This window comes from Pseudoalteromonas sp. UCD-33C, assembly GCF_001306895.1.
Classification (GTDB): domain Bacteria; phylum Pseudomonadota; class Gammaproteobacteria; order Enterobacterales; family Alteromonadaceae; genus Pseudoalteromonas.
On sequence record NZ_LJTB01000002.1, the window covers coordinates 173,015 to 1,078,217 of the forward strand.

General features: G+C 40.8%; 788 protein-coding genes, 23 tRNA genes, 1 other RNA gene, 2 pseudogenes and 2 riboswitches. Of the genes and pseudogenes, 394 read left to right on the forward strand and 420 right to left on the reverse strand.

The window, feature by feature from the left end; all coding sequences use genetic code 11:
* Window positions 1–558: 558 nt before the first annotated feature.
* Together AOG26_RS04045 and AOG26_RS04050 are read left to right on the forward strand one after the other, a co-directional pair.
* Complete coding sequence (locus AOG26_RS04045) at window positions 559–3,150, forward strand: TonB-dependent receptor plug domain-containing protein (RefSeq protein ID WP_054561334.1); 2,592 nt, start codon at window positions 559–561, stop codon at window positions 3,148–3,150.
* 108 nt (window positions 3,151–3,258) lie between these two features.
* The gene (locus AOG26_RS04050) at window positions 3,259–4,635 is read left to right on the forward strand and encodes a hypothetical protein (RefSeq protein WP_054561335.1); all 1,377 of its coding nucleotides are present in this window, start codon (window positions 3,259–3,261) and stop codon (window positions 4,633–4,635) included.
* A gap of 42 nt (window positions 4,636–4,677) precedes the next feature.
* Here the strand turns inward: AOG26_RS04050 and AOG26_RS04055 are convergent, their stop codons facing one another.
* From AOG26_RS04055 to AOG26_RS04100, 10 genes and pseudogenes are all read right to left on the reverse strand, one after another.
* The gene (locus AOG26_RS04055) at window positions 4,678–4,941 is read right to left on the reverse strand and encodes a hypothetical protein (protein WP_054561990.1); all 264 of its coding nucleotides are present in this window, start codon (window positions 4,939–4,941) and stop codon (window positions 4,678–4,680) included.
* Window positions 4,942–4,952: 11 nt separating this feature from the next.
* On the reverse strand, window positions 4,953–5,783 hold the full coding sequence (locus AOG26_RS04060; RefSeq protein WP_054561336.1) for a peptidoglycan binding protein CsiV: 831 nt from the start codon (window positions 5,781–5,783) through the stop codon (window positions 4,953–4,955).
* Window positions 5,783–9,256, reverse strand: a complete 3,474-nt coding sequence (gene mfd / locus AOG26_RS04065; RefSeq protein WP_054561337.1) for a transcription-repair coupling factor — start codon at window positions 9,254–9,256, stop codon at window positions 5,783–5,785. Before mfd ends, AOG26_RS04060 begins: the two co-directional genes overlap by 1 nt.
* Before the next feature lie 29 nt (window positions 9,257–9,285).
* Window positions 9,286–10,179: a carbon-nitrogen hydrolase gene (locus tag AOG26_RS04070; RefSeq protein ID WP_054561338.1), complete on the reverse strand. Its 894-nt coding sequence runs from the start codon at window positions 10,177–10,179 to the stop codon at window positions 9,286–9,288.
* Window positions 10,172–11,230 (reverse strand): agmatine deiminase family protein, encoded by a 1,059-nt coding sequence (locus tag AOG26_RS04075; RefSeq protein WP_054561339.1) that lies wholly within the window; start codon window positions 11,228–11,230, stop codon window positions 10,172–10,174. The genes AOG26_RS04070 and AOG26_RS04075 overlap by 8 nt, the downstream gene beginning before the upstream one ends.
* 84 nt (window positions 11,231–11,314) lie before the next feature.
* The gene (locus AOG26_RS04080) at window positions 11,315–11,908 is read right to left on the reverse strand and encodes a PilZ domain-containing protein (protein WP_054561991.1); all 594 of its coding nucleotides are present in this window, start codon (window positions 11,906–11,908) and stop codon (window positions 11,315–11,317) included.
* Between the two features lie 105 nt (window positions 11,909–12,013).
* Window positions 12,014–15,187, reverse strand: coding sequence for an efflux RND transporter permease subunit (locus tag AOG26_RS04085; RefSeq protein WP_054561340.1), 3,174 nt, complete (start codon window positions 15,185–15,187; stop codon window positions 12,014–12,016).
* A gap of 14 nt (window positions 15,188–15,201) precedes the next feature.
* Entirely contained in the window at window positions 15,202–16,407 is a 1,206-nt protein-coding gene (locus tag AOG26_RS04090) for an efflux RND transporter periplasmic adaptor subunit (RefSeq protein WP_054561341.1), read from the reverse strand.
* A 202-nt stretch (window positions 16,408–16,609) separates the two neighbouring features.
* Window positions 16,610–17,302 (reverse strand): haloacid dehalogenase type II, encoded by a 693-nt coding sequence (locus AOG26_RS04095; RefSeq protein WP_054561992.1) that lies wholly within the window; start codon window positions 17,300–17,302, stop codon window positions 16,610–16,612.
* Between the two features lie 55 nt (window positions 17,303–17,357).
* Window positions 17,358–18,010 (reverse strand): annotated as a pseudogene (locus tag AOG26_RS04100) (peroxiredoxin-like family protein).
* Window positions 18,011–18,116: 106 nt separating this feature from the next.
* Between AOG26_RS04100 and AOG26_RS04105 the strand changes: the two are divergent.
* The 4 genes from AOG26_RS04105 (at window position 18,117) to AOG26_RS04120 (ending at window position 23,737) form a co-directional block, all read left to right on the forward strand.
* On the forward strand, window positions 18,117–18,992 hold the full coding sequence (locus tag AOG26_RS04105) for a LysR family transcriptional regulator (protein ID WP_054561342.1): 876 nt from the start codon (window positions 18,117–18,119) through the stop codon (window positions 18,990–18,992).
* Window positions 18,993–19,077: 85 nt separating this feature from the next.
* Complete coding sequence (locus tag AOG26_RS04110; RefSeq protein ID WP_054561343.1) at window positions 19,078–19,638, forward strand: RNA polymerase sigma factor; 561 nt, start codon at window positions 19,078–19,080, stop codon at window positions 19,636–19,638.
* Window positions 19,635–20,705: a FecR family protein gene (locus AOG26_RS04115; RefSeq protein WP_054561344.1), complete on the forward strand. Its 1,071-nt coding sequence runs from the start codon at window positions 19,635–19,637 to the stop codon at window positions 20,703–20,705. The genes AOG26_RS04110 and AOG26_RS04115 overlap by 4 nt, the downstream gene beginning before the upstream one ends.
* A gap of 125 nt (window positions 20,706–20,830) precedes the next feature.
* On the forward strand, window positions 20,831–23,737 hold the full coding sequence (locus tag AOG26_RS04120; protein ID WP_442960159.1) for a TonB-dependent receptor plug domain-containing protein: 2,907 nt from the start codon (window positions 20,831–20,833) through the stop codon (window positions 23,735–23,737).
* 58 nt (window positions 23,738–23,795) lie between these two features.
* Here the strand turns inward: AOG26_RS04120 and AOG26_RS04125 are convergent, their stop codons facing one another.
* Window positions 23,796–24,194: an ExbD/TolR family protein gene (locus AOG26_RS04125; protein ID WP_054561346.1), complete on the reverse strand. Its 399-nt coding sequence runs from the start codon at window positions 24,192–24,194 to the stop codon at window positions 23,796–23,798.
* Window positions 24,195–24,482: 288 nt separating this feature from the next.
* Between AOG26_RS04125 and AOG26_RS04130 the strand changes: the two genes are divergently transcribed.
* Together AOG26_RS04130 and AOG26_RS04135 are read left to right on the forward strand one after the other, a co-directional pair.
* A complete protein-coding gene (locus AOG26_RS04130) occupies window positions 24,483–25,460 on the forward strand; it encodes a catalase family peroxidase (protein ID WP_054561347.1) in 978 nt (325 codons plus the stop codon).
* Between the two features lie 262 nt (window positions 25,461–25,722).
* Entirely contained in the window at window positions 25,723–27,144 is a 1,422-nt protein-coding gene (locus AOG26_RS04135) for a DUF1254 domain-containing protein (RefSeq protein WP_054561348.1), read from the forward strand.
* A gap of 69 nt (window positions 27,145–27,213) precedes the next feature.
* On the opposite strand, the gene AOG26_RS04140 is transcribed toward AOG26_RS04135, so the two are convergent.
* The 6 genes from AOG26_RS04140 to AOG26_RS04165 form a co-directional block, all read right to left on the reverse strand.
* Window positions 27,214–27,657 carry a ferritin-like domain-containing protein gene (locus tag AOG26_RS04140; RefSeq protein WP_054554697.1) on the reverse strand — a complete coding sequence of 148 codons (444 nt, stop codon included), beginning with the start codon at window positions 27,655–27,657 and terminating at the stop codon, window positions 27,214–27,216.
* A 186-nt stretch (window positions 27,658–27,843) separates the two neighbouring features.
* Window positions 27,844–28,782, reverse strand: coding sequence for a LysR family transcriptional regulator (locus AOG26_RS04145; protein ID WP_054554698.1), 939 nt, complete (start codon window positions 28,780–28,782; stop codon window positions 27,844–27,846).
* A gap of 16 nt (window positions 28,783–28,798) precedes the next feature.
* Window positions 28,799–30,523, reverse strand: coding sequence for a bifunctional isocitrate dehydrogenase kinase/phosphatase (gene aceK / locus AOG26_RS04150; protein WP_054561349.1), 1,725 nt, complete (start codon window positions 30,521–30,523; stop codon window positions 28,799–28,801).
* 91 nt (window positions 30,524–30,614) lie between these two features.
* A complete protein-coding gene (locus AOG26_RS04155; RefSeq protein WP_054561350.1) occupies window positions 30,615–31,094 on the reverse strand; it encodes a DUF4124 domain-containing protein in 480 nt (159 codons plus the stop codon).
* A gap of 75 nt (window positions 31,095–31,169) precedes the next feature.
* Entirely contained in the window at window positions 31,170–32,663 is a 1,494-nt protein-coding gene (locus AOG26_RS04160; RefSeq protein ID WP_054561351.1) for a DUF3413 domain-containing protein, read from the reverse strand.
* 5 nt (window positions 32,664–32,668) lie between these two features.
* Complete coding sequence (locus tag AOG26_RS04165; RefSeq protein WP_054554702.1) at window positions 32,669–32,881, reverse strand: DUF1414 domain-containing protein; 213 nt, start codon at window positions 32,879–32,881, stop codon at window positions 32,669–32,671.
* A gap of 63 nt (window positions 32,882–32,944) precedes the next feature.
* On the opposite strand from AOG26_RS04165, the gene yejK reads away from it, so the two are divergent.
* The 11 genes from yejK to AOG26_RS04215 all read left to right on the forward strand — a co-directional run bounded on the left by yejK (window position 32,945) and on the right by AOG26_RS04215 (window position 39,253).
* Complete coding sequence (gene yejK / locus AOG26_RS04170; RefSeq protein ID WP_054554703.1) at window positions 32,945–33,961, forward strand: nucleoid-associated protein YejK; 1,017 nt, start codon at window positions 32,945–32,947, stop codon at window positions 33,959–33,961.
* A gap of 119 nt (window positions 33,962–34,080) precedes the next feature.
* Window positions 34,081–34,470, forward strand: a complete 390-nt coding sequence (locus AOG26_RS04175; protein ID WP_054561352.1) for a hypothetical protein — start codon at window positions 34,081–34,083, stop codon at window positions 34,468–34,470.
* 129 nt (window positions 34,471–34,599) lie between these two features.
* Window positions 34,600–34,944 carry a hypothetical protein gene (locus AOG26_RS04180; RefSeq protein WP_054561353.1) on the forward strand — a complete coding sequence of 115 codons (345 nt, stop codon included), beginning with the start codon at window positions 34,600–34,602 and terminating at the stop codon, window positions 34,942–34,944.
* A 265-nt stretch (window positions 34,945–35,209) separates the two neighbouring features.
* On the forward strand, window positions 35,210–35,659 hold the full coding sequence (locus AOG26_RS04185; protein WP_054561354.1) for a DUF3291 domain-containing protein: 450 nt from the start codon (window positions 35,210–35,212) through the stop codon (window positions 35,657–35,659).
* 35 nt (window positions 35,660–35,694) lie between these two features.
* Window positions 35,695–35,928 (forward strand): hypothetical protein, encoded by a 234-nt coding sequence (locus tag AOG26_RS04190; protein ID WP_054561355.1) that lies wholly within the window; start codon window positions 35,695–35,697, stop codon window positions 35,926–35,928.
* A 48-nt stretch (window positions 35,929–35,976) separates the two neighbouring features.
* Entirely contained in the window at window positions 35,977–36,222 is a 246-nt protein-coding gene (locus AOG26_RS04195) for a hypothetical protein (RefSeq protein ID WP_054561356.1), read from the forward strand.
* 135 nt (window positions 36,223–36,357) lie between these two features.
* Entirely contained in the window at window positions 36,358–37,086 is a 729-nt protein-coding gene (locus tag AOG26_RS04200; protein WP_054561357.1) for a hypothetical protein, read from the forward strand.
* Window positions 37,087–37,113: 27 nt separating this feature from the next.
* Entirely contained in the window at window positions 37,114–37,566 is a 453-nt protein-coding gene (locus tag AOG26_RS04205) for a hypothetical protein (RefSeq protein ID WP_054561358.1), read from the forward strand.
* Window positions 37,567–37,671: 105 nt separating this feature from the next.
* Entirely contained in the window at window positions 37,672–37,836 is a 165-nt protein-coding gene (locus tag AOG26_RS20930; RefSeq protein WP_161805749.1) for a hypothetical protein, read from the forward strand.
* A 38-nt stretch (window positions 37,837–37,874) separates the two neighbouring features.
* Window positions 37,875–38,387, forward strand: a complete 513-nt coding sequence (locus tag AOG26_RS04210; protein ID WP_054561359.1) for a GNAT family N-acetyltransferase — start codon at window positions 37,875–37,877, stop codon at window positions 38,385–38,387.
* Window positions 38,387–39,253, forward strand: coding sequence for a PhzF family phenazine biosynthesis protein (locus AOG26_RS04215; RefSeq protein ID WP_054561360.1), 867 nt, complete (start codon window positions 38,387–38,389; stop codon window positions 39,251–39,253). Before AOG26_RS04210 ends, AOG26_RS04215 begins: the two co-directional genes overlap by 1 nt.
* A gap of 58 nt (window positions 39,254–39,311) precedes the next feature.
* Here AOG26_RS04215 and rne read toward each other — a convergent pair whose 3' ends face one another.
* Window positions 39,312–42,551 (reverse strand): ribonuclease E, encoded by a 3,240-nt coding sequence (gene rne / locus AOG26_RS04220; protein ID WP_054561361.1) that lies wholly within the window; start codon window positions 42,549–42,551, stop codon window positions 39,312–39,314.
* 619 nt (window positions 42,552–43,170) lie between these two features.
* On the opposite strand from rne, the gene rluC reads away from it, so the two are divergent.
* Window positions 43,171–44,139 (forward strand): 23S rRNA pseudouridine(955/2504/2580) synthase RluC, encoded by a 969-nt coding sequence (gene rluC, locus AOG26_RS04225; protein WP_054561362.1) that lies wholly within the window; start codon window positions 43,171–43,173, stop codon window positions 44,137–44,139.
* Window positions 44,126–44,770: an HAD family hydrolase gene (locus AOG26_RS04230; protein ID WP_054561363.1), complete on the forward strand. Its 645-nt coding sequence runs from the start codon at window positions 44,126–44,128 to the stop codon at window positions 44,768–44,770. Before rluC ends, AOG26_RS04230 begins: the two co-directional genes overlap by 14 nt.
* 20 nt (window positions 44,771–44,790) lie before the next feature.
* Here AOG26_RS04230 and AOG26_RS04235 read toward each other — a convergent pair whose 3' ends face one another.
* A complete protein-coding gene (locus tag AOG26_RS04235) occupies window positions 44,791–45,873 on the reverse strand; it encodes a hypothetical protein (protein WP_054561364.1) in 1,083 nt (360 codons plus the stop codon).
* A 52-nt stretch (window positions 45,874–45,925) separates the two neighbouring features.
* Window positions 45,926–46,522, reverse strand: coding sequence for a Maf family protein (locus AOG26_RS04240; protein ID WP_054561365.1), 597 nt, complete (start codon window positions 46,520–46,522; stop codon window positions 45,926–45,928).
* Window positions 46,523–46,663: 141 nt separating this feature from the next.
* Here AOG26_RS04240 and yceD point away from each other — a divergent pair, with 141 nt between their 5' ends.
* The 14 genes from yceD to AOG26_RS04310 all read left to right on the forward strand — a co-directional run bounded on the left by yceD (window position 46,664) and on the right by AOG26_RS04310 (window position 58,362).
* Window positions 46,664–47,188 (forward strand): 23S rRNA accumulation protein YceD, encoded by a 525-nt coding sequence (yceD, locus tag AOG26_RS04245; protein ID WP_054554711.1) that lies wholly within the window; start codon window positions 46,664–46,666, stop codon window positions 47,186–47,188.
* A 10-nt stretch (window positions 47,189–47,198) separates the two neighbouring features.
* Window positions 47,199–47,369, forward strand: a complete 171-nt coding sequence (gene rpmF / locus AOG26_RS04250; RefSeq protein WP_036967969.1) for a 50S ribosomal protein L32 — start codon at window positions 47,199–47,201, stop codon at window positions 47,367–47,369.
* Window positions 47,370–47,380: 11 nt separating this feature from the next.
* Entirely contained in the window at window positions 47,381–48,409 is a 1,029-nt protein-coding gene (gene plsX / locus AOG26_RS04255; protein WP_054554712.1) for a phosphate acyltransferase PlsX, read from the forward strand.
* 70 nt (window positions 48,410–48,479) lie between these two features.
* Window positions 48,480–49,406: an ACP S-malonyltransferase gene (gene fabD, locus AOG26_RS04260; protein WP_054561366.1), complete on the forward strand. Its 927-nt coding sequence runs from the start codon at window positions 48,480–48,482 to the stop codon at window positions 49,404–49,406.
* Between the two features lie 11 nt (window positions 49,407–49,417).
* Window positions 49,418–50,164 carry a 3-oxoacyl-ACP reductase FabG gene (fabG, locus tag AOG26_RS04265; protein ID WP_054554714.1) on the forward strand — a complete coding sequence of 249 codons (747 nt, stop codon included), beginning with the start codon at window positions 49,418–49,420 and terminating at the stop codon, window positions 50,162–50,164.
* Between the two features lie 238 nt (window positions 50,165–50,402).
* A complete protein-coding gene (gene acpP, locus AOG26_RS04270) occupies window positions 50,403–50,639 on the forward strand; it encodes an acyl carrier protein (protein WP_016707440.1) in 237 nt (78 codons plus the stop codon).
* A gap of 117 nt (window positions 50,640–50,756) precedes the next feature.
* Window positions 50,757–51,995 carry a beta-ketoacyl-ACP synthase II gene (gene fabF, locus AOG26_RS04275; protein WP_054554715.1) on the forward strand — a complete coding sequence of 413 codons (1,239 nt, stop codon included), beginning with the start codon at window positions 50,757–50,759 and terminating at the stop codon, window positions 51,993–51,995.
* Window positions 51,996–52,052: 57 nt separating this feature from the next.
* Window positions 52,053–52,865, forward strand: a complete 813-nt coding sequence (pabC, locus tag AOG26_RS04280) for an aminodeoxychorismate lyase (protein WP_054561367.1) — start codon at window positions 52,053–52,055, stop codon at window positions 52,863–52,865.
* Window positions 52,862–53,839: an endolytic transglycosylase MltG gene (mltG, locus tag AOG26_RS04285; RefSeq protein WP_054561368.1), complete on the forward strand. Its 978-nt coding sequence runs from the start codon at window positions 52,862–52,864 to the stop codon at window positions 53,837–53,839. Before pabC ends, mltG begins: the two co-directional genes overlap by 4 nt.
* Before the next feature lie 17 nt (window positions 53,840–53,856).
* A complete protein-coding gene (gene tmk / locus AOG26_RS04290; RefSeq protein WP_054561369.1) occupies window positions 53,857–54,483 on the forward strand; it encodes a dTMP kinase in 627 nt (208 codons plus the stop codon).
* Window position 54,484: 1 nt separating this feature from the next.
* Complete coding sequence (locus AOG26_RS04295; protein WP_054561370.1) at window positions 54,485–55,378, forward strand: DNA polymerase III subunit; 894 nt, start codon at window positions 54,485–54,487, stop codon at window positions 55,376–55,378.
* 8 nt (window positions 55,379–55,386) lie between these two features.
* A complete protein-coding gene (locus AOG26_RS04300; protein ID WP_054554720.1) occupies window positions 55,387–55,713 on the forward strand; it encodes a PilZ domain-containing protein in 327 nt (108 codons plus the stop codon).
* A gap of 13 nt (window positions 55,714–55,726) precedes the next feature.
* Complete coding sequence (locus AOG26_RS04305; RefSeq protein ID WP_054561371.1) at window positions 55,727–56,506, forward strand: TatD family hydrolase; 780 nt, start codon at window positions 55,727–55,729, stop codon at window positions 56,504–56,506.
* Window positions 56,507–56,541: 35 nt separating this feature from the next.
* On the forward strand, window positions 56,542–58,362 hold the full coding sequence (locus AOG26_RS04310) for an alkaline phosphatase D family protein (RefSeq protein ID WP_054561993.1): 1,821 nt from the start codon (window positions 56,542–56,544) through the stop codon (window positions 58,360–58,362).
* On the opposite strand, the gene AOG26_RS04315 is transcribed toward AOG26_RS04310, so the two are convergent.
* Together AOG26_RS04315 and rsmF are read right to left on the reverse strand one after the other, a co-directional pair.
* Complete coding sequence (locus AOG26_RS04315) at window positions 58,359–59,174, reverse strand: polysaccharide deacetylase family protein (RefSeq protein ID WP_054561372.1); 816 nt, start codon at window positions 59,172–59,174, stop codon at window positions 58,359–58,361. The two genes, AOG26_RS04310 and AOG26_RS04315, sit on opposite strands and share 4 nt — an antisense overlap.
* 311 nt (window positions 59,175–59,485) lie before the next feature.
* Window positions 59,486–60,925, reverse strand: a complete 1,440-nt coding sequence (gene rsmF / locus AOG26_RS04320) for a 16S rRNA (cytosine(1407)-C(5))-methyltransferase RsmF (RefSeq protein ID WP_054561373.1) — start codon at window positions 60,923–60,925, stop codon at window positions 59,486–59,488.
* A gap of 280 nt (window positions 60,926–61,205) precedes the next feature.
* Here rsmF and AOG26_RS04325 point away from each other — a divergent pair, with 280 nt between their 5' ends.
* The 5 genes from AOG26_RS04325 to prpF all read left to right on the forward strand — a co-directional run bounded on the left by AOG26_RS04325 (window position 61,206) and on the right by prpF (window position 67,900).
* Window positions 61,206–61,907: a GntR family transcriptional regulator gene (locus AOG26_RS04325; RefSeq protein ID WP_054561374.1), complete on the forward strand. Its 702-nt coding sequence runs from the start codon at window positions 61,206–61,208 to the stop codon at window positions 61,905–61,907.
* Between the two features lie 87 nt (window positions 61,908–61,994).
* Window positions 61,995–62,870, forward strand: a complete 876-nt coding sequence (gene prpB / locus AOG26_RS04330; protein ID WP_054561375.1) for a methylisocitrate lyase — start codon at window positions 61,995–61,997, stop codon at window positions 62,868–62,870.
* 24 nt (window positions 62,871–62,894) lie between these two features.
* A complete protein-coding gene (gene prpC / locus AOG26_RS04335; protein WP_054561376.1) occupies window positions 62,895–64,019 on the forward strand; it encodes a bifunctional 2-methylcitrate synthase/citrate synthase in 1,125 nt (374 codons plus the stop codon).
* Between the two features lie 116 nt (window positions 64,020–64,135).
* Window positions 64,136–66,727 carry a Fe/S-dependent 2-methylisocitrate dehydratase AcnD gene (acnD, locus tag AOG26_RS04340; RefSeq protein WP_054561377.1) on the forward strand — a complete coding sequence of 864 codons (2,592 nt, stop codon included), beginning with the start codon at window positions 64,136–64,138 and terminating at the stop codon, window positions 66,725–66,727.
* A 3-nt stretch (window positions 66,728–66,730) separates the two neighbouring features.
* Window positions 66,731–67,900 (forward strand): 2-methylaconitate cis-trans isomerase PrpF, encoded by a 1,170-nt coding sequence (gene prpF / locus AOG26_RS04345; protein WP_054561378.1) that lies wholly within the window; start codon window positions 66,731–66,733, stop codon window positions 67,898–67,900.
* Between the two features lie 40 nt (window positions 67,901–67,940).
* On the opposite strand, the gene AOG26_RS04350 is transcribed toward prpF, so the two are convergent.
* Window positions 67,941–68,849, reverse strand: coding sequence for a substrate-binding periplasmic protein (locus tag AOG26_RS04350; protein WP_054561379.1), 909 nt, complete (start codon window positions 68,847–68,849; stop codon window positions 67,941–67,943).
* Between the two features lie 194 nt (window positions 68,850–69,043).
* Between AOG26_RS04350 and AOG26_RS04355 the strand changes: the two genes are divergently transcribed.
* Complete coding sequence (locus tag AOG26_RS04355) at window positions 69,044–70,990, forward strand: glycoside hydrolase family 97 protein (RefSeq protein WP_054561380.1); 1,947 nt, start codon at window positions 69,044–69,046, stop codon at window positions 70,988–70,990.
* 174 nt (window positions 70,991–71,164) lie between these two features.
* Here AOG26_RS04355 and AOG26_RS20685 read toward each other — a convergent pair.
* From AOG26_RS20685 to AOG26_RS04380, 5 genes are all read right to left on the reverse strand, one after another.
* Window positions 71,165–71,232, reverse strand: a tRNA-OTHER gene (locus AOG26_RS20685).
* 509 nt (window positions 71,233–71,741) lie between these two features.
* A tRNA-Val gene (locus AOG26_RS04365) sits at window positions 71,742–71,818 on the reverse strand.
* Between the two features lie 106 nt (window positions 71,819–71,924).
* Window positions 71,925–72,001, reverse strand: a tRNA-Val gene (locus AOG26_RS04370).
* A gap of 114 nt (window positions 72,002–72,115) precedes the next feature.
* Window positions 72,116–73,135 carry a DUF3080 family protein gene (locus AOG26_RS04375; RefSeq protein WP_054561382.1) on the reverse strand — a complete coding sequence of 340 codons (1,020 nt, stop codon included), beginning with the start codon at window positions 73,133–73,135 and terminating at the stop codon, window positions 72,116–72,118.
* Window positions 73,110–74,468 (reverse strand): MATE family efflux transporter, encoded by a 1,359-nt coding sequence (locus AOG26_RS04380; protein WP_054561383.1) that lies wholly within the window; start codon window positions 74,466–74,468, stop codon window positions 73,110–73,112. Before AOG26_RS04380 ends, AOG26_RS04375 begins: the two co-directional genes overlap by 26 nt.
* A gap of 94 nt (window positions 74,469–74,562) precedes the next feature.
* On the opposite strand from AOG26_RS04380, the gene AOG26_RS04385 reads away from it, so the two are divergent.
* Window positions 74,563–75,189, forward strand: coding sequence for a riboflavin synthase (locus AOG26_RS04385; protein ID WP_054561384.1), 627 nt, complete (start codon window positions 74,563–74,565; stop codon window positions 75,187–75,189).
* 18 nt (window positions 75,190–75,207) lie between these two features.
* On the opposite strand, the gene AOG26_RS04390 is transcribed toward AOG26_RS04385, so the two are convergent.
* Window positions 75,208–75,411: a CPXCG motif-containing cysteine-rich protein gene (locus AOG26_RS04390; protein WP_054561385.1), complete on the reverse strand. Its 204-nt coding sequence runs from the start codon at window positions 75,409–75,411 to the stop codon at window positions 75,208–75,210.
* 228 nt (window positions 75,412–75,639) lie between these two features.
* Window positions 75,640–76,500 (reverse strand): fructosamine kinase family protein, encoded by an 861-nt coding sequence (locus AOG26_RS04395; protein WP_054561386.1) that lies wholly within the window; start codon window positions 76,498–76,500, stop codon window positions 75,640–75,642.
* A gap of 112 nt (window positions 76,501–76,612) precedes the next feature.
* On the opposite strand from AOG26_RS04395, the gene AOG26_RS04400 reads away from it, so the two are divergent.
* Window positions 76,613–77,308, forward strand: coding sequence for a hypothetical protein (locus AOG26_RS04400; protein ID WP_054561387.1), 696 nt, complete (start codon window positions 76,613–76,615; stop codon window positions 77,306–77,308).
* A 53-nt stretch (window positions 77,309–77,361) separates the two neighbouring features.
* Here the strand turns inward: AOG26_RS04400 and AOG26_RS04405 are convergent, their stop codons facing one another.
* A complete protein-coding gene (locus AOG26_RS04405; protein ID WP_054561388.1) occupies window positions 77,362–77,724 on the reverse strand; it encodes a DUF3718 domain-containing protein in 363 nt (120 codons plus the stop codon).
* A 358-nt stretch (window positions 77,725–78,082) separates the two neighbouring features.
* Between AOG26_RS04405 and AOG26_RS04410 the strand changes: the two genes are divergently transcribed.
* From AOG26_RS04410 to AOG26_RS04420, 3 genes are all read left to right on the forward strand, one after another.
* Window positions 78,083–78,868: a hypothetical protein gene (locus tag AOG26_RS04410; RefSeq protein WP_054561389.1), complete on the forward strand. Its 786-nt coding sequence runs from the start codon at window positions 78,083–78,085 to the stop codon at window positions 78,866–78,868.
* Between the two features lie 112 nt (window positions 78,869–78,980).
* The gene (locus tag AOG26_RS04415) at window positions 78,981–80,363 is read left to right on the forward strand and encodes an amidohydrolase (protein ID WP_054561390.1); all 1,383 of its coding nucleotides are present in this window, start codon (window positions 78,981–78,983) and stop codon (window positions 80,361–80,363) included.
* An 11-nt stretch (window positions 80,364–80,374) separates the two neighbouring features.
* Window positions 80,375–81,601, forward strand: a complete 1,227-nt coding sequence (locus tag AOG26_RS04420; RefSeq protein WP_054561391.1) for an amidohydrolase family protein — start codon at window positions 80,375–80,377, stop codon at window positions 81,599–81,601.
* Window positions 81,602–81,667: 66 nt separating this feature from the next.
* Here the strand turns inward: AOG26_RS04420 and AOG26_RS04425 are convergent, their stop codons facing one another.
* The gene (locus AOG26_RS04425; RefSeq protein WP_054561392.1) at window positions 81,668–82,867 is read right to left on the reverse strand and encodes an Nramp family divalent metal transporter; all 1,200 of its coding nucleotides are present in this window, start codon (window positions 82,865–82,867) and stop codon (window positions 81,668–81,670) included.
* 315 nt (window positions 82,868–83,182) lie between these two features.
* Between AOG26_RS04425 and AOG26_RS04430 the strand changes: the two genes are divergently transcribed.
* On the forward strand, window positions 83,183–83,599 hold the full coding sequence (locus AOG26_RS04430) for an MAPEG family protein (RefSeq protein WP_054561393.1): 417 nt from the start codon (window positions 83,183–83,185) through the stop codon (window positions 83,597–83,599).
* A 74-nt stretch (window positions 83,600–83,673) separates the two neighbouring features.
* On the opposite strand, the gene AOG26_RS04435 is transcribed toward AOG26_RS04430, so the two are convergent.
* Window positions 83,674–85,521, reverse strand: a complete 1,848-nt coding sequence (locus tag AOG26_RS04435; protein ID WP_054561394.1) for an ABC transporter ATP-binding protein — start codon at window positions 85,519–85,521, stop codon at window positions 83,674–83,676.
* A gap of 159 nt (window positions 85,522–85,680) precedes the next feature.
* Here AOG26_RS04435 and AOG26_RS04440 point away from each other — a divergent pair, with 159 nt between their 5' ends.
* From AOG26_RS04440 to AOG26_RS04455, 4 genes are all read left to right on the forward strand, one after another.
* Window positions 85,681–86,511, forward strand: coding sequence for an alpha/beta hydrolase (locus AOG26_RS04440; RefSeq protein WP_054561395.1), 831 nt, complete (start codon window positions 85,681–85,683; stop codon window positions 86,509–86,511).
* A gap of 3 nt (window positions 86,512–86,514) precedes the next feature.
* Window positions 86,515–86,910 (forward strand): VanZ family protein, encoded by a 396-nt coding sequence (locus AOG26_RS04445; RefSeq protein WP_054561396.1) that lies wholly within the window; start codon window positions 86,515–86,517, stop codon window positions 86,908–86,910.
* A 61-nt stretch (window positions 86,911–86,971) separates the two neighbouring features.
* Entirely contained in the window at window positions 86,972–87,880 is a 909-nt protein-coding gene (locus AOG26_RS04450) for a sensor domain-containing diguanylate cyclase (RefSeq protein WP_054561397.1), read from the forward strand.
* Window positions 87,881–87,998: 118 nt separating this feature from the next.
* Window positions 87,999–89,396: a M28 family metallopeptidase gene (locus tag AOG26_RS04455; protein ID WP_054561398.1), complete on the forward strand. Its 1,398-nt coding sequence runs from the start codon at window positions 87,999–88,001 to the stop codon at window positions 89,394–89,396.
* On the opposite strand, the gene AOG26_RS04460 is transcribed toward AOG26_RS04455, so the two are convergent.
* Complete coding sequence (locus AOG26_RS04460; protein WP_054561399.1) at window positions 89,389–91,545, reverse strand: ATP-binding protein; 2,157 nt, start codon at window positions 91,543–91,545, stop codon at window positions 89,389–89,391. The genes AOG26_RS04455 and AOG26_RS04460 overlap by 8 nt on opposite strands.
* Before the next feature lie 223 nt (window positions 91,546–91,768).
* Here AOG26_RS04460 and AOG26_RS04465 point away from each other — a divergent pair, with 223 nt between their 5' ends.
* From AOG26_RS04465 to gdhA, 3 genes are all read left to right on the forward strand, one after another.
* Window positions 91,769–93,958, forward strand: a complete 2,190-nt coding sequence (locus AOG26_RS04465) for an LruC domain-containing protein (RefSeq protein WP_054561400.1) — start codon at window positions 91,769–91,771, stop codon at window positions 93,956–93,958.
* Between the two features lie 2 nt (window positions 93,959–93,960).
* Window positions 93,961–94,446, forward strand: coding sequence for a hypothetical protein (locus tag AOG26_RS04470; RefSeq protein WP_054561401.1), 486 nt, complete (start codon window positions 93,961–93,963; stop codon window positions 94,444–94,446).
* A gap of 82 nt (window positions 94,447–94,528) precedes the next feature.
* Entirely contained in the window at window positions 94,529–95,881 is a 1,353-nt protein-coding gene (gdhA, locus tag AOG26_RS04475) for an NADP-specific glutamate dehydrogenase (RefSeq protein WP_054561402.1), read from the forward strand.
* A 232-nt stretch (window positions 95,882–96,113) separates the two neighbouring features.
* On the opposite strand, the gene AOG26_RS04480 is transcribed toward gdhA, so the two are convergent.
* From AOG26_RS04480 to AOG26_RS04495, 4 genes are all read right to left on the reverse strand, one after another.
* On the reverse strand, window positions 96,114–97,088 hold the full coding sequence (locus AOG26_RS04480; RefSeq protein ID WP_054561403.1) for a transposase: 975 nt from the start codon (window positions 97,086–97,088) through the stop codon (window positions 96,114–96,116).
* A 251-nt stretch (window positions 97,089–97,339) separates the two neighbouring features.
* Window positions 97,340–99,055 carry an AMP-binding protein gene (locus AOG26_RS04485; protein ID WP_054561404.1) on the reverse strand — a complete coding sequence of 572 codons (1,716 nt, stop codon included), beginning with the start codon at window positions 99,053–99,055 and terminating at the stop codon, window positions 97,340–97,342.
* Between the two features lie 234 nt (window positions 99,056–99,289).
* Window positions 99,290–99,742, reverse strand: a complete 453-nt coding sequence (locus tag AOG26_RS04490; protein WP_054561405.1) for a DUF3010 family protein — start codon at window positions 99,740–99,742, stop codon at window positions 99,290–99,292.
* 64 nt (window positions 99,743–99,806) lie between these two features.
* Window positions 99,807–100,820: an endonuclease/exonuclease/phosphatase family protein gene (locus tag AOG26_RS04495; protein ID WP_054561406.1), complete on the reverse strand. Its 1,014-nt coding sequence runs from the start codon at window positions 100,818–100,820 to the stop codon at window positions 99,807–99,809.
* Between the two features lie 248 nt (window positions 100,821–101,068).
* Here AOG26_RS04495 and thrS point away from each other — a divergent pair, with 248 nt between their 5' ends.
* From thrS to AOG26_RS04545, 10 genes are all read left to right on the forward strand, one after another.
* The gene (gene thrS / locus AOG26_RS04500; protein WP_054561407.1) at window positions 101,069–102,979 is read left to right on the forward strand and encodes a threonine--tRNA ligase; all 1,911 of its coding nucleotides are present in this window, start codon (window positions 101,069–101,071) and stop codon (window positions 102,977–102,979) included.
* 57 nt (window positions 102,980–103,036) lie between these two features.
* Window positions 103,037–103,600, forward strand: a complete 564-nt coding sequence (infC, locus tag AOG26_RS04505; RefSeq protein WP_082401559.1) for a translation initiation factor IF-3 — start codon at window positions 103,037–103,039, stop codon at window positions 103,598–103,600.
* A 208-nt stretch (window positions 103,601–103,808) separates the two neighbouring features.
* On the forward strand, window positions 103,809–104,009 hold the full coding sequence (gene rpmI / locus AOG26_RS04510; protein ID WP_054554888.1) for a 50S ribosomal protein L35: 201 nt from the start codon (window positions 103,809–103,811) through the stop codon (window positions 104,007–104,009).
* A 15-nt stretch (window positions 104,010–104,024) separates the two neighbouring features.
* The gene (gene rplT / locus AOG26_RS04515) at window positions 104,025–104,384 is read left to right on the forward strand and encodes a 50S ribosomal protein L20 (RefSeq protein WP_036968189.1); all 360 of its coding nucleotides are present in this window, start codon (window positions 104,025–104,027) and stop codon (window positions 104,382–104,384) included.
* A gap of 199 nt (window positions 104,385–104,583) precedes the next feature.
* The gene (locus tag AOG26_RS04520) at window positions 104,584–106,380 is read left to right on the forward strand and encodes a M14 family metallopeptidase (protein ID WP_054561408.1); all 1,797 of its coding nucleotides are present in this window, start codon (window positions 104,584–104,586) and stop codon (window positions 106,378–106,380) included.
* A gap of 1 nt (window position 106,381) precedes the next feature.
* Window positions 106,382–107,023: an MBL fold metallo-hydrolase gene (locus AOG26_RS04525; protein WP_054561409.1), complete on the forward strand. Its 642-nt coding sequence runs from the start codon at window positions 106,382–106,384 to the stop codon at window positions 107,021–107,023.
* Between the two features lie 145 nt (window positions 107,024–107,168).
* Entirely contained in the window at window positions 107,169–107,627 is a 459-nt protein-coding gene (locus AOG26_RS04530; RefSeq protein WP_036968198.1) for an Lrp/AsnC family transcriptional regulator, read from the forward strand.
* Window positions 107,628–107,771: 144 nt separating this feature from the next.
* Window positions 107,772–109,328, forward strand: a complete 1,557-nt coding sequence (locus AOG26_RS04535; RefSeq protein WP_054561410.1) for a SulP family inorganic anion transporter — start codon at window positions 107,772–107,774, stop codon at window positions 109,326–109,328.
* 155 nt (window positions 109,329–109,483) lie between these two features.
* Window positions 109,484–110,557: a sensor histidine kinase gene (locus AOG26_RS04540; RefSeq protein WP_054561411.1), complete on the forward strand. Its 1,074-nt coding sequence runs from the start codon at window positions 109,484–109,486 to the stop codon at window positions 110,555–110,557.
* The gene (locus AOG26_RS04545) at window positions 110,554–111,378 is read left to right on the forward strand and encodes a LytR/AlgR family response regulator transcription factor (RefSeq protein ID WP_054554883.1); all 825 of its coding nucleotides are present in this window, start codon (window positions 110,554–110,556) and stop codon (window positions 111,376–111,378) included. Before AOG26_RS04540 ends, AOG26_RS04545 begins: the two co-directional genes overlap by 4 nt.
* Window positions 111,379–111,460: 82 nt before the next feature.
* Here the strand turns inward: AOG26_RS04545 and pyk are convergent, their stop codons facing one another.
* Window positions 111,461–112,894 (reverse strand): pyruvate kinase, encoded by a 1,434-nt coding sequence (gene pyk, locus AOG26_RS04550; protein ID WP_054561412.1) that lies wholly within the window; start codon window positions 112,892–112,894, stop codon window positions 111,461–111,463.
* Between the two features lie 423 nt (window positions 112,895–113,317).
* On the opposite strand from pyk, the gene gndA reads away from it, so the two are divergent.
* On the forward strand, window positions 113,318–114,691 hold the full coding sequence (gndA, locus tag AOG26_RS04555) for an NADP-dependent phosphogluconate dehydrogenase (protein ID WP_054553937.1): 1,374 nt from the start codon (window positions 113,318–113,320) through the stop codon (window positions 114,689–114,691).
* Between the two features lie 56 nt (window positions 114,692–114,747).
* Here the strand turns inward: gndA and ansA are convergent, their stop codons facing one another.
* Window positions 114,748–115,758 carry an asparaginase gene (ansA, locus tag AOG26_RS04560; RefSeq protein WP_054561413.1) on the reverse strand — a complete coding sequence of 337 codons (1,011 nt, stop codon included), beginning with the start codon at window positions 115,756–115,758 and terminating at the stop codon, window positions 114,748–114,750.
* 59 nt (window positions 115,759–115,817) lie between these two features.
* On the reverse strand, window positions 115,818–117,683 hold the full coding sequence (sppA, locus tag AOG26_RS04565; RefSeq protein WP_054561414.1) for a signal peptide peptidase SppA: 1,866 nt from the start codon (window positions 117,681–117,683) through the stop codon (window positions 115,818–115,820).
* Between the two features lie 199 nt (window positions 117,684–117,882).
* On the opposite strand from sppA, the gene AOG26_RS04570 reads away from it, so the two are divergent.
* The 7 genes from AOG26_RS04570 (at window position 117,883) to AOG26_RS04600 (ending at window position 123,114) form a co-directional block, all read left to right on the forward strand.
* A complete protein-coding gene (locus AOG26_RS04570) occupies window positions 117,883–119,844 on the forward strand; it encodes an oxidoreductase (protein ID WP_054561415.1) in 1,962 nt (653 codons plus the stop codon).
* A gap of 61 nt (window positions 119,845–119,905) precedes the next feature.
* Window positions 119,906–120,616, forward strand: a complete 711-nt coding sequence (locus AOG26_RS04575) for an HvfX family Cu-binding RiPP maturation protein (protein WP_054561995.1) — start codon at window positions 119,906–119,908, stop codon at window positions 120,614–120,616.
* A gap of 63 nt (window positions 120,617–120,679) precedes the next feature.
* The gene (locus AOG26_RS04580; RefSeq protein WP_054561416.1) at window positions 120,680–121,228 is read left to right on the forward strand and encodes an NAD(P)H nitroreductase; all 549 of its coding nucleotides are present in this window, start codon (window positions 120,680–120,682) and stop codon (window positions 121,226–121,228) included.
* A gap of 199 nt (window positions 121,229–121,427) precedes the next feature.
* Window positions 121,428–121,805 (forward strand): hypothetical protein, encoded by a 378-nt coding sequence (locus tag AOG26_RS04585; RefSeq protein WP_054561417.1) that lies wholly within the window; start codon window positions 121,428–121,430, stop codon window positions 121,803–121,805.
* 73 nt (window positions 121,806–121,878) lie between these two features.
* Window positions 121,879–121,969: transfer RNA gene (locus tag AOG26_RS04590), tRNA-Ser, on the forward strand.
* A 52-nt stretch (window positions 121,970–122,021) separates the two neighbouring features.
* Window positions 122,022–122,423: a hypothetical protein gene (locus AOG26_RS04595; RefSeq protein WP_054553931.1), complete on the forward strand. Its 402-nt coding sequence runs from the start codon at window positions 122,022–122,024 to the stop codon at window positions 122,421–122,423.
* Window positions 122,424–122,496: 73 nt separating this feature from the next.
* On the forward strand, window positions 122,497–123,114 hold the full coding sequence (locus tag AOG26_RS04600; protein WP_054561418.1) for an FKBP-type peptidyl-prolyl cis-trans isomerase: 618 nt from the start codon (window positions 122,497–122,499) through the stop codon (window positions 123,112–123,114).
* A gap of 68 nt (window positions 123,115–123,182) precedes the next feature.
* Here AOG26_RS04600 and fur read toward each other — a convergent pair whose 3' ends face one another.
* The 5 genes from fur to AOG26_RS04625 form a co-directional block, all read right to left on the reverse strand.
* Window positions 123,183–123,626 (reverse strand): ferric iron uptake transcriptional regulator, encoded by a 444-nt coding sequence (gene fur, locus AOG26_RS04605; protein WP_054561419.1) that lies wholly within the window; start codon window positions 123,624–123,626, stop codon window positions 123,183–123,185.
* 190 nt (window positions 123,627–123,816) lie between these two features.
* A complete protein-coding gene (gene fldA / locus AOG26_RS04610; RefSeq protein ID WP_054553928.1) occupies window positions 123,817–124,344 on the reverse strand; it encodes a flavodoxin FldA in 528 nt (175 codons plus the stop codon).
* A 14-nt stretch (window positions 124,345–124,358) separates the two neighbouring features.
* Window positions 124,359–124,637: a LexA regulated protein gene (ybfE, locus tag AOG26_RS04615; protein WP_004586673.1), complete on the reverse strand. Its 279-nt coding sequence runs from the start codon at window positions 124,635–124,637 to the stop codon at window positions 124,359–124,361.
* A gap of 2 nt (window positions 124,638–124,639) precedes the next feature.
* Complete coding sequence (locus AOG26_RS04620) at window positions 124,640–124,861, reverse strand: DUF2788 domain-containing protein (RefSeq protein WP_036968243.1); 222 nt, start codon at window positions 124,859–124,861, stop codon at window positions 124,640–124,642.
* Window positions 124,862–124,960: 99 nt separating this feature from the next.
* Window positions 124,961–125,725 (reverse strand): alpha/beta fold hydrolase, encoded by a 765-nt coding sequence (locus tag AOG26_RS04625; RefSeq protein WP_054561420.1) that lies wholly within the window; start codon window positions 125,723–125,725, stop codon window positions 124,961–124,963.
* A gap of 131 nt (window positions 125,726–125,856) precedes the next feature.
* Here AOG26_RS04625 and seqA point away from each other — a divergent pair, with 131 nt between their 5' ends.
* The 6 genes from seqA to AOG26_RS04655 all read left to right on the forward strand — a co-directional run bounded on the left by seqA (window position 125,857) and on the right by AOG26_RS04655 (window position 133,290).
* Window positions 125,857–126,459, forward strand: a complete 603-nt coding sequence (seqA, locus tag AOG26_RS04630) for a replication initiation negative regulator SeqA (protein ID WP_054561421.1) — start codon at window positions 125,857–125,859, stop codon at window positions 126,457–126,459.
* A gap of 16 nt (window positions 126,460–126,475) precedes the next feature.
* Window positions 126,476–128,113, forward strand: a complete 1,638-nt coding sequence (pgm, locus tag AOG26_RS04635; protein WP_054561422.1) for a phosphoglucomutase (alpha-D-glucose-1,6-bisphosphate-dependent) — start codon at window positions 126,476–126,478, stop codon at window positions 128,111–128,113.
* Window positions 128,114–128,192: 79 nt separating this feature from the next.
* Entirely contained in the window at window positions 128,193–129,248 is a 1,056-nt protein-coding gene (gene astE / locus AOG26_RS04640; RefSeq protein ID WP_054561423.1) for a succinylglutamate desuccinylase, read from the forward strand.
* Between the two features lie 270 nt (window positions 129,249–129,518).
* On the forward strand, window positions 129,519–130,733 hold the full coding sequence (locus AOG26_RS04645; protein ID WP_054561424.1) for a thiamine pyrophosphate-dependent dehydrogenase E1 component subunit alpha: 1,215 nt from the start codon (window positions 129,519–129,521) through the stop codon (window positions 130,731–130,733).
* A complete protein-coding gene (locus AOG26_RS04650; RefSeq protein ID WP_054561425.1) occupies window positions 130,733–131,710 on the forward strand; it encodes an alpha-ketoacid dehydrogenase subunit beta in 978 nt (325 codons plus the stop codon). Before AOG26_RS04645 ends, AOG26_RS04650 begins: the two co-directional genes overlap by 1 nt.
* 8 nt (window positions 131,711–131,718) lie before the next feature.
* A complete protein-coding gene (locus AOG26_RS04655; RefSeq protein ID WP_054561426.1) occupies window positions 131,719–133,290 on the forward strand; it encodes a dihydrolipoyllysine-residue acetyltransferase in 1,572 nt (523 codons plus the stop codon).
* A gap of 61 nt (window positions 133,291–133,351) precedes the next feature.
* Here AOG26_RS04655 and AOG26_RS04660 read toward each other — a convergent pair whose 3' ends face one another.
* The gene (locus AOG26_RS04660; protein ID WP_054561427.1) at window positions 133,352–134,524 is read right to left on the reverse strand and encodes a putative manganese transporter; all 1,173 of its coding nucleotides are present in this window, start codon (window positions 134,522–134,524) and stop codon (window positions 133,352–133,354) included.
* A gap of 71 nt (window positions 134,525–134,595) precedes the next feature.
* Window positions 134,596–136,221 carry a M28 family metallopeptidase gene (locus tag AOG26_RS04665; RefSeq protein ID WP_054561428.1) on the reverse strand — a complete coding sequence of 542 codons (1,626 nt, stop codon included), beginning with the start codon at window positions 136,219–136,221 and terminating at the stop codon, window positions 134,596–134,598.
* Between the two features lie 110 nt (window positions 136,222–136,331).
* Between AOG26_RS04665 and AOG26_RS04670 the strand changes: the two genes are divergently transcribed.
* The 4 genes from AOG26_RS04670 (at window position 136,332) to AOG26_RS04685 (ending at window position 142,341) form a co-directional block, all read left to right on the forward strand.
* Window positions 136,332–137,144, forward strand: coding sequence for a DUF3025 domain-containing protein (locus AOG26_RS04670; protein ID WP_054561429.1), 813 nt, complete (start codon window positions 136,332–136,334; stop codon window positions 137,142–137,144).
* On the forward strand, window positions 137,141–137,929 hold the full coding sequence (locus AOG26_RS04675) for an ABC transporter ATP-binding protein (RefSeq protein WP_054561430.1): 789 nt from the start codon (window positions 137,141–137,143) through the stop codon (window positions 137,927–137,929). Before AOG26_RS04670 ends, AOG26_RS04675 begins: the two co-directional genes overlap by 4 nt.
* Window positions 137,922–139,130 (forward strand): ABC transporter permease subunit, encoded by a 1,209-nt coding sequence (locus tag AOG26_RS04680; RefSeq protein ID WP_054553916.1) that lies wholly within the window; start codon window positions 137,922–137,924, stop codon window positions 139,128–139,130. The genes AOG26_RS04675 and AOG26_RS04680 overlap by 8 nt, the downstream gene beginning before the upstream one ends.
* A gap of 172 nt (window positions 139,131–139,302) precedes the next feature.
* A complete protein-coding gene (locus AOG26_RS04685) occupies window positions 139,303–142,341 on the forward strand; it encodes an ATP-binding protein (protein WP_054561431.1) in 3,039 nt (1,012 codons plus the stop codon).
* Here AOG26_RS04685 and AOG26_RS04690 read toward each other — a convergent pair.
* The 6 genes from AOG26_RS04690 to AOG26_RS04715 all read right to left on the reverse strand — a co-directional run bounded on the left by AOG26_RS04690 (window position 142,338) and on the right by AOG26_RS04715 (window position 148,981).
* Window positions 142,338–143,171, reverse strand: coding sequence for a UDP-2,3-diacylglucosamine diphosphatase (locus tag AOG26_RS04690; protein ID WP_054561432.1), 834 nt, complete (start codon window positions 143,169–143,171; stop codon window positions 142,338–142,340). The two genes, AOG26_RS04685 and AOG26_RS04690, sit on opposite strands and share 4 nt — an antisense overlap.
* Window positions 143,172–143,313: 142 nt before the next feature.
* Window positions 143,314–145,038: a proline--tRNA ligase gene (locus AOG26_RS04695; RefSeq protein ID WP_054561433.1), complete on the reverse strand. Its 1,725-nt coding sequence runs from the start codon at window positions 145,036–145,038 to the stop codon at window positions 143,314–143,316.
* Window positions 145,039–145,151: 113 nt separating this feature from the next.
* A complete protein-coding gene (gene tsaA / locus AOG26_RS04700) occupies window positions 145,152–145,856 on the reverse strand; it encodes a tRNA (N6-threonylcarbamoyladenosine(37)-N6)-methyltransferase TrmO (protein ID WP_054561434.1) in 705 nt (234 codons plus the stop codon).
* A gap of 98 nt (window positions 145,857–145,954) precedes the next feature.
* The gene (locus tag AOG26_RS04705) at window positions 145,955–146,527 is read right to left on the reverse strand and encodes an outer membrane beta-barrel protein (protein WP_054561435.1); all 573 of its coding nucleotides are present in this window, start codon (window positions 146,525–146,527) and stop codon (window positions 145,955–145,957) included.
* 239 nt (window positions 146,528–146,766) lie between these two features.
* Window positions 146,767–147,231, reverse strand: a complete 465-nt coding sequence (locus tag AOG26_RS04710; RefSeq protein WP_054561436.1) for an acyl-CoA thioesterase — start codon at window positions 147,229–147,231, stop codon at window positions 146,767–146,769.
* Between the two features lie 103 nt (window positions 147,232–147,334).
* Window positions 147,335–148,981 carry an electron transfer flavoprotein-ubiquinone oxidoreductase gene (locus AOG26_RS04715; RefSeq protein WP_054561437.1) on the reverse strand — a complete coding sequence of 549 codons (1,647 nt, stop codon included), beginning with the start codon at window positions 148,979–148,981 and terminating at the stop codon, window positions 147,335–147,337.
* A 193-nt stretch (window positions 148,982–149,174) separates the two neighbouring features.
* Here AOG26_RS04715 and AOG26_RS04720 point away from each other — a divergent pair, with 193 nt between their 5' ends.
* Together AOG26_RS04720 and AOG26_RS04725 are read left to right on the forward strand one after the other, a co-directional pair.
* Window positions 149,175–149,924 (forward strand): electron transfer flavoprotein subunit beta/FixA family protein, encoded by a 750-nt coding sequence (locus AOG26_RS04720; RefSeq protein WP_054561438.1) that lies wholly within the window; start codon window positions 149,175–149,177, stop codon window positions 149,922–149,924.
* On the forward strand, window positions 149,925–150,851 hold the full coding sequence (locus AOG26_RS04725) for an electron transfer flavoprotein subunit alpha/FixB family protein (RefSeq protein WP_054561439.1): 927 nt from the start codon (window positions 149,925–149,927) through the stop codon (window positions 150,849–150,851).
* A 284-nt stretch (window positions 150,852–151,135) separates the two neighbouring features.
* Here the strand turns inward: AOG26_RS04725 and AOG26_RS04730 are convergent, their stop codons facing one another.
* Entirely contained in the window at window positions 151,136–152,068 is a 933-nt protein-coding gene (locus tag AOG26_RS04730) for a substrate-binding domain-containing protein (RefSeq protein WP_082401560.1), read from the reverse strand.
* Between the two features lie 155 nt (window positions 152,069–152,223).
* Window positions 152,224–153,620, reverse strand: a pseudogene (gene asnS, locus AOG26_RS04735) (asparagine--tRNA ligase).
* 271 nt (window positions 153,621–153,891) lie between these two features.
* On the opposite strand from asnS, the gene AOG26_RS04740 reads away from it, so the two are divergent.
* Window positions 153,892–154,326, forward strand: a complete 435-nt coding sequence (locus tag AOG26_RS04740; protein ID WP_054561441.1) for an ATP-binding protein — start codon at window positions 153,892–153,894, stop codon at window positions 154,324–154,326.
* 34 nt (window positions 154,327–154,360) lie between these two features.
* Here the strand turns inward: AOG26_RS04740 and bioA are convergent, their stop codons facing one another.
* A complete protein-coding gene (bioA, locus tag AOG26_RS04745) occupies window positions 154,361–155,653 on the reverse strand; it encodes an adenosylmethionine--8-amino-7-oxononanoate transaminase (RefSeq protein WP_054561442.1) in 1,293 nt (430 codons plus the stop codon).
* Between the two features lie 98 nt (window positions 155,654–155,751).
* Here bioA and bioB point away from each other — a divergent pair, with 98 nt between their 5' ends.
* The 5 genes from bioB to htpX all read left to right on the forward strand — a co-directional run bounded on the left by bioB (window position 155,752) and on the right by htpX (window position 160,453).
* On the forward strand, window positions 155,752–156,792 hold the full coding sequence (bioB, locus tag AOG26_RS04750; RefSeq protein WP_054553903.1) for a biotin synthase BioB: 1,041 nt from the start codon (window positions 155,752–155,754) through the stop codon (window positions 156,790–156,792).
* 7 nt (window positions 156,793–156,799) lie between these two features.
* Window positions 156,800–157,933: an aminotransferase class I/II-fold pyridoxal phosphate-dependent enzyme gene (locus AOG26_RS04755; RefSeq protein WP_054561443.1), complete on the forward strand. Its 1,134-nt coding sequence runs from the start codon at window positions 156,800–156,802 to the stop codon at window positions 157,931–157,933.
* The gene (locus AOG26_RS04760) at window positions 157,930–158,721 is read left to right on the forward strand and encodes a methyltransferase domain-containing protein (protein ID WP_054561444.1); all 792 of its coding nucleotides are present in this window, start codon (window positions 157,930–157,932) and stop codon (window positions 158,719–158,721) included. The genes AOG26_RS04755 and AOG26_RS04760 overlap by 4 nt, the downstream gene beginning before the upstream one ends.
* Window positions 158,722–158,734: 13 nt before the next feature.
* Complete coding sequence (bioD, locus tag AOG26_RS04765) at window positions 158,735–159,418, forward strand: dethiobiotin synthase (protein WP_054561445.1); 684 nt, start codon at window positions 158,735–158,737, stop codon at window positions 159,416–159,418.
* A 174-nt stretch (window positions 159,419–159,592) separates the two neighbouring features.
* On the forward strand, window positions 159,593–160,453 hold the full coding sequence (htpX, locus tag AOG26_RS04770) for a protease HtpX (protein ID WP_054561446.1): 861 nt from the start codon (window positions 159,593–159,595) through the stop codon (window positions 160,451–160,453).
* Window positions 160,454–160,491: 38 nt separating this feature from the next.
* Here the strand turns inward: htpX and AOG26_RS04775 are convergent, their stop codons facing one another.
* The gene (locus AOG26_RS04775; RefSeq protein ID WP_054561447.1) at window positions 160,492–160,695 is read right to left on the reverse strand and encodes a hypothetical protein; all 204 of its coding nucleotides are present in this window, start codon (window positions 160,693–160,695) and stop codon (window positions 160,492–160,494) included.
* An 80-nt stretch (window positions 160,696–160,775) separates the two neighbouring features.
* On the opposite strand from AOG26_RS04775, the gene AOG26_RS04780 reads away from it, so the two are divergent.
* The 4 genes from AOG26_RS04780 to AOG26_RS04795 all read left to right on the forward strand — a co-directional run bounded on the left by AOG26_RS04780 (window position 160,776) and on the right by AOG26_RS04795 (window position 162,518).
* Entirely contained in the window at window positions 160,776–161,255 is a 480-nt protein-coding gene (locus AOG26_RS04780) for a GNAT family N-acetyltransferase (RefSeq protein WP_054561448.1), read from the forward strand.
* 82 nt (window positions 161,256–161,337) lie between these two features.
* Window positions 161,338–161,769, forward strand: a complete 432-nt coding sequence (locus AOG26_RS04785; protein WP_054553896.1) for a DUF3859 domain-containing protein — start codon at window positions 161,338–161,340, stop codon at window positions 161,767–161,769.
* Between the two features lie 21 nt (window positions 161,770–161,790).
* Window positions 161,791–162,201: a GFA family protein gene (locus AOG26_RS04790; RefSeq protein ID WP_054561449.1), complete on the forward strand. Its 411-nt coding sequence runs from the start codon at window positions 161,791–161,793 to the stop codon at window positions 162,199–162,201.
* A gap of 5 nt (window positions 162,202–162,206) precedes the next feature.
* Window positions 162,207–162,518, forward strand: coding sequence for an antibiotic biosynthesis monooxygenase family protein (locus tag AOG26_RS04795; protein WP_054561450.1), 312 nt, complete (start codon window positions 162,207–162,209; stop codon window positions 162,516–162,518).
* 536 nt (window positions 162,519–163,054) lie between these two features.
* Here the strand turns inward: AOG26_RS04795 and AOG26_RS04800 are convergent.
* Together AOG26_RS04800 and AOG26_RS04805 are read right to left on the reverse strand one after the other, a co-directional pair.
* A complete protein-coding gene (locus AOG26_RS04800) occupies window positions 163,055–164,263 on the reverse strand; it encodes a porin (RefSeq protein WP_054561451.1) in 1,209 nt (402 codons plus the stop codon).
* Between the two features lie 171 nt (window positions 164,264–164,434).
* On the reverse strand, window positions 164,435–164,956 hold the full coding sequence (locus AOG26_RS04805) for a TetR/AcrR family transcriptional regulator (protein WP_054561452.1): 522 nt from the start codon (window positions 164,954–164,956) through the stop codon (window positions 164,435–164,437).
* 206 nt (window positions 164,957–165,162) lie between these two features.
* Here AOG26_RS04805 and AOG26_RS04810 point away from each other — a divergent pair, with 206 nt between their 5' ends.
* From AOG26_RS04810 to AOG26_RS04840, 7 genes are all read left to right on the forward strand, one after another.
* The gene (locus AOG26_RS04810; RefSeq protein WP_082401562.1) at window positions 165,163–166,749 is read left to right on the forward strand and encodes an ABC-F family ATPase; all 1,587 of its coding nucleotides are present in this window, start codon (window positions 165,163–165,165) and stop codon (window positions 166,747–166,749) included.
* 260 nt (window positions 166,750–167,009) lie between these two features.
* A complete protein-coding gene (gene purE, locus AOG26_RS04815) occupies window positions 167,010–167,492 on the forward strand; it encodes a 5-(carboxyamino)imidazole ribonucleotide mutase (protein WP_054561454.1) in 483 nt (160 codons plus the stop codon).
* Window position 167,493: 1 nt separating this feature from the next.
* Window positions 167,494–168,642: a 5-(carboxyamino)imidazole ribonucleotide synthase gene (locus AOG26_RS04820; RefSeq protein ID WP_054561455.1), complete on the forward strand. Its 1,149-nt coding sequence runs from the start codon at window positions 167,494–167,496 to the stop codon at window positions 168,640–168,642.
* A gap of 197 nt (window positions 168,643–168,839) precedes the next feature.
* The gene (locus AOG26_RS04825) at window positions 168,840–169,028 is read left to right on the forward strand and encodes a DUF2798 domain-containing protein (protein ID WP_228482543.1); all 189 of its coding nucleotides are present in this window, start codon (window positions 168,840–168,842) and stop codon (window positions 169,026–169,028) included.
* Window positions 169,025–169,957, forward strand: a complete 933-nt coding sequence (locus AOG26_RS04830; RefSeq protein WP_054561457.1) for a YeiH family protein — start codon at window positions 169,025–169,027, stop codon at window positions 169,955–169,957. The genes AOG26_RS04825 and AOG26_RS04830 overlap by 4 nt, the downstream gene beginning before the upstream one ends.
* Window positions 169,954–171,117 carry an endonuclease/exonuclease/phosphatase family protein gene (locus AOG26_RS04835; protein ID WP_054561458.1) on the forward strand — a complete coding sequence of 388 codons (1,164 nt, stop codon included), beginning with the start codon at window positions 169,954–169,956 and terminating at the stop codon, window positions 171,115–171,117. The genes AOG26_RS04830 and AOG26_RS04835 overlap by 4 nt, the downstream gene beginning before the upstream one ends.
* Window positions 171,118–171,222: 105 nt before the next feature.
* Window positions 171,223–173,715 (forward strand): prolyl oligopeptidase family serine peptidase, encoded by a 2,493-nt coding sequence (locus AOG26_RS04840; RefSeq protein WP_054561459.1) that lies wholly within the window; start codon window positions 171,223–171,225, stop codon window positions 173,713–173,715.
* Between the two features lie 73 nt (window positions 173,716–173,788).
* Here the strand turns inward: AOG26_RS04840 and AOG26_RS04845 are convergent, their stop codons facing one another.
* Together AOG26_RS04845 and rrtA are read right to left on the reverse strand one after the other, a co-directional pair.
* Entirely contained in the window at window positions 173,789–174,382 is a 594-nt protein-coding gene (locus AOG26_RS04845) for a hypothetical protein (protein ID WP_054561460.1), read from the reverse strand.
* 50 nt (window positions 174,383–174,432) lie between these two features.
* Window positions 174,433–175,017 (reverse strand): rhombosortase, encoded by a 585-nt coding sequence (rrtA, locus tag AOG26_RS04850; protein WP_054561461.1) that lies wholly within the window; start codon window positions 175,015–175,017, stop codon window positions 174,433–174,435.
* Window positions 175,018–175,102: 85 nt separating this feature from the next.
* Here rrtA and ggt (AOG26_RS04855) point away from each other — a divergent pair, with 85 nt between their 5' ends.
* From ggt (AOG26_RS04855) to AOG26_RS04865, 3 genes are all read left to right on the forward strand, one after another.
* Window positions 175,103–176,860: a gamma-glutamyltransferase gene (ggt, locus tag AOG26_RS04855; protein ID WP_054561462.1), complete on the forward strand. Its 1,758-nt coding sequence runs from the start codon at window positions 175,103–175,105 to the stop codon at window positions 176,858–176,860.
* Window positions 176,861–177,034: 174 nt separating this feature from the next.
* Window positions 177,035–178,729 (forward strand): NAD-dependent malic enzyme, encoded by a 1,695-nt coding sequence (locus AOG26_RS04860; protein ID WP_054561996.1) that lies wholly within the window; start codon window positions 177,035–177,037, stop codon window positions 178,727–178,729.
* A gap of 136 nt (window positions 178,730–178,865) precedes the next feature.
* Window positions 178,866–179,582 carry an SIMPL domain-containing protein gene (locus AOG26_RS04865; protein ID WP_054561463.1) on the forward strand — a complete coding sequence of 239 codons (717 nt, stop codon included), beginning with the start codon at window positions 178,866–178,868 and terminating at the stop codon, window positions 179,580–179,582.
* Window positions 179,583–179,588: 6 nt separating this feature from the next.
* Here the strand turns inward: AOG26_RS04865 and AOG26_RS04870 are convergent, their stop codons facing one another.
* Window positions 179,589–180,941, reverse strand: coding sequence for a DUF2254 domain-containing protein (locus AOG26_RS04870; protein ID WP_054561464.1), 1,353 nt, complete (start codon window positions 180,939–180,941; stop codon window positions 179,589–179,591).
* Between the two features lie 119 nt (window positions 180,942–181,060).
* On the opposite strand from AOG26_RS04870, the gene AOG26_RS04875 reads away from it, so the two are divergent.
* From AOG26_RS04875 to AOG26_RS04895, 5 genes are all read left to right on the forward strand, one after another.
* Window positions 181,061–181,435 (forward strand): MAPEG family protein, encoded by a 375-nt coding sequence (locus AOG26_RS04875; protein WP_054561465.1) that lies wholly within the window; start codon window positions 181,061–181,063, stop codon window positions 181,433–181,435.
* Between the two features lies 1 nt (window position 181,436).
* Window positions 181,437–182,342 (forward strand): substrate-binding periplasmic protein, encoded by a 906-nt coding sequence (locus AOG26_RS04880; protein ID WP_054561466.1) that lies wholly within the window; start codon window positions 181,437–181,439, stop codon window positions 182,340–182,342.
* A complete protein-coding gene (locus AOG26_RS04885) occupies window positions 182,339–182,971 on the forward strand; it encodes a sulfotransferase (RefSeq protein WP_054561467.1) in 633 nt (210 codons plus the stop codon). Before AOG26_RS04880 ends, AOG26_RS04885 begins: the two co-directional genes overlap by 4 nt.
* A 45-nt stretch (window positions 182,972–183,016) precedes the next feature.
* Window positions 183,017–183,589 (forward strand): tRNA-(ms[2]io[6]A)-hydroxylase, encoded by a 573-nt coding sequence (locus tag AOG26_RS04890; protein WP_054561468.1) that lies wholly within the window; start codon window positions 183,017–183,019, stop codon window positions 183,587–183,589.
* A gap of 195 nt (window positions 183,590–183,784) precedes the next feature.
* Window positions 183,785–184,156: a hypothetical protein gene (locus tag AOG26_RS04895; RefSeq protein WP_054561469.1), complete on the forward strand. Its 372-nt coding sequence runs from the start codon at window positions 183,785–183,787 to the stop codon at window positions 184,154–184,156.
* 6 nt (window positions 184,157–184,162) lie between these two features.
* On the opposite strand, the gene AOG26_RS04900 is transcribed toward AOG26_RS04895, so the two are convergent.
* Entirely contained in the window at window positions 184,163–184,855 is a 693-nt protein-coding gene (locus AOG26_RS04900; protein WP_082401563.1) for a metallophosphoesterase, read from the reverse strand.
* A 245-nt stretch (window positions 184,856–185,100) separates the two neighbouring features.
* Between AOG26_RS04900 and AOG26_RS04905 the strand changes: the two genes are divergently transcribed.
* The 3 genes from AOG26_RS04905 to AOG26_RS04915 are packed head-to-tail and all read left to right on the forward strand — an operon-like array spanning window position 185,101 to window position 187,117.
* Window positions 185,101–185,316, forward strand: coding sequence for an ATP-binding cassette domain-containing protein (locus AOG26_RS04905; protein ID WP_054561470.1), 216 nt, complete (start codon window positions 185,101–185,103; stop codon window positions 185,314–185,316).
* Window positions 185,313–186,677, forward strand: a complete 1,365-nt coding sequence (locus AOG26_RS04910; protein WP_054561471.1) for an ATP-binding cassette domain-containing protein — start codon at window positions 185,313–185,315, stop codon at window positions 186,675–186,677. Before AOG26_RS04905 ends, AOG26_RS04910 begins: the two co-directional genes overlap by 4 nt.
* Before the next feature lie 59 nt (window positions 186,678–186,736).
* On the forward strand, window positions 186,737–187,117 hold the full coding sequence (locus AOG26_RS04915; RefSeq protein WP_054561472.1) for a hypothetical protein: 381 nt from the start codon (window positions 186,737–186,739) through the stop codon (window positions 187,115–187,117).
* Between the two features lie 125 nt (window positions 187,118–187,242).
* Here AOG26_RS04915 and AOG26_RS04920 read toward each other — a convergent pair whose 3' ends face one another.
* Entirely contained in the window at window positions 187,243–187,557 is a 315-nt protein-coding gene (locus AOG26_RS04920; RefSeq protein WP_054561473.1) for a hypothetical protein, read from the reverse strand.
* A 907-nt stretch (window positions 187,558–188,464) separates the two neighbouring features.
* Between AOG26_RS04920 and AOG26_RS20840 the strand changes: the two genes are divergently transcribed.
* Window positions 188,465–188,620: a hypothetical protein gene (locus AOG26_RS20840; protein ID WP_200907856.1), complete on the forward strand. Its 156-nt coding sequence runs from the start codon at window positions 188,465–188,467 to the stop codon at window positions 188,618–188,620.
* Between the two features lie 59 nt (window positions 188,621–188,679).
* Here the strand turns inward: AOG26_RS20840 and AOG26_RS04930 are convergent, their stop codons facing one another.
* Complete coding sequence (locus AOG26_RS04930) at window positions 188,680–189,483, reverse strand: hypothetical protein (protein WP_054561475.1); 804 nt, start codon at window positions 189,481–189,483, stop codon at window positions 188,680–188,682.
* A 758-nt stretch (window positions 189,484–190,241) separates the two neighbouring features.
* On the opposite strand from AOG26_RS04930, the gene AOG26_RS04935 reads away from it, so the two are divergent.
* From AOG26_RS04935 to AOG26_RS04955, 5 genes are read left to right on the forward strand one after another with little or no spacing between them, the layout of a single operon-like run.
* A complete protein-coding gene (locus AOG26_RS04935) occupies window positions 190,242–190,637 on the forward strand; it encodes a response regulator (RefSeq protein ID WP_054561476.1) in 396 nt (131 codons plus the stop codon).
* Window positions 190,638–190,644: 7 nt separating this feature from the next.
* On the forward strand, window positions 190,645–191,538 hold the full coding sequence (locus AOG26_RS04940) for an AAA family ATPase (protein WP_054561477.1): 894 nt from the start codon (window positions 190,645–190,647) through the stop codon (window positions 191,536–191,538).
* A gap of 3 nt (window positions 191,539–191,541) precedes the next feature.
* Window positions 191,542–192,501, forward strand: a complete 960-nt coding sequence (locus AOG26_RS04945; protein WP_054561478.1) for a DUF58 domain-containing protein — start codon at window positions 191,542–191,544, stop codon at window positions 192,499–192,501.
* A gap of 2 nt (window positions 192,502–192,503) precedes the next feature.
* Window positions 192,504–194,444, forward strand: coding sequence for a transglutaminase family protein (locus tag AOG26_RS04950; RefSeq protein ID WP_054561479.1), 1,941 nt, complete (start codon window positions 192,504–192,506; stop codon window positions 194,442–194,444).
* 8 nt (window positions 194,445–194,452) lie between these two features.
* A complete protein-coding gene (locus AOG26_RS04955; protein WP_054561480.1) occupies window positions 194,453–195,775 on the forward strand; it encodes a Na+/H+ antiporter family protein in 1,323 nt (440 codons plus the stop codon).
* Between the two features lie 38 nt (window positions 195,776–195,813).
* On the opposite strand, the gene AOG26_RS04960 is transcribed toward AOG26_RS04955, so the two are convergent.
* Window positions 195,814–197,784: a response regulator gene (locus AOG26_RS04960; protein ID WP_054561481.1), complete on the reverse strand. Its 1,971-nt coding sequence runs from the start codon at window positions 197,782–197,784 to the stop codon at window positions 195,814–195,816.
* A gap of 173 nt (window positions 197,785–197,957) precedes the next feature.
* Between AOG26_RS04960 and AOG26_RS04965 the strand changes: the two genes are divergently transcribed.
* Window positions 197,958–198,863, forward strand: a complete 906-nt coding sequence (locus tag AOG26_RS04965; protein WP_054561482.1) for a gluconeogenesis factor YvcK family protein — start codon at window positions 197,958–197,960, stop codon at window positions 198,861–198,863.
* Here the strand turns inward: AOG26_RS04965 and AOG26_RS04970 are convergent.
* A complete protein-coding gene (locus tag AOG26_RS04970) occupies window positions 198,828–199,160 on the reverse strand; it encodes an Hpt domain-containing protein (protein WP_054561483.1) in 333 nt (110 codons plus the stop codon). The genes AOG26_RS04965 and AOG26_RS04970 overlap by 36 nt on opposite strands.
* A 20-nt stretch (window positions 199,161–199,180) precedes the next feature.
* On the opposite strand from AOG26_RS04970, the gene AOG26_RS04975 reads away from it, so the two are divergent.
* On the forward strand, window positions 199,181–200,215 hold the full coding sequence (locus AOG26_RS04975) for a glycosyltransferase family 4 protein (RefSeq protein WP_054561484.1): 1,035 nt from the start codon (window positions 199,181–199,183) through the stop codon (window positions 200,213–200,215).
* Here AOG26_RS04975 and AOG26_RS04980 read toward each other — a convergent pair.
* The 14 genes from AOG26_RS04980 to AOG26_RS05045 all read right to left on the reverse strand — a co-directional run bounded on the left by AOG26_RS04980 (window position 200,184) and on the right by AOG26_RS05045 (window position 217,648).
* Window positions 200,184–201,638, reverse strand: a complete 1,455-nt coding sequence (locus tag AOG26_RS04980) for a sigma-54-dependent transcriptional regulator (RefSeq protein ID WP_054561485.1) — start codon at window positions 201,636–201,638, stop codon at window positions 200,184–200,186. The genes AOG26_RS04975 and AOG26_RS04980 overlap by 32 nt on opposite strands.
* A 103-nt stretch (window positions 201,639–201,741) precedes the next feature.
* Window positions 201,742–203,199, reverse strand: a complete 1,458-nt coding sequence (locus AOG26_RS04985) for a SpoIIE family protein phosphatase (protein ID WP_054561486.1) — start codon at window positions 203,197–203,199, stop codon at window positions 201,742–201,744.
* Window positions 203,200–203,207: 8 nt separating this feature from the next.
* Window positions 203,208–203,906 (reverse strand): AAA family ATPase, encoded by a 699-nt coding sequence (locus tag AOG26_RS04990; RefSeq protein ID WP_054561487.1) that lies wholly within the window; start codon window positions 203,904–203,906, stop codon window positions 203,208–203,210.
* Window positions 203,903–205,969: an SLBB domain-containing protein gene (locus AOG26_RS04995; RefSeq protein WP_054561488.1), complete on the reverse strand. Its 2,067-nt coding sequence runs from the start codon at window positions 205,967–205,969 to the stop codon at window positions 203,903–203,905. Before AOG26_RS04995 ends, AOG26_RS04990 begins: the two co-directional genes overlap by 4 nt.
* A 1-nt stretch (window position 205,970) precedes the next feature.
* Window positions 205,971–206,828, reverse strand: coding sequence for an OmpA family protein (locus AOG26_RS05000; protein ID WP_054561489.1), 858 nt, complete (start codon window positions 206,826–206,828; stop codon window positions 205,971–205,973).
* A gap of 8 nt (window positions 206,829–206,836) precedes the next feature.
* A complete protein-coding gene (locus AOG26_RS05005) occupies window positions 206,837–207,157 on the reverse strand; it encodes an STAS domain-containing protein (protein ID WP_054561490.1) in 321 nt (106 codons plus the stop codon).
* Between the two features lie 186 nt (window positions 207,158–207,343).
* Window positions 207,344–209,155, reverse strand: a complete 1,812-nt coding sequence (locus AOG26_RS05010; protein ID WP_054561491.1) for a sugar transferase — start codon at window positions 209,153–209,155, stop codon at window positions 207,344–207,346.
* A 9-nt stretch (window positions 209,156–209,164) separates the two neighbouring features.
* Window positions 209,165–210,244, reverse strand: coding sequence for a glycosyltransferase (locus AOG26_RS05015; protein ID WP_054561492.1), 1,080 nt, complete (start codon window positions 210,242–210,244; stop codon window positions 209,165–209,167).
* Entirely contained in the window at window positions 210,241–211,716 is a 1,476-nt protein-coding gene (locus tag AOG26_RS05020; RefSeq protein ID WP_054561493.1) for a GumC family protein, read from the reverse strand. Before AOG26_RS05020 ends, AOG26_RS05015 begins: the two co-directional genes overlap by 4 nt.
* Before the next feature lie 168 nt (window positions 211,717–211,884).
* Window positions 211,885–213,021, reverse strand: coding sequence for a glycosyltransferase (locus AOG26_RS05025; protein ID WP_054561494.1), 1,137 nt, complete (start codon window positions 213,019–213,021; stop codon window positions 211,885–211,887).
* Window positions 213,018–213,728 carry an acyltransferase gene (locus tag AOG26_RS05030; RefSeq protein ID WP_054561495.1) on the reverse strand — a complete coding sequence of 237 codons (711 nt, stop codon included), beginning with the start codon at window positions 213,726–213,728 and terminating at the stop codon, window positions 213,018–213,020. Before AOG26_RS05030 ends, AOG26_RS05025 begins: the two co-directional genes overlap by 4 nt.
* On the reverse strand, window positions 213,721–215,085 hold the full coding sequence (locus AOG26_RS05035) for an O-antigen ligase family protein (RefSeq protein WP_054561496.1): 1,365 nt from the start codon (window positions 215,083–215,085) through the stop codon (window positions 213,721–213,723). Before AOG26_RS05035 ends, AOG26_RS05030 begins: the two co-directional genes overlap by 8 nt.
* On the reverse strand, window positions 215,069–216,487 hold the full coding sequence (locus tag AOG26_RS05040; RefSeq protein ID WP_054561497.1) for a lipopolysaccharide biosynthesis protein: 1,419 nt from the start codon (window positions 216,485–216,487) through the stop codon (window positions 215,069–215,071). The genes AOG26_RS05035 and AOG26_RS05040 overlap by 17 nt, the downstream gene beginning before the upstream one ends.
* A gap of 9 nt (window positions 216,488–216,496) precedes the next feature.
* Window positions 216,497–217,648 carry a glycosyltransferase gene (locus tag AOG26_RS05045; RefSeq protein WP_054561498.1) on the reverse strand — a complete coding sequence of 384 codons (1,152 nt, stop codon included), beginning with the start codon at window positions 217,646–217,648 and terminating at the stop codon, window positions 216,497–216,499.
* Between the two features lie 220 nt (window positions 217,649–217,868).
* Here AOG26_RS05045 and AOG26_RS05050 point away from each other — a divergent pair, with 220 nt between their 5' ends.
* Window positions 217,869–218,786, forward strand: a complete 918-nt coding sequence (locus AOG26_RS05050) for a glycosyltransferase family 2 protein (protein ID WP_054561499.1) — start codon at window positions 217,869–217,871, stop codon at window positions 218,784–218,786.
* Window positions 218,783–219,187: a response regulator gene (locus tag AOG26_RS05055; RefSeq protein ID WP_054561500.1), complete on the forward strand. Its 405-nt coding sequence runs from the start codon at window positions 218,783–218,785 to the stop codon at window positions 219,185–219,187. The genes AOG26_RS05050 and AOG26_RS05055 overlap by 4 nt, the downstream gene beginning before the upstream one ends.
* Here the strand turns inward: AOG26_RS05055 and AOG26_RS05060 are convergent.
* The 4 genes from AOG26_RS05060 to AOG26_RS05075 form a co-directional block, all read right to left on the reverse strand.
* On the reverse strand, window positions 219,160–220,074 hold the full coding sequence (locus tag AOG26_RS05060) for an endonuclease/exonuclease/phosphatase family protein (protein ID WP_054561501.1): 915 nt from the start codon (window positions 220,072–220,074) through the stop codon (window positions 219,160–219,162). The two genes, AOG26_RS05055 and AOG26_RS05060, sit on opposite strands and share 28 nt — an antisense overlap.
* Before the next feature lie 144 nt (window positions 220,075–220,218).
* The gene (locus AOG26_RS05065; protein WP_054561502.1) at window positions 220,219–220,653 is read right to left on the reverse strand and encodes an acyl-CoA thioesterase; all 435 of its coding nucleotides are present in this window, start codon (window positions 220,651–220,653) and stop codon (window positions 220,219–220,221) included.
* Window positions 220,654–220,658: 5 nt separating this feature from the next.
* The gene (locus tag AOG26_RS05070; RefSeq protein ID WP_054561503.1) at window positions 220,659–221,477 is read right to left on the reverse strand and encodes a M23 family metallopeptidase; all 819 of its coding nucleotides are present in this window, start codon (window positions 221,475–221,477) and stop codon (window positions 220,659–220,661) included.
* Window positions 221,470–222,327 carry a 6-carboxytetrahydropterin synthase gene (locus AOG26_RS05075; RefSeq protein ID WP_054561504.1) on the reverse strand — a complete coding sequence of 286 codons (858 nt, stop codon included), beginning with the start codon at window positions 222,325–222,327 and terminating at the stop codon, window positions 221,470–221,472. The genes AOG26_RS05070 and AOG26_RS05075 overlap by 8 nt, the downstream gene beginning before the upstream one ends.
* 207 nt (window positions 222,328–222,534) lie before the next feature.
* Here AOG26_RS05075 and fabA point away from each other — a divergent pair, with 207 nt between their 5' ends.
* Entirely contained in the window at window positions 222,535–223,050 is a 516-nt protein-coding gene (gene fabA / locus AOG26_RS05080) for a bifunctional 3-hydroxydecanoyl-ACP dehydratase/trans-2-decenoyl-ACP isomerase (RefSeq protein WP_054553819.1), read from the forward strand.
* Window positions 223,051–223,128: 78 nt separating this feature from the next.
* Here the strand turns inward: fabA and rmf are convergent, their stop codons facing one another.
* The gene (gene rmf, locus AOG26_RS05085; protein ID WP_036968408.1) at window positions 223,129–223,299 is read right to left on the reverse strand and encodes a ribosome modulation factor; all 171 of its coding nucleotides are present in this window, start codon (window positions 223,297–223,299) and stop codon (window positions 223,129–223,131) included.
* Between the two features lie 374 nt (window positions 223,300–223,673).
* Here rmf and acuR point away from each other — a divergent pair, with 374 nt between their 5' ends.
* The 4 genes from acuR to gloA all read left to right on the forward strand — a co-directional run bounded on the left by acuR (window position 223,674) and on the right by gloA (window position 226,594).
* A complete protein-coding gene (gene acuR, locus AOG26_RS05090; RefSeq protein WP_054561505.1) occupies window positions 223,674–224,306 on the forward strand; it encodes an acrylate utilization transcriptional regulator AcuR in 633 nt (210 codons plus the stop codon).
* A 61-nt stretch (window positions 224,307–224,367) separates the two neighbouring features.
* Window positions 224,368–225,360, forward strand: coding sequence for an acrylyl-CoA reductase (NADPH) (acuI, locus tag AOG26_RS05095; protein ID WP_054561506.1), 993 nt, complete (start codon window positions 224,368–224,370; stop codon window positions 225,358–225,360).
* Between the two features lie 90 nt (window positions 225,361–225,450).
* Window positions 225,451–225,867 (forward strand): VF530 family DNA-binding protein, encoded by a 417-nt coding sequence (locus AOG26_RS05100; RefSeq protein WP_054561507.1) that lies wholly within the window; start codon window positions 225,451–225,453, stop codon window positions 225,865–225,867.
* A gap of 196 nt (window positions 225,868–226,063) precedes the next feature.
* Entirely contained in the window at window positions 226,064–226,594 is a 531-nt protein-coding gene (gene gloA / locus AOG26_RS05105) for a lactoylglutathione lyase (RefSeq protein ID WP_054561508.1), read from the forward strand.
* Between the two features lie 73 nt (window positions 226,595–226,667).
* On the opposite strand, the gene AOG26_RS05110 is transcribed toward gloA, so the two are convergent.
* From AOG26_RS05110 to AOG26_RS05160, 11 genes are all read right to left on the reverse strand, one after another.
* Complete coding sequence (locus tag AOG26_RS05110; RefSeq protein WP_054561509.1) at window positions 226,668–226,880, reverse strand: CPXCG motif-containing cysteine-rich protein; 213 nt, start codon at window positions 226,878–226,880, stop codon at window positions 226,668–226,670.
* Window positions 226,881–226,909: 29 nt separating this feature from the next.
* Window positions 226,910–227,365 (reverse strand): DUF6678 family protein, encoded by a 456-nt coding sequence (locus AOG26_RS05115; RefSeq protein WP_054561510.1) that lies wholly within the window; start codon window positions 227,363–227,365, stop codon window positions 226,910–226,912.
* A gap of 11 nt (window positions 227,366–227,376) precedes the next feature.
* A complete protein-coding gene (locus AOG26_RS05120) occupies window positions 227,377–229,200 on the reverse strand; it encodes a protein kinase domain-containing protein (RefSeq protein WP_054561511.1) in 1,824 nt (607 codons plus the stop codon).
* Between the two features lie 55 nt (window positions 229,201–229,255).
* Window positions 229,256–229,744, reverse strand: coding sequence for a hypothetical protein (locus AOG26_RS05125; protein ID WP_054561512.1), 489 nt, complete (start codon window positions 229,742–229,744; stop codon window positions 229,256–229,258).
* A gap of 108 nt (window positions 229,745–229,852) precedes the next feature.
* Window positions 229,853–230,614: an SDR family oxidoreductase gene (locus tag AOG26_RS05130; RefSeq protein ID WP_054561513.1), complete on the reverse strand. Its 762-nt coding sequence runs from the start codon at window positions 230,612–230,614 to the stop codon at window positions 229,853–229,855.
* A gap of 9 nt (window positions 230,615–230,623) precedes the next feature.
* Window positions 230,624–231,514, reverse strand: a complete 891-nt coding sequence (gene mmsB, locus AOG26_RS05135) for a 3-hydroxyisobutyrate dehydrogenase (protein WP_054561514.1) — start codon at window positions 231,512–231,514, stop codon at window positions 230,624–230,626.
* Between the two features lie 17 nt (window positions 231,515–231,531).
* Window positions 231,532–232,674: an enoyl-CoA hydratase/isomerase family protein gene (locus AOG26_RS05140; RefSeq protein ID WP_054561515.1), complete on the reverse strand. Its 1,143-nt coding sequence runs from the start codon at window positions 232,672–232,674 to the stop codon at window positions 231,532–231,534.
* Window positions 232,674–233,453, reverse strand: coding sequence for an enoyl-CoA hydratase (locus AOG26_RS05145; RefSeq protein WP_054561516.1), 780 nt, complete (start codon window positions 233,451–233,453; stop codon window positions 232,674–232,676). The genes AOG26_RS05140 and AOG26_RS05145 overlap by 1 nt, the downstream gene beginning before the upstream one ends.
* A gap of 10 nt (window positions 233,454–233,463) precedes the next feature.
* Window positions 233,464–234,621, reverse strand: a complete 1,158-nt coding sequence (locus tag AOG26_RS05150; RefSeq protein WP_054561517.1) for an acyl-CoA dehydrogenase family protein — start codon at window positions 234,619–234,621, stop codon at window positions 233,464–233,466.
* 110 nt (window positions 234,622–234,731) lie between these two features.
* Window positions 234,732–236,222 carry a CoA-acylating methylmalonate-semialdehyde dehydrogenase gene (locus AOG26_RS05155; protein ID WP_054553805.1) on the reverse strand — a complete coding sequence of 497 codons (1,491 nt, stop codon included), beginning with the start codon at window positions 236,220–236,222 and terminating at the stop codon, window positions 234,732–234,734.
* A gap of 91 nt (window positions 236,223–236,313) precedes the next feature.
* A complete protein-coding gene (locus tag AOG26_RS05160; protein ID WP_054561518.1) occupies window positions 236,314–237,495 on the reverse strand; it encodes a thiolase family protein in 1,182 nt (393 codons plus the stop codon).
* 341 nt (window positions 237,496–237,836) lie between these two features.
* Between AOG26_RS05160 and AOG26_RS05165 the strand changes: the two genes are divergently transcribed.
* The 9 genes from AOG26_RS05165 to AOG26_RS05205 all read left to right on the forward strand — a co-directional run bounded on the left by AOG26_RS05165 (window position 237,837) and on the right by AOG26_RS05205 (window position 247,412).
* Entirely contained in the window at window positions 237,837–238,271 is a 435-nt protein-coding gene (locus AOG26_RS05165) for a MerR family transcriptional regulator (RefSeq protein WP_054553803.1), read from the forward strand.
* 44 nt (window positions 238,272–238,315) lie between these two features.
* On the forward strand, window positions 238,316–239,491 hold the full coding sequence (locus AOG26_RS05170) for an isovaleryl-CoA dehydrogenase (protein ID WP_054561519.1): 1,176 nt from the start codon (window positions 238,316–238,318) through the stop codon (window positions 239,489–239,491).
* Between the two features lie 9 nt (window positions 239,492–239,500).
* A complete protein-coding gene (locus tag AOG26_RS05175; RefSeq protein ID WP_054561520.1) occupies window positions 239,501–241,108 on the forward strand; it encodes a carboxyl transferase domain-containing protein in 1,608 nt (535 codons plus the stop codon).
* A 10-nt stretch (window positions 241,109–241,118) separates the two neighbouring features.
* A complete protein-coding gene (locus tag AOG26_RS05180) occupies window positions 241,119–241,889 on the forward strand; it encodes an enoyl-CoA hydratase/isomerase family protein (RefSeq protein WP_054561521.1) in 771 nt (256 codons plus the stop codon).
* A gap of 8 nt (window positions 241,890–241,897) precedes the next feature.
* On the forward strand, window positions 241,898–243,862 hold the full coding sequence (locus AOG26_RS05185) for an acetyl/propionyl/methylcrotonyl-CoA carboxylase subunit alpha (protein ID WP_054561522.1): 1,965 nt from the start codon (window positions 241,898–241,900) through the stop codon (window positions 243,860–243,862).
* Window positions 243,862–244,767 (forward strand): hydroxymethylglutaryl-CoA lyase, encoded by a 906-nt coding sequence (locus AOG26_RS05190; protein WP_054561523.1) that lies wholly within the window; start codon window positions 243,862–243,864, stop codon window positions 244,765–244,767. The genes AOG26_RS05185 and AOG26_RS05190 overlap by 1 nt, the downstream gene beginning before the upstream one ends.
* Window positions 244,768–244,778: 11 nt before the next feature.
* Window positions 244,779–245,477, forward strand: coding sequence for a CoA transferase subunit A (locus AOG26_RS05195; RefSeq protein ID WP_054553797.1), 699 nt, complete (start codon window positions 244,779–244,781; stop codon window positions 245,475–245,477).
* An 11-nt stretch (window positions 245,478–245,488) separates the two neighbouring features.
* A complete protein-coding gene (locus AOG26_RS05200; protein ID WP_054561524.1) occupies window positions 245,489–246,145 on the forward strand; it encodes a 3-oxoacid CoA-transferase subunit B in 657 nt (218 codons plus the stop codon).
* Window positions 246,146–246,533: 388 nt separating this feature from the next.
* Complete coding sequence (locus AOG26_RS05205) at window positions 246,534–247,412, forward strand: LysR family transcriptional regulator (RefSeq protein ID WP_054561525.1); 879 nt, start codon at window positions 246,534–246,536, stop codon at window positions 247,410–247,412.
* Window positions 247,413–247,457: 45 nt separating this feature from the next.
* Here the strand turns inward: AOG26_RS05205 and AOG26_RS05210 are convergent, their stop codons facing one another.
* Entirely contained in the window at window positions 247,458–247,805 is a 348-nt protein-coding gene (locus tag AOG26_RS05210; protein WP_054561526.1) for a hypothetical protein, read from the reverse strand.
* A 98-nt stretch (window positions 247,806–247,903) separates the two neighbouring features.
* Window positions 247,904–248,356 carry a hypothetical protein gene (locus AOG26_RS05215; RefSeq protein WP_054561527.1) on the reverse strand — a complete coding sequence of 151 codons (453 nt, stop codon included), beginning with the start codon at window positions 248,354–248,356 and terminating at the stop codon, window positions 247,904–247,906.
* A gap of 337 nt (window positions 248,357–248,693) precedes the next feature.
* Here AOG26_RS05215 and AOG26_RS05220 point away from each other — a divergent pair, with 337 nt between their 5' ends.
* Entirely contained in the window at window positions 248,694–249,116 is a 423-nt protein-coding gene (locus AOG26_RS05220; RefSeq protein ID WP_054561528.1) for a hypothetical protein, read from the forward strand.
* 213 nt (window positions 249,117–249,329) lie between these two features.
* Here the strand turns inward: AOG26_RS05220 and AOG26_RS05225 are convergent, their stop codons facing one another.
* From AOG26_RS05225 to AOG26_RS05235, 3 genes are all read right to left on the reverse strand, one after another.
* Window positions 249,330–249,956 carry a hypothetical protein gene (locus AOG26_RS05225; RefSeq protein ID WP_054561529.1) on the reverse strand — a complete coding sequence of 209 codons (627 nt, stop codon included), beginning with the start codon at window positions 249,954–249,956 and terminating at the stop codon, window positions 249,330–249,332.
* Window positions 249,957–250,138: 182 nt separating this feature from the next.
* A complete protein-coding gene (locus AOG26_RS05230; protein WP_054561530.1) occupies window positions 250,139–250,558 on the reverse strand; it encodes a hypothetical protein in 420 nt (139 codons plus the stop codon).
* Between the two features lie 116 nt (window positions 250,559–250,674).
* Window positions 250,675–251,010, reverse strand: a complete 336-nt coding sequence (locus AOG26_RS05235; RefSeq protein ID WP_054561531.1) for a hypothetical protein — start codon at window positions 251,008–251,010, stop codon at window positions 250,675–250,677.
* A gap of 388 nt (window positions 251,011–251,398) precedes the next feature.
* Between AOG26_RS05235 and AOG26_RS05240 the strand changes: the two genes are divergently transcribed.
* Both AOG26_RS05240 and AOG26_RS05245 read left to right on the forward strand, forming a co-directional pair.
* Window positions 251,399–251,818: a hypothetical protein gene (locus tag AOG26_RS05240; RefSeq protein WP_054561532.1), complete on the forward strand. Its 420-nt coding sequence runs from the start codon at window positions 251,399–251,401 to the stop codon at window positions 251,816–251,818.
* A 196-nt stretch (window positions 251,819–252,014) separates the two neighbouring features.
* A complete protein-coding gene (locus tag AOG26_RS05245) occupies window positions 252,015–252,479 on the forward strand; it encodes a hypothetical protein (protein ID WP_054561533.1) in 465 nt (154 codons plus the stop codon).
* Between the two features lie 61 nt (window positions 252,480–252,540).
* Here the strand turns inward: AOG26_RS05245 and msrA are convergent, their stop codons facing one another.
* Window positions 252,541–253,818 (reverse strand): peptide-methionine (S)-S-oxide reductase MsrA, encoded by a 1,278-nt coding sequence (gene msrA, locus AOG26_RS05250; protein ID WP_054561534.1) that lies wholly within the window; start codon window positions 253,816–253,818, stop codon window positions 252,541–252,543.
* Between the two features lie 157 nt (window positions 253,819–253,975).
* On the opposite strand from msrA, the gene AOG26_RS05255 reads away from it, so the two are divergent.
* The 5 genes from AOG26_RS05255 to AOG26_RS05275 all read left to right on the forward strand — a co-directional run bounded on the left by AOG26_RS05255 (window position 253,976) and on the right by AOG26_RS05275 (window position 261,196).
* The gene (locus AOG26_RS05255) at window positions 253,976–255,499 is read left to right on the forward strand and encodes a leucyl aminopeptidase (RefSeq protein WP_054561535.1); all 1,524 of its coding nucleotides are present in this window, start codon (window positions 253,976–253,978) and stop codon (window positions 255,497–255,499) included.
* Window positions 255,500–255,651: 152 nt separating this feature from the next.
* The gene (gene pxpB, locus AOG26_RS05260; RefSeq protein WP_054561536.1) at window positions 255,652–256,320 is read left to right on the forward strand and encodes a 5-oxoprolinase subunit PxpB; all 669 of its coding nucleotides are present in this window, start codon (window positions 255,652–255,654) and stop codon (window positions 256,318–256,320) included.
* Window positions 256,317–257,252 carry a biotin-dependent carboxyltransferase family protein gene (locus AOG26_RS05265; RefSeq protein ID WP_054561537.1) on the forward strand — a complete coding sequence of 312 codons (936 nt, stop codon included), beginning with the start codon at window positions 256,317–256,319 and terminating at the stop codon, window positions 257,250–257,252. Before pxpB ends, AOG26_RS05265 begins: the two co-directional genes overlap by 4 nt.
* Before the next feature lie 370 nt (window positions 257,253–257,622).
* Window positions 257,623–259,290, forward strand: a complete 1,668-nt coding sequence (asnB, locus tag AOG26_RS05270) for an asparagine synthase B (RefSeq protein WP_054561538.1) — start codon at window positions 257,623–257,625, stop codon at window positions 259,288–259,290.
* A gap of 331 nt (window positions 259,291–259,621) precedes the next feature.
* On the forward strand, window positions 259,622–261,196 hold the full coding sequence (locus AOG26_RS05275) for a BCCT family transporter (protein ID WP_054561539.1): 1,575 nt from the start codon (window positions 259,622–259,624) through the stop codon (window positions 261,194–261,196).
* 103 nt (window positions 261,197–261,299) lie between these two features.
* Here the strand turns inward: AOG26_RS05275 and AOG26_RS05280 are convergent, their stop codons facing one another.
* From AOG26_RS05280 to trhO, 6 genes are all read right to left on the reverse strand, one after another.
* Window positions 261,300–262,007, reverse strand: a complete 708-nt coding sequence (locus AOG26_RS05280) for a 3'-5' exonuclease (RefSeq protein WP_054561540.1) — start codon at window positions 262,005–262,007, stop codon at window positions 261,300–261,302.
* The gene (locus tag AOG26_RS05285) at window positions 262,007–263,905 is read right to left on the reverse strand and encodes a DUF294 nucleotidyltransferase-like domain-containing protein (RefSeq protein WP_054561541.1); all 1,899 of its coding nucleotides are present in this window, start codon (window positions 263,903–263,905) and stop codon (window positions 262,007–262,009) included. Before AOG26_RS05285 ends, AOG26_RS05280 begins: the two co-directional genes overlap by 1 nt.
* Before the next feature lie 84 nt (window positions 263,906–263,989).
* Window positions 263,990–267,067, reverse strand: a complete 3,078-nt coding sequence (locus AOG26_RS05290) for an efflux RND transporter permease subunit (RefSeq protein ID WP_082401565.1) — start codon at window positions 267,065–267,067, stop codon at window positions 263,990–263,992.
* 2 nt (window positions 267,068–267,069) lie between these two features.
* Window positions 267,070–268,086 carry an efflux RND transporter periplasmic adaptor subunit gene (locus tag AOG26_RS05295; protein WP_082401566.1) on the reverse strand — a complete coding sequence of 339 codons (1,017 nt, stop codon included), beginning with the start codon at window positions 268,084–268,086 and terminating at the stop codon, window positions 267,070–267,072.
* A 131-nt stretch (window positions 268,087–268,217) separates the two neighbouring features.
* Complete coding sequence (locus tag AOG26_RS05300) at window positions 268,218–268,646, reverse strand: hypothetical protein (protein WP_054561543.1); 429 nt, start codon at window positions 268,644–268,646, stop codon at window positions 268,218–268,220.
* A 162-nt stretch (window positions 268,647–268,808) separates the two neighbouring features.
* Window positions 268,809–269,816, reverse strand: a complete 1,008-nt coding sequence (gene trhO, locus AOG26_RS05305; RefSeq protein ID WP_054561544.1) for an oxygen-dependent tRNA uridine(34) hydroxylase TrhO — start codon at window positions 269,814–269,816, stop codon at window positions 268,809–268,811.
* Window positions 269,817–270,015: 199 nt separating this feature from the next.
* On the opposite strand from trhO, the gene AOG26_RS05310 reads away from it, so the two are divergent.
* A complete protein-coding gene (locus AOG26_RS05310) occupies window positions 270,016–271,341 on the forward strand; it encodes a DEAD/DEAH box helicase (RefSeq protein ID WP_054561999.1) in 1,326 nt (441 codons plus the stop codon).
* Window positions 271,342–271,343: 2 nt separating this feature from the next.
* Window positions 271,344–272,174 (forward strand): CvfB family protein, encoded by an 831-nt coding sequence (locus AOG26_RS05315; RefSeq protein ID WP_054561545.1) that lies wholly within the window; start codon window positions 271,344–271,346, stop codon window positions 272,172–272,174.
* 169 nt (window positions 272,175–272,343) lie between these two features.
* On the opposite strand, the gene AOG26_RS05320 is transcribed toward AOG26_RS05315, so the two are convergent.
* A complete protein-coding gene (locus AOG26_RS05320) occupies window positions 272,344–272,793 on the reverse strand; it encodes a hypothetical protein (RefSeq protein WP_054561546.1) in 450 nt (149 codons plus the stop codon).
* Between the two features lie 41 nt (window positions 272,794–272,834).
* The gene (locus tag AOG26_RS05325; protein WP_054561547.1) at window positions 272,835–273,179 is read right to left on the reverse strand and encodes a hypothetical protein; all 345 of its coding nucleotides are present in this window, start codon (window positions 273,177–273,179) and stop codon (window positions 272,835–272,837) included.
* Between the two features lie 328 nt (window positions 273,180–273,507).
* Here AOG26_RS05325 and AOG26_RS05330 point away from each other — a divergent pair, with 328 nt between their 5' ends.
* A complete protein-coding gene (locus AOG26_RS05330) occupies window positions 273,508–276,423 on the forward strand; it encodes an NACHT domain-containing protein (protein ID WP_054561548.1) in 2,916 nt (971 codons plus the stop codon).
* A gap of 379 nt (window positions 276,424–276,802) precedes the next feature.
* Here AOG26_RS05330 and pyrF read toward each other — a convergent pair whose 3' ends face one another.
* The 9 genes from pyrF to gyrA all read right to left on the reverse strand — a co-directional run bounded on the left by pyrF (window position 276,803) and on the right by gyrA (window position 287,049).
* Window positions 276,803–277,507: an orotidine-5'-phosphate decarboxylase gene (pyrF, locus tag AOG26_RS05335; protein ID WP_054561549.1), complete on the reverse strand. Its 705-nt coding sequence runs from the start codon at window positions 277,505–277,507 to the stop codon at window positions 276,803–276,805.
* A gap of 32 nt (window positions 277,508–277,539) precedes the next feature.
* Window positions 277,540–278,676, reverse strand: a complete 1,137-nt coding sequence (gene lapB / locus AOG26_RS05340; RefSeq protein ID WP_054561550.1) for a lipopolysaccharide assembly protein LapB — start codon at window positions 278,674–278,676, stop codon at window positions 277,540–277,542.
* Window positions 278,677–278,678: 2 nt separating this feature from the next.
* Window positions 278,679–278,960 (reverse strand): lipopolysaccharide assembly protein LapA domain-containing protein, encoded by a 282-nt coding sequence (locus AOG26_RS05345; RefSeq protein ID WP_054551349.1) that lies wholly within the window; start codon window positions 278,958–278,960, stop codon window positions 278,679–278,681.
* 20 nt (window positions 278,961–278,980) lie between these two features.
* The gene (ihfB, locus tag AOG26_RS05350) at window positions 278,981–279,268 is read right to left on the reverse strand and encodes an integration host factor subunit beta (RefSeq protein ID WP_036968575.1); all 288 of its coding nucleotides are present in this window, start codon (window positions 279,266–279,268) and stop codon (window positions 278,981–278,983) included.
* A gap of 65 nt (window positions 279,269–279,333) precedes the next feature.
* Window positions 279,334–281,001 carry a 30S ribosomal protein S1 gene (gene rpsA / locus AOG26_RS05355; protein ID WP_054551350.1) on the reverse strand — a complete coding sequence of 556 codons (1,668 nt, stop codon included), beginning with the start codon at window positions 280,999–281,001 and terminating at the stop codon, window positions 279,334–279,336.
* 98 nt (window positions 281,002–281,099) lie between these two features.
* Window positions 281,100–281,807: a (d)CMP kinase gene (gene cmk, locus AOG26_RS05360; protein ID WP_054561551.1), complete on the reverse strand. Its 708-nt coding sequence runs from the start codon at window positions 281,805–281,807 to the stop codon at window positions 281,100–281,102.
* A 104-nt stretch (window positions 281,808–281,911) separates the two neighbouring features.
* Window positions 281,912–283,192: a 3-phosphoshikimate 1-carboxyvinyltransferase gene (gene aroA, locus AOG26_RS05365; protein ID WP_054561552.1), complete on the reverse strand. Its 1,281-nt coding sequence runs from the start codon at window positions 283,190–283,192 to the stop codon at window positions 281,912–281,914.
* A gap of 2 nt (window positions 283,193–283,194) precedes the next feature.
* Window positions 283,195–284,283 carry a 3-phosphoserine/phosphohydroxythreonine transaminase gene (gene serC, locus AOG26_RS05370; protein WP_054561553.1) on the reverse strand — a complete coding sequence of 363 codons (1,089 nt, stop codon included), beginning with the start codon at window positions 284,281–284,283 and terminating at the stop codon, window positions 283,195–283,197.
* A 69-nt stretch (window positions 284,284–284,352) separates the two neighbouring features.
* Window positions 284,353–287,049 (reverse strand): DNA topoisomerase (ATP-hydrolyzing) subunit A, encoded by a 2,697-nt coding sequence (gene gyrA / locus AOG26_RS05375; protein WP_054561554.1) that lies wholly within the window; start codon window positions 287,047–287,049, stop codon window positions 284,353–284,355.
* 176 nt (window positions 287,050–287,225) lie between these two features.
* Between gyrA and ubiG the strand changes: the two genes are divergently transcribed.
* The 5 genes from ubiG to yfaE all read left to right on the forward strand — a co-directional run bounded on the left by ubiG (window position 287,226) and on the right by yfaE (window position 292,761).
* Window positions 287,226–287,936: a bifunctional 2-polyprenyl-6-hydroxyphenol methylase/3-demethylubiquinol 3-O-methyltransferase UbiG gene (gene ubiG, locus AOG26_RS05380; protein WP_054561555.1), complete on the forward strand. Its 711-nt coding sequence runs from the start codon at window positions 287,226–287,228 to the stop codon at window positions 287,934–287,936.
* Window positions 287,936–288,610: an HAD family hydrolase gene (locus AOG26_RS05385; protein ID WP_054561556.1), complete on the forward strand. Its 675-nt coding sequence runs from the start codon at window positions 287,936–287,938 to the stop codon at window positions 288,608–288,610. The genes ubiG and AOG26_RS05385 overlap by 1 nt, the downstream gene beginning before the upstream one ends.
* A gap of 392 nt (window positions 288,611–289,002) precedes the next feature.
* Window positions 289,003–291,288, forward strand: coding sequence for a class 1a ribonucleoside-diphosphate reductase subunit alpha (gene nrdA, locus AOG26_RS05390; protein WP_054561557.1), 2,286 nt, complete (start codon window positions 289,003–289,005; stop codon window positions 291,286–291,288).
* Window positions 291,289–291,358: 70 nt separating this feature from the next.
* Complete coding sequence (gene nrdB, locus AOG26_RS05395) at window positions 291,359–292,489, forward strand: class Ia ribonucleoside-diphosphate reductase subunit beta (protein ID WP_054561558.1); 1,131 nt, start codon at window positions 291,359–291,361, stop codon at window positions 292,487–292,489.
* Entirely contained in the window at window positions 292,489–292,761 is a 273-nt protein-coding gene (gene yfaE / locus AOG26_RS05400; RefSeq protein ID WP_054561559.1) for a class I ribonucleotide reductase maintenance protein YfaE, read from the forward strand. Before nrdB ends, yfaE begins: the two co-directional genes overlap by 1 nt.
* Here the strand turns inward: yfaE and AOG26_RS05405 are convergent.
* Window positions 292,758–293,285, reverse strand: a complete 528-nt coding sequence (locus AOG26_RS05405; RefSeq protein ID WP_054561560.1) for a YaeQ family protein — start codon at window positions 293,283–293,285, stop codon at window positions 292,758–292,760. The genes yfaE and AOG26_RS05405 overlap by 4 nt on opposite strands.
* 153 nt (window positions 293,286–293,438) lie before the next feature.
* On the opposite strand from AOG26_RS05405, the gene AOG26_RS05410 reads away from it, so the two are divergent.
* Window positions 293,439–295,841: a TonB-dependent receptor gene (locus AOG26_RS05410; RefSeq protein ID WP_054561561.1), complete on the forward strand. Its 2,403-nt coding sequence runs from the start codon at window positions 293,439–293,441 to the stop codon at window positions 295,839–295,841.
* A gap of 86 nt (window positions 295,842–295,927) precedes the next feature.
* Here AOG26_RS05410 and glnS read toward each other — a convergent pair whose 3' ends face one another.
* Entirely contained in the window at window positions 295,928–297,595 is a 1,668-nt protein-coding gene (gene glnS / locus AOG26_RS05415; RefSeq protein WP_054561562.1) for a glutamine--tRNA ligase, read from the reverse strand.
* 228 nt (window positions 297,596–297,823) lie between these two features.
* Between glnS and AOG26_RS05420 the strand changes: the two genes are divergently transcribed.
* The gene (locus tag AOG26_RS05420; RefSeq protein WP_054561563.1) at window positions 297,824–298,894 is read left to right on the forward strand and encodes a DUF3083 family protein; all 1,071 of its coding nucleotides are present in this window, start codon (window positions 297,824–297,826) and stop codon (window positions 298,892–298,894) included.
* A gap of 77 nt (window positions 298,895–298,971) precedes the next feature.
* Here the strand turns inward: AOG26_RS05420 and argA are convergent, their stop codons facing one another.
* The 9 genes from argA to sdhC all read right to left on the reverse strand — a co-directional run bounded on the left by argA (window position 298,972) and on the right by sdhC (window position 310,345).
* The gene (argA, locus tag AOG26_RS05425) at window positions 298,972–300,312 is read right to left on the reverse strand and encodes an amino-acid N-acetyltransferase (RefSeq protein ID WP_054561564.1); all 1,341 of its coding nucleotides are present in this window, start codon (window positions 300,310–300,312) and stop codon (window positions 298,972–298,974) included.
* 194 nt (window positions 300,313–300,506) lie between these two features.
* Window positions 300,507–301,379 carry a succinate--CoA ligase subunit alpha gene (sucD, locus tag AOG26_RS05430; protein ID WP_054561565.1) on the reverse strand — a complete coding sequence of 291 codons (873 nt, stop codon included), beginning with the start codon at window positions 301,377–301,379 and terminating at the stop codon, window positions 300,507–300,509.
* On the reverse strand, window positions 301,379–302,545 hold the full coding sequence (sucC, locus tag AOG26_RS05435; protein ID WP_054561566.1) for an ADP-forming succinate--CoA ligase subunit beta: 1,167 nt from the start codon (window positions 302,543–302,545) through the stop codon (window positions 301,379–301,381). The genes sucD and sucC overlap by 1 nt, the downstream gene beginning before the upstream one ends.
* Before the next feature lie 177 nt (window positions 302,546–302,722).
* A complete protein-coding gene (gene odhB / locus AOG26_RS05440) occupies window positions 302,723–304,222 on the reverse strand; it encodes a 2-oxoglutarate dehydrogenase complex dihydrolipoyllysine-residue succinyltransferase (protein WP_054561567.1) in 1,500 nt (499 codons plus the stop codon).
* 3 nt (window positions 304,223–304,225) lie between these two features.
* The gene (locus AOG26_RS05445) at window positions 304,226–307,045 is read right to left on the reverse strand and encodes a 2-oxoglutarate dehydrogenase E1 component (protein ID WP_054561568.1); all 2,820 of its coding nucleotides are present in this window, start codon (window positions 307,043–307,045) and stop codon (window positions 304,226–304,228) included.
* A gap of 84 nt (window positions 307,046–307,129) precedes the next feature.
* Window positions 307,130–307,846, reverse strand: coding sequence for a succinate dehydrogenase iron-sulfur subunit (locus AOG26_RS05450; RefSeq protein WP_054551369.1), 717 nt, complete (start codon window positions 307,844–307,846; stop codon window positions 307,130–307,132).
* Between the two features lie 10 nt (window positions 307,847–307,856).
* Window positions 307,857–309,629, reverse strand: a complete 1,773-nt coding sequence (sdhA, locus tag AOG26_RS05455; protein ID WP_054561569.1) for a succinate dehydrogenase flavoprotein subunit — start codon at window positions 309,627–309,629, stop codon at window positions 307,857–307,859.
* A complete protein-coding gene (gene sdhD / locus AOG26_RS05460) occupies window positions 309,630–309,977 on the reverse strand; it encodes a succinate dehydrogenase, hydrophobic membrane anchor protein (RefSeq protein ID WP_054551371.1) in 348 nt (115 codons plus the stop codon).
* Window positions 309,968–310,345 carry a succinate dehydrogenase, cytochrome b556 subunit gene (gene sdhC, locus AOG26_RS05465; RefSeq protein WP_082401567.1) on the reverse strand — a complete coding sequence of 126 codons (378 nt, stop codon included), beginning with the start codon at window positions 310,343–310,345 and terminating at the stop codon, window positions 309,968–309,970. Before sdhC ends, sdhD begins: the two co-directional genes overlap by 10 nt.
* A gap of 409 nt (window positions 310,346–310,754) precedes the next feature.
* Here sdhC and AOG26_RS05470 point away from each other — a divergent pair, with 409 nt between their 5' ends.
* The 3 genes from AOG26_RS05470 (at window position 310,755) to AOG26_RS05480 (ending at window position 313,794) form a co-directional block, all read left to right on the forward strand.
* Window positions 310,755–312,041: a citrate synthase gene (locus AOG26_RS05470; RefSeq protein WP_054551373.1), complete on the forward strand. Its 1,287-nt coding sequence runs from the start codon at window positions 310,755–310,757 to the stop codon at window positions 312,039–312,041.
* Window positions 312,042–312,152: 111 nt separating this feature from the next.
* Window positions 312,153–313,367, forward strand: coding sequence for an aminotransferase class V-fold PLP-dependent enzyme (locus AOG26_RS05475; RefSeq protein WP_054561571.1), 1,215 nt, complete (start codon window positions 312,153–312,155; stop codon window positions 313,365–313,367).
* 13 nt (window positions 313,368–313,380) lie between these two features.
* Window positions 313,381–313,794, forward strand: coding sequence for a SufE family protein (locus AOG26_RS05480; RefSeq protein WP_054561572.1), 414 nt, complete (start codon window positions 313,381–313,383; stop codon window positions 313,792–313,794).
* 3 nt (window positions 313,795–313,797) lie between these two features.
* Here the strand turns inward: AOG26_RS05480 and tcdA are convergent, their stop codons facing one another.
* Genes tcdA through AOG26_RS05515 form a run of 7 tightly spaced genes read right to left on the reverse strand, consistent with a single transcriptional unit; the run spans window position 313,798 to window position 321,132 of the window.
* The gene (gene tcdA, locus AOG26_RS05485) at window positions 313,798–314,592 is read right to left on the reverse strand and encodes a tRNA cyclic N6-threonylcarbamoyladenosine(37) synthase TcdA (protein ID WP_054561573.1); all 795 of its coding nucleotides are present in this window, start codon (window positions 314,590–314,592) and stop codon (window positions 313,798–313,800) included.
* Window positions 314,593–315,267 carry a TIGR01621 family pseudouridine synthase gene (locus tag AOG26_RS05490; RefSeq protein WP_054561574.1) on the reverse strand — a complete coding sequence of 225 codons (675 nt, stop codon included), beginning with the start codon at window positions 315,265–315,267 and terminating at the stop codon, window positions 314,593–314,595.
* A 2-nt stretch (window positions 315,268–315,269) separates the two neighbouring features.
* Entirely contained in the window at window positions 315,270–316,025 is a 756-nt protein-coding gene (gene kdsB / locus AOG26_RS05495) for a 3-deoxy-manno-octulosonate cytidylyltransferase (RefSeq protein WP_054561575.1), read from the reverse strand.
* The gene (locus AOG26_RS05500) at window positions 316,013–316,210 is read right to left on the reverse strand and encodes a Trm112 family protein (RefSeq protein ID WP_036968654.1); all 198 of its coding nucleotides are present in this window, start codon (window positions 316,208–316,210) and stop codon (window positions 316,013–316,015) included. Before AOG26_RS05500 ends, kdsB begins: the two co-directional genes overlap by 13 nt.
* The gene (gene lpxK, locus AOG26_RS05505) at window positions 316,200–317,177 is read right to left on the reverse strand and encodes a tetraacyldisaccharide 4'-kinase (RefSeq protein ID WP_054561576.1); all 978 of its coding nucleotides are present in this window, start codon (window positions 317,175–317,177) and stop codon (window positions 316,200–316,202) included. The genes AOG26_RS05500 and lpxK overlap by 11 nt, the downstream gene beginning before the upstream one ends.
* Entirely contained in the window at window positions 317,177–318,919 is a 1,743-nt protein-coding gene (gene msbA / locus AOG26_RS05510; protein ID WP_054561577.1) for a lipid A export permease/ATP-binding protein MsbA, read from the reverse strand. The genes lpxK and msbA overlap by 1 nt, the downstream gene beginning before the upstream one ends.
* 59 nt (window positions 318,920–318,978) lie before the next feature.
* Window positions 318,979–321,132: a DNA internalization-related competence protein ComEC/Rec2 gene (locus tag AOG26_RS05515; RefSeq protein WP_054561578.1), complete on the reverse strand. Its 2,154-nt coding sequence runs from the start codon at window positions 321,130–321,132 to the stop codon at window positions 318,979–318,981.
* 96 nt (window positions 321,133–321,228) lie between these two features.
* Here AOG26_RS05515 and AOG26_RS05520 point away from each other — a divergent pair, with 96 nt between their 5' ends.
* Window positions 321,229–321,738: a DUF2062 domain-containing protein gene (locus tag AOG26_RS05520; protein ID WP_054561579.1), complete on the forward strand. Its 510-nt coding sequence runs from the start codon at window positions 321,229–321,231 to the stop codon at window positions 321,736–321,738.
* A gap of 92 nt (window positions 321,739–321,830) precedes the next feature.
* Here the strand turns inward: AOG26_RS05520 and AOG26_RS05525 are convergent, their stop codons facing one another.
* From AOG26_RS05525 to AOG26_RS05620, 21 genes are all read right to left on the reverse strand, one after another.
* A complete protein-coding gene (locus AOG26_RS05525; RefSeq protein ID WP_054561580.1) occupies window positions 321,831–323,567 on the reverse strand; it encodes a DUF3466 family protein in 1,737 nt (578 codons plus the stop codon).
* Window positions 323,568–323,578: 11 nt separating this feature from the next.
* Window positions 323,579–325,489, reverse strand: coding sequence for an ATP-binding cassette ATPase Uup (gene uup / locus AOG26_RS05530; RefSeq protein ID WP_054561581.1), 1,911 nt, complete (start codon window positions 325,487–325,489; stop codon window positions 323,579–323,581).
* A gap of 14 nt (window positions 325,490–325,503) precedes the next feature.
* Window positions 325,504–325,737: a glutaredoxin family protein gene (locus tag AOG26_RS05535; protein WP_054561582.1), complete on the reverse strand. Its 234-nt coding sequence runs from the start codon at window positions 325,735–325,737 to the stop codon at window positions 325,504–325,506.
* Window positions 325,730–327,847, reverse strand: a complete 2,118-nt coding sequence (rlmKL, locus tag AOG26_RS05540; RefSeq protein WP_054561583.1) for a bifunctional 23S rRNA (guanine(2069)-N(7))-methyltransferase RlmK/23S rRNA (guanine(2445)-N(2))-methyltransferase RlmL — start codon at window positions 327,845–327,847, stop codon at window positions 325,730–325,732. Before rlmKL ends, AOG26_RS05535 begins: the two co-directional genes overlap by 8 nt.
* 178 nt (window positions 327,848–328,025) lie before the next feature.
* Window positions 328,026–328,556, reverse strand: coding sequence for a cell division protein ZapC domain-containing protein (locus AOG26_RS05545; protein ID WP_054561584.1), 531 nt, complete (start codon window positions 328,554–328,556; stop codon window positions 328,026–328,028).
* A 120-nt stretch (window positions 328,557–328,676) separates the two neighbouring features.
* Window positions 328,677–329,687, reverse strand: a complete 1,011-nt coding sequence (gene pyrD, locus AOG26_RS05550; RefSeq protein WP_054561585.1) for a quinone-dependent dihydroorotate dehydrogenase — start codon at window positions 329,685–329,687, stop codon at window positions 328,677–328,679.
* Between the two features lie 114 nt (window positions 329,688–329,801).
* Window positions 329,802–334,640 (reverse strand): NAD-glutamate dehydrogenase, encoded by a 4,839-nt coding sequence (locus AOG26_RS05555; protein WP_054561586.1) that lies wholly within the window; start codon window positions 334,638–334,640, stop codon window positions 329,802–329,804.
* Between the two features lie 212 nt (window positions 334,641–334,852).
* The gene (locus tag AOG26_RS05560; RefSeq protein ID WP_054551390.1) at window positions 334,853–337,177 is read right to left on the reverse strand and encodes an efflux RND transporter permease subunit; all 2,325 of its coding nucleotides are present in this window, start codon (window positions 337,175–337,177) and stop codon (window positions 334,853–334,855) included.
* Window positions 337,177–338,181: a WD40/YVTN/BNR-like repeat-containing protein gene (locus tag AOG26_RS05565; protein ID WP_054561587.1), complete on the reverse strand. Its 1,005-nt coding sequence runs from the start codon at window positions 338,179–338,181 to the stop codon at window positions 337,177–337,179. The genes AOG26_RS05560 and AOG26_RS05565 overlap by 1 nt, the downstream gene beginning before the upstream one ends.
* 123 nt (window positions 338,182–338,304) lie before the next feature.
* Complete coding sequence (locus AOG26_RS05570; protein ID WP_054562000.1) at window positions 338,305–339,669, reverse strand: DUF1329 domain-containing protein; 1,365 nt, start codon at window positions 339,667–339,669, stop codon at window positions 338,305–338,307.
* 12 nt (window positions 339,670–339,681) lie between these two features.
* The gene (locus AOG26_RS05575) at window positions 339,682–341,766 is read right to left on the reverse strand and encodes a DUF1302 domain-containing protein (protein WP_054561588.1); all 2,085 of its coding nucleotides are present in this window, start codon (window positions 341,764–341,766) and stop codon (window positions 339,682–339,684) included.
* 298 nt (window positions 341,767–342,064) lie between these two features.
* Complete coding sequence (locus AOG26_RS20445) at window positions 342,065–342,286, reverse strand: DUF2835 domain-containing protein (protein WP_082401568.1); 222 nt, start codon at window positions 342,284–342,286, stop codon at window positions 342,065–342,067.
* Window positions 342,286–344,880 (reverse strand): aminopeptidase N, encoded by a 2,595-nt coding sequence (gene pepN / locus AOG26_RS05580; RefSeq protein ID WP_054561589.1) that lies wholly within the window; start codon window positions 344,878–344,880, stop codon window positions 342,286–342,288. The genes AOG26_RS20445 and pepN overlap by 1 nt, the downstream gene beginning before the upstream one ends.
* 41 nt (window positions 344,881–344,921) lie before the next feature.
* The gene (gene nhaC / locus AOG26_RS05585) at window positions 344,922–346,403 is read right to left on the reverse strand and encodes a Na+/H+ antiporter NhaC (RefSeq protein WP_054561590.1); all 1,482 of its coding nucleotides are present in this window, start codon (window positions 346,401–346,403) and stop codon (window positions 344,922–344,924) included.
* A 178-nt stretch (window positions 346,404–346,581) separates the two neighbouring features.
* Window positions 346,582–348,606 (reverse strand): carboxy terminal-processing peptidase, encoded by a 2,025-nt coding sequence (prc, locus tag AOG26_RS05590; protein ID WP_054561591.1) that lies wholly within the window; start codon window positions 348,604–348,606, stop codon window positions 346,582–346,584.
* Window positions 348,607–348,633: 27 nt separating this feature from the next.
* A complete protein-coding gene (gene proQ, locus AOG26_RS05595; RefSeq protein WP_054561592.1) occupies window positions 348,634–349,284 on the reverse strand; it encodes an RNA chaperone ProQ in 651 nt (216 codons plus the stop codon).
* 14 nt (window positions 349,285–349,298) lie between these two features.
* Complete coding sequence (locus tag AOG26_RS05600; RefSeq protein ID WP_054561593.1) at window positions 349,299–349,577, reverse strand: hypothetical protein; 279 nt, start codon at window positions 349,575–349,577, stop codon at window positions 349,299–349,301.
* Window positions 349,574–350,035, reverse strand: coding sequence for a GAF domain-containing protein (locus tag AOG26_RS05605; RefSeq protein ID WP_054561594.1), 462 nt, complete (start codon window positions 350,033–350,035; stop codon window positions 349,574–349,576). Before AOG26_RS05605 ends, AOG26_RS05600 begins: the two co-directional genes overlap by 4 nt.
* Window positions 350,036–350,160: 125 nt before the next feature.
* Complete coding sequence (locus AOG26_RS05610; RefSeq protein WP_054561595.1) at window positions 350,161–350,556, reverse strand: hypothetical protein; 396 nt, start codon at window positions 350,554–350,556, stop codon at window positions 350,161–350,163.
* 152 nt (window positions 350,557–350,708) lie between these two features.
* Window positions 350,709–350,799: transfer RNA gene (locus AOG26_RS05615), tRNA-Ser, on the reverse strand.
* Between the two features lie 41 nt (window positions 350,800–350,840).
* A tRNA-Ser gene (locus tag AOG26_RS05620) sits at window positions 350,841–350,931 on the reverse strand.
* 259 nt (window positions 350,932–351,190) lie between these two features.
* Here AOG26_RS05620 and AOG26_RS05625 point away from each other — a divergent pair.
* From AOG26_RS05625 to AOG26_RS05680, 12 genes are all read left to right on the forward strand, one after another.
* Window positions 351,191–351,856 (forward strand): Bax inhibitor-1/YccA family protein, encoded by a 666-nt coding sequence (locus tag AOG26_RS05625; protein WP_054561596.1) that lies wholly within the window; start codon window positions 351,191–351,193, stop codon window positions 351,854–351,856.
* Between the two features lie 55 nt (window positions 351,857–351,911).
* A complete protein-coding gene (gene tusD, locus AOG26_RS05630) occupies window positions 351,912–352,265 on the forward strand; it encodes a sulfurtransferase complex subunit TusD (RefSeq protein WP_054551401.1) in 354 nt (117 codons plus the stop codon).
* Entirely contained in the window at window positions 352,262–352,618 is a 357-nt protein-coding gene (gene tusC / locus AOG26_RS05635) for a sulfurtransferase complex subunit TusC (protein ID WP_054561597.1), read from the forward strand. The genes tusD and tusC overlap by 4 nt, the downstream gene beginning before the upstream one ends.
* Entirely contained in the window at window positions 352,615–352,881 is a 267-nt protein-coding gene (locus tag AOG26_RS05640; RefSeq protein ID WP_054561598.1) for a DsrH/TusB family sulfur metabolism protein, read from the forward strand. Before tusC ends, AOG26_RS05640 begins: the two co-directional genes overlap by 4 nt.
* Before the next feature lie 3 nt (window positions 352,882–352,884).
* Complete coding sequence (locus AOG26_RS05645) at window positions 352,885–353,214, forward strand: TusE/DsrC/DsvC family sulfur relay protein (RefSeq protein WP_054561599.1); 330 nt, start codon at window positions 352,885–352,887, stop codon at window positions 353,212–353,214.
* Window positions 353,214–353,861: an rRNA large subunit pseudouridine synthase E gene (locus AOG26_RS05650; protein WP_054561600.1), complete on the forward strand. Its 648-nt coding sequence runs from the start codon at window positions 353,214–353,216 to the stop codon at window positions 353,859–353,861. The genes AOG26_RS05645 and AOG26_RS05650 overlap by 1 nt, the downstream gene beginning before the upstream one ends.
* The gene (locus AOG26_RS05655; protein WP_054561601.1) at window positions 353,854–354,288 is read left to right on the forward strand and encodes an NUDIX hydrolase; all 435 of its coding nucleotides are present in this window, start codon (window positions 353,854–353,856) and stop codon (window positions 354,286–354,288) included. The genes AOG26_RS05650 and AOG26_RS05655 overlap by 8 nt, the downstream gene beginning before the upstream one ends.
* A 177-nt stretch (window positions 354,289–354,465) precedes the next feature.
* Complete coding sequence (gene mnmA, locus AOG26_RS05660; protein ID WP_054562001.1) at window positions 354,466–355,566, forward strand: tRNA 2-thiouridine(34) synthase MnmA; 1,101 nt, start codon at window positions 354,466–354,468, stop codon at window positions 355,564–355,566.
* On the forward strand, window positions 355,566–356,168 hold the full coding sequence (hflD, locus tag AOG26_RS05665; RefSeq protein ID WP_054561602.1) for a high frequency lysogenization protein HflD: 603 nt from the start codon (window positions 355,566–355,568) through the stop codon (window positions 356,166–356,168). Before mnmA ends, hflD begins: the two co-directional genes overlap by 1 nt.
* A gap of 33 nt (window positions 356,169–356,201) precedes the next feature.
* A complete protein-coding gene (gene purB, locus AOG26_RS05670; protein ID WP_054561603.1) occupies window positions 356,202–357,572 on the forward strand; it encodes an adenylosuccinate lyase in 1,371 nt (456 codons plus the stop codon).
* 73 nt (window positions 357,573–357,645) lie between these two features.
* Window positions 357,646–358,791 carry a cupin domain-containing protein gene (locus AOG26_RS05675; RefSeq protein WP_054561604.1) on the forward strand — a complete coding sequence of 382 codons (1,146 nt, stop codon included), beginning with the start codon at window positions 357,646–357,648 and terminating at the stop codon, window positions 358,789–358,791.
* Between the two features lie 12 nt (window positions 358,792–358,803).
* Window positions 358,804–359,262 carry a GNAT family N-acetyltransferase gene (locus tag AOG26_RS05680; protein ID WP_054561605.1) on the forward strand — a complete coding sequence of 153 codons (459 nt, stop codon included), beginning with the start codon at window positions 358,804–358,806 and terminating at the stop codon, window positions 359,260–359,262.
* 54 nt (window positions 359,263–359,316) lie between these two features.
* Here AOG26_RS05680 and AOG26_RS05685 read toward each other — a convergent pair whose 3' ends face one another.
* The 6 genes from AOG26_RS05685 to AOG26_RS05710 form a co-directional block, all read right to left on the reverse strand.
* Window positions 359,317–359,763: a DUF4826 family protein gene (locus tag AOG26_RS05685; RefSeq protein WP_054561606.1), complete on the reverse strand. Its 447-nt coding sequence runs from the start codon at window positions 359,761–359,763 to the stop codon at window positions 359,317–359,319.
* Between the two features lie 113 nt (window positions 359,764–359,876).
* A complete protein-coding gene (locus AOG26_RS05690) occupies window positions 359,877–360,407 on the reverse strand; it encodes a DUF924 family protein (protein ID WP_054561607.1) in 531 nt (176 codons plus the stop codon).
* A 9-nt stretch (window positions 360,408–360,416) separates the two neighbouring features.
* On the reverse strand, window positions 360,417–361,661 hold the full coding sequence (locus tag AOG26_RS05695; protein WP_054561608.1) for a lipoprotein-releasing ABC transporter permease subunit: 1,245 nt from the start codon (window positions 361,659–361,661) through the stop codon (window positions 360,417–360,419).
* On the reverse strand, window positions 361,651–362,349 hold the full coding sequence (gene lolD, locus AOG26_RS05700) for a lipoprotein-releasing ABC transporter ATP-binding protein LolD (RefSeq protein WP_054561609.1): 699 nt from the start codon (window positions 362,347–362,349) through the stop codon (window positions 361,651–361,653). The genes AOG26_RS05695 and lolD overlap by 11 nt, the downstream gene beginning before the upstream one ends.
* On the reverse strand, window positions 362,342–363,559 hold the full coding sequence (locus AOG26_RS05705; RefSeq protein ID WP_054561610.1) for a lipoprotein-releasing ABC transporter permease subunit: 1,218 nt from the start codon (window positions 363,557–363,559) through the stop codon (window positions 362,342–362,344). Before AOG26_RS05705 ends, lolD begins: the two co-directional genes overlap by 8 nt.
* A gap of 89 nt (window positions 363,560–363,648) precedes the next feature.
* Window positions 363,649–364,530 carry a LysR family transcriptional regulator gene (locus AOG26_RS05710; RefSeq protein WP_082401569.1) on the reverse strand — a complete coding sequence of 294 codons (882 nt, stop codon included), beginning with the start codon at window positions 364,528–364,530 and terminating at the stop codon, window positions 363,649–363,651.
* Between the two features lie 110 nt (window positions 364,531–364,640).
* Here AOG26_RS05710 and AOG26_RS05715 point away from each other — a divergent pair, with 110 nt between their 5' ends.
* Both AOG26_RS05715 and fghA read left to right on the forward strand, forming a co-directional pair.
* Window positions 364,641–365,762, forward strand: a complete 1,122-nt coding sequence (locus AOG26_RS05715; RefSeq protein WP_054561612.1) for an S-(hydroxymethyl)glutathione dehydrogenase/class III alcohol dehydrogenase — start codon at window positions 364,641–364,643, stop codon at window positions 365,760–365,762.
* 55 nt (window positions 365,763–365,817) lie between these two features.
* Window positions 365,818–366,654, forward strand: a complete 837-nt coding sequence (fghA, locus tag AOG26_RS05720) for an S-formylglutathione hydrolase (RefSeq protein WP_054561613.1) — start codon at window positions 365,818–365,820, stop codon at window positions 366,652–366,654.
* Window positions 366,655–366,668: 14 nt separating this feature from the next.
* Here fghA and AOG26_RS05725 read toward each other — a convergent pair whose 3' ends face one another.
* From AOG26_RS05725 to AOG26_RS05735, 3 genes are all read right to left on the reverse strand, one after another.
* Entirely contained in the window at window positions 366,669–366,977 is a 309-nt protein-coding gene (locus tag AOG26_RS05725) for a hypothetical protein (protein WP_054561614.1), read from the reverse strand.
* Window positions 366,967–367,311 (reverse strand): hypothetical protein, encoded by a 345-nt coding sequence (locus tag AOG26_RS05730; protein ID WP_054561615.1) that lies wholly within the window; start codon window positions 367,309–367,311, stop codon window positions 366,967–366,969. Before AOG26_RS05730 ends, AOG26_RS05725 begins: the two co-directional genes overlap by 11 nt.
* Before the next feature lie 75 nt (window positions 367,312–367,386).
* Window positions 367,387–368,880 carry a BCCT family transporter gene (locus AOG26_RS05735; RefSeq protein WP_235576237.1) on the reverse strand — a complete coding sequence of 498 codons (1,494 nt, stop codon included), beginning with the start codon at window positions 368,878–368,880 and terminating at the stop codon, window positions 367,387–367,389.
* A 227-nt stretch (window positions 368,881–369,107) separates the two neighbouring features.
* Between AOG26_RS05735 and AOG26_RS05740 the strand changes: the two genes are divergently transcribed.
* Complete coding sequence (locus tag AOG26_RS05740) at window positions 369,108–369,524, forward strand: MgtC/SapB family protein (RefSeq protein ID WP_054561617.1); 417 nt, start codon at window positions 369,108–369,110, stop codon at window positions 369,522–369,524.
* Window positions 369,525–369,528: 4 nt separating this feature from the next.
* Here the strand turns inward: AOG26_RS05740 and AOG26_RS05745 are convergent, their stop codons facing one another.
* The gene (locus AOG26_RS05745) at window positions 369,529–370,605 is read right to left on the reverse strand and encodes an energy transducer TonB (RefSeq protein ID WP_054561618.1); all 1,077 of its coding nucleotides are present in this window, start codon (window positions 370,603–370,605) and stop codon (window positions 369,529–369,531) included.
* Between the two features lie 101 nt (window positions 370,606–370,706).
* Window positions 370,707–372,605: a beta-ketoacyl synthase gene (locus tag AOG26_RS05750; RefSeq protein ID WP_054561619.1), complete on the reverse strand. Its 1,899-nt coding sequence runs from the start codon at window positions 372,603–372,605 to the stop codon at window positions 370,707–370,709.
* A gap of 127 nt (window positions 372,606–372,732) precedes the next feature.
* Here AOG26_RS05750 and AOG26_RS05755 point away from each other — a divergent pair, with 127 nt between their 5' ends.
* Together AOG26_RS05755 and AOG26_RS05760 are read left to right on the forward strand one after the other, a co-directional pair.
* Entirely contained in the window at window positions 372,733–373,743 is a 1,011-nt protein-coding gene (locus tag AOG26_RS05755) for a GlxA family transcriptional regulator (protein WP_054561620.1), read from the forward strand.
* 105 nt (window positions 373,744–373,848) lie between these two features.
* A complete protein-coding gene (locus AOG26_RS05760; protein WP_150114717.1) occupies window positions 373,849–375,060 on the forward strand; it encodes a GAF domain-containing sensor histidine kinase in 1,212 nt (403 codons plus the stop codon).
* 10 nt (window positions 375,061–375,070) lie between these two features.
* Here AOG26_RS05760 and AOG26_RS05765 read toward each other — a convergent pair whose 3' ends face one another.
* The 9 genes from AOG26_RS05765 to AOG26_RS05805 form a co-directional block, all read right to left on the reverse strand.
* Window positions 375,071–375,511, reverse strand: a complete 441-nt coding sequence (locus AOG26_RS05765; protein ID WP_054561622.1) for a GNAT family N-acetyltransferase — start codon at window positions 375,509–375,511, stop codon at window positions 375,071–375,073.
* Between the two features lie 26 nt (window positions 375,512–375,537).
* On the reverse strand, window positions 375,538–376,032 hold the full coding sequence (locus tag AOG26_RS05770; protein ID WP_054561623.1) for an MgtC/SapB family protein: 495 nt from the start codon (window positions 376,030–376,032) through the stop codon (window positions 375,538–375,540).
* A gap of 30 nt (window positions 376,033–376,062) precedes the next feature.
* Window positions 376,063–377,166 carry a GNAT family N-acetyltransferase/peptidase C39 family protein gene (locus tag AOG26_RS05775; RefSeq protein ID WP_054561624.1) on the reverse strand — a complete coding sequence of 368 codons (1,104 nt, stop codon included), beginning with the start codon at window positions 377,164–377,166 and terminating at the stop codon, window positions 376,063–376,065.
* Window positions 377,166–378,560, reverse strand: coding sequence for a RimK family protein (locus AOG26_RS05780; RefSeq protein ID WP_054561625.1), 1,395 nt, complete (start codon window positions 378,558–378,560; stop codon window positions 377,166–377,168). The genes AOG26_RS05775 and AOG26_RS05780 overlap by 1 nt, the downstream gene beginning before the upstream one ends.
* A 198-nt stretch (window positions 378,561–378,758) precedes the next feature.
* On the reverse strand, window positions 378,759–379,235 hold the full coding sequence (locus tag AOG26_RS05785) for a transcription elongation factor GreAB (protein WP_054561626.1): 477 nt from the start codon (window positions 379,233–379,235) through the stop codon (window positions 378,759–378,761).
* Between the two features lie 76 nt (window positions 379,236–379,311).
* Window positions 379,312–380,232 carry a protein translocase subunit SecF gene (secF, locus tag AOG26_RS05790; protein WP_054561627.1) on the reverse strand — a complete coding sequence of 307 codons (921 nt, stop codon included), beginning with the start codon at window positions 380,230–380,232 and terminating at the stop codon, window positions 379,312–379,314.
* On the reverse strand, window positions 380,229–382,040 hold the full coding sequence (secD, locus tag AOG26_RS05795; protein WP_054561628.1) for a protein translocase subunit SecD: 1,812 nt from the start codon (window positions 382,038–382,040) through the stop codon (window positions 380,229–380,231). The genes secF and secD overlap by 4 nt, the downstream gene beginning before the upstream one ends.
* Before the next feature lie 73 nt (window positions 382,041–382,113).
* Window positions 382,114–382,485 (reverse strand): hypothetical protein, encoded by a 372-nt coding sequence (locus AOG26_RS05800; RefSeq protein ID WP_152966934.1) that lies wholly within the window; start codon window positions 382,483–382,485, stop codon window positions 382,114–382,116.
* Between the two features lie 198 nt (window positions 382,486–382,683).
* Window positions 382,684–383,730: an NAD(P)-dependent alcohol dehydrogenase gene (locus tag AOG26_RS05805; protein ID WP_054561630.1), complete on the reverse strand. Its 1,047-nt coding sequence runs from the start codon at window positions 383,728–383,730 to the stop codon at window positions 382,684–382,686.
* A gap of 209 nt (window positions 383,731–383,939) precedes the next feature.
* Here AOG26_RS05805 and AOG26_RS05810 point away from each other — a divergent pair, with 209 nt between their 5' ends.
* From AOG26_RS05810 to AOG26_RS05820, 3 genes are all read left to right on the forward strand, one after another.
* Window positions 383,940–385,682, forward strand: a complete 1,743-nt coding sequence (locus tag AOG26_RS05810; RefSeq protein ID WP_054562002.1) for an ABCB family ABC transporter ATP-binding protein/permease — start codon at window positions 383,940–383,942, stop codon at window positions 385,680–385,682.
* A gap of 74 nt (window positions 385,683–385,756) precedes the next feature.
* Entirely contained in the window at window positions 385,757–386,470 is a 714-nt protein-coding gene (locus AOG26_RS05815) for a YebC/PmpR family DNA-binding transcriptional regulator (RefSeq protein WP_054561631.1), read from the forward strand.
* 53 nt (window positions 386,471–386,523) lie between these two features.
* The gene (locus AOG26_RS05820; protein ID WP_054561632.1) at window positions 386,524–387,798 is read left to right on the forward strand and encodes a protein kinase; all 1,275 of its coding nucleotides are present in this window, start codon (window positions 386,524–386,526) and stop codon (window positions 387,796–387,798) included.
* 35 nt (window positions 387,799–387,833) lie between these two features.
* Here the strand turns inward: AOG26_RS05820 and AOG26_RS05825 are convergent, their stop codons facing one another.
* From AOG26_RS05825 to glk, 8 genes are all read right to left on the reverse strand, one after another.
* On the reverse strand, window positions 387,834–388,970 hold the full coding sequence (locus tag AOG26_RS05825; protein ID WP_235575463.1) for a sterol desaturase family protein: 1,137 nt from the start codon (window positions 388,968–388,970) through the stop codon (window positions 387,834–387,836).
* A gap of 169 nt (window positions 388,971–389,139) precedes the next feature.
* Window positions 389,140–389,583, reverse strand: coding sequence for a hypothetical protein (locus AOG26_RS05830; RefSeq protein ID WP_082401570.1), 444 nt, complete (start codon window positions 389,581–389,583; stop codon window positions 389,140–389,142).
* 21 nt (window positions 389,584–389,604) lie between these two features.
* Entirely contained in the window at window positions 389,605–389,949 is a 345-nt protein-coding gene (locus AOG26_RS05835; RefSeq protein ID WP_054561634.1) for a hypothetical protein, read from the reverse strand.
* A gap of 122 nt (window positions 389,950–390,071) precedes the next feature.
* Entirely contained in the window at window positions 390,072–391,076 is a 1,005-nt protein-coding gene (gap, locus tag AOG26_RS05840; protein WP_054561635.1) for a type I glyceraldehyde-3-phosphate dehydrogenase, read from the reverse strand.
* 18 nt (window positions 391,077–391,094) lie between these two features.
* Window positions 391,095–391,715 (reverse strand): bifunctional 4-hydroxy-2-oxoglutarate aldolase/2-dehydro-3-deoxy-phosphogluconate aldolase, encoded by a 621-nt coding sequence (locus AOG26_RS05845; RefSeq protein WP_054551439.1) that lies wholly within the window; start codon window positions 391,713–391,715, stop codon window positions 391,095–391,097.
* A gap of 34 nt (window positions 391,716–391,749) precedes the next feature.
* Window positions 391,750–393,600, reverse strand: coding sequence for a phosphogluconate dehydratase (edd, locus tag AOG26_RS05850; RefSeq protein ID WP_054561636.1), 1,851 nt, complete (start codon window positions 393,598–393,600; stop codon window positions 391,750–391,752).
* 593 nt (window positions 393,601–394,193) lie between these two features.
* Window positions 394,194–395,207 carry a LacI family DNA-binding transcriptional regulator gene (locus AOG26_RS05855; protein ID WP_054561637.1) on the reverse strand — a complete coding sequence of 338 codons (1,014 nt, stop codon included), beginning with the start codon at window positions 395,205–395,207 and terminating at the stop codon, window positions 394,194–394,196.
* A gap of 22 nt (window positions 395,208–395,229) precedes the next feature.
* Window positions 395,230–396,228, reverse strand: a complete 999-nt coding sequence (gene glk, locus AOG26_RS05860) for a glucokinase (RefSeq protein WP_054561638.1) — start codon at window positions 396,226–396,228, stop codon at window positions 395,230–395,232.
* A 415-nt stretch (window positions 396,229–396,643) separates the two neighbouring features.
* Between glk and AOG26_RS05865 the strand changes: the two genes are divergently transcribed.
* Both AOG26_RS05865 and AOG26_RS05870 read left to right on the forward strand, forming a co-directional pair.
* The gene (locus tag AOG26_RS05865; protein WP_054561639.1) at window positions 396,644–397,663 is read left to right on the forward strand and encodes a LacI family DNA-binding transcriptional regulator; all 1,020 of its coding nucleotides are present in this window, start codon (window positions 396,644–396,646) and stop codon (window positions 397,661–397,663) included.
* A gap of 193 nt (window positions 397,664–397,856) precedes the next feature.
* On the forward strand, window positions 397,857–400,043 hold the full coding sequence (locus AOG26_RS05870) for an OsmC domain/YcaO domain-containing protein (protein WP_054561640.1): 2,187 nt from the start codon (window positions 397,857–397,859) through the stop codon (window positions 400,041–400,043).
* Window positions 400,044–400,108: 65 nt separating this feature from the next.
* Here the strand turns inward: AOG26_RS05870 and AOG26_RS05875 are convergent, their stop codons facing one another.
* Window positions 400,109–401,029, reverse strand: a complete 921-nt coding sequence (locus AOG26_RS05875; protein WP_054561641.1) for a hypothetical protein — start codon at window positions 401,027–401,029, stop codon at window positions 400,109–400,111.
* A gap of 102 nt (window positions 401,030–401,131) precedes the next feature.
* A complete protein-coding gene (locus tag AOG26_RS21025) occupies window positions 401,132–401,221 on the reverse strand; it encodes a DUF1287 domain-containing protein (RefSeq protein ID WP_152966942.1) in 90 nt (29 codons plus the stop codon).
* A 238-nt stretch (window positions 401,222–401,459) separates the two neighbouring features.
* Here AOG26_RS21025 and AOG26_RS05880 point away from each other — a divergent pair, with 238 nt between their 5' ends.
* Together AOG26_RS05880 and AOG26_RS05885 are read left to right on the forward strand one after the other, a co-directional pair.
* Window positions 401,460–401,855, forward strand: coding sequence for a hypothetical protein (locus tag AOG26_RS05880; RefSeq protein ID WP_054561642.1), 396 nt, complete (start codon window positions 401,460–401,462; stop codon window positions 401,853–401,855).
* Between the two features lie 42 nt (window positions 401,856–401,897).
* Complete coding sequence (locus AOG26_RS05885; protein ID WP_054561643.1) at window positions 401,898–402,179, forward strand: hypothetical protein; 282 nt, start codon at window positions 401,898–401,900, stop codon at window positions 402,177–402,179.
* Window positions 402,180–402,186: 7 nt separating this feature from the next.
* On the opposite strand, the gene AOG26_RS05890 is transcribed toward AOG26_RS05885, so the two are convergent.
* From AOG26_RS05890 to AOG26_RS05930, 9 genes are all read right to left on the reverse strand, one after another.
* A complete protein-coding gene (locus AOG26_RS05890) occupies window positions 402,187–402,573 on the reverse strand; it encodes a hypothetical protein (RefSeq protein WP_054562004.1) in 387 nt (128 codons plus the stop codon).
* Between the two features lie 74 nt (window positions 402,574–402,647).
* Window positions 402,648–403,052, reverse strand: coding sequence for a hypothetical protein (locus AOG26_RS05895; RefSeq protein WP_054561644.1), 405 nt, complete (start codon window positions 403,050–403,052; stop codon window positions 402,648–402,650).
* Between the two features lie 198 nt (window positions 403,053–403,250).
* Window positions 403,251–404,144, reverse strand: coding sequence for a sialate O-acetylesterase (locus AOG26_RS05900; protein ID WP_054561645.1), 894 nt, complete (start codon window positions 404,142–404,144; stop codon window positions 403,251–403,253).
* 60 nt (window positions 404,145–404,204) lie between these two features.
* Entirely contained in the window at window positions 404,205–406,604 is a 2,400-nt protein-coding gene (locus AOG26_RS05905; protein WP_054561646.1) for a glucan 1,4-alpha-glucosidase, read from the reverse strand.
* 12 nt (window positions 406,605–406,616) lie between these two features.
* Window positions 406,617–408,101: an MFS transporter gene (locus AOG26_RS05910; protein WP_054561647.1), complete on the reverse strand. Its 1,485-nt coding sequence runs from the start codon at window positions 408,099–408,101 to the stop codon at window positions 406,617–406,619.
* A complete protein-coding gene (locus AOG26_RS05915; protein WP_442960160.1) occupies window positions 408,094–409,968 on the reverse strand; it encodes an alpha-amylase family glycosyl hydrolase in 1,875 nt (624 codons plus the stop codon). Before AOG26_RS05915 ends, AOG26_RS05910 begins: the two co-directional genes overlap by 8 nt.
* Before the next feature lie 94 nt (window positions 409,969–410,062).
* On the reverse strand, window positions 410,063–411,913 hold the full coding sequence (locus tag AOG26_RS05920; protein WP_054561649.1) for a glycoside hydrolase family 13 protein: 1,851 nt from the start codon (window positions 411,911–411,913) through the stop codon (window positions 410,063–410,065).
* A 2-nt stretch (window positions 411,914–411,915) separates the two neighbouring features.
* A complete protein-coding gene (locus tag AOG26_RS05925; RefSeq protein ID WP_054561650.1) occupies window positions 411,916–413,412 on the reverse strand; it encodes a tryptophan halogenase family protein in 1,497 nt (498 codons plus the stop codon).
* 105 nt (window positions 413,413–413,517) lie between these two features.
* On the reverse strand, window positions 413,518–416,307 hold the full coding sequence (locus AOG26_RS05930) for a TonB-dependent receptor (protein ID WP_054561651.1): 2,790 nt from the start codon (window positions 416,305–416,307) through the stop codon (window positions 413,518–413,520).
* A 683-nt stretch (window positions 416,308–416,990) separates the two neighbouring features.
* On the opposite strand from AOG26_RS05930, the gene AOG26_RS05935 reads away from it, so the two are divergent.
* Window positions 416,991–418,616 (forward strand): alpha-glucosidase family protein, encoded by a 1,626-nt coding sequence (locus AOG26_RS05935; protein WP_054561652.1) that lies wholly within the window; start codon window positions 416,991–416,993, stop codon window positions 418,614–418,616.
* A gap of 60 nt (window positions 418,617–418,676) precedes the next feature.
* On the opposite strand, the gene AOG26_RS05940 is transcribed toward AOG26_RS05935, so the two are convergent.
* The gene (locus tag AOG26_RS05940; protein ID WP_054561653.1) at window positions 418,677–419,225 is read right to left on the reverse strand and encodes a TIGR00645 family protein; all 549 of its coding nucleotides are present in this window, start codon (window positions 419,223–419,225) and stop codon (window positions 418,677–418,679) included.
* Between the two features lie 238 nt (window positions 419,226–419,463).
* On the opposite strand from AOG26_RS05940, the gene AOG26_RS05945 reads away from it, so the two are divergent.
* Window positions 419,464–419,706 (forward strand): hypothetical protein, encoded by a 243-nt coding sequence (locus AOG26_RS05945; protein WP_054561654.1) that lies wholly within the window; start codon window positions 419,464–419,466, stop codon window positions 419,704–419,706.
* Window positions 419,707–419,773: 67 nt separating this feature from the next.
* On the opposite strand, the gene AOG26_RS05950 is transcribed toward AOG26_RS05945, so the two are convergent.
* The 4 genes from AOG26_RS05950 to AOG26_RS05965 all read right to left on the reverse strand — a co-directional run bounded on the left by AOG26_RS05950 (window position 419,774) and on the right by AOG26_RS05965 (window position 426,965).
* On the reverse strand, window positions 419,774–419,959 hold the full coding sequence (locus tag AOG26_RS05950) for a YrhK family protein (RefSeq protein WP_054561655.1): 186 nt from the start codon (window positions 419,957–419,959) through the stop codon (window positions 419,774–419,776).
* Window positions 419,960–419,968: 9 nt separating this feature from the next.
* On the reverse strand, window positions 419,969–420,424 hold the full coding sequence (locus AOG26_RS05955) for a carboxymuconolactone decarboxylase family protein (RefSeq protein ID WP_054561656.1): 456 nt from the start codon (window positions 420,422–420,424) through the stop codon (window positions 419,969–419,971).
* Between the two features lie 145 nt (window positions 420,425–420,569).
* The gene (gene topA, locus AOG26_RS05960) at window positions 420,570–423,230 is read right to left on the reverse strand and encodes a type I DNA topoisomerase (RefSeq protein WP_054561657.1); all 2,661 of its coding nucleotides are present in this window, start codon (window positions 423,228–423,230) and stop codon (window positions 420,570–420,572) included.
* A 309-nt stretch (window positions 423,231–423,539) separates the two neighbouring features.
* On the reverse strand, window positions 423,540–426,965 hold the full coding sequence (locus tag AOG26_RS05965) for a hypothetical protein (protein WP_054561658.1): 3,426 nt from the start codon (window positions 426,963–426,965) through the stop codon (window positions 423,540–423,542).
* 192 nt (window positions 426,966–427,157) lie between these two features.
* Here AOG26_RS05965 and AOG26_RS05970 point away from each other — a divergent pair, with 192 nt between their 5' ends.
* Window positions 427,158–428,489, forward strand: a complete 1,332-nt coding sequence (locus AOG26_RS05970) for a dicarboxylate/amino acid:cation symporter (RefSeq protein ID WP_054561659.1) — start codon at window positions 427,158–427,160, stop codon at window positions 428,487–428,489.
* Between the two features lie 64 nt (window positions 428,490–428,553).
* On the opposite strand, the gene sohB is transcribed toward AOG26_RS05970, so the two are convergent.
* Together sohB and AOG26_RS05980 are read right to left on the reverse strand one after the other, a co-directional pair.
* Entirely contained in the window at window positions 428,554–429,570 is a 1,017-nt protein-coding gene (gene sohB / locus AOG26_RS05975) for a protease SohB (RefSeq protein WP_054561660.1), read from the reverse strand.
* Between the two features lie 115 nt (window positions 429,571–429,685).
* Window positions 429,686–432,118 carry a VolA/Pla-1 family phospholipase gene (locus AOG26_RS05980; protein ID WP_054561661.1) on the reverse strand — a complete coding sequence of 811 codons (2,433 nt, stop codon included), beginning with the start codon at window positions 432,116–432,118 and terminating at the stop codon, window positions 429,686–429,688.
* A gap of 228 nt (window positions 432,119–432,346) precedes the next feature.
* On the opposite strand from AOG26_RS05980, the gene AOG26_RS05985 reads away from it, so the two are divergent.
* Complete coding sequence (locus tag AOG26_RS05985; RefSeq protein ID WP_054562005.1) at window positions 432,347–433,090, forward strand: YciK family oxidoreductase; 744 nt, start codon at window positions 432,347–432,349, stop codon at window positions 433,088–433,090.
* Window positions 433,091–433,149: 59 nt separating this feature from the next.
* Here AOG26_RS05985 and pssA read toward each other — a convergent pair whose 3' ends face one another.
* Window positions 433,150–434,475, reverse strand: coding sequence for a CDP-diacylglycerol--serine O-phosphatidyltransferase (pssA, locus tag AOG26_RS05990; RefSeq protein ID WP_054561662.1), 1,326 nt, complete (start codon window positions 434,473–434,475; stop codon window positions 433,150–433,152).
* A 288-nt stretch (window positions 434,476–434,763) separates the two neighbouring features.
* Between pssA and trxB the strand changes: the two genes are divergently transcribed.
* The 4 genes from trxB (at window position 434,764) to infA (ending at window position 437,541) form a co-directional block, all read left to right on the forward strand.
* Window positions 434,764–435,714 carry a thioredoxin-disulfide reductase gene (gene trxB, locus AOG26_RS05995; protein WP_054551466.1) on the forward strand — a complete coding sequence of 317 codons (951 nt, stop codon included), beginning with the start codon at window positions 434,764–434,766 and terminating at the stop codon, window positions 435,712–435,714.
* Between the two features lie 104 nt (window positions 435,715–435,818).
* On the forward strand, window positions 435,819–436,535 hold the full coding sequence (gene aat, locus AOG26_RS06000) for a leucyl/phenylalanyl-tRNA--protein transferase (protein ID WP_054561663.1): 717 nt from the start codon (window positions 435,819–435,821) through the stop codon (window positions 436,533–436,535).
* Window positions 436,528–437,232 carry an arginyltransferase gene (locus AOG26_RS06005; protein ID WP_054561664.1) on the forward strand — a complete coding sequence of 235 codons (705 nt, stop codon included), beginning with the start codon at window positions 436,528–436,530 and terminating at the stop codon, window positions 437,230–437,232. The genes aat and AOG26_RS06005 overlap by 8 nt, the downstream gene beginning before the upstream one ends.
* A 90-nt stretch (window positions 437,233–437,322) precedes the next feature.
* Window positions 437,323–437,541 carry a translation initiation factor IF-1 gene (gene infA / locus AOG26_RS06010; protein WP_002962494.1) on the forward strand — a complete coding sequence of 73 codons (219 nt, stop codon included), beginning with the start codon at window positions 437,323–437,325 and terminating at the stop codon, window positions 437,539–437,541.
* A 174-nt stretch (window positions 437,542–437,715) separates the two neighbouring features.
* On the opposite strand, the gene clpA is transcribed toward infA, so the two are convergent.
* Together clpA and clpS are read right to left on the reverse strand one after the other, a co-directional pair.
* Window positions 437,716–439,980 (reverse strand): ATP-dependent Clp protease ATP-binding subunit ClpA, encoded by a 2,265-nt coding sequence (gene clpA, locus AOG26_RS06015; RefSeq protein ID WP_054561665.1) that lies wholly within the window; start codon window positions 439,978–439,980, stop codon window positions 437,716–437,718.
* Between the two features lie 71 nt (window positions 439,981–440,051).
* Window positions 440,052–440,360 carry an ATP-dependent Clp protease adapter ClpS gene (gene clpS / locus AOG26_RS06020; RefSeq protein WP_161804337.1) on the reverse strand — a complete coding sequence of 103 codons (309 nt, stop codon included), beginning with the start codon at window positions 440,358–440,360 and terminating at the stop codon, window positions 440,052–440,054.
* A 209-nt stretch (window positions 440,361–440,569) separates the two neighbouring features.
* Between clpS and cspD the strand changes: the two genes are divergently transcribed.
* Together cspD and AOG26_RS06030 are read left to right on the forward strand one after the other, a co-directional pair.
* Entirely contained in the window at window positions 440,570–440,785 is a 216-nt protein-coding gene (gene cspD, locus AOG26_RS06025; protein WP_036968098.1) for a cold shock domain-containing protein CspD, read from the forward strand.
* 432 nt (window positions 440,786–441,217) lie between these two features.
* Window positions 441,218–443,440 (forward strand): NADP-dependent isocitrate dehydrogenase, encoded by a 2,223-nt coding sequence (locus AOG26_RS06030; RefSeq protein WP_054561666.1) that lies wholly within the window; start codon window positions 441,218–441,220, stop codon window positions 443,438–443,440.
* A gap of 99 nt (window positions 443,441–443,539) precedes the next feature.
* Here the strand turns inward: AOG26_RS06030 and AOG26_RS06035 are convergent, their stop codons facing one another.
* The 4 genes from AOG26_RS06035 to AOG26_RS06050 all read right to left on the reverse strand — a co-directional run bounded on the left by AOG26_RS06035 (window position 443,540) and on the right by AOG26_RS06050 (window position 455,723).
* The gene (locus tag AOG26_RS06035) at window positions 443,540–445,828 is read right to left on the reverse strand and encodes a hybrid sensor histidine kinase/response regulator (protein WP_054561667.1); all 2,289 of its coding nucleotides are present in this window, start codon (window positions 445,826–445,828) and stop codon (window positions 443,540–443,542) included.
* A gap of 9 nt (window positions 445,829–445,837) precedes the next feature.
* Entirely contained in the window at window positions 445,838–447,106 is a 1,269-nt protein-coding gene (locus tag AOG26_RS06040) for an ABC transporter substrate-binding protein (RefSeq protein WP_054561668.1), read from the reverse strand.
* Between the two features lie 121 nt (window positions 447,107–447,227).
* The gene (locus AOG26_RS06045) at window positions 447,228–449,246 is read right to left on the reverse strand and encodes a hybrid sensor histidine kinase/response regulator (protein ID WP_054561669.1); all 2,019 of its coding nucleotides are present in this window, start codon (window positions 449,244–449,246) and stop codon (window positions 447,228–447,230) included.
* Window positions 449,247–449,408: 162 nt separating this feature from the next.
* Window positions 449,409–455,723 (reverse strand): M4 family metallopeptidase, encoded by a 6,315-nt coding sequence (locus tag AOG26_RS06050; RefSeq protein ID WP_054561670.1) that lies wholly within the window; start codon window positions 455,721–455,723, stop codon window positions 449,409–449,411.
* 200 nt (window positions 455,724–455,923) lie between these two features.
* Here AOG26_RS06050 and AOG26_RS06055 point away from each other — a divergent pair, with 200 nt between their 5' ends.
* The 3 genes from AOG26_RS06055 (at window position 455,924) to AOG26_RS06065 (ending at window position 459,429) form a co-directional block, all read left to right on the forward strand.
* On the forward strand, window positions 455,924–457,222 hold the full coding sequence (locus AOG26_RS06055; protein ID WP_054561671.1) for a diguanylate cyclase domain-containing protein: 1,299 nt from the start codon (window positions 455,924–455,926) through the stop codon (window positions 457,220–457,222).
* A gap of 89 nt (window positions 457,223–457,311) precedes the next feature.
* Window positions 457,312–458,205, forward strand: coding sequence for a TIGR01777 family oxidoreductase (locus tag AOG26_RS06060; protein WP_054561672.1), 894 nt, complete (start codon window positions 457,312–457,314; stop codon window positions 458,203–458,205).
* A gap of 81 nt (window positions 458,206–458,286) precedes the next feature.
* On the forward strand, window positions 458,287–459,429 hold the full coding sequence (locus AOG26_RS06065) for a GGDEF domain-containing protein (RefSeq protein WP_054561673.1): 1,143 nt from the start codon (window positions 458,287–458,289) through the stop codon (window positions 459,427–459,429).
* A gap of 17 nt (window positions 459,430–459,446) precedes the next feature.
* Here the strand turns inward: AOG26_RS06065 and AOG26_RS06070 are convergent, their stop codons facing one another.
* Window positions 459,447–460,397: a LysR family transcriptional regulator gene (locus AOG26_RS06070; RefSeq protein WP_054561674.1), complete on the reverse strand. Its 951-nt coding sequence runs from the start codon at window positions 460,395–460,397 to the stop codon at window positions 459,447–459,449.
* A gap of 109 nt (window positions 460,398–460,506) precedes the next feature.
* On the opposite strand from AOG26_RS06070, the gene AOG26_RS06075 reads away from it, so the two are divergent.
* Together AOG26_RS06075 and AOG26_RS06080 are read left to right on the forward strand one after the other, a co-directional pair.
* Window positions 460,507–461,448 carry a sodium-dependent bicarbonate transport family permease gene (locus AOG26_RS06075; protein ID WP_054561675.1) on the forward strand — a complete coding sequence of 314 codons (942 nt, stop codon included), beginning with the start codon at window positions 460,507–460,509 and terminating at the stop codon, window positions 461,446–461,448.
* 83 nt (window positions 461,449–461,531) lie between these two features.
* Entirely contained in the window at window positions 461,532–461,951 is a 420-nt protein-coding gene (locus AOG26_RS06080) for a hypothetical protein (protein WP_054561676.1), read from the forward strand.
* Between the two features lie 13 nt (window positions 461,952–461,964).
* On the opposite strand, the gene AOG26_RS06085 is transcribed toward AOG26_RS06080, so the two are convergent.
* The 3 genes from AOG26_RS06085 to AOG26_RS06095 form a co-directional block, all read right to left on the reverse strand.
* Window positions 461,965–462,345, reverse strand: a complete 381-nt coding sequence (locus AOG26_RS06085; protein ID WP_054561677.1) for a hypothetical protein — start codon at window positions 462,343–462,345, stop codon at window positions 461,965–461,967.
* Entirely contained in the window at window positions 462,338–462,922 is a 585-nt protein-coding gene (locus AOG26_RS06090) for a hypothetical protein (protein ID WP_054561678.1), read from the reverse strand. Before AOG26_RS06090 ends, AOG26_RS06085 begins: the two co-directional genes overlap by 8 nt.
* Before the next feature lie 73 nt (window positions 462,923–462,995).
* A complete protein-coding gene (locus AOG26_RS06095; protein WP_054561679.1) occupies window positions 462,996–463,178 on the reverse strand; it encodes a hypothetical protein in 183 nt (60 codons plus the stop codon).
* A 265-nt stretch (window positions 463,179–463,443) separates the two neighbouring features.
* Between AOG26_RS06095 and sbcB the strand changes: the two genes are divergently transcribed.
* Window positions 463,444–464,889, forward strand: a complete 1,446-nt coding sequence (gene sbcB / locus AOG26_RS06100; protein WP_054561680.1) for an exodeoxyribonuclease I — start codon at window positions 463,444–463,446, stop codon at window positions 464,887–464,889.
* A 37-nt stretch (window positions 464,890–464,926) separates the two neighbouring features.
* Here sbcB and AOG26_RS06105 read toward each other — a convergent pair whose 3' ends face one another.
* The gene (locus AOG26_RS06105; RefSeq protein WP_054561681.1) at window positions 464,927–465,808 is read right to left on the reverse strand and encodes an NAD(P)-dependent oxidoreductase; all 882 of its coding nucleotides are present in this window, start codon (window positions 465,806–465,808) and stop codon (window positions 464,927–464,929) included.
* A gap of 114 nt (window positions 465,809–465,922) precedes the next feature.
* On the opposite strand from AOG26_RS06105, the gene AOG26_RS06110 reads away from it, so the two are divergent.
* Together AOG26_RS06110 and AOG26_RS06115 are read left to right on the forward strand one after the other, a co-directional pair.
* Window positions 465,923–466,438, forward strand: a complete 516-nt coding sequence (locus AOG26_RS06110; protein ID WP_054551485.1) for a glutathione peroxidase — start codon at window positions 465,923–465,925, stop codon at window positions 466,436–466,438.
* Window positions 466,404–467,387, forward strand: a complete 984-nt coding sequence (locus AOG26_RS06115) for a 2-hydroxyacid dehydrogenase (protein WP_054561682.1) — start codon at window positions 466,404–466,406, stop codon at window positions 467,385–467,387. The genes AOG26_RS06110 and AOG26_RS06115 overlap by 35 nt, the downstream gene beginning before the upstream one ends.
* Window positions 467,388–467,506: 119 nt before the next feature.
* Here AOG26_RS06115 and AOG26_RS06120 read toward each other — a convergent pair whose 3' ends face one another.
* Complete coding sequence (locus AOG26_RS06120; RefSeq protein WP_054561683.1) at window positions 467,507–468,832, reverse strand: sodium-dependent transporter; 1,326 nt, start codon at window positions 468,830–468,832, stop codon at window positions 467,507–467,509.
* A 148-nt stretch (window positions 468,833–468,980) separates the two neighbouring features.
* On the opposite strand from AOG26_RS06120, the gene AOG26_RS06125 reads away from it, so the two are divergent.
* Window positions 468,981–469,718, forward strand: coding sequence for a 4'-phosphopantetheinyl transferase family protein (locus AOG26_RS06125; protein WP_054561684.1), 738 nt, complete (start codon window positions 468,981–468,983; stop codon window positions 469,716–469,718).
* Here the strand turns inward: AOG26_RS06125 and lysC are convergent.
* Entirely contained in the window at window positions 469,695–471,074 is a 1,380-nt protein-coding gene (lysC, locus tag AOG26_RS06130) for a lysine-sensitive aspartokinase 3 (RefSeq protein ID WP_054561685.1), read from the reverse strand. The two genes, AOG26_RS06125 and lysC, sit on opposite strands and share 24 nt — an antisense overlap.
* A gap of 81 nt (window positions 471,075–471,155) precedes the next feature.
* A riboswitch (Lysine riboswitch) is annotated at window positions 471,156–471,328 on the reverse strand.
* Between the two features lie 88 nt (window positions 471,329–471,416).
* A complete protein-coding gene (gene nhaD, locus AOG26_RS06135; protein ID WP_054551492.1) occupies window positions 471,417–472,667 on the reverse strand; it encodes a sodium:proton antiporter NhaD in 1,251 nt (416 codons plus the stop codon).
* Window positions 472,668–472,815: 148 nt separating this feature from the next.
* Between nhaD and AOG26_RS06140 the strand changes: the two genes are divergently transcribed.
* The 5 genes from AOG26_RS06140 (at window position 472,816) to AOG26_RS06160 (ending at window position 480,144) form a co-directional block, all read left to right on the forward strand.
* Window positions 472,816–474,090, forward strand: a complete 1,275-nt coding sequence (locus tag AOG26_RS06140) for a hypothetical protein (protein WP_054561686.1) — start codon at window positions 472,816–472,818, stop codon at window positions 474,088–474,090.
* Between the two features lie 2 nt (window positions 474,091–474,092).
* The gene (locus AOG26_RS06145; RefSeq protein ID WP_054561687.1) at window positions 474,093–474,638 is read left to right on the forward strand and encodes a condensin complex protein MksE; all 546 of its coding nucleotides are present in this window, start codon (window positions 474,093–474,095) and stop codon (window positions 474,636–474,638) included.
* Window positions 474,638–477,424 carry a hypothetical protein gene (locus AOG26_RS06150; RefSeq protein ID WP_054561688.1) on the forward strand — a complete coding sequence of 929 codons (2,787 nt, stop codon included), beginning with the start codon at window positions 474,638–474,640 and terminating at the stop codon, window positions 477,422–477,424. The genes AOG26_RS06145 and AOG26_RS06150 overlap by 1 nt, the downstream gene beginning before the upstream one ends.
* A gap of 163 nt (window positions 477,425–477,587) precedes the next feature.
* Window positions 477,588–478,142, forward strand: coding sequence for a DUF4136 domain-containing protein (locus tag AOG26_RS06155; RefSeq protein WP_054561689.1), 555 nt, complete (start codon window positions 477,588–477,590; stop codon window positions 478,140–478,142).
* Window positions 478,143–478,305: 163 nt separating this feature from the next.
* Complete coding sequence (locus AOG26_RS06160; protein ID WP_054561690.1) at window positions 478,306–480,144, forward strand: TonB-dependent receptor plug domain-containing protein; 1,839 nt, start codon at window positions 478,306–478,308, stop codon at window positions 480,142–480,144.
* 55 nt (window positions 480,145–480,199) lie between these two features.
* Here AOG26_RS06160 and AOG26_RS06165 read toward each other — a convergent pair whose 3' ends face one another.
* A complete protein-coding gene (locus AOG26_RS06165; RefSeq protein ID WP_150114690.1) occupies window positions 480,200–480,874 on the reverse strand; it encodes an ankyrin repeat domain-containing protein in 675 nt (224 codons plus the stop codon).
* Window positions 480,875–480,944: 70 nt separating this feature from the next.
* Window positions 480,945–481,193 (reverse strand): YkgJ family cysteine cluster protein, encoded by a 249-nt coding sequence (locus AOG26_RS06170; protein WP_054562006.1) that lies wholly within the window; start codon window positions 481,191–481,193, stop codon window positions 480,945–480,947.
* A gap of 158 nt (window positions 481,194–481,351) precedes the next feature.
* Between AOG26_RS06170 and AOG26_RS06175 the strand changes: the two genes are divergently transcribed.
* The 6 genes from AOG26_RS06175 (at window position 481,352) to AOG26_RS06200 (ending at window position 490,137) form a co-directional block, all read left to right on the forward strand.
* On the forward strand, window positions 481,352–482,524 hold the full coding sequence (locus AOG26_RS06175; RefSeq protein WP_054561692.1) for an efflux RND transporter periplasmic adaptor subunit: 1,173 nt from the start codon (window positions 481,352–481,354) through the stop codon (window positions 482,522–482,524).
* A gap of 3 nt (window positions 482,525–482,527) precedes the next feature.
* Complete coding sequence (locus AOG26_RS06180) at window positions 482,528–485,680, forward strand: efflux RND transporter permease subunit (RefSeq protein WP_054561693.1); 3,153 nt, start codon at window positions 482,528–482,530, stop codon at window positions 485,678–485,680.
* A 157-nt stretch (window positions 485,681–485,837) separates the two neighbouring features.
* Window positions 485,838–487,454 carry a L,D-transpeptidase family protein gene (locus AOG26_RS06185; RefSeq protein ID WP_054561694.1) on the forward strand — a complete coding sequence of 539 codons (1,617 nt, stop codon included), beginning with the start codon at window positions 485,838–485,840 and terminating at the stop codon, window positions 487,452–487,454.
* 8 nt (window positions 487,455–487,462) lie between these two features.
* A complete protein-coding gene (locus AOG26_RS06190; protein WP_054561695.1) occupies window positions 487,463–488,326 on the forward strand; it encodes a D-Ala-D-Ala carboxypeptidase family metallohydrolase in 864 nt (287 codons plus the stop codon).
* A gap of 100 nt (window positions 488,327–488,426) precedes the next feature.
* Window positions 488,427–488,672 (forward strand): hypothetical protein, encoded by a 246-nt coding sequence (locus AOG26_RS06195; protein WP_054561696.1) that lies wholly within the window; start codon window positions 488,427–488,429, stop codon window positions 488,670–488,672.
* A 22-nt stretch (window positions 488,673–488,694) separates the two neighbouring features.
* A complete protein-coding gene (locus tag AOG26_RS06200; protein ID WP_054561697.1) occupies window positions 488,695–490,137 on the forward strand; it encodes a serine hydrolase domain-containing protein in 1,443 nt (480 codons plus the stop codon).
* A 56-nt stretch (window positions 490,138–490,193) separates the two neighbouring features.
* Here the strand turns inward: AOG26_RS06200 and ribB are convergent, their stop codons facing one another.
* Window positions 490,194–490,847, reverse strand: a complete 654-nt coding sequence (ribB, locus tag AOG26_RS06205) for a 3,4-dihydroxy-2-butanone-4-phosphate synthase (RefSeq protein ID WP_152966943.1) — start codon at window positions 490,845–490,847, stop codon at window positions 490,194–490,196.
* Window positions 490,848–490,953: 106 nt separating this feature from the next.
* Window positions 490,954–491,101: riboswitch (FMN riboswitch) on the reverse strand.
* 47 nt (window positions 491,102–491,148) lie between these two features.
* Window positions 491,149–492,087, reverse strand: a complete 939-nt coding sequence (locus AOG26_RS06210; protein WP_054561698.1) for a LysR family transcriptional regulator — start codon at window positions 492,085–492,087, stop codon at window positions 491,149–491,151.
* Window positions 492,088–492,189: 102 nt separating this feature from the next.
* Here AOG26_RS06210 and AOG26_RS06215 point away from each other — a divergent pair, with 102 nt between their 5' ends.
* A complete protein-coding gene (locus tag AOG26_RS06215; protein WP_054562008.1) occupies window positions 492,190–492,846 on the forward strand; it encodes a nitroreductase family protein in 657 nt (218 codons plus the stop codon).
* A 36-nt stretch (window positions 492,847–492,882) separates the two neighbouring features.
* On the opposite strand, the gene AOG26_RS06220 is transcribed toward AOG26_RS06215, so the two are convergent.
* The 5 genes from AOG26_RS06220 to dapB all read right to left on the reverse strand — a co-directional run bounded on the left by AOG26_RS06220 (window position 492,883) and on the right by dapB (window position 499,949).
* A complete protein-coding gene (locus AOG26_RS06220; RefSeq protein WP_054561699.1) occupies window positions 492,883–493,926 on the reverse strand; it encodes a S66 family peptidase in 1,044 nt (347 codons plus the stop codon).
* Window positions 493,927–494,044: 118 nt separating this feature from the next.
* Window positions 494,045–494,521: a transcription elongation factor GreA gene (gene greA / locus AOG26_RS06225; protein ID WP_054561700.1), complete on the reverse strand. Its 477-nt coding sequence runs from the start codon at window positions 494,519–494,521 to the stop codon at window positions 494,045–494,047.
* Between the two features lie 51 nt (window positions 494,522–494,572).
* Window positions 494,573–497,791 (reverse strand): carbamoyl-phosphate synthase large subunit, encoded by a 3,219-nt coding sequence (carB, locus tag AOG26_RS06230; protein WP_054561701.1) that lies wholly within the window; start codon window positions 497,789–497,791, stop codon window positions 494,573–494,575.
* A 16-nt stretch (window positions 497,792–497,807) separates the two neighbouring features.
* On the reverse strand, window positions 497,808–498,944 hold the full coding sequence (gene carA, locus AOG26_RS06235) for a glutamine-hydrolyzing carbamoyl-phosphate synthase small subunit (protein ID WP_054561702.1): 1,137 nt from the start codon (window positions 498,942–498,944) through the stop codon (window positions 497,808–497,810).
* A 207-nt stretch (window positions 498,945–499,151) separates the two neighbouring features.
* Window positions 499,152–499,949 (reverse strand): 4-hydroxy-tetrahydrodipicolinate reductase, encoded by a 798-nt coding sequence (gene dapB / locus AOG26_RS06240; protein ID WP_054561703.1) that lies wholly within the window; start codon window positions 499,947–499,949, stop codon window positions 499,152–499,154.
* A gap of 280 nt (window positions 499,950–500,229) precedes the next feature.
* Between dapB and AOG26_RS06245 the strand changes: the two genes are divergently transcribed.
* Both AOG26_RS06245 and AOG26_RS06250 read left to right on the forward strand, forming a co-directional pair.
* A complete protein-coding gene (locus tag AOG26_RS06245; protein WP_054561704.1) occupies window positions 500,230–501,543 on the forward strand; it encodes a Na+/H+ antiporter NhaC family protein in 1,314 nt (437 codons plus the stop codon).
* 92 nt (window positions 501,544–501,635) lie between these two features.
* Window positions 501,636–502,418 carry an outer membrane protein OmpK gene (locus AOG26_RS06250; protein ID WP_054561705.1) on the forward strand — a complete coding sequence of 261 codons (783 nt, stop codon included), beginning with the start codon at window positions 501,636–501,638 and terminating at the stop codon, window positions 502,416–502,418.
* A 73-nt stretch (window positions 502,419–502,491) separates the two neighbouring features.
* Here the strand turns inward: AOG26_RS06250 and AOG26_RS06255 are convergent, their stop codons facing one another.
* Window positions 502,492–503,289, reverse strand: coding sequence for a M48 family metallopeptidase (locus AOG26_RS06255; protein WP_054561706.1), 798 nt, complete (start codon window positions 503,287–503,289; stop codon window positions 502,492–502,494).
* A gap of 192 nt (window positions 503,290–503,481) precedes the next feature.
* On the opposite strand from AOG26_RS06255, the gene AOG26_RS06260 reads away from it, so the two are divergent.
* Complete coding sequence (locus tag AOG26_RS06260) at window positions 503,482–504,672, forward strand: Bcr/CflA family efflux MFS transporter (protein WP_054561707.1); 1,191 nt, start codon at window positions 503,482–503,484, stop codon at window positions 504,670–504,672.
* A 67-nt stretch (window positions 504,673–504,739) separates the two neighbouring features.
* Here the strand turns inward: AOG26_RS06260 and grpE are convergent, their stop codons facing one another.
* A complete protein-coding gene (gene grpE, locus AOG26_RS06265; RefSeq protein WP_054551515.1) occupies window positions 504,740–505,348 on the reverse strand; it encodes a nucleotide exchange factor GrpE in 609 nt (202 codons plus the stop codon).
* Between the two features lie 58 nt (window positions 505,349–505,406).
* Entirely contained in the window at window positions 505,407–506,351 is a 945-nt protein-coding gene (locus AOG26_RS06270) for an HrcA family transcriptional regulator (RefSeq protein WP_054561708.1), read from the reverse strand.
* Window positions 506,352–506,471: 120 nt separating this feature from the next.
* Between AOG26_RS06270 and nadK the strand changes: the two genes are divergently transcribed.
* From nadK to AOG26_RS06290, 4 genes are all read left to right on the forward strand, one after another.
* Window positions 506,472–507,356 carry an NAD(+) kinase gene (gene nadK / locus AOG26_RS06275; protein ID WP_054561709.1) on the forward strand — a complete coding sequence of 295 codons (885 nt, stop codon included), beginning with the start codon at window positions 506,472–506,474 and terminating at the stop codon, window positions 507,354–507,356.
* 94 nt (window positions 507,357–507,450) lie between these two features.
* Window positions 507,451–508,014: a hypothetical protein gene (locus tag AOG26_RS06280; protein WP_054561710.1), complete on the forward strand. Its 564-nt coding sequence runs from the start codon at window positions 507,451–507,453 to the stop codon at window positions 508,012–508,014.
* Window positions 508,015–508,082: 68 nt separating this feature from the next.
* On the forward strand, window positions 508,083–509,756 hold the full coding sequence (recN, locus tag AOG26_RS06285; protein WP_054561711.1) for a DNA repair protein RecN: 1,674 nt from the start codon (window positions 508,083–508,085) through the stop codon (window positions 509,754–509,756).
* 47 nt (window positions 509,757–509,803) lie between these two features.
* Window positions 509,804–510,202 (forward strand): hypothetical protein, encoded by a 399-nt coding sequence (locus AOG26_RS06290; RefSeq protein ID WP_054561712.1) that lies wholly within the window; start codon window positions 509,804–509,806, stop codon window positions 510,200–510,202.
* 78 nt (window positions 510,203–510,280) lie between these two features.
* Here AOG26_RS06290 and AOG26_RS06295 read toward each other — a convergent pair whose 3' ends face one another.
* Window positions 510,281–511,876 carry a hypothetical protein gene (locus AOG26_RS06295; protein WP_152966936.1) on the reverse strand — a complete coding sequence of 532 codons (1,596 nt, stop codon included), beginning with the start codon at window positions 511,874–511,876 and terminating at the stop codon, window positions 510,281–510,283.
* Window positions 511,877–512,192: 316 nt separating this feature from the next.
* On the opposite strand from AOG26_RS06295, the gene AOG26_RS06300 reads away from it, so the two are divergent.
* Complete coding sequence (locus tag AOG26_RS06300; RefSeq protein WP_054561714.1) at window positions 512,193–514,235, forward strand: ATP-binding protein; 2,043 nt, start codon at window positions 512,193–512,195, stop codon at window positions 514,233–514,235.
* Between the two features lie 66 nt (window positions 514,236–514,301).
* Window positions 514,302–514,763, forward strand: a complete 462-nt coding sequence (locus AOG26_RS06305; protein WP_054561715.1) for a hypothetical protein — start codon at window positions 514,302–514,304, stop codon at window positions 514,761–514,763.
* A gap of 22 nt (window positions 514,764–514,785) precedes the next feature.
* On the opposite strand, the gene AOG26_RS06310 is transcribed toward AOG26_RS06305, so the two are convergent.
* From AOG26_RS06310 to gltB, 4 genes are all read right to left on the reverse strand, one after another.
* Window positions 514,786–515,478 (reverse strand): response regulator, encoded by a 693-nt coding sequence (locus tag AOG26_RS06310; protein ID WP_054561716.1) that lies wholly within the window; start codon window positions 515,476–515,478, stop codon window positions 514,786–514,788.
* 13 nt (window positions 515,479–515,491) lie between these two features.
* On the reverse strand, window positions 515,492–515,704 hold the full coding sequence (locus AOG26_RS06315) for a hypothetical protein (protein WP_235575464.1): 213 nt from the start codon (window positions 515,702–515,704) through the stop codon (window positions 515,492–515,494).
* Window positions 515,705–516,128: 424 nt separating this feature from the next.
* Window positions 516,129–517,544 carry an FAD-dependent oxidoreductase gene (locus AOG26_RS06320; RefSeq protein ID WP_054561717.1) on the reverse strand — a complete coding sequence of 472 codons (1,416 nt, stop codon included), beginning with the start codon at window positions 517,542–517,544 and terminating at the stop codon, window positions 516,129–516,131.
* Between the two features lie 9 nt (window positions 517,545–517,553).
* The gene (gene gltB / locus AOG26_RS06325) at window positions 517,554–522,011 is read right to left on the reverse strand and encodes a glutamate synthase large subunit (RefSeq protein WP_054561718.1); all 4,458 of its coding nucleotides are present in this window, start codon (window positions 522,009–522,011) and stop codon (window positions 517,554–517,556) included.
* Window positions 522,012–522,707: 696 nt separating this feature from the next.
* Between gltB and AOG26_RS06330 the strand changes: the two genes are divergently transcribed.
* From AOG26_RS06330 to AOG26_RS06355, 6 genes are all read left to right on the forward strand, one after another.
* Window positions 522,708–523,961: an efflux RND transporter periplasmic adaptor subunit gene (locus AOG26_RS06330; RefSeq protein ID WP_054561719.1), complete on the forward strand. Its 1,254-nt coding sequence runs from the start codon at window positions 522,708–522,710 to the stop codon at window positions 523,959–523,961.
* 21 nt (window positions 523,962–523,982) lie between these two features.
* Window positions 523,983–524,690 (forward strand): ABC transporter ATP-binding protein, encoded by a 708-nt coding sequence (locus AOG26_RS06335; RefSeq protein WP_054551528.1) that lies wholly within the window; start codon window positions 523,983–523,985, stop codon window positions 524,688–524,690.
* 2 nt (window positions 524,691–524,692) lie between these two features.
* Window positions 524,693–526,006 carry an ABC transporter permease gene (locus AOG26_RS06340; protein ID WP_054561720.1) on the forward strand — a complete coding sequence of 438 codons (1,314 nt, stop codon included), beginning with the start codon at window positions 524,693–524,695 and terminating at the stop codon, window positions 526,004–526,006.
* Between the two features lie 11 nt (window positions 526,007–526,017).
* A complete protein-coding gene (locus AOG26_RS06345; RefSeq protein WP_054561721.1) occupies window positions 526,018–527,223 on the forward strand; it encodes an ABC transporter permease in 1,206 nt (401 codons plus the stop codon).
* A gap of 81 nt (window positions 527,224–527,304) precedes the next feature.
* The gene (locus tag AOG26_RS06350) at window positions 527,305–528,633 is read left to right on the forward strand and encodes a sigma-54-dependent transcriptional regulator (protein ID WP_054561722.1); all 1,329 of its coding nucleotides are present in this window, start codon (window positions 527,305–527,307) and stop codon (window positions 528,631–528,633) included.
* Entirely contained in the window at window positions 528,633–529,922 is a 1,290-nt protein-coding gene (locus AOG26_RS06355; protein ID WP_054561723.1) for a sensor histidine kinase, read from the forward strand. Before AOG26_RS06350 ends, AOG26_RS06355 begins: the two co-directional genes overlap by 1 nt.
* A gap of 115 nt (window positions 529,923–530,037) precedes the next feature.
* Here the strand turns inward: AOG26_RS06355 and AOG26_RS06360 are convergent, their stop codons facing one another.
* Window positions 530,038–530,958: a hypothetical protein gene (locus tag AOG26_RS06360; protein WP_054561724.1), complete on the reverse strand. Its 921-nt coding sequence runs from the start codon at window positions 530,956–530,958 to the stop codon at window positions 530,038–530,040.
* A 115-nt stretch (window positions 530,959–531,073) separates the two neighbouring features.
* Here AOG26_RS06360 and nfi point away from each other — a divergent pair, with 115 nt between their 5' ends.
* Window positions 531,074–531,742 (forward strand): deoxyribonuclease V, encoded by a 669-nt coding sequence (gene nfi / locus AOG26_RS06365; RefSeq protein ID WP_054561725.1) that lies wholly within the window; start codon window positions 531,074–531,076, stop codon window positions 531,740–531,742.
* An 11-nt stretch (window positions 531,743–531,753) separates the two neighbouring features.
* Here the strand turns inward: nfi and AOG26_RS06370 are convergent, their stop codons facing one another.
* On the reverse strand, window positions 531,754–532,650 hold the full coding sequence (locus tag AOG26_RS06370; RefSeq protein ID WP_054561726.1) for a hypothetical protein: 897 nt from the start codon (window positions 532,648–532,650) through the stop codon (window positions 531,754–531,756).
* Window positions 532,651–532,764: 114 nt separating this feature from the next.
* Window positions 532,765–533,103, reverse strand: a complete 339-nt coding sequence (locus AOG26_RS06375; RefSeq protein ID WP_054551536.1) for a Grx4 family monothiol glutaredoxin — start codon at window positions 533,101–533,103, stop codon at window positions 532,765–532,767.
* 264 nt (window positions 533,104–533,367) lie between these two features.
* On the opposite strand from AOG26_RS06375, the gene AOG26_RS06380 reads away from it, so the two are divergent.
* The 5 genes from AOG26_RS06380 to AOG26_RS06400 all read left to right on the forward strand — a co-directional run bounded on the left by AOG26_RS06380 (window position 533,368) and on the right by AOG26_RS06400 (window position 539,846).
* Window positions 533,368–533,949 (forward strand): superoxide dismutase, encoded by a 582-nt coding sequence (locus AOG26_RS06380; protein WP_054551537.1) that lies wholly within the window; start codon window positions 533,368–533,370, stop codon window positions 533,947–533,949.
* 239 nt (window positions 533,950–534,188) lie between these two features.
* On the forward strand, window positions 534,189–536,111 hold the full coding sequence (locus tag AOG26_RS06385) for a PrkA family serine protein kinase (protein ID WP_054551538.1): 1,923 nt from the start codon (window positions 534,189–534,191) through the stop codon (window positions 536,109–536,111).
* A gap of 25 nt (window positions 536,112–536,136) precedes the next feature.
* On the forward strand, window positions 536,137–537,423 hold the full coding sequence (locus AOG26_RS06390; RefSeq protein WP_054561727.1) for a YeaH/YhbH family protein: 1,287 nt from the start codon (window positions 536,137–536,139) through the stop codon (window positions 537,421–537,423).
* A gap of 20 nt (window positions 537,424–537,443) precedes the next feature.
* Entirely contained in the window at window positions 537,444–538,958 is a 1,515-nt protein-coding gene (locus AOG26_RS06395; RefSeq protein ID WP_054561728.1) for a SpoVR family protein, read from the forward strand.
* A gap of 6 nt (window positions 538,959–538,964) precedes the next feature.
* Complete coding sequence (locus AOG26_RS06400) at window positions 538,965–539,846, forward strand: universal stress protein (protein ID WP_054561729.1); 882 nt, start codon at window positions 538,965–538,967, stop codon at window positions 539,844–539,846.
* Between the two features lie 55 nt (window positions 539,847–539,901).
* On the opposite strand, the gene AOG26_RS06405 is transcribed toward AOG26_RS06400, so the two are convergent.
* Both AOG26_RS06405 and AOG26_RS06410 read right to left on the reverse strand, forming a co-directional pair.
* Window positions 539,902–540,864, reverse strand: coding sequence for a sensor domain-containing diguanylate cyclase (locus AOG26_RS06405; protein ID WP_054561730.1), 963 nt, complete (start codon window positions 540,862–540,864; stop codon window positions 539,902–539,904).
* Window positions 540,865–540,867: 3 nt separating this feature from the next.
* Window positions 540,868–541,872: a response regulator gene (locus AOG26_RS06410; protein ID WP_054561731.1), complete on the reverse strand. Its 1,005-nt coding sequence runs from the start codon at window positions 541,870–541,872 to the stop codon at window positions 540,868–540,870.
* 205 nt (window positions 541,873–542,077) lie between these two features.
* On the opposite strand from AOG26_RS06410, the gene tpx reads away from it, so the two are divergent.
* Window positions 542,078–542,659: a thiol peroxidase gene (gene tpx, locus AOG26_RS06415; protein WP_054561732.1), complete on the forward strand. Its 582-nt coding sequence runs from the start codon at window positions 542,078–542,080 to the stop codon at window positions 542,657–542,659.
* A gap of 70 nt (window positions 542,660–542,729) precedes the next feature.
* Here the strand turns inward: tpx and adk are convergent, their stop codons facing one another.
* From adk to AOG26_RS06460, 10 genes are all read right to left on the reverse strand, one after another.
* Window positions 542,730–543,374, reverse strand: coding sequence for an adenylate kinase (adk, locus tag AOG26_RS06420; protein ID WP_036967590.1), 645 nt, complete (start codon window positions 543,372–543,374; stop codon window positions 542,730–542,732).
* A 179-nt stretch (window positions 543,375–543,553) separates the two neighbouring features.
* Window positions 543,554–545,467 (reverse strand): molecular chaperone HtpG, encoded by a 1,914-nt coding sequence (htpG, locus tag AOG26_RS06425; RefSeq protein WP_054561733.1) that lies wholly within the window; start codon window positions 545,465–545,467, stop codon window positions 543,554–543,556.
* A gap of 161 nt (window positions 545,468–545,628) precedes the next feature.
* Entirely contained in the window at window positions 545,629–546,237 is a 609-nt protein-coding gene (recR, locus tag AOG26_RS06430; protein ID WP_054561734.1) for a recombination mediator RecR, read from the reverse strand.
* 10 nt (window positions 546,238–546,247) lie between these two features.
* Window positions 546,248–546,574: a YbaB/EbfC family nucleoid-associated protein gene (locus AOG26_RS06435; RefSeq protein WP_054551547.1), complete on the reverse strand. Its 327-nt coding sequence runs from the start codon at window positions 546,572–546,574 to the stop codon at window positions 546,248–546,250.
* A gap of 59 nt (window positions 546,575–546,633) precedes the next feature.
* The gene (gene dnaX / locus AOG26_RS06440; protein WP_054561735.1) at window positions 546,634–549,072 is read right to left on the reverse strand and encodes a DNA polymerase III subunit gamma/tau; all 2,439 of its coding nucleotides are present in this window, start codon (window positions 549,070–549,072) and stop codon (window positions 546,634–546,636) included.
* Window positions 549,073–549,075: 3 nt separating this feature from the next.
* Window positions 549,076–549,621, reverse strand: a complete 546-nt coding sequence (gene apt, locus AOG26_RS06445; protein ID WP_054551549.1) for an adenine phosphoribosyltransferase — start codon at window positions 549,619–549,621, stop codon at window positions 549,076–549,078.
* A 161-nt stretch (window positions 549,622–549,782) separates the two neighbouring features.
* Entirely contained in the window at window positions 549,783–549,905 is a 123-nt protein-coding gene (locus AOG26_RS21030; RefSeq protein WP_254907726.1) for a hypothetical protein, read from the reverse strand.
* Window positions 549,906–549,990: 85 nt separating this feature from the next.
* Window positions 549,991–550,749 (reverse strand): HvfC family RiPP maturation protein, encoded by a 759-nt coding sequence (locus AOG26_RS06450; RefSeq protein ID WP_268795215.1) that lies wholly within the window; start codon window positions 550,747–550,749, stop codon window positions 549,991–549,993.
* Window positions 550,742–551,605, reverse strand: coding sequence for an HvfB family MNIO-type RiPP peptide maturase (locus tag AOG26_RS06455; protein ID WP_054561736.1), 864 nt, complete (start codon window positions 551,603–551,605; stop codon window positions 550,742–550,744). The genes AOG26_RS06450 and AOG26_RS06455 overlap by 8 nt, the downstream gene beginning before the upstream one ends.
* Window positions 551,606–551,659: 54 nt before the next feature.
* A complete protein-coding gene (locus tag AOG26_RS06460) occupies window positions 551,660–552,199 on the reverse strand; it encodes an HvfA family oxazolone/thioamide-modified RiPP metallophore (protein WP_054561737.1) in 540 nt (179 codons plus the stop codon).
* A gap of 173 nt (window positions 552,200–552,372) precedes the next feature.
* Here AOG26_RS06460 and AOG26_RS06465 point away from each other — a divergent pair, with 173 nt between their 5' ends.
* The gene (locus AOG26_RS06465; protein WP_054561738.1) at window positions 552,373–553,350 is read left to right on the forward strand and encodes a tRNA-dihydrouridine synthase; all 978 of its coding nucleotides are present in this window, start codon (window positions 552,373–552,375) and stop codon (window positions 553,348–553,350) included.
* 51 nt (window positions 553,351–553,401) lie between these two features.
* A complete protein-coding gene (locus AOG26_RS06470; protein ID WP_054561739.1) occupies window positions 553,402–553,737 on the forward strand; it encodes a TraR/DksA family transcriptional regulator in 336 nt (111 codons plus the stop codon).
* A 14-nt stretch (window positions 553,738–553,751) separates the two neighbouring features.
* Here the strand turns inward: AOG26_RS06470 and AOG26_RS06475 are convergent, their stop codons facing one another.
* The 10 genes from AOG26_RS06475 to pyrC form a co-directional block, all read right to left on the reverse strand.
* Window positions 553,752–554,756, reverse strand: coding sequence for a hypothetical protein (locus AOG26_RS06475; protein ID WP_054561740.1), 1,005 nt, complete (start codon window positions 554,754–554,756; stop codon window positions 553,752–553,754).
* A gap of 56 nt (window positions 554,757–554,812) precedes the next feature.
* Entirely contained in the window at window positions 554,813–556,072 is a 1,260-nt protein-coding gene (locus AOG26_RS06480) for a hypothetical protein (protein WP_054561741.1), read from the reverse strand.
* A gap of 11 nt (window positions 556,073–556,083) precedes the next feature.
* Window positions 556,084–556,701, reverse strand: coding sequence for an energy transducer TonB (locus AOG26_RS06485; protein WP_054561742.1), 618 nt, complete (start codon window positions 556,699–556,701; stop codon window positions 556,084–556,086).
* Window positions 556,701–557,105, reverse strand: a complete 405-nt coding sequence (locus tag AOG26_RS06490) for an ExbD/TolR family protein (RefSeq protein ID WP_054551557.1) — start codon at window positions 557,103–557,105, stop codon at window positions 556,701–556,703. Before AOG26_RS06490 ends, AOG26_RS06485 begins: the two co-directional genes overlap by 1 nt.
* Before the next feature lie 14 nt (window positions 557,106–557,119).
* Window positions 557,120–557,644, reverse strand: coding sequence for a MotA/TolQ/ExbB proton channel family protein (locus AOG26_RS06495; RefSeq protein WP_054551558.1), 525 nt, complete (start codon window positions 557,642–557,644; stop codon window positions 557,120–557,122).
* Entirely contained in the window at window positions 557,644–559,008 is a 1,365-nt protein-coding gene (locus tag AOG26_RS06500) for a MotA/TolQ/ExbB proton channel family protein (RefSeq protein ID WP_054561743.1), read from the reverse strand. The genes AOG26_RS06495 and AOG26_RS06500 overlap by 1 nt, the downstream gene beginning before the upstream one ends.
* Window positions 559,009–559,014: 6 nt before the next feature.
* Window positions 559,015–559,785 carry a DUF3450 domain-containing protein gene (locus tag AOG26_RS06505; protein WP_054551560.1) on the reverse strand — a complete coding sequence of 257 codons (771 nt, stop codon included), beginning with the start codon at window positions 559,783–559,785 and terminating at the stop codon, window positions 559,015–559,017.
* Between the two features lie 474 nt (window positions 559,786–560,259).
* On the reverse strand, window positions 560,260–560,874 hold the full coding sequence (locus AOG26_RS06510; RefSeq protein ID WP_063705929.1) for a response regulator transcription factor: 615 nt from the start codon (window positions 560,872–560,874) through the stop codon (window positions 560,260–560,262).
* Window positions 560,875–561,309: 435 nt separating this feature from the next.
* Window positions 561,310–561,519 (reverse strand): cold-shock protein, encoded by a 210-nt coding sequence (locus AOG26_RS06515; protein WP_036967526.1) that lies wholly within the window; start codon window positions 561,517–561,519, stop codon window positions 561,310–561,312.
* Between the two features lie 340 nt (window positions 561,520–561,859).
* Window positions 561,860–562,906 carry a dihydroorotase gene (gene pyrC / locus AOG26_RS06520; RefSeq protein WP_054561745.1) on the reverse strand — a complete coding sequence of 349 codons (1,047 nt, stop codon included), beginning with the start codon at window positions 562,904–562,906 and terminating at the stop codon, window positions 561,860–561,862.
* A 191-nt stretch (window positions 562,907–563,097) separates the two neighbouring features.
* Between pyrC and AOG26_RS06525 the strand changes: the two genes are divergently transcribed.
* Window positions 563,098–565,467: an EAL domain-containing protein gene (locus tag AOG26_RS06525; RefSeq protein WP_054561746.1), complete on the forward strand. Its 2,370-nt coding sequence runs from the start codon at window positions 563,098–563,100 to the stop codon at window positions 565,465–565,467.
* 59 nt (window positions 565,468–565,526) lie between these two features.
* Here the strand turns inward: AOG26_RS06525 and AOG26_RS06530 are convergent, their stop codons facing one another.
* Window positions 565,527–567,806 carry an acyl-CoA dehydrogenase gene (locus AOG26_RS06530; RefSeq protein WP_054561747.1) on the reverse strand — a complete coding sequence of 760 codons (2,280 nt, stop codon included), beginning with the start codon at window positions 567,804–567,806 and terminating at the stop codon, window positions 565,527–565,529.
* A 168-nt stretch (window positions 567,807–567,974) separates the two neighbouring features.
* Between AOG26_RS06530 and AOG26_RS06535 the strand changes: the two genes are divergently transcribed.
* Complete coding sequence (locus tag AOG26_RS06535) at window positions 567,975–569,825, forward strand: M2 family metallopeptidase (RefSeq protein WP_054561748.1); 1,851 nt, start codon at window positions 567,975–567,977, stop codon at window positions 569,823–569,825.
* Between the two features lie 57 nt (window positions 569,826–569,882).
* Here AOG26_RS06535 and AOG26_RS06540 read toward each other — a convergent pair whose 3' ends face one another.
* From AOG26_RS06540 to AOG26_RS06590, 11 genes are all read right to left on the reverse strand, one after another.
* Window positions 569,883–570,671, reverse strand: a complete 789-nt coding sequence (locus AOG26_RS06540) for a putative porin (protein ID WP_054561749.1) — start codon at window positions 570,669–570,671, stop codon at window positions 569,883–569,885.
* 220 nt (window positions 570,672–570,891) lie between these two features.
* A complete protein-coding gene (locus AOG26_RS06545) occupies window positions 570,892–571,266 on the reverse strand; it encodes a PH domain-containing protein (RefSeq protein ID WP_054561750.1) in 375 nt (124 codons plus the stop codon).
* Window positions 571,267–571,268: 2 nt separating this feature from the next.
* Window positions 571,269–572,177 (reverse strand): ABC transporter ATP-binding protein, encoded by a 909-nt coding sequence (locus AOG26_RS06550; RefSeq protein ID WP_054561751.1) that lies wholly within the window; start codon window positions 572,175–572,177, stop codon window positions 571,269–571,271.
* Window positions 572,174–572,992, reverse strand: coding sequence for an ABC transporter permease (locus AOG26_RS06555; protein ID WP_054561752.1), 819 nt, complete (start codon window positions 572,990–572,992; stop codon window positions 572,174–572,176). The genes AOG26_RS06550 and AOG26_RS06555 overlap by 4 nt, the downstream gene beginning before the upstream one ends.
* Before the next feature lie 115 nt (window positions 572,993–573,107).
* Window positions 573,108–574,286 carry a cystathionine beta-lyase gene (locus tag AOG26_RS06560; protein WP_054561753.1) on the reverse strand — a complete coding sequence of 393 codons (1,179 nt, stop codon included), beginning with the start codon at window positions 574,284–574,286 and terminating at the stop codon, window positions 573,108–573,110.
* Window positions 574,287–574,305: 19 nt separating this feature from the next.
* Window positions 574,306–575,223, reverse strand: coding sequence for an NAD(+) diphosphatase (gene nudC, locus AOG26_RS06565; RefSeq protein ID WP_054561754.1), 918 nt, complete (start codon window positions 575,221–575,223; stop codon window positions 574,306–574,308).
* Between the two features lie 114 nt (window positions 575,224–575,337).
* Window positions 575,338–576,132 (reverse strand): glucosamine-6-phosphate deaminase, encoded by a 795-nt coding sequence (nagB, locus tag AOG26_RS06570; RefSeq protein ID WP_054561755.1) that lies wholly within the window; start codon window positions 576,130–576,132, stop codon window positions 575,338–575,340.
* Window positions 576,133–576,342: 210 nt separating this feature from the next.
* Window positions 576,343–577,473 (reverse strand): transmembrane glucosamine N-acetyltransferase NagX, encoded by a 1,131-nt coding sequence (gene nagX / locus AOG26_RS06575; RefSeq protein WP_054561756.1) that lies wholly within the window; start codon window positions 577,471–577,473, stop codon window positions 576,343–576,345.
* Between the two features lie 63 nt (window positions 577,474–577,536).
* A complete protein-coding gene (gene nagA / locus AOG26_RS06580) occupies window positions 577,537–578,649 on the reverse strand; it encodes an N-acetylglucosamine-6-phosphate deacetylase (protein WP_054561757.1) in 1,113 nt (370 codons plus the stop codon).
* On the reverse strand, window positions 578,649–579,563 hold the full coding sequence (nagK, locus tag AOG26_RS06585; protein ID WP_054561758.1) for an N-acetylglucosamine kinase: 915 nt from the start codon (window positions 579,561–579,563) through the stop codon (window positions 578,649–578,651). The genes nagA and nagK overlap by 1 nt, the downstream gene beginning before the upstream one ends.
* A gap of 370 nt (window positions 579,564–579,933) precedes the next feature.
* Complete coding sequence (locus AOG26_RS06590) at window positions 579,934–580,428, reverse strand: LabA-like NYN domain-containing protein (protein WP_054561759.1); 495 nt, start codon at window positions 580,426–580,428, stop codon at window positions 579,934–579,936.
* Window positions 580,429–580,583: 155 nt separating this feature from the next.
* Between AOG26_RS06590 and AOG26_RS06595 the strand changes: the two genes are divergently transcribed.
* Window positions 580,584–581,198, forward strand: a complete 615-nt coding sequence (locus AOG26_RS06595) for a hypothetical protein (protein WP_054561760.1) — start codon at window positions 580,584–580,586, stop codon at window positions 581,196–581,198.
* Window positions 581,195–581,947, forward strand: coding sequence for a DUF3307 domain-containing protein (locus AOG26_RS06600; RefSeq protein WP_054561761.1), 753 nt, complete (start codon window positions 581,195–581,197; stop codon window positions 581,945–581,947). The genes AOG26_RS06595 and AOG26_RS06600 overlap by 4 nt, the downstream gene beginning before the upstream one ends.
* 52 nt (window positions 581,948–581,999) lie before the next feature.
* Here the strand turns inward: AOG26_RS06600 and AOG26_RS06605 are convergent, their stop codons facing one another.
* Together AOG26_RS06605 and AOG26_RS06610 are read right to left on the reverse strand one after the other, a co-directional pair.
* On the reverse strand, window positions 582,000–583,448 hold the full coding sequence (locus AOG26_RS06605) for a DEAD/DEAH box helicase (RefSeq protein WP_054561762.1): 1,449 nt from the start codon (window positions 583,446–583,448) through the stop codon (window positions 582,000–582,002).
* 172 nt (window positions 583,449–583,620) lie between these two features.
* The gene (locus tag AOG26_RS06610; RefSeq protein WP_054551580.1) at window positions 583,621–584,463 is read right to left on the reverse strand and encodes an isopenicillin N synthase family dioxygenase; all 843 of its coding nucleotides are present in this window, start codon (window positions 584,461–584,463) and stop codon (window positions 583,621–583,623) included.
* Between the two features lie 238 nt (window positions 584,464–584,701).
* On the opposite strand from AOG26_RS06610, the gene AOG26_RS06615 reads away from it, so the two are divergent.
* Window positions 584,702–585,589, forward strand: a complete 888-nt coding sequence (locus tag AOG26_RS06615; protein WP_235575465.1) for an MBL fold metallo-hydrolase — start codon at window positions 584,702–584,704, stop codon at window positions 585,587–585,589.
* 7 nt (window positions 585,590–585,596) lie between these two features.
* Here the strand turns inward: AOG26_RS06615 and AOG26_RS06620 are convergent, their stop codons facing one another.
* The 5 genes from AOG26_RS06620 to aspS all read right to left on the reverse strand — a co-directional run bounded on the left by AOG26_RS06620 (window position 585,597) and on the right by aspS (window position 589,610).
* Window positions 585,597–586,328 carry an alpha/beta hydrolase gene (locus AOG26_RS06620; protein WP_054561763.1) on the reverse strand — a complete coding sequence of 244 codons (732 nt, stop codon included), beginning with the start codon at window positions 586,326–586,328 and terminating at the stop codon, window positions 585,597–585,599.
* Window positions 586,322–586,906, reverse strand: coding sequence for a GNAT family N-acetyltransferase (locus AOG26_RS06625; RefSeq protein ID WP_054561764.1), 585 nt, complete (start codon window positions 586,904–586,906; stop codon window positions 586,322–586,324). The genes AOG26_RS06620 and AOG26_RS06625 overlap by 7 nt, the downstream gene beginning before the upstream one ends.
* A 31-nt stretch (window positions 586,907–586,937) precedes the next feature.
* Complete coding sequence (locus tag AOG26_RS06630) at window positions 586,938–587,528, reverse strand: pentapeptide repeat-containing protein (RefSeq protein WP_235575466.1); 591 nt, start codon at window positions 587,526–587,528, stop codon at window positions 586,938–586,940.
* Window positions 587,525–587,731 (reverse strand): hypothetical protein, encoded by a 207-nt coding sequence (locus AOG26_RS06635; RefSeq protein WP_054561765.1) that lies wholly within the window; start codon window positions 587,729–587,731, stop codon window positions 587,525–587,527. Before AOG26_RS06635 ends, AOG26_RS06630 begins: the two co-directional genes overlap by 4 nt.
* Window positions 587,732–587,840: 109 nt before the next feature.
* A complete protein-coding gene (gene aspS, locus AOG26_RS06640) occupies window positions 587,841–589,610 on the reverse strand; it encodes an aspartate--tRNA ligase (protein WP_054561766.1) in 1,770 nt (589 codons plus the stop codon).
* A gap of 227 nt (window positions 589,611–589,837) precedes the next feature.
* Between aspS and AOG26_RS06645 the strand changes: the two genes are divergently transcribed.
* On the forward strand, window positions 589,838–590,686 hold the full coding sequence (locus AOG26_RS06645) for a DUF72 domain-containing protein (protein ID WP_054561767.1): 849 nt from the start codon (window positions 589,838–589,840) through the stop codon (window positions 590,684–590,686).
* A 22-nt stretch (window positions 590,687–590,708) separates the two neighbouring features.
* Window positions 590,709–591,203 carry a M48 metallopeptidase family protein gene (locus AOG26_RS06650; RefSeq protein ID WP_054561768.1) on the forward strand — a complete coding sequence of 165 codons (495 nt, stop codon included), beginning with the start codon at window positions 590,709–590,711 and terminating at the stop codon, window positions 591,201–591,203.
* Between the two features lie 169 nt (window positions 591,204–591,372).
* Here the strand turns inward: AOG26_RS06650 and AOG26_RS06655 are convergent, their stop codons facing one another.
* From AOG26_RS06655 to AOG26_RS06670, 4 genes are all read right to left on the reverse strand, one after another.
* Window positions 591,373–592,389 (reverse strand): DUF5924 family protein, encoded by a 1,017-nt coding sequence (locus tag AOG26_RS06655; protein WP_054561769.1) that lies wholly within the window; start codon window positions 592,387–592,389, stop codon window positions 591,373–591,375.
* A gap of 132 nt (window positions 592,390–592,521) precedes the next feature.
* Window positions 592,522–592,824 carry an immunity protein TriTu family protein gene (locus AOG26_RS06660; protein ID WP_054561770.1) on the reverse strand — a complete coding sequence of 101 codons (303 nt, stop codon included), beginning with the start codon at window positions 592,822–592,824 and terminating at the stop codon, window positions 592,522–592,524.
* A gap of 75 nt (window positions 592,825–592,899) precedes the next feature.
* Window positions 592,900–593,178: a hypothetical protein gene (locus tag AOG26_RS06665; RefSeq protein WP_054561771.1), complete on the reverse strand. Its 279-nt coding sequence runs from the start codon at window positions 593,176–593,178 to the stop codon at window positions 592,900–592,902.
* 245 nt (window positions 593,179–593,423) lie between these two features.
* Complete coding sequence (locus tag AOG26_RS06670) at window positions 593,424–594,104, reverse strand: DUF3334 family protein (RefSeq protein ID WP_054561772.1); 681 nt, start codon at window positions 594,102–594,104, stop codon at window positions 593,424–593,426.
* 118 nt (window positions 594,105–594,222) lie between these two features.
* Here AOG26_RS06670 and cmoA point away from each other — a divergent pair, with 118 nt between their 5' ends.
* The 5 genes from cmoA (at window position 594,223) to AOG26_RS06695 (ending at window position 598,595) form a co-directional block, all read left to right on the forward strand.
* Window positions 594,223–594,948, forward strand: coding sequence for a carboxy-S-adenosyl-L-methionine synthase CmoA (gene cmoA, locus AOG26_RS06675; protein ID WP_054551943.1), 726 nt, complete (start codon window positions 594,223–594,225; stop codon window positions 594,946–594,948).
* A 27-nt stretch (window positions 594,949–594,975) separates the two neighbouring features.
* Window positions 594,976–595,944 (forward strand): tRNA 5-methoxyuridine(34)/uridine 5-oxyacetic acid(34) synthase CmoB, encoded by a 969-nt coding sequence (cmoB, locus tag AOG26_RS06680; RefSeq protein ID WP_054551592.1) that lies wholly within the window; start codon window positions 594,976–594,978, stop codon window positions 595,942–595,944.
* 200 nt (window positions 595,945–596,144) lie between these two features.
* On the forward strand, window positions 596,145–597,197 hold the full coding sequence (gene purM, locus AOG26_RS06685; protein WP_054551593.1) for a phosphoribosylformylglycinamidine cyclo-ligase: 1,053 nt from the start codon (window positions 596,145–596,147) through the stop codon (window positions 597,195–597,197).
* Window positions 597,197–597,844: a phosphoribosylglycinamide formyltransferase gene (gene purN, locus AOG26_RS06690; RefSeq protein WP_054561773.1), complete on the forward strand. Its 648-nt coding sequence runs from the start codon at window positions 597,197–597,199 to the stop codon at window positions 597,842–597,844. Before purM ends, purN begins: the two co-directional genes overlap by 1 nt.
* Window positions 597,798–598,595 carry a DUF3108 domain-containing protein gene (locus AOG26_RS06695; protein WP_235576261.1) on the forward strand — a complete coding sequence of 266 codons (798 nt, stop codon included), beginning with the start codon at window positions 597,798–597,800 and terminating at the stop codon, window positions 598,593–598,595. The genes purN and AOG26_RS06695 overlap by 47 nt, the downstream gene beginning before the upstream one ends.
* 15 nt (window positions 598,596–598,610) lie before the next feature.
* Here the strand turns inward: AOG26_RS06695 and AOG26_RS06700 are convergent, their stop codons facing one another.
* Window positions 598,611–599,375, reverse strand: a complete 765-nt coding sequence (locus AOG26_RS06700) for a class II glutamine amidotransferase (protein ID WP_054561775.1) — start codon at window positions 599,373–599,375, stop codon at window positions 598,611–598,613.
* A 336-nt stretch (window positions 599,376–599,711) separates the two neighbouring features.
* Here AOG26_RS06700 and fadE point away from each other — a divergent pair, with 336 nt between their 5' ends.
* Window positions 599,712–602,168: an acyl-CoA dehydrogenase FadE gene (gene fadE / locus AOG26_RS06705; protein WP_054551597.1), complete on the forward strand. Its 2,457-nt coding sequence runs from the start codon at window positions 599,712–599,714 to the stop codon at window positions 602,166–602,168.
* Here the strand turns inward: fadE and AOG26_RS06710 are convergent.
* Both AOG26_RS06710 and AOG26_RS06715 read right to left on the reverse strand, forming a co-directional pair.
* A complete protein-coding gene (locus AOG26_RS06710; protein ID WP_054561776.1) occupies window positions 602,165–603,259 on the reverse strand; it encodes a DUF6136 family protein in 1,095 nt (364 codons plus the stop codon). The two genes, fadE and AOG26_RS06710, sit on opposite strands and share 4 nt — an antisense overlap.
* Window positions 603,256–603,846, reverse strand: a complete 591-nt coding sequence (locus tag AOG26_RS06715; protein ID WP_054561777.1) for an ABC transporter ATP-binding protein — start codon at window positions 603,844–603,846, stop codon at window positions 603,256–603,258. The genes AOG26_RS06710 and AOG26_RS06715 overlap by 4 nt, the downstream gene beginning before the upstream one ends.
* A 149-nt stretch (window positions 603,847–603,995) precedes the next feature.
* Here AOG26_RS06715 and AOG26_RS06720 point away from each other — a divergent pair, with 149 nt between their 5' ends.
* From AOG26_RS06720 to AOG26_RS06730, 3 genes are all read left to right on the forward strand, one after another.
* A complete protein-coding gene (locus tag AOG26_RS06720; RefSeq protein WP_054561778.1) occupies window positions 603,996–605,921 on the forward strand; it encodes a S9 family peptidase in 1,926 nt (641 codons plus the stop codon).
* 302 nt (window positions 605,922–606,223) lie between these two features.
* Entirely contained in the window at window positions 606,224–606,661 is a 438-nt protein-coding gene (locus tag AOG26_RS06725; RefSeq protein WP_054562013.1) for a SulA-like leucine-rich domain-containing protein, read from the forward strand.
* A 40-nt stretch (window positions 606,662–606,701) separates the two neighbouring features.
* Window positions 606,702–607,181: a YchJ family protein gene (locus AOG26_RS06730; protein WP_054561779.1), complete on the forward strand. Its 480-nt coding sequence runs from the start codon at window positions 606,702–606,704 to the stop codon at window positions 607,179–607,181.
* Here the strand turns inward: AOG26_RS06730 and AOG26_RS06735 are convergent.
* Complete coding sequence (locus tag AOG26_RS06735) at window positions 607,178–608,002, reverse strand: alpha/beta hydrolase (protein WP_054561780.1); 825 nt, start codon at window positions 608,000–608,002, stop codon at window positions 607,178–607,180. The genes AOG26_RS06730 and AOG26_RS06735 overlap by 4 nt on opposite strands.
* A gap of 2 nt (window positions 608,003–608,004) precedes the next feature.
* The gene (locus tag AOG26_RS06740) at window positions 608,005–608,649 is read right to left on the reverse strand and encodes an alpha/beta hydrolase (RefSeq protein WP_235575467.1); all 645 of its coding nucleotides are present in this window, start codon (window positions 608,647–608,649) and stop codon (window positions 608,005–608,007) included.
* Between the two features lie 363 nt (window positions 608,650–609,012).
* Between AOG26_RS06740 and AOG26_RS06745 the strand changes: the two genes are divergently transcribed.
* Together AOG26_RS06745 and AOG26_RS06750 are read left to right on the forward strand one after the other, a co-directional pair.
* Window positions 609,013–609,900 carry a LysR substrate-binding domain-containing protein gene (locus AOG26_RS06745; RefSeq protein ID WP_054551603.1) on the forward strand — a complete coding sequence of 296 codons (888 nt, stop codon included), beginning with the start codon at window positions 609,013–609,015 and terminating at the stop codon, window positions 609,898–609,900.
* A gap of 55 nt (window positions 609,901–609,955) precedes the next feature.
* A complete protein-coding gene (locus AOG26_RS06750; RefSeq protein WP_054561781.1) occupies window positions 609,956–610,720 on the forward strand; it encodes a YdcF family protein in 765 nt (254 codons plus the stop codon).
* Window positions 610,721–610,724: 4 nt separating this feature from the next.
* Here AOG26_RS06750 and AOG26_RS06755 read toward each other — a convergent pair whose 3' ends face one another.
* Complete coding sequence (locus AOG26_RS06755) at window positions 610,725–611,477, reverse strand: Nif3-like dinuclear metal center hexameric protein (RefSeq protein ID WP_054561782.1); 753 nt, start codon at window positions 611,475–611,477, stop codon at window positions 610,725–610,727.
* A 150-nt stretch (window positions 611,478–611,627) separates the two neighbouring features.
* On the opposite strand from AOG26_RS06755, the gene AOG26_RS06760 reads away from it, so the two are divergent.
* On the forward strand, window positions 611,628–612,005 hold the full coding sequence (locus tag AOG26_RS06760; protein ID WP_054561783.1) for a hypothetical protein: 378 nt from the start codon (window positions 611,628–611,630) through the stop codon (window positions 612,003–612,005).
* A 30-nt stretch (window positions 612,006–612,035) separates the two neighbouring features.
* Here AOG26_RS06760 and AOG26_RS06765 read toward each other — a convergent pair whose 3' ends face one another.
* Window positions 612,036–612,512: an HPP family protein gene (locus AOG26_RS06765; RefSeq protein ID WP_054561784.1), complete on the reverse strand. Its 477-nt coding sequence runs from the start codon at window positions 612,510–612,512 to the stop codon at window positions 612,036–612,038.
* Between the two features lie 99 nt (window positions 612,513–612,611).
* Here AOG26_RS06765 and AOG26_RS06770 point away from each other — a divergent pair, with 99 nt between their 5' ends.
* Window positions 612,612–613,154: a TetR/AcrR family transcriptional regulator gene (locus tag AOG26_RS06770; protein WP_054561785.1), complete on the forward strand. Its 543-nt coding sequence runs from the start codon at window positions 612,612–612,614 to the stop codon at window positions 613,152–613,154.
* Between the two features lie 43 nt (window positions 613,155–613,197).
* Here the strand turns inward: AOG26_RS06770 and AOG26_RS06775 are convergent, their stop codons facing one another.
* The 6 genes from AOG26_RS06775 to AOG26_RS06800 form a co-directional block, all read right to left on the reverse strand.
* Window positions 613,198–616,383: an amidohydrolase family protein gene (locus tag AOG26_RS06775; RefSeq protein WP_054561786.1), complete on the reverse strand. Its 3,186-nt coding sequence runs from the start codon at window positions 616,381–616,383 to the stop codon at window positions 613,198–613,200.
* Between the two features lie 106 nt (window positions 616,384–616,489).
* The gene (locus AOG26_RS06780) at window positions 616,490–617,314 is read right to left on the reverse strand and encodes a M90 family metallopeptidase (RefSeq protein ID WP_054551610.1); all 825 of its coding nucleotides are present in this window, start codon (window positions 617,312–617,314) and stop codon (window positions 616,490–616,492) included.
* A 90-nt stretch (window positions 617,315–617,404) separates the two neighbouring features.
* The gene (locus AOG26_RS06785) at window positions 617,405–620,311 is read right to left on the reverse strand and encodes a ligand-binding sensor domain-containing diguanylate cyclase (protein WP_054561787.1); all 2,907 of its coding nucleotides are present in this window, start codon (window positions 620,309–620,311) and stop codon (window positions 617,405–617,407) included.
* A 131-nt stretch (window positions 620,312–620,442) separates the two neighbouring features.
* Window positions 620,443–621,099, reverse strand: a complete 657-nt coding sequence (locus AOG26_RS06790) for a CatA-like O-acetyltransferase (RefSeq protein ID WP_054561788.1) — start codon at window positions 621,097–621,099, stop codon at window positions 620,443–620,445.
* 133 nt (window positions 621,100–621,232) lie between these two features.
* The gene (locus AOG26_RS06795; RefSeq protein ID WP_054561789.1) at window positions 621,233–622,273 is read right to left on the reverse strand and encodes a Leu/Phe/Val dehydrogenase; all 1,041 of its coding nucleotides are present in this window, start codon (window positions 622,271–622,273) and stop codon (window positions 621,233–621,235) included.
* A 401-nt stretch (window positions 622,274–622,674) separates the two neighbouring features.
* On the reverse strand, window positions 622,675–624,201 hold the full coding sequence (locus AOG26_RS06800; RefSeq protein ID WP_054551614.1) for a fumarate hydratase: 1,527 nt from the start codon (window positions 624,199–624,201) through the stop codon (window positions 622,675–622,677).
* Window positions 624,202–624,382: 181 nt separating this feature from the next.
* Here AOG26_RS06800 and pabB point away from each other — a divergent pair, with 181 nt between their 5' ends.
* The 3 genes from pabB (at window position 624,383) to AOG26_RS06815 (ending at window position 627,800) form a co-directional block, all read left to right on the forward strand.
* Window positions 624,383–625,726 carry an aminodeoxychorismate synthase component I gene (pabB, locus tag AOG26_RS06805; protein WP_054561790.1) on the forward strand — a complete coding sequence of 448 codons (1,344 nt, stop codon included), beginning with the start codon at window positions 624,383–624,385 and terminating at the stop codon, window positions 625,724–625,726.
* A 17-nt stretch (window positions 625,727–625,743) separates the two neighbouring features.
* Entirely contained in the window at window positions 625,744–626,322 is a 579-nt protein-coding gene (locus AOG26_RS06810) for an NUDIX hydrolase (RefSeq protein WP_054561791.1), read from the forward strand.
* Between the two features lie 101 nt (window positions 626,323–626,423).
* The gene (locus tag AOG26_RS06815; RefSeq protein WP_054551617.1) at window positions 626,424–627,800 is read left to right on the forward strand and encodes an L-serine ammonia-lyase; all 1,377 of its coding nucleotides are present in this window, start codon (window positions 626,424–626,426) and stop codon (window positions 627,798–627,800) included.
* Between the two features lie 53 nt (window positions 627,801–627,853).
* On the opposite strand, the gene cysB is transcribed toward AOG26_RS06815, so the two are convergent.
* Entirely contained in the window at window positions 627,854–628,831 is a 978-nt protein-coding gene (gene cysB / locus AOG26_RS06820; protein ID WP_054551618.1) for an HTH-type transcriptional regulator CysB, read from the reverse strand.
* A gap of 297 nt (window positions 628,832–629,128) precedes the next feature.
* Between cysB and AOG26_RS06825 the strand changes: the two genes are divergently transcribed.
* Entirely contained in the window at window positions 629,129–629,887 is a 759-nt protein-coding gene (locus AOG26_RS06825) for a hypothetical protein (protein ID WP_054561792.1), read from the forward strand.
* Between the two features lie 26 nt (window positions 629,888–629,913).
* Here AOG26_RS06825 and AOG26_RS06830 read toward each other — a convergent pair whose 3' ends face one another.
* A complete protein-coding gene (locus AOG26_RS06830) occupies window positions 629,914–631,206 on the reverse strand; it encodes an NCS2 family permease (protein ID WP_054551620.1) in 1,293 nt (430 codons plus the stop codon).
* Between the two features lie 121 nt (window positions 631,207–631,327).
* Between AOG26_RS06830 and AOG26_RS06835 the strand changes: the two genes are divergently transcribed.
* Window positions 631,328–631,792 (forward strand): sel1 repeat family protein, encoded by a 465-nt coding sequence (locus AOG26_RS06835; protein ID WP_054551621.1) that lies wholly within the window; start codon window positions 631,328–631,330, stop codon window positions 631,790–631,792.
* A gap of 23 nt (window positions 631,793–631,815) precedes the next feature.
* Here AOG26_RS06835 and AOG26_RS06840 read toward each other — a convergent pair whose 3' ends face one another.
* The 9 genes from AOG26_RS06840 to dnaQ all read right to left on the reverse strand — a co-directional run bounded on the left by AOG26_RS06840 (window position 631,816) and on the right by dnaQ (window position 635,739).
* Window positions 631,816–632,538 carry a helix-turn-helix domain-containing protein gene (locus tag AOG26_RS06840; protein WP_054561793.1) on the reverse strand — a complete coding sequence of 241 codons (723 nt, stop codon included), beginning with the start codon at window positions 632,536–632,538 and terminating at the stop codon, window positions 631,816–631,818.
* A 381-nt stretch (window positions 632,539–632,919) separates the two neighbouring features.
* A tRNA-Asp gene (locus AOG26_RS06845) sits at window positions 632,920–632,996 on the reverse strand.
* Between the two features lie 31 nt (window positions 632,997–633,027).
* Window positions 633,028–633,104: transfer RNA gene (locus AOG26_RS06850), tRNA-Asp, on the reverse strand.
* A gap of 37 nt (window positions 633,105–633,141) precedes the next feature.
* A tRNA-Asp gene (locus AOG26_RS06855) sits at window positions 633,142–633,218 on the reverse strand.
* Between the two features lie 30 nt (window positions 633,219–633,248).
* Window positions 633,249–633,325, reverse strand: a tRNA-Asp gene (locus tag AOG26_RS06860).
* Between the two features lie 41 nt (window positions 633,326–633,366).
* Window positions 633,367–633,443, reverse strand: a tRNA-Asp gene (locus AOG26_RS06865).
* Between the two features lie 27 nt (window positions 633,444–633,470).
* A tRNA-Asp gene (locus AOG26_RS06870) sits at window positions 633,471–633,547 on the reverse strand.
* A gap of 98 nt (window positions 633,548–633,645) precedes the next feature.
* On the reverse strand, window positions 633,646–635,019 hold the full coding sequence (locus tag AOG26_RS06875; RefSeq protein WP_054561794.1) for a TIGR03503 family protein: 1,374 nt from the start codon (window positions 635,017–635,019) through the stop codon (window positions 633,646–633,648).
* A gap of 9 nt (window positions 635,020–635,028) precedes the next feature.
* Entirely contained in the window at window positions 635,029–635,739 is a 711-nt protein-coding gene (gene dnaQ / locus AOG26_RS06880) for a DNA polymerase III subunit epsilon (protein WP_054561795.1), read from the reverse strand.
* A 68-nt stretch (window positions 635,740–635,807) separates the two neighbouring features.
* Here dnaQ and rnhA point away from each other — a divergent pair, with 68 nt between their 5' ends.
* Together rnhA and AOG26_RS06890 are read left to right on the forward strand one after the other, a co-directional pair.
* A complete protein-coding gene (gene rnhA, locus AOG26_RS06885) occupies window positions 635,808–636,275 on the forward strand; it encodes a ribonuclease HI (RefSeq protein WP_054561796.1) in 468 nt (155 codons plus the stop codon).
* Window positions 636,276–636,364: 89 nt separating this feature from the next.
* The gene (locus tag AOG26_RS06890; RefSeq protein ID WP_054561797.1) at window positions 636,365–637,228 is read left to right on the forward strand and encodes an MBL fold metallo-hydrolase; all 864 of its coding nucleotides are present in this window, start codon (window positions 636,365–636,367) and stop codon (window positions 637,226–637,228) included.
* Here the strand turns inward: AOG26_RS06890 and AOG26_RS06895 are convergent.
* On the reverse strand, window positions 637,199–637,957 hold the full coding sequence (locus tag AOG26_RS06895) for a class I SAM-dependent methyltransferase (protein ID WP_054561798.1): 759 nt from the start codon (window positions 637,955–637,957) through the stop codon (window positions 637,199–637,201). The two genes, AOG26_RS06890 and AOG26_RS06895, sit on opposite strands and share 30 nt — an antisense overlap.
* 53 nt (window positions 637,958–638,010) lie before the next feature.
* Between AOG26_RS06895 and gloB the strand changes: the two genes are divergently transcribed.
* Window positions 638,011–638,784, forward strand: coding sequence for a hydroxyacylglutathione hydrolase (gene gloB, locus AOG26_RS06900; RefSeq protein ID WP_054561799.1), 774 nt, complete (start codon window positions 638,011–638,013; stop codon window positions 638,782–638,784).
* A 147-nt stretch (window positions 638,785–638,931) separates the two neighbouring features.
* On the forward strand, window positions 638,932–640,518 hold the full coding sequence (locus AOG26_RS06905) for a LysM peptidoglycan-binding domain-containing protein (protein WP_054561800.1): 1,587 nt from the start codon (window positions 638,932–638,934) through the stop codon (window positions 640,516–640,518).
* A 56-nt stretch (window positions 640,519–640,574) separates the two neighbouring features.
* On the opposite strand, the gene speB is transcribed toward AOG26_RS06905, so the two are convergent.
* From speB to AOG26_RS06930, 5 genes are all read right to left on the reverse strand, one after another.
* Window positions 640,575–641,498 carry an agmatinase gene (gene speB, locus AOG26_RS06910; RefSeq protein WP_054561801.1) on the reverse strand — a complete coding sequence of 308 codons (924 nt, stop codon included), beginning with the start codon at window positions 641,496–641,498 and terminating at the stop codon, window positions 640,575–640,577.
* A 3-nt stretch (window positions 641,499–641,501) separates the two neighbouring features.
* A complete protein-coding gene (speA, locus tag AOG26_RS06915) occupies window positions 641,502–643,415 on the reverse strand; it encodes a biosynthetic arginine decarboxylase (RefSeq protein ID WP_054551631.1) in 1,914 nt (637 codons plus the stop codon).
* A gap of 292 nt (window positions 643,416–643,707) precedes the next feature.
* Window positions 643,708–644,154 carry a hypothetical protein gene (locus AOG26_RS06920; RefSeq protein ID WP_054561802.1) on the reverse strand — a complete coding sequence of 149 codons (447 nt, stop codon included), beginning with the start codon at window positions 644,152–644,154 and terminating at the stop codon, window positions 643,708–643,710.
* A gap of 61 nt (window positions 644,155–644,215) precedes the next feature.
* On the reverse strand, window positions 644,216–644,677 hold the full coding sequence (locus tag AOG26_RS06925) for a GNAT family N-acetyltransferase (RefSeq protein WP_054561803.1): 462 nt from the start codon (window positions 644,675–644,677) through the stop codon (window positions 644,216–644,218).
* A gap of 433 nt (window positions 644,678–645,110) precedes the next feature.
* Entirely contained in the window at window positions 645,111–646,088 is a 978-nt protein-coding gene (locus AOG26_RS06930; RefSeq protein WP_054561804.1) for a transposase, read from the reverse strand.
* 269 nt (window positions 646,089–646,357) lie between these two features.
* On the opposite strand from AOG26_RS06930, the gene cysZ reads away from it, so the two are divergent.
* Window positions 646,358–647,065, forward strand: coding sequence for a sulfate transporter CysZ (gene cysZ, locus AOG26_RS06935; protein WP_200907860.1), 708 nt, complete (start codon window positions 646,358–646,360; stop codon window positions 647,063–647,065).
* A 73-nt stretch (window positions 647,066–647,138) separates the two neighbouring features.
* Here cysZ and rlmM read toward each other — a convergent pair whose 3' ends face one another.
* The 12 genes from rlmM to hemA all read right to left on the reverse strand — a co-directional run bounded on the left by rlmM (window position 647,139) and on the right by hemA (window position 658,509).
* Window positions 647,139–648,224, reverse strand: coding sequence for a 23S rRNA (cytidine(2498)-2'-O)-methyltransferase RlmM (gene rlmM / locus AOG26_RS06940; RefSeq protein WP_054561806.1), 1,086 nt, complete (start codon window positions 648,222–648,224; stop codon window positions 647,139–647,141).
* A gap of 9 nt (window positions 648,225–648,233) precedes the next feature.
* On the reverse strand, window positions 648,234–648,602 hold the full coding sequence (locus AOG26_RS06945; RefSeq protein WP_054551639.1) for a DUF423 domain-containing protein: 369 nt from the start codon (window positions 648,600–648,602) through the stop codon (window positions 648,234–648,236).
* Window positions 648,599–649,243, reverse strand: a complete 645-nt coding sequence (locus tag AOG26_RS06950) for an alpha/beta family hydrolase (RefSeq protein WP_054561807.1) — start codon at window positions 649,241–649,243, stop codon at window positions 648,599–648,601. Before AOG26_RS06950 ends, AOG26_RS06945 begins: the two co-directional genes overlap by 4 nt.
* Window position 649,244: 1 nt before the next feature.
* Window positions 649,245–650,141 (reverse strand): transcriptional regulator GcvA, encoded by an 897-nt coding sequence (locus tag AOG26_RS06955; RefSeq protein WP_054561808.1) that lies wholly within the window; start codon window positions 650,139–650,141, stop codon window positions 649,245–649,247.
* Between the two features lie 100 nt (window positions 650,142–650,241).
* Complete coding sequence (kdsA, locus tag AOG26_RS06960) at window positions 650,242–651,096, reverse strand: 3-deoxy-8-phosphooctulonate synthase (protein ID WP_054561809.1); 855 nt, start codon at window positions 651,094–651,096, stop codon at window positions 650,242–650,244.
* 9 nt (window positions 651,097–651,105) lie between these two features.
* Window positions 651,106–652,359, reverse strand: a complete 1,254-nt coding sequence (locus AOG26_RS06965) for a DUF819 family protein (RefSeq protein ID WP_054561810.1) — start codon at window positions 652,357–652,359, stop codon at window positions 651,106–651,108.
* A 15-nt stretch (window positions 652,360–652,374) separates the two neighbouring features.
* Window positions 652,375–653,202 carry a tetratricopeptide repeat protein gene (locus AOG26_RS06970; protein ID WP_054561811.1) on the reverse strand — a complete coding sequence of 276 codons (828 nt, stop codon included), beginning with the start codon at window positions 653,200–653,202 and terminating at the stop codon, window positions 652,375–652,377.
* Between the two features lie 132 nt (window positions 653,203–653,334).
* Window positions 653,335–653,709, reverse strand: coding sequence for a SirB2 family protein (locus tag AOG26_RS06975; protein ID WP_054561812.1), 375 nt, complete (start codon window positions 653,707–653,709; stop codon window positions 653,335–653,337).
* A 21-nt stretch (window positions 653,710–653,730) separates the two neighbouring features.
* On the reverse strand, window positions 653,731–655,269 hold the full coding sequence (locus tag AOG26_RS06980) for a DUF3369 domain-containing protein (RefSeq protein WP_054561813.1): 1,539 nt from the start codon (window positions 655,267–655,269) through the stop codon (window positions 653,731–653,733).
* A gap of 45 nt (window positions 655,270–655,314) precedes the next feature.
* Window positions 655,315–656,157: a peptide chain release factor N(5)-glutamine methyltransferase gene (gene prmC / locus AOG26_RS06985; protein ID WP_054561814.1), complete on the reverse strand. Its 843-nt coding sequence runs from the start codon at window positions 656,155–656,157 to the stop codon at window positions 655,315–655,317.
* A gap of 2 nt (window positions 656,158–656,159) precedes the next feature.
* Window positions 656,160–657,245, reverse strand: coding sequence for a peptide chain release factor 1 (gene prfA, locus AOG26_RS06990; RefSeq protein ID WP_054551648.1), 1,086 nt, complete (start codon window positions 657,243–657,245; stop codon window positions 656,160–656,162).
* Window positions 657,246–657,252: 7 nt separating this feature from the next.
* Entirely contained in the window at window positions 657,253–658,509 is a 1,257-nt protein-coding gene (hemA, locus tag AOG26_RS06995) for a glutamyl-tRNA reductase (protein WP_054561815.1), read from the reverse strand.
* An 83-nt stretch (window positions 658,510–658,592) separates the two neighbouring features.
* Here hemA and lolB point away from each other — a divergent pair, with 83 nt between their 5' ends.
* The 16 genes from lolB (at window position 658,593) to AOG26_RS07075 (ending at window position 665,542) form a co-directional block, all read left to right on the forward strand.
* Window positions 658,593–659,180 (forward strand): lipoprotein insertase outer membrane protein LolB, encoded by a 588-nt coding sequence (gene lolB, locus AOG26_RS07000; protein ID WP_082389176.1) that lies wholly within the window; start codon window positions 658,593–658,595, stop codon window positions 659,178–659,180.
* 2 nt (window positions 659,181–659,182) lie between these two features.
* Entirely contained in the window at window positions 659,183–660,049 is an 867-nt protein-coding gene (gene ispE / locus AOG26_RS07005; RefSeq protein ID WP_054561816.1) for a 4-(cytidine 5'-diphospho)-2-C-methyl-D-erythritol kinase, read from the forward strand.
* A 79-nt stretch (window positions 660,050–660,128) separates the two neighbouring features.
* On the forward strand, window positions 660,129–661,076 hold the full coding sequence (locus AOG26_RS07010) for a ribose-phosphate pyrophosphokinase (RefSeq protein ID WP_054551652.1): 948 nt from the start codon (window positions 660,129–660,131) through the stop codon (window positions 661,074–661,076).
* Between the two features lie 152 nt (window positions 661,077–661,228).
* Complete coding sequence (locus AOG26_RS07015; protein ID WP_054551653.1) at window positions 661,229–661,840, forward strand: 50S ribosomal protein L25/general stress protein Ctc; 612 nt, start codon at window positions 661,229–661,231, stop codon at window positions 661,838–661,840.
* Window positions 661,841–661,859: 19 nt separating this feature from the next.
* Window positions 661,860–662,444 (forward strand): aminoacyl-tRNA hydrolase, encoded by a 585-nt coding sequence (pth, locus tag AOG26_RS07020; RefSeq protein ID WP_082401577.1) that lies wholly within the window; start codon window positions 661,860–661,862, stop codon window positions 662,442–662,444.
* Window positions 662,445–662,478: 34 nt separating this feature from the next.
* Window positions 662,479–663,570, forward strand: a complete 1,092-nt coding sequence (gene ychF, locus AOG26_RS07025; protein WP_054561818.1) for a redox-regulated ATPase YchF — start codon at window positions 662,479–662,481, stop codon at window positions 663,568–663,570.
* A gap of 623 nt (window positions 663,571–664,193) precedes the next feature.
* A tRNA-Met gene (locus AOG26_RS07030) sits at window positions 664,194–664,270 on the forward strand.
* Between the two features lie 60 nt (window positions 664,271–664,330).
* Window positions 664,331–664,415: transfer RNA gene (locus AOG26_RS07035), tRNA-Leu, on the forward strand.
* A 36-nt stretch (window positions 664,416–664,451) separates the two neighbouring features.
* Window positions 664,452–664,526: transfer RNA gene (locus AOG26_RS07040), tRNA-Gln, on the forward strand.
* A 4-nt stretch (window positions 664,527–664,530) separates the two neighbouring features.
* A tRNA-Met gene (locus tag AOG26_RS07045) sits at window positions 664,531–664,607 on the forward strand.
* An 87-nt stretch (window positions 664,608–664,694) separates the two neighbouring features.
* Window positions 664,695–664,779, forward strand: a tRNA-Leu gene (locus AOG26_RS07050).
* Window positions 664,780–664,819: 40 nt separating this feature from the next.
* A tRNA-Gln gene (locus AOG26_RS07055) sits at window positions 664,820–664,894 on the forward strand.
* 66 nt (window positions 664,895–664,960) lie between these two features.
* Window positions 664,961–665,045: transfer RNA gene (locus AOG26_RS07060), tRNA-Leu, on the forward strand.
* Between the two features lie 40 nt (window positions 665,046–665,085).
* A tRNA-Gln gene (locus AOG26_RS07065) sits at window positions 665,086–665,160 on the forward strand.
* Window positions 665,161–665,344: 184 nt separating this feature from the next.
* Window positions 665,345–665,429 (forward strand) — tRNA-Leu (locus AOG26_RS07070).
* A gap of 38 nt (window positions 665,430–665,467) precedes the next feature.
* Window positions 665,468–665,542, forward strand: a tRNA-Gln gene (locus AOG26_RS07075).
* A 342-nt stretch (window positions 665,543–665,884) separates the two neighbouring features.
* Here AOG26_RS07075 and AOG26_RS07080 read toward each other — a convergent pair.
* Window positions 665,885–667,054, reverse strand: a complete 1,170-nt coding sequence (locus tag AOG26_RS07080) for an FAD-dependent oxidoreductase (protein WP_054561819.1) — start codon at window positions 667,052–667,054, stop codon at window positions 665,885–665,887.
* A 258-nt stretch (window positions 667,055–667,312) separates the two neighbouring features.
* Between AOG26_RS07080 and miaB the strand changes: the two genes are divergently transcribed.
* Genes miaB through lnt form a run of 5 tightly spaced genes read left to right on the forward strand, consistent with a single transcriptional unit; the run spans window position 667,313 to window position 672,753 of the window.
* Window positions 667,313–668,758, forward strand: coding sequence for a tRNA (N6-isopentenyl adenosine(37)-C2)-methylthiotransferase MiaB (gene miaB / locus AOG26_RS07085; protein WP_054551657.1), 1,446 nt, complete (start codon window positions 667,313–667,315; stop codon window positions 668,756–668,758).
* 49 nt (window positions 668,759–668,807) lie between these two features.
* Window positions 668,808–669,860 (forward strand): PhoH family protein, encoded by a 1,053-nt coding sequence (locus AOG26_RS07090; RefSeq protein ID WP_054551658.1) that lies wholly within the window; start codon window positions 668,808–668,810, stop codon window positions 669,858–669,860.
* Window positions 669,857–670,312, forward strand: coding sequence for an rRNA maturation RNase YbeY (ybeY, locus tag AOG26_RS07095; RefSeq protein ID WP_054561820.1), 456 nt, complete (start codon window positions 669,857–669,859; stop codon window positions 670,310–670,312). Before AOG26_RS07090 ends, ybeY begins: the two co-directional genes overlap by 4 nt.
* A 22-nt stretch (window positions 670,313–670,334) precedes the next feature.
* Window positions 670,335–671,219 (forward strand): CNNM family magnesium/cobalt transport protein CorC, encoded by an 885-nt coding sequence (gene corC / locus AOG26_RS07100; RefSeq protein ID WP_054551660.1) that lies wholly within the window; start codon window positions 670,335–670,337, stop codon window positions 671,217–671,219.
* Window positions 671,200–672,753, forward strand: coding sequence for an apolipoprotein N-acyltransferase (lnt, locus tag AOG26_RS07105; protein ID WP_200907857.1), 1,554 nt, complete (start codon window positions 671,200–671,202; stop codon window positions 672,751–672,753). The genes corC and lnt overlap by 20 nt, the downstream gene beginning before the upstream one ends.
* 51 nt (window positions 672,754–672,804) lie before the next feature.
* On the opposite strand, the gene AOG26_RS07110 is transcribed toward lnt, so the two are convergent.
* The 4 genes from AOG26_RS07110 to AOG26_RS07125 form a co-directional block, all read right to left on the reverse strand.
* Window positions 672,805–673,719 carry a hypothetical protein gene (locus tag AOG26_RS07110; RefSeq protein ID WP_054561822.1) on the reverse strand — a complete coding sequence of 305 codons (915 nt, stop codon included), beginning with the start codon at window positions 673,717–673,719 and terminating at the stop codon, window positions 672,805–672,807.
* Between the two features lie 355 nt (window positions 673,720–674,074).
* Window positions 674,075–674,551, reverse strand: a complete 477-nt coding sequence (locus tag AOG26_RS07115; RefSeq protein ID WP_054561823.1) for an FKBP-type peptidyl-prolyl cis-trans isomerase — start codon at window positions 674,549–674,551, stop codon at window positions 674,075–674,077.
* Window positions 674,548–676,950: a Lon protease family protein gene (locus AOG26_RS07120; RefSeq protein ID WP_054561824.1), complete on the reverse strand. Its 2,403-nt coding sequence runs from the start codon at window positions 676,948–676,950 to the stop codon at window positions 674,548–674,550. Before AOG26_RS07120 ends, AOG26_RS07115 begins: the two co-directional genes overlap by 4 nt.
* A gap of 69 nt (window positions 676,951–677,019) precedes the next feature.
* A complete protein-coding gene (locus tag AOG26_RS07125) occupies window positions 677,020–677,478 on the reverse strand; it encodes a zinc ribbon-containing protein (protein ID WP_054551664.1) in 459 nt (152 codons plus the stop codon).
* Window positions 677,479–677,664: 186 nt separating this feature from the next.
* On the opposite strand from AOG26_RS07125, the gene leuS reads away from it, so the two are divergent.
* The 13 genes from leuS to lipA all read left to right on the forward strand — a co-directional run bounded on the left by leuS (window position 677,665) and on the right by lipA (window position 690,374).
* Window positions 677,665–680,253: a leucine--tRNA ligase gene (leuS, locus tag AOG26_RS07130; protein ID WP_054561825.1), complete on the forward strand. Its 2,589-nt coding sequence runs from the start codon at window positions 677,665–677,667 to the stop codon at window positions 680,251–680,253.
* Between the two features lies 1 nt (window position 680,254).
* The gene (locus AOG26_RS07135; RefSeq protein ID WP_054561826.1) at window positions 680,255–680,743 is read left to right on the forward strand and encodes an LPS-assembly lipoprotein LptE; all 489 of its coding nucleotides are present in this window, start codon (window positions 680,255–680,257) and stop codon (window positions 680,741–680,743) included.
* Window positions 680,743–681,783: a DNA polymerase III subunit delta gene (holA, locus tag AOG26_RS07140; protein ID WP_054561827.1), complete on the forward strand. Its 1,041-nt coding sequence runs from the start codon at window positions 680,743–680,745 to the stop codon at window positions 681,781–681,783. Before AOG26_RS07135 ends, holA begins: the two co-directional genes overlap by 1 nt.
* Before the next feature lie 12 nt (window positions 681,784–681,795).
* Window positions 681,796–682,431 carry a nicotinate-nucleotide adenylyltransferase gene (gene nadD, locus AOG26_RS07145; protein WP_054561828.1) on the forward strand — a complete coding sequence of 212 codons (636 nt, stop codon included), beginning with the start codon at window positions 681,796–681,798 and terminating at the stop codon, window positions 682,429–682,431.
* Between the two features lie 56 nt (window positions 682,432–682,487).
* Complete coding sequence (rsfS, locus tag AOG26_RS07150; protein ID WP_054561829.1) at window positions 682,488–682,805, forward strand: ribosome silencing factor; 318 nt, start codon at window positions 682,488–682,490, stop codon at window positions 682,803–682,805.
* A 27-nt stretch (window positions 682,806–682,832) separates the two neighbouring features.
* A complete protein-coding gene (gene rlmH / locus AOG26_RS07155; protein ID WP_036967350.1) occupies window positions 682,833–683,303 on the forward strand; it encodes a 23S rRNA (pseudouridine(1915)-N(3))-methyltransferase RlmH in 471 nt (156 codons plus the stop codon).
* Between the two features lie 8 nt (window positions 683,304–683,311).
* Window positions 683,312–685,192, forward strand: coding sequence for a penicillin-binding protein 2 (mrdA, locus tag AOG26_RS07160; RefSeq protein WP_054561830.1), 1,881 nt, complete (start codon window positions 683,312–683,314; stop codon window positions 685,190–685,192).
* Window positions 685,189–686,295 (forward strand): rod shape-determining protein RodA, encoded by a 1,107-nt coding sequence (gene rodA / locus AOG26_RS07165; protein WP_054561831.1) that lies wholly within the window; start codon window positions 685,189–685,191, stop codon window positions 686,293–686,295. Before mrdA ends, rodA begins: the two co-directional genes overlap by 4 nt.
* Complete coding sequence (locus AOG26_RS07170) at window positions 686,295–687,062, forward strand: septal ring lytic transglycosylase RlpA family protein (RefSeq protein ID WP_054561832.1); 768 nt, start codon at window positions 686,295–686,297, stop codon at window positions 687,060–687,062. Before rodA ends, AOG26_RS07170 begins: the two co-directional genes overlap by 1 nt.
* 54 nt (window positions 687,063–687,116) lie before the next feature.
* The gene (locus tag AOG26_RS07175; RefSeq protein WP_054551673.1) at window positions 687,117–688,277 is read left to right on the forward strand and encodes a serine hydrolase; all 1,161 of its coding nucleotides are present in this window, start codon (window positions 687,117–687,119) and stop codon (window positions 688,275–688,277) included.
* A 183-nt stretch (window positions 688,278–688,460) separates the two neighbouring features.
* Window positions 688,461–688,739, forward strand: coding sequence for a DUF493 family protein YbeD (ybeD, locus tag AOG26_RS07180; protein WP_054551674.1), 279 nt, complete (start codon window positions 688,461–688,463; stop codon window positions 688,737–688,739).
* 19 nt (window positions 688,740–688,758) lie between these two features.
* Window positions 688,759–689,412 (forward strand): lipoyl(octanoyl) transferase LipB, encoded by a 654-nt coding sequence (gene lipB, locus AOG26_RS07185; protein WP_082389180.1) that lies wholly within the window; start codon window positions 688,759–688,761, stop codon window positions 689,410–689,412.
* Entirely contained in the window at window positions 689,409–690,374 is a 966-nt protein-coding gene (gene lipA, locus AOG26_RS07190; protein ID WP_054551675.1) for a lipoyl synthase, read from the forward strand. The genes lipB and lipA overlap by 4 nt, the downstream gene beginning before the upstream one ends.
* Before the next feature lie 59 nt (window positions 690,375–690,433).
* Here the strand turns inward: lipA and AOG26_RS07195 are convergent, their stop codons facing one another.
* Window positions 690,434–691,027: a TetR/AcrR family transcriptional regulator gene (locus tag AOG26_RS07195; RefSeq protein WP_054561833.1), complete on the reverse strand. Its 594-nt coding sequence runs from the start codon at window positions 691,025–691,027 to the stop codon at window positions 690,434–690,436.
* A gap of 175 nt (window positions 691,028–691,202) precedes the next feature.
* On the opposite strand from AOG26_RS07195, the gene AOG26_RS07200 reads away from it, so the two are divergent.
* Together AOG26_RS07200 and AOG26_RS07205 are read left to right on the forward strand one after the other, a co-directional pair.
* Complete coding sequence (locus tag AOG26_RS07200) at window positions 691,203–692,222, forward strand: MBL fold metallo-hydrolase (protein ID WP_235575468.1); 1,020 nt, start codon at window positions 691,203–691,205, stop codon at window positions 692,220–692,222.
* Window positions 692,223–692,349: 127 nt separating this feature from the next.
* Complete coding sequence (locus AOG26_RS07205) at window positions 692,350–693,975, forward strand: M28 family metallopeptidase (RefSeq protein ID WP_054561835.1); 1,626 nt, start codon at window positions 692,350–692,352, stop codon at window positions 693,973–693,975.
* A gap of 61 nt (window positions 693,976–694,036) precedes the next feature.
* Here AOG26_RS07205 and AOG26_RS07210 read toward each other — a convergent pair whose 3' ends face one another.
* The 4 genes from AOG26_RS07210 to fabB all read right to left on the reverse strand — a co-directional run bounded on the left by AOG26_RS07210 (window position 694,037) and on the right by fabB (window position 702,584).
* The gene (locus AOG26_RS07210; protein WP_054561836.1) at window positions 694,037–698,746 is read right to left on the reverse strand and encodes a FimV/HubP family polar landmark protein; all 4,710 of its coding nucleotides are present in this window, start codon (window positions 698,744–698,746) and stop codon (window positions 694,037–694,039) included.
* 320 nt (window positions 698,747–699,066) lie between these two features.
* Window positions 699,067–700,083: an aspartate-semialdehyde dehydrogenase gene (locus tag AOG26_RS07215; RefSeq protein WP_054551679.1), complete on the reverse strand. Its 1,017-nt coding sequence runs from the start codon at window positions 700,081–700,083 to the stop codon at window positions 699,067–699,069.
* 32 nt (window positions 700,084–700,115) lie between these two features.
* Entirely contained in the window at window positions 700,116–701,237 is a 1,122-nt protein-coding gene (locus AOG26_RS07220) for a 4-phosphoerythronate dehydrogenase (protein ID WP_054561837.1), read from the reverse strand.
* 132 nt (window positions 701,238–701,369) lie between these two features.
* Window positions 701,370–702,584 carry a beta-ketoacyl-ACP synthase I gene (gene fabB / locus AOG26_RS07225; RefSeq protein WP_054561838.1) on the reverse strand — a complete coding sequence of 405 codons (1,215 nt, stop codon included), beginning with the start codon at window positions 702,582–702,584 and terminating at the stop codon, window positions 701,370–701,372.
* A 179-nt stretch (window positions 702,585–702,763) separates the two neighbouring features.
* Between fabB and mnmC the strand changes: the two genes are divergently transcribed.
* Window positions 702,764–704,812: a bifunctional tRNA (5-methylaminomethyl-2-thiouridine)(34)-methyltransferase MnmD/FAD-dependent 5-carboxymethylaminomethyl-2-thiouridine(34) oxidoreductase MnmC gene (mnmC, locus tag AOG26_RS07230; protein WP_054561839.1), complete on the forward strand. Its 2,049-nt coding sequence runs from the start codon at window positions 702,764–702,766 to the stop codon at window positions 704,810–704,812.
* 26 nt (window positions 704,813–704,838) lie between these two features.
* Here the strand turns inward: mnmC and AOG26_RS07235 are convergent, their stop codons facing one another.
* The gene (locus AOG26_RS07235; RefSeq protein WP_152966937.1) at window positions 704,839–706,296 is read right to left on the reverse strand and encodes an OmpA family protein; all 1,458 of its coding nucleotides are present in this window, start codon (window positions 706,294–706,296) and stop codon (window positions 704,839–704,841) included.
* Window positions 706,297–706,438: 142 nt separating this feature from the next.
* Here AOG26_RS07235 and AOG26_RS07240 point away from each other — a divergent pair, with 142 nt between their 5' ends.
* The 3 genes from AOG26_RS07240 (at window position 706,439) to AOG26_RS07250 (ending at window position 709,490) form a co-directional block, all read left to right on the forward strand.
* A complete protein-coding gene (locus tag AOG26_RS07240; RefSeq protein WP_054561840.1) occupies window positions 706,439–707,074 on the forward strand; it encodes an SDR family oxidoreductase in 636 nt (211 codons plus the stop codon).
* 93 nt (window positions 707,075–707,167) lie between these two features.
* Window positions 707,168–708,004, forward strand: coding sequence for a substrate-binding periplasmic protein (locus AOG26_RS07245; RefSeq protein ID WP_054561841.1), 837 nt, complete (start codon window positions 707,168–707,170; stop codon window positions 708,002–708,004).
* A 7-nt stretch (window positions 708,005–708,011) separates the two neighbouring features.
* A complete protein-coding gene (locus AOG26_RS07250) occupies window positions 708,012–709,490 on the forward strand; it encodes a methyl-accepting chemotaxis protein (RefSeq protein WP_054561842.1) in 1,479 nt (492 codons plus the stop codon).
* Here AOG26_RS07250 and AOG26_RS07255 read toward each other — a convergent pair.
* A complete protein-coding gene (locus AOG26_RS07255; protein ID WP_054561843.1) occupies window positions 709,480–710,253 on the reverse strand; it encodes a sulfite exporter TauE/SafE family protein in 774 nt (257 codons plus the stop codon). The two genes, AOG26_RS07250 and AOG26_RS07255, sit on opposite strands and share 11 nt — an antisense overlap.
* Before the next feature lie 205 nt (window positions 710,254–710,458).
* Here AOG26_RS07255 and AOG26_RS07260 point away from each other — a divergent pair, with 205 nt between their 5' ends.
* From AOG26_RS07260 to AOG26_RS07275, 4 genes are all read left to right on the forward strand, one after another.
* Complete coding sequence (locus AOG26_RS07260) at window positions 710,459–711,175, forward strand: enoyl-CoA hydratase/isomerase family protein (RefSeq protein WP_054561844.1); 717 nt, start codon at window positions 710,459–710,461, stop codon at window positions 711,173–711,175.
* A 257-nt stretch (window positions 711,176–711,432) separates the two neighbouring features.
* Window positions 711,433–712,992 (forward strand): phospholipase effector Tle1 domain-containing protein, encoded by a 1,560-nt coding sequence (locus AOG26_RS07265; protein WP_054561845.1) that lies wholly within the window; start codon window positions 711,433–711,435, stop codon window positions 712,990–712,992.
* 11 nt (window positions 712,993–713,003) lie between these two features.
* Window positions 713,004–713,573, forward strand: coding sequence for a hypothetical protein (locus AOG26_RS07270; RefSeq protein WP_152966938.1), 570 nt, complete (start codon window positions 713,004–713,006; stop codon window positions 713,571–713,573).
* Between the two features lie 37 nt (window positions 713,574–713,610).
* The gene (locus AOG26_RS07275; protein ID WP_054561847.1) at window positions 713,611–714,075 is read left to right on the forward strand and encodes a hypothetical protein; all 465 of its coding nucleotides are present in this window, start codon (window positions 713,611–713,613) and stop codon (window positions 714,073–714,075) included.
* Window positions 714,076–714,145: 70 nt separating this feature from the next.
* Here AOG26_RS07275 and ssrA read toward each other — a convergent pair.
* Window positions 714,146–714,504, reverse strand: a transfer-messenger RNA (tmRNA) gene (gene ssrA, locus AOG26_RS20470).
* 278 nt (window positions 714,505–714,782) lie between these two features.
* Here ssrA and AOG26_RS07280 point away from each other — a divergent pair.
* The gene (locus tag AOG26_RS07280) at window positions 714,783–716,408 is read left to right on the forward strand and encodes a FapA family protein (protein ID WP_054561848.1); all 1,626 of its coding nucleotides are present in this window, start codon (window positions 714,783–714,785) and stop codon (window positions 716,406–716,408) included.
* Here AOG26_RS07280 and rnt read toward each other — a convergent pair.
* Window positions 716,392–717,072, reverse strand: a complete 681-nt coding sequence (gene rnt / locus AOG26_RS07285) for a ribonuclease T (protein WP_054561849.1) — start codon at window positions 717,070–717,072, stop codon at window positions 716,392–716,394. The two genes, AOG26_RS07280 and rnt, sit on opposite strands and share 17 nt — an antisense overlap.
* 216 nt (window positions 717,073–717,288) lie before the next feature.
* Between rnt and AOG26_RS07290 the strand changes: the two genes are divergently transcribed.
* On the forward strand, window positions 717,289–718,167 hold the full coding sequence (locus AOG26_RS07290) for a flagellar protein MotY (protein WP_054561850.1): 879 nt from the start codon (window positions 717,289–717,291) through the stop codon (window positions 718,165–718,167).
* 21 nt (window positions 718,168–718,188) lie between these two features.
* Here AOG26_RS07290 and AOG26_RS07295 read toward each other — a convergent pair whose 3' ends face one another.
* The gene (locus tag AOG26_RS07295; protein WP_054561851.1) at window positions 718,189–719,094 is read right to left on the reverse strand and encodes a DMT family transporter; all 906 of its coding nucleotides are present in this window, start codon (window positions 719,092–719,094) and stop codon (window positions 718,189–718,191) included.
* Between the two features lie 406 nt (window positions 719,095–719,500).
* Between AOG26_RS07295 and AOG26_RS07300 the strand changes: the two genes are divergently transcribed.
* Window positions 719,501–720,703, forward strand: a complete 1,203-nt coding sequence (locus AOG26_RS07300) for an aromatic amino acid transport family protein (protein WP_082401580.1) — start codon at window positions 719,501–719,503, stop codon at window positions 720,701–720,703.
* 58 nt (window positions 720,704–720,761) lie between these two features.
* On the opposite strand, the gene ggt (AOG26_RS07305) is transcribed toward AOG26_RS07300, so the two are convergent.
* Entirely contained in the window at window positions 720,762–722,420 is a 1,659-nt protein-coding gene (gene ggt, locus AOG26_RS07305; RefSeq protein ID WP_054561852.1) for a gamma-glutamyltransferase, read from the reverse strand.
* A gap of 76 nt (window positions 722,421–722,496) precedes the next feature.
* A complete protein-coding gene (locus AOG26_RS07310; protein WP_054561853.1) occupies window positions 722,497–723,042 on the reverse strand; it encodes a GNAT family N-acetyltransferase in 546 nt (181 codons plus the stop codon).
* Between the two features lie 49 nt (window positions 723,043–723,091).
* On the opposite strand from AOG26_RS07310, the gene AOG26_RS07315 reads away from it, so the two are divergent.
* Window positions 723,092–723,460 carry a hypothetical protein gene (locus AOG26_RS07315; protein ID WP_054561854.1) on the forward strand — a complete coding sequence of 123 codons (369 nt, stop codon included), beginning with the start codon at window positions 723,092–723,094 and terminating at the stop codon, window positions 723,458–723,460.
* A 41-nt stretch (window positions 723,461–723,501) separates the two neighbouring features.
* Here the strand turns inward: AOG26_RS07315 and AOG26_RS07320 are convergent, their stop codons facing one another.
* Complete coding sequence (locus AOG26_RS07320; protein ID WP_054561855.1) at window positions 723,502–725,724, reverse strand: TonB-dependent receptor; 2,223 nt, start codon at window positions 725,722–725,724, stop codon at window positions 723,502–723,504.
* A gap of 526 nt (window positions 725,725–726,250) precedes the next feature.
* Here AOG26_RS07320 and AOG26_RS07325 point away from each other — a divergent pair.
* From AOG26_RS07325 to AOG26_RS20845, 3 genes are all read left to right on the forward strand, one after another.
* Complete coding sequence (locus AOG26_RS07325) at window positions 726,251–726,844, forward strand: LuxR C-terminal-related transcriptional regulator (protein ID WP_054561856.1); 594 nt, start codon at window positions 726,251–726,253, stop codon at window positions 726,842–726,844.
* 211 nt (window positions 726,845–727,055) lie between these two features.
* Entirely contained in the window at window positions 727,056–727,898 is an 843-nt protein-coding gene (locus AOG26_RS07330) for a VOC family protein (RefSeq protein WP_235575469.1), read from the forward strand.
* Window positions 727,898–728,050 carry a hypothetical protein gene (locus AOG26_RS20845; protein WP_165385100.1) on the forward strand — a complete coding sequence of 51 codons (153 nt, stop codon included), beginning with the start codon at window positions 727,898–727,900 and terminating at the stop codon, window positions 728,048–728,050. The genes AOG26_RS07330 and AOG26_RS20845 overlap by 1 nt, the downstream gene beginning before the upstream one ends.
* Window positions 728,051–728,092: 42 nt before the next feature.
* On the opposite strand, the gene AOG26_RS07335 is transcribed toward AOG26_RS20845, so the two are convergent.
* From AOG26_RS07335 to rlmE, 8 genes are all read right to left on the reverse strand, one after another.
* Entirely contained in the window at window positions 728,093–729,037 is a 945-nt protein-coding gene (locus AOG26_RS07335) for a hypothetical protein (protein WP_054561857.1), read from the reverse strand.
* Window positions 729,038–729,234: 197 nt separating this feature from the next.
* A tRNA-Leu gene (locus AOG26_RS07340) sits at window positions 729,235–729,319 on the reverse strand.
* Between the two features lie 76 nt (window positions 729,320–729,395).
* Window positions 729,396–729,743 carry a preprotein translocase subunit SecG gene (secG, locus tag AOG26_RS07345; protein WP_054551698.1) on the reverse strand — a complete coding sequence of 116 codons (348 nt, stop codon included), beginning with the start codon at window positions 729,741–729,743 and terminating at the stop codon, window positions 729,396–729,398.
* Window position 729,744: 1 nt separating this feature from the next.
* Window positions 729,745–730,494 (reverse strand): triose-phosphate isomerase, encoded by a 750-nt coding sequence (gene tpiA / locus AOG26_RS07350; protein WP_054561858.1) that lies wholly within the window; start codon window positions 730,492–730,494, stop codon window positions 729,745–729,747.
* Between the two features lie 69 nt (window positions 730,495–730,563).
* On the reverse strand, window positions 730,564–731,919 hold the full coding sequence (gene glmM, locus AOG26_RS07355; RefSeq protein WP_054561859.1) for a phosphoglucosamine mutase: 1,356 nt from the start codon (window positions 731,917–731,919) through the stop codon (window positions 730,564–730,566).
* Complete coding sequence (gene folP / locus AOG26_RS07360; RefSeq protein WP_054561860.1) at window positions 731,912–732,760, reverse strand: dihydropteroate synthase; 849 nt, start codon at window positions 732,758–732,760, stop codon at window positions 731,912–731,914. Before folP ends, glmM begins: the two co-directional genes overlap by 8 nt.
* 128 nt (window positions 732,761–732,888) lie before the next feature.
* Entirely contained in the window at window positions 732,889–734,829 is a 1,941-nt protein-coding gene (ftsH, locus tag AOG26_RS07365; RefSeq protein ID WP_054561861.1) for an ATP-dependent zinc metalloprotease FtsH, read from the reverse strand.
* Between the two features lie 66 nt (window positions 734,830–734,895).
* On the reverse strand, window positions 734,896–735,525 hold the full coding sequence (gene rlmE, locus AOG26_RS07370) for a 23S rRNA (uridine(2552)-2'-O)-methyltransferase RlmE (RefSeq protein WP_054551703.1): 630 nt from the start codon (window positions 735,523–735,525) through the stop codon (window positions 734,896–734,898).
* Window positions 735,526–735,614: 89 nt separating this feature from the next.
* Between rlmE and yhbY the strand changes: the two genes are divergently transcribed.
* Complete coding sequence (gene yhbY / locus AOG26_RS07375) at window positions 735,615–735,911, forward strand: ribosome assembly RNA-binding protein YhbY (RefSeq protein WP_054562018.1); 297 nt, start codon at window positions 735,615–735,617, stop codon at window positions 735,909–735,911.
* A 105-nt stretch (window positions 735,912–736,016) separates the two neighbouring features.
* On the opposite strand, the gene AOG26_RS07380 is transcribed toward yhbY, so the two are convergent.
* Window positions 736,017–737,165: a serine hydrolase domain-containing protein gene (locus tag AOG26_RS07380; RefSeq protein ID WP_054561862.1), complete on the reverse strand. Its 1,149-nt coding sequence runs from the start codon at window positions 737,163–737,165 to the stop codon at window positions 736,017–736,019.
* Between the two features lie 115 nt (window positions 737,166–737,280).
* Here AOG26_RS07380 and AOG26_RS07385 point away from each other — a divergent pair, with 115 nt between their 5' ends.
* The 6 genes from AOG26_RS07385 to AOG26_RS07410 all read left to right on the forward strand — a co-directional run bounded on the left by AOG26_RS07385 (window position 737,281) and on the right by AOG26_RS07410 (window position 743,033).
* Window positions 737,281–738,087 (forward strand): hypothetical protein, encoded by an 807-nt coding sequence (locus tag AOG26_RS07385; protein ID WP_054561863.1) that lies wholly within the window; start codon window positions 737,281–737,283, stop codon window positions 738,085–738,087.
* Between the two features lie 166 nt (window positions 738,088–738,253).
* On the forward strand, window positions 738,254–739,093 hold the full coding sequence (locus AOG26_RS07390; RefSeq protein WP_054561864.1) for a MipA/OmpV family protein: 840 nt from the start codon (window positions 738,254–738,256) through the stop codon (window positions 739,091–739,093).
* Window positions 739,083–739,484 carry a DUF3019 domain-containing protein gene (locus AOG26_RS07395; protein WP_054561865.1) on the forward strand — a complete coding sequence of 134 codons (402 nt, stop codon included), beginning with the start codon at window positions 739,083–739,085 and terminating at the stop codon, window positions 739,482–739,484. The genes AOG26_RS07390 and AOG26_RS07395 overlap by 11 nt, the downstream gene beginning before the upstream one ends.
* Before the next feature lie 13 nt (window positions 739,485–739,497).
* Window positions 739,498–740,205 (forward strand): response regulator transcription factor, encoded by a 708-nt coding sequence (locus AOG26_RS07400; RefSeq protein ID WP_054561866.1) that lies wholly within the window; start codon window positions 739,498–739,500, stop codon window positions 740,203–740,205.
* A 12-nt stretch (window positions 740,206–740,217) separates the two neighbouring features.
* Entirely contained in the window at window positions 740,218–741,507 is a 1,290-nt protein-coding gene (locus AOG26_RS07405) for an ATP-binding protein (protein ID WP_054561867.1), read from the forward strand.
* A 173-nt stretch (window positions 741,508–741,680) separates the two neighbouring features.
* Window positions 741,681–743,033 carry a sodium-dependent transporter gene (locus tag AOG26_RS07410; protein ID WP_054561868.1) on the forward strand — a complete coding sequence of 451 codons (1,353 nt, stop codon included), beginning with the start codon at window positions 741,681–741,683 and terminating at the stop codon, window positions 743,031–743,033.
* Between the two features lie 31 nt (window positions 743,034–743,064).
* On the opposite strand, the gene AOG26_RS07415 is transcribed toward AOG26_RS07410, so the two are convergent.
* Together AOG26_RS07415 and AOG26_RS07420 are read right to left on the reverse strand one after the other, a co-directional pair.
* Window positions 743,065–743,502, reverse strand: a complete 438-nt coding sequence (locus AOG26_RS07415) for a GNAT family N-acetyltransferase (protein ID WP_054561869.1) — start codon at window positions 743,500–743,502, stop codon at window positions 743,065–743,067.
* A gap of 69 nt (window positions 743,503–743,571) precedes the next feature.
* Window positions 743,572–744,315 (reverse strand): sporulation protein, encoded by a 744-nt coding sequence (locus AOG26_RS07420; RefSeq protein ID WP_054561870.1) that lies wholly within the window; start codon window positions 744,313–744,315, stop codon window positions 743,572–743,574.
* 221 nt (window positions 744,316–744,536) lie between these two features.
* Between AOG26_RS07420 and AOG26_RS07425 the strand changes: the two genes are divergently transcribed.
* The 3 genes from AOG26_RS07425 to AOG26_RS07435 all read left to right on the forward strand — a co-directional run bounded on the left by AOG26_RS07425 (window position 744,537) and on the right by AOG26_RS07435 (window position 747,024).
* Window positions 744,537–746,108: a cation:proton antiporter family protein gene (locus AOG26_RS07425; protein ID WP_054561871.1), complete on the forward strand. Its 1,572-nt coding sequence runs from the start codon at window positions 744,537–744,539 to the stop codon at window positions 746,106–746,108.
* 285 nt (window positions 746,109–746,393) lie between these two features.
* A complete protein-coding gene (locus tag AOG26_RS07430; RefSeq protein ID WP_054561872.1) occupies window positions 746,394–746,675 on the forward strand; it encodes a hypothetical protein in 282 nt (93 codons plus the stop codon).
* A gap of 133 nt (window positions 746,676–746,808) precedes the next feature.
* Window positions 746,809–747,024 (forward strand): DUF3820 family protein, encoded by a 216-nt coding sequence (locus AOG26_RS07435; RefSeq protein WP_054561873.1) that lies wholly within the window; start codon window positions 746,809–746,811, stop codon window positions 747,022–747,024.
* Window positions 747,025–747,136: 112 nt separating this feature from the next.
* Here the strand turns inward: AOG26_RS07435 and AOG26_RS07440 are convergent, their stop codons facing one another.
* The 6 genes from AOG26_RS07440 to ilvY form a co-directional block, all read right to left on the reverse strand.
* The gene (locus tag AOG26_RS07440) at window positions 747,137–748,384 is read right to left on the reverse strand and encodes an ATP-binding protein (RefSeq protein WP_054561874.1); all 1,248 of its coding nucleotides are present in this window, start codon (window positions 748,382–748,384) and stop codon (window positions 747,137–747,139) included.
* 6 nt (window positions 748,385–748,390) lie between these two features.
* Complete coding sequence (locus tag AOG26_RS07445; protein ID WP_054562019.1) at window positions 748,391–749,083, reverse strand: response regulator; 693 nt, start codon at window positions 749,081–749,083, stop codon at window positions 748,391–748,393.
* A gap of 14 nt (window positions 749,084–749,097) precedes the next feature.
* Complete coding sequence (locus AOG26_RS07450; protein WP_054561875.1) at window positions 749,098–749,484, reverse strand: DUF3019 domain-containing protein; 387 nt, start codon at window positions 749,482–749,484, stop codon at window positions 749,098–749,100.
* 1 nt (window position 749,485) lies between these two features.
* Entirely contained in the window at window positions 749,486–750,319 is an 834-nt protein-coding gene (locus AOG26_RS07455) for a MipA/OmpV family protein (protein WP_054562020.1), read from the reverse strand.
* A gap of 167 nt (window positions 750,320–750,486) precedes the next feature.
* Window positions 750,487–751,536, reverse strand: coding sequence for a GGDEF domain-containing protein (locus AOG26_RS07460; RefSeq protein ID WP_054561876.1), 1,050 nt, complete (start codon window positions 751,534–751,536; stop codon window positions 750,487–750,489).
* 206 nt (window positions 751,537–751,742) lie between these two features.
* Complete coding sequence (ilvY, locus tag AOG26_RS07465; protein WP_054561877.1) at window positions 751,743–752,645, reverse strand: HTH-type transcriptional activator IlvY; 903 nt, start codon at window positions 752,643–752,645, stop codon at window positions 751,743–751,745.
* Window positions 752,646–752,791: 146 nt separating this feature from the next.
* On the opposite strand from ilvY, the gene ilvC reads away from it, so the two are divergent.
* The 4 genes from ilvC (at window position 752,792) to AOG26_RS07485 (ending at window position 758,444) form a co-directional block, all read left to right on the forward strand.
* The gene (gene ilvC, locus AOG26_RS07470; RefSeq protein WP_054561878.1) at window positions 752,792–754,264 is read left to right on the forward strand and encodes a ketol-acid reductoisomerase; all 1,473 of its coding nucleotides are present in this window, start codon (window positions 752,792–752,794) and stop codon (window positions 754,262–754,264) included.
* A 144-nt stretch (window positions 754,265–754,408) separates the two neighbouring features.
* Window positions 754,409–756,322, forward strand: a complete 1,914-nt coding sequence (locus tag AOG26_RS07475) for a methyl-accepting chemotaxis protein (RefSeq protein ID WP_054561879.1) — start codon at window positions 754,409–754,411, stop codon at window positions 756,320–756,322.
* 84 nt (window positions 756,323–756,406) lie between these two features.
* Entirely contained in the window at window positions 756,407–757,591 is a 1,185-nt protein-coding gene (locus AOG26_RS07480; protein ID WP_054561880.1) for a tetratricopeptide repeat protein, read from the forward strand.
* Window positions 757,533–758,444 (forward strand): M20/M25/M40 family metallo-hydrolase, encoded by a 912-nt coding sequence (locus AOG26_RS07485; protein ID WP_160316763.1) that lies wholly within the window; start codon window positions 757,533–757,535, stop codon window positions 758,442–758,444. The genes AOG26_RS07480 and AOG26_RS07485 overlap by 59 nt, the downstream gene beginning before the upstream one ends.
* On the opposite strand, the gene AOG26_RS07490 is transcribed toward AOG26_RS07485, so the two are convergent.
* Entirely contained in the window at window positions 758,445–758,762 is a 318-nt protein-coding gene (locus tag AOG26_RS07490; RefSeq protein WP_054561882.1) for a GIY-YIG nuclease family protein, read from the reverse strand.
* A 117-nt stretch (window positions 758,763–758,879) separates the two neighbouring features.
* Between AOG26_RS07490 and AOG26_RS07495 the strand changes: the two genes are divergently transcribed.
* The gene (locus AOG26_RS07495; RefSeq protein ID WP_054551724.1) at window positions 758,880–759,242 is read left to right on the forward strand and encodes an outer membrane protein assembly factor BamE; all 363 of its coding nucleotides are present in this window, start codon (window positions 758,880–758,882) and stop codon (window positions 759,240–759,242) included.
* 41 nt (window positions 759,243–759,283) lie between these two features.
* Here AOG26_RS07495 and AOG26_RS07500 read toward each other — a convergent pair whose 3' ends face one another.
* The gene (locus AOG26_RS07500; protein WP_054561883.1) at window positions 759,284–759,610 is read right to left on the reverse strand and encodes an RnfH family protein; all 327 of its coding nucleotides are present in this window, start codon (window positions 759,608–759,610) and stop codon (window positions 759,284–759,286) included.
* Entirely contained in the window at window positions 759,607–760,047 is a 441-nt protein-coding gene (locus AOG26_RS07505; protein ID WP_054561884.1) for a type II toxin-antitoxin system RatA family toxin, read from the reverse strand. Before AOG26_RS07505 ends, AOG26_RS07500 begins: the two co-directional genes overlap by 4 nt.
* A 133-nt stretch (window positions 760,048–760,180) precedes the next feature.
* On the opposite strand from AOG26_RS07505, the gene smpB reads away from it, so the two are divergent.
* Together smpB and AOG26_RS07515 are read left to right on the forward strand one after the other, a co-directional pair.
* A complete protein-coding gene (gene smpB / locus AOG26_RS07510) occupies window positions 760,181–760,660 on the forward strand; it encodes an SsrA-binding protein SmpB (RefSeq protein WP_054551727.1) in 480 nt (159 codons plus the stop codon).
* 265 nt (window positions 760,661–760,925) lie between these two features.
* Entirely contained in the window at window positions 760,926–763,451 is a 2,526-nt protein-coding gene (locus tag AOG26_RS07515) for a TonB-dependent receptor (RefSeq protein ID WP_235575475.1), read from the forward strand.
* Between the two features lie 68 nt (window positions 763,452–763,519).
* Here AOG26_RS07515 and AOG26_RS07520 read toward each other — a convergent pair whose 3' ends face one another.
* Window positions 763,520–764,125 (reverse strand): peroxiredoxin C, encoded by a 606-nt coding sequence (locus AOG26_RS07520; RefSeq protein ID WP_054561886.1) that lies wholly within the window; start codon window positions 764,123–764,125, stop codon window positions 763,520–763,522.
* A gap of 284 nt (window positions 764,126–764,409) precedes the next feature.
* Complete coding sequence (fadR, locus tag AOG26_RS07525; RefSeq protein WP_054561887.1) at window positions 764,410–765,123, reverse strand: fatty acid metabolism transcriptional regulator FadR; 714 nt, start codon at window positions 765,121–765,123, stop codon at window positions 764,410–764,412.
* 233 nt (window positions 765,124–765,356) lie between these two features.
* Between fadR and nhaB the strand changes: the two genes are divergently transcribed.
* Window positions 765,357–766,937: a sodium/proton antiporter NhaB gene (gene nhaB / locus AOG26_RS07530; RefSeq protein WP_054561888.1), complete on the forward strand. Its 1,581-nt coding sequence runs from the start codon at window positions 765,357–765,359 to the stop codon at window positions 766,935–766,937.
* A 91-nt stretch (window positions 766,938–767,028) separates the two neighbouring features.
* Here the strand turns inward: nhaB and tyrA are convergent, their stop codons facing one another.
* The 6 genes from tyrA to ffh form a co-directional block, all read right to left on the reverse strand.
* A complete protein-coding gene (gene tyrA / locus AOG26_RS07535) occupies window positions 767,029–768,162 on the reverse strand; it encodes a bifunctional chorismate mutase/prephenate dehydrogenase (RefSeq protein WP_054561889.1) in 1,134 nt (377 codons plus the stop codon).
* 257 nt (window positions 768,163–768,419) lie between these two features.
* Window positions 768,420–768,779 carry a 50S ribosomal protein L19 gene (gene rplS, locus AOG26_RS07540; RefSeq protein ID WP_054551733.1) on the reverse strand — a complete coding sequence of 120 codons (360 nt, stop codon included), beginning with the start codon at window positions 768,777–768,779 and terminating at the stop codon, window positions 768,420–768,422.
* Window positions 768,780–768,812: 33 nt separating this feature from the next.
* Window positions 768,813–769,580: a tRNA (guanosine(37)-N1)-methyltransferase TrmD gene (trmD, locus tag AOG26_RS07545; RefSeq protein ID WP_054551734.1), complete on the reverse strand. Its 768-nt coding sequence runs from the start codon at window positions 769,578–769,580 to the stop codon at window positions 768,813–768,815.
* Window positions 769,580–770,113, reverse strand: coding sequence for a ribosome maturation factor RimM (gene rimM / locus AOG26_RS07550; RefSeq protein ID WP_054561890.1), 534 nt, complete (start codon window positions 770,111–770,113; stop codon window positions 769,580–769,582). Before rimM ends, trmD begins: the two co-directional genes overlap by 1 nt.
* A gap of 17 nt (window positions 770,114–770,130) precedes the next feature.
* A complete protein-coding gene (rpsP, locus tag AOG26_RS07555) occupies window positions 770,131–770,379 on the reverse strand; it encodes a 30S ribosomal protein S16 (RefSeq protein WP_054551736.1) in 249 nt (82 codons plus the stop codon).
* A 240-nt stretch (window positions 770,380–770,619) separates the two neighbouring features.
* A complete protein-coding gene (ffh, locus tag AOG26_RS07560) occupies window positions 770,620–771,996 on the reverse strand; it encodes a signal recognition particle protein (protein ID WP_054551737.1) in 1,377 nt (458 codons plus the stop codon).
* A gap of 243 nt (window positions 771,997–772,239) precedes the next feature.
* Here ffh and AOG26_RS07565 point away from each other — a divergent pair, with 243 nt between their 5' ends.
* The 3 genes from AOG26_RS07565 to AOG26_RS07575 all read left to right on the forward strand — a co-directional run bounded on the left by AOG26_RS07565 (window position 772,240) and on the right by AOG26_RS07575 (window position 775,378).
* Complete coding sequence (locus tag AOG26_RS07565) at window positions 772,240–773,043, forward strand: cytochrome C assembly family protein (protein WP_054551738.1); 804 nt, start codon at window positions 772,240–772,242, stop codon at window positions 773,041–773,043.
* Window positions 773,044–773,104: 61 nt separating this feature from the next.
* Window positions 773,105–774,373, forward strand: a complete 1,269-nt coding sequence (locus tag AOG26_RS07570) for an HlyC/CorC family transporter (protein ID WP_130051057.1) — start codon at window positions 773,105–773,107, stop codon at window positions 774,371–774,373.
* Window positions 774,374–774,538: 165 nt separating this feature from the next.
* On the forward strand, window positions 774,539–775,378 hold the full coding sequence (locus tag AOG26_RS07575; protein WP_054561892.1) for a mechanosensitive ion channel family protein: 840 nt from the start codon (window positions 774,539–774,541) through the stop codon (window positions 775,376–775,378).
* A gap of 44 nt (window positions 775,379–775,422) precedes the next feature.
* On the opposite strand, the gene AOG26_RS07580 is transcribed toward AOG26_RS07575, so the two are convergent.
* Both AOG26_RS07580 and gshA read right to left on the reverse strand, forming a co-directional pair.
* Window positions 775,423–776,031, reverse strand: coding sequence for a transglycosylase SLT domain-containing protein (locus AOG26_RS07580; protein ID WP_054551741.1), 609 nt, complete (start codon window positions 776,029–776,031; stop codon window positions 775,423–775,425).
* A gap of 136 nt (window positions 776,032–776,167) precedes the next feature.
* Window positions 776,168–777,742: a glutamate--cysteine ligase gene (gene gshA / locus AOG26_RS07585; RefSeq protein WP_054561893.1), complete on the reverse strand. Its 1,575-nt coding sequence runs from the start codon at window positions 777,740–777,742 to the stop codon at window positions 776,168–776,170.
* 392 nt (window positions 777,743–778,134) lie between these two features.
* On the opposite strand from gshA, the gene AOG26_RS07590 reads away from it, so the two are divergent.
* The gene (locus tag AOG26_RS07590; protein WP_054561894.1) at window positions 778,135–779,682 is read left to right on the forward strand and encodes a methyl-accepting chemotaxis protein; all 1,548 of its coding nucleotides are present in this window, start codon (window positions 778,135–778,137) and stop codon (window positions 779,680–779,682) included.
* A gap of 59 nt (window positions 779,683–779,741) precedes the next feature.
* On the opposite strand, the gene clpB is transcribed toward AOG26_RS07590, so the two are convergent.
* From clpB to rluD, 3 genes are all read right to left on the reverse strand, one after another.
* On the reverse strand, window positions 779,742–782,318 hold the full coding sequence (clpB, locus tag AOG26_RS07595) for an ATP-dependent chaperone ClpB (RefSeq protein ID WP_054561895.1): 2,577 nt from the start codon (window positions 782,316–782,318) through the stop codon (window positions 779,742–779,744).
* 98 nt (window positions 782,319–782,416) lie between these two features.
* A complete protein-coding gene (pgeF, locus tag AOG26_RS07600; RefSeq protein WP_054561896.1) occupies window positions 782,417–783,139 on the reverse strand; it encodes a peptidoglycan editing factor PgeF in 723 nt (240 codons plus the stop codon).
* 5 nt (window positions 783,140–783,144) lie between these two features.
* Window positions 783,145–784,122 carry a 23S rRNA pseudouridine(1911/1915/1917) synthase RluD gene (gene rluD, locus AOG26_RS07605; protein ID WP_054561897.1) on the reverse strand — a complete coding sequence of 326 codons (978 nt, stop codon included), beginning with the start codon at window positions 784,120–784,122 and terminating at the stop codon, window positions 783,145–783,147.
* A 129-nt stretch (window positions 784,123–784,251) separates the two neighbouring features.
* Here rluD and AOG26_RS07610 point away from each other — a divergent pair, with 129 nt between their 5' ends.
* Window positions 784,252–785,010, forward strand: a complete 759-nt coding sequence (locus tag AOG26_RS07610; RefSeq protein WP_054561898.1) for an outer membrane protein assembly factor BamD — start codon at window positions 784,252–784,254, stop codon at window positions 785,008–785,010.
* Between the two features lie 68 nt (window positions 785,011–785,078).
* Here the strand turns inward: AOG26_RS07610 and AOG26_RS07615 are convergent, their stop codons facing one another.
* Window positions 785,079–785,417, reverse strand: coding sequence for a P-II family nitrogen regulator (locus tag AOG26_RS07615; protein ID WP_054551748.1), 339 nt, complete (start codon window positions 785,415–785,417; stop codon window positions 785,079–785,081).
* A gap of 138 nt (window positions 785,418–785,555) precedes the next feature.
* Here AOG26_RS07615 and AOG26_RS07620 point away from each other — a divergent pair, with 138 nt between their 5' ends.
* Both AOG26_RS07620 and AOG26_RS07625 read left to right on the forward strand, forming a co-directional pair.
* Window positions 785,556–786,104 carry a GspH/FimT family pseudopilin gene (locus tag AOG26_RS07620; RefSeq protein WP_054561899.1) on the forward strand — a complete coding sequence of 183 codons (549 nt, stop codon included), beginning with the start codon at window positions 785,556–785,558 and terminating at the stop codon, window positions 786,102–786,104.
* Between the two features lie 72 nt (window positions 786,105–786,176).
* Entirely contained in the window at window positions 786,177–786,716 is a 540-nt protein-coding gene (locus tag AOG26_RS07625) for a GspH/FimT family protein (protein WP_054561900.1), read from the forward strand.
* A gap of 6 nt (window positions 786,717–786,722) precedes the next feature.
* Here the strand turns inward: AOG26_RS07625 and AOG26_RS07630 are convergent, their stop codons facing one another.
* From AOG26_RS07630 to murJ, 14 genes are all read right to left on the reverse strand, one after another.
* Window positions 786,723–787,148, reverse strand: coding sequence for a type IV pilin protein (locus AOG26_RS07630; protein ID WP_054561901.1), 426 nt, complete (start codon window positions 787,146–787,148; stop codon window positions 786,723–786,725).
* 153 nt (window positions 787,149–787,301) lie between these two features.
* Complete coding sequence (locus tag AOG26_RS07635) at window positions 787,302–790,508, reverse strand: PilC/PilY family type IV pilus protein (RefSeq protein WP_054561902.1); 3,207 nt, start codon at window positions 790,506–790,508, stop codon at window positions 787,302–787,304.
* Between the two features lie 514 nt (window positions 790,509–791,022).
* Window positions 791,023–794,148 carry a PilC/PilY family type IV pilus protein gene (locus AOG26_RS07640; RefSeq protein ID WP_054561903.1) on the reverse strand — a complete coding sequence of 1,042 codons (3,126 nt, stop codon included), beginning with the start codon at window positions 794,146–794,148 and terminating at the stop codon, window positions 791,023–791,025.
* Window positions 794,149–794,161: 13 nt separating this feature from the next.
* Window positions 794,162–794,644: a hypothetical protein gene (locus tag AOG26_RS07645; protein WP_054561904.1), complete on the reverse strand. Its 483-nt coding sequence runs from the start codon at window positions 794,642–794,644 to the stop codon at window positions 794,162–794,164.
* Window positions 794,632–795,621 (reverse strand): PilW family protein, encoded by a 990-nt coding sequence (locus AOG26_RS07650; RefSeq protein WP_054561905.1) that lies wholly within the window; start codon window positions 795,619–795,621, stop codon window positions 794,632–794,634. The genes AOG26_RS07645 and AOG26_RS07650 overlap by 13 nt, the downstream gene beginning before the upstream one ends.
* A 1-nt stretch (window position 795,622) precedes the next feature.
* On the reverse strand, window positions 795,623–796,177 hold the full coding sequence (gene pilV, locus AOG26_RS07655) for a type IV pilus modification protein PilV (RefSeq protein ID WP_054561906.1): 555 nt from the start codon (window positions 796,175–796,177) through the stop codon (window positions 795,623–795,625).
* 183 nt (window positions 796,178–796,360) lie between these two features.
* Entirely contained in the window at window positions 796,361–797,071 is a 711-nt protein-coding gene (locus AOG26_RS07660) for a LytR/AlgR family response regulator transcription factor (protein ID WP_327077991.1), read from the reverse strand.
* Complete coding sequence (locus AOG26_RS07665; RefSeq protein ID WP_054561907.1) at window positions 797,068–798,093, reverse strand: sensor histidine kinase; 1,026 nt, start codon at window positions 798,091–798,093, stop codon at window positions 797,068–797,070. Before AOG26_RS07665 ends, AOG26_RS07660 begins: the two co-directional genes overlap by 4 nt.
* A 38-nt stretch (window positions 798,094–798,131) precedes the next feature.
* Complete coding sequence (ispH, locus tag AOG26_RS07670) at window positions 798,132–799,061, reverse strand: 4-hydroxy-3-methylbut-2-enyl diphosphate reductase (protein ID WP_054561908.1); 930 nt, start codon at window positions 799,059–799,061, stop codon at window positions 798,132–798,134.
* A complete protein-coding gene (fkpB, locus tag AOG26_RS07675; RefSeq protein ID WP_054561909.1) occupies window positions 799,061–799,501 on the reverse strand; it encodes an FKBP-type peptidyl-prolyl cis-trans isomerase in 441 nt (146 codons plus the stop codon). The genes ispH and fkpB overlap by 1 nt, the downstream gene beginning before the upstream one ends.
* A complete protein-coding gene (gene lspA / locus AOG26_RS07680) occupies window positions 799,498–799,998 on the reverse strand; it encodes a signal peptidase II (protein WP_054561910.1) in 501 nt (166 codons plus the stop codon). Before lspA ends, fkpB begins: the two co-directional genes overlap by 4 nt.
* 9 nt (window positions 799,999–800,007) lie before the next feature.
* Window positions 800,008–802,833, reverse strand: a complete 2,826-nt coding sequence (gene ileS / locus AOG26_RS07685; RefSeq protein ID WP_054561911.1) for an isoleucine--tRNA ligase — start codon at window positions 802,831–802,833, stop codon at window positions 800,008–800,010.
* A gap of 25 nt (window positions 802,834–802,858) precedes the next feature.
* Entirely contained in the window at window positions 802,859–803,785 is a 927-nt protein-coding gene (gene ribF / locus AOG26_RS07690; protein ID WP_054561912.1) for a bifunctional riboflavin kinase/FAD synthetase, read from the reverse strand.
* Window positions 803,786–803,858: 73 nt separating this feature from the next.
* Window positions 803,859–805,439: a murein biosynthesis integral membrane protein MurJ gene (murJ, locus tag AOG26_RS07695; protein ID WP_268795220.1), complete on the reverse strand. Its 1,581-nt coding sequence runs from the start codon at window positions 805,437–805,439 to the stop codon at window positions 803,859–803,861.
* A 243-nt stretch (window positions 805,440–805,682) separates the two neighbouring features.
* Here murJ and rpsT point away from each other — a divergent pair, with 243 nt between their 5' ends.
* Window positions 805,683–805,943 carry a 30S ribosomal protein S20 gene (gene rpsT / locus AOG26_RS07700; protein ID WP_054561913.1) on the forward strand — a complete coding sequence of 87 codons (261 nt, stop codon included), beginning with the start codon at window positions 805,683–805,685 and terminating at the stop codon, window positions 805,941–805,943.
* A 261-nt stretch (window positions 805,944–806,204) separates the two neighbouring features.
* On the opposite strand, the gene AOG26_RS07705 is transcribed toward rpsT, so the two are convergent.
* Window positions 806,205–806,588, reverse strand: a complete 384-nt coding sequence (locus AOG26_RS07705) for a response regulator (RefSeq protein ID WP_054561914.1) — start codon at window positions 806,586–806,588, stop codon at window positions 806,205–806,207.
* A gap of 151 nt (window positions 806,589–806,739) precedes the next feature.
* On the opposite strand from AOG26_RS07705, the gene AOG26_RS07710 reads away from it, so the two are divergent.
* The 3 genes from AOG26_RS07710 to smrA all read left to right on the forward strand — a co-directional run bounded on the left by AOG26_RS07710 (window position 806,740) and on the right by smrA (window position 808,259).
* A complete protein-coding gene (locus AOG26_RS07710) occupies window positions 806,740–807,183 on the forward strand; it encodes a hypothetical protein (RefSeq protein ID WP_054561915.1) in 444 nt (147 codons plus the stop codon).
* A 100-nt stretch (window positions 807,184–807,283) separates the two neighbouring features.
* The gene (locus tag AOG26_RS07715; RefSeq protein WP_054551958.1) at window positions 807,284–807,529 is read left to right on the forward strand and encodes a hypothetical protein; all 246 of its coding nucleotides are present in this window, start codon (window positions 807,284–807,286) and stop codon (window positions 807,527–807,529) included.
* A 148-nt stretch (window positions 807,530–807,677) separates the two neighbouring features.
* Window positions 807,678–808,259 carry a DNA endonuclease SmrA gene (smrA, locus tag AOG26_RS07720; RefSeq protein WP_054561916.1) on the forward strand — a complete coding sequence of 194 codons (582 nt, stop codon included), beginning with the start codon at window positions 807,678–807,680 and terminating at the stop codon, window positions 808,257–808,259.
* A gap of 62 nt (window positions 808,260–808,321) precedes the next feature.
* Here the strand turns inward: smrA and AOG26_RS21035 are convergent, their stop codons facing one another.
* Both AOG26_RS21035 and AOG26_RS07725 read right to left on the reverse strand, forming a co-directional pair.
* Window positions 808,322–808,456 (reverse strand): hypothetical protein, encoded by a 135-nt coding sequence (locus tag AOG26_RS21035; RefSeq protein ID WP_258535966.1) that lies wholly within the window; start codon window positions 808,454–808,456, stop codon window positions 808,322–808,324.
* A 97-nt stretch (window positions 808,457–808,553) separates the two neighbouring features.
* Window positions 808,554–809,474 (reverse strand): 2-hydroxyacid dehydrogenase, encoded by a 921-nt coding sequence (locus tag AOG26_RS07725; RefSeq protein ID WP_054561917.1) that lies wholly within the window; start codon window positions 809,472–809,474, stop codon window positions 808,554–808,556.
* Between the two features lie 123 nt (window positions 809,475–809,597).
* Between AOG26_RS07725 and AOG26_RS07730 the strand changes: the two genes are divergently transcribed.
* A complete protein-coding gene (locus AOG26_RS07730) occupies window positions 809,598–811,316 on the forward strand; it encodes a lysophospholipid acyltransferase family protein (RefSeq protein WP_054561918.1) in 1,719 nt (572 codons plus the stop codon).
* A 51-nt stretch (window positions 811,317–811,367) separates the two neighbouring features.
* On the opposite strand, the gene dapE is transcribed toward AOG26_RS07730, so the two are convergent.
* Window positions 811,368–812,546 (reverse strand): succinyl-diaminopimelate desuccinylase, encoded by a 1,179-nt coding sequence (gene dapE / locus AOG26_RS07735; RefSeq protein ID WP_054561919.1) that lies wholly within the window; start codon window positions 812,544–812,546, stop codon window positions 811,368–811,370.
* A gap of 70 nt (window positions 812,547–812,616) precedes the next feature.
* Window positions 812,617–814,035 carry an MATE family efflux transporter gene (locus AOG26_RS07740; RefSeq protein ID WP_054561920.1) on the reverse strand — a complete coding sequence of 473 codons (1,419 nt, stop codon included), beginning with the start codon at window positions 814,033–814,035 and terminating at the stop codon, window positions 812,617–812,619.
* 235 nt (window positions 814,036–814,270) lie between these two features.
* On the opposite strand from AOG26_RS07740, the gene AOG26_RS07745 reads away from it, so the two are divergent.
* The 9 genes from AOG26_RS07745 (at window position 814,271) to AOG26_RS07785 (ending at window position 835,289) form a co-directional block, all read left to right on the forward strand.
* A complete protein-coding gene (locus tag AOG26_RS07745) occupies window positions 814,271–814,924 on the forward strand; it encodes an OmpW/AlkL family protein (RefSeq protein ID WP_054561921.1) in 654 nt (217 codons plus the stop codon).
* Window positions 814,925–815,257: 333 nt separating this feature from the next.
* Complete coding sequence (locus AOG26_RS07750; protein ID WP_152966939.1) at window positions 815,258–817,471, forward strand: CapA family protein; 2,214 nt, start codon at window positions 815,258–815,260, stop codon at window positions 817,469–817,471.
* Between the two features lie 9 nt (window positions 817,472–817,480).
* On the forward strand, window positions 817,481–819,373 hold the full coding sequence (locus tag AOG26_RS07755; protein ID WP_054561922.1) for a hypothetical protein: 1,893 nt from the start codon (window positions 817,481–817,483) through the stop codon (window positions 819,371–819,373).
* Window positions 819,373–822,486 carry a poly-gamma-glutamate biosynthesis protein PgsC/CapC gene (locus AOG26_RS07760; RefSeq protein ID WP_054561923.1) on the forward strand — a complete coding sequence of 1,038 codons (3,114 nt, stop codon included), beginning with the start codon at window positions 819,373–819,375 and terminating at the stop codon, window positions 822,484–822,486. Before AOG26_RS07755 ends, AOG26_RS07760 begins: the two co-directional genes overlap by 1 nt.
* Entirely contained in the window at window positions 822,473–824,737 is a 2,265-nt protein-coding gene (locus tag AOG26_RS07765) for a hypothetical protein (protein ID WP_054561924.1), read from the forward strand. Before AOG26_RS07760 ends, AOG26_RS07765 begins: the two co-directional genes overlap by 14 nt.
* Window positions 824,727–825,470 carry a hypothetical protein gene (locus AOG26_RS07770; protein WP_054561925.1) on the forward strand — a complete coding sequence of 248 codons (744 nt, stop codon included), beginning with the start codon at window positions 824,727–824,729 and terminating at the stop codon, window positions 825,468–825,470. Before AOG26_RS07765 ends, AOG26_RS07770 begins: the two co-directional genes overlap by 11 nt.
* Window positions 825,455–829,729, forward strand: a complete 4,275-nt coding sequence (locus tag AOG26_RS07775; protein WP_054561926.1) for a hypothetical protein — start codon at window positions 825,455–825,457, stop codon at window positions 829,727–829,729. The genes AOG26_RS07770 and AOG26_RS07775 overlap by 16 nt, the downstream gene beginning before the upstream one ends.
* The gene (locus AOG26_RS07780) at window positions 829,719–833,798 is read left to right on the forward strand and encodes a hypothetical protein (RefSeq protein WP_054561927.1); all 4,080 of its coding nucleotides are present in this window, start codon (window positions 829,719–829,721) and stop codon (window positions 833,796–833,798) included. The genes AOG26_RS07775 and AOG26_RS07780 overlap by 11 nt, the downstream gene beginning before the upstream one ends.
* Window positions 833,799–834,044: 246 nt before the next feature.
* Window positions 834,045–835,289, forward strand: a complete 1,245-nt coding sequence (locus AOG26_RS07785; RefSeq protein WP_054561928.1) for a DUF642 domain-containing protein — start codon at window positions 834,045–834,047, stop codon at window positions 835,287–835,289.
* A 61-nt stretch (window positions 835,290–835,350) separates the two neighbouring features.
* On the opposite strand, the gene AOG26_RS07790 is transcribed toward AOG26_RS07785, so the two are convergent.
* Window positions 835,351–835,881, reverse strand: coding sequence for a thioesterase family protein (locus AOG26_RS07790; protein ID WP_054561929.1), 531 nt, complete (start codon window positions 835,879–835,881; stop codon window positions 835,351–835,353).
* A gap of 109 nt (window positions 835,882–835,990) precedes the next feature.
* Here AOG26_RS07790 and AOG26_RS07795 point away from each other — a divergent pair, with 109 nt between their 5' ends.
* On the forward strand, window positions 835,991–836,479 hold the full coding sequence (locus tag AOG26_RS07795) for a hypothetical protein (RefSeq protein ID WP_054561930.1): 489 nt from the start codon (window positions 835,991–835,993) through the stop codon (window positions 836,477–836,479).
* Window positions 836,480–836,544: 65 nt separating this feature from the next.
* Here the strand turns inward: AOG26_RS07795 and tyrR are convergent, their stop codons facing one another.
* The 3 genes from tyrR to bcsE form a co-directional block, all read right to left on the reverse strand.
* A complete protein-coding gene (gene tyrR, locus AOG26_RS07800) occupies window positions 836,545–838,101 on the reverse strand; it encodes a transcriptional regulator TyrR (protein WP_054561931.1) in 1,557 nt (518 codons plus the stop codon).
* 94 nt (window positions 838,102–838,195) lie between these two features.
* Entirely contained in the window at window positions 838,196–839,776 is a 1,581-nt protein-coding gene (gene bcsG / locus AOG26_RS07805; RefSeq protein WP_054561932.1) for a cellulose biosynthesis protein BcsG, read from the reverse strand.
* A 169-nt stretch (window positions 839,777–839,945) separates the two neighbouring features.
* Window positions 839,946–841,571, reverse strand: a complete 1,626-nt coding sequence (gene bcsE / locus AOG26_RS07810; RefSeq protein WP_054561933.1) for a cellulose biosynthesis protein BcsE — start codon at window positions 841,569–841,571, stop codon at window positions 839,946–839,948.
* A 121-nt stretch (window positions 841,572–841,692) separates the two neighbouring features.
* Here bcsE and bcsR point away from each other — a divergent pair, with 121 nt between their 5' ends.
* The 12 genes from bcsR (at window position 841,693) to AOG26_RS07870 (ending at window position 861,567) form a co-directional block, all read left to right on the forward strand.
* Window positions 841,693–841,920, forward strand: coding sequence for a BcsR/BcsP family cellulose biosynthesis protein (gene bcsR / locus AOG26_RS07815; RefSeq protein ID WP_054561934.1), 228 nt, complete (start codon window positions 841,693–841,695; stop codon window positions 841,918–841,920).
* Window positions 841,917–842,639: a cellulose biosynthesis protein BcsQ gene (bcsQ, locus tag AOG26_RS07820; RefSeq protein ID WP_054561935.1), complete on the forward strand. Its 723-nt coding sequence runs from the start codon at window positions 841,917–841,919 to the stop codon at window positions 842,637–842,639. The genes bcsR and bcsQ overlap by 4 nt, the downstream gene beginning before the upstream one ends.
* On the forward strand, window positions 842,629–845,295 hold the full coding sequence (bcsA, locus tag AOG26_RS07825; protein ID WP_054561936.1) for a UDP-forming cellulose synthase catalytic subunit: 2,667 nt from the start codon (window positions 842,629–842,631) through the stop codon (window positions 845,293–845,295). The genes bcsQ and bcsA overlap by 11 nt, the downstream gene beginning before the upstream one ends.
* Window positions 845,292–847,541: a cellulose biosynthesis cyclic di-GMP-binding regulatory protein BcsB gene (gene bcsB / locus AOG26_RS07830; protein ID WP_054561937.1), complete on the forward strand. Its 2,250-nt coding sequence runs from the start codon at window positions 845,292–845,294 to the stop codon at window positions 847,539–847,541. The genes bcsA and bcsB overlap by 4 nt, the downstream gene beginning before the upstream one ends.
* Window positions 847,541–848,656, forward strand: coding sequence for a cellulose synthase complex periplasmic endoglucanase BcsZ (bcsZ, locus tag AOG26_RS07835; RefSeq protein WP_054561938.1), 1,116 nt, complete (start codon window positions 847,541–847,543; stop codon window positions 848,654–848,656). The genes bcsB and bcsZ overlap by 1 nt, the downstream gene beginning before the upstream one ends.
* Window positions 848,647–852,459 carry a cellulose synthase subunit BcsC-related outer membrane protein gene (locus AOG26_RS07840; protein WP_054561939.1) on the forward strand — a complete coding sequence of 1,271 codons (3,813 nt, stop codon included), beginning with the start codon at window positions 848,647–848,649 and terminating at the stop codon, window positions 852,457–852,459. The genes bcsZ and AOG26_RS07840 overlap by 10 nt, the downstream gene beginning before the upstream one ends.
* Window positions 852,460–852,703: 244 nt before the next feature.
* Window positions 852,704–854,134 (forward strand): peptide MFS transporter, encoded by a 1,431-nt coding sequence (locus AOG26_RS07845; protein ID WP_054561940.1) that lies wholly within the window; start codon window positions 852,704–852,706, stop codon window positions 854,132–854,134.
* A 115-nt stretch (window positions 854,135–854,249) separates the two neighbouring features.
* Window positions 854,250–856,973, forward strand: coding sequence for a metallophosphoesterase (locus AOG26_RS07850; protein ID WP_054561941.1), 2,724 nt, complete (start codon window positions 854,250–854,252; stop codon window positions 856,971–856,973).
* A gap of 315 nt (window positions 856,974–857,288) precedes the next feature.
* A complete protein-coding gene (gene hppD / locus AOG26_RS07855; protein ID WP_054551780.1) occupies window positions 857,289–858,335 on the forward strand; it encodes a 4-hydroxyphenylpyruvate dioxygenase in 1,047 nt (348 codons plus the stop codon).
* Window positions 858,336–858,478: 143 nt separating this feature from the next.
* Entirely contained in the window at window positions 858,479–859,792 is a 1,314-nt protein-coding gene (fahA, locus tag AOG26_RS07860) for a fumarylacetoacetase (RefSeq protein ID WP_054561942.1), read from the forward strand.
* Between the two features lie 151 nt (window positions 859,793–859,943).
* Window positions 859,944–861,095, forward strand: a complete 1,152-nt coding sequence (locus tag AOG26_RS07865) for a M23 family metallopeptidase (RefSeq protein ID WP_054561943.1) — start codon at window positions 859,944–859,946, stop codon at window positions 861,093–861,095.
* Window positions 861,085–861,567, forward strand: a complete 483-nt coding sequence (locus tag AOG26_RS07870) for a bactofilin family protein (protein ID WP_054561944.1) — start codon at window positions 861,085–861,087, stop codon at window positions 861,565–861,567. Before AOG26_RS07865 ends, AOG26_RS07870 begins: the two co-directional genes overlap by 11 nt.
* On the opposite strand, the gene AOG26_RS07875 is transcribed toward AOG26_RS07870, so the two are convergent.
* Window positions 861,564–862,040 (reverse strand): hotdog fold domain-containing protein, encoded by a 477-nt coding sequence (locus AOG26_RS07875; RefSeq protein WP_054561945.1) that lies wholly within the window; start codon window positions 862,038–862,040, stop codon window positions 861,564–861,566. The genes AOG26_RS07870 and AOG26_RS07875 overlap by 4 nt on opposite strands.
* Before the next feature lie 166 nt (window positions 862,041–862,206).
* Between AOG26_RS07875 and AOG26_RS07880 the strand changes: the two genes are divergently transcribed.
* From AOG26_RS07880 to AOG26_RS07895, 4 genes are all read left to right on the forward strand, one after another.
* Window positions 862,207–863,379 (forward strand): multidrug effflux MFS transporter, encoded by a 1,173-nt coding sequence (locus AOG26_RS07880; RefSeq protein WP_054561946.1) that lies wholly within the window; start codon window positions 862,207–862,209, stop codon window positions 863,377–863,379.
* A gap of 223 nt (window positions 863,380–863,602) precedes the next feature.
* Window positions 863,603–865,444, forward strand: coding sequence for a S8 family serine peptidase (locus tag AOG26_RS07885; RefSeq protein WP_054561947.1), 1,842 nt, complete (start codon window positions 863,603–863,605; stop codon window positions 865,442–865,444).
* A 98-nt stretch (window positions 865,445–865,542) separates the two neighbouring features.
* The gene (locus AOG26_RS07890; RefSeq protein ID WP_054561948.1) at window positions 865,543–866,175 is read left to right on the forward strand and encodes a LysE family translocator; all 633 of its coding nucleotides are present in this window, start codon (window positions 865,543–865,545) and stop codon (window positions 866,173–866,175) included.
* Window positions 866,176–866,183: 8 nt separating this feature from the next.
* Window positions 866,184–866,648 carry a methylglyoxal synthase gene (locus tag AOG26_RS07895; protein ID WP_054551787.1) on the forward strand — a complete coding sequence of 155 codons (465 nt, stop codon included), beginning with the start codon at window positions 866,184–866,186 and terminating at the stop codon, window positions 866,646–866,648.
* Between the two features lie 32 nt (window positions 866,649–866,680).
* Here the strand turns inward: AOG26_RS07895 and yegD are convergent, their stop codons facing one another.
* From yegD to AOG26_RS07925, 6 genes are all read right to left on the reverse strand, one after another.
* Complete coding sequence (gene yegD / locus AOG26_RS07900) at window positions 866,681–868,048, reverse strand: molecular chaperone (RefSeq protein ID WP_054561949.1); 1,368 nt, start codon at window positions 868,046–868,048, stop codon at window positions 866,681–866,683.
* 67 nt (window positions 868,049–868,115) lie between these two features.
* Window positions 868,116–868,955 (reverse strand): DNA ligase, encoded by an 840-nt coding sequence (locus tag AOG26_RS07905; protein ID WP_054561950.1) that lies wholly within the window; start codon window positions 868,953–868,955, stop codon window positions 868,116–868,118.
* An 83-nt stretch (window positions 868,956–869,038) separates the two neighbouring features.
* Window positions 869,039–869,695, reverse strand: coding sequence for an HAD family hydrolase (locus AOG26_RS07910; RefSeq protein ID WP_054561951.1), 657 nt, complete (start codon window positions 869,693–869,695; stop codon window positions 869,039–869,041).
* Window positions 869,696–869,743: 48 nt separating this feature from the next.
* A complete protein-coding gene (locus AOG26_RS07915; protein WP_054561952.1) occupies window positions 869,744–870,043 on the reverse strand; it encodes a hypothetical protein in 300 nt (99 codons plus the stop codon).
* Window positions 870,044–870,153: 110 nt separating this feature from the next.
* Window positions 870,154–872,415, reverse strand: a complete 2,262-nt coding sequence (locus AOG26_RS07920; protein WP_054561953.1) for a TonB-dependent receptor — start codon at window positions 872,413–872,415, stop codon at window positions 870,154–870,156.
* Between the two features lie 368 nt (window positions 872,416–872,783).
* Window positions 872,784–874,478 carry a mechanosensitive ion channel family protein gene (locus tag AOG26_RS07925; protein WP_054561954.1) on the reverse strand — a complete coding sequence of 565 codons (1,695 nt, stop codon included), beginning with the start codon at window positions 874,476–874,478 and terminating at the stop codon, window positions 872,784–872,786.
* A gap of 155 nt (window positions 874,479–874,633) precedes the next feature.
* Between AOG26_RS07925 and AOG26_RS07930 the strand changes: the two genes are divergently transcribed.
* Window positions 874,634–875,182 (forward strand): HdeD family acid-resistance protein, encoded by a 549-nt coding sequence (locus tag AOG26_RS07930; RefSeq protein ID WP_054561955.1) that lies wholly within the window; start codon window positions 874,634–874,636, stop codon window positions 875,180–875,182.
* A 23-nt stretch (window positions 875,183–875,205) separates the two neighbouring features.
* On the opposite strand, the gene AOG26_RS07935 is transcribed toward AOG26_RS07930, so the two are convergent.
* On the reverse strand, window positions 875,206–876,078 hold the full coding sequence (locus AOG26_RS07935; protein ID WP_054561956.1) for a mechanosensitive ion channel family protein: 873 nt from the start codon (window positions 876,076–876,078) through the stop codon (window positions 875,206–875,208).
* 195 nt (window positions 876,079–876,273) lie between these two features.
* Between AOG26_RS07935 and AOG26_RS07940 the strand changes: the two genes are divergently transcribed.
* The 5 genes from AOG26_RS07940 to AOG26_RS07960 all read left to right on the forward strand — a co-directional run bounded on the left by AOG26_RS07940 (window position 876,274) and on the right by AOG26_RS07960 (window position 881,878).
* Window positions 876,274–876,483, forward strand: coding sequence for a hypothetical protein (locus AOG26_RS07940; RefSeq protein WP_054561957.1), 210 nt, complete (start codon window positions 876,274–876,276; stop codon window positions 876,481–876,483).
* Between the two features lie 217 nt (window positions 876,484–876,700).
* Window positions 876,701–878,839, forward strand: a complete 2,139-nt coding sequence (locus tag AOG26_RS07945; protein WP_054561958.1) for a M3 family metallopeptidase — start codon at window positions 876,701–876,703, stop codon at window positions 878,837–878,839.
* An 89-nt stretch (window positions 878,840–878,928) separates the two neighbouring features.
* Window positions 878,929–879,786 (forward strand): carboxylate/amino acid/amine transporter, encoded by an 858-nt coding sequence (locus AOG26_RS07950; protein WP_054561959.1) that lies wholly within the window; start codon window positions 878,929–878,931, stop codon window positions 879,784–879,786.
* Window positions 879,787–879,881: 95 nt separating this feature from the next.
* Window positions 879,882–881,051 (forward strand): glycerophosphodiester phosphodiesterase family protein, encoded by a 1,170-nt coding sequence (locus AOG26_RS07955; RefSeq protein WP_235575476.1) that lies wholly within the window; start codon window positions 879,882–879,884, stop codon window positions 881,049–881,051.
* A gap of 89 nt (window positions 881,052–881,140) precedes the next feature.
* Window positions 881,141–881,878, forward strand: coding sequence for a dienelactone hydrolase family protein (locus tag AOG26_RS07960; RefSeq protein WP_054561961.1), 738 nt, complete (start codon window positions 881,141–881,143; stop codon window positions 881,876–881,878).
* Here AOG26_RS07960 and AOG26_RS07965 read toward each other — a convergent pair.
* On the reverse strand, window positions 881,875–882,786 hold the full coding sequence (locus AOG26_RS07965) for a LysR family transcriptional regulator (RefSeq protein WP_054561962.1): 912 nt from the start codon (window positions 882,784–882,786) through the stop codon (window positions 881,875–881,877). The genes AOG26_RS07960 and AOG26_RS07965 overlap by 4 nt on opposite strands.
* Before the next feature lie 134 nt (window positions 882,787–882,920).
* Between AOG26_RS07965 and AOG26_RS07970 the strand changes: the two genes are divergently transcribed.
* Window positions 882,921–883,607 (forward strand): type 1 glutamine amidotransferase domain-containing protein, encoded by a 687-nt coding sequence (locus AOG26_RS07970; RefSeq protein ID WP_054561963.1) that lies wholly within the window; start codon window positions 882,921–882,923, stop codon window positions 883,605–883,607.
* 112 nt (window positions 883,608–883,719) lie between these two features.
* Window positions 883,720–884,310: a rhomboid family intramembrane serine protease gene (locus AOG26_RS07975; protein ID WP_054561964.1), complete on the forward strand. Its 591-nt coding sequence runs from the start codon at window positions 883,720–883,722 to the stop codon at window positions 884,308–884,310.
* A 32-nt stretch (window positions 884,311–884,342) separates the two neighbouring features.
* Here AOG26_RS07975 and AOG26_RS07980 read toward each other — a convergent pair whose 3' ends face one another.
* Complete coding sequence (locus tag AOG26_RS07980; protein ID WP_054561965.1) at window positions 884,343–885,362, reverse strand: endonuclease/exonuclease/phosphatase family protein; 1,020 nt, start codon at window positions 885,360–885,362, stop codon at window positions 884,343–884,345.
* Between the two features lie 8 nt (window positions 885,363–885,370).
* Window positions 885,371–885,745, reverse strand: coding sequence for an STAS/SEC14 domain-containing protein (locus AOG26_RS07985; protein ID WP_054561966.1), 375 nt, complete (start codon window positions 885,743–885,745; stop codon window positions 885,371–885,373).
* Between the two features lie 111 nt (window positions 885,746–885,856).
* Here AOG26_RS07985 and yghU point away from each other — a divergent pair, with 111 nt between their 5' ends.
* The 3 genes from yghU to AOG26_RS08000 are packed head-to-tail and all read left to right on the forward strand — an operon-like array spanning window position 885,857 to window position 888,475.
* On the forward strand, window positions 885,857–886,696 hold the full coding sequence (gene yghU / locus AOG26_RS07990) for a glutathione-dependent disulfide-bond oxidoreductase (RefSeq protein WP_054561967.1): 840 nt from the start codon (window positions 885,857–885,859) through the stop codon (window positions 886,694–886,696).
* Window positions 886,697–886,731: 35 nt separating this feature from the next.
* Window positions 886,732–888,030, forward strand: coding sequence for an MFS transporter (locus tag AOG26_RS07995; protein WP_054561968.1), 1,299 nt, complete (start codon window positions 886,732–886,734; stop codon window positions 888,028–888,030).
* Between the two features lie 58 nt (window positions 888,031–888,088).
* A complete protein-coding gene (locus AOG26_RS08000) occupies window positions 888,089–888,475 on the forward strand; it encodes a hypothetical protein (RefSeq protein ID WP_054561969.1) in 387 nt (128 codons plus the stop codon).
* Window positions 888,476–888,535: 60 nt separating this feature from the next.
* Here AOG26_RS08000 and AOG26_RS08005 read toward each other — a convergent pair whose 3' ends face one another.
* Window positions 888,536–890,458: a S9 family peptidase gene (locus AOG26_RS08005; RefSeq protein ID WP_054561970.1), complete on the reverse strand. Its 1,923-nt coding sequence runs from the start codon at window positions 890,456–890,458 to the stop codon at window positions 888,536–888,538.
* Window positions 890,459–890,646: 188 nt separating this feature from the next.
* Here AOG26_RS08005 and AOG26_RS08010 point away from each other — a divergent pair, with 188 nt between their 5' ends.
* Window positions 890,647–891,246, forward strand: coding sequence for an FMN-dependent NADH-azoreductase (locus AOG26_RS08010; protein WP_054561971.1), 600 nt, complete (start codon window positions 890,647–890,649; stop codon window positions 891,244–891,246).
* Between the two features lie 55 nt (window positions 891,247–891,301).
* On the opposite strand, the gene AOG26_RS08015 is transcribed toward AOG26_RS08010, so the two are convergent.
* Together AOG26_RS08015 and AOG26_RS08020 are read right to left on the reverse strand one after the other, a co-directional pair.
* Window positions 891,302–891,769, reverse strand: coding sequence for a hypothetical protein (locus AOG26_RS08015; protein WP_054561972.1), 468 nt, complete (start codon window positions 891,767–891,769; stop codon window positions 891,302–891,304).
* Window positions 891,766–892,053: an EF-hand domain-containing protein gene (locus AOG26_RS08020; protein WP_054561973.1), complete on the reverse strand. Its 288-nt coding sequence runs from the start codon at window positions 892,051–892,053 to the stop codon at window positions 891,766–891,768. The genes AOG26_RS08015 and AOG26_RS08020 overlap by 4 nt, the downstream gene beginning before the upstream one ends.
* Window positions 892,054–892,221: 168 nt before the next feature.
* Between AOG26_RS08020 and AOG26_RS08025 the strand changes: the two genes are divergently transcribed.
* From AOG26_RS08025 to AOG26_RS08035, 4 genes are all read left to right on the forward strand, one after another.
* Window positions 892,222–893,718, forward strand: coding sequence for a cryptochrome/deoxyribodipyrimidine photo-lyase family protein (locus AOG26_RS08025; RefSeq protein WP_054561974.1), 1,497 nt, complete (start codon window positions 892,222–892,224; stop codon window positions 893,716–893,718).
* Window positions 893,708–893,860 carry a DUF2256 domain-containing protein gene (locus AOG26_RS20475; protein ID WP_082401584.1) on the forward strand — a complete coding sequence of 51 codons (153 nt, stop codon included), beginning with the start codon at window positions 893,708–893,710 and terminating at the stop codon, window positions 893,858–893,860. Before AOG26_RS08025 ends, AOG26_RS20475 begins: the two co-directional genes overlap by 11 nt.
* An 89-nt stretch (window positions 893,861–893,949) precedes the next feature.
* Window positions 893,950–894,378 (forward strand): OsmC family protein, encoded by a 429-nt coding sequence (locus AOG26_RS08030; RefSeq protein WP_054561975.1) that lies wholly within the window; start codon window positions 893,950–893,952, stop codon window positions 894,376–894,378.
* A gap of 126 nt (window positions 894,379–894,504) precedes the next feature.
* Complete coding sequence (locus tag AOG26_RS08035) at window positions 894,505–895,296, forward strand: putative porin (RefSeq protein ID WP_152966940.1); 792 nt, start codon at window positions 894,505–894,507, stop codon at window positions 895,294–895,296.
* A 65-nt stretch (window positions 895,297–895,361) separates the two neighbouring features.
* On the opposite strand, the gene AOG26_RS08040 is transcribed toward AOG26_RS08035, so the two are convergent.
* A complete protein-coding gene (locus AOG26_RS08040) occupies window positions 895,362–896,852 on the reverse strand; it encodes a dipeptidase (RefSeq protein ID WP_054561976.1) in 1,491 nt (496 codons plus the stop codon).
* Between the two features lie 156 nt (window positions 896,853–897,008).
* On the opposite strand from AOG26_RS08040, the gene AOG26_RS20480 reads away from it, so the two are divergent.
* From AOG26_RS20480 to AOG26_RS08055, 4 genes are all read left to right on the forward strand, one after another.
* Complete coding sequence (locus AOG26_RS20480; RefSeq protein WP_064971746.1) at window positions 897,009–897,155, forward strand: DUF2986 domain-containing protein; 147 nt, start codon at window positions 897,009–897,011, stop codon at window positions 897,153–897,155.
* Between the two features lie 562 nt (window positions 897,156–897,717).
* On the forward strand, window positions 897,718–898,269 hold the full coding sequence (locus AOG26_RS08045) for a hypothetical protein (protein ID WP_054561977.1): 552 nt from the start codon (window positions 897,718–897,720) through the stop codon (window positions 898,267–898,269).
* Window positions 898,269–901,136: a prolyl oligopeptidase family serine peptidase gene (locus AOG26_RS08050; RefSeq protein WP_054561978.1), complete on the forward strand. Its 2,868-nt coding sequence runs from the start codon at window positions 898,269–898,271 to the stop codon at window positions 901,134–901,136. The genes AOG26_RS08045 and AOG26_RS08050 overlap by 1 nt, the downstream gene beginning before the upstream one ends.
* Before the next feature lie 85 nt (window positions 901,137–901,221).
* Window positions 901,222–902,079: an AraC family transcriptional regulator gene (locus AOG26_RS08055; protein ID WP_054561979.1), complete on the forward strand. Its 858-nt coding sequence runs from the start codon at window positions 901,222–901,224 to the stop codon at window positions 902,077–902,079.
* A gap of 459 nt (window positions 902,080–902,538) precedes the next feature.
* On the opposite strand, the gene AOG26_RS08060 is transcribed toward AOG26_RS08055, so the two are convergent.
* Together AOG26_RS08060 and AOG26_RS08065 are read right to left on the reverse strand one after the other, a co-directional pair.
* Window positions 902,539–904,671: a TonB-dependent receptor gene (locus tag AOG26_RS08060; protein ID WP_054561980.1), complete on the reverse strand. Its 2,133-nt coding sequence runs from the start codon at window positions 904,669–904,671 to the stop codon at window positions 902,539–902,541.
* A gap of 104 nt (window positions 904,672–904,775) precedes the next feature.
* Window positions 904,776–905,203, reverse strand: a 428-nt coding sequence (locus AOG26_RS08065) for a universal stress protein (protein ID WP_160316764.1), incomplete at its 5' end; no start/stop codon positions are given.

The window sequence follows — 905,203 nt, forward strand, 5'->3', positions numbered from 1 at the left end:
TGATTATTTAAAAGCTGTGATTTATGTCATTCCTTCGTCATCTTTTTCTACTTTAATGTTCTTTATTAGTCGTATCTTTATACGGTATTGCAAACTGACGGAACAAAACCAAGAAATCATTCTCTAATACACTGTTTAACGGACTAACTTTGTCTATTTAGTTAATTTTAGTGAATAACTATGGTTAGCAGTCTTACCAAGCTTTTACGGTTTTTATAACGTTGTGTGATCAACTTGTAAAAATTTCATTTGTAGCACTAATCGGCCTTTAGTTACACTTGATTACAAAGTGCGTGCAATTGATTTCAATCGTGTTTTTTTTGCTACTTAATAATGTTAGCTTGCTGATGTGGCAGTGTTTTTTTCTGTTAACATTGATACATCGTGAAACCTTATTACCCAAAATGGATACGCTATTTTGGGGTTGTTTTTTCTTTAACCTGTCATTCAGTTTTCGTTCAGTTAACTGAGCCTAAGTTGCCCTCCGCTGACTCGTGATTCTAATAATAACGAGCGCTACCTGACTAAAGGTAAATTTCCAACAAGTAGGGTTTTCACATGAAAAAATCAATTCTTGGTTTAGCTGTTGTTTCAGCAATCCCAATGTTCTCAAGCATGCAAGTTTTAGCTGCTGATGATGCAGCAGAGTCTATTGAAAAAATTCAAGTTACAGGTTCTCGCATTAAGCGTACCGATATGGAGACGTCTAGTCCTGTAACTTTAATCGGCGCAGATGACATCAAAGCAATGGGTGCATCAAGCATCGATGGCGTTCTACAAAAAATGACTGCAGCAAGCGGTGCGATGACTAACCCTGCTGTTAACAACGGTTCAGGCGGTAACGCACGTGTTGACCTACGTGGTTTAGGCGCACAACGTACTCTAGTACTAGTAAATGGTCGTCGTATGATCAACTCTGGTACTGGCGCAGCATCTACTGTTGACTTAAACACAATCCCAGTATCAATGATCAAGCAAGTTGAAGTACTAAAAGACGGCGCATCTGCTGTATATGGTACTGACGCGGTAGCTGGTGTTGTTAACATCATCTTAAAAGACGACTTCGAAGGTCTAGACATGAACCTTAACGGTGCTATCACTGGTGAAGGCGATGCAGACGAAACGTCTTTCGATATCACAATGGGTTCAAGCTTTGACCGTGGTAACGTTGTAATTGGTTTACAATACACAGACCGTGGCGACGCTTCTCAAGCAGACCGTGATTTCTCTGATTGTCCAATCGAAGAAGATTACGAAAACGGTAGCTTCTACTGTGGTGGTTCTTCTTACACGCCTTTCGGCCACGTTTGGGCTGAAAATGCAAGCTTACAAGGTCAAGCAGACGGCGAGTGGCACGACTTCACTTCAGCAGGTGATGCTTACAACTACTCAGCAACAAGCTACCTTTACACGCCAATGCGTCGTTTAAACCTAACAGGTATCGGCCATTTTGACGTAACTGATGAAACGCGTTTAGTTTCTGAGTTCACTTACTCTAAGCGTTGGTCAACTCAACAAATGGCTCCACAGCCAGTATGGTTTGACTTCACTTACGATGCGGACACAATGGGTGACTCACTTCTTTCTCACGGCGTAGCTGACGGTGAAGACATCTCTTACGGTCGTCGTATGACTGACGTAGGTCCTCGTGGCTATGAGCAAGTTGTTGACACTGTACGTGCAGTAATCGGTCTTGACGGTGCATTTGACAACGGTTGGGGCTGGGATACTTCAGTAGTATTCGGTCGTAACGACTCAGTTGACCGCGCAACTAACCTACTTAACATGGGTTCAATCCAAGACGCAATCGAAGAGGGTACTTTCAACCCACTTAACCAAGCTGATTGGTCAGGTAGCAACCTTGCACAGTACAACTACACTGAAAACAACTCAGGTGGTAGCCAATTATTAGTTCTTTCTGCTGGCCTTAACGGTGAAGTAATGGAACTTCCTGCTGGTTATGTTGGTTTCGCTGCTGGTATCGAGCGTCGTGAAGAAAAAGCATGGTACGTTCCAGATTCACTAACTTCACAAGGTCTTGCAAATGACCCACGTGTTGAACCAACTGGTGGTCGTTTTGACGTAAACGAAGCTTACGTTGAATTCGCGGTTCCACTTCTAGCTGACGCACCATTTGCTCAAATGGTTGACTTAAGCGCTGCTGTTCGTGCATTCGATTACAGCACATTTGGTTCAGATGAAACTTGGAAATTAGGTCTAACTTGGCGTGTAAACGACGAACTAATGCTACGTGCTGTTCGTTCAACTGCATTCCGTGCTCCTACAGTATCTGAGCTTTACCAAGGTAAATCACCTTCATTCGAACAAGTTAACTTCCCTGGTGCACAAGACCAAGCTGAAGTAACTGTTGGTGGTAACGATCAATTAACGCCAGAGCTTGCTGATACAGTAACTGCTGGTTTCGTATACGCTCCAGAATGGTTCGACGGTTTCTCAATGACTGTTGACTACTACGAAATCGAAATTGAAAACTCAATTTCAAGCGTAAACAACCAGTACATCGTTGAAAACTGTCTTGATGCTTCTACTGGTGCATACAAGAACCAAGATACTGCTCTATGTCAGTCTTCTGCAATCAACTTCAACCAAAGCACTGGTCGCATTAGCTTCAACAACCAATTACAAAACATTGGTAATGAATCTACTAAAGGTTACGACGTAAACTTCAAGTATGCATTTGAAGCTGCAGGTCTTAACTGGCGCACAGGTCTTGATGTAACAATCCTTGATGAGTACATCGTTGATTCAGGCACAAGCACAATCGATTACACAGGTCTTGTAACTTCAGGTATCGGTAGCTACGCGAAAGTTAAGTCTAACTTCACTCTTAACGCGTCTGGCGACAACTGGGATGCACAATACCAAGCACGTATGATCGACGGTCTAGACAGCTACGCATGTCTTGCTGACGACAGCGAGTGTCTAGTACCAAGCGTTGGTACTGTTGTATACCACGACATCAGCGGTTCATACATCCTGAACGACACAGTGTCATTCTCTGCAGGTGTTAACAACTTATTCGATAAGCAAGCACCTTACTACTCAGGTAACAATGACTCAAACACTGACCCGTACACATACGATGTACTAGGTCGTCGTTTCTTCGCTGGTATGAACATCAAGTTCTAATCTAGTTTGAAATGATTACTAAGGCCCAGTTTTTACTGGGCCTTTTTTATTGTCTGAAAGCCTATCAACGCGTAAACTATAGAGGTACTTTTAACAAACGAGGTGATATTGCTTAAACAAGACGAAAACTTATCTTTTATTATTGAGCCTGAGCTTAAACCACGCACAGAGCAACGACTCGACCTGTATTTCTCCATTCCGAATGAAATGAGTGTTAACCCACAAACACTGAGCGAAGAATCATTCTTTAATAATAACTTTAAATCGCACCTTGCGTATAACGCTAACAACATTCACTTACCCTTAGTTAGAAGCCGCTTTGTTAGTAAAAACAAAGGTGAACAGCAAGATTATCGGCAAAACTTAAACTTATATTGTTATCAAGTTCGACTCGCGCTGAATGCCGATATTAAAGACACCCTAAAACACCAAGAAGCCGATGAGTTTTACCCTGCAGCCATTGAGTTGTGCGAGCAAACCAAAGGCTTGTTGAAAAAACTAAGACGCTACACCCCAGATGATGAAAAGCTACTGCCATTTTATAAAAACGCTGATAACTACTTAAGCTGGCATGTAGAGCAGTCATTTTTGAAACTACTGGATGAAGGGCCGCGCAGTAGTGATTTTGCAAAAGAGCGCAGTGAGCTATTAGAGTTTTGTAAAGCTGAAAACAGTTACCGTGAAGAGCAAGAATATAATTCGCAATCAACACTTGAAGATGCCAACCGTATCACCAACAAAATGCGCCTATTACAACGTTTGATTGAGCATGGAGTGGTGCTTACACGTAGCACGCGTCACTTAAACAGTTATTTAAAACGTATGGTAAAGGGCACGGTGACCGCTGTGATCATGGCCTTTGTGATGTTGGTTGTGTTAAATGCTCGCTCAAACTTTACCGAAGTAACAGCGACGTTGATTTTGATCTTGGGTGTTATTTATGGTCTTCGTGAAATATTTAAAGAAGACATAACACGGGTGATCTGGCGAGCTATCGTACGAGGGCGACCTAAATGGCGCTTTCAATTTAAAAACAGCATAACCAAAGACAAAATTGCCAGCCAATACATTTGGCTTGAATACACCAGTTTTAAACGCCTGCCTAAAGCGGTAAGAAGAATTTTTTCAAAGCGCCGCCATCAAAATAAACAGGCTGCTCAGTGGCTGCATTTTGCAAGCGAAACACAAGTTAACGCTAAAGAGTTTTTACCTGGCTACGATACCTTGCAACAAACCATGCAATTTAGCTTGGCACCGTTTGCTCGCTATTTAAAGCGGGGTGAAGGTAAGCTCTATCATCTAGATAGCAATAAAATCTCTAAGAAAGCCGTAGAGAGGCGTTATCAGTTAAATGTGGTATTAGTGTTTACACAAAGCGAAGATGAAACTTTGTATCAGCGCTACAAGATTACGTTAAATCGCAGCAAAATTGTCAATATTGAGCGTATTTACTCGCAAACTGACATTTTGAAAGATGAAAGATGAAAGATGAAAGATGAAAGGGTGGCCTTGGCCACCCATTTCGGTTTATTTAGCGTCTAAACCTGTTTTGCTGTAAAGCGACACTTTGTCTGATACTAAGGTGATTTCGATGTTTTTATCTTTGTTACCCCAGATACAGTTAGTGTGTAGTGTCTTTTCTTCACACTTATCCGCTGAACCTAAAATAGCTTCAACTTCAGTTTTATCCATACCAATTTCAATTTTTTCGTAGTTCTCTAAATTTACTTTTGAGCAACCAGCTAAAGTAAGTGCCGCAGCCGTTGCTGCAATTGCCATATATTTTTTCATAATTGTATCCATTAATGGTTGTAGCGTCTTATTTGCACGATCATCCCCATACGTGGGTGATCAAAATAATGTATCTCGTTACTGATCACACGTTTGAATTGTGAAAAACGTGCTTTTTCGTAATCACCAGTTTCTAAGCGCTGACTAATATCAAAATCTGCGTTTATAAACAGGTAGTGACGAACATAAATCTTCATTAAACCGTCTAATTCCCACTCAGGCACATTTTGCAGCTGATCGGGAATGTAGCGCTCAGTAGGGCCGACTAAACTAATAAAATCGTTGTTTTCTTCTACAGGACTTGCGTGTTTTACTAAGTGCTCGCCGGCAAAGAGGCGGATACTCGGTGCTCTTTTTTCACTCATTTCAGGAAAACGCCAGCCGGTGTGTAAAATTGGGGTTAAGCCTTTTTTATCAAGCTGATTTTTTTGTTCAACAAACTGTAATTGTTCTGGCGCCATTAAATAAATTTCGTCAGTGTCTTCACGGGGCTCAACAACGGGTGTCACAGGCAGTTGATTATAGCTTGCTAAAAAATCAACACTGTCATCACATACGTTTGAGTGAGGGTTGGTATTGACTAAAGAATCAGTGAACGAATCTGAGCGAAAGCGGCTATCGCCTTCAATACAAGCCTGTTTTGCTTGCTCTGTGTATGCAGGAGATAATAAATCTTTGCTACGCTTATCCTTGATTTCATCGTGTTTTAAACTGAAATCTTCCTGTAAATAAGGAGCCGGGCGCTGTTTATAAATAAGAACTTCTATTTCGAACCAACGTGCTGCAAATGACGAGCTTGTAAATAAGCAACAAAGCAGTAGTAAACTATTTCTAAACAACATTAATGGCTAACCTTTTTTTCGAAATCTGCAATCATTGCAGTGACCATTTTTAAGCGTTCGCGAGCGTTAGCTTCGCTAATTGCAAAGCGCAGTTTGTTTGCGCCATCCATTTTATACACCTGCGGTGCACTTTGTATCAAACCTATAATGAAGCTAGGGTTAACCTTTGTATGCTGGCTAAACTCAAAATAACCGCCTTTCGGGTTTGCTTCAATCTTCTTAATGCCAATATTACTTGCTTGCAGTTTTAAATGTTGCAAACTGAATAAGTTTTTTGTGGCGTCAGGTAGTAGACCAAAACGGTCAATCAGCTCTACCTGTAACTCGTCCATATCATTGAGGTTAGCACAGCTTGCAATGCGTTTATAGATACCTAAACGAGCATTTACATCATGAATATAATCATCAGGCAATAACGCTGGCAGCTTTAAGTCAACCTCAGTTTGCTGACCTAATAAGTTCTCAAGGGTTGGCTCTTTACCTTCTTTGAGGGAGTTAACCGCTTGCTCAAGCATTTCCATATACAAACTAAAACCAATTGTTTGCATTTGACCCGATTGATCATCACCAAGCAGCTCACCGGCACCACGAATTTCTAAATCATGAGTTGCAAGCGCAAAACCTGCACCCAAGTCTTCAAGTGACTCTATCGCTTCTAATCGTTTAACCGCATCTTTACTCAGTGATTTAGGGTTACCAGTCAGTAGGTATGCATACGCTTGGTGATGGCTGCGGCCAACACGACCACGTAACTGATGCAGTTGTGCCAGACCGAGTTTATCTGCTCTATCCATAATAATGGTGTTGGCAGTGGGTACATCGATACCGGTTTCGATAATAGTGGTACACACAATTACGTTATATTTTTGGTGATAAAAATCACTCATGATTTGTTCAAGCTCGCGTTCTCGCATTTGACCATGTGCGGTTGTTACGCTGGCTTCAGGTACCCATTCGCTAATTTCTTCAGCAACTCGGTCTATGGTCTCAACATTATTGTGTAAGAAATACACCTGACCACCGCGTTTAATCTCGCGCAGAATTGCTTCGCGAATAAGTTCAGCATCTCTTTGTCTTACAAAGGTTTTAACCGCTAAACGTTTCGCAGGCGGTGTAGCTATGATTGATAAGTCACGCATACCACTCATCGCCATGTTTAATGTACGTGGGATAGGGGTCGCTGTGAGCGTTAAAATATCGACATCTGCACGTAATGCTTTAATTTTTTCTTTTTGACGCACCCCAAAACGGTGCTCTTCGTCAACAATCAATAAGCCCAAATCTTTAAATTGAATATCTTGTTGAATAAGCTTGTGAGTACCAATTACGATATCTAATTTACCCTCAGCCATTTTATCTAGGGTGTCTTTTTGCTCTTTGGTTGAGTTAAAGCGCGATAAAACACCCACCTCAATTGGTAAATCGGCAAAGCGGTCTTTAAAGTTTTCATAATGTTGCTGTGCAAGTAGTGTGGTTGGTACAAGTACCGCAACTTGCTTGTTATCATTCACGGCCACAAAGGCTGCGCGCATTGCCACTTCAGTTTTACCAAAGCCAACGTCACCACATACTAAACGATCCATCGCTTGCTTACTTTGCATATCACCGAGCACAGACTCAATGGCGTTGCGTTGATCGTCAGTTTCTTCAAATGGGAAGCTGTCGCTAAACTGACGATAAGCACTGCCATCAAGCTTAAATTTATTGCCAGGCTTTGCTTGCCGTTTAGCGTAAATATCTAAGAGTTCAGCAGCCACATCACGAACTTTTTCGGCGGCACGTTTTTTTGCTTTTTCCCACGCATCAGAGCCTAACTTATGAAGCGGGGCAGAGGCTTCTTCGCCACCTGAATAGCGGCTCAGCATATGTAACGCTGAAACAGGCACGTATAGCTTTGCCTCGTTGGCGTAGATGATCGTAACAAACTCAGTGATAACACCGGCAGCATCAATGGTTTCAAGGCCTTGATAGCGTCCTACACCATGATCAAGGTGCACAATAGGTTGACCTTCACGTAGCTCAGCAAGGTTACGAATAAGTGCATCTTGGCTGGCTTCGTATTTGTGTTTACGGCGTCGACGTTGCGAGACCTTAATGCCTAGTAATTCTTGCTCTGTGATAATAGTTAAACGCGGCTTACCGTCTAACACCACACTTTGCTCAAGTGGCGAAACAATTAGGCCAACATCACTCGAACTATTGGTAAAATCGCTAAACGATTCAAATTCTTTAAGCTTTAAACCACTTGGCTTTAATAAGGTGAGTAATGATTCGCGGCGGCCATCCGATTCAACCGAGAGCAGCACGCGGCCTTTTTGTTTTTTCTCACTGGCAACATAGTCAATTAAACCTTGGTAAGGTTCATGTAACTTATGATCAATACGAACATTTGGCAGCTCTTTACTAGCAAGGTTGGTGTGACCCGCTTTGGTGCCTAATTTTGCTTGTGATAAGCGAATACGTGCATATTTACCAAACTCACCAAATAGTTCATTAACGCTTTGATACAGCTTTACAGGTTCAAGTAAAGGTCTGAGCGGATCAACACGACGGTTTTCATAGCGTACATTCACATCATGCCAAAACTGATCAGCAGCATGCTCAATATCGCCAAAATGCATAAACGTTGTATTGCTTGGTAAGTAATCGAAGATAGTTGCCAATTCATCAAAAAACAGCGGCATGTAATATTCGATACCCGCAGGCCAAGTTCCTTTAGTCACCTGCATATAAATTGAGTCTTGCTCAGAGCTTGCGCCAAATTGTTCACGATAATTGATACGAAAACGCTCGATGTCTGAGTCGTTAGTTGGAAACTCGTGAGCTGGCAGTAACTCAATTTTGTCGACTTTTTCATCAGAGCGTTGGCTTTCAACATCAAATAAACGAATGCTGTCTAGCTCATCATCAAAAAAGTCTAAACGAAATGGGTGAGGACTACCCATAGGGTATAAGTCAACGATAGAGCCGCGAATCGCGTATTCACCATGCTCCATCACTTGTTGTACGTGTAAATAGCCTGCTTGTTCTAAGTTTTCACGTAGTGTGTGTGTATCTAAGGTATCGCCCACTTTAAAGTTAAGGGTTGAACCATAAATAAACGAAGCAGGGGCAGTACGCAGCATCAAGGTCGAAACTGGCACGATTAATACGCTTTGTTGTTCTTTTTTTAAGGTATTTAACGTGGCTAAGCGCGCTGAAATAATATCTTGATGTGGCGAAAAATGATCGTAAGGGAGTGTTTCCCAGTCAGGGAAGACCATGACTGGGTTTTCAGGCAACAGAAATTCGAGTTCAGTTTCAAGGCGTAGGGCGCTTGGTGTATCTGGGGTGACAATCACAACCAGCTCGTTGTGTTGCTTTACACCTTCTGCGATAGCGATGCTAAGCCCGCTACCGGTAAGTTGTCCCCATTGAATTTTATCTTTTTCAGATTTTACCCAAGGCAATGCTGCCCATTGCGCAAACGCCATTTACTACTCCTTTAAACTGTTTTTACTGCTTAGTCTCGATAAATCTTGGTTAAGTCCTGATAGTGATCGATGCGACGATCACGAAGGTAAGGCCAAATTCTACGTATGTTTTCACTACGCGCTTGGTCTAATTCAACAACTAATAATTGCTCATCGCTGTTGTTCGCTTCGGCTAAGATTTCACCTTGAGGGCCTGCGATAAACGAGTTACCCCAGAACTGAATACCTTTACTTTGAGCGCTTGGATCACTTTCGTGGCCAACACGGTTACAACTGATCACAGGCACGCCGTTGGCAACTGCATGAGCACGTTGTGAAATAACCCAGGCGTCTTTTTGACGTGTTTGCTCGTCTTTTTCATCACGCGGGTCCCAGCCAATGGCTGTTGGGTAAATTAAAATTTCAGCACCGGCCATTGCCATTAAGCGTGCAGCCTCTGGGAACCATTGATCCCAACACACTAATACGCCTAGTTTACCAACAGAGGTTTGAATAGGCTCAAAACCTAAATCACCCGGTGTAAAATAAAACTTCTCGTAAAAGCCTGGGTCATCAGGAATATGCATTTTACGGTATTTACCGGCAATGCTGCCGTCAGTTTCAAGCACCACAGCAGTATTGTGATAAAGTCCTGTAGCACGCTTTTCGAATAATGATGACACGATCACCACATTGAGTTCTTTGGCAAGTGCACCTAAGGCGTCTGTACTTGGGCCCGGGATTGTTTCTGCTAAATCAAAAACGTCTACATCTTCGGTTTGGCAAAAATACAAGCTACGGTGTAGCTCTTGAAGAACAATAAGCTTAGCGCCTTGGCTTGCTGCATCACGAATACCAGCAATTGATTTTGCCATATTGTCTTGAGCATTATCGGTGTTTGATTGCTGAACAAGAGCAACCTTTAAATGCGTTGGTTTAGTCATTGTTTGTTCCTGCTAAAAAGCCGCGCGGTAATTGCATTGTAATACAGTGTAAGCTGCCAAATTGGTGAATAATTGGCACACAATTAATACCCACCACAGTGTGATCTGGGTATGCTTTGGCAACCTGACCAAGCGCCAGTTGATCGTTTTCATCACCATAAATTGGTACTAAAACGGTTTTATTGATAATTAAATAATTAGCGTATGTGGCAGGTAATCTGTCACCATCTTCATCGAACACAGCTTTTGGCCAAGGTAAGGCAATCAGCGTGTAGTTTTCACCCTCTGCTGTTTTAAATGATTGCAGTTGCTTTTCCATTGCATCAAGGGCTGCAAAGTGCTCATCATTTTTATCGTCGCACTTAACATAAACAAGGGTGTTGTTTGGTGCAAAACGTACCAGCGTATCAATATGGCTGTCGGTATCATCACCTGCAAGATAACCGTGATCAACCCAAAGAAAAGAGGTCGCACCCAGTTGCTCGACCAGCGTTTGTTCTATATCTGCTTTTGTGAGTTCTGGGTTACGATTTGGGTTTAATAAGCACTCGCTGGTTGTGAGTAGCACGCCGTGTTCATTGATCTCGACGCCACCGCCTTCAAGAACCAGTTCACTTTGCTGATAACCATTTTTAGGACATGCGACTTGCTTTACAAGTACTTGATTAATTTGGTTATCAAGATCACTTGCAAACTTATTGCCCCAACCATTAAAAATAAAATCCATTACTTTTAATTGAGTTGCGTCATCAATATTTGCACAGGTCAATGGGCCATGGTCACGTGCCCAGGTATCGTTACAGGGTGTAACCACAAAGTGAATGCGATTAGCATCAACCTCTGCATTTGCAAGTAAAGCTGCAATATGTGCTTTGAGAGCATTATCATGGGCCACAATCACAACATCTTGTTGTTGGCTTATTGCTTGGCAAAGTGCTACATATACAGGCTCAACAGCGGTTAAATTTGCAGCCCAATCTGTGTCTTGATGAGGCCAAGTGAGCATAACGGCATCTTGCTCAGCCCATTCAGGTAAAAGTCTAAATTTCATGAAGGTATTAAACAAACTAAGGTGGGGCTAGTTTAGCATTTTAGCCATAGATGTCAGCTTTTTGTGCGCGATAAAGCGTGATTTTTAACTGTCTTGCTGATTGTTTTCTTGCTGACGTTTTTTAAGTTGGCGTGTTTGTGCGTGCAGGGCTGCTCTTACGACTAAATCTTGGTCAGCATCGCGAATGGCAGTAAACAATAATGTGTATTGGTATTTATCATCATCGCATTTTTCAATGGCGACTAATTCGGTATAGCAATAAATGGCAGATGCTTCGTGCTGCAAGAACAACTTAGTACGAAATGTTTGTCCTAATTCATACACATCAGCTGAGGTAAGTTTTACACCACCACCTCCATAACTATCGCAATAGTTTGCGTTATCGTCAGGCTGCTCTGAGGCTAAGATGTGACTCATGATTAAATCAATTTTACGAGACTGCGCTTGTAAAAAGGCCGCGAGTTCTTGTGCAACATCACCCAGATTACGCAGTGGTCGTAAGCTTGTTTGCTCAAGTTCGTTTACTTCGTTGGCAAGTTTAAATAGGGCAGGGATATCCGCTTCGAGCTCAGCATTGGTTTTTGGCACAGCACTAGGTTCAACCGCATATAAATTGACACGGTTGCTCTCGTTGATTTGAAAAAACTGTTCAAATTCGGCTAATTTTTGATTATTCATGCTGTACTCCACACATCTTTCCTTAATACTAGCGTTCGAAGCAGTAAATTGCTAGTAATCAAATAATCAAAAAAAAGGGCAAACTCATTGTTTGCCCTTCATTTTTTACAGGTTACCCTCTTGGGTTTTAACATGTTCTTGTTGATGATGTTCTGCTATCTCATCAGCAAGCTCTTGTCTTGAACGTTTTTCAGTTAATTTTCGCGCCGTTAACCAATAAAAGAACAGCGGCACAAAGAATACTGCAAGGAATGTCGCTGCCATCATACCGCCCATTACACCGGTACCAACGCTGTGGCGGGCACCTGCACCTGCGCCAGAGCTAAGTACTAAAGGCACAACGCCTAAAATGAAAGCAAGCGAAGTCATAATGATTGGTCGAAAACGTAAACGTGCAGCCTCAAGTGCAGCCGTACTTGCGCTCCAACCTTGTTGATGTTTCATCAAAGCATATTCAACAATAAGAATCGCGTTTTTACTGGCAAGACCAAGTAGTGTTACTAGACCAATTTGGAAGTACACATCGTTTGTCATGCCAACAACCCAAACTGCTATAAGCGCACCAAAGGTACCAAATGGCAGGGCAAGCATCACAGACAGTGGTAGTGACCAACGCTCATATAGCGCTGCTAGAATCAAAAATACCATGATCACAGCAAGGCCTAAGGCAATTCCTGTGGTGCCTGAACTGCGTTTCTCTTGGAATGCAGAGCCTGTCCACTCGTAGGTCATATTAGGTGGTAATACTGCTTGTGCAATACGCTCAACTTCAGCAATAGCTTGACCTGAGCTGTAACCCGGCGCTGCATTACCCATCAGTTTAACAGCAGGTAAGTTGTTATAGCGGTTAAGATTTTCAGGGCCACGGCTATACTCGATAGTGGTAAAGGCTGAAAGCGGCACCATAGTACCTTGGTTGTTTTTAACATAGATACGACCAATGTCATCAGGCTTCATTCTAAACTCAGCATCTGCAGACATTAGTACTTGCCATGCGCGACCAAATTTATTGAAGTCGTTAACGTAATAAGTACCTAAGTTACCTGCAAGGGCAGTGAACGCATCATCAATTTCTACACCCATGGCGCGGGCTTGTTCACGGTCAACATCAACACGTAGCTGTGGTGCATCAGGGCGCCAAAGTGTTTGTAGGCCACTGATGGTAGGGCTCTTTTGTGCTTCAGCTGTCATCAACTGCATTGCATGCTGAAGTTTGTCTGGATCGCTATCACCTTTGTTTTGAATATAAAACTCAAAACCACCTGTGTTACCTAAACCAAAAATAGCCGGAGGATTAAAGGCGAGAACAAGCGCCTCTTTAATACCTGCTGTTTTCATGAATAGCTCTTGCACCAAAGCTTTGGTATCAACTTCACGCTCATCCCAGTGCTTTTGTGTCACGAATAAGGTCGCAGCACTGTTTTTGTAACCACCGCCAATAAAGTCAAAACCGGTAAACGCCACCACGTTTTCGTTTGCTGGGTTTGATTGTACGGCCTCAACAACCTGTTGTGTGACTTGCTCAGTGCGCTCAAGTGATGAACCGTCAGGTAAGAAAATTGCTGAGATGTAATAACCTTGGTCTTCATCTGGCACAAGTGAACCTGGGGTGTTTTGCCAAAGGCCAATTGTTGCTGCAATCATACCTGTCATTAAGATCAGCCCTAACAGACCACGGCGCACCATAAATCCAACAGCACCTACGTAACGGCCGGTGATCTTGGTAAACATGTCGTTAAACCATAAGAAGAAGCGGGCAGTTTGCTTGTGTTCTTGCTTTAAAATAAGTACACAAAGCGCTGGCGTCATCGTTAAAGCAACGACACCCGATAAACTTACAGCAATCGAAATAGTAATAGCGAACTGGCGGAATAGCTCACCGGTTAAGCCACCTAAAAACGCAATTGGCACAAACACTGAACAAAGTACTAAAACAATTGCCACCACCGGGCCGCTTACTTCGCCCATCGCTTTAACGGCGGCTTCTCTGGCACCTAGGCCTTCTTCGTGCATGATACGCTCAACGTTTTCAAGTACCACGATGGCATCATCAACAACAATACCAATCGACAGCACCATACCGAATAAGGTGAGTGAGTTAATTGAGTAACCCAGCATATACATGCCGGCAAATGTGCCCAGTAGTGATACTGGCACTGCAAGGGTTGGAATAAGCGTTGCGCGCCAGTTTTGTAAGAATAAATACACCACTAAGAATACCAACACCATGGCTTCAAGTAGTGTTTTTACAACTTCACGGATTGATACTTCAACAAAGCGGGTTGTGTCGTAAGAAGTTAAATGTGCAAGTCCGGTAGGGAACTGGCTTTTCATTTCTTCAATAACACTGTTTACTTCTTCAGCTACATCAAGAGCGTTGGCACCTGGTTGTAAGAAGATACCTAACAGTACCGCTTCTTTACCGTTAATTGTCCCTTTGAAGTTATAGTCTTTTGAGCCGAGCTCAACGCGGGCTACGTCTTTTAAGCGTAAGCTACTACCGTCTGTGTTTGAACGAATAATGATATTTTCAAATTGCTCAGGCTCAGACAAACGCCCTTGTGCAGTGACACTATAAACAAGCTCTTGTGGAGATTGCGTAGTTGGTGTTGCACCAATTTTACCTGCCGCGTATTGTGAGTTTTGTACGCGAATTGCCCCTGCAATTTCTTCAACAGTGACACCTAATTGGCTCATTACATCAGGGCGCAGCCAAATACGCATTGCGTAATCTTTGGCACCAAAAATTTGTACACTGGTGGTGCCAGGAATGCGTTTAACACGGTCAAGTACGTTCATAGTGACATAGTTTGATGTCCATAAACTCGAACGTGTTCCATCTGGTGAGTAAAAGGCATGAACTTGTAAAAAGCTAGAAGAACCTTTTTGAACTACCACACCTTGGCGGCGTGTTTCTTCAGGTAAACGCGCTTCAACCTGCTTAACACGGTTGTTTACGTTAACGGCTGCTTGGTCAACATCAGTGCCAATTTCAAAAGTAACTTCGATGGTCGTTGAACCTGCACTGGTTGACGTTGATGACATATACATCATGCCTTCAACACCGGTAATGGCATTTTCAATCGGTGTCGCAACCGTTTGTTCAAGTACATCGGCAGATGCACCGGGGTAGGCTGCGGTTACTTGTACAACCGGTGGGGCTATTTCAGGATATTGCGCCACAGGTAAGCTGCGCATCGCAGCAAGGCCCGCAAGCACAATAACAATAGATATAACAAACGCAAAAATGGGTCTGTCTATAAAGTAACGAGAAAACATAAGACTCCCTGTGCTTATTCTGCGTGGCTTGGGTTAGCGGCAGGTTGGCCAACATTGACTGGCATACCCGGGAAGAAAATACGTGCCATGCCATCAACAATAACTTGGTCGCCTTCTTTTAACCCACTGCGAATTAACCAAAAGTTTTGGTATTGCTCGTTTTCTGGTTTTTTTATCCACTCACCTACAGTAACAGGGGCTGGTAAAGCGACATCCATGCCTTGCTCGTTTTTACTTACTACATAAACAAACTTACCGGTGCCGTTATCAAGTACTGCACGTTGCGGTACGATGAAAGCGTTTTTGCGTACTGCACCACTTAACTCAACGCGCACGAATTGGCCAGGACGAAGTTGAAAATCAGGGTTAGGAATAATTGCCTGAAACTCACTGGTACCTGTGTTTGGATTAATACGCACATCAGAGAAGTTAACTTCACCGGTTTGTCCGTATAACGAGCCATCTTGCAGTTTAATTTGTGTTTTCCAATGGCCTTGCTCAGGTAATGTTAGTGAGCCATTTTTAACATCTTGACGCATTTGTAGTTGTTCACGCTCAGATAAGCCAAAGCGAATACGAATAGGGTCAAATTGAGTCATTTGAGTCAGTAATAAATCTGGACCAGAAACATAGGTTCCTTCAGAAACAAACTCACGTCCCATTACACCTGCGACAGGGGCTTTTACTTGCGCATATTCAAGATTTAGTTGTGCTTCTTTTAACGCAACTTTTGCAGCGGCTAAATCTGTCTTAGCAATATCATTGGCTGAGCTTGCGTTATCGTAATCACGTTGTGAAACAGACTTTTCGGCACGTAGTTTAGCTAATCGTTTAACGTCACGATCAGCTTGAACAAGCGCTGCTTTTGCACCATCAAGTGCAGCTTGCGCTCGGTCAACCGCAAGTTGATAAGGTTCAAGGTCAATTGTAAATAATGATTGGCCTTGCTCTACACGCTGACCTTCTTCAAAGTTGCGTGATTCAAGAATACCGGTGACACGGGCACGAACTTCAACCTCTTTTGAACCAGACAGCGTCGCTGGCAGCTCAATCGTAAAAGGGGCATCGTGAGTTTCCATTGTCATAGTCGCGACAGCAGCGGGGTGCATTTGACCCTGTTGTTGCTGTGGCGCTTCAGAACAACCTTGCAGTAGCAAAGGAGCAGAAACTAATAACAACGCAGATAATGATAATTTGGCAGGTGCGAAAGGCAGACGCATGTTTACTCCACAGTCCAATTGTTAAGTAGGTATGCATAAAAAATAGTCTATTAGCAAGAAAGACGTCACTATGCATATTCATTTAGCGTTTAGTTTATACCCAAAAAAGAGAAAGGTACACCCTGTAGTTTACTTTTTTGTTAGGCGCAAAAAAACGCAAAGCATTTTCGCTTTGCGTTGATATAACGGTTTAAATCGTTTTTTACTTTTTCGTTAGTAAAGAGGCTAACTCTTCAAGGTTTTTAACAATGTAATCTGGCTGTTTTGCCAGTGGGTAAAGCGCTTTACCGGGCCTTGCGATAAACGCTGTTTGCATACCCGCTTCTTTAGCGCCTGCTACATCCCAGCCGTGCGCAGCAACCATTAAAGCTTCGTGAGGCGCTACATTTAATTGTTCAAGCAACCACTTGTAAGCGCGCAGATCGGGTTTATACACTTTAATATCTTCAACACTGTAACGGTGAGTAAAGTAATCTGTTAAGCCAGCATGTTGAAACTGCGCTTTTACACCGTTATTTGACGAATTTGTAAAGCTGACCAGTTTATAGTCTTGCTTTAATTGTGCCAACGCTGGTTTAACATCAGTATGGGCAGGTAAAGATAAAAGCGGTGGCACAATCGCTTGCTTTGCTTGCTCTTTAGTTAAGGAAATTTGATTATTACTTGCCACCATCATCAGTGCAGCAACGCCAATTTCACCAAAGTCATGATAATCATTAGACACCGTACTCACTAAGGAGTGATGCAGCATGGTCGAAAACCAAAGCGGTAATAGCTGGGTATTGCCATTAAGCGCTTCAGCGACTGAGCTTTGCATTTGTTCAAGATCAAGCAAGGTTTCGTTGACATCAAACACAATTACTTTTGGTTTAGCTTGGTGTTGAGACTCTGCCATTGTGCCTCCCGAGTAAGTTAGGGTTACCAATAAAACTAGACTAAAAAATACTTTTTTAAACATGATTTAGTGCCTTAACAGCGTTAAGAACATCTAAAGGCTCTGCTCTTAATGTGTAATCTTCATGAGCAAATGCAAATTGGATCACCCCTTGGCAATCAATAACATAGGTTGCTGGTAGTGGTAATTCGTAGCTTTCGTCACCATTGGCTTTTGGAATATCTAAACCAAGTTGATCGTAAACTGGGATTAAGCGTTCATCTAAGGTGAATACCAAGCCACACTTTTTAGCCAAAGAGTTAGACACATCAGAAAGCACCGTATAAGCCAGCTCGTTTTGCTGTTGGGTAGACAGTGTTTCATCAGGTAACTGCGGCGAAACAGCAACTAACTGTGCATTTTGATCAGCAAATGCTTGTTGCATATTGTTAAGCGCACGAAGCTCTAAATTACAATACGGGCACCAACCACCACGGTAAAAACTCAGTACAAGCGGGCCTTTCGCTAGCAATTCAGTCGAGCTGATTTGTTTGCCCTTGCTGTCGGGTAATTCAAATGCTGGAAACTTATCACCGACTTTTAAAGCATGTTTACTTAATTGTTCTGCAATCAGTTTTTCAGTCGTGACATCCATCAAATTTAAGATATCAGCTGGGACATTGGCTTTCTTTTGCACTTAAATGCGTCGATTTGGGTTTTTAAAGACATACATACTCCAATCATTTTTTACAATTTGTAGCAAGTATAGAGTTTTAAATTTTTATATATACAATACAAAACTGAAACCTAAATTCGAAAATATTGAATCAAAGCCATGTACAGTTTATGTGATTTAGAAACCTTTATTGCCATAGTTGAAAACCAAGGTGTAGTTGCCGCCGCTAAAGCTCAGGGCCTCTCACCTGCGACGGTAAGTCATCGCTTAAGTAAGTTAGAAAAAGCCTTAAGTACTGTATTGTTGTTTCGTGATAGTCGGCGAATACGCTTATCGCCTGCAGGGGAGTTGTTTTATCAACGAGCTGGTGCCATTTTAGAGGCTTTATATGATGCAGAGCATCAAATTGGCGCACGAGGTTCAGCAGTAACAGGGCTTTTACGAGTCACTATGCCGCCTTGGGTTTTTTCAAAATTCGTGATGCCAGAGCTTGGCCACTTTGAACAGCAATTTCCCGACTTAAAACTCGATTTTATGATTACAGATCAATTTGTGAATATTGTTGATGACGCCCAAGATGTGGCTATTCGAGTAGGTCAGTTGGCAGATTCAAACCTTCTTTCTCGTAAGCTTGTTAGTAACTCTCGTATTTTGTGCGCAGCACCGAGCTATATTAAAAAATATGGGCAACCTAAGTCGGTGGCTGATCTTAAAGACCATTACTGGGTGTGTTTGCCATGGCAGCGACAGCTTAAATTTAACGAAGGTGGGCAAATAGTTAACTATAATGCGAGAACGCGTTTTACTGTATCTAACTCAGATAACATGACACAGGCGGCGATTGCAGGCCATGGCATAGCGATTAAATCATATATTGCAATTAAAGATGATTTAGCCGAAGGACGGTTAATCGAAATACTCCCTAATAGCCTTGTTGATGCTGACGCGCCAGTATGGTTTTTAAAACCACAAAACAGCCTAGTGACGCGCAAAACAGAGGTTTTTTATGAGTTTATGAAATCTTTGTTTACCTAAGGTACAAAAACTTAACAAATGGCTTGTAATTAAACTGAAATCTCGTACCCTAAAGCAATAAAAATATAATAAAGGTGAGTTAAGGATGACAGATCAAACTGGGGTTATCACCGCTTTTACCGAGATATCGAGCAAGCTTAGGCGCTTTGTATCACGTATCGTCAGCCCTGATGATGTAGAAGATATTGTGCAAGAGACGTTTATAAAAAGTTATGAAGCTGATCTTAAGCAAAATATCGAATATACTCACAGTTACATGCTGAAAACGGCTAAGCATTTGGCGCTAAATCATATTGCTAAATGGGACAATAAATACAAAGAATCGTTAGATGAACAACAGCAGGTTGAGCATCACATGCGTTCAATGGCACTTGAAGATGAAGTGACTTCTAAAGAGCGTTTTTTGTTTTTTTGCCGAGTGACTAACGAATTAAGCCCTCAGGTTAAAAAATGTTTTATCTTAAAAAAAGTCTATGGCTTAAGCCAAAAGGAAATTGCAGCTAAAATGAGTCTTAGCGAAAGTACTGTTAAAAAACATATAGCCAAAGGCTTATTACATGTTCACCGAGCAATGAAATCACACGACGTACAACCACAGGCATTTACCCCTACCACAGAGTTCACTGCAAAAGAGGTGAACAAATGAGTAATGTCCATCTATTTTCATCAAAAGACATGATTCAAGAGCAGGCGAGTCAGTGGATCAGTGCCATTGATCGTGGCCTATCTAAAGATGAAGTAAGCCAACTACATTTGTGGGCTCACCAAAGTGCGGCTCATCAAGAGGCATTGTTTGAACTTGCGACCTTATGGGATGAAATGAGTGTACTTAATGAGTTAAGTAGTTTGTTTCCTTATAAAGCACCGCAAAAACAACCAGCAGTGTTTGGTATGGCAACCGCTGCCAGCTTTTTAGTGGCAATGCTGCTTGGTTCTATCATGCTTATCTATTCAAGCTATTGGCAAAGTGAAGAAAACGATTACGCCAAATTTAGCAAAATTTACCGAACCAAAGTGGGTGAGCAAGCTGAATTTGTGCTGCCAGACAGCACTATTGTTCAGCTTAATACCAATACTAAACTCGAAGTTGCCTATTCAGGCGATCGCCGGCAGTTGATTTTGAGCCGCGGTGAAGGGCGCTTCAATGTTGCCAAAGATCCCAGCCGTCCGTTTACGGTTATTGCTGGTGATAAATCATTTACTGCACTTGGTACGGTGTTTAATGTTCAGCGAAATACTGCTTCAGACTTAGAGCTAGTGGTGACTGAAGGCAAGGTGATGATTGCTGATCCGAGTACTCAGGTTGATGCTAGCGACTTTAATCGTTTAAAAGATGCCTCAGATAACAGTGCAGATATTAAAGCGCTTCGCGCTAATGTTGTTGTATCTGGTGAGAAAGCACTGATAAAACAAAGTAAAACTGAGCCAATTAAACAGTTATCGGTTGATGACGTTCAGCGTGATTTGGCATGGCAACAAGAAATGCTGATTTTTAATGGCGAGTCTTTAGGCGAAGCTCTACAAGAGGTGAGTCGTTATACTGCCACACGTTTTGAATTAAATGATCCAGAACTTGCCTCGTTAAAAGTGGCTGGCGTGTTTAAAACAGGCGACATTAAAGGTTTGCTTGATTCTTTACAGGCCAACTTAGGTGTAGAACATCAACGTTTAGGTGAACATCGTGTTAGCTTAACTATCGCTGCAAAAGGTTAGTTCTGTCTATGAGAATACGCCAATATAATGATGTTAATTGTGCGCCACCTTCTCGTCACAAAAAATTAATTAAAAAAAAGTTAAATTTACATAGCGGATTTATCTTCCTCACTTGTTTGTTTAAATTGCGCAGTAAGCAATTGCCGTTGTTACCTGCCTCTTTTGTTATTTATGGCCTTACAACAGGCCAAGTAGCAATAGCGGCTGAAAAACAAATGCTGCAATTTGACATCAAAGCGCAACGAGCTGATTTGGCGTTAATCGAATTTGCAAAGCAAACCGAACAAACAGTCATTTTTTCTTTCGAATTAGCAAAGCAATATCAAGCGCAATCTGTGTTTGGTTTTTACACCAAACTTGATGCACTGAATGCGATGCTAGAAGGCACTGAGCTCGATGCGGTTGTTGATCAACAAGGCTTGCTGAGTATAAAACTCAAACAAGTAGATAGGATAGATAATAACATGATCAAAGTATCAGGGGTCAGCGCTGCAGTCGTGCCATTACTGCTTGCCGCCAATACGCAAGCGTTAGCAGAAGATCAATCAGCAGAACAAAACATCGAAAAAATTGCCGTTGTCGGTAGCCGTGTAGCAGGACGCTCGGTTGAAGATTTACCGGTTCCGGTTGATATTTTAAGTGCCGAAGCACTAGAGAATACAGGTCAAACAGAAGTAGGCCGTATGCTTCAGGCTATTGCACCGTCTTTTAACTTTTCAAGCTCGTCTATCAGTGATGGTACTGATGCACTTCGTCCTGCAACCTTACGTGGCTTAGGGCCAGATCAAACCTTAGTTCTTATCAATGGTAAACGCCGCCACCAAGCGAGCCTTATTCACATTAATACGTCAGTAGGTCGTGGTACGGCGGGTACCGACATGAATGCTATTCCTGCTGCTGCAATCAAACGTATTGAAGTTTTACGTGATGGTGCTGCTGCGCAATATGGTTCAGATGCCATTGCAGGTGTTATTAATATCGTATTAAAAGACGCTGAAGAGGGCGGTAAAGCGGCTATCAACTACGGTGAGTATTCAGAAGGCGATGGCGAAACTGTAACTGTTGATTTCAACAAAGGATTTGCTTTAGGTGACGAAGGTTATTTAAACACCACAATCAACTACCGTGACCGTGCACCTACTAACCGTGCAGGCTTTCATGGCTCATGTCAATTTTACGGCTGTACTGAACTTGATGATGGTACGCTATTGGCAGGCGACCCTCGTGAGCTAACAGCACCTCGAGATACGTTTAGAATTGGTGATGCAGATTCACAACAATTCGCTCTAACAGTTAATACTGGCTATGAGCTTGCTGGTGGTGAGCTATATGGCTTTATCACTTATTCAAATCGTGAAAATGAATCAGCAGCGTTTTTCCGTCATAACGCAAATGCTAATGGTAACCCTGTATTACAAGATGGTGATGCAACCATTCCTATGGGTTTCTTACCGAAAATTAATACTGTCATTGATGACGTGTCTTATAACTTTGGTTATAAAAAATCGTTCGATAATGACTCAAGCATTGATTTATCGTACACCTACGGTGAAAACAGCATTGATTACACAACAAGTGATACTATCAATGGCTCTTACGCTAACTACCTTCGTTATGATCAAGGTTTAACGGCTGATGAAATTCGTGCCACTATCCCGCGTTCAGCGTATGCATATGGCCTTGAATTATCACTGCAAACTTTAAATCTTGATTACACCAAAGATTACGACAACTTCTCATTAGCACTAGGTGCTGAGCTTCGTACCGATGAGTTCCGCATTCTTGAAGGTAGCGAATACGCATATCGTGATTACGACACTGTTGATGGCATGAGCATCTATTCTGGCTTAAATGGCGGGGTAGGTAGTGTTGACGCTGCAAGCGGTACGCAAGGTTTTGGTGGTTCAGACCCGGCATCATCTGTTGATGAATCGCGCGATGTGATCTCATTCTATATGGATGCAGAAACCTATGTTATCGATGATGTAATTATTTCAGGTGCGGTACGTTACGATAACTACAAAGGCTTTGGTGACACAGTTAACTTTAAGTTAGCGGGTAACTGGTCTGTCACTGAAGATGTGTCTTTGCGTGGTGCATTAAGCACAGGTTTTAGAGCACCTTCTATGCAACAACTTTACTTTAATAACGTAAGTACACAGTTTGTTGTAGGTGATGATGGCAGCTTAGTGGCTGAGCAAGTAGGTACGTTTAGAAACGACAGTACCTTAGCGCAATCAATTGGTATTCCTAAGCTAAAAGAAGAGAAATCACAAAATCGTAGTTTAGGTATTGTGTATAACGTAACCGACAATATCAATTTAACCATTGACTACTACTCGATTGATATCGACGACCGTATCGTTATTTCTAACCGTTTAGGTAAAGGTTTATCAGATACGCTAGATGCTGCACTTGAAAGCTCAGGCGCAGGTGCGGGTCAGTTCTTCTTAAATGGTGCAGACACAGAAACAGAAGGTGTTGATTTAGTTGCTACATGGAACACAGAAGGCCTTGGCGGTACTTTAGATTTCACCTTTGCTGCTAACTTCACTAAAACAGATGTAGTTGATTTATTTACGCCATCAGGCAGTGGTCTTGAGACTATTCCGGTAGAAGATGTGTTTTCTGCTCAAGAAACATCAATTATTGAAGAATGGCAACCAGAAGACCGCATTAACTTAAGCGCGCTTTACCGTTTAGAAGATTGGACTGTAAACCTATCTCTAAACCGTTACGGCGAATACACAGTTGAAGATGGTGGTCGTCAAACATACGGTGCTGAAATCTTAACTGATGTTAAAGTTAACTACTTCTTTAACGAAAACCTGTCATTTAACATTGGTGCAAATAACTTATTTGATGTTTATCCAGATAAGAACACCATAGGTAATTCACGCTCGGGTACGATTGTTGATGCTAGCGGCAACACAATTGTTTCAAGCCCAGGTGTATTCACTTACTCACGTCGTTCAGCACCATTTGGCTTTAACGGTGCGTACTACTACGTAGGTGCAGAGTACAAGTTCTAAACTCCCTTTAGATTCCTTTATTATTTAACTTGCAAAGGGCCGTTAGGCCCTTTTTTAGTTATAAAGACGTGCTTATAGAAATTGGCACATCTTGATATTGTTTTATTTTATCAAGCAAGGTTACTAAGGTTTTGTGGCTGCTTTGCTCACTTGCTGTTACTTGCACATTGGTCATTTCAAACTGTGCGGCAAATAACGCAAGGTTAGCGATTATCTGCTCTGGTTTGATAAGCCGGTTTGCAAAGTAAATACTGTCGTTTTCAGTGATAGTAAATTGCGCTTGTTTTTTAGGGTTTTCAAGACTTGGTTTTGCTAAAGGGCGATTCACTTCAATAGCGCGCTCTTTAACAAACGAGGTTGTGACGATAAAAAATATCAGCAAGATAAACACAATATCGAGCATAGGAGTCATATCTACATCAGCGTTTGCAGTGGTTTTTTTATGTTGTTTCACCATAATTAGGTCCTTGTTGTTTTTGACTAACCCACAAAATTTACGATTAAGTGGACTAGCCATAGTCGTGTTAAAAACACGGATTATTTTAAAATGCTGGGCGCCACAGCAGTTTTTCGGATCCTAAATTTAAAGTTAGCAGCTTTTAAAAAAACGGTGGTTAAATAAATATTCTAAGTTTATTAAATGTTTGTAGCGTTTTTGTTGGTAAAAATATTTATTAGCTTTGATGAAATGATTTTGAGGTTAGTCTGGTCATTTTTGTTGGAACTAAGTTTAAAGGATGGATAAATGCTAAAAATTAAGCCTTTAGTTTGTGCTATGTGCCTTGTTTTACCAACAGCAAGTTTTGCTGAGCAACCAGTAAACGGGCAAGATTTTATAAATTTATTTGAAAAGCTTTCAGGAAAGCAGCCCGGTATCAGAAAAGGTCACGCCAAAGGGGTGTGCGCTGTCGGCACATTTACACCTAATCAAGCAGCAAAACAGTATTCAATTAGCCCTTTATTCAATGCGCCATCAAAAGCAAATATTCGTTTTTCTATGGGCGGGGGGAACCCTCATGCTGACGAAACATCACGTTCTCCACGCGGAATGGGGGTGCAGTTTGTGCTAGAAAATGGTGATGTACACAATATTGCAGGGCTAACTACACCTGTATTTGCAGGTAACAGCCCAGAAGCGTTTTTTGGCTTGCTAAGTACTTTAGTACCTGACGAAAAAACTGGGCAAATCGATTTTGCAAAAGTAAAAGCATACAGAGATCAAAACCCGAGTACCTTAGGGCAATTTAATTGGCTGCAAAGCCATAACCCGCCAGCATCTTATGTGTCTTCACGTTATTTTGGTGTGCATACCTTTTACATGGTTGATGAAAAGGGCGCTAAACATGCCTTTAGATGGATCATGGTGCCAGAAGAGCCAGAGCAGGTGCTAACTGAAGAGCAAATGAAAACCTTCCCTAAATCATTTCTGGCTAAGCGACTTGAAGAAGATTTAGCAAAAGGGAAGGTGCATTATCGTTTTCAAGCACAATTAGCCAAGCCCGGTGATGCATTAACTGACCCTTCAGTTCGTTGGCCTGCGGATCGCAAAACAATTAATTTAGGAAAGCTCACCATAGAATCAACAGGTGAGTCAGGTTGCGACCTTACTAATTATGACCCAAATCTACTATCTAAAGGCTTTATGCCAAGTGATGACAAAGTACTTAAATTACGCTCAACAGCTTATGCAATTTCATTTTCGAAGCGTTTAACGGGGCAATAAGTTTCTTGGGGTTAACTCACTAAATTGAATAATTATTAAGGGTATTTGTCATGCTTGATTAAAAGGAGTTAATAAAACCTGACTGTTGTATAAGCTAAAGGATGAGTTTGATTTCTAATAGTTATAGTTTGCCCTTTCATGTATCACGTAAACGGGACAATTACAGTGTTGATAAGTGGTCAAAAAATACCTATTCTTAGAGTATGCTCTCTGCCCTGATACGGAGGATGCATTGAAGCGATTAAATAGAAAGGGAAATGGAATGAAACTTCTAAAACATATAAATATCAAAAACTTACTGTTTATGTTCTCAATCACTCTGCTAGGATTGTATGCTCAGGGCGTAAAGTCGCAACAGATAATTACTTCACCTGAAGAAGCTCATAAGATTGCTAAAGAGGCATTTATCTTCGCCTATCCCATGCTATACGGGTATAAGACCATGGTGGCGCAAACCCAAGATCCACTTGATCCGGGTTTTATTGGCGGATTCGGAAGATATCGTCATTACACTAGACTAAACACCCCTGAAGATAAGGATATAAATGCGCCCAATAATGACACTCCTTATTCCTGGGCGTGGCTCGACTTGAGGGCGGAACCGTGGGTGTTGAGCTTGCCCGAAGTGTCTGGAGAACGCTATTACACACAGCAGTGGTTTGATCTTTACACACATAATTTTGCCTATACTGGCGCTCGAGCAACTGGATTTGGAGAGGGGAGCTATCTCTTCGCAGGGCCTGAATGGAACGGCGAGGTTCCTGCATCTATTAAGAAAGTATTTCGCAGTGAGAGTGAATTTATAGGAACTCTCACTCGCACAGAGCTCAAAGGTGAGAGTGATGTGGAAAACATGTTGGCTATCCAGCACAAATATGTGTTGCAGCCTCTCAGTGAATTCGCAGGTCAAAAGCCGCCGGTACCCGCTGCAGAGATAGCGTGGCCGGCATGGAATGAGAGTCGTGCATTGTCAGGTGAATTCATCGCTTATTTAAACTTTCTCTTGCAGTTTACTCAGCCTCACCCATCTGAAAAGGAACTTCTAAAAAGATTCGAAAAGATCGGCATCAAAGCTGGTGCGCCATTCGATATCAAAAGTCTACCGCGAGATATCCAACAAGCATTGACTGATGGCGTCGAGCAAGGATTGAAAGAAATCGAAGAGGTGATGCCTTCACTCACCAATTCTGGCGAAGTGTATGGCTCACGGGAACAATTGAAAAATAACTATCTTTATCGAGCTGCTGGGGCATTTGCAGGAATTTACGCCAATTCTGTAGAAGAGGCTTTTTATAGCCAGTGGTCTTTGGATTCTAGTGGTCAGCCCTTAGACGGAAAACACAAATACGTCATTCATTTCGAGAAGAAAGATTTGCCGAACGTGAAATTCTTTTGGTCTGTAACATTATTCGATCTTCCCGGTCGCTATCTCGTCGCTAATCCGATCGACAGATATTCACTAGGTCCCAGAACTGATGGTATCCGCTATAACGATGATGGATCACTTACGGTTTATGTTCAGCATGAGCAACCTAAAGGCGATAAGTACACTAATTGGCTACCTGCGCCTGATGGTCCCTTCTTCGTAACACTTCGATGCTATGGCCCTGACGATGTAATGATAAATGGCGAATATAAGCTGCCAAAGATGAAGCTCCAAACTAATAGTAAAATTCTCAGATAAGATACGAACCGCTTATCTAAATCTAAACAAATAAAAGCCCAGCTTAACTGGGCTTTGCACTCTCACAATTTAATGCTTTTTCATTTTACTCATTTCAGCATGACAACTTTGAATTGTCAGCAGGGTTTTAGATAACGCGGCTTCACAATCATGGGGTTGTGGTTTTTTAAGCGCATGTTTGATTTCGGCTAGTGTTTTATCTTCAACTTCTTCAAGTTCGCTAACATAGGTGGCGTTTTTGTCGGCACCTAGTTTAGTAATTAGTGATGTATAGGCTTTACGTGCTTCTACAGCAAAATCAGAACCATTTTCGCGCTCGCCATTTTCGTTAATAGCATAAGGTTGTAAGCGTTCAACACTTACTTTACGCGCATCTATCATGCGTTGAAATAGGGCAATAATGCTTGGGTCGGTTACTTTTTCCTGTGCTTTTTCATAAAAATCGATACCGCTATTCATAACTTGGATGATATCTGCAATATGATGAACGTCTTGTCCTTGATGAGTATTCATAATGACCTCTTTTTGAATATTAAAAACAATGCAATTAGATACTTGCAAAGCATATTCCAGTTCATTACTTAAATATAAAGTTATTTTATTTCAGTTGGTTATTGGTTTTTAATAGGAGAGATGCTGCTGATAAGCTAAGCTAACACCTTGCTTATCAGCAATAATTACAATTTGGTTGGTAAAATCTTACTTAAGCTCGTCGGCTACTTCTGCAACCTTTTGGCGTAACCAAATATGGCTTGCATCACGGTGTAATAGCGGGCTCCAAATCATATCTAGCTCAAATGGCGGAATAGGGAATGGCGGCTCAAGAATTTTAAGGCCCGGATCGTCTAAATAAATATTTGCGGCTTTTGAAGGCAACGTTGCAACCAAGTTTTGTTCTTTCGCTAAGTGAATAGCAACGTGGTAATTACGGGTAAAGGTGGCAATATTACGGTGTTTACCAAAGTGAGCGAGCGCCTCATCTACCCAACCTAGCTTTTGCACATCTTTAGGGTCCATACCCACACCTACACCAAAGCCTGTTTTACTTACCCAAATATGACGCGCTTTTAAATAGCTGTCGAGGCTGAAATCTTTGATAATTGGGTTATCTGCTTTTACTAAGCAACAAAAGCTGTCTTTCCATATTTGTTTATAGTGAAACGACTGCGGTAAGTTTTCAAAGCGGTTGATAGCCATATCTACCTTACCGTTTTCAACATCGTGGAAGGTAACATCACTCGGGGTCAAAATATCTAGTGTGGTATCGGGCGCTTCTTCGTGTAATTTACTTAATAAGCGTGGGGCAAGGGTACTTGCTGCGTAGTCACTGGCCATGATACGAAAAACACGTTTACTTTGTGATGCTTCAAATTCGCGGTTTGGTGCCAGTGTTTCTTCAAGGGTCATTAAAATGCCGCGGATCACCGGTTGTAATTCTTTTGCGCGCTCTGTTGGTACCATACCTTCGCTGGTACGCACTAAAATAGGGTCGTTAAATAAATTACGGAGTCTTTTTAGGCCATTACTCATGGCAGGTTGGGTAATGCTTAGCTGGTTAGCAGCTTTAGTGACATTACACTCCCTTAGTAACGTATCTAGGTAAACAAGTAAGTTTAAATCTATTTTACTTATATTCATTGTGTGTCCTTGGTGTTTACCAATAATGGATAAATCGTTGTGCAGCAGGGTATGGATAAATGTGGCTAACTACACCTTGCTTATAATTGTATTGTGCTTGTCGCCAATAGGCTGGATCTTCAAGCTCTGGGTGTGTACTCAATAAATATTGCTTATACACCGGATTTGCTGTCACAAAGGTACATAATTGCTCTGGAAACACATCTTGCGGTGCCACAGAGTAACTTTGCTCATTGGTTAAGTAATCATCGTACGACTTTGCTTTTGGTAAGGCGCGAAAGTTCATGTCTGTTAGGTACTGAACTTCATCATAGTCGTAAAAAATAATGCGATTATGTTTACTCACCCCAAAGTTTTTCAACAGCATGTCGCCTGGGAAAATATTTACGGCGATCATTTCTTTTAAAGCTTGGCCATATTCTTCTATTGCTTCAAACGCTTGTTGTTCACTGGCATTTTCAAGAAACAGATTTAACGGTGTCATGCGTCTTTCTATGTACAAATGCTTGATGATTAACCACTCGCCTTCAATAATCATCGAAGAACCAATGGTTTTATGTAACTCTGCAAGTAATTTACTATCAAATCGGGCTAGTGGAAATACGACGTTCGAATACTCTATGGTGTCGGCCATGCGGCCAACACGGTCATGGCTTTTTACTAATTGATAGCGTTTTAATACGGTATCGCGGCCAAAGGGTTTGCTTTCTCCAAAGGTGTCTTTAATGACTTTAAACACATATCCAAACGACGGCAGAGTAAATACCATCATCACCATACCCGGTGTACCAGGGGCAATTACAAGCTGATCGTTTGAGTGATCTAAATGACTTAAAAACTCTCGGTAAAACTCGGTCTTACCTTGTTTATGAAAGCCTATTGCATTATATAGCTCAGCCAGTGTTTTATTCGGCATAAGCTGATTTAAAAAGCGTACTAACGCTGATGGCGCATGGGTTTCAACCATAAAATAAGCACGAGCAAAACCAAAGATAACCCGCATTTGCGATGATTTGGTGAGTAGGGCATCGAGGTATAGCCCTTTGTCTTCATGATGCAATACCGCAATAATAAATGGCTGTACGCCACTTTCTGATACCACACGGCCAACAATATAAGCCGCTTTATTACGGTAAAACGGGGCTTGCAGTATATCAAAGCGCATTTGCCATGCTTGGTGATGTGTATCGGGCGCTTGTTTATAAAAGGCTTTTACCAGCAAGCGAATATCGCGTTCTAAATCAACAAAGGGTGCTTTAAAATCAAACTGATTAATAATTTTGCGTATTGTGGGTCTTAAGCCATCAACAACAGGGTGGTAACTGCGGTATTCAACTTCCATTGGTAGTGCTGGGGCATCCGCAAGCGTCGCTTTTACAAAGATAAAGTCATTATTAAAATAACGACGATGAAATAAACGACAAAAAACAGAGTTGTAAAAGGTTTCGGCAAGTTCTGCCTGAGGGTGAAAGCGCAAAAATTGCTGATAGAGCTGTTTGGTTTCGAGCCAGCAGGTTTGATCTAAGGTAATAATTTGCTGTTCATTAAGCGACTTTAGTTTAGCAATGGTTTCGTTAACCCGATCATCGTAATGACTAATTCTGAGTTTGCTTATCTCATTTATTTTTTGCCAATCACGATCTGCAAACGCGAGCGGTGCTTTGGCAGTAATTGCTTGAAAGAGTTTATAGTGATTGCGAAACCCAGATAAAATTAACTCTGCAATGTGTTGTGGCTGCATATAAACTCCTTACTTAAACCAACATAGAGCAATAACTCTATTGGTGTTAAGAATATGTTATTTATTCTTCAAACCCAATAGTAAAGTGTATTTAATTATAGCGAGCTAGTTTTTTCTCAAGTTTTGCGAGTTTTTTATTAACGCTTTTTACGTCGCGCCCGTATTGCTTGTTAATTGCTTTTAGCTGTTTTTTAATGTCTTTATTAATTTGTTTAGCTTCTTTATCAGACAAAATTCGGTTTAAGCGCTGTTCTTGCTGGTACTGAGCTCGGTCTCGATCACGGCTTAAGATATCTAAACGGTGTTTATAGCTTCGAATTTCGGCTTCGAGGTTTCTGATAATTTGCTGGCGCTCAAGCTCGTTGAGCTCTTTAACGAAGTTTTGCGGAGCTTGTAAGTCTGGGTCGGTGACTTGAATTTTGTGCTTGGTTGCACGGCTACCACAGGGGAACTCACTAAATACGGTGCCTCTGTCTGTGACACATTTATAGTATTCTGTGGTAGCAGCAAGTGATGTGTTGGTAAAACAAAGTAGTGTAAGTGATATTAGATAAATGATTATGGCTTTCATGACGTCCGTGTCTCCTAATCAATTAAGGTGTCTAATATCTAAAGCTAGCTCGAAATAAAGATTTATCAATAAGCGCTAGGGCGTATATCGTTTCAGCTTTTTAATGCTTTGCACTAGGAATGGAATATCTAATCCTTGTTCAATGGCAAAGCCTTGTGCTGCTGAAATGTTTTTAAAGTTACCGTCTGAATCTATCAGGGTAATTCTGTCTTTTTTAAATGCGATAAATACATTTTGCGAGTAGTTAACACCGGTGTCGTCATGGCGTTTGTATAAGTTGCTACCCAACATGCTTTGTTTTGCGAGTGTTTTACAACCAAGGTAATGCCCCACGCTGGTGGCGATAATATCACTTGGTTGAATAAGGCCTTCGGTTTGTACAACTTTTTTATCTGAGCTGTATAAACGAGAGGCTGTAACAATACCATTGCTCTGCTGTGCAAGACTAAAGGCAAATACGGCATTAGCAGATTCACGTGCTTGTGTTGTAGCGTCTGCGCGTACAAGGCGAACCGCTGGGTTTTGGTCGTCGTTATTAATAAATTCGAATTGCTCAAAACCATTAATTTGAATTGAGCGATTATCAGCAAGCCACACAGGCAGTTGCTGTTTGTCTAGAATAGGGGCTTTGTAAAATGCTGGCAGGCCGTAAACTAAACTAAATAACGTATCTTCGGTTTCTACAGGTTGTAAGAACAAGTCTGTCTTGCGTAGTGCAGGCTCAGTGGCAACAAATTGCTCTAGGTCAGCATTATTCTCAAATACTAAAATATCGATAGTCGCACTCGACTCAGCTTTACACTCGGCAAGTGGAGTAGGTGCTAAGTAATCGATATTATGTGGGTCAAGCCTCACATCGTGTGCTTCTTTGTAGCTTTCTAAATCGAGCAAATCGTTTTTAGCTAACAAGCTTTTTGCTGTTGTAGGGTAAGACAACGGCAATACATTATCTTGTTTAGTGATATCAAATTTTAAATTGGCATCTGCCCAAATATGAATACTGTGGCTAAGTGCAAAGCACACTAAAATAGTGCTGGTTGCATAGCGCGGGAACTTATATTGCTTTAAGCGCGCTAGGTGGTGCCAGGTGTAGTTACTGACTAATAATTGGAACGCTAGAATTAGCAGCACAATGCCGCCTGCAAGAATTGTTGTTAATGCCGGTGAGCTTGTTAAACGGTGCCACAACAAAGAAACGATTTCAGGTAGAGCAGACGTATTTAAGTGATAACCCAAGTTAAAATATACATAGGCATCAAGCGTTAAGAATGACGCGCCGAGGGTTGCAATAATGGCTGCCATCCCTCGGATATGCCGAGGGTATGGAAACACTAAGCTTAATGGAAATATCGTTAAAACAAAGGCAATAAAAGTAATAAAGCTGGTGTGGCTTAACCAAGTCACGAGCATGTATAAATAGCCCATGAAGGTTGTCGGTGCACTGTCTGCAACTAAGTAGCTTAAGCTAATAAATAGCACTAAACCTATGTTTGCAAAGGTGAACCAATGGCCCCAACTTAAAAGCTGACTTACTTTTGAAGAAAACTGACTTTGTTGCGATAAATTCATAAATCTTATTTAACCGACTGTGCTAATGCTTTGGCAAAGTTGTCGGCAACAGCTTGTCTTTTCTCTGATGGTACATGCTCTTTTAAAATATGCGTGATAGAATTTCCTAAACACATAAGGCTTAAATCAACAGGCGCTTTGTGCTCTGTTAGTACATCAATCAGCTGATCAACGATTTGTTCTACTTGGTCATTAGAATATTTTGATATGATAGGCATCAGTTGGTTCGATAAAAAGAGTTATATTCCCGTATTTTAACACCAGAGGCGTGAAAAACAAAGATGACAATAGATGTTAAAAAATTAGTCGTTCATTATGTAGACAAAAAAGATGACGATACAGATATTCATTTACGCAATGATGAGATGGTTGTTAACGATAAAGTAGCCGTTTTTATAGAGCAGCTACACCATGCATATAATGGTAAGCCAGGTAAAGGCTACTGTGCATTCAGCGGCGAGAAAAACAGCATTGTTGCTTCGGCTATGCAAAGTTACCGTAACGACGAACTTGGCTTTTGGCACATGACAGAGCAAGCAACAAATGTGCTAAAAGAAGAGTTAAATAAGTATGCCTTTAATGAAACGGGTTATTTAGTTTTTTGCCATTATCAATATGTTGCAAGTGACTTTTTGTTAATCGCGATGATCAATATTAAAGAGCATTATTCAATTACTTCTGAGCTTGATTTAGCTTCATCACGTCACTTAGATATTTCGCGTATGCAACTAGCTGCACGTGTCGATTTAACTGCGTGGGATACTCAACCAGAAGATAATCGCTATGTGTCGTTTATTAAAGGTCGTGCAGGTCGTAAAGTGGCTGACTTCTTTTTAGACTTTTTAGGCTGCGAAGAGGGCATTGATCCTAAACAGCAAAGCCAAGTTATGCTTAGTGCTGTAGAAGATTATTTATCTGAGCAACAATACGATAAGTCAGAAAAAGACGAGCTACGCAAGCAAGTATTTGATTACTGTAATGATTGCGTAACAACAGGTGAAGATGCCAACGTTAAAGAGCTTTCTGCAACCTTATCGAAAAATGACGACAGCCCATTTGAAAGCTTCTGCCAAGAGCAAAGTTATGACTTAGAAGAGTCGTTCCCTGTTGATAAGAAAACAGTCACTAGTATGGTGAAGTTCTCTGGCATGGGCGGCGGTGTTAGCGTGAGCTTTGAACGTAAACACTTAGGTGAACGCGTAATGTATAACGAAGCAACCGATACACTAGTGATCAAAGGTATTCCACCTAATCTTAAAGACCAGCTTCAGCGCTTTATGGAGCAGGACGAAAGTTAATCGGGTTTAAGCTTCAAGTTTTAAGCGATAAGACGATAGATAACCGTTTTTAGCCCAGCACTTGCTGGGCTTTTTAGTTTTGGGTACTATAAAACACTATCTACTACAAGGAAGAAACATTGCATCACTATAGTTTTGTAGCGGTAAATAGTTTAGATACTAATATGTTAAATAACTTAGAGTCTCGGTTTGAGTTGCAAGAATCTGTATGCCTGAATAATTTAGAAGAGCTCAAATTATTGCTTGCAATGCTCGGGCTGAGTTTAAGCAAAACAATTAATCTCGATTTAATAGATATAGAGCATTGTTGGTTAGTAGAAGGGGCCTCAAAAGAAATTGCTTATTCTGACTTTGATGACTTTTACCAGCATTGGTTAGGTGTATCTCACAGAGAATCAACTATGGATGAATACGGTCAGTTAATTTATTTAAACTCTTTTATGAATCGCTTTAAAAAAGCAAAGTTTAAACTTATATGCCAAGAGATTAAGGATCAAAAGCCATCTTAATACCATGCTAGGTTGGCACGCTAAGAAGCTTTTAATGGCACATGATAAACTTTTGTTGGGTGATGCTCATTTGTTCTTAGAGAAGTATTTTGAATGGTTAAATAACAACAAAAATTAGCTCGTATATTAATGACAAAGAAACTTATATTATTCATATCACTGTTTGTTCTTGGTTGTTCACCGCTTTGGGAAGAACCTCCATATCAAGTCTATTTTAGTGATAACTCAAAAAAGTTAGGCTACTCGCTTGGTGAAGGTGCATTCATTGGACGTATAGATGAACCTAAATTGATTGCGTCTAACGATAAATACATTTCGGTTTTGGCTTGCCCTGAAAATATTTGTTCTTACTTTTATATTGATAAAGTGAACGATCATAAATATGCAGAACATAATGAGTTCGTTTTTGGGCCTTACACTAGAAATGAATTTACAGCTTTAGAATTTCAACTCGCTTTACCTAAGCTTAAGTAAAAATTTACTTCTAATATTTACTTTGCTTTTGTTCATCGGACAGTTCATGTTCTGACGGCGGCGGTGATTGCGGTGGCGGAGATTAGATAAAGTAGTTCCATTTGCCATCATTGATTTAGTAAAACATCTACAGATGGTTTTTAGCATGATTAATATAAAAATTCGAATAGTGGAAGGCGTAAAAGTGCTTTTCTTTTCTTTCAGTATCGCTTAGTTTTAATACACTCAAGGTACAAACTTCCCCGATGGCTAAGGAGAGTCATAAATGAAACTTGCTCAATTGAATATCGCTCTTGCTAAATATCCATTAGATGCGCCAGAAATAAAAGATTTTGTTGATAATCTTGATTTAATAAATGGCGTTGCTGAAAGCAGTGCTGGTTTTGTATGGCGATTAAAAGACGAATCTGGTGATGCCACAAATATTAAAATGTTTGATGATCCGAATATGATAATCAATATGTCTGTGTGGGAAAGCGTTGAAGATCTCAAAAATTTTATGTTTCGTACTCACCACAGAGATTTCATGCGCAGAAAAGGTGAATGGTTTCACCGCTTAGCAGAAGATAGTTATGTTTTATGGTGGATTGAAGATAACCATATTCCAACCCCTCAAGAGGCATTAGAGAGGTTGCAGTATCTGCGAGAAAACGGCGACACACCACATGCTTTCACATTTAAAAGCAATTTTACAGCTGAAGAATTTAAAAAATAAATAACAATTAACTGCGATAAAAATAAGGAAAAACTATGCATGTTGTATTAGGTGTTTTAGGTATTGTAGTGACCATTTTGGTGTTACTGAATAAACTTCAAGAAGGGGGAATAGATATTGGTTGGTTGAATCCTTTTAGCTGGCACCGACGTCGTAAGTTCAGAAAACACCATGATTTAAATCCCGCATTTAAGTTAGATTCACCGATGGATGTGGCTGCGTTATATATGGTTGCAGTGGCCAAAATAGATGGAGAAATGAGTAAATAACAAAAAGAAAAAATTCTAGCTCTTTTTAACAGTGAATTTCATTTAAGTATGAAAGAAGCTACAGATTTATTAAGCTCAAGTGTGCATTTATTAGGGCATAATAGTGACGTTTACAATAAACCTCACAAAGTAATTGAGCGATGCTTAGATAAAGTAACAAAAGAGCAAGCAGCTTCAATTTGTTATCTCGTCGATGAGGTAGCGAATGTTGAAGGTGAACCGACGGCTCAGCAAAGAAAACTTGTCACAGAGATAAAAAATGCATGCCCTCGGGAGGCTGCTGGCAAGTGGTAATTCATCCATAAACCCAACCAGCTGAAAATTAAAATGACAATTATAACCCCTTAACTGATTTTGAAACGTTCTAGTGAATATCGTGAAGATGTAACAACAAATCTAATTTTTAAAGATATTTATAAGAGAGTTTTTATGAAAAAAAAGTTATCAGTGGCTTTATTGGTTTTATCATCTTTTGCTAACTCAACAACGTGGGGAGAGTTAGAAGTAGATGACCCAATCGTTAAGGGTGCAAAATGTGCGGTTGCTGAGCCTGCAAGCTATGGTGGTTATATTTACAGTTGGCCATCAAAATATGATCAGGTGTTTTGGCCGCATACGGATAGAAATGGCATTTGGTTTTGCGAAACATCGGGTTTTATAGCTTTAACTGGGGACTTTGACGAACTTAAACCTGCAGAAATTGAGAGAATAACGGAATTTCTTGCGTCTCAACACATTTCGAAGCCAACTCTCGAGCAAAAGTTAGCTTTGCTCGAGCAAACTTACGCACTTCGCGAAAAAGATGAATTTTTTAAAAATAAGTTACTAAGAATCCTTGCTCGTTGGCAGCAGTCTTTAGGGAACCTTGATAAGGCAAATAATTATCGAGCTAGAGCATTTAAAGATATTCAACATGCCCTAAATGGAGATTTAGATGGATATAAACGACTTGAATATCTTTATCTGGCGACTAACTACTCAAAACAGTTTGCAGAGCAAAATAAAAATGTAGATTACTTAGACGATTTGGAAACATCATTGAAATTGGTGACTGATCCTGAGTTAAAAGGCTATGCAGGGTACTTGTCTGAATTGATAAAGGACAGCGTTTATATCAACGAAGGCGGGAAGCTCGACCCTGACTTACCGAAACAGTAATGAATACCGAATAACAAGGTTGATTATATGAAGTACAGGGTTCTAGTGTTGTTAATGCTTGCGTCAAGCTTTCAGGCTAAATCGGTTCAGAAGCTGTCTAATACTGAACTTAGCTTTATACTTTCTTCTATGGAAGTGCTTTATAAGAATAAATCTTTCCCGCAAATTAGGGTCATTCAAAGCTGGGAGTCGCAGACTGAATGTGATGGTGAATATCAAACTTGCCCAAATGCTAGGTTATTCATATCAGTAAATACAGGCGATCTTTACGAAGTTCCAGCCTTATTTGAATTACCAAAATCCAAAGGTTGGCAATACGTTAGTTTTGTAGAACATGATGATTCATTCTTACTTATGATTAAAACAACGCTAGATCATGCAAATGTATCCGCTGAGTCGAGAAGTAAGTGGCGCAGTAAAGCCTATGCAATAAAAATTTCAAAATATGAATACGATGTACTAGAGGTCATAGAAAAGTAACTTCATTTAATAATTTTGCCTTGCAGCAACATGGATATTCAGGGCAGAAGTAATGTAAAAAATGAGTACTAGGAATAAAGCAGTGGCTAAATAAGGGACGCGACCATGATAAAACGTAACAAAGCTAATACTGGGCTATTTTTTTGTATCGGTGCTGCTATTGGGTTTTCAATCTTCATTGCATACCAGCAACTGCTTATAGGTCTTTTATTTGCTGTAATAAGCGTTAGTGTTGCAATCTTAGTTGTTTCAAATAAATGGTCTAAGTAATAATTCACTTTGTTATTGCTTTTACTAGGTGATGAAAAATGAATTTATCTTTCACTACAAAAAGATTAAATGTGATTGAAATAGACGCAAGCTCGTCAATGGATGAGCATCATCAATTAACGATTGCCTTACCAACGATATTAACCCCTGCTGTAGTTGCAAACTTACCTGGTTATTTTCAGGGGATAGATTCTATAGCTGCTGCTGAAAAGTGGTTGGCTAACATGCTTAACGAGTGCCGCTTATTAATGCTGCAATCTGAACATCAAGAAGTTGTTGGGCTTTTATTTATATATACCGAAAACCATGATGCTCATATTGGTTATTTGTTAGCTGAGCAATATTGGGGGCAGGGTCTTGCATTTGAGTTATTGCAGGGATTTATAAACTTGGCTGATACTCAGCCACACTGGCATAAGCTTATTGCTGGTGTTGATGAATCAAATACACCATCAATTAAACTTCTAAAAAAATTGGCTTTTGAAGAGCAAGCATCTAAGGAAAATGGCATGTTGTTTTATGAATTTAATTTAAACCAAGGCATACAATAATGACAATAACTGCATTTTTAGTTAACTCGTTTAATGCAAATAATACAGGCGGCAACCCAGCAGGTGTCGTGTTGAATTCAGATAAACTCACAAACGCAGAAAAACTGACGATTGCAAAAGAAATTGGCTTTTCAGAAACCGCATTTGTGGCGCAAGATCATGAAGTTGACTTTGCTGTGTCATTTTTTACGACAACGGAAGAAGTTGATTTTTGTGGCCACGCAACCCTAGCGGTGTTTGCTACGCTCTTCGAACAAGGGTTATTAAAACCTGGTTATTACACTCAGCGAACAAAAGCGGGCTTGTTAGGCGTAACAATTGCCGAAGACGGTCAAGTTACCATGGAGCAAGCCTTGCCAAAATACTTAGGTAATTTTGCTTATGACGACATTGCAGGCTTATTAGGACTTGATGAAACGACTCTAGCAGAAACAGGCTTGCCAATTGATGTAATAACTACAGGATTGCCAGATATTATAGTCGCTGTGCCGAATGGCTACTTAGATCAAATTGTTATTGATGAGGCAGCGCTTAGAGACTTCTGCCAACAGCATAACGTGATTGGTGTGCATGCCTTTGAATTGTGTGAAGAGCAAAGTGAGCTGACTGCAAGTTGTCGTAACTTTGCGCCTTTGGTTGGTATACCCGAAGAGTCAGCAACCGGTAGCGCCAGTGGCGCGCTTGCATGCTATTTATCAAAACATGTATTTATACAGCAAGAAAACCGTTTTATGTTTGAACAAGGCAGAGCAATGGGGTGCAGTTCACATATTTCTGCCAGTGTTTATTCGGATGAGCAGGGTGTTTATAAGGTTCTTGTAGGTGGCTATGCAAATCACCTAGGTACTCAACAGGTTGTTATTTAAAAGCATTACACACAAAAAAGCCGCGTTATGAACGCGGCTTTTTTATTAAGCGACTAAATTAATCAGCCGCTAAGGTTTTTGCCATATCAGCACGGGCTCTGCCAGCAGGTTTAATTGAACCTGCACGAAGTCCGCTATCTGGAATAGCTGTACGCTTGTCATGCGCCATAGCCTCTGGTGTTGGCTCTGGCTCACTATCTGCAACTGGCGTAGGTTTTGCCATTGCAGCGCTTGCTGAACCTTTTACTAAAACAGTTTTTTCATTTTTAGCAGGTTCTACAGCTTTCACTGGTTCTTCAGCTTGTACTGGCTCTTCAGCTTGTGCTGGCTCTTCAGCTTTCACTGGTTCCTCAGCTTTCACTGGCTCTTCAGCTTTAACTGGTTCTTCAGCTTGTACTGGCTCTTCAGCTTGTACTGGTTCTTCAGCTTGTACTGACTCTTCAGCTTGTACTGGTTCTTCAGCTTGTACTGGTTCTTCAGCTTTAACTGGTTCTTCAGCTTKTACTGGCTCTTCAGCTTTAACTGGCTCTTCAGCTTTAACTGGCTCTTCAGCTTKTGCTGGCTCTTCAGCTTTTACTGGTTCTTCAGCTTTTACTGGTTCTTCAGTTTTCACTGGCTCTTCAGCTTTCACTGGCTCTTCAGCTTTCACTGGCTCTTCAGCTTGCACTGGTTCTTCAGCTTGCACTGGTTCTTCAGTTTTAACTGGCTCTTCAGCTTTAACTGGCTCTTCAGCTTTAGCTGGCTCTTCAGTTTTAACTTGCTCTTCAGCTTTTACTGGTTCTTCAGTTTCAGCCTGAGCCTGTTTTGCTTTTAGCTCAGCTTCATATTCAGCAGCAGCTTGATCGGCAACTGGAATAAATGCTGGCGCATCAGCTTTGTCATCACTTGACTTTTCATCATGCTCAGGGCGACGGCGACGTTGACCTGCGGCACGTAAGTGGCGAGGTGAACGACGAGAGCGTGTACGAGGTTGAGCTTGATCTTCATCAGTTGATGATTCAACTACCGATTCAGTTTGCTCAGCTTGTTTAGGCTCAGCGTCAGCTTTTACTGGCTCTGAAGATACTTGCTTTTCAGCAACTGGCTGTTCTGCTTGTTCAGTTTCAACTGCTACTTTTTCTTTTGCAGGCTTGGCTGGTTTTTCAGCTTTAGGTACTTGCTCAGTTGTTTCAGTCGTTTGTACTGCTTTTGCTTCATCTGCGCTTTCATCTGTTACGCGAACTTTTTTGCGTAAGTTGCGACGTTGACGACGAACCTTAGGTTTAGTTTCCTTTGGTTGCTCAGATTTCGTCTCTGGTGCAGTGTCTTTATTCGTTTGTTCTACATCATCATTACGTTTTTCATTACGTTTTCTGTTGTTAGAATTACGACGACGTTTGTTGCGATTCTCGTTACCTTCTTTTTGCTCAGGCTTATTCGAAGTATTTGTGTTTTCTTCTTTAGCTTGTGCATCGTCAGGACGTTTATTACGAGAGTTGCGACGGCGTTGGTTGTTGCTACGACGACGGTTGTCGTTGTTGCGACGATTATTGCTACGTCTTTGTGCTGCTTTTTTCTCTTCTTGCTCTTTTTCAGCTTCTTCTTCGGCATTGCTGAATAACGACTTGAAGAACTTACCAATTGCAGCAAATAAGCCACCTTCAGACTTTTTAGCCGCAGGAGTCGTTTGCTCAGCTTTTGGTGCAGCTTGAGGTGCAGGTGTAGTAGGCATAACAACACCTTTAAGAACCGGCTCTTCACGAACTGGTGCTGAAGGCGCTTTAGCCATTTCAAATGCTTCTGGCTCAGGAGCAACAACTTGCTCGTAGCTTACTGTTTCGATTGTTTCGTCTTTACGTAAGCGAACTACTTCGTAATGTGGCGTTTCCATGTGTTGATTAGGAATGATCACAACATCAACGTTATGGCGCTTTTCGATGCGTTGAACACTACGACGTTTTTCGTTTAATAGGTAAGCGGCAACAGCCACAGGCACTTGTGCATTTACTTGTGATGTGTTGTCTTTGATTGCTTCTTCTTCGATTAAACGAAGGATAGACAGTGCAATTGATTCGTTAGAACGAATCGTACCTTGACCATTACAACGAGGACATGGGCCTTGGCTTGCTTCACCTAATGAAGGGCGTAAGCGCTGACGCGACATTTCAAGCAGACCAAAGCGTGAGATCTTACCAATCTGTACACGGGCACGGTCAGGGCGAGCAGCGTCTTTTAAACGATTCTCTACTTCGCGTTGGTGGCGTGGTGGTGTCATATCGATGAAGTCGATAACAATAAGACCACCTAAGTCACGTAAACGTAATTGACGGGCAATTTCGTCTGCTGCTTCTAAGTTAGTATTAAGTGCTGTTTCTTCGATATCACCGCCTTTAGTGGCTTTAGATGAGTTGATATCGATAGACGTTAGTGCTTCAGTTGGGTCAATTACAATTGAACCACCTGATGGTAAGCGAACTTCACGTTGGAAAGCAGATTCAATTTGGCTTTCAATTTGGTAGTGGGTGAATAGTGGTACATCGCCCTGATAAAGCTTAACGCGGCTCATGAAGTCAGGACGGAAACGCTCAATATGCGCTTTCGCTTCTTCAAATACACGTGCTTTATCAATTAAAATTTCACCAATATCACGACGTAAATAGTCACGGATTGCGCGGAAAATTACGTTACTTTCTTGGTGAATTAAGAACGGAGCAGGGCCGCTATCAGCAGCTTGCTGAATCGCTTGCCAATGCACGAGTAGGGCTTTTAAGTCGTACTCTAGTTCTTCAAATGATTTACCAACACCCGCAGTACGAACAATTAAGCCCATGCCTTTAGGTAGTTCTAAACGGCTTAGTGCTTCTTTAAGTTCAGTACGCTCATCACCTTCGATACGGCGAGAAATACCACCGGCACGAGGGTTGTTAGGCATAAGTACTAAATAGCTACCTGCAACGCTGATAAAAGTCGTTAACGCAGCACCTTTTTGGCCACGCTCTTCTTTATCAACTTGCACAATTACTTCTTGGCCTTCTTTGATCACGTCACGGATATTTGGACGACCTTGGAATGTATAGCCTTGTGGGAAGTAGGTGCGAGCTATTTCTTTAAGAGGAAGGAAACCGTGTCTTTCAGCGCCATAATCAACAAAGGCAGCTTCTAGTGACGGTTCGATACGGGTAATTTTACCCTTGTAAATATTTGCTTTTTTTTGTTCGTGACCTGGGCTCTCTATGTCTAAATCATACAGGCGCTGGCCATCAACCAGTGCAACGCGCATTTCTTCTTGCTGCGTCGCATTGATTAGCATACGTTTCATATTGTTACTCTACTAATTCTGTCGCTGACATGACGATATAAACTCGTCTGTTCAGTGGTTTCTGACGGTTGTTTTTGTGCAGTCTCACGACTGGGTAAAGTCAAAACCTGAAGTTGTTTGCTTACATTGAGCATCACTAAGTGTGGCTGACAATAACATGTTCTCACGTTATTAAATTCTTATAGGTGTCAAAACTGCCGCCAATTCTGCGGTTTTAATTTACGAGTTTTGTCCCGAAGTCGACCATGTTCAAATTTTTATTCAATGTCTTGCTACAACAGCTGCTTCTGAATGACGTTGCTACGTCGTCACTATCAGTCAATTTATCTTGTTCAATTGCTTTTTATGTTCATTAATCAACATTCGTGCTCAAATTATTCAGGCAATATATTACGCGCATCGCCGATAATTGAACGCTCGTGTTGGCTGGGTAATTATAAAAGCTTTGGAAAACTTAGCGCGGATCTGTATGATCGGCAACCCAGAATATGCTTCACGAATGTATTAATGTGATAAAAGCACCGTTGTTACTTGCAAACTTTATGTTCGCGACGGTGATTATCCCACTATTACCGTCGCGTTAGCAACTAAATTATTTACTTAAATCAGTGATTAGGCAATGTCAGAAAAAACCGGCTTACAAGTTTCGTTTGTTACCATAGGTGAAGACCATCTAGGTCAACGTATTGATAACTTTCTTATTACTCACCTAAAAGGTGTGCCTAAAAGTGCAGTTTATAAAATCCTTCGTAAAGGCGAAGTGCGAGTAAATAAAAAACGCATAAAACCTGTCTACAAACTACAACTAAATGATGTGGTTCGTATTCCACCTATTAAAGTGGCCGAAAAAGAAGAGTTTGTGCCAAAAAAACTCGATAAAGTAAAACAACTTGAAGACGCCATTTTGTTTGAAGACAAGTATTTAATGGTGATCAACAAGCCTTCGGGTATGGCTGTGCATGGTGGCAGTGGCCTAAGTTATGGCTTAATCGAAGCGCTTCGCGTACTTCGCCCTGAAGAGCGTAGTTTAGAGCTTGTACACCGACTAGACCGTGACACATCAGGTTGTTTGCTTATTTCTAAACGTCGTTCAGTGTTAACTGATTTACATAAACAGTTACGTGAAAAAACCATGGAGAAAAACTATTGGGCATTAGTTGATGGTCAATGGGATTCTAAAACGAAAAACGTTACCGAAGGACTTCGTAAAAACACCTTGAAGTCTGGTGAGCGTGTGGTTCGTGTTGATAATACCGAAGGTAAACCATCGCACACGCGTTTTCGTGTGCTTGAGCGATATGCTGAGTGCTCATTAGTGCAAGCGTCGCCAGTAACGGGGCGTACTCACCAAATTCGTGTGCATACGCAATGTAAAGGTCACCCAATCGCGTGTGATGATAAATATGGCGTTGCAGAGTTTGATCAATACGTAAATAAGCTGACTGGTTTAAACCGTTTGTTTTTACATGCCCATGATTTACGTTTTATGCACCCTAAAAACGAAACAACCATGCATGTTGAAGCGCCACTCGATAATGCACTTCAAAACTGTATCAAAAAGCTACGTGCCGATAATGAACAAGTTTAAGCTGGTTATTTTTGATTGGGATGGCACTGTGATGGACTCTGTGCCAAAAATTGTTACCTGCTTGCGAAATACTGCGCGAGACTTAGGTATTCCTGTTCCAACAGAGCAACAAGCGAAAGACGTCATTGGTTTGTCGCTGGCAAAAGCCACTGAAGTGCTTTTTCCGGCGCATTTACATTTAAACGACGAACTTGTTGCAGGTTACAAAGCACAGTACCGTGAGTTAGATGTTACACCTACACCTTTATTTAAAGATGTAGAATCCGTTTTAAAGCAGTTAAGTGATGCAGGTATGCAATTGGCTGTGGCTACCGGTAAAGGACGTGAAGGCATTGATAGGCTTCTTAATGAGTCAGGTCTTGGGAAGTACTTTTTGAATGTAAAATGCTCAGATGATGCACAGTCGAAGCCATCTCCAGATATGCTTGAGCAAATATTGCACGAGCAGGGCATCGCAAAAAGTGATGCTGTGATGATTGGCGATAGCCAACTCGATATGGCAATGGCTCATGCCGCAGGTATTGCTTGTATTGGAGTGAGTTTTGGTGCCCATAGCCCGGCGCAGTTGCAACAACATACGCCGTTATGTGTTGTTGATTCATACCAGCAGTTAAAGCAATATTTGCTTTAACTGCTTAGCCAATTTAAACACTAACAACGTAAGCTAATAATCGAGTTTGTACATTTTTGGCTATTGTGTTCATTAGAACACAATTCCTTTTTAATTTTTCGGTTACAATTCCCAGCTAAATGCGCATTACCACGTGTGTGGCTATCAATCGTTTCAATTTCTTTACTATTTTCCTCAATAAACTTAAGTAGGCAATTTGAAATAGCTACATCAGTTAAATCCACCACAGGGCTGAATAATAAGTTCATTGCCATACCATCTATAATTGATGCGCCACGGTTTAACTTGTAAGTTAAGTTTAATTTACGAGTACCACCAATATTAAATTCACCATTATATTTCACTTCAAAGTTTAAAAGGTTATCCGAACTTCCATAAACCTTACTAATATAAGAACCTATTTCATTGTGTTGAAGACTTATTTGAAATCCTGAGTCGCCTTTACGTAGTTTTAGCACACTTTCAGTTGTATCAGAGGCTTTAAAGTTATCAAACCAATTTGCATCAAAAAGTTCTTTTTCTATGAATTTTGTTAAATCTTCATGGAGGTTGGTTTGATATTGTTGATTGCCAAAGTAATTAACTGGGTGTAAGGCACAGCTATCTTCGTTATTTGAACTCGTTGAATTAAGCTCAAGCGGACTTTGAATTTTAGAGGATGTTGTGGAAGAACTTTTCGATACTGCGGTTCTGAAATCTCGGTCTATATCGTAAAAAGTTTTTAATAAATCTTTTTCTGAGGTGTTTAATGGCAAGCTTTCGATTGTTGAAATAATCTCATTTTCTTGAGAAGTTGATGAGTTGTTTGTCGCCTTAACATTAAATTTAAAAGCTCTTTTATCTAATGGATTTGCTATTATCAAGTTTTTCGATGATGTATCGCATTTAAGAATAGGCTGACCAAGGTGTAACCTTTCATTAGATGAAGGTTCCCTTTGGCAGTCAGGTTTGACGTGGTGTTCTTTAGCAATTGTTTTGGCTTTTTCATAATTACACGTATTGCATGAGTACACTTCTAATAACCCTTGTGAGGCATGCATTTTGCTCGTAAACAAACTTAACCCTGATAGAAAAAAGGTTATTAACAATCCTTGTCGAGTCATAAAGCCTTTCCTTTTTAGCTGAATTTTAATCTATGCTATTTAATAGATTTTACTAAGTTTTGTGACATGTCAACACGTCAACACCAAACTCAGCCAGCACTTTAGTTAATGTGATCAGTGGCAGGCCTATCAATGTATTAGGGTCATCGCCACTGAGCTTTTCAAATAAACAGATGCCTAATCCTTCACTTTTAAAGCTACCTGCACAGTTGTATGGCTGCTCTGCATCGCAATAAGCATTGATCTGTTCAAGTGTGAGTGCTTTAAATGTCACATCAAATGGCACCACGGTGGTAATTGCTTTGTCGCTTTGTATATCAAATACACTTAAACCAGTTAAAAAGGTCACTATATGGCCACTAAACGATGATAGCTGCTTAATGGCATTCTCTTTAGTATGAGGTTTACCTAAAATTGTATCGTTGAATACCGCAACTTGATCAGAGCCAATTACCAAACCTTCACTATAATGTTGTTTGGCTACTCGGGCTTTTTGCTCGCTTAAACGAGCAACTAATTGCTCTGGCGTTTCAGCTGCGATAGGGGACTCATCAATATCTGGAGAAAAACTTTGAAAAGGTAAGTTAAACTTAGTTAATAATTGCTGTCTAAATGGTGAGCTTGACGCTAATATAAGTGTTGGTTTCATAATAAATTCTGGATGAAAATTGTATTTTGCCAAGGATAAGCCACAATGAATCCGAAAACAAAGCAGAAGATCGTTAAAAACCTACCAAAATTGGTTTTTTACTTTGACTAACTTACTAACTATCTATATGATGCAGCCCCTATGCAAAAGGTGAAAATTCCCATCACTCTTCATCCCAGCAAAGCAGCTCAACATCGTTTAACGTATGACGGTATTGTCCCGCTTGAAAAACTTTCTCGTTTAGAGCAAGTTGTGCAGGAGGAAGCAGGTGAAATAGCGGTAAAGATTCATTGCAAAATTGACGAGCAAGGTTTAGTGGTAATAAGTGGTAACTTATCAACACATGTAACTGTAACTTGTCAACGCTGTAATGGAGAATTAGGGTTGGATTTGGAACAAGACTTTGTGTATTCGCCAATTGGTTTGGATGCAGAGTCAGATCATCTACCTGAAGGTTACGATGAAGTAGAGCTGGACGAAAACGGTGAAATCAACGTATTTGAGTTAATCGAAGACGAACTGATTTTAGCTATTCCAATAGTGCCTACTCACAACGAAGCTTCATGCAGTTATTCATCAGAGCCTACTAGCTTTGGTAAATTAGCAGCAAAAGATGACAAACCAAATCCATTTGATATTTTGAAACAACTTAAGAAAGATTCTTAGGAGAAGACTAATGGCTGTACAAAAAAGCAAAAAGTCTCGTGCAAGACGCGGCATGCGCCGTTCACACGATGCGATCAGTGGTCCAACTTTAACTGTAGATCAAGTTTCTGGTGAGACTCACCGTCGTCACCACGTAACTGCTGACGGTTACTACAAAGGCGTTAAAGTAATTTCTAACTAAGAGATTGCTATATGCTGACCAATCTAACCATAGCGTTAGATATGATGGGGGGCGATTACGGCCCCCGTTCATCTATCCCCGCTGCCGTGCAAGCGGTAAATGCTAATACCAACTTAAGACTCATCTTATGTGGTAATCAGCAAGTTATTCTAAAAGAACTCGAAGCACTCGATTCTGTTTCACACCCTCGTTTAATTATTCGCCATTGTAGCGAAGTCGTCACAAATGCGTGTGAACCTGCTTCAGCGGTTCGTTCTAAAAAAGATTCATCAATGCGAGTTGCCCTCGATTTAGTTAAATCGGGTGAAGCGCAAGCGTGTGTAAGCTCTGGTAATACAGGCGCGTTATTTTTTATGGCGCATTATGTATTAAAGATGCTTCCAGGCGTAAAACGGCCTGCATTAATCTCTGCTGTTCCAACCGAACGTAAAAACCCTGTTTATTTACTTGATTTAGGTGCGAATGTGCATTGTGACGCACAAACCCTTTATCAATTTGGCATTATGGGTTCTGTGGTAGCAGGGCAGGCACTTGGGTGTGATAACCCAAGAGTTAGTTTATTGAATATTGGCTCTGAAGACATCAAAGGGCATGAAGGAATAAAACAAGCTGCACAGTTAATGCAGCAGTGTGAATATCTCAACTACACAGGTTACAGTGAAGGTAGTGATATTTTCAGCGGAAAAGCCGATGTTATAGTGTGCGAAGGATTTGTAGGTAATGTGGCATTAAAAACCTGTGAAGGTATTGCCAAACTGATCATGCATAAACTCACCAAAGCCTTACACAAACATTTCTTATACAAAAGTTTAGCGTTTTTATTGCGTCCAGTGATAAAAAAACTCTACAAGCGGGTGAACCCCGACCAGTATAACGGCGCAAGTCTGGTAGGATTGCGCGGTATTGTTGTTAAAAGCCATGGCAATGCCTCACCAAAGGCGTTTCATGCTGCTATTGATGAAGCCGCGCGGGAAGTCGAACGCCAACTCCCTGAAAAAATCGCTGCGATTTTTGAGCAAACACATCCAACAACAAAGTAGTGCAGCATATCTAAAACTTGTTATGCTGCCTGCTACAGAATATTTTTTTGTTTAATTATAAGAGCAAAGTATGGCACATAAAATTGCACTCGTATTTCCAGGTCAAGGCTCACAAACTGTGGGCATGTTATCTGAACTATTAGCTGATTCACAAATTGCTAAAGCAACATTCGCTGAAGCATCTGAAGCTCTTGGCTATGATCTAGCTGCACTTGTACTAAATGGTCCAGAAGAAGAATTAAATCAAACCCATCGTACACAACCAGCACTTCTTACTGCTAGTGTTGCTATTTACCGTCAATGGTTAGACGCAAACCCTGATGCCGATGTTGTTATGGCTGGTCACAGTTTAGGCGAGTATTCAGCATTAGTTTGTGCTGGCGTTGTAAGCTTAAGCGAAGCCGTTAAACTAGTAGAAAATCGTGGTTTATATATGCAAGAAGCAGTACCTGCGGGTGTTGGTTCTATGGCTGCAATCATCGGCTTAGGTGACGACGAAATCAAAGCAGCGTGTGAAGCATCAGCAAATGGTGAAGTCGTTTCACCAGTAAACTACAACTCACCAGGTCAGGTTGTTATTGCCGGCCACAAAGCGGCAGTTGAGCGTGCATCAGAAGCATGTAAAGAAGCAGGTGCTAAACGTGCTTTACCACTTGCAGTGAGCGTACCTTCTCACTGTGAACTAATGAAACCAGCTGCTGAAAAATTAGCTGCTGATTTAGCGGCTTTAACATTTAATACACCTAAGTGTGATGTAATCAACAACGTTGATGTAAAAGCTGAGCAATCAAGTGAAGCAATTAAAGATGCATTAGTACGCCAACTTTACAGCCCGGTACGCTGGACTGAAACTGTACAAGCATTAGTTGCGCAAGGTATCACACAAAGCTATGAGTTTGGCCCAGGTAAAGTATTAACGGGTCTTGCTAAACGAATTGATAAAGCAATGGTATGTGGTGCGGTTAATACGCAAGCTGCTATTGATGAAGCGAAATAAGTAGGAATAGAATGACAAATTTATTTTCTCTTGAGGGCAAGGTTGTCCTAATCACTGGTGCAAGCCGTGGTATTGGTAAAGCGATTGCAAATACGCTAGTTGCACAAGGTGCAAAAGTAGCCGGCACTGCAACAAGCGAATCAGGTGCTGCTAAAATCAGTGAATACCTGGGTGACAACGGTAAAGGTTATGCCCTTAACGTTACAGATCCTGAATCGATTGAGGCGACACTTGCTGCGATCAAGGCTGATTTAGGCGATATCGACGTATTAGTTAACAATGCGGGTATTACTCGCGATAACTTATTAATGCGTATGAAAGACGGTGAGTGGGATGACATCATCGACACGAACCTAAGCTCAATTTTCCGTTTATCTAAGGCTGTTTTACGCCCTATGATGAAAAAGAAAAATGGCCGTATCATTAATATCGGTTCTGTTGTGGGCACTATGGGTAATGCGGGTCAAGCTAACTACGCTGCAGCGAAAGCGGGTGTAATTGGTTTTACTAAGTCATTAGCACGCGAAGTTGCATCACGTGGTATCACAGTGAACGTTGTTGCACCTGGTTTTATCCAAACAGATATGACAGACGAGCTGACTGAAGACCAAAAAGCAGCTACGCTTGCAAATGTACCTGCAGGGCGTTTAGGCCAACCTGAAGAAATCGCTGCTGCGGTATGTTATTTAGCATCTGACGCTGCTGCGTATGTATCAGGCGAAACATTGCATGTAAATGGCGCGATGTACATGGTTTAATGAAAGTTAGCAAAAATTTGCTAACGAAAGATTATCGAAAATTGTTGAAATTTTTGTGATCTTGCTTTAAACATACTTGAATTCGCTATGAAAATAAGCGATAAATGAACAAATACTATTCGAGAGGTTTGACCAGATAAGTAATTATCAGCAAATCCTTGAATCACAGAATTATGCGGCGTAAACTACGCCGCAATCTGAAAATAACGCATTGGCGTTTTTAATAAAGGAAAGAAGAATGAGCGACATCCAAGAACGCGTAAAGAAAATTATCATTGAGCAACTAGGTGTTAAAGAAGAAGAAGTAAAACATGAAGCTTCTTTCGTTGACGACTTAGGTGCTGATTCACTTGACACTGTAGAACTAGTAATGGCTCTTGAAGAAGAATTCGACACTGAGATCCCAGACGAAGAAGCTGAAAAGATCACTACAGTTCAAGCTGCAATCGATTACGTTACAGCTCACGCTGAGTAATTTTACGCATTTTGATTTTAAGGGCAGCATTAAGCTGCCCTTAGTCTATCTATAGAATGATACTAATAAATTTGGTATACACCCCACCTAAAATAATTTCCTTATTGGAGGCAACCCGTGGCTAAACGTCGAGTCGTCGTAACTGGCTTAGGAATGTTGACACCGCTAGGTAATGATGTTGAATCTACTTGGCAAGGTTTGTTAAACGGTAAAAGTGGTATTCAAACTATCACGCATTTCGATACCTCAAGTTTCGGCACCAAATTCGCAGGTTTGCTGAATGACTTTGATGCATCAGCTTACATGTCACCGAAAGATGCAAAGAAAATGGATTTGTTTATCCAATATGGCATTGCAGCGGGTGTACAAGCACTACAAGATTCTGGTCTAGAGATCACTGAAGAAAACGCCACTCGTGTTGGTGTAGCAGTGGGTTCTGGCATCGGTGGTTTAACTTTAATTGAAGAAAACCACATCAAACTATTAAACAGCGGCCCGCGTAAGCTTTCTCCGTTCTACGTGCCTTCGACCATTATCAATATGATTTCTGGTCATTTATCGATTATGCACGGTTTACGTGGTCCTAATATTTCAATCGTTACAGCCTGTACTACAGGTCTACATAACATTGGTCATGCTGCGCGTATGATTGCATACGGCGATGCAGATGCAATGGTAGCCGGTGGTGCTGAAAAAGCATCGACACCAATTGGTATGGGTGGCTTTAATGCAGCACGTGCATTATCAACTCGTAACGATGATCCACAAGCAGCATCTCGTCCTTGGGATAAAGACCGTGACGGTTTCGTTCTTGCTGATGGTGCTGGTGTTATCGTACTTGAAGAATATGAGCATGCTAAAGCACGTGGCGCGAAAATCTACGCTGAACTCGTTGGTTTTGGTATGAGTGGCGATGCATATCACATGACGTCTCCACCTGAAGACGGTGCAGGCGCAGCTCTAGCGATGGAAAATGCCCTAAATGATGCACAAGTTAATGCAGACCAAGTTGGTTACATTAATGCTCACGGTACATCGACGAATGCAGGCGATAAAGCCGAAACATCAGCTGTTAAAACTATTTTTGGCGATGCAGCGAAAGATGTGATGGTAAGTTCATCTAAATCAATGATGGGTCACTTGTTAGGTGCAGCAGGCTCGGTAGAATCGATCATTACTATCTTGTCACTTGTTGACCAGAAAGTAAGCCCTACAATCAACCTTGATAACCCAGATGAAGGCTGTGATTTAGACTACGTACCGCATACTGCACGTGATGCTAAATTGGATTACGCACTATGTAATTCATTTGGTTTTGGTGGTACTAATGGCTCGTTGCTATTTAAAAAGGTATAATTCTTTTTAACAACGGACTAAAAAGAAGAGCCCAGTTGTTTAACTGGGCTTTTTTGTATGAGTAAATTAAAACAAACAATAAAAATAATCACACCAGACACCACAATAAGCACGCAAGACCGTGGCTTAAATTATGGTGATGGCTTTTTTACCACCGCCTCTGTGGTGAATTCTGTCGTTGAGCACTGGGATTTACACAAAGCGCGTTTAGAAGAATGCGCGCAAAGACTATTTTTCCCCGAATTAGATTTAACCGCAATTGAGCGTGAAGTTAACCACGCAATCAGTGATACACAAACCGGTATTTCAAAAATAGTTATCACCCGTGGTGCAGGTGGGCGTGGTTATGGCTTACCAGATACACCAAGTATTCAAGTGCTGATCAGTATAATGCCTGCAGTTTCACACTATAAAAGTTGGCAGCAGCAGGGCGTAAGCTTAGCAGTCAGCGACGTGAAACTTGCACATCAACCTTTACTTGCAGGCTTAAAAACATTGAACCGTTTAGAGCAAGTGCTTATCAAAAAGCAAATGAGCAGCCTTGAATGTGATGACGTTGTTGTTCTTGATTATGATAACAATGTGATTGAATGTTCGGCTGCAAATTTATTTGCTATTAAAGACGGTCAAGTTATGTCACCTAAGTTAGACCGCTGCGGTATCACTGGGGTTTATCTCAGCGCTTTATGTGATAAGTTAGCCATTGAATTTAAAGCAATCCAATTAGATGAGCTTTTAGCTATGGATGCCGTATTTATGTGTAACAGTTTAATGGGCGTGGTTCCCGTTGCACGGATTGCTGATACACAGTTTGATATTGAATGCAGTAAAGCGCTATTAGCGGCGCAGTTTGCCAAGGAGAGTGTGTGATAAAAGTCATTGTTAGCGTGCTGTTATTAGCATTGCTATGTTGTGGTATTGGCTATCAACAGCTTCAATCAGCATTAAAAATGCCGTTAAAGGTTGAAAATAGTACTTTATTTAAAGTAGAACGTGGCACTGGCTTTAATCAGCTTTGCCAAGCATGGCAAACAAAGCAGTGGGTTGATAGCTGTTTTAAATTTCAGGTACTTGCTAAATTAGATCCTACGCTTACCGATTTAAAAGCGGGTCTATATGAACTGGATACAAGCGCTGTTATTGATAATATTCGTCGTATCAATCAAGGTGCACAAGTGAGTTTTAGCTTCACAATTATTGAAGGTCAGCCACTTCGAGACGTTGTTGCTAATATTCAAAAGCAAGCGCATTTAAACCAAGACTTAGATACAGAAAATTTAGCGGCGCAGATAAGTAACACGCAAGAGAATTTAGAAGGCTGGTTGTTCCCTGACACCTATCACTACCACAGTGAAGATAGTGCCAGCGGCTTATTAAAACGCGCATACAACAAAATGCAGCAGGAATTAGACACCGCATGGCAAACTAGAGCAGCAGATTTGGTGTTAAGTTCACCGTATGAAGCGTTAATACTGGCTTCTATCATCGAAAAAGAAACGGGCCTTGCTTCTGAGCGACCATTAATTTCTGCGGTATTTACCAATCGTTTAAAAACCAATATGCGCTTACAAACCGATCCAACTGTTATTTATGGTATTGGTGCTGATTTTGATGGCGATATAAAACGAAAACATTTAAAAACCTATACACCGTATAACACGTATAAGATAAAAGGCTTGCCGCCAACACCCATAGCCATGCCTTCGAAAGCAGCGATTTTGGCCGCGGTTAATCCACCTGAGTCTGAATATGTGTATTTTGTTGCGAAAGGGGATGGTAGCCATCAATTTTCGAAAACATTGCAAGAACATAATCGTGCGGTAAAGCAGTACCAATTAAACTAACAACCAGAATTGAGTCTATGACAGCGAAATTTATAGTGATTGAAGGCCTAGAAGGTGCCGGAAAATCAACGGCCATTGCCGTATGCCAAGCTTATTTAGAAAACAAGCAAGTCGATTTTATTAATGTACGTGAGCCTGGCGGTACAGCTATGGCTGAAGAGCTGCGTAATATCGTCAAACAGGCTCACCAAGAAACAGTGACGGGTGAAACAGAGCTGTTAATCATGTATGCAGCACGCTCACAATTAGTTGCTAATGTTATTAATCCGGCACTTGAAAAGGGCACTTGGGTTTTAGGTGATCGCCATGATCTTTCATCACAAGCATATCAAGGTGGGGGTCGCGGTATTGAACAGACTAAACTCTCTTTTTTAGCTGATATGGTGCTAAATGGTTTAAAACCTGATTTAACCATTTATTTAGACATTGACCCTGCAGTTGGGCTTGCCCGTGCAAAAGGCCGTGGTGAACTTGATCGTATCGAACAAGAAGCGTTAGGTTTTTTTGAGCGCACGCGCGCACGCTACCTTGAAATAGCTAAAACTGATAGCAGTATCAAAACAGTGGATGCAAACCAAACAATGCCAGAAGTACATGCGGCAATCACAACTGTGCTTGATAACTTTTTTGCAGGTTTAAATTAATATGCCTTTGCCGTGGCTTGAAGGGCTTTATCAGCAACTAGCGCAAAGTTTTGCACAGCAACGCTTTCATCATGCCCAGCTATTTAATGGTGATAAAGGTGTCGGCAAACAATGTTTAGTCGATTCGCTCGCCGATGGCTTACTTTGCGCGTCACCTGTAAATTTAAAAGCCTGTGGCAATTGTAAAAGCTGTCAACTTAATCAAGCGGGTACTCATCCTGATAAACGCGTTGTAAAGGTGGAAGGCCAAACAATAGGCGTTGATGAAATTCGTGAGATCAGTGATTTTATCAACCATTCAGCGGCGCAAAATGGTAACAAAGTAGTTGTGCTCGAACAGTGTCACAAAATGACCACTGCTGCGGCTAATGCTTTATTAAAAACCCTTGAAGAGCCAAGCTTACGCCGTTATTTATTGTTAACGTGCGAGCAAACAGCATTATTACCTGCAACAATTTTAAGTCGCTGTGCCGTACACGAAATAAAAGTTAACTCTGAATATACGAAAAAATGGTTAGCATCATTAAATATTGCTAATTATTCATGGTTAGAGTTGTTCGCTAGGCAACCTTTACTTGTTCAGCAGTGGCAAAATGACAACCAACTTGAAGCTGTCGATTCTCTTTATAAATTTGCAACTGAGATAAAAGACAGCCATAATTTCAGTGCGTTAGTCGACATCCTTAATAAAGATCATAGCTTGGTTAATGTATTTGCTTTGTTCTTAACAGAGCATCTTAAAACGCAATTAATGTTAGGAATGGACTTTTTCAATTATCAGAAAGCACAAACTGCAATTTCAGAGTTTCTTTATAATAACTCACATGTGCTTGGCTTGAATATGGAACTAGCCATTTCACAATTAGCGTTTACTTTACGTGAAAGCCAAAATTAGGAAGTATCGTGCAAGAATTATTAGTAGATATTGAAGACTTAGAAGAATTATATCGCTGTTACATGCCTTATCTAAAAAATGGTGGTTTGTTTGTTCGCACTAATATGCGCTTTGAAATGGGTCATTCATTGGCTTTAAAGGTCACATTACCAGATGCACTAGAAGATGATGTAGTAACGGGTAAAGTTGCTTGGATCACACCACAAGGTGCACAAAGCTCAAACCCACCAGGTATTGGTGTTAATTTTATCGATGATAAAACCAATTTGAATGCGAAAATCGAAAAACTACTCGGTACTATGTTAAACTCCGGCAATCCGACCTATACCATGTAATAAAAGAAGTACCATGATTGTAGATTCTCATTGTCATTTAGATCGTTTAGATTTTGAAAAACTAGACTTAGACTTAGACCAAGTACTAGATAATGCTCGCGCAAAGAAAGTAGAACACTTTTTATGTGTAAGTGTAACTTTAGATCAATTCCCAAGTATGCTGGATAAAATTAAGAACTATCCAGATGTTTCTGCATCATGCGGTGTGCATCCACTCGATCAAAAAGACGCACTCGATAAGCAAAAGCTTATTTCACTTGCAAGCCACGACAAAGTGGTTGCTATTGGCGAAACGGGTCTTGATTACTATTACTCAAAAGACACCCATATTGTTCAGCAAGAAAGCTTTGTGGGTCATATCGACGTTGCCAATGAGCTAAATAAGCCGCTTATTATTCATACACGAGACGCTAGAGAAGACACTATTAACTTAATGCGCGCTCACAATGCTGAGAATTGTGGCGGTGTATTGCATTGTTTTACAGAGAACTGGGAAATGGCCAAAAAAGCCATTGATATGGGCTTTTATATTTCGATTTCGGGCATTGTTACGTTTAAAAATGCAGTAGAGTTAAAAGACGTTGTAAAGCAAATTCCGCTAGATCGCTTACTAATCGAAACAGATTCACCGTATTTAGCGCCTGTGCCATATCGTGGTAAAACAAATCAACCAGCCTATGTTGAAGATGTCGCTTACTACATCGCTGAGTTAAAAGGGCTTACTTTTAACGAATTAGCTGAAGCAACAACTAACAACTTTTATTCGTTGTTCAATCAGGCTAAAAGGGCGTAATAGTGCACGGCGTATCGAATTTACCTCAGTTAGTAATGGGGCCAATGGTACGCCGAGCAGATGCAGGGCGAGTGTGCTTTCAATTTGTTACAACTAGGCCTTGCCAATACCGAATAGAGTTTAAAGGTGTTGAGACATTCTCTAGCTTAGAATCAATCCAATTAGGGCAACACCTTTACTTAAATTTCATTAATGTCATGCCAGTCAGTGGCCAGTTTGCAGTTGATTCACTGATCTACTATTCATTACATGATGAAGAAAAAAGCCTTGATTTATCGTCTTATTGCTATGAACGTGCCGAATCTCCGGCATTTGTGATCCCAAATCGACTCGATAGAATTCTTCATGGTTCGTGTCGTAATCCTCATCACCCTGCAAAAGACAGCCTTGTTGCTGCAGATAATTGGCAAAATGATCAGCGCCAATCGCTTAATGCAGGTGCTGATTTATTATTGTTATCTGGCGACCAAATATATGCGGATGATGTCGCAGGGCCAATGCTGCTCGCGATTGAAAAAGTGATTAGCCTATTTGGTGTGTTTCGAGAACCAGAGCTTGATTTAGATTTGCCAGAAGAGTTTGAGCAGCAACTATATCAGCGCCATTTACACTTACCCAAAGTACCTTGGCAGAAACGGAGCAAATTTGGTGTTGGTTATTGGCTCAAAAAAGACGAGCCACACTTCTCAAGTTTAAAAGCTGAAAACCACTTAATTCATTTTCAAGAATTTATTGCGCTTTATTTATTAAACTTCAGCGCTGTTACTTGGCAGCTAATTGATTTTGAATCAATTGAATGCCCAGCATTAGCCCCTAAATACGCTAACTTATTTAAACTTGAAAAGGACGCACTGGTTGGCTTTGCAAAGGGTCTTCAAAGCGTTGAAAGGTTATTCGCTAATGTGTCGACATTAATGATGTTTGACGATCATGATGTCACCGATGATTGGAACTTAACCGCAGGCTGGGAGCAGGCTATTTATCAGCACCCAGCTAGCCGTCGTATTGTAAATAATGGTTTAATTAGTTATTGGTTAATGCAGGGGATTGGTAATGATGCAGGCGATAACTCACTGTCTTTATTACCCAGCTTTAAAGAAAGTCTGCAGCAACAGAGCTGGTATTTTAAAGACTTTGATAAGTTAATACTCAATTTTAACCATTGGCATTACGAGCTTAATACCATTCCAAAGGTTGTAGTGCTCGATACCCGAACCCATCGCTGGCGTAATGAACAAAACTTCAATGAGCCATCAGGTTTACTTGATTGGGAAAGGCTCACTGAATTAGAAGAAAGCCTATTGTCTCACGATAAAGTGATTATCGTATCTCCAGCTCCGGTGTTTGGTGTTAAATCGATTGAAGCAATTCAAGCGATTTTTAATTTTTGCGGGCAACCCTTGTTAGTTGATGTTGAAAACTGGATGGCCCATGAAGGTTCTGCTAAAAAGTTGCTAGATACTTTTCGCCGTGAAGATACGCCAAAAGAAACCTTGATCCTCTCTGGTGATGTCCATTATTCATTTTGTTTTTCAGTGCAAAAACGCTTTGGTAAGCATAAAAATCGGATTTGGCAGTTGACCGCCAGTGGCATTAAAAATGAGTTCCCACGTAAACTTATTAATGTACTCGATAAGCTCGACTCAATTTTATATGCGCCAAAAAGCCCACTTAACTTTTTCACTAAACGTTGGCAAATGGAAGTTGATAAACACCAAACCATAGGCGAAGGGCAAAAGTATTTGGTCAGTAATGCGGCTATCAGCTTAATTGAGCTCAATGACGGTTTGCTTGCTAAATATGAACTTATTCACGCTGATAACCAAATAACTGAATTCGATTTAAACGATAATTAATCTATTGCTTTGCGATTCGCCTCAACGTAGTCAGCAACATTACTTACTGTATCTAACCAAAACCCATTTTTAGGATCTTGTAGATAAACAATGAGCTGCTCTAGCGCGTCGGTGCCGGTAGTGTACTGATCTCGTTTGCCAATATCGTGGCCTGCCAGAATGATCCAACTATTGTTAGTTCGGTGCTGCTCTATGGTTTTTTGGATCTCTTCGAAAGTAAGTCCATCAATGGGTAAGCTAGTTAACTGCGAAAAGTCTGTAAAGTTGGGGTTATTTGCCGTTTCGTCGAGCCAAGTTCTACCTGTTTTAAAGTGCTTGGCTATTAACGGTACATAACTTTTAGTATTTGCACCACGGCCAACAAAGGTGTTTCCGCAAGGGTAGGCAAAAGCGGTTGGTGTCACGTTGAGTGTGGCTTTTATATAATCTTGCCCCTTTAAGATATCTTGCTCCATTTCTTTTAACGTAAATTGTTCAAGCGACACCCCAAGTTCCCGAAGCCATTCAAAGTTGCCGGTACACAAGTGGCTTGCCGTATGATTAGCAATTTCGTGACCTGTTTTTACAGCCATTTGCCACTTTTCAACACGTTCTTTTACGTTAAAAGGGGATACATAAAATGTCGCTTTTATTTGGTATTTGTTTAAAAGTGCTAAACCGGTATCAACTTGGCTATGTCTTGCATCATCAAAAGTGATACTGACAGCATTTTTAGCCTTATTAGGGTAGTCAAAGCCTAGGTAGTCACTGCTTTTTGCCAGAGTTTGGCAGCTGATTAAAAGTGGTAGTACGACGCACAAGGGTTTAAGCATAATCAATCCTTTATCATTGTTTTTACAATGAAATCAAAAAGGCTAATGCTTTGCTATGCGACTTTTGAATAAAAAAACGCCCAGAACGAATCCGCATTGTTCTGGGCTTAGGGGGTGGCTCGTGTGAGCCTGCGCTAACTATAAAAAAACACCTTCTAAATTCAGTAGGGAGAAGTAGAAAGTACTTTTAAGTGTAGTTAATCAGCAGGAAATTGCACGGTAAATGTACAAATTTTATACTAGTTTAAAATCAGTCTGTTACAGCTTTTTACCTAAATTAGCGCCTTATTTATACAGTCTTTATGCGCAACTTATACCCAAGTTATCAACTGGGCATTTTGGACCAAATCACGAGGTAATGAGTTCTTAATTTTATTCTTTTGCCACTTACCTAGGCCTACCGGACAACCACATAACATTAAAACTACTTCACCATTATCTTGCGTTGGTTTTTCTAGCCTAATATCTTTACCGTTAAAGTAATCGTTTGCTTGGCAAGCAGACATCTCAAAGGTATTTTTATCGCAATCTTGGCCAAAGACAGTGGCAAACTCGTGAGTTAAGCGAACTCCGCCTTTGTGGATCACGCCAAGTTGAATACCTAAACGTGAGTATTTAATTTTATCTTGCAGTTCATCAAAGCCACCAGGAAACAACCAAAGCTCTTTATCACGCTGCATTAACGTGCCTTTGAGTGATTTTAGACCGAACTGTTTTTTAATTGTTTGCATAAACGCTTGGCTTTGTTTTTTATCAAACTCAGCAAACGGAAATGCGCCTTTTTTAACTTTTTGATTAGGGTTATCGCTTGACGCTATTTTTTTAAATTTAGCGATGAAGAAACCTTCACTGTCGTAAGTTTGCGGCCAAACATGCAAATAACCTTCGCTGGTTGTCGCTTTGTCTGCGCCATCAAACAGAGTATTGAGCGATTGTACTTCGATGCAATCAGGGAACTCTGCTAATAGATACTCACACACTTGTTGGTTTTCAAGAGGTGTTAAAGTACAGGTCGAATACACTAATGTGCCGCCTGGTTTTAATGCATAAAAGGCACTTTTGATAAGGGCTTTTTGCACAGCAGCAATATCAATATTAGATTCGATTGACCAATTCTTTAGGGCGTCTGCATCTTTACGAACCGTGCCTTCACCTGAACACGGGGCATCTAGCAAAATACTGTCGAAGCACTCATACATGTAATCCCCAAAGATCACACCGTCAAAATGTGATAATGCACAATTACCTACGCCCATACGTTTAAGGGTTGCTGCTAATACTTTTAAGCGTGACGATGACAACTCATTGGCCACTAACACGCCACTATTATCCATCATGGCAGCGATTTGTGATGTTTTTGAACCCGGTGCCGATGCCATATCAAGTACCGCATCGCTTTGCTGAACTTCGGCTCTCAGTGCTACCGGCGGTAACATTGAGCTGGCTTCTTGTACATACATAGCACCACTTAAGTGTAAATCGGTATTTCCGATGGCAAGCGCCGCTTCTTCGTCGCTAGGACGTGTTAGCCAGAATCCTTCTTCACACCATGGAATTGCTGTTAATTCCCATCCTTTTTTGGCGCATTGACGCTGAAATTCATCGACTGACATTTTTAAGGTATTTACGCGAACAGATCGTCTGAGTGGGCGGCGACAGGCTGCAATAAAGTCGTCTAAAGATAAATGTTCGGGAAGGTAGCTTTTTACATCATCAATAAATGAGTCAGGAATATATGTATTAGCGTCCACTAAATGGCTCTCACATCACGTAGTAATAGCTGGATCATACCATTTATAGCGCTATCAGGGGATATTTTTAGCTTTTTAAGAGTGATATTGAAGTGTCGACATATTGCTAATATAAATGTTCTTTATAGCCATTATTTTTGATAAATATCAATTTATGTCGACATTTTGTTGGTTTTTTAGCCTGTTTTTCCGATCTCAAGGTTGACACTTGCAATGATAGGGCGCATAGTGAACTCACAAATTGTCGACAATCTTAATTTAGTACTTTGATAGACCTATTATGACAGAGCAAAAAGCCAACGATAACTACAACGATATCACGATAACAACAGCATCAGACCAAGTGTTTGTCGACATGCGTCGTGAAATTGTCCAAGGCACCATCGAGCAGGGTAGCAAAATTTCTGAGCCAGAACTTGCTAAACGCTATGGTGTAAGCCGTGCCACCTTACGTGAGGCGCTAAATCGTTTAGAGAGCTGTTATTTGGTAGAGCGTAAAGCAAATGTCGGTTGCCGTGTCGTTGCACTAACAGCTGAGCGTTTAATCGAAGTCTATCAGGTTCGTAGTGCCTTAGAAGGGCTGGCTTGTCGTTTAGCTGCCGATAACATGGAACCTGAAGAAGTGCAGGGTTTAAAACAGTTATTGAACCAGCACTTACAAACACAGCGTGTAAAAGAAGGTGAATCATACTACCAAGAAGCGGGCGACCTTGATTTTCATTATCGCATTATTAAAGGGTCGAAAAACGCACACTTAATTCATCTTTTATGTAATGAGTTGTACCAGTTAATTCGTATGTACCGTGTACAAATGGGGATGGTTGGGCCGCGTGTATCAAAAGCGTTTGATGAACACTTGGCTATTATTAATGCCATTGAAAACCATGACGGTGAATTAGCCGAAATGCTTATGAAGCGCCATATCAGTGCGTCTCAGGCAAATATTCAGACTAAGTTTGACTTACTCGCAGCAAAAAATTAGTAGCGCTTTAGTTAAACAGTCACAATTTAGATTTAAAAAATAGAGTTAGCCAAAGAGCTAAAACCGTTCAAAGATAGGAGTTATCCAATGTCAGCAGGATTGAAATTCAAACAGGCAATCGCCAACAACAAGCCATTGCAAGTGGTTGGCACCGTCAACGCGTACTGCGCAATGATGGCAGAAAAAACAGGTCACCAAGCACTTTACCTCTCAGGTGCTGGTGTTGCTAACGCATCATACGGCATGCCAGATTTAGGTATGACTAGCCTTGATAACGTACTTGAAGATATTCGTCGAATCACCAGCGCTACCGACTTACCGCTTCTTGTTGATGCTGACACAGGGTGGGGCGGTGCATTTAATATTGCTCGTACCGTTAAAGAAATGACCAAAGCAGGCGCAGCGGGCTTCCATATTGAAGACCAAGTAGCACAAAAACGTTGTGGTCACCGTCCTAATAAAGAGATCGTGTCTAAAGATGAAATGGTTGACCGTATTAAAGCTGCGGTCGATGCCAAAACAGACAGTGATTTTTACATTATGGCGCGTACTGATGCATTCCAAAAAGAAGGCTTAAATGCAGCTATTGACCGCGCAGCAGCGTGTGTTGAAGCTGGCGCAGACGCTATTTTTGCAGAAGCTGTGCATGATTTAGCAGATTACCAAGCATTTGCTAAAGCGTTAAATGTGCCAATTCTTGCGAACATCACCGAATTTGGCCAAACACCGCTTTATACAAAAGAGCAATTGAGCGAAGTGGGTGTTGAAATTGTACTTTATCCACTTAGTGCATTTAGAGCCATGAACAAAGCCGCACTTAATGTGTATTCGTCTATTCTTAGCGAAGGCTCGCAACAAAGCCAAGTAGACAATATGCAAACACGTGCGGAATTATATGAGTTTTTAGATTATCACTCATATGAAAACACACTCGATAACCTTTTCTCAGCTAAAAAATCATAACGACAACATATAAGGAGAACACTCATGGTAGATAAAGCATTAGGCGGCGCAGGTTTACGTGGACAAGTAGCAGGTGAGACAGCACTGTGTACAGTAGGTAAATCAGGTTCAGGTTTAACTTATTGTGGTTATGATATTAGTGAATTAGCAGATAAAGCGCAGTTTGAAGAAGTGTCTTTTTTACTGTCGCGCGGTGAATTACCAACAGAGTCTGAGCTGACTGAATATAAAGCAAAGCTAAAATCACTACGTGGTTTACCAGATTCACTTAAAACAGTGCTTGAGAACATTCCTAAAGACGCGCACCCAATGGATGTAATGCGTACGGGTTGTTCTATGCTAGGTAACTTAGAGATGGAGCAAGATTTCTCGCAAGCGAATGATGCGATTGATCGCCTAGTTGCCGTATTCCCAAGCATTATTTGTTACTGGTATCGTTTTAGCCATGACGGCGTTCGTATTGAAACTGAAACAGATGATGATTCGGTAGGTGCACACTTCTTACGTTTATTACATGACGAAGCACCATCAGCACTGTTCGAGCAAGTAATGAATGTGTCTTTAATTCTTTATGCAGAGCATGAGTTTAATGCATCAACATTCACTGCGCGTGTGTGTGCATCAACATTGTCTGATATTCACTCTTGTGTAACGGGTGCTATTGGTAGTTTACGTGGTCCATTACATGGTGGTGCGAACGAAGCGGCTATGGATATGATTGAAGGCTTCACAAGTGCAGACCAAGCTGAAGATGCACTGATGGGTATGCTTGAGCGTAAAGACAAGATCATGGGCTTTGGTCATGCCATTTATCGTGAATCAGATCCACGTAACGTGATTATCAAAAAGTGGTCAGAAAAACTGGCAGCAGAAGTGGGTGATGATGTGCTTTATCCAGTGTCTGTTCGCTGTGAAGAAGTTATGTGGCGTGAAAAGAAATTATTCTGTAATGCTGATTTCTTCCATGCATCTGCGTATCACTTCATGGGTATCCCAACTAAGTTATTCACGCCAATTTTCGTGATGAGCCGTGTAACAGGTTGGACAGCGCACGTGAAAGAGCAACGTGCTAATAACCGTATTATTCGCCCAAGTGCAGATTATACGGGCCCAGAAGCGCGTAGCTATACGCCAATTTCTGAGCGTTAATCGTAATTAAATCAGTGATAGGGGTAGCTTGGCTGCCCCTTTATGAAGGGGCGAAATAAATACAAAAACAATCAGGCCACCTTTGTTCACCGTCACCAAGTACAAGTAGAATCATCATGAATACAAATTTTAGAAAACCATTAGCAGGCACCGGCGTCGATTACTTTGATACGCGCGCTGCTGTTGATGCAATTAAACCGGGCAGCTATGACACACTTCCTTACACATCAAGAGTACTTGCCGAAAACTTAGTTCGTCGCTGTGACCCTGAAATGCTAAATGATGCACTGTCGCAGTTAATTGACCGCAAGCGTGATTTAGATTTTCCATGGTTTCCTGCGCGTGTTGTGTGTCACGATATCTTAGGTCAAACAGCGTTAGTTGATTTAGCAGGCTTGCGTGATGCAATAGCTGCAAAAGGCGGCGATCCTGCAAAAGTGAACCCTGTGGTACCTACACAGTTAATTGTTGATCATTCATTAGCGGTTGAACACGCAGGTTTTGAACCTGACGCATTTGAAAAAAACCGTGCTATTGAAGACCGTCGTAACGATGACCGATTCCACTTTATTAATTGGACGAAAACAGCATTTAAAAATATTGATGTGATCCCGCCGGGTAACGGCATTATGCATCAGATTAATTTAGAGAAAATGTCACCTGTGATCCAAAAACGTGACGGCGTGGCATTCCCAGATACATTAGTTGGTACAGATAGCCACACACCTATGGTCGATGCGCTAGGTGTTATTGCAGTCGGTGTAGGTGGTCTTGAAGCTGAAAGTGTGATGCTTGGCCGTGCATCTTACATGCGTTTACCAGATATTGTGGGTGTTGAACTAAAAGGCAAGCCACAACCGGGTATTACTGCAACCGATATCGTATTAGCGATCACCGAATTTTTACGTAATGAAAGAGTTGTGTCGACCTACCTTGAATTTTATGGTGAAGGTGCCGATGCACTTACCCTAGGTGATAGAGCAACTATCTCTAATATGACGCCAGAGTTTGGCGCAACAGCTGCGATGTTCTACATCGATGACAACACACTTGATTACCTACGTTTAACAGGCCGTGAAGAAGAGCAAGTTAAACTAGTTGAAACTTACGCAAAAGAGACTGGCCTTTGGAGTGATAGCCTTAAAACGGCCGAGTATGAGCGTGTGTTAACTTTTGATCTGTCTTCAGTTGGTCGCAATATTGCGGGCCCTTCAAATCCACATCGCCGTGTTGCAACAAGCGAACTTGATAAAGCAGGTATCACTGGCGTTGTTGAGAATGAAGAAGGCTTAATGCCAGATGGCGCCTGTATCATTGCTGCAATCACAAGTTGTACTAATACCAGTAACCCACGTAACGTTATTGCTGCAGGTTTACTTGCGCGTAATGCCAACGCTAAAGGGTTAACTCGTAAGCCATGGGTTAAAACATCACTGGCACCGGGTTCTAAAGCGGTTAAATCTTACTTAGAAGAAGCCAATTTATTACCTGAGCTTGAACAACTTGGCTTTGGTATTGTTGCCTTCGCGTGTACAACCTGTAATGGCATGAGTGGTGCGCTTGATCCAAAAATTCAGCAAGAAGTGATTGACCGTGACCTATACGCAACGGCTGTACTTTCGGGTAACCGTAACTTCGATGGTCGTATTCACCCTTATGCTAAACAAGCATTCTTAGCTTCACCACCACTGGTTGTTGCTTATGCTATTGCCGGTACTATTCGTTTTGATATCGAAAAAGATGTATTAGGGCATGATCAACAAGGCAACGAAATTCGCCTTATGGATTTATGGCCATCAGACGAAGAAATTGATGCAGTGATTAAACAAAGTGTTAAACCTGAGCAGTTCAAAAAGGTTTACGAGCCAATGTTTGATTTAAGTGTAGATTATGGCGAAGACAACGATCCGCTTTACCAATGGCGTCCACAAAGTACTTATATTCGCCGTCCTCCTTATTGGGAAGGCGCATTAGCGGGTGAACGCTCTTTGAGTGATATGCGTGCATTAGCCGTATTGGGTGACAACATCACTACTGACCATTTATCACCTTCGAATGCGATTTTAGCGTCAAGTGCTGCTGGTGAATACCTGGCTAAAATGGGTCTCCCAGAAGAAGATTTTAACTCGTATGCTACTCACCGAGGTGACCATTTAACAGCACAGCGTGCTACATTCGCTAACCCTAAGTTATTGAATGAAATGGTTAAAGAAAATGGTGAAGTGAAGCAAGGTTCATATGCTCGCATTGAACCAGAAGGCAAAGTAACGCGTATGTGGGAAGCTATCGAAACCTACATGCAGCGCAAACAACCGCTTATCATTGTGGCTGGTGCCGATTATGGTCAAGGGTCATCACGTGACTGGGCTGCAAAAGGTGTACGCCTAGCTGGTGTTCAAGTGATTGCAGCCGAAGGCTTTGAGCGTATTCACCGTACCAACTTAATTGGTATGGGTGTATTACCGCTTGAGTTTAAAGCAGGTACCACGCGAACTACGCTAGGTATTGATGGTAGTGAGAGTTTCAGTGTTAAAGGTGAACCAACACCAGGCGCAACACTGACACTAGTGATTACCCGTGCCAATGGTGAAATCGTTGAAGTACCAATGACGTGCCGTTTAGATACAGCTGAAGAAGTGTCAATTTATTCAGCGGGTGGTGTACTGCAACGTTTCGCGCAAGATTTTTTAGAATCTGAGGAGCACTAAGCAATGGTATTTAAACCACAAATTAAGGTGCCAGCGACCTATATGCGTGGCGGCACCAGTAAAGGGGTGTTCTTTAACTTGACTGATTTACCCGAGCCTGCTCAAGTGGCAGGTGAGGCGCGCGACAACCTGTTATTACGTGTGATTGGCAGCCCCGATCCTTACCAAAAACAAACTGATGGTATGGGCGGTGCAACCTCAAGCACCAGTAAGACGGTGATATTATCGAAAAGTACTAAAGCTGATCACGATGTTGATTATCTGTTTGGTCAAGTTGCTATCGATAAAGCGTTTGTAGATTGGAGTGGTAACTGCGGTAATTTAACTTCAGCAGTCGGGGCCTTTGCTGTATCAAATGGTCTTGTTGATGCCAGCAAAATTCCAGAGAACGGCGTTGTTGAAGTTAAAGTATGGCAAGTCAATATTAGTAAAACCATCATAGTGCACGTGCCAATTACTAACGGTGAAGTGCAAGAAACTGGTGATTTTGAGCTTGATGGCGTGACCTTTCCAGCCGCTGAAGTAAAACTTGAATTTATGGACCCTGCTGATGGCGAAGGGGCTTTGTTCCCAACAGGTAACTTAGTCGATGAATTAGAAGTGCCGGGTATTGGTATGTTGTCTGCAACGATGATCAATGCGGGTATTCCTACAGTTTTCATTAACGCCAGTGAAGTTGGCTATGATGGCACAGAGCTACAAGAAGCCATTAACGGTGATGCATCGGCACTTGAAAAGTTAGAAACGATTCGTGCCTATGGGGCGTTGAAAATGGGGCTAATTTCTCATATTGATGAAGCAAAGGCACGTCAACATACGCCAAAAGTAGCTTGGGTTGCACCAGCTAAAACTTATCATGCATCAAGCGGTAAAGTTGTAAACGAAGCTGATATTGATTTAGTAGTACGTGCTATGTCGATGGGTAAGTTGCACCATGCCATGATGGGCACGGCTGCGGTTGCAATAGGTACTGCAGCTTCTATTCCTGGTACCTTGGTAAACCTTGCTGCAGGTGGTGGTGAGCGACAGGAGGTAAACTTTGGTCATCCTTCTGGCACTTTAAAAGTGGGCGCTGCTGCAACACTTGTTGATGGTAATTGGCAAGTCACAAAAGCAAGTATGAGCCGAAGTGCACGTGTATTAATGGAAGGCTGGGTTCGAGTGCCCGAGTAGTACTCACTTGCGTACTGATATAATCAAAATAAAGCGGCGTTTACGCCGCTTTGTCTAATCCGTAGCATTGTTGCTTCATACCTTCAATAAACTCATCAAACTTGCCGCTCTGTTGCATGAGTTCTATTTCATCATTTAAGTCTTCTAAAACTTTTTGCCAGTGTGGCGTTGATTTGCTGACAGAAAAATATAGCGGTTTGTATTCAAGCTTAGGCTCTAATGCGACCAGTGATTCTAGTATTTGTCGTTTGCCGCTAATTGATAATTCAGACTTGTAAACGCTTGCTTTTAACACTTCAAGATCTGCCACAATCAGGCTTACGCGGTTACTAAGTAAGAGATGAATTAGTTGGTACTCATTATTAGCGACGATTGTATCGATTTCTTTATTATCAATCATGGCATCGAGTTCTTTGGTGTTTTTATATGAGCGAACTACACCAATAGGCAAGTCTTTTACAGAGTTTAAATCGCCATTAAATGGAATTTGAGTTCCCTTTAACGCCACGAAAGAAAGATCCCCACCTGGAATGGCATGGCTCAAAGCGAGTAAATCGTTGCGGGTTTTATCAAGGAAGTTATCTGAAATAACATCATCTTCAACGAAATATTCAGGAAAAAGAATATCAGCGCGGCCTAGTTCAGCTTCTCTTACGGCACGTGCCCAAGGATAAAAACCAATATGCACGCCATAACCTTTTTCAAGTAAGGAGCTTACAGTAAATTGATAGAGCCAGCCTTTGTTGCATAAGTTTTCGTCTATATAAGGAGGCCAATCTAAAGTAACGAGCTTTAATACATGTTTGGCATCTAAGTTATACCCATATCCGCCGTTGAAACGCACCGCTTCTTCAGTGATGATTTCGCCATTTTTTTCAAAGCTAACAGGCGTAAGGCCCGCAAGAGCTTGATATGAGGCGAATAAAAAAAATACGGTCAGTAGTTTCATAAATTGTTTAAGTTTTTGTTATTTATCTAAAGCTTAGCCTTTTGCCGTAAATATACAACCTAGTAACTGTAACAATATCTAACGGATGGAGTACATTTTTCGATCACAGCTTATATTAATAGACTTGAGTGACAAAAAGTTTACATTTGTATTATGATATCACTTAATGCTTTTGCAGCTTAAGGATAACAACAATGATAAAACCAAGTATCTATATATCACTTCTCACAAGCTCTATGCTTGCTCACGCACAATTACCGCTTAGCGTTACAAGCCCAGATGGACAAATAACTGTAAAACTCGAAAAACAACAAAATCAGCTTGTTTATAGCGTAAATTATGGCAACCAAGAGTTTTTGCAGCAATCACAGCTTGGTTTAAATACCAACCTGGGTGATTTTTCACAAAGCCTAAAATATAAAAGCCATACAACAGCTTCAGTCAATGAAAGATATAAGCTGCATAATGCAAAGGTGAGTGAAGTAAACTACACGGCGAATACCTTAAAAGCGCAATTTGAAAATCAAGAGGGCAAAGTACTAGGAGTCGAGTTTAACGTGTCTGATAGCGATGTTGCATTTCGTTATCAGATATCGGGAGCTGAAACTGATACCCGTATTAAGGTGTTAGCTGAATACAGTGCTTTTAACCTACCAGATAATGCAACCACGTTTATAAGCCCACAAGCCTTACCTGAAACGGGCTGGATGCAAACAAAACCAAGTTACGAAGAGCCTTACACCTTCAACGAAGCCCTTGGAACACCGTCAGCGAATGGCGTGGGCTATACATTTCCTGCATTATTTAAAAATAGCGATAAAGGTTGGTTATTAATTTCTGAAACCGGTGTTGATAGCCATTATGTTGGCTCAAAATTAAGCGAGGGCACGAAAGACGGTGTTTATCGTATTTCATTTCCTCAGGCTGGAGAAAACAATGGCATTGGTGCAATTTATGCGGCTATGGCAATGCCTGCAACCACACCTTGGCGCACCATCACGTTAGGAACGAGTTTAAAGCCAATTGTTGAATCAACCGTGGCGTTTGATTTGGTTAAACCCCTTTATCAAGCAAGCCAAGAATATAAAATGGGTCGTTCAACATGGAGCTGGATTGTTTGGCAAGACCCAAGTATCAACTACGATGACCAAATCAAATTTATCGATTTAGCTGCATCATTAAATTTTGAATATGTATTAATCGACAATTGGTGGGATAAAAACATTGGCCGCGAGAGAATGGCTGAATTGGTTAAGTACGCCAATGGAAAGGGCGTTGATGTTATTTCATGGTACAACTCAAATGGCTGGTGGAATGACGCACCTCAAACCCCACAAAATAGAATGAACAGTGCACCAGCACGTCGAAATGAAATGGCGTGGTTGCAAAGCATTGGTGTTAAAGGGCTTAAAGTAGATTTTTTTGGTGGTGACAAACAAGAGACCATTAAACTCTATGAAGATATTCTTACAGATGCAAATCAGTATGGTTTAGTGATCACCTTTCATGGCAGCACCATCCCGCGTGGCTGGGAAAGAATGTATCCTAACTTCGTCACATCTGAAGCGGTACTGGCATCGGAGAACCTTGTTTTTCATCAAAATTCGTTAGATTTACATGCGTATAACGCGACTATTTTACCGTTCACTCGTAATGCTATTGGCGCTATGGACTTTGCCCCAGTGTTTTTAAACAAACGCTTATCTCAAGATCAAACAGTCGGCAATATTCGTAAAACCACAGATACATTTGAACTGGCAACAGGTGTGCTTTATCAATCACCAGTGCAACATTTTGGTCTGACGCCAAATAACCTTGAAGAACAACCTCAATTTGTTATTGATACTTTAAAGGCGATGCCAACGGTATGGGATGAAACACGCTATATTGCAGGTCAGCCGGGTCAAGATGCAACGATTGCGAGGCGTCATCAACAAACATGGTGGGTAGCAGCCGTGAATGGTGAAAATAAATCTAAAACATTAGATATTGATTTACCTATGTTAGCAGGTAAAAAAATCACCCTGTTGTTTGATAAAAAAGATGGCATTGCAGGTACTAAGCAAGTCACAGTAAGTAACAGTGGTAAATTAACCTTAAACTTATTAGCTCAAGGTGGCGCACTGATAATTGGTCGCTAAATGTGAGTTAATAGGCGGTAAACAAAACCAAGTAGAGAAAAGCGAGCAGGTTGCTCGCTTTTTTTATAGCTATATTTGCCTTGTTAAATTAGACGTGGGTCACAGAGAGGAGGGATGCGCTAATAAACTTAGCTTTTTATTTTTTAAATTACAGAAATTTAGAATTAGTACACAGAGTGGATTCGAACCACCAACTTTTGGTGTGGGTCATAGAGAGCGGTAGTGCTCTAACCAACTGAGCTTTTAAATTTATAATTCGGAAAAATTATAATTGGTACGACCGAGTGGATTCGAACCACCGATTTTGGCGTGGGTCATAGAGAGCGGTAATGCTCTAACCAACTGAGCTTTTAAATTTATAATTCGGGAAATTTAGAATTGGTACGACCGAGTGGATTCGAACCGCTGACCTTTGGCGCGGGTCATAAAGAGCGGTAGTGCTCTAACCAACTGAGCTTTTAAATTTATAATTCGGAAAATTTAGAATTGGTACGACCGAGTGGATTCGAACCACCGATTTTGGCGTGGGTCATAGATAGCGGTAGTGCGCTAATCAACTGAGCTACAACTGTATGATTTTGGTTTTATGATAGAAAAATTATAAAGAATTGAATAAATTGGTACGACCGAGTGGATTCGAACCACCGACTTTTGGGCCGGGTCATAGAGAGCGGTAGTGTTCTAACCAACTGAAATAGAACTGTATAATGTTGATTTTAGGATAATAAAATTCTGAGGAGTTTGAATAAATTGGTACGACCGAGTGGATTCGAACCACCGACCCCTACCATGTCAAGGTAGTGCTCTAACCAACTGAGCTACGGTCGTACTGAGATGTTAAAATCATGGTACAACCGAGTGGATTCGAACCACCGACCTTTGGAGCGGGCCGTTAAGAGTGGTAGTGCTATTTCCTTTGGTTATACCTAAATCATGGTACAACCGAGTGGATTCGAACCACCGACCCCTACCATGTCAAGGTAGTGCTCTAACCAACTGAGCTACGGTTGTATTTTGATTTTAAATTGTTGTTAGCGTGGCTAAACAACGGAGGCTAATATATAGCGACTGGTTGTGTGAATCAAGCAGCTTTAGCTATTTTTATGCTAAGTGCTGGTTTTTTATTCATAACGGACTAATTTCGCACCTTCTATAAAAACCTTGCCACCAAGTGACATGGCTTTTAGCTGAGCGCTTTAGATTTTGTAAAATTGCATCATTACTTTCGCTATCTACAAATTTGCCCATTTCTGTGTCACGCCATATTTGCTGGTAAAGAGGTTGTAGGGTTTCTAATCGACCCACTAAGAATGATTGATAGGGCTGTAATTGCTCTAAATAAAACTTTTTAAACACATTACTTAGCGTTTGTGCCTTTTGTTTATTCTTGTTCGCAGGGCAGAGCTCATCTTTTGAGTACTGCTTGAGCAGCGCTGTTATTTGTTGATTGTAATGTGTTTGCACCCTTGCCGCCGAAATAAGAAGCTTGTTGTATTTAAAACGGTTTAATACTTCGAGTTGGTTGATGATTTGCTCAGGGTCTACAGCGTTTATTTTGCCGTTATTAATATGGTTGTTTAATTTAGCAATTTGCTCCATCGCGCTCACGGTTTCGCTAAAACCTGCGGTGTTTTCATCAATGTGAGTCGAACTTAGCTGCCAGATTTGCTTAAACTCGCTTTCGTTGAGCAGCATAGCTTTAAAGTAGTTAGGAAGGTTTGCTTGCTTTTGTACTGCGGTGAGTTTTATTTTTTCAAACAGATCATCCTGATCTTCAAAGCTTTCTAAGCACTCATTTGCGCTTTGAATAAACTTAATTTGATAACTAAGAATGTTAGCAGGCGTTGCTGTTTTGCCGAGCTGATTATTGTGCTCAGCAATAAGAGTTGCGAGTTTACATTGGCGTAACTGGGCAAGTTCAAGCATGCCAATGGTTGCTTTATCTTCAGTATTTTCAGAAAAGTGGTTAACAGTTAGTGTACTTGGTTTAGAGAGTTTAAAGCTTTCAGTTTTAAGTACGTTTTCTAATCTTTGCGCGTAGGTGTGATTTACATCACCGGAAGAGGGCGTGCAGGCAATAAGTGCCAGGCACGCTGTTGCGATGATAGAGTTTAAAAGGCTATTGGTTTTGCAAAAAAGGTGCATGTTTAAATCGCCTATGAACAGTGAACATCAACATAATTGCTGCGGCACTTAACCCCACAATAATACCTATCCAAAAGCCATGAGGGCCCAGTGCTGGAACAATTAAATCTGTACGAGCAAGTACGAAGCCAAGCGCAAAGCCGATCAACCAATAGGATACAAAGGTGATATAACCAATCGGTGCCGTGTATTTCAATCCACGTAAAATACCATTGGCAGAAACTTGCAGGGCATCTGGTAACTGGTAGATACAAGCAAGTACCATGATTGAAGAAGCAAGAGCTAATACTTCAGGGTTGTCAGAATACAATTGGCTTATAATATCTCGAGCAAAAAAGGTCACACTTGCCAGTAAAAAAGCAATAATTGCCGCGAGAATATAACTCGTTTTAACGGCATTTTTTAACTGCTGATAATGTTGTTGGCCAAACAAATTGCCTATTCGAATGCTAATGGCAATTGAGAGGCTCAACGGCATCATAAACAGTAATGTCGTCACACTGGCTGCAATTTGGTGACCGGCAACAGCAACCGCACCTAAGTGCGCTATAAATAAAGGAATACAAGCAAATAGCGTTACTTCAAAAAAGGTAGCTAATGAAATAGGGATACCCACTTTGGTGATAGTCCATAAAGTAGCGGGCTTTGGCGCTTCGAAATTGGCTAGCAATGCTTTGGCATCAATCTTTTTGTTAAAGTGACAATAAATAACCTGAGTTAACGCCATTGCTGTAAATACCAGCGCCGTGGCAATACCACAGCCCGCGCCACCGTACGCTTGAAAACCTAATTTACCGTGTATAAATACGTAGTTGGCCGGAATATTAACTGCTAAGCCAATTAAACTAATGTAAAAAGCAGGTTTGGTCATTCCCATACCTTCAGTGATATTTCGGTACACACTGAAAAGTAAAAAACCAAAAATACCCCATTTAACAAAATGAATGTATTGCTCAGCTAAGTGGGTAATAGACTGTGAAGTATCTAATTGACTAAGCACAGTATCAGCAAGGCTTGCCAGCCCTAAACCGATTATGGCAAGTACTAACGCCAGATACAGGCCCTGTTGAAAATAATGACTAATACCTTGTTTATCGTTTGAACCAGCAAACTGCGCTATGATCCCGGTTAACGCCAATAATATGCCTTGCAGTGCAAGCATCAACGGATTCCAAATACCCGTTGCAATAGAAAGTGCTGCCAAGTCTGTTGCACTCACTTGGCCTGCCATCACGGTATCAACAACCGTCATTAAAATAAGGGTTACCTGTGCCAAAAAAACAGGAATGGCTAACGAAATTAACCTTTTGGCTTCCCAACTACAAAAAGACATAAATTACACGACTAAATAAACAGACAGCCATTGTAATCTATTCATAGATCAATAAAAATCGCAGTTATCTATTTAATGAAGAAAAGAGAAAGCGATGTTCACTGGAATTGTGCAAACGCAAGCCGTTGTGGTTGATGCTACTAACCAAGGCGGTGTACTAAGGCTAGCTTTAAAAGTAGATCAGCAATTTGCTGAAAACCTGAATATCGGCGCAAGCATAGCCATTAATGGTTGTTGTTTAACCGTGGTGAAGTTTGCATCAGACACTAAAGGCTGCTGTGTTATAAATTTTGATGTGATTGATGAAACATTAAAGTTAACCAACCTAGGTATGCTGGCTGTCAATGATACAGTGAATTTTGAACGTTCAGTGACTTTTGGTACTGAACTGGGCGGACATATCGTGTCTGGTCACATTCATTGTATGGCCGAGATACTTTCAATTAACCACCATCAAGATAACTGTAAAATGCAATTAGCATTAGCAAAAGAGTGGCAAAAATATGTGCTTTATAAGGGGTTTGTGAGCGTTAACGGGGCAAGCCTCACTGTAGGTGAAGTTGATGATCAGGGCTTTTGGCTACACTTGATCCCAGAAACACTCTCTATTACCAATCTTGATAACTACCGCGAGGGTGATAAGTTAAATATCGAAGTCGATCAGCAAACTTATACCATTATCAACACGGTCGAAAATTATCTTTCGCAACAAGCAAAATAAATACATCAAACGAGCAAATTAAAAAATTTGCTCGTCGTCACTATCGACATGTAATTCGAGTTTGTTGTGTGCGTAATCTATATGCATATTTAAATGAATGGGATTGCAACATGCTGCGCAATCTTCATAGTAATCTTGGTCACCGTCGCTTGCATCAAGTGCAACATGAATATGGTGGCCACAGTGAGGGCATGAAATCCGTTGTGTGTATTGGTCTTTCATCAGCTTTTACCTTAATCAGGCATGCCTGAGTTCGTTAAATTGCAATCTTTATTAAACCCTAACTCATCAAAAATGAATCTAGATTTAATTAGATTGATATAACTCTCTAACCGAATAGATGTAAGCGTAGTGCTACCAATTCGGTTAGCATCTTTATTAATACGCTTTATAAGATAAATATAGCTGTGTTTAGCGGTTTGTGACATTCCTTTTACAGTGATTTCGTGCTTATTTCAGTAGCTGATCAATTTGTTGTTTTGCTTCAGTAAGATAGTGCCCAGCAAATATATTGGCATTATTGAGCATAGGGTATAGTTGATAGATGGCTCTACGTTGCTCGTAACCTACCTGCAATGGGTAGATATCGTTATAGGCATCATAAAAGCTATCAGGCAGTGGCGCATATAGCTCACTCATGGCAATATCGCATTCCCGATCACCATAATAACAAGCAGGGTCAAATACACTGGGTACATTATTATAAAAGCCCATATTTCGACGCCAAAAATCACCGTGCAATAACGAAGGCTCTACAACATGGCTATGCAGTGCGTTTTTAATAAAAGCGATGAAGGTGTCTTGGTTGACAAGTTCAATGCCTTTTTCTTGTAATAACTGCAATTGCCAACCAATGCGTTCTTCAGCAAAAAATACATCCCATTTTTTGTGCCAACGATTTGGTTGTAGAGTAGGGCCAAGAAAATTATCGTTATCTAAGCCGAACATGGCTTGGGTATGCTTTTGGTGTAAATGGGCAAGGTGTTCCCCCATTTCATGCCAATTGGTATGGGGCTGTTTATCAAGCTCTAACCATTCAAGCACGATAAATGAAAACTCAATATTGCAACCTGTGGTGATGCAGTCTGGGATCATAAATAGGCTTTCTTGGGTTAATAGCTCAAGATTAAAGGCTTCGCACTCTAGGCGCTCTAGATCACTCAAGTGAGCAACTTTCACAAAGAAGTGGTGTAGATCATCACCAATTTGGAAGTATTTGTCGTTATTGGGTGATTGTAATTGGCGCTTAAAGGTATGCTTAAAATCAAAGTGCATCGCTTGGCTAATCTGTTCATTCACCGAATTCCACATAATTTTGTTCACCTTTTAACCATATAATTAAACTATGGCAAAAAGACGATGAATTAACAAACCCATAGCGTTAATATTGTTAAAGTTTATCGAAGTATTTATGAGGGGTCAGATGAATAAAAGTCTCATTACTAATTTAGTGGCGCTTGCCTTAGTATTAGTCGGATTTTTATTTGAACAAGCAATTGTGCTTTCTGTTGGTTTATTTGCGTTATCGGGCGCAGTAACTAACTGGCTTGCTATTCACATGCTATTCGAAAAAGTACCATTTTTATACGGCTCTGGGGTTATCACTTTAAAGTTTGCCTCTTTTAAGGTGGCTATTCGTAACTTGGTAATGACCGAGTTCTTCGCCGAAGAGAAAATCGATCAGGTAATGGCGTTAGCTAAGCCAAATATTGATTTAGAGCCAGTGATCAGTGAAGTTAATTTAAGTCCGGCTTATGACTCATTAATTGAGGTTATCGAAAACTCACAGTTTGGTGGCATGCTATCAATGTTTGGTGGCCGTGATGCGCTTGAGCCGATGCGTGAACCTTTCATTGAAAAAATGAAAGCAGCGGTGATTGATATTTCAAAGAGCGACGAATTTAAAACGATTCTAGATGAAAAGCTATTTGCCAACTCTCATCTTGGTGGCTCATTGCACAGTACTGTAGAGCGTTTAGTTGATGAGCGTTTGAATGAGCTTACGCCAACCATGGTGAAAGATATTATTCAAACCATGATCAAAGAACATTTAGGTTGGTTAGTGATTTGGGGCGGAGTATTTGGCGGCCTATTTGGCCTGATCGCTGCGCTAGTTTAACGAAGAAGGAATTTGTAGCAGGCCTTTAAAGACCTGCTACAGTGAATTCATCATTATTTCGAACCAGCAATAACAATCACTGTGTCATCAGATACTTTAGCAATATCTTGAATACTTGTTTTTGTTGCTGTTTCAAAATTTAAGTATTTCGCAGAGTTATGAAAACCATAAGTGCTTGCAAACTTATCAGTCGTCATATCATTGCAAAGTAGTTTTTCTGTCATTACTCGTTTGCTTAAGCGTAGATCGCGCATTGTGCTTGATACGTTTAATGGTTTGTTAGAAGCAATGGCCATGCAAGCTTGCGTGCCAACAGAGTTATCTGCTGCGACAAATTGTGCTGCACTTGCATCAGTTGCTGCTAATGAAGAACCTAAAATTAATGCTGTACCTAGTGCTGTAGTTAACGTATTCATCTTTCTCTCCAGTTGTTGTCCGTATTACGTTTAGTATGTGCGACCTCGCTTTTATGGATACTTCACACTTCCTGTTTGCTGGGCACATTTAAAGTATTACGCTAAACAAGAACAATTGCTGTTAATGAAAATCGACAAGATGTAAGTAAGTATGTAGATGTGAACAAGTAAAACTAACCGCTTGATTAGTGCTATTTTAAAGTGTGAATTTTGACACAAATAGGCTGAAATTTTTTTTCATTTATTTTTTAAAACGTGTTTTGGCTCGTATTAAAGGCTTAATTTTTACGTAGCTGTTACATTTAAGTATTAACTCTAGCTTTTCTTAAAAAGGCTAATCAGAGTATAAGGAGCATGAGTGACCACAAAATTAGCAGGCTATTATCAACAAGCCTATGCATCTGAATCAAAACACTTTAATCAATGTTTTTATTGTGGTTGTGAAGCAACTGAGCGAGATTTTTGTCCGCCACTGCATATGCTGCAAAGCATTATAGATTTAGGCGAAGAGGCTGAATTTATATCAATTCCAGCATGTTATGAGTGCTTTGCATTACTGCATAACGAACGAGTGCTGACTATTGATGGGCGAGTTACAAAGCTTAAAAAGAAACTTTCAACAAAGTATGCAAAAGCGCTGAGAATTTATCACATGTGGCATGAGAGTGAACTTCACGATATGAGTGATGAGTTTGTGCACAGTATTAAAGCAGGCATGAAGTTAGGTGCAGAGGCAGCAGAGCGACTTGCATTTCAAGGTTATAGCTATGCAACTGAAGATGCCAGTGTCACTATTCGTGAGAAGCGTGCTGAATTTGATGTGCAAGGCAAAGTCTTTTATGACTTTAAAGACGCGCTTAATTACTGCATTAATGATTTACAAGTCGACAGAACAGAATTCTATAAGCTGGTGGTAGAAGATTATAACGGCGATTTTAACCGTGCATTGAGTCAATACCGCCATCGACACGAAAAAGTAACCGCAGCTAACGATGCTGATTCACTGATTAAAAGTTTTGCCAAGCAGCATAAGCAAAACTCTGATTTTGTAACTCGAACTGTGAAACATTTTATCAACAAAGATCCGAGCTTGACGACCGAAGGTGCGTTAGAGCAGCTATATAACAACTACATAAAGAAATAGTGCTCTGTGAGGCTGGTTGTTCGTCTTGAATATTGGTGACTGGCCTCGTTTACTCGCATTAGAATTAACAATTAGTTAAAGTAATTAAATAATAAAAAAGAGGAACGTAAGAATGCAAAAATTTGCACCATCCTTGTTGGTTATGGCGCTTGGTGTCGCGTTAGCGGGTTGCCAAGACAATGGCCCACAAGATCCAAAAGTCTCGATTAACAAAAACCCATACCCAAGCACTTATCAGCCACTTGCATCACAAAGTACGTTAATCACTAATGCCACTGTTTTAACCGGCACAGGTGAACGTTTAGATGACGCAGATGTATTCTTTGTTGATGGCAAAGTACAACAAATAGGTAAAGACCTTTCTGTACAAGCTGATAAAACAATTGATGCAGAAGGTAAATGGGTAACGCCGGGTATTATTGACGTGCATTCACATTTAGGTGCATACCCAACTCCATCAGTGGCATCTCACCAAGATGGTAATGAAATGACCAGCCCTGTGACTGCAGAAGTATGGGTTGAGCATTCAGTATGGCCACAAGATCCTGGCTTTAACCGTGCTCGTGAAGGCGGTATTACGTCATTACAAATTCTACCAGGTTCAGCAAACTTAATTGGTGGCCGCGGTGTAACACTTAAAAACATTCCTTCGCACACGATGCAGGGTATGAAATTTCCTGAAGCACCGTATGGTTTAAAAATGGCATGTGGTGAAAACCCGAAACGTGTTTATGGCCGTAAAGGTGTTTTACCATCAACGCGTATGGGTAACATGGCGGGCTATCGCACAGCGTGGATTGAAGCGACTGAGTACAAACGCGAGTGGGATAAATACGAAAGTGATTATGCCGCGGGTAAAAACCCTGCAGTACCTCATCGCGACATTAAGCTAGATACACTAGCTGGTGTGTTAGAAGGTGACATTTTAATCCATAACCACTGTTATAAAGCAGAAGAAATGGCCATGATGATCGACCTTGGTAAAGAGTTCGGCTATCACTCAGGTACTTTCCATCACGGTGTTGAAGCATACAAAATTGCTGATTTACTTGCTGAGAACGGTAACTGTGCGGCACTTTGGCCAGATTGGTGGGGCTTTAAAATGGAAGCCTACGACATGGTTCAAGAGAACGTAGCAATTGTAGATGCTGTTAAAAATTCATGTGCCGTTGTTCACTCTGATTCAGATACAACTATCCAACGCTTAAACCAAGAAGCCGGTAAAGTTATGTATCGCGCGAATGATGTGGGCTATGACATCTCTGAGCAACACGCAATCAAGTGGATCACTTCAAACGCGGCTAAATCGCTAGGTATTGATGATAAAACAGGTTCACTTGAAGCAGGTAAGCAAGCTGATGTGGTTATTTGGAACCAAAACCCATTCAGTGTTTATGCGAAAGCTGAACAAGTATTTATCGATGGTGCCAAAGTTTATGATCGTAACGATGATAAATACCAAGCACAAAGTGATTTCATGCTAGGTCAAAAATAGGAGTAACATTGATGACAAAATTAACTAAATCATTAAAGCTGTCACTTGTTGCTGCTGGCTTATTTTCTGCGACAGCAAGTGCTGCATCGGTAGCGATTGTAAATGCAACACTACACACTTCAACAGAGCAAGGCGTACTTGAAGGCGCAAGCATTGTTATTGAAGATGGCAAAATTGTTGCTATTAACCCAGCATCTATCAACGCGGATACAACCATTGATGCAAAAGGCCAAATCGTGACTGCTGGCTTTATTGGCACTATGAACCAATTAGGCTTAGTCGAAGTGGGTGCTGTTGCAGGGTCGCGCGATGGTGGTGACGACAAAGCGGGGATTGATTTTGATCCAAGCCTTGCATTCAACCCACGCAGTAGCTTAATTCCTTATGCACGCAAAGGCGGCATTACACAAGACGTAATTGTACCAAACGGCGGTGACAGTATCTTTGCGGGTCTTGCATCTGTAGTTGATCTATCAGGTAGCTTTGAAAGCGTAAATAAAAAGCAAGTTGCACTTGTTGTTCATTTAGGTGAAAAGAGTAAAGGCTCACGTGCTATGTCGATGAAAACACTTATCGACAAGCTTGAAGGCGAAAAGTCAGCTAAAAAAGATGACAAAAAAGAGCCATCAACAGAGCAAAAAGTGCTAGCAGCTGTGCTTGCGGGTGATATGCCACTGATTGCGAGTGTTCAACGCGCATCAGACATCTATGAGCTTGTTAAGTTAAAAGAAACCTATGGCATCAATTTAGTGATTCATGGCGGTGATGATGCTGTTGTGGTTGCGGATGCTCTAGCTAAAGCGGATGTTCCTGTGATCATCAGCTCTATGGCTAACTTACCGGGTAGCTTTGACTCATTACATGCAAACCTTGCTAACGCAGGTAAGCTTGAAAAAGCTGGTGTAAAAGTCATTATTGGTGTTGCTGGTGACTCAAGCCACAATGTATACCAATTACGTTTTGATGCAGGTAATGCTGTGTCATACGGTATGAGCCAACAAGGTGCACTTAGCGCAGTAACCAGCAATATTGCTGATGTTTTTGGTTTAAACTCAGGCGCAATTGCCAAAGGTAAACGTGCAAACCTAGTTATGTGGTCTGCAGATCCATTTGAGCTTAACTCACACGTAAGCAAAATGTGGATCAACGGTGAAGAGGTTTCAACCGAAGCGCGTCAAGATAAACTACGCGATCGTTATACAACTGATTCAGCGATGCCACGCGCTTATACTAAATAAGCGCTCAACATATGAAAAGGCCGCAAACTTGCGGCCTTTTTTTAATACATATTTTCAAACTAAAAACTAAAAAATTAGATTGCTTAGTTTATAAAGGCTAAGGCCAAATATAAGCAGTATTACTGGCACAATTACAAGGTTAAGTAAAAGCGAATTAGTGTAGCTTTTCATCACCGATTTTTGATTTACCAACCAAACAAGGTAACAGGTTACAATTGGCAGTAATAAACCATTGGCAGCTTGCGCAAAGATGATAACCGCAACCGGATCAAGCCCAAGCGATGCGACCAGTGCACCGAAAACAAGGATAGTGATAGCAACCAGTTTAAAACGTGTATCACTCATTTGTGTTGACCAACCAAGCATGCCGCAAACAGCGTAAGCACCCGCAAGAGGTGCAGTTATTGCGCTAGTAAGCCCGGCAGAACATAAACCGATAGCAAAGAAATAATGAGCCATACCACCTAGAAGTGGCTCAAGCTGCACAGCCATATTGGCCGCTGAAATTTTACCTGCATCAGTACCGTAAAATGCCACAGAGGCTGTTGATAAGATAGCTAACGTGATTATGCCACCTAAAGTTATCGAAATACCGGTATCAAGGTTTGTTTCTTTGATTACTTTGTCGATATTTTTTGAACTATCGTGTTTTTCTGCAAGTACCCCAGAGTGTAAAAACAGGTTGTAGGGCACAATTGTTGTGCCTATCAAGGCAAGTACCGTGGTAATTGAATTATCAGGTAAGCTAGGTATAAATCCTTTTAGCACTTCACCAAGTGGCGGAGCCGCCATCACCAGCGTTGAAATAAATACTAAACTCATCAACACCACTAGAACAATTAACGCACCCTCAATGACTTTATGTTTGCCAGTGTACAAAAGAACTGCACCTAAAACTGCAATAAGGGGAGTCGAGAGAAATGGGTTTACAGAAGGTAGTATTTCTTGCAATCCTAAACTGGCACCAGTCAGATTACCAGCTTCATAAGCTGCACTGCCAATGCCAATCGCACTTATTACTAATATTACAGCCAGGGCTTTAAAAATCGGTGTTTGAATGGTGCTTCTAAGTGCTGAGGCTAAATCTAACCCTGTAGCCACACCAAGACGAGCTGCCATAGATTGCAGCAAAATAGTCGCTATGACAGAGAACAATAAAGTCCAAATAAGAGCAAAGCCAAAATTAGCACCAGCAACACTTGCTGTGGTGATAGTACCTGGGCCAATAAAAGCAGCGGTAACAAGAAGTCCGGGTCCTAAACGCATGATAAAACCTTTTATTATTATTTTTAGTACATTAACTGATAGATAAAACAGCTATCGTTATATAAAACAGATCTTAAGACTATAGAGAGTCGAAGCAAGGGTAAAGTAAAAGAGGCGAGTTGCGTTAAGTTCATGTGTTTAACAAATATCTATCCACTCTGTAAATTTTATACAAAATAGGTAACAGTGGCACAGCATACATAGTTTTTAACAGATAGATAATTATTTAAAATCAGTAAGTTAATTTAGTTTTTTGGTTTGGTTGGTTTTTTGCAAGGAATAGGCATTCATGTTGTTATAGAAAAGGAAATGAAGATGCCTGAACTTACTTTTTCAGCTTATGCGGCTGTGTATGTTTTTCTGATTATGCTTACTATTCAGTGGATAGTTGCAGCTGTCACAAAAGCCAAACAACCCAATGCGGTGCCTGGTAAACTCGATAATTCATTAAGTCATGACAGCTTTGTGTTTCGTTCACATCGCACATTTATGAATACCTTAGAAAATAGCCCGTTATTTTTAGGTACCGTATTTCTGGGGTTCTTTTTAAACTTGAACAGCAGCGCATTTGCACTGTGTATTTGGATGTATGTGATAGCCAGAATCATTCATATGCTGCTGTATTATGGTGTGGCTACTGAGAAGAATCCAAGCCCACGCAGCTATTTCTTTTTAATCGCTGCTTTGGCAAATATTGTGATGCTCGTTCTGATTGGTTTACGTTTGATTTAAAGAGCATTGCTAACATATAAAAAAGGCATTGAAAGAATACTCATTCAATGCCTTTTTTAATAGTGAAAACCTAGCTATTCAACGCCGATAAAGCCACCGGTCTGATGTGACCACAGGGCAGCATAGATGCCACCTTGTGCGATTAATTGCTCATGAGAGCCTTGTTCTACCACGCCACCTTCATCAAGCACAATGAGCCTATCCATTTGCGCAATAGTTGATAAACGGTGTGCAATGGCAATTACAGTTTTGCCAGTCATTAAATCGTCTAGGCTAGTTTGAATCGCGGCTTCAACTTCAGAATCAAGAGCACTGGTTGCTTCATCCAATATAAGAATTGGCGCATCTTTTAGAAGGACTCGTGCAATAGCAATACGTTGACGTTGACCACCAGAAAGCTTCACACCGCGTTCACCAACTTGTGCGGCAAAGCCTTTATTGCCTTTGCTGTCTTCAAGGTCTTCGATGAACTCAATTGCTTCTGCTTGCTTTGCGGCCGCAAGCATTTCATCTTCAGTTGCATCGGGCCTACCATAAAGAATGTTATCTTTTACTGAGCGGTGTAACAGTGAGGTATCTTGCGTCACCATCGCAATGTGCTTACGTAAGCTTTCTTGGCTTACCTCAGCGATGTTTTGACCATCAATACGAATTGTGCCCGAGTCAACATCATAAAAACGCAGTAATAAATTCACTAAGGTAGATTTACCCGCGCCAGAGCGACCCACTAAACCTATTTTTTCACCCGGTTTAATGTCTAAATTTAAGCCATTGATAACAGGGCCGCGGTGGGTCTCGTTGGCAGCTTTACCATAATTAAATTGCACATTCTCAAAGCTTATCGACCCTTCATTAACAGTAAGAGTGCTTGCGTTTTCTTTATCATCAACTTCAATCGGTGTTGATAGGGTTTTCATACCATCAGCAACAGTACCAATGTTTTCAAATAGGCTACTGATCTCCCACATGATCCACTGTGCCATACCGTTTAATCTCAGCGATAAACTCACCGCAATGGCGATAGCACCAACACTGATGGCGCTAATTGACCATAGATATAAAGAGAGGGCAGCAATACTAAATACCAATAAGTAATTTAGCGTGTTGATAGAGAAGTTTAGGCTAGTAACTAAGCGCATTTGCTTATATACCGGTTGTAAAAACACATCCATGCTATCTTTTGCATATTGTTCTTCTCGCTGTGTGTACGAGAACAATTTGATAGTAGAAATGTTAGTGTAGCTATCAACTACACGTCCGGTCATTTCTGAGCGTGCATCAGCTTGCGAGCTGGCTACTTTTTTTAGCTTAGGAACAAAATACATTTGAATTACTGCGTATAAAACTAGCCAAATCAATAATGGCAACATCAAACGCCAGTCAGATTCTGCGACCAAAAACACCATGGCGCCAAAGTAGACAACGATATACATTAGAACATCGAGCAATTTCATCACTGATTCACGAACAGCTAATGAGGTTTGCATGACTTTTGTCGCAATACGGCCGGCAAATTCGTTTTGATAAAAACTAACACTCTGACGAAGCAAATAACGGTGTGCTAACCAACGGATAGACATAGGATAGTTGCCAAGCAGCGCTTGATGTAACACCGCTGAGTGAAAGAACACGACAATAGGTAACACCACCAGCAACATAACCGCCATTTTTGTAAGCTCAGCCTGCTGTTCAACAAACAAGGTATCTGGGGTGTATTGACCAAGCCAATCGACCAGTTGCCCCATGTAACTAAATAGCGATACTTCTAAAATTGCGAGTGCAGCGGCGCTTAACGACATCAGCAGCAATGAAAGCTCCATGCCACGGGTATAATGACGGCAAAAAGCAAATAAGCTATTAGGTGGCTGAGAGGGTTGCTCTTTAGGAAACGGATTAGTCATCCGCTCAAATAAACGATACATAGACGACGCTTTTTAAAAATCAAAGTGGCCTTACTATATCATTTGAGTGGTTTTTTAGCAGTTCATTTAATTTAAAAACTAAGATTAAAATCTATCAACTATTCAGTTATTTACATCTAGTGTGAGAAATGAAAATATAATAAGAAAAAGGAATTAATGATGAAAAAGTTGCTTTGTACGCTGTCTCTTGTTTTTAGTTTACCGCTTTGTGCCTACCATACCGACACCCACATATTTAAGGGCAAAAAAACCAGCATCGAAAAACCCGTAACGGTGACATTACCTGACGGCTATCAAGACTCAAAAGAGTACAATGTTATCTATGTATTACATGGCTATAGTGGCAATCACAGCGATTGGACAAAGCTGACAAACATTGAAAAATTAGCAGACCAATATGATGTCATCATTGTTAATCCAGATGGCAATTTTGGTTCGTGGTATCTCGATTCTGATATCGACAAAAGCTCACAATACGAAACCTATATCGCAGACGACTTACTAAATTATATCGATTCTAAATATTCGACCAATCGGTCTAAAAGTGGCCGTGCAATCACAGGCTTATCAATGGGGGGCTTTGGTGCTTTGCACATTGCAATAAATCACCCAAACCTGTTTGCAGCAGTTTCAGGGATGTCTGCTGGGGTTGATGTTAGGCCCTTTAGTGCAGAGTTTGATCTTGCAAAAGTACTCGGCAGTTACGCTGAAAACAAAGAAAAATGGGATAGCATAGCCATTATTAATAACCTCCATAAAATTGCTGCAGGCAATACGGCATGGAAAAAGGGCGCTGATACCTTACCGATTATGCTTGATATAGGCGTTGATGACTTTTTTATTGAGCAAAACCGAGCGCTACACCAAGCGATGTTGAAAATGCGCATCCGCCATGACTATGTTGAACGTCCGGGCATTCATGACTGGCACTATTGGAATAAAGTGATTGCCTATCAATTTTTATTTTTAACCTCACATATGGCGCCATAAAAGATGTTTCAACGTATTCTTGTGTTAATTGCTATCAGCTTTTTTGGTTTTATTGGTTGGGTTATCTATCTTGCCAATACTGGGCAAAAGTCGGTGTTTTTCGAACTTGTTGCGGCAATTCCTTACGGTGATAAGTTGGGGCATTTTTGCTTATTTGGACTACTTACGCTATTCATCAACCTCGCCTTTAAGTTTAAAACAATGAATATTGCTGGGCGGCCTATTTATTTAGCTGTGCTGATTGTAAGTACATTTGTGATTTTAGAAGAGCTAAGCCAGTATTTTGTCGAATCTCGGACGCTAGATTTTGTCGATTTAATCGCTGATTTTGTGGGTATTGCCGTTTTCAGTGCTTTTTCAGCTTGGCTTTGCAAAAAGTTATATCCAATTAAGGCTTAAACTTTCAGTGACTTGTTAGGTTTCGTCTATACTCAGTGTAGACCTAGCCTAAAAGTTGCGTATGAACATAGATACATCGGATTATTTGTCAGATATTATTGAGCTTCTACTCGATGCAGTATGTGTAGTTGATGCCAAAGGCACGTTACTTTTTACTAATCCTGCCTTTGAAACAATTTTCGGATACGCGCCAGAAGAAGCCATTAATAGAAAAATGTTGGACTTTGTTTATCCAGAAGACAGAGCCAAAACCATCAATGCCATTAATCAAATTGTGGTCAATGATCAGCACCCACGATTTGAAAACCGCTGGGTTAGAAAAGATGGCAGAATAGTGCATGTTTTATGGTCTGTTTATTGGTCTAAAGAAAAGCAAGTTAGAGTGGCTATTGCTTATGACATTACAGAGCAAAAAAAGCTCGAACAAAAACTGATTTATATGGCTGGGCACGACCCTCTGACCGATCTCCCCAACCGCAGTTTCTTAACCACCCAGCTTGAGGAATCATTGTCGATTGCGAACACCATTTCAACCGTGATTGCAGTACTGTTTATCGATATTGATGGCTTTAAGCAAGTTAATGATATTCATGGTCATGGTGCTGGCGACAAGCTCTTAAAAACCATTGCTATGCGTATTCGTCATGTCTTAAAAAAAGAAGACAGTGTAGGGCGCTTAGGGGGCGATGAATTTGTGGTGATCCTCAATAGCATTAAACACAAAAAAGACGTCATCGAAATGGTTGACGAATTAATAACCGAGATTTGCCAACCCTTAATTTATAACGATGCAGAGCTTATTTACTCGCCAAGTATTGGTGCCGTATTGTTCCCCGAGCATTATGGTGACGCAGAATATCTCATTCAGTGTGCCGATAAAGCCATGTACAAAGCAAAGTATGAAGGGGGTAATCGTATGGTGTTTTACAATGATGGAATAAAGTTACCCGGCGCTAAAAATACAGGGTAACTTATTTAAGGCAATGCTGGTATATGGTTTCAACCTAATAATTTGTTTTCTAACTCATAACTATTGCGCGAAATGAAATATTAGTTAGCCTTGAATGATTCATTGAAGGAGTGAAACTATGTTTAAGCGTAAAATAATAACAACAACGGGTGCTTTATTTAGCTCATCGCTGTTATTGATCTCGGCAGCTCATGCCACAACACCTCAATATAAAGATCAACAAGCTTTGCATGATATTGCAAATGCTGTTTCTAAAACACGTATAGAGCAAGATATTCAAACGCTGGTTGATTTTGGCACTCGCCATACTCTATCTGAGACGAAATCAAATACGCGCGGTATTGGTGCTGCAAGGCGTTGGGTCAAGTCTGAGTTTGAGGCGATTTCTAAAGCCTGCGGTAACTGCCTAGAAATTATTGAAGTAAAAGACACTATTTCTGGTGAAAAGCGTATTCCAAACCCTGTTGAAGTTGTCAATATCGTGGCTATTCAGCGCGGTCAAGTTGATGCGAACCGAATGGTTATGATGTCGGGTGATATTGACTCGAGAGTGTCTGATGTAATGGACTATACTTCAGATGCGCCAGGGGCTAACGATAATGCATCTGGTGTGGCTGGCGTGCTGGAATCGGCGCGTGTTTTATCAAAGTATAAATTTAATGGCTCAATTGTTTATGCAGCATTATCTGGTGAAGAGCAAGGCTTGTTTGGTGGTAAAATTATAGCTAAATATGCACAAGAGCATAACTGGCGTGTTCATGGTGTTTTAAACAATGACATGATTGGTAATTCAACCGGCATTAATGGGGTAACAGATAACACAACTGCACGTATCTTCTCTGAAGGTACACGGGTTATTGAAACTAAAGAGCAAGCCCATAAACGCCGTTTTACCGGTGGTGAAGTTGACTCTGCAAGTCGAAACCTTGCACGTTACATAGATACAATCGCAGATCGCTACATTGAGAATTTGGATACCATGTTGGTATATCGACTCGATCGTTTTGGTCGAGGAGGGCATCACCGTCCATTTAACGATGTTGGCTTTGCAGCTGTGCGTATAATGGAAACCAACGAAAACTATAATCAACAGCATCAAGACTTGCGTACTGAAAATGGTATTACCTACGGTGATACCATTGACCATGTTGATTTTGCCTATGCGGCGAAGTTAACGTCACTTAATGCAGTGACAATGGCTTCAATGGCATGGGCTCCAGCGCCACCAACGGGCGTTAGTATTTCAGGTGCAGTAAAGCCAAGTACAACATTAGCGTGGCATAAAAGCGATGATCCAACGGTGGTCAGTTATAAAATCTATTGGCGTTACACGAGTGAGCCACAATGGCAATTTAGCCGCGATGTTGGCAATGTAACCGAAGCAACCCTTAAAAATGTTGTTATCGATAACTACTATTTTGGTGTTGCCGCTGTAAACAAAGACGGTATTGAATCACCGGTTGTATTTCCTGGCGATGTTGGCGCGTTTGAATGGCCAGACAAATCAACTAAATAGGAATTGTAAGGTCATAGCGGACACCTCCCAGTTCGCTATGAGCAGCTGTAATATGCCAGTTATGGGCTTCGACAATTTGTTTTACTATCGCAAGCCCAATTCCTGAGCCTGACTGTTTCACCGTTTTTAAGTCTGGCACTCTATAAAGATGGTCAAAAATCTTTGCTAAACTTTCATCGCTGACGCCAGGGGCTGAGTCTTCATAGCAGATTAAGAGCTGAGTTTGGTTTTGGCTAATCGTCAAATTTATCTTACCAGGGTGATTTGTGTACTTAAGCGAATTACTGATTAAGTTTGCAAATAACTGTGAAAGCCGTGTTGCATCGCACTCAAAGTTTAATTCATCAGCAACATTTTGTGAGAATCTCACTTCAAATTTATCAAGCTGTATCACCATATCTGTGTGCAAGCTTTGGAAATACTCAGCCGCATTAATTGTTGTTACGTTGAGCTGAAAGCTGCTTTGTTCTAAAAGTGAAATTTTATTTAAATCAGTGACTAAAGTTGCCATATCGGTGATTTTTTGGTTGAGTTTTTCGTATGTAAGCTCATTAAATTGAGTTAAGCCTGCTTGGAGCGTTTCAAGGTGTAAGCGCAACCCGGTTAATGGACCACTTAACTCGTGAGCAACTTGTGATAATAACTTACTACGTTGACTGATTTGTTTATCGAGATAATTTCGGCGCTGTTCAATAAGCTGTTTTCTCTGTCTTATTCTTAATAAAGCAATGCCCATTACAGCTAAAAGCAGGCTAAATAATAAAATGCTATATAAGATAGTTTGGCGCTGTGAGGCAATTGCTTGGCTTTTTTCATTATCTTGGAGTTTTAAATCTTGAATGGCCAAATCACGGTCGCGCATGGCAATGGAATTTTGCAGCTCCGCTAAACGTTGATTGTAGTTGTTGCGGGCAAAGCCTTTTTCAAGCTCTGTAATAGCACGTTGATACGACAATGCCTGTTTGTAATCAGATTGTTGTTCTGCCACAGTGATCAAATGTTTTAGGGCTGTGATTTGCTTTTGCAGCTTATTTTTTTGGTTGCTTAACTTGTAGGCTTGCTCAGCAAAATGTTTAGCTTGTTCGTGCTCATTAGAGCCAATGTATAGCTTTGCTAATGTAAGTAGTACATCTATATATAAGTGATCGTCTTGTTTGAGTTCAGTGATCACTTGTTTTTCTATGGTTAATGCCTGAGTTGCTTTATCGATTTCGAGCAAATTTATCGCAATATTATGATTTGCCCAGGCTGTATTTCGTGCGCTGTTATAACTTGCGAACACCTGTTGAGCCTCTTGTGCGTATTCAAGTGCTACATTGTAGTTTTTTAGCCCATATTCGCATTGGGATAGTTTAACTAAACTATGTCCGATATCAGAAAGTGAGCCCGTTTGCCTATCAAAACTAAGGGCTGTAATAAACTCGCTCTTTGCTTTTTCGTATTGTTCTAAATCTAAATAACTTTGAGCAATTGAATAACTAATGCCGGCTTGTAACGAGATAGACGGCGACATCTGTTGAATAACTTCACGGCGTTTTAGCTTATATTCGAGTGCAAGCGTTAAGCGGTCTAACTGTTCAAGATTACGCGAATAACCATGATAGAGCATTTCTTTTTGCTTTAAGGTTAATTCGCGATTGTTGTCGTGAATATAAACTTCAAGTAAGTTTAAGGCTGCTTGATACTCGCCAGCATTATGATAAGCACTGACAAGACTCGCCACGGCATCAATTTCATAATGGGTAAGTTGTAAGCGCTGAAATAGGGCGACATTTTGTTGCGATAAATAAATTGCGGTTTCTAAGTCACTTTTTCTATATGCCAACCGCGCTTTCGCTAGATACAACTCGCTGTAAATGGGGGAGTCTTTTTTGTATTTTGGGCCCGCTTCAAGTTCATCAATGATAGTTTGCGCTTGTTGAAATTGGCCGAGGTGTATGTGAACGTGAATTAATCTAACGTTATAACTTACTTGTTCTGCAAGGCTGGCAGACTCAATAAGCTTTTTATCGATGGCTTTTAAATAGTCATATCGTTTTTGGTAGTCACTGATTGTTCTAGCTTCATCAATGTTTTGTTGCAGTGTTGATGCAAAAGCACTGTTCATTGATAAGGCAAAGTACAGAATTACAGAGGCTTTAAGTTTCATAGTGGGGTTTATTATTATTTTTATTCCTAACTAGTCTAGCATGCCATTCTTTTAAGTGGGAATGATTTGCTTTTATAGCTAAAAAGAATTGCATTATGCAACTATGCCTCTTGCATCTTGCAAATACTCAGTCTGATTTTTCATAACACCTTGTTATAGCGTGAGTTATATTATGGAATGGTTACTGCTTTGAGTAATAACACATCCACAGGAGAGTGTAATTATGAAAAGTAACATACCTGCTTACCTAATAACCGCACTTGCAACAGGCTTTGTAAGTGCTGCACCATTTGAACAGTGCCCGAGTAAAGCATTTTTGATTCAAGGTTCGCCTGCGCAAATGTTTGGCGTTGACCTAGTATCTGCAAAAACCACCGTGCTTGCGGCGTCAATGGATTTTACAACAGAGGCGAATAACGACAGCGTAAATGCGGTTGGCTTTAATTATCAAGACCAGTACATGTATGGCTTTAGCAAACAAGCCCCGAGAAGTGTTGTACGTATTGGTGATGATTATGTTTTACAACGTTTAATTGTTAATGGTCTACCAGATACCAATTTTTATGTTGGTGATATTCATGTGAATAGTGAAACTAATCAGGCGGTTTACTATTTATACCACCCTAAATTTGGTTTATTTGGCATTGATTTAACTGAAGAGGCTGACGAGTACCAGGCTCAATTAGTTGCAGGCTCAGCGAACTGGAATTTAGCTATTTATGATTTTGCTTTTCATCCACATAGCAATCTTTTGTATGCAGTTGAGTCTAACGGCGACCTTTATGAAATCAACTTAGATAATCAGACACCCACTTTTATAGCAAACCTCGACATAGCCGGCGATACTGGCGCTAATGGTGCAGGTTACTTTGATGTGCAAGGTCAGTTTTATTTTAGTAATAACCGCAGCGGTAAAATCCATAAAGTAGATTTAAGCACCAGCCCTGTGGTTGGTTATACACCTACCGCTGCAGTGTTCACCTTAGGGCCAACATCGAATCAAAATGATGGTGCACGCTGTGCTATTGCAGAAGTAAAAGTAACTGATAACTCAATCGACTTTGGCGATGCCCCTATGCCATATAAAACAGCGCTTGCTGATAGTGGTGCCCGCCATCTGTTTGACCCTAATGAAGACCAATCAAATTTAGTTTATTTAGGAGCCGTTGTTGATGGTGAAAACATTAACACTCCTGCAGATTTACAGGCATCGCCCATCGATAGCTCAGATGATGGTGTTAAATTTGTCACTGATTTTGTTGCAGGTTCTACCAGCCAGATAATTGTGACCGCTCCTAATGATAATGGTTATTTATATGCTTGGTTCGATTGGGATCAAAATTTCCAGTTTGATCCAGACGAAATCACAGTAAGTAAATACAGTTTAAATCAAGGTGATAACAGTGTGCTGGTTGATGTACCGAGTGATGCTGTGATGGGAGCAACATGGGCACGCTTTCGTGTAACCGATGGCAGCGAGGCTAACCCAATTACCGCAAGTGGTGGGGTAACAGGCGGCGAAGTCGAGGATTACCCGGTAACAACATATGGAAGTTTGGTATACCCAAGTGAAAACGGCTGGGTAACCCTTGCCTACGAAGATCAATGGCCTTTTGCTGGTGATTATGACTTTAACGATTTAGTTGTAAATTACCGTACTACATTGATTGATAAAGAAGGTCAGGCCATTGGTTACAAAATAGAAGGGGAGTTGGTTGGAATTGGTGCTGATTTTCATAATGGCTTTGCAGTTCGTTTGTATCAAACGATAGCCGATGATGTTGATAAACGAATATTAAGAAGTCAGATAGATACAAGTTCAATTAATTTAACGATAAATGGCGAAACACAATCACATTCTATATTAGAACAAGGGGTTGAAGATGCTATTTTCATTATCATGCCAGACACTTGGGATTATGCAGATAAGCAGTCAAGTTGTAGTTATTTTAGAACTGAAACAGGCTGTGATACCAACAGCAAAGTTTCGTTTAGTTTAACCGTTTCACTTCAAAGTGGAGTGACCACAATTGAAGCGCCAAAATATACTTTAGACCCATTTATTTTCGCGGCTCAAGATCACTACCATGGTGAGTTTTTAGTTGGACAAAACCCACGTGGTTGGGAAGTTCATATTAAGAATCAACAACCAACCGAAAAATTCAATTCACAGTTATTTTCAATCACTGACTCTGATGATGCCAGTAATAGTGCTCAAAGATATTATTTCCAAACTGAAACTGGTCTACCTTGGGCAATGGAGATTGGCAGTTCATGGGCGCATCCAAAAGAGAGTGTTGATATAACACATGCGTATAGTGACTTTAGAGCATTTGCTGAATCAGAGGGACGGGAAAAGCCGCTTTGGTTTAATAATGCAAAACTTGCAAATGTTATTCTACGAGGAGAATAGTCATGAAACATTATACTTTATTAATCATTAGCTTAATGTTATCTGCGTGTGGTGGCGGTGGTGAAGGTAGCTCTTCAACTGAAGCGGTAAGCACAACTGCTACACAGACACCCACCACAAGCACGCCGCCACCAGAAACAACACCTCCTGACACTAGTGTAGAAACAGAGACAATGGCTGACCTAACGATTGCTCCTCAATTTGATTTAAGTAGCAAGATAGAACTAAACATAGATGTAGATTTGAACATGGGTGATAGCAGAGCGTATTTAAATATCTGCTTGAAAGGCGATGATAATAAGGCTGATTACAATCAATGCTTATTGCGGGCACCTCTAAAACAAAGCAAATTAACGTCGACTGTGATGCTGGCAAATAGTGCCTTAGAGCTTGTGGCAGAAGTTTGGTTTTATGATTCTCAAAATGAACCATTGCGTTTTGAGTGGCAATATGATGGGGAGCAATCAGCGGTGTTCACTATTCGTTAAACATGAGTGATCGATATTATGTCTTAGTCAGTTTAATTCTAATAGACTGAATATTTTCAACAGCTTGAAAGAGGGTTTTGTAATGCAATATATCGAAGAAGTACTGCAATCAGTTAAAGAGTCTAATCCAAATGAGCCTGAGTTTTATCAAGCTGTTGAAGAAGTGCTTTCATCAATAAATCAGGTAGTAGAAGGTAACAGTGAATATCAACAGCAGGCAATTCTAGAGCGGTTAGTTGAGCCTGAAAGGCAAGCAATATTCAGGGTTCCTTGGCTTGATGATAACGGCAAAGTGCAAGTTAACCGTGGTTTTAGAATCGAATTTAGCTCAACTCTAGGCCCATATAAGGGAGGCTTGAGATTCCATCCGAGTGTTAATCAAAGTGTGGTGAAGTTTTTAGGCTTTGAGCAAGTTTTGAAGAATGCACTCACAGGTTTGCCATTAGGAGGCGCTAAAGGCGGTGCTGATTTTAACCCTAAAGGGAAAAGTGACAATGAAATTATGCGTTTTTGTCAGTCATATATGACTGAACTCTATCGTCACATAGGTGCTAACACAGATGTTCCTGCTGGTGATATTGGCGTTGGGGCGAGAGAAATTGGTTATTTATTCGGTCAATACAAACGGATAACTAATCAATTTGAAGGGGTGTTAACTGGCAAGCCTGAGATTATGGGAGGGTCTTCACTGAGAACCGAAGCTACTGGCTATGGTGTTGCATATTTTTTAAGTGCCATGCTAGATGCTAAAGGCGATTCTTTAAGAGGTAAGCGATGCCTAGTTTCTGGTGCTGGTAATGTAGCATTGTATTTGATGGAAAAGCTTGACCAATACGATGCTGTTATTCTTAGCTGTAGTGATTCAAAAGGGACCTTGTATTGTAAAGATGGGCTTGATGTGGCTCTTGTAAAACACTTAAAAAATGAACGAGGTGCTGAGCTTAGGGATTATTTGAACGAGCACAAAGGTGCTGAGTTTACACCTGTAAATCAAGACCCTAGCGACGGACATCAAGTGTGGCGATATGAGGCAGATATTGCACTTCCTTGTGCAACTCAAAATGAAATTACCGAAAAAGATGCTGAAGCTTTGGTTGAAAATGGCTGCTCTGTTGTGTGCGAGGGTGCAAACATGCCGACCACAGCTGATGCGTTAAAAGTGTTTAAAGACAACGATGTTTTTTTAGGGCCAAGTAAGGCTGCAAATGCTGGTGGAGTTGCTACCAGTCAATTTGAAATGGCTCAAAATGCCAGTATGCAAAAGTGGCGAGCTGAGCAAGTTGATGAGAAACTTCAGCAAGTTATGAAGTCTATTTTCGATACAATTTCAGCTACTGCCAAGCAGTACTCGAATGAACATGACTTGGTCCTTGGTGCGAATATAGCAGGGTTCGAACGAGTTGCAGATGCAATGTTAAAACAAGGAGTAGTGTAATAAATAAAAGACATCCATTTTTATAAAAAGACACCCACTTTTAGTAGTTTAAAGCTAGATAGCCACAGCTTTTGATTGAACTAATTTTGCATATAATGATGTTTAGTTCTTTTGTATTATTTAGATTTAAGGGTTGGTCATTTAGTTTTAGCTAAAGTTAATTTCAGAACGTAGACATTTTCTATTTATTTAAAATAGATGAATAAAAGTAGTAAATGAAAAGTTTAAGTGTTTAGCAAAACAAAGCTTGGCAGTTAGTTATTGAGCTTCTTCTCTTTCGTTTCATGTGTTTTGCATACTCAGTTATAGCTTGCTCTTTACCCGCTGTATTTTTAAACGAGTGGGTAAAGGAAGTGGTGAGTGTGAGCCAGTTTTCTGTACAAATATTTAATCTTTCAAGTATTGGTAACGCATTTTCTGGGATTTTACCTGGTTTATTTTCTCGTATTGAACGGTCTGTCCAATCTACAAGTTGCAGATATGTCTTGAGCTCAAATGGTAGTCCCTTAGGCATATGTTTACGAGGTTTACCTGCAAAGCGCATAAGCGATTTTGGTTGCTTATTATTTTGAGCTGCATAAATTCTAGATTTAATACTGGTGTAGTCAGATTGCTCAGGTAAATCGGCCGCTTTTGCTCTTACTGGGTTTAAATCAACATAAGCAAGGCAAGCGGCAAGTGCTGCTTCATCAAGTAAAGCTTGTGATTTAAAGCGACCTTCCCAAAACCGCCCTTTACATCCATCTTCTTGATTCGCTTTTCGTGCAATACCCTCGTTAAGAACTCGCATAAACCAACTAATGCTGCTGAGCCTTTCTCTATATAAATTTACTTTGGTATTAACCGTAGCGAGCTCGGTTTGTGTTAGCAATTCGCCATTTAAGAATCGTTGGCAAAGGAATGTACTTTTGAATAATTTGTGCCATCTAATAAGAATCGCTTTATTATTTAGACGCTTAGCTTTTGCTATATCAATGTGAAGAACCAGATGAGTGTGATTACTCATTACAGCGTAGGCGCAAATATCAATACAAAATATTCGCCCAAGTTGAAGTAGTTTCTTTTCAACCCAATCGCGCCTATGTTCATATGAACGACCCGTTAGTGGATCTTTTCCGCACAAATAAGCGCGACGAACGCAGCGTGAAATACAATGGTAATAAGGCGTGTTTGAAACGCTAATCAAGTTTCTACGTGGGGTTGCCATGCTCTTCTCCTCCATGAGTTGAACAATTTAAGTTTAGTCATAATTTTGAGAAGTGAGAAATATTAAGTTGGGTGTCTTCTTAAATTAATTCTTTAGATATGAAGCTCGGTTAACTCCTTAAATAAATATGAGCGTCTTAATTTAATATGGGTGTCTTAATATCTTTTCATAATTTGGGTGTCTTAATAAATTAAAAAGCTCAGCGGTGCTGAGCTTGATTGAAATTAGGGTGTATTTTTGCACGTAAATGGTTACGAGAAGGCTTTTTCGCTTAGGAGTTCTTGCATTTGTTCGCGCATTTTAAATTTTTGAAGTTTGCCTGTTACTGTCATTGGGTATTCTTCAACAAAGCGGATGTGCTTTGGTACTTTGAAATAGGCTAGTTTATCTTTTAAGAAATCACGAATGGCATTTTCATCAAGTACTGCATCATCTTTAGGTTGGATCCAGGCACATACTTCTTCGCCGTATTTTTCATCACTTATACCAAAAATGGCTGCATCTTGAATACCAGGGTAGGTGTAGAGAACTTCTTCTATTTCTCTTGGGTAGATGTTTTCACCACCACGGATGATCATGTCTTTTATTCGACCAACGATAGCAACAAAGCCATCTTCGTCCATCACACCTAAGTCACCAGAGTGTAACCAACCGTCTTGATCAATTGTTGCTTTCGTTTTCTCTTCATCATTCCAATAGCAGCGCATAATTCCAGCACCACGACTACATACTTCACCCGGTATGCCAACTTTTTGAATATCACCCAGCTCGTCGATAATCTTCACTTCAGTATGGGCTAATGCACGGCCCACTGTGGTAACTTGTTTTTCGAGTGGTGAGTCGGTTTCGGTCACGTTATTTATCGGGCTACATTCTGTTTGGCCATAACCAATTACAACTTCTTTCATATGCATTAATGAGTGAACTTTATGCATAACTTGCTCGGGGCAGGTTGAGCCGGCCATCACGCCTGTTCGTAGGCTAGATAAGTCATAGTTTGCAAAGTTTTTAAGCTCTAACTCGGCGATAAACATAGTTGGAACACCATGTAGGCCAGTACAACGTTCTTTTTCAACAACTTCAAGGGTTGTTTTAGGGTCGAATGAATCACCCGGGAAAACTGCGGTAGCACCTTTACTTATACATACTAAATTGCCAAGCACCATACCAAAGCAGTGATATAGCGGTACAGGAATACAGAGTTTATCCTCATGTGTCAGCTTCATCGCTTGGGCCATCAAAAATCCGTTATTGAGGATGTTTTTATGCGATAAGGTCGCTCCTTTTGGATTACCCGTAGTACCAGAAGTAAATTGAATATTGATATCTTGGTCACAATGTAAAGTAGCAGCAATTGCATCAAGTTCGAGTTTATGGGCATCTGTAGCGCGATGCATGATATCGCTAAAGCTAAACATGCCAGCAGCAGGCTCAGCTCCAATACGAATTATATTTTTTAGGTGTGGCAGGGCGTTTAAATTTAATTTACCTGCTTGTGAATCTTTTAGTTCCGGTGCGAGCTCATTGAGCATGCTTATATAATTACTGGCTTTAAATTCACTTGCTGTGATAAGTGTTGAACACTCAACACTATTGAGTGCGTATTTTAATTCGCTTGGTCGATATGCAGGGTTAATGCATACCATGATTGCACCAATTTTAGCTGTAGCAAATTGAGTTAAACACCATTCGATATTATTGGGTGACCAAATACCAACCCGGTCGCCAGGTTTTACGCCAAGTGATAATAACCCCATTGCTAACTGGTTAATCTGCTGCTGGTATTGTCTATAGGTTAATCGGAACTGTTGATGATGAACCACAATTGCGGGGTGATCAGGGTAATTGTCGACAATATCGTCAAGATACTGTCCAATTGTTTGTTCTATCAATGGAATGTCTGTACGGCCTTGATAATAGCTTTGAGTGAGTGGAAGCGCATTGATGTGTGTGTTCTTTGTCTGCATTGTATTCTCCGTGTCCGGTTAATTTGTTGTCATGGACTTGATGCAAAAGAATTGAAACAATCATTTAAGATGATTTCAAAACATGCGTACCTGATTAACTAAACATAGATTGTCGACAAAGAAAAGCTTTATAAGACTAATGTACAGAGTGTAATTTTAATAAAACAGAATAAAGAGTGGTTTTTGGGGTGTAAAAAAACGTGCCGTAGCACGTTTTTTGGTAATAAGTATCAACTAAGCTTTTGGCTCATCTTGCTTATAAGTTTTACGCATAATGTACACGTAAGCACTAATGAATGCGTTTTCTTGGAATTTTTTCAGGCCTGTGTCTTCAAAATCAATAGGCACTGGGTTGCGCTTAAGCTGCTCTTTGATTTCAGTTGCAGATAAAACTTGCACATCTAAGCGCTCAATTAACTGAATAGCCGTTTCCATTTTGAAACCTTTCGCACTACCAGCGAATTTACCTTTTGCTTGGCGCTCTTTGATTGCTACAGAGTCAATTTGGTAATCTTCCATTAATTTTTTGAAATCAAATTGGAATTTACGCATTACTTCTGTGTCATTACCGTTACCTAAGGTAAAACGTGTTTGTCTGACATCACGGATATCAAATACGTCATTGTCTTTGGTTAAAATACACAGTAGTACGTCGCTACCTGTAATTTCTACACCGCATGTTCTCATGGTCATTCTCTAAATAACTTAATTTGCGCAATTATAGCAAGTAACGTTATGAAAAACAGTTGCTTTAAAAATGAATTTTTATAGCGATAACACTATGGTCACTTACACTAATGTCTTCGGTCAGTTGTGTAGGGGAAATATGCTTGTCATAACTTTCATAGTAGAGCGCTTTCACCTTTGAAACTTGGCAATCGGGATTAAAATGTGCAGAGGCAAGAATATAATCTAGTACATTACCTTTACCTTGGTAATAATGGCTAAAGGGTTTGTTTTTCTTATCATAAAACGAGCGGCTAAACTCATAGCTGTCGGTTAGGCCAACAACGGGTTCGTTATGTTCTATGCAGGGTTCACAGCGTGTAGGGTGAAAGCCTTGTGTCATAAACGATAAAGTAGGGCTAGTAAGTACATCGTTAAAGTCACCCATAACGAGCGTTGCACATTGCTTTTCGCGTTGGGTTTTTAGCGCATCATAATAAACAATAGATGCTTCTAATGAACGCGATATTTGAGACTGCATGGTACCCACAGTCTGGTGTAACAACTGCAGCAACGGATCTTCAAGGTTATGAATATTAAGAATATGCGCCATTGATTGCACACGTTGTGACTTAAAGTGAACAACATAAAAGCAGACTTCACCAAAATCAGGTAAATCAATCATACATTTTATCGGGGTGCGGTTAAATTTGAACTCATTTTGATTGTTTAAGTACTCAAGTAATTCAGGGCATGGTGTCAATGCATCGGCCGATTTAAACGGGTATTTACTGGCAATGGCAACCACAGGATTGAATAACACTTGCGGATAAAGGCTATCATGGGACGGGCTATCGACCGTTTTAAAATAATCATATCCCGCTTCTTTGCATTGCACTTCTAGAGCATGCTGACTAAACACTTCTTGAAACGCCACCACATCAGGGTTTGCTTCATTTAAGAAATTAGCTACAAACGATTGTTTTTGCTGCCATTGCGTATTGTTATAGCGTTCATGTAATTGGTAAAACGAATAGGGTGGCGCGGTATAATTTAATAAGTTAAACGTTGCAAATTTGAACGTACGCGTGTTTGGCATCTTCATCACCCTAAAAGTACTGACTCACTAAGTATGAAATGACTTAACTAATTGTCAATTTACTCTTCTAACTACTTGTATTTAAGAACGTGAGCGGCGACAATGGTCGCTTGTATTTGCGAAGACTCAGTAAATACATGCTTAAATAGCAATGCTTATTCGTAAAAGCGTTGCAGAGTTACATAAAATTTTTTAAAAATATTACATGTGATGCATTGTAGGCATCACCACTGTATTAAGGATTTATAATGCCAGTTATTACCCTCCCTGACGGCAGTCAGCGTAGTTTTGAAAACCCAGTAAGCACATATGACGTAGCAAGCGATATCGGTCCAGGTCTTGCCAAAGCAACAATTGCAGGCCGTGTTAATGGTACCCGTGTTGATGCATGTGATTTAATCACCGAAGATGCGCGTTTAGAAATTATCACAGCAAAAGATGATGATGGTTTAGAGATTATCCGTCACTCATGTGCGCACCTTATTGGTCATGCGGTTAAGCAGCTTTTCCCTGAAGCAAAAATGGCAATCGGTCCGACCATCGATAACGGATTCTATTACGATATCGATATGGAACACTCTTTAAGCCAAGATGATTTAGATGCTATCGAAAAGCGTATGCTTGAGCTTGCTAAAACAAACTACGACGTTGTTAAAAAGACCGTAAGCTGGCAAGAAGCACGCGATACTTTTGAAGCGCGTGGTGAAACCTATAAAATGGAAATTCTAGACGAGAACATCGCGAAAGATGATCGTCCAGGCTTATACCATCACGAAGAATACATCGACATGTGTCGTGGTCCACACGTTCCAAACATGAAATTCTGTCAACATTTCAAAATCATGAAAGTGGCAGGTGCTTATTGGCGCGGTGATTCTGAAAACAAGATGCTGCAACGTATCTACGGCACTGCATGGGCAGATAAAAAGCAACTTAAAGCGTATTTAAAACGTTTAGAAGAAGCTGAAAAACGTGATCACCGTCGTATTGGTAAAGCGCTTGATTTATGGCACTGGCAAGAAGAAGCACCAGGCATGGTGTTTTGGCACAACGATGGTTGGAGCATTTACCGTGAACTAGAAGACTTCGTTCGTGAAAAACTACGTGAGTACGATTACGAAGAAGTTAAAGGCCCATTAATGATGGACCGTGGTTTATGGGAAAAATCAGGTCACTGGGACAAATACGCAGATGCGATGTTCACAACTGAATCTGAAAAGCGTGAATACGCAATCAAACCAATGAACTGCCCGGGTCACGTACAAATCTTTAACCAAGGTTTAAAATCATACCGTGATCTTCCATTACGTATGGCAGAGTTCGGTTGTTGTCACCGTAACGAACCATCAGGTGCATTACACGGCTTAATGCGTGTACGTGGCTTTACTCAAGATGATGCGCATATCTTCTGTACTGAAGAGCAAATCATGGATGAAGTGTCTGCATGTATCAAAATGGTTTACGACACATACGAAACGTTTGGCTTTGAGAAGATCGTTGTAAAACTATCTACTCGTCCAGAAAAACGTATCGGTGAAGACGAAATGTGGGATAAAGCTGAGCTTGCACTAGCTGATGCATTAAAAGCAAACGACATTGAGTTTGATTACCTACCAGGTGAAGGTGCATTCTACGGTCCTAAGATTGAGTTTACACTTTATGACTGTTTAGACCGTGCATGGCAATGTGGTACTGTACAGCTAGACTTTGCATTACCAGGTCGTTTAGGTGCAACTTATGTTGCTGAAAATAACGAACGTCGTACACCAGTTATGATCCACCGCGCAATTTTAGGTTCAATTGAGCGTTTCATCGGTATTTTAACTGAAGAATACGCTGGCTTGTTCCCAACGTGGCTTGCTCCTAAGCAAGTTGTGATCATGAACATCACGGACAAACAAGCAGATTATGTGCAAGAAATTGTACAAAAATTAAATAAACTTGGAATTAGAGCCGCTGCTGACTTGAGAAATGAGAAGATTGGCTTTAAAATCCGTGAACATACGTTAAAACGTATTCCATATTTACTTGTTGTTGGCGATAAAGAAGTTGAACAACAAGAAGTGGCAGTACGCACTCGCACAGGTGAAGACCTAGGCAAATTTAGTGTTGATGATTTCGTTGCTAAAGTAAGCGAAGAAATTAAAAATCGACAATAAATCATGAGCGTGTAGGGCAAAACAAACAGCCAACTACACGCTTTTTATTTTATATTCTTGGAGGATCGTACCATTAGAGGCGGCAAGAAAGGGCAACAAACAGCTCAAAAAAATCGTATCAACGAAGATATTACAGCTAAAGAAGTTCGTTTAATTGGCATCGACGGCGAGCAAGCTGGCATCGTGTCATTAAAAGAGGCGCAAGCTATCGCTGATGATGCGGGTGTAGATCTTGTAGAAATCAGTCCTAATGCTGAGCCACCTGTTTGTAAGGTTATGGACTACGGTAAGTTCATCTTTGAAAAAAGCAAAGAACTAAAAGAACAAAAGAAAAAGCAAAAGCAAATCCAGGTTAAAGAAATCAAATTCCGTCCAGGTACGGATGAAGGTGACTACCAGGTTAAGCTACGCAACTTACGCAAGTTCTTAGAAGCGGGTGATAAAGCTAAAATCACTATCCGTTTCCGTGGTCGTGAAATGGCTCACCAAGAAATTGGTATCGAATTATTAAACCGTGTTAAAACTGATTTGGAAGATGTTTCACAAGTTGAATCATTCCCAAATCGTGTTGAAGGTCGCCAGATGGTTATGATGATGGCACCTATTGCTAAAAAGCAATAAACAGGGTATATTACGCACCGATTTTATTTCAGGTTTGCAAGTAACAGTTTACTGTTCACCTGAAATAACCGGTTATAAGTAAGGTTGCACTGCTTTTGTAGTGAGCCTTCACCGGATTATGGCAGTAAGTTAGGCCTTAAAAGTAGAGCTATTTTTATATCTCTCGCCTGCTTGCTAATTTTTAAGCAATACATTTGGAGTTATTGCAATGGCTTACAAGCTAAAAACTCACAGAGGCGCGGCTAAGCGTTTCAAGAAAACTGCTTCTGGCGGTTTCAAGCGTAAACAAGCGCATCTTCGTCACATTCTGACTAAGAAAACTTCTAAGCGTAAATTACACTTACGTCCTAAGATGATGGTTCATAAAAATGACCATGGTCTAGTTTCACGTATGTTACCATTCGCTTAATAGGAGTCTTCAGAAATGGCAAGAGTTAAACGCGGTGTTATCGCACGTGCACGTCACAAAAAAGTTTTAAAGCAAGCTAAAGGTTACTACGGAGCACGTTCACGTGTTTACCGCGTAGCTTTCCAGGCAGTTACTAAAGCGGGTCAATACGCTTACCGTGACCGTCGTGCTAAGAAACGTACTTTCCGTCAACTTTGGATTGCACGTATCAATGCAGCAGCTCGTCAAAACGGTCTTTCATACAGCCGTTTTATCAATGGTCTTAAAAAGACTTCTGTAGAAATCGATCGTAAGATCCTTGCAGATATCGCTGTTTATGACCAAGTTGCATTCGCAGCGCTTGTTGCAAAAGCAAAAGAAGGCCTAGCGGCTTAATTTCGCTTTTCATAAAGTTTAAAAAGGAGCCTAGTGCTCCTTTTTTTGATCTTAATTAATATTCATAACTAACAACGATTTTGCATAGCGTATGTCGTTTGCTCCATTTTTTTGTTGAATCACCGCAGTTTACGCAATCCATTCAGATTAGTTGTTATAATTTCCCCAATATAGAATAAGTACCGCACTTGAGAGTGATATGTTTGCGAGTTTAGTGTTTTTATCTGCTGCAGTAACTTTAGACAGCCACTTACCCCCATTATTGCCATGGCAAGGCGATAGTGTGTCTTTAATGCAAGAAAAAGGACCTTTAACCACAGATTTCGAATTAAGCGAAGGCACTTTATCGCCTGATTATGCAGACACTATGGCGTTCGTAGAACGCCTTGTTGCCGCAAACCCAACACAATTCAAAGTAACGACTATTGCGACAAGCAGTGCAGGTCGTGCGGTTAAGATGTTAGTGGCGAATGAGCAAGGTTTGTTTGATGCCAAACAACTTGTTGCTGATACAAAACCAACCATCTTTATTCAAGCAGGCATTCACAGTGGTGAAATTGATGGCAAAGACGCCATGTTTATGTTGCTACGCGACATTGCAACAGGTAAACGCCGCGATATTCTTAGCAAAGTAAATATTCTGTTTATTCCTATTTTAAACGTTGATGGTCACGAGCGCAGTAGCCAATACAACCGTATTAATCAGCGTGGCCCAGTAGAAATGGGCTTTCGAACGAATGGTCTAAATTTAAATTTAAATCGTGATTACACTAAGCTAGATACACCCGAAGTACGCGGTGTAATGCAGGTTATTAATCAATTTAAGCCAGATTTATACGTGGATGTCCATGTAACAGATGGCGCTGATTACCAATATGATGTTACCTACGGCTATAATCCGGTTTTTTCTAGTGAATCACCAAGTGTGTCACAAGCGTTAGATAATCTGTTTAAACCTGTTATTGATGCCAAACTCGAAAAAGCAGGGCATATTCCTGGTCCTCTGGTTTTTGTAATGGACAAGCGCGAATTTAAAAAAGGTTTAGCTGGTTGGGTGGCAACACCACGTTTTTCAAATGGCTGGGGTGATTTACGTTCATTACCAACAATATTAGTTGAGAACCACTCTTTAAAACCTTATAAGCAGCGCGTATTAGGTACTTATGTATTTATTGATGGTGCCATTGACGCCTTAGCTGCAAACGATAAAGCCCTTAATGAAGCGGTTCAAAAAGAGCTCGATTTCAAACCTACGCAATTAGTTGTTGAACGTGGTTATGCAAAAGAGCCAGATACCATCGAATTTAAAGGTATCGCTTATTCAAGAACTGAAAGTGCATTGTCAGGGCAAGCTGAAGTTAAATATTTAGGTGAAGTTAAAAACTATGACGCTTTGCCTATTTACTGGCAGAAAGAGGTTAAAAAGACCGTTAACGTTCCTGCAGCGTTTTATATTCCGCCAGCGTACAGCCAATTGGTAAGTAAGCTTAAATTACACGGCGTAGAGGTAACGACAGTGAATGGTTTTGCTTCTGAGCCATTAACGCAAGCAAGCGTTGCTGATTACTCATTTGCAAAAGCACCTTTTGAAGGACGTTTTCGTGTAGAGGCGACATTTGATTACAACACCGTAGAAAATGTCGATATGACCGGCTGGTACAAAGTCTCAACTGAGCAGCCATACTCAGAACTGGCTACACACTTACTACACCCAGAAGCGCCAGATTCATTCTTTGCTTGGGGCGAGTTTAATACTATTTTTCAGCGCACTGAATACGTTGAGAATTACGCTTTAATGCCTTATGCACGACAAATGCTTAAAGAAAAACCTGCATTGGCTTTAGAGTTCGATAAAAAAATTCGTGAAGATAAAAACTTTGCAAAAGATGCTGATGCGCGCTTGCATTGGCTCTATGAGCGTACACCGTTTTATGATCAAGGCTATTTAAAATACCCAATTTTAATGGCGTTTGAGCAGTTACAAAAAGGACAATAACATGAAAGTGAAAGCTGTTCCTGTTACTGGCTTTGCGCAAAATTGCCGCATTATTATTTGTGAGCAAACGAATAAAGCGGCATTGGTTGACCCTGGTGGCGATGCAGATAAACTTCAAGCAGAACTTGCTGCTTTAAATTGCCAATTAGAGGCAATTTATTTAACACATGGCCACTTAGACCATGTGGGCGCAGCAAAGCAACTCGCAGAGCATTTTAGCGTTGATATCATTGGCCCACATTTAGATGATAAATTTTGGTTTGATGCCTTGCCAATGCAAGCGCAAATGTTTGGTTTTGCACCAATTACACCATTTTATCCAACAAAGTGGCTAAATCATGGCGATACAATCACAGTGGGTGAACTTGAATTATCTGTACGCCATTGCCCTGGGCATACTCCTGGTCATGTTGTTTTTTACCACCAAGGTTCAGAACAGGTGATAGTGGGTGACGTGATTTTTCAAGGCTCTGTTGGTCGTACTGACTTCCCAAAAGGGGATAGTGCGCAATTACTCGAATCAATTAAGTCTGAGATTTTATCATTCTCTGATGAAGTTGCTATTTTGCCAGGCCACGGTCCGAATACCACCGTAGGGCATGAGCGAAAAACAAATCCATTTATTAGCGGACGTTTTGGTTAATGCCAACGCGTAACATCAGTTAAGTAGTTTGTAAGTGGAACGGTATAAAATTGCAATTTTTTTGCATAAATAGTAGAAAATAGGCAGACTGATTTTTAAATCAGTTATATAATTTAACCAGTATTTTTACAGAAAAAGAAATAAAATGTCTCTGAACCAAGTAGATCGCCAAATTTTGGCATTATTACAGCAGGATGCTAGCTTATCTACGGCAGAAATTGCCGATAAAGTTGGTTTATCTCAATCTCCATGTTGGCGTCGTATTGCTAAGCTTGAGCAAGATGGCTATATCAAAGGTAAAGTTGCTTTGCTTGATGAGAAAAAGCTTGGCTTTGATATGTTGGTCTATGCCCATGTTCGTCTTTCTAACCACGGTAGAACGAACCTAGCTGAGTTTGAGCGTTTAATTATGAGCTATGATGAAGTAACCGAGTGTTACAGCATGGCGGGTACCATGGACTTCATGCTTCGAATTATTTCTAAAGGTATTGAAGGTTATGAGCAGTTTGTTCGCGATAACCTACTAAACCTTGAGTTTGTTCAAGAAGTTCACTCAAACGTTACCATGACATGCGTTAAGCGTAGTACGTCTTTACCTCTTTAATCTTTTTCTACTACGTTTTATTTTTTCGAAAACGGTTAGTGCTTTTAGGTACTAGCCGTTTTGTTGTTAATAATTGTTAACTTTTGCGGATTTTGCTAGAATTCTGCGCCTTGCCGAAATGCATTCACTATAAAGAGGATCTTAATGTTTAACTTACTCAGCAAAGCGCCAAGCTCTGCTAAAAACGATATTCTATCAGGCTTGACCGTTGCGTTGGCATTGGTACCAGAAGCGGTTGCGTTTGCTTTTGTTGCTAATGTTGAGCCTTTGGTTGGTTTATATGCCGCATTTATTGTTGGCTTAATTACGGCTATTTTTGGTGGTCGTCCAGGTATGATTTCTGGTGCTACCGGTGCACTAGCCGTTGTAATGGTAAGTTTAGTTTTAGATCATGGTGTAGAGTATTTATTTGCTACCGTGTTATTGATGGGGATACTGCAGGTACTCGCAGGTATCTTCAAGCTCGGCAAGTTTATTCGCATGGTTCCGCACCCAGTAATGCTGGGCTTTGTAAATGGTCTTGCGATTGTTATTTTCTTAGCTCAACTGGGTCAATTTAAAGTACCAGACGGTATGGGCGGTCAACAGTGGATGGAAGGGCAAGCACTTTATATTATGCTTGGCTTAGTAGCGTTAACTATGGCTATTATTCATTTCTTACCTAAGCTAACCACTGCAGTACCTTCATCGTTAGCTGCCATTGTAACTGTAACAGCGATTGTGATTGGTTTTGATTTAGAAGCGCGCACTGTACTTGATTTCTTAAAAGGAATGACAGGCAATGAGCAAGCAACCATTGCCGGTGGCTTGCCTGAGTTCCATATTCCTATGGTGCCATTTAATCTTGAAACATTAAAAATTATCTTCCCTTATGCCTTAGTTTTAGCGGCGATTGGTTTAATTGAATCGTTATTAACACTGACCCTAATTGACGAAATTACTGAAACCCGTGGTCACAGTAATAAAGAGTGTATTGGTCAAGGCGCTGCAAATATTACCTGTGGTTTCTTTGGTGCAATGGGTGGTTGTGCGATGATTGGTCAATCAATGATCAATATTAACTCGGGCGGTCGCTCACGATTATCTGGTATTAGTGCAGCAATAATACTGCTAGCATTCATTATTTTTGCAGCCAGCCTCATTGAGATGATCCCATTAGCTGCCTTAGTTGGCGTTATGTTCATGGTTGTACTTGGTACCTTCGAGTGGGCAAGCTTCAAGATGATGAAGCGTGTACCTAAGTCTGATGCTTTTGTTATTGTGCTTGTTTCAGGTGTAACCGTAGTAACAGACCTTGCGATCGCGGTATGTGTGGGTGTGATTGTTTCGGCTTTAGTTTTTGCTTGGCAGCATGCGAAACACATTTACACAAGCAATTACATCGATGAGCAAGGCTCTAAAGTGTATGAGCTTCATGGTCCTTTATTCTTTGGTTCGGTTAAGAACTTTGCCGAGTTATTTGATGTTAAAAATGACCCAGAAGACGTGATCATTGAATTCAAACATAGCCGTGTTGCTGATCATAGTGCGATTGAAGCGATTGACAGTCTTGCAGACAAATACGCAAAAGTGGGTAAGAAACTGCATTTACGTCATTTAAGCCCTGATTGTATTCAACTATTACACAACGCGCGTGATTTAGTTGAAGTGAATGTGATTGAAGATCCAAATTATAAAGTGGCTTCAGATAAACTAGCTTAAAAATAAAGCAGAGAAAAAGCGAAGGCTGTTGTGGCCTTCGCTTTTTTAATGTCTGAAGAATGCGGTAAGGCTATAAAAAATTAAGATAGGCGGCAGTGCTTTGCTCTCGTGACTATCGGTATAATAAAAATAATTATGAAAGGTAATCTGATATTTTGAATTGGCAATCATTAGTTGATAATCGACAACGCTTTTTCTGGGTTTTGCAAATTGCAGGCTGGATAGGTTATGCGTTAGTTAATTATATCGGCTCAAAAGTCTTTGAAATGCGTGATATTTACGTATTTGTTATTGTATTAAACGCTTATGCAGGCTGTTTAATGACAGTACCTTTACGTTATATGTATCGTAAAGTTTGGAATGCCTCACCTTGGGTATTAATGCTTGTCGTTTTTGGTGCTTCCTATGTTACAGGCACATTATGGGCCGTTGTACAAAAATTCAATTTATGGGAAATCTACCGTCACGGTTACCGACCAAATGAATGGTTTTATTACTTACAACAAGGGTTAGATTCGGTTTACATCATTCTTTGTTGGAGTGGTTTGTATTTTGGTATTAAGTATTACCAGCTATTACAAAGTGAGCGTCAAAAGGCCCTAAAAGCAACTACTATGGCTCACGAAGCTCAGCTGAAAATGCTGCGCTATCAACTTAATCCGCACTTTTTATTTAATACCTTAAATGCAATATCAACCTTAATTTTGGTAAAAGAGAACAAAGATGCAAATTTAATGGTGTCAAAATTGAGTGACTTCTTACGATACACACTCAATACCGACCCAATAAAAAAGGTGCCATTAGAGCAAGAAATTCATGCCCTCATGCTGTACTTAGAAATTGAAAAAGTACGCTTTGATGAACGTTTACAAGTTAATGTAGATGTAAGCGAGCAGGCAAAAGAAGCCTTGGTACCAAGCTTGATCCTCCAACCGATTATCGAAAACTCGATAAAGTATGCGATAGCGCAACTAAATGAAGGTGGTGTGATTGATATTAAAGCACAAGTTTTTGCAAATGAACTATTATTGGAAGTAGGCGATAATGGTCCTGGCACTGAGCTTAAAAATGGCCAACTGGTTAATTCTCAAGGCGTTGGCATAGCTAATACACAGGACCGCTTAAAAACACTTTATGAGAACAACTACTCGTTTGTTCTCTCTGACAATACGCCAAGTGGATTAAAAGTTAATCTGCGCGTTCCGTTTGAAAGGGCTGTTAAGAAATGAGCAAAATTAGAACTTTGATCGTTGATGATGAACCGCTAGCAAGAAAAGGCTTAGCAGTTCGACTTTCTGAGTTTGACGATTTAGAAGTCATTCGTTTATGTAGCAATGGTCAAGAGGCAATTGATGAATGCTTATCGGGCAATATTCAATTGGTTTTCTTAGATATTCAAATGCCAAATATGAACGGTTTTGAAGTTGCAAGAGCACTTAGTGAGAGCGTAAATCCATTACCCGCTATTGTGTTTGTAACGGCTTTTGACCAGTTTGCAGTTAAAGCATTCGAGATTCATGCGTTGGATTATATTCTTAAACCAGTCGATGACAACAGACTAAAACAGGCGGTAGAAAAAGTGCATACCTATTTAAAAACGCAACAAGATAACGCCCATAAGAAAAAACTAGCGAGCTTTGTTGCAGGTATTACAGGCAATAATTGCGAAGAAATTTTAAAGAAGTTAGCAACGGGCGATAGCCTTGCTGACCGTCGTTATCCAGAATCATTAGCTGTAAAAGAGCAGGGCGAGATTGTTCGTGTGCCTGTTATTACAATTCAATGGGTTGATGCGGCTGGTGATTATATGTGCCTTCATTGCCAAGATGGGCAAACGCATATCCTTCGTAAAACAATGAAAGAGCTTGAACAAGAGCTTGATCCACAACTATTTGTGCGAGTTCATCGCAGTGCCATTGTTAATACGAAGCAAATTAGCAAACTTGTAACTCAAGTAAGCGGTGAGTATCTTTTAGTGTTAGATAACGGCCAAGAACTAAAAGTAAGCCGTAGCTATCGCGATAAAGTGAAAGCAGCGCTCGCGAGCTAATAGCTATTCAAAATTTAATCAGTTAAAAACAAAAAAGGCGCAATTATTAATTGCGCCTTTTTTATTGAAAATTTGTGACAGATTAAACAGTTACAATCTTCATTGTGTTTGTTGCACCAATCGTTTCCATTGCATCACCGTGAGTTAAAATCACAGTATCACCAGCTACTAGTGAGCCTTGCTCAACAAGTGTGTTTAATGCATCACGTACCATGCTTTCATCTTCACACTTCGTTGAATCGAAAAATACAGGATAAACACCACGGTAAAGTGCTGTTTGGCCCAGTGTGCTTGGATGACGTGATAATGAATAAATTGGTAAACCAGAGCTGATGCGCGACATCAATTTAGCTGTACTACCTGATTCAGTCAGAGTCACAATAGCTTTAACAGAATCTAAGTGGTTAGCTGCATACATCGCAGATAATGCAATTGATTCAGCATTTGATGAAAAACGGCTGTCTAAACGATGCTTAGAAACGTGCGTTTCTTTTTGTGATTCAGCACCTAAACAAACGCGAGCCATAGTCGCTACTGTTTCTTCAGGGTAGTCACCAGCGGCTGTTTCAGCAGATAACATAACTGCATCAGTACCATCTAATACGGCGTTTGCTACGTCCATAACCTCTGCACGTGTTGGCATAGGGTTATCGATCATAGATTCCATCATTTGTGTTGCAGTAACAACTGTACGGTTAAGTGAACGAGCGCGGCTAATGATAAGCTTTTGCTTACCAACTAGGGCTGCATCACCAATTTCAACACCTAAGTCACCACGAGCAACCATTACAGCGTCAGAAGCAAGTACGATATCGTCAATTGCTTCAACGTTTTCAACGGCTTCTGCACGTTCGATTTTCGCTAATAGTTGTGCGTTTGAGCCTGCGGCTTCTGCTAAAGAGCGAACATAACGCATGTCATCACCACTGCGTGGGAATGAAACAGCAATATAATCAACGCCAATCTCAGTGGCAGTAATTAAATCTTCTTTATCTTTATCAGTGAAAGCAGGGGCCGTTAAACCACCACCTAAACGGTTAATACCTTTATTGTTCGAAAGCACACCACCAACAGTAACAGTCGTGTGAACTAGGTCACCGTCAACGCTATCTACTGTTAATTGAATTAATCCGTCGTTTAATAACAGTAAGTCGCCTGTTTTAACGTCGTTAGGTAGCTCTTTATAGTCGATACCTACCGCATTAACGTCGCCTTGGCCTTTTTCCATTTTTGCGTCAAGAGTAAATTTTGCGCCAACTTCTAGGTTTACTTTACCGTCTTTAAACGTTGATACACGAATTTTAGGACCTTGTAAGTCTGCAAGGATAGCAACGTGTTTGCCTAAACGCTTAGCAATGCTGCGTACCGCTTCTGCGCGGTCTTTGTGATCTTGTGCTACGCCATGTGAGAAGTTCAAACGAACCACATTTGCACCTGCACGAATAATTTTTTCTAGGTTGTTATCGCGATCGGTTGCCGGTCCAAGGGTCGCAACAATTTTTGTGCGTCTTAGCATCAAATTCTCCTGTGCGCTCAAATATATTAAGCGAATTGATGGTTATCTATTAAAATGTCGTGCTATAAACCTTTAATATAGGCTTATACATAAGCACAATGTAGAACTCATAAGTAAAAAATGATTGTTTTTACTTATGAGAATCTGGCTCTTTGTATTAATTATAGAGTATACAAAGGGTGAATGACGTTATTATGACACCGGTGTCAGGTAGCGTCAATACACATACCTTTTTAAAGGGTATTATAAAAATCTGGTCCGATGCCTTGGTTATTTTGATATACTGAGGGCAACGTCGCTTCATGATTTCGATGATTTATCTCAAGTTGGCTGTCAAGCTCGCATTTTTGGGCTGCTTGGGTATAATGCGCGCGTAATTATTTTGATTAACTAACCAATAGTTGTTACCGAGGAGGACACTAAATGCAAGTTGCATTAGTAGGGTTAGGCGTTATGGGTAAAAATCTTGCCCTCAACCTGATTGAAAAAGGGCTGACATTAGTAGCTTATGATAAAAACCCAGATGCGGGTGCCGAGTTACTAAGCTGTGCGAAAGCACTAGGTTTGGCAGACCGTTTACATATTGTGTCTGATTTAAATGATATGGTTAGACGCTTAGAGCCGCCTCGTTCGATTCTTCTTTTAGTTCCTGCTGGTGAATTGGTTGATAAAGTATGTACAGAGCTTGCAGAAGCAGGTGTTGACTGTGATGACATTATCGTAGATTGCGGCAACAGTAACTACAAAGATGGCATTAGCCGTAAACTTAAATATCAAAACAAATTTGAATTTGCCACTATGGGTATTTCTGGCGGTGCAGAAGGCGCACGTCACGGTCCTGCAATGATGGCAAGTGGTTCAGAAGGCGGCTGGGAGCGTGTTGAGCCGTGGTTTGAAAAAGTAGCGGCAAGCTACAAAGGTGAGTCGTGTTTTGCTCGTGTAGGCCAATCTGCAAGTGGTCACTTTGTGAAAATGGTTCATAACGGTATCGAATATGCGCTAATGCAATTAATTGCAGAAATGTATCAATTATTACGTTTAGGTACTAATCGTTCACCAAAAGAAGTGGCTGACATTTTCAATGAATGGTCTGAAGGCACTTTAAATAGCTACTTACTGTCAATTTCAAGCCATATCTTAAGCCTTGAAACGACAGAAGGTGAGCCACTAGTTGATTTAATCGACAATAAAGTTGGCGCGAAAGGCACGGGTTTATGGACTGCACAAAATGCCCTAGAGCTTGGTATTGCAGTGCCATCACTAGTTGCAGCTGTTCAAGCACGTCACTTAACAAATACGTGTGATACGCATGCTGCTAAAGAAATGACTTACGCTGCTAAAGCAACTGATACCGTTGATTTAGACTTAGCAGAGCTAAAAGACGCATTCACATTGGCAAGTTTACTTGCTTACCGCCAAGGTTTAGCGCTTATCAAAGGTGCGTCTCGTGCGCATCAGTGGAAAGTAGATCTTTCTAAAACGCTACAAACGTGGCGCGCAGGTTGTATCATCCGTGCTGATTACTTAGACAATGTAGCTGAAGGTGTAGAATTTATTGATTCTATGCAGCGTGAATCAGCAGCATTACGTAAAGTAACGGGTGCAGCAGTTGCATCTGGTCTTGCATTCCCTGTGTTAACAGCAACGCAAACTTACATTGCGACGTTAACAACACCAAGTAATGGTCATCTAGTTCAAGCACAACGTGACTACTTCGGTGAACATGGTATTAAAACTCACAGTGGTGAGATTTGCCATTTAACAGACTTAGTTGAGATTGACGAAAAAGTTCGTTAATTATCAAAAAGCATAAAAAAAGGCACCAATTGGTGCCTTTTTTTGTATTTGCTGTATTAACGACTTAGCTCACCGCGCAGGTTGTCTTGCATCAAGTGACGAATTGTTTCTACTTCAAGCTTTTGACTAAATAAGTAGTGTAACTTGGTCAAACACGCTTCTAATGTCATATCGTAGCCACTGATCACACCACAATTTAATAAGGCATTACCGGTTGCATAACCGCCCATATTAACTTGGCCTTTTAAGCACTGCGTTAGATTAACAATCACCATACCGCGTTTACTTGCATCATTAAGAATATCTAAGAACGCCGGATCTTGTGGGGCATTACCCACGCCAAAACTTAATAACACAAGTGCTTTGATGTCATCATTAACTAAACTTTTAACCACTTTTGGGCTGATCCCAGGATAGAGATAAAGCACACCAATTGGCTGTGGCGTGATATTTGACACCTGTAGTTCGTTATCAACATAAGGGCTAAGTTGCCCTTTGATCAGTTGAATATTAATTCCTGAAAGTGCTAATGGTTCAAGGTTCGGTGATGCAAAGGCATCAAAGCCATCAGCATGGGCTTTTGTTGCACGGTTACCACGGAATAATTGGTTATTAAAAAACAGGCTTACTTCAGCAATTGGGTAATTAGCGGCTAAATACATGGCATTAAGTAAGTTTACTTGGCCATCAGAACGAAGTTGCGACAATGGAATTTGTGAGCCTGTCACAATTACAGGTTTTGTGAGGTTTTCGAACATGAAAGACAAAGCAGAAGCTGTGTAGGCCATGGTATCGGTACCATGCAGAACCACAAAGCCATCATAGTCTTGGTATTTACTCTTAATATCGTCAGCAATTAATTGCCAGTGGGCAGGGGACATATCTGAAGAATCAATGAGCGGGCAATATTCGTGAATATCAAACAAAGGCATTTCATCACGATTAAACTCTGCATTATTGACCACTGTTTCGGTTAAAAAACCTTCCGCTGGAACATAGCCACGGCTCGATTTTTTCATACCGATAGTACCACCCGTATAGGCGATATATATACGTTTACGTTTCATAAAAAAAGCCCAGTTAAATAACTGGGCTTAGTATACCTAAAATCGCTTAGCTAAGTAACTTATTGAATTACATTACACACTAAACAACGAGCGTAAACGCCTTGTGGATCGTTGTAATCTTTTAGGTTATCAATTTCACTACTTAACTGATTAATTAGGCTTTGTAAGTTGGCTTGTGTTGCTAGTACTGATTGTGATGAATCAGACTTAGCAAAGAAGCTCTTAACAGCCGCGGTGCCAAAGATATCTTGCAGCATTTGCTCTTGTGGTGTGAGCGACTGCTTGATGGTTTTGACATCATAATGATTAAGCTTAGCAAGCTCAGCTGCCGCCTTAATTGCATCTTGCTTATCACCAAGTTTATCAACTAAACCCAGTTCTTTTGCTTGAGTTGCAATCCATACACGGCCTTGGGCAATTTTATCAACTTGCTCAGGGGTCATGTTACGCGCTTCAGCCACTACATTTAAAAAACGTTTGTATGCATTTTCAACGCTCATTTGAATGATATCTGACATTTTCTCGTCAAGTGGGCGTGCAATAGAGAAGCCAGCAAGGTCTGTTGTAGCAACGCCATCTGAGTATATACCTAATTCAGCCATAGTATTTTCAAACGTCATGAAAGTACCGAATACACCGATTGAACCTGTAATTGTGCTAGGGGCTGCCCAAATTTCATTGGCTGCAGATGCAATCCAGTAACCACCTGATGCTGCCACTGAGCTCATTGAAGCGATAACCGGTTTACCCGCTGCTTTAAGAGCTAATACTTCAGCACGGATAACTTCAGAAGCAAACATACTACCACCACCTGAATCGATGCGTAGTACAACGGCTTTCACTTTGTCATCAAGACGCGCTTTGCGAAGTAGGGCTGCTGTAGAGTCACCACCAATTTCACCTGCTTTACGCTCGCCATCAACAATGGTTCCTTTCGCAACAACCACAGCTACTTTTTCAGTGATTGGGTTATCGAACTCAACAGGCGGTTTTACCAGCGATAAATACTCACGGAAGCTTACTTGCTTAAAGGTTTTGCCTGTTTCTTCTGCACCAACTAACTCAATAAGCTGTTGGCGAATTTGTTGTGAGGTTTTTAAAGAATCAACCCACTGATTATTTAGAGCGTATTGGCCCGAGTTACCGTCTACTGCTTGCATTTTTGCAAGGTAAACATCCATATCTTCATCGAAATTACTTTCATCGAATGGACGGCTCGCAGCAACGTCAGTTTTATACTCGTTCCAAAGTGCAGTTAACCAAACGCTATTCGCTTCTTTTGCCGCATCTGACATGTCATTACGAATAAAAGGCTCAACCGCTGACTTATAAGTACCAACACGGAAAATATGTTGAGTTACTTTTAATTTTTCAAGCGCATCTTTGAAGTAAAGCGGGAACATACCGTAGCCTTCAATGCTCACACCACCATAAGGGTGCATAGACACTTCATTAGCGTGGGCTGCAATATAGTATTGAGCTTGTGTATAGTAATAGCCCGTTGCAATAACTTGCTTGCCTGCTTCTTTAAACGCATCAATTGCTTTAGTTATTTGTTTTAGCTTATTGATGTGTGCACTTGGCATTTTTTGTAGATCAAGAAGCATCACACTGATGCGATCATCTTTAGTTGCTTGGTTGATCACTTCAACAACATCATCAAGTAGAATTTCTGATGGTGCTTCTTTACCCATAGTTGCATCGTTGATTGCTGCTTCTACAGGATCAACATACGTTTTTTCTTCAACAATAGGGCCATTTAAGTTTAGGCGTAGCACGGTTCCGTCTGCTACTTTTACTTGGTCTTCTTCACCTGTGATGGCAACAAAGAAGAGTATTACTAGTAATAGAAATAATATGTTTAGGACCAAACGGCGGGAGAAATTAATCCCGGTCCAAATGCCTTTAAATATCTTTGCTAGCAAAATAAATCCTTAATTCAGTACAGCTTAGTAGTGATCTCATCTTAGCTTAGAATAACTTTAAAATTAACTGTTAAATAGTAACAGAGTGTTTAAAACGACAATTTGCTACATATAAATTACCAGTGAAAAGTTGATTATTCTAAGTTATTGCCGCAGAATCTATTTCAAATAGAGGTTCGACCAGTTAACGGGGCACACAATGTTAGAACAAAAATTACAATTACCGCATACCGAACTTCGTAATCGTTTGGTTATGGGCTCAATGCATACCGGCTTAGAAGAAGGCTGGCATAACCGTAAACGCTTACGTGCATTCTACGAAGCACGTGCCAAAGGCGGCACGGGTTTAATCATTACAGGTGGTTATAGCCCAAATATTCGTGGCAAGCTATCTCCGTTCGCATCAACATTTAACTCATTTTATGATGTGATCAAACACAAAGCATATACTGATGCAGTGCATCAGCATGGCGGAAAAATTTGCTTACAATTATTGCATGCAGGTCGCTATGCTTATCATCCATTCAATCAAGCGCCAAGCTCAATTCAGGCACCTATTAATCCGTATAAACCTAAAGAAATGTCGTTAGGTTCAATTAAAAAAACCATCAAAGACTTTGCTAACTCAGCAAAATTGGCTGAAAAAGCAGGTTATGACGGTGTTGAAATCATGGGTTCTGAAGGTTATTTGATTAATGAATTCATGGCTAACCACACTAATAAAAGAACAGACAACTATGGCGGTAGTTTAGAAAACCGCATGCGCTTGGCTGTTGAAATTGTTAAAGCTGTACGCGCTAAAGTAAGTCAAAAGTTCATTATTGTATTTCGTTTGTCTGTGATGGATTTAATTCCTAATGGATCAACACCTGATGAAGTAAAACAACAAGCATTGGCACTTGAACAAGCTGGCGTTGATATTTTTAACACGGGTATTGGTTGGCACGAAGCTCGTGTACCAACCATTGCCAGTATGGTACCAGCAGGTGCATTTAAAGAAGCATCAAAACGCTTAAAAGAAACGGTATCAGTGCCAGTGATCGCGGTTAACCGTATTAACACTCCTGAAATTGCCAATGGAATTTTAGAAGCAGGCGAGTCTGATTTAATTTCGATGGCACGTCCTTTATTAGCAGACCCAGAGTTTTTCAATAAATACGTTAATAATAAGTCTGAGCAAATCAATATTTGTATTGGTTGTAATCAGGGCTGCTTAGACCATGTGTTTAAAAATAAACGTGCAACCTGTTTGGTTAACCCGCAAGCGGCTTTTGAGTTAGATTACAGCCTTGAAAAAGCACCATCTTCTCGATTAGTCCTGGTTGTGGGTGCTGGCCCTGCTGGCCTTGCTGCAAGTTGTTACTTAGCATCGAAAGGCCACAAAGTGACTTTAATTGAACGTAAAGAACAAATGGGTGGCCAATTTAATTTAGCCATGCAAGTGCCGGGTAAAGAAGACTTTAACCATACCCTTAACTACTTTACTAATGAATTAAAACGTTTAAATGTCGATTTACAGCTCGGTACTGAATTTACTGACAATATGCTCAATCAATACGATGATGTGGTGTTTGCAACAGGCGTACGTCCGCGCGAAGCCAAAATAGAATGCAGTGATGGCAAACGTGTATTCGCCTACGATGAAGTAATTCGTGGTGAAGTAGAACTAGGGGATAAAATTGCGATTCTAGGTGCCGGTGGTATCGGTTTTGATATGGTTGCCTTTTTAAGTGAACACAAAGGCCAAACAATTGAGCAATTCAAAACTCAATGGGGTATTGAATGCGAAGCTGCGCCTGAAAAAGACAATCGTCAAATTTACATGCTTAAGCGAAGTGCAGGGCGCTTTGGTAGTGAACTGGGTAAAACAACGGGTTGGATCCACCGTCAAGTTGCTAAACAACACGGTGTTAAACAAATCGCTGAGTGTCAGTATCTAAGCTTTGATAAGCAAGGTTTGAAGATAACGGTAAAAGGTGAAGAGCAAATCCTCGATGTTGATACTGTGATTGCCTGTATTGGTCAGGTGTCAAATACTGAAACGTTCGATAATCAAACCGAAAACGCTAAAGTACACGTTATTGGTGGCGCAAAACTAGCTGCTGCTATTGATGCAAAACGTGCGATTTTTGAAGCGCTACAAGTTGCTCGTAAAATTTAATTGAAAGTAAACTAGAAAACGTGCGGTCTGTGTGATTAATCTATTTAGTCACGAGACCGCTATGTTGAACACACACCTAATACCCCTTTACCATCGCATTTTAAATAAACTGCAGTTTTTAGATGGGCTCCCCAGCCTGTTAATTCGCTTGATCTTAGCCCCAGTGATGATCATCGCCGGCTTTAATAAACTAGCTTTAAGCGGTGATGTAACTCATTTTTATCAATACTTTTTAGCATCAGATGATATTGTTGCTTGGTTCGGAAATAGTGAATGGGGTTTAGGCCTACCTATGCCCTCTCTACTGGCCTTTTTAGCTGCATGGACTGAGTTTTTAGGGGGGATCTTTATATTATTGGGTTTATTTACTCGTTTAACAGCAATCCCTTTAATGATCACCATGCTGGTTGCAGCGACGACAGTACATGCCAGTAATGGCTGGTTTGCTGTAACACCTACCGATGCCAGTACCAGCCCTGCGAGAGTGCTGAATTGGCTAGCAATACCAGGAAGTGAAGCCAGTTTAGTTAATTCCAATGAAGCCAGTGAAAGATTAACCAAAATGCGCGAGTTACTAGAAACGCATGGTTATACAGAGTACCTCTATGCGAAAGGGAAACCTGTGATCTTAAATAATGGTATTGAGTTTTCCGCAATATACTTTGTTATGCTTTTAAGTTTATTTTTTGCAGGTGGCGGTCGTTACGTCAGTTTAGATTATTGGTTAACTAGAAAAGCATCGAATAGCTTTATTGCTAATAAAGATAAATGATAAGCTTGGGTTTTCTGCCCCGATTATTAAGGGGCATCGTACTTAAGCATTTACGGAATATTCATGGACGCTTTGACGCTATTACAAACTCGACAATCAGATCCTCGCCTTATCGCACCAGGACCAACTGCAGAACAACTTGAAATTATTAAGCGAGCGGCCATTAAAGTGCCTGATCATGGCTGTATTGCTCCTTGGCGATTTATTCTCGTTGAAGGCAATGCACGTAATAAATTAGGCGATATCTACCATCAAGCCGCAGTCGCTGAAAATCAAGATGAAAGAACCATTGAGCGTGCTAAAGATCTACCTCTACGCTCTCCTATGATGATCATTGCCATTGCTGATGTAACTGAAAACCCAAAAGTGCCACGTATTGAACAAGTACAAAGTGCAGGCTGCGCTGTACTTGCAATGCAACAAGCGGCATTTGCGCAAGGTTTAGGGGGCATTTGGCGCACAGGTTATTTTGCACAGAGCCCTGCTGTTAAAGCGGCATTAGGTTGTAAAGAACAAGATGAGATTGTTGGCTATTTATATCTAGGTACACCAGAAGTAGACATTAAAAAACCAATAAGACACAAGCCAGAGACGTTTTTTGAGAATTTATAAATATTAGGAACTTTTTTGCAGTTAAGCAGTCAGACACTATTAAGCTTATATATGTTAGTTTTTTTAGATTTAGCTTAGCTGTAAGAAGCGCACGGATGCAAAAAACGAAATAATTCTTCTTCAGTGTGTTTTTTAATCGGTTATTTTTTGTTAACGTATGGATAGTCTTAAAAAAATAACGATAAAGAAGACGAGAACGATGGGAAACTTATTTTTACGTGAAAAAGAAAATTGGTTCGCTTGGTCAATTTGGGGCTTAGTTGGTGCCGTGGTCACTTTTTTTGTTGCCATGTCTACGAAACAACCTCATTACCTTGGCTTGTCTGCTGTAGTGGTATTACTCCTACTGACTTGGTGGATGCAAAGCACTAAACGTTTCGATTTCGGCCGCGCTTTTAAAATTTGTTGCTACGTTTTAACGATCACCTGCTTACCAGCTTTTGCATTAGTCATTATACCTAGCTATAACCTCAATAAAATTGACGTAATAGTGCAGGGTTCAGGCTTTGCAATTGTTAGTTTAATTGTTTGTTTAGTTTGCTCTTTAATCGCAAAGCGCCCTAAGCAGTACTATTAAAATTACTTTTTTAAAGTTTTTTACATTTATGGCTTTACAACGAACGCAGTAAACACTATTATTCGCGCCGTACGGAGAGATGGCAGAGTGGTCGAATGCACCGGTCTTGAAAACCGGCAGGGGTTTGTAGCCCCTCTAGGGTTCAAATCCCTATCTCTCCACCATTATTTAGAAAAACCGCCTTTAGGGCGGTTTTTTGCTATCTGGAGATAAGTAATGTCAGCAAGCGAGTCTTCTTCTACACTAATGCGCATTGTTAAACATGTTCTGCTTTGGTGTATCTTTTCTTATTTTTATCACAGCGGGATCAATGTACTTGTAGCTATGGCCCATGATGCGCAGCCTGATTACGGGTTAATATCTTCAATCGCTTATGGTATTGGCTTTAATGTGTTAGTAGGGCACCTTATTGGCAAATACGACAAGCATTGGCCTGTCATTGCTGCATGTGTGATTTCTACTGTGGGTCTTATTGCTGTGCCTTTAATTATGTTAGGCAAAGATGGTTTAATGAGCGGCTTTTTTATTGCTTCGATGATCGCTACATTACCTGTTGCGACATTTGTAATTGATAAAATAAAGCAGCGAATTAGTGCAAACACTGAGCAAACGCAGTAAAACTAGGCGATATTCGTTGTTTTTTTATGTTAGTATGAGCACGTCTTTTAACTAAATAAACGTGAATTAAAACATGTCAGATAATTTTACAACAGACGCTGAAAAAGCAAGTTACGGTATTGGTTTACAAATGGGTGAGCAATTAAAAGCGAATCCATTCGAAGGTTTAAACTTAAATTCTGTATTTGAAGGTATGAAAGACGCATACACTGGTAATGATTTCCAAGTTGAAATCCCAGAAATTCAAGCAGCTTTTGAGAAAATCAACGCTGAGATCCAAGCTCGTCGTGAAGAAGAAGCTAAAGTTCTTGCAGCTGAAGGTATTGCATTCTTAGAAGAAAATGCAAAACGTCCTGAAGTAACAGTAACTGAATCAGGTCTTCAATACGAAGTACTTACTGCAGGCGACGGTGAAAAACCAACTGCAGATTCAACAATCCGTGCACACTACCACGGTACACTAATCAACGGTACAGTATTTGACAGCTCATACGAGCGTGGTCAACCAGCTGAATTCCCAGTTGGCGGTGTAATCAAAGGTTGGACTGAAGCAGTACAAATGATGGGTACTGGTTCTAAGTGGCGCTTATACGTACCACACGAACTTGCTTACGGTGAGCGCGGTGCTGGTGCAGCAATCGCTCCTTTCTCAACGCTAATCTTTGACGTTGAGCTATTAGAAATCATCTAATCGATTTCAAATAGACATAAAAAAACCTGCTTAAAGCAGGTTTTTTTATGTCTGAAACAAATAGCTAATTAGCTATTTGATTCAGCGTATTCTTTACACGCAGCAGTGTCTTCACATTCACCATATAGGTAAAGAGAGTGGTTGGTCAGTTTAATACCATTCTCTGTTGCGATTTCTTCTTGACGACGTTCAATTGTATCGTCTTCAAACTCAACAACCTTACCACATTTTAGGCACACTAAGTGGTCATGGTGAGTGCTACCTGATAATTCAAATACTGACTTGCCGCCTTCGAAGTGGTGGCGAGATACAATACCTGCATCATCAAATTGGTTAAGAACACGGTAGACAGTTGCAAGACCAATCTCTTCGCCTTTGTCTAAAAGAATTTTATAGACATCTTCAGCGCTGATGTGTTGGTTGTCTGGAGATTGCAGAATCTCTAAAATTTTAATACGCGGCAGAGTTACTTTTAACCCTGCTTTTTTTAATTCCAAGTTGTGATCAGTCATTCAATCTGTCTCAATTTTATTTAGTTATACTAGGCATCATCAAGATGCACACGACACATTAGCAACTATTAGAATAACGTGCCTAGTTACTAAGTGCAAAGAACAATTCGTCTATTTGCCGATTTTTCAAACAAAAATGAACTGGTTGTGCATCTTTACATCAGCTAGTAAATGCGAGTAGTACTTGTTATTAATCAGCAAGTTCCGCTAAACACATTTCGTCATAAACCTGAGCACACCAGTCTTTAACACGCTTTTCAGTAAGCTCTGGTTGACGGTCTTCATCAATACCAAGGCCAACAAAATTGCTGTCATCTACTAGTGCTTTTGAAGCTTCAAAGTCGTAGCCTTCAGTTGACCAATGACCCACTACGATTGCGCCACGCTCAGTAACGATATCGTTGATCATGCCCATTGCATCTAAGAAGTATTCTGCATAGTCTTCTTGGTCACCGCAGCCGAAAATAGCAACAAGTTTACCTTCGAAGTCAACTTCTTCTAATTCAGGGAAGAAATCATCCCAGTCACATTGAGCTTCACCGTAGTACCAAGTTGGAATACCGAATAACAATAAATCGAATTCAGCAATCTCTTCTTTAGAACTTTTTGCAATGTCGTGAACCGCTACAAGCTTTTTACCTAATTCTTTTTGAATCATTTTAGCTACGTGTTCAGTATTGCCTGTGTCACTTCCGAAAAAAATACCTACGCTTGACATGGATTTAAAACCTTCTATCTATCAATAGCCAATCTTTCTTGTAAAATTGTTTCAATCAACGCGCTACGGCTAATATTCTGCGCATCTGCCATATCGCTTAATGCTTGATATAACTGTGATGAAACCTTAAATTCTACACGCTTTAAACCACGTGCTTTATCTCGCTTTATTTGATTACGTTTATTTACTTTTAATTGCATATCGCGAGGTAGGGGATTTGTTTTCGGCCTACCTGGACGCTTTTCGTATTCAAATAAATCGGGTGTTGTTCTATCTGTTTCTGACTTTGCCATGTCTAGCCCACACCTGCGCCTTGCCAGAAGACTTGAATAAGTCCTTTCGCTATAAACCCAGAACAGCCTAAAAATAGCACTAACCAAACGATGTATCGGCCAAATCGTGGTACATCACCTTTTTTAAGGACGTCTTGAATTGCCATTCCAATAAAAAAGAAAATACCGGCTAAGCCAAAATACAACCCTAAGGTATCAAATTCGTTAATTAACTGACTGACCATCAACGTATAAACCTTTAAATTAAACGGCGCGTACTATAGCACACAAATTTGTAATAATTTAGTGCGCACGATCAAAAACAACGAATTTTATCAGCCCAATTAATGAGCTAAAAAATCGCTGATTGCTTTATTTACAGCAAGTGGTTTTTGGGCATGTAGCCAGTGACCTGCACCATGAATAATTTTTGCTTTTGCATTAGGGAATAACGCCATAATAGCAGGGCGGTGTTCTGCTAAAATGTAGTCAGAATCATTACCTTTAATGAATAAAGTATCACATAAACAAGAATCATTTTCACTAACTTGCGCTAAAATATTTTCATATTGCTGGTATAAAACAGCTAAATTAAAGCGCCATTGATAGTGACCTTGATCATTTTTAGCAAAGCTTTTTAATAAAAACTGACGTACGCCCATTTCATCAATGTGCTTGGTAAGTATTTCATCAGCCGCTTTTCTATCTGTGATATTAGACTGTGCAACTTCGTTTAGGCCTGCAAAAATAGCGCTGTGACGAGGGTTATTAGCAACAGGAGAAATATCTAACACTACAAGCTTATCGATAAGTGCAGAGTGATTAAGTGCTAATTGCATGGCCACTTTGCCACCCATTGAATGACCTATGATGTGCGCTTTACTAATATTTAGATGTTCAAGTAACTCACTGACATCTTCAGCCATAGCGTGATAATTCATGGTATTGCTATGGAATGATTTACCGTGGTTACGTAAATCAATATTCGTTACACGATAATTTTCAGCTAATGCTTTTGCGATTACATTGAGGTTTTCAAGTGAGCCAAACAAACCGTGGATCAATACAACGTCTGAACCTTGACCCATTTGTTGGTAGTTTAATAGCATTTTCAACTCCTAATTTTAATGGCAGTATTTTGCCTAGTGAAATTACAAAATGCAAAACATAGAGAATTGCTGCGAGCTTAGGTATAATCATTGAGAACTTTTAAAATGTGACCCGTAAAGACAGGAATAACATGAAAAAAATCGACATAGACGACGAGTTATATCAATACATTGCAAGCAACACGCAAAGTATTGGTGAAAGTGCATCAACCATTTTGCGTCGTTTATTAAACCTCTCTGATGGCGCCAATGCCCCAGTTGAAACAACTACTAAAACTGAACAAGAAACCCCAGTTGTTGAAGTACAAGAACAAGCAGAACAAGAAACAAGCCCTGAACCAAGCGACGAAAATGTTGAAGAGGCTGCACAAACTGTCACAGCATCGACACAAGTGAAAGGTAATGTGTTTAATGTATTAAACAAAGAAGAGCTAGCAATGCAAAAAGGTGTTGTTGGTCGATTCTTATTTATACTAGCTGCTTTATATAGAACGCATAAAAAAGATTTTGTTAACGTGCTTGAAATTAAAGGCCGTGACCGTGTTTATTTTGCCACTAGCAAAGAAGCGCTACTGGAAAGCGGTAGCAGCATGAATCCAAAAAATATCACTGATACTGAGTATTGGGTGATGACAAATTCAAATACAACCAGAAAAAAAATGATGCTTCACGAAGTTGCACTGTGCTTAGGTTACAGTGCGGATGAAGCAGAAAAAATTCGTGATTACTTATAATCCATAAGGAAATAATATGGCGATTCATCCAGATGCAGGTAAACCTGCTCCGCAATCAAGCTTAGTGAATGTACCAAAACTGATCTCGGCTTATTACTTAAATGAACCTGACCTAGAACAAAACCCAGAGCATTGTGTTGCTTTTGGTACGTCTGGCCATCGTGGTTGTTCGTTCGATGTAAAATTTAATGAATCGCATATTTTAGCGATCACTCAAGCAATTTGTGATTACCGTAAAGAAAATAATATTTTTGGTCCACTTTTCTTAGGTAAAGATACACATGCATTGAGTGAAGCGGCTTTTAACTCTGCTATTGAAGTACTTGTTGCAAACGAAGTGCAAGTCATTGCACAAGAAAATGACGATTACACGCCAACGCCGGTGATCAGTCATGCTGTTGTTTGCCATAACAAAGAAAACCCAAATGAACTTGCTGATGGTATTGTGGTAACTCCTTCACATAATCCGCCAGAAGACGGTGGTTTTAAATATAACCCGCCAAATGGTGGACCTGCAGATACTGATGTGACTAAGTGGATTGAAGACAGAGCAAATCAATTACTTTTAGAAGACTTAGTTGAAGTAGAGTTATTTCCATATGCTAAAGCATCACGTTCTGGTTTTATTAAGTACCAAGACTTAATTACCCCTTATGTTGATGACTTAGTTAATATCGTTAATCTAAAAGCAATTAGCGATGCGAAAATCAAAATTGGTGTTGATCCACTTGGTGGCTCTGGTATCAACTTTTGGCCAGTCATTGCAGAAAAATATAATTTAGACTTAACGGTCGTAAATGAGTCTGTTGACCCAACATTTTCGTTCATGCCTTTAGATAAAGACGGCAAAATCCGTATGGATTGCTCTTCTCCTTATGCAATGACAAACCTTATTGCATTAAAAGATGACTATGATATCGGTATTGGTAACGACCCTGATTATGACCGCCATGGTATTGTTACGCCTGACGGTTTAATGAATCCAAATCACTTTTTAGCAGTTGCGATTGACTACTTATTAAATAACCGCGAATGGTCAAAAGATGTCGCAATTGGTAAAACACTGGTATCAAGCGGCATGATTGATAAAGTTGTTGCACGTAATAACCGTGAAGTAAAAGAAGTACCGGTAGGCTTTAAATGGTTTGTAGAAGGTCTAAGCAAAGGTACCCTTGCTTTTGGTGGTGAAGAAAGTGCAGGGGCGTCATTCTTACGTTTTGATGGAACAGTTTGGAACACTGATAAAGATGGTTTCATCTTAGGTCTACTTGCTGCAGAGATTTTAGCTGTAACAGGTAAAACACCTTCACAGCTTTATAAAGAACTTGAACAAGAGTTCGGTGCGCCTATTTATAAACGTATTGATGCGCCAGCTAGTGCTGAGCAAAAATCACGTTTAAAAGCGTTATCAGCTGATGATGTAACTGCAAGTACATTAGCGGGTGATGCTATTACGCAAAAATTAACCCATGCCCCTGGTAATAACGCTGCTATCGGCGGTTTAAAAGTTGTTACTGAAAACGGTTGGTTTGCTGCACGCCCATCTGGCACTGAAGACATTTATAAAATTTACCTTGAATCATTCAAAGGTGAAGAACATCTAGCATTATTAGAAAAAGAAGCGAAAAAGCTGGTTGATTCAGTAATTAGCTAATTTCTTTTTTACCTATTAAAACGGCTGAGATTCTCAGCCGTTTTTGTATTCTACTCTCACGCATTTTTAGGATAGAACAATGAGCTATTCAACTCCTTCATATCTCGAAGAATTAAAAAGTACTGGCGACTTTTTAACCTTGACCCGCAACAATGAATTTTCACTAGAACCTTGTGCATTTACCCTTACAAACGGTACTGATGTCACTGTTCACGACACGGGTATCATTGAGTTTCAACCTGCACAGCAAACAAACAAAGATATTGTACTTTCAAGTGCGGTACATGGTAACGAAACTGCGCCAATTGAAATTTGCGATCAATTAATCAAGTCAATCATTACAGAACAACTTACCTTGAAGCAGCGTGTACTGTTTATTTATGGTAATCCTAAATCTATTAATATCGGTAAGCGTTTTGTAGATGAAAACTTAAACCGTTTGTTTAATGGTCATCATACTGTTGAAGGCATTGCTTCTAACCCTGAGCGAGTTCGTGCAAAGCTACTTGAAGACGTGGTTACTGATTTCTTTGCTAGAGGCAACCAAGACAGTGAGCGTTTTCATTATGATCTTCACACTGCAATTCGTGGCTCTAAAAATGAAAAGTTTGCAGTGTATCCTTTCTTACATGGTAAACCGTGGAAAAAATCACAACTGCAATTTTTACTTAGCTGTGGCGTAAACACGGTACTAATGATGAAATCAGCGGCAACTACCTTCAGTTACTACTCGTCGTTTGTACATGGAGCTGACTCATTTACGGTAGAACTTGGCCAAGTAAAACCTTTTGGCGAAAATGACATGTCGCGATTTGAGAAAACCAAACAAACCTTAACTGCATTAATTAGTCAAGAATCTGTTGAATATAAAGAATTCAATGCAGAGGATTTCGAGTTGTTTTCAGTATATAGAACAATAAACCGTACTTGCGAAGACTTTAGTTTTCCATTTGCTGATGATGTGGAAAATTTCACCGGTTTCGCAAAGGGTGAATTAATGGCAGTTGATGGTCAGACCAGATATGAAGCGGAAGTAGATGGTGAAGCTATTATCTTCCCAAACGCTGATGTAGCCTTAGGTCAGCGCGCTTTGCTTACAGTTATTCCAATGCAAGTTGATAGCAACTTTATTTAAAATCTCTGCATTAACACCCATCTATATTTAGTTAACTATATGACTATAAAGAACTTATCTTGTTGTATAGTTAACTTTCCATGCGTTTTTAGCCATTTGTCATCTATTCGTCTATGATTAGTTGAATAACAACTTACGTTAACGTAAAGTGACGGCAGTTTAATTTAATTAGATTGAATATTGCGCAAACTTTATCCTTACAGCTCATGCTGATTAAAAATATAATTAAGGGCAGTAGCGTAGGTTTCTGACAACGAAAGAAGGTAGGTTATGAGTAATCCAAATAACGTATCGCTAAACATTAATCATGAACTGTCATTTATTGATGGTCACGCATTAACGATCCCTACATTAAGTATTCTTAATGAGGAAGGCGACATCTACGAAGGTGCAACCGCACCTGATATCGACAAAGCAACGGCAATCCGCCTATATGAAACAATGCGTTTTATTAGAGCACTTGATGAGCGTATGCAAGCAGCACAGCGTCAAGGCCGTGTTAGCTTTTATATGCAATGTCTAGGCGAAGAAGCGGCTGTAACAGCATCAGCTGCAGCGCTTGATCAAAACGATATGATCATGGCCCAATACCGTGAGCAAGCAGCTTTACGTTATCGTGGTTTTAGCCTTGACCAATTCATGAATCAAATGTTCTCAAATGAAAAAGATTTGGGTAAAGGTCGTCAAATGCCAATTCACTATGGCTCACGCGAACTTAACTACATGACTATTTCATCACCGCTTGGTACACAAATTCCGCAAGCAACAGGTTATGCATATGGCCAAAAAGTTCGTCATATTGATGCCCAAACAGGTGAGTTAAACAGCACTATTGATAACATCACTATTTGTTACTTTGGTGAAGGCGCTGCATCTGAAGGTGATTTCCATGCTGGTTTAAATATGGCCGCAGTTCATGAAGCACCGGTAATTTTCTTTGCCCGTAACAATGGTTATGCGATTTCTACACCTGCTGACGAGCAATTTAAAGGTGATGGTATTGCATCACGTGGTGTTGGCTATGGCATTAAAACAATCCGTGTTGACGGTGCTGATGCACTTGCTGTTTATGCAGCAACGAAAAAAGCCCGTGAAATTGCGACTACCAAAGGTGAACCTGTTTTAATTGAATCGATTGCCTATCGTCTAGGCGCTCACTCAACCAGTGACGATCCAAGCGGTTACCGTACAAAAGATGAAGAAGCAAAACATAAAGGCTGTCCAATCGAGCGTTTCCGTAAGTGGCTATTAAAGCAAGGTTGGTTAGACGAAGCGCAAGACGCAAAAGACAAAGAAACTATTCGTGAAGAAATTTTAGCAGCCCTTAAACGCGCTGAAAAAGTTGAAAAGCCAGCATTAGAAGACCTTATTTCTGATGTTTATGATAAGCCAATCCCATCACTGCAAAAACAATATGAAGAACTAAAAGAGCACATTTTGCAGCATCCTGATGCTTATCCAACAACTGCAGGGAGATTAAAGTAATGGCTAAAATGAACATGCTTCATGCAATTAACTCTGCCCTTGATATCACCATGGCAGAGCATCCAAATGCATGTATTTTCGGTGAAGACGTTGGTTATTTTGGTGGTGTATTCCGTGCTACATCTGGCTTACAAGAAAAATATGGTAAGCATCGTGTGTTCAATACACCGTTAACTGAGCAAGGTATTTTAGGTTTTGCTAATGGTTTAGCGGCGTTTGGTGCCCCTGCATTAGCTGAAATTCAGTTTGCAGATTATATTTTCCCTGCATTTGACCAAATCGTGAATGAATCAGCTAAGTTCCGTTACCGTAGTGGTAATGAATTTAATGTTGGCAATCTAACAATCCGTACACCATACGGTGGTGGTATTGCAGGTGGTTTATATCACTCACAATCACCAGAAGCTTATTTTGCTCACACACCGGGTTTAAAGTTGGTTGTGCCACGTAACCCATACCAAGCAAAAGGTTTGCTTCGTGCATCGATTAAAGATGATAACCCTGTTATTTTCTTTGAGCCGAAACGTTTGTACCGTGCATCAACAGGTGAAGTTCCAGAAGAAGATTACAGCATCGAGCTCGGTAAAGCTGAAATCGTGCAAGAAGGTACTGATGTCACTGTACTTGCTTGGGGTGCTCAGATGGAAATTATCGAAGACGCCGCTAAAAAAGCTGCAGAGCAAGGTATTAGTTGTGAAGTGATCGACTTACGTACCATTTTACCATGGGATGTTGAGACAATTGCTCAATCAGTGACTAAAACAGGCCGTTTAGTGGTAAGCCACGAGGCACCAATCACGAATGGTTTTGGTGCGGAAATCGTTGCAACAATTCAACAAGAGTGTTTCTTACACCTTGAATCGCCAATTGCTCGCGTGTGTGGTTTAGATACGCCATACCCATTAGCACTTGAAAAAGAATATGTGCCGGATGCACTTAAAGTGCTTGCTGCGATTAAGCAATCAGTAGAGTTTTAGGAGTCAGTATGTCTAAAGATTTTATCTTGCCAGATATCGGCGAAGGCATCGTAGAGTGTGAAATTGTTGAATGGTTAGTTGCAGAAGGCGATTCTGTAAAAGAAGACCAGCCTATTTGTGATGTTATGACCGACAAGGCGCTTGTGCAAATTCCTGCTGTTCATGATGGTGTGATCAGTAAGCTTTATTATGCAAAAGGGGATATTGCGAAAGTACATGCACCATTATTTGCAATGGATGTTGATGGCGAAGCACCAACACAAAGCGAAGAAGTGCAAGCTCCTGCAACTCCAACTGAAGCATCATCTGAGGCGGGTGAGCACTTAGAAGATTTCATTTTACCAGATATCGGCGAAGGTATCGTTGAGTGTGAAATCGTTGAGTGGTTAGTGAGTGAAGGCGATGAAATCGTAGAAGACCAAGCTGTGTGTGATGTAATGACAGACAAAGCATTGGTGCAAATTCCGGCTAAATACACAGGTAAAGTTGAAAAGCTTTATTATCAAAAAGGTGATATTGCAGCGGTTCACAGCCCATTATTCCAAATGAGCATTGCAGGCCAAAGTGCAGAGCCAGATGTAAGTTCTGCGGTAGTTAAAGCACAAACAAATGCAGCAACTAAACCTTCGCAGAAGTCTGCGACTTCAGCAAACTCTAGCAAACAACTGAATAAGAAAGCTGTTGCTTCACCTGCTGTTCGTCGTAAAGCCCGCGAACTTGATGTTGATTTAACACAAGTGCCAGGCTCTGGTAAAAATGGCCGTATTTATAAGCAAGATATCGAAGATTTCTTGAATGAAACACCAAGCCAAGCAGCATCACAACAAGCTGCGCCAAAAGCGGCAGAGCCTGTCTCAACTGTGGCGTCTTCTAGTGGCAATCGCGTAGAGCCTATTAAAGGCATTAAAGCGGCAATGGCTAAGCAAATGGTTGCTTCAGTTTCGACAATTCCTCACTTTACTTTCTGTGATGAAATTGACCTAACTAAACTAATTGCAATGCGCAGTGAGCTTAAAGAGCAGTATAAGCAACAGGGCGTTAAGCTCACTATGATGCCGTTCTTTATCAAAGCACTGTCGTTAGCGATTAAGCAATTCCCAGTACTAAACTCGCAAGTAAATGATGATTGCAGTGAGCTAACTTACTTTGATGATCATAACATCGGTATGGCGGTTGATTCTAAGATTGGTTTACTAGTACCAAACATTAAATCATGCCAGTCAAAGAGTATCGTAGATGTTGCAAACGAAGTGACTCGTTTAACTGAAGCAGCACGTGATGGTCGTGTTTCACCGGATGATTTGAAAGGCGGCACTATTAGCATTTCTAACATCGGTGCGATTGGCGGCACAATTGCAACCCCGATCATCAATAAACCTGAGGTAGCTATTGTTGCTTTAGGCAAACTGCAGCATTTACCTCGCTTTGATGCACAAGGCAATGTCGTTTCAGCTGCTATTATGCAAGTAAGCTGGTCTGGAGACCACCGAGTGATTGATGGCGGTACAATTGCCCGTTTCAATAACTTATGGAAGTCTTACTTAGAAGACCCTGCAAAAATGATGATGGCGATGAGCTAACATTAGTAAGCATTAAAAAACCAGCCTCGGCTGGTTTTTTTAATTGTAAATTTTGTATTTGCTATTTTCCGTAAAAATACAACCCATAACCCAGTAACAGCGCAGGTATTGATGAATACACCGTCGCGATTAAGGCCGCTTTTGGTGCTAATGCGATAGCTGGGAATAGGGCATCGCCGTCATTTGAAATTGCATTGGCTGTCATCGCACTAAATGGAATAATACCCTGAATATAGAGTGTCATTACGACGATTTGTGGCCCGCAGCCAGGTAATAAGCCAATAGCCACAGCCACCAGCGGTGCAAGATAAGCATACTCAGAAAACCAGGCTGTTAAATCAACACCGACTAGGTTAACGAGAATTTCAAACAGCATAAAACTGGCAACAACCCAGGCAGTAACAAAGTGCGTGTCCATTAATACTTTCGTGAGCTTTGAGGGAGGTGTGCAAGGCGCTTCTTCACTGGTTACTTGCTTATAACTGCTGCCTTTAGAAGACAGAGACCACACAACCACGGTGAATAGCGCCATGATTGAGCCAAACAGGGTGACGCCAGTATTAACGCTTTGACTAAATTCGCTAAGGTCAGAATTGGTAGCTATGACAGAAGCAATAATCAAGCTTGGTACTAGGGTAAACTTCCAAATAGGGCGGCTAAATTTCAAAGCGCTTGGTTGGCATTGTGGCTGCTCAGTATATTCACTTGCTTCGTCAGGTTGAAATTTATCTGGGCTATGAAATGTATTAACTATCTGACCGCTAATAATACCTACAGCAACACCGATTAACATCATTAATAAACCATCAAGCGGGCGGGTTGCTAACAGTAAAAAGGCGGCATCGCCCATGGTTGCGGTTAAGACTGCAACAACAGAGCCAAAGCTAGCCTGCTTTTTAGTAAATTGGGTTACCACAATAATGGCACCGCCACAGCCAGGCAAAGCACCTAAAATAGACGCAAAGCTCACCTCTAGAATGCCTGATTTAGCACGTAAATAGCTAAGCTGTAATTGAGGAAGTCGATCAATAAGGTAGTAATAGATTAATAAGGTGGCTGCAACAAATACAGATACTTGAAAAAAAGCATCACTCAGCGCTTGTAGGGTGAATTCTCGGCTTGCAGGTACCGCTAAAGAAATCAGTAATAAAAGGGGTAAAATTAAGCGTTTATTGTCCGTAATGTAACACCTCGCTTTATTAGGAATAAACCTCGTTTGTGTTAGTGAGAGCATACAGTGCAACCTAAAAATTAATCAGGTTACACTGTATTACGATTTTAAATGAAAATCAATCTCATTTGTATCTATTTGCGTTGGAACTCAGAAGTGGCATTCCAGGTCGGCCACTCTTTACGTTCTGAGATATCAAAACCTACTTGATAGAATAACTGAAGGTCCTGAACGGCACCTGATAAATCCCATTCATCACGGTAACGGTCGCAAGGCTGATGATAACAACCACGAAGCACTAAGCTCATACGCTTACGGTAATTTGCCGTTTCTTCGTCAAGAGCTTCACTACCACCACCGGCATACATTGCTGGTACACCCATGTTTGCAAATGCAAAGTGATCAGAGCGGTAATAACCACCTGAAGACGGTTTAGGATCACCAGATACTGTACGGCCTTGTGCTTTAGCAGCTGTTTCTAGCAGGCTATCCATTTCTGATTTACCAATACCAACAACACTGATGTCTTTTACTTTACCTAATAGGTTTAAGCTATCCATATTGATGTTAGCAACCGTTTGTGATGCTGGGATCACAGGGTTTGCAGCATAATATTTCGAGCCAAGTAAACCTTGTTCTTCAGCAGTAACGGCTAAGAAAGTCATTGAACGGCTAGGGTGCTCAGGTAAAGTAGCGAATGCTTCAGCAACTTCTATTAAACCAGCAGTACCCGTTGCATTATCATGGGCACCATTATAGATTTGGTCGCCTTTGCGGGTTTTATCAGTACCAAGGTGATCCCAGTGAGCTGAATAAATGATGTGCTCGTCTGGCTTTTCGCTACCCGGTAACGTCGCGATGAAATTATACGAAATTGACTTTTTGATTGTGTTATTTACTTCAACACTTGCTGTTAGGTCGCCCATATCAACATGGTAAGCGCCTTTTGCCGCATTAGCTTTCATTGTATCGAAATCTAAGCCTGCTTTTGTGAAAAGCTCTTTAGCAACATCAGTTGTTACCCAGCCTTCAACAGCAACACGGTCCATGTTGTTATTTTCTTTTTGGAAACCAAATTGCTCACCGCTCCAAGAGTTTTCAACAACTGACCATGGGTAAGAAGCCGGTGCGGTTTCGTGAATGATAATCGCACCTGCTGCACCTTGACGGCTTGCTTCTTCATATTTGTATGTCCAACGACCGTAATAGGTCATGGCATCGCCGGTGAATAAATCAGGGTTTTTCGTCGCAAAACCAGGATCGTTTACCAGCATAACAACTGTTTTGCCTTTAACATCTAGGCCTTCGTAGTCGTTCCAGTTGTATTCTGGTGCATTAACACCGTAGCCAACGAATACTAATTCAGAATTTTTAATGCTTTGCTTAGCACTAATACGGCTGCTACCCATTACCATATCTTTTTTGTATTGGTAATCTTTGCCGCCAATGGTAAGTACCATGTCTGAATCAGCTTCTAGTGAAACAAGCGGTACTTCTTGTAAGAAGCTATCACCGTTACCCGGCTCAAAACCCAATGCTTTAAATTGGTCGGTTAAATAGGCAAGCGTTAGCTCTTCACCTTTAGATGATGGTGCACGGCCACCGAACTCATCAGAGGCAAGCACTTTAATGTGCTCTGCTAATTGCTCTGAATTAATGCTTTGATAGGCTTTTTCGACATCACTTGATGTGATACTTGTTGAAGCACAGCCCGCAAGGATGGCACTTGCAAGGACTGTCATTGGAAAATAGCGTTTCATAATAGCTCTTTTTTTGTTTTATGGTGGTATTAGTATATGAGGTTCTATTAATGAGAACCAGTTTTTACGGTAAACTACCCACAATACATCAAGAAGTTAAAAAATAAGCAATGAAACGATTTACTGCTCCCGAGCAATGGTCAACACAATACCTCACAACGGGTGCTTTTAGTGACCTAGCGACGCTATTTAATTTAGATAAACTGTCAGATTGGCCATCTTGCCAGTGGTTTAATCAATATCTAAATGCGAAAACTACACAGGGCAAACCCATAATCTTTGTTGAAGATGAAAAGTTTGCTGATGAAACCCGTTATTATGAGCAAATCATATTTGAGACAGGGCAAGTACCGACAAGACAACAAAATTGGCATGACCTTTTTGGTGGCTTTATTTGGTGTTTATTTCCAAAAACCAAAGCGCTGATTAATCATCAGCATATCGAAGAAATTAAACTGCATGGTCTAAAAGAGCGTAGTAAACACCGAAATGCGCTTACTTTATTTGACGAATGCGGTGTGGTGCTGGCAATTACTGAGCAAAGCTGGCAGCAGCAATTACGCGACCACCAATGGCAGCAAGCCTTTGTAGAACAACGTGAACATTGGGGTAAAAGTATTAGGCCATTTATGTTTGGTCATGCTAACTACGAAATGCTCACTCAGCCGTATATTGGTTTAACGGGTAAAGCATTATTTGTAATTGTTCCTGATGACATATTTTGTAAAGATTTAAGCGAGCAATATGCGTATCTAGATCAACGTCTTTATGAGATGATAAAGCTTGATGATTGTTTGCGTGATAATAAAAACTTATCACCCTTACCCTTGTTAGGCGTACCAGGATGGTGGACTGACAATGAAGATCCAGAATTTTACAGTAACACTGATTACTTTAGACCGAAACGAAGGAAACGCACATGATTGAAGTGGCAGGGCTTAAAAAGAAGTTTAAGCTAACAAAAGATCATAAAAAAAATAAAACGGACAACGTAGACCCCCGTGAAGATAAAGAGTTTTTTCATTCTGTAAGAGACGTCAGCTTTCAATGTAACAAAGGTGAAGTACTCGGTTTACTCGGCCCAAATGGTGCCGGTAAAACAACCACCCTTAGAATGATTTCAACAGCCTTAAAACCAGATGAAGGCAGCATTACCATCTCTGGTCACGATATCGTTAAAAAGCCATTGGTTGGCCGCAAATCAATTGGATTTCTGTCAGGTAGTACCGGCTTATATGGGCGTTTAACAGTTAAAGAAAACGTTGAATACTTTGCCCGTTTACATGGCATGAGTAAAAAAGCGGTAGCCGCTCGTTGTGATGAGCTATTCACCTTACTTGATATGCACAGCTTTATTGATAAACGCGCCGAAAACCTTTCAACAGGTATGAAGCAAAAAGCCAATATTGCCCGTGCTGTTGTTCATCATCCTGATGTGGTTATTCTTGATGAGCCGACAACTGGTTTAGATATTATGACTACGCAAACCGTAATTAACTTTATTCGCGGCCTTAAAGAGCAGGGCACACCAGTTATTTTCTCAACGCACCATTTAGATGAAGTTGCCTTACTTTGTGACCGTGTTGCAGTGATAAACCAAGGAATTAGTTGCTTTGATGGCACCTTAGATGAGTTTAAACAAACAGGTCAAAGTGAAGAATTAAACCAAGCGTTTATGAATATTTTAACGGAGAGCCGTGATGTTTGAAGTATTTAAAAAGGAATTAAAAGAGCTATTACGTGACCGTAAAACATTGATATTCGTTGTTGCACTACCGGTTGCTATCTTCCCACTTTTATTTGCTGTTATGGCCTTTATTAGTTCACAAGCGGCGTTAGAGGCAGAGCAAGAGGTCCATACTTACGCTATTATCAATGGCAATTATGCGCAAGATTTTACAGATAAGGTGTTTTACCATAAGAGCTTTGCTTTATATAAAGGCGACGAAACCTTTAATACGGTAGAAGATCTCACTAAAGCGGTAAAAGCAGGCACCATAGACATGGGTATCTATTTACCTTCAGACGCTAAGCAAACGTTAGATGATGCAAAGCAAAGCGAATGGCAAGTTGTGTATAACGACGCAAAAGCAATTAACTTCCTATTTGACCGTGTAAAAGAACTGGCAAAAGAATATGGCGATACGCTGCGTACAAACAAACTATTAAGCTTTGGTGTATCAGAAGAGCAACAAGCTGCCATTATCGAGCCTATTAAAGTTGTGAAGGTCGACACTGCAGATAAACGTGAAAATCTTGGCGAGAAAATAGGTGGGTTTATTCCTTATCTACTTATTCCTCTGGTATTGATGGGCGCAACGTATCCGGCGATTGATTTAGGAGCTGGGGAAAAAGAGCGCGGTACCCTCGAAACCCTTCTACTTACACCAATCACCCGTACACAGCTGGTGTTAGGTAAGTTTGTAACCTTACTTGCTTCTTCTATTGCAACAACCACCATTACTGTACTCAGTATGGGTGTATGGATATCAGTGGCCATTGCATTTGTAGATTTAGCAGTTGTTAAAAACGCATTTAGCTCTTTAACCGTATTAGATTTAGGGCTGATTTTTGTGTTGTTATTACCTATTGCCGCAATCTTCTCATCATTAGCGTTGGCTATTTCAATTTATGCGCGAACCTTTAAAGAAGCGCAAAACTACATGGCACCACTTAGCATGGGTGTAATTTTCCCAATTATGGTTGCCTTGATGCCAAATGTTGAACTGACGAGCAAAACTGCTTTTATTCCTGTTACAAATGTAGCCTTGGCAATCAAAGAAATTATTAAAGGTACAGTTGATTACACACTCGTGGGTTTAATTTTCTTAGCGACAGTGATTGTGGCAGGTGCATTACTCGCGTTTTGCGTTAAATGGTTTAATAAAGAAGATGTCTTATTTAGATAAGAGATACTGATTTTACCTAATAATAAAGCACCATTTTGGTGCTTTATTTGTTTGTAAGCCAAGCTAAGTACCTGCTAATCCTTATTAATTAATATATTTTCTGTATACTCCGCTTTTATTACTATTCTCTCCTATACTCTAAAGCAGAGTAGAAAAGAAGGCTTTCGATTCAATGGATTCTGGACATTCAGCGCATTTCTATCAACGTCACAAATTACCAATACTTGCTTTTTGTATTCTCTTGCTATTGGCTATTTTTGTAACTGTAAAGTATGAATACGACCTTAGAGAGGATGTGTTCAGCCGCACCTTTGAACAGATGCAAAGAGAGCTCGACACTAAAGAAAGTGTACTAAAAACAAGTTTAAGAGAGAATATTTCTGCACTTAACTTTTTAGATTCAACGCCGCCAGTGCTTGCAATTATGCGCGCAACCAATGATCAAAATATAGATCCCGTTTTAGGCACGCCTATCTCGGCATGGAAAGATCGCCTAGCTAAAATCTTTACTGGTTTTATGACAACAGATAAAGACTTAGCTCAGGCTCGTTATATCTACATTGCTGATAACGGCAAAGAGGTTGTACGCGTTGATAGTGTGAATAAACAGGTCTTTAGAATTAGTGAGGAGGACTTACAACACAAAGGCCAACGTGATTACATGCAAATTACGGCAAAGCTTGAAAATGGTCAAATCTACTTATCACCAATTAACTACAACCGCGAAAATGGTCGTTTACAACAGCCTTATACCAGCACATACCGGATTGCAAAGCTGGTGAAAGATAACGAAGGTAAGCCCTTTGCTGTTCTTATCCTCAATTATTATGCAGAAGATCTTATTAACAAGCTAACAAGCAAATCATCAGATAAATTCTCTGTTTATCTGTTAAATGCTCAACAACAATTTATCTATCATCCAGAGGAATCATACCGTTTTAGTTTTGAGTTAGATGATCCACATTATTGGTCAGAGGAATTTAGTGCCGACCTCAAAATTAGTTCAGTTGATTTTTTTGACGTAGTAAACCTACCTGAAAAACTTTATCTAGATAAAATTATTGAGTTTAAAGATGGTGTACATATGCAGCCGTTTACACTGGCTGTCTCTATAAGCACTGATACACTGCTGAATGAAATACATCAAAAACGATTAAGGTTTATTGGCATTTTATGCTTAATCATTTTAGTTGTGCTGATGTTATTTATAATCTATCAACGTGACATCAACAGAAAAATTGAGCTCAGTTTTCTAAAAGAAAAGAACAGTAAAATTATAGAAAACTCAACAGATGCCATTATTATGGTTCAGCCAAATGGTGTTATTTGTAATGCCAATGAAACGGCAAAAACGTTTTTTGGTATAACAGAGCAAACCACCCATTTTGATACCTTGTTTAATTATAACGATGAAGATTTTCAAGGGATTGCACAAGCCATTAAAGAAGGGCAGCGGTGCTCGTTTGAAGCGGTTCACATCAGCGAGCTAAGCACACATTATTTCTCGATTACCATGACACCTGTTTTTGATGCAGCAAAACAGCAATATCAAATAGCGGCAATACTACGCAATATTGATTCACTTAAGTGCGCTCAACATCAACTAGAAAAGCTTAATGTGACATTAGAAGAAAAAGTGAAAAGCCGCACAGCCGAGCTCGAAAAGGCCACCGAAGAAGCATTAGCTGCAAGTAAAGCTAAAAGTGAATTTGTCGCCAATATCTCCCATGAAATCCGCACCCCGATGAATGGTGTACTTGGCATGCTCGAAATGCTTGAAGAAGAGCCATTATCTACTCAGCAAATGCAATACTTACATTATGCAAATACCAGCGCTAACTCATTGATGACACTGATTAATGACATTCTAGATTTTTCAAAAATTGAAGCTGGTAAACTTGATTTAGATAGTCACGAATTTGATGTCGTTTCAGTGTGCAGTGATTTAATAACATCGATGGCTGTTCAAGGTCAGAAAAAAGGTATTGAGATACTGTTCGATGCGCATGATATTACTCAGCGAACCGTGATGGGGGATAGCCACCGCTTAAAACAAATTCTCAATAATTTACTCAGTAATGCATTTAAGTTTACTCATAAAGGTCATGTTAGTTTAACGGTTAAGGAACAGCTGCATACAGATAAGTCGCTTTGCCTAAGCTTTGTAGTTGAAGATACAGGTATTGGTATTTCGAAAGAAAACCAAAGTAAATTGTTTGAAGTGTTTACTCAAGAGGACTCAAGTACAACACGCCATTATGGTGGCAGTGGTTTAGGCCTTTCAATAAGCCGAAAACTCGCTCAGTTGATGGGCGGTGATATTATCGTTGAAAGTGAAAAAGGAAAGGGCAGCCGCTTTTGTGCCAGTATCACAGTATCACTCAGTGCCTCATTAAAAGAGCAGGGGGCGATTACGGCTTTGAATAACAAACACGTTGGTTGTGCAGTTTTATATGATCTGCTTGGTCAAAACATAGAAACCCAATTAGAGAAAACTTGTCAGCCTCAGCCATCGAATGTTTCTCGATTAAGTGATATACCTGACAATGTTTTCAATGAGTTAGATTTACTTATCATTGATCATAAACACCCAGAACTAAACAATGTGTTGAGTTTTGCAAATAAATACTCCGACACCTGTGTATTAATTTTAGGTGTTATGGCATCACTTAAACAAAAAGAAACATTACCGAGCAATTGTACTGTTATTGCAAAACCTGTCACTCCTGATGAATTAGCCTACAAACTCGCTGTTTTATTTAATAACAATGATTCTGTTATTGAGCGTAAAAATACAGATACAAAAGAAATTATTGAGCTTGATTTAACATCTCGTTCAGTGCTTATCGTCGACGATAATATGATTAATATTGAGGTGAGCAAAGCTATCTTAAGAGATAGCTATGTTCATATTGAATCAGCCAGCGATGGTCTTGAAGCAATTGAGGTATTGAATAACAGCGAAACTCAATTTGATCTGATCTTAATGGATTGCCAAATGCCAAACTTAAATGGGTATGACTGTACCAAAGCAATCAGGCAGGGAAAAACAGGTGAGAAATACCAAGATGTGGTGATCATAGCCATGACCGCAAGCGCGATGGCTGGCGATAGAGAAAAATGCCTCAGTGTTGGTATGAACGACTATATCACCAAGCCAATTAAACAAGCCACATTGCGTAAAAAGCTCTCAATGTGGCTGAAGACTTAAGCGGCATCACGATCTTTATTAAATGCAGGTTTAGGCGTTAATGTACTAATATCAGCAGAGTGAATCACTTTTTGTGTTTCACTCCAGTGCAATAACTCAATACGGCCAGAGCTGTTTTCAACTAATGCAGTGCAGCTCTCAATCCAGTCGCCATCATTGCAATACAAAATTCCATCAACCACTTTAACGGCTGGGTGATGAATATGCCCACAAATGATGCCATCGACGGCTTGTTTTTTTGCTTCGTGGATTGCCGCTTTTTCAAATGCGTCAATTGCTTCACGTGCTTTATGCACTCGCGCTTTTATCCAAGAGGCCAATGACCAATAATTACCACCAAATAAACGGCGAATGCGATTAGTCCAACGATTTAAAAAAAGTAAAAAGTCGTATCCTGCATCGCCCGCAATACTGATTAATTTGTTGTAGCGGGTTGCTGAATCAAAATCGTCGCCATGCAACAGTAAAAACCGTTTGTTGGCTTTTGTGGTATGGATATATTGTTTATGTACTTCAATACCGAATAATGAATCATTGGCATAATGGCGAAAGGTTTCGTCGTGGTTACCCGGTATATAGATCACTCGAGTGCCATCTTTCGCTTTTTGTTGAATAAGCGCTAATACATCATAATGACTAGGGTGCCAAAAGAACTGTCGTTTCATCGACCATAAATCGACAATATCACCGACCAAATACAGAACATCGCATTCAATCGCATTTAAAAAGTCTAGTAAATACTGCGCTTGGCAGTCTTTATAACCTAAGTGAACGTCGGAAATCCAAACGGCAGGATAGTGGGTTTTACTACTGCAAGTGGTGTTATTCATGGCATTTACTCATGGTGTAATAAAGTAAATACTAGGCAGAATCAATGACAGTTAAAAGACGTTTTAGCGAAACATCTATGACAATTAAGAAATACAAAAAAACCGCCGAAGCGGTTTTTTATATTTTGTTGAGCTGACTTAATTAGCCTTTAACAAGTGCGGCAATTTCGGAAGCGGCACTGTCTAAATCAAGCATTAGCTTTTCACCAGTACGACGGTTTTTAAGCTCCACCTTATTTTCATCAAGGTTACGCTCACCAATAACCAGCGTGAAAGGCACACCTAATAATTCCATGTCGTTAAACATAACGCCAGGGCGCTCTTTACGGTCATCAAACAACACATCTAAACCTGCATCTTTTAAACCTTTGTAAAGGTTATCTGCAATATCAGGAATACGATGAGACTTATGCATGTTCATAGGTACAATTGCTAAATCAAATGGTGCGATAGGTTGCGGCCATTTAATACCGTATTGGTCGTTGTTTTGCTCAATAGCGGCAGCTACGATACGTGATACACCAATGCCGTAACAACCCATTGTCATTACTTGGTTTTTACCTGATTCACTTAATACGCCTGCTTTCATTGCTTCTGAGTACTTAGTGCCAAGTTGGAAAATATGGCCAACTTCAACACCACGTTTAATTTGCAGTGAACCTTGGCCACACGGGCTTGGATCGCCTTCCACGATATTACGGATATCAGCCACTTCGTAGTTTGCTACATCGCGATCCCAGTTGATACCGCTGAAATGTTCACCATCTTTATTAGCACCAGCTACAAAATCAGCCATTACGTTAGCTGTGCGGTCAACAATTATTGGCATTGATAGGCCGACTGGGCCTAATGAACCTGGTTTTGCGCCAATAGCAGCAACGATGTCTTCTTCTTTTGCCATTTCAAGCGGTGAGTCTACAAGCGGGTGTTTCTCAGCTTTTAACTCGTTTAGATCATGGTCGCCACGTAATACAAGGGCAACTAAACCACGTTGTTCGTTTTCATCTGGTGCGCCATAAACGATTAATGTTTTTACACCGCGATGAGGTTTAACCCCATAGTGTTCTTTAAGCTCAGCAATTGATTTTGCATCAGGTGTTGGGAACGCTTTTAGCTCTTTGCTTGCAGCTGGGCGCTCTTCAGTCGGTGCCAGTGCTTCTGCTTTTTCGATATTTGCAGCATAATCACTTGCATCACTAAATGCGATTGCATCTTCGCCTGATTCTGCAAGCACATGGAATTCATGTGACACGCTACCACCGATAGAACCGGTATCAGCGATAACAGGGCGGTAATCAAGACCAAGGCGCTCGAAGATGTTGCAGTAAGCTTTGTGCATAACTTGGTAAGTTTTCTCTAAACACTCATCACTTAAGTGAAAAGAGTAAGCATCTTTCATCGTAAATTCACGAGCACGCATTACACCAAAACGAGGGCGAACTTCATCACGTACTTTTGTTTGTACTTGGTAAAGAGTAAGCGGTAATTGCTTATAAGAGTTTACTTCTTTACGTACAAAATCAGTGATCACTTCTTCGTGTGTAGGGCCAAGTGCAAATGGGCGGTTGTGACGGTCATTAATACGAAGTAATTCAGGACCAAATTGCTCCCAACGACCAGACTCTTCCCAAAGATCAGCTGGTTGGATTATAGGCATTAACATTTCGATAGCGCCTGCTTTATCCATTTCTTCACGTACGATGTTTTCTACTTTTTTAAGTACGCGTAGACCAGAGGGCAACCATGTATACAAACCCGACGCAACGCGGCGGATCATGCCTGCTCGTAGCATTAATTGATGAGAAACAATTTCTGCATCAGACGGAGTTTCTTTAAGTGTTGCGAGTATATATTGACTGGTACGCATCTCTATTCCAAGTAGTGTTAAAATTATTATCGTTTACTCAAGACGTTTGAGTAATAACAAGGCGCTAAGTTTACCAGTGGAAGCACTGACACTAAAGCGCTATATGCTAAAAACTAGCATTTTTCAATGCTGGTCACTGTATTATGATTGTCCTGAACATGCCACCTAATATTAAAATCATATAAGGTCATGCCGTAGCTTTGTTCTGAGTCACGTTGTTTTTTATAGGCAGGGCGAGGATCTTGCTTTAATACATTGCTTATAAACGCTTTTAATTCAGGTTGTTCGGTCTGTTTTTCGATAAACGCCAAGGCTTCTTCACTAAACTCAACGCTCATATCGGTTTCTGGTCGGGTATCGGCAAAGCCTGCGGTGGCATCGGTCATTGCGTCTGAGTAGGGCAAATAAGGTTTAATGTCTAAAATAGGTGTGCCATCGAGTAAATCGATACCTGAAAGCAATAAGCTTAATTGACCATTTTTATATTCAATGCCTTCAAGTTTTACAGCACTCATGCCTATAGCATTTGGGCGAAAGGTTGCACGTGTTGCAAATACACCTTTACGTTCATTACCGCCTAGGCGAGGGGGTCTCACCATTGCTGAATAGCCTTTATCTGCGGTTTCATGAAATCTGAATAGTAACCAAATATGGCTAAATTCATCGAGGCCGCGTACAAACTCTTCACGATTAAAATCGCTGCTGAATACCAGCTTTGCTTTAGCCTCAGGAACCAAACGAGGTTGGCGAGGTATGGCAAACTTTTGTTTATAAGGAGATTGAATATGGCCGACGGCAGTTAATTGGTATTCGCTCATTGTGCATTGTTGTTAAGAAAATCTGCCGACATTTTACATGCAAACGTAAAAAAAGGCAGTCGAGACTGCCTTTTAATATTTAGACTATGTAGTCTAAATTAAAACATGTATTGGAATGATACAGACGCTACATCCATATCTGGGTCAATATCATCTTCTAATTTATAGCGCTCATACTCTAAACGTACTTGCATGTTTGTTGTGAAAGCATATTCTACACCTGCACCATAAAATACATCACCACCGTCTGTATCAGCACTGATACTGCCAAGCTCGCCTAGGTCTTGCTCAATTTCAGCATCCCACTCTAGCCAACCACCTTTGGCATAAACAGAAAAGCTATCTGTAATTGGGGCTGCTAAGCGTGCTGCTAATGAAACACCGTCAATTTCGGCTTTAGAATCGATATCGCTTACTTCATCAAAATTTTGATAGGCAAGTTCAAGGCTCAAGTACTTGTTAAACTGAGTACCAATATAACCTTTCAGCATTTGTGAATCGTCATCAAAGTCAGTGTCATTTTCACTGTCTTCAAACTCAAAAGAATATTGGCCGTAGCCGATACCGGTATAAATACGCGGAGAATCCATTTCGGTAATATCTGCATGTGCAGCATTATTAAAACCTAGTAGTGCTAAAGAAAGTGCAGAAAGTGAAATTGCTTTAATCATTTAATAGCTCCTTTATAAAATAAATAAACGAATGTTTCGCGTCATTCACAAGGAGTAATGCAACGGCAATGCCAAGCTTAAAACAAAGCCTAAAGTATTGTTTTTAGGCTTTTTTAAGTGGTTTTTTGTGCAGTTTGTTGAAACTGTAATCAGGCATTCAGTTTGGCAGTCGTAACAATTTCAGGGTGCTCTGTAGAAGTTACTAGGTACGGTTTATAATTTTTTGTTCCTTTAAGCTTTTAGGCTTTTTGTAAAAGGGTTTCTGTTTCTATCGCAATCTCTTTCATTTTTATCGCATAGTTTTCGATTTTCTTTTCTTCGTCTGTTACGGCTGTATATGAAGGTACTTCGATTGGGTAGCCTGCTTCATCCATAGCAATAAAACTTATAACACAATGATTGGTTTCAACTAGGTTTTGGGTTTTAGGGTCGCCGCAGCGTACTTGAATAAAGATTTGCATACTGGTTTTACCTGTGTGTGCGATACTGGCTTTCACTTCGACTATTTGGCCAACCAAAATAGGGCGCTGAAACTTTACACCCGCAACTGAGACAGTTACGCAGTAATGACCGCTCCAACCTGCAGCACAGGCGTAACCAGCTTGGTCAATCCACTTCATTACCACACCACCATGAACTTTACCGCCAAAATTGACATCAGTAGGTTCAGCTAAAAAACGAAAGGTTACACTTGAAGACGGCATACTTTACTCACTTTTATAAAACACGACATTTTCAGCATAGCCTAAAAAAGGGGCCGAAGCCCCTGCAATTTAGGATAAATTTTAATTAAATGAGTAACGTGCGTTACATATTAGGATAGTTTGGCCCGCCAGCTCCCTCAGGTGTTACCCAAGTAATGTTTTGACTTGGGTCTTTTATGTCGCAGGTTTTACAGTGCACACAGTTTTGTGAGTTGATCACAAACTCTTTTTCACCTTCAACTTCTTGTACTTCGTAAACTCCCGCAGGGCAGTAGCGTTGTGCTGGCTCATCAAATTGCGGTAAATTCACCTTAATTGGAATCGAGTTATCATTTAGCTTTAAATGGCATGGCTGTGATTCTTCATGATTGGTATTTGATAAAAACACCGATGAAAGTTTATCGAAGCTAAGCTTGCCGTCTGCTTTCGGGTAATCGATTTTTTCGGCCTGGTCAGCTGCAACTAATGTGGCATGATCTGGCATGTTGTCTTCAAAGTTAAATGGTAAGTTGCCACCAAATAGGTTTTGATCGAGGGTGTTATAAGCACCACCTAAGAACTTACCAAGTTTATGCATAACAGGGCCAAAGTTACGCGATTGATAAAGCTCTTTGTACGCCCAGCTTTGTTCAAAGGCTGATTTATATTCAGTTAAATCGGCATTTTCTTTACCGTTGCTAAGGGCTGCAACGATCACATCAGCGGCAACCATGCCTGATTTCATGGCTGTGTGGTTACCTTTGATCTTGGCAAAGTTCAATGTGCCCGCATCACAACCTACAAGTAACCCCCCCGGGAAGTGCATTTTCGGTAAAGAGCGCAGGCCACCTTTGGCAATGGCTCTTGCGCCATAGGCTATACGTTCTCCGCCTTCTAAAACATCTTTAAAGACAGGGTGATGTTTCATGCGCTGAAATTCATCAAACGGGCTTAGATGTGGGTTTGAGTAGTTAAGGTCAACAATTAAGCCCACCACAACTTGGTTGTTATCGCTATGATACATAAATGCACCACCACTGGTATCACCGGTTAACGGCCAGCCTGTGCCATGAACTACTGTGCCTTCTTTGTGTTTACTCGGGTCGATTTGCCAAATTTCTTTGAATCCTAAACCGTAATGCTGTGGTGATGCATCTTTATCAAGGGCAAAGTGTTTGATTAGCTCTTTACCTAAATGACCGCGGCAACCTTCTGCAAATACTGTGTATTTAGCTCTAAGCTCCATACCCGGCATATAACCATCTTTTTCGTTGCCGTCTTTATCAAGGCCCATATCGCCAGTGATAATGCCTTTCACTGTTTCGTCTTCAATAATCAAAGAGTGAGCACTAAAGCCAGGGAATATTTCTACCCCTAAGTTTTCCGCTTGCTCTGCTAAAAAGCGACATACATTACCCATAGAGACAATGTAATTGCCTTCGTTATGGAATGTTTTAGGGCTAGCAAAGTGGGGGATGCTGGTGGCTTTTTCACTGTTATTGAACCAGTAAATATCATCTTGCGTTACTTTAGTGGTAACTGGAGCGCCTAATGACTGCCAATCAGGTAATAATTCATCTAGCGCTTTAGTTTCAAAAACCGCACCCGATAAAATGTGTGCGCCCACCTCAGAGCCTTTTTCTACCACACAGATCATTAATTCTTGTTGTTTTTCTTGTGCTTGTTGAGCCAATCTAATCGCAGTTGATAAACCTGCTGGGCCTGCGCCTACGATGACTACATCAAATTCCATGGTTTCGCGTTCGACCATATAAACCTCTTCTCGGTGACGGACCTGCTATAAAGAACCTTATTTCATACTTGCAAATGAAACGTTACAGGCTGTGAATACTTTAAGGTTATTTTAGGTTGACGTTTACGTCAACAGGAAGTAGTCTGAATTCATAAAATAAATAAGTTGACGTTTAGGTCAACTTTGAGAACACACAATTGATGGAGTCACGATGAAAGTCCTCGTTCCAATTAAAAGAGTAATTGACTACAACGTCAAAGCACGCGTTAAAGCCGATAAAACGGATGTTGATCTAGCTAATGTAAAAATGGCGATGAACCCATTTTGTGAAATTGCAATTGAAGAAGCTATTCGTTTAAAAGAAGCAGGAACTGCCACTGAGGTTGTTGCTGTAACTATTGGTAATAAATCATCTCAAGAGCAATTACGTACGGCCTTAGCACTCGGTGCTGATAAAGCCATTCATATTGAAACAGAAGAAAAGCTTGAATCTTTACATGTTGCTAAATTACTTAGCAAGATTGTAGAGCAAGAATCACCTGAGCTGGTTATTTTAGGTAAGCAATCGATTGACTCTGACAACAATCAAACCGGTCAAATGCTTGCTGCTTTAACGGGTCGTGGCCAAGGTACCTTTGCATCTAAAGTCGATGTTCAAGCAGGTACTGTTAATGTAACGCGTGAAGTAGACGGTGGCTTACAAACAGTCGCTCTTAAACTACCTGCTATCGTAACCACAGACTTACGTTTAAATGAACCGCGCTATGCTTCATTACCAAACATTATGAAAGCAAAGCGTAAACCTCTAGATGTAATTGCTGCTGACAGCCTAGGTGTAGACCTTGCGCCTCGCGTACAGCTGGTAGAAGTAAACGAGCCAGAAAAACGCAGTGGCGGTATTGTCGTTGAAGATGTTGCGACATTAGTAGAAAAGTTAAAAACAGAAGCGAAGGTGATCTAAATGAAAACATTAGTGATAGCCGAACACGATAAAGGTGTTCTAAAGCCTGAAACCAATAAAACGATTACTGCTGCTGTTAAACTAGGCTTTGATGTAGATTTACTACTTGCCGGCGAAAATTTAGCTGCAATGAGCGAGCAAGCAGCGTCAATTGCAGGTGTTAGCAATGTACTGATTGCCGATGATGCAGCTTATGCTAATCAACTTGCAGAAAACCTAGCTGATCTAGTTTTATCTTTAGCTGATAACTATTCACACATTGTCGCAAGCGCAACAACAACGGGTAAAAACTTTATGCCACGTGTTGCTGCACTTTTAGATGTTGCACAAATCTCTGAAATCATCGACGTTATTGATGCAGATACCTTTAAGCGTCCTATTTATGCAGGTAATGCAATTGCGACAGTTAAATCACTAGATAGCAAAAAGGTTATTACTGTTCGTGCAAGTAGCTTTGATATTTCACAAGAGCAAGCGCCAGTAGCTGTAACGAGTGTTACTGGTAAAGGTTCTGTTGGTCTGAGTGAGTTTGTATCAGAAGAACAAACTGAATCTGAGCGTCCAGAGCTAACAGCCGCACCTGTGGTTATTTCAGGTGGTCGTGGTATGCAAAATGGTGAAAACTTTGCGTTATTAAATGGTATTGCCGATAAACTAGGCGCAGCCATTGGTGCTTCACGTGCTGCTGTTGATGCGGGCTTTGTACCAAACGATATGCAAGTAGGTCAAACCGGTAAAATTGTTGCGCCAGATTTATATATTGCTGTGGGTATCAGTGGTGCGATTCAACATTTAGCAGGTATGAAAGACTCAAAAGTGATTGTTGCCATCAATAAAGACCCTGATGCACCAATTTTCCAAGTCGCTGACTATGGTTTAGTTGCTGATTTATTTGATGTGTTACCAGAGCTTGAAAGCGCTCTGTAATTCATAACGATTCTGGTTGTTAAAAGCTGTTCACCTTTTAGGTGCGCAGCTTTTTTTCGTTTTATACCAATCCGCTTAATTAAGTAGTCTATTTTGAGGCAATAAAACCTTGTTGATAACAAGGCAAAAATTTCGTTATTTAGTTATTCTCGGCAATTGCTCCTGCATTGCTCTACCTTCTGCATCCATGCAGTCGTAAATCAGAAATTTTTAACGCAGTTAGCGACAGGTTTAATCCCTCAAAATGATTAAGTATTATTGCGGGTTGGTATTATATCTTCAGGTCATTGTTTTACCGGAAGGTAACCAAACTCAAGCATTTTCTGTTGAATCTTGTTTGATTTAACAATCACAGCAAGTTTGTCGCCAATCTTTTTTGAGCGGGATGATTGTGTGTTTACAATTAGCACTAGCGGCCTAACAAAGGCATATTCGCCACTTTGAATTGATTCAACGGAAGGGCTTACACCGTCAATCTCAAGCAAAGTTACTCTGTTAATACGTCTGTCATTTTCTAATTTACTAATAGCGCCATATGAATCGTAAGCAATGGCATTTGGAATACGCTGCACTATACCCAATGCTTGATTGAACTGATCGTAAAGTTCTACTTTTTGTTTAGAAAATAAACCTCTATTACCCGCCATTTTTAAGCGTATGAAGTTACTGCCTGGTTCTTGAATATAATCTAAATTTAAATACTCTAAAAAGACATCAAAACTACCGTGACTAGTGCCTTTACTAAAAAGTAGGATCTCGTCATTTTTGGCACTGAGCTCAGGTGTATAAGGTGAAACTTCAGACCACGCCTTTAGTTTTCCTTGGTAGATATCGCTCAGCTTTTTAGTGGTAACTTCAGTAATGTTTAAGTTTTTATTTACAAAAAATGCGATTGCATCTTGGGCTATAATAATTTGCCTTAAAAAAGGCCAACGTTGTTGTTCTTCTTTTGTTAAATAACGAGAGCTGGTGCCGATATCTATAACATTTTCTGCAATGGCTTTAATGCCTTTATCACTGCCCATTGGCCTGATTTGTATGCTATTGCCAAACTCTTGGCTTAAGTCGGCTTTCATATCGATTAATAGTTCAGTGACAGTGGTTGAGCCTGCAATAAAAATAGGCTTCGAATTAATATTTTCTTCAATTGCATACGCACTATGTGCAGAGATAAGGGTTGTAGATAGCAAAAGGGCTTTCATAGAGCGAAATAGCATAGTAGACGCAAACTCCTTAATAGTTAGCTTCTTATCAATATAGGCAATATGTCTGGCTTTGCTAATTCTTTATACTGTAATTTTTTAAAACATTTAATGATTTACACACAAAAAAGCCGCTCGAAAGCGGCTTTTAGACTATGTAGCGTTTCTTATTAGTAAGTCGCGCTGCCTTTTGTACGAGGGAAGGCGATAACGTCACGTACGTTACCCATACCTGTTACATATGCAACTAAACGCTCAAAACCTAGACCAAAACCTGAGTGCGGTACAGTGCCGTATTTACGTAGGTCGCGGTACCAGCTGTAATCTTCTTTGTTTAAGCCCATTTCTTCTAGACGCTTATCTAGTACATCTAGACGCTCTTCACGTTGAGAACCACCGATGATTTCACCAATACCTGGTGCAACTACGTCCATTGCAGCGACTGTTTTGCCGTCTTCGTTTTGACGCATGTAGAAGGCTTTAATATCACGCGGGTAGTTTTTAATAACTACTGGCGCATTAAAGTGCTCTTCAGCAAGGTAACGCTCGTGCTCAGACTGTAAATCTACACCCCATTCAACAGGGTATTCGAACTTCTTACCACACGCTTTTAAGATTTCGATAGCATCTGTGTAATCAACTTGTGCGAAATCTTTAGTTACGAACTCTTCTAAACGAGAGATAGCTGTTTTCTCAACACGTTGTGCAAAGAATTCCATATCATCACGACGCTCAGTTAATACTGCATTGAAAACGTATTTCAGCATGTCTTCAGCAAGTTTTGCGATATCTTCTAAATCTGCGAATGCAACTTCAGGTTCAACCATCCAAAACTCTGCTAAGTGACGAGATGTATTTGAGTTCTCAGCACGGAAAGTAGGGCCAAAGGTATAGATTTTTGACATTGCTGAGGCATATGTCTCACCATTTAATTGACCAGATACTGTTAAGAATGCTTCTTTACCGAAAAAATCTTCACTGTAATCGATGTCGCCTTTATCTGTACGTGGTAAGTTTTGCATATCTAAAGTAGACACACGGAACATTTCACCGGCGCCTTCACAGTCACTTGCAGTGATGATCGGTGTGCTGATCCAGTAGTAACCTTGCTCATGATAAAACGGTGAATCGCTTGTGCTAAACAGTTACGTACACGGGTTACCGCGCCCATGATGTTAGTACGAGGGCGAAGGTGTGCGTGCTCACGTAAATATTCAATGCTGTGACGTTTCGCAGACATAGGGTAGGTGTCTGGATTCTCAACCCAACCTAATACTTCTACAGAGTTAGCTTGAATTTCGAAAGACTGACCTTGACCTGCAGAAGGCACAAGAACACCTGTAACAGATACAGAACAACCTGCAGTTAAACGTGTTACTTCATCATAATTATTGAGTGAATTAGGTACTACCGCTTGAATAGGATCAAAACACGAACCGTCATGAACGGCTAAAAATGAAATTCCTGCTTTTGAATCGCGGCGTGTACGGATCCAGCCTTTTACTGTTACTTGGCTGTCTACCGCAACCTTGCCTTTTAATAGCTCTGAAATCGCTAAATGGCTCATCTTCACTCCAATGATATAAGTTGCCTAATATAATAATGCTGTGCATTGCACTTGAATCGACTATATTACCCTCGTAAATCAAATAAAAAAACTATTGAGGCGTACTCTTTAGTAGTTTTTCTTCAATTGAGTAAAATAGCAGCAATATTTTGCGTAAAATTTGCGTTTATTTAAATTCTCGCTGCGCTAATTGGTTATTTTGTGGCATTATTAACAATTCTCAATAGGATAACTGTCCTTTAGTCTTTAATTAAATTGTATAACAGGTGCTATGAAACAAGTTTTTATTCTTCGCGGCTTACCAGGCTCAGGTAAATCATATTACGCACAAAGCCTTGCTGATGAGTTGGTAGCTGGTAATGAAAGTGATTATGTCGTGTGCGCAACAGATGATTATTTTTACAATAGCGAAGGTGTGTATCAATTTGATAAGTACAAGTTATCTGAGTATCACAATCTAAACCTTGCACGCTTTATTAATGCCCTAGCAGAAGAAATCCCGTTAGTAATTGTTGATAACACTAATATTAAAAAGTGGGAATTTATCGCCTACGCACAAGCGGCCACTGCACTGGGTTATCAAGTAAAAGAAGTGATCGTTGGTGAAATTAAAGATAAATCATTGCAGCATCTTTACGCCAAGCGCTGTGAACACAAAGTACCGCTTCGAATGATCAGTAAAATGGCTTATATGTTTGAATGGTAAAGTTTAAAGGAAAAGGAAGCATTAGCTTCCTTTTTTAATACGCCTGTTGTTCAATGGCTGCATAAATAGCATTGCATAACTTAGTTAAGCTTTGTTCGTCGCTTATGTAAGGCGGCATCAAATAAATTAATTTACCAAACGGGCGGATCCACACACCTTGCTCGATAAAAAAGCGTTGAATTTTTGCTACATCTACACTTCGATTAAGCTCAACAACTCCAATTGCACCTAATGTGCGTACATCAACGACTGCATCAAGCGGCTTACATTTAGCAAGCTGGGTTGTTAGCACATCATTTATATGTTCAATTTGCTCTTGCCAAGGTTGCTCTAACAGTAAATCAATACTCGCGCAGGCTGTGGCACAGGCAAGCGGGTTACCCATAAAAGTTGGGCCATGCATTAATACGCCGGCTTCACCCTCACTAATGCCAACAGCGACTTTGCTAGTGGTTAATGTCGCTGATAGGGTCATCATGCCGCCCGTTAATGCTTTGCCAATACATAAAATATCAGGGTCTATGTTGGCGTGTTCAACAGCAAACAAGGTGCCGGTACGACCAAAGCCTGTGGCGATTTCGTCACAAATAAGTAAAACATCATACTTATCACAAAGAATGCGCAGGTGTTTTAAGTAATCAGGGTGGTAAAAATTCATGCCCCCAGCATTTTGTACAATGGGTTCAATGATAAATGCCGCAACATCTTGGTGGTGAGCTGCAAAGTAGCTTTCAAGCGTATCAGCCTCAGTTGGGCTAAACTCGCCATTAAATTTAGCACTCGGCGCAGGTACAAAAACATGTTCAGGTAAAAACCCTGAGTACATGCTGTGCATTGAATTAACCGGATCGCAAACGCTCATAGCGGCAAAAGTATCGCCGTGGTAGCCCTTAAGTGGTGTCATTAACTTTTGTTTGCTGGTGTAACCTTGGCTAAGCCAGTACTGTAAGGCCATTTTTATTGCAACTTCAACACTCACAGAGCCACTGTCGGCTAAGAACACCTTATCGAGTGACTTAGGTGTGATACTGACTAGCTTTTTACACAACTCAACAGCAGGCTCATGAGTTAAGCCACCAAACATGACATGGCTCATTTTACTAACCTGTGTAGTGATTGCCTCATTTAAAACAGGATGGCAGTAACCATGAATCGCACTCCACCAAGAGGCCATACCATCTATTAGGCTTTCGCCTGTTTCTAAGAAAATACGATTTGCATTGGCATGACTGACTGGGTACACAGGAAGGGGCTGAGTCATAGAAGTATAAGGGTGCCAAATATGCTCACGATCAAAATCTAAATCTATTGGTTGTTTATTGGTCATATGTAAACTTTATATCACTTCGATTCGTTGACAATGTTACGTCAAGTCGTAGACTAAGCCAATCAAACCGTCCCAATAATTTAAAAAAAGAGACTATTATGGAGCACGCAGTTGTCCGTCACGATTGGACTCACCAAGAAGTAAAAGCATTATTCGAAATGCCGTTCAATGATTTGTTATTTAAAGCGGCCAGTGTGCATCGTGAAAACTTCAACCCAAATGAAGTACAAATTTCTACTTTGTTATCGATTAAAACCGGTGCTTGCCCAGAAGATTGCAAATATTGTCCTCAGTCAGGTCATTATAAAACAGACTTAGACCGTGAACGTTTAATGGAAGTAGAAAAAGTGGTTGAGCAAGCACGTGTTGCAAAAGAAAAAGGCGCAACCCGTTTTTGTATGGGTGCTGCGTGGTCTGATCCGAAAGAACGTGACATGCCTTATATTTCAAAAATGGTAAAAGAGGTTAAAGAGCTAGGCCTTGAAACCTGTATGACCCTTGGCATGCTAGATAACGAAAAAGCCCATGCATTAAAAGACGCGGGCCTTGATTATTACAACCATAACCTAGATACATCACCTGAGTATTACCAGCAGATCATTACAACACGTACTTACCAAGACCGTTTAAACACTATCGATAACGTGCGTGATGCCGGCATGAAAGTGTGCTCTGGCGGTATTGTTGGTATGGGCGAGCAGGCAGCTGACCGTTTTGGTTTATTAATGCAATTAGCTAATTTGCCGCAGCAGCCAGAGAGTGTGCCAATTAATATGTTGGTTAAGGTTAAAGGCACGCCACTTGAAGATGTCGAAGACTTAGACCACTTTGAGTTTATTCGTACCATTGCTGTTGCACGTATAATGATGCCGAAAAGTTATGTTCGCTTATCTGCTGGCCGTACGGCGATGAATGAACAAATGCAATCTATGTGTTTCTTTGCTGGTGCTAATTCAATTTTCTACGGTGATAAACTACTGACTACAGAAAACCCTGAAGCAGACGCAGACATGATGCTGATTAAAAAATTAGGCATGAACCCAGAAACCCGTGAAGATTATTCTGATGAAGCGGTTGCAGCATCACTTTCATCAAAAGTTGCTGATAAAGCAACATCAGAACTATTTTACGAAGCGTAATATTTAAATGGCTTTTGATTTTATTGCCGAGCATCTTGTTGAGCGACAAGCAGATGCATTACTGAGAAAGCGACAACTTGTTGAGCAATCAAGTGGGCGCTTTATTCAGGTTGCAGGTAAACAGTATTTAAATTTTGCCAGTAATGACTACCTTGGCTTTGCTGATGATTTTATTGAAATACATGCGCAGCATCTAGGTAGCCACAGTTCAGCATTAGTGAATGGTTATAATAAACCACAACAACAGCTTGAGCAGCGTTTATGCGAGTTATTAGGCTATGAAAGCGCCATGTTATTTAATAGCGGATTTAGTGCTAATAGCAGCGTATTAAAAGCGTTGTTTCAAGATAAAAGCGTGGCGCAATCATCGGCAATTTTTCAAGATAAGCTTAATCATGCCAGCTTAATTGATGGCGGACTTCATTCTGCCGCTGCCATGGTGCGCTTTAATCATAACGACCTTAAGCATTTAGAGTCTAGGTTACAAAAGTCGAAAGCAAAGCATAAGCTCATAGTGAGCGAAGGGGTGTTTTCGATGGATGGCGATCAAGCCCCCATTGAAGCACTCTGTAAACTTGCTAAACAATACAATGCGTGGTTGATGATTGACGACGCACATGGCTTTGGCGTATTAGGCGAGCAAGGCTTAGGGAGCTGTGAGGCAATCAAGCCTGATTTACTGATTATCACCTTTGGCAAGGCATTGGCAAGTAGTGGCGCTTGCTTGCTTGCATCAAAGCAAATGATTGATTACATGTTGCAGTTTAATCGTGAATACATATATTCAACGGCGATGTCACCACTGATGGCAAGTTGTACTCTTGAACGACTCGAAAAGTTACTAAAAGCGGATAAGAGACGCTCTCAGCTGACAGAGAATATTACCTACTTTAGAGCGCTAGCTAAAGAGCATAACTTAGCATTAATGGAATCAACAACGGCTATTCAGCCTTTGGTACTGGGAGATGCAGAACATACTCTTGCTGTTGCTAATAATCTTAAAAATAAAGGCGTGTGGTTAACTGCTATTCGACCTCCCACGGTGCCATTTAATACGGCACGACTTAGAGTAACCATAAGTAGCGCGCATCAAGCTGAGGATATAAAACAGCTGGTTTATTCGCTAGTGGAGTGTTTATGAGTGTTCAACTGCAAGCGCCTTTAAGCTTTCAACACAGTAATAAGCTAACAACACAAACTAAGTTCTCTAAAGCGGCTGCAAATTACGCGAGCCATGCTAATGTTCAAAAACAAGCGGCTGCGCACTTATTCAAAATGATGGCCAGTAAACATCAGCAGGGTACTTGCCTTGATTTAGGTGCTGGGCCTTTAGTTAACACGGCAATGCTTAAATCACACTTTGATACTGTATTGGCAATGGATTTAAGTCATTCCATGCTAAGCACAGAACAAAACCCGCATTGTTTAAAAGTGTGTGCTGATATGGACAACCTACCATTACAGCAAAATTCGCTAGATTGTGTGTTTAGTAATTTTGCAATGCAATGGTCTGCTGATTTAAAAGGGCTACTTAAAAATCTTTTTTCCGCATTAAAAGCGGGCGGTAAGGTTTATTTAAGCTGCGTGGTAGATGGATCGCTCAAAGAAATCAAACAGGCTTTTGCTTGTTTAGATGAGCAAAACCATATTAATCAGTTTCATTGTGCTAGTCACATTATTGAGTATGCAAAATTGGCGGGGTTTAAACTCAATTTTGCCGCTGATAGATGTTATATAGATGCCTATAACTCTCCTTTAGATGCGCTGCGGTCGATAAAAGCGATTGGTGCTACCTCATTGCAAACTAAGCAAAAACGCCAAGGGTTATTAACGAGGCAGGCACTTAATAGTGTTTGTAGGGCATACCCTCTGGTTGATGGGCATGCTAGAGTGAGCTATCAAGTTGTCCTTTTAGAACTAGAAAAATAGAATTAACTCAAAAATGAAAGAATTTTTTATCACGGGTACAGACACCGATGCCGGAAAAACCCATGTCACCAGTTTATTATTAAACTTACTAGCGCAACATAAACAGCGTGCGGTGGGTTTTAAACCCATTGCAGCAGGTGCAGAAGAAGCATTTGGTCAGCTAGTGAATGATGATGCATTAACCTTAATGGAAAACTCATCAATTGGGGTTAAATATAACATAGTTAATCCCTTTACCTATGAGCCACCCATTGCACCGCATATTGCAGCTGCCCAAGTAGGTGACAGACTGACATTTGATAAGCTCGATACTGCTTATGCAAATGTAAAAGCACTCAATACCGATTATATTCTTACAGAAGGTGCAGGCGGTTGGTGTTTACCTATCAACGAAACCGATTTACTCAGCGATTGGGTTAAATCACAAAACCTTAATGTTGTGCTAGTAGTAGGCATGAAGCTTGGTTGCCTTAATCACGCACTATTGACAGCTGCTCACTTTAAAGCGCTCGGTGTAAATTGTGTGGGTTGGATTGCAAATCATGTAGACCCAAACATGCGTGAACAAGACGCCAATTTAGAAACTTTAAAATCAGCACTACCTTTCCCGCTTTTAGCGATTAGTCCGTATACAGACGGCACCCCTAAATTAAAAATTTACAAAACCTTACTTGAAATTTTATCTATCAACCCATAATAATTGAGTTGTTACTTTTGACATACTCTGTCACAATTGGTTGCAATTAGTTCCTTGCAACCAATTGCATAAGCCCTAAACTGAGTTGGTAGAGCACCCAGATAATTTTATTAACTAACGATTTTTAACCATGTCGTTAGTTAATACAATTGGTATGTTTATTCTGAGGTTTTTATGAAGCGTGTATTTTTGTTTCTACTTACAAACTTAGCGGTAATGCTAGTGTTAGGTATTGTGTTGTCTATTGTGATGAGCGTACTGGGTATTAGCCATCGCAGTTTAGGCGGCATTTTAGTTATTTCAACCGTATTTGGTTTTGGTGGATCGTTTATTTCGTTATTTATGTCGAAATGGATGGCAAAAAAATCAACCGGTGCACATGTTATTGAACAGCCTCGTTCTGAAACAGAACAATGGTTGGTTTCAACGGTAGCTGCGCAAGCGAAAAAAGCAGGTATCGCGATGCCAGAAGTGGCTATTTACGATAGCCCTGAAATGAACGCATTTGCGACCGGCCCAAGTAAGAACAACTCGCTGGTGGCTGTGAGCACCGGTTTATTACACAACATGAATCAAGATCAAGCTGAGGCGGTATTGGCTCATGAGGTATCTCACATTGCAAATGGTGACATGGTAACGCTTACTCTTATTCAAGGTGTAGTGAATACCTTTGTTATCTTTATGGCGAAAGTATTGGCAGGTATTGTTGATAACTTCCTTAATAGTGATGAGGAAGAGGGCGGTAGTAGCTGGACATACTTCTTGTTCGATATGATTTTCCAAATGTTATTTGGTGTTCTAGCAAGTGTGATTGTTGCTTACTACAGCCGTAAACGCGAATTCTCTGCGGATGCGGGTGCAGCAAAACTAGTAGGTGCAGATAAAATGCGTAGCGCCCTTGAGCGTTTAAAACAAAACCACCCATCACAACTAGAAGGTTCAATGATGGCATTTGGTATTGCAAGCGGTAAAGGTGTTGCCGAGTTATTCTCATCGCACCCACCACTTGATGAGCGTATTAACGCATTACGTTAATTTTAAACACGAAAAAGCCAGCATCAAGCTGGCTTTTTTTATTGTTGGTTTTTCTCTCGCTCGAGTTGTTGTGGCAATAATACCTCAACAATTTCACGGGCCGGTAAGGTATACCTTACGCCATCAAACATCACAGAAGTATGCTCATCGATACTGGTGATCCCTGTTAAGGTCCAGCCTTCACCGCGTTCTTTACAGTATACTGTGGTGGTAGGTTGAATTACTTTAAATTCTTCACTCATCGAACTTAATCTAATTGCTTGAAATTGCGTTTATAGTAAGACAATAATGCCAGCTCATAAAGCAAAAAGAAGAAATTAACGTGTCTAGCCACGATGACTTAGCCTTTGACTTACGCCCAATTCGTCATAGAGATTGCCAAGCGATATGGGATATTTTAAAAGATCCGCAAGTACAAACGTTTAATGATTACGGCGCTGATATAACGAAAGGTGACGTATACGACTTTATTCAAGGCGATATAGAACGTTTTTATAATCAACAAGGCATCCGTTTAGTTATTGTTTTACGAAGTAGTGGGCAGGTTATTGGCAGCGTAGGCATATTTAACATAATTGACGGGCAGGGCATGTTGGGGTTTGAATTGGCATCGCAATACTTTGGCAAAGGAATAATGCAAAAGGTACTAGATATGCTATTTGAAAAACTGACGACCTTTGTACCTGCTCCGCTAAACAGTGTGTTAGCTTTAGTTAACCCAAATAATAGCGCAAGTATTAAACTTTTAACTAAATGTGGCTTTCAACAACATGACACTCACTGGGTAAAATACGTTAGCTAATTACTATAATAGTACAATCTTGTTCTGCTAGGGTTGCTACTATAAAATAGCGCCTCATTTTTAAAAAGGAGCGCTTGCAGCTATGGCAAAAGCCAAACCAATTACCAGTATTGAAAGTTACGGCATTTACAGTCATTGGGATGCAAAAGAAAAAGACCTGCCTCAAATTACCGAATTTACAACAGACGTTCCTGCACAGTTAGATATTGAATTTGGCTTTATTGTTAATATTAAAAAGGCTAAAGGACAAAAAATTAAATTTTGCGTTTATCACCCAGATATCCCCGATGAAGATGGCGAGATCATGCCACCGTTTGAGGGCGAACAGTACGTTAAAACAAACGATTGGCAGTTTTATTTAGGTGATACGATATGGGCGCCTGTTGATAATAAAGTAGGTATTTGGCGCATGACTATTGAGTTAAATGGCCATATAATTGCTGATAAATCCTTTAACTTATTAAAGGAAGCCGAAGGCACTGCCACTGAATTTTGGAAGCATCGCGGTTATTAATCTTTAAACCTGAGAGGGACTATGTATCAAGGAAGTTGTTTGTGCAGCAAAGTAAAAGTAACTATTGCTGGTGGCATAGACTCAATTATTCATTGTCATTGTTCTTTATGTCGTAAAAACTCAGGCACAGCCTACGCAACCAATGGCTTTATTCAACGAGATGGTTTTAACCTCACAGAAGGTAAGCAGCATTTAAGTGCGTTTGAATTTAAACCCGGCAGAATTCGCTATTTTTGTAGCTGTTGTGGCTCGCCTATTTATAGCGAGAATAAAGATGACCCAAGCCGCTTACGTATTCGCTTAGGTTTATTAGATAGCGATATAAACGAGCGTCCGATTAGCCATAACTTTGTAAGCTCTAAAGCAAATTGGGATACGTTTAACAAAGAAATCCCATGTTATGATGGTTTTGAACCAAGTAGAGGGAAGTAACAGCCATGATAGCGAATACACCAAAACCGCCATATTACGCCGTGATTTTTACGAATATCTTATCTAACGATACCACCGGTTATGAAGAAGTGGCTAATAGAATGGTAGAACTTGCAGAGCAACAACCTGAGTACTTAGGTATGGAGTCTGTTCGTGATGGTTTGGGTATTACGGTGTCGTATTGGCAAAGCTTAGATGCAATAAAAGCCTGGAAACAAAACGTTGAGCACTTAAACGCCCAACAGCTCGGCAGAGACAAATGGTACAGCGCCTTTACAACGCGTATAGCTAAAGTAGAACGTGATTATTCATTGTGATAGTCATTAACCACAATAAGAACACATCATACTGTTTTGGGATTAATTTCAATCTCAGCATAACCGCTAAATTTAAGCTTTTTAATAAGCAGGGTAAGTGTGTAGGATCTAAAAAGGAGCTCATGAAATAATTAGCCACAATCACATTATTTGGAAGCGAAGAGTCAAAAGGGTTTAAACGTTTGATTCCAAAAAACACTCAATACTTGTTTAACTTAAATGTGCTTAATGTAACTAGCATCACACCAATAGCAAAGCCCATTACTAAACCACCTGACAAATCTGAACTAACACCAAATACCGTATCCGATTCTCTGACATTTGTTAGCCAGTGAAAGAGCATGAACGAAACGCTAGATATTGATGAAAGTAGAATTAGCTTTACCTTGTTAGACACAACAACCTCAAATATTGACGTATTTTAATTTTAAGATTGTTAAGTAATAGCAGTTGTTGATTGATATTGCGAACAATCTTGAAAGTGTGCAATTGGATTAGAAAAAAGCCCACAATAATGGGCTTAGTGTTTATCGTAACTACAAAGTGTAATTAAAACCAATGGCAATACCATCATCTTCAGTTTGTGACATCTGCGCTTCTTGTTCTGCGTCATTACTCGAAAAGTCGCTAAAATCTTTACGGGCTTCAATATATAAAATGGTGTCTTCTGCCATAAAGTAGTGCGCACCTATCACAGCAAATTGGCGTTTAAACACATCTTCAGGGTCGGCATTAAAGTTCGGCTGAATAACATAGTCACTACCTGCATCAAAAACGTTATAAGCAACAAAAGTACGTATGTCATTATCAAAGCGATAGCTTAAAATAGACTCTAAACCAACAGCATCTTTTATTAAGCGGCCTAAGTTGTCGGTATCGTGGTTTTCGTTTTTATTGATATTCGCTGATGCATACCAACCCGGATTATAAAAATCACCATAGGTAATGCCCATACCATAAATTAAATCGTTTACTGATTGATTTCTGCCACCGGCGTATACAATATCGAACTGGCCGCGGTTAACACCGGCAGTGACTTTTAAATTAGGGCTAACCGAGTAGGTGAGAGCTGCGCCATAAGTCGAGTTAAATTCTACTTTTTGTGCAGCATTGTTTCCTTGGTTCCAAAGTACTTCACAAGAGCTTCTTGAAATATCAACGATGTCGCAGGTATAAAATTCATCAGATTTTAACTGTGCTTGAAGCGCTAAATGAAAATCACCCCAGGTATTACGATACTGCAGTACTTTATCGCCGCGACCTGTGCCATTCACAGCACCATCATCTTTATTGTAGGTATAAACGCCTGCAGCGTTACCATCCCACACTAAGCTGTAGTTGGTGTTGTAAACAACGTCGTACCATGCACCCCATTGTTTACCTAATGTAACTTGGCCGTAATCGTCATGTTTAAGGCCAACATAGCCTAAGCGGTTATATAAAAACTCATCTTGAATTGTTTCAAAGCGATTGTTGTAAACGATATCACTACTACCAACAGGGTTTACTCCCCATTCAAGTAAAGCAAACGCTTGCCATCCACTTTTTAATTGGCGCTTAAAATCAAAATTAATGCGTGATGCACCATTTACTACCTCAGTTTCGCCTTGCGTATTAATAACTCTTGCATCGATAAAGCCTCCAACAGTAACGCTATTGGTTTGATCGTTATAGATCTCGATGGCAGTGGCTGTAGGTATGGCAAGCATGCCTGCAACAAATAAGGCAGTGTGTGTTCTTTTCATAAAGTACCTTGATTAAATATTGTCCCTAATAGGTATAATTTAGTTAAGGAACGGAGATTATCAAAGCTAAAATAGGGTCAAAAGTGAAAAATTATCATGCAACAAACCGACTTCGAGGAAAAATTATTCACTTTAGGTTCACTATATTGAATTATCAATGAGTTACTAAGCCTAAAAAATAGACACTTTCTGGCTTAGCGTTCTGAGCATAAGTTTAGTGTTTGGGGTTTCGGCGCCTAAGCCATACAACAAGGTCATAAAATAGCAGTCGAGCAATATAGCTGCTTTTACTTTATTAAATTGCGGTTGGTCGGCAAAAACCAATGATTGAATTAGCTCCATGTGTTGTTGCTGGAATGATTGCGAAAATAATCGCTGGCTAAAGAGCACTTTATAAAAGCGGTGATGTAAACAATAAAACTGATAAAAATATTGTGCGTAATGATTAATCTTTAAGCGAGCAGGGCGGTGTATGTCGGTTTCTTTTGCGCGCTCTAACACATCATTGAATTTATCTTCGAGGCAAGCTTCTAAAATAGCCACTTTATCTGCAAAATGATTAAACAAGGTGCCAACCGCTATGTTGCTTGCTGCTGAAATTTGCCGTGTAGAGGTATCGTTAAACCCTTGCTCAGTAAAAAGGTGCCAAGCCGCATCTAAAATACGTTGGTGAGTGTCTCCATGTTTGCTCATTCTTAACCTACTGTTTGTATTTAGTTATTTTGAAAGTGAGCGTGCTCATATAATTAAGTGAGCGCGCTCACTAAAGGTAGTCGTAAGTGTTGATCTTGTAAAATTAGCCTGTGTATTTAATTAAACTTTCATGGCGTGCCAAGCGGCTTTAGTTTAAAATTGCACGCAGTTTCGTTTTTACTTTTTACCCGCTGGAGGGTACCGTTATCATAAGTACAGCTAATATCACCATGCAATTTGGTGCTAAACCTTTATTCGAAAATATCTCAGCAAAATTTGGCGATGGTAACCGTTACGGTTTAATCGGTGCGAATGGCTGTGGTAAATCAACCTTCATGAAAATCCTAAGTGGTGAACTAGAGCCATCTTCAGGCAATGTCAGCACAGATCCAAACGAGCGTATTGCTAAACTAAACCAAGACCAGTTTGCTTACGAAGAGTTTTCTGTAATCGACACAGTGATCATGGGTCATAAAGAGCTGTGGGAAGTAAAAAAAGAACGTGACCGTATTTACAGCTTACCTGAGATGAGCGAAGAAGACGGTATGCGTGTAGCAGACCTAGAAACTGAATTTGCCGAAATGGATGGTTACTCAGCAGAAGCTAAAGCGGGTGAGTTACTAATTGGTGTAGGTATTGGCACAGAGCAACACTACGGCCCTATGTCAGAAATCGCGCCGGGTTTTAAACTGCGTGTGTTACTTGCGCAGGTGCTGTTTTCTGATCCAGATATCATGCTACTCGATGAGCCTACCAATAACTTGGACATTTACACCATCAAGTGGCTAGAAGACGTGCTAAACCAGCGCGACTGTACCATGATCATCATTTCGCACGACCGTCACTTCTTAAACTCAGTATGTACACACATGGCTGACATCGATTACGGCGAGCTTCGTATTTACCCTGGTAATTATGATGAGTACATGTTTGCTGCAACGCAAGCTCGTGAGCGTCTACTAAGCGAAAACGCGAAAAAGAAGAGCCAAATTGCCGAACTTCAACAGTTCGTATCGCGCTTCTCTGCGAATGCTTCAAAAGCGAAACAAGCAACATCACGTGCTAAACAAATCGATAAAATTCAGCTTGAAGAAGTTAAAGCTTCTTCGCGTCAAAGCCCGTTTATTCGTTTTGAGCAAGAAAAGCAATTATTCCGTAATGCCTTAGAGCTAACAAATTTAACACAAGGCTTTGAAGAAACGTTATTCAGTGGCCTTGAAGGCCTGGTTGAAGTAGGCGAGCGCATTGCAATTATCGGTGAGAACGGTGTTGGTAAAACCACACTATTAAATACTCTTGCTGGTCGTTTAGCACCGAAACAAGGTGAATTTAAATGGTCTGATAACGCTAATATCGGTTATTACGCACAGGACCATGCTGACGAGTTCGAACAAGACATGAACTTATTTGAGTGGATGGAACAATGGCAACAAGAAGGTGACGACGAACAAGTTGTTCGTAGTTTCTTAGGTCGTATGCTGTTTTCACAGAACGATATCAAAAAGTCAGTAAAAGTGATTTCAGGTGGTGAGCAAGGCCGTATGCTGTTTGGCAAAATTATGATGCATAAACCAAACATCTTATTAATGGATGAGCCAACCAACCACATGGATATGGAATCTATCGAAGCGCTTAACTTAGCACTTGAAGCATACGAAGGGACATTATTGTTCGTATCTCACGATAGACAATTTGTATCATCACTTGCAAACCGTATTTGGGAAATCAAAGACGGTAAAGTTATCGACTTTAAAGGTACATACACTGAGTACCTAGCAAGCAAAGAAGCTTAATTAGCTGATGAGTGATTAAAAGCCATGCTGTCATGGCTTTTTTGTGCTTCTAGAGTCGCATCTTGATGTGGTCTAAGAGCGATTTATACTGCGTTATCGATTTTAACAATAGAACCTCTATTATTTACATCAACGCCTTGCAAAATCGCTTTTAATTCCAACTGAAACTCGCATCTTGATGTGAGTTAGGTATATAATACCCGCCACAAAATAAGGACAAAAGTCCGCTTTTTAGAAAACTATTTAACTGAGGTGTATTTATGACTGTTGGCATTATTATGGGTTCCAAATCAGACTGGCCAACGATGGAACATGCGGCGTTAATGCTAGAAAAATTCGGCATTGAATACGAAACTAAAGTTGTTTCTGCTCACCGTACCCCTCAATTACTTGCTGACTATGCAAGTTCAGCTGCAGAGCGCGGCATTAAAATTATTATCGCAGGCGCCGGTGGTGCTGCGCACCTACCAGGTATGGCTGCGGCGTTTACATCACTGCCAGTTTTAGGTGTACCAGTTAAGTCTAAAACACTTAATGGTGTTGATTCATTATTATCTATTTGCCAAATGCCTAAAGGTGTTGCGGTAGGTACTCTTGCTATTGGTGAAGCAGGCGCTGCAAATGCTGGCCTTTTAGCGGCACAAATTTTAGGTTGCCAACAGCCTGAAATCTTCGCAAAAGTAGAAGCTTTCCGTAAAGAACAAACAGACACTATCTTAGCTAACCCTAATCCTGCAGAGTAATATGAATATTCTAATTTTAGGTGCAGGTCAGTTAGCTCGCATGATGAGCTTAGCGGGTGCACCTCTTGATTTAAATGTTGTTGCCTACGATGTGGGTAGTGAAAAAATCATTCATCCATTAACTGGTGAAGTTCATAACAGCACATTACAACAAGCTATTGATAACGCAGACGCGATAACAGCAGAGTTTGAACACATTCCTGATGATGTACTTACACTATGTTGTCAAAGCAATAAGTTTTATCCGGGTAAAGCGGCAATTAAAACAGGTGGCGACCGCGCACTTGAAAAAGCATTACTTGATAAAACAAGTGTTGAATGCGCGCCTTACCAATTAATTACAGAAAAAGCACACCTTATTGCTGCCGTAGAGCGTTTAGGCAAGCCGCTTGTGATCAAAACTTGCCAAGCAGGTTACGATGGTAAAGGTCAGTGGCGCTTAAAGTCTGATGATCAAATTGACCAAATCTGGTCAGAAATGGCAGATTTTATAGCATCAGGCACTGAAAGTGCGCCGCATTCTATTATCGCTGAAAAGATGATCCCATTTGACCGTGAAGTATCTATCATTGGTGCACGCGACAAAGCGGGTAACACCGTTATTTATCCATTGACTGAAAACCAACACACCAATGGTGTACTTACGCTTTCAGTTGCGGGTAAAGAAAAAGCAGCAATTCAAGAACAAGCAGAGCTGGCATTTAACAAGTTAGCGCAAGAACTTGATTATGTAGGTGTATTAGCAATTGAGTTTTTTGATGTACAAGGTACGTTATTAGTAAACGAAATTGCACCACGCGTTCATAACTCAGGTCACTGGACACAGCAGGGTACACATTGCTCACAGTTCGAAAACCACATGCGCGCTGTTGCAGGCCTACCATTAGGTAGTACAGAGTGTCTTCGTCCTACTGCTATGATCAACGTATTAGGTCAGCCTTCAATCCCACATTCAGTACTCGCAACGCAAGACGTTACTAGTCACTGGTATGGTAAAACGGCTAAACCGGGTCGTAAGATGGGTCATATCAATGTATCGGCCGATAACCTTCACCAATTAGGTGAGCGTTTAGCGGCACTGGCTGAAATTCTGCCAGAGCAAGACTACCCAGGTGTAGCAGCTACCAGCACTCAACTTATTTTAAACTAATCAGTTTAAATTCTTAAAAGCCGAGTTTATCTCGGCTTTTTAATCGCTATTATATATCCACAAACTTCGCTAATTTTGTACCTCTTGTCTCAAAGCACTTGCGTCAGGAACATCTTGCTATAGACTAATATTTTTATTATTAATATTAGTTCGTTATGTTACATCCTCGATTTAGAACAGTCGTATTTGCGTTCTTTATGGCGCTGTTTATGTCTGGATTTATGTCTTTAGTGATCAGCATCTTTAACGTTGGTTTAATCGATAACATTGCAACCATTTGGCTTAAAGCATGGGCTTTTGCATTTTGTGTGGCATTTCCTACCGTTATTTTTGTTGCACCTGTGGTGCATAAGCTAACCAATAAACTTATCAGAGCACCGTTGTGATAGCCGAACGCCCAAAGCAGTTTCTATTTATTGCGCTATTTTTAGTATCAGCATTACCATTTGTTGGTTCTGCTACGGCACTTGTAGTAGGTGCTTTATTTGCAATGATATTGGGTAATCCATTTGCAGCACAGTCACAAAAAATAAGTAAATGGATGCTAAAGTTGGCGGTAATTGGCTTAGGTTTTGCTGTTGACTTTAATCAAGTAATAGAAGTAGGGCGTAGCTCTATTGTGCTTACTATTGTCAGTATTACCGCTATTATTGGCCTTGGTGAAATTTTATCTCAGTTATTTAAGTTAAATAAAAACACCGGTGTACTTATTTCATTTGGTACTGCCATTTGTGGTGGTAGCGCAATTGCTGCAATGGCGCCGGTTATAAAGGCCAAAGATCACGAAGTAGCTATATCACTCGCTGTGGTGTTTTTATTAAATGCCCTTGGCTTAGTGTTGTTTCCGATGATTGGCCATTACTTTGGCCTGACTGAGCAACAATTCGGTGTTTGGGCTGCACTTGCGATTCACGACACAAGTAGTGTAGTGGGGGCTTCCGCTGCGTATGGCGCATCAGCGCTTGCTATTGCCACAACCATTAAACTTACTAGAGCGATGTGGATAATCCCTTATACAAGTATTGCGGGTGTGTTTTGGAAATCAGATGAAAAAGCAAGTATCCCGTTGTTTATATTTGGTTTTTTAGCGGCGGCGCTGATTAATTCGAGCTTTCCTGAGTATCAAACACTGTGGCATGCACTCAATGTTGGTGCTAAACAAGTGTTAGTAATGACCTTATTTTTGATTGGTAGTGGTTTATCTATTTCAGTCTTAAAACAAGCGGGCATTAAACCTTTTATCATGGCGATGATCTTATGGATCATTGTCAGCAGTATTATTTTACTACTTATAGTAGACGGATTTATTTCATGAAAAACGCTTTATTAACTTCTTCAATAGCAGTGGCTGTAGGCTTATTTGCAAACAATGTATCGGCTGCTGATTTACGTGTTGCTACCTTTAACGTGAGTATGGATGCAACCAACTATGCTAAAAAAGGCGAAGCAATAGATAAAGACGCTTTAAGCAAAGCATTAGCGAGCAACCACCAGCAAATTCGCAATATTGCCGAAATTATTCAGCGCGTAAGACCTGATGTAATTTTACTCAATGAGTTTGATTATATTGATGCCGACAAAGGCATTAACGTATTTCGTAAAAACTACCTGCAAGTATCGCAAAATAAGCAAGTTGCCATCGATTACCCGTATTACTTTATTGCACCTGTTAACACTGGTTTACCTACTGAGTTTGACCTAGACAACGATGGTGTAAAGGGGCATTACAAAGGTGACGCACACGGCTTTGGCTTCTTTGAGGGGCATTATGCAATGGCCGTATTGTCGCGCTACCCAATCGATTTAGATAAAGCGCGTACATTACAAACATTCAAATACAAAGATATGCCAAATGCACAAATGCCTATTGACCCTAAAACAGGTAAAGACTGGTATTCAGCTGAAGAGTGGCAAGCAATTCACCTAAGCTCTAAGTCTTTTTGGGATTTACCAATAGATGTAAAAGGCAAAACGTTTCATTTGCTTGCATCGCACCCAACGCCGCCTGTTTTTGATGGTGACGAAGACCGTAACGGTAAGCGTAACCACGATGAAGTACGCCTAGTTGCTGATTACATTAACAATGCTAACTACATTTACGATGATAAAGGCCAAAAAGGTGGCTTAAAAGCGAAAAGCCGCTTTGTTATTGTAGGTGATTTAAATGCTGCGCCAGAAGGGGGTAAAGCACGCCCGAAAACCACAGACCAAATTTTAAAAAATCCATTAGTGAATACTTCTTTTACGCCAACAAGCAAAGGCGCTAAAGAGTCGTATAAAGAAGCTTACGCTAAAAACTATACCGCTTATTGGCAAGCTCGTGCTGATTACGTTTTACCATCAAATTATGGTATTGAGATAAACGATGGTGGAGTTTTTTGGCCACAGAAAAGCTCTGAACTGTTCCGTTTAATTAAAGATCGTAACGCATCATCTGATCACCGTATGGTATGGCTTGATATCAGCTTAAAATAAGCTGTTATTAAACGGAAATCTTTGGCTGTTTATCCTATAAAAATTGCTATTTCATAAGTGCTTCTGCTTAAATAGGGCGAATTATAATAACCCGTAAGAAGCACTATGAAATTCAAAACCACTGCTAATAAAACGTTAGTGGCTCTCGCAGTCGCATCTAGCTTCATGCTAGCAGGTTGTCAATCAACCGCCTCAACGCCTTCTGAAGAACAAGTTACCAATGTAGCACCAGTTGTTGTTACTCCTGCTGATACAGGTTCAGCTGAAATCACGTTAGAGCAAGCAATGGCTCACCCTGATTGGTTAGGCCGTCAGCCTGAGCGTGCTTTCTGGAATGGTGATTCTAACAGCATCGTTTATGCACAAAAGCAACAAGGCAATGAGTTACGCGATTTATACGTTCAAGCGGTAAATAGCCAATCTGCATCACAATTAGCGTTAAACAAACTACACACTGTAGGCGCTAAAAATGCCGTTTATTCTGCAGATAAAAAGCAACAGGCTTATGCATTTGAAGGTAATATCTTCGTTAAAAACCTAAGCACTGGTCAAATTACACAAATCACTCACGACAGCGCACAGCAATCAAAACCACAGTTTTTAACTGATGGTAGCCTTGCATATCGCCAAGGTAATGCATTTTATAAAGTTGATTTAGCAACGGGTCGTCAAGTTGAATTAGTTAACTTACACCTAGACGATGCACCTAAAGGTGTACAAGAGCCAGACACTTACATTGCAAAAGAGCAGCACAAACTAATTGATTACATTGCGCTGACGCACAAAAACAAAAAAGATCGTGAAGAGCGTAAAGCACAAATTAACGAGCAAAACGATAGCATTGCTAACGCACAATTTTATTTAGGTAAAGGTAAGCGTTTAGCCGATGTACAGCTTTCACCAAATGGCCAAGCCCTTGTTGCAGTAACCACAGAAAGCCGTTCATGGCGTGATGAAGGCGATATAATGCCTAATTACATTGCCGATGATGCACGCGTAAAAGCAGAAAAAGTACGCCGTCGTGTTGCTGATGAAAAACCAATCAGCTCAGACGTTGTTTACATTGACCTTAAATCAGGCGAGCAAACAACCCTTGCATTCGATACCTTACCAGGTTTTGATGAAGACGTACTTGCAGCAGTTAAGAAAGAAAACTACGCTCGTGATGGCAAAACTTATAAGTCTGAAAAAGCACCACGTGCCATCAACTTAATGATGGATTGGGGCTGGGACCAAAGTGCAATCCAATGGAACACAGATGGTTCAAAAGTGGCTCTTATGCTTGAAGCATGGGACAACAAAGACCGTTGGTTAGCCACTGTTGATACACAAAACAACAAACTTGTTTCGCAGCACCGCTTACACGACGATGCATGGGTAAACTATGCATACAATGATTTTGGTTGGTTGAACAACTCAGACACACTTTACTATTTATCTGAAGAGTCTGGTTACAGCCACATTTACAAAAAGCCACTTAATGGTAAAGCAACGCAGCTTACTAAAGGCCAATTTGTTGTTTCTAACTTAACGTTAACGGCTGATAACTCAGCGATTTACTACAAAGCAAACGTTGAGCACCCAGGTCTTTACGAAATCTATCGTGTAAACCCTGCAACCGGTGAGTCTGAGCAAGTAACCAACCTTGATGGTATGACTGATTATCAGTTAAGCCCAGATGAAAGCAAACTATTGCTAACTCATTCAAAAATTATGTCGCCGCCTGAGCTTTATGTTGCTGATGCAAAAGCAAATACCCAAGCAACTCAGTTAACGCACACAGTATCTGACGAGTTCTTAGCGAAAAAACTAATTGCACCTAAGATTGTTGCTGTACCTTCAAGCCACACTGATCAGCCAATTTATGCAAAAGTATATTACCCAGCTGATTATAAAGAAGGTGAAACAGGTAAAAACCGTAAAGCGGTTATCTTTAACCACGGCGCTGGTTACCTACAAAACTCACACATGGGTTGGTCTGGTTACTTCCGTGAGTTTATGTTCCACTCACTATTGGCTTCAGAAGGCTACGTAGTAATGGACATGGACTACCGTGCATCGAAAGGTTACGGCCGTGATTGGCGTACAGCTATTTACCGTCAAATGGGTACACCTGAGATCCAAGATTTAGCAGATGGCGTAAGCTGGATGGCAGACAACGCAAACGTAGATACACAAGCTGTAGGCACTTATGGTGGTTCTTACGGTGGTTTCATGACGTTTATGGCGCTATTCACACAACCTGATTTATTCAAAGCAGGTGCTGCACTTCGTCCGGTAACTGATTGGGCTCACTACAATGGTCCTTATACGTCTAACATCTTAAACCACCCAGATGTTGACCCAATTGCCTATGAAAAGAGCTCACCAATTTACTTTGCTGAAGGTCTTAAGAGTCATTTATTAATTAATGCGCCTATGGTTGATGACAATGTATTCTTCCAAGACTCAGTACGCTTAGTACAGCGCTTAATTGAGCTAGAAAAAGAAAACTTTGAAACAGCGATCTTCCCAGTTGAACCACATGGTTTTGTACAACCATCAAGCTGGTTAGATGAATACCGCCGTATTCATAAGCTATTTAAAGAAACGCTTTAATTAATAAGCGTAAATGAAAAACAGCCACTTTAAGTGGCTGTTTTTGTTTGTAATAGAATTTATCTATAAAGGGTTATTTGCAATGAAATTCACTCACATCGAGTACAGTCTTGCTTTGCTCTGAGTCGTTTTCAAAAATTAAATTATCACCCTCTAAACTCATTTTATAGTCTCTCATCCATGATAGATTGGCTATTAACTCCAATTCATAGCGATTAAACGAAACAGGACACTTTAAATACACATAATGGTGAGCAGTTCCAAAAGCTCCAGGGTCTGATGTGTAGACATAAAAGGTGCGATATTCAAATGCCTGTTCTTGGTGAACGTAATCAGTATTTGAGTTAAATATGTTGTTGAATAATATAAGTAAGCCAATACCAAAGAACATTAAGCATGAATATAAAATACTAAGAATAAGGGTCAAATGAGCAATAATTTTATTCTTAAACGATTCTTTAACGATACTGTATTTTGCTAACAACAGACAAAACCCAATACAAAGTGAGCAAAATACTATGATGTAATAAATATTATCAAGGCTTGCCATAAACGTTGGTGAAACAAATTTTAAGTTTACCAATTGGCCAAATAGCCCAGCCAATAGAGGCCCGTAAAGACAGAATAGTATAATGCGAAGGTAAATATGTCCTTTATTTTCATTCATTTAAAGTTCCTTTTTCGAGTTAAAAGAGCAGTTGTAAAAAGTGAGAAAGGTTACCCGCGCTTTTTTATTATTTTTATAAAGACAGGCAAAGCCAACAGTGTGCCGCCAATTGCGCCAATAAAGTGGGCGTCAATGGCAACATTAGAGGCGATTAGCTGACTCACCGATTCACTCGGGCCTGCTATTTGCTCCCAAATCACTTTAGCCCAAGTACCAGCAAACAATAACCAGCCTGAAAACATGCCTGCTTGTACATCTTTAACTGCACCCCAAATGATCACACCGTGCAGTAGGGCACTTAACCCGGTGTAAATTTGGATATCTGGGCAAAATAGCCACACACCTAAGCCACACCATAATGCAAGAATGGCAATATTAAACGCATAGCGAGCTGGGCTTGTATGTTCAGCGTGTAGCGCCCAAATTAATAAAATTCCGGCACAATTTAAGCCTAAATGGGGCCAATTTGCGTGTACAAATTGACTAGTGAAAATGCGCCAAAATTCACCATTTGCAACTAACTCACGGTTAAATTCGAGATATTCATTTAAGTTAAAAGTAGCAAATAAGGAACTTAGTATTACTAAACACAATGGCGGCAGAATATATTCTAGTTTCAGGGGCAGGTTTATCATGTTATTTTTGTTGTATCTGAGATTGTCGCCTATTGTGCACGTTTAATTTTAAGATGCCAAATACACTACGGGATTAAGTTTATTTATGTTATTCAAAACCAAAGCGCTGTTAGCTCTGTCCACCTCATTAATTTATTCAACGGCTATTTTTGCAACCCCTGCAAAAATTGAAACTCGCGAACCTGAAGCTGCTACAGGCTTTGCTCATAAACAGGTTGTTGAAGGCGATAAGTACATGGTCGCAGCAGCAAACCCTTATGCAGTAAAAGCTGGCCAAAAAATGCTTGAGCTAGGCGGCTCCGCAGTTGATGCAGCCATTGCAACGCAATTAGTACTGACACTGGTAGAACCGCAATCGTCGGGTATCGGTGGTGGTACATTTATGATGTACTTCGACAGCAAAACCAAAAGCCTAACCAGCTTTGATGGCCGCGAAACGGCTCCAAGCAATGCTGATGAAACACTATTTTTAGATAAGCACGGTAAAGCCGTAAAATGGATTGAAGCCGTTGTAGGTGGTCGTTCTGTTGGTGTTCCAGGTATTTTAGACGCTTTTGCCACAGCCCATAAACGTTACGGTAAGTTAGAATGGCAAACCTTGTTTGGCCCTGCCATTGAATTGGCTGATAAAGGCTTTATTGTTTCGCCGCGTTTACATCAATTATTGGCTAAAGAATTAAACCCAGGGGTTACTAAGCTACCTGTTATTCGTGACTACTTTTTCCCTGATGGTAAACCACTTGCTGTAGGTACCGTTAAAAAGAACCCAGAACTTGCTGCGCTTTATAAAGATATAGCGAAACAAGGCATTGATGCTTTCTATAAAGGTGAAAACGCCAAAGAGCTTGTGCATGCAGTGCAAAACTCAGCAGTTGCACCGGGTACTTTAACGGTTGAAGACTTAGCTAATTACAAAAGTAAAGAGCGTGCACCTGTGTGTGTTGATTATCGCCAATACGAAGTGTGCTCAATGGCACCTCCAAGTAGTGGTGGTGTAGCTGTATTACAGATTTTAGCCTTACTTGAACATAAAGACATGGCCAAACTCAAACCAAACTCTGTTCAAGCATTGCATTACTTTACCCAAGCATCGCGTTTAGCGTTTGCTGATCGCAACGTGTATATGGGTGACCCTGACTTTATGCCAATCCCAACACAAGGATTACTCGATAAAGACTACCTTGCAGGTCGTGCAAAGCTTATTTCTGAAAAAGATGCTCACGCAGAAGCAGGCACACCGCCTAACTCACTTGCGTACGCGCAAGATGATGCATACGAGTTACCATCAACCACCCATGTATCGATTGTTGATAGCCAAGGTAATGCGGTTTCGATGACCAGCTCTATCGAAATGGCGTTTGGTTCAACAGTAATGGTGAACGGGTATATTTTAAACAATCAACTAACAGACTTTGCTTTATCGCCTACCAAAAATGGTAAGCCATTAGCTAATCGCGTTGAAGCGGGTAAACGCCCGCGTAGTTCAATGTCGCCAGTCATGGTGTTTAACAAAGACGGCAGCTTACGTTTAGTGGTTGGCTCACCAGGTGGTAGCCGTATCATTGATTATGTAGCTCAAGTGGTTGTAGGTGTGCTTGATTGGAACCTAGATGCGCAAACAGCTATTAACTTACCGCGCATTACTAATCGCAATAATTACACAAGCCTAGAAAAGGGCACTGAACTTGCCAATGCTGAAGCTGAATTTGTTAACCGCGGACACACAGTTCGTATCCTAGATTTAAACTCTGGTTTACATGCTGTTGAAGTTAAAGACGGTAAACTTTATGGCGCAGCCGATCCGCGCCGCGAAGGCATCGCTTTAAGTGATAAAAGCCACTAAAAACAAGCTCAGCAGCCTTAAAGCTGCTGAGTTTTCATGTATACTATCTGCTATGCTATTTAGAGCATAAAATTCATTTTCTTCAATGGTCTGACAAGGTGAATTGTCATTGCAATTTCGCCTTCAAGAGTAATAATGTCAGGTCATAATTATGACGCATCAAAGCTTGGAAATATGACTACAAATACCGATCCAAATTATCTTTATATTCCTTATTCAGGCCCAGGTCTGATTGAAACGCCACTATTAAATAAAGGCAGTGCTTTTTCACAAAAAGAAAGGGAAAATTTCAACTTAGCCGGTTTACTGCCACCGCGTTATGAAACGATCGAAGAACAAGTTGAGCGTTGTTACCAACAGTATTCAAGCTTTAGCGATAATTTAAACAAGCACATTTACCTACGTGCTATTCAAGATAACAACGAAACACTTTACTACCGTTTAGTGCGTGATCATCTTGAAGAAATGATGCCAATTATCTACACACCAACGGTAGGTGATGCCTGTGAAAAATTCTCAGACATCTACCGCAGTGCCCGTGGTCTATTTATCTCTTATGAAGATCGTTTCCAAATTGATGATATTTTACGTAACGCTACTAAAGGCAAAGTAAAAGTTATCGTTGTGACTGACGGTGAGCGTATTCTTGGTCTAGGTGACCAAGGTATTGGTGGTATGGGTATTCCAATTGGTAAATTATCACTTTACACAGCATGTGGTGGTATTAGCCCAGCATATACGTTACCAGTAATGATTGATGTTGGTACAAACAACGAAAAACTACTTAACGACCCTATGTACATGGGTGCGCGTCATAAACGTATTTCTCAAGAAGAGTATGACGAATTCTTAGATCTATTCATTAAAGCCGTTAAACGTCGTTGGCCAAGTGTGTTACTTCAGTTCGAAGACTTTGCACAACCAAATGCAATGCCATTACTAAAACGCTACCGCGATGAAATCTGTAGCTTTAACGATGACATTCAAGGTACTGCTGCGGTAACTGTAGGTTCTTTACTTGCTGCATGTCGTGTTAAAGGTGCGAAGCTTTCTGAGCAAAAAGTGGTATTTGTAGGTGCAGGCTCTGCTGGCTGTGGTATTGCTGAGCAAATTATCAGTACCATGGTTGCTGAAGGCATTAGCGATGAACAAGCGCGTTCTCAAATCTTCATGGTTGACCGTTTTGGTCTACTTACTGAAGGTATGGAAGGCTTACGTGACTTCCAACAAGCACTTTGCCAATCTAAAGAAGGCTTAAGCGAGTGGACTTACAGTGGTGAGTACGCATCGTTATTAGATGTAATGCACTGTGCACAACCAGACATCCTAATTGGTGTATCTGGCCAACCTGGTTTATTCACAGAACAAGTTATTCGTGCAATGCACGCATCTTGCCCACAACCGATTATTTTCCCGTTAAGTAATCCGTCTAAGCAAGTTGAAGCGCTTCCTTCTGATGTAATCGAATGGACAGACGGCCAAGCGATTGTTGCCTCTGGTAGCCCATTTGATCCGGTTGAGTATAACGGCCAAACGTTCCCAATCCCACAATGTAACAACAGCTACATTTTCCCGGGTATTGGTTTAGGTGTTATTGCTGCTAAAGCAACTCGCATCACAGATGCAATGCTAATTATATCAAGTGAAACACTGGCTGAGTCTTCACCACGTGCAAACTCTGGTAAAGGCAGCTTATTACCAGCACTCACTGAAATCCAATCGTTAAGTAAACGTATTGCATTTGCAGTAGCGAAAAAAGCGATGGAAGAAGGTGTTGCACTTGAGCTGAGCGATGAAGCACTATGGGCAGCAATCGAGAAAAACTACTGGCTTCCAGAGTACCGTAACTACAAGCGTCGTAGTATCTAAGCTATAACGCATTTAGTAATTGAAAAAACAGGCTTTTAACGCCTGTTTTTTTATATCTGAATAATAGGGTCTTGTTCATATTGAATTAACCCTTTAAGGTGATAATGAACGGAGTTTTAAATTAAGGAACAGTATTATGCGTAAGTTAGTTTTTACCGCTATGGCCGCCGCGCTAAGTTTTAATGCATTAGCAGAAGCAACACCTGATGCGCCACATATTTATATTCAAGGTAACGCAACGGTTAAAGCAATCCCAGATAACGTTAAACTGACAGTAGGTATTGTTGAAGTAGATAAAGATTTAATTGCCGCTAAAAACAAAGCCGATGCAACCATGGCGAAAGCAATTAAGCTTGCTAAAAGCCAAGGTGTAGAAGAAAAGGGCATTTATGCCTCTAATATCTCAATTCATCGCCAAACAGAATATAACCGCGAAACAGGTAAGCAAAACTTTGTAGGCTACAGAGTAACGCGTAGTTTATCTGTTACGTTAACTGATATAAAAAAATACCCAATAATGCTTCAGCAACTAGTGAACTCGGGTATTAATGAGATTAATCAAACTCAGTTTGTATCAAGCAAGTACGAAGAGCTACAAAAGAAAGCGCAAAAACTTGCTATTAAAGATGCCCGTGCTGCTGCAAAAGAATTTGCCAGTGATTATGGGGTTGAACTTAAAGGCCTTTATACTGCATCAAGTAGCCCACTCGATACAGGTAGCCAACCTTATATGCGTGCCAGTAAAATGGTTATGGCAGAAGCAGCACCAGATAACTATGTACCTGATGCATACAACGGTGGTGAGCTTACGATTACCGCAAGCAGCTATGCGGTATATCTAATCGAAAACTAAATTCAGTTATTTTTTGCTGGCAAACCTTGCCAGCAATTTTTCACCCTGTTGCTCTGAAATACGGGCAATCGCTTTTAGCATATTAGTAATTTGTTCACGGTCGTACTCATTACTAATATGCGTATCTACATCTTCAATAATCGCCCCTAAGTAAACAAATAGACTATCAGTTGCTTTTTCGTTATCAGATGCCCTAAACAATATGTTTTTAAAGGCCTCTAATACATTCACCATTACATAGGCATCATTTTTTGCGTAGTTACGAATTGGCGTAAAGTTATCATGCAGTAATTCATCGAATGACGTTTCGTGTATAAATAAGTGCGGTTGATTGTTCTCGCATCGTTTAAGCGAGTAGTTCACATCGTAAATGTCTAAACGCAATATGAGCAATATACTCAACATATCAATGGCTTTTACCGCAGTACCGGGATCGTTAATACCCGGGCTCATAGCTTTTACAGCGATTTCTGAAATTTGCGTCATACCGTAGCGGTAATGATCGCTAATATATTCTTCGATATAAAAGATAAAGCAGTCTAGTAATTGCTCTACTAGCTCAGGTTTGTCAGATAAGTCAGTATCACACTTTAAAAACGGATAACCTTTAACCGTAAAGAAACCTTGCTTAACCGAAATATAAATTTTTATACCGTGCTGTTGGCACAAGGCGCACAATTTGTCGGTATGAGCGCCCTTAAAGTAGCCTTCTGTTTTACTCTTAACACTATGCCAGTCATCAAACTCAGGAAAATGTTCAACAGGGTTTTCTTGTTGCATGTCAATTATGCATTTAAGCTCGCTTTTGGTATTTTTAAACAAGTCGTTTAGTACATTATCGACCTGAATGGCTTTTGAAATTGAGTGAATAAAAAACACAAAAAAGCCCAACGAAATTAAACCAAACACCAAAGAAAAGAAGATACCGAGCGATGGGATCCCCATGTCGCCATCACCAATGGTACGTATGTTTATCAGCATTAAAATGGTGTAGATAATACTGCCAAGATAAAACCCTAGCACTAATTGGTGTGACTTACGGGTAATAAGCCCAGGTAACACACGCGGTGAAAGGCTGGCACTGGCACTATTAAGCACCACCATAACCATAGAAAAGCTAAAAACGGTTAATGAGATAATACTGCCTGCAAGTGTGCTGAGGATGGTTCGGGCGTTCTCTTCGCTATCGACCAGTAACACGCCAATCAGCTTTTTAAATTCCATTGATAAAGACGAATACTCGACTGCTGTGGTAACTAATCCAAATACTAAAAACACCACAGAGAGCATTGAAGGGTAAAAACCGATACTACTGATCATCTCGCGGTAGTTATCGGCGATTTTTCTTGGCGTAAACATGCACTTCCTTAAGAACTGTTAGACATTAAATATCATACTGAGCTAACCTAACTACTTACTTAACAGCCTAGCAATAAACAGTGCTAAGCGTCTAACTTTAAATAAAAATTGGAAAAACTGTGATTGTTTCAACGTTTGCTGCCATTTTGGCCATTTTATACATTCAACTTAGCTTTCGTGTAATTAAACTGCGTAAAGCAAAACGCATTTCACTTGGCGATGGTGGCGATGCTAGCCTACAAGCGGCAATACGCGCTCATGCTAATTTTATTGAATATGTGCCATTTTCCTTGATTATGCTATTTTTATTAGAGTACCAAGGTCTTCCAAGCCATTATTGTTATATTTTAGGGGCAATGCTCTTGGCTGGCCGTTTTTGTCATAGTTATGCACTCGCTGATAATCTGATGAAATTACGTGTATTAGGGATGATGCTAACTTTCTTAACTATGTTGATCAGTGCAGTGATGTTATTAGTTACACAGGTGTTCTAATATGCAAAAAGTTGTTTTCACACTATCTCTTCTGCTTTTATCAAGTATCAGTATGGCTAATGTGAAAACAATCAATGCTAAAAAAAGCATTAACGCTCCTCCTGAAACTCTTAGGGTGATTTACCCTAAGACGATGCCAAACCTTAATGAAGAAACACTTTATCCGCTCATACTCCTCCGTACCGCTCTTGAAAGAAGTGGTTATAAATTTACTCTCGATCCAGCATCTGAGCTGTTAGGTCAAAACCGAGTTCTTAAAGAAATAGAGACAGGGTCAGGCATAAACGTAAACTGGAGTATGACTAATATTGATCGTGAAAATAGGTTGTTACCACTTAGAACCCCCATTTTCAAAGGGCTTTTTGGTTGGCGGTTAATGTTCACAACACAGAAACAATTACCTTATCTTAGCCAAGTAAAAACCTTAGAAGATTTAAAGAATATTATTTTTATACAAGGTGAGGACTGGCCAGATACCTTTATTTTAAGGGATAACGATTTGACCGTCGCTACCGCACAAGATTTTGAGTCACTGTTTGTTATGCTTGATAAAGGTAGAGGGCAGTTATTTCCACGTTCTTTGCTTGAAATAGAGAGTGAAAAAAATTTTTATGAGAAAAAAATTGACCTAGTTGTATTACCGCAACTAATGCTGAAATATCAAAGCCCAATTTATTTCTTTTTTAATAAAGATAATCCTGAAATTGCAAAAGCAGTGAATGAGGGTTTAAAAGTTATGCGTAAAAGTGGTGAGTTTGACGAGCTATTTTTTAAATATAATGGTGATTTCATTAAAAATGCCCATCTTCATGACAAAATTATTATAGAATTAAAGAATAACCAATTACCTAAGTTAACTCCTGTAGATGATAAGTCTCTGTGGTTATCACTTGATCAGGTGCCATGAGCTCTAAAATATTTATAATCGGTTTACCACGAACCGGCACAACCAGTATCTGTAACAGCTTTTTACAACTCGGATATAAAACCGCCCACACAGCCTATACCCAGCAAGCAATTACAACCGCAGACGTTATTGCCGATACTCCGGTATTTAGCGAATACGCCTTACTTGATAAACATTTTGCAAATAGCCGTTTTATCAACCTTGAGCGCAATTTAACTAAATGGCTGCCTTCGATTAGGCAGTTATTAGCACGTATGCACACTAATTTAATGCGCCCAGACGGTGGCTTTAATATCCATTTAAAGCGCTGCTACCTCGATGTATTTGGCCATTACAGCTTGGCAGAATTAGAATCTGATGAATACTTAACAGCGTGTTATAACCGCCACCAACAACAAGTGGCAAACTATTTCAAAGGGCGTGAACAGCAGTTATTAACACTCGATGTAGCTGATCCAAACAGCTCGCAATTACTTCAGCAGTTTTTAAACACTCAGCAGCCAATTAACTTTAAACAGCTTAATATAGGCGGTAAGGTCACAGCGTGGAATGATATAAAACACCCCGATAAAGTATCATCGACCCGAAGTGGTAAAATTGATAAATCTCTTGGTTATAATCACACGTAAAATACGTTAAAATCGCCGCCATTATAAGTTTAGTTGTTCCTTATCATGTTTGAATTGAAATACCACACGCCATTTGAATGGACAGAAGGCGTCTTAGCTGACTTCGATACCTTTTTACAAGATCATGCTGCAGCAGAGAAAAAAGCCTCTGGTATGGCTATGTCTATGCTTTCTCATTATCCTGACCGTCGTAAGCTTGTTAGAGCCATGACAGACTTAGCACTGGAAGAAATGATTCACTTTAAGCAAGTTTTAAAGCTATTAATGGAACGTGATGTATCTCTTGGCAATGACCAAAAAGATCCTTACATCAAACAAATTCGTGCGGTATTTAGAAATGGTCGTGATGAATTTTTAATGGACCGTTTATTAGTAGCAGGCGTTATTGAAGCACGCGGACACGAGCGCTTTTCGCTTGTAGCAGAAGCCTTACCAGCAGGCAAAGAAAAAGAGTTTTATGTCGCGATTGCTAAATCAGAAGAAAAACATAAAAACTTATTCGTTGAACTTGCCTACGAGTATTTCGATAAGCAAGATGTTGATACACGCCTTGAAGAGATCCTCATCGCAGAAGCCGAAATCTGTAAAAATATTCCGTTTACAGCAGCGCTTCACTAGTGTGATGCTTGTGTATTAGGCCTTTTAGCCTAATACACAAATTAATGTTTTATCCCAAAGCAGTAAATTAGGGACTAAAAACAATAATTAAGTCTCCAGAAAATAGTTTTGCCAATCCTAATTGATTAAATAAACAGCATACATTCATCTTTCTCTCCTATAGTTAAATTAGTACCTAACTGTGAGGAATAGAGCATGAAATGGATGATGACTCTTACGACGCTGTCGTTAATAGGGATTGTAATTACCGGTAATTCAATTTACACCGAAGTTAAAATCTTTCGTTCCAACGATAAGCCAACCGAAATAACCGCTAGTATGTATCGCTCGCTTATTTGGCATAGCGATATTTATAAAGACGATCAGTTTTTAAATACCGCACAAAGCTACTTCAGCGATGGCAAAATTGATACGCGTGAATATAGTAAACTTACGAGTTTAGCGAGCAAAATTGCCGGCCCTATCATCTACATTCAAGAAACCGGTGAGCAACTGTGGCATGCAAGGTTAACCTACAAAAAATACCTTGAAGAGAAAACGGTCGAACGACTGGCAAGTTTACATTGATGAAAACTACTTGATCAGCGTCTTAAGCTCAACAATGGTGGGCTTACCGCTGAGATAATTGGTATCAAGATGGTAGCTATTGCCAAGCCAATAGGGCTTTTGGGTGGTGTTATGGCCATGCACAGAAAAGTCGATACTTGGATTTATTACCGGCTTTTTCGCATTGGTTAAGCTTCTATCCCAAAGCAATGCGCCAATCGCTTGTTGTTTGTCGGTTGTAGGGTTTTGCCAATCCCAATCAGCACAGATGGTATGTGATAAACCAATTTTTAATGCACCGTATTCAACATAGTAAGAAAGCGGGCATTTAAGTAGCTGCTTACAGGCAAATGCGAGCTCTTCATCGCTTGCTTCTAGGTGCCAACGGCCGCCGTTCTCAACCCATAAACGGTAGTAACCTTTATCCTTTGCAAGTAATGATTCAAGTAGCATGTGTTCGTGGTTACCTAAACACATGTTTACACCCAACTCTTTAAAACGCGCAAGTAACGCAATGCTGTGCTCACCCCGGTCAATCACATCGCCCAATGAAAACAAGATATCTTCGCTTGGGTTAAAATTAACAGAGCAAAGCGCCTGTTCAAATTTAGTTAAATCTGCATCTAAATCGCCAATAACAAATACACGTTTACTTTCATTAATTTGCATCTTAACTTGAATTGGGTTTTGCGAGGCAAGAGGGCTTTTAACTAAATTCAAAATACATTCCTTTAAGCAGTATGTAGCTTAAGACTATCATAACTCATTGCCATTTGAGCACTGGGTGGTTATTATCTAGCCTTACTTTTTAGGAGTTACCGCCAACATGAACAACTAAACCTGTTATCCAATTTCATTTTTATCTTTTTGGACCAACAGGGTTAGTAGGCGCTGCTCACTATCACTTTTAATATGTTACTTCTCGTGTGATCAAATGCTTATGCCCCTGTAATACAGGAGGCACTATGCCACAACTTCAAGCTTTTAATTTATGTTACCAACATGGCAATGGCGATGTTGTATTTAACGACCTTTCTTTTTCACTCACAGCTAAAGTCACCGCGTTAGTCGGCAGAAATGGCTGTGGTAAATCTATCTTAGCGTCAATACTTGCTAAGCAAAGAGAGCCTAGCTCTGGTACGGTTGTTTGTAATTCAGCCCTTGGCTTTTATGGCAAATGAACGATGTGAATCAGATTGATAACCTAACAATTGCAGAGGCTATTGGGCTAGAGCCTGTGTTTAAAGCCCTTCATGCGATAAACCAAGGGCAAGTTACAGAGCAAAACTTAACTTTGCTTGAAGGAAATTGGGACTTACCACAGCGCTTTAATGCAGAACTTGTAAGGCTTTGCATAAACAACAAAACCCCTAACTCCTTAAGCAAACATTTAAGTGGCGGTCAGCTTAGCCAATTAAAACTTTGGACACTATTTACCTGCATAAAGCCCGACATTTTAATACTGGATGAGCCATCAAACCACCTAGATGCAAAAGGTAAAAGCTGGCTTATAAAGCAAATACACAACTTTAAAGGGCAATTATTACTAATAAGTCACGATCAAGAATTATTAGAACAAGCCAATGAAGTTTGGGAGCTAACAACCCTTGGCTTAACACAATATGGTATGCATTTCTCTGAATACCAAATACAAAAACAGCAGCAAGTTGCTGCCCTTGAAAATAAATTAAACCACATTGTTAAACAGCAAAGTAAGCTCAAGGCAGCAGAGCAACTACAAAAGCAAAAAGCACAACAACGTGCAGGCCAGGGCGCAGCCCTCAGAAAATCAGGCAGCCAACCTAAAGTGCTGATTGATGCTAAAAAAGATAAAGCCAGCGCCAATTTATCATCACAAAGTAAAAATACCGCTAAGCGAGAAGGTGAACTCACTCGTAATAAACAAGAGCTTTCTAGCCAGCTTGAACAAACTAAAGCGCAGCAATTTTACTTAGCGCAATCAGGTGATGCTAAGCACCAAAAAGTACTTAGCCTGGAGAACGTTGTATTAGCACACGGAACACAAAAGCCGCTAAATTTACAGGTTTTCAGTGATGATAAAATTCATGTAGCGGGCGCTAATGGCACTGGTAAATCAACCTTACTTAAAACTCTGACATACGACATACCAGTAAAAGCAGGGCAGTTAAATTGCAATCAAGCACTCTATTATTTAGACCAACATTTTACATTAATAAACAACGAGCTAACCCTGCTTGAAAACGTGATGACTTACTGTAAAAACCTAGATGAAAGCACCGCACGGACTATACTTGCCAGTATTGGCTTTAGAAAAGACGCTGTTTTTAAACATGCAGCGCTTTTAAGTGGTGGCGAGAAAATGAAGCTCGCCATGTGTATCGTCAGTAATATTGAAAGCACCGCATTTTTGTTACTCGATGAGCCCGATAATCATCTCGACCTAGAATCAAAACAGCACTTGGCTCAATCATTACAGGGCTTTAAAGGTGGGTTTATACTTGTGAGTCATGACAAATACTTTGTAGAAAGCATCGGCTGCAATAAGCAAATTGGTTTATAAAATAGCCATTTATAATTAAGCGTGCTAGGGTGTTTGTAGGTAAATTACAAGGAATGACTATGAATTTTACAGCCGCCTACCGCATTTTCACTGCTTTATTCATGCTGATTCTAACGATAGGTTTAGGCATGACGCTCAATGATTTTACCTCGTTGATATACGTGTTCGTGCCGTTATTACTCATGCTAGGCAGTTCATTTATGCCGTTTTTTAAACAGAGAAAACTGCGTTTGATACTCTTTGCCGCCCCAATTGTTATTCTATACTGCTTTAGCTTTTACCCTTGGCTTACAAATTATCAAGAAGTCGCCGCTTCATCATCCACCTCAACCCTCGATTTTATCATCATCCCAGTTTGGGCGACCTTATATGGCGCGGGTTTTGTGGTATTGCATGAAATAGCGCTGGGTGTTGCTAGGGCGTTTAATTGGGGGAAGTGACAGAGTTTTAGCACTAGTTTCTTATGGTTGTACTACTAAGGCTTTGCTCATAATTTATATTACAGAGTAAAAAGGAAAGGGCGAAAAGCCCTTTTTTATCAAATTAATAGATCATGATAAAATTATCATAAAGGTTCAAATCTCAAATCATTAAATTTAGATTTCACAATTATAGAGCGGTTAAAATCAACTTTATTATCATCAATATATATACCATTTCTATACCAAAACTTTTCTCTTTTGCTGCTTTGAGCTGGTTCTATTTGAAATAAACCAAGCATTGGATGAATTGATAAAGTTAAGTCATGATTTTCGCGTTCAGCAGTGAAAACATTTGCTCCAGTAATGTAACTAATTATTGAAACAGAGGTGTTAGGTAATAACTTGGATATTTCATCTGTCAGTATTGAAGGGTTATCTAAAATTTGAAAGTGAAACACCAGAAATTCTTTACCTGAAGTCTTAATCAAATATGGGTGCAAAAGATGTGCTTCATTTGTTATAAACTTTTTTGTTTTAGCTAAATTATCTGTAATAACCCAGCCTGAAAGCTTTTAGTTACAACTTGCTCTTTAACTGTAAACTTAAATTCAATAGTAACTTCCTGATTTTGGGCGTGCAGAATTTTATGACACTGAGCACATAATAGTACGCACTTTTCTAATTCCTCAAGTTTAATAGTACTAAGTTTGTTTTTTATTAAATTACTATAATTTGGAGATTTTAATTYAGGTTTAATATGATGAAATTCAAACATTCTATTTACTGTATCATACCTATCATATAACTCTTGAACTGAAGTATTACAGTATTGACAATTATTCCCCATGAAATCATATAATTGCTTTCTAGACATAACATTCCCTTTATTTAACTACCTGTTTTTTCTGATATATCACCGATAATATCTAGTAATTGGTTTTGAAGATCAAATAAATATTTGTCTTGATTGGATGTTTGCTTTTTTAGGCTTTGGTACATCTGTTCAGATTTCTTAGCTGACCATTTATACCGATGCACGAGTTGCACATCTGATGGTTTTACTTTTCCCCAGGGGGTAAGCAATAAGTTATCCTCCCTTGAAATTCTACATTATGACCACGGGCCAGTAGGTGGCATGTAACCGCGATACATAATTTCTACTAGTTTTTCTATCGGTTTAGTTGATTTGTTAACTAGGGATAGGGCATGACAGTCGATGTAAACTCAATAAACTTGATTTCATTGTTATTGTGCAAATTGGTGGTGCGTTCGCTACCGTTTTGCCGCAGTGAAAACAGACATTACATGGATTAAGCGTGTAATTGAAAAGCACGGTGAAGATATAACGAAACTACAGGATAAATTATGATAACGACATTAGGTAAATATTTAGCAGCTAAACTGCTAACCGAAGCATTTATAAAACGTGTATGTTTGGCAACAGTTAAGCACTTAGCAAGCAAATCAGAAAACAAGCTTGATGATGAAATTGTTGATGCTTTATCTGAAGCTTTAAAGTAAAAATCCAAAAGGGTGTAATGGCCAACAAAAAGCCCGCTAAAAATGTGGGCTTTTTATTTTTAAAAGAAATAATTATTTAAAATATGTAGTTTTTCCATAATTGTTTCAGATCTGAGACAAAAAGTTGTTAATGCAACAATGGATAAATAGAAGGGGACTCTATACTCTACAAAAACGGTTAGATTATAAAACCTAATACTTTTAAAGTACCTTTCTATAAAGCTTTCATCCTCTTTAGACTTTTCGTAATACCACCTAAAGTCAATTCTTTCACTATTGGATTCTGTAGAAGCAAACCTTGTATCARGACTTATAATTTCAGCATTATAACCAAGGGATTTAATTTCCTCTAAAATCCTATTTCTTGATTCTTGGTCAAAGAAATCAATATTACAGAAAACACTAAATGTCTGTTTTTCATATGTAGTTCTTACATCATCAATTTCAAGCCGAAGAAAGCCCAAGCCTTTTTTTGATTCTAGTCGCCTTCTGACCGAAGTTTTAATTAAATACTGAACAAGATCTTTTAGAAAGCTATTTATTAATTTCTTATTCGTAATTGAGAGTAAATACACCTCATATTTTGTTAAAATGAATAAGTAATAAAGAATTTGGTAATAAATTAAAGAAACTAGTATGGCGACTACAAGGACAGATGGGAAAGAAACACTACCACTAATTAGGCCAATACTTGTTCCTGTTAATTTAATCCCAGCTAAATTATAAATTATTGAAAATACAGAAAGTAAAACTAAGCCCTTACGATACTTTAAATTTTTTTCCCCAAAACTTTCAAAGCTTTTAATTTTATCAATGTGACCAGATTCAATTCTGTCACCCTCAGTTACATTCAATTTTTTCATTTCAAAGAATTTCCTTTTTCATATTAGATAAATACCACTAAAAAAGGCCGCTGTAGTAGCGGCACGAATTCAAGCAGTATTTTTTATCTCCATACTTTAACACAATATCTTTTAAAGCAAGCTGTTCACTCATTTTGATTAAGTCATTACCAATGACTCACAGCGTCTAGCTTACTTACCAAATCGTACAGTTATCTAATTTGAGCTTGAAGGGCATTTACGTGGCTTTCGGTATAACGAGCAGCTTGATGTAGAAATAAATCATAGTTAATGAACTTAAAGCCATAACGGTTACAGGCAGTGAAACCAAAATTGCTTTTATACTTTTTGGGGAGCCGTACAAGAAAGGCATTTAAAATCTTGGTTAGGACAAAGCCAAGTTATAGTTTCATTGGAATGAAGTAAGTCTGATTGAAAATTTACAAAGTAAAAATGAGCAGTTCATAGAAAGCTATAAAACCGTGAAAACCCAAATTAAGCAAAAAAGGGGCTAAAAACCTTAAAATCTAACGACTAATGAACCTGCTTATAAAGATAAATATTCTATTTAACATAATATAAATTATGGGAAGTACAGTATCTATACATATCTACACCTATTCTCTGTGCATGTTAAGTCCAATACTAGACGGTATCGGACATTTGGGTGGTGTTTTATCATATTATTCATTTTATTAGTGCTTGTTTCTTGAGCTTAGTTATCTCATGACTTATATTAAAACTATCAACTTGAGATGTAACGATAAGATGTAAACGATATGGAATTTGTGAAGCCGTTAGAACCTATTTTGATAATCGATGATATGCAAGATATCCGCGACTATCTAAATCAAATTTTAACTGGTCTTGGTTTTGACGATATTTTAGAAAGTCGAGATTTTGAATCAGCTAAAACCGTTATTGAAGAAAAGTCGCCTAACGTTATCTTTCTTGATATTGAACTACCTAATACTGACGGTACGGATATTCTTGAATACTTAAATGACCGCCATCCTCATACTCATGTTGTTATGTGCTCTGGCCATAATAGTCTTGAGAATGTGCAAAACACCTGGGAATTAGGTGCTAAAGGTTTTATCGCTAAACCATTCAACGCAAAAAAAGTCGACTCTGTTATGAAACGTCTAGAATTGATGGAAACCATAACAAACTAAGTAGTTTATGAATTCGACAATCCAACTCATTATAGATGACTTATCAACGGTTATTTTTGGTAAACAACAACAAATCAAACTCGCCCTTACGTGTTTATTTAGTGAAGGCCACCTGTTAATTGAAGATTTACCAGGCATGGGAAAAACCACTTTATCTCATGCACTTGCCGCAGTTCTTGGCTTGTCATATCAACGCATTCAATTCACTAGCGATTTATTACCTTCTGACATTCTTGGTACAAACATTTTTGATGCTAAAGAACATAGTTTTTCATTTCATCAAGGCCCAGTATTTAGCCAAGTTGTTTTAGGTGATGAAATTAATCGTGCCGGCCCTAAAACACAAAGTGCGCTATTAGAAGCTATGGAAGAAAAACAAGTGACGGTAGATTCGGTTAAACACGCCCTACCATCGCCATTTTTTGTGATTGCTACGCAAAATCCAGTGCATCAATCTGGTACTTATCCGTTACCTGAGTCACAATTAGACCGCTTTTTCATGCGTATTAGTTTAGGTTTTCCTGATAAACACGCTGAGAAAAACCTCATTTTAGGCTTAAACAATCGAAATTATGACGACTTACCTGTGCGCATTAATCCTGAGCAACTTGCTGTTATTCAAAAAGAAATTAATAAAGTAACTATAAGCAACTCGGTGGTTGATTATATCCTTGAGCTAGTTGCGTTTACTCGCCAAGATAACCATTTTGTAAACCCATTATCACCAAGAGCCAGCATTGCGCTTGCCCGAGCTGCAAAGTCATGGGCGTATATTGAAGGTCGTGATTTTGTAATGCCTGAAGATGTACAAGCTGTTTTTCCTAGTGTGACTGATCACAGGCTTGGATTAAACGCTGGTGACAGCGGTTATGCACTTAAACATGTGCCTGTAAGCTTATAAAACATGTTTAAGCGCCCTGCTTTTATTGATCAATTTCGTCAGTCTGTTTTTAATAAGTTATTAAAAAACAAGCATAATACCAACGAAATTGAGCTTCAACATAAAACGATTTATGTATTACCCTCAAAACTTGGTGGGCAGTTTTTACTAATTGCCTTACTAAACTTTGTAATGGGCATTAACTATCAAAACAACCTGATTTTAGCCATGGCGTATTTAATGGTGGTTGTTTTGGTGTTTGCGATACTCACCGGCTATAAAAATGTGAGAGGTTTGTCGGTTAAATACCTGTCAGTAAACGAAAGTTATGCGCCAAAAGCCCCTATTGCGCGTTTTCAAATTCAAGCACAATCATACTGTGAACTTATAAAACTGATTAATGACAACCTTGAATCTGAAACTGTGTCACTACAAAGTAAAGAGAAAAAGATCGTTGAAATAGCGCTAAAATTTAGTGAACGCGGTGCATATGGCTTTGATAGAATAAAAATCATTAGCCACTTTCCATTTGGTTTGGTGTCTGTGTGGAGTTATATAGAGCCAACCGAAACGGTTTATGTTTACCCTCAGCCTATCGCCGCTGAAAAGCTTGATACTCAGCTCCATGACAATGACGAACACGATGGCGATAACGCACAAGTTAAAGCCGGTAATGATGACTTTTATCAGCTTACCCCTTTTGTGCAAGGAACAGCGCTTAATAAGGTATCGTGGAAACACTACGCTAAAACTCAGCAACTATTAACGAAAGAATTTACCAGTGACGCATCACAGGAATTAGCGCTTAATTTCAATATGTTGAGTGGCAATAATGAGCATAGATTAAGCCAGTTATGTTTTTTGGTGAACCAATTAACCGACCAACAAATGGCGTTTTCGTTAACCTTACCCAATAAATCCATAGCGAAAGGCCAAGGGGTCAACCATCAAAAAGCCTGCTTGCAAGCATTAGCGGAGTTTTAATTATGAATACACCGCTTATAAATACCGTTTTATCACTGCTGTTTATTGTTACCAGTGGCTTTTTGTTCACTGAAGTACCTACTCCATTCTTAGCCATATTGGCGGGCCTAAGCTTTTTAAACTTGTTTTTAGGTAAGTTTTATAAAAAACTAAATGGATTGGTGGCGAATATTTTGGCTGCGGTTTGCTTAGTTGCCTTATTTGTTCTGGTTGGTGTGAGCGATACGGTCAAGTTATTTGTATCCATGATGCTACTTGCTAGCAGCTTTAAATTGCTACAAGCGAAAACCGTTAAACAGTATCAAACCGTTTGTTTACTAGTATTTTTTAACCTTTCAACGGTGTATTTGTTTCATCAAGGGTTATTTGAAACCTTGGTAGTCAGTGTACTTTATATTGTTAACTTCGCGGTACTTGGCTATTTAACTAGCCCGCAAAGCTTTAAGGCCGCTAACAAACAAAGTTTTAAAACCATACTACTAGCCTTACCCATAGCGGCGTTTTTGATTTTATTTTTACCTAAAATTCCAGCGTTTTGGCAGCTACCGGGGCCAAAGCTTGCTAAAACGGGTTTATCAGAGCAAGTTAACCCCTTTTCTATTGCGAAATTAGCTGAGTCAGATGACTTGGTTTTTCTGGTAGAGCAACAGGCAGGGCAAGACCTACAAGCCCCCTATTACTGGCGCAGCCTTATTCATGATGAGTTTAATGGTAGCGATTGGCTAATATCGGACATTTTGAAGTCTCAACAATTTAACCCAATTCGCCGTACAATTACTCAAAGTAATAGCGTTAATTATCACGTTATTGCAGAGCCCTCATCATCAAACTGGTTGTTTGGGCTTGGCTTTGCGCAAAGTGCTAATTCTGATGTGCACTCAACCTACAATGGCTTGTTAAAACGTAAAGGTAACTTAAACAAAAACATTAAATACGCGGTAACTAGTAGCCAAGCCTCGCTGAGCCTAAATAACTTTGAAAAACGCTTATATACCCGCTTACCGAAAACAACCAATCCGCAAACAACGGCACTGGCAAACGAGCTGGCTGCTGAGCATGAAAATGCGCAAGCTTACTTTAACGCGCTTCTTGATTACTTTAATCAGAAACAGTTTGCTTATACATTAACGCCTACACCAATGTATGGTGATAATACGCTAGACCAGTTCGTGTTTGATACCAAACGTGGCTTTTGTGGTCACTATGCCAGCACCGCTGCATTTATGTTTCGTGTCGCCGGTTACCCCGCCCGTGTTGTATCTGGTTATTTAGGCGGAGAACAAACTAAAGCTGCTACGCTTAACATTTATCAATACGATGCACATGCTTGGGTCGAAGTGTTCTTTGATGAAAAGTGGCACATATTTGATGCTACCGCCGTTGTTGCTCCTGAGCGTTTAAACGGTTCGTTATCACAACTGGGGGATTTAAACGAAAGCTTTAACGACAATCTTAACTTTGGTCTAAAGCGCTGGAGTCATTTTAAAGCAATAAACTGGCTTAGAATTCATCTTGAAGAGCTCGACTATAAATGGACTAACTGGGTGCTTACGTTTGACCAAGAATCACAACAAAATTTATTTGATTCACTGTTTGGTAATAAGTCAGCATGGCTAACGCCTTTAATTGTGTTAGGTACATTATTACTGAGCTTTACTGGCTATTTCTTATATAACAAACGCCCTATTCGAAGTAGAGAACCGCTTGTTGATGACATCACTAAGTTTTACCTGTGGGCAAAAAAGCAAGGCATTGAGCCAGTTGATACCAACACGCCACTACAAAATATTGCTTTAATTAAACAGCAAAAGCCTAGAACAGAGGCATATTTAAGTGAGTTTGAGCAAATAATCATCGAAGTACGTTACCAACAGCAATCATATAACCAAAATCGCAAAAACCGCGTACGAGTTCTGTTAAACTCTCTCAAAACAGCCAAATAGAGAACAATATGAATGCAGTAATTGTCGGCGTTATGTTGATGCTGATCCTGACACTTTGTCGAATTAATGTCATTGTGGCGATGACGGTAAGCGCAATTATTGCGGGTTTGACCGCAGGCCTTGGTTTATCACAAACCGTTAATGCATTTAATGATGGCTTATCGGGCGGCGCTGAAATAGCACTTAGCTATGCGATGTTAGGTGCATTTGCGGTGGCTATTTCTAAGTCAGGTTTAACACGTATTTTAGCGTCTAAGTTACTAAAGCAAGTAAACGAGAATAGCCACAAAGGCGAAACGACACTTAGTTATCTTATATTGAGTATTATTTTGCTGTGTGCGATCTCGTCGCAAAATTTGATACCCGTACATATAGCTTTTATCCCAATTCTAATTCCACCTCTACTTGTGGTGTTTAACAAGTTACGCCTTGATAGACGAGCAATTGCGTGTATCTTAACCTTCGGCTTAGCCACCTCTTACATGGTGCTACCTTATGGTTTTGGTGGCATTTACTTATACTCGATACTACACAAGAACCTCACTGAAAATGGTCTAGAGATTGTTAATACTCAAGTGCCGATGGCAATGATCATTCCAGCCATTGGGATGTTATTTGGTTTATTGGTTGCGGTGTTTATATCTTATCGAAAACGCCGTAGTTACGAGTCTCACAGCCTAACAGAGCAACAGCAAGAGGTTGTCATTGAGCAGCCTAAAAAGGTGTTAGCAGTGGGAATTACCGCCGTACTTTGTTCATTAGTGGCACAAAATATTAGCGGCTCTATGATCCTAGGTGGTCTTGTTGGGGTAGCTATATTTACCTTATTTGGTGTTGTAAAGCTTGAGCAAAACGGCGATGTATTTAGCAAAGGTATTGCTATGATGGCGATGATTGGCTTTATTATGATTTCTGCGCAAGGCTTTGCTTCGGTGATGAAAGCAACCGGTGATGTTGCTTCATTAGTTAGCGCTGCTGCAGGAATGATTGAAGGTAACAAGCCACTTGCCGCAGCATTAATTTTACTCGTTGGGCTATTAATCACCATGGGCATTGGTAGCTCGTTTTCGACAGTGCCAATTATAGCCACCCTGTTTGTACCACTTTGTATGGAATTAAACTTTTCTGTTATGGCTACTGCAGCACTGGTTGGTACTGCTGGTGCGCTAGGTGATGCAGGCTCCCCTGCCTCTGACTCAACACTTGGCCCAACATCTGGCCTAAATGCAGATGGTCAACACGACCATATTTGGGATTCAGTAGTACCTACTTTCATCCATTTTAATATTCCGCTACTTGTTGCTGGCTGGGTTGCGGCAATGGTGTTGTAAAGTCGAGTTTCATTTTAAAAGCCCCATTTGGGGCTTTTTTATTGGCTAAACAAAATACGCAGTGCGCGGTTTAGATCATGAAAGCGAATGGGTTTTGTCAGCACTTTGTTCATTCCTGCTTCTAAGCAAGTGGCTTTATCTTGATGAGATGCATTGGCTGTTAAGGCGACAATGGGTAAAGTCATTTTTAATTCTTCACGCATGTATTTAGTTGCTGTAATACCATCCATCACTGGCATCATCATATCCATTAAAACTAAATCGAAGTTTTGCTGTTGTACTTTATCAATTGCTTGTTGGCCATTATCTGCAAGGGTGACATGGTGATTGAGCTTTTCTAAAAAGGTTTTGATTAGCACTTGGTTGGTTTTGTTATCTTCAGTAACAAGAATAGCCATGGGCTCAAGAGTTTGTTCATGCTCTATTGATTGCTGATCATCGGCGACGATAGAGTATGGTATGTAAATATTAAATTTAGTACCAATATTGATTGCACTAGCTACTCTAATCTCGCCTTTCATTAAATCAACAAGGCTTTTGGTAATGCTAAGCCCAAGGCCAATCCCTTCTACTTGTCGATTAACACCATAGTCATGCTGTTTAAAGGCATCGTAAATGCTGGCTATTTGAGATTGAGAGATCCCCTGCCCAGTATCTGCTATCTCAAATAACAAATGGGTATCATTAAAATCTGCTCTGAAATTGACGGTGCCTACTTTGGTAAACTTGAAGGCATTATCTAAAATATTAAACAGAATTTGCCCGACCCGAACCCCATCGATATTAATTTTGTTGGGTAAGCCATCGCTTATCTCTGTGGTAAACAAGACATTAGAGCCTTGAGTTGTTTCTTGAAACTGTGCGGTTATATTTTTAACTAACGCATTTATATCTGTCGCTTTAACATCAAGCTCCATCGAGCCACTTTCAATTTTTGAAAAATCCAGCACATCACTGATCAAATCAAGTAATAAGTCAGCGCTTGAGTTTGCGTAATCGAGCCAACGTGTTTGCTTGTCATTAAGTTCTGAATCGGCTAACAACTCCAACATGCCTACAATGGCGTTCATAGGTGTTCTGATCTCATGAGACATCACAGTTAAAAACTGAGACTTTGCTTGGTTTGCTTCTTCTGCTTTTTCTTTTGCTAATTGTAGTGCTTGCTCGCGGTCTTTATTGACAGTGATATCTTTGGCAATACCTAAATAGCCGCGAAATTTCCCGCTTGAATCAAATTGTGGCTTACCACTTAAAGAGACCCAGGCCGGAGGCGACGAATTAACTTCAAATTCAAAATCTAAAAACTCGGCATGCTCTGCCAGCAAGTGTTTAAAGTGCGACCACTTTTTTAACTGATTTTGTTCCTGCTCAGTGATGATGGCATCAAAATTTTTATGTAAAAAATGACGTTTGTATAAGTTACTGTGGCTGGCGGTAGTTAAAACATTAATAAAGTGCTCATCTTTATTAGTACGCCAAAACCATTCGCTGGCAAAGTCTCTAAATAACTCAGATAACTCGCCTAGTCTTGTTAGTAAAGAGGTTGAGTGAAACTTTTGGCGGTTAAGCCTTGTTTGCGCAGCTAATTGAACCGCTACTTGCTGTAATAAGATTTTGATTGCGGTTTGTGATTTATCATTAAAACTAGCCTGCTCTTTTATATCGAAAAAGACCAAGCACTGCGTTGTGTGTTCAGAGATATCAACATGAAAAATTAGGTTATTTACGAACTCATTACTATAAAACAGTGAGTTATCTTCATTAAATAACCACTGTGACTGAGCTTGTTGTAACTTTGACTTTAATATTGTTTCGTCAAATTCAATGTACTTAATAGTACGCATTTCGAGGGATGCTTTTGAATCTTCGAAATTTATTAAACAAAACTCTTTAAACGAAAAATATGGCAGAAGCACTTTTTCAAGTTGAGCTTTTAATGCACGGCTATCATTTATGCCATGAAATGCCGTTAGCTCAAGTTGTAATTGCTCTAAGTTTAACTCTGCCATTGCCATTCCTAGTTAATATTGCATCGCATATTGCAAATATAGAAAACAGTTCTCAGTTTAGCCATAAAAATATCAAAATAAATTATTTAAATTTCATTGTGTTATATAAATCCGAACACTTGGTACGGGCCATGCTAACTAAATATTAATCAAGTTTAACCAAGGTGACAGTTATGAAAATAGTATGCATAGGCGGCGGACACGGTTTATCCCATATGTTAAGTGCAATTAGACCTCACTGCGCCGAACTGACAGCTATCGTTGCAACCACAGACAACGGCGGCAGCACAGGTAAATTACGTCAAAGCCAAGATGTAGTTGCCCTTGGTGATATTAGACGTTGTTGTTTGCAATTAGCTGATAGTGACTCATTAATCCACCAAGTTTTTCACCACCGTTTTGATGGGGGTGAACTCAATGGCCACAGCCTTGGTAATTTAGCCTTATTAAGCTTAACCCAACAAACTAACTCAGCAACTCAAGCGGTTGCATGGTTCAATGCCATGTTGGGTAATTCAGAAACGATTCTACCCATGTCAGACGAGCCGACCGATTTACTAGCTGTTATGTCATCAGGCATAAAAGTATTTGGTGAATGCGATATTGATTCACAAGAAGAGCTCCCAGACTATTTAACGCTCTCACAAGATGTGAATGCTGCTCCTGGTGTGGTTCAAGCTATTGAAAACGCCGATATGCTAATAATTGGCCCTGGAAGTTTAATTACCAGTGTAATGCCTGCCATGTTAGTTGAAGACATAGCTAAAGCGGTGCAACAAACATCAGCATGCCGATTGTTTATCGAAAATATTGCCAAAGAAGCCAGCGTAATTAAATCGCTCGATATGCAACCGGTTGATTGGCTCGAAGGCATGCTTGGTTACCGGTTTTGTGACATGAGTATCTCTTTAGATGCGCTTAGTGAAATTGTGTCTCACTTTGACGATGTTGTTAAATCGCCAAACCAGCAGCACGACATTGAGCAGCTAAGTAATGTATTTGGCGAAATATTAAAAATGCCGTTAAGCCTAGAAGCTGAGCAACTAGTCAGTAGCAATCAAACTTTGCGCGTGAGTTAGCGTTTGTGCAAATTGGTCTTGCAGTAAGGCTATTAAGCTTTGTAGTTCATCGTCAAATTGTGATGCCTTAGCCTTTTGCTCAATTTGTTCTGCAAGGCCGCCTACGGCTAATGCCCCGTAACTACGGCTACTGCTTTTTAAACTGTGGGCATTTATTTCGATTTCAGACTGTTTCGTTGCGTCAGCAAGATCCGCAACGATTTGGCGGGACTCAGTGATATATACCTGCAAAAGTTGTTTTGCTAGGTCGTCACCAACATCCTGTTGTAATTGCGTATAGGTCGCAGTATCTATCATGGTCTCACCTTGGAGTGAATATGAAATATAGTGTTATTTTATTCGTAGATTCAAGCTTAATTGGTGGCATCGAAAGCCATTTGATTGCCATGAGTAAGCTGTTAGAACGATATAATATTATGAGCTCGGTACTATTTTATCAAGATCATAATAACCGTGAATTATATAATCGCTTAGAAAATGCAAATATCACTTTCGGTTTTGCTGGCGGAAATTTAAAAAGCTTGAACGAAATACTAAAAATGTTTCCTCGCTCAGCGTTACTCCATACCCATGGGTACAAGGCAAGTATCATGGGCAAGTTAGTGTGTCGCTGGCAAAACCGCCCTTGTATTTCAACCTATCATGCCGGTGAAGCAGGCACGGGTAAGGTTTATTTTTACAATAAACTCGACAAACTACTAAGTTACTTTTCACTTAACTTTGCTGTTTCTAGCAAACTCACCAAAGAGCTGTACAATGCTGAATTACTAGAAAATTTTATTCCAGTAAATGAATCTACTAAAGTATTAGGTCTAAAAAATAATGATCAATTAAACGTCGGATTTGTTGGTCGTTTATCCCATGAAAAAGGCCCTGACATTTTTATTGAAACTGCCAAACGATTCAACACACCTAACTTAAAATTTCATATGTTTGGTGATGGCCCTATGCTCAATGAGCTTGATACGTCAGCGGTGAGTTATCATGGACAGTGTGAGCAACAACAAATATGGCAACAACTCGATGTATTGGTGATCTGCTCTCGGGCTGAAGGTCTACCTATGGTGGCATTAGAAGCAATGGCACACGGGGTACTCGTTATTGCATCGCCTGTTGGTCAGTTACCTCAGATAATTAATCACCTATCCAATGGGTTAATGATGACTGAAAGTACAAGCAATGCTTTGCATAAACAGCTGAACAACGTAATTATGTTAAGTAATGATCAAAGAAGCTACATGCTAGGCAATGCACAAAGACTTGTTAAACAACGTTTTTCTGGAGAGCAGCAATTTAAGCAGCTAGATAGAGTCTATAGCTCTAGCTTACTTGCATCTCTTCCCAGCTTTTAATTTTACGATAAATCGTAGATGGACTCACATCCAAAAGAGCTGCAGCTTTAGGAATATTGTTATCACAAGCATCAATGGCTTGCTCAATATAACGTTTTTCTACCAACCAAAGCGGTTCAATATCGGCTTGAGAAAATGCTGTTGCAACTTCGCTGATAACAGGAGTGGCTTCAGTTGATGGCGATGTAAAGCTTTGTGACGGCATCACCTCCGAGGCTACAGTATTAACAGTTGCTGCTACTGGTTGTGATTGATTTTGTGCGTTTGGTAGTGCTGGTATCATACTCGCTTCAATGTAAGATTCATCATGCAAAACAAGAATGTTACGTATGGTGTTTTCTAATTGGCGAACATTACCAGGCCAGCCATAGCTCAAAAATAGATTTTTAACGCCTTCTGACATGCCTTTGTATGCACGGCCTTCTTCTTTACTTATTTTTTTAAATAATGCATCGGCAATTTCGATCACATCTTTGCCACGCTGATTCAACGGTGGTAAGGCAATAGGGATAACATGTAGGCGATAATATAAGTCTTCACGAAAACGGCCTTCTTGCACTTCTAATAATGGGTCGCGGTTGGTGGCGCACACAAAGCGCACATCAACTTTAACTTCTTTTTCGCTGCCTACCTGCTGGTAACAACCGGTTTGAATAAAGCGCAGTAGCTTACTTTGCAAATTGATGTCCATTTCACATAGTTCATCTAAAAACAACGTACCACCATCAGCTTGGCCAGCCGCCCCTTCACGATTGGCAATCGCGCCAGTGAACGCCCCTTTTAAGTGACCGAATATTTCACTTTCGATTAGATCTTTTGGTATTGCTGCACAGTTAAGGGCTACAAAGGGTTTATTCGCACGCGGTGACGCTAAATGTACCGCACGGGCGCACAGCTCTTTACCAGTTCCACTTTCACCAGTGATAAACACAGTGGCTTTACTTGCCGATGCTGATTTTATGATTTGGTAAACAGATTGCATTTCTGATGAGCTACCAATCAAATCATAGTATTTACCGTTCTCGTAAGTTGTTTGATAGCTTTTGACTGTTTGTTTTAAATCTTTAAGTTTTAATGCGTTGTTTACTGTAATGCGAAAACGATCTGCTTCGATTGGTTTTTCTAGAAAGTCACTGGCACCGAGTTTAATGGCTTTGATTGCCATTTCTTTGGTGGCATGCCCTGTTAAAACAATCACTTGTGGAGCTGTGTCAGAGTCTAAAGAGGATAAAATATCTAGCCCGTTCATATCTGGCAACATAACATCTAAAATCACTAAATCAGGCTCAAACTCCTGTAATGCAACGACGGCTTGTTCACCATTGTAGGCAATGCGTGTTTCGACACCGGTTGGGATCAAATATGATTGGTACATCAGCGCTAGCGATTCTGTATCTTCAACAATGAGTATTTTAGGTGGCATTACAGACTTCCTTTATTATCGTTTTATGCTGAGATAAAGTGATTATTTAACAGTTCCTTATTAGTAGCTTAGTGCGTATTTGACCGGTTTGTAAACTCAAACTTTAGTGTTTATTGATCACAATTAACGAGGCATCGTCTATTTCAGCAGTTAACTCAACTTGGCTTGCCTGCCAAAGTGCATAAGCAAACTCTTCACTTTGCACATTTTCGTCAGTTAATTTAGTAATAATTTGGTCTACATCACTTAATTGCTGATTATCAAGCCAACCATCGGTGAATAATAAAATGTGTTCAACGTCATTTAAGTTATAACTATAATGTTGATAAACATGATCATCACTAAGGCCCAGTAAGGGATCAGTGCCGCTTAGCTGGATCAATTTACCATTTTTGGTTATCACACAGGGGGCTGGATGACCTGCGTTAAACCAGTGAAGTGTGTTATTTTCAATAAAACTTATTAGTAAAGTGACTAAACTAGTTTTACATAACCGCTGTTCATACAGGGCTTGGTTCAAGGTTGTTAAAACATTTCTTATTGGTATTTCTGTCGCTAAACAGCCACTTAAAAAGCCCTTTATGGCAAAACTTTCTTTTAGTGCTGTTATACCGTGCCCCATCATATCGCCAATGATCACAGGTGCTTGCTGCTGGTGGGGGTACAAACAAAAATCTCCCCCATTTTGGCTGATAATGGAGCCAAAATTATAGGCATTAAACTCCCCTATTTTTTGCCTTGTTTGCATGCGCTCTTCGTTAATTAAATACTTTAATGCAGAAAAACGATGCACAATGCGTTCAATACTTTGTAATAACCGAGTTTTGCTTACGGGTTTTACTAAATAATCATCAACCCCTAATAGGTTTATACGTTTTATAAGTTCTTCACTGTCATCACCTGTCAGCATAACCACAGATAAATTAATTTTTAGGTTAGATTGATTAAGCTTTTTAAGTAAAGGCTCACTAGTACCATTTTTAAGTTTATGATCAAGCAATAAAATTGTTGCCCCAGAGGTGAGAATTTCTTGCCACCCCGATTCACTATCCTCACAGCAAATAACCTGAAAATGCTCAGATAAATAAGCATTCAGTAAAGCAAGTTGTGCCTTATCATCATCTATGTAGATAAGCGTGGGTCGTTTATCGATATTGGTTAAACAAAAAGAGAATGTATTCTGCTGGCCAACAGTTTTATAACAAGCGTTTGGAAAGTAATGCTTGATGAGCGCCACCCCCATACCCCCTTCAACTAATTCACCACAGTCTAATTGCCAACCTGATGGTTGTTGATTAAATAAATCATAGCTTGGCATACTGTCTTTAAATTCAATTAGCAGCTGTTTATCGGGCAGTTTATGCATAGCAAACTGCACATGCATTGACGTTTCTTGGCTATGGCGTAACAGATTAGTTAGGTATTCGGTTGCTACTAACCCTGCTGCATCTATATCTTGATTTTTAACACTGATCGCCGTCAAAACATGTTTTAAAATATGGCGAATCTCACTGACTGTGGGCCAATCTAGACTAAATGATTTTTGATATAAGCAGTCCATACAGGTTCTCAATAAGGTAAAAACAACCAGCGCTGTTTAATAACTTTGTTTAATAAGTACTCTGTGAGTTTAGGCCATTTTGGTTGAAACGCTTTGAGCGTTTTCACGATGCGGCTACCCAATGGAGCAAACTGATGCTGCGCAACAACAATCTTTACGTTATTGACGCCTGCGTGTTCAAGATTTGCCATACCGTGACATAGAGCTTCTTCGTCGTTATAACCAAGCGATACCGTTAAAAATGTCAGTTCTGTACATAAACTAAGCGCATGCAGCGGTACATTGCCCCGATTACATTTAAGAGCTGGGCTCATATCTAAAAATATATAGTCATATTCTTGTTTTATGCGTTCTATTGCATCATTTAGTACGCTTTTGTTTTTCACCGATTCAAGCTCTTTAAGATGCGCCATGGTGAGCAGGTCTACCTGTTCAGTATTGATGATATTCAACTGACACGAAATATCGCTGAAGCACCAAGATTCTGGTTTTTTTGGTTCATCAAACTTAAATGGATTTAACGGATTTAAGTCGATAATAAGCACTTTGGCAGCTTGCAAACTTAAGCGCTGTGCAACACTCGCACAAAGTGATGTAGAGCCTTCGTTGCCGGTTAACGAAATAAAGCAGATGCAACGGGCTTTACTGTTATCTATTTCGTTACACACGGCTTCAAGTTCTTGGTATTGCGCTGGTATTAGTTTCATAAGCCCACCACTAAAGCTACAACAGTAATAAAATCTAAGAAGTTTGATTTAAACTGACTCATTAAATCTTGGCCTTTGTCTGGTACATACAGGGTATCGCCAGCACGTAACACAGGGATATACGCTGAGTTAGGGTTTTTAACGAACTCTTCTAAATCAAATACACGAGACTGCTCTTTACAGCATGAATGATTTACCACCACGATTTTGTCGATAAGCGCTGAGCTTGATGGGCCGCCCGCTTCTGCAAGTACATCAAGTACAGTCATAGTGTCATCAAAGCTATAACGACCAGGCTTTTCAACTGCGCCCATGATGCGAACTACTTGCTCTTTTGGCGTACGTAACCAGTCTTTATCTTTTTCTGGGATATAGATGGTATCGCCCGGTAAAACGTGTGGAAATAAAGTTTCATCACCGGTTTCAAAATACAGTGCAAGGTTTAATTTGCTGACTCTTGCTGTATTGCCGTTACGATGAGTAATACGAATATTGCGTAAGTCAGCGTTATCTGTAGGGCCATCAGCAGCGGCTAAAATATCGATAAAGTGCATATTTGTATTAAATGCATAGCGACCTGGTGAGCCCACCTGCCCCATAATGTAAATAGACTTGCTTGATTCTTGACGGATCCATTGAGATTTATTGTCTGCAGGGTCAACTGGTAACTCTTCAACAATAATGGTATCGCCAGCCATTAAATTTGGCAGTTCATATTTGCCAGAATCATTAATAGTGTATTGCTCTAAATCGAAACGTTTGGTCACCTCACCGTTTCTTACAATTTTAATATCATTGATATTGGCACCTTTAGTTGGGCCGCCGGCATGCGCAAGTAAATCAGTAAAGTCCATTTCAGGGCTCCACTCATAACGACCCGGAGATAAAATGGCTCCGATAATTTTGATGGCACGTTTTGGGGGTACTTTTAACCAGCTTTTTTCGTTTTGATCGGTTTTCTCTGGTACAAAAATCACATCGCCAGGGTTAAGGCTTGGCACTTTTACTGTAACTATGCCTTCGCTATAACCTTGTAAGTCAAATAAGATGCTTTCTCCTGCTGGAGTTAAGATTTTAATCTGACGAGTTTCTGCAAAACGGGTTGGGCCACCTGCATTAGCCAGAATATCTAAAAAGCTGGTGCTTTCGCCTGCTTCATAAGCGCCCGGCTTTTGTACTTCGCCCATGATATAAACTGTTCTTGAAGTGGTATTTACATCATCAACCATGATAGGCACATAAATAGTAGAACCCGCTTTTAGCTCTGGCATAGTGTCGTTATTAGGTTTATCTAAATACGCTTTTAAATCGAACACGACTGGGGTTTTATCAACGATAACGCGAATTTTGGTTACATCTGCATAGCGGGTTACACCCTCAGCACGCATTAGCGCATCAAGTACACTCATGTTTTCTTTAAATGAAAAGCTACCAGGATTGTGCACCTCGCCAAGCAAAGTAATAGCACTGTTATCACTTGCATCACCTGATGCACTTAAGGTTTGTGCATCAAAGTCAATTTGTACGTTACCTAACAGCGGAGACACAGGCACAAAGACCGTGTCAGCGCTTTGTAATGCAGGTAATAAATCAATGTTGCCTGAGTCTAAGTAGGCTTTATAGTTAAACTCAATCATCTCGGTGCCACGGCGAATTTGTAAACGGTCTAATTGAGCGCCTGGTTTTAAGCCGCCTGCACGGGCGATGACCATTTGAATGTTGCCATCTTTAGGAATACTTACTTGTGATGGGTCGTTCACATAGCCCATAACATTGATAAAAATATCTCGTGAATGAATTTCGACATAAAAGTCATCCATCGCCACATACATTTCACTTAATGCTGTGCGTAGCTGGCTTTGCACATCATCTAGCTGTAAGCCTGCTACTTTAAAACGACCTAGCTCTGGTAAGGTAATAGCACCTTCTTTATCAACTTCAAACGGTTCGCTAAATTCAGCTTCGCCTGGTAGGTATAAGTAAAGTTTATTACCGACTTCAATCTCTTCTGCGAAAGTAGGTGACGCGAATATAAGTAAGCAAAGTAAGATTAACTGTTTCATGTTATTGCTCCTTAGGACCATTTAAGATTTTGGTCCAGCTGGATAATGCATGTTTTTGTTTAGTGGCTTTATCGTCACTCATGTCGATAATAATTGCCTCTACTCGTCTATCTGAATGACGTTTTGAGCGTGAGTCAGGTTCGTCGCTGTACGGTGTTAGACTACCTTGCGTTAAGGTTGTTATTGTTGCTGGGTTTACACCATAAATACCTAGCCAGTGTTTTACTGTTTCGGCACGCTTAAGTGCTAACTCATAGTTGTTTTGTTGCTGACCACTAATGTCAGCATGACCAACAAGCAGTAAGTTAACCTCATCAACTTGTTTAATTAAGTCAGCCGCTTGTGCTAAACGTGTGATGTATTTAGGAGTAACCTGAAAATCATTTAACGAAAACTGGTTATCACTATTTAAAAGCTCAGTGATCTGGTCTTTGAGTGATGCTGTCATGTTTTTTTCAGTATCAGTAACGCCTGCACATTGGCTCATCGCATTAACAGTTTCAAAGTGCTTCGCAAGCTGATTTAAACCGTGATAGTGAATAAGTAAATCATGCTCAGCATCAGACCACATTTGCGCTGCTATTAGGCGTCTTATACGGTTTTCGTATATTTGTGCTTTTAGCAATTGCGCTGGCATACATTGCTGTATACCTTGTGCTTTTAATAAATCTAACTTTAAAACATGATGTTCAAATTCGCTTAGCACCACGGTTTCTTGTGTGTCGTAAATCATCTCGTGTTGTTCATCAGTAAGCGGATAATTTTGATATTTTTCAGCCCAGCCTCCTTGCCCCTCATCAGGCCAAGAAGCACATCCACCAAGCGTTAGCAAAATGATTGTAAATAGTATGTGCTTCATAAATCACCTCACGCGATATCAGCTTGTTCGATAAATGGAATCGTCTTATCAACTCTTAATAGACTCATTAATTTGTGTGGTTGCCCAGACACATTAAGCAGTGATAGTTTTTGCCCTTTTTTCTCAATTCGTTTGTATAGGAACACCATGGCACCAATGCCAGATGAATCAATAAATGTAGTAGAGCTAAAATCGAGAACCACACTTTGCTGTTTGCCGTGTGCAACTTCTTCAAACTGATCTTTAAAGCCATCGACGGCTAGACCAGAAAAGTCACTAGGTAGTGAAATTAGTTTGGTATCGTTAGAAAATGATGTGTTGTTAGCCATGATCTTCACCTTAGTTAAATTGGTTAGTCATAGTAACTAGTACAACTAAAATGCCAGTTTATAAGGTGTTGAAATTTAAAGGCTAAATGATGGGGCGATGCATAATGCAATTAACTTTTTACTGTTAATTTGCATTATGCAACGTGATTTGCTTAATTTATTTGGTAAAAAAGACGTGGATTGGTATCACTGCCCTTTGCCAGTAAAGACAACTTGTAATGTTTTAACCACAATTGAAAACTCAAGCTTCGCCCAAGCACGCGGTGATGACATACTCAGTGAATAGGCGTAATCCCAGCCAATTTTACTGCGTGCATCGTCAATGGTTTCATCGTAGCCGTTCATCACTTGAGCAAGACCAGAAATACCTGGTTTAACCCCGTAAGTACGCTGGCAAAAATAAGGAATGTCTTTTTCTAATTTACCATAAAACACAGGGCGCTCTGGTCTTGGGCCAATTAATGACATCTCGCCTTTAAGCACATTAATTAATTGCGGAAGTTCGTCAATTCGTGTTTTACGCATAAAGCGCCCTACTGCCGTTATTCTTGGATCATCTTTACTGGCCCACACAGCACCAGAACGTGACTCAGCATCAACCACCATAGAGCGAAACTTATAAACATAAAATAACTCAACGAAGTCATCTGAGCTCTCACCCACTCTAAGTTGCTTAAAGATGATAGGACCTTTAGATGTAAGCTTTATAGTCAGTGCCGCAATTAAACAAACAGGCCAAACTAGACTTAGTGCAAATAAGGCACCTGCAATATCTAAGCTTCTTTTGATGACTTTAATAACAGATTTGGTTTGTGCTTTACTCGCAGATTTTACACGTTGCCAAGGGGTGTCGAAGTAACCTTGTTCATAACGAATGATCCCCCAAAGTGCTAAAAAGTAGCTATTTAAGATGTAATTAACTTTATCGACGATAGGAATGCGTCTTTTAAAAGCGAATATAGTTTTAACCGCTTGCAGTGTGTGAAGCGATAAAATGCCTGTAGCAATCAATTGTGACCATACAGATTGCGTGACGATAGCTTCTATAAATACACAAGCATAAATACAGGCTAAAATAATTGGCATAACCCCACGTAATACTTTGTGCGAGAAAAAGTTCATACAAGTCCAACCTAAACGAGGGTTAAGTAATAAAAGCAGCGCTTTTATTTGTTGCCAATTACCGGCACCTAATCTTACTCGGCGTTTATAATCTTCACTTTGCTCATCGCATTCGCGCTCGTAAATGACTACGTCTTCATCGACAATGGCTTTACCGCCTTTACTTAAAGCTTTCATTGATAGCACGAAGTCGTCATTAATGGTGTTTTTTTCTAATTCATTTGCATACTCAGCTCGCATGGCAAACATAGCTCCTGGTACGCCAATCACAGCGCCAAGGTTTGACTCGGATTTTTTCACTTGGTTTTGGTACTGCCAGTAGGCTTTTTGCGCATCTGGTGCATTTTCATCTAAGGTGTAAACACCTGTCGAAATTGCCACTTGCGGATCACTAAATTGCTTAGCTACTTTGTTTAATGCATCAATACTCAATAAAGCACTAACATCAGTGAACAGTAAAATATCATTGTGATATTTTGCCATCCCCATCAAGGTATTTAACCCTTGTACTTTCCCTTGGTTTTCATCACGATGGTGAAAATAGCACTGCACGCCTTGCTTATGTAATACCTGCTGTGCTTTAAGAGCTTGTTGATAACTTTTATCGGTGCAACCATCAAAATAAACATGAATAGAATAATGATGAGTGTCATAAACTAGTGATGCTAAGTTATAAAGCTTTTCTGCAATATGCTGTTGTTCATTGTAAGCACACATCAAAACAGCAATATTCGGTGTGTAGTTGTCATCAAAAACGGTTTGCTTGCTTGGTTTTTGCTTTTTGCTTGCAACACACTTTAGTAATAATGGGTAGCCAATATGATGATACGCAGCAATACACATTAAAATGATAAATAATGTAGTAAAAATAGTCATGGTTGGCTCCTACACTGCTAATGCAGAATATAAATTGTCGTATTTACTACTCATGGTTCTTGCATCAGCGACTGCAATAGCATGATGACGAATGCAAAGACCATGTGGCAGTTTACATGCTCTCAAAATAGCCGGTGCAAGCTTGTTAAACTCGTTCAAAGACACAAGCTCACCTTCGTTATCGGTGACAACTTCATGAATTCCACCTACATCAGACGCTACAACTGGAATACCACATGCCATGGCTTCAATAATCGATAATGGCAAACCTTCACGCTGTGAGTATAAACACATCACGTCGATACTCGAATAAAAGGCTCGCATATCGTGAACGTTGCCTAAAAAGTGCACACGCTCGTTAAGCCCTAAATTACGTACCAAATTCATTAAAATGACTTTTTGATCGCCATCTCCAGCAAACACCATATGGTAATCTTCAGGTAAGTAATGCAATGCATGAATAAGATCTTTGTGTCCTTTACCTTCAATTAACCTTGCAGCACAGCCAACTAGCTTAACTTTGTGGGGTAAATTGAGCTGATTTCTGGCGGTTGATTGATTAATTGCGACAAAATTATCGCAATCTATACCATTTAAAATGGTGCGCTCAGGAATGATTGCCGTTTTAGCTCTAAATTCATCGGCAACAATGCGTGCATCTGCGACCCAATAAATATTCGTTAACGAGTTAAGTAACTTAGTGAAAGTACATTGCTTAACGTTATTTAAATACCAGGCATCATGAATTGTTGATATATGACGAACCGAATCACCGGTCAACGCACAAGCAAGGCCGGCATAAATAACAGGACCAACATGATGACTGTGAATAATATCGATATCATGCTCTTTTATTAATGCCTTTATCTTTGCGATAACAGAAATACTCACGCCTGGTTTTTTGTTTAAACAAATAACTCGATGGCTATATTGTTCAAGCTCTGGCCATTGCTCAAACGCAGATTGCCTGTTTCCTTCAAGAGAAACAATAATACTCGAGCTACTAAATTGACTATTTTTGAGTAAAGTAATTGCCATTTTTTCTAGGCCACCTACTTGTAGGTGTTGAACTAAGTGCATGACATTCATGATTTATCTCCTTCAATATTTCCGAAGTTAGTTTCGGCATTGACGATAGGAAGTACTGTTACCACCTCTGCGCTGGTGAGTTTTTCGATGGTTTTAATATCTTTTAAGTGACTGTCACAAAGTGCAGCAACAAATACGCTTGCACTACCTGTGAAAATCCCAAGCACAATGCCAACGATAACGGTCATCAGCATTGAGGTATTGATAGGTTGTGTTGGGCTATAAGCTCGCTCGATAGTTTTAACTTTGTCTGGTCCTTCGTATTTCACTAATTTGCCCGTAACTTTGGCCATTTCGTAACGGCTCAGCATGTCTTTATAAAGTGACTGTTTAACATCGTAATCACGCTCTAGTTTACGTAATTGTTTTTCTACATCACTGGTTACTAACAGACGTTCACTGACTAGCTGAACTTGCTCTTCGAGCATTGCAAATTCTTGTTCTTGCTGAAGTAAATTATTACGGGCCTCTTCAAGCGCAAGAAGTTGTGAAACTAAAACGCTGCTCTCTTTACCATCACCAGAAGGAAGCGTATTAACCATTTGCCATAACTGATCAAGATTCGTTGTGTCTAGCTCTTCACTAGATGCTAACAGCGCCTGTTGGCGGCTTTTTAAATTTGCAAGGGTGCGTTTTTTCTCGATAATTTTGCTATGTTTATCGGTATAGCGTGTTCTCAAAAGACTTAACTCTGATTCAGTACGAATTATCTTTTCTTCTAAATTGCCTAAAATTGGATTGGCTTGCCCTACTTTACTCACTAAGGCATTCAGTTTTGCTTTAGCCCCTGAAAGAGCAATCAGCTTTTGTTGTTTTTCACTTAGTAAGCTGTCGAAGGTTTGGCGATTGCTATGTAAAACATCGGGTAAGGTGTTACTGTTTTTGGTTTTAAAATCAGCAAGTGCCTCTTCAGATAACTCAAGTTCTTCGCGTAAACTATCCAGCTGCTTAAAGAAAAACTGCTCAGAAGTATCAAGTGATGCCTTTGTTGGTGCTAATAAACGTTCAATAAATTTTTCTACCACCTTTTCAAGCACTGGCTTCATTTGTGATTGGTCATGCCAAATAAAGTTAATGCGGACCAGCTCATCACCAATTAACGAAAGTGATAGTGCTTTAGATAATTTTTGATGGATTTCTTCAACTTGCTTTGGCGTAGCATCTTCAGCTATTAATTGGGTTTCTTTTGCTACTGCAATAAGTACCTTGCGGCTTATAACTAAGGTACGCAGTGCTGCCATACGGTCAGAAAGCTGAAACGAGAAAGACAGATCATCTAAGTAAGGATTAAGTAGTGCTGACTCTTCAATTAAGATGGTAGCGTGATTGGTATATTGTTTTTGAGCAGATAAACCAAGTGCAATGACGACGATTGGCACAATGCAAAACGGAATAATAAAGAGCTTAATACGCGTGTAAAGCGCATAAAGCCCTAAATAAATTAACCGTTTGATCTGCTCTTTAACTAACATACTTTACCTTTTGCTTTGCATTTTGCGAAATTGCTCGGTTTTAATTTGCAAATTGATAAAAACAACCGAGATTTCTATAGATAGTTAGTTAATTGCAGTTAATGAGCCAAAATGAAAAAGCCGCATCTTGTAGCGATACAAGATGCGGCTTTGGGTTGAAAGGTTTATTTAGCAAAACCTAAGTTGTTTACAGACTAGCTTGGCTTTTGCTTGCCAGCTATGATCACTTGCCTGCTGAGATTGGTTGGCTCGCCAATTTAAGTTGTTTGATTTACTTAGGCTTACAGCATAGTCTAATCGCTCAATAAAGCCCTGGTGGTTGTCTGCTATTAATATGGTCTCTTGGTACGGATTAACCGCAGCAAAGCGTGTTGTCACAATTGGTGTGCCTGTGGCTATGTATTCTTTTAATTTAAGTGGATCACAGGCCCTGATCTGCTCATTATCAACAAATGGCAAGATAGATACCTGCCAATGCTGAGAAAATGAAGCTAAACGATCATGCTCTACAGCCTGTATATGGGTTACATTGTCTAACTTGAGTAGATCAGAGAAGTCTTCGACAAGGTGGCCTATAAATACTAATTGATACTCAGGCCTATCTTTAGCTAGCCTTAACAATAAGGCTTTATCAAGCCAAGCATTCAAGGAACCATAGAAACCAATAATTGGTTTGCTTATTTGCTCAAGTTCAACGGCTTTTGTGGTTTGCGTAGTAAAAAGCTCTAAATCGACACCATGAGAAAGCATTTTAACTTTAGATTTCGGCATTTTGTTGGCAAGAAACTCACTCACAACATAGATGGTGTCAGCTTTTTCGATAAGGTCACTTTCAAAAGGCGCGACCATTTTATGATCAACCCCCGCAAGTGCAGAGAAGTCATCACCACAATAATAAATTACCTTATCTTGCTCTCGCGGTGAAATTAGACTAATTGCAGTAGGCACACTAAGCCAATAAACAATTGGCTCATCATCTATGAAACCTTTTCGATTAAAAATCCATTTATTAAATAGCCTTACTATAACGTTATCGTGCCAGGGTAAAACCGCTAATGTGTGTGATGTTAAATTAATGTTTTGGCTAGTATTCGTTGTTTTAGCATTTGACCCTGTGCGCTTTGATAAAAAAAGGCTTTTTAATTTATTAAAAACTCGTTTCACATCAATCAAGCGAAATGTTGGTTTTCGCATACCAATCGAGTTAATCCAAATAACATGATGTTGTTTTGATAGTTGTTTAAATAGGTGCTGTGTACTACTTGGGTGACTTTGCCAGTCTTCACCGAATACAATAAATTTCATAGCGTCCCCTCCAGCTGTTTAACAATTTTTGCTGGATTGCCAGCAACAATAGTATTTGCTGGGACATCTTTAGTAACTACCGCGCTTGCAGCAACTATAGCACCCTCGCCTATTGTTACACCTGCAAGCACAGTTGCGCCGGTGCCTATCCAAGCGCCTTGTTTGATAATGATATCGCCAACTTGGCATTCATCATCAGGCTCGCCTAGAGCACGTCTTTCAGAGTTTAGAGGGTGACCAGGAAAACCTGCTAAAAATACACGACCAGCAAGGCGAACATCATCTTCTAAAACAATTTTTCGTCCAACAGAAAACGCATTTTGCCAACCAATATCTACATTACTGCCAATTATAAGTTTGGGTGTGTTATTACCATGACTACGCCCACAAAAAGTACTGATGCCACTAATTCGTGTGTTGTCATTACAGCTAATTTCAAGTTTTCCTAAAATTTGCGGCATACCAGAATATAGGTATAAATTTGCTTTTGAGCCCTTGATTTGGCTTTTAAATAGTGGTGTGTAATAAAAAATGCGCCCTAGCTCACTCACTACTGTTTTAACCAATAAATGCAATTTATATATAAATGAATGAATACCTGGGATAACCCACATTTGCGGATTGCGAATCGATTTCGCAAATTGAAAAAGTGATTTTGCAAATGGGCTGTCACTTGATTTAAGCCATTGTTTAATATTTTCACTCATGTGAGCTCTCCCTTTGTTTATCGATTACAAGCTTTTCTAATGCAATAGTTAAAGCAAGAATGATATAAATAGGCCATGTAAATGCCTGAGTTAAAAAGGTGCCTGACACCATAAAGCCAATTAGGCCGCCCTTTAGAGCTTTCGCATTTACATCTATTTGTTTGTCATTAATCTGTTTATTCATTAAGAACACACGGTTCAAGGTGCGATAAATACAGGCAATCACTAATACAAAAATGCATATTCCTACGATTCCCGTTTCACCTAATACCTGAAACCACGTACTGTGTACTGCATGATTCTTGCCATCCCAATGAGGGCTGTAGAAATAGTAATTAACGACAAAGTTATTAACCCCAACCCCTGTTAATGGATTATGTATTGCCATATTGATTGCAGCTTGCCATGCGTAAATACGGCCCATAGCAGATTCATCAACACCGCCCTCATGGGAGCCGCCACTTTGTCTATCTGCAATACCTGCAAAAGCAACCATGGCTAACATGCCCACGGCACCAATGCAGCCGACCACTACAGGATTTTTAACTTTCTGGTAAATAAAGAAACTAAGTACAGCAGCAATGCCAAGTAAGCCTCCTCGGCTTTGTGTTGCAATAACACCGCTGATTGCGATAACTAAGCAAATAAATGCAATGATGCGTCTAAATTTATGGGCACTTGAATCAAATACTTCAGCAGCTAAAAAAGACACGGGAAACATCATTACAAGTGATAAATCGTTAGGATCACCAAGTTGTGAGCGAAGTTCTCGCGAAATAGTGACGCGGGTACCTTCTACTAGGCCAATACCATTCATTTTGTTACTCAGGGCAACTAAAGCAATGGCGGCACCTGAGATCATGATGCCAATTCTAACCACATTAAAATGCTTTAATGTGCTCATCCACCACGAGATTGCAAATACCATAATGAGTACTTTTGTTAGTACACCTGACCAGTACTCCATCGCTAAACCCCGATTTGAGGCACTAAAAACGCAAACAGTTAGCCAAATAAACCAAACAAAAAATATCAGATGATTGGTATGCCAATGTGGCTTTAATTTTTGTGAGATAAACAGGTGCCAAGCTATTCCCAATAACGACGCAAGCGCGAGTAACTTAGGAATTTTAAAAGGCATTAAAAAAGGAAAAGCTTCGTGTAATCGAAAGTAGCTAAATAAAATAAACAAAATTATAAAAGCCACACTTACCTTTACTGCAGTGAAAGCGGCAAAAGGTAATAGCAGCAATGCAAATACTGCTATTGGGCCCAAAATGGCATAGGTAACAACCACAAGTAAGGTTACTAAAATGCCATTAATGAATAACTGATTTTGTTTATAGTAATTGAGCATAGTGATGCTCCTTCATTAAGCTTTTTATTACTTGCTTAATTAATGCTCTATATTGATAAGCCATACCAACAATATAGATAAAACATACAATCCATTTAGCCAAACTTAGTTCGCTAAACTGTAAAGTGATCAGTGTTATAGAGCCTAATGCTAACCAGCTTGGTATTAATGCTGCAAAATTTAGCTTTAGAGGTTCGAAATGCTGACTAACTGAGTAAAGGCAAACTAATTTAAAACTTTGCATAATGATTAGCGCCAAAATAGCGCCTTCAACACCAAGTTTTGGCACTAAAAAGTACAGCAGGCTAAGGCCTAAAAGTGCCGTAAAGAAATTTATAATTGATACAAACACACCATTTTTATGCATGTAGCAACCAATATTAAAAATATCGCTGTGATGGCGTATGGCAACAACAATAATCAACAGAATCAGCCAGCTATCTTTGCCATGGTATTCAGCAGGAAGTACTGAGTTTAATGCGATTGGTGCCAATAAACTCATTAAAACACACATAGCTAAGCCTGCATTTAATGAGGTTATTGCATAATTTTGATATTGCGTTTTATCTTGCTTAATTAAGCTAAAACGTTTGGCGAACCACCAAAGCCTAATCGGCTCAAATGTGAACGAAGTTATAATGGCAAATTGCGCTGCAACGTAATAACTCGCTAAAACACTCTCGTTAAATTCGGCAACGATAAACCAGTTTTCAGCCCCATTACCGGCATAAACAAACAAACCTGATGCGATAATTGAAGTTAAGAATACAGTCTGTGATTTTTTTATTCTCCAGCTAAAGCGAGAATAGCTCACTTTAAGTGCACTTCGCATATCACTTAAGGTTAAACACATAATAATGAACGTGCAGACAACACCTGAAACCATTACACCGGTTACATTAAAACCAAGAAATAACAAAGTGATTGTTAAACAAGTTTGTATGACAGCATGCGCAATACTATAAAAACAATACTTTTGCGCGTAACCAAATAACCGGTAGTAGGTGTACGGGATAGCAAGTACCGAGGCAAAAGTTAAATTTAAAATAAGTAACCTAAAATCAATCACCTTTATTTGCGCAGGTAAGGTTGCAATAATTTGCTCGCTAAATATAAAGCTACAGCCTAAAAAAAGCGCACTAAAACAGATTGTTAATACCAGAGAGTCTCTAAATAACGCCATTTTTTCACGAAAAGATGGGTACTGTTGTTTTAGTAGTAGCTCAGGTAAACCAAGAGAAACCACTAAAGAGCATAGCGCTGACATGGTTACTAAGAAGTTCAGCTCACCAAACTCGCTCTTTTCTAAAAAGCGAGTTGTAATTGGTAAAAGTAAAAAGCCAAACCCTTTTACTGCAAAAATAGCTAAAGCAAAGTAACCAATTTGTTTTAAGTTACTCATAAAACCTCCCTATAATGATTCAACCCATTTGGAAAGTTGCTTAGCTTGCTTAACTGCGTTGTAATGCTCGTTAACATGTTGCTTAGCATTTTGACCAAGTAGATAACGCTTATGTGGAGATAATTGGTGAAATTTATAAAGCATTTTGCTGAGTCCTGAGATACTACCTGGCATACATTTCATACCAACACTTGGGGTTACAATTTCGTTTGCTCCCATTAAGGTGGTTGTGAGAACAGGAAGGCCACAAGCCATGGCTTCTTTTAAAACTAACGGGCCTGTATCACGGTCGCCATTTTCTGCGACGCAAAAAGGGGCGATAAGCGCAGAATAATAAATTAGGTTTGAGCTAACCCAATCATGAGGTTTTTCACCTAGAAAGCGTATAGATTTACGAATACCAAGCTCTTCAGCCATATACATTAAATCGTTAAGCATTGGCCCGTCCCCTACTATATCTAGGGTTATACCAAACTCTTTTGGAATATGCTTAAGTGCCGGTAATAGGAATTGCAGCCCTTTCTTTTCGACTAGACGACCGATAAAAATTAAACGAACAGATTCATTTAGGGACGATGGTACAAACTTAAATTGGCTAGTATCGATACCACAATGCAACAATTTAACATTGCTCTTCGAAAAGCGTTTAAATTGCATAGCCATTTCTTCACAAACTGCTATTGAAAAATCACAAAGAGCTAATTTAGGTTTTAAGTCTGCGTTGTTTACGTAAACATCATGGCCATGACCAATAGAAGATACTGTAATGTCAGCAAGTTTTGCCGCAACGATCCCGTATGCAAGAGGCCCATGCATAAAATGGCAATGTAAATGATCTATCTTTGCAGCTTTTATATAACGTGCAATTTGATAACCATAAGCAAGCAACGATTGTGTTGAAATTGATTTAAATTGAGCTGCAGTATGCGTTGCCCTTGCTAACTTATAAATGTTAAACATAAAAGGTAAGATTGATTTAAAAGCAGGCTTAGTGATTTTTTTAACTTCAATGGAACTGGTTAAGTTAATCATCACACTGGTTTTTTCAAATGTAAGAACTGTCACCTTATGCCCTGCATTTAGAAGAGCTTTAATTTCCGTTACAACAAATGTTTCAGATGCAATTGGAAAGCTTGGAACCAAAATAGCAATGTGCTTCATAAAAACGCTCCTATAAAAACTGTTATAAGAGCTATGGCAAGTTCCATACCCAGCAAAAAAACCGAAATATTCCCGAATTGAGATAAAAAATTAGCGAAGATTTGCAAAATGCAACGCACAAAGAGAAAAGGCTGAGTAATTTCACAGAAAATACAGATTTAAAGCTGGCGTCTAAATTGCGTATCCTTTACTACGTGAAGAAATGCTATTGGAGCATATTATGAACAGCCAAGTCAGTATTATCACTCCTAACTACAACTGTTTTCAGTATCTAGATACCTGTATTAACAGCATTTACCAGCAAAAAAATGTTAATTTCGAAATTATTATTGTTGATGATGGCTCTACAGATGGCAGTAAAGAATACCTTGAGCAACTTGCTGCTGACAAAAGTGAAGTACGCATATTTAGCCAACAAAGAAAAGGCGTTGTCGCTGCTCGTAACCTTGCAATTACGCAAGCAAAGTCAGAGTACGTAGCTTTTTTAGATGCCGATGATTATTGGTCAGCCGATAAACTTGCAGCTCAGTTAGCATTTCATAAAAAACATCCAGACTGTGTTTTAAGTTTTACTGACTACATGCATTTTAATGAAAACAACGAAGATATAATTGGCTGTTTTGATTATTGGCCCGAATTTAAATGCAATAAAGAAAACACAGACTTCCAGTTTCTAGATAATCCAATAAGCCAAATGATCACAACCAATATCGTTGGGACTTCGTCGGTCATGGTTAAACGTTCAACCATTGTTGATGTGGGTGGTTTTGACAATAAGTTAAGTAGCGCTACCGATTTAGATTGCTGGTTAAAAATAGCAAAAAAAGGTTATGTAGGTTATTCAACGCTGTGTGCAATGCACTATCTAATGCGTGCTAACTCTATAACATCAAATAGGGAAAATAGACTAGCGGCTATGGTTGAAATTATTAATCGTAACCAATCTGTTGTATCAAACAATGAACTTAAAAAAATCAAAGCACGTTTAAGTGAATGTTATGGCGAGTTCTATCGTGAACTTGGTCAGTATTCAAAAGCACTTATCTATTCGAATAAAGCCTTTTGGCTATTCCCTCATAAACGAAACTTTAAACATATGCTCTATGACTTGAAGCACTTATTTGGAGCACATTCATGAGAAAAAACATTGTAATCATCGATGATGATGAAGCAATTTTAAGGTCGCTAAAACGATTATTAGGTACTAATAACCATGTAATTTGTTTCAGCGACCCTCTATCGGCAATTGAGTATGCGAAACAGAACCCAATTAGTTTAGTCATTTGTGATCTGTTGATGCCTGCAATCAGTGGTTTTGCTGTTTTAGAGGACATTAAATTGCTACAGCCGAACTGCTCTCGCCTTTTGATTACCGGCTATGCAGAGCTAGAAGCTTCTAAAAGTGCGCTTAACAATAATATAGCTAATATGATTACCGCAAAACCTTGGGATAACTTTGAGCTAACTATGCTGGTTGATATATTAATTGAAAATAGTCACCTTAAATTTAATCAATGCGTAGAAAATGTGAGTTCATAGTGCAGCAGTTTGTGGTCGCTGCCGTTTACAGAGTTAACACTAACATTAGATAAAGAAACATCTTCACTCACTAAACAATGATCTATTGGTAAACCCAAAACTTTTAAATCACTTAGCTGGTTTTTTAAAGACCAAGATGTATAAAAACCTGCGTGATTAAAACAACTGCTTTTAATACTCATAAAGTATCGTGACCAAGGTACTGTATTAAAATCACCAGCAACTAACCAACTCCCCTTTAACTTTTTAATTTCTGAAGCAACTTCACTTAAAACTAAGTTTCTCTGACTCCACAAATTTTGAGTTCTAGGTGATGGAGGATGTAAAAACACACTATTTAACATAACGTTATTATGTAAAAAGCTAAGCTTTACGTAGCCAAGCTTAGGATTATCAAAGCGTTTAATTTGCCTTTGTACGATTGGAAGTTTTGATAGAACAATAATGCCAAATGGCGCCCCTTCAACTTCAGCATAACCAAATAAATGATATTTAGAGTTTAGCTCATCAAGCACATGCCGCTGCGTATCATTGAATTCAAACAGTACTAAGATATCATTTTGCGCATTTATAAATTGGCTAGTGATGATATTTGCTAAGTTAGGGTTACTATATTGCAAATTTACCTGGGCGATTTTGATATCTGTGTTTTGAGTCGTTTCAGATGATGAGTAAGGTTTAAAATGAAATATTACTAAGCAAATACTTAGAGCAATTAAACTGAGAGATAGTTTTTTGTTCCACCACAACAAAAAAAATGCAGGTAAAAAACTACATACAATCAGCAACCCTCGTAAAGCGGCCGCCAAATCGAATAAGTAACCATCGAATTGATTAAATGCTAACACTAATATAGCTATATAACAGAATAAAAATATTAAACGCATCGCTCCCCTCCTCTGATAACTTATAGCTGCATATTTTGCTCTTTGCTGAGATATGCTTAAATCAAATATAGTATGATGTGTTCTTGTTGTGTATTAAATTAAGCACCCGAAGGTACTTAATTTATTTAAAACTCACTGTAAGTCTTATTCGAATCCGTTGATCATTTTGTCGCACACTACCGGAGTTGGTCTGTGGTTATCATCAACAGCAACAAACGTAAAGCTACCAGAAATAGCTAAGTGTTTATCGTCTTTGTGCATTGTTTCTAAGAAGATTTCAACATCTACTTTAAGGCTAGTGTTACCTACGTGTACAACTTTAGAAATAAGCTCTGCAAATGTACCAGCCGGAATGGCTTCTTTAAAATCAACACGGTCAGACGAAATCGTTACAAGTGGCTTACGGCAAAAACGTGTAGCAGCAATAAACGCTACTTCATCCATCCATGCCAACGCGTCACCGCCAAACAAAGTATTGTGGTGGTTAGTACGGCCAGGAAAAACTGTTTTTGTTACCGACGTTGTTGAGTCAGCAATACGCTTTGCAATAATAGCGTCACGATCGATTTGTTGTGTCATAGTCTCTACTTTTTATTAGCTAATGTGTCTTGCATCATTAGCGCAGGGTCAAGGCGTTCATTTTTCCAATTAAAACGCCAGTCTAAATGAGGGCCAGTTACGCGACCGGTCGCACCGATCTCGGCAATTTTATCGCCACGCTTAATTTCGTCACCTACTTTTACATCTAATTTGCTTAAATGAATATAAGTAGAGGTAACACCATGGCCATGGTCAAGAATCAGGGTACCACCAGAGTAATATAAGTCAGCATCAGCAAAAACAACTGTGCCGCTCACTGGTGCATACACTGGGCTACCCGTTTTATTGGCAATGTCTAAACCAAAGTGCGGACGGCGGGGTTCACCATTAAAGTAACGCTGGCTCCCATAAACACCTGAAATGCGCCCCGTTGCCGGCTTATAAACAGGGTCTAAAAAGTACCTTAAGTCAGAATTGACTTGCCTAGCTTTACGTACAGCTACAGCTTCACGGCTAATACGCTCAGACACTTCTTTAGGTGGCGAAACATATTTTTTAGCTACACCGGTGATTTTATCAATTTTGTAATCACGCTTAGTGATCACAATTGCTTGTTCGTGGCTTACACCAGCACTATCAACCCAAGAAAGGCTATGATTTGTCTTGGCATCACGACCAAAGCCAAATACAAACTCACCATTTGTTGAAAGCTTAAGAGGCTCACCATTGAAGCTAACACTTTTAGCGCCATCAATTTGGCCTGTTACTAAACCGCCTTGAGTTAAATGTCCTTTTAATTCAACAGCACTTGCAGTTAAAGAAAACAATCCTGCAAATGCTGCTATAAATAATCCTTTACGCATAACTGATTGACCCCTTGCCAACCCCTTCGTAAGCTGTAATTTTAACTTCTGAATCAGGGTATTGGTTTTTAACTTGTGAACTTAAGTAGTCTGCAATGCACTCAACCGTAGTATCGCAAGGTAAAATGTCGCAGCGTGATTTGTCTATCGCCATTTCAAAATAGCCCTGCTGTGATGTGTAAGCAAAGCACACATCGTTCTCTTGTGCAGTTACATGCTTAAGGTCTGATTTATTGATTTCATCTTCAGCTGTTGCTAGATAAATGTCTTCCCATTTATCTGCCCACTCTTTTTGTAAGCGAGGCATAGCCATACCATCAAGGCTAATACCAATCTGAGAGCGATGACCATGAATAATACGCTGACAATTACCATCGTGCTTTTTAAGACCATGGCTGTAATGATAATAAAAACTTTGGCTATGCTCTGGGTATAAATTAATTTCAATCTTTTCGATGTTGCCAGGGAGCTCAGGCATAATAGTTTTAATTAAAAACTCAGTTACAGATTTTTCATCAATAACATCAGCATCGATTAAACAGTATGCTTGGTTAGGAGCACTCATAGCTAAGTGATAATTATCACCGAAGTGACAATCTAGCACGCTGTGCTCAGCATGCTGTTTTAGTGAACCGCTTAGAGAAGCTGGCACAGCAAGTTTATGGTCGATACAGTTATCAATAATGCCCTTGATTTGCTTTTTAACTAAGCCAAAATCAAGCACCATCGACTCATCATTTAATTGACCGTGCAGAGTTAAATCCACAATCCAGCTCTCGCCAACTGCGCCGCGTTTATTACACAAGTAAGAAAAATCAATCACTGTCAGTGAGTTTACAAAAAGGATCATAAATTTCCTTTAGACTGGTTAAAGAATCACAGCAATTATAATGATTTTTACTTCACAATGCGCGGTTTTATCTTCCTTTATCAGCGACAGTTTAATTAAATGGTCATAAAACAAGCTAAAAATAGCAAATAATTAACTGCTCCGAGTTGTTTAGCGTACAAGTGTACGCTAAAGTACAGGGCAATTTCTAAGCGATGAATGAGAGTTATGGAACCTAAAAACAGCTATACAAAAGAAGAATTGGTCCTTTGCGGTCAAGGTGAAATGTTCGGTGAAGGCAACTGTCGTTTACCAAGTGACAACATGCTAATGATGGACCGCATTATCTCTATCACTGCTGATGGTGGTGAGCACGGTAAAGGCCAGATCGTTGCAGAACTAGATATCAACCCTGATCTTTGGTTCTTCGACTGTCACTTTAAAGGTGACCCAGTAATGCCTGGTTGTCTTGGTCTTGATGCTATGTGGCAATTAGTTGGTTTCTTCCTAGGTTGGTCTGGTGGTCCAGGTCTTGGTCGTGCACTTGGTGTAGGTGAAGTTAAATTCACAGGTCAAATCTTGCCAACAGCTAAAAAAGTAACTTACCGTTTAGACATGAAGCGTGTTATTAAACGTAAATTATTCATGGGTATGGCTGATGGTACTGTAGAAGTAGATGGCCGAGTAATCTATGAAGCAAAAGATCTTAAAGTAGGTCTTTTCCAAGATACATCTGCGTTTTAATCTTTAATTTAAGATACAAAATAGCAGATACAAAAAAGCCCCTAAATGGGGCTTTTTTGCGTAAATAAGGTGCCTATATTAAGTTTTAAACATGTTTCGGTTTTCAATGGCTTCTCGCCAGCCACCTAACCACTCAGATTTAGGGTCGATTTGTTGATAAGGGCATTGTTCTTTGGAACGGCCTGCCAAGCCTGCTTTATAACCTTGAGAATGAGCTCTTTCTAAACGATCTCTTTTCTGTCTCTTCATAGGTAATATCCTCACCTTTTTATATTTATAGATATGTAGCGAAATTGACATCTACATTTAATGAATAGTTAATAAAACTGTTAAATTCAAATAGCAAAAAGCAATTAAATAAATTGACAATAACTAACGTGCTGATGCTCAAATGAATTAACATTTTAAATGACTAAGTGGTCGTACCTCTTCAACTAAAACCATCTATTAATACACTTAAATTCAGCTAAAAACGATACAGCTCTTCTAGCTTCATTATTTGTGACCAAGCCATTTTCTGCAAAGTTCCCAATTAAATTGTAATCATAACAAATTTATGATGATTACAATTTAGTCAATTTAATGCTTGCATATTAAAAACCGATCGGTCTAATATAGTCGGTATGGAAACAAATAACTCTGTGCCAAGCCGTCGTGGCAGGCCACCAAAAATAGCGCGTTCAAATGCAGATACCCGTGCCCTTTTGATTAATACGGGGCTAGCTGTATTAACCGAAAAAGGCTTTAGCGCAACCGGCATTGATTTAATATTAAAATCAGCTCAGGTACCTAAGGGCTCTTTTTATCATTACTTCAAAAGTAAGAATGATTTTGGCTTAGCACTCATTGATGCTTACGACAGCTATTTTCAGGCAAAGTTAAAACGCCACCTAAACAACGATTCAACAACCCCTCTTGAGAGGATTGTGCTATTTGCCAATGACGCCAAACAAGGCATGGCAAAGTTTGAGTTTAAACGCGGCTGCTTAATAGGTAATTTAAACCAAGAAATCAGTCACCTTGATGAGCCTATGATTGACCGCATAAAACAGGCTTACTCCAACTGGCAAGCTTTAATCGAGCAATGCTTAGTTGATGCTAAGAAGCAAAAGCAAATTCCTCAATCATCAGATTGCAAAATGCTTGCTGAGTTCTTCTGGATTGGCTGGGAAGGCGCAGTGATGCGCTCTAAACTTGATAAATCAAGTGAACCGCTTACCCTTTATACAGCACAATTTTTACGCTTAATTTTATAAAGCCGTTTAAATACGGTTTTATTTTAACCATTAAAAGACGATCGGTCTAAAAGGAGTCAACATGACAACATCAGTAAAATCGGTAGTTATCAACAAAGATGATCAAGGCTACCGTGCCGAATACACAGACTTTCCTGTAGAAAGCATCCACCAGCAAGATGTAAATATTGATGTTGACTACAGTACATTGAATTACAAAGATGCCCTAGCCATTACAGGTAAAGGCCCAGTAGTAAGAACATTTCCTATGATCCCCGGGATAGACCTTTCAGGTACAGTAACAGACTCTAAAAGCGATGAATTTAAAGTAGGTGATAAAGTTCTGTTAAATGGCTTTGGTGTTGGGGAAAAATACCTAGGTGGTTTGAGTTCAAAAGCGTCTATGAGTGCTGATTGGATCATCCCCCTCCCTGCTAATTTAACACCAAAACAGGCTATGCAAATTGGTACTGCAGGTTATACGGCAATGCTGAGTATCATCGCTTTAGAAAAACAAGGTATCACACCCCAAAGTGGCGAAATTCTTGTTACCGGTGCTAATGGCGGCGTGGGTAGTTTTGCTATCTATTTATTAAATAAACTAGGTTTTGATGTAGTTGCGACAACAGGACGAATGAACGAAGCAGATCACCTTGAAAAATTAGGCGCAAAACGCGTTTTATCACGCGAAGAATTCTCAGCACCTGGGAAACCACTCGCTAAAGAGCAATTCGCTGGCGCAATTGATTCTGTGGGTAGCCACACCCTTGCAAATGTGTGTGCATCGATTAAATACGGTGGTGTTGTAACAGCGTGTGGTTTAGCACAAGGTATGGACTTTCCGGCAACAGTAGCTCCGTTTATCCTTCGCGGTATTAGCCTAATGGGTATTGATAGTGTAATGCGCCCTAAAGCTGACCGAATTGAAGCATGGCAACGTTTAAGTGAGTTAGTTGAGGCTCAGTACCTCGATGCTATTTCGCAAGAAATTCCACTTTCTGAAGCCGTTGCAAATGCAGAAGCCCTATTAAAAGGTGAAATTCGCGGCCGTGTAGTAGTTAATTGCAAAGAATAAGCTCGAATATAAACATTCTTAGCAAGTTAGCTATAAAACTAGGGTAAAGGCAATTATACTTACCCTAGTTTTGTAATACCGGAAAGTCTAATGAGTAATAAAGAAATTTTCAGCAATAACCCACTGCAAGGTGTTGGTATCGAGCAAGTAGTGACAGAGCTTGTCGAACAATATGGCTGGGAATTACTCCACGCCTATATGCGTTTGAACTGCTTTAAGAATAACCCTGATATAAAATCTGCGGTTAAGTTTTTACGTAAAACCCAATGGGCTCAAGAAAAAGTCGAAAACTTTTATTTGTATCGTCTTAAAAATTTACCACGCCCAGACGATGTAAACTATGAATTGCCGCCGCGCGATCGTGTGATCCCTGCTGATCAAAAACCAGGTGAACCATGTGAGTTAAGTTTTACTGACGCTAAACGTATTCACGCTAAAAAAGAAGCCAAGCAAAAAGCCCGCACCCGTAAACAACGTTCAAGTGCGAGTAATCCTTGGGGTAATTAAGCTTTAGCTCTGAGCTATAAGCTTTTAGCTGTTAGTTGAAATAAGCCGCCTTTAAGGGCGGTTTTTTATTTGAGTTAGCGAGTTAAGATTTGAAGGGCTATCTAAAGACGTCAATATTATTTGTTATTAATTTAAGGGTAACTTGAATATGTTAGACTGAGTTAATCATCATTAATGTCAGTAAAAAAGGATGTGTATGTCTAACTACAACGAATCACCTGAACAAATCGCAAATGCAACGCAAGATTTCGTGATGCAACAAACAATGTTGCGCATTAAAGATCCAAAGCCTTCTTTAGATTTCTATCAAAATGTTTTAGGCATGAAGTTACTGGGTAAATATGACTTCCCTAAAATGGAGTTTACGCTGTACTTTTTAGGTTATGAGCAAGAAATACCAAAAGGCACAGATAAAGAAAAAGCACAGTGGGTGTTTCGTCGCCCTGCTCTTATCGAGCTTACACACAATTGGGGCACAGAAAACGACGACAGTTTTGCTGGTTACCATAGTGGTAATGATGAACCAAAAGGCTTTGGTCATATCGGTATTAGTGTGCCAGACGTATATGCAGCATGCGAGCGTTTTGCAAGATACGATGTTGAGTTTGTAAAAAAACCAGACGATGGCTCTATGAAAGGTCTAGCCTTTATAAAAGACCCAGATGGTTATTGGATAGAGATACTTTCTGCTGAAGGGATCACTGAGATAATTGAAGAGCATAAGTAAAAGCCAATTACCCACAAACCTGCTATTTAGCAGGTTTTTTAATTTATAAATTAGAAATCATAGAATCTAATTTTTAAAAATTAGAAAAGCCATTACTTTCATCATCACTTGATACTGTAACTGAAAGCTCTTCATCTATGCTTTCAAAAACTAAAAAGTTTATTGGTTTACAACAAACCTGGCAATCTTCAATATACTGCTGATTTAAGTCTGCAGGATCCAGTAAGATATCTATTTGCTCACCACAATACGGACAAGTAATCTTTTTCTCTGTTAATTGATTCATCAGCCATATCCTTACTATTGTGATCACTTTTAGTGACTTTGCTTAAATACATTCAACATGTAGTTATTAGTTTCATCAAAAAGCTCATAGCACTTAGGAAGATATCCCCAAATTCTTAATGTTGTTTTACCTTTATCGTAAGATAAGCCTATCTTATCTAAAAGCTCAGTTAAGCTCTCTGAGTGATCATGCTCTTTTATAGAGTGATGCCTTCTGACGTCTACTATCTCTTCAATAAAGTATAAATCTAGCCACTGAACACCAATAAAAGGAAATGGTAAATGATAGCACCACTCACAATCCCATTCTGATATATGCCCAGTTACCCATTTCGAACGAAAAGGTGGTTTCCAATTTTTCCATTCTCGCACTTCACAGATGAGCTCATTCCACTTTGTATTGTTTGCAGCTCCTACAAGATTCCGCATTTTAATACATCTTAATGCATCAATTTTGTCTTTCTCACTAGCTGAAGCATCAGCCATAGGCAGAAGGCTTATATGTCTAACACTCTTTTGGGATCTCGCGGATAAAACTCATCGGGCTGTTTAGTACATAAATCAAATTCACGGGTATTTTTGTAAGGTAGCTTCATAAAGCCTGCCACACCTACATCTGTGATATTAACTGCGTATTGCATAAGCTTACTTAATAAGCGTTTAAATTCAGGCTCTTTACTGGCATCAAGCAAACGATAGTAATGATGTATTTTCATCCTATCAGGTAAAGCTTCAAAAATGATACAGCCTGTATGGTGTATTTGGTTTAGCTCAAATACGCACTTTATAACCTTTTTCGGGAGCTGTAATTGCTCATCAGGGTCTTTACCATCTTCAAAGTAAGAGTGTGGCCTGGTTACGTCTGAGGCTTGTACATCCATTACTTCGTAATCAAGCTCAGGTAAATTCTCAAATTTAAACGCACCTGTGCCATCACGCTCGAGCTGAATGGTTTTACGCGCATCAAACAAGCAACATTTAAAGAGACCTTTTTGTTCAATCCCCTGTGCTAACATCACCGTGTTGTTAATCGCATCGGTAAACGCAGTGCCAAGCGTTTCATCATGCAGAATAAGGGAAGACTCGACAAACAGTGAGTTTTCTTTCCAATGAAAACTCAAGCCCCCTACTACTGGGTATTTTGCTAATCGGCTTATTGAGGCCAAAAATGCTTTTTCGGTGTCGCCGGTATCAAATAAAAACTCTTTGTAGTATCTGTCGAGCTGGGCATCGTTTACATCTAGTAATTGTTGATTATGGTCCGCTTGTCTTAAAAATTGCTTACGAGAGCTATATACCACCGTGTCTGGGTGTTCATCAAACTCACTAAACCAATAAGGAATATACGGGCGAATGACTTTACGGGGCAGCTCAGGTAGGTAAGCTTTAGCCATTGTAGGCATGTTTCGCATAAAATAATCACCTGCGCCATCTCTGGTTGCCTTATCTTTTGAAAGCATACCGTCAATAACCCGGGCAAGCTCCATAGGTAAATTCAGGCTTGTAGCCGGAATAACCGCAGCACCAAATCTACAAGATTGTGCAGAGGCCAATGCATAAAGGGTTGAGGCAACACCTTGTTCATCAAAACGTGGCGATGACTGCCCGCCTGACATTTGCTCATCACCAATAAAGTACACATCACCCATACGTGCATTAGTGGTACTAATATCAGCAGACATAAGATCCATAAAATTGCTGGCAACCGGATTCCCCTCTGCATCTATTTGTGCATAAACAGAGCTGCCCCAGTCTACCAAAGACAACTTGTTAGTTTGTTCATCATAAACGATGTTAGAGGGTTTAATATCGCCATGCACAATTGGCTGTGGGCTTAAGCCATTTTTGTGTTCACGTAAATCTAAAAGCACATTACGTAGCCTAAGTGCCAGTGCCATAACTTTTGCTGCACTAAAACGCCCCTGTTTAATGGAGATTTTTTCTAAGTCTTCACCTAGAGCGCGCTCCATCATTAAAATGCCTTGCTTTTTAATGCGTTCAAAGGCATAAAATTTTGGCACCAGCGGATTATTAACTTGCGAGAGCATGTACGCTTCGTCTTCTAGACGATCACGTACACTTTGTGCAAGGGTTATACGTGAAAACTTAAATACCCAAGGTAAGTCTTCATCATCAACACCGGCAAAAACAAATCCAAACGCACCAGAGCCAATTAACTCAACGTCACTGTAACCAAGCAAAGTAAGCTGTTTAATACAAATATTAAGCCATTGGCGGTGCTTTTTAGCATCATGGTGAGACAGTAAATAAACAGACTGTTCTTCATTGATATAAAAATTGCGGATTTGTTTGGGATTCACTACATCTCTCAAAGTTAAGCGGCTTTTAACCGCTTAATTATTGAATGCTAGGCAGTTAATTACAAGGCTTTTGCTCTTCGATGATCCAGCCATGATTTTTAAAAACTATTTCGGAAAAAATTAAAATGGCACCAGCAAGTAAAATTAGCTCGTTCAGTGATATTGCTTCTGCCATGAATACCCATCCCAAAACAAAAAAAGCTAAGAGATCGAGATACCTGAAATACCAAGCGACTTTTCGTGTTTTACCGTATGTGAGTCTGTAGCGCTGAACTAATTCACCTTCACACTCTAATGATATAACGGCTGAGAACTTAAAAAAGGGTTTAACCCTTACACACAACTGACAGGCTTTACCATCAATACTAAACTCATGAACAGATTTAGTTTTAAAGTTACGTGATTCTGCTATTAATTCACCGTCTACTTTCAGTACTTCTTTTCCTGAATAAGCCGAACCCCAGTATTCAATTAAATGTTCACCTAGTTTGAAGTTAGCTTTGATTCCCTTGCTCATTGATACTGTAATGCCATCAGTGTTCATAACAAATCTCCTTATCATTATGAATTTAAAATACTTTAAAAATAAAAAAACGGCAAGCTAGGCTTACCGTTTTGGTACTTTCAATGGGTAAAGGGTTACCTTTTGAAATTAAAGGCGAATACCGCCATCAATTTCAACAACACGACCTGTAAAGAAGTCATTCTCTACAATGTATTGTGCTGTTTGGGCAATTTCTTCTGCTTCACCAAAACGACCCACTGGCGTTACCGCCATCATGCGTTGTTTTGCTTCTGGTTTCATTGCATCTGTCATTGCTGTGCGAATAACACCTGGTGCGATTGCACCAACACGGATACCAAAGCGACCTAATTCTTTCGCCCAACCCGTTGTCATCGCAACAACACCGGCTTTAGACGCAGCATAGTTTGTTTGGCCAATGTTACCAGCACGGGCAACACTCGACATATTAACAATAACGCCACCTTTGCTAGACTCAATCATGTGGCTCGCAGCTTCACGACCTGCTAAGAATACACCGGTCAGGTTCACATCAATAACAGATTGAAATTGAGCTAACGACATTTTATCTACCACTTTGCCTTCTTTTGCTTTGATAAACATACCATCGCGTAAGATACCTGCGTTATTAATTAACACGCCGATATGGCTAAAGTCTTTGTTGATAGTGTTGAACGTTGCTACCACGGCGTCTTCGTCGGTCACATTAGCAGCATACGCCATAACTTTTGTACCATATTTAGCAAGCGCTGATACTGCAGTATCAAGAACGTCTTGTTGCATATCGATAAGGGCGATGTTCGCGCCAAGGGATGCAAATTTCTCGGCCATCGCAAAGCCTAAACCTTGCGCACCACCGGTAATTACGATGTTGTTGTTTTTAATTTCCACAACAATCTCCTACTTCGAGAATAATTTAAAAATAGCGCTAAAATCATCACTACCCGCACCTTGATGCTGAAGCATAGTGTATAGATTCTTCGCCATTGACCCCATTGGGGTAGATGAATTACTTTGCTGAGCCGCTTCCATAGCAAGACCTAAGTCTTTTGCCATCAAATCAACCATAAAGCCAGGTTTATAATCATTACTTGCTGGTGCTGTTTCCATTACACCAGGGCATGGGTTGTAAAGCTCAAGCGTCCAGTTACGGCCAGAGCTTGCAGTCATGATGTCACTTAACACTTTTGGATCAAGCCCGTTGTTAATTCCCATTTGTAGTGCTTCGCTAGTACCAGCCATTAAAATGCTTAGCAGCATGTTGTTACATATTTTTGCGACTTGGCCTGCACCAATATCACCAGCATGAAAGATGTTTTTACCCATATCTGCTAAAGCCAGTTTGGCTTTTTCAAAGTGGCTTTGCTCACCACCGACGATAAAGGTTAAAGTACCCGCTGTTGCACCTGCAACACCACCTGATACAGGTGCATCAACAAAATCAATGCCTTTTTGAGCAAGTTCGCTACCCACTTGACGCGCTGATTCTGCATCAATGGTTGAGCAGTCAATCACTAAAGTTTTGCTATCAAGTAAGTTGATAAGGCCTGTTTCGCCTAAATAAAGAGACTTAACGTGTTTGCTTGCTGGTAGCATACTGATAAAAATATCAGCGCCAATGGCACACTCAGCTGCATCGGTAGCAGCAATTGCACCTTTATCGGCAAGCTCACTGACCGCTGCTTTATTTAAGTCAAATACACGAACTGTATGACCTGCATTGACAAGGTTTGCCGCCATTGGGCCACCCATGTTGCCTAAACCAATAAATCCTATTGTTAATTTAGCCATTTGTTTACCCCTTGGACTTAAGATGACGTTAATGAGTTTAGTGGGTGAGATTGCTCATCCCAGCGTGCTGTAAAGAAGCTATCTACAACTGCTTCGTCGATATCGCTAAGCGATTTAAACTGCCAGTTAGGTGCACCGTCTTTGTCGATTAATAGCGCACGAACCCCTTCTTGAAACTCGCCTACTTCGCCACAGCGTACTGACATACCTAGCTCCATTTTAAAGCAATCTGCTAACGTCATCTCTTTTGAATTAACTAATTGACGTTCAACCAGCGCACAACTAAGCGGACAACCATGTGCTAATGATTTTTGCGCACGATTAAGCCATTTGTCTTCAGTTTGTAAAGCTTGAATGTAGTCAATTTTGCCCTGCAGTGAGTCAAATTCAGCCAGCTTTTGAATAACCTCTAAGTTTTCTTTTACATTACCTTTAGGAACACGGCCTGAAATATTATCAATCGAGATTAGAATGTTAGTCAGCTTTTCGTGATTTAATGAGGCTGTTTTGCCCCATTTTTCAGCGGTGATAGCCGTTAAAATAGCGTCATATTTATCTGCTGTTGCATAGTGATCAGCAAGATTAACAAACAAGGCATCTTCAGCATTGATAGACGCCGCAGTTAACCCTAAGAATAGACCCACTTGCTCAGGCATTTTATGTAAGAAGTAACTGCCGCCAACATCTGGGTATAAACCAATGGTTAGCTCAGGCATTGCAATACGCGATGTTTCTGTTACCACTCGGTGACTTGCCCCAGCCATTAAGCCAAGGCCGCCACCCATAACAATGCCATTACCCCAAAGTAATATTGGCTTTTCATAACAGTGAATTAGGTAGTCTAATTTGTACTCAAGGGTAAAAAAGTCTTCAATGTAGTTAGCAGGCTCACCTGTGCTCATTGCTTTATGCAGGCTTACTACATCGCCACCGGCACAAAATGCTTTTTCGCCAGCCCCTTTTAGCACGACCATGGCAACGGCGTCATCGTCAGCCCATTTTCTAAGCTGAGGCTCAAGCAGTTGGATCATGTCGTAATTTAAGGCATTTAACGATTTCGGCGCATTGAGTGTCGCAATTGCAATGAGGCCACTCTCGGCCTCTGCAGTTTCAAACACCACAGGCGCATCTTGATGATTTAGTAGTGTTACGTAAGTCATTAGCCATTTACCCAATTTGCTTTACGCTTTTCTAAGAACGCATTCACGCCTTCTTTTTGGTCTTGCGTATCAAACAACTGAACAAATAGCTCACGCTCTAATGGCAACGCATGAGCCATAGGTTGTGTGCGACCTTTTTGAATAAGTTCTTTACATGCAGTCACAGCAACCGGGCTTTGCTCGCCAACTTGGTTAGCAAGTTTCATTGCTGCAGCTAAACTTTCGGCAGCACCAACCACTTCTTCAACAAGGCCAATTTCGCGTGCTTTTTCAGCTTTTAGGCGCTCGCCACATAAGATCATGCGTTTTGCCCAACCTTCACCAACAAGCCATGCAAGGTTTTGCGTACCACCAGCACAAGGCAACAAGCCAACTTTCGCTTCAGGAAGTGCCATTTGAGCTTGCTCTTCAGCAATACGAATATCACACGCAAGAGCCACTTCTAGACCACCGCCCATGGCATAACCATTAATAGCCGCGATTGATACACCACGGAAATTGGTTAATGCTTCAAATGCATCACCAAACACTTTTGACATAGTGGCAGCAACGCCTTTGTCACCGCTGGCAAACACGTTTAAATCGGCACCTGCACTAAAGAACTTTTCACCTTGACCTGTAATCACTAATGCATAGACATTTTTGTTAGCATTTAGCTCAGTTACAGTGTCTTTAAGCGCGGTTAATGTATCTTGTGTCCAGGTATTCGCTGGCGGGTTATTCATGGTTAAAACCGCTACGTTACCTTCAATATTTAAATCAATCGATGGATTAGACATAGGTTGCTCCTTATAGAATGTCGCCAGCTGACTCAGCTAAGATACGACGTGCGATAATCACACGCATGATTTCGTTTGTGCCTTCAAGAATTTGATGCACACGTACGTCTCTGAAATGACGCTCTAATGGGTATTCTTTGATGTAACCATAACCACCATGAATTTGTAGTGCGTCGTCACATACTTTAAAACCAACATCTGTAGCAAAACGTTTTGCCATCGCGCAGTAAGTGGTTTTTTCGCTGTCACCGGTATCTAGTTTAAATGCGGCTAAGCGCACCATTTGACGAGCTGCAACAAGCTCGGTGTTCATGTCGGCAATTTTAAATTGCAGTGCTTGGAAAGCAGCTAATGGCTTACCAAATTGCTCACGTTCTTTTAAGTATTCGCGCGCAGTATTAAGAGCTGCTTGTGCTGTACCTAATGAACAGGTAGCAATATTAATTCGGCCACCATCTAGGCCTTGCATTGCAAACTTAAAGCCTTCGCCTTCTTGGCCTAGTAAGTTAGCCGCAGGAATTCTGACACCTTCAAAGCTAATTAAACGTGTTGGCTGTGCATTCCAGCCCATTTTTTCTTCAGCTTTACCATATTCAATACCTGCTGCGTCAGCAGGCACAACAAATGCCGAAATACCGGCTGCGCCTTCACCACCAGTGCGCGCCATAACTACAAGTAAATCAGTTTCACCAGCACCCGAGATAAACATTTTAGAGCCTGAGATCACATACTCATCGCCCTCTTTTACCGCTTTAGTTTTTAGTGATGCTGCATCAGAGCCAGAGCCAGGCTCTGTTAAGCAGTAAGAAGCAAGTAACTCACCCATGACTAATTGCTCACAGTACTGAGCTTTAACATCTTCAGTACCAAAGCTTGCAATCATCCAGGTTGCCATATTATGAATTGTCAACATTGCAGTCGTTGCTGTACAACCCATTGCAAGCTGTTCAAAGATAATGCTTGAATCTAAGCGAGATAAACCTAAGCCACCCGCTTCTTCTGGGGTATATAAACCACAAAAGCCAAGCTCACCGGCTGCTTTAATGGTGTCTTTAGGGAAAATGTGTTCTTGGTCCCACTTAGCAGCATGTGGAGCAAGTTCAGACTCTGCAAACTGACGGGCTGTTTCAGCAAACGCTTGCTGATCTTCGGTTAAATTAAAGTCCATAGTAGACCTCTATTTTGTTGTCTTATTCTTGTGTGAATAACGATTGTTGTCGTTCAAATGTGTGTTCTTTGAGCGAGCATGTGCTCGCTCAGCAGTAAATTAATTACGGCTTATTTAAGGTTGATACTCATGTTCGGACCTGAGGCGATATCATCCTCGAACCAACGTGAAGTAATTGTTTTCGTTTCTGTGTAAAAACGAATACCTTGCTTACCATAGGTGTGTTGGTCACCGTAGAATGAGCCTTTCCAACCTGTGAATGAGAAAAACGGTAGTGGCACAGGAATTGGCACATTGATACCAACTTGACCTACTTCGATTTCATGTTGGAATTTACGTGCAGCAGCGCCGCTTGATGTGAATAACGAAGTACCGTTACCGTAAGGCGAGTTATTGATAAGCTCAATCGCCTCTTCAAGGGTATCTACAAACATACAAGCCAGTACAGGACCAAAGATCTCTTCTTTGTATAAATCCATCTCGGTTGTTACATCAGTAAATAGCGTTGGACCAACCCAGTTACCTTGCTCGTAACCTTCAACAGTAAAGTCAGAGCCATCAATTAAGCACGTTGCACCTTGTTCTTTACCACTTGCGATAAGTGATAAAATACGATCTTTAGCTGCTTTTGATGTTTGTGGGCCGTAAGCCGCGTTAGCATCATCCCATACACCAGGGCGTACGTTTTCAAAGCCTGCTTTAATTTCATCAACCCAGTCCTTTGCTTGACCAACGAATACAGCAACCGAAATACCCATACAGCGCTGACCCGCAGCACCTACAGACGCACCTACAAGGTTGTTTACAACATGCGATTTACTTGCATCAGGCATAATAACCATGTGGTTTTTTGCACCTACACAAGCTTGCACGCGTTTAAGGTTTGCTGTGCCTTTTGAATAGATGTATTCACCTACACCACACGAACCAACAAATGAAATAGCACGGACTGCTGGATCTTCTAATAAACGGTCAACTTGTGGTTTTGTACCATGAACAACTTGTAACACACCTTTTGGCGCACCTGCTTCAACAAATAGTTCAGCTAAACGCATCGGTGTTAGTGGATCTTGCTCTGATGGTTTCAGAATAAAGGTATTACCACACACAATAGCCAGTGGGAACATCCATAATGGGATCATCGCAGGGAAGTTAAATGGTGTAATACCCGCACATACACCCAGTGGCTGCATGTAAGAATAAGTATCGATTTTACGCGCTACGTTTTCCATTGTTTCGCCCATCATGAGTGATGGTGCATTGGCTGCTTGCTCAACAACTTCAATACCACGCCAAACATCACCTTTGGCGTCTTCAAATGTTTTACCCAGCTCATGACAAATAATCGTCGCAAGCTCATCATGGTTTTCTTTTAGTAGTGCTGCGTATTTCATCATAATGCGCGCACGCTCAGAAATTGGCACTTCTTTCCATGTTTTAAATGTTTCTTTTGCAGAGGCAATGGCTGCATCCATTTCAGCATCCGTTGCACACGGAACTTGAGCTAACACTTCTTGGTTTGCAGGATTGATAACATCAATCAACTGCGTTGAACTTGATTGGGTAAATTCGCCGTTGATAAATAAAGGTACTTGGTGCATGAGGCACTCCTCCCCAGTGGGTATAAAGAGGCCGCAACATGATAGTTTTTAAAATACGTTGCGGCTGTGAGAGATTAAAATTCTAAAGCGATTAAAGAGCTTCAACTGCCATAGCAACTGCTTCACCACCACCGATACACAGTGAAGCAACACCTTTGCTAAGACCACGATTCTTTAATGCATGAATTAAGGTAACTAAGATACGCGCGCCGCTTGCACCAATTGGGTGACCAAGTGCACAGGCACCACCATTGACGTTTACTTTGCTTTCATCAAGTTTTAACTCGTTAATTGCAAGCATAGTCACCATGGCAAACGCTTCGTTGATTTCCCATAAATCAACATCATTAACAGACCAACCGGCTTTTTCTAAAAGCGATTGCATTGCGCCAACCGGTGCTAGCGTAAATTCGCTTGGTGCTTGTGAATGTGTGCTGTGAGCAACGATACGACACAGTGGTGTTAAACCTTGTGCTTTAGCATCAGATTCACGCATTAACACAAGCGCTGCTGCACCATCAGAAATTGATGACGAGTTTGCAGCTGTAATAGTGCCGTCTTTTTTGAATGCAGGACGTAAACCTGGGATTTTATCAGGACGTGCATTGCCTGGTTGCTCATCAATCGCAACGGTTACATCACCTTTGCGTGTAGAAATAGTGTGCGCGGCAATCTCGTTTGCAAATGCACCTGTTTCAATCGCACTATTCGCTTTAGTCAGTGAGCTAAGTGCAAAGTTATCCATTTGTTCACGACCAATTGAATACTGATCGGCAGTGTCTTGTGCAAAACAACCCATTGCTTTGTTGTCGTAAGCATCTTCAAGGCCATCACACATCATGTGATCTTTTACTTCGCCATGACCCATACGCATACCTGAACGTGCATTTGGTAACATATAAGGGGCATTACTCATGCTTTCCATACCACCAGCAACCGCTGAGTTGATAGAGCCTGATTTAATTAAGTCATGGGCAAACATTGCAGCTTTTAAGCCAGAGCCACATACTTTGTTGATTGTTGTAGCGCCAGTACCTTGATTAAGACCCGCTTTTAACATTGCTTGGCGTGCAGGTGCTTGACCAAGACCAGCTGGTAATACACAGCCCATAATCACTTCATCAATCTTATCGGCAGATAAACCGGCTTGCTCTAAGCTACTTTTAATAGCTGTAGCACCTAAATCAGTTGCGTGTGCACCACTTAGTGCGCCCATAAAACCACCCATAGGGGTACGTTTTGCGGCAACAATAACAACGGCTTCAGTAGTCATAATTGGCTCCATGTAAGTGGTTATCATCATGTGTTCAAATCATGTGTAACCAAACAGTTAATTTGTTATAGTTTAATTTCGATTTAATTCAGCATACATAATATTTACGTTTACGCCAACGTAAATCTAAAATCAACATTTTTGCGGCCGGTAAAACTGTAAACTTATCTGTATTTTGTTGTATGAAAAATCGAACATCTGCTTACAAGGCTAGATAAATAAAGCTTTTCAACAAATCCAACCAGTTATCTTTATAAGTCTAAAGTATAACTCCCAAATCCCCCTTTACCTTTACGTAAACTTCACTTATATTGGTGTTATTCGAATGAGGTAAATAAATCATGAAACAAGACAATCAAACAAACTTTGAAAGCGCAGCAGTTGAACCTGCTAGCAATGAGCAAACGTTTAGTATCAGCGAACTAGCAAAAGAATTTGATATAACGACCCGCTCTATCCGCTTTTATGAAGACCAAGGCCTGATCTCACCTGATCGCAATGGTCAAACCCGTATTTATTCAAAACGCGACAAAGTAAGATTAAAACTTATTCTACGCGGTAAACGCTTAGGTTTTACCTTGGCTGAAACGGGCCGTTTGTTTGAACTTTACGATGCAGATAAATCGAGCGCTAAACAGCTAGTCACTATGCTTGACCTTATCGCAGAGAAAAAAGCGGACCTAAGCCAACAAATGGACGACATTAAAGTTGTACTAATGGAATTGGTGACCGCAGAACGTCGCTGTCGTGAAACCCTTAATAATTTAGACGAATAACCTGACAACAATCTCGTCAACAGACTCTCACAGGAACACACATTATGAGCACTATTTCACTTTATAAAGAAATGAACTTCGGACTTGGCGAAACAGCAGACATGATCCGCGATCACGTTAATAGCTTTGCGAGCCAAGAAATTGCCCCACTTGCAGAACAAACAGATGTAGACAATGCCTTCCCTAATCAACTTTGGCCACAGCTTGGCGAAATGGGTTTATTAGGTATGACAGTGCCTGAAGAATTTGGCGGTGCTGGCCTTGGCTACCTTGAACATGTTATTGCAATGGAAGAAATTAGCCGTGCAAGTGCATCGATTGGTTTAAGTTATGGTGCTCATTCAAATTTATGTGTTAACCAAATTAACCGTAATGGGTCTCAGGCTCAAAAAGAAAAATACCTACCTAAGCTTATCAGCGGTGAGCACATTGGTGCCCTTGCGATGAGTGAGCCAAATGCGGGTTCTGATGTTGTATCAATGAAATTAAAAGCTGAGAAAAAAGGCGATGTATTTGTACTTAACGGTAACAAAATGTGGATCACTAATGGTCCAGATGCCGATACCTTTGTTATCTACGCAAAAACAGATTTAAATGCCGGCCCTAAGGGCATAACAGCGTTCATCGTAGAACGTAACACGCCAGGATTCTCTACTGCACAAAAGCTAGACAAACTTGGTATGCGTGGCTCTAACACCTGTGAATTAGTGTTCGAGAACTGCGAAGTACCAGCAGAAAACATTCTAGGTAACTTAAACGAAGGCGTAAAAGTACTTATGAGTGGCCTTGATTATGAGCGTGTTGTTTTAGCTGCAGGCCCGCTTGGTATTATGCAAGCATGTATGGACATTGTGGTTCCTTATATTCATGAACGTAAACAATTTGATAGCCCAATTGGTCAGTTCCAACTTATTCAAGGCAAAATTGCTGACATGTACACGCAAATGAATGCAGCTCGTTCATACGTTTACACGGTAGCTCGTGCATGTGACCGCGGCGAAACAACGCGTAAAGATGCCGCTGGCGCTATTTTATATGCAGCAGAGCTTGCAACTAAGATGGCCCTAGATGCTATCCAAATCTTAGGTGGTAATGGTTATATCAACGAATATGCGACTGGTCGCTTATTACGTGATGCAAAACTATATGAAATTGGCGCAGGTACTTCAGAAATCCGCCGCATGCTAATTGGTCGCGAATTATTCACTGAAAGCCGATAGGACCTTGTTATGACGATTTTAAAATCGAGTGTAAATCCACACGATCCGCAATTTTTGCAAAATCACGACAACATGGCAGCGCTCGTAAGTGATTTACGTGAAAAAGTAGCTGATATCCGTTTAGGTGGTGGCCCTGCCCTGATTGAGCGCCACCAAGGCCGTGGTAAGTTATTTGTTCGTGACCGTATTGAAACGCTACTTGATGAAGGCTCGCCATTTTTAGAGATTTCTCAATTTGCTGCCTTTGGTGTGTACGAACAAGCTATTCCTTGTGCCGGTGTTGTGGCTGGTATTGGTCGTGTGAAAGGCGTTGAATGTATGATCATCGCCAATGATGCAACCGTAAAAGGCGGTACATACTTTCCACTAACAGTGAAAAAACATCTACGTGCCCAAGATATCGCAGAACGTTGTCATTTACCGTGTATTTATTTAGTTGATTCAGGCGGTGCAAACCTGCCTGAACAAGATGATGTATTTCCTGATAAATTACACTTTGGCCGTATTTTCTATAATCAGGCTCGTATGTCTGGTAAAGGCATTCCACAAATTGCAGTCGTAATGGGTTTATGTACCGCAGGTGGTGCTTATGTACCAGCGATGGCTGATGAGAGTATTATCGTAAAAGAACAAGGCACAATTTTCTTAGCAGGCCCGCCACTGGTTAAAGCAGCTACGGGTGAAGAAGTGAGTGCTGAAGAGCTCGGTGGTGCCGATGTTCACTGTAAAACATCCGGTGTTGCCGACCACTATGCTGAAAACGATGCCCATGCACTTTCTATCGCGCGCCAATGTATTGAACGAATTAATTATCAGCGCCCTACTGCACCGTTACTAGATGATGTTAAACCACCGCGTTACGACATTAACGAAATTTACGGCATTGTGGGTACTGACCTTAAAAAGCCATTTGATGTACGCGAAGTAATTGCCCGTGTTGTTGATGATTCATCTTTTGATGAATTTAAACGCTACTTTGGCGAAACACTAGTAACCGGCTTTGCAAAAATCTTTGGTCACCCTGTCGGTATTGTTGCTAACAACGGCATTTTATTTAGTGAATCAGCGCAAAAAGGCGCGCACTTTATACAACTATGTGCACAACGCAAAATTCCTTTAGTGTTTTTACAAAACATTACTGGCTTTATGGTTGGTAAAAAATACGAAGCCGAAGGTATCGCAAAACATGGTGCGAAAATGGTAACCGCAGTGTCATGTGCTGATGTACCAAAATTCACCGTGCTAATTGGTGGCTCGTATGGCGCAGGTAATTACGGTATGTGTGGCCGCGCGTTTGAACCTACCATGATGTGGATGTGGCCAAATGCCCGTATCTCTGTAATGGGTGGTGAACAAGCAGCAGGCGTTCTTGCACAAGTTAAACAAGATGGTTTAGCCCGTAAAGGCGAAAGCATGACTGATGAACAAGTCAGTGAGTTTAAAAAGCCAATTATCGAGCAATACGAAAAACAAGGTCATCCATATTACGCCAGTGCCCGCCTTTGGGATGATGGCATTATCGATCCTGCTGATACCCGCAATGTATTAGGGCTTGCCTTAAGTGCAGCTAAAAATGCACCAGAGCGCGATTCTCAGTTCGGCGTATTTAGAATGTAATGGAGGCCTTATGTCAGTAACACTCGAAATAACAAAATCAAATGTGGCTGTACTGGTACTAAGTCGCCCAGAAAAACACAATGCATTTAACGAAGAAGTCATCAGTGAGCTGATCCGTTTAATTGAACACGCAAATAGCTGTGATGTGCGCGCACTGGTTTTAAGAACCGAAGGTAAGCACTTCTCTGCTGGCGCTGATTTAAACTGGATGAAGTCGATGGCTGGCAATGACTTTGCAGAAAACTTAGCGGACTCTATGCAGCTAGCAAAGCTTATGAAAGTCCTTGCTACCAGCCCACATCCAACAATTTGTGCCGTACAAGGTGCTGCATTTGGCGGTGCGTTAGGCTTGATTGCGTGTTGTGATATCGCAATTTGCCAAGACGATGCACAGTTTTGCTTAAGTGAAGTAAAGCTGGGTCTTATTCCTGCTGTTATCAGCCCTTATGTCATTAAAGCTATCGGTGAGCGCGCTGCACGTCGTTATTTTTTAACGGCAGAGATTTTTGACGCGCATACAGCTAAGCAACTGGGTTTAATTCACCAGATCACCGGCGATTTACAAACAGCGCTCGATAAACACTTACAAAACCTTGTTAACAATGGCCCTATTGCTGTTAAAGCAGCAAAGCAGCTAATCAATGATGTCTCTGGCAACGTAATAGATGATGCACTGATTGAGTTAACCGCAGAGCGTATTGCACGCATTCGTGTATCTGAAGAAGGCCAAGAAGGCCTGACTGCATTTTTTGAAAAACGTGCCCCTAACTGGCAGAAATAGGAACCATTATGACAACAAAATCATTGAAAAAAATTCTCGTTGCCAACCGTGGTGAAATTGCCTGCCGAGTTATGCGTACAGCAAAGCAAATGGGCTTAACAACGGTTGCAGTGTACTCAGATGCCGATAAACATGCTCAACACGTAAAGCTTGCTGATGAGGCGTATCATATTGGCCCTGCGCCAAGTAAAGACTCATACTTAGTGGCAGACAAAATCATCGATGTTGCAAAACAAGCTGGTGTTGATTGTATTCACCCTGGCTATGGTTTTTTATCAGAGAACTGTGACTTTGCGCTCGCGTGTGAGAAAAATGATATCGCCTTTATAGGCCCGCCAGCATCAAGCATTGAAGCCATGGGCTCAAAAACCCGCGCTAAAGAAATTATGTATCAAGCAAATGTACCTTTAGTGCCTGGTTACTATGGTGACAACCAAGATACTGAGTTCTTACAAGCCGAAGCTGAAAAAATTGGTTACCCGGTACTGATTAAAGCGGCTTTTGGTGGCGGTGGTAAAGGTATGCGAGTTGTAGAACACGCAAAAGATTTTATCAGTGCACTTGAAGGCGCAAAACGTGAAGCAAAAGCTGGTTTTGGTAACGATTTAGTACTGTTAGAGCGCTATGTCACCAAACCTCGCCATGTTGAAGTACAAGTTTTTGCCGATAGCCATGGTAACTGTGTGTACTTAGGCGACCGTGACTGCTCTTTACAGCGTCGTCACCAAAAAGTAATTGAAGAAGCCCCTGCTCCGGGTTTATCTGATGAACTTCGTAAAGAAATGGGTGAAGCCGCGGTGCGTTGTGCCCAAGCGATTAACTATCGCGGTGCTGGTACGGTTGAGTTTTTATTATGCGGTGATGAATTCTTTTTCATGGAAATGAACACCCGTTTACAAGTAGAGCACCCAGTAACAGAAATGGTAACCGGTGTTGATTTGGTGAATTGGCAAATCAATATTGCGGCAGGTGAAGTTTTACCACTTAGCCAAGCAGATATTCAGCTACAAGGTCACAGCTTTGAAGCGCGTATTTATGCTGAAGATCCAAGTAATGACTTTATTCCGTGTTCTGGTCACATTGATGCCCTATTTACACCGAACGAATCTGAATTTGTTCGAATAGATACAGGGATTGCAGCGGGTGATGAAATCAGCCCGTTTTACGACCCTATGATTGCTAAGTTAATTGTGCATGACGATAACCGTGAGGCAGCGCTTGGGCGTTTAGCAAAAGCGCTAGAGCAATTCCACCTAGCAGGTTTTAGCTGTAACGTTAATTTCTTATTTAACCTTGCTAACCACCCTACTTTTCAAGCTGGTGCACCTGATACGCACTTTATTGAAGACCAAGGTGAACGCCTTGTTGCTAAAAACGAGCAACAGTCTGTTATTGCAAGCGTTGTGGCAGCCTATGCGTATGCACACCAACTAAAAGGTGAAAGCAGCAGCCCATGGCAACAATTAACAGGCTTTATGCTAAACAGTGACGCTAAAACAACAATTCCGTTTGTGGATTTAAACGTTCATGCGGTTAAGACCTCAGATGGCTTTAAAATCAGCCTAAATGAAGTTGACTATACAACCTCGGGCAAGGTTGAAAATGGCCTTGCAAACCTAGTCGTTAATGGCGAAAAAGTTGTAGCTCATATTAATCAAACAGACTCTCACATCACAGTGATGTACAAAGCACAGCAAAAGGTGCTAGAGCTGATTGATAAACACTATATTAGTGAACACGAAAGTGATGCATTGCCACTAGCTGCACCACTCAATGGTACTGTTGTTAAACATTTAGTTGAGGTAGGTACTACTGTCGCTAAAGGTGACGCTGTTGTCATCATTGAAGCGATGAAAATGGAATACACCCTTAATGCCCCGCATGATGGTGTATTAACGAGCTATTGCTTTGCTGAAGGTGAACTGGTGAGTCACGGTGATATGCTCGCGATTGTTGAAGAGCCGGAGGCGTAATGGCACAGTTTCCTGATTTTGTTCGCATTGTAGAAGTTGGCGCCAGAGACGGTTTGCAAAATGAAGCCGCCGTTAGCACGCAAGATAAAGTCGCTCTTATCAACGCCCTTGCAGATGCTGGGCTTAAAGATATTGAAGCAGGCGCCTTTGTGTCACCTAAATGGGTGCCACAAATGGCTGACTCAAGCGATGTAATTAGCGCGTTAAATTTGCCTAATGTTAACTTAAGTGCCCTCACCCCAAATTTACGGGGTGCAGAGGCGGCAAAACAAGTCGGCATACAAGAATTTGCAATCTTTACAGCAGCAAGTGAAGCGTTTTGTCAAAAGAACATTAACTGCTCTATTGATGAAAGTATTGACCGCTTTAAAGATGTAATGGATTTTGCCAAAGCGAATAACATTCGTGTTAGAGGTTATGTTAGCTGCGTTATGGGTTGTCCATATCAAGGTGATGTCGACTACAATGATGTATTAAAAGTATCAGAGCGATTATTAGAGCTAGGTTGTTACGAAATTAGCCTTGGCGACACCATTGGTGTAGGTACGGCGAAAAAAGTCGATGAGTTATTAGATTTACTCTTGCAACATATTGATAAATCAAAACTCGCTGTACATTTTCACGACACTTACGGACAAGCGCTCACAAATATTTACACCGCCCTAACACGCGGTATAGCAACGGTTGATAGTGCTGTTGCAGGCCTTGGTGGCTGCCCTTATGCCAAAGGTGCGTCAGGAAATGTTGCCACTGAAGATGTAGTTTACTTACTACAAGGGCTTGGCATAGAGCATGGAATTGATTTAGAAAGACTGGCGAAAGCTGGTTGGGCTATTTGCAGTGCACTAAATAAACAACCTGTCAGCAAGGTATCACTTGCTCTAAAGAACACTCAGAATAATTAAGGAGTAGGCTCATGGCCGGTTTCGATAAAGTGGTTTCAAGTTATGAAGCTGCAATGGAAGGTTTAAAAGATGGCGATACTATTATCGCTGGTGGCTTTGGCTTGTGCGGTATTCCTGAAGGACTTATCAGTGAAATTAAGCGTAAACAGACTAAAAATCTAACCGTTGTTTCGAACAACTGCGGTGTTGATGATTTTGGTTTAGGGGTTTTACTTCATGATAAGCAAATTAAAAAAATCATCGCTTCTTATGTGGGTGAAAATGCGCTATTCGAAAAACAACTACTCGATGGCGAAATTGATGTTGTTTTAACACCACAAGGGACACTCGCTGAGAAGATGCGCGCTGGTGGTGCGGGTATTCCTGCGTTTTATACAGCTACAGGTTACGGTACTCCTGTTGCCGAAGGTAAAGAAGTCAAAGAATTTGATGGTCGCCCATATATCTTAGAAGAGTCAATTACAGGTGAGTTTGCTATTGTTAAAGCATGGAAAGCTGACCGCTACGGTAATCTTGTATTTCGCCACACAGCAATGAACTTCAACCCGATGGCCGCGACAGCAGGTAAAATTACTGTTGCTGAAGTTGAAGAAATTGTTGAGCCAGGTGAACTTGAACCAAGCCAAATTCATACCCCAGGTATTTATGTTAATCGCGTGATCAAAGGCGACTTTGAAAAACGCATTGAACGTGTAACAACTCGCGATTAAGGAGTAATAAAATGGCATTATCACGTGAACAAGTTGCAATGCGTGTTGCACAAGAACTACAAGATGGCTATTACGTAAACCTAGGTATTGGTATCCCTACTCTGGTTGCTAACTATGTACCTGACGGTATCGAAGTTATGTTGCAGTCTGAAAATGGCTTATTAGGTATGGGTGCGTACCCAACCAAAGACCAAGTTGATGCAGATATGATCAACGCGGGTAAAGAAACCGTGACAGCAGCCACAGGTGCAGCAATATTTAATAGTGCAGATAGTTTTGCCATGATACGGGGTGGTCATGTAGACTTAACAGTATTAGGTGCATTTGAAGTTGACCAGAACGGTAACATCGCATCGTGGATGATCCCAAAAAAGCTAATTAAAGGCATGGGTGGCGCGATGGACCTCGTTGCTGGCGCGAAGAATATTATTGTTACGATGACTCATGCAAGCAAGCATGGCGACTCTAAGTTATTAGAAAGTTGCACTTTACCGCTAACTGGGGTTAACTGTGTAAAGAAAATCGTAACTGATTTAGCCGTACTAGAAGTTAAAGACGGCGCATTTCATCTAATCGAACGCGCTCCAGGCGTGTCGGTAGATGAAATTATTAGCAAAACGGCAGGCAAATTGCTTGTTGAAGGTGATGTTCCAGAGATGGCTTTTTAAGCCACTCACATCCCATGTACCGACCTCATTCCCAGTGCCAATGGCGCTGAGTTACCCAAAATCCCTCGCAAGAGGGATTTTTTTTATCTAAAGTCAGCCTTTCGCCGCACCATTTTGTCACATAAATAGTATAAAATGCCCTGCTTTAGTGAATTGGCAGTATCTAATACTGAGACTATGACGAAATAGCTAAAACTGCTAAGATCACTTTTATACTAAACATTTGCCTAAACATAGATTAAACGAGCGATTCACGATTGTTTTTTATACAATATGGCAAGAGTTAGCTATATTCATTCTTTACTCTCTATTTTTTTACATTTTGGGATAATAATTGCTTAGCAGTTAATTAACTAACAAGCGCTATTGAGACTTACTGAAATTAACTATGCAAACACCTATTCGTGGCCTACGCTCATTTTGTTTTGCTGCACGCACCCTTAGCTTTAAAGATGCTGCAAACCAACTTTACCTTACACCGTCTGCCGTAAGCCATCAGATCAAACAATTAGAAGAACAATTGGGTATTGAACTATTTGAACGTCAAACCCGCTCTATCCGCCTAACTGCTGCGGGGAAGAATTTTTATGACTCTGTATCACCGCTGATCAAAGCGCTAGAAAAAACCATCAATGAATTTAGTCAGTTACAAGAAAACGTAACGATCAGTATTACGCTACCTGAGTTTTTTGCCAGTGAGCTTTTAATGCCAAAACTGAGCGAATGGACCAGTGAGCACCCAAATACAAACTTACAGCTTAATACCTTAAAAACGCGTAAAGAGCTGACTAAGCAAAGCGATTTGTCGATTGTATTATCTTCATCTAAACCGCACGAAGGCGTTGTACATGAGCTATTTTCGCTATCGTATACACCAGCTTGCAATAAAGAAAACTGGCAAGCATGGCAAGAAAACCCGTTTCAGGCATTAAATGAAGTACCTCTTATACTTCATAAAGCGCGTCCTTGGGCTTGGCACCAATGGGCAGAGCATGCTGGTATTGAAGACTTTGCACCAAAGCAAATTATTCAAGTTGATAGTATGTTTGGTGTGGCACGTGCCGCGCAACAGGGTATGGGTATTGCCCTAATCCCCTTACCTATCAGTCAGACTTGGTTTGATGAGCAGTGGTTATTTAATTTCACCGATATGCCATTAAAAACAAAAGATAAATATTACTTAGTGCAACACGATCCTAGCGAAACCAATGCACAATTAGAACTATTTATAAAATGGATGATTGATACTTTTAAACATCTAAAATAATAGATAAAAGACCCTCAATTTTGTTGAGGGTCTTTTATTGCTAATTTAACTTTTCGCCTTGGTTATTAAAATACTCACTTTGTTTTCACCTATTTCGAAAGAAGCCTGTTTACCATATTCCACAATAAAAGAAGGTGTAAAATAGCTGCCAGCGAGTGTGATTGATGTTTCTACAGCCGCCGTATTCTCTTTTTGTGGTGTAACTTTAACTTCATAGCTAAACCCCTCACCTATAGAGATGGTTACAGGTTGTTTTTCTTCCACCAGCATTACTGGCGATGCTAGAAGCTCATTCGCTCTATAAACAGCAGTTTCAACTTGAAAACTATCAGCTGCGAAACAGTTCGATGATGCTAGTAATACCCCAGCTACTAAACCTAACTGTTTGTTCATATTTATTTCCTTATCTCATTTATAGAGTTTATCCGTAATTAATATCAGTTAGTACGTTTATTTGATACACGGAAATTTCTGAATGTTAACTACCTCTATCAAAGCTCTCGATAATACACATCAATGGTATGTGATATAGCTTCATAGCTGTTATTTTCGTGTTTAAAACACGCTTTTCTTAGTTCCTTCTCTTCGTAGTTTTTACCTGCTACTACGACTTGATCTAAAGTTTGAGAACTTGCACAGAATTGCTGTTTTGAAATTGTTTCTATTATAACTGATTCAGCTTTTGAGCGCGGTAATGAACTAGGGTTAGGATTTTGCTTCATGCCTTCAAGTAACTGAGCTTTAGTAACAGGTACAGTATCTGACCCTATGCCTGGAATATGCAATGTTTGTCTAATCGTATAGTTTTTACTTAATAATGGCGTAAACAAAGATACATCATTGCTCAAATAAGCCTGCTCAAAATTAAGATAAACAGCGACTTTATCTTCAGCTGCATTGGCAATAACAGGTCCTAAAAGTAACAACGCAAATATCAGTTTCATGGTTATACGCTTATTCTAAATAAATTAAGTCATCAACTATACATACCATCATAAAGTACCGATTTTATTTTTAATTAACAACAATTTGTTTGTTTTGCGTACTCTGCCCCTTTATTTTTCTTTATCGTTAACATTAGCTATTTAAACCCCGTGTCTACTTTATCGGGGTCAGATCACAGACCTGACAGCTATAAGACTAACTCACTACATTAGACTAAAGTCTATAGGTTAAATTTCTTCATCTATTAGGTCATTTTTTATCGTTTGTTGAATTTGCGCTGTTCAATTAAAGTTCATTTGTCGGCGATTGATACCGATTCAAATAGAGGAAAAGATTATGTTTAGTACACTTATGAAACGCGTTGCACTTAGCTCTTTATTAACTTGTTCAGCTATGGCAGTGGCTGATCAGAGTGACTACAAATTGATGGTAATTGACCAATCTATCACTGCTGATGTTGCAGATAACCGTCAATACGAACAAGCATTTAATGACTGTGCTTTGAGTGTTAAAGAGAAAAAATTCTCTGAAGCTGAAACATTATGCTCAAAAGCAATCAGCTTACTAAGTACGAGTAAAGTACCTAGCTATAAACGTCGCGAACTAACGTCATTTACGTTAAGTAACCGTGGTGTTGCACGCATCATGTCTGAAAACGACACTGCTGCATTGTCAGACTTTTACGAAGCAGTACAAATTTCAGGGAACGAGTTAGTTGAGCACAACTTAACTCGTGCGAAAAAGAACTTAGCTTTATAAGTTCTCACAGATTTGTGTTGTCTCAAAACCCAGCTTAGGCTGGGTTTTGTCGTTTAGGTGTTTAGTTTTTTAGCCTTCCGCTTTTATTAATAAATCAAGCTCTTTTAGTAATAAGCTCTCTACTGTCTGTTTATCCATTTTAGCCAATTGCTCTAAGCTGTAATTTTTGCCAATTTCTTTAGCTAAAATAAATCCTAGGTAATAACCTCTTCGCTATGGCAGCTTTGTCTCGTCCTTTGCGAAGTTGAAAAATGAAGAATATATTTCAGGTTTTTTTGAATAAAACTTTTTCTTGAGGTCAACGAGAGAATCGAGCTGTCTTGAGCGAATCTTTTTCACCAGATTGCTAGGTATGTTTAGCATCAATTCATCATCACTGGCTGACGGAGTTAATTTATATGAAACGTAAGTAGCTAACCCCTCAGTCCAAATAGAGCACCATAGCTCATCCTTACATTGAAATAATTTTTCATGGTAAACATGAAATAACTCGTGATGAAAAAATGGCGTATCGTTTTTCCAGGTATGATATTTGGCCATAAGGTCTACACCAAACATTAAGTAAGACTTACCATTTAACTCTCGCGTTGCCCCATTGAACCTTCCTAACGAGTGAAGTATGTAAATGGGGGTTTCAGATTTGAAATCAGGGAAAGTAGCAATAAATGATTCCATACTGCTGTTTAAATCTTTTGATAAATGCTTATTTTTTGAGTGATAAACCTCTTCAATTGCACTAAAACCCGCAATAGCTTTTAAAAAGCTTTTATCACTATAAAAAGGTGCAAATTGAGAGGTGAAATGTTGAGAAAACTGCTCTGCTCTATTTTCTGCAGTCAACGTATTGCTTGACTGATATAAAGTATAAAAATCATCTGCGAGATTAATGACTTCGAAATCAGCTGACTGGTTGTTAGCAAGCGTCTTAAATGAAAGCACTCCAGATATGAGACTGGAGAGTAAAAGAAATTTAGATAACTTTTTGCATAATTATAGTTAAAAATATTTGTTAGGTCAGTAGTCTATTGTGACGATATCTCAATACTCGAGGAAATATAACCGTTAATAATCTCGATTTGAGAAGGTAGACCATAGATAGGCTCTGAAACAGCTTGAATTGGAAAGTTTAGTTTTGGTAAATCAATTGTATTAGGTGTTGATATGCCAAACCAAAAGCCAACTGGTTCATCATCAACAAACATACATGGTTGCGTATACTCAATCCCGGCTAAGCCGATATGAATGTAACCCAAGAATTTATTGCCAATAGCATCAGTAAACTGTGATTTTACAAGTAACTGATTATTTGGGTTTAGTGTATCAGCTTCAGAGGCTGGTGTTACAATGGTTTCATCAACTGAATCATCCTTACAATACTTAAAAAGCCAAACAGCATGTTCATTAAGATCTTGAACAGTAATTTCCCAACAAAATTTATCCATGACTTCCCTTGAGTTGTTTCGCCAACTTAATTAGCTTTAACGGTAGGTTAAAATGAGTGCAAAGCGAACTGAATTCAAATTTTCTAATCTTATCGGTATGTTAGAGACAAAGTTTTTTATTTAACGTGAATCCAATTTGGTTTATCTCTTGCCATTAAACCAAATTTTTTCGCTATAATAACAATATCATCGGCTTTGCCTGATATTTCACCTTCAAACCAATGATCCCACTCAAATTTAAGTACACGATTTTCTTTTACTAGCTTAACCTTACCGTAATCAATCCATGCATCAAAATTATCGTATTCATAAGTTTTAACCCAGCCATTTTTCAGGCAAAAGTCTAATATATTTATAAAATCATCAGTTTTTATATCCTGTATAATTTTTAAGCCAAATACTTTAAATTTAGAATCTATAGCTTTTCTAACAAGCAATACGATTAGCTTCATGAACCACCAAGAGTTTTTTAACAGGCATATTGAGCACTTTGAACAATTCGACAGAATATTACTTAAAAGACAATTTTTAACAAAGTTACTTACCTTTTGCTACTGTTCTAACAGTACGGCCGCGTCCCTTAAACCTAAATAACATTTGTACATGAAGTGACGGCATTAAATTATCAGCACTCAGCTAAGCTATTTTGACTTTCCAATACAGGAATAAAACAACTTCACCTCCTCTACACCACAGTAAAAACCTGAACCCTGAGTAATTACTCTATAGATTAAATTTCTTCATCTATCAGTTTTAATTTAATCGTTTGTTTAGCTTATAGGAATATTTTAAAGTTCACTCGTTGGCAAGAAACACCAACTTATTCAGAGGAAAACTATCATGTTAAAAACACTTGTAAAAACTATTGCACTTAGCTCTTTATTAACTTGCTCAGCGATGGCAGTAGCCGACCAAGCTGATTATAAACTGATGGTTATTGAGCAAGCTCAATCTAACGACAATGCAACTAGCCAATACGAAACTGCCTTCAACCGCTGTGCATTAAGCGTTAAAGAAAAGAATTTTTCAGAAGCGGAAAGCCTGTGTACACAAGCAATTTCTCTTCTAAGTACAAGTAAAGTACCAGGTTACAAACGCCGTGAACTAACATCGTTTGCACTTAGTAACCGTGGTATTGCACGCATCATGTCTGAAAACGATACTGCTGCTCTTTCTGACTTTTATGAAGCAGTACAAATTTCTAAAAACGAACTTGTTAACCACAACTTAAGCCGCGCAAAACAAAACCTAGCGCTGTAAAAGTTACCCCCAACCAAATTGTTGTCGAAAGCCCGGTTCTTGTGTGTTCTGACCGGGCTTTTTTTCGTCTAAAATATCTGCGTTATAGAATACTTTTCTTCACCTTATGGGTGCGATTATATCGTTTGTCAGTTTTATACCCTGTTTTCTAACTTTATAGAGTAAGCACAACGCTTACGCTAACAAGGAGAAAACAATGTTTAAATTAAATCTTAAACCCTGCCTGTGGTTAATATTATTTGTTTGTTCAAATTTTGTATTCGCCAACAACAACGACTTTAAACTCATGGTTGTTGACGATAACGCAAGCTCAAAAGCAATTATGCAAGGCAACTTTGCAAATTCATTAGAGACAATGAACGAAGCTAACAACTATATCGTGCCGTTTAACCGCTGTGTTGCGAGTGTGAAACTGAAGCAGTTTGATAAAGCTGATCAAGATTGCTCTCAAGCAATCGCGATGCTTAAAAAGGTCAATGCCTCGCACTATAAGCGTAATGAACTGACATCTTATGCATTAAGTAATAGAGGTATTGCCAGACTAATGGCGAAAAATGATACGGCAGCCATTGCCGATTTCTATGAGGCTGTGCAGCTAAATAATAACGAGCTGGTGTCGTTTAACTTAAATCTCGCTAAACAGGAATTAAAATTGTGGTAAAAAGTCATCAGGCTAAAAGAAAACCAGCCATGTCGGCTGGTTTTCTTACGTCAGTTACCTTTTAAGATTTATCTCTTGGCACAAAATCAAGCACTGTAGCATTTATGCAGTATCTATCTTTACCTCTTGGCCCTTCACCAGGGAACAAATGACCTAAATGAATACCCGAGCTTTTTGATTTAAGCTCAATACGTTGCATGCCATAACTGTTGTCTTCATGCATAGTTACACTGTCTTTTACTGGATGTGTAAAAGAAAGCCAGCCAGTGCCTGAGTTAAATCTATCTCGGGTATCGAATAGCGGCGCTCCACTTAGCTTATCAATAAAAATACCGTCGGGTGTATTTTTAAAGATATCGTACTGCTTACAAAATGGGCTGTCAGTTCTGGCATGAAATGCCACTCTAAAAGCTTCACTGTCACCTAGTTTAAATGCGCCTAAGGCTTTGTAAAACTCATCTTTACTGACATAGCCTTGGCGACCATAAACCTCTTCGCCATTTTCTATAAATAATAACGTGGGTGTTGCCCAAGTCGGCGTTTTAACCGTTAAGCCATCAAGTTGATCAGCATATCGAAAGGTCATTGGTATCGAACCCATGTACTCATTAGCTACCTCTTTTTTAAACTTTTCACAGTATGGGCAATAACCTTTTGCATCTATCACTACAATTTGCTTACCTGCCAATAAGGCTGTGTTATCAACCTGCTGTTTTTCTACTGGTGTGAATACAACGCCCGTTGAATGATCCGGGCAATAGCCATTAGGGTTTTTCTTTAAATAATCTTGGTGATAATCCTCAGCGGCATAAAATGCATCAAGCGGTTTTATCACAGTTACAATCTTGCCGTAGCCTGCTGCTGTTAATTTGCTTTGGTATTCATCTTTAAGTTTATTCGCAACTTCTTGTTGCTCATTATTACTTACCAAAATTGTTGAGCGGTATTGAGTACCAACATCATTCCCTTGGCGATTTAGCTGAGTTGGATCATGATTTTCAAAATAATGCTTTAACAGTGATTGTGTTGTTAACTCGTTGCTGTTGTATGTCACTTTAACAACTTCTGCATAATTGTTTTTATCAAAGCGTCGTGAGCTACGTGTTATGTTCTTGTAGGTCGCTTTAAATCCATGCCCATCGGCATAGCCAGATACCGCATCCAATACACCATCCAGTGCTTCGTATCGTTTTTCTGCTCCCCAAAAGCAACCTGAACCAAGCACAATGGTTTCAATATGCCCTGTCGCGTTATCTGGCATTGTGTCAGCTTTAATTGGGCTGGTGGTAAAAATGGCACTGCAAGTGAATAGTGTCAGTAACATCGACTTAATTGTCATACTAATTTCCTCTTAAAAGCCTGTATTTAAGACAGACCGAGCATAGGTATTAATAATTTCAACTTAAACGCATGCAAACAGCGATTCACCGCTAACAATTTAACTCTTAACCTTATTTACGGTAAAAAACAGCTTTTTAACATTGGGATATTAAAAAATGAAAATTGCACACAGCTTATCTGCTATTGCATTAGGATTAACACTTGCTACGCAAGTGAATGCCGCAGAGTTCACTTTTGCGAAATCAATTAAACCGAACGACAACACCCTAGTTTTATTTTTAGATACAGATAGCCAAGTTGCTAACTTTAATTATTTAAAGCCAGAAACCCAAACTCACATAAATAAAGTCATTGAATTTAGCGACTTTAAAGCAGGCTATGGCAAAACTTTAGAAGTTATCGCACCAAACGGTAGCGACCATCAGCGCATCTTACTTGTTGGCTTAGGAGAGCAGCCAAAACTAGATGCAGCAAAAATGGCAAAACTAGGTGGTAACGTTCACGCTAAATTGCAGTCGGCTAAACAGGAAAATGTTAGCCTTGATTTTTCAGAGCTAAAAGACAGCGCAATCAATGCTAAATATGCAGCAGAATTTGCACATGGCGCAAATTTACGTGACCACCGTTTTGAGCAATACAAAAAAGAACAAGACAGCCATGTTGTTAACTACACATTAGATGTTGAAAATTTAGACCAAGCGGTCAAAACCCATAAACTACTACAAAGCATTGAACAAGGTGTATTTTTAGCGCGTGACTTAACGTCTGAAGTTGCAACAGAAATGACGCCGGTTGATTTTGCTAAAGCGGCAAAAGAGCTTAAAAAGTTAGGTGTTAAAATTACTGTTTTAGAGCCTAAGCAACTTAAAAAGCTGGGCATGGGTGCACTTGAGGCTGTTGGCCGTGGTAGCGAAGAAGGTGCACGTTTAGTGGTTGCACATTATCAAGGTAATAAAAACACCCCTATCGCATTAGTGGGTAAAGGTATTACCTTTGATTCTGGTGGTTACAGCCTTAAAACAGGCGCTTCAATCGCCCGCATGAAATCAGACATGGCAGGTGCAGCTGCTGTACTGGGTACTGTAAAAGCAATGGCACTGGCTAAAGCCGACACAAACGTTGTTGCTGTAATGGGCATGGCAGCTAATATGGTATCGCAATTTGCTGTCGCGCCGGGTGACGTTGTAAGAACCGCTGAAGGTTTAAGCGTTGAAATTGTAAATACAGATGCTGAAGGCCGTTTAGTATTAAGTGATGCAATGTGGTATGCCCGCGACAAGTACAAACCAAGTATTATGGTTGATGTTGCTACCCTAACAGGGTCTAAAATTCGTGCTGTAGGTAATGACTATGCGGCTGTGTTTTCTGACGACGACACCCTTGTAGAGCAACTAACTGTTGCTGGTAAACAAGTAAACGAAAACCTATGGCGTTTACCTCTAGGTTATGAAGATGCTTTAAAGTCAGACATTGCTGATCTTAAAAACATCGGTTCACATGGCCCAGGTGCTACTACAGCAGCGAGTTTCTTACAAAACTTTGCCGGTGACACACGTTGGGTTCACATTGATATTGCTGGTAACGCGCTAAATTCTAAAGCAAAAGATGAACTAGCTGAAGGCGGTACAGGCTATGGCGTACGTTTACTGTCTAATTGGTTACTAAATAACGCACAGTAATTAGGCATTGCACTTTATCAAGTGGTTATAAGCTATTATAGCCACTTGATTGTCTTGAGTTTTTCTAATTAACACTAAAGACACATTTACATCATCAACAAACAGCCTATATGCTAATAAGCATTAAGGGATAATAATAAGATTGATACGCAATGACGACGACCAATAGTACACCTAAAATTATGGCGCTCACTACGCATAGCATCTTTTTTGATGCCTATGAAACAGCAAGCGACACACTCACTACGCAAAAGAAAATATGGGCATTAGCCCAATATTGCCAAAGCAGTGATGACTTTGTTGATGTAGTCCCTGCCAATAATAATTTAACGCTTTACCTGAAAGAGCCCGCTCAACTTGCTGGTTGGCTGCCACGATTGCTAGAACAATGGCACGAACTTAAAGCCACAGACTTTAACTCACGTCATCATAAACTTGCGACTCGTTATGGAGGTGAATATGGGCCTGATATAGCGCATGTTGCTAGACATCATAAGCTTTCTGTTGATGATGTTGCTCAAATGCACAGCAGTGCCAAATACCACGTGCTTTTTTTAGGCTTTAAGCCCGGTTTTGCTTATTTAGATGGTTTAAATCCACAACTTTACACACCTCGTCATGCTGAACCAAGGCTCTCTGTTCCAAAAGGTTCTGTTGCTATCGGCGGCGATCAAACCGGTATTTACCCTGAAAGCTCACCTGGTGGCTGGCAAATTATTGGTCATACAGATTTTCGTCTGTTTGATATCAATGCAGCCTCGCCTTGTGCTATTGAACCTGGTGATACTTTAGAGTTTGTTATTCAGGAGGTGTTAAAATGATCACTATCATCAAACCTGGCATGCAAATGTCTATACAAGATCAAGGCCGCACAGGCTCTCGCCATTTAGGCATTGGTCAATCAGGTTGCATAGACCCTTACGCTCAAGTTATTACAAACCGTTTAGTTGGCAACGACGACAACAACCCCGTTATTGAGATCACTTTAGGTCTTGCCGAAATTCAGTTCGATAACGATTACTACATTGCTCTGCACGGCACTGATATGAAAGCCACAGTGAATGGCAACCCTGTTGATCCTGGCTGGAGCTTTTACATAAAAAAAGGCGATGTATTAAAGTTTAATGCTGCACGTCATGGTTTTAGAAGCTACCTTGCTATTGGCGGCGAGTGGCATTTACCTGAGCCCATTTTAGATTCTTACTCAACAGATATATTAGCGGGTTTTGGTGGCTTAACCGGTCAAGCACTACAGGCTGGCGATAGTTTTGATATAACGCCAAGGTACAATACCAAAGTTGGCTTAGGTGCCATGCTACCACCTAAAAGTACACAAATTCGTATTCATGCTGCACCACATGCAGCACTGTTACCAAAAGAAACCATCGTTAACTTTATAAATCATTCTTGGCATGTATCGCCTAATAGTAACCGCATGGGCACAAGACTATTAAGTGATGAGTGTGATATCAGCCATGATGTTTCATTACCCTCTATGGCTGTTGCTCCTGGCTGTATTCAGCTTCCGCCAAATGGTGAACCCATAGTGCTATTAAACGATGCGCAAACAACGGGTGGTTATCCATTGCTCGGCACCGTGATCGAAGCGGATCTTCGTCATTTTGCACAATTAAAACCCGGCGACTTCCTTCACTTTAAGTTTGTTACACTCAACGAAGCCCACGAGGCACAAGAAAAGCTAACTGCGCACTTAAATCAACTTGCGATAGCACTAAACTATATTAATAAATAGCGCTTAATTTATTGATGTTTAAAATGCGAGCAAAGAAAGTCTTTGCTCGCGTTAACTTCATAGCTTGTCTATACATTTAAAAAGGTAAAAACCCTACGTATTCCTTTGCACCAAAGCTGTGCAGAAAGTTTAGTAACAAAAGCCTTTATTCCAGACTCATTATCATCCAATTTGCACAAATCAAGCATTTAAACTGCTCACCCTTTAACCACTTACCCCATACTGGTGCAAAGAGGTAACCGCAGGTGCATATTTTATTCTCAATTAATTAAAAAACCTGTGTGACTTAGGTAATTATTTCTGTTAAAACAAACATTCGCAGTTATATAAATTCTGTTAACTGCGCACATATTTGGAATGAGGAGTCACTATGTGTTCAATTTTTGGGGTATTAGATATTAAATCTGATCCCGCTCAATTGCGTAGCCAAGCAATTGAGATGTCAAAACTATTAAGGCACCGCGGGCCAGATTGGTCTGGCGTGTATTCATCAGATAAAGCTATTTTAGTGCACGAGCGTCTAGCGATTGTTGGCGTATCAAGTGGTGCACAGCCTTTGTACAACCCTGAGCGTACAAATATTCTTGCTGTTAACGGTGAAATTTATAATCACAAAGAGCTCGCTGCTAGCTTAGAAACTGATTTTACTTTTCAAACTCAATCAGACTGTGAAGTTATTTTGGCTTTATATAAACAAAAAGGCCCTGAGTTTTTAGACGATTTAAATGGTATTTTTGCGTTTTGTTTATACGACGAAGAGCAAGATGCTTACTTAATTGGTCGTGACCATATCGGGATTATTCCGCTTTATACGGGTCATGATGAGCATGGTAACTTTTATGTTGCCTCAGAATTAAAAGCATTATCGCCAATTTGTAAACATATTGAAGAGTTCCCTCCGGGTCATTTCTTGTGGAGCAAAGATGGTCAACTTCGTAAGTACTACAGCCGTGATTGGCAAAGCTATGATGCAGTAAAAGACAACGAAGCTAAAGTGAGCGATGTTAAAGAAGGCTTAGAGGCAGCTGTTAAACGTCAATTAATGTGTGACGTTCCATATGGCGTTCTATTATCTGGTGGTTTAGATTCATCGGTTATCTCTGCTATCACACAGCGTTTTGCTGCAAAACGTATCGAAGATAATGACGAGTCTGATGCATGGTGGCCAAAACTGCATTCTTTCTCTGTGGGTCTAGAAGGCTCACCCGATTTAGCAGCTGCACAAAAAGTAGCTGATATGATTGGTACGGTTCACCACCCTATTCACTTTACTATTCAAGAAGGTATTGATGCCCTGCGTGAAGTGATTTATCACATCGAAACGTACGATGTAACAACTATTCGTGCCTCAACGCCGATGTACTTAATGGCGCGCCAAATTAAAGCCATGGGTATTAAAATGGTGTTATCGGGCGAAGGTGCTGATGAGCTATTTGGTGGTTACCTTTATTTCCACAAAGCACCAAATGCGCAAGAGTTCCATGAAGAACTTAACCGTAAAGTCTCTAAACTACATATGTTCGATTGCTTGCGTGCGAATAAATCAATGGCAGCATGGGGCGTTGAAGCGCGAGTGCCATTCTTAGATAAAGAATTTGTAGACGTAGCAATGCGTATCAACCCAGAAGCGAAAATGTGTAAAGACGGTAAAATCGAAAAACACATTATTCGTGAAGCGTTCGACGGCTATCTACCAGACGACGTACTTTGGCGTCAAAAAGAGCAGTTCTCTGATGGCGTAGGCTATAACTGGATTGATACTTTAAAAGAGTATGTGAACGAACAAGTAAGCGATCAAGACCTTGCTAATGCAAAATACAAATACCCGATCAATACGCCTGATTCTAAAGAAGCGTATTTTTATCGTAGTATTTTCGAAGAGCACTTCCCTGGTGATGCAGCTGCGAAATGTGTTCCGCATGGCAAATCAGTTGCTTGTTCTACTCCTGAAGCACTAGCTTGGGATGCATCATTCCAAAACAATGCTGACCCTTCAGGTCGTGCTGCTGGCGTTCATAACGACGCTTACAAAAAGTAGTAACTTTGTGCTGCAAGCCCTGTGTTTGCAGCACTTTCCTCTCAATTGAAATAATTTGCTTTGAAATAATACTGTCATCAAATTATTCCTTCCCCCTACCCAATTTGTTCACAATTCCAACAAAAAACGTAAAAAACTGCATTTATTCGGCTGTTTAGGGACAAAACCATTTACATTTTTTTTCGAACTCCTACACTAAAGACTAGACTTTGGTACAAATTTAGTTCGTCTACAAACTAATTTTAAGTTTTACACGTAAAGAGTATTAGTTGAACTTGTGCCATCCGGCCGTTTAGCTTTCTGCTAGATATAACTACAACAAGAGGTATTCATGAGCGAACATCATGATAAGTACAGTATCGACAATACCGACTACACCGTCGGTCAGGACAATGTACAAAAATGGGGTTTTGATGTGCATAACCCTGTATTTGGCATTAGTGCTGGTTTAATTGCCCTATTCTTAGTGGCAACACTTATTTCAGATGCTGAAACAGCAAAAACAACCCTGAATGGTATTAAGAACGACATTATTAATAACTTTGATGGCTTTTTTATGTGGTCAGCAAACTTATTCGTATTGTTTTGCTTAGCGTTAATTGTTTCACCATACGGTAACATCCGCCTTGGTGGTAAAGAAGCGCGTCCAACTCACTCTCGTATTTCTTGGTTAGCAATGTTATTTGCTGCAGGTATGGGTATAGGCTTAATGTTCTGGGGCGTAGCAGAACCTGTAGCTTACTTTACAGGCTGGTACGAAACACCTCTCGGTGTTGAAGCAAACACGCCAGAAGCTGCCAAAATGGCAATGGGTGCAACTATGTTCCATTGGGGTTTACACCCTTGGGCAATTTACGCCGTTGTTTCGCTTTCTCTCGCATTCTTTTGCTATAACAAAGGTTTGCCGTTATCAATTCGTTCAATTTTTTACCCTATTTTAGGTGACAAAGCATGGGGCTGGCCTGGCCACCTTATTGATATTCTCGCTGTACTTGCCACTCTATTTGGCCTTGCAACGTCTCTTGGTTTAGGCGCGCAACAAGCTGCTGCAGGTATTAACCATGTATTTGGTACTGATAGCGGAATTGGCTTACAAATTGGCGTTATTGTGGGTGTGACGTTACTTGCTGTGATTTCTGTTGTTCGCGGTATTGATGGCGGTGTAAAACTGCTTAGTAACGTAAACATGCTTATTGCTTTTGTATTACTTGTATTTGTTGCACTTGTTGGTTTTTCTGCAGCATTTGGCAACCTTCCAAATACTGTAATGGGTTATGTTGAGAACATTATTCCATTAAGTAACCCTCATGGTCGTGAAGATGAAACATGGATGCATGGCTGGACTGTATTCTACTGGGCTTGGTGGATTTCATGGTCACCGTTTGTAGGTATGTTCATTGCGCGCGTATCTGAAGGCCGTACAATCCGTGAGTTCTTAATTGCTGTATTACTAGTTCCTACTGTTGTGACTATCTTCTGGATGTCGATTTATGGTGGTATCGCTATTGAACAAGTTATTGATAAAGTGGGTGTACTAGGTGAAAAAGGCTTAACTGATGTACCACTTGCAATGTTCCAAATGTTTGAAGCCCTACCAATGTCGCAAGTGCTTTCATTCATTGCAATTGTGTTAGTACTCGTGTTTTTTATTACTTCATCAGACTCAGGATCATTAGTAATCGACTCTATCACTGCCGGTGGTAAAGTTGACGCACCAGTACCTCAACGTATCTTTTGGGCAACAATCGAGGGTGCTATTGCAGCAGCACTTGTTTGGATTGGTGGCACACAAGCAATCGAAGCCTTACAAGCCGGCGCCGTATCTACGGGCTTGCCGTTTACCTTTGTATTGCTATTAATGTGTGTAAGTTTAATTCTTGGCTTACGAACAGAACCAAGACACTAAACCTGCCGTTAAATAATAAAAAACGCCGCATTTGCGGCGTTTTTTATTTATAAGCTTTGCTCAGATAATTTAAATTAACCGGCAAAAGCCGTTGCTACTGGCGCTATATGAGTAATTCGCTTAGCGGTGTATCTTGGCGGTAGTGGTAAGCTATTTGCGCTTGTAGCAGCTCTGCGGTGGCTGTGGCATCATTCAGTGCGTTGTGGTTTTGATACGCAGGTAACGAATAACGAATACGAGAGTCTGCTAAGCGCACAGAATCAAGCTTAGAGTTAAATAATCGCCCTAGTAACCCTTGCTTTGCTCTAAGAGCACGAGTTTCCAGATCTAGCGTGTCTATAACAGCAAATTCAAGCCCTTCGCCTAAGCGAGCTTGCAACGCTTGATATAAAAAGTGCCGTTCAATGGGAGCAAAATGCACCACTATAATTTTGCCTTTTAATGCTGCTAACAAAGGCTCCATAATCGTTGAAAAATCAGGTGCATCGCTCACTTCTGAGTGAGTTATACCATGTATAACAATCGACTCTTCAGCAAGCTTACGCCTTGGTTGAACAATCCAATGTTGGCTATCTTTACAAAAAATACGCTTAGTATTGAATGGGATTAAACCAACACTGACGATATCGTCATTTTGATAATTTAGACCGGTTGTCTCAAAATCAAGTGCAACGAAGGGAACATCGCTAATAGGCATGTTTAAATCACAAAGAGCTGATTCATAAAATGCTTTAATTAGTGGCTGTTTGCTCTGTGCTAATAACTGTTGATACCGAGTGGGCCAATCAAGTTTCGCGCCTTGTTTTGCCATTACTTCATCCCAGTGTTGGCAGAATATCTGAATTTAAGGAAATTCTGCGCTTTATCTAAAATGGCAAACGCCTCTTTGAGATTACGCTGCTCAAAAGGAGAAAGTAAATGAGGCTCTAAGTCGTTATCTGGCGCTTCATCAAGCTTTTCTATTTGCCATGCTTGGTGTCTTATCCTGATCATGGCAATGTATTCTAGGGCATCTCGTAAATCTTGTGCTTTGCCTTCAGGGAGTAATTTAGCTTCGATAATATCTTCTAAACGCTCGAATGAATTTTGTTTACGGCTGCCTATCGCTAATGCGTGCACGCGTATTACGTCAGATAAAGGCGCTGTACCGCGGCGTTTTAAGTTCATAGAGCGCTTGTGTTGTCCATTATGCTCTAACACAAAGTCTTTAAAGAAACCTAAAGGCGGTGTTCTGTTACGCGCATTCGCTGCAAGGTTTGCCAAGAAACGTTTATTCTTACGCCCTTCTGTTGCGATAAAGCGTTTGAGCTCATCGGCCCATTTGTTTTTACCGTAAACACCGTCTAAATCAAAAAAGATCGAGCTGTGTAACAAAGCCTGCGGTTTAGGTTCGGCCATCCAACCTGCAAATTGCTCTTTCCACTGCTCGCGTGTTAAACGCCACTTTTTAAATGACGCCATAATTTCGCCTTCACAATACTTGTAGCCACACTCAGCTAAACCGTCACAAACAAAATCAGCCAAATTCTGGAAGTACTCGTCATGTAACTCCTCGTTAAAATTATTATCAAGGATAATGGCATTATCTTGGTCAGTTACAATTAATTGCTCATCACGCGCCATTGAACCTAGAGCGATGAAGCAATAAGGAACCGGCGGTGGGCCAAACTTTTCTTCAGCTAAATCAAGTAAACGCTGTTTGAAGGTACGCCCTATTACAGCCATTGCGGTACCAATCATGTGTGAGTTAGCGTCTTCGTTAACCATGCGTACAAACACATTAGGCAGCTGCCTTGCATAGTGAGCTAAATCTTCAACCGATTGCTGAGCTAATATGCCGCGTACTAACAATAAGCTACTTTGCGACTCGTAGCGTAAAATATCTGATAACGAAATAACGCCAATCGGTTTTTTCTTAACGACTACAGGCAGGTGGTGAATATTATCTCTGAGCATTGCAAGCACGGCTTCAAACACATACGCATTGCTATCAAGAAGTACTAAGTCCTTTTGCATTATTTGCGCGGCTGGCGTTTCGTAACTTAACCCTTCAGCAATAACGCTGGTACGTAAGTCACGGTCGGTAATGATGCCAACTACTTGGCCGTCGTCGTCATCAGGATCATCACTGATTGGTTTATCGGCATCAGTAACTAGTACAGACGATACTGACTCTTGCGTCATTAATTGCGCAACCATTTGCACTGATGCATCTTTTGCCACAGTAACAACATCACGATGAAGAAGCGACTTTACCTTAGCAGTTGTTAAATCGTTGCTGTCAGCTTGTTCAACAATTGCCTGATGAAGGCGCACATTACCATCGGCTTCAAAGAAATCGGCGAACACTTCGTACTCATCACAAAACTCGTTAAACAACTTAACATTGATGCAATAAACTAAGGTATCTTCAAGCGCCTTTGCCGGAAAACGCACTTTACGGTTCATAAGAAGGCCCATTGAACCAAAGATCCCACCGATAGTTAAACGGTTGTATAAATCACCATCACGGCGATACATTTCAACGGCACCACTGCGTATAACATATAAATCAGCGATATCTTCGCCATAATTTAATATTTCAGTACCTGCGCGAAAATAAGCGATTTCGATTTGTGCTGCGAGTTTATTTACTGCCTCTTCAGGAAGATCATCAAATGGAGCATGATCAGAAAGAAATTGGGCAATATCGACGTGTTCGGCTTGCATACGCGTACCTAGATTAAACCATTTGATTTAATTGTGAGGGTAATTGGCTATTTTTTCAAAGAAAAAATAGCCAATTAAGTAGGATTAAGCCTTTTCTAACTCTTCAGCCAGAAGTTTCGACTCATCTCCCCTCGGTTTAGTAAAGCGGGCTAAACCAAGATAAATAACAGGCGTTAAATAGAGGGTAAATAACACCGCCAGTGCTAAACCGCCAAATACTACCCAACCAATCGCGTTACGAGCCTCAGCCCCTGCACCGGTAGATAATATAAGTGGTAATGCACCCAGTAAGGTTGAAACCAGTGTCATCGCGATTGGGCGAAGACGAACCAATGCGGCCTCTTCTACTGCAACTCTAACCGAGCGTCCTTGGTCACGTAACTGGTCAGCAAACTCCACTAGCAAGATGGCATTTTTAGCAATTAGACCAATCAGCATCACTAAACCAATTTGCGAGTAAATGTTTAATGATGTACCTGTTAGATACAGCGCTAGAATTGCAGATGTAATACCAAACGGTACTGTGATCATAACAACGATTGCACTATTCACACTTTCAAATTGTGCAGCCAATACCAAAAGAACAATTAAAAAGGCCAGAACATAGGTCACTAATACTTCGTTGGCAGTTTCTTCAAAAGTTAATGCCTCACCTTTAAACGCTAAGCTGATGCCAGCAGGCAGAGATTGCTCTGAAATATCACGAATTTTTGTTACCAGCTCAGCAATAGTTACGCCCTCAGGCATTTCCATACTCAGTTCAATAGCACGGCGCTGCGCGTGGCGCTCAAGCTCAGCTGCAACACCTTCTTCAGTAATCGTTGCTACACTACTAAGTGGCACTAACTGACCATTACGGCCACCAACATACAAGTTAGCTAAATCGCTCGGGTTTGTGATTGTTTGGTTTTGTGCTTGCAACATAATCGGGATTGATTGGTCACCAATATTTAAATCGGCGATATCATCACCATTGATTGCAGCGCGAAGTGTCACAGAGATATCATTGAGCGATACGCCTAGCTCTTCAGCACGACGTCTATCAATATTTACCCGTAATTGTGGCTGTGACGGCTGATATGAAATACGTACAGGTGCCACTTCTGGCACTGCTTTTTCAATTTCAGCAGAGAAGTCTTGCGCAGCTTTAAATATCTCGAGGTAGTCTTGGCCCAATAACGCAAGCTCAATACCACCACCTTGACCACGCAGGTTCAAACTATTTGAGCCACCTGGGTAACCAGCCGCACCAGGAATATTCCCTAAAGGCTCACGTATTTTATTGATAATTTCTTGCTGACTAAAGTGACGTTCGTCCCAATGTTTTAGTGGCACAGTAATAAATACAATATTTGGATCCCACTGCCCAACCACAGTGTAAATAGACTCAATATCACCACTTTCAACATACGGCAGTAAGATATCTTCCATTTGAACCGCTTGCCTGTCCATAAAATTCAGGCCAACACCATCTGGACCACGGGCAAAAATACGAATTTTACCGCGATCTTCTGTTGGTAATAACTCGTTATCTAAATTGAAATACAGTGCACCAGAGCCTGCAGCGACCAACAAACACGCAAAAAAGGTAAGCCATGCATGTTCAAGTACACCATGTATTGTGCGCTTATAAACAGCGGCTAACACATGACCAACTTTTGCAAATGGATGAAAACCGCCCTGCTTTAATTTCAGTTTTGATGTCAGCGCAGGGACCAAAGACAGCGCTACAAAGCTTGATATGATAACAGCGCCAGCTAATACCCCACCAAACTCTCTAAATAGTCGCCCTGCTGTTGATGGTAAAAAAGCGATAGGCACAAACACCGCAGCTAATACGGCGGTTGTTGCCACAACAGCAAAGAATACTTCACGGGTACCAACCACTGCAGCTGCTCGACGACCAAGACCTAAGCCCCGCTGACGTTGTATGTTTTCACTTACCACAATGGCATCATCTACAATTAGGCCTGTAGCTAACACGAGTGCAAGCAAGGTAAGAATATTAATTGAGAAACCAAGCGCCCAAATAAGTGCTAAAGAGCCAATTAATGCAACAGGTATCGCAAATGCAGGAACCAGCGTTGCGCGCCATGAGCCAATAAACACCCACAGTGTGATCACCACTAACAGCACGGTTAGTAACAGTGAGTTAATAACTTCATCAACTGAGCTTCTGATAAACTGAGCATCGTCAGAGGTTAAAGTGAATTCCATTTCAGGAAAACGTACTCGCATGCGCTCGATTAAAGTTAGCACTTCATCAGAAATTTCAATGGTATTAGATTGCGCCTGACGAATAATTTCCATGCCAATCACAGGTGTGCCATTAAGCCTTACGAATGAACGCGGATCGGCTGGGCCAAAGTAAACAGCCGCAACATCGCCAATACGGGTATCGTCACGAACGATGATATCGGCTACTTGTTCTGCTGATATTGACGTTGCATCAGCACGAACAATCACCTGTTGGTCGCTTGATTTTAAACTACCCGCAGGCACATCAAAGGGAGCTTGGCGAAGTACATTGGCAATATCTGGTACCGTAAGGTTAAAGCTGCTTAACTTAAGTGGGTCGATGCGCACTCTAAGCACCCGTTCACGGTCGCCATTTAAACGAACATCAGCAACGCCTGGAATGGTTAAAAACTGCGGAGCTAAGTCGACATCAACACGCTCTGTCAACGCCTCAAGGGATAAGCTATCACTTGATACCGTTAACGATACAACCGCTTCGGCATCGTTATCGGCTTTAATAATTGATACCCGTTCAACTTCTTCGGGTAATTCTCGCTGCACACGGGCTACCGATTCACGCGTTTCGTTTGCAGCATCATCTAAATTTACACCGGGACGAAACTCAACCACGATACGAGCATTGTTTTCTTCACTTTGCGCGCGAATCGACTTTACACCACTAACCCTAGCAACCGCCCCTTCGAGCTTGCTAGTTACTTCGGTATCTACGGTCTCCGGTGAACCACCAGGAAAAGACGCTGATACAGTAATACGAGGTCTATCAACATCAGGTAGCTCACGTACTTCAACCCCTGCTATTGCTGCAATACCGGCGATAATAATGAGTAAGTTAAGTACCACGATTAAAACAGGGCGACGTATCGCCATTGATGGTAAGTCTTCCATCATAGGTTGCTGTTTCATCATTACTCCTTGGCTAGCTGCACTTCATTGATGAAATTAAGCTCTTGATTAGGTCTTAGGCGTTGAACTCCTTCTGTCACCAATAAGTCACCTTCGTTTAAGCCACCAGAGACTAACAAGCGCCCTGCTAAACGCTGCTCAATTTTAACATCAACGCGAGTTGCTTTTTTATCGACGCTCTTCCATACGTAAGGGCCTGCTGCCCCCCACATCATGGCTGCTTCAGGTACTACGGCAAGCTCTTCACCTAGAATATTTATATGCACACGAAAGCTCATACCCGGCATAAATTGCTGGGCATTATTATCAAGTTTGGCTTTTGTTCTGAGTGTGCGGGTTTGGGCATTAATACGCGAATCAAGCTCTGCCACCTGAGCCGTGTAAGCTTTATCGCCTAACCAAGGCACCACTTCGACCGAAGATTTTTGTTTAAGCACAGAGATAGCAGCCTCTGGGGCATTAAAATTGATATAAAGCTCAGAAATATCATCAATGGTGGCAATGGCTGTTTGGGTTGTGATCCTATCGCCTACTTCAACGTCAGTTAAACCCATAACACCACTAAAAGGAGCACGAACTTCGCGGTCTTCACGCTCTGTTTTCGCTTGCATTAACTGGACTTTTGCAAGCTCATAAAGCGTTTTCGCATCATCTAAATCACTTTGCGGTACTGCACCACGGGCGTGGCTTTCTTCAAGCCTTTTCATGGTACGCTCAGCATCTTTTAAAGTAATTTCAGCTTCGATCAACGCTGCCTTTTGTCTACGTGAATCAAGCTCTAATAGTAAGTCGCCTTTGGCAACGTTATCGCCTGGTTTAAAGTAAACAGCAGTGACTCTGTCCCCAACGGCTGGGTAAAGAGTGACTGAGTGAATCGCTTCAGCATTACCCACGGCTTTTATCTGTTGTTTAGACTTTTCAACAGACACTGATTCTACAACTACATTAGCCGCTTCAGCGACGGAAATACAACTAATACAGGCAATTAAAGTCCATGTATGTAATTTGCCAATTGTCAAAATTTCACCTAAATAAGAATCGTTTTAATTGTTACGAAGTGTAACAGCTTTGTGATCAATAAAAAGCTGACTTCGTTTAATAAACAATTAGCCAAGGTGAAATAAACCCATACATCGCCTGTGTTTTCTAATTAGAAACGACAATGTGATGAATCGACTTCTTTTAAGTGTGCTTCGCTTGCAATGGTTACCTCTACACAATCAGATTGATCAGTTATTTGTTCCTTTTGAATTAGTGTAAAACTACCTTCTTGCTCTGATCTTAATGAATACTCAAAGGTATCATTACTACCTTCTGATATAGCTGTTACTAGGCCGCCAACAAGTGCCCCAGCAATTGCCCCTGCAATCATATCTTCGTGGTTGCCATCTAGCTGATCAACAAGACCAATTGTAGAGCCTGCTGCTATACCCGTTTCAACGTTGGATGATAGCTTAACTGGCTGAACCGATGTCACTTTTGCATAAAAGCGTTTAATCATTACATTTTGGTCGGCTCTATCTACCCCTTGTGTCGCGCAGCCACCTAAAAATAGTAAACCTAGCAGTAATTTATTCATTCTATTGTCATCCCATCAGTATAAAGCTTAAGTTAGATAGTATTTCTAAGGTCAGTTAGAGACTGTTTAAGATGTGTAAAAAACTGTATGTAGCTAAAACGAACAGGCATAAAAAAAACCCCAGACAAAGCTGGGGTTTCTATCAATTCATAAAGCTAACAATTACTGTTGGCGCTGTGCTTCTTTTTGCGCTTTTTTAGCTTCTTTACGCTTACGAAGAACTTCTTGCGCTTCGTTACCGATGTGACCTTCACCACGCGCTTGTGCTAATTCGATTTGCTTTTGACGCTCAGCAAAACGTGCACGTTGCTCTTCTGTTAGGCTGTCGTGACAGTGATGACACGATACACCTTCCATGTATTCTGGCTTTTGCTTTTCTTCTTCAGTGATAGGCATACGACACGCGTGACATTGGTCGTAAGAGCCTTTTTGTAAGTCGTGATTTACCGCAACACGGTTATCAAATACAAAACACTCACCTTCCCACATGGTTTCTTCTTTTGGTACTTCTTCTAAGTACTTAAGAATGCCGCCTTCAAGGTGGAATACTTCGTCAAAGCCTTGCTCTTTCATGTACGCAGTTGATTTTTCACAGCGAATACCACCGGTACAGAACATAGCAACTTTTTTGTGCTTTTCTGGGTCTAGGTTTTCTTTCGCCCACGCTGGGAATTCGCGGAACGTTTTGGTGTTTGGATCAACCGCATTTTGGAAAGTACCGATCTCAATTTCGTAATCGTTACGCGTATCGATAAGAATCACTTCAGGGTCTGAAATTAACGCATTCCATTCAGCTGGTTTTACGTATGTACCCACTACTTCACGTGGGTCGATACCTTCAACACCCATAGTTACGATTTCTTTTTTCAGTTTTACCTTAGTACGGTAGAACGGGCATTCGTCATCGTATGACTCTTTAGTCACGATGTTGTCTAGGTTTGGTTGTGAATCTAACCATGCAAGTAGGTTATCGATACCTTCACGTTTAGCAGAAACAGTACCGTTGATACCTTCAGCCGCAAGTAACAAAGTACCGCGTACTTCATTGTCTTCCATTACTTTAAGTAATGGTTGGCGAATAGCTTCAAAATCTGGAAGGGCTACAAATTTGTAAAGTGCGCAAACAACAAAGTGCTCGCTAGTTACATTGTCTTTATGAACAGCAGTCATGGTTTTACCTTTTGCTTTAAATGCCCATGTGGGGCGTTAACCGAATCGCAAATCCGGCGCATTGAGGGCGCGTATTTTACGCGAATTAGCGATAATTGCAAAAACTGATGCGAAATAGCTGTGTTTTTACTGTCTCCAAGTGAGGCAAGTGCGTTATAATGAACAGGATTTACAAATTTTGCTCATCGGAGATTACGCATTGCATTTTACTGAACTTGGGATTGATACACGCCTCGAAAAACAACTTGCGCATCAAGGCATCACCCAGCCCACTGACATTCAAGCTCACGCGGTACCTACAGCTATCGCAGGCCATGATATTTTTGCACAGTCAAAAACAGGATCGGGCAAAACGCTGGCGTTTTTATTACCTGCTGTACAGCGCGTAATGAAACAAAAAGCACTCAGTAAACGCGACCCTCGCGTTTTAATCGTTGCGCCTACCCGCGAATTAGCAACCCAAGTGTACAGCCAATTAAGGCTATTAATTGCCGGTACAAACATTAGTGCTGTAAAAGTACTGGGTGGTGAAAACTTTAATGACCAAATTAAAGCACTACGCAAAGACCCACATTTTGTAGTAGGTACACCAGGGCGTTTAGCTGACCATTTGAGTCAACGCTCATTACAGCTTTCAGGCTTAGAGCTGTTAATTTTTGATGAAGCTGACCGTATCTTAGATTTAGGCTTTACCGATCAAGTTAAAATGATTAACGAGCTTGCTGATCACCGTTTACGCCAAACGTTATTGTTTTCAGCAACTCTTGACCATGCACAAGTTGATGCCCTATCACGTAACCTTTTACGTTCACCAAAACAAATTCTGTTAAGTGCTTCTAACGAGCAACATAGTGACATTACTCAGCAACTTTATTTAGCTGATCACTTAGATCACAAAGAAGCCCTACTTGAGCACTTTGTAAAACAAGACAATGTTGGCCAATGCATTATTTTCACCGCAACACGTGCCGACACTCAGCGTTTAAGTCAGCTATTAAATGATAAAGGCTTTAAAGCGCAAGCGCTTGCGGGTGACTTAACACAGGCTAAGCGCCTTGAAATTATGGACGCCTTTAGCCGTGAAAACTTTAAAATCTTAATCACCACCGATGTGGCATCGCGTGGTCTTGATTTATTAAGCGTAACCCACGTAATTAACTTCGACCTACCAAAACATGCTGAAGAGTATGTGCACCGTATTGGTCGTACTGGTCGCGCAGGGTTTAAAGGAACTGCTATTTCGTTAGTAGGCCCGAAAGATTGGCCAAGCTACAAAGCAATTAAAGCATTTTTAAATGATGAATTAAGCTTTTTCACCGTTGACGGCCTTGTTGGTAAATTTAAAGGTCTGCGTGAGAAAAAACCAAACACAGTTTGGAAAAAAGCAGAGAAAAAAGTGGCTGCTAAACCTGCAAAACCAAAACGCAAAGCAGCCCCTAAAAAGCCAAAAACCCCTATTCAAGCACCAATTGATGTAGATGGTTTTGCTCCAATGCGCCGTAAGAAAAAGCCAGAACAGGAATAACAATGAGTATTTTAGGAACCACACAAACCCTTTTCGTTAACGAAATGTCTAACGAAGGTGCTTATTTAGATGGCCGTGATTTAGGAGAAGTATTCTTACCAAGCAAAGAAATTGATTACGAATTAGAAGCTGGCGACAGCGTGCAAGTATTCATTTACTTAGATCACGCAGGTCACCCAACTGGCACTACAAAAAAACCTTTAGCTGAAGTAGGCGAATTTGCCCTACTACGTGTTAAAGCAATCAATAGCACCGGTGCGTTTATGGATTGGGGCCTCGAAAAAGACGTACTAGCGCCATACAACGAACAAAAGCCAAAAATGAAAGACGGCTTTTCGTATCTTGTACGCTTATACCTCGATAACGCCAGCAAACGTATTTGTGCATCGAGCAACTTTAATAAGTTTTTATCGAAAGAAGAACCAACTTACTCTGTAATGGAAGAAGTTGACTTAATCGTTGCCGGTAAAACAGACCTAGGCTACAAAGTACTTGTAAACGAAGCTCACATTGGCGTTGTTTATTACAACACGGTATTTAAAAAGCTGTTTGTTGGCCAACGCTTAAAAGGCTTTATTCAAAAAGTACGTGAAGACGGTAAAATCGACGTACTACTTGAAAAGCCAGGCATGGGCAAAGTAAACGACTTAGGCGAAAAAATCTTAGCTAAATTAAAAGCCGAAGGCGGCGTACTTCACTTAGGCGATAAGTCAGACCCAGAAGCAATTAAAAAGACCTTCTCGACCAGTAAAGCAAACTACAAAAAAGCCATTGGCGGTTTGTTTAAGCAAGGTTTGATTGATATTGAAGCGACGTCGATTAGATTGAAATAAGTTGCGAGTTGCGAGTTGCGAGTTGCGAGTTGCGAGTTGCGAGTTGCGAGTTGCGAGTAAAGCTTTACTCTTTTTTAGTTTCAATAACTATATAATTCACATTTTGAGTTAATTAAATTTATCAAAAAAACCTAAATTAATCTGAACATACGAGATTTTATACTCGATGTTAAATGCATTCTAGTGATGTTGTTGGCCATATAGGCTGATCGTTATCGCTATACAATACACCAAAATTAATGTTTGTGAGGTTATTAAAATGAAATTGAAGTTCTAGCCATTCTTTTTCAAACGTTACAGATATAAACGAGCCATAATCATCAACAGAAGGTTCAGAGCCTAGTTCAGTCTTAATAATTGATATAACTTCGGCCATTGGCTTACCTATAAGTTGATAACCAAACAAAGCTGCACTTTTATTGTAAACTTCGATCCAGCCAAGACGATTATCATTGTCAATTTCAAAAGTCAGCTCTATTAAAAGCTGGTTAAACTGCAATCGCTTATTTTCTGAATCGGTGAAAAATATTTTATCAGGTACACCTAACGCAGAAACAGCTTGCGTCTCTGTAAGACCAAATTGAATTGTGTCGATTCCATGCCCTAGTATGATTTCCATTAATTGAATCCTTTTAAGCGAAAACAGGGTTTTATATGCAATTAGATATTCGGCTCAACATATCTAAGCCTTGGTTTTGGTTCAAAAGAAACCAAGAAGTTATTATCGTCGTTCGCTAAATAGACTCTTAAAACCAACTCACCGCCCCACGCTTGAAAGGCAATTCTTGTAATTTCTTCTTTATAAATATGAAATACTAACTCCGTTCCGTAAAATAACTTTACACTCACTGAGTTATTCATAAATGGTGAATGAGTAAATATTAATTTTTCGTTGTTCTCATAGGTCTTAATGAATGAGAATAGCCCTTCATCATGATCATATTCGCAAGAATAGCCAAATCCTTTTTCAAAAAACTCTACTTCATCAGGAAACTCGTATGTCAATTTTACACCTTGCTACAACTGTAATTAATGTACAGTAAAGAGTTTTTGATTACGGGTAATTCTCTAGCTTTCATTAGCAAACAACCTAGCGTCTTCAAGTTGCCCTTCTGTACAAACCCACCGCCAATGAATGTCTTCAATCTTATTGCCTAGTATTGATTGGCAAAAACTCTGATTAGAATTCTTAAAAACTACTTTACGAAAGAGTTGTTAATAATATAAGCAGAAGAAGTAAAAAAGAAAAAGTGTAGAATGCATGGTAAGCAATTGATTATATTACCAGTTGTGAAGTATGATTGAAGCATAATTCAGTTGGTGATGGTATACAATGCTTTTAGATAAATTAATTTCACTTGAAGAGTCAGAATCTTTAGAGTTCAAGTCGTTTTGGTATTGGAACGGATTGGACAAAGACACGCAAAAAGCTTGGGGTGAACTTCTAAAAGACTTTGTTTCTCTATTTAATACTAAGAGTAGAGAAAAAACAAAGTATTTAATTATCGGTTTTGATGAAAATACAAAGAAAAAAAACAATTATAATTACGATAAAAATGGAAATAAAATAGAGAATATATCCGATATAGCTTCATTCAAAAAAAATCTTGTTAGCAGACTTAACAAAAACTTTCGCGTTAAATGTAGTGATAGCTATGTTGATTTAAAAAGCATCCCAATTGATAGTTATTTTACAATAAAAAAAGAAAAATCAGATAACAAAGAGCTGTTAATAATATCATTTAAAGAAATACCATTTCTACTAGAGTTAGATAAACAACTACCAGCTCAAACTGCATATAAACAAGGAAATGTTTTTATCAGAAAATTGAAAAGAGATAGTACGCCAGAGAATGCAATTGCCAACGCAAATGATATCTCATTGCTTTTTTCTGGATGTAAAAATTCTAATGAACTGATAATAAGAGAGAAAGAATACACTGTAAGCAAATTGGTTGATTGCTTTAGAGAAGTTCAATCCCCTAAATCAATTATATACAAGCATCATTCTAAAGAAAACAAGTATGAACACTATATATTATCCGGTGGAATAATACAGAACCCAATACATTTAATTTATTTTAATAAGTACACATCGCAAACAAAAGCTGTTCAGCATATATATGAAAAAAACTTAGTCATGAATAAAGATCAAGTTTTTTTGATAACTGATAATGCAAATAGAACTGGTGGTGAGTTTAACGATAATAAACTATCAAAAGACTTTAAAAGCATCGGGATAAGTGTTGAAATTTACACAATTGAGAAATTTTCATTGGACAAAATATATAACGATGCTTTCGAAGTTGACATATTACATGATGGTGAGTTTTCGATTGATGATTTTATAACCCCCCTGACAATAGATAGCGATAAAAATGTAGATATTTTGATTTCGGAGTGGATGGAATTAGATAACTCGCCTCTAATGATTTTGAAAGGCCTAGGTGGAATTGGTAAAACAACAGTTGTAAAACATTACCTTGATGGTTTGTACAAGCAAAGAAAAGGCGATGTTAACATAATATTTGTAAGCTCTCATGATCTGATCAACGTTCTTAGTAAAAATGATGAAGTTAGTGATTTATATGATTTTTATAAAGCATTCCTGGATGTTGAAAATGTAAGTTACATTTTGGATAAAACGGTTTTTGAACTTACTATAGATCATGGTAATTTAATATTCGTTATTGATGGTATTGATGAGGTACTAGCTAAGTTAGGTGGTAAATTTGATGTAAATGGACTGATTAGTTCTATTTTTAATAATTATACTGACACCCTGGCTAAGGCTAAAGTTATATTTACCTGTCGAGAAGAGTTTTGGTCTATCGGTGAGTACGAGGATAAAATATATCCACTAACTTTATCACCTTTCACTAGAGAATTAGCTGAAAAATATTTTGAGAAAAAGTTTGAAGGAAATAAAAACAAAATTAGTAAGGCATTAAGTTTGTCTGAACAATTTGCTTTAAATAAAGAAACAAATGAATATGTTCCTTATATACTAGACATGGTGAAGGAAAACCTTCTAGTAGAAGAGCACAATCTCTCTTTTCCCAATACAGAACTATTGAATCCGGAACTAGCTAATGACTTTTTAATTGGTAAAGTGTGTGATAGGGAAATAATAAAACTGGGTCATAAGTCAATAGATGAACAAATTAACCTATTCATAAAAATAGCTCAAACCTATGATGGAAAAGTACCATGTCACATTCTGAATAAAAATGAATATGTTGATGTAAACCATCTGAATATATATAAGGCGCATCCTTTATTAATATATGATTCGATTTCTGACTATATCCTATTTCGATACGATTTTTTCGCAGACTACTTCAAGATGTTGTACGTGTTTTTACTTCTATCAAAAGAAACTGATTTGAGTGAATTATCTAACCTAGACAAAAAAACAATCAGTGAAGTATTGTCTATTGGTGTATCTGCTATTGATTTGATTAAAAAGCGAATCAGTGATATCGATGCTTTCAGAAACGATTTGATCGAAAATCTTTACCTGTTTGTCGGCTTAGCTTCAGAAGATAATACTGATAGAAAATTATCATCATCCATGTTTTTCTTTATCCTATGCACACTCGATAATCAAACAAAGGATGAAAGGACAAAATTATTGGAGCAAATATATTCCGGGGCAAGTAGAGGTGTTATCGAAAATTTAAATCTTATTAATTTCTATTCAACTAGGACGTTTAAAAGTACATTCAATTTCTCAGATATGGTGTTCAAAAACTGCAGGATAGAAAATTATGCAGCATTTGGAGAGTGTGATTTTACAATTAATACAAGGTTTTATGAATCTACTTTCATAAAACCTTTATATAGTAATGGCTTTATTAACTTTCGCCGAGAAAACTTCGAACACAACTGTAATATAACAGACCTTGAAGATAAGTTTTCAGAGATTGAAGAACTAAGTTTGGCAAAAGAAGATAACTATGAAAAAAGCATTAAGAAATGTTTGAATTATTTTTGGAGTAACGGTCGGTTTAAAGTAAAAACTGTCGACTTTATTAATAAAAGGATGAATAAAGATCCTAGTATCCTTTTGAAACTACTTCAAGTTGGCGTTATTGAAGAGACCAAGAAAACTACAAATGCTAAACGATTGGAAAAATCTTATTCAATATCGAAAGAATATAAAAATGACCTATCTAAAATTATGGATCAAAATAGTTCCAATTCATCTCTTGATTTCATTGTAAAAATGGTTATGGATAATAAATAAACCTTGAATTTTGCAGGCTAGATGAATTATGCAGGGTGCTACTTAAAGAATATAGTTCACTGATTTTGTTCTGTCATATACACTAAGGCTCTCGCAATGGGAGCTTTTTCTTTTACGTCTGGTTTATACTGCTGCTTTCCATCCACTCCATTAAGTATCCTTAAGTGTATAGCAAATACTCTAAGACAGGACAGAGCTTGAATGAGTTTGCGAAATATCGCTTCTTGGAACTAAGTAAATAATAGTAGATTACTATAACTCGCTTAAAACTGAGCATACGAAATTTAAAAACGTTTAAATACAAACAAAAAGAGCATTGTATAGCCCGATATAAACCGTGCCTACAATGCTCTTTAAAGACTATTTTAAAATAACGAGGTTATTTTAGTGAGTCGTTAATTTCTTTTAGTGTTGCAACTGGATCTGCCGATTGGGTGATTGGGCGGCCTACAACTAAAAAATCGCTGCCATCTTCAACGGCTTGTTTTGGTGTCATGATGCGCTTTTGGTCGCCTGCATCGCTGCCTGCAGGGCGAATACCTGGAGTAACCAGTTTAAAGTCTGCGCCAAGTTCTGCTTTAAGCTTTTTCGCTTCTTGTGCTGAGCACACTACCCCATCAAGGCCTGATTCTTTGGCAAGGTTTGCTAAGTAAATTACTTGCTCTTCTGGTGTTTTATCTACACCTAAACGAGTAAGCTCTGCGGCATCCATACTGGTTAGTACGGTTACCGCAATCAGTAATGGTGCGTCATCACCAAACTGCTCTAAAGCTTGTTTTGCTTTAGTCATCATTTCAACGCCACCAGAGGCATGTACGTTAACCATCCACACACCCATTTTTGCAGCCGCTGTTACAGCTTTAGCCACTGTATTTGGAATATCGTGAAATTTTAGGTCTAAGAATACATCAAAACCTAAGTCGATTAGTTCCTTAACAAAGCTAGGACCAAAATACGTGAACATTTCTTTGCCTACTTTAAGGCGACACGTATCAGGCGATAATTGCTTTACAAACGCAAGAGCTGTTTGTTGATCATCATAATCAAGGGCAATTAATACTTTTTTTGAATCTTCGACAGACATAACTTTCCTAAAAACTAATGGACTAATATGAATTAAAAACCGTCTATGCCACGGCTTGGAACAATTGTTTCCCAGTGCTTACAAGATGGACATACCCAATAAATGGTATGACTGGTAAAGCCACAGTGTTGGCACTGAAAATCAGGTTTGGTTGCGATATAAGACGTAACTAGCTTATCAATTTGATCGAGTACATCTTTAATATCGTTGTTTTGTTTAGCTAGTAGCTGTAATAAAAAGCTAAAGCCACGAATAGTTGGGTGACGCTTTAAACTATCCGTTAAAAATTTAATTGCTTGCTCTATGTGACCTTGCTCAAGTAACGCTTGGCAGTGTTTTATTTTTATTAATACGCCACCTTTATCGAGCAGTTCATTGAGTAATTCGTAAAACTGATGCGTTAAATTGAGCTTTTGATAACTGAGCGCTAATTCTTCAATAAATACCGGCGCAAAAAACGTGAATTGGCTAATCAGCTCGCGCCAGTAGTAAATTGCTTTCACATAATCTTCTTTGGTGAAAGCACTATGGCCAAGCTCATACAGTGGGCGAATGGCTTTGTGGTTTAAGCTAATGGCTTTACGCATAATTTGCGTATCGTTATCTTGTAAGGCTGCTTCACAGTAAAAATTGGCAATCGCTTTTACATGCTGAGGTTTAGTGAACAACTCACTGTGGGCCTCGTACATGTTAATGCCCTTTTCCCATTCACGGGTTTGTGAATAAAGATTAATAATAGGCTCTAAGGCTTCTTTATAGCCTGCCTTAACAAGCCATACTAAATGCTCTTCTGCACCATCTAACAAGCCTGCCATAATGTAATCTTCAGCAAGTTCTAAGCGGCTGGTTGCAGCTTGTTGGTCATCAAGACTTGGATGTTTTAATAGCAGCTCATGAATTTTAATGGCGCGGTCAAGTTCGCCACGGCGGCGGAACATTGTTGCAAGCGTTGAATAGTGTTCAACTGAATCAGCGGCAACTTCGAGTAGGTTGATAAGGTGCTCTAAGCCTTGGTCTTCTTCTCTGTCTAAAAGAAATTTAAGGCCTTTAGAATATTCAGAGGTAATTTGGCGATTAAGCTGATGAGCTTGGTTTTTAGCGCTGTTTTTACCCATTATCCAACCGTAACCGGCTGCAACGGGTAAAAGTAAAAACAGAAGCTCAATCATGATTAGGTGTCTTTATTAGCAACAAGCTTTTTATTGTTTTTTTCAGGCGCTAATTTTTTCTTTAAGCGATAATTTTGCCACTTTAACTGAGAAAACAGTGTAAAGCTTATAAAACAACCAATTGCGACACCTAAAATAAAGCAGATACTTATTACAACAGCTAAGGGCAAAGTATTACTGGCGATTAAATAATTGATTTGCACCAATTGTGGATTCTGTGAACCAAGTACAAACGCAATAAATAAACACAGCGCAATTAATACAATTTTTAATACCCTAAACAAGTAACTACTCCTGTATAAAACTAGGCAATACTCGCATTTACGCGGTCACGTAATTCTTTACCTGGTTTAAAATGTGGTACGTGCTTACCGTCTAACTCAACTGTTTCGCCAGTCTTTGGATTACGACCTGTGCGAGGAGAACGATAATGCAATGAGAAACTTCCAAAGCCACGGATCTCGATGCGATCTGAGCTAGATAATGAGCCGGCCATTTGTTCAAGAATTTCTTTAACGGCATTTTCAACATCTTTCACAGGGATGTGTGCGTGTTGCTCGGCAAGTTGTTCTATCAATTCTGACTTAGTCATAGCGTTTCCTTAAAGAGTGGTAAAGGAAGGGCAAAACTGCCCTTCCAATTTTAAAAGACTAGATATTAGTCTTTTTGAGCATTTTTGAATGCTGCAGCCATAGCGTTTTCGAACGCTGGCTCTTCTTTCTTAAGCTTCTCTAGTACTTCTTTCTCTTCTGCTTCGAAAAGAGCTTTAACAGATAAGCTTAAAGTGCGGTTCTTACGATCAACACCAACGTATTTCGCTTCGATTTCGTCGCCTGCAGAAACTACAGTAGTAGCATCTTCAACACGCTCTTGAGCGATATCAGCTACACGGATGTAACCTTCAACGCCTTCGATTAGCTCAACAGTTGCGCCTTTCGCATCAACTTCAGTCACTTTACCTTTAACAATAGCACCTTTTTTGTTTGCGTCCAGGTAGTTATTGAATGGGTCAGCTTCGATTTGTTTAACGCCTAGAGAGATACGCTCACGCTCTGGGTCAACTTGTAATACGATAGCAGTGATTTCGTCGCCTTTCTTGAATTCACGAACAGCTTCTTCGCCTGGCGTGTTCCAAGAAATGTCTGAAAGGTGAACAAGACCGTCAATACCGCCTTCAAGACCGATGAAGATACCGAAGTCAGTGATTGATTTGATCTTACCAGTAACTTGGTCGCCTTTGTTTTGTAGACGAGCAAATTCTTGCCATGGGTTAGCAATACATTGCTTAAGACCAAGAGAAATACGACGACGCTCTTCGTCGATTTCAAGAACCATAACTTCAACAGTGTCACCTAGTGAAACAACTTTTGAAGGGTGGATGTTCTTGTTAGTCCAATCCATTTCAGAAACGTGTACTAGACCTTCTACGCCTTCTTCGATTTCAACGAAACAACCGTAGTCAGTAAGGTTAGTTACACGACCAGAAAGCTTAGAACCTTCTGGGTAACGACCAGCGATAGCTGCCCATGGATCTTCGCCAAGCTGTTTAAGGCCTAGAGATACACGAGTCTTTTCTTTGTCGAATTTAAGAACTTTAACTGCGATTTCGTCGCCAACATTAACGATTTCTGAAGGGTGCTTAACACGCTTCCACGCCATGTCTGTGATGTGTAGTAGACCGTCAACACCACCAAGGTCAACGAACGCACCGTAGTCTGTAAGGTTCTTAACGATACCTTTAACTTCTTGACCTTCAACAAGGTTAGCAAGAAGTTCTTCACGCTCTTGTGAGTTCTCTGATTCGATAACTGCACGGCGAGAAACAACAACGTTGTTACGTTTTTGGTCAAGCTTGATTACTTTGAACTCAAGCTCTTTACCTTCAAGGTGAGTTGTGTCACGTACTGGACGAACATCAACAAGTGAACCAGGTAGGAAGGCACGGATTGAATCAACTTCAACAGTGAAACCGCCTTTAACTTTACCGTTGATAACACCAGTAACAGTCTCTTGCTCTTCACATGCTTTTTCTAAGCGGATCCACGCTTCGTGACGCTTCGCTTTCTCACGAGAAAGGATAGTTTCACCGAAACCGTCTTCGATTGCGTCTAAAGCAACATCTACTTCGTCGCCAACAGCAACTTCTAGTTCACCAGCAGCATTTTTGAATTGCTCAGCAGGGATTGCACTTTCAGATTTAAGACCAGCATCAACAAGTACGATGTTGTTCTCGATTGAGATAACAGTACCTTTAACGATAGAGCCTTGCTCTGCTTCAAAACCCTTAAGGCTTTCTTCAAATAACTGCGCAAAATTTTCTGACATTATACGTCTCTAAATAATTAAATAACCAATTAGCAACCATGCTGCATGGGGTTGTTAAAATAGCACTAGCTTCCTGCCGGCACCTTAATAAATTACTTTTAAGCTTTTGGAAGCTTTCCTGCAAGTACTGCTTCGTCGAGTAAAGTTACAACTTTATCAAACACTTGCATTGCATTAAGCTCGCTAGTATCGAGCTCAATGGCGTCTTCTGCAGGAACAAGCGGCGCAACTTCACGCGTCATATCACGGTGATCGCGAGCTTTTATGTCCTCAAGTAGACCACCTAGTGTAACATCAAGACCGCGTTCGTTCAACTCAGCAAAGCGACGACGAGCGCGCTCTTCAGCTGATGCGGTTAAATAAATCTTCAATGGTGCATCAGGGAACACAACTGTGCCCATGTCACGACCATCGGCAATTAAGCCGCTCTCAGTACGAAACGCACGTTGACGACGTAATAATGCTTCTCTCACCCGTGGTAATGCAGCAATCTTTGATGCCGCAGCACCCACTTCTTCGTTACGAATTGTGGTTGTGACGTCTTCGCCTTCCAATACAATTTTAGAAGTATGCGTTTGGCTATCGACCAAAAACTGCACATCTAAGTTTGCAGCTAGCGGTACTAGCGCATCTTCATTATCTAGTTCAATTTGATGATGAAGCGCTGCAAGTGACAGCACACGGTAAATCGCTCCACTGTCTAATACATCCCAACCTAATTTCTCGGCTAACAAGCGACAAACAGTTCCTTTACCTGAACCACTTGGGCCATCGATGGTGATTACGGGCATTGATAACGCCTGCATTTATAACCTCCTGCAATGCACACCAAAATAAAACCGCGATATTATACGCCAGTTCTAGAAATAGATCCGCATTTAGAATGTAACTTTTTATATTTTCTTCTGTTTTATTGACTTGAGACAGACTCTAGTACTTTGAAAAACGTTGGAAAAGTTTTGTATGTACACTTAGGATCGTTAATGGTTATCGGCTTTCCGCCAACGGCAACCATTGCAAAACACATGGCAATACGGTGATCGTTATAGGTATCAATCGCTACATCGTTAAATGTTTCTGGTGGTGTAATTTCGATGAAATCTTCACCTTCAACCACTTCTGCACCAACTTTACGAAGCTCAGTCGCCATGGCATATAGGCGATCTGTTTCTTTTACACGCCAGTTATAGATATTACGAATAGCTGTTTTACCTTTAGCAAAAAGCGCAACAGTGGCGAGTGTCATTGCCGCATCTGGAATTGCATTGGCATCAATATCGACAGCGTTTAGCTCGCCTTTACGAACCACCAGCTTTTCATCATACCAATCGATTTTGGCGCCTACTTGCTCCATAACTTTGGCAAAACCAATATCACCTTGAACAGATGCCGCACCTACCCCGTTAATTTCAATTTCGCCACCTGCTATTGCAGCCGCCGCAACAAAATAAGAGGCGCTTGATGCATCACCTTCAACCATAATGCGCTCAAGTGCTTGATACTGCTGACAGCCTTTAACGTAAAATGTTTCGTAATTGTCATGGCTTACTGTAACGCCAAAACGCTTCATTACATCTAGGGTAATGTCAATGTAAGGCTTTGATACCAGTGTACCTTTAATGGTAATTTCTGTATCGCCATTAAATAATGGTGCTGCCATTAGTAACGCTGTTAAGAACTGGCTAGAAATGCTGCCATCAATTGCAACTTTGCCACCGTTGATTTTGCCGCCTTTAATGGCCAGTGGTGGATAATCTTTATGCTTAAGGTATTCAACATCACCACCCAGTGCTTGCAGTGCATCTACCAAATGGCCAATTGGGCGCTCTTCCATGCGAGGCTCGCCCACCAGCTGGTACTCGCCTTCTACAGCTGCTAAAACGGCTGTAAGTGGACGATAAGCAGTACCGGCATTACCTAAAAATAAAGGCTCGCTCGGAGTTTTAAATTTACCTGCAACACCCTCTACGGTGGCCACTGTTTTATCTTCATTAAGCGAAACATTTACGCCTAAAAGATTTAATGCACCTAGCATGTGACGAATATCATCACTATCTAATAGGTTTTCAACAACCGTTGTGCCCTCTGCAAGAGCAGCAAGCAGTAAGATACGGTTTGATAAGCTTTTTGAGCCTGGTAGTGTCACACTACCATTTACCTTTGTAATCGGTTCAAGACGAAGCTGTTCCATAATTAGCTGTTCTCCTTGGCGAATTTTTCCATAAAATTAACCAAGGCTTGAACACCTTCAAGTGGCATCGCATTATAAATGCTTGCGCGCATACCACCGACAATACGGTGACCTTCAAGGGCTAATAAGCCTGCTTCTTTTGACTCACTAATGAATTTATCATTCAGTGATTCGTCGTTTAACCAAAACGGTACGTTCATACGCGAACGGCAATGCTTAGCAACTTTGTTGCTATAAAAATCTGAGCTATCAATGTAGCTGTAAAGAAGTTCTGCTTTTGCGATGTTTTGTTCTTCCATCGCTTTAACGCCGCCGTTTGCTTCAAGCCACTCAAATACTTCAGCAGCTAAATACCACGCAAATGTAGGTGGTGTGTTATACATGCTGCCTTGTTTTGCTTCTAAGGCGTAATCAAGAATACCTGGCTTTGCAAGCCCTTCACGCTCTAATAGCGTTTTACGTACAATAACAATCGATAAACCAGATGGGCCAATATTCTTTTGTGCGCCAGCGTAAATAAGATCAAACTGATTTACGTCAAACTCACGCGATAAAATAGTCGATGACATATCAGCCACAATCGGTGCTGATGGGTGTGATGGTACGTCAAAAATTTCTATGCCATCTACGGTTTCATTCGGACAATAGTGAATGTATGACGCATCAGCTGGTAATTCCCAGCTGCTTGCTGGTTTTATAGAGAACTGGCCATTTTGCTGCTCATCATCACGTACATTGATGCTTTCAACTGCAGTGAATTTTGCCGCTTCTGAAGTAGCCCCTTTAGACCACACACCGTTTTCACAGTACACGGCTGGCTTATCATCAAGGTGAAGATTCAATGGTACAGCACTGAATTGACCACGGCCACCGCCGTGCATAAATAACACTTCAAACTCATCGCTAATATTCATTAAACGACGCAGGCTTGCTTCACATTTAGTGGTAAGCGCTAAAAAGTCGCTGCTGCGATGGCTAATTTCCATCACAGAGACACCTAAACCTTGCCAATCTATAAATTCTTTTTGTGCTTTTTGCATAACTGCCGGCGGTAGCATTGCCGGTCCTGCACAAAAATTATACTTAGTCATTACTTTGCCTCATTCCAGTAATTATAGTGCGGATAAAAAAAGCGGCCGAAGCCGCTTTTTAAATCAATGTTATTCTGAAGGTGGGTTATCACCCGTTTCTTCAGTATTGGTATCGACTACTTCAACGGCCTCGCCTTCGATGGCTTCAAGCTCATCAACTTCGATTTCTTCGATACGTTGTAAACCAACTACTTGCTCTTCGTCAATAGTTCGTATCAAAATAACGCCTTGAGTATTACGACCAACCGTAGAAACCTCGTTTACACGGGTACGTACTAAGGTACCGCGATTAGAGATAATCATGATTTCGTCGTTATCGTCAACTTGTACTGCACCAACCACAGCGCCATTACGCTCGCTTACTTTGATTGATACAACACCTTGTGTTGCACGGCTCTTCGATGGGTAATCTTCAAGTGCTGTACGCTTACCGTAACCGTTTTCTGTCACAGTTAGGATTGCACCATCTGACTTAGGTACGATTAACGACACAACGCGTTGGTCGTCAGCCATCTTAATACCACGAACACCTGTTGCTGTACGACCCATTGGACGTACACCTTTGAAGCGGATTTCTGGGTTACCGTTTTCGTCTAGAACTGGGTTACCGTTTTCATCAACAACTTCTGACTCTTCTGCTTCTTTAAAGCGAACAACTTTACCAGCATCAGTGAATAGCATGATTTCATTCGTGCCATCAGTGATATCAACACCAATTAGGCTATCGCCTTCATTTAGGTTAACAGCGATGATACCGCTCGCACGTTGACGGCTGTATGCTGTAAGTGGTGTTTTCTTAACTGTACCAAACGCAGTTGCCATGAAGATGAATTTATCTTCTTCGTACTCACGTACTGGTAAGATAGCTGTAATACGCTCATCAGCTTCAAGTGGTAATAAGTTAACAATTGGCTTACCACGCGCTGCACGGCTTGCTAATGGTAACTGATATACTTTCAACCAGTATAAGCGACCTGCTGTTGAGAAACATAAGATTGTATCGTGCGTGTTAGCAACTAATAGACGTTCTATGAAGTCTTCATCTTTCATCTTCGTTGCTGATTTACCTTTACCACCACGACGCTGTGCTTCGTAGTCAGATAATGGTTGATACTTAACGTAACCTTCGTGAGAAAGCGTTACGACAACGTCTTCTTCATTGATTAGGTCTTCAAGGCTAATATCGTGAGCAGCTGCACTGATTTCAGTACGACGTTCGTCACCATATTGTTCTTTAATTTCTACTAGCTCGTCGCGGATAACTTCCATTAGACGCTCTGGGCTTGAAAGAATGTGTAAAAGCTCAGCAATTAGATCAAGTAAGTTTTGGTACTCGTCTAAGATCTTCTCATGCTCAAGACCTGTTAGTTTGTGTAAACGTAGGTCTAGAATTGCCTGTGCTTGTTGCTCAGATAAATAGTACTGACCGTCACGAATACCTAGTTCAGCCGCTAACCAATCAGGACGTGCTACGTTATCTTCACCCGCTTTTTCAAGCATCGCTTTAACAGTGCCTAGTTCCCAAGGACGTGCTGTTAGTGCAGCTTTTGCTTCTGCTGGTGTTGGTGACTTACGAATAAGTTCGATAATTGGGTCGATATTCGCAAGGGCAATCGCTAGGCCTTCAAGCGTGTGAGCACGGTCACGGGCTTTACGTAAATCGAATACAGTTCGACGTGTAACAACTTCACGACGGTGCACGATAAACGCTTCAAGCATTTCTTTTAGGTTGAAACACTTAGGTTGGTTGTTATCAAGTGCAACCATGTTCATACCAAACACAGTTTGTAACTGAGTTTGTGCATATAGGTTGTTTAAGATTACTTCACCAACATCACCACGTTTGATTTCGATAACGATACGCATACCGTCTTTATCTGATTCGTCACGTAGTGCGCTAATACCTTCAATCTTCTTATCTTTAACAAGCTCTGCGATCTTCTCAATAAGGCGTGCTTTGTTAACTTGATAAGGGATTTCGTGAACGATGATTGTTTCACGACCGGTTTTTTCGTCAACTTCGATTTCAGCGCGAGCACGGATATATACTTTACCACGACCGGTTAAGTACGCTTGCTCAATGCCTTTTTTACCATTGATAATCGCCGCAGTCGGGAAATCTGGACCCGGGATATATTCAATAAGCTCAGCAATTGACATATCAGGGTTTTGAATAAGCGCTAAACAACCATTGATAACTTCTGTTAAGTTATGAGGTGGAATGTTAGTCGCCATACCAACCGCGATACCCGAAGAACCATTTACTAATAAGTTAGGTACTTTAGTAGGTAATACGTCAGGAATTTGCTCAGTACCGTCGTAGTTCGGTACGTAATCAACCGTTTCTTTTTCTAAATCAGCTAATAATTCATGTGACATTTTCGCCATACGGACTTCCGTATAACGCATTGCTGCCGCAGAGTCACCGTCAACAGAACCAAAGTTACCTTGGCCGTCAACAAGCATGTAGCGTAATGAGAAAGGCTGCGCCATACGAACGATGGTGTCATATACCGCGCTGTCGCCATGTGGGTGGTACTTACCGATTACATCACCAACAACACGTGCTGATTTCTTGTAAGGTTTATTCCAATCATTATTGAGTTCGTTCATTGCAAACAGAACGCGGCGGTGAACTGGCTTTAAGCCGTCACGTACGTCTGGCAATGCACGTCCTACGATTACACTCATCGCGTAATCAAGGTAGGAGTTTTTTAATTCATCTTCAATATTGACTGGCAGAATTTCATTGGCGAGATCAGTCATTTGATTTCACATTCCTTCAGTATTGACTCATTAAGAGGCAAACCGCCGTCTTAAGAGCTTTAGTTATTATTTCCAGACCATGCTATCACAATTTATTTAGATTTACAGGCGCTAAATCTTTGCGATTTATTAATTTCCCCCTATATAATGGCCTCAGATTAACGAGGAAGTTTTTTATGACCGAGCATCAAAATGTAGATAATGCAGAAATTGCAAAGTTTGAAGCCATCGCAGAACGTTGGTGGGACCGCGACGGAGAGTTCAAACCCCTTCATGAAATAAATCCTCTACGTTTGGATTTTGTCGCTGATAAAGTAGGCGGCTTATTTGATAAGGAAACCTTAGATGTTGGCTGTGGTGGCGGCATCTTAAGTGAAAGTATGGCGCGTATGGGCGCTAAAGTAACCGGCATCGATATGGGCCAAGAGCCACTTACCGTTGCTAAGTTACATAGTTTAGAAACAGGCGTACCTGTTGATTATATAAAGGTACCTGCAGAGCAATTTGCTGCTGAGCACCCTGCTCGCTTTGATGTTGTGACCTGTATGGAAATGCTTGAGCATGTTCCAGATCCTGCTTCTATTATTCGTGCTGTAGCAAAGCTTGCTAAACCGGGCGCCGATGTATTCTTTTCAACATTAAATAAAACACCAAAAGCTTATTTGTTTGCTATTGTCGGTGCTGAAAAGCTTTTAAAGATGGTCCCTGAAGGTACTCATGACCATAAAAAGTTCATCAAACCTGCACAGCTTATTGCATGGGCAGAAGAAGCGGGATTAAAAGTACGCGCCAGTACCGGCCTTAACTATAACCCGTTTTCTAAGCAGTACAGCTTAAATGATGATGTAAGTGTTAATTACATCCTGCACTTTGAGAAACTAGCCTGATGAGTGGTGTACAAACACCCTCTATCGATTTTGATGCTTTTATCTTTGATTTAGATGGCACACTACTCGATACCGCAGATGACTTAGGTGGCGCATTGAACCGCGTGTTAGCAGATGCCAATGTGGCGCCTGTTGCTGAGCATGTTTATCGCCCTGCTGCGTCTAACGGTGCAAATGCATTATTAGAAGTAGGGTTTGGGGATAAATGGCCCGAACTTGAACAACTCGCCTTGCGCCAGCAGCTTCTTGACTACTACGCCGAAGATATTGCTGTGCACAGTAAATGTTTCAATGGCATCGAACAGCTTTTAATTGCACTTGAGCAAAACAATATTAAGTGGGGCATTATGACTAATAAGCCCGGCTTTTTAACTGAGCCCTTAGTGCAAGCTATTCCCTCCTTGCGTGATGCAAAGGCAGTTGTGAGTGGCGATACATTAGCTGTGTCAAAACCATCACCGGATCCACTATTACACACTGCTGAGATCTTAGATGTTGATCCGAGCCGTTGTTTGTATATCGGTGATGCTGAACGTGATATTCAAGCTGCAAAAGCGGCCAATATGTACAGCGCAACAGCGTTATGGGGTTATATACCCAGTGTAGACGCTGCACTTGGCTGGCAAGCGGATTTCAATTGGCAAACGCCAATAGATGGTTTTAACCATATATAGTGTTATTTGATAACTGAAACACCATATATTGTGATTTGATTTACTTTTGAGCATTCATTGATGATAAAAAAATCAGTCAAAATTTATTTTTAAAAACGGTAAATTTTCTGGATCTTTTGTTGATTTCTACAAATTTCGTCGTCTATGAATGTTCAAAGGTTAATGGTCACTAACACAATGCGTTTATCCAATAGTTATCCACAAAGTGGGGCAATTCTATCCCTTGCAAAACAGCGCAGACCACACTATCTTGTGATCTGCAATTTAAACAACACCAGATATTGTGGCTAAATGTTATTCAATTAGATCACCCTGGCGTTTAATAATAATAATTACATAAAGAATACCTTTGTCTTTACAACTATAATTTCCCAAGGAATACAGGCAAAACTATGAACCAACAGCTATCTGTAAGCAAACGTGACGGCCGTAAAGAGTCACTTGATCTAGATAAGATCCATCGCGTGATCGCTTGGGCCGCAGAAGGTCTAGAGAATGTGTCTGTCTCACAAGTTGAATTAAAATCACATATTCAATTTTATGACGGCATTCGTACCGATGACATTCATGAAACAATCATCAAAGCTGCAGCTGATCAGATCTCTAAAGATACGCCTGATTACCAATACCTAGCTGCTCGCTTAGCTGTATTCCATTTACGTAAAAAAGCGTACGGTCAATTTGAGCCACCACGCTTATACGATCACATCACGAAATTAGTTGAAGACAAGCGTTATGATCAACACCTACTTGTTGATTATACCGAGCAAGAAATTGACGAGTTAGATGCTTACATCGATCACAACCGTGACTTAAACTTCAGCTACGCTGCTGTAAAGCAACTTGAAGGTAAGTATTTAGTTCAAAACCGTGTTACTGGTGAAATCTACGAAAGTGCACAGTTTTTATATATCTTAGTGGCTGCAAGCTTATTCTCTGATTATCCAAAAGAGACACGCCTTGATTACATCAAGCGTTTTTATGATGCAGTATCTACATTCAAAATTTCATTACCTACCCCTATCATGGCAGGTGTACGTACCCCTACACGTCAGTTCAGCTCATGTGTACTTATTGAATGTGGTGATAGCCTAGATTCTATCAATGCAACATCGTCTGCGATTGTTAAATACGTTTCGCAACGTGCGGGTATTGGTATTAATGCCGGTCGCATCCGTGCCCTTGGTAGCCCTATTCGTAACGGCGAAGCGTACCACACAGGTTGTATTCCGTTTTATAAGCACTTCCAAACAGCAGTTAAGAGCTGTTCACAAGGTGGTGTTCGTGGCGGCGCAGCAACGTTGTTCTACCCACTTTGGCACTTAGAAGTTGAAAACCTACTTGTTCTTAAGAACAACCGTGGTGTTGATGATAACCGTGTACGTCACCTTGACTACGGTGTGCAGTTCAATAAATTAATGTATAGCCGTTTAATCAAAGACGATTACATCACATTATTTAGCCCTTCAGATGTACCGGGTCTATACGATGCATTCTTTGAAGATCAAGCAAAGTTTGATGAGCTATACATCAAATACGAGCAAGACGAGTCAATTCGTAAAAAACGTATTAAGGCGATTGAGTTATTCTCAATGTTTGCACAAGAGCGTGCGAGCACAGGTCGTATCTACTTACAAAACGTTGACCACTGTAATACGCACAGCCCGTTCATCTCGACTGTGGCACCAATTCGTCAATCTAACTTATGTTTAGAAATTGCATTACCAACTAAGCCACTTAGCAATGTAATGGATGAAGAAGGTGAAATTGCACTTTGTACGCTGTCGGCGTTTAACTTAGGTGCAATTGAATCACTTGACGAATTAGAGGAACTTGCTGAACTTGCAGTACGTGCTCTTGATAACTTACTTGATTTCCAAGACTACCCTGTTCCTGCGGCGAAAAACGCAACTATGGGTCGTCGTACGCTAGGTATTGGTGTTATTAACTACGCGTACTACTTAGCGAAAAATGGTAAGCGTTACTCAGATGGCAGCGCAAATGCCCTAACTCACAAAACATTTGAAGCAATTCAATATTACCTAATGAAAGCATCAAATGAGTTAGCTAAAGAACGTGGTGCGTGTCCTAAATTTAACGAGACAACGTATTCTCAAGGCATTATGCCAACAGATACTTACAAGCGTGACCTAGATCAGTTCTGTGAAGAGCCGCTTCACTTAGATTGGGACTCATTACGCGAAAGCATTAAAGAGCACGGTATGCGTAACTCTACGCTATCTGCCCTAATGCCTTCAGAGACATCATCGCAAATCTCTAACGCAACAAATGGTATTGAACCACCACGTGGTCATATCAGCGTTAAAGCAAGTAAAGATGGTATCTTAAAGCAAGTAGTGCCAGATTATGAAAATCTGAAAGATAACTACGAGCTACTGTGGGATATTCCTTCAAACGATGGTTACCTACAACTTGTTGGTATTATGCAAAAATTCGTTGACCAAACGATCTCTGCAAACACTAACTATGATCCATCTAAGTACGAAGGCGGTAAAGTACCTATGAAGGTGCTATTAAAAGACCTACTGACTGCGTATAAACTTGGTGTTAAAACCCTGTACTATCACAACACACGTGATGGTGCATCAGACTCTCAAGATGAGTTAACACCAGAGGTAGAAGATGACGGTTGTGCAGGCGGCGCTTGTAAAATCTAATTAAATTAATAACATAACAAAAGCGGGCTCATTAGCCCGCTTTGTCCTGACTGTTTTTTGAGAAATCACTATGTCATATACAACTTTTAGCCGAAATCATAATAACCAATTACAAGAACCGATGTTTTTCGGCCAAACGGTAAACGTGTCACGTTACGACCAACAAAAGTACCCTATCTTCGAAAAGCTAATTGAAAAGCAACTTTCGTTCTTTTGGCGTCCTGAAGAAGTTGATGTAAGTAAAGACCGTCTTGACTTCCAAGCGTTACCAGAGCACGAAAAGCACATCTTTTTAAGCAACTTAAAATATCAAACGCTACTTGATAGTGTGCAAGGTCGTTCGCCTAACGTTGCGTTACTACCTATTGTGTCTATTCCTGAGCTAGAAACTTGGATTGAAACATGGGCGTTCAGTGAAACTATTCACAGCCGTTCATACACGCACATTATTCGTAACGTTACGCAATCTCCTGAACTTATTTTTGACGATATCGTAAGCAACGAGAAAATCAGTGAGCGTGCTGATGCGGTAACTAAGTACTACGATGATTTAATCAGCATGATTTCTGTTTACAACCTATACGGTGAAGGTAAACATGTGATCAACGGTGAAGAAGTTAAAATCAGCTTATTTGACCTTAAAAAGCAACTTTACCTAGCAATGATGTCGGTTAACATCTTAGAAGCGATTCGTTTCTATGTAAGCTTTGCTTGTTCATTTGCTTTCGCTGAGCGTGAATTAATGGAAGGTAATGCAAAAATCATCAAGCTAATCGCCCGTGATGAAGCGTTACACTTATCTGGTACACAGCACATCTTGAACATTATGCAAGAAGGTAAAGACGACCCAGAAATGGCAATCGTTGCAGCACAATGTCGTGAAGAAGCAATTCAGATGTTTGTTGAAGCAGCAGAACAAGAAAAAGATTGGGCAGAATACCTGTTCAAAGATGGTTCTATGATTGGTCTTAACAAAGATATCTTATGCCAATACGTTGAATACATCACTAATGCACGTATGACTGCGGTAGGCCTACCTGCACAGTTCGAAAGTAAGAGTAACCCTATTCCGTGGATCAACTCTTGGTTAGTATCAGACAACGTTCAAGTTGCTCCACAAGAAGCTGAAATCAGCTCTTACCTTGTTGGTCAAATTGACTCTCAAGTTGATGCATCTGACTTTGGTGACTTCGACCTGTAATGAGCTCAAACAACACTGCAGAGGTTATCCTTGCAGGAACAGACAGCCAGAATCTTGAATTTGATTCTGGCTGTTCATCTCTCCTTGAATGCCTAGAACAAAACAAAATAGATGTACCCTACCAATGCCGTGAAGGTTATTGTGGCGCTTGCCGTGCAAAATTAGTCGAAGGTGATGTGATCTACAATCAAGAGCCGCTTGCGTTCGTTCGAACAGGCGAAGTGTTGCTGTGTTGTAGTAAACCCAATGGAAAGATAAAAATTGAGCTTTAATGCCAAATAAGCTCACTGGTTTGGTAGAAATTTTCTTTATCTGACACACTCACCATTTGCTGATCAATCGTAACATCCCACTGTAAGTTTTTAGTTAGATGACTCGCTAATTGCTCAATGAAATTGTCATCAAACGCAATTAAATGACCATTATTGATAAGTTCTAACTGGTGTTCATTTTCTTTAAGCCAATCGTTATTTAAGGTTGTCACGACCCATAGCTCATCAACCCGCTTTGCAATTTTGTTGAGCTGTAAAATATCAGGTTGGTCAACAGCAAGCCATGTATGATAATGGTCATCAAGCGCTTTTATTGATACATCTGGTTCAGCATGACTGAACCTTGCATTCAATATGGCTGTTTCGTTGTGTGAAAATAAGCAATAACTTAAAAGCTTGAGTACAAAGTGTTGATAGCTTTCACGACGGTCACAAGCAGTGGTAAACACCTCTTTGTGATTACGATGCTCTCTTAAATCAGCAATGGTAAAATTTGCTTTGAATACCCTATTTTTATCAGACATAAGATTTGGCCATCTCAGTGTAACAGTCTAAGTATAGTGTATGGTGTTAAAATCGCGACTTAGGTAAAGTTATAGTATAACGTTATTGCAGTTAAAAAATTGCAGTGTTATATTATATCACCACACTCAACAACAAACTTAGAAGTAGTAATGATGAAACAAGTTTCAATTCTTTCTAGTGCTGTTGCCGCTGCGCTGTTTTCTCAATCAACAATGGCTGCTGTGATCACAGGTCAAGTATTAGATAAAAACCAACAACCTATCAGCAATGCTGAAATACATGTACACGGCAAATCACAAAGCGTTGTCACTGACAAACAAGGTCAGTTTAAAATTGATGTAGACAATAAAGGTCAGCTTCACATCAGTAAAAACAATTTCATCGATAAGCGTGTTGCTATTAATGGCGAAGACCAAAATGTTGTGGTTACGCTTACACCAACATCGGTTGAAACTGTTGTTGTTTATGCATCAGCACTTCATAAAAATAGTCTTGAAATGATTTCGCCAGTGAATGTTTTAGCCGGTGATGAGTTAAAAGATAAAGCAAAACCGACATTAGGCGAAACACTAAAAGGTTTACCGGGCGTTAATGCTAGCTACTTTGGCCCAGTTTCATCAAGCCCTATTATTCGTGGTTTAGATGGTCCGCGTGTGAAGATCACCCAAAATGGCCTTGATAGCAGTGATGCATCTCGTATCGGCCCTGACCACGCAACATCAAATGACAGCCTAGCAGCAGAGCAAATCGAAGTACTTCGCGGCCCTGCTACCCTACTTTATGGCTCTGGTGCTATCGGTGGTGTGGTGAACGTTGTTGATAACCGTATTCCTACCGATAACATTGACTCTTTAACCGGTGCTGCACAATACACACACGATACAGTATCAAATACAAACACTTATGCTGCAAAACTTGAAACCGGTAATGATGGTTTCAACTTCCATTTCGATGGTACAAAGCGCAAAGGTCACGATTATGACACGCCAAACTTCGAGCTTCCTGAGGAACATGAAGAGCACGAGGAGCATGAAGGTGAAGAGCATGAAGAACACGAAACAGCTAATAGCGTAGAAAACACCTTTATCGATAGCCAAACAGTTAACTTTGGTACTAGTTACGTAGGCGATCACCTAACGCTAGGTGTGTCATTCGGTCGCATCGAAACAGATTATGGCATTCCTGCTCATGAGCATCATCATCATGAAGAAGAGGAAGATCATGATGAAGGTGAAGAAGAGCACGAAGAATCAGTATTTGCACAGCTAGAGCAAGACCGCTGGCAAGGTTACATGAGCTATGCACTTCATGATAACTGGATTGAAAATATCTCACTACGCGTTGGCTACACAGACTACAAACACGCTGAAATTGAAGATGGTGCAGTGGGCACGGTGTTTACAAACAAAACAACCGAAGCACGTGCAACTGTTGAGCACAAGTTAGGCCTTTGGCACGGTATGGCTGGTTATCACTACACTGAGTCTGACTATGATGCAGATGGTGAAGAAGCCTTTACGCCAGCAAGTGTTACTAAAACAAACGCGTTATTCGTTCTTGAAGAACGCCAGTTTGGTGATGTGACCGTTGAGCTAGGTGCACGCCTTGAAGATTACCAAATCGACTCTGCTGTAAGCATGGCTGAGCATCATCACGATCATGAAGAGGAAGAAGAGCACCATGACGAAGAAGAAGCTGAAATCATTAACTACAGTGAAGATTTCACAAACTTAAGCTTATCTGCAGGTGCAATTTGGCAATATCAAGAAGGCCAAAGTGTTGCTTTAAGTGTATCTCGTTCAGAACGTGCGCCACTAAGTGCGGAATTACTATCAAACGGCATTCATATCGCAACAGGCACTTACGAGCTAGGTCTTGGTTATCATATTGAAGATGGCGAAATTCATTTTGAGCCAGAAGATATCGAGCAAGAAACTGCAACGAACTTTGATTTAAGTTTCCGCCGCTTTATTGGTGACTTTGGTTACACAGTTAACTTCTTCTATAACGACATTGAAAACTATTACTACCAGCAAAACACCGGTTTAGTTTTTGATGAAGAGCATGGCTTAGAATCAGCAGCTGATGCAGATGAAGATGCAATGGCGGTTTACCAATTTACAAGTAAAGATGCGAAATTATACGGTATTGAGTTTGACGTACATTATCAAGTGACGCCAAGTGCGCTAGTTAAAGTGTTTGGTGATTCAACAACGGCTAAGCTAAAAGATGATGAAGGTTACTTACCTCGTATCCCTGCTAATAAACTGGGTTCTGAATTACAGTACACAGTGTCTGATTGGAAGTTTAGCCTAACCGGTACTCATTATTTTGAGCAGTCTGACATTACAGCTTACGAGACAAAAACTGACGGCTATACCCTATTTGATGCATCAGCTAACTACCAACTTGACTTAGGTCCTGTTGATACACAGCTTTACATCAATGTTGACAACTTAACCGATGAACTTGGTTTCGTACACAGCTCATTCATTAAAGAAAAAGCACCACTACCTGGTCGTAACTTCAGCTTGGGTATTCGCGGTTATTTCTAATCGCTTTTAATAGTTATAAAAAAACCCTTTCACTTTTAAAGTGAAAGGGTTTTTTATTAAGCATAGAAACTAAGTAAAATTAGCTATTAGCCCTTTTGTTCAATCTTTGCCCATGAATCACGAAGACCCACAGTTTGATTGAATACTAAGGTTTCTGCTTTGCTATCACGACAGAAGTAACCTGTACGCTCAAACTGGAAGCCCTGCTCTGCTTGTGCATTTGCAAGTGATGGCTCAACTTTCGCATTTTCAAGAACCACAAGTGATTCAGGGTTTAGTGTTGCGTTAAAGTCTTCTGCTGCCGCTGGGTTTGGCACGTTAAATAAACGGTCGTATAAACGAACTTCAGCTGTGATAGATTCACTCGCTGATACCCAGTGAATTACACCTTTAACTTTACGGCCATCGCTTGGGTTTTTACCCAGAGTTTCAGGATCATAAGAGCAGAAGATAGTCGTAATTTCGCCGTTTTCGTCTTTTTCAACGCGCTCAGCTTTAATTACATAAGCACCACGTAAACGTACTTCTTTATCAAGAACTAAACGCTTAAACTTATTGTTTGCTTCTTCACGGAAGTCTTCACGCTCGATATAAAGTTCACGAGTGAAAGGTACGTCACGGCGACCCATCTCTTCTTTATTCGGGTGATTAGCTACAGATAACGTTTCTACTTTATCTGCGTCATAGTTTTCGATAACAATCTTCACAGGATCAAGAACAGCCATTGCACGAGGTGCATGCTCATTTAGGTCTTCACGGATACAGGCTTCTAGCATACCCATTTCAACCATGTTCTCTTGTTTAGTGATACCGATACGAGAACAGAACTCACGTACTGATGCAGGTGTATAACCACGACGACGTAAACCAGCAATCGTTGGCATACGTGGGTCGTCCCAGCCTTCAACATGACCATTTACCACTAAGTCGTTTAATTTACGCTTAGACATAATGGTGTACTCAAGATTTAATCGTGAGAACTCGATTTGTTGCGGATGACACTCAAGGCTGATGTTATCTAATACCCAATCGTATAAGCGACGGTTATCTTGGAACTCAAGCGTACATAATGAATGTGTAATACCTTCTAGCGCATCTGAAATACAGTGCGTGAAGTCGTACATTGGGTAAATGCACCACTTGTCACCTGTTTGGTGGTGATGAGCAAAACGTACACGGTAAATAATCGGATCACGCAGTACCATGAATGAGCTTGCCATATCAATTTTAGCACGCAGTACACACTCACCTTCTTTGAATTCGCCATTACGCATTTTTTCGAATAACGCTAGGTTTTCTTCAACTGGCGTATCACGGTATGGGCTGTTTTTACCTGGCTCTTTTAAAGTACCACGGTATTCACGGGCTTGATCTGGCGATAAGAAACACACATATGCTAGGCCTTTTTCGATAAGCTCAACAGCATAGCCATATAACGCATCGAAATAGTTAGATGAATATTTAATTTCACCATCCCACTGGAAACCTAACCATTGCACATCTTCTTTAATCGAGTTTACGTAGTTGATGTCTTCTTTTTCTGGATTCGTATCATCAAAACGTAAGTTACAAAGACCTTGATAATCTTGGGCGATACCAAAATTTAAACAAATAGACTTTGCATGACCAATGTGTAAAAAACCGTTTGGTTCTGGTGGAAAACGCGTGTGTGTAGTCGCATGCTTACCGCTTGCTAGATCTTCGTCGATACGCGTTCTAATAAAGTTACTTGGGCGATTCTCAATTTCCGCCATAGGAGCATAATCCTCTGAATATTGCATGGTGACAAAACTAATGCATTATTACAAAAACAAACCCTAACATACAGTGGTTGCATCATGTTTATTGAAGATATTACGTCGAATGTTGAATACATAGTTCACAGACTCGGCAAAATCGGTAAAAAAATTGTTCTAACGCAATAAAATGATCATTGACTAGCGATATAGTGCCGTCAGTTTCACTACCAATAAGGAAAAAAGATGGCTTCGCTCAATCAACATCGAGTCTATATTCCAAGCTCAGCACGTGCAAACCAGTATGTGTTAGTTGAATTTAAACCTACTGATGAGTTTTTTGCCCAGTTCACCAATGTGAGCTGTGCTTATAAGCGTCTTGCAAGGGAGTTATTTGCACTATGTGATGAGTATGAATTACATAATGTACACCTAATCGCCAACGATAAACTGCCAGTGGTTCGTTACCATGATGAGGCATATAGCTTAGAAACCGCTAAGCAAATTTTGTTTTTCTATAACCCACAATACCATGAAGCACATAATGTATTTGCTGATGGTGAGCAAAAATGCAAAAAAATTCGTTTATTATTCTTAGCGACCGGTGAAGATATTCGCGCTCATGCGGCTAGTTTTCATCATAATGTGCAAAGAGTGATCAACTCACTACAAGAAAAACTACTAAGCGGCCAACCACCTCTTAAAATTCGTGACCACCAACATCTCACTTATGATTTATTTGCTAAGGCTAAAGGTCACAAAGAAAGCTATGGCTATAAATTACGTAGCTTATATCCACGTTACCAGTCTCGCCAATGTCATTTACCAAATGAACACAGTGAGATGACATACGCTGGGTTTTCGATTCCAGTAACCCGAGCCATTAAAACGCAATTTCAGCATATGCTGAACGAAGAGAATTATACGCAGTTTTATCAATATATCTTTGATGCGTTCAAACGAGCATGTGATAAACGCGGATTAACACTCGGCGCTTTCATCGCTAACGGTACTCGCCCTATTGTTCGTAATAGCAATATTGATAACGCACAAAGTAACAGCGAACTGCAAAAACTAACCTTTGATTGCAGCTCTGAACAGGTGCAATTACAACAGTATTGGGATGCAGATCAACTTGTAGATTCACTACATTTTGTGATTGCCGCAGCCGATAAAGACAAGCATGACATTGGTTATGGTAAGTTTATGAATCAAGTGCAAAGTGCGATAAATGAAGTTACTGACGAGCTGGCATTTAATCCAACTCGCCAAGATTTACGCGTGCGTTTTTATCAGCACATTAACTATCAATATTAAGAGTATAACCAAGCCCCCTCAAGATGCTGAAACTCGCACCGTGAGGATGTTTGGGTATATAAGAGGTGACGCATGCGTCACCTCTTATTTCCTAGCTTAGTTAAATCTAGACGCAATACTTTAGAGCGGCGTTCATGGTTATAAAGCGCTTTTTTCTTCGCAGGTAGTTCATCAACTGTCACTATTTCAAAACTTTGCTCTAAAAACCAGTGAATGCTGCGTGTGGTGAGAGCAAATAAATGCGAATAACCCGCACGTTTAGCCTTATTAATAATAAACCTCAGTAGATAACTGCCGCGATCAGCATCTCGGTACTGAGGGTGAACAGCCAAACTTGCAAACTCCCCCACTTGTTCGTCGGCAAACGGATACAAAGCAGCACAGGCTATAATAAGACCATCACGCTCAATAACCGTAAATTGTTCAATTTCAATTTCTAGCTGTTCACGAGAGCGGCGCACCAAATAGCCTTGCTGTTCAAGGGGTCTAATAAGGTTAATGATTCCGGTAATATCAGCAATACTAGCACTTCGTAATTGCTCAGAGCTTTGCGGAGCGATTTGTGTACCAATACCATCTAAAGAGAACAGCTCTTGTAATAGTGCACCATCTTCTTTGTAGCTAACAAGATGGCAACGATGTACACCACCTCGACAAGCATCAATTGCAGCTTGTAAGAAAACAGTGGCGCTTACACATGAATCTGGTTGCTTGCGATAGTTTACTAGTAGCTGCTCAGCTTCATTTGGCATTAGCTCTGCAATCGCCTCACCATTTTCATCCAAAATACCGGCTTCTTTACAAAAGCCAAGCATTTTATCGGCGCGTAGTTTGAGAGCTACTTGCGTAGCAATTTCTTCAGCAGTTAAGTTAAAACTTTCACCTGTAACAGAAGCCGCTATTGGCCCAAGCAGAACAATTCCGTTGTTATCTAACTGGTGGCGAATACCCGCAACATCGATACGTCTCACTCTACCTGAATGATGATAGTCAACACCTTCATCAACACCTAAAGGCTGAGCAATAACAAAGTTGCCACTCACCACATTTAAAAATGAGCCAGACATAGGTGTACTACTTAAAGACGTAGATAAACGCGCGGTTATATCGAACTGCATTGCACCCGCAACTTTTTTAATCACATCAAATGTTGCGTTATCAGTTACCCGTATCTCATTATGAAATTGACTAGTTATGCCAACTTGTTCAAGCGCTGCGTTAAACTGTGGGCGAGCACCAAACACTAAAACAATCTTAATACCAAGACTAGTTAATAGCGCGACATCGTTGATGATGCTACGACAACCAGACTGATCGATCGCCTCTCCGCCAAGCATAACAACGAATGTTTTACCGCGGTGAGCATTAACGTATGGGGTTGACTGGCGAAATCCATCTACCAATTCTGTGGTACGCACGTAATATTTACCTTATTAAAGTCGAATGTTTTAATAAAAAAAGATATACAAGCCACAAGTGTAGAGAATTTATATTCACAAATAAAGCATTATTATTCTTAATTTATGATTGGAATTTTCTTGCCGGGTAGAAGGATGTGATAGATACAAAAAAGGCCCGCATAAGCGAGCCTTTTTTAAGAGATTAGAACTGATTACCAGCCTGTTTTCTCTTTAAGTGCATTACCGATATCAGCTAATGAACGTACAGTTTTTACGCCAGCAGCTTCTAATGCAGCAAATTTCTCATCAGCAGTACCTTTACCGCCTGCGATGATTGCACCAGCGTGACCCATACGCTTACCTGGAGGTGCAGTAACACCCGCAATGTAAGAAACAACTGGTTTAGTCACGTTGTGCTTGATGTATTCTGCAGCTTCTTCTTCTGCAGTACCACCGATTTCACCGATCATAACGATAGCTTCAGTTTGCTCGTCTTTTTCGAACATTTCTAAAACGTCGATGAAGTTAGTGCCAGGGATTGGGTCACCACCGATACCAACACATGTTGATTGGCCGAAACCAGCGTCAGTAGTTTGCTTAACCGCTTCGTAAGTAAGAGTACCAGAACGTGATACGATACCTACTTTACCAGGCTTGTGGATGTGGCCAGGCATGATACCGATCTTAGTTTCACCCGGAGTGATAACACCTGGGCAGTTAGGACCGATCATACGAACACCAGTTTCATCAAGCTTAACTTTAACGTCAACCATGTCTAGTGTTGGGATACCTTCAGTGATACAAACGATTAGCTCGATGCCAGCATCGATAGCTTCTAAGATTGCATCTTTACAGAAAGGTGCTGGTACGTAGATAACTGATGCAGTTGCGCCAGTTGCTTCAACAGCGTCACGTACTGTGTTGAATACTGGAAGACCAAGGTGCGTTTGACCGCCTTTACCTGGGCTTACACCACCAACCATTTGTGTACCGTACTCAAGCGCTTGCTCAGAGTGGAAAGTACCTTGGCCACCTGTGAAACCTTGACAGATAACTTTTGTATCTTTATTGATTAATACAGACATTATTTGCCCTCCGCAGCAGCAACAACTTTTTCAGCTGCGTCTGTTAGTGATTCAGCAGCGATGATGTTAAGGTCAGAACTAGCTAGTACTTCACGACCAAGTTCAGCGTTAGTACCTTCTAAACGTACTACTACAGGAACGTTAACACCTACTTCTTTAACTGCGCCGATGATACCTTCTGCGATCATGTCACAACGTACGATACCACCAAAGATATTAACTAAAACAGCTTTAACGTTGTCGTCAGATAAGATGATCTTGAATGCTTCAGATACACGCTCTTTAGTTGCACCGCCACCAACATCTAGGAAGTTAGCTGGCTTGCCACCGTGTAGGTTTACGATGTCCATAGTTCCCATTGCTAGGCCTGCACCGTTAACCATACAACCAACGTTACCGTCTAGTGCAACGTAGTTAAGCTCGAAGCTTGCAGCGTGAGCTTCACGCGCATCTTCTTGTGAAGGATCGTGCATTTCACGGATTTTAGGTTGACGGTAAAGCGCGTTACCATCTACACCGATTTTACCGTCTAGACAGTGAAGGTTACCTTCGTCTGTGATTACTAGCGGGTTGATTTCTAATAGAGCGAAATCGAAATCGTTGAACATGTTAGCAAGACCCATGAAGATCTTAACGAACTGTTTCATTTGAGTAGGGTTTAAACCTAGTTTGAAGCCTAACTCACGAGCTTGGTAAGCTTGAGGACCAACTAGTGGATCGATCTCAGCTTTGTGAATTAGTTCTGGAGTTTCTTCTGCAACTTGCTCGATTTCAACACCACCTTCAGTAGATGCCATGAAAACAACTTTACGAGAAGCACGATCTACTACAGCGCCAAGGTATAATTCGTTAGCGATGTCAGTGCAGCTTTCAACAAGAATTTTTGATACTGGCTGACCATTTTCGTCTGTTTGGTAAGTAACTAAGTTTTTACCTAACCAGTTCGCAGCGAACTCTTTAACTTCGTCAGTTGTTTTAACTAGCTTAACACCGCCAGCTTTACCACGGCCACCTGCGTGAACCTGTGTTTTAACAACCCACATATCACCGCCGATTTTCTCAGCAGCTGCTGCAGCTTCTTCAGGTGTATCGCAAGCGAAACCTTGAGAAACTGGTAAACCATATTCGGCAAAAAGTTGTTTTGCCTGATACTCATGCAAATTCATGATGCTTTATCCAATTTTTTATACTAAAAGAGCTGAATATTTATGCAAAATAAACAGCTATCCCAAATTGCGCACTTAGTATAAATCCCAAGGCTCCACATGAAAACCCCAGTTAGACCAAAGGCGCAAAAAAAAAGCTGTGAACGAGGTTCACAGCTTAGTTTTCATACAACCAGATTAAACATCTAGTAGTAAACGAGTCGGATCTTCAAGTAACTCTTTAATTGTTACTAAGAAACCTACTGATTCTTTACCATCGATTTGGCGGTGATCATAAGATAACGCTAAGTACATCATAGGTAAGATTTCAACTTTACCATTTACAGCCATAGGACGCTCTTGGATTTTGTGCATACCTAAGATTGAAGACTGTGGTAAGTTGATGATTGGTGTAGATAGTAATGAACCGAATACACCACCGTTAGTGATAGTGAAGTTACCACCTGTCATGTCATCAATTGATAATTTACCGTCACGACCTTTAAGCGCTAGCTCACGGATACCTTTTTCGATTTCAGCAACTGATAGCTTGTCACAGTCTTTAAGAACTGGAGTAACAAGACCACGTGGTGTAGAAACCGCGATGCTGATGTCGAAGTAGTTGTGATAAACAATATCATCACCGTCGATAGACGCATTTACTTCAGGGAAACGCTTAAGTGCTTCAGTAACTGCTTTCACGTAGAAAGACATGAAGCCTAAACGGATACCGTGACGCTTTTCGAATACTTCTTGGTACTGCTTACGAAGGTCCATGATTGGCTTCATGTTAACTTCGTTGAAAGTCGTTAACATTGCAGTTGAGTTTTTCGCTTCAAGAAGACGATTAGCGATTGTTTTACGTAAACGAGTCATAGGAACACGTTTTTGTGTACGGTCACCCATAGGTGCTGCTGGCGCTGCTGCTTCCGCTTTAGGAGCTGCTGCCGGTGCTTTTAAGAATGTATCAACATCTTCTTTAGTTACACGGCCATTTTTGCCAGTACCTTTGATTTTTGATGCATCAAGGCCTTTCTCAGCGATTAAACGACGAACTGACGGCGTTAATACGTCAGAGCTGTCATTTGATTCGCTTGCTGGTGCTGCTTCAGCTTTAGGAGCTGCTGCTGCCGGTGCTGCACCCGCTTTAACTGTACCAATTACTTGCTCACCAAGTACTGTTTCGCCTTCAGCGTGAATGTGCTCACCCATGATACCGTCTTCTTGAGCAACAACTTCAAGAACAACTTTATCAGTTTCGATGTCAACAAGGTTTTGGTCGCGAGTTACCGCTTCACCTGGTTGAACGTGCCAAGTAGCAATTGTCGCGTCTGCGACTGATTCTGGAAGTACAGGTACTTTAATGTCCACTTCTTTACCTTCTGATGCTGGTGCTGATTGCGCCGCTGGCGCGTCTTCTGATTTAGCTGGTGCAGAGTCGTCACTTGCTGGTGTAGCATCTGCATCACCAAGTAATGCAATTACTTGTTCGCCAAGTACCGTTGCACCTTCTTCTTGTGAAATTTCAGTGATTACACCGTCATTTGGTGCAACAACTTCTAAAACAACTTTATCTGTTTCAATATCTACTAAGTTTTGGTCGCGGCTTACTTTGTCGCCAACACTTACGTGCCAAGTTGCAACTGTAGCATCAGCAACCGACTCAGGAAGTACAGGAACTTTAATTTCTGTGCTCATTGCTTATCCTTTCTTTTCAATAGTAAGCGCATCTGCAATTAGCGCTTGTTGTTCTTTATTATGCACTGACATGTAACCACACGCTGGTGATGCTGATGCTTTACGACCTGCGTAAGTTAATTTAGCACCGGCTGGGATTGCGTCAACAAAGTGGTGTTGAGAACAATACCATGCACCTTGGTTTTGCGGCTCTTCTTGACACCAAACAAAATCTTTAACGTGTTGGTAACGCTGCATGATTGTATCCATCTCAGCGTGTGGGAATGGATATAATTGTTCTACACGAACAATAGCAATGTTATTTAATTCTTGCTTACGACGCTCTTGTAGTAGTTCGTAGTAAACTTTACCGCTACAGAATACAACGCGTTCTACTTTATCTGCTGCAATATCATCGATTTCATCGATCATATTGTGGAACACACCTTCAGATAACTCTTCAAGTGAAGATGTTGCCAACGGGTGACGAAGTAGCGACTTAGGCGTCATAACAATCAATGGACGACGAAGTGGACGTACAGATTGACGACGAAGCATTGCATAAACTTGCGCAGGTGTTGAAGGAACACATACTTGCATGTTGTGATCAGCACACAACTGTAAGAAACGCTCTAAACGTGCCGAGCTATGCTCAGGACCTTGACCTTCATAACCATGTGGAAGTAAACATGTAAGACCACATAAACGGCCCCATTTCTGCTCACCTGAACTTAAGAATTGGTCAAATACAACTTGTGCACCGTTAGCGAAGTCACCAAATTGTGCTTCCCACATTACAAGTGACGTAGGCTCAGCTGTTGCGTAACCATATTCAAATGCAAGTACTGCTTCTTCAGAAAGAACTGAGTCATATACTTCAAATGCACCTTGCTTTTCGCTGATATTTTGCAGCGGCAAGTATGTTGATGCGTCAGTTTGGTTATGAACAACAGCATGACGGTGGAAGAATGTACCACGACCTGAATCTTGACCTGTTAAACGGATATCAGTACCCGCATCAACAAGCGTTGCATAAGCAAGTGTTTCAGCCATACCCCAATCAAGTGGTTTTTCACCTGTTGCCATTAGCTTACGGTCGTCGTAGATTTTCTTAACGCGCGACTGTGCTTTGTGGCTTTCTGGGAAGCTTGCTACTTTTTCACCAAGCTCTTTTAACTTCTCAACCGACACTGTTGCATCGTACTCAACATCCCAATCATGACCAACAAACTTAGCCCAATCAGAAGAGTGCGATGTTTCTAGTTGAATTTCTTCAACAACACAGTTGCCTTTGTCTAAACCGTTACGGTAATCATCAGCAAGTGCTTTAACTTCATTTTCTGAGAATGAACCTTCAGCAACTAATTGATCTGCGTAAATTAGACGAGGTACTGGATGCTTTTTGATTTTTTGGTACATAAGTGGTTGAGTCGCGTTCGGCTCATCCGCTTCGTTATGACCATGACGGCGATAACATACTAAATCAATCACTACATCACGTTTAAACTGGTTTCTGAAATCAAGTGCAATTTGAGTTACAAATGCAACCGCTTCAGGATCGTCAGAGTTAACGTGGAAAATTGGTGCCTGAACCATTTTTGCAATATCAGTACAGTATGGTGTAGAACGTACATCAGACTGTTTAGACGTTGTGAAACCAACTTGGTTATTTACAACGATACGGATACTACCACCACAACTAAATGCATTAGTTTGCGATAAGTTAAATGTTTCTTGTACAACACCTTGACCTGCGATTGCAGAGTCACCGTGAATAGTAATTGGTAATGCTTTAATACCTGACTTATCACCTAGACGGTCTAAACGAGCACGTACCGAACCCATAACCACTGGGTTAACGATTTCTAAGTGAGACGGGTTAAATGCAAGTGCCATGTGCACGTTGCCACCGTTAGTAGCAAAGTCAGATGAATAACCCATGTGATATTTAACATCACCTGAGCTTAATGTGTCTTTGTGTTTACCAGCGAACTCATCGAATAATTCTGATGGGTTTTTACCTAAAACGTTCACTAGTACGTTCAAGCGACCGCGGTGAGCCATACCAATAACAGCTTCTTTTTGTCCGCTTTCACCTGCACGATGAATTAGTTCTTTAAGCATTGGTACTAATGCGTCACCACCTTCAAGTGAGAAACGTTTTGCACCAGGGAACTTAGCCCCTAAATATTTTTCAAGGCCATCTGCAGCTGTTAATCCTTTAAGGATACGTAGCTTTTCTTCTTTAGAGAACGTTGGACGTGATTGCACTGATTCTAAACGTTGTTGTAACCAACGTTTTTCTTCAGTTGAAGTGATGTGCATATACTCAGCACCTACCGACCCACAATAAGTCGTTTTGAGTGCTTGATATAGCTCACCTAATGGCATGGTTTCGCGACCGACAGCAAACGAACCCACATTGAATTCACGGTCAAAATCAGCTTCAGATAAATCGTGGTACTCTAATTCTAGATCACGAACACGTTCGCGTTGCCAAATACCTAATGGATCTAGGTTGGCATTTTGGTGACCACGGAAACGGAAAGCATTAATAAGTTGTAGCACCTTGACCTGTTTAGGATCGCCAGAGCCACCCTCTGCTACCACTACTTCTCTATGCTTGTTTTTAGCAAGCTGTGCAAATTGTGAACGAACTTCTGAATGTTTAACGTCAACATCCACACCATCAACTTTTGGTAATTGTTCGAACACTTCTCGCCATTCTTCTGGCACAGAAGTCGCATCATCTAAGTACGCTTCATAAAGCTCTTCTACGTAAGCAACGTTACCGCCGTTTAAGTGAGAAGATTCTAGCCATGCCTTCATCACACCTTCGTGCATTTATAAGCCCTTTTCTTTAGCGCAGAAATTAATTGTTGTAAAAACAAGGTGGTTAATCACTTAACCACCTTACATATTCAAGCTTTAAACAGCGCGGTTTAAAAGCATTGATTTGATTTGTCCAATTGCTTTGGTCGGGTTAAGACCTTTTGGACACACGCTAACACAGTTCATGATACTGTGACAACGGAACACGCTGAACGCATCGTCAAGGTCAGCAAGACGCTCTTCAGTAGCTGTATCGCGGCTATCAGCCAAGAAACGATAAGCATGAAGAAGACCCGCAGGACCGATGAACTTGTCTGGATTCCACCAGAACGAAGGACACGATGTTGAACAACATGCACATAAGATACACTCATATAAGCCATCTAACTTATCACGTTCTTCGATTGACTGAAGACGCTCACCCGCCGCAGGCGTGTCGTTGATTAGGTAAGGCTTAACTTTTTCGTATTGAGTGTAGAACTGACTCATGTCAATAACAAGGTCACGTACCACTGGTAAACCTGGTAAAGGACGAATTACGATTTTACCTTTGCCACCTTTAAGTAGCGTTGATAAAGGGGTAATACACGCTAAACCGTTTTTACCATTCATGTTGATACCGTCTGAACCACACACACCTTCACGGCATGAACGACGGAATGATAATGTTGGATCTTGCTCTTTTAATTGCATAAGCGCATCCAATACCATCATATCTTGGCCTTCTTGCGTTTCTAGCGAGAAGTCCTGCATACGTGGTGCATTATCAACATCTGGATTGTAACGATAAACCGAAAATTGTACTTGTGCCATCGTCTCGCTCCTAGTATGTACGTGCTTTAGGTGGGAAAGCTTCACGCAGTTTCGGCGCGTAGTTTACTTCACGTTTTGTCATTTCATCTGTAACTGGGTTATAGATAGAGTGACATAGCCAGTTATCGTCATCACGATCTGGGAAGTCAAAACGAGAGTGTGCACCACGGCTTTCTGTACGGAAGTTTGCAGCTACTGCTGTTGAGTATGCTGTTTCCATCAAGTTATCAAGCTCTAGACATTCGATACGTGCAGTGTTGAACTCAGTCGACTTGTCGTCAAGACGAGCGTACTGAAGACGTTCACGAATTTCTTTAAGCTCTTTAAGACCTGTTGCCATTGCATCACCTTCACGGAATACCGAGAAGTTAAGTTGCATACACATTTGAAGGTCTTTCTTGATTTGTACTGGGTCTTCACCTTGGCCAGCTTTAGAGTTTTCCCAACGGTTAAAGCGTGCAAGTGATGCTTCTAGGTCTGAATCAGACGCATCTTTACCTGCTTCAACACCGTTAAGGTACTTACCTAAGAAGTTACCAGCTGCGCGGCCGAATACAACTAAGTCAAGTAGTGAGTTACCACCTAGGCGGTTAGCACCGTGTACAGATACACATGCAATCTCACCAACAGCGAATAAACCTTCAACTACTTTCTCTTGGCCGTTTGCATCAATTTGTAATGCTTGACCATTTACGTTAGTTGGAACACCACCCATCATGTAGTGACATGTTGGGATAACTGGAATTGGTTCTTTAGCTGGATCAACGTGTGCGAATGTTTTCGCAAGGTCACATACACCTGGAAGACGTAAGTTAAGTGTTTCTTCACCTAAGTGGTCAAGCTTAAGCTTGATGTGTGGACCGTAAGGACCATCACAACCACGACCTTCACGGATCTCAGTCATCATTGAACGAGCAACAACGTCACGAGACGCTAAGTCTTTAGCATTTGGTGCGTAACGTTCCATGAAGCGTTCGCCGTCTTTATTTAGAAGGTAACCACCTTCACCACGACAACCTTCAGTTACAAGTACACCGGCACCGGCGATACCTGTTGGGTGGAACTGCCACATTTCCATATCTTGCATTGCAACACCAGCACGTGTAGCCATACCAACACCGTCACCAGTATTGATGTGTGCATTCGTTGTCGATGCGTAGATACGGCCTGCACCACCTGTTGCTAAAACAACAGCTTTTGATTTGAAGTAAACAACTTCGCCAGACTCGATGTCGATTGCTGTACAACCAACAACGTGACCGTCGCTGTTTTTAACTAAATCTAGTGCGTACCACTCAGAGAATACGTTAGTTTTGTTTTTAACGTTCTGTTGGTATAAACAGTGTAATAGCGCGTGACCAGTACGGTCAGCTGCTGCAGCTGTACGTGCAGCCTGTTCACCACCAAAGTTTTTCGACTGACCGCCGAAAGGACGTTGGTAAACACGGCCATTTTCAAAACGAGAAAATGGTAAACCCATGTTTTCTAATTCAGTAATAGCCTCTGGGCCTGTTTTACACATATATTCGATAGCGTCTTGGTCACCGATGAAATCGGAACCTTTAACCGTATCGTACATGTGCCATTCCCAGTTATCTTCATGTGAGTTACCCAGAGCAACCGTAATACCACCCTGTGCAGACACAGTGTGAGAACGTGTAGGGAAAACTTTTGAGATAAGTGCACAGGTTTTGCCTGATTCAGTGATAGCTAGTGCTGCGCGCATACCCGCACCACCGGCACCAATCACTACTGCGTCAAATTCACGAACAGAATAATTCACTTAAACACCCCATAAAACGATTAGACCAATTGCTACGTAAGCAACAGCCATAAGGTTTAATACAAAGCCTAAAACAGCACGTAATTTAGCGCATTTAACATAGTCAGTAAGAACTTGCCAAAGGCCGATACGGGTGTGAACCATGATGCAAACTAGGGTGATTAAGGTAAACCCTTTCATTGCTAGGTTAGAGAATAGGCCTTGCCAGGCTTCGAAAGTGACTTCTGGCGTACATAAAAAATAGCCGATAATAAAAATCGCGTAAGCGCTGATTATTAATGCTGTTGCACGTAGTGATACGAAATCTTGTACACCATCACGTTTAAGAGTTGCTTGATTTAAAACCATATCCACACTCCTGCTAGAATTGCAGCTACAACACCTAAAGCTAATGCAACTTTAGCGCTGAAGTTACCTGATTCAAGTTCTTCCCAGTGACCCATGTCCATAATGATATGACGGATACCACCGATTAAGTGATACGCCAATACAGAAATGGTGCCCCATGCTATGAATTTGGCAATGAATCCGCTGAACAGACCCTTGACGAATTCAAAACCTTCTGCAGAAGAAAGAGACTCAGACCAAGCCCAAATGACAAACGTTAAAGCAAAAAATAATGCTACACCGGTGACGCGGTGAAAAATTGATGCTTTAGCCGTTGCCGGCATAGATATAGTTGTTAGATCTAGATTTACAGGTCTTTGCTTTTTCACAGTTACTTGCCCATCTTGCCCACTAAGGAGCTCATCTACTTGTTTTTCTAAAACCCATCAAAATGAATTTCGATGGAACTATCTAAGTAAACCGTGTTGATACACAAAAAGTTCACACTTATGCAAAACTCAAATGTAAAAATAAAGTTTACCTACAGACAATACGGTATAAAACCTTGGATAGTATATATAGCCAAAGGTCTTTTTACAATTCTTGTTTAGTAAGAGACGTTTGCGAATTAGCCAATAGTATAATATTTAATCCTGACAGAATATTTATTATCCATTTGTGCATAATGTTTATAAAAATTGACTTTATACCCCTCTTTCACGTTAAAATGAAAAGAATGTGCTTAAACAGATTCAGAACATAACAATCAGAGTTGTTATCTTAATAGGAGATAAATAGATGGCGGATAAGAAAGCCACGGTCCATATTGATGGTCTTGATCCAATCGAACTTCCAATTTACCAAGGCACTGCTGGCCAAGATGTAATCGACGTACGTACGTTAGGTTCACACGGTCACTTCACTTACGACCCAGGTTTCATGTCGACCGGTTCTTGTGAATCTTCAATCACTTACATCGATGGCGGCAAAGGTGTTTTATTACACCGTGGTTACCCAATCGAGCAATTAGCTGATGAATCAAACTACATCGAGCTTTGCTACTTACTATTAAACGGCGAATTACCGACTAAAGAACAATACGAAGCGTTTGCTCAAGAAATCACGCACAACACAATGCTTGATACTAAAATCGCAAACTTCTTCCAAGGTTTCCGCTTTGACGCTCACCCAATGGCAATGCTGTGTGGTGTTGTAGGTGCTCTTTCTTCTTTCTACCACGAAGATTTAGACATCACTGACGCAACACAACGTAAAACAAGCGCAATCAAGCTAGTTGCTAAATTACCAACTATCGCTGCGATGGCTTACAAATACAATGTAGGTCAACCGTTTGTTTACCCGCGTAACGACCTAAGCTTCGCTGAAAACTTCTTACACATGATGTTCTCAGTACCAGCTGAAGAATACAAAGTAAGCCCTGTTCTTGCTAAAGCAATGGACAAAATCTTCATGCTTCACGCTGACCACGAGCAAAACGCATCAACGTCAACTGTTCGTCTAGCAGGTTCTTCAGGTGCTAACCCTTACGCGTGTATCGCGGCTGGTATCGCATCTCTATGGGGCCCTGCGCACGGTGGTGCTAACGAAGCATGTCTTAACATGTTAGAAGAAATCGGCTCTGTTGACCGTATCGACGAGTATGTTGCTAAAGCGAAAGATAAGTCTGATCCTTTCCGTCTTATGGGCTTTGGTCACCGTGTATACAAAAACTTCGACCCACGTGCGACAGTAATGCGTCAAACATGTCACGAAGTACTTGCTGAGCTAAACATTCAAGATCCACTTCTTGATATCGCTATGAAGCTTGAGCAAATTGCACTTGAAGACCCATACTTTGTTGAGAAGAAACTTTACCCTAACGTAGATTTCTACTCAGGTATCATCTTAAAAGCAATCGGTATTCCAACAAGCATGTTCACTGTAATCTTTGCAATGTCACGTACTGTTGGTTGGATCTCTCACTGGGATGAGATGCTTTCTCAACCTGGTCACAAGATCAGCCGTCCTCGTCAGTTATACACTGGTGAAACTTCACGCGATTACGTACCAACAGACAAGCGTTAATACGAATTTGCGTTTAAAAAAGGCCGCTATGCGGCCTTTTTTGTTGCCCTGCACTTGTCTATTTGTGCAAAGTAATTAAAATCGTCGCATTCTTGTAGCTTAAGGCCTTTCATGTTCGATATCACAAAAATACGTGCTGACTTTCCCATACTGAATGAAACAGTCAATGAGCAGCCTTTGGTGTATTTAGACTCTGCGGCTACCTCGCAAAAACCACAGGCAGTTATTAATGCTCTTAGCCGTTTTTATAGGCACGAGAACGCCAATGTGCACCGCGGCCGCCACACACTCAGTGAAAACGCGACACGCCAATATGAGCATACACGAACGCTACTTGCAGATTATTTTTCTGTAAAAAATAATGAGATAGTGTGGACCAAAGGGGCAACCGAATCGATTAATTTAATCGCAAATGGTCTGGCTTCGAGGCTCAAACCTGGCGATAAAATTGCCCTATCTGCTATTGAACATCACGCTAACATCGTTCCTTGGCAACAGCTAGCTCAGCGTACCGGTGCAGAAGTCATTATTTTGCCGATAGAAAATGATTTAACTATTAATAGCGTGCACTGTAGTGAATTTATCAAGCAACAAAAGCCTAAAATAGTCGCTATTACCCATGCATCAAATACCCTTGGTAACATCACTGATTTAGCGCCAATCATTAGCGCATGTAAAGCCATTAATGCTATTTCTGTTGTTGATGGTGCGCAGGCAGCGATGCATTTACGCCCTAATTTACAAGAGATTTCCTGTGATTTTTACGTATTTTCTGCCCATAAAATGCTCGGGCCAACAGGTTTAGGAGGCCTATATGGCCGATTTGAGCTGTTAAATTCGCTGGATGTATATCAAACCGGTGGCGAAATGATCGAAACAGTGAGCCTAACACACAGCACTTTTCGTGATGCACCGGGTAAATTTGAAGCAGGAACACCCAATATTGCAGGTGTCATTGCCTTTAGTGAGTCAATAAATTATTTAACATCGTTAGATTTTCAGCAAATGCGTCAACATGAGCATACAGTTTTTGACTATGCGATAAAACAATTATCAGCTATTGATGGTATTAATATCTATTCAAACCAAACAGATAACATCGGTAACATTAGTTTTAATTATCTCGATGAACATCCGTTTGATTTAGCCACCCTACTTGATGGATTTGGCATTGCCGTGCGTAGTGGCCATCATTGTACGCAACCTATAATGAGCCATTTAGGTATACCAGGGACTGTACGAGCAAGTTTTGCGTTATATAACAATAAAGCTGATGTCGATTCCTTTATCAGTGCTGTTAAAAGTAGTATCGAGTTATTAGATTAATTTTGGATAAGTTATGAATTCAGCGTTTGAAGCCGTTAGTAAAAACATTGAAACCGCTGCTGGCTGGCAGCAAAAATATCGCCAAATAATGCTCTTAGGTAAGCAATTACCTGTTATGCCTGAAGTGCTCAAAGTAGATGATGCCCTAGTTAAAGGCTGTGAAAGTAAAGTGTGGCTGTATATTGACTTTGATCACTCGGAAAACAGCCTAGTATTAGCGGGCGATTCAGATACTCGCATCGTTAAAGGACTATTGGCTTTAATTTTAGCCTTATACAATGGTCTAACACCGGAGCAAGCAGCGCAAATTAATGCCTATGATGAATTTGAACGACTCGGTCTAATTAGCCATTTGAGCCCTTCTCGTGGTAATGGTATTAAAGCCATGGTTGATAAAATTCAAACCATGGCTAAACAAAAACAATAAGTTTTATAAACTACGCTGTTTTTTATCGAGGTATTTTCTAATCGCTTTGGCTGCAACAAAAAAGCCAAAGCTGCCTGTAACCATAGTTGCAGAGCCAAAACCATTATTACAGTCCATATTCATTGAACCATCTGCACCTTGTTTTGCTTGGCAAACCTCACCTTCAGAGGTTGGATATACAAGCTGCTCTGTTGAATAAACACAATCAACGTTAAATTTTCGCTTTGGATTGCTACTAAAGTTGTACTGTTTTCGCAAAATATAACGTACTTTTGCAAGCAATGGATCATGGGTTGTCTTTGCAACGTCACCAAAACTGATTTGACTAGGGTCGGTTTGCCCGCCTGCGCCTCCGGTTGTAATAACCGGTAGTTTTATGCGTTTACAGTGAGCAATAAGCGCAGCTTTTTCTTTTACAGCATCAATACAATCAATCACATAGTCAAAACCTTGAATATGCTCACGAATGTTATCTAGCGTAATGAAATCGTCAATAACATTAATTTTGATATCTGGATTTATAAGCTCACAACGTGTTTTCATCGCTTCTACTTTTGCTTCGCCTACGGTGCCAGTTAAAGCATGAATTTGACGATTAACATTGGTTGCACAAATATCATCTAAATCAATGAGGGTTAGTTGCCCTACACCCGTTCGAGCCAATGCTTCAGCAGCCCAACTACCTACGCCACCAATTCCAATGACACAAAAATGTGCTTGTTGTAACCAATCAAATTGTTGATGACCATATAAACGTTTAATGCCACCAAAACGAATGTCTTGTGTTGTTTCTTTCATTTACCAATCCAACGTCCAAGGAGCTGTCCACTCTTTGAATTCGTCTGAGTTAAAAACTTCATTAAGATGAGTACCTAAAGTGTAATCACATCGATACTCTTTAAGCTGCTCTTTATAGCTAAATTGTAGTGCATAGGCATGCAAGTTTGTGCGCTCGTCTTTACTACCAGCATACGTACTATCACCTAGAATTGGAGCGCCTAAGCTTTTCATCGCGACTCTAAGCTGATGTGTCTTACCAGAGAATGGCTTTAACAAGTATGCACGAAGCCCTGGTCGAATACTTTTTGAGTAAAAGCGTGTGATAGCAGGATTCGTTTGGCTCTTTAACAGCTTAAATGCACCACGACGACTTTTCTGCATATCCCCTTTTATCCAACCTTGCTTTTTCTTAGGCTTAGCATCACTTACGGCTAGGTAAAACTTATTTATTTTTTGATCAGAAAATAGCGAAGTGAATTCGGCTGCTGCTTCTTTGTTACGGGCTAATATAATTAAACCTGATGTTACTTTATCTAGCCTATGAACCGGATAGAGCTTCTCATTAACAAGCTCTTCAGCAAGTACGACAAAACCAGCACATTGTTCACTATGAAAGCTCACACCTGCTGGTTTATAAAAAACAAAGAAGTCATCTTCACTGGCATGAAGATGAACATTGTTTACATCATGCATTTTTAGTTGCCAAGCACTGCAATAACGCGCGCTAAGTCTTCAGGGGTATCTACGCCTGCTTGCGGTGCACACAGAGCTTTTGCGATTTTAATTTTGTGACCATGATAAAGTACGCGAAGCTGCTCTAATGACTCTAAAAGCTCTAATCGAGATTCTGGTAATTCGATGTAGTCCTTAATAAAGCCAGCACGATAAGCATAAATACCAATATGGCGCGCAAAATCAGCAAGATTTAGCTTTTCTCGGTCATCATTCATCATCGCATCACGATGATAAGGGATTGGCGAACGCGAAAAATACAGTGCGTTGTTGTCTGCATCGTTAATGACTTTCACGCAATTGGGATTAAATATATCATCAATCTCATCAATGCTGGTGCTCAAAGTCGCCATTGGCGCATCAGAATCAGCAAGTAGCATGGCAACTTGAGATACATTTTCGCTTGCCAATAAAGGCTCATCACCTTGCACGTTGACAACAATAGTGTCACTTTCAAGTTTTAACTGTTCAACAACTTCAGCTAAACGTTCTGTGCCTGATTGGTGATCTTCTCGTGTCATCAATACATTATCAGTAAACTTCTTTACTGCATCAAACACTGTTTGATGATCAGTCGCTACATAAACTTGTGAAGCACCTGAAGCAACCGCTTTTTCATAAACATGTTGGATCATTGGTTTACCACAAATATCAGCAAGTGGTTTACCTGGTAAACGCGTCGATGCGTAGCGAGCTGGGATAACAACTACGAATTCCACTTATCAACCTCTTCTTGGCTTAATTCACGGGCTTCATTTTCTAAAAGCACCGGGATATCGTCTTTGATTGGGTACGCTAGTTTCGCAGCAGTACTGATAAGCTCTTGATTTTCTTTATCAAGACGTAGTTTACCTTTACACACTGGGCAAGCGATAATTTCAAGTAATTTTGTATCAAAGGCCATTGAGGATCCCTTTTTGTTTTAATAATAAATTAAGTTTTTCGATAACTGCTGCTGTTGGCTTTGCATCAACAGGTAAATAATACCAATTTGGTTTAGCAAAACTAAAGCATTTAACTGCATCTTTTTCTGTCATAAATACAGCGTCATCTGCAAAATCGATAAAGTCATTAGCTTGGTAGGCATAATGATCACGAAAATGATGAGTCGATAGCAAGTTAATCCCTTGCTGCTCAAGACTTATTTCAAAGCGTTTGGGGTTACCAATAGCACTGACCGCATGGCCTTTATCTTGAACTGAATTGGCAAGTTCTGAATTACTTACGGTTCGAAATGGGCTTGATGTTAAATCATAGCGGCTTTGAGCGTTGCCACCATTTTCTATGACTAAATCAACCGATTTTAAGCGCGCTTTGGTTTCACGAAGTGGACCTGCAGGCATTAATAAACCGTTACCAAATTGGCGTTCACTATCAACGATACAACATTCGATATCACGCGCCATTTTATAATGCTGCATGCCATCATCAGAAATAATGACATCGATATCATGTTGCTCTAATTTTTTTATACTCGCTTGTCGGTCAGGGCCAACCATTACAACACAACCTAGGCGGCGTTTAATAAGTACAGGTTCGTCACCAGCTTGCGCTGTACTCGTATGTTCCGTCACTAACAAAGGATACGAATCAGACTGACCACCATAGCCACGACTGATCACCGCCACTTTTAAACCTTGCTGCTGTAAGTACTCAGCGAGCCAAATAACAAATGGTGTTTTGCCGTTTCCACCCACACTAATGTTACCAACAACAATGACAGGAAGATGCGCTTTAAATGCTTTTAATATATTAAGCTTATAAAACAAAGCACGAAGCGTTGAGATAAGCCAAAAAAGCACACTGAAAGGTAACAGCAGAACGCTGAGTAAGCCTGGCTTTTTATACCAGCTTTTTTCAATAACACTCACTATTGCTCACCAAATTGCATCTTACATAAGGCACTATAGGTACCGTCTTTTTCAAGAAGCTCGCTATGTGTGCCCTTTTCGATAACTTGACCATGGTCGATGACATAAATGCAATCACTGTTTTCTATTGTTGATAAACGGTGTGCTATCACAATCGATGTTTTTTCTTTCATTAAGCTATCAAGTGCTTGCTGGATTAGTTTTTCAGATTCAGTATCAAGTGCAGATGTCGCCTCATCTAGAATCAAAATAGGGGCATCTTTTAATATTGCACGTGCAATGGCTATTCGCTGACGCTGGCCGCCTGACAACATAACGCCGTTTTCACCCACCATGGTATCTAAACCTTCTGGTAAGTCTTTAACAAACTCCCATACATGGGCTTGCTTGGCAACGGCCATTAACTCCTCGTTTGTTAATTCGCGGTCGAGGCCATAGCAAATGTTATTCGTTATGGTGTCATTAAATAAAACCACTTGCTGTGAAACGAGTGCAAATTGCTTACGTAAGTCTGTCAGTTTGTAATCAGCGATGTTGACGCCATCAAGCAAAATTTCACTGTCACCTTCAAGCTCATAATAACGCGGTAATAAATTTGAGATGGTCGATTTACCTGAGCCAGAACGGCCAACCAATGCGATGCTTTCGCCGGCATTAATCGAAAGTGATAAATTCTTTAATACAGGCTCATCTTTCGTTGGGTATTTAAAGGTCACATTGTTCACTTCAATTTTCCCAGTTACTTTGTCAACGCTGTAAGTGCCAGTGTCTTTTTCTACTTCTTCATCAAGTACTAAAAAGATACTTTGCGCTGCCGAAATACCACGTTGTAAATCGCTATTAACGTTAGAAAGTTGCTTCAGTGGGCGTAATAACATCATCATTGATGAAATAAGTAATACGAAGTCACCTGAACTGATGGTATCAATCATCGACGGCATAGACACAACCCATAAAATCACGGCCATCGCGCTTGCTGCCAAAATTTGGATAACAGAAACGCTTAACGCTTTAGTTGCATCCATTTTAATGCGCTGCTGACGATTATGATTATTAATAGCCGAGAATTGTGATATCTCTTGCTGTTGACCACCAAAACCATGAATCACCTTGTGACCAGATAGCATTTGCTCTGAGCTGCGAGTTACTTGTCCCATAGCAGATTGGATTTTTTTCGAAATCATACGAAAACGTTTCGATACAAAGGCAACGATCACGGCCACCAGCGGAATAATGACTAAAAATATCAGTGATAGCTTCCAACTGGTATAAAACATATTAAATAGTAAGAAAACAACAAAGGCCCCTTCTCTAACAACAATTAATAGGGCTTTAGTAATGGCTTGTTGAACCTGCTCAGTATCAAAGGTGATTTTAGAGATTAAATCGCCATTTGAGTTTTTATCATGAAAAGACACCGGCAGATGTAAAATATGTTCGAATAATTGTTGGCGCAACGTTCTTACAACTTGAGAGCCTACATAACTTAAACAGTACGACGACATATAGTTAAACATGCCACGACCTAATACCAATGCAATTACAACAAATGGTGCATAAGTTAAAACATCAGTGTTACGATCATTTAAACCTTCATCAATGAAGGGCTTCATTAAATTGATAAACAATGCATCCATGGCTGAATAGCCAATCATGCCTACAATGGCGAAAAACGCGATTAACTTATAATCACCCACATAACTGATTAATCGCTTATAGATTTGGGATGTAGTTTGATCCATAACACTCTCTTATTCATAGACTTCAACTATTGTAGCCTTTAGGGGGTAAAAACAAAACGTCAATCTTGTTCGAACCAATAACTTTCCTGCTCTCGCGCAAATTCTAAGCGATATTTATCTTCGTAAAATTTTATGCGTATATGGCCATTCTCTGCCGTCGATAACTGCTTTATATGGTGTTGGTTATAACGATTTACAACCTCAGGATGAGGAAAGTGCCATTGCCCTTGATAAGCAGATGAATGGATGACCACTTCAGGGTTTACTGCACCTATAAATTCATAACTTGAAGAGGTATTACTACCATGATGGGGGCTTATTAAAATAGTCGCTCCTAAATCCATCCCCTCTTCAACAAGCTTAGTTTCTGCCGCTGCAGATATATCCCCAGTCAATAACACTGAATAATTAAAACCCGTTACTTTTAATAAACACGACTGATCATTACGACTTGCATTTTCTACCTTTGCTGTAAAACTTCTGATTTTAAGCTCATCAGGCTTGAGCGTTGTTGTTTTGCACTTATTTCCCAGCCCCTGAGGATGAAAAGTAGCTAAGGTGTGTTGATAGCCTGCCATTTGCCAACTTGTTAAACCGCCAGAATGGTCGTTATCTAAGTGGCTTATTATTGTTGCAATAATAGATAACTGTTGTTTATTGATGTTGTTGAGTAATACACGGCGTACATAATCATAACGGCCAAAGTACTGTGGCCCTAAATCATAAATTATCGCTTTGTTTTTGTGGCTTACCATCACCATTAATCCATGCCCTACATCAAACACATCTAACTGAAACTTAGCTTCTGGCTGTAATTCACTATCAACGGCATATACACAAACAGGAATTAAGCACACATATTTATTTGGGCTAAAGTACAACAGCAGAAGTGTTATGTAACTTATGATCAATAATGAAAAACTAAACTCATTGAGCGAGAACCAACGCCAGTCATTAGGGATAGAAAGTAGTAATTGATAGCCATAATACAGCGCACTGTCGACGAGTGATAACAAACCAGAAATATCCAGTAGGCTAGAAACCAAACTATAAAAAATTAAGAAAGGCAATAACAGCACACCAACCAAGGGCACAGCAATAAGGTTAATCAATAAACCTATGACACTAGTGCCTGAGAAGTAATATAAGGATAGAGGCAGTAAACCGACAAATAAAGCGCACTGAACTTGCAGTAGCTGTGCAAATCGCTTTAAAAAACCAAGTGACAAATTAACTGTGTTTTTAGTCAGTAGAAAGATGATCGTAACGGCCAAAAAACTGAAATAGAGCCCGGGGTTCAAAAGTGTAAATGGGTCTATAAACAACACAACACTCAAGGCGTACAAAATTGAACGCCAACGCACTGGGTTTTTCCCTAGGTTATAAATAACAAGGTAACAGCCTAACATCAGCAGCGCTCGGCTTGCGGAAACTATAAAATCACTTAAGTAGACATAGACGAACGAGCAACAGAACCCTATAAAAACAAATAACTTATTTAATTGAATTGATTGTCTTACGCGTAAATGACTCACTCTTAACAGCCACTTACTACTATAAAAGCCGACTGCAAAGATAAGTCCGATATGAAGACCTGAAATAGCAAGCAGATGCGACAAACCTAATTCACGTAAGTGTTTTCTATCTTCATAGCTTATTTTACTTTTGTCACCGGTTAAAAGCGCATAATAAAGCCATTGTAATTGGGTGCTTGCCGTCACTTTTTCAATATATGTGCGGTAGCTCACTCGAAGGGAGTCATATCGATGATGATTTAAATAGCTTATCTCCCCTACGCTTCGGCCTTTATAAAATACTCGCTCAAGTAATGCTTGCCGTTCTCTATCAAAACTATAGAAATTTTTTACCGATCTGTAAGGTTTAAGTTTGAGTTCTGCGCTTAATTCATCTCCACTAGTAACAGGTTTATCTGAAGTAATGCTTAGCATTGCATTAGGAGCAGGTCGCATACCTGTAGAGCAAAATTCAATATTTTTTAGACTTGCTTTAATGTAATAAGGGCTTTGTTCACTGTAAGTTTCAGCTACCTCAAATCGAACTAATCGGCTTTGTTGATAATCGATTTGACAGTTAGAGATAGAGTAAAAGATGATGTAATGAAAAATCACTACTAAAATAGCGCAAATAAACCCTGACAATAGAGTTAAAAAAGGCTTAAAATAGGCACCTGCTAGCAATACAGCAAAACTCATTATATAAAACGCCGCAGTGCCAAATGTATATAGGGTGAAAAAACAGCCTATGACAAAGCCGCTGCATAACCAAATAGATGTAAATGGTTGCTTTAAATGGCTAAGAAAACGATCCAACGCTTTTTACCTGATCATAACAAGGTAAAAGAACACAAGTATTTAAGAATTTTTGGTCGTTTATTGCATGATGCCAATTTATGGCACTTAAATAGACGCTCAGCACGCGGTGCATTTGCGGTTGGTTTATTTTTTGCGTTCATCCCTGTTCCTTTTCAAATGGTTCTTGCAGCCGCCCTGGCTATTCCATTTCGAGTAAATTTACCGATTTCTGTTGCAACAGTGTGGATCACTAACCCACTAACCATGCCTCCTATTTTCTATTGTTCATATATTGTAGGCACGATTGCCCTTGCTCAACCACAGCAGCACTTCCAATTTGAACCAAGCTGGCAATGGTTTATAGATAGCCTTACAACTATCGGCCCTGCGTTTTTAGTTGGCTCATTTATTTGTGCAACAGCTGCGGCAATCATTGGTTATTTTGGTACCGATATGCTTTGGAAACGCTCAGTCCGTAAAGCATGGATACACCGCCATAAAAAATAACTGATTTCAGTATAGACAAAAAACCCAGCTTGAAGCTGGGTTTTTTATTTCTTGCAAGAAAGCTATTTGCTTTGCATAAAGCTCTCTAATTATTACTTCTTACGAAATACACGACGTGCTGCTGCAAATGGTAATAGCAATAATGCATACCAAGGGAAGCTTGCTGATTGACGCTCGTATTGTTCAATCTCTTCTGCAGGACATTCTTCAACACTGCCGTCAATTGGTGTTAACTTAACAGCCACTGCGACACTTTCATATTCGATATTGCCATCAACATCGACTACAACGTTACCGAATGAATCTGTCTTTTCAACAGTTTTAGTCGCAACACCGAAGATTTCATTATTGTTGTTAATTGATTTCGCTTCAGCAACCGTGTATTTAAAGCGAGTCTCACCATCTTCTTCATAACAAGGTAATAAATCGTTTAAGTTTACAACTGAGTCTTCACCAATGGTGTACATGAAACCTTCACGACGACGCGTAGAAGTATTATAAATATCTGTTTCACCCTCACCAACAACTATACCATTATCATTGATATCGTTAGCTAATGAGCTTGAGCTTGAGAAGTAATCAGTTGGGAAAACAACGCTGTCGCTATTTTTATCGTAGTAGAAAAATTTTGTACGCGTTGTACCGTCGATACGCTTGCTCGCATAGCCAACAATAACATCATCATTATTAACCGCTAAAGGCTGACCCGAAATCCAATCATCCTCTTGGTCGATAAATTCTTTTACTTCACCATTTTCGAAAATAACAGGCATAGTAATACGTGTGCTATTACTCTTGTAACGCACATCAGACGTACCAACCACTAAACCATTTTCGTTGATTGCAATTGCATTGCTACGGAACGCGAAATCTTCATCATCTTCAGGCGTTAAACCTAAGCCATACATTTCTGTATTGGTGATGTTTAGATTAGTGTCTAATGTCCACTTAACAGCACGTTTATTATAAATACCCGTTGAATAAGTACGGTTGTACGCTTCAACACAGTCTGAAACTGGTTCATCTTCGCCATCACAGTTATCAGTAATATCATCCAGTGGATCAACCGCAATATCCGTTGAAACAGTACCTACAACTTCGTAACCATTAGCTGTTTTGATAATGTCATTTGCCGAGCTAATACCGCCGTAATCATCAAACTCTGGTGCAAGTTCAACTTTCACACCGTCTTCGGTAATAACAATTGCACGGCTAATGAAGTCTCTTAAAAAGTGGGTTTCTTCTTCATCTTCATCTGTTTGAGTGAACGATGTTTTTTCGTAAGGTGCACTGCCCCAACCAACCATTACACCGTCATCTGTTACAGCATTTAGTAAGTTAGAAGTCGAGCGTGTTAAGCCGTCAAAATCAAGAGACTGTTCATCAAATAAAACTTGCTCTGAAGCACCTTCAGATGTGTAAAGCGTTGCAATTGCACTTGATAATTTTTGATATTCAGACTCAGTTGAACGACCTGTTAAAAAACTTACCATAAATGCATGAGCATCGGCATTTGTATTTACCGCATCGTTATTCTCAATATCATCAAGCGTGAATGTAATTTCTTTATCAATGAGTTCATACTGCTTTTTAGCTGTATCATAAGAATCTTTGATCGACGAATCTGTAAAATCGATATAAGAGACATCAACGGGTAATTTGTAAAGGCCATTTGCTAAGCCTATGATGTGACCGTTTTCACTAACATCTGTTACGTAGTTAAATTTAGCGCCATCAATTCCACCTAATTCTTCTAATTTATAGGTTGCGCTTATCGCTGAGGTACTTAGGGTGGCTAAAATACTGGCAGCGAGTAATTTGTATTTCATTTTAATCCTTACTACTGATTCTTTAAATCTTCGAGTTCTTCCCAGCGCTCAAAAGCGACTTCAAGCTCAGACTCTAACTCGGCTAAATGGTTCAATGCTTCTGTTGTAATTGCAGCATCTTGCTTAAAAAAGTCAGGGTCATTAACCACAACTTGCTGAGCGTCTAACGCTTTTTCAAGTTGTTCCACTTTACTGGGTAATTCTTCTAATTCAAGTTTTAATTTGTAAGAGAGTTTATTACTTTTCTTTGGTGTTTTATCTTGGCTAACAACGGCCGGCTTTTCTTGCTTAATTTGTTGCTGTTGTTGTTTTTCTTGCTCAGCTAAATGAGCTGCATACGCTTCATAGTCGCTATAACCACCAACAATGTCGGTGATCTTGCCGTTACCTTCAAATGCCCATACAGAATTACAGGTATTATCAATAAATTCACGGTCATGGCTTACAATCAGTACAGTGCCCTGATATTGGTTAATGATCTCTTCTAAAAGCTCTAAAGTTTCAATATCGAGGTCATTGGTTGGCTCATCGAGAACAATAATATTCGATGGCTTTAAAAATAACTTTGCTAATAATAAGCGGTTTTTCTCACCACCTGAAAGCGCTTTTACTGGCGTACGCGCTCTTGCCGGTGGAAATAAGAAGTCTTGTAAGTAACCTAGTACATGACGTGAGCGCCCGCCCATCATCACTTCTTGCTTACCTTCAGCTACGTTATCTTGTACTGTGGCTTCTTCATCAAGCTTTTGACGATACTGGTCAAAATAAGCAAACTCTAAGTTAACACCTTGCTTAACACTGCCGCTATCAGGTGTTAAGTCACCAAATAAAATTTTAAGCAGTGTTGTTTTACCAATACCATTTGGCCCAACAAGGCCAACACGATCGCCACGCATAACAAGGGTTGAAAAGTCTTTTGCGATGACTTTATCTTTAAATGCATGACAGATGTTTTTCGCTTCGAATACTAATTTACCCGAACGATCCGCTGTTTCAATATTGAAATCAGTTTTACCGACTTGATCAACACGCTGCTTACGCTCTTTACGTAACTCTTTTAAAGCACGTACACGGCCTTCATTACGCGTTCTACGTGCTTTAATACCTTGGCGGATCCACGCTTCTTCTTCTGCTAAGCGCTTATCAAATAATGCGTTTTGTGTTTCTTCTACTTTTAGATCATGCGCTTTTTGTTCAAGATATGTCGCATAATCGCCAGGGTATGAAACCAGCTTACCACGGTCTAAATCAAGAATACGGGTTGCAACTGCTCGAATGAATGCACGGTCGTGAGAAATAAAAACGATGCCGCCTTTAAACTCTTTTAAAAATTGCTCAAGCCAAATAACACTACTCATATCTAAGTGGTTGGTAGGCTCATCAAGTAGCAGTAAATCGGGTTCACTAACCAAAGCTCGTGCAAGAGCAACTTTACGTAGCCAACCACCCGATAATGATTCAAGCTTGGCTTCTGGGTTTAGCTCTAAGCGAGATAAAACGAGCTGAATACGGGTATCAAAACGCCAGCCATCAACAGTTTCTAATTGATTAGATAAACGCTCTAATTTGTTAAGCAATTTATCGTTATAGTCTGTTTGCATTTGATTACTAACTTGGTGATATTCTATCAGTAAGTTAGCAATGTCAGGCATGCCCTGCGCGACATAATCAAATACTGAGCCTGCCGCCCCTTTTGGTGGATCTTGCTCTAAACGTGAAATGCGAATACCGCCTAATTGGTTGATTTCACCATCATCCAATGTCACTTGGCCATCAAGCACTTTTAATAGTGTTGATTTACCTGCACCGTTTCGACCAACGATACAAACGCGCTCACCTGACTCAATAACAGCATCGGCATCATCTAGTAGCGGATGCGTACCATAAGCGAGTTGAGCTTTGGCTATTCTGATTAAATCCATCGTGATTACTACTCTTATTCTTTATTATCAGCAATAAATTGCGCTAATTGCTCAGCATCAAAAGGCCAAAATAATTTCTTGCCTTGATGAGATTCCACAACCGGAATACTGGTTTGGTAAAGTTCAATCAGCTGTTCACTGTCCATAATATCTTTTGCTACAAACGAAGCGTTTGTAGCAATTAATAATTCATCGGCCATTTCACACAGATGACAGCCATCAGTGTGGTACAGGGTAAAGTTAGCCATGGGTAATAAGCCAGCTATTATGAATTTGCTTATTACGTTTAAAATCTGGTGATAAAGTCTTGTCAGAAATGTTTTCTGCTTTTAAACCCAGACCCATTAGCCCTACTTCATCTATGCTAAAGCCACGCTTATTATTTGAGAATATAAGCGTACCGTTAGGGCTTAAAATTTTCTTAACCCAGGTAAGTAGTTTGATATGGTCGCGTTGTACATCAAACGCATCTTTCATACGTTTTGAGTTTGAGAACGTCGGTGGATCTAAGAAAATTAAATCATATTGGCCTTGTGCATACTCAAGCCACTTCAAGCAGTCTGCTTGCTCAAAACGATAACGGGTATTACTGATATCATTCAGAGCAAAGTTTTCTTGCGCCCACTTTAAGTAGGTTTTTGACATATCAACCGTGGTAATGGCTTTAGCACCACCCACAGCAGCATGCACAGATGCGCTGCCTGTATAAGCAAACAAGTTTAAGAAACGTTTGCCTTGTGCGTTTTGTTGGATATAACGACGAGCTAATCGGTGATCTAAGAACAAACCAGTATCTAAATAATCAAATAAGTTTACTTTGAATTTAGCGCCAAACTCTTCCACTACTTGAGTACGATTTTGTTTTGCTACCTTGGTATATTGCTCTTCACCTTTTTGCTTTTTACGCACTTTAACTGCAATATTTTCTGGTGCTATATTTAACTGCTCAGCGGTCAAGCTGATCACATCTTGCAAACGTTTTTGAGCCGTATTGTCATCGATTTCTTTCGGTGCAGCATATTCAAAAATAACCGCTGAATCATCGTATACATCTACAGCTACGTTATATTCTGGAATATCCGCATCATAAACACGGTAGCAGCTTACTTCATTTTGCTTTAACCAGTTCTTTAAATTTTGCTTATTTTTCTTTAAACGGTTTGCAAAGGCTGTTGAACCTTCAAAATTAAGAGCCGGCTTATCTTCTTTGCTAAGTTCTACTTGTTTATCGTCAAGTTGGTAAAGATTTAATACAACATCTAACGGGCCATTTTTAAACTTATAGCGTTTTAACTTAACTAACTTTAATAACTTAAATAAGCTTTCGTCAGTGCCAAGTAAAGCAAGTTTCCAATGATTAAAGTGCTTTTTGAAGCCAACACCTAAGCTACGGTGTAAGTTAACCAGCTCAGCCATTGAGCCTAAACGTTCACCATAAGGTAAGTTTGAAATCACCACACCAGGTAGTTTCGCAACTGGGGTTAACTTAGTGGCATCGCTTTGTTTAAACTTAATCACATTACCAAGGTCAGCACGCTCTGCGTTTTCTTGAGCTTTTGAAATCACACTGGCGTCAATATCATGGCCAATAAGCCAAAGTTTAGGATCTGTAATTTGTGCAGTTAGTTCTGCTTTTAATTCTTTGTATTTTTGAATTCGGAAACTAGGCAGGCGCTCAAAGGCAAAACCTTCACGGAATAAGCCCGGCGCTTCATTGCGTGCCATGCTTGCAGCTTCAATTAAAATGGTACCAGAGCCACAACATGGATCGAATAAAGGTTGCTGTACGTTTTCAAGCCAACCACTTCGTTTCACAAGGGCTGCAGCTAAATGCTCTTTAATCGGCGCTTTGCCTTGATCTTGACGATAACCACGCTCAGATAAACGCGGGCCAGAATAATCGATATAAAGCGCAACACCTTGACGGTTCAACCTTGCTACAACACGTACATTGGCATTGTATTTATCTACATCAGGACGTTGCTCGAATAAATCCGCGAAGTAATCAACAATCGCATCTTTTACAACTAGACCTGAAAATTGCGTATTTTTTAAATCGTTATTAGTACCAGTAAAATCAACAGCAAAGGTTTGTTTAGGACTAAACCACTCCTGCCAAGGCTGTAAGCGTGCAAATTGATAAAGGCTGTCTTTGTCTTTTACGCCTTCTTTTTCTTCTATCAGCATCATGATACGAGTCGCAAAACGGCTCGATAAACAAATCTTTTGTGCTAATAAGCTATCTGCTTCAAAACGTACAGAGCCCACGGTTTGTTTTGAGACTTCTGCACCGAGTGCTGTAAGCTCATCAACAAGTAAATTTTCTATTCCGATAGAAGTAAGTGCGATAAATTGCAAAGTAAAAACCCTTAAATGCTAATTGCGCAGGATTATAGCATAGCTTGGCGAACAAAAACGCCAACATTTGCAGGGATATTAGCTGGATTTTTACTTAGCTCACTAGGTTACGAATCTCGCGCGGCGATTAAATCGCTCCTAAAGTGAACAAATTTCAATTCACAAAGGTCAACACGCCCTAGGCTGATTTAAACTGTTTTTGTTGAATATAAACAGGATGGATACGGTTATTTAAAACCTTAATAGCCTCAAACTGTTCAAGAGAAAGGTTTTCGTCTAATTGAAAGTTTTGGCTTAGGTTAATACACACTGAGGCTTCGCTTGAGTGATCAACAATTAAAAACTCACCTTCTTGTGCCTGTGAGCACAATTTCACTACAGCTTCGACACTTGGTTGGCTGCCATTATACTCATGAAAGAACCAACTTTTTGCAAGTACTGGCTTTAAATGAAATTTGACCGCAGTGGCATTCAGCGCGATTTGGCAAAGCTCTGCAGGGTTCCATAGTGAGAAAGTTTCGAGGTATTGATAAACTTGCTGATAAAATGCAGCGTCTTCAAGGCTAAAGTTAGGCTCTTGTAAAACAGCATCGGTGAGTTGGCGAAGTTTGTAAGGCGTGCACAGTTGCATATCTTGGTCTAGGTCAACCAAAAGACGATTATTTTTTGCACAAGCAAGCCATTTCCATTGCTTAGATGCTTGTAACATGTCTCCTCCCTAACGAATAAATACTGTGCGCATAATCACAAATTATAACTAAAGCAGACCATTAATAAAATGATTTCTTAGAACATTTTATTAATGATCAATTGCTTAGATAACTGATCCTTATAAGCTATTTAGGATCGTTTTTACCAATTCTGGGCCTTTATAAATGAAACCAGTGTAAACTTGTACAAGGTCTGCACCTGCTGCAAATTTTTCTTTTGCCGAATCAGCATCATCGATGCCACCCACACCAATGATAGGTAGTTTACCTTCGGTTAAACGCTTAAGCTCACTAACCACATGGGTTGAACGCTGACGCACAGGCTGGCCTGATAAACCACCCGCTTCATTTGCATACTGTTGACCTTGTACCATTGCGCGCTCAAGTGTCGTGTTTGTAGCAATAACACCATCGATCTTATTGTTGATCAATGACTCACTAACTTGGCCGATTTGTACTTCATCTAGATCAGGGGCGATCTTAACTAGCATAGGCACTTGTTTGTTATGTTTAGCAACCAGATCAAGTTGTTCATTCTTTAAGCTTTGCAATAAGTCATCAAGCGCTTCACCATATTGTAAGTCACGAAGACCTGGGGTATTCGGTGAAGAAATATTTACTGTGATATACGATGCATGCTCAAATACTTTACGCATACAGTGAATGTAATCATCTTTACCCTGCTCGTTTGGTGTATCTTTATTTTTACCAATATTAATACCTAGAATACCGTCGTATTTCGCTGCTTTAACATTGTTAACTAGGTTATCAACGCCCTTATTGTTAAAGCCCATGCGATTAATAATCGCATTTGATTCAGGTAAGCGGAAAATACGTGGCTTGTCATTACCCGCTTGAGGACGTGGTGTAACAGTACCTACTTCAACAAAACCAAAACCCATTTGCGAGAATGCATCAATACACTCGGCATTTTTATCTAAGCCTGCCGCTAAACCTACTGGATTTTTAAACTCTAAACCTAAAAAGTTGACGGGTTTATTAGGGACAGATTGAGACCACGCAGCACTCAATGGCGTATGAGCAAATCGGCGTAAATTATTAAGTGCAAATTCATGAGCCCACTCCGCATCACGGGTAAACATAAAACGGCGAGCTAGATCATAAAACATGGTTTGTTCCTTAGGTAAAAATAAACAAGGTAGCCGTTTGTAAACGGACCATTGCAAATTAAGGGCAAAAAAATACCCCAGCGAGCTGGGGTATGTATTTTAACGACTTTTCACTTATTTGGAAGTGTCACAGTTGTGGCTTAACAACATTAGTTCACGAAGTGCCACTGAGAACTTCGCAAAATCATGGCTTTGCGATGTTTTGAACTCAGATAGCATCTGCTTCCAACGTTGTAATAGTAGATCTTGGTTATCCATCCACTCATCAATTTGTGCATCAATGTCTTTGCTGTCTGCAGCAAAGCTATTAAGTACCACAGCTGATAATGTACGTTGTTGCCAATCCAGCTCTTCACGGTAAGAAGCACGAGCAAGTGCTTGCCAGTGGTTCGCAACTGGTTGGTTGGTGATTTGGTCAAGGAACCAATGTAAGCCCATACGCGCACCTAGCTTGAAGTAGGTGTTAGAAACCATATCAATGCTACGCTCTGAATTGTTAGCGATTTCAGCTAAGTCCATTACAGAGAATAAGCTTGATAGTGACACAATACGTGTTGCAAGTGCTTTTGGTACATTGCTGTCAATTAGCTTATCTGCCGCTTTAACTAGGCGCTCGCTTTCTTTTTCAACCATGTAGCTGTTTAAGTTTTCACTTAAATCAGCAAATGTTGGTGCAAAGAACTCAATTGCTTGCTCAATCGTTTGTGCTTTATTGCGATGACGTAAGAACCAACGTGTTGCACGACGAACCGTACGACGTAATTGATATAGCATTTCTGTTTGTACAGCTGCTGGGATCTTATTATCAAGTGCAACAATTGATGACCATGTTTCTGGCATCTCGAACACTTCTTTTGCGATTGAGTAGCAAAGTGCGATTTCAGCTTCGTTAGCACCTGTTTCTTCGTGCATACGAACCATAAAGTTAAGACCCATATCGTTAACGATGTTGTTTGCAAGTTTCGTTGCGATAATCTCTTTACGAAGTGGGTGGTTATCCATTGCATCGTTGAACTTCTCACGAAGTGGCACTGGGAACGACTTAACTAATAACTGACGGTAGTAAGGGTTTTCAGTGATTTCATCAACCACTAGAGACTCTTTAAGAACCATCTTCGCGTAAGAAACAAGTACAGAAAGCTCTGGACGAGTTAAATCTTTACCCGCTGCTGCGCGCTCTGCAAGCTCTTCATCCGTTGGAATGAACTCGATTGCACGGTTAAGCTTGCCATCTTTTTCAAGGGCATGGATGAAACGTACTTTTTCTTTAAGCGTTGACGTACCTTTTGATTGAGTAATCGATAAGGTATGCGTTTGACGGTAACAATCTTTTAATACTAACTCAGACACTTCATCAGTCATTGAATAAAGTAACTCATCACGCTGTTTACGTGTTAAGTCACCTTCAGCAACTAGGCCATTAAGTAAGATTTTGATGTTTACTTCGTTATCTGAACACGCAACACCACCTACGTTATCGATGAAGTCAGTGTTAACGCGACCGCCTTTAGCCGCAAATTCGATACGACCTAATTGAGTCGCACCTAAGTTACCGCCCTCACCTAGGATCTTCGCACCAAGCTCAGAACCGTTAATACGAAGTGCATCATTCGCGCGGTCACCCACATCAGCATCAGTCTCTTTAGAGTTCTTGATGTAAGTACCGATACCACCATTCCAAAGTAAATCAAACTCCATCATTAGAGCTGCTTTGATTAACTCGTTAGGTGTCATGCTCGCTTTCTTAGTGCCAAGCATTTTCTTCATTTCTGGGCTTAAGCTAATTGATTTAGCCGCACGAGAGAAAATACCACCACCTTGAGAAATGAGGTCTTTGTTGTAATCTTCCCAAGAAGAACGCGGTAGATTAAATAAACGCTCACGCTCTGGGTAAGATGTCGCTGCATCTGGGTTTGGATCAACAAAGATGTGCATGTGGTTAAACGCTACTTGTAAGCGAATATGCTTAGAAAGCAACATACCATTACCAAATACGTCACCCGCCATGTCGCCGATTGCCACCACAGTGAAATCAGTTGTTTGACAGTCAATGTCCATTTCACGGAAATGACGCTTAACAGATTCCCACGCACCTTTTGCAGTGATACCCATTTTCTTGTGGTCGTAACCTACTGAGCCACCTGATGCGAATGCATCACCTAGCCAGAAGTTATATTCATTTGCAATGCCGTTAGCGATATCAGAGAAAGTCGCAGTACCCTTATCGGCAGCAACAACTAAATACGGGTCATCTTCATCATGACGAACAACATTAACTGGTGGAACAATCTCACCACGTTCAATGTTATCTGTGATATCTAATAAACCACGGATGAAAATCTTGTAACACTCTTGGCCTTCTTTGAAGAATGCTTCACGGTCTGTCGGTAGCTGTTTACATACGAAACCACCTTTCGAACCTACTGGTACGATAACCGTGTTTTTAACTTGTTGCGCTTTAACAAGACCCAGCACTTCAGTACGGAAATCTTCACGACGGTCAGACCAACGTAAACCACCACGAGCGACTTTACCACCACGTAAATGCACACCTTCAACGCGCGGCGAGTATACAAAGATCTCAAATGCAGGCAGAGGTAATGGCATTTCAGGGATCATAGAAGGTTGAACTTTGAACGATACGTATGACTTAAATTGGCCGTCCGCTTCTTTTTGGAAGAAGTTCGTTCTAAGAGTTGCATTGATCATATCAACGTATAAACGGATGATTCGGTCGTCATCTAGGTTTGCTACGTTTTCTAGTTCAAGATTAACTTGTGCAACTAGCTTCTCTAATGTCTTCTCACTACCTGGGTTCTTAACTGAGAACTTTTTAGTGAATAAGTTAACGATTTGCGATGCAATGTGTGGGTAATTTGCAAATGTGCTTTCGATGTAAGTTTGCGAGAAAGTTACACCAATTTGACGCATGTATTTAGCGTAGGCACGAAGAATAGACGCTTCACGACCTGTTAAGCCACCCATTAATACTAAACGGTTGAAACCATCATTTTCTAAACGGTTATTCCACACGTTCGTTAATGCAGCACGGAAACGCGCTGACACTTTATCAAAGTCAGCAATGCCCTTGTTGTCAATTAGCATGGTGAAATCCATGATCCAATTAACTTTACCGTCAGTTGTTTTCACTGAGTAAGGTGTTTCACCTACTACGCGTAAACCAAAGTTTTCTAACATCGGCATTACGTCAGACAAGTGAATTGGCACATCTTTATGGAATAAGCTTAAACGAACAACATTTGTGTTTGCTTCTTCTTGTGGACGGTAGAACAACATCTCAAGTTTGTTCTCGTCGTTTAGAAGTTCTAGCTTTTCAATATCAACAACCGCTGCACTTGGTAAAACCTGATCTTTATACGCACTTGCAAACGCTTGTGCATATTTACGGTTTAGTTCTTTACCGCGTGCTTCACCTGCGCTTTCAAGTAGTGCAGATTGGAGTCTATCTTCCCAAGTACGGGCAGCTTCAATTAGGTTGTTTTCGATGTCTTTCACGTTATATTCAATATTATTGTCAGTCACACGCACCGTGTAATGTGTACGGGCTAATGTTGACTCAGAGAAGAAAGTAGTAAATTCGACTTTGTCGTCAGAATTAAATGCATTGGCTAAGATACGTTGCGTTTCACGACGTAGTGCCGTGTTATAGCGCTCACGCGGAACATATACCATGCAAGAGAAGAAACGGCCATATGCGTCTTTACGCACAAAAATACGGCACATATCACGCTCTTGTACTTGTAATACGCCCATGGCAACTTCAAGTAGTTCAGCTTCACGTGCTTGCACAAGCTCATCACGTGGATACGTTTCTAAAATATTTAATACCGCTTTGTATGCATGGGTGCCTTTAGCAAAGTCACACATTTCCATAATGCGGTTAATCTTACTTTTCAGTACAGGTACATCAGCGGCGCTGTTGTTGTAAAAGCTTGATGAGAATAAACCAAGGAAGCGATCTTCACCAATTACATTGCCCTCATCATCAAAACGCTTAATACCCACGTAGTCGATGTATGCAGGTCGATGTACACGAGACACTGAATTTGTTTTCGTTAAAATTAATAAGTTACTGCTACGCGCTTCTTGGCGCGCTACTTCAGGTAACTCAGAAAGTAAGCGGCTATGCTCTTCGTCTGTGTTTTTCATTAGACCAAGGCTAGTGCCCTTTTTACCTTTTAACTGGTAATCACCTTGCACTGGCGAAAGTTCATATTCACGGTAACCCATTAGCGTAAAGTTATCTTTAGCTAACCAGTCTAAAAACTCTACCGTTTCTGCAACTTCGCTTTCGTTATTATTATGGTGGCGTTTAGGTAAGTCTTTCGTTACCGCAATTAGCTTTTCACGAATTGGCTGCCAATCTTCTACAGCGATAGATACGTCAACTAACACAGACTCAAGTTCTTTTTTGAAAGACTCAATTACTTTTGCATCTGTTTGACGATCAATTTCGATAAAGAACACAGTTTTTGTCGACGTTGATTCTTGCTCTGCTTTTAAGCTTGAAATACCGGTGATTTTAGCATTTTTATCACGTTGGATTTTCAGCGGAGAGTGAAGTAATAAGTGAGAAGCGATGTTTGCGCGGGTCATGGCCATACGCACAGAATCAACGAGGAAAGGCATGTCTTTCGCGATGATTTCAACAATAGTGTGCGATGACTGCCAGCCATCTTTTGCTACTTCAGGATTGAAAACACGGACAACCGCGTCATCAGAATTATTTTTTTCTAGCGAGTTCCATAGGCTTAGTGCAGCGCCATATAAGTCACTATCGTTGCGATGAGCCAAATCCTCTTTAGACATATTGCTGTACAAGGCTTTGGCGAATTTCTCAACGAGTAACACATTATCAGCGTGAACTTTTTTCTGGATCAGCTTACAGACATTATCTAAGATAACCGAGGCTTGCCCTTCATTTCGTGTCATTGTATGTTCCTTAATCTATACTACTTATCGATTAGTAGAATATTTGTACAGCCATTTATTAGCGTGGAGTCAGGTAAATTCTAACTCTTTTACAGCTAATAAACAGCCTTTTCGATGAAATCATTTTAAGCTTTTCAGCTATTTGGTCATCTATTCACAAAATATAGATATAAATGGCCATTACTGGCCATATTGGAGCACAATTATTCACATTATTTTTTCTGGTCAGTCCAGAGGAAGCTACCAATAGCAGGTAAAAGTAGTACTGCACCCAACATGTTAACCAAAAACATGAAGGTTAGCAGAATACCCATATCCACTTGGAACTTCAGATCAGAGAAAATCCATGTGCTAACACCAATGGCTAAGGTAATACCTGTGAACAGCACTGCACTACCACGCTCTGCTAATGCATTACGATAAGCCACTTCGAGTGCCACACCTTGTTTTAGCTGCCCCATCATTGATGAAAGTATGTAAATCCCGTAATCGACACCAATACCAACACCTAAAGCGATAACTGGTAATGTCGACACTGTTAAACCTATTTCAAGTTGTACCATCAACGCTTGCGCTAAGGTTGATACGATGTACAGAGGTAATACAACCGCGACCGTTGCCTTAACACTTCTAAAGCTAATTAAGCATAGCAGGATTACGGCGCCGTAAACGTAAAGCATCATAGGTAGCTGTGCAGCTGATACAGATTCGTTCGTTGCAGCCATTACACCGACTGGGCCTGACGCCAGCTTAAACTTTAATTCATCGGTTTCTTCAGCCTTAGCAAACTCTTTAACTTTAGCTACCACATGGTCAATTGTTTCTGCTTTGTGGTCATTTAAGAAAATAATCACAGGCATTACAGAGCAGTTTCCATCGAGTAAACCTGAGCTTGTTTCAACCCGTGAAGTTGCTTGCACTAAACTTGCCGTATTGCGCGGCAAGCTTTGCCATTTTAAGTTACCTTCGTTGAAGCCGGCGTTCACCGATTGCGCAACTGAGCTTAAGCTCACAGCCGATTGTACCCCTGCAACGTTTTCCATCTGCCATTGGAAACGACTAATACGCTCCATAACATCATGCTCAGTACACGCAGCAGGATACGCTTCTACAATCACTTTTAGGATATCTGATGAAATGGTGTATTTATCAGAAATCAAAAAGGTGTCTTGGTTATAGCGGGCATCTTGGTGCAAAGATGGCGCACCAGCATGTAAGTCACCAATACGCATTTTGTCAGCTTGCCAGTAACCCACTGCAAATAACACAGCCGTAAAGACGATAATAAAACCAGCTGTTTTACGATCAGTCGCTTTTACTAATAGCTCGCGTAACTTGTCTAGTAGATTTGGTTTGTCTGTGTGAGTACCTGCTTGAATATGCACAGAGCCTTCAAAACGCATGTACGATGCCCATACAGGTAATAAAATTAAGTTGGTGAAAATAATTACCGCCACACCTAAACTTGCTGTGATAGCAAGTTCACGAATAATACCAATATCAATGGTGAGTAAGGTTAAAAAACCAATTGTGTCTGATAGCAGTGCAATACCACCTGGGATCAGAAGTGCTCTAAAGCTTGCCTGACAACAAACCCGAGTTGAACTACCCGTAGACACTTTTTTGCCAATGTCATTGATCATTTGCACGCCATGGCTTACACCAATCGCAAACACTAAAAACGGCACTAAAATTGACATAGGGTCTAAACCAAAGCCTAAGCTTGAAAGCAAGCCTAACTGCCAAACAACAGCAATGATTGAACAGGCAATTGGTAAAATAGTCAGTTTTAAAGAATGGCAGAACAGCCAAACCATTACGAATGTGAAAGCAATGGCAATAGCAAAAAATAACAGTACCCCTTTAGCACCCTCTGCGACATCCCCTGCCATTTTCGCAAAACCGATAATATGAATACTGACCTTGTCAGTACTTAGCGGTTCACGAACTTGTGTTTCTAGCTTTTCTGCAAACGCTAAAGTATCTAGTTTTTCTTGTGTTTGTGGATCAGTTTCAAGTAGCTGGGCGGTTACCATCGCACACGAGTAGTCACTGGCAATCATACGGCCAACGACTTTTGCTTTTTCGATGTTTTCTTTTACAACCGCAAGACCACGTTTATCAGCGGTAAAGTTTGCCGGAATAATTGGACCGCCAGCAAAACCATCTTCAACCACTTCAACAAAGCGCGCACTCGGTGCGAAGATTGAATTAACTAACGGGCGATTTACACCAGGAATAAAGTAAAGCTGATCATGAACTGCTTTAAGTTGGGTGAAAAATTCCTCATTAAAAATATCACCATCTGCATCACAGACAGAAATCAAAATGCTGTTTGCTCCACCAAACTGTTTTTCATGTTTGGTGTAAACTTTCATGTAGTCATGATTAAGCGGAATATTTTTATTAAAAGAAGCGTCTAATTGTATTTGTGTTGCTTTGAATAATAAGAAACAGGTGATCAAAGCAAAGGAAATAATTGCGAATAAGCGATGACGAAACACCGCTCTTTCTAAAATATCTAAAAAACCACGCATTACGGATTCAACTCCTTCACTTTAATGCCATTTTCTGAAGCCATAACTAGTTTGTCTTGAAACACAACACCATCAAGTAACGATTTACCATCGGCCATTTGTTGTTCTGATAATTGGCCATTCTCAATTTGGAAAATCACCCCGCTGTTAGCAAATAATAACCACTGGTTGTTGTATTTAATCGCACTATTCACGGTTGCATAATTGTCGTGTGGTATTTGTTGCCATTGATCACTGCCGGCTTGTCGAGTGAAAATGTTGCCTCGAAGGCCTGCAACTAGATCTTCACCACCTTGATCTGCAGTTGACGCAAACGTAAAGAAAGAGCCCATATAGATCTCTTCAAGACGCTGCCATGTTCGACCATTGTCGAAACTTTGTGCCATTAAACCCATTTCACCAGCTAGAAATAGACTCTCCTCAGTTTTAACGATGCGATTAAAATGTGGCAGTATTGAAGCTGTTTCAATTTCATAGCCTTCTGGGTCACTGTCTTTTAAATCATTGAGGTATTCACGGTCTTCTTCAAATAACAGGCTATCTAAAAAACGCTTCTGCCAAGTTTGGCCACCATCGTTAGTTTCAAAAAACATTCCATATGCACCGACTGCATAGCCATGTTGTTCAGTAGTAAATAAAATATCTAAACATGGCTTATCCATGTTTGGTAAAGATTGCTGTAACTGCCAGGTTTTTCCTGCATCTACAGTATTAATGATGGTTGCATCATGACCACATGCCCAGCCTAAATCGTTATTATAAAAATCAACGGCTGTTAGCAGCACTTGAGTAGGCACACTGGCTTGTTGCCAAGTTTGAGCGTCTGTACTTGTGATAACCACACCGTGTTTACCAACTGCAATGAGATTTGGGCCAGCTAGTTCAATGTCGGTGAGAAGAGTTTTGTTTGCGTTAACAGCGCTAATCGCTTGTTGCGGCATAGGCATGTCTTGAGCAAAACATGAAGCACTATAAGCAAGACAGGCATAAAGCAAATACTTCATAAAGATAAATCGCCTTCGAAAAAATAAAAAGAGAAGTCAAAAAAGCCACTGAGAAATCTATTGCGTGTACTGATGACTTACGCGAATTGCAAAAGGCACCTGGGGTCAGGTGCCTTAATTTGATTAACGACCTTCGCGGCGTAATGCGCTTGAAGTAAACTCGTTATCGTTGAATGATTGTGAGAAATCATACATTTTTTCTTGGTTGTCTAAACCAATTGCTAAATAACGACGAGAGTTAAGGTCATGGTAAACTTCTAACGTACTCCAATGAGTTGGTACTTCATAGTAGTTAAGACCATGCGCCATCGCTACACGATACATTTGATCACGGTTATCATAGATATCCGTTACATGAACTTGCCAGCTATCTTCATCAATATAGAAAACACGTTTTTTATAGATATGACGCGTGCCCTCTTTCAGGTTCGCTTCAACAACCCAAACACGGTGTTTTTCATAACGAACATGTTCAGGATTGATATGACCTGCTTGCAGAATATCATCGTAGCTTAGTTTGTCACTGTGAAGCTTATAGCTGTTATAAGGAATATAAAGCTCTTGCTTACCTTTTAATGTCCAGTTGTAACGATTTGGAGAACCGTTGAACATATCAAAGTCATCAGTTGTACGTAAGCTATCTGCAGCTGTTCCCGGTGCATCATAGGCAACATTAGGTGCACGACGAACACGACGCTGACCTGAGTTGTATGTCCATGCTTGGCGTGGCGTTAAGATTTGGTCCATTGTTTCATGAACTAGTAACGCAGTACCAGCAAGACGCGCTGGCTCAGTTACTTTTTGCTTAAACTTAAACAAGATATTAGATTCTTGTAGCTTTTCAGGCGTTGCTTCAGGTGATGAATACTCAACTAACAGTTGCTCATCAAAACCTACATAGTTATATGAACCAGATGCTGTCGGTGCAGCTTGACCACCAGAACGCTCAATTGATAAACCACGGAAACGTAATAAGTGGTTCCAAATCGCTTCTAAGCCATCTTTAGGGATTGGGAACGGAACACCCACAGCGGTATTTTTAATACCGTTACCGCCCTCTACTAACTCAGCTGTCGTTGCATATTTTTTAGTTGCATCATATACAAACTGAGGATACGACGCGCTACGACGCGTTGGATAGATGTTCATTTTGAACGTATCAGGATAGGTATTGAATAATTCAATTTGACCTGGGCTCAAGTAATCTTTGTACTCAGCTACATTCGATTTATCAATCGTGAATAAGATTTTATCATCAGCAAACGGATCAGGATGATGCATTCCCGGTTTATAACCAGCAGGTGGTGTTGTGATACCACCATCCCAAGCTGGAATTGAACCATCTTTATTCGCAGCTTTTTCTGCGCCAATAGGAGTTAAATCTTTACCTAAACGTGCCGCTTCATCAGCGGTAATTTTTGCAAGTACACTTGAGCTTGCGAAAACGCCACAAAATGCTGCAGCAATGAGGGTAGGTTTTCTAATAATCATAATTTACCCTTAGATTGAATATTTAATATTGAAAGATACATAATCGCGGTCAGAGAAAGTATTCGTTGCACCACCACCCCAGAATGAGTTGTAGCTAAAGTCGAACGACCACGCATTTTGATAGTTGAAGTTCATAGTAACACCGAGCGATTTACGGTCTTCAACAAATAAGAACATTGGATCAGGTGTAATACCATTCACATCGTGCGAGAACACAAAACGTGGTGAGAAGTTAACACCACTGAAGAAGTTATAATAATCACCTTTCGCAATTAAACGATAACCCCATGCAGAAGCCGTTGGGAACGGGTTCGTTTCAGGACCATTAGAAAGACCTAAGTGCAGTGTTGAATAATCATCACTTAATGGGCCTTGCATAATACCGCTTCGACCAGTACCAGCAACATTTAAACGAAGCTCATCGTAATCTGGCATATCGTTAATGCGTACACCACCAATTTCACCAACTACCGCCCAGCTATCAGCTCCAAGTGAAGGACCAAATAGGTGTGTTGCTGTAAATTGTAATTGTGCAGTGTTACGTAGGATAAATCCTTGTGCTACTTCACCAGGGCCTACAACGCTTGTAGCATCGCCTGGGCTCATTTGTGAAATACCAGCAAAGTCAGGACGAATACCTGCAACTGCTAATTGCTCTGGCATACCCGCATATAACAGCTCTACGTCATCAATTTGCAGAGGCTCATCTTGGCGGAATGCAAATTCACCAGCAAGTGCCGTTTCGCCCACAGATGTGTTGAAGCTAAGACCGTACAGTTTAATATCTTCAGGATATTCTAACTGACCTTTAGTGAATGCTTGAAGGCTAGTTACATTATCTTCTGTGATATCTGTAGTTAATAACATACCGATATCAGCAGCGATTGCCGCATCAGTGAAGTTTGATACCTGACCAGAAATTACCGGACGACGGCTATGATAGTTAATGTGGTATAACGCCACTTCAGTGTCGTTTAATTCAGGTAAGTACATACCTAAACGTAAACCATACTGGCCACCATCGTCTGGCTCGTTTTTACCTGCACCACCTTTGCCTTTTAATGCCACTTTGGTTGGGTAAGCTAGGTACATTTGCGCCATCATTGCTTGGCCTTGTGCAGATGTAGGATCAACACCTTGCGAGCGAACAATGTCATCTAAATTATTTAAGCTTTCAGTTAAGAATGCTAAATCAATATCCGGGTTAGACGTGAAGCCCAATTGGATATTTTGCTGATAACCATTTTCTGACGCAAAATCGTTCGTCGAGAAGTATGTACCAGCCGCTGGAAGACGTGTTTCATGCCATTCATATTGGTAGAAACCTTCTAGCGTTAAGTTATCTGTGATACCTAGTGATGCCCAAAGCATACCAACAGGTATGAAAGCTTCTTTTAACTCTGCACCTGGCGCTTTTAAACGATCGATATCAACTGGGTTAACGTTAATACCATGAGAAATCAAGGTACTCTCACCCCAGTTCACAACTTGTTGGCCTAAACGAATAGACAGCGGGTTACGGCCTTCATTTAAATCAAAGTTTGCCCATACATAAGCGTCTAGTAAACGTAAATCAGCACACACTTGTTCTTTTGTGTCGTCATCGTCACATGGGTCTACTTTGTTACCTGATGTTGGGTTGCTATAAGCGTAATCACCATCCATCAAGGCAAAGTCGTAAAAGTACATAAAGCGAGTGAAGAAACCAAAATTATCTTTGCTGATTGATAACTCATGGTTACCTTTTAATAATTTTGAGAATGAATCACCACTATCAAAATTGAGGTTACCTGCATCACCATTATTTGAGTATGCACCTGGTTGGTTCCATACATCAGCAGAAGAATAAATTGGATTTAAAGCAGAATGATAACCCGTCCAGTCAAATGAAGGATTATTACTCTTACCTATATGTTGAAAATCTCGGTCTTCAACACGAATGCTTTGGCCATAAGAGAAGTTAGAGTCAAAACGTATATCGAAGTCACCTAACTCAAAGTTTGCCGCATGCAAAGATGTGCTTGAGAGTCCGAGTGTAGCCGCCGCGAGTCCCAAAGCTATTTTGTTTTTAACAAAAAGCGATCGTTTTATCATTGTGTTCATCCCCCTGTAACGGGTTGTTTTGTGATCAAATTGTTGTTTTTAGTATCTTTCTAACGATAGAAGCGAAACAGTAAAATTACAATATAGAACGCGTTCAATCGGTTAATATTTATTTAAAAATGTGACGTTTACGTATTGGTAAGACGTCATACCAGATATTTTATACACGTAAATTAACAATAGAACAAATCGAATTAACAAAAATATAATAAATTTAGCGAATTGGGGACAGTGAAATTTAGCATTTTGGGAGACAAATATTACAAAAAAAGCAGCTAATGCTGCTTTTTTAACTAATTTTCTCGAGTTTTAAAAACTGATTTTCAGCCGTTAATGTCAACCTAAAGCGCCCTCTTATTCCTAGCGAAGAAATAAAAGGACGCAAATGGTGAGCGTCAAAGCGAACTGTCTTACCACCATCTTCTGTGACTTGCACAGATTTATATTTACCATGATAGTAATCAAGACACTCTGAGTAACTCAGATACAAGGCAAAATAGTACTCTGTCATTAACTTTCAAGTGCTTTCTCTACTTTTTCAAACAGATCATCACTGAGGCCGTCTAAATCAGCTAAACGTTGAAGTTGTGCTTTCATTGCCGCAGAACGATTTTCATCGTAGCGTTTCCATGACATAAATGGCGTTAGCATGCGTGATGCATTTTGCGGGTTAATATCATTAAGCTTCACTAATAAGTCACCTAATAGCTGATACCCTTCACCATCGGCTCGATGGAATTGAGTGATATTAAAGTGGCTAAAGCTACCAACCAAAGCACGAACACGGTTAGGATTACCAAAGTCAAAACTTGGGTGATCATAGAGCGCTTTAATATCGCTGATACTCGTTGCTGAATCTTTCATCGCTTGCAGTGCAAACCATTTATCCATAACGAGCACATCATGACGCCATTTAGCATCAAACTCTGTTAAAAGCGTATCACATAGTGAGTGATTTGCTTTTACAACAGCACTTAATGCAGCAAGTGCATTAGTCATATTATTACTGTGGGCAGACTCTTCGATAAGGCCATTAACGTCGCTGTGATTTGTTTTCGCTAAATAGTGTAAACAAAGTTGCTTTAGAGCACGCACTGCAACGGCTGTAGCAGATGTTGAACCATCATCTTCAAGCGCGTTATAACAATTAACCAATGATTCTGTTAGGACGTTGGCAATTTGCGATTCAAATGCATTTTGAACAGCAATAATGTCATCAACAGGGATGACAGCATATTCAGCTGCAAGAGTATCGTAGCTAGGCAGTTTTAACAGCTCCGCAATCAGCGCAAGGTCACCTTCACGATTATCAACTAGTAGTTTTAATGCCGACAAGATATCATCCGATAAGCAAGCTTCACCACTGGCAATCGCCGCTTTCATTTCATTAGTAAATAAGCGCTGCTGAGCATCCCAACGTGAAAAGTCACTGCGAGCAAAACGCATAATATGTAACAGTTCAGCGGCAGATGTATTTTGATTAACGATGCATGGCGCAGAGAAATCTTCTAGTAGCACTGCGACTGGGCGCTGTTTAATGCCCTCGAAAACAAACTGCTGTGTTTTTTCTGTGACATTCAATACCGAATCTTGTGGCTGATTATCAATCACAAGTGGTAGCGACTGCCCTTCACTATCTAAAAGTTCAATAGCAAAAGGAATATGCAGTAAGGCATTGTTAGGCTGATTATCAGGTGCAAACTGCTCAATGCTTAATGTGAAAGTTTGGTTTTGTTCATCATACGCTTGCTCTACATTGAGCTTAGGTGTACCCGCTTGACTATACCAGCGCTTAAATTGCGTTAAATCAATGCCAGACGCATCACTCATGGCAGCGACAAAATCATCACAAGTAACTGCTTGTCCGTCATGGCGCTCGAAATACAATGCCATACCTTGTTGGAACTTTTCTTCTCCAAGTAAGGTGTGCATCATGCGAATAACTTCAGCCCCTTTGTCATACACAGTCACTGTATAAAAGTTATTCATTTCAATGACTTTTTCAGGGCGAATTGGGTGAGCCATAGGGCCTGCATCTTCACTAAACTGGTGAGTACGCATTACTTTAACCGCATCAATACGATTAAGCGCACGTGAGCCTAAGTCGCTACTAAACTCTTGGTCACGGAAAACCGTTAAGCCTTCTTTTAAAGACAACTGGAACCAGTCACGGCAAGTCACACGGTTGCCGGTCCAGTTATGGAAGTACTCGTGACCTACAATTGATTCAATCGTATGGTAATCTTTGTCTGTAGCTGTTTCTTGATTAGCAAGAACACATTTAGAGTTAAAGATATTCAGGCCTTTATTTTCCATTGCGCCCATGTTGAAGAAATCAACGGCAACAATCATGTAAATATCTAAATCGTATTCAAGGTTAAAGCGCTCTTCATCCCATTGCATTGATTTCTTTAAAGAAGTCATGGCATGAGGCGTTTTTGATAAATTACCTTTATCAACAAACAAGGCTAATTCAACTTTTCGTCCAGACTGCGTCGTGTAATGGTCACGTAATACGTCAAAATCACCGGCGACTAATGCAAATAAGTAGCTAGGCTTTTTAAATGGGTCTTGCCATTTTACAAAATGACGACCGTCATCTAAGTTACCTGATTCAATTTGGTTACCATTAGACAGCAAGTGAGTGTACTTTTTGTCGGCAATAATGGTTACATCAAAGCTAGCAAGCACGTCTGGGCGGTCAAGGTAATAGGTAATCTTTCTAAAACCTTCTGCCTCACATTGCGTACAGTAAGCACCACCCGACAAGTACAAACCTTCTAACGAGGTATTCGTTTGCGGGTCAATATGGTTTTCAATTTTCAGAATAAAGCTTTCAGGTAAGTTATGAATGATCAGCTTTTCATCTTCAAGCGTGTAATCATCATACGCTTTGTCATCAACAATCACTGAAATTAGCGTTAAATCAACACCATCTAGCGCAAGATCTGCATTGCTTTCATCGGTACGATTGATTGTCATTGTTGACTGCACTGATGTTTTTAAAGGGGCTAATTCGAAACGTAAATCGATATGTTGGATTGAAAATTGTGGGGCTTGGTAATCTTTTAAATATTGAGCTTGAGGTTTACTCGTAGCAGACATTACTGACTCCAAATGGCCCTGCTTAGCAGGGCCTAAATAGTTTATTCGGCGTTAGCTTCTTGTTTAAGATGTTTTGGGGTAATACGTAAAATTTTAATACCAAAATAGGCATAAACAACCGCTAAGAATGGATTAATTAAATTAAAGAAGGCGTACATTGCATAGTCAAATGGATTGATTAGTAAAACACTTTGCATATAGGCACCACAGGTATTCCAAGGAATAAGTGGGCTAGTAATTGTGCCACCATCTTCTAATGTGCGAGATAAATTTACAGGCTTTAAACCGCGTTTTTCATATTCATCTTTAAACATACGACCAGGAACAACAATCGCGATATATTGGTCAGCTGCAACCGCATTGGTACCAATACACGTTGCAATCGTTGCTGTGATAAGAGAACCCGTGCTTTTAGCAATTTTTAAGATGCTCTTTACGAACATATCAAGTAAGCCGGTTTTTTCCATGATAGCGCCAAACATCAAGGCCGTCATAATCAGCCAAGTGGTTGTTAGCATGCCAGCCATACCACCACCGCTTAATAATGAATCCATTTTTTCATCGCCAGTATCAATGCTGAATCCATCGAAGAATGTTGTCCAAACTAATTTGAAGTAACCAATTGCTTGGCCTTGTGAGGCATCAATTTGACTATTGATTAAATCTGATTGAAATAACATAGCCCAAATTGCACCTAGCACGGCACCAATCGATATAGCTGGGAAAGCTGGCATCTTACGAATTGCTAAAAACAGCAACACCACCAGTGGTACTAGCATTTCAAAACCAATATTAAAGTTTTGCTCTAATAAATTAACGATTTCATCAATACGTCCAGCTTCAGCTGAACCACCGGCATTAAAGCCCATAAAAATAAAAATGATTAACGCAATAATGAAGCTTGGCACTGTAGTCCAAAGCATGTGATGGATATGCTCAAATAAATCTGCCCCAGCCACTGCTGGTGCTAAGTTTGTTGTTTCAGAAAGCGGGCTTAATTTATCACCAAAGTAGGCACCAGAAATCACCGCACCTGCTGTGACAACTTGTTCTAAACCAAGACCGGTTGCAACACCTAATAGCGCCACACCAATAGTCGCTGCTGTGGTCCAAGAGCTACCAATACTCATAGCGACAATGCCACAAATTAAACAACTAGCGGCATAGAACCAACTTGGGTTGATAATTTGTAAGCCATAGTAAATTAGAGTGGGTACTGTGCCTGATAACAGCCAAGTACCAATTAAGGCACCCACCATTAATAATATAATGATTGCTCCAAGGGATAAGGTGATCCCCTCAATCATAGCTTGTTCTAGTTTCTTCCAGGTGTAACCATTTTTTAAGCCTATTAATGCCGCGGTAAATGTAGCGAATAATAAAGCAATTTGGTTAGGACCTGATGATGAATTATCACCGAATAAATAAACAGCAGCGCCTAGTAGGCACACGAGCACAGTAATTGGGATTAAGGCATCTAAAAAACTGGCCTGTTTAATTGGCTTCTCTTCAATTGAATTCAAAAGATAGTCTCCTACACGTCTTATGTGGCGTGTTTAATTATTATTGTAAGCTTTGACGCAAAACTTCAGTGGCCTTATGCAGCCAGATTTTGTGATTATACCAATCTAACCTGTTTTAGGTAGCAAAAAAGGCGCTTAAGCGCCTTTTTATTAATCGATATTGCTAATTAATTGCTAATTATTTCTTAGCGATACGACCATATTTTATATAATCTTGGGTGATTAATGCGGCTTCTTCTAAGAAAGGGTCTAGCTCGTCAAGGCTATCAGGTAAATCGTCAAGCTTCTCTACTGGCTTTTCTCCAAGGCGAACAAGTCGTTCATTAGCACGTTCTAACGCGCGTTCTTCACCTTCGTCTTTCTCTTTTAGACGCGTCGCTTCAACCAATGAGATAGTCTTACGGTCTTTCTCTTCTTGATAGCGTTTAATATCAGCAAACACATAACCAAATTCAGGCTCATCTGCAATACGCGCATCATGAAGCTTATTAACGTAAGCAATCGCTGGTTTTAGGTTATCAACCGAGTTGTACTTAGCACGTATGATGCTATCCCAAGGTAGCGCGTTGTCTTGTTGACTCTCGCCCCACTCTGATGGCTCAATTGCCGATGGGAATGACACATCTGGAATAACGCCTTTGTGCTGTGTGCTTCCGCCATTAATTCGGTAGAATTTTGCAATGGTATACTGCACGCTACCTAATGGATGATCATATAAGTCATAAGCACGGCCAAGTGGTTTGTGCTGCTGTACAGTACCCTTACCAAAGGTTTGCTCACCAATCACAATAGCACGGCCGTAATCTTGCATCGCTGCTGCAAAAATCTCTGAGGCAGATGCGCTGTAGCGATCAACCAACACAGTAAGTGGGCCATCATAAAAAGTGACGCCGTCACGGTCTTTTTGCTCTTCAATACGATTATTTAGCGTATGAATTTGTACTACAGGACCTTGATCGATAAATAAGCCAGAAAGCTGAGTCGCTTCGTAAAGTGAACCGCCGCCGTTTTGACGTAAATCGATGATGATACCGTCTACTTTGGCTTCTTTTAATTTTGCAATTTCAACTTTAACGTCTTGTGATAGGTTGTTATAGAAACCTGGGATTTCAATCACACCAATTTTGCTGGTTAAGTCTGAATATTTTGCTTCAAATACTTCAGATTTTGCAGCGCGGTCTTCTAAGCGAATTTTATCACGCGTGATTTCAACCACTTTTGGTGTGCCGTGAGCATCCGCCCCTTTTAGATATTGCAGACGAACTTTTGTCCCTTTAGGGCCTTTGATTAAATCAACTACGTCATCTAAACGCCAGCCAATCACATCAACAAATTCTTCACCTTCTTGAGCAACACCAATAATACGGTCATCTGCTTTAATTTGTTCAGACTTATCAGCCGGACCGCCAGGTACTAAGCTACGGATAACTGTGTAGTCTTCATCATAGCTAAGTACCGCACCAATACCTTCTAATTCAAGATCCATGTCCATCTTGAATTGCTCAGCGCGACGAGGTGATAAATAAGAGGTATGCGCTTCAATGCTTCGTGCGAATGAATTCATCACGATTTGAAAAGCATCTTCACTGTTAGTTTGTACTAAACGCTTTTGTGCGTTGTGGTAGCGTTTGGTCAAGACTTCTTTAATCCCTTGCCAATCTTTACCAGTCATTTTTAATCGTAAAGCATCGTATTTAACGCGTTGACGCCAAAGTTCATCAAGCTCAGCTTGGCTTGTTGCCCAGTTTGCGTCTTCGCGGTCAAACAGATACTCATCTTCTTTATCGAACTTCATTTCGTTTTCAAGTAACGATAAAGAATAGTCATAGCGTTCAAAACGACGTTTTAAACTTAAGTTAAAAATATCAAAGGCAAATCCCAATTTACCTGTCGACAATGCATTATCAAACTGGTCTTTATATTGCTCAAACGAGGCAATGTCAGAGGCTAAAAACACATTTTTATTGTAGTCGAGAGATTCAATATAACGATCAAAAACCTTCTCAGATAATTCATCGTTAAATTTAATTGGTTTGTAGTGTGCACGAGTAAATAAGTTTGTCACCCGTTTGCTTGCCGTACTATGTTGGCTTTCTTGCTTGAGTACTGGCAGGTCTTTTTCAGTCAGATTATCTGAAGATGCCAATAATGAACCTGAAAACAGGGCAGCGACTAACGGAATGAGCGTAAACTTTTTACTCATACACAACTCCTTTATTTTTTACAGCTATTAAATGATATACAGGCTGTCTGCTTTGGTCTTAACTTGCATCCCTGTTACTAACTCAACGTGAACTTCATCTTTATTCACTTCAGTAATAACCGCGTTTACAAGTGCTTGGCCAAGTTTAACTTTAACTTTGCTATTAACCTTGACCTCTGAGGCAGGTAAAGGTTCAACTTTTCCTGAACGTTTTGCAGGAGCAGCTTTAGCAGTCTTATTATTTACTTTAGCGCCTTTTTCGCCAGATTTAGCGTGGTGGCCACTATTCTTTTTGTAAGATTTTGTGTCACCGTCTTTACGTGGACGTTGTGGCTTCTTACGCTTTGCCATTTTAGCGCGGCTTTCTTCTAACGCTTTTTGTGCGTGCTCAATGTGCTCTTGTTCTACTTTTTCGTCTTGATTACCATCAAGATCGATACGGAACTCAGACTTAGTTACAGCTTCTAAATAGCGCCAGTTTGAGGTGTACTTTCTTAGTGCTTGACGAACCTGAGTTTTACTTACTTTCTCAGAACCTTCAATACGCTCAGCGATATCTTTAAAAATACCTACTTTAAGCGGCTGAATACCGTCTTTTTGTTTAAAACATTTTGGAAATTCTTGGTATAAGAAATCCAGTACTTCATTAATATCTTTTAGCTTGTTTGTGGTTTCCATGTTAGAACCTTTTATTACATCTTTTCATCAAGTGATGAATCGACATAGTGTGTTACCCAGTCGGTCAACTCTTCGAAGTCCGCTTCAATAAGCGCTAAATCACCTCGAAGGTGTTCCCAAATACCATTTATAATTTCATCAATTGATTCACAGTCAAGGTCATCTGGTAGACGCTCCCATGCCATGTGAATCAAGTCGTTGAGCCTTTCGGCAACAACTTCTTCTTCCCCTTCCCAATCACCAACATCTTGGATTGCAAAGAGGTAATCTTGCACATTTAGCAGATCTTTCATTTTAGATTTGCCTCAAAGCACTTTACCAATGCTTCTAAACCAGCTTGATCATCAGCATCGAATCGCGCAATGCTTGGGCTGTCGATATCAAGTACAGCAAATACTTTACCGTCTTTGAAAATCGGCACAACTACTTCAGAGTTAGATGCAGCATCACAGGCAATGTGACCGGCAAATGCATGCACGTCTTCAATGAGTTGTGTTTGTTGTGTTTGCGCGGCAGTTCCACATACCCCTTTACCTACTGGAATACGGATACATGCAGGATTACCTTGAAACGGCCCTAGCACTAATTCTTCAGGTGAATCCATTAAATAAAAGCCCGCCCAATTGATATCCTCTAAAGAGGTAAATAACAGCGCACTAATATTTGCCATGTTGGCAATAACATTTGATTCACCAGTGATTAGCGACTCAGTTTGTTTAACTAATGACTGGTAAAAATCTTGCTTTTGCATACCAAACTACTTCTTATTAAACATACAGTAGCTAAAGGTACTCTTTGTAGACGACAAATGAAACCTTTTAAGGGCAAAAAAAAACATTTTGCCCTCAATTTCAGTCAGCTTGATTAAATATTCTGCTATTGATGAGAAGATTGTGTTGTAAGGCCCTGTCTTAAACCAAATAAAAACAGTCCAGCTGCCAGAGCAGACATCACAGCATTGACTATAAAAGCCATACCTGTTGTAGCGCTAAGTAAGTAGCTGAAAATAGCGCCACCTAGTAAGCCAAGTGTCAGAACACCTGAATAATTAACCTTTGCATACTTATACATAAGTAAATAACCAGGTACCACAAACGCTGCCATAGTAAGACCTACAATGTGGGCATTGGCGATTGCGCTAACGAATAAGTTAAAGAAAATGTTTAAACCATTTCCTTCAAGTGTAAACGCATAATAAAGACCCAAGATACAACCGATGATCACAGGCGATAATAAAGAAAGTCCTACACTCTTTGCTAAACGATGTTTCATAAATTCCCTAATGTCACAAAGATAATACGAGAAGTGTTAAGCATGGACTAACTAGTTAAAATGCGAAATATCGACAATAGTCGTAATTTGCAGAACAAATGAAAAGCACAAGAAACAAAAAAGCCGCTGAATAAATTCAGCGGCTTAAATGATGGTGGAGAGATAGGGATTTGAACCCTAGAGGGGCTACAAACCCCTGCCGGTTTTCAAGACCGGTGCATTCGACCACTCTGCCATCTCTCCGAATGCGGAAACCTACCCGCTTACGCCAGTAGTAAAAATAATGGTGGAGAGATAGGGATTTGAACCCTAGAGGGGCTACAAACCCCTGCCGGTTTTCAAGACCGGTGCATTCGACCACTCTGCCATCTCTCCGACGGCGTGCATAATAGATAAAGCGGCCGTGCTTGTGAAGCTTTTTTTTCAAAAAACTGTTTAAGTGATTAAAAAACAATTAATTTGCTCAGCATTAATACAGTAGCGTTTAGATTGTGCGCAACATTGAACTTTTCGATTATTTATCTTGTCTATTGATCCACAATAGTTTGCCCAAATATATAACTCTTGATAGGCTTAGTTCAGTTTAATAATTGGAACTAACGAACGTATAAGTTCATTTAAAGGAGCTCTAACAATGGCGTTTAATCAATCGTACAATACTGCAAGACCAGTAATGTCGACTATTGAAACCAATAAAGTTTTAAAGAATACCTATTTCTTACTGGCAATGACACTGGCATTTAGCGCAGTGACAGCAGGTATATCAATGGCAATGAATCTACCTTATTTTATGGGGTTAGTATTTAGTTTGATTGCATTCGGTGTACTTTTTGTTGTTCACAAAAAAGCAGACAGTGCTTCAGGTGTTGCTTGGGTATTTGTTTTCACAGGTTTAATGGGCGCAGGACTTGGTCCAATGCTTAACTACTACGCTGCAATGCCAAATGGTCCTATGCTTATTATGCAAGCATTAGGCTCTACTGCGTTAATCTTCTTTGGTTTGTCGGCTTATGCGCTTACCACTAAAAAAGACTTCTCATTTATGGGTGGCTTTTTAACTGTAGGTTTAATCGTGGTTATTATTGCAAGCCTAGTTAACTTATTTATTGGCAGCTCAATTACCTTTATGGTTATTAATGCTGCAGTTGTGCTAATCATGTCTGGTTTAATCTTATTTGATACTAGCCGCATTATTAATGGCGGCGAGACTAATTACATTCGCGCAACAGTTGCTTTATACCTGAACGTGTATAATTTATTTACGTCTCTTCTTCACCTACTTGGTGCAAGTGATGACTAATTAAATAGTTCTGCTAAAATAGCCCCTTTCTAGGGGCTTTTTTATTGGATGCGTTTTGGCACAATTTGTACTTTCTCTTCATACCGCGCCGACCGATCACGACACAACTCAACGGCTAATTAAATTTGCACAGGCCTGTCTTGACTCTGGTCACTCAATTGCAGCTATCTTTCTTTATCAAGCTGGTGTTTACCACGCAAGTAACCATTTAGAACTTGCCAGCGACGAGCTTCCAATTAATCGTTTGTGGCAGTCGTTAAGTGAGCAAGAGATCCCTCTACTGCTATGTGTCACTGCTGCTGAAAAGCGTGGTTTAGATATCGATAACACAGGCGTGTTTACCGTCGCTGGGCTTGCAGAATTTGCGATGCTTGTCAGTGAAGCGGATAAATGGGTGCAATTTAAATGAAAAACATTTTAGTAATAAGCCAACATAGTCCATTTGATGATCAACATATTCGTGACTCACTCGACACCACACTGATTTTTGCTGCTATTGAACAGAACATTAGTTGGCTTCTAAGTGGTGAGGCTGTTTTAGCTTTGAAAAAAAATCAACAGCCAGAGCAACTTGGCATAAAAAACTATTTTAAAACCATTAAAACCCTTGAGTTATACGATGTTGAAAACATATATGTATGTGAAAAGTCGTTAATGGATTTTAACCTTTCAGAAGATAGTCTGATTATCGATGTTAAAGTAGCTAACTTTGAGCAACAGCGTGAATTAATTACAGAGCAGCATCAAGTGGTGACCTTATGAGTACCTTGCATATTTTTTCAAAACCCTTAGCTCACTATTGCAATAATATGTTGGCAAATTTGATTTCTTCGCAAGATACAGTGCTACTTGTTAGTGACGCTTGTTATAACAACATGCAGTTTAAGCAATTCTCTTCAGCAATTCATTTACTTGAAGAAGACGCTGTAGCCCGTGATATTTCATTTAATCAAGGCGATATCGCAATAAACTATGCACAATTTGTAGAAATGACTTTAAACGCAAAAAACACGATTACTTGGTAAACCATGCTTGAATTTAATAACAAACAGATAGAAACAGACAAACAAGGGTATTTACTTGATTCAAATGATTGGTGTGAAGAGCTTGCACCTATTATTGCTGAACAAGAGAACATAACCTTAAGTGAGCAGCACTGGGAAGTTGTGCATTTTGTGCGTGATTTTTACGTAGAGTACAACACTAGCCCTGCAATACGCATGCTGGTCAAAGCAATGGCCCAAAAGCTAGGTGAGGAAAAAGGTAATAGCATGTATTTGTATAAGCTATTCCCTAAAGGCCCAGCAAAGCAAGCGACTAAAATTGCAGGTTTACCTAAACCCGCTAGGTGTATTTAATGGTTAATAAAGCCAATAGCAAACCACGCCGCAGCAGCGGCCGAACTTATTCAAGGCCTACTCAAAAACGCCAAGTTAAAAAAACAATTAGCCCTGAGCAGCGCAAAGTGGTGCTATTTAACAAACCATTTGATGTGCTTTGCCAATTTACCGATGACCAAAACCGCAAAACGCTTGCCGACTTTATTACTATTAAAGACGTGTATGCAGCAGGACGCCTAGACAGAGATAGCGAGGGACTGTTGCTACTTACCAACTGCGGTAAATTACAACACACACTCACTGAACCCAATAAAAAAACAGCTAAAACTTATTGGGTGCAAGTAGAAGGTGATGTTACTGATGAGGCAATCTTTTCGCTTAACAAAGGCGTAGAGCTTAAAGATGGCATGACCAAGCCTGCCAAAGTTAGACGTATTGACGAGCCGTCAATTTGGCCTCGTACTCCGCCCGTTCGCGAGCGTAAAAACATTCCAACCAGCTGGTTAGAAATCTCTATCACTGAGGGGCGTAATCGCCAAGTTCGCCGTATGACAGCGCATGTTGGCTTCCCTACTTTGCGATTAATTCGTTACAGCATTGGTAACTATACCCTTGATGGATTAGAGAATGGCCAGTTTAAAGTAGTGAACAACCCTGATGCATAAACCCAATGTCACAGTGGCCGCCATCGTCACATGCCAAGACAATTTTTTACTTGTTAAAGAGCGCGATAAACACACAGGTGATATTTGCTATAACCAGCCTGCGGGTCATTTAGAAGCCAATGAAACCTTAGCAGAAGCAGCTCATCGCGAACTTATTGAAGAAACAGGCATTAGCCTTAATGCCAATCACCTTGTTGGCATTTATAATTTGCATGCCGCAAATGGCGTTCACTATATGCGTTTTAGCTTTGCTTTTAATAGCCCAGAGCTATTTGAACCATCTCCCCAAGATAATGACATTCTTAGCGCAGATTGGTTTAGCCTTGAGCAAATTAAAAACCTGCCACTTCGAAGCCCTCTGGTTTTAAAATGCATTGAAGATCATTTAGCTGGTAAAGCCTACCCACTTAGTTTAATTTACCAATAACCGCTGTGATTTTGGCTGGTTTGGGTGTCTAAAAGTTTGCTATGCCCAAACCACTATTACTTGCAATCAATGCCTTGCCTAAATCGCTTTTAATTCCAACTGAAACTCGCATCTTGAGGTGGTTTGGGTATATAATATCGGCCTTTCCATAGCAGTTAAAAAATGACAGCGAATATTATGAGCGAAAATAGTCACATTAAAGTCATCGTGGGTATGTCCGGCGGTGTTGATTCTTCTGTATCAGCGTATTTATTAAAGCAACAAGGCTATCAAGTTGAAGGCCTGTTCATGAAAAACTGGGAAGAAGACGATAATGATGAATATTGCGCTGCAGCTGAAGACCTACAAGACGCACAAGCTGTGTGCGATAAGCTAGGTATTGAGCTTCACACTGTAAATTTTGCAGCCGAATACTGGGACAACGTGTTTGAATACTTTCTAGCAGAGTACAAAGCAGGTCGTACACCAAACCCAGACATCATGTGTAATAAAGAAATCAAATTCAAAGCTTTTTTAGAATTTGCAGCACAAGCACTTGGTGCTGATTACATCGCTACTGGCCACTATGTTCGCCGTGAAAAGCGCGGTGATAAATTTGTAATGTGTCGTGGCCTTGATGACAACAAAGATCAAAGCTATTTCTTATACACTCTAAGCCATGAGCATATTGGGCAAACACTTTTCCCTGTTGGCGATATTGCTAAGCCTGAAGTACGCCGCATCGCTGAAGAGCAAGACTTAATCACTCACGATAAAAAAGACAGTACCGGTATTTGTTTTATTGGTGAGCGTAAATTTAAAGACTTCTTACAGAAGTTCTTACCAGCACAGCCAGGTAAAATTGAAGATACCGATGGCAATGAAGTGGGTGATCACGAAGGTTTAATGTACCACACACTTGGTCAACGTAAAGGTCTATTAATTGGTGGCATGAAAGAAGGTTCGGGTGAACCTTGGTATGTAGTTGATAAAGACGTTGATCGTAACGTATTAGTGGTTGGTCAAGGTAAAGACCACCCTCGCCTGTACAGCAATGGTTTAAATGCAAACCAGCTTCACTGGGTTGACCGCGAAGGCCCTAAAGGGACCACACGCTGTACTGTTAAAACTCGTTATCGCCAAGAAGATATCAGCTGTACTTTACTTGTTGGTGAAGATGGTATGGCACGCGTATTATTTGATGAGCCACAAAAAGCAGTGACACCGGGCCAATCAGCCGTATTCTACGCTGACGAAGTATGTTTAGGTGGTGGTATTATTGATTCGGTGATCAAATAATGACAGAGCACCAAGTCATGGCTTTAGCTGCCATGTGTCAAGTTGCTAAACAAGTACAAAAAGTTGCGCAATATGGCCAAGGCAGTGATCACGAATTAGAAAAATTACTAAACTGTATTGTCGAAACATCACCAAATAGCCCTGAAGACGTGTATCAGGGTAAACATAATTTACGTGAAGGCTATCGCATTTTGATTGCACAGCTTTCTGCCGGCGCAGACAAAGACGTCGAAATCGTAAAATATGTGGGTGGTTTAATGCAATTAGAACGTGCATTAAGTTCAAAACAAAACAGCTTAAATGAATTAGGTCGTCGCATTGATGATGTTAAACGTCGCCTCGACCACTTTGCTATCACAGATGATACTGTAGTAGCAGCGCTTGCTGATATTTACTCATCGGTGCTAAGCCCCCTTGGGCATCGTATTCAAGTGTATGGCAAGCCAGAATTATTAAAACAGCAGCTCACGCAAAACAAAATTCGTGCCCTATTATTGGCCGGAATTCGTAGTGCCGTGTTATGGCGACAAATGGGCGGGAAACGCCGTCACTTTTTCTTTGCAAAAAGAAAAATCCTCGCCATTGCTAAACAATCAATTTAATTATCGTTCAAACTAGACAATTTAGGAGTCATTATGGAGCTTTCAGCGTTAACCGCTATCTCTCCGGTAGATGGTCGCTATGGCAGCAAGACCACGGAACTACGCAGCATTTTCAGCGAATTTGGTTTAATCAAATACCGTGTAACTGTTGAAGTTCGTTGGTTACAAGCTTTATCTGCAGCTAGCGCAATCAAAGAAGTACCGGCATTTAGCGACGAGGCTAATGCTTTACTTAATGCCATTGTTGATAACTTTAGCGAAGCTGATGCAGCACGCGTTAAAGAGATCGAGCGCACAACTAACCATGACGTAAAAGCAGTTGAATACCTACTTAAAGAAAAAGTAGCTGATAACGCAGAGCTTAACGCAGTTAACGAATTCATTCACTTTGCCTGTACTTCAGAAGACATCAATAACCTGTCTCACGGTTTAATGCTTACTGAAGCGCGTGACAAAGTATTACTTCCATACTGTGACCAACTTCTAAATGCATTAAAAGAAAAAGCAGTTGAGTACAAGTCAGTTGCGATGATGACACGTACCCACGGTCAACCAGCTACTCCTTCTACAATGGGTAAAGAGTTTGCAAACGTCTACATGCGCTTAAAGCGTCAACGTGACCAAATTGCTAACGTAGAAATGTTAGGTAAAATCAACGGTGCTGTAGGTAACTACAACGCTCACCTAAGTGCATACCCAGATTACGATTGGCACAGCCACGCTGAGCAGTTCGTAACGAGCCTAGGTTTAACATTCAACCCGTTCACAACACAAATCGAGCCACACGATTACATTGCTGAGTTATTCGATGCAGTTGCACGTTTCAACACTGTATTACTTGATTTTGACCGTGACGTTTGGGGCTACATTGCACTTAACCACTTCAAACAAAAAACAATCGCAGGTGAGATTGGTTCATCAACTATGCCTCACAAAGTAAACCCGATTGATTTTGAAAACTCTGAAGGTAACTTAGGTATTGCTAATGCTATCTTTACTCACCTTGCGCAAAAACTACCTGTTTCTCGCTGGCAACGTGACTTAACTGACTCAACAGTATTACGTAACCTAGGTGTTGGTATGGGCTACACACTTATCGCTTACCAAGCGACATTAAAGGGTGTTAGCAAGCTTGAAGTAAACGAAGAGCGTTTATTAGCAGAGCTAGACCAAAACTGGGAATTACTAGCAGAGCCAATCCAAACAGTTATGCGTAAATATGGTATCGAAAAGCCATATGAAAAACTTAAAGACCTTACTCGTGGTAAGCGCGTAAACCAAGAAATCATGGCTGATTTCATCGATGGTCTTGAGTTACCTGAAGAAGCAAAAGTAGAAATGAAAAAATTAACTCCGGCTAATTACATTGGTCGTGCTGTTGAGTTCATCGACAACTTAGCTTAAATTCAAATTAAGACTTAAAAAAGCGAAAGGCCTTCCTTTCGCTTTTTTTATATCAATTCGCTTAGGTCATGTTATGTATCAATTAACCATCAACTCATTAACCCAAGAGCAATTTTTAGCTGAGTATTGGCAGAAAAAACCATTACTTATAAAGCAAGGCTTCAAGGATTTTTCAGATCCGATTGAGCCCGAAGAATTGGCCGGTCTTGCCATGGAAGAAAGCATTGAATCACGTATTGTGACCAATCACTCAGATGATTGGCAAGCATACCATGGTCCTTTTGAAGACTTTAGCTTGCTAACTGAAAAGCACTCAACATTACTGGTGCAAGCAGTTGACCATTGGCATAGCGATGCAGCGCAACTACTGGAGCCATTTCGCTTTATTCCAAACTGGCGTATCGATGATTTAATGATCAGCTACTCTACCCCGGGTGGTGGCGTGGGTCCGCATTTAGATCAATACGACGTGTTTATTATTCAAGGTGAAGGAAAGCGCCACTGGCGAGTTGGTTTACCTGATGCGAACTTAAAGCAATTTGCACAAAATAAGAGCCTGTTACAAGTTGAACAATTTCCTGCCGTGATCGACTGTGTGTTAGAGCCGGGAGATATTCTCTATATTCCACCAGGTTGCCCACATGAAGGTTACGCAGTTGAAAATGCACTTAATTACTCTGTAGGTTTTAGAGCGCCAAATCAACGCGATTTATTATCACAATTTGCCGATCACCTCATCGATACTGAGCTTGGTAATCAACGATATGGTGATGCAGAGCTTAAGTTGCGTTCATCTAAAGGTGAACTTAACCAAACTGAAGCAGAAAAAGTGAAGCAACTTATGATTGCTGCGATTAATGATGACGCAGTATTCAAGACTTGGCTTGGTAACAGTATGAGTCAGCCAAAACATGACATGGATTTAGCGCCTTTAGAGGAGCCATATACACTAGATGACGTAAATGACTTACTTAATGATGAGGACGTTGTTTTTGAGCGTTTAGGTGGTACCCGTGCCATTTATCAAGTAATTGACGATAAAATACTTTTAAGTATTAATGGTGTTAATTATATGCATGATTTAACTGACCTTGAATTAATAACAAAGCTCACAGATCAAACCTGGCTGACCGCTGCCGATATAAATAGTTCAAAAAATAATCACATTTTCTTGAAAACCTTTACTACACTTTTAAATGAGGGTATTTGGTTTTGTTAGGAGCGTGTGTTTATGAGCTATCAAATAGATGAAGTTGAATGGAGTATCGACAAGGAACTCTTACAACAGATCAGAGAGCGAGTATTTGTATGCGAACTACATATTCCTAAAGACATTGAGTTTGATCATTTAGATAAAACAGCACATCACGTACTCGTGACCGACGAGTGTAAATGCCCAGTTGCCACTGGGCGTTTATGTAATGATGGCCTCATTGGGCGTATTGCAGTTTTACCTGAACATCGTAACCGTTCGGTTTACAAATCATTATTGAATTACTTAGTAGGCATGGCTGAAAAGCAAGGCTGTGATTGCGTCAGCATTAATTGCATATTGAACGAAGTAGATAGATTTAAACGAAATGGTTTTTCGGCTGATGGCTTAGTATTTATGGAGGCTGGTATTCCAAGGCAGCGAATGCTCTGCCCTATTAAGCAATTTGATACGCGGCCATTCACTTTGGTGCATTAAGGTATATGTTAAATAAAAAAGCTGAATAACATTATTCAGCTTTCTTATTAGAAGTTATGCAGGCTCGTTTTGCCACATTTCTTCTTTTTCAAATAGCTCATATAAACCATGAGCACGGTTGATTAACAGGTTAGCAAAATCAACTTTGGTTTTATCTACCGCACCTGATTGCATTAGCTGATCAGCCTTCATTTGCCACTGCATTGAGAAATAACGTAATACTTCACGTGCATTATTTGCTGCACTTGCTTCAGCGTGATCGGTAGGTAAACGACCGGTGATCACCCAATAGCTCTTACCGTTTTGTGCTTTAAATTTCCAAATCGCTACTAATGGGGCGATAAAACGGCTTTCTTTTTCTACAACAGTTTGCGGAATAACGCCTTTTTCAGCTAAATGCTTTTGTGCATTTTGGAAACATTCTCTTTGCCAAATAACACTTTGTTTTTGCGCTTCGGCTTGTTCTTCTGGTGTTAATGGTCTTGCTTGTTTTTGTTCCATGGTAGTTACTCTTTTACAACATTTCTGACACTTTAAGGTTTAAAATGGCGCTGTGCAAGTGTTTACGGGCAATCAAAGAGCATTTAAATTTACTTGCGTACTATTCAATCAACTCAGAAAGAAGAGTTAGGCTCTGTTAAAAATTGCAGCTCTTCAGCTGTTGATTCACGACCTAAAATTTTATTGCGATGTGGGTAGCGACCAAACCTATCAATAATCACTTTGTGCTTTAGTTCAAATTCATAATTACTCATGCCTTTAAACAATTGCTCAGCTTGCTGATGAATGACTTTCGATTCACTGTGCATATACGGCATATAAATAAACGCAGTTTGAGAGCTAGGTAACTTTTTATCAAAACCTAATTCAATGGCTCTTTGCGCTAGACTTAATGCTTGTGGGTCTTGGCTGAACGCCTTTGCTGTATTACGGTAAATATTGCGTGAAAACTGATCTAACACGATAATTTCAGCTAAAGAGCCTTGAGCATCAACTCGCCAATCTGCATGTTCGCCAGCGATAACCTGCAAAAGGCATTCTGAAAACTCACGTGTAATTAAGGCATCAACTTCGTCTGATTGCTGATACCAAACTTCCGGTCCTAATTCATTAAACCAAAAATCGATAATGCGTTGCTTATCCATAAACACTCCTTAATTACCAAGAACTTTTGCAGGGTCAACTCGGGTTGCTTGCCACGCAGGATATAAGGTAGCCAAAATAGCGAGAACAAAAGTAACAATTACCGTGATAACAATATCTTGCCAAACTAGTTTACTGGGTAAAAACTCAATAAAATAAACCCCTTGTAATGGGTTATCGCCAAATAAGTTACTTGCCCAAGTGAACAGTTCACTGATGTTTAACGCAAGCATTACACCGATAACTGTGCCTAAGATCACACCAATTAAAGCTTGTGTAAAACCTTGCATTACGAAGGTTGCTAAAATGGTGCTATCTTGTGCGCCCATGGTTTTTAAAATTGCGATATTTGCCTGTTTTTCACGTACTTCCATCACTAAAGACGAAACAATATTAAAACTCGCTACCGCAATTATTAAAAACACCACGATATACACAATAGTGCGAACCATTTGAATATCTTGATATAAGCTACCCTGGGTTCTAAACCAACTTGAGACATAGACATAATCAGGAATAACTTGCCCCACACGCATCGCCGTTTGATGGGCCGCGAACACATCAGCTACTTGTAATCGTAAACCGGTTACTTGGTTTTGCTCAAAACTCAACACACTTTGCGCTTTATCAAGGCGAATAAAAGCCGCTGTTTCATCAATTGGGCCGCCCATTTTTATAATACCCGCAAGATTCAAGCTAACACGCTTTGGCGCCAATAAAGTATTACTTTGCTGGTTTATCTGTGGGATTAATAAGGTAACTGGGTCGCCAATTTTAAGGCCCAATCGGTTAACGATTTGTTGGCCTAAAAGCACATCTTCTTGTTGTAGCTGGCTAACTAAGCGCCCTTCTGTAAATTGATTTAACGCCGACACTTGGTTTTCAAATTCAGGGCTTACACCACGCACTTCAACTGCTTTTAACTCACTTTTATATTGCGCCATGCCGTTGACACTAATAAACGGCGCAGCACCTGTTACACCGGCTTGAGAGCGCAGTAGAGCAACTTTTGACTGCCAATTATTGATTGGTTTGTTAGGCGCAACATATTCAACCTGAGGTACGACCGATAAAAGCCGATGTACTAGCTGCTGCTCAAAACCATTAATAACTGATAAAGCAACAATTAGCACAGCGACACCTAAAAGAATGCCGATTGTCGATGCTTTAGCGATAAAACTAACAAAACCGTTTTGTCCGTCTTTTTGGCCACTATGGGCACGAAAGCGTTTTGAAATAAAGGCACTAAGCAACATGCTGAGACTCTTTAATTGCGAGCTTACCATCATCTAAATAGGCAATTTTGCCTAGTTTATCTGCAAGTTCTAAATCATGGGTTACCACAACAAAACTGGTTTTTAAGCTAGTATTTAATTCTTTAATTAAATCGTAAATCTTAATTGCGTTTTGTTTATCTAGGTTACCGGTTGGTTCATCGGCAAGCACCAAAGCAGGCTCGGTTACTAATGCACGTGCTATTGCAACCCGCTGCCTCTCACCACCTGATAACGCCGAAGGTTTATGTTCGCTACGATGAGATAACCCTACTTTATCTAGCATGTTACGGGCTTTTTCGGTTGCCGCTTTTGCGCTTAAGCCTTTAATTAATAATGGCATTGCAACATTTTCGATGGCAGTAAATTCCATTAATAGATGATGGAATTGATAAATAAAGCCCAAATTTTCATTTCGGAAACTGGCTTGTTGTTTACGGTTTAATTTAGAAACCTGCTGACCTTTAATTTCAACCTTGCCTGAGCTTTCGTTATCTAAGGTACCTAATATATGCAATAAGGTACTTTTTCCTGAGCCAGAGCTCCCTACAACAGCTAACATTTCGCCTTGATTAAGTGCTAAATCAACCCCTTTTAATACCGCAACCTCGTTATCGCCATCTTGATAGACTTTATTTAACTGCTGACAATTGATAACTAAATCACTCATAACGTAATACCTCTGCTGGATTCACTTTTGCAGCTTTTCTGGCAGGATACAAGGTAGCTAAAAAGCTCATCGCAATACTCCCTGCGGCAATAAAACTCAAACTTATAACATCAAATTTAACGGGTAAACTCACGCCCGCTAGTAAATTGATGCCTAACATATTCAACAATTCATTAATGTTGCTACTTAATAGCACACCAAGTAACGCACCAATACTGGTACCGATAAGGCCGTTATATAAGCCTTGGATCATAAACACGTGCTGCACTTGTAACGGAGTTAAACCCAGTGTTTGTAAAATAGCGACTTCACTTTGCTTCTCACTGACCATCATGGTTAATGCTGAAATGATATTAAACACTGCAACGAGCACGATTAAGCCAAGTAACATCGACATAATGCGCTTTTCCATTGCCACAGCGGCAAATAGTGTGCCTTGGCTAGCTCGCCAGTCAGTCACTGTGTAATCGTTTAAAATAGCTAACTGCGATTGCAATACTTGCTCAACAGCAAATGGTTCATACAGCGATACACTCAAATTAGGGGCTGCTGATTTTGCTAGTTTTAAAACTCTGCCTAACGAATAGCCACTGGTAAATGCTAATGACATATCAATTTCTGACTGTGTTTCATAAAGTGCAGCAACGGTAAACAAGCGCTGACTCGGTACTCGACCAAGGGGGGTATACGAACTGGCATTAGGCATGATAACCCGTACTTTATCCCCAAGAGAAATACCCAATTTTCGACTCAAGTAGCGGCTAATCGCAATATGGTAGTTGCTGTCCATTACTTGTGACCAATTGCCGGCAACAATTTTATCTTTTACGTTATAGATGGAGCTTCCTTCATCATAAAGGCCTTGTAACAATACGCCATGCAAATCTTGGTTAGTTTGTAAAATGGCTTCGCCATGGCGGTATAGGTTAACTTGTTTAACATCTTGAGAATTTGCTAGTTGCTGCTTTAACTGCAGCATGGTTTCTTTCGAGTTATCTTCGGCTGATACTTCAATATGAGGAATTAAACCAAGCATGTTGGTTTTAAGGTTATTCTCAAAACCATTCATTACTGAACTGACTGTAAACAAGGCCATTAAACCAATAGCAATGCCCGCGATAGAGAAAAATGAAATAAATGAGATAAAGGCATTGCCCTTTGAGGAGCGACTATATCTCAGCCCTATAAAAAGGCTAACAGGTTGAAACATAATAAATTATGGGTATTCCAAGGGCTAAATATGCGCTCATATTAGCATAGATTTAGCTAGCATGGGATGCGCGAAATTGTAAAAAATAATTATAAATCTGATACTTGAACAGTAGCAACCAGATGGTCAAGTAATGCTTTTACATTGGTTGCGATAAACTGCCTTGGTGGATACACCCCCCATACACCTTCAGGTGCCGGTGCAACATTCGAAAGTACAGCACTCAACCTGCCATTGGCTAGGTGGTCATTGACATAGTAATCTGGTAGTTGCACGATGCCTAACCCTTTTATTGCAGCGTCAACCAATGCCCAACCACTGTTACAGGCCAAACGCCCTGCCACTTTGATGTGCTTATCTTGACCCTGCTCTTTTACCCGCCAGTAACTGTTATTACCAATCAGGCAATTGTGCTGATGTAATTCACTCACACTGTGTGGTTGGCCGAATTTATTGATATATTCAGAGCTACAACAAATAACAAGCCTGCGCTGACTAATGCGCCGTGCTTTTAAAGATGAATCTTTTAAATGACCAAGGCGAATAGCGAGATCATACCCATCTTCTAGTAGATTGACTTGCTCATTGCTTAAATGGCTGATCACTTCAATATCTGGGTGCTTTTGCATAAACGAATGTACCGCAGGCATGATGAAACTTTCACCATACATCACAGGAGCTGTTAGTTTTATACTACCTTTTGGTGTCAGTTGCTGCTCTGCAAGCAGTGCCGTGGCATCATCCATGGCATGCTGTAATTGTTTAGTTTGATGCGCAAACACCTGCCCTTCTTGCGTTAGCACCACTTTACGGGTTGTTCGGGTTAACAATTGTGTGTTTAATCGCTCTTCTAATTGACTCACATACCGGCTTACATGGGCCACAGACATACCCAGTAGTTTACTTGCTTTTGTAAAACTGCCTGTTTCTGCTACCGCTAAAAACTCATCAATTCCGTGCCAACGATTCATTATTACCATACTGTAAAAGTGTTTTAATAAAACGAAGATTATCATTCATTGAGAAACAAATAAAATAGACTAAGTTTAATACTTACTTCCAACAACTATAAGGGAACGTTATGACTGATTTTATCAAATCAAAAGCGGCTATCGCTTGGGGTCCAAATCAACCACTATCAATTGAAGAAGTGGATGTAATGATGCCTAAAAAAGGCGAAGTGCTTGTAAAGATTGTTGCTACAGGTGTTTGTCATACCGATGCATTTACTTTATCTGGTGAAGACCCTGAAGGTATTTTCCCAGCAATCCTTGGCCATGAAGGTGGCGGTATTGTTGAAGCCGTAGGTGAAGGTGTAACACATGTTGAAGTAGGCGATCATGTTATTCCTCTTTACACTGCTGAATGTGGCGAGTGTAAAATGTGTAAATCGGGCAAAACAAATTTATGCTCTGCGGTACGTGAAACGCAAGGTAAAGGTTTAATGCCTGATGGCACAACGCGTTTCTATAAAGATGGTCAACCAATTTATCACTACATGGGTTGCTCTACCTTCTCTGAGTACACTGTATTACCAGAGATTTCACTTGCTAAAGTAAGCAAAGAAGCGCCTCTTGAAGAAATTTGTTTACTTGGTTGTGGTGTAACAACCGGCATGGGTGCTGTTACTAAAACAGCAAAAGTTCAAAAAGGCGATACAGTGGCTATTTTTGGCTTAGGTGGTATCGGTTTATCGGCGATTATCGGTGCGAAAATGGCGGGCGCTGGCCGTATTATTGGTGTTGATATCAACACCAGTAAGTTTGATCTTGCTACTAAACTAGGTGCAACTGATTTAATCAATCCAAATGACTTCGACAAACCAATCCAAGAAGTTATCGTTGAAATGACTGACGGTGGTGTTGATTTCTCATTTGAATGTATCGGTAACGTTAATGTAATGCGTTCTGCTCTTGAGTGTTGTCACAAAGGTTGGGGTGAATCAGTAATCATTGGTGTTGCAGGTGCAGGCCAAGAGATCTCTACTCGTCCTTTCCAACTAGTAACAGGTCGTGTATGGCGCGGTAGTGCATTTGGTGGCGTTAAAGGTCGCTCTGAATTACCAGAGATTGTTGAGCGATATATGAATGGTGAGTTTGCGTTAAACGATTTCATCACACACACCATGAAACTTGAAGATATCAATGAAGCTTTCGACTTAATGCACGAAGGTAAGAGCATCCGTTCAGTTATTCATTATTAATCTTTTAATTTGGCGCTAGGTTGACTCCTAGCGCCTTTGTTTCAAGGATTTGGTTATGCTAGAAAACATAAGCTCAACAAAAGTCAGCGGTGGCTGGCATAAACAATATACCCACCAAGCTAGCAGCACACATTGTGCTATGCGCTTTGCGATTTTTTTACCGCCAGGTGCCAGCGAAACGAATAAAGTGCCAGTGATGTATTGGTTGTCAGGTTTAACCTGTACAGATGAAAACTTTATGCAAAAAGCCGGAGCATTTAAAAAAGCGGCTGAACTAGGTATTGCGATTGTCGCTCCAGATACTAGCCCGCGCGGTGAAAATGTGCCTGACGATGAAAATTACGATTTTGGTCAAGGTGCTGGTTTTTATGTCAATGCGACTCAAGCGCCTTACAATGTGCACTACAACATGTACGACTATGTGGTTTCTGAGTTACCTGCACTTATCGAAGCACACTTCCCTGTGACGACTAAAAAAGCCATTGCTGGTCATTCTATGGGTGGTCACGGCGCATTGATGATTGCGCTTAAAAACCCTAAACAATACGTCAGCGCCAGTGCTTTTAGCCCGATTGTGAACCCGATTAATTGCCCTTGGGGTGAAAAAGCGTTTAGTAATTACCTAGGTAGTGATAAAGCAAGTTGGCTTGAATACGACAGCTGTGAATTGATGAAAAAAGCTACCGCTGATGATTATTTACCGATGCGTATTGATCAAGGTGAGGCCGATAACTTCTTAACTGAGCAACTCAAAACTGAGAACTTATTTGCTGTCGTAAACGAAAAAGATTACCCAGCTGAGATCAACATGCACGCGGGTTATGATCATAGTTACTTCTTTATCAGCAGCTTTATTGACGAACACTTGATGTTTCATCAAAAGTATCTGTGATTAATACTTAATTTTTAGTGTGAGGGCTTAACTTCCTCACACTCTTTAATACTGCGTGTAATTTGCCTGCAAACTAATTGCGGTTGTTGTTCTTTTGGTTTGAGTAAACCAATAACAGCGCTATCAATTTTAAAGCCTAACTTTGCGAATGAAAAGCCCTCAGCATCGGTTACAGTACTGTTAGTTTGATTTGCATTTGTAGTTGCAAGATTTGTTGGTTGTGAGTTTTTTGCATAGCCATCAACTATTGACCCCGCCACTGTACACCCCACTAATTGGTAGCTTACTAAGCAAATAACAAGTTTTGAAAAGCTAATCTTCATTATTAAAACTATCCATTAATGTAGGTCTTTTTTTTGGCTCAGCTTTAACCTCAACACATTCTTTTACTGCGCGACTAATTTGACGACATTTAAGCTCAACGTCTTTGTCTTTACTACCGCTCTCTAGGCCTTCAATAATCGCTTTGTCGATTTCATAACCTAGCATCGTCATGGTCATGCCATAGTTAACTCGGTCATTATCTTTTTTATCTGCATAAGCGCTTGCCGGCTGTGCCTGACTCGTGCGTCCGCCAATTCCATCTGCAACTAAGCCAACTGCAGTACAGCCACTGAGTAAACTTACTGATAGTATTACGTACAAAGATTTAAGCATCGGTCCTCCAATACACTTAAGCTTATTTTCTAAGCATAATAACAAACAGGTAATTTAACTGTAAAAAACTGTAGATTAATCACAAATATCACGAATAAACTCTTTTAAAAACCCAACTAACTGTAATAGGAATATTAACAAGAAAGGTAAAGCGCCTAAAATTGCAACGCTACGATTTAATGGCTCATCTTGTAGCAGTAACAATGCAAAGCTACATATGAATAATGCTAAACACCATGCGTAGAGTGTCACACGGTTATTTTGCTCAGAGCCAACCAGCTCTCTTATGACTAATATTGCAGAGTCTGCGGATGTAGCAACAAATATCAACAGTAGTAATAAGCTTAACCAAATAAACACGGTTCCTTGCCAGTCTAGTTGATTAAAAAATACAAATAAGCCTTGGCTGTAATCTTGTTTTATAGCAACTAAAATGCCCGCTTGGTTAAGTCTATCCCATTCAATTGCTGCCCCCGAAAAGGTCGCAAACCAAATAATAGTCACTAAAGTTGGAATACACACAACCGCCAAAATAAATTGCCAAACTTTACGCCCCTGGCTAATTTTGGCTAGGAACACACCAACAAATGGCCCCCACGCTAACCACCAAAAGTAATAATTATATGTCCAATGAGTGGCCCAATCCGGCGCTTTTAATTGGCTATCGAATTGCCAAGTGCCAGTTGCAAGCAACTGTAAATAGTAGCCTGTTCCATCTAAAGCAATCTTTATAATAGGCTCAATTGGCACCACTAGTAGCAACCAAAAAAGCAGACTAAATGCTAGAAATACGTTAAATATACTTAGTGACTGTACCCCGCGTCGTAATCCAAATTTAACCGACAGCGAATAAATAACTGCTAACAAACAAACGATTAATGAACCCACTAATAAAGTTGAAGTAACCCCCAACTCTATTTCAACGCCTTTACTGATCAGTAAAGTGGAATTAGCTATGGTGCCGACGACACCAAAAAAAATAGCGATTACCGCAATTAACCTTACAATAAACGACACAGTAAATTTTGCAGACTTATCTATGCGATTACCAAGCGCCGTTAAAACAGGGGCACAAATATCTCCTGACCTCCCACTGTATTGCGTTAATCCGCCAAGCACTAGCGCAAATACAGCATAAAGTGCCCAAGCATGAGCGCCCCAATTCACTAGGGTTAAAGCGAGGCTACTGGCTAGTCTATCTGGATATAAGCTTTGTTTAAGTGGTGGGTCGAGTGAATGTAACGCAGGCTCTGCTACGCCCCAAAAAACCAAGCCAGAGCCCATTCCTGCTGCAAACAACATGGCAAACCAGCCAAAGTTTGAATACTCAACAACAGCCTGCTCACCACCTAGTTTACGGCTACCGAGTGGGCTAATTGCTAAAATAATGATGGCAAACAATAAAAAATTCACCAATAAGAAAAAGCTACTACCACTCCATTTTAACAGCATTTGTACAAACGGCTGAACTTGCTCAGTGATAACATCAGGCAAAATCACAGCAATCAGTGCACCAAACATACACAGTGCAAGCGCGGTTTTTTCTAGGGAGGAGGTGGAATGTTTCAATGTGAAGCCTATTTAGTCAGCGTGTTTAGCATACTGTTAGCATGGCTAAAATTCAAACAGCCAAAAGGCTGAAAAAATGACATAGCAGTGCGTAAAAATCGCAAATTATAGCAAGGCATGCTTTTAAAAACCCGGCTACATGTCCCTAGTTTCCTCATTTTATTTAATTTGTTGATCGGGTATTGAAATTGCAAAGCTATCATAATCTTTATAGCAAGGAGCAAAGCATGGACTTTAATATTGATTGGTATGAAATTCTCGATAATTTAATTCATCTAGGTATTGCCTATTTACTTGCCCTTCCAATGGCTTTTGATCGAGAAAAAACCAGTAATGGTGCAGGTCTACGAACATTTCCATTAGTCGCTGTTGCATCATGTGGTTATGCATTAGTGGGCATGTCTGTTTTAACAAGTTCAGAGGCAGAATCAAAAGTACTCGAAGGGATTATCACGGGTATTGGCTTTATTGGCGGTGGTGCCATTTTGAAGAACAAAAACTCTACCTATGGAACAGCCACAGCAGCCAGTATTTGGAACATGGGACTTATTGGCATTGCTGTGGCATTTAGTCGTTACGAAATCGCCTTTTTAATGGCGTTGATTAATTTCGTAACGCTAAGATATGTTAAGCGCTTAAAGTAAACAATTAGCTCGCGTCATATTTTGAGTTAACTATGGCATAGCCAGTTTGTTTAACTTTAATCTCAGCAGGGCTTGCAGATTTAACTAATAAACCGCAGCGTCTGCTTTGCTCATCAATGACATAATTAACCGATTCACTTGCTTCAAGGTCAATGACTTGATCTGCACAGCGGATCTGTAATTTAGAAACATCACTCGCGCCTTCAATTTTGATTGAACCGCGAGATAAAGATAAATATGAAAGCTTATCTTTTGAAACATTGATTTGTGAATTAATCTGCGGTGTTCGCGCCAATAGGTCATCAATTTGCTTGATAGTGGCAAGTTTGTTTTCTTCTGAAAACTGTTTACCCTCGATATTATCTAACGCATAAATAGCATTGTATGCAAGATTAAAATCGCCCTTGAAGCTGTACCATTGTAGAGCACTTTTAGCGACTAAATATTGTATATCTGTTGGTAACTTAGCTCGCAGTAAATAGGCTACAGACAACTGCTCATCAAAGCCAAACCATTGTTGTTGATGATAATAAAATTGGCTTTTCAACCATGCAAATAATGCCTGTTCAGAGGTGTTTTTAGTATGGTCTTTATATAACTCAGCCAATGCTTGCTCAGCTTTTTTAAACTCTTTAGCTTGCAGCATTTTATTGATTTCATCGTATTCATTAATAAAACCACGGCTCGCTTTATCATTTGAGTAACCATTAAAATACTTACCTACTTCAAATGAAAACAGGTAACCCCCTTCTACGGTTTTGCCTTCTTTTGTGGCAGGTGCAAACTCTAAGTTGGTTAAGTATTTCTCTGCATTTTCTTCACTACCCCGAGTATCAGATGCCATGATCACTTCAATGTCTTTTGCCTTACCTTGTGTATCAACCACATAAGACATTAATGCCCAGCCTTCTAGACGAGAGCCGTTATAACTACCTGGGTAACGTTTGTTTGAATTTTTAACAATATAAGCAGAGGTAGCAGCTTGAACATCAACACCTAAGTCATTGACGTCTCGTGCTAAAGCCTGTGTAGGTAATGCGATAAGTGAACAAAGTGCTGCGAGTTTTGTGAATTTAATCATGATAATGGCTCCAATTCCCTTTGATAGGAACACTTATAGCACTAAAAAAGGCGCTTTAAAAGCGCCTTGCTGTCAAGAATGTGCTTAAACATGCCTTGATCTTAAAACATATCCTGGTAAGGGTTTGGTTTTGATAATAAAACTTTTTTATCAAAACCTGGGATTGTCATTGAATCTTCACTAATTTCAATGCCATTTTCATCAATTAAGCCATCACCAAAACGATAAATTAGCTCATAATGACCTAAATCAGCGTGTTGTTGATAGTCAGCTTGCGCTTTGGCTACCTGAGTATGACGGTCTTGATATTGCGCCATAACCTCATCACCATGACGCTTTGCTAGCATCTTTAATGTAATTGCCGGTGATAACACAGTCGCCGTTGCGTTATTACCACCAAAGCCTTTTGAGTTAATGAAGGCAATATCCATTGCATCACACTGATAGTGTTCAGTACGAATGTCTAAATGTTCGCTATACACATCATCTGCCACTTTATCGATTGTCGTAATACCCGGCATAATGTTGTGACTAAACACACCTAATGCCATAGCTAATTGATCACCACTGGCTGGAGCAATGGTATGGCCAACATATGCTTTAGGCGCAGCAACCTTCCAATTATCAATTGCAAATGTTTCTGCCACTTTATGATAGATCAGTGATTCTGTTACGCGGTTTTGTGGTGTACTTGAGCCATGTGCCAAAATAAAGCTACGCTTTTGTACCGCTTCTTGGCCAACAATACTGTTTGCTAGTGCAACAGATTTTGCCATCGTGATGTAGTTACCTGGGCCCGGGGCTGTAATTGATTTTTTAATACCATCGGCATTGACGAACACATCTGCAACGCTGCCTAACACATCAGCGCCTAACTCTAATGCCAATGCATCATCCATTAATATAGCAACTTGTGCGCCTTCACCAATCGTAAAACCACAGTTTTCACCAAATGGACGACTTGTACGGCGATGATCAACCACATCTGTATTATCAAGGCGCTTTAGACCTTCTTCATTTGCAAGTGCGCTCATATTGCCAAAACCTTCAACAATTTCAGGTGTAATAGCACACTCAACAGACGCCACAATAGCGACACGCGTACGACCCGCTTGAATATCGTTTACTGCAGCACGTAAGTTATATAAAAACGTTGCACATGCACCTGATGTAGTAAAGGTTGTACCCACATTGCCTGTTACATAAGCATTGATAAAGTCAGTAGACATAGTGTTTAAGCCAAGTGCAAGCTGTTTTGTACTCACACGATCGCCCTGCTGACGCGCACGTATTAATCCACCAAATCCTTCATCATCAACTTGACCCGCCACAGAAGCTGAGTAAGTGCCAATTTGATCAGGCTCAACACTATTCATCACCTGCTGCCACGCCAGACCTGTCGAACGAATCGCATCGGTTGCGGCAAAGATAGTCGCTTGCAAGCCTCTTGGTTGATAACGGCTGTTATACATAGCTGAAGGTTCAAAACCTGTTGGTAATTGACCGGCCGCTTTAATTGGATTATCGCGCGTACTGTCATGTTTAATTGCAAGATCAGCGCTAATTGTGACTTTCACTTTTTTATCAGTTAATTCTTCAACCTGCCAAGCACTTGGTACTGGAGTTGGTAAATCACGGCGGCGCGTTTCAAAAACAATCTGCTGTTCATCTGACGCTGTTAACGTCATTTTTTGCTGCCATGGAGTCGCATCCACATCGAAGTGGTTTTTTTCAATTTTACGAATAAGTGTGCCAGCTAAAATTTGTTCACCGAACTTAGCTTCGATGTCTGATTCGGCAATGGTATTGCCTTGGGCATCTTTAAGTACACCTTCAGTAAGAGTGACTAAGTTCATTAATGTCGCTAAGCCTAAAAATGTCTCCTGACGGGCTTTAGCGTCCAAGCTGTCTAACACGATACGACGATAACCTTGATGAAAAGAAGTGCGGCCAGCGGCATTAATACCACCCATACCAACAATAACGGGTAATGCTGTCATAAAAAACCTTGAGAAAACGTGTTATGAGAATTAAGCCAAGTTTAAATGGATTAATTAACACGCTTTATGCTTAAATAGCCAAATAACATGCACAATAGGCCAAAAGCAACTGGTCGGAGCAATTTGAGTGACGAAACTTCAACAAGTAAAAGCCATTGAAATTAGTATTTTGGTTTATCCTCATTTATTAATAACCAGTTTAACCCTGCCTATTGAAATGCTCAGAGCTGGTGAGGCCTTTGCAAAAAGCCATCGTCAGCAGAACGAATTTAAACCTCTAAACATCAATTTAGTGGCAAGTAGTCTAAAAGCGATCCCTAATCGTACTGGGCTTTCAATTATGCCCGATTGCGAAACCGTCACCGCGCCTGCTAGTGACTTGATTATTGTGCCTGGGATTTGGCGAAACCCGCGTCCTGTGGTGAGCAATCAGCAAAGTTTGGTGAACTGGCTTGGTAATTCTTGGCAACAAGGCAGTCATATCATTGGTGTAGGCACAGGTAATTGTTTAGTTGCAGAAGCAGGCTTATTGGATGGCCACCCGGCTACCACCCACTGGCATTACGCAGAACAATTTAAACGTGACTACCCTAAAGTGCAGCTTAAGCCTGATTTTTTCATCACACAGTCTGAGCGCATGTATACAGTTGCGAGTTTAAATGCCCTTGCCGATGTTATTGTGCATATTATTAGTCAATATTACGGACGAGAAGCAGCGCAGCATGTTGAGCGTAATTTCTCCCATGAAATTCGTAAGCCCTATGAAGATCAGCGCTACCTTGAGGGTGCCGTTGATAAACACCCAGACGAACTCATTGCACAAATTCAATTTTGGTTAAAAAACAATTTAACATCTGAACTGACTCTGCAAGAAATTGCAGCACAATTTAGTTTAAGCTACCGCACCTTTACACGCCGTTTTCGCCAAGCCACCAGCCAAACTCCTGTGGAGTATTGGCAACAGTTGCGGGTACAAACTGCAAAAGAGTTATTAGCGTCTTCAAATTTGTCTATTCAAGAAGTTGCACTGGAAGTTGGTTATAACGACCAAGGTCACTTAACACGGGTATTCAAGAAAGTGCTTTCACAAACACCTAGTGAATATCGCATAGTCGTTAGACGAAAACTATTTGGATAAAGCTAAAATGCCGGAATTGTTCTAAGCAAAGGTCAGATTAATCATATTTAAGTTGCTGAATTAAAAATTATTACTAAGCTTTTAGTTAGTTGTATAGGTATTTGTTTGAGTCTAAAAATGTATCAGCTTGATTATGATGAATTAGTGCAAAGTTGGAATAAAACCCTCGAAGTTTTAGCCCTTTTTGCTGATGTACCCGTCGCCTTAGTAATGAAAGTAGAAAACAATATTATTAGTGTGTTTTCAAAAAACAATAACCAAGCAAATCCTTATGAAATTGGTGACAGTGAAGAGTTAGAAGATTCAGGCCTTTATTGTGAGCATGTCGTAAAAACGCAGAACTTACTGAACATACCAAACGCACTTGTTGATGAGAACTGGAAAGAAAACCCTGATATCAAGCTTAATATGATTTCTTATTTAGGTTTACCTATATGTGCAGGAGACACCACCCCATTTGGCACAATTTGTATCTTAGATAGCAAACCCCATGAATATAACGAGCCTGTGATAAAGCTACTCGAAACCATTAAGCAAAGCTTCGAAACACAACTGAAATTATTGTATCAGCAAAAACAAGCGTTTGAGCAGCAACAGTTTGCTGAACTAGCCACTTTAATTAGAGGAATAGCCCACGAGCTCAACACACCACTCGGTAACTGCATTACCGCAGTAGATGTTACTCAACTTACTGTCAAAGAAACACAAACCAGACTTTTAAAAAAACGACTTAGCCAACAAGCACTGCAAAATACTTTAGAGACATTGATAAATACCAATGAACTACTAAACAGAAACTTAACATCATCTGCTTATAAAATACGTATTTTACAAGATTTGTTGTATACCAAATCACAATCAAGTAAAACAATCATGACGTTAGCTCAGCTTTCGGAGTCACTTTATAAACACTTAGAAGAGCAAATAAAACATCGCAGTATCAAATTAGACATTAATTATCAAAACCCGCATAGCCAATTAGAAGTTGAAATAGACTTGCTAAAACAAGTGCTGTTTATTTTATTGCAAAACTCAATTGAGCATGCATTCAACAATATTACAGACCCTTTAATAGAAATTGATATTTTTGATTTTGATGAGGTGTTAAAAATTCACTACACCGATAACGGCACCGGTATCAGCAGTACTGAACTAAGCTCAATTTTCACCCCATTTTATAAAGGTAAAAACAACCAATCAGGTATAGGGCTTGGCCTCAGCATAGCGAAGAAAATAGTTAGCCAACAACTGCAAGGCGATATTTGCGTACAAGAAAGTGATGTAGGCGCCCACTTTTTAATTAGTTTGCCAAAGTAAGCTAAAAAGTTTAAATGTCTTTCGTGAATAAAATCTTACTAGTTTGTGTGCTGCCTCTGTCTTCATAGCCTGTTATGGCATAACCATTTTTGATAAGCATACTTAGCATTGCAGGAAAACGGTTCATCGACTTAACCTTTATGGTTAGGTAATTGTTGGCTTTAACCCATGCTTCTTGCGCGTTTAATAAAGCCTTTGCAATGCCCTGCCCTCTACATTTTGGTGCAACCGCCCCAAGCCAGCTATAGAAAGTGTTTGAATCTAACGCATAACCCAGTTTATATGCCACAGGCTCATTATCGATATAAGCCACTAAAGCTAGGTGGTCAACATCTGCACACTGTGCTTGTAATTTACTAAGGGTATTTCGGCCATCAAACTCAGGAATTTGACTATCAACAAGTAACAGCTCTTCTAAACTAGCTGCTTTTATCGTGTAACAAGGCTCCATTAACCACTCTAATCTTTAATCTAACTTCACTTTTCTTTTCGATAATACAACTTTGAATAGCGTTTTACACGGGCATGTACACCGCGCCCTAAGCTCTTAAATTTAGCTTCAAGTACATCTACGCCATATAAAATACCTACCACTAGTACTGATAGCTTTATCGCAGCGAGTAAGTTATCAGTAGCAATAACAACACCAATTGATGCTAATACCCAAATTGTCGCAGCAGATGTTACACCAACTACCGCGCCATCTTTTGCAAGCATCACCCCTGCACCTAAAAAGCCGATACCAGTAATGATCTGGCCAACTACACGTGAATGATCAATATCTTCCCCATGCAACATAAACGCTGTTGATAGAAACAAATAAGTACCTAACACAATAAGCGCTGACGTACGAATACCCACAGGTTTGCCGCGTAATTGACGCTCCATACCAATAATTGCGCCGCAAAAAGCGGCGCTACCAATTGCTGACCAAGAATAAGGGGCAATATCAAATATACTACTCAGTGTCACTGCACTTCCAAATCAAACTAACAATCAAAATTATAAATAAAAGGCCATCGCTGTACTGAGACGCGATGAACCAAAACTGGCCATTTTGCTAAAATCGGCTTTGGCTATAGGCACATGCTGACAATCAATCGCCAATTGTTTTTCGTTTTCACAAAATGGGTCATGCACATACAAGCAATGATCATCAATATGCGTTACACACACCCAGTGCGGTGATTTTTTACCATCAAACCGATAAGTGCTGATCAATAACACCACTGCTTTACCCTCAGCAAGCCAATCTTCAATGGTAGCCAAGGTTAACTCTTGATACCTCACAGGCAGTTTTGCAGCTATTGATTCAGCCACAAACTGATTATGTACGGTATGCAAAATGGCTTTTTTCTTTTCACTTCTTACACCATCAATAAACAAAGTATCACGGGTATTTAAAACAACATCGGCTTTAAAACCACGTTTCATTGCTGCAAGTGCTAACCCTAGAGGGTGACAACCGCCATGCCCTGAAGTCATGAAGATAGTCGTGGCTTCACGCCAGATATCCAGCTCTTTGAGTTGGCTCATTGCGGTATCATTCAATGATGACATTGCCATTAATAACGCCGCTGGGCCACAAGTAAATTCGGTAGTTTGCTGGTACCAAGGTGTGTGTTTATCGGCATTAAATTCGATATTACGACGAATGTTTTTTTGCATTCGATGAGCATCACTATGGTCATCATAATAATCACTGTAATGACCAAACACCTGATAACCCAGTTTTTCATATAAGCGAATTGCTGATTGGTTGTTTACCGCAACTTCTAAACGCATGTATAAACGGCCCCGTTTAGCCGTTTCATTTTCAAGCGCAAGAAGTAACTGTGAAGCAATCCCTTTGCCTTGCTGCGATTGCAAAACCGCCAGTGAATATAACCGGGCAAGCCGCGTCCCTTTGTGGCACCACACTAAACCATAACCAACCAGTTGATTATCTACCTCAGCCACCATCAATAAGCCGTGAGTTGCGCTGATCCAGCGTTTTAAACTACGGCTACTTAATCTATCTTGGCTAAAGCTTTGCTCTTCAATGACGACAAGAGCCGTCAAATCCGTGGCCTGTGCAAAGCGGATTTGACAAACAGATGCGTTCATTAACCGCGGCCTCGTGCTTCTAGGCGTTGTTTAAACTCATCCATAATGATCATATAAAGCTCATCACCTAAATAGGCATCTTCGACTTTATGGTCGATACTTGGGTTGTCATTCACTTCTAACACGTATGCTTTACCTTGATGCTCTTTAACATCAACACCATACAAACCTTTCCCCACTGTTTTACAGGCTTTTAATGCCGCATCAAGCACCACTTTAGGTAACTCAAAGGTTGGCAAGGTCTCAAAACCACCTGAGAAGAAGCGTTTTGCATCATGGTTATAAATTTGCCAGTGATTACGGGCCATTAAATAACGACACGCATAAATTGCACGGCCATTTAACACCCCGACACGCCAATCATATTCGGTGTACATGTACTCTTGTGCTAGCACAAGTGCGCTGAACTCAAACAGTTCTGTTAACTTAGCAACTAACTCATCACGATTAGCGACTTTAAATACGCCTTTTGAGAAAGAGCCTTCTGGCATTTTTAATACCAGTGGGTAGCTGAAGTTTGCTTCTAAACTTTCAATTGTCTCTTCACTTGTATCAGCTACAACGTGAGTTTTTAAACTTGGCACTTTTTGATAATTAAAGGCATCGTGCAAATACACTTTATTACAACAGCGCAGTATTGACTCTGCATCATCAATGACCACTAACCCTAAGCTTTGTGCTTTACTCGCTAAACGATAGGTTGGATGGTCGATGGCTGTGGTTTGGCGAATAAATAACGCATCAAATTGTGCAATATTGGTAATTTCATCAAATGTCAGTGCTTGGGCATAAATACCATGTTTAGCGGCTGCTTTAATAAATTTAGCAATGGCATCTTTATCACTTGGCGGCACCTTTTCTTGGTGATCAACCAATATAGCCATATCCCAACGGTAACGACGTTTTTTATCGTGAATGCGCCATACAGACATCGTAAAGCTACTGAGTTGTTTTACAAACTCTGTAAAGCCAGTTTCATCTAATGATGCAATTGTGCCTTGCTTTACAACACCTTGCTCATCACACACCAAAATAGGCGCTGGATATTGCGAGAATAATGCTTTGGTTGCCTTACTTTGCTGCTCTTTATCTGTGTGACCAAAAAAGACAGTGCCACCAGCAAGCGCTTTATGACGCGTGCTGTGCTCATCGCTACGTAGCGCATTAATTGTTTTTACACTCGGTAATACCTGGTGCTTTCTTGCTTCAGCAAGCAAAGAACAATAATAACCTTTACTTAAATACTGCCCTGTATCACACAAGTTTAAAATGCGTGTTTTTGGCTCATTATGTTTTGGGTAATCACGTAAGTAGGTGTCAAAGGTAATGACATTTTCGAAATTTTGAGCAATACGTTGCTCATTGTTATCAACCACAATCAAGGTTTTAAACACGACTTTTCCTAAATTAAGTCTTATGAAAAAATGAAAACACCCAGCCAATTAAGTGAACGCATGAGGCTAAACTTCACTTAACTAGATGGGTGCTTATAAGCATTAAGCTTGATGTGATTTATAGAGGTTTTTTTGCTTTGTGACCAACGAGATATTTTTTACTTGAAGATGAAATTTACTGATTAAAAATACCAATAATTAAATTAACTGTTCTATGGCGTACAACTGTTTATTGCCAGCAATAGAGAGTTCAACTTCATCATCAAGGCTCTTTCCAATCAATTGCTTACCTAACGGCGCTTCTCGTGTCACAACATAAATAGGCTGTTCTTTTACGGTGACTATTAAGCCACCTGCACTTGGGCCCATAAAAAACCACTTTGCGTAATCTTGTTCATCGACAAGACACACTAATGCACCTTCACGAACCTTATTAAATTCGCTTTCTTTAAACACCGTATTGAATGCCTGAATATCACGGTAGCACTCATTAACTCGTTCAGCTTGCCCTTGCGCTAGATAAGCAGCCTCTAAACCCAAGGTATCGTATTGGGTTTCAGCAACACTTTCTTCGTGGGTTGCAGCGTCATGAGCCGCTTTTGCCGCTGCTTTGGCGTTTTGCAGTTGTGCCTCTAGCGCAAAGCGTAAATGTTCAATTACGTGTGTTTTATTCATATCAAAGCAGTTAAAACAGAAAAGCCGCTATTCTATGGAAAAATAGCGGCTGATGAAAGTAAGTTATAAAACTGACTTACGGCATATCCATATAGGCTTTGGTTTTATCATCCAGTGTTTGGGTGTAATTTTCTGAACTTAACCCCAATAACTGCGGCAAGGTAGCGGCGATACAAATCGATGAGAAGGTTCCCACCACAATGCCTGCAAATAACGCAATGGCAAAGCCCGTTAATGCAGCACCAGCAAGCAACCAAATACAGGCAATGGTCGCAAGTGTTGTGCCTGAGGTGATCAATGTACGCGTTAACGTAGAGCCAATTGCATCATTAATCACAACATGGGTGTTAATGCGTTGATTGTCTGGCTGAATACGTAAAAGCTCTCTAACTCTGTCACCAACAATAATTGAGTCATTTAATGAATAACCAATAATAGCCAGTAAACTCGCCAGCACGGTTAAATTAAACTCAAGCCCAAGTAAGGAAAACAAGCCCAGCACTAAAGTTAAATCATGTAACAGTGCAACCACTGAACCTACCGCGAGTCGCCATTCAAAGCGCACTGCTAAATAAACCATAATTGCAATCAGCGCCGCAAATAAAGCTAAACAACCTTGTTCAAAAAGCTCATCACCCACTTGTGAGCCTAAAAATGAGCTAGATAATACGCTATACTCTACACCTTGGTCATTCAGCTCTGCTTGCCAAGTACTGGCTTTGCTAGCCTCTGGTGCTTCTCTTAAAACAAAGTGATATTCACCTGCTTTAGTGATGGTTAATTTGCTCGCAACCTCGGGGCTTAACTTTGCCTTTAAATCAGCAATTGTCGTGACTGACGTTGTGTTAATTTCACTGATGTAGCCACCTGTAAAATCAAGGCCAAAATTTAGTCCTTTTACAGATAAAACACCTAGGCTTGCGATGACTAAAACACAGCTTAGCAATAACCCTAAAACGCGTGCTTTACTCGCTGCAGTTAATGTTGACCAACTCATGCTTTAGCCCCCGTCAAATTGGTTAGTTTAATGTAGAGTGTTTGGCTAAGCGCTTTTGAAATATAAACGCCAGTAAAGACACTGGTTAATAGCCCAAGCGCTAATGTGATTGCAAAGCCTTTCACCGGTCCATATCCAATGGCGTATAGGATAATTGCTGTGATCATGGTTGTTACATTGGCATCAAAAATGGTCGTAAATGCTTGGTTATAGCCTTGTTCAATCGCTTGATAAGTGGGTCGACCTTTACGTTTCTCTTCTTTTATTCGCTCAAAGATAATCACATTTGTATCAACTGCCATACCTATCGTTAGTACAAGCCCTGCAATACCTGGCAGTGTCAACACAACACCCGGCAATAACGACATTAAACCAACTAAAGCCGTTAAATTAAGGAGTAAAGCAATATTGGCAATCAATCCTAAGCGACGATACCAAAGCGCCATAAATGCAAGGGTAATACCGATGCCCAGCATTAACGCAGCTAAGCCGTGTTCAATGTTTTCACTGCCTAAGCTTGGGCCTATGGTTTGTTCTTGTACAATGGTCACTGGCGCTGTGAGTGAACCTGCGCGCAGTAAAAGCGCTAAATCGTAGGCTGCTTGCGGGCTTTTCATATTAGTAATACTAAAACGAGAACTTAAATGCTGGGCAATGTTTGCCACATTGATCACTTCGCTTTTTTTAACAACGTCGCCATTTGCATCCCGTGAGTATTCCGAATACACCGTGGCCATAGGCTTACCTATATTGTGCTTAGAAAATGCAGACATCGCATCGCCACCTTGCGAATCTAAACTAAGCTGAACTAAAGGCTTGCCCCATTCATCTTTGCCAACACTGGCATTATTAATGTGATCACCTGAAAAAATCGCAACAGGGTTTAAATTAACAACGCCACCGCCTTGCACATTAAACGCTTTACCTCCTACTTCGACGACCTGATAAAAATCGAGGGTCGCAGTTGCACCAATAATACGCTTAGCTTCAGATGGGTCTTGCACACCGGGTAACTCAATGCGAATACGCTGCTTACCTTGTCTTTGCGTTACCGCTTCAGTGATACCAAGCTCTTCAATGCGACCACGCAGGGTTGTTAAGCTTTGCGCCATAACTTGTTTATTAAATTCGCTTTGGCTTTGCTCGTTAAAATGTAGTAATACCGTAGTTAGGTTATTCGTTGTTGATTTAGTTTGCATCAGGCCTTTGAATTGACCTTGCAACGTTGAAACAAGCCCTGAGAGTTGCTCCTCGGAGCTTGGTAAAATTTGTAGCTCAACCCCTTCTTTGACTTCACTTGCCCGGATCCCACGGATTTTGTCTTTACGAAGCGTCAATTTAGTTTGTTGATACACACTATTTAAGTACTCTTGCATTGCTTTATCAAGGTCAACATCAAGCACAAATAACACCCCACCATTTAAATCGAGTCCCAATTTAATCGGTGATAGACCCAGCTGCTGGAGCCATTGCGGGCTTGTCGCATGCTCAACAATTTTAGCCTCTAGTTGTGGATATTGTGTTTTGATAAAACTCAGCGCATTGGCACTTTGAGTCGGCTCAGCTAATAAAATAGCCAGCTGTGCTTGGCTATCATTGGCTTCAGTCACTTCAAAACCATGTTGATTTAGTGATGTTGTCACACTTTGCAGCGTCACAGTTTGATCTGGCAAGCTAATGTGCAACCAAGATTTGTTAGGGTAAAGGTTAGGTAGTGCACTAACCGCTAATAAAAAACACGCCGCTATCATAGCGACATAACTCATTTTTAGACGACGCCATAGCGCCGGCTTTGATTTATGTGACATACATGACTTCCTTCCGGCATTGTCAGCCGGTAAATATTTAATTAAAAAAATAAAAAGTAACGAAGGAAGTCGTTTAGCTATGGTAGGTGGTATTGGCTTTGTACAAGAGGTTGGCGTCTTTCCAGCCACTAATGCGGGATTTTCGTTGAGTTGCTAATGCAAACCATGGGAGTACACGCACTACACCTGGCGGCGCTAAAAAGTGCTCTTTTCTCCAGTCTTCAGCAAAGAATTCAATTAATAACTCGTAATCAGGGTCAACCTGACTGTGATAAAGAAATAATGATGAATTACTGGCAGTTAAACGCGGCACTAGGGTATCAAACCCGGATGGTTCTACCGGTTTAGGATGTTCAACTGTATGAGTTTGGGAAATAACTGGGGTTTTAGTCAGCTCGACTTGGAACAATTTAGTCGCAGCAAAGTGTGAGTGCGTGTCAGGCATAGCCATGCTCTGTGCGCTAAAGAACACAGTAAATAGCAAGATAATGACTGAGAAAAACCGTAACAAGAACTGACCAATAAATTAAGTGGATAACAGGGATATAATGAGGGCAAAAAAATAAAACACAAGTTATTACTTAAATAAAAGTGACTAAAACAAAAGCGGGCCTAATTAAGCCCGCTTAGTAATTTAACTTTGTTAAACTTCTAATGATGACATATCGATAACAAAGCGTGAGGCCATATCACCTTGCTTTAACTTATCGAATGCGTCATTTATTTGGTCCATTTTAATCATTTCAACTTCTGGCAGAATATTATGCAGTGCACAGAAATCGAGGATTTCTTGAGTTTGCGCTATACCACCAATCAATGAGCCAGCAACACGGCGACGTCCCATTAATAATGGCACTGAGTTAGTTTCTTCAAGTTCACCCACTTGACCAACCAATACTTGCGTACCATCAATATCTAAAAGCGGAATATACGGCGTAAAGTCGTGTTTTACCGGAATGGTATTAATGATCACATCAAATTGATTTGCATGCGCTTGCATGGCAGCTTCATCGCTCGATACCAATAAATCTTTTGCGCCATAAGATAAAACCTGCTGTTTTTTCTTATCACTACGGCTAATTGCCGTAACATGTGCGCCCATTGCAGCTGCGATTTTTATTGCCATATGACCTAAACCACCTAGCCCAATCACACCAACACGGCTACCTGGGCCGACATTCCACGTGCGTAGTGGCGAATAGGTTGTGATACCCGCACATAAAATTGGTGCACATTTAGCAAGGTCTAAGCCTTCAGGCACGCTCAATACAAACTCTTCACGCACCACAATGTGTTTTGAATAACCACCTTGAGTGAGCTCACCACTAATGCGGTCTTGTCCTGAGTAAGTTCCTACCATCCCTTCGCGACAAAACTGCTCTTCACCGTTATGACACTGGTCACAGCTTAAACAGCTATCAACCATACAACCCACAGCAACATTATCGCCCACTTTATATTTTGTAACGCCGCTGCCTACTTCAAGGACGCGACCAACGATTTCATGGCCTGGTACCACTGGGTACTGAGTCCAGCCCCAGTCGTTTTCTGCGGTGTGTAAGTCAGAATGGCACACGCCACAATATAGAATTTCAATTGATACATCTTCATCACGAAGTGCACGGCGTTCAAAATGATACGGCTCTAATGGTTTTTCAGAATCATGTGCTGCATAACCGACGGTTTTCATGCTTACTCCTTAGTTTTCTTCGTGTTTTACTCATGCATTAACTAATTTGCTAATGCGCTGGTGTATAATGCATTCAGTATAGAGGTAAGTTAACAAATTACACTTGCCTAAAACACGAAAGCTTTTGCCTATTTTTATCAAATTGATTTTAAGAGACCCTCATGCGTGGAATGAGCCGCAAAGAACAGGTGACGAGATCGCCTGATGCAATGAACCTATCACAAAGCATAAAAACACTCTGGCCCTATTTAATGACCTTTAAAGGCCGGGTTATTTTAGCCATCTTAGCGCTTATTGCTGCAAAAGGCGCCACATTGCTGATGCCTTGGGCACTAAAAGAAATAATTGACGCGGTTGATGCGAGTATCAACCCGCTATTAAGCGTTCCTATTGCCTTGCTGATCGCCTATGGTTTACTGCGCTTTGCCAGTGTATTTTTTGGTGAAGTACGCGATGCGTTATTTGGCCGTGTTACTGAGCACGCAATGAGACATATTGGCTTAAAAGTTTTTAAACACTTGCATAGTTTAGAACTTGCCTTTCATCTTGACAGGCAAACAGGCGGTATCAGTCGCGATATAGAGCGTGGCACAAGTGGCCTCAGCTTTTTAATGCGCTTTTTGATGTTTAACATCGTGCCAACGCTATTTGAAATAATCACAGTAGCCATTATTTTTGCAACCTTGTTTTCACCTTGGTTTGCACTGGTCACATTAATTGCGGTTGCTAGTTACATTGCTTTTACTGTGATTGTAACTCAGTGGCGTAACCGATTTATTCGTGAAGCAAATGCTGCCGATAACAACTCAAACACCCGTGCAATCGACAGCTTACTAAATTACGAAACCGTTAAGTACTTCAACAATGAAAACTATGAAGCGAGCACCTACGACGGCTTTTTAGCTAAGTGGGAACAAGCGAGGCTAAAAAATCGTTTATCGTTACTTGCGCTTAATTCAGGGCAAGCACTTATTATTGCCGCGGCTATTACAGCGCTAATGTGGCTAGGTGCCAGCTCAGTGGTCAACAAAGAGCTAACAATAGGTGAGCTTGTGATGATCAATGCTTATATGATCCAGTTATTTTTACCGCTTAACTTTTTAGGTTTTGTTTATCGTGAGATACGCCGTGCGCTGACTGACCTTGAAAACATGCTGGGGCTGTTAAATCGAAAAGCCGCTATTAGCGATGACAAAGATGCAAAACCATTAAATGCAACCAAAGCAGCTATCCGATTTGAAAATGTGTCGTTTAGTTACGACAAACAAAGGCCAATTTTAAATAACTTAAGCTTTGAGGTTACTTCTGGCAGCAAAGTGGCGATTGTGGGTGCCAGTGGCGCAGGTAAAAGCACTCTAAGCCGCCTGCTCTACCGTTTTTATGATGTTGATGCAGGTAAAATTTATATCGATGAGCAAGCAATCAACACTGTGACACTTGAAAGTTTGCGCCAAGCAATTGCCATCGTACCGCAAGATACCGTGCTATTTAACACCAGCATTCGCGAAAACATCGCCTACGGAAATCCAACGGCAAGCGAAGATGAAATTGATAAAGCCATAAACCTTGCCCATTTAGATGGATTTATTGCCAGCCTAGATAAAGGCGATAAAACCCTTGTTGGTGAACGCGGTTTAAAAGTATCAGGCGGTGAAAAACAACGCATTGCAATTGCCAGAGCCATTTTAAAAGGTTCACCGATTTTATTATTTGATGAGGCAACATCGGCGCTAGATTCGCATTCAGAGCAAGCTATTTTAAGTGCGATGCGTGAAGTCGCACAAAGACATACCAGCTTAGTCATTGCGCATCGTTTATCAACAATTACTGACGCTGACAAAATTATTGTTATGAAACAAGGACAGGTTGTTGAGCAAGGTCAGCACCATCAACTGCTTGCAGCAAATGGTGAATACGCACGAATGTGGCAGTTACAGCAAAGCGATGAATAAACACTGTTAACTAGTAGGTTAAATGATTAGAATAACCGCTTTATTTTTATCTATAACAAAAAGGCAACACGCAGATGGGCAGAGCTTATCAAAACAAAAAAGACTCAATGGCAAAAACTGCGGGTGCAAAAACCAAAGTTTATTCAAAGTACGGAAAAGAAATTTATATCTGCGCTAAGAATGGTGGTGTTGATCCCGATGGCAACTTAGCGCTTCGTCGCTTAATTGAGCGTGCTAAGAAAGACCAAGTACCTACGCATGTAATCGAGCGTGCAATCGATAAAGCCAAAGGCGGTGGCGGCGAAGATTATGTAGCAACTCGCTACGAAGGTTACGGCCCGGGCAACTGTATGATCATTGTTGACTGTTTAACCGACAACAACAAACGTACCTTTGCTGACGTACGTGTTTGTTTTACAAAAGCGAATGCAAAAATTGGTGCGCAAAACTCAGTATCACACTTATTTGATCACCTCGCTATTTTTGTATTTGATGGTGATGATGACGAGGCTGTTTTAGAAGCACTAATGATGGCAGATGTAGATGTAACAGATGTAGAAGTTGAAGACGGTAAAGTGACTGTATTCGCTCCACACACTGAGTACAACAATACCCGTACAGCACTTGAAGAAATGGGGATTACTGATTTCCACGAAGATCTAATTGCTTTTGTGCCGCAAGTAGAAGCACCCATTGAAGGTGAAGACGTTGAAGTCATGGAACGCTTTTTAGCCATGCTAGAAGACTGTGACGACGTACAAAACGTTTACCACAACGCACAGTTTTAATTAAAAAGGCCAACCAAGTTGGCCTTTTACCTTTTAGCCCAAAGGAATCAACATTGAATACCCTCGAAGAGTTAAAAGCCGGTTCTCTACAAGGTTGTACACGGCTTCAGCTTGTTGCAGAACTAACCGAATTGCCAAAAGAAATTTATACCCTAGCCGATACGTTAGAAATCCTCGATTTATCTAATAATCAGCTAAGTGATTTACCTGACGATTTTTACAAATTAAAAAATCTCAAACGGCTGTTTTTATCATTTAATCAGTTTAAACATATTCCAGACGTGCTAAGACAATGCCCAAACTTAATCATGGTGGCATTTAAAGGTAATCAAATTACTGAATTTAAAGCGCACTGTTTACCAACGAAGATTGAATGGCTGATCTTAACTGATAATCAAATTCCTGCTTTACCTGATACATTTGGTGAGTACAGCAAGCTTAAAAAGCTCTCACTGGCAGGTAATCAGTTAACTGATTTGCCAGCTTCGATGGCTAATTGTAAAGAGCTTGAGCTAATCCGTTTAAGTGCCAATAAGCTTACAAAAGTTGAAGATTGGCTTTTAGCTTTACCGAAACTTGCTTGGCTTGGCTTCTCTGGTAACGATTTAAATCGCTCAACTAGCTTACACTGTGAGCAGTTTAGCAAAATTGCACTGGATGAATTCGAAGTTAAAAAGCAGATTGGCCAAGGTGCGTCTGGGGTCATTCATTTGGCCAATTGGCATCAACGTCCTGTTGCCCTTAAGTTATTTAAAGGCGAGATCACCAGTGATGGCTATCCACTTGATGAGCTAAATTGTTGTTTAAAAGCAAGTGAGCATCCAAATCTCATTAAAGCATTGGGCTATGTCGATGAAGAGTCACAACTTGGTTTAGTGATGGAGCTTATCAGTAAAGAGTTTAGTAATCTTGGTTTGCCCCCCTCTCTTGCAACTTGTACCCGTGACACATTCGAAGACAACAGCCAGTATTCTCCAGAAATGGTACTAAAAATTGTCAAGCAAATGGCAAGTACCCTCGCCCATTTGCATCAAAAACAAGTAAGCCATGGTGACATTTATGCCCATAACAGCATGATCAATTCACATGGCGAGTTATTATTTGGTGACTTTGGTGCGGCAACTGACTTATCAATGCTGACACCTAATCAACAGCAGCTATTAGAAGGCATTGAAGTACGCGCCCTTGGTTATTTCATCGATGATTTACTGACTGTAGTGAGTGAAGAAAACGACATTACCAACATGCTTACTGACATAGCTCAAGAGTGCTTAGTACTCAACTCTGACAAACGCCCTCGCTTTTCTGAGCTAGTTTCGCGATTATGAGTGTAGATAATTATAAATAAAGCCTCAGTGAGGCTTTATTTTTGCTTTTTAAACGGGAACACCTGCTGCTTTAACATTCCTTCGGGCATGTAATCGCCAACTACACCATATTTATCGGGCCACTCTGCTTGACCTTTTACAGCAGTACCAAATAGATAATCTAAAAAAGAAAAATGCGCGGCATAGTTACGGTCAATGGCCGCTTTATCAGATGAATGATGCCAATGATGAAACTGAGGCGTAACCAGCAAATACTTTAGCCAACCAAACTTCACCCGAACATTAGCGTGGTTAAACACAGCCTGAAAGCCAACAATAATGACATATAGGCTAATAACATCCGATGGAAAGCCGAGCACAAAAATAGGTGTGAGCACTAAGCTACGCGTCACGAGTATTTCTAAAATATGCTGACGAGAGCCTGCAAGCCAATCCATTTCTTTTGCACTGTGATGTACGGCATGAAAACGCCAAAGCAGGGGTACTTCGTGATAAGCTCTATGCACAAAATACTGCATTAAATCGGCCACTAAAATAATTAAAAATAACTGCAGTACAAATGGCAGTTGAATAATAAAGCCTTGTACAGTATCAGACACAGCCCAGCCAAATGCGTGATGCACGAACTGATTGGTAGCCAGCAATACAAAACCAATAATTAAGTGATTAACAAAGAAATGGTTTAAATCACCCTGCCACTCAGAGCGGAGAATTTTTTGTTCTTTACGGTGCGGCAGGAGCTTCTCAATTAGAATAAAAATCAGTGTGGAGCCAAGTAAATCAAGAATGAACCAATCAAGCCCCAAGTACGGCGTATTATCTCTAAAATCACCCACTTCAACATTCGGCCCACCAAATGCAATAGCAAGTAAGATCAACACCCAAGCCGTTGCACCGAGCCGCTTATTAGTATTACGAACAAAGTTCAACAACCCTAAACTGCCTGAAATAATCAATGCCACAAACATCAGCTGGCGTAAAAACTCGACACTGTAATTTTGCCTGAGCTCTGGGGTCGTTAAGTACTCTGGAAAATGAAATGCTAATACCCCTAAACAGGATAAAATCGCTAAGAAGCAAGCAATGTAGCCACTGATATTGCCTTCACCCACTTGAAACTGCTCAGCCCTAAATAGCCGATGATAAAGACGTGCCATAATATAAAAATCCATTTATCAATTTTTTGCAGCTTAACACAGAAGAATTTAGGAACAAATATCCGCTAGACCATTACTATTATGTGTACATAACCAGTTATTAGCGAATAACTGTCTAAGATTATTGAATATCCATATCCCTATGAAACGATTTAGGCTTATAAAATAATAAGCCTTTAAACTATTATTGAAATGCTTTATCAAACTTATCTTGATCTAGGTATTTATCGAATGCACCTAGAGCATTACCCACACTTGGCTCAGCCATTAACTCTTGCATTGCAACTTCACCGACAATACCGAATGCGTTTTCCATTGCCCCCTGACCGCCGACTTCAATCGCAGCCTTTGCTTGCTTTGGGCAGTCTTCGGTTAATAAACGCGTAACTAATGCACCAACATAGCGATTAGTTTCATCTATATCTTGCTCTGTCACGTTCGAGAAAGGTTTAATAATACTATGCGTCGACATCCCCAGATAAATCCACTTAGCGAGATTTTTCCGCTCTTTGCCATTTAGTGAATCAGTTAAACACACTGCAAGTTGCTGAGCTTCTTCTGATGCTGAAGCATAACTAGACAGTAACGACATTACAAAGAGTGAAGTAGTTAATAAGATTTTTTTCATTATTTTCCTCATAAAATGGGATTAACCATAGAATTCTACTTCAGTTTTTACACCAAATGGTAAAATGAATTCTCTAAATTCAGGGTCCCCTTGCTGAGCTTTTGGATATTTAAGGTTATACATATTCTTTTTAAACATATTTAAGAATTGCTTATTTTGCAGCTTATTATCTAATACACTGACTTTCACAACATCACCCGCTTGATTAACCATCATCATAAATAAAATTTTATCATCAGATCGTCTGAAGTCGTCTTTTGCTTTTGATATCACATCTTTGGGAATATTAAAATCGGGTAGGTTTTTATCTTGTGTTGATGAGCAAGACACTAACAAGAGGCATAAAGGTATTAAAAATTTATTCATCATCTGTCCCTAAAAATGTTTAAAGACAAGATACTGTGAATAAATGCTTTTATCCAGCAAAAACCAAAAAAGCCACGATAAACGTGGCTTTGTTGGATAAAGCTTAAACTTTTACTGTTCTTTTATAAGAACTGACCTAGCGCTTTAACTTGGTCTAACATGCGGTTTGAGAAACCCCACTCGTTGTCGTACCAAGCCATCACTTTAACAAGCTTACCATCTACTTTAGTTTGGGTAGAATCGAAGATTGAAGACGCAGGGTTGTGGTTAAAGTCGATAGAAACAAGCGGTAATTCGTTGTATTCAAGAATACCTTGCATTGCACCTTCTGATGCTGCTTTAACGACTTCGTTGATTTCTGCTGCAGTTGTTTCACGCTTAGCAACAAACGTTAAATCTACTAAAGAAACGTTGATTGTTGGTACACGTACTGCCATACCGTCAAGTTTACCCGCAAGTTCAGGAAGTACTAAACCAACTGCTTTAGCTGCACCTGTTTTCGTTGGGATCATTGACTGAGTTGCACTACGTGCACGGTATAAGTCTGGGTGATAAACGTCAGATAAGTTTTGATCGTTTGTGTAGGCATGAATTGTCGTCATGCTACCTTGATCAATACCTACTGTATCGTTGATTGCTTTTGCAATTGGCGCTAAACAGTTTGTTGTACATGATGCATTTGAAATGATGTTGCTGTCAGCGTTTAATACTTCGCTGTTAACACCATGAACAACTGTTGCATCCATGTCCGTGCCAGGTGCAGAAACGATTACTTTTTTAGCACCCGCTTCAATGTGTTTAGCCGCAGCGTCACGTGAAGTGAATAAACCAGTACATTCTAAAACGATATCTACGTTTAGAGCTTTCCAAGGAAGGTTTGCTGGATCACGCTCTTGTGTAAGGGTAATTTCGTCATTACCAATTAGCATAGTGTTTTCAGCAAGTGTTACTTTTTGAGAAAATTGACCGTGTACTGAGTCAAATTGAGTTAAATGCGCGTTAACATTTGCTGGTGCTAAATCGTTGATTGCAACGATTTTGATTTCGTTGTTTTGAGCTGACTCATAAAGGGCACGTAATACGTTACGACCGATACGTCCATAGCCATTAATTGCAACATTAATCATTCTAATATCTCCCGTTAATTATTTTACTTCACTTGCTTGGCGAGCAAGCGCTTCAATGGCTTGCCAGTCTTTGTTTTCAATAAGTTGTTTATCTAGCATCCAAGTACCACCTACACAAATTACGTTTTTAAGTGCCAGGTAGTTAGGTGCTGTTTCAAGGCTAATGCCGCCTGTAGGGCAAAAAGTTACTTGTGGTAAAGGGCCACCAATTGATTTCAGCATTGCAGTGCCACCTGCTGCTTCTGCAGGAAAGAACTTTAAGAACTTAAAGCCATGGCTTGCTAATTTCATTACTTCACTCGGTGTTGCTGCACCTGGTAAAAATGGAATATCAGTGTCTTTAGCCAGTGCTAATAATTCGTCGTTTACACCTGGGCTAACCATGAAGTCAGCACCGGCTTCAACAGATGCATTAAATGTCGCTTTATCAACCACAGTACCTGTGCCAACGTATGCTTCTGGTACGGCTTCTTTCATTAGCTTTACAGCTTCTGCCGCAATAGGCGTACGTAAAGTAATTTCTAGTGCTTTTAAGCCACCGTTATAAAGCGCACGTGCAAGGGGTGCTGCATCTTCAAGTTTTTCGATAACAACAACCGGTACCACAGGTGCCGATGATAAAATTTTCTCAATGCTCATTGTTTGTTCCTCATAGCCCAGTAACGGCGTATTATTATTCTAAACCAAAGGCACTTGCGCCTAGGTCTGCACTACTTACTATATTTCTGAAACCTGCGAATAACTCTCGGCCTGTACCATATGTTTGGCTTGGTTGGCTAAGTTGTAATTCACGTTTTGCTAATTCTTCATCGCTTACGTGTACTTTCAATACACCCGCTGGTGCATCAAGCGTCACTAAATCACCTTCGTGAATTTTTGCGATTACACCACCTTCAACCGCTTCTGGTGCTAAGTGGATTGCAGCAGGAACTTTACCTGATGCACCCGACATACGGCCGTCAGTCACAATCGCCACTTTGTAGCCTTGGTCTTGTAGTGTTGCCATTACTGGCGTCAATTTGTGAAGCTCAGGCATGCCTTTCGCTTTTGGACCTTGCTCTTTAATTACAGCAATAAAGTCTGTGTTTAATTCACCACGGCTATACGCTTCTTGTAACTCACCTTGTGAGCTAAATACTTTAGCTGGTGCAGAAACAACTTGATGTGACTCAGCCACTGCCGATACTTTGATAACAGCTTTACCAAGGTTACCTGTAAGAAGCTGTAAACCACCCTGCTTGCTAAACGGGTTATCAATCGGACGTAACACTTCTTCATCGTGTGATTTTTCTGGACACGCTACCCATTTAACTTTGCTTGGGCCAGTGCTGTTAGTCATGATCACTGATGAATCTTTATCTAGCATTGGCTCTGTGGTGTATGCTTCTAAGCCATCACCCACAATCGTTTTCACGTCGTTATGTAAGTAACCTTTGCTAAGTAGTTGCTTCATTAAAAAGCCCATACCGCCGGCAGCTTGGAAGTGGTTCACATCGGCTGAGCCGTTCGGGTAAATACGTGTAAGAAGTGGCACAACTTCTGATAAGTCAGCCATGTCTTTCCAAGTAAGGATTACACCCGCTGCTTTTGCAATTGCTACTAGGTGGATTGCGTGGTTTGTTGAGCCGCCTGTTGATAACAAGCCAACTAAACCATTAATAATTGTTTTTTCACTTACTACGTCTGCAAGGCAGTTAGCATCTTTTGTTTCGATTAGCTGCTTTAACATGGTTTCTACAGCATGACCTGTTAAACCATCACGTAGTTCTGTGTAAGGGTTAATGAAAGAGCTACCTGGTAAATGTAGACCCATGATTTCCATTAACATTTGATTAGAGTTTGCTGTACCGTAGAAAGTACAGGTACCTGCACTGTGATACGATGCGCTTTCTGCTTCTAAAAGCTCTTCGCGACTTACTAAGCCTTGTGCAAACTTTTGACGAACACGGGCTTTTTCTTTATTTGGGATACCCGATTGCATTGGACCGGCTGGTAAGAAATACGTTGGTAAATGACCAAATGATAAGGCACCAATTAAAAGTCCTGGGACAATCTTGTCACATACACCTAAACAGAAAACACCGTCGAACACGTCATGCGATAAAGAAACCGCAGTAGACATTGCAATCACGTCACGCGAGAACAATGAAAGCTCCATGCCATCACGGCCTTGTGTAACACCATCACACATAGCAGGTACACCACCAGCAACCTGTGCTGTAGCATCAAACTTAGTGGCAAGGCTTTTGATAATTTCTGGATAGTCTTTGTAAGGAACATGCGCAGAAAGCATATCGTTATAAGCGTTGATGATAGCTAGATTTGGTTGCTCGTCTGCTTTTAAACGAGCTTTGTCATCGCTGCTACAAGCAGCCATAACGTGTGCAATATTACCACAGCCTAAACCAGCACGAACTCTTGTTTGTTTTTTTGCGTGCGCGATTCGCTCTAAATAGGCTTGGCGGGTCTCTTTACTGCGTTCGATAACGCGTTCGGTGACTTCTTGGATACGAGGATGCAACATATAAATTCGACTCATCTCTATAGTTAGAGGATAAAGGCTCAGTAACAATTACAGACTCCACGAAAATAATTGTACTGAGCAACTTTGATTTACCCGTTCAAAGGTACGCTGACAGGCTGTCTCTCACAACCAACCTGACACCGGTGTCACTGTATTAACTCATGACTGTGACACCGGTGTCAACCTTATCTGTTAAATTTAGTTTAATTTTTTTAAATGACCAAATAATGAACAATTTTATTTTAGTAGAATATGAGTAGAATTCATGTGAAGTGCCACTATTAAAGGCCTATAGGCAAGACAAGCTTTGAGGTTTGTTTTAATTAATACCAACCCGCAATAATACTTAATCATTTTGAGGGATTAAACCTGTCGCTAACTGTGTTAAAAATTTCTCATTTAGAACAACTAAATAACGAAACTTTTGCCTTGTTATCAACGAGGTTTTATTGCCTCAAAATAGACTACTTAATTAAGCGGATTGGTATAAAAACAGTAACTTATAGCGTTTCATTAAGTTTTTAAGCTTGAAATAAAAAAGCCCGAGAACGCGTCACTCATTCTCGGGCTACTGTGAAAAAACAAGATGAAATTTATTTAATTGCTGCTGTCGACTCACGAGTAATGAGCTTTGCTTCAAGGGTTACTTGATAAGGCGACTCTTGTGGATCACCAATATGAGTGATCAATTGCTTAACTGCTTGCTGAGTCATTTCTTCAACTGGTTGTGCAATGGTCGTTAACCCTGGCCAAATATGACGTGCAATTGGGGCATTATCAAACCCAGCAATAGAAATATCATCTGGCACTCTTAACTGCATTTGCGTAGCAAGCTTTAATACCGCCGCTGCCATGTAATCATTTGAAGCAAATACCGCTGTTGGGCGAGGGTTCAAATCTAAGATTGTACGAGCACTGTCAACACCAGAGTGATAACTGAAGTTACCTTCTTCAACTAAGCGTTCATCAAACTCAATACCATTTGACGCAAGCGCTCTTCGATAACCTTTAAAACGCTGCTCTGTCGCACTGTGATCAGGGTGACCTTTGATGAAGGCGATTTCTTTATGGCCCAGCTTAATAAGATGCTCTGTTATTTCAAACGCTCCCTGCTCGTCATTACTTCTTACCGAAATAGAATCGTCTTCAAGTACCGCAGATGCGACACGGGCATAAGGGATCTTTTTCGACTTTAAAAAGCTTACAAGTTCAGGAAAATCAGAAAATGGTGGGGTCAGTACAATGCCGTCTAATCGTGAGGTTTGAATTAATTGCTCAATGTTACTAATTAATTCTTCGCCGCGTAATTCACATGGGTGGATCAATAAATTGTAGTTAAGCTCATGACATGCCGCTAAAGCACCGGTTTGTACACGGGTAATATAGCTTTTACTCGGATTGTCATACAAGCAACCAATAATAAAACTGCGGTTTTGTGCCAAGCCACGAGCGATTGGGTTTGGTGTGTAATCAAGCTCTTTAAATACTTTAAGTACTTTTTCGCGCGTTGCATCACTCACGTTAGGCTCATTGTTAAGCACGCGAGATACTGTTTTTTTCGATACACCGGCATAGCTGGCGACACTGTTGATGGTTACTTTCTTCATCCGCTCTACATCCAACTGCTAATTACGCGTTACTTTTAACATGTATACACGCAGCAGCACCAATGAATGGAATGTTGTCTTGTGTTACAAGCGTAACGGGGATCTGTGAAGTATATTGCGACATAATGCCTTTGTCTGCAAAACGCTCAACAAATCGACTAGATAATAGACGTTGTTGCATGCGAGGTAAAATACCACCGCCAATAAATACGCCACCTAATGCGCCAAATGTCAGGGCTAAGTCCCCTGCTACGCTGCCAATCCAATCACAAAATTGATTAAGTGTTGCATCACAGACTTCACACTGACCAGTGGTTGCAAGCTCGCTGATTTGTGCAGCATCTAAATTCTTCGCTTCAACGCCTTTTACCGCAGCCATAGCACCATATAAATGCGCAATACCAGGGCCTGAGAACACAGTCTCAACAGATACATGATTTAACTGCTTTTTAAGCTCAGTGATTAACAAGCGGTCTAACTCTGTCACTGCCGCAAGGGTAATGTGCCCTGCTTCGCAGCTAAGAACAGCGCTGCCTTGTGATGTGCGAACTAAACACGCAGCACCAAAACCTGTACCTGGCCCCATAACTGCGATATTCGCATTTTCATCAGCCTGGCCTGCTTTAACAGCCATATTTTGCGAATCATCTAAATAAGGTGCTGCATAGGCAAATGCTGCAAAGTCGTTGATTACTTCAAGTTGCTCAAATGAAAACTCAGCTTTTAAATCTGCAACGTTAAAGTGCCAGCCAAGGTTTGTTAAGTGAACTTGGCCTGCTTTGATCGGGCCAGCTACTGCTAAACATGCACGGCTTGGCTTTGGAAACGAAATTTGGCTGAAGTACTGGTTTATCGCACTTTCTAAAGAGCCAAAGTCAGCACTTGGAAAAGTTAAATTGTGCTCGATAACAAACTGGTTAGCTTGTGCATTAAAGTCAGTGATTAAAGCGAAACGAGCGTTAGTGCCGCCGATATCGGCAACAAGAATAGGAGCGAATTCTGTAGTTGTCTGTGTGTTCATGATGTTTTCTCTATTTGTCTAAGCTAGTTGCCGCTTATTTTTCTAGTTTTCAATGGCAAAGCCACTGTGTCTGCTAAACTTTGGGTCATTGCCTCAAAGAAGCTATCTTTTGTATTAAAAAAATGCTGCCCAAATGAATGGGCAGCCAAATACGTTTTGACAACAAAATGATAAAACAGTGACATTATGACACCGGTGTCAGATTAGGATCAATAAAAATTTTCATTATTTGTGCATGCATACGTATTTAATGGAAAAACCTGCGTATTAAGTATCGAAAAAGCATTTATATACGCATAAAAAATACCTAGCTGTGTACAGAACAGCCACACACACGCCGCTTGTCACAAATAGCTTGAAAAAAATATTAAATAGCCGAAAATGGCAATTACTACTTCTGTTATTTGGTAACCATATGAAAGGTAAGGCGACATCTTTTGACATTGCACATTATGCGGGTGTGTCGCAGTCAACCGTCTCTCGCGCGCTGCGAAATAGCCCTTTAGTCAACGAAGAAACGCGTCGACGTGTTCATGAGGTAGCAAAACAGCTCAACTATAAAGTTGATAAAAATGCCAGTAACTTAAGAACTCAACAAAGTAGCACCCTCGCCCTTTTATTATTTGAAGATCCCACTTCGGATGAATCACAAATAAACCCTTTCTTTTTGGCGATGCTAGGCAGTATTACAAGAGCTTGTGCAAAAGAAGGCTACGACTTACTGGTATCGTTTCAGTCGAGCAGCTCTGATTGGCAAGCCGATTACGAAGACAGCCACCGTGCAGATGGCTTAATACTGCTTGGTTATGGTGATTACCTCGATTACCAACCTAAATTTAAAACCTTAATTGACCAACATACTAAGTTTGTCTGTTGGGGTGCAAGCGTCGATAACCGCCCAGATTTAACAGTCAGCTGCGATAACTACGGCGGTGGTAAATTAGCAGCAGAACATTTACTCGCAACCGGTAGAACCGACTGTGCATTTATTGGTGATGCTTCTGATCATAGCCCTGAATTTTTTGCTCGCTACCAGGGTTTTAAAGATGCTTTCTTAGCCAAAGGCGTGGCTTTAAACGAACGTAAGATGGCAAATGCTATTTCAACTGAAGAATCAGGCTATCACGCGACTCGTTCCCTCATAGCAAATAACATTCGCTTTAACTCATTGTTTGCCGCCAGTGACCTTATTGCTATTGGTGCTATCCGCGCCTTGAAAGAAGCGAAAATCAAGGTTCCTGATGATGTACATGTTGTTGGCTTTGATAACATTGCTGTTGCCAGCTTTGTAAACCCACCACTTACCACCGTACAGCAAGACACCACCCTCGCCGGACAAATGTTGGTCGATAACCTGCTCAAACTTATTCGTGGTGAAAATGTAGAGAATACCCTTTTACCACCGCGTTTAATTATTCGTGGTTCGAGTGTTTAATTTTTAGCGATGACAGCTTTGTTATCGCCTCCTCCTTACCCAACCAGAAACTTATTGCATTAAAATCAGTTTTTTTTCGATTTACCCAAGACTATTACTTCGAAAAAGCAGATAATTACGCCTATTATGTTGAAAACGCTTATCTGGCAAACAAAGCTTTAGATAACAACGCGCACAAAGGTGGAATTTTTTAATGGAAATTAAAGTTAATTTTCTCGACAACCTCAGGCTTGAAGCCAAGTTTGATGATTTCTCTGTCATTGCAGACCAACCTATTCGCTATAAGGGTGATGGTACTGCACCAAGTCCATTCGATTACTTCTTAGCATCTTCTGCATTGTGTGCGGCTTACTTTATTAAAGTGTATTGTAATTCACGCGATATCCCGACAGATGGTATTCGTGTTGCACAAAACAATATCGTTGATCCAGAAGACCGCTATAACCAAATTTTCCAAATTCAGGTTGAGTTACCAGAAAGCCTTTCTGAGAAAGACCGCACGGGTATTTTACGTTCTGTTGAGCGTTGTACAGTAAAACGTGTTATTCAAACTGGCCCAGAATTTAAAATCGATACTGTTGAAAGCATCGAAGCAGACGCGCAAGCAATGTTGATGGCAAAACCAGGTGATGACAGTAATACCTTTATTTTAGGTAAAGACTTACCCCTTGAAGAAACCATCGCAAATATGACGGCCATCCTTGAAGAGTTAGGGATGAAAATCGAAATCTCTTCTTGGCGTAATATTGTGCCAAATGTATGGTCACTTCATATTCGTGATGCAGCCTCACCAATGTGTTTTACCAATGGTAAAGGTGCAACGAAAGAAAGCGCGCTATGCTCAGCTTTAGGCGAGTTTATTGAGCGCTTAAACTGTAACTTCTTCTATAACGATCAGTTCTTAGGCGAAGACATTGCCAATAGCGAGTTTGTTCATTACCCAAATGAAAAGTGGTTTGCTCTGACTGATGATGACTCTCTACCAGAGGGCATATTAGATGATTATACCCGTGAAATTTATAATCCAGATGGTGAGCTATGTGGCTCACACTTAATCGATACTAACTCTGGTAATAAAGAACGTGGTATTTGTTCGATTCCTTATGTTCGCCAGTCAGACGGTGAAACGGTTTACTTCCCTTCAAACCTAATTGAAAACTTATTCTTAAGTAATGGTATGAGTGCTGGTAACAACTTTGCCGAAGCAAAAGTACAGTGCTTATCTGAAATTTTTGAGCGTGCAGTTAAGCGCCAAATCATAGAACAAGAAATTGTTTTACCAGACGTACCTCAAGAGGTTTTAAACAAGTACCCAGGTATTGTTGCGGGTATTAATGGTCTTGAAGAACAAGGTTTCCCTGTTGTAGTAAAAGATGCCTCGCTAGGTGGTCAGTTCCCAGTGATGTGCGTAACACTCATGAACCCTAAAACAGGCGGTGTATTTGCTTCTTTTGGTGCGCACCCAAGCTTTGAAGTTGCATTAGAGCGCAGCTTAACTGAGTTATTACAAGGCAGAAGCTTCGAAGGCTTAAACGATGTACCTAAGCCAACGTTCAATAGTATGGCAGTTTCTGAACCGGAAAACTTTGTAGAGCACTTCATTGATTCAACTGGCGTGATCTCATGGCGCTTCTTCAGCGCTAAGCACGATTATGATTTTGTTGAATGGGATTTCTCAGGTAGCAATGAAGAAGAAACAGCGAGCTTATTCGGTATTTTAGAAAGCTTAGGTAAAGAAGCTTACATTGCTGAGTTCTCAGACCTTGGTACTGCATGTCGTATTTTAGTGCCTGATTACTCAGAAGTTTATCCTGTGGAAGACTTGATTTGGGACAATACCAATAAATCACTTAACTTCCGCGAGGATATCTTAAACCTGCATCGTTTATCAGAAGATCAACTTGCTGATTTAGTTGAGCGCTTAGAAGAAAGTGAACTAGATAACTACATAGATATCATCACCTTAATCGGTATTGAGTTTGATGAAAACACAGTGTGGGGTCAGCTAACGATTCTTGAGCTGAAGCTACTTATTTACTTAGCACTTGGTGATTTAGAAGCAGCAATGGAGCTTGTTGAAGCATTCTTACAGTATAACGACAATACCATTGTTGAACGCGGCCTATTCTACCAAGCAATGCATGCAACATTGGAAGTCGCACTCAGCGATGACCTAGAGATTGAAGATTACATTCATAGCTTCACCCGTATGTTTGGTCAAGAAACGATGGATGCAGTCGTTGGCTCAATCAACGGCGATGTTATGTTCTATGGTTTAACAGAAACCAGCATGAAGCTTGAGGGCTTAGACAGGCACCTTCGTTTAATCGAAAGCTATAAAAAGCTACACGCTGCTCGCGCTAAAAAAGCAGGGCTATAACGAAGAAATATCAAAGCCGCACGTTTTCGTAACCTGCGGCTTTTCAACTTTACTTAACCCGTTACTTAACGAAAACGAACACCTGTAATGTCGTATTCAGCAATGAAACGGCCACCATAAGTATCTACAAACATAAACTCCATCTCTATTTTTTCTCTTTGGCCTTTGTGCTCAAGTAATTCAACAATAATGTATTTATTAGAATTAAGGTCATAAGAGCGACCTTGTGTTTCTCGGGTAATATTAAACTTTGTAGGGTTACCTATGCTATCAAAATACTCAAACAGCACATTTAGACCGCGCGCATAAATTCCCGAGTCTCGCTGTGAGGAATTAGGTCTTTGCTGTGCCAACAACCATGTTTTGTCTTTTTGATTTACAGCCTTAATAAACTCACTTATTAATTGTTGGTGCTCAACAAGAGGCGGCATCTTTATTTCTTTTAGTGATTCTGTGAGTTTATCGCCCGCTCCCCCGGTTCTTGCTATGTAATTCTCAAAACCGGCGTCTATCGACATATAATTTAAATAGTCAGCAAGGCCATTATTATAAACCTGTTCAAATGTTCCGTATTCTTCCGAGAGGATACTTTCAAGGCGATTATATAAAGAAAAAGCATGCGCTGAGTCTAATTTATTCAGTTCAGAAGTGTCTACCAATTGACCAAAAAGTAGTGCATTTAAGTCAATTGTATTTGTTTTATCATCAAACGTAATGATTTCCTTAGCCCATTCTTTATCTGCTGTGGCAATTTGCAAATAGTAACGTTGAAAAGGCGCACCATGCTCATCGTTGATGGTTATTTTTTTGGTCGAAAAGTCATAAATTTTGGCATTTTTTGTAGGGCCAGTTCTAACACTTACCTTTAAGCCTTTTGACAGTTCGGTAAATTTATCTGACTTTTCAATCACAACTTCTTGAGCAGCAAAAATAGTCGTCGGAAGTAGCAACAATAAGCTGGCAATGCATTTACTAACATTTTTCATATAAATCCCTTTAAAGTTAAAATTAAGCTAAACCCAATTGAGGTACAAACGATATCTTAAATGTATATTAAAGTGGTAACTAATTGAAGCCTAATGTGAATGTTAGGGTTTATATCGGTAATGCCCTGTAATTTTGTAAGTGAATAACCTATCTTCCATTTTAGGAACCCAGCCAATGTTATGAACAATCAGAGCTCTTAATTTATCTTTCGATAGTTCATATGTAAGCTACAAAATGCTACATGATTTTAGCAGCGGTAGTTTCAGCTTAACTGAGCAAAAATCTCTTTATTTCATTGTTTTAAAGTAAGAAATAGTCAGCAAGCTGATATGTAAAATTAATCACACTGCTTTGGCTCCAGCAACCATATTGTATTTATGAGTAGCCATTGCTAAATTACTCACCTCTTACCACATTATGTTTTAATAAATGGATTTATTACGTTTTTTATTTACCTTATTCGCTCTAATGAGTATTTCACTCAGTCATTCAATTTCCGCTAAAGTGCTTATTGGTGTATCAAGTGAAAATGGCGAGTCATTAAAGTACTCACGCAAACAATTTAACGGTGAATTAAAATCAGCCTATAGCTGCGTTATCAATCAACTTGATAGCAACTACGACGTAATCACTGTACCGCAAGCACGGCATATTAAAATGCTGCAAAACAATGAAGTAGATATTGCCATGCCACTTTTATTGTTACCACAGAGAGATCTATTTGCGACTCGCTCAGCGACAATTTATCAAGTTGGATATGAGTTAATCAGCCACAGTACTAACCCAGACTTGAGTATCGAGAATTTACGCAGACAGGCAAACTAAAATGGTATCGTCTATAAACGCGGAACTGGGGCACGTACCTTAATGCTTAAATATTTAGGCATTGATAAAAATGAATCGATAAGCCATGAACATCAAGTCAGTACATGGCAACAAGCCGTTGATTTTGTGGCTAAGAACAGAGCTGGTATAACAGCCCTTCCTGCTGTGATTGCAAAAGATATTGAGCCTCACCGCTTTAATGGCATTACACGCATTAAAATGCCCGACCATCAATTAAGTCTTTACATGTCATCACATTTTTCCAAAAGCGCTGAAGCAACTGTGATCAACGATGCATCAAAAACCTGTAAAGAATTTAGATAGCTATAGGTTATTTAGTTTTAAGCTCAGCTAGACGACTTTCAACTTGTAAGCGCTCTTGCTCTGTTAGTTCACCATAAAGCTTAGGGTATGGCCAGCCATAACCCCAGCGAAAGCTAGTAGGTAAAAAAGGTGTTCCACCCACTCTAACACCGGCAAGCATCAATACTGCAATTTCTTGCTCACCTACTTGTGCAACACACGCTTTTAAATCTATATCAGCTTGCTCACGTTGCTTGAAAGTACCCCCTTGCCAATATGCAAGATCATGGGCTGTACAGCACGCCAACCATAAGTTTTTATGTTCTATTGTTCCATCAGGAAAAGAGCTGCAACCATCTGTAGTGAAGGGTTTAAGTTCAGCACAACTGGCAATAGAAGCATGAAAAAGTAACATCAAACCTAGGATAGCGTTAGGATAATTCGCCACAGTCCAGACCTTAAGTAACGAGATGGAAATAGTAAAAGTTTTTAATATTCAACTTGGTACGCAAACCCTTCACAACTCAGCGCTTTTTGGCAATCAGTATCTGCATGAGCACTGATATAACACTGTCCAAATACAATCGCGTTGCCACCCCTTTGCTGTACTTTACTTTTAAGAGTGTCCTGGAGTTGACTTCTAGAACCATTAATATCATCAAACGGACCCGCTTGTGGTAAATGCATATCACTTTCTAATTGGCAATAATAGCTCGAAACCTGGCCAAGAAATGTTGCTCTGTGGCTCACTAATTGGCGTTCTGTAAATACTTCAACATTGTGACCTCGGACTGAAGTTTCAACATCACCAAGCACATACTCATCCACGTTTGTATTTATTGCACAAGAACACAATAAACCAACACCCAACAAAGTAGATAAAGCCTTGAACATATTTGCACCTTCCCTGAATTAATTGTTCAGCTACAAATTACACCAAATAGTAATGGCTTTTGTTTACTGAATTAAAGTTAAGCTATCTTAACGTACCCATATAAGGAAAGCACAATTAAATTGTAAAAAAGTGCAAAACAAAAAACCGCCGAGGTTAATTCGGCGGTTTAATTATTTAAGTAGCTATTTAAAAGAAGCTTACTTAGCTAATGTTTCGGCTGCTTTTTCTGCAAAAAGGTTACCTAGTCTTATATAGTAATTACTTTTATAGTGCCATTTATCTTCAATGAATTCGACAGGCTCATCAAAGGCAACTAAATGAGCATTAGCATTTGATTTAACGAACTTTTCCTGAGCATCCCATACACTCTCAATATATGGCATCATTCGTGTTTGGGGTGTTTTACCAGAGTCTTCTATTCTGCCAAGTATGATTGGTAACTCTATATTGCCAAAAGTCATCTTCATATCATTCATCAGACTTGTTAAATTAGCTAAATAAACCTTAGATGCTTGCTCATGATAGGCATCTGCCTCACCCTGCATCCAAATGATCCCTGCTGGGACTAAAGTATCGGCTTCACCATCACCATCTATATCATTGTTAGCTAACGCAGCTCTTACGGTAGTTTGAAAGTTATCCCATTGGTTAATCTTAGTGTTGTCAGCATAGTTCTGCCCCCATGTACCAAAGCCAGATGCCCCAAGCGCAATAGATGAGCCTCCACGTGCATATTTAATAATGGCTATTTTCTTATCTGTAAGCTCAGATAAGCGTTTACCAAAACTCAATTCAGGACCAAATCTTTCAGATAAAATAATTGAATGACCTGTCGATCTAGCGCCTGTTCCAAAGCCAGGCATTAAATTAGTCCAAACACCTTTACCACCATTTAATGCATCATCAGCAACAGGGTTACCAAAAAAGAGTAAGGTATTTTCAACTGGTTTTTTATACTTCGCAGGTAAATCTTTATTAAAGCCAAATCCTTCCATATTTGATTGGCCACCCATAAAGTAAAGCAAGTAATCATCCGCTTTACTTTGCGTACTTACTGCTAATAGAGCACATAAAGCCATTCTTTTTAACATTATTTTTCCTTTTGCCAAAAGCAACATGCCCAATAAATATTGGCCATGTTAAATAAGTTTTTACTTCAATGCGTCTTCAACAACTGGGTAATGGTCCCATACATGTTTATCGCTCACTGAACGGAGTAACTTAATGTATTCAGCGTGAGTCCAAGCCAGTGGTGTGGCTGAGTTTGTACCCTCACCTAGCTGATAGCCTGCTTTATTGTTGCCTACGCCATCCCAAACTTGTTCAGGTAACATCATGCCTTCATTGGCAAATGCTTCCATACCTTTTACATAAGTGTCTTTAATCGCTTGTTGCTTCATCGCATCAAGGCTGTTGGTTGCGTTTGCAGCGGCGATTTCATAGTGACCGCGTTCACCTGTAAAAAACGGCCATACACGACCACGTTGACCAGGGGTGTTATTACCACCTTCGGCATAGTTATTACCTGTCACTTCATCTTCACCGTAACCATCGTTACCATAGCGGCGGTAGCCTGGGAATGAACCCGAGCCATCAGCAAAATTAAAGGTGTAACGCACTTGCAGATTATCGACTAAGGTTTCGTCATCGTACTCTGGTAATGTTTTTACAATGCTTGGCGCAAGTGCATCACGAACACCATAACGTACAAGCTCTAAGAATCCACCATCAAGGATTTGCTTTTTATCAAAGCCTTCACGCCCGTTATTGGCATTAAGTGTGGTTGATGAGTTTGGATCTTTGTCTTGACCGATACGAATGAAATATTCACCATCGCTGTTTTCAGACTTAAGGTTACCTTGAGTCGTAAACATCGTACTTTCAATTTCACTATTGAACGTTTTAGCCGTTGCTAGGTAACGCTCTGCATTTTTAGTGTCGCCTGCTTTTTTAGCAATATCTGCAGCCGTTACTAGGCCTGCAACAACCGCTGCAGTTGTTGATGGTGAAAAACCATTTTGTTCTTCCCAACGCTCTTGTTGCGTTGCTGGCGGTGTAATTTGCGTGTCGTTCCAAAGAATTTTCGCAAGGCCACCATCAACTAAGAAATCAGCAGCTGGTTTTAACATTTTGCCATACCAATCTGTCAGCTCTTGATCGCTAAGTACGCCAGCTTGATGTAGTTTCCACGCTAACATAATTGGCATTGCTGTTTGGTCAAGCTGAACACCTACCCACTCAAGCTCACCATCAACGTGAGTCTTTTGTAAGAACCAACCAGTGTCACCACCATTGCCTGGTGTGTTATCTGTTACTTGTACTTTTTCTAGATATTCAAACGCTGTCTTGGCGGTACGTGCATCACCCATGGCCATAAATGCCATTGCTACTTGATAGAAATCACGTACCCAAACCGCTTTATAACCGGTAGAACCTGTTTTAGCCGACACCGTTTCACCCCAAGGGTTAGAAAGTGACGCAATTAAAGCACCGGCATGAGTTTTATCTTCTTGCGCCTTTAATACCATGGCGCTGGTATAAAGCAACTTTCCATTATCTGCGGTGCTGTTAGTTAATGTGCTTAAAGGTTCAAGGCTCGTTAAGTAGTCTTGCCAACCAATTGCAGCACCTTCACCGTTATATGCAGCAAGCACTTTTTGGTAGCCTTGATTTAAACTTGCTTGACCTTCTTTTAAGCTTGCAGCTTCAGAATTACCAAAGCTTAAAGCTAAATCAAAGGTGGTGTTTTTTGATACTTCACCAAGCTCTGCAAGTAAGCTTACATTACCCGACTTATCACCAGTACTTTGGTAAGTCGTTGATAATGATTGCGATGCTTTTAACTCTTTTAAGCCATCACTTACACCCGTAAAGCCAACGCTTGCTTGCTTAAATGGTTGAGCGGCTTGTAAAGATAAAAAGTTATCATCTTGCCAAGCAACTAGACCCTTATCAGTTACTTTTGCAAAATCGTCTAAACCGTTGTTATCAATGTAAGGGTTCACATTAACGTAGGCTTTTACACCTTCAAGGTCTGTATTAAATACGCTACGAACAAACAATGTTTGGCCGTTTGGATCTGTAAAGATATGTTTTTCTAAAGTGAAACGACCTTGTTTATCTTTACTTACTACTTTGTAAGCAAGCGATAATGGACGACCAGCGTCGTCTTTGTATAAATAATCAATGCTTACATCGAGATCATCGTTTTCTGTAACGGTAAAGTCTTTACCAACTACAACAAACTGCATATCTTTGATTTGTGCTTGGTGAATTAAACCAAACATGGTTTCGGTGATCATGCCTTTCGCGATTGAAAACCAAACTTTTGATACTTTGCCGGTAGCAGCTGCGTCGCTGTAGTGGCCGTCTTGGTATTGCTCGTAAGAGGTACCAATCCCCGTTTTACCAGAGTATGCCCAAAAAGGCTCAACACCCGGTGCTCCTGGTGCAGACACCTGCTCAACTGCTGTATTAGCTGATTGTTCTGAACTACAAGCTGTTAAACCTAACACTAACAAGCTTGCTGTAATGAGATTAAATTTTTTCATGGTGTGTCCTTATTATTGTTGCTTAACGCGCAGTACAGCGACCGCTGCTAGTACGAATGACACTGCACCTAGCACTAACGCATAAATCGGTTGATTATCAAAAAAGTGACGTAAAATTAGGCCTAATACGCTTGCCGCTAAAAGCTGCGGAATAACAATAAAGAAGTTAAAGATACCCATGTACACACCCATTTTTTTACTTGGTACTGAGGTACTTAACATTGCGTATGGTAAAGATAGAATTGACGCCCAAGCAAACCCTACTCCAATCATTGGCCAGATCAGTAAACTTGGATCTTTGATAATAATGAAGCTGACCAGACCCAATGCACCTAGCACTAGGTTGATAGCGTGAGCCATTTTTAGCCCTACTTTTTTAACGATAACCGGAATACACAGTGCTGCAATGGCAGCAAAACCATTGTAAGCGGCAAATAATACACCAACCCAATCCGCACCGTTATTGTAGGCAAGAGAGCTTGTATCACTGCTGCCGTAGTGGAAGCTAGTTACTGCCGATGTGGTGTAAATCCACATTGCAAACAATGAGAACCAGCTAAAAAATTGTACCCAAGCCAATTGTTTCATCGTTTCTGGCATAGTGAATACATCATTCACAACTTGATAAAAGCCACCACTGGTTGCGTTTTTAGCCTTTAAAGCCCCGGCAATAAATTGAATAACACCAAAGCTAATCAAACCACCAGCAAGTAAATAAAGCTCTTTTTCAAGCGATAGACCCGTAACAATACCAAGTACTACAAACCCAAGAACCGTAAAGATTGCAGCGCCTTTGTTAAAGTTTACATCACTTTGAACATCGCCCGAGTCATCGCTTTGCTCTTGTTCATGAAAGCTTTCAAGTTCTTCTGGTGAATATTCTTTAGTAGTAAAGACAGTCCAAAACACAGCAATAATTAATACTACTGCGCCAAAGTAAAACGAGAATTTTACAGAATCTGGAATTTGCCCTGCAGGTGCAGTATTAGCAATATCGAACCAGTTAGTCATCATCCAAGGTAATGCAGACGCGACAACCGCACCAACACCAATGAAGAAGCTTTGCATTGCATAACCAGTTGCACGTTGCTTTTTCGGTAAGTTATCACTGACAAGAGCACGGAATGGCTCCATAGTTACGTTAATTGACGCATCCATGATCCATAACATACCCGCCGCAATCCACAGGCTTGGTGAGTTAGGCATAATGAATAACGATAACGTTGTTAAAATAGCCCCATAGAAAAAGAACGGACGACGACGGCCTAACTTATTCCATGTTTTATCACTCCAATAACCGATGATCGGCTGAACAATAAGGCCTGTTAATGGTGCTGCAACCCAAAGAATTGGAATATCATCAACATTGGCACCTAAGGTTTGAAAAATACGGCTTACATTACCGTTCTGTAATGCAAAGCCAAATTGGATCCCTAAGAATCCAAAACACATATTCCATATTTGCCAAAAGCTTAGCGTTGGTTTGTTATTATTCATAGTCAGCCTTTAAGGTAAATACTGCACTGCTTAAGCCGTTCAGTTGTAATTGAATTGGCGCCTTAGTAGATGCCTCAGGAATCACAATGTCGGCATGATTTTCTAGGTTATCAGTAAACGTTAAACCACTGTGGTTAAGCTTAGGTAACAACGCTTGGTTAAGAGTAAGCTCAACATTTTGTTGGTTTTCTGAAAAGTTACTTACTACAAGCACTAGTTGTTGGCCTAGCTTACGCGTGAACGCAATAACTTGCTCTGAGCCTGTCAATTCAACCGCTTGCATGTCACCACCAACAATGGCAGGAAGTGTGTTTAACGACATCAACTTGGTGTAGTAAGCGCGAAGATCAGCTTGCTGCTTTGAAAGCGCACCGCCATCGAATTTACCATTATTCATCCATGCTTGATGCGCAGGTACCCCCATATAATCGAAAATGCTGGTACGCGTTGGGTCGCCAAAACCACCGTCCTCAGAGCCATCTTCACCGACAGCTTGACCAAAATAAAGTAAGGTTGGCGAGCGCGACATCAATGTAGATACCACCATCGCTGGCTTACCTTTTTCACTACTACCAGCGAAATCTGGGCTAGCAATACGTTGCTCATCATGGTTTTCTAAAAAGTGCAGCATGTGCTGTTCAATATCAGCCACTTGGCTTTGGATATCGAAAATAGTATCCGCTGATTGCTTGCCTTGCATCACAGCTTTAACCGTGTCGTAAAAACCGACTTTGTCGTAAAGGTAATCCATCTTACCTTGCTGGATATAAGGGCGGTAAAGCGTTGGGTTATATACCTCAGCCAAAATAAAGGCATCGCTTTTTTGCATCTTGATTGATGAGTTCAAAAAGCTCCAAAACTCAACAGGCACCATCTCGGCCATATCATAACGGAAACCATCAACACCTTTATCTAACCAATAAAGCGCGATATCGCGGAATTTATACCAGCTATTTGGTAGATCTTTATCTTGCCAAAATGCGTAGTGCGCACGGTAATCTTTATCAGCGTAATCATCCGGTAGTGTTGGGAAGTCGTAGCTACCGTCTGGTTTCACACCGTAATTGATTTTAACTGTTTCGTACCAATCATTAATGTCAGGTTTAGCGGCACGGGCCCCATTACCCGTCCATTTTGCTGGGGTTTCGGCAAACTGATTATCAGCAAGAGGATGCGGGTTACCACCTAACACTTGGTAGCTATCGCTGGTAGGCACTTGAAATGACTGCCCTGTTACATAGTAAAAGTTATTATCGCGAGCATAGGTTTTCGTCGTGTCATCTTCAGCACCAAAATCCTTTACGCCCTCAGGCTTGGCGACTGACTCGTAATTACGCGCTACGTGATTTGGCACAATATCAATAACAACTTTCATACCGTGCTTATGAGTACGATTAATTAGCTCTACAAACTCTTCTAAGCGGCGCTCAGGGTTAATTGCTAAATCAGGATTAACATCGTAATAGTCTTTCACTGCATAAGGTGAGCCTGCACGGCCTTTTACAACATCAGGGTCATCTTGTGACAAACCGTATTCGGTATAGTCAGTTACTAAAGCATGACGCGGTACACCAGTGTACCAAACATGTGTTGTTCCTAGCTCTTTAATGCCTTGTAATGCTGCATCATTAAAATCAGCGAATTTACCTACCCCATTTTCTTCTAATGTGCCCCACGGTTTATTGGTGGTGTTAGTGTTACCAAATAATCGAGTGAATACTTGGTAAACCACAGGCTTAGAGATAGCTGCTTGGCTAGATTCTGATTGCTGCTTTTGCGTGTTCTGCTGTACTGGCGCGTCGTTACCACAGGCAGTTAAGCCTAAAACCGAAGCCACTACTAATGCAGTTAGTTTGTATGTTGTCATCATTACTTCATTTTTCTGTAAATATCAGTTCATACTAATGTTAAGGGCTGCATACGGACAGTAAATGCATACGTATTCAGCCTATTAGTTGCAATTATTCAAGCTCGATTAAGCGTGCTTGCATAGCTTTTAAGCGGATTGGCGCTGCAAGATCAACGCGTTTTTCACTAATTAAATCGCGTCCTTTATTATTGCCTTTCAGCACTTCTTGCATGTAGCTTAAATCCCAATCAATGGCTTGTTGGTTTTTGTTAAGAACAACCAATACAGTTTGGCCATTGTGTTCTCTCACATAACTATACACGCCTTGCTTGGGTGAAAAATGCATTAAACGACCTTCGCTTAACGCTGGTTTTTCTTGGCGCAGTTGAAGCAGTTTTTTCATGCTAGCTAACATCTCTTGCTGATCAGCTGAAAGCCCCTTACCTGTGAAGGCATTCGCTTTTTGACCTTTAAACCCACCCGGGAAGTCAATGCGAATATCACCGTGGTCATTACTTGGTGTGTTATCAAGTAACAGTTCTGTGCCGTAATAAATTTGTGGAATACCACGAGTTGTTAACAGCAGCGTCATGGCTAATTTTGTTTTTGCTAGGTCTTGACCCAGCTCAGTGTAAACACGGCTCATGTCATGATTATCAGCAAACACTAAAATGTTATCTGTATCAGCATATAAAAAGTCATTCGCTAGCGATTGGTACACTTTTACCCAACCTGTATTCCAGCTTTCTTCTTCGTTGAGTGCTTGGATCAACGCTTCTTGTAATGAAAAGTCCATCACACTTGGTAAATCAGAGGTATAACCATCTTGATTGACTTTGCCACGCTGCCAATAAGATGCAATAGCCGGGTTGGTTGTCCACTCTTCGCCAACAATATTAAAGTTTGGATACTCGGTCATAATCGCTTTAGTCCAATCGGCTAAAAATGCTTTATCTGAGTATGAGTAGGTATCAACACGAATGCCGCTTAAGTTGGCGTATTCAATCCACCAAATGGCATTTTGAATCAAATACGTTGATAGTAACGGCTGGCGCTGATTTAGATCAGGCATAGACTCAACAAACCAACCATCGTTAAATTGACGTTTGTCGTATTGGCTTGCGTGAGGGTCTTGGATTGTTTGTCTGGCGTGACTGGTTGCATTTTTACCGTTTTCAAACTTGCCATCAAAGTTAACCCAATCAGCAGTAGGCATATCAGACATCCACTGATGCGATGAACCAAAGTGGTTAAGTACCATGTCCATCACTAAGCCGATACCATGCTCTTTCGCTTCTGCAGATAAGGTTTTATAAAGCGAATTACTGCCCATACGCGGATCAACTTTGTAAAAGTCAGTAATAGCATAACCATGATAAGAATAACTTGGCATGTCATTTTCAAGCACCGGCGTTAACCAAAGTTGAGTCACGCCTAAGTTCTCAAGATAATCTAGGCTATTAATAACACCTTGAATATCACCGCCATGACGGCCACCTTTAAAGCTTGGGTTTGCAGGCTCCTTCATACCAGCAACGGTGTCATTGTTTGGGTCACCATTTACAAAGCGATCAGGATTGATTAAATAAAGCGTATCTTTATTTGTAAAGCCATGACGATTGGCACTTTGCTTATCACGGGTATTTAATGGGTAAGTAAATTCTGTGCCATCTTTAGCTTTAAAGGTTAGTGTTCCCGCCTTTGCATTATCGCTAATGGTTAAATCTAAAAACGCGTAGTTAGGGTTATTCGTTGTTGTCACCCCTTTAAACTCAACACCTTTATAAGGCATCATTTGCCACGTTTTGTTAGCAATATTGTTATCGTAAAGCATGACTTGTAACGAGTCATTTTGCATGCCCACCCACCAGTTTTCTGGTGACGCAGTAATAGCAAAACTTGCTGTTGAGTTAAAAAGTGTAAATGCGGTCGTTAGCGCTAAAAATGATTGTGTTTTTTTCATAGTTAATTTTGTACTTTTTCTAAGAATTGACTGTGGCTCGGCAGCTGCTCGACAGTGCTATTAATCAAGGTTTTTAGATTGCTAAATAACTCATTTAATTGCTCGTCTGATAACGCATCAGTTAATGGATGGTGATCCTCTGCAATTAGCCCTTGCCCTATCATCACTTGCTGCCACGCAACTTCGGCAAATAGCTCATCGTCTTCTCTTACGAGCTTTCCGCTGGTTTTAAATAGCTCAATTTTCTTTTTAAGACTGCTTGGAATATCCATGCCTTTACAAAAGCGCCAAAACGCACTGTCATCACGCTCAGTAATCTTGTAATGAAGAATAATAAAGTCACGAATTCGCTCAAATTCTGTTTTACTTTGTTGATTAAATTCATCCACAAGGCTTTGTTTAATACCTTGATGAGGAAAAAACTTAATTAAACGAATGGCTGCACTTTGAATTAAATGAATACTGGTCGATTCTAATGGCTCTAAAAATCCGCTTGATAAGCCAATTGATACTACATTTTTATGCCACTGTTTTAAGCGACGACCTGTTTTAAACTTAATAACGCGGGGCTCTGTCAGTGGTTTAGCAGGTAGGTTTTCTAAGAGCTGCTGCTTTGCCGCTTCATCTGATAAGAAACGAGAAGAATACACAAGGCCGTTGCCTACACGATGCTGTAATGGAATTTGCCACTGCCAACCCGAGTCTCTTGCAATTGAACGTGTATAAGGAATTGCATCAGAAGCTGATTCACTTTGCACCGCAATCGCACTATCACATGGTAACCAATGTGACCAATCTTCAAAGCCGGTATTAAGAGTTTGTTCTATCAATAAAGCACGTAAACCAGTGCAATCAATAAATAAGTCGCCGTCTATTTGCTCGCCATTTTTAAGTAGCAAAGAGCGAATATACCCGCTGTCATGGCATTGGTTAACCGATTCAATTTTGCCTTCAATGCGTTTTACGCCTCTTGATTGGGCTAATTCCTTTAAGAATTCGCCATATCGAGTGGCATCAAAATGGTAGGCATAATGTAAGCCCGCTAACTGAGTGTTAGGAATGTGCTTGAGGTGAGCAAATTTATGCGCTTTTGCAGCTTGATAATTAAGTGAAAAATCCCAAAAATCAGGCGCATTATTAGCTTGATTTGCTTTTAGCCAAAAATGATAAAACTCACAAAACGGAAAATCTTTACCTATCTCACCAAAGGCATGCATATAGCTGTGGCCTTGACTGCGCCAATTTTCAAACTCAATACCAAGCTTAATCGTGGCACCAGTAGCCTTAATAAATTCTTTTTCAAAAATGCCTAGCGCACCATTTAGATGCAAAATAGGTGGGATGCTTGCTTCGCCTACACCAACAGTGCCAATCTCTGCTGACTCTACCAGCGTGATATCAATTACTTTGCCCAGCACTTTATTAAGTAATGCAGCGGTTATCCAACCTGCAGTACCACCACCGGCAATCACGACCTTGGTTATTTTTTTTGTTTCCATAGTACACCTAACGCCAATTTCAATTCATTGAGTGTAGCTCACTGATATAAAAAAGCCCTTGTAAAACAAATCACAAGGGCAATTTTCTATCGCTGTTTTAGCTAATTACAGCTTGTAGCTGAAGCCTAACAGGAATGTACGACCGTAGTCTTGGTAGTCACGTACTTGAAGTGAGTTATCACCTTGTAGTGACGTAAACGGCTCTTCTGTGATGTTCTGTACTTGGAAAGTAACAGATAAACCATCAAGGCTCTCTACACCGCCTTCACTGAAGTCGTAACCAACTTGAGCATCCCAAATTGTTTCGCCTTTAATGTCAACTTGTGTAGTCGCAAAACCTAAACCGTATACGTCACCTTTAAAGTCGCTACGCTTACGCATGCTAGTACGCGCTTGGAAACCGTTACGCTCAAAGTAAACTGTTAAGCTATCGATTTGGTCAGATAGACCAGGTAGCTCATAATCGTTACCATTTTGGTCAGTTAAGTCTTGCTCAACACCTGTATGGCTTGCGATTAAACCAAAACCATCAAGTGACTCGCTGAACATAGTGAATGGTAGAGTTAATGAAAGCTCGTAACCCCATAGGTCACCAGAACCACCGTTCACTTTACCTGAACCTGTACCTGTTGAAGTTTCAGGGATTTCACCAGTAGACGGGTCAGCTACACCGCTCATGTCGATTTCATAAGTACCGTCAAAAATCCACTGAGTGATATCTTTATAGAATACAGCTGCAGCGAAGTAACCTTCTTCATGGAAGTAGTTTTCATAGCTTAAATCAAAACCAGTTGCTTCTTTTGGCTCAAGCTCTGGGTTACCACCTGATACACTCCAGTAGTTACCGTTTTCATCTGGTTGTTGATTGTAAGAAGCATTAACTGATGAGTTCATTTCGTCTAAACGAGCACGAGAAATCGTTTTTGCCGCACCAAAACGTACAGTTTGCTCTTCATCAATTGCAAATGATAAGTTGATGCTTGGCAAGAAGTGATTGTAGTCATGGCTTACATCTGTTGGAGATACAACAACTAAACCATCCACAGTATTAGCAGCGAAGCCTTGTGAAGACTGTTCAGTTTTCACATAACGCACACCAACGTTACCTGTTACAGGGATAGAGCCCAGCTCTGCATTAATGTCAGCTTGTGCGAAGAACGCTGTTACTTCCTCTTGAACTGTCCAAGACTGTGTCTTGTGTTTTGAATCAGTTAAGCTTTCTTGAAGAAGGTTATAATAACCATCATTCACCAGACCGTTGGTATCGTAAGCAACCATGTTGCCCATACCAATGAAATCAAGGCTAGCTGACCCTAAACGGTATTGTTCTGGGATAGATAACATACCAGGGTTTGATAAAGAGAAGTCTTTTAGTGTCATGAAGTAACCTTCAGACAACTTGCTCTTTTCACGGTCACGGTATGACATACCAAATGACACACGGCTGATGTAAGCGTTATCAAGTACTTTGCTTGCAGCAAGTTTCAATGTGCTTAGTTCATCATTGATTTCTGGCGCATTGATGAAACCATCTTGCGCAGTATTTTGATAAGCAGTATCAGTTAGGCCGTACTTATCGTTAAGTGCAGCACTTGCACCCCAAGATAATGGGCCACCAAGTTGAATTAAGTCATAATCGCTGTAATCAAGGTTATGGCTGAATTGTGCGCCAGTGTTACCACCGTCAAACTCATAACCAATCGTATCAGCAACACCATTTGCATCACCACGACCTGTACCTGAGTAGCTTTCGATACTCCAGATTTGACGCTCAACTTCAGAGCGGCTTACGTCAAATTCTACTGACCAATCATCGCTAATGTCGTATTTTGCATTAAAACCAAACTGAGTTAGTTCTGCGTTACGCTCTTCGTAGTCATTACGAACAACAACACGTTGGCCTTCTGTTACTGCGCTTGTGATGAAACCAGAATCTGCGTCAACAACAGCTGAACTTGGGTCAATTGAACCTTGGCCCCATGCAAATGGCACTTCGATACCACGTAAGATTTTCTCATCAGAGAAATCTACATATAAAGCATCAAATGTCATGTTTAGGCGATCAGTCGGCGCAGCTTCAATAACAAGCATTGCTGTATCACGTTCAAGAGTCGATGAACGTACGAATGGCTTAGCACCACCTAAAATTGAGTACGTATTACCATCTTCACCTGTAAATTCAGGGTAACCCCAAGAGTTCCAACGTTTTTCTTGGTTTGGAGAGCTCATCGTGTTGTAAGCGAATGCAACACCGATTGTGTCATCTGCAAATTGGTCAATGTAAGAAACCGTACCACGGAAACCTTTATCGTCACCGTCTGGGTTTAATTTGTCAAAACCCGTTTGCTCGTATTGGCCGTTGAACATGATAACTTGCTCACCTTTACTTAAAGGTTTAACAGTTTGCATGTCGATAACGCCAGCGATACCTTCAGCATCAATGCCTGCGCTTGGAGTTTTATATACCGTTACGCCACTCATAATTTCTGATGGGTAAAGGTCAAATTCAACGCCTCGGTTGTCGCCGATTGAAACTTGCTCACGACCGTTGAATGTTGTTGCACTTTCGTTTTCACTGAAACCACGAACACTTACACGGCTAGCTCGACCGTCTAGACGTTGTGCTGTTAAACCAGGAAGGCGTGCGATTGATTCTGCGATTGATGAATCAGGTAATTTACCGATATCTTCTGCTGAGATTGACTCAACAACTTCAGGAGTGAAGCGTTTAGTATTAATAGATTCTACAACACTGCCACGAAAACCTTTTACTTCGATAACTTCAACGTTATCGTTTTTTGCTTTTTGGTCTTCTTCTGCAGCATAAGCTACAAAGCTATTTAAACCTGCGGCTGTTAAAGCCAGAGTTAATATACTTGGTTTGAACATAGACATGATGTTTTCCCATTACCCAAATTGTAATGCCAACGTGTTGCAGTTATTCATTAACATAATAGCTGTAATTCGCTGACTGATTTTGTTGTCGAATTGAATATTAACGCTCTGATTATTTTCTTAACAAATTTATGCATACGTATTCAGCGTAGTCCACCACCACGAACATTAACAACATTTTTACAAAATAGAATTGTAACTATATGAATATAAATGATTTATCAATTTTATTGTGTGATTTAATAGTATTGAAACATTTTCGCTATATTTTCGCCCCAAATTTGGTTACACAAATAGGTACTAAGCCATTTATCTCGGTTAAATGGTGACTTAACGCAATTATTAAAGGTAGTAGTCTATACCAATGATAATTGGTCTTACCAATACAACCCCTGCACCATTATGGTGTAAGCCAGCTATATTATGCACCAAGCTGGCGTTCGCGATCATAATTAAAACCCAGCAAACCTAATTGGTAAATTTTATTGATAGAAATTCGAGTTGTTTACTTTTAAATCAAGTTAATAAATTTTACTGAGAACAAAGATGAATTTGGCGTGCATACGTATGCAGAGTTTTTACAGTATCTCACCCTTCACGTATGCTTTTGACATTCCGGCAACATAGTGCATTAACGGTTGCCTAACAGTTTACATACACTGAGTGTCACGATGGAGAAAAACATGGCTCAAAAGCAGTGGTATAAAGGTGCGGTTATTTATCAAGTTTACCCGCGCAGTTTCCAAGACACCAATGGCGATGGCATTGGTGATATCAAAGGTATCATTGATCGTATTGATTATATTAAAAGCCTAGGTGTTGATGCTATTTGGGTTTCGCCTTTCTTTAAATCACCAATGAAAGACTTTGGTTATGACATCAGTGACTATCGTGATATCGACCCATTGTTTGGTAACCTTGACGATTTTGATGAACTCATCGCACAAGCTCATCAACGTGATATTAAGATCATTATTGATCAGGTATTGAGCCATACCTCAGATCAACATCAATGGTTCCTTGATAGCCGTGAAGATAAAACCAACGACAAATCAGATTGGTACGTTTGGGCTGATGCAAAGCCTGATGGCACACAGCCAAATAACTGGTTATCAATTTTTGGTGGCCCTGCATGGCAATGGGAACCGCGTCGTGGTCAATATTACTTACATAACTTCTTTGCTGAGCAGCCAGATTTAAACTTCCATAACCCTGAAGTACGCAAAGCAGTATTAGATAATGTTGAGTTTTGGCTGAAGAAAGGCGTTGATGGCTTCCGTTTAGATGCAATTAACTTTTGCTATCACGATGCTCAATTACGTGATAATCCAGCTAAGCCACCAGAGAAACGTCAAGGCCGTGGCTTTAGCGAAGACAACCCTTATGCGTTCCAGTATCACTACTACAATAATACGCAACCTGAAAACCTTAGTTTTATGCAGGACATTCGTGCCCTACTAAACAAGTACCCTGGTACAGTTGCATTAGGAGAAATCTCATCTGAAGATTCACTCGCAACCATGGCTGAGTACACATCAGGTGGTGACAAACTTCATATGGGTTATAGCTTTGAGCTACTTACTAACGACTATAGCGCGGAATATATTCGTACTACAGTTAGCACTTTAGAGCAGCGCATGACTGAAGGTTGGCCATGTTGGGCATTTAGCAACCACGACGTTGAACGTGTTGCTAGCCGTTGGAGTCAAGGTGAAAAAATTGAGCCTCAGCAATGTAAGATGCTAACAGCCCTACTTGCTTCGTTACGTGGTAGCGTTTGTATGTACCAAGGTGAAGAACTTGGTTTAGGTGAAGCTGAAGTTGCATTTGAAGACTTACAAGACCCATATGGCATTACATTTTGGCCAAACTTTAAAGGACGTGACGGGTGTCGTACACCAATGCCATGGAATGCAGCAGATGCTGAGCAAGCAGGTTTCTCAACAGTAAAACCTTGGCTACCTGTGGGCGATGCGCACAAATCAGTCGCCGTAAATACGCAAGATCAAGATAAAGATTCAATTTTGAATGCTTATCGTGAATTTATGGCATGGCGTAAAGATAAGAACGTATTGTTAGAAGGCGATATTGAATTTATCGAAACGCAAGAGCCAGTGCTTGCTTTTTATAGAACGCTTAACGACACTAAAATGCTTTGTGCATTCAACTTAGGTGCACAAACTAGTGAACTGACAATCTCTGATTCTGTGTCTTCACAGCATACTGAGATATCTCATCACACAGCTGAATTAAACAATAATACAGTCACTCTGCCCGGGTTCGGTTGCTTTTACGCAACCCTGAATTAATAATCAGTTGTTAAAAACCAAGCCCTGCAATGCAGGGCTTTTTTATTCCTAATCGTGGTATTAGTGGTTCATGGTTTTACTATTGATGTAATCTGTGAGCGCAAACAACACCCCCGACACCACAAACGTGACATGTATTAACACCTTCCAGAGTAGCTCATCTGTTGAATGGTTGTTCGAGCTAATAAAGACTTTTAAAAGCTCCACAGCCGATATAGCGACAATAGCGCTTATCAGTTTCATCTTCAGACCCGAGAAACCAACTTTACCCATCCACACAGGCCTGTCTTCATGGTTGTCTATATTCAACTTTGACACAAAATTTTCGTAGCCACTGAAAATGATGATAAGCAAAAGCCCTGCTAGTAGCGCAGTGTCAACTAAAGTCAAAATACCTACCAAAAGCTCTTGGTTTGACGCAGTGAACGTATTTAAGGCCATACTGTATAAATACTTAAAGAACTTTAGCAGCAGTAATACTACAGCGACTAATAAGCCAATAAAGAATGGTGCTAATAACCAACGCGAGCGAAAGATAAAAGTCTCCACAACTTGCTCTAGTTTGCTTGGTACTTTCTTTATTTTTGAATGAGTCACTTGTTCAGACATAAGTTAGTTCACTTTTCTTTTAAAATTAGCGCGATAATACGTGTTTTGACCTTACGATTACCAGCATTAGAAGCAAAAGAATGGTTATTTTTTGCTTATCTTTACGATAAAAATTTTTCGTTATCTTTTTTTGAAATTTAGTTTATAAATTCACTCAAGCAAAGTGAGATACACATTGCGCACCATTACTGTGCAATTGAGCCGGTAATAATTACTTTTGTTGATTAGGAATAATTAAATGAAAAAAGCATTGCTAGCACTAATTTTGGCACCTGTTTTAAGCGTGTCAGCAACGAATGCAATCGCTAACGAAGCACCTGAAGCATCAGCTGAAATGATCAAAGAATACACTGAAATGTGCTTAAACTGGGCAAAAGATGATGACATCAGCAACGAAGAGTTAAAGCCATACGTATTAAAATGTTTAAACGATGAGCTTGAAGCTGAAGGCTATAAAAAAGTAAAAGACGTACAAATCTAATTTTACGCCTACTTAGAATATAGAAAAACCGGAATGACACAATGATGTGCGCTCCGGTTTTTTGTTTTTAATGACTGTAATAATCAGCTAATGCACTTAATAAAAATAATAACGAACCTACCATGAATAACACCACCCCCACTGTGGCATATTCTATAAATGCAGGTAGAAATAAGGTACTCCCAAAGAAAAAGGCGCATGCTGATATGATATTCACCAACGCATTAACTTTAGGTGCGAGTGTAAACTTCATGACCATTCCTTATTCTGTTAACTCAGGGATAAAGTGAAACGCTTTAACTATGCGATTCCAGCTGTTTATCTCAAGTACTACCGTCGTTAATACCACGATGTCTTTTTCGTTAAAAATAGCAGACACTTGGTTGTAAACATCGTCTTCAACATGTTTATCAATGATATTTGTTAAGGCTTCCGCCCAAGCGAGTGCTGCAGTTTCTTGTTCTGAAAATACAGGGACTTCACGCCAAGCGGCTAGTACATCGAGTCGCTGTTGACGCTCAGCTTGGCTTCTCAGCTCTGCTGAATGCATATGCTGACAAAACCCACAGCCATTAATTTGCGACACTCTTAGTCTTACTAAATCAGCGAGCTTCGCGGTTATATTTGTATCTTCTGGCAGTGCGCTGAGCCCAGTTAAATGTTTAACAAGTCCTGGGTTGAGTGAATATAGCTGCTGTTGTGATAAACGTGTTTGCATTTTAAATCTCCTGTCTTGATGTTGATGACAGAATAACAACAGCCTAAAAGCAAATATTGGTAAAAAACGACATTCGCAGTGTCATACAAGCACAAAAAAGGGATTGCAATTGCAATCCCTTTTTATAATCAAGATAGATGTAAATTTACTTTTTAGCCGCCGCTTTTTTCTTAGCTGGGGCTTTCTTTTTGCTCTCTTCTACCCACTTGCCATTTTGGTAGTGAGCAGTCCAGCCTGTGGCTTTACCATCTACTTCACTCATTACATACTGCTCTTTATTTTTACGGCTGTAACGAACAACTGAAGGATTACCATCAGGGTCTTTTGCAGGTGCGTCAGCAAGGTAATAAAACTTTTCAGAAATACGGTCTCTGAAACGTTTTAATTCTTCCACTTTTGGCGCACGCGTTTCACGTGATTTAGGGAAGGTATTTGCAGCTAAGAAAATACCCGATGCACCATCACGCAGTACAAAGTAAGCTTCTGATTTTTCACATTCAAGTTCAGGTAAATGAACTGGATCTTCTTTTGGTGGCGCGGCTTCACCGTTTTTAAGTAACTTACGTGTATTTTTACACTCTTCATTACTACAACCGAAGTACTTACCAAAACGACCCGATTTTAACTGCATATCTGAGCCACATTTATCACATTCGATAATTGGGCCGTCGTAACCTTTAATTTTAAAGGTACCTTGTTCAACGATATAACCCTTACACGCTGGATTGTTACCGCACACATGTAATTTACGTGTTTCGTCGATCAGGTATGAATCCATTGCCGTTTCACAGATTGGGCAACGCTTCATTTGCATCAAAGATTCAGTTTCTACGTCTTCCACATCTGCCGCAATAGCTTCATCACCTGGCACCAAGTTCATGGTCGTAGTACAACGCTCTTTAGGTGGCAGATTGTAACCCGTACAACCTAAGAATACACCGGTTGATGCAGTACGAATCCCCATCTTACGACCACAAGTCGGACAATCGATATCAGTCTCGACCATTTGGTTTTGGCGCATACCACCGCGCTCTTCGTCGCCTGAGGCAATTTCAAGCTGAGTTGAAAAGTCTGCATAGAATTTATCAAGAACTTGTGTCCAAACACGCTCACCTTCTGCGATATCATCCAGACGACCTTCCATCTTAGCGGTAAAATCAAAGTTCATCAGGTCTTCGAAGTTCTCGACTAAGCGGTCTGTAACAATCTCACCCATTTTTTCGGCGAAGAAACGGCGGTTTTCAACACGTACATAACCACGGTCTTGGATCGTTGAGATAATAGATGCATACGTAGAAGGACGACCGATGCCGCGCTTTTCTAATTCTTTAACTAAGCTTGCCTCACTAAAACGTGCAGGTGGCTTTGTAAAATGCTGTTTAGGGTCTAACTCAACAAGCGAGAGTACATCACCTTCTTTAACCGCAGGTAGTGATTGATCTTCTTCGTTCTTTTTACGAACAGCCGGCTGAACTTTAGTCCAACCATCAAAGCGAAGCACGCGGCCTTTTGCTTTTAACTGATAATCACCAGCACCAACTGTTAAGGTTGTTAAATCGTATTCTGCAGGAACCATCTGGCAGGCAACAAATTGACGCCAAATTAATTCATACAGTTTTTTCGCATCCGCTTCAACACCGTCTAAGTGACCAGACAACACAGTAACACTAGAAGGACGAATCGCTTCGTGCGCCTCTTGTGCATTACCTTTAGAGCTATAACTAATCGGTGCTTTCGGTAAATACTTCTCACCAAACTGCTCGGTCACGTAATCACGACACATTTCAACCGCATCTTTCGATAAGTTAGTTGAATCGGTACGCATATAAGTAATGTGACCTGCTTCATATAAGCGTTGAGCCAGCATCATGGTCTTCTTAACACCATAACCTAGGCGTGTACTTGCTGCCTGTTGCATGGTTGAAGTAATAAATGGTGCGCTTGGTTTACTCTTACTAGGCTTTTCTTCAACGCTAATGACCTTGTAGTCAGCTTTTTCAAGTTGACTAACGGCAGACATCGCCTGCTCTTCATTAACTGGCTTAAAAGGCTTGTCAGCGTGTTTGGTCACTTCTAGGCGTAAAGCTGCTTCTGTATTTTTAACATCAGCATGGATATCCCAGAACTCTTCAGGAATAAATGCTTTGATTTCGCGTTCACGTTCAACAAGTAAACGTACTGCGACAGATTGCACACGACCGGCTGATAAGCCACGTGCCACTTTAGCCCACAGTAATGGCGACACCATAAAACCCACTACACGGTCAAGGAAACGACGCGCTTGCTGTGCGTAAACCATGTCAGTGTTTAATTCACCGGGTGTTTCGAATGCTTGCTGAATCGCATTCTTAGTGATCTCGTTAAAAACAACTCGCTTATACTTTTCAGGTTCACCGCCGATAATCTGTTCAAGGTGCCATGCAATGGCTTCCCCTTCTCTATCCAAATCGGTTGCGAGATAGATTTTATCGGCGTTTTCAGCAAGCTTTTTTAATTCTTGAACAACTTTCTCTTTGCCCGGTAAGACTTCGTAATGTGGTTCCCAGCCTTTTTCAGGATCAATACCCATGCGAGCAACAAGATTTTTATAATCGCGTTGCTTTTTATAGGCAGCTTTTTCTTCTGGTGACATTTTTCGAACTTCAGCAGGCGTTTTCGTCGCTGCAGTCTTCGTTTTGCCTGAACCTGAAGTTGGTAGATCACGCACATGTCCAACGCTGGACTTTACGATGAAATCGTTACCTAAGTATTTATTAATTGTTTTTGCCTTTGCTGGAGACTCTACAATTACAAGTGATTTGCCCATAGCTGCCTATTTCTGACCGAGTATTTTAAAAGTTTTTTGCCCTTATAAATGTATATCCATCACATTACACAAATAAGTATGATTTTTTAACATTGGAGCACGAATATTTATAGGTATATCTACAAACACCAATTGTTACAAGCTTTTAATAGAAACTTTTCTTCATTGAGTGAATAATTAAACAATTTTTGTTGCTAATTTAGTCAATGTGGTGTTTTGCGGTAATTTCAAGGGGAATATATAGAACAGCAACAAAAATGCCAACCTTCTGGTTGGCATTTTTTTAAATTTAAACAATTATCTACTTAATTAGCCATCGTCACTTATTGCTATTGTAGCAGTTGATACATTGTCTTTACCTGTTGTGAATTCAACAGTTAAGAAACCATCTGTTTTATCATTTGGATCAGCTTCACGGCTAATCGTAAGGGCAACCCCAGTCGCTGTTGTTTGGCTTGTATTACCAATATCAAAACCAGATGTACCACTATAATCACCATTATCTGCACTAATTGCAACCGCGGTGCCTGAAGGCATTGGGTTGTTGTAAATATCAGAGAAATAAAGCTCAAAACTCAGCGCTGACAACTGGTTACCTGAATCAGCGGTAGTAATGTTAATTGAGCCTAAATCACAGTAGTCAGTATTCGCTGTGGCTTCTAAACGAGCAATAATAGCACCTGACTGCGTATCTGCTTGTCGATAAATTGTACTACAGTTCTCAATATCCACAGCAAGTTGCATTGCATTATCTGTAAATACAGTTGGATCGTCTTCTGTTGTTTCAGCAAGTGCTTCAGCAAAGCGGTTACGTAGCTCATCTTTTGTTACTACAAAACGACTGTATGCAAAGCTTCCTGACATAATAATCTCAAATGAGTCACGAACATCAATAAGCTCTTTGGTACATAAAGTCTCAAATGTTGCGTCTTCATCAGGATCTGTCGCGGCTGCAGAGCACTCAAGACCATTGTATTTACCATCAGCAAGTGTATGCATCTCATTTAAGTCAATATCGAAGTTTTCTTCTGTATGACCTGCATTAGTATTCGTTGCACTACATGGGTCGCTTGCATCACCTTCTTGACAGTTTTCAGCAGCTTTGGTGACCGCTGCTGTAACTGGGTCATAAATTGCAGCTAGACCGTCATAAACGCCATTTTCATTATGATCAACAGACGCTTCAGGTAAGTCATAACCACTGTAATACTCATTTTTGTCATAACGTCCATTACCATTGATGTCGATAAATGACTCTTGACCTTTTGCAGTCACAAGTACTGTTGCGCGACCACCGAGAGGTACACCATCATCATCAAACGCAGCATTTAAAATACCCGCCATACAAGGTGCTGCCACACCAAAATATAGGTCGCAGTTAATTGCACTTGTTTTTGGGTTAGTGCTATTGATTTTATTGCCCCATTTATCTTCACTAAATGGAATCGGGTTTTGTGAGCGCCACTGTGCAACGCACGCACCATCAACCGTGTTACATTCAAGTTGAGGGTTAAACTCCTCACCATCTAATGTCCCTACAGCGCCACCTTCAGTAGTTATATAAACTGAAGTCCCATCGGGTACAGGGTTGTTAAAATGATCTGCAACATAAACCGAAATATCTGTGGTATCGCCAGGGTAATTTAACGCTTCAATATTGATTGTTTCAGGCGCAGCCGTAAAGCTGTTCCCATCAGGTAAGCCAGAGCTGATTGAAACAAGATCTGATACGCTTGTTACTTGCTCATCAAGTGCAACTAACGAAAGCTCACCAGAAGGACATGAAACATTGCTATCACGGTTTGCTTCATCTTTAAGGCACTCGTCATAAAGCTCTTTCCAACAAGTTACATTATCATTTTGATTTGCAGGGATCTGCTCATCAGGAATATAACAGGCTTGTACACGCACTGCTTGTGGAACAAAACCAGAGTTTATCTGAATTCGAGCTAAACCTTCTGAGTCAGTTGACACGCTGGCATGAGAATAACCACTTGCATCTGTAACTTCAGAGAGTGAAATTCCACCATTGGTAGAGGTTAAACGAAAATCTAAACGTTTTTGCTTCGCAACGTTACCAATTGCATCGGTAAGTTTAAAAGTAAGTTGGCTTGTTTCTTGGCGTGAAACACCACCCGTTCCTTTTAGAGCAAGCACATTTTCTGTCGCTTCTACAAATTCGATTGAGCTTACTTCAGCTGCTGATACAGGCACATTCACTGATACCACTTTTGGTGTTCCACCAGTTAGTACTGTCGCTGTTACTGTATCGCCCTGTGAAGTATTACAGCCGTTGCTTCTGTATGTTGCTGTAGCAATGCCGCTAATACTCGTCGCGGTTTCATCCATTACAGATAAATCTGATTCAACACACCCTGAAGTGAACTCAACATCAAGAGGAGAAACATATAAATCACCAGCTGCATCATAAATTGTTACTGTAATAACAGTAGTCGCACCTGCAGCAAGCGGCACAAATTCGTCATCAATAACATTGCCTGAGTCATCAAGCTTGTTATATAAACCATTTGAAATTTCAACGCTTAATTCAGCTGTCGCAATTTCAAATGCTTTTGAAGAAGTCACAGACTTAGCAGTCACAGTAACCTCGCCCGCACCACTATTGGCGCCAGGCTGTAATTTTAAAATGGCAAAGCCAAAGTTGTCAGTCAGGGCTTTTCCAGATTCTGGTAATAAACCACCAAGATCTGTTGAAAGCTCAGCGATAATACCGTCGATACCGTCGCCCGAGCTTGTATCTGTCACTTTAACCATTACATCGATAAGTTCGTCAGATGAGAATTGATTTACAACTGTACACCCTGACGTTAAGTAAGTAGTTTCAAGAGATGTTGTACTGCGATTGGCATCCCAATCAGTCGCACAGCCTTGAAGTAGTTTAACATCAAGCTCAGCTTCAGCACTTTCAACTGGGGCATCATCACCATTTGAAATAAAGCCTGCGATTTTTGTGATACTGTTACCACTTTCATCTGTGTAAGTTGCAACGACTTGACCTGCACCTTTTGAGTCACCACTGCTAAGCGTTACAAATGCCTCACCATTTTCATCGGTAAGGGCTGTGCCTAGTACTGGTGTAATTTTACCTGTGTAGTTAGTGGTAAATGAAATAAGTTGCCCATCGAGTGGCGTGTCTTCATCAAGTAAAGTCGCAGTAACCGTACCTTTGTTATCTTTACTCACTGGATTATCTAGAGAGAATGGCTGACCTGAGCTATCTACGATGTTAAGGCTTAGCGTAATACTACCGCTAACACTCGAGTCATCTGTTTCAGAGCCATCTGATGTAAAACCAAACGTATCAGTATATGTCTCACTATCAATTACATATGTAGCAGTAACAATACCTGCCCCCGCAGTATCACCCGCAGTTAACGTAATTGATGCAACACCATCAGAATCAGTTAAATCTGTTCCAGAAACTGGGTCTAATAGACCTATGTCACCATCTAGACTGAAATTAATAACTGCACCTACAACGGCTTCGTCATTATTAGTCAATGTTGCCGAGATGGTTAACGGTGTGTCAGCTGTAACTGCACTCGCTTCATCTGTAGTAGATTGGTTGTAGCCTTGAACAGACACAACATAGTTTGTTTCTACGGTTGTGTCATCATCTCCATCGGATGAATCACTATCTAATGATCCTCCACCGCCACAGGCGGCTAACAATGAGATGAAAACTAAAACACTTAGCCATCGCAATAAAGGCATCGACCTCTCCCTAGTTAGCTATTTTTTACTTATTTGATTGTTTACCTAATATTAACCTAAAAATTAAACGAAGATCATAATTTTTTTCCTTTAAAGGCAACGAAATTATTTAACTATTTATCGAATTTTTCTGTATAAAAATCTTGATGCTGGTAGTCTATGGCAAAATTTATAAAAAAATAGACTGGGTGTATGTCAAAAGTACGATCTTTAAGCCTTACATCTCGTATCATGGTAGGTATGGTACTGGGTGTAATCGTTGGTTTTATCTTTCAAGCCATTTTAGCGGGTGAAGACGATTTCCTTATTCCACTAGGGTTATTCTCTTTACCAATTAAATCATTTTTTGTTGATGGTATTTTCCATGTTGGTGGTCAAATTTTCATTGCAAGCTTAAAGATGCTTGTGGTGCCACTGGTTTTTGTATCATTAGTCTGTGGTACTTGTAGCTTAAGCGACCCTAAAAAATTAGGCCGTTTAGGCGGTAAGTCAATTTTGCTTTATTTAGCAACGACCGCAATTGCGATTACTGTTGCTATTACCTTAGCCTTATTAGTTAACCCAGGTGAAGGAATCAATTTACCTTCGGATGCTAACTACAGTGCAAAAGAAGCACCTACCCTTGCGCAAGTCATTATCGGTATGTTCCCAACAAACCCTATTGATGCTATGGCAAGTGGTAATATGCTACAGGTTATTGTTTTTGCATTATTATTCGGTGTTGCTATGGCCCTTAGCGGTAAAGCAGGCCAACGTGTTGCAAATGTTTTTGAAGACTTAAACACTGTTATTTTAAAGCTAGTTACCTTACTTATGAACATCGCACCTTATGGCGTGTTCTTCTTGATGGCAAAACTCTTTACAACCATCGACTTAAAGCTAATTATGAGCCTTGCTTTATACTTCGGTGTGGTTGTATTTGCACTTCTGTTCCACGGTTTAGTTAACTACAGTGTCTTGTTAAAGTTATTTACCGGCCTTAACCCAATTACGTTTTTAAAGAAGATGAAAAACGCTTGCCTATTTGCATTTAGTACATCTAGCTCAAGTGCAACTATGCCTATTACCCTTGAAACTGCGAGCAAGAAGTTAGGTGCGCACAACTCAGTTGCTTCGTTTACTGTGCCTTTAGGCGCAACCATTAACATGGACGGCACAGCAATTATGCAAGGTGTTGCGACCGTGTTCATCGCACAGGTATTTTCAGTTGATTTAACAATTTCTGATTACTTAATGGTAATTTTAACCGCAACACTTGCTTCTGTGGGTACTGCGGGTGTACCTGGTGTTGGTCTTATTATGTTAGCCATGGTGTTAAACCAAGTAGGATTACCTGTAGAAGGTATTGCTATCATCATTGGTGTTGACCGTTTACTCGATATGACACGTACCGCTGTCAACGTAACCGGTGACTGTATGGTTACCTGTGTGGTTGCAAAATCTGAAGGTGAATTTGATGAGGACGTATTTAACGACCCAAATGCCGCTAAAGATTTAGAGGACTATCATAAGTCAATTAAGTAATTACTTATCTGCAGCCCATAAAAAAACCCGCTAAGTTAGCGGGTTTTTTATTGATAGTGCTTGATTATGGATTTAAGCCTTTAAAACGTGACATTAAACTAACACCCGCTTTACTTAATCCAGAACTTAAACCAACGGCTAGCTTATCGCTTAAATTCTTCTTTATACGGTATTTAACTTTATAAATTTGACGCTCTTTCGCTTGGCTCAATAAGATATCATCACTTGTGTCAATCTTATCAACTAAACCTTTATCGAACGCTTGGGTAGCAAACCAATGCTCACCGGTTGCAACAGTATCAATATCTAGAGATGGACGCTGCTCACTCACAAAGGTTTTAAATAAACCGTGAGTCTGTTCAATTTCTTCTTTGAATTTTTCACGGCCTTTATCAGTATTCTCACCAAAAATAGTTAACGTGCGTTTGTACTCACCTGCGGTGATTTGCTCAAAATCAACATCATTCTTTTTCAAGATTTTATTAAAGTTAGGAATTTGTGCAATAACGCCAATCGAGCCAACAATTGCAAAAGGTGCTGCAATAATCTCATTGGCCACACAGGCCATCATATAGCCACCACTTGCTGCTACTTTATCAATAGCAACAGTTAAATGAATTCCAGCATTACGTAAGCGTTGTAGTTGAGAGGCAGCAAGGCCATAGCCGTGTACCACACCACCACCACTTTCAAGGCGTACCAGCACGCGATCTTTTTCTTTGTCGGCAATGGTTAAAATAGCGGTAATTTCTTCTCGTAGGCTTTCTACTTCGTGGGCATCAACACTGCCATTAAAGTCAATTACATATAAACGTGATTTAGGCTCGTCGTTTTGCTGTTTTTTAGTCTCAGCTTTTTGCTGTTTTTGGTGAGCCTTGAGCTCTTTTTTTGAAAGAGTATTTTCGATAAAGCTTTGTTTTAGATCATCAAGTTGCTCACTCAAATCATCAATCGTTATCTCCCCTTTCTTCGCTTTGGGTTTCACTGTAGCGCCCATGATAATGGCAACAATCACAGCAATTGCGATGACAAATGTCAGGGTCTTTGCAAAAAATAACCCGTATTCATATAAAAATTCCAATCAAACTCTCCATTTATTATTGCATCGGCACAATTTACCACGCTTTAAAGTAAAAAAAAGCCACATGATGTGGCTTTTTACTTAATTGGTTATTACTTAATTAGTAAGGTTTCGATTATTCAGTAACGACTTCTGTATTAGTAACCTGAAGATACTGACCACGGCTAGCTAGGAAAGTCGCGATTTGCAATTGCATTTCTGCAGTTGCCGCCGCACTTTCTTCAGCAGTTGCACCTGAATCTGCCGTTGCAGCAGGTGTTAACACTGAACTGTGATGGCCTTTAGTGAATTTAACCACATAACTCATTGCATCAGCTGTTGGACCTTGTGTTTCAGCTACCGTTGATAAACCCATTAAGTTAGCAAGAGGTAAACTACCAGCAATTGGGTTACTCGCTACCATAGGTGGAATAACCATATCAGCATTATTATTTTCACCATCACCTACTACTACGCTCATGTATACTGGCGTGCCAAGTGCTGCAACAGATGCTGCGTAGTTAGATGGGTCGCCGCTATCAAGTGCTGTTTGCGCAGCAAAGGCAAACTGAGTGATCACACTTTGAATGTTGGCTAATTTTGCTGTTTCGCCTGCCATTGTTAACGAACTTACGTACTCTTTATAAGCACATGTAACGAAAGCCGTTTGGTTAGACGCAAGTGAACCACAGTTCGATAGCGCTTCATTTTGAGTATAAGCACCAAACTCCGCTGATTCAGCTGTGCCTGCTGCAAGTAATACAGAGCCTTGTACAAATGGGCCAAATGTATTTGACTCAATTAAGAAGCTGGCGATACCACCGCCACCACTGGCAAGTGCTACGCTTTTAACGTTGAACATTGGATCAACTTGGTCAGCTAGCGGTGCATTAGTCACAGCAACAAATGCTGGAGCAACTACCGAGCCTAATGAATGGCCTAAGAATGATACATCTTGCGCATTTAAATCAGCAGCACCTGTAAAGTTAAGACCTAAGCGTAAGCCAAGTAAATCAGCAACTGATTGGCGTAAGCTATCACGCGCTACTAATAATGACTGTAAGTTCATATAGCTCAATACAGAACCTGTAGAGGCATTAAAGTCATCAGTACCGTCGCCGTCTACATCTACACCACGCTCACCATGCATAGGGTGATCGATTGCGGCTGTTGCAAAGCCTTGCATTGTTAGCTGTGCGGTAATAGCTAGCATATCTTCTTTTTTAGAAGTAATACCGTGCTGAAGGATAACAACAGGCCAGCCTGTCTCAGGCATGCTCAATGCATCTAAGCCAATATTTGCTCTAATAGCATTGATCACAGGTAAAATTGGTTTAGTAATTTGCACTGGCACATTAGCAATGCTTTGAGTTTTTGGAATTGTGTTGTACTTAGTTAAGTGTTTAGTTTGGTCTAAGCCTAAATCACGTAACTTGCCTTCACTTAACGCCATACAAAGGCCATCAGTTTCGCTAATTGGGTCTGTTGGGAATGAGTCACCGGCTGCTGCCGCATAACCTAACACAGCAACACCACTATCACATAAACCTTGCCAATAAGTCGCTGATAAGTCATCGACCGTTGTGCCTGTAGGCGTGGCTAAATACATAGGTAACATCACGCTACCTTTTTGATATTGCACACCGCCAAAAACAGGTGATAAACCAGTAATACCTTGTGATGCGAATACTTGCTCAACCGTAATAACAGGTTGCTCAGGAATTTGCACCATCGGCGTAGGTAGTGCATCTTGCGTTAAACTTGCAGCAAGAAGCTGTTTTACTGTACCAAGTACTTGACCTGCTGATTGCATTGTCATCGCAGCAGAATAGATAATTTCATCTTTTGTGATGGCACCACCCGATGTCACAGCATCTTCGTAGCTATTGATAACCGCTTGAAGTGACTTTTGCGAATCAGTGATAAGTGTTGTCTCTTCGCTCACTAGTGCATAAGTTGAAGATGGCTCAATTGAACGCCCTTCTGAGTCCATTAATGATGTTGTCAGAACATTAATGTAAGTGCTTCCCGCTTTAAATGGCTTAAGTGGGATAACAGCAACCGCATCACCAGAACCTTGAGTAATGAAGTCAACGCCAAAGGTTAATTCAGACACTAATTTACAAGCAATACCCGCTGGCACTTGCGAGCAAGTTTCATCTGTTTGGCTTGCACCCATTACAACTTCAAAAATACGCACAGCTCCTGGTGAAGCAGCAGAAGTCATATCAAGAGAAATACCCGCAGGAAAAGTTAAATCGATTTTAAACGGAGTTTGTGTTGACCAGCCATCAAGGGCACCAAGTGCAAGCTGAGGATCAGCATAAGCTGCACGTTCAACACTGACATTGTTGTCGTCTAATTCACCCGGCATGTTTAAAGTACCATCAAGGGTACCACTCATCAGTAAATCATTCGGTACTGAGATTACACTATTCGCTGGGTCAAATTTTACTGTCGCGGTTGGGAGAACAGGAGGATTATCATTTTTTACATCTTCTAATGTTTCTCCTCCACCACAGCCAGTAATGGCTGACGCAATGGCTAGTGAGAGTAGCAGTTTTTTCATAATTTCGCTCCGCGCAAATCTTATTGTTATTGTGTGTTCAGGGTTAAAAGTAGTTATTCTACTACCTTCATTCTAAGTTAATTTAATGTAATTAGGTTATTAATGAGACATTAGACCAGTTAAAGTTAACGTAAAGTTTCAATTTTCGCCACCTTAATTTGCAATAAATTCGATAACTTGGCTTTTTGCTATGGTAAAATGATGAAAAATCTAATCGATGGTACGTTTATGCATACTTATAAAGCCGCAGAGAATGCGCTAAAAGACAAAGTAATTTTAATAACAGGTGCTGGTGACGGCATTGGTCGTGTTGCCGCATTAACTTATGCTAAGCATGGTGCCACTGTTATTTTACTTGGAAAAACAACCAATAAACTTGAATGTGTTTATGATGAAATCGTAAATGCAGGCTATCCACAACCGGCTATTGTGCCAATGGACCTAAAAGGTGCCACAAAACAAAACTACCGTGACTTAGCTGCAACCATCGAAATGCAGTTCGGTAAGTTAGATGGTTTACTCAATAACGCTGGTATTTTAGGTTCATTGGGCCCACTTGAACATTTCTGTGTTTCTACCTTTGAAAACATCATGAAAGTGAATGTAACTGCACAAGCTATGATCACTAAATTCATGTTCCCACTGCTTCGCAAATCTGATAGCGCATCTGTTATTTTTACTTCGTCAGGTGTTGGTCGCCAAGGCCGTGAACACTGGGGGGCGTATGCAATCTCAAAATTTGCTGTTGAAGGTATGATGCAAACTTGGGCTTGTGAAGTGGGTAAAACCAATATTCGCGTAAACTGTATTAACCCAGGTGCTACCCGCACATCGATGCGTGCATCAGCATACCCTGGTGAAGATAGAGATAAGTTAGCAACACCAGAAGATTTAATGCCAACTTATTTATACTTGATGAGCGACGACTCTAAAGAGGTGAACGGCCAGTCTTTAGATGCTCAGCAAAAATAAAGCAGATTGCTAATACCTAGATACAAAAAAGCAGCTTTCGCTGCTTTTTTAATTTTCGATTAAATAAAACGTTTGATAATAAAATCAACTTTTACACGTTTAGCCTGCCCCAATAGCTTTTTAACCGGTGCAGGATAGTCATCCATCGTCTCTAAATCCTGTGGACCTGTTAAACGACGACAATGCTGCAAAATAGCTTGTTTTTCATTTTCTATTTGCTCAAGAATATGCTGCTTAGGGTCGTCAATTAAAATACCGTTTTCGATATCTAAGCCCCATGCGCGCGGATTTAAATTATGCCCACTTAATAAATGTAAGCGCTTATCTGAGCAAATCCCTTTTAAGTGAAAAGAATTACTTTCATGTTTCCAAAGGTAAACATTCAAATTACCATTACTGATGTGGCGTTTTTGTGACTTTAAAAACTTATACAAAATGGTTTCATATAAATAAGGTAATGCACCAATTTTACTAAACGGCTCACTTGGCGGCAGGTAAAAATCGTTTGCGGTTTTATCCCCTACCACAATAGTTACTTGCTTGCCTTGCTTCAATAAACGGCGTAATGAACGCATTAATGGTGCCGGAAAGTTAAAGTAAGGGGTATAAAGAACGAGTTCTTGCTCTGTGGTATCGAATAACGACTTAATTAAACGATTCAGCTTATTACTTCTGCGTCCTAAACCTAAAAATAAACGCACACCCAACTCACCGGCACTGGCTTCTGCAGCACTTTCGTAACTTGCCGATTTAAGTTCACGCATCAATTGTTTTTGCGCGACTTTAATATCATTAAACTTTACCAGTGGACGCATATCAATACGTGGCACTGCTGCTGAGCTTAAAAGATGTGTTTCTATAAATTCGATGACCGAATTACACAAACCAGCTTGGCGAACTAAAAAGTAGCGGTCTAAACGGTAACGTTCGTCTTGCTGCAGATACACATTATTTAAGCTTGCGCCGCTGTATAATAATGTGTCGTCAATCACAAAGCCTTTTAAATGCAGGACTCCGAAAAGCTCTTTGGCTTTTACTGGAACACCATGAACTTTAACATTTGATTGATACTGCTCTTGAAAATCACAATACATGCTGGCATTGCCATCAGACTTAGCCGCACCAATTAAACCACGTTGAGCACGGTGAAAATCAACGAGCACTTTTACTTCTAACTCAGGGTTAGCAAGTGATGCCTCATGTAACGCTGTTAATATTTCTCGCCCAGCTTCATCGTCTTGCAAATATAAAGCAGTAATATAAATTCTTTTTTTCGCTGCACCAATTAAACGCAATAGTTCAGTGCGATACTCTTTTGCATTGGTTAAGACTTGTACGTCTTCTGTAGTCAGCCCAAAAGCGGGCTTTTCCTGCCAAAATACCATAATTGCCTGTTCGTTTAGTTAGCTCATACCAAGAGCTAATATCAAAATTAGCTAAAACATACCAAAAAAATATTGCTTGGTCATGAATTACCGTACTTTGATCACAGAACAATTTGTAATTAGCCTGTTTTATGAGCAAAAAGAGTTATTTAAATTATAATAAGTAAGGATTATTTGACAGCTTAGCGATTTGACTAAAAAAATAATCAGGGCTTTTGTTTACATCCGCCTTGTTTTTCTTAGAATCGGGCGCATAGACATCGTATTGAAACGTTTTTAGGAAAAACCATGAGTGACGCAAAACACTGTAAACTATTAATCTTAGGTTCTGGCCCAGCAGGCTACACGGCAGCGGTATACGCAGCACGTGCCAACCTTAACCCTGTTCTTATCACTGGTATTCAGCAAGGTGGTCAATTAACGACAACCACTGAAGTTGAAAACTGGCCTGGCGATGCACACGGTTTAACAGGCCCAGCATTAATGGACCGTATGAAAGAACACGCTGAACGTTTCGAGACTGAAATTGTTTTTGATCATATTAATAAAGTTGATGTTTCAAAGCGCCCTTTCACTTTAACAGGTGACTCAGGCACTTATACGTGTGATGCATTAATTATCGCAACAGGCGCGTCGGCTAAATACTTAGGTTTAGAATCAGAGACTAACTTCCAAGGTCGTGGTGTTTCTGCTTGTGCAACCTGTGATGGTTTCTTCTACCGTGGTCAAAAAGTAGCGGTTGTAGGCGGTGGTAACACTGCTGTTGAAGAAGCACTTTACTTATCAAATATCGCTGATGAAGTTCACGTTATACATCGTCGTGACAGCTTCCGTAGTGAAAAAATCTTAGCTGATCGTTTAAAAGAAAAAGCTGAAAACGGTAACGTTGTTTTACATTATAATCGCACTTTGGATGAAGTACTTGGTGATGAAATGGGCGTAACTGGCATCCGTATTAAAGCAACTGATTCTGAAGAAACAGAAAACTTAGATCTTGCCGGTGTATTCATTGCAATTGGCCATAAGCCAAACACTGACATGTTTGAAGGTCAGCTAGAAATGAAAGACGGCTATTTAGTCGTTCAGTCTGGTTTAAACGGTAACGCAACACAAACAAGCGTACCAGGTGTATTTGCTGCAGGTGACGTGTCTGATCACATTTATCGTCAAGCAATCACATCAGCAGGTACGGGTTGTATGGCTGCACTTGATGCAGAACGCTTCTTAGATAACCTATAAAATAGTTGATCTAAAGCACTAAATACTAGGGGCTGTTGTAAACAGCCCCTTTTTTATAGCTAAATTTTTGTTAAAATCAGAGCAAATAACAACGATACGCTGATATGATCAAGCAACTGTACCAACTCTCGCCCGAGACTGTTGATTTTCCAGACCCAGAACTCGCCCTTGATGAGCCCGATGGCCTGTTGGCAATTGGCGGGGATTTATCAGTTGAGCGCATTAAAAATGCCTACAACACAGGTATTTTTCCTTGGTTTAGTGACTATGAGCCCATTATGTGGTGGTCACCTAGCATGCGTGGTGTTATTGAGCTAAATGAATTTCATGTTAGTCGCAGCTTAAAAAAGCATTTAAAGCGTTTTCCTGTGCGTGTCACCATAAATCATGCATTTTCCCACGTTATCAATGCCTGTCGTGAGCAACGTATCGATGCAGAAGGTACATGGATCACTGAGCAAATGATGCATGCCTACATTGAAGCGCACCACCAGGGTCTAGCGCACAGCCTTGAAATATGGCACCAAGATGAACTCGTAGCTGGTCTCTATGGCATTATGCAAAATGGCATATTTTGTGGTGAATCAATGTTTCATCAAGTCAGTAATGGCTCAAAGCTGGCGATGTGGGCATTAGTTAATTGGCTTAAGAAGCACCAAGCCCATTTTATTGATTGCCAACTAGAAAACCCTTATTTAATCACTTTAGGTGCAAAAGTTATCCCACGTAGAGAATTTTTAACTAGACTTAAATTAGCGCACAGTTATGTGCCTAAAAAAGATATGTGGCAACCACAAGAGTTGATTAATATTTATGACTGAGCACTTACCCGCTAGGCTTGGTTTAAGCCAGCAATTTGATTGCAGTTATTTACCCGACCGTCAGGAGCAACTACTTGTTATACTTGATCCAAGTTGTTATTGCCCTGATAAATTTGAACAGTTATTAGCATTGGGTTTTAGACGCAGTGGCGACCAAATCTATCGTCCACATTGCCCTATTTGTAATGCCTGTAATTCAGTGCGCGTTTTGGCCCAACAATTTACCCCTTCAAAATCGCAAAAGCGCAAATTAAATAAAGCAAATAAGGTTTTCACAGTCAGTTATAGTGAATACGAACGCGCAGAATATTACCCGTTATATTGCAAATACATCACGCAAAGGCATCAAGATGGTTCAATGTTTCCGCCTGATCAAAGTCAGTACGAAAGCTTTTTGTTTTGCCAGTGGCTACCCGTTACGTTCTTAGAGTTAAGAGATGGCGATAAATTAGTTGCTGTCGCGGTAACCGATTGCATGACCAATGCCCTATCAGCGATTTATACCTTTTTTGACCCTGATTATGAGCAATACAGTATTGGTAGCATCATGATCATGGAACAAATTAAATTTGCAAAACAACAAGCAAAACAATTTGTCTATTTAGGTTACCAAATCGACGAATGCACTAAAATGAAATATAAAACCCAATTTTTGCCTGCACAAAAGCACATTGGCGACGAGTGGTTGGCGATTTAATTTACAAAATTGAGCCCTGTAGCTTTACTTATTGCTGTATTTTCGGCAAAATCTGCAGCGTTTAACTATTAAAGAGGTGTTACGCTAAACATGGCGAAAGAAGACGTAATCGAAATGCAAGGTACGGTCCTTGATACTTTACCAAATACAATGTTCCGAGTTGAGCTAGAAAATGGTCACGTTGTTGTGGCTCATATCTCTGGTAAAATGCGCAAAAACTACATCCGCATCTTAACTGGCGACAAAGTAACCGTAGAAATGACTCCTTACGATTTATCGAAAGGTCGCATCGTATTCCGTGCTCGCTAAGTTAGTGCGTTAACGAGAGATTTAGCTTTTTGCTGCTTTGAATGAGCAGGTGTGTTTATTACAAAGAGCTAAAAGCGTTTGTTAAATGGTGTTAAAACTAACTTAGTTTTAATTCCATTTAATAAACAAAAAGCCCAGCAATTGCTGGGCTTTTTGTTTTCAGCTAAAAACAACTTAAGCTGTTTCTAGGCTAGTTTCAAAGTCAAAGTGAATTTTCTTATCTTTAACCGATACCTTAACTGAACCACCATCGGCTAGCTCACCAAACAAGATTGCATTTGCAAGCGGCTTTTTAAGCTCATCTTGGATAACACGAGCCATCGGGCGTGCACCCATCGCTTTATCGTAGCCTTTATCTGCCAACCACTCTCTTGCTTTGGATGTAAGTTCAAGGTTAACCGACTTCTTATCAAGTTGTGCTTGTAACTCAACAATGAACTTATCAACCACTTGCAAGATAATCTCTTTCTCAAGGTGATTAAACCAAATGATATTATCTAAGCGGTTTCTAAACTCAGGTGAAAACACTTTGTTGATTTCACTCATTGCATCATGAGAATGGTCTTGTTCGGTAAAGCCAATCGACTTACGTACAGTCTCTTGAACACCCGCATTCGTCGTCATCACCAATACTACATTTCTGAAATCGGCTTTACGACCGTTGTTATCAGTAAGGGTACCGTGATCCATTACTTGCAGTAGAATGTTGTAAATATCTGAATGTGCTTTTTCAATTTCGTCCAGTAGCACAACTGCATGCGGGTTTTTAATTACCGCTTCAGTTAATAAACCACCTTGCTCAAAACCTACATAGCCAGGAGGTGCACCAATTAGACGGCTGACCGCATGACGTTCAACGTATTCAGACATATCAAAGCGAATAAACTCAACACCCATACATTTAGCAAGCTGCTTAGTGACTTCTGTTTTACCAACCCCTGTTGGGCCTGCAAATAAGAACGAACCCACCGGTTTATCTTCGTTAGCAAGGCCTGAGCGCGATAAACGAATTGCTGAAGTCAATGCATCGATTGATTGGTCTTGACCAAACACCAGCATTTTCAGGTTACGGTCAAGGTTCTTAAGTGTCTCTTTATCGCTAGAAGAAACGCTTTGCTGAGGAATACGCGCCATTTTAGATACAATGAGCTCGATATCAGCCACACCGATTGTTTTCTTACGCTTAGAAACGGGCTGTAAACGCTGATTAGCACCTGCTTCATCAATAACATCAATAGCCTTGTCAGGTAAGTGACGTTCATTAATGTATTTAGCACTAAGTTCTGCTGCTGCTTTCAATGCTTTTTGAGTATAACGAATACCATGGTGCTCTTCGTAACGCTCTTTTAAACCGTTAAGAATTTTCGTGGTATCAGCCACACTTGGTTCAAGCACATCAATTTTTTGGAAACGACGCACTAGCGCACGGTCTTTTTCAAAGATATTCTTGAACTCGTTATAAGTAGTTGAGCCCATGCAGCGCAACTTACCACTCGAAAGTAGCGGTTTAATTAGGTTCGATGCATCCATTACACCACCCGATGCTGCGCCGGCACCAATGATGGTATGAATTTCATCAATAAATAAAATTGAACCTGGTTTAGCTTGTAACTCTTTAAGCAGCGATTTAAAACGTTTTTCAAAATCACCACGGTATTTGGTACCCGCTAATAATGCGCCCATATCGAGTGAGTAAACAACTGCATCGGCAATCACTTCAGGTACTTCTTTATTTACAATACGATAAGCTAGGCCTTCAGCAATGGCTGTTTTACCCACACCAGCTTCACCAACCAAGAGCGGGTTATTTTTCTTACGACGACATAACACTTGTACAGTGCGTTCAACTTCGTTGTCGCGACCCACTAATGGGTCTATATTGCCATCAATTGCTTGCTGATTTAGATTAGTCGTAAAGTTTTCAAGCTTAGTCGGCTCCTCGCCTTGCACTTCTTGCACTTCTTCATGAATGTCATCGTGGTCTTCACCGCCAATGTCGTCATCTGTTTTGGAAATGCCATGCGAAATAAAGTTAACAATATCTAAACGATTAACATCTGATTTTTTAAGTAGATAAACAGCTTGGCTTTCTTGCTCAGAAAAAATTGCCACTAGCACATTAACGCCAGTTACTTCGTTTTTGCCTGATGATTGCACGTGAAATACAGCGCGCTGTAATACACGCTGAAAACCTAACGTCGGTTGTGTTTCTCTGTCTTCTTCAAGATCAGGAATAACCGGCGTTGTTTCATCAATAAAATCTGATAATTCGACTTTTAATGCGCCCATATCAACGCCGCAGGCGTTAAGCGCTTCTCCAGCAGAAGGGTTATCGAGCAGTGCAAGTAAAAGATGCTCGACGGTCATAAATTCATGACGGCGTGTTCTCGCTTCGCGAAACGCCGCATTCAAGGTTAGTTCTAAGTCTTTGTTTAGCATTGGCAACCCCTTACTGAGATAATATTTATATACCGTTGTGACGGGCTAATTGGTTCACCCTACCTTGGTATTTATTCCTGCTCACAACTACATAGCAGTGGATGCTCGTTGTCTCGTGCGTAACGATTAACTTGTTCAGCTTTGGTATGAGCTACATCGGCGCTGTAAACACCGCAAATTGCTTTACCGTTATGATGAACTTGAAGCATCACATCTGTTGCTCTATCGCTATCCATATTAAAAAACGTCATTAGTACTTCTATCACAAAGTCCATAGGCGTGTAATCATCATTATTTAAAATGACTTTATATTTTCGCGGTGGTTGCAATTTTTGCTTTTCACTATCGCGAACTGTTTCAATAACACCAGAATCTTTCATGCCACTCATAATTAAATATAGTCTTGTCTTTAGAACTCAAGCAAACTTGAATAAAAAAATAAATAAATTGTTAAAAAATAGTCTAAAACACTTGACTGACTGGCTAAATAAACTACAGTCAAATATAGATTGATTAATCATTAGTCAGTCTAGCAAATTACACGGTTTAGAATAACTAAATTAGTCAACTTATAGAAGGATGTAGAAGTATGGCTTGTGGAAAAGTCAAATGGTTCAACAATGCCAAAGGTTTTGGCTTCATCGTAGAAGACGGCAGCGAGACTGATATATTCGCTCATTACTCAACGATTGTAATGGACGGTTATAAAACACTTAAAGCTGGTCAAGATGTAACATTCGAATTGCAACAAGGTCCAAAAGGGTTACACGCAACGAATATTGCGCCTAACGATGAAATCTCTTAGGTAAAACCTATTCGAGTATCAAGCGAGCGACCTTGTTAAGATCCTCGCTTACTCTTCTCATTTAAATATATCTTTCACTTCCCTTGAAATTCCATTTCTTTACCCCAATTGTTTAATTGTTATTAGCCCTTTAGAGCCAAGCTTGTTACACTCTTGTTGCTTAAATTTAGCTTTTTCGTCATTTTGACGTAAGGCTTTTGGCTAATTTCATAATTTGCTTATTTGAGCTATAAGAATTTTACAGTCTGTCAGCTATGGTTATTTTAATACTATGTATTGAGTTGCAACAGCTAACAGACTGCTTGCTGTTGTTTTATCAAGGCACTTAAGCTTGGTAATTCAAGGCTATCTATTGCATTGTTGAATATGGCTAATTAAGGGTTACTGCTAGCAGTCATTACCAAACATTACGCCAACTATCTAGGAATGATGATGACATCAAAAATTATCTATACTAAAACAGATGAAGCGCCGGCTCTTGCGACGTATTCATTGTTACCAATCATCCAAGCGTATACAAACGCTGCGGGTGTTGAAGTTGAAACTCGTGATATTTCATTAGCGGGTCGTGTGATTGCAAACTTCCCTGAGTACTTAACTGAAGATCAACGTATTGATGATGCACTTGCAGAGTTAGGTGAAATGGCTAAAACACCTGAAGCTAACATTATCAAGTTACCTAATATCAGTGCTTCTATCCCTCAGCTACGTGCAGTAATCAAAGAGTTACAAGAAAAAGGTTACGCATTACCTGACTACCCTTCAGAGCCAAAAACTGATGAAGAAAAGAAAGTTAAAGCAACTTACGACAAAATCAAAGGTTCTGCTGTAAACCCGGTACTTCGTGAAGGTAACTCAGACCGTCGTGCTCCAGGTTCAGTAAAAGAGTACGCTCGCAATAATCCACACTCAATGGGTGCATGGAGCAAAGATTCTCAGTCTTACGTTGCTAGCATGGAAGAAGGTGACTTCTTCGGTTCTGAGCAATCAGTGACTATTCCAGAAGCAACTGACGTACGTATCGAGCATGTTGCTGAAAATGGTGACATTACAGTTCTTAAAGCAAGTACACCATTACTAGCGGGTGAAGTAATTGACGCGTCTCGCATGAGTGCTGCTAAGCTTCAAGCTTTCCTTGCAAAAGAAATTCAAGCAGCAAAAGACAAAGGCGTGTTGTTCTCATTACACATGAAAGCAACTATGATGAAAGTGTCTGACCCAATCATCTTCGGTCACGCTGTAAAAGTGTTCTTCAAAGACGTATTCACAAAACACGCTGATCTTTTCAAAGAACTAGATGTTGACGTAAACAACGGCTTTGGTGATGTATTCTCAAAAATCGAAAGCCTAGATGCAGCTAAGAAAGCTGAAATCGAAGCTGATATCCAAGCGGTATACGACAACAACCCTGCTATTGCAATGGTTGATTCTGACCGTGGTATCACTAACCTTCACGTACCAAGTGATGTGATCATCGATGCATCAATGCCTGCTGCAATCCGTTCTAGCGGTCAAATGTGGAATAGCGAAGGTAAATTACAAGACACTAGCTTTGTAATTCCAGATCGTTGTTACTCAGGTGTTTACCAAGCAACTATCGATTTCTGTAAAGAAAATGGTGCATTCGATCCAACAACTATGGGTAGCGTACCTAACGTTGGTCTTATGGCTCAAAAAGCTGAAGAGTACGGTTCACACGACAAAACGTTTGAAGTAGCTGCTGCTGGTACAATCCGTGTAGTTGACACAGCTGGTACAACTTTACTTGAGCATGCTGTTGAGCAAGGTGATATCTGGCGTATGTGTCAGGTGAAAGACGCACCAATCCAAGATTGGGTTAAACTTGCTGTTAATCGCGCTCGCGCAACTAACACGCCAGCAGTTTTCTGGTTAGACGAAAACCGTGCACACGATGCTGAGCTAATCAAAAAAGTAAACGCGTATTTACCGCAACATGATACTGATGGTCTTGAGATCCACATCTTAGCACCAATTGAAGCGACTAAGTTCTCATTAGAGCGCATCAAAGAAGGTAAAGACACTATTTCAGTAACTGGTAACGTATTACGTGACTACCTAACTGACTTATTCCCAATTCTTGAGCTTGGTACAAGTGCTAAAATGCTTTCAATCGTACCACTTATGAATGGTGGTGGCTTATTCGAAACAGGTGCAGGTGGTTCAGCACCTAAGCACGTTCAACAGTTCGAAAAAGAAAACCACTTACGTTGGGATTCATTAGGTGAGTTCTTAGCGCTTGCAGCTTCTTTAGAGCACTTAGCAGTTAATACTGGTAATAAGAAAGCACAAGTTCTTGCTGATACGCTTGATAAAGCAACTGGTACTTTCCTAGCTGAAAACAAATCACCTTCACGTAAAGTGAAAGAGATTGATAACCGTGGTTCGCACTTCTTCCTTTCTTTATTCTGGGCACAAGAACTTGCTGCACAAAATGATGATGCGGAATTAAAAGCGCAGTTCACACAAATCGCTGCTGATCTTGAGTCTCAAAAAGACCAAATCGTTACTGAATTAAACGATGCACAAGGTCCAGCAATGAGTGTTGGCGGTTACTTCCAACCAAGTGATGAGTTAGCATTCAAAGCAATGCGTCCAAGCTCAACATTTAATGACATCCTAGCTAAACTGGTTTAATTCATTTAAACATAATTAATTAGCTATAAGAGAGTTACCTCAGTGTTTTTAACACCGAAGAGGTAACTCTTTTTTATTTTAGCGACTTAAAATCAATTTTTAGCAGTCACGCGTAGCGCTCACTTCACTTTTAGACCACTTTAGTAAAGCCGTTTTAACACATTGGTAGTCAATCGGCTTGGCAACAAAATCATTCATTCCTGCGGCAAAACATCGTTGCTTATCTCCTTCAAGTACATTGGCCGTTAAGGCAATAATAGGAGTCGCTTTATACTCTGGCATTTCTCTTATGCGTATTGTTGCTTGCGGGCCATCAAGTATAGGCATCTGCATATCCATAAATATAATATCAAAGCAGTTTTGCAGATTATTTTCCCCACTATGTTCCTTACATAGCGCAACAGCCTGCTCGCCATCCCCTGCTATTTTTATTGAGCTTATACCAAACTCATTTAACATAGCTTCGATAACAACCTGATTAATATCATTGTCTTCGACGACCAATACATTTAATGATGAAAAGTCTACTTGATCCTCTTCATTTTCTTGCCGTGTTTCGGTTTCAAACTCAGAGTGCTCAATAACCTGTGTTGTTTTTAGCTCAAAATAAAAACAAGAACCCTGCCCTAGATCACTTTCTACCTGCAAAGGAGCATTCATCAAAATTAGTAATTTGCTTGAGATAGCAAGGCCGAGCCCTGTACCACCGAAGCGCCTTGTAATTGAGGTATCCGCTTGAGAAAACGCTTCAAATAACTTACTGAGATTTTCTTTTGCGATACCTATTCCTGTATCAATCACACTAAATTTGATGCTCAAATCATCGCCGCCTAGCTCATTAATTTTTACGTTGAGGGTCACACAGCCTTTCTCGGTGAATTTAATTGCATTCCCAATAAGGTTTATCAACACTTGTTTTAGGCGGGCTTCATCAGCAAAGAAAACACAATGTTGATACTTTTCAGCAACAGAAATATTCAACTTAATATGCTTACTTTGGGCTTGCTCTTTAAATAAATGCTGTAACTCATCTAGTAGCGAATTTAAATGTATAGGCACAGACTCTAGCTCAATTTTAGACGCCTCAATCTTACTTATATCTAAAATGTCGTTGATGATTACCAATAAACCTGCCCCTGACGATTGTATAATATTAAGCATCTTCATTTGTTCATGAGACAAACTGGTACGACTCAACTGCCGCGCCATTCCTAAAATGCCATTCATAGGGGTTCTAATTTCATGGCTCATATTTGCCAAAAATTCTGATTTCACCTTGGTGGTGTGTTCTGCCGTTTTCTTGGCTTGGGTAAGGTCTTGGCTTAACACCCGAAATCTATCTGCCGCAGTTGCAAGCACACCAATTTCATCGTTACGCTTTAAATCATAAATAGGAGCTGATAAATCACCAGCTAAGAAGTATTGAAAACTTGTGGTTAAACGTGTAATTGCACGCGATATATGCAGGTGGAAATAGATTGCAAGTGCGATAATGTAGATAACTACACCAACAGCAAGAAAACGCAGAGTTTGATCTGTTTTTATTACTGTTTCTTGCGCTTCACTTTTAATCTTTTGCAATTTTGCTAGGGATTGCTCTCTTAGTTTATCTGCAAGGGTACTGAACTCTATAGCATCGCCAGCCATAACAACATTAACCAAGCTTAAATAGTTTCGGTTAGCCTGCACGCCTCTCGAAAAAGCCTGTTTATATGTTTTAGCATGTTCACGGTTATTACTTAGATCAGTGTTGGTTTGTGACTGATTTGATAAAATAGCCAGCGCCTTATTAACCGCTGCTCTTTTAGAATAATCTTTTTTGGCAAGAAACAAAGAGGCATCACGATGTAATTCATGCCATACATTGAGATGTTCAGTGATAGCCAATTTGTTTTCATTGGTAGTCGCAGTTAATTTGAGGTTGGTTAATTCATTAATAGCTGCTAAATAGATTTGCGGTAACTCAACGTCAGTGAGCTCTGTTTTTATTTCATAACGCTTGGCAAGCACATCTAGATTTTCACCGTACCGAGAAATCAGCTGTGTCATTGAATTTAAATAAACTTGGCTTTCAAGCTCATCACTTTTCAAATCAACACTTTCTAAACGTGCTTTTATACTTTCAAAGTTCTCTATTATTTTACTAAATACGGTTTTACTACCTGATAATCCATAAACTGAAATATCACGCTGCATTTCAACAATATCTTTATTTATACGAAGTATACCCACGGCATAATTACTAATGCGGCTTATATCGTTAAAAGATGTTTCAATTCTTTGTAATCGCTTGTTCAAGACAAAATAACTCGCCCCCATTACAAGTAAAACGAGTGTCAATGCCAATAACACTTTGGCTGCTAAAGACCTAGAAAAAATGGTTAGCAATGTAGCTCCTTATGAGTTCAACAACTCATACCATTTATCTAAACTATAATCATAATTCGGCATTACCGTATTCCAGACCGCTATATTCGAAAAACGCTTGATATAGCTTCCTCCATCACGAGCTTGACCCGCTAGAACAGATATTTTGCCGTCTGTTCCGCGTAAATCCATGGATGCTTCTTGCCCTTCATACCAATATTGCCATTCTGCTTTTGACATAAGAGGCTGACTCCGCTCAGGATTAGAAATGTAATAACCTTGTCTTGCGATAAATGCGCCTGGATAGCCAGAAAGCCACCAATTCATGTATTCATAAGCAGCATCTTTAACATGTCCCTGTGCATTAGCTGATAAGCACATAACCCCGTGCCAAGCACGATAACCTTCTTTGGGTGAAGCATAAACAACCGGGATACCTTGCCCTTTGCAGGCACTGACACCGGGCGAAAACATGCTCTGAATCGTGACGCGTTTCATTTTCATAAAGTCGACCGACTGCGGCACCGAAGTCCAAAAGCCAGCAAAGTGACCTTGCCTTTTCTTTTGCAGCAAAATTGCAAATAGCTGGTCAATTTCGCTAATGCTCATATCGCCCATATCATTAAACTTCATCAGCCCCTGTGCCTCGGCAGCCAGAGCAGCATCAAAAATTCCGATTGTTGGTGCATTAACAAGGGCGACTTTGCCTTTATTCTTTTCATCGAGTAGCCAAGACCAAGACTCAGTTTGGTAAGGAATCCCCTTTTCTATGAACTGAGTGTTGTAACCAAACGAGTCGACATTATGCACGTAAGGCAAGAAACTAATCGCATTAGTTGGTTTAGTTGCAAGCGTGCCATCTGGCTGTACATACAGAATTTTGTTCGGAGAATCGCCAGCACCTAACTTGGCATCAGCTACGATTTTACCTGTTTTAGAGAGTGGGTTGATTTCATGCCAATAGGTAAGGCGATCTGTTTCGATAGGCTGAATAGCCCCTGCTTGCCAGAGAATATTAATTGAATCTGACCATTGCTCATATAAGTCAAAGCTACTTGGGTCTGATGCTGCCTTTTGCAACACCGCAGCACTGCCCATTGGGGTAAATTCAATATTAATACCCAGCTCAAGCATGGCTTTTTGCCTGAGTTCTTCTTGTAGAGTTACGTGGGTCCCCATAACCCTAATTGTGGGAGTATTCTTAGCGAATACATAGGGAGCTTTAAGGGCAACTGTTGATGCTATGGCACCAACACCTAATGTTTTTAAAAAGTCTCGGCGGTTATCAGAGTAATTCATTTAGCAATCCAGCATATTAAACCCATTAAAAGTATAGGTTAAATTTTTAAATTGCCTAAAATAACTACTCATTTACCCAGCAATGATTTTTCTAAGCCGAGTATTCACAAACTACAATTATTTAGATTAAAAAATGCTCTTTAGCTGTCACAATTGCTTGCTCAATAGCCGTATTTTTAACAGGCTTTGAAACAAATAAATCCATTCCAGCTCGTTTGCAAGCTGCTTTATCATCTGCAGAAGTATTTGCTGTTAAAGCAATAATATAAGTTGTATCAGTTGGGCAAATTTGCTCATCTCTTAAAATACGTGTTGCTTCAATGCCATCCATTTCTGGCATTACGCAATCCATAAAAATCAGATTGTATTTGTTTTGCTTGCATTTATTTATCGCATCAATACCATCGCAGGCATAATCGGCCGTTAAGCCTAACTTTTCTAGGTGTGCTTTTAACACAAAGCGGTTAATTTGGTTGTCATCAACAACCAGTATCGATAAAGGTAAGGCTGAAAAGTCGATATCAGAGGCATGCAGCGTATCATGTGATTGTGGCTGTCCTAGTTTTAGAGGTAATTGAATATCAAAACAACTGCCTTTTTGGAATTCGCTACTGACCTTTATTATGCCTCCCATATAATCGATAAGTTCCTTCACTATTGCAAGGCCAAGCCCTGTGCCCCCCTTTTTTCGGTCCTTATTTAGCTCTTGGGTAAATGGTGAAAAAAGTGACTTCATAAAGGTTTCCGTCATGCCTATACCCGTATCAGAAACTTGCAAATTCAAGATGACATCGTCATTTTGAACTCTAGCAGATACGTATAACTTAATAGTGCCTTGCTCAGTAAACTTTAATGCATTACTCAATAAATTAGACGCAATTTGGGTGAGTCGGGTGTTATCACAGTAAGTCCAACATTCTTCACTAATATCAATTTCGACGTCAAAATAAAGATTCTTTTCTTGATATAAAGGTAAATATAACGACGCTAAATCAACAAAAATTGTTTTTAATAAAAAGTGACTAGGCTCTAATTTCAGTTCACCATGATTTATTTTAGAAAAGTCGAGCACTTCGTTAATTATATTTAACAAAATATCTGCACTTCGTAATGCAACTTTGAGTTTTTCTTCTCGTTTTTGCTCTGACTTTTCATAGAGTAAAGTCGTTAGCATGCCTGTAATGCCATTTAACGGCGTGCGCAGTTCATGGCTAATCTTAGCCAGCAAGATACTTCGGTCTTCAAGAGTTCGCACAGCATCCGCTTTTTGCTTTTTAAGCTCCTCACGAAGTAGCACCTCTTTCGTTACATCTTGAAAAGTACCTATTAAACGAACACATTGCCCGTTTTCAAATTCCGCTTCGCCATACGTTGAAACCCATACAGGATTCCCTTTCGCTGTAATAAGCTGAATTTCAATATTCCAATCTTTACCATGCTCAATTGCTTCTTGGACTACTTGTTGTATTGCATCACGACTTTCACCTTCTTTATAAAATTCAATAGCCGTTTCAAGGTTTGGAGAATAATCTGAAGGGACTTCATGGATTGCTTTAGTTTGTTTACTCCAGTAGAGCTTATTTTCTAGCAAGTCGAGTTCCCAAGACCCTATACGAGCAACTTCTTCGACTTGCGCGAGCATATAGTTCTTTTTAACTAATCTCTCAGATGAGGCATTACGTGCTAATTCGTTACCTAACCATTGAGCAAATAACTCTACATAATCGTGAGACTCTTCACTAAAAGGTTTTGATACTTTAGGCGCTGAGAAGTTAACTGTGCCGAAAACATTTTTGCCAACAAAAATAGGTGCGCCAATGTAAGATTCTAGTTGAAAGTTTACATAACAAGGGTGCTGTGCAATCCGACTATTTGAGGCATGATGAAATGAAAGCGCCTTATTAGCTTCTAAAGTGTGAGCACAATAGGTACCTTCCAGATCGAATTGCGTACCAACCGGGATTGCATTATCAGGCGCCACCACATGAATGACCGTATAGAGCTTGTCATCAACTTGACTCACAATCGCAAATTCGAGATCAAATACCTCTAAACCAAATTCTAGTAACTTGATTACTTTGTCGGAAAAATCAATTTCTTGATTAGATACTATATCGTGGAATTGGCGCAGAAAGTTCAACCTAGCTCCCTAGTTATTCGAATTTTATTTGGCTCTAAAGAAGCATACCAAGAATTTCAAATAACAACAGCAGTAATCATAATTTAAGATTGAATTTGTATTATTAGTAATGATTTTCACATATTAAAAAAGCCCCTTAAAAAGGGGCTTTTATTAGCTATTTTAGTGTCTGTTTACTCGCCTTCTATAAACGAAAGGTAACAGAGCAATTAGAAAGACAAAAACGCCACCGCTACTAGATTCAGCTTTATCACCATTACTACTAGTAGTTACATTTTTGACAGTTACATCTATTGATTGTTCTGCAGTTCCCTCTCCGTCAGAAACTGCTACTTTGAATTTAAGCAATGAATCCTCAGAAACAGTTGGAGATTTAAATTTTAACGTTTGAGAATTCGATTGAAGAATATCAGCTTGAAGACCTTGTGTTTGGATCCAATTGTAAGTTAACGGCTGTGATTCTTTATCTGTCGCAGAAACAGTAATCACACCTTCTACATTCTCATTAACTGTATAACTATTAGCAAGTTCAATTGTTGGCAATTGGTTTACATGCATGAATAAAACAGATTGCTCATGAACAAATTCCTCATAGCCATCGTTAATGGTTAAAGAAATTGTTCCCTGCTTCGACTCTAAAAGCTCAGACACTTTCAAGATTGCTATACTTTCATTCTGGTTTTCGATAGTAACTTCGGGTATTGATACAGACCAGTTATACGTTAACTCATCTGCATCGCTATCTGATGTTCCTGACGCATCTAAAACGAAGGTATGCAGCTCGTCTATTGTCTCAGGAATAATAAGAGATAATGTTGGTGCGCTATTAAGACTTTCTTGTGCCAGTTTAGCGACAACCTCAACAAAACCATTTTTCTCGCCGTCTAAGTCAAATTCACTACCATCCACAACCGTAAAGGCTGAACAATTACTGCACTCAGAACTAAAGTCGCTGCTTGCAATTATCTCTACCGATTTCCAACCACTTAAAGTTAGTACGCGTGCTTGTAACTCATCACTCAATAGAGAGTTTTCAAGTATTGGTAAAGCAAGGTCTACTGATTCTGTGCGCTGAGCAAGCTCTACATTGATGTTTATCAAATCACTTTTCAATTGGAAATGAGGATCTTCAACGTCCATATCCGTGAAGGCATCAAGCAACATCTCTTCAGAGATATTCATGTTTTCTATGAAATTATCACTTTGAGTGCGAATAACATCACCCGCGCTGATAACATGATAATCATTGTTCGTAAAAACATATGCTCCTGAAGCTAGAACTCCTTTCGAAGTGTTAGAAGAACTATCTAAGAAATCTACAATCCCATCACCATCGCTATCGCCTATCCACTCTGTACTATCAGGAATATTGTCACCATCTGTGTCCGCAGTTTCATTATCAAAGGTAACATTATCAATTAGTGACACAGTCTCAGTTTTCGTCATAACTGACTCACCATCTTTTAAGATGTCATAATTAAAGGTAATCTCTCCTTGCCAGTCATCTGCAAAATTAAAATCACCTCTCCATATAATTGAGTCATACGTATACACATAAACTTCATTTATGACTTGGTCATCAGATAATAATGTCATTTTAAGCTCTAAATCTTCATAATTTGAGAAGCCATACGCTTGTATTTCAACATGAGTACCATACCCTTTGACCAAACTCGCCATTCGCTTACCATTTTGTTTATAAGTGGCCGTGATACTGCGCGGTGCATCTTCATCTAAATGAATTATTTCAGATTTATTAAACTCTTCTGTGTAACCGCCGTCATATACTTCAAGCTCAATTGAATCAACTAACGAGTCAAGCATATTTCCTAATACTACATTTTTAGTCCCTTCATAGCTGTAGTCACTAATAGATTGAATATAATTGCCAGCAATCAAATTCAAACCAAAGTTATCATATAACGGTTTACCTCTCACATTAAGCGCAACAACGGGCAGAGCATCCCGATAAACATAGGTATAGGGTTGAATATCAATACGTGGATTTATATGCAGGTTAATAGTTCCAGCTGTAGTATTACCAGCATTATCGCTTGCCGTAATATCTAAAGAGTAACGTCCAGACTCAAATGCTATATCAATGTCTGATTCAATAGTTATTTCATTTATGCCTGATACTGCATCATAAACAACTGATCGGCTTAACAACTCCTCGAACAATTGCTCTTCTGTAAATCCACCATTCATAGCTACAGCATAGTCTTGAATGATAGGAGGGGTCGTATCAGTGACAAAGAATGTTTGCACAGCTCTTGCACTATTCCCTGCAATGTCTTCAGCTACCCAAGTTATTTGATTCTCGCCATAAACAAGCGTTCTAGACGAAGGGTATACATCGACAGCAACTCTATTGTTATCTGTTACCTCAGGATAAAGGCTTCTAGAAATGTATGTGTTTTCATAAATCCCTTCTATTGTCACAGGTGACAAATCTGAGAATACTGGCGGTAAATTTTCTCCTAAATTAGGATCATCTGGATGACTATCCTCACTATCAACCACACCATCTGAATCTGTATCTTCAACTGTTGGGTTAGAACCTATTTCAAATTCAGTTAAGTTAGCCAAACCATCTCTGTCTAAATCTTGACTTGCATCGAATGAGTCAAGAACATTCAGACCAAATTGATACTCCCAGAAATCAGCCATGCCGTCACTGTCGGTATCTAAACTAGTATCAACCTCTGAAGTCCACACAATTCTATCAATGAAAAATGAGTCGTAACGGTAAAAATCAGCACCATCTAGATTAAATTTAATTGTATTGAAGCCACTAGCTATAGGAATTAATAGTCGAGATTTTTCGTACTGAATTTCAATATCTTCATTATTAACTTGAACTTGTAAAAGCCTATATTTATTAATGTTGTAGTCAACAGTGATAAAGCCCTGCTCAAACAAACCAGCAATAGCAAAGCCTGCATTCACTTGTGTATAAGTTTCGCCACTAAAGTTAGGGTTAAAAGAAAGGCTATTCACTCCGTTAGAAGACCAACTATCACTTGAAATCCAGTCAACATTATTTGCTGCTAACACCGTGAAGCGGTTTGGTAACCCACCAGTTTCAAAGCTTTCGAAAAGGTTATTTATTGCTGAAGGCGTTGAAGCGTATTCTGTTGGCGAGCTTTGCGCATAATATTCTTGTACGTCTGTAAAACCATCTTCATCTCGATCAGAACCAGTAGCATTTGCGTTAATCGGTGAGGTCATAAGTACATTTACTTCGTAACCGTCAGGAAGTTCATCCCCATCACTATCCGAATGCCTAGGATCTGTCCCAAGAGCATACTCTTGCAGAGCAGTTAGTTCGTCATTATCGTAGTCAGAAGAAGCATCATTAGCATCAGTTAAATTAAGCCCATTTTCAACTTCCCAAAAATCTGGCAGGCCATCACTATCAGTATCAACATCGCTCGTATTAGGAATAAATTTAAAATTATCTAACCAAACAGCATCCTCTTCAGTAGAGATTGATCCATCTTTTGTATATGAGAACTCAATAACGTTAACACCTTCAGGGATTTTAACAGTTACCGACCCTTCTTTTGTTCCAGCAATCGACTTATTGTCACTATTTGAACCATTAATTTTTAGAACGAAAGAGTCGCAACATTCTTCAGACTCTATTTTATAGTCAAATATAAGGTATGCCTCCACGAAGACACCTGTAGTACTGAATGAGCTCATTTGACTATCTGAGATTTTACCAGAGCGAATGCTTTGCGAACCATCGGTAGCAAAACTATTATCAATGTACCAATCAGCATTGTTCTCTGATGAATGATTAAACCATTGAGGAAGTTGAGAATCTTCAAATGAACTAGTTAGATTCAATTGCTCTGGAAATGAATCTGCATCTTGTGGGTCTGTTTGTAACTGAAACTCGGTGTAGTTACTAAATCCATCATTATCACTATCAAGCATTGCATCAGTAGAGTCTGTTAAATTTAGACCATGCTCATATTCCCAGCCGTCTGGAATTTGGTCTCCATCTGTATCAAGGTTATTAGGATCGCCCTGATTTAAAAACTCATTAAGATTACTCAAACCGTCATTATCATTATCTAATGATGCATCATCTGGATTCGAAGGATCTAAGCCGTGCGCAACTTCCCAAGAATCTGGTATCGAATCACCGTCAGTATCAGCAAATTCATTACTGATGAAAATGTTATCAATGAAGACTGAATCTAAGCCTGATGATACAGAACTATCTTTTATGTAAGCGAATTTAAGTGTATTTAAGCCTGTAGGAATGACTTGCTCGAAAGAGCGCCAATCGGTAATACCTGAATCAATTACAACTAATTGCTCGTTTAGATACACATATAAATGATCAAAATCAGCTTCTGTAGATAATTTATAAACGAAGCTGAGGTACTTAGTCTGGTCTGTTACAAAGCTGTATTCAAAGCTCGTTGTTTGATTATCATCGATATCATTGTTAGTTAGAGAAAAGTTGTAGCTTTCATCTATTTGATATGTTTCCCATGGCATTGAAGGGTCTGTAAAATCAAAGCTTTCAGGAACAAGATTATCATTAAAATTAATAGCGATTGTTTCAGGAATTGAAGGCGTAGAATCTGCATCATTTGGGTCTGAGCCTAGTAAAAATTCAATGAGGTTTGTGAAGCTATCATTGTCTAAGTCACTCTCTGCATCTGCACTATCTAGAGGATCTAATGCGAAATTGACTTCCCAACCATCAGTCATTTTGTCGTTATCAGAATCAGGATTAGTTAAGCTTGTTTGATACTCATGATGTTCTTGATAATCAGTTAGGCTATCGCCATCAGTATCAGAATTATTTGGCAATGAATTTAATCTGTATTCTTCTAAGTTGGTCAATCCATCATCATCAAGATCACCTGCTGCATCTGTAGGGTCTGATAAGTCCAGTGAATATAACAACTCCCAATTGTCATCCATTCCATCGTTATCATTATCAATGAATTGGATGTTATTACATACAACACCTACCGTATTGAATGCATCGACAACATCATTTGTTTTATAGCCTAAATCAATGGCACTGTTGATTGCGCCACATGCTCCATCAATAAAGTCAGTTGAATTTACCCAATAATTTTGGTTTGCGTAAAGCATAATTTGAAAAGCTTTACGTGGGTCCCACTCTGGCTTATTTGCTAGTAAATAAAATGCTCTATTAAACACACCACTGCTGTAATGAACATCAATACCAGAATAAAACTCAGATGCATGGTCTATTGAAATACCATCATTAGACGGGGTTTCAAAATAACGCAATGCTGCTCTATTTTTTGTAATATCAGCACCTGTCAACCAATCTGTAGAACCTCTGACAAAGTATTCAGCGGTTTCACCAGCCATGTCTGAAAATGACTCGTTAATTCCTCCAGATTGGTCGTAATAAAATAAGTTGGAATTTTGCTCTGTAACACCATGACTCACTTCATGAGATACAATATCTAAAGATACTAGCGGGTAAAAACTATCGGCACCATCACCAAAACTCATCGCAGAGCCGTTCCATGTTGCGTTCTCCCAACCATCACCTTGGTGAACACGTAGCAATAACTTAAAGGTCAGTGGTGCCGTGTTATACCATTGCTCATACATATCAAACACCGAGGTTCCAAATGCATGTGCATCATTTAAAGGCGAATAGGCACCATTAACCTCTTTGTGAGTATTTCGATCACACGGAAATGAAAACGCAGATGAGGGTTCACTGCCTGACTCCATCGAAACAGTTTTTACTTTATCATTTTCTAGAAAGCATGTTTCTCCTACTTGAGAAACAGCAAATGCTGGATAATCTTCGCCATATTCATAACGGCCAACTTTCTCATTACCACCTGGCCCCATCGCCTGTGTGTGCTTGATATTATTCCACGCTTTAAACACTTCATAAGTTTTTTCATTGATGATAGCTGAAGGCTTTGACTCATGTTCAGCATTCAAAATTTCAAGCTCAATTAAATATGCGTAATGAGCTTGATCGTTTTTAACATAAATGTAACGTTCTGATTTTACGAGCTTATAAGAAGAATCTAGTGACAGTTTAGAAGCTTTAAGCACAGCTAAAACTGCAGCTTCTAAATCAAATTGACTGTTTGCTCTTAATTGTAATTTTGCATCATCGATATCGGTCGCAAAAAAGCCACTCATATGCTGTGACTTATCTTGAATACGAACTTGCTGCCCCCAGATAGGAACCCCAGAATAATATTGCTGTAGAATTTTGTTTGATGAATTTTTTCTTAGTACACCATTAGAGTTATGGTGAGGCAAAATAACCTCTTCAAAATAAGAACCTTTTGTTTGATTTTTTTGAAGAGACTGATTTGTTAATAGCAGGTTTTGAAGTTGTGGCTTGTTAGAGAGACTTACCCTTTCTACTGTTGCAGCTTGAAGAGAGTATGCGCTGAACATACTAAAAACTGCAGCACCTGCAATTAATCCCTTATGCATAATAGTTCCTTAAATACTTTATTTACTTATTATCGGAACTAAAATACCAAAAATAAACACAATCTGCACCAATTTGTTAAGCCCACATTAATTATTTAACTAAAATTTCGAGTTCATATTTTAAAACCCAAACTGGAAAAACACCCAATATCAGTTAATACTTTATAACTAACAACTTAATTGGTCCCCCTACTCACCCTATGTCGCTGAGAGCTAAATTTATCCTTCTACTTTCCTCTATTTTTTTAGTGGTGGTAGCCAATACCTTCATTATCTATGTATTAGATAAGCAAGGTCAGGCTAAGCTTGAGGCGGTGATCCATACTCATGATGCTCTCGATGAATCTGAAAAGCTCTACAATCAAATAACGAACGCAGAAACTGGGCAACGTGGTTATTTATTAACTCAAGACCTCAACTATTTAGAACCCTACTACACAGCACTTGAACAAGTTAAACAACATTTTTTGACTATCAATAAGCTAACGCTAAATAACCCCGAACAACAAGACACTCTTACTGAAATTGATGAGCTGGTCGACAAAAAATTAGCAGAGTTAGCATTAACTGTCACACTTGTAATGCAAGGCACGCCATATGCCCTCGAAGAAGCTAAAGCGATTGTGTTAACGAATGAGGGTAAAAAGTATATGGACCAGATCCGCGAGCATATTTTACTGTTTCAAAATACTGAGCTTGCCAAGTTAGAACAGCAAAATGCTGACTACCAAAAAAACAGACTATTTATAACTCACTTCGTAACTTTGCAAATACCATTAATGCTCATCTTGTTAGTTTTTTGCGCTTTTTATATCAATGCAAAGCTTTTTAAACCTCTAAAGTTATTAATTCAAAACACTGATCAACTAGAAAAAGGCGAAAAACCAAAAACGTTGACGATTAGTAGCCATGATGAAATTGGCTATGTGTTAAAACGCTTTGCACGCATGAGTGACATCGTTTATGAGCGAACGAGTAAGTTAAATTTTCAAGCTAGTCATGATCATCTAACAGGCGTTTTAAATCGCACAGAGTTAAAGCCAGCATTGAAGCAAGCCATTACTACTTGCTCTGAAGACAATAAACTGGCTGTTATATTTATAGATATAAATAAATTTAAACAACTCAATGATGAATACGGCCATTTAATTGGTGACCAAGTTCTTATTGAAACCGCAAAACGGATTACGTCATCAGTTAGAGCCGATGATGATGTGTATCGTTATGGGGGAGATGAATTCGTCATAATTACACATAATATCGCTAAATACAGACACATTAATGCCATGATCACGCATCTATTGGCACGTTTTGATAACCCATTTGTATTTGAACAGCTCACATTAAATATTTCATTAAGTATTGGGGTAGCCCTTGCTCCAGATCACAGCCTAGATCACCAAGAATTGCTGAGATTAGCTGACCAAGCAATGTATCACGCTAAACATGAGTTAAAAAATAGCTATCATATTTACAACAACTACAATCAAGAAGACTAATCTAAATTACTGCTTTATACGTATATATTTGCAAAAATCACCATCACTATGTATAAAAAATACACACAGATATTAATTAAGGCAGCACTATGCATATTTTATTAACAGGTGGAACGGGCCTTATTGGTAGACATTTGTGCCCTTTTTTATTGAATCACCACAAGGTTACTGTGCTAACACGCAACCCTATTCAAGCCGCGGTCATACTGACTCATCAAGTACACACTGTTAAGTCACTCGATGAAGTCAACTTTGAAGAGGTTGACGCTGTCATTAATCTAGCTGGAGAGCCAATCGTCAACAAGCGCTGGAGCGAGTCGCAAAAACGAACTTTGCTGAATAGCCGGATCATTCTTACTTTACAGATATCTAAAGCAATTAGCCGTTGTGAATCGCCGCCTCATACCTTTATTTCTGGCAGTGCGATTGGCTTTTATGGCCGCCAAGAAAACCAGCCAATTGATGAAAGCTTTAATGATATTTACCCTGAGTTTAGCCATGTTCTTTGCCGTGATTGGGAGCATGCAGCGACGAAAGCACAATCTGACCAAACTCGAGTATGCCTACTTCGTACAGGTATCGTATTAGCTAAGCAAGGTGGTGCTTTAGGTAAAATGCTGCCTGCTTTTAAATTTGGCTTGGGTGGACCAGTAGGTCATGGTCAACAAGGAATGTCGTGGATCCACATTGACGACATGATCCAACTCATCCTTTTTGTGCTTTCACATCAAGAGATACACGGGCCTGTCAATGCCACTGCGCCAAACCCTGTTGATAATAATGAATTTAGTCAAACACTCGCGAGTGTGATTTCGCGACCTGCCATGCTACGTATGCCTAGCTGGGTTTTAAAATTGATGATGGGAGAAATGTCTGATCTTCTGCTTCATGGTCAATTTGTGCTTCCGAATAAACTACTTAGTCACAATTACCGCTTCCACTATCCAACATTGCAGCCGGCATTAGAAAGCCTGAAATTATAGTTACAATGTACTGGTTGCTAATACCCAACTAATACATAATAATTAAATAGATTTTAGTCGAGTGATTCTTCAGGGAAAGTCATGATGCATTTACCCACCATAATCAGCATATCAATTTTATTGAATGTGATTATTGGGTCGTTCTTATTGTCTTTGTATTTTTTAAGACAACAATCAAGTTATTTATATTGGGGTAGCTCGTGTCTCATATTTGTAGGCGCACAAATAGCAGCTTCTCTGCGTATTTTTATCGACCTTCCTCTAATTACACATTATCTAGCTGATTTACTGATAATTTCAGCTCCCTTAGCAGCCATACTAGGTATTCATGCTTACAGTCAATCAGACAATAAATGTCAAAATAAATGTGCATATGTGTTAGTTGCAGCTGCAGTAATATTACTCCTTGTTTATGATTCACCATTTAGCCAGTTATTCACAACAGCCATAATTGCAGCATGTTTTAGCTATGCAGCTTTCGCGCTAAGGAAGTTGCATGTTAAACGCATCATGCATTTAGTATTACTCAAGTTGTGTTTCGTCATTCACGCTTTGATTATGGTAACCCAGTTTTCACTACTACTTAGTGATTACCTAGGTTTGTTGCAAACAGACTTGAAACAAATATTAGCTGTTATTCTCATAAGCCATATTGTTATTACCACACTAACCGCCATGATCTGGCCATTAATGATGTTCTTAGAGCATGAGCAGGTACTGAGCGACCTTGCTAATCGTGATTCGCTAACCGGTTTATTGAATCGTCGTGCGTTTATTAGCGTTAGTAACAATTATTTAGAACAAGCAAACAACAACCTAACAAAACTTTGCGCTTTGATGATAGATATCGATTTCTTCAAGAGAGTTAATGATCAACATGGCCACGAAACGGGTGATGAAGCACTTAAGTGGGTTGCTAAAAAGATTAAAAGCCAGCTACGTGAGCACGATCTAGTAGCTAGGATTGGCGGTGAAGAGTTTGCAGTAATACTACCCAATACTAGCCAAGCTCAAGGAGAAATCTTATCTGAGCGAATTCGTTTAGCCATTCATAATGATAGCTTTGTGCACAATGACAATGAAATAAACCTGTCTATCAGTATCGGCATCATCACCCATAAATCGGGCACAAATAATGTTAACGAGTTACTGGCAGAAGCCGACAAAGGCTTATACAAAGCAAAATTAAATGGCCGTAATCAGGTTGTGACCATGGCATTTTAACGCAACAACTTGTTAGTTTAATTTAAGCTCTCATTTAGCTGGCTTAGCTCATTGGTCACCCACTGTTTATCTAAGCATTGCTCTAAGTTCAGTTGGGCAAATTTTAAAAAGTTGCGCGCCGCATGTGATAAATGGCGATCGGTGCGCACTACAAAATACCAATGGCTGGCCAAATTCACATCTTCAACATTTAGCATGCAAAAACTCGTATCGTGAGGTGGCAGTACATGGCGCGAAACCACCCCCAGCCCCATTCCTGAGCCAACAGCAACACGAATAGCCTCGTTACTCGCCATTTGAACTGTGTTGCTAAGGACAAAACCTCTGCTTTGCAGTTCACTCTCAAACAGCATTCGCGTAGCTGAACCTGGCTCGCGAAGTAAAAAACGTTCACTCACTAAGTCATGTAAAGTTACATGACTTTTACTCGCAAGCTTATGGTTATTTGCCGCAATAAATACAAGAGGATTTTGTAAAAACCGCCCCGCTTTTGCGTGTTCTAACGAAGGGGGATGACTAAATACATAAATATCGTCTTCGCCTCTTTCAAACCGGGCAAGCACCTCAGCACGATTACCAATTTCTAGTGGCAATTCAACATGCGGATGTAAATTACTATACGGACCAAGTAACTTAGGCAAAATATATTGTGCGGTGTTAACCATGGCTATTTTACAGCGCCCGCGCTCACCGCCTCTAAGCTCAGCTAAGTAATCTTGATAGTCATCAAAATGACCAAACACCTGCTGACATGTTTGAAACAACGCAAAACCTGCTTCTGTAACATGTATACGCTGCTGGTTAACCATCACTAATGGCTCATTAACTGTTTCTTGTAAGCGTTTAATTTGTTGCGAAACCGTTGGTTGCGTTAAGTGTAACTGCCTTGCTGTTTCACTGATAGAGCGCGTTTTTACCACACACATAAACACTTCTAGTAAGCGAAAAGAAATATGTCTTAAGTCCATAAAACCCAACCCATAGATTATTATCTATAAGATACTATCACTTATTTAATTATTTACTATGTGAATTTTTATCTAGAATAGCGGCGCTTTTAACCAAGAGGAGAACAAAGTGCCTGATATTGTTGTAATGTTTTTTGTTTTAGGACTCACAGCCGGATTACTTCGCTCTGACCTAAAAATTCCGCAAGCAACCTATGAAACTCTTAGCCTATTGTTGATGCTCACCATTGGCTTAAAAGGCGGCATGGTGCTACATGGCAATTTACATTGGCAACTCTTACCCGAAATGGGCGCTGTGTTACTGCTTGGCGGCTTAATACCTTTAATGCTTTACCCAGTTTTAAACAAACTGCTAAACCTCTCTGTTGCTAATAGCGCAAGTATTGCCGCCCACTATGGTTCAGTAAGTGCAGGTACATTCGCCGTTGCTTTAGCATATGCCGAATCGAACTCACTTAATGTGGGTGCTGAAGTCACGCTTTACTTAGTAATGCTTGAGTTACCTGCCATCATCGTTGGTTTGTTACTATTCCGCCGTCTGGGAAATGGGTCTGGGCAAAACCTATCACTCAAAGCGCTATGGCATGAAACACTGACTAACAAAAGCGTGATTCTGCTTGTAGGTGGTGTAATTATTGGCATGATGTACGGCACACAACAAGGCAGCCAAGTAACTAGCCTTTTAACAAACAGCTTTAAAGTTGTATTAGCGTTATTCTTGCTCGAAATGGGTTTAATGGCTGCACAAACACTGCGCCCTATTCCATGGCATCATTGGCGTTTAGCATTATTTGCACTTATAACACCTAACCTATTGGGTGCTATCGGCGTCTGTGTTGGTACTGCCCTTCAACTCGAACTGGGCTCGGTAGTAATATTAGCAAGCCTAGTTGCTAGTGCCTCTTATATTGCTGCTCCAGCGGCTATTAAAGCAGCGATTCCTGATGCTGATATAGGCTTAGCCATGTTATGTTCTTTAGGTATTACCTTTCCTTTCAATGTATTACTAGGAATTGGCTTGTATCATCAAATAGCATTGTATATGAATTAAAAGATTCGCTAACTATCACTTTATGCATGAGATTTTTTAAAAAGTCGTTTAATATAAATAAAAAAGCAGTGCAAGGACATGCTATGTTCAATCAAACGCTTAGCACTGAGCAACAGCATGTAAGTGATATTTTTATGCGCTTATGTACGCTTTGCCAGGTGCAAAATAATTTAGAATTAGAGCAACATTTATCATTACAACGTGGCTTTTGTGAGCAAAGCATTGAGCTTGCAACTGTTCCTTATGAGTTAATTGATAAAGTGACTAAAGCTTCTGAGGTTAGCTTTGATTCACTACTTAATGGTAATAACCAAACCACAGCTACACTCGATGGGCCGGTATTAGAAGCAGTGAGTAACGGTATTATCAAGAGTATAAAAAAGCTATCAATGGCGGGGTTAATTAAGGGTGAAAATCAAACGCAAGAAGCACTTAGTCAACTTGCAGATATTCAGCTAAAACAAATAGCAAAAGAGCTCAAAATACAAAGCCAGGTTAAATAACCTGGCTTTTTTACTAATTCTTACCTTTGTACATTTTCTCATAAATGTCAGATATGTTGTTTTGCTTATCGTAGTATCGCTGCAGCTCTCCAAGCGATAACTCCTTTATTTTATCGCTAGCAAGCCCAGTCGGTTCTGCTAATTTAAAATGTGCAGCGTGCGGTGAAGTGCCCATTAAGGTCGCAATTTCGCTCTTTAGTTGTTCAGCTTTATTGAATAGTTTAATTGCTTTGCTGATATCTGTTTCATGCTCGGCTTGTAACGTGCACCAAACCACCTCAACAGACTTAGACCTTATTTGATCTTCAAAGATATTTTTGCGCGCAATCAACCATGTACTTGCAATCAGCAAGATGGCTAAAACGGCAATGGCTATGTAAATTAGTTCAAGCATTACGATCCCTCGGTAAACTAAATGTTACTATACACCCAAACTTGGTCCGTAATACATCAGGAAAAAGCATTATAAATGATAGTACAAGGCTGATATACAACACAATAAAGCTGTAAACGTAATGTATCTGCGCAAATTCTTGCTGCAAATCCAGAACAACAAATTTCACCCAAATAATTAAGTGAGACAGAGTTAGAATAATGAAAAGTTTTGAAACTTTGAAAAATAAATCATTAAATTTATAACTAAACATTGTATGAAGTTTATACATCATAATAAGCATGACTGAATTTGCAATTACAAATCCTAAATATACATTTTGTGCACTTGCTGCTGAATTATGATTCTTCACATACTCCAAAGCATATTCCATCATCAAAGCTGTAAATAAATAGTTAGCGCAAACATTGGCAATAGTGATGAAGTTGCTAAAAAATTCTTTTTCTTTTAAAGCTTTTCGCAATGAATTAATTAAAGCTATCAAGTAACTAGTTGCGATTACAGCTTGAAAGGAAAATGTATCAGTATATGGCTTAATAACGAGCCACTTATTATAAAGCTCTTGCAGAAACTCCACAGGCGCAAACTCTTTTTTCTTTCATGTTAGAATGTTAGATAAAAAAAAACCAGCTCTTAGCTGGTTTTATGTATTAGTTTTCTTTCTTTTTAGGATTTAGAATGATGATTCCGCCCGAGTTGTTTAGATTTTCTTCTTTTTTCTTAGGGTTAAGAATTATGATTCCACCTGAATTTTTAATTTGCTCAACTGAGTTAGTTGAAACTGGTGCTGCGTCGAATGCTAAAGTAGATAGTAATAAAGCTGATAAAGTCATTTTTTTGTTCCTTCATTGTTAAAGATAGTTTTCGTTAGCAAATACCGAGCCACTAAAATACAAATTTGGGTAAAAACTAACGACTAGACTCTATATAAGCATAAAATTAAACCGTTAGGCCATTTTTTATACTATTCACGTATGCAAAACGTACGCTGAATAGCATCAAACCGTTTAGCTCTATAAACTAGCTAGGCTCTATGCCATAATTCTGTTAATTCAAAAAATAAGTCAAAGCGGTCCTACGCTTAGCAAGGTTTAATGCATGGCATATCCAGAACAACAGCAACCAACAATTTATTGGCACGACTACGAAACATTTGGCGCAAGCCCTCAAAAGGACCGCCCGAGTCAATTTGCAGGTATTCGTACCGATCTCGATTTGAATATTATTGGTGAGCCGTTAATTGAGTATTGCAAGCCAGCTGCCGATTATTTGCCCCACCCTGAAGCGTGTTTAATAACGGGTATTACCCCACAAGTTGCGATGCAAAAAGGCTTAGTCGAAGCTGAGTTTATGGCAAAGATCCATGCTGAATTTAGCCAACCTAATACCTGTGTTGCGGGCTATAACAGTATCCGTTTTGATGATGAAGTCACACGTTACAGCTTATATCGTAACTTTTATGACCCATACGAGCGTGAATACAAAAACAATAATAGCCGCTGGGATATTATTGATTTAGTGCGTGCCTGTTATGCACTACGCCCAGAAGGCATTGAATGGCCGCTTAAAGAAGACGGGTCACCGAGCTTTAAGCTCGAGCATTTAACCGTTGCCAATGGCATTGAGCACGCTGCTGCTCACGATGCATTAAGTGATGTAACGGCAACCATAGCGTTGGCAAAATTAATAAAAGAAAAACAACCTAAGTTGTATCAGTTCTTCTTTAGCTTACGCTCTAAAAAAGCACTGGCTGATTTAGTTGATGTATTTAACATGACACCACTGGTGCACACTTCATCACGAATTCCAGCAAGCCAAGGCTGCACCAGCTGGATTGCACCAATGAGCTTTCACCCAGTCAATAAAAACGCCATTATTTGCTTTAATTTGACTGAAGATCCGCAAGTCTTATTAGATTTATCAGTTGAAGAGCTACGAACGCGTCTTTACACAAAACACAGCGACCTTGGCGAAGACGAAGCACCGGTAGGCTTAAAACTCGTGCATTTAAACAAGTGCCCTATTCTTGCACCAGCAAAAACCTTGTTACCAGAGAACGCAGCACGTTTAGGTATTGACCGCGAAAAATGCCTACAAAATCTCGCTATTTTAAAATCCAACACAGAACTTCGCGACAAAGTCACCGAAGTGTTTAACGAACAACGTGATTATGGCGAAACCACTAACCCTGATTATCAACTTTATGATGGTTTTACCAGCCATGCTGATAAAGCAAAATTTGCTATGATACGTGATGCAAGCCCTGAGCAATTAGCCTCAATGCAGCTTGATTTCGATGATAAAAAGTTTGCTACCTTGTTATTTAGATACCGCGCGCGAAACTGGCCACACACCCTTAGCCAAGATGAATTAGCCACTTGGCGCCAGTATTGCCAAAACAAGCTAATGCATGGCGAAGATAGCCCGTCGATAAGTGGCCAAGATTTCATGATCACCCTGGAAAATCTGGCTCATGAAAATGATGATAACGAGAAAAATCTGCATATTTTAAAAGCCTTGTACAATTACGCACAAAGCATGTAAAAAAACGCGACAATTATTGTCGCGTTTTTTATGAATATTACTTTTTATGTAACGCTTCGATACGCGCTAATAAGCTAGAGGTGTCGAAACGGCCGCCGCCTAAAGCTTGTACATCGGCGTAATATTGATCAACTGTTGCCGTCATCGGCAAAGTTGCGCCGTTTGCCTTTGCCTCATCCAAAGCGATGCCTAAATCTTTGCGCATCCAATCTACAGCGAAACCAAACTCGTATTCGCCAGCCCACATTGTTTTGTAGCGGTTTTCCATTTGCCATGAGCCTGCAGCGCCTTTAGAGATGGTTTCAATTACTTTTTCACCATCAAGGCCAGCTTGTTTTGCAAAGTGTAAACCCTCAGCCAAGCCTTGCACCACACCAGCAATACAAATTTGATTTACCATTTTACAAAGTTGACCAGAACCTACTTCACCTAATAATTGGCTAAAACGGCTAAAAGCAGCCATGACAGGTTGAACAACATTAAAATCAGCTTCGTCGCCACCAACCATCACAGTTAATACACCATTTTCTGCACCCGCTTGGCCGCCAGAAACCGGCGCATCTAAAAATCCGATGCCTTGTAATTTTGCTTGAGCGCCAACTTCACGTGCCACTTCAGCTGATGTTGTAGTGTGGTCAACTAAATAGCTGCCCTCATGCATGCTTGCCAGCACACCATTTTCACCATAAACAACTGAACGTAAATCATCATCATTGCCTACGCACATGAAAACGATATCAGCCCCTTTTGCGGCTTCACTTGGCGTTTCAGAGTATTCACCTTGATACTCTGATACCCACTTTTGCGCTTTAGCCGTTGTGCGGTTGTAAACTGTCACACTGTGACCTGCGTTGGCAAGGTGACCCGCCATTGGATAACCCATTACACCTAATCCGATGAAGGCGACTTTCATTGACATAAAACTGACCTATTTGAGTGATAAATTAGTAACAATTTCATTATCTCAACCGAATAACTAAAAAGCGAATGAAAAAAAGTTCATTTAAACCGTTTAAAAACACACAGGTAAAACATGGATAGTATATATCGTTTCAATGCCCAGCTTGCATCTGGTGAAAACTTTAGCCTTGAATCGTTACAAGGAAAAACAGCGCTTATCGTCAATATTGCCAGCAAATGTAATTTTTCAGTTCAAATGGCAAGCCTTGAAAAGTTGTATCAAGAATATAAACAGCAAGGTTTTACCGTACTGGGTTTTGCCTGCAATCAATTTGGCCACAATGAGCCACTTGATGGCAATGAGCTTAAAGCCTTTTATCAGCAGCACTTTGATGTCAGTTTTCCTATTTTTAACAAGGTCTTAGTCAACGGCCCAGACGCCCACCCGTTATTTAATTATTTAAAGTGTCATACCCGTGGAATTGCACAAAACCGCGCAATTAAATGGAATTTCACCAAATTTCTTATAAACTCAGAGGGTCAACTCGTTGCGCGATATGCCCCGCGCACCAAACCCGAAACCCTCAAAATGGTGATAGAGAGTAATTTAAATGATGAAACTGGCCTTATTCAGTGCGCAAAAGTATGAGCAACCGTTTTTTGAAAGGAATCTAACTGAATACGCTGAGTCTGTTTCGCTCAGTTATTTTGAGCAATCCTTAAACAGCAATACCACGCCCCTCTGCCAAGGTTTCGATGCAGTGTGCGTGTTTGTAAACGATACGGTCGACAAACACGTCATTGCAGATATGGCGGCTGTTGGCATTAAAGCAATCTTATTACGCTGTGCAGGCTTCAATAATGTAGACCTTGATGCTGCCAAAGAGCATAACATCAAGGTTTGCCGCGTCCCTGCATATAGCCCAGAAGCAGTAGCAGAGCATTGTATTGCACTCATGCTAACGCTCAACCGAAAAACCCATAAAGCCTTTAACCGAGTACGTGAAGGCAACTTTGATTTAAACGGTTTACTTGGTTTTAATCTGTTTAAAAAAACTATTGGGATTATCGGCTGTGGCAAAATCGGTTTAGCGCTAGTTAATATCTTAAATGGCTTCGGGGCTAAGGTACTCGTGTGCGACCCAATGGCTGGTGAAGGCCCTTACACCCTATGCGATTTAGACACATTGCTTACACAAAGTGATGTCATCTCATTGCACTGCCCGCTCAACGAGCATACTCATCATTTAATTGATGCTAGCGCATTTGAGAAAATGAAAGATGGTGTCATGCTGATTAACACCTCTCGTGGTGCACTTCTTGATAGCCAAGCATGTATTCAAGCGCTCAAGTCTAAAAAGCTCGGACACCTAGGGCTTGATGTGTATGAGCAAGAGTCAGAGTTATTCTTTAAAGATCACCGTGAAGAAATCATGCAAGACGATATTTTTTCACGTCTTATTAGCTTTCCAAATGTGTTAGTGACAGGCCACCAAGGCTTCTTCACCCAAGAAGCACTTAGCGAAATAGCCTGCACCACATTACAAAGTGCTAATGAGATAAGCCAAGGCTTACCATTAACTAACGAAGTTATTTAAAGCAAGCGCCCCTTAAATTAAAAAGGCGTGAGGTTTAACCCCCACGCCTTTTACTTTTTGTCTTTTCACTTAAAACTAGCAACTAGCAACTAGCAACTAGCAACTAGCAACTCAAATCTCTATTTCAACAACGCCACGTTCACAAAAACCGCCGTCATTAATAACGGGCAGACAAAGCGAATGTACTGGGCAAACCAATAATGAGGACCGCTCGATACTTGATGCAATTTATTACCACGCTGCCATAACCAGCCAACAGTAATGAAATAGAACAGTCCCATTAAAGGTAATTGGTACTGTGTAAGCACCATAATGACTAAACCAAATAACCAGTCAAAGTTTAAGATAATCAGTGATGAGGCAATAAACACGATTAACGTTACAAATAAGGTTGCTTTTTTGCGCTCTACACTGTGATTCTCAACTAAAAATGCTACTGGAATTTCGGTCGATGAGATGGTTGATGTCACTGAGGCAATCGACATTAATACAAAAAATAATAAGCCAACGAGTAAACCCATTTGGCCCATCGTGCTAAACAGTTCAGGTAAAATCGCAAAAATTAACTGCCCTTCACCGACCAATTTACCGCCGCTAAATACCTCTACACCGTTATGTTGAGCAACAAAAATAGCCGGAATAATCAATAAACCCGCTAAAAAGGCTACACCGGTATCAAGCAGTGCCACAGTGCCGGTTAGTTTAGGCAGGTTGGCATCTGGCTTTAAATAAGAGCCGTAAACCATCATACAGCCAACACCTAACGACAGCGAAAAGAACGCTTGTCCCATTGCCGCAATAATTAAGTTTGCATCAAGAATTTGACTAAAATCTGGCACTAAATAGGCTGCAAAGCCATCCATGGCACCATCTAAGGTGGCGATATAAGCAATTAACGCCACTAATAACACTAGCAATAATGGCATTAAGCGGCGTGACCAAGTTTCGATACCTGATTTAACGCCTTTTAAAATAATACTCGCGGTAAGAATAAGCATCAGTGGCGTAAACACAAAATTACGTGCCATCGAGTCACTATGTAAAAAGTTACTTAACTCAGTAAAACCAAAGAAGCTTGCGACTGGCTCGAGCGCATAAGCGAGCATCCACCCGGCAACTATCGAATAAAAGCTCAGCATTACAACCGCACCAAAGAGGCCAATATAACCAGCTGCGGCTCCCACTTTAGGCGCTGTGTCTTGCCATGCGTTAGATAATGCTTTTACTGGATTCGCTTGCGCTTGGTGGCCTAAATACAGCTCAGTATAAAGAGCCGGAAGCGCCAATAAGAAGATAACAATGAAGTAAACAAGTAAAAATGCACCGCCGCCATGGTTTGCCGCTTGTGTTGGAAAGCCCCAAATATTACCTAAACCTACCGCCGCACCAGAAGCTGCTAAAACGAAACCTAATCGACTTTGAAAGCCGTCACGAACTTGTGCCATACATCTACAAATCTGTTATTATTTTTCATCATTAAACCATAATTACAGTCAACTGCGTAAACTATTTGCGTTTGTTCATGCCTATAAATGTGCATCTGCTGTAAAAATAAACAAAACTAAATACGAGCCTTCGTGTAAGCGTTAAACCATGAGCAGTGACTACTTTTCGAATACTCTTATCATCGAGCAGCAAAGCCAAATAACGGTCAAAAAAATTATGCTGATGGATGCAACACATATTGATGTTGCAAGTTTACCCCTTGATAAATTACTCAGTGAGTTTGAATTAAGCGTGCTTGAAAAACGCAAAGTGCCTAGCGCCAAGCAAGAGTACTTAGCCACTCGCCTAACGTTAAAGTATTTGTATCAACATGCTTACCCTAGTGATGATTTAGCTCTCAATGAAATATCAAGCCAGTTTAATGACAAAGACAGTAAGCTCAAATTACATACAAAACGCAGAGAACCTGTGTGGGCCTGTTTATCACATTCAAATGGTTTAATTGGCGCAGCCCTTAACCCCGAACAGCAGCGATTTGGTTTTGATATTGAACAAAGCAGTAAGCCTCGCCCTTTTATCAAACTCGCAAAGCATTTTTATCATCAAGATGAAGTTGACTTAATTAGCCGTTTTGACGCTCCCGATGAACAGGCACAGTGCTTTTTTAGAATTTGGACATTAAAAGAGTCGCTTGCCAAAGCAAGTGCTCAGCCAATTGCGAAACTACTTGCTCCTAATGTATTTGAAGAATTGAGCAAACATAATTTCAGCGCGAGTAGTAACTCTGTTGAAGGCTTTGATATAAGTGTTGTGGCACAAAAAAGCACTGACTGGCAGTGCTCTTTTATTAATTTTAACGACTTACGCCGCGACTTGGCTTTCTAATAGTCGGCTGTGAATAGCCTGCACGACTTCATCTGACTCACTTTGCTCAACTAAGAAGCACAGGTTATGTTTACTTGCACCGTGGCAAATTAAACGAATATTAAAATCACTCAATACCTGCATTAAGTTCATTTCTTGCTGACGTAATTGAATTTCAGAACCAATTAAAGCCACCAGCGTTAAGTTATTCTCAACCGACACATGACAAAACTCAGAAAGCTTATCTAAACAAGCTTGATCAAGCTCTGGGCGTGATGCATTTGGTGCGTTATCTAAAGTGATTGCAACACTGATCTCGGAGGTAGTAACCAAATCAACCGAAATATTAAACTCACTTAAAATGGTGAAAACACGGGCTAAGAAACCACTCGCTAGGAGCATTTCAGGGCTTTTAACCGTTAACAGAATTTGGTTTTTACGCTGTGTTACGGCACGAATACCTGGTTGCTGAGATTTTTCTTTTTCAATCCATGTACCACCTAACTGCGGTTCACGGCTTGAACCAACAAACACACTAATATGGCTACGGCTTGCAGGTAAAATGGTTGCCGGGTGCAGTACTTTTGCACCAAACGTTGCCATTTCTGCCGCTTCATCAAAGCTTAAGCGTGCAATTGGGCTTGCTTTAGCGCATAAACGCGGATCAGTACTGAAAATACCCACAACATCGGTCCAAATATGCACGCTTTTTGCGTTAATTGCTTCAGCGAGTAATGCAGCACTGTAATCTGAACCACCACGGCCTAAAGTGGTCGTTTGATTGTGCTCATTGCTACCAATAAAACCTTGAGTTACCACAACATGGTCATCAAGTAGCGGCACTAAATGCTCTTTTGCAGCCGCAGCGGTTGCTGCAACATTTGGGGTAGCTTTAGCAAATTGGCTATCTGTTTTTAGCACTTTACGTACATCAAAACGCACCGCATCAAGACCTTGACCGCGTAATACTTGAGTAAATAAATACGATGACAAACGCTCGCCAAAGCTCAGTAGTTCATCTTGATCTGCTACTGACTTAGCCCCGTCTGATGCTAGCTTTTGAAAAGCCTTAAGCGTTTCATTAAAGCCATGTGCTAAATCAGCATCCAGTGACAGCTCTGCCAAAATTGCTTCTTGAATGGCGACAACGCCAGTAATATGCTCAACACGCTCAGCCGCGCTCAAATCAGCTTTACACAATGCAACTAAATGGTTTGTCACGCCTGCACTGGCACTCACAGCAACAATACGTACTTGATTATCAGCACAAATGATTTCTGCGCAGCGGCTCATAGCATCAAAGTTAGCTACACTGGTGCCACCAAATTTTGCAACAACGTAATCTGATTTTGTGTTGGCGGCTAATTGGGTATTCATGTCGTCTCCTTTTGTGGAAAACTATCCACAGTAATTCAAGAAGAACTCGGCAAGGGGGTGCTTTGAAAATAAAGAGTAGTCCATGCCAGAAGCTCTCCACCTAGTTTGGTGACAGTTTTGAGGATTCAGCCCCATAAACCGAAAAATAACCGTGACGTCCGGTTAATTTTCTCGGCGAGTACTTCCCTCATTAATGGTCATCGGCGTTCGTCACCTCACATTAATTACCTAAGTATCGCACCTCTTCTGAATGTTAAGTTAACACCTGGTTAAAATAACAAAGCCTGCTGTTAAAAGCAGGCTTCGAAAGTTAACGTTTAGACGTCTAGCTGTCAAGTTGTTTTATGAAATTAAACTGCCCGCTAAGTGCGAACCGTAATAACCAACGGTATAAGCAATTAATAAATAAACCGACATTTTAAGATAGCTCATAAAGGTCAGTGCCTTAACCTTACTCATGGCAATAATACCTGCCGCAGAGCCGATTATAAGCATTGAGCCACCTACCCCAGTTGCGTAAGTAAACGACAGCCATTGCTGAGGGCTCATCACAATATCAGCTTTTAAAAGTGCTGCAGTTAGAGGTACGTTATCTACCGCCGCTGATAATAGCCCCATCAAGTAGTTGGCATATTCCGGTGCCATCAACTCATATAAGTGAGTAAATTTAGCAAGCATGCCAACTTCTTTTAATGCGCCAACCAGCAATAACACACCAACGAAGAACAATAAGGTGTCGTATTCAATTTCACGAATATAATCGATAATTTTTTTGTTTACGTCTTTTTTGCGCATTAAGAATTGCGCAACCAAAAACATCAGAGATAAACCAAATAAAAAGGTTAATAACGGCGGCACACTATAAAGCACACTCAAAGTTAACGTAGCAATAATCGTCGAGAAGAAGATAACCGCAATGGTAATATCTGTCTTTTCGATACGACGGGCTGCTTGTTTTTCAAACACAACATTACCCGACATACCCACCGACAACATCGCCGCGAGCAGTGCAACACTTGTCAGTGCAGGGGCAATTAATAATAGTAGATTAGCAATAGTGACTTTTTCGTCTAAGAAAATCATCAGGGTTGTAACATCACCCGTAATCAACGACACCCCACCCGAATTAACACTAAATACAATTAAGGTCGCATATTTTATTAATTTTTTAGGATCTAACTTAAGTGACATCACCACCGCAAGCGAGATTAAAGTGGCAGTTATGTTGTCTGAAATAGATGAAAATAAAAACGCAAAACCACCAATCAGAAACATCAGCTTTCGTTCACTGATTTGATTTGGCATAATTTTATGAACAATATTCTGGATAAAACCTTTAGAGTTTAAATACGCTACAAAGGTCATCGCAGCCATTAAGAACAGCCACAAAGTCGCGATTTCTAATATGTTGTGATCCAGTTGATGTTGTATGGTTTCTGGGCTTTGCCCATGAATTGGAGAGATAAATAAGATAATCCAGCATAAAGTGCCAAAAAAAAGCGTCGTTTTGGCCTTGTTTACATGGATAATATCCTCTATAACGATAAGCAAAAATGCCACCGCTATCAGGGTTAGGATAAGTGGGGTTACCATGGTGTTTGAACAACCTTTATAATAATGTAAAAATTGTAAGTCGAGTGTTTCGGCGCGGATTCTAGCAGCATAGAAAGCATAAAACTATTCTCAATTACATAATTTAATACTAATCGCTAACACCAAAGTCTGAATTTACTGGAGCCTTATGATCCCAGCTAAAAAGTTATTAAATACCCTTACTGAACATTGGGGGGTGTTAGAACTGCTATTTAAACGTTTTAAGATGGCTGATTTCAGCTTGAAAGACGTACAAAATGCGATAAAACAAAAACAACCTTCATGGTCAAATGAACGCATTTATAAAGAGACAAATCGTTTATTGAATCAAGATATTATCATTCCACTGGCAAAATCATCGCAGTTAGAAATCAACCGCGCGATCGCCGATTTTGCGACTTTCTTGCTACAAGAAGAACACTTAGGTCTTGCCCAAGAGATTAGCGTGCTCGTTGATGATTTAGCTCGCCTTGGTAATCGCCTTGCTAAAGCCGGTGAAATTGAAGATTACGACGAGCTTCGCCGCTTCAGCCGTATTATGGATGATCGGGTACGAAAAATAATGAAATTGTTTGCCCACAATGAAAACGCAATTTTAAATATTGTTGAGCAAGCGAAAGCTGATAACGCGGTGCAATCACTGCAAAAACGCTATCAGGCTGTAATTGAAGCGTTCGATGAATACATCGAGCCTATGCTTGAAATGGTTGATATTCGTGGTGACTTCCATGCTTGCTTTAATACCATCGAAGCACAAATTAGCGCGCAAATAGAGCAAATTGACCGCCTTGGTAAGTCATATCAAGACAAGCGCATGCTTGAACAATTACGTACCCGTATTTTAGAAATGCATTTAGTTGGTCGTGAAAGTTTACGTAAAAGCGCCGATATGTTGATGCCGCTGCGTGAAGAGTTACGCCGCAACAACCTAATTACTCGCCAAGCGGCTAAAGTGCTTGGTTTAGTGCGTAAAAATGGCGTCGATAACATGTTAAGTGCAGTACAGCCTAACTTTGTCTCAGACGCGCAACGCTTTTCACTTGGTCAGCAACGTCATATCGTGGCCTATATGGCAGGCTTAGTTGACTTTGAGCACGATGAATATCAGCTTCCTGAACATGATGATGTGCCCGCCTATCAAAGCCCGCATATTCCTGATTACAACGACGTTAAAACACAATTTAGAAAACGCTTTAAAAAAGCCAGCAAAAAAGCTCAGCCGCTGCTTAGTTTCTTAGATGAAAGCTACCCAAACTTAGAAGCTGACGAAATGCTGTTCTTGTATCAAAAATTGATTAGCGATGGCGACCTTCAAATCAGCCAAAGCCAAGAGAAAGTAAAAATAAAAATTGCCCAGCAACACTTCTCTCTTTACCCATTTAACTCATCGATTGCTGACGATAAAAAAGCAACAGAGCAATAACCATGACAGATATTAATTTAGATGATTTAACGCATCTGCAAGCTATTAATAAAAAGCTCACATCAGGCTACCACATTAGCGAACAAGACACGCTGATGTGGCAAGAGCTTGACCAACACATTGATGCTTATCGCGCGTTATTTAACGCCCTTGGCCATGACCTACAACATGATAGCCGTGGCTTTTACTATTTTGGCAGCGACGAAAGCACCCCAAACATGGGTAAAATTTCGCGTGCCATCGCACTGACTATCTACATCTTAATTGAGCACTATGCCAATACAGGTAAAGATCCAATGCGTGCTTTGTTTGACGAAGTAAACGACCTTGAACTGATGCAAACCTTAGTGCAAATCAACAAGCACCTGTTTGATCAATTAGAAATCTTCTCAGGCTCAGATTTACGCAAAGACGTTTATCTACGTATGGTACGTTTAGGTCTTGCTCGCGAAGTAGAAAACGGCTTTATGCTGCAAGCACCTATTTATCGTTATATCGATGCATTAATGGAAGTAAACGAAGAAACCTACCTAGGAGATGACGACTAATGCAAAGCCAAAGCCTATACGGACTCAGCAAACTTGCGCTTTTAAATACCGCAGGCTATGCAAAATGCGTGATCCCACTGGATAAAAGTAGCTCTATTTGTGCACCGAATAATACCGGTAAAAGCTCGGTAATTAATGCCCTGCAATTTCCACTGATTAATGATTTGCGCTTAACAGAATGGGATGGCCACGATTTAGACGAAACCCGAAAATTCTACTTTTCGTCAGATCAATCCTATATTTTACTCGAAGCTGACCTGCCTAATGGCCCTGTGGTGATTGGTGTTGCCGGCCTTGGTAAAATTGCCGGTTACGCGCATCAGTTTTTTTGCTACCAAGGTAAGTTGAACCTTGATCACTACACTCAAGGCAAAACCATTGTAAAATTCACCAAGCTTTTTAATCACTTAAAAGAGCAAGGTTTTAATCCAATTGAATTAAAAGCGCAGGAGCTAAACGCCCTACTCACTGGCGGCGCAACACCGTTTGATGGCGATATCAACTTAAAGATGATCCCCCTCAATAACGTGCAAGACTCCGCGATTTACAAAGAAATTTTCCGCCGTATTCTTAACTTGCATAAGTTAGGTGCCAGTGATGTTAAACGCTTTATGTTACGTGTATTTGAGCGTCATATGTCAAACTCACGGGTCGACTTTTATGAAGTGTGGCGACGTTCATTCGATAAAGTGAATCGCGCTAAACGTGAATTAAAAGCCCTTGAGTCAATGCAAGAGCCTATCGCAGCCCTTGAATCTATGCTTGAAAACCAAACGGTTTTAAAAGGCAAACTTGCTGCCTATGCGCCAAAAATTGACCAAGCACTGATTGACTTTGAAACCTATCAACAAGAGCAACTCGCTGAGCTAAATATTGCCCTTGAGGATATCGAACACGAAAAGCACGAGTTCGACCAAAAGCAGCAGCTGTATATTCAGCAATCCCGTGATATTGAACGTAAACAAACTCAAATTGAACAGTGGTTTTTAGACTATCGAGCGCTTAAATCTGAGTTTGAACTAGTTAACAAAGCCACTTTAAAAGTAAGCCTTACTCAGCTTAAACAAGATTATGAATCGTTATCGCATTCATTAAGCAGTGCTCAAGGTCAAAGCTTACACACACTAGATTACCGTATCAGCGAAACACAAAAGCAAATTAAGAGCTTAAAACTGCAGTTAAAGAACCTCGAGTTTAATTTGTTCACTCGTATGCGTGAAGATTTGTCTTTAAAAGAAGTTGAAGAAATTTCGCGTATTTTAAACCCAGATATCTTATCGTTTGCCACCACCAGCAATGGTGATGTTGATATAACAGACGAAGATGCTTTTGGTGAGTTTTTAGAGCAGTTATCAGCTAACGTGAAAGGCGGTGTACTGACTCTTCCTGGCGCAACTATTAAACTTAAAAAGCTAAGCCCAGTGCAAATGCAAACGGGCGAAAATAAAGAGCAATTAACCGCGCAACTCGCTGCTCTTGAAAACTCACTGAAAGAGTTTAAACAACAGCGCGAAGTCGCTGCTAATGTGGCCGAAAAGCAAAAAGAAAAAGATGCCTTATATGATGAGCTAATGGCTTCAGAAGAAGCATTAAAACGCTTTGAACAATTTGAAGTGATGCAGCAATCTGTCGATGCACAAACTCTGCTAAAAGAGCAGTTAAATGCAGAACGCGAACAAGTTGACGACTATCTGCAAGACATTCAAAAAAATAGTGGCTCAATCAGCGATCGTCGCTCAATTATCAAGTCGAAAAAAGATCTGCTTGCCCGCCAAGCTGACCGTTTGCGTCAAGTTAAATCTGAACGTATCGATCACACGCTTGATTTTTACTCAGGCAAAGTCACTCCATACATGATTGAAATCAATATTGATTTTGATAACTTAAGTGACCTCATTCATCACTTTAACAAAGACTGCCAAGAGCTACGTAACTTTGATATCAACGTACGTAACACCTACATGCATATTTACAATGCGGGTATTACTAAATTTGATAACGAAAACGATGAGTTTACTAAATACGAAAAGCTCATCAGCGCGTTTCATAACATCGATAACGAGCGCGATGCGGTTGAACGTCAAGGCCGAGTTGCGTTAACCGAAGTAGCCGCCACTATTAAGGGCTTGCGTGAAGACTTAGACCGCCTACGCCGCGAAATGAACAGCTTTAATAAAGGCATTAGTCAGCACCGTATCTCTAACCTTCAAGCATTCAAAATTAATGTTATTCCGCGCAAGATGTTGGTTGATAGCATTGATACTATTATTAGTACCTCAAATCAGTTTGAGCAAGGCGATACCCTCGACCTATTAAGCCAAGAGCCTTATAGCGAGTCTGCGGTAAACGAAGCGAAAGATCATTTGATTAAGCTTGCCTCTGAAAAAGCCGGTTTAACACTGACCGACTTATTCGATATTCGTTTTGAAGTAGTCAACCGTGCTGGTGAAACTGAGCACTTCGAAAAAATCGATTCAGCCGGCTCTAACGGTACCCGTATCACCATTAAGCTACTTTGCGGCATGCTGTTTATTCGTTACTTATTAAGCGACCAAGAACAAAACTTGTATCGTATTCCGATTTATATCGATGAAGCTGCCGATATCGACCCACAAAACCAAAAAGCAATTATCGAAACCGCTCTTAGCTTTGGCTTTGTGCCGATTTTTGCCTCAGTTAAACCACAAGTTAGCTGTGATTACATCGTCCCTATTCGTACTGTTAAAGATGGTGCACAAAACTGGGTGGATGAAAAAGACTGGATAGATGTGGAACACACTGTTTAATTACAAAAATTAATCATTGATTCAGTCAAGGATGACTATGTTTACAAACTATTACAGTACTTTTTTGTAAATGTGCCATAGTTTTTAAATAATCATTCAGTTGAGTATTATTTGTGTTATGTTATCAATCAAGTAGTGGAAATTTTGCCAAGGAGCAAACAATATGAAGAACTTATTAATCGCGACGGCTGTATTATTTTTAGCGGCTTGTGCTAAAACGCCTGATTGGGATTACGACAAATCAGCGGATTTTAGTAATTATAAAACCTTCTCTTGGGTACCTAATGCCAGCTTGACTAAAAACGTAGCGAACTACCAAATTAGCCCTTTAATGGAAAAACGTGTTCGTGACGCTGTAAATGCTGAACTTGAAAAAAGCGGTATGAAGCTAGTTGATTTAGCGCAAGCAGATGTACTGATTAACTATCATGCCTCTGTTGATACTAAAATTGATGTAGATACCTTCAACGTCGGTTACGGCGCACGCTGGAATTACTGGGGTATGGGTTATAACACGCAAACAACCACTCGCGAATATGAAGTGGGTACGTTAATTCTAGACGTAGTTGACCGTGCTTCTAACCAATTAGTTTGGCGTGGTGCGAAAGAAGGTCGTTTGCAAAAGAACCAATCACCTGAAAAGCGCACTGAAGTTATCAAAGAGACTGTTGCTAACATTCTAAGTAACTTCCCACCGCAATCAATTAATCAAAACTAAACACTGTTTTAGTTAAAAGGCCGCGCAATTAGCGCGGTTTTTTATTGCCTGCTGAAATCTGGTTGGAGTGGTATAACTCAGTGATTCAGATACAATACCCGCAATTTTCAGTGCGCCTAACTAGCCCACTACCCCAGATTAAACAAAATCAAGAGAGTTTTAGATGGTACGCGCAGTACAGCTTACACTTCCCGCATTATTCGTCACTTGCTCAGTGCTAGCAGAAGACACCAACAATATTGAACAAATCACCGTTGAAGTTTCAGCAACCGCAAATAAAGAACCTGTAGGTACTTTTGATGCGCCAGTATCAAACTTAGAATATGACCCGCGTGTCGATTTGCAATCGCGCAATATGGCTGAAGCACAAGCTGATGTAACCATTCGTGGTGGTATTTTCGAAAATACTGGCTTTCGTGTAGGCAGCAGTACATTATTTGACCCTCAATCTGGTCACTACTTTGCTGAAATTCCAATTGCGCCGCAGATGCTAACAGGCCCTTCAGTGCTTACAGGTGCTGATAATGCCCTTTATGGTATGAATAGCTCGGTTGGTACGGTTTCATTTGGCTGGCGCCCTATCACAAGTACTGGCAGCGTTTCTCTTGGCACAGGTACGAATGGCTTTAATTTACAAAGCATTCATGCTGCCCATAGCCAAAAGCTTGATAGCAAACCTGATTGGCGATTAGGTTTTGAAGGGGAATACTCTCACTCAAAAAGTGATGGCTCAATTGATAATGGCGACCACGACTTCGAACGTGCCTCAGCGCGTATTCAACTCGCAAGCTCTACCTCACAAACTGATTTAATGTTCGGACGCCAAGAGAAGTTTTTTGGTTGGCCAAACCTTTATACGCCATTTAACTTTAACGAAACCGAAGATCTTGAAACCAAGCTTTTCATGCTTAATCACAAGCAAATCTATGGTAAGAGCAATAGCCTTGAAGTGACTGGTTATTATCGTAAACATAACGACCATTACGTTTTGTCTCGTGAAAACCCAGCTATTTTTGAAGCGTTTCACGAAACCACGGTTAAGTCATTGGCACTCTCTGGACGCCACCGTTTAAATGACCACTATGCAATTAATTATGCTGGCCAATTTATTGCTGATGAAATTGAATCAACGTCTCTTGAAAACAACTTTACATCACGTAATTACACTAAGCTAAGTATCTTGCCTGAGTACAAGACAGCTCTTACAGCGAACAAAGAGCTTACTTTACGTGTTGGTGCTGCATTTGATGATACGAACCGTGATAGTTCAGCTACCTCATTTATTGCCGATGCCAGCCTTAAAGTAGCGAATCAAAATGGCAGTGAACATACTTGGTATGCGTCATACGCAGAAGCAACACAAGTTCCCGGTTATACCGCCATCGGCGGCAGTGAAACGGGCGGATTATTCAGAAGTAACTACAGCCTTGAGCGCGAAACCACCGATAACCTTGAATTAGGTTTACTGATTGAACAGTCTTCATGGCGTTTAGATTCAGCTATTTTCTACCGTAAAGATAAAAACCTTACGGATTGGACATATCGCTTTGATGCAACCTCAGCACGTTTTGCAAACCCGGTTGATATAGACACCTTAGGCGTTGAATTTTTAGCGAATAAAACGTTCGAAAGCACTGAATTGATTGCCAGCTACACCTATTTAGAAAAATCAGAAGACTATGGCACGGCAGATATTGATGCGAGCTTTTATGCGCTTAACTACCCTGATCACCGTGTAACACTGGGTGCAGTATGGCAACCAATGGATGTGCTTGAGCTGCGTATCGATAACGAATGGCGTAAGCAACATAGTAACCGCTTACGTAACTCTGATGATGAAGCCTTCTTCACGCAGTTAACGCTAAAATTCACCCCAGCCCAGCTTGATAATGTATTTGTAACCTTTGCAGCTGACAACATTTGGGATGAATCATTCGAAGAAGTACCGGGTACCCCAGGCCGCGGCGAACAATATACTCTTAGCGCTACCTATACGTGGTAAGCAAAAACAATAATGCCAGTCAATTGACTGGCATTTTTTCGTTGAGGACTATTAATTATTTCATAATAATCTGTTTCACTTCATTTAGTTGCGAGCACTCAGATTGATGACATTCTCGTGTCGCGTTATCTTCTAAAACCTTTAAAACATCATAGCCAAAATTATTTTTAAGAGACGTATCTGCGCCTTGTTCAATTAGTAATTTCATCGCAGTGTAGTTACTCAATATAGCAGCATAAATTAATGGTGTTGAGTCTGTGCCATCCTTAACATCTAGTTTTGGAGAAAATCTAAGTAAAGTTCTTAGATGCTCTATTCTATCTGGCCCTAATACTTCAAAAATTAAATGTCGTCTTGCAGACACTCTGAAACTGTTCGGGTTGCCGCCCTTTTGAAGTAACACATTTAAAAAGTCAGAGTCGAGATTACTCGTGGCTAGGCTTAAAACACTACTCGATTGATTAATTTGATAATTTGGATCAGCCCCGGCTGCTAGCGCTTTTAAAAACTGGTCTTTATTATTTGATTTTAATGCATCAACGAGTTGTTGATTAGTATGCAATTGCGTTTCTGAGCTGTGATCAAGTTTGACTTGCAGTGGTATTGCATAAGTAAATGAGCTTGCTAAGAGTAAATAGATAATTACATGTTTTTTCATAGTTAATTTTGCAAGTATTGTTGGTTGTATTCTAAAACAGACAAGTCGTTCTTTATTATTTTTAAATACCATGAAGAAAACTTAAGCTATAAAACACAACTGATCCCAGCAACCGTTAAAAAGTGTTAATGGTTTAATCTTTTTAAGTCATCTGCTCAAGTTCAGTAATTAAATACAGTGCTTGTTCGTTAGTGGTGCCACACACATCAATCGTGGCAGAAAAGTCACTACACACCTTAGGCCTTGATTCATCACCAAATAATTTACATAGGTTATTATCATCAAGTTGAATACAGCGCTCTCCCGCTGCTTTGCCGTTGGGCATTCCTGGGATCGGTGAGCTAATACTGGGTGCAATACAACAGGCGCCACAGCCTAATCTACATGCCATTTTATCTGTCATTGAGTACCTCTTATAGAACCTTTGTAGCGCCTTTGTAATATGTGTAATGGTTTGTTACATCTTCAAACGCCTTGTAAACACTTTATTGCGTATGCTTAGCCTATCAAATTTATTTTTAATTACCGTCAACCGTGAGGGACTATCCCGTGGCTAGTAAAAAACAAATCATTCTCCCTATCGCCGTATTAGTCGGCGGACTTGGAATGGCATTCGCATTTGCCTCTATGAAGCAACCGCCAGTCGAAAAACCAGAACAAGATCTGCGCCCGCTTGTATCAATTAAACCGTTAAGCTTTGACGCCATTACCCTTGATGTAAAATCATACGGTATTGTTAAACCTAAACACCAAACTGAACTTGTTGCGCAAGTGAGTGGTCAGGTTGTGTCGTTATCAGATCAATTTGTACAAGGTGGATTTGTTAAGCAAGGCGACATTCTAGCACGTATTGACCCAAATGATTACGAAGCGGCACTCATTGAAGCTGAAGCCGGTTTGGCACAAGCAAGCTCTGCACTCGAGATTGAACGTGCACAGGTGTCAGTTGCGCAAGCTGAGTGGGACCGCATCAAAGGTGACTCAAACCAAGTTATTCCATCTGAGCTTTATTTACGTAAACCACAACTTGCTGAAAAACTTGCAAGTTACCGTGCAGCGCAAGCGAGTGTAAAACGAGCTAAACGTAATCTTGAACGTACATATATTAAAGCACCATACGACGCGATTATTGACGAGCGTCTAATTAGTTTAGGCAGTGTAGTAAACCCTGGTAACAGCTTTGGTAGTCTGAGCTCAACGTCACTGGCCGAAATTCGTTTACCTGTTGCTGATAAAGATCTGCAATACCTAAATAACCAAGGAATTGGTGCAAGCGTATCAATTAATGCTGAATTTGCAGGTAAACAAACAACCTGGCAAGCAACTATCGTACGTAGCGAAGGAGTTGTAGACCAACGTAGCCGCATGAATTACTTAGTAGCACAAGTAGCAACGCCTTATGAGCAAAAGCAGCCATTACGTTTTGGCTCATACATTAATGCCACTATCGAAGGCCGTGCGCTGTATAATGCGATTGTTGTTCCGCACCATTTAGTTAAAGACAAAAAAGTCGCTGTTTTACAAGATGGCGAAACGCTTACCTTTAAAACACTTAACATCGTTCGCGAACAAAATGGCATGGTGATCGCCGATAATGGCCTTGCTAATGGTGAGCAACTTATTACCTCGGCACTTGAATACCCAACTGAAGGCATGGCGGTCAAGCTAGATGACGCAAAACTGAGTGTGCCAACAACGCAGTTAGCGTTAAAAGAGGAATAAGCCATGACCACGCACAGAGAAAAAGGGCTTATTGCCTGGTTTGCTCGCAACCCAGTAGCAGCAAACTTACTTATGATTTTCATTTTAGTGGGAGGCTTATTGACAGCAATGTCGGTGCGTAAGCAAATGTTCCCACAATTTGAAAGTAACTGGATCAGTATTCAAGCTGTTTATCCGGGGGCTGCGCCGCAAGAGGTAGAAGAAGGCATCACCATTAAGGTCGAAGAGTCATTAGAAGGTCTCGAAGGCATTAAACGTTTAATTACCTATTCGAACCGTGGTTTTTCACAAGCTTGGATAGAAATCGAAGAAAAGTACGATCCACAAGAAGTACTCGATGAAATCAAGATGCAGGTTGATTCAATCAATACCTTCCCTGCAGAGATGGAACGCCCAATTGTTCGCCGTGAAAAGTTTGAGCAAGAAGTGATGATACTCGCGCTGTATGGCGATATGAGTAACTACCAGCTCAAAGAACTTGGTAACGACATAAAAGATGAGCTACAAGCTTTACCACAAATTAACTTGGTCAACTTTTACAGTGGCTTAAACTACGAAATTGGCATTGAAATCAGCCCAGATAAACTACGTGAGTATGGTTTAACTTTCCGTGATATTGCCACAGCCGTTCGCAGCTTTTCTGCCAATATGTCTGCAGGTCAAATTCGCTCTGAAAATGGCTACATTTCGATGCGTGTTGAAAATCAAGCGTATCGTGGTAAAGAGTTCGAAAATCTGCCTTTATTACACTTACCAGATGGTGCACAAGTTTTCTTAGGTGATGTAGCAACAATTAATGACGGCTTTGAAGAAGGCTTACAATACTCTAAGTACAACGGTAAAAACTCACTAACTTTTGAAGTAAATGCGTCGAAAGATCAAGACATCACTAAAGTTGCTGCGGTATTAAAAAAATATCTAGCAGATAAAGCACCACAGTTACCAGCAGGCGTAAAGCTATCACCGATTGTTGATTTAACTTACTACCTTGAAGGTCGTCTAAACATGATGATCGACAACATGATTTGGGGTGGTATTTTAGTGATGGTGGTACTGGCGCTATTTTTACCACTACGCTTAGCGTTTTGGGTAATGATGGGCTTACCTGTGTCATTCCTAGGTGCATTTTTAATGATGCCACTGGGCTTTATTGATATCACTGTTAACTTAGCTTCTTTATTCGCATTTATACTGGTGCTCGGGATAGTCGTTGATGATGCTATCGTCGTCGGTGAGTCTGCCAGTGCTGAAATTGAAAAACACGGTCACAGCCTAGATAACGTAGTGCGCGGCGTAAAACGCGTTGCTATTCCTGCAACCTTTGGGGTGTTAACCACAATTGCCGCATTCTTACCACAAACATTGGCATCAGGACCTGGCTCTGCGTTTTCTAAAGCCATTGGTGGTGTAATTATCCTATGTTTAATTTTTTCATTAATTGAGTCAAAACTAATTTTACCGGCTCACTTAGCAGCCATGAAAAATAAACCTGCGAACCCTAAAAATCCATTACATCGCTTACGTTTAGGTATGGATAATGGCTTAAAGAACTTTGTTGATAATTACTACACACCATTTATTGGTCGCTGTATTCATTACCGTTACACCGTGATTGTTGGCTTTATCTGTGTGCTTATTGTTAGTGGCGGTATGTTCGCTGGTGGCTTAGTGAAATTTGTTGCGAACCCTAAAATTCCACATGATTTCCCGCGTATCTCAGTTGAAATGAATTTATCTTCTTCTGAGCAAGCAACCCTTGAGACAGCGCAAACCATTGAAAAGCTGATTTTAGATGTCGATAAACAACTTGAAGAGCAATATGGTCAAGCGATGATCCGCGACTTATCGGTTAGTTTACGTGGTCGTACAAGTGCACGCATTATGGCGATTTTGGTCGAACCGGACTTACGCCCTATTGATACTTTCCAGTTAAGTGCAATGTGGCGCGAACAAATGCCACCACTGCCAGGTGTGAAAACGCTGAATATTGAAGACAGTATCATGAATGGCGGCCGTGATGACGGTGATGTTAGCTTTCGCTTAGAAGGCAAAGATATCAATAAGCTCAAAGAAGTGGCTGCAAAGTTAAAAGAAAAGCTAAATAGCATGCAAGGCGTAGGTGATGTAAATGACTCGCTCCAATCTGCAACTGACGAGGTTCAACTTGAACTTAAACCGCTTGCTTACAGCTTAGGGTTAACCCTTTCAGATGTGGCATCACAAGTTAGCTTTAGCTACTACGGTTTAGAAGCACAACGTATTTTACGTGACGGTGAAGAGATTAAAGTGATGATCCGCTACCCTCGTGAATCGCGAAACGCAGTAAGTGACATCACAGATGCACGTATCATTACACCAACGGGTGTTGAAGTACCGCTTGCTGAAGTTGCTAAAGTCAACATTGTGGATGGTGTAAACCGTATTCGTCGTGAAAACGCTAAACGTACTGTAAACGTTTGGGCTGCGGTTAACACAGACCAAGCTGAACCATTTGCCATTGCAAAAGAAATTCGTGACGAATACTTACCTAGCCTACTGAAAAGCTACCCTGGTGTAGAAAGTAATGTGGCAGGTCGTATTCAAGAAGAAATGGACAGTGTGGCAGAACAAGTACGTGATTTTGCTTTATCAATGATGATTATCTTTGCGTTACTTGCTATTCCACTACGTTCGTACTCACAGCCATTTATCATCATGTCGGTTATTCCATTTGGTGTCATTGGTGCAATGTTCGGTCATATGATTTTAGGTATGACAATGAGCAGCTTGTCAGTATTTGGTATTATCGCGGTTGCAGGTGTGGTCGTAAACGACTCGCTAGTGATGGTCGACTTTGTCAATAAAGCTCGCGCTGAAGGTATAGCAATCAAAGAGGCTGTAATGCAAGCCGGTGCGCGTCGTTTTAGAGCAATATTACTGACCTCAATAACGACCTTTATTGGTGTATTACCAATCATTATGGAAACAAGCTTACAAGCAAAAATCGTTATCCCAATGGCTGTATCTCTAGCATTCGGGGTGTTATTTGCAACGGTCATTACGCTTATTTTAATCCCTTGCCAGTACGTCGCCTTAGAAGACTTTAAACGCTTAATTAGCAAGCTAAGAGGTAAAAAAGCAGAGCCAGAAGCAAAATTACAAACAACCAGTAATTAAACCCCTCTCAAAATCCCAACCGAACGCTTGGCAATAAATTTGCCAAGCGTTTTTTATTTAAAAAGATGTTCCTATAAATCGTATTGTTTTGCTAAGCTTAAATGAGCAAAAAAGAAACAATTCATCAAATTACTAAATACGTTATAAGGACATAGCTATGAAAATTCTACGCTACACAGCTTTGGTTAGTTGTTTATCCATTTGTATGCCTGTGCTGGCCGAAAACCAATACTTACAACAACAGCTTGAGCCTATTCTGATTGGTGAGTCTCACAGTATAGAAGGACAACAAATCCACTCCCCAGAAATGACCGTTGCTACTTATAAAGCAAATAGTTTTGAACGAGTGTGGGACAACGTAAAATATGCCAAGCAAGCGCTCAACTTAATTGCGCAAGCAGAACTTGAAGGGCTATCTCCTAACGACTATCACTTTGATACATTAATGGCGCTGGCCAGCGAAATAGATAAACGCGGAGCGGATGCCGTAGAAGCCCAGTTTGATGTACTAATGACAGATGCAGTCATGACCTATGCAAAACACTTAATTCGCGGAAAAGTAAACCCTAAACAACTAGCAGCCACATGGAACTATGAACAGTTTGATGTCAGCCCAGATGCTGCAGCGGCCTCATTACTTAAACATGTAAAATCCAAAAGCCTTGATAAGGGACTTGAAAACCTCAAGCCTGTTTTACCTCATTATAAGCGCTTAAAAGACGCCCTCGTGTTTTATCGAGAGCTTGATGCCACTGGCGAGTTACCTGACTTCGCACTGCAAAATAAAGTATTAAAACCGGGGCAATCAGACCCAGCAGTGCCGCTTTTAAGACAAAAGTTAAAACGACTAAAGTATTTTGACGGCAGTAACAGTGATGCCACTGATTATAACGATGAGCTAGTCGCAGCAGTTAAACGCTTTCAAAATGCTCATCAAGTTGCTGATGATGGTGTGATTGGCAATGCAACGTTAAAACTACTCAACAAAGATTACAGTGAGTATGTTAATGATATTTTAGTAAACCTAGAGCGCATTCGTTGGGTTGATAACACGCTAACAGATCGCTTCTTAGTGGTAAATATCGCAGGCTATTTGCTGTATTTGTTTGAAGACAACAAATTGAAATGGCAAACCAACGTAGTTGTAGGCAGAAACTACACCAAAACCCCAATATTTAAAGGGCAAATGAGCTATATCGTGATGAATCCAACGTGGACAGTACCGCGGAGTATTTCAGGTGGCATCATTAAAAAAATGAAAGAAAACCCAAACTACTTAAACGAGAAAGACTTTGTTGTGGTTGATAGTCGCCGTAACCCAGTTGATAGCGAGAGTATTGATTGGCCGAATGCTAGCCGCAAAAACTTCCCATATTGGTTTGTACAACAGCCTTCAGAGAATAATTCATTAGGGCAAATCAAGTTTATGTTCCCAAATAAATACTCAATCTATTTGCACGATACCCCTGCAAAAAGTTTATTCCAGCAAGACCAACGTGCATTTAGCCACGGCTGTGTAAGAGTTGATGACCCATTCACCTTAGCTGAGAAAATATTAGAAACCTCGGATAATTGGAGCCGTAGTGAAATTGATGACGCCATTGCTTCAAAAGAAACTAAAAAAGTCAGCTTATCAAAACCGCTAGACGTACTTTTAATGTATTGGACCGTTGCGGGTAACGACGAAGCCCTACAATTTTATACCGACGTTTATAATCGCGATGGCGCGTTATTAAAAGCACTCACCACACCATTAGCAAACAATACAATTTAGAGGTCACTATGTATTTCAGCCGTATTATTTTTAGTGTGTGCTTAGCGTTAACTACATGCTCTGTTGCTGCCATTGAATTAACTGATTCGCTGCACAGCCTTGTACTTGATGCAAAACAAGTTCTAACACTTGATAACACGGCTGATTTTGCTCCAACTGCAGTATCAGATGTTGAGACTGAGCGATTAGGGCCAAATAGCATTGCCGTTTATGCCCCAGAAAATGCAGGGTTTTATAGCCTAGTACTGAGTAACAACAAAACGAGCAAACGCTTACTCGTTATAGTGAAAAAACCATTCAATGCTAACAATAAGCAATTGAATAATTATCAAATAGGCCTCTACCCTGCCCCTTATAAAGGCTATACACAATACAGTGCGCCAAACGGGTTTATAGAAATTTTTGAGAAAGACTTATCACGCCAGCTGACTCCTCATGTGCAAGTTAAAAATGTAATTTGCAAGCAATTGAGTGGCTTTCCAAAGTATCTTTATGTCAACAACGATGGCTTGATGATGCTCGAAGATCTGCTCAGGTTTGTACAAAATGAAGGGATTAAAGTCAGTAAATTTGCCTTTATCAGCGGCTATAGAACACCCCATTACAATCGCTCAATTGGTAATGGCAAACACAGCCGACACCAATACGGCGATGCCTTTGACCTATATATAGACGAAAATGGTGATGGCCGAATGGACGATTTAAACGGCGATGGCAAACTAACGGTTGCTGATGTTGATGTGCTTTATAAAGTGTTTGAAAAGTTCCAAAAACAGAGCCGCTATAATGGCGGTATTGGCCGTTATAAACCCGCCTCCCACCACGGTGGTTTTGTTCACATAGATAACCGTGGATTTACCGCTAGGTGGTAATTGCAAGCTTCATATAACCCTTGAATAAATATTATCCAATTGCATTATTACTGCTTGATTGGTAAGTTGTTGTGTGTAGTGAAAAAATCTCAGTAAAAGCGTGATTAAAGGCAGTGGTATTGATGAAACACAACTTGATTTAATCGCCCTACTGAACGACAAACAATCAGCTAATAGAACCACACTCTATGTTAGTAACGCAGACCCTATAAGCCCTGCTGATTATTGGCAAGCACTTCAAAATAAGAGTGTATCCATAGTGCATTACAGTAATTTAGATCACACCAGAATGGTAAGCCTTATCAACCAAGCCATGCGCAATGAGGTTTTACACCGACTAATGTAACCAACAAATAACAAGGACAGCAATGAACATACTCTTCAAGAAATTAAAGTTGCTCGTAGTTTTTTATTTACTGGCAATTTCAAGCCTCGCACATAGCCAAAACATGCAAGCAGAGATGGCTGACTTTATTAGTGGCTTTCATAACTTTAAGCAGTTTAATGGCAATGTATTAGTTGCTAAGGATGGAAAAGTACTGTTTGAACAAAGCTTTGGCTATGCCAACTTTGAATGGGATATAAGACATAGTAATAAAAGTAAATTTAGAATTGGTTCAATTACCAAACAATTTACCGCCATGTTAATTCTGCAATTGGCACAAGATGGAAAACTTAAACTCGATGATCACCTTGCAACATACCTCCCTGATTACAGAAAAGATATAGCCACTAAAATTACCCTTCGCCAAATACTTAATCACACCTCTGGTCTTGGAAATTATACTCAGGCAAAATCTTTTCGTGATGAGTACAGCCGAAACCCTTACAGTGTTGATGAATTTATTCGCTTGCTATGTAGTGATGATCTCGTGTTCGAGCCTGGCACTGAATTTCGTTATAGCAACTCTGGCTATTTTATTTTGGGTGCGGTAATCGAAAAGGTAACAGGTCAAAAATATCAAGATGTATTACAGAAGAATATTTTAGATCCACTCGATATGAAGGATACAGGCTATGATTCTCACAATAAAATCATTAAATTTCGCGTATCGGGTTACGACAATGGCCTAGGAGGTTATAGCAATACTGATTATTTAGATATGTCTATCCCATATGCAGCAGGATCAATGTACTCAACAGCACGGGATTTACTAAAATGGGATCAAGCTCTCTACACGGATAAGTTATTGAACAAAGAGTATAAGAAACAGATGTATCAAGTTTCTGAGCAAAGAAATTATGCGCTTGGTTGGGAAGTTACAAACCTTGATAAAAGCACCTACGGAAAACCGCTAACCCGTATTCAACATGGCGGTGGCATCAATGGTTTTAATGCATTTATAAGTAGAGTAATCGAAGACAAATTACTGGTTATTATTTTAAATAACACCGGTGGTGCGCCACTCACACCCATGACTAATGGCTTACTTGCAATCTACTATGGCAAACCCTACGAAAAAGCGACAGAGCATGTAGATAGTAAACTTTATAACGTATTTAAACGTGAAGGTATTGCAGGACTAAAGAATAGCTATCAGCAAATGGTGAGTGAGGGTAATACGCCTAGAGAAAGGTCGCTAAACTACTTTGGCTATGAATTAATGCAAATGGATGAGCTAGGCGCCGCAATCACGGTGTTTGAACTCAATAATCAATCTTATCCAGAATCAGCAAATACATTTGACAGTTTAGGTGAAGCATATTTAGCAGCAGGTGATAAACAAAAAGCATTAGCAAGTTACAAAAGTGCGTTAAAACTTAATCCTGACAGTGAAAGTGCTAAACAAGCGATTGAGAAATTACAATAAATATAGGCCACAAAAGTGGCCTCACTTTTTGACTTACAGCTCAAAGCATAAAGCTTTTAACAAGCCTGTTTTTGCGTTGCTTGGATATAAGCAACTAAATCTTCAATCGATACAACGGGCATATTGTGCTCACAGGCAAACTTGCTAACTTCAGGCAAGCGAGCCATTGAACCATCTGGATTCGTTAATTCGCAAATAACACCAAACGGTGTTAAACCCGCTAACTGCATTAAATCAACCGATGCCTCGGTATGGCCACGGCGCACTAATACACCACCCGTTTGTGCACGCAGTCCAAACACATGCCCTGGGCGAGATAAATCTTTAGGCTTTGCATTGTCTGCTGTTGCCGCTTTAATGGTGGTTACACGATCAGCCGCAGAAACGCCGGTTGTCACGCCCGTTTTAGCTTCAATAGTCACTGTATACGCTGTTTTGTTCTGGCTGGTGTTATGCTCAACCATTTGTGGTAAATCAAGCTGTTTAACACGCTCATCGCCCATGCAAAGACACACAATACCGCTGCCTTCACGGATCATCATGGCCATTTGCTCTGTGGTCAGGTGCTGTGCAGAGTACACAAAATCACCTTCGTTTTCACGGTTTTCGTCATCTACCACAAGTACGCCTTCACCTTGCTGCAAAGCAGCAATGGCACGTTCAACGCGTTCAAGTGGTTCGCCAAATTGGCTGAGTAAAGAAGACTGAATCATCATTTTTAATACCTATTAAATTAAATATGAAAAGATTCAGGACATTGAAAGGCACAGCAAAAAAGACCACCCGCAGGCAGCCAATTACTGTTTTATAGATTAACTATATTCTCTTTCATCCGGACTATCACCGTCGGCTCTGGCCTCTCACCAGATCTGCTGACCTTTAACCAAAGTTAAAGCGCTCGCGGGCTCACTTAAATTTAAAGTATACCGCCGGTGGGGAATTTCACCCCGCCCTGAGAATGTTGCTTAATCAATAAGATGAATAAGCTAAGCTATTCTATACCTAAAATAATTAGTTATCGAGTACCCGCTTATCTAATATGCCTTTTTCAATCAGTTGATTGAGTATCGCCTTGGTTTTTTCTCGGCATATATCACGCACTAAACGAACCGCGGGTGTTATGGATTGTCGACTTGGGCATATTAGCCAAAGCTCTGCACATAAGTGAGGATAATTTTGCATCACTGGCACTACCCGCCCACTTAGTAAATCATCACTGATATCAATACATGATTTAACCGCTAGGCCTTTACCAGCCACACACCAACGCCTTACCAAATCACCATCATTAGATGCTCGACGGCCTTGCATTTTCACTTTAAAACGCTCGGTTCCATCGGTAAATTCCCAAACATTATTGATGATATCTTGTAGTTGATAAAATAGACCCTGATGCTGATTTAATTCATCTGGATGCGTCGGCGCGCCATGTTCAGCAATGTACTCTGGGGTTGCACATAACAGCCGCGGAACATTACAAATTTTAAAGCCATATAAATTTGAGTCGGATGGCGAGCCATACCTAAGTGCAAAATCAACGGAGTCTCGGTAAAAGTCGACATTACTATCGCTAATATGCGGGCGCATACTCAGCTTTGGATACTCATCAAGTAACTCATCTAACCATGGGATAATGATGTTGCGGCCTAAGTCTGAAGATAATGCGACTCTTAGCTCCCCATCAATTTCATCATGCTCACCTTTTAAGGCAAGTGTGGCTTGGTCTAGCATGAGCACTGCTTGCTGACACTGAGGTAAAAAGCGCTCCCCAGCCGCAGATAACCGCAAATGACGAGTTGTACGAACAAATAACTCAGCACCCAGCGCTGCTTCAACACGCTTAATAGCAGCGCTGGCGGTAGCGGCTCGCATGTCTAATTTGGCTGCTGCGGTTGTAATACTACGAAACTCAGCAACCTTAAGGATTAATTTGAGATCTTCAACCAACATATTAACTAAAAATTTTTGATAATGTTTATTCGATTATGCGCTTTATCGTATGGTATGCAAGGCGTAAACTGCACCTAATTGTTATACATGCGGGAGCAAATCATGACACACCCAATCATTTCAGACTTACAACGCCGTTATACAAGTAAACGTTACGACGCTTCAAAACAAATTAGCCAAGCAGACTTAGCTGTAATTTTAGAAGCATTACGCCTGTCGCCATCGTCTATTAATTCTCAACCATGGAAATTTGTGGTAATTGAATCAGAGCAAGGTAAACAGCGTCTGCATGATAGTTTTGCAAATAAGTTTCAGTTTAACCAAGTTCATGCAAAAGCGGCATCACACACCATTTTATTTGCTTATAACCCAAGCTATAAACGTGCTGATTATGAAAAAGTAATTGATGCCGATATTGCTAATGGCCGTACAAAAGCTGAAAACAAAGAGCAGGCTTTTGGTGCCTTCGCCTTTGTTGATTTAAATACAGATGAGCAAGGTGATAACGCCGCTTGGACTAAAGCTCAAACCTACATTGCATTAGGTAATACCATGCACACAGTGGCTCGTTTAGGTTTAGATTCAACACCGATGGAAGGTGTCGATAAAGACTTACTCGGTGAACTATTCGCTGATGAGTTAGATGGTTATGTATGTGAAGTGGCACTCGCTATTGGTTATCACGAGCCAGAGCAAGATTATAATGCTGCATTACCAAAATCGCGTTTAGATAAAGATGCGGTGATTACTGTAGTTTAAAGCCTAAAGATTATGCAGGCTTGGCCTGCATAATTGTTATTTTAGGTCAGTCTTCACAACCACATTACTCGCCATACCTTCACACAAATCTGCTGTTATTGTGGCAACAGCTCCATTTATTAGTGCTAAATTTGGGGCTACGTGGCCAATGTCGGCATCAACGATAACTGGGAATAAATTACCTTTAAATGCGAGCTCTATTGCTTGGTATTCATCGAAGTAGCAGTCGTTATTAATTGCAGGGCTGCGGCCAAATACCACAGCATTTACATCAGTAAAAACATCATTCAACTTTAACGATAACAAACAACGTGCAAGGGCCATCGGACTAAGCTCTGCATTTTCTAGGTATAAAATTAACCCCTCTGGTGCATACTGTTTTTTAAACTCATGTAATGCATAGTAATTTGAGGGTAGCAACAGACCTAACGTATCTAAACAACCGCCAATTAAGCGCCCAGACACTTCAATTTGGCGTTTATCTTTATAGTTAATACATCGCCATTGGCTAGGAGCGGTATAGTCAAATTGAGCCTCTGGCTTAGTTTTATAATCAATTGGCTTTTGCTGATAAAATGGCGACGCGACTTGATGGAGTTGCTGTTTTTCTTCAAGTGACATGGCACTGAATATATTTGCTAAATAAACATCGGGATCGTCAGGGTGAATTTGCATTAAATTTGCAGCGTGCAAAGTTGCCCAGCCACAACGAGTTGTTAATGCACATGCAAACGTGCTGATATCAGAAAAGCCAACTAACCACTTAGGCCTTGCTTTACTTATGGCATTGAAATCCAGAAGAGGTAAAATTTCCATAGTAAGATCACCGCCCCATGGCGGCATGATGGCTGCGATTGAATCATCAGTTAAATACTGCATTAGCTCATCAGAACGTTGCTTTGCACTGTTGTGTGACTGACGTAAGCAGGCACCTTCAATAACAGTAAAACCTTTGGCTGTTAAGCCATTAAGTACTATGTCTAAGCGCTCATAAAAGGCTTTATCAACACCAGATGAAAAAGCACATATGGCTATTTTATCACCTTGCTCAAGCGGTTTAGGATACTGAATTTTCGCCATTATTACTCCTTCATTACGACTGTCTTGTAGCCAACGTACCGAATAAATTCACGCCTGTAAACAGGCATAAAAAAACCGCAGTATGAACTGCGGTTTTTCTCAATGCTTGGTTAAGCTACTAAATATACTCAACTTCAATGATTTCGTACTCTACTTCACCGTTTGGCGTTTTAATGATAACGGCATCATCTACCTCTTTACCAATTAAACCACGCGCGATTGGTGAGTTAACAGAGATCAGATTGTTTTTGATATCTGCTTCGTCATCGCCTACGATTCGGTATTTTACTTCAGCATCGGTTTCAACATTAACGATAGTAACCGTTGTGCCAAAAATAACTTTACCTGTGTTAGGCATTTTAGTTACATCAATGATTTGCACATTTGAAAGCTTCGCTTCAATTTCTTGAATACGGCCTTCGCAGAAACCTTGTTGCTCACGAGCAGCATGGTATTCAGCGTTTTCTTTCAAATCACCGTGCTCACGTGCTTCAGCGATATCAGCAACGATTTTTGGACGGGTAACTGTTTTTAATTCGTTAAGTTCTTCGCGCAGTAATGCTGCACCACGAACTGTCATCGGAATTGATTGCATATTATTCTCACTTAATCCCAAGGGCGATTGCCTCGCCCTTGGCACATTTCCTTAGTTCATTCGCTGATGTAGTTCCTGAACTGACGTCACCTTGCTACGGTCGTCTGCTTGGTTTGCAGTACAGTTAGCAAATGCCGCGTTCAGAGTCGTTGTGTAGTTAGTCTTATGCTGTAACGCACCACGACGTAACACCTTCGAATCTTCAATCGCTTGGCGGCCTTCAGTAGTGTTTACAATATAGCTGTATTCACCATTTTTAATTCTATCAAGAATATGAGGACGACCTTCGTATACTTTATTCACGCGACGAACTGCAATGCCTGCTTCTTCAAGTGCTTTTGCAGTGCCACCTGTTGCATCTAACTCGAAACCAAGATCAGTCATGGTTTTAGCTAGTTCAACGATACGTGGTTTGTCACTGTTGCGTACCGATAGTAACGCGCGACCACCGCGTGGTAAAGTGTTGCTTGCACCTAATTGTGCTTTAGCGAATGCTTCGGCGAAAGTTTCACCAACACCCATTACCTCACCCGTTGAGCGCATTTCTGGGCCACGGATTGGGTCAACACCTTGGAACTTAGCAAATGGCAGTACCACTTCTTTTACGCTGTAGTAAGGAGGGATTACTTCTTTTGTAATACCTTGGCTTGCTAGCGACTGACCCGCCATACAACGGGCCGCTACTTTAGCAAGTGCGATACCTGTCGCTTTAGAAACAAACGGTACTGTACGCGCAGCACGTGGGTTTACTTCGATTAAGTAAACTTTACCGTCTTTCACAGCAAACTGAGTATTCATCAGACCTACTACGCCAAGCTCTAGTGCCATATCAGTCACTTGCTTACGCATTACGTCTTGTACTTCAGCAGTTAATGAGTGAGCTGGTAATGAACATGCTGAGTCACCTGAGTGAACACCTGCTTGCTCAATGTGCTCCATGATACCACCGATGATTACTTGCTCACCGTCACAGATAGCATCAACGTCAACTTCGATTGCGTTATCTAAGAAGTGGTCAAGTAGTACTGGCGCTTCATTTGACGCTGATACTGCTTCTGTCATGTAACGACGTAAATCGTCTTCATCATAAACTACTTCCATTGCGCGACCACCTAATACATATGAAGGACGTACAACAAGTGGGAAGCCGATTTCAGCAGACTTAACAATCGCTTCTTCTAAAGAAGTAACCGTTGCATTCTCTGGTTGAAGAAGATCTAGACGCTCAACAAGCTGTTGGAAACGCTCACGGTCTTCTGCACGGTCGATTGCATCTGGTGAAGTACCAATAACTGGCACACCATTCGCTTCAAGTTCACGAGCAAGTTTCAGTGGTGTTTGACCACCGTACTGAACGATAACACCTTTTGGCTTTTCAACGCGTACGATTTCTAATACATCTTCAAGCGTGATTGGCTCGAAGAATAAACGATCAGATGTATCGTAATCAGTTGAAACAGTTTCAGGGTTACAGTTAACCATGATTGTTTCATAGCCGTCTTCACGTAAAGCTAATGCTGCGTGAACACAACAGTAATCGAATTCGATACCTTGACCGATACGGTTAGGACCACCACCGATTACCATGATTTTATCTTTGTCAGATGGATTCGCTTCACATTCTTCATCATAAGATGAGTACATGTAAGCTGTGTCTGAGCTGAACTCTGCAGCACACGTATCAACGCGCTTATATACAGGCACGATATCTAACTGGTGACGCTTCTTACGAATTTCTGCTTCAGAAACACCGGCAATTTCAGCGATACGCGCATCAGCAAAACCTTTACGCTTAAGCTTGCGTAAAAACTCAGCATTTAAACCAGCCATACCTACTTCGCTGATTGTTGCTTCGTCTTTTAAGATGTCTTCGATTTGTACTAAGTACCAAGGGTCAATCTTAGTTAATTCGAATACGTCTTCTACGCTCATACCGTGACGCATTGCATCAGCAACGTACCAAATACGCTCAGCACCTGGCTCACGTAATTCACGGATGATTTTTTCTTTTGCTTTCGGATCATCAAGGGCAACAATTGGGTTAAAGCCCGTTGCGCCTACTTCAAGACCACGTAATGCTTTATGCAGTGACTCTTGTTGGTTACGACCAATTGCCATCACTTCACCCACAGATTTCATCTGTGTTGTTAGACGGTCGTTTGAACCTGCGAATTTTTCGAAGTTAAAACGTGGGATCTTAGTAACAACGTAGTCAATTGACGGCTCGAAAGACGCTGGTGTTTTACCGCCAGTGATGTCGTTTTGTAGCTCATCAAGGGTGTAACCTACTGCTAGTTTTGCAGCGATTTTCGCAATTGGGAAACCCGTTGCTTTTGATGCTAGTGCTGAAGAACGCGATACACGTGGGTTCATCTCGATGATAACCATACGGCCATCAACTGGATTCACACCAAACTGTACGTTTGAACCACCTGTTTCCACACCGATTTCACGAAGTACCGCCATCGATGCATTACGCATGATTTGGTATTCTTTATCAGTTAGTGTTTGCGCAGGAGCAACCGTGATTGAGTCACCAGTGTGAACACCCATAGGGTCAAAGTTTTCGATAGAACATACGATGATACAGTTGTCGTTTTTGTCACGAACAACTTCCATTTCGTACTCTTTCCAACCGATTAATGATTCATCGATTAAAAGTTCATTTGTTGGTGATAAATCTAAACCACGCTCACAAATTTCATCAAATTCTTCTTGGTTATATGCAACACCACCACCGGTACCACCCATAGTGAATGATGGACGAATGATACATGGGAAACCGATACGGCTAAGTACATCGTGTGCTTCTTCCATTGAGTGAGCGATTTCTGCACGCGGACACTCAAGGCCAATGTTCTTCATTGCTACGTCAAAACGCTCACGGTTTTCAGCTTTATCGATTGCATCAGCAGTTGCACCGATTAACTCAACACCGTGTTTTGCCAGTACGCCGTGCTTATCTAAATCAAGTGCACAGTTTAATGCTGTTTGACCACCCATAGTAGGCAGTACTGCATCTGGCTTTTCTTTTTCAATGATTTTCTCTACCACTTCCCAGTGAATTGGCTCGATGTACGTCGCATCCGCCATTTCAGGGTCAGTCATGATAGTTGCAGGGTTCGAGTTTACAAGAATTACTCGAAAGCCTTCTTCTCGTAGTGCTTTACACGCTTGTGCACCAGAGTAGTCAAATTCACAAGCTTGACCGATTACGATCGGGCCTGCGCCTAAGATAAGAATGCTTTTTATGTCGGTACGTTTTGGCATTGTTACTCCGGTTAAATTAGTTAGAACGTGCTTGCATCAGGTCGATGAAGTGGTCAAATAATGGCGCCGCATCATGTGGACCAGGGCTTGCTTCAGGGTGACCTTGGAAGCTAAATGCAGGCTTATCTGTGCGGTGAATACCTTGTAGCGTGCCATCGAATAATGATACGTGAGTTGCACGTAAATTCGCTGGTAATGTTGCTTCGTCAGCTGCGAAACCGTGGTTTTGCGCTGTGATCATTACAACATTGCGGTCAAGGTCTTTAACTGGGTGGTTACCACCGTGGTGACCAAACTTCATTTTCACCGTTTGTGCACCTGAAGCAAGTGCAAGTAATTGGTGACCTAAACAGATACCAAAAATTGGCGTGTCTGTTTCTAGGAAAGTTTTAATTGCTTCAATCGCGTATGTACACGGCTCAGGGTCGCCTGGGCCATTTGATAAGAAGATACCGTCTGGGTTTAATGCCAGTACGTCTTCTACAGATGTTTGTGCAGGAACAACGGTTAATTTACAACCGCGGTCAACTAACATACGTAAGATATTACGTTTAACACCGAAGTCATAAGCAACAACGTGGAACTTCTCGTCTGCTGCTTCTAGCGTTTTAAAGCCTGAACCTAACGTCCAGCTTGATTCGCGCCACTCAAAATTTTCCTTGGTTGAGACAACTTTTGCTAAATCCATGCCTTTTAAGCCTGGGAAGGCTTGCGCAGCTTCAAGCGCTTTATTCTCATCTAACTCGTCGCCTGCAATGATACAACCATTTTGAGCGCCTTTATCACGTAAGATACGTGTTAATTTACGAGTGTCGATGTCAGCAATACCTAAGATATTGCGTTCTTTTAAGTAATCACTTAACGATTGCTCGTTACGGAAATTACTTGCTAGCAGTGGCAAATCACGGATCACTAGGCCTTTAGCCCAGATTTGACCCGCTTCTTCGTCTTCGCTGTTAGTACCCGTATTACCGATATGTGGGTACGTCAAAGTTACGATTTGTTCCGCGTATGAAGGGTCAGTCAAAATTTCTTGATAACCAGTCATAGACGTATTGAATACTACTTCACCGACTGACATGCCGTCAGCGCCGATTGCAGTACCGCGAAACACTGTGCCGTCTTCTAGGACTAACAGAGCGGATTTAGTCAAGTTAACCTCCTAACAGTAAAAAACGGGAGTAAAGTCATTTGCTCTACTGCCCGTTTATAGCGATTGGAAACACGCATTTATGAATTTTTGGCAAATTGGCGCTATTCTACAGTAAATTAGCATTCAGATCTAATCTTAATTAATAAAATAGTAAAAATAAGCGTTATTAACTAAAAATTCACTGAAACTGCCAAAAAAGAAACTAAACTACTTCAAGTCAAGCACATCTTGCATGTCATAAAGTCCAGCTGGTTTATTTTTCAACCAGCCCGCAGCTCTTACAGCACCTAATGCGAAGGTCATTCTTGAACTTGCTTTATGAGTTAATTCTAGCCTTTCGCCAGAAGTTGCGAAATATGCGGTGTGTTCACCTACTATATCTCCGCCTCTCATGACTGAATAACCGATTTCATTTTGCGATTTTGCGTGTTCGTCATTGCTTCTATCAAAACGCGCGACTTCATCATGCTGCCAACCTTTTGCCTCGGCAATAGCTTCACCAATTGCCAATGCAGTTCCTGATGGCGCATCGATTTTGTGACGATGGTGGGCCTCAAATATTTCGATATCCATATCATCGCCAAACTTAACAGCCGCAGTCTGCACTAAGTTAAGCAGTAAATTCACACCTACGCTATAGTTGCGGGCAAAAACAATCGGAATGTGTTTCGCCGCTTCATGAAGCGCATCAAGATCATCTTGGTTAAGGCCCGTAGTACCAATAACCATGGCGATATTTTTTTCGACCGCTGTTTTTAAATGGTTGCGCATGCCTGCCGGTAAAGTGAAATCAATCAATACATCTGCATCTTTTACGTCTGTTTCTTTACTAAATGATACATCTGCTGATGCAGCGCTGTTTAATTGATTAACCGCAATATCTAAAAGTGGCGAGTTATCACGCACGTACGCGCCCGTTAATGTTGCGTCATCTTTTTTTGAGACAGCTTCTAAAAGTGCAAGTCCCATGCGGCCGTTTGCGCCAAATACACCTATGCGGTTCATATAGTTACCTTATCTATTCTTCTTAGCTGGCTGGATTTTATCGAAAACTCATGTAATAGTCAGGTTAGCTTATAAAAAATACAGAGCTAATTTTAGATTTATTAATAGAACAACAATAATAACAGATAGTCTTTGCATTTAGCCATCTATACATTTAAACTTCTTCCTTTGCGCCGATTTGGTCTTTGGCTTGCGGGCGCTGTTGTTGTCTTTTAGACACAACTAAATACAGCTAAAAGAAGTGTTTGGCTGTGTTATTGGTTATCTAACGAGGAATATGATGCAGCCATCATTTAATAAAACAAAAGCAAAACTTTCTTTGCTGCCGCTTTTGGTGTTTGTCGGCTTATTTTTAGGCGCTGGCTTATACTTACAGTCTCAAGGTGTCGATTACGCCTTCTATCAATTGCCTGCTCCTGTTGCAATTTTGCCAGCCATCATGCTGGCGTTTATCTTAAATAAAAATACCATCAACCACAGTGTTGAAACCTTTATTAAAGGTGCTGGCCATAGCAACATTATCACTATGTGTTTGATTTATCTGCTGGCAGGTGCGTTTTCTGCGGTTGCTGGTGCGACCGGTGGTGTTGATGCCGTAGTTAATGCCGGTTTATCACTTATTCCACCTGCTCTGTTACTACCAGGGTTATTTTTAATTGCTGCGGTAGTGTCGACTGCGATGGGTACTTCAATGGGTACTATCGGTGCGATTGGCCCGATTGCTTATGCCGTCGCCCAAAAAACAGGCATTGATCCATCTCTGATGGCAGGCACGATTGTATCAGGTGCCATGTTTGGTGATAACTTATCAATCATCTCTGACACAACTATTGCTGCAACCCGCACGCAAGGCTGTGAAATGAAAGATAAATTTCGTGAGAACTTAAAAATCGCCTTACCTGCTGCGGCCTTAACTATCGGCTTGTTATTCTTCTTAACGCCTGCAGCAGAAGCTGTAGAGACACAAGACTTCGATATCTTACTAGTATTACCTTATGCCTTTATCTTAGTGCTCGCGGTAATGGGCTTTAACGTATTCGTGGTGCTGTTTAGCGGTATAATCTTCGCTGCACTTATGGGCTTTACTGGCAGCTATGAAGGTGCAAGCTTTGTAAAAGATGTTTATAAAGGCTTTACTGATATGCAGGAAATTTTCTTGCTATCGATGTTTATTGGCGGTCTTTCAGAGTTTATCCGTATTAATGGTGGTCTTGATTATATTGCTAACAAAATTCAGGCAATTACAAAAATCATTGCAAAATGGCACCGTAAAGTAGCAGATCAATTAGGTATTGCTGCACTGGTTATGACTAGTAACTTATGTATTGCCAATAATACAGTATCTATTATTGTTGCAGGCCCAATTGCTAAAAAATTAGCAGATGATGGCGAAATTACAGGCAAGCGTTCAGCAAGCTTACTTGATATTTTTGCTTGTGTTACGCAAGGCTCATTGCCGTATGGCGCACAAGCACTTCTACTCGGCGCAACATTCAAAATTAGCCCATGGGAAGTCTCTACCTCTTCTTACTACTGCTTTATTCTTGCCTTTACTGCCGTTGCAGTAATTTGCTTACGCAGAAATAAAGCATAAGTTAAATAATTTTTCTCAAGATACGCCCAAATATGGGCGTATCTGCTATAATCCAACCTTTGTATCCCCCTTTACACCATCAATATTGAGATATGAACTTGAAAAAGATCCTTTCTGTTGCTGCGCTTTGTGCAGTAAGTACTTCGAGCTATGCCGCTAATTGGAGCTCTACGCAATTACACGTTAATAACGGTGAACACAAAAACCCGTTTTCATTAACTAAGTCAAATACCACGGTTGTATCACTACAGCATGCCTCTGGTTATGACTATGGCGACAATTTCTTTTTTATTGATTACAGCAATGACGACCGTCAAGATGGCTATCAAGATAAAGACTTTTACGGCGAGTGGTATTCAACATTTAGCTTATCAAAAATCTCTGGCAGTGATTTTTCATACGGCGCAATTGCTGATGTGGGTTTAACGGCAGGTTTTAATGCCGCAGGTGACTCGAAAGTTCTTAAGTATTTACCTGGTGTAAAGCTTAGCTGGCAAGCACCGGGCTTTAGCTTTTTATCTACTTTATTTACCGCTTACATCGATGACAGTGAAGGCGTAGCACGCGGTGGTGCACCAACTGAAACAAACAGCTGGATGATTGATGTTGCTTGGGGCTACCCATTCACTATTGGCTCACAAAAGTTCAACGTAACAGGCCATGTTGAATATATTGCAGAGCGTGAAAATGAATTTGGTGAAGACGTTAAAGCATGGATTTTAGCGCAGCCAATCATCACCTGGGATTTAGGTCACGCAATGAGCATGAAAGAAAATACGCTACTGCTAGGCCTTGAATGGCAATATTGGCACAACAAGCTAGGTACAGACACAACTGAGTCAGTACCCCAACTTCACGTTGAGTGGACGTTCTAATAAGCTGAAAGCTGAAAAATTAAAGCCTGTAGTCATCACTGAGTACAGGCTTTTTAATTTCTATAGATACTCTTTACAGTTTACACTGTGGGGTTTTGCCTTTTGCTTTAGCGGCTTGTTGGGCTTTTAATGCATCCGACATGTGCTTTTGAAGCTCTTTGATGCGGTTACCTGGTGCAGGGTGAGTCGACATAAACTCTGGGGTACCGCTACTACCAGCTGCACTCATATTTTGCCAAAGCGACACTGATTGCTCTGGGTTAAACCCTGCTTTTGCCATTAAATCTAAGCCAACAATATCTGCTTCTGATTCATGTGAGCGGCTAAATGGCAAAACAACACCATACTGTGCGCCTAAGCCTAAGGCTTGCATTATTTCGCCGCGATATTGCACATTCCCCATATCAAGTGCTGCACCACCAACTTGCAGACCTGTTTGTAACAATGCATTTTGTGATACACGTTCATTAGAATGCTCAGCAATAACGTGTGCAACCTCGTGACCTAGTACCGTTGCCAGTTGGTCTTGATTTACAGCAACTTTTAATAAACCTGTATGAACGCCAATATAACCCCCCGGTAATGCAAATGCGTTTGCTGAGTCTTCTTCAAACACAACAACTTCCCAAGACTGCTTTGCATACTCATTAGGTAAAACGGCAATAACATCATCGGCAATACATTTCACGTAAGCATTGACGCCAGGGTCGGTATTAACAGGCTGTGTTTTTTTCATTTCAGCAAAGCTTGCTTGACCCATTTGGCTCATTTGTTGGTCTGAATAAAGCGCGATTTGTGTACGCCCTGTTGGAGAGGTTTTACAGCCAGCTAAAACAGCGGTGGCTAACACTGCCATGATTAACTTTTTCATACTAGTCCTTCAAATACTTAGTGTAATTGTGGCTAATATAGCAAAGCATTGCTTAATTTTATATGAAAATGAACAATCACCCGCTCAGTTGTTATCATTTAGTTAATTCTTTTACTTAGCAGGCAAACTAAGTTCACCACAGTAACTCACACTGCTACAATAGTGACCTAATGTTTGATGAATGAGTAAACAATGCCTTCCCCTGAAACTTTAAATAAACGCATTTTATTACCTTTACTGGCAAGTATTGTCGCAATTACGCCTTTAGCAATTGATTTATATTTACCGGCGATGTTGGTGATTGCCAACGACTTACAAACTACCATGCCAAATGTGCAAATCTCGCTCAGTATTTATTTGGCGGGTTATGCCCTGGGTATGTTGTTCTTTGGCCCGATAGCCGATGAGCTTGGTAGGCGATTACTCGCTAAGGTGGGTTTAGCGCTATTTGGCATCAGCTCATTAGCACTGGCATTTTGTACCAACATCGAATTATTTTGGTCTTTAAGAGCCGTGCAAGCATTCACTGGCGCTGCTGCAACCGTCGTAGTGCCGGGTATTATTCGCCACATTTACCGAGAGAACACCGCCAAGGGCATGTCTTATGTCTCGATGATTATGATGGTTGCCCCGTTAATTGCCCCTACTCTAGGCTCATTAATCATGGGAATTTCGACATGGCAGGTCATTTTCATCGCATTAGCTGCTTATAGTTTTGCCATTTTAGCTTTGGTGCAAATTCATTTAATCGATATTCCAATCTTTAAGAGTCAGCAACGTGGTTTGGCACTGTTCTTTAATAGTTATAAAACGGTATTTTCTCGTCGTAGTGCCCTTGCCGATATTGCCAGTTCAATGTTTGCCTCATTCGCATTCTTTTGCTTTTTAACATCGGTACCTTATGTATATCTCGATTTCTTCAAAGTAGATGAGCAATTGTTCGGTGTGTTATTCGCCTTTAACGTGCTGGCTTTAATGTTCGGTAACTTTATGAATACACGTTTAGTGCCGCGCTTGGGTTCTCGTAAACTGTTATTTATTGGGCTAGGTATTGGCTTTGTGTCTGGCGGGGCATTGTTGTTATTCAGTGTGATGCATTTATCGCTGTATTTTATCGTTGCCACCATCGCACCACTGATGATGAGCTTGGGTATTGTCGCGAGTAATGCAGACTCATTAATACTGATGCAATTTGAGGAAAAGTCAGGCACTGCAACAGCTGTTATTGGTACCCTGAGATTCGGCAGTGGCGCTTTAGTTGGGCCTATCCTTGCTTTTGTTCACCCACAAAGTGCGATTCCATTTTCTGCTATGATGTTCAGCGCACTGATACTGATCTTGCTTGTACAGCTTTTGCATCGAAAACGATACCAATCGACTTAAATATTGAACACAATTGTAATAAAAAAATGCCTGTAATTAACAGGCATTTTTTATATCTCTTTAAAGCTTATTCAGCTTCTTTCGATACCATAACCATTGCAGGGCGTAATAAACGGCCATTTAATGTATAACCTTTTTGCATTACTGCAAGAACAGTATTTGGCGCTACATCATTGCTTGGCTGAATTGACATTGCTTGATGGAATTCAGGGTTAAATTGTTCACCCTGTGGGTTAACAATTTCAACACCGAATTTTGATACCGCATCATTAAAGCTCTTAACAGTCATTTCGATACCTTCAAGCACAGGCTTAAGCTGCTCATTTTCTTTATCAGAAAACTCAATCGCACGCTCTAGGTTATCGATAACAGGTAGTAATTCGTTAGCAAACTTTTCAAGTGCAAACTTATGCGCTTTTTCTACATCTTGAGCGGCACGACGACGCATGTTCTCAACATCTGCAGCAGCACGAACAACACTGTCTTTTTGATCGTTGATCGTTTGTTTAGCCGCTTCTAATTCGCTGTGTAGTAGTGCGATTTCAGCTTCAGGGCTCATTTCTTCGCCGTCAACTTGTTCAGCCGCTTTTTCTGCAGCTTCTACTTCAGCTTGCATTTGTTCAAATTCTTCGTTTAGTTCAACTTCTTGCTCTGGTGATTTTGTCTGCTCAGACATAGCTTACATGCTCCAATTCTTTACAACTGCGGTAATTATGGGGATTGAATTAAAAGATTCAAGAGGCTGATGAGCCGATTAACTTAAATTCTTGGATGATTGCTTCTATTTGCGCTGATTTTGGACAAATTACACAAAATCGGCTCTGGTATTCATGGTTATTAAAATAAGGAACGCTGATCACCATCAACTCATTACAGTCTGTAAATGGCAACTGTTCTGTGTTTAACACTGATAACCCATTTTTAAATGCGAGTTTATCTTCAACAAAATTTAAAAACGATACACCAATGTTTAAACTGGTTTGGCAATCAACTTGGCGGTAAAGGTAATTTTCACCTACCACAATGCTGTTATCTGAACCGAGTTTTTGACTTAATTGCCGAGTCCATTGTGTTAAAGAGTCATGGCAATTATGTGGTGCAGTGGCTGCCATTGCTTGCATTCGATATAAGCCTTCCATTAAGGTTTGCTGGCTAAACACCGTATTAAGCCAAGTAGCAAACTGGTAACGAACGGCATCAGATGAATCTTCAGGTTTGGTAATGCAAATGTTATGGCTTTGCCCTGCTCTATCGATGAGTAGAATAAGCCAATTACTACCATCAAAATCAAGCACCTCTACTCGAAAGACCAGCTGAGAGCTGACTTGAGGTAAGCCCACACAACAACACACCTTATAACGCTGACTCAAACCATGGGCGAGCTCAACTAATTCTGCTTGCTCGGGCTGCCAATATGTTGCAATTTCAGGCAGAGCAAAAAACTCAGTAAGCCAATAATCAAACCCGGCATTGGTAGGTACGCGGCCAGCAGAAGTATGTGGCGAATAGAGTAAGCCCACTTTTTCTAGCCGAGCCATTGCATTGCGCACAGTAGCTGAACATACCGCCATGCCTTTTTGCTTGGCAATACGGGTAGAGGCAACAGGCTGACCTTCACCGTTACAGTAAAGGCTCATTACAGCTGAAAAAATTTGTTGGTCACGCGGATTTAATTTCATAATTTATACATCTTGGTACTTGCCAGTGGATATTTGGGCGCAGCAAGTTTATTTCAAGTTATTTTCAAAGCATTAGTTTTTAATGTAATCTAGCGATATGAAAGTTTAAGTGCAAATAACATGGATTCACCGTTTAAAACCATAGGTTTAATTGGCAAACCTAATCACAGCGGAGCAGCTGCCACACTTGCTCGCCTGCACACATTTTTGCGAGCCTTGGGTTTTGAAGTGCTAGTAGAACAGCGCACCGGCCGCCAACTTGAAGACCTTCCTCGAGAAAACCTTGTTAAATTGGTAGATTTAGGTGAACGTGCAGACTTAGCCATAGTCGTCGGCGGTGATGGCAATATGCTTGGCGCAGCTCGAGTTTTAGCGCGTTTTGATGTTGCCGTAATTGGTGTAAACCGTGGTAATTTAGGCTTTTTAACTGATTTAAACCCAGAAGGTTTCGAAGCCAGCCTTGAACAAGTATTAAGTGGCCAGTTCCTCGAAGAAAAACGCTTCTTGCTTGAAGTTGAAGTATATCGCCATGCCGAACTCAAAAGTGCTAACTTGGCAGTGAATGAAGCAGTACTTCATGCCGATAAAGTTGCTCATATGATTGAGTTTGAGGCCTTTATTAACAACGATTTTGTATTCTCGCAACGCTCAGACGGTTTAATTGTTTCAACACCTACAGGCTCAACTGCTTATTCATTATCTGGTGGCGGGCCGATTTTGACGCCAGAGCTTAATGCGATTTCACTTGTGCCTATGTTCCCGCACACATTATCAAGCCGCCCTCTTGTGGTTGATGCTGATAACGAAGTGCGTTTAAAGCTCAGTCTTGAAAATACTGATAGCTTGCAAGTCAGTTGTGACAGCCATGTGGTTTTAGCTGTATTACCTGGCGATGAAGTGGTGATAAAAAAAGCAGATAAGCGTCTGCGCTTGATCCACCCTAAAGAATACTCTTACTACAATGTATTAAGAAAAAAATTAAACTGGGGAAGCCGTTTATTTTAAGCGGCTTTTTTATCTCAATTGATTGCCAAGGCACATTGAATAGCGCAAAATAATCAAACTTAATGCTGTACTTTTTTAAGGATTCTAAGGCGAAATGAGCTATATCGTTTTTCTTGCTCTGTTATTACTGATCACCTTGCTAGGTTGTTACTGGATGGTTGAGAGCAACCGTCGCAAGGCTATTGAAGCTGAAAAAAAACGTTTTAATCAACGAGTAAAAGAAATCAATAATGATTTTAAAGATAAGTTAATTGATTTCAGCGAGAGTAAAATTATTCGTCCGAAGAACATCTCGCGTTTGAGCATGATCACTAGCAATTACTTTGTTGTACAAGCCCATAACGAAGAAAACCTCACATATCTTGAATACGTTAGTGATTTACTGCTCAACACAATAATTATGGAAGCCAGTAAAGCACAAAACCCAGAACAGATTGATCAGCTTGCAGACAGATTACAGTATTTCATGGCTGAATTACCTTATAATGGTATTGAATATAACAAAGCGTTTTACCAAGAGTCCCTTCCATCACTGATTGAAGTAATTAAATATCAGCCCCCCGCCGATTTACAAGACGATCAGCCGCCAGCCCAGAGCACACAAGCGTCAGACGATTCCACACCAGAAAATCAATTGTCAGAATTAAGCAAAGCTTAAAAATTTAATTTGCAAAACCCGAAAACACTGTATAAATTAACAGTTAATTAGCTGGATGGATAAACAGTATGTTAATCGGGTTAGAAATTAAAAACTTTGCCATTGTAAGTAATTTAAGTACTGAGTGGCACAATGGTATGACAGCCATTACAGGTGAAACAGGTGCGGGGAAATCAATTGCAATTGATGCCCTCTCATTATGTTTAGGTGAACGCGCTGATGCTGGTGCCGTTCGCCCTGGTACTGATCGTGCAGAAATATGCGCACAATTTGATATTAGCCAACTCCCTCTTGCCCAACACTTTTTAGAGCAACATTTACTCTCAAACAACGAAGGCGAATGTTTACTACGCCGTGTTATTTGCAAAAATGGCCGTAGCAAAAGCTATATTAATGGCAGCTCAGTTACCGCTGCACAGTTAAAAGAGTTGGGTCAGTACTTAATTTCTATTCACGGCCAACATGCCCATCAACATTTATTAAAAGCTGAACACCAGCTACATCTGCTTGATGCCTATGCCGGCCACAATCAGTTATTAGCTGATGTTAAAGAACGCTTTAAAGCCTACCAAGCCTTACTCAAAGAATTTAACCAGCTTGAACAACAACAGCAGCAACAGGCCGCTCAAAAGCAATTACTTGAGTATCAAGTAGCCGAACTTGATGAATTTGCTCTGCAACCGGGTGAATTTGAAGAGATTGAAGCTGAGCATCATAAACTAAGCCATAGCCAGACTATTTTAGAGTCATGCCAACGTGAGCTACAACACTTATACGAAAGTGATGAGCAAAGTGCGTGTTCATTATTGCAACATAGTGCTCAACAATTTGCAGAACTAGCAAGCTACGATGAGAGCTTATCTAGCATAGCATCACTACTGAGTGAAGCTGCCGTTCAAGTTGAAGAAGCAAGCCGCGAGATACGCAGCTATGTTGATGTTACCGACTTAGACCCAGCACGCTTAGACGAAGTTGAAACTCGTTTAACAGGTGCTATGGATCTTGCCCGTAAACATCACATAAAGCCAGAAGAGCTTGTTGAGTTTCACCAGTCAATCTCTGAAGAATTAGCATCAATTAGTTATAACAGCGACCGCCTTGTGGCACTTGAAAGCGAAATCAGCGATGCCCTTGAGCAATACAAACAAGCAGCTCAACTATTAAGTGAAAGCCGCCATAGTTATGCTGATACGCTTAATCAGTTAATTAGTGATAGCATGGCGAATTTATCGATGGAAAACGGCAAGTTTGCTATTGATATTCAACAAGCTAGCGATAAAGCACCAAGTGCAATGGGTTTTGATACTGTGTCGTTTTTAGTATCGACCAACCCAGGTCAACCGCTACAAGCACTGTCTAAAGTGGCCTCTGGTGGTGAGTTATCGCGCATTAGTTTAGCTATTCAGGTCATTATTGCTCAGCGAGTTACTACCCCGACCCTCATTTTCGATGAAGTTGATGTGGGTATTTCAGGCCCTACAGCTTCTGCAGTCGGCAAGCTATTACGCCAATTAGGTAAATCAACCCAAGTTATTTGTGTAACTCACTTGCCACAGGTTGCAAGTTCTGGACATCAGCAATTTTTTGTAGCCAAAGAAATTGCAAACGGCGAAACCTTTACGCAAATGAATAAACTTTCAAAAGATGGCCGTATCGATGAAATTGCCCGACTACTCGCTGGTGACAACATCAGTAAAATGGCAAGAGCGAATGCCAAAGAGCTTATTAGCGCACATGCATAAGTTAATAGTTAATACTGTTGAGAGTTTAAGTTGGTTAGAGTTTAGAAATGAATATTAAAAATATGGGTACCGCTTTAGTGCTTGGCTTGATTGCACTGAGTTCAAGCCATTCACAGGGTTCAACAGCTGATTCAGCTTATCAAGGTGCGCAATTAATCGTTATTTTATTTGAATGTATTTTAATTGCCCTCCCGACTACCGCATTTTTGTTGGTTATTTGGAGTCGTTGGAAGCATTTACGTTTTAAGCAGTTACTACAAACTGTGTTAAATTCATCGTTAGTTTTCATGCTTATTAGCCTAGTAACAATCAATCAATTAACACAGAGTATGTCGTCTTGGTTGATTGCTTTAGCAGTCAGCCATACATTGCTGGTTGGTATTAGTTATTTACTAGTTAAGCAACACACTAATAGAGTGAAAAGTACCCTCACAGGCTGTTGGTAAATAAAATCATCGTTAAATATACAAAATCGCGAAGCAAAAATGCTTCGCGATTCTTTAAGTACACATGACTTAGTTAGCTTACTCAATTTCGCTGGCGAAATTAATCAAGTTCATAAATAAACGGTCTGTCATACTTGAAACACCTGTACCCTCAGTATAGTTACCAACTTTACCTTGATTGGTAAGCATCCCACTATCTGATAAAAGAATGTCACCCGTTTCTGAATCAAGCACTATCGTTGGTAAGCCATCTTGGTTTACAGCTAACACTTGCGTACCCACTGGCATTTCAGAGAAGTATCCTTTAGCACCACCTGCTTGATAGAAACTAGTTACACCACCAAATGGACCAGCAAAAATAGCCTGTTGAGCTTGAGTACCTACACCTTCAGGATTTTGTGTATTTGGACCATCAACATAACCAACACGAGTAACCGTGTAGCCCCATTTCGCATACACTTTTTCATTTGGCATATCAGAATCGGCTGCAATAATAGTGACATTGCCTGATTTTTTTGACCAGTTATAAAGCTCTAGGATTTCAGCATCTGTGAAATCTGTATCATAGAAACTACCCATATAAAAGATATCTGTCTCATAACTATCGATAGCAGCTTCAGTGATAGAGTTTGCTGCAGCAAAATCATGATTTATTGAAACTGTTTTATTAACAATTCCACCTTCGCCAAAATTTGTAGAGCTCATAAGTTTTGCAATAGGCTCATAAAATAACTTCCCATTCAAAGTATAGTTTTGCCAAGTTGCTTTTCGCTCTTTATCGATACTCGTGATAACAAACGACTCCGCACCAGTGCTACAGGTTGGCTGAGCATAGCACGCAACCGGTTTTAATGTATTAAGTGCCAAATCGTTAATACGCATAGGGTAAGTACCCATTGCACATGTTTTCCCCGTTTCAATCGACGCTTTATACAGCTTAGTTACATTGTGATTACCTTGGTCATTTATTACTTCACGAGAAATAAGCAGCTCACCATTTTGATCAAGTGCAGCACCTGTTACCGTTGTTAAACCATGTTCAGACTTTTTCGATAACTCAAGTGTAGAAAGATCCAAAGAGAAAATGCTGGTTGCAGAAATCAAATAGACTTCACCATTTTTAACAACCATATCACCACGGAAAATATCTAAGCTATTACCATAGCCAGTCATATTACCTACAAACTGTGTCTCGCCAGAATCTGGATAAATAATATAAAACTTACTGCCTTTAGAGCCGTAGATAACATCACGGTTTGGATCATACGCTAAACGAGTCATTGGACTTGTTCTAGCAACTTCTGTGTGCTTATTTGTTTCCATATCAACATAGGCTAATTTTGTGTATTTATACTTTTCGCCTTTGATTGGTAAGTCTTTTAATTCATCATCTGATAAATTCAATGAGCTTGGGTCTAACTTATATGTTAAAGCGCGTGGCGCCGAAACATAATATAAACGATTACGAGTACTATCGAACGCCATTGCAGCTGAAGAAAACTTCGCTTTAGAATGGATAGCTGCTGTTTGCGCTTGTTCATCAAGCGAAAAAACAACGCCTAAATGACCTCGACCAGAGTTAATACCATACAACTCGCCTGTGCAGCTATTTGCCGAAGCATCAGCAGTTACGGCTCCGCATACCATCAATACAGATAGAATAGATTTTTTCATTGTGTTTTCACCTGAAGAATTAACCAAAACTTTATTATTAGCAAAAATGATAAATAAATTATTTATCATTAACCTAATTATGTATAAATTATGTCCAAGCTAATTCTAGGCTTCAGTCGATTGAATACAATCAGAAATTTTTGATAATGGTATGAAAAGGCTAAAAACAATAAAATATAGGCCTTTAATACATAAAGGATACAACTTTTCTATTAAGCAGCTGTTAACTCACTTTAAAAGCAGTGATTACGTACTCCATAATTTGCACACAATTGCTGGTTAGTATAAGAACACATTAAGCTTATTCTAACCACAAATGAAATACTCTTTACTTATCGCTACGTGTTTACTGTCTTTTTCGTGTGTAGCAACCTCACTGCCCAGCTCTCTATTAAATCAAGTCACTGACCTTGAGAACCAAGGCAGGCTCAGTGAAGCACTCACTATTCTTGAGCAATACAAAGATAATAATACCGCTACATCGACCACCGAAATTGCTATGGCACAAGCGCCTCTTTTACGTAAACAAGGTCATTATAACGAGGCGATAGAACTGCTAACGCCATTACAAAAGCTTGCTAGCTTGAGTAAAAAAGACCAATACCACATTCAAAAAGAGCTAGGGATCAACTACCGTCGCCAAGTAAAAACAATAGAAGCAAAAAATCATTATATGGCAGCCTTAGCACTTGCAAATGAGCTTGAAGACAAAAACCTACAAGCACAAAGCCATAGCAATTTGGGTTCACTATACGACACGCTTAATGATCTTGAACAATCAATGCATCATCAAGTAAAAGCACAAGCGTTATTGGAAAACAGCGATAATTATGAACTAGTTGCCACTAATTTTTATAACTTAGCAAACCTTGCTCACAGGCTTGATGACCTCTCGCAATCTGAGTACTTCTATAAAAAAGCACTCGAGTTTGATATTAAAACCAAAAACCAAATGAATATTGCAGATACCAGCTTACAGCTAGCCAAGCTGGTGTATAAACGAGGCGATTTAGAGCAGGCTCTTCCCTTATTAAATACCGCCTATACACGATTAGCCGACGTCAATGCCTATGAGAATATGGCGACGGCGAAGCATACGTTGATGCAATTGTATTTGAAAATAGGCAACCAGCATATGGCATTGAGTAGTGCTGAGTCTGGGCTTAACGCAGCGCTTAAATCTGGCTCGGCTTTAAGTAAAATTTACTCTTACTTTAACTTAGTTGAATTACATTTAGCACTTAAAAACTCTGAGCTAATTGGTCTCTATTTAAGTCGAACAAAAGAGTTGTTAACTGATATTGATAACCGCTTATTGAATCAAAAACAGCACGGCTATACCGCAATTTATGCTGAACTTATCGGTGATTACAAGCTAGCTGCTGAGCAGCTAAAGCTTGAAAGTAAACTGGCCGCGTCTTTATTTGAAGAGCATTTAAATAAAGCCGTGGAAAAGAATAAAAAGCAATTAACAGCAATCGAGCAACAGCAACGTATTGATGATGAAATTCAAAAAAACAAACTCGCAACTGCACAAATGAATAACCAGCGACTAGAAAAACAAATTTGGTTGTTATCTGCTGGTATTGTTTTGTTGTTTAGTACCCTTGCGTTAGTACTCTATTACTTCAAGCATCGAAAAGCGTTATTTAAAGCCAAGCTTTATCAATATAACTTAATTGAAAAAGACAAAATGCTTGCTGATATCTCTCATGAATTACGCACTCCACTGAGTGTATTGAAACTGCATATAGAAGCGCTTGAGCTCGATATTCAAGAAAACCGCGATCTCGCCTACAGCAAAATTAATGGCAAGATAGCGCAACTTAATAACTTAATTTCAGATGTATATCAGTTATCTCAAGCTGAAAACAAAACCCTGACATTGAACCTTCACCAATATAATGCCGCGCAAATTTTTGCTGAATACGAGCAAGACATGCGCCGTTATGTTTGCAGTCATCAGCTCACATTTTTTGCTGACATTGTTATTGCTGATGATGTTGAAATCACGGTAGATAAACAAAAGCTCGACCAAATCCTCAACAATATTTTTACTAATGCGTGTCTATACACAGACACCCCAGGCCATGTCCGACTTAAAGTTCGGGCCAACAAGCAAGAGCTGTTTATTCAAGTCGATGATACTTCTCCGGGTGTCGGTAAAGCTCATATAGGTAAACTTTTTGACCGTTTATATCGTGTTGAAGAGTCTCGTAGCCGCGCATCGGGGGGTTCTGGTTTAGGACTGTCAATTTGCCAGAGTTTTGTCGAATTGATGTCAGGTACTATTAACGCATTACCAGGTAAGTCAGGTGGCTTATGTATCAGAGTATTACTGCCTTTAGGGAATAAATAAGCCTCTCCATTTTTCCACCACATTTTATTGCTTAAATAGCACTATAAACTACTGTGGAATGGAACCATGTCAGAGTCATTAAAGCACGCTCAATGGGCAAAATCTGTTGAGCGTAAACACCGCCAAAGCAAAGTTAAAAAAACCAAAAAGTCGCCACTGCCAATTTACGCGGCCCTTGCCAGCATAATGTTAAGTGCAGGACTCTATTATGCAAGCTACGAAAAGCCAATAGAGTACCCTCCACTATCTGAAGCAGCTAAACAACGTATCTCCCAGTTCTTTGCAAAGCAATTCTTAATGGGCCAGTGGCGCTTAAATCAAATAAAGTACTCAACTAATGCGATTCAGGTCTATGTACAAACACCTACCGCGATAGCCCTTGAAGGTGAGGCGTTAAGTCAATATTTACATTATGCGTTGTGCCCTAGTCCTAGCAAACGCATTTGGCAAGATATTCAAGCAAGAGAATTATCAGTGTATGTGTTCAGCCATTCTATTCGAAAAGGTGAACGTACTTTGTGTAACTGATATGAAAGCGATGAACGCCAAATCAATTGATTTGACGTTCATCATAGCGATAGCCTGCACCGTAAACGGAAGCGACTATCTTAGGAGAGAACTGTAAATTCTTTAGTTTTTTGCGAATATTTTTGATATGACTGTCGATTACGCGGTCGGTAATATCAAAGTTATTGGGTTGGATATGATCAAGTATCTGCTGTCTTGAAAAAACGCGCTTAGGGGCTTTATACAAAAGCTTAAATACGTCAAATTCCACTTTAGTTAAACCCAAAGACACGCCTTTAATCTCAACTTCAAGCGCATCTTCGTTTAAACAAATAGTAGCTGGCGTTTCAACAGTTTCATTGCTATTAGATACCGGCGCGCAGCGCCTTAAAATAGCTTTAACACGCATCACCAGCTCTGCACCGCTAAAAGGTTTACAGACATAGTCATCAGCACCATGTTCTAACCCTTTTAACCTATCAGCCTCTTCGACTTTAGCGGTTACCATAATAATAGGCACCATAGAAAAAGCGCGGATCTGCTTCATGCACTCCACGCCATCTAAATTGGGTAACATTACATCTAGAATTATTGCATCAGGATTATTTTCTTTAACCCACGACACCACAGCACTGCCATCAGTGATGTGGTGAGTAGTAAAGCCAGATGCATTGAAGAACAACAGCACTTGTTCTGCAATATCTAAGTCGTCTTCAACGACTAATATCTGCGGCATTTTTATTTCCGTTTTATATTTTTTTTATTGTTTTTAGTTGTTGCTTCACCATCGCTTTAAGGGCGTCTGATAAGGTCTCATCTAGTAAAACCATAGTCAGAATATCGTGCAGGTCTTCACTATTCATGACCTCATTGAGTAAATCATTTTCAGATTTTGAACTTGGCTGAAAAAAGCTTAACTGCTCGTTATTTGTGTGTTCGCAAAACATTTTCTTTTTATCCATGTTGTTAGCATCAAATATTCAGATGGGCTTCTGCCTCTGATAAACATTAAAACGCAACAATATGGAGCAAATATGGAGCTAGTACGAAATAATGAATTTTTTCTATTTAACTGTAAAATTCATTCGTAGATTGTAGGTAATAAGCGTTATTTTTTCATTATTTTTCTGAATCTTGATTTGATTATCAAAACAGCTAATACCATTTCGCTTAATTAAGTGATCTATTTTGAGGCAATAAAACCTCGTTGATAGCAAGGCAAAAATTTCGTTATTTAGTTGTTCTAAATCAGATATTTTTAACGCAGATAGCGACAGGTTTAATCCCTCTAAATGATTAAGTATTATTGCGGATTGGTATAAAACTAGGCAATAAAAAAGCAAGCTAGGCAGCTTGCTTTTAAAAATGTTGAATGGAGCTTTAGAATTAAACGTCTAAGTAATCCATAATCCCTTCAGCGGCATTTCGGCCTTCGAAAATAGCCGTTACCACTAAATCTGAGCCGCGGACAATATCGCCACCAGCAAAGATTTTCGGGTTAGTTGTTTGGTGAGTAAACTCACCTTTTTCTGGTGCATTGATACCACCCCAATGATTGATTTCAACACCGTACGGTTCTAACCAATCCATTTTATGAGGTTTAAAACCAAACGCCATGAGCACTTTGGTTGCTTCAATAACATGCTCAGAATCAGCTACTTCTTCAGCACGACGACGACCATTTTCGTCCGGCTCACCAAGTTGCGTTTTCACCATCTTAACGCCAGCAACTTTCCCTTGCTCATCAACCACAATGCCTTTAGGTTGAACGTTAAAGGTAAATTCTACGCCCTCTTCACGGGCATTTTTAACTTCACGTTTTGAGCCTGGCATGTTTTCTTCGTCACGACGATAAGCACAGGTTACTTTTGCAGCACCTTGTCGAATAGAGGTTCTCACACAGTCCATTGCTGTATCACCACCGCCTAACACGACGACTTTTTCGTTCGCCATATCGATATAAGTTTGCTTATCTTCTGCATAGCCCATAACTCGGTTTGTGTTACCAATTAAGAACGGCAGTGCATCAAACACACCATCAGCATCTTCGTTTTCAAGGCCTGCACGCATACTTTGATAGGTACCAACACCTAAGAATACGGCATCATATTCTGCTAAGATTTCATCAAGCGTAATATCAACGCCAACTTCAGTGTTTAGCTGAAACTCGACACCCATTTCAGTGAAAATTTCACGACGCTTTTGCATTACTTCTTTTTCAAGTTTGAATGAAGGAATACCAAACGTAAGAAGACCACCGATTTCTGGGTGACGGTCAAACACCACAGGCTTAACACCGTTACGTACTAAAATATCCGCACAACCTAAACCAGCTGGGCCTGCACCAATGATAGCCACTTTTTTGTCAGACCAAACCACATACGACATATCTGGTTTCCAGCCCATTTTAAATGCCGTATCAGTGATGTACTTTTCGATATTACCGATAGTGACAGCACCAAACTCTTCTTCAAGTGTGCACGAGCCTTCACACAAGCGATCTTGTGGACAAACTCGTCCACACACCTCTGGTAAGCTGTTTGTACGGTGAGACAGCTCTGCCGCTTCTAAAATACGGCCAGTACGAATGAGCTTTAACCATTGTGGAATATAGTTATGTACTGGGCATTTCCATTCACAGTACGGGTTACCACAATCTAAACAGCGATCCGCCTGTGAGTTAACTTGTGTCTCAGAAAACGGCTCGTAGATTTCTACGAAAGATTGTTTACGTGCTGAAATTGGCTTTTTACGCGGATCTACACGTTGTACATCGATAAACTGGTATACATTTTCGCTCATACTACCCCCTTACTGAGCCTGAACACGAAGCTCTGCGCTGCTGCGCGCTCGGTGTCCGAGTAAACTTTTTACATCACTAGATTTTGGCTTAACTAATTTAAACATTGGCATGTATAAATCGAAGTTAGCTAAAATCTGCTCAGCGCGGTTTGAGCCTGTAAGCTCTAAATGCTCAGCAATGAGACCGCGTAAATGTTCTTGGTGTGACGCCAACCCTTCAAGCGTAACAATTTCAACAAGCTCAGGGTTAATGCGTTTTTCAAAGTCATTGCCTTCATCAAGAATATAAGCAAAACCACCTGTCATACCTGCACCAAAGTTGATACCCACTTTGCCAAGTACGCAAACCACACCACCTGTCATGTATTCACAGCCGTTGTCACCAACACCTTCTACAACCGCTTGCACGCCTGAGTTACGCACTGCAAAACGCTCACCAGCGCAGCCTGCAGCAAATAATTTACCGCCCGTTGCACCATATAAACAGGTATTACCGGCAATGGTTGCTTTGTGGCTTTCAAAAGATGAACCCAGCGGTGGGCGAATTACTAGCTTACCGCCAGCCATGCCTTTACCAACATAGTCATTGGCATCACCAACGAGTGTCATTTCAAGGCCGCCAGCGTTCCATACACCAAAGGATTGTCCCGCTGTACCATGAAGCTCAATAGAGACAGGATCAGCAGCCATACCTTGGTTACCATGTTTAGAAGCGATATAGCCAGACAACATAGCGCCCACTGAGCGATCAGTATTGCAAATACGGTTAACCAGTGAGATACCCGACTTTTCGTCAATTGCTTGCTTGGCTTTTTCAAGCAAGGTTTCATTTAGCTGACCTAAGTAGTGTGAGCTATTTGGCGCACTACAATACAAGGTTTCACCCGTAGGGTTGTTAGGCACAGCAATCACAGACGACAGATCTACTTTCTTTTGTTTCTCTGTGTTGCCTTCAATTGCTTCAAGTAAGTCCAAACGACCAATTAAATCAGTTAAACGAGTTACACCTAAGCTTGCCATAATTTGGCGCGCTTCTTCGGCTATAAACTTGAAGTAGTTCATCGCCATTTCTGGCAGGCCATGATAATGCTTTTGGCGCAGCGTATCGTCTTGCGTTGCAACACCGGTCGCACAGTTATTTAAGTGACAAATACGTAAGTATTTACAACCTAGTGCCACCATAGGGCCCGTACCAAAGCCAAAGCTTTCAGCACCTAAAATAGCCGCCTTAATAATATCTAGACCCGTTTTCAGACCACCATCTGTTTGTAGGCGAATACGGTGACGTAAACCATTTTCTACCAACGCTTGCTGGGTTTCAGCAAGACCAAGCTCCCAAGGGCTACCTGCATACTTAACAGAAGTAAGCGGGCTTGCACCTGTACCACCGTCATAACCAGCAATGGTAATTAAATCTGCATAGGCTTTAGCTACGCCTGTTGCGATAGTACCTACACCCGGCTCAGAAACGAGTTTCACCGAAATTAGTGCATCTGGGTTTACTTGTTTTAAATCGAAAATAAGCTGGGCTAAATCTTCAATCGAGTAAATATCGTGATGCGGCGGAGGCGAAATCAAGGTCACACCTGGCACTGAATAACGTAATTTTGCAATATACGGCGTTACTTTTTCACCCGGTAATTGACCACCCTCACCTGGTTTTGCACCTTGCGCCACTTTAATCTGAATGACATCAGCGCTGCGTAAGTAATGTGGTGTAACACCAAAACGGCCCGAAGCAACTTGCTTAATACGTGAGTTTTTCTCTGTACCGTAGCGAAGCTTGTCTTCACCACCTTCACCTGAGTTTGAACAACCACCTAAGCGGTTCATTGCAATCGCGAGTGCTTCATGCGCTTCTGGCGATAATGCACCAATACTCATTGCGGCTGAGTCAAAACGTTTGTACAGCTCAGTTGCAGGCTCTACGTCGTCAACACTCACACCCGTATCAGGAATTTTAACCGCCAGCATGTCACGTAAATTGGTGATCGGGCGGTTATTTACTAAATCAGCATATGCCAAGTAGTCTTTATAATCCCCAGAGCGCACTGCTTTTTGTAGTGTTTGAATTACATCTGGGTTATAAGCATGGTACTCACCACCGTGAACATATTTTAGTAAGCCACCATGACTTAATAACTTACGTTTACTAAATGCCAGCTTATGAAGTTTACGTTGGTCATCATCAAAATCAGTGAAACACGCCCCTTTAATACGACTAGCTACACCGTTAAAACAGGTTTCTACAACCGCATCTGATAATCCAACTGCCTCAAATAACATTGAGCAGCGGTACGAAGCGACAGTACTGATACCCATTTTTGACATAATTTTATACAGACCCTTATTAATCGCATTACGATAAGCAAGCGTTACTTCGCAATAGCTCTTGTTCAGGGTCTTTTTGTCGCTCATTGCAACTAATGATTCATAAGCAAGGTACGGATAAATTGCCGTTGCACCAAAACCAAGTAATACCGCAAATTGATGCGCATCACGGACACTGCCCGATTCGATGATGATATTAGATTCACAACGTAAGTTATTATCGACTAAACGCTTTTGAATTGAACCAACCGCCATCGCCGCAGGAATCGGCAAATGAGTTTCGCTAAAGTTACGGTCACTTAAAATAAGCATGACACAGCCTGACGCTGCTTTTTCTTGTGCTTCATCACAAATACGTGTGATTGCGTTTTCTAAGCCTTCTTCCAACGTGTAAGTGATATCAATTTTACAGTAGCTGTAATGCTCATCGTCAGCATTGATCAGCTGTTGCATATCAGCGTACATCAAAATCGGCGTCTCAAACTGTAAACGCTTAGCGTGGCCGGTTGTTTCGTTAAATACGTTTTGCTCACTACCAATACAAGTTGCCAGTGACATAACGTGATTTTCACGAAGTGGGTCAATCGGTGGATTAGTTACTTGCGCAAATTTTTGTCGGAAGTAATCGAACAGTGAACGATGACCTTCTGACAGTACCGCAAATGGTGTGTCATCACCCATTGAACCCGTTGCTTCTTGACCATTTTCACCCATTACACGAATAACGCTATCAAGCTCTTCGTTGGTGTAGCCAAACATTTTTTGATACTTAAGCAGTGTTTCGTCATCAAATGAACGGTTACCCGCATCTTTTTCAGATAACTGTTCAAATGGCGTTAAACGCTTAACGTTAGCTTCAAGCCATGCTTTATATGGATGGCGTGACTTAAGATCTTGGTCAATCTCATCTGAATGCCAAATTTTACCTTGATGAGTATCAATAACTAATAACTCACCAGGGCCAACACGGCCTTTCTCAACCACTTCGTCTGGCGCGTAGTCCCAAATACCTACTTCTGAGGCAAGGGTAATAAAACCATCTTGAGTGATGACATAGCGCGCAGGGCGTAAACCGTTACGGTCAAGGTTACAAGCGGCAAAACGACCGTCAGACATTACAATACCAGCGGGGCCATCCCATGGTTCCATATGCATTGAGTTAAAGTCGTAGAATGCACGTAGGTCATCATCCATAGCACGGTTTTTTTGCCAAGCTGGCGGCACAAGCATACGCATTGCACGGAATAAATCCATGCCACCGGCTAAGAACAACTCAAGCATATTATCTAAGCTAGAAGAGTCTGAGCCGCTTTCGTTAACGAATGGTGCTGCTGATTGCAAATCAGGAATAAGTGGTGAGGCAAACTTATACGCACGGGCACGAGCCCATTGGCGGTTACCTTGAATCGTATTAATTTCACCATTATGCGCTAAATAGCGGAATGGTTGCGCCAGTGGCCAACGAGGTTGTGTATTAGTAGAGAAACGTTGGTGAAATACACAAATCGCACTGGTCATGCGAATGTCAGCTAGGTCTAAATAAAAGTTAGGTAAGTCTACAGGCATCATTAAGCCTTTATAGACAGTAACTAAACCAGATAAGCTGGCAATATAAAAATGTTCATCATTTACGAGGCGCTTTTCAGCACGACGACGCGCTACATATAAACGACGTTCTAAATCTTTTGGACGCCAGCCTTCTGGTGCGCTTACAAAAATTTGTTCAAAGCCGGGTAGTTGTTTTTTTGCAATTGGCCCTAAACATGATGCATCGGTAGGTACTACACGCCAGCCTTGAATGCTCAAGGTTTCTTTTTCGAGTTCTTCACTCAACACATCTTTAGCTGTTTGCGCAAGTACAGGATCAGCATTTAAAAATACCATGCCAACGGCGTAGTTCTTTCCTAGATGCCAATCATGTTCGCTGGCAATAGCACGAAAGAAGCTATCAGGTTTTTGCATTAATAAACCACAGCCATCACCTGTTTTACCATCAGCAGAAATACCACCACGGTGTTCCATGCGATCTAAGCCAGTGATTGCTGTTCGAATCAAGCGGTGACTCGCCTGACCATTGACCTGGGCTATTAAGCCAAAGCCACAATTATCTTTTTCTAATTTTGAGTCGTATAACATAGACCCCTCCCCTTGCTACAACGACTAGCGGTTCAGTCTTTTGTGACAGTGCTAGCAGACGAACAAAACTATCGCCAAATACCTCATGAGTCAATAGAGTTTTGAATACATATTCATATTCATGAATATTTCTCACTTAAAGCACTTTTTAAATTCTATGCTATTTTTTTACATTTAGTCGCATTTTACCCGTTATTTTTTTATGACACTGGTGTCAAATTTAACAACTTGTAAAAAAACAATCTAAAAACCCGCCGCTTTACGTTAACGTAAACTGTGCTTTATTTTGAATAATTATTCACATTATGAATATCAATGCAGTTTTTTACGGGGTGTCGCCTAGCCTAACTGCATCATTATTTACTCTTGGCTTTAGCATAGTTACAAACTATGTATCTGAGCAGACTACCTTAGTCGCAATGACCGAGTTTCTTTACCCTTGCGTCAACAATAAGCAATCTAAAAGTGTCCGCTGCGGACACTTTTTCTGTCCGCGGACAGACATCAATCCATTCTTCAAAAATAAAATCATTAAAAATCAATATATTAAAAATTGGCATGCTACTGGTATAGATAAGACATCAGCGAAATTGAGGATTTCAAAATGTTCACTATCAGTTTGTTTATGGCTTCTCCACTTACCATGCTTGCCGTTGGCTTCATGATTGTGTGTTTTGAGAATCGTAAGGAGTTATGATGATTAAGGATACCAGTGCCCAAGATATTACCGTGGCTAAGAAAAACACCATTAAAAAGCCACTTATAATAGCTGCAGGTGTAATACTTGTTGGTTCGCTCGGCTTTCAAGCATTGTTTGCCAGTAACGATGGCAGCATTTCGGTTGATGCAGCAAGCCTACAAATTAGTGAAGTAAGCCAAAAGACACTTACTAGAGATGTGGCAGCGAGCGGTAAAATCGTTGCAGCTAATGCGCCAAAGGTTTACAGCCCAGAACGCGGCTTTGTCGATTTAAAAGTAAAAGCCGGTGATAGCGTTGAAGTAAATGAAGTGATCGCAACCGTAACCAGCCCTGAGCTGACTAACGAACTAAAACAGCAACAATCAGTATTAGCGCGATTAGAAGGCGAGTTACAACGAAAACAACTTGAAGCGCGCAGACAAAAACTAAGCCTGACTAAAGCGCTAGATTTAGCGCAAGTTGAGTTAAATGCCGCAGATAGAGAAAACCGCCGAGCTAAAATCTCTATCGAGAAACATTTAATTAGCCAAATAGATTTAGAAAAAGCCGTTGATGACTTAGCCCGTGCCAAGCTTTCATATAAGCACGCCGAGCAAGAAGTCAGCTTAGCTAAAGATACCCTCGCATTTGAGCTAAAAGCAGCAGAGCGTGATCTGGCACGTCAACAACTAATTGTGGATGACTTACTCAGACAAGTAAATGAACTCACTATTACCGCGAGTGTAAGCGGCATTGTGGGTAACTTATTAGTGCAACAAAAAGAAGCGGTCACACAAAGCCAACCATTAATGACATTGGTCGATTTAAGTAACTTTGAAGCAGAACTGCAAGTACCAGAAAGCTACGCCAATGAGCTGGGTCTTGGTATGCAAGTTGAGCTTACTTTAGGTGCTCGTCATGTCACAGGCACGCTATCGGCTATATCACCTGAAGTAAATAATCGCGAGGTCACAACCCGCGTACGCTTTGACAATGAGATTTCTGGCATTCGCCAAAACCAACGCTTAACCGCACGTATTTTACTAGAGAATCGCGACGATGTATTGCAAGTGAAACGCGGCGCATTCTTACAACAAGGTGGCACCTATGCTTATAAAGTTGATGGTGACATGGCTTATTTAATCGATATAAAAACCGGTGCAAGCAGTATCAATGCTGTCGAGATAATTGAAGGTGTAGAGCCTGGCGATAAGTTAATTATCTCAAACTACGATCGCTTTAAAAAAGCACCCACACTGGTTTTACGCTAACAAATAAAAGGAATAATCAACATGCTTACAATGAACAACATCAGCAAAGTGTATCAAACAGATATGGTACAAACGCATGCCCTTCGCGACTTTAATCTACAAGTTGAAGAAGGTGAATTTATTGCCGTAACGGGCCCAAGTGGCTCAGGTAAAACCACATTTTTAAACATCGCCGGTATGTTAGAACCATTTAGCGAAGGCCAATACATGTTAGACGGTATTGATGTGGGTAAGCTCAACGACAACCAGCGTGCTGACTTACGTAATCAAAAAATTGGTTTTATTTTCCAAGGATTCAACCTAATTCCAGATTTGAACCTCTATGAAAATATTGAAGTACCACTGCGTTATCGTGGTATTAAGGCCGCCGAGCGTAAGCGCCGTATTGAGCAATGCCTAGAGCAAGTTGGTTTAGCATCACGCGCTAAGCACTTACCGCAACAACTTTCTGGTGGCCAACAACAACGTGTGGCCATTGCCAGAGCCCTTGCTGGTGAACCGCGTTTTTTACTTGCCGATGAGCCAACTGGTAATTTAGATAGTTTAATGGCGCGTCAAGTGATGGAGCTACTTGAGCAAATCAACCGTGATGGCGCAACTATCATCATGGTTACCCATGATCCAGAGCTTGCCCGCAGAGCACCACGTAACATCCAAGTTGTTGATGGCCAACTAGCTGACTTCACCTTGTATCAAGGCACTCAAAACCTTAAAGCGGCTGGAGTGTAACCATGTTCCTTCATTATTTAGATTTGAGCTGGCGCAGCTTTAAGCGCACGCCACTTGTGAGCTTTTTAATGGTATTGGCCATTGCTATTGGTATTGGCGTTACCATGACAAGTTTATCTGTGTATCACATGATGTCAGCAGACCCTATTCCTGAAAAAAGTAGCGACCTTTATTCTGTGCAGTTACAAACCATGGATGAAGGCCGTACGTGGTGGACAGTCGATAATATGCCACTGCAATTAACCTATCAAGATGCCGTTAACCTTAACCAGGCCAAAGCAGGTGGTAAACGTGTCACTATGGTTAGAACGGGTTTTTCGGTTTATTTAGACTCAGACAAAGTAAAACCATTTATTGGTCAAGCTCGCCTAACCACGCCTGATTTTTTCGAGATGTTTAACCTATCCTTTATTTACGGTGGGGTTTGGAGCGCGCAACAAGAAGCCGACGCAGCACCTGTTGTAGTGATCAATAAAGAATTAAACGACAAGCTCTTTGCTGGTGAAAACCCAGTAGGCAAAATGGTGTACCTTGATGATGCCAGCTACGAAGTTATTGGCGTGATTGATGATTGGGATATCACCACCAAATATTATGATCTGAACAACGGTGCATTTAATAAGACCGAGCAACTATTTTTACCATTTAGCCTAATGAAAGCCCGAGAGCTTGAAAACTGGGGTAATACTAATGGTTGGAAGCACGAAAAAACCAATACCTTTAACGATAAACTCAATTCAGAAATGGTGTGGTTACAATTTTGGGTTGAACTAAAAACTCCTGCAGAAAAGCAAGCTTACCAAGACTTTTTAATGGCCTATATGCAAGAGCAACAAAAGCTAGGTCGTTTTAACCGTGAAAAATTAACTGCCACCTTACGCGATGTAAATGAGTGGATGCAGTACAACAATGTCGTTAGCGAAGACAACGAAATTCTGGTTGGCCTTAGCTTTATGTTTTTAGCGGTATGCCTTGCCAACATTTTAGGTTTATTACTAGCGAAATTCTTACGCCGTGCTCCTGAAGTCGGTGTGCGCCGTGCATTAGGTGCCAGTAAACGTCAAATATTCTTTCAACATATTGTTGAGGTAGCCATGTTAGGTTTCTTAGGTGGCATCTTGGGTATTATATTGGCGCAAGTAGGTTTGTTAGGCGTACGTCAAAGCTATAGCTACTACCAAAGCTTAGCAACAATGGACTTAACCATGCTACTTAGCGCACCGGTGATTGCAATTAGCACCTGTGTGATAGCGGGTCTATACCCTGCTTGGCTGGTATGTAAAACCAACCCTGCTATTTATCTTAAGAGCCAATAAGGAAGACACCCATGTTAGAAATTAAACCTATCTTTCACGCCTTATGCCGCTCAAAAGTTGGCGCCATTTTATTACTGATCCAAATTGCCATCACCACTGCAATTGTTAGTAATGCGGCGTTTATTATCCAAGACAGAGTTAGCTATTTAAGCCAAGAAACCGGCTACCCTGAACAAGACATTTTCGTATTTAATGTCATGATGTTTGGCAAAGATGTGTCACCGTCTCAGCAATATGAGCTTGATGAAGCCATGCTTCGTCAAATACCTGGGGTAGTCGATGCTGCTTATTCGAGTAACACACCGCTTTCGGGCAGTGGTTCTTCGTCAGATTTTAGTTTAAAGCCAGCACCTGAAGAGAGTAAATCAGCCCGTACTTCTTACATGTTTATCGATGAACATGGCATCAATACCTACGGTGTTAAACTCATTGCTGGGCGTAACTATACCGAAGACGAAGTGATCGTCACCGATAACTATGATGAGCTTTCAAAAGTAACCGTTGTCACTAAAACTCTACTCGATGAGCTGTTCCCTGACGGCAACGGTTTAGGGCAAACTGTCTATTTTGGTGATATTCCAATGAAAATAATTGGTGTAATTGATCTTATGAAGGGCCCATGGCTTAAAGACAGCCGCCCAGATAACGTAGCACTGCTGCCTTTTATTAAACCTGGTACAAATGCACGCTTTGTGGTTAGAACAGAGCCTGGTCAACGTCAATCGGTCATGAACCGTGTTGAAGAAGCCATGCTGAAAAACTACAACAAACGTGTTATTTCTCGCATTCGTGGCTTAGATGACGATAAAGAGTCATACATGGCAGAAGATACATTAATGATGCGCATGCTGATTGTACTTATTACTATTTTAGTGTTGGTGACGGCCCTGGGTATTTTCGGCCTAACGCTGTTCAATATTAGCAAGCGTACTAAACAAATAGGCACTCGCCGCGCTTTAGGCGCCAGAAAATCTGCCATCATTAGCTACTTCTTAGTTGAAAACGCCATGATATGTATAGTTGGTTTAGTGATTGGTGTGATTGCTGCCGTGTATTTAGGGCAATTACTGATGCAGCACTTTTCAATTGCTCAGCTTGATATTGGCTACGTACTTGCTACTGCGCTGGCAGTGTTCGTTATGAGTTTATTAGCGGTACTTGCCCCTGCAAAACGGGCTGCGAATATCTCACCGAGCATTGCAACTCGAACAATTTAGTTCTCCCAACCTATGCTACACTGGATTTACAGTGTAGCATTCATCTTGCACCCTTATTAGGAAAATAACTAAAACAATAATATGGAAAAAATACTGATCGTCGACGATAACCCAGCCATTTTGGATGCTTTGTCGTTATTACTCGAAATTCACGGTTTTGATGTTGTTACAGCAAGTAACCCGTTTGAGGCAATTCAAGCCGTACAATACCAACGCATAGCGCTTGTTATTCAAGACATGAACTTTACCGCCGACACCACTTCAGGCGAAGAAGGCAAAGAACTTTTTTATGCCTTACGAGACATTAATCCTCACCTACCGATTATTTTGATCACCGCATGGACAGAGCTTTCTACTGCCGTTGAACTTGTCAAAGCAGGGGCTGCTGATTATTTACCAAAACCATGGGACGATGCAAAGCTACTTACTTGTGTAAATAACCTAATCGAACTGGGTAAAGCAAAACAGCAAAACGAAACCTTTACCCGCCACCAGCAAGAACGTGACGCATCTATGCAACAAGCAAATTTGGTGGGTTTGGTTTATAAAAGTACCGCTATGGAGCACATTGTTAATCTTGCGATTCAAGTGGCTAAATCAGATATTTCAGTACTGATCACAGGCCCCAACGGTAGTGGTAAAGAACGCATTGCGCAAATAATACAGGCCAATTCATTATTAGCTGATAAACCCTTTATCACTGTTAATGCCGGTGCTTTACCAAGCGAGCTTATTGAGGCTGAATTATTTGGTGCCGAAGCTGGCGCCTATACAGGTATTACTAAACAGCGCATTGGTCGTTTTGAAGCGGCCGATGGTGGCACCCTATTTTTAGACGAAATTGGTAACTTGCCACTTTCTGGGCAAATGAAATTATTACGCATTTTACAAACCGGTGAATTTGAACGTTTAGGTTCAACACAAACACGTAAAGTGAATGTGCGGGTGATTTCAGCAACCAATGAAGATTTAAGCCATGCAATTAAAGCAGGTCAATTTCGTGAAGACCTTTACTACCGCTTAAATGTTATTGAGTTAAATTTACCAAGCCTTGCCCATCGCCCAGATGATATTTTAGCTTTGGTCGCACACTTTTTACCTGAGCGCACACTGTCGCTTAGTACAGAAAAAGCTCTGCTCGCCCATAGCTGGCCGGGTAATGTTCGTGAGCTTGAAAATGCCTGTAAACGTGCTGGCGTTTTAAAACCCACAGGGGTGATTGAGCTTGCTGATTTTGGCTTACAAGTTGAAACAAACAGCCCAACACAAACAAGAGCAGAGCCTAACAAACAAGAGATTGAACTTGCCATGCGCGAGTACAAAGGTGTGATTGCTAAAGTGGCTCGCCATTTTGGCTTAAGCCGCCAAGCGCTTTATCGCAGGCTTGATAAATTTAAGATTGAATACTAATGCGTTTTTCGTTTCGATATAAAATCATAACTTTGTGTATTGCTGCTTCTGCATTGCCGCTTATATTGGTTTGTTATTTTGCGGGCATAAGCTTGCTTTACAGCTTATTAGCCCTGCTCGCTTGCGCCTTGATCAGCGGATTTTTTGCTGCGCAATTATCAGCTCCGCTCATTGATGGCATGAACTCGCTGGAAACCGGGTTGCTTAATTTTAAAGATGGTGAGCTGGCCACATTATTGGCCTATGATGGCAGTGATGAGCTAGGTGATTTATGCCGGCTTTATAACCAAACCGCAAAACAGCTTCGCCAAGAAAAACAATGGATTTATCAGCGTGAGTTGATGCTCGACAAAGTACTGCAAAGCTCCCCACAAGCCGTGATTTTGACTAACGACCAAGGCTTTATTGTTTATAGCAACCACAGTGCCCGCAGCTTACTTGATGCTAAATCAGCCCTTGAAGGCGCCAAGCTAGAGAACTTATTAGATTCAAGCTGCGAGCAATTAACGCGTGCGATTCACAAAGGCGTTGATGGTTTATTTACCCTCGACAAAGCAGATCAAGAATCACAAACTTGGCATATGGCAACAGGCCGATTATTACTTAATAATCAGTTTCATCAACTTTATGTTTTTAAACAACTGACCCGTGAACTAAGCCGCCAAGAAGTAGAGGTATGGAAAAAAGTTATTCGTATTATTAGCCATGAGCTTAACAACTCCCTAGGGCCAATGTCGTCGATGCTTCATAGCGCGCAACTATTAACGAAAGAAGTCGATGAACCACGTTTAAAACGGGTATTTACCACCATTGAAGACCGCATAAAACACCTTAATGAGTTTGTGCAAGGCTATGGTAAATTTGCCAAGTTACCCACCCCTCAACTATCAACGATTAACTGGCCGACGCTGGTTGAGCAATTAAAAAGTCAGTGGCAGGTTGAAGTATCACTTGATGAGCGAGTGACAACTGACGCTGATCACACTCAGCTCGAACAATTACTTATAAACTTATTAAAAAATGCCTATGAATCGGGTTCAAACCCCGAAGATGTCAGCTTAACAGTTCTACAAGAAGCAAGTGGCACACACATCACAGTGAGTGATAAAGGCAAAGGTATGAGTGAAGCTGTAATGGCGAACGCACTTATTCCCTTTTACTCAACCAAAGCAACAGGTAGTGGCTTAGGGTTAGCACTTTGCAGGGAAATAGTTGAAGCACACCACGGGCAAATCAGCTTACATAACCGCGAGCAAGGTGGATTAAGCGTCCATGTTATGCTGCCCTAATAGCCTTTAACACATTCGATATGGATCATGATTAACAAAGAAACCCGTAACATAATATGAGCTTTTGCAATGCTAAGCCGTATCATACTGATTAAATTACCACTTATTTAAACCTCTATGCTAGTAAAGCCTTTTCGTTGAAACCTTGCTCATGTAACTTGGCAACGAGTTGTTCAAGCACCTCATCTTTTTGAGGGGCTACAGGCTGAGTTAGTAGTAAAGAAGTAACATTGCCAAAACCTGGGTGATCAAAATCAGGGTTTTCAAGGCCATGTTGTGCTCTTAGCGTTAGCAGCATAAGTGCAGCATAAGGTGTAAATTGCCAGTTCATATTATCGAACTCAAAAAACATCTTACTCGGTGGTGATGCAACCTGAGCGACTTGATCATCACATAACTGATTTAGATAAGCGGTAACTTTTGTTAAGTCTGTACTATCCCAGTTATCTAAAATAGCTTGATAAGCAAAGTCATCTACAATCGGCTTTAGGGTATTATCACCTTTCGCCCTATCAAACAACAAGATGATAAAATCACCAATATGACTTTTTGAGCGGTTTATCCAGTTTTTCATATAACCGTTTTCGAATAATCTATAAAATTGCCGAGCATAATCATACTGATGTAATAAAACAGCTGTAGCTAATTGAAATACACTGCCAGGTGAAATAACTCCTTCGTTTTCAACTCCAAAACGAATAAAACAGCGTTTTTGCTTTATATGCGCAATTGCTAATTCATAGTATCCATAATTTAAATAATAACTTAAGTGCTCTGCATCAATCACGCTGTCCTTAACTAAACTAGCCTGTGCAATATTTTCGTAAATTTTACATTGGCCTGACAGTTCAATATTAAGCTTTTCCCAAGGAGCAAAAGGTAATCGCTCATTAGAAAACTCTTCTCCCTGGGTTTTACCATGCTCAATATAGTGAGTAATTCTAACAATATTATCCTCAAAAATATTTTTATACTTTTCCGGGCCTTTGATTGCACGCTTACGCTTTCGTAAAAATTTTTCTAAGTTTTTATTCATTATTTACATGTACCTGCTTTTTTGAGGAGTAATAATAAACTTTATTTTTTTCATACAACTAGCATTTTTTAATTATGATAAAATCTCACATTATACTTAGAATTTTTAAGATTTTATGGATATCAATAGTTTAAGAGAAGCACAGCTGTCGCTCTCTAAAAAAGTAAGAGCATCCGATGAAAAGCAGTGTGTTAAGACAATTGCTGGTGTCGATGTTGCTTATAACGAACAATCATCTGAAGTTGTTGGCGCAATTGCGGTACTGAATGCTGATACATTAAAAGTACTTGAAGTACAAACTAGTATTGAGCCCATCAGCTTTCCTTATATACCAGGGCTATTTTCATTTCGTGAAGTGCCACCGCTTTTAAATGCATATAACAAACTGGCCATAACACCTGATTTAATTGTTTGCGATGGTCATGGCCTTGCACATCCACGGCGTTTTGGTCTTGCTTGCCACTTGGGTGTCATATTAGATATCCCCACCATAGGTTGCGGAAAAACCAAGTTATTAGGCGAGTTTAATAAACTTGCAGAACACCGCGGCGCAACGGCAGATTTATTAGATAACGACGAAGTTATTGGCAAAGTGTTACGCACACAAGATAACATTAAACCTGTTTATGTATCTATTGGCCATAAAGTATCTTTAGATACAGCAGTTGAGTGGGTACTCAAGCTAACGCCTAAATACCGACTTCCCGAGACAACACGTCAAGCTGATCAACTGGTAAATAAAACTTTAAAAGAACATAGAGAAAAGACTTATGAAAAAACATAAATCTTAACTCATTAATAAAGCTTAAGTTTGTATAATATTTTTACCTTCTTAAAATTATCATTTCGAAAAGAAATGACCTCATCTAGTGTTAAATTAACTAAATGGTGAAAGCTTAGTTCTTCTAGCTCCAGCCAAGCATGTTTTTTCAGCTCGTATAAAACACCCCAGCTAATATTTGAAACTAAAAGCGTATTAACTGGGAACTCTAACAGCGACGGCAATAATTCTGTAAATTTTACATCCGTTACGTCTTGTAAGCTAAGCTCTATAACATTATCAGAAAGCAATTTTTTTATATCGCTAAAACTCGTGATTTTTAGCGGTGAGTCATCAACCTTAGCATTCAAAGAAAAGATATCGTCAATACTCTTATAGATATATATACCACGAAGCTTATTCTCTTTATTAAATGATAACTTTAAACTTCTTTTATCCCCAGCTTGAACCTTCACTTTGTAATAAGACAACACTGAAGGCTCATTCCATATATATTCATACTGAATAGGACCAGCGCCATAAATTAATTCAGAGTAACAATCATGCTTTTGAAAATGTTGAGACAAACCATCTAATTCCCACCCTTCAATGATACAACGTACATCACACAACCAGTCATAAGCAATCTCATAAACAACACCATTAAAAGGCTTACCTTCATGAAAAAGCTGTAAGTTTCCATCCCATTTTTCATCAATGATACTATCTAATAACTCAAGCCCTTTAATATCGATATAAGGAAAATTGTAATCTCCTAATATTTCGCCATTAAAAAATTGCTTTTTGCTAACAACAACCCCGCTTTCAGTGAAAATCGCAACCCCCGTAAAAGGCACCCCTTTGAAAAAGTAGGAACTTTCCTGTTTTACTAGCGCACCAGACACAACAAGTGGTGGAGCTTCACATTTCATTTAATAATCAACCCAGCAGAAAATTGAACATGCATTTTATTTTTAAGTTGTACTTAACTAAGAAAATAGGTATTAAAAAAGCCGCAATCAGCGGCTTCTTTCAACACTAGATAATTATTCAGCGTCTTTTTCTTTGTACTTTGCAGCTGTTTCAGTGATTAGTGGCTGTAATTCACCACGTTGAAACATTTCGATGATAATGTCACAACCACCGATAAGCTCGCCTTCTACCCATAACTGTGGGAATGTTGGCCAGTTTGCGTATGCAGGTAACTCTGCACGGATATCTGGGTTAAGTAGAATGTCAACGTAAGCAAACTGCTCACCACACGCCATAAGTGCTTGTGATGCTTGTGAAGAAAAACCACAGTTAGGTAACTTTGGTGATCCTTTCATGTAAAGAAGGATAGGATTTTCAGAAATTTGCTGTTTAATTTTATCGATGGTTTCCATTTACAACCTCAAAAAAGACATTGGCTTACTACATTGGCCTTGAAAAAGTTTCACTGTGGCCTCAGATATATAACTTAAAATCGGCATTCGTAGCCACAATTTTAAATAGTCTTTAGCAATAGCATTGCTGTTTGCTAAAACTTGAGTAAAATACTCAACAATTATAGTAACACTATAATACCACTTGGTATAGGGAAGTACGCTGTTTACCTTGCTATTACCTATAACTGAGTGGACTATCAACCAAGAAGATGGAGATAAAAAATGGCATTTGAACTACCGTCACTACCATACGCAATCGATGCATTAGAGCCACATATTTCAAAAGAGACTCTAGAGTTTCACCACGGTAAACACCACAACACTTACGTTGTGAAATTAAACGGTCTGATCCCAGGCACAGAATTCGAAAACAAATCTCTAGAAGAAATCGTATGTTCTTCAGAAGGTGGCGTATTTAACAATGCTGCACAAATCTGGAACCACACGTTCTACTGGAACAGCCTATCTCCAAACGGCGGTGGCGAGCCTACAGGCGCAATCGCTGACGCGATCAACGCTAAATGGGGTTCTTTCGACGCATTCAAAGAAGCGTTAAACGACAAAGCAGTAAACAACTTCGGTTCAAGCTGGACTTGGTTAGTTAAACTAGCTGACGGCACACTTGATATCGTTAACACATCAAATGCTGCAACGCCTTTAACTGATGAAGGTGTTACTCCAATCCTAACAGTGGATCTTTGGGAACACGCTTACTACATCGATTACCGTAACGTTCGTCCAGATTACCTAAAAGGTTTCTGGGCATTAGTTAACTGGGACTTCGCGAACGCTAACTTCGCTTAATCTTCTGTTACTAGCAGTAATCAAAAAAAGACGCTTCGGCGTCTTTTTTATTGCCAGTGCACGCCCCTTCTAAGTCGCAGCCAAGCCCTCAGCCAAAAAGCGTAATCAAGATGAGCTTTTTTCAATTAAATTCTTAATTTTCTTGCGCAAAAATTCAAAATCGTGACTAAGCTTTAATTAGCCTTTGCTTTTCTCTTAATCTAATTACACGTCATTTTAGCGGGTTTTCGGAGGTCTCTATGAGTATTTTTGAGCATTACCAATCACGATACGAAGCAGCGCAAGAAGAAGAATACAGTATTGAGGAATTTCTCGAGATCTGTAAGAAGGATAAATCAGCTTATGCCAGCGCACCTGAGCGGCTATTAATGGCCATCGGTGAGCCGGAGATTATCGACACTTCAACCGATGCGCGCTTAAGCAGGCTGTTTTCTAATCGCGTAGTCGCACGCTACCCTGCATTTCACGATTTTTATGGTATGGAAGATGCCATTGAGCAAATCGTCTCTTATTTAAAACATGCTGCGCAAGGCTTAGAAGAATGTAAGCAAGTACTGTATTTACTTGGCCCAGTAGGTGGCGGTAAATCATCCATTGCTGAAAAGCTAAAATACTTAATGCAGCAGGTACCTATTTACTCAATTAAAGGCTCGCCTGTTAACGACCACCCTTTAGCCTTATTTGACCCAAATGAAGACGCAGAGCTTTTAGAAAAAGAATACGGCATTAAACCGCGTTATTTAAAAACAGTGATGTCACCGTGGGCCGCAAAACGCTTAAGCGAATTTAATGGTGATATTAGCCAATTTAGAGTGGTTAAGCGCTTCCCATCTATTTTAAATCAAGTTGCGATTGCGAAAACTGAGCCCGGCGATGAAAACAATCAAGACATTTCAGCGTTAGTTGGTAAGGTAGATATTCGCCAGCTTGAGCACTTTGCACAGAACGACCCTGATGCGTATGCCTACTCAGGTGCACTTTGTTTAGCAAACCAAGGCTTAATGGAATTTGTGGAAATGTTTAAAGCGCCAATCAAGGTGCTACACCCATTGCTTACAGCAACGCAAGAAGGCAATTACAACGGCACAGAAGGCATTAGTGCCCTGCCGTTTAATGGTATGATTTTAGCTCACTCAAATGAATCTGAGTGGCAAACATTTAAGAACAACAAAAACAATGAAGCATTTTTAGACCGTGTTTACATCGTCAAAGTGCCTTATTGTTTACGTGTATCTGAAGAAGTTAAAATTTACAATAAACTACTCGAAAACAGTGAATTACATGATGCCCCTTGTGCACCGGGGACATTAAAAACACTGGCACAATTTACCACTCTTTCGCGTATTAAAGAGCCAGAAAACTCAAGTATTTATTCAAAAATGCGGGTCTATGACGGCGAAAGCTTAAAAGACACCGATCCGAAAGCGAAGTCGTATCAAGAATACCGCGATTACGCGGGTGTTGATGAGGGCATGACAGGGCTTTCTACCCGCTTTGCGTTTAAGATCCTATCGCGGGTATTTAACTTCGATACCACTGAAGTGGCAGCCAACCCAGTGCACTTATTCTATGTTCTTGAACAGCAAATTGAGCGAGAGCAATTTACCGCCGATGTTGAAGAGCGTTACTTAAGCCACTTAAAAGGATACCTCATTCCTCAGTATGTAGAGTTTATCGGGAAAGAGTTACAAACAGCCTATTTAGAATCTTACTCAGAATATGGGCAAAACATCTTTGACCGCTACGTCACTTATGCAGATTTCTGGATCCAAGATCAAGAATACCGCGACCCAGATACTGGCCAGTTATTTGACCGTGCTGCGCTTAACGCAGAGCTTGAGAAGATTGAAAAACCTGCGGGTATTTCAAACCCTAAAGATTTCCGTAATGAGATAGTTAATTTCGTACTGCGGGCGCGTGCCCACAACCAAGGCAAGAATCCGCTTTGGACCAGCTACGAAAAACTTCGCACAGTTATTGAGAAGAAAATGTTCTCAAATACCGAAGATCTGCTGCCGGTTATTTCCTTCAATGCGAAAACCTCTGCAGAAGATCAGAAAAAACACGAAGACTTTGTCAATCGTATGGTTGAGAAAGGCTATACCCAAAAACAAGTACGTTTACTTTCTGAATGGTATTTACGCGTTAGAAAATCGCAGTAAAAACGTTTGTTTTAAGGGGGTTGTTATGGCGCATTTTATTGACCGACGCCTGAATGGAAAAAACAAAAGTACCTTGAATCGTCAACGGTTCATCAGGCGTTATAAAAAACAGATTAAAGAAGCGGTATCTGATGCCATTAATAAGCGCAGCGTAACCGATACCACTAGCGGCGAGAGTATCTCTATTCCGCAACGTGATATCAGTGAGCCTATTTTTCATCAAGGACGTGGTGGCGACCGTGAACAAATCCACCCAGGCAATGACCAGTTTTCTACGGGCGACAAAATCAAGCGCCCGCAAGGGGGCGGTCAAGGTGGTGGTAGTGGCGAAGGTGAAGCCAGTGACTCTGGTGAAGGACAAGACGACTTTGTATTCTCTATTTCAAAAGATGAATACTTAGACTTATTGTTCGAAGATCTTGAGCTGCCTAACCTGCAACAAAACCAGCTCGATAAACTGGTGCAAATGAAAACCCATCGCGCTGGTTTTTGTAACGACGGCATGCCAAGCAATATTGATATTGTTCGCTCATTGCAAGGCTCGCTTGCTCGCAGAGTGGCGATGACTGCAGGCAAAAAACGTCACCTTGCTGAGCTTGAAGGCCAGCTCGCTCTGCTACAAGCTGAACAGCAGCCAGACAAGGCGGCAATTGCCTTACTTGAACGCCAAATTGAGGAGTTGCAAAACCGCATTAAAGCAGTGCCTTTTATTGATAATTACGACTTACGTTTTCGTAATTATGAAAAGCAACCACACCCAACAAGCAAAGCTGTCATGTTTTGTTTAATGGATGTGTCTGGCTCGATGGATCAAGCAACGAAAGACATGGCAAAACGCTTTTATATTCTGCTTTATCAATTTTTAACTCGTAGCTACAAAAATATAGAGGTTGTCTATATTCGTCATCATACCCAAGCGAAAGAAGTCGATGAGCAAGAGTTTTTCTATTCTCAAGAAACGGGTGGCACCATAGTATCAAGTGCATTAAAACTGATGAACGAAATCATCGCTGAACGTTATAACCCTGAAGAGTGGAATATTTACGCAGCGCAAGCCTCTGATGGCGATAACTGGGCTGATGACTCGCCAAACTGTGGCGAAATTTTACGTAATAAACTGTTAAAGGCGGTGCGTTATTACGCCTATATCGAAATTACTGCCCGTGCTCATCAAAGTTTATGGCGAGAGTATCAATCAATAGTGCAAACCCACGACAATTTTGCCATGCAACACATTCGTGGCGTTGAGGACATTTACCCTATTTTCCGTGAATTATTTAAAAAGAATCGTCAGCAGCAAGGCGCCGCATAGCCTTGCCAGTGAGGTAAAGTATGGCCGATAAACGTATTAGCGACGGTCCTGATTGGACATTTGATCTATTAACAGAGTATCAAACTGAAATTGAACGGGTAGCGAAAATTTATAAACTCGATACCTACCCGAATCAAATTGAGGTGATCACTGCTGAACAAATGATGGATGCCTATTCGAGTGTGGGTATGCCGATTGGCTATAGCCACTGGTCGTATGGTAAAAAATTCATTCAAACAGAGCAAAACTATAAACGTGGGCAAATGGGCCTTGCTTATGAAATAGTTATTAACTCAGACCCGTGTATTGCCTATTTAATGGAAGAAAACACCCTGCCTATGCAAGCCTTGGTAATGGCCCACGCCTGCTATGGTCACAACTCATTTTTTAAAGGCAATTACTTATTTAAGACCTGGACTGATGCCAGCTCAATTATCGATTACTTATTATTTGCCAAAAACTACATTGCCAAGTGCGAAGAGAAATACGGTATTACCGAGGTCGAAAACCTGATTGATTCATGCCATGCGTTAATGAACTATGGTGTCGACCGCTACAAACGCCCGCAACGTATTTCACTTTTTGAAGAACAAAAACGCCAACAAGAACGTGAAGACTACCTACAATCGCAAGTCAACGAGTTGTGGCGCACAATCCCTACTTCGCAGCAAGAGTCGAAAAAGCGTGAGCGTCGTTTTCCAGAAGAGCCACAAGAAAACATTTTGTACTTCATCGAAAAAAATGCGCCGCTGCTAGAGTCATGGCAACGAGAAATAATTCGAATTGTTCGTAAAATTTCGCAATATTTTTACCCACAAAAACAAACTCAAGTGATGAATGAGGGCTGGGCTACGTTTTGGCATTACACCATTTTGAACCACCTGTACGACGAAGGTAAGCTCACCGATGCCTTTATGCTTGAGTTTTTACAAAGTCACACCAATGTGGTGTATCAACCGCCCTATAACAGCAATTATTATTCAGGGATCAACCCCTATGCTCTTGGCTTTAACATGATGGTTGATATTCGCCGTATTTGCGAAAACCCAACAGAAGAAGACAAGAAATGGTTTCCGGAGTATGCCGGCAGTGATTGGTTAGAAACCCTGCACTTTGCAATGCAAAACTTTAAAGATGAGAGCTTTATTAGCCAGTTTTTATCGCCAAAAATTATTCGTGATTTTAAGTTGTTTACCATTATTGATCATGAAAAAGAGCCGACTCTCAATGTCGGTGCCATCCATGATGAAATGGGCTATCATCAGGTTCGTGAAACTCTGTCGGCACAATACAATCTAAGTAATCACGAACCAAATATCCAAGTCTATAATGTTGATATTAGAGGAGATCGTTCACTCACTCTGCGTTATGTACCACATAACAATATTCCGTTAGCTAAATCAAAAGATGAAGTGTTAAAACACCTTTACAGGCTATGGGGCTTTAAGGTAAAACTGGAACAAGAAACCGCAACAGGTGAAGTTTCATTATTGGGTGAATGCCCAAGCAGTGATACCCGACACACAACAGAGTAGCCAAAAATGAATAAAAAAATACTGGTGATCATCGACTCTCCAGCCGATGCTAAAACGTCTATATTACATGCAAAGCAAAAAGCCAAAGGCATGAAGCATATTGATATTGTTGCTTTTAGCTACGAAGACACCAATAACATTTTATTCTCTATTCCACCTGATGAAGCGCTCGCTATTCAAGACAAAGAGCTCGCTAAAGTCCGTGCAGCACTTGGTCCACTTATCAGTGAGCATTTAGATGATGGTAGCTATACTTTGCAAACCCTGTGGCATGAAAGCCCAGTACAGTGGCTAGCCAATGAGCTTGATACGTCAGACTATGAAATGGTGATTAAAACTCGCCACATCGACGAAGAAACGCAATTTACAGAGCTAGACTGGCAGCTTATTCGCTTTAGTCCACTACCGCTTTATTTGGCCGCCGATAACAAGTGGCGTAACAATACCAATGTACTGGCAGCCCTTGATTTAGGCAGCGAAAAGGCGACTAAATACTGTTTAAACGAAGCAATTATCAAAGCAGGCTTAGCCTATGCTAAAGACTACGACAGCGAGTTTTACGCTTGTTATACCGTACATGTATCGCCGTTTTTACGTGATTTAGGCATTGTCTTTTCAGACGAGCAAGTAATTAACGCCTTTGAAAAGCTACCCGTAGCACAGCGTACCTTAATCGAAGCCCACGACTTAAAAGACAAGCTTAAAATCAAAGCCGGTGTCGTTGAGCAAGTGATCCCAAGTGTTGCAGCTAAATTAAATGCAGACTTAGTGATTATGGGGTCGGTAGGTAATACGGGTATTAAAGGTCATTTAATTGGTAATACTGCCGAAAAAGTCATGAAGCTACTTAAAACAGATATTCTTGTTCTACCGCCACTTGGGGTTTAATCCGCAAACTTAATCAAATAAATATCAAAAAGGGGCTTATTTGCCCCTTGTTTGTTTATAAATCTGTATAAGCTGTGACCTTGTTACGGCCGTTTTCTTTTGAGTGATATAAGGCTTTATCGGCTGCTTCAACCCACTTTTCGTAGCGATCAAACTTCTCGTCGAAGCAGGCAAAACCAATACTGACCGTCAGTTGAATTTGTTTGCCATCAAAGTAAATTGATGAGTTCTCAATCAGTGTTCTTAATCGCTCAGCAAAGATATGCGCACCCTCATGATCAGTATCAAGCAAGGTTACCGCAAACTCTTCACCACCATAGCGACCTGCTAAGTCTGTTTCACGCAGAGTTTTACGTAGTAAGTCTGCAATATGACGCAGTGCCTCATCACCGCCACGATGGCCATGCTCATCATTAACCTTTTTAAAGTGGTCAATATCAAACATCAACAAACTGCTACATCCGCCACTGCGCACAATGCGCATATATTCTTTGCGTAGCTTTTCTTCCCAATAACCACGGTTAGTAAGCTTAGTAAGTGCATCGGTACGGCTCATTTGTTCAAGCTTACTGTTGGCTTCTTCTAGCTCTTTTTTATTCACCGCTTCATCGGTTACATCATAGATAATGATACAGATATGCGATACTTCACCTGTGGTCGTCGTCAGCGGAATAAAAGTGGCATTTTGATACATATGATCCGCTTTACCGGTAATCGGACGGTAATTTTTAAAACGGAAAATATACGGCTGCTGCTCCCAAATAGTAAACGAGCGATTATTTAGAATGAACACAGATTCAGATTTGCTGCGAAACCATTTTTCATCAATTGATGGAAATAAGTCAAACAGGTCTTTATCTTTTACCGCGCTTGGCAATAAGCCGGAATGGTTTTCCATAAACCCATTCCAGATGCATACTTTGTAGTCTCTATCGAGCACCACTAGGCCTACATCAACTGTATTAAACATATCCATTAACCAATGGAGTTCATTCATATTAAAATCGGCTGCAGGCATAGTTTAGTCTTCTAATAAATAAGCTACTTTGTACTTAAGGGTTTTTAATGAGTCCTCGGTGAACAGCAACATCAAATCACAGTTAATATTGTGATTTTCGATGCCATAGCTGATCTCAATCGCCAGCGTTCGTTGCCAGCGAGATTTATTGGCTTTTACTAAATCGGTCACATCACAATGTTGTCCTAGCACCACAGGGTGACCTTGGCTAAAACGCATATCGAGCTGTTTAGAAAGCCCTGATAAAATCGCGCCAATTAGAATATTGCTGACATCCATCAGCAGCTCAAGCTCAACTTTATCGTTAAGCTCGCCTTCGTAATTCATAAGTGACGCAATTTCTTTAAAGCTTGAATCATTTAACAGTAATAAGGCTTCACCAGATACACCACCACCGATAAAACCTTGGCACACACCAGATGTAGTGGCATTCGCATCAATCGAGCGTAAAGCCATATCGAGCTCATTTACCTCTAATACATTTACATTAGGAATAGGAAGCTTTACGAATACATTAAGAAGACGCGCTAATAAGTCCCCTGCTTGCCCCATAGCCACGTTTGTGAGCTCTTGATAGATGTCACGTACATCAGGGTCAACTTGCTCACCTAGCTTATTAGCAAGGCGCTCACGCATGGCTTTATCTTTAATACCATGGTGCTCGATGATATTTGCAAGCTTTTCTGCAGAGCAAGGTTTTTGAATAAAGTCGATAGCGCCTAACTCAAGCACACGTTGGTGAGCGTTAGGTTGTATATCGCCAGAAACAACCACGGTGAGAACATGAAGGTCTTGTTCTTGAATAGCTTGAAGTACTTCGTAGCCATCCATTTCAGGCATGTTTAAATCGAGAAACAGTATTTCAGGCTGAATTTTTTTGATTTGCTCAATACAGTGAACACCGTCTTCAGCAAACTCAACTTTAATATCCCAATCATCGGGTAAAGAGCGTGCTAATTGTCGACGAGCTAACTTTGAATCATCACAAACTAATACCGATGTTGACATACTCTCTCTCTAAATCCGTACTTTTTAACTAGACACAAATTAGCCTAGCAACTTTATTCTTATTTTTATATATAAAAAATAGGGTCACGAACACATGTTAATCAAACTACTGGTTATTTACAATTTTAAATTGCACTAATCCTTGGAGCCACCTCATGAGTATAATACACTGATGTTAAATGCGTTAATTTGAAGGAATCTTATTATGTTACGTCCACTTATATTTGCATTAAGTGCAGTGTGCACGTTTAGTTATGCAGGTGATTTATCAGAAAATAGTTTAGATGCTGGTAAGGTTTCTGCCCAGTCTAAGCCAGTCACTTTACTAGGACAAGGTGTTGAAGTTGGTCAAAAAGCGCCTAATTTTAAAGTAGTAGATGGCAGCTTTACGCCCGTCACATTAGACAACTATCAAGGCCAAGCAGTGCTTTTAAGCGTTGTGCCAAGTTTAGACACTGGCGTATGTAGTATTCAAACCAAACACTTTAATGAAAAAGTAGCTTCAGAATACCCAAGTGTGGCGATGCTGACCTTAAGCGCAGACTTACCGTTTGCACAGAAACGCTTTTGTAAAGCGGAGAATATAGACAAAGTAGTGACTTTATCTGACTCAGTATGGCGCGACTTTGGTAAGAACTACGGTTTGATTATCAAAGATATGGGCTTGTTAACCCGCGCCGTATTTGTGCTCGATAAAGAACATAACATCGTTTACAAGCAGCTTGTCGATAACCTATCAAAAGAGCCTGATTACGACAGTGCTATTGCGGCATTAAAGAAACTGTAATAGCAGAAGACAGTGATACAAACATAAAAAAACCGCCCAACGGCGGTTTTTTATGTCAACAATTAGGCTATTAACCTAAAAGCTCACCAAGTTGTTGGCTAACAGCTTCAACAGCTTGAGTACCGTCTAATTTGTGGTACTGAGTGTTGCCTGCTTTTGCTTCAGCTTGGTAGTAATCAACTAATGGTTTAGTTTGGTCGTGGTAAATACCTAAACGCTTACGTACTGTTTCTTCAGTGTCGTCATCACGAATGATTAGGTCTTCACCTGTGATGTCATCTTTACCATCAACTTTAGGTGGATTATAAACAACGTGATAAACACGACCAGAGCCAGGGTGTACGCGACGGCCGCCCATACGCTCAACGATGATTTCATCAGCAACGTCAAATTCGATAACGTGATCAACTACCACGCCATTCTCTTTCATTGCATCTGCTTGAGGAATAGTACGAGGGAAACCGTCTAGTAAGAAACCTTTTTCACAATCTGGCTTAGCAATGCGCTCTTTAACTAGACCGATAATAATTTCGTCAGATACTAATTGACCTGCATCCATTACTTTTTTAGCTTCAAGACCAAGTGGTGTACCTTCTTTGATTGCTGCACGCAGCATATCGCCCGTAGAAATTTGTGGAATACCGTATTTGTCCATCAAAAACTGAGCTTGAGTACCTTTACCTGCACCCGGCGCGCCCAAAAGAATAATGCGCATATCATTGTCCTCTGTGTGATACTAATCTTAAAAATGGTCGATCAGTGGAGTTTTGTTTTTAGAGCCTGAATTCTTCCACAACTAAGGCTATACCTCAAGTAACTTATACCAATTGCCTATATTAGCGGCAATAAAAAAGGGAGCCTTGCTCCCTTTTCCAACTCATTCAGCTAAAACGCTTATTTGCTTAAATCTAGCATAAGTTTGTTCAAACGAGTTACAAAGCCTGCAGGGTCTTTTAAAGTACCGCGCTCAGCCAGTAATGCTTGATCTAAAAGTACTTGTGACCACTGAGCAAACTTGTCTTCGTCTTGTTCAACATTTAGGTGTTTAACAAGTTGATGCTCTGGGTTAAGCTCAAAAATTGGCTTTTGCTCAGGCACTGTTTGACCAACTGATTCCATTAACTTTTGCATTTGCGAGCTCATATCGTGCTCATCAGCAACAACACATGCAGGCGAGTCAGTTAGACGGTGCGTAAAGCGTACGTCTTTAACGTTATCACCTAGTGCTGTTTTAATACGCTCGACTAGGCCAGCAACTTCTTTTTCTGACTCTTCTTGCGCTTTTTTCGTTTCTTCGTCATCCATGTTGCCTAAATCTAAGTCACCACGGGTAATTGACTGGAATGATTTTTCGTTGAACTCTGTTAAGTAGCTCATCATCCACTCATCAACACGGTCGCTTAGAAGCAATACTTCGATGCCCTTCTTACGGAAGATCTCTAAATGTGGTGAGTTCTTCGCTGCAGCGAATGAATCAGCAACTACATAGTAGATTTTGTCTTGCTCTGGCTTCATACGCTCAATATATTGCTCAAGCGATACATTTTGTGTGCTTTCATCAGTATGTGTAGAAGAGAAACGCAATAGCTTAGCAATAGCTTCTTTGTTAGCCGCATCTTCAGCTGGGCCTTCTTTTAACACCTGACCAAACTCATTCCAGAAAGATTGGTAATCTTCTTCGCGGTTTTTCGCCATACGCTCAAGCATTTTAAGTACACGCGATGTACAACCTTTACGGATTGCTTGCGTTACTTTGTTGTCTTGTAAAATTTCACGTGACACGTTAAGTGGCAAGTCGTTTGAATCAAGTAAACCTTTCACAAAACGTAAATAGCTTGGCATGAACTGCTCAGCGTCATCCATAATGAAAACGCGTTGTACATACAGTTTTAAACCAGATTGACGCTCACGGTTCCATAAATCGAAAGGTGCTTTTTTCGGGATGTATAACAAGCTCGTGTATTCAGTTTTACCTTCAACCTTGTTATGTGCCCAGCTTAGTGGCTCTTCCCAATCATGACCGATGTGCTTATAAAACTCTTTGTACTCTTCGTCTGTTACTTCTGACTTATCACGAGTCCATAGTGCTGTTGCGCGGTTAATACCTTCCCACTCGCCTGGCTGTGCTGGAATTTTCTCGCCGTCAGGACCTTCAGATTCAGGTACTTCTGCTTTATACATCTCAACTGGAATAGAAATATGGTCTGAATATTTAGTTACGATGCTACGTAGACGGAACTCATCAGCAAACTCTGTTTCGTCTTCACGAAGGTGAAGAATGATTTCGGTACCACGTGATGGTTTATCAATCTCTTGTAATGTGTACTCACCTTCACCTGCAGATTGCCATTCAATACCTTGGCTTTCACCTGCTTTACGCGTACGTACTGTTACTTTGTCAGCAACGATAAACGCTGAGTAAAAACCAACACCAAATTGACCAATCAATTGTGAATCTTTGCTTTGGTCACCTGTTAGGTTTTGGAAAAATTCTGCGGTGCCTGATTTTGCAATTGTACCTAGTGAATTGATCACATCTTCACGGCTCATACCAATACCATTATCAGTAATGGTGACCGTGTTTGCTTCTTTATCGGCACTGATACGTACTTTTAGTTCCGCATCGTTTTCGTATAAATCGCCATTAGAAAGCGCAAGGAAACGTAATTTATCTGCCGCATCTGACGCGTTTGATACAAGCTCACGTAGGAAAATCTCTTTATTAGAGTAAAGAGAATGAATCATCAGGTTTAATAGTTGTTTGACTTCTGTTTGAAAGCCTAATGTTTCTTTTTGTGCTGCAGTCATTGTGTAAATCTCCAATTAACAAAGTGTCTAATCTGCACTATGACTCTTTATATGGGGCAGGCTTTTTGAACTTCAAGGCAAAAAATTAAATTTACGGCTAAATTGGGGGGCTATACACAAAAAAGCCTGCTTAAAGCAGGCTTTTGATACCATTTTCGGTATTAGTTTTGGTTTACGGCGCGTCGTCCGCTAAATGCGTGCATCAATGTCATACCATCGAGTAAGTCGAGCTCACCACCAACAGGGACACCGTGAGCAATACGAGATGCACCTACCTGATACTTATGACAAAGCTCAGCAATGTAGTGGGCTGTGGTTTCACCTTCAACACTTGGATTGGTCGCGAGGATCACCTCATTAATGCCGCCTTGTTGCAACTTGCTTTCAAGAATATCAAGGCCAATTTCTTTTGGTCCTATGCCATCAATTGGCGACAAGTGACCCATTAAAACAAAGTAAACACCTTGGTATTGACCAGTTTGCTCAATAGCGAGTACATCGGTTGGTGATTCGACCACACACAATAAACCACTATCTTGGCGTTTAACACTTGAACAAATATCGCATACAGCTTGCTCTGTAAAAGTACGACAAGATTGACAGTGCCCTACTTCATCCATTGCCTTGGTTAATGCATGACCAAGCTGTTTACCACCTTGACGGTCACGCTCAAGCAAATGAAAAGCAATGCGCTGTGCCGACTTAGGACCTATGCCCGGCTGGCATCGTAACGCTTCAATTAGCTGTGTTAAACTAGGAGATAGTTGCATACAAAATCACTTAGAATGGCATTTTCATACCTGGTGGTAATTGCATACCGCCAGTTACTTTGCTCATGCGCTCTTGAGTTTCTTCAGCAACACGACGAACAGCATCATTACACGCTGCCGCTAATAAATCTTCGATCATGTCTTTGTCGTCTTCCATTAGGCTGTCATCTAATTCAACACGACGAACATTGTGGTTACCAAGCATAGTTACTTTAACTAGGCCTGCACCTGCTTCACCTACAACTTCAAGGTTTGCGATTTCTTCTTGGGCTTTTTGCATGCGCTCTTGCATTTGCTGCGCTTGCTTCATCATGTTACCCATTCCACCTTTAAACATAACTGTCTCTCTTTCTAAACTACTTTAATTGGCATGAAGATAAGGGCTATTGTAACTAATTACAATGCCTGAATACTGTTTTCATCGATTATAGCGCTAAATAACTGCTGAAATTGCACTATATTTTCATCGCTATTTATTACATCAATCGCTTGTTGATGACGTCCCGCATCAATTTTTTGTTGAATCAAATACGGTGAATCAATTACGCCATCAGCAAACTCGATACTAAGCTCAACATTATGGCCGTAAATTTCACTTAATGCGGCATTGAGCTTTTGTCTAAGCACTGCGCTATCTAAATGGCGCTGTGATGAATCAACTTCAATGTGTAGCTGATTATTCTGCTTGGTAAAGATTGAATGCAGCGCAAATTGGCGCATGCGACCACCCAGTCCCATGCGTTTAATTAAATACGCCCATTCGTCTTGTTCGTGTGCAAATTTAATACTGCTGATCGGGCTTTCAAAATCATCAGGTATCGGAATGCTGGCTTCTTCAACTACTGGCTCTGGCGCTTTTTGTGGATTGATCTGCTCAAGTAACTCTGGCGCTAAGTTTTCGGTGATTGTTTGATGCTTTTCTCGAAAGTCGACTTTTTTTACTTTACTACTGCTCTCCCCCGTTTGCTGGGGGATGGGCTTTTTTACTTCAGCAGCCATTGCTTGCTGCTGAGACTGAATATTGGTCGTGGCTGTGCTTTGTTGCGCTGGCGGCTCTGCTTTGGGCTTAGCTTCAGGCTGTGGTTCTGCTTTAGCATGAGTTTGCGTTGGTGCACCACTTAAACGCCCGGCACCTGAAATATTGCGGTCTTGTAAAATACGAGCAATGGCCGACTGCGCCTGACTTTGCTGCTGTTGTAATTGTGCAGGTGCAGTTTGCTGTTGCTGAGGCGCAGATGCTTCATTGGCAGTAAAGCCCTGATCATAGGCGCTATTCATCACATCATCGTATTGCGCAGCAAGTGATGGGTCCATTTGCGCATCATGATCGTCCATATAATCTTGCGAAGAATACTCTGGTGATGAGTACTCAGCTGCAGGCACTTGCTCTGAGTGGCTTTGCTCTTGGTGTTGAGGCGCTGGTTGAACTTCAGCGGCCATTGCAGTTTCAACAGATTGCTGAGGCTGTTGACCAACATCAGGCTGCTCTTCTGCTGTTGCTTCAACTTGCTGGGCAGGCTCATGGCTATGTACCGTTTCTGCCTTGGCTGCTTGAATAGGCTCAGCTTGTGTTGGCTGAGGCTCTGAAGGAACAGCAGTTGTCTGTGCAGAGCTATGTGCAACTGGTGCTTGCTCTGAAGCTGCTTGTTCACGTTGCGCCGTAGATTTTTTCAAAATATCGCGCAGTGCACCGGCACCACTTGGCTTAACCTGTTGCTGGGTATTCGTTGGTGTTTGGCTTTGTGCAAATTGCGTAGGTTGGAATGCAAGCAGTCGCAACATGATCATTTCAAAGCCAAGTTTAGCATCGGGTGCCCATTGCAAATCTTTTTTACCATTTAATAGCAATTGGTAGTAAACCTGCATCTGCTGTGCATCAGTGGTTTGTGCCACCTGCTCAATAAAATCTCGGTTAGTATCATCAAGTGCCGCTGCACTAGGCACAAGTTGCACAAGCTGAATAAGATGCGTCAAGGCAATTAAATCGTCGAGCAAAGCTACAAAGTTAGGGTTTCGGCTAACGACCGCTTTTACTTCTTGAAGTAATGCATCGCCATCTTGGCACAATAACGCTGCTAACATGGTTTGGCTATATTGAGTATCCATCAAGCCAAGCATAGTTTGCACAGCCTGATGATTAATATTGCCATTGGTTTGCGCAATTGCTTGGTCTGTAAGACTCAGTGCATCACGCATACTACCATCGGCTGCCTTAGCTAAAATAGACAATGATTTATCATCAAAACTTAGCTGCTCTTGATTAAGAACATGGGCAAGCTGATCATGAATTTCTGATTGCGACAAAGCATTTAAATTAAACTGTAAGCAACGCGATAAAATCGTCACTGGCAGTTTCTGCGGATCGGTTGTCGCTAATAAAAACTTCACATGCTCTGGCGGCTCTTCCAATGTTTTTAGTAATGCATTGAAACTGTGCTTTGACAGCATGTGAACTTCATCGATTAGGTATACCTTGTAACGACCACGTGTTGGTGCGTATTGAACGTTATCAAGGATTTCGCGGGTATCTTCTACTTTGGTACGTGATGCCGCATCGATTTCTAACAAATCGATATAACGGCCTGCTTCAATGTCAGTACAACTTGAACATTGTCCGCATGGCTCAGCAGAGATACCCTTATCGCAGTTGAGACTTTTAGCGAATATACGTGCGATGGTTGTTTTACCCACCCCACGGGTTCCAGTAAAGAGATAAGCATGATGGAGTCTATTTTGTGTTAATGCATTAACCAATGCCTGTTTAACATGAGACTGCCCCACTAACTCGTGAAAGGTTTGTGGTCGCCATTTCCTTGCTAGAACCTGATAACTCATTAATTATTCGCCTTCGAATTCAACCAACTTTAAGATTTTGATGCCCATATCAGCAACTCGTTGCTCACCACCCAGCTCAGGTAAAGAAACAACAAATGCGGCATCAGTTGCGTTACCGCCTAGTTTAGCAACTAATTTTGCAGTTGCTTCGATTGTGCCACCTGTCGCTAGTAAGTCATCTACCAGTAACACTTTATCGCCAGGGACAATTGCGTCTGTATGAAGCTCAAGAATATCTTCACCATACTCTAATTGGTAACTTTGTGAAATCACTTCGCGAGGAAGTTTGCCTGGTTTACGAACTGGAATGAATGGAATACCTAGTGCATAAGAAAGTGGTGCACCAAAGATAAAGCCACGAGATTCAGTACCGATGATTTTTGTAAAACCTTGGTCTTTATATGCTGCAATAAAGCTGTCGATAGTTGCTTTAAATGCGTCAGCATTAGCCATTAAAGTTGTTACGTCGCGGAACATAATGCCCGGCTTTGGGTAATCAGCGATCGTTGCAATGCTCTGTTTGATGAGCGTTGAAGTTGCTTGAGTCATAATTATACTGCTCAAAAAGTTTATCTAACAAAGCTCGAGAGTATAACATCACCTTAGGGGAAAGTCGGTAGCAAGTTTCGAAATTAATCACTTAACAAGAAATATCAACTATAAAAAAGGCTGCATTATGCAGCCTATTGTCTTAAATTTGCTTACGCAGATTAAGATAAAGAAGTGATCCAACCAAGAATAGCGTTTAGACAGCCAATGCCACCGAATACAGCTAAAAACGCAATGAAATAAGTTGCATTGAACGGATCTTTAAAGTCTTTATCATTCGACATAGTTACTACCTTTATTTAAGCACGACAAAATAAGGCGCACATAATAGTCGAACTGCCCTCATCAATAAAGAGCTTTAGCCGATTTTTAAACCAAGGTATTAGTCACCACAATGCCGCGCTCTGCCATGGCACTTAAGGTATTGAGCGCTCCCTGATACAGCTGCTCCTGGCTAAATTGAGGCGCATGCTCTGCAACTGCTTGGCATACATCATTTAAATCTGCACCCGGCTGAGATTCTATGATATTAAGAAGTAATGCGGTCATCGCATTTGTCGATAAAAATTGTACTTCGTCATCGCTATCACGATAAACCACAAAGTAACTTGGTTGTGCTGCCGGTTCACTTGGTTGATTATCTGTACTGATGGTATGAACAGGAAAACTGTAACTCAAGTTACGCGCAAGTGAACTTAAGAATAATGCAGAGCTTGTCACTTGATGAGCCGATAAGCTCACTTCTTCTGCCACCTCTTGAGCAACCGATACATCAAGCTCAACCCATTCATAGTGCGCTAGCTCTAACATAAACGCGGGATCATCGCTTTGCACTTCATAGTCATTAGCAAGGAAGGCCAAAAACTCCCCTGCAATATCTAAAAAATAAGGTGATTTACAATCATGCTGGCTAAAAAACTGTCTAACGAGGCCATGCCAAGCTTGCTCTGAATATAAACTTTTTAGTACTGGATACGCAGAGCTAACAAAGCCATCCACATTGTTAAAAAATAAGTCGCGATAAATCGCCATACGGCGCTCTTCAACATCACTAGGCTTAGCATGTTGCTGAGGGTCGCGGATATGCGCCATAAACGCTTGCTGCACTTGGGTAAAATGATTAGGCACTGTGTTTCACCCTTGCTTGGTTTTGTTTGTTGGCTGTTTGCTGTAGTGCTTCAATGGTTTTCAGTTCAGCTAATAACTCACTCATCGGCGGAATATTAAAATCTCGTTCTAACAAGGTGGGAAATACCCCATGAACTTCATAAGCTTTTTCAAGTAATTGCCAAACAGGATCGATAACTGGCGCACCATGGGTATCAACCAGTAAATCTTCTGCCTCAGTGTAGTGGCCCGCAACATGCCCATAGGCAATACGTTTTGTGGGTAACGCCGCTAAGAATTGCTCTGCGTCATAACCATGATTAATCGAATTAACATAAATGTTATTCACGTCGAGCAGTAGTTTACAATCCGCTTCTTCTAACACCGCATTAGTGAACTCAAGTTCAGTCATTTGTTGGCCGGGCGCGCCATAGTAAGAGACATTTTCGATGGCAATTGGCTGCTCTAGAATATCTTGTACTTGCCTAATACGAGAGGCCACATGTTTAATTGCATCTTCAGTAAACGGAATGGGCATTAAATCGTACATATGCCCTTCGCCCGAGCAGTAGCTTAAATGTTCGCTGAATAAACGAATATTATGCTCTTTAAAGAAAGTTTTAAGCGATTGCACAAAGTCAATATCAAGCGCTGCAGGTGAGCCAATTGATAACGATAAACCATGGCATACAAAGGCATGTTGTTCGGTAAGCTGTTTAAATTGTTTTCCAAAACGCCCGCCTAGCTTGAGCCAATTTTCTGGTGCAACTTCTAAAAACTCAATGGGTTTTGGAACATCAATGAGCATTTCATCAAGCATTTCTCGGCGCAAACCTAAACCAACCTGCCCAAAATCAGCTACTGATTCTTTTAACATACTACCTCCTACTAAAAAGGGCCTTTACGGCCCTTTTAAAAGCTAAATAAGCGTTTAGTGGTTAGAACCACATTTTCCTTCACCACACTTACCTTCTTTAGCTTTCTTTTTGTCTGCGCCACATTTACCTTCGCCGCACTTTCCTTCTTTAGCTGCTTTTTTGTCCGCGCCACATTTACCTTCGCCGCACTTTCCTTCTTTAGCTGCTTTTTTGTCCGCGCCGCATTTACCTTCGCCGCACTTGCCTTCTTTAGCTGCTTTTTTGTCTGCGCCACATTTACCTTCGCCGCACTTGCCTTCTTTAGCTGCTTTTTTGTCTGCGCCACATTTACCTTCGCCGCACTTGCCTTCTTTAGCTGCTTTTTTGTCTGCGCCGCATTTACCTTCGCCACATTTGCCTTCTTTTTCGGCTTTTTTATCGCCGCCGCATTTACCTTCACCACATTTACCTTCTGCGGCATCTAGTTGATAGCCTGCTTGCATTTGCTGAAATTCAAATGGGTTTGCACTGGCATCAGTGGCTGCAAAACTTGACGCACCTACTACAACCGCACCTAATGTTAATGCAATTGAATTTTTCTTAACTGTGTTCATTCGATGACTCTCTTTTTTATAAAGGGTTATTAAACAAGACCCGAGAACTAAAAATTACTTTCAAAATTTTTATAATTATTTTCTGAAAGTGCCAAGAATGCAAATTACGATTTATAAAACAATCCAGAACAGCTAGAATACGCGTCCTAATTTTTGATGAGTTAACAGGTATCATGCGACTAGTTTTAGCACCGATGGAAGGCGTTGTGGATTTTAAAATGCGACAACTCCTAACTGATTTAGGTGGATTTGATTTATGCGTAACAGAGTTTGTTCGTGTCGTTGAAGACACACTGCCCGAACGCGTGTTTCATCGCTATTGTCCTGAGCTAAAAACAGGTGGCTATACCCGTGCAGGTACGCCAGTGCGTATTCAGTTGCTAGGTCAAGTTGCCGATGCTTTGGCAGCAAATGCCGTCAAAGCAATACGCCTAGGCTCGCATGGTATCGACTTAAATTTTGGTTGCCCAGCTAAAACAGTGAACAAAAGTAAAGGTGGTGCGGTACTGTTAAAAGATCCTGAACACATGTACGAAATTATTAAAACCGTACGTGATGCTGTTGACCCTTGCCATGAAGTTAGTGCAAAAATTAGGCTTGGTTTTGATGATGATAGTAATAGCCAAGAAATTGTTGATGCTGTTGTTAGCGCTGGTGCTTCAAGTCTTGCTATTCATGCCAGAACTAAAAGAGATGGTTACAACCCACCGGCATATTGGGAAAAAATCCCGCCGTTGATCAAAGATAAAAATATTTCGGTCGTTGCTAACGGCGAAATTTGGCAAGTTGAAGATGCCATGCTTTGTCAAAAGCGCAGTCATTGCCAAGATTTAATGCTTGGTCGTGGTGCATTAGCGATGCCTGATTTAGCAAAACAAATAAAATCTCATGCAGAAAACGAGCATTACACTCCGATGTTATGGGAGCATGTGATATACCACATTATTCATTCATCTATGCATCAAGACGAGAGCAAATGTGAAAAGTATTTTGCTTCTCGTACTAAGCAGTGGCTCGGCTATTTAAAACGCCAATACCCACAAGCTAACGCACTTTTTGATGAGATCCGCCGTCTAAAAGCCAAAGATGAAGTTGCAGATGTACTAAGAAAGTACGCGAAAGCGCCGAGTATTGATACAAATCATAATTAGCAAATCGATTTTGTTTGATAATACCAGTATTGCCCACTTGGAAGAAAAGCGATGAACAATACTGAAATTCAAACAAAGTTATCTGCGGAACTTGCGCAGGTTAGACAACGTTTACTCGATATGCTGGCTAATTCTGATCAAGCCTATCATCAGCAACTGCTATCGCAACTCAAGGATAATCCCCCTTCAGACTGGTTAGAGCTGACAGCAAATAATCTCGGTTCTGAGTATCAAATATTGATTGCTCGAATAGAAAAGTTAGAAGCAGCACTATGCCAAATCGATATTGGGCAGTATGGCTATTGCTGTGATTGTGAAGAAAAAATTGATGACGAACGTTTACTTGCAGATCCTGCAAGCCAACGCTGTCGACGTTGCGCTCCATAGAGCGCAGCGCTGTACTAATTTATAAAAATAAAGCTCATCGCAGGATAAAGCACGATATCCTCAATTAACCAATCAGCTTGCTGCTGATCTACACCTAAACGCTTCATCAAGTTGACACGTGCTTGCTGTTCACTCCACGTGTGATAATGAATACCTAAGTCAGTTTCCATCATAACTTGCCAGAAGTATTGCTCCCCTTGTGTTAATTTACGCTTACTTTTGAGCGGGTCGAGATAATCAAGCTGCCAATCAAGGCCTGTGTGCTGATGATTTTCTACAAAATAATTCATTACTAATGGTTTAGCGTGAGAGTCTGATACAGGTAGTACAAAATCTGCACTCTGCGATTGCTTTAACGAAGCCTGTATCTCACTTAACCAATTTAAAGGTGGCTTAGTTTCACCACTAAAGTAATTAAGTTTACTTTGATACCAATCTTTACCGTTTGCCAAACCAACTAAACCAAGTTTTGTACGCGGTTTATACTGAGTTAAATATTGATTAAGTTTGTTTAGTGCTGCTTGTACACTGTCATCGCTATTATCAAGGTGCGATTTGACCATATTATGTAAAAGCGTTAATTCGATTTTATTTAATTTCAGATTGCTTTGCTCAGCTGCAATTAACTGCGTTTCAACTAACTCTAGCCAGTTAGCTAGTGCATTTACTGAGTAGTCATCTAATGAACGAGCTTGGCTAATAACATCACGTTGTACAGGCCATACAAAGTAACGCTCAGGATAACGCTCAGCAATAATTAAATAATTTAATTGCGCCTGTTGTGACACATCTAACTTAATCGCTTTTAGTCCTTGATAAGCTTGATGACGCGCTTGCAAATAACTTTCTGAGAAAGGCCAGCTAGCAGCTTCACTTTGCTGTTCTTGAGTCGATAATAAATTATTAATAGTTTGCAGCGCTTGCTGCCCTTCACGAAATGTTTTGAAACCTGATGTTTGCTCAGAGCAAGCTATCAGCATCACACTTGCGACAACTAATAATACGATCTGTCTTAGCATTTTAAAATTCCATAAAAAAAGCCCCAGAGGGGCTTTTTAATTTAAAACAACATCAATTAGATTTTTACACCGTTACGAGCGGCTTTATCTTTGATGAAGGTTGACCAGCTCTTCGCGAAACGACGCGTGCGCGGATCATCCATTGCTTTAGTGATAGCGTTGTAAGCTTGCTTGTACTTCTCTTGGTAGTAGTAAGCTTCAGCTAAATCAGAGTAGATAGTTCCTTTTTTGTCAGAACCTAACTCTAATGCCTTGTTCAAACGAACAACGGCTGCACTATAGTTTTGCGATTGTAAAAGTAATGAACCCGCTTTGCGATAAAGCTCTGCATCGTCATCAAATTTAGCCGCTTCTTCATAGTATTTAGCTGCTTTTTCAATATCTTTAGAACGGTGGTAGTTAGATGCCACTGCACTGATATTTTGCTTGTTACGCTTAACTTTTTCTTCGTTGATTGCCTTTTCAAGCACGACTGCTGCTTTGTAAGGAATATCATTTAACGAATAGAAGTTAGAAAGTACTTTGTATTCAACTTCGTTTTCAAAATAGCCATTTTTGTAGGCAACTTCCATGGTCGCTAGACCTTTCTTGAAGTCTTCGGTTTGTAGGTAGTATTTACCTAAACCAACCCAGGCTTTTTTGTCTTCAGGCCAAACACGAACAATCTCTTCAGCTACTTCTACCATGTTTTTGTACTGTTTAAGTTCAAAATAGGCAGCTAGCTTTAATTGGTAAGAAGCTTTAGCAGGTTCTTTTGCCAATTCGATTGCTTTGTCTGCAGCAGGAAGTACGTCTTTGTAAAGCTTTAACTCGTAGTTTGCTTGCGCAATACGTGTATAAACTTTGTCGTCTTCCTCACCTGTGAAGTCCATCCAAGCTGCATAAGCTTCTTTTGCTTTTGCATATTGCTCAGTACCCGCGTACATATCACCTAGAAGTTTTAGGCCTTGCTCTTGGTCAGCAAAGTTTAAAACGTCAGGCTTAACTGCCGCTGAGATGTGCTTAATAGCCAATTGGTACTGCTCTTTTTGAGCGTACATTTGACCTAAGTAACGATCAACTGTTGCCTTATCGAAATCATCTGAAGGATCAATTTCTTTAAGTAGTGCAATCGCTTCATCAAGCTTATCTTCATTGTACAAGTCAAACGCTTTAATAACTTTCTTACCAACGCGCTCGCCCATAACTTTAGTTTTTGCTTTTTTACGCGCTTCAATTTTCGCGTAATCTGGCGCCGCTAAAGCAGGTGCAGTGAAAGCTACACCTGATAGAGACATAAGAAGCGCAAGTGCAGTTACTTTAGATAAATTTCTCATTACTCGCCTCCTTAGTTGCCTTGGTTAAGTTTAAAGTCTAATTGTACTTGAAGACCAAATTGCTTCTGTGGTTTACCATCGATGATTTTCGGACGGTATTTCCACTTACGTAGCGCACGTTTAGCTTCGCGGTCGAAGATACGTTTAGGATCTGCGTCGATCACTTGAACATCTTCTACACCACCCACTTCATTGATAGTGAATGAAAGTTGTACCCAACCTTCTTTACCATCACGCGCTGCTTGCGTAGGGTATTTTGGTTCAATACGAACGATAGGTGTCGCGTCACCATCACGTCCAAATGCACCTGGACCACTTAGGCCACCAGCTGTGCTACCCACATCGATGCTTGGCATATTAAATGACAAACCACCAGTGTTCGGGTTGCTGTTTTCCGGCTGAGGCGGCTGCGGCTTAGGCGGCTGCTTTGGCGGTGGCGGAGGCGGAGGCGGAACACGCTTCCTCTCCTGCACCTTAGATTCAGGCGGATTCGTCATAATTTCGACTACAATCTGTTCTTTTTGTTCAGTCGCACGATCAGCTCCACCGGAGATGAGGTACGCCATGAAGTAGAACAAGCCGAAAGTAACTGCCCCACCTGCAATCAGTGAAAACAGAAAACGAATCATTACTGATCTCCAGCTATTGAAATTTTAAGGTTATCACCCGTCGCTTTGATCTGGTCCATAACTTTAACTACTACGCCGTGTTTTGCTTCTTTATCAGCTTGCAAAATTACAACTTCAGTAGGTTGTTCTGCTAATAAACTTTCAAGCTTAGCTGATACACGCTCAACGTCTACTTGTTGTTTATCAATCCAGATCGCACCGTCAGCGCGGATAGCAACAAAAATGTTTGCATTTTTTTGCTTCGTAGCTGCAGCTGCTTTAGGTTTATTGACTTCGATACCAGCCTCTTTAACGAACGATGTAGTTACGATAAAGAAAATAAGCATGATAAATACGATGTCAAGCATTGGCGTCATGTCAACCGCTGCTTCTTCTTCTTCACGAAAACGTTGTTTACGTGCCATATTTAATTCTCTCTCTAGTGATGAGGCATGCTATCTACAAGTTTAGCTTTCGCCATTCTCGCTCTCGCTTCTAGACGTGAGCTAAAGAATACTCCAGATAGTGCCGCAACCATTCCAGCCATTGTTGGGATTGTTGCCATTGAAATACCTGATGCCATTAAACGTGCGTTACCAGTACCTTGAGTAGCCATGGTTTCGAAAACCGCGATCATACCCGTTACAGTACCTAATAAGCCGATTAAAGGACAAACAGCTACTAATGTCTTAATCAACAACATACGCTGATCTAATTTTTCAGACGCTTCAGAAATCCATGCTTCACGGATTCTGTGTGCGTACCAAGACGTAGTGTCTTGGCGGGCATCCCACTGAGCTACAATGTTCTTCGTCATACGAGGAAACTCAGCTAGTAGGAACCAATAGCGCTCAATCATTAAAACCCACATAAGAAAGAGTGCTATCGCGACCACGTATAATACCTGGCCGCCTGTGCCAACAAAATCCCTGATAGATTCCCAGATCTCCATCAGGACTAGCATTAGGCTTTCTCCTTCTCCGCGTGAGCAGCGATGATACCAGCGCTTTGCTCATCAAGGACATGTAGAACCGACTTACTACGACCCGCAACAATTGAGTGAAGTAGGATAAGTGGTAGAGCTGCAATTAGACCTAACGCTGTAGTAACAAGTGCTAGAGAGATATTACCAGCCATGATCTTCGGATCACCTGTACCGAACAATGTGATTGTTTGGAACGTAAGGATCATACCGATTACCGTACCTAGTAGACCTAGTAATGGAGCGATTGCTGCCAAGATCTTGATGATGTTGATACCAGCTTCGATGCGAGGCGTTTCACGTAGGATTGCTTCGTCAAGTTTAAGCTCAAGGTTTTCAACGTCTTGATTCTTGTTGTCAGCGTATACCTTAAGAATACGACCCAGTGGGTTGTTTGTATTCGGAGTAGAAAGGTTTTTAAGCTGGCTCTTAATCTTAGTGCTAGTAAGCGCAAGATCAATGAAACGAACGATGAAGATAAGTAGACCAACAATTAATAGTAATGTGATGATGTAACCTACTTCAGCACCTTGCTCGTAGTATTCCATTAGTGATTTCTTCTGCGTGTTGATACGTAAGATCGCGCCACGAGTTGGGTCGATGTATACGCCAGCATAGTTATCTGCAGAAGTACCTTCTAAATCGCTGATACCAGCTAGGATGTAGCTATCAGGTTGCTTACCTAGAGGTTGAATCGCTTTAGTTTCTGGAGAGTAGATTAAATAACCGTCGTCAGTTACTAAGTTGAAGTTACCGATACGAGTTACTTTCTTCACAGAAGATGAACCGTCAAGACCTGCAACTTCAGTTTCGAAAGTTGAAACTTTAGCTGACTCAGTCATTTCAGTTTGAAGAGAAATCCAAAGCTCTTCTAGTTCACGAACAGTTGGAAGTTCTTTCGCAGCAGCTAGTGAGCGAAGTACTTCAGCACGTCCTGGTTTTTCAGCAGAAACAAGTGATGCTTCGATTGAACCGATTGCATCAGCAGCTGCACGACGTACAACACCGAACATCTCACCTAATGTACCTTGAGCGTTTAAAAGAGCTTGCTCTTTTTCAGCTAAAGTATTTTCGTTTTGAGCATATTCTTTAGCTAAACGGTCACCACGTGCTTTTTCAGCAGCTAGGTCGCTTTTAGCTTTGTTAAGTAACGCTTGCTTGTCAGCACGAGCTGAAAGGAACTCTTGTTCACGTTGCTTATTTAATTTGCCTTCAGAGATACGTTCTTGCTTAACTTGCTCAAGAATTTTGTCTAAAGCATCAGTGTTTGCGTGTGCATTAAGCGCGGTACCTGCAGAAACAGATAGTACTGCTGCAACAGCAAAACCTTTAAATAGTTTCTTCATTATTGATTACTCCGCGCCAAAAATTGGTAGTTTAACAAGTTCTAATGTCGCTTGTTTACGCGCCATACGGATAACTTCTTTAACAGGTTTTAGGTATTCTTCACCTAATTCTTTCCACTGTTTAGTGTTGTTATCCCACACCCACGCGTGCTTAAGGTCAAAAGACTGAGCTACGTAAGTGATACGACCTAAACGACCGAAGTCAACGTTGATGCTCTTACCATCAATCTCAAGAGTACCTTGAGAAGCAGTTACAGCTGAGCTGTATGCAGTTTCAACAGTGTAAGCTTCAAGAACTTGGCGGAATTTTTCAGATGTAGTAACTGATGCTGACGCCATGATGTCACGAAGTCTTTCAACACGTGCAAGACGGTTTTCAAGATTGAACGGAACGTCCGCTTTGATGAATTGCTCAAGCGTATCGATCATGCGATACATCAAAGGCACAACGTTTTGTTTCGTGTTATCGATAGTTGCGATTTGACGGTCAAACGATTCGATTGAAGCGTTTTGGTCAGCGACCAAACGTGCTACGTGATCGTTGTAAACCTTCATTAGCTCAGTTTCGTCAACAACGCTACGGTACTCAGCGATTAGCTCTTGAGTTTGACCATATACATTGTCAATTTTAGTTTGAGACTTAACAGCAGCCTTTTGAATTTGTTGACCTGCATCTTGCACATCTTTCAAAGGATCTGCAATCACATTGCTGCTTGCAAATGCAAAAGCGCCAACCAACGCTGATGCTACAAGACTCTTTCTGATTTTAACAGACATAGTTCCCAACCAATTAAGTAATGTTACTTTTATAATTTAATTATCCTCCGAAGAGGACAACCCTGATATCTTTTAATAGATATCAACTCTCCAATAATGCTAAATGCTTCAGAGTCTGTCAACTTGATGTTCGGCTTTCATCGGAAAAATTTGGTGACTCGTCGTTGAGATGAAAATAACCAAAACAATGAATTAACAAAAATATAACAGAGGTATTCATGTGGTACTTCTATAGCCCTTTACTGGCGAACATTGCATTCATATTAGGTTCAACCTTAAACATAAATGTAACATTTTATGAAATCTGAAAGTGCTGAAGAAAAATGAAAAAAAAATTCACTTTGTTCATCTAAAAAATCTGTTTTGAAGAATTTTTATGCACTCAATACATCTAACCGCTCAATAAGCAGCCAAATCAGACACTAAACACAAGAATGAGAGAGTTGAAATCTCTCACCGCTACGGGTGAGAGAGTTAAAATACGGCGCGGTCTTTAACTAGCTTAGCGAGTGAGATAATTGAATCAACTTCAAGTTTTTCAAATATTTTCGCTTTGTATGTACTTACCGTTTTATTACTGATGAAAAGTTTTTCACCAATATCTTTGTTTGATAAGCCTTGTAGTAGATAATTCATCACTGCGAGTTCACGTTCAGTGAGTAACTCGTCTATGTCTTTTTCAGACGCTATTAGGTGCTCTTGTGGAAAGAAAGTATAGCCACGCAAAATCATTTCAACTGCGGAGGAGATATCTTCAAGGCTTTCGGCCTTGTTAACAAATCCTTGAGCGCCTAGCTTTGCTGCAGTGCGAATAATATGTTTGTCTTGCTTAGCAGATAAAAACAATACTTTGCCAGTAAACCCACTACTGACTGCGCGCTTATATAAACTAAAGCCATCTGAGTCTTCTAACTCAATGTCTAAAATTGCCAGCGCTACATTATTACTTTTTAAAAACTGCAATGCTTCCTTTTGACTTCCAACAGCTTGTACTTCGTTAACTAGTGTAGACTTAGCGAGTACCATTTTAATTGCTGTTGCCACCATCGGGTGGTCGTCTACCAAAAGTATATTGTTTCCTATGCTCATCGATTAGCAAACCTTCATTATATTTCATCAAACAAGTATAAGTTACTCAGCATTTATTCCACATGTGGATAATTTAAGTTTAGCGGGTTATTTCTAGATTGGTGAAAAATAACTATAAACTTTTTTAGCTGCTCACTTTCGAGTTCGATCAAAACTACAAACTAAACATAACGGGTGATGTCATGTTAAATAAATCCTATCGGTACAGCATATAATACTTTAGTTATGGAGAGTAGCTTTTAGGACATAGAATGCGAAGTTCTAGCTTATTGGCTGATTAATTTAGTCTTAAACAATGCCTTTGGAGGAATATAATTTCGGTACAGTTTATGACTATTTATTGAGAGTTAAAACTCGGGGTTTGGCAGGAGATAAAAATGAATTTTTGGTGAAACAGAAACTGTTTCACCAAAATGCTTAGGTTCGCATAATTAATTATGCTACTTCTACGTTCTCAGCTTCAGGGCCTTTTTGACCTTGTTTGATGCCGAAAGATACTTGCTGACCTTCGCTTAGAGTGCGGAAGCCTGTACCTGTGATAGCGCTGAAGTGTACGAATACATCAGGGCCATTTTCTTGTTCAATAAAACCGAAGCCTTTAGCTTCGTTGAAGAACTTAACTTTACCAGTAACCGTGTTTGACATACCAAATTTTCCTGTAAGTCAATTATTAAAATTCAGCCATAATGGCTCTATCCTCCCTGAGTGAATGCCCAAAAAACTTGGGGTAAAGTACAGGAAGAACCAATAACCAAACCGGTAACCGTACAGCCGCACATTATCCGTAAATTCAATACGCAAAAACTCAAAGCAATTTAAGACTAACACATTAAATTGCTTTTAGCTCTATTAATCGAAAATAATTTTAAGGTCAACTGCCTAAACAAAAATATATGACAGTACTATTTATAAACAATTAATTATCAATGAAAAAAGCCCATCAAATAGATGGGCTTTTAAATCTCAATTTATAGCTTGCTAAAACTTACTTAACTTGCCAATCCATTTGCGCTTCTGCTTTGATTGGCACTACTTCTGAAACACCTAGTTTATAGCTTGCTGGTACTGTCCAGCTCTCTTTAACTAGTGTAATTGTATCTTGGTTTCGTGGCATACCATAGAAGTCAGGGCCAAAGTGACTCGCAAAACCTTCAAGCTTGTCTAAAGCACCCGCTTCTTCAAACGCTTCTGCATAAAGCTCAATAGCTGCATGTGCAGTATATGCACCGGCACAACCACACGCCGCTTCTTTTTTGTCTTTGTAATGTGGTGCAGAGTCAGTACCTAAGAAGAATTTTTTGCTGCCGCTTGTTGCAGCACCAATTAACGCTTGCTGGTGAATGTTACGCTTTAGAATAGGTAAGCAGTAATAATGCGGGCGAATACCACCTGCTAGCATATGATTACGGTTATAAAGAAGGTGATGAGCAGTAATTGTTGCAGCAACATTCTCTGGTGCATTATTAACAAACTCTACTGCATCTTTCGTGGTGATGTGCTCAAGCACAATTTTAAGACTCGGGAAGTCATTAACCACGTCCGCTAGAATTGTTTCTAGGAATACCTTCTCACGGTCAAAAATATCAATTGATGAATCGGTTACTTCACCGTGCACTAGCAGCAACATCCCTACTTCTTGCATTGCCTCAAGTACAGGGTAAATGTTTTTGATTGATGTTACACCCGAATCTGAGTTGGTCGTCGCACCAGCTGGGTACAACTTAGCAGCAACAATTTTACCTGTCGCTTTAGCTTTTTTGATTTCTTCTGGTGTAGTTTTGTCTGTTAGGTAAAGCACCATTAATGGTTCAAAGTTACCTTGTGGGCCCGCAGCTTTAATTCGCTCATAGTAAGATAACGCAGTGTCTGTGCAGGTTGCCGGTGGAACAAGGTTTGGCATGATGATCGCGCGACCCATATAACGGCTAGCATCACGAACGGTATCAACGAGTTGCTCGCCATCACGTAAATGAATGTGCCAATCATCAGGGCGTGTAATTGTTAGAGTTTGCATCGAATTTAAATCTGACATTGCTTGTTTCCACGGCTAAAGTTAGGGGGATAGCGTAAACATTGAGCAAATAATCTCGCTTATTTACCCAAGTTCATATTCAGGTGCCTAGTTTACACCAGTTCCAGTTTTTTTTGAAAATAACTTTGTGGATAGTTTGATAGTAGGTTAACGTAATAAATTAATACAACATTTCGGTTACCTTTTATTCTATGCCTAAGAGTTTAGACGCTGCTTTTGCACTTGAGGTCAAAACAGACCAACTACATATTATTAATCAGTTCTCATCATCTGTGATGCAATTAGACACAGTTGAAGAATTGTTAGAGTATGTCACGTCAGAAGTGGTAAGCCGCCTAGGTTTTATAGAGTGTGTTATTTATCTAGCCGATGACAAAACTCGCACCCTCAAAGAAATGGCGTCTATTGGCACAGCAAGCAGCCACGATACTTACCATATCGACCGAACAGAAATTAGCTTTGACCAAGGTATTACGGGGTATGTCGCAAGCACTGGTAAACCGTTAATGATTGGCGATGTCAGTGAAGACCCTCGTTATATCGCTGACTCTCGCCCTGCTCTTTCTGAGCTTTGCGTACCATTAGTTTATAAAGAAAAAGTACTGGGTGTCATTGACTGTGAGCACCCGCAAAAAGATTACTACAACGACGCCCATTTAGAGATTTTATCAACAGTGGCGCATCTATTAAGTGCCAAGATAAATCAAGTTCGCACCGTAGAAGACTTACAGCAAACCGTGATGCAGTTAAATGATGCGCAAAAGCTAGAACGCTCGATGCTGCAAATTGCTAACTTAACCTATCAATCAAGCGAGCTAGATAGCTTCTTTGAATCTTTACACGGCATTATTACCTCTTTACTTAGGGCTGATAACTTCTTCATTGGCCTGTATGACAAGCAACTAGATGTACTTGATTTAGTTTACATTATCGAAGAAGGCGTGCGTTCTAACGCGCATAAGAAAATATCGAAAGAACAATTAAAAGACACCGCATCTTATTACTTATTAAATATCGACCAATCTTTACTTTTTACGAAAGAAGAATTTCAACAGCATATTGATGCTGGTCATTTTAAAATGGTTGGTCGTCAGGCCGAGTCTTGGCTGGGTGTGCCATTTAAAGTAAATGAGCGCATTAGTGGTGTTATCGCCGTACAAAGTTACAGTAAAAGCTATCATTATGACGAACATGACCGTGCCTTACTTACGTATGTGAGCCGCCAAATTAGCATGGCAATAGATCGTCAATTATCAAGACAAGAGCTTGAGCACCGCGCTCTTCACGACGAATTAACCGGCCTTGCTAATCGCTCGTTATTAATAGAACGTATTAAACATGCGATCCTTCGCCTTGCAAGAGCCGATAAGCGTCACCAACATGCCCTGCTCTATCTAGACTTTGACCGCTTTAAAAGTATCAATGACTCATTAGGTCATGAGGTTGGCGACCACTTTTTGGTAAAAATCTGTGAGTTGATCTTAGGTACCATTCGCAATACCGATACCTTTGCCCGTTTAGGGGGGGATGAGTTTGCCATCTTTATGGAAAACATCACCGATAAACAACAAATTAATGATGCTCTAGATCGCATTCAACAGGTACTAACAGAGCCTCTCAATATTGACGGCCACCTATTGCAAGCATCTACCAGTATAGGCGTTGCCTTTTGTGAAAGCAGTCGCGACCAAGCATACAAGCTACTGCAGCATGCCGATGCAGCAATGTACGAGGCAAAGTCATCTGGCCGTGGTAAGGTTAAGTTTTTCAACAATACCATGCGTAAAAAACTTAAAAATCATGCTGATATAGAAAATGATTTACAGCATGGTATTGAGCATGACGATTTTGAGCTTTACTACCAGCCAATTTTTACCATTCAAGACACAAGAGTTGTAGGTTTTGAAGCACTTGTACGCTGGCACCACCCAAGTAAAGGCTTTGTCTCGCCAAATGATTTTATTCCCGTTGCAGAAGACACCGGCCAGATTATTAATCTAGATTTACATTTGCTTGAGCTTGCTGCAAAGCAAATCGCAAAGTGGACAATTGAAGGTAAAGCATTTGGCAGAATCACCGTGAATGTATCATCGCGTCATTTTGCGAGCCTAGATTTTGTAGCGCAAATACATTCCTTATACAAAAAATATAAATTGCCACTTGGCTCATTATGTTTAGAAATCACAGAGTCTGGCCTTATTGGCAATTTAGAGCTGGCAACGAAAATCATTAAGGGCCTTGAACCTCTTGAAGTGAAACTGTGTTTAGATGACTTTGGTACAGGTTACTCAGCGCTTGGTTATTTACACCAATTACCGATTCACATAATGAAAATTGATAAAAGTTTCATTGACCACTTAAACAAAGCGCATAACCCCTTGGTTGATGCCATTTTATCATTAGCACAATCGTTGAAACTTGATGTCGTTGCTGAAGGGATTGAAACAGAAAAACAATTGGCAATCTTAAAACAAACTCAATGTAAGTTTGGTCAAGGCTTCTTAAAAGCGAAACCCATGCCAGCCAGCGAAGCAGAAAAAGTCATTACTCACGGCCTATAAGGCTAATATAAAAAAGCCTTGCAAATGCAAGGCTTAGTTTATTTATACTTTACAAAAAGTTACAGCTCGCCGGGTGCAAAGTTATCAACGGCTATTGCTTGTTTACGTAGCTCATTGGCTTGATTCATGCGCTCTGCAACGGTTTCGTTAATCAAGTTTTTCTCTTTTGCTTCGGCAATTGCGCCCTCAAGTTCAAGATTTTTGGCAATAGTGCCTTCTTTTTGCCATTTACGAAGCTGCTTAAAGTCTTCATGAGTATCAATCATGGCTAAAAAGGCATTTTCCATTACACCAGTCCCTGCATTTTCATCGACATAACAAAGGTGGGTTAATCTATCTCTAAAGACTCCTGGTTTGCTCATGTGTTCACACATAGTTTGAGCTAATTCATCGCTTGGACGGTGGTAATGATTACCAAGTGGGAACACAATACGTTTTAGTAAAAAATTAACCACAGGATTAGAGAAGTTTTTAAAGAAGCCGTCGAATGCCTGACCAATGCAGAATAACGAGTGCTCAACAGCATATTGCACAAATGGCAGGTCAGCTTGCTGGCGTCCTTCATCTTCATAACGTTTCAGTACACATGAAGCAAGATATAAGTGGCTAAGCACATCACCTAAACGCGCCGAAATCATCTCTTTGCGTTTTAACTCACCACCTAATACTAGCATCGCAACATCAGTACAAAATGCTAAACCACGACTCATGCGGCTTAACTGTTTGTAGTAAACAGTAGTTGCGCCACATACAGGGGCTTTAGCGAAGTAACTGCGTGTTAAACCGTGCACAAATGCCATACCTGCATTACTGCCAGCAAATAAAACATGTTGCAGTAGTAATGAATCAAATTCTTTTAAGGCAACATCATGGTCTTCCATTGCTGCTGCTTCCATTTCTTTTAAAACAAACGGATGACAGCGAGTGGCACCTTGACCAAAGATCATCAAATTACGAGTAAGAATATTTGCACCTTCAACGGTAATCGATACCGGGATCCCCATATAGCCATGAGCTAGATAGTTATTCGGCCCGACTTGAATACCTTTACCCGAATGAATGTCCATAGCGTCATTCATTACTGTACGACCCATTTCAGTCATATGGTACTTAGCTATAGCGGTAACCACAGACGGACTCAATTTTAAGTCAATCGCCCCTGCGGTCATTAGCCTTGCTGATTCTAAGGTGTAAGTTAATCCACCAATACGTGCCAATGCCTCTTGGACACCCTCAAATTGGCCAATCGACACACCAAATTGTTGGCGAACTGTTGCATAGGCTGATGTCATTCTTGAAGCCAAGTGGCCAGTGGCTGTACTAAGTGCCGGTAACGAAATACCGCGGCCCGCACTTAAACATTCAACTAACATACGCCAGCCTCGACCAGCGCCCTTTTCACCACCGATGATCCAATCAAGCGGAATAAACACATCTTTACCGTATGTTGTGCCATTCATAAATGCCATGTTTAACGGATAATGACGCTCACCTGTTTGTACACCTTCGTGATCAGTTGGAATAAGCGCACACGTAATGCCAAGCTCTTTTTTATCTCCTAATAAGCCCTCAGGATCGTACATTTTAAATGCAAGACCCAGCACTGTGGCAATTGGCGCAAGGGTGATATAACGTTTTGACCAGTTAAGTTTTAAACCAATCACTTCTTCACCATTATGCATGCCCTTACAAACCACCCCTGTATCAGGAATACTGCCTGCATCAGAGCCTGCCTCTGGACCCGTTAATGCAAAACAAGGCACATCATCACCCTTAGCCAGGCTTGACAACCAACGCTCTTGTTGCTCGGTAGTACCATAATGAAGGAGTAATTCACCTGGACCTAAACTATTGGGCACCATTACGGTGACCGCAGCGGTTAAGCTCTTAGTGGCAATTTTCGATACGATGGTTGAATTTGCAATCGCCGAAAACTCGCGACCACCAAATTTTTCAGGAATGATTAACGCAAAAAATCCTTCTTTTTTTAGGTAGTCCCACACTTCTTTTGGTAGGTCTTTATCTTTTTGCACGATTTGATAATCATCAAGCATGGCTAACAAGGTTTCGACTTGCTCGCTCATAAATGCGCGTTCTTTTTCGCTGAGTTCAGGTTTAGGAAAACGATGCAGTTTTTGCCAATCAGGGTTACCACTGAATAGTTCACCATCCCACCAAACATCACCTGCTTCCATAGCTTCACGTTCTGTTTGCGATAACGGCGGCAAAACTTTTTTAAACATACTAAACGTAGGTCGTGTGACAAGATTGAGGCGAATGTCTTTCACCGCAAAAATTACAATCACAGCAACCAGTAACAGAATGATTACGGTCGTCATTGTGCAATCCTTTTATTTTAATTAACTGCTTCAAGTATGACTGATCGTGCCATAAATACAACGTAAGCAGCTCTTACTTAGGTTGTTTTCAACTAGGCAGTTTGTTGTTTACTAAGACACTGCTATTATGCATGGGCAATAAATAACAATAAACTTCTAGGGAACGTTATGAAAAAGACTCCATTTAAGCTCAGCATCAGCGCGCTTATGGTCGCAAGTGCACTAGCACTTACTGGCTGTAATGATGACACTGCGAGCAATAAAACAACGACTGCTGAAGTCAAAACAAGCCAAGTTACCGCACAAGATGCCGATAAATTTATCGCCGCTACTGAAAAAGAATTAAGCGCGCTTTATTTAGAAGCAAGCCGTGCTGAATGGATTTATGCCAACTTCATTACCCATGATACTGCGGAACTATCTGCTGAAGTAAATCGCAAGATGACCGAAGCCGTTGTTCGCCTTGCTAATGAAGCTGCAAAATTCGATAGTTTAGAGCTAGATTACGATGCGCGTCGTAAACTCGATAAACTTAAACTAGCGCTTACCTTACCTGCACCACAAGATGCTGAAAAAACAGCTAAGCTCTCACAATTAGTGGCTGAGCTAGGGGGTATTTATGGTAAAGGTAAATACTGTAAAGAAGATGGTAGCTGTTTAAGCCTTGGCGACATGACCGCAAAAATGGCAACGAGCCGTGATTACAATGAATTGCTTGATTTATGGCAAGGTTGGCGTCAAGTTTCAAAACCTATGCGCCCGCTTTATGAGCAACAAGTTGCCCTCACCAATGAAGGTGCAAAAGAGCTAGGTTATGCAGATACAGGTGCTATGTGGCGTAGTAAATACGACATGCCAGCCGATGATTTTGCAAAAGAACTCGACCGTATTTGGGGCCAAGTTAAACCGCTTTATGATTCATTACATTGTCATGTTCGTGCCAAGCTAGGTGAAAAATATGGCGAAGATAAAGTACCACAAGACCAGCCTATCCCTGCACACCTACTAGGAAATATGTGGGCACAAACGTGGGGTAACATTTACGATGTTGTTGCACCAGAAAATGCCGATCCTGGTTATGACGTAACAGAACTATTAGCTGAGCACGATTACGACGAACTTAAAATGGTACGTGGCGCTGAGAAGTTCTTCACCTCAATGGGTTTTGCGCCATTGCCAGATACCTTCTATGAGCGCTCACTATTCACTAAACCTCAAGATCGTGACGTACAGTGCCATGCGTCAGCTTGGAATATTGATAGCAAAGACGACCTACGTATTAAGATGTGTATTCAACGCACAGGTGAAGAATTCTCTGTTATTCACCATGAGTTAGGCCATAACTTCTATCAACGCGCGTACAACACGCAGCCTATTTATTATCAAGAAAGTGCGAACGATGGTTTCCACGAAGCGATTGGTGACACCATTGCTCTTTCTGTAACGCCAGGTTATTTAAAAGAAATTGGTTTATTAGACGAAGTACCTGATGAATCTAAAGATATTGGCCTATTAATGAAAATGGCATTAGACAAAGTAGCATTTATTCCATTTGGTTTATTAGTAGACCAATGGCGCTGGAAAGTTTTCTCGGGTGAAGTAACACCTGAGAACTACAACAAAGCGTGGTGGGAATTACGTGAAAAATACCAAGGTGTACAAGCGCCTATCGCACGTAGCGAAGCAGACTTCGATCCAGGTGCTAAGTATCATGTACCAGGCAACACGCCTTACACACGTTATTTCCTAGCGCACATTTTACAATTCGACTTCCACAGAAGTTTATGTGAAATTGCCGGTAACGAAGAAGCAATTCACCGTTGTTCTGTATACAACTCTGCTGAGGCAGGTGAAAAACTAAATGCTATGTTAGAAATGGGCTCAAGCCGCCCATGGCAAGAAGCTCTTGCTACTATCACTGGTAAAGAAGAAATGGATGCAACAGCAATCTTAGATTACTTTGCACCGTTACAAAAATACCTTGATGAGCAAAATGAAGGCCGCCAGTGCGGTTGGTAATGATAAAAACGAAAAAGCCCGCATAATGCGGGCTTTTTTATATCATCAAATTAATGATTAAAACTGTAAGCTTACGTTTGCAAAGTATGCATCGTAGTCTGAGTCATCCCAGTTGTTTGCATAACCTGCTTTTAAACCAATGTTTTTGTTAAAGAAGTGCTGTGCACCAAAGCTGTAGTCATCTTCTTTATTAAACGTTACAAATGCTGACGTTGCTTTAGAGAAGTAGTAGTTAGAACCTAGTTCCCAAGAGCTACCGCTATCGTCTGTATCTGAGATTGTACCTTCAATTGTTAGGTAGTTACCTTGTTGAAGATCCATGAAGTATTTTGCATTTACTGCACGGTAATCAAACTCATCGTCTGCTGTGAATGTGAAACCTAAGTAATCAGTGCTGTTAAGCTGGTGATTGTATTTAAGGTCGAACATTACAGTGTTATCACCGTCTTCTACGTCGATAAATGTCGCTTTAAGAAGAAGGTTAGGATTAAAGAAGTAACCTGCAGACACATTGAATAAATCAGTATCTGAACCGTAATCGTAGTTGCTGTAACCCGCACCAAATACAAAATCTTGTACGAAGTATTCACCACCGATGTTAGTTACATCACCAAAGTCATCATCTGCGTACGAACCAAACACGTTGGTTGTTCTGTTGATGTATTCAAACTGGTCGTATGGACCCATTGTTTTCTTTGGCGCGAAGTAATACGTTGAATCAACACTTACTGTGTCGTTGCCATCGGTGTCCATGTATCCTAAATGGCTGATTGATTGGTAACTATCCGCAGCAGTCGCGGCAGTTGACAGAAGCATACTCGAAATAATAACTGCTAACTTTTTCATAAACAGATTTCCCTATTAACATTGTTTCATTGCTGTTGAAAACTAGCCTGATGGCTAAGTTGGGCACATGCTAACGTGAGAAAACTGAATGGAAACTTAACTAAGCATTTGTTTTTACTTGATTAATTGTAATAAAGTGTCGGCAAATGTAAAGAAAAAGTTGGCCGAAACTTGCGTCTCTAAACCAACTTTTAGTGAAAAAATAAAGCTTGTCAGTACCTTATAAAGCAAACTCGCTTATAATTCTATAAACCTCATTAATGTTATCTCCTGCTTTAAAGTCTTTACTGATTGGCGTTGGATCTGAACCAACCCAAATTTTTAGTTCAGCATCAAGGTCAAAATGCCCAGCACTCTCTTTACTAAACTTAGTAATTTTTGAGTAAGCAATACTCAGCATTTCAACTTTAGAACCAGTAACGCCTTGTTTATCAATAATAATTAATCTTTTATTGGTAAAGATGAACATATCACGAATGACTTTATAGGCTTTTTGTACTGTTTCACCATCAATCAGGGTATTAGCAAGCAGCTCTTCTAAATCATCGTTATCGACTTCACTTGCGTTACCCATTAATCCACTTAATAGACCCATAACTAGCTCTCCTTATGAAAAATTTGGTTTTCGAGTGTGTGACCATTCACCAGTTGACGATACTGCCAACCTTGTTGATAACAAAAGTGTAGAAGATTGATATCAAAAGGCTCAGCTGTTTTCTCAAACTCGATCACATATTCTTTTGCTTGGCTCATATAAACATGATGTACATGGGCAAGGCCTGCAAGCTTTGCTTCTACATCATCATATTGTTGATTCAACTGTAGCGTAATAAAGTGTTTGTTATCTTGTGTGCTAGAACGGGCTTGATGCTCACTTAATACCCCTTTATCGAGGTGTAAAACTTGTGAGCATAAACGCTCAAGCTCAGTTAAGTCATGGGAGCTTAAAATAAATGTTGCCTCGTTACTTAAAGAGCTTACCAGCTCCCTTACCTCACGAGCATGAATTGGATCAAGGCCTGCAGTTGCTTCATCAAGCATCACTATTTCAGGTGAACCAATTAATGCCTGTGCAATCGTCACTCGCTTACGCATACCATGAGAAAGGTCATCCGGTCGCTGCTTAGCTACTTCTGACAAACCAACGAGCTCTAAAACACGAGCCGTTTCTTTTTTACGAACCGCACCACTGAGCCCTTGTAATTGACCATAAAAGTTAAGTTGATGCGCAATACTAAAACGAGGATCAAGCTGAGCATCTTGCGGTAACGCGGTTAGCTTGCCAAATAACGCCGCACTGCCTGGGGTATGCCCCATAACCGATAGCTTTCCTGAGCTTGGTAATTTATAGCCACATAACAAACTGAATAACGTTGTTTTACCCGCACCATTAGGACCAACTAGCGCTACCGGTGCCCCTTTGTTTATCTCAAAGCTAACGTTATCGAGCGCTCGTTTAGCCCCGTAGTTTTTTGACAAGCCTTGTGCTTGAATTAAAACGGTCATAATGAGCTCCTCGCAAAAATTCGTTCACCAGCAACCAGTAGCACAGCCGTTTGTAAAACTGGTAAACCAAGAGCCAATGTGACACCAGCACGCTGACCTGCCATTAAATCAAGTTGATAGCCCGGAAATATGTAATTTAAAACCTCAAATGCAGGCCATTGCCATGTTAGTAAGCCAATCACAATATTACCGCCAGCAAAGAACAAAATAGCCAATACAAATGCAAGGCGCGATGAACGGGCAAATGTATTCAAAAAGCTCATCAACGCAATAAATGGCATAACCGCAACAAGCAAATAAAATAACAACATAAAGCTTCGCGATAAGCCAGAAAGCAGCAAACTTGGCTCACGATAGCCAAGCATTGCAACCGTTGCCAACAAGGTAACAAACAACAATGCTGCTAAAATGAGTAGCTGCCCTAAAAAGCGGCCAATAATAATTTCTGAACGAGTCGCTCTAAGTGATAAAAAGCGTAACGTACCTCGCTGTCTATCGCCCACTGTTTGGTCACTACATAAAAACAAACAGAAGCTTGGGAAACTAAATAAAGCAATCAGCCAATAAACAGCAAGTTCAGATTCAGGCCAATCAAGTAATTTACTGATGCCAATGGCGCCAAATGCTTGTCTTGCAAAGTCGGCAAAATCAGGTGAGCTAATCAAGGTCACAGATTGGGCAATGGGATAGCGTAAAATAAGTAGCCAACAAATGGCAAAAGCGGCAACCGCCAACAAACCACGTTTGGTTAGAAATAGTCGTACTAGCTCAAATTGGGCAATTTGTGCAAGACGTTTAGGATGTAACTGCGTCACTCATAATCCTTAATGAATTTTATTATTAGAATTACACTAAGTTGAAACAGCTTGAATTACCAGAAAAAAAAGACCCGACAAGCAGGTCTTATGTAACAAAGTATAAACTTTTAACCTAGAGGTGGCTTTCGTACACTGCAAGCGCTTGGTCAAGGTCGGCTAATAAATCAGCCACATCTTCAAGACCAATGTGTAGCCTTATTACCGGACCTTGCGACCAACCTGTTTCAGAGCGAAGCCCTTTCATGCTCAGGTTTGCTGTGACTAAACTCTCATAACCACCCCAAGAAAAGCCCATTTTAAAATGGTGCAAGCTATCTAAAAACGCATCAATCGCTTGTTGATTTCCCTGCTTCATTACAAATGAAAATAAGCCGTTACTGCCATCAAAGTCTCGCTTAAAGAACTCATGACCCGGGCACGTTGCAAAAGCAGGATGGCGAATATGATCAACCAATGGGTGTGTTTCAAGCCATTTAGCTACTTCGATGGCGGCTTGTTCATGCTGTTTTAAACGCACAGCCATAGTACGCAGACCACGTAGCGCTAAATAAGCATCATCAGCAGAGGTACATTGCCCAAGTAGGTATGAATTTTCGCGAAGGGTTGGCCAATACTTTTTATTGGCAACCGCCACCCCCATCATCACATCTGAGTGACCAACGATATATTTTGTCGCTGCTTGAATACTAATATCTACGCCATGCTCAAGCGGTCTAAAATGCAGACCATTCCCCCAGGTGTTATCTAGCATGGTCATTACACCGCGCTCATTTGCCTTTGCAACCATGGCTGGCACATCTTGCACTTCCATGGTGATTGAGCCAGGTGATTCTAAAAACAATACGCGAGTGTTACCTTTAATAAGCTCACTAATCCCTGCACCAATTCCCGGCGGGTAATAAGTTGTTTCAATTCCTAATCCAGCCAGTATTTTGTCGCAAAAATCACGGGTCGGCTCGTAAGCGGTATCCACCATTAAAATATGATCGCCCGCTTTCACAAACGAGAGTAGCGCATTGCTTATTGCAGCCGCACCTGATGGATATAGCGCACAGCCTTCGCCACCTTCAAGTTCAGCAATGGCTTCTTGCAAAGCAAAGTGTGTCGTCGTACCGCGACGGCCATAAAATAACGTTTTGTCGCCTCGCTTCTTCGCCGCTGCTTTTAAATCAGCCACTGAATCGAATACTACCGTTGATGCACGTTGCACCACAGGGTTCACAACCCCTTGTGTGTACGCTTTTTTACGCCCTGCAGAGACGATTTGGGTATTTTTTTTTGTCTTTGTCATAATTTGTCCAAGCTGTGCTTTACAGGTTGCGCCAGTGCTCAACCAAAAATCGAGAAATAGAATCTTGTCGGGTTAGTTTAAGATGACTGCCCTGCTCATGCCATTGGCCGAATTCATTAAGTTCAGCACGGCTAAACCATCTTGCATCGTCTAACTCGTCTTTATCTACCTGAATATCTTCTGAAACCGCTGTGGCCATAAAGCCAAACATAATTGATGATGGAAATGGCCAAGGCTGTGAAGCGATATATTGAATATCTGTCACCGCAACACCGGCTTCTTCCATAACTTCGCGGGCAACGGCCTGCTCTAGTGTTTCACCTGGGTCTACAAAACCAGCAAGAGTTGAAAAAACACCTTCAGGCCAGCTTGCTTGACGGCCTAACAAGCAGCGCTCAACCCCATCTGAAAAGGTTTTAGTAACTATCATAATCACCGCAGGATCGGTTCGCGGAAAGGTTTGATGCTGGCAAGTTTGGTTCTCACATAATCGTGAATGCCCAGCTTCAACCATATTATTTTCATGACCACAACGGCCACAAAACCGGTGCGTTGCGTGCCAAAAACACAAGCCCCTTGCCAGTGCGGCAATCGAACCTTGTTTTAACTCAACTTGTGGGCCTAACTTGCGAATATCTACAAATTCAGCGCCATTAAGCATAGGCTCAATAAGTGAGTCTGGAACATGGCTGACGTCTAAAGCAAAATGAGCCACACCATCGTCGTCTAAACCCAATAAAATGCTTTTTGATAAGTCGAGATGATCCACTTGAGATAAGCGTAAATAACACACTTCAGGACTGTCTTTAACAAATAAACTTTGATTGTTATTGACCAATAACCAGCGACTCTGAGAATTCATTTGAGCCTTTAACCACTTTGGATCTTTACGACGATTTGATGCACGATCCAATGGCATTTGAGAGTAATTCAGCATGGCATTCCTTGAAAATAGTTTACTCGCTAAAACTACCATAAGCGGATGATAAACCCAATTTATTACAGGCATAAAAAAAGCCCAAACTGGGCTTTTTTATTCTCTCTCACAATTTTACAAGGTCGCTAGGTGCGCTTGTAGTTTTTGGTTCTCAGCTTCAATATGCTGATAGAACTCTAAATCTTCTAATTGACTCGCTGCAGCTTTATCAATGATGATCACCGCATCTTTATGAAGTTGCAGTGCTGAAGCTGGGCATTTAGCCATTAACGGGCCTTCTACCATGGCATGAACGGCATCAGCTTTACTTGCACCGGTTGCTAAAAGCACTACTTTTTTGGCTTCTAAAATAGTGCCAATACCCATAGTGATTGATAAATGCGGTTGATACTCACCCTCAGCAAAAAATCGCGCATTGTCTTCAATTGTCGCTTTGGTCAGTGTTTTAACACGGGTGCGTGATGTTAAACCAGATGAAGGTTCGTTAAAGCCAATATGACCATTACGGCCAATACCAAGTAGTTGTACGTCAACACCACCAGCCGCTGTGATTTTTTGCTCATATTCATTACAAGCAACAAGCGGGTTTACTGCATCACCCGGCGGTACATGGGTGTTTTGTTTATCGATATCAACATGGTTAAATAGCTGTTCATTCATAAAGTAACGATAACTTTGTGGATGCTCGCCAGTTAAACCTAAGTATTCATCTAAGTTAAATGTTGTCGCTTGGCTAAACGAAATATCGCCAGCTTTATTTTTTTCGATCAGTTGTTGATACAAAGCAACAGGTGTTGACCCTGTGGCAAGACCAAGTACTGAGGCTGGTTTTTTTAGTAATTGTTTCGCAAAGATGTTGGCACCATACGCTGCAACTTGGGCTGCATCATCAAGAATCACTATTTGCATATCGATTAGCTCTAATTATAAGTTGGAAAAAAATGGGACCTAAAACCCAACCCCACGTGCAATCGAGCTGGGTTTTAGATCAAACCACTGCCAGGATACGATGCAGTAGCTATAACCATTATGACAACGCTGTCATTATCACTTCTAGTTTTATCTTTGTAAAGTAAAAGTGAATAAAAAATTACTCTTTTTGTTAGTGTCTAATAATTATTAAACACTAACAAAGATCTTACGGCGATACATCCAATGCAATACCAGCATTTGTACTGCTAATAATGCAATTACCGCCATCAGGGGTTGCCATGCCTCTGGCACAGCTCGAACCACCCCACCAAATACGCTTTGGCTGACATAGCCCCAATTCACAAGACTTGACGCTAAGTAAATAATAATAGAGTTTGCACCTATGATCACAAAAGGATACGCGGCGCGTTGCCCTGGCAGAATATCCACCAGTGCATAAAAAACGGCGAGCAATATGGCACTCCAGCCAACGGTTACAAGCACAAATGAGCTAGTCCAAAGCTCTTTATTTACTGGGAACTGTAAATCCCATAACCAACCTAAACACACACTTACCACACCTGCGGCGAACAATAAGGCGGTCATTTTCCACTCGCCAATTTGCTGAGCACGAGCCACTAGTTGACCTGCAAACACACCCATTAATGCATTAACTATCGCTGGGATATTCGACAATACACCTTCTGGGTCTACCACACGGTTTTGATAACTAATCCCCGGTAGTAAGTGTGCATCAAACCATGCATTCCAACTTCCTGCTGCTGAAAGGTCGCCAGCACTGCCACCCGGCACTGGAACAAAACAAAGTAGTAGCCAATAACCCACTAAAATAGCTGCTGCGGTAATAATTTGTGTTCGTAAACTGGTATGCCAAACCAACATTGCACAGAAGAACCACGCAATAGCGATGCGGCCAAGCACACTGGCATAACGAATTTCATCCAACGCCATTGGCATCCCTGTGCCCCAGCCGTGGTTATACAAAATACCTAATAAACACAATAGTAAAAGACGTTTACCCGCCTTACGGTAATACACTTTGCGCTCATCAAACGGTAAATGGTCAATGCGTTTCGGGGCTAACCCCATCGCCACACCCGATAAGAATATAAACAATGGGAAAATCAGATCGTAAAATGTGAAGCCATGCCAAACGCTGTGCACGGTGTGTGCTTCAAAAACTTTCCAGCCAGTCCAGCCAGTTAAAACGAAGAGCGCTGCGAATAGTGACTGTCCGCCTAATATCCAAAACATATCCATGCCGCGCAGTGCATCCAGCGATGCCAAACGTTTTCTTGTTGGTTGTGTTGTTGTCATTGTATTACCTTAAATAGAAAAAGCCCCGCGATACAACGGCGGGGTTTTTACCAGGGAAGCTTGTTATAGCGCTTTTCCAGCAATAAAGGTGGCTTGTACATTTTGCTGTGCGTCTAACACCACAAAGTCAGCGTCAAACCCGCTCAGTAAGCGACCTTTTTTATGTAAACCTAAATATTGTGCAGGATAAAGTGATGCCATACGTAAGCTCTCAGCAAGGCTAACATCCAATGTGTTCACTGTGTTGCGCACCGCACTTGCCATATCAAGTACGCTGCCTGCTAATTCACCGGTCGTTGAATTTAATCTATCGCCAGTACGAATAACTTTACGACCATCAAAGAAATCAAACTCCATATCGTCAGTCCCTACAGGTGGCATAGCATCTGTGACTAACATAATTTTTCCGCGCTGTTTGCTACGAATTGCTAATTTTGCTGATGATGGGTGTACATGGTGACCATCAACAATTAAGCCGCACCAGCTGTTATCATCCCAAAGTGCAGCACCTACAACACCCGGCTCTCGTGATGTAAATGCTGACATAGCATTAAATAAGTGGGTAAAACCATCAGCCCCTGCCGCAAGTGCTGCATTGGTGGTCGCAAAGTCTGCATTGGTGTGGCCAATTGATACTTTTACACCACACTCAACCAAGCGCGCGATATCATCAGCACTGACATTTTCAGGCGCTAAGGTTACCATTTTAATGCCTAAGTCTTGACGGGCATAAATTGCAAATTCTTGCTCTGTAATAGGTCGAATAAATTGCTCGCTGTGGGTGCCTTTTTTAGGCAATGAAAGGTGTGGCCCCTCGAAGTGCACACCCATTACGCCAGGAACACCTTCAGCAATTGCTTGTGCAGTGGCATCGGCCGCTTTTGCCATGACTTCGACTTGGTCGGTAATCAGGGTTGGCATAATCGCTGTTGAACCAAACTGACCATGTGCTTTGGCTATTCTATCTAAGCAATCTGGCGTTTGTTCAGCGTTAAAAAACGCCCCGCCACCGCCATTCACTTGTACATCAATAAAACCGGGTGCCACTAAACCCGTTAATGCAACGGCATTAGCATTTGCTTCAACACGCTTAAACACACCATTGTCGACGCTAAAATACACATCAGATAAAAATTCGTCACCGGTAAACAATGAACTTGCATGATAAATCGTCATTACAAACTTACCTCTTGGTTTTGTTCAAGCACAGATTGCTGAGCAAAATACACAGCGCCCATTTCGGGTGGTTGAATAGGAGATTCAACGCGTTTCGCAATATCCTCTGCAAGCCACTTATTTAATGGCTCGGCTAAGCCACCAATCATAGATAAGCGTGGCGGGTTATTCTCTAATAAACGCTGAGCTAATTTACTAACGTAATCAGCACCCTCTTTAACAATCGAAACCGCAACTTTGTCATTGTTATTGGCTGCTTCAAATACATAGCGGGCTAATTTGGCAAAACTACTCGAAGGCTGACCAGACATTTTCTCAACAATCGCCATCGCATTGTCAGCTGCAAAATGCTCGGTGATCACTTTAGTCAGATTTGTTACTTCACCTAGGCCATCAAGGTCTAACAAGGTTGCTTTTATTGCTTCAAGCCCCATCCAGGCACCACTGCCTTTATCGCCTAGAGCAAAGCCATGACCGCCAAAGTTAGTTGTGCGACCATTTACACAAGAAAAACCACAAGAGCCAGTGCCTGTGATGATAACCGCACCATCACTCCCTTCATGGGCGCCGATACAGGCTGTATGTAAGTCAGTGGTGAGGAACATTTGTTTAAATGGATGCTCCCATTCCATAATCTTGTCGTACAAGCTTGGTAGGTTTACGCCTGCTAAACCTAAGCCGGCATAAAGCTGATGAACGGTTTCAAGCGGTAAACCCGCATCACGAAGTGCTAATTGTGTTGAGACCATAATTGATTCGAGAGTACGTTCCAAACCATGTAATGGATTTGCAGGACCACCTAGGCCAGTTCCTAATACACCTTGTTTAACAGAGTAGATAGTTGCTCGACATTTCGTTCCGCCACCATCGATACCAATAAACAATTGGTCCTCATTCACACTCTTCGCCATCATTTAACGACCCCTAGCCTTCGTTTAGTTTTTGTCTAAATCGCATTATTTTTCTTATCAGAATGCGAAATCATCTCAACCTTTGTTGATTTAATGTTACACAACAAATGACAGCGTTGTCATTATATTTTTTATAAAAATTCGTATAACTTTCATATTTATTTTTAATTTATTGAATTAAAACGCTTTATTTAACAGACAAGAAAATTAGAAACCACATCAACAATGTCCTATAACACCTTTATTTATGCTTTTTTGCATAATTTAGTGCGTTGTGCGTGACTATTCCTTTATTTATCATCAAGTGTAGCTAATGTTAGCTTAGCCGAAATAATACTTTAGTTAAACATTTTATTTTTATAGGAATATTTTTTTACCTTGATAGTAGCAGTGAATCATCAATACAATGAAATTCAGCAGCAGCTTGCTTTAAAACATCAGCGGTAAGGTGCTCTGCCCCATAGACATCACACGGTAGCTGATACTTATTTGCTAAGTGACCAAGTAATAATGCAAAATCACCATCACCCGAAAGTAATACCATTTTATCAAGCTGCTTGGCATGTTCTAGCATGTCAATGGTAATGCCAACATCCCAATCCCCTTTCGCACTGCCATCTTTGCGCTGAATAAAAGGTTTCAGTTTTACCTCAAAGCCAATTGCGCGCAAAATATTTTGAAACTGCGATTGCTTTTCATCCCCACGGTAAATTGCATACGCAATGGCGCAATCGATTTGGTAGCGTTCGCTCATTTGCGCCCAAAAGGCATTGTAGTCAAAATTTTTCTTGTAGCTTTCTCTACAGGTGTAATAAATGTTTTGTACATCTACAAAGATACCGACTCTTGGCTTATCAACTACTGACATAATTTTTCTGTTTTTAGTGATTTGTGTTCACTGTAGCATATCTAGGTTGATATTTACGAAAAAGTAACCTAAATTGGTTACATAAAATAAAGTAACCAAATTTGGTTACTTATCGCGATGTAACTAAATTAAGTTACTTAATCTAAGGGATCATAATGATTGCGGTGATCAGCGGTGATTTAATTAAATCACAAAAAATTCCACAACAAGAATACGACGCCATGCTTTATCAGCTCGATCAAAGCTTACGCTTTGTTGCTAAGCGCTTTAACGCAAGCTTTACCATTTACCGTGGCGATGCATTGCAATTACAGCTAACAGAGCCTGAGCTTGTATGTCATGCAGCCATCTTGTTGTATTTGCAAATGAAGGCAGCCAATTATGAGCTGCGACAAAGCTTGGCTATTGGCTCACTCGACAACCCACGCGCCGATATAAAAACAGCCACAGGCAGTGCTTATACCTTATCAGGCCGTGGTTTAGATAACATGAGCCAGCAACGCTTAGTGTTTAATATTGAAAATAACCCCCTTGAAGAAGGCTTTGCGCTTAATATTGCGCTTGTCGAAGTCCTGCTTGAAAAAATGAGTCAAAAGCAGGCTAATGCCCTGTTTTATTATTTAACCGCCGAGAACAATAGCCATGCAGAGCTTGCCAAAGAGCTTAATACTAGCCGAGAGAATGTCACTAAGTTACTCAACCTAGCCCATTATCAACTTATCGAGCGCTTTATAAATTACAGCCAAACCACACTCAAAGGATTGTTATGACCAGTTTTGCTCTATTACTCACCGCGTTAGTACTAGGTCACTTACTTGCTGACTTTTATTGGCAGCCAATGAGCTGGGTACACGACAGAAACAACCGTCACTTTCGTGCCAGTAAGCTCTATTTGCACGTATTGACACATGGTGTGACCTCTTTAGCTGTACTCACACTGTGGGAATACACATACGGCTGGCAAGAGTTCTCTCGTGTATTGTTAGCAGCTGGTGCGATTATGCTAAGCCACTATGTCATTGACTTGGCAAAGTCATACTCAAATAAAGGCGTAGTGCCGTTTTTACTCGACCAATTGGCACATCTTGTTGTGATTGTAATGCTGAGCGTTTGGCTTAGTGATAAGAATGAATTTTATAGCTTAGCGTGGCAGAAGCTGATTGCCCTCGAAACCTTGTTTGTTATTGCAGCTTATTTATTGGTGCTCAACCCAAGCTCTGTGTTTATTCGCATGATGCTGGAGAAAATCAATATTCAGATAAACAATGAAGGCAGTATTCCTGCTGCGGGGCATTTTATAGGCTTGCTCGAGCGAGTGTTAATGTTGAGCTTTATTTTGCTAGGTGAATACGGCGGCGTGGGCTTTCTGCTAGCGGCCAAGTCGATCTTTCGATTTGGTGATTTAAAAGAAAGTAGCGAAAAACAACTCACTGAATATGTCATGCTGGGCACTTTGTTAAGTGTCACCGTAACACTCTTTATTGGTGTCGCCACCTTATATTGCATTAAACTCGTTTAATCGCTTAGAAAAACAAAAACGCGCAATTGCGCGTTTTTTGTTTTTACTGTTATTAACTATCCGCAGCGGGTTTACGTCTTGGGCGAGATGGTCCCGATACACGCTGACGATTACCCGCAGGTTTATTACCTGCTGGTTTAGTGTTATTCGATTTATTCCCGTTGTTAGCGCCTTTTTGGTTTTGGCCCTGCTCTTTACCCTTACCCTGCCACTTACCTTGTGAAGGTCGCTTTTGCGATTTAGGTTTTGGCTTTTGTGAGGGTTTTGCAGCACCTTGACCGTCTTGAGCTGGTGCTTTTGGCTTTTTCGGTTTCTTTGGCTTTTTCGGCTTGATTGGACGCGTATCTAGTGGCTTTTCAGCAACTGGTTTGCTTGGCTCAAAGCCTGCTTCTGTTGCACGTGGAATAAGCTCACCAATAAAGCGCTCAATACCATACAAATCGTCGGCATCATCTGCAGTTACAAACGATATAGCATGACCCGATGCACCCGCTCGGCCTGTACGGCCAATACGGTGTACGTAATCTTCATAAATATTTGGTAAATCGTAGTTAACAACGTGAGGCAGCTCAACAATATCTAGACCACGGGCAACAATATCGGTTGCAACTAATACGCGCACTTCACCGGATTTAAAACCTTCGAGTGCCTTAACGCGAGCGCCTTGCGATTTATTACCGTGAATGGCAGCACCCACAATATCATCGCGTTCAAGCTGCTTAACTAAACGGTTTGCACCATGCTTGGTACGGCAAAATACTAATACTTGTTGCCAATTATTGGTACGGATCAAATGGCTAAGTAATGCTGTTTTACGTGATTTATCTACCGCATATACAGATTGAGCAACCGTTTTAGCTGTGGTGTTTTTTGCCGCGACTGAAATTTCAACGGGGTCGTTAATGAGCCCTTTTGCTAGTTCACGAATTTCATCTGAGAAAGTCGCTGAGAACATCAAGTTTTGACGTTTAGCAGGTAATTTAGCAATGATACGTTTGATGTCATGTATAAAGCCCATATCAAGCATACGGTCGGCTTCATCAAGGATCAGCACTTCTAAATCATCAAACTTAACAGCATTTTGATTGTGTAGGTCTAATAAACGGCCAGGTGTGGCAACTAAAATATCAACACCTTTACGAAGGCGCATCATTTGCGGATTAATTTTAACGCCGCCATAAACAACAAATGAGCTAACATTTGAATGTTTAGCGTATTGCTCAACATTTTCGCTTACTTGTAAAGCCAGCTCACGGGTTGGTGCCAATACTAATGCGCGTACTTTGTTGCCACCCGCTTTAGGGCCTTTTGACAAACGCTCAATTAACGGCAGCGTAAAACCTGCTGTTTTACCTGTGCCAGTTTGCGCTGCGGCCATAACATCGCGGCCTTCAATGATCGCAGGGATAGCTTGTGATTGAATAGGCGTTGGTGCTTCATAGCCCTTTTCTAAAACTGCATTTACTAAAGCTGGTGATAAACCTAACCCATCAAAACTCATACTATCTCTCTTTAAAAAATTCAGCCGATACGGCGAAGTGCGCGCATTATACCTAGGATAGTCAATAATGCATGGAATTATTTGCAAACTAACACTTAATGCTGAACTTAGCAGACAAATTTAAGACATAAAAAAAGCGGCTCAAATGCCGCTTTATTCTTATAACCTATCTTTACTTAACACCAAGTTCGCGTAAACGCTCTTGTAAGTAGCTGTCTGCTGTGTAACGCTCAGAAAGCACAACATCAGGACGCGGGTGTAAGAATAATGGTAACGAAATACGTGATTTCGTTGACGCTTTACCCGTTGGGTTGATCACGCGGTGAATCGTTGATGGGAAGTAACCACCTGACGCTTCTTGTAGCATGTCACCAATATTGATGATCAGGTTACCAAAATCACATGGTACGTCTAACCAACCGCCATCTGTTTTTTGTACTTGTAAACCTGGCTCATTCGCCGCAGGTAACACAGTTAATAAGTTGATGTCACCATGCGCTGCCGCACGGATTGCACCTGGCTCTTCATCACCTGTCATTGGTGGGTAGTGAAGAATACGCAGGAGTGTTTGCTCAGAGTTAGCAATCATATCTTTAAGGTCGATAGAGAACTTAGCACGCACCTCTTCTGGAGCTTCAGCTTGAACCCAGCTTAATAATGTTGCTGCAAACTCATTCGCTAAACGGTAGTACTCACGGATTTCTTCTTCTAGCTGTGCTGGAACACGGCCTTTTGGATAAACGTGGTAATACTCTTTAATATCTTTAACGGTAAAGCCTTTTGCAACTTCTGACACTGATGGTGGGAAGTAACCATCTTGTGTTTCTTTTGAAAATAAAAACTCGTGCTTTTGCTCAGAATTAAAGAATTCTTGCCAATTTTTGTAAATAGACTCAACTAATGACTGAGGGATTGGGTGATTTTTTAATACACCGAAACCTGTGTTTCTTAGTGACTCAACAAATTGAGCGGCCGCATCGCTCGCTTTATAATCAACGGTAGGTAAATGTTGCATTTGTCTTTTCCAGTGAATAAGGTTCTAGAAGTCTGTGCTAAGCATAGCATTTCTTCATTATAGCGCTTCGCGAGGATAGAGAAACACAGGCAAAAACATAAGGACTTATGTCCGCCCCACCTTGCTTAGCTCCTTAACTTTGATACAGATCAACTAACCCCTTAAGTAGTATAATATGTACTATTACCTAAACTTTGATATGGTTAATTAGACACATTTCAACGCAAAAGGATCGCTAATGTTCAAAAATCTGCAAATCTTACTTTTCAGTGCGCTGATACTTGTAACCAATCAGGCCATCTGTGCAGAACAAGCAAACTATAAAGTCGAAAATATTAAAGACAACGTATATCGCTTTAGTGCTGGCCATTATCACAGCGCTTTTATGATTGTTGATAACCAGGCCTTAGTGACTGATCCTATTAATAGCGATGCCGCAAAATACTTAAAAAGCTATATCAAGAAAACCTTTAACGCCGAAATCAAATTTATGCTGTACAGCCATAGCCATGTTGACCATGCGATGGGCGGTAATGAGCTAATCGATAACAACACCACGGTCGTTGCTCATCAATTTGCAGCTGAGGACCTTAAATTAAATAAAGTGCCTACTGCCCTGCCTGATCTTACATTTACCGATACACTAAAAGTCGATTTAGGTGATAGTTACGTGCAGCTGAAATATTATGGGCCTAATAATGGCCGAGGCAATGTCAGTATGCGCTTTATGCCTGCCAACGTACTTTATGTTGTTGATTGGATTGTGCTTGGCCGCATGCCATATAAAAACCTGATTGGTTACGATATTAACGGCATGCTGCATTCAACCAAAGCGGTGCTAAATGAACCTGCGTTTGCTGCATTTATAGGTGGCCATGCAGATACTGGCAACCGCGATGATGTTGTCTCGTACTTACACTATATTCAAGACTTACACACTGCCGTGCGCGATGGCATGTTAAAAGGTAAAAACCTTGCGACCTTACAAAAAGAAATAAGCTTGCCTAAATACAGCCATTTAAAAATGTACCAGCAATGGCTACCACTGAATATTGAGGGTGTGTATAACAACCTTGTCGAGATGGGTTATTTTAATTTTCGCAGCGACATTGATGCTCAGTTTTAACTGAGCATCAATAGCGAGATAAAAACGCGTTAAGTTCTTCACTCATACGTGCAACAAGCGATTTTGGGCCACCATCATACATATCGTTATGGCGCGAATCTTTAAGCTTAATTTGCGTCACTGGGTATACAGCGAGCTCTTGCGGCGTTAGCAATACGTTGTCATCTGCTGGGTAATCGCTACCGCGTAGTGTCAGTACAGCAATATTTTTGTTCCTTGGGGTCAGCATACGGCGATGATCAAGGGTGATCAGCTTAGACACCTTAGCGGGATAAATAGCGGCATATAATGCTGCAATATCTCCCCCATTTGAGTGCCCAAATAAAGTGAGCTGATTAAAGTCATACGCAGGGTAACGCTTTGCAAGTTCTACGGCTAAAAACTCAAGGGTTTGCACACCACGGTGCCAGTTTTCCATACGGGTAGTCATGTATGGTGGCTCAGGGTTTAAACTCGGATCACCTTTTAACTCATGAGCAACTTCAACCGTTAAATAACCATGCTGATGAAAGGCCTGCTGAGCAAATTGATAGTCTGTATGTGCCATACCATAGCCTGCCCCAATAAACGCCACGGGGCATTTCTTCTTTATCGTGCATTTGCTATCGGCTGCTGTAATGGTCACCGGAATATGGCGTGCCCGCTCAGTATCAAACAGTGTCTCTGTTTGATTTGCAAAGGCTGTTTGCCCGCAAAGCGTTAAAGCGAGCAATAGCGCCGCCTTTTTAATATTTAACATGCTAATTTGAATTCTAAGCTACGTTTAACCATAGGCCACTCACCATCAATAATTGAAAACACCACGGTGTCGCGTACGCATCCATCAGCCATTATTTGGTGATTACGAAGCACCCCATCTTGTTTCGCCCCTAAGCGAGCAATAGCATTGCGCGAAGCCTGATTATGCCAATGGGTACGAAACTCAACAGCAATCACATTAAGTGTTTCAAATGCATAACTCAGCAGCAGTTTTTTACAATCAGTATTAACCCCAGTACGCTGAAAACGCTTGGCATACCATGTATAGCCAATTTCTAAACGGCGGTTTTTACTGTCGATATTACAAAAGCGAGTTGAGCCTATCACCTCATCGGTGTGTTTATCGATGACAGCAAATGGTAATGCGCGACCAAGTGACTGTTGTTCAAACGCCATACTTAAATAATCGTCAACACGTTCTTCATTAGGCACCGAGGTAAACCAAAGCTCCCAAAGCTTTCCATCTGAAGCGGCGCTAACTAGAGCATCACGGTGCTCAAGCGTTAACGGCACTAATTTAACAAATTGACCTTCTAAGGTGATGGGACTTAAATCCATAACTTTTCTTAACCTTAAGTAGCAATAATATTTAATCCACCAGCTCTATATCGAGCCCTGCTAATAAATCCAAAGCGGCATAACGTTCAAATTTGGCCTTACTGATATTGTTAGCTGTTATATCAATGGCGAAGTGGCTGGCACCAATAAAGTTAGCCTTACTGAGGTTGGTTTGTTGGAACAAGCTGTCACGAAAGTCCGTATCAGTAAAATCAGCTGAAGATAAATCTGCATGTCTAAAATCAACATCTTTGGCAAAACAGCTACGCATTTTTAAAGCTTTTAAACTAAGTTCAAAAAAGCTGCTGTGGCTAAGTTCACAGCCAACAAAACTCACTGGAGCACGGCTGGCGAGTAACGGCCAATCAACATCAGTAAAACGAACACTGGTTAATTTACACTGTTTAAAGCTTACTTCTTCAAGCGAGGTGTACCTAAGCCCAAGGGCAGCTAAATTACAGTTTTTAAACTCACACTCTATGAACCGACAGTTTTCAAACTGACTATTGCTAAAGTCACAGTCGATAAATTCACATTGCTCAAATTCGCAATGCGAAAATGTTTGCCCTGCAAGGTTTGCTTCAAAGGTGTGTTCAAAATAAAGGGAATGGCTTGCGATCACGCGGTGGTCTCAATATCTTGTTTAAGCGCAAGTACTGCAATAAAAATAAGACCAAACAATGGAATTAGCCCTAGTAACCCACCAATAACGGCCACTACGATTGGTGTTGAGGTTTTGCGCTTACCTAAGTAATAGCTGATAGCGGCAAACACAGGAATTAAAATAACAATTATTTGCCCGATTAAAGTTGCACTGATATTCATTCTCTCTCCTTGAAGAACATACTAAATATTCATTTAAGCACAAAAAAACCCTAAGGCATACACCTTAGGGTTATTATTCATTAAGTCTTATAATTCAGGTTATTATGAATTATTCAGCGTCTTTCGCTACAACATCAATAGCAAGCTCAGTTAATGCATCTGCATTTGCTTTGCTTGGTGCATCTGTTAATAAACATGATGCTTGAGTTGTTTTAGGGAAAGCAATAACGTCACGAATGTTATCAGTACCGCATAACAACATAACTAAGCGGTCAAGACCAAACGCAAGACCTGCATGCGGTGGCGTACCGTATTTAAGTGCATCAAGTAAGAAACCAAACTTGTCTTGTTGCTCTTGCGCTTCGATACCTAAAATTCTGAATGCTGTTTCTTGCATTTCTGCATTGTGAATACGTACCGAACCACCACCAACTTCGTAGCCGTTTAATACCATGTCGTATGCATCTGATAGTGCACCAGCTGGGTTTGCTTCAAGCTCTTCAGGAGAAATACCTTTCGGTGCAGTGAATGGGTGATGAACCGCATGCAATGTACCTTCGTCGTCTTCTTCGAACATAGGGAAGTCAACAACCCATAATGGTTTCCAGCTATCTAGATCAGTAATGCCTAAATCAACACCAATCTTAAGACGTAGCGCACCCATTGCTTCGTTTACAACGTTGCGCTTGTCAGCACCAAATAAAATGATGTCGCCAGATTGTGCGTTAGTACGCTCAAGTAACTGGTTGATCACCTCTTCGTTTAAGAACTTAGCGATTGGTGATTGTACACCTTCAACGCCCGCAGCACGGTCGTTCACTTTCATCCATGCTAGGCCTTTCGCGCCATAGATACCAATGAACTTAGTGTAATCGTCGATTTGTTTACGAGAAAGCTCAGCACCGCCTGGTACAGTTAATACAGCAACACGGCCTTTTTCGTCATTAGCAGGACCAGAGAATACTTTAAACTCAACGTCTTTTACTAAATCAGCAACGTCTACAAGTTGCATTGGGTTACGTAAGTCTGGTTTATCAGAACCATATAAACTCATTGCTTCGCTGTATGGCATTACTGGGAAGTCGCCTAAATCAACGTCTAATAATGATTGCCACATTTCACGGATCATTTTCTCAGTCATTGCACGCACTTCATCAGAGCTCATGAATGACGTCTCTAAATCGATTTGTGTGAATTCTGGCTGACGGTCAGCACGTAAATCTTCGTCACGGAAACATTTAACAATTTGATAGTAACGGTCAAAGCCCGACATCATTAATAATTGTTTAAATAACTGTGGTGACTGAGGTAAAGCGTAGAAGCTCCCCTTGTGAACACGGCTAGGTACTAAGTAGTCACGCGCACCTTCTGGCGTTGCTTTTGTTAGTACCGGTGTTTCGATATCTAAGAAACCGTTGTCATCTAAGAAACGACGCACAAAGCTGCTCGCTTTTGCACGAAGTTTGATACGGTCGCTCATTTCAAGACGACGTAAATCTAGGTAACGGTATTTTAAGCGGCGCTCTTCAGAGTTTTGCTGATTAAAATCAAGTGGTAATGGCTCTGAACGGTTGATGATAGTTAAGCTTGTGCCTAAAATTTCAACTTCACCTGTTGCCATGTCTTTATTTACTTGGCTATCAGGGCGTGCGCGAACAACACCTTTTAACTGCACACAAAACTCTTGACGTAGTTTATTCGCAGTATCCATTAATCCTTCTACTTCAGGATCAAAAACAACTTGTACTAAACCTTCTCTGTCACGTAAATCGACGAAGATAAGGCCACCAAGGTCACGGCGTTTGTTGATCCAACCACATAGTTCAACTTCTTGATCTACGTGAGATTTGTTTAGCTGTCCGCAATATATAGAGCGCATAGTATTCCTGTCAGTTAAAGACTTATAGCCGCCTGCTCTTAAGAGTTCGCTATTTTGAGAGCAAAAGCCACTATACAAAGTAATCATTTAAGGCAGAGCATTATACCCAAACCATCGCAAAATGCGAGTGCCAGCAGTGCCTGTCGGGGGCTAAATATATACCCCGACTTCTGAGCAAACATTTCTTTTGATACACTAGCTAAAGTTTAAATTTATTGGTTGGTTTAATGCTGTATTTAGGTTGTCCGCAGTGGTCTAGCACCGCATGGAAAGGAAATTTACTCTCTAGTCACTGTAAAAGCGCCGACATGCTCAGTGAATATGCGCAATGCTTTAACTCAGTCGAGGGCAACACCAGTTTTTATGCTGATCCAAGTCATGAGTCATTATTGCGCTGGCATGATGCGGTACCCGAAGACTTTAAATTTACTTTTAAGTTTCATCGGCGTTTTAGTCACGAATTACAACTGACGAATATAACTAGTGAGCTTAATGCGTGGCTAAACTTATTTGAGCCAATTTTTGCTAAAACGGGGCAAATAATGTTGCAGCTACCCCGTGCCTTTGGACCAGATGCACTGCCACTGCTTGCTAATTTTATTGCACAACTACCCAAACAACTTAGTTACGGTATAGAAGTACGTCACCCCGGTTTCTTTCAAAAAGATGATGCAGAAATTCGTTTAAATCAGCTATTAATTGAAAATAATATAGACCGTATCAGTATGGATACCCGCGCTTTATTTGCTGTACCCGCCGATACCGATGCACTCATTGATGCGCAAAAGAAAAAACCTTATTTACCTGTGCATGCCATTGCAACAGGAAATCAGCCTATGCTGCGCTTTGTGATTGCCAGTCTTGAACATGAATACAAGTCGTATTACCAGCCATGGCTGAAAAAAGTAAAGCAATGGCTTGATGAAGGAAAATCACCCTATTTGTTTTTTCATACCGCAGATAATCGCCAGTCACCACTTTTAGCAAGACAGTTTTGCCAAGATTTAGGTTACAATCACCCCGTGCTCGCACCTTTTATGGGTGAACGCGAAGCAAGCCAAAGCAGTTTATTTTAGCGCCCGATTTATCAGAGAAAATATGAAAGATTACAGCCGTTATTTTCAAGGTTACCCGCCTCACATCATTGAGCAAGTGTTACAGCTATTTAATGGCGACAGAGCTGCTAACTACCTAAAGGGCAAATACCCTGATGCGCATAGCATTACCAGCGATAAAGCTTTATACAGTTACGCCACTGAGCTGAAAAAGCGCTACCTTAAAAATGCCCTGCCTTTTGGTCGTGCTGCATTCAAAAAACAAGGCGATATGGTCACGAATGCCTTAGGCACCCATACTTTCCGTATGCAAGGTAAAACCCGAAAACACGACCTTGCCATTAATAGCGACCTACTTCGCGCACCTGAGCCACTTCTCAAAGCACTCGTCGTACACGAGCTGGCTCATTTTAAAGAAAAAGACCACAACAAAGCTTTCTATCAACTATGCTGCCACATGGAGCCGCAATATCATCAACTAGAACTAGATTTAAGAATATTCAGTGTGCTGGTAGGTGAAGGGAAAAATCCGTATTAAAACTATCAGCTATCAGCTATCAGCTATCAGCTATCAGCTATCAGCTATCAGCTATCAGCTATCAAAAACATAAAACCTGGGGAATGAATGTTGAGCTCTTGTTGTTCAAAAACTCTAATAACTATCCCCCATCTCGATCAGCTAAAAACTGACGGCTGAAAGCTGATAGCTAAACTTCTGAAACCTCAAACCTTCTTTGCCCTATCAGCTGCCCAGACTCGGTAACCACTTTAACGACCCATTTCCCTGCAGCATTAGCAGGGAAATTCGTTTTATGGCTCCACGCTCGATAGCCCTCTTTACGACCACCAGAAATATCCAAGGCTATGCGGTCAACTTCTTTTCGATTATGCACCCAAACGTGGAAGATTTTTTCATTTAACCCTCGCGGTGCTTTTACCGCAATAAAACTATATAGACCTTTTTCATGTAAGCTCTGCTCAGTGAGTTCTGATATTGGCGAAAGCGGTTTACGTGCTTGTGCATCAAGCTGATACGACATGCTCATATCGGTTAAACGCAGTGCCGCAGGTGGCACAAAACTACGTAATTGCCAAAGCCCGGTACCTAATGCACAAAGCAATAACACCAACAGCGGGAAACGCCACCATTTAGCATTGGGCATCAAATTACCAAGACTTGGAATCGTTAAAATAACAGCCGTGATCAGCGCTATTTCAAAACTTTGGCTGGTTGTTAACTTTAATAAAATTGGCAAGGTAACCGACAGCACGACAAACAAAGAAAAGCTATGAAACACACTAAACCAGACACTGTGCCTTGCAAGCTTTTTGTAATAAAGGGGATCAACAACAGAAACGAACGCACAAAGTATAATTAAAGCGGTAAACGCGGCCTGACCACGGTCCCAAGTAGTCACCGCCAAGAAAAATGGTAAAGCAAAAAACAAACTTTCTTGCTGCACAACTTGCAGCGCAAAGCGCATCACGTTGGGCGACACTGCCACACCAAAACGCTCCTCTACTTTATCTCTTAGCCAGTTATCTATTAACAACCACAACCAAGTGACTAATAGCAAAATAGAGATAAGTTGCGAAAACGATTCTTTTCGCTCAACAAAGACATAGCTTGCCACACCACTGCAAAAAGCCAACACCGCCATCAACCCCGGCCGCTTCTGCATCATGAAAACAAATTTAGTTATAAAGTTTTTTAAGTAATTCATGTAATCATCAAATCCATTTAAGGCTTTATGAGTAAAGCATAAATTGGATGAATGTAGGCTTTAAAACGAGCTTTAAGTTCAAAGCTTTAAACTGTAAGTTTTGAGCCAAGACTAGTTACTCAACTACATCGATTATGAAGGTTCGTAAATAACAATTTGACTCAACAACCAGTTAAGTTCATCGTCAATTTGCCATGCCTTACATGAATTCAGATGTTTTAAAATTACCTGCTTATCAGACTGACAACTAACTGCTTTTAATACAAGGTTACCATTTTCCCAAAGTGTTGCCCTTGCTATAAGGCCATTGCCCTTAATTTCAATGTATTGAGCTTTAGTTGGCTCACCCAATTGAGCAGAAAGAACCACCTTGAGATTTTCAATTGTCAAAATTTTAGATTTTGAATTTCTCCAATTTTCTAATTCTTGTAGCACTATTTTCCTTAACCTAAGAATGTAAGCAATTGCTACCAAGCACTATTTTTTATACCAAGGTAGCTTACAAGGCTCTTAACCTAATGAGTCAAAGCAAATTTCCGTGTAACTCTCATGTGAAATACCAAGGTTAAATTTTCCATACTCAGCTTGATTAGATTCGCTATCTTCAAGCCAAAGTTGTTTTGCCTCTAACAAATCAGAAATATTATCAATCTCTCGGACTCCATTAAGTACAACATGTAAAGTCTCCGATTGAGTTTGGAATGTCACAAACACTTGAAACTCACTCCCAGAGCGTTTTAACTTTACTTCATCGACTATAACATCTTGATATATGTGATTAAATTCCAATTCAATTGCCTATTGAGTTATTTCAGTAGATTAATTTATGTATTACACACCAAAACATTAATTTAACGAAAGCTGCAAAACCATATTTCAAACTTAGGGCTTAGTACCCTCAATTGAATTTCAGCGTTGAAATAAACTCAACATAAAACACTAAGTGCTATAGCCTTTTAAAAACAAAAAAGCGCGGTCTGACCCGCGCCTCTATTTTATCTGACGGCTGATAGCTGACAGCTCAAGTCGTTAGGTTACAAACCAAGCTCTGCCATAAAATCATCATCTGCATCGTCTGCTTGTGATGATGCTTTTTGCTTTTCAGCTTTTTGTTTAGCTTCGTTTTCGATGATGTCATCCGGGTCAACGGCTTCTGAAATATCAAAATCATGTAGTTTGATAAACTCAGTTTTATCCATTGCCAGTTCTAGATAGAAGATATTTTGCTTCGCTGTAGTGAAGGTCACACGGCGCGCTTGTGGTCTATCCATGGTGGTATCAACAGAGATTTGCACTTGTTTATTAATCGCCATCATCTTAGGTTGGTTTTGCGTGATAGAAGTATGCAGCTGGTCGCGTACTTTTGACGTAAAGTCACCAACGATTTGGTTCATCAGCTCGCCGAGTACGTTTGCCACATCATCTGATAAATGGCTTTGTGCAATTTCGTCCTCAGGCATACCCATGTTACGCATATAGTCATGGTAAATTTCCATGGCTGCTTGCGCTGTGAAGTTTGTTACCACAAGACCGGTAAAGCCACCATCGAACAATACAAAACAGCCAATATCTGGGCGCATACAGGTGCGGGTGATTTTTTGAACCATAGCAGAATAACTAATACTGTTACCGCTTGCTGAAGACAGAACTCCAGTCACTGAATGACACAGAGTTGATAAGATATCTTCAGTACTGATCACTTTGCTTTTTGTCATTAAACTTCTCTTTTTTGTACTTGTTATTGATAATTCTAGCCAAGCTACTGAATTTATCACTGACTATCCAGTTAAAAATGCTAAAATAGCGGTATTATTTTTTAAAGAGACTGTTCAAGTGACGCAAAAAGACAGTATTTATGCCACTGAGCAAGCGGTTAAAGACTTTAGCTTTGACCAACATGTAGTAGAAGTTTTCCCTGATATGATCCAGCGCTCGGTGCCAGGTTATGCAACTATTGTTAGCACCATGGGTAAGCTGGCTGGTGAGTACGCGCAAAGCAATTCAAACCTATACGACTTAGGCTGTTCTCTTGGTGCTGTAACGTTAAGTATGCGCCGCAATATTCGCACTGATAACTGTAATATCATTGCTGTTGATAATTCAGAAGCGATGGTTGAGCGCTGTAAATTACATTTACAAGGTTTTCGCTCTGACGTGCCGGTCACAGTTACACTAGGTGATATCAACGATTTAGCTATCGAGAATGCCTCTGTGGTCGCGATGAACTTTACACTACAGTTTATTCCACCTGAAAAGCGCCAAGCGGTGCTTGAAAAGATTTACGCAAATTTAAAACCAGGCGGTGTTTTGCTGCTGAGCGAAAAAATTAGAGGTGAAAATGAGCAATGCGATAATTTGCTCATTGATTTACACCATGATTTTAAACGTCACAACGGCTATTCGGAGCTTGAGATCAGCCAAAAGCGTACGGCTATCGAAAATGTCATGCGCCCTGATCATTTATCTACCCACTTAAACCGATTAAGTGAAATTGGTTTTAGCCAAACGCAAGTGTGGTATCAATGTTTTAACTTCTGCTCAATGATTGCAATCAAGTAATCATCACAACGATATAAAGAGTATTTCATGTCTCAATGGTTTAACCAATTTTACGCTGCGATTGCACAAAGCCCGCTTAGCCACTGGCTCGAAACTTTGCCTGGTCAATTAAAACACTGGGAACTAGAAGCCAGCCATGGTGATTTACCGAAATGGCAAAAAGTGCTGAAAAACTTACCTGAGGTAAGCACAAACCATGTGAATCTTCAGGATAAAGTACAAATTGGCACCGGTGATGAGCTATCTGAAGGTCAGCAAAAACAGTTAACGCATTTATTAAAGCGCATGATGCCATGGCGTAAAGGGCCATTTAGCTTACACGGTATCGAAATTGATACTGAGTGGCGCAGTGATTGGAAATGGGATCGTTTACTGCCTCATATAGAACCGTTAAAAGGCCGCACTGTGCTTGATATTGGCTGTGGCTCAGGTTATCACTTGTGGCGCATGCGCGGTGAAGGCGCTAATTTTGTAGTGGGCATTGATCCATCTGATTTATTCTTATGCCAATTCCAAGCGATAAAGCATTATCACCAAGATGAAAACGTGCATTTATTGCCGTTAGGTGTTGAAGCTCTGCCAGAGCTAAAAGCATTCGATACGGTATTTTCAATGGGTGTTTTATATCATCGTCGTTCACCTATCGACTTTTTAGCGCAATTAAAAGCACAGCTTCGCCCTGGTGGTGAGTTAGTCCTTGAAACACTGGTTGTTGAAGGTGATGAGCACACAGTTTTAGTGCCAACTGACCGCTATGCGAAAATGCGTAATGTATGGTTTATCCCAAGCACCGCGGCATTAAAACTATGGATGGAGCGCGTTGGCTTTAAAGATGTACAAGTTAAAGACTGCGCAATCACAACGCTTGAAGAACAACGTAAAACCCAGTGGATGGAAAACGAATCATTAGTCGACTTTTTAGACCCAAATGACACCAGCAAAACCATTGAAGGTTACCCTGCCCCTCTTCGCGCTATTTTAACCGCGAAAGCTTAACAAATAGTGAGAAGTTTCGAGTTTCAAGGTTAAAAGTTCATTTGCCTGATACTTTTGCCTTGGAACTTGAAAACAAAAAACCGGACAACTGTCCTTGTCAAGTCGGTTAAAGTGATTTTTCAACTAGCCGCGCCAGTGCAATTGTTGTAAAATACGCGCGTTTCTAAGCAACCCACATGCAACTTTTTTGAGGAAAACCTGTGAGCGAACAAAAACAGTCTCTTAGCTATAAAGACGCGGGCGTAGATATCGATGCCGGTAATGCACTTGTTGAGCGTATTAAAGGCGTAGTAAAAAAAACCAGACGTCCTGAAGTAATGGGCGGTATCGGTGGTTTTGGCGCACTTTGCGAACTACCAACTGGCTATAAAGAGCCTGTACTGGTTGCTGGCACAGACGGTGTTGGTACAAAACTACGTTTAGCAATCGATCTTAAAAAGCACGACACAGTGGGTATCGACCTTGTTGCTATGTGTGTAAACGACCTTATTGTACAAGGTGCAGAGCCACTATTTTTCCTTGATTACTATGCAACTGGTAAATTAGACGTAGATACTGCGGCTGATGTTGTAACAGGTATTGGTAAAGGCTGTGAGCTTTCTGGCTGCGCTTTAATCGGTGGTGAAACTGCTGAAATGCCAGGTATGTACGACGGCGAAGACTACGACATGGCTGGTTTCTGTACTGGTGTTGTAGAAAAATCAAAAATTATCGACGGTACTAAAGTTGCTGCAGGCGACCAATTAATCGCTCTTGCATCAAGTGGTCCTCACTCAAACGGCTTCTCATTAATTCGTAAAGTTCTTGAAGTATCTGGCGCAGACACAAGTGCAGAGCTTGAAGGCAAAACACTAGGCGATCACCTTTTAGAGCCAACTCGTATCTACGTTAAACAACTACTTGAGCTATTCAAGCAGGTTGACGTTCACGCGTTATCTCACATCACGGGTGGTGGTTTCTGGGAAAACATCCCGCGCGTACTTCCTGAATCTGCAAAAGCAGTAATCAAAGGTGATAGCTGGGAATGGCCTGTTGTTTTCAACTGGTTACAAGAAAACGGCAACATCACAACACACGAAATGTACCGTACATTTAACTGTGGTGTAGGCATGGTTTTAGTTGTTCCAGCTGACAAACTTGAGCAAAGCTTAACAATTCTTAAAGATCTTGGCGAAAATGCATGGCATATCGGTGAGATCCAAGATGCGAAAGCAGGTGAAGAGCAAGTAGAAATTTTAGGTGGTCGTGACTAATGACCCCTTGTCGTCTTGTTGTATTAATTTCTGGTAGCGGTTCAAACCTTCAAGCCATCATCGACGCATGTGCGCGTAGTGAGATAAAGGCCGAAATCGCCGCTGTAATTAGTAATAAAGCCGACGCCTATGGCCTTGAGCGAGCAAAAAATGCAGGTATACAAACACGTGTACTTAGCCATAAAGATTTTGACTCGCGCGAGGCCTATGATGCTGAGTTAATGGACATTATTGACAATTTTGAACCAAATCTAGTTGTATTAGCTGGTTTTATGCGTATTCTTACACCTAGCTTAGTGCAAAAGTTTAAGGGAAAAATGTTGAACATTCACCCTTCTTTGTTGCCTAAGTACCAAGGGCTGAATACCCACCAACGAGCGATAGATGCAAAAGATGACGTTCATGGTGTTAGTGTTCACTTTGTCACAGAAGAGCTAGACGGCGGTCCCGTTGTTCTTCAAGCCAAAGTTCCGGTACTCGAAAACGATACCGCAGAGACACTCGCACAACGTGTTCATCAGCAAGAACATATAATCTATCCATTGGTGGTCAAGTGGTTCAGTGAACAACGACTCAAGATGGAAGCAGATTATGCAGTTTTTGACGAAAAGAAACTTCCTGCACACGGCGCGCACTACCCAGAATAAAAATCTAAGTGCCCTACTCGCTTGTGTGGGCACTTTATTACTTCCTACCAGTGTTTTAGCTGGCGACCTCACTCAATACCAAGCCAAATACGATGTACTTCGTAAAGGCGAAACCCATGGTAAAGCAGTACGCGAGCTGAAAAAAGCCGCTGACGGTAACTACGTGATCACCTATCACAGTGAAATCGAATGGATGATTTTTTCGGACTCACGAAAAGAAACATCCATGTTTACTTATCATGATCAGAAAGTTTCTCCAATGAGTTACACCATGGAGCGCTCAGGCACAGGGCCTGATAAAGAATACAGCTTGAAATTTGATGCGACGCAAAAACAAGTTCAAAGCAGCCAAAGTAAATATCCTCTTAAAATTGATTGGTCAGATGAATTTCAAGATTCACTGTCTTATCAAGTGCAAGTTCGCGAAGAGCTAAAACAAGGCAAAACGCAATTATCTTATCCACTTGTTGATAAAAAAGGCAATTTACGTAACTACAACTTTGAAGTTGTCGGCACAGAAATGATTTCATTGCCCATCGGCAATGTAGAAGCGATTAAAGTAAAACGTTTATACGATAACGACAAGCGTCAAGCACTCGCTTGGTTTGCCCCAGAAATGGACTACATGCTAGTTCGTATGTGGAAAGGTGAAAAAGGCGTAGAGCAATTTGAAGTGCAACTTAATTCATTTACCGTGACCACGCCAGTCGCCGTAACAAATAATGAAGTGAGTAATGAAGCGCCTGAGTAGCGCTTCATCTTTTATTTAAATCTTTTCGCCCATTTTAAACAGTGCAAACTCACCGGGCTCCATTTTCTGCCAGCGTTCATCATTGGTGAGCGGCCTTGTTGCAATCACAGTAACCACGTCGTTCGGTGTGGTTTCTTTTTGAAAATCAACCACCATATCAGCATCAATTAATGTCGCTTTGCCAAATGGCGCACGGCGTGTGATCCAATGTAGATTATTGGTGCAATAAGCTAAAACGAAAACACCATCGGTAAGTAGCATATTAAATACGCCTTTTTCACGCAGTGTGTGAGCAAGCTTGGCAGCATAGCGAAATACAGACGCCATATTTGATGGGCGCTTAGGGTATTTTTCGCGAATTTTATCGAGCAGCCAGCAAAACGCCAGTTCACTGTCGGTATTACCGACAGGCCTGTAATAGTCTGGTTTTAAATCATGATAATTTGATAATTGCCCATTGTGGGCATACGTAATCTCGCGTCCCCATAACTCACGAGTAAATGGGTGGGTGTTTTCAAGACAGACACGACCACGATTACCTTGGCGAATATGGCTTATCACCGAAATACTTTTTATTGGGTAAGCTTTTACGAGTTTGGCAATTTCTGACTGGCAGCTTGGCTCAGGATCTTTAAATGTACGACAGCCTTTACCTTCATAAAAAGTGATGCCCCAGCCATCTTTATGTGGGCCAGTATTACCACCGCGCTCTAATAATCCTGAAAAACTGAAACAAATATCCGTTGGTACATTGGCCGACATGCCAAGCAACTCACACATAGAACTCTTAACCTATAAAACTAATCGAAGGAAGGCATGATGGGCTGATCCCTGCCTGCGCTCATTGTTAATCATAGCGCTAAAGATGGCAACTGCTATGCTGAGATTTTCAGAACTATCTGAGCAATTCACAATTAACCGTAAGTATAACGACGCTGATTATATGTAATTACTCAACAATTCCTCATCTGCTGTAAATGTTTTTGCACTGATAGCCATTTTTAAAATAATAAAACTCACCAAACAAGCCGTTTTAATCCTTGTTCCCCTCTTGATAATTCGCTTTTCTAGCGCTACTCTAAAAGAGGTGGTCTGACCTCTATTAAGGAATAATCAATGACTCTCATATTTTTACTTGGTTTACTCGTGCTGCTTAGTATTGCGAGTTACCACAGAGCAAGCTGGAATACCTGCTTAGGTATTGCCGTTGCGACTTTACTTGTTGGCACATTTGCTGGCGCGTTTGGCGCAATTAGTTGGCTACTATTCTTACTTATCGCTGTGCCACTTTCTGTGACTGGCGTTCGTCAACAATACATCATTAAACCTATCTTCGCTGCTTTCAAAAAAGTAACCCCGACTATGTCGGATACTGAAAAATCAGCAATCGATGCCGGTACTACGTGGTGGGAAGCGGATCTGTTTTGTGGTCGTCCTGACTGGAACAAATTGCACCAATACCCAGCACCTAAACTGACTATCGAAGAGCAAGCATTTATTGATGGTCCTGTTGAAGAAGTGTGTAGCATGCTAGATGACTGGCACGCAACTCACGAACTAACTGATTTACCGCAAGATGTTTGGCAATATCTAAAAGATAATAAATTCTTTGCCATGATCATCAAAAAAGAATTCGGCGGTTTAGAGTTTTCTGCTTATGCACAATCATGTGTACTGCAAAAGTTAACCAGTAAATCGACGCTACTTTCTTCTATCGTAGGTGTACCTAACTCATTAGGTCCGGGCGAATTACTTCAGCACTATGGTACTAAGGAGCAAAAAGATCATTACTTACCACGTTTAGCAAGTGGTCAAGAGATCCCATGTTTTGCTTTAACATCACCAGAAGCTGGTTCTGACGCAAGTGCAATTCCTGATTACGGTGTTGTTTGTAAAGGTCAATGGAACGGCGAAGAAGTTGTTGGTATTAGCCTAACATGGAACAAGCGTTACATTACTCTTGCTCCTGTTGCGACTGTACTTGGTCTTGCATTTAAACTACAAGATCCAGACGGTTTACTAGGTGATGACAAAGAACCTGGTATTACCTGTGCGCTGATCCCTACAGATACTCCAGGGGTCGAAATTGGCCGTCGTCACTTCCCGCTAAACGTACCATTCCAAAATGGTCCTACTCGCGGTAAAGACATCTTCGTACCACTTGATTACATCATTGGTGGCCCGAAAATGGCAGGTCAAGGCTGGCGTATGCTTGTTGAATGTTTATCTGTTGGTCGTGCAATTACATTGCCGTCTAACTCTACAGGTGGCATTAAAACAATTGCGCTTGCAACAGGCTCTTACAGCCGTATTCGTCGTCAATTCCGTTTACCAATTGGTCAAATGGAAGGTGTTGAAGAATCAATGGCAAAACTTGCAGGTTACGCATATAGCTCTGATGCTGCTGTTAGCATGTCTACAGGGGCTGTTGACCTTGGTGAAAAACCATCGGTTGTCTCTGCGATTATCAAATACCACTTAACTGAGCAAATGCGTGAAGCGACTATTCACGGCATGGATGTTCATGGTGGTAAAGGCATCATGCTTGGTCCAAACAACTACTTAGGTCGCGGTTACCAAGGTGCGCCAATTGCAATTACCGTTGAAGGTGCAAATATCTTAACACGTAACATGATCATTTATGGTCAAGGTGCAATTCGTTGTCATCCATTCGTGTTAACTGAGCTAGGTGCTTGTGCTATTGAAGACCGTGAAGAAGCGCTAGCAGTATTCGATAAAGCATTAATGGGTCACGTTGGCTTTACTATTTCGAACCTTGTTCGTACTAAGTGGTTAGCATTAACCAATGCTCGCTTCACAAGTACACCGTACAAAGACGAAACAGCTGAGTTTTATCGTGTTGCGTCACGTTTCAGTGCATCATTAGCACTAATGTCAGATATCAGCATGGCGGTATTTGGTGGTTCATTAAAACGTAAAGAGCGTATCTCTGCACGTTTAGGTGACTTACTAAGCTACTTATACCTTGTATCTGCAACACTTAAACGTTACAACGACGAAGGCCGTAAAAAAGAAGATTTTGCGCTTGTTCAATGGAGCTGCCAAGATCACCTTTACCACTGCCAACGTGCACTCGCTGACTTAATCAATAACATGCCATCTGCACCACTACGTGCAATGCTAAAAATCATGTTATTCCCATTCGGTCGTCCAGTACGTAAACCTACTGATAAGCTTGAGCACAAACTTGCACACTTATTACAAGTACCGAGCGAAACTCGTAACCGTTTAGCTAACTACATTTACCTTAAAAACGAGCCACTTAACCTTGTTGGTCGTCAAGAGCAAACGCTTAAAGACATTCTTGAAGTTGAGCCTCTGTTTGACAAGGTATGCCGTGAAAAAGGCGTAAAACTGCCTTTCTTCCAGCTTGATAAAGTAGCGCAAATGGGCCTAGAAGCAGGCATTTTAAGCCAAGCTGAAGCCGACAAACTAGCTGCTGTTGAAAAAGCCCGTCTTGACGTAATTAACGTTGACGACTTTGACCCAGCAGACTTAGTTGCAGGTAATGTTGCCCGCGGCGAGAGCGATAAAAAAGCAGACGCCGCTTAAGCTAGCAAAACAAATCCAATTGTTATGAAAAACCAAACCAGCGCAAATTGCGCTGGTTTTTTTTGCGCTAAATATTGCTGCAATACACACCACACTGCCCCAATGGGGATGTAAATCAAGTTAATGCCAAGCATGCTTATAACGACAATTAAAGCCACAGCAAAAAATATAAGGCTCGGTAAAAACTGGCTTATATAAAACGGCTTATCTTGGTTATTGCTTTGAAAGAACAGCCGATATTTTTTAAAAACAGCCAAGCAATCGAACTGCAGCGAACTTGTTAGCAACACACATACTGAAAAAACCACAGCTTGTATCAAGTCACTAAAGTCATTACGAACTGCAATTAGTTGTGATAAAGCAAACAAACATGCAACCAGTATTGCCCCACGCCATATTAAGCTCCAACTGTGCTGTATAAAGTAACTAAGCCAGAATAAAGCAAGCGAGTGTACTTTTAACTTATGACTTATTCTTACAGGTGGGAGTAAAATCGAACAGCCGAAAATAGCAACAAAACTTAGATAGTATTGCAGCGGAGATAAACTAACAGGCTGTAATACCAATACAGAACTGAGCAATAAACTATAAAAAAGTGCACGTGGCCTATAAAGAACAAATACTCCACATAGCCACTGCAACAACATAAACAGCATAAAATGAGGTACTTGTAGCCACTGCTTTAACGATAGATCTATTGCGATTAATGAACTGGCAATAAGCCAAACATTACTTAAAAGTAGTAACTTGTAGTCAACACATACTCGCCAGGAGGATTTATAAAGGCTTCGCTGAAACGCCCTATTTTGCTCATTTTTAATGGCTGGCGCCATGGCCCATAACATCACCGATTCAAGTAAAAGATAAACCACTGCTAATTTTGCACCGTAAGAAGGTGCTGCATGGCTATCGACTATTTTTCCAAGCCCTAAAAACAACAATAAAACCATTCCAAGGAAAGCTGGGCCCAGAACCAGCGCGAGCAGCAAGCTAAAACTCTTTAACTGAGATAGCATGCTTTTGAGAATGGTCGTGTATGCTAGGTATCGAAAAGAAAGGAATGAAAAGTAACTAGCAAGGGAATTTATCATAGTGATGCACACTCAAAACCATGCTGTACAAACACCTCAGGTTCGTGGCTTGTAATGATGATTTGCCCATTAGGTTTATCATCTAAGTAGCCATCAAGTAAGGTCAGCAAAAATTTTATACTTATTTGATCAAGCGCAGCACTTGGTTCATCTAATAGCAAAAATGGAGCTTGCTTTAAAAAAGCAGTTATAAGCTGGCACTTCTTTTGATTGCCACTCGACAAAGCACTAAAACGAGTATTAAGGTGCTCTGTAAAGTTAAATCCAGTAATGAGTTGCTCTGGCATATCCTTCTTTAACGCCTTGCAACTAAGTTCAATAATTTGCCGCGCAGTTAAAAAATCTGGCAGAGCAATACGATCGCTAGCAATTGAAACATCACTTTGCGGCGATTTTAATGCTTCATTATTATATAGAACCTGCCCTGATTGTGGCTTTTCAAGGCCAGCTAGCATCATCAGTAATGTTGTTTTTCCTTTGCCATTCGCTGCCTGTAAACAAACTCGTTTACTTTGTAATAGCTTACTGTAGTTTTTAAAAACGTAGGCTGAAGCAAAGCGCTTATTGAGGTTATTAATTTCAATCATGTTTATTCCTTTAATAATGAAAAAATAGTAGCACACTCATGTCCCTATTTATTTACATGATTTGTAACAAATATCGAACGGGTAAAACTTGCGTTTAGATTATGAACAGGCAACACTTGATAACGAAAAATTAACAAGGAATAATTACAATGAAACCGAGTTTTCAACTAGCTGCCGTTGCATGCGCGCTTAGCCTTGCACTGGCAGGATGTTCTCAATCAACCCCATCAACAAGTAGCACCGAAAGCGTGCAACAAAGCCAAACTGTTAAACAGTACGACGCTGAAACCTTTTTTGATACAACCTCAATTATGGGCAGCAGCTTTTCACCGAAAGGCGACAAAATACTCGTTAGCAGTGACGAAAGCGGCATTTATAGCCTTTATGAAGTAGATATAAAAACCGCCCAAAAAACCCGCTTAACAGACTTTGAAGACAGTACTTATGCTGTGGCTTATTTTCCTAAAGATGAGCGCGTACTATTTACTAAAGACTCAGGCGGTAACGAGCGTTATCACATCTATGTTCGCGAAACAGATGGCACAGTTAAAGATCTTACGCCAGGTGAAGAAACCCGTGCAGGATTTGCAGGCTTCACAGAAGACGGTAAACACTTTTTTATAACCAGCAATCAGCGTGATGCTAAGTTTATGGACCTATATCGTGTTGATGCTAACAGCTATGAAGTAACGCCTGTTTACCAAAATACTATGGGGCTAGATGTCGGCGTAATCAGCCCTGACGGCCGCTTTATTGCTTTATCGAAAAACAATTCGAACAAAGACAGCGATGTTTTTATTCTCGATACGCGTAAGAAAACACTGAAACCAGAACTCATTACCCGTCATGATGACGACGCAAAATATGGCCCTGAAACCTTCTCAAGAGACAGTAAATCATTATATTACTCAACCGATGCCAAAGGTGAATTTGCAGAGGTGTGGCGCTATGACTTAACGACCGGCGAGCACAGCCCTGCCCTCAAAGATGAGTGGGATGTGAGTTTTATTTACTTCTCTAAATCTGGCCGTTATCAAGTAAGCGGTGTTAATGCTGACGCAAGCACTAAAGTGTCGATAATTGATACCACCACAGGTAAAGGTATTGCCATGCCATCGCTGCCTGCTGGTAACTTACGTGGTGTGAACTTTTCAGCTGATGAAAAGACCATGGCGTTTTATTTAAATTCAGATACCTCGCCAAGTAACCTATTTGTGTGGCAACTCGGTGAATCAAAAGCTAAACAATTAACCAACACATTAAGTGAAGCAATTGATCAAAATGACTTGGTTGAAAGCACAATTGTGCGCTTTAAAAGCTTTGATGGTTTAGAGATCCCTGGGGTTTTATATAAGCCTAAGCAAGCTAATAGCAACAACAAAGTACCAGCTTTAGTTTGGGTGCACGGCGGTCCTGGCGGCCAAAGTCGCACAGGATATAGTGCAATGCAGCAGCATCTAGTCAATCATGGTTATGCCATTTTTGCAGTTAATAACCGTGGCAGCTCAGGCTATGGTAAAACGTTCTTCCATTTAGATGATAAAAAACATGGCACTGACGATTTACAAGATATTGTTTACGGTAAAAAACACCTACAAAGCCTAGATTGGGTTGATGCAGATAAAATTGGCATTATGGGGGGCAGCTACGGTGGCTTTATGACCGCCGCAGCACTTGCCTTTGAACCAGAAGAGTTCAAAGTAGGTATTAATATATTTGGTGTAACAAACTGGGTTAGAACCTTAAACTCGATTCCACCATGGTGGGAAAGCTTTAAAAAGGCACTGTATGATGAAATGGGCGACCCAGCGACAGACGGTGAACGTCACCGTGCCATTTCGCCACTATTTCATGCTAAAAACATCACCAAGCCATTAATGGTGATCCAAGGTGCTAACGACCCACGCGTTTTACAAGTTGAAAGCGATGAACTTGTTGCCGCTGTAAAGGCAAATGGTGTGCCTGTTGAATATGTATTATTCGATGATGAAGGCCATGGTTTTACTAAAAAAGAAAACCGCATAAAAGCCTCAAATGCATACCTTGAGTTCTTAAATACCTACTTAGATAAATAGCAAAATTGCAAAGATAAAGAGCCGGTATTATGCCGGCTTTTTTATGCAAAACACCTGTATAGAATCAAAATTTAACAGTTTACACAGTACTGTATAAAATACTGTATGGATTTAATGGTAAATTTTTCACCTTTTCCAACCTTCAAAATAAAACCATAAGCAACTGTTTAATAACAATTAAATAATATTAACTAAAATAAAACTGAATAATTGGTTAAAAAATAGCAAAAAAGTACTTGCGCAAAAACACTGTATAAACTACTGTATACACATACTGTATAAACAACCAGTGAGTGAAAGTTATGTTACAGCCAATTACCTTAAGAACAGTTAAAAGCTACCAACAAGATAACGACAAAGCGTCTGTTAATTTAATTCAAATTGAAGACGAAATATCAGCAACCTTTGAGCTATTAAAAGTATTGCATCATTACAATAGCCAAAATGGATGGACACTATTAATTGCTCCTGATCATGTTCCTAGTAAAGCCTTACTAGATTCATGTTCGATTGATACCAGCAAACTACTTGTGATCAGACAAAAACATTTAGTTAATCTTGAGTATGTTCTTAGTTCAGCATTACATAACGGTAATTTTGCTGCTGTGATCACATGGACAGATATTGTAAACAATCATCAACTTGATTCGATGAACTTAAACCTTGAGCAGGCATCTGCTAAGTTTTATTGTTTTACAAAAAGCGCTCAATTAAACAATTTAGTACCGCAGCCACAATAGGCTTGTTAAAATAACAATTTATAGTTTTAGGTAAGTTGTTATGACATCACTCACACACTCCCTTTGTCCTTGTGGCAGCGAATCGACTTACGAGCTTTGCTGCCAGCCTTTTCATACAGGTGCAAGCCAAGCTGATACCCCAGAGCAACTTATGCGTTCTCGTTTTAGTGCTTACGCGCTGAAAGATGCGAAATATGTATTCAGTACCTATGCACAAAGCCAACAAGCCGCTAACCCTGTTCGCGAAATTAAAGATTTTGCTAATAGCTGCCGTTTTACCAAGCTAAGTGTTTTAGATACTGAACATAATGATCAAGAAGGTTTTGTCGAATTTAAAGCTAATTACTTTTACCAAAACTTGTATTGTGAGTTACACGAAAAGTCGCGTTTTATTAAAGAAGATGGCCTATGGCGTTACTTAGATGGTGATATAATGCCAGTTGCAGATATTAAAATTGGCCGTAACGACGAGTGCCCTTGTGGGAGCGGCAAAAAATATAAAAAGTGTCACGCTCTTTAATTGCCATTAACCTGGTAAATCCAGTCTAAGGCTTGGGTAATCGTTGTTGGGAATGCAGTTGCATGGCGTGCCTGAGGGATAACAAATAAATTTGTTGTAACCAGCGCGCCGCTATGTTTATTAATTTTAGCTGCTAATTGCCTTGCGCCCGACACCATTTTTTCACCTTCGCTTTCTTCAAGTTCTCCCACTGCGATGTAAACTTTTGTTGTGTTGGCAGCTGGTTTTACAGCCATAGCTAATATTGAGTTTTCTTTAAACCACACTGAAGGGCTGCCGATAATATAATTTGAAAAAAGCGAAGGCTCAGTGAATAAGGTATAAGCCGCAAATAAACCGCCAAGTGAGTTACCGACTAACGTACTTTTTTGGGTTGTTCTGAAGTCGGCCTCAATATAAGGCAATACAGTATGTTTTAGGTAGTTTAGATACTGACTTGCTCCGCCAGTTTTACGCTGCCAATTTTTATCTTCAAATGGCGTATAGTCATAAATACGGCTATCAAGCCCTGATACACCTTTTTGATATCCTACTGCAACGATAATTACCTCTTCTATAGTCCCCGAATTCATCATAAAGCGACTAGCACCAGAGGTAATTGGCAAACTGTAGTTTGCATCTAACAGGTAAACAACTGGGTAGCGCTTCTGGTTTTGCTTTTGGTAGCTGCGTGGCAATTTAATCGTAATGGGGTATTCGTTTTCGGTATGTTTATCTTTAAGTAACACAGTATTAGTATGTGGCAAAGTAAACGGCTCAGCATAGCTTACGGAGCTCACGCCCAAAACACTGATCACCAAAACGAGCAATATATAAGGCATAGTTAATCCTTTAACCACTTCTTAATTGGTAACAGCCACTCATCTTTTGGTTTATAAAATGCGCCATGGGAGAGCCCTGTATTAATGCTTAATTCTTCGAACTTGGTTACGTCACTTCTATCAATTAAAAATTGGCAAGAGCCAACCTTATCTGAGCGCTCAAAGATAGAATACACCTTGCCATAAGCCTTAACTGATGTGTGATTTTTTATAAGGCCTGCACAACCTGCCAATATAATTAAGTTGATATGTGTACGTTTAAGTTCATTGGCTACTATGATCGACAATGCCCCGCCCCGTGAAAAACCAACCAAACTAATGTTCGACTCAGCAACACCGGCACTGATCAATGCTTCAACATCTACAGCGAGCTTTTTCGCAAACGTAAATGGCTCAGTGCCCTCTGGCCTGTGATAGGCAATTAAATGATAGCTCTCATCTGTTAGTGCTTCTTTTACTGCAATAAAGTCATAAACACCAAAGGTTTTGTGAACAGGCTTAGGGTTTGTCCCTTCGACGATAAAACCATGTGAATAAAAAACATAGTGACCATGCGGGTCAATCTCTGTTGGAAACTGGCTGTAAATAGTGCCAGCGCAAACAGGCAAAACCCAGCATGCACAGAGTAAAAGTACGGTACGTATCACAAACATTCCTTTAAAAAATCACATTACACCTAATAGAAGATAATAACACCTTAAAAAATAATATCTTAGCAAATAACTAAACCCTACTCTCAGTAATTTTAATTAAAAATCAAATTACTAATCGCAAGCTGTATCACGATTTAAACTGCAAGTTTCAACTTGAGGTAAATTCATGGAATTTCATAGTTAAACTACAAAAAAACACATGACAACGCTGTCAATTATTTATGAAAAGGCGTATTGTAAAAAAGCAGTTAAAATAACCGCACATTTTAGACGTCTAGACGTTGAAAAAATAAATTCTAAGGCGTAGTATGTTCGTAATCTGAGTTAGACTCACATTTTCCATGAGATTTTTTAAAGATGATTGATATAAAGCACCTAAAAACCATAGCGACCCTTAAAGAAACAGGCTCTTTGGTCAATACCGCCCGTGAGTTGTTTTTAACTCAATCGGCTTTATCGCATCAAATTAAAGATCTCGAGAATAAGTTAGATTGCCAGCTGTTCGAACGTAAAACACAGCCTGTGCGTTTTACTCCGCAAGGTATGCTACTTCTGGAGCTTGCTAATGAAGTATTACCTCGTGTTGAGGCAACAAAATGTCGGTTAAAAGAAAGCCTTAACCAGCCAATCTCAAATTTACGTTTAAGCGTTGAGTGTCATGCCTGCTTTCATTGGTTGCTCCCAACCATCAAAGAATTTAATAATTTTTGGCCTGATATTAAAATTGATTACGAGCGCGGCTTTAGTTACGACGCCATTCCAGATTTAATTAATGATGAATTAGATCTAGTGCTGACTTCTGATATTCGTGAACCCGATCAACTTGAGTATGCTCACCTGTTTGATTTTAAATTGAAACTAATCGTTGCACCGGATCATGAGTTGGCTAAAAAAGCCTATGTCACCGCCCTTGATTTAAAGAACGAAACAATTATTTCGTACCCTATTCCCCGTGAGCGCCAAGACATCTTTAAACATTTTATTCAAAATGCACGCTTTGATGGCACGCTTAAAACGGTTGACCAAGGCTTATTGATATTTCAATTAGTGAGTGCAGGTATGGGGGTTGCAGCATTACCAGACTGGCTAGTCACCCCTTATGAAAGCCAAGGGCTCATTAAGTCTATTCCGTTAGGTGCACTAGGCCTTACTCGCCCTATGTATTTAGCGATGAAAAAGAATATGAAAGATAACCCAGTTTATCGCCACTTTTTAAATACATGTAAGCAAAATAACGGTCGCTAAAGCTAGGCAAAATAACTAACATAGCTGCACCTGTTACAAACAATAGTGTTGATACATGTTTGAAATTAAAAAGATCATTGGCTCATTATTAATGCCCCTGCCTTTGCTCGGGCTTCTTACTTTAGTGATGGTATTTTTAGCCATTGCACACAAACGCAAAGCACTCTATTTTGGCTTTGTTAGTATTTTAACTTTAATGCTGATAAGCACGCCATTTATTGGTCAATCACTGATAGCTGCAAGCAATAACCCAGCTTGGCAATTTAACCAAGCGAAACACCCTAAACTCGATAACATTGTAGTACTTGGCTGCTCAATAATGCCCAACTCGCGCCTTCAAGCAAACCACCAGTTAGGCGATTGCGCGCTTGCTCGATTACTTGAAGGTGTTAAGCTTGCCCATCACTATCCAAATGCCACCCTTTATGTATCAGGAGGCGGCTTTGCTAATACCACCAATAGCCAGCTCATGTTTGAGACAGCAAAAGCGTTAGGTATTTCTGCAACGAGAATTAAACAAAACCCCCTCGCCATGGACACCGCAGAAGAGGCGAAACGACTTGCCATTTATTTAGTCGATAAAAAAACTGCCTTAGTCACCTCAGCGAGCCACATGCCGCGAGCGAAAGACTTATTTAATGCACAAGGCATTGATGTGATCCCAGCGGCAACCGACTTTCAAGATTTTAGTCAGTATCCAACGTACAAACAGTTTATACCTAACATTGCAGTACTTGTTGCAGTGACCAGAGTAGCGCATGAGAAAATTGGCAGTGCATGGGTGAGTGTGCGCCGCTGGATTGATCCAGAGGCGCTGTAGAACATCAGACTGGATTGTCGATATCGATAAACGTTACATCAAAACCATGCTGCTGAGCTAAAAGCTCGCCTAAGGCTTTAATACCATAACGCTCAGTCGCATGGTGCCCTGCTGCAAAAAAGTCGATACTTTGCTCGTGTGAACTATGAATCGTTTGCTCAGAGGCTTCACCTGTAAGATAAGCATCAATACCTTGAGCTGCCGCTAAATCAATATACCCTTGTCCGCCACCTGTGCACCAAGCGATGGTTTCGATTTTCTCTTTTCTTACCAAACTAGTTAATGGTGCACGGTCAAGTACTTGGGTTATTTTGGCGGTAAATTCTTCACCACTTAAAGGTGTTTTTAAACGGCCTTTTACCGGCACACTATTTGGGCCAGATTCAAGCCCACCTGTGAACTCAATATCGAGTAACTTAGCCAGTTGCGCGTTATTACCAATTTCAGGGTGTATATCTAGCGGTAAATGATAGCCATATAAGTTAATATCATTATTTAAAAGCGCTGCAATACGGCGCTTTTTCATGCCCGTGATTGGCTGCGATTCCCCTTTCCAGAAATAACCATGGTGTACCAAAATAGTATCTGCATTTTCTGCAATAGCGGCATCAATCAATGCTTGGCTAGCGGTGACACCCGTCACTATCTTTTTTACTTCGCTCGCACCTTCAACTTGTAAGCCATTTGGGCAAAAGTCAGCGATAGAATCAGGTTTAAGAATGTCGTTTAATAATTGAGTAAATTGTTTGCGTTGCATATAAAAATCGTCCTTCAACCCTCTATTTTGTGCAAATTTTGGCGTTTATGAGTGAAAAATGGAAGGAAAATCGCAAAAAATTGAAAAGTAAGCTGAAAATAGGTATAAATATATATTCTTAATCTGTGTTTACAACGTATAGGGTCTCTGATGAGCAAACTAGACAAAACAGAAGTGTTAAATGCCTTCGAAGCAGCATACGAAGCAGCGAATGGTAAGAAACCTGAAATCACAACAAAACCTGGTTGGTATAGCATCGACGGTGGCAAAAATATGCGCCTTGCTGATGTTGCAGCGCTGACTGAAGAGCTCACTTCTGGTAAAACAGCTGAGCCTAAAGCAGAAGAAGCACCTAAAGCACCAGCGAAAAAAACCAAAACTAAAACCGCTGCACCGGCTAAAACAGCTAAGAAAGCATCGTTCACTGTTGTTACAGCAAACGATGACGGTTACAAAGCTGAAGAGCTTTGGATTGTTAACCTAGCTGAAAAAGACCACGATTGTCGTTTACCGCGTGGTGTTGTGTAATCAAATTACACTTAGCAATTTTAAAAACCGCTACTCGTTAGCGGTTTTTTTATGGCTGTTCATTTGGCTAGTTATAACCCATTGGCTAACATGGCCAAACAACACTATAAATACGGTTCCAATCAATACAGGCATCACTAAAAAGTCCCAGCTTTGCATAGATTGCATTATCAAAATTGGGTTTGCGCCTGCTGCGGGATGTACGGTATCTGTCAACATCATTAGGCTAATTGCCAACCCTGTAGCTATAGCAATTTCAACAGGCCCTACTCCGACATAATTTACAAAAACAACGCCGATTAGTGCAGTTAAAAAGTGCCCACCAATAACATTCTTCGCTTTAGCTAAAGGGCTGTGTGGCACACCAAATACCAGCACCGCAGTTGCCCCTAATGGGGCCATCAACCACACCCCATAACTTCCTAATTGCTGTAAATAGGCCAATACAAAAATTGCCATACAAGCAAATATACCCGCAATGGCCGCCTTGCTTACTTTATTCTCCATAAAACCTCCAATAGGTAGACCGATTTGTCTACCAGCAAATGGTAGACAAGTTGGTCTACTTCTGTCAAGCTATCATTAGTCACCTAATGAGACCTTGTTATGGATAAACGAACACATATTATTTTGACCGCCCTGTCACTTTTTTATCAAAAAGGCATTCATAGTGTGGGAATAAACGAAATTATTAGTGTGGCGGGTGTCGCCAAAAAAACCATGTACCATCATTTCGCAAGTAAAGATGAGTTATTATTAGCGTGCCTTAGTGAGCGACATAACAGGTTTTTAAATTGGTTAACGCATGCCACCAGCAAGCTAACTACTGTTGAAGAATTTAAAGTCGCTTTGATCAGCTGCCATGAAGCTTGGTTTAATTCTGAAGTGACTGAGTTAGGTGATTTTAATGGCTGTTTATTTATTAACACTGCCGCTGAGTTTGCTGATCCTACAAGCCCGATAAATCAAGCCTGCAAAGAGCATAAAATGGCAGTCCAGCAGTTAATTAAACAGCGTTTATCAGCGTGTAATAACATGGAAAGTTCGCAGCTAGACTCGCACAGCCACTATTTGATGACGCTTGTAGAGGGCATGATCTGCCAAGCAAAACTAGTTGGAATTAAACATTTTCCTCATTTAAAACAATAAAAAAGCGGCACAATGGCCGCTTTCAGTTTAGATTTACGCTATGTTAGATTTTTTCAAAATATAACTTTTCGCGTTTTTTCTCACCCACTTCATTCATGGTGACAGCATCAAATAGTCGACCATTGATCATGGTGTAATCGATTTTATCTGTATCACGAATGTTAGTTAGCGGGTTCCCGTCAATAACAATTAAATCGGCAAGTTTACCCGGCTCAAGAGAACCGATGTTGTTATCAAGGCCAATGTATTTAGCAGGATCTAAGGTTGCTGCACGAATAGCTTCAAGTGGTGTCATACCACCTTGCGCAAACATCCAAATTTCCCAATGTGCCGCTAAACCTTCACGTTGACCGTGAGCACCAAGGTTTACTAAAACACCTAAGTCTTGCAGCTCTTTAGCAACACGGGCGTTGTTAAAGTGGTTATAGTGATGATCGGGCGCCTTAACACGACGCATTGAGCGAGGTAAAAGCTGATTCTTTGGTACAAACTTACTTAAGCGTGGGTGATTCCACACATCTGTCTTGTCGTACCAATAATTTTCACCCCAAATACCACCGTAAGCTACACCCAGTGTCGGCGTATAACCCACATCGCTTTGAGACCAAAGCTGGCGAATATCATCGTAAATATTGGCAACAGGAATTGAGTGTTCAATACCCGTATGACCATCAACTACCATAGTTAAGTTGTGCTGCAGCAATGAACCGCCTTCTGGCACAACCATCATTTCAAGTTCACGACCTGCTTCAATAACTTGCTGGCGCTGTTCACGACGAGGTTGGTTATATGATTTAACACTAAACGCACCTACTTTCTTTAAACGCTCAAGGTGGAATTTAGCATCTTCTAACGAGTCAATATGCGATGTATAACCTGGCATATTTGCACCATATAAAATGGTACCCGTTGAGAAAATACGAGGGCCGACAATCATGCCTGCTTTTTGCATTTCGCTTGCAGCAAAAATCTCTGTGGTGTCGTTTGATGGATCGTGAATCGTTGTCACGCCTAACGCTAAGCCCGCTAAGTTCTTCCAGTTTTGCTGTGGAATGATCTCATCGCTGCCTTGTGAGCCGTGCGCATGCGCATCAACAATACCCGGCATAATTGTCTTGCCAGTTACATCAATTACTTCTGCGCCTTTAGGAATAGCAACACTGTCTTTACTACCAACCGCTTTAATATGCTTACCATCAGTAACAATAACGCCGTTTTCAATGACCTGCTCACCGTTCATGGTGATAATACGCGCACCAGTTAACGCAAAGATTGATTTAGGCTCCGCCATGGTTTTTGTAAAACCTATGTTATCGCCGCTTTTAACTTTAAAGTCAGTCTCTGCATTTTGGTTAATATCAAATAAACCCGCTAAGCTTGCATGATATAACTCTGGGCCTAAGCTCCAATAAAGTTTATCGCTTGTGCCACTCCAGCTGATGTTTTCACCCGCGCGAACAGAAAGCTGCTCAATTGGGAATTGGCTATCTTTCGGGCCAATATTAATGGTTTTGCCACGCTCAACAAATGGCGTAACAAATACTTTAAAACGCTCTGCAAACGCTAAGTATTGGCCATCTGGTGATACTCTAAACTCTGTAGCATGTTCTGATTCGTAAAGTTTACGAACTTGCTTTGATTCAAGCTCAACAACACTTAATGTTGGTTTCGGCCAAGGGCTCATCACATAAATACGGTCATTCGCTGCACCAAATTGTGGCTGATATCCTGATTTAGTGATTAGCGTCGCTTTACCACCTTTAGCACTTACTGAGTAAATGCCTGGCTCTAATGACCATGTTGGGTTAAGGATACTGCCGCCAGACGCTTTACGGTAAACAACTGTTTTGCCATCAGGGCTGAAAGTTGGCTCTACATATTTACCCGGCTCTTTAGTAATGGTATCGCCACGGCCACTGCGCGCAGATACAACACGTACTGAGCCCTGTTCGTTATCATCCCATGTGGTGTAAACAACCTTCTTACCATCACGAGAGAACTGCGGGAATAATTCAAAGTGGTCGTCTTGCTTAGTCAGGCGCTTTACTTTGCCAGACTCTAAATCACGTTTATAAATATGACCTAGCGCTTCAAAAATAGCCGTTTCACCATCCGGTGAAATTTGTACATTGCGCAGCATTTTCACATCAAAATTATCGCTATCGATGTTTTGTGTAAAACGCACCGCTTTTTGAATTTGCTTATTGGTCTCAACTTTAAATGGAATAGTCGAGACAGACTTATCATCTACATCTAGCTTGTGAATGGTACCACCCGCCCAAAAGACCAGCTGTTCGTTATCTGGTGTCCAAGCAATTGTTGGGTATACGCCATGAATTGCCCATGTCTCTTGCATATCACGCTCAAGCTCGCCATACAGCTTGGTATGCTCACCGGTGTGAAGATCATATAAGTACAAGCTTGTTTGGAAATCATCGCGCTTGATATACGCAAGCTTTTTACCATCTGGTGAAGGTGTTGGTCGAATAGCCCCACCCATACCATCTATAATTGTTTCAATTTCGCCGGTTTCACGGTCATAGCGTTTAATTTTATAAATACCCGCTACAGAATCTTTAGAGTAATGGAATGTTTTACCCGGCGTTGCATCATGAGAGAAATAAACATAACGACCATCTGGTGAGAACATTGGCTCGCCTAAGTCTTTTTGGTCGTTTTCGCGTGCGGTTAGCTGTACACCTTTACCACCCGCTTTGTGGTAGAGCCATACTTCACCAGCCCCTAAAGAGCGGCTTGCAGTAAAGTGCTTACGCGCAACTAAGTAGTCACCATCTGGGCTCCAAGCTGGGCTGTTTAACAAACGAAATGTTTCGTTCGTTACGGCTTTTTGGTTTTCACCATTTAAATCCATCACCCAAATGTTATCGCCACCTCCTTGGTCTGAAGTAAACGCAATGTGCTTACCATCAGGGCTAAAACGTGGTTGCATTTGCCATGCAATATCACTGGTTAATTGCGTTGCTGTGCCACCTGACATTGGCATGGTATAAATATCGCCGAGTAGGTCAAACACCACTGTTTTACCATCAGGGCTAATATCTACGTTCATCCACGTGCCCTGCTCAACACTAATTTTAGCGTCTAGGAATTGGCCTTTTGGTGCGTCCACCTGCCATTTGTCGTCATTTGATTGCTCAGCTGCCGCCACTTGCCCAGTTAGAGCAAGTGAAATAGATACAGCGAGCGCTGTATGAAGCATTTTCTTCATTGAAATCTCACTTTTTATTGTTTTGCTTATATGCACACTTTTAAGATTGCACCAAATAGCATAGCAAGATTCCAGTGATTCGTGTTAAACAGACGTAAATAGTCGACTAATGCCACGCAATCGGATCAAACTGATAAAAGCCAACCAGTAAATGATAAATTTCTGGGTCAAACTGTCTGAGTTCAGCGGGTTTTTCTAAGAAGGTTTCGGTGATAACAGCAAAAAACTCTGCCTCATTGGTCGCGCCATAGCTATGAATAACATGAGGCATGCCATAAGCTAAATGGGTTTTGAGTTGATTAAACGCGCGGCTAAATACTTTTGCCCACTTTTGGTAATCTTCGTTACTCGAAAGCAGTGGTGTACCCGTGGTTTTACCGGTTTCTTGGTCGAGCTGATGGGCAAATTCATGAAATACCAAATTATGACCATCACTTGGTAAGCGGTTCCCCTCAAGGACATCATGCCAACTCAATACCAAGGTTCCACCAGGCCATGATTCACCTTGACGCACGGTATTGTGATAACTGACAAGCCCAGCATTATCACGAGAAGTTTGCGGGGCATAATACGCGCTTGGGTATAAAAGGATCTCTTTTACATTACGATACAATGGCCACGGTTTATTAAGCACTAAAACACAGGCATCTGCCGCTACAATCAGCTTCATTGCATCATTAAGCTTAAGACCATCACAACCAATAAAGCGTTTTTCATTTAAAAACCAAACGATGTGACGCTCCAGCTTTTCACGATCGGCATCCGTCATCTTTCGGTAGATAGGCATATATTTTAACAGCAGATTTTTTTGCTGAACATTGAGGGAGTTATTAAGGTATTTTTTCTGCCAAAAGTGGTTACGGATATCGTCCCAGCGCCAGTAACACACAACAAAAATTATTAAAAAAAGTATCAAAACCAGGTTAAGCATTACTATCGCCTAAAAAACAATCTTGATACTTTAATGTGTGCAAACAAAAAAAGATCAATTGTTTACACACATTTTTATTTGAAAAGCTGATTAATCGAGCGTAATACAGCCTTGATTATAAATAAAAATTTGGTTTCGACCGTTATTCTTCGCATTGTATAAAGCGTTATCGGCATGTGATAGCAAGCGGTCATAATCAACAACTTGCGCGTTATCTGCTACACCAAAACTTACCGTGACAGAAAGACTATCTGCTAATTCTGAGAAATCGTAACCCGCTATCTCTAAACGGATAATTTCACACAATCTTGCGGCTTCTTCAGCATTTTTGTATGGGAACAACAGGGTAAATTCTTCACCACCCCAACGCGCCGCATAGCCTTCATCAGGGAAATTCATACGCAGTAAACGAGCAATTTCACAAATCACTTTATCACCAATTAAGTGCGAGAAATTGTCATTAATCAGTTTGAAGTGATCAATATCCATAATCGCAATACTGAGCGTTTTATTATCACGTTGGAACTGACTAAAGTTTTCAGACAGCCACATATCGAAAGCACGTCTATTCGGTAATTGCGTTAATTGGTCATGATTCGCTAAATGAGCAAAGGCATCGGCTTGCGTTTGCAAATCATGCATTTGCTGTTCAACTTTTTCCGTTAACTCAATTTCAATGCGCTTGTAATGATATAAGCGGTATTTATAAATGGCATAAGCAGCAAAAAGCACAGCAACTAAGACAAATAACTTAAAGCTGGTTTTTTGCCAAAAATAAGGGGCAATTTTAAAACGCAGAACTTGCTCATTATTTTGCCAGTCACTATTTGGGTAACCTGCACGCACTTTAAAGGTATATTTACCTGGTGGTAAATTGGTGTACTCGGTAATGGCCAAGCGCCCCCTGTCTACCCATTGTTGATTGTAACCACTTAGTTGAGTTTGGTAATTTAACCGCCCAGGCATGATAAAACTTAGCCCAGCGTAGTTAAACGAAACACGAGAAACACCAGCAGGTAAGCTCAAAACCTCATTACCAACAGGTAAAGTCATGGGTTTGCCATCGACTTCAAAGCTTTCAATAACCGTCGATAATCGTCGTTTACTGGCTTCTTTTAAGCGCTCTGGTGTCGCAATAGCGACGCCTTTGGCTGTTGCAACCCATACTTGACCATCTGAATGAAGTACAGCAGCAGGGTTTGAACCGCCATTCGCTTGCGCGCTTAGCATGCCATCGCCTTCATCATAAAGCTGCATCGAAACGCTCATTGGTTGAACTTTTTCAGGGTTATCTAAAAGTGCAACTAGCTGAGCTTTGTTCACTTGAATAACACCGCGGTTACTGGTCAGCCACAATGAATCACCTTGCTCTATGACTTGGAATAGCTTATCGACCGGTAAACCTTGGTCTCGACCAAACAAACTCATTTTATCTGTACTGAGATTGTAACGAACGAGACCTCTATCGGTCGCAAGCCACATTTTATCGCCATTTAAGTAAAAGCCGAATGCATATTCAGTGCTGAACTGCTTTGGAAACTCGAGTGTTTTAAACTGCTTTGTCGCTGGGTCATAAATGGACACACCCACTCCCGTGCCGACCCATAACCTGCCATGGTCATCCTCAACAAGGGCCATAATAAAATCACCAATTAAGCCATCTTCGGTGGTGAATAATTCAGTTTGCCCAGCAGGGTCTATTTTGGTTAAACCACCGGCGGTGCCAATCCATAAGTTATCAGCTTTATCAAAAAACACAGCGCGAACTTCGTTGCTGATCAGGCCATTACTGCGGTTTTTTACGGGATAAATTTGCCCATTGACCACTTTCATTAAACCGGCAGTGTAAGTACCAACCCATACTCCGCCCTGCTTATCTTCAGTTAAACTTAATACGGATAGCGGATCTTTTTCATAAGCTTGAATAAGGGTGGTGAGCTTGCCATTTTCAATACGGTTTAAGCCATTACTACTGCCCACCCATAAGCTGCCATCAGAATGCGATAACACGGTACGCACATAGTCAGATGCAAGCCCACGGCTTTGACTCCAATTAGTAAATGGTGCTTCACGCAAGCGGAATAACCCGGCATTAGTGCCAACCCAAATACTTTTTTCGCGGTCTTGCAGTAAAGATAAAATACGGTTGTTGGGTAAGCCATCATCTGCCGCTAAGTTTTCAAGGCCTAAACTGCTGAGTCTGAACACCCCTTTATTGATGGTGCCAAACCACAAATCGCCCTGCGCATCTTCGAGTAAGCTGGCAATTGATTCGTTGTTTAGGACAGGATTAATAGCAACAAACTTATCGTTTTGCTTTTGCCATGCCCCTTTTTCAGTGCCGACAATTAAAGTGCCTGACTCAGTTAGTAATAAGGTAAACACAGAGGCATTAGGGAGCCCAGAGTTTTCACTGACCTTACTAACTTGCTTATTCTTTATTTGATAAAGACCATCACTGGTCGCAGCCCAAATCACGCCTGTGTTGTCTTGTAAAAGACGGTATGCGCTTAGCTTATCAAGCAGTTTTTGCTCAGTGGCAGTTTCAGAAGCGCGGTAAACAATGCCTTGCCCTTCAAGTGCCAGCCATAGCTCACCTTGTTCAGTAACAAGTGCATGGTTAACCATGGCTGATGAACTTGGTAATGCTCGCCACCCCCCTTGTGAACGAAGCGCAATACCGCCACGAGCACCCACGATATATAAATCGCCATTCTCCATCGGGATCAGGCTACGTAAGCCAGAATCAGGTAAGCCAGGAATTTCTGTTCGAGTAAAAAGTTTAAACTCACGACCATTAAAACGGGCAAGCCCTTCCCAAGTCGCTATCCAAATGTAACCATCTTTGGTTTGCGTTACGCCATTAATGCTATTGTGAGGAAGGCCGGCGCGAGTGCTCCAAGTCTCTGTAAAATAATCACTTAAAGAGAGGCGTGCAGAATCAGCAAAAACGCTGAAACTCAATAAAAGAAAAATACAACTAACTACCCGCACCATAAAACTAAAACCCTGATATTTATTATCGTTCTATTCAGTGATGTAGCTCTGTGAAGCCAAAGTCATCCCTAACTTCAGATAATACTACATTAGTTGCAATTTTTACTCACTTTAATGACATTTAGCAACAATCAATTACAAAAATTCGTAATTTTTTCTTGCAGTATTTTCACAAATCGCGCCACATGCAAGCCATCCATCAAAGCATGATGCACATCGATTGAAAGCGGCATCTTGCCAGTTTGTGAATCATATTGACCAAACACAAACTTAGGAATACCAAGACCATGCCCCTCACTTACAGCATGCGAGAAGCCGCTAAAGTTTAACCATGGAAGTACTGAGATATGAATAAGGTCAGGCTGCCCTTCTGTTGCAGCAAATGCATCAGAGAAAAATGGTTTTGCTTTACTTGTTTTACCCACAGCAATAGCGTGTTTTGAAAAGTCTGCCATCGACGCTTGTTTTTCAAAATAACTAAAGCGAAATGTTTCATCTTCTGCAAGCTCGACCACACTTCCTCTTACCGATGACAGTTGTACCGGCAACGAATCAATAATACGTTGGCGCATTGGTGCATAGTCATGACATGCTTCAAGTGTTAGGTAAACATAGCTGTGAAAGAAGGAATACGGTTCAGCTTTGCACTTGTTATATAGAGCCGCCATATCGAGTGAAACACATACATTAAAATATGGCAGAGAAAATTCTTTGAAAAAAGCGAAATGCTGTTTGCGAGGCCAAGTAGCTAGATCGATAGGTGTGATTTCACAAGATGGAGTTTTCATTAGGTGCCCTCGAGATTTAAAAGCCGAGTTTACCTAGCCTGCGTGACTTCGTCACCTTGATGCGATAAATAACAGAGACAAAAAAGGTGCGACTTGCGCACCTTTTTACCTGTAAATTTATCGATTTACTAAATTATAAGCCGTTTTCGATGATTTCTAATGCTAGTTCATCGGCAATTAAATGCGTCGACTTCTGCTCTTTTTCAGAGCGAGCAAAGATTTCTGTTAGCGTATCAAAAATGCCTTCAACGTGTTTCGTTGATGCTTCTGCACTATAACCTTCTGGTGCCGTTTCGTAATAAACGTTGATGATACCACCTGCGTTAATTACGTAATCTGGTGCATATAAGATACCTTTTTCGCGGATGATCTCACCGTGACGAGACTCTGCTAATTGGTTGTTCGCACAACCTGCAATAATTGTTGCTTTTAAACGCGGGATAGTCGTGTCATTTACCGTTGCGCCAAGTGCACATGGTGCATACACATCAACATCTAAGTCGTAGATTTCATCAATACCCACAGCCGTTGCATTGAAGTCATTTACAACACGCTCAACAGCTTGTTCGTTGATATCTGTTACAAATAATGTTGCGCCCGCTTCATGTAGGTGTTTACAAAGGCCATATGCTACTGCACCTAAACCTTGCACGGCTACTTTGATACCAGCAAGATCTTGATGACCTCGTTGATGTTGTAAAGCGGCTTTAATACCTAAGAATGTACCATATGCTGTGAACGGTGAAGGGTTACCACTTTTACCTTCAAGGCCTAATACATAGTTAGTTTCTTTATTCATGATTGCCACATCATCACAAGTGATGTTTACATCTTCAGCTGAATAGTAGCTACCGCTTAAACGCTCTAACTGGCGACCAAATGCACGGAAAAGTTGCTCTGATTTAATTTCTTTAGCATTACCGATGATCACTGACTTACCGCCACCAAATGGTAAACGTGCCACAGCATTTTTGTAGGTCATACCTTTTGATAAACGAAGTGCATCAGTAACAGCATCTTCATCAGTTGTGTAGTTCCACATTCTGCAACCACCAACCGCTGGACCTAACTTGGTATTGTGAACCGCGATAATAGCTTTTAGGCCTGATTCTTTATCTGAACAAAACACCACTTGCTCGTGGTTATCAAAGTCGACTTTATTAAATACAGCCACAGTTAAATACTCCGAAATTTTCTTACCCTAAGGGGTGTGAGCGCTGAAAGTGCCGAGACTTTATCACTTCGTTTGCTCCCTTGCCACTAAATGAGATGATAAAACTAAGCAAAGTTCTCAGACCGAAATAACAACTCAAAAACTAACACTTTATGGAAAAAATATACCAATCAATGTACGCATTAAGCATTGTTAATTCAAAACAAAATATTAACATTACAAACTTTATTACGTGAACGTAAAGGTAAAGTATAGCGTAAAGAAAAAGTGACAAGAAGAATGTGCCGATAAAGCCAATTAAAATCGGCTTTTAAAGAGATGTTAGAGAAATAGCTGAGACTGGTCAGAGCTGAAAAAAAACGGCGCAGGTGCGCCGTTTTTTCAAGAGAGTTGCAAGATGGTTACTTTAATTTGCCATCAAGTTCTTCGATTTTTGCTTTCCAAATAGCAGGACCTTGCGTATGCGCATTGGCGCCTTCACTATCAACAGCAACCGTTACTGGCATATCTTCTACTTCAAACTCGTAGATTGCTTCCATACCTAAATCTTCGAACGCAACAACACGTGCTTTCTTGATTGCTTTAGATACAAGGTAAGCTGCACCACCTACTGCCATTAAGTAGATAGATTTATTGTTTTTGATTGATTCAACTGTTGCAGGACCACGCTCTGCTTTACCAATCATACCAATGATGCCCGTTTTTTCTAACATCATATCAGTGAATTTATCCATACGAGTCGCAGTTGTAGGGCCAGCAGGACCTACCGCTTCATCACCCACTGCATCTACAGGGCCAACGTAGTAGATAAACTTGTTATCAAAATCAACGCCTTCAGGTAAACCTTCACCTGATTGGATCATATCTTGTAAACGTTTATGCGCGGCATCACGACCCGTTAAGATAGTACCAGACAGAAGAACCGTTTCACCCATCTTCCATTCTTGCGTGTCTTCTTTAGTCAGTGTGTTTAAATCAACACGACGTGTACCTTCACCTACTTCAAATGTAACTTCTGGCCAATCTTCAAGTTTAGGCGCTTTAAGATCAGCTGGGCCTGAACCATCTAATGTGAAGTGAACGTGACGAGTTGCCGCACAGTTCGGGATCATAACCACTGGTTTTGATGCTGCGTGGGTCGGTGCCGTTTTAACTTTCACATCAACTACGGTTGTTAAACCACCTAGGCCTTGTGCACCAATACCTAATTTATTAGCACGTTCGAAGATATCGATACGCATTTTTTCTTCAGTTGTTTCTGCGCCGCGCTCAATAAGCTCGTGAATATCAACCGGATCCATTAATGATTCTTTAGCAAGTACCGCAGCTTTTTCTGCAGTACCACCAATACCTATACCTAGCATGCCAGGTGGACACCAGCCCGCACCCATTGTTGGTAATGTTTTTTCAACCCATGCAGCCACATCATCAGATGGGTTAAGCATAACCATTTTCGTTTTATTTTCTGAGCCGCCGCCCTTCGCTGCCACCATTACTTCTACTTCAGCGCCTGGCACTAAGTCGATATGAACAACTGATGGAGTATTGTCTTTGGTGTTTTTACGCGTGCCAGCAGGGTCTGCAACAATTGATGCACGTAATGGGTTATCTGGGTTTAAGTATGCGCGACGTGTACCTTCATCAACCATTTGCTGAACAGTCATGTCTGTTTTATCCCACTTAACATCCATACCTACTTTTACGAAACAAGTAATGATACCTGTATCTTGGCACAGTGGACGTTTACCTTCAGCAGACATACGAGAGTTAATTAAAATTTGCGCAATGGCATCTTTTGCCGCTTTGCTTTGCTCTTTGTTGTAAGCTTTTTCTAAGGCTTGTACGAAATCGAGAGGGTGATAAAAAGAAATGTATTGCAATGCATCTTCAATGCTATCAATGAAGTCTTGCTGACGAATTGTACTCATTACGGGTTCCTTAAGTTTTTATCGCGTAGCGCTGTACGTGATCCTGAGTAAACCGGTGACGAAGATTTACTCTACGGGTTAGTCATGGCATCACTATAAAGGAAATCATAACGCTGCCAATCAAATTTAACTTATGATACCCTCCTCGCCCGTTTCGGGCTAGTTATTCAGGGCAATGTAGATGATAAACGATGAAAATTTGTGCATTAAATTAAATTTAAGTGGTGATTGCATCGCGCTATTTAGTCATTTTGCTCATTTGCCTCATGCTGTGTTGCTCGATTCAGCCAATAGCGAGCATGTAAATAGCCGCTTCGATATCATTGCTATTGCACCATTAAAGCAATTAGAAGTGCGCGAAAATACATGCTTTGTCGACGGCAAAACACAATCAAGTGATTGTTTTAGCTTGATGAAAGAAGGTCTTCAGGAATTTAATCACACAGCTAACCCTAATAACCTACCCTTTACAGGTGGGTGGCTTGGCTATTTTGGTTATGACCTAGGTCGTGTGATTGAAAGCATGCCAAGTACTGCCGAAAACGACATTAACATGCCACAAATGGCTGTAGGCCTTTATCCAGATGCTCTTATTTATGATAAGCAACAACAAAGCTGGTTTTACGTCTGTCAGCCAAATCATAATCGCTTAGCGCTATACCAGCAGCACCTAAACGAAAAACCAGCAAGTGCAGAGTTCGCGCTACAAAGCGACTGGCAATCAAACATGAGTCAAGCCAGCTACAGCGAAAAGTTCGAGAAAATTCAAGCTTATTTAAAAAGTGGTGACTGCTACCAGATCAACCTTGCACAGCGTTTTAAAGCTGAATTTTCAGGTTCAACATGGCAAGCATATAAACAACTTCGAGAAGCCAATAAAGCACCATTTTCAAGCTATATAAATCACCCTGATGGCGCTATTTTATCTATTTCACCAGAGCGTTTTATTTCGATTAATCAGGGCCAAATAGAAACCAAGCCAATTAAAGGAACGCTCCCTCGTTTGGCTGACTCTGAACAAGACCAAGCGCAAGCAACTCGTTTACAGCAATCAGAAAAAGACCGCGCAGAAAATGTCATGATTGTTGATCTGCTGCGCAACGATTTAGGCAAAGTGGCTCGCCCAGGTAGTGTCACCGTCCCCTCGTTATTTGCAATTGAAAGCTTTCCGGCTGTGCATCATTTAGTAAGTACAGTGCGCGCAGAGTTAGCAGATGGCAAAGATGCCGTTGACCAAATTCATGCCGCTTTCCCAGGTGGTTCAATTACCGGAGCGCCGAAAATTCGCGCTATGGAAATCATAGAAGAGCTCGAGCCGCATCGCCGTAGTGTGTACTGCGGCTCAATTGGCTATTTAAGTGCCTGTGGCAACATGGATACCAGTATCACAATTCGTACTTTAGTGTGCCACAAAGGTGCAATCTATTGCTGGGCTGGCGGTGGCATTGTGGCTGATTCAAAGGTCGACTTGGAGTACCAAGAAACTTACGATAAAGTAAATAAAATACTGCCTTTATTAAAGTAAAAGTTGAAGTAACTACCTTGAATAGCCAGCAAATAATTGCCCGTTTTAGTTTAAGTCAAACCACAGAGCGCCCAGCAACCATTCGCTTTAATGCCGAAAAGCGTGCCAGTGCCGTAATGTTACCTCTGCTTGATGTTAACGACGAAGCGCATTTGTTGCTGTGCAAGCGACCTAGTTATTTACTTCATCACCCGGGGGAGATTTGCTTACCGGGTGGCAAGTATGAAGAACAAGATGACACGTTAATGCACACCGCTCTTCGAGAGCTTAATGAAGAGCTTAACATTGCGACACACCAAGTGACTGTCCACGGTAAATTACATCAGTACGCGACCCTAACCGGTTTCACTATTGAGCCTTTTGTGTGTGTAGTTAGCGAAGGCACAACGTGGCAAGCAGATCCCAACGAAGTTGCTGCCAGCTTTTTAATGCCCTTATCTTATTTGAGTAATCAACAAAATTGGCAACCCCTCCCCTTTGAGCGAAATGGTAAAACCATTACTTTGCAAGGTTTGATGACCCCCCATGGACTGCTTTGGGGAGCAACAGCGAGCATAATTAATAACTTTATAAAACAGCTCGCCCTACCAGTTTAATTATCCTGCTTTTAGGGTTACACAGGCACGTTTAAACGTTATCATGTGGCACCGTTCAAAGGCAGGTAGTATGCCGTTAATAGAAAAATGAGTAGCAAATTATGATCAGTGCATTCGATATGTTTAGTATTGGTATTGGCCCATCGTCATCTCACACTGTTGGCCCAATGCGCGCTTCGCGTTTATTTGTAAACGAACTAGAAGAAAAAAACTTACTTGCAAACGTCACCGATATTAAAGTTGAGCTATTTGGCTCACTCGGCCAAACAGGTATTGGCCACGGCTCTGGTAAAGCTGTGATCTTAGGCCTTGCCGGTTATGATCCAGAAACCATTGATGCTGACTTAGTCGACGATATCCTCGCGAAAATCGAAAAAGAGCAGGTTATTTATTTAAACCAAAGCCATAAAGCCAATTTCCCTAAACAAGGTGCGATTGTATTTCATCGTCGTAAAACATTACCAAAACATTCAAATGCAATGGAAATCATTGCCAGCCAAAATGGCGAAAAGTTATTCAGTAAAGTGTATTACTCAATCGGTGGCGGCTTTATCGTCAGTGATGAAGAGTTCGAGAACGAAAAACAAAAAGCACTCGAAATCCGCGAAGAAAACCCAGCGCCTTATCCGTTTAACACGGCAAAAGAGCTGTTAGAACTGTGCCGTGAGTCAGGTTTTAGTGTATCAACGCTTATGATGCACAACGAAAAAACCCTGCGCAGCGAAAAAGACATCAAAGATGAGCTGTTTAATATTTGGCAAGTAATGAAAGCCTGTATTGAGCGTGGTATGCGTACAGAAGGTATCTTACCAGGTGGTTTAAAAGTAAAACGTCGTGCCCCTAGTTTACACCTTAAGTTAAATATTGAGGTAAACAACGACCCATTACGTGCTATGGATTGGGTTGATTTATTTGCCCTTGCAGTAAACGAAGAGAACGCTGCCGGCGGCCGTGTTGTTACCGCACCTACCAATGGTGCAGCAGGTATTTTGCCAGCGGTATTAATGTATTATCACACTTTCATTAAAGAAGTAGACCGTGATATCGCAACACGTTACTTATTAACGGCGGCAGCAATTGGTATTTTATATAAAAAGAACGCGTCAATTTCGGGTGCTGAAGTAGGTTGCCAAGGTGAAGTGGGCGTTGCTTGCTCAATGGCAGCAGGTGCACTTACTGAAATCATGGGTGGCAATGTAGTACAGGTTGAAAACGCCGCTGAAATCGGCATGGAGCACAACCTAGGCCTAACCTGTGACCCGGTTGGCGGCCTTGTACAAGTACCGTGTATTGAACGTAATGCGATGGGCTCAATTAAAGCAATTAATGCGTCACGCCTTGCAATGCGTGGTTCTGGCGAGCAAAAAGTGACCCTTGATAAGGTAATTAAAACCATGCTCGACACAGGTAATGATATGAAAACGAAATACAAAGAAACCGCTCGCGGTGGCTTAGCAGTTAATATCATCGAGTGTTAATATACAGCACGCTTTCAGCATAAAAAAGCCGCTTTTAAGCGGCTTTTTTATCTCTATTTTACTGGTAACTCAATGTTTTCGAAGAGCTTATCAACATCTTCTTGGTTACGTAATAAGCTTGCTCGCTCAACCAGTTCTTTCGTTAAGTGCGGTGCAAAACGCTCAATAAAATCATACATGTAACTGCGTAAAAAGCTGCCCTTTCTAAAACCAATTTTAGTGGTGCTCGCTTCAAATAAGTGGCTTGCATCAATACAGACTAAATCAGTATCGGTTATTTGATCAATCGCCATAGATGCTACAACACCTACACCTAGACCTAAACGAACATAAGTTTTGATTACATCAGCATCTGTTGCAGTAAAAACAATATGCGGCTCAAGTCCATGTGCATTGAAGGCCTTATCTAACTCAGAACGACCAGTAAAACCAAACACATAAGTAATAAGTGGGTATTTAGCCACATCGGCAACCGTTAAATTATCAGCCTTTTGCGCAAGCGGGTGTGTTTTTGCCACAACAATACTACGATTCCAGTGATAGCACGGCAACATAACTAAATCAGAATATAAATGCAGCGCCTCAGTCGCAATGGCAAAGTCAGCATCACCGCGTGCTGCCGCATCAGAAATCTGCTGTGGCGTACCCTGATGCATGTGCAAAGACACTGCCGGGTACTTTTTCATAAAGCCTTGAATAACATTCGGTAATGCGTAACGCGCCTGAGTATGAGTGGTGGCAATGTTTAGTTTACCTTGATCAGGCAAGGTATGTTCATTGGCAACCGCTTTAATACCTTCAACTTTCGACAATATTTCTCGTGAAATATTAATAATTTCGTTACCGGCACTGGTTACATGGGTAAGGTGTTTGCCACTACGGCCAAAGATCTGTACACCCAGTTCGTCTTCAAGCATACGAACTTGTTTCGAGATCCCCGGTTGCGAGGTAAATAAACTTTCGGCTGTCGCAGAGACATTCAGTTTATGATTTTGGACTTCGACTATATATCTGAGTTGTTGTAGTTTCATGGCTGCATTGTAAACGTTGTTATTGTTTATTTATAAAGGCTGCAAAGCGCAATGCCAAGCGATATTTCATCGCGCTATACATTTATATCGATTGTTTCTAAGGCTAACACATTAAATTACTGCTCGGTAGCCGTGTTTACTCGCAAAATATTCAATAAAGGTGCTAGTTTAGCGCTATACTCGTTATAAAGTAGTAATCGTAATAAGTTTATTCGAGATAACTACCGCAAAACTGTTCAGATCTAATCTTTTTAAGGTAAGATAAAAAAATTAGATAGTTAAAACTGAGATTTAGTAATGATTGTTTCTATCATCATCATGCTCATTGTTGCATTAATCGTGATCGCTTTATGGGTCAGCGCTGTGCAGCAACATAAAGAAAAACAAGAAGCAGAGCGCCGTAAAGAGCTTACAAAACAAAAAAAAATCATTGAAGAGGCAGAAGATGTACTGCTTAACAGTGCCAATATCCCCATGTCTGAAAATATTCTGCGTATTATTCAACGCCGTATTTATGATGCACTTGTTTCAATGGTCGAGCTTTCTCCAAGCTCAAAAGAATTAAAAAACAGACTAAAAGAATCTAAAGAACGCCTAGCCTCTCCTATCGAAGCAAGTAATAGCGATGCATTAGCACTACCAGATAACGACAAACAATTAATAGCTCTAATTCAAGGTATAAAGAAATTACGAGCAGTACTTCGCTCAGAGCATGGTAAAGGCAAGGTAGATAGCCAAGTATTTGTTGCTGAAGATAAACGCCTTGAAAAATTGCAGTTAAGAATCAATGTAGAAAGCCAAATTAAGCGCGGGATTTCAGCTCGCTCAGCAAATATGGTGGGCTCTGCCAGACAGTATTTTGAAAAAGCACTAGCAACACTGACCTCAGTTAGCTATAGCGATGAATATGTAAACTCGAAAAGACAAGAAGTTGAAGGCTATTTAGAAACGATTAGCTCTGAGTTGAAAGCATCAAATGCAACGTCACTAAAGAAGAAAGCAGAACAAGAGCAGGACGATTTAGACGTATTATTCGCACCAAAGAAAAAGTGGTAAACCACTTTTTCTTTGCTTTGTGCAAATTAAGATAAAAACGCAAACTTAACAATAAACAGCGCTGTTAATACCCACACACTAATACTGATTTCATCTTTTTTACCACATACCAACTTCACGGCAGTATACGAGATAAAACCAAGGGCGATACCGTGCGCAATCGAGAAAGTTAACGGCGTCATCAATAATACCACACTCACTGGAATGGCATCTGTCATATCATCCCAATTTACCAGCTTTAAGTTTTGCATCATTAACACAGCAACATATAAAATTGCACCTGCCGTTGCATAAGCTGGGATCATGCCAGCAAGTGGCGCAAAGAACATCATTAACAAGAAACAAATACCTACAACCACAGCGGTAAGACCTGTACGGCCGCCCACAGACACACCTGCTACTGATTCAATGTAAGACGTTGTTGTTGACGTACCAAGCATTGAGCCTGCAATAGTAGCTGTGCTGTCAGCACTTAAAGCACGACCTAAACGAGGCATTTTACCTTGTTCATCAGCAATACCTGCTTTTTGCGTTACAGCAACTAAAGTGCCTGAAGTGTCAAACAAATCAACAAATAAGAACGCAAAAACCACTGTTAGCATTGAGATTTCGAATGCTGCTGCAAAATCCAATTGCATAAAGGTTGGTGCAATTGAAGGCGGCATTGAAATAATTCCTTGATACTCCACAAGGTCTAAACCAAGCGCAATTGCTGTTACTAATAAAATACTGATAAGTACGCCGCTTTTCATATCGCGGTATAACAGTGCTGCAATAACAAAGAAGCTAAAAATCGCAAGTAGTGGGCCTGGGGCTGTGATATCGCCTAACTGCACTAAGGTTGCAGGGCTTGCTACGATAATACCGGCGTTTTTCAGTGCAATAAGGGCTAAGAAAGCACCGATACCTGTGGCAATGGCACGTTTTAACACCAGAGGAATAGCATCAATGATCCACTCTCTCACCTTAAATAGGCTTAAGAATAAGAAGATACAGCCAGACATAAAAACTGCACCTAATGCAGCTTGCCAAGTGTAGCCCATGCCCAAAACAACACCATAAGTGAAGAAGGCGTTTAAGCCCATACCCGGAGCCAGTGCTAATGGGTAGTTTGCCCATAAACCCATGATAAAACAGCCAATTGCAGCAGCAATACAGGTTGCTACGAATGCCGCACCTTGATCCATTCCCGCTTCTGCAAGCATGGCAGGGTTAACAAATACAATGTAAACCATGGTAATGAATGTTGTGATGCCAGCAATAGTCTCGCGGCGCACAGAAGTGTTGTTTTCAGTGATTTTGAAAAGTCTTTCGAACATGTTGAACTTTAAGTTGAGATTAATTGGCTAATTTTATCATATTTTATCTCAATAAGAGGACATTTTACCTTGCAATGTTCTAAACTAATAAGGTCTTTTATTTCAAGAAAATAACTAAACTATGTCTGATAATTCGCCAGTAGGCTTAGATTTAGAGCAACAGCTTGATAATGTACTTGCCTTTATTACCCAACCCGATAAAGGGTCGGCGCCAAATAAAAGTACTCAATCTGTTGAAAACGTACTAAACAAAGCTTTGTATTATTTAAAAAATGAACAGCCTCCCCTTGCTGCAAAATGGATGCGCTTAGCAGCTATGGCAGGTAACCATAGGGCGCAATTTTATATGGGGCTGTTTTTCATCAAAGGGCAAGGTGTACCGCACAGTGTTTTTCATGGCGCGGTGTGGTTAAGTCTGGCAAGTAGCCAAGGTTATGAACCTGCAACGGCTGCACTTGATGATCTTAGAAAACACATCAGTACGCGCAGATTACATGATGCGCAAAGCTATGCAGCTACCCTATATGAACAAATCCACCAGCAGCAATTTGCACATTTAATTCCTCGAGATCCTGACGCAAGCTAACACGCGTCAGGTTCTACAACTCATTAATGCTGTCTTGTCAGTTTACTCTCAAATGTTATGAGACCTGCACTAACTACAAACAATAAGATACCTATAAACTCAAGCAACACATGGCCTTTATGGGGCTTGATAATAGGTGTTTTTGAAGTAAGGCTATATAAACGCCTGCCTTGCTCGCCAGATTCTACAAACGAAATACCTTTATAGTCCGCTGAAATAATAAACTTAAAATCATGCCTGCTGATCATTTCTCGACGTTTTGCATCTATTTTCTCGCTGCTTTGTTCTACGAGTAGCGTTCGCCAATCATGAAAAATGCCATCTGGTTCATTATCTTTCACTACACCATATGATTTGTACTCATAGAACTTTGTATTGAATAGCTTTTCTTGATGCCCTAAATAAAACATGGCACAGCCTAGCGCACTTAACAGTATGGCAATATAGACGAGTGAACGCTGTTTAATGAATTGCTTATTACTTTGTTGCTTATACCAAGCTTCAATGTCAGGCACATTAATCAACCGAGCTTTATCTACAGAATGTTTTAATGGCTCCATAAAGTCGCAAATTGTTAGATTGAGCGCCGTTAATATTGAACGAAATGTGTCATTCGAAGGCACTGATTTATCGTTCTCAAGTTTTGAAAGGTAACTTTGTTCTATTCCAACTTGCTCTGCAAATTCTGGTTGGCTCAGTTTTAGCTCACTGCGATAGTGTTTTAGTTGTGTTCCGAATGTACTCATAACGCATTTCCTTTTTGTTGTGGAGCCGCCATTCTTTGCTATTCATGCAGATATAAAAAGCTGAATAAATAGGAATAATGAAGAATATTAGCAAGATAGGATGAAAGATACGAGATACGAGATACGAGATACGAGATACGAGATACGAGATACGAGATACGAGATACGAGATACGAGATACGAGATACGAGATACGAGATACGAGATACGAGATACGAGATACGAGATACGAGATACGAGATACGAGATACGAGATAAGAGATACGAGGGACTCGAACCCGCGACCCCCGGCGTGACAGGCCGGTATTCTAACCAACTGAACTACCACTCCGCAGTGGTATGTGCATGGGGTAATGCACTTAATTTGTTTATGATATCAAATGGCGGAGTGGACGGGACTCGAACCCGCGACCCCCGGCGTGACAGGCCGGTATTCTAACCAACTGAACTACCACTCCGCAGAGATATCATTGTTATTACTTAATTTGTTGGCGGAGTGGACGGGACTCGAACCCGCGACCCCCGGCGTGACAGGCCGGTATTCTAACCAACTGAACTACCACTCCGCGATACAAATTTTGTAATAAAATAGCGTTTAAATAGTGGCGGAGTGGACGGGACTCGAACCCGCGACCCCCGGCGTGACAGGCCGGTATTCTAACCAACTGAACTACCACTCCGCAGTATCTAATGCTATTTATTTTTCCTATTGGCGGAGTGGACGGGACTCGAACCCGCGACCCCCGGCGTGACAGGCCGGTATTCTAACCAACTGAACTACCACTCCGCAAAGGAAAATGTTTTACAACCATAAGTTGTGTAAGTAATTGGCGGAGTGGACGGGACTCGAACCCGCGACCCCCGGCGTGACAGGCCGGTATTCTAACCAACTGAACTACCACTCCAGCGCATACTTACAAATTGTCGAAAATTGGCGGAGTGGACGGGACTCGAACCCGCGACCCCCGGCGTGACAGGCCGGTATTCTAACCAACTGAACTACCACTCCACATTTTCGTTGCTGACTGAGTCTCCCCTGACAGCGGCGTGAATAATACGAATCACCCTCTGGTTCGTCAAGGGGTTTTTTGTATTTTTACAGGTTTTTTAGTCATCTGACATCGAAAGGTTTAAAATTTCACCTGATTTATCATTTTTTGAGCCATTTTTGCCAACTTCATTTTCATTCGTTGCTTGCTCATCATTTTCGGTTTGATTTTTTTTCTTTAAAAACGGTAAAGAAATTTTAAATTTCAGCGGTTTCTTCTGAACAAAAATTCTAATTGCCAGCCAACCTAATAAAAGGACGGTTAAATTTCCAACAACAATTAAGGTCACCATGAGCATGGTGGACGCTTTTTGTTCTTCTTCAAGAATTCGTTGTTGCTCTGCTTGCGCTTCTAAATCGATTTCAGGGCGAACAATTTCTGGTACAGCTTCAATTGGTCGCTCAATTTCAAATTTATAAGTAGGTAACGTCGCCATAAATTCACGGTCATTTATGTTGCTACCAAATACAGAGAGCTCAACACTGTATCGTCCCCAATCATAATTTTTAATTGCAAGCTCTCGTGTTTGCGATTTATCAGCATCTAAAGAGAACATTTGCTCTTCATTATTGGGGTAATATATTTTTCCTTGAATAAGTACAGTTTCTGGTTTAACGATTTCAGGATTTAGCGAGATCGTTAAAATGTGGTCATCTTCATCTTGCTCAGCAAGTGCTACTTCATAATCAAAAGGCGGCTCATGCACGACTATTGGTTTTTGCACCACGGTACGCTTTAGTATAGGCGTTTCTATATATAGCTCTGGTTGCCACTCTCCTGCCGGAAAGACCAGTTTAAACTCACCGGTAAACACACCATCAAGCGGACGCTCATCAAAGCCACGGCCATCATCTCTAAAATCGGTAACACTTTGCGTGCCCGCACCAAAGTTTGCGTAATCACTATTATTAGTGCTAACAAAATCAACGTGCAAACTTATCACATCGCGAAACTGGCCAACTTCTATTGGTTCACCATCATTTAATACGCGGCCAGTCAGCTTTACTGTTTCACCACGAAACAGCATAGGCGGGAGTGGATCAACATTAAGCTCTATTTCACCTAGCACCATAATACGGCTATCTGGCAAGATACTGCCGACCACTTGCCAAGGGCCAGGCATAGGGTTGCTAATGGTGATCAGGTCATAGCTCAGTTCATCATGCCAGTCGAGGTCATCATTGTTTACTGAGTCAGTAGCGTAATACTTAGTGCCGTCAGGACGTACTAAAACAACGGCAGGAGCACCGCGTTTACGAAAGAAGAGTAAGGTTACTTTATCGACTTTATGGTCAATACGAAAACGGTTCTCTAGCAGGGGAATTTCATTTTGCACCCCATCACGTTCTAATGGGGTTATTTTATCTTGCTCGTTGGCAAATCCCGCTAAGGGAATTAAACACACTAATCCTGCTAGTAGTTGTTTTCTCATTTTATTACCTTATTCTGCACGCCATAGGCATTGGCCACCCTTTGCAACCAAGTCTAAACGCTCTTCGTGAGCGGCGTGCTCTTGTTCTGTTGCTCTTAATACCACAAGCGGTGCTCTATCAGCACTTAGTCGGCGAATACCACCAGCTTGTTGAGTTGAGCCTTCATCTTTATTTTGATTAAGATTCAGCTTTACTTGCCCACCCGTCATCGACAGGTAAACATCGGCTAAGATCTCAGAATCCAGTAAAGCGCCGTGTAACGTACGCTTTGAGTTATCAATATCGTAACGACGGCAAAGTGCATCAAGGTTATTCTTTTGACCTGGGTGCAAGTCACGCGCCATTTTTAAAGTATCAAGTACAGTACATACATCGGCAGTATTCGGAAAACCTTGATTTAACAATGCAAACTCATTATCCATGTGGCCGATATCGAACGCTGCGTTATGAATAACAAGCTCAGCGCCACGAATATACTCTAAAAACTCATGGGCAATTTGGTGGTACAGGGGTTTATCACGCAAAAATTCATTGGTGATACCGTGAACGTCTATTGCTTCTTCTTCTATTTCACGTTGTGGATTGATATACACATGAAAGTTGTTGCCAGTAAGACGGCGATTTACAAGTTCAACACAACCGATTTCAATAATGCGGTGGCCTTGCTTTGGGTCAATACCCGTGGTTTCTGTATCTAAAACTATTTGTCTATGTGCCATATCGTCTTAAGCCTGACTCTGGTATCTTTCTATATTCACTTTATTGTACACAATATCAAGGTAAAACAGTGCAGAAAACCGTAGAGATTTACACCGATGGATCATGTTTAGGAAATCCAGGGCCTGGAGGGTATGGCATCGTGATGCGATACAACGGCCACGAAAAGCAGTTAAGTCAAGGCTACACCCTAACAACAAATAATCGGATGGAAATGCTCGCAGCTATCGTTGCACTAGAAACCCTCACCCGCTCTTGTCACGTCATTCTGACGACCGATAGCCAATATGTGAAACAAGGCATTGAGTCATGGGTTGAAAATTGGAAAAAGCGCGGCTGGAAAACCGCTGCTAAAAAACCAGTTAAGAATGTCGATTTATGGAAACGACTCGATGCTGCCTGCCAACAACACGAGGTAGAGTGGCGTTGGGTAAAAGGCCATAGCGGCAATAAATACAATGAGATTGTTGACGATCTAGCCCGCGAAGCAGCTGGCAGCGATCAATTACTTGAAGACACAGGTTACGACGGTAATTAAAGCCCCTTGAAATAAACTTGGCGCAGGTCGTTTTATATTTTTGTTATATGTTATAAGATTTGGCTATAACGAAATATAAAGGATTCATTATGACTCTGCGCATTCACTCTTTTTTTCATCAACAAAGCGCCACTCTCTGTTACTTAGTCAGTTGCGAAAGCACTAAACAGTGCTTGCTAATTGATGCGCCAGCTGATTTTGATATGCCAAGTGGCGAATTAAGTTTTACCACCGCCAATGAGATCATTAACTATATAAAGACTGAGCAGTTGACACTACAATGGCTCCTTGAAACTCATGCCCATGCTGACCATATCACTGCAGCAAGTTACATAAAGCAGCAATTACAAGACACACACCCTTGTAAACTCGGCACGGGTGAAGGGATCACACAAGTGCAACAACACTTTAGCCAACTTTATAATCTTGATATGCCATGTAATGGTGAACCTTTTGATGCTTTATTTGCTGATAAAGCACAATTTCAGTTAGGTGATTACACAGTAGATGTGATTGCCACACCAGGCCATACACCTGACAGCGTGTGTTTTCACATTAATGGCAATGTATTTGTTGGCGACACCTTCTTTATGCCAGACAGTGGCACAGCCCGCTGTGATTTCCCAGGAGGCAGTGCCGGTGAGTTATATGACTCACTACAGCGAATTTTAGCTTTTCCTGACGATACCGTACTTTGGATGTGTCATGACTATCAACCAGATGGCCGCCCTCTTGCGAACAAAACCACTGTGAAAGAACAGCGTGAGCAAAACATTCATTTAAAAGGGGATAAACAAAGCTTTATTGCGACTCGGGAAGGCCGTGATGCAACCTTGGCTGTACCAAAGCTGTTGCACCCTTCTATTCAATTAAATATTCGTGCAGGCCAGTACCCAAGTAAAACAGACACGCAACAACACTATTTAGCTATCCCGCTCACAGTGCTGCTTTGATGTTTGCCTGAGCCCTGCTCCTTTTACCGGCGAAAATTGCGGCCTTGCATGCCATTTAGGTTTAATTGGTGTAAGCGGGGCCACACGTTTTCGAGCCACCAGCATATAAACACTGCCCATTGGCTTTAAATATTGTTGACCAAAACTGCGCCACGCAGCAAAACGCGACAAACGGTTGCCTCTTGCAAGCGATGAATGGATAAATCGCTCGTCGGAAATAATCTCAAAGCCTAATAGATTCAACCAGTCTTTTACTCGTGATGGCGTAAAAAAGCGCCCTGTCCAAGGTAACTTTTGGCGACTAAAAGGTAAAAGCTGCGCCAAGCCACACAAGCTAAACGGGTTAAAGCCCGTGATCACCAGATAGCCACCGGGAATTAAAGTACGATGTGCTTCACGTAAGATGTGGTGTGGATCAGAATGATATTCTAAGCAATGCGATAATATACAAGCATCAACACTGTGCTCATAAAAAGGCAGCTCGTCTACATCAGCAATAACACCTGTAAATAACCCCTGCTCTGCTACACAAACTTGATGCTTAATAGGACTTTCACTGGTTGCCAGCTCGCCACTTAAATTACCAAGTTTGAGCATGTGATAGCCAAACATGCGTGGCAACCATGGCGTTAGCTTACGTTCAATTTCAGCACGTAAATAGTCGCCATGAGGGAACTGCTGCCAAGAGTATGGCTTAGGACCTTCTTGAAAACTAAGGGCTGGTTTCATTTTCTGAGCTCGTTATACTGTGTGTTAACTGTCACTTTATAGAGCAATTAAACATGGTGCAAGTTAAAGCAATTAAAGCCTTTTCTGATAATTACATTTGGTGCATCAGCAATGAAGCTGAGCAAACAGCCTGGGTCGTCGACCCAGGTCAAGCAGAGCCTGTTTTAAACTATCTGAGCGAGCATAACTTAACACTTAGCGGTATTTTGATTACTCACCACCATTATGACCATACCGATGGCGTGGCTGCACTGGTTAAGGAATTTCGTGATATTCCGGTTTATGGGCCAAGACATAGCCCTTTTAAAGGTATTACTCATTGCGTATCAGAAGCGGATAAAGTCACTGTTTATGATTACACCTTTACCGTGCTTGCGACACCTGGTCATACCCTAGACCATGTTTGTTACATTAATGACGAATTAAGTTTTACTGGCGACACCTTATTTAGTGCTGGCTGCGGACGATTATTTGAAGGCAGCGCAGAACAAATGTGGCACTCGTTATGTAAACTAAGAGCCCTGCCAGATGAGTGTAAAATTTACTGCACCCATGAATACACGCAAGCCAACTTAGCTTTCGCAAAAGCTGTAGAACCAAACAATGAGTACTTACTCAGCTACAGTGATGAAGTTGATGCGCTGCGTGCCAAAGACGAAATAAGCTTGCCAACCCTGTTAGGCGTGGAAAAACAAATAAATCCATTTTTACGTAGCAATATAGCAACAATCACTGATGAGCTGCCTGATGAGCTAAAAATTAATTTGGATCTGAATGAACCTTGGCAACGCTTTGCAGGTCTCAGAGCCTGGAAAGATAACTTTTAAAAAAACGTAAACACCGGTAGTTACAATTTTGTATATTTAGATCAGCATCTTGCAATAATAAGCTGACATAAACTGGTCATAAAGTGGCAATATGTTCTCAGAGCAGGTAATATTCGCCGAGTTTTTTTACCTGATGTATGGGTATATATGTATAAGTCTCCTTTAGTTTTATCACTTGCGCTTATTTTAAGTGGCTGTCAATTAACAGCTTCTGATTCAGCAAGTACAGATGTTGCAAGCAATAATGTTGAGCAACAATTAGACGGCGCAAGTCCGAGCGACATCAATGATGCATTGATGATCAACGCTCAATATCAACAATTAACCGATATTGATGAGCCGCCTCCTGTATTTGATGATGTATGGGAACGTATTCGTTATCAGCTTTCGATTGATGTGCCACAAAACCGCCCAGTTGTTGCAGAGCGTAACTATTATGCACGTCATCAGGCCTATTTAGATCGAATCTCTAAACGCGCTGAGCCTTACTTATACTTTATTGTAGAAGAAGTCGAAAAGCGTCAAATGCCAATCGAAATTGCGCTTTTACCTATTGTAGAAAGTGCGTTTGACCCATTTGGTTATTCACATCGCAGTGCTTCTGGCATTTGGCAATTTATGCCACAGACTGGTGAGCGTTTCGATTTAAAACAAAACTGGTGGTATGACGGTCGCCGTGACATTGTACAATCGACCCGTGCAGCGCTAGATTACTTATCATATTTACACAAAACCTTAGAAGGCGATTGGCTAAATGCCATTGCAGCCTATAACTCAGGTGAAGGTCGTTTACTGCGTGCCATTAAAAAGAACCGTAAAAAGCATTTACCAACGGATTTTTGGTCACTTGATTTACCAAGAGAAACCACAGCCTACGTACCTAAGCTATTAGCGCTGTCTGATCTGGTAAAACGCAGTGACGAATTTGGTGTTAAGTGGCAACCAATTATTAATGCTCAAGTCGTTGAAGCAGTTAATGTAGGGAGTCAAATTGACTTAGCACTTGCCGCTGACATGGCAGGTATTAGCTTAACAGAGCTTTATCGTTTAAACCCTGGCTTCAATCGCTGGGCGACGGATCCAAATGGCCCACACTTTTTATTATTACCGTCTGATAAAGTTGAAGCGTTTACTGACAAGCTTGCAAAAACAGAGCAAAAAGACCGCCTACGCTGGCAGCAATATGTGGTAGCACGCGGTGACAGTTTATCTGTGATTGCGAAGAAGTTTTCGACAAGCACAAACGCGATTAAAACCCTGAATAAGCTTTCATCGAATACAATTCGTGTTGGTCAGCAATTACTTGTGCCACTGAGCGATGGTGAGATTAATAGCCAGCATTTACCAAAATCAGTGCGTATGGCGGCTAATAAAGCAACACGTAAAAAGCTAAGCCATAAAGTGGCCAGTGGCGATACACTGTGGGATATCAGCCGTGAGTACGATGTGACCATAGCTGAACTTGCAACATGGAATAAGCTAAAAAAAGACGCTGTACTGCGTGTTGGTCAAAAGCTAACTGTGTATAAGCAAGAAAAATCACAACTTGCTGCTACACAAATCAAAGAGCGCACCATTACCTATAAAGTTCGTCGTGGTGACTCGTTAGCGCGCATTGCTGCTAAGTTTAATGTGTCTGTAGAAGATATTATTAAATGGAACTCATTAGCTGGGCAAAAATACATTCAACCTGGGCAAAAGCTTAAATTAAAGGTTGATGTTCGAAGCGCTTAATTGCTTCATCCAATATCAAAAAAAGAGCGCCTAATGGCGCTCTTTGTCTCTCTCATTTAGTATTTATGCTTCAAAGCCCATAAGTGTAATAACTCATTGGCAATAGTCGCTGCGGCAATCGCCGTTAATTCACTTTGGTCATAGGATGGCGACACTTCAACCACATCCATACCGACCATATTAATGCCTTTCAATGCACGAAGTACTTTGAGTACTTTATCGCTGGTTAAGCCACCACATACTGGCGTGCCTGTCCCTGGAGCGAATGCGGGATCAAGGCAGTCAATATCAAAGGTTAAGTACACAGGTAAGTCACCGATGCGCGCTTTGATTTGCTCTGCGATATCTTGCGCTGGCAAATCATTGGCTGCCATTGCGTCTATCACCGCAAACTCATGTTTGCTTTGATCAAAATCAGTACGAATACCAATTTGAATACTGTGATCAACATCAATAAGCCCTTCCATCGGCGCATGATAAAACATAGTGCCGTGATCATAGCGAGAGCCATTGCTGTAAGTATCTGTGTGGGCATCAAAATGCACTAATGCCATTTTACCGTGTTGTTTTGCATGGGCACGCAGTAGCGGCAAAGTCACAAAGTGGTCGCCACCTAAACCTAATAATGTTTTACCTTGGCGAAGAATTTGCTCAGCGGCTAATTCTAACTGCGCGGTAAAATATTCTGGGTCGCCTACTGGGTAAGTAAAATCCCCCGCATCAGCTAATTTTAAACGCTCAAACAACGGAAACGCCCACGGGTACTTGGTTTCTTCCCATGCGAGGTGCACTGAGGCACGACGAATTGCGTCAGGTCCTAAACGTGCACCAGGGCGACCTGAGGTCGCCAAATCAAAGGGTAAACCTAACACCACTACATCGGCATCGATTGCTGTGATGTTTTGCACCATCGGCTGACGTAAAAACGTCATGCCGTTTGAGTACAATGAATGATCTGTGTGGTCAAACAATGTCGACATTGCTTATAACTCTTCTAAATAAGTGTAACCGTTTAAGCCAGTTTGCAGCTCATCTAATACGCTTTGCTGCTCAGTTTCTGGCAATTTAGCTGCTACCAGCTGGGCGTAAGATTGCTGGAAGCTTTCTACATCTAAATGTACGTAACGCATCATGTCTGCTACGGTATCACCTTCGTTAACTTCAGTGATTTGCGCCTGACCTTGCTCATCCATTTTTATAATTGCACTGTGTGTGTCGCCAAATAAGTTGTGCATATCACCTAAAATCTCCTGATAAGCACCCACTAAGAAAAAGCCCATTAAGTAAGGTTTTTCTTCGCTAAAAGCTGGCACAGGCAATGTACTTTCAATACCTTGACCGTCTACATAATGCTCCATAGCACCATCTGAGTCGCAAGTGATATCAAGTAACACAGCGCGTTTTTGTGGTGCTTCTGTTAAACCACTTAATGGTAGAACAGGAAACACTTGGTCAATACCCCATGCATCCGGTAATGACTGGAATAATGAAAAGTTCACAAAAAACTTATCTGCTAAACGCGCATTTAATTCATCAATAATCGGGCGATGAAAACGGTTTTTGTTATCCATATGTTTGTTAAGTTCATAACATACACGTAAGTTAACTTGCTCCGCCCATGCTCGCTCTGTTAAATCTAACAAACCAAGTGCAAATTGATTATGTGCTTCGGCTAAATCACCTTGGCTATCGTGATAAATTTCGATTAATGCACGGTCATCATTGTCACCACTTAACTGTTGCCATGATGTCCACATATTCTTTAACAATAGGGGTGCATCTGCTGCTGGCGCTTGAATGTCTTCTGGTACATAGCTTTCGGTACCAATAACATTCGAAATCAACACAGCATGGTGCGCTGTTAACGCACGACCTGATTCAGAAATAATGCGCGGCATTGGCTGCTCATATAACTTACAGGTATCACCAATGGTGTATACGATGTTATTAGCGTATTCACTTAGGCTGTAGTTCATTGAGTTATGTGACTGGCTACGAGTACCGTCATAATCTACCGCTAAACCGCCACCCACATCTAAGCAATCAATTTGTGCACCTAACTTGCGTAACTCACAGTAAAAACGCGCAGCTTCACTCACACCTAAACGAACATCGCGAATGTTTGCCATTTGCGAGCCTAAGTGAAAGTGTACAAGTTGGATCAGATCGAGTTGATCAGACGCTTTTAAGCGATTAACCACACTGAGTACTTGCGATGCCGACAAACCAAATTTTGATTTTTCGCCACCACTTGCTTGCCATTTGCCCTTACCTTGCGATGCTAAACGTACGCGAATACCAATGCGTGGCTTTACGTTTAACTCTTTAGCTTGGCTAAGCACCATGTCTAGCTCAGACAGTTTTTCAAGAACAATGTAAACCTTGTGTCCTAGCTTTTCGCCAATCAATGCTAAACGAATGTATTCTTGGTCTTTGTAGCCATTACATACAATTACAGCACTGGTTTTTTCAGCCATCGCTAATACAGTCAATAGCTCGGGTTTACTGCCCGCTTCTAGGCCCAATTGTTTCTTTTCAATATCAGCTTGGCTTGCAACAATTTCTTCAACAACTTCACGCTGTTGGTTTACTTTAATTGGGTAAACAAGCAAATAGTCTTTCGGGTAACCATAATTTTCAATCGCCGTGTTAAATGCCTGACATAAGCTATGTACACGATGATGTAAAATTTGTGGAAAACGAACTAACGCAGGCAAGCTTAAGCCTTTATCTTGTAACTGCTGTGCGATATCGATTAGTGCAATGGTTTGCTCTGGGGCATGGGCCTTTGGCGCAACATACACATCACCTTGATCATTAATACCAAAGAAACCTTGGCTCCAATGACGAACATTATAACTCGTGCGAGCTTGTTCTAGTGATGTTGTCTCTTTCATCTATCTTTCTCTTTTATTTTAGTAGTGCCGAAATCGGCAAGGGTTGTTGCCGCGCATTAAAAGAAAAATAGTGATTCAAGTCCAACAAGAATTTTTACTCGTAACGAGTGATTTTTGATGTGAAAAACTAATCGATAAACCCTCAATATTATTAGGGTTTAATTTAGTTGTTAGATTTTAAAATTCCTTTAGATGGACAGGCACTTAATATGGCAAATGAGCAATTTTTAAAAAGACAGTCACTGCAAAAATATATGTTAGAAAATATGTGTTTGTGAAATCCATCTTCATTTCAATGGACAGGCACTACTTTTGTGATTTCATCAGCTTTTGAAGAGTTTGACCCTAGTTGCCTCCACGCTTCATATTGCTTATTGCCATGCCAAGTAATACCAATGTATTCCTGCCAATTCTCGAAGTCTTTTGTGCGATACTTTTCAACCCCACAGCCACCAGCACCAAAAGCAGTACGGCAAATTTTTACAGTAAGGTAAGTACCATCAAAATTCAGTTGTGATTGCTTATCAGTGCAAACACTCAAAGGGCGTGTAGGAAATGTGAGAATTACTTTTGTTTTTATAGTGTCATTATGATTGAAGACACCAGTGAGGGAATGACAGGAGTTTAAGTAAAACTTAGTACTACCAACAGTAAGGTCGGCTTGCTTACGCTGAGTAGTAATGGTTTCCTGTGATTTATCACCACAGGCAACAATCAGCAAAGCAGTAACAAAACACATCAATTGTAACAAGTATTTATAAATTAAGGTGGCCTCACTAAAACATAGCTTGATACTTAAATTACTGGTTAAGCCCTAACTCCATAAATAAACTTTGTGGATTTTCACTGTAGTTACCAAACGGACCACAACGATTGAAACCTAAGTTTTCGTATAAGCTAATAGATTCTGTTTGCTTAGGACCTGTTTCTAATCGAATTAGTGGAATTTGCTGCTCACCAGCGTGATGCAATAGTATTTGCATAATTCGACGTGATAAGCCTTTACCACGGTAACTTGGTTTTACATATAGACGGCGGATTTCACCGTATGGAGGGTTGCCTTCTTGCATCACGATTGCGCCACATGCAACGATACCATCTTCATTTTTTAAGCCTATAGCATAAACATTAGGCTCAGCTAGCTCTTCAAGGCTTAAAGATTGGGCTGTAGCAACGGGGTATAATGAGTTTATGAGTCGGTCTATATCAGAAAACACGTTAACTACTTCAGGATCATGTGGATTTAAATCGACTAACTGCATAAAACTCCCATTTTTATATGTCGTTTTTGTTAATGATGTTAACAATAATATCGGATATTAGTCTGATCCTCTACTCTTGTTTTCAATATTCATTTTTATAGGTACTGTTCAGACCGCCATACTATCGCTTAGTTCAACGGTATGTAACTGAAAAAACGCCCAGTTGATAAAAATTAAAGTCCAACCTACACCACCCTATTTAGGATTAATGCTTTCTGCTGACAAATTTTAACAAGACAGTCACTTAAAAATAAAAGCCTTAGAGTTGAAATGAAATTCATCTTAGTTTCAGTTGAAAATGACTTCGCAGAACCACTTATTTAGAAAGTACTGATTTATTCTTAAATTTTGGGACCTATTTCAATATGTATGAGAACCTCTAGACATACTAAAGCGGTGAACTTAAATCCTCCTTACAAAAATCACATAGAAATTAGCTAGCAAACAATAATCGACTATTAGTACTGTTACTTCGTCGCCTGCGAGCAGTTTTACTACAATAATTTTCAATTGCACCTACTCGACCTACAGCTCCATGAAATAAGTTTTCAAAGTGGGTTGTTAGTGTTAACCATTTTTCCGGTTCGAAATTCAGCCTTTCAAGAATAGGAGGTAAATGATGTTCTATAAATCCGGGCTTATTAGTACAAATACAACGCCCAGTTTGCTCTACCAGTAGCAGGTATGACTTTAACTCAAAAGGTATTCCCTTTGATTTATACTTACTCATACCACCAATAAAACGAGCTAGTACTTTAGGTTGCTTTGACTCCTTCATGCTCTGGCATCGCTTTTTAAAACTGGTATAGTCCGATTGCTCCGGCGTGCTCGCTGCTTTAGCACGAACAGGGTTTAAGTCAACATAGGCCATACATGCTAAAAGCGCTGATTCATCAAGCAATGCTTGGCTCTTAAAGCGTCCTTCCCAAAAGTGACCCGTACACTCGTCTTCTTTATTTGCACGCCTGGCAATATATTCATTAAGCATCCTCATGAACCAACTAATGCTCGAAAGACGCGATCTGTATTCTGCAACCTCTTTATTTAAGAAGACTTGTTGGCCGTCACTTAACGGCTCACCATAGAGAAACTTTTGGCCTAACGGGGTCATTTTACTGAGCTTAAACCAGCGTAAAAGGATGGCCTTGTCGGTTAACCTATTTGCTTTCTTATCATCAACATAAAGCACAACATGAGTATGATTGCTCATCACCGCATAAGCACATACATCAATGCAAAATACCTTTGCAAGAAAAAGCAGGCGCTCTTCGACCCACCCTCGGCGGTGTTCATATGATTTACCTGTGAGTACATCTTCCCCACAAAGATAGGCACGTCTGACGCAACGGGATACACAATGATAATATTTGGTGCTCGACAAACAGATTTGCCGCTTCCTTGCTAAAGCCATCGTCCACTCCTTGAACTGATAATTTGAAATGCATTAGCTGTAACTTAAGTGTAGACAAGATCTTTTGTGCTGCAAGAGCACTAAAATGTAGTGACTGTCCATTTAAATTTATTCCTCTCAATTAAAGCTGAGTACTGGGCTTGAAGTGACTGTCCACGTAAAGAGTTAAACACTTTGTTACGGAAAAAAGCTGTTCAAATATCGTTAAAACCATATACTGCAAACAACAAGAAAAAAGATGAGGTTTTCTCGTGCAGTTCACTCAAGGTATGGAATACTTCTTTTCTGGCTTTAAGTTAATTAGCCAAAAGGGGTTGAAACGTTTTGTACTTATTCCTTTAACAATCAATATCCTGCTTTTTGGTAGTTCGCTGTTTTTTTTATATGGCTGGCTTACCGATGGCTTTGCTTACATGAACTCGTTATTACCCGAATGGCTTAGCTGGCTCGAATGGCTAATGTGGCCGATTGCCGTGCTGGTGATTTTATTTAGTTACAGCATGCTCTTTACGGTAATCACTAATTTTATAGCAGCCCCATTTAACGGCCTACTCAGTGAAAAAGTTGAGCTTTTCTTAACAGGGCAAAAAATTAATGACGACAGCCTTTTCGATACAATGAAAGATGTGCCACGTATGCTCGGCCGAGAATGGACAAAACTGTGCTATTACCTACCACGTGCTATTGGCTTTTTTATTTTGTTGTGGATTTTACCTGTGATCGGGCAAATTTTATGGGTGTTATTCACCTGTTGGATGTATGCAGTGCAATACGAAGACTACGCGTTCGATAACCATAAAATTAGCTTTAACGAAATGAAAAATGACTTAAAGCAAAAGCAAACACTTTCTTATGGTTTTGGATTAGCGGTAATGATTTTAACTGCAATTCCATTCGTAAACTTAATTGTCATGCCTGTTGCTGTGTGCGGTGGTACTCGTTTATGGGTCGATAATTATCGTAGTAAATACCGTTAAAAATTAGGTTTTCAGATACCTATTAAAAAGGCCAATAGCTCACACTATTGGCCTTTTTAATTTCAAATTAAGGTTAACTGTAAAGGCTCTGTGGCACCTTGGTTACATTTAAATGTACGGTGACTTCTTCACGGTCATGATATAAATGCTTGGCTTGTAATTCGTAACTTACACCATACTTTTCAAGCTCTTCTTTAATCATTTTTAAACACTCGTAAACGCTATCAAAACGTTTTTTCATCGGTAGTTTAAGATTAAAAATAAGCTCTTTTGCGTAGGCATTCACCGCCCAATCTATCATTAGATTGGTCACTTTAGCCGGCTTTTCTACCATGTCACACACTAACCATTGAATATTGCGCTTTTCTGGGCGGTATTTAAAACCATCTACTCTAAAGTGCTTAACCTGACCAGTTTCCATCAAGTCATCATTCATAGGGCCATTATCGATTGCGCTTACAAACATTCCACGGCGCACCAACTGATAAGTCCAACCACCAGGGCAAGCGCCTAAATCAACCCCTCGCATGCCAGGTTGCATACGCTCTTCAGCTTCATGGGGTGGAATAAATACGTTAAAGGCTTCATCAAGTTTCAATGTTGAGCGGCTCGGCGCATCATTAGGCATACGTAAACGCGGAATGCCCATAAAGAAAGGCGAATTATTAAATGTGTATGAGTAGCCAACATAAGCACTGTCGTTTGCTAAAAATAACACATGCATAACGGGTTTTTTCTCGGCAAGCTCGCGTGTTACCTTCGAGCGCTTTTCAAGCGATTTTTTCAGTGGCGTCGAAATCTTCTTGCAGAACTTACTAAGCTCTTTACCTTCATTGGTGTCTGGCGTTTCTACACGTAGGTCACCACATTCAGGAAACTCAGCGGCAGCTTCAACAATAGCACTTACACGGTCTTCAAGTGGCATGTTATCGACTAAGGTGCCAGTAAACCATTGGCGAGCAAATACCATATTCTTGAAATCTACTTTTTTGATGATTTCTTCACCGTGGCTTGCATCAAAACATTCGTAAACAACAATACCTGTATTTGGTTTTGTTTTTACGTAACCAGCAAAGCCTTGTTCAGCAGCCTGAAAAGTAATTTCAGCAGCGGCATCACTTTCAAAACCACTGCGACAATAAATAACTACACTCGACATAGATAACCCTTAAAACTTATATCGTGCTGCTTGAACTAACAAAATAGCCCAACCAATAATAAAACAAACACCGCCAATTGGGGTGATAGGCCCAAGCCACTTCATGCCCGTTAGTGCGAGTAAATACAAACTACCGCTAAATAACACGGTCCCTGCGATAAAAAATCCACCAGCCCAGCTTAAGTTCATGCCCCACTTAATTAAGATAGCAATTGCTATCAATGCAAGGCCATGCACCATTTGGTATTCAGCAGCGGTTTTAAAAATTCCAATCGCATACTCAGAAACACGGCTTTTTAAACCATGAGCAGCAAATGCGCCAAGCATTACCGAAAGCATGCAAAATAAGCTACCAATCATTAAATATAGTTTTATCATTGCGCATCTCCAGCCGCTAAATTCATAATAAACTGCGCTGCATAATCTGCAGCTTGCTGTAAGTTTTCTTGTTCTGTAATGCCACTTTTTTTGCGAGGTTTTAATGAGTGGTCACCATCTTTGAGAAATTTAATCTCTGGCGGATTAACCATTTCAAGCTCAGCGAGTTCTTGCTGATTACCAAATGTATCACGCTCACCTTGCAGGACTAAAAAAGGGCATGGCATATCAACAAAATGCTCTATACGCAGTTTTTCGGGTTTACCCGGTGGATGAAACGGATAGCCAAAAGCCACCACGCCAGCAATTTGAGCTTGGTCTTGCTCAGTACAAAGCATAGAAGCCATACGCCCACCCATAGATTTCCCCCCAATAAATAGCGGTAAATCTGGCTGGCGCTCGGCTAAAACTTCACTAAAGTAGCCAAGTAACTTAGGAGCACGCTCGGGTGGCCTACGCTTGCCTGTTTCTTTTGCAATTTGCATATACTGAAAATCAAACAAGGCTACATCAATCTCATGCTGACTAATCAAGTTAGCCATTGTTTGCATAAACTCAGAATCACTACCTGCCCCTGCACCATGGGCAAATATAAATTGTGCACGCGCCTTGCCCGTTGCACTTTTAAACCACTGTAACATGTTAATACTCTTGTTCTTGCTCAACTAAACTCAGCATCCAGTCTTTGAAAGAGACTATTTTACCAAGCTCTGTTTGAGATTCGCGGATCACTAAATAGTAGGCATTTTTACTTTCTAATGAGTGACTAAATGGAATGACGAGTCGGCCCGCATCAATATCAGGTTTTGCTAAAACGCTATTACCAATTGCAACCCCCTGCCCATGAACCGCGGCTTGCAATACCATCGATGAGTGACTAAAAATCGGCCCTTGGTTAACTTGTACATTACGTACACCTGCCGTTTTCATCCACGTTTTCCAATTTTTACGGGTGGTATCATGCAATAAGGTATGATTTGCTAAATCACTGGGTTGATTAAGCGGCTTAGGGCCCGTTAACAACAATGGGCTACATAATGGCACTAAGTATTCAGTGTGCAGCTTATATGTCTGCACCCCACTCCAGTGACCACGGCCGTAGTAAATAGCAATATCAACATCGTCAGAAAGTGAATTTTCATCCTGATCTTGCGCCTTAATTCGCACGTCGATTTCTGGATGTAATTCATTAAATAAACTAAGTCTGGGTACTAACCATTGAATCGCAAAGCTTGGCGTTAAACTTACCGTGAGTGAACCTTTCGCACCTCGGGCTAGCAGTTTTTCTGTGGCATCTATCAGCTGGGTAAAGATCTCTTTAATATCTAAAAAGTAGCCTTGCCCTTCTTCGGTTAACAGCAAAGAACGATTCTTTCGTAAAAATAGCTTTAAACCTAAATGCTCTTCAAGGGTTTTAATTTGGTGGCTCACCGCGGCCTGCGTTACATATAGCTCTTCTGCTGCTTTGGTAAAGCTCAAATGGCGGGCAGCGGCTTCGAATGCTTTTAGTGCATTTAAAGGAGGTAAACGACGAGACATAAACACCAAACTTAGAATTAGTTTTTCTTATGCATCGATTATAGCGATACAAATAAAAAAAGGCGACCATGGTCGCCTTATTCATACTTATATACTTAAATTATAAATCGCTTGCGCTGGTATCGAGTGGTGCAAAGCTTTTAACTAAGTCATCAACCGCTTTCATTTGCGATAAATAACCTTCTAGCTTGCTTAGTGCAAGTGCACATGGACCATCACATTTTGCTTCATTCGGATTAGGGTGCGCTTCAATAAATAAACCTGCAATGCCTAATGCCATACCACTGCGAGCAAGTTCTGCAGCTTGAGCACGACGACCATCCGCAGAGTCAGCTCGGCCACCTGGGCGTTGTAATGCGTGAGTTGCATCAAAGATTACCGGCGCCATAGGTTTCATATCATCCATACCAAGCATATCAACCACAAGGTTGTTATAACCAAAGCTAGTACCACGCTCACACAGTGCAACATTGTTGTTGCCCGCTTCATTAAACTTTTTAATGATATGACGCATTTCGTGTGGTGCTAAAAACTGTGGTTTTTTCACGTTGATGATGGCACCCGTTTTTGCCATAGCAACAACTAGGTCAGTTTGACGAGCTAGGAATGCCGGTAACTGAATTACATCAACCACTTCAGCTACAGGAGCAGCTTGATGCGGCTCATGTACGTCGGTGATAAGTGGCACATTAAAAGTAGATTTAATTTCTTCAAAGATTTTTAAACCTTCTTCCATGCCCGGGCCTCGGTATGAGTTAATTGAAGAGCGATTAGCTTTATCAAAAGAGGCTTTAAAAACGTATGGAATGTTTAGCTTTGATGTTACTTCTACGTAATGCTCCGCAATACGCATCGCTAAATCACGTGATTCAAGTACGTTCATACCACCAAACAATACAAATGGTTTGTCGTTGGCTAATTCAATCTCGTTAATTTTAATTAACTGGTTGTTCATTTCTATTCCTTAAGGTGCAACAGCTTGTAGCATTAATCCACAAATATAAGCCATGTAGGTACCAACACCATAGCCTAAAACAGCAAGTAAAACACCTACTGGCGCAAGCGATGGGTGGAAAGCTGATGCAACAACAGGTGCTGATGCCGCGCCGCCTACATTGGCTTGAGAGCCTACTGCCATGTAAAACAGTGGAGCTTTAATTAATTTCGCCACAATAAGCATTAAGCTTGCATGGGTAATCATCCAAATCGCACCGAGTACAAAGTACATTGGCGAGTCAAAAATCGCGGTAATATTCATGTGTAAGCCAATTGAAGCAACAAGGATATATAAAAAGCTTGATGCTACTTTTGACGCACCAAAAGCTTCAATATGGCGAACTTTAGTAAACGATAAACTAATACCAATTGTGGTAGAGATAACAATTAACCAGAAGAATTTACTGTTTAAACTATACTCTTGTGCCCATGGGAAGTTAGCCCCAAAAAACGGACCTAAAAAGTCTGCACAAAAATGTGCAAGGCCTGTAATACCAAAGGCAATAGCAATAATCGTCATATAATCATTTAGAGTTGGCATGCGCGCATGCTCAGCGTGATACTTTTCTACGCGCTCTTTTAAATCTTCAATTGCACGCGTATCTGCGCCTGTTTTAGCATCAATCGCCTTATGGTTTGCTGCCATTAATAACAGTACAGCCATCCATAAGTTAGCTACTATCACATCAACAGTCACCATTGCAGAGAAGATATCGCCGCCTACTTCAAACATTTCTTTCATTGAAGCTTGGTTTGCGCCGCCACCAATCCAGCTGCCGGCAATGGTCGTCATACCACGCCAAACAGCGTCAGGGCCATGACCACCCACAGCCTCTGGGTAAACAGCACTCATTACTAATATAGCCAGTGGGCCACCGATAACAATACCCATGGTGCCTGTTAAAAACATGATTAATGCTTTTGGCCCAAGGTTTAAAATCGCTTTTAAATCAATACTAATTGTAAGCAATATTAAGCAAGCTGGCAGTAAATAGCGCGACGCCACAAAATATACATTTGAAGAATGACCATCAACAATCCCAAAGGTATTGAGTAATGATGGTAAAAAGTAGCAAAGCAATAATGCCGGTACATATTTATAAAATTTTTGGCAGGCAGCATTATTACTGTGCGAGGTTTTAAAAATAAACCCCAAAATAACGGCAAGCAAACCAAGTACGACTGCGTCATTGGTAATTAGCGCACTGTGGGCGTCAGTCATAAATGTTCCTTTAAATTAGTGGTGTGTATTATTGTTGTCTTCTATTTCAGCAATTTGATGCTGAATAACTTCGATAGCAGGATCATCTGGGCACTCATTGACAAAGTACTGCAAATCATCCCGTGCCATTTTTGGGCAATCTAGCTGATTAAGTAAATAGCCGCGGTCACGACGCTCATACGGGTCATCACCAAGTAATTCCATCAGCATTTCCACACAATGCAAAGCATGGCCAAATTTACTCTCGCTGATAAACGACCATTTTTGTTGAGCTAGATACAGCTTATAAAGCTCTTCTTCAAAAATCAGTTCCAGCGGTTCTTGCTCATCGCCATTTTCTTCACAAGCATTCTCTGGTGTTATGTACCAACTCTGCTGACCTGTGCTTGGCTCAATTAAATAACCCTCTTCATCACTCATCCCAACGTGAACATGCACGTCTCCCTGACTAAGCGTGACTGTGGCATCAAGTTCAGCATGCTGTAATAAATGGCAAAGTAAAATTGCCAGCGTGGTTTGTGTGCCACTGCGCATGGTAATGGTGTAGCTAAAACTATTTAACGTATACTCAGGCACTTTTAAGCTTGATGAGCTAAACAGCCATTGCTGATAAAAGGTATCAAGTAACTTATCGAGACGCTCATGTGGCTCTTTTAATTCAGCGCAAAGAGCTGTTACCGTATTTTCAAGCTCATTAAGGGTGTCATAACAGGCTGTTAAATCAGCTTGTTGATCCCACTTTAATTCGGCGTCGATACAACGATAAAGCACTTTAGAAGAAAATGCGTCAAAGGCCTCATCTTGATAGGATTCATTTTGATCTTCAAACCAAGGGGTGGTCATTTATACTGCTACATCTCTTTCAAAAACGAACAGCTAGTTTACCTACTTTTGCCCTAAGTTACCAATACTGAGCGATGAGATATAAAAAAGCGGTACAACAGCCTATGCCATCAAATACCGCCTAGAGATTTGTTATAAAAGAAGTGCTGTTTTAGCAGACGCTAAATAACCAATTGCTAATAAAATAAGCGTGGTTATAGCAAGTAATACAACCTTCGCGCCTTGTGCACTTTGCTTAGCTGCAACAATACCTAGCACAATATAAGCAACCACTAAGATTATCTTTTCTAATAACCAAGATTGTTCAAGTGGGTTAAAACCTGCCATTACAATCAATGCCACGGCAGAAACAAGTAATAAGGTGTCGATACTGTGGCTGCCAATAAACACCACTTTATTTTTTGCCAGAGCGCCCGTCTTTAAGCGTGAAAAAGAACGAACGTAAAATAAGATAATACTCAACACGGCAAACAACATGTGAGTATGTTTTACTGCTAAATAATCCATATGCCCCTAATTTTATTTTAATTAATCTGGATAACGTACAAGTACGTCTTCTATTTCTTTAACACGCTGATTAAACACTTCGATTAGCTTAGGATCAAATTGTTTACCCTGTTGCGCATTAATTTCTTTCACAACATCGTCTAGTGACCACGGCTCTTTATAACAACGCTTATGGCGCAGTGCATCAAACACATCAGCTAAAGCCACAATGCGACCAGCAATTGGAATGTCATCACCTTTTAAACCTTTCGGATAGCCTGAACCATCCCAACGCTCATGGTGCGATAACGCAATAATCGCCCCAGTATTAACAATGTCACGATTTGAGCCTTTTAAAATTAAATGACCTTTTTCAGCATGCTGTTGCATGATGGCCCACTCTTCGTCGGTAAGTGGCCCAGGCTTATTTAAAATGGCATCAGGAATACCCACTTTACCCACATCATGCAGTGGCGCTGCTAAGCGAATAAGCTCTGCTTCGCGTTTTGATAGACCATAGCCCATGGCAAGTTCATAACAAATGTGCGATACACGTTTTACATGATTACCGGTTTCTGTTGAACGTTGCTCTAATGCTTCACTAAGTCTAAATACTAACTCTTGCTGTGTTGCTTCAATTTCAGATTGTAGCTGCACATTTTCATACGCCAGCTGTACATTTTGCGAGAAAATTTCAATCAAATGACGCTGAGTGTCGGTTAAATGCTTAGGGATACCGGAAATAAATAACATCGAGTTGTGATTACATTCACTACAGCAATAAGCAAATAAATAGTTTTCACGGTAGACGATGGTTTTTTCGCTCAGTGCTTGTTGGCAGGCTTGTAACTGCTCCTCATCAAGCACTTCTTCAATCGCCTTGCCTTCACTGCGTTCAAACTCACCTCGCCCTGAAAATACCACAAGCTTCTTTTGGTTATCTTGCGGGTTACTGGCAACTAAACTTGTTGCATACATAGCTTGATCAACAGTACCTAGCAATGAGGTAAGTTGCTGCATCACCCCTTCAATAAAGCTTTCTAGTGAATGAGTCGAGAAAATATTACGAGATGCTTTAATAATTTTTTCAAGGCCTTGGCGAGATTGCTCAATCGATAAAATGTCACGGTAAGAGCGTAAGCTCGACATCACCACAGTGAATAGTTTTTGTGCTGTTAGTTCAGTTTTTGATTTGTAGTCATTAATATCGTAATTAACGATAACTTGACGCTCTGGCGCTTGCCCAGGCTGACCTGTACGAAGAATGATACGAATGTGATTATTTTTTGCAGTTTCGCGAATAAACTTAGCGACTTTGAGACCTGCATCATCGGTTTCCATAACCACATCGAGTAGTACGATAGCAGCATCTGGGTGCTGTTGAATAACCTGCTTGGCTTCTTCACCCGAATAGGCGCTGATAAACTCTAAACGTTTATCTTGAAATTCAAAGTCACTCAACGCAAGCTTTGTTACGGCATGTACTTCTGGCTCGTCATCAACGACGATGACTTTCCAACTACCCTGAACCACCTCATTTACTTCATCAAGTGCTTCATCCGAAAACAAAAAATCATCCATTCTATGGGATCCTCAAAGGCTATGTACGCACAGTGCACTTAATTGTTATTTAGGCCATTGTGCTAACGTTACACGGTCATTACCGCCAAGATCTTTAATTGTAAGTATATGGCTATACGACATTTGTGCAAAAAATTCTTGTACCTTCACACTTTGTTTGTAGCCATGTTCAATTAAAAGATAGCCATTTGTTGCTAAATAGTCACGTGCGATAGTAATAATTTGTTTAATATCAGCCATACCGTCGTCATCTGCAACTAATGCAGAGAGCGGTTCAAAGCGAACATCACCTTGGCTTAAGTGCTCATCATCATGTTCAATATACGGTGGGTTGCTAACAATTAGGTCAAACTTTTGTGTACTTACTGCACTAAACCAATTGCTTAACGCAAAAGTGGCGTTGTTAATATTGAGTCGTTGTTTGTTCTCTTCGGCAAGCTCAACTGCATCAGCCACTCTATCAACCCCTGTCACCTGCCAATTAGGCATTTCCCTGGCTAATGCCAAGGCAATTGCCCCTGTGCCAGTGCCTAAGTCAAGCACGTTTGCAGCAGTAGGAAGCTCAAGGCCTAAAGCATATTCAACTAATGTTTCGGTATCAGGTCTTGGGATCAGAGTTGTTGGATTAACCTTTAAAGGAAGACTCCAAAATTCACGAAAACCAACAATATGAGCAACTGGTTCACCATTTAAACGACGCTGACATGCTTGTTCAAAGTCAAGTTGTTGCTGTTCGGTAAGTTGTTTTTCGGGCCAGGTAAATAAATAACTGCGAGGTTTATCAAGAATGGATAATAACAGGACTTGTGCGTCTAACTTAGCACTGTCGCTGCTAGGCGTTAATAACGCCGTTGCAGCAACAATTGCTTGTTCAATGCTTTGTGGCACGATTATTCATCGCCCATCGCAGCAAGTAAGTCAGCTTGGTGTTCTTGCATTAGAGGTTCGATAACACTTCCTAAATCACCGGCAACCACTTCATTCAAACGATAAAGTGTTAAATTAATACGGTGATCGGTAATACGACCTTGCGGGTAGTTATAAGTACGAATACGCTCAGAGCGGTCACCACTACCTACTAGGTTACGACGTTCTGACGCTTCAGCCGCTTGACGCTTTTCATCTTCAGCTTGTTGTAAACGTGCACCTAGTACAGACATCGCTTTGGCACGGTTTTTATGCTGTGAACGCTCATCCTGACACTCTACAACCACACCCGTTGGAATATGTGTAATACGGATTGCTGAGTCAGTTTTATTTACGTGCTGACCACCGGCACCCGATGCACGGAAGGTATCGACTTTAATATCAGCAGGGTTAATTTCAATTGCTTCCGCTTCAGGAATTTCTGCCATAACGGCTACAGTACAAGCTGAGGTATGAACACGGCCTTGCGATTCTGTCTCTGGAACACGTTGTACACGGTGCGCTCCTGATTCAAACTTAAGCTGACCATATACGCCTTCTCCAGAGATATGCGCAATAACTTCTTTATAACCGCCGTGCTCACCTTCGTTAGTACTTACTACTTCTACTTTCCACTTTTTAGTTTCAGCGTAGCGGCTGTACATACGGAATAAGTCACCTGCGAAAATAGCAGCTTCATCACCACCGGTACCGGCACGAACCTCTAAATAAACGTTATTATTGTCTTTAGGGTCTTTTGGTAACATTAGAATTTGGATTTCATCTTCTAATGCAATAATTTGTGCTTTTGCTTCTTTGTATTCTTCTTGCGCCATTTCACGCATATCAGGATCAGAGTCTTTTAACATTTCTTCAGCTGTAGCAACATCATCTTGTGCTTGTTGGTACGCTAAAAATGCTTTTACGATTTCTTCTAATTCTGAGTATTCTTTAGATAAGGCACGAAAGCGATTTTGGTCGCTGATCACAGAGGGGTCGCTTAGTAGCGCTTGCACTTCCTCATAACGCTCAACTAAGGTTTCTAATTTTCTATAAACAGACTCTTTCATTTAACGACTATTCCTGATCAATACCTAACATTTTCTTTAATTGGCTTAACTCCGCTGCTTCACCTTTTTTAGCAGCATCTTGAATGGCACGGGTAGGTGCGTGCATCAAGCGGTTGGTCAGTTTGTTTGCCAACTCGAGTATTACTTTTTCTGCCTCTTTACCTGCTTGTAGCTGGCCAAGGGCTTTTTCGACAAGTTCTGACTTTATATCTTGTACATCGTTGCGATAATGGCGAATAAGATCCACCGAATCGAGTGAACGCAACCACATAGCAAATTCATCGGTACGTGAGCGAATAATAGCTTGCGCTTGCTCCGCAGCCTGCTCACGAGCGGCGATATTCTCGCTTACTATGGCTTGTAAGTCATCAACTGAATACAAATAGGCAGCATCTAATTCGCCTACTTGGCTTTCGATATCACGCGGTACCGCAATATCGATAAATAACATTGGTTTGTGGCGGCGCTTTTTCAACGCCTGTTCTACCACCCCTTTACCAATAATAGGCAAGGTACTGGCGGTTGAACTAATAACAATATCGGCGTCGTGTAAACGCTCAGGTAACTGGGCAAGTGCAATCACATCCGCGTTAACCTCACTGGCTAAGGTTTTAGCGCGTTCAATAGTACGGTTTGCCACCGTTATTTTTTGCGGATCGTTTTGGTATAAGTGCTTAGCAACTAATTCAATCGTCTCACCTGCACCAATTAGCAGTACATTGGTTTTATCTAGTTTACCGTAAATATGTTTCGCAAGATTTACCGCAGCATAAGCAACAGATACTGCGCTAGCACCAATGTCAGTTTCGGTACGAACTTGTTTTGCCACAGAAAATGTTTTTTGAAACAAGCGGTCAAAGGTTACACCAATGGCATCGTGAGTTTTTGCATTATGGTAGGCTTGTTTTATTTGCCCTAAAATTTGCGGCTCGCCGAGTACTAACGAATCTAGACCACAAGACACCCGCATTAAGTGATTAATTGCTTCGTGATCTTCATGATAATAGATATTGTTGCTCAGTTCTTGTTCATCCAAACCATGGAAACTGGCTAACCAGCGCAACAAGGTTTGGGAATTACGCTCGGCAAGGCTACAATAGATTTCAGTTCGGTTGCAGGTCGAAACAATAACCGCTTCATTAAAATGCGCATGACCACTTAATTGCTGTAACGCCTCAGACATTTGCTCAGGCGAAAACGCGACTTTTTCGCGTAATTCTACGGATGCGGTTTTGTGATTTATACCAAGTGCTACGATGGTCATATGTACCAAATATTGCTAAGCCCAGCTGTAAAGGCATTAATTTTACCAAAAATCAGCGGAATATGGAAAGTAAGGAACGACATTTGATTAAACAATATTTGATTTTATTCATGTTTTTTTTATTTATCGGCGGTTGTGCGCAAAAAATTTCAACTGTTGATTACATTTATCCTGACTGGAAAAGCCGATTAGAACAACAAGCTCAATGGCAAGTGCAAGGCAAAATGGCATTTATTAGTACAGAGCAGCGCCAGTCAGCCAATTTAAATTGGCAACATGATGAGCAATACAGTGACATGGTACTTACCAGTTTTATTGGTACCCGCATTTTGTCTTTAAAACAAAATGCACAAGGTGCTGAACTTGAGTATGACGACAATGTATATACCGACCGTGATGCCTCAATGTTGTTATATCGTTTAACCGGCTTTTCAATCCCATTAGATAATGCCGCAAAGTGGCTAAAAGGCACCGTCGAGAACGACCAAGCAAGCTATGATGAGCAAGGCCGTTTAAAAAGTCTTATTTGGCAAGCTCACAATGGTCAACAGTGGCAAATAACCTATTCAGACTACATCAAACAAGATGGTTATTGGCTTCCTGTTAAGCTAAGCCTTAAAAACAATAAAATTCGTATTAAAATTCAACTTAATGATTGGCAGTTAAATTAATCATGACACACGCTTCAACCGCCCCGCTAACTTTAATAGCACCTGCAAAACTTAATTTATTCCTTCATATAAATGGTCGCCGTGAAGATGGCTACCATGAACTCGAAACCTTATTTACCTTTTTAGAGTTTGGTGATGACTTAACATTTACTGTCAACAACGAGCCAGGTATTTCTGTAACCGGTGATACAAACGGTATTGAGCTTGCAGATAACCTTATATATAAAGCAGCCCGTTTATTACAACAACACTGTAATTGCCAACAAGGCGCTTCAATAAAGCTATTAAAACGTTTGCCTATGGGCGGCGGTGTTGGCGGCGGCTCATCTGATGCAGCCACTACCCTACTTGCTCTTAATAAACTATGGGGTTGTGATTTATCACTTACAGAATTAGCAGAGCTTGGGGTGAAATTAGGCGCTGATGTACCAGTATTTATAAATGGTCACACTGCCATTGCGCATGGGATTGGCGAGCAACTAGAAAATGTTGAATTACCGCAAAGTTGGTTCTGTGTGGTGCATCCAGGGCAGCATGTGAGCACCGCGAAAATTTTTACCCACCCAGATTTAAAGCGCGACACACCTAAGCTAAAAGCAGACTGGCAAACAGAAAATTTAGGCAATGATTGTGAGGCTTTAGTTAAAAAGCTCTGCCCCGAGGTTGAAAAAGCCCTGCAGTGGTTGCTAAAATACGCCCCGTCAAAGATGACTGGTACAGGCGCTTGCTGCTTTGCTGAGTTTTCAACCGAGGCACAAGCACAACAAGTTTTAGCTCAATTACCAGAAAAATGGACAGGTTTTGTTGCAAGTAGTGCTACACTTTCTCCTGCTCATACAGCATTAAATGCTCACTTTGAAATGAAGTAACGTACAAGTAAATGTTAACCTGCTTTGGTGCCTACCATAGCCTGTTAGTCCCAAAATTCAGTGCCTGAGGAACCCTACCGTGCCTGACATGAAGCTCTTCGCTGGTAACGCAACACCTGAGCTAGCTCAAAAAGTTGCAAAACGTTTGTATATTGAATTAGGCGATGCTGTTGTTGGCCGTTTTAGTGACGGTGAGATCAGTGTTCAAATTAATGAAAATGTTCGTGGCTCTGACGTTTTCATTGTCCAATCAACCTGTAACCCTACTAACGATAACTTAATGGAGCTTATCGTTATGGTTGATGCCCTACGTCGTGCGTCTGCCGGACGTATTACAGCCGTTATCCCTTACTTTGGTTATTCACGTCAAGACCGCCGCGTGCGTTCTGCTCGTGTACCAATTACAGCTAAAGTAGTTGCAGATTTCCTTTCAAGTGTTGGTGTTGACCGCGTTCTAACGGTTGATTTACACGCTGAACAAATCCAAGGTTTCTTCGACGTACCAGTTGATAACGTATTTGGTAGCCCAGTTCTACTTGAAGATATGAAAGAACGCGACTTCGATGACGTTGTTGTTGTTTCTCCTGATATCGGTGGTGTTGTTCGTGCTCGTGCAATCGCTAAGCTATTAAACGACACAGACCTTGCAATTATCGACAAGCGTCGTCCACAAGCAAACGTTTCACAAGTAATGCACATTATTGGTGACGTTGAAGGTCGTGACTGTATCATCGTTGATGACATGATCGATACCGGTGGCACTTTATGTAAAGCAGCAGCAGCGCTTAAAGAACACGGTGCAAAACGCGTATTTGCTTACGCTACTCACCCAGTACTTTCAGGTAATGCAGCTGAGAACATTCGTAACTCAGTCATTGACGAAGTTATCGTAACTGACTCAATCACACTATCTGATGAGCTTAAAGCAATTGATAAAATCAAAGTGCTTACACTTGCAGATATGCTTGCTGAAACAATCCGTCGTATCAGCAACGAAGAATCTATTTCAGCGATGTTTGAACACTAATCAACATTACTGCAATACTAAAAAAAGCACCGTCTAGGTGCTTTTTTTGTAGTCGTTATTTATTTTCCCTGAAAGGGGTGGTATGATAGCGCGCCTTTTGGCTGGGGACCTTGGTCGCAAAGGCCCTAAGACTATTAATTATTGGAGACATTATGTCAACTTACACATACAATGCAGAATTACGTACAGAAACAGGTACTGGTGCGAGCCGCCGCCTACGCCGTGAAGATAAAGTTCCTGCAATCCTTTACGGTGCTGACAAAGAAGCTGCATCAATCGTTCTTGCACACAAAGATATGATCAAAGCGCAAGAAGACGAAGGTTTCTACACGCACATCCTTACTTTAAACATCGGTGGCGAGTCAGTTGAAGCTATCCTTAAAGATATTCAACGTCACCCGTACAAGCCTAAGATCACTCACTTAGACTTCCAACGTGTAGATGCTACTCACAAACTTCACACTAAAGTGCCTGTACACTTCATCGGTGAAGAGAAAGTAACTAAAGCTGGTAACACTGTTGTTCACCAATTAACTGAAATCGAAATCACGTGTCTTCCTAAAGCACTTCCTGAGTTCGTTGAAGTTAACGTTTCAGATTTAGTAGCTGGTGATTCAATCCACCTTTCTGACCTTAAACTTCCTTCAGGTGTTTCATCTGTTGAGCTAACTAAAGGCGCTGATCACGATCAGTCAGTTGTTACTGTTAAAGCTAACAAAGCAGCTCCAGCTGAAGAAGAAGCTTCAGAAGACGCTGCAGAATAATTTTTAAGGTGTAAACACCTTGAATTCTATTCAAATGCTTGTGGGCCTGGCTAATCCAGGCCCCGAATACGCAAACACACGCCATAATGCAGGTGCTTGGTTCATCGAAGAACTGGCTGCACGTTATAACTGCACACTCAAACATGATCCTAAATATCACGGCCTCACCGGCAAAGTGATTATTCAAGGCCAAGAATTTAAATTACTGATCCCTACAACTTATATGAATTTAAGTGGTAAGGCGGTGAGTAGTCTCGCTAATTTCTTTAAAATCCCTGTTGAGAACATTCTCGTTGCTCATGACGAAATGGACTTAGATCCTGGGATTGCAAAACTTAAAAAAGGTGGCGGCCACGGCGGTCACAATGGTTTAAAAGATATTATTGCGAAAATGGCAAACCAAAAAGATTTCATGCGCCTTCGCATAGGCATTGGTCATCCAGGCCACCGAGAATTGGTAACTGGCTGGGTGCTAGGTAAAGCCGCGAAAGACGATCAAGAAAAAATGGACGCCGCCGTTGACGAAGCAGTTCGTTGTATGGAAATACTTGCAAAAGATGGTGTGTTAAAAGCACAAAACAGACTACATTCATTTAAACCTTAATCCGTTTTAATGAAATTACACAAGGTATCTTACTATGGGTTTTAAATGTGGCATCGTTGGTTTGCCAAACGTTGGTAAATCAACTCTATTTAATGCACTAACTAAAGCGGGTATTGAAGCCGCTAACTTCCCTTTCTGTACCATTGAGCCTAACACGGGTGTGGTACCGGTTCCTGATGCGCGCTTGAATGATTTAGCCGCTATCGTAAATCCTCAGCGTATTTTACCAACGACGATGGAATTCGTTGATATTGCCGGTCTAGTAAAAGGCGCATCGAAAGGTGAAGGTTTAGGTAACCAATTCCTAGCAAACATTCGTGAAACAGATGCGATTGGTCACGTTGTTCGTTGTTTTGAAGACGAAAACATTGTTCACGTTGCTGGCACAATTGACCCTGCTGATGATATCGAAGTAATTAACACTGAATTAGTACTTGCTGATATGGACAGTGCTGATAAAGCGATTGTTCGTAATGCTAAAAAAGCAAAAGGCGGCGACAAAGACGCTAAAGAGCAAAATGCTGTTTTAGAAAAAGTAAAAGTACACTTAGATGAAGGTTTAACGTTACGTTCTTTAGAACTAACAAAAGAAGAAAAAGCAGCAATTAAGCCACTTAACTTCTTAACAATCAAACCTACCATGTACATTGCGAACGTGGCAGAAGATGGTTTTGAAAATAACCCTTACCTAGACAAAGTACGTGAAATTGCCGCTGCAGAAGACGCAGTTGTTATTCCAGTATGTGCAGCGATTGAATCTGAGTTATCTGAACTTGAAGAAGAAGATAAACTAGAATTTATGGCTGACCTAGGTTTAGAAGAACCAGGTCTTAACTTAGTGATCCGTGGTGGTTACGAGTTACTTAAATTACAAACCTACTTCACTGCTGGCGTTAAAGAAGTACGTGCATGGACAATCCCAGTAGGTGCGACTGCACCACAAGCTGCGGGTAAAATCCACACTGACTTTGAGCGTGGCTTTATCCGTGCACAAACTATCGCATTTGACGACTACATTGAGTTTAAAGGCGAAAGCGGTGCTAAAGAAGCTGGTAAGATGCGTCAAGAAGGTAAAGAATACATCGTTAAGGACGGCGATGTGATGAACTTCTTATTTAACGTGTAAGCATATTCGTTCATTCGATTACAAAAGGCTCGTTATTACGAGCCTTTTTTATTGCCTAAATATTCCTAAAACATTAAAGCATGGTGAGTAATACCTCTGCTTGTTCTTTTTAGTGATGTACGGTGTTATTTATGCTTAACAGTAAATCGTATTAATAAATACGTCGAAAGCAAATGAGTGATAACAACTGTCAATTAGAGGGGATTTAAAAACTCGCTAGCAATTTTGCGACCTATTGACTGCTCGATTAGCAAATTGTGGGTATTTTAGAAGTAAAAACTAGGCCGATTAATCGCAAATTTGCCTGTATAAAATCATTCGCTTTTCATTTTTTGCAGTTAAACACGTTAAAAAAACACACTTACTAATTTTGAAACTTGATTTTTGTATGAAAATCAAGCAACTTTAAATGTGCGTTTTAAAACTCTTATTATGCATTTGGGAATTAAACTAATAAATTGCAGTCAAAAAAACAGCAATTTAAATGAAATTTCGCCACTTAGCTTAATTTTAATGCAAACAAACACTGATAAGCATTTTTTTGCAAAAAAGGTGTTGACGGATTTAGGTCATATCAGCATAATACGCCCCGCACTCAGCGATGAAGTGCTAACAAAAAAGATGGCTAAGTAGCTCAGTTGGTTAGAGCACATCACTCATAATGATGGGGTCACAGGTTCAAATCCCGTCTTAGCCACCATTCTTTTTGTTGCTCAATGAAGAGTTTAAAATAACTACCAGTACTTTAAGTACGAATGATGCGGGAGTGGCGGAATTGGTAGACGCGCTGGATTTAGGTTCCAGTAACTTCGGTTGTGAGAGTTCAAGTCTCTCCTTCCGCACCATGTTCTTGATAAGAACTCAAACTATCAAGCTTTTGTTGGGATATCGCCAAGCGGTAAGGCAGCAGGTTTTGATCCTGCCATTCCCAGGTTCAAATCCTGGTATCCCAGCCACGATGGCTAAGTAGCTCAGTTGGTTAGAGCACATCACTCATAATGATGGGGTCACAGGTTCAAATCCCGTCTTAGCCACCATTCTTCTTTTAGAATGGCTCTGCAGGAGTTAAAGCTGCACTCAATGAAGAGTTTAAAATAACTACCAGTACTTTTAGTACGAATGATGCGGGAGTGGCGGAATTGGTAGACGCGCTGGATTTAGGTTCCAGTAACTTCGGTTGTGAGAGTTCAAGTCTCTCCTTCCGCACCATGTTCTTGATAAGAACCAAAACTATCAATTTATTCTTTGTTGGGATATCGCCAAGCGGTAAGGCAGCAGGTTTTGATCCTGCCATTCCCAGGTTCAAATCCTGGTATCCCAGCCACTTTCTCTACCAAGAGAGTGAATAAGATAACTCACGCTAAGAGTTTAAATTAGCAAACCCTTTGATGCGGGAGTGGCGGAATTGGTAGACGCGCTGGATTTAGGTTCCAGTAACTTCGGTTGTGAGAGTTCAAGTCTCTCCTTCCGCACCATGTTCTTGATAAGAACCAAAACTATCAACTTATTCTTTGTTGGGATATCGCCAAGCGGTAAGGCAGCAGGTTTTGATCCTGCCATTCCCAGGTTCAAATCCTGGTATCCCAGCCACTTTCTCTACCAAGAGAGTGAACTGGTATCCCAGCCACTTTCTCTACCAAGAGAGTGAATAAGAAAACTCACGCTAAGAGTTTAAATTAGCAAAAATTATGATGCGGGAGTGGCGGAATTGGCTGGTGTCTTGATTAGACGCTGGATTTAGGTTCCATTACTATACACTTGCATCACAGAATGTGCGGGAGTGGCGGAATTGGTAGACGCGCTGGATTTAGGTTCCAGTAACTTCGGTTGTGAGAGTTCAAGTCTCTCCTTCCGCACCATGTTCTTAAGTAGAACTAAAACTCTTCAAGTTTAGCGTTGGGATATCGCCAAGCGGTAAGGCAGCAGGTTTTGATCCTGCCATTCCCAGGTTCAAATCCTGGTATCCCAGCCAACTACTTACTTCCCTTTCAAGTTTCAAGTTTCAAGTTTCAAGTTTCAAGTTTCAAGTTTCAAGTTTCAAGTTTCAAGTTTCAAGTTTCTCAAAGTATATTCGGTAATTTTTATACCAATTCGCTTAATTAAGTAGTCTATTTTGAGGCAATAAAACCTCGTTGATAACAAGGCAAAAATTTCGTTATTTAGTTGTTCTAAATCAGAAATTTTTAACGCAGGTAGCGACAGGTTTGATCCCTCAAAATGATTAAGTATTACTGCGGATTGGTATTAGCACAAAAAAACGGGCTAATTTTCATTACCCCGCTTCTTTATCTTTTGTACAATTAATTTTTTACGATTAACTTAATGTCCCGCTAAGCGCATACTTTATAACCCAGTTCTTTGCAGGGCCTGTGTTATTAGCAAGCTTTAAAAACTTACTGCGCACCCAGCTCAGTGGTTTAATCTCGTTTGAAAAACCAAAATAACATGCATCCATCATACTCATCATTAGTAAATTAGCGTGGCGGCGTTTTTTCTCGTAGCGTTTTAATAACGCTTGCTGACCAACATCAGGTTGATCTGCCAAAATATCTGCCAGTGCTACAACATCTTGAAACCCTAGGTTCACACCTTGCCCAGCGAGCGGGTTAATTGTGTGCGCCGAATCACCCACTAAAACTAAACGTCCGTGCGAGTAATCATTGGCATGTTGGCGTGCAAGTGGAAAAACAGCATGCTCAAGTAATTCAAAGTCGCCCGGTAATTCAGGAAAATGGTCAATGAGTTTTGCTTTAAGTTGCTCATTCGACAATTTTTGCCACTGCTTTAAAACTGCAGCCTCGTGATAACAAATTAAATTAGCATAAGGCGCCTGCATCGGTAGAAACGCCACAGGCCCGGTTGGCGTAAATTGTTGCCACGTTTTTACCTGCTGTGGGGCATCTAATTTGATTAACACGCCCATGCAATGCTGGCCATATTGCCAACCCGTTACACCTAAACCAGCTTTAGTTCGCAATTGTGACTGTCCACCATCTGCAGCAACAACTAAATCAGCGGTATATTGAGTATCGCCATAATGTAAGGTGATTGAATCAGCCGTTTGAGTAATATCCGTGATGGCAGATAACTGCTCTATCACTTCGATGTTGTACTTGGCGAATTGCTGCCAAAGACTTGCTTGAATTAAATTATTTTCGATTAAATGACCTAAATGCGTTTCGCCAATCTCATGGCAATCAAACAATAAATTCTCGCCTTGCTGCTGGTAGGCCTCTAGTTGTTGATAAGGCGCAATACGATTTTGTCTTAGTAATGGCATGGCATCAAGCTCATCAAGTAAATTCTCTGAAAAACGATTAATAGCCGAAATGCGAATATCTACCTTATCTGAGTTTAAAATGTGTTCAGCATCGATAAGGTGCTTTTCAATAACGGTGACATCCCTACCCTGCTTGGCCAATTTTACAGCAGTGGCAGCACCTACCATTCCGCCACCGACAACAATTACCTTATTTTTATTCATTTAATATTCGCTCATTTGGCTATTTAAATACGGAATAAATTGTAACGTAATTCAATATTGCGTGTCAGTGCATTTACAGCTTATGAATTTCAAAACAGTGACTTGTTTGATTTCACACCACAAAGATAAAAACTATACTTGGATCTGTGCGGGTATCCAGCTAAAATACGCGTCCTTTAAGTCGGCATACTTGCCACTTAATCCTGTTTCTAACACATTTTTGTGTCACTACCGAATTGAAAACGAGGCTATATTTCAATGAGTAAAAAGCTGCATATTAAAACCTGGGGTTGTCAGATGAACGAGTACGACTCTCAGAAAATGGCTGATCTACTAGATGCGACTAACGGCTATCAGTTAACTGAAGAAGCTGAAGACGCTGACGTGATCTTACTCAATACCTGTTCAATCCGTGAAAAGGCACAAGAGAAAGTATTCCATCAGCTTGGCCGTTGGAAACTATTAAAAGACGACAAACCTGAGTTAATCATTGGTGTTGGTGGCTGTGTTGCATCGCAAGAAGGTGACTCAATTCGTCAACGTGCGCCGTTTGTTGATGTAATCTTTGGCCCGCAAACATTACACCGCTTACCTGAAATGATTAAGCAAGTGCAAAGTGGCGACAGCAGCTCGGTAGTTGACGTTTCATTCCCTGAGATTGAAAAGTTCGACCGTTTACCTGAGCCAAAAGCGGAAGGGCCTACTGCGTTTGTATCAATTATGGAAGGTTGCTCTAAATACTGTACATTCTGCGTAGTACCTTACACGCGTGGTGAAGAAGTAAGCCGCCCACTTGATGACGTCTTACTTGAAGTTGCCCAACTTGCAGAGCAAGGTGTTCGCGAAGTAAACCTACTTGGTCAAAACGTAAATGCGTATCGTGGTGAAACTCACGATGGTGAAATTTGTTACTTCTCTGATCTATTACGTTATGTCGCTGCGATTGACGGTATTGACCGCATTCGTTATACCACATCGCACCCAGTAGAATTTACGCCAGATATCATTGATGCGTATGCAGACGTACCTGAGCTTGTTGACCACCTACACTTACCAGTGCAAAGTGGTTCAGACCGTGTTCTTAACCTTATGAAACGTGGTCACACTGCACTCGAGTACAAATCTACGATTCGTAAGTTACGTAAAATTCGCCCTAACCTAAGCATGTCTTCAGACTTCATCATTGGTTTCCCTGGCGAAAGCAAAGCGGACTTTGAAGCAACTATGAACCTTATCAATGATATTGGTTTTGATATGAGCTTTAGTTTCATCTACAGTGCGCGCCCTGGTACACCAGCTGCTGATTTACCAGATGACGTAACAGAGCAAGAGAAAAAAGAACGTTTATACATTCTGCAAAACCGTATCACGCAAATGGCGCAGCAAATCAGCCGCCAAATGTTTGATACCGAACAGCGTATCCTAGTTGAAGGTCCTTCTAAGAAGAACCCAATGGAATTACGTGGCCGTACTGAGAACAACCGAGTGGTTAACTTTGAAGGCCCTCACTCAGTGATCGGTCAATTCGTTGATGTACGTATTACAGAAGCATTGCCAAACTCTTTACGTGGTGAATTAATTCGTACAGAATCAGAAATGAACTTACGCCGTGATGTGGCACCTTCAGCTATTTTAAATAAAGCTGCTGAAGCTGAGGCCGCTACGGCCCCTAACGAAATTGGCGTTGCTACTTTCGTACCTTAGGGTGACACTTGGTGCAGGCACAGCCTGCACCCATCAATAGGAAGCAATTTTGAGTAATCAGTTAAAAACATTAGAGATTTATTTAGAACCCGCCGACAACAAACGCCTTTCATCTTTATGTGGTCCGTTTGACGAAAACATTAAGCAAATTGAACGCCGCCTTGGTGTTGAGATTGCACACCGTGATAATTTCTTCAGAGTAACCGGTAAACTGCACCTTGCAGCTGCGGCTGTTGAGATACTAAAAAACCTCTATATTGAAACTCAACCTATTCGCGGCCTGATTGGCGAGATTGAACCTGAAGCCGTACATTTGGCAATTAGCGAATCAAATGCGCTAGAGCAAGATGAAAACCCAGGTGTATATGGCAAAGACATGGTGATTAAAACTCGCCGTGGCGTTATTAAACCGCGCAATGATAATCAAGGCGTGTATGTTGCAAATATTTTGCATCACGATATTACCTTTGGTATTGGCCCTGCTGGTACAGGTAAAACTTATTTAGCGGTTGCTGCAGCCGTTGATGCCTTAGAGCGTCAAGAAATTCGCCGTATTTTGTTAACTCGTCCTGCGGTTGAAGCAGGTGAAAAGCTAGGCTTTTTACCGGGTGACTTAAGCCAAAAAATCGACCCGTATTTACGCCCTTTATATGATGCATTATTTGAAATGCTGGGTTTTGAACGAGTTGAAAAGCTAATTGAGAAAAACGTGATTGAAGTCGCGCCCCTTGCCTACATGCGTGGTCGTACGCTAAATGACGCGTTTATTATTCTCGATGAAAGCCAAAATACCACAGCAGAACAAATGAAAATGTTCTTAACTCGTATTGGTTTTAATTCAAAGGCGGTGATCACGGGTGATATTACACAAGTCGATTTACCGCGCGGTGCCCGCTCAGGCCTACGTCATGCCATCGAAGTATTAAACGGTGTCGATGAAATTAGCTTTAACTTCTTCCAATCACACGATGTGGTTCGCCACCCGGTTGTTGCTCGTATCGTTGAAGCTTATGAGCGAAACGATGAAGCAGAACGTTTAAAACGTGCAGAGAAGCAACGTGCAAAAGAAGCGCAAGCAAACCAACAAGAAGCAAACTCGTGACCGAATTAGATTTACAAATAGCCTGTGAGTTTGACGACTTACCAAGCTTTGAACAATTCCAGCTATGGGCTGACAAAGCCCTTAGCAACTACCGTGAAGATGCAGAGCTGACTATAGTGGTCAGCGATGAAGCACAAAGCCAGCAGCTCAACAATGATTACCGCGGCAAAGATAAACCGACTAATGTCTTATCTTTTCCATTTGAAGCACCACCGGGCATTGAGTTACCTTTAGTAGGTGATTTAATCATTTGTCCGGCTATTGTTTTAGCCGAATCAATTGAGCAAGAAAAAACCTTTCACGACCATTTTGCCCATATGGTTATCCATGGATGCTTGCATTTACTTGGATTTGACCATATAAAGGACGAAGATGCACTTGAAATGGAAAGCATTGAAAAGCAATTACTTGCCGATCTGAACATCGCTGACCCATATCGAGACGATATTTAAATTAACGGAGCAATTAGACGCAATGAGCGACGACAACTCGCAAACTAGCCAGGGTTCTTCTGGCAAAACGTGGCTGGGCCGCATAGCCCAAATGTTGCAAGGGGAACCCCAGAATAGAGAAGAGCTGGTAGAAGTAATTGCCGATGCGCAAGAACGCGACCTTATCGACCCTGAAACCAAAGATATGATTGAAGGGGTGCTAGGTGTATCAGAGCTAAAAGTGCGGGACATCATGATCCCACGCTCGCAAATGGTAACCTTAGAGGTTGATACACCATTAGAAGAGCTATTACCTATGATGGTTGATTCAACACATTCACGTTTTCCTGTGGTATGTGAAGACAAAGACCATGTTGAAGGTATTTTATTAGCAAAAGATTTATTACCACTGATCATCAACAAAGATGAGCAACTGCCTTCTTTACGTGAATATTTGCGTCCTGCAGTTGTAGTGCCTGAAAGTAAACGTGTAGACACGCTGCTTAATGAGTTCCGTCAACAACGCTACCACATGGCGATTGTTATTGATGAGTATGGTGGTGTGTCTGGTCTTGTCACTATCGAAGATATCCTTGAAATCATCGTGGGTGAAATCGAAGACGAGCACGATGAAAGTGAAGACCTACAAGATATTCGCCAAGTTGCAAAACACGTTTACGCTGTGCAAGCGCTGACTGAAGTTGATGACTTTAATGAGTATTTTAAAACTGGTTACAGCACCTCAGATGCTGACACCATAGGTGGTATTGTTTTACATGCATTTGGCCACATGCCAAGCCGTGGTGAAACAATCGAGGTAGAAGGCTTACAATTTAAAGTCACTAACGCAGATAACCGCCGTATCTTACAATTGCAAGTCACCATTCCAAAGGCTGATGATAACGACAGTGAAGAAACTGCTAACTAACCTAAGTCACCTTGCAAAAGATAAAAAAGCCTGGCTCGCACTTATTGCGGGCCTCTTTTTAACCTTAAGTTACGCACCCTATAACCTATGGTTTATAACTTTTCTTTCCCTTGGTGCTCTACTCTACTGCATTAACCCTCTCGCAAACGGTAAATTAGCCGCTAAACAAAGTGCTAAATATGGCTTTATATTTGGTTTAGGTTGGTTTGGTGCAGGTATAAGCTGGGTGCATGTATCAATAGCGACCTTTGGTGGCATGCCATTAATCGCATCACTTTCGTTAATGGTGCTGCTTTGTGCTTATTTAGCCCTTTATCCTGCATTAGCTACTTGGCTGGCAACACGCCTTGCTAAAGGCCCATATAGCTTTATATGTTGGTTACTCGCCGCTATCGCAACCACAGAATACTTACGTGGCACATTGTTAACAGGCTTTCCGTGGCTGAGTTTTGGTTACACGCAAACAGACAGCCCACTTAATTTTTTAGCCCCGGTAATTGGCGAGTTTGGGATTACGCTTGTATGTATGTTAATTGCGTTTGCTTTATATCGCACAGCTTACAAAGATGGCAAACCACTTATCGCCTCTGTAGCCTTATTAGCTGGCTTATATACGATAGCAAGCAGCAGCCAGCTACACTACCAAGACAAAACCATTAAAACTGTACTGGTGCAGGGCAATATTAAGCAGCATCTTCGCTTTGAGCCGTCTGAGTTTTGGACGACTATGAGCAAATACCAAGATATGACTCGCTTACATTGGGATGCTGATTTAATTGTTTGGCCAGAAGCTGCGGTGCCGGAGCTTGAAGCTTTATCAACCGAGTATTTAACAGGCCTTGATAGTGCCGCAACCTTTAATGACACCGCGCTTATTACTGGTATCGTTGATTACCAATACGACACGCGTAACATTTTTAACACTTTAATAGTGCTTGGTAAAAAAGAACACGATGACAGTGAAGGCCACTATCAATATTTAGGTAAAAACCGCTATCAAAAGCATCAGTTATTACCTATTGGTGAATTTGTGCCGTTTCAGGACTTCTTGCGCCCAATTGCTCCACTGTTTGATTTACCTATGTCATCCTTTACCCGTGGTGATGAAGTACAAAACAATTTACGCGCAAATGGCTTAAACATTTTACCGGCTATTTGCTATGAAATTGCTTTTTCTGAGTTGGTTCGTGGAAATTATCACAGTGACTCCGATATTTTATTCACGGTGAGTAACGATGCATGGTTCGGTGACTCACATGGCCCGCATCAGCACATGCAAATAGCGCGTATGCGCGCCCTAGAGTTACAGCGCCCACTAATCCGCGTGACCAACAATGGTATTAGCGCCGTTTACGACCCTATCGCTAAATCACAATTCGCTATGCCACAATTTAAAGCTGATGTACTTGAGGCCAATATCACTTTAATCAAAGGCGATAGTATCTATAGTCAATATGGCAATTGGCCAGTATGGGCGGTAGTGATATTACTCGGTACTGTTGGTGTGCTTGCTAGGATTAAAAATAACAAATAAAAGTTTAGACGACAGTTAAAGAGTGGTAACTCCACTCTCTAACTTATAACGCTAGCATTGATAAGTGTATATTTTTTTATTTCCCTTCGTTTTGGTTTCCACAACTCGGCAACTAACTCCTCCGTCTAGTGAGCTGGAGTATCTTTCAAACTTGGCGTGTTCATTTCTTTCGCTCTCATTTTTATCTTCGTTCTTAGCATTTGCGAATATAAAATCATGACCACTAATTTCGTCTTGGTTCAAAGGAATTGAGTTTTTAAATCCATCCCGCCCACCTAAAATATTAAATGACTTAATTACTGGGTTTAGTGTTACGCTAACAAAACCATTTAGGCTTTTAGCCAAATCATCACTATAAAAGTTTATACGAACATATAGCTTTAACTTATTCATATTCGGAAATTTAATTGTTCCCTTAGTTGGTAATAATATTTTTGTTAAAGCTAATGTCTCACCCGCAAAATAAAAGTCATAAACATCATTTCTAAAATAACTGGCAAGCAAAAAGTCATAGGGACTTCCCTTGACTTCAATCCCCTTTCCTATCGGAGAATTATCATTTACATTGGAATTAGTATACTTAGGAGTCGATATATTACGTTGAGTACTTTGCGCATTTTTAAGCATACTCTTTTCAGAAGCACGCGTTATTACACGTACTAACTCTTTGCGGTATTCATAGAGAAGGTCTAAATCAAAAGCTTCATCATTACTAAGCTCAGACAAAGAAACACTAACTACTGGCTCACCATAACGATCTTCAATGTAGTTAGTATCATATTTTAATGCTGTTTCATTAATCATATCGGCCACAATGACAGCTTTAGTATCAGAGTTAACGCTTAGCCTTGCAACCTTGTCTTTTTGACTTTGAGAGCAATTATTGCAGATTTCAACTTCTGCCTGACCGAAAGCAGGCAAGGATATTCCCGAAAAAATAATAAACAATAATATAAGTTTGTACATTCAAAAATCCTTTTATTAATGCAACTTTAAAATAACCAAAATACAAGAAACAACCTAATTTTCTGAAGGTTTTCTATGGGCTATAGAAGTTCATTTTAAAAAATGAGAAGAGGCTTTACTGCTTCAGTATAAATAAATACCCCAAAAGGGTACTATAGAACTTGTACAGCGACCGAGCAATTTTGTCAACGCAAGATTAACTAGTTATTACACTGCAACGTGCATGTTCGAAAGAGCAAATTACTTTAAAAGTCTCAGCTACTTTACATTCAATAATGTTTGCATTGAGGTAAATCTGTTCAACTACTTTAGCAGGCAATTAAAAAAGGCTTCATGATGAAGCCTTTTTAACATTTTAAGATTCTATCTTAATCAACTCTACATCAAATATAAGTAGCGAGCCTGCTGGAATGCTGCCGACGCGTTTACGGCCGTAAGCAAGCTGAGGCGGGATATAAAAGGTAAACTTATCCCCTTCGTTCATTAGCTGTAAGCCTTCGGTCCAACCTGCAATGACTTGATTCAAACCAAAGCTGATTGGTGAGTTTCTTACCACTGAGCTGTCAAAAACACTGCCATCCATAAGCGTGCCATGATAGTGAACCTTTACTTTACTAGTTGCACTTGGCTTTGTGTCACTCCCTGAACTTTGCTCAATTTTGTATTGCAGCCCAGATGCGGTTTCATGAACATCGTCGGCTTTACTGTTATTCGCTAAAAAGTCTGCGGCGAGTTTTTCATTTTCAAGGGCTTGTAGCTTCGCCTTTTTACTATTTTTAAAGATTAAAAAACAAAAAATACCAATGATCAGTAAAAGTATTAAATTAATCATTCTGCGTCCTTCTCATCATCATTGTCGCCATTTACGATATCAGCGATATTGGCAAGCCTTGCTAAGGCTAGCGCGTTAATAGAGCCTTCAGGGTAACCTTCTGCGGTCATTTCACCTGCGTCTTTATCCATTAATAAGCTCAGTGCTTGATCAACCGTTTCAACGGCATAAATATTAAAGCGTCCTTTTTCAACCGCATCGAGTACTTCGTCATCAAGCACTAAATTAACTTGGTTAGATTTAGGAATAATCACCCCTTGTTCACCGGTTAAGCCACGCATTTTACAAAGCTTGAAGAAGCCTTCTATTTTCTCGTTTACGCCACCAATTGATTGCACATCACCATGCTGGTTAATCGACCCCGTCAGTGCAATAGATTGGCTAATAGGTAAGTTTGTAATGGCTGATATAAGCGCGCACAGCTCTGCTAATGAGGCGCTATCACCGTCGATATAGCCATAGCTTTGCTCTATTGCGATATTGGCACTGAGCGTTAGACTAAATTGCTGAGCATACTTATTTCCTAAGTAACCGGTTAATAGCATCACTCCTTTTGAGTGAATGGCTTTACCTAGTTCAGCTTCTCGTTCAACGTCAATTACGCCATCCGCACCTGCGTAAACAGTGGCTGTAATGCGTGCTGGTGTACCAAATGAGGTATCGCCAATGTGCAGCACAGTTAAGCCATTTACTTTGCCCACTGCGTGACCTTCGGTTGCAATTAAAATTTGCCCTTCTTTGATATCACTCAGCATGGTTTCTGAAATTTGCCCTGTACGGTATTGCTTACCAACAATGGCTTCATCTATGTGATGAGCATCAATCACGGTTTGGCCATCTTGTTTGGCATAAAAACTGGCTTCTGCCACTAACTCTAATACATCTGCAAAACGAGCTGAGAGCTTGTTGTGGTGCTCAGCTTGGCGATAACTAAACTTTAATAACCTCGCCATTGCCGCTTCATTTACAGTGCAACTGAGTGTTTGCTGACAATACTCAGTCACCTTGGTAATGAACTGATATTGCAGTTTATCGCTACTTGGCAAATAGTAATCAAAGTCGGCAAGTACACGGAATAACTCTGCAAACTCTTCGTCATATTCACCTATGGTGTAGTAAAGGTCGCGAGAGCCTAGCAGCACTATTTTTACATCAAGAGGAATAAGCTGCGGACGTAACGTGAAGCTGCTTCCCACAGAGCTGTCTTGATAGGGTAAGTCGTTTTTGATTTGATGCGTTTTTAAAGAAAGCTTAAGGCCATCCCACACTTGTGGATTCGCCATGACTTTTTCAGCATCCATAATCAAGTAGCCACCATTAGCACGATGCAGTGCACCTGGCTGAATTGAGCGGTAACTGGTGATAAGCGAGCCTTGTGAGGTTGCATATTCAATTTTGCCGAAAATATTGCCAAAAGTCGGGTTCGGCTCATACACCACAGGAGCTGCATCGCCCTCTTTGTATTCGACTAGAATATTTGGCGCAAAGAAGTCTGTGAGCATCCCTTTACGGTCAAAGTCTTCTTTGTTTTCGTCGTTTTCATCATCGTCGAGCCATTCAAGTACCGCATCAATGATTTCTTCACGAATGTCTTTTAAATAACGTAATACACCAATGTGCGTAGCGTATTTATGTTCAAGGGCTTTAATGAGTGGCTTAGTGGCAAGCTCAGCAGTTGATTTTTTAAGGTTACGTAGTTTTTCAGATGACTCTCGTTTCCAGCGAGGAAGCTCAATTAATGCTTCGATTAACGCATCTTCAAGCTTTTCGATAACCTCATAAAATTCGATACGCAGTGGCTCATCAAGGGCTGCAAATTCACTGTCGCTCAGTTGTTTACCATTCACTAAAGGCGCAAATCCAACAACACCATTTTCTTCAATCAATGCCACGCTTTGCTCAAGAGCGGCAATTTCAACAGCAGTAATTGCCGCATCGTAAGTATCGGTAAACTCACGGTCGATTGACTTTTTCTTGCGTTGATAACCTGGGTTATCAAAAGCCGCGGGGAATGTATCGAGTACTTCGTCGATAAATGAATCTATATCGTCAGCTAACTGCTTTGATTGACCTGCTTGCATGAATAATGCGATTGGCTCGCGGTGGTCATCATAGTTGTTAACATACAACCACTCATTAGGCGTTGGGCGGTCTTTTGAATGGGCTGTGAGTTTGTCTTTTACTAAGGTGTAACGACCATGAGCCGCTTCACCCATCACATAAACATTGTAACCCGGTAATTCCATTCCGAGTGAAAAGTCGAGGGCACTTTGTGCACGTTGTTGACCAATAAATGGCAACGCTTCTGGATATGGGTTTTGCATACAAGTAGCAACATGACTTGCGGCAATTTTAGGCGCTAACGCAGAAATAGGTAGAGGGATTAATTTTTTTGTCATTCTAACTTCTTATTTCCCAGTCTTGACTGGGCATTATAGGTAACGCCCAGCACAAGCCTGCGTCACTGATTAAGGTTGTAATGCCTTACGGCGAAAATAAATACCGCCACATTCAGTACAAGGAGTAATTTGCGTAGCATGGTAAACATCGTAACTATGCTGACAATTTTTACATACTAATGTGCCCATGGCTATCCATTCTCCCTCTTGATAAACACCATTATGTTGAAAATCTTGGTTTAAGGCTTGCCATTCGAGCTGGGTTTTATCTTCAATGTGCGATAACTCATACCAAAGCGATTCTTTAAGCTCTAGCCATGCGAGTGAATCATAGTGACTGTCGTTTTCTTTAATGTGGTCGATATCGCGTTGTAGATAGTCACGATACTGATTGAGCTTTTCTTGCCCTAAGTCTTTAAGTGCTTGCTCTGACTCAACAAATTTTTCCATTGCATCTTTTAGCTCATGATCTTTTACGTCTTTAAGCCATGCACTTAAATCGCTAAGCCAAGATTTATAATCTGCCATCGTTTACTCCTTCAAAAATGATGAAAAATCAACCGTTATTCTAGTTGAGTATAGGTTAACCTGCCCTGAAAATATATTTCCTTGGAAAATTAACAAAAGCGCCTATTTGTCGCTGTGATTAGCATGTATTTTGGGTTATCCTTATCGACAATTTTTTATTAATTTGCAAGAAGTCTGGAATCGTAGATGCAAGAGCAATATAACCCGCAAGACATTGAGTCAAAAGTACAAGCCTACTGGGAAGAAAACCAAGTATTTAAAGTCACTGAAGATGAGAGCAAAGAAAAGTATTACTGCCTATCTATGTTCCCATACCCAAGCGGCCGACTCCACATGGGTCACGTTCGTAACTACACCATTGGTGACGTAGTATCACGCTTCCAACGCTTGCAAGGCAAAAATGTAATGCAACCTATGGGTTGGGATGCGTTTGGTCTACCTGCTGAAAATGCGGCAATCAAAAATAACACAGCCCCTGCTAAGTGGACTTACGAAAACATCGATTACATGCGCGACCAATTAAAGCAATTAGGCTTTGGTTACGACTGGGATCGTGAAATCGCAACATGTCACCCAGAATACTACAAGTGGGAACAGTGGTTCTTCACTAAGCTTTACGAAAAAGGCTTAGTATACAAAAAGATGTCAACAGTAAACTGGGATCCAGTTGACCAAACAGTACTTGCTAACGAACAAGTTATTGATGGTCGTGGTTGGCGTTCAGGTGCCATTGTTGAGCAAAAAGAAATTCCTCAATGGTTCATCAAAATCACTGATTACGCACAAGAGCTACTAGACGATCTAGATAAACTTGATCACTGGCCTGAGCAAGTTAAAACCATGCAGCGCAATTGGATTGGTCGTTCTGAAGGTTTAGAAATCGAATTTAAGCGTGCTGATAACGAAGATACATTCAGTGTTTATACAACACGCCCAGATACCTTTATGGGTGTGACTTACGTAGCAGTTGCTGCCGGTCACCCAATTGCACAAGAAGCCGCTAAAAACAGCGACGCTGTAGCTATGTTTGTTGATGAGTGTAAAAACACGAAAATCGCTGAAGCAGACATGGCAACCATGGACAAAAAAGGCATTGCAACTGGCTTTTATGCGATTCACCCATTAACAGGTAAGCAAGTACCAATTTGGGTTGCTAACTTTGTATTAATGGATTACGGCTCAGGCGCTGTAATGGCTGTTCCTGCACATGACCAACGTGACTACGAGTTCGCATCAGCTTATGGCCTTGAGATTACCCAAGTTATCGCACCAGCTGCAGGTTCTGAAGAAACAGTTGATTTAGACAACCAAGCATACACAGAAAAAGGCGTGTTAGTTAACTCGGGTGAGTTCGATGGTCTTGAGTTTGAAGCAGCGTTTAATGCCGTTGCAGACAAACTAGAAGCGCTTGGTGTAGGTGAGCGTAAAGTTAATTTCCGTCTACGTGACTGGGGGGTTAGCCGTCAGCGTTACTGGGGTTCTCCAATTCCAATGCTTAGCGACGAAAATGGTGATGAGCTTGCAGCAACAGAAGACATGCTACCAGTTCGCTTACCAGAAGACGTAGTTATGAATGGTGTGACTTCACCAATCAAAGCTGATCCTGAGTGGGCTAAAACAACAGTAAATGGCGCGCCTGCATTCCACGAAACAGATACCTTCGATACCTTCATGGAATCGTCTTGGTACTACGCTCGTTACTGTAGCCCACGTTTTGACGAAGGCATGATCGAGCCAGGTGCTGCAAATTACTGGTTACCAGTAAACCAATACATTGGTGGTATTGAGCATGCGATCTTGCACTTACTTTACTCGCGTTTCTTCCACAAACTATTACGCGACTTTGGTTTAGTAAACTCAGATGAGCCATTTGAGCGCTTATTATGTCAAGGCATGGTACTAGCTGATACTTTCTATCGTAAAGATGAGAAAGGTGGTGATATCTGGATTTCACCAACTGATGTACAAACTGAAACAGACGACAAAGGTCGTGTTGTTAAAGCGTGGCACAAAGAAGATGGCGAGCCGGTATTCTCTGCGGGCATGAGCAAAATGTCGAAATCGAAAAACAACGGTATCGACCCACAACAAGTTATTGCCGAGTACGGTGCAGATACAGTTCGTTTATTCATGATGTTTACAGCACCACCAGAGCAAACTCTTGAATGGTCTGATTCAGGTGTTGAAGGTGCAATGCGTTTCTTAAAACGTATTTGGAAGTACGCTGTTGATGTAGAAACAGTAGGCTACCAAGCGCTTGATAAATCAGCATTAAACAACGACCAAAAAGTTCTTCGTCGTGAACTTCATAAAGCAATTGCAAAAGTGACTGATGACGTTGAACGTCGTCAAACATTCAACACTGCAATCGCTGCTATCATGGAAATCTCGAACAAGTTACTTAAAGCACCACTTGCTGATAAACAAGATGTGGCAATTGCTAACGAAGCACTTGAAGCATTACTTATCATGCTTGCGCCTATCACACCGCACATGTGTCACCAGTTATGGCAAGACCTTGGCAAAGAAGGCGACATCTTAGATGCAGCATGGCCAACAGTTGATGAGTCAGCACTTGTTGAAGATGAGAAGCTAATCATTGTACAAGTTAACGGTAAGCTACGTGCTAAGTTAACAGTGCCTGCAGATGCAACCAAAGAGCAAGTTGAAGCATTAGCATTTGCTGAAGAAAACGTGACTAAGTTCACTGAGGGCGCGACTGTCCGTAAAGTAATTTACGTACCTGGCAAACTACTTAACGTGGTTGCTAACTAAGATGGCAGCGCTTCAAGCACTGAAAAACGGACTAGCCCTTGCGCTAGTCTGTTTACTGCTGACAAGTTGTGGCTTTCACTTAAAGAAAGCCTCTAACTTGCCTGACGACTTGAAAGTACTCACCCTTGTTGGTGATGATGAAAAGTCAGCCTTATTCGAATTAGTCGAAAAAGAACTGATTGCGAGTAAAGTTGAGCTTAACCAAGTTGGTAAACACCCTGAGTTAAAGATTCACAAAGACCGCTTAGAGCGTCAAATCTTGTCATTATTTGATAATGGTCAGGTTGCTGAATATGAACTTGCCTATAGCGTAAGCTATACCCTCAAGCGCCCTGGACAAAAAGCGATTAATCAAAGCTTTGAATTGTATCGTAACTACCAAGACGACCCAGACAATGCCCTTGCAAAAGCTAAAGAGCTTGATTTGCTATTAGGCGAAATTCGTAAGCAAGCGAGTCGTCGTATTGTTCGTGAGTTATCACAACTGTAATGCGTTGTTATGCAAACCAGCTTCCTAGCCAGTTAAAAAAAGGCCTCGCGCCTTTTTACATGGTGTTTGGTGAAGAGCCTTATCAAATTGCTCAGTGCATCTTGCAAATTCGTCAAGCAGCTAAACAGCAAGGCTTTGACGAAGTCATTAAATTTACCTTAATGCCGGGTTTTGATTGGCAAGAAATTGTTGCTCAATACCAAAGTATGTCACTGTTCAGCGCTCGTACCTTAATTGAGTTCGATTTAAACGAGCAAAAACCAGGTACGCAAGGCAGTCAAATCTTTAAGCAGCTTGTTGAGCTTGCTAATCCCGATACTATTTTGGTTTTAAAAGGTGCCAAAGCCAGCCAAGATATTCAGCGCAGTGCTTGGTTTAAAGCCCTCGATAAGCAAGGCTTATTTGTTCCTTGTTACCCATTAACAGGTAATCACCTGAGCCGCTGGTTAGATGAACAGTGCTATCGTTTAAACTTAAACCTTCATAACAACGCGAAACAAAGCTTAATTGATGCCACTGAAGGAAATTTACTTGCCTGTCATCAAGAGTTAGAAAAGCTATCTTTGCTTTATGGTAGTGAGCTAATTGACCAACAAGCTGTGATGCAAGGGCTACTAAATCAGTCAAAGTTTGATATTTTTGATTTGAGTGATGCTTTATTAAATGGCCACGCCGAACAAGCGGTTAAAGTAATGACTAAGCTGGCTGCCGATAACACTGAAGCCATGAGTATTTTTTGGGCCATCAATAAAGAAGCAGCTAACTTACTGGCTATGCAACACGGGCGCTTGAATGGTGCCAATATGGCTGATTTATACAAAAAGTATAATATTTGGAAAAACCAACAAGCTGTTGTGCAACAGGCTTTAAACCGCTTAAACATCCAAGTACTCGAACAAATTACCAAACAATTAGCTCTGTTTGATGCCGCATATAAACAAGGCAACCTTGTAGCCCCCTACCAAGCATTAATGCAAATATGCTTAGTGTTTTGCCAACCAGTGGCGATACCTTTACCTTGCCACCCGGTCTTTGACTAAGAGTAACAATTCATGATTGCTATTTTTGGTGGCACCTTTGATCCAATTCACTTAGGTCATATTAATATGGCCCAGCAGTGTGTTCAGCAGTGCCAACTCGATATCCTTTACTTCATGCCTTGCGCTATTCCTGCCCATAAAGCCAAGCCAGGAATTAGTGATGAGCATCGCATTAATATGCTAAAACTTGCGATTGCCGACAATCCGCATTTTGCTATCGATTACCGCGAACTAAACCGAGAAGGTGCGTCTTATTCTTTGTTGAGTTTAGAAGAGCTTCGTGCAGAAAACCCAGCAGCGCCGATTATGTTTTTAATCGGCATGGACTCATTCAATAGCCTAGATAAATGGTTTAAATGGCAAGAGATTGTCAAACTTTGTCATATCGTCGTGTACCAGCGCCCGGGGCAGCACTGCCAAGTATCTGGTGAACTTGCAGCTTATAAAGAGAATGCCGTAACAGAGCAACTTAGCCAGCTACAACAAGCCCCTGCAGGTAAGTTATTCTTTTTAAATGGCTTACAAGTTAATGCCGCCTCAAGCGAAATCAGAAAAAAGCTGCATTTAAATAATGATATAGCGGAACTTTTACCTACCAATGTAAGTCAATACATTGCGCAGCATCATCTTTACCAAACAGATGAATAAATACTGCCTGCGTGATAAAATAACAAATTAAGATTATTTATTTTTGAGAAAACACTTTGGATTCTAAACAACTACTCGCATTTGCCCTTGATAAAGTCGACGATATGAAAGCCCGTGATGTGGTACAGCTTGATGTTCGTGGTAAGTCTGACATTACTGATTACATGTTAGTGTGCTCAGGTAACTCTAAACGCCATGTACAATCGATTGCTGATCACGTTGCTAAAGAAGCACGCCATGCAGGTGAAGAGCCTCTCGGATACGAAGGCCAAAACGAAGGCGAATGGGTGCTGGTAGACCTAGGTGATGTGGTAGTGCATGTAATGCAAGACCAATCTCGCGACTTCTATGATCTAGAGAAACTTTGGGGCTAACCCTTAGCAAGGACATAGGTAACCATTTTGAAAATACAATTGATTGCTGTTGGCACCAAAATGCCAGCATGGGTTGAAACCGGATTCACAGAATATCAACGTCGCTTCCCACGTGATATGCCCCTTGAGCTAATTGAAATCCCCGCAGGTAAACGTGGTAAAAATGCGGATATCAAACGTATTTTACAACTTGAAGGCGAAAAGACCCTTGCTGCTATCCCTAAAGGCAACCGCATTGTGACGCTAGAGGTCACCGGTAAGCCAATGGATACCCATCAGTTGGCAAAAAGTATGGAAAAATGGCAGCTTGATGGTCGCGATGTCAGCTTATTGATCGGCGGACCAGAAGGTTTAGCACCTGAGTGTATTGCAGCGTCTGAGCAAAAGTGGTCATTATCAAACCTGACACTACCGCACCCTCTAGTGCGCATTATTGTTGCAGAAAGCCTATACCGAGGCTGGAGCTTGAATAACAACCACCCTTATCATCGCGAGTAGTAAAGCCAATGCGAAAACACAGACCCACGATTCGAGACCACTCGGCTGAGGCAAACTTATTTGCTCGCCGAGCATTTGTGGGTTTTGTGTTTGTTACACTGTTAATTGGTGTGTTGTTATCTAACCTATACAACATCCAAGTTATCGAACATCAAGACTACCAGACACGTTCGAACGATAACCGCATCAAAGTTATTCCAATTGCCCCTAACCGTGGGCTTATTTACGACAGAAATGGCGTATTACTGGCTGAAAACAAGCCAGTTTATAATTTAGAAGTCATACCCGAGGAAGTTGATAACCTTGAAGAGGCACTGAGCGAAGTTGAAAAAGTTATCGAAATAACTGAGCAACAAAAAGCTGACTTTCTAGATGACATTAAGCACAATCGCCGCTTTAAAAGCCAAGTATTAAAAGCCCGTTTAGACGAAACCGAAGTTGCAAAGTTCTCGGTTAATCAGCATAAGTTTCCAGGCTTTAGTATCGAAGCACGTTTGGCTCGCTATTACCCTTATGGTGATACCCTTACCCATGCCTTAGGTTATGTTGCCAAACTTAACAAAAAAGAACTCACCAAACTTGAAGCAGAAGACCAAGCAACCAACTACCGTGCAACGCACGACATTGGTAAGCTGGGTATCGAAAAGTATTACGAAGAACTTCTTCATGGTGTGGTTGGTTCGCAGCGCGTTGAAGTGAATAACCGTGGCCGAGTTATCCGTACTTTAAGCCTCACGCCACCTGAGCCAGGTCACGACTTAGTACTTACTTTGGATATTGGCCTGCAACAAATTGCTCAACATGCCTTAAAAGATATGCGTGGTGCCATTGTAGTGCTTGATGCTAAAGATGGCGGCGTTTTAGCACTCTACTCTAACCCAAGTTATGACCCGAATTTATTTGTTCATGGTATCAGCAGCACAGATTACAAAAAGTTGTTAAACCCAGACCGACCGCTAATTAACCGTACCACGCAAGGGCGTTATGCACCTGCCTCTACAGTTAAACCTCATATGTCAATTCTTGCCCTTGAAGAAGGACTGGTAACAGAGCAAACACAAATTTGGGATCCGGGCTTTTTCCAAATTCCTAATGTGGAGCACAAATGGCGTGACTGGAAACGTTGGGGCCATGGTCATGTTGATGTTTATCGTGCTATTGAAGAATCATGCGATACCTATTTTTACGATGTTGCTTACCGTTTAGGGATCACCAAAATCAGTGACTTTATGACGCAGTTTGGCTTTGGCGAGCTCTCTGGAATCGATATTCACGAAGAAACATCTGCCATTATGCCATCGCGAGAGTGGAAAGAAGCCCGCTTTAGAGAGTCATGGTGGCGCGGCGACACCATTTCAGTGGGTATCGGGCAAGGTTATTGGACCGCAACACCAATGCAAATAGCTAATGCTACCAACATATTAGTGAACCGCGGGCTCGATCATCCTCCGCACCTTGTACAAGTCGCTAAAAAAGAAAACGAAGTAACGCAAATCAATAATGATGAAAAGCCACCTGTAGTATTAAAAAATCCTCATCATTGGCAAATTGCGCTAGATGCGATGCACAACACCGTACATAAAGTCACAGGTACTGCACATAAAGCATTTAAAGGGGCGAATTACGACCCAGCAGGTAAAACGGGTACTGCTCAGGTTGTGAGTATTGCTCAAGGTGAGCGGTATGATGCTAAGTCACTTAAAGAGCGCCAACGTGATAACGCTATCTACGTTGGTTTTGCACCCTATAACGACCCACAAATTGTGGTCTCTGTGGTGGTTGAAAACACCGGTGGTGGTAGTACGGTTGGTGCGCCTATTGCGCGTCAATTAATGGATTACTACTTCTCAGCGAATCCGATTCAAATAGCCCAAAGTGACGCGCCATGATCCCATTAAATAAAAAACGCTCAATTTGGCAGCGCCTACACCTAGACTTACCGTTGCTTCTAGCTCTGATGACGATGATGGTAGCCAGCCTTGCCATTGTATACAGTGCCAGCGGCCAAGACTCAGCGATGATGATACGCCACGCAACACGTATGTTTGGCGCTATCTTAGGTATGTTTATACTCGCGCAGTTTTCGCCTAACACATTAAAAAGTATGGTCATTCCGCTCTACTGCGTGGGGCTTTTGATGCTGGTTGGGGTGTTGTTATTTGGGGTTAGTTCAAAAGGTGCACAGCGCTGGCTTGACTTAGGTGTGACCCGTTTCCAGCCGTCAGAGTTAATGAAAATTGCCGTGCCAATGATGGTTGCATGGTATATCGGGCGTAACCATTTACCGCCAAGAATCATCCATTTAATTATTGGCTTTGCGATTGTAATGGTGCCAACCATTTTAATTAAAGAGCAACCCGACTTAGGCACCTCTATTTTGATTGCCAGCTCAGGGATATTTGTATTGTTTTTATCTGGACTAAGTTGGCGTCTTATTGGCTTTTTATCTGCTGCTGTTGGTTTGGCAGCATGGCCGTTTTGGCATTACGTGATGCTTGATTATCAAAAACAACGGGTACTGACCTTTTTAGATCCTGAAAGCGATCCGCTTGGCTCGGGTTACCACATTATTCAATCGAAAATTGCGATAGGTTCTGGTGGCATTGAGGGTAAAGGCTGGCTGCAAGGCACCCAATCACAATTGGAGTTTTTACCTGAGCGTCATACCGATTTTATCTTTTCTGTACTGAGCGAAGAGTTTGGCCTGTTTGGGGTTTGTTTATTACTTTGTATGTACTTGTTTATTATTGGTCGTGGCTTATATATTGCGGTAAACGCACAAGATGCGTTTGGTAAACTGCTTGCCGGCGCATTAACACTGACCTTCTTCGTTTATGTATTTGTAAATATTGGCATGGTTTCGGGCTTACTGCCTGTAGTAGGTGTTCCGTTACCACTAATAAGCTATGGTGGCACCTCAATGGTGACCTTGATGGCCGGATTTGGCATTATCATGTCTATCGCCACCGATAAAAGGATGCTTTTAAAATAATGACACAGCGAGTCAATTACTTACTTATAGCGTTATTTTCTGTGCTGCTAGCAGCATGTAGCTCTTCATCTCAGCAAGGCCGTTATGCTATGGAGCATGATGCAGCCCCGCTTCGAAAACCAACCGAACTTGAAATGCAAGATGCCATAGTCACCCCGGTTGTTAAAAGCGCAAGCGCTAGTCGCCCTTACGAAGTCCGTGGTAAACGCTACACGCCGATGTTAGATGAAACAGGCTATGCAGAAGAAGGGATTGCTTCGTGGTATGGTCGAAAGTTTCACAATTATCACACCTCAAACGGCGAAGTGTACGATATGTTTGCGATGACAGCAGCTCATAAAACACTGCCGCTACCGAGCTTTGCCAGAGTAACAAATTTAGATAACGGAAAATCAGTAATTGTTCGTGTAAACGACCGTGGCCCATTTCATGATGACCGAATTATCGATTTATCTTATTCTGCGGCCTATAAATTAGGTTATTACCGACAAGGTACAGCCCGTGTTAAGGTTGAGGCTGTTACCCTTGCCAATTCTGCCCCTCGTTTAAGCTACATTCAGGTTGCAGCGGGAAGTACTCTTGCTAATGTTGAAGCGCTCGCGTTTCAACTTCGTCAGCAATATCATGTGCCAACAAACATTGTTGAAAAAGATGGAATCTATCGATTACGTCTTGGTCCAATAAAAGATGCCGCAGAAGCACAAGCAGTTTTAGAAAAGCTAAAACAAAACCAATTTCAGAACGCGTTCTTGCTTTACAGTGAGTAAGACCTTTAGAATAGGTCAACGCAACATGTTTAACTTTAACCATTAATGAGTACGATGAAATCTATAAAATATAAAATCTTAAGTGGCGTTTGTGGCCTTGTTTGCACTGCTAGCGTATTTTCTGCAACAGCCCAAATTATCCCTGCCCCACCTCAAGTTAATGCGAAAGGTTATTTCTTGGTTGATTTCACCACAGGTAAAGTGATTGCCGAAGGCGAAGCAGATACAAAATTAGCACCGGCTAGTTTAACCAAAATGATGACCAGTTATGTAATTGGTACTGAAATCAAAGCAGGTAATATTGCACCAACTGATATGGTTACAGTCAGTGAAAAAGCCTGGGCAAAAAATTTCCCTGAATCATCAAAAATGTTTATCGAAGTCGGTAAGCAGATCAGCGTTGATGACTTAAACCACGGTATCATTATTCAATCGGGTAACGATGCCTGTGTAGCAATGGCAGAACACATTGCTGGTAGTGAAAGCGCATTTGCTGATTTAATGAATGCCCACGCTGAAAAGCTTGGCATGACTAACAGCCACTTCGTAAATAGCCATGGTTTAGATACTAACGAACACTTCACGACACCACGTGATATGGCAACCTTAGGTGCTGCACTTATTCGCGATGTACCTGATGAGTACGAAGTATACGCGAAAAAATCATTCACTTTTAACGGCATCAAGCAATACAACCGTAACTCATTGTTATGGGATGAAAGCATGAACGTTGACGGTATTAAAACTGGCCATACATCAGAAGCGGGTTATAGCTTAGTAACTTCTGCAACTAAAGATGACATGCGTTTAATCGCGGTAGTAATGGGCACAGAAAGCGAACGTGCTCGTAAAGTTGAAAGCAAAAAACTATTGAACTACGGTTTCCGCTTTTTCGAAACAATCACCCCATATAAAGCAGGCGACAGCTTTGCTGAGCAACGTATTTGGATGGGTAACAAAGAAAACGTATCGTTAGGTATCTTAGAAGATACACCTATTACTATTCCACGTGGTCAGCGTAAAAACTTAAAAGCGAACTTCGAGCTTGATAAAACATTAGAAGCGCCGCTTGCTAAAGGTACTAAAGTAGGCACGCTATTCTTACAGCTTGAAGGTGAAGAAATTGCACAATATCCACTAGTTACACTAGAAGAAGTGGAAGAAGGCAGCTTCTTTAGCAAGATCTACGATTACCTACGTTTACAAATTCAGTAATCTGGTCATAAAGTTTATAAACGCCTTGCACCGCAAGGCGTTTTTTTTTGTCTGAAAAATGATAGAATGCGCCCCATATCAGTCGCGCTGGGTCGAGTGCGTCGTAATCTAAGTTTGCTTAACGCCAAGAAATGGCAGAGAACACCTCTATTAAGCACACTCACTGTTTGAGGAGTCACCGTCGTGGTTCAACCTGTAAAAAATACTAAGTTTGATGAGTATTTAGATTTCCCTTGCCCATTCACATTTAAAATCATGGGCTTAGCTAACGTAAATCTAACAGATCAGATCCTAGAAAAGCTGCAACCAATTGCACCTGGCGATTATGCGCCAAAGGTAAAACCAAGCAGCAAAGGTAATTACGAATCTGTAACGCTTGTAGCAACCGTTACAAGTAAAGAGCACATCGAAGAAATTTATAACGTGATCAGCAACATCGATGACGTACGTCACATGCTATAGGCCGATTACGGAGTAACTCGTGAGCGAAAGAGAATTAATCGTTCGTCAATTAGGTCGTCAGCGTTACATGCCAATTTGGCAAAAAATGCAATCTTTTACCGACACCCGTGATGAACACACAGCAGATGAAATTTGGCTTGTAGAGCACGAGCCAGTATTTACGCAAGGCCAAGCAGGCAAAGCTGAGCACTTATTAAATACCGGTGATATCGAAGTGATCCAAGTGGATCGTGGTGGTCAAGTTACCTATCACGGACCAGGCCAACAAATGATGTATGTGCTATTCAACTTACGTCGTTTAAACATTGGTGTAAGGGAGCTAGTAACCTGGCTTGAAGAGTGCATTATTGATACGTTAAAAGACTACGACATTGATGCCTACGCGAAAGCGGATGCACCCGGTGTTTACGTTAACGACAGCAAAGTTGCCTCATTAGGCCTTCGCGTTCGCCGCGGTTGCTCTTTCCACGGTTTAGCACTAAATGTAAGTATGGATCTAAGTCCATTCTTACGTATTAATCCATGCGGCTATGCTGGCATGAACATGGTGCAAACAACCGATCTTAACGGTCCGCAAAACCTCGAGCAAGCAGGTGCAGGGCTTGTAAAACACATGATTAAAAAGCTTAATGCTACTGTGGTTAAGCACACTGAAGGGTTTGAAAACGAATGAATAAACCAGTCAAAATGGAACCAGGCGTAAAACTGCGTGATGCAGAAAAAATGGCACTGATCCCAGTTAAAGTTTTACCGACTGAAAAAAACGAAATGTTGCGTAAGCCAGAGTGGCTTAAAATTCGCTTACCAAAATCAACTGAACGTATTGATGGTATTAAACAAGCGATGCGTAAACATGGTTTACACTCAGTGTGTGAAGAGGCTTCGTGCCCTAACCTATCTGAATGCTTCAACCATGGTACTGCGACTTTCATGATCTTAGGTGCTATTTGTACTCGTCGTTGTCCGTTCTGTGATGTTGCCCATGGCCGTCCATTAAAGCCAGACGCAGCTGAGCCAGAAAAGCTAGCGCTGACTATTAAAGACATGAAGCTAAGCTATGTTGTAATCACGTCAGTAGACCGTGATGATTTACGTGATGGTGGTGCACAGCACTTTGCTGACTGTATTCGTGAAATTCGTAAGCACAACCCAGAAATCACGATTGAAATTCTAGTACCTGATTTCCGTGGTCGTATGGACAGAGCCCTTGATATCTTAATCGAGACGCCGCCAGATGTATTTAACCACAATTTAGAAACAGCACCGCGTTTATACAAATTAGCGCGTCCAGGTGCTGACTATAAATGGTCACTTGAGTTGTTACGCCGCTTCAAAGAAGCACATCCAGATGTGAAAACTAAGTCTGGTTTGATGGTAGGTTTAGGTGAAGAAATTAGCGAAATCGAAGAAGTGTTACGTGACTTACGCGAGCATAACGTTGATATGCTAACAGTAGGTCAATACCTACAACCTTCTAAGCACCACTTACCGGTCAAACGCTATGTGCCGCCAGCAGAGTTTGATGCTTTAAAAGATTATGCAGACGAAATTGGCTTTACACATGCGGCCTGTGGTCCATTTGTTCGCTCAAGCTACCATGCTGACCAACAAGCAGCTGGTAAAGAGGTGAAGTAAACCTTCTTGCAGATATTTAAAAAGCTCGCATTAAGCGGGCTTTTTTATATTCCAAAATATCAGCGCCCATAACGCGCTAAGAACATTTTTACAGTTTCGCTTATTACTTTGTTATCGGAGTCGCCTTCTTGGCGCTCAAAGCCATACAGCAACGGATAAAAGATCAGAGACTTTAACTGATACACAAACTGTTTTGCTGCAAACTCAACATCATCAATCGTTAAAACCTGTGCTTTCACACCCGCTTCTAAAAACGCCACCAGATCTTGCATACAGCCCATGTTATTACTGGCTAATGATTTTGCTAAATCAGGCTGCTGTAACATCTGCATGAAAGCGACTTTCGCTACTTTTAAAAACTCTTCAGAGGTCAAAAGTGCCACTTCTTGTTCAGCAATGCGTGTTAACTGCTGTGCAATTGGCACAGCAGCATCAAATACAACCGCTTGCTCTTGGCGGACTTTTTCAAACATAAACACTAGAATGGCTTGAAACAACACATCTTTATTTTCAAAGTGATTATATACGGTACGCTTTGAGGCACCCGCTAAGCTTGCAACCTGATCCATACTGGTATGCTCAACACCTTGCTGAAAAAACAATGTCTCAGCTGCATTCAAAATATCTAATCGTTTTCTCTGTGATAATTTCATGGACCCCTCCGATAAGGGTTACTAGTGTAACGCAAAAATAAAAAATGCACTAGATAGTTTACTTTTATAGCAAACCATGAAAAACTACACCGTGTAGTTTACCTATGGTGACGATATGAAATTTCTAAAATGGCTCGCAATCGCCACTCTCTGCATCGTGATAGGAGTGTTTATTATGAATAACCAATTAGCCGCTGAAGGCGTGAGTGATAACAGCCACTCTGCGCAATTATCTGATGGCAAGTTCCACAATACTGCTGAGGTAGAAAGACCCAGCTTTAAGAAAACGCTAGGTATCTTCAAACGCTTTATTACAGAAAAGAAAATTGATGCAGAGCCAAAAGGTGAACTGCCTATGCACTGTGTTTCTCATGCACAGCTTGAGCGTTTATCTAATGACACAGTGCATTTTGTGAAATTAGGTCACTCCTCTATTTTAGCGAAAGTGTATGACGAATACTGGCTATTTGATCCGGTATTTTCAGAGCGCGCTTCGCCTTTTTCATTCATAGGGCCAAAGCGCTTTCAGCCAACACCTATCAGCATTGCAGAGCTACCAAACATTGCTAAAGTGTTTATTTCGCACAACCATTATGATCACTTAGATAAAGCAGCAATTAAACAGCTTGTTGATAAAACAGATTCTTTTTATGTGCCATTAGGAGTCGAAAACGACCTGAAAAAATGGGGCGTTGATAAACAAAAAGTCCATAGCTTTGATTGGTGGCAAGAGCAAAATATGGCAAATAGCCAAATTGTATTTACACCAACCCAGCACTTTTCTGGCCGAGGCTTAACAGACGGCAATAAAACTCTTTGGGGCTCTTGGGCTATTAAAGTAAATGACAAGCGCTTTTATTTTAGCGGTGACTCTGGCTATTTTGCTGGCTTTAAAGAGATTGGTAATCGCTATGGGCCGTTTGATATCACTTTTATTGAAACCGGTGCTTACGACAAAGATTGGGCTGACATTCACATGACACCAGAACAATCAGTGCAAGCTCACCTCGACTTACAAGGTGATGTGATGGTGCCAGTGCATAATGGTACATTCGATCTGGCCTTTCATGCTTGGTATGACCCACTTAAACGTGTCGCTAAAAAAGCAGGACAAGAGCAAGTATCACTGAGTACTCCGCTAGTTGGAGAGGTATTTAAAATTCAAGATACGGCGATTGATAAAACGTGGTGGTAAAATTGGCAGGATGAAAGGTGCATTATTATCCTTTCATCCTGAATAATTAGTTATTTGTAGACTCTTTCTGGACAGCCCCCCTTCGCGTCCCATATAGTGAAACCCTGTACAATCAACCAGAAAAACTATGACAACTCACCTTAAGTATGCAAGCTTGGCACTTGCAATTGGTTTATTCGGCTGCTCTGAGCAACCAACAACAAGCACTGATAAACCAAACGCTGAAAGCAATGAAGCCGTAAACATTGCCAATGTACGCTCACATATTAAAACCCTCGCCTCTGATGAATTTTTAGGCCGTGGCCCTTTAACTGAAGGCGAAACGCTCACTATTAACTATTTAGCCGATGAATATAAAAAACTCGGCTTAAGCGGTAGTTTTAATGGCGAGTTTTTACAACCAGTTACTATGGCAAAACTCACTCCAGATCAAAACATGACCTTACAAGTGGGTGATTTGAGCTTTAATGCTGGCAGTGATTTTACCGCCCGTACCCAACAAATTAACCCTGAAATCAACATTGATGGCTCTGATGTTGTTTTTGTTGGCTATGGTATTAATGCACCTGAATATAATTGGGATGACTTTGCAGATATTGATGTAAAAGACAAAACAATTATCGTGCTTGTTAATGATCCTGGTTTTGCCACCCAAGATGACGCACTTTTCACCGGTAATGCTATGACCTACTACGGTCGTTGGACTTACAAATATGAAGAAGGTGCTCGCCAAGGTGCAAAAGCAGTATTTATCGTTCACGAAACGGCTCCTGCCGCATACCCTTGGGGCGTTGTAGAAAGCTCGAACACGGGTAGTAAATATACCTTAATCGACCAAGATAAAAATGCTTCTGACATCCCTGTAATGGGTTGGATTGATGAACAAGCGGCAAATGAAATTTTTGCTCAAGCAGGCCTTGATTATCAAACTGAAAAAGCCAACGCACTAAAAGCAGACTTTAAACCTGTCGACTTAAAAGCGAAAGCAGCCCTAACACTGAAAAGTGATATCTCTCAAGCGCAATCGCATAATGTTGTTGCAACCCTTAAAGGTAGTGAAACCCCTAATGAGTACATTGTAATTGGTGCACACTGGGACCACTTTGGTACTAAGCAAACAGATGACGGCGTGAAAATCTACAATGGTGCTGTTGATAACGCATCAGGTAGCGCAGCAACGGTAGAAATAGCCCGTATTCTTACTGAAATGCATAAAAAGAAACCATTTAAACGCTCTATTATCTTTGCCAACTTTACCGCTGAAGAAACAGGGCTTATTGGCTCAGAGCAATTCGCAACTGGCGAGATTGTACCAACCAAGCAAATGGTCGCGCTGCTTAATATTGATGGTATGAACGTGCTAGACGGCGTTGACTACATATTACAATACGGTAAAGGCATGTCTGAAATGGAAGACTACCTTGCAGATGCAGCGAAAGCACAAGGTCGTCATGTAAAAATGGACCCGCGTCCTCAAAATGGTTTGTTCTTCCGCTCTGATCACTTCTCTCTAGCTAAACAAGGCGTTCCTAGCTTACTATTTATGAGTTTAGGTGATACAGATCCTGATTACATCGCGCACAAATATCATAAAGAAGCTGACGACTATTCAGCAGATTGGTCTATGGGCGGTGTTGAGCAAGATATTGAACTGATTGTTGATATTGCCGCCAAACTTGCTGATAACGGCGATTGGCCTAAGTGGAAAGCCGAGTCTGATTTCAAAGCTCGTCGCTTACAAGACAAGCAATAACCTTCGCCTAGATATAAAAAACCGAGCTAGTTGCTCGGTTTTTTATTGTCAGTTTTACTTATTACTCATTAATTTTAGCCTTAAGTGATTGTGCTTCTTCTTGCACTTCCTCTGGGCCATTGGCAATAACATCTTCAATGGCTTGCAACGCTGAGTCAAAGTCGTCTATTTCGATATATGCCCGAGCTAAGTCCAGTTTTGCTGAGTAACCACCACTTTCGGCATCAACATCAGTTGGGTTATCACCCGCTAGTAAGTCATTAAAATCACTCAGTCCTACATCCATATCAACCTCATCATAAGGTTCGTGGTCGAGTGCTTCATCGTCACTTTGTTCAAGTAATGAATCGATATCTACAAACTCATCCGTTGAAGTAGTATGTTGCCCCTCGGAATCTAATGCCTGTACTTCAGGTTCAACTGGCTGTTCGCTTTCACCCTGTAAGTCTTCATTTAATAGTGCATTAAAATCAACGTCGAACTCACTGGCATCAGCAATATCAGCTTCATCTGGCTCTGCTAATTCATTTAACAGCGCATCAAAGTCTGTTTGAGTAAGGTCAGCCATAAAATCATCATCGATTTCATCGTCTGACAGCTCACTTAAATCAGCCTCGTCAGCTAAATTGGACTCGATATCAGCTAATGTTTGCTCTGCTTCTACGGCATCATCAAGTTCAATATCGTCCAATTCGAATTCAGGGAACTCTTCTAATTCGTCTTGGCTATCAGCCACCTCATCGTCAATTGGCGCTTCGCTCGTTAACTCTGTTGTGCCTTCACTTTGTGATTGATCCGATAAGTCGTCATCAGGATCAAGAATATCATCTTCTGTAAATTCATTATCAAGCAAGATCTCATCATCAAAATCATCGTCTAGCTGATCAAGCTCATTACCCGTTGCTAATGAATTAGCAAGGTCTTGCTCTGCCTGACTTAACTGTAATGGTGCATCTTCATCTAACTCACTAGAAGTGCCTTCATCAGACTCATCCAATTCAAAACCAGCTTCATCTAACTCAAGCTCTGGATACTCTTCCAACTCTTGGCTAGGAGTCACCGTATCTTGCTGTAATGGCTCTTCGTCGGCGGTTAAATCAAATTCATCAGTTAGGTCTTCATCTGCTAGCGGATCATCGCCTAAATCAATTTCAACTTCTTCTATGTCTTGCTCTGGTTCATCTATTGACCAGTCTGGTGCTTCGACATAGTCATCTTCTTCACCAATTTCATTTAATAACTCATCAACACTTTTCAGTGACGGATCAGCAAACTCGTCAAGGCTATCATCTTCATCTAATAGCTCATCGCTATCTTCATTAAACTCTTGATTGAGCGCTTCATCGATATCAACTTCATCTGTATCATCAACCAACTCTGATGCAATCGATTCAACATTCATGTCATCAACCGCTTGATCAGCATCGGCTAAATCTTCTAGCGATTCTTGTAGATTCTCATCATGCTCTGCACTGTCACTCTGTTCATGACTTAAATCTGAGATCTGGGCTTCAGTGTCTTGCTTCAGCTCATTTGTTTGCTGAATAAGCTCTTCGAGCTCATCATTAACGTCAGAGTCCTGCTCATCACTAGCGTCTTCATCAAGTAATGAGTCAATATCTGCTACATCGAGCTCGTCGTCTTGCTCAGCATTGTCATCAATATCTGAGCTACTTTCATCTGTTAACTCAGGTTCTTCTGACTCTGCATCAACCTCATGAAGTAGTGAGTCTATTTCATCAGTATCAAACTCATCGCTTAAATCATCCGTAATAGGCTCTTCGGTAAGCTCTTCAACTGGTTCTTGTTCTGGCTCTTCCTGCGCTTCATCCAATAATGAGTCGATGTCATCGACATCTAAATCATCATCAAGCTCATCTTCGTCAATTAAATCGTCTGCACTAGGTTCTTCGATTGACTCTTCAACCAGCTCTTCAGATTCAGGCTCTTCTTGAGCTTCATCTAATAGTGAGTCGATGTCATCGACATCTAGGGCATCATCAAGCTCATCTTCATCGATTAAATCGTCTGCACTTGGTTCTTCTACAAGCTCTTCAGGCTCTTGCTCTAATTGTGCCTCATCTAGCAATGAATCAATATCATCAACATCTAGTTCGTCATCAAGCTCGTCTTCGTCGATTAAATCGTCTGTACTAGGTTCTTCTATAAGCTCTTCAGGCTGCTCCTCTACAAGCTCCTCTACAAGCTCCGCTTCAGGCTCTTGCTCTGTTTGAGCTTCATCTAGTAATGAATCAATGTCATCAACATCTAGGGCATCATCAAGCTCATCTTCGTCGAATAAATCGTCTGCACTAGGTTCTTCTACGAGCTCTTCAGGCTGCTCCTCAACAAGTTCCGCTGCAGGTTCTTGCTCTGTTTGAGCTTCATCTAATAATGAATCAATGTCATCAACATCGAGGGCATCATCAAGCTCATCTTCGTCGATTAAATCGTCTGCACTAGGTTCTTCAATTGAGTCTTCAACCAGCTCTTCAGATTCAGGCTCTTCTTGAGCTTCATCTAATAATGAGTCGATGTCATCGACATCTAGGGCATCATCAAGTTCGTCTTCGTCGATTAAATCGTCTGCACTAGTTTCTTCAACAAGATCTTCAGGCTGCTCCTCAACAAGCTCCGCTTCAGGCTCTTGCTCTGCTTGTGCCTCATCTAATAATGAATCAATGTCATCGACATCTAAATCATCATCAAGCTCATCTTCATCGATTAAATCGTCTGCGCTAGGTTCTTCTGCAAGCTCTTCAACAAGTTCCGGTTGAGGCTCTTGTTCTGCTTGTGCCTCATCTAATAACGAGTCAATGTCATCAGCATCAAGTTCATCACCGAGCTCGTCTTCGTCGATTAAATCGTCTGCGCTAGGTTCTTCTGCAGGTTCTTCTTGAACTTCATCCAATAATGAATCAATGTCATCAACATCCAGCGCATCATCAAGATCATCGTTTTCTAATGCATCGTTAGCTTCAGCTACTGGCTCTTCTGTTTGTGCATCATCAATTAAGCTGTCGATATCGAAATCATCTTCATCGATGAGCTCATCCGCGCTTGGTTCTTCGGCTGGCGCTTCTTCTTGAGCTTCATCTAACAGCGAGTCAATGTCATCAACATCCAGCGCATCATCAAGATCATCGCTTTCTAATGCATCGTTAGCTTCAGCTGCTGGCTCGTCTGTTTGCGCTTCATCAATTAAGCTGTCGATATCGAAATCATCTTCATCGATGAGTTCTGCTTCAACATTAGTTGTTGAGGCATCATTATTTTCATCGAGTAAGTCATCAATATCGTCTAGGTTTACATCTTGATTAGAATCCGTGTTGTTTTGCTCATCAATTAAGCTATCAATGTCAAAATCATCTTCAGCGTCATCTTCTGCAAGCTCTTCACTAAGCGCTGCCATTTCATCATTAGCGTTATCTAATGAGTCATCTTCATCTGTATCAAATAGGTCATCAATGTCATCAGCACTTAAAATATCACCCGATGAATCTGCTGGAGGCTGTTCGCTATCTAGGTCAATTTCATCACCTAAACTATCGTCATCGGTTTGATCGAAATCTTGCTGTAAAAATGCATCTAAATCATCATCGTCAGCACTACTTGAAGACTCATCATTAAACTCGATATCATCACTTAATAAACCTTCTAGCTCATCTTGATTTAAAACACTGTCGTCTTCATCAAAACTATCATCAATGCTGTCGTCAAAAATGATGTCATCATCTGGTAGCATGTCTTGGTCTAAGTCGTCATCTAACCGCACACTCAAGTCATCATTGTCTTCAACCGGATCTGGCACTAGCGGATCAGTTTCTATAATTGGTTCTAAATCATCATCAGCATTATAACTTGGGCTTTGAGGTAAAAATTCATCGTCATCGCTTGCATCTGTATCATCATTGGTGCTGTTGCGTTTTTTCAAAAACATCACAACCGCTGCAATGATCAGTAAAGCAGGAATAAACATTAATGCACCGAGAACAAATGGGTTGCTCAGTAAACTCGAAAAACTAAACCCACTGTCCTCTTCAATCTTTTTTGCTTTTTGCTGCTCTATGATTTCATTTTGTTTAGTGATCAGTTCTTTCAGCTGCTTTTGAATTTCACTGTCTTGGCCAAGTTGATCACGAACGGTTTCAAGCTCTTTAGAAATACCGCTCAGTTGTTTTTTGAGCTTGTTGTTCTCAGCTAGGATTTCTTCAACATTTTCAACCGACGATTTAAACTGCTTTTGTAACTCTACTAGCTGCGTGCCCTGCTCTGTTTTAATGGTGTTGATTTCTTGCTTAAGTTCTTGTTTTGCTTCGTCTACATCAACTTTACGGGCTTGAGTTACTTTCTTTTGCGATTCATTAATTTCAGCTGTAGTCAGCGTACCATTTTTCTTTTTTTCCCACAGCTCATCATCTTGTTCAGAACGCGCTTTTGCTAATGTCGGGTTGACCGCACGCATTTCTGCAATGGTTGGAATTTTTAGGTATGCGCCATCACGCATATGATTTAGGTTTTGATCTAAAAATGACGATGGGTTTTTGTCATACAGAGCTTGCATGACCTGATAAATGCTTACAGAGTTGTCAGGGCGAATTTTAGCGGCAATACGCCATAATGTATCGGTCGGTTTAATTGGACCAATAGATCGCCCCTGCGCACCGTAATCGACACCTTTAGGGCCTTTAAGTGTGGTGCCTTCATCAGAGTATGTCGGTGTTACCACCAATGCAGACGCTAATATGAAGAGTGTTGCTAAACCGCGCATGCTGATCCTTTATGTTTTAAATGTTAACGCAGCAACCTTGGTTGCTTAAACATCAAGTAATTCTTGCAGAATTGATTCTTAATTATGTTTTCTTGCAAGCTCTATTCCAGCTGCAAACTATAACTTAGTTGCCTTGCAATATCTATTGCAACACCTTGATAGTAAATAGCTTAAATAATAGCGGCTGAGAGGCTTTTTTATTGTTATCGTTAAGTTTATACGCTTTTACAGCGTATGCGGCAATAATTTGGCAGTGAATTCACAAAAAAAGCGGCAAATTGCCGCTTTTCTTAAATTTAGCTCAGCCTAAATCATCAGATTTATAAATAATTTGCGATAAGCTCTTCAGCAATCTGCACACTATTTGTTGCCGCACCTTTGCGCGTGTTATCGCTAACAACCCACATGTTTAAGCCATGTGGGTGCGAAATATCAGCACGTAAACGACCTACGTATACAGTATCGTTACCACTTGCGTCTGATACTGCAGTTGGATAATCGGCTAAGTCTTCAATAAACTCTACACCAGGTGCATCGTTTAATAGCTGCTTCACATGTTCGATATCTACTGGCATACGCGTTTCAATATTAATCGCTTCACTGTGACCAAAGAACACGGGAACACGAACACAAGTAGGGTTAACCACGACACTATTATCACCTAAGATTTTTTGTGTTTCGTTGACCATTTTCATTTCTTCGCGGGTATAACCGTTATCTTCAAAGCTGTCGATTTGTGGGATCACGTTAAAAGCAATTTGTTTAGGGAAAACGGCATTATCCATCGGACGCGCATTCATTAAGTTTGCTGTTTGCTTAGCTAGTTCATCAACGGCTTCTTTACCCGCACCCGATACAGCTTGATAAGTTGATACGTTAATGCGGTCAATGCCATAAGCATCATAAATTGGCTTTAGTGCCACCAGCATTTGAATCGTTGAGCAATTAGGGTTTGCAATGATGTTGCGGTTTCTGAAATCCGCTAAGCTTGATGCATTCACTTCAGGAATAATTAGTGGCACATCGTAGTCATTACGAAAGTGTGAGGTATTATCAATTACCACACAGCCTGCGTCCGCCGCAATCGGTGCGTATTTTTCAGAGACACTGCCGCCTGCTGAAAATAAACCAATGTGAGCTTGGCTAAAATCAAACTCTTCAACATCGATTACTTCAATGCTCTCACCGCGAAATTGAATTTCTTCTCCAGCACTACGGCTGCTTGCGAGTAAAAATAATTGGTCTACCGGAAACTTACGATCTTCTAAAGTTTCGATAATCTGACGACCCACTAAACCTGTGGCACCTAATACGGCTACATTAAATTTTTGCGACATGTGTTTTCCTCTTTTGAATAAAGCAAATGGCTTTATTCGTTAATTCTAAATCCCAGTGCAGCTAATGCGCCTTCACATGCACTGTTGGCAGCCACCGACAAAGTACTAAATTCGCGTCGTGGCGGGTAATTCTTGCGTAAACTATCAAAGCCTTCGCTTGCTAATTTACTTCGTAAAATGCCATCGTCGCGACGCACATCATAAATTAAGTGCACTAAGCGACCTATATCATCTAGGTTGAAGGTTTCACCTAGCGTGACAGAGTGGCTAATTGGTTCTGGCAAAAAATCGTCCAGAGACTTAAGCGCTGCGATGCCTTCAAGCTCACATACTTGCTGATACAGCATTTGTGTACCGCGGGCTTTGCCTTCAAGTGTATGCCCTGCAATATGCACACTGGCATAACGTACATAATCAAGCAGAGGTGTCAGTATATTAGGTTCGTTTTCCCAAACATCAAGCACACAATCTAATTTTGTGCCTTGCTCAAACAATGCTAGCAATGCTTGGTTATCAATCACATCACCACGGCTTGCATTGATAATTGTCATACCCGGCTTAAGTGCTTTTAAGCGTATTTCGTCTAGCATGTGAAAGGTTTTATGTGGTCCTTGCTTAACTAATGGCACGTGAAAAGTCACAATATCGGCTTGGGCTAGTAATGTGTCTAACTCAATATGCTCTGTAAGCTCACCGGCTTCATATTTTGGTGGATCACATAACAATACATTCATACCAAGCAGGCTAAGCTTATCACGTAAACAGCTACCTATACTGCCAACACCCACTATGCCGATGGTTTTACCTTGTAATGAACTGGCATTTTCTTGGCTCAAGGCATACAAGCAGCTAATAACATATTCAGCAACCGCCACGGCATTACAACCTGGTGCGCTGCTAAATGCGATATTTCGCTCAGCAAGTAACTCGGTATCAATGTGATCAACACCTATGGTTGCTGTGCCCACAAATTTTAATTTATCTGCTTGAGTGAGTAAGGCTTTATCTACATTGGTAACAGAGCGGGTTAACAAGATATCAACCCCGACTAGCTGCTCGGGTTGAAGATTACGGCCATCAAATCGCTCAACATCACCAAAATCGGCAAAGTACTGCTCAACCAATGGCATATTTTGATCTGCAAGAATTTTCATTTGTGTGTCCGAGAGGCAGAAAGTGGCGCTATTGTAGCGAATTTATCAGTATTCGGATAGGTAACAACTAAGACTTTATAACAAATGAAAAAGCCGAGCTATTGCTCGGCTTTAAGCAAATACTGGAGAGGTTTAACCTTTATATTTGCTCATTACTAATGTGGCGTTAGTGCCACCGAAACCGAAGCTGTTAGACATAACTGTATTTAGTTCAACGTCTTTACGCTCAGTTACAATATTTAGACCTTCAGCTTGCTCATCTAGTTCATCAATGTTGATAGATGGAGCAACAAAGTTATGCTCAAGCATTAATAGCGAGAAGATTGCTTCATGAACGCCTGCCGCACCTAGAGCGTGACCTGTCATCGCTTTGGTTGCACTGATCATTGGCGAGTTACCACCAAATACTTCTTGAATAGCGCCAAGCTCTTTCACATCACCAACAGGTGTTGAAGTACCGTGAGTATTTAAGTAATCAATGCCGCCTTCAAGATCTTGCATTGCTTGCTTCATACAACGTACAGCGCCTTCACCTGATGGAGCTACCATGTCGTAGCCGTCAGACGTTGCACCGTAACCAGTGATTTCTGCATAAATGTGCGCGCCACGAGCCAGTGCATGCTCAAGTTCTTCAACAACAACGATACCGCCACCGCCAGAGATAACGAAACCGTCACGGTTTGCATCGTATGTACGTGATGCTTTCTCTGGTGTTTCATTGTACTTAGTAGACAATGCACCCATTGCATCGAATTCCATTGCTAGCGTCCAGTGAAGCTCTTCACCACCACCTGCAAAGATTACGTCTTGCTTGCCTAATTGAATTTGCTCAACCGCATGACCGATACAGTGTGCAGATGTCGCACATGCAGAGCTTAATGAGTAGTTAACACCTTTAATTTTAAATGGTGTTGCAAGACACGCCGAAGTCGTACTAGCCATAGTACGTGGTACCATGTAAGGACCAACACGTTTTACGCCTTTTTCACGTAAAATGTCAGCCGCTTCAACTTGCCATTTAGATGAACCACCACCTGAACCCACTAATAAACCAGTGCGCTCGTTTGAAACTTGATCTTCACTAAGGCCTGCATCTGCAATCGCTTGTGACATTGAGATATAAGCGTATGCAGCAGCATCGCCCATAAAGCGCATTGCTTTACGATCAACAAACTCTTTAACATCAATATCGATTTTGCCAGATACGTTACTACGTAGGTTGTAGTCAGCAAACTCTTGGTTGAACGCGATACCACTACGGCCTTGTTTTAATGATTCTAATACTTCTTCTTTGTTGTTACCGATGCTTGAAACAACACCGATGCCCGTAATAACGGCTCTTCTCATGGGTAATTACCTTAGCTCTATACTAAATTGTGTTCTATTTTACGCTGAAATTACTTTCGAAGTGGTCAGCTTTCTAGCGTACACATGTACTCTGAATGTCTAGCTTATAAATAACGCCAGACTATTTCAAAGAAAACACGTAAAATAATGAAAAAAGTTTGTAGTTAATTAGTTAAACCATGATCAAAAACGCACATATTCATTTTAATCACCTTGGTACCCCTGTCGCCGATCAGTTTGACGATGTTTATTTCTCTAATGACGATGGCTTAGCCGAATCACATTATGTGTTTTATCAACAAAACCATATCCCGCAACGATTACAAAATCATGACCGTGACCACTTTGCAATTGCTGAAACAGGCTTTGGTACCGGGCTTAACTTTTTAAATACATGGCAGCACTTTGCTGCTCACCTTGATAGGCAGCATGCAGAGCAAGAAGTTCAAAATCAACCCGACCATAGTGGTAAAAAAAGCGTGACCCGCTTGCACTTTATCTCTTTTGAAAAATTTCCTGTTAAGCGTGATGACCTTGCTCAAGCTCTCAAAGCCTGGCCTAGTTTAAGCAAGTATAGTGAGCAACTAATTACTCAATACCCAATTAATTTGGCCGGCTGTCATCGCCTTGAATTTGCAGGCGGCAAACTAATACTCGACCTTTATTTTGGTGACGTACAAAACAGTATTGATGCCATGAGCTACCCAAGTGAAGGAGTTGTCGATGCGTGGTATTTAGATGGCTTTGCTCCGAGCAAAAACCCAGATATGTGGCAACAGAGTTTGTTCAACAAAATGTGTGCTATCTCAAGAGCAAATGCCACACTCGCCACTTTCACTGCCGCAGGCTTTGTCAGAAGAGGACTCATCGAAGCTGGCTTTAGCATGAGTAAAGCAAAAGGCTATGGTAAAAAGCGCGAAATGCTGATTGGCGAGCTCTCTGAGCCTAATGAGCAACAGTCAGGACCTGCCTATTTTGCTCATCAGCAAAGTGAACTGAGTAATGTTGCTGTTATTGGCGGTGGTATTGCCAGTAGCAGTGTACTGTATTCACTGGTAAAAAGAGGCCTAAAAGCCACGCTTTTTTGCCAAGACGAAGCGCTTGCCATGGGCGCTTCTCACAATGTACAAGGGGCTGTGTATCCGCATTTACAAGCGAAAAATTCACCACACAGTGAAATGTTCGCCCATAGTTTTTTATATGCGATGCGTCTATACCAACAATTACTTGATGATGGTTTTGACTACCCTCACCAGTGGTGTGGTGTATTACAGCACGCGGTTAAACAAGGCCTAGCTGATAAACATCAAAACCTTGCCGATAAAGCACTTTGGCCAGCAGAATTAATGCGTAATGTAAGCGCCGAAGAAGGTGACGAAATTGCCGGTGTGGATACTGGTTACTCAGGTGTATTCTTTGCAAAAGGTGGCTGGGTAAATCCACCAGCACTGGTTACAGCATTATTTAATGCGGCAAATTCGTTAAGTGCAACTACCAATAATAAAATGGACAGTCACTTTAATTGCCATATTGAAAAGCTCGAGAAAACCGCTGATGGCTGGTTACTACACAGCAAAGAGCAAACTTTCGGGCCATTTAGTGATGTGATTAATTGTGCAGGTGAACACAGTGACCAGTTTAGCCAAACTCAAGCGCTACCTATTGTTGGTGTGCGCGGCCAAGTCTCGCATGTGCAAGCAAGCGAGCAGTCAAAACGCCTAAAGACCGTGCTTTGCCATAAGGGCTATTTTACTCCTGAATATCAGGGCCATCATTGCATGGGCGCGACTTTTGAAAAAAACTCAAAAAGCCGTGAAGTTAAAGAGCAAGACAACCACACCAATCGCGAACAACTATTAAACTTTTACCCCAACTGCGAGTTTGCAACGACCTTAGGTGAGATAACTGCAGCGAAAGCAGCTGTAAGGTGTACCTTCATTGACCATTTACCTATGGCTGGTGAATGGGCTGAACAAAGTGATTATGTAAGTGCGTTTGCTAATTTAAGATTAGGTAAGCGTTATCAGTACCAAACGTTAACGAAACCTCAGCAAGGCTTGCATGTACTCACAGGCTTTGGTGCAAGAGGCCTGTGCAGTGCCCCCCTTTGTGCTGAAAATTTAATTGCTTGTTTAAACAATGAACCAAGACCATTTAGCGAACGTGTGAGTCAGGCTATTCACCCCGCCCGCTTTATTGTTCGTGACCTAATTCGTAATAAAATTTAAAGGGGCTAAAAAGCCCCTTTTGATTGTTAATTACTTAATCGCTCAACTAGCTCTACGCGTCGGTTTAGCTGACGACCCAAATCATTTTTATTATTGGCAGCTGGCGCATAAGGGCCTACACCATAACCAATTAAACGCGACTCTTTTATGCCGTATTGACTCACGAGCGCTTTAACAACTGCTTTAGCTCGCTTAGATGACAGCCCTAAATTATATTCTGGGCTTCCTTTATCATCTGTATGACCAACGACGTACAAGTTTAAGCTGTTATTTTTATTTAAAACATCCGCAATCACTTTTAATGACTCGGCTGACTCTGGCTTAATGTCTGATTTATCATGATCAAAATAAATACCATAAATGGCTGCTTTACCTTTTTGCTCTAGTTGCTTTAACACCTGATCCGGATTGGTTTTAACTAAATCGCCTTGTAAAGGCTCTGTTCGAATTATAACAAGCTGCACTCGCGAAGTGCCTTGGTAATTGCCAACAAAGAATGCGACATAAGTTGTTTGATTTTCTGTGGTGCTTTTCATTAACTGATAGCGCGGCTGACGATAATAGTTATAAACTTGTTTTACCGACAAGTGATCACCGAGTGCTTGTATTGCCTTTCGGTCGTCACCACATGCTTGACGTTCGCAACTAAAAACCGTTTCGAAGCCTTCTTTTGTTAAGGCAGACACATAGTTATGAAAGACCTTAAGGGTTGATACTTTTCTAATTTCATAAGTAATACGAGTGATATCACCTATCACATCTTCAACAGGTAGCGCTTTGTTTTTACGGTTGAATATTCCTGTTGGTAGTGAAAATTCTTCGTAATCAATTTGCTCGTAGTCTTCAATAAAACTACCAGGATAACGGCTAAGTAATGGATGATCGCTTGAGCCTCTAATATCGTCTTTAGGTGCTTTGGTAACGGGATTTGTTTGTTGTTTTGCAAAAGCAGCTGTATTGGCTTTTATCAGGCCTGTTTCAAGCTCTTTAATCGCAATTGAGCTATTCATAACACGCGTTTTACTGTTGTACTGGCCAACAAATAATGACACAGCAAACTCAGGCTTTTCACCTTTAGTGGCAAATAGATAATATGGCTTACGATGATAATTATAGAGCTGAAAGTAACCGACTTCCTCTGCAAAATCACTGCTGTCACCGCAAGCGTCTAGCTGACAAGAATAAACAATATTAAAGCCATCTGTGAGTAAAGCGTGTTTATAGTTTTCAAATACTTTGAGAGTGGCAACATTGTTTATTTCGTACAATGTGTGGGTTACATCGCCAATAAAGTCTGTGTAACTAAATCGCTCTGATGACTTTTTACTGCCATCAAACTGATTCATTAATTGTGTTTGTTCGCCACTGAGTTTAACCGACTTTTCAACGTCACTATTTGGATAAGGTGATATCCATTGATTAGCAGATACCGCGTTGCAAAATGCTAATGTTATCACCATCAAAAGATTAAAATATATTTTCACTTTAAGTCCTTTTAATTGAATTTGTACCCAATTAAATACTATGCCAAATAATACTTTTTTATTCAAAGTTTGCTTGTACCCCTTTAAAAATAAATCCACACCCCAAGGTCTTTACTTACACAGCAATTAGAAGGAGTTTGATATGAAGACCTTAATCATTGGCGCAACGGGCCAAATAGGTAAAATGACCACCGAAAAAATGCTGGCAAGTGGCCATGACGTAGTGGCTCTGGTTAGAGACAAAAGCAAACTGACAGCGCTTGAAAGTAATCATTTAACGATTGTAGAGCAAGACCTCGAAAACGATTTTAGTCGTGCCTTCGAGGGCGTTGAACAAGTGATTTTTAGCGCGGGATCCGGCGGCACTACGGGTGCTGATAAAACCTTACTTATAGATCTATGGGCCGCTGTTAAAGCGATTAATTATGCGGTAGATGCCAAGGTTAAGCACTTTATTATGGTCAGCTCAATCGGTGCTGATGCCCCTGACAACATTGAAAGTAGTATCAAACCGTATTTAGTTGCAAAACACATGGCTGATCAACATTTAACCAATAGCGAATTGAATTACAGCATTGTCAGACCTGGCACGCTATTAAATGACGCTGCCACAGGGCTATTAACCACCACGCGGCCTGCAACCCGCCAAGATGCGGTGATCAACCGTGAAGATGTGGCAGATACCCTGCTATACCTTGCTGAACATACACCGAAAAAACCACAAGTGTTTGAATTGTTTAATGGTGATAAGTCAATCGACAGCCTACTAGGCGATTGATTAGGTATGAATACGTATGCATAAGAAATAAGATTGAGAAAGCGCGTAAAGCACTTTAGTTTATTGTTTACATAATAATAACAAAGGTGCTTTATGCGTCATTTTGCTTTACTTTTTTGCTTTGCTTTTACGTCGGTTTGTTTTGCCGCACCGGTAAAAGTTCAAAGCTACAGTGGCGATACCTCCCTTCCCCACAAATTACTGATCAGCGCCATCGAACGTGCTGACTTAGAGTATATTCACCCTTATGAAACCAATAAAGATATCTCTAATGCACGTATCTTAAACGATGTAAAAAACAACCAGCTTGATGTGATGTGGAGCATGACATCAACTCAGTTAGAACAGGATTATAAAGCCGTTTATATCCCCTTATTTCGTGGCTTACTTGGCATGCGAGTAGCAATAGTGAAAGCACAAAACCGCGAACTGTTTAGCTCGGTAACTAGCTTACAAGATTTAAAACGTTTCACCGCTGGGCAAGGTAAAACCTGGCCAGATACGAAAATATTAAAAGCAAATCAACTGCCTGTTGTTACTACATTAAAATACCCTAATTTATTCCCAATGCTTGAAGGCGAGCGCTTTGATTACTTCCCACGTGGGGTGAATGAACCTTGGGATGAAATTGCCAATCACTCAGAGCTTAACCTCACTGTAGAGCCGCATTTGGTGATTAAGTACACCGCACCACTTTACTTTTTCGTCAACAAAAACAACCACACACTTCATAAACAGCTAAATGATGCGCTAAACGAGATGATTGCTGATGGCACATTTAACGCCATGTTTTTGGCAGACAGCCAAGTACAAACGGTTTTATCAAAAGCCAACATAAGCTCGCGTCGCGTTATTGAGCTAGATAACCCAACATTATCGTCGAACACACCTAATAAAAATAGCCCTTTGTGGTTTAACCCATTTCAATGAGCGCACAATGAAATCATTAAAATATAAAATGACCTTGGCACTGTCTTTGTGCCTTTTACTGAGCGTGATCTTCGTGATCAGTGCAAACTACCTGCTGGCAAAGTCGAGTCAAACACAACAATGGCAAGACGACATCACGGCTCTTAATGAGCAAATGCAGGTTATTTTAGCCGAGCCGGTATTCTCTTATGATGAACCGTTAATCAATCAGATTATTAAAGCCTTTTCGCAAAACAAACATGTACATAGCATTTCAGTGACAGATCATCGCAATAAGCCACTGGCCGCTATTACAAAACAAAGCAATAACGCATCGGTTAGCAAAACTATTGATTTGCACTATTTAGATAATTTAATTGGCCACATAAAAATTGGTTACTCACAAAAAGCACTGCATAGCACCATTGCTGAGTCGACACGCACCATGTTTATTACCTTGCTGGTCTCTTTTATCGCCTTGGGTGCGGTGATTATTTATATCGTGCGGCTATTAGTGATAAAACCAATCGATAGCGTAAATAGCCTTGTTGATGAAATTGTCAAAGGTGAAGGCGACCTTACAAAACGTATTAGCTATCAATCTAATGATGAAATAGGCTATTTGGTTGATGGTTTCAATCGATTTATAGCGCAAGTACAAGAAATAATTACAGAGCTAGGCAGCACAGCCAGTGAACTTGAAATGATAGCCAGTACAGTAAACGAAGCATCTGTGCGCTCTAAAAACGAAGCCGAGCTTGAATATAACCGCACTGATTCTGCAACCAATGCGCTTAGTCAGTTAAGTGAAGCAACCAAAGAGATTGCGCAAGGGGCTAATCAAACTGCACAGCAAACAACCGACGTACATCGCTTATGCCAACAAGGCGAACAAAATATGAATGCCAATGGCAACATGGTTGACGAATTAGCTGCACAACTCGACCATACATCAAACGTAGTTAAACAATTAAACGCCAGCAGTAATGAAATTAGCCAAGTGCTCGATGTTATAAAAAGTATTGCCGAGCAAACCAATTTACTGGCTCTAAATGCTGCTATTGAAGCGGCTCGTGCTGGTGAATCAGGCCGTGGCTTTGCTGTGGTAGCCGATGAAGTAAGAGCGCTTGCTAGTAAAACCTATGATTCAACGTCTGAGATTGAATCAATTATTGTATCGCTACACAACAATACCTCTGACTGCGTAACGGCAACGGAGCAAAGTAAGTCACTCAGCGATAAAGTGAGCCAAGCGAATCAAAAAAGCCAAGCGGTGTTTAAAGATATTGCTAAACAAATCAATACCATTAATCAAATGAACGAGAGCGTGGCGGCAAGTTCTGAAGAGCAAACTAGTGTGACCGCTGATATCTTAAATACCATGCAGCTTATTAACCAAGGCGCTAAGAGCCTATCGCAAGAAGCTCAGCACCTCGATAACACCATAGGCCAACTCAATGAATTAGAACGCGGCATCGTTGCTAAACTGGGTTTGTTTAAATACTAAAAGCCATGATCCCCTGCCACGCAAGTTGCAGGGAAAGCACCGTTAACACTAAACGAAAAATCTTTTTAAATTTATCTGACGAAATGCGGTGCAGTAACTTAAGGCCAAGCCAAGTACCTAAAGCACCGCTCAATATCATGAGCATAACCAGCGGCAACCACTGCCAAAATGCAAACCCCACAGCCCCATATAAAATCGCTTTTAAGGTATGTTGTACTGTCATGCAGCTTGAAAATGTGGCAGTAAACTTAAGCTTATTATAATTATTGACATATAAGCAGCTGCCAACCAATGGCCCACTTGCCCCTACAAACATCGAAATGAACGTGGTCCAAAGCCCAGCAAGAACACGCCATAACTTTGAGGTTTCTCTGAGCTTTGGCGTAACCCCCCACAGTAAATAAAGCACAAATGCAGCGACCACTATTTTCATTAATTCAAGGGGAATTGATGTGACAATCGTTGAGGCAACCAGCGCACCTAAGACTCCCCCTAAAGAGAAGTACACAAACATAGCACCATCAATATGTTTAAACGTGAACAAAAAGCGGTTTGCGTTAGAGCCTAACTGCACTAACCCATGGACAGGGATAACCACACTCATAGGAAGCATAGATGCCATGATCACCAGCAGCATTAAGCCGCCACCCGCACCAAAAGCCGCTGAAATCATTGAAGTAAAGCCCGCAACCACAATGAGCATTATAGTGCTGATCGGACTTAATAAATCTCCACCCAAAAACTGCCAACTGATCAAATCCATTGTTACGCTTTAAATAGTGTGTTTGAGCTAACGCTATCATGGCTCACCACTATTAGCGACTATTTGAAAAACCCTTTCGACTAAAAGACCATATCAACCAAAAGAGAAGTGCCCCTAAATTTAAAACTGGTCAGACTTGTGGTTTATTTTGTTAAACCTATGGGTTATAACTATGCCCACAACACAATAAAAATGAAGGCACAGCATGACACTGATGAATGTAAGTACACAAGGATCTGTTGCTATCTTAACTATGACAACAGCTGAAAATCGCCATAACCCTGCTTTTGCAGAGGCTTTTTTAAATTGCCTTGACGAAATCGAACGTAATCCTGAACACAAAGCACTGGTGATCACTTCAAGCAGCGAAAAATCATGGAGCTTGGGCATAGATACCGATTGGCTTATGCCGGCATTAAAAGCACAAGAATTTGCAGAAGTAAGTGGCTTTATGCACTCAATGGATGCGGTATTTAAACGCCTATTACTCTTCCCAATGCCAGTAATCGCAGCGATAAATGGCCACGCATTTGGTAATGGCGCCATTTTATCGTGCGCTTGTGATTTTAGGTTTATGCAAAGCGACCGTGGTTTCTTCTGCTTCCCCGAAGTGGACTTATCGATCCCGTTTTTACCGGGCATGCTCGCTTTCATTAAAAAAGCCATTCCAGACTATCGTTTTAACGAAATGATGCTAACTGGCCGCCGCGTTACCGCTGGCGAACTTGCCACAGATCATGTTATCGAACAAGCTTGCCCAAACAGCGAAGCTTTATTTAATACCGCCCTCGAATTTGCCAGCCAATTCGATAAAAAACGCGCTATTTTCGCAGAGCACAAAAAGCGCCTACACAAACACATCATCGACACCATTGATACCGAAAACAAACCGATTATTGATGCCGTTCAGTTGGTTGTTTGATACTAGAGAAATTAGAAATCCACCTCCCCTTCAAAGTTTGGAGGGGTTTAACCAATGCCCTCACCTCTTATCAACCTTATAGTGAAACAAAAATAAAAGTTAATTTTTCAGAGGATTAGATACCTAAAAAACATAATAAGAAATTTCTGAGTTACATTAAGAGTCGTTAATTCTAAACTTCCAATTGAATATACAACCCATAGCTATTCATGAAGTATCGAAGCTGTTAGCTAGTTTCATTTACTCAAGGAGGAGTTATGGCACTTCATATTTTTAACTTTGATGGCACAGGTAACGAGCCAGAAGACGCCCTACAAATCGTCAAGAAAGGCAAAAAAGAAGACGATAATATTACCAACATTTTGAAGTTTCATTTTATGGCAGGTGGTAATCTTCATGATGATGAGAATAAAGGCCTATCAACACACAGTAATGTCGATAACTGCTTTTATTACCAAGGTGTTGGAACATATGGCAACTGGTGGTCTCGGTTAATTAATCAGGGTATATCTCCTGAAAAAAAAGACGTCGGAACAATTTTGATAAAAGCGATTAAGGACTTTAATCGAGTTTATCAAAAAGGCGATCAAGTTATTGTTACTGGTTTTTCAAGAGGGGCAGCCTTAGCCCGCCGTTTTTGCTCAAAGATTATTGAAGAATCCCCCTTATTAAATAAACAAACAACACCTTTTATTTATTTAGCAGCATTTGATACCGTGGCTAGCATTGGTTTGCCTAACTTAAGTAAAGCAGAACGCCCTGACTATGATGTTGTTTTCGAAGATGGGCATACTATTTCAAAAATAATCAAACAAGCCACCCACCTCGTCAGCTTAGATGATAAACGTAAAGCATTTCAACCAACACTAATGAATTATGAAGAAAGCAGAATCACAGAGTTATGGTTTGCAGGTGCTCATAGTGATGTAGGCGGAGGTTATTATCGTGATGGCCTATCAGATTTAACGCTTTCTTATCTGATCAATTGGATTGCATACCAAGTTAAAATGTTTGACTTGCTAGATCCTGAATTAAAAATGCCTTCAGAGAAAGCGCTTCAAAAGGCGCTACCATTAAGGTTAAAAAACATGATTGGACTTGATGATCTCCAAAGAGAAGCTACTGCTCTCGGTAAAAATCATCAACAAGATCGCTGGCCAATTGTTGACTGGCTCACTCTTGAGGATCGCGTCTGTTGTGTAATAGATAAAGATAAGCTGTCGAGTAAGCATAAACCAGTTATTCATAACTCAATTACCGAACGAATTGCATTCGACAAGGATTACCGCCCTAAGTCTTTAGCAAATGTCTCGCACAATGTATTTTTTGCCTTTAAAAATGAGCCAATAAACGGCTTCGGAGTTAAAGCTTACTGCAATAACCCAAGACCTGTATGGTTTGCATTGGAGGTTGGTGAATCAATTGAGATAGAAGTTGATTCTGCAAAGTTATTTAATCACTCAGGTATTTTAGTAGAAACAGATGAAGTCTATTTAATTACCACTCAAGCAGACGATGTATGGAGCGATGGCAGTATTAAATGCAATGCAGATGGTTGGAATACCGACACTGTCCAGCTTGGTTTAGTGGAACTAACAATCAAGCTTTCTCGCAGGTTAAAGCGAGTTAAATCAGCTGACTGGTTTACTTTATGCTGTTCTGTTGGAAGAGATGATAATCAAGCAAAAGCAATAGGCTGCAATGGCGAGTTTAAAGCCAGTAAAGATGGTGAGCTTACTTTTTTTGCTAACGACATTAAGTCAAGAATGGCCAATAACGTTGGTTTTATCACTATTAACGTTAAAAGAATCCAGTGAGAGTTTTGACTATGCAAAGCTACATTAGAAAAATATTACAACCCGAGAATTTGCCTAACTGGGTTAGTTTAATCGCCATAGTGGCTGTCTTATGGACGCTTAATAGCGAGCTTTCAAGGCAATCCCTCGAAGAAACTAAATTAGTAATATTAAAACAGCTGAGCAACTCTGCGACCCCAATGAAGCTTGAGCAAGTCATAACTGATGGGTATTTGGGGGCAATCTCTGAATTAGTGGCAGATGGTTTAGTCCTCCAAACTTCACAAGGTTACGAAATTAGAAGATACGACCCTAGAATAAAAGATGATATATCGATTGCCATCAGTTTAGTTTTTGGGGTTGATAATTACAAAGATACTGGCAAAGGGCTAATCCCCCTCGATTGCACACTTTTTAAGAATAGGCATGAAGATGTAATAAAAATCACCAAGTTACTGGAAAAACTTCGCGGTAATAGTGTTGACGGAAATTTTGAAGAATACATTTCAAGTCACAAAGATGTACTTTTCAAACAACTTTATCTAATGACTTACCATCGCAATACTGACTTACAAGCAATGCTAAATTGTTTTGATTTTTAGTACTGGTCAGAAAATTAATTAATAGAAGGAACACATTATGCCAACTATAGAAGATTTAACCGAAGCGCAATTTGTGAATCTCTTAGAAGAATATTACGCGCCACCAAAAGCACGAAACAAACTTACAGAAGCTGAAGTCAAAGACTTAGCAAGCAAATTGAATGATAAAGTAAATATTCCATTAATTAGCGAAACAAGGGAAGAAAAAATACTGATTAAAGTCATTTTAAGGGTTGATACATTCTTATATGACAACCTGCCAAATGAAATTTACGATTTAGTCAGGAGCTCAGAGAATGGCATTGAAGATGAAGAAGCAACACGACTAATTAATAGGTTATCTATTTTAGCAAACGAAAAAATCAATATTCCTTATATTCCTGAAGCAGCTGAATATGTAGCAATAAAGTTTGTAATTAGAGTCGTAATAAATGCTGCTAGAAAAAATTGGAATTTTGACAGAGCAAAAGCGGCTTCTGATAAAGATTTAATAATTGCTTAAGCTAAGGAAATCGATACTTTGAAAATCGCGCAATAAAAAAGGCCGCTCTGAGAGCAGCCTTTTTCATATTTGGTGGAGCTGGGGGGATTTGAACCCCCGTCCGAAAAGCCTCGACCTTTGGTACTACATGTTTAGTATCGTCTTTTAGTTAACCTTATACAGCTCGGACGAACACGATCTGCAAAGGCGAGGCCGCTTAGTTTTAGCCCTTCAACCCCGGCCAGGGTTTCCGTAGCGAGTCCGTGTAGGGTGACACTTCAGAACCGGGTCCACAGACATACACCGGAGAAGTGCTAGCGGGCTATTATGCCGCTAGAGCGTAGTTATCGTCGTTTGCGATTACTTTAAATTGCGGCTTTTTTACGAGGCCAACCGCACCTCGACATGCACCTCGGGCGTCTTGAATTCCGTCGAATCCTAATCAGCCCCTGAATTTGGTATCTCATTCAGAGTGTTCAAGCAGTATAACTGAGTAGCCTATTCATACTCAAGGCATTAATCAGGAAATTTTTGCTAAGTGCCTTTGAATGCTGAATTTTCAAGCAAGAAAAATCAGTTTTTATACATATTTTTACATTTAATGCATACATTATCTTAACATAGTACAAAAGTTGTGCTGAAATAGGAAACGTTGTTACCCTTCTTCAAAAATAACCTGTAACAACACATAACTATAATAACAGGCAGTTTTTTACAGGGCTTTTCAAATGTCGATGTTTTCATTCGATGAACAAAGCGGCTATGTCACTTTGTGTGAGCATCCTCGAGATGCGGGTTTTCCTACTACAAGTTCTCAACTAATTGAATTACTTGAGCAGTCTGCTTATGCCTGCTACGAATATATTGATGCCAATATAGGTAAGTTGTTTATACCTAGCAGCCAATATCAAAACCAATCTTTAGTGGTTGCTAAAGCCGTTGATGCTCACCTTGAAGTAAAAGTCGATGCTAAAAACATGGTGGTTGAAGCAAGCTTAACAACAGCCCGTGGCGGTAAAATTGTTAGCATGGATATGGCGCAAGAGGTGCTTGCAGAGGCGGGAGTGATTAAAGGCATTAGTTTACGTGCCCTTGATACCTTTTTAGGCCAACAATTTAAGCAACCACCGGGCGCCCATTACACCGCAATTGTTGCCCATGGCAGAATGCCTAAAGAAGGCACTGATGCTAAATTTGTACGCTTATGCTCTACAGCACAAGACCGCGTTCTTAGCCCGCAAGCGACCTCTGGCGGTAAAGTCGACATGCGTAATTTAGGTGCCATTATTACCGTTAAGCCGGGTACACCATTAATGCAACGAGTTCCTGCAACACCCGGTGAAGATGGCTTTACTGTGTTTGGTGATGTGATGCCAGCTAAGCCCGGTAAAGACTTACCCCTTGAGCCATTCGAAGGAACGCGTATTGACCCTAATAATAGCGATATGTTGATTGCCGATGCGAAGGGGGTGCCTGTTGCCCTACCCCGCGGTATGCGCGTTGACGACGTATTGTGTTTTCATCATGTAGATGTGAGTACGGGCCATGTCGAATTTGATGGCAGTGTTATTATCAGTGGTGATGTAAAAGATGGTATGCGCGTCAAAGCCACGGGGGATATCACTGTATTAGGCTTTGTTGAATCAGCCACAATTGAAAGTAAAAGTGAAGTCACCGTCATGCTTGGGGCTGTTGGCAGAAAACGTGAAAACGTCGAAAACTTTACCTGTAACATCACGGCTTCGCGCACTATCTCAGTGGGTTATGCTCAGTACTGCCATATAAAAACAGAGCAAGATTTATTCATTGAACGCCAAGCTTTACATTGTGATTTAAGCGCTCGCCGCCTTATTCGAGTCGGCAAAGCCAATAACCCGCGAGGCAAAATTATTGGTGGCAATATTTTAGATGCGATGCGAATTGAAACTGGCGAGCTTGGTGCGCCATCAGGCACTAAAACACGGGTTTTCATTGCTCAGTACTGGCATGATTTACGCCAAAAGCAGCAGCAAATTAATGACTTTGAAAAGTTATTAGCGACAAAAGCAGCTGCCTTACAACAAGCTCGCAAAAAGGCCAATAAAATACCCGACCCAGCTCAACGGGCGCATTATATTAAAAAGATTACTGCCAGCGAACAGCAGATTAAAATTAAAACGGCCAATACTAGGAAAAAGAAACACTTAGTGAAAATTAAGATTGCGCGCTTATTGGCAACAAGCCGCTTAAAAGTGAATGAACTAATGCATCCAGGGGTGGAGCTTAAGATAGCGCAAGAGAGTAAACAGTTTTCACGTATTTACCCTCCTAACATGGTGCGTTTTTTTGAAGGTAAGATCACTCAGTCGTTTTAACGGCTGAGTCTTGCTCTTCTTCACTTGCTTCAGTTTCAGGCAATGGCCAACCGCCGAGTTGTTGCCAGCGATTAACGATTAAACAAAACAGTTCTGCAGTACGCTCGGTATCATATAATGCTGAGTGAGCTTGCTTATTATCAAACTCAATACCTGCCGCCCTACACGCTTTAGCCAATACTGTTTGCCCAAGTGCAAGACCTGCCAATGATGTGGTATCAAAACTAACAAATGGATGAAATGGCGTGCGCTTAATTTTACAACGCTCAATGGCGGCATTTAAAAAGCCGTGATCAAACGCTGCATTGTGTGCTACTACCACTGAACGCTGACAACCCGCTGCTTTTTGTGCCTTGCGCACAACTTTACAGATTTCTTTAATCGCTTCTTCTTCAGGCACTGCACCACGCAGCGCAGAGAATGGATCAATACCATTAAACTCAATGGCCGCTTGTTCAATATTCGCGCCTTCAAATGGCTCAACATGAAAATGCACAGTATGATCAATACTTAACACGCCGTCGTCATCCATTTTAAGGACAGATGCAGCGATTTCTAATAACGCATCGGTCTCTTTGTTAAAACCTGCGGTTTCAACATCAATCACAACAGGAAAAAAGCCACGAAAGCGTTTTGCGAAAAGAGTTTGTTCAGTATTTTCCATAGTCTTCTTGGTTTGCCAGTGTAAGCTGGCTATTATGTCAAAAACCACGGCTACTCTGCTAGAGTAAATAGTGTGAAATCGCAGATTCTTACTGAGTTTTTAGGCACATTACTTGCTTTATATTAATCAGCTAGCCCTGTGTTTAGTGTGCTGAAGCAATTAAACACAAAAATTGCCAATTATTTGGCATTGATGATTTGTTGGAGAATTACCGTGATGAAGCTTTCATTACTTCCTTTAAGCCTAGGCCTATTAACCTCAGTTGCAAGTATAAATGCGCATGCAGCCATGCGTGAGTATACCGCTAATGCTGATATGTCGAACTGGCAAATGGTTAAAACTTCTCGCTTAGAATGCCAATTAAATCATGAAGTTCCTTACTATGGTGAAGCAATTTTCAGCACCACTGCCAGTAAAAATAAAGACGTAAACTTTAACCTTGATATGGTCGTACGCCCAGACAATTACAGTATTGCTGGTCTAAAAGCCGTACCACCTAGTTGGCGTGCTGGTATGCCCGCTCGCGACTTAGCAAATATGAAGCTATTACGTAAGTTTGACGGCGAGCTTGGCAACAAAACTGCTTGGGAAATGCTCACCGAACTTGAAAAAGGTTACCAACCGACATTTTATTACCAAGACTGGCAAAACAGTGCCGATAAAATTGCCGTTGGTTTATCGAGTGTCAACTTTAAGCAAGCCTATTGGGCGTTTTTACAGTGCCGAGATGCAATGCTGCCTTACAGCTTTGAAGATATTTCGTTCACAGTGATGAACTATGAGCCTAATACCAGCAAGCTGACTAAATCATCACAAAAACGCTTAGACAAAATTGGCGAATACTTAAAGTACGACACCAATATTGAGTCTATTTCAATATCATCTTACACCGACAGCTACGGTGGTCGCTGGAACAACCTCGAATTATCAAAGAAACGCGCTAAAGCGATTAAGGATTACATTGTTAGCTTAGGGGTCGATGAAAGCAAAGTAGATACCGATGGTTACGGTGAAAAGCGCCATGTTGCTAGCAACGACAACATTTTAGACCGAAACAAAAACCGTCGTTTAGTCATTCAAATTGCAAAAATGTAGCCGCTGCAGCGGCTACTAACCTTAACTCATTTCTACCGGCTTCACGCCTTTAAAGCGCTTTAGCCACTTATCGCCAAACTGAAAAAATGCGAGGCTAATCATAATGATGGTCGCGCCAACAATCAGTGCTTGGTCAATGGGCTCATCATTAAGTAAACCACCAATCGCGATTGCAAAACTTGGTGTGATCAGGGTTGTTAATGCGACCGTGCTGGCGTTCAACTTCTGCAATACATGAAAATACGCCAGCGCACCAATTAATGAACCAAACACGCCTAAGTAAACAATTGAGTACAGTGATTTTGCACTCCACATCTGGCTATTTAGTTGGCCATCTACAAGCAACCAAGTAATAAAAAACAGTGGGGTTACAAAAACCAACGCACCAAATGTGGTGGCCATTGGATGAATAGCAATTCTTACCCGTTTGATCATCACACCGCTCAAACTAAAAAAGCACACCGCCATAAATACATATAACAGACCACTAAGCTGCTCTACCCCACCTTGAATATGGCGTTGGCTTACTAAAAATAAACCGATTAAAGCACAGCCAAGTGCGCCAAGCTTAATGGCGCTAAACTTAGGTTCATTCAAGATCTTTTGCGCAAGTAAGCCCGATAAAATTGGCGCAAGGCCAAACATCAATGATATTAACCCTGAAGGCACTGTTGTAGCAGCCATGTAGCTTAATAACATGCCGCCAAAAATACCTATGCTTGAATAGCCATAAAGGAATAAAGCACGGCGATGCCATGGCACTCGGATATTGGCAACAGCAACGACAAACGAAGCCAACACCAGCCCCACCAGCATGCGTAAAAATACAGCCAGAGTCGGCGCTACCGTTTCACTACTCCAAACAATACCCAGTGGTGTTGTTGACCAAATCACCACCATTAAAAAATATGAGGCTTTAACAGGCACAAGCTTATTCCTTTAAAAAGGCGAAAAAAGCAGAAGAGAATTTAAAAGGGAAATAACCAACCGCTTAGAACGCGGTTAGTAAAACTTACTTAATTAACCGCAGCACATAACAGACCATACGACTGATGAGGTCAGGCGCATACAATTGTTTGTTGGTCGTTGGTTTAGCTGCATCATGGTATTTAATAAAGTAAGTTGAAGAAGCTTAAGAATCCGCCTAAATGGTGATTTTGTCAACACGAATACTCATGCTATTTGGCAAAAAGTTATTTGCTGATTTCAACAGCCTGTTTGCACATGTAAATCATAGGTTACATTTAATTTCTTTGATTTATAACAAAACTATTTAAGTTTTGTTAAACAAGTTATATCTTGCTTGCCTCTCACGAAGTTTAAGGGGCAAAAAGTGCTTAAAAATAAAACAATAGGTAGCATGTTAATTGTTGCTGGCACCACCATAGGTGCAGGGATGCTGGCATTGCCTATCGCCTCCGCAGGGCTTGGTTTCACAACAGCGTTATCACTAATCTTTTTAACTTGGGTTTTAATGACCTACACAGCATTGCTGATGCTAGAGCTCCATCAATATGCCGACAGAGATGCAACCCTCAATACGTTAGCTAAGTCATGGTTGGGTAAACGTGGGCAATGGGTCGCTAACTTTTCGGTGATGTTTTTGTTTTACGCATTATGCGCTGCCTATATCGCAGGTGGCGGTGCGCAATTACAAGAAAAGCTCAACAATGGTTTATCGCTTTCTTTAGCGCCGCAAGTTGGCTCAGTTATTCTGGCTGTTGTGATTGGTACTGTGGTGACACTAGGTACTAGCAAAGTCGATAAACTTAACCGCGTACTGTTCACCATTAAAGTGTGTGTATTAGCCAGCTTATTTTATATGCTGACGCCTTATGTTCACGGTCAACACTTACTTGAAATGCCGATTGAACAAGGTCTAATTTTATCTGCAATCCCGGTGGTGTTTACCTCATTTGGTTTTCATGGCTCTATTCCATCGATTGTGAAATACGTGGGTTTAGATATCAAAACACTTCGTAAAGTAATGGTAGCAGGTGCGGCGCTGCCTTTAGTCATTTACATTTTTTGGCAGTTACTTAGTCAAGGTATGATGAGTCAAAACGACTTACTACAAAGCCAAGGGTTACCCGGTTTTGTAAGCAGTGTTGCTAGCATTGCTCACAGCCCACATGTTGCTACTGCTGTGAACATTTTTGCTGATTTAGCGCTGGCAACGTCTTTCTTAGGGGTGAGTTTAGGTTTATTCGACTTTTTTGCTGATGCATTTAAAAAAGGTGATGGCAGTAAAGATCGAATCAAAACAGCCTTGATCACCTTTATTCCACCGCTAGGCTTTGCGCTATTCTATCCACAAGGGTTTATTATGGCACTTGGCTACGCCGCCATTGCTTTGGTTATTTTAGCGGTGTTTTTACCGGTTGCTATGGTCTATAAGCAACGAAGCAGCAAACCTGATACAGGTTACCAAGTTAAAGGCGGTAATATTGGCTTAGCACTGGCCGCCCTGTTTGGTGTGCTTATTATTAGTGCTCAAGGTTTACAAATGGCGGGGCTTATTCCAGCGATTGGTTAAACAGCTCATCAAAAAAAGCACCCGAGGGTGCTTTTTTTGTGTCTGGTTTAAAGCTTAATTAAAACACCATTGCTTTACCACGGCCAGATGCTTCAGAGGCTGCATCTAACTTACCGTCTTTATTGATGATCACATGCATATCACCAAAATGGCGTTTATCAAGTGTATAACCCATCTTCTCAAGCGCTTTAACAACCTTTGGTTCAAGACCTGTGTGGTATCTAATCACATTTTTAGGCCATAGCTGGTGATGAAAACGTGGGCTGTCTACCACTTGCTCTGCAGTCATATCAAATTCAACCGCATTTAAAATAGACTCATACACAGAGCTAATAATCGTGGTGCCACCCGGAGAGCCAGTTACCATTTTAACTTTATTATCCTGAAGTAGAATGGTCGGTGTCATTGAGCTCAACATACGTTTATGAGGTTGAATTTCGTTAGCTTTACCACCAATTGCACCAAATACATTCATCACACCTGGCTTGGCACTAAAGTCATCCATTTCATCATTCAAAATAAATCCTGCGCCCGATACAACCACGCCACTGCCAAAGCTTAAGTTGATGGTTGTGGTATTAGCAACGGCATTACCCCACTTATCTAGAATAGAAAAATGCGTTGTTTGCTCACTTTCGTGTAAACCTGGTTTGATGTTCTCGGTAGTTGAAATGGCATCTGGGCGAATTGTACTTGCACGATTGTTAAGGTAATCATCTGCAAGTAGAGCTATTTTTGGCACCTCATAAAAATCTGGGTCGCCTAAATATTCTGCTCTGTCGGCAAATACGCGTTTACCTACTTCAGCCAAAATATGAACATAGGTGGTCGAGTTGTGCTCAAGCTTTCCTTCTGGCTTTGCCAAGTCGTACATTTTTAGCCATTGTAAAATAGCAATACCACCTGAACTTGGCGGTGGCGATGTGAGCACTTCGTAACCGCGCCAATTACCTTTAATCGGTGTACGCGATTTAGCTTGATAAGCTTTTAAGTCTTGCTCAGTAATAATACCGCCGTGTTGCTTCATAAACGTCGCAATGATCTTCGCTGTCTCACCTTCGTAGAAACCTGCTTTACCTTGATCACGAATACGTTTTAGTGTGGCGGCAAGTTCCGGCTGTTTAAATACCTTATTTGCTTTGGCATCAGCAAAGTAATCGGCAAAGTTAATGTTTACCGATTTTTTGGCCATTCGCGCAATGTAACGCTCGATACTTGCGGCTAGCTTAGGATGCACAATAAAGCCCTGCTCGGCTAATTTAACCGCAGGCTCTAGCAGTGTTTTCCACTCTAAGCTTCCGTGCTTTTGATGGGCAAGCCACATACCAGCAACACTGCCTGGAACTCCACTTGCGTGAATACCGTACACAGACATGTTATCAATAACATCGCCTTTATCATCAAGGTACATATCGCGATGAGCTGCAGCAGGGGCTGTTTCGCGGTAATCAATAAAATCACCTTTGCCATCTTTTTGGATCAACATAAAGCCGCCGCCACCAATGTTTCCGGCTTCTGGTAAAGTAACCGCTAATACAAACTGTGCCGCAATTGCCGCATCAACGGCGTTGCCGCCTTGCTCTAAAATAGCCCGCGCCGTATCACTGCTGTAACTATCTGGCATCGCGACAGCCGCTTGCTTTGCAAAGCTTGACGGATGAAAGAATATCGCGGTAACGATCAACAGATGTGCCGCGTATTTGACTAAATTTGCCATGGTACTTCCTTTTTCTTGATGTTATTTTGACCATTTAGACATGTGAAACCCATAAGGTCAATTAGTTACGGTTAACTTAGCTTAGCTGCTCTTTAGGACATGAATAAAGTACTGCAGGTAATTCACCTTGCTCATCTTTATGGGTATAGTTTTTTACAAACTTAAGGCCTAGTTTTTCCATCACCTTTATTGAGCCTAGGTTATCTTGAAGTGCTGTGGCACTGAGCGACTTTATTTCTTCTGGCTCGCTTACGGCTTTAGCAATGGCAAGTGCTGCCTCAGACGCATAGCCTTTGCCCCAGCTCATTTTTTTAAAGCGCCAGCCAATTTCTAAATCACTAAAATCAGGCTGTTCAAAAAAGCCCATGGGCCTGACCAATACCCAGCCTATAAATGTATTGCTCTCGGTGATGTTTACCTGCCAAAGCCCCCAGCCTTTTTGCTCATTTCGATAGGCATTCAAGCGTGGAATAAACACCTCTTTAATGGTCTGCATACTGGATACTTTGCCACGCGTTAAATGTTTCATTACCTCAGGGTCGTTATCGAGCTCATAAAGTAGCTCGGCATCATTTTCATCCATTAACCGAAAACTTAATCGTGCTGTTCTAGCTATATTCATTTTTTATTGCTTATACTGCTTAAGAGTTGATTAACCATTAGAGAAAAATATGAACAAATTAGCAAGCTTAGTTTTATTAGGCTGTATTGCCTTAACGGGTTGTGATGACGCAGAACAAGCCAAGAAAGATGCCAGCGAAGCAAAAGATGAAGTAAAGCAAGCCCTAAATGATGCTTGGAGCGACGTAAAAGACGCCACCAACGAGTTTAACGACGACTCACTGCAAGAGTTACTCGAAGAGAGTAAGAAAATGGGATTAAGCATGTATGACGACGGTAAAGAAATTGCCTTAGATGCATGGATTGAGAGTAAAGAAGCGGCTGGTGAGCTGTCTGAAAAAACCAAGCAAAAAGCAAAAGAACTGGCTGAAGAATTAAGAGAAGCGCGCGAAAAGCGAGAACAAGAGAAAAATAATTAAAAAGAAAGGGCAAGTATTTACTTGCCCTTTTTTGTTAGTAATTAAAGCTCAAATTCTTTTTTGAATTTTAAGCCAAATTCACTGCGGTCGTTGCTGCGCATAACGCCAACAAAACCAGATTGTTGTAAACGACCTACATCGTACACTTCGTTTAACACGTTCTCACCGTAAAGAGTCACTTCAAAGTCACCGTTCGGGTTTAAGTAAGAGATGTTGAAACCCACTAATTCACGCGAGTCAATGTGTTCACTTTGGTTGTAAACTGATTGACCTTGCATATCGCTGCGGTATGAGTAGTTAGCGTTTACTGCCACTGTGCCACCGTTACTTAAATCAATGAAATAAGAAGGTGCGACCATCACAGTCCAACGTGGTGTTAGTGCTGGTGAGTCACCTTTACCAATACCTAATACACCGTCATCTACTTCTGTGATTTCTGAATCTAGGTAACCAATTGCGCTACGTAGCGTAAAGTCATCAGTAAATGCAATTGTTGTCTCAAGCTCGATACCTTGTGCTTTAGACTCACCCGCATTTTCTACGATAGTAACGAAACCGCCACCTGCAGTTGGATCTGAGAATGGTAATGCCAGGTCTGTGTAGTCAGTAACAAACACAGCAAGCATCATAGATACATCTTCATGTACTTGACCTTTTAGGCCAAGCTCATAGTTAATTGCTTTTGTTTCATCGAAAGAAACAAATTGATCAGGACCACCAAATGGACGCGGAGGGAAACCACCTGTTTGATAACCTTTTTGGATTTGGCCATACACGTTCATGTTATTGCTAAGCTGGTACGACGCATTTAAATCCCATGTTACTGCATCAAAATCAGCACTTACGTATTTGCGTGTTGCAAACGTTGGGAATAAGGCATCTGCTTCTTTTTTATCTTTCGAATAACGTAGACCACCGCCCACAGTTAAATCGTCGCTTAGGTCATAGCTTGCATTGATATAAGCTGCGTATGAGTTAGTTTCTTGGTTGATATCAAAGTAACCGTAATCACCAAAAGACGCTGTATTACCATCATTCAGAAGACCATCAGGTGTATTGAATGGGCTAAATACAAACGGGCCAGAACTTGTGAAGCCATCTTCATTAAAGAAATATAAGCCAGACACAAAGTCCATGTTATCGAAGCTACCGTTTAACTGGATTTCGAATGAATATTGATCTGCGCCGCCTTCTTCAGGGAATTCAGATAAGTTAAGGGCAACAGCGTCATCATCAAGACCCCCTTCGTATTCTGAGCTACGGTAGCTGGTGATGAACTTAGCCGTATACGTATTATTGATATCCCAGTCAGCTGTTAGTGAAGTACCCCAGCCTGAATAAGCCGTCGATTCAATACCCGCTACCGTTGTTGCTAAATCATCAGGATCGCTTGGTAACATGTCTTCTGTTAGTAGTGGGAAATCACCATTGAATGGGTCATTCGGGTCAAGTGGCGCCGTTAGTTCAATTGTGTATGGTGATTGGCCTGATTCGTTATCAACACCATCAATTGAGAACACAAAAGATAAGTCGCTGTTTGCTTGCCATTTAAGCGCCATACGACCGCTTAACTCTTGCTCTTCACCAATTTCTTTTTCTGGGTTTGCAAGGTTAATTGCTTCACCTACACCATCGCGTTGCTTATAAGACACGCTTGCAGACATGCTTACAGTGTCAGTAAGGCTGTTATTAAAGTAAACGTCACCGGCTAAACGACCACGGCTACCTACTTTTGCATTTGTAGTCACAATGCCTTCATCACCAGGTTGTTTAGTAATAATATTTACTGCACCACCTAATGTGTTACGACCGTACAAAGTACCTTGTGGACCACGTAATACCTCTACACGCTCAACATTTGGTAATGATAAGTTAGAGCCCATTTGGCGACCAAGGTAAACACCGTCTAAGTAAACACCTACCCCCGGATCAGTTGTGATCACGTGGTCTTGTAAACCAATACCACGAATAAATACAGATGCATGGGCCGCATTACCTACACCATAACGAGTGATGTTTAGGTTAGGTACGTATTTACCGATGTCTTCAAGGTTGCTCATGTTCGCTTTATCAATCAGGTTTTCGCCGATTGATGTCACTGCTGTTGGCGACTCAAAAATGCTTTCTGTACGCTTACGCGCTGTTACTTCGATTTTTTCAAAAGCATCTTGTTTAGCAGTGGTTTTTTCTTGCTCAGCAAAGGCTGAAGTAGATAATGCAGCAACAATGGCTACAGTTAACTGTGAGAGGTGACGTAATTTCAATTAAAACTCCAAAGGATACCGTGTGTGTGTATTTTTACCCGTAAATTTCAGGCATAAAAAAAGACGCTTAGGTATAAGCATCTTTCCTCTGGAGGGGTATTATATGTTAGTTTTGTGAAAATATGTATAATTATTTTAATTTTTATCAAAAACTGTATAAATAAACCACATCACCTCCGTATTTTCGAATTATAAGCTACTAAATTCTTTGCAAATTAGTAAATAAAAATAAATGTTTAGCTCTGTATTACCGCTATAAACTTACTTGTTAACACAATTAAAATGAACAAAAAGTGAACATTATTTTTGTTGTTTTTCAATAAAGTAGAAACAAATTTCAGAAATTTCTCAGCTTCCAAAGAGTACCTAGCTCAGGTAATGTTTAATTAAGTGCAGCCAAGTTGGCAAAAGCTAACTAAACAAAAATGTGCGCAAAATTTTCCTCTGTTGGAATTTCATTTTTTAAACGTAATAATCAGCAACACAATTTACTTGTTATCATTTATCGATAGTTTTTGGCGTGAATATGGATTTTCTTTTTAATAAAAACGCGGCTGATTCTGTGTCACCTGCTTCGACTCTTCCCTACTGTATTGCGAATGATGATAAAACTCTGCTGCTTAATTACGACTCTTTAGACACTTTAACCAACCGTGAATTAATAAGTGAATTTATGAAGGTTCATGGCTATCATCATCTGGTAATTTTTAATATGCCTGATAGAGCGGATGTGCTGCCATTAAAAGACTGGCCAAAGCTAAAAGGGTTATTTTTCAAAAACACCAAGACTGATATTTTTGAACAAGGGCTACAAGAAATTAAAAAGGGAGCCTTGTGGTTTCCAAGAACAGTGAGCGATAAATGGATGAGAGAAATGCTCGAAACTGAGCAAAAAAATCAAATTCAATCAAATAACTTAACGTTTAAAGAATCTAAAGTACTGCACTTGCTTTCTTCTGGCGCGACCTGCCCTCAAATCGCCGATACTTTATTTATTAGCGAAGCGACGGTGCGAGTTCACTTGCACAAGATTTACCAAAAAATTAATGTTAAAAACAAACAAAAAGCCTTGCAGTGGTGCGAAAGAAATATAGACAAACTCAATAAGCTTGCGGGCTAAATTGCAATTAAGTTGTAACTTGGTACAGCCTCATAATTCTGTTTCCATCCTAGCGCCTATAACATGCGCTATACAGCATTGCTCAAAGCTTTAAGTATTTTTGCAAAATAATTATTTAACTCTTTGCCTTTTGGGAAAATCGTTTTTGATTGAATAACAAACAAATAATGGTCTATGCTTTTACTTGACCCCATTTTGCAAGGAGCAAACTTTGAAAGTACTCACCCCCTTACGCGCCACAATTTTAATGGCAGTCACAGCGGTCTCATTGACAGGTTGCCAGCTTACCTCAAGTGAATTACCTGCAATCAGTGATTCAGGAACAAAAAACTCAGGTCACGTTGTGTGGCATGATTTGATTACACCCAATTTGGCACAATCTCAAACATTTTATGGCAGTGTATTTGGTTGGCAGTTTCAAGCCGTTAACGATAGCTATACGCTGGCATCCTTAGACGGAAAATTAATTGCAGGCATGGCTGAACTTGATAATAAGCAAAATGCCAGCCACTGGCTGAGCCTTATCAGTAGTAAAGACATCGCTGCCGTCAGTGAAAAAACTATCAAAGCCGGAGGTAAAGTCTTAGTAAGCAGTACCGAAATTAAAGGCCGTGGCACTATTGCTGTATTAGAAGACCCCCAAGGGGCTGTTTTTTCACTGATCAATACTGTTAATGGTGACCCTGAAACGCATCAAACCGATAACGGCTGGATTTGGCAAGAAGTATGGAGTGATAACCCAGAGCAGAGCAAAGCCTTTTACCAATCACTTGGTAATTATTCAGCACAAAGTAAACCGCTTAAAAATGGCAATTACAACTACTTAGCCTTAAATGGCACACCTGCGATTGGCTTTGTAAAAAAACCAGATGCCGAGATAGGTAACACATGGGTGAATTACATTAAAGTAGCCGATGTTGACGCGACCCTATTAAAAGTAACCGCCGCAGGCGGCATAGTTCTAATGGCACCAAATGACAAAGTACGAAGTGGCAGCGTCGCAATTATTCGTGATCCAGCGGGTGCTGGTATTGTAATTCAGGAGCAAATGTAATGAATAAGAAAATGATTCGCTTAGCTGCTCTTGCGGCTGCAGTTTTAGTTTTAAATGCCTGCACCCCCTATGCAAGCCTAGATATTAATGCGCCATTTAAAGTAGGCCCTGTGTACGTTAACCCAAGTATTGGCATTGGCGGTACACTTTAATCAATTTCAGGGCGCTGCGCTTTAAACAAAGCGCCCTATTTATTAGTGTTTTACTTTTAAGCGTTGCACCTGGGTCAGCACATCTTCAGCTTTGGCGCCTAGGTAAACGTAAATTGCCAGTGCAATCAACAGACCTACCACAGCAAACATCATCAATACAGCAGGTATAACATACTCAGTTTGCCCGAGTGCTGCTTTAAACATGGTTAGTAAGGCTTCTATCGATACTGCAATCAAAATTGTTGAGATAAAGCGTGTAATCGTTCGTCTTGTTGAGCTGTGCCGAAAAATATCCTTATGCATGAGGATTTCTTCTTCTAGAATTGTTTTGCCTAAATCAAAAATAGCCAACGCTAAAGTAACAAATATAATAATAGTAAATGGTTTAAGCGGGTCTGACTGGGTGTCTTCGCTTAAGACTAAGTCCACCATTCCGGCAAATACTTTATATAACAGATAGAACACCAAGCAGAACAAACAAGCGACAATCAAGCCATAACCAACCTTAAAGTAAGGTGTCATTCTGGCTCGCTTGGTGTCTCCCATAATAAATTCAATCAGTTCTGTTAAACACACATCGATAACCAAAAACTGCTGTTTATCGTTGCCTGAAGGGATTGTTTTGATCACTGAGATACAAAGGTGCTTAGTCGCAGTCGAAATATATGGCGAAGTAAAATGCGGCACGGGTGTTGACGAAGCGAGTAAAAAATAAGGCCGAGCACTTAAGTCCTGCCCAGCCCCAATATGACCCAGTTTCTTTTTGTACTGACGCTTAAAGCAAACATTGTCACCTTGCTGAATGCCTTGTTCATTCAAGCAATATTGCAATTCTAGAAATGGATATTGATTGACGAGCTGTTGGTAGGCTTGCTTGTTAGTCAACGATGCCTGAACACTGGCAAGTATAGAAAGAAGAAGTTCATGAATAAGCTGTTGTTGCTCTTCATAGCGTTCTATAGCACTTAAATAACTCATTCTGGCCATCTTGCTTCCTCAAAGTAGTGATATCCACTCTAGTTAAGCAAGGAAGACTCCAATTTTTATTTCAATTAATAATCAATTAGTTAATTTCGTGAACGGGAATGACATTAGAATAAAAGCACTATAAAGGTGCGCATTTTGTTTTATGAAGCACTAAAACGAAAAAAGCTGTAACTCTGTGAGTTACAGCTTTTTAATTTTGGTGCGGATGGGGGGACTTGAACCCCCACGGCCGAAGCCACCACCCCCTCAAGATGGCGTGTCTACCAATTCCACCACATCCGCATACAATTCTGTATGTTGTTAAGCTTTACGTTTACTTGAGGAATGAAAACTGCTTAACGATAATTAGCAAAGCTAATTAGTTAGGTACGTCAGACGTTTTATCTTCTGTCGCAGGCACATCAGATTGTGCTGGCGTTACAGTTTCAACAGCTGGCGCAGCTTCTAGGTTTTCCCACTCATCAGTCTTTTTGATTTGACCTGCAGTAAGGTTACCTAGAACAATACTTAGTACGAAGAAGATCGTCGCTAAGATTGTTGTTGTTTTAGTCATGAAGTTACCAGCACCTGATGAGCCAAATACGGTACCAGAAGCGCCAGCACCAAATGATGAACCCATATCTGCGCCTTTACCTTGTTGGATTAAAACCATACCAACTAATGCTAAAGCAACAATTAAATAAACTACTAATAAAATTTCGTACATCTTATACGGTCCCTTTTGCACTTTCACAGATAGCAGTAAATGAATCTGCTTTAAGACTCGCGCCACCAATAAGGCCGCCGTCTATATCTGGTTGTGCAAATAATAATTCGCTATTTTTTTCATTCACGCTACCACCATATAAGATGGTTAATTGCTGTGCTACGTCGCTATCTAAAGAAGCAATCTTCTCGCGGATAAACTTGTGCACGGCTTGCGCTTGCTCAGGAGAGGCAGTCTTACCTGTGCCAATGGCCCAAACGGGCTCGTATGCTACCACAGAATTCTTCAGTGCTGCTACACCTAATTTGCTAATTACAGCATCAATTTGAGCTGCAACCACTAATTCAGTTTCGTTTGCTTCACGTTGCTGCTCACTTTCACCCACACAAAGGATAGGAGTTAAGCCAACTTGCTGCGCTCGCGCAAACTTATCTGCAACAACTTCATCTGACTCTCCGTAGATACTACGACGTTCAGAGTGACCAACCAAAGTGTAAGCTGCGCCTAGGTCTTTGACTAGCTGAGCATCAACTTCACCAGTAAAAGCACCAGCTTGGTTTTCAGAGACTGTTTGCGAACCAAACGTGACGTTTTGTTGCTGCAAAGAACTCAACAATGGGAATGGTGGAAAGACCACTATATCCAGTTCATCCGATTGAACATTTTTGATAGCAGTTGATAACTGTTCAACAAGCTCTAGAGAGCCGTTCATTTTCCAATTACCTGCGACCATCGGCTTACGTGTTGCCATTATTCCACTCCACATTAGAAAGCGGGCAAGATACTAACTCGACTTGCCCAAAGTTACAAGAGGTTATTGTTATGCCTGGGTTTGTTTGCTCACAGTTTCGACAACTGCGGCTATTTTACGTGCGCTATCAAGGACAACTTTTTCCTGTTCAGCTTCAACCATTACTCGCACAACAGGTTCAGTACCTGATTTACGAAGTAATACACGACCTGTATCACCTAATTTTTCTTCAACTTGTGCAACAGCATCAATCACCGTTTGATCTTGCGTTGGATCAGTACCTTGTGGGTAGCGCACATTAATCATTTTCATTGGATATTTTGTAAAGCCAGCCCCTAAGTCTTGCAATGTTTTATTCTGCGCTACCATCGCTGCTAATACTTGCAAGCTTGAGATAATGCCATCACCTGTGCTAATTAAATCTAGATTTAATACGTGACCTGAGCTCTCGCCGCCGATTTTCCAACCCTTCTCTTGAAGTAGCTCCATCACATAGCGGTCACCCACTTTGCTGCGAGCAAACTCGATTCCACGAGCCTTTAAGGCATTCTCAAGACCCATATTTGACATGACAGTGCCAACGACACCACCACCTAAAATATCGTCATTTGCAGCTTGGCAAGCAATGATATAGACAATGTCATCGCCATCAAATACACGGCCATTATGGTCAACCATCATTACTCGGTCACCATCGCCATCGTAGGCAATACCAACATCGGCATTGTGTTCTAATACCTTGCGTTTAAGCGTTTCAACATGAGTTGCTCCACACTCTAAGTTGATATTTACCCCGTTTGGCTCACAGGCATGGCAGATAACATCCGCGCCTAGTTCACGCATTACTGAAGGTGCAATGTTATAAGTAGCACCGTTAGCACAATCGAGAACAATTTTTAAACCTTCAAGCGATAAGCCTTGCGGGAATTGGCTTTTGCAGAATTCAATGTAGCGACCATCAGCAGTTTCTAAACGACGCGCTTTACCAAGCTTATCAGAAGCAACACAGGTCATTGGTTCATCCATCATGGCTTCAATTTCAAGTTCTACTTCATCTGCAAGCTTTAAACCACGACCACTGAAAAACTTAATACCGTTATCATGGTAAGGGTTATGAGATGCACTAATCACAATACCCGCTTCAGCACGGAAAGTTTGCGTTAAATAAGCAACAGCTGGTGTCGGCATTGGGCCTAACAAAACAACATCAATACCAGCAGCAATTAAACCTGCCTCAAGTGATGTTTCGAGCATGTAGCCAGAAATACGGGTATCTTTACCAATAATGACTTTTTTTGTGCCAATTTTTGATAATACACGCCCTGCAGCCCAACCTAACTTTAAAGCAAATTCAGGTGTGATTGGAAACTCACCCACCATGCCACGAACACCATCTGTGCCAAAATACTTTCTTGTGTTACTCATTTGAAATTCCTCGATCACATGCTTGCCAAACCGCTAGCACGTCAGCTGTTTCTTGTACGTCATGAACACGAATAATTTTTGCGCCATTTTGTGCTGCTATCAGCGCACCGGCAAGGCTTCCCGCTAAGCGTTCATGTGTGTCTCTATTTAATAAATTACCAATCATCGATTTACGAGAAAGGCCTGCTAGTACTGGTAAATTGAATTTATTAAATATATTAAACTCTTTAAGTATTTGATAATTATGAGCCAAAGTCTTACCAAAGCCAAAGCCCGGGTCTAAAATAATACGTTGTTGCTGAATGCCCGCTTGCTCACACACAGCTAAACGCTCTGCAAAGAACTCATTAATATCATTAAACAAGTCATTATAATGCGGGTTACTTTGCATAGTGCGAGGCTGACCTTGCATATGCATTAAGCAAATTGCCACCTCTGGGTATTGTGCCAGTACCTCAATTGCACCAGGTTCTTGTAACGCTCTAACATCATTGATGATGTCAGCTCCTGCGATTATCGCTTGGCGCATTACTTCGCTCTTGCTGGTATCAATCGAAATAATACAATCACTGCTTGCTCTAAGCGCTTTAACTAAAGGAATAACGCGTTCAAGCTCATCTTCAAGAGATACATCAGGTGCCCCTGGGCGGGTAGACTCACCACCTATATCAATTATTTTTGCGCCTTGATTTAATAACGCATGAGCTTGTTTGACAGCGCTGTCTAGCTGGCAATAACTACCGCCATCAGAGAATGAATCTGGAGTGACATTTAAAATCCCCATCACCACTGGGGAATCGAGGTGTAATGTGCGACCTCGAGGTAAGTTAAGAACGGTCATTGAACACCTATGCTATAAATTAGCGTCAATTGCGCATTTATTATTCTAGATAACAGTTTGAAAATTGCGCATTTTTTGAAATAAAAAAGCCCCGACTAGCGGGGCCTTTCTGTGTCTAATTGTACCGACTATTCGGCTTTGTCATCAACATTTGTTTTTGTTTCTGATGATTCTTCTGGCTCTTTTGTGTCGTTTTCGACAACTTTTGCAGCAGAAGGAGCTGGCTTTTTATCATCTGAACGGCGGTCATGAACATCACGTGGCTCACGTACAGGCTGACGTGCCATTAAGTCATCAATTTGACCCGCATCAATCGTCTCGTACTTCATAAGTGCATCTTTCATCGCATGTAAGATATCAATGTTATCTTTAAGGATTTGCTCTGCACGTTGGTAGTTACGATCTGAGAATAAACGAACTTCTGTGTCGATCACTTTTGCAGTTTCATCAGACATGCTCATAGCACGGCTACCGCCGCCACCCATGTACATTTCGTTTTGATCTTCAGCGTAAAGTAATGGACCTAGTTTTTCACTTAGACCCCATTGAGTAACCATTTTACGAGCAATATCGGTTGCACGTTCAATATCGTTACTTGCACCGGTTGTCACTTTATCTTCACCATAGATCAGTGCTTCTGCTATACGACCACCGTAAAGGCTAGAGATCATTGACTCTAATAGCTCTTTAGAGTGGCTCACACGGTCTTGCTCAGGCAGGTACATAGTGACACCAAGTGCACGACCACGAGGAATGATAGACACTTTATAAACGGGATCATGTTCAGGTACCATGCGACCAACAATCGCGTGGCCCGCTTCATGGTAAGCAGTCATTTCTTTTTCCTGCTCACTCATCACCATGGTCTTGCGCTCTGCACCCATCATGATTTTATCTTTTGCAGCATCAAACTCTGCCATGCTAACAACGCGTTTGTTACCACGAGCTGCATATAAAGCGGCTTCGTTAACTAAGTTTGCAAGGTCAGCACCAGAGAAACCAGGCGTACCACGTGCAATTACCGCAGCTTCTACGTTGTCGCCTAGTGGCACTTTACGCATGTGAACTTTAAGAATTTGTTCACGACCACGAATATCAGGAAGTCCAACAACAACTTGACGGTCAAAACGACCAGGACGTAATAACGCAGGGTCTAACACATCTGGGCGGTTCGTTGCAGCGATAACGATAATACCTTCGTTACCTTCAAAGCCGTCCATTTCAACAAGCATTTGGTTAAGTGTTTGCTCACGCTCATCGTGACCACCACCCATACCAGCGCCACGCTTACGGCCTACTGCATCGATTTCATCAATAAAGATGATACAAGGTGCTGCTTTTTTAGCTTGCTCGAACATGTCACGTACACGTGATGCACCGACACCTACAAACATTTCTACGAAATCAGAACCTGAAATTGTGAAAAACGGCACTTTAGCTTCACCAGCTACTGCTTTAGCTAGTAACGTTTTACCCGTACCAGGAGGACCAACCATCAACACGCCTTTAGGGATGCTACCACCTAGTTTTTGGAATTTTGATGGGTCACGTAAGAAGTCTACAAGTTCAGTTACATCTTCTTTCGCTTCGTCACAACCAGCAACATCAGCAAACGTCGTTTTAACTTGGTCTTCACTCATCAGACGCGCTTTACTCTTACCGAAAGACATCGCGCCTTTACCGCCACCACCTTGCATTTGACGCATGAAGAAAATCCACACACCAATAAGCAGTAACATCGGGAACCAAGAGATTAAAATGCTGGCGAGGAATGACTGCTCTTCTGGCTTAACGCCTTTTACATTAACGTTGCTTTTTAAAAGATCATTCAAGATGTCTTTATCATACATTGGCATGATGGTTTGAAAGCGCTCACCATTTGTTTTAGTACCAGTAATCGTACCTGTGGTGCTTTCAATTGAGACTTCTTGGATAGCGCCACTACGAGCGTCGCTAACAAATTGAGTGTAACTTGTTTGGCGATCTGCCTGATCACCACCATTAAAGCTCTGAAACACTGACATTAGCACAACTGCAATGACCAGCCAGAGTATTAGATTTTTCGCCATATCGCTCAAGGAGTTAACCTCTTGTATCCAATTAATTTAAATTCAACTTAACGCAGCACAACTGTACTACAGTTTGTAGCCTGTCGCCACTATATAAACTTCCCGAGAACGGGCGCGTGATGCATCGGGCTTTCTAATTTTAACCGCTTTAAAGCTATTACGTACTTCCTGCAAGTATTGATCAAATCCTTCGCCTTGGAAGACTTTGACACAAAATGCACCATTTTTCTTTAAAACTTGGTGGCACATATCTAATGCCAACTCAACTAAGTACATACTACCAGCTTGGTCAACAGATGTATTGCCGCTCATATTGGGTGCCATATCAGAAAAAACTACATCAACATTTTTTCCATCAATACGGGTCAATAGTGCATCAAGTACCGCTTCTTCACGAAAGTCGCCCTGTAAGAAGTCAACACCTGCTAAGGAATCCATAGGTAAGATATCACAAGCAATTACTTGACCTTTATCCCCTACTTTTTCTGCTAAATATTGCGACCAACTACCTGGCGCAGCACCTAAATCAACCACCGTCATCGATGGTTTGATTAATTTATCTTTGTTTTGAATTTCGTCTAATTTGAATACCGCACGAGAACGCCAACCTTTCTTTTGCGCTTCGTGAACATAAGGATCGTCGAAATGTTCTTTCAGCCAACGCTTAGAACTGGCTGAATGTTTTTTATTTGCCATAAAATTAATACGTAACTAATTAGTAATATTCTCTAGATGGCGTTAGAATACCCTTAATTCAAGCCATATTCAGCAAAATTTGTAACATGATGAAATTATCGAACAAACAAAAGCAGTTTTTAAAAGGCCAAGCGCACAGTTTAAAACCTGTTGTATTACTTGGTGCAAACGGATTAACCGAAGGCGTTTTAGTTGAAATTGAAAGCGCCCTAGAAATTCATGAACTAATCAAAGTTAAAGTTCCTACAGATGAACGTGAAACTAAAACATTGATTTTTGACGCAATTGTTCGCGAGACAGGCGCAATAAAACTACAAACAATTGGCCATACAATTGTATTGTATCGCCAAAGCGAAGAGAAAAAGATTCAATTACCACGCGGTTAATCCTGCCTTGTGAAATTTCGAATCAGAAAAAGCCAGCAAATATGCTGGCTTTTTTGTAGGCAGAAATAATTTTGAATTAATTTGTAACTAAACTTTTTAGCTAGGCTATTTTTGCTCTCGCGTGTATTTAAGAACCCGATTAATAAACTCGGTAGTTAATTCATTAATTAACCCTGTTTCTGCATTGAGAACTAAGCTAAACCCTATGTTTAGATGCGGGAATACTACAATATCGCTGCGATAGCCTTGAACCCAACCACTGTGGTAATAAAGTACTTCATCATCATAGTTGTAAACACGCCAACCCAATCCATAGTAAGCATCTTTAACATGACTTCGCCAAACTCGGCGACGAGTTTCTTTTTTAGTATGTGTATAAGGACGGGTTTGTTTGATCAATGCTTCGAGTGGTAATACATCTGGGTATTGTCCTAGCTGCGCATTCAACCAAATAGCCATGTCATTTGCGCTGGCGTTCACACCTGCAGCTGCAGGCACTTTATAGTAATTCTTCTTTAAACGAGATGTATACCAACGCTTTCTTCCGCGTACATGAGGATGAGCATAGTTATTGTCTTTCACCATCCCCTCAAAACCAACACTGGCATCCACCATTTTTAAAGGCGCAAAGATATATTCTGAAATCCAATGTGAGTAGTCCATCTGTGTTGATTGATAAATCACTGAGTCAATCAAACTAAACATCACATTTTGATAGCCGTAGCACTCGCTTGGTTTGCAGATAGGCTCAACAGTCAATAGCCGCTCGACAATATCTGGGTAACTCATACGCGACTCAATTAGGTTATCGTATGCATTAGGTACTAGGCCACTAGAATGACTAAGGATATGATAAATTTTTAAGTCATCTTTGTAAGCAGTATTAGAAAAAGCAGGAATAAACTTACTTATTGGGTCATCAATATTAAACTCCCCTTGCGCTGCAAGTTTAGCAGTTAATGAGCCCGCAAAGGTTTTAGAGACTGATGCCAATCGAAAGCGGGTATGTTTATCGACTTTACGACCTTTTTCTATTTTTGTTCGACCAATACCATTAATAAAATCATCATGACCAATATTTACAATCGCCAATGAACCACCTGGGATCCCTTTGCTTTTTAACTTACGGGTAAGGTGTTTATTATAATCAGCAACGAAAGTTTGCCATTGCTTATCACTCGAAGCAGCTTCTCCGCTAACAAAAAGCAGTAAAAAAGAAAAAAGAAAGGGAATTAAAGATAAGCTGTACTTCATTATTTATTTTTTTAAGTCTGTTTAGGAAGTTTCTTATAACATAATATCATGAACTTTTGCCTCGACTAACGTACAATACGCTTAATCTTAAATATTTATGGGTAGATTAATCTTTATGCGCTTACTTGTAGTTTTGTTTTTTACTTTAATTTCAGCTGGTTGTGCCCTTAAACCTGAACCTGCGCCATTACTTTCGATGCCAAAGAAACCAAGCTTACAAAGCCAACGCTTTCAAGTAGAGTATCAAACAGAGCATGCAGCTCCTAAAGTGAAGTCAGTACAGTTGCCTGCACATGCAGTTAGTAAAAACCAAACTGTGGTGATAGTTGCCGACAAAACCAGTGTGACAGATACACTTTACACGCAACTGACTGAAGCACTTACAGCCAAACAATTAAAGGTTGTAGAAGATGGCACTCAAGCAGATTACACCCTATCTATTCACCAGCTTGACCTTGAACTGATTGAAGACACAGAATATCAATTAGTCAAACCAGAAAAGCCTCTGCCTTTATTTGATGAAGTTGCAAAACAGTTTCCAGTTCAGCAATGTGCGACTATTTTAGGTCAAGTAAGCATGCGCTTAACTCACAAGAAAACCGGTGATGTTGTGTGGTTTGCAAAGTCATCAATTGACAGCGCAAGCTTTCACCGTGAACCCCTTATTTATAGCTTTGTACAACAGCAAGTAATCAAGAATGAGCTTGAAGTAGCGAGCTTTGTGCACGAGCAAAACTCGGAACAAGCTCGCATGGCGCGAATTAATCAAGAAGTGACGATTCCTGCTTATCAAACTATCACGCAAATGACCGCCTTAAAAAAAGAGCAAGGCCCGTGTAACCGTACAGAAATTAGTGCACTTACACCTATGATGCAGTACTACCTGAGCAGCATTTTAATCGATAAAATTAAAGTTCAGTAACTAACTTTTGCTGTTTGTCTGCCCATAGGCAAACAGCTTCCCTCCTTGAATTTGCAACACTTTCTTACACTTCCAATTTCTGTTACTACATTTTTTTACAGATTACAGGAACTCCTTAACAATATACTATAAGCTATTACCCTTTCTCACAGACAAGGAAGCAACATTGCGAGCTTACAGTGCCCTATTATTGATATGTTTAACCTTGCTTAGTACCACAAGCCAAGCAAGTAACCGCTATTATGCAGACAATACTTTAGAGCCAAGCCAAGGCTTTGCATGGGACTGGGGCATTGGGTTAGGTTACTACATTGAAGATTCTTACCTTGTAGGCATGGACTCTTACAATGATGGCATAGAGCCAGATGTACACCTCGCAGTTTCTTACGACAGCTTTTACCTCGATTACGACCAAAGCCAACTTAGTGGCGGTTTAACATTAGGTTACAGCGTTATCGATAAATTTGAATGGGGCTTAGATATTGTCGGCACCAACATTCAATCTGGCTTTGATGAAACAGGCTTAAATATTTATGGTAACGAAGTAATTAAAGAGCTTGAAGGGATCAGAACACGCGACTACGACTTTGATGTAGGTCTTCGCCTATCACGTCGCTTTGAAAACTCGCAAATTTCATTTGAATACCTGCATGATATATCAGGTGCGCATAATGGCTGGGTAATGAATTCGTTTTTTAGTCAGATCATTCCTTGGCGAAATTGGGAGTTTCGCTCTGGCGTTGGCTTAAGTGCCTACTCAGCAGACTTTACAAATTACTACTTTGGCATTTCAGAAGCTGAAGCGCTCGAAACTCGCCCTGTATATAACCCAGATACCTCTTACAGCCTTATTTTTGAATTTCATGCAGAATACCCAATTAACAGACATTGGGTGTTTTTAACTGGTTGGTTATCGACTTGGTTTTCAAACGATATTCACCAAAGCCCTATTATTTCTCAAGAGTATCAGCATAAAGCCAAGGTAGGCGTGCGTTATGTTTTCTAAGTATTACTTGTGCTTTACCTTATTACTGTCAGGGCCATTACTCGCTGAGCAGCAATCTGTAGGCAAGAAAGATATTGAAAATGCGTTAGTTGCCCTGCCCGACACTTGCGTAGCGCTGCGTGAAGGTAGGAATTGCTACGCTGAAGTTGATTTAACATGGCATCAGCAGCAAGTTGGTAACTACTGCTTACGTAATGCGCAAAGCAAGCACATTATTCAGTGCTGGTTGATGCAACAAAAGGGCTTATTTAGATACCAATTTGATTCAGCAGAAACCATAGGTTTTGAACTTATAAGCAGTGATAACGGTAAGGTTGTCGCAAGTACTGAAATACAATTACAGTGGGTCTATCAAAATCGTCAGAAGAAACGTCGTTGGCGACTGTTCTAAGCAGGAGTAAATAATGGAACATTACGGAACTATCTTATTAGTAGAAGATGATATTTCTCTCGCCAATTGGGTTGCGGAATATTTAATTGAACAAGGCTATCAAACAACAATATGCCAACGTGGCGACCAAGTGGTTGAACAGGTGCGTAAAACAAACCCTGACTTAGTTTTGTTAGATATTATGCTGCCTGGTCAAGACGGTATTAGTGTGTGCCGTGATTTAAGACAGTTTTATCAGGCCCCGATTATTATGCTCACCGCACGTGATGATGAAATGGATGAAGTGATTGGCCTTGAAGTTGGTGCCAGTGATTACATGATGAAACCCGTTCGCCCTCGCGCTTTATTAGCACGTATAAAAGCAGCACTTCGCTCTAAATCAGATACACAAGAATCAAGCACAAGCTCTGAGCTTATTAATGTGGGTAAGTTATCAATCAATACTGAGTCACGTACCGTTTACTTTAATAATGATGAGGTTCATATCTCAAGCGCTGAGTACCTACTACTGCATTATTTAGCAAGTAATGCAGGTCAAGTGGTTTCACGTGATGCAGTGTTTAAGGCAACGAAAGGGCGCGAATATGATGGCTTAGACAGAAGTGTGGATGTGCTGATTTCATCATTACGTAAAAAATTTAATGATGACCCTCAGCACCCTGAAAAAATTAAAACTATCTGGGGCAAAGGCTATTTACTTGTTGCCACCGCTTGGCAATAACGACTCGCGCCTGTGAAAAAGTTTTATATCTCACTCCTTGGCAGTGCCCTGCTTTCAATCATCGTGTTGGGTTGGCTAATTGATGCTTTTAGCCAACAAACCCAAGCACCTCAGGATGTGTTTTCTAGCGAAACACAAATGATTAAAGGCTTTGCAAAGCAACTCGCTAAGTATGATGCTAAAGAGCGTGAGCAAGCTATTGCGGATATTAACCAAAACTTTGCTGTGCAACTAGAGTATCGCCCTACACAGTCGCTTGCGCTACCTCATTCATTGTTAACACAAATAACCCAACCTAGTGGCCTTATCCTCGAAGATCAGCAAGGATACTATTTACTTTACAGTGAAGCAGCTTTAGGCACACACCACTTAAAAATGCGTTTAGATAAAGACTTAACACACGAGCAAGGCAACGATGTATTACTGACCTTGTTATTCTACGCTGGGTTATGCGTATTTATGGGCTTTATCATTGCGCCACTGGCCAAGCGTTTAACGGTATTAAACGAAGCGGCACAACGCTTTGCTAAAGGTGATTTAAAAAGCCGTATTCACTTATCTCACTTTACCTATATCAAAGATGTTGAGCTGACATTTAACCGTATGGCGAGTCAAATTGAAAAACTTCTTGATGAAAATAAGTTAATGGCATCAAGTTTATCTCACGATATTCGCACACCTATCGCCTGCTTAAGGTTTGGTCTCGAGGCAGCGCAAGACTGCCCTAATAACGAAAAGCGCCTTGAGTATCTTGCTCGAATGGAAAACGACTTAGATCAAATGGAGTCAATGCTAAAAAGTTACTTGGCATTTGCAACCCTTGAGCAAAAAGCGAATCAGTTGACCTTTAATCATTCTGATCTAGAAACCTATATTCTTACTTTAATTCATCAAATTGAGCCTAAGCTTGAACAACAAAGCTTGCGCATTAATCACCGAGTTGAAGGCGGTGATATTTGTGCTGATTTACACTGGTTAGCTCGGGCCATTGTTAATTTATTAAGTAATGCTTGCGACTTTGCTGAATCAGAAATTTTGCTCAGTGCAACCAGTACCAGTGAATCCGTTACCATAAAAATTGAAGATGACGGTCCGGGTGTCAGCGAACAAAACTGGCAAAAAGTATTTACTCCATTTTTCCAAGAACAAACACATCGTAACCGGGATGGCGAAAGCTACGGGCTTGGCCTTGCTATCGTTGCGAAAGTGGTTGATTGGCATCATGGTACGGTCGAAGTATCAAAAAGTAAGCAACTAGGTGGCGCGTGTTTTACTCTTTCAATTCAAAATAAAAGCCAATAAACATGTTTCATTTGTGTTAATTGTTTCGTATTGTAATGCGCAATTGCACGAAATCTACGCTGACAGCTCGCACATAACGAAGAACAACGAAAATGCGGATGATTAACCCTTTTTATTTAGCGTTAATTCAAGTAGATTGTCAGCGCCGTCACAAATAGAGAAGTAACAATAATATGAGCGCATCACGTGGGGAGTTCAGCTCCCGCTTTGGATTTATTATGGCTGCAGCAGGCTCTGCTGTTGGCTTAGGAAATATTTGGGGTTTCCCTACACAAACTGCAAGTAATGGCGGTGCCGCATTTTTAGTGGCTTATTTAGTGTTAGCATTTTGTCTTGCTTATCCTGCTTTAATGGCTGAGTTAGTCATTGGTCGTCATGGTCAAGCTAATGCCGTCACTTCACTTCGAAAAGTAACAAATCAAGCATGGCAAAAGAAGTTTGCCTTCATGGTAGGTTTTGGCGGTATTATTTGTGCGGGTTTAATTTTAAGCTTCTATGCTATCGTCGCAGGCTGGATGCTGAGTGCGACACTCGAACCCGTTGCGCAATTAGCGGGGCAAGAGCAAGCTGGCACTTGGCTTAGTGAGCAGTCACTATCAAGAAACCTTTTATTCACTGCCGCATTTATTATTTTAACTGTTGCGATTATCTCTAAAGGCGTCGAAAACGGCATTGAAAAATGGTCTAAGCGCTTAATGCCTGCCCTGTTAGGCATTTTATTTATGCTAATTATCTATGTAATGACTCAAGATGGCGCAATGGAAGGCTTAAAAGCGTATTTAGTGCCAGACTTTTCATCGATTTTAAACCCTGAGTTATTAGTGAATGCGTTAGGACAAGCATTTTTCTCATTATCGCTTGGTACCAGCGTAATGATCATCTATGGCTCATACATCAGCAAGAAAGAGAACTTAGTATCTTTAGGCGCTTATGTGACTTTAATCGATGTGTTCATTGCCTTTGTAGCCGGTTTACTCATTATTCCTGCAATGTATGTAGCACAGGCACAAGGCGTACAAATTTTTTCAGCCGAGGGTGCACTACTTTCTGAAGATACCTTAGTATTCCAAGTTCTTCCGGCACTTTTCACTAGCATGGGTGATGTCGGTATTTTTGTTGGCTTTGCTTTTTTCGCGTTAATGAGTATTGCAGCGTTAACCTCATCGATTTCGATGCTAGAAGCACCAGTTTCCTATGCTGTTGAACGCTTTGCGTTAAAGCGTGTGCAAGCAACATGGATCATTGGCGGTATTATTGCGCTCATTAGTTTTACAATTGTCTTTAACTTAGGCACCTTGTTTGGCTTTGTGATCACCTTAACCACTAAGATTGGTCAACCAATTCTAGGCTTAATGTGTTGTATTTTTGTCGGTTGGATTTGGCATCGCGCGTCACTGCTAAATGAAATTCAACAAGGATGCCCTGAAGCTGCCAATAGCTTCTTCTGGAAAGTATGGCCATGGTATATCAAGTTTATTTGCCCACTAGCCATATCACTGGTATTTGCCAACTCTCTGTTAAGCTAACAAATGTTTATGTTTGAAGTGGCCATTTAGGCTACTTCAAACACATATCTTGATGTGGAATGCCATCTTCTAGGTAATCATCGCCCACATTTTCAAAACCAAATTGCTGATAAAACCCTGTTAAATAACACTGAGCACCAATCATAATCGCTTTGTCAGGCCAATGCTCTTTACATGTGTCTATCGCAGTTTGCACCAACTTACTCGCCAAACCTTCACCACGAAATTGCTTTGCTACCAGCACACGACCAAATGCGCTAAATTGCTCACTCTTTTTATAACATCGTGCATAAGCCGCCACTTGCTGACCTTTAAACAAGAACACGTGCTGGGTCAGTTCATTGTTATCCACTTCGTCAATTTCTGGGTAAGGGCAAGTTTGCTCTACCACAAATACATCTACCCGCGCCCGTAAAATGGCAAATAACTCATCTTTACTGAGTTCGCTATAACTTTTAACAGTAAACATAACGCTCCTTTATGAAGACAAAAAACCCAGCCGTAGCTGGGTTTTAACTAGCTATTTAGTCGTTAATCTTTAAGCAAATAATCGTTCTAGCTGATCACACAACTGCGATAGGTTGACATGATCATGCTCTATAGTTAAATCGACATAACCATCCCCTCTAAAGGCACGGTCAAGTTCAATCAGTACATGAGTTTTGTGCGCTTCAGGCACAAACGACAACTCTATCTCTTGTAGACCAAATAGGCTTCGGCTATTTGGGCGATACTCTAGCTCTTGATAACATCCCGAATGTGATTGGAATGTAGGTGCTCTTAAGAAGCCTTTTTCAACATCCGCTTTCACTAGGCTAAAACCAAGCCTATCCATCGCTTCCATTAACGTGCTTACGGCATCATTAGGATAAATGTGAAGTGCATCACGATCAGTTGGATCAAGTGCTAAATCAATATCTAGGCCTGTTTCAAGCCACACATGTGATTGGTTATAACCAGCGTTAATTTCGGTGATCGGTGTTTCTGAATGCAGTCGCGCTTCAAATGGAATATGTTTTTCTGCACCTGCTGCAATCGTGCCGATATCTGTAATTCGCCACTTTTCAATCACATGGTTTGTAAAGTACTCACCATCTTCACCTTCAACTTTAACACGCGTCATCAGTGCTAAGTCTAAACCCGATATGTCTTGATCAACATCGCCGCCTTTAATAACAATAACGGCATTAAATTTTTGACCCGGTTGTAAATGCTCTGTCTCAAGTACAGTGTCAACTTTTGCTGCACCAATACCTACTGATGCAAGGATTTTCTTAAACATCTTTTCTCCTTAAGCCAGCTTATAACCTATGGCTTAAATTCCTTTGTTAATGCATCTTAACCACAATTAAAAGCTAATGTCAGCGAAAAAATGATGCTTTTGGTGGATTAATCAATAAATCATGTATAAGTGCTTATTTTTTGAACTCTCACTGTCTGATATTGTTTTCCAACAACAAATATTTCGCTACACTTCTAGCAAATGAAGTCAAAAGAAAAACTATGGAACTAATCTACTTTGCTACCGCGTTCGTTTGTGGCTTTGCTGTTTACCAGCTAAAGCTGCCTCCTCTTATCGGCTTTTTATTAGCGGGTTTTGCACTTAACCTATATGGATATAAGACAACCGAGCTGCTTAATACGTTGGCAAGCTTGGGAGTTACTTTGTTATTGTTTAGCATTGGTCTTAAGCTCAAAGTATCAAACTTAATGAAACCACAAGTTTGGGCGCCCGCCTCAATGCATATTGTTTTAAGCAGTACGCTCTTTAGTGGTTTTATGTTGTTGCTAGGAGCCCTTGCACTGCCTTTATTTAACGAACTTAGTTGGCAAAGTGCATTGTTAGTCGGTTTTGCCTTTAGCTTCTCGAGCACCGTATTTGCCGTAAAAGTGCTTGAAGAACGCGGTGAAATGGCAAGCCTCCATGGTAAAATCGCCATTGGTATCTTAGTTATGCAAGATATCTTTGCCGTTATATTCTTAGCCATCAGCACTGGTAAAGCCCCTAACATTTGGGCTTTGGCATTATTGGTTGGTTTACCTATTTTACGCCCTGTGATGTTTTGGGTATTAAATCGCTCAAAACACGGTGAGTTATTGCCCCTGTTTGGCTTTTTCTTTGCGCTAATTATTGGTTACCAAGCCTTCGAGTTTGCAGGCCTTAAAGGTGATTTAGGTGCGTTGATTATCGGTATGATGTTCGCATCCCATAAAAAAGCCGGTGAATTATCAAAGTCACTGCTTAATTTAAAAGACGTGTTACTGGTTGGCTTTTTCTTAAATATTGGTTTGAATGCAGAGCTGACTAGCCATGCTGTGATTGTTGCACTCATTATTATTTTGGTTTTGCCTGTAAAAGTTGCACTTTATTATGTGCTGACAAACGCTTTCAAATTACGTGCTCGTACTTCACTATTAAGCGCGTTTAGCTTAGCTAACTACAGTGAATTTGGTTTGATTGTCTGCGCCGTTGCAGCCACCAGCAATCTAATCACGTCTGAATGGCTAGCTGTCATGGCTATCGCTGTGTCAATCACCTTTATACTCGCATCACCTTTAAATAAACGCTCGAATGAAGTGTATGTAAAAATTGAACATTGGTTGCTTAAATTTGAAAGTAACAGCCGTCTTGCAGAAGAGCTGCCAGTTAATCTAAATGACACTAAAATCGTGATCTTTGGTATGGGTCGAATTGGTACAGGTGCCTATGAAACAATCAGCCAAACTCACCCTAACCTTGTCGCTGGTATCGATATTAAGCCGGATGTTGTTGATAAGCATATTAAACGAGGCCGCAGAGTGTTACTTGCTGATGCCACTGACCCTGACTTTTGGCAGCGGGTAAACCACTCACATGTAGGTATGGTGATGCTTGCAATGCCAAAACACATGCAAAATATTTTTGCCTTAGAGCAACTGCGTGCTTCTGGTTATGAAGGTCAAGTTACAGCGATTGCAAACTATCCAGATCAGCAAAAAGAACTAGAGGATATGGGTGTCGATTCTACTTATAACTTCTATTTAGAAGCTGGTAGCGGCTTCGCAGAGCATGTAAAACAAAAACTTTTCTCTTAATGTAAAAAATAATTCTCGGTACCTTTTCATGGTACTGAGAATTATTTTCACTGTATTCAGTTAGTTGGCTAACTAGTTTTCACGACATATCAAATCAGTCCCTCTATTGGGTCAAGCTTATTTACAAAGCTTTACATCCAGATTAGCAATCAGGCTAAAAAAAAGAGTAGAATTAATTTCAAGATGCTTAGCTAAGTATCTATTTTTAACACAAAAAAGTTTAACAGTGTTGTGTATTACCGCTGTTTTTAATTCAGCACTGTTAGATGGATTGAGGTTGTTTAAATGAAAAATAAGTTTACCAACGAATTTTTAGCAAACACGGATGATGCACGTGCTGGGAAACTTTCAGATATTCAGCAGCAACTTGATGAGTTACAAAACAATGGCATGACTGCAATGGATATTAGAACAGTGCTATTCAACAAGATGCTCGATGTATATCAAGTACCAAGCGATCATTTTCTTCGTGATGGTGAAACACCAGAACGAATCGACGACCCAGCTATTGTCGTTAAGCTAAATAAACTTGGCTTTACGAAAAAGCGTCGTCACCAACTACACTAATACGCCGTAATTAGTGGTTGTTATTCTGAGGGCCTACATCCCTCACTAAATAGGCTGTTTCTTGCCCGTCACAGCCTATTTTCTCTCTCCTTTTTACCGTATCATCTAGCTTTAAAATTTCTTTGAGATAAAGATGGATTCAGCTCAACTCAAACGCGCCATAAATACTAAGATGCCATTTGGAAAGTATGCTGGTCGCCCTTTATTGTTGCTGCCAGAGCCTTATTTAGTCTGGTTTAAACAGCAAGGATTTCCTGATTCCCAGTTAGGCGCACAGCTGGCAATGATGTATGAAGTGAAGCTCAATGGCCTTGAAAAAATGCTAATGCCATTATTAGATGAAAAATAATTAAACTTTTTTCGAACTTTTATTTTTAAGTGCGGTCTATTACTTTGCTACTTGTTTATTTTTGGTTTTAATCTTTAAAAAGCGCCCTAGGCGCTTTTTTTATGCCTGCAATTTAAAGCGAGTTACTTTTAAACAAATGAATAGTAAATTTAGCTCCACCTAATGGTGAGTCACACACCTCAGACTGCCCTTGATGCCAACTAACAATTTTAGCAACAATCGCCAGACCTAACCCAAAACCACCGGTTTTCTTATCACGACTTTTATCTAAACGAGTGAATGGCTTAAAAATACTTTGCCACTCAGATTTAGCGATCCCTAGGCCGTCGTCTTCAACACTTATTTGTATCGAATCCCCTAAATCTTCAAGACTTACATGAATTTTATGGTTTGCGTATTTTTGTGCATTGCCTAATAAGTTTTGAATACAACGCGCCATAAAATGCTCGTCACACTCGTAGTAAAGCTGCTTGGGTGCAGTCAATGCTACCTCTATATCAGTAGCAAACTCGAGTTTATTCACCACACTATTGATAAGCGCTGTTAAGTCACAGGAACGGGGCTTTAAGCTTGGTTGGTGTGAATCAAGTCGTGCGTATTCAAGCATTTCTGACACCAGTGCTTCAAGCTCTGCAATATCAGCCTGCATGTTATCAATGTATGCATACGACTTTTCATTCTCGATTTGCTCTTCGAGCATGGCAACAGCAAACTTTAAACGCGCAAGGGGTGTTCTAAACTCATGAGAAACGGAAGAAGTTAGCTCTTGCTGCGCAGCCAGTAGATACTGAATACGTTCTTGCATCGCGTTTAGGGTATCAGTAATCGGCAGAAAAAATGATTTAGAGGCATCCTGAAGCTCAAAGTCTTGCGATCCTCCTACAGCTTCACAGGCAAGCGTCAATTTATTAAAGTCACGCCATAGCAATAGGCTCCAGAGTCCAATTGGTAGGCCAATCACAGTTAATAATAAAAAGTATGGCCAAACGGAGCTAAAGTTTGGATTTTCAACTGAAAGTGGGCCTACATGTAAAAGCTGAGTGTCATTAAGAGCTATGTACCAAACCACTTCTTGTTCTTGATTGAACAAATACAGGTAATGATCATTGTTGAGCTGTGTTTTTAGGTCTTCAGGAAGTGCTAGATCGGTAAGATTAATTATCTCGCTTTCGAATTCTTGTTGGAGTGTCGCTAAGCCATTTTCAGTTTGGCTTAAGAACCACAGAGATTTACCAAATTCTTGGTCTAGGGCTATTTGCTGTTGCGTTTCTTCGTAGGGCCATAACTGCTCTATGACCCCACTAACTAGAAACAGAGAAACTATTATATAAAGATATAAGCTAGCAAATAGTTTCCCCATTAAAAATTACATATCCCATGCGTCAGATACAAAAAGGTAACCCTGTCCCCAAACTGTTTTAATTCGGTATGGTTTATCACTGTTATCACCTAATTTCTTACGGATACGCGATACACGTACGTCAACGGTTCGGTCTAAACCATCATATTGACGACCAATCATGTGTTGATGAACATGCTCACGACTTAACACTTCACCAGCATTTGACGCAAGCAACCAAAGCAGCTCAAATTCATGAGAAGTCAGTGTAATTTCACTGCCTTTAAGTGTAACAATGCGGCTAGTTTTATCAATGGTTAAATCGCCAAAGCTAAGCTCTTCTGGCGCTTTGTTTGTAGCTTGACCGCGACGTAACAATGCATTGATACGTGCTAACAATACACGAGGTTCTGCAGGCTTAATTACATAATCATCTGCGCCAAGTTCAAGGCCAATCACTTGGTCAAAGTCCTCACCTTTAGCTGTCAGCATTAAGATAGGTAAGCTAAATTTATCACGTACCTGACGGCAAACGCTAAAGCCATCTTTACCCGGTAACATGACATCTAAAATCATTAAATCAACTGGGTTGTTTTCAAGGTATTCAAATACTTCGTCGCCGCGTTCAAGGACCGCAACATCCAACCCATTATGTTGAAGGTAATCACGTGTTAACTGCTGTAAGCCGAGATCATCTTCAACAAGTAAAATCTTTGCCATTGGTTGCTCCTGAATTAAAAAAAGCTCCACGGTGAGCGTAATCTACGCCTCGTTGTTTTTGCTTCGGTGCTTTGCACTTCGACTTTTGCGGTCGCAATTTTGCTCCCCGTGTGCGGATTGACTAAGGAGTATATTGTTTCAACCTGAACCCGCGCTTTATGGCTGTAAAGCCCTTTTTTGCTGTCGTTCCAGCATTGAATTTGTTGGTTATTTTGAAACAAACACAGATCTTGAGGCAGCTGTGTTTGCCAGCTGATTTTTAACTCAAGATCACAAAATTCGTGCTGTTGTAATACAACACACACTTTTGGCGTGATATCAAACTGAGTCGCTTGCGCATGGCTTGGGGTAACCCAAATAACAGCAACAAACACACACAGACTAAAAACAAAATACTTCATATTAAAAAATATGATTGAATCCTATAAATGCAGTCATCGAGTACGTGTGTTCAAAAAGCGGACTGTCATCCACGGCTGAGTAGTCATAATATGCTAAATGAAAACGAAGAGAGTTAGCCTCACTCAGGGGCCAACGGGCGTCGATTTTAGCATAAGGTTGCCAACTACTGCCAACATCTATTTCCCCATATGAGGACTCTTTAGCCGATAAACCATAAAAATAATCATTTAGTCTGGCTGATTTGTACCAAACCCCTAAGCTAGGTGCGACAGATAGGTTTCCTATTCGGTGATGTGATTGCCATTGTAAAGCACTACGAAGGCCTTTATAAACGCCCGAAATATCGGCTAGTGCCTGTAAAGAAATCACATGATTATTATGAATATAGTGATAGCTTAAGCCAGCATCTAATGCCCATCGTCTCTTTTTAATATCGCTTGTTGATACTGACTTTTCTGCCAGTTCATTACTGGTGGTCGATTCAACAATAAAGCTATTCGATGTTTGCAGTGCGAAAACATTGCTAGGGTGAAAATCTATAAAGAAGCGAGTCTCAGGGTTGAACTCGGTTACGAAATTAACAACATGAGTATCGCTTTCTTGGAATGAATAACCTAAACGGCCATTATCGAAGAACCATTTTTCACCATAAAAAGCGATTTCAGGCAGCACAATTAATGGTAAGTTATCACCACCATGAAGTGGGTTCGTGATCACCCCAGCTCCCGTATTAATACTTAGGTGCCACTGCTGGGTATCGATCTGTTGATTTGCCACACGGCTTTCACGTTCAGTGCGCGTTGAGTCATCGGCGCTTGCTTGACTTACTAGCATGCCTATCAAGACATAAACCGCTGCGCACATCCTGATCGTTTGAGATTTCATTGTTATTTTACGACCAAAGGGGTTTTGCAATAAGAGCATAATATCAAGATGTGAACAAACTGTCGTTGCAAGGTTACAACTATTCACAAATTTGATACATATATCGGTTAAGTTTGTTACTCTTCGACGATTTCGATACGATTTCGGCCATGCTCTTTGGCTAAATAGAGTGCTTTATCGGCTTTTGCTATGAGTTGTTCTGGATTACTATTTTTAGCTTTTATAGCAATACCAAAGCTAGCAGTGACTTGGCTTAACACCTTATTAGATTTAGGCTCTTTAATCTGTAATTTAGCGACAGCATGACGCAGCTGCTGAGTAAAATTAGTCATGTCACTGATACTTGCAAACTGTGCGGTGAAACAAAACTCTTCACCACCATAACGATAGGCCTGACCAACACTAGATACATGTTTAAGTAGTTTTGCTGAAACTGCACGCAAAACTTGGTCTCCTTTTTGATGACCAAAAGTGTCGTTAAATTGTTTAAAGTGATCGATATCAACCATAGTAAGAACAGTGACTTCAGCTAAGTCATTGGTTTGACAAAACCGCGTGATATCTTCATCAAACTTACCGCGGTTATAAAGCCCTGTAAGCGGGTCTTTTTCGGCTTTACTTCTAGACCTGATAAGCTCTTGTTTTAATTCTGTAATTTCTGAGTAAGCCAGCGCAAGCTGATTTTGAAAATCTTGTGCACGACTTTGCAAAGCTGCCGACTCGTCACTTAAGCGCTCGACACAATCAAGTACATCATCAAAGCCCCTTTCCTGACTTATATCTGCACTAGTTAGTGTGTCACGGCATTCTTGCAAAGCCTGGTTGAATTCAGCTGAGTAACTAAGTGCTTCATTGATATCTTGATGCACTTTACCAACAACATCATTAAAGCCGCCAGATAGCTGATAAAATAGTGCCAAGTCGTCCCGAGATAAATACTTGTTGAAAAGGTGCTTTGCCTGCTCATGGCTACAGGTATTGTGCTTTTTAATAATACTATCAAGCTCTTTGTTTAAATCTTGGTTCTTTTCGCTAACATAACAATACCAAAGCGCATAATTAAGCGGAGTAATTGGCATTTTGTACTTAACCATTAGAGGAATTGCGAGCTTCAGACAGTGGCTCGAGTAGCTTAAAGAGTGTTCGGCTTGCGCTGAAAGTATCATGAGTCTAGGCCATGAAAGTTTTATTATTTTAAAATACGGTATCAACCCCATTAAAAAAATCAATGAAAAAGGATTTTACAAACGTAAAACCAGCAAAAACCACGAATATTTTTTACAAAAACCAATACTAAATAATTAATTTAAATTAAGCCATTTGTATCAACATAATATATTTAACAATAAAGTGTTATTGACTAGATCTTAAGCTAGATTGCTTGCTGAGTAAGCGATTGAGCAATACTCCAAATTGCATTGAGTGCCGGATCATGGCGCTCTTTATTTAAAACAGCTAGACCAATTTCAAATCCTGCAATAGTCTGCTCTGCATCACTCACTATTTGTACTTTATCTTTGAGCGGGCTGTTATCCAGTACAATTTTTGGCACCATGGCAATACCCAAGCCTAAGCTCACCATAGAAACCATAGCTTCATGACCTGCAACCTGCGCATATATACGGCCATGAATATTCTTTTTACGCCACCACTGCTCAAGACGTTGCCTTGATAACCCCTGCTCAGCAACAATAAATTCTAAATCTGACCAATCAATTTGTTCACTGGCAGAAAGCTTTTCACTGATCGGGCATGCTATTTTTGGTGCTATCAGTACTAATGGTGAGTAACCAACGCTGGTAAAGGCTATTTGCCCAGGTAACTTCATCGGTTTTGCAGCAATAGCCATATCTTCATGGCCATCTAAAACACGGTTTATGGCAAGAGCAGGATCACCGGTATTGAGGGTAATTTCAATATATGGATGTTGCATTCGCAGTTGCTCGAGTATTTGGTGTAAAAAGCTATAAGAGGCGGTTACTGAGCAATAAATACTGACATTGCCATAAACATGCTGTTGCGGCTCTTGTACGTTAGCCTTAAAACGGTGCCAGTTAGCCAGCGTCGCATTGGCGTACTCAATAAATGACTCACCCTCGCGAGTTAATTTGACGGTGCGATTATCCCGATTAAACAGCACTACCCCAACTTCTTCTTCAAGTTGCTTGATGTTGCGGCTCAATGTTGGCGCACTGATATGACAAAGCTCACTGGCCCTAGCAAAGTGCAGCGTCTTAGCTAACGCCAAAAAGTAATTAAGATGTTTGTGATCCATACCGCCACCATTTCATTTTATGAAATACTTTAATTCAAATATATCATTTTACGCAAGGTAAAAAATTGCATAGTGTTAATACATACAAAGAACACCACGTCGGTTCTTTGATTTTCTAACAAAATTGTATTTATAGGACACTAACAATGGCGAATTATTTTAATACTCTTCCTTTGAGAGAGCAGTTAGCGCAATTAGCGCAGTGTGAATTTATGGACCCAGCAGAGTTTGCTGATGGTGTAGACGCTTTAAAAGGGAAAAAACTCGTTATTGTCGGTTGTGGCGCACAAGGCCTTAACCAAGGTTTAAATTTACGTGATTCAGGTTTAGATGTTTCTTATACTCTTCGTGAGTCAGCTATTGCTGAGCGTCGTCAATCTTTCTTAAACGCATCTGAAAATGGTTTTACTGTAGGCACTTATGAAGAGCTTATCCCAACAGCAGATGTAGTATTAAACCTAACGCCTGATAAACAACATACGGCTGTTATAACTGCCATCATGCCGTTAATGAAACAAGGTGCAACACTTGCTTATTCACACGGCTTCAACATTGTTGAAGAAGGCATGCAAATCCGTGAAGACTTAACAGTAATCATGGTTGCACCTAAGTGCCCTGGTTCAGAAGTACGTGAAGAATACAAACGTGGCTTTGGTGTACCAACATTAATTGCGGTTCACCCAGAAAACGACCCTCAAGGCCATGGTTTAGCGCAAGCTAAAGCGTATGCAGCAGGTACCGGCGGTCATCGTGCGGGTGTATTAAAATCATCATTCATTGCAGAAGTTAAATCTGACTTAATGGGTGAGCAAACGATTCTATGTGGCATGTTACAAACAGGCTCACTACTTTGCTTCGATAAAATGGTCGAAAAAGGCATTGATGCAAGTTACGCATCAAAACTAATCCAATACGGTTGGGAAGTGATCACTGAAGCACTTAAGTATGGTGGCGTAACTAACATGCTTGACCGCTTATCAAACCCAGCAAAAGTGAAAGCATTTGAATTAAGTGAAGAACTTAAAACAATTATGCGTCCACTTTATAACAAGCATATGGACGATATCATCAGCGGCGAATTCTCTCGCGGTATGATGGCTGACTGGGCTGAAGATGACGCAAAATTACTAGCATGGCGCGCAGAAACTGCTGAAACTGCATTCGAAAAGCAACAAAATACCGACCAAGAGATCAGCGAGCAAGCATTCTTCGATCAAGGTATTTTAATGGTTGCCATGGTTAAAGCAGGTGTTGAGCTTGCTTTCGAAACCATGACTGCGGCAGGTATCATCGCTGAATCTGCTTACTATGAATCACTACACGAAACGCCGCTTATCGCAAACACCATTGCTCGTAAGAAGCTTTTCGAAATGAACCGAACTATTTCAGATACTGCAGAGTATGGCTGTTACTTATACAACCACGCGTGTTTACCGCTGCTACAAGACTTTATGAAAGGCATCGATACAGATGTGATTGGTAAAGGTCTTGATAGTGCAAGCAACCAAGTTGATAACCAAACCTTGATTGCCGTGAATAAAGCACTACGCGAGCACCCGGTTGAAATCATTGGTAGCAAGCTACGTGGTTACATGTCAGCAATGAAGAAAATTGTTTAACCCTGGAAAGTAAGTTTCGCTTGTTAGAAACCAAGCCCAATTGCTTATATGCTTTGGGCTTTTTTTTTGTCCCTACATTGATTCGTCATCTGTAAAGTGTATGCTAAAATTACTGACTTAAATGTTGTAAACTAAGACACTTTCATGGCGTTAAATCAACTCACCATTACTAAAAAAATTACACTGCTTGGCAGTTCTATAGCTCTCATTGTTGCTGCGTTAATCGGCGCAACAGCGATATACAGTGCAAAACAAATCATCGAAAAACGAATGATAGAATCTGAGCTACCTAGCAAACTTCAAGCAATTGATAACTATATTACTCACGATATAAATCAAATGATCAGTGCAGCTGAGCAACTCTCTAGTAACGAGTTTGTATTAGAGTGGGCGCGTTCAGGCAATACTGATGATAAAACACTGCTAAAAGAACTTAACCGCCTTGTTAAGCAATACGATTTAGCAACCGCCTCGTGGGCTAATCGTGAAACGGCACAATATTGGAACCAAGACGGTTTCTTGCGCGTTTTAACACAAGAACAAGATGGTTGGTTTTTTGCGTTTACAAACACCGCACAGCCTTTTTCTATCAGTATCTATCAAGAATCACCGACTGATGTGAAAATGTTTGTAAACCACCAGCAAACCAACGGCATTGGTTTAGCAGGCCTTGCTAAAAGCATTGACGATATGCAGGCTATGCTGCAGCGCTTCCAAATCGAAGAAACCGGTTTTGTATTTGTTGCCGATAAAAACGGCCTCATACAGTTACATAAAGACGAAAATAAGGTCGCTAAAGCTAAATTGGATGACGTTTATAAAACGGGAATCACGCGTACTCTGCTAACGCAAAGCGACTTCAATTTACAAGAGATTGATCTTAATGGTGAAGCAACCTTAGTGGCTGCAAGTCCAATTAAAAACACCGATTTATTTGTTATTGCCCAAGTACCTAAGCACGAAGTGTTTTCGAGTATTCAGGTTTTACAATGGCAAATCATCAGCTTTGCAATAGTGATTGCGCTGATCGCAAGTTTTGCTGGTTTAGTGCTTGCACGCACGCTTTCATCGCCGCTGTCGAAAATGGCTGAGTTATTCACCCGTTTAGGCTCTGGTGATGCTAACTTAGCATATAGACTTCCTGACTCTGAGCAGCCAGAACTTGCTAACTTATCTGCTGGCTTTAACCAATTTATCTCTAAGATTGAAACTGCAATTAGCCAAGTAGCTCAAGAGAGTAGTGAAATCAGACAAAGCGCTGATCATGTGTTTCAGCAAGCACAAAAGAACTCAGTAGCACTTGATAATCAAAAAGAGCAAACAATCTCTGTTGCTGCGGCAATTAATGAAATGGGTGCGACAGTGCAAGAAATTGCCTCAAGCGCAGCGAACACGGCTAAGCTCACTGAGAATAGTAAGCAGAACACTGAACAAAGCCATACTCAGGTAACGCAAAGTAAAGAAGCGATAATAGAGCTGGCATGTGATATCGATAATATCACCGAGCAAGTAAACGAGTTGGCAAATAAAACGCAAGCTATCGCCAGTATTGTTGACTCTATCAGGGGTATTTCTGAACAAACCAACTTGTTAGCACTCAACGCAGCGATTGAATCTGCTCGTGCGGGTGAGCACGGCCGAGGCTTTGCTGTTGTAGCTGATGAAGTAAGAGCGCTTGCAAATCGCACTTCACAATCAACAACTGAAATTCAAACTATGATCAGTGAACTTACCAGTACCTCTGATTTAGTAGTGAATCACATCAATCACTCGAAATCACAAGCTCAATTAAGCGTTGATGCAATGCAGAGCTCTGTTGAATTACTTAATGCCATTAACGATGCTGCCAATGAAATAAACGATATGGCAACCTTAATAGCAACTGCGACCGAAGAGCAAAGTAATGTTGTGGCAGATGTGGGTCGTAACATTGAGCAAATAAGTGACATTAGTGATAACGTCATGCGTGAACAAATTGACAGTGAACAAGCAATCAAAGACTTAGCGAACAGTGCGCAAACTCTTGATGACCTTGTTGCGACTTTTGATAAACGCTGACACGTTTTGTAACAGTTAACCCTGACCCTTTTTCATTCACGGCCTATACTTAAATGGTATTAGGCCATGATTTAAGAGGGTCAGATGAAATTATCTAGCATTGTTTTAGCCTCAAGCTTTTGCTTATTAACGGCGTGTAGTAGTACAGAAAATAACACCGCTCCCCCACCACTTGCTTTGACGCAAAGTAATACGTTTACTCAAACCCCAGTTGAAACTCAACAAGAGATTTTTGCATTAAGCGAACATGTTAAAGAGCAACTTGATAATGCTTTTCCAAAAGACAGCCGTTCATTGCAAAGCACTAAACGTTTGCTGAAGTTCCTGTTGCAAAATGGCGATGCGTCTTTATCTTATCAATCTGGTGCTACCTTAACCGCTAATCAAGCCTACTCAAATTTAAACGCCAACTGTTTATCGTTATCGATTTTAGCCTATAGCCTTGCTGACTACCTTGGCCTTGCAGGACAATTTCAAAAAGTGCATATCCCAGAATATTGGGCACTTGATAATGGCTTTAATTTACTCACAGGCCATATCAACTTAAAAGTAAGTGAAGCTCAAAAACTTGTGGTAAATAGAAAAGTCATTTACCCAGAAGAGCGCTCTTTAGTGATAGACTTTGACCCTAACAGCCGCCAAGAAGCGTTTAAAACTAGCAACATCAATAAAGCCCGCATCACAGCAATGTTTTATAACAATAAAGGTGCAGCTGCGATGCTAAAACATGATTATGATACTGCTTTTAGCTATTACAAAGCAGCAGTTGATATTGATAGCAACTACTCAGGTGCATGGGGTAATCTTGGCGTGTTATTCAGATTAACGAATGACTATCAAAGTGCTGAAACAGCCTACCAATACGCGATTAGTTTAGATCCAGACAACAACACCGCCTTAGGCAATTTAGCAAGACTCTATAACCTGACCAATCGTAAAGAGCAAGGTCAAGCTATATTAGCCAAGCTTGATAATAAACGCCAAGCAAACCCGTATTACCATATTTCTTTAGGAAACGACGCCTATACAACCGCCCGTTATCAAGATGCCATAAAGCACTACAAAAAAGCCCGTGACTTAAACCCAACCCTGCATGATACTGATTTTGGTTTAGCGAGAACCTACTATCAATTGGGTGACTTAAAGCTGGCTAAAAAGTATTTAACTATGGCTAACAATAAAGCAGACTTTGATCATGATAAACAGCGTTATGAGAGTAAATTACAAGCGCTTCGCTCGCATACTGCAAAGCTTATTGATTACCGCTAGTGCTGTACTGATAAGCATTGGGCAAGCATTTGCCAATACAGACTTAGAACACGACATCATAACGCTAACATCGGCTCAATTTGCAGGACGAAAAACGAATACCGAGGGCGCGAAATTAGCCGCCGACTTCATAGTAGAGCGCTTTGTAGCACTTGGCTATTCGGTTAATGAACAAGGTTTTACTTATCAATCAGGATTCTTTGGTAAGGCTACAGGACGGAACATTATTGCGTCCCAAAATAGCCGCTGTGAAAACTGTAAAAAAGTTATTTTTACTGCCCACTATGATCACCTAGGGCAAAAAGGCAGTCGGCTTTATCCTGGTGCTAATGACAATGCCAGCGGCGTTGCCGCTTTACTTTATTTAGCTAAACACTTTGCACAAAGCCCCCAGCCCTATCAATTAGTTTTTGTTGCAACCGATGCAGAAGAAAATGGCCTACATGGTAGCGAGTACTTGGTATCGACACTTAATAAAGACGAAATCAAACTTAATATTAATTTAGATATGCTCGTTGTAAACCCACGAAAACCGCGTATCTATGCGTTTTTAGATAAGCAATCATTAGCGCAATATCAAACTGACATTAAAACCTTATCTGATGAGCATCTAACCTTTATGGCAACTAGCTCGTCAGCGAGGCTGAATCGATTATTTGATCTCAAAGTTGATTGGCGCAGAGCAAGTGACCATTATTCATTCGCTAAAGCCGGGATCCCATACATTTATTTTGGCATCGGACACGATAAACATCATCATCAAAGCACCGACACGGCGGCGCACATCGACTTTACATTGTTCGAATATGCCATGGCGAAAATAGCCCTATTTATTGAGAAGCTTCCAAGTTAGTTATTTGGGTAGTTCAGAGGTTAAAACAAACTGCCTTTTTTGTGCTTTGCTGAGCTTTTTTACGCTTATTTCAAGTTTAGTTGCTTCACTACGATTACCTACCTGCTGTTGATAGATAAGTGTTAAAGGCCCTTTGCCTTTGAGGTTTTTAGCCCCTTTTCCCGCTTGATGCTGCATAAAGCGCTTTTCAACGTTAGTGCTGATCCCAGTGTACCAATGACCTAAACGTGTCTGCACTATATACAAATGCCACAGAGCCTCTGAATTTTCGTTGTTTTTTATAAGCTGCTGTAAACTTTCTGGGTTTGCTGTGGTCAAATCTGTGCCTCGTGATTGTTAATCGCATTTCAGTAAAAACAATTACTGAAAAGGGTTTTACCTTCTGTGACTAATCGGTATCATGCAGTGTATAAAAAATAAGGATTCAAACAAATAATGCAGTCGTTTAAAACTTTTTCTTTTTGGTTAGTACTTACCCTTACTTTAAGTGCTACAGCAGGGTGTTCAAGCTGGGTTTACCGAATCAACATTCCTCAAGGTAACTTCCTAGAGCAATCAGATGTAGATAAGCTTCGTGTAAATATGACTCGCGAGCAAGTACTGTATGTACTAGGCAAGCCAGTAGCTGAAGACTCATTTGATAAAAATACCTGGCACTACCTGTACGTATTCAACCTTGGTCGTAGCAACGAGCAACGAAAGTCACTCACTATTAACTTTGAAAACGATAAGCTTGTTTCGTTGTCGGGAGACTATGAACAACCTAGCGAATTTAATACGCCGCTTGAACAAGAGTAATAGCAGCGCAAATTATTAAGGGTAGCCTAAGCTACCCTTTTTTATGCTTTATTTAAAGGGCGACCGCCCGTCACTTTGTTGGCTCGGCCCTCTTCTTTGGCTTTTTCAGCCCGGCGTCTGCGTGCATCCTTTGGATCAGCAATAAGCGGTCGATAGATTTCTATGCGATCGCCATCTTTTACTTCTTGATGCAGTTTACAAGTACGATTCCAAACCCCAAGCGTTAGGTTATTTGCGTCTATTTCTGGGCACTTATCAATAATACCTGACTTAATCACCGCTTGCTCAGCTGTAGTACCTACTGGTACTTCTACCAGCAAACTGGTTGCCGTTGTTGGTAAAGCAAAAACCACTTCAACAGTGATCATGGGCGAACTCCATATACAGTTTTAGCACGTTGTGTAAATGCATTAACCATGTTCTTAGCGACTTCGTTAAATACTTTTCCGAAAGCCATCTCAATAAGTTTACTAGCAAATTCAAACTCAAGGTGAAGCTGAACTTTACATGCTTTATCGTCCAGCGGTAAAAAATGCCATTTACCTTGCAGCTTTTTAAATGGGCCATCGACTAAGCGTAGTGCAACAGTTTGCTCATCTATGAAGGTATTTTCGGTAGTGAACCACTTTTTTAAACCCGCTTTTGAGATCTCTAAACTGGCCGTCATGCCACTGGCTTGTTGTGTGACGATTTTAGCATCTGAGCAATGTGGTAAAAACTCTGGATAAGCATCAACATCATTCACTAAATCAAACATTTCTTTGCTGCTGTACATTACCAGCGCACTTTTTTCTATTTGCGGCATATTCACTCCCAACTTTGTCGGCGAATTTTAGCAAGCTTTGGCTATTTCCCCAAATTTTAGTAACACGAAAATATCTGCAAAGCCTTAAAAAAGCGATGTAAAAACGCTGTTTTTACGTATAATATGAGCCACTATGGCTAAGAAAAAATCATCTAAATCGACAAGTAATACCATCGCGCTTAACAAAAAAGCGCGTCATGAGTATTTTTTACACGATAAGTTCGAAGCAGGGGTTGAACTACAGGGCTGGGAAGTAAAAAGTATCCGAGCTGGTAAAGTAAACATCTCTGAGACTTATATTCACATTAAAAACGGCGAAGCATTTTTACTTGGCAGTCAAATTCAGCCTCTCAACAGTGCTTCTACTCACGTAATTTGCGATCCTTTAAGGTATCGTAAGTTACTTTTAAATAAGCGTGAAATCGATCGTCTTATCGGTGCTACAGAACGCGAAGGTTTTTCATTAATCGCGACTGCAATGTACTGGAAAAAATGCTGGGTGAAGTTGGAGTTCCACCTTGCTAAAGGTAAAAAGATGCACGACAAACGTGAAGACGGAAAAAATAAAGATTGGGCGCGTGAAAAAGAACGCCTAATGAAACATAAAGCTTAATTTATGAAATGAGCCTAACCTTTTTGGTAGGCTCGTACCCCTTACCAGTCCTGACTTTCCCTACTTAAGAACCTTAACCCCTTAATAAACCCATACTTTTTTGCTATTTCAACCTTCTGCATTTACATGATATCAATCTTTGTCGTGATTAATTCACAACACTTTCACAATTATACAAGGATTGAAATATATGAAGAACACCCATCGCTTTATACAACGACCTCTCTATGCATTTACAGTTGCAGCATTAGCAGGCACAAGTTTTATGTCAGCGGCTGCAGAGTCAGACGGAGCTGAAAAGGTCGAGCGTATTGAAGTTACAGGTTCTCGCATTAAGCGCTCAGATATTGAAGGGCCATCACCGGTTCAATCAATCAGTCGTGCAGACATCGATAACATGGGCTACGACAACCTACAACAACTATTAGAACGTATGCCAGTTGCAGGTAATGGTACTTTCTCTACTCGCGGTAATAACCAAGACTCTACAGCTAATGGTGCTGCAGCAGTCAGCCTTCGAGGCTTAGGCTCAGACGCAACATTGGTACTTATTAATGGCCGTCGTGTATCTATTAGCGCTTTTGCTGAAAGCATTACTAATTCGTTTGTTGATATCAACTCAATCCCTGTCTCTGCGATTGAGCGTATCGATATTTTAAAGGATGGCGCATCAGCTATTTATGGTTCTGATGCAGTTGCAGGTGTAGTTAATATTATCTTAAAAAAAGATATTAACGGCCTAGAGGTAAACCTTGGATATGGTGGCACTGACGGTCCTAACTACGAAGAAAAAACAGCAAGCCTAGTTTGGGGTACCAGTACAGAGAAAAGCAGCGCATCAATTATTATTGATTATTTTAACAATACCGCGCTCTCTTCTGATGAAATGGGCCGCCTAGGCACAGCAAACCAAGAACCATACGGTGGTATGGATTTTCGCTCATCCCGTGGCTTCCCAGGCTACTTCTATGTAGATGGTGAAAAAACCATTGATCCGGCCTGTCCGGCAGAAAATGCAACTGCAAGTGGCAGCTGCTTATTTGACTACGGCCCATATGGTTACGTAACTCCAGCATCTGAGCGTGTCGGTGCTATCTCACAATTTGAATATAACTTCGACAATGGTATTTCAGCTTTCTTAGAGGTTGCAGTACAACATAATACGTCGCAAGCTGCAGGTGCACCAACGCCTCTTGATGAAGACGCAGGCCTTACCGTGCCAGCAAGCCATCCTAACAACCCGTTTGGCCAAGATATCGAAATTGGTCGCTACAGAACGGTAGATGCCGGCCCTCGCCAATGGGATATTGAATCAGATACGCTGCGTTTTGTTGCAGGCCTAAAAGGTGAGATCAGTGACTGGAGCTGGGAAGCAGCAGTTCAAAAAGGTCGCAGTAAATCAATGCAAACCGGTGACAGAAGCCAAGGTTGGGTGCGCACTGATTTCTTACAACAAGAAATCGATGCTGGTAACTATAACCCATTTGGTGGCACCTATAATGACCAAGCAGTGATTGACCGTATCACGACAAGCTTAGTGCGCCGTGGTGAGTCTCATATGACTTCATTTGATGCAAATATCAGTGGTGAAGCATTCAGCTTTGGCGATGATGTGGTGATGATGGCTGCTGGTATTGAATACCGTGAAGAAGATGTAAGCGACATTCCAGACGATCAATTCCAACGTGGTTTAATCTTTGGTACTGAATCTGTCTCAGCCGCTGCTGAACGCGACCAATACGCAGCTTACATTGAGTTTTCAATTCCGTTAGCAGACAACCTAGAACTGCAATTAGCGGGTCGATACGATGACTACAGTGATTTTGGCTCAACAACAAACCCTAAAGTAGCTGTTCGCTGGGCACCAACTGATTCAATCACTGTGCGTGGCTCATGGGCTCAAGGTTTCCGCGCGCCTTCACTGGCACAAATTGGTTTAGGTCCATCTGAAGAGAGTCAGTTCTTTGTAGATACTTACCGTTGTCAGGCAACTGGACTTGACTGTAATGCGCTTGATTACAATATCCAATTTGCGGGTAACCCGAACCTTGAAGCTGAAGAATCAGAGTCATGGAATGTGGGTTTCATTTGGGCACCTACCGCTGAATTTGGTTTTGGAATCGATGTATGGAGCATTACACAAGATAATAAGATTGACGAGCAAGAGTTCGGCCCTATTTACGATAACAACTGTAATGACCAAAACAGCACTGTGTGTGTGCGTTTAGCACCACAAAATGGTCAGAGTTTAGGTGTAATCCAAAAAGTTTACAGCACCTTTGAAAACGTTTCATCACAAGAGGTATCTGGTGTCGATGTATCGGCTAACTACACGCATGCGATGAACGATTATGGCTTCTTAAAATTCAATTTAGAATGGGCTTACCAAAACGAATTTAAGAAAGATGGCCGCGATTACACTGGCGAGTACCGTTACCCTGAAAACCGTTGGATTTTCTCAACAAACTGGGAAATGGGTGACTTCAATACTAATGTAAACGTTAGTTACACTGGCGAGTTTGAAGATACCCCAGATATCGACTTTGACGGTAATCTAGACTTTGATAGCAACACATCACGTATGGTTGATTCACAAACGCTAGTTGATTTACAAACTGCGTATAACTTCTCAGAGAAAATCAAACTTTCTGTGGGTGTGAATAACGTGTTTGATGAAGATCCTCCGTTTGCAATCGGTGATGGTGATGGCGACTTATATGGCTATGTATCAAGCGTACATAACCCACGTGGTCGTTATTTCTATACTAAGCTAACAATGCGCTTTAACTGATCTCGTTGAGCTTAAAAACAAAAACCCGCCAATTGGCGGGTTTTTTAATTCTTTAACTAAGGCCTAGATTATAGGTCACCTTCGTTTTCAGAAAGGAATTTAGCAACACCTGCAGGGCTTGCGTCCATACCTTTTTTACCTTCAGTCCAACCAGCTGGACATACTTCACCGTGCTCGCTGTGGAACGCTAGCGCGTCAACCATGCGGATCATTTCGTCGATGTTACGGCCTAGTGGAAGGTCGTTAACTACTTGGTGACGTACGTTACCTTCTTCGTCGATTAGGAAAGAACCACGGAAAGCAACACCTGCTTCTGGGTGCTCAACGTCGTATGCTTGACAGATTTCGTGTTTAACGTCTGCAACTAGTGCATATTTAACTTGACCAATACCACCGTCAGCAACGGCAGTGTTACGCCATGCATTGTGTGAGAATTGTGAATCGATAGAAACACCGATTACTTCAACGCCACGCTTTTGGAACTCTTCAAAACGCTTGTCGAAAGCGATTAGCTCTGAAGGACAAACGAAAGTGAAGTCTAACGGGTAAAAGAAGATAACTGCTTTTTTACCTTTGATAGTTTCTTTTAGGTTGAAGTTTTCAACGATTTCACCGTTACCAAGAACAGCTGCTGCAGTAAAGTCTGGTGCCTGACGGCCAACTAATACACCCATTTTTATCTCCAAATATTTGAGTTTATTTCCAATTGCCTATGCAATACTCACTTAGATATGGTTACTAAAAATCAAAAACCAAGAGTAAGTATTGATAATTTGCAAGATAGTTTAATGAGGTTACAGACAAATGAACAATCGAAAAAAACGATATGCTTAATCGGAAAAATTGATTCGCTGTAAACGTGGATTGAGATAACTCTATATTAGTGTGCGAATTGACCCACAGAACACAAAAAACCCAGCTTTTAGCTGGGTTCTTAAATGAATATCAATACAGACGCTTAGTCCATGATATCTTCTGGCATATCACCACGGATTTGCTGCCAGATTTCACCTGTTTGATGACCATATTTACGCATCATAGAAATCGCACCGTCATGCTCACGACGCTCAGCAAGCTCTGTTAGGTCTTTATAAAACTGACGCGCTAATTCACGAGTACGTGAATCAGAGAAGTAATGGCAGCCAATTTTTGAGTAGAAACCTTTAAAACCATTTAAGATAAGCACATAGATACGATTATTACCTGCTACTGCTAATTCATGGTGAACTTTATAATCGTAATCAGCAAATGCTTGAGCACTGTCTTCAAGTTCTTCACTTTGCGATAAAATTTCAATTACACGCTCTGGGGCAAGTTTAATAGCCGCACGGGTATAAATTGCGCTGATATTAGTGCGAGCAGAAAGTAATTGGTCTGTAAGCTCTGGCATTTTGTCTTCATCAAGACGTGCTAGCGTCTCTAAAATGTTAAGACCCGAGGTTTCCCAGAAGTTATTTACACGGGTAGGTTTACCGTGTTGAATCGTTAGCCAGCCATCACGGGCTAGACGCTGAAGTACTTCACGTAAGGTTGTACGTGTTACACCAATCAGCTCTGACAATTCACGTTCAGCAGGAAGAATTGAGCCAGGCGGAAAGTCACCATTCCAAATAGATTCAACAATGTATTCTTCAGCAAAACCTGCTGGGCTTTTCGCTTTAAAAATTCTCATCCAATTTCCACTTGAGTTAGCAACTACTTTTACCGCATTTGGTGTTCAACTCACTGATTGTACCAGATGATCAGCAACTAACAAGTAAACTAACTCCGCAGTGCATAAAAATCTGTAAAATCTCGATAAATAAATGACCTTTTGGATTAAAAGTACACCAAATAACAATACTTTCGGTATATTGAATTTCCAAATATTAACAATAACAACCAGCACTATTAAAAGGTACGGCCATGCAGCAGCGCGTTTTACCAGCAATATTTAAAAATTTTTTGGGGACTTCACCACAGTGGTATAAATACACCATTATTGCGTTTTTACTAATCAACCCGGTGTTATTTCAACTTAACCCTTATCTGGCAGGATGGGTGTTAGTGCTAGAGTTTATTTTTACACTCGCCATGGCGCTTAAATGTTACCCGCTACAACCGGGAGGCTTATTAGCAATTGAGGCCTTATTTATCGGCATGACAACCGCCGGCCAAGTTGAACATGAAATAGTGCAAAATATCGATGTGATCCTGTTACTTATCTTTATGGTTGCCGGCATCTATTTTATGAAAGACTTGCTTTTGTATATCTTCACAAAGCTGGTTGTTTCGGTGCGAAGTAAAACCGTATTGTCGCTGTCGTTCACGATTGCTGCGGCTTTTTTATCTGCTTTCTTAGATGCGTTAACGGTGATGGCCGTTGTTATTGCTGTCGCGATGGGCTTTTACAGTATTTACCACAAGGTTGCATCAGGAAAAGACTCTAGCAGCGAGCATGATATTAATGACGATAACCAAGTTCGCCCTGTCAATCGTCAGGAGCTTGAAGAGTTTCGTGCTTTTCTTCGTAACTTATTAATGCATGCATCAATTGGTACTGCCTTAGGCGGTGTTTGTACCATGGTAGGTGAGCCACAGAACTTGATCATTGCAGAGCGTGCTGGCTGGTTATTTGGCGAATTTTTCTTCCGAATGTTGCCTATTACTTTACCCGTTATGATCGCCGGTATTGCTACTACTTTCTTACTCGAAAAAACCAAAGCCTTTGGTTACGGCGCAAAACTCCCTGCCCCCATCCACACGATTTTATCGGATCATGCCAAAAAGCTTGAGAAAAAACGCACCACACGCGACAAAGTGAACCTAGCGATTCAAGCTTTCATTGCTGTTTGGTTGATCATAGGTTTAGCCCTTCACCTAGCCACTGTTGGTTTAATTGGTTTGTCTGTAATTATTTTTGCCACAGCCAGTGCTGGTATTATTGAAGAACACCAGTTAGGTAAAGCATTTGAAGAAGCCCTACCATTCACAGCATTACTTTGCGTATTCTTCTCAATTGTCGCAGTTATTATCGACCAGCATTTATTTACACCTGTGATCGCATGGGTGCTTACCTTTGAAGGTCAGCTGCAACTAGTGATGTTCTTTATTGCCAACGGTATTCTGTCGATGGTCAGCGATAACGTTTTCGTGGGTACTGTGTATATCAATGAAGTGGCTGCTGCGTTACAGGCAGGTCAAATTACCCGTGATCAGTTTGATTTGTTAGCTGTAGCAATTAATACCGGTACCAACCTGCCAAGTGTTGCTACACCAAATGGACAAGCTGCATTCTTATTCTTGCTTACATCAACATTAGCCCCTGTGTTAAGGCTATCTTATGGACGCATGGTATACATGGCGCTACCTTATACCATAGTGTTGACGATTGTTGGCTTGAGCATGACTTTATTCAGCCTTTCAGATATGACTGACTTACTTTATCAATGGGGATTAATCAATCACCACAGCGGTGCGTTACCTGGCTCATTAGGTGGTCATTAAAACGATTATTTAAAACAATTTATTTGCAACAAAAAAGCCCGTTTGATGCGGGCTTTTTTGCTAGAGCTCTTTTTTGCTAAATAAGAGGCATTTAATCAAGTACTTTCGCGTCGTTTGCTTTATTAAGTAAGCTGCGGCTTTGCGTTAAGAAATGTGCAGTTGCATCAGAGAAGTATTCTTTTGCATCAGCAAATGCGGCAATCAATGATGCTTTATCCCCAGCTTTTAGCTTTTCTAGCGTGTCTGCAAAAGTATCTTGGTAGTTGGCAAGCAGTGCTTCTACATCGTCGAATTGCGCTAACATGATGTCAGAGTAAAGCTCTGGCGATTGGGCAAATAAGCGCCCTACCATCATTAACTCTAATTGATAAATGGGTGATGAGCAGCTGCGAAGCTCTGCAAGTGTATGGCTTTGCTTGGCAAGAAACTGGCCATATACAAAGGTTGTTAAGTGGCGCATAACCTGAATGATCTGCATTGCTTCATCGTGTTTTTTAGCATCCATTTCAACTACTTGACAGCCCCAAACTTGTAGTTGTGCCATTAACCCTTTAGCCACTTCATGATCTCGCCCTTCACACACGACGACCGTTTGCTTTACCCAGTGTGAAATATCTGGGCCAAACATGGGGTGTAAGCCAACTACTGGGCCGCTATGAGCCGCCATAAGTGCTTTTAAAGGCTTTTGCTTAACAGAGGTAATATCAACCAGCAAACAGTCATCATCAAGTGTTGGTAATGCTGCGACGATTTGCTCAAGTGCATTAATTGGCACACTGACAAGAACCAATTTTGCCCCTTTTAATATCGTTTCACTTTGTGCTTGCTGTGCTTTATCTAAAATACGCACTTCATAACCTGAACGAGTAAACTGTTGTGCAAACAACTGGCCCATTGCACCTTCACCACCAACAATTACAATAGGTGATAACTGAGGCGCAACACAAGCAAGGCTACCTTGCTGATTCTGATAAGCTTCACGCATCATACGGCGTAGGATGTCCTCAACTAACTCAGGGTTAACCCCTTGTGCGATTGCTTCTTGACGACGTGCCGCGAGTAAATCAGCCTCGCGATCAGGTGCATGTAATGGAGCACCGATTTGTTGCTTAATTGCGCCTATTTTTTCTGTAATCCCATTACGCTTTGCCAGTAATGCCACCAATTGCGCATCACATTCATCTATTCCTGCTCTTAAATCAGCTAGATCATTCACTGTTACCACGTTACCACACCTCAAACCCTTAAAACGTAAATATTTATATACAAAAAAGTAAAGCTTTTAATACAAATTATAGTAACAGGATAACAGCCAAAGCACAAAGCCCTAACGTGCATGTAGCATAGCTCATAAAGGGATAACAGATAATTTAGAAGGGAGTATTTCTCAGGGGAGAGAAATTTTTTTGTGGTATAAAAACCAAAACGGGTTGCAACCTAAGGCTGCAACCCGTTTTATTTTGCGTTGTAAAACAGCGCGTATTAGTTAAGTTTTTCTCTAATACGTGCAGATTTACCAGAACGCTCACGTAGATAGTAAAGTTTCGCACGGCGAACTGCACCGCGACGTTTAACTGAGATACTATCGATAAGAGGGCTGTGCGTTTGGAATACACGCTCAACACCTTCACCGCTCGAGATTTTACGAACTGTGAATGCTGAGTGAAGACCACGATTACGCTTAGCGATTACAACACCTTCAAAGGCCTGTAGACGCTCTTTGTTACCTTCTTTTACACGTACCTGTACAACTACTGTATCACCAGCGCCGAATGCTGGTACGTCTGTTTTAAGCTGCTCTTCTTCAAGCGCTTTAATAATATTTTGGTTTACTTTTGCCATTATATTTCTCACTTTCCTAGGTGTAACTGTCTTCTAGCCACAAGCTTGTTGGTACTCTTGCTGAAATTCAGCAAGGAGTGCCGCTTGCTCCTCAGTCAGAGCTAGGTTATGCAACAAGTCAGGACGACGAAGCCAAGTTCTACCAAGTGATTGCTTTGTGCGCCACTTAGCGATTTCTTGGTGGTTTCCGCTGAGTAATACAGCAGGCACCTGTTTATCATCCAATGTCTCTGGCCGTGTATAGTGAGGACAATCAAGCAAGCCATTCGAAAATGAATCCTGCTCAGCTGACTGGTTATGACCTAACACCCCTGGTACTAATCGTGCTACTGCATCAATTAGCGTCATCGCGGGTAGCTCACCACCACTTAAAATAAAATCACCAATTGACCATTCTTCGTCAACGTATGATTCTATAATTCGCTCATCTATACCTTCATAGCGACCTGCAATTAAAATCAGCTTTTCTGATTGTGCAAGCTCGCTTGCACCTTGCTGATCTAATTTGCGCCCTTGCGGTGACATATAAATTACTTTTGCACCATCACCTGCCGCTTTTTTAGCGTCAAGGATAGCTTGTTTCAATGGTTCAACCATCATTAACATGCCAGGACCGCCCCCGTAAGGACGATCATCCACAGTTCTATGCTTATCAGTAGCATAGTCACGTGGGTTCCAACAGTTAAAGTCGATTAGACCATTTTTAACTGCGCGACCTGTTACCCCTTGGGTGGTAATCGCATCAAACATGTCCGGGAAAAGGCTTATCACCCCTACCCATAGCGAACTCGTTTGTGACATTAAAACCCTGGGTCCCAGTCTACGGTAATTTCTCTTGCATCATGTTTAACTTCTTTAATAACAGAATCTGTTAAGAAAGGAATTAAACGCTCTGCTTGGCCAAATGCATCTTTTTTGTTTGCTTTCACAACCAAAACGTCATTTGACCCTGTCTCCATTAGGTCATCAACAGTGCCTAAGTTATAACCTTTATCAGTTACAACAGACATGCCGATCAGATCTCGCCAATAGAATTCACCTTGCGGTAATTCTGGTAGCTGCGCTGCATCTACTGAGATTTCTGCATTGGTTAAAGCCATTGCTTCGTCTCGGTCGTTTACTTGCGCAACTTTAGCGATAAAGCCTTTGTTGTGGCGACGCCAGTCGACCACTTCTAAGGTCTGCCATTTACCTTGTTGCCCTATCAACCATGGGCTGAAATCGAAGATCCCTTCGGGATCATCAGTAAATGAATGCACCTTAAGCCAGCCCTTTATACCATACGGGGCACCGAGCTTTCCTACTGTAATATACGAGGTGTTCTCTTGACTCATGGTTACTCTTACGCCTATTAAGCCGCTTTACGAGCGTCTTTAACTAACTTAGCTACGCGATCTGAAAGAGATGCGCCTTGACCTACCCAGTGATCAACACGAGATAAATCTAAACGTACTTTTTCTTCCTGACCAGAAGCGATTGGGTTAAAGAAACCTACTTTCTCGATGAAGCGACCGTCACGCGAGAAACGGCTATCCGCAACCACAATTTGATAGAAAGGGCGTTTTTTAGCGCCACCACGTTGCAAACGAATAGTTACCATACCGTCCTCTACATTAGATTGACTGTTTTCATTAATAAGATTTACTCCCCAGTACGGGAAGCTGGGGAATTGTACGAGTTTTTTGCAACATTGCAAGTAAGAACTGCTGCAAAATGTAAGTTTAGTTGATTAAACACTGATCTGGGCTTTAAATCTTACATGCAGCTAACAACTACGCATAAATTATCTACAAAAAAAGGAGCTATATGCTCCTTTTTATACACTTAATAAACAGCACTATTAAAATTTAGGGCCGCCACCCATCATACCTGGTGGTAACATGCCTTTCATGCCGCGCATCATTTTCTTCATGCCACCTTTGCCTTTCATCTTCTTCATCATCTTCTGCATTTGCGTAAATTGCTTAAGCAGTTTATTGATTTCTTGCACCTGAGTGCCAGAACCTGCTGCAATACGTTTTTTACGCGAGCCTTTGATGATTTCCGGGCGAGCACGCTCTTTTGGCGTCATAGAGTTGATGATAGCTTCCATTTGTACGAAAGTTTTATCACCCATCTGGCCTTTTACAGCGTCTGGTAGGTTTTGCATGCCTGGCAGCTTATCTAGCATCGACATCATACCGCCCATGTTCTTCATCTGACGAAGTTGCTCAGCAAAGTCATCTAATGTGAAACCATCACCTTTAAATACTTTTTCGGCAACTTTAGCGGCTTTCTCTTTATCTACTTTCATTTCGACTTCTTCGATTAATGAAAGTACATCACCCATACCTAGGATACGAGAAGCAATACGGTCAGGGTGGAATGGTTCAAGAGCATCAGTGCGCTCACCCACACCCATGAACTTAATTGGCTTACCGGTAATATGACGAATCGATAATGCAGCACCACCACGAGCATCACCATCGGTCTTGGTTAAGATCACACCACTTAAAGGAAGCGCCTCATCAAATGCTTTTGCAGTGTTTGCTGCATCTTGACCTGTCATCGCATCAACAACGAACAAGGTTTCGATTGGGTTAATCGCACTGTGAAGTGCTTTGATCTCATCCATCATGTCGTTATCGACGTGTAAACGACCTGCGGTATCAACTAATACCACATCAATGAATTTCTTCTTCGCGTGCGAAATCGCATTGTTTGCGATATCAACCGGCTTTTGTGAAATGTCACTTGGGAAGAACTCAACCCCCACTTCATCAGCCAGTGTTTCAAGCTGTTTAATTGCTGCCGGACGATAAACGTCAGCACTCACAACTAATACAGATTTCTTTTTACGCTCTTTTAAGAATTTAGCTAGTTTACCAACACTGGTCGTTTTACCAGCACCTTGTAAACCCGCCATCATCACGACCGCTGGCGGCTGTGCATTAAGGCTTAGCTCTTCGTTAGCTTCACCCATGGCTTTTTCAAGTTCTTCACGAACAATCTTTATAAAGACTTGGCCAGGGCTTAAGCTCTTTGTTACTTCAACACCTACAGCGCGTTCTTTAACTTGCTTAACGAACTCACGAACAACAGGTAATGCAACGTCCGCTTCCAAAAATGCCATGCGGACTTCGCGTAATGTATCTTTTATATTGTCTTCAGTTAGGCGTCCGCGGCCACTGATATTTTTTAAGGTTTTACCTAAGCGTTCTTGGAGATTCTCAAACATGTAAAGGTTCCGATAAAACGTGTTGCACCTGCAATGTACATAAATCAAACAAGTTTGGCGACAATACAGGCAATATTAAAATTTAATTCCTAGCAGTATACCGTAAATGGTGGTCGACAATACAGTGTTCAAGTGTGCAGTTTGAGTTTCTTTTTACAAACTCTATGCTTTTGCCTTGCTATAAAATACAATGGCATCAAAGAGACAAGGATTTATCGATATAAATTAAGTGGCCAAAACACGATGATTATTAGTTTAACTATTATTGCTAGTTTGTTTTATGTGTTAGCAACGTCACATGTGCTATCACGCCTTTTTCACAAACAAGGTCCAAGCCAAAAGCTCACAGTCATTCTTAGCACTGTGGCTATCCTTGCTCATATGCTATTACTGGTTAATTCAGTTTTTCGTGCTGACGGCCAAGATTTAAGTATCGTCAACGTTGCCTTATTAACCTGTTGGGTCATTGTGGTGTCGGTGACTGCTGTGTCTCTCAAATTCCCCGCGACTTTATTGTTGCCAGTTGTTTATGGTTTTGCAGCCTTACTGACCCTTGCCAGCTTGTTTATACCGCATCATGTGATTTTGCAATCAATCGATGTTGAGCTTGGTTTAGTTACTCACATATCGTTATCACTGCTAGCCTATTGCGTTTTGATAATCTCAACACTTTATGCAGTCCAGTTCTACTTTATTGATAAGCGCCTCAAACGCAAAGACTTGGCAATTGTACACAGCCACCTCCCTCCTTTAATGGTGGTTGAGCGTCAGCTATATCAATTACTCACGCTGGGTACTATCTTACTGACTTTTGCTCTCCTTTCTGGGTTCATCTTCTTAGAGGGAATGTTTGCCAGTGAGTTTATCCACAAAACGGTTTTATCGTTAATTGCTTGGCTAATTTTCACTGTGGTCACTGTAGGTCATTTACGCCAAGGCTGGCGTGGTAAGCCTGTGGTATTTTCGATCATGATAGCCGCTTTTATCTTGTCACTTGCTTATTTTGGCAGCCGTTTCATCCAAGAAGTGGTTCTAAATAAGTTTTAACTTGACTCAGCAAGCTGTCTCTAGCTTAATATGCACTGATTTATAAAAAAAGGATCCATCCTTGGACGACATATCGACTAGTACCCTGTTTATTATATTGGGATTATTGATACTTATTTCTGCTTATTTTTCTGGTTCTGAAACTGGAATTATGTCAATCAACCGTATTCGCCTGCGTCATCTTGCTAAAGAAGATCATCGTGCAGCGAAGCGCGTCAGCAAACTATTAAGTCGCCCTGACAGACTCATTGGTCTGATCTTAATTGGTAATAACCTTGTAAATATCGCTGCAGCACAGGTTGCAACGATTATTGGTATTCGTTTGTATGGTGATCTCGGTATCGCTATTGCAACCGGCGCGCTAACGCTGGTTGTTTTAATCTTTGCCGAAGTAACGCCAAAAACACTTGCTGCGCTATACCCAGAGAAGGTTGCTTTTCCAAGCTCAATTGTGCTCAAAGGCCTATTGAAAATCCTTTTCCCGTTTGTGGTTATCGTAAACTGGATGACCAACGGCATGTTACGCTTGTTTGGTATTACTACCGCACAAATTGAAGAGCACAGCTTAAGTAAAGAAGAACTAAAAACTGTGGTGAACGAATCAGGTGCACTGTTACCTGCTCGCCACCAAAGCATGCTGACTTCAATTTTAGATTTAGAACAAGTCACTGTTGAAGATATCATGATCCCACGCAACGAAATTGTTGCTATCGATATCAATGACGATTGGAAGCTTATCAGCCGCCAACTTACTCATGCACAGCACACCCGTGTACTGTTGTATCGTGACCAAATTGATGATGCTGTTGGCTTTATTCACTCACGTGATGCACTGCGTCTATTAACGAAAGAGCAGTTTGATAAACCATCACTACTACGCGCGGTACGTGAAATTTACTTTATTCCTGAAGGCACATCACTGAACACGCAACTACTTAAGTTTCAACAATCAAAAGAACGTATTGGCTTAGTTGTCGATGAGTATGGTGATATTCAAGGTCTAGTAACGCTTGAAGATATTCTTGAAGAAGTAGTGGGTGATTTCACTACAACGCAAACGCGTACACCGAGTGAAGAAGTAACAGAGCAAGATGATGGCTCAGTACTTGTTGATGGCGGTGCTAACATTCGTGATTTAAATAAAGAAATGGGTTGGGAGCTACCGATTGATGGCCCGAAAACGCTAAGTGGTTTAATCGTTGAATACTTAGAGGACATCCCAGACTCAAACCTAAGTTTACGTATTGCCGGCTACCCTATTGAAGTTATCGAGATAAAAGAAAATATGGTTAAGTTAGTTAAAGTTATTCCAAGTAAACGTACAGAATAATTTTCTACACCATCTAAACAAAAGGAGTAGCTTGCTACTCCTTTTTTGTTACTTATAGCTGAATTACTTCTGAAGATTCACATTTTATTAGCTATCCCGCACACCCGAACACGAATTCCTCTACTATTATTTTCTTTTGCATATATTGATATAAAAGGGAAAATAATGGACGAAATATCAATCGAGAAAATCTATAACCAAGCTATCGAATTGCTGATGCTTTACGGGCCAAAGTTTATCCTCGCAATACTGGTTTTAATTATAGGTTGGTGGTTAATTGGTAGAATTGCCAATATGGCCGAAAAATCAATGAACAAGGTCAAGTTTGAAGTTGGCCTTACGCACTTTTTAGTCTCCTTTATCTCGGTCATTTTAAAAGTACTGTTGCTGATATCTGTTGCTTCTATGATTGGCATAGAAACCACGTCGTTTATCGCAATGCTAGGTGCTGCAGGCCTTGCGGTCGGCATGGCTCTTCAAGGTAGCCTTGCTAACTTTGCAGGTGGCGTGCTTATTCTATTCTTTAAGCCTTTTAAAGTTGGCGATGTAATCGAAGCGCAAGGCTACATGGGTACAGTTGTTGAGATACAAATTTTTGTCACTGTTTTACTCACTTACGACAATGAAAAGATCATTATCCCAAATGGCACGCTATCAAATGGCTGCGTTAAGAATAAGTTTTCAGAGCCAACACACCGCGTTGCAATCGAATTTGGCATTAGTTATGGAGATAATGTCCATAAAGCCCGTGATGTGCTTATGAGCGTGCTTAATGACTATGATTTAATACTAAAAGATATAGAAGATAAAAAACCATCGGTTCATGTTAGCCAGCACGGTGAAAGCCATATTGGCATGTTGGTATGGGCGTGGGTTGAGTCTGATAACTACTGGCCAGTGTATTTTGGCTTATACGAACGCGTTAAAATTGCCTTTGACGCCGCTGATATCACGATTCCATTCCCGCAAAGGGATGTTCACATTCACCAGTTTCCTGGTAAATAACTAACAAAAAGCCCGCTAATTGATGCGGGCTTTCTATTTATGCATTAACTAAACAAGCGTTCAAACCAGTTTTTGTCTAAATCGGCTTCACACTTTTTAAGTTGTGCGCCATAGCGGCTAGCTCGATGTTTAACTTTATTAGCAACGCTCATTAGCCATTTTTTACTTTTATAAGTGCCTCGCTTATAGCCGCCCCACCCTTCGTGGTAATTTAGGTACTGCGCGTAGGCGTCCCATTTCGATATACCATTTACTTTATGAGTTTTGTAAACGAACCAGGCCATAAAGTCGATAGCATCATCAAAATCATCTCTGTCTGCACCGCTGTTACCTGTTTCACGAATGTAATCTGACCATGTTGGGGTTTTTGCTTGAGAGTAGCCATATGCAGAGCTAGCACGTCCGATTGGAATTACCCATAAGAAGTATTCCATTGGTGGCGCTGCATCATGGCGGAATGAGCTTTCTTGATACATCATGCTCATTAGCACATGTTTTGGCGAACCCCATTTTTCTTGTGCATCACGAGCATCGTAATACCAGTCAGGTTTTTCTTCAAAAATCTTACATATATCATGAGGTTGCTCAGGGGGAGCCGTTGCACAACCAGCCAAAGATGCGGCCAGCGATAAAATAATTATACTTTTTTTCATTTTTTTATGGATCTCGCTGAACTTTTTCTCATCAGGTCAGTCTGAACTTATGAATGCAGCAGTATAGCATTGTTTCATCCCTGAAGAATCTTTGACGCAGCCTCCCTAGGCTGCGTTTTTTTATGCCTTCACAATACTAAGCTTTAGCAAAATAGTCATCTAAAAATGCAGTGAAAGATACACTGTCTGCTGCTTTAACTTCACGCTCTTTAAGTACAGAGTCAGTCGCTTGCTTTGCCAAAAATGCTTGATCATAAAATTGGTAATCAGCATCAAGGTGGCTTTGCTTGTACTGCTGTGCAAGTGCTAAAGCGAAATGACCATTATCTTGGTTCTCTTTTGCCAGCGCACTAACATATTTGCCAGAGAAAGTTTTACTTGGATTGTTCACCCAAGTTGCAAGCTCAGCTATGGTTTCGCTGTAATAACTCACGCCATATGCATTATCCATGTAACGGGCAACCTCAGATAGCTGAGTAAAAATTGTCTCGGCCCAATCAGTTAGACGCACCATCTCCCCCTGCTTGTTGAGCATTAGCTCTGGGTCTCGACCTTCATTGACAACCGCATCAAGGTTAGTAGTGCTTAATTTTTGCTCTTGCCAATCCATTTCTGGCGAGTCATTCAATAAACAATAGGTTAAGAATACGTCTAAGAAACGAATTTGCTGTAAATCAATACCCGTTTCACTAAACGGGTTAACATCAAGCGCACGTACCTCGATGTATTCTATACCGCCGCGAAGTAATGCATCGGTTGGTGTTTCGCCCGATGCTGCATTGCGCTTAGGACGAATTGGCGAGTAAAACTCGTTTTCGATTTGCAGAATATTTTTATTTAACTGCTTTGGCTCAGCACTCGTGTAGTCATCTATATGACCATAAATATCTGATGGTGTATGAATCGCCTCTTTTAAGCCTGCTACATATTCTTCGAGTGAGTTATACATAACACGTAAAGACGATTGTGCACTGTTAGTGTAACCAAGGTTACCCAAACGCAGCGCTGTGCCTACTTCTAAATAAAGAGTACCTTTACCTAGCTTTTTGAATGGTAAATCAGTTGCGCGCCCTTGTAAGAATGAACTACATAATGCTGGTGATGCACCAAATAAAAAGCTGATCAACCAAAGCTCACGCTTAAAGTTACGAATAAGCCCTAAATAGCCATTCGAAATAGACTCAGCTAATGTACCTTGGTTGCCGTTTAAGCTATACAGGCTTTGCCATAAGCTCTCTGGGAAAGAGATATTAAAATGCACACCGGCAATGGCCTGCATCATGCTGCCATAACGGTTCTTTAAGCCTTCACGGTAAAGTGTTTTCATGCGGCCAATGTTTGAGTCACCAAACTGTGCGAGTACAATGTCATCTTGATGTTCAATAAAGCATGGCATACTAATCGGCCATAACAGCTCATCGTCCATCTGCGATAAGGTGAACTTTTGCAAGTCTTTTAGCTGCGCGAGTGTTTGCTCTGCAGATGTACTAACCGGAGTGATAAATTCTAAAAGTGATTCTGAAAAATCAGTGGTGACATGATCATTCGTTAAAGCGCTACCAACGCCTTGTGGATGACCTTGCTGTGAGATAACACCACTTGGTTTTATCCTTAATGCTTCTCGCTCGATACCACGTTGAATCCCATTAATTGCGTTAGGAAATTGTGCCGTTAACGCTTCTAGCGTTTTATTTAAATCATGTTTTATCAAAAATGCTTCCTCGAGCCGCGTGGCTGTAATCCTAAGTGTATGGGGGCAAAAAACAATTACTCAAGTCAGAAATATCAGTTTCATTATTTACCCATACACTTGAAGCTCAATCTTGCCATTGTGAGTCACAATATACAATTGCTTTGGTGGCACTTCATTGTTGCTAAAACGGTTAAAAATACAATTTAGGCTTTTTCCTTGAGGATATTAGACCTTTTAACTAATATAAAAGACTGAGGCTAAACATAATAATTCAGGCAAGATATTGTTTTAGATCAAAGGGAAGATGAAATTATTAAAAGTTTCACAGTTAACACTATGTCCCCCCTTCCCTTACATTTTTCTGAGACTATAATCCGCACACCATAAAAAAGTATATTTCGAGGACTCATATGCGTCGTGGGCAAGAAATCGTCAATCAAGAAGTGACATACTCAGATAATCAAGAGCTTGTCTCTACCACAGATTTACGCGGTGTAATCACATACGTAAATAAGGAATTTTGTACTATAGCAGGTTACACCGAAGAAGAGCTTCTCGGAAAAAATCATAATATTGTACGCCACCCTGATATGCCTAAAGCGGCATTTAAAGAGATGTGGGAAAAACTTAAAGAGGGCCACTCTTGGCGTGGCATGGTAAAAAATCGCTGTAAAGATGGTCGCTACTATTGGGTTGATGCGTTCGTTACACCTATATATGAACATGGCCAGTTAGTTGGCTATCAATCAGTGCGTACCAAGCCATCTGAACAATTAAAAACCCGTGCGATGGCCCTTTACACTAAAATTAATGACGGTAAATCAATCGCATCATTTCGTGAGAATATTTCACTTAGACAAATAGTGTCTGCGATTTTATTAATTGCAGGCATTGTTGGTTTAGCTGTGGCCGCCTCATGGATGATTGCTATAGCCGCATGTGTCCTTGTAGCACTACTTTTTGCTTTAAATTATGACGAACTCGTAGTTACGCCAAGACATTTAAAGCAGCAACGTGCAGAGTTTGATTCAGTATCACGTTATGTGTATTCGGGCTCGCACCCATTTAGTATTGCTGCCTATAATCAGCAAATGCTGTTCGCTAAGCTTAGAACTGTATTAGGTCGTGTTAAAGACTCTACTTACTCATTTAAAGACATTGCTACCAACTTAGATAAACAATCGTCACTAACCGAGCAAGGTATTGCTGCACAAGGCCAGCGTTTAAGTGATATTGCTACGGCAATGACACAAATGAGTGCGACTATTGGCGAAATTTCAGCAAATACTCATCACACTGCTGATAAGGTTAAAACCACTTACCAAAGCTGTAACGATATCAAACTGCATATTGAAGATAATAGCAGCATGGTGACTGATCTAGCTAACCAGGTAGAGCAAGCAGCCACTACCGCTAACTCTCTTGCTAGTGAAGCTGACAAAATAGGCCAAGTAATGAGTGAGATTGAAGGCATTGCTGAACAAACAAACTTATTAGCGCTGAATGCAGCAATTGAGGCAGCACGTGCAGGTGAGCATGGCCGTGGTTTTGCGGTTGTAGCAGATGAAGTACGCGCACTTTCTTCACGCACGCAAAATGCGACGGCACAAATTCATAGCTCAATTAAAGAGATCCAAGATACGTTATTTAGCTGGTCTAAAGTGATGCAATCAACTAAAGCGCAAGCAGATAGTTGTGTTGATACGACTGCTCACACTCAAACTGAGCTTGCGAGCATCTTCGCACAAATTGATGAAATATCAGGCCTTGCGACGGAGATTTCGACGGCTGCTGAGGAACAACAAGTTGTCAGCACCGATATACGCGAAAATGTAGAAAGCATTAAAGGACACAGCGAAGAGAACTTAAAGCTTAGCTACAACGTGGCTAAAGATGCAGCGGGGCTTGTTGAAGGCTCACGCAAAGTTAACGATATGCTGTTAACCTTTAAAGTTTAAACTTAACTGATACAAAAAAGCCGCATCATAATTGATGCGGCTTTTGTTTTTAGGGCTAATTAACGACTCGAGAAAACAAGTCCATTCTCATCAGCATCAATATGGATGATGGCACCTGGTTGGTAATCCCCTCCGAGCAGGCGCTGTGCTAATGGGTTTTCAATGGTATGTTGAATAGCACGTTTTAAAGGCCTTGCCCCATACACAGGATCAAAACCACTTTCAGCGATGCGGTCTAAAGCTGCATCCGTAACTTCAAGAATGTAGCCTTTTTCAGTTAATCGCTCACGTAGCTTACTTAACTGAATATCTGCAATTTCCTTAATGTGCTCATTAGCAAGTGGATGGAATACCACGGTTTCGTCGATTCGGTTAATAAACTCAGGGCGGAACTGACTAACTAATACGCCCATCACTTTTTCTTTTAACCCGGCATAATCATTTGAACCTGCTTGCTCTTGGATAATATCTGAACCCAAGTTAGAGGTCATGATAATCACCGTATTTTTAAAATCAACGGTACGGCCCTGACCATCCGTTAATCGCCCATCATCAAGAACTTGCAGTAAGATGTTAAATACATCAGGGTGCGCTTTTTCGACTTCATCCAATAAAATGACGGAATACGGACGACGGCGTACCGCTTCAGTTAAATAGCCACCCTCTTCATAGCCAACATAACCCGGAGGTGCACCGACTAAACGTGCCACCGAATGTTTCTCCATAAACTCCGACATATCAATGCGCACCATGGCATCTTCAGTGTCAAACATGAAGCTGGCTAGTGCTTTGGTCAGCTCAGTTTTACCCACCCCTGTTGGGCCTAAGAATAAGAATGAGCCGATTGGGCGATTTGGATCAGCAAGCCCTGCGCGAGAACGACGAATTGCATTTGCAACAGCTACAACAGCTTCATCTTGACCAATCACTTTGTGGTGTAATTGATCTTCCATTTGCAGTAGCTTTTCACGTTCGCCTTGCAGCATTTTCGATACCGGAATACCTGTCCAACGCGATAAAATCTCAGCGATTTCGTCTTCACCTACTTGGTTTTTAAGCAAGCTCATTTCTTGCATTTCAGCTTGTGAAGCAAGGTCGAGTTTGCGCTCAAGTTCAGGGATACGACCATATTGAAGTTCAGACATACGCTGTAAATCGCTGGCACGACGCGCCACGTCTAAATCAAGGCGTGCCTGCTCAAGTTCTGCTTTGATTACTTGCGTGCCTTGCAGTGAGGCCTTCTCAGCATTCCACACTTCATCTAGTTCGCGGTATTGCGCTTCAAGTTCAGTGATCAGCTCTTGCATTTCGGTGCGGCGCTTTTGACTTGCTTCGTCTTTTTCTTTCGCCAGTGCATTATCTTCCAGTTTTAACTGAATAATACGACGTTCTAGCTTATCTAAAGACTCTGGTTTTGAGTCAATTTGCAAACGAATTGAAGAACCTGCTTCGTCAATTAAATCTATTGCCTTATCTGGTAATTGCCGATCGCTGATATAACGATGCGATAACTGCGCCGCGGCAACAATGGCCGGATCGGTAATATCAACTGAGTGATGCAGCTCATAACGCTCTTTTAAACCACGTAAAATCGCAATGGTGTCTTCAACCGATGGTTCATCAACAAATACCTTTTGGAAACGACGCTCAAGTGCCGCATCTTTTTCGATGTATTGACGATACTCATCAAGGGTTGTGGCACCCACGCAATGTAACTCACCACGGGCAAGTGCAGGCTTCAACATATTACCCGCATCCATTGCACCGTCTGTTTTACCTGCGCCTACCATGGTATGAATTTCATCAATAAAGAGGATGACTTGGCCTTCTTCTTTGGCAAGTTCATTCAATACTGATTTTAAACGTTCTTCAAACTCACCACGGTATTTAGCGCCAGCAACCAAAGCACCTAAGTCGAGCGATAACACTCGCTTGTTTTTTAGGCCTTCAGGTACTTCACCATTGATAATACGTTGTGCAAGGCCCTCAGCGATCGCTGTTTTACCTACACCTGGCTCACCAATTAACACCGGATTATTTTTAGTTCGGCGCTGTAAAACTTGGATAGTACGACGAATTTCGTCATCACGACCAATAACAGGATCAAGCTTACCTTGCTCTGCTCGCTCAGTTAAATCGATGGTGAATTTTTTTAATGCCTGACGAGTTTCTTCAGCATTTGGGTCTTCTACTTTTTGGCCACCACGAATGGCTTCAATTGCAGATTCGATCTTGCTAGAAGTAATATTCAGCGCTTTAAAAATGTCACCTAATGGACCTTTATCATCACACGCGGCAAGAACAAACAACTCACTCGAAATGAATTTATCTTTTCGTTTTTGAGCATATTTATCGCATAAGTTAATTAATGAAATCAGGTTATTTGACAGCTGAACATCGCCACCAATACCTTCAACTTTAAACAGTTTCTCGATTTCTTGGGATAACTTGGTGTTTAACTCATCAGCACTCACACCTGCTTGTGCAAGTAACGCACGCACACTTGAACCATTTTGCTGAAGCAATGAATACATTAAATGCACAGGCTCAATAAATTGATGATCGCGCCCAAGTGCTAATGACTGCGCATCTGAAAGCGCAGATTGAAATTTACTTGTAAATCTATCTAAACGCATAAGGGTTTACCTATTAAAAAATCTAATTGCTTAATTAATGGGTATGCTTAGTGATTTGTTCAAGTAAAAGAAGAAAATTTAATCGCAAAAAAGGCGTATTAATTGCGCCAGATCAAGCTCGCCATACGGCCTGTTTGTCCGTCACGGCGATAAGAGAAAAACTGTGATTCTTCAGTAACAGTACAGTGCTCACCACCATACATTTTGACCACACCTAATTGTGCTAATTGCTGACGTGCTAATAAATAGATATCAGCCATGTATTTTTCATGTTTGGCTGTAAAAGCTTGTTGATGCTCTGGGTTTTGTGAGCAAAAACACTCTCTTACTTCTTGCCCGACTTCAAATTGTAAAGGACCAATAGCTGGGCCTAACCAAGCAATAATATCGCTTGCTGGCGCTTGAAAATGCGAAACCGTGTTTGCCAATATACCTTGCGCTAAACCACGCCAGCCACCATGTACAGCAGCGACTTCATCCCCAGAACTCGAGCAAAGCAATACTGGTAAACAGTCTGCTGTCATTATAGCAAGCGGCTGCTTTACTAAACGGGTGTAGAGCGCATCAGCAGAGCGTACTTGGCTTAAGTCAGACTCTTCATCAATCACGACTACATCGCTGCTATGTGTTTGGTTTAACCACACAGCAGGATTAGGCAGCTGATTTGCAAGTAAGGCACGATTTGCAAGCACGGCTTGCTCATCATCACCAACATGTAAACCCACATTAAAACTATCAAAGGGTGCAACCGAAACACCACCCTGTCGGGTGGTACTCAGCGCGCTAACAGAGTTTGGTGCAGTCCATGCTGGTGTGATCATAACGCTTAAAACTCGATATTTGGGTTTGCTTTAGTATCAGCGCGCAAAGCTTCTGTCATAGCTTCCATATCATCTGGAATTGGCGCTTGCCAAGTCATCAGCTCACCAGTGATTGGGTGCGCAATTGATAGCTTAACAGCATGTAATGCTTGGCGTTTAAAGTCGCGTAGCATTTGAAACAGCTCTGGTGTCGCGCCTTTTGGCGGACGCGGACGACCACCATACAGTTGGTCGCCAACTAGTGGATGGTTTAAATAAGCCATATGTACACGAATTTGGTGAGTACGGCCTGTTTCTAGGCGTAAACGTAAGCGTGTATGTGCACGGAACTTTTCTGCAACACGATAATGCGTAACTGCTGGTTTGCCCATTTCGTGCACGGCCATATGAGTACGTTTTGTTGCATGGCGACCAATTGGTTTTTCAACCATGCCACCTGCTGTCATTGTGCCATTACAAATTGCTTCGTATTCACGGGTGAAGTTTTCACGCTTTTGTAATGCAGATACTAGATGTGTTTGTGCCGGAATTGTTTTCGCCACCACCATTAAACCGGTGGTGTCTTTATCTAGACGATGCACAATACCTGCACGAGGCACATTAATGATGTCAGGGTAATGATGTAGCAAAGCATTTAATACCGTGCCATCTGGGTTACCCGCCCCTGGATGTACTACTAACCCCATAGGTTTATTGATCACCAAAATATCATCGTCTTCATAAACGATGTTTAATTTGATATTTTGTGCCTCGTATTCACGAGGGGCTTCGATGGTTGTTTCAACACTCACCGTTTCGCCACCGAGTAGTTTTTCGCGCGGTGTGTTTAATATTTCGCCGTTTACTGTGATTTTATCATCCAAAATCCACGTTTTTATGCGTGAACGAGAATAATCAGGGAACAATTGCGCTAATACTTGGTCTAGACGTTTACCGCCAAGGTCAATTGGAACCTCGGCTTGGAGAGAAATTTGCTCTGACATTAGTAACTTTACCCAATTTACCAGTGCAAGCTGTGCTCGACTGGGTTAGAATCGCTTTAATATAATACGTATAGTTTACTCGGTTTTCCTCACTTGGCCTAGCCGAAGACATCGAAGGTAAGAAATAAAATGATAAATAAAATAGGGAAACGTGCGTTCGCCATAGTTTTTTCAGTATCTGTACTTGGCTTAGGTGCCTGTTCATCAGCACCAGACCAAGAAGATATCCAACGCGTTCCTAATAAATCTGCGCAAGCTTTATATGAAGATGCAAAACAAACATTAGATTCTGGTTTGTATGCTCGTGCAATTGAGCTATTAAGTGCTATTGATTCTCGCTATCCTTTTGGTCCTTTATCAAAACAAGTACAAATGGACTTAGTATTTGCGCATTATCAAGCAGGTAATACTGAGCAAGCACTAGCAACTATCGACCGTTTCATTCGTTTAAACCCAAACCACAAAGATTTAGACTACATGTATTACATGCGTGGCTTGGTAAACATCAAAGCGGATGAAAACGCATTCCAAGAATATTTTGGTGTAGACCGTGCCGACAGAGACGCAAATCGTACTCGTGTCGCATTTACTGATTTATCAACACTTTTAAAGCGTTTTCCTAACAGTGCCTACGCACCAGAAGCGAAAAAACGTTTAGTATGGCTACTGAATAAAATGGCACGCTACGAGTTAAAAGTTGCTGAATACTACTATGAGCGTGAGGCATACCTTGCTGCAGCAAACCGTGGTAAATATGTGGTTGAGCACTACTCACAAAGCAGCTACCTTGATCAAGCACTAGAGATCATGGAAAAAAGCTACAACAAGCTGGGTTTACCTGAGTTGAGCGAACACGCTAAAGCGACGCGAGAAGCTAACAAGCGTTAAAATAGACTAAAAGCAAAAAAGGCGCCTTAGGCGCCTTTTTTAATGTTTGCGGTTAATTTAAATTTGTATTAAATCGCATCTTCATCTTCTTCAGCGGTACGAATACGTACTACACGCTCAACGTCAGTGACAAAGATTTTACCGTCACCAATTTTACCAGTTTGCGATGTTTTAACGATAACATCGATAGCACGGTCAACATCTTCGTCGCTTAATACGATATCTAGTTTTACCTTAGGTAAAAAGTCCACCATGTACTCAGCACCGCGATAAAGCTCGGTATGTCCTTTTTGACGGCCAAAGCCTTTTACTTCACTTACCGTCATACCTGTGATGCCCACATCTGATAATGCTTCGCGTACATCATCAAGCTTAAATGGTTTAATAATTGCTTCGATTTTTTTCATTTTCGGGTTACTTATTATTTCTCGATTGCCTCGATTTTAGACAATCCCATTGCTGATGGCAAACAAAGCTATGAATTACGGTGATTAAATCAGCGATCATGATATTATTAAACAAAGTGATTCAAAATAGAGACAACAATGAAATCATTACAACGGGGTTTTACATTATTAGAGCTGATGGTCACGCTTGCTATTGTGGGTATCGTTGCACTGATAGCACTATGGGATAGCTCAGATATGCTTGAAAATGACCGAGCTGAGAGCTACTTATTAGAATTAAAACGTACTTTAAGTTTTGCGAGGGCAAAGGCGACGAGTAGTGACGAATTAGTTATAGTGTGCGCAGGTGATACAAAAGCAATTGAACAAAATAAATATGTATTTTGTTCAAGGGACTGGAGCCAAGGAAGTGTTTTTGTATTTGTAGATAAGAGCCCAAATGGTACTTTTAACCCTGGTAGAGGCGATATCATTTTGCGCGTTATGGAAGAGATACCTGACAACAGCTCACTTCGTTTTTCTGAATCTAGAGTTATAAGATTTGAAACTAGCGGTATGATTAGAACTGACCCAGGCACATTTGTTTATTGCCCTTCAAAGAGTAGCAATGATAACAATAAAGCCTTATCTATTTCAAAATCTGGCACCGCAATGTATGAAGGAAAAACAACAAAAACATGTGATTAGTCCTATCTAATTGACAAACATCGAGCACCTATTACAGTTAAATAAATAGTCGCAATTTTGGAGTCTTCAAGGATGAAGGCACTTACAACTCTGCGCAGCCTCAATGGGGCAACGTTAATTGAAAGCCTCGTAGTGCTATCAATTTTATCACTCCTGCTGCATATCGCCTTATTTGAATTTAAGCCACTTCTGGCTACAAACCGTTTAGAAAGCAACATGCAAACGGTGAAAAGAGCACTGCAGTTTACTCGCCTAAAAGCGCAAACAAATGATGCCTATGTCACCTTCTGCGCCTTAAAAAACAACAGATGCAACAAAGCTATATGGCACAAATCGTTAACCGTTTTTGTAGACAAAGGCGAACTAGGTATATTTGAAAGTGGTGATACTAAACTAATGGAAATCGAAGCAATAAGTAAGTTTGACATGCTAACATACCCACGTCATGCAGTTACGTTTAGCCCAGCGGGTATGCCGATGGGATTAGGCAATGGCACTTTTATCTACTGCCCAGAATACATAAAAGCAAGCCTCAAAGGGCTTGCAATTAGGGTCAGCCCGATAGGCCGAGTTAGATTAATTGATACAGATAAATGTCAAACTGATAATTGATAAAGCTTATTTACCCCAACAGGTACTTGAGTCAGCAGAACCTGTTGACGTTTTTAAACCTGTATCAGAAATAGACAATGTTGCACATTCAGAATCTTGTAATGGTGGGCCAGATTTAGGTGTTGCCTTAAATGTAAATGTACCTGCATCATTATCTACCTTAACACTAATGGTATAAAAGTTACTTTCTGTTGTCGTAGAAACACCTAAATCAGCAATAGTGCTTGTATATTCACGGTTATCGACAAAGTATTGCTCTTGTTTATTAGCTGCATCTAATAACGAAGTAATTGCCTCAGTTCGAGCGGTACGTTTTACGTGCTCAAAATAACTAGGAATAGCAATGCTAGCGATGATCCCCAAGATAGCTACAGTAATCATCAGCTCGATTAGCGTAAAACCATTATGACTCTTTGTTCTTATAAAGTTCATATTTTAAAAACCTATATAATTGTTTTTTAGAGGAATTACCTCTATTTCTTCTTATCTTAGATGGCTAACAATAATTATGCAATTAAGGCGAGTATTCAAATAGCGACCACATGCTCTGCCTTAACATGTAAGGCAGAGCAGTCACTTAGTGCTTTATTGGCTATTATCGTTTCGCTCTTGCTTATAAATGAAAGTTTGTTGTGTTTTAAAGCCAAAGCCAATAGGCACTGCATCACTTACAAGTTTAATTTTACCATCTTCGATAACTAAACCTGGACCTTGGATCTCCTGTACTTTCAGTGGATTTTGCTCACCTTTGATACCTGGACCAATGGTTAAAAACTGGCTTTGCTCTTTAACCTTTTCATCTGTGTTGTCATCACAGTAACCATCGCTATTACCATCCACACAACTGTCACCTACACCAAAATAAAGTTGAGGAGTATCTGGCACGTCATTCGAAGTAGTAAATTTCAAGCTATCATAAACTTTTGTACCGTAATGTAAGTGGAAAGCGTATAAACTTCCTGAACCACCAGTTAGTGAACACTGATTCGCTGCTTCTGTAGATGAAGCTGGTGTATAGGTTGTGAAATAAGCGACACCACCGATAACTGTACTTGCTGCAAGGGATTTTTCACCTGCAGAAGCTAAATTGTAATACCAACCGTTATACTCACCTAACTCAATTTCTAAGTCAGTAAATTTATCCACGTCGTCCAGTGCATTTCCAAATGGATCAGAATCCATATTCATCAAGTCTGCTTGTGTAATTGCTACGGGTACATCACTACCAAGGAATGGCTGAGTTACCGTATTGATATCACGGATCATGAATAGTTGATCATTGGTAACAGTGCCCGTTGGTTTAGAGCGGTTACCACTACCTATTAGCACAGCATCAAATGGCGTATCAATTCGTGTAGTTACTGTTTCACCATTAACAGATGTTTCTGATACTTTGCTAAACATAGTTCGTGCAATTAAAGGCTTATAGAAAAAGCGGCGATCTTGGGTTGAAAGTGCGCTACCTAAACTTGCTAATTTAAAATGTGTCCATGGGTTTTCTGAATTTGTGGGGCTGTCAGAAGGCATATCAACACGCCACACATCACCGCCTGTATCAGTTGCATACAGCCTGTCAATATAACCATCATAGTCAGAATCTAAGATACTAATATCTGACGCAATACTATGCTTACCTAAAAAGCCATTCTCACTCGGCGTTAATGCCCACACTTTTTTGCCCGTTTGCGCGTCAACAATAAAAATACCACGTCCATGAGTATCGTCTGTACGAATAACATTGTCTTTGTTTGTATCATAACCCGCGCCAAAAATAAGCACTGGTCTATCTTTATAACCATCGAGATTCACATAAGTAACAGAAGGTTTAGACCAAGTTTGCCCTAATTCTTTAAAGTCACCAGTGCCACCTACAATTGGTTGATCCCACAGTAAACTTGGCGAGTCTGGGTTAGTTATGTCGAGTCCGTAGTAGTAATTTCCACCGCGTCTTAAGCCAAAGAATGCCCAAACTCGGTCAGAGCCATTTACTACTCCATCACTATTTTTATCATCAAAGAATACTGAGATTGGCCCGTCAACACCATAAACCTTGGTATCTGCTTGGTTATCACGAAGTGGCTTTATTATTTTATACAAGCTTCTAGGGATAAACGCCCAGCTTTCACTTAGCACATCATTTTTATCTTGGAACATGTGCAAGTAACCGGCATTAGTGCCTATTAAAACTCGGATATCATCATTACCATAATCAATTGTTACAGGTTTTGAATGCAGCGGATCACCAAATATGTCTTTACGTGAATCCGTTGTCGATCCATCTTCGTCTTCATCATAAACATCAAGACCTCTTGACCAATTAATAAGATCTTCAACTTCATCCGCATCAGCTTCAAAATCAACGGCAGCCTTGTCTATAGTCCCGTAATGGAATACAACTCGATAACGGGTAAAGTTAAGCATGCGACCGTTGACATTTGTTAGCACTTTACGCCCCTCATTCGGCACGCTAGAAGAGTTAGACAAATACAGATTTACACCACCTAACTCAACTGAATTACCATCAGCGCTTTCACCGCTCGGTAACCAAAAGGTTTTCGCATCTTTATCGATTAAACCATCTTCATTTAAAGCAGGCTTACCATCTCTATCGATAATTTGATCGCCAGATACTTTTAGCTTTTTCAGATTTCCGCGCCAACGAGCCCCTGTTTTAGGATAAAACATCGCATAATAAATTGATTCGCGGCTGCGTGTTTGGTCAACATTATTACTTGCTATAGATGGCGCCGTGAACGTATCGTTCACTTCTCGAATTTGAGTAATCGTATTTTTAAGGGCTTCAGAAAGTTGCTCTGCAGTATTGGCATGTAGGTACTTACCGCCACCTTCAGCTGCCGTTTCAGAAAGTAAACGTTTACCATTATCACTCATACCAGAACCAAAACCTATGGTATAGACACGACCTGTTTCATGGATGTCTGTCGTCGTTGGCCTTAAATCTACCTCTACATCATCAGTACCGTGAATGATTTTTGCAAGCTTGTGTAAGTACACCCCGGCAATTTTATCGCTATCACTTAAATAACTACCAAAATACGATTTGTGTAAAGCACTAATATTAGAGTCTTGTTCATTATCAGAGCCAGCTGATGGGTCACCGTCTGTCATATAGATAATGTTAACTGAGTTATCACAGCGTTTTACTTCTTCAGTATTATCAAACGGTGAAATGTATGAATAGGTATATTCAATGCGAGGCTCGTACCAACAAACTCTTCTCCGCCCCTTACCTGAGCACACCTTAACTGATGTCGTATAAGGCGTTCCTCTTTCTATTGTGGTATCACGTAGTGCGGCATTAACTTTTTCGCCGTAGAAAAGGCTTTGCCCAGTAATGTAAAGATAGGCTTCCCAAAGCGTTTCGGTCAGTGGTGTCCCGCCATCGGCTGGAAGCCCTGCAATTGTGGACTTTAAGGCTGATATATCTGAACCAATGCCTGCAAGTACATAGCCACCATTGGTGCTGTTAAAACGCATTAAGCCAAAATCAATGTCATCGTTACCATCAACCAGTTTAGTGATTGCATCTTGTGCAACGCCTAAACGGCTATCTCTACATAAAATATAACCACCTGAGTAGCCACAACTGTTACCGGAACTAGTCGAAAAAGCCATACTTCCAGAAGTATCGAATACAATTAATACGCGAGGTTTCTCATCGAGATCAACATTATGATTTACATAAAGCTCTATATCTTCTGCTGAACTAGAAAAGCTAACCGCAGCAAAGGCACAAAGAAGTATCCTGTTTACTGTTTTACTAATTTTCATTACTTCTCCCGTCACCTTAATGCTATTAATTTAGCGATTAGCTTTGTTATTGCCGAACTTCTGCTTTGTGATTTTCTGCAGCAGTTGAAAACCTTAACAGTGCGATAAATTACAACACCCTTATGTTTGAGTTGCTGCAATACTTATACAGAACCATAARAAAGGCTAAAAAGCATTTTATAAAATTCAAACACACTATAATTATTATAATAAAAAGCTACTACTATTCCACACTTTTCTTATCTAAATTAATAATAAAAAAAATAATTAGAGCATAAAATAGAAATAAGAAAAAACGACCGGAAAAATAATCCTGAATGGGTTGGTAAAACAGTGGAAATAAAAATAAAAGTATAAAATAAACAGCAACTTAATAGAGAATGAAAATATTAACTTAATATAGAAAAAACACTGACAATGAGTTCACCCAAGTTAAGCTTATAAAACGGGTGACTGAGAAAATAAATACTCAAAAACTCATAAAACCAGTGTTCAAAAAAGGATGTTATTTAATCTAGTGACTTCTGTCGTTCTTTTCTTTTTTATATATGTAAGTTTGTTGAACTTTAAAACCAAGAGGTTCATCACTCACTAATTTTATCTCTCCATTTTCAATAGTTAAACCGGGTCCATTTACCCCTTTGACTTTAAATGGGCTTTCTTCACCTACGATTTTGGGTCCAACAGTCATAAATTGGCTTATCTTTATTTGCTCAATTTCACCTTCGTAGTCATCACAATAACCATTGCCGTTTGTATCTTTACAGCTGTCAGTTTCGCCAAAAAAGAGTTTTGGGGTGTCTGGTACATCTGTGCCTGTCTTAAACTTCAAGTTATCATATATTTTTGTACCGTAATGAAGGTGAAATGCGTATAGGCTTCCGACACCACTTACAACCTCACATTCATTTACCTTATCTTCTAATGAAGGAGGAGTATAACTTGTAAAATAAGCAACCCCACCAATCACAGTACTAGCTGCCAGAGACTTTTCACCTGCAGACTGAAGGTTGTAATACCAGCCTTTAAACTGGGCTAACTCAACCTCAAGTTTGACAAATTCATCAACCTTATCAAGTACTTTCCCGAAAGGGTCTGAATTAACATTCATTAAATCAGCTTGTGTAATATGATCAGGTGCATTACCGATGAAAGACTGTGTAACAGTGTTTTCATCTCGAATCATAAATAATTGATCGTTAGTTTCTAAAGATGTCGGTTTTGCTCGGTTACCACTACCAATTAACACTGCATCAAAAGGAGTATCTACACGTGCCGTAATTACTTTACCATTAATCTTTGTTTTTGAGACTTTGCTAAACACACTTCTTGCAATAGTTGAGTTATAAAAGAAACGTCTATCTTGGCTCTTACCCTCACCACCTAGGCTCGCAAATTTAAAGTGGGTCCAAGGTTGCTTTGCATCCTTCGGGTTGTCAGATGGCAAGTCAACACGCCAAACATCTCCTCCAGTGTCAGTAGCGTATAACCTGTCAATAAAGCCATCATAATCTGAATCTAACAGACTGATATCTGAGGCAATACTGTGTTTACCCTTGAATCCATTTTCTGATGGCGTTAAAGCCCACACTTTATTACCCGTTTCAGCATCAACGATATAAATGCCCCGCCCTTTAGTATCGTTACTACGATTCGAGTTATCTTTATTTTGGTCATAACCTGCACCAAAAACTAACAGTGGGCGATCTCTATAACCTTTTATGTCAATATACGTTACTGAAGGCTTAGACCAAGTTTGTGCTAACTCTTTAAAGTCTCCCTGCCCACCAACTATTGGCCCTTTCCACATCAATTTAGGTGAATTTGGCTTTGTAATATCCAAGCCATAATACTCAGTTCCACCTCGTCTTAGACCAAAAAACACCCAAACTCTGTCAGCGCCATTTACAACACCATCATTATTTCCATCATCAAAGAAAACCGACATAGACCCATCTATACCGTAAACTTTAACCCCTTCTTTATTATCTCGAAGAGGTTTAATAATTTTATACAAGCTTCGGGGTATAAAGGCCCAGCTTTCCTTGAGTACATCATTTTTATCCTGAAACATATGCAAATAGCCTGCATTGGTCCCAATCAAAATACGTACGTCATCGTTGCCATAATCGATTGTTGTTGGCTTTGAGTGAAGCGGATCTCCAAAGATATTTGGACGGGTATCATCGGTTGAACCATCACTATTTTCATCATCCACATCGCGGCCTCTAGACCAGTCAATAAGATCAAACACTTCATCTGGATCAGACTCAAAATCCTCTGCAGCTTTAAAACGATTTCCGTAATGGATAATGACCCTATAGTCAGTGAATGGAAGCATTCGACCACCAGAGACATTTGTCAAAACCTTCCTGTCTTTATTCGGTATGCTTGATTGTTGAGATAAATATGAATTGACTCCTCCATATTCAACAGCATTGCCGTCAGCTTCACTACTACCGTCTGGCCAAAAGGTGTGAGCATCTTTGTTTATTTGCCCATTTTCATCTAGTGCTAGATTACCTTTAAAATCAACGATAGTATCACCCGATACTTTTAATTTTTTCAGATTGCCGCGCCAGCGTGCGCTGGTACTTGGGTAAAACATTGTGTAGTATAATGAATCTCTACTACGTGTTTGATCAGCGTTATTCGAAGCCACCGAAGGGGACGTAAAAGTTCCAACTTCAGCCCTAAGACCATTAAATGTTTGCTCTAAAGAATCAGCTAATTCTTTTGGGTTTTCTGCTTTGAAGTAGCTTCCCCCCCCTTCATTCGCGGCCTTTTTTAGTAATGCTTCACCTCTTTCTAAAAGCCCATTACCAAAACCTATTGTATTGATAAATACCTTGTCTTTAATCTTCGCCGTTTTTGGAAATATGTCTATGTCCACATCATCTGTGCCATGCATAACTTTAGCAAGGGCTGCTAAGTAGCTGTTTGCATTGTAATCATCAAGGATAGGCGTTGCGGGCTTTCCAAAAAATTGCCGGTGCAACAAATCTATTTCATTATTTCTAGCATCATCAAAGTAAGGGGAACCATCGGTAATAATTAAAACATTCACACTGTTATCACAACGTTCATCTTTTGTGAGTCTAGAGTCAAAAGGAGAAAGATATTTTTTACCAATTTCTGCCGAAGTATCGCGCAACGAAGGATCTATAACGCTTGCAAAATCAACATTTTGCCCAGTTAGGTACATGTATGTTTCCCACAATGTTTCAGTAATAGGCGTGGAACCACCAGCAAACGTATCGCTTATAATTGATTTTAACTTTTTATGCTCTGTGCCAACTTTGGCTCTAAAATACCCGCCTTGATTATGCGCAAACCTCACAAACCCGTAATCAAGGTCTGGGTTATTATTTATTGTTTTTATGATTGTATCTTTTGCTACCTTCATCCGGCTGTCAGGACATGGAAACCAATAACGATCGGTCGGGTGAAAACATTTGTCTCCTGTATTAGCAGATTGCATCATGCTTCCAGATGTATCTAAAATAAATATTACACGACCTTTTTCTGTAAGGTCTTTATCGTAATTAACATACAGCTCTATATCATCGGCATAGCTTTTGCTATCCAAAAATAGAGAGCAAGCGACTGAAAGACAAAGTAATAAATTTAGACTTTTCATAGCGACCTTCTTATCAACCACCCGTATTCAGGCTCGCCATTTCCTGGGCAACCCCTGTTGTAATCGTCAAAGTATGCTTACTTTTAGTGCCATAGGTAATGGTGGTATCAACTTGAACCATGTTGCAGGAGATACCTGCAGTGAAGTTAAATTTACGCGGACAAGGTAAATCAAGAACACCGTTATTTAAATTTGTCATCGTATTGGTTGCGTCGCCAACCTTTCCCATTGCATAGCCACCATCAGGAATTTCTGCCGCTTTCATTAAAAATGCACTGTCGCCACCCGCGGCAGCTTCGTTTGCAATAACTTGCTGAACAGTTCCTATTAATTCATTTTCTGCTGTTTCTCGCTCTTGGGCTGCATTAGTAATTTTAATATCTATGCTACTACTACTCATCAAAGAAACGGCAATACCTGTAACAGCTACCACCATAATCAAAGCAACGATTAACACCACCCCTTGTTGTTTCTTTTGCAAGGTTAAATGCGCCATAAATTTGCTCCAACATTGTTCAAGCGGATAGTGGTCGTAAATAGTGCGCGTCGGTAGTTATCGTCAAATGTAAGAACGCGGCTATTTGCGTCTTCACCCAATGTATAAGTTTGATTTTTTGACTTAAGGTTTGAATCTGGTAAAAGCGATCTCACAAGTAAGAATACTTGCACTGTCAAAATACCACGGCGATTTTCCCAATCAGTGTTGGTCATCTGGCTGATACTTTTATATGTATCAACACGACTGTTATTTGTAGTATCAAGACCAAACACAAAGTGCATATTTTCTACCCCTTCCATAACCGTTTCAGTTGTCATGCCCCCAGAAGGAGTCAAGCGTTTACGTCTAAGTAAAGGAACAGACACTCTTTGATCATTAATGGGGTAGGTTTGCTTTGTTATGTAATAAACATGATGTCGATAGCGCCAAATCGTTGCATTAACATTTACAGCTGCTGCCGCGATTGGGCCGCGCTGAAACTCAGCAAGCTCTTGCTCGGCGATAAAATAGTAATACTTATTATTGGTTTGATTTGGCCTTATCTGTAGCCCTTCTAAAAACTTAATTTGTAAAACATCTGTGTTTTTTTCAACATTAGTAATACAGCCAAGTGCCGTGCTAGTGGTTGTTTGCACTGCATAAACAGAGCGAAAGTTACTGGTTGCAGCTGTATCTGGAAAGCTGCCATTATTAAGGCCTTCTGAACAATCATTGCCAGGATTTCCTAAACTGTTTGTATTTGCATCTGAGAAAGAGTCTTCATAAAACGTGCCCCAAAAACCAATCTGTTCAATATCACGTTGCATGATATTCATAGCCAGTCTGCCAGTTTCTTGTAGCTCACCAATTGTCATCGTGTCACGAGTTGTTGATTTCATGCTTATATAGGTAAACATCACCCCGCCGAGCACCACACCTCCGATGAATAAAGCAACCATCATCTCGACGAGAGTAAATCCATTATGCTTTTTCATATCAAGACCTTAAATAAATATAGCTTTGTAGAACAATCAAACGTCGCTTATCGCCTTTAGAACCACAATCAATTGCAGCTGTATCTTTATTAGCACTAAGTTCTTGACGGCCTTGCCAACTGATCACAACCTCAATATTAAATTCGTTAGCATTGCCTGCAGCAACGGGAGTACTATTAATGCACACAGTTGCATCGTCTAAAGCGCCGGTGTTTTCACGAGCCTGAATTGCACGCACCCACTGTTGTTTATCTAATTCTGCCAATTGCTGAGCACTACATGCTGAGTTATAGCAACTCAAACTCGTGTTTAGAGCTGTATCACTATCGAAAGTGCCATTGTATAACGCAGCAAAGCCAGGTGAGTCATTCGCTCGCATACGCTGGATAATGTCATTACCAAGTGCCACAGCAGCTGCACGCTGCATTGAATCAAAGCTAGCTTGTTTTGCTTTAGCTTGTAAGGCCACGGCACCCAATAAACCAAAACTCAAAATAACAAAAGCAATAAGCACTTCAATAAGCGTAAAGCCGTTCTGCTCAGAATGTTTAATCATGGTGAAGTTCAATGATACTTTTACATACCGTAAGAGTATTACGACACAAATAAATAACAACCTGTATATGGACAAGCGGTCATAATGCGCGATAAACGGCACTTTAACTTTCTTCAGAACCAAGTCGCGAATAATAAAGAAGCTGGGACTTTAGGAGATAAGCTGCTGTATTGAGAATTTTTATTATTTACCCATTACAGCTTTAACATTTTTAAGCTCTCGGCGACTAACTGCCAAAGGCTCCTCAAACTGCTTCATCGTAACTGTATGCCTACCTGAAGATGGGCTATTAAGGCTAACAATATGTTGCTTATTCACAAGTGTATTTCGGTGAATTCTAAGTAGCTGCAGCGGATAGGTTTGCTCTAGTTGCTTTAAACTTTGCTCAACAAGTGCCTCACCTTCAAAAAACACTACTCGGGTATATTTTTGCTCTGCGATACAGCAAACCACATCATCTACATTGACTCGTCGTATTACACCTGCAAGTTGATAACTAATGTAGTTATTTTCGGGGGCGGTTACTTGAGTACGGTTTAATTTACTCAGTTGCGTCATTGCTTTGGTTAATGCCTGCTCAGACACAGGTTTAACTAAATAGCCATCAACAGCGAGCTCAAATGCAGTTAGAGCATGTTCTGAATGGGCCGTTAAAAACATAACTGCAGGCGGGATCGAAAACTGTTTTAGCTCTGCGGCCACTTCAAGGCCAGACTGCTTAGGCATATTAATATCAAGCATCACTAAATCGGGCTGTAGTTGCTTACAAAGTTCAATTGCTTGCTCACCATTACTTGCTTCACCAACAATAGTGCAACCCTCGTTTGCAGCTAATAAACGTTTTATACGTGCCCTTGCTAGTGGTTCATCATCAGCAATCAAAACTTTTATCATGCATCCCTCTGCTTTGGTATTACCAGCTTCACTCTAAATACATCATCACGAATTGTGGTCGTCAGCTGTGCTTTTTGTTGATAGAAAAGTGCCAAACGTTGGCGAATATTATCCAGTGCCATCCCATTTCCTGTTCGTGAGTTATTCACTTCTGCAGCTACAGGATTCGTTATAATAAAGGTATAAGCTTTATCCGACTGATGCATTTCAACAGAAATATTGCCTTGTTCTGCTGGCTCGACGCCATAAAATACCGCATTTTCAATAATCGGCTGTATTGTTAAACACGGAATATCAATGTCTGGCAACTCGTCAGGTAATTGCCAGCTTAATGCTAGGCGTTCGCCATAGCGCCAACGTTCAAGTGCCACATACTGCTGGCACAAAGTGATTTCATCAGCAAGCTTTATGGCTTTACCGCTGCGCATTGCGGCCTGTGACAGCGCCGCCAGCGCTAAAATTGCTTGTTCAGCCGCGTCAGCATCGTAATGGGTAAGCTCAGCAGCAGTGTTTAAACTATTAAACAAAAAGTGAGGGCGTATTCTTGCTTGTAATGCATCAAGTTCAGCCTGCGCTAACGCTTTCGTTTGTTGCTCTTTTTGATTATGAATAAGCAAAAATTGGCTGAATAGCGCCGTTACCAAAAATATGATCAGTAAATTGCTGACAATAAAGCTAGCCCTCGACTCCATAGGGAACACATCTGAAAACACTGACAAAAACAGCCAGCTAAAAACATACGTTAATGCCAGTAACGTGAATATCAGAATGAATAGCTGCTTTGAATGTGACAGCTTTGTAAGTAAGGCCCGGCACACATACAGTAACGACAAGCTTGATAGAAAAATTAGATGTAAAAAGCAGCTAAATATAGCAAGGCGTGACCAAACATCACCTAAACTCATGGGTGAGAAGGCGAGCAAAATAGCGATGACTTGGCTGACGATCAGTGTGGCAAGGACACCGCGAGATTGAAAAAGAGCCGCAATCAGCAAGCCGTTAGAATTAGGCTGTTTGCTCATGGGCTCCTCTTTTAATTGTTGACTACTATTTGCTTAGATTAGCGTAGCTCAACAGGAACGGCAAATACTATGTTCTCTTCTTCACCAGGATTTTCAACAACTTGATTGCCACCCAATTCTTTTAGACGAGCAATTACTTGTTGAACTAAAACTTCTGGTGCAGATGCACCCGCAGTCACACCCACTGTATTGACACTGTTGAACCAATCCGCTTCAACATTACTCGCATCATCAATTAAATAAGCAGTGGTGCCCATTTTGTCAGCAAGTTCACGTAAACGATTTGAGTTAGAGCTATTTTTAGCCCCTACTACAAGCAGCACATCCACTTTATCTGCTAAGTCACGGACTGCATCTTGACGGTTTTGCGTAGCATAACAAATGTCATCTTTACGCGGGCCATCAATTGCCGGAAACTTAGTACGAAGTGCATCAATCACATCTGCCGTATCATCTACAGATAACGTCGTTTGGCTACAGTAAAACAGGTTTTCAGGGTTTTTAACCGTTAGGCCAGCAACATCTTCAGGGGTTTCTACTAAGTAAATACCACCCGCTTCGTTGTCGTACTGCCCCATTGTGCCTTCTACTTCAGGATGACCATGGTGACCAATTAACACGCATTCAGTGCCTTTACGACTTGCGCGTGTTACTTCCATATGTACTTTTGTCACAAGCGGGCAAGTGGCATCGAACACTTTAAGGTCGCGGCGTTTTGCTTCACTACGTACTGCCTGCGATACACCATGCGCACTGAAGATAACAATGCTGTCGTCAGGAACCTGATCTAGCTCTTCAACAAACACAGCACCGCGATTTTTTAAGCCATCAACAACATATCGGTTGTGAACGACTTCATGGCGCACATAAATTGGCTTTTCAAAGATATCCAGTGCACGCTCCACAATGCTAATTGCACGGTCTACACCTGCACAAAAGCCACGTGGATTCGCTAATAAAATGTCCATTAACCTGTTACCTCTAAAATATCAACTTCAAAGGTTAAGCGCTGCCCTGCAAGAGGGTGGTTAAAGTCAATCGTGACTGAGTCACCTTGAACTTCACGAACAAGACCCGGAAGCTCAGTGCCATCAGGCTGAGTAAAGGCAATGATATTACCTACTTCAGCAGGAGTGTCTGAACCAAACTTGCTGCGATCAACATAATAAATGTTATCTGGATTTGGCTGACCAAATGCATCTTCTGGCTCTAATGCAAATGACTTACTGTCACCAGCCGCTAAACCGAGTAAACACTTTTCAAAGTTTGCTGTCAGGCTACCATCACCCATTCGCAATTTTGCAGGTTTATTATGTACCTTAGTTGAATCGGCTGCTGAGCCATCTTCTAACTTAATTGAGAAATGAAAGATCACTTCAGAGTTTTCACCAATTACAGCTTGGCTCATGCTTGTTGCTCCTTAGGACTTTCGCCTGTGAAGGCATCAAATAAAAGTAATGCGGCACCGATACAAATTGCACAATCGGCAATATTAAAAACAGGAAAGTGCCAGTTTTCGTAATATACATGCAGGAAGTCAATGACATAGCCATAAGCGATGCGGTCGTATAAGTTGCCAATCGCACCGGCTAATACTAACGCATAAGCAGAACATAATACTTTATTAGACGCTGGTAAGCGTTTCAGCCACCACACTAAAAGCACACTGATCGACACTGCAATCAAACTAAAGAACCAACGCTGCCAGCCACCTGAATCACTTAAAAAGCTGAAGGCTGCACCATAATTATGTACATAAGTGAAATTAAAAAACGGCAGAATATCAATCGACTCTTCGTAGGCCATGGTACTAACGACAAGTGATTTTGTCGCATAGTCTACTACCAAAAGTAATAGACTAAGCCATAACCAAACCAAGCCACTTTTTCCGGCTAGTTTGCTCACAAACAACTCCTATGCGAACTGACGCTGTTCACCATCGCCATCAACATTGCTTACACAACGGCCACAGATCTCAGGGTGAGCAGGATCAGCACCTACATCATCACAGTAATGCCAACAACGCTCACATTTTTCAGCGGTTGTTGCAGCAACTTTAATGTATAAGCCATCAATTTCTGTAGCTTGTGTATCTTCTGGCTGTGCTGTCACAGTTTCAACGGTTACGCCTGAAGTTAATAGTACAAAGCGCAGTTCATCACCTAATGCAGCTAATTTCGCGCTTAGCTCTTCACCTGCATAAATGTTTACGTTTGCTTGTAGAGTTGCACCAATAACTTCTTCTTTACGAGCTGCTTCTAGTACACGGTTTACTTCATCACGCACGTTAAGGATTGTTAACCAATCCTCGTTGCTGAATTTACCTTGTGAAGAGGCTTGCAAGCCATCGTACCACACTGAAGTGAATACAAATTTGTCACGCTCACCTGGTAATGCTTCCCAGATTTCTTGCGCGGTGAAGCTTAAGATCGGTGCCATCCAACGCGTCATTGCTTCAGCAATATGGTAAAGCGCAGTTTGACATGAACGACGCGCGTGGCTGTCGCTTTTCGCTGTGTATTGACGATCTTTGATTACGTCTAGGTAGAACGAACCAAGCTCACCAGTACAGAAGTTCATTAGCTTTTGCGTTACAAGTAGCATTTGATACTTGTCGTAAGCCGCTAAGATTTCATCTTGAAGTTCAGCTGCACGGCCCACAATCCAACGGTCAAGCTCAACCATGTCTTCAATAGCAACTTGATCAGTTTTTGGATCAAAACCATTTAAGTTCGCAAGTAAGTAACGGCTCGTGTTACGAATACGACGATAACGGTCTGCTGAACGCTTAAAGATTTCATCAGATACAGTCATTTCAGCTGTAAAATCAGTTGATGCAACCCATAAACGTAAGATGTCAGCACCTAGTTTGTTCATCACGTTTTGTGGCGAAATTACGTTGCCTAATGATTTAGACATCTTGCGGCCATTTTCATCAACCGTGAAACCATGTGTTAGCACTTGCTTATATGGCGCATGACCATTAATAGCAACCGATGTCATCATTGACGACATAAACCAACCACGGTGTTGATCAGAACCTTCTAAGTAAAGATCAGCAGGACCGGTTAAATCTTCACGTGCATCAACCACACATGCGTGAGTCACACCTGAGTCAAACCATACATCTAGCGTATCTTGTACTTTCATGTATTGCTCAGCGTCATCGCCAAGTAAGGTTGCTGGATCTAAGTCATACCAAGCTTGAATACCTGATTTTTCAACCAATTTCGCAGCTTCTTCAATTAGCTCTTCGGTATTCGGATGAAGCACACCAGTGTCTTTATCAACGAATAATGCAATTGGCACACCCCATGTACGTTGACGTGAAATACACCAATCAGGACGGCCTTCAACCATGTTTGCAATGCGGCTCTCGCCCCACTCAGGTAACCACTCAGTCTTTTTGATTTCGCTTAATGAATCTTGACGAAGGTTAGCTTGGTCCATACTTACGAACCACTGTGGCGTAGCTCGGAAGATAATAGGTGTTTTATGACGCCAGCAATGTGGATAGCTGTGCGTAAGCGCATGATGATGCAATAACGCATTGTTTTCAGTTAATACGTCAATAACGCTCGTATTCGCTTTAAATACGTGCTGGCCTGCAAACATTGGTGTGTCAGGTAAGTAAACACCGTTAGCACCAACCGGATTAGCTACTTCTAAACCATAAGCAAGACCTGCCGCGAAATCCTCTTGACCATGACCAGGTGCGGTATGAACAACACCAGTACCAGAATCAGTCGTTACGTGATCAGCAACAATCACAGGCACTGTGAAGTCATAGAATGGGTGAGCAACTTGTAAGTTCTCAAGTGCAGCACCTTTTACATAACCGAGTACGTGGTAATGTTTGAAGCCATAACGGTCCATAGCATCTTTAACTAGCTCAGAACCTAAAATTAGACGTTGCTGTGCACCTTCATCATCAATTTGAACAAGAGCATATTCAAGCTTTTCGTGAACCGCTACTGCACGGTTAGCTGGTAATGTCCAAGGTGTTGTCGTCCAGATCACTGTACTAACTGCACCTGTACCTTCATGGCCTTCAGCAAGTTCAAACGCATTAATTACAGCATCTTGATCAGCAAACTGAAAACGCACATCGATTGCTGGAGACTGTTTATCTTGGTATTCAACTTCCGCTTCAGCAAGTGCTGAACCACAATCTGTACACCAGTGAACAGGCTTAGCACCTTTGTGTAAGTGACCATTTTTAATGATGCGACCAAGTACACGAATTGCATTCGCTTCAAAGTCAAAGTTCATTGTTAAGTAAGGCTTGTCCCAGTCACCAAATACACCAAGACGTTTAAAGTCTGTTTTTTGACCTTCGACTTGTTTTTTTGCGTATGCGCGACATTTTTCACGGAACTCAGCAGCAGACACCTTCACGCCTGGCTTGCCTACTTTCTTTTCAACCATTAATTCAATTGGTAAACCGTGACAGTCCCAACCCGGCACGTAAGGTGCGTCGAAGTCAGACAAAGTTTTTGACTTAACAATAATATCTTTAAGAATTTTGTTTACCGAGTGGCCTAAATGGATATCACCGTTTGCATACGGAGGACCGTCATGCAAAATGAAGGTTTTTTTACCTTTTTTAGCGCTGCGAATTTGACCGTAAAGATCGTCTTCATACCATGTCTTAAGCATCTTTGGTTCACGTTGTGCCAAATTGCCGCGCATTGGAAACGCTGTTTCCGGTAAATTCAAAGTATGTTTGTAGTCGCTCATTAATCCTACTTTCCGTATCGGCTACCTAATTTAAACCAAAACACTGCTTAGCGGCGGTTACATCATCTGCAATCTGCGCCGTCAGTTGTGTTAATGTCTCGAATTTTTTCTCATCGCGAAGCTTTTTAATAAGCTCCACGTGCATAAATTGTCCGTAAATGTCTTGCGCAAAGTCGAAAAGATGGACTTCTAACAATGCGCGTGTTCCATTAAATGTGGGTTTGTTGCCAATATTTGCAACCCCATATAATTCTTTATCACCAACTTTAGCTCGTACCGCAAATACCCCATTTACAGGGCATACTTGGCGTTTTAGTGCTATGTTGGCAGTTCTGAACCCTAATTCACGACCTTTCGCCCAGCCATGAATAACACGTCCAGAAATCGCATAACCATGACCTAACATGGTTTTTGCATCTTCTAATTGCCCTGCAGCAAGCGCATGGCGAATAAGGGTACTACTAACTCTATCATTGAGTCTGCGAAAACTTGCAGTACTTTTCACATCCATGTTCAGCTCAGTGCCCATGGTTTTTAGTAATGCAAAATCACCACGACGACGTTTGCCAAAACAAAAGTCATCACCAACAGTTAATGCCTTAACGCCTAGTTTTTCAACCAGTACTTGGCTGACAAACTGTTCTGCTTCCATGTTGGCAAATTGCTGATTAAAGCTAATGCAAATCACTCGCTCCACGCCTAATTTAGCAAGCAAACTGAGCTTATCACGTAGTCGAGTTAAACGCGCGGGAGCATTATCTTTAGCAAAAAACTCTTGTGGCTGAGGCTCAAATAACATCACGGTACTTGGCAATTGATGCTTTTCTGCGTCTTGCAGCAAGCCTTTAATCACTTCTGCATGACCTAAGTGCACGCCATCAAAATTACCAATGGTCAACACACAGCCATAATGCTGCGCGCGAATATTGTGAATACCTCTAATTAACTCCATGCCACCTTTTTGCCTTTATCAGCGAGCCCAAAACATTGATATCGGGCTTGAAGCGCCGATTATAATCTTTTTTTTAGTTTGATTCAGTAGTTGCAACACTTTTTATCGTATTTAGTCGCACACCTAAAATGAATAAGGCCGCAAAGTAAACAAAAACCGCCAGCACTAATAACCCACTCAACAGCAGCACTTGTTCAGTAAAGTACCATGTTTTCCACGCAAATTGCTGGCCAACATACCACACTGCAGCAGCCATTAATAAACTTGAAAACAAACACTTAAAGGTGAAACCAAGGCTCATCGCAGAAAACTGATAAACGCCTTCTTTACGTAGTTGATGATACAACAAATAGGCATTACAACTGGCCGACATCGCGGTTGCTAACGCTAACCCCAAATAGCCAATAAATGGAGCTAGCATAATGTTAAACACCATATTTAACACCAGTGTTTTAATGCCTATTTTTACCGGAGTTTTAGTATCTTGACGTGAATAAAAACCCGGAGCTAACACCTTGATTAACATAAAGCTAACCAGTCCCACTGAGTAGGCCATCACACCGTAACTTACCGCTTTTACATGATCAATTTCACCGTTTTGAAACGCACCATGATCAAATAAAACCGTAATAATGAGCGGGCTTATCACCATTAAGCCAAACATGGCTGGCAAGCCTAAGAAAATAACAAACCTCACCCCCCAGTCGAGGGTTAGTTGAAAATCTTTTGTGCTATTGGTGCTATGTAACTTAGACAATGCAGGCAATATGACCGTCGCGATACCGATACCGAATAAGCCAAGAGGAAACTCAATTAAACGGTCTGAGTAGTAGAGCCACGCGATAGAGCCGGTCATCAACATCGAGGCGATCATAGTGTCGAGTAACAGGTTTATTTGACTGATAGACACGCCAAACAAGGCTGGTAGCATGAGTTTTCGGACTTTCTTAACGTTTTCATCTTGCCAGCCCCATTTAGGGCGGCTCAACATGCGGGCACGATACAAAAATGGCAACTGGAATAATAACTGTACTAAGCCCCCTACAAACACGCCGATGGCAAGCGCGTATGCCCCCACCGAAAATTTATCGTGTAGAAAAACAGCACACGTGATAATTGATACATTTAACAGCACAGGGGTAAATGCCGCAACAGCAAAACGATTATATACGTTCATAACCGCACCACTTAAGGCAACCAGACTCACAAAAAATAAATAAGGGAAAGTCAGCTTTAACAGTGCACTAGCCAGTACGAACTTTTCTGCATTTTCGCCTCCTTGCCACCAATCGATAAACCAGCCAGTACCAAATAAGGCCGCTATCACAGGAGAGGCAACAACCCCAAACAAAGTAACAATTAATAAAATAGTACCTAGGGTACCGGCTGCTTGAGCTACAAACAGCCTCACTTTATCATCGCCTTGTTGTTCTTTTATCTCAGATAAAACCGGCACAAAAGCTTGAGCAAAGGCACCTTCGGCAAACAAACGTCTTAAAAAGTTAGGAATTCGATTGGCAAATAAAAACACATCCGCAGCAGCACTGGCACCTAGCAGATTTGCCACAACAGCATCTCGTACTAACCCTAAAATACGCGAGATCATCGTCATTGCACTAACAATCATCCCAGAACGAAATAATCCTTTTGCCACCTTAAACCCATTATCAAAAAACTTCTAAGATGGGCGATTATGCCTAAAATATCTTTAAAGCACTAGGCTCGAACCCGACCCTTTGTTACAATGGCGATATTAACTGCTAAAGCGGCAAATTGATGTTCGTTATAAGGAGCAGTTTTTCTTGAGATGTCAAAATTTCGTTGACATTCATGATAAAAACAGGCATATTCCACGGCCTTTAAATTAAGCTTATTTTAAGATTGTTAGGAGCAAACCTTGGCTAACATCAAGTCTGCAAAAAAACGCGCTATTACGAGCGAAAAAAATCGTCAACATAACGCAAGCCGTCGTTCAATGATGCGTACTTACTTCAAAAAAGTAGTTACTGCTATTGAAGCGGGCGACAAAGAAGCTGCACAAGCGGCATTCGCTGTTGCAACACCTATCCTAGACCGTTACGCAACTAAAGGTCTAATCCACAAGAACAAAGCAGCTCGTCATAAGAGCCGTTTAGCAGCTAAAATCAAAGCGCTATAATTTGTTTTTGATGAATATGAAAAAACCGGCTTTTGCCGGTTTTTTTTTATCTGTAATTTAATACCAATCCGCTTAATTAAGTAGTCTATTTTGAGGCAATAAAACCTCGTTGATAAAAAGGCAAAAATTTCGTTATTTAGTTGTTCTAAAAGAGAAATTTATAACGCAGTTAGCGACAGGTTTAATCCCTCAAAATGATTAAGTATTATTGCGGGTTGGTATAAAAGGCACGTGTTCTATATGCCTTATTAAAGTTGTTAACTAGACAATTTCGAGCTCTGGATAAAACTTTTTCAGCATAGCGGCAATCTTCTTAGGTGTGAAAGGTTTTACTACAAACCCTTTAGCGCCCTTCTCAATCGCTTCTTTAACGTTTTCTACTGTTGAATGGGCTGAAACCATTACTACGTTTGCTTCAGGCGAAATTTCGTTGATTTGCGAGATAATCTCTTTGCCGTCACCATCGGGTAATTCAATATCTAAAAAGATAATATTGAACTCTTTTTCTTTACATGCGCTTAAACACTGCGCGGCCGTAGAAGCCTCACGCACATTATCGATACCTAGGTGCATTAATGTTTGATTTAAAAAACTGCGAACTGTGCCTACGTCGTCCACAATAAGAATTGAAAGCTGCGTATCCATACTATTCCTCTTAAACTATGAAGATAAACACTCATTGCACTGTAGAGTGTAACGCATTTAAGCTATAAGTGATTTGAATTTGACTATTATATCAAAAACTTCGTTATAATCTCATTATAGAGACCTATGTTTAAAAGGCCAGATAAGCTTTATGTCTAATAAAATAAAAAAACAATCTTTGCTTGGTAAAACACCTGCACGAAAAAAACCAACACAAGCAAAGCGCCAAAGACCAGCCCCCCAGCAACAAGCGCGTGCACAAGCTGCGCAGCAAAGCGTTCCTGAAGTCGAACTTAAAAAAAGTAAAACACGGTGGTACGCGCTCGCAGCAGTTGTATTAATTCTGCTAATTACGCCCAAACCTGTGTTAATCACTTATGAAAAGCTAGGTATGGTCTCGCAAAGTGTATTTTGGCCAGGGGTTTTTGGTTATGGTGCAAACTTATTTGATTCAACCCTCAGCCCCCGTGCAGACCTAAGCCGCAACATTATTTACCTGTGCCAGGATAAGCGCAAACCAGATACCTGCCAGAAATATCGCGTGACAGAGCAAAGTGGTTTTTTTGCTGCCATGAAAAAGCTAATAATGGATTAAAAAATCTAATCCGAAAATTTAAAATTACTTGGTTGAAAGCTGTGTAAAAGATCACCATAATGGCGCTCCTTTTTCAACACAGACACGATCAGATACGACCATGCTAAACGAGCTAGATTGGCTTTTAAACTTAACGTTACTTGCACTAGGACTAGGTGCATTTTTTATTAACCAGCTTACATTACTGCGTTTTGCAGCGATTAGCGCGTGTAGTTTATTATTTTTATCGTTTAGTTTAGATCTGATGTCATCAAGCGTTATCTCAAATATGAGCTTGGTGTTGATCAACACATTTTATTTATTCAAGGTCTACACATTTGGCCAATTGAATATCAATCAAGGTTAATCTTCTCCTAAGATAAATTGATAGAATAGGCTATCCCATCTATCAGCTTTTATGCCCAAGCAGTCCTCTGCTTGGGTTTTTTTTTACTTACAAAATGATTGAACTGAGATACCATTAATGGCGTATATAAATAATTTGGAGGTACCTTATGTCATTAAACGACTTCGACTTATTTCTCTCATCAATGGAAGACGTAAAACCTCTTAAGCATGACACTGTTCAATTTGATTCTACGAAACAGGGCCCTTCTTTAGCGCAACAAGAAAAACGTAAAGCAGCTGAGTGTGATTTAGCAATTGATGAAAACTATTTACGTACTGAATTCGTTGAGCTATTAGATCCTCATGCCATATTGGCATTTAAAAAAGATGGCGTACAAGGCCAAGTATATAAAAACCTGCGCTTAGCTAAATATCAACTCGATGCCACGCTTGATTTGCATGGCCAGCCTCTTCAACGAGCGCGCAGTACGCTTTTTAATTTTATTGATGACTGCCATAAACGAAATATTCGTGTCGTACTAATTCGCCATGGTATTGGTATCAAAAATAAATCACAGCCGGGTATTTTAAAGAGCTATACCAATAAGTGGCTGCAAGAAATTCCAGCGGTTTTAGCCTTTCATAGCGCCCTTAAGCATCATGGTGGTAGCGGTGCGACGTATGTGATGATTAAAAAGTCAGACGAGAAGAAACACGAGAACAGAGAAATCCATTCAAAAAGAAGTTAATAGAATAAGTGATTGAAGTGCAGCATAAAAACATGCTGCACATATTAACTGTGATTGGTTGGTTATGATTGGCTTACTTCAATAGCCTGAGCTGGCTGCTCCGACGCATTCGCTTGATTAAACCATGCTGAAACACCAAGAACGATTACTGACACTACGACTAGACTAAATTTAGCTCCACCTTGATTAGATTTCATAACGCCTCTTTTTTATTGTTGTTTTTTTATTGAGCAACAACAGAATAGCAAAGTTACAGATGTTAACAAGGTGTACATTAAACTAATTTGTAATGTGTCAATAACCTTTTGTTCTATCAACCTGATTTATTAGGTTTTTACCTTCAATTAATCTTTTGACATTACCCGCAATTTGCAAAGTCACAGTCTCTAAATCTGACAATGCAGCACAGTGAGGTGTTAAGGTCACCTTTTCATGAGACCAGTAAGCATGCGACTTAGGTAAAGGCTCTTCGCTAAACACATCAAGGGTAGCGCCGCGTAATTGCTCACTATCAAGTGCTTCAAGCAAATCTTCATCGACAACATGCTTGCCTCTGGCAACATTAATAAGCACCGCATGATTTTGCAATTTACTTAGCAGTGATTTGTTAATGATACCCTGAGTGTGTTGGTTAAGTGGCAACAAGCACACGAGATAATCAATTTGACCAAGCATGTCATCTAATCCCTGCTGTGTGTAATAGGTACTTACTTCAGCATCGTGTTTTTCACTATTAGACCAAGCACTCACTCTAAAGCCATTTGCGAGTAAACGCTTAGCACAGGCTTTACCGAGTTCACCATAACCCAAAATACCCACATGTTGATGTGAATACGCTCGCTTTGGCTTCCAAGTACTGGCTGATTGTTTTAAATAATATTCTTTGAGTCTCAGCTTGTGTGCCAACACATGGGTCAACACGTACTCTGCCATATCATTCGCAAGATTATCATCAACAATTCTAACAACGGGGACGTGCGCCGCTATCTTCGTTAAGTCGATGCTATCAACGCCAGCCCCAAATGAAGAAACCGCTTTTAAATTTACCAGCTTAGGCCATAAATCAGCAGGGGCATTCCAAGCCAATACAAACTCCACGGCTTGGTAATCAGTGCATTCAGACCAAAGCTGCACGTCAACCTCTGGTAATAACGCTTGTAATCGGGCAATTAATTGGCTGCAATCTCGGCCAGTTACAGCTACAAGTAAAATCATTGTCTTCTCCATTTTGCCTCGTACTCGAAGCGCTCTTTAAAAAGTCACACAACTGCAACCTAACTGTCACAGCGAACTCTTACCCTAACCTCATCGCTGAATGCGTTTATGTTTGAGGTTTGTATGATCAGTGTTGATAAAGTAATAGAAGCAAATTTACCACAGTTAGAAAATTCACCAAAAGTAAAAGGCTTAGTAAAGAAAGGTTTGGGTTATTTATTACACGAGCAAGAGTTTGTTGCCTTTGGTGATGCATACCCACACTTACAAGGACTTGAGTTTGTAGAGCAAGTACTTGATGAGCTAGACTTTGACACGCGCTACAAGCCAAAGCAGATGGAACATATTCCTAGTGAAGGTAATGTCGTTATTGTCGCTAACCACCCTATCGGTTCTCTTGATGCATTAGCGCTAATAAAAGTCTTATCAAGTGTTCGCCCTGACTTAAAAGTCGTTGCAAACCGCATGCTGATGTCAATCACTCCGATGCATTCATTACTTCTTCCCGTTGACAACCTCTCTGGTACAAGCAAAAAGAAAGAGCTTGCTAATATCCAACAGCATTTAAAATCAGACGGTGCGTTATTAATCTTTCCTGCAGGAGAGGTGTCACGTTTAAGTCCAACGGGCATTAAAGACTGTAAATGGAATACTGGCTTTTTACGTATGGCGAAAAAGGCCAACGCACCTATTTTGCCTATTTACATCAAAGCGAAAAACAGCCCATTATTCTACGGCACCTCAATGATCTACAAACCCTTAGCCAGTTTGTTGTTAGTCAAAGAGATGTTTAAACAACGACAAAAATCATTAGAGTTTGAAATTGGCGCGTCCATCCCACCTGAGTCATATTTAATCGAGAATTTAAAAGACAAAGAAATAGCTCAGCTGATAAGAAAGCAGTTGTATCGACTTATCACAAAAAAACCTCTGCCGTTAAAAACGCAAACCCCTATTGCCAGTCCAGAAGCAACGAAAGACCTTAAAAAAGCTATTGAAGAATGTGAGTTATTAGGTGAAACCTCTGATGGTATGAAAATTTACTTATATCAATACTGTGGTAGCTCACCGATTTTCCGTGAACTGGGGCGACTGCGTGAAATTGCGTTTCGGGCAGTCGGTGAAGGCAGTGGCAAACGCCGAGATATAGATAAATACGACATGGATTATCAACACCTTGTACTGTGGGATGCTAAGCAACTTGAACTAGTCGGCGCATACCGACTTGCCTGCGCACAAGACATTATAGAAAAACATGGCCGTAAAGGTTTATATACCGATAGCCTATTTAGCTACAGCAATGATATGACGCCGTATTTTGAAAAGGGCATTGAGCTTGGTCGCAGCTTTGTGCAACCCAAGTACTGGGGCAGAAAGAGCTTAGATTATTTATGGTTCGGCATTGGCGCATTTGTGAACCGCTACCCGCAATACCGCTATTTGTTTGGCGCAGTTAGCGTATCTAACGCACTCCCCGAGCAAGCTAAATCACTACTCGTTCATTATTACCAGCATTATTATGGTGCTAAACAAGTGTTAGCTATCCCCAATAATGAATATCGCCATACCGAATCACAAAAAGAACAATGTGCTCAGCTATTTGCTGGGGATGATATTAAAGAAGACTTTGTTGAACTTAAGCATGTACTTGCCAATATCGGCGCGCAAGTCCCAACCCTATTTAAACAATACACCGAGCTTTGCGAACCTGGTGGCGTACAATTTTTAAGTTTTAGCATCGACCCTGAGTTTAATAACTGCATCGATGGTTTAGTGCTTGTCGACTTAGATAAAGTGAAAGCGAGTAAAGCCAAACGATACTTAGGACAGACACGCGAATAGTCGTTATAAAATAGCTAAAAAAAGTCGGCACGCTCGCCGACTTTTTTCTTTTTAATTAAAGATATTTCTAAGCGCAGCTAAATATATTTGCTCAATAGTTTTTAAATCTGCGATAGGAACATGCTCATTAACTTGATGAATGGTATGGTTTCGCACTCCACATTCAATCACTTGCGTGTGCTCATTAGCAAAAAAGCGACCATCTGATGTGCCACCACTAGTACTAAGCACCGGAAAGCTGCCAGTGATTTCATGCACGGCTTGTTCGAGCTGCTGCAATAAGCAATTGCTGGCCTGATGCAGGGTATAAAATGATTCACACGGGCGTTCCCAAACAAGCGTTAGCTGTGATGCTAGATCTGCCAATGCAAACTGAATTTCTTCTTTAACGTCTTTACTTTTGTAGCCATGACTATAACGTACGTTAAACGTGAGCTCACATTGAGCAGGAACAAGATTATCGACCACATTGGCAATATTAATTCCGGTCACTTGCAGTGTTGTAGCCGAACTAGCTTCATCTTTGTGCCAACTAATTGCCGTTAGGCGCTTCACAACCTCTGCACTTAAATGCGCTGCGTTTATGGTGTTTGCTGGATAGGCAACATGCCCTGCTTTACCTTGAATAGATAATCGAGCAGACAAAGCGCCTCTTCTGCCATTTTTAATGGTATCACCAACCTGCAAATGACTCGTCGGCTCGCCTACTAGGCAACCATCAAGCACAACACCTTGTTTGACTAGACGCTCAGCAATCAGTAAAGAGCCGTATTCAGCCTCGCCCTCTTCATCTGAGGTAATTAACCAGTAAAATGTGCCGCGTTTATTGCTATTTTGCGCTAAAAAGCGTTTTGTTGCGCAAAGCATGGCAGCAACGCCGCCTTTCATGTCTGCTGCGCCACGGCCATAGATATTGCCATCGACTATCTCAGCGCTAAATGGATCAACTCGCCAATCCCCTTCTGCAGCTGGTACTACATCAATATGGCCAGAAAAAGCAACGATAGGGCCTTCACCAAAAGTGATTTTAGCAATTAAGTTAGTTACATGATTAAAGCTAAATACTTCGCAATCAAAGCCGAGCTGGCTTAGGCTATCTTCAAGCCAATCAATTGCACCAGCTTGAGCAGGCGTTACCGATTTAAATCGGAGCAAGGTTTGTAATGTTTCTACCACGTCAGACTGCACTACTGAGCGCGTTGCTAACTCTGCATTTGATATCAAACTCATAATAACCCTAGTCAGTTAGAAAGCTTAGGTTATTACAACGAGAGATTATGACCGCAGTATGAAACTTAAATTAATGATTTCCTTCTTCAATGAGGGTTTCTTGGGTTACCTTGGCAATATCTTTGTCTTCTTTGGTTAATTGTGTTCGCTGCCAACGACCAGCTGCGAACCAAAGATAAGTAATAATAGCCACAAGTACATTAGTAATAGCAAACGAATACCATATGCCCTGTGGTCCAAGTGAAGTATGCTTTGACAAAATATACGCGGTAGGAAATTGAATAACGCATTGCGAAAGCAGTGACACAACCATAGCATTGAGCATGTTTCCTGAAGCCCTAAATGCAGCAACCACACAAAGCTGCACGCCTATTCCGCCCCAAGTTAAACACATAACGCGAATGAACTCTGCGCCACCAGCAATCACAGACTCATCATCAGGAATGAAAAAAGCCACAAAGTATTCAGCAAACAGATAAGCAACAACGCCCACTAATGTTAGGCCTAGTAATCCCCAAAGCGAGGCTAAACGTGTTATTTGTGCTGCACGCTGTGGATTTCTTGCCCCCATGTTTTGACCAACCAAGGTTGAAACAGCCATTGAAAGACCCATTGCAGGGATCATCACCATTTGTAAAATATTAGAACCAACACCATAAGAGGCAATGGTGTGCGTACCAAAGCTGGCAACCAAAAACGACATAATGATTAAGCCAAAGGCTCTCGCAGAAAGTTCAACCGAGCCAGGAGCCCCTAAAAAGAAGGCTTGTTTCATATATTGCCAGTCTGGTTTAAAGCTAGAGAGTTTAAGTTGGATGCCGTGGCGGCCTCGCAAAAACACCCATACCCCGATTGCAGCCGCTAAGCTTTGCGTGATTAGTGTGGCTAGTGCAGCCCCCATTACGCCAAATCCAGCAAAGTCACCAAAACCAAAAATCAGTAAAGGGTCGAGCACAAAATTGAGTAATACAGTAGCGCTTACAATATAAAGCGGTACCTTGGTTTGCCCTATGCCACGCATTAAGGCTTGAAACATGGCATAAATAAATACAAACACAACGCCAATAAAAGATACATGCATAAATTTAAGCGCATCACCAAACACTTGATCTTCAACACCTAATAAAGTCAAAAAGTAAGGAGAAAGCACATAGCCTATTAAACCAAGTATGGTTGCGGTAATTGTCACCATTAACATAGTTTGGGCAGCAACATGGTTTACCTTATCTTGCTGACCAGCTCCCATGTATTGAGCGGATAAAATAGCGCCCGCCATTGCCAAACCAGAGCCAATAGCAATCACCAAAAAGGTAACTGGCATACTGACAGAAACGGCAGCCACTTGTTCTGCCCCTAAGCGCCCTACCCAAAATGCATCGGTCAACTGATAAGCAGACTGCAAAATATTGATTAAGATGATCGGGATACCTAATTTAAGTAACGCTTTTGAAATCGAGCCATGAAGAAATAAGTGCTGAGGATCAGCCATGAAAAACACCTAATTAAGCAAATAACCCTGTTAGTTTACCAGCCGCAACTGAATATAGAGTCAATAAGAGTCAATCTTTTTTTTGCTGTACCTGTTTAAAAACTTAATCTAAATCAATAAATGGCTTCACTTAGTTCAAACATTTTTGAAACTTTGATCTAGAACAGGTTTTGTCCGCTTCAAGTTAGTAATAATAGCCTCAACCAAATAAGACAAGTAGTTCGCGGAGAACAACATGAAAACTAAATTAAGCATTGCATTACTTACTTCACTATTAGCACTCTCTCCTGTTGCAAACGCAAACTTAAGCGTGAACGTAGGTGCAATTAATGTAAACCCTGATAACGACAGCTCAAAAATCAATGAAGCACCAACGTTAGGTCTACGTGCAGATGATGATACTCAGCTAGGTATTACTGTAGATTATGCGCTTGATGACAATTGGGTAATTGAATTAGTAGCAGCAACACCTTTTAGTCATGATGTTCAAGGTGCAGGTGGTTTAGCAGGTAACAAAATTGCGAAAATCAAACATTTACCACCAACACTTTTAGCGCAGTACCACTTCTTAGACTCAACTTATAAGTTCCGTCCATTTGTGGGTGTAGGCGTAAACTATACTGTTTTCTTTGATGAAGAGCCTTCAGCTGCACTAAAAGCAACACTAGGCACTGACGATGTAGAAGTTAAACTAGATGATTCATTTGGCTTTGCAGCTCAAGCTGGTTTTAACTACATGATGAGTGAAAACTGGGGCCTTCATGGCATGGTTTCACTAATCGACATCGATACAGATGCAACTGTTTATGCTGACGGCGCAAAAGCGTTAACTTCAACTGTAGAAATCGACCCAGTTGTTGCTATGTTCGGTGTTAAATACAAATTCTAACTTTCATTTTGTGAAAGCCCATACGCACAAAAAGGCCATTTATTGGCCTTTTTTATTTCCATTCATCTCCTAATACCAAATTGCTATTTGTCTAAATTTTAAGACAAATTCTGTCAACCAATAAATTTGAACTACACTTAAAACTTAAGCTACACCTTTATCATTGGTTATTAAGTCACCAGTACAAAATATCATCGAAACTATGCCCAAGAGCATGCAATATCTGAATTTTCAGAGCTGGTCAATTGTTGTCCCTATTAGCCAGCAATTATAAAATAACCATAATAATTTTGACGTATAGAATGTAAATTGTGTGATAACGAGGGGCGTTAGTTGAAAATATTTTTTAATTCTTTAGTTCTGCTTACGTGTCTTAATTTAACTGCATGTAAAGTAAAAGACCCGAACGAAGGTAAACCAGATGAGCAAACGCAGGTCGCAATCAGCGATCGCGAAAAGCTGCTTGCTGGTAGTGCAAATATTTCTTTTACGATCACCGATGAAAATCAAACACCTCTAAGCAATATCAGTGTTACCTTAGCTGGGCAAAGCTATCAGTCTGATAGCGATGGTACTATAAGTGTTAGTAACCTTGCTTATGGCAATCATGCGATTATGGTTGAGCAAACGGGATATTTTCCGCGTGCAAGTATTGTCGTTAATCAACCAGACTCATCGACAACTACAGTCCAACTCCAAACTAAAGCATCGAGCAGTAAAAGCCTCTTATTTGCTGGCGATACCATGTTTGGCCGTCGTTATTTAGATCCCAATTTAAAAACCATGGGCACGTCTATTCCCGATGTAACTGATGCCTTGATCCATCCAGATACAGCCGGGGCAGACAGTATTGCAATTACTGCTGATGTCGCAGCCCTATTTGAAAATGCTGACTTTGCATCAGTTAACCTAGAATCGCCAGTGACGACTAATCCAGCAACCGTCCATCCAACCAAAGAGTTCAGCTTTTTTAGTCTACCAGACTCACTGCAAGGGCTAACCGAGATAGGCATAGATTATGTTGGTCTTGGTAATAACCATATCTACGATTACTTGCAATCCGGCTTAGAAGATACCCTTATTGAAGTAAGCAATGCTGGCTTACTACATAGCGGTGCAGGACTTGATGAAACCCAAGCAATGACCACAGTGAGTAAAACACTTGAAGATATAACGCTCGTGCTTTTTGCCGCCACTTCAATCACAGGGACAGAACACGAATACAGCTACATTGCTGATACTGAAAAAGGCGGAGCTGCAAATTTAACCAACTCGGATACAGTTAAATCTTCACTAGAAGAACAGGATTCTTCACAATTTATCATTGCCCAAATGCACGGAGGTGATGAATACACCTATTCTCCTTCAAGCTATATTGGCAGCCGGTTTGAAGCATTATCAAAGCAAAATACAGATCTCCTTATTGCTCACCACCCCCATGTAGCGCAAGGCTTTGCTGTCTATAACGATATTCCTGCTGTACTCGGTCTTGGTAATTTCGTATTTGACCAACCTCGCCTTGATACCTTACTCGGTGTTGCTGTGATGATCGATTTAAACACAGAAACGCAAACCGTCAACCGGGCTTTTGCTTATCCTATTTTTGTTGAAGATTATAAACCACGCTTTACAACAGGTTTTTTAACTCACTACTTATTAAGACGCCTTGCTGAGTTTTCTGATGACAATATCACTTTAATTCCTCGTGATAATTATGGTGAAGTCTATTTTAGTCAAAATCAGGCAACAAAGAGCACGACAGACGTCACTATTGAGGTAAATAGCAATAGTGACATTATTGACTTGCGACAATACGCCCCTTCATCAGCCGCATTCGTATCTGAGATCGAAGTAACCAGTGGCGAACTCAGTAGTATGGTCTTTGGCCGCGACATAATGGTGTTTGGTGATTTTGAAGATTGGGATAACGACAGCGAGGCGTTTGAAGTAAGCCGCTGGGATCACACCAGTGACAGCGTTTTTCCATGTACAGACCAACCTTATGCTGGCATTCAAGCACTTTGCTCTAGTCGTGACGAGTTCGATAATACGCCATCGATAATACCGTTTAGACATACAATGCGAGTGATGGAATTAACAGATGAAAATGGCGATCCACTTCTGAGTAAAGACTTCTCATTTTATGGTTATTTACAATCAGAAAATGGTGGAAAAATTGATGCTCTATTAAGTTATACAACCGAAATAGACGATCTTACTTTTTCACAACATAAAATAGATGTAAGTGAAGGCGGTGACCAAGCATGGCATGCATTTAGTCATGACTTTAGTTTACCGTCAGATGAGTTCACTTTAGGACCAAAAGAACTTCCACCAAGAGGTGTGAAACTGCAATTTAGACATTATGCACCAAGTACAGGTGAAGCAATCTCTCGCTTAGATAATGTTGCACTAATTAGCTGGCAAGATGCTATCAGCTTAGATAATGGACTATGGCAAACCGAGAAAATGCACGGTTTTGACTTTTTAAAAATCTCAGCAAGTGATGATACGAGTGTAAAAATTACGTTCACATTACTTGATTAAGGAGGAGATGTGTCTGCTGTTCAACAATTGTTGCGTTTAAAAAACTTGCGCGCATTTTGGCTTACTTTAAGCTTATTTTGTGTGGTCTTGTTAAGTAATATGTTCAACCTCTTTCAGGCGAGCAATGCTTTTTTCTATCAAAATTTAGAGTCACTAAGCCACACTCAACAAACTAATGTTGTACTTATTACCAGCGACCGCTTAACAGACAACCACCAGCAACTCGTTGAAAAATTGGTTGAATATCAACCTCGCGCGATTGTAGTGCTGGCTAATGAAACATTAGTCGCACCAAAACTAGAAAATGTCTATTACCCATACGCTGAGGGAGAATATTGCGTACCACAAATTGATAATTGGGCTACTTACCAAATGCGCATTCCTCAATCAAATGAGCTTGAATGCAAAAGTATTTGGCAGCAGATATTTAATTATGATTCAGAACACGTTCAACTTATTGACTTTGATTTAGCTGTCACTGCGCTGCCAAAATTTAGTGCTGAACGGGTGCTAAATGTTGACGTAATGAGTGAGCAACTTGAAAATAAGATTCTTATCATTGGTCAAAAAGCGGCCGCTTTTAATGTCTTTATTCGCGCCCCAAAAGTCGACGGCTTAAATGATCCTTTATTACTGATAGCCTATCTCGCTGACAGTATTGATAAACAAACAACTGTAAAACAACTAAATAGCTTACTGACTATTTTTATTGAGCTTGCGCTTGTTTTTGTACTGCTTTTTAGCTTTCAAAAACTGTCGCTCATATATTCTTTTATTATTGCCTTAAATAGCGTGCTGCTATGGTGCTTATTGGGCTATTTTTTCATAGAATTTAATCAACTTTTCATCCCAATCGGACAATACATAGTATTGACATTTATCACCTTATTTTGGGTAATTGTTGTTCGAAAGATGTCTGAAGATAACGAGCTGAACACTGTTGTGAACAATATTCAGCAAAAAATGATGGGCCGTTTTATCCCACAAAGCTTTATTGAGCAAGCCTCGCCGTGGGATCCAATCATTCAATTAATTAGCCAGCAGCTAGACTTAGAAAAATCAATTTTCCTTGCCCGAAAAGAAGATGATCATCGTGTTGTTGAAATTCGTGCGATAAATTGTAATTTAGATGATATTCAAGAGATGCGTCGTGATTACAAGCGCACTCCTTACAGCAAAGCGTTAAAATCATTAGGTGTTGTACAAATTACCCGCCCCTTCTTTACACATATTAAAGAAGGTGAAATCGAATTTATGGCGCCCTTGGTTTATGCCGGTGACGTCCGCGGCTTTTGGGCACTATCTGTTATCCCTAACAAATACTTCAATCAGCAAGCGTTTGAAAAAAACGTCAATAAATTCGCAGCTCAAGTTGCTGAATTGCTTTTCCATTATCATATATTTAAAACGACTCAAGCGAGTAACAATAGCTTATTAAATCAATTACTAACCTTAAAGCTACATGAGCCGATTAGTGAGCAGGTTAAACAATCTATTAATGAAATGGAGCAAAAGCTAACAACCTTAGAAATGGTATTTAATCATACCCGCTCTGCCACTGTTTTATTTAATTTGTTTGGTCAAGTAATTCAAACAAACGCATCCCTTGAACAATTTGCCAAGCAGCACCAACTTGCGATTTTTGAAATGACGGCACTAGACCTACTTTGCAAGAGCTGTGATTTAGACGCTGAAATTGCTAAAGGGAAATTGCGTTATATCACTCTAAACAAAGCAGAGGTGGCCTTACCAGCTAAGTTTGGCGAACAAGACTATACCTTAAATATTAAAGCCCTACACACTGACAGCTCACAAGCGGCATCCGGTGAGCCTTTTCAAGTATCAGGTATATTATTTGAATTTATCGATAACCATGTAGCTCGTCATGAGGGGCAAGGTTAATGGATTTTGTGTTAGCACTCTTCCCTGCAGGTAGTGGCCTTGGTCAATCTGTTATTACAACAGTTTGGGTAGGCACTGCAGTTGTATGCTTACTTAACTTGCGCTTCGGCTTTCCATTAACAGGCCTTGTAGTACCCGGTTATATCGTTCCTTTGTTAATAATTAGTCCGACCTCTGCGGCAGTTATTATCATTGAAGCTATTGTTGTATATGCCTTAATGCGTTTTAGCGCACATTATATGATGGAAAAATTTGGCTATAGCCAAATGTTTGGTCGTGATCGTTTTTTTGCCATCATATTGATAAGTATCCTAGTTCGAGTATGTATGGATACCTTGTTTTGGCCGTTAATTGCAAACCAATTAAGTCGCTGGGATATCACCTTTGATTATGCTTCACAGCTCTACTCTCTTGGTCTTATCATTATCGCTTTAACAGCTAATGTAATGTGGAACGGGGGCTTTAAATATGGCTTAAAAGTAACCTTTATTCAGATACTTATTACCTTTATTCTCGTACGTTTTGTGCTCATGCCTTTCACAAACTTTAGTATTGCTAACTTGGGTATTATGTACGAAGCAGTAGCTGCGTCGATTATTGCGGCTCCCAAAGCCTATATCATCCTAGTTATTACCGCTTTTCTTGCCTCTCGGGCGAATATTAAGTACGGCTGGGAGTTTAACGGTATCATGCTACCAGCACTTCTTGCCCTTCAACTTACTCAACCGAGTAAATTACTAACTTCATTTGCTGAAACAGCCATTATTTTGGCCGTTGGCGGGGCACTTATTCATTTTACTAGGCTTAGACACGCCAATATTGAAGGTGCCAGATTATTGATGCTGTTCTTCACTATCGGCTTTATTTATAAACTGATTCTTAACTACATTGTGGTCTGGTATTTCCCTGCCATAAAAGTGACCGATACTTTCGCGTTTGGTTATATGTTAGCGACCTTACTTGCTTTAAAGATTTATCAAAAAAACGCCTTAGGTCTTGTCGTCAGAGCAACATTACAAACTTCGATAGTGGGTGGTGTACTTGCCATTATCGTTGGCTTTATTGTTATGCTAATTCCTTCGATACTATCTAAGCCGAACCTTAAACCCGAAACTGAAATTCAGCATGTTATTACGCTTAATCAGCAAGTTAGTCAGTATAAAAGTTACCTTTATACCAGTCGTAGTAATAAAGTTAGTGTAAGTAGTTATAAAGCAAATCAAGCCGTTGCTGAGTTTAAGTATGCTGTTTATCAGCTAAATAAGGCAATCATTAAACAGCAAGATATCGCTGAGCTCTCAGCTTTATTTTCTAGCATTGGCTTTTTACTGCAAGGTGATGAAAACTATATTTATCTGATTGATACAATTGAAGATAGGCAACGCGGACTGTTTGTTTTCAACAAACAACCTAAAACCCCTTTATTAGTCACCGTGCCATTTCCAATTACTGAAAGTTTAGCCAGTGATTCTGCGGCCCTGATTTTCGAACAGCTACAAAGTAAAGCTTTGGTATTTGGTACAAGTAAAACGCCACAAAAGACCTTAGCGAAAGAAAATCAACAAAGCCCATTTTATCAGGCGTTTATCTCTGCATTAGAAGGTACAGAGATATTGCAAATTCGAGAGGCCAACCGCCATACTGCTACTTTGTTTTCAGACAAAACAATACACGCAAACAGTCAATATTGGATCTATAACCAATTACCAAGCTCAGTAAGTCAACGCGAGTTACATGATTTTGTCGGCAGTGAAACAACCTCTTTTGGCACGGCAACGAGTAGCAGCCTACCTTCTTCAAGCTTTTCTGGTTCAATGTTCGAAATGTTTTTAGATGGTGATAATTACACCAATATTTTAGCCAGTATATACCGTGATAATTTCAATTACAGTAATCTACAGTTGAATGAATTAAATGAAGAAATTAATCAAATAGTTGATATTTATTCGACTCACATAAGCAAAAAAGGCAGTTTTGACTATCAACCACTTTCTAATAGTCAGGTCGCACTTTGGGAGTTTGAAGTCTTAACGCCACTTTACAAGCTGATTGCTCGCATTGGTAATGATGCGCTGACTGAAGATATGCTAAACCAGCTAAAACAAATTAATGGCACCGCACAGCTTTTGAGCTATCAATTAAGGCTTGTAAAGAACAACAGTGGCCGTTATTTACTGCTGAGCCCGCTAGATACTCCTGCTGCATTACAACAAGGCCAAGGCATATTCCTATTTAATTTGACCGAGCACGAAGCAATTACCTTAAGTGTCCCTAGACCTTTATTTGAAAGTAATACGTTAAGCTTTGCCAGTGAGTTATTTGCTAAGTCGAACGCTGCTAACCTACTCGTTGCAGGGGCGCACCCTTATGCACATCCACAAGCAAATGTACTAGCTGCAGATAATGTTGATTCTTTATTCAATATTATTCACCAAAGCTTCTTACGTTTTACACAAAACCAGCCTAGTTTGAATATTCAAATTCGCAGCCATAGCGCACCTTCATGGATACGCCCAAATGCAATCGCATTCTCAACAACACAAATAAGCGATACAGCGCTCCCATTAATGAAGCAAGTTGATAATGAACTCAACGCGTTAGGTGTCAATTATCAAACAGTCATGGGGCAACAAGCCACTCGCGGTCTCGAGATTGGTAGCTCTCCGCAATCCGGTTACCAGCAGTTTAATGCCAATAGTGAGCTGGCAACCTTGTGGCTCGCTTCAGACTTTAAACAACAGTTTTCGATGGATCAAAGTAGTGTGTTACAACGTTTATTAGCCATTTCGAGTAACTCTAAGGTTAAGGTAATAAACCTTGCCACTCTATCGCCATTTAACTGGCAACCGTTGGATGTTAACAAGAACCAACAGCTACAAACCCTTGTAAATAACTATGTCGCTAATCAGCGTCTCACATCGTTGCGAGATTTTTGCTTCCAAATCCCCGCTTGTAGTTTACAAACCATCAAGCTGGAACACCTTGATAAATTCGCACTAATGATAAAGCAGAACAATAACATCCTTGCGATCTATAACCCGACAAACAATCAACTGATTGATGTAAAAGCATTTAACCTGCTAATGGGAGGAGGTCAGCGTGTATTTAATTAAACGCTTATTCGCCCTATTACTTATTTTGACATTACTTTTAGCTATATTTTTTGCAGGGCGCAGCTTTTTAGTGTGGCTAGACTCAGCAGAGCCAGTGGATGCACGTAGCAATACCGAAACGCGATCTAATGTACAGTGGTTAAGTAGCGAAAAGCCACTGCGATTTACATTTTCTAATCAGCGAACTCATTCATTACGAATTCTCTCGAATGCCGTGTTTGACCAATCTGTGTTTCTTGAATTACCGGTTAATTACGCAATTAAATATGTTCTTTATGATGATAAGGGTGATGTGATATTGGATAAAACTTACCATCACGCTTCAAAGCTAGTTAACAATAGTGAAGAACAACAGATCAAACAAATAATAGAGAATAAACAATCACTAAACGTTGCTTCTGGGCAGTCTTTTTATTTGCCAATCACTCATTATCCAAATGCCAAAAGCCTTGATTTAACGCTGATCCCAGAAGAAAAATCACTACAAGGCGTGGTTGTCCGTGTTCATGCAAAAACCCCTGAACAAAATATCGACCCACTCAACAGTTGGCTTAAACGCCCTCTAGAAAGGCGAAGACGTGCCACTGACTATTTAACTATGGGTGAAAACACGCTAACCAGCGCTGAAATTAGTAATGCGATGGCATTTTGGTGGCAAAAAATTGCACCTCAAGGGATCCCTGGTATCGACTTTAAATCTGACATTTTGTATGAAACGCTACCTTACAATGTCACTACTTATGACTTTAGCATGCAGCAGCATGACTTAGGCGCTTATTACACTGAACTTGGCCTCTGTGCCAGTATTAAACTTGATGTGACTGACAGCCTTATTTTCACCGTCAACTCAGAGCAGCTATTACCATCGCTAACTTGGTATGATAAGCATCAGTTCAAGGCGCCAATACCAATCAGTGTATCTCCAACCGATAGCAAAAATAGCTATAAGACAGAGCTTATTGATGCAGGCCTAGTCACCATTTGTAGTGAAGAGCCATTACTGACAAATTGGCGAACAGCGTCAAGCACACCAATTTTAACGAGTTATGCAGGCAGCTATTTGGTGAATGAATTTGCCAGTGTAGATTTTGATATAGAGCCAAATAGTAATCTCAATATTGACGTTCGTGCATTGCAAAGTAGTCAGCTTAACGTGGTTATTTATGATGAACGTAACCTAGCAATAGAAGATTACACCGTGACTTTAAAAGGTGAAGTGTCAGACTTCGACCGATTGATCACCGATACAACTCAAAGACAGCGTGTCGGTATGCTCAATAGTTACTATTTACGTACCCCAGATAATGCTCATCATCTGAAAATTAGCGCTGAAAAAGATGTCTACGTTCGATTAAAATCTCGGTTAGCAGATTTCAATTATCAACGAACAATTTCTCATCAATATCTACCCGAGCCAATCAATGGTTTTTACGATATTGCCGCTTGGTATGAACAGAGAGCTGCAAATCATTATGAGTTAACGCAGCTAGCACATTTTACTAATATCCGTACTTTTACTCCGCCGAAAGAGCCGGATTTAGTGACAACTTTTTATCAATCTAAAGAGCTCTTTGCAAAGCTGCCATTATCAAATGTCGCTTTAGTGCTAAGTCCTGATCGCTATTTTATGCCGAAGTTACCACCGCAGGTGTTTAACTTTGGCTTATATAACAAAAATAACTATTCACCTTATGACGATTCTGAGGACAATAGTTTAGTTTATCGCTTAACTAACAAAAGCAGCAAAGAAGTCGCGGTGTCTGAGCTATCGGTCGAGGCATTAAAGCAATTACAGTCACAGGCGAAAACTATTTACCAAAATTGGTATGGAGATCGCCCGTGGATAAAGCAACGCATTTACCAACTTGATAAAAATACTCCTTTGACACTTGATTTCACAAAGCAACAGCGCCCTATGAGCTTAGTATTTAAAGTGTTTCGTGCAAATAGCAGCGAACCTGTAGAGTTATCGCTTACACAAAATGCCGACTACAAAGCAGGGCTGACCAGTGAATACAGCATCGCTAAACAACGCTTTATGCTAAATCAATCGGCATTACTCGATGCTTTTTTAATTCACCCAAAAAATAGTCAGTTAACAAGCTATCCTAGCGTTACTCAAACAATCACTAATGACATTGCTGAATTACATTCCCTAACACTGCAAACAACTGACACGGTGTGGGTTTCTATACTTGAGGAATATCCTTTGCAGGAGCAAAAAGTAAGGTGGTGGAACCATGAAAACTAAAATAATGATGATTATAGTTTGGCTCTTTGTATCTACATGCCACGCAACACCTAGTTTAAATGAGCTTACCTTGAGCTTAAAGTTATGGCTTGTTGATCAGCAACAGACTCCCACACACTTTAATGTCAACCAAGGTGCTCTATTTGCAAATGAATCTTTAAATTCCGGTGGTGAAATTCATTATAAACAGCAAGGTGAAAAGTGCATTGCTTATGCACCACATCGCTTTTATGACAAACACACACATACTATTGCAAAGGCACTATATGCACACTGCCAAGTATTTTTAAGCAACACTAAACACCGCAACGACCGTGATGAGCATGGAGAACTTATTGACTTTGGTAAGTATAAACCAAGCGCGAGTAATGCCTTTATTCTTGCATACTCTGAACATGTTGAGTCATTTTCGATTTATCAGATCCATGGTTACGCAAAAGAAAAAAGGAAGACTCCTGAGGGTAAAAAAGCTGATGCAATTATAAGTAATGGTCATGCAATACCTAGCAAGCGGACGATTGCAATCACAGCCTGTTTAAATGAACAGCTAGATATTACAGCTATGGTTTATGGCCTTGATGTTAAAGAACTTGGAGGCACCACCAATATTCTTGCATCGCTGGCTCCTAACAACAGTCAGTTTTTCCATATCGAGTTAAGTCGCCAGTTGCGTGAGCGATTAGTTTCTAATAACCAGCTATTTAAGTTGTTTAACCAATGCCTTATTTCATAATTGCTATTATTTTACTGCTGCTTTCAATGCAGCCTGCATACGCTGTTGATACAAATAGAGGTGTTCTTGAGCCCGCAATTTGGCTGCAAACCTTGCCAAAGCTCGCGCCCTATACCACTAGCCAAGATATGAACTTTAGTGCCAAGCAACATCGCTATCTTTGGCTTCCGAAAGGGCATTGGCTAGACATTGACCCTGAGCTTCTAAATAAATTCATTATTAGTGCGGGGAATACCCAATACATACAACAACGCCTACAAGTGCATCGCGATTTATTATGCGATACGAAGCGATGCCAACTCCCCGCTATGGGCCATAACCGAATTGTCGCCATCCAAAATCATCTAGATGAGGGTGCCACGTTCAGCGCTATGATTGGTCATATACCACAAAATGTAGATAGCTTTAGACGAGCCTTGTCGCTTGCTAAGCCCTCAGTTGTAACTAAAAACCGCAATGGCAGTGAACGTTATTATCAACTAAGCAAAGATGACGAAGTCACCTTGTTTTTCTCGGCAGCAAAAAAGCTTAAATTATCTGTTCGCCAAAATATGCAACAGCCTGATGAAAAAGGTGTTGTTTATGCGTATGTCGATAAACAATTGGTTGCTAAAATCAATACCATTAATAGCCAAGCATTAGAATATAAAGAACAGTCGTTAGGCCTTGAAAATACTGAGTACCTAGCTATCGCTGCCGGACAATACTTAACGATAAAAAGTAAAACCGATGCATTTATCAAACTGGAGCAAAGTCACCGCGCAATTTATGATGATAATGCTGCAGAAAAAGAACAAGAAAAATTACTGTTACCCTACTGGTATCAAGTCGCTGATGATGCCATTACAGCGGTTTATCGCGACCACTCATTGCAAGTGTTTAGTGATGATGTATTTAAAGCAAATAACTCACTAGCCCTAAAACGCCGTACCAACTTGCTATCTATGATGACTGGGCAATCCCAGCTTAAGGGTAGTTATCGCACTTTGAACGCAGTTGAGTCTCAAAATAGTATGGTTACTGAACTCGCTGAGCAACGCTTAGTAGACGATCAGTTTTATCCGCGTATAAATCAACAGCTCCGCCTTATAACCACTTTAAGCCAATCTGCACAGCTATTTGATTTATTTAGTGAAAAACGTGCAACACCTTGGTTAACTTTAATTGCAAGGAGCACTAAAGACAGCCAATTGAAACTATCTGCAGGTGAAAATAGTTGGTTAGTAAACCTAAAAGCAACAAATGACTTTCAAACATTATTTATCTCTGTGCCACTGAGCAGTCAGTCGTTAACAATTCAAAGCTTAAGTAGTCAATCAAATAAAGTTGAGTTTGCGCTCTATGCAAGAACGCTTGCTGATCTGCCAAGTGACGAAGTGATATATCAACAAGCAGTTAATACTAAGAATATAAGCCCTGCGATATCAAAACTGATTGCAGATGACCTACACAAACAACATGCTGATTATTTAGCGGCCATCGAGCCTTACGCGCCAGCACGTAAAAACGTCTCTGCATTTAATGCCGAACAATCATTATTAACAGCGAAAGACTTAGCTGATAGCGCCCCTCTCGATGCCTTAGCATTTTTAAAACCTCTGACCCAAAATGCGAATACAACAATTGCTAAACAAGCTTGGCAACTTAGAGTCGCAATTTTACGTAAACAGCAACAGTTCCACTTAGCCAATAGTTATTTAGAAGGCCTATACAAAAGTACACAGCAATTAGAGCTGAAGCAATTTGCAGCAAAAGCCTTGATTGATAGTTATCAAACAGAACGTCAAGATATCAAACTATTTGCACTGTGTGCAGGTAACTTAACAAGCATAAATGAGTGCCCGCCAGTTTTGATTAATTTAGCGGTAAAACAGCAAAAACATCGTTTGGCTGCGTGGCTGGCTCACTCATCAACTGTGCCAACTAAAGTGTCTGAAAGCTTTAAAGCGCTTAACTATCAAACTCTCAGTACCCCTCCCTTCATTGATGAAGCGCGTTATTTAGTAAAAGCAGGTATGCAAGAAACCTTTATTAACAGCCAGGGGAAATCTCAAAATACTGTCATCACACAAACAATGCCATGGCACTTTACAGCCCAAACACCTATTAATTTAGTTATTAAGGCTCGCACAGCAGCCAAGCAGAACGGTGAGTATCAAACCGCTTGGCTTATGGCTGAGAGTCAATATCAGCATAAACTCATGCCTATTTTTAGTGATATACCCGCAACTACTTTGTTTGTTAAAAACCAACAAGCGGCCTCAATTGCAGCCACACTAGTAATTCGCCTTAAAGCTGGTGAAGCGCTAAAAATAACAGCTGACCATACGAGTTATCTTGATGTGAGCTTCATTCCAGACTCTTTATTTAGTCAGTTCGATTATGTGTCTGACGCCGCAAATAAATCCCCATCAAATGATATTATGTCGCTTATCTACTCTGCAGACGCTACACAAGCCGAACTTTTATTAAATGGGCTTTATTTACTTAGTAAAAAGCGCCTTACCAATAACCAATACACACAACTTCTTCAGCGCTTAGAAACCTTAGGTGCGGATTCTAAGTCGACCTTTTTACAGAACAGAATAGAAAGTTATGGTCAATGGCAGCCATTAGATAGTTTGCTCGACTTTGCTGGTACGCGATTATTTGACATGCAAAGTACAGCACAAAGTAGCTTTGCAGATCGTTTTACATTGCTTAATACACAGGCAGGCTCCAATAAAGGCATACTGCTGCGCCCATTCCACACATTAAACATTGATTTAGCACAAACTGAAGGGCAACAAATTCGCTTTAAATTTAACTTTTCTACTGCTGAATTGGCTCGTGCAAATGTTGCTAACCTGTCATTACAATTAGCAAATGATCAAAAGATCTGGTCAGTCACAGAGCAGCAAAGCATTCCTTTCACATTTAATAAACGTGAATTGGATAACAACATCATTTCTGTCAGGTGGCTGAACCCGTATCTATCGCAGCACCTAACAATTGAAGCTGAACAATATGTTTCAGGTCGCTGGCAACACCTAGAGCTGCCGACAACGTTACTCTTTTACACAGTGACACCTGATACGCCTTTAATGGCCAAATTACCTGCTGACAGACTCATTAAGTTAGAACAGATGAATGAATTTAAGCGAACAGAAAGACGTTTCTTCCACCCTGCGGGTAAGGTTGAAGTGACTGCAGATAAATTACAATACGTTCGTTTGTATAGCTGGCAGCTAAGTGAGCAAAGCAATAAAATTTCACCTTACTCACAGGCAAAAACCCTGTTGCCAGAACTGGTCACTTATCAAGCGCCAGAAAAGCCCTCTATTATCAATGAGCAGATAAACCTACATAGTGACGAATTAAATTGGCAGGGATTTATTCGCTACGATCAACAAACAATTTTCCAAAGTGCCGAAGATATACCTGCCCGTGAAGAAATAGATATAGGTGCCCGCTTACGCCTCAATGATGATAACCACTGGTATCAATTAGAGGGCTATTACTCTATGAGCGATAGCCAGGCTGATATTTTTGCCCTAAATGGTTACCATTCTTGGCAAGATGAAAACAGCCCATGGTATATCGACACGCAAATCAACTCACGTTGGCAGCCAAGCCATGATAGTTTTGACTTACAGTATGCATTAGATGCAAGTATCAGTATTGGTCAGTCTTGGCAGCGCGATACTGTGCACCGTCACCAATGGCAAGTAACGCCTTACATTCGCTATAACAGCGCAGACCTTGATGATTACTTATCAGATGAGCAACTAAACTCGAGCGTTTTCAACTTCTACCGTGAAAATCATGCATCTGGCTGGTTGAGTTATTACCAGTACCGTTATCAACCTTGGGTTGATAACTACCTTAATTTTGGTGTTTCCTCTGGTTCTAACGATGACTGGATAAGCCTAGACTACTTACGTTTCAACTCAAGTTGGAACCAATATTATCGTGGCCACATTTTTCAAGTTGGTTTAGATAGCTACTATCGCTTTGCCGATGAGCATAGAGCTACAGCCACATGGCAATACATCACTCGCTTTGCGTGGCAAAAACAAGTCAATTTAGGCAGTTTTACAAATGGCTGGCTGAAACTAAGCTGGCAGCAAGACTGGGTCTGGAACAATCATAATATTAGTCTCGAGTTTTCATCAGGTAATAACCAGCACACCGGCTTTGCACCTTTTGCTCATGATGAAATTATTTTCCCTGCACTTCAACTTAACCATTTGCTAGAGCACAGTGATTATGAGCAGTAAACAACTTAAACAACGCCTAGAAACCTTGCTATTTGCTGATATAGCTAGTTTTTGGCTAGACTTATACCGTCAGAAGTACCATGAACTTGTTGATGAATTAAGCCAATGGGAGCTGATAAAAAATCAACCTGACGATGACGATGAAGATGACTGGCTTTTATTACAAGCGATTGCTTTCCTTACTCACAAGATTGAAACCTTGCAGAATCAGTTGCTTAAACTTGATACCGACCATCGCCGTTTTGTAGAGCGTTTGAGCCATGCAGAGTTAAAAGCAGAACGTGAGTTTCACATTCTTGATTACGCATACATTTTAGGGGCAGACCGACTGCAGCTAAAAAAAGATCAAGAGGCTTTTCAGCGCTGGTTTGATGAAGGTGCGATGATTAATCGCTATCAAGATAAAACCTCTGAGCTTGAACAATCACTGAAATTTTTAATTGGTAAACTTGGGGATTTAGCGAATCGCTATTTACGTAGCCACGCTGACGAAATTGCGCAATCATGGCTGACTCTAAATTTAGAAAGCTTTTTCTTGTCGTTATTAGAAAAAACTGACAATGAAGCCATTCGCAACTCAATTTTTCGCGCTTTGGCAAATCAAGTGCAGCTAATAAGTGAATATGTAGATGATCCTGAGTTTAATGCCGAATTAGTAGAAAACTTACTACAGTCTCTTGAAAAAATAACAACCCCGCATGCTGCAAAAGTCGATATCTTAGAAATTTTAATTAATTTAAGGCCAACATTCACACGCTACTATATGCGCTCTCATATTGATTTAGAACTACCTGAAAATGAGCAAATTGACCGAAGGCAGTTATTTTTACTCAGTGCCTTTGCTGGCATCCTTAGCAAACAGCTTAACCTCAGTGAGGTTAACATTAAACTATTATTTTTACTCGCCAAACATCGCTACCCAAGAGTAAGGCAAAGTGTCTATGAGCTGTGTTCTGTGTTGCCATGGCCATGCTCGCAACAGCTTATTTTAGAAGGCTTACAAAATGAGACTCAACAGGCTGTTAGGTTAACTCTGATTAAGCAATTAGCCGATCCACGTTTCAGTGAGCATCAGCAAGGATTCAAAGTTTGGCAACAACAATTAATAGCAACGGCTAGCTTTGCTGAAAAGCGCTTATTACTCGAGTTAAGTCCTCGCATTATGTTTAACCTGCAAGTGGATTGCCATACAGAGCAGCAAGCTAATAGTTTATTTAAATCATTTGTGGAATTTTTAAATCAGCGCCTAGAAGATGAGCCAAGTCTCGCTATTCGCCGCATTATCAGCCGTGTACGGGAACAACTTGTCAGCTTTGTGCACCAGCAGCAAGTAGCACAACTTGAAGTTGACCTGAGCGCCCACAAAAATCTAGATTTAGCTGATTGGAATGAGCAGTTACTCGGCAGGTTATTAAGTAATCAAGCGCAAAATTATGAAGCCTACAATGTCAGTGCGCGAAAGAAATCATGGCAAGTACAATATGGCTACAAGCGAGGCTTTCGTTTATGGCGACTTTGGCATGAATTCAAAACGCCGAGTACTGATAAACGCCAGAGTTTTAACCACTTGCATGCAAGAAAACCAAGTGCATTTATGCATGTACCTAGTAGTACAGTGGCTGAAATTAGTCAAACAGAAGTCCCTGGCGAACCACGCTTTGATGAACAGCAATTTAGTGCTCGTGAACACTTGCCATTACTCGACTTTCTTTTGAGCAGCCTTTCTCAAGACAACCTAAAAACGCCAGCAAAAACCTATACACCGGATGGTATTCTCATAGTGACCCCACCGAAGAGCCTATTTAAAAGGCTTTACTGCTATAGCTGGATATCGTTTAACTATGAAAAATTAAACGAACTGAGAAATGGCTCAGAAGTTGAACAAAAACAGTTTTTAGAGATATTAAAAAGTAAAGGGTTTACACTTGATTTTCAGCCGTATGGTAGCGTACTTGATACAAACTTCCCGGTAGAAACAAGTATCAGTAGGTTATATAACAAACTCGCAATTACACCATTTCTGTTTAATCTATGGTCAAGCTTTAAAGAGTATGCGTATTCAATTTACCAAAATAGCATAGGCCAGCTTATATTCTTTGTGCTCAGCTTTATTGCCTACTTTTGGGCAAGGCATTTGAAAATTAGTCTTCAAATAAAGTCTGACAGAGCACATATTCCGGTTTCAATTGGTGGTTGGGGAACGCGAGGAAAGTCAGGAACTGAGCGTTTAAAAGCTGCACTTTTTAGTAGCCTCACGTTAAAAGTTGTTAGTAAAACCACAGGCTGTGAAGCGACCATGATCTATGCCAGAGCCAGTGGTGAACAGTTCGAAATCCCTCTATTTAGACCCTTTGATAAAGCCAGCATTTGGGAACAAAGTGACGTTTTACACTTTGCCAAAAATGTAAATGCGGATGTTTTTTTATGGGAATGCATGGGGTTAACTCCGCGTTATGTCAGAATTTTGCGCAACTGGATGCAAGATAGCTTTTCAACTATCACTAACGCCTACCCGGATCATGAAGACATTTTAGGACCAACAGGTATCGATGTTGCTAATGAAACAAGCCATTTTATTGGTGAAAACAGCTTAGTATTCACCAGCGAGCAAAACATGGCCCCTATACTTGAGGCGAATGCGAAGCAAAAGAATTCAAATTTAATTCAGGTTCATTGGGCTGACGGCCTACAAATTACCGAAGATATTCGAGCCCTTTATCCATATCAAGAGCACCCTGCAAATATTGCTTTAGTTTGTAAAATGGCCAAACACATTGGCCTCAGCAAAGATTATGTATTTAAAGAAACCTCTGCGCGAATTATTCCTGATATCGGTGTATTACAACAGTTTCCTAGGGCACCAATAGGTTCTATAGAGCAGTCTTTTGTAAATAGTATGTCGGCAAACGAGCGCTTAGCAACGCTTGAGAATTGGCGCAGACTCAGCCTTTATGAGCTCAATGATTGCCCTAAGACACAAGTCATTGCATTAATTAATAACCGTAATGATCGTGTCGCTCGCTCGAAAGTATTCGCTAATATTTTGAGCCATGACTTAAGGTTTGACCGAATTGTAGTGATAGGTACTAATGTAGATGGCTTTTATAGTTATTTTATTAATGCATTAACAGAGCGAATTGATAAGCTCATTGAAAATAATGATATTGAAGAACTTGAAAGCCTATTGGTACAACTGAACTTATTTACTGCAGAGCAGCTCCATGCCCGCTTTGTCAATGCATATGGGCAAACCAATGCAGATAAATTAATGTCGCTGAGTGAAGGGACACTCAATAAAGCCTGCGTAAAAGAAATTCTCGGAGATATTTTAGACTCACAAGTAGGTGTTATTTTGAGTTATTTCTGCCACCACTTTCAACGAAATGCACTTGCTGCTTTACAAGAAAACATAGCTGAAAATGCAAATGAAATAAAAGAGCGCCTATTAACTATTACTAAGTCTAAAATAACAGTCCATGAAAATAGTAACTTATCTGCCGATGAACTTACTATTTCAACCGCCGATTTAGCTCTGCCAAATACACATCAGGTTATTGTAGGCATGCAAAACATAAAAGGTGCGGGTTTAAACTACGTGTACGCATGGCAACAGTGGCAGAAAATACATCAAACCATTCGCCACTTATTTACTGAACAGTGTTCAGCTAAAGAGTTTCGTACCGCACTTACAAACTTAAATATGATTGTTTCGTTCAATCTCATTGAAATAGACTATATGAAACAACATTTAGCAACTTTAAAGAAAACTCACCTTGCGCAAAATGAGTTTTGCCAGGCTGAAATATCTAGCCTGTTAGAAAAACTTGAAGAAGATGAATCAAACCAGAAGCAGGAGCAACAACAAGCCTTACTTGTGAAATACTTCAATCAACTAATTGAATCATTTTTAGATGCCGGTGCTGCAGTAAAACGGAAAAAGCGCGCAAACCAAATTTATCGCGATATTGCAGATCAGCGTATCACTTTAGAAAAAGCGATTAAGCTACTCGGTAAACTTAGTCGCAATCAAAAGTCTGGATGGTTCGCGAACAAGTCAAATCAAGACTAACTTTATGGTTAGACCCAAGACCAAACCCTAATACTTACGGGTTTGGTTTTTTTGAGCTATAAAAAAATCTTGAAAAATCAGAAATTTCCGATCAAAAAACAAGCTTTTACAAATCATAACGTTAAACGATTAAACGTAAAATCACCGCAAATCCGGCTTGTTCCTTAATTGAACAAAAGTCATTTAAAGCAGTAAAATTATACTATTCAATATTAATTTTATGTTAATCACCTAACGGAGAGTGTCATGAAAAGCTTGGTTACTAAACTAGCAATTTTACCTTTAGCTATTGCATCAACGATCGCAATGGCTGGCACAAATTTAGTAGAAAACGGATCATTTGAAAATACAGATACAGTGACCGATCACAATGGTCAATGGCAGTTATTTGATGTAATACCTGGTTGGACTCGTAGTACTAACGCTAAATTTGAAATTCAAACCAATAAACTTGGCATTGTTCCTGCACAAGATGGTGAGCAACTCATTGAGCTTGATTCAACAGCCAACTACAGTATTTCGCAAGCAATTGCGACGACTGCTGGGAATCAATATGAAGTGAGCTTTTACTATTCTGCACGTGTAACAGGCAATGAACAAACAAATAAAGCAGAAGTTTTCTGGAATAGTGAATCATTAGCCGTTGTCAACAGCAGCACAAAAGGCTGGACTAAATACAGCTTTACAGTTGAGGCTGACAGCGCAAGCTCAGTGTTAAGCTTTGCAGGCGCGGGGACATCTGATTCAGTAGGTGCATTCATTGATAACGTCGTAGTGACTGAAATTCCGGCACCATGTGCAGTTGTAACCGGTTTATATGGTATTAATAACTTTGGTTCTGAGACTGAAGGCTATGTGTATCACTTTAACCCAGAATCAAGCGCTGTAACGGTTGTTGCAGGTCTTAACAATACAGCATCAAATATTGCTAGCAAAGACGGTATGCTGTACTTCATGGAGCAACTTGATAAAAGCAGCAAAGCGTCAAAAATCTATAGCCTAGATTTAGCCACTGATACGCAAGCTGAAGTTGCCGATGCGACATCATTCCCTATTTATCGCTCAACAGTGACTGCGGATGGTCTGTCTTTACGTGCGACAAGCAAAACATACATGTATGATTTTGACCTAACTACAGGTGAAAAAACGGTATTAGGTAAACTATCGTATGAAGGCGACTCATTCTCTGATGGCGACATCGCTTATTCAAGTGACTACAATGTACTTTACGTATTAACTGGTAAAGCACTTTACACATTAGATGAAGGCAGCCTTGAGTTAACTCAAATCGGTGAGCACGGTGTTAACTGGGCGTCAGGTATTGCGATTGCTGATGACGGTACAATTTATATTTCAGGTAGAGAAAGCGGCGAGAATGCAAAAATCTACACCTTAGATCAAAACACCGCTGAAGCGACATTCGTAATGGATGGTCCAGCACACGTAAACGACTTAACGTTTGTTAGTGAAGCAGTTTGCGCAGCAGAGTAAACTGTGTTTAAAGCCATAAAATGCCAGCTTAGCTGGCATTTTTTTTAGCTAATCTTAGGTATCACTTATTAGTGAGCTTCTTTTGCTCTAACATTTCTTTCCAGTGCATCACTTCTGCTGGCAAAATAGGGGCAACACCGCTAAAGCCCGCAACTTCAAGCATCTCTTCAACGCTGACTACACCTTTTTTGCGTTTAAATACACCACGCACATAAGCAATTGCATGCAAACCTCTTTCTGAATGAAATTTTTGCTCAATGTAAAAGTATTTATGATCCCAGCCAACCAAGCGAGTGCTAACTGTGTACTTTTGCATTGGCTTTATATCGCGAATATAGGTAATTGCAGTTGCATTAACGATTGGAAACCAGCGGCGCTTCATTATGTGCTTTAACAAGCCTACTCGCTCAGTCATCCAAGTACGGGCAAGGTCCATCATTGCTAAGTAGCGAGAATTAGTCAGATGGAAGTTAATATCGCAATCGGTCGGTAACGCTTTGAATTCAATATCAATCGTGTCTAACAATTGTTGATAATCACGATTACGTTTAATTTTAAAAAACAGCAGTATTAGTCGAAAATAGAGGTTCACGGTAAAGGTTTAACCAGTTGATGATGCACAAAGTGTATCACAGCGTATTGCTAAGGCGAATATTCTGCTCTAATCTGTGCATATATTAGTATAAAAAAAGAATAACCTAATGAAATTATTTAGTTTGGTCACTCTGTTTTCAGCCAGTTTATTTACCAGCTCTGCCTTTGCAGATTTTAACTTTGCTGGGGATGGAACCTTAAAGTACCCAACGGGTGTTGAAAAAGCCTTTAAATTTGGCTTTGCTTGGCAACAAGATGCTGAAAAGTTCACTATTGGTGATAAAAGCTATGATATGTCATTACCTGAGTCATATTCTGTGGCGATTACACTCAGCAAAGACGAGCAACAGGTATGGGTTCAGGAATTTAATAATGGCTTTATTGAAGGCTTCAACTGGCAAATTGCTGATCACACCCTAAAACTCGAAAAGCGCAAATTCAGCGATTCAGTCAAAGGTGATTATGTTATCAGCCTTGATAATCGAGACTACTTTTTTGCCCGCAATAACATCAGTGTTGTTATTAAGTTCGACGATGAGGGTATTAAAAGTATCGCCATTGATGGTGTCACCAAAGATATGGGTACCAAACAATAGTTTTTATCGAAAAGAAAAAGGCTTAGGTTTTACCTAAGCCTTTTTTGCTTAATTAAACTATATAATTAAACCTTCACTGTCTTACGGTTAATCCCATAATCGCGCAGCTTATTTGCTACTGCAGTGTGACTCAAACCTAATCGCTTAGCGAGCTGGCGAGAGCTTGGATAAGCGGGGTAAAGCTTGCGAAGTAATGTCGCCTCAAAACGTTTTACCGCTTGGTCTAAGGTTCCTTCAAAGTCAGACTCAAGATAACCTAAATCATGAGTAAATGTTGGTAACTGCAGGTGCTCAATACGCAGTTCGTTATCATCTAGCAAGGATACCGCACGATAAATCGCATTTTCTAATTGGCGCACGTTACCCGGCCATGGGTAATCTTGTAAAAAGCGTAAACAATCCTCAGACATCACAGGCACAGAATGACCATTTTGCTGGGCATACTTTTGAATAAAGTGCTCTGCTAGCGGGCCGATATCTGCTTTTCTATCACGTAATGGGGCTATTTCTAAGGTCAAAACATTAATTCGGTAATAGAGATCTTCTCTAAATGTTCCCTCTTGCACCATCGCTGGTAAATCTTTTTGTGTTGCGGCAACAATACGCACATTTACTTTTACTTCGTTTTCATCACCGACTTTTCGGAAGGTACCGTCTTGTAAAAAACGTAGTAGCTTAGTTTGTAGCTGAGTCGACATTTCACCAACTTCATCTAAAAACACTGTGCCACCATCAGCTTGCTCTAAAACGCCGCGTTTTGGTGCCGCGTTTTCTTCATAGCCTGCGTAACCAAATAGTTCAGACTCAGCGACATCATCAGGCAACGAAGCACACGACAAAGCGATAAACGGTTTTACTGAGCGGTTTGATGCGTAATGACAAGCACGAGCAAGTAGCTCTTTACCTGTACCTGTTTCACCAGTAATCAGGATTGGCGCTTCAAGTTGTGCCATTTTACGCGCTTCACGAACCACACGGCGCATTGCAGTACTAAAGTTATGTATGGTTGCAAAACTTTCTTGGCCATAACGACGGAATGCACTGACTTGTTGGCCTAAGCGACTTTGTGATTTGATATTGATAACTGCACCGGCTAACACATCCCCTTCAGCACCTTGGGGGACTGAAATAGGTAGAATATCGGCAATAAAGTCTTCGCCAGCTACTTCAACTCGGGTTGTTTGACCAAGTACTTCTTTGCCTTCTAACCAACGCGTAAAATTAAAGCCTTTGAGCAAATTATTAATGTTAGCGCCAATCACTTCGCTTTCAGATAATTGCAAGTCGCGACAAGCGGCATCATTACATAAACGCACCCAGCCTTTAGCGTCAATAGATATCACACCGTCTGGCAATGCACGTAGTAATGTATTTAACTCATTATGCTCTCGCTCAGAAGGTAAAAATGCAGTTGTACGAACGTCTTTCACGCCATCTATCAAACGGATAGATGGCATAATTTTTTGGAATTGTTCAAACTCAATAGGCGGAAAGCTCACGTACATTCGACAATTAACCGAATCTACCTCGATGCCTTTTAAATCAACTTGGTAACTAACCAAGATATTGAGAATCTCTTGTGCGATACCAATTCGGTCAGCACAGTGGATATCTAAACGCATTACATCCTCAAAAAACGGGAACCTATAGTATGAGAATAATACGCTAACTCCCTGCAGCTGGGTAGTCTATTGTAAACAATTTTGGACAAATAACTTAATTAGTCGGGTACTTGGTCCATTCTCCACCATCTAATTGGATGTAAGGCTGCCCTTTTATATACATCATTACCGTATCCTCATTCTCGGCGACCTTGGCTGAAGTTGGTAAATTATCAAGCACTCGGTTAATGGGTACCGACCCTGTGAACAAATCTAACTTCATCGTATTATTGATTAACTCTGATAATGAAAAATAACTCATTGTTTCATCAACGACATTCAGCCCATCATGCTTTATATCAGGACCGATGAATTTAACCGCTGTTGGCACTGAAACTATTGAAGGGCTCGGAATTTCGCGCAAACCAGAGAATTGTAGTTTATCACCCTGTAAGGCAGCCCCATGCTCAGGCACAACCACCAGCATTACGTTTCGACCTTGTGCTTTTAACTCAGTTATAAACTTATCGATGTCATTAAATAAGCGCTGTTGTCTAAGCGGATAGCTTTCAAAGCTATTCATACGTTCACGACCAGCAAGTTGATTGCCATCGTGTAAGCTAATGGTGTTGTAGTAAAGAGCCCTAGGCTGCTCACTCGAACCTTGCTTTTTCAACCAATTAGTGAGTATATCCGCATCAGAATAAATCGGTTTGCCATCGAAACCATACTGCGCAGCACTAAATTGGCTAAAATCCAGTTTTGGCACAGAAACACCACCGTATTGTCTGATCAAACCAATAAAGTCATCAAAATGTCCATCGTGGTTAAGAGCCACACTGGTTTTATAGCCAAGCTCAGCAAGGTTAGTGAATAGCTGACATTGCTTATCAACAGGTTTAAATAGTTGCTCTTGACTTGTTTGCCCGCAACTTGCTCGTAATAAACGAATTGCCGCAGGGCCACTGTACGACGTTGCTGAGTTAAATTGGCTAAACAAAATATCAAAATCAGCAAATAAGTTACGTGGCTCAACACCAATTGCATTTAAATCAGCCGTCGCTAAAGAGCAAATATTTAGCACAACAACATCAAATGGCTGGCCATTAAATACGTCAGGAAACTGGCTTTGTAGTAAATTCTGTTGCTGGTAAAAGTCTTGTAACTGTTGATCCGGTGTCTTTTGTTTTGCTGTATCAGAAACTAAAACGGGTACTTGTTTTTTTGTAGTTTGGTTATTGCTAGCAACTTGAGTTGTAACCTCATCACTCGTAACAGCCCCACCTAACCAAAACGCATACATAAAGCCAATTATTGAAATACTGGTGTAACGCAACCACTTCACAGTAAACCAATAAAAAACCACTAAAGCAAAGAGCGCAAAAATCATATCGAGGCTAACAACGCGCGCTGTGATCTCAAAAAAGTAGCCGATGCTAAAGTCTTGTACATTGCCAGCTTGCTTGGTGAGCCTGGAAATCGGGGGCAACCACGAGTCGTGATACAACAAGGCCACTCCTACCACCACACTCATAGCGTGTTTGATACGAGACAACCAAACATGTTGAAAAGAGATAGCTAGAAAAGCAAAAAATGCTAAGTTTGCAAATAAATCAAAAGAAATATCACCTCGGCTATACAGAACAAACTTAACTAGAAAGTATAAATTCCAAATACCTAATCCTGAAAGCCTCACTTGTTATCCTTCTTGTGTCGTTTTGGCGTATAGGGCGTTAATAATACATGCCTAAATGTTAGTTTTCGGTAGAGCACGACTACTTTATTAAACAATACCTTACCTGTATTACTTAGCAAAATGCCGATTAACATTGCGATGATAAAAGTAATAAAAAACTGGTTTAAGCTCATGATAGCTCACCTTTTAAGGTCACTTTTACTGGCTCAGATATAGGTCGAATCACTTTTTTAAATTCCGGTGTCTCTGTATTTAAATTTGCAATGTCTGCTATTTTTGTATCAAAAATGTAACTGACGTTTTCTTGTAATTGTTGGGTAAAGTCGGTTATTTCAGTATTAGCAAAATGACGTTGCATACGGCGACATTCTTGCTGAATATAAAAATGATCAGCAATGACATTTTTTGACATAAAAAAGTCGCTTATCTGTAATTTAAATAAGTGTTTAATCGCACTTTCCACATCGTGCTCTCGACAAGCATGTAGATAAAGGTAAACCGTGCCATCAGCAAAACTAAAAATATCCCCTTCACGTTTTACATGAAATAAATGTAATGGATGTATGGCATCAATACGCGGTAAAAGCTGCAACATAACAAGCACGCCACTTACCCCCAGATTGGCAGCTGAGTCACTATGTTTAGCAACCTGCTGTACGAACTTGTCTGGAGGCAAATAACCTTTAGCCAATACATTTTCACTGTATTTTAGAACATCATCAATAGATTTCGGTAGTGGCCTTGTAAACTGAAACCCTTGAATTGACTGAATTTGTGACAGTAAACGCGAAGGCTCAGAATAACTATATAAAATAAGGTTAACCCCTAAAGTTAAAAATAAGCACTCGTCCTGGTGACGAATAATGCCATCAACATTTTGAATTACTAATTTCAGTCGGCGACCACATTTCTTTCGAAGAGAGAAGCAATCTTTGGCTAACGCTTTTAAATCAGTGTATCGGGTAACTGCAAAAACTAACGTCGCTGATTTTTTGGTAAGCCCTTTAGAAAAAAGAGCATCATTATCATCAATTATTTTATAAAACACGGGTAGCTTTGTACCCTCAGGTACAGCACTGCGAGTTAGCCATACCTCGTCTTCATCAAAGTCTTGCTCCGTTGCTTGCGACTTATCATCAGCCTCTTGCTCTACCTCAACTAATGCAAGTTGACCATCATGAAGCTGTAAATTAACCGAACGCCCAGCGATAACTCCTTCTTTATGACACCAATAATCATACTCAAGAGTGCGAATTGATGCCTCTTGAGTTATATAAATAAGGCCATCAAAGAAACGGTTTAAGGCTAATAACTGACGTCTCAATTCACTGACATAAGCACCTGACATTAAAAACACTAAAGTGACATTTTTTGATTGTGACAAAGCAACATAGAGCTTGAGTTTTTCACCAAGCTGCTGTTCGTTCAAAGAGACTAAATGTTCTGAATCGACATGCACGATAACCGTACTGTTTTTCAGTTGCTCATACTGTTTTATTTCGTTAATAACACCACGGGAAAAATGCAAACTTTTTGATACATTCTCATTATGATGTAAATGGAAAGGACGTAGTACCCCTTGTTCGAACAAGGTAAATAATAACTCGCTTCTCTCTCCTTCGAAAAATAATTCGACTTGTTCAGAGAGCAAAAAAACCGAGTCTTTATGATTGGTTAAAAGATGCCTTGTTAACTCTAATAGCTGATTATCTAGCGGGGCAAGTAAAGCATAGTTTGCGCCTCGCTTTAGCTCAGAGAAAGCTCCGTTTAGTCCTGTAATATTTAAATGAGGCACCAACAAACCCTTAAAAAAGATACTTTAGTACTAGTTTTAAACGCTATTCTATATATAATGCAGATTATGTCCATGGATCGTGAACATTTTTAAGCTAATTTTTCTCATAACGGTTTTTTAGATGAATGACTTTGCAGTAAAAAATTCACATACCTTAACTCAATACGATATTGAAAAGCTGTTACGCCAATTTGGCGGCAAGGAAACGGATTATGTTGAAATTGTTGATGTTGAAAAAAATCGCAAAACGATTGAAAAGTACCCTTTGCTTAACGATATCGCATTAGCAACAACACAAACACAGAGCACGAAAAAAATTAACAAAAACGCAATAAAGAATCATAAATGAAGCGAATTTTTTTAAAAGGAATTAAAGGTGGCACTGGTACAACATCTATTGTGGCCAACCTTGCTTGTGCTTTGAGAAAATCAAATGTGCCTGTGTATGCCATCGATTTAGATCCAAAAGGCGACTTAGGCCTACACCTTGGTCTTGCTTGGGAGCATCAGCTAGGCTGGAGTGATTACCCAAACTTTGCCTCTGCATGTGAGCAGTTTCACCAAGATAACGACGGCGTAAAGTTTTTACCCTATGGCAGCCGTTCGAACTTAGGGTTAGACTTTTCAAGCATTATAGAGAGTTGTCAGCAGCTTAATGACAGCGATGACAGCTGGTTTTTATTTGACTGCCCAGCCCATGTTGATGTGCACCGCTATTCACTAAATGAAGACGATATATTCCTTGAGATTATTAATTGTGATGCTATTTGTCACAGTTTTGCTTTCAAACGTTTAAACACTCTAAAGCAGGCTGAATCATCTTGGCAGCATTATTTTTTAACCAATAAATATAATTCAGCCTCTGAGATTGAATCAGATTTATTGCAGCTTTGGCAGACTGAATTACCATTAATTGCACCTTTATATATCAATAAAGATGAAGTCATCAAAGAAGCAACTGCATTTAGAAATGTGGCGATTAACTGTGCTCCATACAGCGTTGCTAATGATGACTTTGAAACGCTAGCCGGTTGGCTTGTAAGCCGCGCGAGTCAGAATGACCAATAGCATCCATTCACTCGGTATCACACACCGACTACTTAAAGGTATTTTAGGGTTGTTTTTAACGAAGCAACTTGTGCGCTTCGTATTTATAAAATTTTATAGTTATTACAACCAACACAAAATGAGCCTATTGGGAGCGATTTTACTCCCCTTTTTTGTGCTTTTTTTGTCATTGTTTATTAAATTAGAAAACAATAAAAAACGTGAGTTAAAGCTTAAACTTAAACGCTTGTATCCTCATGTTTCTCAACCAGTACTTACACCAAGCAATTGCATTCGGATTGCATTGCAAAGTGTGTACCTTGCGCTATTCAATACCACCACAACCTCACAGCAACATATCGCCGTTGAGCAGCGTAAATCTTGGCGTAAAATCACGCGATCAGCTCGCTTATTGAGACTGGCAGACAGTAAACTAGTACGCTCTTTTAAAGGGCTTTGGTTAGTTGCTAGAAAGCAAACAAAAACTAAATCATATAAAGCAGTGAGTCGCTCTCCACTTTGGAGAAACAGCACCTTAAAGGTCGCTTTTTTCACTCTCATTATTTTTGCGGTGGCTATATTTGTAACCGTGCCATTTAGTATTGAAGCGCAAGCAGTGTTCATTAGTTTAATTTTGGTTGTTGCTTATTCTCTAAGGCGGGTTGAAGGGAAAATGGCCACTATTGTGATGATCACCCTTTCTGTTACAACCTCTACACGTTATCTATGGTGGCGCTACACTGACACTCTTAACTGGGGTGACCCTTTAGCCCTTACCCTAGGGATTGGTTTGCTGCTTGCTGAAAGCTACGCTTGGTTGGTACTGATCTTAGGTTTTTTCCAAACCATCAACCCATTAAACCGTAAACCGATCGCTTTAGATAAAGATACAACAAACTGGCCAACAGTTGATATTTATATTCCTACTTACAACGAGCCGCTTGATGTTGTTAAGCCAACGACAATCGCCGCGCAAAGTATTGATTGGCCAGCAGATAAGCTTAATATTTATATTCTAGATGATGGTAAGCGCCCTGAATTTGCCGAATTCGCAAAGCAAATTGGTGTTGGTTATTTAACTCGTCCTGATAACAACCATGCCAAAGCCGGTAACATGAATCATGCGATGAAAGTTACTAATGGTGATTACATCGCTATTTTTGACTGTGATCACATCCCTGCTCGCTCATTTTTACAGATGACAATGGGACAGTTCATCAATGACAGTAAAGTGTGCTTAGTGCAAACACCTCACCACTTTTTCTCTGCCGATCCGTTTGAGCGCAACCTCAAAAACCATCGTAAAATCCCAAATGAAAATATGTTGTTCTATGGCTTAATTCAAGATGGCAATGATATGTGGGATGCGACCTTCTTTTGTGGTTCGTGTGCTGTTTTAAGGCGCAGTGCCCTTGAAGAAATTGGTGGTTTTGCCGTAGAAACCGTCACTGAAGATGCCCACACCGCGCTAAGAATGCAGCGCGCTGGCTACAAAACAACATATATTAATATTCCACAAGCCGCCGGCCTTGCTACAGATAGTTTATCTGCCCACGTTGGTCAACGTATTCGCTGGGCACGCGGCATGGCACAAATATTCCGATTAGATAACCCGCTGTTTGGTAAGGGCCTAAATATCGCGCAGCGCTTGTGCTATTTAAACGCTATGTTGCACTTTTTATCAGGCATTCCGCGAATTGTATTCTTAACAGCGCCACTGGCATTAATTTATTTTAATGCGCAAATTATCTATGCACCGTTTGTTGCCATCTTTCTTTATATTGTGCCAACCCTGTTACAGGTAAAAATAACCAACTCTCGAATTCAAGGTAAATACCGCTATTCATTTTGGGGCGAAGTTTATGAGTCAGTACTTGCTTGGTATATTTTAAAACCCACGACAGTTGCGCTTATCAACCCGAATAAGGGTAAATTTAACGTGACTGAAAAAGGCGGTTTAAACAAGCAAGATCACTACGATTGGACGATTTCAAAGCCTTATATAATCTTGTTGCTTGTTAACGTTTTGGGTATGACCTACGGCGTGTTTAGATTGCTCTTCGGCGATAGTTCACAAATAGGCGTACTCGTCATTAGCATGCTGTGGGCAAGCTATAACGTGATAATTTTAGGTGCAGCTGTGGCTGTTGCCGCTGAAGCCAAACAAGTACGCAGTTCACACCGCATTAAAGCAAATTTCCCTGCAGCTATTCGCCTTGCTAATGGCCGTACTATTAAAGTAAAAATTACGGACTACTCAAATAATGGTGTTGGTCTTGAAACTGACCATAATCACCTTTGCCGTGTAAATGATAAAGTCGAGCTACTCATGAGCCGTGGCTTGAAGCAGTTTTCATTCCCAACTTATATCTGTAACACCCGCGATAAACAACTGGGTCTTACCCTCAGGGATTTAGATTTAGAAAAACAAAAAGCCTTTATTCAATGCACTTTCTCACGTGCTGATGCTTGGCTTGATTGGCAAGAAAACTTTAAACACGACAAGCCTTCATACAGCTTTTCTCACGTTTTTTATACCAGTCTAAGAGGCTTTAAGAACTTGATTTTCCATGCCCCAAATGAATTAAGACCCGCGATTGCGTTTGCATCAAGAGTCTTGTACTTTGTGGCGTCGCTATTACCTAAAAAACCAACAAAAGTACTAAAAACATCATGATAAAAACTTTTTTAACCTTGTTATTAGCTTTTGGCACACTCGGCATATCTGGCTGGGCGATAAGTGCTGAGCCTCTCTCTAATAAAGCGATTTTTGATGATGGTTACCCAGAGCAAGCACCAATTGAAAGCATGACGCTAAGCTTTGAAAAGCTTGGTTTAAGCAAGTTCAAGCTTGATGGAGTGAGTAATAGTACCCGTGTTGATTTTACAAACCGCCTCGATAAATTAGGGAAAAAACTGACTCTAGACTTTTCATACACAACCTCACCATCACTTATTGGCCGTGTCTCACATTTGAAAATTTTCTTAAATGAAAACCTTGTCACTGTGCTACCTATTGATGATAAGACAACGCCAATTGGCACAGTCTCTGAGCGCAGCATTGTTCTTAACCCTAAGCTAATTAAAGACTTTAACCAAATTCGCTTCGAACTAGTCGGTTTTTACGATCTGGTTTGTCAGGATGACTATAGTAAAACAATATGGGCCGAGCTTAGTAAAAGCAGCCGTATTTCTATTGACCGTCAGTCACTTGCTCTTGAAAGCTTACTTGAGTATTTCCCTGCACCATTTTTTGATTCGCGAGATTACAACAAGGTCACTTTGCCATTTGTGTTTGCATCACAACCTGATGAAAACACACTCGAAGCAGCGGCTGCACTATCAAGCTTTTTTGGCGCTCAAGCAAAATGGCGCAAAGCACAGTTCCCTGTGCAAATTAATGCAACACCGACAGAACATAGTGTCGTATTCGCAACAAACGACAACAAGCCTGATTTTTTATTGAATTACCCTGATGTTGAAAAGCCAACTGTAGAAATTATCAGCAGCCCTACTCAGCGCTACGCCAAAGTACTGCTTGTTTTAGGTAAAGACACAGCACAATTGAAAGAAGCCGTAGTAGGTTTAGTCTTTGGCTATAAAGTAATGACAGGTCGCAGTGCAACCATTGATGCAATTAGCAACTTACCGCTTCGAGAAGCCTACGATGCGCCACTGTGGGTGCGTTCTGATCGCCCAGTAAGCTTTGATGAATTTATTGAATACCCAACTCAGCTGCAATCGGAAGGCTATCGCGGTCTACCTGTTCGGTTAGACTTGCGTTTTGCACCAGATTTATTCACTTGGCGTGAAAATGGTATTCCTATTACCTTGAATTACCGCAACACGCCTGTTGAGCAAACCATGTTGTCGCGTTTGAATATGTTGATTAACGGTAAGTTTGTGGATGGTTTTATTCTTGATAACGAAGGTGGTAAAACGATTACAACCGATACCTTGTTACCGCTTTTATCTGAATTCAATCCAACCAAAACTCGTCAAGACTTTGAGCTAACAGGGTTAGATTTAACAACAAATAACCAGCTGACTTATGATTTTAATTTTGCAGTCGTAAAAACCGGTGAGTGTAGCGCCATTCCTGCAGGCGGTGAATTTGGTGCAATTGATGGCAGCTCTACCATTGATGTAAGTGACTTCCATCACTATATTGCCATGCCAAACCTACGCGCCTTTGCAAATGGCGGTTTCCCATTCACCAAATATGCCGATTTACACCAAAGTACGCTTGTAATGGAAGCTAACAGCTCAGTTAACGCGATTAGTTTATTGCTTAATTTCACAGGTCATTTGGGTGCCATAACAGGCTACCCAGCGCACCGTTTAGACATTCAATTTCCAAGTAACCAATTGGCGCTAAACGATAAAGACATTATTATTATTGGTAAGCCTGACTCTTTCTTAAACTCACTTGCCAAAGACAGCGCCCTAAGTGTGCTTATCAACAACAACCAACGCATTGTTGATCAAGCTATCTATAATGGTGCCTACGACACTAAAGGTGCTGAAAAAATTAAAGTAAATATAAGCAGCATTGGTCGTTTAGCCGTGATGTCTGGGTTCCAGTCACCGTTTGATTCAGACCGCTCAGTAGTCTCTTTGATTGCCAGTAATGAAAATGCTTTTGCACTTCTCACTGATGCTCTACTGAATAATGATAAAACAGCTCAAATAATGGGAAGCTCAGCCATTATCAATAGCCAAGGCATCAAAACGATTAAAACCGATGAACAGTATTTTGTCGGTCACGTGCCTATTCATACCCTCATTTGGTTCCACTTTTCAGACCGCCCAGTATTGTTAGCGATTCTATCACTACTAACCCTATTACTTATTTCATTTATGTTGTGGCGAGTGCTCGCGCTACTTACCAAAAAACGTTTATCTGAAGGAGATCAGGCATAATGAAAACTATCGCTTCTTTACTATTCGTTTTTGTTTTTTCAAGCAACGCCTTAGCTCAGTTAAGCTGCAGCGCTTGGCCGCAATGGAATAACTTTAAAACTCACTTCATTACACCAGAAGGACGCGTAATTGATTTGGGTAGTGATTACAGTATTACCACCTCAGAGGGGCAATCTTATGCGTTATTCTTTGCTTTACTTGCCAATGATAAAGCCAGCTTCGATAAGTTGCTTGAGTGGACTGAAGTACATCTTTCTGAAGGTGATTTAAGTACCCGTTTACCAGCGTGGCAATGGGGAATAAAGCAAAATCAAGGACAAATCCTTGATTCAAATCCAGCTTCTGATTCAGATTTATGGATTGCTTATACCCTGTCGCAAGCAGCTATCTTATGGAATGAAAGACGCTACGCAGTGCTCAGCTCAGTGCTTGCTGAGCGCATCATTCGTGAAGAAACAGCGCAAATACCAAACCTCGGTCTGACTCTATTACCTGGGCCAACAGGCTTTGAAAAAGACAGTAGCTGGAAGTTAAATCCAAGCTATGCACCGCTATTTATATTTGCGCAATTTGCACACCTATATCCGCACTCGCCTTGGCAAACATTACACGATAACTCGGCGCAGTTATTAATAGATACAGCACCAAAAGGCGTGAGCCCTGATTGGGTTAATTACAGCGTGGAAAAAGGCTTTTATCATGATAAAAGCGCCCCTGCTACAGGTAGTTATAATGCGATTCGCGTCTACCTTTGGGCCAGTATGATGGCAGAAGATGCCCCCTATAAAAATGCCCTTACACAGCAGTTTAAACCTTTTGTTGATAGCATTGTTTCTTCAGGCAAAGTGCCATTAGAAACCAATGCAGTCTCAGGCAAAACGGCAGGCAACGCCCCAAGTGGTTTTGTTGCCGCCTTATTGCCATTGCTTGCTGAAGATAATGCATCACAAACTGTGACAGCTTTACAACAGCAAATAATGATGGATACCCGCTTTACCACCAGCCGCTACTACGACAGCGTGTTGTATTTATTTGGTAACAGCGCATTGAACAAACGTTTTAGTATTGATAAAAACGGGGCTTTAACAACTAACTGGAGCAATGAATGCCGATAAAGTGGCTACTTGCTGCAGTTTTAGCAAGCTCCAGTGCATCCGCAGCAATAAAAAAAGACCTTGATAGTCAATCAATTGATTGGTTAATTAGCCAAGTACAACTTGGTGAAATTGAGCGTGATAATCAATTGATGAGCGACAGCTTAGAAAAGCTGCAAAGCATTGCACCTAAAAATACTCAAGTGCAATGCGCCCAGGTGCGCGTTTTATATAGCCTCAAAGAAACCGACAAAGCCAATGCGCATTTAGCAGAGCTTAGTAACCTATCACATCCGTGCGTAACAAGCTTAACCCTACTTGCACGCGTCAATAACCAAGACAAAGAAGCGGTTCAACAAGCCAGGCTTCGTGCCAGGGCCGGACAATACAGTGATGCGGTAAAAATCTACAATCGGCTATTTAAATCCGCCTACCCTAATATTGAATATGAGCTGGAGCACATAAACTGGCTTGCTCAAGATCCAAATCAATATCAGCAAGCACTGCGCGGTTATCGTTCTTTACTAAAACGCTACCCAAATAGTGGCCGTTTTGAGCTTGCCTACGCAAGACATCTGTTAAAACAAAACCCAACAAACAAAGAAGCCATAGAATTACTGAGCCATTATGCACACAGCAACCAATATGGTGTTGAAGCTGAGTTTGCGTGGCTTGCAGCCCTTGAGGATATGCCGCTTAATAAACAAACTGAGCGCGAATATCAGCGTTACTTTGCAGCCTACCCTAAAAGCAGTAAAGGTCAGCTACAATTTAGTGACTTTAAAAAAGCGCATTTAGCGGAGCAAAAAAAGCAAGCAGACCCTGCGTATCAGACATGGCTTAAGGGCAGTGTCGAACTTGAAAAACGCCACTTTGATGCAGCAGAAAAGCTTTTTAATAAAGCACTGCGAGGTCGTCCTCAAGATCCTGAAATATACAATAGCTTAGGTTTATTGAACTTAAGGCAAGGTCGTAATGCCAATGCTTACCAGTACTTTAAAAAAGCTCAAAAATACAGCATAGATGCAAACCGTATAACAGTTTTAAAAGGCCTCGCCAATACTGCTCGTTTTTGGCAATACATAGATGAAGCTAAATCAGCCATTAGTAGCAATGAACTCAAACAGGCTGCGCTTAAGCTGGATTTAGCTGACACCTTAAATGAAGACCCTAATACGGTATTGTTTTACCGTGCTGAACTTGCCAAACAAGCAGGCCAACTTCAAAACGCGATGAACCTTTATAAGCAAGTGCTAAAAGACGACCCTCTGCAACAGCCTACTTTGCGTGCCATGCTTGAATTGACCGCCTCAGATGGTAATTATGCTCGTAGTCATCGTTTTTATAATGGCTTAACTCGTCAGCAACAGGCATTAATTGCTGAAGATTATACCCTATTACAAACACAGCAACTGAGAACCCGCGCTGATGAGCTTACTGCTGAAGGTAAGCTAGATGAAGCAGTTGATGTGCTACTTATGGCAATCAAACAAAGCCCACGTCAAAGCTGGCTTTACTACGACCTTGCAAATTTATATCAACAACAAGGTTTAGTTGATCATGCCAAAGCTCTGTATAAAAAAACCTTGTGGCAATTTCCGCTAGATGCAGATTTGCGTTATAGCCATGCACTATTTTTACGTTCGTTGAACGATTACCAAGGAGCACTGGCAACCTTAGATTACATTCCTAATAACGCGCGCACTGAACAAATTAATGTGCTTACAGAGCAGCTAAGTATTAATACCAAACTAGAAAGGCTCTCTGCCAACAATACAGCCACTAATAAAGCCACGGTGATTTATAAGCTCACCGAGTTAGAAGCACAGCCATTAACACCTTTAATGCAAGCTGAGCTTGCCAGTCAATGGCAACAAATTAATGAGCAGCAGTATGCAATAAGGCAACTGAAAAAAGCTCTTACTCGTGACCCAAGTTTGAGCCCATATTGGCACATGACATATGCAAATTGGCTAATTGAAAGCAACGATAAAAACGCTGCTGATAGCTGGTTTGCAGACTATCAACTGCCTAGTAACGCAACCGATGCAGAGCAATCACAATGGTTAGCACTACAAGTTAATTACGTTAATCGCTTTAGTGATAGTAACCAACGAGTTGCTAAGCTCTCAGAGCTTGCAACACGTTACCCTGATAACCCAGAACTGTCAGAGGCGCTGATCAATGCTCATATCGAGCAAGGCAATAGTAATCAGGCCATTATCCGCTTTGAGCAGCACGTTGCAAAAGGACAAACTGTGTCAACGGATACTGCTTTAGCTATTGCGACACTTGCTCGTCAGCAACAAAGAGATGGTTTAGCAGATCGCATCATTGCTGGGCAAATTAATCAGCTTTCAAGTGAGCAAAGCTATCGTCAGCAGCAATTAATGGCAGCCCTTGAACAATTTGAAGATACACAAAGTGCGATAAATCTAGCTGAGCAATTGCTAGCTAAATCAAACAACAACCAAGAGCTTTATTATCAAGCAGCAGCGGTTGCGCAAGCTAAGCAACAAACTACGCTTGCTCAAAGCTGGTACCGCGCTGCAGTTGATCCAGATACGGCAACGAGCACCTTAAGCGATGAGCAGAACTATGAACTGTATGCCCTTGATGAAAATGAAGCTTGGTATGTCAATAATGCCAAGCGTCAATTGCAAGGTATTGAGCGCGATGAGCAAGCGTATATCACTGCTGCAATCAACTTAAGTAGCCAAACCAGCACACAAAATGAGTCCACACTGGGCGCTGGTGCAACGCCTATTGAAGCAGGTTTCCCGCTATGGGGTGGCACTGGGATTGTGAAATTAGACCCAATGACAATATCGAGCCAAGAAACCCGCTTTGATGAAACCTTTGCTGGTAGCCGCTATGGTCAAGGAGCCCTGTGTATTTTTGACTGCCCACTTTTAAGTATAAAACCAAAGCAACAAGGTATGGATGTTGGCCTTGCTTGGCAAAACGAGCAATGGCGAATTGATGTTGGTACCACTCCACTTGGCTTTTTAGTCGAAGATATCGTGTGGGGCGTTAATTACAATGGTGATTTAGGCGACTTTGGTTATGGCATCACGTTTAATAAACGCCCGGTTACCAGCTCTGTATTATCTTACGCCGGACTTGAAGATGTCTTTACCAACCAAATATGGGGCGGTGTTAGAGCTACGCAATTACAACTTAGTCTATCTCATGACCTTGGCCTAGATTGGGGTTTTTGGGGCAGTACTAACTATCAAATCTTGCAAGGTAAAAACGTAAAAGATAATCAAAGCTACAGCCTAATGGGTGGCAGTTATTATCGTTATATTCGCGAAAGAAACACCGAATTAAGTCTAGGCCTTAACTTATTACACTGGTCGTATAAGTATAATTTAAGTGAAGAAACCTGGGGACATGGTGGCTATTACAGTCCACAAAACTACTTGGGCGCTTCATTACCTGTGATTTTTGATAAGCGAGTTGGTCATAATTTTGTATACCGACTGCGCGCTGGCGTATCTTGGTCAACCACCACGACAGACGACATCGCATTTTTTCCTAACGACCCTATTTTGCAAGGCCAAGCAGAGGCTCAAACAGCTGTTACGGGCGTTGTACCTTACTTTGAAGGCGATACCAGCAATGGTTTATCGTATAACTTAGGGGCAAGTTTTGAGTATCGATTCACGCCTCATTGGTTCTTTGGTGGTTACGTCAACTTAGATAGAGCCGATTTTTACGAGCCGAATTATGCTCAGCTGTACTTTCGTTATTACTTTAATCCGGTGTATAGCGAACTGGCTTTCCCGGGTAAACCTGTTGTGCCTTATGCAAGCTACTAACTGTCGCATCACAAGGGGCAAGTGTCGCAAGTTCTTCCCCTCTCCATAAGGTCTATGTATACTGTAGCGCACTTGTAGCTAGGATAAGGGTGTGTCCCTTTCCTTCAAGTACAAAACTTGAGCAACAAACCATTATCTTAGCTGCATCAAAAAACATGGCCGCCCGTTCACTAAATAAATACATAGAACGACCAAAGCAAAAACAATAAGGCCTCAAATAAAAACTTAGAGTTAGGAAGTAAATATGAGTTCATTACCTAAAGCAGGTGACTTTTTAGGGCATCCTAAAGGGTTATTCCTGTTGTTCGGCACAGAAATGTGGGAACGATTCGGTTATTACGGCATGCGCGCCATCTTAGTTTTATACTTAGTAGCGCTTGTACAAGAAGGTGGTTTTGGTTGGTCAAATGCAGACGCATTAAGCCTTTATGGTACCTTCACAATGGCTGTATACATCACCCCACTATTCGGTGGTTGGTTAGCCGATAACGTATTAGGACAACGTAAAGCAATTATCCTTGGTGGTTTATTGATGGCTGCAGGCCATTTCACTATGGGTATCCCACACAGCTACTTAGCTGGCCAAGAAGAAAATGTATTCTACATTGGTTTAACACTTCTTTGTGTGGGTAACGGTTTATTTAAGCCAAACATCTCAACTATGGTAGGTGATCTATACAAAGAAGGTGACCAACGTCGTGATGGCGCGTTCACTATCTTCTATATGGGTATCAACCTAGGTGGTGCATTAGGTCCTTTAGTTGCGGGTTATGCTGCAGCTGCAATGGGCTGGCAATGGGGTTTCATTGTAGCTGGTGTTGGTATGGTGTTATCTGTACTTTTACAGCTTGCATTAAGCAACAAATACTTAGGCGATATCGGTGTTGTGCCTTCTGCTAAGCTTTCTCAAGCACAGTCTGAATCAAACACTAAAGAGCCACTAACTAAAGTAGAAACTGACCGTATTAAAGTTATCTTTACTATGAGTGTATTCAGCATCATCTTCTGGATGGGCTTTGAACAAGCGGGTGGTTTAATGAACCTTTTCGCTAACGATTACACAGACCGTATGTTACTTGGTTTTGAAGTACCAGCTTCTTGGTTCCAATCTTTAAACTCAATTTTCATCATTGTTTTTGCACCTTTAGTTGCCATTATTTGGTTAAAGCTTGATAAACGTGAACCAAATTCACCGGTTAAGTTTGCTATTGCACTTATCTTCTTAGCACTTGGTTTCATCACTATGATCCTAGCGCTTATGACACAAGGTCAAGGTGAGCACCTACAAATCAGCATGATGTGGTTAGTTTTATTCTACTTATTCCACACCCTAGGTGAGTTATGTTTATCTCCAATTGGCCTATCTATGGTAAGTAAACTTGCACCTCTACGTTTAGCTTCAATGCTTATGGGTATTTGGTTCCTATGTACAGCGGTTGCAAACAAGATTGCAGGTTTCGTAGGTTCTTTCCTAGGTGAAGGTGAAGAAGCGTTAGACAACGCGATGGGTATCTTCATTGGTTTAGGCGCAACAGCGGTTCTTTCTGCTGTGATCATGTACTTACTAAGTGACAAACTAGTTGCTTGGATGCACGGTGCTGAAGGTCAACACGAGCCACAAACTACTGAGCACATCCTAGCTGAAGAGCTAGAAGTGACAGCTGAAAAGCAATAATACTTATTCCCCGTAGCACCCGCTGCGGGGAATTTCTCTCTCCCCTATTCCCTCAGCGCCCTTAAAACTGATACTATATTCTGATATTAATTTGGTTTGCAAAGGAACTGAGTAAGTGCGCTCTAACACTCAACTACTGGTTATTATTCTGACCAGCTTATTACTAACAGCATGCGGTGGCGATAAAACAACAAAAGAAGTCGCAACAGCTCCTGATCAGTCTGGTTTAATTATTTCTGTTGAAAATGGTTTATCGGCTGAATTTGCACAGGGCGATGTCACACTTAATGCAATAAGTAACACAGTCACAACAGACACCACATTTACTTACACTGAGACGAGCGCTTCAAGCACGGATATAGAGCAAGGTATTGTCTCGAGTATTCATACCTTTCGCCCTAATAACCTGATATTTGCTGAGCCATTAAGTTTAGCGATCAAATTACCAGATGAACAAACCAACCTTGCTTTTAGCATAGTGCAGTTAGTCGATGAGCAATGGCAAACTCTCAGTACAGAACAAAGCAATGATGGATTTGCAGTCAGTGCTATTACAGAATTTGGTAGCTTTGCTTTAATGTCTCGCACCGTTCCTGCAGCCAGTAAAACCATTGGCGAGCAATGTAATGACACTGCCAGTAACCAAACAGTACGCTTTATTCATGTTGCTGACTTACACGCGCGCTTTGGCTTTAAAGAGCAGTTATTCAGCCGTATTCGCAGTTACTACGACAAAGCTAAACTTGAAAACCCTAACACCTTATTCACCAATGGCGGTGACGATTATGAAAAGGGCACCGTAGCAGAACAAACATCACAAGGTTTAGCCACAGTCGAAGCAATAAAAGCCATGGCCTTTGACGTACGTGTGATTGGTAACCACGACTATGCATGGGGACCTGAGCAACTACTGGACTTTGCCGATGACGATAATGCCATCGTGCTTTCAAGTAACACCGAATATGATGGTAGCGATGATACGCCGTTTGCCGGTGTCGATTTTTCGGTTGTTCAAGTAGGTTGCCTTCGTATCGGATTTTTTGGCATGACTTCAGTGCCTTGGAATGAACTCGATGAACCAGTTGAAGATGAGCCAATTCCTGATTTTATCGCTAATTTCAAAATGAATTGGCAGTGGCAAGAAGTGGCTGAGCAGCTTGTTAACCAATACCGTCAAGATGTTGATTATATGGTCATGGTCAGTCACTTAGGTGAAGGCACTGACACCCGCATTGCACAAAATGTTACTGGAATTGATTTAGTGCTTGGTGGGCATACCCATGGCGGTGAAAGTTATCAAACCTTAGATAACGGCAGTATTGTTATTCAGCCAAACTTTTTTGCACAAGGTCTAACGGATCTTACCTTAACCTTTAACCTTGAAGACAAAACTCTTGCAGATGTTGATTACAATACCGTCGCAACCACCAGCATTACAAGCCGAGATGAAAGCACTAAGGCCGCTATCGATGAAATCATGGGTCGCTATGCCCCAGATGCAAACACCGAAATTGCCGTTTCAGAAAACTACCCCACTGCAGAAGAACTCACCACGATTATAGCCAAAGCAACTATGCAGCAGTTCCCTGCTATTGATGCAGCGTTACTAGATGCAAGCCAAGTACAAGATCGTTGGCTACCGGGTACATTAACCCAAGAAGATTTTCATGCAGCATTTAAGGTTGAACGCCAACCATCGAATACCCCGGGCTTTAATTCAATTTATCAAGTTGAGGTGACTGGCAGCCAATTGAAAAGCATGCTCGAAAGCCAGCCAGAATGGGTCTCTTTAGTGCCAGATAACATTGATGATGCAAGCACTTACCTCGTTGCTCTATTTAAAGGCCCAGCGCTAAATAGCGAATTGTTCTTCCCTGCTCTGCCAAACTTAGAAGCACAATTGGTCGCTGAAAGTTGGTGGCTGCTTGATAACTACGCGCGAGCACGCACCAGCCAATGTTTATATATCGATACCGATAACATGCTTAATGCGTGTAAAGCAGATGATGCGGTCACAGTATGGAATTTTAATAACCCTGAGCAAGGCTTTAGCAGTGACTTTGGCCCTGCAACACTCAGCTTTTATGACCCTGAAGACAGCAATTGGGGACCAGAAGATAGCCAATTTGCCACCACCACTGAGCTTGAAATTACTGATTTACCAAGTGGTGCCTCAGGTGTGCTCGCCTTTGCTCGCCATAGCCCAACGCAAGGCTTAACCTTAACGGCCAATAGTGCTGCAAACGGTGATTACCAAACAGAAGGCCTTATCGCTGATTACACCTTAGTGATGGATATTATGTGGCCAGAACAAAGCACCAATGAGTGGCGCTCATTACTACAAACCGATATCACTAACAGTGATGACGCAGATCTTTACGTCAGCCGAGATAACGCCATCGGTATTGCCACCAGTGACAGTGGTTACTTTGGCGAGCTTTTGGCAAACAGCTGGCACCGTATTGCTTTTGTGTTTTATGCTGCTCCAAACAACGGTGCACTAAAAATTTATCTTGATGGCGAGCTGATTGGTATTAAAGATGAAGGTGAAATCAATGGGCGCTGGGCAATCAACGATGCGGTCTTACTTTTAACCGATAATGACTATGAAACTAAGCCGGGTTACTTAAACGCCTTGTTATTTGCTGGTCGTGCAATGACTGATACCGAGATTGCTAATATGGGTGCTGCACAGCAGCAACTTAATTTTACGCAATCAACCCGTACCTTAAACCAAGTGGTTGAGCGCCATTATCAAGCTGCGCCACAAATTATGAATAACCCTTGGTTACAACAACGAAGCAAGTTTTTTAACAAAGCGCGCCAAACTGTAAACTAAGCTATACAATCAACTTAATAAAAAAGGCCATTTCTGGCCTTTTTTATTGCCTGATAAATACTTAAATTTACGTTTAAATACATATAGATAAGCACAAAATAGAATAGTAGATATTAGTCAACCTAGTGGCTTACTCATTGCCTTTGAAACTGCAATTGCTGAAATTAAAATCATTGTCCCATTTAATTTACAAAAGGGGCTTTGGCTAAATAGTGCGGGGATCTTCCCCTTATTGAGATTCTGGTTAATCATCCGCTCATTACAGAACAATAATTCTTTTTTAGCGCAGTGCTTATAATTGCGGGAGTAATGACAATGAGCGAAGTAAATAATCCATTAGGCCTAATGGGCATTGAATTCACTGAATACGCAACACCAGATGCAGATTACATGGACAAAGTGTTTACTGATTTTGGCTTCTCAAAGCTAAAAAAATTCAAAGGTAAAGACATTGTTTACTACAACCAACATGACATTCATTTCTTACTAAACAATGAACGTGAAGGTTTCTCTGCTGAATTTGCTAAAAGCCACGGCCCGGCAATCTGTTCTATGGGTTGGCGTGTAGAGAATGCACAAAAAGCATTCGAAGTTGCTGTTGAGCGCGGTGCAAAACCTGCAACAGACTCAACTCACAAAAACTTACCATACCCTGCTATTTACGGTATCGGCGACAGCTTAATTTATTTCATCGAGCAATTTGGCGACAAAGGTTCTATCTATGAGTCAGATTTTGAAGATTTAAACGAGCAAAACATTGTTGAAGACAAAGGCTTCATCCGTATCGACCATTTAACCAATAACGTTTATAAAGGCACGATGGAAACATGGGCTAACTTCTATAAAGACGTATTTGGTTTTACTGAAGTTCGTTACTTCGACATTAAAGGTCAAAAAACAGCGTTATTATCTTACGCACTTAAATCTCCGTGCGGTACTTTCTCGATTCCAATCAACGAAGGTAAAGATAACAATAATAACCAAATCGATGAGTACTTAAATGAGTACAATGGTCCGGGTGTACAGCATTTAGCATTCCTAACGAATGACCTAGTAAGCTCACTTGATAAGCTTGACCAATCAACGATTGCGACGCTTGATATCATCCCTGAGTACTACGACACTATTTTTGACCGTGTGCCTTGGGTTAAAGAAGATAAAGAGAAGATCCGTAAGCATCAGATCCTAGTAGATAGCCAAAGCGAAAATTGTTACCTACTACAAATCTTCTCGAAGAACCTATTCGGTCCTATCTTTATCGAGATGATCCAACGTGTAGATGACGGCGGTTTCGGTGAAGGTAACTTCCAAGCGCTTTTCGAATCAATCGAACGTGATCAAGAGCGTCGTGGTGTAATCTAGTTCATCATGATGAATAAAAAGCAGCGTTATTCACACGCTGCTTTTTGTCGTTTTAAATTCTGTTTTAAACTAACTGTTTAAATTGCGTTGATTGCCTCCATATAGATAACTAATAAATCAGCGCGAACCAATAAGGAAAGAGTATGAGCCTAATTAACGAAACCCACGATATTAATCTAAAAAGCTGGGTTGCATCTGCTAACGAAGCGAACTGTGACTTCCCAATTCAAAACCTTCCTTTTGCAGAAGTACGTCGTAAAAATTCAGACGAAGCGTTCCGTGGCGCTGTAGCAATTGGTGATCAAGTTATCGACTTAGCAAAAGTAAATGAACTTGGTTTATTCTCTGGTGATGCACAAGTTGCTGTTAAAGCCGCAAGCCAAGCTACACTCAATGAATTTATGGGTCTTGGTCAGCAGTATTGGTCTGCACTTCGTCTAGCATTATCAAAAGCACTTCGTGAAGGTGCGAGTGAGCAAGCGCAATTAAGCGAAGCGCTTATCGCTCAAGCAGAGATCGAATTTGCGCTGCCGTGTCGCATTGGTGATTACACTGACTTTTATACTTCTATTTACCACGCAACAGCGGTAGGTAGTCTATTCCGCCCTGATAACCCACTTCTACCTAACTATAAATGGGTACCAATTGGTTATCACGGCCGCTCATCGTCAATTGATGTTTCAGGTCAAACGTTCCACCGTCCTAACGGTCAAACTAAAGCGCCAGATGCAGAAGCACCATCATTCGGCCCTTGTAAACGCCTAGACTACGAACTTGAGTTAGGCATTTACCTTGGTAAAGGTAATGAATTAGGCGATGCAATTGCCATTGAAAATGCTGAAAACCACGTATTTGGTTTCTGTGTATTTAATGACTGGTCTGCACGTGATTTACAAGCATGGGAATACCAGCCGCTTGGTCCATTCCTTGCGAAGAACTTCGCTTCGACTGTATCTCCTTGGATTGTTACCACAGAAGCACTGGCACCATTTAGAACAAATTGGACACGTGACGAAAACGATCCACAACCAATGGACTATTTAGAGTCAGCTCATAACCGTGAGTTTGGTGCATTCGATATCAAAATGGATGTGCAAATTGAAACTGAAAAGATGCGTGCGGCTGGCGAAGCACCAACACAAGTATCTAAATCAAGCTTCAAACACTCTTACTGGACAGTCGCGCAAATGGTGACTCACCACACAGTAAATGGCTGTAACTTCCAACCAGGCGACATGTTAGGTTCAGGTACGCAATCAGGTCCTGAGCACGAAGAAGCTGGTTCATTATTAGAACTATCACGCGGTGGTAAAGAAAAGATCACCCTAGCTAATGGCGAACAACGTGCTTTCTTGGAAGATGGCGACAACGTAATCATGCGTGGTTGGTGTGAAAAAGACGGTTTTGCACGTATTGGTTTTGGTTCAGTCGAAGGTACAGTACTACCTGCAAAATAAAAATAACTAGCTATTTTTATTTCCAGAACAACGATTAAGGGCATTTTTTGCCCTTTTTTTTGCATTTTTTTCAGTTGAGTTACAATTTTTTGCTGGCTTTTTTAAATCAGATTGCTATCTTAGCTCGGTTATTAGTCAAATTTTGTACGCCATGTTAGTTAAACTTAAGTCTTTTTATCGCACGTTTTTTCCAGCTAGACAGCTGTTGATCCGTCAGAATGGCGAGGTAAAACACTTAGTATTAGCCCCTTGGGTGCAATTAACGACTTTACTAGTCATTTTAACTGCTATTGTTTGGTTAAGCATTTCGACACTACAAATCATTTCTCAAGCTGACAAGATCACCAGCATTGAACAAACCCAGCTTACGAAACAACAAGAATGGCAAAAACAGCATTATCAGCAACAAGCTGTCTATGAAAAACAGCTCGAGCAATTAGCCGTACTTGAACAAAAGCAAGCGCTATTGCAAAGCATGATCGAGTCATTACCAGAATCAATGAACAAACCGGCACTGCCAACCGACGCAGAGCCATTGCTTTTACCTGTTCAGGAGCACGCTGAAGAGTTTCACGCACCTTTAGAAGATGAACAGCAACCAAAACAAGTTAAACGCTTAGAGAGCATTTCTGAGCGCCTAGCTCGCCTTGATGCAGCTTATAACAACAGCTTTGTTGTATTAGATGAGCAAATTAAACTTCGCCACCAAGAAATTGTTGCTATGTTAGAGGGCGCAGGCCTTGATAGTAGCCTTGCCAATGGTTCGGTATTAGAAGGTACAGATACAGCACAGGGTGGCCCATTAGACTTATTCGACGAATCAAAAATCCCTCTTGAGTTTTTAGCAATTGCCGACAAATTGCTGGCATTAAATAACCTCGAAAACTTACTGAGCGAATTACCACAAACACTTCCTGCTGCCGATTACTACATTTCAAGTAGTTATGGTCTACGAAAAGATCCAATGAATGGCCGCCGCGCTTTTCACAAAGGCGTTGATTTAGCAGGTTGGCATAAAACCGAAATTTTTGCTCCCGCTGACGGCACCGTTTTACGTGCTGGTCGTAATGGCGGTTATGGCAACTTTATCGAACTACAACACAAAAATGGCTTCGTTACTCGCTTCGGTCACCTTAATAAAATTAAGGTTAAAAAAGGCCAAACAGTGACTAAAGACGATGTCATCGGCTTAATGGGTAGTACTGGCCGTAGTACCAGCACTCACCTACATTACGAAGTTTTAGTGAATGGCAAACATGTCAACCCGGTTAAAATAACAAAGGCGCTTTCTCGTGTTCGGTAAAAAAAAACAATCAGCAGCTAGCTCGTCTGGCTCATCTTTAAAAAGAACCAACCACACCCCTTCTATTATTTCTGAAGACGTTCGTTTAACTGGCGGCCTCAGCAGCCAAGGTGAAGTTCAGCTTGACGGTCGCATCGAAGGCGATTTACGTGTTAAACATTTAGTGATTGGTCACACTGGCATGATTGAAGGTGTTATTGAAGCTGACAGTGTCATCGTCAAAGGTAAAATTATTGGTTCGCTTATTGCCAATAAAGTGACTATTGAAAGCACTGCAGAAGTTCATGGCGATGTATTTCATGACACCCTGAGCATCGAAGCCGGCGCAATCATTGAAGGCAGCTTAAAACATCGTAATGAAGAAGATAATGTGGCGCCTATTAAGCCTGAAGAACAAAACAGTTCTTCAATACTGGCTGATGATGACAACGACCTGTCGTTTGTAAACAAACAAGCCGCTGATAAGTCTTAACGTTTTTTAGCGGTTACATACATTGTAATATCCGCGGTGAAAACGAGTTCATCGCGGCTATTATAAACCTTCACTGGTACTAGCAAGTCTTGCTTTTCTAACCACTCACTCGGCACGTCTATCTGGGCAACAGCACGCATATCTGTGTCAATTTTCGCTAAATAATTCACTGTCATGCCTTTTGGGATCCAGCGATGTGTTTTTGCCGGCACAGTTGCATCAACCATCAAGCCAGCGCATAGCTCAGCAACATTACATTGTGCAATTGCATGGATGGTACCAATGTGATTATGGATTGCTCGGCGATTTTTAACAGTTGCGCTGCAATGCCCAGCAGTTAAATCTGTGATCAATGGCTTTATTGAACCAAAGTAAGGGGCTTTAAAGCACACGGCTTTACTAAACAACCAGTTACCCTTCGGCAGTGACAGGCATTTAGTCCAAATTTTTAATAATGATGATTGTGAGCTCACGACGTTTATCCATTATTTTTATGATGTGAGATAAAAAGCTAACACATCAGACCAGATAGCGAAATGGAAAATTTTTGTTAGCAGTTTTAATGATTACACATTTCGCTAAGTGAACGCTTTTCTTTTCCTTTAGGGGCACATAAAATACCGTTTTAAAGGAGAGCGAATGCAGTCACGCCAGCACAAAAACCTCAGCTTACTATTTATTCTTGGCCTTCTGGTTATCTTTAGCCCGTTAGCAATTGATATTTACTTACCCGCTTTTCCGACCATTGCAGAACAATTCAGCGCTTCAGAAAAGCAAATTCAGCAAACCGTCGCTATTTTTATGCTTACCGTTGGGCTTGGACAGCTCATTGCAGGGCCATTAGCAGATAAATTTGGTCGTAAGCCTGTGGCAATTACCGGTGTGACAATTTATGGTTTAGCGGCTTTTGGCGCGTATCTGGCACCTGATTTTACAAGCCTGATGATTGCAAGAGCACTGCAAGGTTTGGGGGCCTGTGCCACATTTGTAGTAGCATTTGCCATTGTAAGAGATAGATTTGGTAGTGAACGTAGCGGCCAAATCATTACTTATCTTAATGGTATCGTCTGCTTTATCCCTGCCCTCGCGCCAATTTTAGGTGCTTGGCTCACAGTACAGTTTGGCTGGCGCATGAACTTTTTATTCATGGCTGTATTTGCACTCATTGGTTTATTCATAACCTTGTTAATGTACAAAGAAACCCGCCCTGCAGATAGTGTATATAGTGGTCATATTCTTGACCTGCGCCGTTTTATGCCAATTATCAGCACGCCATTGTTTTTATTTCATAGCTTAATTTGCTTGGTAACTATGTCGGCTATTTTAGTCTTCGTTACGTTAGCACCTGGCTGGCTTATTACTAAATTAGGTGGCAGTGTTACCGACTTTACTTTCTGGTTTACCTGTAATGCGGTCTTGAGCATTGTTGCAAGCTTTATTATGCCACTTTACATCAAACGCCAACCAAAACGCGCGTTAAAAGCAGGACTCTTGTTGCTTGTAATCGCAGGTGCCTTAATGTTGGCCTTTAGCCAACAACGTACTGCGCTTGCCTTGATGTTTCCGATGTTTATTGCTGCGTTTGGTTTTGCACTGACACTTGGCTCATCAGCAGGCCGTGCACTAAGTTTATTTCCTAAGCAAGCAGGCACAGCATCAGCACTTATTGGCTTAATGCAAATGAGTGGCGCAAGCTTATTAGTGTTTATAACGCAATTGTTAAACTTGACTACACCAGTATTAATTGGCGTGCATTTTTTAATGCTCATCCCTTTCACCTACTTATTGTTCAAATATAAGCACTTGTCATAAAAAAGTTTTATCATACTTTTAGTCATAACGGGTAAATGAGAATCGTTATACTCTATTTATCCGTTTAGACATCTTGTTATTTCCTACCGTTATAAAAAGCATCTTTCTAGAATAATTTGTTCCAGTTTTGTGGATTATTTTACTTGTACCTATAGAGCCATTAATCTATTGTTTACTCACGTTAACATTTGGTTAACTCAAAAACATGTTTGGGATACGAATTATGAAAAAGAATAAATTAGCATTAGCACTGATCATCAGTGGACTATGTGCAGCAGGAACTGCAAACGCAGCAAATGACCGTTACATCATCCAAGTAGACAACAATAAAAAAGGCGTAGTTAAAGCACTCGCTAAAAAGCTTGGTGGTGATATTAAAGTTGATGGTAATGGCTTTATTGCAGCGCAATTTACAGGTCATGACCTTGCAAGCGTAAAAGGCTTACTAAACAACCCTCACATCAAACTAATTGAAGAAGACCAAAAGCGTGTACCAATGGCGCTTTATAACGATGACGCTGGTAATGCAATGCAGCAGCAATTAACGCCATACGCAGTTTACCAATCACAAGCTGATCAAGTTACCTTCGATGCAAATGCTGGCATGAAAGTCTGTGTGATTGACTCAGGTTTAGATGCTACAAACCCTGATTTCGTATGGGGTAACATTACAGGTGATAATGACAGTGGCACAGGCAACTGGTACGACAATGGTGGCCCACATGGTACCCACGTAGCAGGTACTATTGGCGCAGCAGACAATAATGTTGGTGTGGTTGGTATGGCGCCCGGTGTGGCAATGCACATCATAAAAGTATTCAACGCTGAAGGCTGGGGTTACTCTTCAGACTTAGCACACGCAGCAGATTTATGTTCTCAGGCAGGTGCAAATATCATCAGCATGAGCCTTGGTGGCGGTGGTTCAAATAGCACCGAGTCTAACGCATTTGCTAATTTCACAAGCGCTGGCGGTTTAGTTGTTGCTGCAGCGGGTAACGATGGTAACAACGTACGTTCATACCCTGCAGGCTATCCATCAGTAATGATGGTTGGTGCAAATGATGCGGACAACCAAATTGCAGATTTCTCGCAATTCCCTAGCTGTACATCTGGTCGCGGTAAACGCGCTACTACAGATGAAACTATCTGTGTTGAAGTAACAGCAGGTGGTGTTGATACTCTTTCTACTTACCCTGCTGGTATGGCAACGTCAGCTAGCTTAGCAGCTGATGGCGCAGGCTTTGCTACTTCATCAATGGAAAACGCGGGTAATTCATCAGGCACGGCGTATTACATGGGTACTGCTGAAAGCGTAGATGCTGGCGCAGCGGGGAAAATTTGTATGATTGACCGCGGCAATATCTCGTTCTATGACAAGGTAAATAACTGCGAAAACTCAGGCGGTATCGGGGCTGTTATCATCAATAACGAAGCTGGCATGTTATACGCTACATTAGGCGATACTAACGATACAACAATTCCAGCTGTCGGTGCGGCACTTGAAGACCGTTCAGCTCTTCTTTCAAGCACAACTATTGATATCGCAATTGGTACTAGTGATTATGGTTTCATGAGCGGTACATCAATGGCAACGCCTGCTGTTTCAGGTATCGCAGCGCTAGTATGGTCAAATCACCCTGAGTGTACGGGTACAGAAATCCGTGATGCACTAAAAGCAACGGCAGAAGATCAAGGTGCTTCCGGTCACGATGTTTACTTCGGTCACGGTATTGTTAAAGCAGCTGACGCAGATGCATACCTAACAGCCAATGGCTGTTCAGGTGGTGGCGATAATGGCGGTGGCACAACACCAGGTGGTGATGATATTAGTCTTTCTACTTCAGGTTATAAGTCAAAAGGCACTAAATACATTGATTTAAGCTGGAGTGGCGCTGCTACAAGCACTGTAGATGTTTACCGTAATGGTAGCAAAGTAGGCTCAGTGGCAAACACTAACAGCTATACTGACACTATCACAACAAAAGGTGGTGGCACTTACACTTACCAAGTATGTGAAGCACAAAGCACAACTGTTTGTTCAAACAACAGCACTGTGACGTTCTAATACTTTCCCCAACCCAAATCAGCGGGCATTGATTGTCCGCTTTTTCTTTTTCTAGAAGCTTGTTAAAATCAACTACCTAGCTTTTTATCTTTGTGCCGATGATCAATCCAGAATTTCTACTGTCGTTTTTAGGCGCCAGCTTTTTAATTGCCGTGGCCCCCGGCCCTTCTAATGCATTTTTAATGGCACAAACCTTTGCCAATGGCCGTAAAGCCGGGATGCAAAGTGCCTTTGGTTTTGCCTTAGGTGGTGTGGTGCATACTTTTTTTGCGGTGGTAGGTTTAACGGCAATTTTAAAAGCGTCGACTGTTGCCTATACCACAGTTCAGTATTTAGGTGCGGCGTACCTGTGCTATTTAGGCGTAATGACGTTAAAAGACACCTTTACACAGCCTGAGTCAGAGTGCGAAGAAAAACCCCATGTAAGTACCAGTAAAAAGCAAAATGTGATGTTTCAAGCAATGATGACCGAGGTACTTAATCCAAAAGTCGCTCTATTCTTTATTGCGTTTATTCCGCAGTTCGTCGATCCGAGCTTATCTTCAACGACCTTTCAGCTCGCTTTTTTTGGTTTACTTTACCCGCTTTTTGCTTTTCCAATCGACTGCACGTATATTTATTTCGGCGATAAGATAGCCAGTTATTTTCGTGAGCACCCACAAACCCAGATTTGGATTGATCGGATCACGGGGCTGGTGTTTATTGCACTAGCAATTAACCTATTGATATAAGAGCACTTATGGAACAAAAACAACAAGCCTTACCAGCCAAAAAGAATATTGCCCTCGTAGCCCATGATGGTAAAAAAGCAGCCCTACAGGCGTGGTGTGAAAAGCACCAAGACATTTTAAGTAAGCACACGCTATACGGTACGGGCACAACAGGTCATTTAATCGAGCGTACAACAGGGCTTGAAGTAATTAAGCTGCTAAGCGGCCCTATGGGTGGCGATCAACAACTTGGTGCTAAAATTGCTGAACATGAAGTGCACATGCTGGTGTTTTTCTGGGATCCACTTGCATCGCAGCCACACGACCCAGATGTAAAAGCATTACTGCGTTTAGCTGCGGTTTGGAATATTCCTGTTGCCTGTAATGAAGTCAGTGCCGATATGCTATTAAGCTCACCTATGATGGAAACTGAGCTGTGCCGCACGTTGCCAGATTACGAAAAATACCTCGCAACGCGCCAAGTGACTCTTTAGTTCTATAAGTCGATATATCAAAGTGGGGGCTATTAGCTATAAAGCTTGTGCGCCCACTTAGTTAAACCTGCAGTAACACTACCAAAGTGATCCCCGTTCAGCATATTTATATCGCCTAAATGGGATTTTAACGCGGCCTTTATCAGCGGTGATTGCGCGCTACCGCCCGTTAAGTAAATGACATCAGGCATTGTGCCAGCTTCTTGAATCGCTTGTTTAGCTAAGCTCACTATCTGGCTTATTGAGTCATCAACAGCTAAAGCTAGATCTTTTAGCGTTAAGCACTGCGTTAAGTCTGAATCTAAGAAGCGCAAATCTGTAGTAAATTCATTCGCTGACGAGAGCGCAATTTTTGCCGCTTCACCTTGCTGCACTAATTGGTGACCTTGCTTATTTTGCTGCAATTGAATTAAGCGTTTAAAAAGCGCAGGCTCTTTAACTTCACGAAGTTGAGTCAGTAACTCGCGATGATGGGCATCGCTATAAAACTGGCTTTGCAGATTTACATCATTGATTTTACAGGCTTGCCAAAACGGTTGATTCGGCAGTGGAAGACCCGATTTAAACTCAGTGCCTAAACCTAGTAATGGCATTAAACCATGAAAGCTCAGCGCAATATCTAAATCATTTCCACCTACACGCTTACCACTGTGAGCTAAAAAGTCATTGTCACGGCATTGCTTATCACGAAAGCTCGGCCCCATTTGTACAAATGAGCAATCGCTAGTACCCCCGCCAATATCGACAACCAACACTTTTTGGTCTTGCTGCAATGAGGTTTCATAATCAATGCCCGCCGCTAATGGTTCATATAAAAACGACACCTCTTTAAAGCCTGCGCGTTTTGCTGCTCGCTCTAATATACCGAGCGCTTGTTGATTAGACTCTTCACCACCGACTGATTGAAAGTTTACCGGTCGTCCAATTACCGTTTCTGTTAATGTGTCTTGCAATGATTGCTCGGCGCGTTGTTTAATTTTTAAAATCATCGCCGTGGCAATGTCTTCAAAGAAGTTTATTTGCCCTTGCTTTAAGCCTACTGCACCAAAGAATGACTTAGGCGATTTTACAAAGTAACCTTCTTCAGGAAATTGCACATACTCACTAATTGCTTCTCGACCTATAAATAAGGTCTCATCACCAGTTTGAATATCGAGGTCAGATTTAATACGAGGAATGGTATTTAAAAGCGCTTGTCGCTCAGTTTTAAAGTCGTGCTCAAATGGGCTACCCGTAAGGTGTTTTGTCACAAAATCGACAACTAATGCACTGTGATGAGTATAAAGTGTTGAGGGTAAATATTGCTTGCCCTGCTCAAGCGGCACTAAAGAGACTTGTTGCTCGTTATTCATTACACCGATTGCACAATTTGAGCTACCGTAATCAAAGCCTGCAAACATTCTAACACCTATACATCAATAAAAAGGCCGCGAAATTTACCATAGTCGCAGCCGTTTTTGAATGACGCTATGGCGTTTCATGTAAAAAGCTTGCAAAACGTGGTAGGCCATTCTTAGTAAAGCCATGATATTTGTAGGTAATAGTACTACCTATCGCTGGGGGCGATGATCTTTGTTGATCGGTAAACCCCGAGCCAATTTTAAACTCGGTACCATCACTGCTGCGCACCTTGAGTGCACCAAGCATATTTTTATACTTACCCTTTCCTGCGATATAACCGATTACAACCGCTTCAGCGTCAAAATAAGGCTTTAACTTTAGCAATGCATCACTTCGCCCTGCACTATGCTTTGCAGCTGCTAGATGCAGCATGACGCCCTCAGCTCCTTGTGCGATTAGTTCATCCATAAACAAACTAAGTTGCTTGTTATCATTAAAGTGCATTTGCGCAACGGCTTTAATATGCTCACTTTGCAGCTGGTTTACTAACCTTGTGTAGTTTTCATAACGTTGACTAAATGGCGTTGTCGCATCCGGCATATCAAATATCATGTAATTGACGGTTTGCCATTCTGATTCTACAGGTGTGACTTTTCGAACGATCCCGCTCACATTGGCAAAATCTTGGTGCTTAGTCCAAAGCTCTCCATCAAGCCAAACACCTGGCAGTGGATCTGTGAACCACTTGGGGGCATAAATTGGGTTACCATTTCGGGTTACTAATTGACTCCCTGTCCAAATAGCCCGAACGCCATCATATTTTTCACTAACTAAATAGTCAGATACATTTACCTTTTCGGCTTGATAGACGTTTGCTAAAAGCACTGAAGGAGCTTGTTGCGCTTCGGCTGAAAAGCCTATAAATAACGTGATTGCGCACAAAAGCGCACGAGTGAATTTAACCATTATTGCTTCCTTGCAAATTTGTGAGTATTAACGGGCTCTGGCTTTGACTACTTAACAAAAGCAGCTTAGCAACAGTCAGCTAATTATAGTTTAGTTTGTAGGCATTTGAAAAATTCGTTCAAATCAGCAAACACACCCGCGGCTTTACTAAAATCATGCTCTAACGTGAAATGATTTGGCACCGCATACACAGCAACACCTGCGTTGCTCGCAGCGGTAACACCGGTAAAGGTATCTTCGACAGCTACAGCCTCATTAGCCTTTATATCTAGTTTATCTAGGGCTAGTTGGTAAGGGTCACCAGCAGGCTTAGGATTATTAACATCATCTTTGGTAACCACACAGTCAAACCAATCGAAAATGCCATAGCCTTTTAAAATAGGATAGGCTTCATCTTTTGCACTACCTGTTACTAATGCCATTTTTAAACCACTGGCTTTGACTTGCTCAAGCACCGCTTTTGCATGTGGCATAAAGGCAGGTAAATTAGTACTAACAAAACGGCCAAATGCAGCGTACTTATCATCCGTTAACTGTTCTGGGCTGATAGTAAGCCCATAATTTGTCACAACCTCTTTAGCGGCTTCAAGTGTGGGTCTTCCTGAGAAGCGCTGACAAAACGTAGCTTCATCATACTGCACGCCAAAAGGAGCTAACAAGTCATTCCAAATATTAAAATGCACACTTTCAGAGTCAACCAAGGTGCCATCCATATCAAACAATACTGCTTTTAAAGTCATCCTCATTCCTTCAAAGTAAAAAGGTGCCATAGGCACCTTTAAATATGATTATTCAGTTAAGCCCGCAGGTGGCTCAGCAAAAGCTTCTTCGCCTGTTTCTACATCAACCAGCTCGTAGCCACGTTGCTTTCTTACCACTTTTAAAACCGGCTTAGAAAACGCTGTTTTTAAACGATCTGCATCTGCTTCAAGTTCTTCGACTGTATTACCAAATGGTGCTGCACCGGTTTCTGACCAGTTAGTCACTTTACCATTTAAGTTATATTCAACTTCATGAATTTGATATTGTGCCGCTTCATCTTTTGTTGCTTCACAAAAAATTACACGGTAGTTCCAAAATCCAGCCATAGTTATTCTCTTTCTCTTCAATTAATCCTGCCACTTTAGCAGTTACCAACGCGATTATAAACGAAAAAACCCGCTATACAGCGGGTTTTAATAGGACTTATTATTTCAGCTTAGAAGAAGCTTACTTTGAACTCAGCACCGATGTAACGCTCTTCGTTCACCATTGCTGTGTTGTTATTAAAGTCGATAGCACCGATTGATTGCTGCTCGTCGAACATGTTACGAACGAATGCTGATACTTCATATTCGTTGTCGCCTTCAGCCCAAGCATAACCTGAACGTAAACCTACTTCAGTTAATGGCTTGCCTTCAAACTCAACTGACTCGTATAAGAAGTAGTTGATTTCGCTGCGGTAAGACACGTCAGCGTAAGTGAAGAATTCACCGTCAGCTACTTCGCGGCTATAGCGTAATGTAAGGTTAGAGATCCACTCAGGTGCGTGCGGTAAGCTGTTACCATCAAGGATAGCTTGACCTGCGCTGTTTAATGAGTTTGTTACAGTACACTGCGCACACACGTCAACGGCTAGGTCTTTATCATCAAGCTCAGTGTTGTTGTAGCTTAAGTTAAATGTAGCGTTTAGGTTGTCAGTTAATACCCACTCAGTGTCTAACTCAAAACCGTAACCAGTTGTCTTATCGGCATTAACTAAACGGTTGAAGTTTGCACCACCACCTACAGCTGTTAATTGTTGGTCATCCATTGTGTAGTAGAACACAGTTGCGTTTACACGACCTTGGCCGTCAAGTACGTCTGATTTGATACCTGTTTCGAAAGACGTCACAGTTTCAGACTCAGCAACAGTTACTTCATCACCGAATAAGATACGACCTTGGATACTTGGTGCACGGAAGCTGTTAGCAACACGCGCGTACCAGTTTACGTCGTCGTTGATCTTGTAGTTAGCAGATAAATCCCAGCTAACGTGGTCGTCACTTGGATTTTCTGTTAGGAATAACGCACCGCCACCTGCTGGGCTTAAAGTACGGTTTGCAGAGAACTCTTTTTCGTCATCTGAGTAACGAAGGCCTGCAGTGATTTTTAAGTCATCAGTGATTGTGTAATCTAATGAACCGAATACCGCCCATGCTTTGGTATCTTGCTGCTGGATAACATAGCCGTTTAACTCACCTGGTGTTGAACCATAAGTGTCGTAGCTGAAGTTTTCGATTGTTAGCGCTTCATCAAAGTAGAAAACACCTACTTGGAAGTTTACGTCGCCAGCATAGTTGCTAGATAAACGAAGTTCTTGCGTGTATTGGTCTTGATCTGGAATACCGTCAGCACTTTCAGAATAGAACGGGATAAAACCTGGGCCCATATCTGGTAAGTAGCTTGCACCGTAACCACCGTCGATGTCAGCGCGAGAATAGATTTCAGCGCTTTCCCATGCAGAGATTGACGTAAGAGTTAAATCATTGATATCCCACTCAAGCTTTAAGCTTGCGCCTTGAGACTCAACTTGTTGTGTCGCACGAGAAGCAGCATCGTGGTAAACCACATCATGTTCGTAGTTATCAGCTAAATCGTTTGTGCCTGCTTTAATAGCGTTACCACGGAATGCGATTGGCGTACCGTCCATATCACGAACGTGGTAGTTGAAAAGACCTGTGAAATCGTCACCTTCATATAAGAACTGAACACGTGCCGCTTTTTCAGTGTAACCACCTAAAACGTCATCTTGTTCAAAACCAGGTGCACGGTTATCGATGTAATCGTCTTTTTCTTGCCAAAGTACAGAAACACGCGTTGATAAACGGTCTGTTAGGCCACCGCCAACAGCACCTTCAAAATCAACTGCGCCACGGCTACCGTAAGAAACTGAGCCATAGCCTTCAAATTCTTGTGATGGCTTAACTGTATCAAATTTAACAAGGCCAGCCGGTGTGTTACGACCGAATAAAGTACCTTGTGGGCCACGTAGAACTTCTACACGTGCTACGTCAAATACAGGGAAACCTTTTAAGATTGCGTTCTCTTGAACAACTTCGTCTACAACTAACGAAACTGGTTGAGAAGCATTTAGGTCAAAGTCAGTGTTACCTAGACCACGAACATAAAAGCGTGGGAAAGAACGACCAAACGAAGATTCGATTGATAAGCTTGGGATCTTCGCATTCATAAAACGAATATCCATACCAGCTGAGCTGTAAGCGTCTAAGCTGTCACCTTGTAATGCAGATACAGCTACAGGTACTTCCTGAGCGTTTTCTACACGTTTACGAGCGGTGATTTGAATAACTTCTAGTTGGTTGTTTTTTTCTGCTGTCGCTTCGTCGGCAGCAAGAGTTGAAAATGAAGTACCTGCTACGGCAGAGAACAACGTTGCATTGATAAGTGTTGCTAACGTAGATCTTTTCATTGCTTTCATGTCGGGTTTTAACCTTTTTTATGCACTCTTATTCAACGGTGATGATGTTGCGTCAATTCATTTGACGGGCTCGGCCAATTTTTCGCGCCTTGTAATAAGCTGCGCGGACCTCTAGTTCGAGAGTGCAAAACGAAGTAAAGAGGCTGAACGAACGCTGACGATTATAACACTTTATGACACTTTTACTGCATTAAAAATTAGAAATATACAATTTTTTTACAACAATTAGCGGCAACATCGCCACATTTAGAAGATTTTATGCAATTATTTTTCACTAAAGCGGACATATGTCCTGTGCATCTAATTGCAACAATGTGTAGACATTATGTACAAATGAGAGCCGCTTTCATTTACCCCTTTTTTAGCAACTAATCAGTCACACGTGCGAATTCTGGGTTAGCTAATTCACATTCATGCTCATTTAATAAGCCTAAGATTGCTAAGTTTAACTCTTCGATTACTTCCATATAAAAAGCAAAGTCGACGGTCTCTACGTAGCTTAGTACATCCACTTGTAAAGCCCAAGGCGTGAAGCCTTTAAAGCGAACACGGCAAGGCTCAAAGGCAATGTGCTTATGTTGCTCTAAAAGCTCTCTTAGGGCTTGCATAAACGACATTAGGTTTTGTTGCTTAGTATTGGCACTGAGCATCAATTTAGGTCGATAAGAAATACGCTCCCGTTCCGAAACATTCTCAAGCTGCATATCAACAAACTTTGCATTCGCTACATAGATAACTGAACGATCAAGCGTTCGAATTCGCGTCGCTCTTAGCCCTATCTCTTCTACCGTGCCTAACTGGCTGCCAAACTTACATAAGCTACCTATTTTTACTGGTGCAGAAATATATAAGGTGATTGCTGCAATGATATTCTCAACAGTTTTTTGCGCTGCAAGGGCAATTGCAAGGCCACCAATACCTAAACCTGCCAGTAAGGTAGTGGCATTAAAGCCTAAGTTTTCAAACCACATGAATAGCAACGAAATGACAATCAGGGTTTTAGCTACATTACTTATAGGGCGTAATAAGAAAATCGCTTGTGGTTTATCTTGTCTAATAAAGCGCTGGCTTAATCTGTGTTTGGCAAGATCAACTGCCCGTAGGCAAATCCAGCCCCAAGCGATCAATAATACGGTCGCGCCATGGAATAGCGCCATCACAGCAATAGTTACATTAGATTGGTCGTTCAATGAACGCGCCATAAATACTGCAAGTAACAGGCTAACTGGCCCATTAATAAAACCAATAACATCTTTTTCTACAGGGACTTTTAAGTGTGCGAGAACAAACGTAATTAGGCGGGTTATGATAATCGCGACCGCTAAAAACAGAACAAATGTGAAGGCAAAATAAATCCACTGCCAAAGCATCACCCCTAAAAACTCTATGTCTGGCAGGTTATTGTAAAGCCACTCACCGACTCGGTTATAGCCATACTCTTTGGTGAGTAAAGGAATTTGACTTACGGTGGCATTCGATATTTTCCAGATCCGATTACCTGTTTTATCATCCGGTACACTTTGCAATAAAATTTGCACCTTACCTTGTGAAGTGCTGATTTCTCCAACCAAATCACGATAACTAGGCACGCTTTCTTTTTGTTTTCCTTTAGGCTTATTGCTCAAGTTATCAACATCGACCCATAAGGTACGATCAAGTACCACAGATAAACTTTCAGCAAGCTGGATTTTTCCTAATGCCTCAACGTCTTTGGGTAAGTTACGATAATCAAGATAATGGCTTGCACGTTCAAAATCGCGGTCCCGGGCCGCTTTTAAGTACCCCTGCATGGAGCTGCGTGGCGTAATTCGGTCAAACGCATCATAGGGTAAGTCATCTTCAAGAGGCTCCTGCACTTTTTCCGTTGTAGCAGGTGTATTTGTTTCAGATTCTTGTTTGGCCGGTTTTTGTTCGGCTTGCTCTTCCTTGTTGTCTTTATCAATTAAAGATTTAACGGTCACTTCTGGTGTGGTTGTTGCCCATAATGGCGCATTAAACAACAGTAAAAAACACACTAATAACTTACTAAATTGTAATGAAAACTTGGTATTACAACGGCTCACACTCTATTCCTTGTTCGATAAACATTAAATCGCTGAAATAATCAGCTAATTAAATTAGAGCATGGTTTGTGTAACTGTACAAAAAATAATTAAAAATCTTTGCAAGCAAGCACTGAAATGTTAGTTATATAGAGACTTAAGCAAAGGATACTATTATGCAAATCTCAAGTTCACTGATCCCCCATTGGTCATCATTAATGATCCACGGTGCCATTGCCATCGTTTTTGGCTTATGTGGTTGGTTTGCCCCAGAAGCCTCATTAGCGATTCTGATGTTTATTTTCGCCGCTTACTTTTTTGTCGATGGTGCCATTAGAACTTGGTTAGCTATTGCTTCAAAAAATGAAAACCCACTTTGGTGGATGCTATTAGTGGGTGGTTTAATTTCAATTGCTGCTGCACTTGTAACCCTGTTTGCTCCCAACGTAACAGCTATCTTAATGCTGTACTTTATTGCCGCATGGGCCATTGCTATCGGAGTGATTGAAATATTGATTGCGAGTAAGCTACGCAAAGAGATCAGTAATGAATGGCTGTTAATTGGTAGCGGTATTATTTCGATTATCTTTGGTGGTTATCTGATATTTAACCCTGGCGCGGGCATAATCACCCTACTTTGGCTAGTTGCAACCTATGCCATCGTATTTGGCATAATGATGGTGTTGCTTGCTATGAAGCTAAAAAAACTCAATGAACGAGCATAAAAAAAGCGGCTAAGCCGCTTTTTTTATTTTTGGTTATTACGCCTTGTTAAAGCTATCTCACCATCGATATGAATATCGCGCTGCGGGAATGCGATGGTAATGTTATTTTCAGCAAATACTTTATAAATGCTAAAACGCAGCTCACTGCGCACTTGGCGAAGCGGGGCTTCTGATTCAGCACACACCCAGAAAATAGCGCTAAAAGTTAAAGAGCTATCAGCAAAGTCATCAAATAACACAGATGATGCAGGTGTTTTTAAAATGGCTGGGTGATCATCAAGAATTTGCTTCATCAGCTTCTCTACAAGCACCACGTCTGAACCATAAGCAACGCCAACATTCACAAATGAACGGGCATTACGGTCAATTAAGGTCCAGTTAGTTACTGTGTTTTCTAATAACTGGCTATTTGGTACCAGCATATGCACACCATCGTTACGGCGGATACGGGTTGAGCGAGTATTAATTGTCTCAACGACTCCTTTAGCTGTGCCCACTTCTAAAAAATCACCAATACGAATTGGTCGCTCCCACATTAAAATCCAACCACTAATGAAGTTATTGATAATGTTTTGTGCACCAAAACCAACACCAATCGCAATGGCACCAGAAACAAATGCAAACGCCGTTAGAGGAATATTGAGTACCTCTAGCGAGGTAAACACAAGCACTGCGATGGTCACAACAAGGTAAATACGGGTAAATAAGTGAACCGCGTCAGGGCCTAGGTTTTTTGCCAGTAATGCTTTTTTAATTAATCGACCAATCCAGGTAACCACAAACCACATTAAAAACAGCGCCAAAGGCACTTGAATTACTTTTAGTACAGTAATTTGCACATCATTGTAGGTGAACAATACAAACGATAATGCAGATTGCAGATCAACAAGGGTCATAAATTAACATTCCTAGTAAAAATCAGTTTGGTTCAGTTGTGACTAAGTTTAGCACGGCATAATAGGTGAAAACTTGGTAAATACTAAGTTCTTTATGCGCAATATGCGCTAATTATTAACTATTTTAGACTACAGCTGCTATATACATAGAGAGCTTGAGGTTTCACAGGCTTTGAATAGCACGAGGAGAACACAATGTCACAAATGACACTCACACAAAAACTTGCCACTTTACAACCCTTGGTTGATCTAAACTTATTTGAATCAAGTTTGGAGTACCGTAACCGCATCTTAAACTTACTTGCTGAGCAAGAACACTCACTGAATTTAATTAACAAAGAGTTTGGCAACGCTATGCCAGAGAGCTTTGGCTCAGAGAAAAAGTTTGTGTTGGGTTACAACTAATCTATGGTGACTTATTACCATCAAGATTTAAACTGGCAGCTAGTGCCACTTTTTACTTAAGTGAGCCATTAATAAACAATTGATGGCTTTTTACACACATTTATCCTCTCAATCACATTATTTGCGTTCAAATTCCCCAATCAAACGACAAACTTGATTGTTTCTAGCCAAAAATTTGGTAAGTTAGAAAAGATTTATCCACATTTTTGGAGCTCTCATGCGTAAGACCTTAGTAGCAACTACGATTGCTAGTGTGCTTTTATTATCTGCTTGTAGTTCACAACAAGCCGACACTCAAACTCAAGTTGAAACTGCCGCTGAAACACAAACAGCTAATGTTGAAAACGTTCTTTTCAAGCCAAGCCCTTTACAATACATGGCCCCTGAGTTTGATAAAATTTCGACCAAAGACTACGAGCCAGCGTTTGAAGCAGGCATCGCACAGCAAAAAGCTGAAATTGCAAAGATTGCAAACAACCCAGAACCAGCAACATTTGAAAATACCCTTGTTGCAATGGAGTTCTCTGGTGAGCTATTAGACCGCACATCTGCGGCATTTTTTAACTTATCAGGTTTAATCTCTGACAGTGAGTACCAACGTATCGCCGCGAAAATGGCGCCGATTATGTCAGCTCACACTGATGACATTTACCTAAACAAAGCTTTATTTGCTCGCGTACAAAGCATTTACGACAACAAAGCATCTTTAAATGCTGAAGATCAACGCCTTGTTGATTACTACTACAAAAAGTTCGTTAACGCGGGTGCAAAACTAACTGAAGCTGAAAAAGCAAAAATGCGTGAAATCAACGCAGAGCTTGCCAAGCTTTCAACTGAGTTTTCACAAAACATCTTAAAATCATTTAAAGAAGATGTGATTTTAGTTAAAGATAAAAGTGAATTAGCGGGTTTATCTGAAGGTGAAATTGCAAGCCTTGCAGCTGCTGCTAAAAAAGCAGGTAAAGAAGGTTACATGATCACATTGGTGAACACGACTCGCCAACCTATCTTACAAAGCCTTGAAAACCGCAAGCTTCGTGAAAAGATTTGGACAACTTCTTCAACGCGTGCACAAGCAACAAACAGCCCTATCATCATCAAAGAAACTAAACTACGTGCAGAAAAAGCGGCATTACTTGGTTATAAAGATTGGGCTTCGTATGTAATGACTAATCGTATGGCGCAAACAACTGAAAATGTTTACGGCATCCTTGATGACTTAGCACCGAAAGCGGTTGCTAAAGCAGAAGCTGAAGCAGAGCAAATCCAACAAGTAATTAAAAAGTCAGGTGAAACGTTTGCGCTTCAACCTTGGGACTGGGCGTTTTACGCTGAGAAAGTTCGCCAAGAGAAGTACGACTTAGACCCTGCTTTAGTTAAGCCTTACTTTGAAATGCAGTCAGTGATCCACGACGGTTTATTCTTTGCGATGAATAAACTTTACGGCATTACCTTTAAAGAGCGTAAAGACTTACCGGTTTATCACGAAGACGTCATGGTGTTTGAAGTATTTAACGAAGACGGTAGCGCTATCGGTCTATTCTACATGGACCCTTACGCACGTGAAGGTAAACGTGGTGGTGCATGGATGAGTGCTTATGTTAGCCAAAGCGGCCTTAAAGACACTATGCCTGTGATCTACAACGCACAGAACATTCCTAAGCCAGCTGAAGGTCAACCTACACTTATGACTTTCTCTGAAGTAACGACTATGTTCCATGAGTTTGGTCACGCTGCACACGGTTTATTCTCTGATGTTAAATACCCAAGCTTAGCGGGTACAGCAACTGCTCGTGACTTCGTTGAATTCCCTTCACAAGCACATGAAGACTGGAATATTGAACCAACAGTACTTGCAAACTATGCCAAGCACTACAAAACAGGTGAACCAATTCCACAAGCGCTTTTAAATAAAGTACTTGAGTCACAAAAATTCAACCAAGGCTTTGATACAACTGAGTATTTAGCTGCGGCACTGCTTGATATGGAATGGCACTCATTTGGTGTTGATGCTGACATTACAGACGTTCAAAAGTTTGAACATGATGCATTAGACAAGCACGGTATTGCTTACTACCCAGTACCACCACGCTATAAGTCTTGCTACTTCAGCCACACCTTTGCCGGTGGTTACTCAGCGGGTTATTACGCTTACCTTTGGACTGAAGTATTCGCAGCAGATGCGTTTGCACACATGACCGAAGAAGGTGGTTTAACACGTGAAAACGGTGATAATTTCCGTAAAGAGATTTTATCTAAAGGTAATAGCCGCGACTTAATGCAAAGCTACATTGAGTTTCGTGGTCAAAAACCAACAACAGACGCACTATTAAAGCGTCGTGGTTTAGTTGAATAATCTAAAATTATTCGCAAAATGATGAAAGCCCGCAATTAATGCGGGCTTTTTGTTATAGTGCAATTTTTAAAATTACAAATTAATCAAACATGACCTACTTATTTGCTGTAACCCTACTTTGGGCCTTTTCGTTTAGTCTTATTGGTGTTTATTTAGCAGGCCAAGTAGATGCATGGTTTAGTGTCTTAATGCGCATCGGCTTGGCAACTTGCGTGTTTTTGCCCTTTTTGCACTGGCGTAAAACCCCTAAAGCCTTAGCCCTAAAGCTCATGGCAATAGGCGCAGTACAACTTGGTGTGATGTACAGCTTCTATTACCATTCGTTTTTGTACCTCAGTGTGCCCGAGGTACTGCTATTCACGGTAATGACGCCACTTTACATCACTTTGTTAAACGATTTGCTTGAAAAACGTTTTAATGCAAAGTTTTTATTCGCCGCAATGCTAGCTATTTTAGGCGCCGTTGCTATTCGCTATGAAGGCGTCGATGAAAACTATCTTATTGGTATGTTAATGGTTCAGGCTGCCAATATTTGCTTTGCTACCGGTCAAGTAACTTACAAACGTTTAATGCAAGATGAGCAACTCCCTCACTCTCGGGTGTTTGCTTGGTTCTTTATTGGCGCTTTAATTGTCGCACTGATTTGTTACGGCTTATTTGGTGATACCAGTAAGCTACCCACCACAACGACACAATGGGGCGTGTTAATTTACTTAGGCACGATTGCTTCAGGGCTTGGTTATTTCGCGTGGAATAAGGGCGCGACTATTGTCAATGTAGGTGCCTTGGCCGTAATGAATAACCTACTGATCCCAGCTGGGATCATCGTTAACATTGTGATTTGGAATCGTGATGCCGATATCATCAAGCTTGCTATCGGCGCAGCGATTATCTTATTAGCACTTATTATAAATCAGAAACTTAATAAAACTGCCACGGAGTCATGATAGGCTAAACTCTATTCGATTAGAGGGATGCTGTTATGCGCGCACTGGTTTTATGTTGTTTAGTTTTCGTTATTCAAGGCTGTAAGAATCTGCCTATGGATCAGGCAGTGCAAGTGGGTGCAAGGCCTTACTATTTAATCGACAAGATGACAGATGGGCCTTTAAAGCAGCAACTTGCTGCCTGCGGTAATGACCCTTTTTACAAAACTGATTTTGTAATTGGTCATCGCGGTGCCCCCATGCAGTTTCCTGAGCACAGCAAAGAGTCATATTTAGCCGCTGCAAGAATGGGCGCAGGCGTACTTGAATGTGACGTCGCCTTTACTAAAGACAAACAACTCGTGTGTCGCCATTCACAGTGTGATTTACACACTACTACCAACATTTTAGCGATTCCTGAGCTCGCTGCAAAATGCAGCCAACCTTTTACCCCGGCCAAAGACGGCCAACCAGCTCATGCTAAATGCTGCACCAGCGATATCACCCAAGCTGAGTTTTTAACCTTAAAAGCTAAAATGGATGGTGCCAATGCAAATGCCAAAACGGTCGCAGAATATATGCAAGGCACACCAAGCTGGCGCACTGATTTATACGCAAACAGTGGCACCGTAATGACCCACCAGCAAAGCATTGAGTTATTCAAATCACTGGGTGTAAAAATGACACCCGAACTAAAAAGCCCAGAAGTTAGCATGCCATTTAACGGTTTTAGCCAGCAAGATTATGCGCAAAAAATGCTTGATGAGTACCGAGCTTTAGGTGTGAATAGCCAAGATGTTTATCCTCAATCATTTAATCTTGAAGATGTGAAGTATTGGCTAAACAATCACCCTGAATTTGCAAACAACAGTATTTATCTTGATGGCCGAGATGAGCAAGCAGACTTTGATGCCATGGATGAAACAACTTGGCAGCCATCAATGCAGGCTCTATATAACGATGGAGTACGCATTATCGCACCGCCAATGTGGATGCTTTTGAGCCTTGATGAGTCAGGTGCAATCGTGCCTTCCCTTTATGCTATTAAAGCTAAACAAGCTGGACTGAACATCATTACTTGGAGTTTAGAGCGCTCTGGTCCATTAAATAATGGCGGTGGTTATTATTACCAGTCGATTGCCCGTGTAATTAAACAAGATGGGCAAATGATGAATGTGATAGACGTGCTTGCTAAGCAAATTGGTGTAATGGCTATTTTCTCTGACTGGCCTGCTACTCTTACCTATTACGCAAGCTGTATGCAGTATCCTGCCTCAGAGAGTTAACTGAGCATCAATAAATTTCAAGGGCTTTTACTCGTCCAAAAGGTGGAGCTGAGGTATTATTAGCTAAACCGTTTTTTACAAGGATAAACATGATTATTCAGCACCATAGCCACGACATAGCGACTAACACAGGTGTAATGCGCACCAGTATTTATCGTCCTGTAGAAGAAGGTAAATACCCGTGTATTATCTTCTATTCTGAGATTTTCCAAGAAACAGCACCAATTGCACGCTCTGCGGCAATACTTGCTGGTCATGGTTTTGTCGTGTTAGTGCCAGAAGTTTTTCATGAGTTAAATCCTATTGGGACAGTACTTGCCTATGATGATGCTGGTAAAGACAAAGGCAATGCCGACAAATGGGCAAAACCGCTTGAGAGCCATGACTCAGATACTGACGCCTTAATTGCATTTGCACGTCAGCAAGAATACTGCACAGGAAATGTAGGTGCGATGGGCGTATGTATTGGTGGTCACCTTGCATACCGTGCTGCATTAAACCCAAGTATCAAAGCCGCTTTTTGTTTATACGCGACAGATATACACAGCGATACTTTACCAGCACAAGCAGGTAATAACTCATTTGAGCGCATGGCAGATATTAAAGGTGAGATCCACTTTGTTTGGGGTAAACAAGACCCACATGTACCAAAAGAAGGCCGCCTTAAAATTTACCAACAAGCGGTGGCAACAGGCATTAATTACCAGTGGCAAGAAGTGAACGCCCAACATGCGTTTATGCGCGACGAAGGCGACCGATACGACCCAGCTCTTGCCATCAGCATGTATCAACAAGCAGTCGCTTTATTTAATCGCACACTTGTTTAAATCGTCATAGTGGCTACTTGATTAGTAAAATAATCCTTCAAGTAATCAAGTAAAACCCGCAGCTTTTTACTTCCCGCCGCCCCTGGCGGGAATACGCCATAAAGTTCAATATCAGCAGTTTTGTAATCATCTAAGATTGTGCGTAACAATCCTGCTTTGATCCTTGGCAATGCATCATAAACTGGGATTTTCGCTAAGCCATGCCCAGCTTCTACAAAGGCAGTTCGTGCAGCAGCGTTGTTGGTACTTATGCCACCACTAACTGCCACCTCAAAGCGGCGTTTATCTTTTTCTAGCGTGACAACAGCACTACTTGGTTGATACACCACCCATGTATGCTCCGCTAAATCGGCGATGCTCTTTGGTATAGGGTATTTTGTAAAGTAATCGACTGAGCCACATAAGCAAGTAGCCATACTTGCAAGTTTAGAGGCTTGTAAGCTTGAGCTTTCAAGGGCCACGCCTCTAATCGCTAAGTCGTAGCCTTCTTTGATGATATCAACCACATCATCACTAAGCTGTAAATCAATATCAATTTTCGGATACAAACGCTTAAACTGAGCCAGTGCTGGTACCACAAGTTGCAAGCCTACATTCACCGGGCAACTCAATTTAATAACCCCAACCGGTTCACTCTTTAAGTTTTCAAGGTGTAAGTTAGCTGCCTCAGCGTGCTCGGTGATAGCCTGACAACGTTCATAATAAGCCATACCTGCTTCGGTGAGGGTCATGGTACGCGTTGAGCGGTTAAGCAAGGTAAGCTTTAGTTGCTGTTCTAATTTCTTTAAGTGATAACTAACAACAGCCCTTGATAAACCAAGTTGCTGAGCTGCTTTAGTTAAGCTGCCTTGCTGCACAATGTGGGCAAACACCACCATGCTTTTTAATTGCTCAAACGATACTTTCATACAAACTCCTAATCTAACCTGAATAATTGTATCAATTATTAAACCAATGAAGTCAAATTTATCTGCGTTGTTTAACTCTATTTTCACCCCTATAGTGTTATCAACGATGTTTAATACACAAAAAGGGATTCACTATGTCAGCTAAGAAAATTTTAATGGTACTCACTTCACACGATGAGCTTGGCGATACAGGCCATAAAACAGGCTTTTGGGTTGAAGAATTTGCGGCGCCCTACTACGCCTTTATTGATGCTGGTGTAGAGGTAACTTTAGCCTCTGTTAAAGGTGGCCAACCTCCGGTTGATCCAAACAGTGCAGCCCCTGATGCAGCAACCGATGCCACAAAACGTTTTGAGCAAGACAGTGCGGCAAAAACTTTAATGGCTAACACTAAACCTCTGGCTGAAGTTAAAGCCGATGATTTTGATGCGGTATTTTACCCTGGTGGCCATGGTCCGCTATGGGACTTAGTTGATAACCAAGATTCAATTAGCTTAATTGAGCAATTTATTAATTCAGAGAAGCCAGTGGGTGCAGTATGTCACGCCAGTGCAGTATTACTGAATGCGAAAAATGCAGCTGGTAAATCTGTGGTATTTGATAAAAAAGTAACCGGCTTTAGTAATTCAGAAGAAGACGCCGTACAACTTACCAATGTTGTGCCATTACTTGTTGAAGATGAGCTAATCAAACAAGGTGGTCAGTATCAAAAAACCGATGATTGGGGCGAGCTTGCGATTGAAGATGGCCTACTAATCACAGGGCAAAACCCTGCAAGTTCAGAGCTTGCTGCGAAAAAACTATTAACCAAATTAGGTTAAAATAAGTCAACATGCCCTAGACCTTTAGTAAACACCTTGCATATCAAGGTGTTTACCTTCACTTTTAATAAGTTATACTCATTCGGTCACATTGATTTAAGAGCTTCTCATCATGACTGAAAAAAAAGCTGTCAAAATTCCTCCTATTAGTAGTAAGCGATTCGCAATTTTAGGCATTATGCTGGTGTGCTTGGTACTGCAAATAATTAATACCCTACCCGGCATAAACTTAAACGGCTTAGGTATTTTGCCAAGACAAATGTCTGGTTTATCGGGGGTGTTTTTTGCGCCATTTTTACATGGTGGCTGGGCACACCTTTTTAGTAACCTAGTGCCATTTGCGATTCTCGGCTGGCTAGTTTGCCAATTTAGCGTAAAACGCTTTTGGCTGGTGTTTGCAGGCACAGCGCTCATTGGTGGGTTATTAGTATGGCTATTTGGCCGCAGCAATATTCATGTAGGACTAAGTGGTGTTATCTACGGTTTATGGGGCTACTTAATTAGCTACGGCATTATGCACCGCTCATTCAAAGCCATTTTAATCAGTATTGCGGTTGTTGTGTTATACAGCGGCCTGATTTGGGGTGTCTTCCCGCAGCGCATTCATATTTCATTCGAAAGCCATTTATTCGGCGCAATTAGCGGCGCATTCATCGGCTATATTATGGCAAAGCGTGATAAGCAAAAGAGACCTAAGCTTTAAACTGAAAGCTGAAAGCTGAAAGCTATTAGCTTCTAGTCTCTCAACTTCATTGTCACCATCACAACGCCATGGTCGGTACTTTGATCATCATAGGCAAACTGGGGGTTGATCAAGTGCTGATCATAGGTGTGATAATCAACCACCTCAAAAAAGCTACCCTGAAACCCGGCATCAAACTCACGGGATAACAAAATATAATCAAATACTGAGCTGCTACTGCCAAAATAGTGGGTGGCTTCTCTGTCGTTCTCGGTGACAACATGGCGCTGATAGAGTTGCCAACTATCTTGTAGTTTAAACTCTGAACGAGATGGGCTATTTTGCCTATGACCGCTAAAACGAAGGTGGTCAGCGATTAAATGGTTAAGCACGCCATCGTGTAACTCATTATTAAAGTCCCCCATCACAATCACAGGGTTATTAGTGTGCGCTCTGCGCTTAATGATTTCTACGAGTAACAGCGCTGCTTCACTGCCACGCTGCATGCTTGATGCCCAGCGTCCAAGAACTTGCGATTTTAACTGCATAACTAAGTTTTGCTGTTCGCTTTGGCTTTCATCCTCTTGGTGATGGAGCATGCTGCGCTTAGATTTAAAGTGCACTACATAGCAATCGACGTGTCCTAAGTGAGGTACTTCAAGTGTCGCGCGAATAATACTGCGGCTAAAGTTAAAATTATCGCTCAAGCCCATCGCTAAAATATCATCTTGCTCTGCCTCAACCTGACTGACAGCAACAATTTTATAGCGTGAGGCAATAGCCACAACCGGATCGCGATAAATAAAGTCATCAATCACCGTTGGCTCATCAACGACTGCAAAATAGGGGTAACCCTCTGCGTTAACTTGTTGTTTTAGCTCATTGATACTGAACACTTCTTGAAAGCCAATGATATCTGGCTGCTGATTTTTAAGGTAATCAGCCAACCAGCGCTGCTTTTTGGCCCACTGCTCAGCGCTATAAATGCGCTGAAAATCATAAAATGCGTCAGGTGGCGATAAATAATTATATAAATTAAACGTCGCCACCTTTAATTGACTGTTTTCTATCACTTAACTCCTTATTCGTGTAACCACTCAGTGGCAATAATCAGGTCTTCAAAGTATTTCACTTCGCCACTGATAAACCAGTTACCCACTTTGCTTGCCACTTGTTGCCAGTTTTTATTACCAAGCACAGCTATACGGCAAAACTCTTTGTTATGTTTAAGGCCTAACTTAAAATCATCCCACGCCGCTTGTAACTCCCAGCCTTCTAACTCAGTAATATCAACATAGGCTCTTATTTTTGCACTCGGAACTGCCGCTACAGCATTATCTATAAGAGGAGTGAGAGTTTTATAATCCTCGTGGGTAAGCTTTCCGACTACTTTAATTGTGAGATAAAAAGTCGTGCCAGTTCGCTCAAGGCCAATGGCTAAACCATGCTTTTTCATGTCATCCTCCTTGTTATTCATAATTAATAACTGTACTTCCCTTGCTCTATCTGATCAACTAGGATGGTAGTCTAGTAATGACATTCATTAAAGCACAATTTAGGAGTTTCAATGAGTAATACCGACAGTTATACGCCACCTAAAGTGTGGCAATGGGATGCAGAAAACGGTGGTGAATGGGCGAAGACTAATCGTCCGGTCTCAGGTGCAACCCACGAGCAAGACTTGCCCGTTGGTAAACACGATCTCCAACTCTACTCACTTGCGACACCAAACGGCCAAAAAGTGACTATCATGCTCGAAGAACTATTAGAGCTTGGTATTGATGAAGCTGACTACGATGCATTTTTAATTAAAATTGGCGATGGTGATCAATTCTCTTCAGGGTTTGTCAGTGTTAACCCTAATTCAAAAATCCCAGCCTTAATGGACCACAGTACCACGCCCGTTACTCGCGTGTTTGAGTCAGGTGCAATTTTACAATACTTGGCTGAGAAATTTGATGCGCTGATCCCAAGCGATCACGCCAGTAAAACAGAATGTCGTAATTGGCTGTTTTGGCAAATGGGCTCTGCCCCCTACTTAGGCGGAGGCTTCGGTCACTTTTATAGTTATGCACCATTCAAAATGCAGTACCCAATTGACCGTTTCACCATGGAAGTAAAACGCCAGTTAGACGTATTAAACCGCCATTTAAGCGACCATGACTACATGGCTGGTAGCGAATATTCAATTGCCGATATCGCTATTTGGCCTTGGTATGGCAGCTTGGCACTTGGCAATTTATATGATGCGGCAGAGTTTTTAGATGTTGAGTCATATAGTCATGTGATGCGCTGGGCAAAACAAATTGAGCGCCGCCCTGCTGTAAAACGAGGTCGCAGAGTAAACAAAACATGGGGTGATGAAGCTGAGCAGTTAGCAGAGCGCCACTCTAAGGAAGATTTTTAAGGGCTTAAATGCCCTTTTTCATAAAAATAAAAAGTATGCAAAAGCTCAGTAAAGAAGATATCTACCAACGCCTCAGTAACACCGAGGATGCCCGTGCCTGCAAAGCAATTGATGAAGCTGCTTGTAAAGTAGTGCCCGGCAATTTTCTTACCTTATTAGTAAGCCAACTATTTAGTAAGTTTGCAGATGCCCTGTTAAACCCTAAAGTGACCCTGCCTTGGCTTTTACAGAGCATTAATGTACCAAGTAGTTTTATTGCTTGGCTTGTGCCTATTCGTGAGTCAGGCTCAATGTTGCCACAACTGGCCATCGCAAGTGCTATTCGTAGGCTGCCTGTCAGAAAGTGGGTTTGGGTGATTGGCGCCATAGTGCAAGCCTTGTGTATTGTAGGCATGCTTATTTGTGCTTTAACACTTCAAGGTGCAACGGCAGGTTTTGCTATCATCGCTATTTTGATTATCTTTAGCCTTGCTCGTGGCTTTAATTCCATTGCTGCAAAAGATGTATTAGGCAAGGTCATACCTAAACAACAACGAGGCAGCATTAGCGGTCTTGCTGCGAGTTTTGCAGGATTTGCAACGCTCACATTTGGTCTTGGTTTATGGTATCTACAAAGCCTTGGCTATGAAAATGGGGTGTATGTTGCTTTAATGCTGGCCGCTTTAATGTGGCTGTTTGCAGCGCTCAGTTATAGCCGCATTCAAGAATACAAGGGTGCAACCGAGGGCGCTGAAAACGGCTTTCTGCATGCTTTATCAAAATTAAAACTGCTTTACCAAGATAAACAATTTGCTCACTTTATTATCACTCGTGCGTTGTTGCTATGTTCTGCTTTGAGCGCCCCGTTTTATATCGTTCTTGCTAGTGAACAGGCTTTCGACTTTTCACTACTTGCTACGTTTATGGCGCTTTCTGGGCTTGCCAGCTTAGTCTCTGCGCCTATCTGGGGTCGACTAAGTGATTTATCGAGCCGCAAGGTATTAGTGTTTGCTGCAATGCTCGTCACCCTCAACGGTTTCGCCGTTTATTTAGTTGCTTATCTGAGCCCACAAACGCTCAATGAATTTTGGCTATTACCGCTCTGTTATTTTTTACTCACCGTAGCTCATCAAGGGGTTCGCCTTGGTCGTAAAACCTACCTTGTTGATATGGCTGAAGGAAACAAGCGCACTGACTATGTCTCTGTTAGTAATACGGTGATCGGAGTTATATTATTACTGCTAGGTAGCGTCGGCTTACTAAATACCTACTTAACGACTGCTGAGTTAATTTTTTTCTACAGTATCTTAGGCTTACTTGATGCAATTAGTGCGTGGTTTTTACCCGATGCCTAGACCATGCAGTAAAAAAAGCGCATAATCGCGCTGATTTTATCTCCAAAAAGGACTTACTATGAAAAAGGCAGCTCTTGCACTTCTTACGCTACTTACACTTTCTGCTTGTAGCACCAGTGTGCCTATTCGTAACTTTGACGCAAACCCTGTACCGCAAATGGCGTCTGGCCAACATGACCTTGAAAGTATCAAAACCAATATTTTAAAAGCATGTATGAAACTAGGCTGGACGTGTCGTTCAAATGCCGAAGGCCAAATCTTAGGTAAACTTGATATTCGTAAACACCAATTACGCGTTGATATTACGTTTAACGAGCAAGAATATTCTATTGATTACAAAGATTCGATAAACCTTGATTACAATGGCAAAAAAATCCACCGCCAATATATCAATTGGGTTACCAACTTAATGCGCAATATTGATGCTGAATTAGCTTATAAATAAAATTGACGCAGAATCAGGTATTAAAAAAGGCGACCTAGGTCGCCTTTTTCTTTGCTAATTCTAGTTTTTCAAGTTCTTATCGAAGAACTCTAAAAACGCTTTTAACGTTTTAATTCTATACGGCTGGTGCGATAAGTAATGGTCGCCATCTTCGAGCTCAATATAAGTAACATCTTTGCCTTCGTCTTTAAGTTCATCATCCATTTCACGACTATGATAAACAGGCACTACATTATCATCAGAGCCATGAACCAATAGCACCGGACGATTAATTTGCTTTGCAAAATTAACAGGCGACACTTTTTCTAGTTTATCGCCATCAGTTCCAAATTGCTTACGCACAATTTCTTTATTAGTGAAATAACGCGCTTTACTAACAATACGCTCAAGATCAGTAACGCCAGCAAAGCTTGCTGCACATTTGAATGTTTCAGGGTGTTTAACCACTGCCATTAATGCAGCATAGCCACCATAACTTGCCCCGCCAATACAAATTTTATCTTTATTAGCGATACCTTCTTCAACAAGCCAATTCGCCGCATCTTGCAAATCATCTTGCATTTCTTTACCAAAACCTTGAACTGCAGCCATCTCAAATTCATGCCCATAGCCACTTGAACCACGGAAGTTTGGTTGCAGTACTGCATAACCATTATAAGCAAGTAACGCAGTCCAATAGTCAAAACCAGCGTAATCACGAGCCATTGGCCCACCATGCGGGAACACAATTGTTGGTAACTTATCACCTTCTTTGTAGCCCACAGGTAGAGTTAAATACCCTTCAATAGTTAAGCCATCACGAGCTTTATAACTAATTTTCTTTTTACCACTGTAAACAGTTTCATCAACATCTGGAAATGCCGAGGCAAATGCAGTTAATTCGTTAGAATCCCGGTCACCCAACATATAGGTACCAGGGATTTGCTCACCTGAAACGTAAACCACATATTGACGCTGTTCTTTACTAGTATCAATAATATCAATATCAAACTTATCTGCCGGCAATACAGCGCGTAAGCCATTATAAAGGTTGTTTAAATCTTCATCCCAGTAACGGATCCCCTCATCTAATTGAGAGTGCGTAAACCCTGCTACTTCACCTGTAAGAGATGAATAGAATATATGACCATCGAAGTCATAATTATCATCGCTGAACACTAACTCTTTTTTCATGGTCGTTAGGTCCATTTTATAAAGCGCATCATAGCCATCTTTAAGAGCTTTGAAGTAAAGAATATTAGGGTCTTTATCGAAGCCCAAAACAGTCACTACATCAGGGCTAAATGCTTTATATTTGAATAACGTTTTACGGTTATCTCGATCTTCGTCATAAAGAATATATTCAAATTCGTCTTCATCCATTTTTAGGGCAATACGCACATTACCTTGGCGGTCTGCTGTCCAATCAATCACTTTACTACGTGAGCGCTGAATTTTTTTCTTACGAAGTGTACTTAAATCAAGTTCATACACGCCAGGGGCATTGGCAACATCAAAATCACCTTGAACTAAAATTTTATCTTTTTTATCGGGTAAAAAGCTGATTACCTGATCACCAAATTGCGGTTGGCGTTCATCACGATTAAAGTTAGGCTTTATAGCCAGTTTCGCCTTGCCATCACCACCAATTTTATATGCATATAAACGTGTAGAGGTATATTTAGGGCCGCCAAATTGGCGTTGAATATAGCGGGCACCTAAAAGAAGTACCTCATCATTTGCCCATTCATACCAATCGAAGAAAATAGTATGATTATCTGAACGAATAATAGAATCAGCTTCTTTAGTTTTACGGTTATAAACCATTAAAACCAACTCACCATTTACATTTCGAATAAACGATAAATTTTTACCATTTGGCGAAAATTTTACTTGGCTAAAAGCGCGTAAAGAGGCGAATGATTCTACAGGGAGTTGTGTGTTTTCAGCAGCACGAGGCATTAAGCTCAGCACTGCAAAAAGAGTAAGCAGTAAGTACTTCATAATAAAGTCCATTTCTTTTTTATTGTCGCGGCAATAGTAACATTAAATTACAAAAAAAGACTAATTCAAAAAAATTAGACACCTCTTCCATTCGTTTAAAACGAACGTAACACTCGATTAATAGCATTATTAATTTATTTTTTGCTAATTATAATAACTGCACAACTTCAGTTTTCTTAGGTGACATGATGAAAAAAGTACTTGTGTTAAATTCATCTTTAAATGGTGAACAAGGTAATTCAACCAAGCTTAGCCAACTATTTGTTGAGCAGCTTGCTAACAACCAACAAATTTCAGTAACAACTCGCGATTTAAGCGACAATGCGATTGCTCACTTAACGCAGACAGAAATGGCTGCTTGGATGACTGATGCAAACGAACGTAGCGATGAGCAAAAGCTACTTGCTGCAATTTCTGACGATTTAATTGCTGAACTTAACGATAACGAACTGATTGTCATTGGTATGCCAATGTATAACTTTGGTATTCCATCAACATTCAAAGCTTGGATTGATCGTATTGCTCGTGCTGGTATTACATTTAAATATACAGAGCAAGGCGCTGTAGGTTTAATTAAAGACAAAAAAGTAGTGGTACTTTCTGCCCGTGGTGGTGTATATCAAGGCACAGAGATGGATACACAAACTAAATACTTAAAAGATGTACTTGGTTTTGTGGGTATGACTGATGTTAACTTTATTTACGCTGAAGGCCTTGCAATGCCAGGTGCAGATCAAAGCTTAGAAGCTGCACAAAACGAAATAAAGGCTTTCACCGCGTCACTTTAATATGTGATTAATAAAGCTAGATATAAAAAAGCGGTCATCATGACCGCTTTGTGATTTACGCTGTGACCGATAACAGCGAATCACCTTCAGATAAACCAAACTTTTCTTGCACAGAGGCTAGAATTGCTTCTTTATCTTCTTCTCCCAGTTGATCAGAATATTGCGCTAACAACTCATCTAAATAACTGACAACTTCTTCGCTATCAACCTGCTCAAGTGAATTACCACTTGGCGGCGGTGGTGGCGGACCAGGCGGACGCTCACCTTCAGGACGACCTAATTCACCGACTTCAGCGGCATCAAAGCCAGCTTCAGCCATAATTGCTTCCATTTCTTGACCCGGTTGAATACCCGCATCCATAAATGTCTGCATAATAGATTGTGCATCTTCTGCAGTTAAGTTTTCAGGATCAAACTGAGCTAAGGTTTCATTCATTAACTCTGTTTGTTCACTGGTCAACGGCTCTGCTTGAGGTCGTTGCATGGGCTGAAAATTCGCACCCGATGAAACACTGTTGATCATCGTTGATTTTCCTTACGTTTTGGTGGTTTATGGTTGTTGAACTCGTCTTCAGTTACTTCACCATTTTGATCAGCATCCATGTCATTAAAAATGGTTTGCAGCATATCTACAGGCATAGGCTGTTCACTAAACTCAGTAAAATCAATCGCCCCATTGCCATCTATATCAATCGATGCAAAGTCAGGTCGCTGGGGTGGACCGCCTTGATGGTCGCGAGCAAAGCAAGCGGGCGCTGTGGCTAACAACGAAATAGCTAAAACAGAAAGTGCAGATAATTGCTTCATAGCGAACCTCTTATGTCATTCAGTTGACCGTAAGCATAATCTGAATACCATCCAAAAGTGTGTGGGCAATATGCTACAAATGTGGAAACTTTGTGGATTGCTTTAGTAATTAATCTAAGTTGTGACTTGCTACGTATAATCATCAAAGCAATTTTCAACTCCACGTTTATGGCAGGCTCAAAAAAACAAAAAGTAAATCTTGTTTGGTTTAAACGTGACCTACGACTATCTGATCATCAGCCACTTGCCAGTGCAATTGCATCAGAGCTGCCTTGCTTACTTATTTACAACTTTGAGCCCCTATTACTCGAAGACCCCCATTACAGCTTTAGGCACTGGCGTTTTGTTGCTCAGTCACTTAAAGACATCAACCAACAGCTCGAAAAATATAACGCTGAAATCGCCATTTATAATCAAGAAATGATTACCTTGTTAGAAACCCTTAGTGAAGATTTTGATATTGCAGGGGTTTATAGTCATGAAGAAATAGGTCTTTACAATACCTTTGAGCGAGATAAACAGGTCAAACGCTGGCTAGACAGCAAAGTAATTCCTTGGCACGAAACGCCACTTGGAGGTGTAAAACGAGCACGACCTAAACAGTTTGATTGGCAAACACATTGGCATGGTGTGATGAACCAACGTCTTGTAACGCCAAATTGGCAAGCCTTTAATGCAGTGCAGCCTCATAATTACCAAGCAGCAACCTGTGCTGATGATTTTCTAAAGCACGACCCGCAGTTTCAATATGGTGGCCCTCATGCAGCCAGAGCTTGCCTACAGAGCTTTGTAGAAGAGCGTGCAAAGAGCTACCAAAATGGTATCTCGAGTCCTTCCAAAAGTAGAGATTCATGCTCTAGGCTTTCGCCTTACTTAGCCTTTGGCAACTTGAGCCTCAGACAAGTTTATCAAACTCTTAAATACTATTTAGCAAAGCAGCCTTTAAGCTGGCGTCGCTCATTACATGCTTTCGAGTCAAGGCTTCACTGGCATTGCCATTTTATGCAAAAATTCGAAACTCAATGCAGCATGGAGTTTGCACCGCAAAATGCGGGCTACAAGCACTACCCTTATCGCGATGATGAACTCGTTGCAGAGCACTTAAAACGCTTTGAGCAAGGTCAAACAGGTATTCCCATTATTGATGCGTGCATGCGCTGCCTAGCAGCAACGGGTTACATTAATTTTCGAATGCGCGCTATGTTAGTCAGCTTTATGACTCATCATATGAACATTCATTGGCAATCAGTCAGCTTTATTTTATCGCGTTATTTTTTAGATTTTGAGCCTGGTATTCACTACCCACAAATCCAAATGCAAGCATCGGTCACAGGAACCAACACGATTCGTTTGTATAACCCAATAAAGCAATCTCAAGATAAAGACCCAGATGGCATATTTATTAAAACATGGTGCCCTGAGCTTAAAAACTTACCCATAGAAGATCTCCACCAGCCATGGCAACAGCCGCCAATGGAGGCCTTATTTAATAACTTTAAACTCGGCGAAGACTACCCTGAGCCTATGGTAGATATTGAACATGCAGCCAAAGCAGCACGTGAGCGATTATGGTCATTTCGAGAACGTGATGATGTAAAGCGTGGCACAAAAGCCGTATTGAATAAGCATGTGATAAGCCTTAAAAGACAACGCCATGGCTCATAAAAAGCTTAATTTACCCAGCAAAACCTGCCCCGTTTGCGACAGGCCATTTATGTGGCGTAAAAAATGGCAACGTGACTGGGAGCATGTAAAGTACTGCTCAGAACGTTGCAAGCGTGAAGCAAAAAGAAATATTGGCGTTTAAGTTGCACTTATATCGTTAACTCACAGTTTTCGGCACAAAACCCTGAAAGCCTTTCACGGTTGTCGAAATAATTTACAAAGGAGATGACGATGACGATTAAAAAATCTGCACATACGAGTTGGTCTGGTGATATTAAATCTGGCAAAGGCTATATTTCTAGTCAAAGTGGCGCGCTTGAGAAACAGCCATTTGGCTTTAACACTCGCTTTGAAGATAAGCCGGGCACTAACCCTGAAGAGCTGGTTGCAGCGGCACACAGTAGCTGTTTTAGCATGGCGCTATCGCTTGCACTAACTGAAGCAGGCTTTGTCGCTGACGACATAACGACCAAAGCAACAGTGAGTCTTGATGAAGTTGATGAGGGCTTCGAAGTGAGTCACATTGCACTTGATGTTAGTGCAAAGATAAAAGAAATTTCGAGCGAAAAGTTTGAGCAACTTTGTGATCAAACTAAGCAAGGCTGCCCTATTTCTAAACTGATGAATGCCGAAATATCACTCACCACAACGCTTAATTAATCTCTGTAGGCCAAGCACTGCTTGGCCTTTTCACAAACTAACAGACCCACAACACTTTATTACAATGTAAATACTTACTTGTTGTATTATCTTGATGAAGCAAAACCAAATACAACAAGGATATGTATGATTAAAAAATTAGCCCCGATCGCTCTTGCAACACTTGCTTATTCAAACTGCTCAATCGCCACAGAACAACAAGTAAGTAAACAATGGTTCAACAGTATCGAATACACTCATATTAATAATGACTATTATGACTTTGATGGTTATCAATTAGTAAGCCATTACTACTTTGAGGAGCAGCAAAGCTCGGGTGTGCTCGATGATTATGGTTACCTAGATACAGATACAAACTTTCGAGTGAATTACTCAGGAGGAGACTATTACAACGATATTGGTTTATCAGGCGAGTATTTTTTGAACAACTGGTTTGCTGTAGCCGATATGAGGGATGTGAGGGATTTAGACAATTACACGCTAGGAATTGGCTACTTATTTGCCGATGCCTTAAAAGTCTCTATAAATAGGGATGTGCGTGAATATGGTGATGATTATTTCCGCTTGAAAGCGCAGTATAACCTCCAAATCAACGATAAGGATTACCTTGGTTTTAGTGCAGAAACAGATGATGAACTCGACGTTTGGAATGTCTCTGCCAGATACTTTAATCATTTAAGCGGTAGCCATTACATTACTGTCGATGTTGGCCACCAAGACAGCCTTAATGATTCAGCAAGCAATGCCATGATCAGCTACTACTTCGGCGATCACTATGCCATAGGCGCAGGTTTGGATGATTCTGAACTCGTTTTACAAGGCAAGTACTTTATTAATGATAAATACTATTTAACCGCTAATTACACTGAAAGCGACTCTGCTGAACTTTATAACCTTAAGTTTGTTGCCCAGTTTTAAACTGATATGAGCCAACAGCTTTAAACAAAAACGCCGCTATAAAGCGGCGTTTTCAGTTTATAGAATTACATATTGCCTAGCTTAATCATCATTGCAGTGTACATTTTTAAGTTCAGTGCTAACTGCTCTTCAGTAATAAACTCATGCTCTGAGTGACCTGTGTACTTTTTACCTGGCATTGATGGACCAAATGACACCGCATTATCAAACAGCTTAGCATTTGTGCCACCACCAATTGACACAAAGCCCGCGTCTTTATCGCCGGTAAAGTGCTTAAAGATATCGAGTAATGCTTCTGCATGAGGCGCACCATCTAACAGCATTGGCGTACCAATTACCACTTTAGTGTCTTTTAACGTAACACCATTAGTGGTTTGCCAAGCGCTAAGCGCTTCATTAATTTGCTGCTTAAGCACCGCTTCTTGTTTACCTACCGGACGACGCATATTAATCGACAGTTTAATCTCGTTACCGTCGCGGCTTAATAAGGTTGGCGAAACAGTCATCGGGCCCATAAAGTCATGCTTATAACCAATTTCACCGAATTGCGCGCCGTATAAATCAAGGCCAATTAGCTGATTGATAAACTCAACTGCTTGACCATCGCTATTGTTTTCAAGATCAATACCTTTAAAGATTTCTGCAAGGTGCGCAATGGCATTTTCACCCGCTTCTGGCTCAGATGAATGCGCTGAAATCCCCTTCACTTGGACTAACAAGCCATTGTCTTGCTCAGTCATCGCCACTTTGACGTTTTTGAGCTTAGCGACATTATCGTGCAATTTAGCCACAGTTGCCGCATCAGCGTTATGTACTAACACACTGGCATCTTCAGGGATTTGGCTAACAAAGGCGCCGCCTTTTAAGTCACTAACATATAAGCCTGTTTGTGCTGAGGTCGCTGAGAAAGTCGGGGCAATTAAGCTCCAGCCTTTTTCTGCAACAACCACAGGGTATGAAGCATCAATAGTGACTGCGTATTTAGGTTGCTGATAGGTTTTCATGAACTCTTCGAGTGGTGCCCAATCAGACTCTTCTGCAAGGTAAACCATTAATTCAATACGGTTATTTAATGTAATACCCTTGTCTTTGATCGCCTTCATTGCATGCAGTGCAGTCGCAATTGCCCCTTTATCATCTTCTGTACCACGTGCAATTAGCTTTCCTGGCTCAGAGGTTTTATCCATTTTAAATGGACTTTGCTGCCATTTACTGGCATCTGCTGGTTGCACATCACCATGGGTTACTATGGTTACTTTTTCAGCTTGGTTACCCATGCCAATTAACACTGTGTAGCCTAAATCTTGATAATCAAAACCAAACTGCGCCGCTTTCATTTTTAAGAACGACTTAAAGCCAATGAAATCTGGGTTATCTGGAGTCGCTAGACCTTCTTTATTTACCGTTGGGTACGAAACTAAATTCTCTAAGGTATGAATTTGCGCTTGTTGATATTGCTCTACCGCGTAGTTAGCCAGCTTTTCACTTTGCTCAGACACAGCAGCCTGACTAGAGAAAGCACTTAATAAAAATGCAGCAAGTAATGAATGTTTCAAGATAAGCTCCAGAGTTTAACAAGGTTTTTAGAAAGTCGCCTTGATTGTAACGCTTATAACGCCGACATAACATCTCTAATTAAAGCAAAATAGATCGCTTAAAAATACCAACAAGGTACAATAGCCACTCACCCTATTAATTCGTTTGTTAGACTCATGAACCGCAGAAAAAAGATCTTCACTAAACTTAAGCAAAAAGATAAGCGTGCCAATGCAAAATTGCATAAAAGCAATAAACCGGCATATATTTCAAAGGCAGAACGCGAAAAATTAGCACAGCAAGAAGCTGAGCAGGAAAGTTAAAAATACCTAGTTGTCAGCGGTCAGCGGTCAGCGGTCAGCGGTCAGCGGTCAGCGGTCAGCGGTCAGCGGTCAGCGGTCAGCGGTCAGATTGTAGGCGCGATTTTACATCGCGCAATATAAAAAGATAACGCGCGAAATAAATTTCACACCTACATCAAAAAACGTGGGAGCGGCTTTAGCCGTGAATAAAGTAAAGCTGTTCGGCGTTAAAACGCCTCCTACACCGTAGGTGTCACGCTTGCTTAGCGCGTCTCAACCACCACACAAATAAAACACCCTCGCGCGAAATAAATTTCACGCCTACCACACCTCAATTCACATTTGTATCGGACACGTGATTTGACTTGCTAACTTTACTCTCGTAGCTAGATACTCTGGTTTTCAAACTGAAAGCTGAAATCTGACGGCTCATCATTCTCTTTGTCCACTCTGGTTTAGCGTGTAGAAATTTCACGCCTAGCAACTCAACTCTTTTCACACTCATTCACAAATTGTGCTTCACATAGTTCCGATTTTTGAGTATTTTAAAATTAATAAAATAACAACAATAAGATACAAGGGAATGAGAAGTTTATTGCTGCTTAGCTGTGCGCTTTTGTTAAGTGCATGCGCATCTAAAGTTACCAACATAAAAGAAGACCGAGACACACTATCTAAAGCCGATGAAGGCTACCTACTGATTGGCATTGAAACTAACCGCAGTTTAAAAGCCATTTATATTGATGGTCCAAAATCGCTTGTTCTTACGGCTAAGGACATTCGAAGTGGTAGCAATTATATTTTAGCGAATCTACCATTGGGTGATTACACCATCACACGCTTGAACTTAAGTCATTACTCATTTCTCAAATTTGATAACGATGAAGAAAGTTGGCAATTCACACTTGCCCCTAACAAAGTTAATTATGTTGGCCATTTAGACATAACAACTATAGGTTACTGGAACACACGCTCTCATATTGTTTTAGAAAACCGTAGTTCTGAAGCACTGCAATACATGGAACAAAACTTCCCAACGATTTTGTCCGGTCGCTCGCTAAATTATGGCGGCCCCGGCGAAGACTCATTCTTTGATTATTTGGAACAAACATTTTCGCAGCAGGAAGCAAAATAATGAAAAAGCTACTTATCTTATTATTTTTTATTTTTCCCTTGCATGCTGAAATGTTATCGAGTGAAGACTTAATGTATTCGCCCGATCAAAGCCAAGTTAAAGTATCGCCCAGTGGCCGTTGGATCAGCTTTTTAGAAGCGCAGGAAGACAAAACCAAAACTCTCAATATCATCGATATGGATTCGATGAAAATGTACTATATCGTCAAACTCGACAAGGATAATGATTTTTACAATTATCAATGGTTAACAGACGATGATATTTTTATCAGTGTAAAAAGTCGCGATAGTCACGATTTTGAAGTCGTCGTGAATGTTATTGAAGGCGAAAAAAAACCAAAAATTGAACAGCATAGAGTTAAAGCAAAAGGCTACATCGTAGATAGGTTACTCAGTGATCCTGAACATATCTTATTTGCTAAACCTGATAAGAAAAACACACTGCTTTATCAAGTGCCCTTAACAGCTTTATACAGTAATGATTACAGCTCTTATACTCCTATAGAAAAAGGTTTAAAAGGTGCCTATAGCTACTTCTTTGACGAGCACAAACAGCAGCTTTTTACTGCAAAATTTGATGAAGACGAAAAGAGTTTACAGTTTTTCTATAAGGTTATCGGGAGTGATAAGTGGATACCACTTTTTACACTCACTGACGCAGATTATCAGTTTTTACCAGTTGGATTTACAGACCAAGATCACCTTGCCGTCATTACCAACAAAAATACCGATAAGAGCCAGGTGAGCCTTTTTAATATCAACACACAAGAAATCACCGACACACTCTATGAGCACCCAAAATATGACATTCAGTCCGCTGAGCTTGATGATAATGGTAAACTTATTGCTGCCTCGTATATCAAGCATGGTAAATATACTACCGATTATTTTATTGACGCCTATGAGCAATTGCATAGCAAAGTTGCGGAAGCTTTAGGAGACGAACAGTTTTTTTGGGTTGATAGCTCTATCGATGGTAAGACACAAATTTTATTCAGTCACTCAGCCACCGTACCTGGCAAATACTATTTATACCAATCAGAAACAAATCACATGGAGTTACTGTTTTCTGTCGCCAAAAATAAAGACGCAACGTACGCTAAAACAACGTTTTTTAACTTTAAAGCCTACGATGGAACTAACCTAGAAGGTTACTTAACCAAACCTATTAACAACGATAAGCAGGTATTATTAGTGATGCCACATGGTGGCCCAATAGGTATTCGTGAAAGTGATGAGTTTAGCCCTGAAGTGCAATACCTTGCCTCTCGAGGCTTTACTATTTTACGTGTTAATTTCAGAGGCTCAGCAGGGTTTGGTAAAGAATTTTTAGAAAGCGGTGTTGGTCAATTTGGTAACCTTATCGAACAAGACATTTCTGCCGCAGTGGCACATATTCGTTCACAATATAGCTTTAAACATACCTGCTCTATTGGCGCAAGCTATGGTGGTTATTCTGCGGTGATGCTGGCAATTAAACACCCTGATATTTATGAATGCGTGATTGCAAGTTTTGGTATTTATGACTTACCTCTACTTTATAACGCAAGTAATATCGCTTTAACTAAAGATTATCAAGAGCTTATAGAACGTACGGTTGGTGAATATAGCCAAGATTTAAAAGATATTTCCCCCGTCTATCAGGCTACATCTTTAAAAGCCCCAGTTCTTATTATTGCTGGTAAACAAGATGAAATATCGGGCTTTGAGCAAAGTAATCGCTTTTACTATGTTTTAAAGCGTTTAGGTCATGATGTTGAAAAAGCGTTTTTCGAGCGTTCAGGGCATGGCCATCAGATTTGGTATTACGATCAAGTAGAAGCAGCTTTAGCTAACGACTTTCTTGAAAGAAAACTTAATCTAAACAGTACATTGACTAATTATACTGAATCAGAAAAGAAAGCGGTTCAACGTGATGCCATATTGTTAGCAGATACTTTTGACAGTAAGACTATAGAAACTGATCGTAAAAAAGAAAGCTTTGACTACTACCAATTAGCTGCCAACTTAGATCATGATCGAGCCATGTTTAATGTCGGTAGTTATTATCATCGTGGCGATAATAGGCCTATTGATATTAAAAAAGCTATTGAGTATTACAGCCGCTCGGCGGAATTAGGCTATGAGAATGCAAAAGAAAGACTAAGTTTTATCTATTCCTACAGCTTACTTGTGGAGCCTGACTTCAAAAAAGCTCAAAAGTACTCTCAAGAACTTTATGATAAAGAGCAAACTGTTAAAAACGCATTTAACTTAGCAGTAGTCAATTGCATTGCTGATATTAAATTTAGAAATACAGAAAAGTGTTTAAGCTTAATAGAAGAGTATGCTGAAAAAGTTGGCAGTAACTCAAACGGAGAAGTTAGAGAGCAGATAGCCCTGCTGATGCTGGAAGGTCAATATTCGACTCAAGAACGAGAAAGGCTTCAGAAAATAATTAAAAAACTGTATGGACTTGATTATCCAAATGCGATTTTAGAGTTAGAGCGGGCTGGATTATTTAAACTAGTTTTATCTGAAAAATTTAATGGCCGTTCTAGTGTCGAGCAACTCAATGAAAATACGGAATTTTCATATACACTGAACGAAAAACAGCGCTTTGGAATCGAGTTTTCAATGAACCGCGAGGGTATTGATAATCGTAAGGATCGCTTGGTTATATTTACCAAATGGCACTTCAAACCAAGCTCTCCTGAAGAAAATGAAAATGTTTATTACCAAACTTTATGGGGCAGCCCTCTTGATGAATGGTCTACCTACCGCACTTTAGATGAAACATCGACTCCAGGTACGTGGACACTAGATGTAATGGGAGCAAACCAACAGTTGCTCTATCAAAACACCTTTAAAGTGACAGCTATCAACTAAACTCAAAATGCGCAATTTCAATCAGGTAACGACTTAGGGGCCATGGCAAACTGGCCCCACTTCTGAAAAGCATTAACGAGTAACCATGAAAACGAAGCAACAACAACGCATTGAGTTAGTCTGTGACTACATTAGCCAGCATCTTGATGAACCTTTATCACTGGAGACACTCAGTGAGGTGGCATGTTGTTCGAAATATCATTTTCATCGTTTATTTGTCGCTGGAGTTGGCCTAAGCGTTACCAAATATGCGCAGCTTGCGCGTTTAAAGCGTGCCTCATTTCGACTTGCATTTGAGCATCAACTTAAAATTATTGATGTTGCATTAGAAGCGCAATTTGATAGCCCAGAAGCATTTAGTCGTGCTTTTAAGCGCACCTTTACGCAATCGCCAAGCGAATTCAGAAGCAAACCAAACTGGCCTAATTGGCACTCACAGTTTGAATTTTCATTACCTGACAAAAAGGTTTGCCCTATGAATGTAAACATTATTGATTTTAAAGCACAGCCGGTGGCTTTATTAACCCACCTAGGCGCTGCTAATACCCTGATGAATACCGCTGCAAAATTTATTGAGTGGCGAAAAGAATCAGGCTTTTCACCTGTTAAAACCAGTAACACATATGGGATCCCGTATAGCGATCCGGCCACCACTGAAGACCATGCATTTCGTTTTGACTTTGCAGGCAGTATCACCTCACCGATTACTGAAAACCCGCAAGGTGTGCGAAATGGTGAAATTCCAGCAGGACGCTGCGCCGTAGTTCGTCATAATGGCTCTCATGACACCATTAGCGATACAGTTTACTACTTATACCGTGAATGGCTGGTGCAAAGCGGCGAAGAAGTCAGAGACTTCCCTTGCTTCTTTCATTACCTCAACCTCATCCATGAAGTTGATGAATGTGACCTGCAAACGGATATATATTTGCCGATAAAATGATTGCGAGTTTCGAGTTTCGAGTTTCGAGTTTCGAGTTTCGAGTTTCGAGTTTCGAGTTTCGAGTTTCGAGTTTCGAGTTTCGAGTTTCGAGGCAAAGATTGTAGGCGCGATTTTTATATCGCGCAATACGCAAAAGAAATTTCACGCCGTTATCAGCCGTAGGCGTCACGCTTGCTTGGCGCGTCTCAACCATCACACAATACAAGCACCCTCGCGCGAAATAAATTTCACGCCTACGACAGCTTATTTCACATTTGTATCGGACACGTGACCTGACTCGCTAACTTTACTCTCGTAACTAGAAACTCTGGTTTTTAATCTGAAAGCTGACAGCTCGTCATTTTCTTTGTGAAGATATTTTCGGCACTAAAGCCCCCCCCTACGAGCTAGGCCTTTGGTAAAGACCTGTAAGCAACACCGTTCAGCTTCAAACTGACAGCTGAAAGCTGATAGCTTTCTCTAAAACCTATAACTCACACTGGCATTATACGAGCGGCCTTGCCCTGCAAGTTGCTCAAAACCATTACTCATATCTTGCTTGTAATTAGCAATGCTTACACCGCCAAGTGGCTGTTGGTAATATTCATCAAGTAAGTTAGTAATTGCCAACTTAAAGGTTAAATTTTGCCACGTTTTCTGACTTGAGATAGCCAATAGCTGATAACTGTCGGTTTGGTTTTCTAAACGGCGCTCATCAACATGGGTTTTACTATCAACCCATTGCCAGCTCAGTGCGTTTTGCCAGCCTTTGTATTCGTGCTCTAGGCTCAGCTCAGTGTGCAGTGGCATAATTTGATATAAGTCTTCATTGCTATCATCACGCTCGCCATGAGTACTGGTTAGTGATCCTTTTAACTGCCACTTTCCTGCTTGCTTTGTGTTGTAAAGCTCTACCAAGCCCGCCAGTTTTGCACCGTAAAGAGTGGCATCTAAATTCGTAAAGGTAAGAATATTACGCTTGGTATGCGCCATGTCAGTGCGATTAAAGCTTTTAGTCACTTCAGCATCAATATAATCATTTACTTGCGTGTACCAAACATTTGCCGTTACTTGCCAGCTATCGTCTTTGGCAAGTTTGGTGTAGCTAGAGCTCAATGTGTGAGCTGTTTCGGCTTCTAAATCTGGGTTACCAATATAACCATTACCATCGCCAAACCAACCAATCATGGTGGTTGCCATCGTACCTACACCCCAGCTGTAACGCTCATATAAATTAGGTGCGCGGTTTTTACGAGCTAAACCAAATTGCAGCTCATCGTTATTCGATAATTGATAGCGAGCAAGTAAGCTAATATCAACTAAGGTGTCGTCACGTTTACGGTCTAATTGGTTAAATTCCATCGCAGCTTGGGCGTCGGTTTTTGACATCTCCATCATTGAGCCCATATTAGCCATACCGCTCATGCCACCTTCGTTATAGGCCTGCACTTCGCCTGTATCTGTGGTGACTTGCTCAATACGAACACCTGCCGACACCCACCATGCTTGGTTTACTTGGTTTTGGTACTCAGCAAATGCAGCAAGGCGGTCACGTTTGCCATCGTTAATGTTTACGTATTCATTTGGGCCCATCATCATTGACCCTGCAACCTCCGGCCACCAATCATCAATTCGATAACCGTAATATTCTTGCCCTAGCATTAATGATGACTGTTTTGATAAATCAGTGCGCCAATGAACTTGATAACTGTAATCTTGTGCATCGGTATTCATTGGCATCATGCCGGTTTTCTCATTACTGAAAAAACCCATTTCGTGTTTTACATCATGCGCATTCACTTGCACCTGCAAATCACCACTTTCAAGCTCACGTTGATACTGAGCAACGAAACCATAGCTGGTGTTATCGGTCATATCCATGTATTGATTTGCAAAGCCTTGGTAAGGAATTTTTTGATGCGTCAGTTTAACAACAAGCTGTTGTTTATCATCACGAATAGCGCCCGTTAAAGCATGATTTTGCACTCGATATAAGGTATCAAGTACACGCTCACCATGCCCATCATCATAGCTGTTCGCATCTTCAAAGCTGCCTTGGTAAGACAAGCTAAACTGTTTGCTCGCAAGGCTTGCACCTAGCGCGTATGCTTGGCTGTCGTTAACTCTCTTATACTGGGCAGTAACATAGCCTGCGCGCCAGTTCACTGAGTCTGTATCACTAAATTCAGGGGCAATCGTATTTACTCTAATAACACCGGCAATATTATCACCGCCACTGCTTACCGGTGATACACCAGCAACAACACTGTAAGAGGCAATTTGGTTTGCCGACACATAAGAGAGTGGCGGGTTCATTTGGTTAGCACACGCTGCTGTGACATCAGCACCATCAACTAAAACTTTAACTCTATCGCCCATCATGCCGTTCATCACCGGCAAGTTAGACACCCCTCCAGCCGCAGAAAAATCAACACCTAAATCTTTTAGTAATGCGTCTGCAGAGCCAACTAATTGATGGTTATTTTGGGCATGACCTTGTACTTCTATCACTTCAATAGAATCATCAGCAAAGGCCGAAATACTTAAAACACAGCTAAGTGCTGCAGCAATTTTAGAAAATAAAAAACCAGGGCGAGAAGATTGCGTGTTCATAACTCTTTTAAAATCAAAGCAAATAATTAATGACGCCGATTATAAAACTCATTAATTAGTCTGAACACGTGACATATTGTCGCACCCTGTCACTGGTAAATAACTTAGCGCAACACCACTAAAGGAATACGGCTATCTTCAAGCATTTTTAAGGTCGTGCTGCCTAAAAAGAATTGTCGCCATTTAGAGTGACCAAATGCGCCCATCACCATTAAGTCAACGGCGTGGTCACTTTTATATCGCCACAGCGCTTGGTAAACATCGCCATCGAGCATGCGCGCTCTAACATTAAAGCCGTTTTCAGCCAACCTAGCTGAGGCAGTATCGAGTTTGTCTTGGCAGTGACCGTCTTGTTTATCAACCATCACCAAGTGGCAATCTAAGCCGGCTAAAATACCGCCATTGATAATTTGTGTAATTGCTTTGTCGGTACTTTCGCTGCCATCATAAGCCAGCATAAAGTTTGTAGGCTCATGAAATTGCGGTGGCACAATCGCAACCGGGGTATGCACCTGACGGATCAGCGTTTCAA

Coding starts and splice junctions, on each gene's coding strand:
- recR (WP_054561734.1), bottom strand. CDS start 546,237: ATGCAACTATCTCCTAGTTTAACACAGCTAATTGAAGCGTTACGATGC.
- AOG26_RS04520 (WP_054561408.1), top strand. CDS start 104,584: ATGTTTGCGAGTTTAGTGTTTTTATCTGCTGCAGTAACTTTAGACAGC.
- AOG26_RS06185 (WP_054561694.1), top strand. CDS start 485,838: ATGAAAATTCTACGCTACACAGCTTTGGTTAGTTGTTTATCCATTTGT.
- AOG26_RS04895 (WP_054561469.1), top strand. CDS start 183,785: ATGAAATGGATGATGACTCTTACGACGCTGTCGTTAATAGGGATTGTA.
- AOG26_RS04295 (WP_054561370.1), top strand. CDS start 54,485: ATGCCTTTGCCGTGGCTTGAAGGGCTTTATCAGCAACTAGCGCAAAGT.
- AOG26_RS05290 (WP_082401565.1), bottom strand. CDS start 267,067: ATGAAACAGCAACCTATGATGGAAGACTTACCATCAATGGCGATACGT.
- AOG26_RS05470 (WP_054551373.1), top strand. CDS start 310,755: ATGGCGGATAAGAAAGCCACGGTCCATATTGATGGTCTTGATCCAATC.
- AOG26_RS07725 (WP_054561917.1), bottom strand. CDS start 809,474: ATGATTTTACTTGTAGCTGTAACTGGCCGAGATTGCAGCCAATTAATT.
- AOG26_RS06485 (WP_054561742.1), bottom strand. CDS start 556,701: ATGATTCGTTTTCTGTTTTCACTGATTGCAGGTGGGGCAGTTACTTTC.
- rpsA (WP_054551350.1), bottom strand. CDS start 281,001: ATGTCAGAAAATTTTGCGCAGTTATTTGAAGAAAGCCTTAAGGGTTTT.
- AOG26_RS05900 (WP_054561645.1), bottom strand. CDS start 404,144: ATGTTAAAAAGAATGGCTTTATGTGCTCTATTAGCAGTAAGTACGCAA.
- carB (WP_054561701.1), bottom strand. CDS start 497,791: ATGCCAAAACGTACCGACATAAAAAGCATTCTTATCTTAGGCGCAGGC.
- pabB (WP_054561790.1), top strand. CDS start 624,383: ATGATAAACGATGAAAATTTGTGCATTAAATTAAATTTAAGTGGTGAT.
- AOG26_RS05500 (WP_036968654.1), bottom strand. CDS start 316,210: ATGGCCTTTGATACAAAATTACTTGAAATTATCGCTTGCCCAGTGTGT.
- acuI (WP_054561506.1), top strand. CDS start 224,368: ATGACAACATCAGTAAAATCGGTAGTTATCAACAAAGATGATCAAGGC.
- AOG26_RS04180 (WP_054561353.1), top strand. CDS start 34,600: ATGACAAAGAAACTTATATTATTCATATCACTGTTTGTTCTTGGTTGT.
- AOG26_RS07385 (WP_054561863.1), top strand. CDS start 737,281: ATGCGCTTACTTGTAGTTTTGTTTTTTACTTTAATTTCAGCTGGTTGT.
- AOG26_RS04445 (WP_054561396.1), top strand. CDS start 86,515: ATGTTTCAACGTATTCTTGTGTTAATTGCTATCAGCTTTTTTGGTTTT.
- AOG26_RS05680 (WP_054561605.1), top strand. CDS start 358,804: ATGAGCTATCAAATAGATGAAGTTGAATGGAGTATCGACAAGGAACTC.
- AOG26_RS05020 (WP_054561493.1), bottom strand. CDS start 211,716: ATGTTAGTTAAAGAGCAGATCAAACGGTTAATTTATTTAGGGCTTTAT.
- AOG26_RS05895 (WP_054561644.1), bottom strand. CDS start 403,052: ATGTTCAAGGCTTTATCTACTTTGTTGGGTGTTGGTTTATTGTGTTCT.
- AOG26_RS06215 (WP_054562008.1), top strand. CDS start 492,190: ATGACACACCCAATCATTTCAGACTTACAACGCCGTTATACAAGTAAA.
- trmD (WP_054551734.1), bottom strand. CDS start 769,580: ATGTCACAAACGAGTTCGCTATGGGTAGGGGTGATAAGCCTTTTCCCG.
- AOG26_RS05195 (WP_054553797.1), top strand. CDS start 244,779: ATGGCCGGTTTCGATAAAGTGGTTTCAAGTTATGAAGCTGCAATGGAA.
- AOG26_RS04230 (WP_054561363.1), top strand. CDS start 44,126: ATGAACAAGTTTAAGCTGGTTATTTTTGATTGGGATGGCACTGTGATG.
- AOG26_RS05830 (WP_082401570.1), bottom strand. CDS start 389,583: ATGAAAAAAATCTTATTAACTACTTCACTCTTTGTAATGTCGTTACTG.
- rluD (WP_054561897.1), bottom strand. CDS start 784,122: ATGTCAGAGCAAATTTCTCTCCAAGCCGAGGTTCCAATTGACCTTGGC.
- AOG26_RS05445 (WP_054561568.1), bottom strand. CDS start 307,045: ATGCACGAAGGTGTGATGAAGGCATGGCTAGAATCTTCTCACTTAAAC.
- AOG26_RS04675 (WP_054561430.1), top strand. CDS start 137,141: ATGATTGAAGTGGCAGGGCTTAAAAAGAAGTTTAAGCTAACAAAAGAT.
- gdhA (WP_054561402.1), top strand. CDS start 94,529: ATGCAATATATCGAAGAAGTACTGCAATCAGTTAAAGAGTCTAATCCA.
- AOG26_RS07430 (WP_054561872.1), top strand. CDS start 746,394: ATGAAAAATAAGTTTACCAACGAATTTTTAGCAAACACGGATGATGCA.
- corC (WP_054551660.1), top strand. CDS start 670,335: ATGAGCGACGACAACTCGCAAACTAGCCAGGGTTCTTCTGGCAAAACG.
- AOG26_RS06405 (WP_054561730.1), bottom strand. CDS start 540,864: ATGCCTGCAGCCGATTTTAATATGAATGAACTCCATTGGTTAATGGAT.
- AOG26_RS07495 (WP_054551724.1), top strand. CDS start 758,880: ATGCAGTCGTTTAAAACTTTTTCTTTTTGGTTAGTACTTACCCTTACT.
- pgeF (WP_054561896.1), bottom strand. CDS start 783,139: ATGATCACACCAGCATGGACTGCACCAAACTCTGTTAGCGCGCTGAGT.
- AOG26_RS06200 (WP_054561697.1), top strand. CDS start 488,695: ATGAACATACTCTTCAAGAAATTAAAGTTGCTCGTAGTTTTTTATTTA.
- AOG26_RS07120 (WP_054561824.1), bottom strand. CDS start 676,950: ATGACAAAAAAATTAATCCCTCTACCTATTTCTGCGTTAGCGCCTAAA.
- AOG26_RS04190 (WP_054561355.1), top strand. CDS start 35,695: ATGCATGTTGTATTAGGTGTTTTAGGTATTGTAGTGACCATTTTGGTG.
- AOG26_RS07940 (WP_054561957.1), top strand. CDS start 876,274: ATGTCACAAATGACACTCACACAAAAACTTGCCACTTTACAACCCTTG.
- AOG26_RS05320 (WP_054561546.1), bottom strand. CDS start 272,793: ATGGAAATCATACTAGGGCATGGAATCGACACAATTCAATTTGGTCTT.
- AOG26_RS04870 (WP_054561464.1), bottom strand. CDS start 180,941: ATGTTTACGCCAAGAAAAATCGCCGATAACTACCGCGAGATGATCAGT.
- AOG26_RS06610 (WP_054551580.1), bottom strand. CDS start 584,463: ATGCAACATTTACCTACCGTTGATTATAAAGCGAGCGATGCGGCCGCT.
- clpS (WP_161804337.1), bottom strand. CDS start 440,360: ATGAAAGATTCTGGTGTTATTGAAACAGTTCGCGATAGTGAAAAGCAA.
- AOG26_RS07415 (WP_054561869.1), bottom strand. CDS start 743,502: ATGTTTACTGTTAAAAGTTATAGCGAACTCAGTAAAGATGAGTTATTT.
- AOG26_RS04310 (WP_054561993.1), top strand. CDS start 56,542: ATGGGGCCAATGGTACGCCGAGCAGATGCAGGGCGAGTGTGCTTTCAA.
- AOG26_RS05835 (WP_054561634.1), bottom strand. CDS start 389,949: ATGAATAAATTTTTAATACCTTTATGCCTCTTGTTAGTGTCTTGCTCA.
- AOG26_RS05950 (WP_054561655.1), bottom strand. CDS start 419,959: ATGAAGTTTACACTCGCACCTAAAGTTAATGCGTTGGTGAATATCATA.
- aat (WP_054561663.1), top strand. CDS start 435,819: ATGATCAAGCAACTGTACCAACTCTCGCCCGAGACTGTTGATTTTCCA.
- msbA (WP_054561577.1), bottom strand. CDS start 318,919: ATGGATCAAACTACATCCCAAATCTATAAGCGATTAATCAGTTATGTG.
- AOG26_RS06080 (WP_054561676.1), top strand. CDS start 461,532: ATGTTCAATCAAACGCTTAGCACTGAGCAACAGCATGTAAGTGATATT.
- AOG26_RS04575 (WP_054561995.1), top strand. CDS start 119,906: ATGTTGAACACACACCTAATACCCCTTTACCATCGCATTTTAAATAAA.
- AOG26_RS07770 (WP_054561925.1), top strand. CDS start 824,727: ATGAAAACTAAAATAATGATGATTATAGTTTGGCTCTTTGTATCTACA.
- AOG26_RS05015 (WP_054561492.1), bottom strand. CDS start 210,244: ATGAATGTCATGCACTTAGTTCAACACCTACAAGTAGGTGGCCTAGAA.
- AOG26_RS05650 (WP_054561600.1), top strand. CDS start 353,214: ATGGTTAATAAAGCCAATAGCAAACCACGCCGCAGCAGCGGCCGAACT.
- AOG26_RS05765 (WP_054561622.1), bottom strand. CDS start 375,511: ATGGAGCCTTGTTACACGATAAAAGCAGCTAGTTTAGAAGAGCTGTTA.
- AOG26_RS06145 (WP_054561687.1), top strand. CDS start 474,093: ATGACAGATATTAATTTAGATGATTTAACGCATCTGCAAGCTATTAAT.
- AOG26_RS05075 (WP_054561504.1), bottom strand. CDS start 222,327: ATGATCCTTTTTGTAAACTCACTGACAGTGATTGATTTTTCTTACTTG.
- AOG26_RS05255 (WP_054561535.1), top strand. CDS start 253,976: ATGAAAATTGCACACAGCTTATCTGCTATTGCATTAGGATTAACACTT.
- kdsA (WP_054561809.1), bottom strand. CDS start 651,096: ATGAACAACCAGTTAATTAAAATTAACGAGATTGAATTAGCCAACGAC.
- AOG26_RS06375 (WP_054551536.1), bottom strand. CDS start 533,103: ATGGAAACCATCGATAAAATTAAACAGCAAATTTCTGAAAATCCTATC.
- AOG26_RS04670 (WP_054561429.1), top strand. CDS start 136,332: ATGAAACGATTTACTGCTCCCGAGCAATGGTCAACACAATACCTCACA.
- AOG26_RS04695 (WP_054561433.1), bottom strand. CDS start 145,038: ATGCGTACCAGTCAATATATACTCGCAACACTTAAAGAAACTCCGTCT.
- purE (WP_054561454.1), top strand. CDS start 167,010: ATGACTGTTGGCATTATTATGGGTTCCAAATCAGACTGGCCAACGATG.
- AOG26_RS06370 (WP_054561726.1), bottom strand. CDS start 532,650: ATGAAATGTGAAGCTCCACCACTTGTTGTGTCTGGTGCGCTAGTAAAA.
- AOG26_RS06455 (WP_054561736.1), bottom strand. CDS start 551,605: ATGTTAAAAGAATCAGTAGCTGATTTTGGGCAGGTTGGTTTAGGTTTG.
- AOG26_RS04205 (WP_054561358.1), top strand. CDS start 37,114: ATGAAGTACAGGGTTCTAGTGTTGTTAATGCTTGCGTCAAGCTTTCAG.
- AOG26_RS05125 (WP_054561512.1), bottom strand. CDS start 229,744: ATGAACACTGATGGCATTACAGTATCAATGAGCAAGGGAATCAAAGCT.
- pyrD (WP_054561585.1), bottom strand. CDS start 329,687: ATGTTTTATGATCTAGCTCGCCGTTTTATGTTTACCCGTGATGCGGAG.
- AOG26_RS06655 (WP_054561769.1), bottom strand. CDS start 592,389: ATGAATTACTTAAAAAACTTTATAACTAAATTTGTTTTCATGATGCAG.
- AOG26_RS06955 (WP_054561808.1), bottom strand. CDS start 650,141: ATGTCTCGTCGTTTACCTCCTTTAAATGCACTAAAAGCATTCGAAGCC.
- ihfB (WP_036968575.1), bottom strand. CDS start 279,268: ATGACTAAGTCAGAATTGATAGAACAACTTGCCGAGCAACACGCACAC.
- AOG26_RS04720 (WP_054561438.1), top strand. CDS start 149,175: ATGAAAGTCCTCGTTCCAATTAAAAGAGTAATTGACTACAACGTCAAA.
- aroA (WP_054561552.1), bottom strand. CDS start 283,192: ATGGAACAGCTTCGTCTTGAACCGATTACAAAGGTAAATGGTAGTGTG.
- rnt (WP_054561849.1), bottom strand. CDS start 717,072: ATGGAAAATACTGAACAAACTCTTTTCGCAAAACGCTTTCGTGGCTTT.
- AOG26_RS06735 (WP_054561780.1), bottom strand. CDS start 608,002: ATGCCTTATATATTGCTCGTTTTGGTGATCAGTGTTTTGGGCGTGAGC.
- AOG26_RS04620 (WP_036968243.1), bottom strand. CDS start 124,861: ATGGTCAGTCAGTTAATTAACGAATTTGATACCTTAGGGTTGTATTTT.
- AOG26_RS07110 (WP_054561822.1), bottom strand. CDS start 673,719: ATGTACAAACTTATATTATTGTTTATTATTTTTTCGGGAATATCCTTG.
- AOG26_RS05420 (WP_054561563.1), top strand. CDS start 297,824: ATGGCTTCGCTCAATCAACATCGAGTCTATATTCCAAGCTCAGCACGT.
- AOG26_RS07265 (WP_054561845.1), top strand. CDS start 711,433: ATGGCACTTCATATTTTTAACTTTGATGGCACAGGTAACGAGCCAGAA.
- AOG26_RS04160 (WP_054561351.1), bottom strand. CDS start 32,663: ATGAATTTATCGCAACAAAGTCAGTTTTCTTCAAAAGTAAGTCAGCTT.
- fadR (WP_054561887.1), bottom strand. CDS start 765,123: ATGAGAATTTTTAAAGCGAAAAGCCCAGCAGGTTTTGCTGAAGAATAC.
- AOG26_RS05685 (WP_054561606.1), bottom strand. CDS start 359,763: ATGGAACAAAAACAAGCAAGACCATTAACACCAGAAGAACAAGCCGAA.
- AOG26_RS04450 (WP_054561397.1), top strand. CDS start 86,972: ATGAACATAGATACATCGGATTATTTGTCAGATATTATTGAGCTTCTA.
- AOG26_RS07935 (WP_054561956.1), bottom strand. CDS start 876,078: ATGACCCTTGTTGATCTGCAATCTGCATTATCGTTTGTATTGTTCACC.
- AOG26_RS07515 (WP_235575475.1), top strand. CDS start 760,926: ATGTCAGCGGCTGCAGAGTCAGACGGAGCTGAAAAGGTCGAGCGTATT.
- lipA (WP_054551675.1), top strand. CDS start 689,409: ATGAATAAACCAGTCAAAATGGAACCAGGCGTAAAACTGCGTGATGCA.
- AOG26_RS07505 (WP_054561884.1), bottom strand. CDS start 760,047: ATGCCGCAAATAGAAAAAAGTGCGCTGGTAATGTACAGCAGCAAAGAA.
- AOG26_RS05180 (WP_054561521.1), top strand. CDS start 241,119: ATGTCAGTAACACTCGAAATAACAAAATCAAATGTGGCTGTACTGGTA.
- seqA (WP_054561421.1), top strand. CDS start 125,857: ATGAAAAAAATCGACATAGACGACGAGTTATATCAATACATTGCAAGC.
- AOG26_RS04115 (WP_054561344.1), top strand. CDS start 19,635: ATGAGTAATGTCCATCTATTTTCATCAAAAGACATGATTCAAGAGCAG.
- nudC (WP_054561754.1), bottom strand. CDS start 575,223: ATGCTGAATTACTCTCAAATGCCATTGGATCGTGCATCAAATCGTCGT.
- glnS (WP_054561562.1), bottom strand. CDS start 297,595: ATGGCGGAAATTGAGAATCGCCCAAGTAACTTTATTAGAACGCGTATC.
- AOG26_RS06125 (WP_054561684.1), top strand. CDS start 468,981: ATGAGCAGTGACTACTTTTCGAATACTCTTATCATCGAGCAGCAAAGC.
- AOG26_RS07775 (WP_054561926.1), top strand. CDS start 825,455: ATGCCTTATTTCATAATTGCTATTATTTTACTGCTGCTTTCAATGCAG.
- AOG26_RS04785 (WP_054553896.1), top strand. CDS start 161,338: ATGGCAAAAGCCAAACCAATTACCAGTATTGAAAGTTACGGCATTTAC.
- AOG26_RS04215 (WP_054561360.1), top strand. CDS start 38,387: ATGACAATAACTGCATTTTTAGTTAACTCGTTTAATGCAAATAATACA.
- AOG26_RS04465 (WP_054561400.1), top strand. CDS start 91,769: ATGAAAAGTAACATACCTGCTTACCTAATAACCGCACTTGCAACAGGC.
- AOG26_RS04400 (WP_054561387.1), top strand. CDS start 76,613: ATGAATAAAAGTCTCATTACTAATTTAGTGGCGCTTGCCTTAGTATTA.
- AOG26_RS07080 (WP_054561819.1), bottom strand. CDS start 667,054: ATGAATAAAAATAAGGTAATTGTTGTCGGTGGCGGAATGGTAGGTGCT.
- AOG26_RS04055 (WP_054561990.1), bottom strand. CDS start 4,941: ATGAAAAAATATATGGCAATTGCAGCAACGGCTGCGGCACTTACTTTA.
- AOG26_RS06110 (WP_054551485.1), top strand. CDS start 465,923: ATGGATAGTATATATCGTTTCAATGCCCAGCTTGCATCTGGTGAAAAC.
- hppD (WP_054551780.1), top strand. CDS start 857,289: ATGAGCGAAGTAAATAATCCATTAGGCCTAATGGGCATTGAATTCACT.
- tpx (WP_054561732.1), top strand. CDS start 542,078: ATGTTACGTCCACTTATATTTGCATTAAGTGCAGTGTGCACGTTTAGT.
- AOG26_RS07175 (WP_054551673.1), top strand. CDS start 687,117: ATGAAATCTATAAAATATAAAATCTTAAGTGGCGTTTGTGGCCTTGTT.
- AOG26_RS06360 (WP_054561724.1), bottom strand. CDS start 530,958: ATGAATAAAAACTTAGAAAAATTTTTACGAAAGCGTAAGCGTGCAATC.
- bcsB (WP_054561937.1), top strand. CDS start 845,292: ATGATAAAAACTTTTTTAACCTTGTTATTAGCTTTTGGCACACTCGGC.
- AOG26_RS05140 (WP_054561515.1), bottom strand. CDS start 232,674: ATGACTTACGTAACACTACTAAATCATCAAGATGCGCCTGTGGTGTTT.
- bcsQ (WP_054561935.1), top strand. CDS start 841,917: ATGAAGCGAATTTTTTTAAAAGGAATTAAAGGTGGCACTGGTACAACA.
- AOG26_RS04140 (WP_054554697.1), bottom strand. CDS start 27,657: ATGAATACTCATCAAGGACAAGACGTTCATCATATTGCAGATATCATC.
- AOG26_RS05280 (WP_054561540.1), bottom strand. CDS start 262,007: ATGGCAAAACAAGGCGCGAAACTTGATTGGCCCACTCGGTATCAACAG.
- AOG26_RS08015 (WP_054561972.1), bottom strand. CDS start 891,769: ATGATCAACAGTGTTTCATCGGGTGCGAATTTTCAGCCCATGCAACGA.
- AOG26_RS04240 (WP_054561365.1), bottom strand. CDS start 46,522: ATGAAACCAACACTTATATTAGCGTCAAGCTCACCATTTAGACAGCAA.
- AOG26_RS05200 (WP_054561524.1), top strand. CDS start 245,489: ATGGCATTATCACGTGAACAAGTTGCAATGCGTGTTGCACAAGAACTA.
- tcdA (WP_054561573.1), bottom strand. CDS start 314,592: ATGAAAGAAACAACACAAGACATTCGTTTTGGTGGCATTAAACGTTTA.
- rpmF (WP_036967969.1), top strand. CDS start 47,199: ATGGCTGTACAAAAAAGCAAAAAGTCTCGTGCAAGACGCGGCATGCGC.
- AOG26_RS08030 (WP_054561975.1), top strand. CDS start 893,950: ATGACGATTAAAAAATCTGCACATACGAGTTGGTCTGGTGATATTAAA.
- ffh (WP_054551737.1), bottom strand. CDS start 771,996: ATGTTTGAGAATCTCCAAGAACGCTTAGGTAAAACCTTAAAAAATATC.
- lolD (WP_054561609.1), bottom strand. CDS start 362,349: ATGAGTGATTTAGTTATCAATTGTCAGCAGTTAAATAAAGTCTATCAA.
- AOG26_RS20475 (WP_082401584.1), top strand. CDS start 893,708: ATGGCTCATAAAAAGCTTAATTTACCCAGCAAAACCTGCCCCGTTTGC.
- AOG26_RS05930 (WP_054561651.1), bottom strand. CDS start 416,307: ATGTCTATGTTCAAACCAAGTATATTAACTCTGGCTTTAACAGCCGCA.
- AOG26_RS06005 (WP_054561664.1), top strand. CDS start 436,528: ATGACTGAGCACTTACCCGCTAGGCTTGGTTTAAGCCAGCAATTTGAT.
- dnaQ (WP_054561795.1), bottom strand. CDS start 635,739: ATGGCACATAGACAAATAGTTTTAGATACAGAAACCACGGGTATTGAC.
- AOG26_RS07565 (WP_054551738.1), top strand. CDS start 772,240: ATGATTATTAGTTTAACTATTATTGCTAGTTTGTTTTATGTGTTAGCA.
- AOG26_RS06920 (WP_054561802.1), bottom strand. CDS start 644,154: ATGTGTTTTGTTACTGCTTTGCTGATTGTTGCCTGTGGTGATAAATCA.
- AOG26_RS06925 (WP_054561803.1), bottom strand. CDS start 644,677: ATGCAGTTAGTCGATTTAAATCCACATGATCCTGAAGTAGTTAACGTG.
- AOG26_RS05970 (WP_054561659.1), top strand. CDS start 427,158: ATGTCAAAAGTACGATCTTTAAGCCTTACATCTCGTATCATGGTAGGT.
- purB (WP_054561603.1), top strand. CDS start 356,202: ATGGAGCTTTCAGCGTTAACCGCTATCTCTCCGGTAGATGGTCGCTAT.
- fabD (WP_054561366.1), top strand. CDS start 48,480: ATGGCACATAAAATTGCACTCGTATTTCCAGGTCAAGGCTCACAAACT.
- AOG26_RS04045 (WP_054561334.1), top strand. CDS start 559: ATGAAAAAATCAATTCTTGGTTTAGCTGTTGTTTCAGCAATCCCAATG.
- AOG26_RS05980 (WP_054561661.1), bottom strand. CDS start 432,118: ATGAAAAAACTGCTACTCTCACTAGCCATTGCGTCAGCCATTACTGGC.
- AOG26_RS06085 (WP_054561677.1), bottom strand. CDS start 462,345: ATGCTTGAACTAATTTACATAGCCATTGCCGTTTTAGCCATCTTGCTG.
- AOG26_RS07455 (WP_054562020.1), bottom strand. CDS start 750,319: ATGCTAGTAAGTCAAGCAAGCGCCGATGACTCAACGCGCACTGAACGT.
- sbcB (WP_054561680.1), top strand. CDS start 463,444: ATGGCATATCCAGAACAACAGCAACCAACAATTTATTGGCACGACTAC.
- AOG26_RS06385 (WP_054551538.1), top strand. CDS start 534,189: ATGAGTATTTTTGAGCATTACCAATCACGATACGAAGCAGCGCAAGAA.
- AOG26_RS07660 (WP_327077991.1), bottom strand. CDS start 797,071: ATGATAAAAGTTTTGATTGCTGATGATGAACCACTAGCAAGGGCACGT.
- AOG26_RS05920 (WP_054561649.1), bottom strand. CDS start 411,913: ATGAAAAAAACACAATCATTTTTAGCGCTAACGACCGCATTTACACTT.
- AOG26_RS04980 (WP_054561485.1), bottom strand. CDS start 201,638: ATGCCACCTAAAATACTCATTGTTGAAGATACAGAATCGCTAGCGCTG.
- AOG26_RS08060 (WP_054561980.1), bottom strand. CDS start 904,671: ATGAACACGCAATCTTCTCGCCCTGGTTTTTTATTTTCTAAAATTGCT.
- sucC (WP_054561566.1), bottom strand. CDS start 302,545: ATGAATTTGCATGAGTATCAGGCAAAACAACTTTTTGCCGAATATGGT.
- AOG26_RS06525 (WP_054561746.1), top strand. CDS start 563,098: ATGCCTAAGAGTTTAGACGCTGCTTTTGCACTTGAGGTCAAAACAGAC.
- AOG26_RS07975 (WP_054561964.1), top strand. CDS start 883,720: ATGACTGAAAAAAAAGCTGTCAAAATTCCTCCTATTAGTAGTAAGCGA.
- AOG26_RS05155 (WP_054553805.1), bottom strand. CDS start 236,222: ATGCACCAAGTACCTTTATTTATCAACGGCGAATTTACCCAATCAAGT.
- topA (WP_054561657.1), bottom strand. CDS start 423,230: ATGGGCAAATCACTTGTAATTGTAGAGTCTCCAGCAAAGGCAAAAACA.
- AOG26_RS07840 (WP_054561939.1), top strand. CDS start 848,647: ATGCCGATAAAGTGGCTACTTGCTGCAGTTTTAGCAAGCTCCAGTGCA.
- speA (WP_054551631.1), bottom strand. CDS start 643,415: ATGAAAGAGACAACATCACTAGAACAAGCTCGCACGAGTTATAATGTT.
- AOG26_RS04145 (WP_054554698.1), bottom strand. CDS start 28,782: ATGAATATAAGTAAAATAGATTTAAACTTACTTGTTTACCTAGATACG.
- AOG26_RS06590 (WP_054561759.1), bottom strand. CDS start 580,428: ATGTCAGTAGTTGATAAGCCAAGAGTCGGTATCTTTGTAGATGTACAA.
- AOG26_RS07205 (WP_054561835.1), top strand. CDS start 692,350: ATGACAACTCACCTTAAGTATGCAAGCTTGGCACTTGCAATTGGTTTA.
- AOG26_RS04570 (WP_054561415.1), top strand. CDS start 117,883: ATGTTAGAACAAAAATTACAATTACCGCATACCGAACTTCGTAATCGT.
- AOG26_RS06790 (WP_054561788.1), bottom strand. CDS start 621,099: ATGAAAACTCCATCTTGTGAAATCACACCTATCGATCTAGCTACTTGG.
- pepN (WP_054561589.1), bottom strand. CDS start 344,880: ATGTCTGCTACGAGTAAACCTCAAGCTCAATATTTAAAAGATTACCAA.
- AOG26_RS06495 (WP_054551558.1), bottom strand. CDS start 557,644: ATGCTAGTCCTGATGGAGATCTGGGAATCTATCAGGGATTTTGTTGGC.
- AOG26_RS05035 (WP_054561496.1), bottom strand. CDS start 215,085: ATGCTCAATTACTATAAACAAAATCAGTTATTCATTAATGGCATTTTA.
- AOG26_RS05945 (WP_054561654.1), top strand. CDS start 419,464: ATGAAAAAAGCATTGCTAGCACTAATTTTGGCACCTGTTTTAAGCGTG.
- AOG26_RS06970 (WP_054561811.1), bottom strand. CDS start 653,202: ATGACCACCCCTTGGTTTGAAGATCAAAATGAATCCTATCAAGATGAG.
- AOG26_RS07325 (WP_054561856.1), top strand. CDS start 726,251: ATGGATTTTCTTTTTAATAAAAACGCGGCTGATTCTGTGTCACCTGCT.
- AOG26_RS06760 (WP_054561783.1), top strand. CDS start 611,628: ATGAGCAAACTAGACAAAACAGAAGTGTTAAATGCCTTCGAAGCAGCA.
- AOG26_RS07260 (WP_054561844.1), top strand. CDS start 710,459: ATGACACTGATGAATGTAAGTACACAAGGATCTGTTGCTATCTTAACT.
- AOG26_RS04350 (WP_054561379.1), bottom strand. CDS start 68,849: ATGAAACTACTGACCGTATTTTTTTTATTCGCCTCATATCAAGCTCTT.
- rplS (WP_054551733.1), bottom strand. CDS start 768,779: ATGGCAAAAGTAAACCAAAATATTATTAAAGCGCTTGAAGAAGAGCAG.
- AOG26_RS06515 (WP_036967526.1), bottom strand. CDS start 561,519: ATGTCAAACACGGTTACTGGTAAAGTTAAGTTCTTCAACGAAGCTAAA.
- mnmA (WP_054562001.1), top strand. CDS start 354,466: ATGAGCGAAAATAGTCACATTAAAGTCATCGTGGGTATGTCCGGCGGT.
- AOG26_RS04210 (WP_054561359.1), top strand. CDS start 37,875: ATGAATTTATCTTTCACTACAAAAAGATTAAATGTGATTGAAATAGAC.
- AOG26_RS06160 (WP_054561690.1), top strand. CDS start 478,306: ATGGTACGCGCAGTACAGCTTACACTTCCCGCATTATTCGTCACTTGC.
- cspD (WP_036968098.1), top strand. CDS start 440,570: ATGGCTTGTGGAAAAGTCAAATGGTTCAACAATGCCAAAGGTTTTGGC.
- AOG26_RS04950 (WP_054561479.1), top strand. CDS start 192,504: ATGAATACACCGCTTATAAATACCGTTTTATCACTGCTGTTTATTGTT.
- fahA (WP_054561942.1), top strand. CDS start 858,479: ATGAGCCTAATTAACGAAACCCACGATATTAATCTAAAAAGCTGGGTT.
- pyk (WP_054561412.1), bottom strand. CDS start 112,894: ATGCTAAGACGCACAAAAATTGTTGCGACCCTTGGACCGGCAACCGAT.
- AOG26_RS05165 (WP_054553803.1), top strand. CDS start 237,837: ATGAAACAAGACAATCAAACAAACTTTGAAAGCGCAGCAGTTGAACCT.
- AOG26_RS06355 (WP_054561723.1), top strand. CDS start 528,633: ATGCGTTTTTCGTTTCGATATAAAATCATAACTTTGTGTATTGCTGCT.
- AOG26_RS05070 (WP_054561503.1), bottom strand. CDS start 221,477: ATGCGTAAAGGATTATTTATAGCAGCATTTGCAGGATTGTTTTCTTTA.
- AOG26_RS05575 (WP_054561588.1), bottom strand. CDS start 341,766: ATGATAAAACGATCGCTTTTTGTTAAAAACAAAATAGCTTTGGGACTC.
- AOG26_RS04965 (WP_054561482.1), top strand. CDS start 197,958: ATGAAAATAGTATGCATAGGCGGCGGACACGGTTTATCCCATATGTTA.
- AOG26_RS04070 (WP_054561338.1), bottom strand. CDS start 10,179: ATGACTAAACCAACGCATTTAAAGGTTGCTCTTGTTCAGCAATCAAAC.
- AOG26_RS05645 (WP_054561599.1), top strand. CDS start 352,885: ATGCTTGAATTTAATAACAAACAGATAGAAACAGACAAACAAGGGTAT.
- AOG26_RS06060 (WP_054561672.1), top strand. CDS start 457,312: ATGCATATTTTATTAACAGGTGGAACGGGCCTTATTGGTAGACATTTG.
- AOG26_RS04480 (WP_054561403.1), bottom strand. CDS start 97,088: ATGGCAACCCCACGTAGAAACTTGATTAGCGTTTCAAACACGCCTTAT.
- AOG26_RS04165 (WP_054554702.1), bottom strand. CDS start 32,881: ATGCCTATCATATCAAAATATTCTAATGACCAAGTAGAACAAATCGTT.
- bioD (WP_054561445.1), top strand. CDS start 158,735: ATGAAAGAATTTTTTATCACGGGTACAGACACCGATGCCGGAAAAACC.
- miaB (WP_054551657.1), top strand. CDS start 667,313: ATGAGTAAAAAGCTGCATATTAAAACCTGGGGTTGTCAGATGAACGAG.
- AOG26_RS04440 (WP_054561395.1), top strand. CDS start 85,681: ATGAAAAAGTTGCTTTGTACGCTGTCTCTTGTTTTTAGTTTACCGCTT.
- AOG26_RS06310 (WP_054561716.1), bottom strand. CDS start 515,478: ATGCCGCAGATATTAGTCGTTGAAGACGACTTAGATATTGCAGAACAA.
- AOG26_RS04195 (WP_054561356.1), top strand. CDS start 35,977: ATGAAAGAAGCTACAGATTTATTAAGCTCAAGTGTGCATTTATTAGGG.
- AOG26_RS07445 (WP_054562019.1), bottom strand. CDS start 749,083: ATGGCAAAGATTTTACTTGTTGAAGATGATCTCGGCTTACAGCAGTTA.
- ileS (WP_054561911.1), bottom strand. CDS start 802,833: ATGAGCGACTACAAACATACTTTGAATTTACCGGAAACAGCGTTTCCA.
- AOG26_RS04705 (WP_054561435.1), bottom strand. CDS start 146,527: ATGATTAAAGCAATTTCACTTTCTGCACTTTCTTTAGCACTACTAGGT.
- AOG26_RS07740 (WP_054561920.1), bottom strand. CDS start 814,035: ATGGCTGATCCTCAGCACTTATTTCTTCATGGCTCGATTTCAAAAGCG.
- AOG26_RS08025 (WP_054561974.1), top strand. CDS start 892,222: ATGGCAGGCTCAAAAAAACAAAAAGTAAATCTTGTTTGGTTTAAACGT.
- AOG26_RS05925 (WP_054561650.1), bottom strand. CDS start 413,412: ATGGAAACAAAAAAAATAACCAAGGTCGTGATTGCCGGTGGTGGTACT.
- AOG26_RS05385 (WP_054561556.1), top strand. CDS start 287,936: ATGAGTGGTGTACAAACACCCTCTATCGATTTTGATGCTTTTATCTTT.
- AOG26_RS07575 (WP_054561892.1), top strand. CDS start 774,539: ATGGACGAAATATCAATCGAGAAAATCTATAACCAAGCTATCGAATTG.
- AOG26_RS04530 (WP_036968198.1), top strand. CDS start 107,169: ATGTCTCTGAACCAAGTAGATCGCCAAATTTTGGCATTATTACAGCAG.
- AOG26_RS04740 (WP_054561441.1), top strand. CDS start 153,892: ATGAAACAAGTTTTTATTCTTCGCGGCTTACCAGGCTCAGGTAAATCA.
- ybfE (WP_004586673.1), bottom strand. CDS start 124,637: ATGGCAAAGTCAGAAACAGATAGAACAACACCCGATTTATTTGAATAC.
- clpA (WP_054561665.1), bottom strand. CDS start 439,980: ATGCTAAACAAAGACTTAGAACTAACCTTGAATGCGGCGTTTCGCGAA.
- proQ (WP_054561592.1), bottom strand. CDS start 349,284: ATGGAAACCACAAACAAGCTAAAAGATATTAATGAAGTACTGGATTTC.
- AOG26_RS04485 (WP_054561404.1), bottom strand. CDS start 99,055: ATGCAGACAAAGAACACACACATCAATGCGCTTCCACTCACTCAAAGC.
- AOG26_RS04625 (WP_054561420.1), bottom strand. CDS start 125,725: ATGCTATTAAACTACCAACAAATGGGTCAAGGTTCAGACGTTGTATTG.
- AOG26_RS07220 (WP_054561837.1), bottom strand. CDS start 701,237: ATGAAAATTCTTGCAGATCAAAATATGCCATTGGTTGAGCAGTACTTT.
- AOG26_RS07630 (WP_054561901.1), bottom strand. CDS start 787,148: ATGAACTTTATAAGAACAAAGAGTCATAATGGTTTTACGCTAATCGAG.
- AOG26_RS04405 (WP_054561388.1), bottom strand. CDS start 77,724: ATGAATACGTTAACTACAGCACTAGGTACAGCATTAATTTTAGGTTCT.
- AOG26_RS06765 (WP_054561784.1), bottom strand. CDS start 612,512: ATGGAGAATAAAGTAAGCAAGGCGGCCATTGCGGGTATATTTGCTTGT.
- AOG26_RS04730 (WP_082401560.1), bottom strand. CDS start 152,068: ATGCTATTTCGCTCTATGAAAGCCCTTTTGCTATCTACAACCCTTATC.
- AOG26_RS04380 (WP_054561383.1), bottom strand. CDS start 74,468: ATGTCTTTTTGTAGTTGGGAAGCCAAAAGGTTAATTTCGTTAGCCATT.
- holA (WP_054561827.1), top strand. CDS start 680,743: ATGCGTTGTTATGCAAACCAGCTTCCTAGCCAGTTAAAAAAAGGCCTC.
- AOG26_RS07845 (WP_054561940.1), top strand. CDS start 852,704: ATGAGTTCATTACCTAAAGCAGGTGACTTTTTAGGGCATCCTAAAGGG.
- AOG26_RS05285 (WP_054561541.1), bottom strand. CDS start 263,905: ATGCAAGCCGAACACGTCGATATTGCCCAATTTCTTTCTGATCATGCT.
- nrdA (WP_054561557.1), top strand. CDS start 289,003: ATGAACCAACAGCTATCTGTAAGCAAACGTGACGGCCGTAAAGAGTCA.
- AOG26_RS06245 (WP_054561704.1), top strand. CDS start 500,230: ATGCAGCCATCATTTAATAAAACAAAAGCAAAACTTTCTTTGCTGCCG.
- AOG26_RS06715 (WP_054561777.1), bottom strand. CDS start 603,846: ATGATTGAAATTAATAACCTCAATAAGCGCTTTGCTTCAGCCTACGTT.
- infA (WP_002962494.1), top strand. CDS start 437,323: ATGGCGAAAGAAGACGTAATCGAAATGCAAGGTACGGTCCTTGATACT.
- AOG26_RS06210 (WP_054561698.1), bottom strand. CDS start 492,087: ATGTTGGTTGAAGATCTCAAATTAATCCTTAAGGTTGCTGAGTTTCGT.
- AOG26_RS07880 (WP_054561946.1), top strand. CDS start 862,207: ATGCAGTCACGCCAGCACAAAAACCTCAGCTTACTATTTATTCTTGGC.
- AOG26_RS07645 (WP_054561904.1), bottom strand. CDS start 794,644: ATGGCGCATTTAACCTTGCAAAAGAAACAACAAGGGGTGGTGTTAATC.
- ychF (WP_054561818.1), top strand. CDS start 662,479: ATGGGTTTTAAATGTGGCATCGTTGGTTTGCCAAACGTTGGTAAATCA.
- ggt (WP_054561462.1), top strand. CDS start 175,103: ATGTTATTCAAAACCAAAGCGCTGTTAGCTCTGTCCACCTCATTAATT.
- AOG26_RS05565 (WP_054561587.1), bottom strand. CDS start 338,181: ATGAAGTATTTGCTTTATGCCTGTCTTGCTTATAGTGCTTCATGTTTT.
- hflD (WP_054561602.1), top strand. CDS start 355,566: ATGACAGAGCACCAAGTCATGGCTTTAGCTGCCATGTGTCAAGTTGCT.
- fadE (WP_054551597.1), top strand. CDS start 599,712: ATGACTCTCATATTTTTACTTGGTTTACTCGTGCTGCTTAGTATTGCG.
- AOG26_RS04490 (WP_054561405.1), bottom strand. CDS start 99,742: ATGAGAACATGCGGTGTAGAAATTACAGGTAGCGACGTACTACTGTGT.
- AOG26_RS06545 (WP_054561750.1), bottom strand. CDS start 571,266: ATGGGTCTATTAAGTGGATTAATGGGTAACGCAAGTGAAGTCGATAAC.
- AOG26_RS06635 (WP_054561765.1), bottom strand. CDS start 587,731: ATGAATATCAGTGCAACTTTAATCGGGCAAATAATTGTTATTTTAATT.
- AOG26_RS05115 (WP_054561510.1), bottom strand. CDS start 227,365: ATGGCTGATGCTTCAGCTAGTGAGAAAGACAAAATTGATGCATTAAGA.
- AOG26_RS07715 (WP_054551958.1), top strand. CDS start 807,284: ATGCTAAACGAGCTAGATTGGCTTTTAAACTTAACGTTACTTGCACTA.
- AOG26_RS05175 (WP_054561520.1), top strand. CDS start 239,501: ATGACGATTTTAAAATCGAGTGTAAATCCACACGATCCGCAATTTTTG.
- AOG26_RS05690 (WP_054561607.1), bottom strand. CDS start 360,407: ATGGATAAGCAACGCATTATCGATTTTTGGTTTAATGAATTAGGACCG.
- fur (WP_054561419.1), bottom strand. CDS start 123,626: ATGACTGATCACAACTTGGAATTAAAAAAAGCAGGGTTAAAAGTAACT.
- lysC (WP_054561685.1), bottom strand. CDS start 471,074: ATGAATACCCAATTAGCCGCCAACACAAAATCAGATTACGTTGTTGCA.
- AOG26_RS04935 (WP_054561476.1), top strand. CDS start 190,242: ATGGAATTTGTGAAGCCGTTAGAACCTATTTTGATAATCGATGATATG.
- msrA (WP_054561534.1), bottom strand. CDS start 253,818: ATGACAATTAAGTCGATGTTACTGACACTATTCACTTGCAGTGCCATT.
- nhaB (WP_054561888.1), top strand. CDS start 765,357: ATGCAGCAGCGCGTTTTACCAGCAATATTTAAAAATTTTTTGGGGACT.
- hemA (WP_054561815.1), bottom strand. CDS start 658,509: ATGACCATCGTAGCACTTGGTATAAATCACAAAACCGCATCCGTAGAA.
- AOG26_RS05965 (WP_054561658.1), bottom strand. CDS start 426,965: ATGCCTTTATTGCGATGGCTAAGTGTTTTAGTTTTCATCTCATTGTTA.
- AOG26_RS05545 (WP_054561584.1), bottom strand. CDS start 328,556: ATGTTACAAGCATCTAAGCAATGGAAATGGCTTGCTTGTGCAAAAAAT.
- AOG26_RS07590 (WP_054561894.1), top strand. CDS start 778,135: ATGCGTCGTGGGCAAGAAATCGTCAATCAAGAAGTGACATACTCAGAT.
- AOG26_RS06070 (WP_054561674.1), bottom strand. CDS start 460,397: ATGGACTTAAGACATATTTCTTTTCGCTTACTAGAAGTGTTTATGTGT.
- AOG26_RS05705 (WP_054561610.1), bottom strand. CDS start 363,559: ATGTTTCAACCTGTTAGCCTTTTTATAGGGCTGAGATATAGTCGCTCC.
- AOG26_RS06270 (WP_054561708.1), bottom strand. CDS start 506,351: ATGAAATTAAATCCGCGTGACCAACAAATTTTTTCAGCTGTAATGAGC.
- secG (WP_054551698.1), bottom strand. CDS start 729,743: ATGTACGAAATTTTATTAGTAGTTTATTTAATTGTTGCTTTAGCATTA.
- AOG26_RS07705 (WP_054561914.1), bottom strand. CDS start 806,588: ATGGATACGCAGCTTTCAATTCTTATTGTGGACGACGTAGGCACAGTT.
- nrdB (WP_054561558.1), top strand. CDS start 291,359: ATGTCATATACAACTTTTAGCCGAAATCATAATAACCAATTACAAGAA.
- AOG26_RS06475 (WP_054561740.1), bottom strand. CDS start 554,756: ATGCTAAGACAGATCGTATTATTAGTTGTCGCAAGTGTGATGCTGATA.
- AOG26_RS06105 (WP_054561681.1), bottom strand. CDS start 465,808: ATGTCAATGAAAGTCGCCTTCATCGGATTAGGTGTAATGGGTTATCCA.
- tpiA (WP_054561858.1), bottom strand. CDS start 730,494: ATGGCAACACGTAAGCCGATGGTCGCAGGTAATTGGAAAATGAACGGC.
- AOG26_RS05050 (WP_054561499.1), top strand. CDS start 217,869: ATGAACAGCCAAGTCAGTATTATCACTCCTAACTACAACTGTTTTCAG.
- AOG26_RS07460 (WP_054561876.1), bottom strand. CDS start 751,536: ATGATACTTTCAGCGCAAGCCGAACACTCTTTAAGCTACTCGAGCCAC.
- AOG26_RS06300 (WP_054561714.1), top strand. CDS start 512,193: ATGAAATACTCTTTACTTATCGCTACGTGTTTACTGTCTTTTTCGTGT.
- acuR (WP_054561505.1), top strand. CDS start 223,674: ATGGAAACAAATAACTCTGTGCCAAGCCGTCGTGGCAGGCCACCAAAA.
- nagK (WP_054561758.1), bottom strand. CDS start 579,563: ATGATGGCGAAGAGTGTGAATGAGGACCAATTGTTTATTGGTATCGAT.
- AOG26_RS05030 (WP_054561495.1), bottom strand. CDS start 213,728: ATGAGTGAAAATATTAAACAATGGCTTAAATCAAGTGACAGCCCATTT.
- AOG26_RS05695 (WP_054561608.1), bottom strand. CDS start 361,661: ATGTTGCTTAGTGCCTTTATTTCAAAACGCTTTCGTGCCCATAGTGGC.
- AOG26_RS06390 (WP_054561727.1), top strand. CDS start 536,137: ATGGCGCATTTTATTGACCGACGCCTGAATGGAAAAAACAAAAGTACC.
- AOG26_RS05875 (WP_054561641.1), bottom strand. CDS start 401,029: ATGAAAAATGTTAGTAAATGCATTGCCAGCTTATTGTTGCTACTTCCG.
- AOG26_RS04790 (WP_054561449.1), top strand. CDS start 161,791: ATGTATCAAGGAAGTTGTTTGTGCAGCAAAGTAAAAGTAACTATTGCT.
- nagA (WP_054561757.1), bottom strand. CDS start 578,649: ATGACGATTTATCATGCAAGTTCATTGTTTACCGGTGACGAATTTTTA.
- AOG26_RS05745 (WP_054561618.1), bottom strand. CDS start 370,605: ATGATTAAATTCACAAAACTCGCAGCACTTTGTTCACTTATCGCATTA.
- uup (WP_054561581.1), bottom strand. CDS start 325,489: ATGGATTTAATCAGAATAGCCAAAGCTCAACTCGCTTATGGTACGCAT.
- folP (WP_054561860.1), bottom strand. CDS start 732,760: ATGACCGTTCTTAACTTACCTCGAGGTCGCACATTACACCTCGATTCC.
- AOG26_RS05955 (WP_054561656.1), bottom strand. CDS start 420,424: ATGCAAACACGTTTATCACAACAGCAGCTATATTCACTCAACCCAGGA.
- purN (WP_054561773.1), top strand. CDS start 597,197: ATGACCCCTTGTCGTCTTGTTGTATTAATTTCTGGTAGCGGTTCAAAC.
- fabG (WP_054554714.1), top strand. CDS start 49,418: ATGACAAATTTATTTTCTCTTGAGGGCAAGGTTGTCCTAATCACTGGT.
- AOG26_RS05885 (WP_054561643.1), top strand. CDS start 401,898: ATGCTTAAATATTTAGGCATTGATAAAAATGAATCGATAAGCCATGAA.
- gloB (WP_054561799.1), top strand. CDS start 638,011: ATGGTGCAAGTTAAAGCAATTAAAGCCTTTTCTGATAATTACATTTGG.
- AOG26_RS04805 (WP_054561452.1), bottom strand. CDS start 164,956: ATGAGCAAACATGGAGACACTCACCAACGTATTTTAGATGCGGCTTGG.
- pabC (WP_054561367.1), top strand. CDS start 52,053: ATGAGTAAATTAAAACAAACAATAAAAATAATCACACCAGACACCACA.
- AOG26_RS06380 (WP_054551537.1), top strand. CDS start 533,368: ATGGCATTTGAACTACCGTCACTACCATACGCAATCGATGCATTAGAG.
- dapE (WP_054561919.1), bottom strand. CDS start 812,546: ATGAGTTTGATATCAAATGCAGAGTTAGCAACGCGCTCAGTAGTGCAG.
- AOG26_RS07250 (WP_054561842.1), top strand. CDS start 708,012: ATGAAATCATTAAAATATAAAATGACCTTGGCACTGTCTTTGTGCCTT.
- AOG26_RS06560 (WP_054561753.1), bottom strand. CDS start 574,286: ATGACAAAGACAAAAAAAAATACCCAAATCGTCTCTGCAGGGCGTAAA.
- AOG26_RS06395 (WP_054561728.1), top strand. CDS start 537,444: ATGGCCGATAAACGTATTAGCGACGGTCCTGATTGGACATTTGATCTA.
- AOG26_RS06320 (WP_054561717.1), bottom strand. CDS start 517,544: ATGAGCGAAAATGTATACCAGTTTATCGATGTACAACGTGTAGATCCG.
- AOG26_RS07125 (WP_054551664.1), bottom strand. CDS start 677,478: ATGGCAGATTATAAATCTTGGCTTAGCGATTTAAGTGCATGGCTTAAA.
- AOG26_RS04660 (WP_054561427.1), bottom strand. CDS start 134,524: ATGCTCTCACTAACACAAACGAGGTTTATTCCTAATAAAGCGAGGTGT.
- AOG26_RS05560 (WP_054551390.1), bottom strand. CDS start 337,177: ATGCGTGGTTTTTTAGATATTTTAGAAAGAGCGGTGTTTCGTCATCGC.
- AOG26_RS04885 (WP_054561467.1), top strand. CDS start 182,339: ATGAGCTCTAAAATATTTATAATCGGTTTACCACGAACCGGCACAACC.
- AOG26_RS04975 (WP_054561484.1), top strand. CDS start 199,181: ATGAAATATAGTGTTATTTTATTCGTAGATTCAAGCTTAATTGGTGGC.
- AOG26_RS05525 (WP_054561580.1), bottom strand. CDS start 323,567: ATGAAATACAAATTACTCGCTGCCAGTATTTTAGCCACCCTAAGTACC.
- aceK (WP_054561349.1), bottom strand. CDS start 30,523: ATGCAGCCACAACACATTGCAGAGTTAATTTTATCTGGGTTTCGCAAT.
- edd (WP_054561636.1), bottom strand. CDS start 393,600: ATGTTGCATCCTCGTATCCAAGAAGTCACCGAACGCGTTATCGAACGC.
- fabB (WP_054561838.1), bottom strand. CDS start 702,584: ATGAGAAGAGCCGTTATTACGGGCATCGGTGTTGTTTCAAGCATCGGT.
- AOG26_RS07760 (WP_054561923.1), top strand. CDS start 819,373: ATGGATTTTGTGTTAGCACTCTTCCCTGCAGGTAGTGGCCTTGGTCAA.
- AOG26_RS06465 (WP_054561738.1), top strand. CDS start 552,373: ATGCGACTAGTTTTAGCACCGATGGAAGGCGTTGTGGATTTTAAAATG.
- AOG26_RS04535 (WP_054561410.1), top strand. CDS start 107,772: ATGTTTAACTTACTCAGCAAAGCGCCAAGCTCTGCTAAAAACGATATT.
- AOG26_RS04085 (WP_054561340.1), bottom strand. CDS start 15,187: ATGTTTTCTCGTTACTTTATAGACAGACCCATTTTTGCGTTTGTTATA.
- AOG26_RS05845 (WP_054551439.1), bottom strand. CDS start 391,715: ATGAGCATTGAGAAAATTTTATCATCGGCACCTGTGGTACCGGTTGTT.
- ispH (WP_054561908.1), bottom strand. CDS start 799,061: ATGGACATTTTATTAGCGAATCCACGTGGCTTTTGTGCAGGTGTAGAC.
- AOG26_RS06750 (WP_054561781.1), top strand. CDS start 609,956: ATGTTTGAAATTAAAAAGATCATTGGCTCATTATTAATGCCCCTGCCT.
- AOG26_RS04525 (WP_054561409.1), top strand. CDS start 106,382: ATGAAAGTGAAAGCTGTTCCTGTTACTGGCTTTGCGCAAAATTGCCGC.
- AOG26_RS06615 (WP_235575465.1), top strand. CDS start 584,702: ATGTTCAAAAATCTGCAAATCTTACTTTTCAGTGCGCTGATACTTGTA.
- AOG26_RS06745 (WP_054551603.1), top strand. CDS start 609,013: ATGATTGATATAAAGCACCTAAAAACCATAGCGACCCTTAAAGAAACA.
- AOG26_RS05230 (WP_054561530.1), bottom strand. CDS start 250,558: ATGGATAAATTTTGTTGGGAAATTACTGTTCAAGATCTTAATGAACAT.
- AOG26_RS07435 (WP_054561873.1), top strand. CDS start 746,809: ATGGATTCAGCTCAACTCAAACGCGCCATAAATACTAAGATGCCATTT.
- nagX (WP_054561756.1), bottom strand. CDS start 577,473: ATGACAACAACACAACCAACAAGAAAACGTTTGGCATCGCTGGATGCA.
- AOG26_RS07640 (WP_054561903.1), bottom strand. CDS start 794,148: ATGAAAAGTCTAAATTTATTACTTTGTCTTTCAGTCGCTTGCTCTCTA.
- gyrA (WP_054561554.1), bottom strand. CDS start 287,049: ATGACTGATCTCGCCAATGAAATTCTGCCAGTCAATATTGAAGATGAA.
- rimM (WP_054561890.1), bottom strand. CDS start 770,113: ATGAGTCAAGAGAACACCTCGTATATTACAGTAGGAAAGCTCGGTGCC.
- yegD (WP_054561949.1), bottom strand. CDS start 868,048: ATGTTTGCAGGCTTTGATTACGGTAGCTCAAATTGTGCAATCGGTGTA.
- AOG26_RS04865 (WP_054561463.1), top strand. CDS start 178,866: ATGCGTAAGTTAGTTTTTACCGCTATGGCCGCCGCGCTAAGTTTTAAT.
- acpP (WP_016707440.1), top strand. CDS start 50,403: ATGAGCGACATCCAAGAACGCGTAAAGAAAATTATCATTGAGCAACTA.
- AOG26_RS05450 (WP_054551369.1), bottom strand. CDS start 307,846: ATGGCACAAGTACAATTTTCGGTTTATCGTTACAATCCAGATGTTGAT.
- AOG26_RS07985 (WP_054561966.1), bottom strand. CDS start 885,745: ATGAAAAAGCATGGTTTAGCCATTGGCCTTGAGCGAACTGGCACGACT.
- ftsH (WP_054561861.1), bottom strand. CDS start 734,829: ATGGCGAAAAATCTAATACTCTGGCTGGTCATTGCAGTTGTGCTAATG.
- bioB (WP_054553903.1), top strand. CDS start 155,752: ATGGAGCACGCAGTTGTCCGTCACGATTGGACTCACCAAGAAGTAAAA.
- AOG26_RS06140 (WP_054561686.1), top strand. CDS start 472,816: ATGATCCCAGCTAAAAAGTTATTAAATACCCTTACTGAACATTGGGGG.
- serC (WP_054561553.1), bottom strand. CDS start 284,283: ATGACTAAGTATAATTTTTGTGCAGGACCGGCAATGCTACCGCCGGCA.
- AOG26_RS04110 (WP_054561343.1), top strand. CDS start 19,078: ATGACAGATCAAACTGGGGTTATCACCGCTTTTACCGAGATATCGAGC.
- AOG26_RS06500 (WP_054561743.1), bottom strand. CDS start 559,008: ATGAAGAAACTATTTAAAGGTTTTGCTGTTGCAGCAGTACTATCTGTT.
- pssA (WP_054561662.1), bottom strand. CDS start 434,475: ATGGTATTTTGGCAGGAAAAGCCCGCTTTTGGGCTGACTACAGAAGAC.
- AOG26_RS04495 (WP_054561406.1), bottom strand. CDS start 100,820: ATGCCAAACACGCGTACGTTCAAATTTGCAACGTTTAACTTATTAAAT.
- AOG26_RS04095 (WP_054561992.1), bottom strand. CDS start 17,302: ATGGCAGAGTCTCAACACCAAGCTAAACCAAAAGTAATTGTGTTTGAT.
- AOG26_RS04325 (WP_054561374.1), top strand. CDS start 61,206: ATGACAGAGCAAAAAGCCAACGATAACTACAACGATATCACGATAACA.
- AOG26_RS06350 (WP_054561722.1), top strand. CDS start 527,305: ATGGAAAAAATACTGATCGTCGACGATAACCCAGCCATTTTGGATGCT.
- AOG26_RS07450 (WP_054561875.1), bottom strand. CDS start 749,484: ATGAAGTATTTTGTTTTTAGTCTGTGTGTGTTTGTTGCTGTTATTTGG.
- AOG26_RS04430 (WP_054561393.1), top strand. CDS start 83,183: ATGCCTGAACTTACTTTTTCAGCTTATGCGGCTGTGTATGTTTTTCTG.
- AOG26_RS06150 (WP_054561688.1), top strand. CDS start 474,638: ATGCAAAGCCAAAGCCTATACGGACTCAGCAAACTTGCGCTTTTAAAT.
- AOG26_RS06980 (WP_054561813.1), bottom strand. CDS start 655,269: ATGGATGATTTTTTGTTTTCGGATGAAGCACTTGATGAAGTAAATGAG.
- AOG26_RS07625 (WP_054561900.1), top strand. CDS start 786,177: ATGAAGGCACTTACAACTCTGCGCAGCCTCAATGGGGCAACGTTAATT.
- rlmM (WP_054561806.1), bottom strand. CDS start 648,224: ATGTCGAGTGTAGTTATTTATTGTCGCAGTGGTTTTGAAAGTGATGCC.
- AOG26_RS05055 (WP_054561500.1), top strand. CDS start 218,783: ATGAGAAAAAACATTGTAATCATCGATGATGATGAAGCAATTTTAAGG.
- AOG26_RS04460 (WP_054561399.1), bottom strand. CDS start 91,545: ATGAAACTTAAAGCCTCTGTAATTCTGTACTTTGCCTTATCAATGAAC.
- smpB (WP_054551727.1), top strand. CDS start 760,181: ATGGCTAAGAAAAAATCATCTAAATCGACAAGTAATACCATCGCGCTT.
- AOG26_RS05865 (WP_054561639.1), top strand. CDS start 396,644: ATGAAAGGTAAGGCGACATCTTTTGACATTGCACATTATGCGGGTGTG.
- mmsB (WP_054561514.1), bottom strand. CDS start 231,514: ATGGCTAAATTAACAATAGGATTTATTGGTTTAGGCAACATGGGTGGC.
- AOG26_RS07610 (WP_054561898.1), top strand. CDS start 784,252: ATGATAAATAAAATAGGGAAACGTGCGTTCGCCATAGTTTTTTCAGTA.
- AOG26_RS04840 (WP_054561459.1), top strand. CDS start 171,223: ATGAAATTCAAAACCACTGCTAATAAAACGTTAGTGGCTCTCGCAGTC.
- AOG26_RS07195 (WP_054561833.1), bottom strand. CDS start 691,027: ATGAAATTATCACAGAGAAAACGATTAGATATTTTGAATGCAGCTGAG.
- tsaA (WP_054561434.1), bottom strand. CDS start 145,856: ATGAGCGAATACCAATTAACTGCCGTCGGCCATATTCAATCTCCTTAT.
- AOG26_RS06115 (WP_054561682.1), top strand. CDS start 466,404: ATGAAACTGGCCTTATTCAGTGCGCAAAAGTATGAGCAACCGTTTTTT.
- AOG26_RS05855 (WP_054561637.1), bottom strand. CDS start 395,207: ATGAAGAAAGTAACCATCAACAGTGTCGCCAGCTATGCCGGTGTATCG.
- AOG26_RS04715 (WP_054561437.1), bottom strand. CDS start 148,981: ATGGTCGAACGCGAAACCATGGAATTTGATGTAGTCATCGTAGGCGCA.
- AOG26_RS07890 (WP_054561948.1), top strand. CDS start 865,543: ATGATCAATCCAGAATTTCTACTGTCGTTTTTAGGCGCCAGCTTTTTA.
- AOG26_RS07200 (WP_235575468.1), top strand. CDS start 691,203: ATGAATAACCAATTAGCCGCTGAAGGCGTGAGTGATAACAGCCACTCT.
- AOG26_RS05715 (WP_054561612.1), top strand. CDS start 364,641: ATGACTGATTTTATCAAATCAAAAGCGGCTATCGCTTGGGGTCCAAAT.
- AOG26_RS05275 (WP_054561539.1), top strand. CDS start 259,622: ATGAGCGAACATCATGATAAGTACAGTATCGACAATACCGACTACACC.
- AOG26_RS07315 (WP_054561854.1), top strand. CDS start 723,092: ATGAACAAATTAGCAAGCTTAGTTTTATTAGGCTGTATTGCCTTAACG.
- AOG26_RS05110 (WP_054561509.1), bottom strand. CDS start 226,880: ATGAATCAATTAACAGAGAAAAAGATTACTTGTCCGTATTGTGGTGAG.
- AOG26_RS05710 (WP_082401569.1), bottom strand. CDS start 364,530: ATGAATCGTTGGCACGGAATTGATGAGTTTTTAGCGGTAGCAGAAACA.
- rrtA (WP_054561461.1), bottom strand. CDS start 175,017: ATGATAAACCTGCCCCTGAAACTAGAATATATTCTGCCGCCATTGTGT.
- AOG26_RS06155 (WP_054561689.1), top strand. CDS start 477,588: ATGAAGAACTTATTAATCGCGACGGCTGTATTATTTTTAGCGGCTTGT.
- AOG26_RS07275 (WP_054561847.1), top strand. CDS start 713,611: ATGCCAACTATAGAAGATTTAACCGAAGCGCAATTTGTGAATCTCTTA.
- AOG26_RS05625 (WP_054561596.1), top strand. CDS start 351,191: ATGGCGTTTAATCAATCGTACAATACTGCAAGACCAGTAATGTCGACT.
- AOG26_RS07970 (WP_054561963.1), top strand. CDS start 882,921: ATGTCAGCTAAGAAAATTTTAATGGTACTCACTTCACACGATGAGCTT.
- AOG26_RS07915 (WP_054561952.1), bottom strand. CDS start 870,043: ATGGCTGGATTTTGGAACTACCGTGTAATTTTTTGTGAAGCAACAAAA.
- AOG26_RS07745 (WP_054561921.1), top strand. CDS start 814,271: ATGAAAACTAAATTAAGCATTGCATTACTTACTTCACTATTAGCACTC.
- AOG26_RS05300 (WP_054561543.1), bottom strand. CDS start 268,646: ATGAATAAATTACTGCTAGGTTTACTATTTTTAGGTGGCTGCGCGACA.
- AOG26_RS07995 (WP_054561968.1), top strand. CDS start 886,732: ATGCAAAAGCTCAGTAAAGAAGATATCTACCAACGCCTCAGTAACACC.
- AOG26_RS05750 (WP_054561619.1), bottom strand. CDS start 372,605: ATGACAGCATTACCCGTTATTGTTGGTATGGGTGGTATTAATGCCGCT.
- glk (WP_054561638.1), bottom strand. CDS start 396,228: ATGAACACACAGACAACTACAGAATTCGCTCCTATTCTTGTTGCCGAT.
- AOG26_RS20480 (WP_064971746.1), top strand. CDS start 897,009: ATGAACCGCAGAAAAAAGATCTTCACTAAACTTAAGCAAAAAGATAAG.
- AOG26_RS04580 (WP_054561416.1), top strand. CDS start 120,680: ATGGACGCTTTGACGCTATTACAAACTCGACAATCAGATCCTCGCCTT.
- bioA (WP_054561442.1), bottom strand. CDS start 155,653: ATGACCAATAAACAACCAATAGATTTAGATTTTGATCGTGAGCATATT.
- AOG26_RS04960 (WP_054561481.1), bottom strand. CDS start 197,784: ATGGCAGAGTTAAACTTAGAGCAATTACAACTTGAGCTAACGGCATTT.
- AOG26_RS21035 (WP_258535966.1), bottom strand. CDS start 808,456: ATGAAATCTAATCAAGGTGGAGCTAAATTTAGTCTAGTCGTAGTGTCA.
- AOG26_RS06650 (WP_054561768.1), top strand. CDS start 590,709: ATGAAAGATTACAGCCGTTATTTTCAAGGTTACCCGCCTCACATCATT.
- AOG26_RS06540 (WP_054561749.1), bottom strand. CDS start 570,671: ATGAAAAAGTTAGCAGTTATTATTTCGAGTATGCTTCTGTCAACTGCC.
- AOG26_RS06905 (WP_054561800.1), top strand. CDS start 638,932: ATGTATAAGTCTCCTTTAGTTTTATCACTTGCGCTTATTTTAAGTGGC.
- AOG26_RS05870 (WP_054561640.1), top strand. CDS start 397,857: ATGGAAATTAAAGTTAATTTTCTCGACAACCTCAGGCTTGAAGCCAAG.
- gndA (WP_054553937.1), top strand. CDS start 113,318: ATGCAAGTTGCATTAGTAGGGTTAGGCGTTATGGGTAAAAATCTTGCC.
- gloA (WP_054561508.1), top strand. CDS start 226,064: ATGTCTAACTACAACGAATCACCTGAACAAATCGCAAATGCAACGCAA.
- AOG26_RS06470 (WP_054561739.1), top strand. CDS start 553,402: ATGAACAATACTGAAATTCAAACAAAGTTATCTGCGGAACTTGCGCAG.
- AOG26_RS06530 (WP_054561747.1), bottom strand. CDS start 567,806: ATGACGACCGTAATCATTCTGTTACTGGTTGCTGTGATTGTAATTTTT.
- tmk (WP_054561369.1), top strand. CDS start 53,857: ATGACAGCGAAATTTATAGTGATTGAAGGCCTAGAAGGTGCCGGAAAA.
- AOG26_RS07635 (WP_054561902.1), bottom strand. CDS start 790,508: ATGAAAATTAGTAAAACAGTAAACAGGATACTTCTTTGTGCCTTTGCT.
- AOG26_RS07290 (WP_054561850.1), top strand. CDS start 717,289: ATGAAGCTTTCATTACTTCCTTTAAGCCTAGGCCTATTAACCTCAGTT.
- AOG26_RS06780 (WP_054551610.1), bottom strand. CDS start 617,314: ATGCTTAACCTGGTTTTGATACTTTTTTTAATAATTTTTGTTGTGTGT.
- AOG26_RS06280 (WP_054561710.1), top strand. CDS start 507,451: ATGAGCTATATCGTTTTTCTTGCTCTGTTATTACTGATCACCTTGCTA.
- AOG26_RS04940 (WP_054561477.1), top strand. CDS start 190,645: ATGAATTCGACAATCCAACTCATTATAGATGACTTATCAACGGTTATT.
- AOG26_RS05060 (WP_054561501.1), bottom strand. CDS start 220,074: ATGCGTTTAATATTTTTATTCTGTTATATAGCTATATTAGTGTTAGCA.
- AOG26_RS04305 (WP_054561371.1), top strand. CDS start 55,727: ATGATTGTAGATTCTCATTGTCATTTAGATCGTTTAGATTTTGAAAAA.
- AOG26_RS04945 (WP_054561478.1), top strand. CDS start 191,542: ATGTTTAAGCGCCCTGCTTTTATTGATCAATTTCGTCAGTCTGTTTTT.
- AOG26_RS07400 (WP_054561866.1), top strand. CDS start 739,498: ATGGAACATTACGGAACTATCTTATTAGTAGAAGATGATATTTCTCTC.
- mfd (WP_054561337.1), bottom strand. CDS start 9,256: ATGGCGTTTGCGCAATGGGCAGCATTGCCTTGGGTAAAATCTGAAAAA.
- glmM (WP_054561859.1), bottom strand. CDS start 731,919: ATGAGTAACACAAGAAAGTATTTTGGCACAGATGGTGTTCGTGGCATG.
- tyrR (WP_054561931.1), bottom strand. CDS start 838,101: ATGCGTTTAGATATCCACTGTGCTGACCGAATTGGTATCGCACAAGAG.
- asnB (WP_054561538.1), top strand. CDS start 257,623: ATGTGTTCAATTTTTGGGGTATTAGATATTAAATCTGATCCCGCTCAA.
- AOG26_RS05065 (WP_054561502.1), bottom strand. CDS start 220,653: ATGACACAACAAATCGATCGTGACGCTATTATTGCAAAGCGTATTGCT.
- AOG26_RS06260 (WP_054561707.1), top strand. CDS start 503,482: ATGCCTTCCCCTGAAACTTTAAATAAACGCATTTTATTACCTTTACTG.
- leuS (WP_054561825.1), top strand. CDS start 677,665: ATGCAAGAGCAATATAACCCGCAAGACATTGAGTCAAAAGTACAAGCC.
- AOG26_RS06670 (WP_054561772.1), bottom strand. CDS start 594,104: ATGACAAAAAGCAAAGTGATCAGTACTGAAGATATCTTATCAACTCTG.
- bcsR (WP_054561934.1), top strand. CDS start 841,693: ATGAATGACTTTGCAGTAAAAAATTCACATACCTTAACTCAATACGAT.
- AOG26_RS08020 (WP_054561973.1), bottom strand. CDS start 892,053: ATGAAGCAATTATCTGCACTTTCTGTTTTAGCTATTTCGTTGTTAGCC.
- AOG26_RS07395 (WP_054561865.1), top strand. CDS start 739,083: ATGTTTTCTAAGTATTACTTGTGCTTTACCTTATTACTGTCAGGGCCA.
- AOG26_RS07930 (WP_054561955.1), top strand. CDS start 874,634: ATGCAAATCTCAAGTTCACTGATCCCCCATTGGTCATCATTAATGATC.
- AOG26_RS06775 (WP_054561786.1), bottom strand. CDS start 616,383: ATGAAGAAAATGCTTCATACAGCGCTCGCTGTATCTATTTCACTTGCT.
- secD (WP_054561628.1), bottom strand. CDS start 382,040: ATGTCACATAAATCAAAGCCGGCGCTATGGCGTCGTCTAAAAATGAGT.
- AOG26_RS04860 (WP_054561996.1), top strand. CDS start 177,035: ATGACTACAAATACCGATCCAAATTATCTTTATATTCCTTATTCAGGC.
- AOG26_RS04355 (WP_054561380.1), top strand. CDS start 69,044: ATGATAAAACCAAGTATCTATATATCACTTCTCACAAGCTCTATGCTT.
- AOG26_RS06400 (WP_054561729.1), top strand. CDS start 538,965: ATGAATAAAAAAATACTGGTGATCATCGACTCTCCAGCCGATGCTAAA.
- AOG26_RS05535 (WP_054561582.1), bottom strand. CDS start 325,737: ATGGCTAACTTTACCCTGTACCACACTGATGGCTGTCATCTGTGTGAA.
- AOG26_RS06460 (WP_054561737.1), bottom strand. CDS start 552,199: ATGAACACAGTTAAGAAAAATTCAATTGCATTAACATTAGGTGCGGTT.
- gltB (WP_054561718.1), bottom strand. CDS start 522,011: ATGTTATACGACTCAAAATTAGAAAAAGATAATTGTGGCTTTGGCTTA.
- AOG26_RS06490 (WP_054551557.1), bottom strand. CDS start 557,105: ATGGCACGTAAACAACGTTTTCGTGAAGAAGAAGAAGCAGCGGTTGAC.
- AOG26_RS04910 (WP_054561471.1), top strand. CDS start 185,313: ATGAACGATGTGAATCAGATTGATAACCTAACAATTGCAGAGGCTATT.
- dapB (WP_054561703.1), bottom strand. CDS start 499,949: ATGAACCGCATAGGTGTATTTGGCGCAAACGGCCGCATGGGACTTGCA.
- AOG26_RS07115 (WP_054561823.1), bottom strand. CDS start 674,551: ATGATTAATTTAATACTTTTACTGATCATTGGTATTTTTTGTTTTTTA.
- AOG26_RS06410 (WP_054561731.1), bottom strand. CDS start 541,872: ATGTCAACATCGGTATTAGTTTGTGATGATTCAAAGTTAGCTCGTCGA.
- dnaX (WP_054561735.1), bottom strand. CDS start 549,072: ATGAGTTATCAGGTTCTAGCAAGGAAATGGCGACCACAAACCTTTCAC.
- AOG26_RS04990 (WP_054561487.1), bottom strand. CDS start 203,906: ATGAAACTAATACCAGCGCAATACCAAGAACTTGAAGCCGTGTGTAAC.
- pxpB (WP_054561536.1), top strand. CDS start 255,652: ATGACGACGACCAATAGTACACCTAAAATTATGGCGCTCACTACGCAT.
- AOG26_RS04395 (WP_054561386.1), bottom strand. CDS start 76,500: ATGTGGAATTCGGTGAATGAACAGATTAGCCAAGCGATGCACTTTGAT.
- nadK (WP_054561709.1), top strand. CDS start 506,472: ATGGATTCACCGTTTAAAACCATAGGTTTAATTGGCAAACCTAATCAC.
- AOG26_RS04985 (WP_054561486.1), bottom strand. CDS start 203,199: ATGGACTGCTTATATCAAAAATCATTTAGTCTAGATTGGCCCACAGTC.
- prpF (WP_054561378.1), top strand. CDS start 66,731: ATGGTATTTAAACCACAAATTAAGGTGCCAGCGACCTATATGCGTGGC.
- AOG26_RS04315 (WP_054561372.1), bottom strand. CDS start 59,174: ATGCTTAAACCCTTGTGCGTCGTACTACCACTTTTAATCAGCTGCCAA.
- AOG26_RS07895 (WP_054551787.1), top strand. CDS start 866,184: ATGGAACAAAAACAACAAGCCTTACCAGCCAAAAAGAATATTGCCCTC.
- AOG26_RS07615 (WP_054551748.1), bottom strand. CDS start 785,417: ATGAAAAAAATCGAAGCAATTATTAAACCATTTAAGCTTGATGATGTA.
- AOG26_RS05005 (WP_054561490.1), bottom strand. CDS start 207,157: ATGGCTAACAACACATCATTTTCTAACGATACCAAACTAATTTCACTA.
- cmk (WP_054561551.1), bottom strand. CDS start 281,807: ATGCAGGCGTTATCAATGCCCGTAATCACCATCGATGGCCCAAGTGGT.
- AOG26_RS04585 (WP_054561417.1), top strand. CDS start 121,428: ATGGGAAACTTATTTTTACGTGAAAAAGAAAATTGGTTCGCTTGGTCA.
- AOG26_RS05475 (WP_054561571.1), top strand. CDS start 312,153: ATGTTCGATATCACAAAAATACGTGCTGACTTTCCCATACTGAATGAA.
- AOG26_RS07245 (WP_054561841.1), top strand. CDS start 707,168: ATGCGTCATTTTGCTTTACTTTTTTGCTTTGCTTTTACGTCGGTTTGT.
- AOG26_RS06830 (WP_054551620.1), bottom strand. CDS start 631,206: ATGTTCGAAAGACTTTTCAAAATCACTGAAAACAACACTTCTGTGCGC.
- AOG26_RS07310 (WP_054561853.1), bottom strand. CDS start 723,042: ATGAATATAGCTAGAACAGCACGATTAAGTTTTCGGTTAATGGATGAA.
- AOG26_RS05145 (WP_054561516.1), bottom strand. CDS start 233,453: ATGTCTAATCCATCGATTGATTTAAATATTGAAGGTAACGTAGCGGTT.
- AOG26_RS05515 (WP_054561578.1), bottom strand. CDS start 321,132: ATGAGTTTTGCTGTATTGCTAGCAGGTGCCTATTTTAAGCCTTTTTTA.
- AOG26_RS06720 (WP_054561778.1), top strand. CDS start 603,996: ATGAAACCGAGTTTTCAACTAGCTGCCGTTGCATGCGCGCTTAGCCTT.
- yejK (WP_054554703.1), top strand. CDS start 32,945: ATGACAATAGATGTTAAAAAATTAGTCGTTCATTATGTAGACAAAAAA.
- AOG26_RS04425 (WP_054561392.1), bottom strand. CDS start 82,867: ATGCGTTTAGGACCCGGACTTCTTGTTACCGCTGCTTTTATTGGCCCA.
- AOG26_RS04655 (WP_054561426.1), top strand. CDS start 131,719: ATGTCTAAAGATTTTATCTTGCCAGATATCGGCGAAGGCATCGTAGAG.
- AOG26_RS06330 (WP_054561719.1), top strand. CDS start 522,708: ATGATTAAGGATACCAGTGCCCAAGATATTACCGTGGCTAAGAAAAAC.
- fabA (WP_054553819.1), top strand. CDS start 222,535: ATGGAACCTAAAAACAGCTATACAAAAGAAGAATTGGTCCTTTGCGGT.
- trxB (WP_054551466.1), top strand. CDS start 434,764: ATGAGTGACGCAAAACACTGTAAACTATTAATCTTAGGTTCTGGCCCA.
- AOG26_RS07280 (WP_054561848.1), top strand. CDS start 714,783: ATGTCGATGTTTTCATTCGATGAACAAAGCGGCTATGTCACTTTGTGT.
- AOG26_RS04090 (WP_054561341.1), bottom strand. CDS start 16,407: ATGCGTCTGCCTTTCGCACCTGCCAAATTATCATTATCTGCGTTGTTA.
- AOG26_RS07950 (WP_054561959.1), top strand. CDS start 878,929: ATGACCTACTTATTTGCTGTAACCCTACTTTGGGCCTTTTCGTTTAGT.
- prpB (WP_054561375.1), top strand. CDS start 61,995: ATGTCAGCAGGATTGAAATTCAAACAGGCAATCGCCAACAACAAGCCA.
- AOG26_RS05730 (WP_054561615.1), bottom strand. CDS start 367,311: ATGCTTAAATCTTTGTACGTAATACTATCAGTAAGTTTACTCAGTGGC.
- AOG26_RS04880 (WP_054561466.1), top strand. CDS start 181,437: ATGCAAAAAGTTGTTTTCACACTATCTCTTCTGCTTTTATCAAGTATC.
- AOG26_RS04905 (WP_054561470.1), top strand. CDS start 185,101: ATGCCACAACTTCAAGCTTTTAATTTATGTTACCAACATGGCAATGGC.
- rpmI (WP_054554888.1), top strand. CDS start 103,809: ATGGCTTACAAGCTAAAAACTCACAGAGGCGCGGCTAAGCGTTTCAAG.
- AOG26_RS05040 (WP_054561497.1), bottom strand. CDS start 216,487: ATGAGTAACTTAAAACAAATTGGTTACTTTGCTTTAGCTATTTTTGCA.
- yhbY (WP_054562018.1), top strand. CDS start 735,615: ATGAAATTATCGAACAAACAAAAGCAGTTTTTAAAAGGCCAAGCGCAC.
- AOG26_RS06030 (WP_054561666.1), top strand. CDS start 441,218: ATGACATCAAAAATTATCTATACTAAAACAGATGAAGCGCCGGCTCTT.
- AOG26_RS05045 (WP_054561498.1), bottom strand. CDS start 217,648: ATGAAGCACATTGCTATTTTGGTTCCAAGCTTTCCAATTGCATCTGAA.
- AOG26_RS06710 (WP_054561776.1), bottom strand. CDS start 603,259: ATGATAAATTCCCTTGCTAGTTACTTTTCATTCCTTTCTTTTCGATAC.
- ansA (WP_054561413.1), bottom strand. CDS start 115,758: ATGAAACGTAAACGTATATATATCGCCTATACGGGTGGTACTATCGGT.
- AOG26_RS05825 (WP_235575463.1), bottom strand. CDS start 388,970: ATGGATTTTTATATTATGGCACGTCTTTATCATCGGCTATTTAGGGCT.
- AOG26_RS07410 (WP_054561868.1), top strand. CDS start 741,681: ATGAGCGCATCACGTGGGGAGTTCAGCTCCCGCTTTGGATTTATTATG.
- AOG26_RS06165 (WP_150114690.1), bottom strand. CDS start 480,874: ATGGTATTTAAAAATAATAAAGAACGACTTGTCTGTTTTAGAATACAA.
- AOG26_RS06875 (WP_054561794.1), bottom strand. CDS start 635,019: ATGAGAAAACAACTACTAGCAGGATTAGTGTGTTTAATTCCCTTAGCG.
- AOG26_RS05800 (WP_152966934.1), bottom strand. CDS start 382,485: ATGCCTGACACGCACTCACACTTTGCTGCGACTAAATTGTTCCAAGTC.
- AOG26_RS05235 (WP_054561531.1), bottom strand. CDS start 251,010: ATGAAGCTAATCGTATTGCTTGTTAGAAAAGCTATAGATTCTAAATTT.
- AOG26_RS07015 (WP_054551653.1), top strand. CDS start 661,229: ATGTCAACTTACACATACAATGCAGAATTACGTACAGAAACAGGTACT.
- AOG26_RS06295 (WP_152966936.1), bottom strand. CDS start 511,876: ATGAAAAAATCTATTCTATCTGTATTGATGGTATGCGGAGCCGTAACT.
- AOG26_RS04595 (WP_054553931.1), top strand. CDS start 122,022: ATGTCAGCAAGCGAGTCTTCTTCTACACTAATGCGCATTGTTAAACAT.
- AOG26_RS05600 (WP_054561593.1), bottom strand. CDS start 349,577: ATGAAAGATCTGCTAAATGTGCAAGATTACCTCTTTGCAATCCAAGAT.
- AOG26_RS07215 (WP_054551679.1), bottom strand. CDS start 700,083: ATGTCGCAAAAATTTAATGTAGCCGTATTAGGTGCCACAGGTTTAGTG.
- AOG26_RS04385 (WP_054561384.1), top strand. CDS start 74,563: ATGTTCACTGGAATTGTGCAAACGCAAGCCGTTGTGGTTGATGCTACT.
- grpE (WP_054551515.1), bottom strand. CDS start 505,348: ATGTCTGAGCAGACAAAATCACCAGAGCAAGAAGTTGAACTAAACGAA.
- AOG26_RS07795 (WP_054561930.1), top strand. CDS start 835,991: ATGAAATTATTTAGTTTGGTCACTCTGTTTTCAGCCAGTTTATTTACC.
- AOG26_RS05915 (WP_442960160.1), bottom strand. CDS start 409,968: ATGACAACATACAAACTAACTGCATTAGTAGTGGCTTCGGTTTTAGGC.
- AOG26_RS07380 (WP_054561862.1), bottom strand. CDS start 737,165: ATGAAGTACAGCTTATCTTTAATTCCCTTTCTTTTTTCTTTTTTACTG.
- AOG26_RS07270 (WP_152966938.1), top strand. CDS start 713,004: ATGCAAAGCTACATTAGAAAAATATTACAACCCGAGAATTTGCCTAAC.
- AOG26_RS04800 (WP_054561451.1), bottom strand. CDS start 164,263: ATGAAAAGAACACACACTGCCTTATTTGTTGCAGGCATGCTTGCCATA.
- AOG26_RS04835 (WP_054561458.1), top strand. CDS start 169,954: ATGAAAAACGCTTTATTAACTTCTTCAATAGCAGTGGCTGTAGGCTTA.
- htpG (WP_054561733.1), bottom strand. CDS start 545,467: ATGACTGCAGCACAAAAAGAAACATTAGGCTTTCAAACAGAAGTCAAA.
- AOG26_RS06755 (WP_054561782.1), bottom strand. CDS start 611,477: ATGCAACGCAAACAATTTACTCAATTATTAAACGACATTCTTAAACCT.
- AOG26_RS07240 (WP_054561840.1), top strand. CDS start 706,439: ATGAAGACCTTAATCATTGGCGCAACGGGCCAAATAGGTAAAATGACC.
- AOG26_RS08050 (WP_054561978.1), top strand. CDS start 898,269: ATGAAAAAGCTACTTATCTTATTATTTTTTATTTTTCCCTTGCATGCT.
- AOG26_RS06835 (WP_054551621.1), top strand. CDS start 631,328: ATGTCTGATAATTCGCCAGTAGGCTTAGATTTAGAGCAACAGCTTGAT.
- AOG26_RS06095 (WP_054561679.1), bottom strand. CDS start 463,178: ATGACTTTATCAGCTTTATTACTATCTACTTTAGCATTCGACGCAGCA.
- AOG26_RS06595 (WP_054561760.1), top strand. CDS start 580,584: ATGATTGCGGTGATCAGCGGTGATTTAATTAAATCACAAAAAATTCCA.
- trhO (WP_054561544.1), bottom strand. CDS start 269,816: ATGACTGCTGTTCATAAAGACAATGTAACTAGCGAGCACTTTGTTGTT.
- AOG26_RS05010 (WP_054561491.1), bottom strand. CDS start 209,155: ATGACTATTTTTACTACATTATTTATCATTTTAATGTGTATTGCTGCG.
- AOG26_RS07500 (WP_054561883.1), bottom strand. CDS start 759,610: ATGATCACTGTTGAAGTGGTTTTTGCTTTACCAACAACGGCAACCAGT.
- AOG26_RS05640 (WP_054561598.1), top strand. CDS start 352,615: ATGAGTACCTTGCATATTTTTTCAAAACCCTTAGCTCACTATTGCAAT.
- AOG26_RS05265 (WP_054561537.1), top strand. CDS start 256,317: ATGATCACTATCATCAAACCTGGCATGCAAATGTCTATACAAGATCAA.
- AOG26_RS04970 (WP_054561483.1), bottom strand. CDS start 199,160: ATGATAGATACTGCGACCTATACGCAATTACAACAGGATGTTGGTGAC.
- AOG26_RS04415 (WP_054561390.1), top strand. CDS start 78,981: ATGCAAAAATTTGCACCATCCTTGTTGGTTATGGCGCTTGGTGTCGCG.
- AOG26_RS08010 (WP_054561971.1), top strand. CDS start 890,647: ATGAAAAAAGTACTTGTGTTAAATTCATCTTTAAATGGTGAACAAGGT.
- rodA (WP_054561831.1), top strand. CDS start 685,189: ATGATCCCATTAAATAAAAAACGCTCAATTTGGCAGCGCCTACACCTA.
- AOG26_RS05910 (WP_054561647.1), bottom strand. CDS start 408,101: ATGAATAATAACAAACCAACGCTAAGCTTTTGGCAAATATGGAATATG.
- mrdA (WP_054561830.1), top strand. CDS start 683,312: ATGCGAAAACACAGACCCACGATTCGAGACCACTCGGCTGAGGCAAAC.
- cysB (WP_054551618.1), bottom strand. CDS start 628,831: ATGAAACTACAACAACTCAGATATATAGTCGAAGTCCAAAATCATAAA.
- AOG26_RS04890 (WP_054561468.1), top strand. CDS start 183,017: ATGTTTGAATTGAAATACCACACGCCATTTGAATGGACAGAAGGCGTC.
- AOG26_RS08005 (WP_054561970.1), bottom strand. CDS start 890,458: ATGAAGTACTTACTGCTTACTCTTTTTGCAGTGCTGAGCTTAATGCCT.
- ribF (WP_054561912.1), bottom strand. CDS start 803,785: ATGGAGTTAATTAGAGGTATTCACAATATTCGCGCGCAGCATTATGGC.
- bcsZ (WP_054561938.1), top strand. CDS start 847,541: ATGAAAACTATCGCTTCTTTACTATTCGTTTTTGTTTTTTCAAGCAAC.
- AOG26_RS07650 (WP_054561905.1), bottom strand. CDS start 795,621: ATGAAAAAGCATAATGGATTTACTCTCGTCGAGATGATGGTTGCTTTA.
- plsX (WP_054554712.1), top strand. CDS start 47,381: ATGCTGACCAATCTAACCATAGCGTTAGATATGATGGGGGGCGATTAC.
- AOG26_RS05405 (WP_054561560.1), bottom strand. CDS start 293,285: ATGTCTGATAAAAATAGGGTATTCAAAGCAAATTTTACCATTGCTGAT.
- AOG26_RS04775 (WP_054561447.1), bottom strand. CDS start 160,695: ATGAGTGAAGAATTTAAAGTAATTCAACCTACCACCACAGTATACTGT.
- AOG26_RS04075 (WP_054561339.1), bottom strand. CDS start 11,230: ATGAAATTTAGACTTTTACCTGAATGGGCTGAGCAAGATGCCGTTATG.
- AOG26_RS04680 (WP_054553916.1), top strand. CDS start 137,922: ATGTTTGAAGTATTTAAAAAGGAATTAAAAGAGCTATTACGTGACCGT.
- AOG26_RS05185 (WP_054561522.1), top strand. CDS start 241,898: ATGACAACAAAATCATTGAAAAAAATTCTCGTTGCCAACCGTGGTGAA.
- AOG26_RS07730 (WP_054561918.1), top strand. CDS start 809,598: ATGATCAGTGTTGATAAAGTAATAGAAGCAAATTTACCACAGTTAGAA.
- AOG26_RS05905 (WP_054561646.1), bottom strand. CDS start 406,604: ATGAAAAAATTTAATCTCATTACAGCAAGCTTGTTAGTGTTAGGTTTA.
- AOG26_RS07965 (WP_054561962.1), bottom strand. CDS start 882,786: ATGAAAGTATCGTTTGAGCAATTAAAAAGCATGGTGGTGTTTGCCCAC.
- AOG26_RS05150 (WP_054561517.1), bottom strand. CDS start 234,621: ATGGACTTTAATTTAACCGAAGATCAGCAAGCGTTTGCTGAAACAGCC.
- AOG26_RS07420 (WP_054561870.1), bottom strand. CDS start 744,315: ATGTTTAAGAAAATCCTTGCATCAGTAGGTATTGGTGCAGCAAAAGTT.
- AOG26_RS06335 (WP_054551528.1), top strand. CDS start 523,983: ATGCTTACAATGAACAACATCAGCAAAGTGTATCAAACAGATATGGTA.
- prfA (WP_054551648.1), bottom strand. CDS start 657,245: ATGAAAGAGTCTGTTTATAGAAAATTAGAAACCTTAGTTGAGCGTTAT.
- AOG26_RS05810 (WP_054562002.1), top strand. CDS start 383,940: ATGAACCTATCACAAAGCATAAAAACACTCTGGCCCTATTTAATGACC.
- prc (WP_054561591.1), bottom strand. CDS start 348,606: ATGAGTAAAAAGTTTACGCTCATTCCGTTAGTCGCTGCCCTGTTTTCA.
- AOG26_RS04545 (WP_054554883.1), top strand. CDS start 110,554: ATGAGCAAAATTAGAACTTTGATCGTTGATGATGAACCGCTAGCAAGA.
- AOG26_RS05725 (WP_054561614.1), bottom strand. CDS start 366,977: ATGAAGATTAGCTTTTCAAAACTTGTTATTTGCTTAGTAAGCTACCAA.
- AOG26_RS04200 (WP_054561357.1), top strand. CDS start 36,358: ATGAAAAAAAAGTTATCAGTGGCTTTATTGGTTTTATCATCTTTTGCT.
- AOG26_RS04820 (WP_054561455.1), top strand. CDS start 167,494: ATGAATATTCTAATTTTAGGTGCAGGTCAGTTAGCTCGCATGATGAGC.
- AOG26_RS04710 (WP_054561436.1), bottom strand. CDS start 147,231: ATGCCGTCTTCAAGTGTAACCTTTCGTTTTTTAGCTGAACCTACTGAT.
- AOG26_RS04685 (WP_054561431.1), top strand. CDS start 139,303: ATGGATTCTGGACATTCAGCGCATTTCTATCAACGTCACAAATTACCA.
- AOG26_RS08035 (WP_152966940.1), top strand. CDS start 894,505: ATGATTAAAAAATTAGCCCCGATCGCTCTTGCAACACTTGCTTATTCA.
- rmf (WP_036968408.1), bottom strand. CDS start 223,299: ATGAAGAGACAGAAAAGAGATCGTTTAGAAAGAGCTCATTCTCAAGGT.
- AOG26_RS08045 (WP_054561977.1), top strand. CDS start 897,718: ATGAGAAGTTTATTGCTGCTTAGCTGTGCGCTTTTGTTAAGTGCATGC.
- AOG26_RS06645 (WP_054561767.1), top strand. CDS start 589,838: ATGCTGTATTTAGGTTGTCCGCAGTGGTCTAGCACCGCATGGAAAGGA.
- AOG26_RS07170 (WP_054561832.1), top strand. CDS start 686,295: ATGACACAGCGAGTCAATTACTTACTTATAGCGTTATTTTCTGTGCTG.
- fkpB (WP_054561909.1), bottom strand. CDS start 799,501: ATGAGCCAAGCTGTAATTGGTGAAAACTCTGAAGTGATCTTTCATTTC.
- AOG26_RS07910 (WP_054561951.1), bottom strand. CDS start 869,695: ATGACTTTAAAAGCAGTATTGTTTGATATGGATGGCACCTTGGTTGAC.
- AOG26_RS07520 (WP_054561886.1), bottom strand. CDS start 764,125: ATGGGTGTATTAGTTGGCCGTCAGGCACCAGACTTTACTGCAGCAGCT.
- AOG26_RS04420 (WP_054561391.1), top strand. CDS start 80,375: ATGACAAAATTAACTAAATCATTAAAGCTGTCACTTGTTGCTGCTGGC.
- AOG26_RS06345 (WP_054561721.1), top strand. CDS start 526,018: ATGTTAGAAATTAAACCTATCTTTCACGCCTTATGCCGCTCAAAAGTT.
- AOG26_RS06600 (WP_054561761.1), top strand. CDS start 581,195: ATGACCAGTTTTGCTCTATTACTCACCGCGTTAGTACTAGGTCACTTA.
- AOG26_RS04235 (WP_054561364.1), bottom strand. CDS start 45,873: ATGACTCGACAAGGATTGTTAATAACCTTTTTTCTATCAGGGTTAAGT.
- AOG26_RS06825 (WP_054561792.1), top strand. CDS start 629,129: ATGATTGTTTCTATCATCATCATGCTCATTGTTGCATTAATCGTGATC.
- AOG26_RS07135 (WP_054561826.1), top strand. CDS start 680,255: ATGGCAGCGCTTCAAGCACTGAAAAACGGACTAGCCCTTGCGCTAGTC.
- AOG26_RS06510 (WP_063705929.1), bottom strand. CDS start 560,874: ATGAGCATAGGAAACAATATACTTTTGGTAGACGACCACCCGATGGTG.
- AOG26_RS07440 (WP_054561874.1), bottom strand. CDS start 748,384: ATGGGGAAACTATTTGCTAGCTTATATCTTTATATAATAGTTTCTCTG.
- AOG26_RS06340 (WP_054561720.1), top strand. CDS start 524,693: ATGTTCCTTCATTATTTAGATTTGAGCTGGCGCAGCTTTAAGCGCACG.
- rpsP (WP_054551736.1), bottom strand. CDS start 770,379: ATGGTAACTATTCGTTTGCAACGTGGTGGCGCTAAAAAACGCCCTTTC.
- AOG26_RS05490 (WP_054561574.1), bottom strand. CDS start 315,267: ATGCATGATGTAAACAATGTTCATCTTCATGCCAGTGAAGATGACTTC.
- AOG26_RS05785 (WP_054561626.1), bottom strand. CDS start 379,235: ATGAATAAAACACACGTAATTGAACATTTACGCTTTGCGCTAGAGGCA.
- AOG26_RS07210 (WP_054561836.1), bottom strand. CDS start 698,746: ATGCGCGGTTTAGCAACACTCTTCATATTAGCGTCTGCATTGGTGGTA.
- AOG26_RS07955 (WP_235575476.1), top strand. CDS start 879,882: ATGGATCAGGCAGTGCAAGTGGGTGCAAGGCCTTACTATTTAATCGAC.
- ubiG (WP_054561555.1), top strand. CDS start 287,226: ATGACCGAGCATCAAAATGTAGATAATGCAGAAATTGCAAAGTTTGAA.
- AOG26_RS06170 (WP_054562006.1), bottom strand. CDS start 481,193: ATGGCATGTAGATTAGGCTGTGGCGCCTGTTGTATTGCACCCAGTATT.
- AOG26_RS06305 (WP_054561715.1), top strand. CDS start 514,302: ATGTCAGAGTCATTAAAGCACGCTCAATGGGCAAAATCTGTTGAGCGT.
- AOG26_RS05245 (WP_054561533.1), top strand. CDS start 252,015: ATGTTTAAATTAAATCTTAAACCCTGCCTGTGGTTAATATTATTTGTT.
- AOG26_RS05655 (WP_054561601.1), top strand. CDS start 353,854: ATGCATAAACCCAATGTCACAGTGGCCGCCATCGTCACATGCCAAGAC.
- AOG26_RS05480 (WP_054561572.1), top strand. CDS start 313,381: ATGAATTCAGCGTTTGAAGCCGTTAGTAAAAACATTGAAACCGCTGCT.
- greA (WP_054561700.1), bottom strand. CDS start 494,521: ATGCAATCAATTCCGATGACAGTTCGTGGTGCAGCATTACTGCGCGAA.
- AOG26_RS05240 (WP_054561532.1), top strand. CDS start 251,399: ATGTTAAAAACACTTGTAAAAACTATTGCACTTAGCTCTTTATTAACT.
- AOG26_RS06800 (WP_054551614.1), bottom strand. CDS start 624,201: ATGAGTACAATTCGTCAGCAAGACTTCATTGATAGCATTGAAGATGCA.
- AOG26_RS06505 (WP_054551560.1), bottom strand. CDS start 559,785: ATGTCTGTTAAAATCAGAAAGAGTCTTGTAGCATCAGCGTTGGTTGGC.
- AOG26_RS05100 (WP_054561507.1), top strand. CDS start 225,451: ATGAGTAATAAAGAAATTTTCAGCAATAACCCACTGCAAGGTGTTGGT.
- AOG26_RS06180 (WP_054561693.1), top strand. CDS start 482,528: ATGACCACGCACAGAGAAAAAGGGCTTATTGCCTGGTTTGCTCGCAAC.
- AOG26_RS07960 (WP_054561961.1), top strand. CDS start 881,141: ATGATTATTCAGCACCATAGCCACGACATAGCGACTAACACAGGTGTA.
- AOG26_RS05985 (WP_054562005.1), top strand. CDS start 432,347: ATGCATACTTATAAAGCCGCAGAGAATGCGCTAAAAGACAAAGTAATT.
- AOG26_RS06700 (WP_054561775.1), bottom strand. CDS start 599,375: ATGTGTGAGTTGCTTGGCATGTCGGCCAATGTACCAACGGATATTTGT.
- AOG26_RS06220 (WP_054561699.1), bottom strand. CDS start 493,926: ATGGCGAAAATTCAGTATCCTAAACCGCTTGAGCAAGGTGATAAAATA.
- AOG26_RS04825 (WP_228482543.1), top strand. CDS start 168,840: ATGGCGCTGTTTATGTCTGGATTTATGTCTTTAGTGATCAGCATCTTT.
- AOG26_RS06945 (WP_054551639.1), bottom strand. CDS start 648,602: ATGATAAAACTATATTTAATGATTGGTAGCTTATTTTGCATGCTTTCG.
- rluC (WP_054561362.1), top strand. CDS start 43,171: ATGTCAGAAAAAACCGGCTTACAAGTTTCGTTTGTTACCATAGGTGAA.
- ilvY (WP_054561877.1), bottom strand. CDS start 752,645: ATGGATCACAAACATCTTAATTACTTTTTGGCGTTAGCTAAGACGCTG.
- AOG26_RS06435 (WP_054551547.1), bottom strand. CDS start 546,574: ATGTTTAAAGGTGGAATGGGTAACATGATGAAGCAAGCGCAGCAAATG.
- AOG26_RS07785 (WP_054561928.1), top strand. CDS start 834,045: ATGAAAAGCTTGGTTACTAAACTAGCAATTTTACCTTTAGCTATTGCA.
- AOG26_RS05190 (WP_054561523.1), top strand. CDS start 243,862: ATGGCACAGTTTCCTGATTTTGTTCGCATTGTAGAAGTTGGCGCCAGA.
- bcsA (WP_054561936.1), top strand. CDS start 842,629: ATGACCAATAGCATCCATTCACTCGGTATCACACACCGACTACTTAAA.
- pilV (WP_054561906.1), bottom strand. CDS start 796,177: ATGATTAAACATTCTGAGCAGAACGGCTTTACGCTTATTGAAGTGCTT.
- AOG26_RS06050 (WP_054561670.1), bottom strand. CDS start 455,723: ATGCATAAGGGATTAATTGCAGGTGCTGCAGTTTTTAGTATGTTCAGC.
- AOG26_RS08000 (WP_054561969.1), top strand. CDS start 888,089: ATGAAAAAGGCAGCTCTTGCACTTCTTACGCTACTTACACTTTCTGCT.
- AOG26_RS05880 (WP_054561642.1), top strand. CDS start 401,460: ATGGATTTATTACGTTTTTTATTTACCTTATTCGCTCTAATGAGTATT.
- htpX (WP_054561446.1), top strand. CDS start 159,593: ATGAAGCGTGTATTTTTGTTTCTACTTACAAACTTAGCGGTAATGCTA.
- AOG26_RS05935 (WP_054561652.1), top strand. CDS start 416,991: ATGGCTCAAAAGCAGTGGTATAAAGGTGCGGTTATTTATCAAGTTTAC.
- AOG26_RS20930 (WP_161805749.1), top strand. CDS start 37,672: ATGATAAAACGTAACAAAGCTAATACTGGGCTATTTTTTTGTATCGGT.
- AOG26_RS07710 (WP_054561915.1), top strand. CDS start 806,740: ATGTCTAATAAAATAAAAAAACAATCTTTGCTTGGTAAAACACCTGCA.
- AOG26_RS05675 (WP_054561604.1), top strand. CDS start 357,646: ATGTATCAATTAACCATCAACTCATTAACCCAAGAGCAATTTTTAGCT.
- AOG26_RS06055 (WP_054561671.1), top strand. CDS start 455,924: ATGTCGCTGAGAGCTAAATTTATCCTTCTACTTTCCTCTATTTTTTTA.
- AOG26_RS07425 (WP_054561871.1), top strand. CDS start 744,537: ATGGAACTAATCTACTTTGCTACCGCGTTCGTTTGTGGCTTTGCTGTT.
- AOG26_RS06255 (WP_054561706.1), bottom strand. CDS start 503,289: ATGAAAAAGTTAATCATGGCAGTGTTAGCCACCGCTGTTTTAGCTGGC.
- AOG26_RS06815 (WP_054551617.1), top strand. CDS start 626,424: ATGATCAGTGCATTCGATATGTTTAGTATTGGTATTGGCCCATCGTCA.
- AOG26_RS04130 (WP_054561347.1), top strand. CDS start 24,483: ATGCTAAAAATTAAGCCTTTAGTTTGTGCTATGTGCCTTGTTTTACCA.
- AOG26_RS06785 (WP_054561787.1), bottom strand. CDS start 620,311: ATGGTGCGGGTAGTTAGTTGTATTTTTCTTTTATTGAGTTTCAGCGTT.
- AOG26_RS04755 (WP_054561443.1), top strand. CDS start 156,800: ATGGCTTTTGATTTTATTGCCGAGCATCTTGTTGAGCGACAAGCAGAT.
- aspS (WP_054561766.1), bottom strand. CDS start 589,610: ATGCGCTCTATATATTGCGGACAGCTAAACAAATCTCACGTAGATCAA.
- ispE (WP_054561816.1), top strand. CDS start 659,183: ATGACACACGCTTCAACCGCCCCGCTAACTTTAATAGCACCTGCAAAA.
- AOG26_RS04455 (WP_054561398.1), top strand. CDS start 87,999: ATGTTTAAGCGTAAAATAATAACAACAACGGGTGCTTTATTTAGCTCA.
- cysZ (WP_200907860.1), top strand. CDS start 646,358: ATGGAATACTTCTTTTCTGGCTTTAAGTTAATTAGCCAAAAGGGGTTG.
- gap (WP_054561635.1), bottom strand. CDS start 391,076: ATGATTAATGTTGCAATTAATGGCTATGGACGTATCGGTCGTAACGTA.
- AOG26_RS05160 (WP_054561518.1), bottom strand. CDS start 237,495: ATGACTACTGAAGCCGTTGTTATTGTTGCCGCAAAACGTACCCCTATG.
- AOG26_RS06950 (WP_054561807.1), bottom strand. CDS start 649,243: ATGTTACAGTGGTTTAAAAGTGCAACGGGCAAGGCGCGTGCACAATTT.
- AOG26_RS07485 (WP_160316763.1), top strand. CDS start 757,533: ATGAGAGTAAATTACAAGCGCTTCGCTCGCATACTGCAAAGCTTATTG.
- AOG26_RS06965 (WP_054561810.1), bottom strand. CDS start 652,359: ATGACTGACGCCCACAGTGCGCTAATTACCAATGACGCAGTCGTACTT.
- AOG26_RS04435 (WP_054561394.1), bottom strand. CDS start 85,521: ATGTATCGTTTATTTGAGCGGATGACTAATCCGTTTCCTAAAGAGCAA.
- AOG26_RS07905 (WP_054561950.1), bottom strand. CDS start 868,955: ATGGTTAAATTCACTCGTGCGCTTTTGTGCGCAATCACGTTATTTATA.
- AOG26_RS07780 (WP_054561927.1), top strand. CDS start 829,719: ATGAGCAGTAAACAACTTAAACAACGCCTAGAAACCTTGCTATTTGCT.
- AOG26_RS06930 (WP_054561804.1), bottom strand. CDS start 646,088: ATGGCTTTAGCAAGGAAGCGGCAAATCTGTTTGTCGAGCACCAAATAT.
- AOG26_RS04125 (WP_054561346.1), bottom strand. CDS start 24,194: ATGGTGAAACAACATAAAAAAACCACTGCAAACGCTGATGTAGATATG.
- AOG26_RS05170 (WP_054561519.1), top strand. CDS start 238,316: ATGAGCACTATTTCACTTTATAAAGAAATGAACTTCGGACTTGGCGAA.
- AOG26_RS05555 (WP_054561586.1), bottom strand. CDS start 334,640: ATGACACGAAATGAAGGGCAAGCCTCGGTTATCTTAGATAATGTCTGT.
- AOG26_RS04795 (WP_054561450.1), top strand. CDS start 162,207: ATGATAGCGAATACACCAAAACCGCCATATTACGCCGTGATTTTTACG.
- AOG26_RS05025 (WP_054561494.1), bottom strand. CDS start 213,021: ATGAAATTTATTGTATTCGGTGAAGACTGGCAAAGTCACCCAAGTAGT.
- clpB (WP_054561895.1), bottom strand. CDS start 782,318: ATGCGTTTAGATAGATTTACAAGTAAATTTCAATCTGCGCTTTCAGAT.
- ilvC (WP_054561878.1), top strand. CDS start 752,792: ATGGCGAATTATTTTAATACTCTTCCTTTGAGAGAGCAGTTAGCGCAA.
- AOG26_RS06620 (WP_054561763.1), bottom strand. CDS start 586,328: ATGTTAAATATTAAAAAGGCGGCGCTATTGCTCGCTTTAACGCTTTGC.
- yghU (WP_054561967.1), top strand. CDS start 885,857: ATGAGTAATACCGACAGTTATACGCCACCTAAAGTGTGGCAATGGGAT.
- AOG26_RS07480 (WP_054561880.1), top strand. CDS start 756,407: ATGAAATTATCTAGCATTGTTTTAGCCTCAAGCTTTTGCTTATTAACG.
- AOG26_RS06290 (WP_054561712.1), top strand. CDS start 509,804: ATGAATATTAAAAATATGGGTACCGCTTTAGTGCTTGGCTTGATTGCA.
- AOG26_RS04690 (WP_054561432.1), bottom strand. CDS start 143,171: ATGAATAACACCACTTGCAGTAGTAAAACCCACTATCCTGCCGTTTGG.
- AOG26_RS21030 (WP_254907726.1), bottom strand. CDS start 549,905: ATGTCGAATGATAAAGACTTTAAAGATCCGTTCAATGCAACTTATTTC.
- AOG26_RS04915 (WP_054561472.1), top strand. CDS start 186,737: ATGAATTTTACAGCCGCCTACCGCATTTTCACTGCTTTATTCATGCTG.
- AOG26_RS05805 (WP_054561630.1), bottom strand. CDS start 383,730: ATGAAAACCGTCGGTTATGCAGCACATGATTCTGAAAAACCATTAGAG.
- AOG26_RS06840 (WP_054561793.1), bottom strand. CDS start 632,538: ATGAGTACATTCGGAACACAACTAAAACACTATCGCAGTGAGCTAAAA.
- AOG26_RS04470 (WP_054561401.1), top strand. CDS start 93,961: ATGAAACATTATACTTTATTAATCATTAGCTTAATGTTATCTGCGTGT.
- AOG26_RS05315 (WP_054561545.1), top strand. CDS start 271,344: ATGAGTATTTTAGGAACCACACAAACCCTTTTCGTTAACGAAATGTCT.
- nagB (WP_054561755.1), bottom strand. CDS start 576,132: ATGCAAATAGTGATTCTTGATGATGCAGCCCAAGTTGCAGCGTATGGT.
- tusC (WP_054561597.1), top strand. CDS start 352,262: ATGAAAAACATTTTAGTAATAAGCCAACATAGTCCATTTGATGATCAA.
- AOG26_RS07885 (WP_054561947.1), top strand. CDS start 863,603: ATGAAAAAGAATAAATTAGCATTAGCACTGATCATCAGTGGACTATGT.
- AOG26_RS06040 (WP_054561668.1), bottom strand. CDS start 447,106: ATGAATTACTCTGATAACCGCCGAGACTTTTTAAAAACATTAGGTGTT.
- yfaE (WP_054561559.1), top strand. CDS start 292,489: ATGAGCTCAAACAACACTGCAGAGGTTATCCTTGCAGGAACAGACAGC.
- AOG26_RS20840 (WP_200907856.1), top strand. CDS start 188,465: ATGATAACGACATTAGGTAAATATTTAGCAGCTAAACTGCTAACCGAA.
- nadD (WP_054561828.1), top strand. CDS start 681,796: ATGATTGCTATTTTTGGTGGCACCTTTGATCCAATTCACTTAGGTCAT.
- prpC (WP_054561376.1), top strand. CDS start 62,895: ATGGTAGATAAAGCATTAGGCGGCGCAGGTTTACGTGGACAAGTAGCA.
- sdhD (WP_054551371.1), bottom strand. CDS start 309,977: ATGGTTTTAAATCAAGCAACTCTTAAACGTGATGGTGTACAAGATTTC.
- AOG26_RS05605 (WP_054561594.1), bottom strand. CDS start 350,035: ATGCAAAAGCAAGATTTTTACCAGTCATTAGTTAAACAAACTGAGTCG.
- cmoB (WP_054551592.1), top strand. CDS start 594,976: ATGTCTCAATGGTTTAACCAATTTTACGCTGCGATTGCACAAAGCCCG.
- thrS (WP_054561407.1), top strand. CDS start 101,069: ATGCCAGTTATTACCCTCCCTGACGGCAGTCAGCGTAGTTTTGAAAAC.
- AOG26_RS06625 (WP_054561764.1), bottom strand. CDS start 586,906: ATGGATTTAAGTCCCATCACCTTAGAAGGTCAATTTGTTAAATTAGTG.
- AOG26_RS06120 (WP_054561683.1), bottom strand. CDS start 468,832: ATGGCACAAGTTCGTGACGGCTTTCAAAGTCGATTAGGTTTCGTTTTA.
- AOG26_RS04185 (WP_054561354.1), top strand. CDS start 35,210: ATGAAACTTGCTCAATTGAATATCGCTCTTGCTAAATATCCATTAGAT.
- AOG26_RS06890 (WP_054561797.1), top strand. CDS start 636,365: ATGACTCTGCGCATTCACTCTTTTTTTCATCAACAAAGCGCCACTCTC.
- AOG26_RS04645 (WP_054561424.1), top strand. CDS start 129,519: ATGAGTAATCCAAATAACGTATCGCTAAACATTAATCATGAACTGTCA.
- AOG26_RS06250 (WP_054561705.1), top strand. CDS start 501,636: ATGAACTTGAAAAAGATCCTTTCTGTTGCTGCGCTTTGTGCAGTAAGT.
- AOG26_RS04135 (WP_054561348.1), top strand. CDS start 25,723: ATGAAACTTCTAAAACATATAAATATCAAAAACTTACTGTTTATGTTC.
- yceD (WP_054554711.1), top strand. CDS start 46,664: ATGCAAAAGGTGAAAATTCCCATCACTCTTCATCCCAGCAAAGCAGCT.
- AOG26_RS06065 (WP_054561673.1), top strand. CDS start 458,287: ATGATGCATTTACCCACCATAATCAGCATATCAATTTTATTGAATGTG.
- AOG26_RS05940 (WP_054561653.1), bottom strand. CDS start 419,225: ATGTCTGAACAAGTGACTCATTCAAAAATAAAGAAAGTACCAAGCAAA.
- AOG26_RS06895 (WP_054561798.1), bottom strand. CDS start 637,957: ATGAAACCAGCCCTTAGTTTTCAAGAAGGTCCTAAGCCATACTCTTGG.
- rplT (WP_036968189.1), top strand. CDS start 104,025: ATGGCAAGAGTTAAACGCGGTGTTATCGCACGTGCACGTCACAAAAAA.
- AOG26_RS20845 (WP_165385100.1), top strand. CDS start 727,898: ATGAATAAGAAAATGATTCGCTTAGCTGCTCTTGCGGCTGCAGTTTTA.
- AOG26_RS07335 (WP_054561857.1), bottom strand. CDS start 729,037: ATGGCCAGAATGAGTTATTTAAGTGCTATAGAACGCTATGAAGAGCAA.
- AOG26_RS06605 (WP_054561762.1), bottom strand. CDS start 583,448: ATGAGTTTTGATGGGTTAGGTTTATCACCAGCTTTAGTAAATGCAGTT.
- AOG26_RS07580 (WP_054551741.1), bottom strand. CDS start 776,031: ATGAAAAAAAGTATAATTATTTTATCGCTGGCCGCATCTTTGGCTGGT.
- secF (WP_054561627.1), bottom strand. CDS start 380,232: ATGAGTTGGTCAACATTAACTGCAGCGAGTAAAGCACGCGTTTTAGGG.
- AOG26_RS20445 (WP_082401568.1), bottom strand. CDS start 342,286: ATGACAGAGTACTATTTTGCCTTGTATCTGAGTTACTCAGAGTGTCTT.
- AOG26_RS04725 (WP_054561439.1), top strand. CDS start 149,925: ATGAAAACATTAGTGATAGCCGAACACGATAAAGGTGTTCTAAAGCCT.
- adk (WP_036967590.1), bottom strand. CDS start 543,374: ATGCGCATTATTCTTTTGGGCGCGCCGGGTGCAGGTAAAGGTACTCAA.
- sucD (WP_054561565.1), bottom strand. CDS start 301,379: ATGTCTGTATTAATCAATAAAGATACAAAAGTTATCTGTCAAGGTTTC.
- AOG26_RS05520 (WP_054561579.1), top strand. CDS start 321,229: ATGGCTAAGAAAACGATCCAACGCTTTTTACCTGATCATAACAAGGTA.
- AOG26_RS04080 (WP_054561991.1), bottom strand. CDS start 11,908: ATGAATAATCAAAAATTAGCCGAATTTGAACAGTTTTTTCAAATCAAC.
- lapB (WP_054561550.1), bottom strand. CDS start 278,676: ATGATTGAGCTTCTGTTTTTACTTTTACCCGTTGCAGCCGGTTACGGT.
- AOG26_RS05775 (WP_054561624.1), bottom strand. CDS start 377,166: ATGAACGCATCTGTTTGTCAAATCCGCTTTGCACAGGCCACGGATTTG.
- speB (WP_054561801.1), bottom strand. CDS start 641,498: ATGTCGACATTGTTTGACCACACAGATCATTCATTGTACTCAAACGGC.
- AOG26_RS05205 (WP_054561525.1), top strand. CDS start 246,534: ATGCAAACACCTATTCGTGGCCTACGCTCATTTTGTTTTGCTGCACGC.
- mnmC (WP_054561839.1), top strand. CDS start 702,764: ATGATCAAAAACGCACATATTCATTTTAATCACCTTGGTACCCCTGTC.
- AOG26_RS05210 (WP_054561526.1), bottom strand. CDS start 247,805: ATGAACAAACAGTTAGGTTTAGTAGCTGGGGTATTACTAGCATCATCG.
- AOG26_RS04600 (WP_054561418.1), top strand. CDS start 122,497: ATGTCAGATAATTTTACAACAGACGCTGAAAAAGCAAGTTACGGTATT.
- AOG26_RS05890 (WP_054562004.1), bottom strand. CDS start 402,573: ATGTTACTTTTTCATGCTTCTATTGCCAGTTGTGCTGAACTTAAACCC.
- AOG26_RS05330 (WP_054561548.1), top strand. CDS start 273,508: ATGCTTTTAGATAAATTAATTTCACTTGAAGAGTCAGAATCTTTAGAG.
- AOG26_RS04665 (WP_054561428.1), bottom strand. CDS start 136,221: ATGAAACGCTATTTTCCAATGACAGTCCTTGCAAGTGCCATCCTTGCG.
- AOG26_RS04760 (WP_054561444.1), top strand. CDS start 157,930: ATGAGTGTTCAACTGCAAGCGCCTTTAAGCTTTCAACACAGTAATAAG.
- AOG26_RS05815 (WP_054561631.1), top strand. CDS start 385,757: ATGGGCAGAGCTTATCAAAACAAAAAAGACTCAATGGCAAAAACTGCG.
- AOG26_RS07945 (WP_054561958.1), top strand. CDS start 876,701: ATGCGTAAGACCTTAGTAGCAACTACGATTGCTAGTGTGCTTTTATTA.
- AOG26_RS04060 (WP_054561336.1), bottom strand. CDS start 5,783: ATGTTGTTTAGAAATAGTTTACTACTGCTTTGTTGCTTATTTACAAGC.
- AOG26_RS07865 (WP_054561943.1), top strand. CDS start 859,944: ATGTTAGTTAAACTTAAGTCTTTTTATCGCACGTTTTTTCCAGCTAGA.
- AOG26_RS04155 (WP_054561350.1), bottom strand. CDS start 31,094: ATGAAAGCCATAATCATTTATCTAATATCACTTACACTACTTTGTTTT.
- AOG26_RS06975 (WP_054561812.1), bottom strand. CDS start 653,709: ATGGATTATTTAGCAGTAAAACATACTCACATGTTGTTTGCCGTGTTG.
- AOG26_RS06480 (WP_054561741.1), bottom strand. CDS start 556,072: ATGAGAAATTTATCTAAAGTAACTGCACTTGCGCTTCTTATGTCTCTA.
- AOG26_RS07665 (WP_054561907.1), bottom strand. CDS start 798,093: ATGAGCAAACAGCCTAATTCTAACGGCTTGCTGATTGCGGCTCTTTTT.
- AOG26_RS04955 (WP_054561480.1), top strand. CDS start 194,453: ATGAATGCAGTAATTGTCGGCGTTATGTTGATGCTGATCCTGACACTT.
- AOG26_RS05740 (WP_054561617.1), top strand. CDS start 369,108: ATGGACTTTAATATTGATTGGTATGAAATTCTCGATAATTTAATTCAT.
- AOG26_RS06770 (WP_054561785.1), top strand. CDS start 612,612: ATGGATAAACGAACACATATTATTTTGACCGCCCTGTCACTTTTTTAT.
- AOG26_RS04995 (WP_054561488.1), bottom strand. CDS start 205,969: ATGAAACAGTTAATCTTACTTTGCTTACTTATATTCGCGTCACCTACT.
- AOG26_RS07475 (WP_054561879.1), top strand. CDS start 754,409: ATGGCGTTAAATCAACTCACCATTACTAAAAAAATTACACTGCTTGGC.
- AOG26_RS06190 (WP_054561695.1), top strand. CDS start 487,463: ATGTATTTCAGCCGTATTATTTTTAGTGTGTGCTTAGCGTTAACTACA.
- rlmE (WP_054551703.1), bottom strand. CDS start 735,525: ATGGCAAATAAAAAACATTCAGCCAGTTCTAAGCGTTGGCTGAAAGAA.
- AOG26_RS04845 (WP_054561460.1), bottom strand. CDS start 174,382: ATGAATGAAAATAAAGGACATATTTACCTTCGCATTATACTATTCTGT.
- acnD (WP_054561377.1), top strand. CDS start 64,136: ATGAATACAAATTTTAGAAAACCATTAGCAGGCACCGGCGTCGATTAC.
- pyrC (WP_054561745.1), bottom strand. CDS start 562,906: ATGTCAGATTTAAATTCGATGCAAACTCTAACAATTACACGCCCTGAT.
- AOG26_RS04390 (WP_054561385.1), bottom strand. CDS start 75,411: ATGAAAGACCAATACACACAACGGATTTCATGCCCTCACTGTGGCCAC.
- AOG26_RS07255 (WP_054561843.1), bottom strand. CDS start 710,253: ATGGATTTGATCAGTTGGCAGTTTTTGGGTGGAGATTTATTAAGTCCG.
- fghA (WP_054561613.1), top strand. CDS start 365,818: ATGCTAGAAAACATAAGCTCAACAAAAGTCAGCGGTGGCTGGCATAAA.
- AOG26_RS05000 (WP_054561489.1), bottom strand. CDS start 206,828: ATGAAGCACATACTATTTACAATCATTTTGCTAACGCTTGGTGGATGT.
- AOG26_RS04375 (WP_054561382.1), bottom strand. CDS start 73,135: ATGCACCTTTTTTGCAAAACCAATAGCCTTTTAAACTCTATCATCGCA.
- AOG26_RS05610 (WP_054561595.1), bottom strand. CDS start 350,556: ATGAAACATCGTTTAGCAAAGAGTGTAGGACTTTCTTTATTATCGCCT.
- AOG26_RS04650 (WP_054561425.1), top strand. CDS start 130,733: ATGGCTAAAATGAACATGCTTCATGCAATTAACTCTGCCCTTGATATC.
- AOG26_RS05215 (WP_054561527.1), bottom strand. CDS start 248,356: ATGAAACTGATATTTGCGTTGTTACTTTTAGGACCTGTTATTGCCAAT.
- fldA (WP_054553928.1), bottom strand. CDS start 124,344: ATGTCAAGCGTAGGTATTTTTTTCGGAAGTGACACAGGCAATACTGAA.
- AOG26_RS07620 (WP_054561899.1), top strand. CDS start 785,556: ATGAAATCATTACAACGGGGTTTTACATTATTAGAGCTGATGGTCACG.
- smrA (WP_054561916.1), top strand. CDS start 807,678: ATGTCATTAAACGACTTCGACTTATTTCTCTCATCAATGGAAGACGTA.
- recN (WP_054561711.1), top strand. CDS start 508,083: ATGTTAATCGGGTTAGAAATTAAAAACTTTGCCATTGTAAGTAATTTA.
- ggt (WP_054561852.1), bottom strand. CDS start 722,420: ATGGCAAATTTAGTCAAATACGCGGCACATCTGTTGATCGTTACCGCG.
- nfi (WP_054561725.1), top strand. CDS start 531,074: ATGGATATCAATAGTTTAAGAGAAGCACAGCTGTCGCTCTCTAAAAAA.
- nhaD (WP_054551492.1), bottom strand. CDS start 472,667: ATGGTAACCCCACTTATCCTAACCCTGATAGCGGTGGCATTTTTGCTT.
- pyrF (WP_054561549.1), bottom strand. CDS start 277,507: ATGTCTGTCGAAGATTCAAAAAAAGTATTAATTGCCCTTGATTATGAT.
- AOG26_RS06725 (WP_054562013.1), top strand. CDS start 606,224: ATGTTACAGCCAATTACCTTAAGAACAGTTAAAAGCTACCAACAAGAT.
- AOG26_RS07920 (WP_054561953.1), bottom strand. CDS start 872,415: ATGAAAGCAATGAAAAGATCTACGTTAGCAACACTTATCAATGCAACG.
- AOG26_RS06315 (WP_235575464.1), bottom strand. CDS start 515,704: ATGGATAAAAAGAAAATGTTTTGCGAACACACAAATAACGAGCAGTTA.
- AOG26_RS06730 (WP_054561779.1), top strand. CDS start 606,702: ATGACATCACTCACACACTCCCTTTGTCCTTGTGGCAGCGAATCGACT.
- AOG26_RS06535 (WP_054561748.1), top strand. CDS start 567,975: ATGAAAAAGACTCCATTTAAGCTCAGCATCAGCGCGCTTATGGTCGCA.
- AOG26_RS05220 (WP_054561528.1), top strand. CDS start 248,694: ATGTTTAGTACACTTATGAAACGCGTTGCACTTAGCTCTTTATTAACT.
- AOG26_RS06550 (WP_054561751.1), bottom strand. CDS start 572,177: ATGACCGTTTTAATTCAAGCACAAGGCTTGTCAAAAAACTACGGGGCT.
- astE (WP_054561423.1), top strand. CDS start 128,193: ATGAGCTATTCAACTCCTTCATATCTCGAAGAATTAAAAAGTACTGGC.
- apt (WP_054551549.1), bottom strand. CDS start 549,621: ATGACTCAAGCAACTTCAACGCTCATCAAACAGAGCATTGCAACGATC.
- AOG26_RS08055 (WP_054561979.1), top strand. CDS start 901,222: ATGAAAACGAAGCAACAACAACGCATTGAGTTAGTCTGTGACTACATT.
- AOG26_RS05410 (WP_054561561.1), top strand. CDS start 293,439: ATGAAACAAGTTTCAATTCTTTCTAGTGCTGTTGCCGCTGCGCTGTTT.
- AOG26_RS04105 (WP_054561342.1), top strand. CDS start 18,117: ATGTACAGTTTATGTGATTTAGAAACCTTTATTGCCATAGTTGAAAAC.
- pgm (WP_054561422.1), top strand. CDS start 126,476: ATGGCGATTCATCCAGATGCAGGTAAACCTGCTCCGCAATCAAGCTTA.
- odhB (WP_054561567.1), bottom strand. CDS start 304,222: ATGAGCACAGAAATTAAAGTTCCTGTACTTCCTGAGTCGGTTGCTGAT.